Here is a 914,014-nt window from a genome sequence, read left to right as displayed (position 1 = left end):
TGCAGGCTGCGCTGGACGGTGCGATTAAGCGCGGGGAGTATCAAAAGGTGCTGGCGCGCTGGGGGGAAGCGGGCGAAGCGGTGACGTCTTCAGACGTTAATCCGCCCGGGATAACCTACTAATGGTGCTCTATACCCTAAATAATTCGAGTTACAGGAAGGCGGCAAGGGAACGAATCCCCGGGAGCGTACATAAGTACGTGACTGGGGTGAGTGAATGCAGCCAACGCACCTGCAACTTGAAGTATGACGGGTATACACTTAGGGTTTTCATCCCTGAGGGGGCAACATGATCAAACTCTATGACGTACCTGGCTGGGGATCGGCAATCAGTGAAGTGATGCTGACTCTGGCAGACATCCCGTATCAGTTCGTCAACGTGGACGGGTTTGACCAGCCCGGCCCGCAGCGCGAATTGCTGTTGAAACTGAACCCGCTGTGCCAGGTGCCGACGCTGGAGCTGGAAAACGGGGCGATCGTGACGGAAACCGCGGCGATCGCCCTGATGGTGCTCGACAGCCGTCCCGACCTCGCGCCGCCCGTTGGGCAGGCCGAGCGCCAGCAGTTTCAGCGCCTGCTCATCTGGTTTGTGGCGAACGTCTATCCCACCTTTACGTATGCAGATTACCCGGAACGCTGGGTGCCTGATGCCCCGGAACAGTTGAAGAAAAACTGCATTGAGTACCGAAAATCGCTTTATCTGTGGTTCGACAGCCAGCTCAGCGCCTCGCCGTTTGCGTTTGGCAAACAGCTGACGCTGCTTGACGTCTATATTGCCGTTGCGCGTACCTGGGGTCCACGCCATGAGTGGTTTGCCACCAACACGCCTAATATTACCGCCGTCGCGGATGCCGTCTGCGCGCTGCCGGAACTGCACAAGGTGCTAAAAGCTAACGATATAATCTGATAACGTGGAACGCTCACCTATAAAAGGAGCCCTGCCCATGCCACACGTTGATATCAAATGTTTTCCACGCGATCTGACTGACGAACAAAAAACGGCCCTGGCGGCGGATATCGCCGAAGCGATCGCCCGTCATCTGAACAGCAAAGATCGCTCAATCTCCGTGGCGCTTCAGGAGATTCAGGAAGCTGACTGGAAGGCGCAGGTCTGGGATACCGAGATCGGCCCGAAACTGGATGAACTGATTAAGAAGCCCGGCTATTCGATGTAACTTGCCTGCCGGGTGGTGCAATATCACCCGGCGATCCCCACTTTTATTCCCTTTCGCAAAAATCGATAATAAAAACCATAACGATTCCGCTACAATTCATCCTTCCGAACAATATTCGTTAAATCAGCAGGTAAGCACTGCAACTGCACCAGATTAAGTACAAATTAGTAAAAGGATAATTTTTCCATGACAAAATTACCTCAGTTTTCACTCGCCTTTATTCATCCTCGTTACTGGCTCAGCTGGGCAGGCATTGCCGCGCTCTGGTGCACGGTTCAGCTTCCGTACCCGCTGCTGTTGAAAACAGGTCACAGGCTTGGGCGTCTGGCTATGCGCCTGCTTCCACGCCGCGTGGAGATCGCCAGACGAAATCTTGAGCTTTGCTTTCCTGATATGAAAGAGGACGAGCGCGAGCGTTTACTTGAGCGTAATTTTGAATCGGTTGGAATGGGCGTCATCGAAACCGGGATAGCGTGGTTCTGGCCTGACTGGCGCGTGCGGAAACACTTCAGCGTGACCGGCTACGAACATATGGAACAGGCGCGGGCGCAAGGTAGGGGCGTGGTGCTCATTGGCATGCATTTTCTCACGCTGGAATTAGGCGCACGCATCTTTGGCATGCTCAACGCGGGTATTGGTGTGTATCGTCCCAACAATAATGCGTTGCTCGACTGGCTGCAAACGCGCGGTCGTCTGCGTTCCAATAAAACCATGCTTGACCGCTATGACCTGAAGGGCATGATCCGCGCACTGAAGCAAAACGAGATCCTGTGGTATGCCCCGGACCACGACTATGGCAAAACGAATAGCGTGTTTGTGCCGTTTTTTGCCGTCCCGGACGCCGCGACAACTGCCGGGAGCTACATGCTGGTGAAAAGTGCCAGACCGGCCGTGATCCCGTTTGTACCGCGCCGAAAAGCAGATGGCACAGGGTATGAGCTGCTTATTCTGGAAGATATCAGCGATACCTTGCAGGGAGGCGATAAAGCGTCGGTGGCCACGCAAATGAACAGAGCGATTGAGCGCGCCGTGATGATGGCGCCTGAGCAATATATGTGGCTGCATCGCCGGTTCAAAACCCGCCCTGAAGGCCAGCCGGACCGGTATAAACGCAAAAAACAGGTCGCGTCTACTGCAAGAACCTTATCTGCCAGCGATATTTCGGACCGGTCGAGTATCCAGCAGTAGTCGGTCAGGGCGGATGCCGGTGCGCTCCGCCCTTTATAAATCCTGCCGCGCTGGATAGAATTAGCGCATCCACATTGACGGGATGCCCCACATGACCGGAAGAGTCGATTATCATCTTGAAAAATACCTCCTTACCGAAGCCGGCGAGCCCGAACGTTTGACGCGCCAGTGGGCCGAGGTGATGCGCGAGTGTCATGACCAGAAATCCGGGGCAGAAGAGCGGCTGCGTCTCGCGCTGCTGAACGTGGATTATGTGACCAGCTTTGAGCTTCCCTTCCGGTTACTTCTTACCCGTTCACCGCAGCTGATTGATGGCATCAGAAATGAGTTCCAGCTCAGTCAAAAAAATGTCCTGTTCAACGGCAAGCGGTTTGGCTGCGTTTACAGCCTTAAACAGGATTTGAACGGCATACCAGATGAATTTACCTACCACCTGAAGACCCGTATTCAGCGGATCGATGCGTCCGGTGGTTCGGAAGTGCCTTACCGGCAAATCGCTCAGCAGGTGAAAGCCCCCCGCGAGCGCCTCCAGCTGGCGCTGGAACAGGGGCTTGCGGTCACCGCGCTTGACGGGCTTTTCTGGTTTGGCCTCCAGCGCATAGCCGCCGACGTGCAGCGGTTAAGGAAGACCGGGATGAGAATAGTGACGTCCGATACGGAGGTGTTCGACACCTTTACCGGAACAACACGGCGCATTCCGGTTTATCGTCTTGAGGACGCTGCCGCTACTTAGCCTGGAGCAGGATCGCCAGCAGTCCCGGAAAGCGGGCGTCCAGATCCTCTCTTCTCAGTGAGATCATATTCTCGCGCCCCTGCGGGCGCTGCCAGATCACGCCGCTGTCGCGCAGCACGCGCCAGTGGTGAGTCATAGTGGATTTCACCACCTCTTCCGGGCGCAGCGCGTTACAGCTCAGTTCGCTGCCGTCGGCCAGCCTGCGAATAATCGCTAATCGCAGCGGGTTGCCGAGGGCGAACAGCACATTTTCCAACACTATTTGTTCAGGTTCCGGGTGGTTTGGGATCATCGTTTTCCTGCGTCTCGCGTGAGATTGAGCTATATCAACAATAGGTCAACCGTTAAAAAATAGTTCGATAATACTCGTACAATAGGACTATTATAACAAACGAACGTATACGCGACCATCCCGGTCGTCACAAACCAGTCTTGAAGACTTAAGGAAATATCATGCCCCGACCCATTCCACTCGAACGTTATCGCAACATCGGTATCTCCGCGCATATCGATGCCGGCAAAACAACCACCACTGAGCGCATCCTGTTTTACACCGGGATGAGCCACAAGCTGGGTGAAGTACACGATGGCGCGGCAACCACCGACTGGATGGCGCAGGAGCAGGAGCGCGGGATCACCATTACGTCGGCGGCGGTAAGCTGTTTCTGGCCTGGTATGGACAGAGGCTTTGAACCGCACCGCATCAATATTATCGACACCCCCGGGCACGTGGATTTCACCATTGAGGTGGAACGTTCCATGCGTGTGCTCGACGGCGCGGTAATGGTCTATGACTCCGTCGGTGGCGTGCAGCCGCAGTCGGAAACCGTCTGGCGTCAGGCGAATAAATATCATGTTCCGCGTCTGGCATTCGTCAACAAAATGGACCGCCCGGGCGCAGATTTCTTCCGCGTGGTGCGGATGATGCAGGAGCGGCTGAAAGCCAATCCTGTCCCGATTGTGATCCCCGTGGGGGCAGAAGAACACTTCACCGGCGTGGTGGATCTCATCAAGATGCGCACCATTCTGTGGGACGATGCGACGCAGGGCATGGCATTTAGCTACGCGCCGGTGCCTGACGATCTGCTGAGTACCGCCCAGACGTGGCGAGAAAAAATGGTCTCGTCTGCGGCAGAAGCCAGCGATGAGCTTATGGATAAGTATCTTGAGACGGGGGAACTGGATGAAGCGGAAATCATCAAAGGACTGCGGATCCGGACTATCTCCGGTGAAATACAGCCCATGCTGTGCGGCAGCGCTTTCAAGAACAAGGGCGTGCAGCGCATGCTCGACGCGGTGATTGAATTGATGCCGTCTCCACTGGACGTGCCCGCTATTGATGGGGTAGACGAAGACGGACAGCACGCCGAGCGCCACCCAAGCGATGATGAACCGTTCTCGGCGCTGGCCTTCAAGCTGATGAGCGATCCGTACGTCGGCCAGTTGACCTTCATCCGCGTCTATTCCGGCATACTGCGTAAAGGCGACGCGGTGTACAACCCGGTGAAGGGCAAGAAAGAGCGTATCGGGCGCATCGTGCTGATGCATGCCAACGATCGCCATGAGGTGGACGAGCTGCGCGCAGGGGATATCGCAGCCTGTGTCGGGCTGAAAGACGTCACCACCGGTGACACGCTGACCGACCCGAATGCGGTGATCACCCTTGAACGGATGGAGTTCCCGGATCCGGTTATTTCGTTGGCGATTGAGCCGAAAACCAAGGCCGATCAGGAGAAAATGGGGATCGCCCTACAGCGCCTGGCGGCGGAAGATCCGTCGTTCCGCCTGCACACGGACGAAGAGTCCGGTCAGACGATTATCTCCGGGATGGGCGAGCTGCATCTGGAGATCATCGTCGACCGCATGAAGCGCGAGTTTGGCGTTGAGGCGAACATTGGTCGTCCGCAGGTCACCTACCGTGAAACCCTGCGTAAAGCGGTGAAAGATATAGAAGGTAAATTTGTCCGACAGTCCGGCGGGAAAGGGCAGTACGGTCATGTGGTCCTGAGCCTTGAGCCGTTAGCAGCCGGGAGTGGTTTTGTGTTTGAAGATGCCACCAAAGGCGGGGTGGTGCCGCGGGAGTACATCCCGTCGGTGGAAAAAGGGTTGCGAGAAGCCATGAATACGGGTGTGCTGGCGGGCTATCCGGTGGTGGATGTGAAAGCGACCCTGACGTTTGGTTCTTACCATGACGTTGACTCCTCGGAGATGGCCTTCCGCATGGCGGCGATCCTCGGCTTCAAAGAGGGCGCACGGCGGGCGGACCCGGTTATTCTTGAGCCGGTCATGCACGTTGAGGTGGAAACGCCGGAAGAGTATGCCGGGAACATTATGGGCGATCTCTCCTCCCGTCGCGGCCTGGTGCAGGGGATGGCAGAGCAGTACGGCAGCCAGATTATTCGCGCTGACGTCCCGCTGGCTGAGATGTTTGGTTATGCCACCACGCTGCGCTCGATGTCCCAGGGGCGCGCGACGTATACGATGGAATTCCATCATTTTGCGGAAGCTCCGCGGAATGTGGCGGATGAGATTATTGCGAAGCGTGTGAAGAGTTAATTAATTGCACATGGTAGTCATTTGGCTACCATGTGTCTTTATTATTGCGACAGGGAGTTTATGCCTGTTACTTAATTAGCGTCGCCGATCGCACTTTCCATTTTCCTTGCTCTTCAACGAGACAATCTGCAATAACATGATCTTGCTTCTTACCAAATGCGACATAGACGTTTGTGCATACGGCGTCAAAATCAGAATGTAAGACGGTTATCTGATTCCAGTCATCATCCCAGTCCTGCGCTTTGATAAACATATCCGCATCGGGCATATCTTTATCGTTACTGTCGCCAGAGTACATTTCTTTAATTGCTGCAATGGTCCCTGAGGCTACGTACTCGTTCATAATGTCTGGATTGAGTACGGGTGGTTTGTTCTGATCTAACTGCGCTATATACCATTGATTGAATTTAAGTGCCGCCTGACCCGGTGCATAAATATTTTCTGCGGCCGCGAGCGGAGACAGGGCGAAAAGTAAAAAGTAGAGTGGTTTCATTAATCATGCCTGAACAGTTCGTAATGAGGTTGTATGTTGCGGTAAGCCTGCCCAGGATACATGGTGCGTTGCACAAAATCGCTGATCCACTGTTGACCATCGTATATACAAACGTGACCGCTATCATGACCAACTATATTTTGGATAACTGCGACGTCACCAGCATGGGGTTGATCATATACCCTGTGAAAGCCTGCATTGACTAATGTGCGCCCCATATCTTTTGCCAGACGCGTGTTGGGGAGTTTTAATCGACCACCCGCTCTGATCGCTTCTGTTACGTAACGAGCACAATTACCCGTGCTGCTGGGCTGCGCGTGTGATTTCGCATATGATATTGCGCCATCTTTGTTCCATGACATGGATATTTCCTTTACGAAAGATTGTTTATACAACAGCTTCTGAAATATCCTCCGTTTAACATCGTCATGATAAACATAAAATGCCATTGAAATTTTATATAATTCATATGGGTATAATTAAAAAATCATTCCAGCGCCTTCACCATTTTCCCGCTCGCGACAAACGTACCCGCTCCCAGATGATGCAGCGTATTCAGCTTATCCCCGTCAAACTGCCAGCGTCCGGCGACAAATGCGCGTTCATCCGCCGCGGCGGAAACCACTTCGCCAAACAGAGTGTCATATTTCTCTGCCGCAGAGGTGACAGGTAATAACCGGCACTCCATCCAAGCCAGACATTTCTCTTCTATAACCGGCAGGTCAAGCTCAGGGCCATAAATAACCGGGATCCCGTAGCAGTTAAATTTATCCTCGTCGCGCCCGCTGACGCTGCCGACCGCCCAGGTCCAGTTGGCTGCCGCCACGCCGGGGATCACAATGCCGAATTTCCCGCTGCGTTCGATCAACTCCCGTGACCACGCGCTTTTGTCTACCACAATCGCGATACGCGGGGGTTCAAATTCCACCGGCATAGACCATGCGGCGGCCATGACATTGCGACGATCGATGGTCTCATCCCGGCTGGTGATGAGCACGGTTGGACCGTGATTCAGAAGGCGGCTGGCGTGACGTAATTCAACAGGGCGAAAGTGGCTCATAGGATCTCCTCGTGTACACGATGAGTATGACGAAAAAGCACTTTTACGCATATGCAAAAGGGAAAATAGTTTATAAACAGGGGATATCACCTCCTGGAGCAAATCATGTCCCCATTTCTGAGTGCTTATTTTGCCCGCACGGGCTGGCAGCAGCCCGTACAGGTTAATATCGATACCCTGCGGGGGCTGCATTTACACCATAACTGCGCGATCCCCTTCGAAAATATCGACGTCGTTTTGCCGCGGGAAATCCATCTGGACGACGGGTGTCTGGTGGATAAACTGGTCACCGCACGTCGAGGGGGGTATTGCTTCGAGCAAAACGGCTTGTTTGAGCGGGTATTGCGCGAAGTCGGGTTTACGGTGCGCAGCGTGCTGGGGCGGGTTGTGCTGGCCAATCCGTCGCAGATGCCGCCGCGTACGCACCGGTTGCTGCTGGTTGAGCTGAACGGCGAGCGCTGGATCGCCGATGTGGGATTTGGCGGACAAACGCTGACGGCGCCGATTCGTTTGATCGCCAACGAGGAACAGGAAACCCCGCACGGGCGTTATCGTTTGCTGAGCGAGGGTAACGACTGGATACTGCAATTCCGCCATCACGACCACTGGCAGTCGATGTACCATTTTGACCTGGCGACCCAGTACTTCAACGATTACGTGATGGGAAACTTCTGGTCGGCGCACTGGCCGCAGTCCCATTTCCGTCATCACCTGCTGATGTGTCGCCACCTGCCGGACGGGGGCAAGCTAACGCTGACCAACTTTAATTTTACCCACTGGCAGAACGGTCATGTGGAAGAGCAGATCCATTTGCCGGATGCGGAGGCGCTGTATCAGCTGATGCAGGCGCGGTTTGGCCTGGGCGTTGATGACCCGAAGCACGGCTTTACCCTGGCAGAGCTGACGGCCGTGATGGCGGGGTTTGATACGCATCCGCAGGCGGGGAAATAGCCCGGTGGCGGCTACGCCTTACCGGGCCTACGGGAGTGTGAACGTAGGTGGAATAAGGCGTAGCCGCCACCCGACAAAATTAACGGCGCGATCTCACAACCTGATAGCGACGGGTAAAATACTCAAACGGCGCGCTCCACACGTGCACCAGGCGGGTGAACGGGAAGATAAGGAAGATCGTCATCCCCAGCACCAGATGCACGCGGAAGATCGGCGCGACGCCGCTCAGCATTTCCGACGAGCCTCCCTTGAACGTCACGATCCCCTGCGCCCAGCCGACCAGCTTCATCATCTCGCTTCCGTCAGGATACTGGGCGGAGAAAGGAATGGTCGACAGCCCAAGGATGCACTGAAGCAGCAGGATACTCATGATGATAATATCCGGCGTGGTGGACGTGGCACGTACCCGCTGGTTGAACAGGCGGCGGATCAGCAGCATAGAGCCGCCAATCAGCGTTAGCACCCCGCAAATGCCCCCCGCAATCATGGCTAACTGCTGTTTAACCGCGATGGGTAAAAACCAGGCGTACATCCAGTGCGGGGTTAACATGCCGAACAGGTGCCCGAAGAAGATCCCCAGAATGCCGATATGAAACAGGTTCGAAGCCCAGTTCATCCCGCGCTTGCTGAGCATCTGGCTCGACGAGGCGCGCCAGGTGTACTGCCCGTAGTCGTAGCGCAGCCAGCTGCCAAGGAAAAAGACGGTGGCGCAGATGTACGGATAAATGTCATAGAAAAACACGTTCAGGTAATGAGTCATTTTGGGCCTCCGGCGCTGACGTCCACGTACTGCGGCGCGACGTCCTGGCTAAAGCGTCGTTGATATTGCTGCATCGGCGAACTGTCGCACGATGTGGCGTTGTCTTCGATAAACTTGACCTGTTCCTCTTCCCACACGGCGTCCAGCGCCTGACGGGTATCATCCCGTATTTCACCGGATACCTGTTTCGCCACGCTGTCGCTGGAAAGCCGTGTTTCCGCCAGCGACAGCAGGGCGTCAAACAGCTGGTAATGCGCGACCTCGCGCTGTTTCAGGCGGCCTCCAATCAGCGCCAGTATAGGCGCGACGTTTTGCAGCCCTTCACGTGCCTCGTCGTCGCTGACGATACTGAGATATTCCAGATAGAGCGGCAGATAGTCCGGCAGCTCGCGGCAATCCAGCTCCAGCCCGGCTTTCTCATACTGGCTCATCAGGTCGACCATCGCCTGACCGCGATCGCGCGACTCGGCGTGAACGTGCTCGAACAGCAGCAGCGACGTTGCGCGTCCCCGCTCGAAGACTTCACACCATTCGGCCTGCTTATCCAGCAGCGGGGCGCTCAGGTGCTGCTGCGCAAACGGCAGCAGCATGGGCGCATCCTGTTCCACCAGGGAAAGCGCTTCGTCACGGTTTTCCCACAGCAGCTCATCGGGATACTCAATGAGCAGCGCGATGATTTTGAGGATTTGCATTACTCTCCCTCCCCGTGATCGCGCACTTCGGTGATGTTGATCGCGTCGATGCGGCTGCTGTTGAAGAGGTTGAATTTTGTGTCGGAGCCGTGACAGCCGTCGCCGAAGGTGAAGCCGCAGCCGTTTTTCTCCGGGAAAGCGTCGCGTGCCATTTCGCGGTGGCTGGTGGGGATCACGAAGCGGTCTTCGTAGTTGGCAATCGCCAGATAGCGGTACATCTCTTCAACCTGCGCTTCGGTCAGGCCGACCTCTTCAATGGCGCGGGTATCGGTCACGCCTTCCACGGTCTGGGAGCGCTTGTAGTGACGCATTGCCATCATGCGCTTCAGGGCGCGCAGCACCGGGCCGGTATCGCCCGCGCTGAGCATATTTGCCAGGTACTGCACCGGGATGCGCAGGCTTTCTACCGCAGGCAGTACGCCGTCGCTCTGCGGCAGACCACCCGCGTCCGCGTAGGACTGAATCGGTGACAGCGGCGGCACATACCAGACCATCGGCAGGGTGCGGTATTCCGGGTGTAGCGGCAGGGCGAGCTTCCAGTCCATCGCCATTTTGTAAACCGGGGAACGCTGCGCTGCGTCGATGACGTTCTGCGGGATGCCCTGCTTCAGGGCTTCTTCAATCACCGCCGGATCGTTCGGGTTAAGGAACACGTCGCACTGGCGCTCATACAGATCGGTTTCATGCTCGGTGCTGGCCGCCTCTTCAATGCGGTCTGCGTCATACAGCAGCACCCCGAGATAGCGGATGCGTCCGACGCAGGTTTCCGAGCAGACAGTCGGCTGGCCGGACTCGATGCGCGGATAGCAGAAGATGCACTTCTCTGACTTGCCGCTTTTCCAGTTGAAGTAGATTTTTTTGTACGGACAGCCGCTAATGCACAGACGCCAGCCGCGGCATTTGTCCTGGTCGATCAGCACAATGCCGTCCTCTTCGCGTTTGTAAATCGCACCGCTCGGGCAGGTGGCGACGCAGCTCGGGTTCAGGCAGTGCTCGCACAGGCGCGGCAGGTACATCATGAAGGTGTTTTCGAACTGGCCGTACATCTCTTTCTGGATCTTCTGAAAATTTCGATCGCGGGCGCGTTTTTCGAACTCGCCGCCCAGCAGCTCCTCCCAGTTTGGTCCCCAGACGATCTTATCCATCCGCTTACCGTCGATCAGCGAACGTGGGCGGGCGGTAGGGAGGTGATCCCCCTCCGGGGCGCGGTGCAGATCCTGGTAATCGAAGGTGAAAGGTTCATAGTAATCGTCAATCTGCGGCAACACGGGGTTGGCGAAAATTTTCGACAGGACGCCCATTTTCCCGCCGAGGCGTGGGGTCAGCTTGCCGTGAATACCGCGGATCCAGCCGCCTTGCCACTCATCCTGATCTTCCCAGTTTTTCGGATAGCCGATGCCGGGTTTGGTTTCGACGTTATTAAACCACGCGTACTCCATCCCTTCGCGCCCGGTCCAGACGTTCTTACAGGTGACCGAGCAGGTGTGGCAGCCAATGCATTTATCGAGATTCAGTACCATGCCAACCTGTGAGCGTATTTTCATTTTTTCGCCTCCTGTACTTGATCCCGACCTTCGCCGTCCAGCCAGTTAATGTTTTTCATTTTGCGGATCATGATGAACTCGTCGCGGTTCGAGCCGACGGTGCCGTAATAGTTGAAGCTGTACGCCAGCTGCGCGTAGCCGCCGATCATGTGGGTCGGTTTCGGGCAGACACGGGTAACCGAGTTGTGGATCCCGCCGCGCCGTCCGGTTACTTCTGAACCCGGAATGTTCAGGATTCGCTCCTGAGCGTGGTACATCATGGTCATGCCCGGCGGCACGCGCTGGCTGACCACCGCGCGGGCGGTGAGGGCGCCGTTGGCGTTGAAGGCTTCAATCCAGTCGTTGTCCTCAATGCCCAGCTCGCGCGCGTCGGTTTCGCTGATCCAGACGATGGGCCCGCCGCGCGACAGGGTCTGCATCAGCAGGTTTTCGCTGTAGGTGGAGTGAATGCCCCATTTCTGGTGCGGCGTCAGGAAGTTAAGCGCTTTTTCCGGGAATCCGTTCGGCGGGATTTCGCGCATATGGGTAACGCTGCGGGTGTCAATCGGTGGACGATAGGCCACCAGACTCTCCCCGAAGGCGCGCATCCAGGCATGATCCTGATACAGCTGCTGGCGGCCCGAAATCGTGCGCCACGGGATCAGCTCGTGAACGTTGGTATAGCCTGCGTTATACGACACGTGCTCGCTCTCAAGGCCGGACCACGTTGGGCTGGAGATAATTTTGCGCGGCTGCGCCTGAATATCGCGGAAGCGGATTTTCTCATCTTCTTTGTTCAGCGCCAGATGGGTGTGATCGCGCCCGGTCAGTTCGCCGAGGGCTTCCCAGGCTTTGACCGCGACCTGACCGTTAGTTTCCGGGGCAAGGGCGAGGATCACCTCTGAAGCATCAATGGCGGTCTCGATGCGCGGACGGCCTTTGGCCGGGCCGTCGAGCTTGACGTAGTTGAGCTTGCCGAGGAAATCGACCTCATTCTGGGTGTTCCACGATATGCCTTTTCCGCCGTTGCCGAGCGTGTCCAGCAGCGGGCCAAGCGCCGTAAAGCGCTCGTAGGTTTCCGGATAGTTGCGCTCGACGACTGCAATGTTTGGCGCTGTTTTGCCGGGGATCAGATCGCACTCGCCTTTGCGCCAGTCCAGAATATCAAAAGGCTGCGACAGCTCCCCCGGGGAGTCATGCTGTAGCGGCTGTAGCACCACGTCAGTTTCGGTGCCAAGATGCCCGACGCACACTTCAGAGAAGACTTTGGCGATGCCCTTGTAAATCTCCCAGTCGCTGCGGGACTCCCACGCCGGGTCAACGGCGGCGGAGAGCGGGTGAATAAACGGATGCATGTCCGAGGTATTCATATCGTCTTTTTCATACCAGGTGGCGGTGGGCAGGACGATATCCGAGAACAGGCAGGTGCTGGACATACGGAAATCAAGCGTCACCAGCAGATCCAGCTTGCCCTCAATGGCGGCGGTTTGCCATTCCACCTCTTCAGGTTTCACGTCGTCCGTTGAGCCTAAATCCTCACCCTGAATACCGCTCTCGGTGCCAAGCAGGTATTTCAGCATGTATTCATGGCCTTTCCCGGACGAACCGAGCAGGTTAGAACGCCAGACGAACAGGTTGCGCGGGTGGTTCTTGCCGTTGTCCGGCTGTTCGCAGGCGAAGCGAATATCACCCGATTTTAACGCCTGTACGGTGTAATCCTGCGGCGACATCCCGGCGGCGTCGGCGCGAGCTTTCACGTGCAGCGGGTTGAGGTTGAGCTGCGGCGCGGAAGGGAGCCAGCCCATACGCTCGGCGCGGACGTTGAAATCAATCAGGTGACCGGTAAACTTCGATGCGTCTGCGAGGGGAGAAAGCAACTCCCTTGCGGTGAGCTTCTCATAGCGCCACTGGCTGGCGTGGTTGTAAAAGTACGATGTGCTGTTCATCTGGCGCGGCGGACGGTTCCAGTCCAGCGCGAAGGCCAGCGGCAGCCAGCCGGTTTGCGGGCGCAGCTTTTCCTGGCCGACATAGTGCGACCAGCCGCCGCCGCTCTGCCCGACGCAGCCGCAGAAGACCAGCATGTTGATCATCCCGCGGTAGTTCATGTCCATGTGGTACCAGTGGTTCACACCGGCCCCGAGAATGATCATCGACCGTCCGTGGGTCTTATGCGCCGTGTCGGCAAATTCACGGGCGATTTTTTCTATCAGATAAGCGGGGACGCCGGTAATTTGTTCGCCCCAGGCCGGGGTGTAGGCTTTTATCTCGGCGTAGTTTGTCGCCGCGTTACTGTCTTCCAGACCGCGATCGAGGCCGTAGTTTGCGAGCACCAGATCGTACACGCTAACCACGCGTCTCTGGCTGCCGTCGGCCAGCGTCAGGGTCTTACTCGGTACTCGGCGCGTCAGCACCGGCTCCTGCTTCACGCTGCGGAAATGCGGGTTCTCGTTGCCCCCGAAGTAAGGGAAGGCCACGTCTGCCACGCTGTCGTGGGTGATGAGCAGGGAAAGCGTCAGCTCGGTTTCCTGTCCCGCGGCCAGCGACTCCAGGTTCCATTTGCCTTTTTCACCCCAGCGGAAGCCGATGGAACCATTCGGCGCCACCAGATTTCCGGCCACGTCAAAGGCGATGGTTTTCCACTCCGGATTATTGGTTTCACCCAGCCCGTCGGCCAGATCCGATGCACGCAGCATGCGGCCCGGCACCACGCGACCGTCAGCCTGTTCATCCAGCAGAACCAGCATCGGCATGTCGGTGTAGCGGCGGCAATAGTTGAGGAAGTAATCGCTCGGGTTATCAAGATGGAACTCTTTGAGGATCACATGCCCCATCGCCATGGCAAGGGCGCTGTCGGTACCCTGTTTGGGGGCCAGCCATTGGTCGCTGAGCTTTGCCACCTCCGAGAAGTCCGGCGTAATGGCGACGGTCTTGGTGCCTTTGTAACGCACTTCGGTAAAGAAGTGGGCGTCCGGGGTACGCGTCTGCGGCACGTTCGAGCCCCAGGCAATGATATAGCTGGAGTTGTACCAGTCCGCCGATTCCGGCACGTCGGTCTGTTCGCCCCAGGTCATCGGCGACGCCGGAGGCAGATCGCAATACCAGTCATAGAAGCTCAGGCAGGTGCCGCCGAGCAGGGAGAGATAGCGCGTACCGGCGGCATAAGAGACCATCGACATGGCCGGGATGGGGGAAAAACCGGCTACCCGATCCGGGCCGTAGTTTTTGATGGTCCAGACGTTGGCGGCAGCAATCAGCTGGTTAAGCTCTTTCCAGTTTGAGCGGATAAAACCGCCTTTACCGCGCGCCTTCCTGTAGCTCTGCGCTTTCTGCGGATCGTTCTGAATGGCGTCCCAGGCCAGCACCGGATCGGTATGCTGCGCCAGCGCCTCGCGCCAGAGTTCGATCAGCCGACGGCGCACCAGCGGGTATTTCAGGCGGTTGGCGCTGTAGAGATACCAGGAGTAGCTTGCGCCGCGCGGGCAGCCGCGTGGTTCGTGGTTAGGCAGGTCAGGGCGGGTACGCGGGTAGTCGGTCTGCTGGGTTTCCCAGGTCACCAGGCCATTTTTGACATAAATCTTCCAGCTACAGGAGCCGGTGCAGTTAACGCCGTGGGTGGATCGCACAATTTTATCGAACTGCCAGCGTTGACGGTAGCTGTCCTCCCAGTCGCGGTTGGTGTGGTACACCTGCCCGTGCCCATCGGCGAAACTGTCGCCTTTTGTTTTGAAGTAACGGAAGCGGTCCAACAGTTTGCTCATGACATTTCTCCTGCTTCGATAGCATGGCCGGAGGGTGAGGCATCACGCTCCGGCGAAGATGTAGTTATTATTTTTGTGAGGATTTGCGGCCGTACACCAGCCAGGTGACGAGTACGCAGACGATGTAAAACACGAGGAAGACTTTCATGGCGCCCACAGGGGATCCGGTCATCGCCAGGGATGTGCCAAAGGCTTTGGGAATAAAGAACCCGCCTACCGCACCGATGGCAGAGATAAAGCCCAGCGCGGCAGCCGTTTCGGTCACCGCTTCATGCTGTGCCTGTTCGTCGCTCCCGCCCTGTTTTTTTATGCGGTCGAGGGTGATTTGGCGAAAGATAATCGCGATCATCTGGAAGGTCGAGCCGCTGCCCAGGCCTGCGGTCAGAAACAGGCCCATAAAGACCAGATAGAAGGCGATAAAACTGCCTGAACCAGACCCGGGGAGTGTCAGGAAAATCAGGGCGCTAAAGATGGCCATAAAGACGAAGTTGATCAGCGTCACCCGTACGCCGCCCAGCCTGTCTGAAATCATCCCGCCAGCCGAACGCGCCAGGGCGCCAATCAGCGGGCCAAAGAAGGCGAGGTGGAGGATATTTACGTCCGGAAACTGGGTTTTCGACAGCATGGCAAAGCCTGCCGAGAAACCGATAAACGAGCCGAAGGTTGCCAGATAAAGCAGGCTCAGCAGCCAAAGGTGAAAGCGCTTAAGTACCGGAAGCTGGCTGGCAATGGATGCTTTCGAGCTGGCGATGTCGTTCATGCCAAAAAACGCCGCAAGGGTGGCCAGAATCAGCAGCGGCGCCCAGATCCACGCCGCGTTCGCCAGCCACATCGTCGAGCCATCCTCCTGGGGGACGCCATGAACGCCGAGAAAGGTAAACATCGGCAGGAAAATCACCAGCGGCGCAACCAGCTGCATCACGCTCACACCCAGGTTACCCAGCCCGCCGTTAATGCCCAGCGCGCTGCCCTGTCTGGCTTTCGGGAAGAAGAAGCTGATGTTTCCCATGCTGGAAGCGAAGTTGGCGCCGGCAAAACCGCACAGCAGTGCAATGATGATAAAGACCCAGTAAGGCGTGGCGGTATTCTGGATGGCGATCCCAAGCCAGACACAGGGTACGACCAGGATAACGGTGCTTAACACGGTCCAGTAACGCCCGCCAAATATCGGCACCATAAAAGAGTAGGGGACACGCAATATCGCGCCGGAGAGAGAAGGTAATGCCGTTAGCATAAAAAGCTGATCGGTGCTGAAATTAAATCCGACCTTATTAAGGTTTACCGCAATAGCGCTAAACAACATCCAGACACAAAACGCGAGGAGCAAACACGCCACGGAAATCCACAGGTTTCTTCGTGCGATATGTTTCCCTTTATTCTCCCAAAATTGCGCATTTTCCGGTTTCCAGTTACTCAACAGATGCTGGTTACTCTTCTCGCTTTGATGTGACATATCACCCTCTTGCTTACCCAAGTGGAGAGAAAAAATTAAATAAAAACAGAAAGATACCTGTCGATAGCTTGTAGGAATTATTGGATGTTATGGGATACATCTGAAAGGATAGATAAAAAAGCGAATCCCTGAGTTTGGAATGGGAATCTGGGTTCGCTTTATGTGTTACTAATTGTAACTTTTTGCGGAAATTAATACCCCGATGGGAGTATTAAAACAATTCGAGGGAGATAAGTTTATCCAGATGCTTATTAAAGGCCGCGTCGTCCATTTCAGGCATATTTAATACGTATATGCCATCCAGGCCACATACCAGACCAATTAAACGCCAGGCGATATTTTCCGGCTGGTCAGCAAGCGTAAAGGCGTTGGCCTCCGCCCCGGCCCTGATAATCGCAACCGTTTCCTGGTGCCACATCTCCATAGTCAAAACGTAGGCGCCTTTAATATCGCTATCCCGGCTGGCGAGAATTTGCGCCTCTCGCCACAGCCGAATGTAGGGCTCAAACCCGCCGTCATCGCTGCCGAGCATGGCATGCAGGCGCTCGCGCCAGCCAGCGTTTTCGCCAACGATTTCAGCATCCAGCAAATCGCGGATTAGCCGGACAAACGCCAGCGACTTAAGCTCGCCCGCCGACGCAAAGTGGTGATGCAACTGCCCGGTAGCGACGCCCGCTTCGGTGGCGATGCGGCGCACGGTCATTGCAGCGAATCCTTCGGTCAGCGCCACGCGCATCGCGGCCTGGAGGATCTCTTCCCGCCGCTCGTCCTTGCTCAGATAACGCATAATTTCTCACTCTCAATGGCAACGAAACGAGTGTAACAAAGAGCTGGACAAGTGTTCAACTTTACGTAGGATCGCAATTTGGACATGTGTCCAGTTTTTAACTGAAAAGGAAATTTATGTTTCGTCAGTGGTTAGCGTTAGTGATTATCGTGCTGGTATATATCCCGGTGGCGATTGACGCGACGGTGCTGCACGTGGCGGCGCCAACATTGAGCATGACGCTGGGTGCCAGCGGCAACGAATTGTTGTGGATTATTGATATTTACTCGCTGGTGATGGCGGGGATGGTGCTGCCGATGGGCGCGCTGGGCGATCGCATAGGTTTTAAGCGCCTGCTGATGATCGGCAGCGTGCTGTTTGGCCTGTCATCGTTAGCGGCGGCTTTTGCGCCGTCCGCGGGCTGGCTGATTGCCGCCCGCGCGTCGCTGGCGATTGGCGCGGCGATGATTATTCCGGCTACGCTTGCAGGGATCCGCACGCTGTTTATTGATGCGCGGCACCGTAATATCGCCCTCGGCGTCTGGGCTGCCGTTGGGTCGGGCGGCGCGGCGTTTGGCCCGCTGATTGGCGGCATGCTGCTGGAGCACTTTTACTGGGGTTCGGTCTTCCTGATTAATGTGCCGATCGTGCTGATGGTGGTTTCGCTTGCTGCGCGCTTTGTGCCTGCTCAGCAGGGGCGGCCCGAGCAGCCGCTCAATATCAGCCATGCCATTATGCTAATTGTGGCGATTTTACTGCTGGTCTATAGCGCCAAAACCGCCCTGAAAGGGGTGCTGTCGCCGTGGATGGTGACCATTACGCTGCTTACCGGGGCGGTGATGCTGTTTATCTTCGTCCGTATCCAGCTGCGCGCGCGCGTACCGATGATCGACATGCGTCTGTTTTGCCATCGCATTATTTTAAGCGGCGTGGTCATGGCGATGACCGCCATGATTGCGCTGGTGGGCTTTGAACTGCTGATGGCGCAGGAGTTGCAGTTTGTGCATGGTTTTACGCCGTTTGAAGCAGGGATATTTATGCTGCCGGTGATGGTGGCGAGCGGATTTAGCGGGCCGATCGCGGGCGTGCTGGTCGGGCGTCTGGGGCTGCGCATTGTCGCGGCCGGAGGCATGGGGCTAAGCGCAGTCAGTTTTATCGGCCTGTCGATGCTTGATTTCAGCACCCAACAGTGGCAGGCGTGGAGCCTGATGGTGCTGTTGGGCTTCAGTGCCGCCAGCGCACTGCTGGCATCGACGTCAGCGATCATGGCTGCCGCGCCGAAAGAGAAAGCGGCCGCCGCAGGCGCGATCGAAACCATGTCCTACGAGCTGGGCGCTGGTCTGGGGATCGCCATTTTCGGTTTGCTGTTAACCCGCAGCTTTTCGGCGTCTATTGTACTGCCGCAGGGGCTGAGCGCGTCGCTGACCGATAAAGCCTCGTCGTCCATCGGTGAAGCGATGAAGGTGGCGCAGGAGCTGACGCCGTCGCTGGCCGAGCCGGTGATGACGGCGGCGAAAACTGCGTTCATCACCTCGCACAGCGTGGCCCTGGGCAGTGCGGGAGGCATGCTGCTGATTCTGGCGGTCGGGATCTGGTTTAGTCTGGCGAAGGTCGGAGGGCAGCAGTAATAAAAAAGGCCAGCCGCGAGGGCTGGCCTTTTGAACTAACAGATCTTAGAACTGGTAGGTCAGACCTACAGCCACGATGTTGTCGGTAGCCACTTTGGCATCTTTGGTGAACTGGCTGTCATCCACGAGGTTGATTTTGTAATCAACGTAGGTGGACATGTTTTTGTTGAAGTAGTAGCTCGCGCCAACGTCAACGTATTCAACCAGATCCTGGTCGCCATAAGAACCGATGTCTTTACCTTTGGATTTCAGGTAAGCGATGGATGGACGCAGACCGAAGTCGAACTGGTACTGCGCCACAACTTCGAAGTTCTGCGCTTTGTTGGCAACGTGACCGTTACCGAACGCCGTCATGTTGCGGGTTTCAGAGTAGGTCGTTGCCAGGTAGATGTCGTTCGCATCGTACTTCAGGCCAGCAGCCCAGACTTCTGCGTTTTCGCCACCGGCGTTCAGGTTGCTTGCAGCACGAACCTGACGGTCAGTACGGTCAGATTTCGCGTAGGTCGCACCCACACCGAAGCCGTCGAATTCATAGGTAGAAGACAGACCCCAGCCGTCACCGTTGGATTCGGTGATCTCTGAACGGTCGTTTTTACCCTGGTACTGAGCAGCCACGTTCAGGCCGTCAACCAGACCAAAGAAGTCGGTGTTACGGTAGGTTGCAACGCCAGTGGTACGGCCGGTCATGAAGCCATCAGTCTGCGTCCAGGTATCGCCACCGAACTCTGGCAGAACGTCAGTCCATGCGCCGATGTCATAAGCCACACCGTAGTTACGACCGTAGTCGAAGGAACCGAATTCATCGAATTTCAGACCAGCGTAGGCCAGACGGGTTTTGTTGCCGTCGGAACCCTGAGCTTCGGAGCGATTGCCCTTGAACTCATATTCCCACTGGCCGTATCCGGTCAGCTGATCGTTGATCTGAGTTTCACCTTTGAAGCCCAGACGAACATACGTTTTGTCGCCGTCGCTACCAGCATCATCAGAAAAATAGTGCAGACCAGTAACTTTGCCGTACAGATCCAGTTTGTTACCGTCTTTGTTAAAAACTTCAGCCGCGTTAACAACGCCAGCTGCCAACATGGAAGTCACTGCCACTGCAACTAATTTAAGTTTCATCTTAAATAATCCTTATAATTTTATTTAGGTATTTCCTAAGCCACCTGAGCGATTTTTAAACGAGGCTTATCGTCAATGGCAGACTATTTTTAAAATTCCATAGACTGCTTTCAATAATAAGTTTCAAAATATTAAAGATAATTTCAATTAGTGTGATCCCGATCGGGTAAATTGCCCTTAAATCGCTCAATCAGGTTAATATATAGACATAAATTGATTATTAACAAAGCACGATAATATGGCTGTAAATAATTTCTGGACGTTTTAGTTTTTCTGGGGAATTAAAGGAATTTGACAGAGAGTATCAACGTGTGGGGCGCGATAACATATTATAAAACAGCGGATTATGAATTTTCCGGTGAGCCGGTGTCTGTTTTCTAAGTGAAATATTCAGAAATAAACTATTGCACTTTGTGCTATATAGCGCGGTAATATTGGCGCTGAACTAATTACCTGTGTTGTCAGTTTATGTCAACTTCCACAACGGCTCTGGCTATCTGTGGGCATTCTATACAGAAATTTTAGTTGTCTCGAATGTTACCAATTATATTCGAGGGTGTGATCACACATTAAATAATTGTTAATTTTGTGCCGGGCATATTGGGTACCCGGCAAAAAATAAAAATACTATTTGCGCGTGGCATACCAGCACAGTAACGATCCGGCGCACACCATTAATGCCCCTTGCCAGAATGAGAATGAAAGCGTAGAGCTCAGCACAATAGCCGCCAGCGCGGCGGAAAGAACGGGCGTGAAATAAGAGACAGCCGCAAGCACCGTGACGTTACCGTGAAGAATACCGATATTCCAGGCGGCGTAGCCAAAGCCAAGCGCAACCCCACACATCAATAGCTTCACCACAACCGGGACGCTGAACACCATTTCGGGCTGATCGCTGACGGCATATTTGACCCACAGGCTCAGGGCGGTCAGCAGGACGAAAAGGGTAATGCCATTTTGCCCTTTGGCATACTTGCTGGTGACGGTGCAGTAGGCGGCCCAGATAAAAGCGCCAGCAAACGCCAGCCCATAACTCAGCGGACTTGAAACGACGTTCTGCATGATGTCATTCAGTTGCAGACCGTTTTCGCCACCTAAAACCCAGCACACCCCCAACAGCGAGATGAGAAGCCCAGGGATGACCCACAGGGTGGATTTTTGCCCGTTGAACAAAATCGCGAAGGCAATCGTCAGGCTTGGCCACAGATAATTGACCATACCGACTTCAATCGCCTGTGAGCGCGTCGCGGCATATCCCAGCGACAGGGCCAGGCACATCTCATAGCTGACAAACAGGATGCTGCCCGCAAGAAGATAGCGCCTGGAAAAACGCCGAAGATCGGGAAAACCCACCGTTACCAGACACAGCAGCCCGCTGACGGTGTAAATCATCGCCGCGCCGCCCACCGGGCCCAGTCCTTCACTGACGCTGCGGATGAGACCCACCATGGTGCTCCACAGCAATATGGCCGCCAGGCCTGTCAGCGTTGCTCTTTTTCTGTCCATTACCCTGCCAGTCTTCAAAAAATCAAAGGGAAAACTTATAGCATCTATCCGCTACACCTGGCGAATTTTCTACTGGGGAGATACCCCGAAAAGAGTAGCAAATCGTACCAGCGGTGACTATTTGGGGGGCTAAGTATAGCGACCTTGATTTGACGCAATAAAAAAAGGGGCTTTGCTGTTAGTTTGCCGCGCGAAGTCTTATCAGATAAAGAGGACAACAATGGACGTCAGCCGCAGACAATTTTTTAAAATCTGCGCGGGCGGTATGGCCGGAACAACAGCCGCGATGCTGGGATTCGCTCCCAAAATGGCGCTGGCTCAGGCACGCAACTATAAACTGCTGCGCGCGAAAGAGATCCGTAACACCTGCACATACTGCTCCGTGGGTTGTGGGCTATTAATGTATAGCCTGGGTGATGGCGCGAAGAACGCCAAAGAAGCGATTTATCATATTGAAGGGGACCCGGACCATCCGGTGAGCCGCGGGGCGCTTTGCCCGAAAGGGGCGGGGCTGCTGGACTACGTCCACAGTGAAAACCGTCTGCGCTACCCGGAATATCGTGCGCCGGGGTCTGACAAATGGCAGCGTATCTCCTGGGACGACGCTTTCTCCCGAATTGCAAAACTGATGAAAGCGGATCGCGACGCCAATTTTATTGAGAAGAACGAGCAGGGCATCACGGTAAACCGCTGGACCTCCACCGGGATGCTGTGTGCCTCTGCGGCAAGTAATGAGACCGGCATGCTGACGCAAAAATTTGTGCGCTCCCTCGGCATGCTGGCGGTTGATAACCAGGCGCGCGTCTGACACGGACCAACGGTAGCAAGTCTTGCTCCAACATTTGGTCGCGGTGCGATGACCAACCACTGGGTTGATATCAAAAACGCAAACGTCGTGGTGGTTATGGGCGGTAACGCCGCTGAAGCCCATCCGGTGGGGTTCCGCTGGGCGATGGAAGCGAAAAACAACAACGATGCGACGCTGATTGTCGTCGATCCACGCTTTACGCGTACGGCATCGGTGGCTGATATCTATGCGCCGATCCGCTCCGGTACGGATATTACGTTCCTTTCCGGCGTGCTGTTGTACCTGATCGAAAACAATAAGATTAACGCGGAATACGTTAAGCATTACACCAATGCCAGCCTGCTGGTGCGGGAAGATTTCGCCTTCGAAGATGGTCTGTTCAGCGGCTATGACGCCGAGAAACGTCAGTACGATAAATCATCCTGGAACTATCAGTTCGACGAAAACGGCTACGCGAAGCGCGATGAGACCCTGAGCGATCCGCGCTGCGTGTGGAACCTGCTGAAACAGCACGTTTCCCGCTATACGCCGGACGTGGTGGAAAACATCTGCGGTACGCCAAAAGCGGACTTCCTGAAAGTGTGTGAAGTGCTGGCCTCCACCAGTGCCGCCGACAGAACCACCACGTTCCTGTACGCGCTGGGCTGGACGCAGCATACCGTGGGCGCGCAGAACATTCGCACCATGGCGATGATCCAGCTGCTGCTCGGCAACATGGGGATGGCCGGTGGCGGCGTGAACGCCCTGCGCGGGCACTCTAACATTCAGGGCTTAACCGACCTCGGCCTGCTGTCGACCAGCCTGCCGGGTTACCTGACCCTGCCGTCCGAGAAGCAGACCGACTGGCAAAGCTGGCTTGACGCCAACACGCCAAAAGCGACGCGTCCGGACCAGGTGAACTACTGGAGTAACTATCCGAAGTTTGCCGTCAGTCTGATGAAATCGTTCTACGGCGACGCGGCGCAGAAAGAGAATGACTGGGGCTTTGAGTGGTTGCCGAAATGGGACCAGGCTTACGATGTCATCAAGTATTTCAACATGATGGATAAGGGCGACGTCACGGGGTATATCTGCCAGGGCTTTAACCCGGTGGCGTCATTCCCGGATAAAAACAAAGTCGTTCGCAGCCTGAGCAAGCTGAAGTACATGGTGGTTATCGATCCGCTGGTCACCGAAACGTCTACGTTCTGGCAGAACCACGGTGAATCAAACGATGTCGATCCGGCATCCATTCAGACGGAGGTGTTCCGCCTGCCATCGACCTGCTTTGCGGAAGAGGACGGTTCTATTGCCAACTCTGGCCGCTGGCTACAGTGGCACTGGAAAGGTCAGGATGCGCCGGGTGAAGCGCGTAATGACGGCGAAATTCTGGCCGGGATTTACCATCGTCTGCGCGAGATGTACCGCACGGAAGGCGGCAAAGGCGCTGAGCCGCTGCTGAAGATGAGCTGGAACTACAAGCAGCCGGATCATCCTGAGTCCGAAGAGGTGGCAAAAGAGAACAACGGCGTGGCGCTGGCCGACCTGTACGATGCCAACGGCAATCTGGTGGCGAAGAAAGGCCAGTTGCTCAATAGCTTCGCGCTGTTGCGTGACGACGGTACCACCGCCTCGTCCTGCTGGATCTACACCGGCAGCTGGACTGAGCAGGGTAACCAGATGGCCAACCGCGATAACGCCGATCCGTCAGGCCTGGGTAACACCCTGGGCTGGGCATGGGCGTGGCCGTTAAACCGCCGAGTACTGTACAACCGTGCCTCCGCAGACGTGAACGGTAAGCCGTGGGATCCGAAACGCATGCTGATCGAGTGGAACGGCACGAAGTGGACGGGGAACGATATCCCGGACTTCAACACCGCCGCGCCGGGTAGCAACACCGGGCCGTTTATCATGCAGCCGGAAGGGCTGGGACGTCTGTTTGCTATCGACAAACTGGCGGAAGGGCCGTTCCCTGAACACTACGAGCCGATGGAAACGCCGCTCGGCACTAACCCGTTGCACCCGAACGTGGTGTCAAGCCCGGTGGTACGCATCTACGAAGACGACGTGCTGCGTTTAGGTAAAAAAGACAAGTTCCCGTATGTCGGCACTACTTACCGCCTGACCGAGCATTTCCATACCTGGACCAAGCACGCGCGGCTTAACGCCATCGCGCAGCCGGAACAGTTTGTGGAGATAAGCGAAACCCTGGCGAAGGCGAAAGGCATTGCCAATGGCGATCGCGTGAAGGTCAGCAGCAAGCGCGGCTTTATTCGCGCGGTGGCGGTGGTCACCCGTCGTCTGCAAACGCTGAACGTGCACGGCCAGCAGGTGGAAACGGTGGGCATACCACTGCACTGGGGCTTTGAAGGGGTAGCGCAGAAAGGCTACATCGCCAATACCCTGACGCCAAACGTCGGCGATTCCAACTCGCAAACGCCGGAGTATAAAGCGTTTCTGGTCAACATCGAGAAAGCGTAAGGAGCGATTAAATGGCGATGGAAACACAAGACATTATTAAACGCTCCGCGACCAACCCGATAACGCCCGCGCCTCGTGCGAGGGACTACAAGGCAGAAGTCGCCAAGCTGATCGATGTCTCTTCCTGCGTGGGCTGTAAGGCCTGCCAGGTGGCCTGCTCGGAGTGGAACGATATCCGCGACGAGGTGGGGCACTGCGTAGGGGTCTATGACAATCCTGCTGATCTGAGCGCCAAGTCCTGGACGGTGATGCGCTTTAGCGAAACCGACCAGAACGGCAAGCTGGAGTGGCTGATCCGTAAAGACGGCTGTATGCACTGTGAAGATCCGGGCTGCCTGAAGGCATGCCCGTCTGCCGGGGCAATCATTCAGTACGCCAACGGGATCGTCGACTTCCAGCAGGATAACTGCATCGGCTGCGGTTACTGTATTGCGGGTTGTCCGTTTAATATCCCGCGCCTCAATAAAGAGGATAACCGGGTCTATAAATGCACCCTGTGCGTCGATCGCGTCAGCGTCGGCCAGGAGCCTGCCTGCGTGAAGACCTGTCCTACCGGGGCGATCCACTTCGGCACCAAAAAAGAGATGCTGGAAGTGGCGCAGCAGCGGGTGGATAAGCTCAAAGCGCGCGGCTATGACAAGGCCGGGATTTATAACCCGCAGGGCGTGGGCGGCACGCACGTCATGTATGTTCTGCACCACAATGACCAGCCGGAGCTGTATCATAATCTGCCGAAAGATCCGGCGATCGATACATCAATCAACCTGTGGAAAGGGGCGCTTAAACCGCTTTCAGCGGCGGGCTTTATCGCCACCTTTGCCGGGCTGATTTATCACTACATCGGTATCGGGCCGAATAAAGAGGTGGATGACGACGAGGAGGAGCATCATGAGTAAGTCGAAAATGATAGTGCGCACAAAATTTGTCGATCGCGCCTGTCACTGGACGGTAGTCATCTGCTTCTTCCTGGTGGCGGTATCCGGCATATCGTTCTTCTTCCCGACGCTACAGTGGCTCACGGAAACCTTCGGGACACCGCAGATGGGGCGCATTCTGCATCCGTTCTTCGGCGTGCTGATTTTCGTGGTGCTGATGTTTATGTTCGTGCGTTTTGTTCATCACAACATCCCTGACAAGCAGGATATTCCGTGGCTAAAAGGGATTGTTGAGGTTCTGAAAGGCAACGAGCATAAAGTCGCGAAGGTGGGGAAATACAACGCCGGGCAGAAGATGATGTTCTGGACCATCATGAGCATGATTTTTGTGCTGCTGGTGACCGGGGTCATCATCTGGCGTCCGTATTTTGCGCACTATTTCCCGATTCAGGTAGTGCGTTATGCGCTGCTGATCCACGCGACCTCGGCCATTATTCTGATCCACGCCATTCTGATCCATATGTATATGGCCTTCTGGGTGAAAGGATCGATTAAAGGCATGATTGAAGGGAAGGTGAGCCGCCGCTGGGCGCAAAAACACCATCCGCGCTGGTACCGGGACGTTGAGCGTCTTGAAGCGCAAAAAGAGAGTTCGGAAGGGTTGAAGTAAACCTTGCGCCGTCGGCATTGTCCGGCGGCGCTGCGCTTGTGCTGGCCTGCTTCCCCGTATCAAAATCGCTCTGCAATATACCGGAAGGGATATTTTGTAGGCTTCACTTTGCCGATCTTGCGTTTCGGTAAATCCACTTTGTCTACGTGAATTTCTTTATAGGGGATCTGTGAAAGCAGATGCGAAATAATATTCAGCCGCACCCGTTTTTTATCTTCTGAGCGCGCCACAAACCACGGCGCCCAGGCGGTGTCGGTCGCTTTAAACATCGCGTCACGGGCGAGGGTATATTCATCCCACAGATTAAAAGATTTTATGTCCATTGGAGACAGCTTCCAGATCTTGCGACCATCATTAATGCGATCGCGCAGGCGGCGTTCCTGCTCTTTTGGCGTTACTTCAAGCCAGTATTTCAACAATATGATCCCGGCATCGACCATCGCTTTTTCCATTACCGGCGTTCCATCAAGAAATTTTTCGGTCTGCTCTTCAGTACAGAAACCCATTACTTTTTCCACCCCCGCGCGGTTGTACCAGCTGCGGTCAAAAATAACGATTTCCCCGGCAGAGGGCAGATGAGGAACGTAACGCTGAAAATAGAGCTGACTTTTCTCTTTATCGGTGGGGGCCGGTAACGCAACAACGCGAAACACCCGGGGGCTGACGCGTTCGGTGATGGCTTTGATGACGCCGCCTTTACCGGCGCCGTCTCGCCCTTCAAAAACAATACAGACTTTTAACCCTTTGGCGACCACCCATTGCTGGAGCTTAACCAGTTCAACATGGAGGCGGCGCAGCTCTTGCTCGTACGTTTTGGTTTTGAGCGGCGCGTTTTTAACGACATCATCAACAACACGGGTTTTCTTCTTACTGACCATGGCGGGTCTCCCTATGGGTCCGGTCGCGGGATCGAGGCCGTACTAAGCGTGTAATCGGCCTGAATGAATGGATTAATGTGTCAGAAAGCTGATTTGAACTGGTTCACCATACAAGTTTAATCAATAATGCACGCTGCGTATTTTTTAACAGTGGTCGCGGTATGAAAAAGACAATTTTTTCGTTAGCACTGGCTACCTTTGGTCTGGGGATGGCTGAATTTGGCATCATGGGCGTGCTGACAGAACTGGCCCATGATACGGGCATTTCGATTCCCTCTGCCGGAAATATGATTTCGTTTTACGCTTTTGGCGTGGTGATCGGCGCGCCGATTGTGGCGCTGTTCTCCAGCAAATTTTCGCTGAAAACAACGCTGCTGTTTCTGGTGGCGATGTGCGTCGTTGGTAACACACTCTTTACCTTCTCTGACTCCTACGTGGGGCTGGCGGCGGGGCGCTTAATCTCTGGTTTTCCGCATGGCGCGATTTTCGGCGTGGGGGCGATAATCCTGTCAAAAATCGCACCGCCGGGTAAAGTGACGGTCGCTGTGGCCGGGATGATTGCCGGGATGACCGTTGCCAACCTGCTTGGCGTACCACTCGGGACGTGGCTGGGACATGAATTTAACTGGCGTTACACCTTCTTTTTGATTGCGGTCTTTGACGCGCTGGTGATCCTGTCTGTTCTGCTGTGGGTGCCAGACATTCACGACACGACAACCACCCGGCTGACAGAACAATTCCATTTCCTGAAGAAACCGGAACCGTGGTTGATTTTTGCCGCTACGATGTTTGGCAATGCCGGGGTGTTTGCCTGGTTTAGCTTCGTGAAGCCGTTTATGGTCAACGTGTCAGGCTTTTCCGAGGGCGTGATGACCGCGATCATGATGCTGATGGGGCTGGGCATGGTGCTGGGAAATGTCTTCAGCGGCAAGCTGTCGTCGCGCTTTAGCCCGCTGCGCATTGCTGCCACCACCGACCTGGTGATTGTGGCTTCGCTGCTGGCGTTGTTCGCCTTTGGCGAGCTTAAAACAGCTTCACTGGTAATGGGATTCGTGTGCTGCGCCGGGCTGTTTGCGCTCTCTGCGCCGCTGCAAATACTGCTGCTGCAAAATGCGAAAGGCGGCGAGATGCTGGGGGCCGCAGGCGGACAAATGGCGTTTAACCTCGGCAGCGCAATTGGCGCGTATTTCGGTGGAATGATGATTACGCTCGGCTTTAGCTGGAGTTATGTCACGCTGCCGGCAGCGATCTTATCCTTCTCAGCGATGACCTCTCTGTTGATGTATGGTTATTTATGTGCCAAAAAGCGTCAGGCCAACGCAGGAGCGCTGGCCTGATTCCACATGTTGCCCGCTGGTCGCGGGTGGTGGAGTGGACTACACGAATTTCGCCAGCGGGTCAGCGGCGGCAAAAGCAACCGCTTTGTCTGCTGCTGGCGGGTAAATCAGTTCGTTGGTGATGGCAACTTTGATCTTTTTGCCTTCCTCGCGCACGGATTTAATGCGCTGGTCCCAGCCCTCGGTGTATACCGCGCCCCAGCTACCCAAATCCAGACAGGTAACGTAGTTCACCTGACGGTAAGGGTACGGCTCCACATTTAACAGGCTGGCCGCCGCGTTGTGTCCGGCGAATTTCCCCAACTGGATCGCGTGCTGGCAGGTCATCAGCGCCGTGTTGCCCACATCGTCCGTTTTGGCATGCGCCATATCACCCGTCGCGTAAACCTCCGGATGCGCAGGAACCTGCAATGTGTCGGTGACGATAAGGCGTCCCTGAGTGTCGCGTTCCCCGTCAATTTGCAGGCTGAGGGGGTTAGCTTCTACCCCTGCCGTCCACACTACAGTGGCGCTGGCAATGCGTTCTCCGTTTTTCAGCGTTACGCCGCTGGCATCGATGGCTTCAACTTCACTGTTTAAACGCCATTCAACGCCCAGCGCGCTGCTTGCTTCTTCAATGGTGTTTCTCAGCGCCTCGCTGTAACGCCCGCCAATGGTTGCACCCCTTTCAACTACGATTGTTTTAGTCTTTGTATTGGCGCCGAAGCGAGTGCGGAGCCGGGCAGGGAGTTCCGTTGCCAGCTCGATGCCGGTAAAGCCGCCGCCACACACGACCACGGTATTACGCTCCGGGGTGGAGGGGCGCGAAACCAGCGAATCAAGATGTTGCTCGAATAACCTGGCGGAGTCGAGTTGGTCGATATCAAAGGCGTATTCAGCCAGACCGGCAATTGGGGGGCGTTTAGTCTGGCTACCGGTTGCGAGGATCAGACGTTCCCAGGCGACTTCAGCAATCACGCCGTTTGAATCGCGATATAAAACGGTTTTAGACGAGGTATCAATACGTTGTGCTTCGCCCGCAATAAAGGTAATGCCCAGCTCAGCAAACAGTTCGGTCAGAGGTGCGACCATCATCGACACGTTCTCTTCATAAAAGCGTGGGCGAACGCGCAATTCCGCAACAGGGGCCAGCACGGCAATGCTGAGGCTATTGTTACCCTCCAGAGCAGAAAGGCGCGCGGCGCTGACCGCAGCCCACATACCGGAAAACCCACTACCCACAATTAAAATCTGCTTTTTCATACTCGATCCTTTAGTGCGTCAGGCTGTATGTCTGACATAACTGCCACTATACTTGTCGGAGTTAACTACGACAACTTCTTTCTGAGTTAAAAATCGTTATAATGCAGCGAACAATGACCCGGAGTGAGCCATGGCGTTTTACAGTTCTGGTGTGGAATATGGCATTCATAGCCTGATGTGTATGGTGGATGCAAAAGGCAATGAACGTGAGATGAGCGTCCGGGAGATGGCGGCCTTGCAGGGCGTGCCCTACGACTATCTTGGAAAAATCTTCACCCGTTTATCACGCGCGGGGCTGGTCATCAGCACCGAGGGTAAAGGGGGAGGCTTCCGGCTGGCGCGTCCGGCAGAGCTGATCAGCGTGCTGGACGTGGCGCACGCCATCGACGGCGAGAAGAATATGTTTGAGTGTCGGGAAGTGCGTCAGCGCCTGGCGGTGTTTGATGAAACGCCACCTGCCTGGGTCTGTGACGGCCCGTGTGGGGTGCGCTCGGTCATGGACAGCGCGCAGCAGCGGATGGAAGAGGAGTTAGGGCGCCATACTATCCTGGATCTGGCGCGGAAAATGTATCGAAAAGCGCCGGACACGTTCCAGATCGAGGTTCAGGAGTGGATTTCCGATCGCCGTTCGTCCACGTGAAAAGCCGGGCAGGGCAAAGCCGCTACCCGGCCGCCGCGGTTAAGAACGTAAATCAATCACCATACGGCCACGGATCTGGCCCTGTTCCATCTCTTTAAAGATAGCGTTGATATCTTCCAATGGGCGCATCGTGACTTTCGGAACCACCTTACCTTCAGCCGCAAACTGGAAGGCTTCGAGCAGATCCTGACGGGTACCCACCAGAGAGCCCACCACCTGAATCCCATCCAGGACCAGACGTGGAATATCCAGGCTCATCGCTTCCGGCGGCAGGCCAACAGCCACCACGCGGCCTCCGGCGCGAACCGCGTCAACGGCAGAGTTGAAGGCCGCTTTCGCTACTGCCGTCACCACCGCCGCATGCGCACCGCCGGTTTTCTCCTGAATCACTTTTGCCGCATCTTCACTGCGAGAGTTCACGGTTAAGTCTGCGCCCATGCTGGCAGCGAGCTTCAGCTGCTCGTCATTCACGTCAATGGCGATAACCTTCGCATTGAAGACATTTTTGGCGTATTGCAGCGCGAGGTTGCCCAGACCGCCCAGGCCATAGATCGCAATCCACTGGCCGGGTTTGATGTCAGAGACTTTTACCGCTTTGTAGGTGGTGACCCCGGCGCAGGTGATGCTGCTGGCCGCCGCGGAGTCCAGCCCGTCCGGGACTTTAACCGCGTAATCCGCGGTTACGATGCACTCTTCCGCCATGCCGCCGTCAACGGAGTAACCCGCGTTTTTCACGTCACGGCACAGCGTTTCGTTGCCGGTATTACAATATTCACAGTGGCCACAGCCTTCAAAGAACCACGCCACGCTTGCACGGTCGCCTACTTTTAGCGACGTGACGCCAGGACCAATCTCTTTGACGATACCAATCCCTTCGTGGCCGAGGATCACCCCGGTTTTGTCGCCAAAATCGCCATTCTTAACATGGAGATCGGTATGGCACACGCCACAGCACTCCATCTTCAGCAGCGCTTCACCATGTTTAAGCGCGCGTAAGGTTTTCTCTGTAACATTAACCTGATGATCCTGAGTGACAACAGCAGCCTTCATGTGTTTCTCCTTTCATGATGAGTATCTGCATAGCAGGTGTAATACCCATTAAGGATTAATACTTTGACGCTGTAATGCAAGGCAACCGCAACATAATGTCATCATTTAGCTCAGTTTCAGATTAAGAATACGGCGATCCTCTAATAATCAGTAGGGAAAAACACTGACGTAAAAAAGACCCGGCGTAATGACCGCCGGGTACAGGCTTACAGTTGGGCTTCTATCTCCTCAATCTCTTTTCGCCATTGCGCCTGCAACTGCGGTTTTTGATGTTTGGGCTTACGCGCCAAATCTTCTTCCAGCAACGTTTCCAGGGCGACAAGGCGTTCGAGCAGATCGTCTGACGCTGAAGAGGGTGCCTTCAATGCGGCGTTCGATGCCTCAGGTACAGCCGGACCGGCGTCCTCACGCAGGCGCTCAAAGACCGCCTCCGCATCGTGCCATTCGCTCAGCCTGCCGTCCTCAATCAGCCAGAAGCGGTTACAGCACTGGCTAATTAACTGACGATCGTGGCTCACCAGCAGCACTCCGCCTTCAAACTGTTGCAGCGTTTCCGCCAGCGCCTCTTTGCCCTCCATATCCAGGTGGTTGGTCGGTTCATCCAGCATCAGCAGGCTATAACGGGCAAGGGTCAGGCCGACGAACAGCAGGCGCGAACGTTCCCCGCCGCTCAGCGTACTGACTTTTTGCCCGTGCCGCGCCCACGGGAAGCCGGCACTGATGAGCGCCATTTTACGGGTCTGCGGATCTGGCGCGAAAGGCTCCAGCGCATCAAGCAGCGCCGTATCGTCTGGCAACTGATGCAGCGTCTGGTCGTAGTAGCCGGGTGAAACGCGCGGATGACGCTTAAGCCGCTCGTCCGAGATCTCGTCGCGAAAATGTCGCCAGATAAGCTTCAGCAGCGACGATTTTCCGCAGCCGTTACGACCCACAATCGCCACGCGATCGCCGCTCTTCAGCCGCGCGCTGACGAGGGTAAACAGGTCTGGCAGACCCGGCGCCGGGGGGACGCCGAGGTCGGTTATTTCCAGCAGGCGGTCGGCCCGAAGCGCGTCCCCGCGCAGGGTTAAGGTCCACGGGCTTCCCGCCGTCAGTTCCGTCTGGTTTTCTTTAAGCCGTTCGACCTGTTTTTCCATCTGCTTAGCCTTACGGGAGAGATCTTCGTTGTCGTAGACCTTGCCCCAGGTCGCGAGGCGTTTGGCGCTGGCCGTGACGCGGTCGATCTCTTTTTGCTCTGCCTTATGCCGCAGCGCATCGCTTTCGTCTTTCGCCTCCAGCGCCTGACGGGCGGCAGTGCAGGGAAGGGCGAAGTAGTGCAGTGTTTTATCGCGCAGGATCCAGCTGCCGTTGGTTACCGCGTCCAGCAGTTGCCTGTCGTGTGAAACCAGCACAAAGCTGCCGGACCAGCTCTGTAAAAACTGCTCCAGCCACAGCAGGGTCGGCAGGTCGAGGTGGTTGCTCGGTTCGTCCAGAAGCAGCAGATCCGGATCGCTTATCAACGCCCGCGCCAGCAGCAACCGCGTATGCTGGCCGCCGCTCAGCGTGGCGGATTGCAGCGCCGTTTCCTGCGTAGTAAAGCCCATTCCGGCCAGCAGCGTCTCGGCCTTCCAGCGAAGACTGTCGCGCTCACCGGTCGGCAGCTGCGCCAGCACCGCATCCAGCATGGTCAGGGGATAAAGGGTCTCCGGCAGATGTTGTTCCACGCGCGCCAGCAGGCAATGTCCCGCCAGTGAAACGGTTCCGGCAGCAGGGGACTGCGTTCCGTCGAGGATTTTCAGCAGCGTACTTTTTCCGCAGCCGTTATCACCCAGCAGGCCAATGCGGTCGCCTTTTTTCAACGTAAAGGAGAGAGAGTCGAAGAGCGTGCCAAACGCGGTATCAACACGTAAAGAATGTGCAGTAAGTAGAGTGCTCATTGTTGCTTACCCAGGAGTTACAGGCATGTTTATGCCTCGTCAAACATCGCTGACGATAACTCAGTAAGCCCGAGAGAAGGGTTTTCAGGGGTTAGTGTCTTCGCTCAAGCGGAAGTTATCGCAGCACGATACCGATAACGCTTGAGCTGGTGCGATCACCAAATGTATGTGAAACATTGAAAATTTCACAGTACAGCATAATTGGCCTCCTTATATATTCAGTAGGTTAATGGATGAAGGGAGTGTAGCGGGGGAAAATGGGTTTGGCTAGTGGGAAGTGCCGTATATTCCCCTCACCCTAACCCTCTCCCCAAAGGGGCGAGGGGACTGTCCGGTGCGGTTTTACCCTCTCCCCTTTGGGGAGAGGGCTGGGTGAGGGGCGATGCTTAAATCGAAGTACGACGATAGCTACGGTATTCCGGCATCCAGAAATTATCATCAATCGCCTGCTGCAACGCATCGGCAGAGGTTTTCACCGCGACGCCTTGCTGCTGCGCCATTTTGCCTACCGCGAAGGCAATTGCGCGGGACACTTTATGAATGTCTTTCAGCTCCGGCAGTACCAGGCCTTCACCGTTATTCACCAGTGGTGAGTGACCTGCCAGCGTTTCGCTCGCGGACATCAGCATTTCGTCGGTGATGCGGGACGCGCCGGAAGCGATCACTCCCAGACCAATACCCGGGAAGATATAGGAGTTATTGCACTGCGCAATGGGGTAGAGCTTGTCCTTCCACACCACCGGATCGAACGGACTGCCGGTCGCGACCAGCGCATTGCCTTCGGTCCAGGCGATGATATCCTGCGGCGTCGCCTCCACGCGTGAGGTCGGGTTCGATAGCGGCATCACGATAGGTCGTTCGCAGTGCTTATGCATCTCGCGAATAATCTCCTCCGTGAAGAGGCCGGTCTGCCCGGATACGCCGATCAGAATATCCGGCTTCACGTTGCGCACCACGTCAAGAAGCGAGAGCACTTCGTTATCCGTATCCCAGTTTTTCAGGTTCTCGCGCTTCTGCACCAGTTTGGTCTGGAACGGGAGCAGGTTTGGCATACCGTCGGTCAGCAGGCCAAAACGGTCCACCATAAAGACGCGGGAGCGGGCGAGCTCTTCGCTTAAGCCTTCGCGCTGGGTCTGGGCAATAATTTGCTCGGCGATGCCGCAGCCCGCGGAGCCTGCACCCAGGAAGACAATTTTCTGATAGCTAAGCTGGCTGCCTGCCGCACGGCTCGCAGCAATCAGCGTACCGACGGTCACTGCCGCAGTGCCCTGAATGTCATCGTTGAACGAGCAGATCTCATCGCGGTAGCGGTTCAGCAGCGGCATGGCGTTTTTCTGTGCGAAGTCTTCGAACTGCAACAGCACGTCCGGCCAGCGGTGCTTCACGGCCTGGATGAAATCATCCACAAACTGATAGTACTCGTCGTCGGTAATGCGCGGGTGACGCCACCCCATGTACAGCGGATCGTTCAGCAGTTGCTGGTTGTTGGTCCCCACGTCCAGGACCACCGGCAGGGTGTAGGCCGGGCTGATCCCGCCGCAGGCGGTGTACAGCGAGAGCTTACCGATGGGAATACCCATCCCGCCAATGCCCTGGTCGCCAAGGCCCAGAATACGTTCGCCATCGGTTACCACGATCACCTTGATGTTGTGGTTCGGCACGTTTTGCAGAATGTCATCCATGTTGTGACGGTTCTGATAAGAGATGAACACGCCGCGGGAACGACGGTAGATCTCCGAGAAGCGTTCACATGCCGCGCCGACGGTTGGGGTGTAAATGACGGGCATCATCTCTTCGAGATGGTTCTGCACCAGGCGGTAGAAGAGGGTTTCGTTGGTGTCCTGGATATTACGCAGGTAGATGTGCTTATCGATTTCGGTTTTAAAACCCTGATACTGGATCCAGGCGCGTTCCGCCTGTTCTTCAATGGTTTCAACCACTTCAGGCAGCAGGCCCAGCAGGTTAAAGCTGCTGCGCTCTTCCATGCTAAAGGCGCTGCCTTTGTTCAGAAGGGGAAACTCCAGTAAAACCGGACCGGCGTAAGGAATATAAAGGGAACGATGTTTTTTCAGTTTGTTGTCCATGTCACTCACTCTTTTTAAGAAGATCCGTCCCTGACACTGCTGTTTGTCATCTTTCTGGCCTGTGCTACGGGGTGCGGTCGGTTGGTATTATAAAGGAGCTGAATATTAATTACCGCAACACATAAACAAAAACACCATCGGGATTACCGATGGTGTTGTGAATATCGTGCCGGAACTTACTTGCCGGAAGGGCGTTTTCTGCCGGTAGCGTGGGTAACCTGCGTTTCGCTACCCTCCTCAATAACCACTTTACGCTTGTTAGAGAGCTTGTAGTTCAGTCCCAGAATGTGGCGTGCCTGACGGTTCGATTTCATTTTAACTCCTCAATCCCGTTGATAGTTTTAAGGACAAGTTTGCTCACGCAAACGAAATGTAACCCCTTAGGTTGCTGATCCAGCTTAGCAGGTTTTTACAAAGGTGCATTTTGCCCGCTGACCACATAGTTGATGGTTTGCTGGTAGATGTCACTGAGGATGTCATTGTCTGTGGCTTCCACCCACTTGGTCAGTTCCATCAAAATGTCATCTTCGGTAACAACACCGTGCTCTGCCTGAAGACCCTGCGCAATCGCGTTAACGAGTTCGGGTTGTGCTGCTGTGGTATGTGCCGGGTAATAAGTAAACATGCTGCCTCCGTGTCGTTGTCTGTTTAATGTTACGGCGTGCAAAATCGTAATTCACATTCAGATTGGCAAATATTTTCGTCGTTGTGGTTCAGATTCGTCCTGGAAATAAAAATATCATCTCTCCTGGCACACAAATAAAATTCAGGGTTTCCAGCGGCGTAAATTTGTCGTTTTTTCATAAGGCATGGGCGTCGGCCAGGAGATCAATTCCACAATACTGCCCCAGGGGGTCTGTCCATAGCAGAAAGCATTCCCTTCACCTTGCTCATCCGGAAACGTGAGCGGCTTTGGCGCGGTAAACATCTCCCCGCCGGCAGCGGTGAAAGCGGCTATCGCCTTATCAAAATCATCAACATAAACAGCAAAATGCTGGAGGCCAAAGTCGCTGGCGCGGGCGGGCATTCCCTGTTCAGGGCCATGCATTTCGAAAAGTTCAATGCCGGGTCCATGGGGCATAACAAGCATGCGAATGGCGTGAATTTTTGTGCCGGGAAATAATTTTAAGGTGTGCTGCTGGGCGGCCTGATCAATATTATCGGTTTCCGCATCGACAGAATGATATAAAACCTGTGCGCCGAAAGCGCGTTCAAAAAATAGGGTGGCTTTTTCAATGTCGGGCACCGTAATACCGATATGGTCGATGCCCCTTACTGACGATGGCATAGTAAACTCCTGCTATAAAAAATTTAAATATAGCAGGAGATAATCAGGATATTACCACTTCATTTCGCCGGTATTCACTTTGGCACTCAATTCCAGCGAACTGGCTTCCGCCAGATTCGGCCACTGTTTTTTCATCGTGCTAATGACGCCGGTTGACGCTTTATGTGTCATGAGGGCCTGTTCAAACTGATGTAGATAGCGACGGGTAAAGTCGATAGCGCCGGTACCCGCTGGCGGTGTCCCAAGGTAGTGGCCCGGAATAACGTGTTCGGGCTTAAGGGCTGCCATGCTATCCAGCGTCTGCTGCCACTGTTTGCGGCTTTCCGGCGTTTGGGTATCCGCCGTCCAGACGTGAATACCCCACGAGACGCCCGTGCCGCCGAGGATGGTTTTTGCGGATGGGATCCAGACGTACGCCGCATAGCTCTCAGGCTCTTCAATATTCACTCTTTCACCATCAATCATAAAGGTGGTTGAGGCAAGCACTTGCGGCACGTAGAGCTGTGACGGCGCGCCGTCTTTCATCTGTGGCCCCCAGAAGGCGAGCTTCGCGTCTTTTGTGGCCCTGATATGGTCCACCACCTGTTGCGTGGCGACAACTTTGGCATTAGGGAAGGCTTTCACCAGCGGTTGCAGGCCGAAATAGAAATCCGGATCGCCGGAGGTGATCACGATTTTGTTCAGCGTTTTACCGCTGTGGCGAATTTTTTCTACCAGCGCTTCGCCATCCTTCACGCTGAACTGCGCGTCAAACAGCACTGCCTCTTTCGGCCCAGATACCATGGTGGATGAGACGGCAAAAATGCCTTTTTCCTGCGGGTTGTACGTATCAACGGTCAACGGCGCGGCAAAGACGGCCGGAGTGAAAAGGGTTGTCAGCAAAGCAAGGCGGGCGATAGTCATGGTCATGTCTCTGTTCTTCAGGAAAGTCTCTATTGTACGGATCTCTTCATTTGCCAGAATTCCTGAAACAGGAGATGCTTAGTTTCATAAATCGAGCAAATGGAGGTCAAAATGGATCGCGTTATTGCCGCCCAGGTGTACAACCGCATCTGTGAGCTGGGGAGTTTAAGCGCGGCGGCGCGGGCGCTGGGGATCTCCCGTCCGATGGTGAGCCGTTATCTGGAGCAAATGGAGAAGTGGGCCGGGGCGCGGCTGGTGAACCGCTCCACCCGCAAGCTGACGCTGACGGCGGCGGGGGAGAAGGTCCTGCAAAAGACCCGCACGCTCTCGCAAATTTCTCAGGAAATTGAAGATCAGTCAGTGAAGGATTTACCCTCAGGCACGCTTCGTGTCGCCTGCGCGCACTTTACGGCGATGCATATTATCGTTCCGGTGCTGCCCGATCTGTTGCAGCGTTACCCTCAGCTGCGCATTGAGCTGGATGTTAACAATCATCCGGTAAGTCTGGTGGGCGAGCGAATTGACGTGGCGATCCGCATCACCGATAACCCTGAACCGGGCATGATCGCCCGCCGACTGGGAGAGTGTCGGTCCGTACTTTGCGCCTCGCCGCACTACCTTGCCAGTCGGGGCGTTCCAGAGCAGCTGGAGGATTTATCCCGGCACAACTGCCTGCATTACAGCTTTTTTGCCGGTCAGTCGTGGCGTTTTTTGACGCCAGAAGGGGAGTCGGTCACGACGGCGGTCAGCGGCAATCTCAGCGCCAGTATCTCGTCATTGCTGATGGAGGCGGCGATAAACCACTGTGGTATTGCCATGCTGCCCGAGCGCGAGGCCGACGCGGCGCTACGGCAGGGCAGCCTGGTGCCGGTGCTCGGCGCCTTTACGCCAAAACCGATCGGTATTTTTGGTATTTATCAGTCGCGAGACTATCAGCCTGCGGCGCAGCGTGTGTTCCTGGATGCACTTGCAAACCACCTTGCCACGCGCTCGGACTAGTCTGTCTTCCCTGCAAAATGGATTATGCGTCCTATACTTATCCCTTTGTAAGCCAAAAGGAGAGCAAGAATGACGATTCATAAGCACGGTTCAGCACACTGGTCTGGCGACATCAAACGCGGCAAAGGGACGGTCTCAACAGAGAGTGGCGTCCTTAACCAGCAACCTTACGGCTTTAACACCCGCTTCGAGGGCGAAAAAGGGACTAACCCGGAAGAGCTGATTGGCGCAGCGCACGCGGCCTGTTTCTCTATGGCCCTGTCGCTAATGCTGGGCGAAGCGGGTTATACTGCCGATTCCATCGATACCACGGCGGATGTCTCGCTGGATAAAACCGACAGCGGTTTTGCCATCAGCAAAGTGGCGCTACAAAGCAAGGTGACGGTACCGGGTATCGATCCGCAGCAGTTCGACGGCATTATTCAGAAAGCGAAGGCGGGTTGTCCGGTATCGCAGCTGTTGAAAGCCGAAATCACGCTGGATTACAAACTGAACTGATATCAGGCCGGGCAAATGCCCGGCTAACCTTTCACTGCCGCAGGGAAAACCTCGGCAAGCCACGCAATAAACACTCTCAGGCGATGCGTTAAATGCCGACTCTGGGGATAGACCACGTGAAAAGGATACGCCTTAGGACGCCAGTCGCTCAGGATCTCTACCAGCGCGCCCGTTTCCAGATGCGCTCTCGCAGCATAGCCAAACGTCTGAATAATCCCTAAACCCGCCAGCGCCGCGGCCAGATGTGCGTTGCTTTCATTGACCCCAAGGTGGTGCGGAACGCTGATCTCCAGGGGCTCACCCCGGTCAAGGAAGCGGAACGGAAATGCGCGTCCGGTAACCGGGGAAAGGTAGCTAATCAGCTTATGGCCGTTGCGTAGCTCCTGCGGATAGGCAGGGATGCCGTGAGCTTTAAGATAGCCCGGCGCCGCGCAGGCGATCATCCCGGCATCACCGATATGCCGCGCGATAAGCGAAGAGTCATCCAGCGGGCCGCCGCGGATCACGCAGTCCACGTTTCCGCTGATTAAATCTACCGGACGATCGGCTACCCCCAGGTTAATGCGCAGATCCGGGTAGCGCTGAAAAAAATCCGGCAGCAGGGGGATCAGCACGTCCCGGGCGGTTGAGCCCCCCACGTCAATACGCAAATGGCCTTTGGGCGTGCAGCACGATGCGCGAAAGGCGGTATCAATGTCCTCTATATCAATTAATACCCGTAGCGCTTTCTCGTAGTATTCCATGCCGTGACCACCCGGCGCGTCGTGCGATGCAGCAGCCGTGTTTCCAGGTGCGCTTCAAGTGATTTTACCAGCTTGCTCAGCGTGGCTATCGGCATGTTCAGGGAGTCTGCCGCTCGGGTAAAGCTTCCGGATTCAACCACCCGCGTAAAGGCACGCATTGCCATTAGCTGATCCACATAGATCTCCTCTGATTATTTCCTGCTGTGAAAATTCATTTTCATTTTTGCCCGTTTATCGCTAATCCCGCAAGGTCTAAAGTCTGCCTGACGCGGGCAAACGCTCCTCTTTTACATCACAACAAAGGTTATGAGTATGAATACAACGCTTGCAGGAAAAATCGCTCTGGTGACCGGTGGCAGCACCGGTATTGGTCTCGCAACGGCACAGGAGCTGGCGGCGCAGGGAGCGAAGGTCTATATCACCGGACGTCGTCAGGCCGAACTGGATGCTGCCCGGGCAGACATTGGCGCCGCGGCGGTAGCTATCCGCGCGGACGTCTCCAGAATGGCCGATCTGGATGCGGTTTACGCGCAGATTGCTAAAGAAGAAGGACGACTCGATATTCTGTTCGCCAACGCCGGGGGCGGCGACATGCTGCCGCTGGGCGCTATCACCGAAGAGCAGTTTGACCGGATTTTTGCCACCAACGTGCGCGGCGTGCTGTTCACCGTCCAGAAAGCGCTGCCGCTGCTCTCATCTGGTTCATCCATTATCCTCACCGGATCGACGGTTTCGATTAAGGGGACGGCGAATTTTAGCGTCTACAGCGCCAGTAAGGCCGCCGTGCGTAACTTTGCCCGCTCCTGGGCGCTGGACTTACAGGGCCGCGGGATACGCGTCAACGTCGTCAGCCCTGGCCCCGTGAAAACGCCCGGTCTTGGCGATCTGGTTCCCGAAGAACAGCGTCAGGGATTATACGATGCGCTGGCGGCCCAGGTACCGCTGGGTCGCCTGGGCGCGCCGGGCGAAGTCGGGAAAGCCGTGGCGTTTCTGGCGTCCGATGCCGCCAGCTTTATTAACGCCACGGAGCTGTTTGTCGATGGCGGGATGGCGCAAATCTAGCGGTTACGCCAGCAGCGTACGCTTCGGCCTTCGGCTGCGGGCTGAAGCGGCTGCGGCCGTTCACATCCCTGCATCGCCAGCGGGCAGCGGTCGCGGAAGTAGCAGCCAACGGGCAGGTGGCGATTACCGGGAAGATCGGTTTTGCGTAATGCCAGATCTTCGTCCAGCGGTTCTCCGGTACGGGGAACGGAGTCAAGCAGCAGCTGCGTATACGGATGCCGCGGCTGACTCAGCACCTGGTCCGCCGGACCCAGCTCCACGATCTGCCCCAGATACATCACTGCCACCCGGTCGCTCATGTGCCGGACCACCGAGACGTTGTGCGAGATCAGTACGTAGGTCAGATTTCGCTGCTGTTGCAGGGCAACCAGCAAATTGAGGATCTGCGCCTGGACAGAAATATCCAGCGCGCTGGTGGGTTCATCCAGCACGATGATGTCAGGATCTGAAGAGAGCGCCCTGGCGATAGCGATGCGCTGGCGCTGTCCGCCCGAAAACGCATGCGGCAGGCGGTCAAGATATTCTGCTCGAATGCCCACCTGCTGCGCCAGCGTCTCAGCCAGCTGACGACGCTCCCGTTCGCTGCGGCGTTGCTGTATCCACACCGGCTCGGTGATGATGCGCCAGACGGGTAAACGCGGATCGAGGGACGAGAGCGGGTCCTGAAATACCATCTGCATACCGCCTGCCGCATTTGCGCGCTGACAGGCACCTGTACTCGGTTTGAGCATGCCCATCAGCAGTTGCGCCAGCGTGCTCTTTCCACAGCCGGATTCCCCCACAACGCCCAGCGTTTCGCCGCGATGGATCCGGAGATCCATGCCGTTGAGGGCGTGTACCTGCTCCGTCACGCGCCCCAGCCAGTTTTTGCGCGCAGGAAAATTCACATGCACGCTATCCAGTTCCAGCAGTACCTCAGACATGGCGTCTCTCCTATTGTGGGTACCAGCAGGCAGCCTGTTGGCCTTCTGCGCCCGTGGAAATTAAGCGCGGCGTTTCGCTGCATTTCGCCCCGGCAGCAAAACAGCGTTCGCGAAAGGCACATCCGCGCGGGAGGTGGCTGAGGTTAGGCACCGTGCCGGGAATGGCCGGGAGGATCTCGCGCGGTTCACCATTTTCCGGGGCACACCGCAGCAGGCCAATCGAATAGGGGTGTACAGGATGGTGGATCAAAGTCTGCGTGCTGCCGCTTTCGATCACGCTGCCCGCGTACATAACGTACATCCGGTCACAAAGCTGCGACACCACCGCCATATCGTGACTGATAAACAGCACCGACGTCCCGCTGGCGCGCGCTTTGTGTTTCAGTAGCCGCAGCACCTGACGCTGAACGGTCACGTCCAGCGCGGTGGTCGGCTCATCGGCAATGATCAGCTCCGGCTCGCAGGAGAAGGCAAGGGCGATCATCACCCGCTGGCGCATGCCGCCGGAAAGCTCAAACGGATAGCGATCCATCACCTGTGCCGCATCCGGGATTTGCATCTCGCCCAGCAGGGCGATCGCCTTCTGCTGCGCGTCGCGGCGGGAAAGCGACTGATGCTGGCGGATCACCTCCACCATTTGTCTGCCAATCCGGCGCGTAGGGTTAAGCGCCGTCATCGGCTCCTGAAAAATCATCGCCACCCTGGCGCCGCGCCACTGACGAAGCTGTTTTTCCGACGCGTTCAGGACATCTTCCCCGAGCAGGGTGACCCGGCCATGGTGAACATGGTAACTGCCTTCCGGCAGCAGGCGCATCGCCAGCATCGCGGTGACCGATTTTCCCGAGCCGGATTCGCCCACCACGCCGACAATTTCACCCCGGCCAATCTCCAGCGAGACGTGGTTGAGCGCGTGGACGTCACCGCGAAAAATGGGGAAGCTCAGATGCAAATCTTCAATCGATAATACGGAATCACTCATGACTGCTTCCCTCCTGATTTGGGATCCAGCAGGTCGCGAAGACCATCGCCAAACAGATTAAACCCAACCGCCGTGATCAGAATTGCCGCCCCCGGAAACGCGCAGTACCACCACTGGTCAAGCACGTAGTTACGCCCCACGGCCACCATCGCGCCCCATTCGGCGGTCGGCTGCTGCGCGCCTAATCCAATAAAGCCCAGCGTGGCGGCCATCAGGATGGCGCTGCCGATATCCAGCGACGCCTGTACGATCAGCGGCGGAAGGGCGTTACGCAGAATATGCCAGCTGATCAGGTGCCAGCGCGATGCGCCAAAGGTGCGGGCGGCCTGCACGTAGGTGAACTGGCGCACCAACAGCGTTTGCCCGCGTGCCAGCCGCACGTAAAACGGAATGCGTACAATCGCAATCGCCAGCATCGCGTTAAACAGGCTTGGGCCGAGCGCGGCGGCCAGCGCCATCGTCAACACCAGCGAGGGGATGGAGAGCATAATGTCCATGATACGCATAATGATGGCGTCGCCGCGTCCGCCGAGTACGCCGGACAAACAGCCGAGCAGAGAACCGATGCCGCCCGCAATCACCACCACCGCCAGCCCCGCCGTGATGGACTGCTGGCTGCCCACCAGCACGCGGCTGAACAGATCCCGGCCCACCTCATCGGTGCCAAACCAGTGCTGGGCTGAAGGCGCCTGCAATCGCGCGGTCAGATCCAGCGCATTCGGATCGTGCGGGACTATCCACGGCGAGACCATCATCATCAGCAGCATCACGATCATAATCACCCCGCCGATCAGCGTGAGCGGGCTTTTGCGTAACATCCAGAATAGCTTTGCCCAGTTAATGCGCTGTTTAGCGGTGCTGACAGGGACGGGCGTTTCCTGAGTTAACATCATTCGGCACCTCCGCGCCCGATTCGCGGGTCGATCCACAGGTACAGCAGATCCACCACCAGATTGACGAAGACATAGGCCAGCGATACCACGACCGCGAAGCCCATGACGGCAGGGAAGTCCAGCGCCTGAATGGAGGTCACCACCCAGGCTCCCATTCCCGGCCAGGCAAACACGGTTTCGGTAAGGACTGCCCCGTACAGCAGATCGCCCAGCGCCAGCCCGAGCACGGTAATGGAGGGGATCATGGCGTTGGGTAAGGCGTAGCGCAGCACGATGTACCACCCCGGCAACCCGCTCGCGCGGGCGGTACGAATATAATCCTCGCTCAGTTGCTCCAGCATCGCGGAACGTACCTGACGCGCCACAATACCCAGATGCACAAAGGCCAGGGTCAGGGAGGGGAGAATCAGGTGCTGTAGGGCGTTGAAAAACACCTCGCCGTTGCCTTCCAGCAGAGCGTCCAGCAGATAAAAACCGGTAACGTGGGCGGGCGGATCGAGCCAGTCGTCCAGCCTGCCGCCGCCGGGCAGAATTTGCAGTTGCCCGTAGAACAGAACGATAACTCCCAGTCCCAGCCAGAAGGCAGGCGTCGAGATGCCGGTCATCGCCATCAGTCGGACCAGGTGATCCAGCCAGCGGTTACGGTACACCGCCGATAAAATGCCCAGCGGCACGCCAATCACCAGGGCCAGCAGCAAAGAGCAGAAGGCCAGTTCCAGCGTGGCGGGGAAAAAGGCTTTCAAATCTTCCGCAACGGGGCGACCGGTGCGAATGGATGTGCCCAGATCGCCATGCGCCAGCGCCTCTACATAGCGGCCAAACTGAATATAGAGCGGTTGATCCAGCCCCAGCTGCTGGCGGATGCCCTGCACGATTTCATCGCTGGCGCGGTCACCGGCCAGCAGGCGGGCCGGATCGCCGGGGATCAGGTGTGAAATAATAAAAGTAATAATACAGACACCGGCCACCACCAGGATTAACCCCCAGCAGCGCTGGCGCACAATGCTCCAGAACGTCATACACTTCCCCCCGGCGTGGGCCGTTACTTACTCATGGTGGCGATGTTAAAGACCTGCTCAAGCATCGGATTAAAGGTGAAGCCTTTGACCTCTTTGTTCATCGCCAGCTGATAGTTCTTCTGGAACAGATAAACGTAAGCCGCCTCGTCAATCACCACTTTCTGCGCCTGCTGGTAATCTTTGGTGCGCTCCGCCTGATCGGTGGTTTTCAGTGCCGCCTGCAACAGCGCATCGACCTCTTTGTTCTCATAGAATGAGCGGTTACCCGGCAGCCCTTTTTTGTCCGATTCGAACCAGTAGTTCATGAACATGTACGGGTCAGCGAAGTCCGGGCTCCAGTTACCAATCGCAATGTCATAATCACCTTTGCCGACGCGGTCGCGCATGGTGGCGTTCGCCAGTTTCTCGAGCTTGACGTTAATCCCCAGCTTGCCCAGGCTCGCCTGCGTGGAGAGGGCGATAGGCTCCCAGTTCGGGTCGTTATCGGAGTAGAGGAACGTCAGGCTGGCGGGTTTATCGTTGACTTTTTCCAGCGCCGCTTTGGCTTTGGCCTCGTCAAAGCTGTACTGCATGGCGTTCGCATCAAAGCCCCACATGCCCTCCGGGATCGGGCCGCGCATCTGCTTGCCGTTCCCGCTGAGAATGCCTTTCACCATCCCCTGATAATCGGTCGCCCAGGAGACCGCGCGGCGCAAATCCACCTGATTCATCGGAGGCTTACTGTTGTTCAGATAGAGGTAGGTCACCCGCAGGGACGGGTATTCCGCCACGGCCACTTTGCCTTCCTGCTTCAGAGCGGCAAGCTGATCCACCGGCAGGGCGTCGGCGATATCCAGATCGCCACGGGAAAGTTGCAGGCGACGCGAGGCGCTTTCACCGATAATCTTGACCGAGACACGCTTGAAGTGCGGCTTTTCACCCGGCCAGTGTGGGTTGGGCACCATCACCAGCTGCTGACCTTTCCGCCAGCTTTTCAGCATAAACGGTCCGGAACCCGCGGTGTTTTGCGCCAGGAAACCGCGTGCGTCGTCGGCGGCATTGGCTTTCAGCACCGCCGGGTTGACGATCGACGCGCCGTCATTGGCCAGCGTGTAGAGGAACGGGGCGAACGGCTGGCTGAGGGTGAATTTCACCGTATGCTCATCCACCGCGTCCACTTTCAAATCTTTCGGGAACGCTTCGGAAGGTCCCTGGTTAATTTTCAGCAGACGTTCAAACGACAGCTTGACCGCTTCGGCGGTCACCGGCGTGCCGTCGGAGAATTTTGCATTATCTGCCAGGGTGAACGTCCACTCTTTCTGGTCGTCAGACGCCTTCCAGCCCGTCGACAGATCGCCTTCCACCTCCGTGGTGCCAGGCTTGTATTTCACCAGACGCTGGTACGAGGGGTAGGTCACCGTCCAGTCGTTGTTATCGATAGTGACCGCCGGATCCAGCGTTTGCGGATCGGCAGCTTTCCCAATCACCAGCATATCTTTTGGCACCGCCGCCAGCGCGAGAGGGGCGCTCAGGGTGAGCGTAGCGGCAATCAGGGTTGTAAGCAGCGTTGTTTTCATGGCGGGGCTCCAGAATTACAGTGAGTGTGTGGTCGGATAACAGGCGAACTGGTCATCTAACAGCGGGTAGCTGGCGGCATTCGGCAGTTCGAAATGCCACCATTCGCTGCTGATGCCCACAAAACCGCCGCCGTACATAACGGCGTTCAGGAGCAGACGATTTCGCTGCGCCTCAGGCGGAACGGAAGGGTGCCAGGCATGAGAACGGTCGTGCATTTCGTCAAACCCGGCGCCCATATCCAGCACGTTGTCGTGTTCATCCATCAGCGTGACGTCAATGGCGGTGCCCCGGCTGTGGTTAGAGCCAATTGCGACATCCACCACGTATTCCGGATTGGGGCAGGCATCCCAGAGTTGCGACTGCGCCTGCTGGGGGCGGTAGGCGTCGTAAACCACCAGCTTCAGACCGGCCAGCGCGGCGATGCCGATCGCTTTCGCCAGCCCGGTGGCGGCATCCGTATGCAACAGGCACGCGGCGTGCTGGTAGATCGGGCGGCCAGTGATGTTATCGGCGGTCGCGTATTTCAGATCGATATGCAGCGTGGGAAAGGTTTTCGCCACATCAATCAGTTGACTCTCTTCAGGCATAGCTCCGCTCCTTTAGCGTTCAAATTGACCAAACTCTTGTTGTAGTTGTCGGTTGATTGCCAGACGTTCCGGCAGCGCATCCCCCAGCGCCTCCACAACGCCCGACAGCAGCAGGTTGAACAGACAGCTCACCGGCGCCAGCGAATCCCAGAAATGGCCGGTATCGGTCTTCACCTGGAGTAAATCAATCGGGTAATCCCGCGCCCACGGGCACCAGATATCGGTGATCAGCGCCATCGCCAGGCCTTTTTCGCTCGCCACGCGGCAGTACTGGCGGGCAATGGCGGAGTAGGCGCGGGTATCCGTCAGCACGATATACGGGTTCGCAAAGCCGGAGTTAAGCGACTCCACCCAGCTACCGGAGAGCCCTTCTGAATAGCTCACCCGCGGGCGCAGATACTCCAGATGGCTGAAGAACGCATTGGCGATCCCGCGCGTGGACTGGATCCCCAGCACGAAAACGGCGTCGGCATGGGTAAGTTGCTGGACCACCTGCCTGAACGTTTCGCTTTGCGCCAACTGGTAGACATGGGCAATGGCGTCCACCTCCAGCGACAGGGAGTTCTGAAGGCGATCCGACAGCGGCTGTTGCTGCTTCCAGGAGTCGAGACGCTCGTTAATGCCCCAGGGCTGGTGGGGATCGCGCAGGCTTTTTTTGGCGTCGTCCAGGTTGCGGTAGCCCAGCTTGCGCAGAAAGCGTCCGACGGTGATCCCGCTGGTGGCCGTGGCCAGCGCCACGCTCTCTGCCGTTTCAAAGGGGATCTGCCCGACGTGCGCCAGCATCCAGCTTGCCACCCGCTTTTCGCTTGGGGTGAGCTGGCTAAAGGTCGCTTCGATACGGCTCAACACCTCAGGTTTGGTCGTCATACCGCCTCGCTGTTAACTGGCTGTCAAAGGCCGGGTTTCTGTTACCGGATTAACAATGCAGGACGCGTGCCATGTTCACATTGCGGCGAAAACGCGCTGTGCAGCAAAGTTAATGCAATATTTGTTTAACAGGTGATCAACATTTGTGCAGCGTAGTTCACTTTTGGTGCAGTGTGCAGGCTGAAGGGTATCTATTTGGTGAATACGTCAGCCTCTTCACATTTTTTGGTAAGATGAAAGCTCTGGGGAAAAAAGAGGGAGCCTTACATGGCGAATTTGCCCTGGCGGGTCAGCGTGCGCCTGATGGCTCTCGCAAAAAAAATAGCGATGGTCATCGGGATCATTGTGCTCGTTCTGCTTTCGGTGCGGGTTTATCTTTCGCAGCAGGGGCCAGCCCTGCATCACTGGCACACCTGGCGGGCTGATGAAATGTCTGTGCAGGAGATGGATAACGCGACCTTCGCAGCGTATGTCGCGCGGGAAAACGCCATCTTCACCGCTCTCGACGCTGAGGTGACGGCGAAAGTCCCCCCCGCAGAGCGCACGCCGCTGAACCGTTATTACCGCCAGAGCCTGGTGTGGCCAGGACACTTTTCCCCGGATGCAAACCGGTCGTTCGTGCTGATGCCTGCCGGAAAGCCGCGCGGGGGGGTGGTATTGCTGCACGGTCTGACGGATTCGCCCTACAGCGTCAGGCATCTGGCAGAGAATTATCAACAGCACGGCTTTGTGGCCGTAGTGCCTCGTTTGCCCGGACACGGCACGGCACCGGGCGCGCTGACAGACGTTGACTGGGAGGCGTGGCTGGCGGCAACGCGCCTCGCGGTTCGTGAAGCGACACGCCTGACGGGGAACGATCTCCCCCTGCATCTGGTGGGCTACTCCAACGGCGGGGCGCTGGCGATGAAATATGCCCTCGACGCCCTTGATGCGCCTGCACTGCGTCAACCTGAGCAGATCGTTTTGCTCTCACCGATGATTGGCGTCACGGCGTTTGCGCGCTTTGCCGGATTCGCCGGGCTACCGGCTATGTTACCGGCGTTTGCCAAAGCCGCGTGGCTCAACATTTCGCCAGAATATAATCCTTATAAATACAATTCGTTCCCGGTGAATGCGGCACGTCAGTCCTGGCTGCTTACCCAGGCGCTGCATGAGCAGATAAATCGCGGTGTTCATGATCACAAACTGGCGCAGCTTCCGCCGATACTTGCTTTCCAGTCGGTCATGGATTCAACGGTCAGTACCCGCGCCGTGGTCAGCGGGCTGTTTGACCAGCTTCCGGCAAACGGCAGCGAACTGGTGGTTTTTGATATCAACCAGGCCGGGAGTTTCCGTCCACTGTTCAGGCCATCATCCTGGACGGCGGTGGCTGACCTGCTGCCGGAGGCAAAAAGACGTTACAGTGTCACAATTGTGACCAATGCCAGCCCCGACAGGTTTGATATGGTGGCAAAGAAAACGCCAGCGGGCAGCACCCGGGAAACGGTGATGCCGCTGTCGGTCGCGTATCCGCAGGAGGTTTATTCCCTGTCACATGTTGCCATTCCGTTCCCGCAGGATGACGATCTTTATGGCCGCCATCCTGCGGTGAAAAACCGCTACGGTATCAGCCTCGGGACGATAGCCCTGTGGGGAGAAACATCGGTTCTGAGCGTCGGCAAAGATGCGCTGATGCGCGTGACGTCGAATCCGTTCTACGACTATATGCAGACGCGGATCGACAGCCGTATCGGTGATAATTAAGCCCAACGTGGAATAGATTAGGTCACACCGGGGAACTGTGTTAAACAGTACCGTTCAGGCGTATACCCCATACCGGACCCCGTTTCTGTGCTGACAACTCTCATTTATCGAAGCCAGCTGAGCTTAACCTGCACCTCCGCAGCGTTAAGCGCGCTGGTTGAACAGGCCAGGATCCGTAACACGGAGCAGGGCATCTCAGGCATTCTTCTCTCCCGTGGACGTGACGTTCTGCAAATTCTCGAAGGCACGGAACAGCGCGTCGTCGCGCTTTTTAACTCCATCCGTGCGGATGACCGGCATACCGGCGTAGTGGAGCTGATGCGCGATTACGGCCCGCGCAGACGTTTCGAAGACGTGGGAATGCTGCTGTTTGACCTGGACGTTCAGACCCCGAAAGCGGTTCTGGCGTCGGTTCTGCATTACAGCAAGCTGGAAAGTTATCTGACTTCTGAGGAGCGGGTCTTCAAATTCATTCAGACCTTTATCACCGGTAAAACCGCTATCCCACCCGCTTCGGACTATGAGCCTGATAAATGGACGCTTTCGCGAGAGCGCGCGCCGTTTGGTAAAGGGTTAGGTCTGCTGGCGGGACAGCCCTGCCAGTTTGCGCTGCAACCCATTGTCGAGCCGTCCGAAGGCAAGATCAGTTCTCTCGAAGCGCTTATACGCGGAAACGACGGCGGCAGCCCGGAGCATTTCTTCCGTAGTCTCGATCGTGAACTGATTTACGAAGTCGACCTGCAAACCAAAGCCTGGACCTTTGCGCTGGCGCAAAAGCTCGGCATCGGCAGCCACAAACTGGCGGTGAACCTGCTGCCAATGTCGCTGGTTAACGTGCCGGGCGCGGTAGAGTTCCTGGTAACGCAGATCAAAAAGCACAATCTACAGCCGGAGCAGGTGATCATTGAAGTCACTGAGAACGAGATGATCTCAGGCTTCAACCAGTTTAACAGCGCGATTAAACAGCTGCGGGCGGAAGGGGTTGGGCTGGCGATAGATGATTTTGGTTCCGGCTATGCTGGTCTTTCGCTGCTCACGCGGTTCCAGCCGGATAAACTCAAAATCGACAGAGAGATCGTCAGCGATATCCACCTGAGCGGGCCCAAGCAGGCGATTGTGAAGTCGATAATCAGCTGCTGCACCGATCTGGAGATTACGCTGGTCGCAGAAGGCATTGAGAAGATAGAAGAGTGGTGCTGGCTTGAATACGCCGGTATTCGCCGCTTCCAGGGCTTTTTGTTCGCCCGCCCGCAGCTCAATGGCGTGGGTGATATCCACTGGCCCCATCGGGTGGGTTAAGCAAATTTTCCCTCGCCATATTTCCCCGACACCCTGCCTGTGCTTAAATAGCTAAACCGGTTTAACATGATTTAGCTAAGAAGGTGATATGGAGACGATCTGGGTACTTGGCGATGCAGTGGTGGATCTGTTGCCCGACGGAGAGGGCAAACTGCTGCAATGTCCTGGCGGCGCACCGGCCAACGTCGCGGTAGGGGTAGCGCGTCTGGGTGGCAGAAGCGCCTTTATAGGCCGGGTGGGCGACGACCCCTTCGGGCGTTTTATGCAAAAAACGCTTGCGGATGAGCAGGTTAATACAGAATGGCTGCGGCTGGACCCGCAGCATCGCACCTCCACGGTGGTGGTGGATCTCGATAACGACGGTGAACGTTCCTTTACCTTTATGGTTCGCCCGAGCGCTGACTTGTTCCTCGACGCCGCCGACCTCCCGTCATTCCGCGCCGGGGAGTGGCTGCACGTCTGCTCAATCGCGCTCAGCGCCGAACCCAGCCGTTCCGCGACGTTTCAGGCGATGGCCGCGATCAGACAGGCGGGGGGATTCGTCAGCTTTGACCCCAATATTCGCGCCGATCTCTGGCACGATGAAGTCGAGCTGCGTCAGTGTCTTGAGCGGGCATTAGCCTGTGCAGATGTGGTGAAAATCTCGGTGGAAGAGCTGGCGTTCTTAACTGGAAATGCGCAGGTCCATGAGGGGCTGGCGGCGCTGATGCGCACCTGTCCGGCCAGGCTGGTGCTGGTGACGCAGGGAAAAGAGGGCGTCACCGCCTGGCAGGAAGGCGCGTTGACACACTATGCTGCATCACCCGTGGAATGCATTGATACCACTGGCGCGGGGGATGCTTTCGTCGCCGGGCTGCTGTTCGGTCTGGCACGTTATGGCCAGGCCCGTCTCTCAGAGGTCATCACGCTGGCGCAGCGCTGTGGGGCGCTGGCGACAACCGCAAAAGGGGCAATGACCGCGCTGCCTTATCATCACGAACTGTAATTCACCTCTCAAGGCCACCATTCGGCGGCCTGAATTGTCGCCTCGATCACACTTACTAAAACGGTTTAGCAAAAAACATTGCCGATCTAAAATTCAACGGTTTAGTATCACCAGCCTAAACCGGTTTAGCAATTTAGCACTTTCACCGATAGTTATTAGGGATGCGACAAAATGTATAAAAAAACGCAGACTTGCCGTGATGATAGGCATGCTGGCCGGCAGTACCTCTGTTTTTGCCCAGACGGATATGACCCGTATCGAAGCGCGCCTGGCGGCGCTGGAGCAGCGTTTGCAGGAGGCGGAAACCCGCGCGCAGGTTGCTGAAAAGCGCGCCACGGCAGCGGAACAGAAAACACAGCTGCTGGTGGCTGCGCAGCACGAAGCGCAAACCTCCACACAGGCGGTGGCGCAACGCACCACGGTGTTGGAAGAAAAAGCCGACCGGACAGGCGGTTTTGAATTTCACGGTTACGCCCGTTCCGGCCTGCTGATGAACGACGCGGCCTCCAGCAGCAAAAGCGGCCCTTATCTGACGCCCGCCGGGGAAACGGGCGGGGCCATCGGGCGTCTGGGGAACGAAGCGGATACCTACGTTGAGCTGAATGTTGAGCACAAACAGACGCTGGAGAATGGCGCGACGACGCGCTTTAAGGCGATGCTGGCCGACGGTCAGAAAACCTATAACGACTGGTCGGCAGACAGCAGCGACCTGAACATTCGTCAGGCCTTTGCCGAGCTGGGCAATTTGCCGGACTTTACCGGCGCGCTGAAGGGCAGCACCTTCTGGGCGGGTAAGCGTTTTGACCGCGACAACTTCGACATTCACTGGCTGGATTCCGACGTAGTATTTCTCGCCGGGACCGGTGGCGGCGTCTACGACGTGAAGTGGAACGATACGCTGCGCAGTAACTTCTCCCTTTATGGCCGTAACTTCGGCAGCGAAGAGGAGATCGACAACAACGTTCAGAACTACATCCTCAGCATGAATCACTTCGCCGGGCCGGTGCAGATGATGGTCAGCGGCTTACGGGCAAAAGATAACGACGACCGTAAGGACAGCAACGGCGATCCGATTAAAACCGACGCTGCCAATAACGGAGTACATGCGCTGGTTGGTCTGCATAACGAGAGCTTCTACGGCCTGCGGGAAGGTTCCGCCAAAACGGCGCTCCTTTACGGCCACGGTCTGGGCGCCGAGGTGAAAAGCATTGGTTCAGACGGCGCGCTGCTGTCAGAAGCCGATACCTGGCGTTTTGCTAGTTACGGTGTCACGCCTCTGGGCGGTGGCTGGCACATTGCGCCCGCCGTGCTGGCTCAAAGCAGTAAGGACCGCTACGTGAAGGGCGACAGCTATGAGTGGGTCACGCTCAACACGCGTCTGATCAAAGAGGTGACCCAGAATTTCGCCCTCGCGTTCGAGGGCAGCTATCAGTACATGGATTTAAGCCCGGAAGGCTACAAGGATCGCAATGCGGTTAACGGTAGCTTCTACAAGCTGACCTTCGCCCCGACGTTAAAGGCGGGCAAGATTGGCGATTTCTTCAGCCGTCCGGAGCTGCGCCTGTTCGCCACCTGGATGGACTGGAGCAGCAAGCTGGATAACTACGCCAGCGATGACGCCTTTGGCAGCAGCGGCTTTAACGCGGGCGGGGAATGGAACTTTGGGGTGCAGATGGAAACCTGGTTTTAACCCTTCACGCTCCCGCATCGCGGGGGCGTTTCAAACACCATAAAAAGAGGTCAGGAAGAGGTATCTATGGATTTTAATCATATTGCGCGCGAGCTGATTCCGCTGCTCGGTGGCAAAGAGAACATTGCCAGCGCGGCACATTGCGCCACGCGCCTTCGTCTGGTGCTGGTCGACGATGCGCTTGCCGACCAGCAGGCTATCGGCAAGGTTGAAGGCGTGAAAGGCTGTTTTCGCAACGCCGGGCAGATGCAGGTGATCTTCGGCACCGGGGTGGTGAATAAGGTTTACGCCGCGTTTATTCAGGCGGCAGGAATTAGCGAGTCCAGTAAATCGGAAGCGGCGGATATTGCGGCCCGCAAGCTGAACCCGTTCCAGCGTATCGCGCGTCTGCTCTCCAACATCTTCGTGCCGATTATCCCGGCGATCGTGGCCTCGGGTCTGCTGATGGGCCTGCTGGGGATGGTTAAAACCTACGGCTGGGTTAATCCGGATAACGCGCTCTATATAATGCTGGATATGTGCAGCTCGGCGGCGTTTATTATTCTGCCGATCCTGATTGGCTTCACCGCCGCGCGGGAGTTTGGCGGCAACCCGTATCTGGGGGCAACGCTCGGCGGCATCCTGACTCATCCGGCGCTGACCAACGCCTGGGGCGTAGCGTCCGGCTTCCACACCATGAACTTCTTCGGTCTTGAAATCGCCATGATTGGCTATCAGGGAACCGTCTTCCCGGTGCTGCTGGCGGTGTGGTTTATGAGCATTGTGGAAAAACAGCTGCGCCGGGCAATACCGGATGCGTTAGATCTGATCCTGACGCCGTTCCTGACCGTCATTATCTCCGGCTTTATCGCGCTGTTGATTATTGGTCCGGCGGGACGCGCGCTGGGCGACGGGATCTCCTTCATTCTTAGCACCCTGATTGCCCACGCGGGCTGGCTGGCCGGGCTGTTGTTTGGTGGGCTCTATTCGGTGATTGTCATTACCGGCATTCACCACAGCTTCCACGCTATTGAAGCCGGACTACTGGGTAATCCGTCGATTGGCGTTAACTTCCTGCTGCCGATCTGGGCGATGGCGAACGTGGCGCAGGGCGGGGCGTGTCTGGCGGTGTGGTTCAAAACCCGCGATGCTAAAATCAAAGCCATTACCTTACCGTCGGCGTTTTCCGCGATGCTGGGCATCACCGAAGCGGCAATTTTTGGCATCAACCTGCGTTTTGTGAAGCCGTTTATTGCGGCGCTGATCGGTGGTGCGGCGGGCGGTGCCTGGGTGGTGTCGGTGCATGTCTACATGACCGCCGTTGGGCTGACGGCGATTCCCGGTATGGCTATCGTTCAGGCCAGCTCGCTGCTCAACTATATTATCGGCATGGTGATTGCATTTGGCGTGGCGTTCACCGTCTCTCTGCTGCTGAAATATAAGACGGACTCTGAATAATGACTTTAACTTCCCGCTGGCCTGCCGTATTGCAGGCCGTGATGCAAGGCCAGCCGCGTGCGCTTGCGGACAGCCACTATCCGCAATGGCATCCCGCGCCGGTGACGGGGCTGATGAACGATCCGAACGGCTTTATCTGGTTTGCCGGACGCTATCATCTGTTTTATCAGTGGAACCCGCTGGGCTGCGATCATCGCTACAAGTGCTGGGGACACTGGAGCTCAGCAGATCTGGTGCACTGGCAGCACGAGCCAATGGCGCTGATGCCTGACGAAGAGTATGACCGCAACGGCTGTTACTCCGGCAGCGCCGTGGATAACAACGGCGTGCTGACCCTGTGCTATACCGGCAACGTTAAGTTTGACGATGGCGGCCGCACCGCCTGGCAGTGTCTGGCGGTGCAAAATGACGACGGCACGTTTGCCAAACTGGGACCGGTGTTGCCTCTGCCGGACGGGTATACCGGGCACGTCCGCGATCCGAAAGTGTGGCGCCATGACAGGCTGTGGTACATGGTGCTCGGGGCGCAGGATCGGCATAAGCGCGGCAAGGTGCTGCTGTTTACGTCAGCCGATTTACACACCTGGGCGTCCTGCGGCGAAATCGCCGGTCACGGCGTCAACGGACTCACGGACGCGGGCTATATGTGGGAGTGCCCGGATCTGTTTGAGCTTGATGACACACACGTCTTGATCTGCTGCCCGCAGGGGCTGGCGCGCGAACCGCATCGCTATCTCAACACCTATCCGGCCGTCTGGATGAGCGGGGCATTTGATTATCAAACCCCTGCATTTACGCACGGCGAGCTGCATGAGCTTGACGCCGGATTCGAATTTTACGCGCCGCAAACCACGGTGGCAGAAGATGGCCGCCGCATCCTCATCGGCTGGATGGGCGTGCCGGACGGCGAAGAGATGCTCCAGCCTACGCGGGCGCACGGCTGGATCCACCAGATGACCTGTCCTCGCGAGCTGCGCTACCGCGACGGTAAGCTCTGGCAGACCCCGGTCCGTGAGCTGGAAACGCTGCGCGAGGATGAACACCACTGGCAGGGACGCGCCAGCGATGCCCCGGTGCTGGCGGGAGCGCGTCTTGAGTTCGAACTGAGCGCCTCGTGCGTGAACGTGGATTTTGCCGGCGCGTTGCGACTGATTGTGGATGATGCGGGGATCCGTCTGGAACGCGCCAGTCTGAAAACCGCAGACACGCTGACCCGCTACTGGCAGGGCACTGTTCATCATTTACGCGTGCTGTGTGACCGTTCCAGCGTCGAAATTTTCATCAATCACGGTGAAGGCGTCATGAGCAGCCGCTATTTTCCTGACCATCCGGCCCAGGTACGCTTCGAAGGTGCGTCCGACATCACATTACGCTACTGGTCGCTGCGCAGCTGCATGATAGAATAGAGGTTTTGGCAGCCGGATCTAAGTCGTTGTGAGAAAAACAAAACGCGTCACCATTAAAGATATCGCGGAGCTCGCGGGGGTATCAAAAGCCACCGCCAGCCTGGTGCTGAACGGCCGCAGCAAAGAGCTTCGGGTGGCGGAGGAGACACGCGAGCGCGTGCTGGCGATTGCCAAAGAACATCATTATCAGCCCAGTATTCACGCCCGTTCGCTGCGAGACAACCGCAGCCACACCATTGGTCTGGTGGTGCCGGAAATCACCAACTACGGGTTTGCCGTTTTTTCTCATGAGCTGGAGACCCTCTGCCGCGAGGCGGGTGTTCAGCTGCTGATCTCCTGTAGCGATGAAAATCCGGGCCAGGAGACGGTGGTGGTCAATAACATGGTGGCCCGCCAGGTGGACGGGCTGATTGTCGCCTCCAGCATGCTCAACGACGCGGACTATCAAAAGCTGAGCGAACAGTTGCCCGTTGTGCTTTTTGACCGTCATATGAACGAAAGTACTCTGCCGCTGGTCCTCACCGATTCAATTATCCCAACCGCCACACTGGTGGCCGACATCGCGCGCCAGCATCCGGATGAGTTCTACTTCCTCGGCGGCCAGCCGCGGCTTTCCCCGACGCGTGACCGTCTGGAAGGGTTTAAGCAGGGGCTGCGTGACGCTGGCGTCGAGTTACGTCCGGAGTGGATCATTCATGGTAATTACCATCCGAGCTCCGGCTACGAAATGTTTGCCGAGCTTTGCGCACGCCTGGGCCGCCCGCCAAAAGCCCTTTTTACCGCCGCCTGCGGTCTGCTGGAAGGGGTGTTGCGCTATATGGGGCAACATAATCTGCTGCAAAGCGATATGCGTCTGGCCAGCTTTGACGATCACTATCTCTATGATTCTCTGACCATTCCTGTCGATACCGTTCGTCAGGATAACCGCCAGCTCGCCTGGCACTGCTTTGATCTGATTGGCAAACTGATTGAAGGGGAAACGCCGGAGCCGATCCAGCGTAAGCTGGATGCCACCCTGCAACGGCGATACAAGGCCGTGGAGTGACAGGGTAACGTATGAGGGGTACATCTATAACTTTAATTAATTAAAGATTGGATTCAGCCGATAACCAAAGGGAAATTATATCCCTGAGGTGTGTTATGTCGTTGAAAAAATCATCCCTGATTATCCTGTTTTCCCTGCTTTTCTTCTTTGTGGCCAGCACTACCACCAGCGTTGGGCTCATCATTAAAAGTAATACTTCGCTGGATAATGTGAACAAAGAAATTCAGGTGGTTCTGTCCATTATTGATCCCATTAACCACAGCCGAACCCTGCGCGTCAGGGTTATGGAGTATGTGAAAATGGTGGAAGCGGGGGACGCCACCGACCCGTCTGCGAAACTGGCCTCGGTTAAAGAGGCGCTGACCAAAGCCGATAGTGCATTTTCGGCGTTTATGGCCTCGCCGCGTTTGCCGGACGAAGCCCCGCTGGTCACTGCCTACCAGCAAGCGTGGCAAAATTACCGTAACCAGGGACTGGCACCGCTGATTGCCGCTGCCGCCGCTCATGATGTGTCGCGGTTCAACGCTCTTATTCCCGTGGTGTCTCAACTCGATCGCCAATATGAAATTGTGCTTGATCAGGTTCTCTCCGTTCACCAGAAGTACGCCAAAACGCTGAACGAGGATGCGAGCCATAATTTTGTGTCGGGTCTGGTTATTATCGCCAGCATTGCGGTGCTGTTCGTGGTGGTGATCTTCGCCGTCAGCCTGCTGATGAAACGCGTGGTCTTTGCGCCGGTGAACCTGGCGCGCGAGCACTGTCGCCAGATTGCGGCCGGGAAGCTGGACGTACCGGTACCGATCAAGCGTGATTCCGGGAATGAAATCGATCACCTGATGTCCTCGATGGAGCAGATGCGCCAAGCGCTGCTCTCCACCATTTCTCAGGTGCGCGATGCCAGCCACACCGTGACGCATGCGGCGCAGGAAATTGCCTCCGGCAATATCGACCTGGCCTCCCGTACCGAGCAACAGGCTTCGGCCCTGACCCAGACGGCCGCCAGCATGGAAGAGCTGAGCGCGACGGTGGCGAATAACACCGACAACGTTTTCCAGGCCGGTAAGCTGGTGCAGGATGCCGTGAAAAATGCCCATACCGGTGAAGCGGTAACCCGTGAAGTCATCGAAACGATGAATACTATCGCGTCCAATTCGAAGCGTATTGAGGACATCACCAGCGTCATCAACAGCATTGCTTTCCAGACTAATATTCTGGCGCTAAACGCGGCCGTTGAAGCGGCGCGTGCTGGCGCGCAGGGGCGAGGATTTGCCGTGGTAGCAAGTGAAGTGCGCACACTGGCCCAGAAAAGCGCGGTGGCGGCGAAGGATATCGAAAGCCTCATCGCCCAGTCTGTTTCCAGCGTGAAAAACGGTGCGGAACTGGTGAATCGTTCGGGAGAGGTGATTGATTCTATTATCAGCTCTGTGAATAAAGTGCATATGCTGATGGAACAGATTTCGGTTGCCTCAGAAGAGCAGAGCCGCGGGATTGGTCAGGTTGGGCAGGCCGTAACGGAGATGGACGGTGTGACCCAGCAGAACGCGGCGCTGGTGCAGCAATCCGCCGCCGCCGCGGCCTCGCTGGAGGAGCAGGCGCAGCAGCTGTCCCAAAGTATCTCGCGCTTTAGTTTGCCTGCTACGGCGTGATGTTCAGAGAGGCTCCCGAGGGAGCCTTTTTAATGTTTGTATTCAGCCGCTGCACAATCTCCTTCAGCCATTACTGTTATCCGTACAACGCCGCTATCACATAAATTTTCTCTTTCCCCGGCAATATTTCTGTTTCTCATCCGTCTACCTCATCAGAGACCATAATCATTCAACATAAACGAGGCACACATGAGAAATTTTGATATGCACGGAAAAGGTCACGGGCGTGGCTTGGGCCGCCATCGTATGGGTAAGGGCATCGTGATTGGCGTAGTCCTGTTCGTGGTGCTTGGCCTGCTGGTCATGTCCCTGTGGAACGCGTTGCTCCCGGCCATCCTGGGGGTTAAAGCCATTGGCTTCTGGCAGGCGTTGGGGATCCTGCTGCTGAGCCGCATTCTTTTCGGTGGGCTGGGTTTCCGTCCCGGTATGTTCGGTGCGCACCGCCGTATGCACGAACAATGGATGAATATGAGCCCCGAACAACGTGAGGCCTTCATTCAGCAGCGTCGGGCGGGATTTGGGCGCCATGGTCATTGCCGATGGCACGATGGCCGGGATGAAAAACGAGATGATAACGGTGCGAAAGCGCCGGAAGCCGAGTGAGCGATATGAAAGCCGGTGAGGCGGGGGAATCATTACTGATCTCGGCACTCAATGCCTGCCGCACGCGGCTAAAAGCCTTCATTCGCGGAAGGACTGCGGTTCGTGATGATGTCGATGATATTCTTCAGGAAGTGACCTGGCAGTTGATGAAAGTGGAACAACCGGTCGAGAACGTCGCCGCCTGGCTGTTTCGCGCCGCACGAAATGAGATGATCGACCGGGCGCGAAAAAAGCACGAGGTTTCACTGCCGGCGTACCTGACAGCAGATGACGAGGACTTTCCGGAGCAGGAGATTGCAGAAACGTTATTCGGCGTACCGCAAACGCCGGAGGAGGAGTATCTCAACATGCTGCTATGGGAAGAGTTGGGGCAAGCCCTGTCGGAACTGCCGCCACCTCAGCGCGAGGTGTTTGAAAAAACGGAATTTGAGGGCTACAGCATGAAGGTGCTGGCAGAGGAAACAGGCGACAGTGTGCAGGCGTTATTATCCCGCAAACACAAAGCCGTGCGATTTTTGCGTAGTCGCCTCAAGGATATTTATGAAGCGTTGACAGGGCAATAAACTTCGACCACTCTGAAAAACAATATTTTAGAGGGGTCGTTATGCTTCAACGGTTAGCAAAGAAAAAGGTGCTGTTACTCTCTGCTCTGATGGTTTCGGGGCTGGTCAGCGCAGAGGAGTCGCTTCCGGCTGTGGTGAAGCACTTCAGTGAACAGCAGGACATCAAGATCATTAAGAAAATTGACGCCCCCGGCGGCGCGCCAGCGTGGCTGGGGCAATATCAGGACATGGGCGTGACGCTCTTTCTGACCCCTGACGGAAAGCACGTCGTGTCTGGCTATCTGTATGATGAGAAGGGAACCAACCTCAGCGAGGCCTTTTTCCAGAAAGAGATCTACGCCCCGATGGGCCGCGAGATGTGGAAAAAGCTCAATGCGGCGCATCCCCTGAAGGAGGGCGCGGAGAGTGCCCCGCGCAAAGTCTTCGTCTTTGCCGACCCGTTCTGCCCGTACTGCAAGCAGTTCTGGGCTGAAGCGCAGCCGTGGGTGAAGGCTGGCAAGGTCCAGCTCAACACGCTGCTGGTTGCGTTTCTTAACCCGAACAGCGGGCGTAACGCCTCCGCGATCCTGAATGCGAAAGATCCGGTGTCGGCCTGGAAAGCGTACGAGCTGTCCGGCGGTAAAAAGCTGCCGAAACCTGAAGGAGCGGCGTCCCGGGAAACCGTTGAGATCCTGCAAAATCACCAGACGCTCATGGACAGTCTTGGCGCGAATGCCACACCGGCTATTTATTACCTGAATAAGCAAAACGAACTGCAACAGGTCGTGGGTATGCCAGACGCAAAACAGCTTGAGGCAATGTTCGGACCGAAGCCGTAAAAAGAAAGGCAGAAACAGGACGTTTCTGCCTTTTTTCAGTCAACTACCCCAGCGTCCCCGGAGGTAATTTACTGCTTCCTGCGTCTGCGGCTGGTTAAGATAGTCTTCACGGAACAGGATGGTGCCCTTAACGTCTGGCAGTGAATCATTGAGGTCGAGCTGTTTTTTCAGCTCCGGTACGCCGCCGTTCACCGTCCAGTCCGGTTCGTTTCTGGAAGGCGTGCCCACTTTATAGAACGCGATCCCGATATACAGACGGGTATGGGTTGGTTTCACCACGTCAGCCCACCATTTTGTCAGCACATCGTAACGTGCCGCGTCGCGGGCGAAGGGCCAGTAGATCTGCGGCGCAATGTAATCCAGTAAACCCTGCTGTACCCATTTGCGCGTGTCAGCGTAGGATTCATCATAGGCTGCGGCGCCGCGCGTGTCCGAGCCTGCCGGGTCGAAGGAGCGATTGCGCCAGACCCCCGCCGGGCTGACGCCAAATTCGACCTCAGGTTTAGCCTGCTTGATCGCCCTGGAGACCTGCACAATCAACTGCTGCGTATTGTGTCGACGCCAGTCCGCTTTTGACGAAAATCCTTCGCCATAGCGCCTGAAGGTCCAGGCATCATTCAGGGGGGAGCCCGGCGTCTCGGTGTAAAAATAGTCATCGAACTGAACGCCGTCGACAGGGTAATGATTTACCACTTCCATCACCACCTGGGTTATCCAGTCCCGCACCTCGGGAATGCCCGGGTCGAGAACAAAACGATCCCCCGAGGTGCGGATCCACTCCGGATGCAGGACGTACACGCTCGAAGGATGAAGCGACGAGGTGCGGTTAAGCGCGGCGATGGTCGACGGCTTCGTGTTGGTGGAAACGCGGTATGGGTTAAACCAGGCATGAACCTTCATCCCACGCTTGTGCGCTTCATCCAGCATAAACTGAAGCGGATCGTAACCGGGATCTTCCCCGATAGTCCCCGTCAGGGTATCTGACCAGGGCAGTATTTTAGAAGCCCACAGCGCCGTACTGTCCGGTTTTACCTGAAAGAAGACGGTATTGATCCCAAGATTTTTCAGCTTATCGAGCTTGTCCGTCAACGCCCGCTGTTGCTGGGCGATGCGCTGGTCCGCGCTACGGCCATTCACCGATGAAACGGGAGGCCAGTCGAGACGGGAGACGGTCGCCAGCCAGATCCCGCGCATGGGTTCGTTAGTCTGCTGTACAGGTTTCGCCTGCGGCAGCGGGGTTACGAGTGATTTAGGTGGTTTGGAAGTGCAACTTACCAGTAAAAGCGCGCAGCCAAGCAGCGCGCCAGTCCGTTTTACGTGTCGCATCATTTGCGTGTTAGCTCCTGGGTGTCCGGCTATCCGTCCAGGGATTAAACGCCGGTTCGTCCTGTTCCCCGTTACCGTCATCGTGAAGGGAGTCGAGGTAGAGGGCTTCAACTTCCGCCCGCGCCCATGGGGTGCGGCGCAGGAACTTCAGACTCGATTTAACACTCGGGTCCTTGCGAAAACAGTTGATTTTGATTCGGTTGCCCAGTTCATTCCAGCCATATCGCGCAACCAGCGCGTTAACCTGCATTTCGAGGGTTACGCCATGCAAAGGATCGTTGGAAACATGTGCTGTCATAGGCGTCCGGTAGTCTCATTTTTTATGGGGATGTGATAAACGCTCAAAGGTTACAAGAAAGCAGGGGACGCGGCAATTTCAGCGTGAGGTTCTTCACCCGTGAAGGGTGAAGAAGATTTTCCGGTTAACGCTATTTTTTAAACAGTTCAGGTGCCCACGGCGTTGGGTCTACCTCCATAAAGGGCGCACGCTCAAAGCGGGACTTCAGCGCCCAGGGCACCGTACAGTCGAAAATCGTTTTGCAGGTGATCCCGTTGCCACGAATGGAGGGGCTGTAGTCCGGCGCCTGAGACGGATCGAGCTGGTGTCCGCGGATCCCCGGCAGATGGATGATGCTGACATCGCCCTGCATACGGGTCGTCATCGCCCACAAGATGTCGTCGCTGTCGAAAATATCCACATCTTCGTCGACGAGAATAATGTTTTTAAGCTCGGAATAGGTGGCTAACGCAATGAGAGCCGCCTGACCCTGACGCCCTTCGTCAGAGGGCTGGCGTTTTTTCACCTGCAATACGCCAAGGAACTTGCCGCCGCCAGCGGTATGCGCATAGACGTTTTGCAGAAAACCGGGGATGGCTTCTTCCACCGCATTACGGATGCTGGCCTCCGTTGGCAAACCGGCCAGCGTGGTGTGCTCTTCGCCCGGTCCTACCAGGGTTTGCAGGATCGCCTGATGACGCATCGTGACGGCCTTCACTTTGATTACCGGTAAGGAGGGGTTAGCCTCCCCGCAGTAGCCGGGAAATTCCGGCATCGCGTGCCCGGTGTGGGTATGCTGATCTTCTTCTACGCGCACGCCCGGCAGCAGTTCGCCTTCGATGATAATTTCCGCACGCGCAATCGCTTTTTCATTTACGGCCACACCCTGCACCAGCTCGACGGGGGTCTGACGTAACGCACCGGCGACACCCAGTTCGTTGTAGCCGAAGGGCGTGGTAGGGGCTTCGAAACAGGCGCCAATATAGATAGCGGGATCGAGACCCATATTGATCGTGACCGGCAACGGTTTACCCGCCTCCTCTGCTTTCTTACGGAACACTTCAATATGGCGGCCCGCGGCAAGAAACATGGAGAGCTCATCGCGCTCCTGAACACAGAGACGGTGAATAGTGACATCGGTCAGTGAGGCATCTTCCGGATCGCTTGCCAGCACCAGCCCCAGACAGAAGAACGGACCGGCATCTATCGGCGTGTTGGTCGGTGCCGGAAGCAATTTACGCAGATCGAATTCCGGATCGTCGGCATAAAACACCTGTTCCTGACACGGCGCCTGGGCCGCCGGAACCACAACGGGAGCAATCGGGTTTTTCACGGCCTGGCCGACATGTTTTGCCAGTTCAGAGGGATCGCAGCCCAACAGGAGCGCCGCCCGCTCGCGGCTGGCGTGCATTCCGACCAGAATACGGGAGTCGGGGTATCCCTTAATAGCGTTAAACATCATCGCCGGGCCAATGCGCGTCGGACGTTTTACCGTGCCGCCAGCACCAATATGCCGGTACACACCCGCCAGCTCCGCGTCAGGATCGACCGGATGGCTGGTTTCAAGGTATTGACCTTCATGGCGTTTTAGCAGTTCGATAGCACTTCTGAGATCGTTGATGTGGTTTTCCATATTTTTCCCCCCTCGGATGAATGCATCCATTCTTAACCGGACGAAGAGGGCTATCAATTGCATCATTTATGCTATTTTAATATGAATTTTATTATCAATAATAAAGGCATGGTATGCAGTTTCGACTGATGCGCAATTTTATCGTGGTGGCGGAAGAGCTTCACATGCATCGAGCGGCGGAGCGCCTTAACATGGCGCAGCCCGCGCTGAGTCAGCAGATAAAAACGCTTGAAGATCGTCTGGGGGTAATGCTCCTTAGCCGGGCGAATCGTCGCCTGACGCTGACGCCAGCCGGTGAGGCGTTTCTCAGTAAAGCCAGAGTCGCGATTTTAATGACCGATCAGGCGATTCTGGATGCCAGACAGACGGCCAGAGGAGAACAGGGCGTGCTGAATCTCGGATGTGTTTCAAGTGCGATATTCGACAGTAAGCTGCCCGCCGCGCTGCGGCTTTTACATGAGAAATGGCCCGCCATCAGCCTTTCCATGATGACGGGAAATGTGCAAAGCCTTTATACCGGCGTGCAAAGCAACCAGCTGGATGTGGCCATTATTCGTGCCCCGTTACCGCTGCTGCCTGACGATCTGCAAAGCCGTCCTTTCACAACGGAAAAAGCCGTGCTGGCCTTACCTCGTCAACACAGCCTGGCGGGCTCCGCCGCGCTGACGCTTGCGTCGGTGAAAGAGGAGAAGTGGATCGCCCTGCGCGACCCGGAGGGGATGGGGCTGGAGCAATATTTCTATGATGCCTGCCACAGCGCGGGCATACAGCCTGACGTTGTGCAAAATGCCACCGATGTCCCCACGGTGATAAGCCTCGTCTCGGCAGGGTTTGGCATCGCCATGCTGCCGGCTTCAGCGAAGGCGATATGCGTACAAAACGTCGTCTTTGTGGATATTCTTGACCGACTCCGGGAGAGCGAGCTGACGCTGGTTTGCCACCGGATTATTCGCTCTGAGGTGCTGAAAAAATTGATGAGTATCCTCGATCATACCTGACGTCCGGCGGCCTGAAGAAGCTGTTCTCGCAGCCAGCGGTTAGCCGGATCCTGGCTGTTTTTCGGGTGCCAGTACATACCGATGACGATCGGTGGGAGATCCAGCGGCGGCGGAAAAATATCAAGCGTTTGCGTAAACCGTAGCAACATGCGTCTGGGTAAGGTGCAGAGCAAATCGGTACCGGCAACAATCGCAGGCGCCATCGCATAGCTTTGCGTCGACATCACTACGTTACGCTGGTGGCCAAGCCCCGCCAGATGCTGATCGACAAAGCCCGCGAACGGGTCGCCCTCGGATGAAACCACCAGGTGGGAAAGGCTACAATAGCTATCCAGATCCATCGGACCCGTACTGCGCGGATGGCCTTTTCGCTGGGCTGTGGCATATTCATCGTCAAACAGCTTGCGTCTGACCCATGAATCGTGCGCCACCGCGTTAACGCCGACATAAATATCCACATCGCCATTTTCCATCTGCGCTGGCAGCAGTTGGGTTTCCGGGAGCGCAAAACGCAGGCGGATACCTGGTGCCGCACTGCTAATCTGATTCTGCAACTCTGCCCCCAGCATCAGCGCCGGGTTCTCGTGCAGGGCAATCACAAAGGTGCGGTTGCTGTTCTGCGCGTTAAACGTGGTGGGTTCAAGCATCGCCGATATACCCTGCAAAACCGTCGCGACCTGCGGCCTTAACCCCTCGGCGCGCGGCGTCGGTAACACCCCACGTCCGTGTGGGGAAGGGACAAACAGCGGCTCACCAAACAACACGCGCAGGCGCGCAAGGCGGGCAGACATCGCCGGCTGGCTGATGCCCAGCCGCGCGGCGGCATGGGTGATATTCTGGTCCCTGAGTAACGCATCCAGCGTCAGGATCAGGTCCATATCTATATCGGAGGGGGACATCTTATTTTGCGTCACGGTTGGTATAGGTCACCGGAACCCACGCGTAGCCGTCCCGCTCACCTTTCGTCACATAGCCGATCCCGGGGAAAGGCAGATGTGGCGCCGCAATCAGCGCTTTATTTTTCACAAACTCAGCGAAAGCAGCGTTGCGCACCCGGGCGGCGCCGTCCTGATCCTCATCGTAAGCAATCGTCACGTTGGGCTGTGGGAACTGAACCGCGGCAACGTGAATGATGTCGCCGACAAAAGTCATTTTTTCACCTTTGCTCTCCAGCGTGTAGAACGCGGAGCCTGGAGTGTGACCCGGGTGAACCGTACCGCTGATGCCCGGCAGAAGCTGTTCCGTGCCGGAGAAGGTCGTCACTTTTCCGGCATCCAGATAGGGCTTTAAGGTCTTGTGCGCGACGTCGAAGTAGTTCTGGTCATAGCCAGACTTTTTCTGGTTCTCGTCGTTAAAGAAGAAATCGATATCCGGTTTGCCGACATACACCTGCGCGCGGGTAAACACGCGCTGACCGTCTTTAACCAGGCCGCCAGCGTGATCGGAGTGCGCATGGGTGATCAGAATATCGGTAATATCTTCGGGTTTGATGCCCTGGGTCGCCAGGCTCTCAATCAGCCGCCCGCCTTTGCCGGGGCCAAACAGCTGACCGGAACCGGTATCCACCAGAATTTTGTGGCCGGGGATGGCGATATAGAACGCGTTAATCGACGCTTCCACCGGATTGGCCTGGAAGTTTTTAGCCAGTAACGCATCGGTATTTTCCGCCGTCGTCCGGCGCAGTAAGGCGTGCAGATCCTGCGGCACGCTCCCGTCCGTAAAGGCGGTGACAATCGTATCGCCAACCTGAACGCTGTAGCCGCCAGCCTGCTGTTTCACCACATGCTGCGGAACGCTGGCCACCGCGTGGATAGCGGGAAAGAATAAAACCGAACCGGTCAACAGGGTTGATATCGCAAGTTTTTTCACAGTAAACATGATGGGCTCCTCAATAGTAAGTTCATCATAGTTCAACTGCGATTTTTGAGAACCGCCGGGAAGTGAATGTGACCTATCCATGGAATGGATAGGTCTGAGAGGATGCTTTACAGCACGCCGGTACCGCCGTCAGAGCACCACACTTGCCCGGAGGCGTATGAGCAGGTATCGGAGGCAAACAGTACATACAGCGGTGCGATTTCAACCGGCTGGCCCGGTCTGCCCAGGGGCGTATCTTCCCCGAACTTCTGAACTTTGGACTGCGGCTGGCCGCCGCTGGACTGAAGAGGCGTCCAGTATGGACCTGGCGCGACGGCATTCACCCGAATGCCACGCGGCCCAAGCTGCTGGGCCAGAGACTTGGTAAAGGCTACGTTACAGGCTTTGGTCTGCGCATAGTCCACCAGGATCGCGCTCGGTTTAAACGCCTGAACGGAAGTGGTGTTAATGATCACGGCGCCTTCCTGCAAATGGCGCAGCGCAGCTTTGGTGATCCAGAAGGGGGCATAGACGTTGGTCTTAAACGTCGCGTCAAAATCTGCCGTGGTGAGATCGTCGATCGATTCGCAGTACTGCTGGCGTCCGGCGTTATTCACCAGGATATCCAGGCCGCCCAGTTCGGCAACGGCTTTTTCCACCAGCGTGTCGCAGAACGACTCCACGCGAATGTCGCCCGGAATGGCGACCGCTTTACGGCCTTCAGCCTGAATCAGCGCAATGACCGATGCCGCATCGGACTCCTCTTCCGGCAGATAGCCAATAGCGACATCTGCGCCTTCACGGGCATAGGCGATCGCTACCGCGCGACCAATTCCGGAATCACCGCCGGTAATCAGCGCTTTTTTTCCTGCCAGTTTTCCTGACCCGATATAACTTGTTTCACCATGATCCGGTATTGGCTTCATTTCCGATGCCAGCCCGGGGGCCCTTTGCGGTTGTTCAGCAAACGGTGGACGAGGGTAATGCAGCGTGTGATTATTTCCTGTAGACATACCGGCCTCCTTAATAGTGAATTCCAAGATTAGTCGTTAATTAAACGTAAGCGGGCAAAATTGACAAATTCAGACAAATCTATCTTCCGGTAGCGGATATAAAATATTTTCTCAAGCCAGCATGTAATACCAGAAAAGGGCGACCTCATCTTTTTCCGGCAGGGCGTTGTAAAGGTAGCGATCGTAACCGCCGAGAATAAACCCATAGTGACGATAAAAAAGACAGGCAGAAACATTAACGTTCTGCGTCTCCAGCCGTAAACCGGGCGCATTGAGGCTTCGCGCCCAGACGTGGGTGGCGGACATCAGCTTGTGCGCCGCGCCCGTACGACGCTTTGAACGCTCCACGGCAATGTAATCCACCGATATAAATTTATTCCAGTTGCAGGACGCGGTAATAAAACCGGCGATTTCACCGTCATCCGTTTCGGCGATAAGAAATATTGAATCCGGATTAACACAATGATTTTCCAGCGTCTGGAGATCCAGTTCATAGGTTTTAAGATAAGGTTCGGTCAGCGCCTCGATATGCAAATCACCATTGAGAAAAGGCTCTCTGGCAATCTCATCGACCGTAAAAGAAAAATCACAGCATTCAAGACGGGCGAGGTCGGTGCTTAATCCTTTTCGAATATGCATAGTATTCCTTAAGTGGGAGTTATAAATAGATAATAGACGAAGCGGCATACTCTGCTGGCATAACACTCTGTAGATCCTGGTCTAAGCTTGTATTTCGTTCCGCGTAAAATGTGGTCATTCGAGGACAATGAATGGAATTCAGAACATGTCGCAGGCACTGGGGTGCTGAGTTTATTTCCGATGACGTTGTACGTTTTCGCGTCTGGGCAGAAGGGCAAAAAGATCTCACGTTGCGTTTAACCGATACCGACATTCCCATGGCGGCGGTGGGCGACGGCTGGTTTCAGATTGACGTGTCCGGCGTCAGGCACGGTACGACGTATCAGTTTGTTTTACAGGATGGAATGGCGGTGCCGGACCCGGCCTCGCGCGCGCAGCAGGCTGACGTCAATGGCCCGTCGGTGGTGATCGACCCGCGTCGCAGCCTGCCCGCTCAGCGCGAATGGCAAGGACGACCGTGGGAAGTGACGGTGATCTACGAGCTGCATATCGGCACCTTCACCGGGGAAGGAACCTTCAGGGCGGCCATAGACAAACTGCCTTATCTGGCCGAACTGGGTATTACGCAACTGGAAGTGATGCCCGTGTCCCAGTTCGGGGGCGCGCGCGGATGGGGGTATGACGGTGTACTGCTGTATGCCCCGCACTCGGCTTATGGTACACCGGATGATTTTCATGCCTTCATTGATGCCGCCCACGCGCTCGGGCTTTCTGTGGTGCTGGATATCGTACTCAACCACTTTGGCCCGGAAGGGAACTACCTGCCGTTGCTCTCGCCGGCGTTTTTCCATCAGGATCGTATGACCCCGTGGGGCAACGGTATTGCCTATGAGGTTGAAGCTGTCCGGCAATACATCGCTGAGGCGCCGTTATTCTGGCTCTCGGAGTATCATCTTGATGGTCTGCGCTTCGACGCCATCGACCAGATCCATGACGACGCTGAGACCCATATTCTTCCCGAGATAGCGCAACGGATCCGCGACGCCTTTCCGGATCGGCATATCCATCTGACCACCGAAGACAGTCGCAACGTGATTTTCCTGCATCCGCGTGATGAGCATGGTCAGACGCCGCTTTTCACCGCCGAATGGAATGATGATTTTCACAACGCCGCGCATGTCTTCGCGACGGGAGAATCACACGCCTACTATCAGGATTTTGCCTTTGAGCCGGAGAAAAAACTGGCGCGGGCGCTGGCAGAAGGCTTTGTCTACCAGGGGGAAATCTCGCTTCAGACCGGAAAATCGCGCGGGGTAGAGTGTCGCGAGCAACCACCACAGTTTTTTGTCGATTTTATTCAGAATCATGACCAGGTCGGCAACCGTGCCCAGGGGGAGAGGCTTATCTCTCTGGCTGGGGAGGATAAAACGCGCGTGCTGTTCGCGGCGCTGCTCCTGTCGCCCCATATTCCGCTGCTGTTTATGGGCGAGGAGTATGGCGAAACGCATCCGTTCCTCTTTTTCACCGACTTCCACGGCGACCTGGCGAAAGCGGTGCGGGAAGGGCGCGCGAAAGAGTTTACCGGCCATGCCGGGCACGATGAAACCGTACCGGACCCCAATGACGTAAATACCTTTATGCGGTCGAAGCTTGACTGGAACAAGGCAGACACGGAGGAAGGCAGGGCGTGGCTGCACGTCACGCGCGAGCTGATTGTGCTGCGTCAGCGCTTTATCGTCCCGTTACTGAAACAGCGGGGCACCGTGGAGGGTAACGTCCTGCAAACGGCGCTCGGCATGGTTGCCGTGAGCTGGCGTTTTCCGTCCGGCACGTTGTCGCTGGCGCTGAATATCGGCAAAAAGCCGCTCGCCTTACCGGACCTGCCCGGAAAAACGATCTTTAGCTGGCCGGAGGCAGTCGAAAACCTGCCGTCGAACAGCATTGTTGTTCGCTTTGCTGATGGAGAAGCAGCGCTATGATCCCTTCCTCTACTTACCGAATTCAGTTTCGCAACGGCATGACCTTTGACCGCGTGGCAGACCTGATTCCGTATATGAAAGACCTCGGTATCAGCCATCTTTACGCGTCGCCTGTTTTCACCGCAACCACGGATTCCACCCACGGCTATGACGTGACCGACCCCAACGAAATTGACCCGGCGATTGGCGGGCGGGAAGGGTTTGACCGCATGGCGGCGGCGCTGAAACAGGCGGGGATGGGGCTGATTCTGGATATCGTTCCTAACCATATGTCGACCTCGCTGGAAAACCGCTGGTGGCGCGATGTTATCGAACATGGCAGGCAGAGCCGCTATGCGGCGTATTTTGATATCGACTGGTCCCGACCGCTGACGTTGCCGTTTCTTGGCGACACCTTTGAAGCCGAGCTGGAGCGGGGGGCTATCACCTTAAAACGTGACAGTGTCACCAACAGCGCAGCGCTGGTTTACTATGATACCGCCTATCCGCTTAATCCCGGCACGTATGCCGAAGGCAAGAGCATCGCTGAGATCAACGAGGCGCAAAGCTGGCGGCTGATGTCCTGGCGTGAAGCGCCGAAACAGCTTTCATGGCGTCGCTTTTTTGAAATCACCGGGCTGGTCGGCGTGCGGGTAGAGGATGAGGCGGTATTCGCAGATACGCACCACCTGATCCTTGAGCTTGTCCACGCCGGGGTTGTCGACGGCCTGCGCATTGACCATGTGGACGGGCTTGCCGATCCGCTGGGCTATTTGCAGCGACTGCGTGCGGCTACCGGACCGGATTGCTACATCACGGTGGAAAAAATCCTCGCCAAAGGGGAACAGCTTCCTCCGGAGTGGCCCATCTCAGGTACTACGGGTTATGAGTTTATCGCCTCCCTGGCGGAAGTGCTGGTGGATGATACCAACCTCTCGCGGCTGGAGATGCTCTACGACGAGACGCTGGGTACGACCGTGGACAGGCAGGCGGAACTTCGCAACGCCAAAGGGCTGATGACCGATCGTAATTTTGAGGGTGAATTTACCACGTTGCTCAAAATAGCCAGCGAGCTGGCCGGGCATAACGGCGCCGAAGTGGAGCATGATGATATCCGCCATGCCCTGCGTGAGCTGCTTATCGCGTTTCCGGTGTATCGCACCTACGGCACCGCTGAGGGACTGACGCCACCGGATGTGGCGCTGCTCAGCCGTGTGGTCGCCAGCGTCAACGCCTCTGAACCCGCTCTGAGCCTGATCGTGCGTATTCTTACCGGCGATCTGCCGGAGCATGACCACGCGCTGGCCTCGCTTTTCCGCACCCGTTTTCAGCAACTGACCGGGCCGCTGATGGCAAAATCGGTAGAGGATACGCTGTTCTTCCGCCATAACCTGGAGCTGGCCCTGAACGAAGTCGGCGCCGACCCGACGCCGCGCGCGTTTTCACTTTCCCGTTTTCATCAGGAAATGCGCATTCGTCTTGCCCGCCAGCCCGATGCGCTGCTGGGAACTTCCACCCACGACACCAAACGCGGCGAGGATGCGCGGGCGCGACTATACACGCTGACGGAAGCGCCAGATCTGTGGGGAGAAAATCTGGCGCGCTGGCGGCAGATGAACCAGACGCAGGTCCGATTCCTAAACGATGGCACCGCGCCGAACGCCGCCGACACCTGGATGATCTTCCAGGCGCTGGCGGGCGTCTGGCCAGCAACCCTGTCGCCTGAGGATCGTGATGGCCTTAAGTCACTGGAAGAGCGTTTCCTCGGCTTTATCGAGAAAGCCCTGCGCGAGGCCAAGCAGCGTACCGACTGGATCGAAAGCAACGAAGGTTACGAGAGCGTGGTCCTGGACTACGTGCGCCATCTGCTTTCCCCGGATAACACCCTGTTCCTGCGTGATTTCAGTGCCGCACTCCAGCCGTTTATTCGGGCTGGGTTAATGAACAGCCTGAGCCAGACGGTGATCAAGCTGACTGCGCCTGGCGTACCAGACATCTACCAGGGCAGCGAGGGGCTTAACTTCAGCCTCGTCGACCCGGATAACCGCCGCGAACCGGATTTCGCCGCACTGGCGGAAAACCTCAGCGTAGCGGATGGCACCGTTTTTAACGATGCGCAACGCTGGCGAGACGGCAGCGTGAAGCAGTACGTTACCGCCACGCTGTTACGGCTTCGGCCACATTACCCCGCACTTTTCCGCTACGGCGACTGGCTGCCGCTGAAGGTAACCGGTGAGCGGGAGGAGAATCTGATCGTTTATGCCCGCATAAAAGATGACGAGGCGCTGATCGTCGCCGTGCCGCGTCTGGTGTTTGACGTCACCGACAATGCGATGCTGTGGGCCAACACTATCGTGGCCATACCCCAGGAGCTGGCCGGGAAGCACTACCGGGATCTGTTTACCGGTGAGCGTCGCCTTCTGCCAGAGACGCTGGATTTAACGTCTGAAAAGGGATGTTTGTTGGTTCTGCTTACCTGCGACTAATCGAGGAGAACAAAAATGCCAAAGGATACAACGTTTGAAATTCGGGCCGGTCATGGCCAGCAGTTGGGCGCAAATTATGACGGGAAAGGGGTAAACTTCGCCCTGTTTTCCGCCCACGCGGAGCGGGTGGAGCTGTGTCTGTTTGATCCTTCGGGAAAAACAGAAATCGCCCGCCTGGAACTGCCGGAATATACCCATGAGGTCTGGCACGGCTATGTGCCGGATCTGAAACCGGGGGCGCTGTATGGCTACCGTGTGTATGGCCCCTACGATCCGGAGAACGGTCACCGTTTTAACCCCAATAAGCTGCTTATTGACCCCTATGCCCGTGAACTGGTGGGTGACATTGAGTGGAACGATGCCCACTTCGGCTATGAGCTGGGACACGATGAGCTGGATCTCAGTTTTGATACGCGAGACAGCGCGCCATTTACGCCCAAATGTAAGGTCATCGACCCCAATGCCGTTGACTGGCAGGACTCACGCCGGCCCGATATCCCGTGGCCGCATACCGTGGTCTATGAAAGCCACGTAAAAGGCTTTACCCAGCTTAACCCGGCTATTCCGCCTGAACTGCGCGGTACGTTTGAGGGGATGGGGCATAAAGCCTCGGTGGAATACATCAAAAGCCTCGGCATTACCTCGGTCGAGCTGCTACCGGTTCACTGGTTCCCTGACGATCAGCACCTGCTCGATCGCGGCCTGAAAAACTTCTGGGGCTATAACTCGCTCGGTTTCTTTGCGCCAGCGTCCCGCTATTACGGCCCGGCGGGCATCCAGGGTTTCCGCGACATGGTGCGTGCCTATCATGACGCGGGCATCGAGGTGATCCTCGACGTGGTCTATAACCACACGGCGGAGGGCAACGAGCTGGGACCAACCCTGTCGTTTAAGGGGATTGATAACTTCTGTTATTACCGCACCATGCCGGATCAGCACCGATATTACATCAACGACACCGGCACCGGGAACACCGTTAATACTTCGCACCCGCGCGTGTTGCAGATGGTCATGGACTCCCTGCGCTACTGGGCGGAGTCGATGCAGATTGACGGTTTCCGCTTTGACCTCGGGACCATTCTCGGACGTGAGCCGGAGGGGTTCGATCCGCGCGGCGGCTTCTTTGATGCCGTGACCCAGGATCCGGTTCTGTCGAAGCTGAAGCTCATCGGTGAGCCGTGGGATATCGGCCCCGGCGGGTATCAGGTGGGGGGCTTCCCACCTGGCTGGGGTGAGTGGAACGACAAATACCGCGATACGGTACGTGAATACTGGAAGGGGGATAACGTTTCTAACGATTTTGCCGCCCGTCTGTTAGGGTCCGGTGATTTGTACGATCTGCGCGGGCGTCGTCCGTGGGCCAGCGTCAATTTTATCACCGCGCATGACGGCTTCACGCTGAACGACCTGGTATCGTACAACGAGAAACATAACGCCGATAACGGGGAAGATAATAACGACGGACATAACGATAACCGGTCGTATAACTACGGCGAAGAGGGGCCGACGGAAAACCCGGATATCATTGCCACCCGCGAGCGGCAAAAGCGCAACTTCCTCACCACGCTCTTCTTCTCGCACGGCACGCCGATGCTGCTGGCAGGCGATGAGTTTGGCCGGACGCAAAAGGGCAATAATAACGGCTATTGTCAGGACAGCGAGATCTCCTGGGTAAACTGGGAAGGACTCACTGAAAACGACGAGAAGCTGCGCGACTTTACCCGTCGGTTGATTGCCCTGCGCGCGACGCAGCCGCTGCTGCGACGTGAGAACTGGCGCGACGGGCTGGAGATCCGCTGGTTTAACGCCGGTGGCGGACCGCAGCAGTCGGAACAGTGGGACGAGGGTTCCACCCTTGGTCTTGCCATCAGCCGTCCTGATCTTGAGCAGGAAGAGGGCGTCTGGCAAGACGTGCTGATGCTGTTTAACCCGTTTGAAGGTACGGTGCCATTCCAGATCCCGCAGTTTGGCGAAGGGGGTTGGGTGCTCGAACTCTCGACGTCGGAGGATGCCCCCACGGGGGAAATCATCACTGAATCTGTCGATTACGAGCTGGCCGGGCGGAGTATCACCCTGTTCCGCCGTCCTTAAAGCGAGGCCGCCGCGCGTGCGGCGGTATCATACAGGGAGGAGATCGCGCGGAGTAACTGCGCGGTCTCGCCAATCGACGCGCCCGGAATACCGCTTTCCGCATGAATGTTGATCAGGCAGGCCTCCCGCACCTCCCGGTACTTCATGCACAGCGCTTTTCCCTCCTCCGTAGTGGAGAAAAAAAGCTCTTTTCCCGCTTTCTCGCTGGTGACGTAGCCCGCCTTGACCAGCTTTTTCAGCGCATACGTCACCACGTGGGTATCTTCCACGTTCAGCACAAAGCAGATGTCAGCCAGCTTTTTCTTACGGTTGCGGTGATTCACGTGGTGCAGAAGCGAAACATCAAAGGCCCCCATATCCGGTTCACCCGCTGCGGTCATGCAGCGCACCATCCATTTGTTAAACGCATTGCTGGTCATGATCAGCGCATATTCCAGCTCTGATAATTCAGCACACCGCTCTGAGACGAGATGACGGGAGGAGACGATTCGCCCGTCCGCAATATCGTCGTGGTTTAACGCTGTCGTCTTTTTCTTTACTGTCATAACGATCCTTCCCCCGAAATGTAAACCCGTCGATAAAATAAGAACATTTTATTGATAAATTGTTTACATGTTTTTGACGTTCAGATATAGCTTTTTAGTGCAGGTTCTGTGGAGCCTCACGCAAAACACAACATCGCGCGCCGTAATGCACCGGCTTCGCTCTGCTGCGAAGTATAAAAAATAGCCGTCGGCGCGCAACGCTCACTTTGGATAGGGTAACGTTTATGGACAGTTCTACACTGTTGCCACTTATCGGGATTCCGGTGGTGGTTATTGGTTTTGCACTGCGTTTCAACCCGCTGCTGGTTGTCGTGGTGGCGGGGCTTGCGACGGGCCTGCTGGTTGGCATGGATTTCGGTATGCTGCTGGAAACCTTTGGCGAAAAGTTCGTGAATAGCCGATCGCTTGCCACCTTCATTCTGATCCTGCCGGTGATTGGCCTATTGGAGTATTACGGGCTGAAAGAACGCGCCCAGGCCTGGGTCGCGAAGATCGCCAGCGCCACCTCGGCGCGTATCCTGATGCTCTACTTTGTTGCCCGCGAAGGAACGGCTGCGCTGGGCCTGATGTCGCTTGGCGGCCACGCGCAAACGGTGCGTCCGCTGCTGGCGCCGATGGCGGAAGGGGCAGCTCTGAATGAATACGGGGAACTGCCGCAGACTATCCGCGACAAAATCAAAGCCCATGCCGCCGCGTGTGACAATATCGCGGTTTTCTTTGGGGAAGATATTTTTATCGCCTTTGGCGCGGTACTGCTGATTGATGCGTTCCTGAAAGAGAACGGGATCGAGGGGATCGAACCGCTGCATATCGGCCTGTGGGCCATTCCGACCGCCATTGCGGCACTGATCATCCATATGACGCGTCTGCTACGCCTCGATGCCAGCATTCGTCGCGACGTGATGGCCTGGAAAGCAGAGCAGGGTACGCAGGAGATCGCACCATGATGACCCTCATCACCATTAACCGCGTGTACTACCTGATCGGCTTCGTCGTGATGCTGCTGGTTGTGATGACCCTTCGCGATCGCGCTAACCCGAAACGCTATACCACGGCGCTGTTCTGGTTTCTGTTTGGCGGGATCTTCCTGTTTGGCGATCTGATGGTGCAGGAGCTGGGTAAGTCCCTGGCGTATCGCATTATTGGCGGCGCCGTTATTGTGATTGCGCTGCTGGCCGGTTTCGGGCTGGTCGGGAAGGGGCATTATAAAATGTCCACCGAGGAGGAGCGTGTTGCCTCGTCGAACCGGCTGAAAAACTCGCTGTTTTTACCGGCACTGATGATCCCCGTGGTAACGGTCATCGGGACGCTATTTCTGAAAGGCGTGTCGATTGGCGGCGTTTATCTGCTCGACCAGAAACAGCTTACGCTAGCGGCGCTGTGCGTGGCCTGTGTGGCAGCTATCCTCACCGGCTGGTGGCTGACAAAAGGTACGCCGCTGCATGCGGTTCGTCAGTCGCGTCGGCTGGTCGATACCATTGGCTGGGCGGTGATCCTGCCGCAGATGCTCGCCATGCTCGGCGGGGTGTTTGTGGTGGCGAATACCGGCGAATCGGTACAAAAGGTGGTCAGCCTGTTTGTGAACCCGGACAGCCGCTTCATGCTGGTGGTCATTTATTGCGTGGGGATGGCGCTGTTTACCATGATCATGGGTAACGCCTTCGCAGCCTTCCCGGTGTTAAGCGCCGGTATCGCTCTGCCATTCCTGATTAATGTCCATCACGGTAACCCGGCGCCGCTGCTGGCTATCGGTATGTACGCTGGCTATTGCGGCACGCTGATGACGCCGATGGCCGCCAACTTCAACATTGTGCCCGCCGCGCTACTGGAGCTAAAAGACAAATATCAGGTTATCAAGATCCAGATCCCGACCGCGTTAACCCTGCTGGTGGTAAACGTGTTCTTAATGTATTTCCTCGTGTTTCGCTAAGGAGCTGCAATGGAATTAACGCAACATCAGGCTGACGCCTTCGCCAGAATGCCGTTGACCTATTTACGTCAGGAATACCCGAACCACATTATGCATCTGCTCAACGATGACGGCGACGTTCTGCCGCCTCGCGAGCTGCACCCGATCTTTTACGGCTGTTTTGACTGGCACTCTGCGGTGCACGGCTACTGGCTGCTGCTGCGCTGCCTGCGTCTCTGGCCCGAACTGCCGTGCCGGGAAGAGATCATCACTCTGTTCGAAGAACACCTGACCGACGAGAAGGTGGCGAAGGAGGTGGCCTATTTTACCGCGCCGTTCCGCGCGTCGTTTGAGCGGCCTTATGGCTACGGCTGGCTGCTGGCGCTGGCGCAGGAGCTGAAGCAATCGTCACTGCCGCAGGCGGAGCGTTGGTACCAGACGCTGCAACCGTTAACGCGGGATATTCGCCAGCGGCTGGTGGATTACCTCAGCAAGCTTACCTATCCGATCCGCGTCGGGACGCACTACAACACGGCGTTTGCGCTCGCGCTGGGGCTGGATTATGCCCGGGCGGTGAACGATGACACGCTTGAGCGCGCCATCCTGGACGCGGCAACGCGGTTTTACCTCGCGGACACGCAATATCCTGCGCATTATGAGCCGGGTGGCGACGAGTATATCTCCGGAGCGCTGACCGAGGCCCTGCTGATGAGTAAGGTGGTGGAGGATTTCCCGGCCTGGTTCGATGCGTTTCTGCCTGAAGTGGGCGCCGTTTCTGCGCTGATGAACCCGGCAGAGGTGAGCGACCGCACCGACCCGAAAATCGCGCACCTGGACGGGCTTAACCTCAGCCGCGCCTGGTGTATGAAGCACATTGTCCGTGCTCTGCCGGAAAATCATCACGCCCGGAAGCCATTACACGATGCCGTTGCGCGCCATCTTTCGGCAAGCGTGGAGCATGTTGTCGGCAGCCACTACAGCGGCGGGCACTGGCTGGCGAGTTTTGCGCTGCTGGCGCTGGAGTAGCGCTTAGTTATATTTTCGTGCTCATCCTGTTTCCGCAGGATGAGTGATTTTACGCAACCGACTCGCGCTGACGACGACCGCTACCGCAGAAGCCGCGGCGGCGACCCACAGTGCAACATGAATTGACCTTTCATCTGCGGCCAGCAGAACGGCCACGGCGGCGGCGCCCAGACACTGCCCGAACGTGCGCATAATGGATAAAACACCGGATGCATAGCTCGCATGCTCACGAATAACGTTGGAGAGCATTTCCCGGTTATTGGGACTCTGAAAGCAGCCAAACCCCATGCCGCATACCAGATTCCGCAGGCAGATATCCCACATTGTAGGGCGGGCGGGTAATGTCGCAAGAAGGATCAAACCCACGACAAAAATCACCAGCCCCAGGGTGGATATCGCCGGGGCTGAAATCGTGTCCGCCCACCGGCCTGCATGCGGCGCAATCAGTACGATCCCTAGCGGCCACGGCGTAAACAGCAGGGCAGACAACACCGGACTGTAGCCGTATTCGCTCTGAAACAGGAAAGGCAATGCAATAAAAGTGATCCCCTGGCTGACAAAAGCAATCATTGACGTGAAGGCCGCGAGGGTAAAACGTTCATTTTTAAACATCGTCGGCGGCAGTAAGGGGTTATCCGTGCGGCGGATCTGCCAGATAAACGCCATGCCGCTCAGCGCAGCGAGCACCGTCCAGCAAAGACTGCCGGGGTGATAAGTAGCCTCCTGGAGGCTGTTCGCCGCCATGATCGTCGACCCCAGCAGCAGCGCCGACAATATGGCGCCCGGGGTGTCGAAGGGCGCTTGCTTTCGAACCGCATCCCGCGGCAGCGCTTTGACCGCCAGCAGTAAGGCGAGGGTGCCGGGAACCACGTTTATCGCAAACAGCCATTGCCAGCTCAGGGTGTGAAGGATCGTCCCACCCAATACCGGCCCGATAGCGGAGCTGGAGGCGATGAGCAGAGCGTGTAACCCCAGAATGCGGCCAAGTAATCGCCCGGGAAATACGGATCGCAGGATTGCGGGGGCAATACTCAGCGTCGCCGCGCCGCCGATCCCCTGAAGCACGCGCATACCGATGAGCACTTCGGGCGTCTTCGCCAGCGCGCAACCCAGCGATGTCAGGGTAAAGGTTGTCAGACCTGCCAGAAAAACGGGGCGATAACCCAGGCGGGCCGCAAGCGCCGCGAATATCGCCAGCGACATCGCGGCCGCCAGCAGATACCCGTTGGCGAACCAGACGGCAATACTGGCAGGTACCTGCATCTCCTGAGCCATGGAGGGCAGGGCAATGTTGATCATGGTGCCGTCAAACACGCCCATTAAGGTGGTGGTCATAATTGCGGCCATCACCCGTGCGCGCGCCGGGCCAGGCAGTCCTTCGTCGCCGGGTTGACTGGAAAAGAGCGTCATCAGGTTGTCCTCTGAGAAGAGTGTATGGATGACAAAACTATAAAGATGGCTTTTACAGGGCGGAAGGCGCACCATTTGCACTTTATCGTTGCATGAAACGCCTTATCTGAATGTACAGGAATGAGCGCTATGACCGATCCAGATTTTAATTTACTGATTGCACTCGACATATTGCTGAGCGAAGCGAGTGTCGCAGGTGCGGCACGCCGTCTGAACCTCAGCACCTCGGCCATGAGCCGGACATTAAGCAGGTTACGCGACGTTACAGGCGACCCGATCCTGGTGCGCGCCGGGCGTAACATGGTACTAACCCCGTGGGCCGAAGCGACCCGGGATCGCGCCAGGCGTGCAGTGCACGAGGCCAGGGCGGTATTGCAGCCCTCTACTGAAACGTTCAGCGCGCGAAGTCTGGCGCGTCTTTTTACCATCAGGGCAAACGATGGTTTTGTGGTGGCGTTTGGGCCTGCGCTTATAGCGGCTGTGGCCGACGCCGCGCCGGACGTCTGTATACGCTTCGCGCCGAAGCCGGAAAAAACGTCGCGCTATCTTCGGGAAGGGCTGGTTGATCTGGAGATTGGCGTCCAGAGCAATATGGGGCCTGAAATACGGCTGCAACGACTGTTTGAGGATCGGTTTGTGGGCGTCGTGCGTAAGGGGCATCCGCTGGCTAATCAGGCAGAAATAGGGGTGAAGGATTATGTCGCCTGGGGCCATGTGGTAGCGTCACCTGAGGGCGCGTTGCACGGTTCCGTTGACGATGCGCTGGCCGAACTGGGGACAAAACGTAAAATCGCCAGCGTCGTTCCGGGATTTCCGACGGCGCTGTCCGTGGCGCTGGCATCAGATCTTATTGCCATGATACCCGCGCTCTATTTACTCAATCAGCAGGTAACGGAGCAGTTACACGTTTTCGAGCTGCCGTTCAAAAGCCGTCGTATTACGGTTTCACAGATGTGGCACCCAAGAATGGAACGCGATCCTGGTCACCGCTGGTTGAGAGAGCAAATTCTTGCGATATGCGGTGTGGAGAGGTCAGACATGATAAAGAGCGCTGTATAGCGATTGCTATACACGCCGCTTATGTTATGCTTGTAAAGCAATTGCTATACAAGAGGTATACCCATGAAATCAGATGTTCAACTCAATCTCAGAGCCAAAGAATCCCAGCGGGCGCTTATCGATGCCGCCGCAGAGATCCTCCATAAATCACGTACAGACTTCATTCTGGAGATGGCCTGTCAGGCAGCCGAGAATGTGATCCTCGATCGACGTGTATTCAATTTTAACGATGAACAGTACGCAGAGTTCATTGACATGCTCGATGCCCCGGTCGCGGACGATCCTGCCATAGAAAAACTGCTGGCAAGGAAACCGCAGTGGGACGTGTAACAGCGCCAGAGCCCTTATCCAGCGTCCATCAACTGGCGGAGTTCGTCAGCGGAGAGGCCGTGCTTGACGAATGGCTAAAACAAAGAGGTCTGAAAAACCAGGCGCTCGGCGCAGCCCGAACGTTTGTCATTTGTAAAACGGGCACGAAGCAGGTCGCGGGATTTTACTCACTGGCTACCGGCAGCGTTAACCATACGCAAGCGACAGGTAATCTGCGGCGTAACATGCCGGATCCCATTCCCGTGATTATACTTGCCCGTCTGGCTGTTGATGTCTCGTTACGCGGAAACGGGCTGGGAGCCGATTTACTCCACGATGCGGTTTTACGCTGTTATCGGGTAGCTGAGAATATTGGGGTGCGGGCGATCATGGTTCATGCACTCACTGAGGAAGCCAAAGCGTTTTATATCCACCATGGTTTTAAAGCATCGCAGACTCAGGAACGGACACTGTTTCTCCGGCTTCCTCAGTAGAGGCAAAGGAAAGGGTGGTATGCGATGGGCTTATCTGATGAGTGATAGGATTCATAATACCTCATTTAACTATTCTGGGTTTGAGGAATATACATAATTTACGACAGCACCAGAAACAGTATAACAAACTGTTTTAAATGGATATTAATCAAATGGCGATTCAAACTCACAGTTATGAACTCAGTTTTGGTTCATAACTGTGTTAAACGCTGTCCATAAATCACTCGATGTCACGTCTGTTGGTTCATGAACTGTTCGTTCTAATTTTGTGATGTGCGTCAGGTTTTATTGTTCAGTAATGTTACCTTTTACTCGATGATCGATTGTTTAGCACCTCTCCCACAACCGGAGCAGCGGTAAATGCGTTTGGCCAGCCAGCATAGAAGGCGGCCTGGGTAACGATCTCCCCAGCTTCCTCAGCAGAAAGGCCATTATCCATCGCTCTGTTGAGGTGATAGCCAATCTGCGCACTCTGTCCGGATGCGATTAACGCGCTGACCGTAATCAGGCTTCTGTCGCGGGGTTTCAGCGCGGGTCTTTGCCAGAGATCCAGGAACAGGGGGTCAGCAGTAAATTTAACCAGGCCTGGAGATATTGGGCCAACATTTTTTTCCACTGTCTCTGAACGCTGCTTTTCTGCTTGCTGATTGAGAGGAAGCAGGTCCGGAGAAGCGTCAGGAAGTGCATCTGCCGTGACGCCACGAGTTTCAAATACTGCTTTGGTCACGCTGACGGCTGACATGGCATTTGGCCAACCTGAGTAGAACGCCAGATGGGTAATGATTTCTGACAACTCCGCTGGCGTAACGCCATTATCAAGGGCAATGTCCATATAGTGCTTAAGGTCGCCAGGCTGGTTTCTGGCAATTAGCATGGCGACGGTCACCATACTACGATCCCTGGGCGAGAGGGCATCGCGTGTCCACAGATCTTCAGTAATCGCTTCTCGACCAAAGCGCGCAAGAGCCGGTGAGACGGAACGAATATCAGCTTCCGAAATTGTTGAAGGTTCAATTTTCATCATCGCTTTACCTCTTGTTTCCTCAGCAGTAGCAAAATCAGAAATAACAAGCGACATGGCCGCCGCTGCAATTACGCTTTTCATGTTAATCCTCACTGGTCAACGGTGCGGATCCTGTTTGATTCCGCTTTTGTTACGAAGAAATACCGGTTTTACCGGGATAGCGTTCTTACTGGCGCTCATATGCGCCGTTTGCCTGAGATAGTCACGGAAATGTGGCGTTTGTCGGTGCAGTTGATACGCTTCCTCACTGGCGTAAATCTCATAGAAATACCAGCGGTTCGGAGTCTGTGAGTCTGTAGCGGCATACATCGCTAATACGCCTTTCTCTACTTTGAGCGATTCCGCCATTTCGGGCAGGACGATGTTTTTAAATTCGGTCTGAAATTCAGGCTTTACCTCGACGATCACCAGATTATTAATGGTTCGCTCATCCGGTATGATGTGTTTGTCCCCCAGAAATTGGGGCTCCAGAGTGATTTTATTTTTCTGATCGATAATGTCAGGTGCCCGGTCAGCGAATGCCTTGTATGGTTCGGCATTCAGATGTTTGCGGTAAGCATTCTCGTTTTCATAGAGTTCGACCATGAATGCCTGACGTGGATTGTCGCTGCGGTGCAGGGCGTACATCGCCAGCGTACCTGCTTCATGATCAACCGAAGCGGAAATCGTCTGTCTGGCTACGTCTGCAAAATCTTTGTCCCGATCGGGCCTGACGCCGAGCTCAAAGATATTCATCACTCGCTTATCCGGCGCGTCCAGTTTTGTTGCAAAGACAGGGCTGCTTATCAGCATGCAAATTAAAAGCATAAGAGTCTTTTTCACGATGATCTTTTTACTGAAATGGCTGTTTAAGACGTTCTATAAGTTGGTGTTGGTAAGAAGGTAACCGATCGCTGCTGGCGCTCTCAAAGACCAGGGGAGGAAGCCACGTCATACCTGCGTGCAGGGCGCTTGCCTTCATCGGTAAAAACACATCCGCAAGCGATACCCCGATCCTGCCGTCCGTCCCGTAAGTGGAGCTTCCTCCCGCAGCCGTACTGACAATAAACATCTCCTTTCCCTGCCAAAGACCGGGTCCGACACTTCCCCAGGTTTCATTCAGCCAGGCCTTCATCATTGGTGTAATGTTGAACCAGTGTGTCGGGAAGATAAAAACAACACGCCTGTGCTCACGCATCATTTTTCGCTCCGCGTCGCCATTAATCCGACGTGTGTCATAGCCATACAGCGTCTCAAGGTTGCGAACCGTCACGCCTTCCAGACTCTCAGCGGCTTCCTGCAGCCCTTTTGTCAGAACTGAGCGTTCCGGATAAGGGTGAGAGACGATAACGAGCGTTTTAATGTCGGTCTTTTCACGGCTATGAGCATGACTAGCGGGCATGAGGAAGATAAAGGCAAACAAAAACAATGCTGCTGCTCTGCGCTGAAGTAACACCATCATAAACCTCTTTTGTCTTAACAGGACTGTAAAACGCTATGGTGTAACAGGAGCCAGTTCTGGCAATCCTTCTACGATATAGGTTCGCGAATTGCCGGCACGGTGTCGGATAGGAATGATCTTCTGGTATGCGGCCGAGCTATACCAGTCCTGGGCATTTTTGAGACTCTCAAACTTGATTACAACCAGTCTGCCCTGTGCTCCAAACCCTTCTTTAACATCGGGTTCACCTCCTCTGACGATGAAGCGTCCACCAAAAGGTCTGAAGGTAGATTCAACCTGAGCGCTGTACGGTTTGATAGCGTCAAGATCGGTCGCCTGAAACTCTGCGATGTAATAAGCAGGCGTTGCTGCCAGGGCTGACGCGAGCCCGGAGAGGGTGAAAAGAGTGGCTACCACTGTTTTAAAAATCATCCTTCCTCCTCATAAGCTTTCATGAAAGTGAATAAGGGCTACCGCGTCCAGACCTGCCTGGCGTCTTTCGTTTGCGGCGTGTTTTGCGCCATGATCCCCGTCAGAACGTGCGGCTGGTAGGTTTCTTCCAGAAACCGGATTTCCTCCGGGCTCAGTTGAAGATTTACGGCGTTTACCGCGCCATCGACGTGATCTTTTTTTGTGGCCCCTACGACAGGTGACGTGACTTTTGTCAGCAGCCAGGCGAGTGAGATTTCCGTCATGGACACCTGATGTCGTTCAGCAAGTTCGGCGACACGCTCAATAATGAGCCGATCCTGTTCAGCCGTGCTGTCATATTTCCCGCGCGCATAATCATCCTCCGTGGCTCGCCGCGTGTGGCCTTCTTTCCGGGAGAGACGACCGCTGGCCAGCGCGCTATAGGGGGTCATGGCGATATCATCTTCAGCGCACAGACCGAAGAGCTCTCGTTCATCTTCACGCATAATCAGGTTGTAGTGGCTTTGCACGGAAACAAAGGGCGTCAGCCCTTCGCGTTCGGCAAGGGCGTTCGCTTTCGCAAACTGCCAGGCATAGCAATTGGAAATACCAATAGCGCGCACTTTGCCCGCAGTAACGGCGGCATGAAGCGCTTCAAGCACCTCAATAACGGGCGTGTTGTAATCCCAGATGTGGTAGATGTAGAGGTCGATGTAGTCCATCCCCAGATTTTGCAGGCTCTGGTCGAGCGATCGGGCTATTGCCTCTTTTCCGCCGATCCCCGCGGCAATTTGCGCGGCGGTTCGCGGCAGAAACTTGGTGGCCAGCACCACATCCTCGCGTTTTGCCATCTCCCGCAGCGCCCGGCCAACGTATCGCTCGCTGGAGCCGTTCTGATAGGCGATGGCGGTATCGTAAAAATTGATACCCTTTTCGAGACCGTAGCGGATGATGTCCCGGCTTGCTGTTTCGTCCAGCGTCCAGCGATGCTGGCCCGTTAACGGGTCGCCAAATCCCATACATCCCATACAGATGCGGGAGACCAGTAAGTCACTTTTACCGAGCCGGGTATACTGCATCTTTATTCTCCCTCTGGATTATTCACGACGGAATTGAGCAGATGGACGAGCCTTAAAGCGTGTTCCCGGGCAAGCGTTTTTTGCTGCGCGAGTTTGTCTGCATCCCGATCGGCATAGCTGATACCGCAGGTATAAACCGGCTCCAGCAGCTCAAGATTGCACAGTTTTGCTGTGGTCTCGAACGGAATTAGATACTCTTCAATGGCATGGCCAAAGAAACCGTCAGCGGTATAGAGCGCCTGTGGCGCCCCTGTAGTGAAGGAGAGGAGCAGCTTTTTACCGCCCAGTTTCGCCGTTGAGCCATGCGCGAAGCCGTGGACAAAGACCTCGTCCAGCCATTGTTTCATTAACCCGGGCAGCCCATACCAGGAAAAAGGAAACTGCCAGACAATCACATCGGCCCTGAGCAGGCTTTCCTGCTCCGCAGCGATATTGAATTTGCCGTCCGGATAGAGCCAGTCCAGACGACGAATTTCAGCATCGGGAAGGGCGGTCGCCACTTCATCAAGGATCGTGGCATTGGCGACGGAATGGGTAAGCTCAGGATGGCCTGAAACAATAAGGATATTTTTCATTTCAATGAGTTAAATATATTTGGTGAATGTTTAACCCAGTATAGAGTGACACCATTATTTTTTTTAGAGCAGTAAAGACTCATTCACTTTTAGACAAAAACTAATAATGGTCGACTGTTCTCATTGTACCGGTCATCACGAACCCGTGAACTACGCCGTGATGCCCAGTAAACGTTCTGCATTGCGAAATGCGATGGCCTCTTTTTCAGCCTTGTTGACGGGCAGACTGTCGATAAAGGTTTTTACACCGTCCAAGGTCTGATAGGGATAATCGACGGAGAACAGGATCCTTTCTGCCCCCATTAACGCGTAGATAAACTGGAAGTGCGGCAGCGACAGCATACCTGACGGGGTAACGTAAACGTGCTCCTGGAAGGTTCTCGTTAGCGTGCGTGACAGACCCGTTGCAGCCAGTGGTAGGCTGTCATCAAGACGCTGGAGCCAGAAGGGTAACATCTCCCCCCAGTGGCCACTGATTACCTGCAGGTTGGGATATTTATCAAATGCGCCCGATAACATCAGCCGTAACAAATGGATCCCCGCTTCGTGATGCCAGCCCCAGCCAAACATAGAAAGCCTGGCGTTGACCTCTGCGCTGAAGCCCGTGAAGTAGGCCTGCTGTACGCTTTTAAGCGGTAATCCGGGGTGAAGATAGAGTGGCACATTCAGTTTATTAAAGCGGGAAAGCAGGGAGTCATAGTCAGGATGATCGAGAAAGCATGAAGAGGGTCTGCCATTCAGCAGTGCTCCTTTAAATCCTAGTTTTTCAACTGCGCGGACAAGCTCATTTTCAGCATCTTTCGGCTGTGCCCAGGGAAGTGTGGCAAATGCCGCGAAGCGATCTGGGTGATTTCTTACCGCCTCGGCAAGGCGATCGTTTGCCGCCGTATTTAATGTTACCGCTTCATCCTCGGGTGCCAGCTGGGGGAATCCGCCCACAGAGAGTATCTGCAGGGTAATTCCCGCCTCATCCATATCCCTGAGGCGGCGGCTTCCCAAATCAGCGCCTTTCGCGTTTATCAGCGCATTCTTTTCTATCTGCGGCCGGCTTCGGTCAGGATTATGACCATCAGCGACGGTTTTCCCCCAGTCGCCAATGAAAGGTGCCTGCTCAAGCGCAACAGGCATACACGCTCGACCTAACTCGCTGTCGAGATAATGTTCTTCGAGGCAAATGATTTTCATATTCTCACCCTTCATACAAAGCAGTAAAAGTGATACAGATTAGGATCGCCCGGAACTGTCCATACGTGAATGTGATTCATGACAGTCTGTTCCGGATGGGCTTTACACCATCGGTTTTTCCCAGGCGCCTCGTGTATCCACTCTGGTCTCTGCGGCGAGTTGTTCCAGCAGGATGATTTCCTCATCGCGTAACTGGATGTCTGAAGCGCAGGCGGCGTCCAGCACGTGATGGGCTTTAGTCGCACCAACGAGGGGAAGGGTACCTTTTGCAATAGCCCATGCGATGGCTATCTGTGCAACGCTGGCATTCCTTTCGGCTCCCATTTTTTTCATGGCGGCGGTTAATCTTTCAATCTGCGGCAGTACAGCGTTATAACTTTCGGCCCGGCCACTCCCGGCAGGCATGGGATGATTTGAATCATAACGACCACTGAGCGCGCCTTGCTCCAGGACCATGTAAGCAAAGAACGTGATGTTATTTTTTCGGCAATAATCAAGGATCCCGGCCTCTTCAGAAGCGCGATAGAGCAGGCTGTAGTGATTTTGTACTGCACTGAGGGAATAACCGGAAGCGTTAAGGATTTCGTTGGCGCGTCTGATTTGTGCCAGATTGTGGTTGGAAACACCTACGCGTTTGACCTTACCGCTTTGTAAAAGTGGGATCAGTCCTGGCGTCCATTTCTCAACGTCGAGGGGATTATGGATCCAGTAGATATCAATCGCGTCCACACCCAGACGTCCAAGGCTGGCCTCAAGCATATCGCTGACAGGCTGCGCTGACTGTTCGTTCGCAATCTGCGGTGTGAATTTGGTGGATAAAATCATATCCTCGCGGGGGAACTGACGGACTAATGCTCCCAGCGCGGCCTCGGAACTCCCCATGCCATATACTGCTGCGGTATCCCAGAGATTGAGGCCCTTACTCATGGCCGTGGTGAACACGTCTGCCATCTGAGTATCAGAAAGATGATTGCCGAAGACGGTGTCGCCACCGGCGAAACCTGTGCCCCAGGACCATGTGCCCAGCGCGACGGAAGGTAGTGTTTTCATATTCAGCTCCTGTAAAAAGGCCGGAACATTGCTGACGTAAACCGGCCAAAGAGGGTGAGTAACGGTGAAAAAGAGATGAATGGATTAAGCTGACTGGCGGAGGGCATTTAACAGCGCCACACCGACACCGTGTGCTGAAGCGGGATTCTGCCCCGTGATAAGGCGACCGTCAGTAACCACATTTTCAGACCAGTTCGGGGCTTCATGATGAAGCGCGCCATGCTCGCGAAGTGCAGTCTCAAGCAGGTAGGGAACCACATCTGTGGTGTGAACTTCTTCCTCTTCCTTGTTGGTAAAGGCCGCCACGTTTTTGCCTTTCACCAGGTATTCGCCGCTGCTGAGCTTTGCGTCAACCAGTGCCGCAGGTCCGTGGCAGACGGCTGAGACAATCCCATCACTTTCATATACTTCGCGGATAATACGCTGGGCATCCTGGCTGTCGCGGAAATCCCACATGGTTCCATGGCCGCCCGCAAAGAAAACGGCGCTGTAGTCGGTACCGTTCAGCTCGGATAACGCTGGTGTTGTTGCCAGGCGCTGCTGAAAATCGGTTTCGTTCCAGTACCAGGCGTTGACAGAATCACTGAGGTCAAATCCATCCACCGGCGGCTGTCCCCCGCGAATGCTGGCTATCATCGTTTTTAGTCCGGCATCTTCCAGTACTTTCAGCGGATGCGTCAGCTCGGCCAGGAAAAAACCGGTTGGTACACCGGATGCGCCTTTAATCGGATGACTGGAAACGACACACAGCACGGGTTTATCTGCAGGTTTCATATCGGGCCTCACTATTTATTTTTAAATTCAGCGGCAAAGAGATTTTCCCAGTTAATAAAGGAGCCAAGCGGAATGCACTCAAAGCTTAATAAGCCAGCTTTTGCCAGCGGGAATTCGGCCATTACGTTCATCGCTTCATCGACAGAGTCACATTCAAGAAAAATAGCGACGCCAGGTCTGTCCTGACGGAAGTAGATGTCGCGGATGAAGCCGGATTTATACAATCCCCAGGCGTGTAGCGCTTCAGCGTTAAGGTGTGGAGCATATTTTTCCAGCGATGCTCCAGGTGCGGGGATATCCAGACATAAAATTCGCATCATAGTCTCCTGAACTCAGGTCGTTGTAGAAAGAGATAAAAGTATAAGAGGCGAATTTCACGAAGATTAGAGGAGCATTGACTTAAGCATCTTTAGACTGTACTTAATAATCAGGCGGAGATTGCTTTAGGAACACATTATGAATAACGCCCTGTATAACCAGATACGCATCTTTCAGAGCATTGCACGTGAGGGCAATATTTCGGCAGCCGCAAGAAAACTGGAAATTACGCCTCCCTCCGTCAGCAATGCGCTTAAGCTGCTGGAAGATCATATTGGCCATCCGCTTTTTGTGCGTACGACCCGCCGTATTGAGCTGACGGAAACCGGGCAGCTGTTGCTGGAACAGACCGCTGCGGCGGTGGAGTCGCTGGAACATTCGCTTGAAAGCATTCGCGACCAGAATCAGGAGCCCTCTGGTATCGTGCGAATCACGCTCTCGCGTTTTGCCTATCTGTTAATTCTTAAGCCTGCAATGGCGAAATTCTGTCAGCAATATCCGGGTATACAGCTTGAAATTTCGGTTTACGACGGTACCGTGAATGTTATCGAAGAGCGTTTTGATCTTGGGATCCGTTTTGGCGATATCCTCGAAGGTGGGGTGGTGGCGCGGCCGTTAATGAAACCCTTTCGTGAAGGGTTATATGCATCCTCAGCTTATATCAGCGAGCATGGAATGCCCGAGGTGCCGGCTGACCTCAGTCAACACAAGCTCATTGGCTACCGTTTTATTACTAACAACCGCATCCTTCCGTTGATTCTGAACGATCGCGGAGAGCAGTTGACGGTTGAGATGCCGGGGCAGTTAATCAGCAACGATATTGACGTTATGGCAGACGGGATCCGTAACGGCCTGGGAATCGGACGTTTGTTTGAACCCATCTTGCAGTTACAGCCGGACAGGGAGCGCTTTATACCCGTGATGGAGAGCCACTGGAAAACCTACCCGCCAGTGTATCTCTATTACCCCAAAAACGCGGGCAAAACGAAAAGAGTGAAGGCCCTGATTGATTTTCTGATATCCGCTACGGGACGATAAAGACGATAACGCCTCGTTCAGTATGGAGGCGCTATTTCACAACCCCAGCGGCCTGGCCTCCTGTATGAACTCAATCAGAAGGCGAAGCCCGGTCGGCAATTGCCGGCGGCTTGAATAATAGATATGAAAACCTTCCTCCAGCGGGGACCATTCCGTAAGCACCAGGCGGAGCCGTCCATCTTTCACATAGGGGGCAACAAGAGGCTCCGGAAAATACATCAGGCCGGCTCCACCTAAGACGGCCACAAGGCCCGTTTCAGCCTGATTGACCGTCACAGAGCCTGGCACAGTGATTTGGTACGTTTCGCCGTCTCGCTCAAGTTCCCAGCGATAAATCCGATCGTCGCCGAGACGATTGCTTATACAGCGATGGTGCAATAAATCATCCGGATGTTCAGGCGTTCCGTAGCGTTCCAGGTAACCGGGGGATGCCGCGATAACCCAGCGAATATCGGCAGATAAACGTCGGGCAACCATGTCTTCCGGAACGGTGCCACCATAGCGGATACCTGCATCGAAGCCCGCATCAGTGACGTCAACCATACGGTTGCTGGCCACAATATCGATTTCAATATCGGGATAGCGATCCATAAACGCGGGCATAACCGGTGCAAGCAAAAGATTGGCCGCTTCAACGGCTGCATTGATGCGGATACGCCCGGTAGGCGTATTACGATACCGGTTAAGCGATTCAAGCGCGCCTTCTATCTTGTCGAAAGGCTGAAGGACAGACTGAACCAGCTCTTCACCTGCAGCCGTAGGGGTAACGCTCTTGGTCGTGCGATTAAGGAGGCGAACCCCGAGCCGGGTTTCCAGTCCCTTCAGGGCATGACTAAGCGCTGATGCACTGACACCTAATTCAATCGCCGAACGGCTGAAACTGCGATGACGTGCAATAGCCATGAAATAAATGAGATCGGCGACATCAGCTCTGCTTATTTGCATACAGAATCGTTTTCCTTGTGCGTTAAGGCCCGAATGCGTTGATACGGAAATGATATACACCATAGACCGACCAGGGCTAATCCGTTGCTGAATTTATTTCACAAGTCCATCCACTCATCGCCTCTCACTGAACACGTTGTGCTTCGTTATTCTTGAAAATTATGCGCTCTGGCCGTCGGTCAGGGCGGAATATTCACCTAACGGAGCCGTGTATGAACTATACGCATCTTGGCCGCACCGGCCTGAAAGTCAGCCGCCTTTGTCTCGGAACCATGAATTTTGGTGACGTCACCGACGAGAAAACCAGCGCCCGCATTCTGGATGAAGCGCTTGAGGCGGGTATCAATTTCATTGATACAGCAGACGTGTATGGCACCGAGCAATCACCCGATATCCAGCAAGGTTCGGGGCTGTCCGAAGAGATTATTGGTCGCTGGCTCCAGCAGGGGGGCCGCCGTGACCGTATCGTTCTGGCGACGAAAGCCTATCAGCCTATGGGACCAGGTCCGAACGATCGCCGTCTTTCTGCTTACCATATTCGCAAGGCCTGCGAGGACAGTTTGCGACGGCTTAAGACCGACCATATTGACGTCTATCAGATGCATCACATCGATCGTTATACACCATGGGAAGAGGTCTGGCAGGCCATGGAGCTCCTTGTTCAGCAGGGAAAAGTGCTTTATATCGGTAGCAGCAATTTCGCAGGCTGGGACATTGCGACTGCGCAGTCAGTGGCCACGGCCCGTCATTCCCTGGGCCTGGTTGCTGAGCAAAGTCTCTACAATCTGACTGCCCGAACTGTTGAGCTGGAGGTCATTCCCGCATGCCGTCATTTTGGCCTGGGACTGATTCCCTGGAGCCCACTTGCCGGAGGGTTGCTTGGCGGCGTACTGAAAAAGATGGCCAGCGGGCGCCGTGCGAGGCCCGCGTTTGCCCGTCTAATCGAACAGTATCGTCCGCAGCTGGAAGCCTACGAAGGATTATGTGAGGACCTCGGCGAAACCCCTTCCGATGTGGCGCTTGCGTGGCTCCTGCAGAATCCTGTCGTTACTGCGCCACTTATCGGGCCTCGTACGGTCGAGCAACTCCGGGAGGCGCTTCACGCAACAACAATCACGCTATCAGACGACACCATGAGCTGTCTCGACGAAATCTGGCCCGGCCCCGGGGGAGAAGCGCCCCAGGCTTATGCCTGGTAATGCCCAAATTAATGAATCCATTCTTCGCTATAGGGAGTTCCAGTTTATGAGCAAGATGATGCATGACCAGCATTCTGCTTCCGTACCCGCTTCCCGGGATCGTCGCAATTTTCTGATCGCCGGCGCCGGTCTGGCGTTGGCCGCTACCACCCTTGGCAGGAGCGGAGCCGTGATGGCTAAACCGGCTGGTCAGGACACGTCGGGCGCCCCTTCGGATGCTGTTCCCGTCCAGAAGGAGACCTTAACCACGCGTAAACTCGGCTCGCTGGAGGTTTCAAGCATGGGACTCGGCTGTCTGCCTATGGTGGGGTATTACGGCGGTGGTCCGCGCGATCGTAAAGCCATGGTTTCGCTCATCCGGGCCGCCTTCGAACAAGGCATCACGTTCTTTGATACTGCCGAGGTGTATGGCCCCCATCTCAGTGAAGAATTTGTCGGGGAAGCACTGGCCCCTGTTCGCGATCGTGTGGTGATTGCCACTAAGTTCGGTTTCGGCGTGGAGGAGGGGAAGCCAACCTCCCTTAACAGTCATCCTGACCATATCCGCCGCGCCGTAGAGGGCTCGCTGAAGCGTCTGAAAACGGACCATATCGATCTTCTTTATCAGCATCGCCCCGATCCGAATGTGCCGATTGAGGATGTGGCGGAAACCGTGAAGGCGTTGATCCAGGAGGGTAAAGTGAAACACTGGGGATTGTCGGAAGCGAGTGCCAGGACAATCCGCCGCGCACATGCGGTACTCCCTGTGACTGCAGTACAGAGTGAGTATGCCATGTGGTGGCGTGAACCGGAGACGCGGATATTTCCAACGCTCGAAGAGCTGGGTATCGGCTTTGTACCTTACTGCCCGACCGCCCGGAGTTTCCTTGCCGGGGCAGTCAATCCAAGCCAGCGGTTCGACAGCACAGATCGGCGGCATAACCTGCCACGCTTCCAGCCCAATGCCCTGGCCAAAAACATGGTACTGCTTGAATTCGCGCAGTCGTGGGCCCGCCGCAAAAACACCACTCCGGTTCAGTTCGCGCTGGCCTGGGTGATGGCTCAGCGGCCATGGATAGTCCCCATCCCGGGTACGACGCAATATCCGCACCTGATAGAAAATAGCGGTGCACCGCAAGTCCGGTTGACGGACAGCGAGTTACGCGAAATCGATGCAGCGCTTGCCAGGATCCCATTGCAGGGCGGTCGCGCAGATCCGTTTACCGAAAGTCAGTTTGATAAAAGTTAAACGGTGATGGCCACCTTTAGACTTACTGTCACAGGGAGACTGTAGGTAAAGTCTCCCTCTGTGTTTTTGCCGGGGATAAACCACATGAATGGACTAAATCATAACGCGCTTACGCGCAGTGCCGTCCCCATACCGCCCTGCGAGCGTTCTCTTCAGACCGTGGAGGCCCAGCCGTACTTCAGCGTTTCAGAGGCGTCGCTCGTGCTCGAAGGGGCGGTGTTCGATCGGAACAATAACCTGCTGTTTGTTGATGCGGCGACGGGGCGCGTGTTTAAGCTCACCCCGGAGCGGCAGCTTTCCATTGTCCTTAAGGAGAATACCTTCGGTGCTTCCGGCCTGGCGGTACACAAAGATGGACGGATCTTTATCGCGTCGGTGGGCGATATGCAGCGTGGGTCTGTTCGGGCTATCGAACCCGACGGCACCCGTGAGCAGATGATTGTTGATCCTGAAGGGGGATTTCTTGCCAACGACCTTGTCTTTGATAATCAGGGCGGATTTTATTTTACAGACAGCCGGGGAAATTCAGCCGATCCACAGGGTGGGGTGTTCTACGTTAGTCCCAACGTCGGGTCAATTCACGCCATCCTGCCCGGACTCGCTGTCGGGAACGGCTTAGCGATTGACCCTGACGGTACTCTGATATGGGCCACTGAACACGCTAAAAACAGGCTTCATCGCGTAAGATTGTCAGACGCCACCACGATTGCCCCCTTTGGTTCGGTTGTTACCTATCAGTTCACCGGGCCCGCTCCAGATGGAGCCCGTGTCGACAGCGAAGGCAATGTATATGTGGCCATCTCAGGCCAGGGGCGCGTCATGGCCTTCAACCGCAACGGACTGCCGATTGGGCAAATTGTGCTGCCTGACCGCGCCAAAGGTCGTAACCTTAAATCGACAAGCCTGGCTATCCGACCCGGACATCACGAGTTGTTCATTGTCACCAACAGCGGGGCCGAACCTGGTGGAGCGATGATTTTTCGATCGGGCGCATTCGCGCCGGCACCGCTTCCCTTTTCACATCAATGACCGGGCATGAGTGGCCTGGGGGACCCGGCAACGCCGGGCCAGGGTAGGGCATTAACAGTCCTGTATTGCTGAAGGCGGCGTGAGTGAAGGTGGCGTATCCGGAAGTGGGGGAATGATCCCGTCGACGGGATGCGGCAGATAGTGTGCCTCGAGTTCCATGATTTCGGCATCGCTAAGTGAAAAGTCCAGTGCGCTGATAGCCGTGGAAAGATGTTCTGGTTTCGTCGCGCCGATGATCGGGGCTGTGATGACCGTTTTTGATAGCATCCAGGCAATTGCAACATGGGCTCTTGGCACATGGTGCTTTTCAGCAATGCTGGCAACAACATCAATAACGGGCTTATCCAGAAGGGCTGCGTTCTCATACATTTTTAACGCAAAGGCATCGTTTTGCGTTCGTCGGGACGTGACACTCCAGTCGCGCGTGAGCCTGCCGCGTGCCATCGGACTCCAGGGGATCACACCCACGCCCTGGTCTTCACACAGGGGCAGCATCTCGCGCTCTTCTTCCCGGTAAAGCAGGTTGTATTGCGGTTGCATCGTAATAAATCGGGTCCAGCCGTTACGCTCTGCCGTATGCTGCATTTTTGCAAAGCGCCAGGCTTCCATAGATGATGCGCCGATGTAACGTACTTTTCCTGATTTAACGAGGTCATGCAGAGCCTCCATGGTCTCTTCAACAGGCGTGGAGTGGTCAAAGCGGTGAATCTGAAAGAGATCCACGTAATCCATGCCTAAGCGCATCAGGCTATCGTCAATAGACTGAAAAATGGCTTTGCGGGAAAGAAACCCGGTATTGGGTGAGTTGCGCCACGGAAAGAAGGTCTTTGTCGCCACAACAATCTCATCGCGTCTGGCCATTTCTCTCAGCGCTTTTCCAGTGATCTCTTCAGAACTTCCGCCCGAGTAGATATTCGCGGTATCAAAAAAATTAATGCCCGCTTCAAGCGCCTGACGAATGAGCGGGCGTGACGCCTTTTCATCCAGGGACCAGGGTTGAGGCAAACGTTCAGGTTCGCCATAGCTCATACAACCGAGACAAAGACGGGAGACTTGCAAACCGCTACGACCCAGATTTACATACTTCATTCTGTGTTCCTTCTTTTATTGCCAGCAATTCTGTATGTGACAGGGTATTGCACTGACATGAAGGGAACCAGCATGCGCCATCGAATGGTGTTATGAGTTTTTTTCACAGATGGGCGTAATCGTCATTGGATTTTACATACCAGGACAGCGCCTACACACAGACATCATTAATTATTATTGGGTGAGGTTTTCAGGCACGGCTGACAAACAGGAATAACAATTTTTTCACGGTGTTCCCCGCGTTCATAAACACAGATTGTACCTTCATCTGTATTGACCTGTTCCTTGAGCGGGAGCTCTGGTTCCTGCGCAAAAATGCGAAAAGATGCGACCAAAATCAATGCCAGAGAACACAAAAGCTGGACTGCATTCATATCTTCACTCCTGAAAAATATTTAACTCATTTCCAGCACCGACTGGCGAGGCGTAAGCTTACCAATTATCGGTGGCAGTTCCGTTTCGCGAAGCGGACGACTCTCAACGATGCTTTTAATGCGCTGTACGCACTGGTGCAGGAGGGGTTCCATTGGCCAGGAAATGCAGGTCAGTTGCGGGTATAACTGCGTGGCCAACGGTGAATCCTCAAGACTGAGGAGGGATACCTCCTGAGGCACGGCAATATTAAATTCTCGGAACAGGCGCATGGCCTCTGCAGCATAAGCATCACGCTTAACTACGATGGAAGAGAACTTGCTCAGACTATTAATAAGCGTCAACAGCGCGCGTTCGACATTATCATTGGCTGTTAATACCAACTGGCGATTAAACGGAAATGAGTAGTTCTGCAACACGTTGCGATAACCTTCAACCATTCGCTTGCTTGCGTCATCCGTCTCGTTATCGATAACCAGCGCGATGTTGCGATGGCCTTTACCTATCATGTAGCGGCAGGCGCTCTCCGTAGCAAATGCGAAATCGTAGCCCTGACTTTTCGCATCCACCACGGGGCGGTCGAAAGAAATCACGTTATCGCCACTGCCCGGTACAACTGGTCCGAACACCACAACGGCGGCGCATTGCCGTTGTAAATCATCTACCGAAGCTGCATGTTCGACGTCATTATCCACATACTCGACGATCAGCGTTTTGTTCAGCACTTTCATTGCGCGCGCAAGCGCGGGAAGAATTCGCGCGCCACTGCTTTCATCACGTGAGGAAAGCACCACACCGATATGGCTTGATGACTGACTCGCCAGGTTTTGCGCGGCAAAGCTGGGGCGGTAGTTGAGTTCTTCAACGGCCCGTAATACCGCCTCACGGCTCTCTTCGCGAACACCTCGGGTTCCCGTCAGCACGCGGGAAACAGTTGCTCTGGAAACATTGGCTAATCGAGATACATCATCAATCGTAGGCATGGCGTTTTCTGCGTGGTGAGTTTTTATCATCTTAACATAACCCTCCCGAAGAATCGTCCCGTCGCCGGTCATGACACTCATGCTTCGTTCGCGCTCAGCCGGGGAAGCCAGGCTGCGCCACGTACGCCACTGGCGTCGCCAAAGCGCGCCGGAACAATGCGCGTATGGCAGGTTTCAGAAAAGAGATAAGGAAGAATCGCGACAGGCAGGTCATCATAGATTCTGCAGACATTCGACAATCCTCCTCCTAACACAATGACCTGGGGATCCAGAATATTGATGACTGACGCCAGGCTACGGGCAAATGCATCAATAAAATGCCGCCAGTGTTCGCGTGCCTTCGGTTCTCCCTGTTCTGCAGAGCTGATAATTTCCTGAGAGGTAAGGTTTCCCGGGAAACGACGGGCAAAACCGGTACCGGAAATAAAGGATTCAATACAGTTGTGCTTGCCGCAGTAGCAGGGCTGAGCGGGGCCGTCAATCGCTGGTGCGTACCCCGGAAGCGGGTTGTGCCCCCATTCGCCGGCAATGGCGTTTGGACCTTGTAACAAATGCCGGCGCACGGCGATCCCACCGCCACACCCCGTACCGATAATCACACCAAATACGGTGTCAGCCTTTGCACCAGCGCCATCTACCGCTTCAGAGAGAGTAAAACAATCAGCGTCATTGGCAATCCACACTGGCTGCTGGATACGTGAGGCAAGATCGGCTTTCAGATCGTGGCCATTAAGAACCAGGCAATTGCAATTTTTGATGAGCCCCGTTTGCGGGTCAATTGCGCCAGGCAGACCGACCCCTACGGTGAAGGGTTCCGGGCTAGCCGCGCGGGCATCATCAATAAGGCTCACCAGATGCAGCATAAACTCAGCGTAACTTTCTTTCTGAGTCGGCTGGCGCTTACGCCAGAGATAATCGCCTTGAGCTGAAAGCAATACAGCTTCCATTTTTGTGCCACCGATATCCAGTCCAAGATAATGCATACAATCCTCTGTCACAAGAGAGGCCGCGGCCTCTCTGCTGTCGTTATGCCTGGTGCGGGCGTGTACGGTAAATGTGAATAAGTTCGGTCACCAGCTCCCTGGCAAGAATGGAGGTCATCAGGTGGTCCTGCGCATGCACCATCACCAGCGTCATTTTGGTTTTCCCTTCGCCTTCATCAGCTTCAATAAGCTGGGTTTGAACAAGGTGCGCTTCGCGGGCAAAATGAGTCGCCTCTTTCATTAGTTGATCTGCGGCTTCAAAATCACCTTGCTTTGCGCAGCCGAGGGCTTCATAACAAAGGCTGCGCGACTGACCCGCGTTAATGATGATGCCCATAACTTGTTCTTCTAATTCCATGTTTTTTTTCCTCTATGTTCTACTTTCAGGCGGATTGAGCCGCATCTTCTGCATGTTCAACCGCGTTTTCATGCTCTTGTTCCAGAAGCTGTTTTTCGTAGGCCTTCAGGAAGGGGAAGTACATGACGGCAGATGTCACCATGCATATCAGGCACAGGATCACAGGGCTGAAGCTCCAGTTGGCTGCCCATGATGCGCCAATGGGTGCAGGTGTTGTCCATGGCGTCATCGATACCACACGGCTGACTAGATCGAGATCCAGTGCAAACCATGCAAAGGTGGCATTGACCATCGGGACCAGCACAAACGGCAGGAAAAACAGAGGATTCATAATGATGGGCGCACCAAACAGAATGGGTTCGTTAATGTTAAACACCCCTGGTACCACGCCCATTCGCCCAATAGTCCGCAAATGGATGGCTTTGCTGCGCAGCAAAAGGAAGGCCAGCGGCAGCGTCGAGCCAACACCACCAATTAGCAGGTAATGGTCCCAGAAACCCTGAACGTAAATATGCGGGATAGCTTCACCCGCGGCGATTGCCGCCTGGTTTACGGACAGGTTTGCCATCCAGAAAGGGTTCATAATACCGGTGACGATCAGCGCACCATGGATACCTGCAAACCAGAGCACCTGGCACACAAGCACCGAGAGGAGCACTGCGGGGAGCGTATCTGACGCGGCAACCAGCGGTTTCACCAGCGACATAATCGCTTCGGGAATGATCATCCCCAGTTGCGCTTCAATAAACAGGTTCAGCGGATGCAGCGTGATGACGATTGCCAGTACCGGGATGAGGATCTCAAACGAGCGCGCTACGCCGGTTGGGACCTCCGGCGGCAGGCGGATGGTAATATTATGTCGCTTCAGGAAGGCGTAAAGTTCCGTGGAGTAAATAGCCACCAGAATGGCTGTAAAGATCCCCTGACCGGAGAAGTAGGCCGTTGAAATCTGCCCGTCCTTCAATGGCGCAGCGACAAGCAAAAAGGCCATTAATGAAAGCATCCCGGCGGTAAGTGCGTCGAGATCGTGGTGTTTGGCCAGACTTGCGGCAATCCCGACGGAAATAAAGATTGTCATAATTCCCATGCTGAAGTTAAAGGGCAGCATGAGGGCTTCACGATGCTCAAGCGAGAATTGCAGCCATGCCCGGGCGAAGCCCCAGGACGTGTCGGGCGAGAAGGGGGGGAAGATAAACACCAGCATAAAAGAACCCACGATCATGAACGGCAGAGCGGTAATGAAGCCGTCACGAATGGAGGTGACATATTTTTGCTGGCCGACGGCGCCCGCCATCGGAGTAATTTTCTTTTCGATAATCTGAATTAGTTTTGCGTACAGAGAGCTCATAGGTTTTCCCTTCGTTATTTGTTATCTATCAGGGAGAGGGCGAAATCGAGAACGGCACCCCCTTTTTGCATGCCGTAATCCATCATGTTGATTGGCTCAACGCGGATCCCGTATTTATCGGCTTGTTTCTGAAGATCGCTTTGCATGTACTTCACCTGTGGTCCAAGCAATACCACCTGGTAGTGACCAACCTGCTCGGCAAATTCGGCAACGCCATACGCTTTGATTTCTGCTTCCAGGCCACGCTTGTGCGCTTCATCGACCATTTTTTTCACCAGCAGGCTGGTAGACATTCCGGCAGAACAACACAACATGATTTTTTTCATAACGTCTCCTTTGAATTTATGGCTGGAATATAGTCACCACGGAACAAAACGGAAAGCGCTTTCCGTTTATGGATAAGGTAATTGTGACCACGATCACTTGAGAGCACCTTTCACTTTGTATGAATGTGCGCGATCATCCCTGCTATTCACGAACTACTAAGGTCGAGTTATGAACATTCATTTGATGAATGTTGCTGTGGATTTGATAGAGCAACGCCTCACACCAGTAGCGAATATAATCACTAAGAATCAACACATTACAGCGATGCGAGACGGTTTTACTCTTGCGATGCCTTTTGTCATCGTGGGAAGTCTGATGGTGCCAATGCTGTTTCCACCGTTCGCCATTTCAAGCGCCTCGAGATTGGGATCTTTTTATCTGCTGCTGCGTCCGATGCTGTTACCAACCTTTGAACTGACGCTCGGCCTGGTGGCGCTGATTGTTGCATTCGGTGCAAGTGCCAGCCTTGCCAAGCAATATCAATTACCGGAACGGCTGTGCGGGCTCACCGGATGTCTCGCCTTTCTGCTGTTTATCGGCTTTCGGGATAATGGTGCGACGAATGTGTTTCTGGGAGGGATGGGGCTCTTTACTGCCCTCATTTCAAGCGCATATTCGATTGAAATAATAAGGCTTTTTTATAAGAGAGGATGGTGTATTCGTTTGCCGGAGGAGGTGCCGGTGATGACACGAAATGGCTTCCAGCTGCTGATGCCGCTGCTGGTGATTATGCTCTCCATCAGCGTGATGAATGCCGTGATGCTGCACACGACCGGACAAATTTTGCCGCAACTGATTGGGGAAGCATTACGTCCACTTATCGTGGCGTCGGATACTCTTACGGCGGTGCTTATCTCCTTGTTTCTGTGTAATCTTTTATGGTTTGTTGGTATACACGGTGCCCTGATCATAACGGGTATCATGAACCCGTTCTGGCTCACCTATCTGTTTGAAAATCAGCGAGCCCTGGCTGCTGGGGAGGCTGTGCTACCCCATATTTATCTCCAGGGGTTCTGGGATTTTTATCTGTTGATTGGCGGTATCGGCTCAACGTTGCCACTGGTGTTTATGGCAATGCGAAGCCGCTCAAGGCAGTTGAAGAGTGTGGGAAAGATTGGTCTTTTGCCTTCTCTGTTCAACATTAATGAGCCAATATTGTTTGGCTTCCCCGTCATCATGAACCCGGTTTTTTTACTGCCCTTTGTTTTTGTTCCGTTGATAAATGCCTGTATAGCCTGGTATTTGACGCAAATGGGTATCCTCGACAGGGCCGTTGCAATGCTGCCATGGTCAATGCCCTCACTGCTGGGTGCAGCATGGTCGGCCAACGGTAGCTGGAAGAATATGTGTATGTGCCTGTTTGCCTTTTTCAACGCATGGATGCTTTATCGTCCATTCTTTAAGGTTCACGAACGCCAGCTGATGCAGCTGGAAAAATAACGCTCCTCTTTCTGTTTCTGCCCATTTCTCGTGGGCAGAAGCTTAATTCGTTACCTTAATCACAAAAATATTCTCAAAGATCTCAAATTTGTGATTCAATCCGGCAAAGACGGAAAGCGCTTTCCGTTAATGGATGTACATTTCCATTTTTGATCCTTACATTTCCCCTGCACGTTTAACCGTGAAAATAAAAATTCAAAGGGAACCTATGCAAACGTTAATTAAATCAATACCTCTGTCCTTGATTACCCTCACTGTCATCAGCGGCTATGCCAGCGCCGATGAGAAATATGATTTTGCACTCCACGGCTATTTGCGCTCAGGGATCCTCGCCAACAGTGACGGAAACCGGGTGGATTCAGTGGGACTGATGCCCGACGGGAAATGGCGTCTGGGGAACGAAGAAGATACCAAGATTGAGCTTATCCCGACGGTCACGCTGAAATCAGACACAGGCGCAGTCGCCCGTGTTCAGGCCAACCTGACGCATCAAACAAAATGTACCGCAGACTGGAACTGTACCGACGATGACGGTAAAGAAACCCAGTTCCGTGAAGGTTTTGCTGAGTTATCAAATCTCGATTTTGCGCCGGATATGACTTTCTGGGCGGGTAAACGTTACAGCAGCTCCAATCTTTCCAGCCACCAGTTCGACTGGGAGTATATTCAGTACAACGGAACGGGGGGCGGGTTTGATAACCTGGATTTAGGCTTTGCGCGCTTTGACGCCGGCGTTTATGCGTTTTCAACAACGGATGAAGCCAAAGCCTATCCCGTGGCTCTGGGGGATCAGGGATACCCTGACGATTACTCGTTTAACCTCTGGTTTAAAAAAATCGGCGGCACCGGGCTGGATGTTGAGCTTATTGGCCACCATATGAACCGCAACGAAAACCATCCCACTTCTGCTGAAAAAGGTTATGGCGTGACGGCGCTGTATAACGTCGACAGTTTTTATGGGCTGACAGGTGGCTATTCCCGCATTGTTTTCCAGTACGGCAAAGGGCTCGCTGCCGCTGACTCGCTGGGTAAAAACGGCTGGGGTTGGGCAAACTTAGATGACACCCAGTCCTGGCGCGTGATTTTGGATGGTATGGCCAGCCTGGGCGAAGTAGAAGTTTCGACCTTTGCGTTTTATCAGAAAGACAAAAACTACCGTTGGTGGACCAGCGATGATGACGGCTGGGGACGCTCCATGTGGGTCGCGGGTATCCGGCCGTATCATCAGATAACGAAGAATTTCGCCATGCAATATGAAGTGGGTTACGAATATCTGGATGATAAAAACTACATGGGGGTAAACGGCAAAGGGAAGGGTGGCCTGACCAAAGTGACCATTGCGCCGACGCTCACCTTTGATTCCGGATTCTGGAGTCGTCCACAGCTGCGCTTCTTTGCCACGTACGCAAAATGGGATAAAGGCGTCTCGGATGCGATGGACAGAAATTACGACTGGAGCACCGGTACCCTTAGCCCGGGGGGATACTCTCGCAGCGGGGATACCGATACGCTGAATTTTGGTGTACAGGCTGAAGTCTGGTTCTGAGGAGATAAGAGATGGCTTTCCCGATTCGAAAACTTCTGATCGTCTCCTTACTGTCCGCGCTGGGAAGCGCGGGAGCGCTGGCGGCGGAACAATCCCATTTTGAACATTTTATTACTCGTGATGGTGCTGCGTTAAAAGACGGCGATCGGCTCTTTCGCTTTGCCGGGATCCACGCTCCGGAGCTGCATCGTATAGAGGATGACGCGAGAGGGACCTGCAAAGCGGATCCGCGCGGGTGGGGGCAATATTTCAAATGGCCTACTGCTGAAGAGCAAGAAAACTGGATTAAAGCCCTGGTACAAACGGGTGCTAAAGCACAGCGCGTGTATGTGCTATCCGTTCAGCAGGAAAACGACGCGGCCTGCGGACGTGAAACGCATATCCTGTCACCGGAAACGCCTGACGGCATGCCGCGGTTGAATGAAGCGGCAATGAAAGTTTATGACAACATGATTGCTGAAGCGGATAAGCAGGGGCTTCGCCTGATTCTACCGTTTATCGATCACTGGTGGTGGTGGGGTGGGAGAGAACAGCTTGCCGCATTTTATCATGAAAAACCTGAGGATTTTTATCGGACGGACAGTAAAACCTTCCAGGCTTATCTGGACGTGATTCGTCAGGTAATAACCCGGACTAACACCATTACGGGACGCCACTACTACGATGAAAAGGCGATTATGGCGTGGGAAACGGGTAATGAACTGGAGGACACTAACGCCGATTTTCTTCATCAGACATCAGCCTGGATCCGTAAATGGGCACCCCATCAGCTTATCGTCGATGGGACTTATAAAAAGGTGGATGATTTTGCGCTCAGCGATCCGAACGTCGACATCATCAGCAATCACTATTACACCAATGCCAATAACAATCATCCCGAGCAGGTGCGTAAAGATCTTGCGGCGATAGGCGGCAAAAAAGTGTATCTGGTCGGCGAATTCGGTCTGCTCGATCAAAAAGACCTGAACGCTATCATGCAGTCCATTGTCCATTCCGAGGTCAATGGTGCTCAGGCTGCAGGTGGCTTTATCTGGGGTTTTCGCGGTCATCGGCATGATGGCGGTTTTTACTGGCACAAAGAGTATACCGGGCACTATAGCTACCATCTGCCTGGCTTCCCGGATGAGGGGAAAGCGAACCAGGAGATGGAGGTTGTCAATCTGGTACGAACCGCCGCGGCACAAATGGCTGGTCTGAGCAAGGCGCCAGCTCTGCCGGTACCGGAAGCACCGAGGTTGCGCGAGAGCGATTCCCCCTTTGCCATTAACTGGATGGGGTCACCCGTTGGGCGTTATTACGACGTAGAAAGAGCGGCGGCGCCAAAGGGCCCATGGACACGCGTCGGAAAGGACATCTCCGACGGCAAAAATGAATGGGATCCGTCGAAAATGAGTCTTTTCCGCGATGACTATCGCAGCCTGACGCTCGGCCAGACTTACTACTATCGGGTAATCGCTAAGAATGAAAGTGGTCAGTCAGCACCTTCAAACGTAATTCGCCTGAAGCATACGCAGAAAAACCTTCCACCGGTTATCACTCTGCAGGACATGCTTTCCACCACTGTCGATAAAGGCGTTCAACTCAATGCGGCCTGGCTGGATGACAATCTGCCTGACACGAAAGTCAGCGTAGCGTGGAGTCATAACGGTAAGAATAACGTGCACTTCTGTGACAGCAGCAAAGAGGAAACCCGAGTCTGGTTCTCTGCGCCGGGTGACTATGCATTGACCTTTACTGCTGATGACGGGTTGCTGGAAAGCAGCAAAACGATAAATGTCAGCGTGAAGCCCGCTGTGAGGCCTGTACCGGCAGATTATTGCCGCTTTGGCAGCGGGACTCTTGATGTTAGCAAGGGAACACTTACCTCAACTAAAAGTGAAAAAGAGACCTTAGCCATCGGAGAAGACGGTTTTCTCGGTCCTTTCGCTCATGACGGAGACAGCGTGAGCTGGCAGGTTAACGCTCCCTGGGACGGTAAATTCGCCCTACATGTGAAATTTAACGGCAAATGGGGAAGCAAGAAAAACTCGGTCATCGTGAACGATGGGACGCCAGTCAGCATTGAGTTTCCGCAGACGGATGAGAAGGGCCAGACCATAGTCGTTCCTGTTTCGCTCAGAGAGGGGGCAAATACCATCAGTTTTGGAAAGTTCGCCGGCGACTGGGGATATATGTTCATCCAATCAATTGAAGTTACTGCAGAGTAGTTATTTGGCTGCCCTTCTGGGGCAGCTTTTTATCATTCAGGAGGCATTATGAATCGGTATCAATTTCCGGAAGATTTTTTTTGGGGCGCAGCGGCGTCGGGTCCTCAGACGGAAGGCATAGCGCATAAGCCGCACCGTTCTATCTGGGATAGTTGGTATGCAGAACAGCCCAACCGCTTTTTCCAGCAGATTGGTCCGCAGAAAGTATGTGAAACCTACAGCAAATATAAAGAGGACGTTGCGCTGATGAAGCAAACGGGATTTAACTCGTTTCGTACATCCATTCAGTGGTCACGGTTGATTGATGATTTTGAAACTGGCGCCCCAAACGCGGAAGCCGTCCGGTTTTACAACAACTACTTAGATGAGATGATCGCCAGCGGCATTGAGCCAATGATTAATCTTTATCATTTCGATATGCCGGAGATTTTGCAAAAGCAGTATGGCGGTTTTGAATCACCCCATGTGACGGATCTTTTCGCACGGTTTGCCCGCACGGCATTTGAGCTATTTGGTCATAAGGTCAAATACTGGATCACCTTTAATGAGCCGATAGTACCTGTTGAAGGCGGCTATCTTTATGATTTCCATTATCCTTGTAAAAAAGATGGCAAGCTGGCGGCGCAGGTTGCATTTAACATTATGCTGGCGCATGCAAAAGCGGTGCACATATACCGAGAACTTGACCTGCCTGGCGAAATTGGCGTGGTGCTTAACCTGACCCCCTCGTACACCCGAAACAACAGCGACGAGGATAAAAAAGCAGCGTGGTATGCCGACCTGTTCTTTAATCGCAGTTTCCTTGATCCGCTGGTGAAGCATGAATTCCCGAAGGAATTATGTGAAGTACTCGCAGCCCATGATTGCTTGCCAGAAATAAAGAAAGCTGATGTAGATCTGATAACTCGTTCGAGGGTAGATTTCCTGGGGGTTAACTACTATGTTCCGCGTCGGGTTAAAGCGCGCGAATGCCCCTATGAGCTTGATTACTTCACGCCAGAGTATTACTTCGAGAACTACAGCGATCCCGAAGGGCGCTTCAATCCGTATCGCGATAATAACGAGATTTACCCCGAAGCGATTTACGATATTGCCTGCAACATCCGCGATAATTACGACAATATGAAGTGGTATCTGGCTGAAATCGGTATCGCCATGGATATCCAGTCAGAAGGTCCGGTTCTGGCTGATGGGTTTATTGATGACACTTTCCGCATCGAATTAATGGAAGAACACCTCCAACAGCTCCATCGCGCCATCAGCGAGGGGGCGAACTGCTTTGGGGTACACCAGTGGACATTTATTGATAACTGGTCTTGGATAAATAGCTTTAAACGTCGTTACGGTTTCTGGCGACTGGATCTGGAAACCGGAGAGCGACAGATAAAGCGCAACGCTATTTGGTTCGCTCAACTTGCTGCCTCTAACGGATTTACGCCCGGGGCATTTATAAAGGGCAACAAATAATGGCCTCGTTCTATCGCATGAGAAATGGCGTAAAAAATTATGCCTGGGGCAGCCGGACGGCTCTGAATACGCTGTTTGGCGTGCCGAATCCGGATGAGCAGCCTCAGGCTGAAATCTGGATGGGGGCGCATCCGGCAGGGTGTTCTGAAATTGAAGTTGGCGCGAACACGGTTTCATTACAGGACGCGATCGCAAAATCCCCCGGCCCCGTTTTAGGGGAACGGACGATGGAAAAATTTTCAGGACTTCCGTTCTTACTGAAGATACTGTCTGCAGAAAGCGCGCTTTCGCTCCAGGTCCATCCCGATAAACGCCAGGCGGTAGAGGGCTACGCCAGGCAGGGAAATCGAGCTGGAGAAGATTATAACGACGCAAATCATAAACCCGAGTTGGTCTATGCAATCACGCCTTTTATGGCGATGAACGGTTTTCGTCCCTATCATGAGATTGTGAATCATTTTCTGCGTCTCAGCTCGCCTGAACTCATGCCTGCGCTGGTTCATTTTCGCCATAACCTTAATAATGAGGGGCTTGAAAACTTTTTTGTCGGCCTGATGCAGCTTGCACCACAGGAGAAACACACTGTTCTGCGGCAGTTGGATGAGAGCCTTCAGGCTGGGGCCTTTGTCCATTTACAGGAATTCCTCATCCGCTTGCAGCGGGACTATCCGGGGGATATCGGCGTCCTCGCACCGCTGTTTTTACACTGCATAACGCTTGAGCCTGGCGAAGCGATGTTTTTGCGGGCCGGTACCCTGCACGCCTACGTTTACGGAACCGCCGTAGAAGTGATGGCGTGCTCTGATAACGTTTTGCGCGCAGGATTAACACCGAAAAAAATTAATTTATCTGAATTAGTTAACTGTACGGCTTTTAGTGAGACTCATGAACATAACTTAAAGCTTGTTCCTGATATTGCTGGAAATGAAAGCCATTATCATGTTCCCGTAGAGGATTTCCGTTTCTCTGTAATAGAAAACTGCCAGCAACACAGAATTGAAGTCTTTAGCGCGCAAATTTTACTAGTGCTTGAAGGCTACACTACGTTGCGCGATACATACGGTGAAGAGATGACGTTCTGCGTCGGTCAGTCGGTATTTATACCGGCTCAGACAGAAGCTTATTTTTTGACACAAAGCGGACAGTGCTGCCTGGTTCAGTGCTGACTAGTTCATGTTTAACAGCATGATTTTATATTAGAAGAGGAAAATAGTCCGCACGGCATAGACTGAGCGGGCTATTTATTTTATTTCTGACCCTTGCGACTTTGTAACCGGCACAACTTTCCCAGTCATAGTTTTCATTTATTTTTACATCTTTAAGCAACTTTGTATTCCTCTGCGGCAACTCTCGCCGCGCTTTCGACATACAGCGGCAACCCTCCGGTGTAGCTTCGTAGCTGCTCATATCCCAGCGCACTGGCGTGCCCACCGAGATCGTTCACTGCGGCAGCCACTGTGTCGATATCCCATCCCTGTAACGATTCACGCTGAAGTCCAGTCATCGCCTCCAGTTGACGGACATTGTCATGGGGCTGGCACAGCAGCACAAAATGGATACGGGTTGTGGCGTGCAGAACATCCTGCAAGTTCTCCACAGGGATACGATGCGCGTTATCCAGTACCAGCAGCAGGTTGTCGTTCCATTGCTGCAAGAAGGTGTCGAACGTTCTCAGCGCTTCAATGCCACTGGCACCAGGGAGCAGTATTCTTCGCAGGCCACCTTGCTCCTGAGTCGCAAACCGGGCTGCCAGCTCACGAACCAGCGTACTGGCAAGTGCAGGGCCTGGAAGGTCGCCAGCATCGTAATACGCACACACTTGGGTACTGTGCTGGGCGGCCTGTGCTGCCCAAGCTGTTTTACCTGCACCGGACAAGCCGCAAATGATGCGTATCCGCACATCCGACACAAAAGAGGGTTCCTCTCTTTGTGGTCGGTAGAGTGTCGGCGGTGCAGGGAAGTCCTGTAACTGAACGATGAGCTGTTCGAACAGGGCAGGAAGATCCCGGGTATAAAACGCATGCTGTCCGTCAGCATCACCTCCGGTGGCGGCGAGCTGGACCAGACCGGCCAGCTTCCAGATCAGGGATTCTGGCGACAATAACGAAAAATTCAGTTGCTCTGCTTGCGCGATGCACCACGCGGCCGCATCAGCCACGGTGTCCCAGGCAGTGGGAAGTGCGGGATGGCGCTCAGCGGTTGACTGGGGCCAGATAAAACGGACATCAGCAGGAAGCGTCTTATCCTCAATCATCTTCTGCAGATGTGGACCTGGCGCCTGGTTGGCGACGATAATGAAAGAAGGGCTTCCCTGGCGGCGCCCATCAGTGTGCTCGTTACGCAGCTCCGCAAACCGCGCGAGAGCGCCAAACACATCGCTGGGAATGATGGGTTTCAGGCGGGTTTTAACCTGAACATATATGCGCTCCTGCCTGGAGTTGAGCTCAATATCCTCATCTAGCTCAACGTTGACCTTCGCCAGGTGCCTGCTGAGGTAGCCTGGGTACCGTTACAGGCAGAAACTGCTGTTCAGCAGCGTCTTACTGCCGCCCAGACCCGAGCGGTCACCGCGAACGGGCAGGTACTGGTGATTGGAAACAGCTACGACACTCGCGGGCGCCAGCAGATGGCCAGCCAGACCCCGGGTGCGACGACCGTCGAAGCTGTCGATTTGGTTGACCTTACCGACTTTGGTGCAGGGTTTAACCTGGAGGCTTCGGATGCGTTGACGCGCCTGGTGCAGTTTGCCGCAGGCGTCATGACCCAAGTTGGCCCCGCAGCGTTGCTGCCCCGGCTGGAAACGCTACGAAGAGGAAGAGCCCGCAATCCGCCGACGGTCGCAGAAGCAGCGTTAGTGGCATTTGCAGAGAGACCAGGTTTTACGCTGGCCGCAGAGGCGCTGCGCCTTCTGACTCGTCAGGATAATGCGCGAGTCTATCGGCCAGAGATTTTGCGCTGTTGTTTGCGCGCCCTGCAGTCGGCTGCTGCCGGAGGCTGCACTTTTGCAGACGCCACGGTAAACGAGCGCGAACGCAATCGCCACGAGAGTCGACCGTTGACCCGGCGTGTAATCGGCAGCACATTGTTGCTAAAGGGACTGGAAGGGGAGGTGGCAGTCATCACATCCCCGGAAGAGATGGATGCACGACACCTCTATGTCGCTATGACGCGGGGATCTTCGCGGCTGGTTGTGTGCTCGCTAACTCCCATATTGGCGGCCCGCTAACACCTAAGAACAAACCCACCACATTTAACATAATATACATTATGCGCACTAAGATTAATTAAGAACAAATCCAGCCGTTTCGGGCCCAGCCTTGTTCTGCTCATTCAGCGAATTATGCCCATAGATTCTATGCCATCAACGTTCATAACTGTCGTTACAGTCTTGCGTGTTCTCTACGGCAGTCACCTGCACATCCTGAAAGCGCAACCCATCCACACCGGAAATTTTCCCAAACTCTGTCGCGTCAATAAAAATCCCCTCCAGCGTTAACCCGGCCACAGGACGCTCCGGATACCCCGCAATGAAAAATGCCCGCGAGAAATATTTGTTGTCTGAGCGACGCGCCGTCATATTTTTAATCGTCAGTCCGCTGACCTCAGTAAGACCGGCTTCGCCCTCAACACCTTCAGCCAGCTTGCGCCAGTGTTCTGGTTTATCAGATAAATTGCTCTGGTCGCCATAGCTGTACTGCGGAAACCAGTTCAGCTGGATCAGCACCGGAAAACGTACGTCCGTAAGACGTAAATTTTGGACGGTGATATCACGGATAAACCCGCCACGGTTGCGGGCCGACTTAATGCGAAATCCGACGCCCGTTCCGTTAAACGCGTTATCTTCTATCAGGACGCGTTCAATGCCACCTGAAGTTTCACTCCCCAGCGTGATCCCGGATCCCTTATTCAGCGTACATCCTCGAATCACTATATCCCGCGCGGTACGTGCTTTTTGCGCCGCTTCGCGTCCTCGTCCTGATTTGATGCAAATATTGTCGTCATTGCAGGACACAATGCAGCGTTCAATCCGCACTTGTTCGCAGGAGTCGACGTCAATCCCGTCGGTGCTCGGCCCCGCAGAATTGCTGATTTGCACAGCCTCAACCGCGATACGGCGCGAATAACAGAGGTGTATGTTCCAGAATCCGGACTCCCGACTGGTAAAATCACGCAGCAGAATGTTCTGGCTTTCAAAGACCAGGATATTGCGCGGGCGCTGACAGTCGTAATCAACCACCCAGCGTAATCCTCTGGCGCTGTAATCGCCAACCATGCCGCTGCGTTCGTCGTCGCCCCAGAAGCGTTGCCACCAGATGACACCCTGCCCGTCTATCGTGCCTGTACCGGTAATGCTGACGTTTTCACAATCAATGATATTAATAATGCCTGCCGGCCAGCGCATATCAATGCCGGCCACCCGGGTGTTTATCAGGGGATAATCAGCCAGATCCTGGCTTCCAACGAGCTGTGCGCCAGCATCCAGGCGAAGCGAAACACCGCTTTTCAGAAACAGTGCGCCGGTCAGAAAACGGCCTTGCGGAATAAGAATGACATCGTTCTCTTGAGCACTGTTTATGGCCTGCTGAATGGCAGACGTTGACAGGCGTTGCGCGGTTGGGTCCGCGCCACACGCCAGAATGGAGATCGCTTTCATGGCTTGTCCTTAAACAAATGAAAGCCTTAGTCTAGAAATCCGCGTGAAGGATAACCTTTGTCTTTTTGACAGCCTGGCGGTCAGGCTGGCAAAAAAGCGGATATTTACTGGCTTGCGATCACCGTAACGCCCTTTTCTTTCATGGCGCTCACCCAGCGTTCATCCGTTGTGTTTTCAACAACCAGCGTATTCACCAGCGACAGGTCGCCAATCACGAACGCCGAGGCCGTGTTGATCTTTTCCGGCGAGGCCAGTACCACCGTTTCCGCCGCTCTGCCGGAAAATGCACGTTTGATGCACGCTTCTTCATAATCTCCGGTGGTCAGCCCGGCCTCAGGATGCACGCCGGTGACACCCATGAAAAACAGATCCGCATGAATATTATTGATGCCTTCAATTGCGGCCGCGCCGACCGTGACGATGGAGTGTTTATACAAACGACCACCAATCAGGATCACCTCTATGCTCGGATGGCCGACCAGACCCAATGCGATACCCGGGCTGTGCGTCACCACGGTTATCGGTAAATCGGGTGGGAAGAATGTAATAAGTTCAGAGGTGGTCGTCCCGCCATCAATGATCACCACCTGCCCCGGTGAAATGAGCTGCGCGCCTCGCCGTGCCACGCGTTTTTTTGCATCCATTTTGACGGACTGACGCTCGGCAAAAGGCGCAATCGCTGAAGATGCTGGCAGTGCACCGCCGTGAACACGCTGCAAACGCCCTTCTGCCGCCAGTTCACGTAAATCCCGGCGGATAGTGTCCTCAGACACCGAGAAAAAGAGGCTGAGCGCAGTTGACTGGACCTGGCCTTCCGCCTCCAGTTTTTCCAGAATCAACTGTTTACGCTGGCTTGTGAGCATGATTTATTCCTGATGTTGCACGATGTGTCTTGTATTTGCACGATAGTGCTGTTTATGATGCTTACTCTACGAGAGGAGAGCCAAACGTGCAATCAAAACGTGCAGATATACGCATCATCAACAGCGAAACGTTGTCCGACAACTGGTATAACCTAAAAAAATACACTTTTGACTTCCAGCGCAGCGATGGCGACTGGCAGCGGCAAGAGCGTGAAGTGTATGACCGGGGGAATGGCGCGACGATCCTGCTCTATAATCGCGACAGCAAAACCGTCATTCTGACGCGTCAGTTCCGTTTCCCGGTGTTTATCAATGGTCACGAAGAGGATCTCATTGAGGCGGCCGCCGGGTTGCTTGATAACCTTGACCCGGAAAGCCGGATTAAGGCCGAAGCGGAAGAAGAAACCGGGTTTAAGGTGACGCGCGTAGAGAAAATTTTTGTGGCCTATATGAGCCCGGGCTCGGTTACCGAGAAACTCTACTTCTATCTGGCGGAATATCATCCGCAGGATCGGACCAGCGCGGGCGGCGGCGTTAAAGCTGAGGGGGAAGATATCGACGTTCTGGAAATGACGCTGGACGACGCGCTTCGGGGCATTGAAAATGGGCAGATCGTCGACGGAAAAACCATCATGCTGCTCTATCACCTGGCCCTCAAAGGCATTTTATAATCTCACCATTAGCCAGATACCTGCCCCGGCGCAGGTATTTGCCTGTGCTATTCTTGCTGAACACCTCAACATGGAGATGCGAAAATGGCCGACTGGGATCCCTCTCTTTATCTACAGTACAGCGCAGAACGCACTCGTCCCGCCGCTGAGTTACTGGCCCGGGTGCCGCTTGCTGACATAACCTCAGCCGTGGATTTGGGCTGCGGGCCAGGCAACAGCACCGCGCTGCTGAAACAGCGCTGGCCTTCTGCGCAGATCGCCGGCGTGGATAACTCCCCGGCCATGCTGGAGGAAGCCCGACAGGCCCTGCCAGACTGCTACTTTATTGAGGCGGATATCCGTCACTACAAACCTGACCAGCCGCTCAGCCTGATCTACGCCAACGCCTCATTGCAATGGATCCCGGACCATTACCACCTTCTGCCACACCTGGTTTCACTGCTCCAGTTAAACGGCGTGCTGGCGGTGCAAATGCCTGACAACTGGCTTGAGCCGACGCACGCCCTGATGCGTGAAGTTGCCTGGGAACAGGGCTACCCCGATCGTGGCCGCGAGCCATTGCCGGGTATCCATGCCTACTACGATATTCTGACGGAAGCGGGATGTGACGTGGATATCTGGCGCACCACCTACTTCCATCAGATGAGCTCTCATCAGGCGATTATTGACTGGGTCAGCGCGACGGGGTTACGGCCGTGGTTACAGGAACTCAACGAAAGCGAGCAGAAAAACTATCTGAAACGCTACCTTGAGCTGCTGGAAGAGCAGTATCCGCTCCAGGAGAACGGGCAGATACTGCTGGCTTTTCCGCGCCTGTTTATGGTGGCTCAGCGGGTTCCGTAAGCCGGATCAGGAACGCGCTTCCTTGAGCAACTGCTGAATCACGGCCTCCTGCTTGTCGTAGTTACCTTCGCCAAACGCGGTGTAACGCAGTTGTCCTTTCGCATCGAAATAGTAATGCGCTGGCCAGTACTGATTTCCGAACGCGCTCCAGATTTTGTAGTTATTATCCGTCACTACGCGGTACGGCAGCTGCCATTTATTGACCGCGTTTTTCACCGATGATAACGGCTTTTCCCAGGGGTATTCCGGGGTATGGACGCCAATCACCACCAGACCTTGTGACTCATATTTCTTCGCCCAGTCTCGAACATGCGGAAGGGTATGCTGGCAGTTGATACAGTCCCAGGTCCAGAAATCGATAAGCACAACTTTCCCCCGCAAGGCCTCAGACGTGACAGGGTCACCGTTTATCCAGCCCGTACCGCCGCTTAATGATGGTAGCTGGCTGCTCGGCGTTGCGTCAGCGACTGGTTGCAGTTTCACCTGCGTGGAGGATGGTTGCGCAAGGCTCAACAGAGCGTTTTCCAGCTGGTCGGCAATACCGTTGGCACTTTTCAGGGCTGAGGTCATCCCGCTGGCGTTGAACGCAACGGCAGCTAACATCATCACTCCCGCTCCCTGACGCAAACGCGCCATCAATGCGGATTTGGCTCTCAGAGGGGCTATCAGCTTACGGCCCCCCGCGACAAGCAGCCCCAGCATCAACGCGCATCCACTGCCGTAAGCGGCTAACAGCGCTCCGGTTGCGATGGCCGAGTGGCCCGCAATATTAATGCTGAAGATCGCCCCGAGAATCGGTCCGGCACAGGGGGACCACATAAGTCCAACGGCCAGTCCTGCCAGAAAAGCCGAAACCAGGCCGCGTCGCTGAACGCTGTGGGTGTTGAGAACGTTTCCCGCACTGACCGCCGGACGGGCAATGCGCTGAGCAAACTGCGGGAAGATCAGAGCCAGGGCGGCAATGCTCAGTATCAGCAGCGCAATCCAGCGACCGATAACGGTGGCGTCAGCGATCCACTCGCTGGCAATCGTTACTACCATCGCCACCAACGTGAACATCACAATCATTCCCGCCAGAAGCGCCAGAATGTGTTTGCGCTGCCCCTGAAAGCCAGCGAACAGCAGAGGAATGACGGGAAGCGTGCACGGACTGAGCAGGCTAATCATGCCGCCCAAAAAAGCGATTATCAGAAACATAACGACCTCACGATACGGTTGCTGCGAAGGTGCAGTGAGGTTATTTGACCGTACGAATGTGTTCAGGCCGTGTGCGAAAAGCTGAATTTTGTCTGCCTGCGTATCGGCACGGGGTGCAGATACACAGGCGTACAATTAACCGCGCGGAAGAGTCACGCTTACGGCCAACCCGCCCTCTGCCCGGTTTGCAATATGCAATTTCCCGTCAAGCTGGGCGGTGAGCTGCGCGGCAATGGCGAGGCCTAACCCGGTGCCGCCCGTTTCGCGGTTGCGCGACGTTTCAACCCGGTAGAACGGCTGTAACACCGCCTCCAGTTCTGCCTCCGGGATGCCGGGGCCGTTATCCATAATGCGGATCGCTACCTGCCTTTCATCTTCATCAATCTCTATAACCGCGCTATCGCCAAACTTGAGCGCATTATCCAGCAGATTGGTCATTACCCTGCGCAATGCCTGTGGACGAGTAACGATCGGCAGACGCGCATTGCGTGCATGAAACTGCACGTTTTTACCAATGTCCTGATAATCACTGGCGATGCTGTTAACCCACGCGTTCAGCTCCAGCTTCAGCGTGGTCTCTTCCAGTGATTCTGATGACCGGGCATAGGCAATCCCCTCCCGTACCAGGCGCGACATATTATCCAGGTCGCTCAGCAGCTTATCGCGGATTTCGGGCTGATCTGCCATTTCGATCCGCAGCTTCATGCGCGTGATGGGCGTCTGGAGATCGTGAGAAATGGACGCCAGAATCTGCGCGCGTTCACGCAGATACGTTTGTATCCGCGACTGCATCTCATTAAAAGCGTGTGCAGCCTGGCGCACTTCAACCGGTCCTTTTTCAGTCATCGGTGAATGGGCCGCAGGATCGAGGGAATCAACCGCACGCGTGAATTGCAGGAAAGGCCGGACAACCTGGCGTACGGCAATCCAGGAGCAGAGCGCGACAAGTAACAGCTGAAGAACTAGCACCACGGGTAACCAGCTGGCGACAGGCGGCATGCGCGGGATCAGATCGATAGTGAGCGGTGCGCCGTCGCGGAGCGTCAGATGGGCCTGAATATGGGAGATTGGCCCTGGCACCGCCGTAAACTGGAGCGGATATTGGGCTGAAAGCGTCTCTTTCAGGGTGCGAATTGCATCCCGCGAGCGCTTGTCCGTTGGTGCGGCGCCTGCCTCGCCGGGGCCGAGGATATAACGATAATTACCGCGACTGAGCCGTTCCAGCCACTCTGGCCTCTCTTTGGCCGGAAGCCGGTCGAGAATGGCCACGCTGGTCGCCACGTCATTCTCAAGATTGCCCAGCATAACCGTGCGCGCGCTGTGCATTCGCTCAACCATGACCAGCGTCAGGCTGAGCGCGTTAGCCAGTAAGAGTCCAAGCAGCACAATGATCAGCAGCCGGGCCAGTAAGGTGCGGGGCCACAGCGTCATTCATTGGCCTCGACGATGGTCACCGGCATGGTAAAAACGTAGCCTTCGCTGCGAACGGTTTTAATGTAGGCCGGCGTGCGGGCATCTTCATTCAGGCGCTGTCGCACGCGGCTCACCAGGAGATCAATCGAACGCTCAAACAGCTCGGCATCACGTCCCTGCGTCAGGTTCAGCAGCTGATCGCGGGTCAGCACCCGTTGAGGATGATCGAGGAATACGCGCAAAAGGCGATATTCCGCCCCGCTGAGCGCCACAACCATCCCCTCGTTATCAATCAGATGACGCGCCACGGTATCCAGTTGCCATTCACCGAACACCACCAGGCGCCCTGCCTCGGTCACCTGAAGATTAGGCGGCATAGTACGAAAACGACGCAGGATAGCTTTGATACGCGCCAGCAGTTCGCGGGCCACAAACGGTTTCACAACATAATCGTCGGCGCCCATCTCCAGTCCCAGGATCCGGTCCGTGTCCTCGTTGCGCGCGGTGAGCATCAGGATCGGCAGATCCTTATGCCTGCTGCTGCGCAGCTGTCGACACAGCGTCAGGCCATCATCGCCGGGCATCATCACGTCCAGCACCACCAGGTCGATATGCTGTTTGTCGAGCACTACGCGCATCTCTTTCCCGTTCGCCGCGCCAGAGGCGTGGTAGCCGGATTTCACGAGGTAATCGACAATCAGTTCACGAATATCCCTGTCGTCATCGACGACAAGGATGTGATCAATATGCTCCACCGCAGGCTCCTGATTAAGAGGTAACGGATTGAAAATAGCACATATCAGAGCTTATCCGCGTCGACAACGGCTTTAACAAAGTCCTGCGGATCTTCCTGCGGCGGGTTGTGGCCAACCGTTGCGCCGAAAGTACGGTGCTCATATTTTCCGGTGAATTTCCCCGCATAGGCTGCGGGTGCAGGATGTGGTGCTCCGTTGTTACCACCCTCGATGGTGATGGTCGGCACCGTAATATTCGGCAGCGTAGCTAGCTTTTGTTCGTAGGCGTCATATTTCTGCTCACCCTTCTCCAGCCCCAGACGCCAGCGGTAATTACTGAGCGTGACGGCAACGTGGTCCGGGTTATCGAGGGATTTGGCGCTGGCATTGAAGGTGGCATCGCTGAATTTCCAGTCAGGCGAAGCCTGGGACCAGATCAACCGGGCAAAATCGTGCGTATTTTTAGCATAGCCCTCCGCCCCGCGCGGCGTGGCGAAATAGAACTGATACCACCACTGAACCTCTGCCTTCGGCGGTAAAGGCTGTTTGCCAATCGCCTGGCTGCTGATCAGGTAGCCACTTACCGAGACCAGCGATTTCACCCGTTCCGGCCAGAGCGCTGCAACGATATCTGCCGTACGCGCCCCCCAGTCATAACCGGCAAACACCGCCTGTTTGATATTCAGGGCGTCCATCAGGTTGACGATGTCTTTTGCCATTGCCGAAGGCTGGCCGTTTCGCGGCGTTTTATCAGAAATAAAGCGTGTGGTGCCGTACCCGCGCAGGGACGGCACAATGACACGATACCCCTTCGCGGCCAGCGCGGGGGCCACTTCTGCATAACTGTGAATGTCGTACGGCCAGCCATGCAGCAGGATCACCGGTTGCCCCTCTTTTGGCCCGATATCGACGTAACCGACGTTCAAATCGCCAGCGTTAATCTGTTTAACCTGGTTAAAGGCCGACGCGTAATCCTTACCCGTCGCTTCTGCCTGGCAGGACATCACGGTGCCAAGTGATACGGTCAGGGCGACGGCTGAGTATGCGAGTTTATTAAACATGATGTTATCTCCGGGTAAGTTCAGTTGACGGAGATATAACACCATGCGTTTGTATAGGAGATGTGTGCGGATGCGGTTTTATTGCATACCTGTGTATGTATCACAGAGGCAGATACAGTGTGATACAAACCCAGGTATTAAACGACTAAAGCGAGATTCGGTACCGGACGTAATCGTCGGCTTCACCATAGTGATCATACAGCTTACGCGCCGGATTGTTCATGCGGGTTACCCAGTAGAGTTTTGACCACCCTTCCCGCTTGCCTTCATCGATCAGGGCGTCGATAAGCGCTTTACCCGCCCCTGCGCCACGTTCGGCAGCTTCAACAAACAGATCTTCCAGATAGCAAACGGGCGCGGTTGACCAGGTCCCTTCATGCAGGACGCACATGGCGAAGCCGATGACGCGGCCGTCCTTCTCCACGACACGGCAAAACAGAGATGATGAATCTGCGAGCGCCCTGTCCCAGGTGGCCGCGGTAACGGACTCGTCAAGGTAGCACTCATAAAAATGGGTATAGCCATCCCACAGCGGTCGCCACTGTGGGTAATCTTCTGTGCATAAAGGACGTACGGTTAGCGTCATCTGTTCTGACCTTACAAATCAATTGCCATTTCAATACAGCGTAAATGCGCGTCGGCCATACGCGAGTAATGCGTATTTTCACCCAGCATGGCAAAACCCACTAGATTTTGCAGCCATGGCGAATCGCTTCGTTACGGACGTGCCAGAGTGTTTCGGCTTCTTCGGGCCTGGCTTTTCTCAGCATCATATAACCCCTTTTATGGATAAACCTGAATAACAAAAGCACGACCAAATAGAATGTGATATTGATGAAAATACCAGAACCCAAACAAAAGCATAACGCTTAATTATGGAGATCAGCGGATGACCATACCCACGCTTACCACCGAGCGCCTGATATTACGCCCCCTGATTGCAGAAGATGCCGTCCAGATCCAGCAACACTATCCGCGCTGGGAGATTGTCCGCTATATGGTGGCTTCAGTCCCCTGGCCCTACCCGGAAAACGGTGCAGAAAATTATGTCAACAACGTTGCACTGCCCGATATGGCCAAAGGGATTGCGTGGTTCTGGACGATTCGCCGTCGCGAAGCGCCTGACGAACTGATGGGGTTGATTTGCCTGTATGACGTGGAGGACAACAATCGGGGCTTCTGGCTCGCGCCGGAATTTCAGGGCCAGGGATATATGCGCGAGGCGAGTATTGCGGCCACGGATTACTGGTTCAATACGCTCAATAAACCGGTGTTGCGCGCGCCGAAAGCGGCTGCAAACAGCCGCTCCCGATGTATTTCAGACAGCAGCGGCATGCGGCTCATCAGGACGGAGAAGAAAGCCTATGTCAGCGGTCTGCTGGATTCGGAGCTGTGGGAAATCACCCGCGACGAGTGGAATGCCCGTCAGGTCAGCTGATAATGCTTATCCGGCATCAGTCTTTCAGGTATGTTCTCTTCATCGTTCATCTGCAACAGATCGCGCTCCATCATGTTGCAGATGGCGTCCAGCGGCAGATCGTTATCTTCCGTCCCAAACGGATCTTCCAGCTCTTCCGCCAGCGTGTCCAGCGAGATAAAGGTGTAGGAAATCAGTGCAGAGACAAAGGGCGTCATGTAATGCAGGTCAACGACCAGCGCAAACGGCAGCATGATGCAGAACAGATACACCGTCCGGTGCAGGATCAGCGTATAGGCAAACGGGACTGGCGTATTGGCGATACGCTCACAGCCAGCCAGCACGATGGACATATCATTCAGGCGGTTGTTGAGGCTGTGAAACAGAATGTCTGAAAGGTGCCCGCTACGCCGCCGCACGGCCAGCCACTCCCCCATGATCAGCAGGATACGGTTCGCCGGCGAGTTGGCGTCCATCACTTTACGTAAATCGTCTGGAGCCAGATAGCGGGACAGCTGATCGGCATTGGTTTCTCTGCGTAGAGTCATTCGCAGACAGTTAGCAAACGCGATTTGCAGGCGGACAAACTCTCCAAGATGTTTATCATCCGGCAAGGTGTTTTTTACCTCGCGAAACAGCGAGCGCGCCGCTATCATCAACTGCCCCCAAAGCAGACGCGCCTCAACGTAGCGCGAATAACAGGCGTTATTGCGAAACCCCAGGAAGATGGCGATAGCCACACCCAGAATGCTGAACGGCGCGACGGTAAACCGGATACCCAGCGAGGTGTACCACGGCAGCATGACAATCACGGCGATGGAAAGCAGGAAGTTAAGCAGCAGTCGGGTATAAATTTTGGGAAGTACCGAACCATGCCAGACAAAAATCAGTTGCAGCCAGTGCTGTTGAGGACGAACAATCATAATCAGCTTCAGAAAAGTAAAGAGCGCGGCTATTAAACGTGATCCCCCTCACGGTTGCAAGCATGTTAATAGCTCATTGCATTTTCTGACCTGTTAAGCCTGAACCGCACGGTGCCGCAAGTGCTTTCTAAAAAAAGAACGGATAGTATGTTGTAACTAAATAAGGTCTTTAAAAAACCCGGCCAACGCCGGGCATTATGATTAGCAGAGCGGTTTTACCGCATCGCGCATGCCTTTGCTTAAAATTGCATCCAGATCCAGCGCAACCTGTTCTACCAGTCCGTTCACCAGAGTGAGATCCTGTTCCCAGTGCTCGCTCACGCTTAACACCGACGATACCAGTTCACGGGTAGTGACCTGTTTGTCGTGATGTTGCGTCCACAGCTGCTGGTAACGTTCAAGCCAGTGCGCATCGTCCTGCACCGGATAGCGCTCACCGTTGCGCTCGGCACGGTAAAATGCAATCAGCGCCGCCAGAGCAAAGGTCAGACGTGCTGGCAGTTTGCCGGTCACCTTCTGCCCTGCCAGCAGTTGCGGCAGAATGCGGGTGCGGTACTTGGTCATCCCGTTCAGTGCAATCGACAGCAGCTGATGCTTAATGTACGGATTACGGAAACGCCCCGTTACGGCACTGGCGAAGGAGTGCAGCTCGTCGCGCGGCAGATCCAGGACCGGAATAATCTCCTCATAAATAGCTCTCTCTACGAACGCGCAAATTTCCGCGTCGTTCATGGCTTCCCCAACCGTATCCAGGCCGGCCTGAAAAGCGACCGGAACCAGCGCCGTGTGCGCGCCGTTGAGGATCGCCACCTTACGCTCTTTATACGGTTTGATATCGTCAACAATCAGGACGTTGAGTGGGTATTTATCCAGGCGCAGTTCAGCTGCAAGTGATTTCGGCCCCTGAATAACAAACAGATAGAAATGTTCCGCCGTGTCGAGGAAGCTGTCGTGATAGCCCAGCCCGGCTTCCAGCTCTGCCACCTCATCACGCGGATAGCCGGTAACAATGCGGTCAACCAGCGTCGAACAGAAAGTGTTAGCATCATTCAGCCACGCAATGAATGCCGCCGGCAGTGCCCACTCCTGTGCATAACGTAGCACCAGTTCACGCAGGGCATCGCCGTTGTAGTCGATAAGCTCACAAGGAATAATGATCCAGCCTTTATCCGCAGCCCCGTTAAAGTAGGTAAAGCGTTCGAACAGCAGACGCGTCAGTTTGGCCGGATAGCTGGCAGCAGGCGCATCGTCAAACTTATCCCCCGCATGATAGCTGATGCCCGCCTCCGTGGTATTGGAGAAGACAAACCGCATGTCCGGGTTATGGGCGAGCGCCAGAAATTCATCGTACTGGCTGTAGACGCTGATTTCACGATTTACGGAACGAATAAGACGCGCATCGCTTACCGCTTCTCCCTGCTCATTCAGACCACGAATAATTGTGGTATACAGACCATCCTGGGTGCTCAGCGACGGCGGAAAATCGCTCTGGATCGGCCGCACAATCACCACACCGGCATTGAGATCGGTATGCTCGTTTAAGAGGTCGATTTGCCAGTCAACGAACGCGCGCAGGAAGTTACCTTCGCCAAACTGGATGATACGTTCAGGGTAGCACGCACCGGGAAAATCACGACGGTTGAGAGTGTTCACAATGGAGGTCCTTTATGATTAGTCATACAGCCTGATAAGATTGGTGTGATAACTTATCAAAACTTCAGGACCAGAACCCCTGTCTGGATCAACTCAGGACGCGATGGTGAAAAATATCAAAGAAATTTATAGAACATCGAGGTCGCCGTCATGTCCCCGTTCGGCATCAGGGCGTAGCGTGGGATCTCCCCCGCCTTTTGCCAGCCCGCTCTCTGATAAAACGTCTCCGCGCCGCTGCCGGTTGAGGTATCAAGCACCAGCACCGTAAGCGCTTTTTCACGCGCAACCGCCTCCAGGGATTCCATCAGCGCCATTGCCGCCCCTTTACGGCGCGCTTTCTCATGAACCAGCAGTTTCGCGACATCAGCACGGTGCGGCTGGTTTTCAGGCTGATCGGTAATCAGCTGGACCGTGCCAACCAGCCCCTGCTCCGCATCAAAACAGCCCAGGACGGTACGCTCGTCGCGCCCGACGCTGTCTGCGACGCCGAGCCAGAAGGTTTGGGCTTTCGCGGCAGAAAAAGGCAGCATAAAGCTGACGGAGGCGCCGCCGTTGACACAGTTGACGAGAATATCGTTCAGGGCATCAATGTGGGTGAGGATGTCCTGTCGGGAGAGAGGTTTAATCAGCATGGGAGAGTTCATTGCGCGTCCTTAGGTTGAATCTCTCCACTTTGCTATTAACATTTTTGTAACGCAATAAGCGATGACATAGGATTTCGTTATGTCATTTTTCGCCGTGGTGTTGCCGCTTCATGGCGTACATTTGCGCATCCGCGTGTTTTAACCATGCCTGAATATCGTTGCGGTGGTGATCGAACTCGCTCAGCCCCCAGGAGAACTGTAACGACCAGGGATGCAGCTGACGCGCGTTATACTTTTCCGTTTGTTCGACGAGATACTGCATGGCGATCCAGGCGCCAGGCTCATCGGTATCCGCAAACAGCACCGCGAACTCATCTCCCCCGAAACGTACCAGCAGATCGGCCTCGCGGAACGAGGAACGCATCAGGGCGGCCATCGCTTTCAGAGCTTTGTCACCCTCCTGATGTCCGAAGCGATCGTTAATGGTTTTGAAATGGTCCAGATCCAGCCAGCCAAGGGTTAACGGTTCTGCCCGACGCTGCGAAACCGACAGTGCAAACTGCGCAAACTGGTTAAACCCGCGACGGTTAAACAATCCCGTGAGTTCATCGGTCGTGGCGGCGCTAACGGCTGCAAATTCATCCTCCGCCAGCGCGCTGAGATCGGCCAGTACGGCGGCATCCGCCGCGGTAAACTCCCGCGGCGCGTAATCAATGAGACACAACGATCCTACGCACGCCCCGTCGCGTAAACGCAGCGGGAAACCGGCATAAAAGCGCACGCCCGGACCTCCCGCCACCTGCGGATTATCCGCGAAGCGTTCGTCCAGGAGCGTGTCACTCACCACCAGCGGCGCGTCACCCAGGATCGTATGACCGCAAAACGAGAGGTCGCGAGGCTGGCTGGCGAGTGCCCGGCCGTCAGCAGATTTCACGATCGCGGCGTGGTCATCCACCAGCGTAATCATCGCCAGCGGCACCCTGAAAAAGCGTGTTGCCAGCCGCGTAAGACGATCAAACGCGGGATAATTGTCGATCTCAAGCAGACCGGATTCGCGCAGCGCATTCATGCGCTCCGCTTCATTAACGGGAATTTGAGGTGCCTTCATAACGTCTCCTGACGCTGAGCATTAGTAAAAGCGTAGCTTAAACAGAGACATTGTCAGTTCAGGAGGCACGATTTACCTCTATGACCAGCCAATGATGGATTACGTTGACGATATACTGTTGTTGCTGCGCACTCAGCGGCACGCCCTGCGGAATAGCGTGCCACTTAGCCAGACAGCCCCGACAGCAGGTTGCCGTGGCATGCTGGGCGATAAAAACCGGATGGCCGCGCATCGGCGTCTGCTTACCGTCATTCACCGGGTGTGCAGGCGCCAGCCGCGCGGCGACAAAATCGGCGGCATGCTTATCGATAGTCTCTGCGCCCTTATCCCAGCAGTATTGCCGCTCTTTCGTCCCTAAATGAAATCGTGAACGAAACGTGGAGCGAGCCAGGCGCGCGAACAGAGGATCTAACGTGGACATCAGTATACGGACCGTCCAAGACGTTTGGTCAGCTGTTCCAGCGCCGCTACGCCCGCCAGTGAATTTCCGGTCTCGTCCAGTTCCGGGCTCCAGACGGCAATCGCCATCTCGTGGGGGACAATCGCCACGACCCCACCGCCAACGCCGGATTTAGCCGGCAGCCCCACGCGCCAGGCAAACTCCCCGGCATTCTGATACATTCCGCTGGTTGCCATTAAGGCGTTGATCTGCCGGGCCTGCATCGGGGAGACAACGTCCTCGCCCAGATGAGGGGCATGGCCCTGATGCGCCAGAAACAGAAAAGTCTGCGCCAGTTCAACGCAGTTCATCTTCAGCGCGCAGTAATGAAAATAGTTTTGCAGCACCGTGGCAACGTCATTATGAAAGTTGCCGAAGGACTTCATCAGCCAGGCGATGGCGGCGTTACGTGCAGAGTGTTCAAACTCAGAGCGCGCTACCACCGGATCGTAGGCGATATCCTGCACGCCGGAAAGCTGCCGCACAATCTGGAGCATCCGCTGGCGCGGCGCGCTCAGCCGGCTTTGCAGCATATCGCACACCACCAGCGCCCCGGCGTTAATAAATGGGTTACGCGGCTTACCCTGTTCGATTTCCAGCTGAAGAAGGGAGTTAAACGGCTGACCGGACGGATCTTTGCCCACCCGCTGCCAGATCTCCTGCTCGTCATACTGGCGCATGGCGGCAACGAGGCTAAGCACTTTTGAGATCGACTGAATGGAAAATCGCTCCAGCGCGTCTCCCGCCTGAAAACGCTGCCCGTCGACAGTACAAATGGCGATGCCGAGCTTATTACCGCTGATCGAGGCCAGCGCGGGAATGTAATCGGCAACCTTACCCTGCCCCAGTAACGGACGAACCTGCGCCAGAATCTCGTCCAGCATCTCATTATGGATGACCGCAGCCACACTTTGCTCCTTGCCCTCAGGCTAAAACGGGCTGCGAGTATAACAGAGGCTTATACGTCACGTCAGGCAGGGAGACGAAAACGCGAGACGGCCTGCAACAAAAGATCGGACTGTTGATGCAGGCGCTCAGAGGCATTTGACGCTTCGCTAACCAGCACATCAGTCTGACGTGATACCTGATTCAGCGCCTGAAGCTGACGGGTCATCTGATGGATGCTATCCCCCTGATTCAGGGTGGCCAAGGAAATATCATTCAGCAGGCTGCTCAGATTCGCCACCAGCCCGGTGACCTGTTGCAAATTCTCTTCCAGACGGTTTACCACCTGAGATCCTTCCTCAATGCCCTGAAGCGAGTGGTTAATCAGCGCCTGGATGGTTTGCGTAGAGTGACTGCTTTTTCTGGCCAGCAACCCCACTTCCCGGGCGACCACCGCAAATCCGCGCCCCTGCTCTCCTGCATGGGCGGCTTCAATGGCAGCATTGAGGGCGAGAATGTTGGTCTGAAACGCCACGCTGTCGATCATCGCGACGATCCCGCGCATCTCTGAGGATCGGTCGACGATCGTCTGCATCGAGCCATTCACCGCCGTCATCATTTGCTCCCCGCCTACGGCAGCCTGTCGGGCTTCATCCGCGCGCGAGCGGGCGAGTTTTGCATAACCTGTGTTCCCCTCAACGTGGGTTTCGAGATCGGCGATATGCGCGGTCACCTCCTCCAGCTCTTTGGCTTGTCGCGTAGACTGCTGATAAAGCTTCTGATTCCCCTGCGCAAGTGACCCAATATTTTCAACCATGGCGGTAGTGGCCTCGCTGACCTGAGTCACCAGCTGCTGTAGCCCAAGCTGCATGGCGGTAATACTGCCGCAGAGCTGGCTGATTTCACGGTTAAAGCGCACAACGTCAGGCGGCGTGCCTGATAAATCCCCTGCCGCAAGCTGGTTAATATGGATAATCAGACGGCGTAGCGGGGATATCACCCACTTCGCCATTCCAAACCAGACGGCTATGGCAATGGCCAGCAGCACCAGCGGCGCAAACAGGAACAGCCGTTGCAGGCCTGAGAGTTGTTCCATGAGCGACTGACGCCCCTGTATCGCCTGCTTCTCACTCCGTTGCTGATAGCGTGCAAAGTTGTCATTAAAATCGGTCTGAAAGGCCTGGGCGGGTACGGCAAAAAAGAGGTCGATGCTGTTGGTTTTCACCAGCCCTTCCGCCTGCTCGCTAATGGCACCGAAGAACAGCTGATAGCTGTTAACAAGCCCCTCGTCCTGCGGAGGATTAAGCGCGAGCCATGCTTGCCATGCCTGTTGAGACGCCGCCAGGGATTTTTGCGCCTCGTCCATCAGGCTATGCCAGCTCCCTTCCGAACCGGTCTCTTTATCCTGCATAAAGTACACTCCGGAGCGGTTGAGCAGATCGCTCGCCGCAAGCAGCGAAATACGGGCCTGATCCAGCCTGCTCTGTTGCTGCCAGGCCAGCTGATTGCGCTGTTCGTTACGCTGGGCTTGATTCAGGGAGGCGGTGAGCAGGAAGGAGGAAGAGAGTTGCAGGGCGGAGAAAAGGCCAATAATACAAAAGATGCCGGTCAGCAGGCCAAACTGACGAGGAATAAAGCGCGGCGCAAGACGACTAAAAATTTGCGTTAGGTTCATAATTTTCTTCTGTAACAATACGTTAGACGCGGCGAGTCTACGAAACGAAAATGACAGAACCATTACGCAAAAATGACAGGAAACGTGAACTGCCGGGTAGCGGCCTGGCCTTACCCGGCAACAATATTAGATGCGATCCTTCCACACCGTCTGCACATTACAGAACTCATGCAGACCGAAATGAGATAGCTCTCGCCCGAAGCCGCTCTTCTTCACTCCGCCAAAGGCAACGCGCGCATCGCTTGCGCTATAGCCGTTGATAAAGACTCCGCCGCACTCCAGCTCGCGAGAGAAGGTTTCAGCCAGCGCATCGTTAGCGGTAAAGACCGTCGCCGATAAGCCAAAATCGCTGTCGTTAGCCAGCTGCAACGCGTGCGCCGCATCATTGGCGACGGTAATCGCGGCCACCGGGCCAAACAGCTCCTGACGGAAGGCCGTCATCTGTCGGGTGACGCCGCCGAGTACGGTTGGCGCATAATAGTTACCGCTCCCGGCAAGCTTCTCTCCGCCGAGCAGCAGGGTCGCCCCTTCCGCCAGCGTAGCCTGCACCTGCTGATGCAGTTCATCGCGAAGATCAAATCGCGCCATCGGGCCAATATAGTTATCTTCCTCATCCGGTGCGCCCATCTTCAGCGCCTTGACCGCGTCAACAAAGCGTTGGGTAAAGGCGTCCGCTACGCCCGCTTCCACAATAAAGCGTTTTGCCGCCGCACAAACCTGTCCGGTATTCTGATAACGTCCGGCCACCGCCGCGTTGACGGCCAGATCAAGATCCGCATCGTTCAGAACGATAAACGGATCGGAACCGCCCAGCTCCAGCACGCATTTCTTCAGCGCCGCGCCCGCCTGCGCGCCAATTGCCGCACCAGCCCGAACGCTGCCGGTTACGGTCACCGCCGCGATACGCCGATCGTTAATCGCCTGGCTGACGCCGTCATTCGTCGCGTTCACCCAGCCAAAGACCCCCTCCGGGAAACCGGCATCCGCGAATACCTTCCCGATCAGCTCCGCCGAGCCGAGCACATTAGGCGCATGTTTAAGCAGATAGCTGTTCCCTGCCAGCAGGATCGGCACCGCACCGCGCAGCACCTGCCAGAGCGGGAAGTTCCACGGCATCACCGCAAGAATAGGTCCCAGCGGACGGTACTCAATCACCGCATTTTCGACCTGGGTTGATTCCGGGTGCAGCATCGACGGGCCGTGTTCAGCGTACCAGTCGCAAAGGCTGGCGGACTTAGCCACCTCCGCACGCGCCTGCACAATGGGCTTGCCCATCTCCCGGGAGATAGTCTGCGCCATCTCTTCCGCACGGCTACGCAGTGCCGCACCCAGATCGCGAAGTTTTTGCGCCCGGTGCGCCACGCTTTCGCGTCGCCATTGACGAAAACCAGTATCCGCCTGTGCAATGGCACGCTCAACGTCACGGGACGTTGCCCACGGGTAAGCAGCCAGCGTTTCGCCGGTAGCCGGGTTGACAGAGTGGGCATGGGTAGCAGATGAATAGGTCATGATGTTCTCCACGTAATAACAGTTGATTGATTGTGGCCTACTCTGCTATTTCTTAAAAATGAATAATACTCACCACCTTATTCACGAATCGAGAACGGTATGGACTTAACTCAGCTTGAGATGTTTAACGCCGTCGCACTGACCGGCAGCATTACCCAGGCGGCGCAGAAGGTACACCGGGTGCCCTCAAACCTCACCACCCGCATCCGACAGCTAGAAGCGGATCTCGGCGTGGAGCTGTTTATTCGCGAGAATCAGCGCCTGCGGCTTTCCCCCGCCGGGCACAATTTTTTGCGCTACAGCAAACAGATCCTGGCGCTGGTCGACGAAGCGCGAATGGTCGTCGCCGGGGATGAACCGCAGGGATTATTCTCGCTCGGCGCGCTGGAAAGTACCGCCGCCGTACGCATTCCGGAAAGTCTGGCGCGGTTTAACCAGCGCTATCCGCGCATTCAGTTTGCGTTATCCACCGGGCCTTCCGGTACGATGATTGACGGCGTGCTTGAAGGGACGCTTAGCGCCGCCTTTGTCGACGGGCCGCTCTCGCACCCGGAACTGGAAGGGATGCCGGTTTACCGGGAAGAGATGATGCTGGTCACCCCTGCGGGCCACGCGGAAGTGTCAAAAGCCACGCAGGTGAGCGGCAGCGACGTGTATGCCTTTCGCGCCAACTGTTCTTACCGGCGTCATCTGGAGAGCTGGTTCCATGCCGACCGCGTAACGCCGGGAAGGATCCATGAGATGGAGTCCTACCACGGGATGCTCGCCTGTGTGATTGCCGGGGCAGGCATTGCGCTGATGCCCCGCTCCATGCTGGAGAGCATGCCGGGGCATCATCAGGTGGCGGCGTGGCCGCTGGCGGAAAACTGGCGCTGGCTCACCACCTGGCTGGTGTGGCGACGCGGGGCGATGACCCGCCAGCTGGAGGCATTTATCGCGCTGCTGAACGAGCGTCAGCCACCTGCGCCCAGTTGTTAAAGTTGAACGTAGTCCTGGAGTCGAAGGAAAATTTTTCCCTTCATATACAGCGTGGCCTGCCCTCCAATCAGCACGCGGTCGCCTTTCAGCTCGCAGCGCAGATCCCCGCCGCGCAAGGAGACCTGGCGGGCCGACATCTGCGTTTTACCAAGCTTTTCGCTCCAGTACGGGATCAGCATGCTGTGAGCTGATCCCGTCACCGGATCCTCCGGCACCCCTTCCCCCGGGCAGAAGAAGCGGCTGACGAAATCATACTCATCTCCCGGCGCTGTAACGCAGACCATTTTCCCCAGCGGGAGCATGGCAGTGATATCCGGCGTCAGCGCCTCCACCTGCCGCTGGCTGTCGAGCACCACCATGTAGTCACGCCCCACACGGACCTCGTTTGTCGCGTTAATGCCCAGCGCGCTGAACAGCACTGGGGGTGGAGTATCGACAACCTCGGTTGACCACGCCGGGAAATTAAGCGTCAGCCAGTCGCCGCTGCGTTGTACCGTCAGTTCGCCGACAAAGCGCGTGGTGAAGGTGATTTCCGTATGCGGATAATCCAGGTATTCAAAAATAACGTGAGAAGCCGCGAGGGTTGCGTGGCCACAGAGGTTAATTTCATCCTGCGTGGTAAACCAGCGCAGTTCAAACCCGTTATCCGTTCGGACAAAAAACGCCGTCTCTGACTGATTATGCTGCTTCGCCATCTTCAGCAGCGTCTCATCCGGTAGCCACGCTTCCAGCGGACACACCGCCGCCGCATTGCCGCCGAACGCCCTGCCGCTGAAAGCATCTACCAGATAAAAATCAATTTCCTGCATCGTTGGTTCCTCTTAGATTTATTCAGCGCAGAAATACTGTGCCCTTCAGATACAGCGCCGCCTGCCCGCCCATCCGCACGCGGTCGCCCTTGAGTTCGCAGCGTACGTCTCCTCCACGGGCGGAAACCTGGCGGGCAAACATCTGTGTTTTGCCAAGCCGTGCACTCCAGTAAGGGATCAGCATGGTGTGCGCGGAGCCGGTGACAGGATCTTCCGGCACGGCCACGCCCGGCGAGAAGAAACGACTGATAAAGTCGTATTCTCCTTCGTCCCGGGCGGTGACGGCCACTTTATGCTCCCCCGGCGTCATGGCGGAGAAATCCGGATTAATGGCTTCCACCTGCTCGCGGCTCTCCAGTACCAGCACCCAGGCGCGGCCTTTTCGCGCCTCGACGTAGTGGCTGATACCGAGTGCGGTGAGCAACTCCGGTGGCGGCGTCTGCGCCTGCGTCGGGCAGGCCGGGAAGTCCAGCGTCATCCAGTCACCTTCACGGCTGACGGTCAGGCGACCAGAGGCAGTGTCAAAATGAAGGCGTGAGTCCGGATAATCCAGTTCGTTAAACAGAATATACGCCACGGCAAGCGTCGCGTGACCACACAGATTAACCTCGGTTAGCGTGGTGAACCAGCGCAACTCGATCCCCCCTTTGGTACACACAAAAAACGCGGTTTCCGACTGGTTATGCTGTTGTGCCATCCGCAGTAACGTCTCATCCGGTAGCCACGCGTCGAGGGGGCACACCGCCGCCGGGTTGCCGCCAAAGGAGGACGCGCTGAACGCATCTACCAGATAAAAATCAATCTCCTGCATTGTGTTACCGCCTGTTTTTGTTGTGTTGTTCTTTATCTTCAATGAAAACAACCGCGTTCGCTACCGCTGCATGAAGGTAAATTTTGTGATTCATATCACATAACGGTTGAGTTTTCGCCGTTTAAGGCTTTAAGATCGTCTCCTCATCTTTCAGGCAACGAATCCCAGATATCCCTATGACAACACACACGGTTTCCCGCAGGGTCGCGTGGCTACGCGTGGTCACGCTCGCCATCGCAGCGTTTATTTTCAACACCACGGAATTTGTTCCGGTTGGGCTGCTGTCCGACATTGCGGCCAGCTTCCATATGGAAACGGCACAGGTTGGCATTATGCTGACCATCTATGCATGGGTGGTAGCGCTGATGTCGCTGCCGTTTATGCTGCTGACCAGCCAGATGGAACGTCGTAAGCTGCTGATTGGGCTGTTTGTGGTGTTCATTGCCAGCCATGTGCTGTCATTTATGGCATGGAACTTCACCGTGCTGGTCATCAGCCGCGTCGGCATCGCGTTTGCCCATGCCGTTTTCTGGTCGATCACCGCATCGCTCGCCATTCGTCTGGCCCCGGCGGGGAAACGCGCCCAGGCGCTGAGCCTGATTGCCACCGGAACGGCGCTGGCGATGGTGTTAGGCCTGCCGATCGGGCGCATTGTGGGTCAATACTTCGGCTGGCGCACCACCTTCTTTGCCATCGGCATGGGGGCGCTGATCACCCTGGTGTGTCTGATCAAACTGCTGCCAAAACTGCCCAGCGAACACTCCGGCTCGCTGAGAAGTCTTCCGCTGCTGATGCGTCGACCGGCGCTGATGAGCATCTATTTGCTGACCGTGATTGTGGTGACCGCCCATTACACGGCCTACAGCTATATTGAGCCGTTTGTTCAGGTTGTGGCGGGCTTTAGCGCTAACTTTGCCACCGTTCTGCTGCTGATCCTGGGCGGCGCGGGGATTATCGGCAGCATCCTGTTCGGGAAGCTGGGCAATCAGCATGCGTCTGCGCTTGTAAGCAGTGCGATTGGCCTGCTGCTGGCATGTCTGCTGTTACTGATGCCTGCGGCAGGCAGCGAGAGTCATCTGGCGATCCTCAGTCTGTTCTGGGGCGTGGCGATCATGATTATTGGTCTGGGAATGCAGGTCAAAGTGCTGGCGCTGGCCCCGGACGCCACGGACGTAGCGATGTCGCTCTTCTCCGGGATTTTTAATCTGGGGATTGGCGCCGGTGCGCTGGTGGGAAATCAGATCAGCCTGCATGTATCGATGTCGGCCATTGGCTATCTCGGGGCGATTCCGGCGCTGATCGCGCTGATCTGGTCGGTGCTTATCTTCCGTAAATGGCCGGTCGCGATGGAAGAACAGACCAGCCACGGTTGACGTTTGTTGTGCCGGGTGGCTCTGCGCTTACCCGGCAACGTTCTCAATGATACGTCTTAACAATCTCCAGCACGCCGTTAATAATAAACTGCACGCCCATACAGACCAGCAGGAAGCCCATCAGACGGGAGATAGCTTCAATCCCCCCCTTGCCCACCCAGCGCATAATCGCCCCGGAACTGCGCAATGACCCCCAGACAATAATGGCAATAAGCGCAAAAATGATCGGCGGCGCAACGGTGATAACCCAGTGCGGAAATGTCGACCCATCACGCACCGTTGAGGCGGAACTGATGATCATCGCAATCGTTCCCGGCCCTGCCGTGCTCGGCATGGCTAACGGCACAAACGCGATGTTGGCGCTCGGTTCGCTTTCAAGCTCCTCCGATTTGCTTTTGGCTTCCGGGGATTCGTGCGCTTTGTGCGCCGGGAACAGCATCCGGAAACCAATAAAGGCCACGATCAGCCCGCCAGCGATACGCAGACCGGGAATCGAAATACCAAAGGTATTCATCACCAGTTGCCCGGCGTAATAAGCCACCATCATTATGGCAAAGACGTACACAGAGGCCATCATCGACTGCTGATTGCGCTCCGCGCTGTTCATGTTCCCCGCCAGCCCCAGAAAAAGCGCCACCGTCGTTAACGGGTTCGCCAGCGGCAGCAACACCACCAGCCCAAGCCCCACTGCTTTAATCAAATCCAACATAATGCACCGCAGTCCTTATCCTTATTCAACATCGCAATTATAGGGGCAAATCCTCGTCCGTAGCCATCCGCGCAGCGTAACCATAATTGTCTCTCGTAATTCATAACCCCAGATTATCTGTATGATTTAAAAGCGTACAGAATGAGTTCCTGAAGCGTTTTAGCATTTCGTGGCATCGGCCGATTCATTCAGTTGACTTATACTTGCCTGAGCAATAATATCTGCCGTGACTAAACTACTTGCCAGGGCAACCATTGTGAAAAGCACCAGTGACCTCTTTAACGACATAATCCCACTGGGTCGTCTTATTCATATGGTTAATCAGAAAAAAGATCGCCTGCTCAATGACTATCTGTCACCGCTGGATATCACCGCAACACAGTTTAAAGTGCTGTGTTCCATTCGCTGCGAAGTGTGTATCACGCCGGTTGAGCTGAAAAAGGTGCTCTCTGTCGATCTGGGTGCGTTAACCCGCATGCTGGATCGTCTCGTCTGTAAAGGATGGGTAGAACGAAGCCCTAACCCAAATGACAAACGTGGCGTACTGGTGAAACTGACCAGCGATGGCGCGGCCATGTGTGAGCAATGTCATCAATTAGTAGGACAAACACTGCACCAGGAACTGACAAAAAACTTATCGGCAGATGAAGTGGCAACGCTTGAGCTCTTACTCAAGAAAATCCTGCCGTAAACAGAAAAAGAGGTATGACGATGTCCAGACGCAATACTGACGCTATCACCATTCATAGCATTTTGGACTGGATCGAAGATAACCTGGAATCTCCGCTCTCCCTTGAGAAAGTGTCTGAGCGTTCAGGTTACTCAAAATGGCACCTGCAACGGATGTTTAAAAAAGAGACCGGCCATTCATTAGGACAATATATTCGCAGCCGCAAGCTGACGGAGATTGCCCAAAAACTGAAAGAAAGCAATGAGCCGATCCTCTATCTGGCGGAACGTTACGGATTTGAATCGCAACAAACCCTGACGCGTACGTTCAAGAACTACTTTGACGTGCCGCCTCATAAGTACCGTATTACCAGTATGCCGGGTGAATCCCGTTATCTGTATCCGCTTAAACATTGCAGTTAATCATCGCCTGTTAAGACGTAACCGAGGAAATCATGAAATTTATCGCCTCCGCCGTCCTCACCTTGCTGGTGCTGGTTTCCGGCCAGAGCTTCGCGGAGCAAACCCCCAGTGCGGGTCAGCAAAATAATCGCGACACCATGATTATGCCGTCCACGCAAAACCAGTCGCCCTGGGACTTCAATCACATGGGCGCTGGCAGCGACAAATCCGACGAATTAGGCGTGCCGTATTACAACCACGACCTGTAATTCGTTTTTGCCCCGCTAATGCGGGGCTTTTTTCTGCCTTAACCCTGCACCCGCGTCGCCCGACGCACCCGCAAGCCAAAGACGTTGATATACAGCCCGGCCATAATCAGCCCTGCGCCACACAGTTGCAGCGCGCCGAGCGTTTCATCCAGCAACAGTGCGGCGCTGGCAAGCCCGACCACCGGTACCAGCAGCGATAACGGCGCCACGCGCCAGGTTTCATAGCGTCCGAGCAGCGATCCCCAGATACCATAGCCAATGATTGAGGCAACGAACGCCAGATAGATCAGCGACAAAATAGTCGTCAGGTCGATCTCCATCAGGCTTTTCAGCATCGCCTGCGGCCCCTCCAGAATAAATGACGCGGCCATAAACGGTACGATGGGGATCAACGCGCTCCAGACCACCAGCGATAAGACCGCCGGACGCGCCTCGTGCTGCATTATCAGCTTGTTAAAGATATTGCCGCACGCCCAGCTCAGCCCCGCCGCCAGGGTGAGCATAAAGCCCAGCAGCGCGACATGCTGACCGTTGAGGCTGCCTTCAATCAGCACCAGCACGCCAAAGACCGCAAGGCTAATGCCCGCCAGCTGTTTGCCCTGCAAGCGTTCGCCAAAGACAAACGCGCCGAGAATGATGGTAAAGAACGCCTGCACCTGAAGCACCAGCGAAGCCAGGCCCGCAGGCATACCGAATTTAATAGCGCAAAAAAGAAACGCAAACTGACCAAAGCTGATGGTGAGGCCGTAGCCCAGCAGCAGCTTGAGGGGAATTTTCGGGCGGGCAACGAACAGCAGCGCCGGAAACGCCACCAGCAGGAAGCGCAGACCCGCCAGCATCAGTGGAGGCATGTTGTGCAACCCAATTTTGATGACCACAAAATTGAGTCCCCACACCACGACAACCAGCAACGCTAACAGCCCGTCTTTCCGCGTCATTTTCCGCCCCTGAAATATTAAAATTTTGTAAACACTTCAAGGTAACAGAAAAAATAGCCCCGCGAGAAGATCATTAATTCTGGTACTGAAGAGAAGCACTTGCGGATAAATTGGGTGCTATACAAGCTGCCGATCCCATGATAATCCTGTAATAACACAACAAAAAAAGCATAAGCATTTGTCGGGCAGGAAAATGAAACCATCAATCAGGCGCTCAACCGCAGCGCTGCTGGCATCGTCATTGTTATTAACAATTGGCCGCGGGGCAACGCTGCCCTTTATGACCATATATCTCACACGCGTGTACGATATGAGCGTGGAGAATATTGGCTATGCCCTTACCGTGGCGTTGACCATTGGCGTGGTGTTTAGCCTGGGGTTTGGCATCCTGGCGGATAAATTCGACAAAAAACGCTATATGCTGATCGCCATCGTCGCCTTTATCGCCGGGTTTGTGGCCATTCCGCTGGTGAATAACGTGACGCTGGTAGTGCTGTTCTTTGCCCTGATTAACTGCGCCTATTCCGTCTTCTCAACGGTGCTGAAAGCATGGTTTGCCGACGTGCTGACCTCCAGCGAAAAGGCGCGCGTTTTCTCACTCAACTACAGTTTCCTGAACATCGGCTGGACGATCGGGCCGCCGATCGGCACCCTGCTTGTGATGTACAGCCTGCAACTGCCGTTCTGGCTGGCGGCCTTCTGCGCCGCACTGCCGCTCGGGTTTATCCATTTCTTTGTGCAGAAAAGCATAGCCTCGGACAGCCCTGAGGAGAAAATGCCATGGCAACCCTCGGTGCTGCTGAAAGACCGGGCGCTGTTCTGGTACACGCTTTCCGGGCTGCTGGCGTCGTATGTGGGTGGATCGTTCGCCACCTGCATTTCCCAGTATGTCCTCGCTGCACATGCGGACAGTGATTTCGCAGAAAAGGTGGTGGCCGTTGTGTTGCCCGTCAACGCGGCGGTGGTCGTCACCCTGCAATATGCGCTTGGACGGAAGATCACCGCCAGCAATATCCGTCCGCTAATGACCGCCGCGACGCTTTTTTTCATCCTCGGGCTGGGGGGGTTTATGCTTTCCGGCGAGAACCTGATTTACTGGGGGATCGCGGCAGCGATTTTCACCCTGGGTGAGATTATTTATGCACCGGGTGAATACATGCTGATCGACAATATCGCCCCGCCGGGCATGAAGGCGAGCTACTTCTCCGCACAAGCGCTGGGCTGGCTGGGCGCGGCGGCGAACCCGATGATCACCGGGTTCATCCTGACCCATCTGCCGCACTGGTCATTATTTATCATTATGATGGCCGCCATCATTGCGGCCTGGCTGATGATATTGCGCGGGATGCGCGTGAAAAGTGAAGATAGCGTGTCGAGTAGCGCTGCGCTTACCCGACCTGGAAAACCCTAATCCCAGGCCGGGTAAGGCGAAGCCGTCCCCCGGCAAAACCAACACCTTAGTGGTGCAACATCTCCTCCACCACCTGCTCTTTGTACATCTCATTCGGGTAGTAGGTCGGCCAGTTATCCATCTCTTTCAGCAGCGCCTCGTGGGAGGTGTTGCCCATAAAGATATGGAAGTGTGAAGAGGCTTTCGGCCCGATGATATGGTCGCTGAACTGCACAAACTTAGGCGCCTCGCTCGCGTTATCCTTGCACTCAAACAGGTAGCGCACACCTTTTTTCCCCGACGCATAGGTCAGAATTTTGTAGCCGCTGTAGTCGTAGCGGCAGCTGCTCACCGTTTTGCCTCGGTGGAATTCCATCACGTTGTTTTCAATGCCGATGGCGTCCACGTCCGTCGCGTAACCCTTGCGGTAGTAGGCCTTCACCTCGGCAGCAGATTTTTCTCCTTTCTGCGCTTTCTTTTCGAAAACCGGATCCAGCGAACCATCAAGCAGGAACGGGTAAACAGACTGCCAGGTTCCGTCCCAGTCAGACAGCTTCCTGTCCCTGACGTCTTTATCCTCAAAGACGCCGTTTGCCGCCTTCTGTTCCGCCTCCGTCATCTGATGACCGTGCGAATGGGCAAAAAGCGAGCCGCTTACCAGCAGCGTTCCCAAAGTCAGCGCAATTTTTCCAGGTTGTGCAGCCACAGCAAAATCCTCATTCCGTTTTATAAGAACAGGGATGTTATATTATAACATTTCAGATCGCAACCAGCCCGCGAACGCCCTCCTGCTCCATATTCTCCCCGCGCCCCTGCTTGACGATGCTGCCGCGCGACATCACCAGATAGCTGTCGGCCAGCTCTGCCGCAAAATCATAAAATTGCTCCACCAGCAGGATCGCCATATCCCCCCGGTTCGCCAGGCTGCGGATCACCTGCCCAATCTCTTTAATCACCGACGGCTGAATACCTTCCGTGGGTTCATCCAGAATCAGTAACTGTGGACGGCTCGCCAGCGCGCGACCAATCGCCAGCTGCTGTTGCTGACCACCGGAAAGATCGCCTCCGCGTCGGTGCTTCATCTCCTTCAGCACCGGGAAAAGCTGCCAAATCTCCTCCGGTACGCTTCTTGCGTTTCCCGCTGAGAAGCGCGACAGCCCCATCAGCAGGTTTTCTTCTACGGTCAGACGCGGAAAAATCTCCCGCCCCTGCGGAACATACGCCACGCCGGACTGCACTCGCTGGTGCGGTTTACTGTGAGTGATGGTCTTTCCCTGCCAGACGACCTCCCCGGCTTTCACCGGGATCAGCCCCATCAGGCACCTCAGTAGCGTGGTTTTGCCCACCCCGTTGCGCCCCAGCAGGCAGGTAACTTCCCCGACGACCGCCTCAAAGCTCACCCCGCGCAGAATATGACTTCCGCCGTAGTACTGATTCAGTTCGCAAACCTGTAACATCCCCTCTCCTTAACGTCCCAGATAGACGTCAATTACCTGTTCATTGGCCTGTACCTCGCGAAGCGAACCTTCCGCCAGTACCCGCCCCTGATGCAGCACCGTGACGTGGTCGGCGATGGTCTCGACGAAGCCCATATCGTGCTCAACCACCATCAGCGAATGCTTGCCTGCCAGGGTTCGGAACAGCTCGGCTGTGTATTCCGTCTCTGCGTCGGTCATACCGGCTGCGGGTTCGTCCAGCAGCAACAGGTGCGGGTCCTGCACCAGCAGCATGCCGATCTCCAGAAACTGCTTCTGTCCGTGGGAAAGCAGTCCGGCACGGCGATCGCGCTCACTGCCAAGCCGCAGCAAAACCAGCATCTCGTCAATGCGGTCGCGCTGCTCGCCGCTGAGCGTGGCCCGCAGGCTCGCCCAGACGGACCTGTCGGCTTTCATGGCGATTTCGAGGTTTTCCCCTACGGTCAACGCTTCAAACACGGTCGGCTTCTGGAACTTACGGCCAATGCCCTGACGGGCGATGGCCGCCGGTTCCAGGGCAGTCAGATCGATGGACTGATCGTAAATAGCTTTCCCGCTTTTTGGCCGGGTTTTGCCGGTGATCACGTCCATCAGCGTGGTTTTACCGGCTCCGTTAGGGCCAATGATGCAGCGCAATTCTCCGACGCCGATATTCAGCGAGAGATCGGTCAACGCCTGAAAACCGTCGAAACTGACGTTAATGGCCTCGAGCTGCAACACCGGATCGGTCTGCTCGCGGTAACGGTCGCCCGGTAGCTGGCGGGTAAAGAGTCCTTCAGAGGGCTGCATTAATTCTCTCCCTTACGAAACAGACCGAACACGCCGCGCGGTAAAAACAGCGTCACGGCGATGAAAATCAGCCCCAGAAACAGCTGCCAGTACTCCGGCATCGCCACGGTGAAAAAGCTCTTCGCACCGTTGACCAGCGCCGCGCCAATCACCGGGCCCACCAGAGTGCCGCGCCCGCCCAGCGCTACCCAGATGGCCGCTTCAATCGAGTTGGTTGGCGACATTTCACCCGGGTTGATAATGCCCACCTGCGGAACGTACAGCGCCCCCGCCAGGCCACACAGCACGGCGGAAAGCGTCCAGACCAGCAGCTTGAAGCCGCGCGGATCGTAGCCGCAGAACGTGAGACGGTTTTCCGCATCGCGCACCGCCGTTAAAATGCGGCCAAATTTACTCTTCGCCAGCGCGTAGCCTGTGCCCAGGGCCAGAAGCAGCAGCACGACCGTTGCGAGAAACAGCGCGATCCGCGTGGTGGTCGCCGTGACGGAAAATCCGAGCAGCGTGGTAAAGCCGGTAAAGCCGTTATTGCCGCCAAAGCCGGTTTCGTTGCGAAAGAACAGCAGCATGCCCGCATAGGTCAGCGCCTGGGTCATGATGGAGAAATAGACCCCTTTGATCTTCGAGCGGAAAGCAAACCAGCCGAAGACCAGCGCCAGCAGGCCGGGTATCGTCACAATTAACACCAGTGCCCAGGCAAAATGCTGCGTTCCCCACCAGAACCAGGGCAGTTCGCTCCACGAGAGAAACGACATAAACGCGGGCAGCCCGTCTCCGGCCGCCTGGCGCATCAGGTACATGCCCATCGCATAGCCGCCCAGGGCGAAGAATATGCCGTGCCCCAGCGAGAGCATACCGGCATAGCCCCAGACCAGATCGAGGGCCACGGCGACCACCGCGTAGCAGAGGATCTTGCCGATGAGCGTCAACATCCACGTGGAAACGGCCAGCGGATGGGTGGCGGGCAACAGCGCGAGAAAAGGCAGCACCAGCAGCGCCGCAACCAGCAGACTGCCGAAGATTTGCGCGGTGCGCGGTGCCCTGCGCGCCAGTGTTAAGGTCAATGGCTGGCTCATCAGTCTGTCACCCTCCCTTTAAGTGCGAATAACCCCTGCGGACGTTTCTGGATAAACAGAATGATCGCCACCAGAATCAGGATCTTGCCCAGCACGGCGCCCATCTGCGGTTCAAGAATTTTATTGAAGATCCCCAGACCAAAGGCCGCCGCGACGCTACCGGCCAGCTGGCCGACGCCGCCGAGCACCACCACCAGGAACGAATCAATGATGTATCCCTGGCCCAGCTCCGGTCCCACGTTCCCCAGCTGGGACAACGCCACGCCGCCCAGCCCGGCAATGCCGGACCCGAGGCCAAACGCCAGCATATCTACCCGTCCGGTGGGGACGCCGCAGCAGGCCGCCATGCTGCGGTTTTGCGTCACCGCCCGCACGTTCAGCCCCAGACGCGTTTTATTCAGAATGAGCCAGGTGAAGAACAGCACCAGCAACACAAACCCGAGCACCACAATACGGTTCCACGGCAGCGTCAGGTTGGCGAAAACCTGCACCCCGCCGGACAGCCAGGCCGGGTTTGCGACCTCAAGGTTCTGAGCGCCAAAGGTCATGCGCACCAGCTGGATAAGCATCAGGCTGATCCCCCAGGTGGCGAGCAGGGTTTCCAGCGGGCGGCCATACAGATGGCGGATCACCGTGCGCTCCAGCACCATCCCGATACCTGCCGTCAGGCAAAACGCCACCGGCAGCGCCACCACCGGATAGAGCGCCAGCCACTGAGGCATCCACTGCGCCATCACCTGCTGCACCAACCAGGTAGCATACGCCCCGAGCATCAGCATTTCACCGTGGGCCATGTTAATCACCCCCAGCAGACCATAGGTGATAGCCAGCCCGAGCGCGGCCAGCAAGAGTACCGACCCCAACGACAGGCCCATGAAGGCCTGCCCCAGCAGTTCACCCCACATCAGCCGGTGCTGAATACGGTCCAGGCTCTCAGCGGCGGCGGCACGTACCCGTGCGTCCGGCTCGGTTTGCGCCCGGGTGAACGGCGTCAGCGTGGCCTGAACGTCCGGATCGTCAGACTGTCCCAACAGTTCAACCGCGTTGAGGCGCGTTTCCGCCTGCGGACTCGCCAGCTGAAGATTTGCCAGCACCAGCCTCAGCGACTGTCGGGTGACGTCGTCCGTTTCGCGATTAGCCCGCTGTTGCAGAAACCCGAGCATACCCGGCTGGGCGTCACGCTGAAGTTGCCGCGCGGCATGACGCTTTTCGGTGACACTGTCACTTACAAGCTGATGCGTCGCCAGCGCCGTGACGGTTAACACGCGCAGCCGGTTGGTCAGCCGCACGGCTTTGGTCGTTCCTTCGGCGCTCTTTGCCGCGCCCAGGGCAACCATTTCGCCGTCGATGCGGGTAAAAGCCTTCTTCTGGCTGTCGCCATAAAGGTTCTCCTGTTGCAGCGCCTTAAGCAGCGGCAAACGTGCAGGTTCCGGCGTGGCTGCCCAGCGGGTCAGCATGGCGGTCTGCTCGCTGCGGCTAGCGGCAACAAAATCATCGGCATCCGATGCCTGCGCCATCCCTGGCAGCAGTCCGGTAAGCCACACAATCGCAATCATCATGCGCATGGCATTCATGACGTCTCTCCCTGGTGGTGGCTTAGTTGCTGGCGGTTTTCATCGGCTGGTCAGGTTTTTTGTCATTCCCGGCGATAAACGGGCTCCACGGCTGAGCGCGTACCGGCTGTTCGGTTTGCCAGACGACGTTGAACTGGCCGTTGCCTTCGATTTCACCAATCATGACGGGCTTATGCAGGTGGTGGTTGGTGACATCCATGGTCAGCGTAAAGCCGGACGGCGCGTTGAACGACTGGCCCGCCATTGCCGCGCGCACTTTGTCCACGTCGGTTGTCCCCGCTTTTTCAACCGCCTGCGCCCACATATGCAGGCCGACGTAGGTCGCTTCCATCGGATCGTTGGTGACGACGGTATCGGCATTCGGCAGCTTATGGGCTTTCGCGTAGGCTTTGTAGGCCGCGACAAAGGTCTGGTTGGTCGGGTTATCGACGGATTCAAAGTAGTTCCACGCCGCCAGGTTACCCACCAGCGGTTTGGTATCAATGCCGCGCAGTTCCTCCTCGCCCACCGAGAACGCCACAACCGGCACGTCCGTGGCTTTCAGCCCCTGGTTCGCCAGCTCTTTATAGAAAGGCACGTTGGAATCACCGTTGATGGTGGAGACCACCGCCGTTTTACCGCCCGCAGAGAATTTCTTGATACTGGCGACGATGGTCTGGTAATCGCTATGACCAAATGGAGTGAAGACCTCTTCAATATCTTTATCTTCCACGCCTTTCGAGTGCAGGAAGGCGCGCAGGATCTTGTTCGTGGTGCGCGGGTAAACGTAGTCCGTTCCCAGCAGGAAGAAGCGTTTCGCGCTGCCGCCGTCCTCGCTCATCAGGTACTCCACCGCCGGGATCGCCTGCTGGTTAGGCGCCGCGCCGGTATAGAAGACGTTAGGTGACATCTCTTCACCTTCGTACTGCACCGGATAGAACAGCAAACCGTTCAGCTCCTCAAAAACCGGCAGAACCGATTTACGCGATACGGAGGTCCAGCAGCCAAACACCACGGCGACCTTATCCTGGCTCAGAAGCTGGCGGGCCTTTTCGGCAAACAGCGGCCAGTTGGAGGCCGGGTCAACCACCACCGGCTCCAGCTTTTTCCCGAGCACGCCGCCTTTGGCGTTAATTTCATCGATGGTCATCAGGGCGACATCTTTCAGGGGCGTTTCTGAAATGGCCATCGTGCCGGAGAGTGAGTGCATGATCCCGACTTTAATGGTCTCTGCGGCCTGGACGCCAAAACTGACCCCCATGGCGACCACGGAGGCGGACAAGGCGAACGCTTTTATAAAGGTACGACGGTGCATATTTTCACTCCTGAAAAAGAAAGCTGTGCGAAGACGTCCGTTACCGCCCGGACGCAGAAAAAGTAACGTCAGTTTCAGGAGAGCAAAAAGGGTGCCAGGTTGCAGAGGCAGGATTTAAACGGGTTCGAAGAGAGGATTTACGGTAAACGACTCAGAATGGTACAGCGCTGCACTGTAATAATGCAGCGCTGTGAACGGCGTTACCAGACGTCGCTGGCGATTTTCGTCACCAGGCGAATTTTATCCCACTGCTGGGCTTCGCTCAGGCTGTTACCCTCTTCCGTGGAGGCAAATCCGCACTGCGGGCTGAGGCAAATCTGCTCTTTCGCCACGTAGCGCGCAGCCTCTTCCAGACGCGCTTTCACCCCTTCCGGGTTCTCCAGTTCACCGTGCTTGGTGGTGATCAGCCCCAGCACCACCTGCTGTTTACCCGGGCGCACAAAACGCAGTGGCGCAAAGTCGCCGCTACGGTCGTTGTCGTACTCCAGGAAGAACGCGTCGACGTTCACCGTGCCGAACAGCACCTCCGCCACCGGCTCATAGCCGCCTTCGGAAATCCAGGTTGAGCGGAAGTTGCCGCGGCAGACGTGCAGCCCGATGGTCAGGTCGTCCGGTTTGCCCTCCAGCGCCTTATTCAGCACCCGGGCATAGGTTCGGGCAAGTTCGTCTGCATCGTCACCGCGCTCGCGGATCTGGCGGCGCTGGTCTTCTGAACAAAGGTAGGCCCAGACGGTATCATCCAGTTGCAGATAGCGGCAGCCTGCATCGTAAAAGGCCCGAATGGCATCGCGCCAGGTTGTCGCCAGATCGTCAAAGTAATCCTTCAGATCCGGGTAGACCGTGGCATCAATATCCTTGCGGCCACCGCGGAAGTGCAGCACGCTCGGGCTCGGAATGGTCATCTTCGGCTGTGCGTTACCGCTGATGCTTTTGAGGTAGCGAAAATCTTCCAGCATAGGATGATCGCCGAAGCCCAGTTTGCCCGTTACGCGCACGCCGTGGGCTTTGGTCTGCACCCCGTTGAACTGAATGCCCTGCTGCGAATCATAACGCTCTACGCCCTGTAGCCCGTCAAAGAAGTCAAAGTGCCACCAGGCGCGGCGGAATTCACCGTCCGTTACCACATGCAGACCGCAGGCGCACTGCTGTTCGACAACATGGCGAATGGCCTCGTCCTCAACCGCGCGAAGCTGACCGGCATCGATCTCACCGCTGGCAAATTGCAGACGGGCCTGTTTAACAGAGTCCGGGCGTAAAAAACTGCCGACTACATCGGCGCGGTACGGGGCGTGGTGTCGCTGCATGGAAATCTCCTCTGTCTGTCGGCGTTAATTGCCCACAGTGATAATTCATCTCTTGAACATTTAGACTTCTGGATGTCTAAACGTCCTAAAAAGATGTCATACCGGCTCGCCGCCGACAAACGAGAAAATTTCATCTGTGTTGAAATAAATTCATGTTCACAGGGCGGGCGATGAAGATCCTGCAAACGCGAACCGCTCATCTTCCCAGCCGGTCATGCCCCCGAGCATAATCTTAACCGGCAGACCCAGACGCGCCAGCTTCAGCGCCGCCCTGTCCGCCCCGTTGCAGTGCGGGCCTGCACAATAGACGACAAACAGCGTGCCCTCTGGCCACGCTGTCATCCGCTCGGCGGTGATCTGGCTCCAGGGTAAATGCAGCGCGCCGGGCAGATGCCGCCGGGCAAAATGTTCAGGCTTCCCGACAACGTGCAGCAGAACAAAGTCCTGCTCACCGCTGGATACCGCGTGATGGACATCGGCGCAGTCCGTCTCGACGCTCAGACGACGCAGAAAATGCCCCACGGCTTCCTGCGGCTCAGCAGCCGGAAATTCAGTAACATAGCTCATGAATCTTCCTCATTTGTGGTGTTTGTGTTAACACTACTCTATCCCTTAATTCAGCACATGAATGCGTCCGCCTATGCCAGAAAACAGCAAAAAGATGACAAACTTAAGACATCCCTCGCCGCGCGCGGTCGTGCTGGCATATGACGGTTTATGTACCTTTGAGTTTGGCGTGGCGGTAGAAATCTTTGGCTTGCCGCGCCCGGAGATGGGCGATGACTGGTATCAGTTCGCCGTGGCGAGCGTGGATGGCGGCGAGCTCCGGGCAACGGGCGGGATCCGTATTCTGGCCGACGGCGATCTGCGTCTGCTTGAAACGGCGGATCTGGTTGTTGTACCCGGCTGGCGAGGGCTGGATGAACCCGTACCCGAAGCGCTCTGCCAGGCGCTCCGCGCGGCGCATGCCCGCGGCTGCCAGCTACTCTCGATCTGTTCTGGCGTTTTCGTTCTGGCAGCCTCAGGCCTGCTTGACGGGCGGAAGGCAACCACCCACTGGCGCTACACGCAAGCTCTGAAAACACGCTTTCCCGCCATCACCGTGGTCGAAGATGTGCTCTACCAGGACGAAGGCGATATTCTCACTTCCGCCGGCAGCGCCGCGGGGATTGATCTGTGTCTGCACGTGGTGCGCCGGAATTACGGTATGGAGGCAGCAAACCGCGTGGCGCGTCGACTGGTGATCCCGCCCCATCGGGACGGCTCGCAAACCCAGCAACTTAGCCGACCGGTGGCTCAGTTGCGGGAGAGCCAGCGCCTGGGCCAGCTGTTCGATTATCTTCACCAGCATCTGGCCGTTTCCCATACCGTCGAATCGCTGGCCCTGCGGGTGGGTATGAGTCAACGCACCTTTCTGCGCCGTTTCCAGGACGCGACCGGGACAACGCCCGCGCGCTGGTTATTGACTGCGCGATTGCAGCGGGCAAAAGATTATCTCGAAAACAGTCGGCTCAGCATTGATAATATTGCGGAACAAACCGGATTTGGACAAAGCGCCACGCTGCGCCACCATTTCCGGCAGCAATTTGCGCTTTCGCCCGCGCAATATCGCAAACAATTTTTACAGCCGGTACGATAAACGGGCAAAAAAAAACCGCCATAATCTGGCGGTAAATGCTTGCATGGATAGATTTGTATTTTGGTATCTACGCTCCGGTATTCCCTACCGGGATGTGGATCACCAGCAATCTACCACTGTGAGCCTCAACGAAGCATAAACGAATCGATTAACCCGCTTTGGTATTAATTTGCAGATAACGCATCAGCCCCTGATCTGCACTCTGGCGGGCATCATCATTAATCGCTTCGAGATAAAACGCACGAGAGACCCCATACGGTGCCTGCTCGGGTGGGTAAACGGCGAACTGGAAGGTTTTGCCTCTCGCCTTATTGGTACAGCCCAGCTCCCAGCGATCTTCACTTACCTGGGTGCTATTACATTCGACACGTCCGTAATCGCTGGTTAAATACGATCCGACACGGCTTTTTGCTGACTGAATATATTCTGGTTCTTCATTTGAATAGATGCTGGCCGCAGCACCCACCGCAACCACTACGCCCAGAAGTGATAGCACGATTATTTTTTTCATTTATTCGATCCAATCCTTAGCCAGAAAAATCTTATTGTAAATGATTTCCCAATAAATCTAGTTGTTCTTTGCATACCAGAAATGGGAGTTTACAACGTCGATATCGCTTTTAAGAATAGTCTTAAGCGCGTTTTATTGCGACCACAATTTTTGACACTCTATTTTCTCAAATTTAAAGAGTCGAATAATTACTCTATGAAATTATCCCTACGATGACCGTAGCGTATTTTCAGGGGATAAAGGATGTTCAGAAAAGAATTTTCGCTACTGCTGGTGATTAGCGCCCTGTTCTCAGGACAGATTATGGCGGAGCACAAAGGGCATGAATTTGTGTATGTGAAAAACGCCGACCATCAGCTTCGTCATGAAGCTGACAGCGACGAGTTACGCAGCGCGGCTGAGGAGTCTGCGGAGGGGTTGCGCGAGCACCATACCTGGCAGAAATCGCGCAAACCGGATACCCACTCTGCGGGTTAGCTGCCTTTACGCTTCGGCAGGGTCTTCATCAAATCGTCAGGGCTGACGGAGGCCACAATGCTTCCCGGCGGCGGCATTTTGAAGATGTGATTCTTCATCTTGCCGATAACGTGCATTTCACACGGACGGCAGTCAAACTTCAGCGTCAGCACTTCATCGCCATTCACCAGCTGCATCGGCGTCGCTTTCCAGCTTTTAATATTGCCTTTCGCCTGTTTCGGACAAAGGTTAAAAGCAAACCGCAGGCAGTGTTTGGTGATCATCACCGGCACATCGCCCTTCTCTTCATGCGCTTCATACGCGGCGTCAATCAGCTGCACGCCGTGACGATGATAAAACGCACGCGCTTTGTGGTTGTATACGTTCGCGAGGAAAGAAAGATGCGTGTCCGGGTAGACCGGCGCAGGCACCGCTTCGGCCTTACGGCTGCCGCGCGAATAGTTTGCCAGGCGTACTTCATCCAGCATCTCGGCCGTTTCACGGCGGAACTGGTTCAGCAGGCTGTTCGGCACGAACAGCGCGTCCGGCAGATTCACCTCAATATTGCGCGCGTAATAAATGGTCTGCCCCAGCTTCGCCACGCCATCCTTGAGGTTGTTGAGCGCTTTCTCCGCATTGTTCGCCACCTCGAACAGGCCGTCGAGCGTATGCGTCACGCTGATGCCGTCTTCGCAGGTCATGGTCAGGATCAGCTGCTCTTCCCAGCCCCCCAGCGCGATATCCACCGCAATGCGGCGCTCGCTGGAGGTCTTGAGCAAGGCCTGCTGCCAGTTGTGATCCAGGTTACGGTTAAGCGCCGCATTAGGCCGGGCTTTGTAGAGATCGGCAGGCATTTCGTTCGGCCAGACGCGATAGCGATTTTCGCCGGTTTTCTCCACCGTATTGGCGCGGAAACCCACTACTTCACGTTTGATCATCACGTTGAGACCATCGCCGTTCGCCAGCGGCTCTGTCACCTGAACGTCAAGATGATCTTTCGCCACTTTCAGCACTTCACCCACCGGCAGGCCGATAAACTTCGGTGAGTCGAACGCGCCAATATCCCCTTTACGGGCATTCACGAAATAGTCCGTGCTGCCGCGGTGGAAGGTTTTGTCCGTAGACGGAATAAAGAAATGCTCTGTACGCCCGGCGGAGGCGCGCGCCAGATCACCGCGATCGTCGATGATGGCATCCAGCATCTGACGATAATGGGCGGTGATATTTTTCACGTAGCTCATGTCCTTGTAGCGCCCTTCAATTTTGAAGGAGCGTACGCCAGCATCGATCAGCGCACCGAGGTTCGCCGTCTGATCGTTATCTTTCATCGACAGCAGGTGTTTTTCGAATGCCACCACGCGGCCCTGATCGTCTTTCAGGGTATACGGCAGACGGCAGGCCTGAGAGCAGTCGCCCCGGTTAGCGCTGCGCCCCGTCTGGGCGTGAGAGATATTACACTGCCCGGAATAGGCCACACACAGCGCACCGTGGATAAAGAATTCAATGGTCGCGTCGGTCGCCTGATGGATATCGCGGATCTGGTTCAGGTTCAGCTCGCGCGCCAGCACAATCTGCGTAAACCCGACGTCCGAAAGAAACTTCGCCTTCTCGACGGTGCGGATATCGCACTGAGTGCTGGCGTGCAGCTCAATCGGCGGGATATCCAGTTCCAGAACGCCCATATCCTGAACGATCAGGGCGTCAACGCCGGTCTGGTAGAGATCGGTGATCAGACGCTGCGCGGGCTCCAGCTCATCATCATGAAGAATGGTGTTCAGGGTCACAAACACCTTCGCCCCGAAACGGTGAGCGAACGGTACCAGCTCGGCAATGTCGCGCAGGCTGTTGCTGGCGTTATGCCGGGCACCGAAGCCAGGGCCGCCAATGTAGACGGCATCCGCACCGTGAAGAATGGCTTCACGGGCAATGGCGGCGTCGCGGGCCGGGCTTAGCAGTTCAAGATGATGGGAGTGCAGGCGCATACTTCGTCGTTATCCGTTATGGTCAAAATGGCGGCTATTGTAGTCAGAAGTCTGTGTCAGTGAAACCGTTTTGCGACGCTTTAGCGGGGATAATGGATCAGGGAGTGAAAATGCACCGTCCGGGCGCTGCTGTTGCGGTACGCGTGCGGTTTATCGCCGGCAAAACGCACGCCGGAATCAGCGTATATTGTGCGCCAGACACCGTCGATCTGCATATCCAGCTCACCGCTTATCACCACCACATGTTCGATCACCCCGGCTTCGTGCGGCGTGGACTCGCTCAGCGCGCCGGGCGACAGGGTGATGGAGAAATGGTCGAACTTAAGCTGTTCATCCCAGGGGAAAAGCGGTTTCACCACCATCGCCTGCTGCTGCGGATCGAATACCGCCTGCGGTTCGCTTTCTGGAGTGATAAACGCCGAAAAAGGTACGTTCAACCCGGTGGCGATTTTCCACAAGGTAGAAACCGTCGGGCTGGACTCATTGCGTTCGATTTGCCCAAGCATTGCTTTCGACACGCCCGTCTCTTCCGCCAGTTTTGACAGGCTCCAGCCCCGCGCCTGACGCAGCGCTTTCAGTGTGGTTGCCAGGTGTTGAGTGATATCCATAGTTCCTCCCGTTGCGGCAAAGCATACCACTTGTACGCTATAGCGCACAGTGATACCTTATCCCGGACGTTATAACGCACAACGGAGTTTCCATGCGATCGACTGCCTCTCTCTTTCCTGCCGTGCTGGCCGGTTTTGTTGCCGTTCTGGTGGGCTATGCCAGCTCTGCCGCCATTATCTGGCAGGCGGCTGCGGCGGCTGGCGCCAGTACACAGCAAATCGCCGGATGGATGACCGCGCTAGGGCTCGGGATGGGGATCAGCACGCTGGCATTGTCGTGGTGGTATAAAGCCCCCGTGCTGACCGCCTGGTCGACTCCTGGCGCGGCGTTGCTCGCCACCAGCCTGCATGGCGTGACGCTGGCGGAAACCATCGGGGTATTTATATTCGCGAATACGCTGATTCTGCTGTGCGGCGTCACCGGCCTGTTTGCCCGGTTGATGAAACTGATCCCGCACTCGCTTGCCGCCGCTATGCTGGCGGGCGTGCTGTTACAGTTTGGCCTGAAGGCATTCAGCAATCTTGAGGGACACATTTTTCTTTGCGGCAGTATGCTGGCCGCCTGGCTGGTGGCCAAAGCCGTAGCGCCCCGGTACGCCATTGTCGCCACGCTGCTGGTGGGCGTGTTCGTTGCCTGGGCTGGAGGTGACGTTGTCACGAACAGGATGACGTTATCGGTCATCATGCCGGAATTCATTGCCCCTGCGTTCACCTTCACCAGCCTGATCAGCATCGGCTTACCCTTCTTCCTGGTGACCATGGCGTCGCAGAATGCGCCCGGCTTCGCCACCATGCAGGCATCGGGCTATCCGCTGGCGGTCTCACCGCTGATCGTTGCCACAGGCGGGCTGGCGCTGCTGTTGTCCCCGTTCGGCGTCTATTCTATATGCATCGCCGCCATCACCGCCGCCATCTGCCAGAGCCCGGACGCCCACCCGGATGCCAGTAAACGCTGGCTGGCTGCGGCGGCCGCAGGTGGGTTTTATCTGCTGGCGGGGGTGTTCGGCGGGTCGATTTCGGGGCTGATGGCCGCCCTGCCGCTGAGCGGCATCCAGACGCTGGCCGGGCTGGCCCTGCTTGGCACTATCAGCGGGAGTTTGTATCAGGCACTGAATCATGAAGCAGAGCGCGACGCGGCGATCGTCACCTTCCTGATGACCGCCAGCGGCGTCACGCTCCTGGGGATTGGCTCCGCCTTCTGGGGGCTGGTGTTGGGAGGGATCTGTTACGCCGTCTTCTCACGCCTTCGCCGCGCGTAGCTGTGACGGCGTAATGCCGGTCATGCCGCGAAAACGGTTACTGAAATGGCTGGCGGAGTTAAATCCGCAGGCCAGCGCGATGTCGGTGAGCGGCGTGGTCGTGTGCTGCACCATCGCTTTGGCCTTCTCCATGCGGCGCTGCATGACGTACTGATGCGGCGCCAGGCCCATCGACTGGCGGAACATCCGCGCAAAGTGATACTCACTGAGTGCGGCCTGGCCCGCCAGTTCCGCCAGCGTTAAGGGTTGCGCCAGGTTTTCCTCGATAAAGGCCAGCACGTTGCGCAGCACAAACGGCGATAACCCGCCGGTCACTACCGGCAGCTTCCACTGTACGCTGGAATAGTGCTGGACTAAATGCGTCAGCAATAAGGTCGACGCGGTGCTCAGGGTGAGCTGATTGGCGTTTTGCTGCCAGTCGCAGCCGAGCAAAAACTGGCGATAAAGGGCGGTGATTTTCGGATCGCTGCCGAATATTTTTTCCTCCAGCGTCAGCGATAGCGGTCGTTTATCCCAGATTTTCTCCCCCACGTCCCGCAGGTGTTCATCGGTGCAGTAGAGGTGCACGAACGACAGGTCGTCACGAATATCCCACGTGGATTCGCTCTCTTCCGGCATCAGACAAAAACGATCCGGCCCACCGCCATTTTTCCAGCCACCCGGCGTTTTTTGATAGCTTTCATAGCCATCTGCCACGTACAGGCTAAGGGTGTGATGGTTGCTTTTCACGGTGATCGTGTCGTGCTTGTTGTACCACGCCGCCAGTTGAATGCCAGTATTGAGCGCGACGGTTTCCCGCAGCACCGCATTTTGTTGGCGTAACGTTTCAAAGGTGTCGTAAACGAGAGACATGGCCGTAAACAGGTGATTAATCAGACTGTCAGTCTAAGAAGTGTTGCAGCCTGTTACCAGCCATTGTGCGAGAAAAAAGCGCAAGAATTTGCAAGTCCGGCGCAAGGCGATGAAAGCAGGGCCCATCTTCTTTCGCCACACTGTTGTTTTTCGCGGTATGAGAAGAGAGAAACCATGAACGCATTACTCTATGGGCTGGTTGTTGTTATCTGGGGCACGACCTGGATCGCCATTTTTTTGCAACAGGGGCCGGTTGCAGCGCCGGTCTCCATTTTCTGGCGCTTCGCCGTGGCCAGCGCCACGATGATGATCGTCCTGGTCGCCCTTCGTCGCCTGCGCAGGCTGGCGCTGCGGGATCATCTCTACTGCATGCTACAGGGCTGCTGCGTTTTCTGTTTCAACTTCTGGTGCTTTTACACCGCCGCCGCCCATATCAATACCGGCCTTGAGTCGGTGATTTTCTCGATGGCCGTGCTGTATAACGCCATCAACAGCTTTATCTTCTTCGGCCAGCGTCCACCCGCACGCTTCTGGACGGCGGCAGCGCTGGGGCTTATCGGGATCATTACCCTGTTCTGGAACGATCTGCTCGCCAGCGGCTGGAGCGCGTCGTTGCTTACGGGCATCGGGCTTTCCGCCCTCGGCACCTACGGCTTCTCGCTGGGGAATATGATCAGCATGCGTCATCAGCGAAACGGGCTGGAAACCATGACCACCAACGCCTGGGCGATGCTGTATGGCACCGTCGTGATGGGACTTATCGCCCTCTTCAGAGGCGATAACTTTATGCCGGAATGGACGGTGAGCTATATGGGGGCGCTGCTCTATCTTGCGCTGTTTGGCTCGGTGATTGCCTTCGGCGCCTACTTTACGCTGGTAGGCCGCATTGGTCCCGGTAAAGCCGCCTACAGCACCCTGCTGTTCCCGCTGGTGGCGCTGTCGATTTCAACGGTGTACGAGGGTTACGTGTGGCATCTCAACGGGATCGTCGGCCTGTTGTTGATACTGGGGGGGAATATGGTGATGTTTACGAAGCCGGAAACCTGGTTCCGCCGCCTGCGGACGGCATAAAAAAACGGCCTGCGAAAATGCAGGCCTTTTTTTATTAATTTGCTGTCTGATGAACATCAAACATAGTGGCATCCGTTGCCATGTCATCCACAACCTGCTTCAGGGTGCCGAAGCCCATTGGCGTATTCTCGTTCGCCAGCTCTTTCCCTTCCCCCTTACGAACAACCTTAATCACCGGTTTGTTCGTAGCCGCGTCGATTAACTCACCTTCGAAGAACAGATGCGTATCCATGGTACGATGGCCCGTGGCCATCTGCGTACCCGCAACCAGCAGCGCGACAGGCACCACTTCATAGAACTGCAAACCTTCTTTGTCTGAGCTCACACCCGTGATGGCGCCGCGGAAGATCAGGCTATGTTTGCCCGGCGTCGTCACAATCGGCTTACGCTGGCCAATCGCGGTTTTCAGTTTGGTATTGGTATAATTCAACAGCTCATCAAGCGTTTTTTGCCCAAGCTGAGTGGTCGGTTTTGGCGTCGGGTAATAGGTTATCGGCGTCCAGATAATGCTGTCATAATTCGCCTCATTATAAGAAGGATCAACCCAACGCAGGGTTGGCTTCCCGGTTGCAGATTTCATCTCCTGCAAGCCTGAGTAATCTTTTAAAAAGCCTGAATATTGATCGGGGGCTGCGACTTTTGACGCACAGCCTGAGAGGGCCAACAGACCAGAAAGCACTGCAACTTTAAAAAAAGTGTGAGTACGCATGATGGTATTCCATGTTATCTGCAAGTATGCACTTGAAGTTATAACAAAAAATGGGGCGATGTGTTGTGGCAAAAAATGACGAAGACAGCACAAATAGCGAAAAAACTGCCCGACCGAAACCGGGCAGTGAAAATTACTCTTTCAGGTCCACTTGCCAGAACAGGTGTTTGCCGAAGGGATCAATTTCATAGCCCGTGACCTCTTTACGGACTGGCTCAAAAATCGTTGAATGAGCAATCATTACCGCCGGCATTTGATCGTGCATCATCTGCTGCGCCTGCTTGTACAGCGCCACGCGTTTTTCGCGATCGGTTATCGATTTTGCTTCGGCAATCAGGTTATCAAACGGCTTATAACACCATTTCGCCGAATTCGACCCGCCGTTGGCGGACGTACAGGTAAACAGCGGGCCGAAGAAGTTATCCGGATCCCCCGTCGCCGTTGTCCAGCCCATCAGCGCAGCCTGATGCTCCCCGCCCTTCACGCGCTTCAGGTATTCGCCCCATTCGTAGGTCACGATTTTGGTCTGCACGCCAACTTTCGCCCAGTCCGCCTGGATCATCTCCGCCATACGCTTCGCGTTCGGGTTATACGGCCGCTGCACGGGCATGGCCCACAGATCGATGCTTACGCCGTTGGCAAACCCCGCCTCCTTTAACAGCGCTTTCGCTTTTTCTGGATCGTAATCGTAGTCTTTCAGCTCGCTGTCGGCACTCCAGACGCCAGGCGGCAGCAGGTTTTTTGCCGCCGTGCCGGTGCCGTGGAAGACCGCCTCAATGATGGCCGGTTTGTTAATCGCCATCGCCAGCGCCTGACGCACTTTTACGTTATCCAGCGGCGACTTTTGCGTGTTAAACGCCAGGAAACCGGTATTCAGACCGGCCTTGCTCATCAGGTTGATGTCTTTGTTAGCCTTCATACGCGGCAGGTCCGCCGGGTTCGGGAACGGCATCACCTGACACTCATTCTTCTCGACTTTGGCAAAACGTACCGAGGCGTCCGGCGTGATGGTGAACACCAGACGATCCAGCTTCGATTTTCCCTGCCAGTAGTCAGGGAAAGCGGTAAAGAGGATGCGGGAATCCTTCTGATATTGCGACAGCTTAAACGGCCCGGTGCCAATCGGCTGCATATCGACCTTTTCTGGCGTGCCCGCTTTCAGCATGGCATCGGCATACTCCGCCGACAGAATGGAGGCAAAGTACCACGCCAGGTCAGCGACAAACGGCGCTTCCGGATGCGCCAGGGTGAAGCGCACGGTGCGATCGTCAACTTTATCAATGGCGGTAATCAGGCTGCCGAACTCCAGACTTTCGAAGTTGGAATAACTGCCGTTGGAGACGTTATGGTAGGGATGATTGACATCCTTCTGGCGCATAAACGAGAAAATCACGTCGTCCGCGTTGAAGTCGCGCGTCGGCGTGAACAGCTTATTACTGTGGAATTTCACCCCTTTGCGCAGGTGGAAGGTGTAGACCTTGCCATCCTCGCTTACCTCCCAGCTTTCCGCCAGGCTCGGTACCAGTTCGGTAGTGCCCGGTTTGAAATCGACCAGACGGTTATAAACCGGTACGGCGCTGGCGTCCACGCTGGTCCCCGACGTATAGAGCTGAGGATTGAAATTTTCCGGCGATCCTTCGGAGCAATACACCAGCGTTTTTGCCGCGACGGTGGAACTGACCGTCAGTGCAGCAAGCGCCAGCGTTATCATTGTGAATGTGCTTTTCATCATTTATTCCTGTCTTTTTAATTCGACGGCTAATTACTTCTTTTGCCATTTCATAAATAACATTAAAGTGATGGCGCAAACACATGAAAAATAAATACAGAAGGAAACACTATGGGCTCGGAACTCTCCAGACAATTAACCCAACGCTTTTTCCGCTATCTCGCCATCACCAGCCAGAGCGACCCGAAAGTCAAAACCCTGCCCTCCACCCCGGGCCAGCACGACATGGCGCGGGAGCTGGCGAAGGAGCTGGAAACGCTGGGGTTAGACGATATTGTGATTGATGAGTTCGCCACCGTTACCGCCGTGAAAAAAGGCAATGTTCCCGGCGCGCCGCGTATTGGTTTTATTACCCATATTGACACCGTCGACGTCGGTTTATCCCCGGATATTCATCCACAAATATTAACCTTTACGGGGGATGATCTCTGCCTGAATAAAGAGGAAGATATTTGGCTGCGCGTAAAAGAGCACCCGGAAATTCTGGCTTATCCTGATGAGGAGATTATTTTCAGCGACGGAACCAGCGTATTAGGCGCAGATAATAAAGCGGCCGTCACCGTGGTCATGACGGTGCTGGAAAACCTCACCGCTGAGCACAACCATGGCGATATTGTGGTGGCGTTTGTGCCCGATGAAGAGATTGGCCTGTGCGGCGCGAAAGCGCTGGATTTAAAGCGCTTCGACGTCGATTTTGCCTGGACCATCGACTGCTGCGAGCTGGGCGAAATTGTTTACGAGAACTTTAACGCGGCGGCGGCTGAAATTCGCTTTACCGGCGTCACGGCGCACCCGATGTCCGCCAAAGGGGTGCTAGTCAATCCGCTGCTGATGGCAACGGATTTCATCAGCCATTTCGATCGCCAGCAAACCCCGGAATGCACCGAGGGGCGCGAAGGTTATATCTGGTTTAACGGCATCCAGGCCGGGCAAAACGAAGCGGTACTGAAAGCCAACATTCGTGATTTTGACAAAGACGGTTTTGCCGCCCGCAAGCAGCGAATTGCCGATGTGGCGGCGCAAATAGCCGCGCAGCATCCCACGGCAAACGTGGAGTATCGCATTGAAGATACCTACAGCAATATCAGCAATGCGATTGGCGAAGACCGCCGCGCGATCGACCTGATGTTCGAGGCGATGGAGTCGCTCGGCATCACCCCAAAACCGATCCCCATGCGCGGTGGCACGGACGGGGCGGCCCTGTCAGCTAAAGGCTTGCTCACCCCGAACTTCTTCACCGGCGCCCATAACTTCCACTCGAAGTTTGAGTTTTTACCGCTGTCGTCGTTCGAGGCCTCCTGTCGCACTGCACTGCAACTCTGTCTGCTGGCCGCGCGTTAAGCGGGCTTGCGTGCGAGCAGGGTGGCGAAGCGCAGCTTGATACGGTTCCCGTTGGCATCGGTACGGTGGAGTTCCCCCACCTCTTCGTTGTACTTGATCAGCTCCCAGCCTTCGTAGTAGTTACTCAGTTCACCGGGTTTGAAGGCAAACGGGAAGCCGACGGTGCACGGATAATCTTCCGTATCCATGGCGGCAACGATCAGGTTATAGCCGCCTGGTTTAGTGCAACGCTGCATATTGGCGATAAGACCAGGGATGGTATTCGCTTCGAGGAACATCAACACGACGGTGGAAAGAATAAAGTCGTATTCGCCGTCAAAGGTCAGGTTGTTCAGATCCTTAATCGCCGTTTGCAGATTCGCGATCCCTTCCGCCGCCTTAATGCGCTCAATGTTATCGATGCTCATCGGGTTTTTATCCCACGCCGTCACGTCATAGCCATTGGCAGCGAGGTAGAGGCTGTTACGGCCATTTCCGCAACCGAGATCGAGCGTTTTTCCCGGCTTAACAATGTCCGCGCTGAGCAGCACCTCTGAGTGCGTGCGGGTCAGCCCATATTTCTCAGTAAAGTAGTTTTCATCGACAGTCATTATTTTTCCTCAGATTGCATAAGCAGTGCCTTATCAGCGCGCACCAGAAGTTTGCCCTGCATCAGCAAGATAAAAGTACGGACCAGCAGCATCGCGATGATGACGTTGGTGAAAATAAACAGGGGAACCGCGAGGGCATGAAAGAACCCTGACGGACTGCTCTGTCCAAGATGTAAACCGGTGGTCGCCAGCGCCGACACCCCGAACGAGAAGCTCCAGAACGACGCGTTGAACGGCTGCGACAGATACCACGGCATCAGACGCAGCATAAACAGGAGTTGCAACAGGCCATAGCCGAAAAGCATTTTGGCGAAGGTGTCCGCTTCGCCGCCGTTGACGCTAAACCAGGCGCTACAGGCCACCAGGGCAGGCGCAAGCTGGATCCCGAGCGAGGTACGAAGGGCAGCGGGCAGCTCGCCCGCGCTGCGCAGGCGTTGTAAAATGACCGGCTCCAGGCTCAGCCAGGAAAAGACCCCGGCACCAAGGAACACCAGCCCCGCGTCGTGGAAACCCAGCGCACCGCAGGCCATCGCGCTGATAAAATTGTTCGCCACCGTCGGCAGATAGAGTCCCGGCGTCGTGGCTTCTTCCGGATGCTTGCCGCGCCACAGCCCGGCGCTTTGCCAGGCGGCATACGCAAGCTGGATCACCACGCCCACGCTAAACAACCCCAGCGCCACCGGGCGATACCACGGCACAAAGCCGATGGCCACCAGCAGCGTTGTGGCAGGAAACAGGCTGACAAAACTGCTCATTACCGGATGCCGCATCTCGGCCAACACGCTATGTGGAAACCGTACCGCACGGGTAAGAAACGCCACGCTCAGAAGGAACCAGATCGCCACCGCCAGCGCCACCAGGATCTCGCCCGGCCAGCGCGTCACCGGCCAGATGGTGCTGGCATAACGCCAGGCGAACCCCATACCTATGGTCCCGAGGACCATACCGAAATACCCGGCGGGCAAGTTAAGAACGCGTTGGTTTAGGTTATGCATTTTTTTTAAAGTTTAAAATGTATTTTAAATGCCATTTTAAGGGGTTTCCTGTGCGGACGCCAGCACTTCGAAAAACCAAAACTTAGCTACGTTTATTGAAAGGCTTTTCAGGGATAACACGATGACAAAATATCGGCTCAGCAATGAAACGCGTCTCTGGCGCTGGCAGGACGGATCAACACCGTGCACAACGCCTCTAAGACAAATTATTGCCGTGAAGGATTTTAACGATGTGACCAGCGGGACTAAAGGCGGTTGGGTTGAGGATGAACACGCGCTCGCCCAGGACGGGGATTGCTGGGTTTACGATGAAAACAGCGTGGTGTTTGCCGGGGCCAGGATATCCGGTAACGCCCGCCTCACCCAACCCTGCATCGTAAGCCACCGCGCACACGTTGGCGGCAACGGCTGGCTTGACGCGGCAGAGGTGAGTCACGGCGCGATGATACGTGACAACGTCACCATTCAGCATTCCACCGTACGCGGGGAATGTCGTATCGCGGGTGACGCGCGGGTGCTGCATAACAGCCTGGTGATTGCAGCCAAAGGGCTGACACCCGACCGTGAGCAGATCCTGCAAATTTATGACCGAGCCACGGTCAGCCAGTCGCGTATTGTGCATCAGGCGCAAATCTACGGCGATGCCATGGTGACCTGGGCCTTTGTTGAGCACCGTGCCGAGGTGTTCGATCGCGCCATTCTTGAGGGCAACGCGCTGAATAACGTCTGGGTGTGCGACTGCGCCAAAGTGTACGGCAACGCCCGTCTGCTGGCCGGTCTGGAGGATGATGCCATCCCGACCGTGCGGTACAGTTCACAGGTCGCGGAAAACGCCCTCGTAGAAGGCAACTGCGTCATTAAACACCACGTATTAATAGGCGGCGAGGCGTGGTTACGCGGCGGGCCGATCCTGATTGATGACAAAGTGGTTATTCAGGGGCGGGCGCGTATCAGCGGCGATGTCCTGATCGAGCATCAGGTGGAAATAACGGACGATGCGGTTATCGAGGCGCTGGAGGGTGAAAGCATTCACGTCCGGGGAGCCAAAGTGATCAACGGCGACACGCGGATCACCCGGACGCCGCTGCTGGGGGCGCTATAGCGGGAAGAATCTGGCGTACAGGTTCACGTCATCGTAACGCCCGTTGAGCATTTCCGCTTTCCGCAAACAACCTTCCAGCGTGAAACCGTTGCGCTGCGCCACCCGGTTACTGCTCTGGTTATCCACGCGACACTTGATCACAAAGCGGCGGATCTCGCCGCGCTCAACGTAATAGCGCATAAACGCCTGGAGCGCCTGAGAAAGAATACCCTGCCCCTGATGCGCCTCGTCAAGCCAGTAGCCAATGTACCCGGTCTTATTCGCAGGCTCGATCGCGTTGAAGGACAGCACGCCCACCAGCTCGTCCTTCATGAAAATCAGGAACATTTTGGCGTAACCGCGCTGGTGCAACATCTGATTGCTCTGCACGTTGCGGCGCGTGTCCTCTTCGCTGCCGACATGCTGCGCCCAGTCGAAGGCGGTTTGCAGCCAGGTTTTGTTTTTGATTACGAGGTTGTGCAGATCGGTGGTATAGCGCTCTTCGACGGCGCGAAGCTCGATTTCCTGGTTAACGGGGATGATTTCTGAAGACATAGTGCCTCTTAATTGCCGGGTGGCGCTAACGCTTACCCGGCCTACAAATGCGTCCAGAGCAGGCCGGCTAAGGCGAAGCCGCCACCCGGCACAAACCCATAAGGACTAGCGCATGATCCGGTCGTCAACGTAGTTACGTTTGTCCGGCGCGGGCGGGAAGTACTGGTACAGCCAGGTCTCGCTGATGGCATCGCCCTGACAGCGCAGGAACAGGCGCATATCCACCGGCTCGGTGGAGTCAGAGGTTGGATACCAGTCAAACAGAATGCGATACCCGTCGAATGGCTCGACATAGAGGATCTCTACCTGCTTCGCTTCACCACTGGACAGGGTGATCACCGGCTCAATGCCCTTCGGTGCGGCGGCCTTCAGATCGCCCCCGACGAAGTCAATGGCAAAGCGACGGGCCCACACTTTCGGGTAATTTTCACCCGGCGCCCAGCCCTCCGGGAAGCCGCCCATACCGGTACGGGTGGCGTAGACGTTTGCCAGCGGGGAACGCACCGGCGGCTGCGCGCTCCAGTAGAGACGGTATTTGAAGTCCAGCTCATCACCCGCCTGCACCGGTTTCTCCGGCTGCCAGAAGCAGACCACGTTATCGAGCGTCTCGCCGGTTGTCGGGATCTCCATCAGGGCGATGGATCCTTTCCCCCAGTTGTTGCGCGGCTCGACCCACAGGCTTGGTCGCTTGTTATACCAGCCCATGACGTCCTGGTAATGGGAGAAGTCACGGTCAAGCTGTAACAAACCAAAGCCTTTCGGGTTTTTATCCAGGTAGGCGTTGAATTGCAGCTTTTGCGGGTTGTTCAGCGGTCGGCAGATCCACTCCCCGTTACCGCGCCACATCGCCAGGCGGTCTGAATCATGGATCTGCGGATGTATGGTGTCGCACATGCGGCGTTCGTTGTTGCCGCAGCTGAACATGCTGGTCATTGGTGCGATGCCGAGCTGCTTGATGTCTTTGCGCGCATAGAGATGGTTTTCGACGTCCATGATCACCTGACTCTTCTCACAGTGGATCACAAACTTATAGGCACCGGTAATGCTCGGGCTGTCCAGCAGCGCATAGACGGTAAAGGTGGTATCACCCGGCTTAACGGTTTCAAACCAGAAGGAGGTGAAATCCGGAAACTCTTCCGGGGTGTCGGTAAAGGTATCCACCGCCAGCCCGCGCGCGGAAAGGCCGTACTGGTAGGTATCATCCACTGCGCGGAAGTAGCTCGCGCCCAGGAACGAAACGATATCGCGTCGCGCCAGTTCCGGCGCTTTAAAGACGCGGAATCCGGCGAAGCCGAGGTCGCTCTGCCCTTCAAGCTGGCGGGTATCCACGCCCGTATCGCCGTAGCTGAACAGCTCAGGCCGGAAGTGGATCTCACGCGCCTGAGAGGTGGTTTGATCCAGCGAGAACATGCGCACGCGGCGGCGGAACCCCATCCCCATATGGAAGAACTGGGCGTCCAGCTGACGGCCTTCAATGTTATTCCACAGCGACTGCTTCTCATCGTAACGGATGGCGTTGTACGCCTGCGGCGTCATGGTGGCCAGCGTTTCCGGCAGCGGACGCGGCGCACCGCCCCACGCGGTTTTCGCCAGATCGTGCGCCATGGATTGCAGAACAGAGAAGTCAAAGCGACGGCTCTGACCGTCGGCAATGTCGGAGTCAGCAGCATACGCCGCCTGGGAAAACAGAGAAGCAAGGCCAGAAGTGCCGCTCAGGGCAGCCATTGCCAGGGAACCTTTGAGAAAACGTCTGCGATTCATGCCTGAGAAAACGTCCTTATGGTCGTGTGAATGAGTTTCGCGCGCAGCGAAATGACGGCAAGAAAGAACGCACAGCCTAAACAAAAACGGTTAAGAATCCAATTGTTGGCGGGTGATTATCTGAACAAACCGAGAAATATTTTCTGTCGACCAGAACGGCCTGAAAAAGGGGTAAAGTTATGTATAAAAATGTCCCGGCTGGACATCGACAGCCGGGACCAACGAGGCGGTTATTTTACGCTGACATCGATACCCGGGAAGTACTTATCAGCCAGTTTAGCAATCGTGCCGTCGGCACGTACTTTATCAATTGCGGCATCAAGCTGCTTTTTGGTGGCCTCATCCCCCTTACGCAGCCCAAAGCCGATCCCACTGCCGAGGATGGTGTCGTCCGACACCGGTTTGCCGATAAAGCCAAACCCTTTACCCTGCGGCTTACTGAGGAAACCTGCCTGCCCGGCCGCTGACATGACCAGCGAGGCATCGATGCGGCCATTCAGCAGATCTCCCCAGGCCATATTCTGATCTTTATAAGACACCACGGTGACACCGTGCTTTTCCCAGTGCTCTTTGGCGTAAGTTTCCTGAATTGAACCCTGGAGAACGCCGATGGTTTTGCCCTTCAGCCCTTCGGGGGTAGCCTCTACCGCAGAACCGGCTTTGCCCACCAGCTGGGAGGGAATGCGATAGATGGGCTGGGTGAAATCAATGCTTTTGCGACGCTGTTCGGTGATGTTCATCGCCGAGTTTATGGCGTCGAACTTTTTCGCCACCAGACCGGGGATCAGCGCATCAAACGAGGTTTCAACCCAGCTGCACTTCAGCGCGGCGGCTTTACAGATGGCATTTCCCAGCTCTACGTCAAACCCTTCCAGCTCCCCTGACGCATTGCGGCTTTCAAACGGCGGATATTCCGCTTCCAGCCCGTATCGCAACTCGGTAGCGGCAAACGACGAGAATGAACACAACAGTCCCATGCCGACAACTAACGCGCGTAATTTCATCTCAAATTCCTTAACGTGGTGTAACCCGACAAAGGGCCTGGGCACCTGCCCGTAACGTCGCCTCATCTTTCGCAAAAGAGAGACGGATTAACTTATTGTCCGTGCCATCGGCATAAAACGCCGACAGCGGAATGGTGGCAACCCCGTACTCGACAATCAGCCTTTTCACCATCTCGCTGTCGCGCTCGTCGCTAAAGCCGCTGTAATCCGCCAGCAGGAAGAACGAACCGGCACTTGGTAGCAGCCTGAACGGTGAGTCGGCGAGCAAACTTTGCAGCAGATCGCGCTTGCGCTGATAAAACGCCGCCAGCGACAGCCAGGTTTGCGGATCGGTCATGTGTTCGGCAAACGCGTACTGCATCGGCGTATCGGCCGAGAACATTAAAAATTGATGGACTTTACATATCTCATCCATCAGTTCCGCGGGTGCCACACAATAACCCACGCGCCAGCCGGTGACGTGATAGGTTTTTCCGAAAGAAGAAATAATCACGCTGCGCTCCGCCAGCTGCGGGTGCGTCGCCATTCCGTGGTGCGGTTCGCCATCAAAAACGACGTGCTCATACACTTCGTCAGACAAAATGATGATGTCGGTGTGGCGCGTCAGCGCTGCCAGCTGGTGCAGATCGGCGGCTGAAAACACCTGTCCGCTCGGGTTGTGCGGCGTATTGACGATGATCATCCGCGTGCGTGGGGTTATAGCCGCCCGTACTTCATCCCAGTTCACGGCAAAATCCGGTACCGTCAGTTTAATGGCAATCGGCGTCGCTCCTTGCAGACGGACAATCGGCGCATAGCTGTCAAAGGAGGGCTCGAAATAGATCACCTCGTCTCCAGGATGAACCAGCCCGCTGATGGCTGAGTAAAGCCCTTCGCTGGCGCTGGCGGTCACCAGCACCTCACTCGCCGGGTCATAGTGTGTGCCATAGAGCGTGGCAATTTTGTCCGCGATGCGCTCTCTGAGCGGTTGCAGACCGGTCATGGAGGCGTACTGGTTATACCCTGCCTCCATGGCGCGGGTCACGCCGGAGATAAGTTTTGGGTCGCAGGAAAAATTCGGCGCACCCTGAGAAAGGTTGATGGCGTTATGCCGGGCTGAAAGCTGGCCGATAACGGTAAAAATGGTGGTTCCTACATCGGGCAATTTGGATCGTGTCTGCACCGGCGTTTTCAAAGTCATCCTCTGTCCCTTCTCGTGGTGAATGCATAACTATTCAAACAACAACTTCATTGCCGGGACAATCGAATTGTTGTCATAATAGCCATGACAAAAATGCATAGCTAAGGTGAGATATGTCGCGTCGTTCATTTCCACTTAATGCCGTAGAGACGTTCATCGTGACCGCGCGTCACCTGAATCTTACCCATGCCGCGAAGGAGCTTTGTCTGACGCAGGGGGCGGTAAGCCGTAAAATCGCCTCGCTGGAAAGCTGGTTCGGCTTCCCGCTGTTCGAGCGCCATGCCCGCGGCCTGCGTCTCTCCTCACAGGGAAGCGCCCTGCTGCCGGAGCTGCAATCTGCCTTTGAGCACCTGCTGAACGTTGCTGAACAGGCGCGAACGCACCAGACCGTAATCCGTCTGAAAGCGCCTACCTGCGCGATGCGCTGGCTGGTGCCGCGTCTGCTACAGGTGGAGCGCGAACAGCCGGAACTCCAGATTGCGCTGACCACCACCACCGATCACAACGTCAATTTCAAAACCGAATCCTGTGACGCGGCGATTGTGTTTGGGACGCACATGAGCGCCGGCGATCTGCTGTTCGAAGAGGCCTTAACCCCGGTGATGAGCCCGCTACGGGCCGGCTCTGCGCTGGAAGCACTCACTTTCCTTCACCCCACGCGGGACAAAACGGACTGGACGCTGTGGCTGGCGAAACAGCCGGGTCCGCCGCCAGCTATGCTCAAAAATCAACACTTCGAAACCATGGATCTCGCCATTACCGCCGCCATTCAGGGGCTGGGCATCGCCATCGCGGATGAAACGCTGGTGGAGGAGGACGTGCGCGCCGGACGGCTGATGCGCCCGTTTGACACAAGCATAAAAACGGGGGCGAGCTACCGGCTGGTATTACGCGACGCACCCGGCCCTGAAAACGGGCTGGATGCGTTTCGCGCCTGTCTGCTCAGTCGAGGCTGACGTGGTGTTTCATCACCCGTTTGAAGAGGCTCATACGGGCACGCATGAAGCGGTTTTCAAGCCGAAAACCTGCATGTTTATTCACACCAATACGTAACAGCACGTCCCGCCCTTTCCGGCAGGCGGGCCAGCGCGTGGGCCCTGCCAGGCTATCGCGTGCCCCCGCATCCCGGGCGAAGCTCACCCAGTAGTCCGCCACCTGAGCGGCGAAGGCCAGATCGCGTTCATTCACATACTGCCGCGAAGGTTCCACCTGTCCAAGGGTATCGAAGACGTAGGGCACTTCGTTGCCGTGCCAGGCGCCGTTGATGTACGTCGCGTGCTCCGCTTCGGCCACATAATCAAACCAGTATCGCCAGCACAGGCCGCCCGCCCGCTGCTGGGCCTGCATTACCACGTATCCCATGGTGGTGAAGGCCATGTCGCGGCATACCTGCCTGCCAAGTTCCTCATCGCCCTTCACGCCAGGATAAAGCAGCTTTATCAGCCCCAGGCCAAAGCGCCGCTCACGGCGGAGCTTCTGGATCTGCCCGGCCAGATCGACCCCGAATACCGACATCACGCTGGCTTCGTCGCTGTTCGACCCAATCATCACCGGTACAGGATGCTGGCGGGCCGCGAAGAAAACGTCGAGCATGGCCTCAGGCAAAACGCAATCCCCCACGATGGGCGCAGGGGCGATATTCAACGGCGAGGTCAGCGGCCAGAACGCCTCAGGCGGGATCGCGCGAAGCTGTTCCGCGGTAGCATTGTGCAGGCCGAAATGGGCGGCAATCGCTTCGCCTTTATGCATGGCCTGCTCGCGCGGGGTGTCGGGCAGCGTGTACCCGCTTTGCACAATGGCTTTATGGAACAGTCCTCCCGCAAGCGGGGAAGCCATCAGCGACAGCACGCTGCGCGCACCGGCCGACTCGCCAAATACGGTGATGTTCTCAGGATCGCCGCCGAACGCGGCAATGTTATCGCGCACCCATTCCAGGGCCTGGATCTGATCGAGCAGTGCGAAGTTATGCACCACGCGCTCTTCCTCCCCCTCCAGCGCCGGATGAGCAAAAAAGCCGAGGTGGCCGAGACGGTAATTGATCGTCACCACCACCGTGCCACGCTTCGCCAGCGCCCTGCCGTTATACGGAGGCAGCCCGCCAGCGCCGAGGGTAAATCCTCCGCCGTGCAGCCAGACCATCACCGGAAGCGGAGCGGCGCGAGCCACTGGCGACCAGACGTTAAGATACAGGCAGTCTTCAGAGAACTGGCCGGGGTCGCCGCCGCCCAGCTCCTGACAGCTTTCGCTGCTCTGCCAGCTGGAGGCGGAGAACGCCGTCGCCGGACGCACGCCATCCCAGCGTGCAGGGGGACGCGGGGAGCGCCAGCGCCACGGGCCAACAGGGGGTGCTGCATAGGGAATGCCACACCACACATGGGTATCGCCTTCAGTAAAACCAATCAGTGCGCCCTGGCGCGTTTCAACCACAGGGGCAGAGGGATTTTCCATACCAACCTTCTTTTTCCATCACACCCTTGCAGAGTAACGGTTTCAGAGCAAACCGCAACGCTGTTTGCTGCGCGCTTCCGCCTCCTCGTAAAGCGAAAACTCGTCGTACACCGCACAGCCGAGCGCGGCTTCGAAGGCATTGCGGCTGGCATTGCCGTGGCTGCGCGCCTGCGTTTCATTGCCAAGATTCGACTGGAAGATCCCCGCCGCGCTGACGGGCAGAAAATCCTCGTAGGTGATGGGCTGTGCCACAACCCAGCCGCGTTCGATCAGCGGCTGCGGATCGTCGCCGGGACGAAACGCGTGGCGATGCGCCTCACCTGTCGGGGTCAGACGGTAGCGGAAATAAGCCAGCCCCTGACGGCGCAGGAACATTTCACTGTCCGGGAAGGCGCTGAAGATCTCGCGCAGGTGAAGCTGGTGGGTCAGGTTGTCTTTGCCGGTCCCGGCCTGGTTTAACAGGCTGTCGTAAAGCTCGCGCCCTTTCGGCGTAAGCGCCACGCCGCGCTGCTCAATCTCACCGAAACGCGCGGTATGGGTGCCCTTGTGTTCCCCCGCGAACAGCACCGGCTCCTCCAGCGCCTTAAAGCTGGTCTGACGCAGGAGGATCGGCACCTCGCGGCGCGGCGGGCCTTCAATCAGGATTTTCGGCTCGATGCCGTACTTCGGCATTAGCTCCTGCACCCGGTCGATATCCAGCGTGCGCGGCGTGAGATGGTTGATGTGGCACCCCGGGAAACAGACCACGTCGGCAATCAGGCGATGTTCGTTGCTCAGCGCCAGATAGGTTTCCTGATCGACCGTCGCATGGCGATGCCAGCGGAAGGTTTCTAAGGCTTCCTGCACAAATTCGCGCGCCTGTGCCTCGGTAAAGTGTCCCTGCGCATCATGCAGGTCGATCAGTTCCAGACAGCGCGGCGTAAAGATGTTGCGCCGGGAGAGGATCTCCGCCGCCCTTTCGCGCAGCGCAACGTTTTCAATCAGCTCCAGGCGCAGCAGCGAGGTAAAAATGCGAAACGGATTACGGCAGAGCGCCGCATCGTCTGTCGGACGAAACGCCGTCGAGTGGACGGGCACGCCCGCCTGGGAGAGATCGTAGTAGCTGACCGGGTACATGCCCATAATGGCGAAGATCCGGCGCAGGGTGGAAAGCTCCTGCGCGGTGCCAACGCGGATCGCACCGTGACGTTCAACATTCAGGCGCGCCAGTTCGTCTGCGTTCGCCAGTTGTTCATGTAAAAGTGGGTTATTTTCCAGAACCGCCAGGTTAACGTCCGCCACCAGTTCCAGCAAGGTGCCGTACTGCGGAACTTCCTGCTGGTACATCGCCGACATAGCCTGCGAAAAGTGTTCCCGAATATCATCAGCCGTGATGGTGTTCGCCATGATGTCATGCCTCCAGTGAATACTACCTGGAGTGTAGAGAAGCCCGTTCCTTTCGTTGGGAAGAATTTACGAATTGTGATCCAGGCAGACGAGTGGTCAAAGCGTGGGCATTTTCGAAAAACGGTTGTAACTCAAACAGATCAAATGTTAAAAATATTTTGCTATCAGGTTATCAAATTCAAACATCTTAACTTGTCACCCGCGTCGCTCTGTTTTTAACATCGCCTATGGAAAAAAATGGTCTGTTCAGTCAGCGCATACGCTTGCGCCATTTGCATACTTTTGTGGCCGTCGCTCAACAGGGAACGCTGGGGCGAGCGGCTGAAACCCTTAACCTCAGTCAGCCTGCACTCTCCAAAACGCTGAACGAACTGGAACAGCTTACCGGAACCCGCCTGTTCGATCGCGGCCGTCTGGGGGCTCAGCTTACGCTCGTGGGCGAACAGTTCCTGACGCATGCCGTTAAAGTTCTCGATGCCCTCAATACCGCCGGTCAGGCGTTAAACCGTAAAGAGGAGCCGGCCAGCGACATCGTGCGCGTGGGCGCGCTGCCAACGGCGGCGCTGGGCATACTGCCTGCGGCGATCGGCCAGTTCCACCGTCAGCAAAAGCACGCCACGCTTCAGGTCGCGACCATGAATAACACCATGCTGCTGGCGGGCCTGAAGTCAGGCGAGCTGGATCTGGGCATTGGGCGGATGTCCGATCCGGAACTGATGAGCGGCCTGAACTACGAGCTGCTGTTCCTGGAATCGCTGAAGCTGGTCGTGCGTCCGAATCATCCCCTGTTGCAGGACACCGTGACCCTGAGCCGTGTGATGGAGTGGCCGGTGGTGGTCTCACCAAAAGGAACCGTTCCGCGTCAGAATGCGGAAGCGTTGCTGCAAATGCAGGGCTGCACGCTGCCTTCCGGGTGTATTGAAACGCTCTCGGCGTCGCTGTCGCGCCAGCTTACGGTGGATTATGACTACGTATGGTTTGTGCCGTCCGGCGCGGTGAAGGACGATCTGCGACGCGGCGTGCTTACGGCGCTGCCGGTAACATCGCCCGGCGCGGGAGAGCCGATTGGGATCCTGACGCGGGTAGATGCCCCGCTCTCTGAAGGTGCCCAAACGCTGTTAAGCGCCATTCGTAAATCAATGCCTCTTTGACCATAAACGCAGAACCCGCCGCGAGGGCGGGTCTGTCTTACTCAGAACGTTTCCCAGTTATCACCTGAGACGACCGCCGCCGGGGTTAAAGGCGAGGGTTTCGCTGCGTTTGCAGCGGCTGGAGCCCGTCCTGCACGCGCCCCGTTGAGACGAAACGCGCCAACGGCTTCCGTCAGACGTGCGCCCTGCTCCTCCAGCGAAGCCGCTGCCGCAGAAGCTTCTTCCACCAGCGAGGCATTCTGCTGCGTCACCTTATCCATCTCGGAAATCGCCTGGCTCACCTGAACGATGCCGCGGCTCTGCTCATCGGACGCCGCTGCAATCTCCAGCATGATATCGGTGACGCGTTTAACCGCCTCGACGATTTCATTCATGGTATTGCCCGCTGCAACCACCTCCCCGGAACCCTGATCGATAAGCGACACCGATTCATTAATCAGGCTTTCAATCTCTTTCGCCGCGTTTGCGCTGCGGCTTGCCAGGGTGCGAACTTCACTCGCCACGACCGCAAAGCCGCGTCCCTGTTCACCCGCACGCGCCGCCTCGACCGCCGCGTTGAGCGCCAGAATATTGGTCTGGAACGCGATGCTGTTAATCACGGCGGTAATTTCAGAGATCTTCTTCGAGCTGGTGGAAATATTACCCATGGTTTTCACCACGCCGGAGACCATCTGCCCCCCGCGGCTGGCCTTCCCGGAGGCATCTTCTGCCAGTTTACTTGCATGATGCGCGTTATCGGCGTTCTGTTTCACCGTCGCGGTGAGCTGCTCCATGCTGGCCGCCGTCTGTTCAATCGCCGCCGCCTGCTGCTCAGTACGGGAAGAGAGATCGGTGTTACCCGCGGAGATCTCGCTGGTTCCCCGGTAGATCTCCTCCGCCCCTTGCCGCACGGTGCCTACGGTGGTCACCAGCGCGTGCTGCATCGTTTGCAGATCGCCCGTCAGGCGGCCAATTTCACTGCGCCCGGTCGGTTCGTCCGGCATGGTCAAATCGCCTTTCGCGATATTTTCGATACGCGTAGCGGCTCGCTGGAGCGGGTTTATCACCGTACGGCGCAGCACCACAAAGGTGATCACCGCCAGCGCCAGCGCCAGGCCAAACGCGCCGAACATAAACATCAGCCCCAGCCGGGTGCGGGTGTGAGCCTGCGCCGTCAGCGCATTGGCGCGTTCGGTGCGGATTTTTATCGCCTTCAGCAGCACCGCGTTATAGGCATCGTCCAGCGGACGCGCGGTCTCATTTTCGTGGTTAATAATGGCTTCAAACATGCCGTTTTTGGCATATTTCAGCATCGGCTGCATACCGGCGATGTAGGCGTCATAGCGGGCTTTCAGATCGCCGTCCAGCGCTTCATCAGCCGGTGTGCGAATAGTGCGCTTCATATAGGCGGCAAATCCATCCTGCGACTGCCTGATGCGGGTCTCAGCCTCAGCGATGTTTTGTTTCATCGCCTCCATCTCCGCGATACGGCTCGCCGCCCCCGCGTGGATCATGTTGATACGGGCGGTGCGTAAATGGTTGGAACTGTTTGACAGCCCGGTGCGCACCTGGATTTCTGCCGTAACATCCTGCTGATCGTTATCGGCCTGGAGCAGGAAATAGCCTGCGAGACCCGAGCTCAATGCAAACAGGAGAATAATGCCACCGAGAATGGAGGAAAACAGCGGAACCAGCCGGATGTGATGCAAGAAACTCAGCTTATGCTGCGCCTGCATCGATGTTGTGTTGTCCATGACCGTCGACTCTCTTATAGGTAAGATGCGTAAAAACACGCCTGTAAAAGAGTCATCGGCACGGCGTAGAATTAGATTACGGTTAAAAGCGCCAGACAGGTCACACTTTAGAAAAGATCAGGGAAGAAATGCCAGCGGAAAAAACCGCTGGCAGAATAATCAGTTGTCGCCGAAATGGATAACGGTACGAATAGATTTTCCTTCGTGCATCAGATCGAAGGCTTCGTTGATCTGCTCCAGCGGCAGGCGGTGCGTAATGAACGGGTCGAGCTGAATTTTACCGACCATCGCATCTTCAACCATGCCCGGCAGCTGGGTACGGCCTTTCACGCCGCCAAATGCCGACCCGCGCCATACGCGCCCTGTCACCAGCTGGAAGGGACGGGTTTTGATCTCCTGACCCGCGCCGGCCACACCGATAATGATGCTCTCGCCCCAGCCTTTGTGGCAGCACTCAAGCGCTGAGCGCATCACATCGACGTTGCCGATACATTCGAAGCTGAAGTCCACGCCGCCGTCGGTCAGCTCAACGATCACCTCCTGAACCGGTTTGTCGTAGTCTTTCGGGTTGATGAAATCGGTCGCGCCCATCTCACCTGCGAGCTTAAATTTTTCCGGGTTGGTATCCACAGCAATGATGCGGCCAGCTTTCGCCTGTACCGCGCCCTGGATGACTGCCAGACCGATCCCGCCGAGGCCGAACACCGCCACGGTGTCACCCTCTTTCACTTTCGCCGTGTTATGCACCGCGCCGATACCGGTGGTGACACCGCAGCCGAGCAGACAGACTTTATCCAGCGGGGCCTGCGGATTCACTTTCGCCAGTGAGATCTCGGCGCACACCGTGTATTCGCTGAAGGTGCTGGTCCCCATGTAGTGATAAATGGGCTCGCCGTTATAGGAGAAACGGGTGGTGCCGTCCGGCATAAGACCTTTACCCTGCGTGGCGCGCACGGCCTGGCAGAGGTTAGTTTTGCCGGATTTGCAGAACTTACACTCACCGCACTCTGCGGTGTAGAGCGGGATCACATGGTCGCCGGGCTTAAGGCTGGTGACGCCTTCACCCACTTCCACCACCACACCGCCCCCTTCGTGGCCGAGCACCGCCGGGAATACGCCTTCCGGATCGTCACCAGACAGGGTAAACGCATCGGTATGGCAAACGCCGGTATGGGTAATTTTGATCAGCACTTCGCCTTTCTTAGGCGGAGCAACATCAATTTCAACGATTTTCAGCGGCTGGCCTGGGCCGAACGCGACAGCTGCGCGAGATTTCATGATGTCTTTCCCTTGTTGTGAGGTGTGTGGATTTATTTTAGATAAGAGCGCAGTAAATGGCCGACTTCCGCCATCCGCACAGCCCGCTGATCCGGGGTGGTCTCCCCCGTCACCAGCTCATCTTTGAGGTGAATTTCAACCATTTCCCCCATCAGGCCATTGGCAGCGCCGCGCACGGCGGCGATTTGCTGCAAAATGGCGAGACAGGGATCGCCCGATTCCAGGGCGCGTTCAAGGGCATCAACCTGGCCCCGAATGCGGCGGACGCGGGTCAGAATACGTTTTTTATCTTCGGGTGAATGCGGCATACGCCCTCCTGATACTATAGGGGGGTATTGTATCTGTTAATACGATTTTATGTAAACACGAAGTTTATTGTGGGTTTTAAGTAGAACCGTAGGTAATGTGAAAAATCAGCGAGTTAATATTAGTGACTCGCTGATATATCAGAAGTGGGCAATCAGGTGCGTCAGGAGCGAAAAGTACGTATTGCTATAAAAAGCAGAATTTTTAGAATTCATGCTTCATAACATTTTTTCCACGTTGTCTAACCAGTCGGGAAGATGTTCTCTGTACCAGTTGAGATACAAGGGAAATGCACTCTTTTGCCACATATGAAGCAGGACAATCACTTCCGTGACAATCCAGGCTTTGACAATAGCAATTTCTCTGGCCAGCTCCCTGATATTTTGATGGGAGGATAGCTGGCAATAGCGTCCTGCAAGGTCTATAAATTCTTGTTTTGTCCCCATTCCCCTTATGAGGGGAGCCAGGTCAATAGCAGGACTCCCTTTGCCAAACCTTTCCCAGTCAAAAAGAACTAAATTACCGCTTTCTCTTCTTCCCCAGTTGCCTGCATTTCTGTCGCCTGAAACCAGGCTTTGGCAGGCGAATAACGCATTACTATTCTGCTGAAATCGTCGAAGCTGCCGGGCATTTTTTTCAGGTAATGCCAAAAGCATGAGAGCGTTTTCAAGCGCTGTTTCTGTCCACGTATACGTATGATAGAGCCATTCAGAATTTGCAGGATAGCGATGCAGGCGCCCCAGCATAGCTATGGCATAATCGTTTGCCACAGCGGTCTGATCAACCTTATAAGGAATATACTCCAGTCTTAACTTGCGTAAGGTGGCATCAGCAGACAAAAGCGTTGGCGTAGCAATCCCTGCCTGATTAAGCTCTGTTGCCGCGTAGAGATAAAAGGCCCACTCAACATCGCTGACAGGCCACTTTTCTATAACTATCTGATTGCAATCACTGGTATTCAGCACCACTTTGGCAGTGCCCATTTTGGATAAATCCATTGCAGCCATGCACTGTCCCTTAAAAATTAACGTGTTGGTTGTTCTTGTTATTGAGTGTAATGCAAGTGTGCTACCGATGAAGTCATACATCATCATTCTTTCTTAAAAATCCTACTTTAAAAGACTTGTGCAATCACACTAACCCCCACTAAAGAACGTAGGTATCATAAGAATACGAAAAAGAATAGACTAATGCTGTTGGATATATTTATCTTTGATAACATTTAGCCTGTAGTAAACAAAATAAGTCGGGTGCAGCATGTTCGGACAGAAAACATTGCTGAAACTGGTCCTGATCCGGTTTATCCAAAAGAATTTTTATACACTCTGATAAATATTACTATCACAATTGGGTTTTACATATTGAATTCGGATCACAACGCTTCATCATTAAGGAATGACTAAGTATGAAAAGAATTGTTCTCGCCTCTTTGGTTTTATCTTTTTCGTTATCAGCTATCGCTAATCAATTAAGCATTGATGACCAAATTAATAATGCTTGTGCTAAGGCCTTAAGCGGTGATAAAGAACCTTTGGGTAACTTCCCACCAGATAGTTTTGCTGCAACAGTCAGTCCGAAAGTTAAAGAAGCTTACAACGAAGTTTTAAAATCTCGTTCTTCTATTGTAAACGACCTGAGTTTACAGAATGCAACCAGTTGCGCCAACCTGGTTAGAGATAAACTGAAATCAAAAGGTGAGTACAAAGAAGAAAAATAATTCCCAGGGTGGAGAAACAGCATTTTTGTGGAACTGAACGCTTTCTCAATCAGAGTATGTTCTTAAGAAAACATCGACAAGATAGTTCCGCAGCTGTGTTTTCCACCTCTCGCTGGTCCCTCAATACCCTGACATCCCGTTGCCTGATGGCACCCTCCGCAATGACATCGCCCCGCCTAAACAGCACAGACGTTGTTGACGATATTTACGCTTTCGTCTCGTCGTGACCAACCCTATTTAGCTCGAAATGTTAAAAATCCGCACCTATATGGCACAATGTGGACAGAAATAACATTCTCGTCACCTAACATACTCGCTACAAACAAAATGGTGGTGTTAATGATTGTACTAAAGAGCTTTTTATTCTTCGTTGGCGCAGCGGCCGCTTGCGCACTTATTGTACTTTGTCTTTGGGTAGATATGCGGTTTGTCGGCCATGATATTCCGGAATTATCACTGACCGAAATTATGCAGGAAACGGTATTAGCGACTATTGTCTTTCTCCATTTTCGTCTGGCGAAAATGTACGAATCCATGCGTTACTGTAATATTCTGGTGGGCGGATTTTTCCTGACAATGCTAATTCGTGAACTGGACGCGCTTTTTGATCTCATTTCTCATGGGAGTTGGGTGTGGTTCGCGCTGATTGCCGCTCTGCTGGCGTTAATTCGCCCCGTTATGCATTTTCGCGCTACCCTGGAACAGCTGGCAAAATATACCCAATCCCCCTGGTACGGTATTCTGTTGAGCGGCCTGCTGGCTGTACTGGTCTTCTCCCGCCTCTTTGGGATGCAGGTGCTGTGGCACGCCATCCTGGAGCATGGCTATATGCGTGTCGTGAAAAACGCCGTGGAGGAAGGTTCGGAATCGTTCGGCTATATGCTGTGCCTGGCTGCATCCCTTGGCTATTACGTTACCTTTCCCGCTCACGCACGACAAAAATAATCTCCTGGTGCTGCGTAGAGAGACGGCAAGGGAAATTTTTATCAACGACATCCTTAGGACGTTAGGGTGGCCATGTAAGAAAGACATATCCTAAAAAGGGGCAATCAGGCGTCGATTTCAGCGAAATCTCGCTCACGCCTGAAATCAGCGTCTATCCTTAGACTATCAACAATAGGAGGCTGGAATGTCTGATTTCGACACTGATAAAAATGCACAATACGCTGGCGATAAAGCCAAAAACAAACTTGATGAATTATCCGGCTCTGCGCAGCAGCAGTTTGGTGAATTCGTTGACTCCCCTAAACACCAGGTGAAAGGTGCAGCGAAAAAATATGCTGCCCAGGCCAGTGATGCCGTTTCGGATGTTACTGAAGCCGTCAGAAATAACCCGTTAACGGGCTTAATCGCTGCGGGTGCGGTAGGTATCGTTCTGGGACTTCTGCTGGGACGTAAATAATTTCAGGCCCTCCGGGGCCTTTTCTTTTCCCCCTCTTTCCTTCTCTCCCCCCTAATTTTGATAGTTCTCCTGTTAAAAGCCCGATCCATACGAAAAAGTTGTACAATTTTGATGTACAGATTTGACCATATAGTATAAATTCGATGCCAGTGATGTTACAAAATTGTTTGTTAACGGTGGAAAATTATGCGTCGCAACCATGCTCCCTCTACAGCAGAAAGCGCTATCACCTTGTATTTTAACAAGGATAACGTCCCAACACAGCAGGAAACCCTTGGTGCCATCGTCAGTGAGATCATCCAAGAAAATGTACAACTGAGCAGAATGACAATTTGTACAAAGCTGTTGCGCAGAATTGAAGAATCAACGTCTGACGTTGAGAAAGCGCACTACAACGGTTTGATAGCCCTCTTCTTCGAGCGTTAACCTGAACACTGTTTTTTAACTTACTAAGTTAGTCATGCTGAGTGAGAATAGAGCTCCTGAATGCGATGACTAACCCCATGCTACAGCCTGCCGCGTGTAGCAGAGTGAGATTGAAGCTATGCATAGAACTAAATTTGAACGACTTAAGGATGACCTTATCGGTGAGGCCGTATTATCCATACTGAAAGAGAACGGACCTATTACCTTTGTGTCTCTTGCTAATCGCCTGCGGGCGATGGCTAACGTTGAATCAAATGATGAACGTAAAAATGCATTGATTGCCGCTGAAGATGAAGTGCGCCAGCGTGTAACCGGCGTCTCGCACGACCGGGGAAGAGTGATGGGCAATTATGACATGGGTCGCATGCGATCTCTCTTTACTCACAACACGCTTTTGACCCCAGACAAGAAACACTAATTTTAACCGAAACGGTGACCACCATGAGTAAAGCGATTATGCAGCAGACGTATAATTTTGAAGCCTTGCACGATAAAGGACTGGCGGAACATTTTCTTAATGCAGGAAAACATCTCAGTGGTGAGGTTGAAGTGTTGGGCTCGGCAATACGCTGTATTATGCTGACCGGTGACAATCTCTCTAATAAAGAGATTATCCTGCAACTGATTCACGCCCTCGAAATTACCGAGGAGCCCGAAGCCTGCGATGTCATTCGAAATACGCTTGAAATTGTTGTCGGTTTTACGCGCGATGATATCTGATAACAGATTATTGCGCTGGTGAGTGACTGTTTTTGCTGGTGGTAGAAAAGTTTCTCTGTCGTACCACCAGCATAGTGAACCCATTAACTAAATAGCCGTACCATTCGATCAAGCTCTTCTTCTTTAACCGCCCGGGAAAGATAATATCCCTGAAAGCGTTTAACCCCTAACGCGACAAGTTTTTTAAATTTTTCTTCGCTATCGACGCCTTCCGCAACGCATTCCCTTCCCGTCATGTCGCTGTATATCTGTATCGCTTTAATAATGCTATAGTCATTGTCGTTAGCAACAAAGTGCTCAACTATATCGCGGTCAAGCTTCAGTCCATCAACATTAATCTGTCGGATGGGTAACATAGCGTAATCTCTGGAAAAGCAATCATCCAGAAACAGGCGACACCCCTCGGCGCGTAAACGCTGAAGAGTGACAGGAATATTTGGATCCTTTGTCACATCAATCGCTTCAGCTAATTCAAAGACAAGTTTCCCGGCCCACTGCGGCTTCAGTAACATCTCAACGGCTTTTTTCGCCATTCCCGGCAGCGCGTTCCCGGTAGCCAGTGGAGGCGGAATATTAACCGAAAAATAATATTTCCCATTGTATCTGTTGATACCTGACACGGCCGCGTGGATGACTAACGCCGTCAGCTTGAGCCATATTTCGCCATTTTTCACCCCACCCAGAAATTGGGCAGCCTTCAGAACCTGACCGTTTTTATGCCAGCGCAGCAGAATTTCAAAGCCTACTCCTTTTTTATCGCCATCGGTAATAATTTGATAAGCCGCAAAGATTTCCCGCTTATGTAACGCCTGCAAAATATCAATTTCCGCATCCGAAAACCCCTGCGGATTATTTTTTACTGCACAGACTTCATCTCTGAAAACACGTGCATCGCTAAACCACACCCTGATAAGATATAATTTATCCAACCCCACTTTTCTATGGGTATAAATGGTTTTATCTGACAACCCTAACCTCGCAGACTGCTCTTTTATCGAAATACCCCGATAAAAATTCAGCAATACGGTTAATTCGCGCTTTGTTAAACCATTCAGACTTTCTTTACCTTCTTTCTCGGGTTCATCACGCAATATGCGTGACGAATCGGTATGCACGTCATAAATGTTGTCTGCACAGTCCATTACGTCTGAAATATTCGCTATCCTGATCATCGATAACGATTTGGTATTATTAACGAGACTACACAACGTGGCATAAAGCCATCTCTCTGGTATTGCGCCATACAGCGTCACGCTACAAATAACCGGCAGCGCATTCAGCACCGATACCAACTGCTTCAGGCTTTCAAGAAAGGCAGCGACGTCGCGACCAAGAAAAACAGCAACTTCAGGTGGTTGATTTTGCATCATTTTCCGAACATCACCTGAGCAAACTTCATCCTCTTCAAAATGGAGCCGCGTGGCGTTTACGCCACGTGACTTCAGAAGCAGGCTATACCCCTCGAAGGTGAAACCGCAGGCTGAAATAACAAACCGTTGCTTGTAGCACGTACCTTGTATAAAAGGTAAATTTTGAGACATAACCTGCTCCTGAGAATGCAAATAGTATTCCCATCTGTAATTAAAGCCAATACTCTTTGTCGCATTGAATAATTTTACCGCACCCTGTTTGGTTAATAAACCGTTATCAATGTTATGCACAGGAACATTTTTGCGTTAATCAACCGACTCATCCATATGCAGCATAAATATCACTTTCTTTTCATATAACGACAGTAAATATGCATTTCTCGAGGTATAATGAAAATTCCGAAAAAGAAGACCGGACACTTCATCTTATCGGCCCAGACAAAAAGAGAAAATGCTATGGATAATCACATCTCATCCAGGGCTTTGCTACATCGAAGGGATGTCATTAAAAACAACCCGCGATTTGGTGAAGCTATAACAGAACACTACAGAATTAATGATGCCATTTATAAAAAACAACCCTTGTTCTACAAAACGATGCTTCAGGAATCACGCTTCAACATAATACTGTCCATGTGTTGTTTTGTTTTTGGCAATCAGGCTGAGTCAGTTTCAGAGATTAAGGCGCTATGCACCCGTTATAATATCGCCAGCCCTAACAGTGTTATCGCGATCATTACCATACTTAAAACTACCGGGCGAATTAAGACCTGGCGCTGTAGTGAAGATCGCCGAAAAACAAAAATTGCGCCGACGGAAAAAGGACTCGATGAGCTTAAACGCTATATGTCCGGGGCGTTTACGCCTGTCAGCATTCTTTATCCGGCATTCAACATTAATGTTAACCTTCTGGACAATGACATTCTGAGGCACAACTTTTTCCGGCGCGCCGCAGAGTACCTTTTCCGCGGATTAACATTCAGGAAAGTGCTTCCGGAGGTGGGTTTATTTATTGATAAGGATGGCGGACGAATGATTATGCTCTATCTCTATTTGCAGGCCATTAAAAACAAAACAGCACACGGTGCCATAATAGCGTATTCAGCCAGCACGCTGGCAAAAGAATTTTTCGTCTCGCGTATTCACGTCAACCGCATTATCAAATCGGCGCAGGAGGCAGGTTATCTTAAAGATCGCGGCGATGGCCGGATGTCAATTTATCCGGCCTTTATCGAGCTTGTCGAAAATTATGCCGGATTATATTTTGCGTATGTCACACATTACATCAATGTGGTACCAAAAGAACGACGCCATGCTGTCAACATGACGCCTACACTCTGATCTGACGGGCGTTCGGTTTGCTGAACGCCTTTTTTACCGCTCGCGCAGCGCCTCTTTTGCCTTATTCAACGGTTTCAGCAGATAATCAATGACGGATTTACTGCCGGTTTTGATATCAACTGTGGCTATCATGCCCGGGAACACCGGGAACGCCTTGCCCTGCCTGTTGGTCAGATGGTTACTGTCTGTACGAATATAAACGCGATAATAATAAACATCCCGTTTCACCTCGTCCTGAAGGGTATCCGGGGAAATCATCGTCACCTCCCCTTCCAGCCCGCCGTAGATCGAGTAATCATAGGCGGTGATTTTCACCAGCGCTTTTTGCCCGGGATGGATAAACGCGACATCGCGCGGCGAGATTTTCGCTTCTATCACCATCTGGTCATCAAGCGGTACCAGGCTCATCAGTTTGCCGTTCGGCGGGATCACCCCGCCCACCGTCGTCACGTCAATATCCTTCACGATGCCACGCACCGGCGCATTAAACGTTAAGCGGGTGAGTGAATCTTCGCGTCCTTTCATGACCGAACGCTGCGCCTCTATTTCTGCGTTCGCTTTCGCCAGTTCTTCGCGGGCGCGAACGTAGTACTGGTTTTTCATCTCGGTGATTTTGCTCTCCAGCTCATTTTTTTGGCGTTCAAGGCGTAAGACTTCGACCTTACTGGCCGCCCCCTGCGTCACCAGCGGGCGCGTTAATGCCAGTTCACGCTGCACGAGATCCGCTCCCTGGCGTAAACCCGCCAGCCCTTTTTCAAGGCTTTCGCGACGTGACTGATAAAGCGCCGTTTCCTGTTTGACCAGCTCAACGTCGTCATCCAGCTCTGCCGGGAATGTCAGCCCGGTGTCGTTCACCTCAGCATTCAGACGCGCGGCCGTCGCCATTGCAGCGTTTAATCGAGACTCGCTCTCCAGCACGCTGGACTCGGTTTTCGTCCGGTCCAGTTGGGCAAGCTGTTGACCACGCTCGACGATGTCGCCTTCGCGCACCATCAGACTGTGAATAATCCCCCCTTCCAGGGACTGGATCACCTGCTCGTGGGAGGACGGGATCACCTTGCCACTGCCCGTCGTGACCTCATCCAGCTGGAACAGGCTGGCCCAGGTAATAAACACCACCAGCAGGGCAAACAGCGACCATGCCACCAGCGACGAACGCGGCAGGCGGGGCTCCTTCAGTCGGCTATTAAAGCGGGAGAAATCATTCATGCCACGCCCTCCGTTTTCAGTTTAACCGTACGCTGCGGCGCCTGCTGCGGGGCCATTCCGTGCTGGCGTAAAATGGCATCACGAGGGCCATCCATCACCACTTTGCCGTTTTCCAGGACGATGATGCGGTCAACCAGGTCCAGAATCGGCAGGCGATGCGTCGCCACCACCAGCGTCCGGCGCTTACCGAGCCACTGGTGCAGATGCTGGATAAACTGCTTCTCGCTGACCTCATCCAGCCAGGCGGTGGGTTCATCCAGCAGCAGAATATTCGGCGAGGTGATCAGCGCGCGCGCCAGCAGCAGCGCCTGACGTTGCCCGCCGGAAAGCCCCGTTCCGCCCTCGTTGATGATGCTGTTTAGCCCCATTTTCTGCTTGCGCACAAACTCCAGCGCGCCGCTGTTGACCAGCGCCTGATGGATTTCCTCGTCTGTCGCCAGCGGATTACCCATCAGGATGTTGTCGCGTACGGAGCCGAAGAACAGCCGCGCCTGCTGGCTGAGCAACTGCATATCGCGGCGCACGTCGGCCGGGTCAAGATGATTGAGAGCAATATCGTCCAGCAAAATGCTGCCCTGCTGCGGCTCCTGCATTCCCGCGAGGAGGTGCAGCAAGGTGCTTTTCCCCGAACCATTCCGCCCGAGCACCGCCACGCGCTCCCCGGCGCGAATGCGTAGTTTGCTGATATTCAGCACGGTGAGCTTCTCTTCTTCGTCGTAATAAAACCCCACGTCGTCCAGCAGATAATCACCGCGCAGGTGGGCTTTATGCACCTTCTTTCCGTGCTGGGGATCGTCAATCGGGCGCTGCATCAGGTCATCCAGTCCCTTGCGGGCCACCTTTGCTGACTGCCAGCGGGAAAGCACGCCAGAAATTTGCGACAGCGGCGCAATGGTCCGGGACGCCAGAATCGAGGTGCCCACCAGCGCACCGGTGGTCATGTCACCGCTGATGACCAGGTAACACCCCACCAGCAGCACCACGGCGTAGACGATAGATTGCACCTCCTGGGTCCAGGTTAGCAGCAGCCCCGTCAGCCAGCGCTGCTTCATGCCGACGCTGGCGGCAACGTCATTGGTGTTATTCCACTGGTTCTGGAACCGCTGCTCAGCGCGCATCAGCTTGATGTCCTCAAGCCCCTGCACCGCTTCCACCAGCGTGGCGTTGCGAATCGCCGATTCACGCATCCCTTCGCTGGAGAGTTTCCCCAGCGGGCGCTGCACCAGCAGGCCAGGAATAAGCAACAGCGGCACGGCGAGCAGGACCACCAGCACCAGCGGACCACCAATCATCCACAGAATGAAGACGAACAGCAGGAAGAACGGCAGATCGGAGAGGGCCGCAATGGTCGTCGAGGTGATCAGCTCGCGCACCGACTCCAGCTCGCGGATCTGCGCGATAAACGATCCGGTTGATTTCGAGCGTGCGCCGTTTTTAATCCGCAGCGCGTGGGCAAAGACGCGTTCAGAGATGCGCAGATCGGCGCGCTTCCCCACCACGTCAGAAATGTGCACGCGCAGCATGCGCATGATGAATTCGAACACGATGGCAATCATCACGCCGCCAAACAGCACCCACAGCGTGGCTTCTGACTGCGACGGTACCACCCTGTCGTAGACCTGCATGGAGAAGACCATGCCGGAAAGCGCCAGCACGTTGGCGACCAGCGCCACCAGCATAATATCGCTGTAACGACGCCAGTCTTTCAGCGCCAGCTGCCAGAACCAGTTTTTCTCATAGGGTTTGATGTAATCATCCACGCGCGCATCCGGCGTGGACTCCAGGGGACGCAGCACCATCAGCCCCTTTAACCGCGAACCGAGCTCGTCCCGCGTCAGCGTTGTCTCCAGGCCGCCGTCGCCGCTAAACTGCACGCTGACGTTCCCATCGTTGTCCATACGGTTGATGACCGCAATTTGCCCGCCGGTAAACTCCGCCAGCAGCGGTAAACGCCAGGGATCGAGCGATAGGGCTTCCGCCGCCACCCACCGCATCCCCAGCCCAAGCTGGCGCGCCATCTCCTCCAGCACCAGCTGGCGTGGCGACTGGCTTTCATGGTTAATCGTGACCCGAACATGCTCCGCCGAAAAATCCAGCCGATAATATTTCGCGATGATGAGCATGCCCTGCAACCAGGGTTCGTACTGTGGATGTGTCTTCATAATGCTACGTCCTGTTCAGGGCGATGATTTCGCACTGAAATGATACCTTTCCGGGATGATTAGAAATCGAACACTGTCTAAACGAGCCCGCAAAATAATCTTGTGAAATATAGGGTTATGGCTATTCGTGTAAAGAAACGCAAAAAGCCGCGAGGATCGCTCCCCGCGGCAGTGTTTTACGCAATTAACAGCTGGTGGTTCGCCAGCAGCGTCGCCAGATCTTTCTGCACCCCGTTCAGCGTCACCAGCGTGGTGGGCGAGAACTGACCGCCGGTGCCGTCCAGGTCAACCTGGATCTCGGTGTTGCTGCCGTTCTGCACCACGCGGATGTAGTCGGCGATGTTGCCCGCGCTGCTGTCCAGCGTCGCCACGCCGTTGACGTAGCTCGCCGAGCCGGTGCCGGTATAACCGCTGTCAGAAAGCAGGTCGCGCAGGTCGATACGGTCCGTATCCGCCGTCCCTTCCCAGGTGCCGACGGTAAAGCCGTTCACCACATCGCTGCCGTTGCCGCCCGTCGCGTCAGACGCGTTGATCAGCTTATAGAGCAACGTATCGTGACCGCCGCTGCCGATGTTGAAGGTGTCGTTCCCGCCCCGGCCTTCGAACTGGTTATCACCGCTGTTGCCGGTGATCACGTCGTCATAGTCGGAGCCGTTGATGCCTTCAATATTCACCAGTGTCGCGGTATCGAATCCGGTACTCTGCGCCGTAGAGCGTCCTAAATCGACGGTGACGCCGGAAGTGGCGTTGCGATAATCCACGACATCCATGCCGCCCGTACTGCTCCACGTGTCGTGTTCAGAGGTCGTCGTCCAGCCACCGGAACCGTTGTAGGTATACGTCCCTGCTTCAGCGATAAAGGTATCGTTGTAGCCGGTACCTGTCAGGGTGCCCTGGTGACCGCCCGTAGCAGCTTCAGCCGTCAGGGCGTAACTTTCTTTACCGTCTCCTGCCGTCAGCCCGTCCCAGGTTACGTTACTCGAAACACCGTTAACGGCACGAACCAGCACCGCGTGATACGTCTCGCTGGGATCCAGGCCGTAAAAACTGATGAGCGACGAGGAATCGTTAATGCCAATCCCGGACTGGGCATTGATGATTTCACTGGCGACCAGCTGGCCTGCCGCGTTGTACAGCTGGACAGTGTTGCCAAAGAAGGCGTTAATCCCTTCGCTGTCGACAATCTTCAGATGCAAGGCCGTACCTGGTGCGACCGTATTGGTATTCCGCTCCAGTAAAACCGTACCGTTTTGACGGAAAATGAGCAGATCCTGTGCGCCATCCCAGTCGTAATCAAGCAGAGCCGCGCCGGATACCTGAGTTGACGTAGCGGTACTGAATTTCGAAGCAGTAAAGCTTGCAGTACCTGCCAGTCCATCATTGGTGTAAAGATAAGACTGCCCGCTATTCGCCAGCTTGATGATGTCCATGTGACCGTCGAGGTTCCAGTCCACCGCCACGCTGACGTTACCCACAAACTTATCCGTGGTCGCCGTTCCAACCGCGGTTCCGGCCAGAAGGTTGCCGCTACCGTCGTTCAGCATTAACACCCCGCCCTGGCTGGTTCCGCTGGAGGTACGGGACATGCTCATATACAGGTCCATGTAGCCATCACCGTTAAAGTCGGCCCAGGTCATACTCACGGCATTGGACGCTGCGGCGGAACCATAGCCGCTGTACATGGTATTGGTGAAGTTTTGCCCCCACGTAAATGAGCCATTGCCCTGGTTAAACATGGTCGACAGGGCATAGTTGTTGCCCCCGTTGGTCGTATGCTGGGCAATATCCACTTTCCCGTCGTTGTTCAAATCCACACCGGACGTTTCAATCAGACTGTTGTAGTTACCTACCGTTGATCCCGATACGAAACTGGAGTACGTACCGGACTTCGAACTGCCCGTCAGCGTGCCGTTGTTATTGAGCATGACGGTGCTGGAATCAGGCCCGCCAGCATCGCCGATGACAAAGTCAGTGTAACCATCGCCCTTGATGTCAATGGCGACCACCGCGCCATACCACACCGCAGCCCCCATATTGGTCAGCGTACTGGAGGTGTATGTACCGTCTCCATTGTTAATCAGCTGCACCATGTACGAGTAACTTGTCCCTTCCGCCAGCACGTCAGCCAGCCCGTCGCGGTTGATATCCGCGTAAGTACCGGTTGTGTAACTCCCCGTCATTGAGAAATTGCCTGAAACGGTGTAAGCGTTACGGCTACTGGTATTGGCGGATGCGAATTGCTGGTTGGCCATAATCGTCCACAGCCCATCCGAATCCAGCATATAGCTGGCAGAATAGGAGTAGTTCGCGGCGGTAAATGACCAGGCCGGCGTCAATGATTCTTCACTCCCTACAATCAGGCTACCGGTAGTCAACCCAGCGGTATTGCCGTTGCCGGCGCTGCTTTTCACCTGTGCCGTAACATCATAATTCTTCACGCTCAGCGCATCGCCGTCAGGGAGCTGCAAATACCATGTGTTGTTATCCGGATCGACCACGACCGCACCGCCAGTCTCTGAGGTGTAGGTTTTATCGTTCACGGTGATAACCACGTACTCGCCGTTGGTCAGTCCCGCCGATACAAGTCCACTCAGAATCGGGGTGCTATCTGTCGTCGTCTGAGGGTTAATGGTCACGGTGGTGGTCGGGATGCTCGTATCCACTTTCAGCACGAAATCATCTGAGTCGGTGAAGTTACCTGCCAGATCGGTCACACGCAGCATATAGACGTGATTACCGTCATTCAGACCACTGTCCTGGAAATACCAGCTGGCGGCGCCGTTCATCGTCACCTGTCCCAGCAGCACACCGTCACGATACAGTTGCACGATCTCGCCACTGTCCGGCGCACGGTTAAGCGTCCCGTTAATCACTGGAGAGTTGTCATCTGTTGCCACCGAAGCGCCGAAGCTGCCCTGACGTTCGCCTTCCCCGTCGGTATAGCTGACCACCGTTCCCACCGTATCAGGCGGCGTGGTATCAACCGTTACCACCTGCGAAGAGGTTGAGCCGACGTTGCCCGCCTGGTCGATGATCCGCACCTGGTAGTTGTAATCCCCGTCCGTCAGATCGCGGGTGTCCGTATAGCTCCAGCGCTGGTTAGTGACGGTAGCGTCAATCCAGGTATTGCCGCCGTCGAGGCTAATCTGTACGCGCTCGTCGCTGGCCAGCGCGCTGCCCAACGAACCGTTGATCGTCAGCGAGGTGTCCATGGTGATGAAATCACTTCCGGACTGCCCGGTATCTTCGCTGATGCTGTCAATGGTGATGCCGTACTGCGGCGCCTGGGTATCCACCGTCACGTCCTGCGTGGTGGTGGCCCCGACGTTGCCCGCCTGATCGACAACCCGCACCTGATAGCGGTAGTCGCCGTCGGCCAGGATGCGCGCGTCGGTATAGCGCCACTGGGTACCGCTTACCGTGGCGTAAACCCAGGTGGTGCCGCCATCCATGCTCACCTGCACATACTCACCCGCCCCGAGTTCGGCCCCGAGCGTCCCGTTGAGCGTGTACGAGGTCGAACTGGTCAGGAAGTCATTGTTATCGAAACCGGTATCGACGGTGATGTTATCCACGGTCACCGTAATCGCCGCATCCGGCGCGACCGTATCGACCGTCACCTGCTGATGAGCGCTAGCACCCACGTTGCCCGCCGCATCCACTACGCGAACGTAGTAGTCATAGGTCTGGTTACCCAGCGTGCGGCCGTCCACGTAGTACCAGCTGTTGCCGGTGACGATCACGTTCTGCCAGGTGACGCCGCCGTCGATGCTGATCTGGGCATATTCGCCGTCGGCCAGCGTCGCGCCGAGTGAGCCGTGCAGGGTCAGGGACGTGTCGCGAGTGATAAAGTCGCTGCTGCTCAGGCCGGTATCGTCGCTGATGCTGTCGATAGCGATCGTTTTGCTGGCGTCCGGCGCGACGGTATCAATGGTCACCACCTGGCTGGTGGTGGCGCTGATATTCCCCGCCTCGTCAATCACGCGCAGCTGGTAGTTGTAATCCCCGTCGGTCAGCGTACGGCCATCAATATACGTCCAGCTCAGGCCGCTAACGCTCACGTCAGTCCAGGTCGCGCCACCGTCCAGGCTGATCTGGGCGTGGTCGCCGTTGCCCAGGGCCGCGCCGAGCGTACCTTTCAGGCTGATCTGGTTGTCGCTGGTAATGAAGTCGCTGTCGGACAGGCCGGTATCCTGCGAGACGGAATCCACGGTAATGGTCGCCGCCGCAGGCTTCGTCAGATCGATTACCACGTCCTGGCTGTCCGTTGCCCCAACGTTGCCCGCGTTATCAATCACGCGCACCTGGTACTGATACGTACCGTCCGTCAGGGTGCGGCCATCAGTGTAGCGCCAGGTGGTGCCGGTGACGGTCAGGTCGATCCAGGTGACGCCGCCGTCAAGGCTGATCTGCGCCTTCTCGTTATTGCCGAGCTGCGCGGTCAGGGAACCATTCACCACCACCTGGCTGTCGTTGGTGATGAAGTCATTCGCGCTGAGGCCGGTATCGTTTTGCAGGGAATCAATGCTGATCCCCATCGACGGTGCGGTGAGATCCACGGTTACGGTGTGGTTATCGCTGACGCTGTTGCCGATGGCGTTGCTCACCTGCGCGTTAATCACGTACGAACCGCCGTCCGCCAGCGCGGTCACGTCTGCGCTGCCGACCGTATAGCTCCAGGTGCCGTCATTTTGAACGGTAGCCGTGTAGGTTTTACCGTTAAGCGTAATTGTCACCGTCTGGCCCGCTGGCGCATCGGTGGTGCCGCTGATAACCAGTGGCGTGCCATGTTCGGCGGCATTTACGATATCGTCCTGCGCAAAGGTGTTAATGGCGATGGTCGGCACGTCGCCGTTAAGCGTCACGTCGTGCGTTGCGCTGCCCGGGTTACCTGCCTTATCGCTCACCGTAGCCGTAATGGTGTAATCCCCGTCGCTCAGGCCAAGGAAATCACGCCCCGGCACGAAGACCGACCAGGAGCCGTCCGCCCCGACGGTCGCCTGATAGCTGTGGCCGTTGAAGGAGACGGTCACCGTCTGGCCCTGTTCCGCGGTGGTGGTCCCGCTGATGGTCTGTCCCGCCAGCTGCTCGGCGTTGTTGACGATATCGTCATCAGCCACGGTGCTAATGGTGACGGCTGGCGCGATGGTATCGACCGTTAAGGTATGCGTCGTCTGGCCGCTGTTACCGGCTTTATCGTTGACCGAGGCGGTCACCGTCAGCGCCCCCTGGCTCAGTGCAGCCAGATCGACTGCCGGAACATCCAGCGTCCACGTCCCGTCGTTTGCCACAAGCGCAGTGTAGGTTTTGCCGCCCAGCGTGACGGTCACCGTCTGGCCTGCTTCCGCGCTGGAAGAGCCTTGTACGGTGAGCGCCTGCTGGGCTTCCGCCGCATTCAGCACATCGTCGCCCGACAACGTGTTCACGCTAATCACCGGCGCGCTGGTATCCACGCTGATGGTATGCGTCGCCGAGGCGCTGTTCCCGGCGCTGTCCTGCGCCGAAACAGAAACCTGGTAGCTCGCGCCGTCGGCCAGGGTGCCCACGTCGGCGGCCGGTACGGTGGTTGTCCAGGAGCCATCGCTCTGGATAGTGGCCGTATAGCTCTTACCATTCAGGTTGATAGTGACCTGCGTACCGCTGGCGAACTGCGCGCTGGAGCCGTTGATGACCAGCGACGCGCCCGCTTCTGCTGCATTGATCACGTCATCACCGCTGAGGGTGTTGACGGTCAGCGCGACCGATGCGGTATTTACCACCACGTCGTGGGTCTGGGTGCTGCTGTTACCCGCACTGTCGGTGATAGTCGCGCTAAGGGTCACGGTGCCGTCGGTCAGCGCGGAAATCACGCTGGCCGGAACGCCCACGCTCCATTTGCCGCTGGCGTCAACGGTGGTGGTGTACTGGTTCGAACCGATGGTGATGACCACCTTATCGCCGACGCTGGCGCCGGTTGCGGTGCCGCTGACGATCTGCGCCTGCCCGTGCTCCACGCTGTTGATGACGTCATCTCCCGCCACAACGTTAAAGCTGACGGTCGGCGGCGTGGTATCAAACGTAATCGCTTTCCCCGCGCTGCCCGGATTACCCGCGGCGTCACTCACGCTGGCCTGCACGGTGTAACCGTTATCCGACAGTGCGGAAAGGTCTGTGCCCGGCACGTTCACGCTCCAGACGCCGCCCTGCTGAACCTGTGCGGTGTAGCTGTTTCCGCCCAGCGTCACGGTGACCGTCTGACCGACTTCAGCCGTGGTGGTGCCGGAAATGGCCACGCCCGCAGCCGCTTCGCTGCCGTTGATCACGTTGTCGCCGGCTACCGTGTCAATCGTCACGGTTGGCGCTGTGGCATCCACGCTGTACTCCCGGCCCGCAGACGCGCTGTTGCCGTGCGCGTTGGTGACGCTCACCTGCACGCTGGCGTCACCGTCCTTCAGGCCCGCGAGATCGGCGGAAGGCACGGTGGCCGTCCAGTTACCGTCAGCATCCACCTTCGCGGTGTACGTCTTGCCGCCGAAGGTAACGGTAACGGTCTGGTTTTCCTCCACGTTCGAGGTGCTGCCGGAGAGCACCAGATCCACGCCTTTCTCCGCCGCGTTAATCACGTCGTCGGTGGCAATCGCATCAATGCTGATAGCCACCGCCGCCAGATCGACGATCACGTCATGGCTGATGGAGACCGGGTTGCCCGCCGTGCTCTGGCCCGCTACGGTGACGGTCATCGTGCCTGCGGCCAGAGCGCCCACGTCTGCCGCCGGGATCGCCGCGGTCCAGGAGCCGTCTGCCAGTACCGACGCGGCATAGGTCTTGCCATTCACGGTCACGGTGAGCGTTGTGCCTGCCGCCAGCCCGTCACTGGTGCCGGAGACGATCAGGTTTTGACCATGCTCAATGCTGTTGATCACGTCATCGCCCGCCACGGTATTCACGCGCAGCCCCGGCAGGCTGGCGTCGATGGTGACATCGCGCTCGCCCGTTCCCGTGTTGCCGTGGCCGTTGGTCACAGTCGCAGACACCGTCAGGTCGCCGTTGCCCAGCGCCGTCAGGACGGATTCCGGCACGTTCACGGACCAGGTCAGATCGCTCTGCACTGTCGCGGTGTACGTGTTGCCGCCAATGGTCACGGTGACGGTATTGCCCGCCTCCGCGTTCGCTACCTTGCCGCTGAGGGTCTGACCCGCGGCCACTTCCGCCGCGTTGATGACGTTATCGCCCGCAATGGTGTTGATGGTGACGGTTGGCAGCGCGGTATCTACCAGCAGGTTCGCGGTGTTGCTCACGCTGTTGCCCACGCCGTTGGTGGCCGTCGCGTTCAGGGTGTAACTGGCCTGACCGAGACCGGTCAGATCCGCTGCCGGAATGGTCAGGCTCCAGGTGCCGTCTGCCGCCGTCGTGGCCGTGTAGTTTTTGCCGTTGAGGGTCACGGCCACCACGGTGCCTTCTCCCAGGTTGGCGCTGGTGCCGCTGACGCGCAGATCCTGACCCTTCTCTACCGCGTTCAGCACATTATCATCGCTGATGGCGTTGAAGCTGACCAATGGCAGACCGGTATCGACGGTCACATTATGCGTGCCGCTGCCGGTGTTGCCCGCCGCGTCGGTGACTGACACAGAGACGGTCACGGTTCCGTCGCTGAGGCCTGAAATCACATTTGCCGGGACACCCACGCTCCAGTTACCCGCCGCGTCCAGCACGGTGGTATAAGTCTGGCCGCCGATCGTGACGGTGACCTTATCGCCCGCCGCCGCGCCGGTGGCGGAGCCGCTGATAATCTGCGCCTGATTGTGTTCAGCCACGTTAATCACGTCGTCGCCTGCCACGGTGTGGATGGTCACTGCCGGAACGGTGACGTCCACCGTAAGGTTGTGGTCCGCCGACGCCGGGTTACCCGCCTTGTCGCTCACGCTCGCGGTCACGGTGACGCTGCCGTCGCTTAATCCTGCCAGATCCGCCGCCGGAACGTTCAGCGTCCAGCTGCCGTTCGCGCTGACGGTTGTGGTGTAATCTTTGCCGTTCAGCGATACGGTCACCGTCTGGCCCGCTTCGGCGGTGCTGGTGCCGGAGATTGCCAGGTCGGACTGCGCTTCTGAGGCGTTGAGGATATCGTCGGTGGCAATGGTGTTGATGGTCACGGACGGCGCGGTAGCATCCACGCTGTACTCACGGCCCGCCGAGGCGCTGTTGCCGTTCACATTGGTGACGCTCACCTGTACGCTGGCGTCACCATCCTTCAGGCCAGCCAGATCCGCTGACGGCACGGTGTAAGTCCAGTTGCCGCTGTCGTCCACGGTGGTGGTGTAGATCCTGCCGTTCAGACTAATGGTCACGGTCTGCCCGGCTTCCACGTTGGTGGTCACACCGGACAGCACCAGATCCGCGCCCTTCTCCGCCGCGTTAATCACGTCGTCGGTGGCAAGCGCATTGATGCTGATGGCAACGGTAGCCAGATCAACGGTCACGTCGTGGCTGATGATGATCGGATTACCCGCCGCGCTGTCACCGGTAACGCTGATTTTCACGGTGCCTTCCGGCCACGCGCTCACGTCGGTGGACGGGATCGCCGCGCGCCAGGTGCCGTCTGCCAGCACCGTTGCCGCGTAATCTTTACCGTTGACGGTAACCGTCAGCGCCGTGCCCGGCGCCAGCCCGTCGCTGGTGCCTGAAACAATCAGGTTCTGCGCGTGCTCGATGGTGTTGACCACGTCGTCACCCGCCACGGTATCGACGCGCAGCCCCGGCAGGTTAGCGTCGATAGCGATCTCGCGTTCGCCGGTGCCGGTGTTGCCGTGGCCGTTGGTGACGGTCGCGGTTACGCTCAGGCTGCCGTTGCCGAGTGCGGTCAGCACGTCAGACGGCACGTTGACGGACCAGGACAGATTATTCTGCACCGTTGCGGTGTAGCTGTGGCCGCCGATAGCGACGGTCACGGTGTTGCCCGCTTCGGCATTCGCCACTGTGCCGCTCAGGGTCTGACCCGCGGCCACTTCCGCCGCGTTGATGACGTTGTCGCCCGCCACGGTGTTGATGGTGACGGTTGGCAGCGCGGTGTCGACAAGCAGGTTCGCAGAATTGCTCACGCTGTTGCCCACGCCGTTGGTGGCCGTCGCGTTCAGGGTGTAACTGGCCTGACCGAGACCGGCCAGATCCGCAGCCGGAACCGTCAGGCTCCAGGTGCCGTCTGCCGCAGTTGTCGCCGTGTAGTTTTTACCGTTCAGGGTCACGGTGACCTGGGTGCCTTCCGCCAGGTTGGCGCTGGTGCCGCTGACGCTCAGATCCTGGCCTTTTTCAACGGCGTTCAGGACGTTGTCATCACTGATGGCGTTGAAGCTGACCGATGGCAGACCGGTATCGACGGTCACATTATGCGTGCCGCTGCCGGTATTGCCCGCCGCGTCGGTGACTGACACAGAGACGGTCACGGTGCCGTCGCTGAGGCCTGAAATCACATTCGCCGGAACGCCCACGCTCCAGTTACCCGCCGCATCCAGCACGGTGGTATAAGTCTGGCCGCCGATCGTGACGGTGACCTTATCGCCCGCCGCCGCGCCGGTGGCGGAGCCGCTGATAATCTGCGCCTGATTGTGTTCAGCCACGTTAATCACGTCGTCGCCTGCCACGGTGTGGATGGTCACCGCAGGTACGGTGACGTCCACCGTCAGGGCGTGGTCAACCGACGCCGGGTTACCCGCCTTGTCGCTCACGCTCGCGGTTACGGTGACGCTGCCGTCGGTTAATCCTGCAAGGTCAGCTGCCGGCACGTTCAGCGTCCAGCTGCCGTTCGCGCTGACGGTTGTGGTGTAATCTTTGCCGTTCAGCGATACGGTCACCGTCTGGCCTGCTTCGGCGGTGCTGGTGCCGGAGATTGCAAGGTCGGACTGTGCTTCTGAGGCGTTGAGGATATCGTCGGTGGCAATCGTGTTGATGGTCACGGACGGCGCGGTAGCATCCACGCTGTACTCGCGGCCCGCAGACGCGCTGTTGCCGTTCACGTTGGTGACGCTCACCTGCACGCTGGCGTCACCGTCCTTCAGGCCAGCCAGATCCGCAGACGGCACCGTGGCGGTCCATTTACCCTCAGCGTCCACCGTGGCAGTGTAGCTCTTGCCGCCGAAGGTGATGGTGACGGTTTGATTTTCCTCTACATTCGCGGTGGTGCCGGAGAGCACCAGATCCGCACCCCTCTCGGCGGCGTTGATCACGTCATCGGAAGCGATGGCGTCAATGCTGATCGCGACGTTTGCCAGATCCACGGTCACATCATGGTTGATAGTCACCGGATTGCCCGCGCTGCTCTGGCCTTCAACGTTCACGGTGACCGTGCCTGCGGCAAGGGCACTCACGTCCGCAGAAGGGATCGCCGCGCTCCAGGTGCCGTCTGCCAGCACCGTGGCTGCATAGGTTTTACCGTTTACGGTGACGGTCAGCGCTGTGCCCGCCGTCAGGCCGTCGCTTGAACCCGTGATAATCAGATTCTGCCTGTGTTCGATGCTGTTAATCACGTCATCGCCCGCTACGGTGTCCACGCGCAGGCCCGGCAGATTCGCGTCGATAGTGATATCGCGCTCTCCGCTGCCGCTGTTGCCCACGCCGTTCGTGACGCTGGCGGTCACGGTCAGATCGCCATTGCCCAGCGCGGTGAGCACAGATTCCGGTACGCTGACGGACCAGGTCAGATCGCTCTGCACCGTTGCGGTGTAGTTATGGCCGCCAACAGACACAGTCACGGTGTTGCCCGCTTCGGCATTCACCACTGTGCCGCTAATGGTCTGGCCGGTTGCCAGCTCCGCCGCGTTGATCACGTCGTCGCCCGCCACGGTGTTAATGATGACGCCAGGCAGCACGGATTCCACGTTCACGGTGTGCGAGGTGCTGGTGCTGTTGCCGACGCTGTCCGTTGCGGAGGCCGACACGGTGTAAAGCGCTTCACCCAGTTGCCCCACCTCGCTCGCCGGAACGGTTGTGGTCCATTGGCCATTGGTATCCACCGTGGCGCTGTACGCTTTGCCGTTGAGCATCACGGTGACCACCGCGCCCGCGGCCAGCCCGGAAGCCGTACCTGTGATGGTCAGATCCTGCGTTTTCTCACTGCTGTTGATCACATCGTCGCCGGACACGGTGTCAATGGTCAGCACCGGCGCAGTGAGGTTGACTTCAACCTCGTGCGTTGTGCTGTTGCTGTTTCCGGCTTTATCGGTCAGTGCCGCGGTGATCGTGTGATCCCCGGCGGTCAGGGCACTCACGTCCGCCGCAGGCACGCCCACGCTCCACCTGCCGGAAGCGTCCAGGGTCGCGGTGTAATCTTTGTTATTGATGGTGACGGTCACCACGTCGCCCGCCGCCGCACCGGTCACGGAACCGGTGACAATTAGCGCCTGCGCATGCTCGGCGCTGTTGATCACGTCGTCGTCGGAAACGGTGTTAATGGTCAGCTGTGGCACCGTGGTATCCACCAGCACATCGCGGTCCGCCAAGGCCGGGTTACCCGCCTTATCCGCGACGGCTGCCGTGATGGTGTAACTGCCGTCGGTAATCGCGCCGATATCCGCAGACGGTACGGTGACGCTCCAGCTGCCGTTCGCCTGTACGGTGGTGGTGTAGTCCACGCCGTTCAGCGTCACGGTGACGGTCTGGCCCGCTTCGGCGTTGGAGACACCGTTAACGACCAGATCCTGCTGCGCTTCGGCCGCGTTGATGATGTTGTTGTCGCTGACGATCTCGATGGACACCGTCGGCGCGGTGGCGTCCACGCTGTACTCGCGGCCCGCCGAGGCGCTGTTGCCGTTCACGTTGGTGACGCTGACCTGCACGCTGGCGTCGCCGTCTTTCAGGCTACCTAAATCGGCAGACGGTACGGTCGCCGTCCAGTGGCCGCTGGCATCCACCGTCGCGCTATAGGTCTTACCGCCGAAAGTGATGGTAACGGTCTGGTTTTTTTCCACGTTGGTGGTCGTGCCAGAAAGTACCAGGTCCTCCCCCTTTTCCGCGGCGTTAATCACGTCGTCGGTGGCAACGGCGTCGATGCTGATGGCCACCGTCGCCAGATCGACCTTCACGTCGTGGCTGATGGAAACCGGGTTACCCGCCGCGCTCTGGCCGTCAACGGTCACGGTGATCGTGCCTGCGCTCAGCGCGCCGACGTCAGCCGCCGGAATAGCTGCACTCCATGTCCCGTCTGCCAGTACGGTTGCCGCGTAGGTTTTGCCGTTGACGGTGACCGTCAGCGCCGATCCGCTCGCCAGCCCGTCGCTGGAGCCGGTAATAATCAGGTTTTGACCATGCTCGATGCTGTTGATCACATCGTCGCCTGCCACGGTATCCACGCGCAGGCCCGGCAGGCTGGCATCAATCGTGATGTCGCGTTCGCCGGTGCCGGTGTTGCCGTGGCCGTTGGTCACGCTCGCTGTTACGGTGAGATCGCCGTTACCGATAGCGGTTAAGACGTCAGACGGCACGTTAACCGACCAGCTCAGGTCGTCCTGGACCGTCGCGGTATAGGTGTTGCCCCCGATACCGATCGTGACAGTGTCACCGCTCGCCGCGCCGCTCACTTTCCCGCTCAGGGTTTGTCCGGAAGCCACTTCCGCCGCGTTAATCACGTCGTCGGTGGCAACCGCATTAATGGTGACCTGCGGCAGCGCGCTGTCGACCAGCACGCTATGGCTGGTGTTCGCACTATTACCCGCAGTATCGGTCACGCTGGCCGTCACGCTATAGCTCGCTTCGCCCAATGCCGAGACGTTTGCCGCCGGAACGGTGACGCTCCAGTTACCGCTGGCATCGGTGGTGGCGGCGTAACTGATACCGTTCAGGGTTACGGTGATGCGGGTCCCGTCCGGCTGGTTGCTGGTACCGGAGATCAACAGGTCCTGGCCTTTTTCGGTCGCGTTGATCACGTCGTCAACCGCCAGGGTATTGATGGCAATCACCGGCGCGGTCAGGGAAACGTCAAACGCATGCGTCGCGCTGGTGCTGTTGCCCGCTTTATCGGTGACCGTGGCGGAGATCGTCTGATCGCCGTTAGCCAGCGCGCCCACGTCCGTCGCCGGAACGCCCACGCTCCAGTTACCGGCACCGTCCAGCATCGCTGTGTAGTCTTTGCCGTTCAGGGTCAAGGTAATCACATCGCCCGCCTGCGCGCCCGTCACCTTGCCGGTGACAATCAGCGCCTGGCCGTGCTCGGCAATATTAACAATGTCGTCGCCCGCCACAATGTCGAAGGTAATCTGCGGCACGGTAGTGTCGACCAGCACGGACGCCCCTGCACTGGCCGGGTTGCCCGCTTTATCGGACACGGTCACCGTGACCGCCGCGCTGCCGTCGGCGATCCCCGCCAGATCCGCCGCCGGTACGTCCAGCGTCCAGCTGCCGTTTGCCTGCACCTGGGCGGTGTACTGATTGCCGTTGAAGGTCACGGTGACCGTCTGGCCTGCTTCGGCAGTAGACGTCCCGCTCAGGGTCAGATCCTGCGCCGCCTCTGCCGCATTCAGCATGTTGTCGCCGCTGATGGTGTTGATGGTGACCGCTGGCGCGGCGGTAGCGACGCTGAATGCCTGCGAGGAAGAGGCCGCGTTGCCGTTCACGTTGGTTACGCTGACCTGTACGCTGGCGTCGCCGTCCTTCAGGCCGCTCAGATCGGCAGCCGGTACGGTGCAGATCCAGTCGCCGTTGGCATCGACCATCGTGGTCCAGGTTTTACCCGCAAAGATAATGGTAACGGTCTGGCCCGCTTCAACGTTCGAGGAGGAGCCGGACAGCACCAGATCCTGGCCTTTTTCTGCCGCGTTCAGCACGTTGTCGTCCGTCACGCTGTTAATGCTTATCGCCACCGGGGCGAGATCGACATCCACCACGGTGCCGATGTTCACCGGGTTGCCGGAGGTATCCTGCGCGCTGGCGCTGATGGTGAGCGACCCGTCCGCCCACCGGGAGACGTCTGCGGCCGGAACCGCAGCCTGCCATGTGCCGTCCGCCAGTACCGATGCGGAATAACTCTTGCCGTTGATGCTCACGGTGACGGTGCTACCCGCCGCCAGGTCGGTGCTGGTGCCGGAGATAACCAGGTTCTGCGCGTGTTCAATTATGTTAATGACGTCGTCACCGGCGACGGTATCAATGCGCAGGCCGGGCAGCTCGGCGTCAATGGTGACATCCAGGGAAGACGATCCGGTATTGCCGTGCGCGTTCGTCACGCTGGCCGACACGGTCAGGTCGCCGTTGCCGAGCGCGGTTAACTGACTCTGGGTTAACGGCAGGCTCCAGGTGAGATCGTCCTGTACGGTAGCCGTGTATGTCTGCCCGCCGAGGATAATCGTGACGGTATCACCCGATGCCGCGTTAGAAACCTTTCCGGTCAGGGTTTGCCCTGCGGCCACTTCCGCCGCGTTGACGATATTATCGCCCGCAAAGTTGTTGAGGGTAACAACCGGCAGCGAGCTGTCCACCAGCACATCGTGCGTGGCAGCGGCGCTATTGCCCACATTATCGGTGACGCTCGCCGTTACGGTGTAATTGGCTTCACCCAGCGCGCTCACCGCAGAGGCGGGTACGGTAACGCTCCAGTTGCCGCTGACGTCGGTGGTGGCGGTGTAGTTGATACCGTTCAGATTAACAGTGATGGTGGTTCCTTCCGGCTGGTTGCTGGTACCGGAAAGCAGCAGATCTTCGCCCTTCTCTGCCGCATTGATCACGTCATCCGCTGCCAGCGTGTTAATACCGATAACGGGCGTCACAGTATTGACCACCACATCCACTGAACTGCTGCCGGTGTTGCCGGACCGATCGGTCACGGAGACGTTAATAGTCCAGGTGCCGTCCGTCAGCCCCTGAATGACGGACGCAGGCAGGCCGAGACTCCAGTTTCCTGCCGCATCCACCACGGTGGTGTAGTCCACGTTATTGATGGTGATGGTGACCAAATCACCCGCTGCCGCGCCGGTGACGGAGCCGCTCAGGATCTGCGCCTGAGCATGGGCCAGCTGGTTAACGGTGTTGGTGTCGGTGACGAAATCGTTGATGGTCACCTGCGGTACGGTGGCATCCACCAGCCCAACGCGATCCGCGCTGCTGCTGTTGCCCGCCACGTCAGTGACGGTGGCCGTCACGGTGACATTGCCATCGGTCAGCGCGCCTACGTCGGCGGCAGGCACGTTCAGCTGCCAGCGACCGTCCGCCTGTACCGTGGTCTGGTAAGATTTACCGTTCAGCGTCACGGTGACCGTCTGGCCCGTTTCAGCGGTTGTGCTGCCGCTGAGCACCAGATCCTGCTGCGCTTCTGCCGCATTAATGATGTTGTCGTCGGTCAGGTTATCAAGCGTAATGGCTGGCGGCTGCGTATCGACGATCACCACGCGTGAGGCGTCCGCGCTGTTGCCGTTGACGTTAGTCACGCTGACGCTCACCTGCGCACGCCCGTCGATCAGCGTTTCCATCGCGCTCGCCGGAACGGTCAGGTGCCAGGAGCCGTCCTGCTGCACCTGTGCGGTAAAGGTTTGATCCGCGAATTTCACCACCACGGTCTGCCCGGCCTCCACGCCCTGCGTCTGACCAGAAAGCGTGACATCCGCGCCTTTTTCCGCCGCGTTGAGCATATCGTCAGTGGTTACGGTATCGATGGTGACAGCCACCGCATTCAGGTCAAGCTCGATCGGGTGTTCAGCCGCCACGGTGTTGCCCCAGGCATCTTCCGCGCTGACGCTGACGGTCATGCCTCCCGCCGTCCATGCCTGAAGGTCCGCCGCCGGCACGCCAATCTGCCAGCTGCCGCTGGCGTTAACCGTGGTGACGTATTCGACATTATTGATGGTGACGGTGATCTGTGTGCCTTCGGCCAGATGAGTGCTGGAGCCGGTTACGGCCAGATCCTGCTGCTGCTCGATGGCGTTAATCACGTCATCGCCAGAGATCGTGTTCACGCGCAGGCCCGGCAGTTCGGCGTTGATGTTGATATCACGTTCGCCGGTGCCGGTATTGCCGTGCGCATTGGTGACAGAGGCGCTGAAGGTTAAATCGCCGTCGCCAAACGCCTGGAGGTCGGCCGATGGGATCGTCACGCTCCATTTCAGGTCGCTGCCAACCGTCGCGGTGTAGCTCTTGCCGCCCACGGTGACAGAGACGGTATCGCCCGCCGCCGCGCCGGTGACGCGTCCACTGAGGGTTTGGTCAACCGCCGCTTCGGCGTTATTGACCAGGTTATCCCCGGCAAAGGTGTTGACGATCACCTGCGGCAGCACGGTGTCTACCAGCAGATTCGCCTCGGCGGAGCCGCTGTTACCCACGCTGTCGGTGCCGCTGACGCTGACGGTGTAAAGGGTATTCGCCAGATCCAGCACGTCGGAGACCGGCACCTGAACGGACCAACGACCGTTCTCAACGGTGGTCTGATAGTTAACGTTGTTCAGCGTCACGGTGACAGCGCTGCCGTTCGGCAGATTACTGGTCCCGCTCAGGCTCAGGGGCTGCATGGCCTCCTGCGCATTCAGGACGTTATCCTGGCTGATGGGATCAAGGGTAAATTCCGGCGGGTTGCCGCTCAGCGTAATGCCGTGCGTCGCGCTGCCGGTGTTGCCCGCCGCATCGGTCACGGCAACCGAAATGCTGTGGCTACCTTCCCCCAGCGCGCCAATGACGGAGGCAGGCACGCCGACGCTCCAGGTGCCGTCCGCCTGAACGACACCGGTAAAGGTCTTGCCGCCAACGGTCACGGTGACAACGTCGCCCTCCGCCGCGCCGTTCGCCTGGCCGGAAATAATCTGCGCCTGCCCCTGCTCGCTGGTGTTCAGAATGTCGTCGCCCGCGACGGTGTTGATAGTGACCACTGGCGCTGCGGTATCGACCCTGAAATCGGCGGTGATGGAGGACCCATTACCCGCTTTGTCGCTGACGTTTACCGTCAGGGTGTGCTCGCCGTTAGCCAGTGTCTGTACTTCACTGGCCGGAAGCGTAACGGACCAGCTGCCGTCGCTGCCCACGGTCGCCGTGTGATTTTTGCCGTTCAGCGTGACCGTCACAATCTGGCCCGCTTCCGCATTGGTTTTCCCGGTCAGCGTCAGCGGCTGATTATGTTCAGCCGCGTTGATGATGTTGTCCTGGGCGATCGTGTCGACAGAGATCACTGGCGAGGCGGTATCCACGCCAATCGTCTGGCTGCCGGACACGGTGTTGCCCGCCGCGTCTTTTCCGCTGACGTTGACCGTCCAGGTACCATCGCCCAGCGCCTGTGCGTCGGCAGCAGGGACCTTCACGCTCCATGCGCCGTTTGCCCCCACTTCTGCGGTATAGGTTTTACCGTTGAGCGTGACGGTAAGCGCCGTTCCCTGCGCCAGGTTTTTGCTGGTGCCGGACAGCGTAAAGCCAGCGGCCTGCTCGCTGGCGTTGATCACGTTATCGCCCGCCGTGGCGGCGAGCGTCACGCTGGTATCCGCTGTAGAAACGGTTACGGTAATACTGCCCGCAGAGGTCGTTTTACTGCCGTCGATCTGTACGACGGACCAGGTATGTTCCCCGTCCGCCTGGGTCGGGAGTGTTACCGTCCAGGTGCCGTCCTTCGCGACCATGGTGCTGGCGATGGTGCTGCCGCTGCCGTCTTTAACCTGAATGGTCGCGCCCGGCTGCCCGGTACCGCTGAAGGTGGGGGTGTTATCATCCGTGACCTCTTTTGCACTCAGCACGCCCTGCTTGTCACCCGCGTTGTCCGCCAGCAAAAATGTCGGCGTAGCGCTTTCGACTTCTTTTGTATTATCAATAACCCTGGTTTTGGTTTCGCCATCGCCGCCGTGAGCCAGCAGTGCGCCGATCGCACCGCCCCCTAACGCCGCACCGGCAATCCAGCCCCACGGCGCATCGCTTAATACGCTTCCCTGCTCCAGGAAAGGTTCAATGCTGCTAATGGGTGCAGCCTGGGCGGTTAATTCGGTGGCGGCAACGCCTGATGCTTCCCCGGCATCGGCAAATGAAATATGCGTCAACGCCTGGTTATCGTTAAATACCAGTTCGGAATGATTATGGGTTTCCGTGTCTTCGACAAAATAATTATTGCAGCGGATCACGCTGCCATCTTTCATATAAATGAGGAGGTCATTCCCCTGGCGGACATAACGCACCACGTCCTGAGCAGAACCCTGAATTTCAATCACGCTCGGTGAGGAAATAGAAACCGAGAGATTCCCTTCACCGGTTAATTTCGTCTTCTCTGCCGTTTTGCGAATGATGACATCAACAACTTTTGCGGTACTCATATTCTTCTCCTTGCAGGTGCGCGTATTCCTGTGGATATATCCACCAGAGGGATGTAACTATCCTTGGGAAAAATCACCCATTATTGTCTGACTTATTTCGCGCAGAAAGGTGCGCCTTTTTTTAACTTAAATCAGGTAATTTCGCGGCAGCGTTTTTCTCTATTCCGATAAGCGGCATGAGATTATCCACCGCGGAGGCGTAATTAATCGCCGCACTCCAGCCATCGTATTCAGCCATTATTTTCGCGGAGGTGGCAGACCAGACATCCTGCTCCACGCTGAGCAGATCGTTAATGCTGCGCTTGCTCAGGGTATATTCATTTTTGTAGACATCGCGGGCGCGCAACGCATTTTCCAGCTGACGTTTCCCGGCTTCCATTCGTCCACGCGCCCCGGTCCAGTCGGCCTGTGCGACGGAGGCTTTTTGCAGGACATCAAAACGGGCCTGATCGACCTGCGACGATGCCATTGCCCTTGCGCCCTCGGCCTGACGGACGCGCGCCGAGACCGCGCCGCCCTGATAAAGCGGTGCGTCAATATTGAGCTGGATCTGATCATCCCAGTACGCGCGATTATCCGACTCATACCGGGTCCGGCCCCCTTTCAGGCTTAAGGTCGGCCAGTGCTGAGACTTCGCGGTTTCTACGCCGTACTGGGCTGAACGCTCCATGTTCTGCGCGGCCATCACCGTTGGGATCAGTGAATAATCAATCCGATTGAGAGAATCCGGCTCCACGGCCAGACCACCCGGAACCGGTGAATAGCGTTCAGCCTGTATGCCAGTTAATACCGCCAGCCGCGCGCGGGCGCTGTTCAGGGATGCATTGTACTGCTCTACCGTCGCCTGCATCCCGGCAATACGGGTGCGGGTCTGAAGCTCATCAGAGGTGGAGCTTACGCCAGCGTCGGCGCGGAGTTTGGCCAGCTGCTCAACGTTTTTAAGCGCCTGCACGTTCTCTTTTGCCGCCTGCAACAGATCGCTGTAGCGTTTCACTTCCACATAGCTGAGCGCCGTTTTTTCCGCGACGGCAGACATCGTGCTCATCAGCTGGTAGCGATAGCTGTCACGCTGAGCTGAAGACTGGCTGATGCTGTTGTTGGTCTTGCCAAAATCGTACACCAGCTGCGTCAGACTCAGGCCCCAGGCTGCGGAATTTCGCAACGAGCCGCTTGAATCGGTGGTCTGGCTGTGACCTGTACTCCCGTTCAGGGCTATTTGTGGCATCCAGCCACTGCGCGCTTCGTCTATTTGTGCCTGGCCGATCCCCAGCTGTGCCGCCTGCTGGCTCACCGAGGGGTCGCGATCGAGAGCGAAAAGAATACTTTCTTTCATCGTCATTGCCGCAACGGGAGATATCCCCGCCTGGCCGTTATTTGCATTAGCCGCAGTCACCACCAACGAAATTAAGGTCAGGGAGGCAGATAATCTGAGTAACCTGTTATTGCATTTCATCTTCATAATATCCCCCGACTCCAGGTGATAGCCAAATAAATACCCAGGAAGAGGTACAAATAATTCGCCAGAAATCCATTGCCCCTTCTCCATTAATTCCGGGCAAGAGTTCCCCTAACTCATTTCAATTGAGATGAGAGCCGTTCAATCCCTTTTTTTCTTTTAAGAATTTACTTAAATATTTAGTGATTCGCAGCATAACAAAATGTGATATAAGCAACCACACCCGCAATGTTAATGTGTTGTTACAAATAAGAAAAAAGATGGGGTTTCTGGACAAAACGTTATAAAGGACCTTTCAGATGAAACAAATAAACCCCCTGTAATATAAAGAAAATTCTAAAATACCCCGGTGTACATTTTTGCGTTAATTTCACCACGAATCAGACACAAAGATTTTCAAAGAAATGTCAATTTAAGTAATCCACCGAATAAAACTGGATTATTTTGCTTTATAAACACAGATTGTTAGATATATACACTAATTTATAATTGAAAATTAGTTATAAATATCAATTAGGCGCTGTAATGTGGCAGCTTAAGCCAAATTTATAAGTAAAACATAGCGATAACAACATACCTAAAAGATACCTACATGTTTTTGATGACTGATTAATGCGATATCAATAATCACACCATTAAACTGTTTTTGGATAACATCCCGCGCCTGTCCCGATTCCCTTTTCTGCAAAATGCTGTAAACTGCGAAGTATTGCGACATTTTACAGGATACTGCGCCCATGCATAAAACCGCCAGACAGAAATATGTGCTTGATATCATTACTGAACAAGGCCAGGCCAGCATTACCGAGCTGGCAGATCGATTGCAGGTTTCAGCGGACACCATCCGTCGCGATCTGACCGACCTGGAAAAACAGGGACTGGCACAAAAAAACCATGGTGGCGCCATCGCGCTGAATCTCTCGACGATGAACCGGGTTAGCAGGAATACCTTGCTGCCTGAAATCAAGCAGCGGCTGGGTAAACAGGTTGCGCAATGCGTGCCTGCGGGCTCGACGCTGTTTCTGGATGCCGGAAGCACACTGCTGGCCGTTGCCTCTTTCCTTCATGGGCCGCTGACCATCATCACCCCTTCTCTTGATATCGCCCAACAGGTGAGCGATCGGGAAGGTATCGACCTGATCCTGCTCGGTGGAAAGTGGGATCAGAAACAGCGCCTGTTTGCCGGAAGCGCCACCCTTTCACTGCTCTCTCGCTACCGGGCGGATATTGCCATCCTTGGCGCATGCGCCATCCATGCCGAACTCGGATTGAGCGCCAGTCAGGAGGCGGATGCCGAAGTGAAGCGTGCCATGCTGGCCGCAAGCCAGGCGCACTGGGTAGTCGCCGACCATCTAAAACTCAACCAGTGCGAACCGTATCTGGTGTCAGGGTTATCCGAGATTCATCAACTGTTTTTAGATCGTCCCTGGGCAGAGCTCGGGGACCATAGCGCCGTGCAGGTTACCGTTTGCGCACATTAACGTGGAGAAGGTCATGAATAAAGTGAAGACAATGAATATTGCGCTGATCGGGTATGGTTTTGTGGGTAAGACGTTCCATGCCCCGCTGATCCAGTCCGTTGACGGCCTGAAGCTGGCGGTGATCTCATCCCGGGATGAAGAGAAAGTGAAACGCGATCTGCCGGACGTGCTCGTTGTCGCCACGCCGGAAGAGGCCATTCAGCACCCGGATATCGATCTGGTGGTTATCGCCTCCCCTAACGCGACCCATGCGCCGCTTGCCACCCTGGCGCTCAATGCCGGCAAGCATGTGGTAGTGGATAAGCCGTTCACGCTGGATATGCAGGAAGCGCGGGATCTGATTGCGCTGGCTGAAGAAAAACAGCTGCTGCTTTCTGTCTTCCATAACCGCCGCTGGGACAGCGATTTTCTCGGCATTAAGCAGGTGATTGCGCAAGGCAGCATCGGCAAGGTGAAACATTTTGAGTCGCATATCGATCGTTTCCGCCCGGAGGTTCGCGTGCGCTGGAGAGAGCAAAACGTTCCCGGCAGCGGCCTGTGGTTCGACTTAGGCCCGCACATGATTGACCAGACGCTACAGCTTTTTGGTCTGCCGCAGTCGGTACAGGGCAACATCGCCACCCTGCGTGACGGCGCGGAGATTAACGACTGGGCGCACGTGGTGCTGAATTATCCGGAACACAAAGTGGTCCTCCATTGCAGCATGCTGGTGGCGGGCGGCGTATCCCGCTTTACCATTCACGGTGACAAGGCTAGCGTGGTGAAAGCGCGCATCGATCAGCAGGAAGCCCAGCTGCTGGCAGGCGTCATTCCGGGTAGTGAAAGCTGGGGTGAAGACAGCGACGCTATGGTGCTGCTTAATGCCCAGGGTGAAGCCAGCGCTATCCCTGCGCCAAAAGGCGACCAGCGACAGTACTATATAAACGTGCGCGATGCCCTGAACGGCAAGATTGACAACCCGGTCCCGCCGATGGAAGCCCTGGCGGTGATGGCGGTGCTGGAAGCAGCTGTAAAATCTTCAGAAACGGGTACAACTCAGGAACTGGACTTAACGGCGCAGGAGCGCGCGCAACTGCAATAAGCCGCAAAAAATGCCCTGCGGGTTTGCAGGGCATTATCGGTTACTGACGCTTTTTCGGCATCATGCGCAGCAGCGTGTTGTCTTTCCAGAAATAGTGATGCGTCAGCGCGGCAAAGGCGTGCAAACCAATCACGAAATATCCCAGATTGGCCAGCGTCACGTGCCACGCTTTTAGCGTATCCACCAGGTCGAAATTCCCCTCCGCCGCATGCGGCATCGTCAGGCCAAACGCAAACCAGTCATTTCCCCGGTTATACATCATCACCATGCCGATCAGCGGCAGCGCAATGAACAGCAGGTAGATAACCAGATGCCCCAGATGGGACAGCCCGGTAATCATCGCTTTTGGTTTCGGTTGAATAGGCGGAGCCGGGAATTTGAGGCGGATAAGCAGGCGCGCCACCATCAGCACCAGGATGCTGATCCCGCAGGAAACGTGGATCATATTAATGAGCGGACGATCGCTTCGCGGGAACCATCCCCTGAACTCCATGGCGCAATAGGCCATAATAACTAACAGAAAAACCAGCCAGTGAATGCTGATTTGCAGACCCGTATATTTTGTGCGCATGTTGTTTCCCGATAAATAACCATTATCGCGCCAACATAACCACCTTTCCTGAAAATGTGAACCCCCTCGCATGGAGGGGGCTCCTGATTACGACTGCAAATAGACCACCTGCGTCTGCAAATACTCATTCAGACCGTGTTTACCATCTGCCCCGCCGATACCGGATTTCCGCCAGCCCGCATGGAAGCCCTGCATCGCTTCAAAGTTTTCACGGTTAATGTAGGTCTCGCCGAACTTAAGCCCCTTAATGGCTTTCATGGCGACGTTCAGGTCCTGCGTATAAACAGACGAGGTTAAACCGTAGTCGCTGTCGTTGGCCATGTTCAGGGCCTCTTCCAGGGTGTCGAAAGCCACCACCGGCAGCACCGGGCCAAAGGTCTCTTCGTGCATGATGGCCATATCCTGACGCACGTCCAGCAGCAGCGTTGGGGGATAAAAGTACCCTTTACCTTCTGCCGCTTTACCGCCAAGGACCACTTTGGCCCCCTCCTGCACCGCGCGCGCCACCTTCTGCTCCACGCGCTCCAGCGCGGCGGCGTTGATCAGCGGCCCCATGGCAATATCCGTTCGCTCAGCCGGATTGCCAAACTGGACGGCTTTCATTGCCTCGCCCAGACGATTCACAAAGCGGTCGTAGATCCCCTTCTGGACATAGACACGTTCCGCGCAGTTACACACCTGCCCGGTATTGATGACGCGTGAATCCACAATGGCCTTCACGGCCAGCTCAAGATCGGCATCGTCCATCACGATGGCCGGGGCTTTACCGCCCAGCTCCAGCCCCACTTTGGTGATGTTTTTCGCAGCCGCAGCCATGATCTTTTCACCTGCCCCGACGCTGCCGGTCATGCTGACCATCGCCACTTTCGGATTCCCGGCCAGCTCCTGTCCGACGGTTTCACCCCGGCCCAGCACCAGGTTAAAGACGCCTTTCGGCAGGCCAATCTCATCGACGATTTTGGCAAACGCAATGGCGTTGTTTGGGGTAAATTCGCTCGGTTTGATAACGATGGTGTTGCCGGTGATCAGCGCGGGTGCAAGCTTACGGGCAATCAGGAAGAAGGGAAAGTTCCACGGCAGAATGCCGGTGGTGACGCCAAGGGCACGCTTAAACACCAGAATATTCTCGCCCGGACGGTCGCTCTGAATGATTTCCCCTTCATACCGGCGCGCCCACTCGGCCATATAGTCGATATAGTCAGCGGTAAAGTTCACTTCCACTTCCGCCAGCTGCTGGATCTTGCCGCCTTCGGCCACAATCAACGCGCTGATTTCACTGACGCGCTCGCGGATCCCGGCGGAAATTTTGCGTAGCCAGCTGGCGCGTTCAATGGCTGGCAGCGCCTCCCAGCCAGCCTGCGCGCGCTCTGCCGCGTCAATGGCTTTGCGGGCGTCCTCGGCGGTGCCGTCGGGAATACGGGAAATGACCTCTTCCGTGGCCGGATTGATCACGTCAATCCATGCATCACCCTGCCAGGCAACAAACTGTCCATCAATATACATAGGATGTTGTACGGGTACTGTCATAACCTGCTCCTGTAATCACACTGTTTTTAACAAGTAAACTTATTGTTAAAAACTATAATTACCGGGGCAATTGCCTACTCTATGAATCTGTTTTTGTGAGATATCTCATAAAAGATGCGGGTCAGCCCGTTTCCAAAATCACAAATCGGCAACAAAGGCTGCCCGTTTGCGTAAAAGATGGCGCAAACGGGCAAGAGCATTACAGCAGAGAACGGCTCACCAGCGCGTCGGTGAGAATGACGTCGTTTCGCAGGATCTGCCACGCGGCGTCCACGTCGGCAGGGATATCGACATGGGCAATGAAATCACGTCCCGCCGGACCGTAGCCGTTGATGTCGTCCCTGAGTCGCGGAAATTCACCCAGCACCAGCGACAGGTAACGTTCTACCGGCCATAACCCCTCGGCCGGGCCGCTAAACACCAGACCGTCGTCGCTGTTTTGCAGCACGGGCGTCAGGCCGGGATGACTCACCCATGCGGGCGCTGCGGCCTCGTCGCGGCATACGCGGGCAAACGTAGCCATTGTGCGCCGCTGCATCGTCGGGTCCTGCACCACCAGCACCCGGGCGGCGTTCAGTCCGGATTGTTTCATCAACGCCCGGCTGAAGCGGGCGTTTTCACCACAGTTGGTCGACTGATCCTCAACGTGAAGATGCTCAGCCGGAATGTTCCAGAATTCACGGGCGATGTCGGCCAGAATAGCTGCCTCAGCCCGCCCGGTGGTGGGTATCCTGTTATAGCGGGGGTGTTTCGCAATCGCGGCGTAGAGGAAGGTCGTCGAGTGACCGATCCCGCCGCTGATGATCAGAGGAACACCCTGTTCAGCCGCGTTTTTACAGGCAGCATCAATCGCGGGGATCACCGCATTACCCGCCAGAATCACCAGATCAACGGGCTGATTGTCCTGATAGTCGTCCTGAGCAAGCCACGCCCCAACGGTATTCACGGCGTCGAGTGTTGTGCCAGGCAGACAGGGGAAAAGTGCCATTGTCATCGTTACCTCCTTACAGCATACAGAGTCATCGATTATCCCCCTTTCTGCGCGTCATGCTATGGCATGAATGCTGAAAAAACGGGCTGGAACGTTCTCAAAAAGCACTCACATTTGATTAACTTGAGAAAATCGTATTCACTTGAATTATGATTTGCGTCAGCCTTAGAATCATTAGCCCGCTCACAATTCAACATTTTGAAAGGTAAACCACGTTATGCGCCTGCCCCAACGCGACCCTTATGCTCCTCGCGAGTGGCAGCCACACGAGAAACCCGCCCTGCTGGGTTCCCCTTCCACCCCGGAACATCCAACCCCAAAACGGATCGCCTATGGCGTGGTCGGTCTGCTGGTATGTCTGACCGGGGCGCTGGGTAACGCGGTCGTCACCGCTAATCTGCAAAATCTGCAAGGCACTTTTGGCGCCTGGTCAACTGAAATCGCCTGGTTGCCTGCCGTCTATGTCATGACCAACGTGTCCATCAACCTGCTGCTGGTAAAGTTTCGCCAGCAGTACGGTTTGCGCGCCTTTACGGAAGGCTTCCTGGTGCTGTATGTGCTGGTCACCTTTTTCCACCTGTTTGTGAACGATCTTAGCTCGGCGCTGATGGTAAGGGCGGCACACGGGATGGTCGCCGCCGCGCTCAGCTCGCTCGGCATTTATTACCAGATCCAGGCCTGGCCCGCAAAGCATCGACTGAAGGCGCTGACCATTGGCATTACCGGGTCGTCGCTGGCGATCCCGCTGGCGCGGCTGTTCTCCACCGAGCTGTTACAGCTTGATGAGTGGCGCGGGCTGTACTTCTTCGAGCTGGGTCTGGCCCTGATCTCCCTGGCCTGCGTGATGGTGCTAAAGCTGCCGCCGGGCGATCGGCGCAAAGTCTTCGAGAAGAAAGATTTCATCACCTTCTTTTTGCTTGCGCCCGGCATGGCGCTGCTGTGCGCGGTTCTGTCGCTAGGGCGTCTGGACTGGTGGTTTGAAGCGCCGTGGATCGGCTGGGCGCTGGCCCTCTCGCTGGTGCTGATTGTCTCTGCGATCGTGTTTGAACATAACCGCAGCAACCCGCTGCTTAATACCCGTTGGCTGTCCAGCGGCAGCATCGTACGCCTGGGGCTGATTATGCTGCTGATCCGCATCGTACTGGCGGAGCAGAACACGGGCGTCATCGGCTGGCTGCAATATGTGGGCCTACAGAATGAACAGATGACCCATCTGGCGTGGGCTATTTTCGCCGGGATCGTCTGCGGTATCGTCACCAGCTGTCTGACGATTAAGCCCACTAAACTGGCCTGGCCGATAATCACCTCGCTGGTGCTGATGATCGTCGCCTCGCTGCTGGACAGCCAGTCCAACAACCTGACCCGGCCGGATCAGCTTATTTTCAGCCAGTTCCTGCTGGGCTTCGGCAGCGCTTTCTTCCTCGCGCCTGCGATGCTGGCAGCCATTGGCGGGGTGATCGCCGACCCGCGCAACCTGGTCAGCTTTTCCGTGATGTTTGGCATGAGTCAGAACCTTGGGGGCCTGCTGGGTTCCGCGATCCTCGGCACCTTCCAGACCTGGCGCGAGAAGTACCATTCCAGCCTGCTGGCTGACCAGCTCACCACCCTTAACCCGCTGGTGAACGAACGCATTCAGCTTTACACCCAGATGTACAAAAGCCTGATTGGCGACAGTTCCCTGCTGGGAACCCAGGCCATTACCCAGCTCCAGACGGTGACGGCGCTTGAGGCAAACATTCTGGCTTACAACGATACTTATCTCCTGACGGCGAGCATTGCCACTGCCACGCTGGTCTGGATTTTATGGCGCTTGCTGCGCCTGCGCATCACCGCCCGTATGGCCCTTAAGAACGCCACTGGCAACAAGTAATGACTATTTTTCAGGAGAGGTTATGAGTCAGCAGGATGCCGCCAAAGAGCAGGCCAACACCCGTAAAAACGTGCGCGTCGTGTCCATTTTCACCGCCGCGGCTATCGGCATTGTCGGGGTACTGGTGATCCTTTATGCCTGGCAGCTGCCCCCGTTCACGCGTCATGCCCAGTTTACCGATAACGCCTACGTGCGCGGCCAGACTACGTTCATCAGTCCTCAGGTAAACGGCTACATTACCGAGGTCCATGTTCAGGATTTCGCGCAGGTTAAAAAAGGCGAGCTGCTGTTGCAGATAGATGACCGTATCTATCGCCAGCGCGTCCATCAGGCCGAGGCGCAGCTGGCAATGAAAATTGCAGCTCTTAATAACAACCTGCAACAGCGCAGAAGCGCGGAAGCGGTGATTGCCAAAAACGAGGCGGCGCTGAAAAACGCCCGTGCCCAAAGTCTGAAAACCCAGGCGGATTTGAAACGCGTGAAAGAGCTGACCGCGGACGGCTCCCTTTCCATTCGCGAGCGCGATTCGGCACTGGCCAGTGCCGCCCAGGGGAGCGCCGATATCGACCAGGCGAAAGCAACGCTTGAGATGTCGCGTCAGGATTTACAAACGGTTATCGTCAATCGCGGCTCGCTGGAGGCCGACGTTGAGAATGCAAAAGCCGCGCTGGAGCTGGCGCAGATCGATCTGCAAAACACCCGGATTGTCGCGCCGCGTGATGGTCAGCTCGGGCAGATTGCAGTGCGTCTGGGGGCTTACGTCGCCGCCGGGACGCACCTTACCACGCTGGTCCCGCCGCAGCACTGGGTGATCGCCAATATCAAAGAGACGCAGCTGGCGAATTTACGCGTCGGACAGCCGGTGAAATTCACCGTCGATGCCTTAAACGATAAAGCCTATCAGGGCCGCGTGGAGAGCATATCCCCGGCCACAGGCGTCGAGTTCAGCGCTATCACCCCGGATAACGCCACGGGCAACTTTGTTAAAATCGCCCAGCGCATCCCGGTACGCATTGAAGTACTCGGTGAGCCGGAGGCGTACCGGCTGCTGCGCCCTGGCATGTCGGTGCAGGTGACCATCGACACGCGGGAGGCGAAACAATGACGCTTCGCCCGATAGCCGGCCTGCTGATGATGGCTATCCTGGCGGGATGCCAGTCGGTTGACGTTGAGCCCGCCAAATCGTCCCTGCACATACCGGCCCAGTGGCGCGCGACGTCGGGGCCAGCCAGCCCGACAGAGCAGCTCTGGTGGCGAAATTTTCACGACAGCAATCTGAACCGCTATGTGGATCAGGCGCTGAAGAACAACAGCGACGTGCTGATTGCACGCGAGCGGATTAACGAGTACCAGGCCCGGGTGTTCGCCGCCGACGGCAGTCTGTTCCCGTCGCTTGACGCGGGCGTGACCGGGACGCGCGCACGCTCGCAGTCCGCCGCCACGGGGCTTCCGGTATACGGTACGTTGTACAAAGGCAGCCTGACCGCCAGCTACGACGTGGATATCTGGGGCGTAAACCGTAGCACCTCCCGTGCCGCTGAAGCATCGCTGGAGGCACAAAAGGCGGCGGCAGCGGCGGCTGATCTTACCGTCGCATCATCGGTGGCCTCCGGGTATGTCACCCTGCTGTCGCTGGATGAACAGCTTCGCGTTACCCAATCCACGCTGAAGTCGCGTGAAGAGGCGTTCAATCTCGCCAAACGACAATTTGAGACGGGATACAGCTCTCGCCTTGAGCTGATGCAATCGGATTCTGAGCTGCGCGCCACCCGCGCCCAGGTTCCACTGCTTCAGCACCAGATTGCACAGCAGGAAAATGCGCTTAGCCTGCTGCTGGGCAGCAACCCGGGTGACGTTGCGCGCGGTGAAAGCTTTGATGCCCTGACGCCGCTGAAACTGCCCTCCCAGCTGCCGTCGACACTACTCAACCGGCGCCCGGATATCGTTCAGGCGGAACGTCAGCTGATTGCGGCAGACGCGACGCTGGCGGCATCGCGCGCCAGCCTGCTGCCGTCAATCAACCTCACGGCCACGGGATCGGTGCAGGATCGCACGCTGTCGGGATTGCTGGATAACCCCCTACAGCTCTGGAGCGTGGGCGGCAGTATTCTTGCGCCGCTGCTGAACCGTCAGGCGCTGAATGCGCAGGTGGATATCTCCCAGTCCCAGCGGAATCAGGCTCTGTATAGCTACGAAAAAACCGTGCGTAACGCGTTTGCTGAGGTGAATGACAGCCTTGATGCCATCACCCGCTATCAGGAACAGCTTACCGAGCTGCTGGCACAGCAGGCGGTCGCGCAGGAGACGCTGCGGATTGCGCAAAACCGCTACCGCAACGGGTACTCTTCTTATCTGGATGTGCTCGATGCGCAGCGCACGCTGTTCTCGGTGCAGACCAGCGTGGTACAGGTGAAAAACAACCTGTTGCTGGCGCAAATTGATTTGTATAAAGCGCTGGGCGGCGGTTGGAGCAGTGCGTGAAAACATGCCGGGTGGCGCTGCGCCTTACCCGGCCCACATGCTCTCCCGTAGGCCCGGTAAGCGCAGCGCCACCGGGCAACGGTTTTAGCCGGAGATCTGCTCCATCGCCTGCAAGATACGCTTATCCGAAATCGGATACGGCGTACCGAGCTGCTGGGCGAAGAAGCTGACGCGCAGCTCCTCGATCATCCAGCGGATCTCCCGCACGTCGTCGTCATCGCGACGCGCTGGCGGCAGTTTGTTGAGCCACTGCTGCCACGCCTGCTGCACGTTTTCGACTTTCAGCATCTGCGCGCGATCGCGATGCGGATCGACCGCCATTTTCTCCAGACGCTTCTCAATCGCCTGCAAATAACGCAGCGTATCGCCCAGACGCTTAAAGCCGTTGCCGGTCACAAAGCCGCGATACACCAGCCCCGCCATCTGCGCCTTCACGTCCGACAGCCCCAGGGCCATGGTCATATCCACCCGCCCCTTCAGGCGCTTGTTGATATTGAACACGGCGGTAAGGATCTGCTCGACCTGTTTGGCAATCTCCACCACGGTGTCGTTCAGCTCCGCGCGCACCTTTTCATGAAGCTGAGCAAAGCCCTCTTCCGTCCAGACCGGACCGCCCGCCTCGTGGATCAGCTTATCCACACCGCAGGAGATGCAGTCGTCGATCAGATCCAGCACCTTACCGTACGGGTTAAAGTAGAGCCCCAGCTTGGCTTTGTTCGGCAGCTTCTCGTGCAGATACTTAATCGGCGACGGGATGTTAAGCAGAAGCAGTCGACGCAGCCCGCGCCACATCATCTGCTGTTGTTCCTGCGGATTGTCAAAGAGCTTAATCGCCACGCTATCGCGCTCGTCCACCAACGCAGGCCAGGCTTTAACCTTATAGTTTCCGCGCTTCTGCTCATAGCTTTCCGGAAGCTGACCAAAGCTCCAGATGTGCAGCCCGCTCTGCTCGATACCGTCGTCCGCCACGGCAGACAGGGTTTCCTGCACTTTGCCCTTCAGGGCGTCCTTCAGTTCCGAAAGCGAGCGGCCTTCCAGCAGCTTTTTGTTTTTATCGTCCACCACGCGGAAGGTGATTTTCAGGTGATCGGGCACCTGATCCCAGTTCCAGTCGTCGCGGTCGATGGTGGTCCCGGTCATGCGTCGGAACTCACGCTCCAGCGCGTCCAGCAGCGGCAGCTCCAGCGGCGTGACGCGGCCCAAAAACGCTTCGGCGTAGTTCGGCGCCGGCACAAAGTTACGCCGCACCGGTTTAGGCAGGGATTTGATTAATGCAATGACAAGCTCGCGGCGCAGGCCGGGAATTTGCCACTCAAACCCGCTCTCGTCGACCTGATTTAAAAGCGGCAGCGGAATATGAACGGTCACGCCGTCCGCGTCGGCCCCTGGCTCAAACTGATAGGTCAGACGCAGCTTGAGGTTGCCCTGATGCCAGAAGTTCGGGTAGTCGAGCTTGCTGACCGACTCCGCGCCCTCTTTGATCAGCATGCTCTTTTCGAAGTTGAGCAGGTCCGGGGTCTCTTTGCTGGCTTTCTTCCACCAGCTGTCGAAATGGCGCGCCGAGATCACATCGTGGCTGATGCGCTGGTCGTAAAACTCAAACAGCGTCTCGTCGTCCACCAGAATGTCGCGGCGGCGGGACTTGTGCTCAAGCTCTTCCACCTCGGCGCGCAGCTTCAGGTTTTCACGGAAGAACGCATGACGCGTCTGCCAGTCGCCCTCCACCAGCGCATGGCGGATAAACAGCTCGCGACTCAGCGCCGGATCGATCTGGCTGTAGTTAACCTTACGCGCGGCCACCACCGGCAGGCCGTAGACGGTGACTTTTTCCGTCGCCATCACCGCGCCCTGCCCGCGCTCCCAGTGCGGCTCGCTGTATGAGCGTTTCAGCAGGTGCTGCGCCACCGGCTCAACCCACTCCGGATCGATACGCGCGGCGATACGCCCCCACAGACGGCTGGTTTCCACCAGCTCGGCGACCATGGTCCACTTCGGCGGTTTCTTGAACAAACCGGAGCCCGGGAAGATGGAGAAACGCGCGTTGCGTGCGCCGGTAAATTCCTGTTTATCCGCATCCTTCATCCCGATATGGGACAGCAGGCCGGTCAGCAAGGCGATATGAATTTCGCGGTACTCCGCCGGTTCACTGTTGACCGGAATGCCCAGCTCTTTTACCACCTGGCGCAGCTGGGTATAGATATCCTGCCACTCGCGCACGCGCAGGTAGTTGAGGAAATCCACCCGGCACTGACGGCGGAACTGATTTGAAGAGAGCGTTTTTTGCTGCTCGCCCAGGTAGTTCCACAGATTCACAAAGGCCAGGAAATCAGACTCTTTATCGTGGAAGCGACGGTGTTTTTCATCCGACGCCTGCTGCTTGTCCATTGGGCGCTCGCGCGGATCCTGAATGGAGAGCGCCGAGGTGATGATCATCGCCTCGCGCACGCAGCCGTGTTTTTGCGCCTCCAGCACCATGCGCGCCAGACGCGGGTCGACCGGCAACTGGCTAAGCTGGCGGCCCAATGGCGTTAGCTTGTAGGCCGTCGCCTGCTCGTCGGTGGTGATGGCCCCCAGCTCTTCCAGCAGGCGCACCCCGTCCTGAATATTGCGTTTATCCGGCGCTTCCACAAACGGGAAGGCGGCGATATCGCCCAGCCCCAGCGCGGTCATTTGCAGGATAACGGATGCCAGGTTGGTCCGCAGAATTTCCGGATCGGTAAACTCCGGGCGCGACAGGAAATCGTCTTCCGAATAAAGACGAATACAGATCCCTTCCGACACGCGGCCGCAGCGGCCCTTACGCTGATTAGCCGACGCCTGGGAAACCGGCTCAATCGGCAGGCGCTGAACTTTGGTTCGGTAGCTGTAGCGGCTGATGCGCGCCGTACCCGGGTCGATCACGTATTTAATGCCCGGCACGGTGAGCGAGGTTTCGGCCACGTTGGTCGCCAGCACGATGCGGCGTCCGCTGTGCGGCTGGAACACGCGGTTCTGCTCACTGTTCGACAGGCGCGCGTACAGCGGCAGGATCTCGGTATGGCGCAGATCGCGTTTGCTGAGCGCATCGGCGGTATCGCGGATCTCGCGCTCGCCGCTCATGAAGATCAGAATGTCGCCAGAACTCTCGTTGCCCAGCTCGTCGACGGCATCGAAGATGGCCTGAAGCTGGTCGCGCTCGGTATCGTCCGCCTCTTCCACAATCGGGCGATAGCGCACTTCAACCGGGTAGGTTCGGCCTGAGACTTCAATGATCGGCGCATTGTTGAAATGTTTTGAGAAACGCTCCGGGTCAATGGTCGCAGAGGTGATGATGATTTTCAGATCCGGACGCCGGGGCAGCAGCTCTTTCAGGTAGCCGAGCAGGAAGTCGATGTTCAGGCTGCGCTCGTGCGCTTCATCGATGATGATGGTGTCGTACTGCATCAGCAGACGATCCTGCTGGATTTCCGCCAGCAGGATACCGTCGGTCATCAGCTTAACCATGGTGTTATCGCTGACGTGGTCGCTGAATCGCACCTTGTAGCCGATGCAGCCGCCCGGCTCCGTTTGCAGCTCTTCCGCAATACGGTTCGCCACGGTGCGCGCCGCCAGACGACGCGGCTGGGTGTGACCGATCAGCCCTTTCAACCCGCGGCCCAGCTCCATGCAGATTTTCGGCAACTGGGTGGTTTTACCTGAACCGGTTTCCCCCGCGACGATCACCACCTGGTGGTCGCGTACGGCCTCAAGAATGTCCTGTTTCTTCTGGCTGACGGGCAGGTTTTCCGGATAGGTAATCTCCGGGCGTGCGGCTTCACGCAGCACAACTTTCCCTGCCGCCTGTTCAATCTCTTTGGCCATTTCCTGGTAAATGGCCTGTTGTGCATCAGGATTTTTAACCTTCTTAACGCCGTGCAGACGGCGCGCAAACCGCTGTTTATCGCGCAGCATCAGTGAATCAAGCTTTTGCATCAGCATGGAGAAGGTCAATTTTTGGTGTTCTGTCATAGCGTTAACGGGCAGTGCACTGCCGGATAAAATCTCTTTTTAATGATTGCTATAGAGTACCACATCAGCGCTTTGCGCGCCTTATTCAAAAAATTCGAACATAGGCTTCGATATATTGCGCTATCCCTGTGGCAGGATTGTGAATAAAGTGTCAACAAGCAACGGGGCAACCCCCTCAATCAAATACAAAACAGGAATTTCCCATGAGCAAAGTATTAGTGTTGAAATCCAGTATTCTGGCAGGGTATTCACAGTCTGGTCAGCTGTCTGACTATTTCGTTGAACAGTGGCGTGAACAGCACAGCGCGGATGAAATCACCGTGCGTGACCTGGCGGCAAACCCAATTCCTGTGCTGGACGGCGAGCTGGTTGGCGCGCTGCGTCCGAGCGATGCGCCTCTTACCCCGCGTCAGCAGGAAGCCCTGGCGCTTTCCGACGAGCTGATTGCTGAATTGCAGGCGCACGACGTTATCGTGATCAACGCCCCAATGTACAACTTCAACATTCCTACCCAGCTGAAGAACTACTTCGACCTGGTGGCGCGCGCTGGCGTAACCTTCCGTTATACCGAGAACGGCCCGGAAGGTCTGGTAAAAGGTAAACGCGCTATCGTCCTGACCAGCCGCGGCGGTATTCACAAAGATACCCCAACCGACCTGGTGGCGCCGTACATGACGCTGTTCCTCGGCTTCATCGGCATTACCGACGTGAACTTTGTGTTCGCTGAAGGTATCGCTTACGGCCCGGAAGTGGCTACCAAAGCGCAGTCCGACGCGAAAGCCGCTATCGACAGCCTGGTCGCTGCCTAAGATCTCCCCCTCTCACCGCCCGGTGGGAGGGTTTTTCTTTTCCTGCATATTTCGTTATCATCCGCACCCACTCTCCAGCCCGGCGGCCTGATGTCTGTCATTATCGATACGTTTATTGCACCACCCTGTCACGACGACATTGAGATCCTCTGGCAGGACGAGCATCTGCTGCTGATCAACAAACCTTCCGGCCTGCTTAGCCTCTCGGGAAAAAATCCGCAAAACCGTGATTCCGTTCACCATCGTCTGGTGCAAACCTTTCCTGGCTGCACGCTGGTGCATCGCCTTGATTTTGGCACCTCGGGCCTGATGGTCATTGCGCGTAACAAGGCGATTAACGCCGCGCTTTGTCACCAGTTCAGCCAGCGCGCCGTGAGCAAGGTTTACACCGCCCTGTTGTGCGGACATGTGGAACAGGACGAAGGGACCGTGGATGCCCCGATTGCCAAAGATCCGGCACTGTTTCCGCTGATGACGATCTGTGCCCGCACCGGTAAGCCCGCTCGCTCTCGCTATCGGGTGATGGAACGTATTTATCAGGATACGACAATGCCATTGACGCGGGTAGAGCTTACCCCGGAGACCGGGCGCACCCACCAGCTGCGCATTCACTGCCAGCAGTTAGGCCACCCTATTCTGGGGTGCGATCTGTATGGTGGTCTGGAATGGCCGGGCGCGGAAGAAACGCCCCGGCTGATGCTGCATGCCAGCGTTCTGAATTTTATTCATCCGCTGAGCGGCGAGACGATAAACGCCTGTCACGCCGCGCCATTCTGAGCGGGGATTACCACATTAAATCGTCAGGGATTTTAAAGTCTGCGTACGGATCGTCTTCGTCCTGCTCTTCCTGACTCAGCGCGCTGTTAAGCACAATGCTGTCCGCATCGCGTTGGGCAATTTTATCCGCCACCACCGCCGGGATAATCGCGTAATCACAGTCGCCCTTCGCATTAATCACCAGTCGGGCAATCGCCAGACGGCCGTTGATCAGCTGGGTTTGCGTCTGCTTATCGACCTCGATTTTTTTGATCAGGTTGCCGTCGGTAAAGTTAAAGGTAATGTTGCCCTTCGCCACGGTGATGCGGTTCATCTCAATCAGCTGCTTCACCTGCGCCCTGAACTCTTTTGCCAGCACTGCCTGTTTTTGCTGTTCGCTCAGCTGCTTATCACGCTCCAGCTGGGCTTTCTTGTTCTCTTCAACAGCCTCTCTCGCCTCGCGAGCCTGGACGCGGGATTTTTTCGCCGTGCGCTGGACCTTCGCCATCTTTTTACTGCTGACCAAGCCCGCTTTCAGCATCTGCTCTTGCAGGGTGAGTTTTGTCATGTTCGTTTAAACCGGTTGGAAATGTCGGGGGATTATACCTGAATCGCGCAGTTCATGAAGAACCCTCATGACGCAGTGAAATTAAGTCACTTCCCCTGCGCCAGTGGCTCAGGCATAAATTATGCATTGATAACGTTCCGGCAACATGAACTTAGGATGCATAACCAAATGAGTCAGGCTTTCACATTTACCCTTAAGCGCAGTTGCTTTGATGAAAATTATAACCCGTCAGAAAACACGCGTACCACCACCAACTTCGCCAACCTGGCGCGTGGCGAGAAGCGTCAGGAGAACCTGCGCAACACGCTGGTGATGATCAACAACCGCTTTAACGCGCTGGCGAGCTGGGATAACCCAAAGGCGGACCGCTATGCCGTCGAGCTGGAGATTATTTCAGTCGATATGAATATCGGCGGCGATTTTACCTTCCCGGCCATCGAAATTCTGCAAACGACGATTGTGGATAAAAAAACCCACGAGCGCATCGAAGGCATCGTCGGAAATAACTTCTCATCGTATGTTCGTGACTATGATTTCAGCGTCCTGCTGCTGGAGCATAATAAAGATCAACCCCGTTTTACCCTCCCCGAGAATTTTGGCGAGCTGCACGGCAATATCTTTAAAAGCTTCGTTCATTCTGCGGAATATCAGGCGAACTTCAAAAAAGCGCCGGTGATCTGCCTGAGCGTCTCCAGCAAAGACACCTATCGTCGTACCGGTAACCACCACCCGGTGCTGGGGTATGAGTACCAGCCGGACGGCGAGTCGCTAACGGAACAGTACTTCGCGAAGATGGGCCTGAAGGTTCGCTATTTCATGCCGGAAAACAGCGTCGCGCCTTTCGCCTTCTTCTTCACCGGCGATTTACTGCGTGATTACACCAATCTGGAGCTGATCGGCACCATCAGCACCATGGAGACGTTCCAGAAGATCTATCGACCGGAAATTTACAATGCCAATTCCGCTGCGGGACAGTGCTATCAGCCCGACCTGAATCAGCAGGATCACTCATTAACAAAAATCGTCTATGACCGTGAAGAGCGCAGCCGGCTGGCCATTGAACAGGGGAAATATACCGAAGAGCGGTTTATCAAACCCTACAAAACCCTTCTTGAGCAGTGGTCTCATCACTTCACGCTTTCATTTAATACGGATAAAAGGTTCTTCTCATGAAAACATTGCTCCCGACATCGACGGCTGGCAGCCTGCCGAAACCCACCTGGCTTGCGCAGCCGGAAACGCTCTGGTCGCCGTGGAAACTCCAGGACGAGGAATTACTTGCAGGGAAACAGGATGCGCTACGTTTGTCTCTGGATGAACAGATTCGCGCCGGGATTGATATCGTCAGCGACGGGGAACAAACTCGCCAGCATTTCGTCACCACCTTTATTGAACATCTCAGCGGCGTGGATTTTGAGAACCGTCAGACGGTACGCATCCGTAACCGTTACGATGCGAGCGTGCCGACCGTGGTAGACGCGGTGGCGCGTCAGAAACCGGTGTTTGTTGACGACGCGAAATACCTGCGCCAGCTGACGGACAAGCCGATCAAGTGGGCGCTGCCCGGCCCGATGACCATGATCGACACGCTATACGATGCTCACTATAAAAGCCGTGAAAAGCTGGCCTGGGAGTTCGCAAAAATCCTTAATCAGGAAGCCCGCGAGCTGGAGGCGGCCGGTGTCGACATTATTCAGTTCGATGAACCTGCCTTTAACGTCTTTTTCGACGAGGTGAATGACTGGGGCATTGCCGCGCTGGAGCGCGCCATTGAAGGACTGAAATGCGAAACCGCGGTACATATCTGTTACGGGTACGGCATCAAAGCCAATACGGACTGGAAAAAGACGCTCGGCTCCGAGTGGCGCCAGTATGAAGAGGCGTTTCCTAAGTTGCAGACCTCAAAGATCGATATTATCTCGCTGGAGTGCCACAACTCGCGCGTGCCGATGGATCTGCTGGAGCTTATCCGTGGTAAAAAAGTGATGGTCGGGGCAATTGACGTCGCCACCCAGACCATCGAAACGCCTGAAGAGGTCGCCGATACGCTGCGCAAGGCGTTGCAGTTTGTTGATGCAGATAAGCTCTATCCGTCCACCAACTGCGGTATGGCTCCCCTTTCCCGCCAGGTCGCCAACGGTAAGCTGAAGGCGTTAAGCGCCGGGGCTGACATTATCCGTCGCGAGCTTGCCCGCTAACCTTCAGGTTTGCCAGTACAGCGGCGTACCGAATCGCTCAATATAGTAATCAATCACCGCCCTGACGTTCAGGGGCGGATGACGCGCGTTCGGGTAAATCGCCGCAATCGTCAATGGCTCCGTATTAATTGAACACTCCATTTCCGGCAGCAGTGCCACCAGCTCACCGCTTTTGAGTCGTTCGCTCACCATCCAGTCCGGGAAAAGCACAACGCCCATACCGCCCAGCGCCGCAATCAGGAGCGTTTCCGCGTTATTGGAAGTCATCAGCGGTACGATGGGATAGTGAACCCACGCCTCGCCCGGCTGTCGGATCAGCCAGCGGTTAGGCCCGGACGAGCCGCGGTAAACCAGACAGTGGTGACGGCTGAGATCGTCCGGCCCCTCGGGCGCGCCATGTTTTTGCAGATAGTCCGGCGAGGCCGCCAGATGGTAGAACTGCTGACCAAACACCCGGGCGTGAAACGAGGAGTCCGTCAGCGCGCCGATGCGGAAGATAACGTCCGCGGCGTCACGGTGCGGATCGATAAAATCGTCGGTGAGGGTCAGTTCAATGGAGAGACGAGGGTAACGCGCCAGAAGCCCCGGCAGGCCAGGCGCGATGTGCCTCTGTCCGAAAAAGACCGGGCCATTGATACGCAGCGTGCCCGACGGCTCGCGGGCGCGTTCATCCAGCTCGCGTCGCGCGTCCTCCATATTCCCGGCCATCGCCCTGGCATAGCGCACAAAAAGATGCCCGCTCTCTGTGGGCATAATCGCCCGCGTGTTGCGGTAGAAAAGCTGTTGCCCGAGGGCGTCCTCAAGCTGGTGGATCACGCGTGAGACCTGCGACGCAGAAATCCCTTCCCGCCTCGCCACCACGGAAAAATTCTGCGTTTCATAAACGTCGATGAAGATCAGCAGCGCGCGAATGCTGATATGTCCGGCATCTATCATTAATGCATTTCCTGCACAGGTGTTTCCTGCATTATGGCATTTTTCTCAATGATGTTCAGACGTAATCTTCTCCGCCTGGAAAAAGGAGAAAAAGCGTTATGCACATTATTTTAATTTTACTGGTGATTGCCGGTGGCATGGGGCTGTCCGTGGAAGCCGGGCTGCTGGGGCCGCTGGGCGCAGAGGTGGGCGACCTGTGGGCGGCGTTCAGCATATTTAGTGTGGGAACGGGGCTAACGTTTCTGCTGATGCTGTTTTTCAGCCCCCGCAACAGTCCCTCATTTTTTGCGCAGCCTTCATGGCACCTGTTGGGCGGCGTGCTCGGCCCGGTTTACGTCATCATTCTCACCATTGCCACGCCTGCGATCGGCATTGCCATGACGATGATCGGCATTCTGGCAGGCCAGGTTTTTAAAAGCCTGATTATTGACCACTATGGCCTGCTGGGTACGCCGCACCGCAGGATCGATACAAAACGCATTATTGCGCTGGGATTTATCATCGCCGCGCTCATTCTCGTGGCGCAGGGGTAACGTTATGACAGTGATTATGATTATTCTGGCGGTGATTGGCGGCGCAACGCTGAGCATTCAGGCTGCCATTAACGGGCAATTAGGCAGCAGCGTGGGGGTATTCAAAAGCGCGTTTCTGACGTTTTCCGTCGGCGCGCTGGTGACCGCCCTGCTGATCTTCTTTTTTGAGCCGAAACAGGCGGTCAGCCTGATGGATGTACCCAAATGGCAGCTTCTGGGCGCCCTGTGCGGCGTGCCCTATATCGTGATTATGGTGCTCGCGGTGCAGCGCATCGGGACCGCTGTTGCCACGGTAGCGGTTATCCTGGGCCAGCTGGCCATGAGCATGCTGATTGATAACTTTGGCTGGCTGAACAATGAAGCCATTCCGTTTTCAGTGAGCCGTTTCGGGGCCGTCGTCTGCCTGAGTATTGCGCTCTTCTTCATCTACTCAAGCAGTAAACCTCAGCCCGAAGAGGATTAACCGCCCTCTTTGCGGGTAAAGAACAGCGTCACCGTGGCGACGGTGACGCCAAATTTCTTCATCTCCGTTTTATTGAACAGACGGGTGCTGTCCTGCAAATACATCCAGTCATCAAAGTGCAGCAGCCAGGTTTTGCCGTCCGCCTTCACGTTCATGCTGTAGCGCCAGTTAAGGGCATTGCCCGCCGCCTGGCCTGTCGCGACACCTTCTATGTCACCCGCCGTGCCTTCATAGCGATTCTGCCCAACGCGGCGGATATGCCAGACGCGCTGCTGCTTTTCGCCGTCATCGTAGACAAAATGCTCGTTCAGGGTCAGCGTATCGCCGATAACATCCCCGGCGATCTCGACGTGAAAACGGCGGATCTGCTTACCGCTGCGATCCTGCACCATCCCCCACGCCTCGGTTTTCCCCTGGAAGTAAGTAAAAATATCAAGCCGTGGCTGCTGCTGACGATACTCTGTCACCTCGGTGCTACATCCGGCCACCAGCATCGTCAGGGCAAGCGCCACTAGCAGGAAACGTTTCATTGTGCTCCTCCAGTTAACTGCTGACGCAGTTCAGGATATTCGGTGCGGGGATCGAGCCATATCGCCAGAAAGCGTGAGCTAAACGCTGCCGTCTGGCGTGGCCCGAGTGGCGTAAATTTTTTCTGCGACGCCGTGGGGCGATACCAGAATTGTCCCTGGCCGTTATTAACCACAAACGCGAGCTGCGTGCCGGGCGTGACGTCGGGCCAGAGCGTGGACAGCATGCGTAGCCAGGCTTCACTCTGCGGCTCCTGCTGCAAAATGCCCTGCGCCTGCCACTGGTCGCGGGTCGCCTCGACCAGGTCGTCACCATCGATGTCCCGGGCATAGGTGATAATCAGCGCATTATCGCCGTCTAATCCTGTATAGCTGCCGTCGGGCGTCAGAAGCTGAGAGGTATAGACGGTAAACGGCCCCCAGGTGAGGGTGGCGTCACCCACCTTGCGCCAGCTCAGCCAGTCTGCCGCCTGCACGGTACAGGTGAAGACGGATAACGCGAGCATCAGTACCAGATTTCTCATTGTTGTCTCCCCATCAACAGGTGGAAAAACAGCATCAGCACCAGCCAGCCGGGGAACATCCAGCTGACGACGATAAAGGTCGGCTCCTGAAACGTAATGGCCCCAAGATGCTCGCCGATCAGGTAGGCTACCGGTCCGCCCAGAGTCGCCAGCACCGTCAGCAACCATCCTGGCAAGGTGGTCGTGCGGGTCAGGTGCGTCCAGACGGTGGCAAACATTAGCCACAGCGCCACCATCCATAGCGGCATCAGGGACGCGCCCGTGAACGCAATCAGCCCCGTCAGCGCCCAGAGGGCGTCCAGCAACGCACCCGACGCCGCCAGCACAAGGGCGTATCCCCGGTGTGATGGCGGTAATAACAGCCAGGCAAGCACCGCCAGCGCGATCCAGATGACCAGCCCCTGCTCGCGAAACAGCACCACCAGCGTCCAGTAGAGATCAAAACCGATGGCCAACAGAAATACCTGCCCGTAGCGCTTCATACGCGTTCCGCAGTCAACTGCACCACGCTGATGGTGCGGGCATTAAACCCGGCTTCACAGTAGCCGAGGTAGTACAGCCACATCCGCCGGAAACGGTCATCAAACCCGAGCTTTTCAATCTCCTGCCAGGCGTGAACGAAACGCTGACGCCAGTGCGCCAACGTGCGGGCGTAGTCCGGCCCCATATCGAAGAGGTTACGCACCACAAAATCGGTATGGCGGGTCATCAGTTCATTCATGGCGGTGATGCTGGGCAAAAAGCCGCCGGGGAAGATGTAGCGCTGAATAAAATCGACGCTTTTGCTGTAGTCGCGATAGCGCTGATCCTGAATGGTGATGGCCTGAATCGCCATCCGCCCGCCTGGACGCAGACGCGCCTGACAGGTACGGAAAAACGTTGGCAGGTAGCGTTGGCCGACGGCTTCGATCATCTCAACCGAGACCAGTTTGTCGTAAACCCCGGTCAGATCGCGGTAGTCGCAAAGCAGTACCTCAACGCGATCCTGCAACCCTGCCCGGGCGATCCGCGCGGTGGCCCAGTGGTACTGCTCCTGCGACAGCGTGGTGGTGGTCACCCGACAGCCGTAGTGACGGGCGGCGTACTCCGCCATCGCCCCCCAGCCGGTGCCAATCTCCAGCAGATGATCGTTTGCCGTGAGCGCCAGCTGGTCGCACAGCCTGGCCATTTTCGCCTGCTGAGCCGCGTTCAAATCCTGCTCGTCCCCGTTAAACAGCGCGCTGGAGTACAGCAGGTCTTCATCAAGGAAATGGGCGTAGAAGGCGTTGCCCAGATCGTAATGGGCGGCAATATTTTGACGCGCCTGAGCGCGGGAGTTGCGCCGCATCCAGTGCCGTAGCCGCTCCACCGGTTTCCCGAGCAGGCGAAACCCTTTTTCCAGTTGCCCGAGGATTTGGCTATTACGTGCAATCAGCTCCAGCAGCGGCGTCAGGTGGGGCGTCTCCCAGTCGCCATCCATCCACGCTTGTGCCGCGGCGAGGCTGCCCCCGGTTAAAATGCGCCAGTAGACGCCCGGAGCAAGTACCTGCACCTCAGCATGAAGCGCGGCGGAGGCGTCGCCGAACTGGAACGTCTGCGCGCCTTCACGCAGCGTCAGCGAGCCACCGCGCAGACCGTTCAGCAGGCGGAAGAGCAACCATCGCGCGACGCGGACGTTGCGCGGGATATCGGGTTCAAGCGCAAAGACGGGATCGGTCATGAGCGTTCACTCCTGCTGAGGGGATGGTTATGCAGCGGCACGCGCTTCAGCCACAGCCTGAGCGCCTGCCAGTAAATGGCGAAAACGGTTTTGAGGGTCATCAACGGGATCCGCGCCAGCAGCGAACGCAGCGCTGCGCGCGTCAGCGGCGCCCGGCGTAGCGTCAGGGTGGCATCAAACACCTTCGTCTCCTGATGGTTTTCGATATGCATGCGCAGCGTGCTGTCCGGGCTGTTGAAGCGCCAGTGGTAAACCATATCCATCGGATTAAAGGGCGAGACGTGAAAAGCTTTCTCCGTCGGCCGGGCGTCCCGCCCCGCTACCGCGTAGTAATGTCGTTCATTCCACGGCGTGTTACGCACTTCGGCGAGAACCCAGCGCAGAGTGTCTTCGCCGTCATAGCAGTAGTAAAAATTGACCGGGTTGAAATGAAAACCGAAATAGCGCAGCTGAGTCAGAAGCATGACCCGCCCCGCCGGACGCTCGCCGGTCAGATTTTCCAGACGCTCAAGGACGTGCTCTTTGAGCGGCGTGCCCAGCGGGTAGTCCGCATCATAAAATGCCGCGGGCGCAACGCGGTTACGGCGCACGCCGACGGAGGGCAGCGCGTCCAGCTCATCGAGATCGAGCCAGGCCATAAAGACGCTGTAGGTAAAGTGGTGCGCTTTTGGCGCAAGCCGACGATGGCGCAATGTGCCGTGGTAAAGGCAGCTGTTCATCTCAGTTGCCCTCCCCGGCCGCGATAGCGTTTACCACGTCCAGCGCACTGCGTACGCCATCTTCGTGGAAGCCGTTGTACCAGTACGCGCCGCAGAACCAGCTCCGCTGGCGACCGTTTATTTCTCCGCGTCGGGCCTGGGCTTGCCAGCTTTGCGGGTTAAAAAGCGGATGCTCATAGACAAAGCGGCGCAGCACATAGCGTTCTTCCACCGGCGTTTCCGGGTTGAGGGTGACGCAAAACAGCGGGCTACCCGGCGGCAGTCCCTGCAAGATATTCATGTTGTAGGTGACGCAGGCGCTGGCCCGATCCTGCTCGCTGAGGCGGTAGTTCCAGCTCGCCCACGCGCGCTTGCGCACCGGCAGCCAGCGCGGATCGCTGTGAAGCACCACCTCGTTACGCTGCCAGCCGATATCACCCAGCACCTCACGTTCAGCCTGCGTTGGGCTGGCGAGCATCGCCAGCGCCTGAGCAGAGTGACAGGCGAAGATCACCTGATCGAAGGTATGAGTGACGCCTTCCCGCTCAATATCGACGCCACGATCGTGGCGAACAACCTTCTGAACCGGCGCGTTGAGGTGCAGCGTCAGGCGATCGCCAAGCTTGTCCATCATCGCGCGGATATACTCCCGGGAGCCGCCTGGCACGACGTACCACTGCGGACGATGGGTAATGTCCAGCAGACCGTGGTTTTCAAAAAAGCGTAAAAAGAGCGGCAGCGGAAAGCGTTTCATCTCCTGTATCGACGACGACCAGATAGCCGCTCCCATTGGCAGGATGTAGTGGCGCGCAAAAAAGGGCGTAAAGCGGTGCTGGCGCAGGAACGTTTCCAGCGTGGCGGATCCATCGACTTCGCCCCGGAGCGTCTGTTTCGCCAGCCGGTTAAAGCGCACGATCTCCTTCAGTAGCGTCCAGAAGGCAGGGTTCAGCAGATTACGACGCTGGGCGAACAGCGACGTCAGCGTGTGGCCGTTGTACTCCAGCCCGCTCTGCGGGTTATGTACCGAAAAACTCATCTGCGTTTTTTGCCCGCTGATGCCCAGTTCGCTGAGCAGCCCCATGAAGCGCGGATAGGTGCGGTCGTTGTAGACGATAAAACCGGTATCGATGGCAAAGGTGCCCTGGGGCGTGTCGACATCCACCGTTGCGGTATGGCCGCCCGGGGTGGCCTGCGCCTCAAACACCGTGATCTGATGATGTCCGGCGAGCCGCCAGGCACAGGTTAACCCGGCGATGCCGCTGCCGATAATTGCGATTTTCATGGTCGCACCATCCCGCGCAGCAAAGCGCGCTGAAGTACATCGGGCAGGCCGGAAAGCAGGCGCAGCGCCAGGCTGAACCCGGCGGGAAACGCGATGTGATCCTTCCCTTTTGCCAGACCGCGACGAATGGCGTGGACGGCGTCCCCCACGCTGACCCGGCCCGGCATCGGGAAATCGTTTTTGCGGGTCAGCGGCGTGTCGACAAAACCGGGTGAAACGACCGTGACGGCAATCCCTTTCGGTTCCCAGTCGAGGCGCAGCGTGTCGGCAAACCAGGTTAACGCCGCTTTAGAGGCCCCATAGGCTTCGGCTCGCGGGAAGTGAAGCCAGTGCGCCATCGAACTGACCAGCACCACGCGGTTGCCGGATACCAGTTGCGGCTGCAACGCCGCAAGGCAGTTTACCGGCCCCATGAAATTGGTGGTCATGACCCGCGCCACCAGCTCGGCATCCACCTCGCCGCGGTCGAGATACTCGCAGGTTCCGGCGCAGAGAATCACCGTGTCGGCAGCACAGTCCGCCAGCGCCTGGCGACAGGCGTCCCTGTCTGTCATATCGAACAGGCGCACCGTGATGTTGGGGCTGTGCTGATGCACAGCGGCCAGACGTTGCGCATCGCGCCCGCAGGCAATCACCCGGTAACCATCGTCGGCAAAAGATTTCGCCAGCCCCGCCCCGATGCCCGAGCTTGCGCCGGTGATCAGAACCGTTTTCATGATTTCACTCTCCGCTTCACGCCGCGTACGGCCCAGCCGAGTATCGGGAGATGTTCGTAAATCATCTCTCCGGCATCGTAGTAATCCCGCTGGCGAACAATGCGATCGTCGCGCATGTCTACCACGGAGCAGCCCGGCAGCTGTCGCACTGCACCCCGGGCAATACGCGGGTGCGACCAGTGCATTATCCAGGTGACCACAAAGCGATCGCCCTGCTGCAACGGCGCATCAACGGTAAAGCGACAGTGCTGGACGTTAGCCAGCAAGTGGGTGAAATAGCGCTGGATCGCGAACACCCCGCTATGTTCGCCAAAGGGATCGATAAGCGTGGCATCGGCGCGATAAATCCCCGCCAGCACCGAAGGTGGCTGGGTATCCAGCGTGGCGTAGTACTCAACGAACCGACTGATGACGGACGGCAACGTGCTCATGGGTCACATCCTGGGTGTAAACAACGTAGCGAAATCGCATAATTTAAACTTACACAATTAACGTTATTTGTCCAAGTTTGCGCAGATATATTTTTTATTCTTATTATTTTTCAAAGACCTGAAATGTTACCTCGCGCAACCATTTTGAGCATAAAGTTGAATTTCGCCGCCAGGCTGCCGTTTTTTTAGGGATAACCTTAAGGCAAAGGTGCCATTTATCTTCCAGACTTATCCTTTTAATTCATAAGGATGTCACACGATGAAACATTTACTGATGACGCTCTTTTCCAGCCCGGAATCCTTGTTGCAGGTCATGAGTCACCAGGAAATTATCGAAGCCGTAGAGGATGGCGACCGCATCATCATCGATCAGGATGGAAACGCCTCGGTTAACTACAAAAGCCACGAGGTGCGGCAGGACTTTCTGCGCCATGTCAACGCGCTGAAGAGGGCCTGAAATGGGTACGGCAATATTCATGGTATTGATGGTATGCGGCTATTGGTACACCAGCCGCGATCTCTCAACCCGGTTCAAAATTAAGCGTTCATTCGGCTGGGACGTCTATTTCCTTGTGGCGCTGTATGGCTGCATTTTCGTTTTACAGGGCGTGATCGCCACCGGCCTGCTCTGGCTGTTGTTGTTCGCCCTCTCCGCCGCCGACAACACGTTCCATTTCACGTCTGCAAAATATGCCGACTGGCAAATTGATTTTATGAACTGGAGCTTCCTGGGGATTCAGGCCCCGGTGGTGGTAATGCTGACCTTCGCGATCCTGTTCTGTCTCTACCGCTCGAACTGGGCCGGGAGCGCGCGGCTGGACGGCGAAGGCCGAAAAAAGCTCTACAAGCGGCTGGCGCAATCGAGCGGGATTGAACAGCTGCTCTATCAGTGCATGGAGGAAGGTGAACTGGCGCACGTCACGCTGAAATCGCGGCGGATCTATATTGGGATGATCCATACCGCCACGCTGGAGTATGAAAAAACGGCCAATATCGTGCTTATTCCGATGCTGAGCGGCTACCGTGACGGGAAAAACATGCAGCTCTGTATCGAACATAACTACAGCAAATGGTATGCCGAGCATGATATTACGCTCGATTCAGAGCCCAAAAGCGCCATGGATTTTCGCAAAGTGATCATGCTGGATCAGATCGAGAGTATTTCGCTGTTCGATCCGGCAAGCGCCAGCGCGCTGGCAATGCGTGAATAAAAAAATGGCGCCTTATCGCAACAAGGCGCCAGGATTAACCAGGATGAACGCTAAACTTATGGCGTCACAATATTGAACCAGAAGTCAAATGTGTCCATGTAGCTCAGCATCTCTTCCAGCTTCGCCCCGTTTCCGCTCACCTTCACGTCACCCTTATCCATCGCCTGCTTCAGCGTCTCTTTCTTAAGGATGATGTTGTTCAGCGTGGTACGGTCCAGCGTGATGGTTGCGTCAGCATCCTTCGCCTGCGCGTTGGCGGTATGGTTCAGCACGCCGTTTTCCAGCTCCAGCTTGTATTTGCCGCCATCCTTACCGAGATCGACATTGAAGACCGCCTTCGCGTTACCGGCCCGCACCCCGTTGATGTGCACACCCAGGTAGTCGAAGAACATTTCCGGGGTCATCGCCCGCACGGTATCCGGGCTGGCGGTGTTCGGCGTCGGTAGCTTCTTCACGCCATTACGCAGTTCCTGCGCGCCGGTCAGGTAGAAGTTACGCCAGGTGCCCGCTTCCGCCTGGTAACCTAACTGCTCCAGCGCGTCGGCTTCCAGATTACGGGCAGCCTGGTTGTTAGGATCGGCAAAGACCACTTTGCTTACCACCTGAGCAACCCAACGGTAATTACCCTGCTGATAATCCGCTTTGGCTTTCTGCATGATGGCATCAGCGCCGCCCATGTACTGCACGAACTTCTTCGCAGCCAGTTCAGGCGGCAGCTCGTCGAGGGTTGCCGGGTTGCCGTCGAACCAGCCGAGATAAAACACGTAGGTGGCTTTGACGTCGTGGCTAACGGAGCCGTAGTAACCGCGGCTTGCCCACTGTTTTTCCAGCGATTCCGGCAGTTTAAACTCGGCGGCGATCTCGTCGCGGGTCAGCCCCTTGTTTGCCATACGAAGGGTCTGGTCGTTGATGTAGCGGTACATATCGCGCTGACCTTTCATCAGCTTGACGATATTCTCGTTACCCCAGGTCGGCCAGTGGTGCTGCGCAATAATCACTTCCGCGTCCGCGCCCCAGCGCTCAATGGCGGCGTTAATGTACTTAGACCAGGCCAGCGGGTCGCGGATTTTCGCGCCGCGCAGGGAGTAGGTGTTGTGCAGAGTATGGGTCACGTCCTCTGCGGCCTCGATCATTTTCTTCTCTTTGACATACCACAGCATCTCCGACGGAGCTTCTGAACCCGGCGCCATCATAAAGTCGTAGGTCAAACCGTCGATCACTTCTTCCTGACCGGTATGGGTAATGTAGTCGGTCGGCGGGATGAGGGTGACAGTACCCGCAGAGGTGGTGGTGCCAAGGCCTGCACCCACCTGGCCTTTTGCATTCGGCTTCAGCAGGTTGCCGTACATATAGCTCGCACGGCGGCTCATCGCGTTTCCGGCCATAATGTTTTCGGAAACCGCCTCTTTCATAAAGCCATCCGGCGCGTAGATTTTCACTTTGCCAGACTTGACGTCAGCTTCGTCAACCACGCCGCGCAGGCCGCCATAGTGGTCAACGTGGCTGTGGGTGATCACCACAGCGACGACCGGTTTCTTGCCGCGGTTTGCATAGTAGAGATCCAGCGCTTCTTTCGCCGGTTCAGCGCTTAACAGCGGGTCGATAACGGTAATGCCCTTCTCGCCCTCAATGATGGTCATGTTGGAGAGATCGAGATTACGGATCTGATACACGCCGTCGGTGACCTTAAACAGCCCGCCAATGTTGATCAACTGTGACTGACGCCACAGGCTCGGGTTTACCGTATCCGGGGCTTTCTCACCCTCTTTCACGAAATCATATTTCGCCGGGTTCCAGATAACGTTCCCCTGCTCGCCTTTAATCATGTTTTGCGGCAGCGGGGCGATAAAGCCTTTATGGGCGTTCTCAAAGTCGGTTTTATCGGCAAACGGTAATTTGTTATACAGGGCGTTATTTACCTGCCGGGTCGTGGCAGTGGCATCCTGCGGCTGTACTTCCGCAAACGCGGAAAGCGACAGCGACGTCAACACACCGGCAAGCGCCAGATGTTTAGCAATTAGGGTTAATTTCATTGAATGGCCTCATAGATTAATTGCGCCGCCTGGATATTTACTGTTGGCGGATAATTTTAATGCGAACTCATTGACGACCATTCTAAACAGAATACCTTTCCATCATAGTCCCATATGGGACTGGTTATTTATGGGTTCGTAATTCGGGGCCTATTGCTGCTATACTCGCTACCACGGCAAACGTTGCGGGGAGAGGCTTAGCGTGAATTTTCAGGATATCCATACCTATTATCAGCAACTCAATATTGGGCAATTTTTTCCGCACATGCTTTGTAAAGGCGAGGCCTTAACCGTTGCCGCAAATAAAAAACTCACCGTCGAGCCTGGCTATATCTATTTTTGCACTGAAGGATCGCTGACGATATTAATGCCTGATGATGGCCTTAATATTGGCAATACTATCGAGTATATGCCGATAGGGTTAATGGAAAGGTATTGTCCACTGGCGAAGTATGAATATCGCAGCAGTGCGAAGGTGAAGCTGGTGAGAATATCCTGGGTCGACTTCGACCAGATATTTTTCCAGGGCGGGCCTGAGCGCATGCAGGCGCTGGCCACCATACTGACCTACATGTCCATATTTACCATCGACCTGCACAATGAACGCAGGCAGGTCACCAGCTACCAGACCATCAAACCAATGCTGTACCGCTATCTCTATCGGCAGGAGACCCACACGGGAGAGAATGAGGGCCTGGCGCTGTTTATCATCAAGCGCACTAACCTGTCACGAACGCATGTCTTTCGCGTGCTGGCAGATCTTAAAGCCGGGGGATATATCACCATGAAGCGCGGAAAGCTGGTGTCGATTGACCGGCCCCTGCCGGATGCGTATTGAGCTCATTTTCACGCCTTGATCAACGTGCGGGAGCGAACAGCCTTATTTATCCCGGCCAGCCGACTTAGGCCGTAAATTCTCATCGAAGACCAGCCGTTTGCGTCCTGGCTCTTCTTCACGCAGCGGCTCCACCTGGTGCAGCGTCTGCTTACAACGGTCCACCAGCACCTGATACTCCCGCGTGCCCTGCTTTTTCCACTCTATTTCCTGCGCACTTAGCTCACGAATCGCTTTCGCCGGACTGCCAAGAATTAAGTGATTCGCAGGCATTTCCGCTTTGGCCTTCACAAACGCCGCCGCCCCAACGATGCTGTTTTCGCCGATCGTCGCCCCGTCCATCACGACCGCATTCATCCCCACCAGCGCATTACGGCGGATAATGCAGCCGTGCAGGATCGCGCTGTGGCCGATATGCCCGTCCTCTTCCACCACCGTGTCCTGCTCCGGAAAACCGTGCATCACGCAGTTATCCTGGATGTTCGCGCCGTCTTTCACCACGATCCGGCCAAAATCGCCGCGCAGGCTGGCGTTGGGCCCCACGTAAACGCCTTTGCCGAGGATCACGTCGCCAATCAGCACCGCGGTCGGGTGAACATAGCTCTCTTCAGGCACGACCGGCGTCAGACCATCAATTTGATAAACAGGCATACCCTCTCCTTATGTGATATTCAGACCACCAAAACGCTGGTGATAAAGCGTGCCGGGAGCGGGCAGCTCGCCCACAGAGGTTTCCCCCTTCTCACTGACAAACGCCAGGGCTCCCGCCGCCACGCGCTGGTAGATATTAATGCACAGCTGTCGCGCGCTCTGTCCCGCCCAGTGCGCAGGAAGTAACTCCTCCGGCAACAGCGGATCTTTCAGCACCACGCGACGATAAAAATGAATGAGTAACAGCTGGATCTGGAAGCAGCGTTCCGGGGTCAAATCCTCAGGCGGCGTTTCTTTCAGCAGCGGCAACAGCGGACGGAACGAGTTGATAAACGTTTCGTACATCGCGTTTTGTTCGCTCAACTGCCAGCACTCTTCCACGCGGGCTCGTAACGCCGCACGTGATAAGGCCAGCGGTGAATGGGCCTCAAAGAAAATGACGTTTTCCGCCACGCCCGCGTCATGCAGCAGAGACTGCACGTCCGCCAGGTTCTGCGACGGCGAGGCCATCAGGCTCGGCGCCAGCGTGCCGAACCCTTGCCAGATGAGCTGTTTTTTCACGTCCGCGAGGGTGGTTTTATCCAGCCCCTCGGAGAGCAGCAGCAGCCATTTACCATCCCACGCCGGCAGTTCCGCACGGTAGATTTTATTTTCCGCGCGGCGGGTCAAACGCAGCCCCTTGTCGCTGAGACGGTAAAAGCTGCGGCGGCCAATGCGGGACACGTCCAGCCAGCCCTCTTTGTTGAGGCGAAACAGCGCGGTGCGCACAAAACGCTCGCCAAATCCCATCCCTTCCAGCAGGGCCGCCAGGCTGCCGAGCCAGATCTCTCCGCCGCGGTGCGAAAGCGCGTCGCCATACAGTGAGGAGATAAGCGACGTTCCGCTGACGGGAACAGAGCTGACTGCATGCTGGATAAAGGCTTCAAGTTTATTCATGTGATTCATTCTTTTGTTATTTTTTTCCTGGATGAATCATAGCATACGAATCTGGGGTGTACCCTCACCCTAACCCTCTCCCAAAGGGAGAGGGAACTTAATACACCCTCTCCCTTTGGGAGAGGGCTGGGGTGAGGAGAATTCAACCGTTAGCTGCCACTTTACGCAAATCAAACACCCGGCAAGCTTTACCCTCGGAGCGCGGTATGCTGCCACAGTTAACGATCATCACGTCGGTCGAGATCCCCACCATCGATTTAATCCGATGACGCAGCTGATGGCAGACCTGACAGCGCTGCTCATGGGTCAGCGTTAAGCTGCTCTGTTTCAGCTCGACCTTCACCGAAAGTGAATCAAGATGCCCGCGGCGGTTCACCTCCAGCTGATAGTGTGGCGAAAGATGTTCGAACTTAACGATCTCCTCTTCCAGCTGTGACGGGAAGACGTTCACGCCGCGAATGATGAGCATGTCGTCGCTGCGCCCGCTGATGCGATCCATCCGGCGCATGGTGCGTGCAGTGCCCGGCAGCAGGCGCGTGAGGTCGCGGGTGCGGTAGCGGATCACCGGCAGTGCCTCTTTGGTCAGGGTGGTGAACAGCAGTTCGCCCTGCTCGCCGTCGGCCAGCGGCGTGCCGTCATTCGGGTTGACGATCTCCGGGTAGAAGTGATCTTCCCAGATGGTCGGGCCGTCAGCGGTTTCAAGACACTCCATCGCCACGCCCGGCCCCATCACCTCGGAGAGACCATAGATATCCAGCGCGGTAATGCCCAGCCGTTTTTCAATTTCGCAGCGCATCGCCTGCGTCCACGGCTCGGCGCCAAACACGCCGACGCGCAGGGAACAGGCGCTGGCGTCACCGCCCATCTGACGCTCCAGCTCTTCAATTAAATTCAGGCAGTATGAGGGCGTCACCATGATCATATCCGGCTGAAAATCGCGGATCAGCTGCGCCTGCTTCTCCGTCTGGCCGCCGGACATCGGGATCACCGTCGCACCCAGACGCTCGGCACCGTAGTGCGCCCCCAGCCCGCCGGTGAATAGCCCGTAGCCGTAGGCCACGTGAATTTTATCCTTCGCGCTGCCCCCGGCGGCGCGCAGGGAACGGGCAACTATATTGGCCCAGTTGTCGATATCATTCTGGGTATATCCCACCACGGTCGGCTTTCCGGTGGTGCCCGACGAGGCGTGGATGCGCACCACCTGCTCCATCGGCACCGCAAAGGTATCGAACGGGTAGTTGTCGCGCAGATCCTGCTTGGTGGTGCACGGGAATTTTTGCAGGTCCGCCAGCTCGTTAAAATCGTCAGGGTGAACGCCCGCGGCGTCAAACTTGCGTTTGTACATCGGAACGTTGTTGTAGGCGTGGTTCAGCGTCCACTTCAGGCGCGCGGTCTGAAACGCCTGCAATTCATCAATGGACGCGGTTTCGATCGGATCAAGCTTTGTTGTATTTATCATCGCAGGGTACTCACATTATTGTTCGCTCAAACACGCTCAAGGATCATGGCAATGCCCTGACCCACACCGATGCACATCGTACACAGCGCGTAGCGCCCGCCGCGTCGGTGCAATTCATTGCTCGCGGCCAGCGCCAGTCTGGCACCGCTCATTCCCAGCGGATGACCTAACGCGATCGCCCCGCCATTCGGGTTCACATGCTCCGCGTCATCCGGCAAACCCAGCTGACGCAGCACGCCCAGCGCCTGTGCGGCGAAGGCTTCGTTAAGCTCAATGACGTCCATATCGGTGATACTGAGTCCGGCACGTTCCAGCACCTTACGGGTGGCGGGAACCGGGCCTAATCCCATCAGACGCGGCTCGACGCCCGCGGTCGCCATGGCCACAATGCGGGTGCGCGGGGTTAACCCCTGTGCAAGCGCCATCGGCTCGCTGGCGATAATCAGCGCCGCCGCCCCGTCGTTCACGCCGGAGGCGTTCCCCGCCGTCACCACACCGTTCTTGCGGAACGGAGCTTTCAGCGCGGCAAGCTGTTCAAGGGTGGTTTCGGCGCGCGGATGCTCGTCCACGCACACTTCCGTTACGGCACCTTTTTTCCCCGCCATCTGTACCGGGATAATCTCCTGCGCCAGAACGCCATTCTGCTGCGCCCGCGCGGTGCGCTGCTGGCTGCGCAGGGCAAATGCATCCTGATCGGCACGGCTTATATTTAACAATTCCGCTACATTCTCTGCCGTTTCCGGCATGCTGTCAGTTCCGTATTGCTGATGCATGAGCGGATTCACAAATCGCCAGCCGATGGTGGTGTCGAAGATCTCCGCCTGACGCTGAAACGCCGCGGTGGCTTTGCCCATCACGAACGGCGCACGGGACATGGATTCGACGCCACCGGCGATCAGCAGATCGCCATCCCCGGCCCTGATGGCGCGCGCCGCGAAGCCAAGGGCATCCAGACCGGAGCCGCACAGGCGGTTAATGGTGGTACCGGAAACGGTCTGCGGCAGCCCGGCCAGCAGCGATGACATGCGCGCTACGTTGCGGTTATCCTCTCCGGCCTGATTTGCGCAGCCGAAGATCACATCATCTATGCGCTCCAGATCGAGCTGCGGGTAAAGCGCCAGCAGCGCACGCAGCGGCACGGCCCCTAAGTCATCGGCACGCACGCTGGATAATCCTCCACCGTAGCGACCGACCGGGGTACGCACACCCTCACAAATAAATGCGTCACGCATCAGGCTTCTCCTGTCACACTGCCGCCGGTGCGGTGCGATTTCCCGCGAAAAAGAGCGACGGTTTTCTGGTGTTGGTTCTGAATTTCAATGTCGTATACGCCGGTCAGTTTGCCCTGATGCTTCACCCGCGCGGTAGCGGTCAGCTTATCGCCGGCAAAGCCCGGACGCAGAAAATCGATGGCGCAGCCTGAGGCCACCGCCGCCAGCCCCTGACTGTTGCAGGCGTAGGCAAAGGCGGTATCGGCCAGCGAGAACAGCTGTCCGCCGTGGCAGGTTTTATGCCCGTTGAGCATCTGCGGGGTGATGGTCATGGTCACCACCGCGTAGCCCTCGCCCATGTCGAGAATGTCCATCCCCATCGCCTGCGCGCAGGCGTCCCGTTCGTACATCGCGCGGGCGTTATGCCAGGCGTTATGACTCATAGCTACTCTCCAGAAGCGCACGCTGGCGCAGCAGTGAACAGGGGCGATAGCGTTCCTCGCCGTAGTGACGTTGCAGGTTCTCCAGCAGCGTTAACAGACGCTGCCAGCCAAGGCGCTCGCCCCAGGCGATGGGCCCGCAGGGATAGTTGACCCCTAAGCGCATGGCGGTATCGATGTCTTGCTCGCTGGCGACCCCTTTTTGCAGGGCGTCCAGCGCTTCGTTGGCAATCATCGCTACCGTGCGCCAGACCAGCAGGCCGGGGTAATCGGCAATCTGGACCACCCGTTTCTGCTGGTGCTGCAACCAGTAAATGGCTTTCTGCGTGGCGGCGTGCGGGTTGCCGGGTGCGGCGGCTATCACGGCCACATCCCGCTCGATGCGGTCGACCACCACCACCGGGCAGCCGTGGCGCAGCGCCAGCGACTGCGCGGTCTCACCCTGCGTTTCGATCAGCAACAGATCGTCAATTTCCGTGACACCGTCACTTCTTCGCTGTACGCGCATGGGGTTGAAGCTGTCGCTGACCGGGGCGAGCCAGCTGACGGTGGGTTTCTCCTCCAGCCAGCGGTAAACGCCCTGCCCGCTTTTCTTACCCAGACGCCCCGCCAGCACCAGCTCCTGCTGCACCAGCGACGGCAGAAAACGACGCTCCTGCCAGAAGGCATTAAACACGGAGCAGGTCACGGCAAAGTTGACGTCCTGACCAATCATGTCCGTCAGCTCAAGCGGCCCCATCGGGAAGCCTCCGCCGTCTCGCAGGGCGGCGTCAATCACCTCGGGCGTTGCCACCTGCTCTTCCAGCGCGCGCCAGGCTTCCGAGTAGAACGGGCGCGCCACGCGGTTGACGATAAACCCCGGCGTGGACTGGCAGCGTACCGGCTGCTTTCCCCAGCTCAGCGCCAGCTCGCACAGCGCATCGGCCACTTCTGGTGAGGTCGCCAGCCCGCTGACCACCTCCACCAGCTTCATCACCGGGGCAGGATTGAAGAAGTGCAGCCCGGCGACGCGTTCAGGGTGGTTTATCTCCGCCGCAATCGCGGTAACGGAAATGGACGAGGTATTGCTGGCGAGCAGCGTCTGCGGCGGGCAAACCTCTGCCAGCTGGGTAAACAGCGCCTTTTTCACTTCAAGCCGCTCGGAGGCCGCCTCAATCACCAGATCGGCTTTCGCCAGAGCACTGATATTCGTCACCGGCGTCAGGCGGGCGAGGATCTGCTCCCCGGCGTCGGCAGAGAGTTTTCCACGCGCAACGCGTGAGGACAGCCGCTGGCGAATGCCGTCGACGGCGCGGGAAATCGCCGCTGCGTCAATGTCGTACACCAGAACCGGATGACCGTGGCTGGCTGCCACTTCGGCAATCCCGGCGCCCATGGTGCCGCTGCCAATGACGGCGACCGTATGGATATTCACCATATTATTTCCCCGTAAAGTTCGGCGCGCGTTTTGCCAGGAACGCGCTGACGCCTTCCCGGTAGTCGTCGCTGCGTCCGGCCAGGCGTTGATAGTCGCGCTCCAGATCAAGCTGGGCGTCGAGGGTGTTGGTTTCGGCGGCGTTGATCGCCTGCTTGATCAAGCCCAGGCCAAAGGTCGGCTGCGAGGCAAAATGCAGCGCCATCTGCTGTACGGTGGCGGAGAGCTGCTCGTCGTCCACCACCTGCCAGATCATTCCCCAGGCCTGTGCCTGCTCAGCGCTGAGCTTATCGCCCAGCAATGCCAGCCCCATGGCGCGGGCGCGTCCGGCCACGCGCGGCAGCAGCCAGGTGCCGCCGCAGTCCGGGACGAGGCCGAGCTTGCTGAAGGCCATCACAAAACTGGCGGAGCGCGCCGCAATCACCATGTCGCAGCCGAGGGCCAGCGTCGCCCCCGCGCCCGCCGCCACGCCGTTAACCGCGCAAATCACCGGCTTCGGCAGTTTTGCCAGGCGGCGCACCAGCGGGTTGTAAAAAGTCTCAACGGACATGCCCAGATCGGGCGCCGGGCCGTTCGGGTCGACGTTACGGTCGTTGAGATCCTGCCCGGCGCAGAAACCGCGTCCTGCCCCGGTGATCAGCAGGCAGCGGATGGCGTCATCGCGCTCGGCCTGCTTCAGGCATTCGGAAAGCTGCTGGTGCATGACGTCGTTAAAGCTGTTCAGGCGCTCCGGGCGGTTCAGCGTAATGGTCATTACGCCCTGCTCAACATGGCTCAGAATAGATTCCACAATTAGCGTCCTTTAAAGTCTGGGGTGCGTTTTTGTAAAAAGGCGTTGATCCCTTCCCGGCGATCGTCGGTGGCCGCGAGCAGCGCAAACAGCTGACGCTCCTGCGCCAGCCCGGCCTGAAGCGGGACTTCCTGCGACTGGCGAAGCGCCTGCTTCGCCGCCTGTAGCGCCAGCGGCGAATGGCGCGCCATCAGCGCTGCCTGCTTCAGGGCGTACTCCAGCGTCAGCGAGGCCGGATAGACGTCGCTGACCAGCCCGGCGCTGTGCGCCTGCACCGCCGTGATGCTTTCGCCCGTCAGCACCATTTTGCTGGCCAGCGATTTGCCTACGCTGCGGATCAGCCGCTGGGTGCCGCCTGCGCCCGGCATGATCCCGATGGTGATTTCCGGCAGGCCAAAACGGGCGTTATCGCCAGCAATCACGACATCGCAGAGCAGCGCCAGCTCACAGCCTGCCCCCAGCGCGAAGCCGTTTACGGCGGCAATCAGCGGTTTGGTGAAGGCGTTGATCCGCGCCCACAGCTGCGGACGGATATCGTTCAGGGTGGCGGGCAGGTCTTTCTCCGCCATTTCGTTGAGATCGGCCCCGGCGGCAAAGCAGCGTTCGTTGCCGTACATCACGCAGACGGCGATCTCAGCATCCGCGGCGGCGGCCTCAAGCTGCTCCGCGATTTGCAGGAGCAGCGCATTGTTGAGCGCGTTGCGCGCCGCCGGACGGTTAAGCGTTAGCTGCAACACGCGGCCATGACGGGTAACAATCAGTTCGCTCATGCCATCCCCTTCGCATCAAAATCGACGATAACGTCGGCGGTTAACGGCAGCGCCTGACAGCTCAGCACATAGCCTGCGGCCAGCTCGTCCGGCTCCAGGCTGTAGTTGGTCGCCATATCGACTTTCCCACGCAGCACTTTGCATTTGCAGGTGGCGCATACGCCGCCCTTGCAGGCGTAAGGCAGATCCGCCCCCTGACGCAGGGCCGCGTCAAGAATGCTTTCGTCGTCCGCCGTCAGGGTGATCTCCCTGTCGCGCCCGTCCTGACGGACGGTGACCTTCTGGCCATCGGCCTGCACGCTGGCTGTCCGTTTAACGGCGGTACCCGGCGTGTTAAAGCGCTCAAGATGGATCGCTTTTTCCGGCATACCCAGCGCTTTAAGCGCCGCTTCGGCCTCATCCATCATCGCCGACGGGCCACAGATGAAGGCTTCATCGTACTGACGGAAATTCACCAGCGTTTTTGCCAGCGCCTGGAGCTTTTCCCCGTCAATGCGGCCATGGAGCAGATCGCTGTCGAGCGTCTCCTGGCTGAAGATGGCGATCAGCTGTAAACGCTGCGGGTATTTATCTTTCAGGTCCGCCAGCGCCCGGCGGAACATCATGCTCTGGCTGCTGCGGTTGCCGTAAATCAGGGTGAAGTGGCTGTGGGCTTCAGTGGCCAGCGTAGCGGACATAATCGCCAGCATCGGGGTGATCCCGGACCCGGCGGCAATCGCCAGATAGTGGCCTTCGCGTTCAGCCTGCGGCTGGTAGCCAAAATGCCCCTGGGGCACCATCACCTCCAGCGCCATGCCCGGTTTGATCTCGTCCCGGGCATAGCGGGAAAAACGTCCGCCCTCGATGGCTTTGACCGCCACGCTGATCTCACCGCACGCGGTGCTTCGGCAGATGGAGTAGCAGCGGCGCAGTTCATCCCCGCCAGGGCTGGCTTTCAGGGTCAGATGCTGACCGGGACGGAAGCGGTACGCCTCCTGTAACGCCTGCGGCACCGCGAAGGTAATGGTCACCGCGTCGCGGGTTTCGGGCTCCACTTTTGCCACTATTAATGAATGAAACGTTGTCATGGCAGCCTCAAATACATTTGAAATAATCGAAGGGCTCACGGCAGGTATTGCAGCTGTAGAGCGCTTTGCAGGCCGTGGATCCAAATTCACTGATAAGCGAGGTATCGGTGCTCGCACAGCGCGGGCAGCTCACCTCCGCGGGAACGTGGGCATGGCAGCTATGACCAACAGGCGGGCTGATGCCATATTCACGCAGGCGCCTGCGGGCATCGTCGGTCATCCAGTCGGTGGTCCAGGCGGGCTCCAGTTGCAGCACAATATGTACCGGGCTAAAGCCGTTTCCGGTCAGGGTTTCGCGGATCGCCCCCAGCAGATGCTCCGTTGCCGGACAGCCCGAATAGGTTGGCGTGAAGCCGATAACCCAGCCTTCCCCCTGTGCCTTCACGCTGCGCACCATGCCCAGGTCGGTGATGGTCAGCACCGGCACTTCCGGGTCGGGGATCTGGCTTAACAGCGCCCAAATCTGCGGGATTTGTGCAGGCGCGATGTCGACGAGGCGTTGCATGGCGTCCTCCTTTACCACTGCTGGCCGGGGTAAACGCGCTGGAGATACTGCATCTCTGCCAGCATCGGCCCGAGGTGTTCGGTATGTAGCCCCTTCTTACCGCCCGTGCGATACGCCACCTCTTCGGGCACGCGGAGGGTGGCTTCCGCCAGGCCAGCAAACACTTCGCGCTCCCACGGGTCCCGCAGGTCGCGCGGATCAACCGCCACGCCGTCATCAATTAGCGCCAGCTCGACCTCGTCAGCATCGAACAGTTCAGCCGTAAAGCGCCACAGGCTATCCACCGCCTGCTGCATTTTTTGTGCGGAGGTTTCTGTTCCGTCCCCCAGCCGCACCAGCCAGCCGCGGCTAAAGCGCAGGTGATAGCGCGCCTCCTTAATGGCTTTTGCCGCGATGGCGGCAAGCTGACTGTCGCTGCTGTGGATCAGCCGCTCGTAGAGCGCCACGTTCCACGCATCCATCAGATACTGACGGGCAATGGTGTCGGCGAAGCTGCCGTTTGGCTGTTCCACCAGCAGCAAATTGCGGAACTGACGCTCATCGCGGCCATAGGCCAGGGTATCTTCATCACCCTTACCTTCCCGTTCAGCGGCGTAGGTCAGGAAATTGCGCGCCTGCCCGAGCAGATCAAGGCCGATATTGGCGAGCGCCAGGTCAATTTCCAGCTCCGGCGCGTGGCCGCACCAGGCGCCCAGACGCTGTGAGAGCACCAGACCGTTGTCGCCCAGACGCAGGGCATAAGCAGATACGTTGTTCATCCCCAACCTCACATATGCTCGATACCATCAGGGATGGTGTAAAACGTCGGATGGCGGTAGACCTTGCTTTCCGCCGGATCGAAAAACTCCCCGCTCTCTTCCGGCTGGGAAGCGACGATTTCACTCGCCTTCACCACCCAGATGGAACAGCCTTCGCTGCGGCGGGTATAGGCATCGCGCGCGTTTTCCAGCGCCATGCGGTCGTCGGCAGCGTGAAGGCTGCCTACATGCCGGTGCGACAGCCCCTGCTTCGAACGGACAAAAACTTCGTATAACGGCCAGTAAACGTTGCTCATGGTTGATTCCTCTTATGCGGCCTGGCGGGCGCGTTGTTTTTCCGCGTGGGCCAGAGCGGCTTCACGCACCCATGCGCCGTCGTCCCAGGCTTTACGTTTTGCGGCCAGACGTTCGTGGTTGCAGATCCCGCGCCCGTTGATCACCTCGTCAAATTCCTGCCAGTCGATTTCGCCGAAGCGGTAGTGGCCGCTCTCTTCATCGAAACGCAGGTCGGGATCCGGCACGGTCATGCCGAGCATCTCCACCTGAGGCACCGTGTTGTCCACGAAGCGCTGGCGAAGCTCATCGTTGCCAAAGCGTTTGATCTTCCAGGCCAGACTGCGGGCGCTGTTTGGGGAGTTGTCGTCGTTGGGTCCGAACATCATCAGCGCGGGCCACCAGAAGCGGTTGATGGCGTCCTGCAACATCTGCCGCTGGGCTTCGCTACCCTGCGCCAGCGCCATGCAGGCCTCAAAACCCTGACGCTGGTGAAAGCTCTCTTCTTTACAGATTTTCACCATCGCCCGGGCATACGGGCCGTAAGACGTACGGCACAGTGCCACCTGGTTCACAATGGCCGCCCCGTCCACCAGCCAGCCAATGACCCCGATATCGGCCCAGCTCAGGGTCGGATAGTTGAAGATGGAGGAGTATTTCATCTTGCCGTCGAGCATCTTTTGATAGATGTCCTCCCGGGCGCAGCCCAGCGTTTCCGCCGCGCTGTAAAGGTACAGGCCGTGTCCGGCTTCATCCTGCACCTTCGCCAGCAGAATGGCTTTCCGGCGCAGCGTCGGTGCGCGGGTGATCCAGTTCCCTTCCGGCAGCATGCCGACAATCTCAGAGTGGGCGTGCTGTCCAATCTGGCGGATCAGCGTCTTGCGGTAGGCATCCGGCATCCAGTCCTGCGGCTCGATGGCCGTCTCCTGTGCGATGCGTTGCTCAAAGCGTTGTTCTTGCGTCACATAACCACCTTTGTGATTCGTTAAATCACCACAAATAGCAAAATGGTGAATCATTTGGTTTCTTAAAAGTTACACAAAGGTTAAATATAACCCCAAGAAGCGTTTGTTTATTTTGTGACGACGCTCGCAAGCCTTTTCATGAAAGGCCGATGGCGCAAGGCTTTCTGTTGGTCAGGCCAAGCAATACAGATCACAACGTTAACAATTCATTAAAACTCAGCTTGATTTTTATGATTCGAGATCAAACTATTTATAGTGAAATCACGAAACATCTGGAGAGAAGAAATGCAGCAGTTAGCCAGCTTCTTGTCCGGCATCTGGCAATCAGGCCGGGGCCGCGAGCGCACCATCACCCACGCCATCAGCGGGGAAACGCTATATCAAGTCACCAGCGAAGGGCTGGATATGGCGGCCGCGCGCCGTTACGCCATTGAACACGGCGGAGAAGCGCTCCGCGCAATGAGCTTTATCGAGCGCGCCGCCATGCTGAAGGCGGTGGCCAAACATCTGCTGAGCCAGAAGGATCGGTTTTATGCCCTGTCAGCCCAGACCGGCGCGACGAAGGCTGACAGCTGGGTGGATATTGAAGGCGGTATCGGCACCCTCTTCACCTACGCAAGCCTCGGCAGCCGTGAGCTGCCGGACGATACCCTGTGGCCGGAGGATGAGCTGATCCCACTGTCGAAGGAAGGCGGCTTTGCGGCACGTCACGTGTTAACGTCGAAATCCGGCGTGGCGGTGCATATCAACGCGTTCAACTTCCCGTGCTGGGGGATGCTGGAAAAGCTCGCGCCCACCTGGCTTGCCGGGATGCCCGCCATCATCAAGCCCGCCACCGCCACCGCGCAGGTGACTCAGGCGATGGTGAAAGCGATCGTGGAGAGCGGACTGGTGCCGGACGGCGCCATCAGCCTGATCTGCGGTGGCGCGGGCGATCTGCTGAACCACCTCGACAGCCAGGACGTGGTGACGTTTACCGGGTCGGCCAGCACCGGGCAGAGCCTGCGCGTCCACCCGAATATCGTCGCACATTCCATTCCGTTTACCATGGAAGCAGATTCTCTTAACTGCTGCGTGCTGGGTGAGGACGTGACGCCGGAACAGCCGGAGTTTACGCTGTTTATCCGCGAAGTGGTGCGCGAGATGACCGCCAAAGCCGGGCAAAAATGTACCGCCATCCGCCGCATCATCGTGCCTGAAGCGCAGGTTGAAGCCGTCAGCCAGGCGCTGATTGCGCGGCTGGTGAACGTGGTCGTCGGCGATCCGGCCCAGGAAGGGGTGAAGATGGGGGCTCTCGTCAACAGTGAGCAACGTGCTGACGTGCAGGAAAAAGTCGATCATCTGCTGGCCTCGGGCTGCCAGATCCGTCTGGGTGGTAAAGCTGATTTGCAGGCGCCTGGCGCATTCTTCCCACCCACCCTGCTGTTCTGCCCGCAGCCGGACGAAACCCCGGCCGTTCACGCCACCGAAGCCTTTGGCCCCGTCGCAACCCTGATGCCCTGCCGTAACACCGAGCACGCCATGCAGCTGGCGCGGGCGGGCGGCGGCAGCCTGGCGGGAACGCTGGTTACGGCAGATACCCGCGTGGCGCGGCAGTTTATTGCTGGTGCCGCGCGCGCCCACGGACGCATTCAGATCCTCAACCAGGAATCCTCGAAAGAATCTACCGGCCACGGTTCACCGTTGCCGCAGCTGGTGCACGGTGGTCCGGGACGTGCGGGCGGCGGCGAAGAGCTGGGCGGCCTGCGCGCTGTGAAGCACTATCTTCAGCGCACAGCCATTCAGGGCAGCCCGTCCATGCTCGCCGCGATCGGTAAACAGTGGGTCCGTGGCGCGGAGGTGCAGGAAGATCGCGTTCATCCGTTCCGTAAATACTTCGAGGAGTTACAGCCGGGCGACAGCCTGCTGACCCCGCGTCGTACCCTGACGGAAGCGGATATCGTGAATTTTGCCTGCCTGAGCGGGGATCATTTCTACGCCCATATGGACAAAATTGGCGCGGCGGAGTCGATTTTTGGTGAGCGCGTGGTACACGGTTATTTCCTGATTTCCGCCGCGGCGGGGCTGTTTGTCGATGCCGGGGTTGGGCCGGTTATTGCCAACTACGGCATGGAAAACCTGCGCTTTATCGAGCCGGTCAAGCCGGGTGATACCATTCAGGTGCGCCTGACCTGTAAACGTAAAACGCTGAAGAAACAGCGCACTGCCGAGGAAAAACCCACCGGCGTGGTGGAATGGGCTGTGGAGATCTTCAACCAGCACCAGCAGGCCGTGGCGCTCTACTCCATCCTGACGCTGGTGGCGCGCCAGCAGGGTGACTTTTAATCAATGCAATGGCATTAACCTTGCTGCCTCGAGTGTTTGAGCGCATCAAAATAAGCGGAAGGTAAAACAGGGACTGGATGGCTTTGATTGATCGAACCATCCAGTCTGCCTGGTTTGGATAAGTTACAACCGGAAACACTAAGCAAGTTGACCATGTAGTTAGCATGGTTATTATTTTGCGCCGGGAATATTCCCGCATTAAATTACATGGATGATTAACAAACTATGGCAATTCCTGTTTACCTTTTCTTAACTGAAGATGGTGGGTCAAAAATTACAGGCTCGGTGGATGTTCGTTACCGTGAGGGAAGCATTGAAGTCACCGGCTTTACACACAATCTTCGCCTCCTAATTGATCCTGCCGAATTTGCAAAATTCCAGAACAATAATAATTACGGTGATGACCCAGTCGATCAGTTATGGATAAGGGCAGGAATAGATTATGCGCGACGTTCGGGTTTTTAACTGGCGAGCTGGAATTATTATCTTTATATTTCTCATATTCATTGCATACCCTTTCCGCGATCTTTTTACCGTGTATGAAAATTTGCAGGAAAAAATCAAGGTTAACGATCGTTTAACTCTTTACATCACCCAGGTTGAGACGGGATCACTGTCTAAAAACAGGTATCATATTTATCTCTTTGATGCGAAAAAAAGTCCGGAAGAATTCATGTCTAACATTAAGAATATCAATCCCGTCATGATCACCGATGATGATAAAGCTTCAGTGGCAATTAAAAATGGAGACATTTATCTTCGCGTTCGCGGTACGGTTTATTCGTTCACGACGGTAGGTTTTGATGTCCGCACGCATCTCGATAGCTCGCCTTACTGAAGCGCACTTTATCGGCCATGGGGGTGTGATGCACCCCCGCTCTTTTTTAACCTGGCAAGACTGACAAACAACCTGGCAGATGCAGGCAAACGCTTTTCGTGCGCGCCTGTCAGGATAACGCTGACACAACACAATAAACACAACAAGATGAGGTCTGCGATGGGAAGCAATTCTTCTTTTTCTGCCCGTAGAACGGCACTGGCCATGGCCGTTGCGCTCTGTTGCGCCTGGCAATCCCCTGTTTACGCTCACGGCAGCGAGGCGCATATGGTCCCGATGGACAAAACGCTTCAGGCGTTTGGCGCGGACGTGCAGTGGGATGATTACGCCCAGATGTTCACCATCGTCAAAGACGGTGCCTTTGTGAAGGTCAAACCCGGCGCAAATACCGCCATCGTTAACGGCAAACCGCTGACGCTCCAGGTGCCCGTGGTGATGAAGAACAATAAGGCGTTTATCCCGGAGACCTTTATCAACGATGTCTTTCAGTCCGATCTTGATCAGACATTCCAGGTTGAAAAAAGCCCCCACCCGTTAAACGCGCTGACGGCTGATGAAATCAACCAGGCCGTAGCAATCGTGAAAGCCTCAGCGGATTTTAAACCCAATACCCGCTTTACCCAGATTGCGCTGGCGGAGCCAGAAAAGGCCAAAGTCTGGGACTTTGTGCTTAACGGCACGGCGGTGGATGCGCCCCGCCAGGCCAATATCATCATGCTTGATGGTAAACACATCATCGAAAGCCGGGTGGATCTGAAGGAGAAAAAGATCCTCCGCTGGGAGCCGATCAAAGACGCGCACGGCATGGTGCTGCTGGATGACTTCAATACCGTGCAGCAGATCATCAATGAAAGCCCGGAGTTTGCCGCCGTGCTGAAAAAGCGCGGCATTACCGACCCGAAGAAAGTGATCACCACCCCGCTTACCGTCGGCTTTTTTGACGGCAAGGATGGGCTGAAACAGGAAGACCGCCTGCTGAAAGTGATCAGCTATCTCGACGTGGGCGACGGTAACTACTGGGCGCACCCGATCGAAAACCTGGTTGCGGTGGTGGATCTCGAGCAGAAGAAAATCCAGAAGATTGAGGAAGGCCCGGTCGTGCCGGTGCCGCTCACGCCGCGCCCTTATGATGGCCGTGACCGCGTTGAAACGGTGAAAAAACCGCTGGAGATTATCGAGCCGGAAGGCAAGAACTACACCATCACCGGGGATAGGGTGCACTGGCAGAACTGGGATTTTCATCTGAGCCTGGACTCACGCGTCGGCCCGATAATCTCCACCGTGACCTATAACGACAACGGCAAAAAGCGACAGGTGATGTATCAGGGGTCGCTCGGCGGCATGATTGTGCCGTACGGCGACCCGGATATCGGCTGGTACTTTAAAGCCTACCTGGACTCCGGCGATTACGGCATGGGTACCCTGACCTCCCCGCTCGTGCGCGGCAAGGATGTTCCGTCTAACGCCGTGATGCTCAACGAAACCATCCCGGATTACACCGGCGCGCCAATGGAGATCCCCCGGGCGATCGCCATTTTCGAGCGTTACGCCGGGCCGGAATATAAGCATCAGGAATTAGGAAAACCCAACGTCAGCACCGAACGCCGCGAGCTGGTGGTGCGCTGGGTCAGCACCGTGGGTAACTATGATTACATCTTCGACTGGGTATTCCACGAAAACGGCACTATCGGCATTGATGCAGGGGCCACGGGCATTGAAGCGGTGAAAGGCGTGCAGACGAAAACCATGCATGATGCCACCGCGAAGGATGACACCCGATACGGAACGCTGATCGACCATAATATTGTCGGTACCACCCACCAGCACATCTACAACTTCCGTCTGGATATGGACGTGGACGGCATCAACAACAAGCTGGTGGCCATGGATCCCGACGTCAAACCGAACACCGCTGGCGGACCGCGCACCAGCACCATGCAGGTTAATCAGTATGATATTGATACCGAACAGCAGGCGGCGCAGAAGTTTGACCCGGGCACCATCCGCCTGCTGAGCAATACCAGCAAAGAGAACCGCATGGGCAACCCGGTCTCATATCAGATCATCCCTTACGCGGGCGGTACACACCCGGTAGCGTCCGGCGCGAAGTTTGCCCCGGACGAGTGGATTTATCACCGCCTGAGCTTTATGGATAAACAACTGTGGGTAACGCGTTACCATCCCGACGAGATGTACCCGGAGGGAAAATACCCGAACCGTTCCACGCACGATACCGGCCTCGGCCAGTACAGCAAAGATAACGAGTCGCTGAACGACCAGGATAACGTCATCTGGATGACCACCGGCACCACCCATGTCGCCCGTGCCGAGGAGTGGCCGATAATGCCGACGGAATGGGTGCACACGTTGCTCAAGCCGTGGAATTTCTTTGACGAGACGCCAACGCTCGGCAAGAAAAAAGAGCAGAAATAACCCACCGACCGGGCGTAATGCCCGGTTTTTCATCCGCTTACTTGCTGAATTACTCTCCCCGATTATAGTTATTGTTACCTCGCTTAATCCTTTTGCATTTCTTGACACACTTTCACCAGGATTCGAAGTCTCCACAAACAACGTCACAGTTTACTGAGAGGTTTTAGGATGAGAATCAATGAGATCGTCAGGAGTCTCGCGCTGGCGGGATGTTTTATTTCTACCAGTTCCGCCTGGGCCGCAGAAGCACCTAAGGATGCCAGCGCAGCAACGCAACAGGCCAACAACGCACTCTTCAACCAGCTTCCTTTCTCCGATAACACCGATTTTACCAACGCCCACAAAGGGTTTATTGCCCCGCTGCCTCAGGAAATTATCAAAGGGGAGCAAGGCAACACCGTCTGGGATCCTCAGCAGTACGCTTTTATCAAAGAAGGCGATAAGGCGCCCGACTCGGTTAACCCGAGCTTATGGCGTCAGTCCCAGCTGATCAACATCAGCGGTCTGTTTGAAGTGACCGAAGGCGTCTACCAGATCCGTAACCTCGACCTGTCAAACATGACTATTATTGAAGGTAAAGAAGGCATTACCGTGGTCGACCCGCTGGTGTCGGCAGAAACGGCCAAAGTCGGGATGGATCTTTACTATAAAAATCGCGGTAACAAGCCTGTGGTCGCCGTTATTTACACCCACAGCCACGTTGACCACTATGGCGGCGTGCGCGGCGTGGTGGATGAAGCAGATGTGAAGTCCGGCAAGGTGAAAGTCTACGCGCCCGCCGGATTTATGGAGGCCGCCGTCGCGGAGAATATCATGGCGGGTAACGTCATGAGCCGCCGCGCCAGCTATATGTACGGCAACCTGCTGAAGCCGGATGCGAAGGGCCAGGTCGGCGCGGGTCTCGGCACCACCACCTCCGCCGGGACGGTGACCCTGATCGCCCCGACCAATATCATCGAGAAAGATGGTCAGAAAGAGGTGATCGACGGCCTGACCTATGATTTTATGCTCGCGCCGGGATCGGAAGCGCCTTCTGAGATGCTCTGGTATATCGAAGAGAAAAAGCTGATCGAGTCTGCGGAAGATGTCACCCATACCCTTCACAACACCTACTCCCTGCGCGGTGCGAAAATTCGTGAACCGCTGCCATGGTCGAAATACATCAACCAGGCAATTGTACGCTGGGGTGATAAGGCCGAAGTTATCATGGCGCAGCACCACTGGCCGACCTGGGGCAACGAGAATGTGGTTAACCTGCTGAAAAGCCAGCGCGACCTGTATCGCTACATTAACGACCAGACCCTGCGCATGGCGAATGAAGGGCTGACGCGTGACGAGATCGCCGCCAACTTCAAGCTGCCGAACTCCCTGGCCAATACCTGGGCCAACCGAGGCTATTACGGTTCAGTCAGCCATGACGTCAAAGCCACCTACGTGCTCTATTTAGGCTGGTTTGACGGCAACCCCGCGACCCTGGATGAACTGCCGCCTGAAGAAGCCGCGAAGAAATTTGTGGAGTATATGGGAGGCGCGGATGCCATCCTGAGCAAAGCGAAAACCGACTTTGACCAGGGGAACTACCGCTGGGTGGCTCAGGTGGTCAGCAATGTGGTCTTTGCCGATCCAAATAATCAGGCCGCGCGAAACCTGGAAGCGGATGCGCTGGAGCAGCTGGGTTATCAGGCTGAATCAGGCCCGTGGCGTAACTTCTACCTGACCGGCGCCCAGGAGCTGCGTAACGGCGTGGTGAAAGGACCGACCCCGAACACCGCCAGCCCGGACACCGTGCGCGCGATGACGCCAGAAATGTTCTTTGACTATCTGGCGGTGCACATTAACGGTGAAAAAGCGGCAGATGCAAAATCGGTGTTTAACATCGACCTCGGCAGCGACGGCGGTAAATACAAGCTGGAACTGGAAAATGGCGTGCTGAACCACACGGCGAACGCCGAAGCGAAAGACGCTGACGCGACCGTGACCCTCAACCGCGATACGCTGAATAAAATCATCCTGAAAGAAGTGACGCTTAGACAGGCGCAGGATAATGGCGATATCAAAGTGACCGGCGATGCCGCAAAACTCGATGCCATGCTCGGTTACATGGATAAATTTGAATTCTGGTTTAACATTGTGACCCCGTAAAGGCAGCACTCGCGGGCGGAGGTTCCGCCCGCTCAAGGAAAATTCTCTTCAATGGAAAAAAGACATCCAGCCACACCCGAACCTGCGACATGGCCTACCCGTAAATCAATGGTTGTTCACGGGCTGGCCGTGAACCTGCCGTGGCTCGCCTTTGTGAATGCCAGCTTTGCCCTTATGGTCCTGCTGCGCAATTCGCTTTTCGGCCATATCGATGCCCTCCTGCACATCAGCCCGCCTCTGCGGCAGATGATAGACGCCTCCATGCTTGGGGTAGTCATCCTTTCCGTGGCGCTGGTAATAATGGCCTGGCGCCACATCCGCGGCGTCAGCGCGGTGCTGTTAATGTGTAGCCTGCTATGGTCGATAAGTTGTTACTGGTTTATCAACGTGATACAGCTTCCTCATCCCTGGCCGATATTCGTTACCCTGCTGATGGCCGGTATGACCGCGCTCTATTTTCACCCGGTGGCACTGCTCTGCTTCACCGTTCCGCTATGGATAAGCCTGCCCGTTGCCAGCATGCTGCTGAATCAGGAAATTAATTATCGCTTCGCCGGGCTGTGGGTGGTGTTCACCTTCATTCTCGTGTGCGGGCGCTATATCCTGTTGAGCTGGTTTGAAGAGGCGTGGCGTCGCAACCAGCAGAATCAGCGTTTAATTTCGCGGCTGGATGCGCTGGCCCATCAGGATCCGCTGACGAAAACGGCCAACCGGCGGGCGATGGAGCTGGTGCTGGAAAACGCCGTGGAGCAAGGCAAACGCTTCGCGGTGCTGATGCTGGATGTCGATTACTTCAAACTGTATAACGACACCTATGGTCACCAGGCAGGAGACGCGTGTCTCGCGAGGGTGGCAGAGGTGCTGAACACCTCGGTGCGCACGCCAGAGGATGTGGTTTCGCGCTACGGTGGTGAGGAGTTCGTCGTGATCCTCTTTGACTGTGAAGAAAGCGTTGCTGAGAAAGTCGCCGCGCGGATCCAGGCTGGCCTGCGCACCGCAGCCATTGCGCACAGCGCGTCGAAGGTGAGTGAATGTGTGACGGTGAGTATGGGCATTGCCGGCTATACCCCAGGACTGGCCGGCCCGGAAATCATCGCCCGCGCCGATGCGGCGCTGTATCGGGCGAAGGAGGCCGGGCGGGATCGGTGGTCGCGTTAAATAATGCCGGGTGGCGGCTACGCCTTACCCGGCGTTTTATTAATACCGCACACACACCGACTTAGTTTCACACCAGCCATCCAGCCAGTCGGGGCCGAAATCGCGCCCGGTGCCAGACTGCTTCATGCCGCCGAACGGCAGGTTGGCGTCTATCAGCGTGTGGCTGTTCACCCACACGGTTCCGGCCTGTAACCTGTCGGTATACGCCAGCGCTTTACTGATGTTCTGCGTCCAGACGCTGGCCGTTAAGCCATATTCAGTGTCGTTCGCCAGCTGAAGCGCCTCTTCCCCGTCGTCCACACGAACCAGGTTCACCACCGGCCCGAAGACCTCTTCACGCGTCAGGCGCAGATGATTATCCGGGTTGACCACCAGCGTTGGCGAAACGTAATAGCCTTTACCGTCTGGCCCCCGGTTCCCGGCGATCAGCTCCGCATTGTGCGCCTTCGCCTCATCCAGGAACGCCTGAACCTTATCGCAATGGGCGCGCGACACCAGCGGGTTGATAAACGCATCCGGCGACATGCCCGGCCCGACGCTCAGAGATTTCACGGCCTGTTCAAAGCCGCTGACCAGCGTGTCGAACAGCGGAGCCTCAATATAAATACGCGAGCTGGCCGCGCAGACCTGCCCCTGATTCAGGAAGCTGCCGGTCATCAGCCCTTCAATTACCCACGCCGGATCGGCGTCTTTCAGCACGATGGCCGGGTTTTTGCCGCCCAGCTCCAGCGTCACGCCCGTTAGCGTATCCGCAGCCACGCGGGCAATCTGCTTGCCCGTCGCCGTCGAACCGGTAAAGCTTACTTTGGCAATGCGCGGGTGCGAGGTTAGCGCCGCGCCACAGACGGCGCCACTACCGGTCACCACGTTGAACACGCCATCCGGGATCCCCGCCTCGCTCGCCAGTTCCGCCACCCGTAACAGGGTGAGCGGCGTGGTTTCCGAGGGTTTGATCACGATGGAGCAACCTGCCGCCAGCGCGGGCATTACTTTCCACATGCCAATCATCAGCGGGAAGTTCCACGGCACAATCCCCGCCACGACTCCCACCGGCTCTTTACGCGTCCACGCCTGATAACGCGCGCCCTGCGGCAGTGGAATCGAGAGATCGAGGGTTTTACCGGCAATTTTGGTGGTCAGCCCTGCCGTGTAGCGCATCCAGTTCAGGGTGCATCCCACCTCGAAGGCGCGGGAGATGTTAATGGATTTCCCCTGCTCCAGGGTTTCGAGCTGTGCCAGCTCTTCGCCATGCTGTTCCACCAAATCGGCAAACCGCAGCAGGATGCGTTCCCGCTCTGCCGGCAGACGCCCTGCCCAGCTTCGGGCGACAAAGGCGCGCCAGCCAGACATCACCGCACGATCGACATCATCGACGCTGGCATCGGCGGTGGAGGCAATAACCTCTCCGGTCGCCGGGTTGTAGACGTTCAGACGCTTTTCGCTGTCGGATGCCGCCTGACGCCCTTCAATCCACAGGCCGTGCTGGCGATCTAAAAACTGCTGCACGCCTGGCAGGATGGCGACGTGTGATTCGGACATAGGATACTCCTTCGTTATGCTTCGCAGGGTGTGTATGCAGTCTAAGAGGGGAATCGCATTCCTGCTTTTGTCTGTGTGACATTCGCTTTGTCAGCTGTGACAGGCTCCGCAAATCGTGATAATTCCCACTTATATCGCTGTAACCGTTGAGTGTTCTTTCCTATAGTCAGCCTCGTAGCCCTGACAAAATGCAACATAAATGCAACAATGCGAAAACAGTGACGGTGCAGCGAGAACATCAATGGCGTGTGCAAGCGAACAGGACAATTTTCAGCAGTGGCTGGCGCAAATTAACCAGGTTTGTGGGCGCTTTGCGGCACGTCCGTTAGAGGGGGCGTTTCTCGGCGAACTGGAAACCAGCTATACCCAAAGTCTGAAGCTGAGCACGGTGACCGCCGCAGGCGTTAACCTTTTTCGCACCCGTCAGGAGATCAAAAACGGCAACGACGCCTGGTTCTACACCGTGTTTCAGCTGGAAGGCAGCGCCGGAATCGAACAGGACAACCAGCGCGCGATGCTGAAAGCCGGGGATATCACGCTGATTGACGCCTCCCGCCCGTGCTCCATTTACTGGCAGGAGCGTTCCCGCCAGATTTCGCTGCTGCTCCCGCGACAAATCATTGAGCAACACGCGCGTTTTCAGGAAGTGAGGTGCGCGCTGCCCCTCTCCCGCAGTCTGCCTACCGTACAGCTGAGCTACCGACTGCTACAGGAGAGCATGGGCAATGCCGATCTCAGCGCCAGCGAAAGCGAAGCGGCGCTGGAGGCGATGGTGTGTCTGCTGCGTCCGGCCTTCCAGCAGCAACACGAGGTGCTGCCGCGCAAGGAGCGTCAGTTCCGCCACGTTCTGTCCCTGATTGATGATCATATTCAGTCAGAGGCGTTAAGACCGGAGTGGATAGCTTCAGAGAGCGGCATGTCCGTGCGGAGCTTGTACCGCATGTTTGCCGGGAAAGGGCTGGTGGTGGCGCAGTATATTAAGAACCGTCGCCTCGATTTATGCGCTCAGGCGCTGCGTTCCATCAGCGATGACGAAAAGCTGGCGGGCATTGGCTACAGCTGGGGCTTTACCGACCATAGCCATTTTTCCACCGCCTTTAAACAGCGTTTAGGGGTTTCGCCGGGCGAATACCGTAAGCGTTACCGTTAGTTACTTTTTTAGCCACTTGCCGTTAATCCCCTTCACGTATTCACCCGGCTGGGCGCGCGCCACCAGCTTTTGTCCCGCCATTTTCGCCACTTCGTCGACGGGCAAATTATTGCTGTCAGCTAACTGCTGGTAACTTTCCGTGCGTGCGGCGTTGATACGGCTCACCAGCGCCAGGGTTTCAGCGTCGTGCTGAACGGGCGCAAGATAGCCGCTCAGGGTTTCCCCTACGCGCCCCTGGACACGTGCATCGTTGAGCGTAAGCGTGGCGGCGTGAACGTTCATCCCCAGCGCCAGTAACATCAGAGCTAATCGTTTCATGGCATCCTCAGAACAGATCGCTGCGGGATTTCAGCAGGGCTTCAACGTCTTTATCCACCTTGATATGGATTTCATGCTCAATTTTCACGTTCATGTTGATAGTGATCGGCTCTTTGGGCGCCGCCACTTCAATGCGCGGCGTGCAGCCTGACAGCAGCGCGACGACGGCCACGGTGAGTACACCAGCCCTCTTTTTCATTGTTGTTCCTCACTTTCCTTGCCTGTCGAACCGCGGAGAAGGGGTATCGCCGCATGTTGCTCAAACCATGTTTGCAGATTGTCCCCAAAGCGCAGGCTGCGCCAGAGGGTAAAAATGTTCTCTTCATGGGTGTAATTCAGGTTTACGAAACTGCTTTTGCCCTCGACGCGGCTGGTGCCTTTAATGGCCGCCTGCATGGTTAACACACCCAGATTATCCACATTGAGTTTTGTCCACGACTGCGAAATTTCCATATAGCGGAGCCAGTTGATCGCCGCCCCGGCAACCACGTTGTCTTTCACAATGGCATCCGCCGTGTCCTGGTCGATGCGCAGCGTCATCGGCCCCGGGTTGGTCAGCCAGCCATCTTTAATGATCCATTTTTCATTGTCCAGCCAGAACGGCAGCGCGCCGCTCACCGGGCCGGACATGGCAAACTGCTTCGGATTCACCGCGCTTATCAGTTCGCTGGAGGAAATATTATCCACGCGTAGTAAAGCCGGATCGTGCTGCGGCATTCTCAACTGCTGCATGGTGATTTTCCCGCCGAGCGCTTCCACCTTCACGTTGGTGAGCAGGAGCGGGTTCGCTTCGGTCCAGGGATAATCGCCCTGGAGATCCGCGGTGATATTTCGGGCTGTGACCAGGTTTTTTACCTCGTCGATTCGTAACGTTACCGGCCCGCGCGTGCCCAGCGACCAGGTACCCTGGCTTAAGCGGAACGGCAGAACAAAATCAACGCCGTTGATTTCGTTATCCGGCATCCACGCGCTGCCCGCTTTCAGCACCCCGTGCCCCCCGGCCTCAAACCCCTGATCGGAGGCCGCTGAGAAAGCCACCTGTGCGTACATTTCGCCGCCGCGCAGGGTCATTTTCCAGTCTGGCGGGATCAACGGCTGGAACACCGTAAGAGACTGTTTTGGCCACCAGGCCTTACCGCGAAGGCGTTCGCCATCCCAGCGTCCATTCACCTGGACCGGGCCGATGTCGTCCGCATGCAGGTTCCCTTTAAACTGGAACACCGTCGGGTCTGTCCCGTCAACGCTGAAGGTCAAAACGGACGGCGGCAGCACGCTTCCGCCCGAGAAGCTTGTTTGCCCGGCATTGAGCGCGAGCGCGCCGCTAAAGGTGGGGTTATCCGGGTCCCGCGACCAGCGCACCGGGTGATCCAGCACCAGGCGCGGCTTGCTGACCAGCATCGTACCGTACTGCAATTTGTCGAACCCCGTGGAAAGATCGGTCAGTTCGATAACGTTGTCGCGCCACTCCCCGGTTCCCCGGACATCCCAGCGCGCGTTCATCGGCGTGAAATTCCCTTTACCCCAGTAGCGCCACTGCCACAAACCGTTGTCCGGTAAAAAGTCGTTAGCCTGGCCGTCCAGATGCAGTTCAAAATCGCCCATCTCGTTTTCATGCGCCCGCAGAATGGCTTGCAGGCGGCCGTCCACGCCCTTCTGCGTGAGCTTCACGCCTGCCAGCGGCCAGCGGATCTCATCGATATCCAGCGAGTCGATGATGCGCCCGCGCGAGCGCAATAATGCGCCGGGTTCAAACGTAAGCTGCGGATCGTAAAGGCTGCCGGTCAGCTTCGCCGGGAGTCTGGCATACAGGATCAGATCGTTTTGCTTGGCTTCCCCGCTCAGGTGCAGCGGCATAGCGCTGTTTTCCATACTGAGCGAGCCGGGACCGATATTCAGCACCGCGTTGCCCTTCCCCGCATCCCCCTGGGTCAGCACGTTGAGCCGCCCTGTGAAGGTGGCTTTCTCCAGCCCCTGCTGCCAGTTATCCACTTTCAGCCCGACGCGACCGCTCATCGGCATACCGGAGGCTGACCAGTTCCAGCGTCCGTCGCTGACGGTTAACTGCTGAGCGGTGATCTGCCACGGTAAATCGAGCAGTGGATCGGGGTTGTCCCGCGCCATGACCACCAGCTGGCCCTGATTGTCCTCCCAGTCCAGATCGGCATCGACCAGCGAGGATAACTGTGGCACGTTAAAGGTCGCGACCGTATGCCCTTTCACCGGCACGCCGTCCGGTACCAACGGCAGGGTAAATTCACCGATCAGCTTCACGGGCTGCGGCTGATCCGGCAGTTGCACATCGAACTGGCTGATGGAGAGCGTCTGGCCGCGCAACTGCCCCTTAATGCTCACCTGCTCGCCGTTATAAGTGATGTCCTGGCGGGCTGGCGTGAGTGAAGCATGCAGCTCACCCTCCCACTGCTGCCAGGGAGAAAGGGTAAAGCGGTGGATGGTCAGCCAGGTGTTGGGCAGGATGGCCTGCCACTGCGCCAGCGTTTTCGGCGCCACCGTTGAGGACGCTGACTGCGGTAATTTGCTCAGGCAGACAGAGTTAAGTTCAAGTGCGCCAATATCCAGATCCCAACGGCTGGGGTGTGACAGGGTCACGTTTTCCACGCGGGCAATTTCGCACTCTTCTACCAGATAGCGTAGATCGGGGATGATCAGGGCGTGGCGCGTGAGCCGTGGGCTTTCTTCAAACGCGATGCGCGTTCCAACAGGGAGCCAGATCCCGGCGAGCGTGGGTACCCACTGGGCGAGCGTCATCAGCAGCGTCAGCGGCACGAGTAATAGCAGCAGTAATAGCGCGATTGCGGCTTTGTATTTACCCTTCATGGGCAGTTAATATCCTGATTTTGCGAAAAAAATAAGCCGTACTTGCCGCTCATTGTCGCATGTTTAGCCAGTCAGTTGAAGGTAATGCCATTTTTAAGAGTAGATGCTCTACAATAATTCATAGAACTTATTGATTTCAATGAATTTTGAAAAATTGTAAGATAATTTTAAACATGCTAACGTGGTTCCAAAATCACTGGAGAAAGTCTTATGAAACTCGCGGTATATAGCACAAAGCAGTACGACAAAAAGTATCTGCAACATGTTAACGAGACGTACGGTTTCGATCTTGAATTTTTCGACTTTCTGCTGACTGAAAAGACGGCTAAAACCGCTCACGGCTGCGAAGGCGTGTGTATCTTCGTTAACGACGACGGTAGCCGACCGGTGCTGGAAGAGTTGAAAAAACAGGGCGTGAAATACATTGCCCTGCGCTGCGCGGGCTTTAACAACGTCGATCTCGATGCCGCCAAAGAGCTGGGTCTGAAGGTCGTTCGCGTCCCAGCCTATTCTCCGGAAGCCGTGGCTGAACATGCCGTCGGGATGATGATGTCGCTCAACCGTCGTATTCACCGTGCCTATCAGCGTACCCGTGATGCTAACTTCTCTCTGGAAGGGCTGACCGGCTTTACCATGTACGGTAAAACCGCAGGCGTGATTGGTACCGGCAAAATTGGTGTGGCCGCCCTTCGCATCCTGAAAGGATTTGGCATGCGCCTGCTGGCGTTTGATCCGTACCCTAGCGCCGCTGCGCTGGAGCTGGGCGTGGAGTATGTCGATCTGAAAACGCTCTTCTCGCAGTCTGATGTTATCTCCCTGCACTGTCCGTTGACCCCGGAAAACTATCACCTGCTTAACCAGTCGGCGTTCGACCAGATGAAAGACGGCGTGATGATCATCAATACCAGCCGCGGTGGACTGATCGACTCTCAGGCCGCTATCGAAGCGCTGAAAACGCAAAAAATTGGCGCGTTGGGTATGGACGTGTATGAGAACGAACGCGATCTGTTCTTTGAAGATAAATCTAACGACGTGATTCAGGACGACGTGTTCCGTCGCCTGTCGGCCTGCCACAACGTGTTGTTCACCGGCCACCAGGCGTTTCTGACCGCCGAAGCGCTGATCAGTATATCGGAAACCACGCTGGGGAATTTACAGCAGCTTGATAAGGGCGAAGCGTGCCCTAACGCGATCGTTTAAGACCGTCAGGCCGGGTGGCGGTAACCTCTGCCCGGCCAATAACAAGCCCATCAGAAAAATAAGCACAGGTTAACTATTAAGACGGGTAACGTTCATCGTAAATATAACAATCAAGGATATGACTGTTCCGGTGTGACCATGTCAGAATGAGACTCTGATGAAGGCTGCGTGATTTGCTGCACTATCGTAACCAGTTGTTCAAAAACAGCTCTCATTTGCGTCGGGTAGGTTAAAGACAACCAGGTTGCCAGCACTGCTCCAGCCAAAAAGCCCAACTTCATACACCATCCCTAATAAATTCAGCGAGATACAAGCTTTAACGTATGTGTGGTGCCGGGTGCCTCCCGGTGAGTCGTTGGTCAGCCACCTTGACCCGCTACTGATTGCCTAAGCTACACGTGCTGTTTAGCCCCTCCGCACAGGGGGATTCACCACGCGAGAAAAATAACACAGTGCCCCGGCTGGTTTAGGGGATATTTCGTTTAAAAATAAATAATGACCATACAAAATTAATCTATAACTGTTTTCAGGAACCCTTCTACACTTTAAGCGGATATATCAGTAATAAGATTAATATAAGTCAGTTTTATTACGTCCCTAAATGCTGGGCTATTTACTTAGCCTTTACACATGTTGCCATTAGCAGAGGAGTCTGAAATATGGCATTCGTAACAACGAAAGATGGTGTCAGTATTTATTACAAAGACTGGGGTCCGAAGGATGCGCAGCCGATCGTTTTCCATCACGGCTGGCCGCTGAGCGCCGATGACTGGGATAACCAGATGCTCTTTTTCCTTGCAGAAGGCTTCCGCGTCATCGCCCTCGACCGTCGTGGTCATGGTCGTTCCGATCAGGTGAGTGAAGGTCATGATATGGATCATTATGCCTCCGACGCCTCGGCCGTGGTCGAAAGCCTTGATTTGCGTAATGCAGTGCACGTCGGCCACTCCACCGGCGGGGGCCAGGTCGCCAGATACGTTGCGAAGTACGGCCAGCCTCAGGGGCGGGTGGCCAAAGCGGTACTGGTCAGCGCCGTTCCTCCGCTGATGGTAAAATCAGACGCTAACCCCGGCGGAACGCCCATTGAGGTGTTTGACGGCTTCCGCCAGGCGCTGGCCGCTAACCGCGCCCAGTTTTACCTCGACGTCGCCAGCGGTCCTTTCTATGGATTTAACCGAGACGGAGCAGAGGTTTCGCAGGGCACAATTCAGAACTGGTGGCGTCAGGGAATGATCGGTAGCGCCAAAGCCCACTATGAAGGCATTAAGGCGTTTTCAGAGACCGACCAGACGGACGATCTTAAAGCCATTACGGTTCCCGTCCTTGTGTTGCAGGGTGATGACGATCAGGTCGTCCCCTATAAAAATGCCGCCCTTCTACAGGATAAGCTGCTCGCAAACAGCGAACTCAAAATTTATCCAGGCTTCCCGCATGGGATGCATACCACGCATGCAGATACCATAAACGCCGATATACTGACATTTATTCGCTCATAAAGACGATGATTATCCATAATACAACCGGGCATCACGCCCGGTTTTGTATTGCGGCAAGAATTGAGCAACCATTTCAGGAAGAAACGCCTACAGGAGTTTGATTTTTACTTCGTACCCCTCGAGGCCCGTCATGGCCTCACGAGCGATAAACTCTATTTCAGAAACTTCCTGCCCTGTTTTTTTTTCGTAACTCTGCAATTTTTTTGGCTATAAGCGCTGAAATCTCTTCCTCTGCCTTTTGTGTCAGTGCGTCAACTTTCATCTTTACCTCTTACGACCGTTAACTGTATCCATTCTCTAAATGGTTTTAACCATAACCCTTTGTAAAGCGTAGACTATCTGCGTTACGTATGCTGCATTAACCTTAAGATGAGCAGCATGATGGAGCCGTCACATTTAAACATGCATTTATGTTGCATTATTTGAACAAGCTGTTATTGTCCCAAAGCCTTAGAGCACATAAACATAAGAAAAGTTTTGACTTAAACTCGCCCCGCATCAGGGGCATTTTTTTTGGCTGTCTGTAAACAAAAAACCCGCCAGAAGCGGGTTTTTGTGGTATTCGAGAAAATTATTTAAAGACTTCTGCGACGGCCTGGAAGTTAGGGCCATGCTCGCGGGCAGCGATAATGACGTAGTACTTCCCGCCCTTCTCGTCTGCCAGTTTTGAGAGTTTTTGATGAAGATCTGAAGGTGAAGAAATTTGTCCACCTGAAGCCCCTACAGATACATTACCAAGGTATTCAAGTTTGAAGTGGTGCGCTTCATCCTTGGAAATCATATCTGCCGCAGATGCGCCGAAGCTTGCTACTGTTAAAGCCAATACACTCCCTAATAGTGCTTTTTTCATATCATTCCTCCTGTTGATGAATCTATATATTTAACATTAGCACCAAATATGTAAATGATCCGTATCAATATTGTAGAAGAATTGAGCATCACGACCAGCCATCACTGACCTGAACGGCGGGTGCAGCAGTTTCATCTACTATACTGACCCTTGTAGTGAGCATTTATCTGTCCGGTTGCGCCTGAAGCAACCGAAACTTACCTGTACCATGACCATCAGGAGAACAATATGCACACGAGTAAAACCCTGAAAAGGCTGCTAGCCGTATCAGCAGTTGCAGCAATGTTCAGCACCGTTGGCGTACAAGCCCAGACGACAAGCGCCGCACAAACTCAAACTGCGGGCAAGGCTCAACCGGACGCCAGACTCAGCTCCGGCGACGAGAAAGCGTTGAAGGACATGGCGCAGGCCAATATCAACGAAGTCGCCGCCGCCAGGCTCGCCCTGGACAAGGCCCAAAGCAGTGAAGTGAAAACATTCGCTCAGAAAATGGTCGACGATCACGGCGCCGCGCTGACCAAAGTCCAGACCGTTGCCCAGAAAAAGGGCGTGGAGCTGCCGACCGAACCAGACGCCGCGCATAAAGCCCTGAACTCAAGGCTGGAAAACCAGCGTGGTGACGCTTTTGACAAAATGTATATGGAATATGCTGGCGTGAAGGACCACGAGAAGGTGCTGTCGAAGCTTAAGAGCGACGCCAGTAAAATCGACGATCCGGATGTGAAGGCTCTGGCCAACGAGCACACGCCGGTCGTTGAGCAGCATCTGAAGTCCGCCGAGCAGATGTCAACCCACTCCGGCGCATCAGCCGATAAATAACGCTTCGGTAAAACGACAATTGCAAAACAAAATGGGGCCCGCAGGCCCCACGCTTATTTCCCCTTCCTGATGAATTATTCCGGCAAGGCGTAGACCACCACCTGATCGCCCACCTGATCCTTCAGGATCGTATTCCCGCCAGCCACGAAGGCCACATACTGGCGACCTTTATATTCATAGACTGACGGGTTCGCTACTGCCGGCGCTTCTGCCTGATCGGACCACAGCTCTTCACCGCTCTCGACCGAGTAGGCACGCACTTTGGCATCCATTGAAGCACCGATGAAGATCACGCCACCCGCCGTCACTGCCGGGCCACCAATGGTAGGTGAACCCCAGCTCTCCGGCATGAAGAAGCCATACTGCTGGGAGGCGCCAACCGGACGACGCCATTTCACATCGCCCGTATGCATGTCCAGCGCCACGATTTCGCCAAACGGCGGCTGCCAGCACGGCATGCCCAGCCAGTTGCTCGCCACCAGCAGACGCATACCGTACGGGGCGCCTTCCTGTGGGGCAAAGCCGCTTTCGTTACCGGAGTCTTTGTCTGCGTTATCGTAATCTTCGCGGCTGTAGAGCTTCACGTACTGGACGATATGCGAGGTGTTGACGATGGCGATCTGTTTTTGCGGATCGAACGCCACCCCACCCCACTGTACGCCGCCCGCGCTATCAGGATAGGTTAGCGTGCCTTCGCCCTTTGTGGTCGGCGGAGTATACATTCCCTCATAGGTCAGGTTATCCCACAGACGGGAGCACTGGCCGCCACCGACGATATCCGCCAGCTTCCAGATTTCCGGTTTTTTCGACTGGTCGAGCAGCGGCGCGGGTTTGGTCGGGAACGGCTGCGTGGGCGAGAGAACTTCACCCTGAACCGAACCATCACCCTGCGGAACCGGACGTTCTTCGATTGGCCATACGTCCTCCCCCGTCAGGCGGTTAACCACGAACAGGAAACCCTGCTTGGTGGCCTGAATCAGCGCCGGGATCTGCTTGCCGTCTACGGTGATGTCCATCAGCGTCGGGGCGGAGTTAATATCGTAATCCCAGACGTCGTGGTGTACCCATTGACGGGACCAGACCACTTTACCGGTGTTGATGTCCAGCGCGGTGGTCGAGGTGCCAAGCGGAATAGCGTCCACGCGGTTGCCGCCCCAATAGTTGGGAGATGGCGATGAAACCGGGAGATAGACCAGCCCGTTGGCCTCATCGGCGGACATGTGCGTCCAGACGTTGGCGGTACCGGTACGCTTGCGGATCTCTGCCGGGATCGCCTCAAAGGTCCATTCAAGCTTACCGGTCTGGGCGTTGACTGAAAATACGGTGCCCGGAGGGGCTTCGGCATAGGCCCAGTCCTTCCCGGCCCAGCCCACCAGCAGATGGTTGCCGACAACGGTTGGCGGTTGCAGGACAGAGAGCGGATACTTCGCGTTAACGGTATTCCACTGGTTCAGATCCAACACGCCGTTATTCGCAAAGCCGCTGCAAGGTTTGCCTGAATCGGCGTCCAGCGCAAAGAGCTTGCCGTCAACGGTGCCCATATAAACCATCTTCTGGCATGCCTCTCCGCTCACCGGATTTTTGGCCTGCCAGTAGGAAACGCCGCGGTTTTTCAGCACTGGCTGGGTCAGCGCCTTGCGCGACGATTTCGTGTCATAATGCCACTTCTCTTTACCCGTCCCCGGATCCAGCGCAATCAGGCGATCGAATGGCGTGCCAATGTAGAGCGTATCGTTGGCGAAAATGGGCGTTGCGGACCAGACGGTGGCTGGCGTATCGCCTTTACCATCCGAGACGTCGCCGGTATGGAATTCCCAGACTTTCGTTAATTTCCCGACATTATCCGCCGTAATTTGGGTCAGGGGGCTGTATTTCTGCGCGTTAAGCTGGCCGTGGAAGCTGTCCCAGGTGGGCGTGCCGGGCACCAGCGGCGTCGCGGGCTGGCTGGCCGAGGCGACTTTCTTTCCGTCACCGCTGCCGGTTGAGGCATCGTCGGTGGTTTTTGTGGTTCCGGGTGCCTGCTGATCGGCGGCATCAATGTTAAGCGATTCCTGGGTCCCCTGAGAGGCCTCAGTGGCCTTATCCTGCGCCTGTAGCGCGAGCGGAGCGACCAGCAGCGCCAGCGCCGTCATTCTGACTTTTATGAAGGGATAATGCTTATCGTTGTGCACGGGCGGCTCCTCAGCTTCTGACGCGATGGTTGTAACGGGCGGAATGGCTGCTCAGCATAATCAGACCTATCAGGCCGACCACCATGGCTGCCGTTATGATGTACTGGTGCAGCAGCGCGGCGGCAAAACCAATACCCGCCAACACCACCAGGGTGACAATAATCAGGAAAACGCGCGCCCCGCGACGCGATGCCGCGCGTAGCATAACGGTCAGGATCGCCAGCACTACGCTGGCAATGACCACGCCCAGTGCGCCAATGGTGCCAGTGACGCCGGTAAGCGGCGTCCACCAGGCGTATAGCGCCACCGCGAAGGCTATTATCGCGGTCAGCAGCAGCAACATGCTACCGACCCGCGAGGATTGAGAATGCAACATACCAGGAATCCCCCTCTAAAAATGCAAAATTGACCATTATTAAGGCGTTTTCGTGGATATATGCCCCTGCTGCCCGCTGCTATTAAGGCAACGCGACGTGTGGAGCGGCGGCATATTTCACTAAACGTAACTGAGTATAGAAGAGGATTTTTTTATGGGGCGTTTAATAGCAGGCATACGACGCCTTTTGCCCCTTCGCCACCATAAAGATAGCGTTATGTTACAAGACAGTTCGAAAGCTACGAGCAGGTTACGTGATTGTCTATATCCTGTTTTTTAATTTGAGGCATGACGGGATAATTCTCCGCCCAATAAAATAATTAAATAAGTCCCCCTTCAATATGATGGCGCCTTATGGTACTTAATAAAACAGGGTATTTATTCTTTAATTAACAGACGTGCAGGCAGGGAAAGTCAGTCGTTATTTGTTCGTTAATTTAACAAATCCCCTTCTTAATTAACCGCCTGTTAAAGCATCGTCAAAGAATAACGATAGTTATTGCAGGCATACACATAAGGTTTACGGTATGCGAAATCAAACCCCTCCCACCCGTGGTGTAATGGCGCAGCAACGACTACAGGCAGATAAAAACTAAATAAGTCGTCGCTCCTCTAACAACGCGGTAAATATGATGAATAAAGCCACCACTCTCTCAGCTAATATTACAACACGCTCTAACTGGCACTGGCAGGATAACATCTGGACGCTGGGCCTCTACGGTACAGCCGTCGGGGCGGGAACGCTGTTCCTGCCCGTGGAAATCGGCACCCGTGGTCCGGTTATTTTCCTGGTCATGCTCCTGCTGGGGCTGCCGTTATCCCTGATCCCCCATTTACTCCTTTGTCGTGTGTATATGCGAGAAGAGAAGAATGAAAACGGCACGTTGCCGATCTTCGGCTCCTTCTTCAGCGGACGGGGTGAAAAGCTGATCACCCTGTTCTATTGTGTGACCTTCTTCCCGGTAACCCTGGTTTACGGGGTGGCGCTGATTAATGCGCTGAGTAATTTACTGGTGGAGCATCTGCATATTACCGCGCTCAGTCGTGGGCCATTGTCGTTTATCGTGGTTGCCGCACTTTATGTGGTGCTTAGCAAGGGCCGGGACAGAGTCGTGGCCATTATGAGCGCACTGGCTCTGCCGTTCGCGGCATCTGTACTGCTGATCGCCGTATCACTTATCCCGGGATGGCATCTGTCTAACCTGACCAATACGGCCGCTGAAATGAACGCCACGCCGCTGCCGGTAACGCTGAAAAATATCTGGCTGACGCTGCCGCTTATTACCTTCTCGTTTTGCTGTGCGCCTATGGTCTCCCCGCTGAGCTCTTACTACCGGGAGAGGAAAGCGGAGGGCGAGAAAAAGGCACTGTTCGTGATCCGCATCGCCTATTTAGCCATCTTCGCCAGTATCCTCTTTTTCGTGCTGAGCTGCGTGCTGGGGATCCCGCATGACAACTTTGTACGGGCGAAGGCGGAAAACCTGAATGTGCTGTCCGTGATGAAAGGAAACGGTGATTTCAGCCTGATTTACCACATTGCCCCGCTCATCGCTATCATCGGTATGACGAAATCCTTTCTCGGCGTAGGCCTGTCGGTCGCACAAACGTTTGGTCAGCTGGCTGCCAGCGTATCCGGCAATAAGGCCAGCGCCAGCAAGCGGCTGGCCTCTCTGGCGCTGTTCCTGCTGACCTATGGCATTGTTTATGCCAATCCGGATGTGCTCAGCCTGATTGAAATGTTCTGCGGACCACTGATCGCGGTGATCCTGTTCCTTATCCCTGCGTACCTCATATACACCCGCCCCTCGCTGGCGGAGCTTCGCGGCGTGACGGTGTTTCTGGTTGTTCTGGGCGGACTGGCAACGCTGTCTGCATTGCTCTGGACAATGCTTTAGCCTGAACGCCGTTTGACTGTACCCATATACAGTAGTATTTTACGTTCAGGCTGAATCACATGCGTAATATCCATAAGGTAAACAATCATGTTTGTGGAACTGGTTTATGACAAGCGAAACGTACAGGGGCTGGAGGGAGCCAGGGAAATCATCCTGACCGAGCTGACAAAACGCGTGCACCGGATTTTTCCTGATGCCAGCGTGACGGTTAAGCCAATGCAAGCGAACGGCCTGAACAGCGACGCCAGCAAAAGCGACCGTGAAAAGCTCAACCGCATGCTCGAGGAGATGTTCGAAGAGTCGGATATGTGGTTGATACAAGAGTAACCGGGCGCAAAGCCCGGCTCTGTTTTCAACTAACAATACCCCTGTGTATCCAGGCCGCGATTTTCCAGCATCGGTTCAATCTCAGAAGCATGCCCGCGCGACTTTTTCTCCCTGCCCTATACTTTCAGTCTGACTGACTGGAGGTTTCTATGTGTGGACGTTTTGCACAAGCCCAAACCCGTGAAGAATATCTGGCTTACCTGGCCGACGAAGGCGAACGCGATATCGCATATGACCCTGAACCCATTGGCCGCTACAACGTTGCGCCCGGTACCAAAGTGCTGCTGTTAAGCGAACGTGACGAACAACTGCACCTCGATCCGGTATTCTGGGGCTACGCGCCTGGATGGTGGGACAAAGCACCACTGATTAACGCGCGTGTAGAAACCGCAGCCACCAGCAGAATGTTTAAACCTCTTTGGCAGCATGGCCGGGCGATCTGCTTTGCCGATGGGTGGTTCGAATGGAAAAAGGAAGGCGACAAGAAACAGCCGTATTTTATTCATCGGGCCGACGGGCAGCCGATATTCATGGCGGCGATCGGCAGTACGCCGTTTGAGCGCGGCGATGAAGCCGAGGGATTTCTCATAGTGACCTCTGCTGCGGATAAAGGCCTCATTGATATACACGATCGACGGCCGCTGGTTCTGTCGCCAGAAGCAGCAAGAGAATGGATGCGACAGGATGTTGGCGGGAAAAAAGCGGAAGAGATCATTGCCGACGGTACAGTACCCGCCGACGAGTTTATTTGGCATGCTGTAACTCGCGCCGTGGGGAACGTGAAGAATCAGGGGGCGGAGTTAATCGAGGTGGCTCATAAAATAGAAAAATGAGCTGCATACCCATTATGACCAGGAAGCAATGCCGCTCGGCGTTAATCCTTGAGAATCGTTCATTCCCTTTCTTCAATCCAGTTCATAAGCTCCGCAAACTGAGTTTCTGAAAATACCGCAATACCATGCTCGGAGAGTAATGACGCTGCCACTCCCATACCCGATTTACGCTGATTACTGAAAGAACCGTTGTAGATAAACTGAGTTCCGCACGTTGGACTACCATCAGTTAACAAAGCAGCAGTACATCCTGCTTCTTGTGCTGCTCGCAGAGCCAGCCAGGCTGCAAGTTGATAATGCCCGGTAACATCTGTTCCGGTGTTTTCAATTATTCTGGCTTGTCCACGCATTACGTCTTTACCCTCAGCAGACATAATCTCAGCGGGTGGTCTCGGAACAGGTAGCCCCGCAGCCAACTCAGGGCAGTGGATCACCAGGCGCTGCTCCTGTTGCCAGCGAGCAAGTTGATGAGTCATCTGCGCTTTCTCTTTCCCGTTATAACGGACTTTAAGGCCCATCAGGCAGGCACTGACCAGTATTTTATTTATCATTATTTAATAGTATTAAGATCCAAAACGCCTACGATTTTAACACCTTAACCCTTCTCATGAATTAAAGAATTTGACGTGGCAGCCTCTTTAGCTGGTACATAGCTGACGCTATGATCGGTGCCCTGTCCCGTGGAACTTTTTGAATAATGCCGGGTGATAATACGAAGGTGGCTGTCCTGTGACACGGCGGAACATCGTTGCGAAGGATGATGCATTATCGTATCCAAGAGTCAAGGCTACTTCATTTACGGGTTTTCCCGTTATCAACAATGCCAGCGCGCTAACCACGCATGCTCGTTGGCGCCAGACAGAAAATGACATGCCCATTTGCTTAAGGAAATGGCGACGAAAGGTGCTGTCGCTCATGAACAGCGCATTTGCCCAGCGCTCTGCTGGATCATGGATTGAGGGATTGAGTAAAAACGCCTGACAAAGAGCCAGTAGGGCCGGATGTCGCGGCAGCGGAATATCGAATTCGCGAACCGGCATAGCCGCCAGCTCCAATATCATCAGATTTATCAGTGCACGGTCACGCGTGCTTTCATACAGTGGCGGTAAATCCACTGACTCAAGCAATAGCTGACGTAATAATGGCGATACGCTAATAACTTCACAACGAGGATATTTTAAGAAGGCATTCACGAAATCTGGTTCTATATACAGACTGCGAGTAGTCACGCCAACAAATTTGACGGCGTGCATAGTTTCGGGTGGGATCCAAACAGCATGTTGTGGAGGAACAATCCACTCTCCATCCTGGGTTATGACATGCATTAATCCGGTCGCGCCATATAGCAGCTGCGCGCGGCGATGTTTGTGCTGTGGCAGCATAAATCCCTGCACATAGTCATTGCCTATCGCTACCACTTCACGATCTAGCTGCTCGACCTCTTCAATCTTTACGTTGCGCACACCCGTCTCCTTATGACCGATTTACAAAGGTAATTGAGCGCGGCGCGAATGGGAAGCAGGACGCTACCGGTATAAGCTGCGAAATCATTTTCAGGTCGAGGGTATGATTTTGAATGATATCGCAATCATTGCGCTGGCAGGCTTTACTACCGGTATTACCACCGTGCTTTTTGGCTTTGGCGGCGGCTTTGTCGTAGTACCATTCGTTTATCAACTAATGCTACGGCAGACCGAACTGGCACTAAACGCCATGCATATCGCGGTTGCTACCTCTACATCGGTGATGATATTTAACGCGGGCTGGGTCACCTATCGAAACTGGCGAGCTTGCGAGCTTTCATCGCAAATGTTATTCCCGTTACTATGGTTTATAGCCATTGGGGCTATCATGGGTTCCTGTCTGGCAGGAATATTTAGTGAGAGTGTTGTTCGCGCGCTGTTCATTTTCTACATGCTGGCAACAATCAGCGATTGTTTGTTGCGTAAGGGTTTTCTCGGAGGAAGTTCTCTGCGTCGCTTGTCACTTCCTGTAGTAACAGGCGGCGGAGTGACCATTGGTATGATAGCCGCATTGCTTGGCGTGGGCGGAAGCGTAATGACGGTACCCCTGTTACGGCGCCATGGTTATGCGATGCGTGAATGCATTAGTGCTTCTAATCCGCTTTCCCTGCCCGTCGCGCTATGTGGTGCCGTGACGTATGCAGTTATGGGCTGGCAAACTATTCCTGTGAATGGATTTCTCGGTTTTATCAACCTGAAAATTTTAGGTATGTTGGTACTAACAGGCTGGGCAGGAATAGTTTTTAGCCGTCGGGTTATACCTGCTGTACCTGATATTTGGCACGCACGAATCTATGTCATGCTGCTGTTCCTGGTGTTACTGGCGATGCTATTTCAGTAACCCTCTTTTATCGCAGCGACTAATGGCCCGTAATTATACCTGTCTCAATGTACCTTTCAGACACAAAGCGGACCAAAGCGTACAAAAAACCGGGCCTCGCGCCCGGTTCTGTTTAAACACTAAAAAAGCCTTACGCACTCAATCCGCGATTCTCCAGCATCGGTTCGATCTTCGGATCGTGCCCGCGCCAGTTCCGGTAAAGTTCAGCTAGATCAGTGCTGTTGCCGCGGGACAAAATCGCCTCGCGGAATGTCTGTCCGTTTTCGCGGGTCAAACCACCCTGCTCGACAAACCACTGATAGCCATCGTCCGCCAGCATTTGCGTCCACAGGTAAGCGTAATACCCCGCCGCGTACCCGCCGCCGAAGATATGGGCGAAATAGCTGCTGCGATAGCGCGGCGGTACGGCTGGAAGATCCAACCCCTCTTTTTTCAACGCGGCGGCTTCAAAGGCTTCCACGTCTTCAATGGGCTCCTGAATGCCGTGCCAGTTCATATCCAGCAGCGCGGCGCTCAATAGCTCCGTCATGTCATAACCCTTGTTAAACTGGGTCGCATTGAGCATTTTTTCCCGCAGCGCATCCGGCATCGGTTCGCCGGTTTGATAATGACGAGCAAAGTGCGCAAACACCTGCGGATGGCTGGCCCAGTGTTCATTGATCTGCGACGGAAATTCAACGAAATCACGCGGCGTGTTGGTGCCTGAAAGCGTGGCATAGCGCTGGCTGGCAAACAGACCATGCAGGGTATGGCCAAACTCGTGGAACAGGGTAATCACATCATCCCAGGAGATCAGCGCGGTTTGCCCGTTCGCCGGTTTTTGATAGTTGCAGACGTTATAAATCACCGGACGCGCAGCAAACTCGTAAGACTGCTCAACAAAATTCCCCATCCACGCACCGCCCGCTTTGGAATCACGCGCGAAAAAGTCGCCATAGAACAGCGCCATGCCTTCACCCGTGTGGTCGAAAATCTCCCACACGCGAACATCCGGGTGATAAACCGGAATATCGAAACGCTCGACAAAACGAATACCGAACAGCTGCGTGGCGGTCCAGAATACGCCATCTTCAAGCACGGTATTGAGCGCGAAATAGGGTTTGATCTGCGACTCATCCAGCGCGTATTTCGCTGAGCGCACGCGTTCGGCATAAAACGCCCAGTCCCAGGCCTGCACCGTAAAACCGCCCTGCTCGTCGTCGATGACTTTCTGAATATCCGCCTGCTCCAGCGCAGCCCTGCCGCGCGCCGCAGGCACTATTCCGCGCATGAATTCGAGCGCGGCTTCCGGCGTTTTCGCCATTTGATCGGCAATGCTCCAGCTCGCATAGTTGTCAAAGCCGAGCAGCTGCGCCTGTCTTGCCCGTAACGCGGTAAGCCGACGGATCAACTCGCGCGTATCGTTTTCGTCGCCTTTCTGAGTGCGTTCCCAGCCCGCGCTGAACAACTTTTTACGGGTCTCGCGCAACGCCAGCGCCGCCAGCGCGGGCTGTTGCGTGGTATTCAAAAGCGGGATCAGCCAGCGCTCCTTCAGCCCTTTTTCTGCGGCAGCGTGAGCCGCGGCAGCCATCTCCTCCGCACTGAGCCCGTCAAGCTGGCGAACATCGTCCACCACCAGCCCTCCCGCCTTATTCGCCGCGAGCAGGCGCTGGTTGAACTGGCTGGTCAGGGTGGCGGCTTCGGTATTCAGAGATTTCAGCTCGGCTTTTTCATCGGCGTTCAGACGCGCGCCCGCAAGAACAAAGTGCTGATACGTCTCCTCCGTCAGTCGGCGGGATTCGGCATCCAGCGCCTCGCGATCCTGCCAGACGGCTTCCACGCGGGCGAAAAGCGTATCGTTTAGCCAGATATCGTTCGCCAGCCCGGCCAGTTCGGTGGAGAACTGCTCGTCCAGTGCCTGAAGATAATCGTTGGTGTGTGCGGACGTCATGGCGAAGAACACGCTGCTGACGCGCGACAGCATGGCCCCGCTCTTTTCCAGCGCCAGCACGGTGTTATCGAAGTCCGGCGCGGCGCGCTGCGCGATAATCGCGTCAATGTCTGCACGCTTCAGGCGCATTGCTTCATCAAACGCCGGGCGATAATGGCTGTCGTTGATCGCATCAAAACGTGGCGCCTGATAAGGCAACAGGCTAATTTCAAAAAAAGGATTGTTGACCGACATCGTTTACTCCTGTGCACGGTATTTCTCCCCAGAGTAGGCCAGCCTGCGCCAGCCTGCAATGGCGTCATACAAATGTTGCCTTAACGACGTGCCGGAGAGCGTGCTATGTTAGTACAACACAAAAAGCGTTGAGGAACAGTGAGATGATTATTTTAGTTACCGGGGCGACAGCGGGTTTTGGTGAAAGCATCACGCGTCGCTTCGTCGCCAACGGACACAAAGTGATTGCAACGGGGCGTCGTCAGGAGCGTTTGCAGGAGCTAAAAGACGAGCTGGGTGACAGCATTCTGACCGCACAGCTGGACGTCCGCAACCGCGCCGCCATTGAAGAGATGATTGCCAACCTGCCTGCCGAATGGCGTGAAATTGACGTGCTGGTCAATAACGCTGGCCTGGCGCTGGGTATGGAGCCTGCCCACAAAGCCAGCGTGGAAGACTGGGAGAACATGATCGACACCAACAACAAAGGCCTGGTGTACATGACCCGCGCCGTGCTGCCGGGCATGGTTGAACGTAACCGTGGTCATATCATTAACATCGGTTCCACCGCCGGAAGCTGGCCTTACGCGGGCGGCAACGTCTATGGCGCGACCAAAGCCTTTGTCCGCCAGTTCAGTCTGAACCTGCGCACCGACCTGCACGGAACTGCGATCCGCGTGACCGATGTTGAGCCGGGTCTGGTAGGCGGAACCGAATTCTCCAACGTGCGTTTCAAAGGCGATGACGCGAAAGCGGATAAAACCTATGAAAACGCGAATGCGCTGACGCCGGAAGATATCACCGAAACCGTCTGGTGGGTCGCGAATTTGCCGAAGCATGTCAACATCAACACGGTTGAGATGATGCCCGTCAGCCAGACCTATGCCGGACTCAGCGTGCATCGCGGGTAATTCACCCTTCCCGGCCTGCGGGCCGGGTATGTGATGGCAGGGAAAAGAATGGTAGTATGTTCAGGTTAACTCTCTGAGAAATCACAACCCATGGCCGCTGAATCGCAACTTAATCCTACCCAGCCCGTTAATCAGCAAATATATCGCATCTTACGCCGTGATATTGTTCGCTGCCTGATCCCACCGGGAACGCCACTCTCAGAAAAAGAGGTTTCGGTACGTTTTGACGTTTCCCGTCAGCCCGTGCGCGAGGCGTTTATTAAACTCGCAGAAAACGGACTTATTCAGATCCGCCCACAGCGCGGCAGCTATGTAAATAAAATTTCGCTTTCGCAGGTACGGAATGGCTGTTTTGTTCGCCAGGCCATCGAGTGCGCCGTGGTGCGTCGCGCCGCGTCGCTCATCAACGATAACCAGTGCTACCTGCTGGAGCAAAACCTGCATCAGCAACGAATCGCCATCGACCGCAAACAGTTAAACGACTTTTTCCAGCTGGACGACGAGTTTCACCAAAAACTGGCGCAGATCGCCGAGTGCCAGCTCGCGTGGGATACCGTTGAAAACATCAAAGCGACCATCGACCGCGTGCGCTACATGAGCCTCGACCATGTTTCTCCGCCAGAGATGTTGCTGCGCCAGCATCATGATATTTTCAGCGCGCTGGAAAAACGCGACGTGGAAGCCGTAGATAAAGCGATGACGCTTCACCTTCAGGAAATTAGTGAGTCAGTTCAGTTAATTCGTCAGGAAAACCGCGAGTGGTTCAGCGAAGAATAAAACCTCGCCGCCCCCTTTCGGTTGCGGCGAAGTAATTAGCGGACCACTAATACTGGAATAGTGGCGTAGCGCAGGATAGTTTCAGCATTTGAACCCAGCAGATGGGTTGTCATGCTCGGGTTTCTTGATCCAATAACAATAACGTCATATTTCCCCTCTTTGCTGAGCTTGATGATTTCATCGCGTACGTTGCCGAAGCGAACTTCACAATCAATATTTTCCGGGGACATATCAAAGAGCCGTTTCAGCGCCTTCATCTTCTTATCAGACTCGGCGGTCATATACTCTTCGAACTTCTTAATATCGGCATTGAACCCCCGCAGTAACGAACGGCTGCTGTTAGGGAGAATGTTGACCAGGGTGATCGTCGCGCCTTCCGCCTTCGCGAGGTTGACCGCATGGCGTACCGCTTTATCGCTCAAATCCATTTCAAACACGTCAACAGGCATCAAAATTTTCTTATACATAAGCCTGACTCCTTTTCCGATGAAGGGTTATTTTCTGTCTCCAGAATGACATTGTGGATATAAACAAAGCCTAAACACTTGCATCCGGAAACTATCAATTAAGGAAAATAACTGTCCGCTTTGTAAAGTGGTGTCCTTAACCGTCAACGCCTGCATGAAATAAGAAAAAAGTGTGAGCTTGATCAAAAGCAAATAATTTCGTTAAAGAGAGGCGTATTAATAGTGCCCCGTGAACGGCAGCCGTCGAATTAGCGCCGTAGCGGATAAGTATGAGAGGAGAAAATACCATGATGACATACGACCGTAACCGAAATGCAATCACCACTGGCAGCCGCGTCATGATTAGCGGCACAGGTCAGTTCGGCGTGATTAAAGCGATCCACAGCGACGGCCTTAATGCCGAGCAGGTGCGTCGTGGTAAAACGGTTGAAGTGGAAGGATGCGAAGGTAAGTTCGAACCGATTGAGCTGATTCGCCTGGGGATGCACTAAGCTGCGCCCCGACATGCCGCCGCGGACGGCGGCATGTCATAGCGTTAAAGCCGGGTGGCGTACTCAGCAACCGTGGCCTTCGCGCCTTTTTGCAGCAACGTCTGATAAGCATGCATGACCGACGCCACAAACACCGCGTCCTTCGGCAGCTCGTTACCGAAAATAGCCTCAATGCCCAACAGCGCATTAACGCGGCTTTCGCCTTCAGCGCTACCGTTTACCGCCGCCTGAATCACCGCCAGCTGCGGGTCACTCACCTCAATCGGGTTACCCTGCTCATCCACACCGCCGACATAACGCATCCAGCCCGCCACACCGAGGGCCAGCAGCGGGAAGGGTTTCTGGTGGACCAGGTGCCAGCGCACGGAATCGAGCATCCGCTGCGGCAATTTCTGGCTACCGTCCATGGCGATTTGCCAGGTGCGGTGACGCAGGGCCGGATTGCTGTAGCGCGCGATCAACAGGTCAGCATAGTGAGCTAAATCCACCCCCTTTACTTTCAGAGTCGGCGCCTGCTCTTTCAGCATCAGCGCATGCGCGGCTACGCGATAATGTTCATCTTCCATGCAGTCGTTAATGTGCTGATAACCGGCAAGGTAGCCGAGATAGGCCAGGAACGAGTGGCTGCCGTTAAGCATTCGCAGCTTCATCTCTTCAAACGGAATGACATCAGAAACCAGTTCCGCACCGGCCTTTTCCCACTTTGGACGTCCGGCGACGAAATTATCTTCCACCACCCACTGGCGGAACGGCTCGCAGGCGACACCTGCCGGATCGCGTACGCCGGTCAGCTGTTCGATTTTATCCAGCGTGTCAGCCGTGACGGCGGGCACAATACGGTCCACCATGGTTGACGGGAAGGTGACGTTCGCTTCAATCCAGTCGGCCAGTTCGCCGTCAACAGCGCGCGCGTAGGCGCAGGTGACATTGCGCATCACGTGGCCGTTCTCCGGCATGTTATCGCATGACATCACGCTGAATGCTGGCAGCCCCGCCGCCTTACGCCGCGCCAACGCTTCAACCACGACGCCCGGCGCAGATTTCGGCTGATGGAGGTTTTGCAGGTCGGCAACGATTAACGGATGATCGAACATCAGTTGTCCTGTTGCCGGGGAATGGCAATACCCTTTCTCGGTGATGGTCAGGGAAACAATGGCGACCTGTGGCTCGCACAGCGCCGCCAACACGGTTTCCAGCCCGTCGACCTGCGCATGCAGCGCGTTTTTGACGACGCCGACCACGCGCGCTGTCCACGCATCGGCAGACATCTCTGCCACGGTATAAAGGTTATCCTGTGCCTTCAGATCGGCGACCTGCTGTTCGCCGCCAATCAGGTTAACTTCGCAGTAACCCCAGTCGCTGCCCTGTTCTGCGGCGAGTATATCGGTGTACACCGCCTGGTGCGCGCGGTGGAACGCGCCAAACCCTAAATGAACAATGCGTGCCTTGAGGCTGTCGCGATCGTACTGAGGACGCGTTGCCTTCGCCTGTAATAACTGGTTTTCCATGATTGAGACTCGTTAATTAATGAACGCTGTGATCCGCTGCCGCTTCCTTTTCAGAGCGGCAGCGCCTGCTGACTACACCAACTAGAATGGCAGTCGGAGTCAAAAAACGCTGCCATTAACCATACTGATACGTCGTTTTCAGATCTTGATTTACATTAACTTTTCGCCATGTGGTGTGACATCAGTAAAAAGTTGTGTGACAGGTAACACAAGATGTAAACCACTAGCGGCGTGAAGAGAGCGCGCCGTAGGCTACCGCTTCTTTATGCGGCGCTTCGGCTGCATCTTCGGCTTCACTCAGATCGCGGTCGCGCACTTCCGGCATCAGCAAAGCGGAGACCAGCCCAATCAGCGAGTACGCCACCAGCATCGCCACAATTGGCCACCAGGACCCGGTCATATTGCAGAAGATCCCCGCCAGCACCGGACCAAAGCCTACGGCCACCAGCCCTCCCGCCTCTTTCGAGATTGCCATGCGGGTAAAGCGGTTCCGCGAACCAAACATCTCTGCCATGGTGATGTTTTCCAGCGCAAACAGCCCGAGGACCGCAAAGTTATGAATAACGATGATAGAGAGCATAATCACGCCCGGCGCGTAACTCTTATCAACAATAATCGACAGCATCGGGTAAGCCAGAATAATGGCTGAAATGTTAAGGATGATATACGGCAGACGGCGCCCCACTTTATCGGACAGCCAGCCCAGCAGCGGAATGGTGAGGAAGCCGAGAATCGAACTGATCATCAGCGCATCGGTTGGGATCGCCTTATCAAATAACAGCGTCTGCACCAGATACCCGGCAAGGAAGGTCTGGATAAGCCCAGAGTTACCGGCCTGGCCAAAGCGCAGCCCCGTCGCCAGCCAGAACGATTTGCTCTTAAACATCGCGCCTAATGAGGTATCCTGCGCCGCCGCTGGCGCAACGGTTTCGGCGTCGTTAACCTTCTCAAACACCGGGCTCTCTTTAAGGTTCATACGCAGCCAGATGGCGAAGATCATCACCACCACGCTGGCGAGGAATGGCACGCGCCAGCCCCAGGCAATAAGTTCTTCACGATCGAGGGCAAAGAACATCACGGCCCAGATCGCCGTGGCGCTCAGCGTTCCGCAGTTGGTGCCCATGGCCACCAGCGAGGAGATGATGCCGCGTTTACCCTTCGGCGCGTACTCCGCCAGCATGGTGCCCGCACCGGAGATTTCTGCCCCCGCGCCAAGCCCCTGAATAATACGCAGCGTCACCAGCAGCACCGGTGCGAAAATCCCGATCTGCGCGTAGGTCGGCAGCACGCCGATTAAGGTGGTACAGATCCCCATCATGGTGATGGTGATAAACAGCACTTTTTTACGGCCAATTCTGTCGCCCATTCTGCCGAAGATAAATGCCCCGACGATACGCGCGATGTAGCCTGCGCCGTAGGTGCCCATCGCCAGGATCAGCGCCATGGCCGCCGATTGCTCAGGGAAGAAAATTTCATGAAACACCAGCGCGGCGCCAAGGGAGTAGAGCTGGAAATCCATAAATTCCAGGGCGGTGCCCAGCCAGCCAGATACGGCGGCTTTCACCAAATCTGACGTACTTCTTTGAGGTTGTGCTTGAGTCATAATGGCTATCTCTGAAAGGTAAGATGCGTACCACTTAGAGCCTGTCTTCGCAGGCTCTTAACCGCGTGAATTATTATTGGTCGAACGTGAGCAAGACTTTGCAGCACTGCCGCTGGTCTTTTTCAAACAGTTCGATGGCGTCTGTAACGTGGTGATAGTCAAATGTATGGGTGACCAGTTTTTCAGGGTCGATCAGCCCTTTTTCCAGCCAGTCAATGACCACCGGGAATTTGTTGGCATTCAGGCGCGAAGAGAAGATCGACAGCTCTTTGCCGGTGATCCCCTGCTGCACGATCTGGCTCGGGTCGCTGGAAAATCCCATCAGCACGATGCGCGCCGCCGGAGACGCCAGCGTAATCGCTTCCTGCAAAATGGACGGATGACAGGCAGCATCGATGATTAATGTCGGCTTGATGCCTTTTTCATCCAGCGCAGTCTGTAACGACTGCTCGCCGTTGTTGAAGACCCAGTCTGCGCCGCTGCGTTGCGCCATCTCCAGCCGCTCATCAATGCGGTCTACCACGATGACCTGCTTCACCTTGTAAACGCCCTTCAGCGCCTGCACGGTGACCAGCCCCATCGGGCCTGCGCCGTAGATCAGCGCCACGTCCTGTTCGGTGGGTTTCGCCTGCCCCGTCACGTTGGCGGCAATGGTGAATGGCTCAACCATCACCGCGTGTTTGTCAGGGATCGCATCCGGAATGTGCCAGGCATTTTTCGCCGGCACGACGGCGTATTCGCTGAAACCACCGTCGCGATGGACGCCCAGCACCACCAGCGAGGTGCAAACGTTCGGTTTTCCGACGGAACAGGGGTAACAGTGCCCGCAGCTGATCACCGGATCCACCGAAACGCGCTGGCCGAGTCGGGTGCCCTCCACGCCTTCGCCAACCGCGTCTATTTCGCCAAAGAATTCGTGACCGATTACCCGCGGATATTTTGCAAACGGGTTATGCCCGCGATAGATATGGCTGTCTGAACCGCAGATACCGGCGAGCTTAATTTTGACGCGGACGTCGCCTGCCCCCGGCAACGGGAGAGGACGCTCCTCAATCTCCAGCGCATTCGGCTGTTGGATCACTACGCTTTTCATCATTCGCTCCTCGTTTACCAGTTCCAGAGAGTGCCGTCTTCCAGACGGGCCACCGGCAGATAAGCCGGATCGTACGGGTATTTCGCTGCCAGCTTCTCATCAAACTCAATGCCCAGCCCTGGCTTGTCGCCCGGGTGCATATAGCCGTTATCGAAGCGCCAGCTGTGCGGGAACACTTCCAGCATCTGCTCTGAATAACCCATATACTCCTGCACACCAAAGTTCGGTACCCACAGGTCAAAATGCAGCGCCGCGGCGTGGCAAATCGGCGACAGATCCGACGGGCCGTGTGAGCCGGTACGCACCTGGTAGAGTGAGGCAAAGTCCGCAATGCGACGCATCCCGGTGATGCCGCCCGCATGGGTTATGGTGGCGCGGATATAGTCAATGAGCTGCTCTTCAATCAGCTGCTTGCAGTCCCAGATGCTGTTGAACACTTCCCCCACCGCAATTGGCGTGACGGTGTGCTGGCGGATCAGGCGGAAACACTCCTGGTTTTCAGCGGGAGTCGGATCTTCCATCCAGAACAGGCGGTAATCTTCAATACTTTTGCCGAACCGCGCCGCTTCGATGGGCGTCAGACGGTGGTGCATGTCGTGAAGGAGATGTTCACTGAAACCGAACTGGCTGCGCACTGCGTCGAACAGTTTGGGCGTGAAGTCGAGGTATTTCTCGGTGGACCACAGCTGCTCTTCCGGCCAAGCGCCCTTGGTCGCAGGTTCATACGCCAGCCCTTTGCCTTTGGCCATGCCGTAGGTGGTTTTCATTCCCGGCACGCCGCACTGCACGCGAATTGCCTTGAAGCCCATCTCTTTATGACGGGCATAATCTTCCAGCACGTCGTCAATGGTGTGCCCGGTGGTGTGACAATAAACCATCACTCCTTCCCGGGAAGCCCCGCCCAGAAGCTGATAGAGCGGCATGTTCGCGGCTTTCGCCTTAATGTCCCATAGCGCCATATCCACGGCAGAAATCGCTGACATGGTTACCGGACCACGACGCCAGTAAGCGCCTTTATAGAAGAACTGCCAGATATCTTCGATGCGGTGCGCATCGCGGCCAATCAGCTGAGGGCACAGGTGATCTTTCAGGTAAGAGGCAACGGAAAGTTCGCGTCCGTTCAGCGTGGCATCACCCAGGCCGACAATGCCTTCATCGGTCGTAATTTTAAGGGTGACAAAGTTACGCCCCGGGCAGGTGACAAATACTTCAGCCCCGACAATCTTCATAATCCATTTCCTTACATCGCTCGTTGTGATGCAGGAAATTTACGCAACTACACTACTACCATACAAGTATAATGATCGTAAAATCAGCGGGCGATCACACTATAAGGACGCTTATGCGCGTCCCCAACCGGCCACGATGATCAACATGCCGCACAGGGCAATCAGCGCGCCTGCCCAGTCATACAGGCTTAGCCGGACGCCATCGACAACGCGCAGCCACAGCAGCGCGGTACAGACGTACACTCCGCCGTAGGCCGCATATACCCTCCCGCTGGCGGCCGGATGCAGGGTGAGCAGCCAGACAAAAAGGGCCAGGGACACACCCGCCGGGATCAGCAGCAGCGCGGAAGCGCCCCGCTTTAGCCAGAGCCACGGCAAAAAGCATCCGATGATTTCGCACAGCGCGGTCGCGAAAAAAAGCAGCGTCGTTTTGAACATTTTTCTCGTTTCGTGAGGATTGATTTAGACATCATACGCGATAATGTTCACATCGTTCCCATACCTGCCGCGCGGGTATGACACCCTTTCGGATTGGTGTAGAATCCAACGGGGTAATCCGATTCTCTGCACCCGTTTAAAGGAAACGCTATGACTACATTAAGCAAACGCCTTTGTCTGACAGCCGCACTGGCACTGTCCTCGTTCGCCTTCGCCGCAACGGCATCAGCCGAAACCAGCAAACTCATCATTGAGTCTGGTGACAGCGCGCAAAGCCGCCAGAATGCTGCCATGGACAAAGAACAATGGAATGACACCCGCAGCCTGCGTCAGAAAGTGAATAAGCGCGTGGAGAAAGAGTGGGATAAAGAAGACGTCGCGTTTGATGCCCGCGACAAATGCCAGCAAAGTGCCAACGTCAACGCTTACTGGGAGCCTAACACCCTGCGCTGTCTCGATCGTCGCACTGGCCGCACGGTAGCACCGTAATGTCGACGCCGTGTGACGTTAAGCTCCGTCCGCTGGAGCGCGAAGATTTACGCTTTGTTCACCAGCTCGACAACAATGCCAGCGTGATGCGCTACTGGTTTGAAGAGCCTTATGAGGCGTTTGTCGAGCTGTCCGATCTCTACGATAAGCATATCCACGATCAGAGTGAACGCCGGTTTGTGGTGGAGTGCGAAGGTGAAAAAGCCGGGCTGGTTGAACTGGTTGAGATCAACCACGTTCACCGTCGGGCGGAATTTCAGATCATTATTTCACCGGAGCACCAGGGGAAAGGTCTTGCGTCGCGAGCGGCAAAGCTGGCGATGGATTACGGGTTTAACGTCCTGAATCTCTACAAGCTTTACCTTATCGTCGACAAAGAGAACGAAAAAGCGATTCATATCTACCGTAAGCTGGGCTTTATGGTGGAAGGTGAACTGATCCATGAGTTCTTTATTAACGGCGAATACCGTAACACCATACGCATGTGCATTTTCCAGCATCAGCATCTGGCCGGGCATAAGTCCTCCTCCGCCAGCCTGCTTAAACCCACCGCGCAGTAACCTGCGCGGTTTTATTCTCAATAATATTCAATGCTGTTTTTGATGGTGTACTTGCGCTCAACGGCAGGTTTGACGCTGTCATCTGTTATCACCAGCTCACAGTTCACCGGGTTGTTGTGGCGATCGTAATCACAGCTCTGCTTTACATTGCCCATCGGTTTATCGTTCAACAGGCTTACCGCCGTATAATCCATGCGCTTGCGCAGATCTTTCGAAGGCACCGACTTGACCGATAAACGCTGGTCGCCGGAAACCGTAGTTTTACCCAGCGGGTAGCCGTCGGCGTCATACTGGTACTTCACTTCCAACTCTTTACTGTGCGCTGCAACCACAAACCCGTTATCGTCGGTGTCCCACGTCAGGCCGGCAGACGGCAGTTCCGCCAGCTGGCATTTCCCCTGCAACTTTACCTTCTGCTGCTGGGTTTCCGCATCGACGTAGTAGTTAGCATCCAGCACCAGCGCAACGCCCGTATTCGCTTCGAGATCGTGCAGTTCCAGCGTATCGAAACACCCTTCCGTTGACATCGTGCCGGTCACACGTTTAGAGACTTCACCCTTATCGTTAAACAGCGTCTGGGTAAAATCCTTCACCGGCCCGCGCAGAGGATCAAAGTCAAACTCGTTCGAAAAGCTCGCCATCTCCGGCGTAAATGACAGCGGCGCGGTGTTGTTGTCGCATCCCACCAGTACCGTTGCCAGTAGCGTTATCGCTGCGTATTTGTTCACATCATTTACCGTTCAGAGAGAGATACAATCATATTAGCAAATACAGCAACTTACATAACAGCACTTCATTTGACTCTTCGCGCTGTATAAATCCGTCGTTTGCATTGACGAGACCTGCCAAAGTGGCTACTTTGGGCGCGGAAGATTCCACACTATTATAAAATTAGATTCTTAAATTTTCGGGTTAACATCATGATTTACGACTGTTTTTTATACTATGACGAAGATATGTTGCTCGACATCAGATTACATACTCTCGCTGATGTTGTTGACCGTTTTGTCATTGTAGAAGCAACACACTCTTTTACGGGCATACCGCGAGAATTGCATTTCGATATTACGAAGTTTGCCAAATTCAAAGACAAAATCATTTACGTGCCTTTTGACGCGCAGCCTATTTTAAACCGGGCGGATAATAACCAGGTTGATACATGGGCAAATGAAGCAGCGCTTCGCAACTCCATTATGAACGGGTTAAAAGACGCGGCAGACGACGATCTGATTCTGGTGTCAGACGTTGACGAAATCTTCTCTCCCGACACGGTCAGGGCCATTAATCCGCGCGCGCTCTGCACGACTATTCATCAAAACGTATTCAACTATCAGTTTAATCTCCAGGTTCACAACACGGATGGTACGCCTAGAAAATGTACTTTGCCGCGCGCGACGTCCTATTACAACCTTAAGCATTTCTTCCACGGTGAGCCTGAATCTTTCCGAAACTGGAAGCGTGCGCGCAAAGATAAAAACTGGTCATGGTTTAAATGGAACTGGCTAAAAATCAATAATAAGATTGTGAAAGATGGCGGCTGGCATTTCTCCTGGGTAATGACCCCAGAAAGAATTTCCGAAAAAATGTCTACCATTTCTCATACCGAATACGATCTGCCGGAATTCAATAACCCGGAACATATTATGAAGGTTATCACCAACGCCGAAGATATCTGGGGACGAGACCGAAAACTGGTCAGGCAAGAGGTATCAAAACGCACCCTGCCTTCTTATCTGGTAGACAATCAGCACCATTATTCGCAATTTATTTTATGACGCAGGCAGGGCTCCAGGACAATTCAGAAAGACAGACCCAAAAACAAAAGCTTACCCTAGCCCTGCTATGCTTACAGTCTACACAGTGAAAAGGAGCTACAGATGAAACGGTTACCCTGGATTACCGCCCTGCTGTTAATGAGTGCTTCACCCGCTCTTCTTGCGGCCCCGGATTCCTGCGAGCGCGTGAAAAGCGACATTCAGCAGAAGATTATCAACAACGGCGTACCGGAGTCTGGCTTTACCCTGAACATCGTCCCGAACGATCAGGCCGATCAGCCGGATGCGCAGGTCGTTGGGCATTGTGCCAACGATACTTTCAAAATTTTGTATACCCGCACCAGTAGCGGCAACTACCCGGTGAGCGGCGCAGGTACGCAGGAGAATGCGCCCGCTGAGCCGCAATGATTTTCCCACTCAATTCCCCTGATTTGACGAGGATTAATATTTAATACCTCTAAATAAGTAACACTCCCCCCATCATTAGCCCGGTTGTAGTCACGGGTGAAAATAATTATTAACAATGATGGGGTGAGTCATGTCCGAAGTTGAACATCACGGCGGGATAAGCCGTCGAACTCTGGTTAAATCTACTGCCATAGGATCTCTGGCGCTTGCCGCCGGTGGGATCGCATTACCTTTTGGTCTGAAAAGCGCCGCCGCCGCTGTGCAGTCCGCTATTCAGCCCGCAGAAGACAAAGTCGTCTGGGGCGCCTGCTCGGTAAACTGCGGTAGCCGTTGTGCGCTGCGTCTGCACGTTCGCGATGACGAAGTCTATTGGGTTGAAACGGATAATACCGGCGAGGATGTTTACGGCAACCATCAGGTTCGCGCCTGCCTGCGAGGCCGTTCAATTCGCCGTCGCATCAATCACCCAGACCGTCTGAACTATCCGATGAAACGCGTGGGCAAACGCGGAGAAGGCAAGTTTGAGCGTATCACCTGGGAAGAAGCGCTGGACACCATCGCCACGAGTCTGAAAAGCGTGGTCGAAAAATACGGCAACGAAGCGGTCTACATTAACTACTCCTCCGGAATTGTAGGCGGCAACATCACCCGTTCCTCCCCTTACGCCTCGCTGGTCGCGCGCCTGATGAACTGCTACGGCGGCTTCCTCAGCCACTACGGCACCTACAGCACCGCGCAGATCGCCTGCGCAATGCCCTACACCTACGGCAGCAACGACGGCAACAGCACATCGGATATCGAAAACACCAAACTGGTGGTGATGTTCGGCAATAATCCGGCGGAAACGCGCATGAGCGGCGGCGGGATCACATACTACCTTGAGCAGGCGCGCGAACGGTCAAACGCGCGGATGATCGTTATCGATCCGCGTTATACCGACACTGCCGCAGGGCGTGAAGACGAGTGGATCCCGATTCGTCCGGGCACCGATGCCGCGCTGGTGGCAGGTATTGCGTGGGTGCTGATTAATGAAAATCTGGTCGATCAACCTTTCCTCGATAAATACTGCGTGGGTTATGACGAAAAAACCCTGCCGGAAGGCGCACCGGCTAATGGTCATTACAAAGCCTATATTCTCGGCCAGGGTGATGACAAAACCGCGAAAACTCCGGAGTGGGCGTCTCGCATAACGGGCATCCCTGCCGATCGCATCATTAAGCTGGCCCGTGAAATCGGTTCGGCGAAACCGGCCTACATTTGCCAGGGCTGGGGCCCGCAGCGTCAGGCAAACGGGGAGCAAACGTCCCGCGCCATCGCCATGCTGCCGATCCTGACCGGCAACGTCGGCATTAACGGCGGTAACAGCGGCGCACGCGAATCGACCTACACCATCACCATCGAACGCATGCCGCTGCCGGAAAATCCGGTGAAAACGCAAATCTCCTGCTTCAGCTGGACGGATGCCATCGTGCGTGGACCGGAGATGACCGCCCTGCGCGACGGCGTACGCGGCAAAGATAAGCTCGATGCGCCGATCAAGTTCATCTGGAACTACGCGGGTAATACCATCATCAACCAGCACTCCGATATCAACAAAACTCACGACATTTTGCAGGATGAGAGCAAGTGCGAAACGATCGTCGTCATTGATAACTTCATGACCTCGTCTGCGAAGTATGCCGATATTGTTCTGCCGGATCTGATGACCGTCGAGCAGGAAGATATCATCCCCAACGATTACGCCGGCAACATGGGATACCTGATTTTCCTCCAGCCGGTTACCGCCCCGAAGTTCGAGCGCAAGCCCATTTACTGGATCATGAGCGAAGTGGCGAAACGCCTCGGACCGGATATCCATCAGAAATTCACCGAAGGCCGTACGCAGGAGCAGTGGCTGCGCTACCTGTACGCCAAAATGGTCGCCAAAGATCCGCTGCTGCCGTCCTACGACGCGCTGAAAAAAATGGGTATTTATAAGCGCAAAGATCCAAATGGACATTTTGTGGCCTATAAAAAATTCCGTGACGATCCGGATGCCAATCCGCTGAAAACCCCGTCGGGCAAAATCGAGATCTACTCCAGCAAGCTGGCGGATATTGCGGCAACCTGGGAACTGCAAAAAGACGAAACCATCACCCCGCTGCCGGTCTATACCTCAACCTTTGAAGGCTGGGACGCGCCCGAGCGCAGCAAATTCCCGCTGCAACTGTTCGGTTTCCACTTTAAAGCCCGTACCCACTCCAGTTACGGCAACGTAGATGTGCTCCAGGCCGCCTGTCGCCAGGAGGTGTGGCTTAACCCTGTGGATGCAGAGCAACGAGGTATCAAAAATGGGGATATGGTGCGCGTCTTCAACGACCGCGGCGAAGTGCGCATTGCTGCGAAAGTCACCCCGCGCATCATGCCCGGCGTAAGCGCGATGGGCCAGGGCGCCTGGCATGACGCCAACATGAACGGCGATCGTGTCGATCACGGCTCCTGCATCAATACCCTGACCACGCACCGCCCGTCACCGCTGGCGAAAGGCAACCCGCAGCACACGAACCTGGTGCAGATCGAGAAGGCATAAGGATTAACCGATGACAACCCAGTATGGATTTTTTATTGATTCCAGCCGCTGCACCGGGTGCAAAACCTGCGAGCTGGCCTGCAAGGATTACAAAGACCTGACCCCGGACGTTAGCTTCCGTCGTATTTATGAATATGCGGGCGGCGACTGGCAGGAGGATAACGGCGTCTGGCATCAGAATGTCTTCGCCTATTACCTGTCGATTGCCTGCAACCACTGCGAAGATCCGGCCTGCACCAAGGTCTGCCCGAGCGGGGCAATGCACAAGCGCGACGACGGTTTTGTGGTGGTGGACGAGGATGTCTGCATCGGCTGTCGCTACTGCCACATGGCCTGCCCGTACGGCGCGCCGCAGTACAATGCCGCCAAAGGCCACATGACCAAGTGCGACGGCTGCCACAGCCGGGTGGCGGACGGCAAAAAGCCCATCTGCGTCGAATCCTGCCCGCTGCGCGCGCTGGACTTTGGCCCGATTGAGGAGCTGCGCAAAAAACACGGCCAGCTTGCTGCCGTCGCGCCGCTGCCGTCTGCGCACTTCACAAAGCCGAGTATTGTGATTAAACCTAACGCCAACAGCCGTCCGACGGGGGACACCACCGGCTACCTGGCAAACCCGAAGGAGGTGTGAGATGGGAAGTGGATGGCATGAATGGCCGCTGATGATCTTCACCGTTTTCGGGCAGTGCGTGGCCGGCGCGTTAATCGTGATGGGCTTCGTCTGGCTTAAGGAAAATGATGACAAGGCCAGAATGCGCATCGTGCGCAGCCTGTTTTTTCTCTGGCTGGTAATGGGTATTGGGTTTATGGCTTCGGTGCTGCATCTTGGCTCCCCGCTGCGTGCCTTCAACTCGCTTAACCGCGTGGGCGCGTCAGCGCTGAGTAATGAGATCGCGGCGGGTTCGCTCTTCTTTGCCGTGGGCGGTTTCTGGTGGCTGGTGTCGGTTATCGGTAAAATGCCCCCAGCTTTGGGCAAAATCTGGCTGGTTGTCAGCCAGCTTCTGGGTATCGTTTTTGTCTGGGCGATGACCCGGGTCTATCAGATAGAGACTGTCCCGACCTGGTATACGGGTTACACCACGCTGAGCTTCTTCCTGACGATGGTCCTTGCTGGTCCTCTGCTGGCCGCGCTGCTGCTACGCGTCGCAAACGTGACATTCAAAGGTACTCTTGCCGCGTCTGTCAGCGTACTGGCAATTATCGTCTGCGTGGCGGTCGTCGTGTTGCAAAGCAATACGCTGGGGACGATACAGAGTTCCATCCAGCAGGCCAGCGCCCTGCTGCCAGATTATGGTTCGCTTCAGGTATGGCGCATCGCGTTGCTGGCGGCGGGTTTAGGCTGCTGGATCTGCCCGCTTATTCGTCGTCAGGAGCAAAAAACGCTCGGCCTGTTTGCAGGTGTCGTTCTGGTGATGCTGGGTGAACTGATTGGCCGTGGGCTATTTTATGGTCTGCATATGACCGCAGGGTTAGCAATTGCAGGTTAACACAGGTGCGCGGGGCTACCCGCGCGCAAGTAAGGAAAGTTATAATGAATGATGTCTCACACCGCGAATCGTTCGCGTTCAGCGCCCGGGTACTGGGCGCGCTGTTTTATTTCGCCCCAGACAGCGAGCAGACCGCGCCGCTGGTGAGTGCCCTGACCGCAGGTGACTGGGTTCAGGACTGGCCGCTGGCGGAGGAAAACCTGCTGCCTGTCGCCAGTATGTTTAAGACCCCATCGGATGAAGCGTTGAAAGACGCCTGGCAGCGTCTGTTTATTGGCCCGTATGCCCTGCCCGCCCCCCCGTGGGGCTCGGTCTGGCTTGATCGCGAGTCAGTGCTGTTTGGCGATTCGACCCTCGCGTTGCGTCAGTGGATGCGTGAAAACCATATCGCCTTTGAGATGCAGCAGAATGAGCCTGAAGATCATTTCGGAACGTTGCTGATGCTGGCGGCATGGCTTGCCGAGAACGGTCGCGAAACAGAACGCGACCAGCTTCTGGCCTGGCATCTGCTGCCATGGAGCACGCGTTTCCTGACCGTATTCGTTGAAAACGCGGCTCATCCTTTCTACGCGGCGCTGGGTAAACTGGCTCAATTGACCCTGGCGGAATGGCAGTCCACTTTGCTGATCCCGATTGCCGAAAAAACGCTGTACCGATAACAGCACCTGGCTTGTCCACCCGTTGTGCAGGCCAGGTTCGCACATTTTTGCTGCAACACAACTTCACAACTGCTATACTGTATATAATTACAGTATATGGGGGTGCGCAATGGCTGTTGAAACAAAATTTGTTGTCGTAAGAAAAGGTGAAGAGAAAATGACATTTGCCAGTAAGAAAGAGGCTGACGCTCACGACAAACTGCTCGATATGGCAGAAGCGTTCACTGACTGGCTGTTGCAAAGCGGAATGCAGATGGATGAAACGCAGGCGGAGAACCTTGGTCTGTATCTCGCCGAGCAGAAAGAGTCCGTGCAGCATATCCTGCGTACCAGCAAGCTTCCCGAGCTCAATGCTGCAACGGATAAAACAGCATCAGATGCGGATAGCAGCAAAAAAATCCGGGCCGTCAAAGCCGCCTGATCGTCAGAACGACTCATCACCTGTCATGCCGCCGCGGGCCGGAAACGGCTCGCGGCTTAATCATGCATTATTTCGATCTTCTCGAAAACAATGCGATTGAATATTTTAATCTGTTCTGGCGTAAAATTTGGTTACAGCATTTCCTCTCGTCAGACGTATGTTAAAAACATGTGAATCACACGTTCGGCGCCTCTGAATGGTGTGGTAAATTATCACATAACTCTTGCAACTCGTTGATCATCCTGGCTACATGGAAGCCATCACAAACAGAATGATGCACCTGAACGGCGAAAGGCAACAAGACTTTTTCATCCTGGTTATAGTATTTTCCAAACGTGAACATGGGCGCGAAAAAATTCCGCATGTTAGCGACGTTGACGTTAAAACTGCTAAAACTGACCCACGGAATATCAGATATGAAAAATATATTCTCCCGGGACTCTTCCTTAGGCCAGTAAGCAAGGATATTGCCATAGCGGGCAACATCTTCTGCATAAACGCGCTGAAAATGGTGAATATTTCCATCGTAATGACTCCACAACGATGAAAACGTTTCCGTTTCTTTATGGAAAAGGGTATAGCTTGGATGAACCTCATTCCATATTACAAGCTCATCATCCTTCATGGCCATACGGAATTCCGGATGCCGGTTTACGACGTGAGAAATAAGGGAAATAATCGCAGGATAAAATTTCCAGCCAACCTCTTTGATATGCTTTAGCAGCACGGTAATGTCCAGCTGAACCGTTTGGTTAAATGTAGATTGAGCAAAGCCCTGAAATACTTCAAAGTGTTCCTTTCTTGCCCAACGTGATAAGTCAACTACCGTATATTCTGGCGTTATTTTTGTCATTTCAGAGCCTTAGTTGAGCTGCGCTATATAAAATAGTAGCGTATCACAAACGCAGGGGCTGTATAGACCGTAGCGCAGAGGCACCCTAAATTTTCAGCGTATCAATCACCGCTCTCAGCGCCGGGGATACGTTGCGGTGTGGATAATAGAGGTACAGTCCGTCCATCCGCAGGCTATAGCGCTGTAAAACGCGTATAAGCGTGCCACGCTCCGGATCGTCACCCATCAGCTCAACCGGGACATAGGCCAGCCCGAGTCCCAGCCGGGCCGCTTCGGCCTCCATGTAGCTGTCGGAAAAGGCCCATTGCCCCTCCGGACGGTGAGTCACTCGCTTCCCATCCTGCACAAGCTCCCATTGATAGTGGTTACCGTCGGCAAACTGGTAGGCAATGCAGGGATGAGCGTCCAGATCGGCGGGCGTCTGCGTAAAACCATAGCGCCGAAAATGCGCCAGGGCGTCAACACAGCCATCTCCATATCGGGCGTGATGCGCACGGCAATCATCCGGCCCCAGCCGGACGCCAGCGTCGAATGAAAACATTCACCCAAACTGTCAGCTGTGCTGCTATGCGCATCGTTAAGTTGAGTTAAAACAATGAATTAGTAAGAAACACGAAATCCTGACGCCCGCGTTTCGATGGTGACAACCTGGGATAAGACCTTCGCCAAGAGCGATAAAGTCGACCACCGCAAGGTGACGTTCGAGAACCGATACGGGATCACCCTGGCTGGCGATCTGTACATTCCCAGGAACATTGGCGACCAGATGCTGGCTTCTCTTCTCGTCGTTGTGAAATACACCTATGTCTACACTGAATCAAATCCCATCCCGCTCCAGCGAGCATGCATACTGGGCCGGTATTTATGCCCGCCAGTCTGCTCGCGTCATCAGCAATAAAGCATTATATTAACAAGGTTATTTTATTTAATTACAAAACCTCGCACTCCTCCCGTTGAAATAATAATTAAGCAATATCCTGGTCAGCCAGCGACATCGCTTTGTTAGCTTGAGCGTTCAGGCAAAGCTCAAACCGGAGGTATTCTTTGCTGATTAAATTAAAGAAAGAACGAACGCATCAGGAGGATCGTCGTCTTGCCCTCTGGCTGGCGACCTCCGCGGGACTGCTGAATGCCATTGCGCTGGGCGCGTTCGGCTTTTTTCCCTCGCATATGACGGGCAATACCTCGCAGCTATCCAGCGAAGTTTCCTCCACCGATCTCAGCGATATTCTTTTCTTCGGCGCCATTATTCTTTCGTTTGTCTCAGGCGCCATCGCTGCGCGGATTATTGTTATCTGGGGGATTATCCATAACATCAGGCTGGTATTCAGCCAGGTTCTGTTTGTTGAAGGGCTATTACTGGCAGGGGTATCCCTGTACGAAATGTATTTTCACTCCTTTGCCACGAATCAGGAGATAATTATTTTCCTGTGCGGGTTGATGGGAATTCATAATTCCACCTCCACTCAGCTATCCGGTGGACGGGTAAGATCCACACACATCACCGGCACGCTGACCGATGCGGGCATTTCGCTGGCCTCCGTTATGGTCGCCATGCTGCGCCGGGATTATTCCAAAGATACGGCCGCGCAAAAGAGTCAGCTCAAAACCCATTTAACTACCCTTTTCTCCTTTATCAGCGGAGGTATCGCGGGGCTGATCCTGTTCAGAGAGTTTGGATTCCACGCGATGCTGGCGCTGGGCCTGATGCTGGTGGTCGTCGCCGCCTTCTCTATCGTCCGCATCTCGTGGCGGGTACGAAAAGTGCGCGCCGCGCTTAGTCGACAGGTTTAATCAGCATGCCTTACGTGACATTGTCACGTAAGGCATGCTTCTTTAAGACTATTCTGCCTGCCCACTGACAGCCCTTATGCCATAAGGCTTCACCCAGGTTGTCACTAATTTCATAGGGTTACTGTTTTACCCCCTTCGCTGGAACCCTTCCGTTTCGCTTGCTATAGGTGAAGTACCCCTGCCGAAACATGGCATAACAACAGGCAACCGGTGGTTGCTATAACGCATGCGCACAGGGAGACACACCGCAATGCACCCATTACTTAAACGTTCGCTGCTTTTTGTCGGCGCGATTATCGTGGTTCTCGCTCTCCTCACCTGGGGAATTGGACTGGAGACGATTAAGGCGCGCCAGGTTGACCTGATCTACCTCGGGCAACAGCACCTGATTCTGGTCTTTTCATCAATGTTCTTTGCCCTGCTGGTGGGCATTCCAAGCGGTATTCTGCTGAGCCGTCCGGCCGCGCGTGGTATCGCCGAATATGTGATGCAAATCTTTAACGTGGGTAACACCCTGCCGCCGCTGGCCGTTCTGGCGCTGGCGATGGTGGTGATTGGCATCGGTGATAAACCGGCCATTATCGCCCTCTTTCTGGCCTCTCTGCTGCCGATTGTGCGTAACACCTATGCCGGGCTGTGCTCTGTTCCCGCGTCGTTGCTGGAAGCGGCAAACGGTATCGGCATGACCAAATGGCAGCGCCTGCGTCAGGTTGAGATCCCTAACGCGTGGCCGGTGATGCTTTCTGGTATTCGCATTGCCACTGCGATTAACGTCGGTACCGCACCGCTGGCATTCCTGATTGGCGCCAGCAGCTACGGCGAGCTGATTTTCCCTGGGATCTACCTGAATGACTTCCCGACGCTGATCCTGGGCGCGGCGGCCACCGCCCTGTTCGCCCTGATTCTGGATACGCTGCTGGCGGCACTGGGTCGACTACTGAGCCCGCATCTCGCGCGATAATTATAACAAGGAGCTTCTATGAGACTGTTTTCCGGCCTGACGGCGCTATGCGCCGCCGCGCTCTTCACCAGCCAGGCGCTCGCCGCGCCGCTGATCCTGGCAACCAAGAGCTTTACCGAGCAGCACATTCTCTCGGCCATGACCGTGCAGTATCTGCAAAAGAAAGGGTTTCAGGTGCAGCCGCAGACCAATATTGCAACGGTGATTTCCCGTAACGCGATGATCAACAAGCAGATTGATATGACCTGGGAGTACACCGGCACGTCGCTGATCATCTTCAACCACATCAACAAACGCATGTCGCCGCAGGAGTCATACGAGACGGTGAAACGCCTCGACGCGAAGCACGGTCTGGTGTGGCTTAAACCTGCCGATATGAACAATACCTATGCCTTTGCCATGCAGCGCAAGCGCGCCGAGGCTGAACATATCAATACCATGTCTGAGATGGTGGCAAAGATTGAGCAGATCCGTAAAACCGATCCGGATAACAACTGGCTGCTGGGCCTTGACCTGGAATTTGCCGGACGCAGCGACGGGATGAAGCCGTTGCAGGCGGCCTACAAGATGGAGCTGGACCGCCCGCAGATCCGCCAGATGGATCCGGGCCTGGTCTATAACGCGGTGCGCGACGGGTTTGTCGATGCGGGGCTGATCTACACCACCGACGGGCGCGTAAAGGGCTTCGATCTTAAAGTGCTGGAAGACGATAAAGGCTTCTTCCCGAGTTATGCCGTGACGCCAGTTGTTCGAAAAGACACGCTGGAGGCTAACCCGGGGCTGGAGGAGGCGCTGAACACCCTCTCAGCCCAGCTCAATAACGACGTTATCACCGACCTGAATAAGAAGGTGGATATCGACCATCAGTCACCGCAGCAGGTCGCCCGTGATTTCCTGCGTAGCAAACAGTTGCTGTAGGAGGCGCTATGGAGACAATTCACTATATTCTCGACAACTGGGACTATCTCTTAACCCTGACGCTGCAACACCTGTGGCTGGTGGCACTCGCCGTCGGCCTGGCGATTATTATTGGCGTGCCGCTGGGCATTTTAATTGTCCGCCATAAATGGCTGGCAACGCCGGTGCTGGGGATTGCCACCATTGTGCTCACCATCCCGTCAATTGCGCTTTTCGGCCTGATGATCCCGCTCTTTTCGCTGATCGGTCAGGGCATTGGCGCCCTGCCCGCGATTACTGCGGTGTTCCTCTATTCGCTGCTGCCGATTGTGCGTAACACCCATACGGCGCTCGACAGCCTGCCCCCCGGCCTGCGAGAAGCGGGACGCGGCATCGGCATGACCTTCTGGCAGCGTCTGCGCTGGGTGGAAATCCCGATGGCGCTGCCGGTGATTTTTGGCGGCATCCGCACCGCCGTGGTAATGAACATCGGCGTCATGGCGATTGCCGCCGTGATCGGCGCGGGCGGTCTGGGCCTGCTGCTGCTTAACGGTATTGGCGGGAGTGATATTCGTATGTTGATTGCGGGCGCGCTGATGATTTGTCTTTTAGCGATTGTGCTCGACTGGTTGCTGCACCGTTTGCAGGTGGTACTGACTCCGAAGGGGATTCGATAATGATAAAACTGGAAAACCTCACCAAACAATTTTCACAGAAACACGGCCAGACGTTTAAGGCCGTCGACAACGTCAACCTGAACGTGCCTGAAGGGGAAATGTGCGTGCTGCTCGGCCCGTCCGGCTGCGGGAAAACCACTACCCTGAAGATGATCAACCGTCTCATTACGCCAAGTAGCGGGACAATCCTGATTAACGGCGAAGACACCAGCGGAATGGACACCGTGACCCTGCGCCGCAACATTGGCTACGTGATCCAGCAGATTGGCCTGTTCCCGAACATGACCATCGAAGAGAACATTACCGTCGTGCCGCGCATGCTGGGCTGGGACAAGGCACGCTGTAAATCCCGTGCCGAAGAGCTGATGGATATGGTGGCAATGGATCCGCATAAATTCCTTCACCGCTATCCGCGCGAAATGTCCGGCGGGCAGCAGCAGCGTATCGGCGTCATCCGCGCGCTGGCAGCCGATCCTCCGGTCCTGCTGATGGATGAACCGTTCGGTGCAGTCGACCCGATCAACCGTGAGGTGATCCAGAACCAATTCCTTGAGATGCAGCGCAAGCTGAAAAAGACCGTGATGCTGGTGAGCCACGATATTGACGAAGCGCTGAAGCTGGGCGACCGTATTGCCGTCTTCCGTCAGGGGCGTATCGTGCAGTGCGCCAGCCCGGACGAGCTGCTGGCGAAACCCGCGAATGAGTTTGTTGGCTCGTTTGTTGGTCAGGACCGGACGTTGAAACGCCTGCTGCTGGTATCGGCGGGCGACGTCACCGACCAGCAGCCTACCATTACGGTACGCGAATCGACGCCGCTGCCGGAGGCCTTCGCCACCATGGATGACAACGATATTCGCGCCATTACCGTGGTTGATGAGCACGGCAAACCGCTCGGCTTTGTGAAGCGCCGCGAAGCGCGTAACGCCAGCGGCAGCTGCGGGGATATTCTGCATCCGTTCCGTATGACCGGTAAGGCCGAGGATAACCTGCGCGTGGTGCTTTCTCGCCTGTATGAGAGCAACACCAGCTGGATGCCGATTGTGGACGAGGACGGACGCTATAACGGCGAGATATCCCAGGATTATATTGCGGAGTATTTGAGTTCAGGGCGTACGCGCCGGGCATTAAATATTCATAGCGAGAGTTAAGCATTCAGGCCGGGTACTGCCCGGCCATTTTCCGCACGCATACCTTTTGCTAACCTCCCGATTTCCCGCCACAATATTGTATCGTCCCCGTTAAATCACGACTTCATGCAACGTCTTCACGCTTACCCCGACATCCGCGCGATGTTTCGCCGTCTCCTGATTGCTACCGTCACCGGCGTGCTGGCGGCGCTGGCCGTTGCGGTGTTCCGCCACAGCATGTATCTGCTGGAGTGGCTATTTCTCAGCAACGAAAGCGGAAGTCTGGTGAACGCCGCAGCCGCGTTATCGCCCTGGCGGCGGGCGCTGACGCCTGCGCTAGGTGGTCTGGCCGCGGGAGTGCTACTGTGGGGATGGCAGCGCATGACGGCACAACGTCCCCACGCCCCCACCGATTATATGGAAGCGCTGGAAACAGGTGACGGCCAGTTTGATTACGGCGCCAGCCTGGTGAAATCCCTCGCGTCGTTGCTGGTGGTCGCCAGCGGCAGCGCCATCGGCCGTGAAGGTGCCATGATCCTGCTCGCCGCCTTCGCCGCCTCCTTTTTTGCACAACGTTGTACGCCAAAATCCGAATGGAAACTGTGGATCGCCTGCGGTGCCGCCGCCGGGATGGCCAGCGCCTATCATGCGCCGCTGGCGGGCAGCCTGTTTATCGCAGAGATCCTGTTTGGCACGCTGATGCTGGCCTCCCTCGGCCCGGTGGTGATTGCCGCTGTAGTGGCCCTGCTGACCACCCGCCTGTTAAGTCCCGGCGCGAATACGCTATATGATGTCCATCTCAGCGAGATGCTTACGGCGGTGGATTATTTCCTGATCGTTGGCGTGGGCCTGCTGGCTGGCGTTTGCGGCCCGCTGCTGATGTGGCTGATGGCGGCCAGCCACAGGCTGTTTCTGCGTCTCAAACTCTCACCGCCGTGGCAGCTGGCGCTGGGTGGTCTGATCGTCGGGCTGCTGTCGCTGCTGACGCCAAAAGTATGGGGGAATGGCTATAGCGTGGTTCAGGCGTTTTTGCAGTCGCCGCCGCTGCTGTCGGTGATTGCTGGCGTCTTTATTTGCAAGCTGCTGGCGGTACTGGCAAGCAGCGGGTCCGGCGCGCCGGGAGGCGTGTTCACGCCAACCTTGTTCGTTGGTATGGCAACGGGAATGCTGTTTGCGCAGATCTTTGCGCTGTGGTTTCCTGGCTCTGAGACGGCGATCCTGCTTGGGCTGGCGGGAATGGCGACGCTGCTCGCCGCCACAACGCATGCGCCAATCATGTCGGCCTTGATGGTCTGTGAGATGACCGGGCAGTATTTTTTACTTCCCGGTTTGCTGGTTGCCTGTGTTGTGGCGTCGGTATTGTCGAGAACGCTACGCCACGACTCGATCTACGGCCAGCATACCGCCGAAAGCCGAGAGATCGATATAGTGCGCTAATTCGCGCTGCTCTGCGCGGGGCAGATAAGGCAGTTCGCCCACCAGCGGGCCAGGCAGCTTTTTGCTCAGCACGTCGATGATTTCAGCGTAGTGCGCAAGGCCCGGGTTAATACGATTCGCCACCCAACCAATCAGCGGCAGGCCGTCATTAGCGATAGCCTGCGCCGTCAGCAAGGCATGGTTGATGCACCCTTCCTGGATGCCCACGACCATAATCACCGGCAATTGCTCCTGCACCACCCATTCGGAAAGGGGACGTAAATCGTTCATCAGGCTGCGCCAGCCACCGGTCCCTTCAACGACAACGTGGTCAACCTTTTCACTCAGATTTGCCAGGCCATCAGAAAGCAGGCTGTAGTTGATAAGCCCACTGTGAGCGACGCTGCTTTCCTCTTCGCTTAACGCGATAGGATTGACGGCATCATAAGGCAGTTCCAGAGACGAGACGCTTTGCAGAACCAGGGCGTCCTTATTGCGCAGCCCTTCTGGCGTCTCTTTACTGCCTTTTGCAACCGGCTTGTATCCTGCAACGCGTTTACCGCTTGCCGCCAGGGCCTGGAGTAACGCGCGGGATACGACTGTCTTCCCGACAGACGTATCCGTACCAGTAATAAAGAAACGCTTAAGCATGACTCATTCCACCTCTTGGGTATGCTTCAAAATATAAACCAGGTAAATAATTCAGTGGGGAAAGTCTACGGGATGCGTGCGCTACCGGGCTTGAGATAGCGCAATTTTTCGTACATCTCTGGAAAAGAGTTAGCCCTGTAGCAAACGAATCAGTAACGAGCCGTTGTACATCGCATCTTTTACCAGCGCGGCGCCGGCCATGGTGCCCTGGTTGGAAAATTGCGTACTTTCGACCACGATGTTTTTACTGTACGCGGGAAGCGCCTGCTGATTGATGCAGGCGGAAATCGCCGGAAAGAGTATATCCGCCGCCTGGCTGAGCGGGGAGCCGATCAGTATTTTTTGCGGGTTAAACAGATTCACCATAATGGCCAGAATGCGCCCGACATTATTGCCCACGCCGGTAATAATGTCCTTCGCCAGCAGATCGCCCTGCCTTGCCGCAGCGCACAGTGCCTCGACGCTTAACGGTTGACCGTGCAGCGTGGAGCTCATCGACTGGCTGAGCCGCACTTGCGCCAGCTCCAGCACGCTTTCGACGCTGGCAATCGTTTCCAGACAGCCATGGTTACCGCAGTAGCAGCGTTTTCCGTACGGATCGACCTGCGTATGGCCGATCTCCACCAGGCTACTGCTGCCAGCATGCAACAGACGCCCGTCGGTAATCACACCAGCGCCAACGTTATGATCAATCACCACCTGAATCACGTCGCGCGCGCCCCGGGAAGCGCCAAACAACGCCTCCGCCATCGTCCAGGCGCTGATATCATGCTGAATATAGACCGGTACACCGGTGTGGTTTTCCAGCACGTCGCCCAGCGGCATCTCTTTGACGTTTTCATAAAACGGCATGCGGTGCACAATGCCATTTTCGGTATCAATAATTCCCGGCAGGGTGATCGCAATCGCCGTTAAACGTTCAAGACGCTGCTGGTGACGAATAAAGAACTGGTCGATGTGGGTCAGAATGGCATCGAGAAGTGGTTGCTCTGCATTAAGCGGGAGTTCCAGCCGGTCTTCCACCACCAGCTTGCTGCTGAGGTCGCGCAGCGCGAGGAAGATTTCCCCGCGGCTAATCCGCAGCGACAGGTAGTGCCAGGCTTCCGTTTCCACCACCAGCCCTACCGCCGGACGGCCACGACTGCCCGGCTCCTGAATTTCTGTCTCCTGAACCAGATGGGCTTCCAGCATTTCGCGGACAATCTTGGTAATACTGGCGGGTGCCAGTTGTGCCAGGCGCGAAAGATCGATACGCGAAACCGGACCAAGCTGATCAATCAGGCGATAAACGGCGCCCGCGTTGGTCTGCTTGATCTGATCGATATGCCCTGGCTGACTATCAGCAACCACCTCGTACTCCCTTATTTTCGAGCTTCGAAATAAACTGAGGGCTATGGTGAAGCACTTCAATGGCTGACGTCAAATTTTTACTTAGCCATGTGATTTACTGCACATTTTCGCCCACTTTTCCCTATAAATAACGCCCGCGAGAAGCGGTAATTAATTGTTCTTTGAAACGCTGTGCCGCATGGCTCTGTTCATGATGTTTAGACCACACCAGCCACATCTCTGAGACTGCATCCTGCTCGGCTATCTTCACCCAGCGCATTTCCGGCAATTGTACCCGTTTAAACGAGGCCGGGAGAATCGACACGCCAAGCCCTGCGGCAACGAGACCAATGATCGTCATGGCTTCCCCCACCTCCTGCGCGATAGTCGGGACAAGGCCATATCGCCGCATCAAACCAAGAATATCGTCATACAACCCGGTTCCCACCTGTGGGTCAAAAAAGACAAATGGCTCTTTCGCCAGTTCAGCCAGCGTGACGCTGTGCTGCGCGGCGAGCGGATGATCCCGGGGGATCATCGCCATCAGCGGTTCGCGCAGGATCACCTGCCACGCCAGGGTATCAGGCAACTGCGTGTTACGCATCAGCCCCAGATCGAGCGATCCTTCGTTAAGCGGCGATATCTGCTCGCGAGTATTTATTTCGCGCGTCTGAATATGCACATCCGGAAAGTTACGGCGAAACGAGGATAGCGTTTGTGAAACAGCGCTGATAAAGGGGGCCGATGAGGTAAACCCGATGCGCAGCTCTCCCGTCTCCCCGAGATAAAGCCGTTCCGCTCTGGCGGCGGCGTCCTCCACCATACTCAGGATCTGTCGGCTATCGGCAAGAAACTGTTTTCCCGCCGCCGTCAGGCTCACGCTGCGGTTGGTTCGCGCCAGCAGACGCGCCCCGACCTGCTGCTCCAGGATCTGTATCTGCTGGCTTAGCGGTGGCTGAGAGATATTCAGCCTTGCCGCCGCACGACCAAAATGCAGCTCTTCGGCGACGGCGACAAAATAGCGTAGATGGCGCAGCTCGATATTCATATTTTTAAAGTATCATTTGAGATTATTAATATATTAGACAGAATATTTACATTTTCCTACCCTAATCTTGTGGTCATACCCGTCACCAGAAACCACGGGGATGTTTAAGCAAGGATTATGTGTGAGCCGTACAACGACCGTTGATATCGCGCCGGCCAGCGACATTGATGATTTACCCGCAGCACCGCAGCCGGTTCAGTTTATTAAACGTGGTACCCCCCAGTTTATGCGCGTCACGCTGGCGCTCTTCTCAGCGGGTCTCGCCACTTTCGCCCTGCTCTACTGCGTTCAGCCGATCCTGCCGGTCCTGTCGCATGAATTTGGCGTGTCGCCAGCCAGCAGCAGTATTTCGCTCTCCATTTCAACCGGGATGCTGGCGATCGGTCTGCTGTTCACCGGGCCACTTTCGGATGCCATCGGGCGTAAGCAGGTTATGGTAACGGCGTTAATGCTGGCCTCCGTGTGTACCTTGCTGTCCACCATGATGACCAGCTGGCACGGCATTCTGGTCATGCGCGCGCTGATTGGGTTATCCCTGAGCGGCGTGGCGGCGGTCGGGATGACCTATCTCAGCGAGGAGATCCACCCGAGCTTCGTGGCCTTCTCTATGGGGCTGTACATTAGCGGGAACTCTATCGGCGGGATGAGCGGACGCCTGCTCAGCGGTGTGTTTACTGATTTCTTTAACTGGCGCATTGCGCTGGCCGTTATCGGCTGCTTCGCCCTCGCTTCGGCGCTGATGTTCTGGAAAATCCTGCCGGAATCGCGCCATTTCCGCCCGACCTCCCTGCGTCCGAAAACGTTATTTATCAACTTTCGCCTGCACTGGCGCGATCAAGGGCTGCCCCGTTTGTTCCTGACCGGTTTCCTGCTGATGGGCTCGTTCGTGACGCTGTTCAACTACATTGGCTATCGTCTGATGCTTTCACCGTGGCATCTTAGCCAGGCATTAGTGGGTTTGCTCTCTGTGGCATATCTCACCGGGACATGGAGTTCGCCAAAAGCGGGCGCCATGACCGCGCGCTTCGGCCGTGGTCCGGTGATGCTGGTATCCACCGCCGTGATGCTGTTCGGACTGCTGATGACGCTTTTCTCTTCCCTGTGGCTGATTTTTGCCGGAATGCTGCTCTTCTCTGCGGGCTTCTTTGCCGCGCATTCCGTTGCCAGCAGCTGGATTGGCCCACGCGCGCGCCGCGCTAAAGGTCAGGCTTCGTCACTGTATCTGTTCAGTTACTATCTTGGTTCCAGCATAGCCGGTACGCTCGGCGGGGTGTTCTGGCATAACTACGGCTGGAACGGCGTGGGCGGATTTATTGCGCTGATGCTGTGCGCGGCACTGCTGGTGGGCGCGAGCCTGCATAAACGACTGCATTAACATTCAGCCCTCTTCGTGTTTAAATCGAGCCGATGCTAATTTTTGTCATCGGCTGATTCAGACACGAGGACTTCATGAAAAACAATAACTATCAACAACTCACCCGCACCTTCCAGCGCCTCTCCCGCTTCTCTCACCTCTCCTCCATCGCCAGCTGGGACATGTTCACCATGATGCCGCCAGGCGGCAGCGCCGCGCGCGGTGAAGCGCTGGCGGAGATGAGCGTCCTGCAACATCAGATCCTGACCGATAAAAAAGTGGGTGAATGGCTGGCGGCGGCGGCAGACGAAGATCTGAACGACGTTGAGCTGGCCAACCTGCGTGAAATGACGCGCCACTACCAGCAGGCAACTATACTGCCGGAATCGCTGGTGGAGGCCAAATCGCTGGCGGGCAGCAGGTGTGAACACGCGTGGCGCACTCAGCGTCCGGCCAACGACTGGCAGGGCTTTTCAGCCAACCTGAAAGAGGTGGTGAAACTCAGTCGTGAAGAAGCCCGCCTGCGCGCTGAAGCTAAAGGCTGCACGCCTTACGACGCGCTGCTGGATATCTTTGAACCCGACATGACCAGCGCTCGCCTGGATGTGCTGTTCGGCGATCTGAAGTCCTGGCTACCGGAGTTGCTGGCAAAGGTTGTGGAAAAACAGGCTCAACGATCGTTCGTTCCGCCACAGGGTCCCTTCCCGACCGCCACGCAGCGCGAGCTGGGCCTGGAAGCGATGAAAATGCTTGGCTTCGATTTTAACGGCGGTCGTCTGGACGTTAGCGCCCACCCGTTCTGCGGCGGCGTGCCGGAAGATGTGCGTATCACCACGCGTTACGATGAAGATGAACTGCTCAGCGCGCTTTTCGGCGTGATCCACGAAACCGGACATGCCCGCTACGAGCAAAACCTTCCGCGAGCATGGGCCGGTCAGCCCGTTGCGCTGGCGCGCTCTACGGCGATCCATGAATCCCAGAGCTTGTTCTTTGAAATGCAGCTAGGCCGCAGCGACGCTTTCCTGAAGCATCTGCTTCCGGCGGTTCATGCCCGTTTCGGCAGCCAGGCGGCATTCAGCGAAGAGAATTTCATTGCCTGGAACCAGCGCGTGAAGCCGGGCTACATCCGCGTTGATGCGGATGAAGTGAGCTATCCGGCGCATGTGGTGCTGCGCTATGAGATCGAGCGCGCGCTAATCAATGGCGAAATTGAAGTCGATGATATTCCCGCGTTATGGGATGAGAAAATGCAGGCCTGGCTTGGGTTATCCACCAAAGATAACTATCGCAACGGCTGTATGCAGGATATCCACTGGACCGACGGCGGTTTTGGCTACTTCCCGTCTTACACGCTGGGGGCAATGTATGCGGCACAGCTGTTCCATGCCGCCAAAACTGCGCTGCCCGGGTTGCAGATATCCATTGCCGGGGGCGATTTCTCAGCACTGTTTGACTGGCTGCGTCAGAATATCTGGCAGCACGGCAGCCGTTTCAGCACATCGCAGCTCATCACCCAGGCCACGGGCGAAGACCTGAATATCCGCTACTTCCGCGAACACCTGACGTCCCGCTATCTGTAACCGAACGCGCCGGGGGTCCACCCCGGCGTTGTACATACGGTTACACGCCGATACCAATCACTCACGGAAACCCCGAATTTACAGGGATATAGTTATTTCAACGGCCCCGCAGTGGGGTTAAATGAAAAACCAAATTCGAGGGTATGAAAATGAAAAAAGTATTAGCTCTGGTTGTTGCCGCTGCTATGGGTCTGTCTTCCGCTGCATTCGCGGCTGAAACTACCGCCACCGCAGCGCCTGCGGCTTCCACCGCTGCTCCGGCCAAAACGGTTCACCATAAAAAACATCACAAAGCGGCTAAACCAGCGGCAGAACAGAAAGCGCAGGCCGCTAAAAAGCACCACAAAAAAGCGGCAAAACCAGCGGTAGAGCAGAAAGCCCAGGCGGCTAAAAAGCATCACAAAAAAGCAGCAAAACACGAAGCGGCTAAACCTGCTGCACAGCCAGCAGCGTAAGAGTACAAGCTTAACCGTGCCCTTCGGGGCACGTTGGTAAACCGGCGCTGAACGGGTTTGCGGTCAGCGCCGTTTTTTTATCCGGAGGGCGTATGCTGCGGCGCTATCGGTTTGAGTTCATTCTTATCCTGCTAATTTTATGCGCGCTCATCGCCAGCCACTTTTATCTTTCCTGAATGTAGCACGCTGATTTTACTCCCACTTTCTCGCCGTCGCGTCTATAGTATTTTTATAGGGATCACTTTTAATAATCATAATTACCCCCCACCAGAGTGTGATATGCGTAAATCTGTTGTGTTGTTACTGGGAACGTTTAGCCTTTTTGCTGGCTTTTCACATGCGGATGATGGCGACGATGACGCCATTAGCGCCAAAGAGGTAAAGACGCTGTTTTTTGGTCATGACGATCGTACGCGTGTCACCGATCCTACCGAATCGCCCTGGGATGCCATCGGGCAACTGGAAACCGCCAGCGGCAATTTATGTACTGCAACCCTCATTACGCCACGCCTTGCGCTGACGGCGGGTCATTGCCTGTTAATGCCGCCTGAAGGCAAACCGGATAAAGCGATCGCCCTGCGCTTTGTGTCGCAAAAAGGAATATGGCGCTACGAAATTCACGGTATTGAGGGGCGGGTGGATCCGTCGCTTGGCAAACGCCTGAAACCGGATGGTGATGGCTGGATTGTGCCGCCCGGGGCGGCCTCCTGGGATTTCGGGCTGATCGTTTTACGTTATCCGCCGTCCGGGATCACCCCGCTGCCGCTCTTTGATGGCGATAAAGCCGCGCTCACCGCCGCCCTGAAAGCCGCCGATCGAAAAGTAACGCAGTCAGGCTACCCTGTTGATCACCTCGATTCGCTGTACACCCATACGGACTGCGTGGTGACGGGTTGGGCGCAAAACAGCGTGCTGTCGCATCAGTGCGATACGCTACCGGGTGATAGCGGATCGCCGCTGATGTTAAAAACCGATAACGGCTGGCAGCTGATTGGCGTTCAAAGTTCTGCGCCAGCGGCGAAAGACCGCTGGCGCGCCGATAACCGGGCGTTGTCGGTGACCGGTTTTCGCGACCGGCTGGAAGCCCTGGCGCAGCAGTAGGTCACTCAGGCCAGTTTAATCATGATCATGCCGGCGAGCAGTAATACCAGCCCTATCCAGCCTTTATTGTTTAAACGCTGCCCGAACATAATCCAGCCTGCCGCCAGGGTGGCGGCAATACCGAAGCCACCCCACAGCGCATAGGCCACGGACAGATCGATGCCTTTCACCGCCTGCGACAGGGCGCTAAACGCCCCCAGAACCGCGGCAATCGATAACAGGCCGTAGGCTTTGCGACGAAAACCGTCGGAGAACTTCAGAAAGACGTTCGCAATAATTTCCAGAACGATGGCGAAAGCCAGCCAGGCCGCGTGGATCCATTCAAACTGCTGCATGGGTCTGCTCCTTCTGCTGTTTTGCCGGTTTGCGTGTACCCGATTTAATCAGCACGATACCCGCGACCAGGGTCGTCAGCCCGGCAATTTTCATTGTCGTCAGGGTTTCATCAAATAACATGACGCTAAACAGCGTAATCAATAAAATACCAACACCTTCCCACAATGCGTATGCCACGCCCAGCGCGATTTTTTTAACCGCGAAAGAGAGGAAAATATAGGAAAGCGTAATCATGACCAGCATCAAAATAAAACCGGTGCTGCCATCACTCACGCTCGCCCATTTCATCGACAAGGTGCCGGTAATTTCAGCGACGATCGCCAGAGCTAATAAAATCCAGTAAAACATGTTTTTTCTCCTGCTTGAGAATATAATCCATCGAGGCTCACTGCGGACAGCAAACCAAAAAATTGGGAATTAAATCAGTTAGCTAAGCGCATAGCGCCAGCTCAGGCAGAAGACGTGACTATAGCGCGGAACGCCAGTGTTGCTCACCAGAAAGCAGGCAGAGGGAGGTTGAAAACAGAGCAGAGTTGTTTGAAAAATACGTCCTGAACAAATTGTCCATAAAATTACAATTATCCGCGGTGTTGCTTCTCGTCTTTGCGGATGAAAATTGTCCTCGGTAGTTGAACACGCCTGATTTGTATCATAAGCCAGGAATTTACTCAAAGCCTTTTCATTTCTTTACCCAGTCTGTTTGATTTTGGTTAGTTTTTTTAATCCGCTTTCCCCTCTATTATAAATAAAAAACTGTTCAGGAACGTCCATGGCCAAACCTATTATCACCCTCAACGGGCTTAAGATCGTCATCATGCTGGGCATGCTGGTGATCATTCTGACCGGCGTTCGTTTTGCGGCCGATATCATCGTGCCTTTTATCCTGGCGCTTTTTATCGCGGTGATCCTCAATCCACTGGTGCAGCGAATGGTGCGGCTGCGCATCCCGCGTGTGCTGGCGATAAGCCTGCTTATCAGTATTATTATCGTTGCGATGGTGCTGTTAGTCGCCTATCTGGGAACCTCCCTGAACGAGCTGGCGCGGACGCTACCGACATACCGCTCTTCCCTGGCGACCCCGCTGCTGCAAATTGAACCCTGGCTGCAACGCGCGGGTATCGAAGTCTCGGTTGAAGAACTGCTTAAATACATCGATCCGAATGCCGCCATGACGATTGTCACCAGCCTGCTGGCACAACTCTCCAACGCCATGACCTCGATTTTCCTGCTGTTCCTGACGGTTGTGTTTATGCTGCTGGAAGTTCCACAGCTGCCTGCAAAGCTCCAGCACATCATGGTGCGTCCGGTAGAGGGAATGTGCGCCATTCAGCGCGCGCTCGACAGCGTTTCACGCTATCTGGTGCTGAAAACGGCCATCAGCCTGGTGACGGGATTAGTGGTCTGGGGGATGCTCGCCGCGCTGGATGTGCGTTTTGCCTTCGTCTGGGGGCTGCTGGCCTTTGCGCTCAACTATATTCCTAACATCGGCTCCGTGCTGGCGGCGATCCCCCCTATCCTTCAGGTGCTGGTTTTCAGCGGTTTGTATGATGCCCTGATTCTGCTGGCAGGCTATCTGGTGATTAACCTTGTCTTCGGGAACATTCTTGAACCACGGATAATGGGACGCGGGCTGGGGCTTTCAACCCTTGTAGTGTTCCTGTCCCTGATTTTCTGGGGCTGGCTGCTCGGGCCTGTCGGCATGCTGCTCTCCGTTCCGCTGACAATTATTGTCAAAATTGGCCTCGAGCAGACCGCCGGTGGACAAAGTATCGCTGTACTGCTGAGCGACATGAGCCATAAGGCCGATTAATTGTCCATCGACAGCATGGGCTTGCCCGTTCTTCCCGCTTCGCGATAGTTGCCTACTGCCCGCTGCCATTCCGACAGCGGGTAGAGGGTGACATCGCTGCACTGACTGGCGCGCAGTTTAGGCCAGATGCGCCGAAACTCCGCCTGCCACGCCTCAGCGCTCAGCGCGTCCAGATAGTTACGAATGTGAAACCACGCCACGCGCGGCAACGGCCGCTGCTGCCGGAAGGTCTGCCCGGAGAGCAGCCCGTAGCAGACAAAGGTGCCGGTTTCGGGCATCACGCTCAGGATCGTCTCCGCCAGGCTGCCGCCCGTGGCGTCGTACACCACGTCTGCGCGCGCGGCGGCAGCGTTGACGGCGGCCATATCGTGTTGCGCAATCGGGACGATCCCCTTTTCAGCCAGACGTTGAGCGTGCACGGGCGAGCGATGGATCCCGTAAACCGCCTCTGCACCCGCCTGGCGTGCCCATTGCCCGAGCAGAACGGCGCAGTCAGAACCGGCAGCGGTGAGCAGCACCGTTTTCCCGACCGGAGGATAGCGGTCCAGCATCATCTGTGCGGCAAGCGGATTGATATACGCCCGCGCGGCAAGAAGCGAGTCGACGTCGTCCGGGACGGGAACCGCATACGCCGCCGGGCAGTCGACATAGCGCTGCCAGGTTCCCTGCCCCCGTAACGGCAGGACCCGCTTGCCCAGCAGCGCCGGATAAGCGGCGGGCGTTTCGGTCACTATTCCGACCCCTTCATAACCGGCTATCGCAGGCAGCGGCGTGCGATGGCGATATGCCCCGGTGATGGGGATGAGATCGGAGGCGTTCACCGGAGAAAAAAGCATGCGCACACGTATCTCTCCCGGCTGTCGCGGGGACAATGGTGTGGTTTCCGCTTGCAGTACCGATTCAGGCTCACCAAACCGGCGATACCAGAGGGCCAGATTACGCATTGCGATCGCGCCATCCCATTTCCGGTGCGACATGTTTCAGGATGGACTCGATCACATGTGCGTTGTATTCCACGCCCAGCTGATTCGGCACGGTAAGCAACAGCGTATCCGCTTCCGCGATCGCTTCATCCTTTTTCAACTGTTCAATCAGCTTGTCTGGCTCTGCGGCATAGCTGCGTCCGAAAATGGCCCGCGTTTTCTCATCCAGATAACCCACGCTGTCGCTCTCATTGCGGCTTGAACCGAAATACATCCGGTCGCGTTCGTCCATCAGGGCAAAAATACTGCGGCTGACCGAAACGCGTGGCTGACGGGTATGCCCTGCCTCAGCCCAGGCCTGTCGGTAGGCACGGATCTGTTTTGCCTGCTGAATATGGAACGGCTCGCCGGTTTCATCATCTTTCAGCGTTGAGCTTTGCAGGTTCATCCCCAGTTTTGCCGCCCATACTGCCGTTGCATTAGAGCCAGCCCCCCACCAGATACGATCGCGTAAGCCTTCTGAATGCGGCTCCAGACGCAACAATCCCGGCGGGTTTGGGAACATCGGCTGTGGGTTAGGCTTCGCAAACCCTTCACCGCGTAATACATCAAGCAGTACCTCAGTGTGGCGGCGCGCCATATCAGATTCGGTTTCCCCTTCCTGCGGCACGTAACCAAAATAACGCCAGCCATCAATCACCTGCTCCGGGGAACCCCGGCTGATACCAAGCTGTAATCGCCCGCCGGAGATGAGATCTGCCGCGCCAGCATCTTCCGCCATATACAGCGGATTTTCATACCGCATGTCGATCACGCCCGTCCCGATTTCGATACGTTTGGTTTTCGCGCCTATTGCCGCCAGCAAGGGGAATGGCGAACTGAGCTGGCGGGCAAAGTGGTGCACACGGAAATAAGCCCCGTCCGCGCCCAGCTCTTCGGCTGCGACCGCCAGATCGATGGACTGTAGCAGCGTGTCAGCCGCGGTTCGCGTGCCGGACTGGGGTGACGGCGTCCAGTGACCAAACGACAAAAATCCAATCTTTTTCATAGTGGAGTATCCTGATAAAGCATTGCGTTATCCCTACTCTACGCATTAACGGATGAGAATAAATGGTGATTATTTAACGGAATGCTTCAAATAAACTGACAGAAAGACGCAAATCGCAGGCTGCCTTCCCGCAGAGGAGGCATTCTCCTGACATCTCATAATGGGATATAGTGTGAACTATTCTCTTTTTAACAGGTAACATCAGCAATGGCTCTGATCCCCAAAAACTACGCACGGCTGGAAAGCGGCTACCGTGAAAAAGCGCTAAAAATCTACCCCTGGGTTTGTGGACGCTGCTCGCGTGAGTTTGTTTATTCAAATCTTCGTGAACTCACGGTTCACCATATCGACCACGATCACACCAATAACCCGGAAGATGGCAGTAACTGGGAGCTGTTGTGCCTGTTTTGTCACGATCACGAGCACTCAAAGTACACCGAAGCGGATCAGTATGGCACCACCGTTGTCGCGGGTGAGGATGCGCAAAAAGACGTGGGTGTCGCCACGTTTAACCCCTTTGCCGATCTCAAGGCGATGATGGACAAGAAGAAGTAATATCGACGGCTTCACTGCCCATACCTGCCGTATGGGCACTTATATTCCTTAAACATTTCATTAAATACCCTTTCCGCCAGATTTGCCTCGCCGCCATTCTGAATATAACCCTCTTCCTCCTGCACCCGTACGACGTCACTCCTCGTTCCCCCTTGATCTTTGCTATCAATATACAATACTGTATATAAATACAGTATTTATTAACGGTGATCATAATGCAGTTTTTCACCCCACCTGGCGATACCAGAGCGAGCTGACCATGTTTGCACTGTGTGATGTGAACGCTTTCTATGCTTCCTGTGAAACGGTTTTTCGCCCGGACCTGAAGGGACGACCGGTGGTCGTGTTGTCCAATAACGATGGGTGCGTCATCTCTCGCTCCGCTGAAGCCAAACCCTTTGTGAAAATGGGTGAACCGTACTTCAAACAGAAAGATCGCTTCAGGCATCATGGCGTGGTTTGTTTCAGCAGTAATTATGAACTTTACGCGGATATGTCCAACCGGGTAATGAACACGCTTGAAGAGATGTCGCCTCGTAGCGAAATATACTCCATTGATGAGATCTTTTGCGATCTTACCGGGGTACGTAATTGTCGCGATCTTTCCGATTTTGGGCATGAAATGAGAGCGACCGTACTGCAACGCACCCATCTGACCGTCGGGGTGGGCATCGCACCCACAAAGACGCTGGCGAAACTGGCAAATCACGCGGCAAAACGCTGGCAGCGCCAGACGGGAGGCGTTGTTGATTTATCCAATGTGGATCGTCAGAGAAAGCTGATGGCGGCGCTACCCGTCGAAGACGTTTGGGGTGTAGGACGTCGCATAGCGAAGAAGCTTGAGATGATGGGGATTAAGACCGTCCTGCAACTGGCAGACACCGATATCCGGTTCATAAGAAAACATTTCAATGTCGTGCTGGAGAGAACGGTGCGTGAATTACGGGGCGAACCGTGTCTTGAACTGGAAGAGTTTGCCCCGGTAAAGCAAGAAATCGTCTGTTCGCGCTCGTTTGGCGAACGCATCACGGAATATGACGATGTACGCCAGGCCATCTGTAGTTATGCTGCCCGGGCAGCAGAAAAACTTCGCAATGAGCATCAGCATTGCCGCTTTATCTCCGTATTTGTTAAAACCTCGCCCTTCGCGCTTAACGAGCCATATTATGGCAATAGCGCGTCGGTAAAACTGCTTACCCCAACCCAGGATAGCCGGGATATTATCGGCGCATCAGTTCGTTGTCTGGATGCGGTCTGGAAGAACGGCCATCGGTACCAGAAAGCCGGTGTGATGCTGGGAGATTTTTATAGCCAGGGCGTCGCGCAACTTAATCTGTTTGACGACAACGCACCCAGGAAAAACAGCCAAAAGTTAATGGATGTATTAGACCATCTGAATGCTGAAAATGGCCGTGGCACGCTTTACTTCGCGGGACAGGGTATTCAGCAGCCGTGGCAGATGAAACGGGAAATGCTTTCACCCCGCTACACAACCCGCTTTGCGGATCTCCTCACTGTTAAGTGATATTAACAATTGCTGCTAAGTTGTAAATTTCTCCTTGCCGGACCGGACAAATCGGTTATCGTGCCAGGCAACTTTCACAGCAATAAAAGACAGTGGGATGCGCTATGGCGATTTTTGATGGTCACAATGACCTATTGCTTAATTTATGGCTTCACCATCGCCAGGATCCGGTAACGGCCTTCTTCTCCGGCATTGAAAACGGACACCTCGATTATCCGCGCATGCAGCAAGGCGGATTTTCCGGCGGGCTGTTCGCGCTGTTCGTGCCGCCGCAGGAGTATATCGCCCGCATGGCGCCACAATACGCCAGCGAGCCGTGGCAGCCGGTCGACATTCTCTGGCAGCAGCTGACGATCCTTAAGCAGCTTGTCGCCCACTCCGACGGCCGGGCGCGATTGTGCCTGAGCGCGGCGGATATCGAACGCTGCCGTCAGGATAAGGTGCTGGCGATGGTGGCGCATATTGAGGGCGCGGGCGGTTTTGACGGCGAGGGAGGCGATCTACAGGCTTTCTATGCCGCCGGGGTGCGTAGCATTGGGCCTTTCTGGAACATTGCTAACCGTTTTGGCACCGGCGTTAACGGGGCGTTTCCCGGCAGCCCGGACAGCGGCCCAGGGCTTACCGCAGAGGGTATCGCCCTCATTAAGCACGCTAACGCCCTGAACATGCTGATTGACGTTTCGCATATGAATGAAAAGGCGTTCTGGGATACCGCTCGTCATTCCTCATCACCGCTGGTCGCCACCCACTCCAACGCCCATACGCTGTGCCCGCAACCGCGCAATCTGACCGATCGGCAGCTGCTGGCTATCCGCGACAGCGGCGGCGTGGCTGGCGTCAATTTCGGCAACGCGTTTCTGCGCGCCGACGGTAAACGCGATAGCGATACCCCGCTGAGTACGATTGTTCGCCATATCGACTATCTTATTAACATCATGGGTGACGATCATGTCGCGCTGGGCTCCGATTTTGACGGCATTACGTTGCCTGATGACTTACACGATGTGAGTGGTTTACCACGGCTAATCAGCGCGTTGCATGACAGCGGCTATGATCAATTTGTGCTGAATAAGCTGCTGTGGGGTAACTGGCAAAAGGTATTGCAAAATGTTTGGCAACAATAGGTTACGTTGTAAACATTAAGTTAATTCCTTACATCTTTCGGGTTGAGCTTTGCCCTCCTGTGACGCATTATTTGATGACCATCACAAAACTGGCACAAACAATGGCGTTGGTGCTGCATTTTTAAAGAGGAAAAAACGATGTGGAAGAAACCTGCTTTTATTGATTTACGTCTTGGCCTGGAAGTGACCCTGTACATTTCCAACCGCTAATCGCTCTGCCCGCCATCCGTGCGGGCATTTTTGTTTGACTACCTGGCCCATCTTCATGTTTATTAAAGTCCTCGGTTCCGCCGCTGGCGGTGGTTTCCCCCAGTGGAACTGTAACTGCGCCAACTGTCAGGGTTTGCGCGACGGTACCCTTCAGGCGACCCCTCGCACCCAGTCGTCGATCATCGTCAGTGATAACGGCAAAGAGTGGGTGCTGTGTAACGCCTCCCCCGATATCAGCCAGCAGATTGCCCATACGCCAGAACTGAATAAGAAAGAGGTTCTGCGCGGCACGCATATTGGCGGCATTATTCTCACCGATAGCCAGATTGACCACACCACCGGGCTGCTCAGCCTGCGCGAAGGGTGTCCACATCAGGTATGGTGTACGCCGGAGGTGCATGAAGATCTTTCCAGCGGATTCCCGATTTTTACCATGCTCCGGCACTGGAACGGCGGCCTGATTCATCACCCGATTGCGCCGCTCACCGCCTTTAGCGTGGAAGCCTGCCCTGATTTGCAGTTTACCGCTGTCCCCATCGCCAGTAACGCACCGCCCTATTCGCCGTGGCGCGACCACCCGCTGCCGGGGCATAACGTGGCGCTGTTTATCGAAAACCGCCGCAACGGTCAGACGCTGTTCTACGCACCGGGTCTCGGTGAACCCGATGACGCTATCCTGCCGTGGCTCAAAAAGGCGGACTGTCTGCTGATTGACGGCACCGTCTGGCAGGACGATGAACTCCAGGCCACCGGCGTCGGGCGCAATACCGGCCGCGACATGGGCCATCTGGCGCTCGGCGATGAACACGGCATGATGGCGCTGCTGGCCTCGCTGCCGGCAAAGCGCAAGATTCTGATCCACATTAATAACACCAACCCGATCCTTAACGAGCAGTCGCCGCAGCGTCACGCCCTTGCGCAGCAGGGAATAGAAGTGAGCTGGGACGGGATGAACATCACGCTTCAGGACTAACTATGCACATTCGCGAAACGCTCTCGCCGCAAGAGTTTGAGCACGCCCTTCGGGCGAAAGGCGCCTACTATCATATTCACCATCCGTACCATATCGCGATGCATAACGGCGAGGCCAGCCGCGAGCAGATCCAGGGCTGGGTGGCGAACCGGTTTTACTACCAGACGACGATCCCACTGAAAGACGCGGCAATTATGGCGAACTGCCCGGATCCGAACACGCGTCGCAAATGGGTGCAGCGGATCCTCGATCACGACGGCAGCAACGGTCATGACGGCGGTATCGAAGCCTGGCTACAGCTGGGCGAAGCCGTGGGGCTCAGCCGCGAGGACTTAATCAGCGAGCGCCACGTGCTGCCCGGCGTCCGTTTCGCCGTCGACGCTTACGTTAACTTCGCCCGCCGCGCCAACTGGCAGGAGGCTGCATGCAGTTCGCTCACCGAACTGTTCGCCCCGCAAATCCATCAGTCGCGTCTCGACAGCTGGCCACAGCACTACCCGTGGATCAAAGAGGAAGGCTATTTTTATTTCCGCAGCCGCCTCAGCCAGGCCAGCCGTGACGTTGAACACGGTCTGGAGCTGGCGAAGCGTTATTGCGATAGCGCGGAAAAGCAGAATCGGATGCTGGAGATCCTTCAGTTCAAACTCGATATCCTGTGGTCGATGCTCGACGCGATGACCATGGCCTACGCGCTACAGCGTCCGCCTTATCACACGGTCACCGACAAAGCGGCCTGGCACACAACCCGACTGGTATAAGCATGCAAAAAAACTCCATCGTCGCCTTTCGTCGCGGCTATCGCCTGCAATGGGAAGCCGCTCAGGACAGCCATGTCATCCTCTATCCGGAAGGCATGGCTAAACTCAATGAGACCGCCGCCGCGATCCTCGAACTGGTCGATGGCCAACGCGACGCGGCGGCCATCATTGCCATACTCAACGAACGGTTCCCGGAAGCCGGCGGCGTGGATGACGACGTCGTAGAATTCCTGCAAATCGCTTATCAACAGAAGTGGGTTATTTTCCGTGAGCCAGAATAAACCTGCCGTCAATCCACCGCTGTGGCTGCTGGCGGAGCTGACCTATCGCTGTCCGCTACAGTGTCCTTACTGCTCTAACCCGCTGGACTTCGCCCGGCAGGATCAGGAGCTGACCACTGAACAGTGGATTGAGGTTTTCCGCCAGGCGCGGGCGATGGGCAGCGTGCAGATAGGTTTTTCCGGCGGCGAACCGTTGACGCGTAAAGATCTGCCGGAGCTGATCCGCGCCGCCCGCGATCTCGGTTTTTATACCAACCTGATCACCTCGGGAATTGGCCTGACGGAAAGCAAGCTCGACGCATTCAGCGAGGCCGGTCTGGACCATATCCAGATTAGCTTCCAGGCCAGCGATGAAGTGCTCAACGCTGCGCTGGCGGGGAATAAAAAAGCCTTCCAGCAGAAGCTGGCGATGGCCAAAGCGGTTAAAGCGCGCGATTACCCGATGGTGCTGAATTTCGTCCTGCACCGGCATAATATCGATCAGATCGATAAAATCATCGAACTGTGCATCGAGCTGGACGCCGACGACGTCGAACTTGCCACCTGCCAGTTCTACGGTTGGGCGTTCCTTAATCGTCAGGGGCTTCTGCCGACGCGGGAACAGATTGCCCACGCGGAACGCGTGGTTGCCGAATATCGGCAAAAAATGGCCGCCAGCGGCAATCTGACCAACCTGCTGTTTGTCACTCCCGATTATTACGAGGAGCGGCCCAAAGGCTGCATGGGCGGCTGGGGGTCGATTTTCCTCAGCGTGACCCCGGAAGGCACGGCGCTGCCCTGCCACAGCGCGCGCCAGCTGCCGGTGGAATTCCCCTCGGTGCTTGAGCAGAGCCTGGAATCCATCTGGTATGACTCTTTCGGCTTCAACCGCTATCGCGGATTTGACTGGATGCCGGAGCCGTGCCGCTCCTGCGATGAAAAAGAGAAAGACTTCGGCGGCTGCCGCTGCCAGGCCTTTATGCTCACCGGGAATGCGGATAACGCCGATCCGGTGTGCAGCAAATCGCCGCATCATCATAAAATCCTCGAGGCGCGACGCGAAGCAGCCTGTAGTGATATGAAGATCGGTCAGCTTCAGTTTCGCAACCGAACCCGTTCTCAGCTTATCTATAAAACCCGGGAACTGTAACGATAATGACCATCCGCATCGTGGAACTGGCAGGCGGTTTACGCGCAACGCTGGTGCATCAGCCGCAGGCGACACGCGCGGCGGCGCTGGCGCGCGTGAGTGCCGGAAGCCATCACGAGCCACCGCGATTCGCCGGTCTCGCGCATTTGCTTGAGCACCTGCTGTTCCGCGGTAGCCAGCGCTATCAGGGCGATGATCGACTCATGGCCTGGGTCCAGCGCCAGGGCGGCAACGTCAATGCCACCACGCTGGCTCGCCACAGCGCTTTTTTCTTCGACGTTGCCGCCGATAACCTGTCCGACGGCGTCGCGCGACTGCGGGATATGTTGCAGGCGCCGCTGCTTTCCCGGCAGGACATCCAGCGCGAAGTGGCGGTCATTGATGCGGAAAACCGGCTTATCCAGCAGCATGATCCCGCTCGGCGCGAAGCCGCGGCGCGCCACGCGATGGAACAACCGGAGGTTTTTCGCCGTTTTCAGGTGGGTAGCCATGATTCTCTGGGGCAAGACACGGGATCGCTGCACGCCGCGTTGCGCGGATTTCATCGCCGCTATTATGGGGCCAGACACCTGCAATTGTGGCTACAGGGACCGCAAACGCTGGATGCGTTAGCCGAGCTTGCCCATACGTTTGCGACAGGTTTTGCTTCAGGTGGCGTGCCTGAAGCCGCCCCCCCGTTACGCCTTAGCGCTGAAGCAGATTATCAGCTGGCAGTGACGGAGCGACCCGCGCTGTGGCGCTGCCCGTTGATCCGAAAAAGTGACAACGTCACCTTGCTTCGGGAATTTTTGCTGGACGAGGCCCCCGGAAGCCTGATTGACGGGCTGCGGGCGCGCGGGCTGGCAGAAGAGGTATCGCTGGACTGGCTTTATCAGGATGACGATTACGGCTGGCTGGCGCTAACGCTTGACGGCGAACGGCCCGAGGCCATAGACGCGCAAATCACGCGCTGGCTGCGGGCCCTACAGCAAACGACGCAAGAGCAACAGCGGCATTATTATAGGCTGGCACAGCAGCGCTTTAGCGCCCTGTCGCCCCTTGACCAGCTTCGCCAGCGGGCGTTTGGTTTTGCGCCCGGCGCGGCGCCGGTTGATTTTTCCGCCTTCTGTGCCGACTTACTGGCGGCGCCCACCTCGTATCTGGCCTGCAAAAAAATGGAAACCGCTGAAATTATCGCCAGCCAGGGATTTGCCCTGCCGCTTAGCCACTGGCGTCGCCAGCCGGTTGCGGATGAGAGCCCCATCGCGTTTTCCTTCTACCCGCAGGCTACCCAATATTCTGCCCCAGCCCTGACGCCAGAAGCCGTTCCGCTGCTGCATTTACCGGCGCAGGCACAAGCGCCGACGCTGATCCTCCGCAGGCCTTTTTATTCGCGCGTAAGCGAGTCACAGGGAGTGGCGATCGGCAAACAATTACGCCCTCTTCTAGCTGAAATGCGCCATATCGGCAGCAGCGGCGAGTGGCAAACGGTTGACGGTAGCTGGCAGCTAACCCTGCGGCTTCCTGACGCCGTGGTGATGGCGGAACCCATCATCGGGGCGATAATCGATCGCCTCTCCCGCCCCACACCGGCTATTACGCCTGCGCCAGATGGCATTGCGATCCGTCAGTTGCTTAAGCAATTGCCTGAACGACTGGCATCGGAACCGTCACGGAATGGCTGGCTGGCGGCGTTAGCTGGCGGCAGCGCCGGACACGCGCACGGGTTAGCCCGGCAGCTTGGCCTGCTCCGGGCGCCGGTTAACGCTAAGCCGTTGCCGTTAAGCGATTGTCCCGGCGGGGTCGAACACATTCCGCACGCCAGCGAGGATTCGGCGCTGCTGGTGTTTATTCCCCTGCCGCCGGGTGCGTCGCTCGCCGCGCTGCGGCTGCTGGCGTTATGCTGCGAACCGCGATTTTTCCAGCGCCTGCGCGTGGAACAGCAGATTGGCTACGTGGTCAGCTGTCGTTATCAGCGTATTGCCGATCGCGATGGCCTGCTGCTGGCGTTACAGTCGCCTGATCGTTCTCCCGTGAACCTGTTGGGTTGCTGCAAACGATTTTTGCGAGAGCTGACGCTGTGCGATGAATCCGAGTTCAGCCTATTGCGACAGCAGCTGGCGACGCAGATCCGCTCACCGATGGATGCCAGCGCCACGGCAGTGGCCGCCCTGCGCCAGCGCTATGGTTTGCCGGTGTTAACGCCGCAGGCTATTGATGCCCTGCAACCTGACGAGATAGTCGCGCTATGGCGCGAGATGACTCGCCGTCGCCGTCGCTGGCGGGTGCTTTTCACGGGCTGACCGGAACCGCAGCTTTCTTCCTGTGCGTGGTTTTCAGTCAAAAAAAAGCCCCGTACTACGACGGGGCCAGGCTGTTTATTTCGCTGTTATTTATCCAGCGCGTAGGCAATCACGTAGTCACCACGATCCGGCGACTGGCGTGCACCGCCAGCAGAGATCAGAATGTACTGTTTGCCGGTTTTCGGTGATACATAGCTGATAGGTCCGCCCTGGCTACCCACCGGGAGACGCGCTTTCCACACTTCTTCCCCCGTAGAGGAATCAAAGGCGCGCAGGTAGTAATCCTGGGTTCCCGCAATGAAGACCAGACCGCCCTGCGTGGCCAGCGTACCGCCCAGCGTCGGCATACCGACAGGCATCTGCATACGCATTTTTACCCCAAACGGACCGGTATCCTGAACGGTACCGACCGGCACCTGCCAGACGATTTTCTGTGTTTTCAGGTCAATCGCAGAGAGAGAGCCAAACGGTGGTTTCTGGCACGGAATACCCAGCGGTGACATGAAACGGTTTTTGTTGACCGAATACGGCGTTCCTTTCATCGGAACAGCGCCCATACCGGCGTTCACGGCTTCACCGCCCGTGTTTGCCACTGCGCTTTGCGGATCTTGTTTAATCAGCTGGACCCACAGACCCAGACGCATGTCGTTGACGAAGATGTACTGGTTGTTCGGATCCGTGGACAGACTACCCCAGTTCATTCCCCCCAGCGAGCCCGGGAAGCTCAGGGAAATATCGGTTCCCGGCATCGTGTACAGACCGTCATAACGCATTGATTTGAAGCTGATACGACAGGCCAGCTGGTCAAACGGCGTCGCCCCCCACATATCCGATTCTTTCAGGGTTTCCGCGCCAATCTGCGGCATCCCCACAGAGCGCGGCTGCGTTGCCGGGTACTGTTCACGTGGAATATCCGCTGGTTTTACCGGAACCTCTTTCACTTCAGTGAGCGGTTTACCCGTCAGGCGATCAAGAACATAAATTTGCCCCGCTTTGGTGCCCACCACCACCGCGGGCTTGTTGCCCTCTTTTGTCGGGAAATCAACCAGGCTCGGCTGCATCGGGATATCGAAATCCCAGAGGTCGTTATGCACGGTCTGGTATACCCACTTCTCTTTCCCGGTAGTCGCATCCAGCGCGAGGATTGAGGTGGCGTATTTATGATCTTCCGGAATACGGTCAGCGCCCCACAGGTCGACGGAGGAACTCCCCATCGGGATAAACACGGTATTCATCGACGCATCCCAGGACATAGGGGCCCAGGAGTTTGCAGAGCTACGTTTGTAGTGTTCGCCCGGCTTCAGAACATAGTTCGGATCCGGATTACGCGGGTCGAACGCCCAGCGCAGCTGGCCGGTGATCACGTCATAACCACGTATAACGCCTCCCGGCATATCGGTGCTGACGTTATCCGCAACGCGGCCACCAACGACAACCGTCGTACCCGCCAGCGTCGGGGCCGACGTCAGCACGTAGGTGGGATCTGACGCGTCGCCCATCCCTTCATGCAGGTTAACGCTGCCGTTAGTACCGAAGTCCGGGCAGAATTTGCCGTTATCGGCGTCTAACGCGATCAGCTTACCGTCAATAGTATTCATCAGGATACGGCGCTGGCATGCAGCGCCCGGTGCGACCTGCGCTGGCAGAACCGGCGTGGAGCCCGCTACCGTTGGCTGTGCCAGCGGTTTGGTGGCATCAAAGTATGCCAGGCCACGGCAGCGCATCCAGATTGCAGATTTGGCGTTGATTTCCGCTTTCCAGATCTCTTTCCCACTATCGGCATCCACGGCGATCACGTTGTTATGCGGCGTACAGAGGAAGACACGATCGCCAACCTGTAGCGGCGTTTGCTGATCTTCTGCGCCATTGCCGTCCGGACTTTCCGGTACGTCACCGGTATGGTAGGTCCAGACCGGTTTCAGGTTTTTCACGTTGTCACGGGTTATCTGGTCCAGCGCCACAAAGCGACTACCGCCGGCCGTATTACCGTAGTGATCCCAGTTCTGCTGTTTCGCATCATCTTTTACCGGTACCAGCGGACGTTTTTCACCGCTAAACGGCACGGTCGGATGGGGTTGAAACATCTGAACAAAGGTGACGCCCATGGCAATAATAAGGACCGCGCAGACCCCCAGGGCCCCTTTTGCGCAGGACGGTTTTCCTTCACGTTTACGCAATGCAGGCCAGGTGGCAGCTGCCAGCACCATCAGCCCGGCGGGTACCATTAAACGGGAAACCAGCGGCCAGAAGTCGAGCCCGGCATCGAAAAATGCCCAAATCAGGGTGCCAAGAAACACCAGGGCAAACAGCCCCACGGCAGAGGACTTGCGGCGGAAGAACTGAATCGCAGAGAGCAGAGTGATAACCCCGGCGATGAGAAAATACCAACTCCCCCCCAGGGAAACCAGTTTAAAACCGCCGATAGCAAAAAAGAGCCCCGTTACAAGAAGTATCACACCCACCAGCAGGCACCACGGGCCTAACCAGCCGGATGAGCGGGGATTATTGTCTGACATAAAAATGAATCTCCTGATTACTTTATAACAGCAGGGTTTTATTGACTGCCACGATGCTAAAACCCTGCGTAACATCAATTGTTCGTGTGCGAATCATAAATTAAAATTATAATGTAGACAAAATGTATTCTGTCGGAAGAAAAGAAAACTCACTAAAGTGCAGGAACATAACAAAATAAAAAAAATGGGATATCACTCTGTAATTCGCCAATACCAGAATATTTGACCAGCAAGTTCCGGCTTATGCGATGAATATCAGGTTTGCCGACAAGACAGCTCAGGTGACGTAAGATTTTTGCATGATGAGAATTAACTTATTGCCTATTAATTAAGCTTCACAAACACGATCAGCTCGCGGATTTCACGATATACGTCACTACACCAAAGATATCGAGCGTATCGTCGCTGCCGACAATAATCGGTGAATAGGCGCTGTTCATGGGGTTGAGTTGAATATTGGGACGCAGCTGGAGGCGCTTCACGGTAAATTCGCCCTCTACCGCCGCAATCACGATATCGCCATGCTCAGGCTTGCGGGAACTGTCCACCACCAGCAAATCACCGTTATTGATCCCCCCTTCTATCATCGAGTCACCGGCGGCTTTGACAAAGTAAGTGGAGCTGGGATGGGCGACTAATAACTCGTTTAAATCGATACGCCGCTCTACATAATCCGCTGCCGGGCTGGGGAAGCCGCACTGTACTAAGTCGCTGAAAAGTGGAATAGCAACGATTTCACGCAACTCTGCGGGTCTGAAAAAGATCATGATAAACACCTCCATACTGTTTTTATATACAGTAGTTTTAACTGAGGTATCGATCAAGCCATGTCAGCGTAAGCGGCTGGCTACGCCTTAACCGCTTCGCTTATAACCCCCTATAGCAATGAAGATTATTTGTTTTGTAAATTTTTACGCACAGACAAGCGTAACGCGTCATAAAACTTCACTACGCAATGACTTTAACATGACTATAAAAACAAAACAAAGTAACCACAAATCACTCCGCATACACTATACGTTGACTTTATATTTAGACTAGCGCATATTTTACAGCACAAATTAACAAGACAATTTTTGGAGGACGTTTTCTATGCCCGCCCGTGATTATCCCGATAAGCGTGTTGCTCGCGGTGTCGCAAAGGAGGCCGAACTCAGGATGTTAAGTGCGCGCATCGATCCTGCGCTGATGGAGTACATCCGCATTACTGCGTATGAAACACGGAAAAGTAAGCAGGAAATCGTGGCAGAAGCGTTAGCGCTTCACCGCCAAAGAAGTCAGATTGGATCATAAACAGCAAAAGCCCGAAAAATCCTCCGGGCTTTTGCTGGTATCGGGATTACCCCACCAGAGAATTTAACGTCTCCAGCGCCTCAGGCGGCAATACCAGATCGACTGCCGCCAGGTTTTCACGCAGATGCGCCACCGATGAGGTTCCCGGGATCAAGAGGATATTTGGCGAGCGTTGCAGCAGCCATGCCAGCGCCACCTGCATCGGCGTCGCGCCCAGTGAATCCGCCACCGCCTGTAGTCCGGAAGATTGCAGTGGCGTGAAACCACCCAGCGGGAAGAACGGCACCCAGGCAATCCCCTGCTGCGCCAGCGAATCAACCAGCGCATCGTCACCGCGATTCACAACGTTGTACATGTTCTGTACGCACACCACGGAAACCATCTTCTGCGCTTCAGCAACCTGCGAAGCGGTGACGTTGCTCAGCCCAATATGACGAACCAGCCCCTGCTGTTGCAGCTCCGCAAGGGTGCTCAGCGGCGCGGCAATCGAGCCTTCCGCCGGTCCGTGGGCGCTAAACATGATCCGCAGGTTAACCACGTCCAGCACATCCCGCTTCAGGTTACGCAGGTTATCATGCACCGCCTGCGTCAGCTCCTGCGCGGAAAACGCCGGCAGCCAGGAGGCATCCTCGCCGCGTCGGGCTCCGATCTTGGTCACAATCGTAAGGTCGTCCCGGTACGGATGAAGCGCCTCGCAGATAAGCTGGTTGGTCACATGAGGTCCGTAAAAATCGCTGGTATCAATGTGATTCACACCCAACGCCACCGCTTCACGCAGCACTGCCAGCGCCGCATTTTTATCTTTTGGCGGACCAAAAACGCCAGGCCCGGCAAGCTGCATCGCGCCATAGCCAAATCGTTTAACCGTACGCGTTCCGAGCGTGAACGTTCCGCTTTTATCTATGCTGCTCATGCTGACCTTCCTCATAAAAAATGATCCGGATTTACAACAGGTTCCGCAACGAAACCATTAGTTAAGCAATAGTAAAATTAAAGTTTAAATTCGCTACGACGATAGTATTGATGTAACCCTGCCTCTTCTCTTACGGATGACCGCCATGCTGAAAAATCTGCACGTGATTACCGGTATTATCTTTGCCCTCACCATATTCTGTCTGCTGCAAGTTGTCACGGGAGGGTTGTTCTACTCTGCCGTTAACAACGATCGTCACAACTTTCAGAACTCCGGGTTACTCAATGCCCAACAGGAAAGCCTGAGCGACAGCGTTAACACGCTGGTGAAAACGCGCGTTACCGTTACCCGCGTGGCGATCCGCTACCTGAAAAACCAGCGCGATCCGGCCTCTCTCGCGGCGATCAACACGCTGCTGGGCACCGCCAACGGTTCGCTGGCCAAAGCCGAAGACTATTACAAAAACTGGCTGGTTATTCCGCAGGTGAAGGGCCAGAATGCCGCGCTCACCGAAGAGATGCAGAAAGCCTGGAAGCAAATGCACGAGGTGATGCGCTTGTCCATTGAGTATCTGCGCGCAGATAACTATCAGGCCTATGGCGACCTGGACGCCCAGCAGGCGCAGGATGAGATGGAGGCGGTCTATACCCGCTGGCGCGCTGAAAACAACGTTCTGCTGAAAGCCGCCGCCGAAGAGAACCAGAGCAGCTTTACCCAGATGCAGTGGACGCTGGCGGCGATCTTCCTGACCGTGATCGCCGTGCTGGTGGTGATCTGGCAGGGTTTACAGCACCTGCTCCTGAAACCGCTCAACGCCATCATGAACCATATTCGCACCATCGCGAGCGGCGATCTGACGCAAAATGTCGCGATTACCGGGCGCAACGAGATGGGCCAGCTGGCTGCTGGTCTGCACGAGATGCAGCAGTCGCTGGTGAGCACCGTCAGCGCCGTGCGCGGCAGCACAGATTCTATCTACACGGGCGCAGGAGAAATTGCCGCCGGAAGTAACGACCTTTCCGCCCGAACCGAGCAGCAGGCAGCCTCGCTGGAAGAGACCGCCGCCAGCATGGAAGAGCTGACTGCCACGGTGAAACAGAACTCGGATAACGCCCGCCAGGCGACGCTGCTGGCGAAGAATGCGTCTGAAACCGCCGCACGCGGCGGTCAGGTGGTGGATAACGTGGTGCGTACCATGAATGACATTGCCGACAGTTCTCAGCAAATTGCGCATATCACCGGCGTTATCGATAGCATTGCATTCCAGACCAATATTCTCGCGCTCAACGCGGCGGTTGAAGCCGCCCGTGCCGGGGAACAAGGTCGCGGCTTTGCGGTCGTGGCAGGTGAAGTACGGACGCTGGCCAGCCGCAGCGCGCAGGCGGCAAAAGAGATCAAAGGGCTTATCGAGAACTCTGTCAGCCGGGTGAATACCGGCTCGGAACAGGTGAGCGAGGCGGGTGCGACCATGAAAGAGATCGTCGCGGCCGTGACGCGCGTAACCGATATTATGGCTGAGATTTCCTCGGCGTCTGACGAGCAGAGCCGCGGTATAGAGCAGGTCAGCCTGGCAGTCTCGCAGATGGACAGCGTCACGCAGCAAAACGCCGCGCTGGTACAGGAGTCGGCAACGGCGGCGGCGGCGCTGGAAGATCAGTCTGTACAGCTGCGTCAGGCCGTGGCGGCATTCCGGCTGAACGCTCAGGCATCGCCGGCGGCTCGCCCTAAAAACGTGAAAACGCCCGTACTGCTGCGCCCGTCAGCGGCAGGCGCGAATACAGCTGACGCGAACTGGGAAACCTTCTGAGTGACAGGCGGGCATATCGCCCGCCTGCCTGATTAGCGGCTGCGCTTGGCGTGGCGTTCCCAGTTATCTCGCTTCGCATCCTCTGATTTACGCAACGAGACATAGCATGCTCCGCTGCCGCCGTGATGCGGCTGCGCTTCGCAAAAGGCCTGTACTTCGTCGAACTCGGTCAACCAGCGCGCAAGATAGCTGCGCACTACGTTAGGGTGCGACTGCTGTTCACGCCCTTTACCATGCACGATGATCAGGTTGCGTAGCCCGTCACGTCCGGCCTGGCGAATAAAGGAATAGACCAGCTGGCGGCATTGCTCCGCAGGCTGGCGTAACAGCGTTAAGCTGGCCTGACGGGAATATTTGCCGGAACGCAGCTTATCAAATACCCCCTGCTGTACCCCTTCACGCTGGAACATCAGCGGCTCGTCAAGGGGCAACAGTTCCAGAAACCCCAGCGTCAGAAAGTTATCGAGCTGCTCAGTATCTATTTCCTGACGCGCCCGCGTGTTGCGGCTCTGCTGCCAGTGAATATCCGCGCAGCGTTTGAGCGGCTGGACATCCTCCATGGCGTCAAGAAAAAGTGATTTGTCGTCAGGGTTCATGGAAATCCTCCGGCTACATCTGAGTGATGTACTATACCTGCGCCCGTTGCGGGTCTCAATCACCCGGGCACGGGTACAAATAATGGCTTAAGGAACAGATAATCGCAGACGCAATAAATTTAATCTAACCTTAACTTAAATTTCAGCCGTAATTAATTAAATAAATACGTTAAAAAATCGTGAAATCAATCACTCAACGTCCTTCTCTTTTAAGAAAAAGCTGTTATAACTTAATAAACCTGCCCAATGGATAATGCATGTAGGATCCGCGAAAGGATGCACGACTGTGTGTTCTGTGGAGTCTGTCTGATGTCGGGCAGACTCTATTTTTTATTGTTGTTATTTTTATTAAATTAATTTCCTGGCCTCTCTTCGAAACTGCGTGATTAATGATTCGGCAAGCGGTGTCTGGCGAGAATCACGACGCTGAATTAAATAATATGCCGCTTTAGGCAGGGTTTCGACAACCGGCAGCATTATCAGACGGTGCGCCAGAAGCGGATCGCAGCCCAGCTCTTGCGGTAAAATGCTGATGAAATCGCTTTGTGCGACGAGGCTAATACAGGAGGAAAAGGTCTCACAGACAACGCCAATTCGCGGTATTTGAGAGCGATGGTTAAAAGTATCCTGTAACTGCTTATAATAACTTCCCCGGGGCGTAGGCATCGTCCAGTTATATTGCAGAAGCTCATTAATTGAGGTCGCCCCTGTCGCCGGATGTCCTGCCCGACAAAATACGGCAAAAGGCTTTTCGAACAGCTTTTCAAACGTAAATTCGTGATCGTACGGCCCCTGATAATAGGTATTGATGGTAAAGTCCAGCTCACCCTGACGTAATTCATTAATCATCGACACCAGCTGGCCTTCCATAATCCGGACGTTGACCTGAGGATGCTGCGCATGAAAACGCGTAATGACGGCTGGCATCAGGCTGCGTGAAATGCTGGCTCCCATCCCAATATTGATCTGCCCGGCGAGTTCGCCCTGCCGCTGGCGGATGTCATCCTGCGCCGCGCGTAGCTCTTCCAGAATCAAATTAGCGCGGTGATAAAACCCTTCCCCGCACTCGGTCAGCGCGACGCCTTTACTCCGGCGCACAAATAGCTGGGCCGCCATACCCTCCTCCAGCTCTTTAATGGATTTGGTCAGCGCGGGCTGCGAAAGATTAAGCGTCCGGCTGGCGCCGCGAATGCTGCCCTGACGCGCCACCTCGACAAACGCCCTGATTTGATGAAATTTAATCTGAAATGACATAACGAGACCGATAACCGTTGTTTATCAGAGTAAAGAAACTGTCATCTACTTTAATGGAAACGGATGTGCGAGGGTAATTGCTGAACGGTTAAAACTGTGAAAAAACGATTAGTGATAAGTAAAAACTATCACAGCGTGAAGCAGTTCACATATTTTAATGATGACAGGAAAAGATATGAACGCACTGGCGCAGTACATCCAGACATTAGCCCCACAACTGAGCGCATGGCGTCGCGATTTCCACCATTTCGCGGAATCCGGTTGGGTGGAGTTTCGCACTGCGGCAAAAGTGGCGGAGATCCTCGCCTCACTGGGTTACGAGCTGGCGATGGGTCGCGACGTGGTCGACGCCGAAAGCCGTATGGGACTGCCCGATGACGCCACCCTTTCGCGAGAGTTTGCCCGCGCCCGGGCGCAGGGCGCGCCGGAGAAATGGCTGGCGCCGTTTGAGGGCGGGTTCACCGGCATTGTCGCGACCCTGAATACCGGCCGCCCGGGCCCAACCCTGGCGTTTCGCGTGGACATGGACGCCCTTGATTTAAGCGAAGCGCTCGACGACAGCCATCGCCCCTTCCGCGACGGGTTTGCCTCCTGCAATCCGGGAATGATGCACGCCTGTGGCCACGACGGGCATACCACCATTGGTCTGGGGCTCGCGCAGGTGCTTAAGCAGTATGAAGCGCAGCTCAACGGCACCATCAAACTGATCTTCCAGCCTGCCGAAGAGGGTACGCGCGGCGCGCGCGCTATGGTCGCCGCAGGCGCGCTGGACGGCGTAGACTACTTTACCGCCATTCATATCGGAACCGGCGTTCCGGAAGGGACAGTGATCTGCGGCAGCGATAACTTCATGGCGACCACCAAATTTGACGTGCGCTTTACCGGAGTCGCCGCACACGCTGGCGGTAAACCGGAAGAGGGCCGTAACGCCCTGCTTGCTGCTGCCCAGGCCGCTATCGCGCTGCATGGCATCGCGCCACACAGCGAAGGCGCGTCCCGGGTTAACGTCGGGGTCATGCAGGCGGGCAGCGGACGCAACGTGGTTCCGGCTGATGCGTTACTTAAGGTTGAAACCCGCGGCGAAAGCGAGGCCATTAATCAGTATGTCTTTGAGCGCGCGCAGGCGGTAATTACCGGCGCGGCGGCGCTCTATGGCGTAACAGCCGGGATAAACCTGATGGGGGCGGCGACCTCCAGCGTCCCTTCCCCGGCCTGGGTCGATTATCTGCGCGAGCAGGCAAGCCAGGTGCCCGGTGTGACTCATGCCATTAATAAGGTCAAAGCGCCTGCGGGCTCCGAAGACGCCACGCTAATGATGGCCCGCGTGCAGCAGAACGGCGGCATGGCCTCGTATATGGTTTTCGGCACCCAGCTGAGCGCCGGACATCACAACGAAAAATTCGATTTTGATGAGCAGGTGATGAACGTTGCCATCGAAACGCTGGCGCGAACTGCGCTTAATTTCCCGTGGACGCGAGGTGTGTAATGCAGGAGAACTACGCTTTTATCGCTGATGCCATCGACACGCGATGTCAGACGTTTACCGATATTGCCGACGACATCTGGGATCATCCCGAAACGCGCTTTGAAGAGTTCTGGTCCGCCGAACGCCTCGCCAGCGCGCTGGAAGCCGAGGGCTTTACCCTGACGCGGGAAGCCGGAGGCATTCCCAACGCCTTTATTGCCAGCTACGGCAGCGGCAAGCCCGTTATCGCCCTTCTGGGCGAATACGATGCCCTGGCCGGGCTAAGCCAGCAGGCACACTGCGCGACGGCGCAATCCGCCACCCCGGGGGCGAACGGCCACGGCTGCGGGCATAACCTCTTAGGCACGGCTGCCTTTGCCGGGGCGGTGGCGGTGAAAAGCTGGCTGGAACAGCACGGCGGCAGCGGAACGGTGCGTTTTTACGGCTGTCCCGGCGAGGAAGGCGGCTCCGGTAAAACCTTTATGGTGCGTGAAGGATTATTTGACGACGTGGACGCTGCCGTGACATGGCACCCGGAAGCCTTTGCCGGGATGTTTAACGTCAGCACGCTGGCCAATATTCAGGCCGCCTGGCGGTTTAAGGGGATCGCCGCCCATGCCGCTAACTCCCCACATCTGGGACGCAGCGCGCTGGATGCCGTGACGTTGATGACCACCGGCACAAACTTCCTCAACGAACACATCATTGAAAAAGCGCGCGTTCATTACGCCATCACCGATACCGGCGGAATTTCGCCTAACGTGGTGCAGGCCCAGGCCGAGGTGCTGTACCTGATCCGCGCCCCGGAGATGGCCGATGCGCAGCAGATCTACGCGCGCATCGAGAAAATCGCCCAGGGCGCGGCGATGATGACCGAAACCACCGTCGAGTGCCGCTTTGATAAAGCCTGCTCCAGCTATCTGCCGAACCGAACGCTCGAAGCGGCGATGTACCGCGCATTGCAGCATTACGGCACGCCGGCCTGGACGGAAGAGGAACGCGAATTTGCCCGTAAAATCCGCGCTACGCTCACGGCAAACGATCTGCAAAACAGCCTGAAAAACATTGCCGCAACGGGGGCCGAAGAGGGAAAAGCGTTTGCCCGACGCCATCAGGAGACGTTGCTGGTGGATGAAGTTGCCCCTTATGCCATCACCGATAACGTGCTGGCAGGCTCCACCGATGTGGGGGATGTCAGCTGGAAGATGCCTGTCGCACAGTGCTTTAGCCCCTGTTTTACCGTGGGCACCCCGCTGCATACCTGGCAATTAGTGGCGCAGGGGCGTACCTCTATTGCCCATAAAGGCATGTTGCTGGCCGGAAAAGTGATGGGCGCGACCGCGCTGCATCTGCTTCAGGATGCCGACCTGTTGCGAAAATGCCGGGAAGAGTTCGAACAACACATAACAGAAAAACCGTACGAGTGTCCGATCCCGCAGGGCGTGACACCGTCACCTTTAAAATAAAAAAACACAACACAACAACACAACAACAGTCCCGAGGAACGCCCATGAGTATGTCTTCCATACCTTCGCATTCCCCATCCGGTAAGCTCTATGGCTGGGTTGAAAGGATCGGCAATAAAGTGCCGCACCCTTTCCTGCTTTTTATCTATTTAATTGTCATCCTGATGGTCGCGACGGCCGTGCTGTCCGCCTTTGAGGTGAGCGTGCGCAGCCCGGCCGACGGCAGCATGGTGGCAGTGAAAAACCTGCTCAGCGTTGAAGGGTTGCACTGGTTTTTGCCGAACGTGATTAAAAACTTCAGCGGTTTTGCGCCGCTGGGCGCCATCCTGGCGCTGGTGTTAGGCGCGGGACTGGCCGAGCGCGTGGGTCTCCTGCCCGCGCTGATGGTCAAAATGGCCTCGCACGTCAGCGCGCGTTATGCCAGCTATATGGTGCTGTTTATTGCCTTCTTCAGCCATATCTCGTCCGACGCGGCACTGGTGATCATGCCGCCGATGGGGGCACTGATTTTCCTCGCCGTTGGTCGTCATCCTGTTGCGGGCCTGCTGTCGGCGATTGCGGGCGTCGGCTGTGGGTTTACCGCTAACCTGCTTATCGTGACCACCGATGTGCTGCTCTCCGGCATCAGCACAGAGGCAGCCAGCACCATCGATGCGACCATGCACGTCAGCGTGATCGACAACTGGTACTTTATGGCCAGTTCAGTGATTGTCCTGACGATTGTCGGGGGTCTGATTACCGATAAAATCATTGAGCCGCGCCTGGGTAAATGGGAAGGCCGGAGCGATGAAAAGCTGGAGACGCTGAGCAAAGAGCAGCAGTTCGGCCTGCGCGTAGCCGGGATCGTCTCGCTGGCGTTCATTGCGGTGGTGGCGCTGATGGTGGTACCGGAAAATGGCGTGCTGCGCGATCCGATCAAACACACCGTACTGCCCTCGCCGTTTATTCAGGGCATTGTGCCGCTGATAATTCTCTTCTTCTTCGTCGTTTCGCTCGCGTACGGCATCGCCACCGGCAAAATCCGCCGTCAGGGAGATCTGCCGCACCTGATGATCGAGCCGATGAAGGAGATGGCGGGTTTTATCGTGATGGTGTTCCCGCTGGCGCAGTTTGTCGCCATGTTTAACTGGAGCAACATGGGCAAGTTTATGGCCGTGAGCCTGACGGACGCGCTGGAGGCGGCGGGGTTGAGCGGTGTTCCGGCGTTTGTCGGCCTGGCGCTGCTGTCGTCCCTGCTGTGCATGTTTATTGCCAGCGGGTCGGCCATCTGGTCGATTCTGGCGCCCATCTTTGTCCCCATGTTTATGATGCTCGGCTTCCATCCGGCGTTCGCCCAGATCCTGTTCCGTGTCGCCGATTCCTCGGTGATCCCGCTGGCGCCCGTGTCACCCTTCGTTCCGCTGTTTTTAGGCTTCCTGCAACGCTACAGACCGGAGGCTAAGCTGGGTACCTACTATTCGCTGGTTCTGCCCTATCCGCTTATCTTCTTAGGGGTATGGCTGGTGATGCTGGTGGCGTGGTATCTTGTCGGCCTGCCGATTGGACCGGGTGTTTACCCGAGGCTGAACTAAGGAGTACTGATGCTGAGATTACTCGAAGATAAGATTGCGACGCCGCTGGGGCCGCTGTGGGTTATCGCGGATGAAGCGTTCAATCTGCGCGCGGTTGAATGGGAAGAGCACAGCGACCGGATGGTTGAGCTGCTCAACATCCATTATCGCGCCGAGGGATACGAGCGTGTTACTGCCCGTAATCCTGGCGGGCTGAGCGATAAACTGACGGCCTACTTCGAGGGCGATCTCAGCATTATTAATACCCTGCCAACCGCCACGGCGGGCACCCCTTTCCAGCGCGAGGTGTGGCAGGCGCTGCGTAATATTCCCTGCGGGCAGGTGATGCACTACGGTCAGCTGGCAGAACAGCTTGGTCGTGCCGGCGCGGCGCGCGCGGTCGGTGCGGCAAATGGCTCTAACCCCGTCAGCATTGTGGTGCCTTGCCATCGCGTGATTGGGCGCAACGGCACCCTCACCGGCTATGCCGGGGGCGTACAGCGCAAAGAGTGGCTGCTGCGTCACGAAGGGTATTTTCTGCTGTAATTCCCAGGCTTTTTGTGCTTAATTTTCTTCCTGTTAGGTTCATAATCCTTAATCATTCTGTGGAATTTCAAGGAGATGGCAACACGCTGCCGTCTCTTGTCTTTATTGGGGGTTTGCCAGACTTACGTCCTTACCAAAAAGATGTTAAAATTGACCAATATCAATTAAGGCTTGAGCAAACCTATGATCCCGGAAAAGCGAATTATACGACGCATTCAGTCTGGCGGTTGTGCTATCCATTGCCAGGATTGCAGCATCAGCCAGCTCTGTATCCCGTTTACTCTGAATGAGCACGAACTCGATCAGCTTGACAATATCATCGAGCGCAAAAAGCCTATTCAGAAAGGGCAGACGCTGTTTAAGGCGGGAGACGAACTGAAGTCGCTCTATGCTATCCGTTCTGGCACCATCAAAAGCTACACCATTACCGAACAGGGCGACGAGCAGATCACCGGCTTCCATCTGGCAGGCGATTTAGTCGGCTTTGACGCCATCGGCAGTGGCCATCACCCGAGCTTTGCTCAGGCGCTGGAAACCTCTATGGTCTGCGAAATTCCGTTTGAGACGCTGGACGATCTGTCCGGTAAGATGCCGAACCTGCGTCAGCAGATGATGCGTCTGATGAGCGGTGAGATCAAAGGCGATCAGGATATGATCCTGCTGCTTTCTAAGAAGAATGCCGAAGAGCGTCTGGCCGCCTTTATCTATAACCTCTCACGCCGTTTCGCGGAACGTGGCTTCTCCCCGCGTGAATTCCGTCTGACCATGACGCGCGGTGATATTGGTAACTATCTGGGCCTGACCGTGGAAACCATCAGCCGTCTGCTGGGTCGCTTCCAGAAGAGCGGAATGCTGGCGGTTAAAGGTAAGTATATCACCATCGAAAACGGTGAAGCGCTGGCCATTCTGGCGGGTCACTCACGTAACGTGGCATAACTCTCCCGGATATCTTATGCCAGGTCGATAAATTTTCATGATTATTGATCTGGCAAAAACTTCCCCCCTGTTTCATTCAAGATATATAGGTTACTCTTTTACTTACAGACTGTGGTGACAGTAGTAAGGAGACCTGTATGGCAAAGTATCAAAACATGCTGGTGGCTATCGATCCTAATCAGGACGATCAGCCGGCATTACGACGTGCTGTGTATTTACATCAACGGATTGGTGGCAAAATTAAAGCCTTTTTGCCGATTTATGACTTCTCATACGAGATGACCACCCTTCTGTCGCCTGACGAGCGCACCGCTATGCGTCAGGGAGTGATCAGCCAGCGTACCGCGTGGATCCGCGAGCAGGCGAAGTATTACCTGGAAGCGGGCGTACCGATTGATATTAAAGTAGTCTGGCACAACCGCCCCTTCGAAGCCATTATTCAGGAAGTGGTGGCCGGTGGGCATGACCTGCTGCTGAAAATGGCGCACCAGCATGACAAACTGGAATCCGTGATTTTCACTCCAACAGACTGGCACCTGCTGCGCAAATGCCCTTGTCCGGTATGGATGGTGAAAGATCAGCCGTGGCCTGAGGGCGGGAAAGCCGTCGTGGCGGTCAATCTGGCCAGCGAAGAGGATTATCACAATTCGCTGAACGAGAAACTGGTGAAGGAGACGCTTCAGCTTGCAGACCAGGTTAACCATACTGAAGTCCATCTGGTGGGCGCCTACCCGGTTACGCCAATCAATATCGCCATCGAGCTGCCTGAATTTGACCCGAGCGTGTATAACGACGCGATTCGCGGTCAGCATCTGCTGGCCATGAAAGCGCTGCGCCAGAAATTCAGTATCGATGAGAACATGACCCACGTAGAAAAAGGGTTACCGGAAGAGGTTATTCCGGATCTGGCGGAGCATTTGCAGGCCGGGATTGTGGTGCTGGGCACCATCGGCCGGACCGGTATTTCTGCCGCGTTCCTGGGAAATACCGCCGAGCAGGTGATCGACCATCTGCGCTGCGACCTTCTGGTCATCAAACCGGATCAATATCAGACGCCGGTTGAGCTGGACGATGAGGAAGACGATTGACCCCAAAATGAAAGCCCGCCGGTAACGGCGGGCTTTTTTTATTGCGCTTCGCTCAACCGTTGCGCAGATGCCTCGTCGCCGGCATTCATCCAGGGCGCGTGCAGAACCATGCTCGGTAGCGCCAGCTTGATCTCCTGCTGGTTCAGCCCCTCCAGGATACGAATATTGATCTCCTGCTGAATATCCATGTACTTGTTGTAATCCGCCGTATTAACAATATGAACCACCTCGAAGGTCAGGCGATCGCGATCGAAGCCCAGGAAATGGGCGCGGTCAAACTTCGTTTCCCCGACGTCGGTAATGATCTGTTTGACCATCTCACCCACTGAACGCAGTTTTTCCGGCGCCGTGTCGCTGGCGACTCCGAAGGTAAAAACAATCCGCCGCGTTTGCATCCGCTTATAGTTATGCAGCGTCTGTTGCAGCAGGATGGCGTTCCCGCAGACAATCTGCTCCCCGCTCAGGCTGCGGATACGGGTGGTTTTCAGACCAATGTGCTCTACCGTCCCGGCGACATCGTTAAACACCACAAAATCGCCGATTTCGAACGGCTTATCAAAACCGATGGAGAGCGATGCAAAAACGTCGCTCAGGATCGTTTGCACCGCGAGGGCGATAGCAATACCCCCTACCCCAAGGCTGGCAACCAGAGCAGTGATGTTGACGCCCGCGTTAGCAAGAATAGACAGCAGCATCACTGACCAGACAATGGCACGGAGGATAAGCCCCGTGATCACCAGCGTCACCGGGTTTTTATGGCTTCCCGGCGCCAGCATGACGTGACGAAGCCACGACACCACCCCCTGATCCATCCACAGCGCCACCTGGATAGCGAAGACCAGGAACCAGGCGTGGCTCACGGTACCAAAGAGATGATCCGGTAAGTCGACGAAACGCAGGCTGAACAACAGCGCCACGACAAAAAGCAGGACGCGGCTGGTGCGGTTAAGCATATCCGTCAGGATAAAGCGCATCCGGTTGGTGCTGGGGTGCTTGTCGCCCCAGGTGGTGATCCCTTTCTTAACGAAGGCGATCAGGCGCGTCAGCAGCCAGTACACCAGCAGAGTCACAAAGACCACCGTGGCGACGCCGATCCAGAAAGACGGCGTCATCATCAGCTCGATGATGTCGAAGCGGGACAAAAATCGCATTACACCTCCTCGTATTACACAAAGGGTAAAGTATAGACAGAGGAGAAAAGCTGGCCGCAGAAATAAGAAAACCGCCCCAGGGGGCGGTTTGTCAGGATGAAGCGAAATTACAGCGCTTTCAGGATCGCATCCACGCTGGCCTTGGCGTCGCCAAACAGCATGTGGGTGTTATCTTTAAAGAACAGCGGGTTCTGCACGCCAGCATAGCCGGTGTTCATAGAGCGTTTGAAGACAATAACGTTCTGCGCCTTCCACACTTCGAGAACAGGCATACCCGCAATCGGACTACGCGGATCGTCCTGCGCCGCCGGGTTAACGGTGTCGTTGGCGCCAATCACCAGCACGGTGTCGGTGTCGGCGAAATCATCGTTGATCTCGTCCATTTCCAGCACGATGTCGTAAGGCACCTTCGCTTCCGCCAGCAGCACGTTCATGTGGCCTGGCAGACGCCCCGCCACCGGGTGAATACCAAAGCGAACCTTGATACCGCGCGCGCGGAGTTTCTCGGTGATTTCCGCCACCGGATACTGCGCCTGCGCCACCGCCATGCCATAGCCCGGGGTGATGATGACGGAATGCGAGTTTTTCAGCATCTCTGCGGTGTCTTCCGCGCTGATTTCACGGTGTTCACCCACTTCCTCATCAGAACCGGTTGATGAACCGTCAGAACCGAAGCCACCCGCGATGACGCTGATAAACGAACGGTTCATCGCCTTACACATGATGTAAGACAGGATCGCACCGGAAGAACCGACCAGCGCACCGGTGACAATCAGCAGGTCGTTGCTCAGCATAAAGCCTGCCGCCGCCGCCGCCCAACCGGAGTAGGAGTTCAGCATGGAAACGACTACCGGCATATCTGCTCCGCCGATAGACGCCACCAGATGCCAGCCGAACGCCAGCGCGATGATGGTCATCACCAGTAACGCCAGCACCTGCAAGCCTACGCTTTCGGTACGCACGAAGACCACCAGCAGCACAAAGGAAACGACCAGCGCCGCCAGATTCAGCTTGTGGCGGTTAGGCAGCATCAGCGGTTTGGAAGAGATCTTCCCGCGCAGCTTGCCGAACGCCACAATCGACCCGGTGAAGGTCACCGCACCGATGAAGATGCCGAGGAACACTTCGGTCAGATGGATGTTCACCAGAATCGGTTCCAGGCCCGGTTCGTGGTACAGGTAGCTGTTGAAGCCCACCAGCACCGCCGCCAGACCCACGAAGCTGTGCAGAATAGCAACCAGCTCCGGCATCTCGGTCATTTCAACGCGTTTCGCCAGACGAATACCAATCGCGCCGCCGATGATCATCGCCACCAGGATCCACGCCACGTTGCCGGTGTCCGGCCCAAAGATGGTGGCAATCAGCGCAATCGCCATACCGGCGATACCAAAGTTATTTCCCTGCTGAGACGTTTCGTGTTTGGAAAGCCCCGCCAGACTGAAAATAAACAGGATTGCAGCAACAATGTATGCGGCTGTAACTAATCCTCCAGACATATGCTACCCCTTAGCCTTTACGAAACATTTTCAGCATGCGCTGAGTCACGGTGAAACCACCGAAAATATTGATACTGGCGATCAGCACCGCAATGAAGCTCAGGAAGCTGATCCAGCCGCCATGACCAATTTGCAGCAATGCCCCGACCACGATAATCCCGGAGATGGCATTGGTGACCGACATCAGCGGGGTATGCAGCGCATGGGAAACGTTCCACACGACGTAGTAACCCACCACGCAGGAGAGCGCGAAGACGGTGAAGTGGCCAAGGAACTCTTTTGGCGCGACGTCCGCCAGCCAGCCAAACAGGATTATGACCAGCGCCATGATGGCGTATTTGCGCCACGGCGACGCAGGTTTTGCTGGCTCCGCGGGCTCTGGTGCCGCTTTCGGCGCAGCCTGAGGTTGAGCGGAAACCTGAATCGGCGGTGCAGGCCAGGTGATTTCCCCTTCACGCACCACGGTAACGCCACGCACCACCACATCATCAAAATCAACGGTAATGTTGCCGTCTTTCTCTTTGCAGAGCAGCTTCAGCAGGTTAACGAGGTTCGTACCGTACAGCTGAGAGGACTGGGTTGGCAGACGCCCTGGCAGGTCGGTATAACCGATCACCTTCACGCCGTTCGCGGTCGTCGTGACCTGATTTGGCACGGTATACTCACAGTTACCGCCGTTTTGCGCCGCCAGATCGACTATAACGCTGCCCGGCTGCATGGAATCCACCATCTCACGGGTGATCAGCTTTGGCGCCGGTTTACCCGGAATAAGCGCGGTGGTGACAATGATGTCTACCTCTTTTGCCTGCGCCGCAAAGAGCGCCATTTCCGCCTTGATAAAGGCTTCAGACATGACCTTCGCGTAACCATCACCGCTGCCCGCTTCTTCCTTGAAGTCCAGCTCAAGGAATTCGGCGCCCATACTCTGCACCTGCTCCTTCACTTCCGGCCGGGTATCAAACGCGCGAACAATAGCGCCCAGGCTGTTTGCGGCCCCGATAGCGGCAAGACCTGCCACACCGGCACCAATCACCATCACCTTCGCGGGTGGAACTTTACCTGCCGCCGTAATCTGACCGGTAAAGAAGCGACCAAACTCATGCGCAGCTTCGACAATGGCGCGATAGCCGGCAATGTTCGCCATGGAGCTCAGCGCATCCAGAGACTGCGCGCGCGAAATACGCGGCACGGAGTCCATCGCCATCACGGTGACACCGCGTGCCGCCAGCTTCTCCATCAACTCCGGGTTTTGGGCTGGCCAGACAAAGCTCACCAGCGTAGTGCCCGCGTTCAGCAGTTCAATTTCACTCTCTTCCGGTGCGTTTACCTTCAGAATGATGGGTGATTGCCAGACCTCAGCACCGTCCACGACGTCCGCGCCAGCCTGAGTAAAGGCCTCGTCATCGAAACTCGCCAGTGTGCCCGCGCCGCTTTCAATCGCGACGGTAAAACCCAGTTTAAGCAGTTGCTCCACCGTTTTTGGTGTTGCCGCTACGCGGGTTTCATTGGCTAACCGTTCTTTTGGTACCCCAATACGCATAGTTTTCCCTTCCATCGGTTTTTGATGATGGTTTGTCGATAATTGCCCGCAGTTTGTATCAATTTTCACCATCGAGATAACGACGGAGAATGATTAACCCCGGAAAATAAAAAAGTAACAAACTTTCTATAACCTACTGAAAATAGCGCCCGTAATCTACCGCCAGAAAACACTATTTCTTACTTTATCTGTGAAAAATAAGCGATCGGGGTTACTGACAGAGATATTTACCTTAAATTCGCCTTCAGGACCGATAAATCGCGCAAGCGAAGCGGTAAAAACATGATATAGCGCCATAATAGAACAACTCATTAACATTAAATTAACTTGTAAAAGTCATATGCTTAATCAGTTTTTCTTGTGAAACGCCTGTTTTTTCCACATATCACAAAATGTTATCGAATCAGGTCCTTTGGTGAGCACAGGCTGTGAAAAATGCCGCAGACAGCGATGGGTGTTAAATGCCATAATCGGGACTGTCTCAAATTAACAACAACACCAGTACATGGTTTGCGCAAGGCGAAGGATTATTTTTATGAAGCTTAAGAACACACTCCTGGCGTCCGCACTTCTTTCCGCGACCGCCCTGTCTGCGAATGCCGCGACAGAGTTGACGCCGGAGCAAGCGGCAGCGTTAAAACCTTTTGACCATACGGTCATTGTGGGTCGCTATAACTCTATTGGCGATGCCGTCGCCGCCGCATCAAAAGCCGCCGATAAAAACGGCGCTGCCTCGTTTTACGTTGTTGACCAGTCCGATCAAGGCAACAGCGGCAACCAGCGCGTGACGATTGCGCTGTACAAAGAGAATGCCCCAAAAGCAGATGAACAGAAAAACCGCGTGATTAACGGCATTGTTGAACTGCCGAAAGATCAGGCTGTTCAGCTGGAACCGTATGACACCGTGACCGTTCAGGGCTTCTACCGCAGCCAGCCTGAAGTTAACGATGCCATCACCAAAGCCGCGAGAGAAAAAGGCGCTTACGCGTTCTATATCGTGCGTCAGGTCGATGCCAACCAGGGCGGAAACCAGCGCATCACCGCTTTCATCTATAAGCAAGATGCGAAAAAACGCGTAGTGCAAAGCCCGGATGCCATTCCAGCGGATTCAGATGCGGGACGTGCCGCGTTGGCGAAAGGCGGTGAAGAAGCGAAGAAAGTGGAAATTCCGGGCGTAGCAACGTCTGCGGCACCAAGCGCTGAAGTGGGTCGTTTCTTTGAAACCCAATCCACCAAAGGCGGTCGTTATACCGTTACGTTACCAGACGGCACGAAAATTGAAGAGCTGAACAAAGCCACTGCCGCGCAGATGGTGCCGTTCGACAGCATCAAGTTTACGGGCAACTATGGCAACATGACGGAAATCTCCTATCAGGTGGCGAAGCGTGCTGCGAAGAAAGGCGCGAAGTATTACCACATCACCCGTCAGTGGCAGGAACGTGGTAACAACCTGACCATCAGCGCCGATCTGTACAAGTAACAAAACGGTTTCATAAAGGCGGCGCAGTGCCGCCTTTTTTGTTACTTTTTTTCTGATTTCTGCCACACGTCATTGCATGCATCCTTCACACTCCGTAAAATCCCGCGCCTTAGCGTGATCCACCATTTTTATGCGCCTTAGCGAAATAATTATTCTGGATTTGGACTTTTCATAACAGGAAGCCAATGGAAAAGAAACTTGGCCTGAGTGCGTTAACTGCACTTGTATTAAGCTCAATGCTGGGCGCGGGCGTATTCAGTTTGCCGCAGAACATGGCGGCCGTCGCCAGCCCGGCCGCATTACTGATTGGCTGGGGCATTACCGGTGTTGGGATTTTGCTGCTGGCATTCGCCATGCTGCTGCTGACCCGTATCCGACCGGATCTGGACGGCGGAATATTCACTTACGCCCGGGAAGGTTTCGGCGAGCTGATCGGCTTCTGCTCCGCCTGGGGTTACTGGCTGTGCGCGGTGATCGCCAACGTCTCCTATCTGGTTATCGTCTTCTCAGCGCTCAGCTTCTTTACCGATACGCCCGAACTGCGCCTGTTTGGCGACGGTAATACCTGGCAGTCCATCGTCGGCGCCTCGGTACTGCTGTGGATTGTTCACTGGCTGATTTTGCGCGGCGTCCAGACCGCGGCCAGCATTAACCTCGTGGCAACGCTGGCCAAGCTGGTGCCGCTTGGCCTGTTCGTCGTGCTGGCCTTCCTCGCCTTCCGTCTCGATGTCTTTACGCTCGATTTCAGCGGCATTGCGCTGGGCGTTCCCGTCTGGGAACAGGTGAAAAATACCATGCTGATCACCCTGTGGGTGTTCATCGGCGTTGAAGGTGCCGTCGTAGTCTCTGCCCGCGCGCGTAACAAGCGCGACGTGGGACGCGCCACGCTGCTGGCCGTACTGGCGGCGCTGGGCGTTTATCTGCTGGTGACGCTGTTGTCGCTCGGCGTGGTGGCACGCCCTGAACTGGCGGAAATGCGTAACCCGTCTATGGCCGGGCTGATGGTGAAAATGTTGGGTCCCTGGGGAGACGTGATTATCGCGGCGGGTCTGATTGTCTCCGTTTGCGGCGCCTATCTGAGCTGGACTATTATGGCAGCGGAAGTGCCGTTCCTGGCCGCCACGCATAAAGCGTTCCCGCGCCTGTTTGCCCGTCAGAACAAAAACAGTGCGCCATCGGCCTCTTTGTGGCTCACCAACATCAGCGTGCAGGTCTGTCTGGTGCTGATCTGGCTCACAGGATCGGACTATAACACGCTGCTGACCATCGCCTCCGAGATGATTCTGGTACCCTATTTCTTAGTGGGCGCATATCTGTTAAAAATTGCGACCCACCCGGCACACTATGCGGTAGGTGTCGGCGCCTGTATTTACGGTCTATGGTTGTTGTATGCTTCCGGACCGATGCATCTGCTGCTGTCCGTGGTGCTCTACGCACCGGGCCTGCTGGTGTTTATCTACGCTCGCCGTACGCATCAGCTTGATAATGCCCTTAAGCGCCGCGAAATGGCGTTGATAGGTTTGCTGTTAGTCGCTGCCGTACCGGCAACGTGGATGTTAATGGGATAGCGTCGCCTGTCCCATTGTTGAACTGAAAAGGAGATTACGATGGGACACACGCAGCAACGCCCAATATTGATCACTGGCGCAGGCCGTCGCATCGGCCTCGCCCTCGCCCATCACTTTCTCAACCTTCGCCATCCGGTTATCGTCAGTTACCGCACGGAATATCCCTCCATTGAAGGTCTACGAAATGCCGGAGCAGTCTGCATTCAGGCGGATTTCTCCACGGATGAAGGTATACTCGCCTTCGCGGACAAAGTGAAATCGACCACCCACGGGCTGCGGGCGGTTATTCACAACGCCAGTACCTGGCTTCCCGAAAAAGCAGGACATTCGCTCAGCGAAACGCTCGCCTGCATGATGCAGATCCACGTTAATGCGCCTTATCTGCTCAACCATGCCCTACAGGATCTGCTGCGCGGACACGGTCATGCCGCAGGCGACATTATCCATTTCACCGATTACGTGGTAGAGCGAGGAAGCGACAAACACATCGCCTATGCGGCCAGCAAAGCCGCCCTGGATAATATGACCCGCTCTTTCGCACGCAAGCTGGCGCCCGAGGTAAAGGTCAACGCGATTGCTCCGGCGATGATTTTATTTAACGAAGGCGATGATGCCGAGTATCGTCAGCAGGCGCTCAACAAGTCGTTAATGAAAATTGCGCCCGGTGAGAAAGAGGTGATCGACCTGATCGATTATCTGCTGACCAGCTGTTACGTCACGGGCCGAACGTTTGCCGTGGACGGTGGCCGCCCGCTGCGCTAGTGAAAGCGGCTCCAGAAGAAGATAAGCACCCAGGCGCTGAGGCTCCAACAGACCACCGCCCCGCCCAGCGCCAGGGGCAGACGCAGAAAACCGGTGAAGTACCACAGCGACAGCAGATAGATAAAATACGGGATGATCGACCACATCCCGAACACAATGGTGGCGCGCAGCGCCTCAATACCCCGCTCAGAGGCCACAATATAGTGCGCGATTAACGCAAAGGTGGGAAACAGCGGGATCAGCCCGGCAATGTAGTAGTTCTTCGTTTTAGCCAGCACCCCAATCAGCAGCACGACCAGCGCACCCAGCGTGGCTTTTATCACCAGCCCCATTCTTTTCCCTTAACAATCAAATAACATTCCCGTGCAGGATAACGGAAGTCCGGCTAATTTTGAAAGATTAATGGAAGGTTAAGATTGCGCGGTGTATGTTGACGTTTTTTGCGATGACAGACGTTGTATGAATAAGATTGTTTATGTTGAAGATGAACCCGAGGTGGGGCAACTGATCGCCGCTTATCTGGGTAAACATGATATGGAAGTGGTTGTCGAGCCTCGTGGCGATCGCGCTGAAGACGTCGTGACCCGCGAAAATCCGGACCTGGTGTTGCTGGACATCATGCTGCCCGGAAAAGATGGTATGACGCTATGCCGGGATCTGCGCACGAAGTGGGACGGTCCGATCGTGCTGCTGACCTCTCTCGACAGCGATATGAATCATATTCTGTCGCTTGAGATGGGCGCGAATGACTACATCCTGAAAACCACGCCGCCGGCAGTCCTGCTTGCCCGTTTGCGCCTCCATCTGCGTCAGCGTGCCAGCGGCGCGGAGCGTGAAGCGTCTGCCCCCTCTTTAACGCCGCACAAAGCGATGCGCTTCGGCACGCTTTCTATCGACCCGGTCAACCGACAGGTTATGCTTTCCGGGGAGCTGATTGCGCTCTCAACCGCAGATTTTGACCTGCTGTGGGAGCTGGCAACCCATGCCGGTCAAATTATGGACCGGGATGCATTACTGAAAAATCTGCGCGGCGTAAGTTACGACGGAATGGATCGTAGCGTTGATGTGGCGATTTCGCGTCTGCGTAAAAAACTGCTGGATAACGCCACGGAACCTTACCGCATTAAAACCGTACGCAATAAGGGCTATCTGTTTGCACCGCACGCCTGGGAAACCTGAAAAAAGGAACAAAACAGGAATATTCGAAAAATAACTCACGATGCATCGGAATTATTATCAGTACCCGTCGAAAGTTATCGATTATATGCATCGTCAGTTATAAAATATCCCTTGTTCACATTCCTTCCTTGTATGCTATTTCGTTGGGCATTTTTCGCCTAAACAAAAGTATTCCTAATGTATTTCAGTGCTGTAGTACAATATATATTCAGCAGTGCAGGCGCCATCATCGATCAAAAATCCGTCACTTAAAAGCACATTGGGCTAAAAATAATCTTTACAATTGCTTTAATCATTATCTTATCCTTTTGAAAACAAAGGGGATAGTGGAAAGCATATAAATAATATCGATCTTTTTCAATGGCTTACGTGTTTGCAGATATCTAATTCTCATGCTAAACCTTATACTCTCTCAATTATTTAATGAAAGAGGTATAGCAATGTCATGGAGAGTCATTAGCTCGGTAATTTGTCCTAATACGGGAATCGTTTATTCAAGCATCTTGGGACTCAAGTTCTTGAAACTCATTATTTGGTATGAAAGCGATGTCTATTTGTACCCCGGTGACAGAATATATCCGACAAAAAATGGCGTCTTCATTAATGGTGTGTTCAAGCCTATATCGATATATAACATATCACCTTATAACGAGATGTTGTGGAGTGAAATTAAAAACAAGATGGCATGCCCATACAACCGAAACCAGCAAGAAGAGATATGCACATACGCGGTGCATTGCAACACGCGGAAATGCCCGCATGGGTTTACCACGAATCCACTGATTGTCAGCACAGCTAAATCCAGACATTAACGAAGTTCGATAATGCTCAGGTTACAACGCTAATTATTTCTGTCACACCGTTTGTGCCGGATCCCTCTCGCTGGTTAACGCCATTAAATAAAGCCACCCGCAGGTGGCCTTTGTCATTGTTATTACGGATCAATAATACGCAATCGTAAATAAACGCGTTTAACTGAAACGTAAACGGATTTTCCGGGCATTGATGGAATAAAGCGATGCCGCGCTGAAATACCTCTCGACAATTACCCTTTTCAACTCATCATGCCTGACTTGCGCCCATGGCGACCCTGCTGGTAAAAGACGTGTAGTGAAGCCCCTGTTTCGGTGAGATTAATGAAAAAGCTGTTTGTGCAGTTTTACCTTCTGCTGTTTGTCTGCTTTCTGGTGATGACCATGCTGGTCGGGCTGGTCTACAAATTCACCGCAGAGCGCGCGGGCAGACAATCCCTCGACGATCTGATGAAAAGCTCGCTCTACCTGATGCGTAGCGAGTTGCGAGAAATACCACCTCATGACTGGGCGCGCACGTTAAAAGAGCTGGATCTGAATCTGTCGTTTGATCTGCGTATCGAACCCATGAAGGATTTTGACTTAGCGCCGCCTGCGATGCAGCGTCTGCGCGATGGAGACATCGTCGCGCTGGACGAGAAATATACCTTCATTCAGCGTATTCCGCGCAGCCATTATGTCCTGGCCGTCGGGCCGGTGCCCTATCTCTATTACCTGCACCAGATGCGCCTGCTGGATCTCGCCCTGCTGGGCTTTATTGCCATCTCGCTCGCTTTCCCTGTATTCATCTGGATGCGACCGCACTGGCAGGACATGCTGAAACTGGAATCCGCCGCACAGCGTTTTGGGGAGGGTCATTTAACTGAACGCATACATTTCGACAGTGGTTCCAGTTTTGACCGGCTCGGTATTGCCTTTAACCAGATGGCCGATAACATCAACGCCCTGATTGCCAGCAAGAAGCAGCTGATCGATGGCATTGCGCATGAACTGCGCACTCCGCTGGTACGCCTGCGTTATCGCTTGGAGATGAGCGAGAACCTCACCGGGGCGGAATCGCAGGCGCTCAATCGGGATATTGGCCAGCTTGAAGCGCTAATTGAAGAGCTGCTGACCTATGCCCGCCTCGATCGGCCTCAGACGGAGTTGCACCTCAGTACACCGGATCTCCCCGTCTGGCTACAGACGCATATTAACGATGTGCAGAGCGTTAACCCTCAGCGAAAACTGCTGACAGCCATTACCCCCGGCGCGTACGGCGCACTGGACATGCGCCTGATGGAACGCGTGCTGGATAATCTGATGAACAACGCCATGCGCTACAGCGAAACGACGCTGCGCATAGGTTTAGATTTGCAGGGAAGCCAGGCGATTCTGTGTGTGGAAGACGATGGCCCCGGCATTGAGCCGGCGGAGCGTGAAAAAGTTTTTGAGCCGTTTGTGCGCCTCGATCCCAGCCGCGACCGGGCTACCGGCGGCTGTGGTCTGGGGCTGGCTATTGTCCGTTCTATTGCCCAGGCGATGGGCGGTTCGGTTCGCTGCGAAGCGAGCGAGCTGGGTGGGGCCCGGTTCGTCTTTAGCTGGCCGATCTATCACAACATTCCCCTTCCCGTACCTGCCTGACCTAAACCGCACGCTGGCCTGACCCGGCATGTTGTGCTATATCAATAGTATGTTGTAACTAATTAAGGGCTGCCATGACAACTTACGATCTCATCGAAAGGCTTAACACCACATTTCGGGAAATAGAGCAGGCGTTACTGACCCTCACGGGGCAACTTCAGGACTGCCGCCTGCTGGCCGCCCGCGTCTTTTCCCTGCCCGAGGTGGCAAAAGGCGCAGAGCACGACCCGCTGAACACCATTGAGGTGACGCAGCATGTTGGCAAGGCGGCGCTGGAAATGACGTTGCAGCACTATCGTCGCCTTTTCATCCAGCAGCAGTCCGAAAATCGCAGCAGTAAGGCCGCCGTTCGCCTGCCCGGCGTCATCTGCCTGCAAACGGATGCCGCAACGCGTGAAGGAATTGAGGCGCAGATTACGCATATCAATACGCTGAAAGCCGCCTTTGAGAAGATTGTAACCGTTGAGTCCGGGCTGGCACCGGCTGCCCGTTTTGAATGGGTGCATCGCCAGCTTCCGGGGCTGATCACCCTGAATGCCTACCGCACGCTGACGGTACTGCGCCATCCCGCCACGCTGCGCTTCGGCTGGGCCAACAAGCACATCATTAAAAATTTCGCGCGGGACGAGATCCTGGCGCAGCTGGAAAAAAGCCTGAAATCGCCGCGAACGGTCGCCCCGTGGTCGCGGGAACAGTGGATTGAACGGCTGGAGCAGGAGTACCACAGCATTGCCTCCCTGCCAGCTGATACCCGTCTTAAAATAAAGCGTCCGGTGAAGGTGCAGCCTATCGCCCGTGTCTGGTATGCCGGTCAACAAAAGCAGGTGCAATACGCCTGCCCGACGCCGCTGATTGCGCTCTATGATGCCGATCAGGGTGCGGTGGTGCCGGATATCGGGGAACTGCTGAACTACGATGCTGAAAACGTTCAGCATCGCTATAAACCCCAGGCGCAGCCGCTACAGCTGATTATTCCGCGGCTGCACCTGTATGTGGCGCAGTGATTATCTGAGGCTGCCCACCATCGCTTCCGGTCGGACCCAGGCATCAAACTCGGCGTCCGTCAGGTAGCCCAGCGCCAGCGCAGAGGCTTTTAGGGTAAGCCCCTCTTTGTGCGCTTTTTTAGCGATTTCGGCCGCTTTGTCATAACCAATATGGGTGTTCAGCGCCGTTACCAGCATCAGAGACTCATTCAGCAGCTGGCTGATTCGCTCGCGATTAGGCTCAATGCCCACCGCGCAGTGCTCGTTAAAGCTCTCCATGCCATCGGCCAGCAGACGAATCGATTGCAGTACGTTGTGGATCACCATCGGTCGATAGACGTTAAGCTCGAAGTTACCCGACGCGCCGCCCATGTTAACCGCCACGTCATTACCCATCACCTGACAGCACAGCATGGTCATGGCTTCGCACTGGGTCGGGTTCACTTTGCCCGGCATAATGGAGCTGCCCGGCTCGTTTTCCGGAATGCTGATTTCGCCGATGCCGCAGCGCGGGCCGGAGGCCAGCCAGCGCACGTCGTTGGCGATTTTCATCAGCGAGGCCGCCAGCCCTTTCAGCGCGCCATGGGTGTGCACCAGGGCATCACAGGTCGCCAGCGCTTCGAATTTATTCGGAGCGGTAACAAACGGCTGACCGGTAATCTTCGCCAGCTCTTCGGCCACGCGCACCGCGTACTCGGGATGGGTGTTTAACCCAGTGCCCACCGCCGTTCCGCCGAGCGCCAGCTCCGCCAGATGCGGCAGGCTGTTGTCGATATGCTTAAGGTTGTGCTCCAGCATCGCCACCCAGCCGGAGATCTCCTGGCCGAGCGTCAGCGGCGTGGCGTCCTGAAGGTGCGTACGACCAATTTTAACGATGTCGCGGAAGGCCTGCGCTTTCTCGTTAAGCGTAGATTTAAGCACGTTGAGCTGCGGTATAAGCTGCTCGTGGATTGCGATGACGGCCGCCACGTGCATGGCCGTCGGGAACACGTCGTTGGAACTCTGGCTTTTGTTCACGTCATCGTTCGGGTGGACCTTGCGCTCCATGCCGCGCACGCCGCCAAGCAGCTCGCTTGCGCGGTTCGCCAGCACCTCGTTCATGTTCATGTTGCTCTGGGTGCCTGAGCCGGTCTGCCAGATGGCAAGGGGGAATTCGTCGGGATGTTTGCCCGCCAGCACTTCGTCGGCGGCATTGATGATGGCGGTGGCTTTATCGGCATCCAGCAGGCCCAGATCCTGATTGACTTTGGCGGCAGCGCGTTTGGTCAACGCCAGCGCCTGGATTAGCGAGACGGGCATTTTCTCTGTCGAAATGCGGAAATGCTCCAGCGAACGCTGGGTTTGTGCGCCCCATAGCTTGTCGGCCGGGACGTCGATGGCGCCCATGGAGTCTTTCTCGCGGCGATGCATTGTCATTACTTACTCCTTGATAACAAAGATGGGATTGCTCACATGCTTAAGAGATAAGTATTGATGACTTCTGAGAAACGTTATGGCGCTTTGTGCGCTCTTTTTGATGTCGGGTGGCGGTTGCGCCTTACCCGACCTACGAGAATGTAGGCCGGGTAAGCGTCAGCGCCACCCGGCAATTTACAGAATTACTTCACACACGCCGAACACTGGGAAGACTGGATCTGTTTGAAGAAGTCGTTACCTTTGTCATCCACGAGGATGAACGCCGGGAAGTCTTCCACTTCAATTTTCCAGATCGCTTCCATACCCAGTTCCGGGTACTCCACGCACTCAAGGCTCTTGATACTGCCCTGCGCCAGCACCGCCGCCGGGCCACCGATGCTACCGAGGTAGAAGCCGCCGTGCTTGTGGCACGCGTCCGTCACCTGCTGGCTGCGGTTGCCTTTCGCCAGCATGATCATGCTGCCGCCGTTGGCCTGTAACTGGTCGACGTAGGAGTCCATACGGCCCGCCGTGGTTGGGCCTAACGAGCCGGAAGCATATCCATCAGGCGTTTTTGCCGGACCTGCGTAGTAGATCGGGTGATCTTTAATGTACTGCGGCAGCCCTTCGCCGTTGTCCAGGCGCTCTTTCAGCTTCGCATGGGCGATGTCGCGGCCCACGATAATCGTCCCGTTCAGGGAAAGGCGCGTCGAGACCGGATACTGCGAAAGCTGCGCCAGAATCTCTTTCATCGGACGATTCAGGTCCACGCGAACCGCTTCCCCCTCGCCCGCTTTACGCAGTTCTTCAGGGATGTATTTGCCCGGGTTGTTCTCCAGCTTCTCGATCCAGATGCCGTCGCGGTTGATCTTCGCTTTGATGTTACGGTCCGCTGAACAGGAAACACCCATCCCCACCGGACAAGAAGCACCGTGGCGCGGCAGGCGGATCACGCGAATGTCATGCGCGAAGTATTTGCCGCCAAACTGCGCGCCCAGCCCCAGGTTCTGCGCTTCGGCCAGCAGTTCCTGCTCAAGCTGCACGTCGCGGAACGCCTGACCATGTTCGTTACCTTCCGTTGGCAGGCCATCGTAGTATTTGGTTGAGGCCAGCTTAACGGTTTTCAGGGTGCTTTCGGCAGACGTACCGCCAATCACAAATGCGATATGGTACGGCGGGCAGGCCGCGGTGCCGAGGGTACGCATCTTCTCGACCAGGTAGTTTTTCAGCTTGCCCGGGGTAAGCAGCGCTTTGGTTTCCTGGTAAAGATAGGTTTTGTTGGCTGAACCGCCGCCTTTGGCGATGCAGAGGAATTTGTACTCGTCACCGTCGACGCTGTAGAGGTCAATCTGCGCAGGCAGGTTAGTGCCGGTGTTCACCTCTTTGTACATATCCAGCGCCGCGTTTTGCGAATAGCGCAGGTTGTCTTCGGTGTAGGTATTGTAAACGCCGCGCGCCAGCGCCGCTTCGTCACCGCCGCCGGTCCAGACGCGCTGGCCTTTTTTACCGGTGATAATCGCCGTGCCGGTGTCCTGGCAGGTCGGCAGAATGCCTTTCGCCGCGATATCAGAGTTACGCAGGAATTGCAGGGCAACGTACTTATCGTTCTCGCTGGCTTCCGGGTCGCTCAGGATATCAGCAACCTGCTGCTGATGCGCCGGACGGAGCATAAAGGAAGCATCATGGAAGGCTTGCTGCGCCAGCAACGTCAGCCCCTGCGGGTCAACTTTGAGGATCTCCTGCCCTTCAAACTCAGAGACAGTAACGTAATCGCGGGTTAACAGATAATACTCGGTCTGATCCTGACTGAGGGGGAAAGGATCCTGATAATGGAAGGGTTTATTCGACATTGTTCTCTCACTTACTGCTTCGGTCTGTTTATTCAGGGCAGATGTTCCGCTGCCCGGCTTAAAAGCGAGTCAGCTTATCCTACACAATTTTTTAACAAAAACTGAGACTAGTACGACTTTTTACATCCGCAGGTTACTTCCATTCGGTTTATTGCTTTAATACGCGGAGTTAATTCCACATATGAATCAGGGCTTGATAATGCAAAAACTCATCAACTCAGTGCAAAACTACGCCTGGGGAAGTAAAACTGCGTTAACGGATCTCTACGGTATCGCCAACCCGGACAACCTGCCGATGGCAGAGCTGTGGATGGGCGCGCACCCGAAGAGCAGCTCAAAAATTGAAGATGCCAGCGGTCAGGTTCGCAGCCTGCGTGACGTCATCGACGCCGACAAAGCCGCACTGCTCGGCGATAAAGTGGCGAATCGTTTTGGTGAGCTGCCGTTTCTGTTCAAGGTATTGTGCGCCGACCAGCCGCTCTCCATTCAGGTTCACCCGAACAAAAAAGCCTCTGAGCTGGGCTTTGCCAAAGAAAATGCCGCCGGTATTCCGTTAGACGCCGCAGAGCGTAACTACAAAGATCCTAACCACAAGCCGGAACTGGTTTTCGCCCTCACCCCTTTTCTGGCGATGAATGCCTTCCGCGAGTTTTCCGAGATCATCTCCCTGCTGCAACCGGTCGCCGGGGCTCACAACGCGATCGCCCACTTCCTGGAAAACCCGAACGCAGAAGCCTTGAGCGAGCTGTTTGCCAGCCTGCTGAATATGCAGGCCGAGGAAAAGTCCCACGCGCTGGCGGTGCTGAAAGCCGCGCTGAACAGCCAGCAGGGTGAGCCATGGGACACCATTCGCGTAATTTCCGCGTTTTATCCGGACGACAGCGGCCTCTTCTCTCCGCTGCTGCTGAACGTGGTGAAGCTCAACCCGGGCGAAGCGATGTTCCTGTTCGCTGAAACCCCGCACGCCTACCTCAACGGCGTGGCACTGGAGGTGATGGCTAACTCCGATAACGTACTGCGCGCGGGCCTGACGCCAAAATACATCGATATCCCTGAGCTGGTTGCCAACGTGAAGTTTGTGGCGAAACCTGCTGCGGAGCTGCTTACTCAGCCGGTGAAAAACGGCGCAGAGCTGGACTTCCCGATTCCGGTTGACGATTTTGCCTTCTCCCTGCACGACCTCAGCGCAGACGAAACCGCCATTGCACAGGAGAGCGCCGCGATCCTGTTCTGTGTGGAAGGCGAAGCGACGTTGCACAAAGATAGCGAGCGTCTGGTGCTCAAACCGGGTGAATCCGCCTTTGTCGCAGCAAACGAGTCGCCTGTCCGGGTGAGCGGCACCGGTCGCCTGGCGCGTGTTTTTAATAAGCTTTAGGGACTTACTGAATTTTTTAACAACTCTTGCTAAGCTAGTAACAGGCGTTGTAACACCAGGCGGTTTTAACCGCCTGGTTTCATTTTAGGGATAATCGCAATGAAAAAATCGGTCGTAGCGGTAGGAGTGATTGTTGCTTTAGGCGTGATCTGGACGGGTGCTTCCTGGTATACCGGGAAACAGCTGGAAAGCCGTCTGGCAGAGATGATGACGCAGGCAAACAGCGAGATTAAGCGCAGCGCGCCTGAAGCAGGTCTGGAGCTGAGCTATCAGAACTACCAGCGTGGCGTGTTTACCAGCCATATGCAGGTGGTGGTGAAGCCGGTTGCGGGTAATCAGAACGCCTGGCTGAAACCGGGCCAGAGCGTGGTGCTGGATGAAGTGGTCAGCCACGGTCCGTTCCCGCTGGCGCAGTTGAAAAAGTTTAACCTGATCCCCTCTATGGCATCCGCCAGAACCGTACTGGTGAATAACGAGGTGACGAAGCCGATTTTCGATATGGCGAAAAATGAGTCGCCGTTTGAGATCAATACCCGCATCAGCTATGCCGGTGATACGCATTCCGACATCGACCTGAAAGCCCTGAATTACGAACAAGGCACTGATAAAGTCGCCTTCAGCGGCGGTAATTTCCAGCTTGATGCCGATCGCGACGGCAAGAATGTCTCCCTGACCGGCGATGCCGCCAGCGGCCTGGTGAATTCAGTCAATGAATATAACCAGAAGGTGCAGCTTACCTTCAACAACCTGAAAGCCAGCGGCAATAGCCGTATGACTGATTTTGATGAGCGTATCGGCGACCAGAAACTGAGCCTCGATAAGATCGCCATTGCGATCGAAGGCAAAGAGATGGCGGTGCTTGAAGGCATGGATCTGGACGGTAAGTCTGACGTGTCCAAAGACGGTAAAAGCATCAACACCCAGCTGGATTACAGCTTGAAAAGCCTGAAAGTACAGAATCAGGATCTGGGTACCGGTAAGTTGTCCCTGAAAATCGGCAACATTGACGGCCAGGCGTGGCACGAATTCAGTCAGAAATACAGTAAAGAGAGCCAGGCTCTGCTGACCGATGCCGCCCTGCAACAGAACCCACAGGCTTACCAGCAGCAGGCGATGACGGTGCTGTTTAATAACCTGCCGATCCTGCTGAAGGGCGAGCCGGTGATTACCGTTGCGCCCCTGAGCTGGAAAAACGGCAAAGGCGAAACCAACTTCAACCTGTCGCTGTTCCTGAAGGATCCGGCAGCCACGACCGGCGAGCCGCAGACCCTGGCGCAGGAAGTTGACCGCAGCGTGAAATCGCTCGACAGCAAGCTGACCATCCCGATGGATATGGCAACCGAGTTCATGACGCAGATTGCGAAACTCGAAGGGTATGGTGAAGAAGATGCAGGTAAACTGGCAAACCAACAGGTGAAAGGCCTGGCGGCGATGGGCCAGATGTTCCGCATCACGAAGGTGGAAGACAACACCATTTCCACCAGCCTGCAATATGCTAATGGCCAGGTGACGCTCAACGGCGACAAAATGCCGCTGGAAGAGTTTGTCGGTATGTTTGGTATGCCGACGCTGGGCATGCCTGAACCGGCTGAACCGGCTGCGCCGCCGGCAGTACCGCAGCAGTAAACGAAAAACCCCTCGCATGAGGGGTTTTTTATTGCCGGGTGGCGCTGACGCTTACCCGGCCTCCGATCCTGAGCCGTTGTAGGCCCGTGCAAGCAAAGCGTTTACTTCACAGTCACTAAGCGCGCAGCCACAATCTGATGCCCGGCCTGCACGTCCGTATTTTCAATGCGCTGCATAATTCGTTCTGCCAGGGTGTACCCCATTTCACGAGCCGGCGTCGTCGCCCAGACGATGGGGAGATCGTCTAACGCATTTTCACCGACATCTGCAAACGCCCCCAGCGCCACCTGATGGCCGAAGAACGTTTCTACCCCGCCCTCACCGCTCTGGCGTCCGGCGCGGATCAAACCGAACCACGCCCCCATCGCAATAACGTCGTTATAGCAAATCACCGCGCTGATCGTCGGGCTGTTGCGAAGCAGCGTGCCGATGGCTTCCGCGGCTTTTTTCTGGCTGGATTCACACTCCACCACCCATTCGCTGTGAAACGGCAGGCCATATTTGATGAGCGTGGAGCAGTAACCGCCCACCCGCTCGGCACGCGTCAGGGACGAGCTTTTACCGCCGAGCCAGGCGATGCGCTGATGGCCGCGATGAATAAGATGCTCGGTCAGCATTTGCGCGGCCTGCATGTTATCTGGCCGAAGGGTATCGGCTTCGTCGAGATAGCTGGCGCGCGACGCAAACACCAGCGGTACGCCTTTCTGCGCCGCGCGCTCACACAATGCACTGCCCACGCCGGACGCGCCGGCCACGATCACCCCATCCACCCCTTGCGTCAGCAGCAAATCCAGCCTGGAGAGCAGTTGCTCCGGTTCGCGCCCACCGTGGAGCAGGAAAACCATTCGCCCCTGCGCTTCAAGCGCCTCGGTCAGCCCGGCGGTCAGTTCTGCATAAAACGGCGACGCGAGATCGCGAACGATCAGCCCTATCACCCCGCTTTGCCCACCGCGCAGCGCCGACGCCTGGCGATTACGCACAAAGCCCAACTGCTCAACGGCCTCGTTGACGCGCTGACCCGTTGCAGGAGAGATGCGCCCCTTCCCGCTTAATACCAGCGAAACGGTGCTGACGGAAACCCCCGCCGCCAGCGCGACATCGTTGATGGTGATCTTTTTCGCTACAGCCATGTGGTGGCGTGACTCCTTGATAATGAGAACGCTAAAACGTTTTATCAATACGTTATCTTTATACTACCAGTAAAAGCCTGAGAATGTGATTTAGCGCGCACTAAAGTTTGATAAAACGTTTTATCTTCTCGCCCCATCGAGGTCGTTAAATCTCTTTCTACCCTTTAAGGAGTCGTTTTATGACGACGAAAGCAGCACAAAAAATATCGCTGTGGGAGTTTTTCCAGCAACTGGGTAAAACCTTTATGCTGCCCGTGGCGCTTCTCTCTTTTTGCGGGATTATGCTGGGGATCGGCAGCTCGTTAAGCAGTCATGACGTCATTACTCTGATCCCTTTCCTGGGAAATCCGGTACTTCAGGCGATCTTCATCTGGAGACTATTAAGTCTTTTAACGAAGTGGCTTGATGTTGGATTGATGTGCGGTAACTTCTGCTATGTTGCCGCGATACGATTTGTCATGTGCAATGAACTAACGTCGTTTCGCGGTAACTTTATGTCCCACCCATGCCCCATCACCGGGAAGTCGTCGAACTCACCAGAACGCGCATCGTTGATGATGTACGTGATTACCCCGAATATTGGTAGCGCCCCACTGATGCCTTCATCGTTACCAGGTAACCTCTCTTTTCTCCCATTCGCCACATTCTCCAGATGCGGCTGCGGGTATGTGCGATACCTCTTTACTTTAAACTCACCGTTGCAGTCACAGATTAGCAGCGATCCGTCACATGGCTTAAGCGATGAATCGATGACAAGGAGCGCATCTTTCATGATGCCGCACCTGTAGATAGTCTCACCCGCTCGCATGTAGTACGTAGCAGCAGGTTTCTGAATAAGCGCCTCATCAAGTGACAGGCGACTTTCAACGTAATCAGCAGCTGGACTCGGGAATCCCATACTCACCTCCGATAGTTACTGTATATACATACAGTATTATCGATCGGCGGTATCGATTAATATGCGGATAGCAAAAAGCCCACATGAGTGGGCGGTGTCGATCAATAGCTGATCAGAAGCTTCTCAAATGCTAAACTCCTACCAGTTTTTCTAATTACTAAAATGGATAAAAAATGAGTGTTTTCTCATCAACCGCAAAAACTAACTCATCCACCTACCAGCCCGGAGTTGATGGTTTAAGGGCTGTTGCAGTACTACTTGTTTTGCTTTTTCATGCAGGATTTGAGTCTATTCCAGGTGGTTTTATTGGAGTTGACGTTTTTTTTGTAATTTCTGGCTATTTAATTTCAGGGATAATATTCAGCCAGTTAGATAAAAAATCATTTTCTTTTATCAGATTTATTTGCTCCAGAATATCAAGGCTTTATCCAGCGCTTATATTTACTCTTTTCATTGTATTTATTGGCTGCTTCCTAGTTTATACTCCTTCTGAGTTTGCAGAAGTATCAAAGTCAGCAATATATTCAATATTTTCAGCGTCTAACATTTTTTTTGCTAGTAAGGCTGGATATTTTGATAACTCTTCAGAAATCAACCCTTTGCTTCATACTTGGTCGCTTGCTGTAGAGCAACAGTTCTATATCATATGGCCAGTTATCTTATCGTTGTCTTTTTTAATAAATAGAAAAATCGTCCCATATGTCATTGGGGTGGTGGCGTTATCATCTTTGGCGGCATCGCAATGGGCAACTGTAAACTCCCCTGTCGATAGTTATTACCTAATGCCGTTTAGGACTTTCGAACTTGCATTCGGTGGCCTTACTTACTTTGCATCTAAAAAAATAAAATTAAACAATTCATTTAAAGAAGTTACAATGCTATTTGGTCTGGCTGCCATAATAGCACCTTCAATATACTTTACCTCGTCCACTAAATTCCCCGGATTAAATGCAATGATTCCGGTTTTTGGTGCGATGCTATGCATTATCTCTCAAAATTCAAAGATATCAGGTTTTGTTGTTAATAATAGACTATCAGTTGGGTTAGGGATAATATCATACTCAATATATCTTATTCACTGGCCTATACTAGTTATTTATAAATATTGGGTATTCAGACCTTTAGATCTAACTGAAAAGGTATCAATTGTTATTGTTTCAATAGTGGCAGGATACGCTATGTATAACATTATTGAGAATAAATTCAGGAAAATAAATATACTATCACTAAGTAGAGGAACGCTAGCTGGAACATCAGCTCTTATCCTTGTGTTAGCTTCATTTTCTTCAGCGTATCTATATGGTGGTTTTCCGTTTAGGGTATCAGATAAGAGCGCATTGAGCTTCTCTGATGCAAAGAAATACCACGATGCTAACTTTGGTGGTGGCAATACACCTCAAGGTAGGGTTTCTCTGGGAGATGCCTCCAGAAAACCATCTATCATAATACTTGGAGATAGCATTGCTAGGCAATATGCATTAGCAATTGATGAAGACTTGAAAGCTAGAAATAAATCAGCAGTTGCTTTCTTTGAGGACGGGTGTTTTATGTCTGAGTCATACTCAAGATTGTGGAATGGTAACCCAGGAATGCAATGCAACAAAGCGTATAAAGATGCTATCAGCATGGCAAAGCAAACAAAATTACCATTAATATATGCGCAGAGTTGGCTTGGTTACAGAAATGTCATGGGTGAAATGTCAGGTAAACAAGTTCACTTTAACAATGATGAAGATTACCAATCTTTCATGGTTAAGAATATTGAAAGAATAAACTCAGAAATACCTAGCAAGCTAACAGTTATACTTGGTGCAAATGGTTCAGGTGGGGTGTCAGGCACACTTTCATGCGTTGCTAGACCATCATATCTTCCGCTCGTTTGTAGGGATAATATGGTTAGCGTAAGAGGTAGATCTGCATCTGATAAAATGAACAACTTTATAAAAACAAATTCACCTAGTGACGTCAATGTAGTTTCAGTAAATGATGTGATATGTGAGAAGGATAAATGCTTCCCTGTAACTAAAAGTGGGGAGATACTTTACTCTGATTATTTACACTTCAATAAAAGCACTGCGAAGAAAGTATGGGAAGCTATTAGTAGAAAAATTGAAATGTAGTTATAGAGCCCTATTGGGCTCTATTTTTCATGATGCTATTGTAAACTTAGTTGAAACTAAGCCTTTAGGTGCTTTGTAAGAGCCGCCAGAATATTCTATATAAGACATATCCACGTCAACAGCAACAAAAGCCTCCAGTGACTCCCAACCAGCTAAAGTTAGAATAATCCTTCCGTCAGTTTCACATCTAACAGATGGAGTCATCGCTACTCCAACACCATAATATTTAGTTGTTGCTCCAGATAATGTCGGAGTGCTTGGCGTGGATCCTTGCTGTAACTGACCAGTGATAACCCCTCCCCAAGTATTTGTCGATGCCGATGCTGGTGATGTCGCTCTAATTGTTATCTCTAGCATGCATATTGTTCTATATGTGCTCATGGTACCAATGGTAAAGCTAGATGCGTCTGAGGATGATTTATTTATCAAAACTGACGATGATAGTGATTGATATGCATTCTGAACGGCATTGATTGTTGTATAATCCTTTAGGTAACAATTTCTGAAGAGTACCTTATCCCCATAAGACGACGAATTAAGGGTCATTTCTGGTGATGATACATTATCAATAACAATTTGATCTGGGGAATTTACTGCGCCTAGTAATTGATTGGCATTTAAATACAATGCACCCCCATTTATTTTTCTCACCACAAGATCTTTTAAATAGAAATTTGTAATGTTATCACCGGCTACCCAATTATTCCCATCATTGTAGTTAAAAGTAAATGCTTGATTGGACGCATCTCCGCCGCCGAGCTCAATTCTTCCTTTGATAACTATATTTGAGTATGTGTAGCCTCTTGGGGTCATATCCCCTGAAGTTTCATCAATCATTTTAGTAGTACCTATCACACTCCCCCAATTCCCACCAACAACATCATAATCTATTGTGATATTTCGCATCACTCCTGAGATAAGTGGCTCTGTTATTGAGCTGTCCCACCCCCAATCCAACCATATTGGTGCTACACGATAAGGAAGTGTGTATCGCCCTGTGCTCCGATATTTATACTTAACATATAAATTACTAACCTGATTATCCATATTTCCATTAAAGAAATACATCTTTATGGGGGTACCCTGTTGGGTGTCAACGGCGTCGACAGTGATCTGTCCACCAGAACAGTTATTTTGAAGGAAGAAATCCCTGCGGCATCCATTGTTTTTTGTATTGATATCTACCAACCCTATATTGCTCATAAGATGAGGGTAGCGGGTGTCATTATTTACACTACGAGAATAGAGATTTTTTACATTAGTACATTCGTAACCCTGATAGCACTTGCTAGTCTTACCGATAAATGTGAAGTTATCGCATCCATTCAGGCGCAGTGGGGTCAGTCCGCGCTTATCATCACCCACATACTCAAGGGTGGAAGATGCATCCACTTCAAACACCAGATTGGTGATATTCGTCAGGTCGAACACGCGCGTCAGGTCAAATGCACCGGAGTAAAGCAGGGTGTCCCTGATAACCAGTCCGCGGATTTCAAGCCAGTCCATATTGCTCAGGGTTACGATCGTACCTAAGCCACCGCTACCTGGGCCAAAGTTCACAACCTGGTCAAAAATAATTTCAACGTTTTTTAGGTTATTAGATGTGATGTAAGACTGCAAAGATTGCAGCGTACCGAATCGGGAGAAGTAAAGGACACGTTTATTTACAACCGAATCAAGAGCATCTTTTACTGTAGATGAGCCGTAGCCGACCAGACTTGCCTTTTCACCGCTGGCAAGATCAGTTCTTAGTGATGCATCGCCTACGCTAAGCCATGCACCAGGTCCGATTCCTCCTGATGTTTCCGGCGTAGAGCCAGGTGCTACGCTCTTTGGTAACTCGCCATCCCAACGATAATATTCGCCGGTAGCCTCATAGCGTAGCACCTGATTAGGAAGCGTAAGATTATTCCCATCTTCGAAGCTATCAAGAGTGATATACCCGAGGCTTGAAATAGCCGTTGATGCTGTGTAATTGATGCCAGCAATTGTCCAGTGCTGATTACCAAACCTGTCAGTGTATTTATGAGCAGGTGATGTAACGAACTCATCAATTTTCCCGGCGTTAAACTTCAGATCGCGCGGTGATTCGCTTGGGACAGGCAAATTGGTAGGTTGAGTAGTCATATTAGTTCCATAAAAAAACCCGGCACGGTGGCCGGGTTCGGTTGGTCGGGGGCGGTTCTTATTGGTAGATGGCGTCGCTGTACTCCGCGACGGTCAGAGATACCGTGTTGTCTGTGTTCGGTTTGATGCTGTTGACCGTCCATAGTTGACTGTCCAGTTCCTCCACTGTCGCAATGAGGTAGCGCGACGGGAGCTGCACAGTGTCTCCGTTCCATATATTGAGCTGAATGTCGGGTAGTCGCCCAAGATGAAGACGCGATCAGGATGCACAAAGCGCTGATTCGTCCCGCCATTTGGCAGGCTCTCAACGTATTTCCACTGCTTTGGCTGACCGTAGTCTGCCGAATTCTCGTCAGTTACCCATTGACTGACAGTTAACGAACCGGCCCATGCGATCGTAACCTTTTTTAGTGACTTCCCACGAACAACCGGCTGGTCCCACTTTCTGGAGTCATTGATGTGCAGCAGGATACCAGCATAGCGACCGACCAGGCGGCGGCGGTCTGCTTCAGCAAAAGCCCGCCAAAGGCGCTTTGTGAATACCTTTTTGGTCTTCTTCTCCCAATCCGTCTCATCCTTGCTCTCGTCGGCATCGTCACCCTCGATGATTTCCGGGTTAGTCTGCCAGCACTTGCCCACCAGCTTCTCTACTGCGCCGTGTGCTATGCCACCGCGGCGATAGAGCGCATAGAGATTTTCGTAGGTTACCTGTTCAGGGAAGCCATACTCGCACCATGCTGAGTGGCGCTTATTGTCCAGCCCCATTGTTGGGGCCAGCATCCCCATACGGGCGCGCGCCATCCGCGCATCATTCAACGCATGGTTGACGGCGAGAGTTAATTTGTCAGTCATGGTTTGTCCGTTTGGTTAGCGAAGGCGTTTCGGAATCATCATCCCCACAGGTTGCGATCCATTCAGTTCAGTCAGTGCGTAAACCATCGCATCGAGGCGGTCAGGTGATTTCTTCGCGGTGGCGGGGATGTATTCCATCAACTGGTTTTCCAACACGTAGAGGTTGCCGTGATTTGCCACTCGCCCCTGTTCGTAGAGCGCCGATATCGGCTCCGCGCGGGCATACTTACCTTTGCTGGCATGGACACGAATGATGCGACCCTTGAACCCGGCATTGCGGAGTGTCTCCTCCGCCATGTCGCCGCCCTGGTTCGTCTCAATGACTATCGCGTCTGCTTCGTGTTGCTCATAAGCCGATATGGCTTTCTTGGCCCATCCAGCTGGTGAATATTTGCCGCTGTAATCGCCATCCACAGAGAACTGCTTTTTGTCACCGGCACCATATGAGCTGGCAGTAACAATGCCTGTTTCATCGCTTTCATCGCTGTTTGTTGCCTGTGGGTCAATCGCCACGACAGTGCGAACCTTATCGTGGTGAATTTGCAGCTCGCGTGCCGCGCTTATCATCCCCTCTGTCCACAGAGCGCCTTCAGCGTTAAACCTGCGAGGCTTCTGCATGTACTGCGCTTCGGCGGTTCGCCGGTGCGAAAACAGGGATATACGGTGCGATTCGTTATGCTTGAACGGCCAAAGCCAGCCATCAGGTAAGCCGTGGTCAATCGGTATAGCGTGTGAGTTTTCAGGGTACTGCGCTGCGTATGGCTGACTACTGTCGATAATCACCGGCAGATTCAGGTGATGCCATTTCTCACCACTCCCGCCCCGCAGAAGATAGCCGCTCAGGTCGTGGTAATGGATCCGCTGCATGATGACAATCATCGGCGTCGTCTCGATCGCCAGTCGTGATTTGATTGTCTCGTTAAAGCGGTTGTTGACCCCGTCGCGGACGATCTCTGAGTAAGCGTCATCTGGCTTAACCGGGTCATCGATAATCAGCGCGCCCTGCCAGCCCGGCTCCATGTGTCCGGCACGAAATCCGGTAACCTGTCCGGCAGCTGACGACGCGTAAACGCCGCCACCGTGTTCAGTCCACCACATCGCCTTACTGTCAGCGTCATCGCGCAGCACCATCGGCCACATTGACTGGTAGGCCTGCGACTTAATCATGCCGCGCGCGGTTGAGGAGTTCAGCAGTGCCAGGTTGTGCGAGTAGGACAGGTGCATGAAGCGGGCCCGGCAGTTCAGCGCCAGTCCGCGCCCCATCATATTGATGGTTGCCAGCTCCGTCTTCGTGTACCCAGGCGGGACGTTGATGATCAGGCGCTGAATCTCACCATCAATGACGCGATCCAGCGTTTGCTGAATCACCTTGTGGTGAGGCGCGACAATCATCTTTCCGCCGGTGCGCTGCTTGAAGAAGTAACGAGCGTAATAGAGCCCGTCCTCTTCGCATTCAACCTTACGGGCGTAAGCCTTTTGCTCAGCAGTCGTCATCCTCCAACATCTCCCGCCGGGCAGCCTTATACTCTTCTTTGGTCAGTGTAGCCATTTCGATTGGCCCACCATTCTTGCCTGTATGCTCATGAGTGGCCTGCTCTTTGAAAGCCATTACATCTATGTGCTTCCCAAGCAGTTCGAGGTTTTTGACTTTATCCGGCCACTTAATTTTCTTGAGAAGCCCGACCATCTCACGCTCTTCCCCGCGGCCTTCAAACATCTCAGCCACATCGAAGCCGCTAAGATATCTCCGCCAGGATGAAGGCCACTCGCTTACTGGCTTCAGACTCATGTCGTCTTTGAGGATGTCGAGCACGTCCATCTGGTCAATCTCAACGAGACGATTCAGGACGTAAGTCGCATTTATACCAACCAGATCATTGCGTTGTGCTTTAAGTTCGGCAATTCTGGACTGGATGTCAGGTTTTGACAGGTTTTCGGACGCAGTGCGGTTAGCTGTCTTTGCGCTGTACCCCGCCCGAATAGCCGCTTGCGTGGCGTTTAAGTCGATGAGGTACTCGCGACAGAACATTTCTTGTTTGTCGGTGAGTGCCATGTTTTATTCCAAAGGATTGAGTATGTCAGAAATTGTTAAACGCTCTTCTAAAAGCGCTGGGGATGCAGGTGAATACTTCATTGCCTATATGCTGTCACGCCTGGGAATATCCGCAGCACTAACAACGAGTGGTTCTAGCGCTGTAGATATAATTGCCACTATTGACGGTTCAAAGAGTATCAGTATTCAGGTTAAAGGCTCTTGGGCAAGAAGCCAGCCACGTCAATGGATGGTCGGCAAGCACATGCCTGCTGCCTCTCCTGATTTCTTTTACGTGTTCTGCAATATGTCTGAAGATATAGCCAATAAAACCTTTCCCGAAGTTTTCATCGTTCCGAGCGAAGTAGTCGCCAGCCATGCCACCTGGCATCACAGTGCCCCCCTATTCAAAATAAGCAAAGCTGATGAGGGGCAGTATCTTGACCGTTGGGATTACATAGCCGAGGCATTACTAGCAAAGTAATTACATACCAGCGCCAGAGCTTTTGCATAAAGCCATTACGATGGGTCTGCCCATGGTGATGGCAATAAAAAACCGCCCGGAGGCGGTTAAATCAAATCTTCAGCTTATTTCTAATGTGTTCTTTCATGATTAGCATATGCTCTTCTAAATCTATTGAGGACTGGTTAATAATCCTTGAGCTTTCTTCGACATCGGTGATTAAACCCCTACGGTACTTTTCGTAGAGTTCATTGCATTTTTTCATCTCAGACTGAATCAATCCAATGCGCGGGGTAAGCTCATAAAAATAGATGTGCAACAAGGATTCTAAACGATCAAAAACTCCAGGGCCGAGCGATATAGTATTGATGTAATCATTGAATCCATCCCACTCACGCTGGCTCTTGATATACCTTATCTGAGCCATTTGGATCAGAAACAGCATCTTCTCCCAGCGACAGCAGAGAGTGTATAACTCCTCACCTTTATCCCTGACAACTTTCGAAGATTCCTTACTCGCCTCATATTGGACTTGTTTCTGCCATCTTTCATCGGCGAAATGATTGGCAAGAAGCGCCCCGCCAAATGCACCAACAAGCCCTACGATTGGCGTAATAATATCTCGCCATGGGAAGGATATAACTGAGGTTGATAGTGATCCGGACATTAACCCTCCTTATCAAGAGAGATAATGTTACACCATTTAACTATTCCATTTACGGTTTAAAATAGTTACCAGCCAAAAGTTCTGGTTGCGTCACCTGCATGATGTGCTCATGCTCGAGTTCCAGAACTCGCTTTTCTTTCTTCCGCTCGTTCATCAAACGGCTTCCGATCGTGCCTTTCAGCTTTGAGCGCGTTTCTTTGATGGCGTAGCGATGCTGCAATTCTTCACCCATCGCCATGCGCCGGTTTAGCTGCTCGGCCATCCAGTTGAAGGCATTGATGTAACACTCCTTCACTGCGGCAGCTGTTTTGCCAGTGAATCCCATCACTAGCATCATGCATCCGTCGCGAGTGATGTTATACATAGGCTGAACATCGCCATTTTTATCAATGAAATCAATGGGCGCAAAATTGCGCTGGGTGAAGTCATCGGAGCATTTCAGGTTACGTATGGCACGCAAAACGTCTTTGTGTCGCTTGCCAAAGTAATCCGCCACCTTGAGTGATGTGGTGATTATCTTGTTGTCGAGGGTCGTGACCATTTCGCGGAAGTCGAAGGCCGGAATAACTGACGGATTATTCATAGCGTCTTTACCTTTTAGAAAGTGAGCCTGTCTCACAGAAAAGCCGCCCGAGAGAGGTCGCCACCTATAACGGCTTTTCTCAGGCTCGCTTACTGAAAGGCTCTCGTTGATGTGCGCGTGAGATGCGCATAAAAAAGCCCCGCTATTGCGAGGTTCTTGATGATTCGATTTTCCTGATTGCTGCCTTATCCAGATTGCACTGCCCCAGCGCCGTGTAGAGCTGAGCGTTTAACTCGAGACTTGCCTGCCATGTGAACGGAACCACCATTCCGGGGATCGGTGTGTCTGCGGTCAGGTCAGCGCTTATCGGCACCACTGGGGCTGGCACGTAAACTGTCTGCGTATTCCCGCAGGCTGTCAGCAGCGGCAGAAGGAACGAGCTGGTTAGCACACGGATCGCCTTCAAGCGCCTGCCTGATGTAGACGATGCGCGTCTCGCCCTTTTGAGCCAGTTCGTTCTTTGCATTCTTGGTAGCCTGTGAGATGTCACGGATGAGGTTCATCGTGGTGATCACGTTGCTGGTGATCACCTCCGATGTTTCTGCACGGACCGTCGCCTTATCGCGCTGGTCTTTGTAGGTGACGGCGTTGTCGCGGTAGTGGTTCACCAAGAACGCCAGCACACCGATTAACGCCATCACCAGCAACTGCAACCAGTAGCGCTTGACCAGCGCGCCGATCATGACAGGAACAGAGCGCGCTCCGCCTCACGCCGACGGGTCAGCCCATTCAGGACCTTGCCACCTGCTTTATTCCAGCGAAGGAACTCATCGGCGGCGCCAGCGTAATCACCGGCGTTGAGTTTTCGCAGAAGAGTCGATGTCGACAATGACCTGGATCCGAGGTTATACGTGAACGACACCAGGGCGTCGAATTGCCCCTGAGTCAAGCCGACTTTAACCAGGCGGGACACATCGTTTTCATAGCTGACCAGCCCGGTCTTCAGCAGACGTTCTGCTGTTTCCTGCTTAATCGTCATCCCGGCGCGGATTGGTTTGCCGTCGACAGGCTGAGTCCAGCCATAGCCGATCGTCCATACACCGACGCTGTCCTGGTACGCGGTGAGTTTGCAGCCTTCGAATTGCTTTATCAGGGCTATCCCCTTTTCGCTGGTTTGCATGGACTACTCCGTTATAACGACCTTCGCCAGGTTACCGCGCGCCAGCCAAACCGCCATGCAGATGACGGAGTTAAGCAGCAGATCGCCGAGGTTAACCTGAACGTAGTGGCCGAGCAGAATGTTGAAGGCATTGAATCCGGCGGCAAGGATGACCAGATAGGCCAGCACCGCGACACTCAGGCGATGACGCTTTCCCTCCTTCCGGAAAAACATCAGCCTGACCATGATTAACAGGCAAACTATGGCGTTTGCATCCATCAGAAGAAGCTGCCATGTCATTTATCTTCCTCCCCCAGCCCCGGCATCTTCCCGCTTTTGGATTTGCGGAGAATACGCAGCAGGACTGCCACGGAAATGGAAGCAGTGACAATTGCACCGACAGCTGGCGATACCTCAATGCTGGCCGGTGGCTTCATCAGGCTTAACGGCGTGTTGATGATTCCGGCCATGATTTTCGCCATGGGAACGGAGAAGAACACGCCACTGATAAACGATATCAGCGCAAAGATAGCCTGCTTCCAGAGTTGATGGGGATCTGAGGTCAGAACGTATAGCGCAGTTCCGGCGAGTGATCCGAGCATCACTGCTGGAGTCGCCTCCGGAAACAGCGTGGCAAAGGTTACACCGACTGATGACGATGTAAGACCAACGCCTACGATAGTGAAGGTCTCAGACATATTTATTCCGTGTGTAGTTGGTTCAGGCCCTCGGGGCGATTTAACAAGTAGGCGTGTCGATGATGGTTCCCGGAGCCTGAAAATAAAAAAGCCAGCGACAGGCTGGCAATGTGAGGGTAAGGCAATGTTGGCTCTCTGGCTGTAAATACCCTGGCTGGGTTTAGTGTGTGGCGATCGGACTCGAACCGATACTCAGGTTCAGCATTAGCATCATGCCTGACCTGCTGGCTATGCCAGTTGATGCGTTACTCTACCCATTCAACCCGCAAGCGGGAATTAAGTTACACCACAACGGACAGAGCACTGAGCATTTCGTTGGCGCTCCATGCTGCTGCGTGGGTTGGGTTATGAGCCCTTCACGCCAATGCTCTTTCCTGTTGTGCAGATACAAAAAAGGCCGCCTGAGCGACCTGTTTGTTGGTTTTCACCTTCACCGCATCATGAGCCCACGTATAAAGCCTTTGAAGCCTTCAGCGTGTCGCCTGTAATGCGATGTGCACTCATCAATGACATCATGAGCTGACACAAAACGAAGTGACTTGCTACCAACCTCTTTGTGCACTTTGTTTATGACGTTAAATATTCGAACACTAAAAGCATCATCCACCTTTCTGATTTCGTAACGATAGGTGATGTTGTTAGTGCCGCCAACGTAAAGCTGGAAGTTCTTCATGATGAGGCCTCTCTGTTTTAACTGGAGGCCACATTTTACATAAGTTAAAAATGATTTTTAACTTTTAAAGACTACTTGGTTTACATAAAGCACAATAAACAAAGCCCCGCACGATGGCGAGGCTCTTAATTCTTTGTCGACCTACGAAGCTATGGCAACGATATCAGATTTACATGAAATGTATGCTATTTAATTGACTTTTGCAATACCCTGCCGCGAAAAAGTCGCCTTTTGTTGTGATCGTGTTCTCACAGTGCAGAGAAGAGAGTCGCCATCAAGCCGCTTAAAGATGGCGCACATGGCCCGCCAGTAGTCGGCGTAGTTATGGCACCAGTTATCAGGTTTAACGCCGCACAGAGCCGCCAGGTCCTGGTGCTGATACACATCCTTACCCGCTAGCTCCGCTTTGACGTTCTGCGCCGCCAGCCAAATTAGATTCTTTAGGCGGTCCATCGTCTTGCCGGCCACCTTCTTCGCGCCGAGCTTCTCCCGGAACTCCGCCCACGCCCACTGAGTGATCGCCACCTGGTGCTCAAAGCTAACGTTCTCGCTGTAGTTCCACAGCAGCCAAGCTTTCTGGTGGTCCTCCAGCGACAGGACAGCCCGGCGCCAGGATGCGGTCACGAACTCAACTGGGCCCACCAGCGCGATGGATGAGCCCTTTGCGCGGGACTGGCTGCCGCTCATCGGCGGGCCTTCAGGGTTGACCATACGCTGCTTATCTTTGTCGAATACCTTTTTCCGTCCCCTGCTGCGCGCAGTCGCGGTGAATTGCGCGTTCTCGGCGAAAGCTACCAGCTGCCCTTTCGTAGCCCCGCTCAGATCTGCGGTCGCCACAATGAGCTGCTGACGTAAGTATTCCAGTTGCTGACTGTTCATTGTGCGGCTCCTACTGGGTGATAGATACGAACGAAGTTACGGAGAATGCGGTAATCCACCAGCACGGAGCCCGGGCGGCGGTAAATCCGGAGGCGCTGCCAGCGCGCTCGGAGTATCTCGATCGTTTCTGGCTTCATGCTGCCTCCTGCTGTTTGAGTGCTTTGAGCTTGGCGCGGTACTCATCGCGGATCCGGATGAAGTCTTCCCGGCGGTAGTTGGTCATGTCGTGGGGACCTTTGAGCCAGTCGACGTATTCCTGACCGTAACGAGCGACCAGGCCAGCTTCGTATTGCTGCGCGACCGTCGCCTCTTTGGCGGTGTACTTTCCGGCTCCGGCATTACACGACTTGCACTGCTTATGGGCGTTGCGCTCTTCAAAGCGCAGTTCAGGGTTAGCACCGACTGTTTTGAAGTGGCCGCAGTCCCACTGGCCGCCATGCAGATCGGGAGGATTAGTCTCACCGCAGCTGATGCATGGCAAATCGGCATCACGCGCGCGAATGTAGGCATTGAATGCCTGCTGAGCCTGCGCTTTGTAGTAACCGGCAGGCCGTAGCTCTGCCAGACGTTCCTTGCGGCGTTTGCGCCCGGCCTTCTCTGCCTCTTTCTGCTCCTTGATGCGCTTAGCGGCGGCTTTCACCTTCTCCTTCTCGCGTTCTTCCATTGCGAGGATTGCGCCATGTTCCGGGCAGCACCAGCGGATCCGGATGTCATGGAATTTCGGCACGAAGTATTCACCGCACACTTTGCACTTACGGCGGGATGGTTTACGCATGGTTCCTCCGTGCAGCGAGACGCAGCCATTTCTGATCCACCAGGCGGGCGGTGTAGCCCTTCAATGTTGGGATATCGGACGGCTTAACCTCAGGCTTACGCTTGCGGCGCGCCGGAACGCGAAAGATTTCGTTTGTGATGACGCGGGAAAGTGGAGTTGACATCAGGCCTCCTGCTTATCGCGCAGCTGCTGGTATTCGCAACCGTTCGGAATTGTCAGGGCCAGACCGAACTGGGCGCACCACATTTCAACCTTCACCAGGAAGATATGCATTTCGCCTGTATCGAGGTCGGCGGTGTGGCGTGGCTCCCAGGTCGTGGTTTTCTCACCGGTGATGAAGTCGGTGTAGGTCACCTCTTCACAGCCGAGATAGGTTTTCTTGAGGTTGCGCTTAACCCACTCCGGAGTCGCGTCGGTACGTCCGGAGCTAACCAGGTACTCGCTGATTTCCGTGTACCACATGTGGCTGAGAGCGTTCTGCGACAGGCTGCGCTTCTCTCGCCATGGCTTAACCTGAAGGCGGAAACATTGCCCGGCATCCAGCAATGGCTGAATCTGCTGGCCTATGGCCGCGAAGTTGCCGCGATGGAGTTTGATGCCGTCTACTGGGAGAATCATACGGCCTCCTTAACGGAAACCGCAGAATGAAGAAAATCGCAGGTGCATTTCTGCATCTGTGACAAGGTGAGGAGTTCAGATTGTGGTCGCATTTAAGTCCCCTTAAATGCGCAGAAGTCACCGGAGTTGTTCAGGCTCCGATGACATGATTATGGCTGGATGATTATTGGAAATCAACGCGGGGAGAAAATCGTTTGCAAACTTTTGTTTTTAATACACTTACCTTTCTAGCTACCTGCATTCTTTCCGAGGGGATTACCTTAGGCTCCAAACCCTAACACAAATTCAATAATTCATCTCGCCTCATGGGCAATGTCTGGATTACCATGTCAGCACTAATAACTAATTAGCCTGGTGAAATATGAGCATCGTGGTATTTACCACTATCATTACTGGTGTTTGTGTCTTTGTGACGGGTCACATTCTTGTAAAGGGCATCTTGGACCCTTACCTCTCTTTCAAAGAGCAGTTGGGGATGGTCTCAGCAATTCTTTTACGGGAGCAAAACAAGATTATTAACTTAAGCGCCAGTAATGAAGTGATTGACGAAATAAAGCACGCTTCGGCCCTACTGCTTTCAAAATCTAACGCGGTCCCCCTATATGGCGCTTTCGTTAAATTACGTTTACTTCCTCAGCATAAAAGCATAATTAAAGCATCGAGAAACCTGAATCTTATAGCGAGTACTTTGGAAGGGGCGAGCAATATCACCCCCAGAAAAGACTATGTCCTCGTTAACGACTCTCTCAATGCTATAGGTCGTGATTTGAGAATCATTGTTACCTATAAAGGACTATAACAAATACATTAAAAAGAACCCCCCCCTGCTGTGGTGCTGCTGGCAGTGGCATCCAGTGGGTTATATCTACGCCCAAACGTAGATCATAGCCTTCTGCATGAACGTAGAGTTCTGCGTCGCCTTTGCCGCTGAAATTTGATGAACTAACAATCCCGCAATCTCTCAGGCCATCATCCTGGCAGAAATAGAATATCTCAGTGCCGATGCCTGGCATCCGCTCACTGCAAGCCACCCAACCATCCGGAATCACCGGAGAGTTGCTGGTAAGCGGGATGTAATCCAGCCCCCACACCGTTGAAGGGTCTTTTTTACCCAACACGAACAGTGGAGCATTACCTCGCAGACCACGATTATCATCCTGATAGTCAGCACGTAGCCAACCAATCGCCGGCAACTTGTTAGCCGTCGTTACAGGTTCGGCACCCTGAAGCATGGCGGTGACAGCGTTGATAGCCTCAACTTGAGGCATCTCCATCATGCGATGATCGCTCGTTACTATGAATGGCTCAGAGTGCTTAAGCATGGCGGCGCGACAGTCGCTGAAAGCAGACATCACCGCCAGTACACCATGATTCCATACGTGCTCGTCAATCGCATCAGACTTGCGACAGATATCAATCGCCGCATCGAATATCGCGGATTCATCAGGCATAGATACCGGTGCTGGCGGGGCGGTGTAAAGCGGCGTTACTTCTCGCAGCGGGTCGACGTAAGCATTGCCACTATCGAAGCTGACGTTGTTTTTTGCGCCGCCGCCTGACAGTAGCCACGCCACAGGCTCCACTTCGATCGATGCCAGCGCCAGCTTCATCGCAGCCAGCGCCTTTGCAGCGTCTTCGTTTACTGTGCCGGGCGTCGCATCACGCTCTTCTTCAAGCTCCGCGATTGTTTTCAGGAGCCATTCTTTGGTAAGTGTGATCATGGGTTAGCTCTCCACTTTAGCGGCATTTTTACGGTTTGAACGACACACCAGAGCCAAAAAATTCATTTCGCAAATCAGCGCTGCCCGCACTTCAGCCCGGCGACGCCCGCCTATTTTGTTGGACTTCCCAACAGAGCGTTTACGCTGACGAATTACCTTTCTTGCGTGCGCGGCCTGTACTTCATCACGCCGCTGTTTTGATGCATAAACGCCCTTTGCGGGCACTTTACGAGCCTGTTTTTGATAAGCAGTTAACAGGTCGTGTACATTTGTAAATTTAGACATGCTCACTCTCCTTTACCGGCTACGGCCAGTGCCAATTTAGACGCATCAATATTCCACTGCGCATCACCACAGCACAGAATCCCGTTTGAGGCTTCGTAGCCAAAAGCCTCTGTATGTTCGATAAAACCGTGCGCGCACTGGAGATGGTGTGATAGCTCAGCAATCCTCTTGCCTACGGCTTCCAGCTCATCCAGCAGCGCCAGCACGGTGGCGGGATTGGCCGCGGCAACAAAATCCCTGACTGGTTTGTGTTCAATTTCCGCTATTGGTTGATACGATGTGAAGCCATGCTGCTTTTCATAACTACCATTGCGAATGACGTAGAAGTCGCCATTTATTTTCTTGGCTTGCCACTTATCGCTACCAGCCTTCTCAGCAGCTTCCCGTAATGCGCGTTTGTCGATGTTGCTCATTGGGCAGCTCCTTCAAATTGGTAAGAAATTTTAATTCCCAGCTTTTTAGCCATGGCATGCTCAGCGACGGCACCTTCCGACTCTTGCCACCCATGCAGCATGTGAATGGCGTCGGCGCAGCGAAGCATCGCCAGGCAGATGTCCATATACTCACGCTGAGATAAACCATCCGGGAGCGTGGCCGGATTTAATGCCACATGACCTCCTGATAACATCTGCTGTGCTACTGCGTTAAACATCGGACGGTTGTAGTTTTCGTAACCCGTCATTGGTCCTGCGATGTAAATTTTCATACCCCTACCCTCCCCCAAACCATCAATACTCGCTTCATCGCCTGACTGTTCCGGCACTCCTGGCAGATAACGTTCGTCTCTGTGCGCTGCACCAGCTTCGAATTACCCTTCGGCATGGCCGGTATGGTTTCCGGTGCGTATTTCATGCCGTAGTTGGTCAGTCGATACAGCCGCTGGCCATGCTTGCCTTCGAACTCGATCAGGCCGTCTGCAAACAATGTGCTTAACGGGCCGGAAATCTTTTTGGTGGTCATGCCGATCATGGTGGCAATGCGAGCACTATTCAGGCCCGGGTTATTACGCAGGGCTGCAAGAATCTGCCCACGAATTGTTATGGTCATGCTGCCCCCTTAGAACGGTAAGAATCCCACGTGAATGACAGAGTGCACCCGCCTCCATCGCTCATGCGATCAAGAACACGTTCGCCGATGAATGCAGCCAGTTCTTCCCGGGTCTGGTTGCTGATCAGGATGGTTGGCTTCATCCGCTCATAACGGGTGTTGATGATTTCGAACATGATCAACTTCTCGGCGTCGCTTCCGAACTGCACGCCGACCTCGTCGATAATCAGCAGGTCTGGCTTCGTGAAGTAACGGATCACTTCGTCTTCAGTACGGCTTGACCCCTTCGACCAGGTTGACTTGTACTCCCTGGCAATTTTCAGCGCGGTGGTGAACACAGCTGAGCTTTGGTGCTCGGTGATTGCATGCCGGGCGATAGCCAATGCGAGGTGGTTCTTGCCGGTCCCAGGCTTGCCACACATCACCAGGCCGCCACCCTTCTGCAAACGCTCAGGCCAGCGGCTGGCGTATGCCTGACAGACCTTCAGGGCGCGTTTCGCTTCTTCGTTCACCGGTTCATAATTCTCCAGTGAACAGGATTCAAACCTGGCCGGGATGCTCAGTCCATCCAGCAGGCGCTCGATGTTTCTTTTGCGGGCTGCTTCGTTGATGCTAATTCTTTCCGCCTGCAAGCGGCCTAACTCCTCTTTGAGGCATTCAGGGCAGAAGCTTGGGCGCGGGGGAATTTTCACGACTGAGTTTAAGAAATGCCTGGTCCTGCATTCAAAGGGGCCATGCGTTTCGCAGTTCTCGGTGCTGATAGTTAGCTCGATATCTTCATGCTGAACTGGCGGCTGGCTCAACCGGCATGTCAAAGCACATGATTCAGCATGCTCGCCGGTCTACCTGGATGGAGGGAAAGCATTATCGCCATGTTGCCCCTGATATGGCACCTAAGCAAAACAGCCCAATCATGTATAACCGCGATGAGATAAACCACTGGATCGAGCACCAAAGCCCAGCGAAACGCCGGAGAATATCTGCTTAAATGTCCTTTGGCACATCAAACGAGGAATGATTATGGCAGCATACCCAACAGGCGTAGAGGTTCATGGCGAATCGTTACGCATATGGTTCATATATCAGGGGAAGCGTGTCAGGGAAAATCTCGGCGTTCCTGACACGCCAAAAAGCAGGAAAATGGCAGGCGAACTTCGGGCTTCAGTCTGCTTTGCGATAAAGACAGGCACATTCAATTATGCCTCGCAATTCCCTGATTCATCGAACGCAGAGAAATTCAGCACTGTCAGAAAGCAACTCTCACTACTTGAACTGAAATCGAAATGGCTTGGACTTAAAGAGATGGAGCTTAGCCTCGGGACGTTGAGGCGTTACGATTGCCACCTCACAACCACTATCGAAACAATTGGTGAGCACAGGTATATCGGCAGCCTGAACACTGAAGATATCCTTAGTGCCAGGAAGGAGCTACTGAACGGCTGGCAGAAGACCAGACATGGCCTAAATCATCCACCCAAAAAGGGAAGAAGCGTTCCTACAGTCAATAGCTATATGGCATGCCTTGGCGGGATGCTGAGCTTTGCTTTCAAAAGTGGCTACCTGAAAACCGATCTGATGGCAGGTATTACCCCTCTCGCAAAAGAAAGACCCATTCCAGATCCTCTTACTTCTGATGAGTATCAGAGAGTGGTTGCGGCCTGCCCAACGCTACAGTTTCAGAATATGGTTATCTTTGCGGTAAATACAGGCGTCAGGCATGGCGAACTAAGCGCGTTATCCTGGGAGGATGTGGATACTGTCAACTGGACTGTTACAGTGTCACGTAACTATTCCCTGAAGGGAAACTTCACCCTGCCAAAAACCAACGCCGGGATTCGAACAATACAGCTGACCCAGCCAGCAATTGATGCACTCAAGGCGCAAATGCCACTGACCAGAATGATGGCATCCCACAAGGTAAGCGTCAGCCTACGGGAATACAAAAAAAAGAGAACCGATGAATGCACCTTTATATTCTCGCCGTCCATTACTTCAATGAACGGTAAGAAGACGATGTGCTACGTCCCCGGATCCATTAATTCAGCCTGGCGCACTGCCCTGCGTCGTGCAGGCGTCCGACAAAGACGGTCTTATGAAACCAGGAACACATATGCGTGCTGGGCACTGGTCGCCGGAGCGAACCCAAATTTCGTTGCGCACCAGATGGGCCATTCGTCAGCGCAAATGCTATTCACGGTTTACGGTAAATGGATGACCGAGAATAACCATGACCAGGTGGGCATTTTGAACGCATCATTTACTCAAAATGCCCCACTGATGCCCCATAGAAAAACCGCATAACCTTAACTATCTGATTTAACATATTAATATCACTTCAATCATGATTCATCTGGATGAGCAAGGTCGGATCGTTTGCCTTTAGCTTCCTGCCGGTAATGTTCTGTATCGCCATTCCTCTGGGTCTGGCGCGCGAAAACAAAGGCGTGGCGGCGTTTGCGGGCTTCGTTGGCTATGCGGTCATGAACCTTGCGGTTAACTTCTGGCTGACCGCCAAAGGGATCCTGCCGACGACCGACGCGGCGGTACTGAAAGCCAATAACATTCAGAGCGTGATTGGTATTCAGTCCATCGATACCGGGATCCTTGGAGCCGTGATCGCGGGGGTGATTATCTGGATGCTGCACGAGCGCTTCCACAACATCCGCCTGCCCGATGCGCTGGCCTTCTTCGGCGGGACCCGCTTTGTGCCAATCATTACGCTGGTTGTGATGGGTCTGTTTGGTCTGATCATCCCTCTGATTTGGCCGATTTTTGCCATGGGGATCACCGGGATTGGCCGCATTATCAACGGCGCGGGTGATTTCGGCCCGATGATTTTCGGTACGGGTGAACGTCTGCTGCTACCGTTTGGTTTACAGCACATCCTGGTTGCCCTGATCCGCTTTACGGAAGCAGGCGGCACCATGGACGTTTGCGGTCATTCCGTTAGCGGCGCGCTGACCATCTTCCAGGCCCAGCTGAGCTGCCCGGCCACTCACGGCTTCTCTGAAAGTGCGACGCGTTTCCTTTCTCAGGGTAAAATGCCTGCCTTCCTCGGCGGCCTGCCGGGTGCTGCGCTGGCGATGTACCACTGTGCCCGTCCGGAAAATCGTCATAAAATTAAAGGTCTGCTGATCTCCGGCGTTATTGCCTGCGTGGTGGGCGGTACGACAGAACCTATCGAGTTCCTGTTCCTGTTCGTGGCACCGGTACTGTACCTCATCCACGCCGTACTGACGGGCCTGGGCTTTACCGTGATGGCTGTGCTCGGTGTGACCATCGGTAACACCGACGGTAACGTGATTGACTTCGTGGTATTCGGTATCCTGCACGGCCTGTCCACCAAGTGGTATCTGGTGCCGGTTGTGGCCGCCATCTGGTTCGCGGTTTACTACGGGATCTTCCGCTTCGCCATCACCCGCTTCAACCTGAAAACGCCTGGCCGCGATACCGATACGGCCACCAGCGTTGAACAGGCGGTGGCCGGTACCGTTGGGAAATCCGGATATAACACGCCGGCTATTCTGGCGGCGCTGGGCGGTGCGGATAATATTACCTCTCTGGATAACTGCATCACCCGCCTGCGTTTGTCGGTGGCGGACATGTCCAAAGTGGATACCAACGCACTTAAAGCTAACCGGGCTATTGGCGTAGTACAGTTAAATCAGCACAATTTGCAGGTCGTCATTGGCCCGCAGGTACAGTCAGTGAAGGATGAGCTGGCAACCCTGATGCGAACCGTCGAAGCCTGATGCCTCGCCCCCCCTCGTCATGAGGGGGTTTTACTTTACGGAGCACCGTCATGTTTGATTTTTCAACCGTCGTGGATCGACACGGCACCTGGTGTACCCAGTGGGATTATGTCGCTGACCGTTTTGGCGCTGCCGACCTGCTGCCCTTCACCATCTCTGATATGGATTTCGCCACCGCCCCCTGCATTACCGATGCGCTGCACCAGCGAATAAACCACGGGGTGTTTGGTTACAGTCGCTGGAAAAATGACGAATTTCTGGCCGCCGTGGCGCACTGGTTCCGGCAACGCTTTAACAGTCAGATTGATACCGAAACCGTGGTGTATGGGCCGTCGGTCATTTATATGGTCTCGGAGCTGATCCGCCTCTGGTCCTCGCCTGGCGACGGCGTGGTGGTCCATACTCCGGCTTACGATGCCTTTTATAAAGCCATCGAAGGCAACCAGCGTACCGTTGTTTCCGTGCCGATGCAGAAAACAGCGCATGGCTGGGAGGGGGATATGGCCTCGCTGGAAGCGGCGCTGGCAAAACCGGAAAACAAGGTGTTGCTGCTGTGTAGCCCGCAAAACCCGACCGGAAAAGTCTGGACTCGGGAGGCGCTGACCACAATGGCGGCCCTGTGTGAACGTTATGGCGTAGCGGTGATCAGCGACGAAATTCATATGGACATGGTATGGGGCAAGCATCGTCATACCCCGTGGAATGAGGTTGCGCGCGGTAAATGGGCGCTGCTGACCTCGGGTTCCAAAAGCTTCAACATTCCGGCGCTGACGGGCGCCTGGGGGCTTATCGCCGATGACGCCAGCCGTAACGCCTATCTGAATGCATTAAAAGGTAGGGACGGACTCTCTTCCCCTTCCGTGCTGGCGCTGACCGCGCATATTGCTGCTTACCGACAGGGCGAACCCTGGCTGGACGCGCTGCGGACCTATCTCGAAGAGAATCTGCGGTATGTTGCTCGCGAATTAAACAGTGCATTTCCGACACTCAACTGGCAACCGCCAGAGGCAACCTATCTGGCCTGGGTCGATCTCAGCCCGCTTGGCATTGATGACAAGACGCTGCAAAACGTGCTGATTGAACAGCAAAAAGTGGCCATCATGCCGGGATATACCTATGGGGATGAAGGTAAAGGCTATGTGCGACTGAACGCTGGCTGTCAGCGTAGTAAGCTTGAACAGGGCGTTCAGCGCCTTATCGCTGGCATCAACACTCTGCTGTAAATCATTTGCGCAACGGAATATTCCCTTGCGCAAATAGCTTTTTACCCCGTTTTGTTTTTATAATATGGCGCACTTTAACCAGCAAAGAGTGCGACCATGATTGATACACGCCTGCCTTTAACTGATATTCACCGCCACCTCGACGGAAACATTCGTGCCCAAACCATTCTCGATCTTGGTCGCCAGTTCAATTTAACCCTCCCTGCCGAAACGCTTGAAACCCTGATCCCTCATGTTCAGGTCACGTCGAACGAACCGGATCTGGTGAGCTTTCTGAGCAAGCTCGACTGGGGCGTGAAGATGCTGGCCTCGGTCGATGCCTGTCGCCGTGTCGCCTTTGAAAACATCGAAGATGCCGCGCGCAACGGCCTGCACTATGTCGAACTGCGTTTCTCCCCGGGCTATATGGCGATGACCCACAATCTCCCCGTAGCGGGCGTGGTTGAAGCGGTCATTGAAGGCGTGCGTGAAGGCTGCAAAACCTTTGACGTTCAGGCGCGTTTGATCGGCATTATGAGCCGTACCTTCGGTGAAGCGGCCTGTCTTCAGGAGCTGGAAGCATTACTGGCGCATCGCGACCAGATCACCGCCATCGACCTGGCCGGTGACGAGCTGGGCTTCCCGGGCAGCCTGTTCCTGTCTCATTTCAACCGCGCACGTGATGCAGGATGGCATATTACCGTTCATGCAGGCGAAGCCGCGGGGCCGGAAAGCATCTGGCAGGCCATTCGTGAACTGGGTGCGGAACGTATTGGTCACGGCGTGAAAGCCATTGAAGATCGCGCGCTGATGGATTTCCTCGCCGAACAACGTATTGGAATCGAATCCTGCCTGACCTCCAATATTCAGACCAGTACAGTGGCATCGCTGGCGCAACACCCGCTGAAAACCTTCCTTGAACACGGGGTGCTGGCTTCACTGAACACGGACGATCCGGCGGTTCAGGGCGTGGATATTATTCACGAATACAACATCGCCGCGCCGCAGGCCGGGCTGAGCCGCGAGCAGATCCGTCAGGCGCAAATCAACGGGCTGGAGATCGCCTTCCTGACGCCTGAAGAGAAACAGGCGCTGCGCGATAAAGTTGCTCAGTAGTCCTCTTTACTGCCGGGTGGCGCTGCGCTTACCCGGCCTACGAAAGCGTTTGGCACTTATGCCAGACAGAGCGTTGCGCGATGTTTGGCAGATTCAATCCCCAGCTCAATGAGCTCCATAATCTGGATTGCCTGGCTTGCGGGAACCGGATTTTCACCTGAACCGTTCAGCGCGTCACGAATGGCGGCGTAATACGCCGGATAGTTCCCCGGCAGGGTCAATACCGTCTCTTCAACCAGCGCCTCACCCTCCGCACGCGTCACCACCCCGTCGCGCATGTCGTAGCCCCAGTCCTCCTGCGGTAAGCGTTCGCCATTTTTGAGGCGCTCTTCCTGCGGATCCAGGCCGAACTTCACATAGCTGCCGCGCGCCCCATGAATGATATAGCGGGCCGATTCCGCCGCCGCAAGCATTGTCCCGTGCAGCACAATGCGCCGCTGCGGATAACTCAAAATGGCATGGAAATAGTCGGTGGTCTGCGCCCCCGGCCTGAGCTGCGCTAAATCGACCGTCATGCTTACGGGCAGACCAAACAGATGAACGGCCTGATCGAGAAGATGCGGCGCTAAGTCATACCAGATGCCGCTGCCCGGTCCCGCCTGCTCGCGCCAGCGATCTCGCACCTGCGGACGATAACGATCGAAGTGCGACTCAAAAAAGGCAATTTCGCCGAGCGTGCCTTCGTTGAGCAGCGCTTTGACCGTCAGGAAATCGCTGTCCCAGCGCCGGTTGTGAAAGACCGATAATAACCGACCCAGACTTCGCGCCAGCGCATCCAGCTCGCGCGCCTGTGACAACGTCACGGTGAAGGGCTTATCGACAACAACATGTTTGCCTGCCTCCAGCGCCGCTTTCGCCAGGGGGAAATGAGTGTCGTTAGGGGTAGGAATGACAATAAGGTCAATATTAGGATCGTTAAACAGATGCTTAGGCTCCGTTACCACCGGCACAGCTGGCCAGTCGGCGCGGACCTTAGTCTCATCGCTGCTTGTGATGGCCGCCAGTTCCATTCCCGGCGTGCCGGCAACCAGCGGTGCATGAAAGGTTTTGCTTGCGTACCCGTAGCCAATAAGACCGACGCGGATGTTTTCACTCATCGTTTGCCCCCTCGCTGTGCGCTTATTTATCACTGGCCTTGTGCTTAACGCACACATTAATAATGTGCCCTGTGAGTTAAAATAGCATCTCACGACAGCGTTTTTTGTTACCTCGCATTAAAGTGCGCATAGGGGGCCGGGGAATCGTTCCCAAAGCGCTTGCTCTGAAGAAAAGGGCGCTGTAACATTTGTAATCTGTATTTATGGATAAATTACAAACACAAATTATGACGTCAATAATTAATCGAATCATTGAATTAGCGGGATGGATTGTCCTTGGGGTTTCAGTCGTGTTGCTCGGCATTGCCAGCCATATCGATAACTACCAGCCGCCGGAGCCTGTGACTGTCGCACAACAAAAGTAAGCCGTGTCGTCATAAAGCGTGACACATTACGTCATGGAACATATTGCCAGCCGTAATGAACGGGGTTACCCTTCTCTTTCAGGCATCTCATGATGCCTGATTCTTCGCAAAGAAAACTCCTAATTTCGTCGCGTTACCCGAGTGGACAGTTTACGTCTTTATTAATCCGTTTATTATTCGAACGCATTACCTTTATGGGTATTACCCTTTTTTATGGAAACTTATTAATATGACAGTTCAGGACTATTTATTAAAATTTCGCAAGATCAATTCCCTTGAAAGCCTGGAAAAACTGTTTGACCATCTGAACTACACGCTGTCGGATAATCAGGACATCATCAATATGTACCGCGCTGCTGACCATCGTCGCGCCGAACTGGTCTCTGGCGGTCGTCTGTTCAATGTGGGGGAAGTGCCTAAATCCGTATGGCGTTACGTTGTATAAGAAAGTAGCCTTCGGCGTGAAATGTTATATACTCTCCGCCCTGCAAATTTCTGTATAACATTTCGCGCAGACTATGGGAGAGCGTATGACCGCATTGCCTGGAGAGAGAATTGGGGGCTGGTTAATCGCCCCGCTGGCATGGCTGCTGGTGGCATTATTAAGCGCTTCACTGGCGCTGTTGCTTTACACCACCGCACTGGTTACGCCTCATGCTATCCAGACACTGATGTCCCAGAGTGCGCTCAATATTGCGACGTGGTTTGTGTCGTTCGTTTTCGCGATCGCGATGTGGTACTACACGCTGTGGCTGACTATCGCCTTCTTCAAACGCCGCAAAAGCGTGCCAAAACATTACATTATCTGGCTGCTGGTCTCCGTGCTGCTGGCTGTCAAAGCGTTCGCTTTCTCGCCTGTGTCTGACGCGCTGGCGGTTCGCCAGTTACTGTTTCCGCTACTGGCGACGGCGCTTCTGGTCCCTTATTTCAAGCGTTCGACGCGCGTTAAGAAGACCTTTGTCAACCCGTAATAACCTTACAGTTAACCTGTTGTGGCCTGTTGTCGTTTATCCGATAATAGGCGGCTATTTTATTTCAGGCTAAATAATGACCGATTACTTACTGCTCTTTGTCGGAACTGTGCTGGTGAATAACTTCGTACTGGTGAAGTTCCTTGGCCTGTGCCCGTTTATGGGCGTCTCCAAAAAGCTGGAGACGGCAATGGGCATGGGGCTGGCAACCACCTTCGTGATGACGATGGCCTCCATTTGCGCATGGCTGATTGATACCTGGATCCTAATCCCGCTCGACATGCTCTACCTGCGCACTTTGGCCTTTATTCTGGTCATTGCGGTCGTGGTGCAATTTACCGAAATGGTGGTGCGGAAAACCAGCCCTGCCCTGTATCGCCTGTTGGGTATTTTTCTGCCCCTCATCACCACTAACTGTGCGGTGCTGGGCGTGGCGCTACTGAATATCAACCTTGGGCATAATTTCCTGCAATCGGCGCTGTATGGTTTTTCCGCCGCGGTCGGTTTTTCTTTTGTTATGGTCCTGTTCGCCTCGATTCGCGAGCGTCTGGCCGCGGCGGATATTCCCGCGCCGTTTCGCGGTAACGCCATCGCTCTGGTGACCGCAGGTTTAATGTCTCTGGCCTTTATGGGCTTTAGTGGTCTGGTGAAGTTGTAATGAGTGCTATCTGGATTGCCATCGCGTCCATCAGCGTGCTGGGACTCGTCTTTGGCATCATTCTGGGTTACGCCTCCCGCCGGTTTGCGGTGGAGGACGATCCGGTGGTTGAAAAAATTGATGAACTTTTACCCCAGAGCCAGTGCGGGCAGTGCGGCTACCCTGGCTGCCGCCCTTACGCTGAGGCGGTGGGCGTGCAGGGAGAAAAGATCAACCGCTGCGCGCCGGGTGGCGAAGCGGTCATGCTTAAAATAGCTGCCCTGCTGAACGTCGATCCCCAGCCTGTCGACGGCGATGAACAGGCCCAGGAGCCTGTTCGTGCCCTTGCTGTTATCGACGAAGCCAACTGCATTGGCTGCACAAAATGTATTCAGGCGTGTCCTGTTGACGCCATTGTGGGCGCAACGCGCGCGATGCATACCGTTGTGGCGGATCTGTGCACCGGCTGTAATCTCTGCGTGGCGCCCTGCCCGACGCAGTGTATAGAACTGCGCCCGGTTGAAACGACTACCGAAAACTGGAAGTGGGACCTTCAGACCATTCCGGTTCGCAATATTCCTGTGGAACAACATGCTTAAGTTATTTTCTGCCTTCAGAAAAGAGAAGATCTGGGATTTCGACGGCGGCATTCATCCGCCTGAGATGAAATCGCAGTCTAACGGCACGCCGCTGCGCCAGATCCCGCTGGCGACCCGTTACGTTATGCCCCTGAAACAGCATATCGGCGCGGAAGGCGAATTGTGCGTGAAAGAAGGCGATAGCGTTCTTCGCGGCCAGCCGCTGACCTTTGGTCGCGGACGGATGTTGCCGATACATGCCCCGACTTCCGGTAAGGTGGTGGCTGTTGCCCCCCATACCGTTGCCCATCCGTCGGCGTTGTCTGAGCTGAGCGTGATCATTGAAGCCGATGGTGAAGACCGCTGGATCGAGCGTGACGGCTGGAGCGACTACCGTTCCCACAGCCGTGAAGCGCTGATTGAACGCATTCATCAGTTCGGCGTGGCGGGTCTGGGGGGCGCAGGCTTCCCGACCGGCGCTAAGCTTCACGGCGGCGGCGATAAAATCGAAACGCTGATCATCAACGCCGCCGAGTGCGAACCGTACATCACCGCCGATGACCGTCTGATGCAGGACTGTGCCGCGCAGGTGGTGGAAGGTATTCGCATTCTTGCGCATATCCTGCAACCCCGCGAAGTGCTGATCGGTATTGAGGACAATAAACCGCAGGCCATTTCGATGCTGCGTGCGGTACTGGCGGACAGCCATGATATCGCCCTGCGCGTGATCCCGACCAAATATCCGTCCGGCGGGGCAAAACAGCTGACGCAGATCCTGACCGGCAAACAGGTCCCCCACGGAGGCCGTTCGTCCGACATCGGCGTGCTGATGCAAAACGTGGGGACCGCCTACGCGGTGAAACGTGCGGTGATTGACGGCGAGCCATTGACCGAGCGCGTCGTCACGCTGACCGGCGAGTCCGTCTCCCGTCCCGGCAACATCTGGGCGCGTCTGGGTACGCCGGTGCGTCATCTGCTGGAACAGGCTGGCTTCTGCCCGGGTAGCGATCAACTGGTCATTATGGGCGGCCCGCTGATGGGCTTTACCCTGCCGTGGCTTGATGTGCCGGTGGTGAAGATTACCAACTGCCTGCTCGCCCCTTCCCTGACGGAGATGGGCGAAACGCAGGAAGAGAAAGGTTGCATACGCTGTAGCGCCTGTGCGGACGCATGCCCGGCAGATTTACTGCCGCAGCAGTTGTATTGGTACAGCAAAGGCCAGCTGCACGATAAAGCCCAGGCGCATAACCTGGCTGACTGTATTGAATGCGGTGCCTGCGCCTGGGTCTGCCCAAGCAATATTCCGCTGGTGCAGTATTTCCGTCAGGAGAAAGCTGAAATCTACGCCATCTCCATGGAAGAAAAACGTGCCGCTGAAGCGAAGGCCCGCTTTGAAGCGCGCCAGGCGCGACTGGAGCGCGAGAAACAAGCCCGTCAGGAACGCCATAAGCAGGCTGCCGTGCAGCCTGCGGCGAAAGATCAGGATGCCATTAACGCAGCCCTGGCCCGCGTGCGCGAGAAGAAAGCCACCGCCGCCCAGACGGTTGTGATCGCTCCGGGAGAAAAACCGGACAACAGCGAAGCGATTGCAGCCCGCGAAGCGCGGAAAGCCGAAGCACGCGCGCGTCAGGCGGAGAAAGCGCAAAACGCCAAACCGGAAGCCGACATCGACCCGCGTAAAGCGGCGGTGGAAGCGGCTATTGCCAGGGCAAAAGCCCGCAAAGCCGGTCAGCAGACAGTGGTGGTTGAACAGGAAGCGACGGATCCGCGCAAGGCGGCCGTTGAAGCCGCTATCGCCCGCGCCAAAGCACGTAAAGCGGCACAGCTACAACCTGCCGAAGAGAGTGAAGCCCCTGTCGATCCGCGTAAAGCCGCCGTTGAAGCGGCCATCGCCCGTGCCAAAGCACGAAAAGCGGCACAGCAGGACGAACTGCCTGCGGCCGCTAATGACGATCCACGCAAAGCCGCAGTCGCCGCCGCGATTGCGCGCGTTCAGGCAAAGAAAGCCGCGCAGCAAGCCGTTAACGAGGATTAAATGGTTTTCAGAATTGCAAGTTCCCCTTATACCCATAACCAGCGCCAGACATCGCGTATTATGATGCTGGTGTGCCTGGCCGCGCTGCCAGGTATTGCCGTACAGTGTTGGTTTTTCGGCTGGGGTACGCTTTTCCAGTTAGTTCTGGGTTGCGCCAGTGCCGTCGCAGCGGAAGCCGCGATCCTGAAGCTGCGCAAAATGGAGGTGACTCGCATCCTGAGCGATAACTCCGCCCTGTTGACCGGCCTGTTGCTGGCCATCAGCATTCCCCCGTTCGCCCCGTGGTGGATGGTGGTATTGGGAACGGTGTTTGCGGTGATCATCGCCAAGCAGCTGTACGGCGGGCTGGGCCATAACCCGTTTAACCCGGCGATGATTGGCTACGTAGTACTGCTGATCTCCTTCCCGGTACAGATGACCAGCTGGCTGCCGCCGCATGAGATCGCCGCCACGGTGCCCGGCTTTATGGATGCCCTGCACGTTATCTTTACCGGCCACACCGCGCTGGGCGCAGATATGAACGCGCTTCGCATGGGCGTGGACGGCATCAGTCAGGCCACTCCGCTCGATACCTTCAAAACCTCCCTGCGTGCCGGACAGAGCGTGGAGCAGGTGATGAAATCGTCTATTTACAGCGGCGTACTGGCAGGTGCTGGCTGGCAGTGGGTCAATCTGGCCTACCTGTTGGGTGGCGCGTTCCTGCTGCAACAGAAGGCGATCCGCTGGCATATTCCGGTGAGCTTCCTGGTGACGCTGGCCGTCTGCTCGACGCTCGGCTGGGTTATCTCACCTGAGTCACTGGCCAGCCCGCAGCTCCATCTGCTCTCCGGCGCGACCATGCTCGGGGCATTCTTTATTCTGACCGATCCGGTCACCGCCTCTACCACCAACCGTGGTCGACTGATTTTCGGCGCGCTGGCAGGCTTGCTGGTCTGGCTTATTCGCAGCTTTGGCGGCTATCCGGACGGCGTGGCATTTGCCGTGCTGCTGGCTAACATCACCGTTCCGCTCATCGACTACTACACGCGTCCACGCGTGTACGGTCATCGCTAAGGGTCGCGCCATGCTAAAGACAATGCAAAAACACGGCGTCACGCTGGCGATCTTCGCCGCCGCCCTCACCGGGCTGACCGCGCTGGTAAATGAACTGACGAAAACCACCATTGCAGAGCAGGCAATGAAGCAGCAAAAAGCGCTGTTCGATCAGGTGATCCCATCCGATCTCTACGATAATGACCTGCAAAAAAGCTGCTTTGTCGTGCAGGCTCCGCAGCTTGGTAAAGGACCCCATCGCGTTTATATTGCCCGCAAGGGCGATAACCCCGTGGGCGCCGTCATGGAAGCCTCCGCGCCGGACGGTTACTCCGGTGCGATTCAGCTGCTGGTGGGCAGCGATTTTTCCGGCACCGTACTGGGTACGCGCGTGACGGAGCATCACGAAACACCGGGCCTTGGCGACAAAATTGAAACACGCTTAAGCGACTGGATCTTACACTTCGCCGGAAAGATGATTCATGGCGAGGACGATCCTGCTTTCGCGGTGAAAAAAGATGGCGGCGAATTTGACCAGTTCACGGGCGCCACGATTACTCCGCGCGCGGTGGTCAACGCCGTAAAGCGCGCCGGGCTGTATGCCGAAACGCTGCCCGCGCAGATCAATCATCTTTCCACCTGTGAGGAGTGACCATGAGCCAGGTTAAAGAGGTTATCGTCCAGGGTCTCTGGAAGAACAACTCCGCGCTGGTGCAGCTGCTGGGGCTATGTCCGCTGCTGGCGGTGACGTCTACCGCCACCAACGCGCTCGGGCTGGGGCTGGCGACCACGCTGGTGCTGACCCTGACTAACTTTTCCATTTCTGTTTTGCGCCGCTGGACGCCGTCAGAAATCCGTATTCCGATTTATGTCATGATCATTGCGTCGGTGGTCAGCGTCGTGCAAATGCTGATTAACGCCTACGCATTTGGCCTGTACCAGTCGCTCGGGATCTTCATTCCGCTTATCGTGACTAACTGTATTGTCGTAGGCCGCGCTGAAGCCTTCGCGGTGAAAAACAATCCGGCCATATCCGCGCTGGATGGGTTTTCCATCGGCATGGGCGCGACTGCCGCCATGTTCGTCCTCGGCTCTCTGCGTGAAATTTTGGGCAACGGTACGCTCTTCGACGGTGCGGACGCGCTGCTTGGCGGCTGGGCGAAGTCGCTGCGTATTGAGGTGTTCCATACGGACACCCCGTTCCTGCTGGCCATGCTACCTCCTGGCGCCTTCATTGGCCTTGGGATGATGCTGGCGTTAAAATACCTGATTGATGAAAAACGTAAACGCCGCGCCGCTGAACGCAGCGTACAGGAAGGGATCCCCGAGAAAGCAGTATGAATAAAGAGAAACGCATTGCGATCCTGACGCGCCTGCGCGATGAGAATCCTCATCCAACGACAGAGCTGAACTTTAACTCGCCGTTTGAACTGTTGATCGCGGTGCTGCTCTCTGCACAGGCGACGGACGTGAGCGTCAATAAAGCCACTGCCCTGCTCTACCCTGTCGCCAATACGCCGCAGGCCATGCTGGAGCTGGGCGTTGAAGGTGTGAAATCCTATATCAAGACCATTGGCCTGTTTAACAGCAAGGCCGAAAACGTCATTAAGACCTGCCGGATCCTGCTGGAGAAGCACGGCGGTGAAGTCCCGGAAGATCGCGCCGCGCTGGAAGCGTTGCCGGGCGTCGGGCGTAAAACGGCAAATGTGGTGCTGAACACGGCGTTTGGCTGGCCGACCATCGCCGTAGATACCCATATCTTCCGCGTCTCAAATCGCACCCGTTTCGCGCCGGGTAAAAACGTGGAAGAGGTTGAAGAGAAGCTGTTAAAAGTCGTTCCTGCGGAATTTAAGGTGGACTGCCACCACTGGCTGATCCTGCACGGCCGGTATACCTGTATTGCCCGTAAGCCACGCTGCGGTTCCTGCATTATCGAAGATCTCTGCGAATACAAAGAAAAAGTCTATCCCTGAGCGTAAACCACCTTACTTCTTACCTGTTCAAGCCCTTAGAATTAACAAGGGCTCTGATATCTTCTCATGTGACCATAAATTGCCCTCTTTTTCTCCTTTACGCATTGTCGATTCTTCGGTCATTTAACACTCAAACAGGTTAATAGTTTTTTCATCACCAAAAATTTCTATACATCTGTGATCGCGATCACTCTGATAACCTGATGTTGGATTTTTGTTGTTAAAACCCGCCCAACCCCTTTGTCAGACAAGATTTCGTCTATTCAACACCGCACATAAGACCAGTCATTTTTCAGAACATGGGCTATATCACTGCCAATCACCCGAAATAGCAGAACATATCGCCATACAGCCATTAAACAGGGTCGCTCACAGTCAAAAAAACCACTAATTTTCAACCAATGAAATTTAAAGCTGCATAACATTTGCGTGAACCGATGATTATACCGCCAGAGTTATATGTAACAGATTATTACAAACGTATTGCCAGATGGGGCTGGATAGTGAACATTACCCGCCGTTTCCCCTCCCAATATAACTATAAAGCGGATGGACTACGGTCATCACGCTATGAACACCCCCGTTAATATGGGATGTAAAAAAAGAGGTATATGTGTCTACTGCAAACAATAAACCAACAGATGAGAGCGTAAGTCTTAACGCTTTCAAACAGCCTAAAGCGTTCTATCTCATTTTCTCTATCGAATTATGGGAACGTTTTGGCTACTACGGCCTGCAAGGGATCATGGCGGTTTACCTGGTTAAACAGCTGGGTATGTCTGAAGCCGATTCCATCACGCTATTCTCTTCCTTCAGCGCCCTGGTGTATGGCCTCGTCGCTATCGGCGGCTGGTTAGGCGATAAAGTCCTCGGTACTAAACGAGTCATTATGCTGGGCGCCGTTGTTCTGGCGATTGGCTATGGGCTGGTTGCCTGGTCCGGGCACGATGCAGGTGTGGTTTACATGGGCATGGCTACCATCGCGGTAGGTAACGGCCTCTTCAAGGCGAACCCATCTTCCCTGCTCTCTACCTGCTACAGCAAAGATGACCCACGTCTGGACGGTGCATTTACCATGTACTACATGTCCATCAACATCGGCTCCTTCTTCTCTATGCTGGCAACCCCATGGCTGGCCGCAAAATTCGGCTGGAGCGTAGCGTTTGCGCTGAGCTTCGTGGGTATGCTGATCACCGTTGTGAACTTCCTGTTCTGCCGTAGCTGGGTTAAAGACTATGGTTCAAAACCAGACTTCGAACCCGTGCACATGGGCAAACTGCTGGCAACCATCGTCGGCATCGTGATCCTGGCCGCTGTCGCCACCTGGCTGCTGCATAACCAGGGCGTTGCACGTGCCGTACTGGGCGTGGTTGCGCTGGGTATCGTGATTATCTTCGCGAAAGAAGCCTTCGCGATGCAGGGTGCGGCACGTCGTAAGATGATTGTGGCGTTCATTCTGATGCTGGAAGCAATCATCTTCTTCGTTCTGTACAGCCAGATGCCAACGTCTCTGAACTTCTTCGCTATCCGCAACGTTGAGCACTCCATCCTCGGTATCGCGTTCGAGCCGGAGCAGTATCAGGCCCTGAACCCGTTCTGGATCATGATTGGTAGCCCGATTCTGGCCGCTATCTATAACAAGATGGGCGACCGTCTGCCTATGCCGCACAAGTTCGCTATCGGTATGGTGCTGTGCTCTGGCGCATTCCTGGTGCTGCCGCTGGGGACGAAATTCGCGACCGACGCGGGTATCGTGTCTGTAAACTGGCTGATCCTGAGCTATGCGCTGCAATCCATCGGTGAACTGATGATCTCCGGTCTGGGCCTGGCGATGGTTGCGCAGCTGGTCCCTCAGCGTCTGATGGGCTTCATCATGGGTAGCTGGTTCCTGACTACCGCTGGCGCGGCCATCATCGCAGGTAAGATTGCGAACCTGATGGCGGTACCAGACAACGTTACCGACCCGCTGGTTTCCCTGAATGTCTACGGCACCGTGTTCATGCAAATTGGTATCGCGACCGCCGTGATTGCCGTACTGATGCTGCTGACCGCACCTAAACTGAATCGTATGACGCAGGACGACGACAAATCCGCTAAAGCGATTAAAACCGCGAACGCGTAATGTCATCGGGAAACGACTGAACAGAAGCCGCTAATTGATTAGCGGCTTTTTTTTTATCCGAACGCGCACTAACATAGCTGGAACCTCAGCAAAAAGGAGTTACCGATGAAACTGTTCTATAAACCGGGCGCCTGCTCTCTTGCTTCCCATATTACGCTTCGCGAGAGCGGTAAAGATTTCACGCTGGACGGCGTTGACCTGATGAAAAAGCGCCTGGAAAACGGGGATGACTTTTTTGCGATTAACCCAAAAGGGCAGGTTCCGGCCCTGCTGCTGGATGATGGCACCCTGCTGACCGAAGGGGTGGCGATTATGCAATTCCTGGCGGACAACGTACCGGATCGTCAGCTCCTTGCCCCCACCGGCAGCATTGCGCGTTATAAGACGCTGGAGTGGCTGAACTATATTGCCACCGAACTGCACAAAGGCTTTACGCCCCTGTTCCGCCCGGACACGCCAGAAGAGTACAAACCTACCGTGCGCGCGCTGCTGGAGAAAAAGTTGCAGTACGTTAACGACGCGCTGAAAGACGACCAGTGGATCTGTGGCTCGCGTTTCACTATCGCCGATGCCTATCTGTTTACCGTTCTGCGCTGGGCGCGCGCGGTTAAGTTGAACATGGAAGGATTAGACCATGTCGCCTCGTATATGACGCGCGTGGCGGAGCGTCCTGCGGTGGCGGCGGCGCTGAAAGCGGAAGGGTTGAATTAACGGAGCGGCCTGGGGAGCCGGGTGGCGCTGACGCTTACCCGGCCTACAAATTCCGTAGGCCCGTGCAAGCGCAGCGCCGCCGGGCAGTGTCTATAGCTGCGTTGCGCTAAAATAGTGCTCCGGCTTCGCGATGCGATCCTGTGCCGCGACGACCTGGAGCTCATATTCCTGCATCGTCTTCGTCGCAATCATGATTTCATAAACGGCTGCGGTGACGTGCTCCAGCGCATCGCGCAGGCTCGCGCCCTGCAATAGCTTCACCAGCAGCAAACCGCTGGTCACGTCCCCGACCCCGACAGGCTGACGTGCACCGAAATCCACCAGCGGTCGACTGATATGCCAGGCTTCATCCTTCGTCACCAGCAGCTTCTCAAAACGGTCCTGGCTCAACCCTGCGCGTGCCAGGTGTTTCACCAGTACAATCTCTGGCCCCTGGGCGATCAGCTCGCGAGAGGCGCTTACAGCCTCTTCTACGCTGTTAACCGGATGCTCGCTGAGGATCTCCAGTTCAATCAGGTTGGGGGCAATAATATCGCTGGCGGGCAATGCATGACGGACATGAAACTCCGCAACGCCCGGCGCTACGATGCAGCCTTTTTCAGGATGTCCCATCACCGGATCGCAGAAATATTTCGCCGCGGGGTTTGCCGCTTTCACCTGGCGCACAATGCCGAGGATATGTTCCCCCTGCTCCGCCGATCCCAGATAGCCGCTCAGTACGGCATCGCAGCGTTTAAGCTGGTCGATATCCGCAATCCCCTGAACGACTTCCGTCAGATGCGACGGCGGCATCACGCAGCCGGTCCATTTACCGTACTGGGTGTGATTCGAAAACTGGACGGTATTGAGGGGCCAGACGTTAACGCCGAGGCGGCGCATCGGGAATTCCGCAGCGCTGTTGCCAGCATGTCCAAACACAACGTGGGACTGAATGGCGAGGATGTTCTTCATGTTGTACTTACCAAACCCTGTCAAAACAAAAGGGGCGTGGTTTCCCACGCCCCTGCATACTTTTAATTACTTCCAGCAGACCAGGCAGTAATTTTTCTTACCGCGACGCAGTAGCGTGTAGCGACCATAGAGACGGTCGTTCTCGGTAAAGGTGTATTCCGGATCGGCCTGTTTTTCGCCATTAATGGTGATCGCGTTAGAGGCGATGGTTTTACGCGCCTGACCGCGAGACGGCTGGAGCTCGGAGTCCACCAGCGCCTGCATCAGATCGGCGCCTTTTTCCATCTCCACCATCGGTACGCCATCCTGCGCCAGCTGTTCGAAATCCGCTTCGCTTAAATCGCTCAGGGTCCCGTTAAACAGGCTCGCCGTAATGCGTTTCGCCGCCGCCAGACCTTCTTCGCCGTGAACCAGTTTGGTTACTTCGTCCGCCAGCACGTACTGGGCGCGTGGTGCTTTACCGCTGTTCTTGTCTTCTTCTTCCAGCGCATTGATTTCTTCGATATCCATAAAGGTGAAGAACTTCAGGAAGCGATAAACGTCGGCATCCGCCGTGTTGATCCAGAACTGGTAGAATTTATACGGGCTGGTTTTCTTCGGATCCAGCCATACCGCGCCGCCTTCGGTCTTACCGAACTTGGTACCGTCTGCTTTGGTGATCAACGGCACGGTCAGACCAAACACCTGATTCTGGTGGAGGCGACGGGTCAGATCGATACCGGAGGTGATGTTACCCCACTGGTCGGAACCGCCAATTTGCAGAGATACGCCGTGCAGCTTGTTCAGGCAGGCAAAGTCATACCCCTGCAACAGGTTGTAAGAGAACTCGGTGAAAGAGATACCTTGGTCGTCACGGTTAAGACGCTGCTTCACTGCTTCTTTGTTAATCATCTGGTTAACAGAGAAGTGTTTGCCGATGTCACGCAGGAACGTCAGCACGTTCATGCCACCAAACCAGTCGTAGTTGTTCGCCGCAATCGCAGAGTTCTCACCGCAGTCGAAATCCAGGAATGGTGCAACCTGTTTACGGATCTTATCCACCCACTCCTGCACGGTATCTTCGGTATTCAGCTTACGCTCAGCGGCTTTGAAACTTGGGTCGCCAATCAGACCGGTCGCGCCGCCAACCAGAGCGACAGGCTTATGGCCGGCCATCTGGAAGCGTTTCAGGCATAACAATGGAACAAGATGCCCCAAATGCAAGCTGTCAGCGGTGGGATCGAAGCCGCAATAGAGCGCGATCGGGCCTTGCGCCAGTCGCTCTGCTAACGCTTCCTCGTCCGTCACCTGGGCCACGAGGCCCCGCTCTTGCAATTGTTTAATCAAGTTACTGCTTGCCATCAAATTCTCCATGTATAAACGACTGCACCTTTGCCGGTACACGACTTTTCGCCTGATGCGAAAGGACCATAGAATAAAGCGCCAGCGCGGTGTGCGCTAGCGCTTAAATCAACAAATTTTGGGGATTACGGTGCCAGTCTGTCGATTTTCCAGCCACCGTTGTCGCGCTGGTATAAAAAGCGGTCGTGGAGACGGTGTTCACCGCCCTGCCAGAATTCCATCTGCTCAATGGGGATGCGGAACCCGCCCCAGAAACTCGGCAGCGGTACTTCACCCTGCTGAAACTTTTGTTTGAGTTCGAGGAATTTACTCTCCAGCACGCCGCGGGCTGAGATTCGGCTGGACTGTTTAGAGACCCAGGCACCGATCTGACTGTCGCGCGGGCGGCTGTGGAAATATTTCACCACTTCGAGCGTAGAGAGGCGCTCCGCCTTGCCGGTAACCATCACCTGGCGCTCAAGCATATGCCACGGGAAGAGCAGGCTAATACGCGGATTATTTTCAAGGTGATGCGCTTTACGACTGCCCAGGTTGGTGTAGAACACCAGCCCTTTCTCGTCATAATGCTTGAGAAGAACGATGCGTTGATACGGCTGACCATTTTCATCAACCGTGGCAACAACCATCGCGGTCGGGTCGGCCAGTTTCGCTTCGCAGGCCTGCTTCAGCCAGCGTTCAAAAAGCACCAGCGGTTCGGCGGGAAGATCCTGGCGTCGCAGACCGCCTTTGGTGTATTCACGGCGCAGATGCGCAATTTGCTGTAGTTCGTCGTTATCTGACATGGCGTTAGCTGAAAGTGAGATTGGGTGGCGCTATTGTGCGCGCCCCCTTCAAAAATCTCAACGCTTCGGATTTTGAAGCTGACAATTGTTCAGCACAATGTGGTCACGCTTGTAGACGGTGGCGCTGTCGCCTTTCGACCAGAAGACGTAGATCCCGTCTGAGTAGCGCGCACCGGAGGCCGACATTCCCTGCTTCAGCGTCAACAACTTATTGTCATAAACAAAGCTGGCTTCCTGACGCGGGTTGTTCAGCTTCACCGTCAGCGGTTTTTCATCACAACGATATTCCAGCGTATCGGTTTGCATACGCTCAACGAACTGGTTATAGACGCTGCATCCGGTCATAAGAAAAGGTACAGCAATGAGAAGAAGTTTTTTCATGGGCAGATTCCGAAGACTATCCTGGTCCTGGAGGGCCTAACCGCCCTCCTGTTTTTCCCTATTTTACGGGTTACGCCTCCCGCTGAATTTCAGTTAACTCTGATTATGGCGCGGGTTTGCGGGGAAAATGGCCCCGAGGACGCTCGCCTCCCGCGCACCGGTTACGGAGGGTAAATTACCCGGCAGACCGGCAACCGTACGCCAGGCAAGCCAGGCGAAGGCCAGCGCTTCCATATCGTCTCCGCTGATCCCGGCTTCATCAGTGGTCGTGACTTCGGTGCCCGGCAGCAAGGCGGCGAGGCGTGCCATCACCAGCGGGTTTCGGCTTCCGCCTCCGCATACCAGCAAGCGCTCACACCCGCCGCTCAGCAACACCTGTTCAGAGATCGACACCGCGGTGAGCTCCGTCAGCGTAGCCTGAACATCCTGAGGCGCAAGGCCGGGGAAGCGCGCCAGCTGACGTTCAAGCCAGCCGTAGTTGAAATATTCCCGCCCCGTGCTTTTTGGCGCAGGCAGAGCAAAGAAAGGATCGCTTAACAGGGTTTGCAGCAAGGGAAGGATCACTTTCCCCTGGCTGGCCCACTGCGCGTCTTTGTCATAGGCTTTACCGCTCTGACGCCAGATCCAGGCATCCATCAGCATATTACCGGGTCCGGTATCGTACCCCCGCACGGGTTGCCCGGGAATAAGCATCGACAGGTTGGCGATCCCGCCGATGTTCAGGACCATCCTGCGCTCTACCGGGTGCGCCAGCAGCGCCTGATGAAATGCCGGAACCAGCGGCGCCCCCTGCCCGCCGAGGGCCATATCACGACGACGGAAATCACCCACCACCGTTACGCCGGTTTTTGCCACAATCTGGTTGTTATCGCCAATTTGCATCGTGTGCGGCGCCTCGCCGACAGGTTCATGCCAGACGGTCTGCCCATGGCAGCCTATTGCCACGATGTCCTGTGGGTGGAGTCTTTCCTGCTGCATCAGGGCCAGTACCGCATCAGCAAACAGCGCCCCCAGACGCACATCCAGTTGGCCCAGTTGGGAAAGCGTCAGCTGTTGCCCCTGGCAGATGTTCAGGATCTCTTCTTTTAACGAGACCGGAATTGGCCAGGTCAGGCTTGCCTGCTGCGCCACCATGTTTTCATCAATGGCGGCCAGAACGACATCCACACCGTCAAGACTGGTACCAGACATCACACCGATATAGCGACCCGATTTCATGCGCTTTCCTTACGTTACATGGGCTAAGTGCAAACACTCCATCATAAATAACGCGGCTTTGCTATGCGGTGATAATAATTTTTAACAATCTCAGACCTGTAGCACAGGCGATGTTTGTTTATGTCCCGTTAAGCCCTGTTCAGGTAAAATTTATTTATTCGGCATGCAAAGATATGAACTGTGGTCAGGAATGCCATATAATTTAGCCATAACGGATGCCCCAACCGGGCGTTTTTTGGTGAACAGGAGAGTCAAATGATTTTACGTGTACTGGGCGTTTCGCTGATTGGTTTAACACTGGCGGGTTGTGTGAATGACAGTTCACTCTCCGGCGACGTATATAGTGCTTCTGAAGCTAAACAGGTACAGAACGTGACATACGGTACTATCGTTAATGCCCGTCCTGTTCAGATTCAGGGTGGCGATGACACGAACGTGGTGGGCGCAATCGGCGGTGCTGTGCTGGGTGGTTTCCTGGGTAATACCATTGGCGGCGGCACCGGACGTTCTCTGGCGACCGCAGCGGGCGCAGTTGCAGGCGGCGTAGCGGGTCAGGGCGTTCAGGGTGCGATGAACAAAACTCAGGGCGTTGAGCTGGAAATCCGCAAAGACGATGGCAGCACTATTATGGTTGTGCAGAAACAGGGTAACACCCGCTTCTCTGCTGGCCAGCGTGTTGTTCTTGCAAGCAACGGCAGCCAGGTCACCGTCTCCCCGCGTTAATATCCTGATGGATGTGGTCTTTCAGACCGCATCCATTTACCAAAATCATCATTTCCAATAATATATTGGCACAATATATTCACATGGTGAATTATTCATTTCACCCGTTCTTGTCCGTGCGCAAAGTATTTTTTATTTCCCTCGCTTAGACTCTTCGCAATCTCTTTTTCCTTTTTTAATTTTTAAATTCTCTATGCTTGCGATCTGTCGATTTGTAAAGAACCGCTTTGTGGCCTTCGCGCTTGGGTGCATTGTTATCATTGCCGTATTACAAGGTTTTTTTATAAAACTTGTTGCATGGGTTCCTTCGTTTTCACCTTTGTTTTTCCCTACGCTGACGATATTTCTTCTGGTGTTCCATCTGTTTATTGCCTGTTTTATGGCAATGAAATACTGGTGCGACAAAAGGCGATTATATCTTGTTCCCATTGCCCTGGCCTTTGCCGGTTCGGCGTTACTGATGGTGGGGACACTGGCCAGCTTCCCGGCCTGGCTTGATCTCTATCAGTTCAACGAAGCGAACTATAACGACGCCATGATTTTCTACATGTTCCGCCACTTTTTAATGGCGGTGCTGATGATCGTCGCAGCATTACTGTATACCCTGCGCAATTCTGCGCTCTCACGAAGCGCCCATGTTGGTATCGTTGTCGGCGCCTCGCTCTTTACGGGCTGTATGCTTGGGCTGGCATTGTTCTATTCCAGCCATTCAACCCTGCTCACACTGGACCTGGTGGATAATGAAACCCGACAGTTTATGGTTCTCTGGAGCCAGGCGATCAATATCATTTTGATCGTCCTGTGGGTAGTAACGTTAATCACCCTGTTGGCCATTACCCGCGTGAGGAATTTGTTTTGGGTCGGCGGCAATTTTTTATGTGTCTGTTATATCGTCACTCTGCTCATGCTATTGTTAGGCGGACACGCTGAAGATATTTCATGGTACCGGGCACGGTTATTCGAAACTGTCGCTACGTTAATGATTATTTTCATCTTACTTTCCGACGTATTTAATTTGTATCGTGACTCGCATGTAAAATATCAGCAGTCTTATCAAAATTCCATCCGCGACCCCCTCACCCGTCTTTATAATCGCAGCTATTTCTATGATTCATTAAATCACGCGCTAAACACGGCCACGGTGACACATCCGGTATCGGTGGTCGTGAGCGATCTTGACCGTTTTAAACGCATTAACGACTGCTACGGTCATTTGCAGGGGGATAGGGTTTTACAGTTTGTCTCAAACCTGTTGACCGATTCGGTGCGACCGCAGGATATCGCGGCGCGGATCGGCGGCGAAGAGTTTGTGCTCATGCTGACAAATACACCGTCCGATGTCGCGCATCAGGTTGCCGAACGTATTCGCCTCAAGTTGAGCGGGTTTGACAAGGCCAGCAGCGGTGGGCAGCTTCCGGAACCGATTACCATTAGTATGGGAGTATTCACCGCTACCTCGCCGGAAACCAGCGCTGAAACCTGTGTGGAAAGCGCGGATAAAGCCATGTACGAGGCAAAAGAGACGGGCCGCAACCGGGTGGTGGTGTTCAGAACATGACAAAGGCCTTGCACGAGCAAGGCCAGTGAACAACGTCAGTCGCGCGACTGTAAATCGTGGATGTTTTGCTCAAGACGGGCGATGAGTCCGATCAGCATCTCCAGCTCAGCGGGTGAAATACCGGCCAGGATCTCCCCTCGCGTTTTACTGATGACGGTTTCCATCTCAGTAATAATCGGGGCCGCTTTTTCCGTCAATTTGATCCGCTTGGCGCGACGGTCGCTGGCGCAGGTTTGTCGGGAGATGAGTCCCTTCTCTTCCAGCTGGTCAAGGGTACGCACCAGGGAAGGCTGTTCAATACCAATCGCTTTTGCCAGTTGGATCTGTGACTGATCGGGCGGAAGCTGATGGATGTTGTGCAGCGTAACCCAGTGCGTCTGTGTGAGTTCCAGAGGTTTCAGGCGATGGTCAATCAGAGCACGCCAGATGCGTACCAACCTTGCCAGATCAGAACCTAATGGCGATTCCAATTTCATCTCCTTATAATTAGCTTGCTAAGTGATTATAGTGATTTTAGAATAGTTTGCAGTATTTGTATTGCCAAAACAAATGCAATCACGGTATTCATCATTCCTTAAAGGATGATTTACACTGAACGGTAATGCGCCATCGCATTGAAATCTGCCATTGTGGCCCTCATTCCACCGCAAAGGATCGCTGCTTGTGACGTTGTTTTCCTTCTCCGCAGGGTTGCCCCTCCAGGATCTGATTGTTGGCGCATCGGTCTACTTTCCGCCACTGTTTAAAGCCGTGATGGTCGGTTTTGTGATCTGGCTCATTGCGCATCGTCTGCTGCGCGACTGGATGTATTCCGGTGAAATCTGGCACCCGATGTTAATGGATCTCTCCCTGTTTACCCTCTCCGTCTGTCTTGGCCTTGCCGTGTTAACCGTGTGGTGAGAATAGCATTGAAAACGTTAAAATATTTTTCCACTCTTTTCGTCTTAGCGCTGGCGCTTATCGCCGGCTGGTGGCTCTGGAATTATTACATGCAGTCGCCCTGGACGCGTGACGGCAAGATCCGCGCGGAACAGGTCAGCATCACGCCACAGGTGTCCGGCAGTATCAGCGCGCTGCTGGTGAAGGACAACCAGTTCGTTCATGCGGGTGATGTGTTATTCCGCATCGACGAGACCCCTTTTCACATTGCAGTGCTCAATGCCCAGGCGCAGCTCGCAAAAGCTCAATCCGATCTGGCAAAAGCCAATAACGAAGCCGAACGTCGCCGACATCTGTCGAGGAATTACATCTCTGCGGAAGATCTCGATACCGCCAATATCAATGTAAAAGCCATGCAGGCCAGCCTGAAGGTTGCAGAGGCAACGCTGAAACAGGCCGAGTGGCAACTGACCCAGACCGTTGTCAAAGCTCCGGTGGATGGATGGATCACGAGCTTGTCGACCCGTGTGGGGGATTACGCCACCACAGGCCAGCCGGTCTTTGCCCTGGTCGACAGCCGCTCTTTCTATGTTGTAGGTTATTTTGAAGAGACCAAGCTGCGCCATATCCGCGAGGGAGCGCCTGCCCGAATCACGCTTTACAGCGGCGCAGAAACGTTACAGGGTCACGTTAGCAGCATAGGTCGGGCAATTTACGATCAGAGCGTGGAAACCGATTCTGGCCTGGTGCCCGACATCAAACCCAACGTACCGTGGGTGCGTCTGGCTCAGCGGGTGCCTGTTCGCGTCGAGTTTGATCAACTGCCGAAAGACATTACCTTGGTCTCTGGCACAACCTGCACCGTCGCCATCGGATCGCGATGATGAACCTGGGAGCTTTCTCCTGGCGCAATACGCCGTGGATAAAAGCGACACGGCCGCAGTGGCGTTACGCGCTGCGTAACGGCATCGCCATGTGCCTTGCGCTTACGGTTGCCTATTATCTGAATCTGGATGAGCCTTACTGGGCGATGACCTCTGCGGCGGTCGTCAGCTTCCCAACCGTCGGGGGCGTTATCAGTAAAAGCCTCGGGCGCGTGGCGGGTAGCCTGCTGGGGGCAACCGCCGCACTGCTTCTTGCCGGCCATACTCTGAACGATCCCTGGCTCTTTTTGTTAAGCATGTCGGCATGGCTGGGGCTGTGTACCTGGGCCTGCGCTCATTTTACCAATAACGTTGCCTATGCGTTTCAACTGGCGGGTTACACCGCGGCCATTATCGCCTTTCCGGTCGTCAACGTGCTGGATACCACTGAGCTGTGGGATATCGCCCAGGCACGCGTGTGTGAAGTGATGGTCGGCATTCTGTGCGGGGGCGTCATGATGATGATCCTGCCCAGTACCTCAGATGGCACTACGCTTATCACCGCACTTAAAACGATGCACGCACGTTTGCTGGAACATGCCAGCCTGCTCTGGCAGCCTGACAGCAGCGATGACATCCGCCTCGCGCACGAAAAGGTCATCGGCCAGATCCTGACCATGAACCTGTTGCGCATCCAGGCTTTCTGGAGCCACTACCGTTTTCGTCGCCAGAACACGCTTCTGAACTATTTACTGCACCAGCAATTGCGGATGACGAGCGCGATCTCGAGCCTTCGTCGGATGTTGCTGAACTGGCCTGCACCCCCAGCCCATACCCGGGAGATTATCGAGGCGCTGCTCGCTACCCTTGCGCGTTCGGATGCCGATATTTATACCGTGGCCCGCATTATCGCGCCGCTCGCCCCAGCGGATGAATATGACTACCGGCATCGCGCCTTCTGGCAGCGTCTGAACTATTTCTGCCGCCTGTATCTGCGCAGCAGCCGCTGGTTAAAAGCCGTCGAGAATGCCACGCCCGTCACCGAATTTTCCGTTCCCGGTAGTCCTGCTCTGGCGCGGCATACCGACGCAATGGAGGCGCTGTGGAGCGGTTTTCGTACGTTTTGCGCGTTGACGGCCGTGGGCGCATGGGCCATCACCACGCAATGGGATGCGGGCAGTGCGGCCCTGACGCTTGCGGCAATAAGCTGCGTGCTCTATTCCGTCGCCGCTTCCCCCTTTAACTCCCTGACGCTTCTGCTGCGTACGCTGGTGCTGCTGTCGCTGTTCAGCTTCGTGGTGAAATTTGGTTTGATGGTGCAGATAACCGACCTCTGGCAATTTCTGCTATTTCTCTTCCCGCTATTAACCACCATGCAGTTGCTCAAACTGCAAATGCCTAAACTGGCCGGTCTGTGGGGTCAGTTAATTGTTTTTATGGGCTCATTTATCTCTGTAACGAATCCACCGGTTTACGATTACGCTGATTTTCTCAACGACAACCTGGCGAAGATCCTCGGCGTGGGGCTGGCGTGGCTGGCTTTCGCCGTGCTACGCCCGGGCTCGGACGCGCGTAAAAGCCGCAGGCATATTCGGGAGTTGCGCAGGGGTTTTGTCGATCAGCTGAGCCGCAGGCCGCATCTGCGCGAAAGCGAGTATGAATCGCTGGTTTACCATCATGTCAGCCAGCTGAATAACAGCCAGGATTCACTCTCCCGTCGCTGGCTACTGCGCTGGGGCGTGGTGCTGCTAAACTGTTCGCACGTGGTGTGGCAGTTGCGCGCCTGGGAGACGCGTTCCGATCCGCTGTCGCAGGTCCGTGATAACTGTATTTCCATGCTCCGCGATGTGATGAGCGAGCGCGGGGTGCAGCAGCGCCCCCTGAGCGTCACGCTCGCCGAGCTTCAGCGTATTTGCGACACGCTGGCGCACCATCATCAGCCTGCGGCCCGCGATCTGGCATCCATTATCTGGCGGCTGCACTGCTCCCTGTCACAGCTTGAACAGGCGCCGCCACCCGGAACGATTGGCGATCAGATCACCCCGCAGGCATAGCGCGCCCCGCCGCCGCCAAGCGGTTTAGGTTGATCGGACATGTTATCGCCGCCCACGTGGATCATCAGCGCCTTGCCTTTGACCTCGTCAAGCTTTTTGAGTCGTGGCGCCACAACCGGATCGGTGGCTTTACCATCGTTATTTACCACCAGCACCGGCAGATCACCGAGGTGCCCCATCCCTTCCGGGCCTTCATGCTTACCGGAGTTCTGCGGGTCGAGATGCCCCCCTGCGGCTTCCGCAGCTGTTGGTTTCCCCTCTTTCATCGCGGGTTGACAGCTGCCTTTAGCATGAACGTGAAAACCATGTTCGCCGGGTGGAAGAGCCTTGAGATCGGGAGCAAATTCCAGCCCTTTATCGGTTTCGGTGATTTTCACCGTCCCGATGGACTGACCTACCCCCTGAGAAGTGACGAGATTCATTTCAACGTCCTCGCTGGCTGCCTGCGCCCCTGCGCAAACAACCAGCGTGACCATTGCCAGAGCAAAACGCTTCATATGACCTCCACAGGTTATTTTTTGCACCTTAAGTCTATACCAGAGGCGCAGATTTCACCGGAAAGTCAGGTTCAGGCGTGCTCAGGGTACGTCGTAGCCCAGCGCCGCCTTACGAATGCGGAACCACTGCTGACGCGTCATATCCAGCTCCTCAGCTACAAGCGCAGCGCGGACACGCTCAATTTTGCCGGAGCCAATAATTGGCAGCGGTTTAGACGGCAGGCGCAGGATCCAGGCGTAAACCACCTGCTCGATACTCTCCGCATTCAGTTCGCGCGCCACCGTTTCAAGCTCGTTACGCAGCGGCTGGAATGGCTCATCGTTAAACAGACGGCCGCCTCCCAGGCAAGACCATGCCATTGGACGGATGCGCAGCTGTTGCAGTTGGTCGAGCGTGCCATCCAGCAGCAGCGGCTGATGAACAGGCGAGATCTCCACCTGATTCGTCGCCAGCGTAAACGGCAGGCGAGACTGCAATAGCGCAAACTGTGCCGGGGTGAAGTTAGACACGCCAAAATGGCGCACTTTGCCGCTCTGGTGCAGCGTCAGGAAGGCTTCCGCGACCTCATCCGCATCCATCAACGGATCGGGACGGTGGATCAGCAGCAGGTCGATACGATCGGTGGCCAGGTTGACCAGTGACTGCTCGGCGCTTTTAACGATATGCGCGCTGTCAGTGATGTAATGTCCAAGCGCATGCTCCGGTTTTGCTGTGGTGGCAATACCGCATTTGGTCACAATCTCCATTCGTTCACGCAGCCCCGGCGCACGCTTCAGCGCTTCGCCAAAGGCGGCCTCGCACTGATAGCCGCCATAAATATCAGCATGATCGACGGTGGTGATCCCGAGATCGAGATGCTCTTCTATAAAGTCCGCCAGCTGGACCGGAGACATATTCCAGTCCATGAGGCGCCAGTAGCCCATAACAAATCGGGAGAATTCCGGGCCCTGTGGGGCAAGGGTAATACGCTGAACCATAACATTTTCCTCAAGGAAGTCATGTCACCAGTATACGCAATTACCCTGCTAAAACAGTGAAGGTTGCTGAGGTTCTTCGGGTTCAACCGCTTTGTTTGCACGAATTTTACGCAGCAGACGCTGTCGGCAAAGCCGTAAGACCTCCTGCTTTTGCGCGTCGCTGAAATTTTGCCAGTTAAAACGTTCATCGCGCGTGCGCATGCAGCCACGACAGTATCCTCGTTCATCAACCTGGCAAATACCCCGGCACGGGCTCTGGACAGGGAAAAATTCCAGTTGCTCTGCCACACCTACCTCCAGAACGTCATTATTCCCTACAGTGAAGACCCTAAATGGCTTGCATGCAAGGATGTCTGCCACAAACAGGACATTAAGGTTTCGCTAATCTTCCCTTCTTATACTCGCCGCATTGATATAACGAATGGTCTGCTTATCATGTGGTTCGCAAAAAAGTTACACTGTAACGATATAAAATTTACTCTGGGCTGTGCATTTTTCTTTACCGTACTGAATGCACTGTTTATCCAGCGCAGCTGGTCAATTATTGCGCCTGCGCATCTGCACGATGTCCTGTTTGCTGCCAGCGTGCCGCTGGTACTGTTCTGCGGCTGGGTGATTGTCTTCAGCCTGTTAAATATCCCCTATATTCGTAAGCCGCTCCTGATTGTCCTGACCCTGGGATGTGCCGCCGCGACCTGGTTTATGTATACCTATGGCGCGGTTATCGATCAGAACATGATTGTGAACGTGTTCGAGACTAATTCTCAGGAAGCGACAGCCCTGGTGACGCCGCAGATGATCCTGTGGCTGGTCGTAGCGGGTCTGGTTCCATCTGTTGTGTTAGCCCTGACGCGCATTCGCACCGGAAAATGGTGGTATGCCCTCCTGACGCGCTTCGCCGCTATGCTGGGTGCGCTGCTGGTGATCATCCTGGTCGCGTCAGTGTTCTATAAAGACTATGCTTCGCTGTTCCGCAATAACAAAAGCATCGTAAAAATGGTCACCCCGGCGAATTACGTGAGCGCCCTGGTGAAATACAGCAAAATGCGCTGGTTTGCCGGCGACCAGACGCTGGTCCGCATTGGCGAAGATGCTCATAAAGGCGCGCTGATTGCCAGCCAACGCAAGAAAACCGTGCTGGTTGTGGTGGTGGGCGAAGCCTCCCGCGCTGCAAACTACTCGTTAAATGGTTACCCGCGTGAAACCAACCCCGAGCTGAAAAAGCAGGATGTCATCAACTTCCCGCGGGCCTCCTCCTGTGGCACGGAAACCGCTGTTTCCGTCCCCTGCATGTTCTCCGGCATGACGCGGAAAAAATATGACGCGGACCTCGCCCATCATCAGGAAGGTCTGCTTGATGTGCTTAACCACGCCGGGTTCAACCTGCTGTGGCGCGACAACGACGGCGGATGTAAAGGCGCCTGCGACCGCGTGCCGCACACGGACATGACCCAGTGGAAACTGGATCAGTTCTGTAAGGACAAATCCTGTATCGACGACGTTAACCTGTACCGCCTGGACAACGTGCTGGATGGAATAAAGCAGGATACGGTTCTGGTTATTCACCTGATGGGCAGCCACGGTCCGGCCTATTACAAACGCTACCCTGATAGCTTCCGCAAGTTCACCCCAACCTGCGATACCAATGAAATTCAGGATTGCGATCATCAGTCGCTGATCAATACCTATGACAACACGATTCTGTATACCGACAGCGTCGTCAGCCGAACCATCGACGCACTGAAAGCCCGGCAGGCCAACATGAACACGGCGCTCATTTACCTCTCCGATCACGGTGAATCGCTGGGCGAAAGCGGAATTTACCTGCACGGTACGCCGTATATGCTGGCCCCGGAGCAGCAAACGCATATTCCTTTTATGTTCTGGCTCTCCCCGGATTATGCGAAAAACTTCGGCGTAAACACGGATTGCATGCGTGACCATGCCGCAAAAGAGGCGGTTTCACAGGACAATTTATTCGCCACCGTTCTGGGCATGATGGACGTGAAATCAGCGGTTTATCAGCCGCAGCTGGATATTCTGTCACAGTGTCGTCGCCAAGCGGGCTTGCATTAGACCGAACGGTCTATTAGAGTAAGGGCATGAGCAGACACACTGAACACGATACACGAGAACATTTGCTGGCTACCGGCGAGCGCCTTTGCATGCATCGCGGGTTTACCGGGATGGGGCTTAGCGAGTTGTTAAAAACCGCTGAAGTACCTAAGGGATCGTTTTATCACTATTTTCGTTCCAAAGAGGCGTTCGGCGTTGCCATGCTGGAGCGGCACTACGCCAGCTACCATCAGCGCCTGGCAGCCCACTTCGCCAGCGGTGAAGGTGACTACCGGGATCGTGTTCTGAACTACTATCAGGAAACGCTGACGCAGTTCTGTCAGCAGGGCATCATCAGCGGCTGCCTGACGGTAAAACTGTCTGCCGAAGTGTGCGATCTCTCCGAAGATATGCGCACCGCCATGGATAAAGGGGCCAGCGGCGTGATTGCACTGCTGGCTCAGGCGCTGGAGAGCGGGCGCAATGAAAAAACGCTCTCCTTCTCCGGCGATCCGCTCACGCAGGCACAGGTGCTCTATTCCCTCTGGTTAGGCGCCAACCTGCAAGCAAAAATGTCTCGCAGCGCCGTGCCGCTCGAAAGCGCGCTGGCGCACGTGAAAAACTGTATAACCGCGCCAGGCGTGTAGCCGGCGTTTTTATTTACCCTTTTACTAGTCGACTGGTCTACTCAGGAGCCATTATGTCCGCTGAAAAGCTGTTTACCCCACTGAAAGTGGGTGCCGTTACTGCCCCAAACCGCGTGTTTATGGCCCCACTCACCCGTCTGCGCAGCATCGAGCCGGGCGATATCCCAACGCCATTGATGGGTGAGTATTATCGTCAGCGCGCCAGCGCGGGCCTGATAATTTCCGAAGCCACGCAGATTTCTGCCCAGGCAAAAGGCTACGCCGGTGCGCCGGGTCTGCACAGCCCGGAACAGATCGCCGCGTGGAAAAAAATCACCGCAGGTGTTCATGCTGAAGATGGCCGTATTGCGGTTCAGCTGTGGCACACCGGTCGTATCTCACACAGCAGCATCCAGCCTGGCGGTCAGGCGCCGGTTTCTGCTTCTGCCCTGAACGCCAATACCCGCACTTCCCTGCGCGATGAAAACGGTAATGCGATCCGCGTTGACACCACCACGCCACGCGCGCTGGAGCTAGACGAGATCCCGGGTATTGTGAATGATTTCCGTCAGGCCGTCGCCAACGCTCGTGAAGCGGGCTTCGACCTGGTTGAGCTGCACTCTGCGCACGGTTACCTGCTGCATCAGTTCCTGTCCCCTTCTTCCAACCAGCGTACCGACCAGTACGGCGGCAGCGTTGAAAACCGCGCGCGTCTGGTGCTTGAAGTGGTGGATGCTGTCTGTAATGAGTGGAGCGCAGACCGCATTGGTATTCGTGTCTCCCCGATCGGTACTTTCCAGAACGTCGACAACGGTCCGAACGAAGAAGCAGACGCGCTGTATCTGATTGAAGAGCTGGCGAAACGTGGTATCGCCTATCTGCACATGTCCGAGCCGGACTGGGCAGGCGGCAAGCCTTATAGTGAAGCCTTCCGCCAGAAAGTGCGCGAGCGCTTCCACGGCGTGATTATCGGGGCGGGCGCGTATACGGCAGAGAAAGCTGAAGATCTGATCGGGAAAGGCCTGATCGACGCCGTGGCCTTTGGCCGTGACTACATTGCTAACCCGGATCTGGTTGCCCGTTTGCAGAAGAAAGCCGAACTGAACCCGCAGCGCCCTGAAAGTTTCTATGGCGGCGGCGCGGAAGGTTATACCGACTACCCTTCACTGTAATCCCGCTTTGTACATTGATAGCGGCGACCTTTCGCCGCTATACTAAAACATCGTTTCTGTTCAAAAAGATAATCCATTCCACTGGTTAATGAGGAAATTATGCGCCTACTTCACACCATGCTGCGCGTTGGCGACCTGCAACGTTCCATCGATTTCTACACTAACGTTCTGGGCATGAAGCTGCTGCGCACCAGCGAAAATCCGGAATATAAATACTCTCTGGCGTTTGTCGGTTACGGCCCGGAATCTGATGAAGCGGTCATCGAGCTGACCTACAACTGGGGCGTGGACAGCTATGAGCTGGGTACGGCTTACGGACACATCGCGCTGGAAGTGGATAACGCCGCCGAAGCCTGCGAACGTATCCGCAGCAATGGCGGTAACGTCACCCGTGAAGCCGGTCCGGTTAAGGGCGGTACCACCGTCATTGCGTTTGTGGAAGATCCGGACGGTTATAAAATCGAACTGATTGAAGCCAAAGACGCTGGTCGCGGTCTGGGCAATTGATCCCGCAGGGCGCACTATGCGCCCGTTGTTTTGCTGCATCCCCTCTCAAAATTTGCCATAATGCGCACTGCTTTTTCCCCCTTGTAAGAGACCCTGATGTCCGATAACGCTCAATTTACCGGTCTGTGCGACCGTTTTCGTGGTTTTTATCCCGTTGTCATTGATGTTGAAACAGCCGGATTTAACGCTAAAACCGATGCGCTGCTTGAGATTGCCGCCATCACGCTGAAGATGGATGAACAGGGCTGGCTTGTACCGGACACCACGCTGCATTTCCACGTTGAACCCTTTGAAGGGGCAAACTTACAGCCAGAGGCGCTGGCCTTTAACGGTATCGATCCGACAAACCCGCTGCGCGGGGCGGTAAGCGAATACGAGGCGCTGCACGCCATTTTCAAAATGGTGCGCAAAGGCATGAAAGAGAATGACTGTAGCCGCGCCATCATGGTAGCCCACAACGCTACGTTCGATCACAGCTTCACCATGGCTGCCGCCGAGCGCGCCTCGCTAAAGCGCAATCCATTTCATCCGTTTGTGACCTTCGACACCGCCGCGCTGAGCGGCCTGGCGCTGGGGCAAACCGTGCTCTCGAAAGCCTGCATCACGGCGGGTATTGCGTTTGACGGTACCCAGGCGCATTCCGCGTTATACGACACCGAGCGTACGGCGGAGCTGTTCTGTGAGATCGTCAACCGCTGGAAACGTCTGGGCGGCTGGCCGCTGCCGATGGGCGACGAGGCCGATCTTCAATCGTAGGTTGGGTTATCAACAGCCCCCCAGGACAAAAAAAAAAGCGACCAACATAATGTGGTCGCTTTTTTATATCCGCAGAAAACTTATTCTGCGTCCGGCTCTTCGGTTTTATACTTCGCCGCAGTCTCTTTGATCAGCTGTTGCAGTTCGCCGCGCTGATACATTTCAATCAGGATGTCGCATCCGCCAACCAGTTCACCATCAACCCACAGCTGTGGGAAGGTCGGCCAGTTTGCGTATTTTGGCAATTCAGCGCGAATGTCCGGGTTTTGCAGGATATCAACGTAAGCAAAACGCTCACCACAGGCGGACAGCGCCTGAACCGCTTGCGCGGAGAAGCCGCAGCTTGGCAGCTTCGGAGAACCTTTCATGTACAGGAGAATCGGGTTTTCAGCGATCTGGCGCTGAATTTTTTCAATAGTGGTGCTCATGTCTTGCTTCCTTTAACTTCTGTTACGGCATCAGTCTGACATTGTAGCGGGTCAGGCCGACATCGGAAAATAACATTTTTGTCACGTCTAATTATTTTATCGCTTATCGCATAAAGTTGCATTGCTAATGTCGTTTATCGCCAGACGGGGTGCGGTTTTGCTTAAGGAGCGAACAGGAGTGCGTCAGAATGGTGAATTTTTTTGCACTTGCTAACGAAACATAATTTTTGAATGAAAAATGCTATTAACTTCTTCTGATTTTATGGATTAGAATCGACAGGTTTTGTAAATCTCACGCGGGTATGCATTGTGGCCTGCATTTATCAGGGGACTGCCCAGTGGCGCGGATAACTAAAATCTCGATGACGCTCTGTGCTTTACTGTTTACCACACTCTCATTTACGCCAGCGGCGAACGCCTCTGAACAGGCGCGGCATTCTGCTGTACAAAAAACGCATCTGGCAAAATCCACAGAACGTAAGAAAAAAACCACCAGCAAAACAGTTAAGAAGAAAATCACCGCTCAGACCAAAAAGACCGCCTCCAGTAAAACCAAAACTCTCCGCTCCGGCACGCACAAAACCACCCGCACAACCGCCAGCCTGGTGAATGAAAAATGCACCGTGCGCAAAGGCCATAAAACGAAATGCGCAAAAGTGACGAAGCTGGCTGACGTGCATAAAGCGCGCATGCAGAAAGCGCAAAAAACGGCGATGAACAAACTGATGGGGCAAATAGGTAAGCCGTATCGCTGGGGTGGCACCTCTCCGCGCACCGGTTTTGACTGTAGTGGGCTGGTTTATTATGCCTATAAAGATCTGGTGAAGTTTCGCATTCCACGCACCGCCAATGAGATGTACCATCTGCGCGACGCCGCCCCTGTAAACCGTGGCGAACTGCAAAATGGCGACCTGGTGTTCTTCCGCACCCAGGGACGCGGTACGGCCGATCACGTTGGGGTGTATGTGGGTAACGGTAAATTTATCCAGTCACCGCGCAGCGGTCAGGACATTCAGATCACCTCTCTCAGCGAAGATTACTGGGTGCGCCACTATGTGGGTGCGCGCCGCGTGATGACGCCAAAAACCATCCGCTAGCCCCTGCCCTGCCGCCTCTGTGGCAGGGTAAGTTCCTCTTTTGCATACCCTTTCAATTTGCTATTCTGTCCTTGTTGTCTGTAGGGTTATTGGCAACGTATAAAACTATAAGGAGAGAAGCAATGTCGTTCGAATTACCTGCACTACCGTATGCAAAAGACGCCCTGGCCCCGCATATTTCCGCGGAAACCCTGGAGTACCATTACGGCAAGCATCACCAGACCTATGTCACCAACCTGAATAACCTGATCAAGGGCACCGATTTTGAAGGCAAAACGCTGGAAGAGATCGTGCGCAGTTCAGACGGCGGCGTATTCAACAACGCCGCACAGGTGTGGAACCACACCTTCTACTGGCACTGCCTGGCCCCGAATGCAGGCGGAGAACCTGACGGTGAGCTGGCGGCAGCGATTAACGCCGCGTTCGGCAGTTTCGCGGATTTTAAAGCGAAGTTTACTGACGCAGCCGTTAAAAACTTTGGCTCCGGCTGGACCTGGCTGGTAAAAGAGGCTGATGGCAAACTGGCTATCGTTTCCACTTCTAATGCGGGTACCCCTCTGACCACCAGCGCCACGCCGCTGATGACCGTGGACGTATGGGAACACGCCTATTACATTGATTACCGTAATGCGCGCCCGAACTACCTGGAACACTTCTGGGCACTGGTTAACTGGGAATTTGTTGCGAAGAACTTCGCCGCGTAAGAGACACGCAGAAGGGGCAGCCCTTCTGCGTTTTTGTTTATTCCGCCGTACACACCGCTTGAGGCTGTTTACGACCAGACATTATCACCAGCAGCAGGCCGAGTGCGGCAATGATCGCCCCCATTACCGGCACAAAGCTATAACCCAAACCACCGGAGATCACCGCCCCGCCCGCTGCGGCCCCCAGCGCATTGCCCAGGTTAAACGCACCGATATTCACCGATGAAGAGAGCCCCGGCGCTTCGTGTGCAACGCGCATTACGCGCATCTGCAACGGTGGCACCACGGCAAAGGTTGCGGCGCCCCACACCACCATGGCAATCGCGGCACCCACTTCGTTACGCGCCAGCCACGGAATCGCCACCATGATGACAATCAGCAGCGTTAAAAAACCTTTCAGCGTCCCACTCACGGAGCGGTCGGCAAATTTCCCGCCGAGATAGTTGCCAATCGAGAACCCGACACCAATCAGCACCAGCATCGCGGTAACAAAGAGTGGCGTTGCGTGGGTTATGTCGTGCAGCACCGGGGAGATATAGGTGTAGAGCGTAAACATCGCCCCGGCCCCCAGCACCGTGGTGAGCAGCGCGGACAACACCTGAGGACGCATCAGCACCGCCAGCTCTTTACGTACTTCCGGACGTTCTCCAGCGCTTCCTTTCGGCAGTGAGAAGAACAGCGCAACCATCGCGACCACGCCCAGTCCGGCGGTTGCGAGGAAAGACATACGCCAGCCGATGGCTTCTCCCAGCCAGGTGGCGGCGGGAACGCCGCCGATATTAGCGATGGTGAGGCCCATAAACATAGTGGCTACCGCGCTGGCCTGCTTATGTTTTGGCACCACGCTGGCAGCAACAACCGAGCCCAGTCCGAAGAAGGCGCCATGGTTGAGGCTGGTAAGAATGCGCGAAAGCATCAGAGTGGTGTAATCGGGCGAAATCGCGGAAAACACATTGCCGAGAGTGAAAATCGCCATCAGGAAAATCAGCGCGTTGCGGCGCGCACGGTGCGAAAGCAGCAGCGTCATCAGCGGCGCGCCCACCATCACGCCGATCGCGTAGGCGCTAATTAACATACCGGCCGCAGGGATAGAGACGTCTACCCCCCGGGCGATAACAGGCAATAACCCCATCGGGGAGAATTCAGTGGTGCCAATCCCAAAGGCGCCAATCGCCAGGGCCAGCAGGGGAAAATTGATTTTCATGAAGAGGCTCCGGATACCGTGCCATAACCCGGCACAGAACTAAGAAGTCAAAAGCATGACATCAATCACAAAAAATGAGAAGTTAACATTTTGGCAAAAGATTTTTGCCGGAGAGGTAACAATAGCGGCAAGAGAGGGAGAAGGTTCTCCCTCCGCCTGAATCAGTGCAGTGCAGCGGTTAAACCACCGGCAACAATCAGAGCAAGAACAACAATGGTGGTAAACAGCGAAAACTTCAGATCGGTACTCATCAATTTTTCTCCTTTTATTCACCCTACGAAAAGTGAGCTTGCTCATTTTTACACAGTTCAGGTCAAAAATCTTCCAGGATTTAAACGGATATCCACTTTACCTCTTCCCCTTTTCATCAAGATAGGACAAAATTCCACGCTAAATTTATTAGCGTACCGGCCACTGACCCCCTCCTGACGTCCTGTGTCGTTTTCCCGGCGTGTCGCAACTCATGTTTGCGTAATAAGGGTGAGAGAAGGCAAACGTTTACCTTCAATTTTTTCAGGAGCTTAGGATATGGTCTGGAGTGACATTTAATGGCAACAATTAAAGACGTAGCAAAACGCGCAAACGTTTCCACTACAACCGTATCACATGTTATTAACAAAACGCGTTTCGTCGCTGAAGAGACGCGTAATGCCGTCTGGGCGGCAATCAAAGAACTGCACTACTCGCCAAGTGCCGTCGCCCGCAGCCTGAAGGTTAATCACACCAAATCGATTGGCCTGCTGGCCACCAGCAGTGAAGCGGCCTATTTTGCTGAAATCATCGAAGCCGTTGAAAAAAACTGCTTCCAGAAAGGCTATACCCTGATTCTGGGCAATGCGTGGAACAACATTGAAAAACAGCGCGCTTACCTGTCAATGATGGCGCAAAAGCGCGTCGACGGTCTTCTGGTAATGTGTTCTGAATACCCTGAGTCGGTCCTTTCCATGCTGGAAGAGTATCGCCACATTCCGATGGTGGTCATGGACTGGGGCGAGGCGCGCGCAGACTTCACCGACTCCGTTATTGATAACGCCTTTGAAGGCGGCTACATGGCGGGGCGTTATCTGGTAGAACGCGGTCATCGTGAAATTGGCGTGATCCCGGGACCTCTGGAGCGTAACACCGGTGCTGGCCGTCTGGCCGGTTTCATGAAAGCGATGGAAGAGGCGCTGATCACCGTGCCGGAAAACTGGATTGTTCAGGGCGACTTCGAGCCGGAGTCAGGCTATCGCGCCATGCAGCAGATCGTCTCCCAGCCGCATCGCCCTACCGCGGTGTTCTGCGGCGGTGACATCATGGCGATGGGCGCGCTATGCGCGGCAGATGAACTCGGCCTGCGCGTCCCCCAGGATATCTCGGTGATCGGCTATGACAACGTGCGCAACGCCCGCTTCTTTACCCCGGCGCTGACCACCATTCACCAGCCGAAAGATTCGCTGGGTGAAACGGCCTTCAACATGCTGCTGGACAGGATCGTCAACAAGCGTGAACAGTCCCAGTCCATTGAAGTTCACCCGCGCCTGATAGAACGCCGTTCCGTTGCGGACGGTCCGTTCCGCGACTACCGTCGTTAATCACTTTCCGGGGCCAGCTATGCTGGTTCCCGCAACCACTCCCGGTTCAGCGTTTCGCTGTCTCCCAGATAATCCAGCAGCCAGGCCATGGCGGGCGAGACGTCGTTTTGCTGCCACGTCAGACAGCATGCGGCATCCGGGAAGGGGTTTTCCAGCGTCAGAGCCACCCACTCTCCCGCGTCGATGCGCGGGCGCGCAAAATGCACCGGCACCATGCCAACGCACAGCCCCGCGCTCAGACAGGTGGCTGACGACTCCCAGTCCGGCGCGACCACGCGGCGCTGATTATCCAGCAACCAGGTAATGCGCTTGGGCAGCGAGCGGGAGGTATCTTCCAGCACCAGCGAGGGCCAGTTGCGTAATGTGTCATCGCTCAGCGGCCCTTCCAGCGCTGCCAGCGGGTGATCGCGCGCGACCACGCAGGTCCAGCTCAGCATGCCCATGTCGCGAAACGCGTAGCGCCCACCAACCGGGATCGCCTGGGTTGCACCAATCGCCATCTCCGCCCTGCCGTCCGCCAGCGCATCCCAGACGCCGTTGAACACTTCCTGCGAAACACGCAGTTCGACGTCGGAAAAATGACGATAGAAATCGACGATCATCTGCCGGGTCCGCTCCGGCTTAACAATGTTATCCACCGCGATAGCGAGATGCCCGCGCCAGCCGTTGGCGATCTGCTGGCACTGCTCACGGGTGATCTGCATTTTTTTGATGACAGACCGCCCTTCCTTCAAAAACCACGCTCCGGCAGGCGTGAGCTCCACGTCGCGATGACGCCGCTCGAACAGCGGCACCGCCAGCCACGCTTCCAGCTGACGCACCGTGTAACTGATCGCCGAGGGAACGCGATGCAGCTCCTGGGCGGCGCCGGTAAAGCTGCCGTTACGCGCCACGGCATCAACCACTTCAAGGGAATAATCTGACCACATCTTTAGCCTGCAAATTTTTTGAATGCACCCGCCAAATATTAGCGTTTCACAAGCCGCTTTGCACTCCCTACACTCTGCGCCAACGTACACCTGCCTCCTCAGGAGAAAAAAAGTGCAACCCAGGAAAGGATTTTTAGTCTGGCTCGGCGGCTTAAGCGTGCTGGGCTTTTTGGCGACCGATATGTATCTGCCCGCGTTCGCCGCGATGCAGGAAGATTTGCAAACCCCTGCCGCCGCCATCAGCGCCAGTTTGAGTTTGTTCCTCGCCGGTTTTGCTTTTGCGCAATTGCTGTGGGGGCCGCTCTCGGATCGTTTTGGCCGTAAACCCGTCCTGTTGTTGGGGCTGGCGATTTTTGCCGCAGGCTGTCTGGGCATGCTGTGGGTCCGCGATGCCGCCTGGCTGCTGGCGCTGCGCTTTATTCAAGCGGTCGGTGTCTGTGCCGCTGCGGTGACCTGGCAGGCGCTGGTAACCGATTACTACCCCGCCTCGCGCACTAACCGCATATTCGCCACCATTATGCCCCTGGTCGGCCTGTCGCCGGCGCTTGCCCCGTTACTGGGCAGCTGGATCCTGGCGCATTTCGACTGGCAGGCCATTTTCGCCACGCTCTTTGCTATTACGCTGGTCCTGATGCTGCCCGCGTTCGGGCTTAAACCGGCGCATAAAAAAGAGACGCATCCGGACGCGAAGCCCATCACCTTTACCTCTTTACTGCGGTCGAAAGCCTATCGCGGTAACGTGCTGATTTATGCCGCCTGCTCTGCCAGCTTCTTTGCCTGGCTGACCGGTTCGCCGTTCATTCTGCATGACATGGGCTACAGCCCGGCGGCTATCGGCCTGAGCTATGTACCACAGACCATCGCCTTCCTGGTGGGTGGCTATGGCTGTCGCGCCGCGCTGCAAAAATGGGAAGGCCAACAGATGCTGCCCTGGCTGCTGGTGCTGTATGCGCTAAGCGTGATTGCGACCTGGGCTGTCGGCTTTATTCCCGACGCCGGGCTTGCAGAAATTTTGATTCCGTTCTGCGTCATGGCGATCGCTAACGGGGCCATCTACCCTATCGTTGTAGCCCAGGCGTTGCGTCCATTTCCGCAGGCGACAGGCCGCGCTGCCGCGCTGCAAAATACCCTGCAACTTGGCCTGTGCTTCCTGGCAAGTCTCGTGGTCTCTGCGTTGATTGCAACCCCGCTGCTCACCACTACCAGCGTGATGCTGATCACCGTTGCGCTGGCGGGATTGGGCTATCGCATGCAGTCCTCCGCGCTTCGCGAGCAGAATGACAATGCACAAACCGAAACGTCGCACGCCTGATTGCGCGGGAAACTATGTTAAAAACCAGTGATTAGGTAGCTAACAATTTTCTGTTGAATCACTAAATTTTGCGGCCTATACTGAATTTGGTTCGATTAAATACGATAAATATTAAGTGTTAACGGGAGCCGGAGCGCTCCCGTTTTACCATGGAAGGCATTTCGGCAAGGGTTATCTCCCTTCCTCTGTTCTACGTCGGATATTAGCCTCGCGGGCATTTACCGTGAGATTTCTCACAAACCAAAAAAGCGTCTACGCTGTTTTAAGGTTCTGATCACAGCAAGGTGATGGAGAAGCTATGAGTTCATCGTGTATAGAAGAAGTCAGCGTTCCGGACGATAACTGGTCCCGGATCGTCAGTGAACTGTTGGGACGTGCGGGCATTACGATTAATGGCTCATCCCCCTCCGATCCCCAGATAAAGCATCCCGATTTTTTCAAACGCGTGTTACAGGAGGGATCGTTAGGGCTGGGTGAAAGCTATATGGACGGCTGGTGGGAGTGTGAGCGGCTGGATATGTTCTTCTCCAGCGTATTACGCGCCGGTCTTGAAAAACAGCTCCCTCGTCATTTCAAAGATACCTTACGTATCGCCTCCGCCCGCCTGTTCAATCTGCAAAGTAAAAAACGGGCATGGATCGTCGGTAAAGAGCATTACGACCTTGGCAACGATTTGTTCAGCCGTATGCTCGATCCTTTAATGCAGTACTCCTGCGGATACTGGAAAAAAGCGACGACCCTGGAAGAGGCGCAGCAGGATAAGCTGCAACTGATCTGCGATAAATTGCAGTTACAGCCCGGTATGCGTGTGCTGGACATCGGCTGTGGCTGGGGTGGTCTTGCCTGGTTTATGGCGAAAAATTACGGCGTCAGCGTAGTCGGCGTCACGATTTCGGCTGAACAGCAGAAGATGGCGCAGGAACGCTGTCTGGGACTGGATGTTGATATTCGGCTTCAGGACTACCGCGACCTGAATGAGCAGTTCGATCGTATTGTTTCCGTAGGTATGTTCGAGCACGTGGGGCCGAAGAACTACAAGACCTACTTTGAGGTCGCCGATCGTAACCTGAAGCCTGACGGAATTTTCCTGCTGCACACCATCGGCTCTAAGCGCACCGATAACAATGTGGACCCCTGGATCAACAAATATATCTTCCCGAATGGCTGTTTACCCTCTGTTCGCCAGATTGCGAACGCCAGCGAACCGCATTTTATTGTGGAAGACTGGCATAACTTCGGCGCAGATTACGACACGACCCTGATGGCCTGGCATGAACGTTTCCAGGCTGCATGGCCTGAAATCGCCGACAACTATTCGGAACGATTCAAACGGATGTTTAGCTATTATCTGAATGCCTGTGCGGGCGCGTTCCGTGCGCGGGATATACAGCTGTGGCAGGTGGTGTTTAGTCGTGGGATTGAGCACGGCTTGCGGGTGGCTCGCTGAAAAAATAACCCCGGTTTCCCGGGGTTATTTTTTATTCTTCTTCCACGGTCTTTATTATCGCCGCCTCTTTCGCCGCCAGCACGCGCTCAACGGTATCCACGACCGCCTGGGTCTGGGGATCAATTTCGATATTTACGCGCTGCCCCAATTTTTTTGCGCCAAGCGTAGTACGTTGCAGCGTTTCAGGAATTAAATGCACGCAAAAACGCGTAGGCGTCACTTCACCGACGGTCAGACTAATCCCATCGATGCCAATAAATCCTTTATAAAGGATGTATTTCATTAATGACGGATCCTGCACCTTGAACCAGATTTGACGGTTATTTTCCGAGGTCACAATTTTCGCCACTTCTGCGGTGGTCATAATATGGCCCGACATCAGATGCCCACCAATCTCATCGCTGAATTTCGCCGCGCGTTCAACGTTGATGATATCTCCCACCACCAGCTCACCCAGGTTAGTGATGCGCAGCGTCTCTTTCATTAAATCAAAGCTAATCTGATTACCGTTAATTTCGGTCACCGTCAGGCAGCAGCCGTTATGCGCTATCGACGCCCCGGTTTCAATGCCGTCGAGCATATATTCAGGCAGCTCAACCACGTGAGTGCGGAAATTCGGTTTTTCATCAATGGACACCACTTTGGCAGTGCCCTGCACAATACCAGTAAACATGCTTACAGCTCCTGTTCATTCCGAACGGCGATGACACCGTATAATCCCACCACAATAACAGTTGAAAAAACAGGTTGCCAGTGATGCGCAATTTCTGGCGATTTTTTCACTAGATAATTAGTTAAACCCCGCTACAATAGCTGGCATCCCTCTGTTTTTTCTTCTTGCTGCCAGTAACGGCGGCCTTTTTAGTCTCTCAAATAACTACAATACAAAGGTGTTCACGTGCAGAAGTATATGATCGAAGCGCGTCAGTTATTGGCACTGGCAATACCGGTGATCGTCGCGCAGGTAGCCCAAACCGCAATGGGATTTGTGGATACGGTAATGGCCGGTGGTTACAGCGCCACCGATATGGCCGCCGTGGCGATCGGAACCTCAATCTGGCTCCCGGCCATTCTGTTTGGTCACGGCCTGCTGCTGGCGCTAACGCCCGTCATCGCACAGCTTAACGGCTCCGGTCGACGTGACCGCGTGGCCCATCAGGTGCGCCAGGGCTTCTGGCTGGCCGGGTTCGTCTCCGTCCTGATTATGATCGTCCTGTGGAACGCCGGGTATATTATTCGCGCCATGCATAATATCGACCCGGCGCTGGCGGATAAGGCGGTCGGTTATCTGCGCGCCCTGCTCTGGGGCGCGCCCGGCTATCTGTTCTTCCAGGTGGCACGTAACCAGTGTGAAGGGCTGGCAAAAACCAAGCCGGGCATGGTGATGGGCTTTATCGGCTTGCTGGTGAACATTCCCGTGAACTATATCTTCATTTACGGTCATTTTGGCATGCCGGAACTAGGCGGCGTGGGCTGCGGCGTGGCGACGGCAGCGGTGTACTGGGTGATGTTCGGAAGCATGCTCACCTACATTAAGCATGCGCGATCCATGCGCGACATTCGCAACGACACCACCTTTAGCACGCCTGACTGGTCGATGTTGACCCGCCTGACACAGCTGGGTCTGCCCATTGCGCTGGCGCTGTTCTTTGAAGTGACGCTGTTTGCCGTCGTCGCCCTGCTGGTCTCGCCGTTAGGGATTATTGATGTGGCAGGCCACCAGATCGCGCTGAACTTCAGCTCTTTGATGTTTGTTCTGCCGATGTCGCTGGCGGCTGCGGTGACGATTCGCGTGGGCTTCCGTCTGGGGCAAGGTTCTACGCTGGATGCGCAAACGGCTGCCCGCACCGGGCTGGGCGTCGGCGTCTGCATGGCGGTCTGTACCGCCCTCTTTACCGTGCTGTTGCGTGAGCAAATTGCCCTGCTCTATAACGACAACCCGGAGGTAGTGACTCTGGCCTCGCACCTGATGCTGCTGGCGGCCATTTATCAGATCTCTGACTCCATCCAGGTCATTGGCAGCGGCGTGCTGCGTGGGTATAAAGATACGCGTTCCATCTTCTTTATCACCTTTATCGCTTACTGGGTGCTGGGTCTGCCGTGCGGGTACATTCTGGCGCTCACGGATCTGGTGGTGGATCGCATGGGGCCAGCCGGATTCTGGATGGGCTTTATCATCGGCTTAACGTCTGCGGCCATTATGATGATGCTGCGCATGCGTTTCCTGCAACGTCAGCCCTCTACGGTTATTTTGCAGCGCGCTGCACGTTGATGACCCTGTAGCCGCCGGCTGGCGGCTACTTTCTCTTCACTTTGCGCGGTAATGAAGCAATCGCGTGAAATCAGAGAGAAAAATGCATTTTCCCTCTTGCCACCTTGGTGCTGTGCCGCTAATATTCGTCCCCGTTGTCACCGACAACACAATGCGTTCATAGCTCAGTTGGTTAGAGCACCACCTTGACATGGTGGGGGTCGTTGGTTCGAGTCCAATTGAACGCACCATCTTGCGTCTGTAGCTCAGTTGGTTAGAGCACCACCTTGACATGGTGGGGGTCGATGGTTCGAGTCCATTCAGACGCACCAATCTGTTTTCTCTCACATTTCATTCCCGTTCAGCCTCATGCAGAGGCAGCAAACCTTTTAAGCACATCGAAAGTGACCTCCAGCCCGCGCGTACCGGGAAAAGCGGAATGGCATAAGCCCCATCAGGTTAGCAAAACGCCCGGCGTTTGCCGGGCGTGAAAACAACGTCAGTCAACGATTACGGCTTATGTTCAATCGCCGGGTTGTTGTTGATGGCGATGCGCTGCGGTTTCTCTTCTTCCGGGATATCCTGGTGTAATTCAATTGCCAGTAAGCCGTTTTCCAGCGAAGCGCCGGTCACTTTCACATGCTCCGGCAGACTATAGCTGGCCCGGAAGTCGCTGCGGCTGATACCCCGATGGATCCACCCTTCTTCGCCGTTTTCGGTTTTCTCCTCTTCACGTTTACCGCTGATATTCAGCTGACCGCCAACGGTTTCAATTTCCAGTTCGCTCTCTTTCCAGCCCGGCACGCTGAGCGTCAGTTCATAGCGGTTATCGCCCAGCCGCCGGATATTGTAAGAAGGCGTGGAGGGCAACGGCGTACTGCCGGTTAGCTGGCTAAAAAGGCGATCGATACGGTTAAAACGGTCCGCAAACAGAGAGTCGGAGAGATCGTTCAACACGGGAAAGGTTCTGAGAGTCATCATGTACCTCCTGAACAGTAAAAAAGAATATTCAAAAAGTTCATGTCTTATGGGCAGGTGTTCCTTACCCGCTTTCTATATGTGGTTACCGCAAAATATTTCAACCTCAGGAGCCTGCAAAAATGTAGCTGGAACCTAAAAAAGCAACGGGCCGTTAAGCCCATTGTTCGTTACATCATCGCAGTTCTATAACTCTCGCCCGCTCAGCCTGCTTTCGGTAGTGGTCATATCGCTCCCGGAACCATGCCTGCTGTTTATTACTCATATTGCCGGTCACGGCATCGATATCAACTGGCTGGCCCAGGGCGTACATACGGGCAAAACTGCGTGCCAGAAAATCAAAATTCTTTAATGCGTTTATATCTTGTCGCTTCATTAGCATATCCCTTCAGTCCCTGTGGTTACTGTTCAAGGTCATATGCTTTTCTGATCTCAGTATCCGCCTGAAAAAGATCGATTTTTGAGCGATGTGTGCGCATCCATCTGCCAGTGTTCACATTTCAGGAGCGACAAAACTCTTCAGCCCTGGTCATGATTTTCCCTCCCTTTTATCACTCATGCAGAAAACCTAAACGCCAGCCATGCAGTAAGTTCGCCACGTATCCGGAAGGTGCGAACGGCGTGCTTTAATGCCAGACGCTGTAACAGGTCGCCCAGCGCGTTCAGGTGGGTTTCCACCTGCAAGCGTCTTATCAGTTCGAATAACAGACAAAGAATATTTACACTGGCGGATTAATACTGATTACCTGAACAAATGGGTAAATGGGTGAATCCGGGCTTGTTGGCCATATAGAGAGGGGCGCATGTAGGTTGCCGCGGTTGTGTATCGAACTGCGCATTGTTTTCTACAACACGCTGCTCCTGGCCTTTCACGGCTATTCTCTTTTTCGTCTGCGCTTTCCTGGCGGAGGGGGAGGGTTTTACCTGCCGGGGCAGTTCGGAGGCACCATAACCTGAACAGAATCGCTTCGACTGGCTCAGACTTCCGTCATTGCAGACAAAACGACCATCCGATGTACAGTGTGCTATGCCACCTTTTGAGCCAGAGCAGGGCTGTCTTCCACGGGCGGCACCAGCCTGCATGTTAAAAAGTACACTGACCGTAAGAAGGAGAATTCTCATTTTCATATCTGTATCCATGATTGACGTCATCATACTCAGGGTATCCCCTCAGCCATTGACCTTTTCGCCAGATAAAATGCAATGACTCATGGCGAAGAAATCAATTATTAATATTTCAGTACCCGCTACAGCACAAGCTCTACAATAACTCATTGAAAAGTAACTCTTTAATGTATCTTTTCTGACCAGGGTAAAATAAATATCTGGTCGTTCATGTTGCCTGCTCGCCCAATTTTCATGAAGTGGTTATTTTCGCAGGCGAAACTCTGCAATATGCATCCTCGCGATCCGGAAGAAACAGTACTCACGCCACCACTAAAGCTAAAAAGATAAAAAGCTTCATGACGTTAAACCGGAGCACTATTCAGAAACTTTAATTGAACCATACGGCCTTGCAATTTCACGATCGGTCAACGGAAAATTGTAAACCACCCCATGATTTATCCCCACGCCGACAACAAATTTTCGTGGCTCATCATGTTTCTTTGAAATTAATATATATTCAACAATAAACCTCCCATTATCAGGGAAGTGATAAAAAGAAGGAGGAATACATAATTTTCCATCAACGATCGTAAGTTCAGGGGAAAAATTAAAGTCCTTTTCCTTCAAGGGAGTTCCGCGCGGATTTATTCCTATGTCAGCAGGTTGATAACCCTGAGCATCTGTAATGTTAAAACATACGTTTTTTCCCTGTTTACTAACAGAAGTGGTTTCATGGGGGATAAACCTATCTCCCGGGCCCGGGCATCCGGTTAAAATCACCAGACACAAACCAGAAAAAACAACAGGCCAACACTTACCAAAACCAAACACTTTTACCATGGGAACCCTCGCAACGCAATTTTGTATTGTTCACGTATTACTGATTCAGTAGTATCACCATCCAGAGTAATAGTTGGATATTTACTGCCCCATAATCGATGCCATATATTATATCCCTGCGTTTGCAACGTAAAATTATCTGCAATAATCTGCGCCTGTTGCTCCATCGAATATTCACTTAAGAGACGACCATCAAGTATATAGTGATAGCTCACCATCCAGCTAACCAATCCTCTGAAGATTACATTCATCCCTTTTTCACGTTGCCAGACATGCCCCATTTCATGGATGAACATATGTTGAAGATCGTCTGTCGTCTGGGAATAATCATCGCAGTATTGATCGCGAAAATAGATCTCCCCGTCCGGTGTCATCGCCGTATTCTTATCCTGTAAATTGAAAGGAAGGTAACTTTCCCTGTGAATCCATACTTTCGAATAATCAATAGTGGATAAAAAAACTGAGTGTGCCAGCTGTATCTCACCCGTCGTAAGTAGCCTGAGACCACCTTCTTTAATTCTTGACGGATCCTGAGTTTCTTCAGTCATGTTTACACTCCAGCCCAATCCCCTCTTCATCACTCCAGCCGAGCGTCAGGGTATGTGGTTTCTGCCCCGCTGCCATATGGGTCAGCAACTGCTGGCTCAGCACCGGCAGAATCTGCTGGTTCAGCAGGCTGTCGATATTGCGCGCCCCGGTGTCCGGCAGCAGGCAGGCCGCCGTCAGCGCGTCATACAGGTTCTCATCAATGTGCGTGGTCAGGCCGTAATGACGATGCAGACGTTTAGGGGGGAATGGCGTCCACATCATGTTCAAGCGAAAAGGTCAGCAGGCTGCCGGCAAGGCGGGCCAGCTCGCGGTACAGCAGTTCCGGATGGCGGGACGGCGCCTGGTGCAGCTCCGTCAGTACCGGCTCAACGCTGTTGAGGGCGTTCAGCAACCAGAACAGCGATACATCGGCCACCGCGAAGTCCGCCATCCGCTCGTTGCTTTCACGGCGCATTGCCATCAGGCGCTTACGCCGGGCCGCAAGGCGGTGCAGCAAATCACTCAGTTCGCTGAGCAGTAGCGGGCTGGCAGATAAAGAGAGCAGCGGCGGAATAAAGCTCCGCTCCAGTACCCACTGCCCCTGCGCGTTTCGCATCAGTCTCGCCACCGGGCAGGTAAGCCAGGCGCTGTTTTCCTGAGTCGACAGCCGCAGCGTCAGGGCATGACGAAGTACCGTCAGTTCACTGCGCTCATGCCCGGCCAGTTCCTGCACCGTCACCCGTTCAGACTGCCAGCGGCGCGGACGGGCACTGTCCTGCCCGTCATCCAGATTACCGCCGTTGGCGCTGAGGAGTGGCAGACACAGCAGCACTTCAACTGCATCACTCCCCACCGCTGATAAATCAGCGACCGGCGGCAGGTTATCCGCCAGATCTGTGTCCACCAGCGTACCATCCGCAAAGCGTACGCAAAGCCGGGTGGCATTCAGCCGTGAAAGGGCCAGCGCGCCTTCGTCGAACTCCGCACACAGCACACCCCACGGGTGCGCCAGCGCCATCCGGGCCACGGTGTCGGCCACATGTGCATCCCAGCGGGCCTGCTGCTGGAACTGCTGCGGGGCCAGGAAGGCCCCGTCTTCCCATAACGGACGATAAATTTTCATCCCTGCTACCGCCTTACGCTTTCGCTTTCGGCATCTGGCTCACCAGAGACAGGTTCACATCCATGCCTTCCACCTGGAAGTGCGGCACCGCAAACAGCTTCACGCGGAAGAAACCCGGGTTGTCTTCGATATCTTCCACCACCACCTTCGCGTCACGCAGCGGATGAGAAGCCTGCAACTCATCGCCCGGATCGGTCATTTCCGTCACCAGACTACGCACCCAGGTATTCAGCTCCAGCTCCAGCAGACGGCGGTCCTTGGTGGTGCCGATGTTCTCGCGCTGGATGAGCTTCAGGTAGTGCGCAATACGCGACAGCAGGAAGATGTACGGCAGACGGGCGTTGATGCGGCTGTTGGCCGTGGCATCTGCGGTGTCGTACAACGCCGGTTTCTGCGCGGAGTTCGCCGAGAAGAAGCAGGCATAGTCGCGGTTTTTGTAATACGAGAGCGGAATAAAGCCGAGGTTGGCAAACTCAAACTCGCGGGTCTCCGGGATCATCACCTCAGACGGGATTTTCACCTGGTTGCCGGTGCCCAGATCGTACAGATGAATAGGCAGATCTTTCACCGCCCCGCCCGCCTGCGGGCCACGGATCTGCACGCACCAGCCGTTATTGATGAAGCTCTTCACCATGTTTGACGCGAAGGAGAACGACGCGCTGGTCCACAGGTATTTCTCGTGATCCGGGCCTTTCACCTGCTCAACGTAGTTAAAGCTGCGTACAGGTACGGTGTCCGGGCCATACGGCAGACGCCCCAGCACGCGCGGCATCACGAGGCCGATGTAGCGGGCGTCGTCGGTGTCGCGGAAAGATTTCCACTTGATGTACTCGGCGCGGTCGAAGTAGTTGCCGATATCCTTAATTGCAGCGACCTCTTCCATCAAGTCTTTCAGGAAGAATTTCGGACCGACAGAGCCAATAAACGGCATATGTGCGGCAGCTGATACTTTAGAGATGTTGCGCAGCAGCGCCACATCCTGCGGGCTGGCGTCAAATTCATAGGATGAAATCACGGAACCAATCGGCTCGCCGCCCGGGGTGTCGTATTCGGCGGTATAGGTGTGCCAGTAGAGGCCGCTCTGAATAAGTTCCGGCGCGTCTTCAAAGTCCTGACGCAGATCTTCTTTCGACACATCCAGAATTTCGGTTTTCACATTCTGGCGGTAGTCGGTGCTGTCCACCAGCTGCTTCAGGCCGCGCCACAGGGACTCCACCTTCTGGAACTCATGGTGATGCATTACGGCATCCAGCTGACGGCTGATCTGGAAATCCAGCTCAGCGATATGGTGGTCAATCAGCGTTTTGTCTAGCTTCTCCACCGGCTGACCGGATTTGCGGATGCAGTCCATAAACACCTGCATCGCCGCCGTCAGGCGTTCACCCGCCGGAGCGTCAGAAAGCGCGGCGTCATCCAGAAACGCATTGATATCACCCAGGCTGGAGGCCGGGGTCAGGTTGATTTTTTCAAACAGGGAGGCGTAAACGCCCTCTTTTTCCAGTACGGTGGTCTGCCCCTGCGCGGAGGCGGTTTCAGTATTCACAGACATCAGCATATTCCCGGTTAATCCATTAAATTACACATGCCGCTTATTTCGGGGCCAGTGCACTCATTTCGTCGCGTAATTCCTGAGACAGCGCCGGGTCTTTGAGAATTTTCTCGAGTTCTTTTCTGAAAGTAGCGTTATCAAGGAGATTGGATTTGAGGTCGCGTAATAAATTACGCATGGCCAGCATGGCGCGGAGCTGGGGGATCTGGCGGGCAACCTGTTCAGGTTCGAAATCCTTAATATCGGAGAAATTCAGTTTTATGCTTTCTTCCGAGCCATCCCCGGCCATTGTGTTAGGAACCGTCAGATTCACTTCCGGGTTAAATTCCGAAAGTACGCTGTTGAAGTTATTTTTATTGACGTTAATTTTCTCCCTTTCCGATAATGGGCGATTCTCTTTTCCATTACTGAAATCACCGACGGTGAGGAGTTTAAGCGGCAGTTCGATTTTCTTCTGCGCGCCACCTGTATGCAGAGCCAGCTTTAAGTTTATGCGTGCCTTGGGCACCTCATTCTGGAATGAATCGGCCATAGCAATCCCTTTCTTTAAAAGAAATAAATGTTAAGTGAGTGACGTTTCTTTACAAAACCATATTAGAGCAAATGTCTATTTGAAATCAACTTTTCAGATCAAAGATCTACAATTTGACTTTTCTTAAGAATATTCCACCAATAAGAATAAAAAAGAACGCCGCGTAGCGGCCTGCCGAAATGCCCTTGCGCGCTTTTTGTGAGCCTGACAAAAAGTTGCTCAAAGGTTGGCTACCAGATTATTTTGTTACTTTATCGAAGTGATGGAATAGTCCAGCCACGGACTATTCCATCACTCACAGTTATAAAAAATAAGGATAATATTGGCCCCACTATATATTTAAATATCCTATCTCTTTTTTTAACCCCTATCACATACAGATAATCGATAAACCTGGGACCAAACAGTTATTCCTTTCAGAAAATCAGGCAGAATTATATCTAATCAGTAGGGTCAATTGAATTGACTTTCCCATAAATTCAGGAAGGGGCGCAACATCCCCTCTTCTAAACGTCTTAATTTCTCCCTTCATTGAATGACTTAGCCTTTCTCCTGCTACGCTTGTTGTATGGTTCAGAAACGCAGGAACGCTTTCGATGAAAAAAATCGCCATTATCGGCTCAGGCCCAACAGGGATTTACACCTTTTACTCACTTCTTAACAACGCAGCGCCGCTTTCGATCACCGTTTTCGAAAAGGCAGACCAACCCGGTGTCGGAATGCCCTACAGCGACGAGGATAATTCCCGGCTGATGCTGGCGAACATCGCCAGTATTGAAATACCGCCCATTTTCATCACTTACCTGGACTGGCTCAAACAGCAGAATGCGGCCCGCCTTGCCCGCTATAACGTCGACAGTGAGAAGCTGCACGACCGGCAATTTCTGCCCCGTATTCTGCTGGGTGAATATTTCCACGACCGGTTTCTCGCTGTCGCTGCCGAGGCGAAAAAGGCTGGGTTTCATATCGAGGTTCACCCCAACGCAGAAGTCACTGATATTAAGGCTGATGCAGACGGCGTGGCCCTTTCAGTGAACGATGCCCCTTTCTCAAGGCGGTTTGATCTTGCGGTTGTTGCCACCGGCCACGTCTGGCCTGATGAAGATGAAACCACCCGCGCATATTTCCCAAGCCCATGGTCAGGGCTGATGGACGCGGAGGTCCGAGCCTGTGAGGTGGGGATCATGGGTACCTCCCTCAGCGGGCTGGACGCTGCAATGGCGGTTGTGATGCAGCATGGCCGGTTTAGCGGGAAGCAGTTCGTTGTCAATAAAGGCAGCGAAGGGCTAAAAATCATGCTGATGTCCCGCACGGGCGTTCTGCCGGAGGCCGATTTTTACTGCCCTATCCCTTATGAACCACTGTCGGTGTTAACGGATTGTGTGGTGGCAAGCGAAATCGACAAAGGCCCGGATGGGCTGCTTGACCGCATCTTTGCGCTGATGGTGAAAGAGCTTGAGCTGGCCGATCCGCGATGGTGTCAGGCGATAGCGCTCGGCACGCTGAATGCCGACACGCTCCGTGATGCCTGGTTTGAGGATCGTAAAAAGCACGGTCCTTTCACCTGGGCCGAAGCGAATCTGAAAGAAGTGGAGCGCAACAAGCGCGAAAAACGCACCGTTGCCTGGCGCTATACCGTGCTTCGTCTGCATGAAGTGGTACAGGCCATCGTCCCTTCACTCAATGAGCATGACAGAGAGCGGTTTAAATCCGGGCTGGAGCGTGTGTTTATCGATAATTATGCCGCCATTCCACCGCAGTCTATCCGCCGGTTACTGGCGCTGCGCGAGGCAGGGATCATTAGCGTGGTCGCACTCGGTGATGATTACGATCTGGATATCGGCAGCGATCAGACCGTCATCACCACGGCAAAAAAAAGTTACCGCTTCGACGTGTTTATCGACGCGCGCGGACAAAAGCCGCTCAGAAACAAGGACATTCCCTTCCCCACCCTGCGTAAACAGCTTGCGGGAACCGGCGATGACGTTCCGGACGTGGGAGAAGACTATACGTTGCTGGCGCCGGCATCACTGCGGGGGCGTATCGCTTTTGGGGCGATCCCCTGGCTGATGCACGATCATCCGTTTGTTCAGGGTTTGTCTGAGTGCGCTGAAATTGGTAAAGCGATGGCGGAAGCAGCTGGAAAACCTGCGTCGGGCGTGCGAAGGAAGTTACCTTACATGGAGTTTTAACAGGGCTTCCCTGCCCTGCGGTGTCGGATTACTCGAAGAAGACTTCCGGGTTTTCCGACAACGACACGAACGATTTAGTGTTCTTGTCCAGGGCAAGGATTTTGCCGCTTTCGATGTCATATACCCAGCCGTGCAGGCGAATGGCATTGTTGCGCAGGCCTACCGCCACCGACGGATGGGTCTTGATGTTGCTCAGCTGCGCAAAGACGTTTTCCTGCACCATCGCATTCACTTTATCGATTGGCTTATCCCAGGTTTTCTTCTCCACCACCGCTTTTGCCGCATCAGAATAGCGCAGCCAGTGGGAAACGGCCGGCATCGGCTCCAGATCGGCGTTGTCAGCAATCGCCTTCATCGCGCCGCAGTTGGAGTGGCCGCAAATAACGATATCGGTCACGCCCAGGGCCACGACCGCATATTCGATGGTCGCAGAGACACCGCCAGGCTCCGGCCCGAACGGAGGCACAATGTTGCCCGCGTTTCGAATGACAAAGAGCTGTCCTGGCTCCTGTTGCGTAACCAGTTCCGGAACCAGACGGCTGTCGGAGCAGGAGATAAACAGCGCTTTGGGATTCTGACTGGACGCTAAACTACGAAAAAGCTCTTTACGTTGCGGGAAAATCTCTTTTTGAAAGCTGAGAAAACCTTCAATGATATGTTGCATAGCCATTTCTCTTTTATCTGTTTTAGTTTAGGTATGATCGCGATCACACTCGTAAAATTTAACCACCGCGTCTTAGCGGAGACAAGCAATATATTTCTGGCCCGACCGCTGCACGATCTCATCTGCGTTCACCGGGATGTTCTGTCCTTCAAAGGCCCCGTACAGGCGCTGGTACGTTTTCCCGGTCAGTCGGCCGATCAACGACTCAACGGTGCGGGCAGGCAGCGGCAGCATATTCGGATAACTCCACATAAACGACACGGCGTCTTTTCCGGGTGTAACCTGCAAAATATCACCGGCCAGCAGCACGCCGTCGCCTGACTGCCAGTGCAGCACCGTGCCGCCTGCAAAATGCCCGCCCAGCCGCAGCAGAGTCACCAAAGGCATAATCTCCAGGGCGTCCTCCTCCCAGAAGCGTATCGCCGGGCTGTCACGCATCACCCACTGCCGATCGCTGGCGTGCAGGTAGATCGGCGCGTTAAACGCGGCGGCCCACTCCTGCATGGTGGTGTAGTAATGCGGGTGCGAAATCGCGATCGCGCTGATGCCCCCGAGCGCGTCAACTAACGCTCTGGTCGCCGGGTCAAGATTGGCGATGCAGTCCCACAGAACATTGCCCTGTGGCGTACGCAGCAGAAGCGCGCGCTGGTTGATGGCAAAAGCGGGAACGGTTTTGATGCTGAACAGCTGCGGCTCCAGCTGTTGCCATTTGTTGGTGTGCGTGGTCGTAAGGCTGTCGAAGTCCGTCCATGCCTGGCCCGTCACCGGGACATACTGGCGCTCATCGTCGCAAATAGGGCAGTTTTTGGGCTGTTCATCGTAAGCGGTACCGCAGGTTTTACAGAGTGTAATCATCGGCTTTCCTCAGCAATAAAGCACTGAGTATGGCAGGGATTATCCATATGTGCTGAAGGGTGCCTGGCCCGCTTTTTTTGACTTATACTGTGCCAGTATCAAAAACTGAATAACGCAGGTGGCACATGGAAATTGATCTCGATAACTTAGTCTTTAACGGGCTGGATGAAGCAGAAGAGCGCAACGCGGAACGTCTCGACGATGCGGATAAAAAAGCCCAGGCGATTGTCGCCGATGACGACTGCGGCGATGCCTGCAAGATCTGAAGAAAAAGCACCGGGCTCCCCGGTGCTTTTTTTATGAATGCCTTTTGCTACCTGATATCAGATCTCCGGCGTTTTGCTAAACCCGGTCAGCATCAGGATCAAGCTTTGGGGAGATGAGCCCGTCTCAAACTGATAGTGATTTCCCTGACGATCGCCGCCGATATACCACGAAATTTCGGTCTTCCCTTCTGCCAGCGCCTTACGCACCGCTTTATCCACGTCCACCATCCGGTATTCGCGGGAGTGGTTCAGGTAAAGCACCGCATCCGAGCGGTAGTTGCAGGACGGTCGTGAATGCCAGCTTACGGTGGCCGGATCCCAGTCGTTACTCGCCGGATAGAAGAAAATTTGATCCGCGCCGTTGGTTTCCACTTTCCCGCCAAAAATTCTTACGCGGTATTTGAACAGGGCAGGATCCTGTCCGGCAGGCAGCGGTGGAATGTGGAACTTCACCAGCGACAATGTTTCGCTGTTTTTCGTGCGTCCACCGTTCTTCCAGTTATCCTGCACCAGTAAGACCTGGGGATCGGGCTGTGAAAGTGCGGGTTCCATGCTGCTGAGCCAGACGTTGGCCTTCGCTTTTGAATAACCATATGGCACGGTGGTGCCGCAATCCATTCCGCGGTTCATGCACAGGTCGGTCATAAAGCGCGCGGCATCTTCCGTCCAGCCGTTCATGAAGTCAGCATGTGCCGTATACAGGCTACCCCACCGCTCTTCACGCTCACTGCCATGCATGATGGGGTCGAGGGAAAGCTGGACTTTACTGGTATCCAGAGAGCTAATTGTCGGGAGCACGTACGCAATATTCATGTTCACCGTCGGGATCTTCACCGGGAAGGCGGACGGACACTGTCCTTTCGTATCGTAGGTGGCGTTAGCCAGGCCGTGGGCGGGCTTCAGGTTGACCCCGTCCCAGCAGTTCGGGAACTGAATGCCGATATTAAACTGCACGGCATCCTTCGCCTTGCGTAAGCCGCAGACTTCACCCGTTCTGGTGGTGTAACCCTTGCCATTGGCGCATAAAAAGGTGATATGCGGATTTGGCGCGGTGCCGTGGTGATCGCCCGCAAGCAGCGACAGCCCCGCCGGGAACGGGTGCAGCGGCCAGGCGTCAACGTTCGATGCTTGATAATAGGTTTTTTGATAGGCGGGTTTGACCACCGTTCCGTCCGGCAATTTTAGCGACGGAGCCCAGTAGGCCGAGCTGTCTGCTTTGTTATCGCAGGTGGTCTTTTCCTGGGTACGCAGCGATTCACGGCTGGAGTAAGCATCCGTATGCACGTTACCAAAAAAATCGTGCAGCATAGCCTCGTTGGGCATGCCGAACATCATAATGGCATCATCGCCGAGGGTGTGGGAATAACTGCATACAACATGTGCCTGTGGACCAGCGTGTGCCGCCTGCATGGTAAGCAGAAGTGCGGTGGCAGAAAGCGCGGGGGTTAATACTGTCCGTTTCATTATTATCTCCATCTGTGAAAGGAGATAGTGGTAACAAAACGGCCATCAATTACCGAGGATTAGCCTGGGTATTTTTCCCTTCATCCTCGCTTTACAGACACCACGCACAACTCATTCCAGTACATTTCGCGCGTCCGGCGCAGTTCAGCGTGACGTTTTATCATGGAACCACTCCGGGTCGATGTTGGCTACGTCCACGCCATACAGGCTGGCGACAGGCAGTATTGACTCAAGAACACGTTGCGCGCTGTTCTCCGCATTCGCTGGTCGGGGCGCAAAAAACCGCCGTAACGTGCTTATCCATTTTTTCATCGTCATTACCCTTCTCGCTTAACCTGTCCTCAGTTAAACACCCAAATTGCGCCCGGGGGAAATATCAAAATCCACTGTCGATGTGCAGGATCTGCAAATAGCGCCCCGCCGTCTGCTCTCTTCTTTAACACCTTGTTCACTCATGCTTTTTTTCTCATAGCAAAGAACGATTTCTTATTTGGCGATAGCTTTCCCTTATGGGAGCGTAACGGGGTAAAACAAAAACAATGGGATGGCGTATGACTATGGCTGCAAAAATGAAAGGGTTTAAAAAACGGGCGCAGGTTCTGGGATTAGTGGCTGCCTGGGGCCTGGTTTCAGCGCAGGCGCAGGCCGATCGGCTGGCGGATATCAAGGCAGCAGGCGTGGTGAAAGTGGCCACGTTTGATGCTAATCCACCCTTTGGCTCGATTGATGCCAAAACGCATGAGATCGTGGGTTACGATGTGGACTTCGCCAAAGCGCTGGCGAAATCGCTCGGCGTCAAGCTTGAACTGGTCGCCACCAATCCGGCTAACCGCATTCCGCTGCTACAGTCCGGAAAAGCGGATCTCATCGTGGCGGATATCACCATCACCCCGGAACGCGCACAGGTCATTGATTTCTCGACGCCTTACTTTGTCACCGGCCAGCAGTTCCTGGTCCCGGTAAAATCACCGGACAAGCTTGATGACTATAGCCGGGCACGCATTGGCGCCGTAAAAGGTACGACGGGTGAACAGGCGCTGCACCAGCGTTTTCCGCAGTCCCGCGTCCTCTCTTACGATGACATCCCGCTGGCGCTGACGGCACTGCGCAATGGCAACGTGCAGGCCATTACCCAGGACAGCACCATTCTGGCTGGTCTGCTGGCGCAGGCGCCGGATAAAGCCGACTTCAAAATCCTGCCCGACCTGCTCAGTAAAGAAGAGATTGGCGTGGGGGTGAAAAAGGGTGAAACGGCGCTGCTGAAAGCCGTTAACGATGAGCTGGTTAACCTGGAGAAAAACGGCCAGGCGGCAAAAATCTATGACGTCTGGTTCGGTCCAGGCACCCCTGCTCCACAGCCTCGTAACTTTAAAATAGAAGCCCGGTAATATGCTCTCAGGTTTATTTTCGCACTCCGCGGCCAATGCCGCGGATTTTTCACGTCTGGAACAGGCCAGCGTTGAGTTTCGCCATGTGGACAAACGCTACGGCGACCATCCGGTTTTAACCGACATTAATCTCACCATCATGCCGGGTGAAGTGGTTGCCATTCTCGGCCCTTCGGGTTCCGGAAAATCGACCCTGATTCGGCTTATCAACCAGCTTGAGAGCCTGAGCGGCGGGGAGATTCTGGTCGACCACAAGCCGACCGGACAGCTTTCCGGCAGCAGGCTACGTCAGTTACGCAGCCGCGTCGGGTTTGTATTCCAGCAGTTCAATCTCTATGCCCACCTTACCGCCAGCCAGAACATCACCCTGGCACTGGAGCACGTTCACGGCTGGAAACCCCTGCCCGCCCAGGAGCGCGCGCTGGCGCTGCTGGAGAAGGTCGGCATGCTGGAGAAGGCGCACCGCTACCCTGCTGAACTTTCCGGCGGACAACAGCAGCGCGTGGCGATTGCCCGCGCTCTGGCCTCGTCGCCGCAAATCATTCTCTTTGACGAGCCAACGTCGGCACTCGACCCGGAGATGATTGGCGAAGTGCTGTTGGTGATGAAAGCCCTTGCCCACAGCGGGATCACCATGATTGTCGTCACCCATGAGATGCAGTTCGCCCGGGAAATTGCCGATCGAATCGTCTTTATCGACGGTGGACACATTCTGGAAACCGCGTCCCCGGCGCAATTTTTCAACCAACCGTCGCATCCGCGTGCGAGGCGGTTCCTGCAAAAAGTGCTGGATCCGCTGCGTCAGGAGCAACTGTAATGCCCGCTCTGGACTGGCAGGGGGTGCTGGCCGGACAGCCCCTGCACTGGATCCTCTCAGGATTTCTCACCACTCTGTGGGTGACGCTGGCGGGGATTATGCTGGCAAGCCTGCTCGCCTTGTTCTTTATGCTTTTGCGGCTTTCCGGGGGACGTCTCGGGACCTCGTTCGTCAGCGGCTGGGTATCGCTGTTTCGCAATACGCCGCTGCTGGTGCAGCTGCTGTTCTGGTATTTCGCCGCCTGGAACGGGTTGCCGCAGGAGCTGCGTGACGCGGTGAATGCAGACCACAGCTGGTCCATTTTGCCCGGTGACGTCTGGTGGTTTACGCCCGAATTTTTATGCTCCGCCTGGGGGTTAGGCGTATTTACCTCGGCGTTTTTAATTGAAGAAGTCGAATCGGGGCTCCGTTCCGTACCTGCCGGGCAACGGGAGGCGGCGCTCGCCCAGGGATTTTCCTCATGGCGTCTGTTTCGCTACATTCTTCTGCCACAGGGACTCGCTAACGCCTGGCAACCCGTCGTTGGCCAGTACCTTAACCTGATGAAGCTCTCCTCGCTCGCGAGCGGAATTGGCTTCGCCGAACTGACCTACCAGGTTCGCCAGATAGAAAGTTACAACGCCCATGCCCTAGAAGCCTTTACCGTCGGTACGGTGCTCTACTTACTTACCGGGATGGTGACGGGGAGCGTGCTGGTGCGCCTCGGCCCCCATTCAGGGAGGAAAAATCATGATCCCCGGATTTAACGTTATTGTCGAAAACCTGGATTATCTGCTTTGGGGACGTGCGATTGCGGGAGAACCCGGCGGCGTACTGCTCTCACTGCTGATGGCCGCTGGCGCCGCCGCGCTTGCCCTGCCCGGCGGGATTGTGCTGGCATGCGTCGCCTGGCGCTATCCCGGCGTGGTGCGCAGTGCGCTGTTTGCGTGGGCAGAGTTGATTCGCGGGATCCCCCTGATCTTCGTAATATTCTGGATGTGGTATCTGCTGCCGCTGATAACCGGCAGGGATCTCCCTGGCGCGACGACCGTCACGCTGGCGCTGGCCTGGTTTACCGCGGCTGCGGTGATGCATTCGGTATTAGCCGGACTGAGAGCTCTACCGTCGGGCCAGAATGAGGCCGCGCTTTCTCAAGGGTTCAGTACGCAGCAAACGCTGTGGCGCGTGCTGCTGCCGCAGGCGCTGAGAAATATTCTGCCGTCGCTGGTGGGGATTTTTATCAGCCTGCTGAAGGATACGTCGTTGGCGTTTATCGTGAACGTTCCTGAACTGACCACGGTGGCGGGACAGGTCAACAACCGGGTGCAAATTTACCCGGCGGCCATTTTTATCTTTACGGGTGTGATCTATTACCTGCTCTGCAGCTCGCTTGAGCTGCTCGCGAAGCGCTGGCGCGTTAGCCGGCCAGCGCTTTAACCACCGTTTCCATCGCTTTGGTGGTCAACTCACTGCGCTTAACGCGCTGGTTCGCCAGCGCGGTACGCAGTACGCCCGCAATGACAATATGTTTCGGCTCCTGCCCTAAATCACGCATTTCGAGAACGACCTTGCCTACCACCCGACACATCTCCTGGTACAGCGCTTCGTCTTTGGTCACATTGCCCATTGCCATCACTCCGTTGCCCTAAACCGTCAGCTTAAATCATTCGTCGGCTGGATACAAAAAAGAAGCCCGGCGTGTTGTTCGCCGGGCTTCGTCTGGAAAATCAGTCGATTAGTTGTTAACCGGGATGACTGCGCCTTTGTATTTGGTGCGGATCCAGTCCTGAATCTCTTTGGAGTGCAGCACGTTCACCAGCGCGACGATATCCTTCTTCTTCTCGTCACCGCGATGAACGGTAATGATGTTGGCGTACGGGTTATTCTCACCGCTTTCAACCGCAATTGGATCGTGGACCGGATCCAGGCCAGCATCAATCGCGTAGTTGGCGTTGATCACCACCGCAGCACCTTCGTCGTTGTTGTACATCTGCGGCAGCAGAGACGCTTCGACGTTAGGGGTAAATTGCAGCTTTTTCGGGTTCTCCACGATATCGCTGATGCGCGCGGTCACTTTATCGATGCCCGGCTTCAGCTTGATCACGCCCTCTTTTTCGAAGATGGAGAGAATACGCCCTTCCTCGGAAACCGCATCACGCATGATGATTTTGCCGCCTTCCGGCAGATCCTTCAGCGATTTGTATTTTTTTGAATAGATACCGATCGGCTCAATGTGGATTGCGCCCGCACTGACAAAATCATAATCCTTATCGCCCGCGTGATCTTTCAGCACGCTGTTCAGGTAAGGGATGTGCTGGAAATAGTTGGCGTCAATGTCATGCCCCGCCAGCGCAGTGTTTGGCAGTATGTAGTCCTGGAAGGGTTTAATCTCCAGATCGATCCCCTGCTTCGCCAGAATCGGCTTAGCCTGCTCCAGAATTTCCGCGTGGGGGGTATTGGACGCCCCCACGGTGAGCGTGTCCGCCCAGGAGGCAAAGCTCAGGGCGCTCAGGGTTGCGGCGGCGATCAGTGTCAGTGTCTTTTTCATGATGTGGTTCCTGTGTGTATTTATTAGCGTTTATCTAACAGTGAAGTAATGGCATCGCCGCAGAACTGGATAATGAACACGATGATCAGAATGGTCACCGTTGCCACCAGCGTGACGTCACCATGGTTGCGCTGGAATCCTTCCAGATAAGCCAGATTTCCCAAACCGCCGGCACCTATCACCCCTGCCATTGCGCTGTAGCTCACCAGCGCAATCAGCGTCACCGTCATACCTGAAACCAGTGCGGGTGAGGATTCCGGCAATAAAACCCGAAATACTAACGTGCTCAGCCGCGCGCCCATCGAACGCGTGGCCTCAATGACCCCTTTGTCCACTTCTCGCAGGGCAATCTCGACCAGACGGGCGTAGAACGGCGCCGCGCCCACAATCAGGGCGGGCAGCGCAGCGTTAGCGCCGAGAATGGTCCCCACAACGGTCTTGGTGAACGGGATCAGCAGAACGATGAGAATGATGAACGGAATCGAGCGGAACACGTTCACCACAATCGACATCACGCTGTAGACCGTGCGGTTGTGGAATAACCCGCCGCGGGCAGTTAAAAACAGCGCCAGACCCAGCACGATGCCTAATACAAAGGTCGCCACGCCGGAAAGCGCGGTCATGTACAGCGTCTCCAGCGTCGCCGCCCAGAGCTGATCCCACTTGAGATGCGGAAAGAGATTCTCAGCCATGTTTAATCACCTCGCCTTCAATATCGCTGTGCTGCAGGTCGGCGAGGATATTGTTCAGTTGTTCATCAGATGCCACGACGTGCACCCAGAGTTGACCAAACACGCCGTGAGCGGTTTGGGTCATTTTTCCGTGCAGGATGTTAAACGGCAGGCCGTAGCGCAGCGTCAGTTCGCCCACAATCGGTTTATGCGTGCTGTGCCCGGTAAAGGTCAGCCTGATAACCGTACCTTCCAGATCGTTTGCCAGTTCGGTATTGAAGGTTTCTTCTTCAGCATACTGGCTCACCTGACGGACAAACTGCTGCGTAATCGGCTGCTGCGGATGGGTAAAGACGCTCAACACGTCGCCCTCTTCCACCACTTTACCGTTCTCCATCACCGCCACGCGGTCGCAGATTTTGCGCACCACGTGCATCTCGTGCGTGATCAGCACGATGGTCAGCTTGAACCGACGGTTAATATCCAGCAGCAGATCGAGGATCTGATCGGTGGTTTGTGGATCCAACGCCGAGGTGGCTTCATCACACAGCAGTACGTCCGGATGATTGGCCAGCGCGCGGGCAATGCCCACACGCTGTTTTTGCCCGCCGCTCAGCTGCGACGGGTAAGCATTCTCCCGTCCCTTCAGGCCGACCAGCTCCACCAGCTCGGCAACGCGAGCCTGAATTTGCGCTTTTGGCACACCGGCAATTTGCATTGAAAAGGCGATGTTTTCCTTCACCGTGCGCGACCAGAGCAGATTAAAGTGCTGGAACACCATGCTGATTTTCAGGCGTGCCTGACGCAGCGCTTCTCCCTTCGCTGCGGAGATATCCTGACCGTTAATGGTGACGCTGCCGGCGCTGGGCTTTTCCAGACCGTTCAGCAGACGGATCAGTGTACTTTTCCCGGCCCCGCTGTAACCGATGATCCCGTAAATCTGTCCCTGCTCTATCGTCAAGTTGACGTTATCAACGGCTGTCAGCGCCAGCTTTCCGTTGTCAAAGACCTTCGAAATATTGCTGAGTACGATCATTCTTATTCGTTATCCGTTACGCATATAGCGGTTTAGCAGTATGGATGTCCAAAAGATAGTAAACAGCCGTTATCAGCTTTTAAATGACCAAAAAAGAATTTCTTATAATTCTGCGGAATAAGCAGCGAACTGGCGGGTGAAAAAGCATTTAGATGAATATCAGCAATAATTATCTGCCATTTGCATATCAGGTCACACTCACCCGGCGAAATCGGTTAATTTTGCAGCACTTTATGCGGATTTAGCCATCCTCACATCCGGACAACTTTACGTCTTGCTGTCTTTCCATCTGAAAATACAAGGATTATTCCTTTCTGTTCTTAAACCTGGTGAAACGTTCTTTATTGAGAAAATTTCATGGTTCTATCATCCGGTCATCACCTCTTCACAGGACATGACCATGACGCTTTACCACTCCGTCACCGAACTGATTGGCCGTACGCCTCTCATCCAGCTGCACAAGCTGGACACCGGCACCTGCTCGCTGTTTCTGAAGCTGGAAAACCAGAATCCCGGCGGCTCGATTAAAGACCGCGTCGCGCTGTCGATGATTAACGAAGCCGAGCGTACGGGCCAGCTAAGGCCCGGCGGCACCATTATTGAAGCTACGGCGGGGAACACCGGCCTGGGGCTGGCGTTGATTGCGGCGCAGAAGGGCTACTCGCTGATCCTGGTGGTGCCGGACAAAATGAGCCGCGAGAAGATTTTCCACCTGCGCGCGTTAGGGGCGCAGGTCGTGCTGACCCGCTCGGATGTGAACAAAGGGCATCCGGCCTATTATCAGGATTATGCCCGGCGGCTGGCGAACGAACTGCCAGGCGCGTTTTATATCGACCAGTTCAGTAACGCGGCCAATCCGCTGGCGCATCGCACCACTACCGCACCGGAACTGTTTGAACAGCTTGACGGCCAGATCGATGCCATCGTCGTCGGCGTGGGGTCCGGCGGTACGCTGGGCGGCTTACAGGCGTGGTTTGCAGAACATTCGCCGCAGACGGAATTTGTGCTTGCCGATCCGGCCGGGTCGGTACTGGCGGACCAGGTTGAGACCGGACGCTATCACGATGCCGGCTCGTGGCTGGTTGAAGGGATTGGCGAAGACTTTATTCCTCCGCTGGCGCACATCGAGGGGGTTAACCGCGCCTGGCGCATTACCGATCGCGAGGCGTTCACCACCGCCCGCGATCTGCTAAAAACGGAAGGGATCCTGGCAGGCTCCTCCACCGGCACGCTGCTGGCGGCAGCGCTGAAATATTGCCAGGCGCAGACTACGCCAAAACGTGTGGTCACCTTCGCCTGCGACAGCGGCAATAAATACCTCTCGAAGATGTTCAATGACGACTGGATGCGCCAGCAGGGGCTGATTTCGCGTCCGCAGGCAGGCGATCTCTCGGACTATATTGCCCTGCGCCACGATGAAGGCGCGACGGTGACTGCCGCCCCGGACGACACGCTTTCCACCGTGCTGGCCCGCATGCGCCTGTACGACATCTCTCAGCTGCCGGTGCTCGATGACAACAAGGTCGTCGGCATCATCGACGAGTGGGACCTGCTGCGACACATCGGGGGAGATGCCGATCGCTTCTCCCTCCCCGTGACGGCGGCCATGACGCGTCAGGTTGAATATCTGGATAAGCAGGCCCCGGAGAGCGCCCTGTACGCCATCTTTGACCGTGGCCTGGTGGCGATTATTTATGACGAAAACCGCTTTCTGGGTTTGATCACACGCAGTGACGTACTCACCGCCTGGCGTAACCGCCTGACAAAATAAAAGGAGCAAAAGATGAAAAACCTGGCCACCCTCAGCGTTCACAGTGGTGAGTATCACGACCCGCACGGCGCCGTGATGCCGCCAATTTACGCCACGTCGACGTTTGCGCAACCGGCACCGGGTGAACATACCGGCTACGAATACTCCCGGAGCGGCAACCCAACCCGCCATGCGCTGGAGACCGCCATCGCCGAACTGGAAGGCGGCACGCGCGGGTACGCCTTCGCGTCAGGGCTGGCGGCCATTTCCACCGTGCTCGAACTGCTGGATCAAGACAGCCATATCGTCGCCATTGACGACGTGTATGGCGGTACGTATCGCCTGATCGAAAACGTGCGCAAGCGCAGCACCGGGTTACAGGTGAGCTGGGTTAAGCCGGACGATGTAGCCGGACTTGAGGCCGCCATTCGCCCGGACACGCGCATGATCTGGGTGGAAACGCCAACGAACCCGCTGCTGAAACTGGCCGACCTGGAGGCCATCGCGGACATTGCCCGGCGCCATAATGCGATCAGCGTGGCGGATAATACCTTCGCCTCCCCGGTCATTCACCGGCCGCTGGAGGCGGGGTTCGACATAGTGGTCCACTCCGCCACCAAATATCTCAACGGTCATTCAGACGTGGTTGCCGGGCTGGCTGTTGTGGGGGCGAATAAGGATCTGGCGGAGCGTCTGGGCTATCTGCAAAACGCGATTGGCGGCGTTCTGGATCCGTTCAGCAGCTTCCTGACGCTGCGGGGCATTCGCACCCTCTCACTGCGCGTTGAGAAGCACAGCGCCAATGCGCTGGCGATTGCGCAATGGCTGGAGCAGCATCCGCAGGTAGACAGCGTGTTCTATCCCGGGCTGGCGTCACATCCCCAGTATGCGCTGGCCCGCAGACAAATGGCGCTGCCGGGCGGCATGATCTCCGTTGTGATTAAAGGCGATGCGCAGCGCGCGACAGAGGTGATCCGTCATCTTACGCTCTTTACCCTGGCGGAAAGCCTTGGCGGTGTGGAGAGTCTGGTGAGCCAGCCCTACAGCATGACCCACGCCTCCATTCCACTGGCGCAGCGTCTTGCAAACGGCATTGTGCCGCAGCTTATCCGCCTGTCGGTGGGGATTGAAGATGCGAAGGATCTGATCGCCGACCTTAAACAAGCGCTGAAAAAGTGAGCAAAAAACGGCGGGCGTTGCGCCTGCTGTCATAAGATGACATTAGGCCTTAACGCCTTGATAACAAACTTATGTGAATCTGCACAGATTGTTTTTGAAACGCTGTTTCCATTTTCCTTTTTACTGTAAATCAGCGTATAATGCGCGCCAAATCCCTGGTGAATGGTTTCAGCGCTTGGAATACAAAAAACAACGTACAACTTCTCCTCTCCTTCGTTGGGCTGGCACTCAGGCACACTTTCTTCTGCACGCTCATTTGATGTCACCTATTCTTAGTGCGTGTCATATACTCTTTCGCAACACAGGTTTGACTCCGCGGCGGTGCGCCCCCGGAGCGAGATTTCCATATCCTTCCCAACTTAAAGACTAAGACTGTCATGAAAAAGACGAAAATTGTTTGTACTATCGGCCCGAAAACCGAATCCGAAGAGATGCTGAGCAAAATGCTGGATGCCGGCATGAACGTGATGCGTCTGAACTTCTCCCACGGCGACTATGCTGAACACGGCCAGCGTATCCAGAACTTGCGCAACGTGATGAGCAAGACCGGGAAAAAAGCGGCAATCCTGCTCGACACCAAAGGTCCTGAAATCCGCACTATCAAACTGGAAGGCGGTAACGACGTTTCCCTGAAAGCGGGCCAGACCTTCACCTTCACCACCGACAAATCCGTTGTGGGTAATAACGAAATCGTTGCCGTGACCTACGAAGGCTTCACCAGCGACCTGTCTGTTGGCAACACCGTGCTGGTAGATGACGGCCTGATCGGCATGGAAGTGACCGCTATCGAAGGTAACAAAGTTATCTGTAAAGTGCTGAACAACGGCGATCTGGGCGAAAACAAAGGCGTCAACCTGCCGGGTGTGTCCATTGCTCTGCCAGCGCTGGCTGAAAAAGACAAACAAGACCTGATCTTCGGCTGCGAACAAGGCGTGGACTTCGTTGCTGCCTCCTTTATCCGTAAACGTTCTGACGTGGTTGAGATCCGTGAGCACCTGAAAGCGCACGGCGGCGAGAACATCCAGATCATCTCCAAGATCGAAAACCAGGAAGGCCTGAACAACTTCGACGAAATCCTCGAAGCGTCTGACGGTATCATGGTAGCGCGTGGCGACCTGGGCGTTGAAATCCCGGTTGAAGAAGTGATCTTCGCGCAGAAGATGATGATCGAGAAATGTGTTCGCGCGCGTAAAGTGGTTATCACCGCAACGCAGATGCTGGACTCCATGATCAAAAACCCACGCCCTACCCGCGCTGAAGCAGGCGACGTTGCGAACGCCATCCTCGACGGTACCGATGCCGTTATGCTGTCTGGCGAATCTGCAAAAGGGAAATACCCTCTGGAAGCGGTCAGCATCATGGCGACCATCTGTGAGCGTACCGACCGCGTGATGAAAAGCCGTCTGGATTACAACAACGACAGCCGTAAACTGCGCATCACCGAAGCCGTGTGCCGTGGTGCGGTAGAAACCGCCGAGAAACTGGAAGCCCCGCTGATTGTCGTGGCGACCCAGGGCGGTAAATCTGCGCGTGCCGTGCGTAAATACTTCCCGGATGCGACCATTCTGGCGCTGACCACCAACGAAACCACCGCGCGTCAGCTGGTGCTGAGCAAAGGCGTGATCCCACACCTGGTGAAAGAGATTGCCTCTACCGATGATTTCTATCGTCTGGGTAAAGAAGTGGCTCTGGAACTGGTTGATTGTGGCCTGGCTCAGAAAGGCGACGTGGTGGTTATGGTTTCTGGCGCGCTGGTTCCAAGCGGCACCACCAACACGGCATCTGTCCACGTGCTGTAATATTTCACGAACAAATTATTGTTTTGTTAAAAAGCGTCCTTCGGGGCGCTTTTTTTATTCCCGCCTTTAACCAGAACTATTCAAAAAGCAAATCGGGTTTTTCTATTTAATCGCGATTTATCTAAGATGAATCCGATGAAAAATGCCTTTTTTAACATAGCTTTTTCGTCAAAATTGCCGATTTCGTTGCTTCTTTGAGCGAACGATCAAAAATAGGCGTAATCCCATCAAAAAAATATTCTCAACCCAAAAAACTTTGTGTAATACTTGTAACGCTACATGGAGATTAACTCAATCTAGAGGGTATTAATAATGAATCGTACTAAACTGGTACTGGGCGCGGTAATCCTGGGTTCTACTCTGCTGGCAGGTTGCTCCAGCAACGCTAAAATCGATCAGCTGTCTTCTGACGTTCAGACTCTGAACGCTAAAGTTGACCAGCTGAGCAACGACGTGAACGCAATGCGTTCCGACGTTCAGGCTGCTAAAGACGACGCAGCTCGCGCTAACCAGCGTCTGGACAACCAGGCTACTAAATACCGTAAGTAATAGTACCTGTTAATAAAATGGCGCACATTGTGCGCCATTTTTTTTGCCTTAGTCAAACCTCTACTGAAGCGCTTTCTCTCCCTCGTCTTCCGCCACCGCCGCTGAGACACGACTATTCTGAACCGACAGGACAGAATTGCTGGCTGACGAACCATTGCCTGTTGAAACGGCAACCGGGATCCCGGCTCTGCGCGCCAGGGCTTTATCGATAAGCGTTTTATCGCTACCTGACTCCGCTGCAAAAGCGGTAAACGCCGCCGAGTGCGTGAACGGCACCGTCTGTGGGTTTTCGCCCTCTGCCTGCGCCAGCGGCCTGTGCACTTCGATATAACGTTTGCCGTCCGGCTCGATGGAGAACTTCACCGGCTCATTGATAATCTGCACCCGCGTGCCGACGCGCACTTGCTCAAACAACGCTTTGATATCCGGCGCGTTCATCCGCATACAGCCCGAGCTGACCCGCAGTCCTACGCTGTCCGGCGCGCTGGTGCCGTGAATAAGATATTCCCCATTCCCGATACCCAGACGAAGCGCAAAGCGCCCCAGCGGGTTATTTGGCCCTGCGGGTACCACAGGCGGCAGTTTAATTCCCTGGGCCAGTGAGCGCGCTCTGATGCCCGCTGTGGGGGTCCAGGTAGGGTTAGGGATTTTCTGACTCACACGGGTGGTGCTAACCGGTGTTTCCAGCCCAAGCTGACCAATACCCAGCGGATAGACCTGCACGATATTTTCGCCTGGCGGATAGAAGTAAAGACGCAGCTCCGCCAGATTCACCACAATGCCCTCACGCTCGGTGTCCGGCAGTAGCATCTGGGAAGGGATCGTAATGACCGTTCCTGGCGCAGGATTCACCGGTGCAATGGTATTATTGGTTTCAAGGATGAGCTGTGCGGCGGTATTAAACCGATGAGCGATAGACTGAAGTTTATTGTCCCCTTCCTGAATGGTGTATGTCTGGTTTTGCCCAATCAGGCGGCTGCCTGCGGGCGGTAAAGGATAATCAACCGCCCTGGCTGAATTAACAGCACTGAGCGAACCAAGGAGTAATAGAGTTATTAGAGACGCGCGCTTCATGCTGAGATTCCTTATTCACTGACCAAACGTCAGAAAGCTGAAAAACCAGCGAGGTGGAAACCACCCCGCGAAACAGAATGAATGCTGTTCTGTCAGTTTAGCTAAGGATTGCGGCTTTGGCGCGTATGGCGCGGATCATCGCTTCCAGTCCCTGGGATCGGGACGGGGTGAGGTGTTGGGTTAAGGCCATTTTTTCAAACCACGGGCGAACGTCAAAGGCGACAATATCCTGCGCCGACATCTGGTGATAAAGAATAAATACGACGGCAATAAGCCCCTTCACAATGGCGGCATCGCTGTCGCCCTGTAATTGAATTACGCCATCATCCGTCTGCTGCATCTGGATCCAGACCTGGCTCTGGCAGCCCTGAATGATGTTGTCCGGGTTATGCGCCTCTTCGCTGAGCGGCGGCAGGCGCTGACCCAGTTCGATGATATAAAGGTATTTCTCTTCCCAGTTCGCGCAACGCCCAAAGTTGCGCAGCAATTTATCTCTGTCCGGCAAATCTGCCATCTCTCGCCTCTCCGTTAGCCAAGCAGCTGGTGAATACGTTTTAATCCCGCCACCAGTCTGTCGACCTCTTCCGTTGTGTTGTACATCACCAGCGATGCGCGGCACATGGCCGGTACCTCATAATACGCCATCAGCGGCATCGCGCAGTGATGCCCGGTACGCACAGCGACGCCGTAATTATCAAGGAAACTGCCTACATCATAGGCGTGATGCTTGCCGAGGTTGAAGGCTATCACACCCAGACGGTCAGCAGGACCATATAAGGTCAGTTCCGGGACGCTGGCCAGCTCCTGCAAGGCATAATGCATCAGCTGTTGTTCGTACTCCTGAATCGCCGCCAGCCCCGTTTCAGTGACGTAGCTAATGGCCGCGCCCAGCCCGATGATCCCGCCCGTGTTGGGCGTACCCGCCTCGAAGCGCCAGGGCGCACGGGCGTATGTTGTGCCGTCCGTCAGGCTGACGGTGGCGATCATTGACCCGCCCCCTTCCCACGGCGGCATGGCCTGGAGAATGTCCTCTTTCACATACAACACGCCGATGCCCGTCGGGCCATACAGCTTGTGCCCGGAGAAGACGTAGAAATCGCAGTCCAGGGCCTGAACGTCAACCGCATGGTGCATCACCGCCTGGGCACCATCAATCAACACTTTCGCACCGGCCTGATGGGCTTTGTCGACGATCAGCGCCACCGGATTTTCCGTGCCCAGCACGTTTGAAACGTGGGTCACCGCCACCAGCCGCGTTCTGTCGTCCAGCAGAGCGTCCAGCTTTTCCAGCTGGAGCGTGCCGTCTTCATTCAGGGGGATCACCCGCAGTTGCGCCCCCACACGCTCGCAGAGCATCTGCCAGGGCACGATGTTGGCATGGTGCTCCATCTGGGTGATGATGATGTTATCCCCCGCGTGCACCTGCGCATTGCCCCAGCTGTTAGCCACCAGGTTGATCCCTTCGGTGGTGCCACGCACGAACACCAGCTCTTCCGGCGAACGCGCGTTGAGGAAGGCCGCAACCTGCGTGCGCACGTTTTCCATGCGCTGGGTCGCCTCGGCGCTCAGGGTGTGGATCCCACGATGTACCGCCGCATAACCGTGGCGGTAAAACTCGGCTTCCGCATCCACCACCTGATTCGGTTTTTGCGCGCTGGCCGCACTGTCGAGATAGGCCAGCGGCAGACCGTTCACTTCACGGGTCAGTACCGGAAAATCTGCCCGGACTTTCTCTACGGGAAATGTCATGCTTCGCCTCCAGGCAGTCGCTGACCGATACGGGCCAGCACCTGCTGTTTAAGTCCGCCATCGGGCAGCGCTTCCGTCAGCTCAGCCGCAAAGGCGTAAATAATCATCTTTTGCGCGGCCTGCTGGTCTATCCCGCGCGAGCGCAAGTAGAACATCTGCTCATCGTCAATACGCCCGACCGTCGCGCCGTGACTGCATTTCACGTCGTCCGCATAGATTTCCAGCTGTGGTTTGGTGTCCACCTCTGCCAGACGTCCCAGCAAGAGGTTGTTGTTGGTCATCTGCCCGTCAGTTTTGATGGCGTGCTGCGCCACGTTGATCAGGCCGTTGAACACCGCACGTCCTTTGTCGCTGACGATGGTTTTGTGCAGCTGACGGCTGTTGCAGTAGCCTTTGTTATGCTCAAGCCAGGTGCGCGTGTCGCACACTTCTGACTTCACCGGCATCGCCAGGCTGTTAATACGCAACGTAGTGTTTTCACCGTTCAGCTGGGTGCTGGTATTGTGGCGCAGCACCGCGCCGCCAAGCAGGAAGCTATGGCTGTACGCCGCGGCATCCTGGCCCAGCAGAATATCGTTGTGGGCGAAGTGGTGACTGAGCGGATTCTCAAACGCCAGCTTGATGTGGTGCAGCTGGGCATTGGCCGCCACGTTCATCGTCAGACGCGAACCGGTAAAATGACGGGTGTCGTTAAGGCTGACGTAATGCTCGATCACCGTCGCCTCCGCCCCTTCTGCCAGCTCAAGATGGTGGCGATAGTGGGCGGTGTTAATCTCATCACCCGCAACGCCCTGGGTGATATGCATCAGCAGCAGCGGTTTCGCCGGACGCTGGTTACGCTTAACGCGAATATGGGTGACAGATTGCGACAGGCTCTCTGTCAGGTGCAGGAAGACTTCAGGCTGAACGGGCGCGTTCAGCGACTGACGTTCATCGTTAATGACGATATCGAACCCGCTCTCCTGCACGCTGTCGCTCAGCTCCGCACGGAACAGACCGTCGACAAACACCAGACGCACGGCATCCACGCTCAGCGCCAGCATGTCGCGCTGATCGGGGCTGACCTGCGCCAGACGGGTGACAAACTCGCCGTTCAGCAGGCCATCCAGCGGGGTATATTTCCAGTTCTCATGTTTACGCGTCGGTAAACCGAGACGCAGCATCTGCTGGAGATGGTGCTGAGCCTGTTCAGAGCGCGCTCCAGCCTGCGCTTCAAACAGCCGGTGCCACTGCTGAAGTGCATTACTGCTGTTCGTTAAGCCAGCCATAACCCTGCTCCTCCAGTTGTTTAACCAGCGTAAAGTCACCGGATTTCACAATGCGTCCCTGGTAAAGCACGTGGACATAGTCCGGTTTGATGTAGTCCAGAATTCGCTGGTAATGTGTCACGATGATAAATGAGCGGTTGCCGTCACGCAGGGAGTTCACCCCGTCGGCAACGATCTTCAGGGCATCGATATCCAGCCCTGAATCGGTCTCATCGAGAATGCACAGCGCTGGCTCCAGAACCGCCATTTGCAGAATATCGTTACGTTTCTTCTCACCGCCGGAGAAACCCACGTTTACCGAGCGGGTCAGCAGATCTTCCGGCATTTTCAACAGCTTGATCTTCTCTTCCATCAGATCCTGGAAGTCAAAGCGATCCAGCGCCTCAAGGCCGCGATACTTGCGCACCGCGTTCAGCGCGGTTTGCAGGAAGAACTGGTTGCTGACGCCCGGAATTTCCACCGGATACTGGAAGGCCATAAAGATGCCCTCGCCGGCACGCTCTTCCGGCGACATCTCCAGCAGATCTTTGCCGTTAAACTCAACGGAGCCGCTGGTAACTTCATAATCTTCGCGTCCTGCCAGCGTCGCTGAAAGCGTACTTTTCCCGGAGCCGTTTGGCCCCATGATGGCGTGAACTTCACCCGGTTTGACGTCAAAATTGAGGCCACGCAGGATCTCTTTCTCTTCCACGCTAACCTGTAAATCTTTAATGCTTAACATGTGCTTTCCTTAACCGACGCTGTGTTCAAGACTAATGGCGAGGAGTTTCTGGGCTTCAACGGCAAATTCCAGCGGCAGTTCAGAGAACACGTCCTTACAGAAGCCGTTAACGATCATTGAAATCGCATCTTCTTCACTGATCCCGCGTTGCAGGCAGTAGAAAAGCTGATCTTCACCAATACGTGACGTAGTTGCCTCATGCTCAAGCTGGGCGCTGTTATTGCGGCATTCGACATACGGGAAGGTATGCGCCCCGCAGTCCGCGCCAATCAGCATGGAGTCACATTGGGTGAAGTTACGCGCGTTGGTTGCCGTCGGCATGATTTTCACCAGCCCGCGATAGCTGTTCTGGCTGTGACCGGCAGAGATCCCTTTGGAGATGATGGTCGATTTGGTGTTTTTACCGATGTGGATCATCTTGGTGCCGGTATCGGCCTGCTGATGACCGCTGGTCAGTGCCACGGAGTAAAACTCACCGATTGAGTTGTCGCCGCGCAGAATACAGCTCGGGTATTTCCAGGTAATGGCGGAGCCGGTTTCTGACTGCGTCCAGGACATTTTGCTGTTTTCGCCTTCGCACAGCGCACGCTTGGTGACGAAGTTCAGAATACCGCCGGTGTTACCGTCGCCCGGGAACCAGTTCTGTACCGTAGAGTACTTCACTTCCGCATCTTTATGGATGATGACCTCCACCACCGCCGCGTGCAGCTGGTAGCTGTCGCGCACAGGAGCGGAGCACCCTTCGATGTAGCTAACGTAGCTGCCTTCATCGGCCACCAGGATGGTGCGTTCAAACTGGCCGGTTTTTTCCGCGTTGATGCGGAAATAGGTCGAGAGCTCCATCGGGCAGCGCACGCCTTTCGGCACGTAGATAAAGGTACCGTCTGACGCCACCGCCGCATTCAGTGCCGCGAAGAAGTTATCGTTACTGGGTACCACGGTGCCAATGTACTTTTTCACCAGCTCCGGGTGATCGTGAATGGCTTCCCCGAAGGAGCAGAAAATAATCCCCTGCTCCGCCAGTTTTTCACGGTAGGTGGTTGCCACCGAGACGGAGTCAAAAATGGCGTCTACCGCCACCTCTTTGCCTTCGCGCACGGGCACGCCGAGCTGATTAAACGCCTCTTCCACCTCTTTACTCAGGAAGCTGTTCTCGGCACCGGTTTGCTGTACCGCGCCGGGTTGCGAGGCACAGGTATCATCACAGCTGCCGCAGGAGGGCGCGGAGTAGTAGCTGTAATCCTGATAGTTCAGCTTATCGTAATGCGCTTTCAGCCAGTGGGGTTCTTCCATCTCCAGCCACGCGCGGAATGCGCTCAGGCGAAACTCCAGCATCCACTCTGGCTCGTTACGTTTCGCCGAAATGGCGCGCACGACCTCTTCGTTGATGCCTTTCGCCAGTTCATCGGTTTGCAGCTGCGTGAAGAAACCCTCTTTATAGTTGAGGTGTCCGCCGCTCCAGGTGTTTACATCACTCGTTGCTTCAGTATTACGAGACATAGTACCGCCTATACCCCAAAGCTTTCGCCGCAGCCGCATTCGTTCTGGGCTTTCGGGTTATGAAATTTGAATAACTGGTTTAAACCTTCCCGAACGTAGTCGACTTCGGTTCCATCGATAAACGGCATCGCCTGTAGTGCGACGTATAACTTTGCACCGTCGGTTTCAAAGACCAGATCGTCCTTTTCAGGTTCGGTTACGGTATCCAGCACGTAGCCAAATCCCGCGCAGCCAGTCTGCTTAACGCCTAAGCGTACGCCGAGGATGTCGGGATTTTTTGCCACCAGCTCATGAATATGCGCCGCCGCCGCGGGCGTCAGCGTTAAGCCACGCCAGGCAAAATCGGCCGGATTGAAGGTTTCTGAATGCAGTTCCATAGGTCCACCTCATCTGATAAGCCACCAGGGCATAACACCATGTTAGTGATAACGATTATCACTTCAACCCCCTGCGAGCAGGGGCTTTGGGCTAAACCGCCCTTTTTGGCTACTTTCATTAAGCATAGACCCTGTGACGGGATGCGGATGGGATGGTTAGATTTGTTCAATGCATTGATAAATAATGCATTTCATAAGAAAGGCGGTGAGGTAGCGGGCAATGATAAAAATTGTATTGGAAATACCTATTTTTAAGATAGCTAAAGTACACCCAGGCGCCATATACATTTTTTACGTATGCCTCCCCCTTAAGACAGGTTCTTTTTAATCCTTTTTTGCCTTACCTAGGCGCGCATAAAGACGTTTGATGGATAAGTTAACCATTATTTATCAGTCTGATAGTGGTTAAATTCCGATCATGATTAATTACATAAACTCATCCCTTTTCGGCGTAATGTTTCCCTTGTTAACCATTTATTCAATAAGGGATTAAATTATGTGGAGTGCCCATAAAGCCGCAGTTCATGCTCGCCAGCATGCAGGTCAGTATAGCCAGAAAAGATGTGCAGAATTTGTTTCGAAATCCATTCGCGCCGGCGGTGCTAATCTACAGAACACGCATTATGCTAAGGATATGAAAAGCAATTTAATTCTGGCGGGTTTCCACCAGGTTTACGGTGAGCCTGTTGAGGGCGATGTGGCGGTGATCCAGCCCACTGCGCCACCCATATGGCCACGCTTGCATCTATGGTGGGAACAGCGTCTGGTACTCTGATTTTGTTCAGCGAACAATGTATCCGGGAAAGGAATTCCGGGAATTAAAGCCAGCATATGCAATTTACAGGCATAACTGACATGAAAAAAATAATTCTGGCGATCCTGCTTCTGCCCACTCTCGCATCCGCTGCACAGAAGTTCCCCCCTGAGGTATCCGCTGCCCTTCAGTTTAATAAGTGGTACATCTCGCAAATTATAATCGGGAAAGAGCCCCTGAAAAACTATGAAGCGCTGAGGCCATATGTAACCCGCGAAACTATCAGCAAACTCAAAGCCATGGATAAGCTGGATCCAGATGAATATGACGTGCCTGACGTCGATATGTTCATCAAGGCTCAGGGATATGAAGATGACTGGGGCATCGTCAGTGCGCGGGCGCTGGATTACGATGCCGCCTGTATGCAGGTTTATATCTCATTCGGCAAAAAGCGGGATCACACCGTGATTGACTGCATGGTCAAGGAAGATGGCGTGTGGAAAGTTGAATCCGTGGCCAGTATGAATATTTCAGACAACCTGATGATGGAATAAACCGACGATATGACAGGGGTACTGATGCTATGCATCTTCGCGGATACCCCTGTCGTATCGCCAGAAGGCAAAATCCCGCACTGGCGGTTTACCGTTGGCCCCCTTAACATCAGTGATGGATCGAAACGGCGAAACCCTGTTCACGCCAGTGGTCGAGCTGCTCCTGTTGACGAGGCGTAGGCGCTTTACCGGTCCAGACGAAGATTTTTTGCCCGGGGAAGAGTTCAGGACGTGGAGAATCAATCGGCTCAGCCAGCACGTCGATATGCCAGCCTTTGTAGGCAAGACGGGCCGCTTCCAGCCACAAATGCGTACGGTCGTCGCACTCCCACCCAATCAGCAGCGCATCCTTACCTGCTTTTTTTCGCGACTCACCCAGGCTTGCAACGGCAAACTCAATCAGGACACCGTCCAGCAGGCTCGCCATGTGACGCACCGTATTCTGGTCCTGGTTCATTCGCTGCCGCACAGGGGTGATGATGTTATCTATCAGAACATCCATCGCATGGTCACGGCGGAACTCGCCGATTTTGGCGCGCAGTTTTGCCGGGCTGGCATAGCGCAGAACGGTTAACATCTCTTCCTGAAACGATGCCCAGTTCCCCTGAGTCATCACTTCTGTATTTTCAAGAAGCGCTTTTACTTTACCGACCGAAACACCCGTTTTCATCAGGCGTTTGATCTCTTCGATACGCAGGATATCTTCATCGTCAAACTGACGATGGCCCCCTTCGCTTCGCTGCGGCTTCAACAATCCATAACGGCGCTGCCAGGCACGCAACGTAACGGGGTTGATACCGCATCGTTCGGCCACTTCGCCGATACTGTAATAGGCCATTAACTCCCTCACGCACAATACTTCCATACCTAACCAAACCAACCTTATCAGATTGTACAAATCATTTGTATAACTAACTCCTCGTTCTGAGACAAGTGAATGGCTCAAAGAACCACTCACTCGTTAATATATTGTTGTATAAATTTAGCCGTACGTACAGGTCACTTTTAACAGTTACGTACAGGTTTTTTATAAATCGTACTTTTTCTCGGGCCAGGCAATCGCCGGAATGCCCCCCAGACGCGGGCTGGCGAAAAGGTGACCCTGGAACTGAGAAATCCCGGCAGATTCCAGCCACATCCACTCTTCAGCTAGCTCTACGCCTACCGCACAGAACAGAATTTCCAGGGAGGCGCAGCATTTAATGATTGACTGAATGATTGCCTGACGCGGGCCGCTCTTGTGCACGTTAGCAATCAAATCACGGTTGATCTTGATTCTGTCCGGCTGGAACTGGGCCAGCAGTTGCAGACCGGCGAATCCCGCGCCAAAGTGATCGATGGCCACGCTGATCCCGGCGCTTTTAAGCTGTCTGACCGCGCTGGTGAACTCTTCGAAGCGCGAGATCGCCTCGCTCTCGGTGAACTCGACCACAATTTGCTCCGGCACAAAACCGTTCGCCTCAATTGCCGTCAGTAAAAAATCGACGGCGCCAGGAACATTGACCAGCGTCATCGGCAACAGATTAATGGACAACGTTTGAGTCTGTAGGCCCAGCGCGCTGGCCATCGACAAAGCCACCTGCTTACTCTTCAGATCCGATTCGTACAGCGCCTCACGCGACAGGTTGGCAAAGTAGCTTTCCGGGGACTCACCGGACGGCGTGCGGATCAGGGCTTCCCAGGAAACCACCTGCTGCATAAACGGATCGACGATAGGTTGAAATGCGAAACTACAGTCCGCGCCCTTTGCCACTACCGTTGGCTGGGAGGATAATGGCGTGTTTTCGGTGACAAACTCCCAGGCGTCAGCCGGAGGCAGCTCAAAGTAGTTGGCTTTTTCAGTGGCCTCAACGAAGGTGCGGAAAAATTGTAGGGCGCGATCGTTATAGGTCAGCTGATAGCGGGTTGTGCCTTTATCGAGTACCTTTTGTAGCACTTCGTCGGTGTCGTACTGACGAAGGTCAAAGAGCTCCATACCTACGTTGCCAAAACGTCTTGAAGGCCCGTGATCGCTTAATAATTCGACCACGTTGTGATGCCGTGGGTCACGGCAGATGAGCTGATAGATCTCCTTAACGTTATCAGCGGGCCCTTCAAGTAACTGAAAGAAGTGTGTGCCGTTAAACAGCAAAATCCCCGTCACATCGAACTGGCGATTTCTACAATTTGCAGCAGCGACCATGTCTTCCAGCGCTTTCACTGGAACGTCCTCGCAGATATGACTGCGGTAAATAATGGTTGTGAGCATGCTAATCCTGAAGATTGAGGGGGTGACCACGAAAACACGTGGGGAGAACTCTGTTATAGCACATTAATTACCCAATAAATAATTTACATCTCAACAATTTACATGACTTCTTTGCGCCTTTTCCGGGCTTGTACAACTCTGCAACGCCACTTCGAATTGTACAATATATTTTGTGAATTTAGCAGTAAGCTGTATACATATAACCATATGATAAATATATATTTTATCAAATATATTATAAAATATTTAAAAAATTGTACATTTTTAATGTACAGATTTGAAAATTATGTATACCTTAAATGTAACGTTACTGATTACGAAAATTTACAGGAGCGAAACATGCAGCAGAACGGACACCTCGCAGACACAGCAACAGCAATTGCGCAGTACTTCGAAAAAGCCGCGCTTCCAACCCAACAGGAAACATTGGGTCAGGTTGTTGTTGAAATCCTTAGCGACGGGCGGAATCTGAATCGCAAATCGCTCTGCACAAAACTGTTAAGTCGCCTTGAAAAGGCCAATGGCCCGGAAGAGGAGCATCATTATCACATGCTTCTTGGCCTGCTCTTCGAACGTTAATGTTATGAACAGCAGTGATGCGGACAGACTGATCGACCAGCTTATTGGAGAAGCCGCTCTTTCACTTTTGAAGGAGCGCGGTCCTGTAACGACCGAGGGTTTGGTTCAGCGTCTGCGTAACATGCAAGCCTGTGAGACGGATCCCCAGCGGCGGGAGACATTAGCGAGGGTGATAGCTGAAATCAGCTCTGGCACGGTCGCTTTTAAAGGTCGCAGAACCGCACAAGGACGAATTCAGAGAGAGGGATCTCTCAAAAATAACCGAGACAATGTAGTGCCGTTATTTGGAAATGGAAAACCGTCCGATCCCAAAAAGATACATTGACTACAACTTTACAGCTACGGTGAGAACAAATGAGACAAAATATTCAGCTTCAACCCGAATACCACTCCGCCTTTTTAGATAGCGCGTTGTCGGAGTATTTCCGTCACGCAGGCGATCGCTTTGCTGAAGAGTCTGCCATTTTTTCGACTGCGGTTCGTTGTGTTCTTGCTTCCGAAGGTCATCTGACCAACAAAGCGATCATTCTCTGGCTGATCCAGACGCTGGAATCCACCGATGATGTCGTTAAGGCGGATGTGATCCGCAAGACGCTGGAAATTGTCGTCGGTTACACCATGGACGATCTTTAACGCCTCTCTCTTCCCATCTCTTCGGATAGCGTGTCATCGTCAATTCTGACGAACGGACTGATGATGACACGCCCTCTCTCCTCTAACGCCCTGTTAATCAAGCACGCCGAATGTGGCATGGATCCTGCTTAGTCCGCTAAGGGACTGGGCTTTCCAGTAAACATTGCTTCATTTCTTAACAGGTCTGTTATTGATGAAAAAAATCGCCAGCGTCTGCCCGTACTGCGGTGCAGGCTGCAAACTTAACCTCGTCGTTAAAAATAATCGGATTATCCGTGCCGAAGCCGCTGATGGCGTAACTAATCAGGGCACGCTTTGCCTGAAAGGGCTCTACGGCTGGGACTTTCTTAATGATACTCAGCTGCTTACCCCCCGCCTGACGCAGCCCATGATCCGCTACAGCAAAGGCGAGGCCTTTACCCCTGTTACCTGGGAAGAGGCCATTCGCTATACCGCTTACAGGCTTAAAAGCATTAAAGAACAGTACGGCCCTCGGTCCATTATGACCACGGGTTCCTCGCGGGGAACGGGCAATGAGACCAACTATGTGATGCAAAAATTTGCCCGTGCGGTGCTGAATACTAACAACGTCGACTGCTGCGCCCGCGTCTGTCACGGTCCGTCCGTTGCCGGTTTACAGGAGACCCTCGGCAACGGCGCCATGAGCAATTCCATTAACGATATTGAAAACTCAAAATGCCTGCTGGTATTCGGCTATAACTGCGCCGACTCTCACCCCATCGTCGCCCGACGCGTGCTTAAAGCACGTGAAAATGGCGCTAAAATCATTGTCTGCGATCCGCGTCATATTGAAACGGCACGCATTGCCGATCTTCATCTTCAGTTAAAAAATGGCAGTAACATGGCGCTGGTCAATGCCTTTGGCTATGTCCTGCTTGAAGAGGAATTGTACGACAAAAACTACGTTGCTCGCTTTACAGAAGGGCTTGAGGCGTACCGACTGACGGTAAAAGATTACGCACCCGAGCAGGTTGAACATCTGACGGGGATCCCCGCGCGGGATGTTCGTCAGGCAATGCGCATGTTCGCAGCGGCGCCTTCAGCAACGGTGATGTGGGGAATGGGCGTCACGCAGTTTGGTCAGGCGGTCGATGTGGTGAAAGGTCTCTCCAGCCTGGCACTGCTGACCGGCAATCTGGGCCGCCCTGCCGTCGGCGTGGGGCCGGTTCGCGGGCAAAATAACGTTCAGGGCGCCTGCGATATGGGTGTTCTGCCCAATATGTTTCCCGGCTACCAGGACGTCACTGATCCGGCGGTCAGACTGAAATTTGCTGATGCGTGGAAAATCAATGTCAACCGGATGGACGATCGCGTCGGAACGCGCATCACCGAAGTGCCGCATCTCGCGCTGGAAGGTAAGATCAAAGCGTATTACATCATGGGCGAAGATCCGCTTCAGACAGAAGCCGATCTGGGTCTGGTCCGCCGCGGCTTTGAGGCGCTCGATTTTGTGGTGGTTCAGGACATCTTTATGACCAAAACGGCAGAGCTGGCTGACGTGCTGCTCCCTGCCACCTCATGGGGAGAACACGCCGGTGTGTTCACCTGTGCCGATCGCGGCTTTCAGCGTTTCGGCAAAGCCATTGAGTCCAGCGGCAATGTCAGGCGCGACTGGGAGATCATCAGCCTGCTGGCCACGGAAATGGGCTATCCCATGCATTACGAGGATAACCAGCAGATCTGGGACGAAATGCGCGAGCTGTGCCCCCTCTTCTACGGCGTGACCTACGAAAAAATGGGCGAGATGGGTCACGTTCAATGGCCGTGCCCGACGCTGGATCATCCCGGTACGCCGTACCTGTACAAAGATAATCAGTTCGATACCCCGAGCGGTAAAGGGCAGCTCTTTGCCGCACCGTGGCGCGCGCCAGCGGAAATCCCGGATGCGGATTTCCCGCTGGTGCTCTGTACGGTCCGCGAGGTGGGCCACTACTCCTGCCGCTCCATGACCGGGAACTGCGCGGCGCTGCAAAGCCTGGCCGACGAGCCGGGCCGGGTGCAAATTAACCCGGCCGACGCGGATGAACGGGGGATTGCCGAAGGCCAGCTGGTCTGGGTACGTTCACGCCGGGGTAAAGTGATCACCCGCGCCAGCATCAGCGAGCGCATCAATGCGGGAGCAATCTATATGACCTACCAGTGGTGGATTGGCGCCTGTAATGAGCTGACGCAGGATAATCTCGACCCGATCTCCAGAACGCCGGAAACGAAGTATTGCGCCGTGCAGCTTGAGGCAATCGAGGACCAGCGCTGGGCGGAGGATTTTGCGGCTTCCGCGTACCAGACCATGAAGACGCGGTTGATCGCTGCGGTTAACGTTTAAATGCTTGCCGGGTGGCGGCTATCGCTGCCCGGCCAGCTATCCGCTGCCGTTTCAGGCTATTTGTTGTGCATAATTATTTTCCAGGTAATCGCGAAGCAGGTTCGGCCGGCTCTTTTTCTCCATCAGCCTTCTCAACAGTACGATCAGCTCGTAATCGCTTCGCAGATTAAATTTTTGCATCATCATATATTTATGGGTAAAGACCGTTTTTTCGCTCATCTCCAGCGCCTGAGCGGTCTGCACTACCGACAGCCCTCGGTAAAAATTGACCAGAATACGAATTTGTTGCCGGGATAACCCTTTATGCTGGCAGTCGAAACAGGTCTTTTTATTCCAGGTGTAACCCGGTAATTGCGTCGTGAACCACGCAATAAACAGAACGCCGCTAATACGATCAAGCGATGCCCGGCGAGGAAGAAAAATAATGTCCTGAAAGCAGGAAGGCAGCGCCGAAAAGCGCAGCTCATCGTCGACGAGACCTATCACAATTCCTTTTTGCCGGGCCAGTAATTCCGGAAAACAGGTCAGCGTTTCCCCCTGACATAATGAAAGAACAATAATATCGGCCTGGCTGACGTTTTCATTGGTCAGCGCCAGGTGAAAAGTGATGGAGCGATGAAAGTTATGCTTAAAAAAATCTTCGAAAAAGCTCTGTAGCCCAGCCTGAAAAAACAGATCCGTTTCCTGAATCAGAATATTTAACATAGTTCACACCAACGTCTTTAAAAAAGGCTTATCACCGGCATTCAGTTGTACTGCATCGTCATCACCACAACCGCGCGGATGCTTCCCGGCGTGGCGCCCCCCGTCATGGATTTTACCGAGGCCAGCATAGCTAATGTCGCGGTTCTGTCCGCGGCAATGGTCTGGGTCATGCTGGAGCCTGTTCCTTTAAGCGCACCGGTTTGGGCATCGCGCATGGCTATCGCCACATGTGTGGCCGAACCGCTGTTCATAAAATAGTCCGCGCCCGCCTCAGGATCGGGGCTGCCGGTGAAAGCGACGGTCACACTCTGCGTTCCCGTTGGGCACTGGGTAAACAGCAGACTGAAAGGCACCGGATCCGATGTTGAGCCCGGCGTCGCCATATTGGTTGCCTGAATATTGCCCAGATTGACATCGAGATTGTTATTGCCGCCATTAAATATGCATGGCGACGCCACGATATTTCCCGTCACACCGATGTTGACGCTATCAGCGGAGCATACCTTCCCGCTGAGTAAGGCAAGTAACAGCAGTGTCCTGCATCTTATTTTCATCTTCTTACCTGCTACTGGTAGGTCAAATTCAGGGTGGCGGAGGCATTCGCTGAACCTGACTCCACGCGGGTTAACGTCTGGTAATATCGGGCCGTTAATGGCAACGTCTCTTGCCCCCCGGCAGACTGTCGCAAAAATAGTCGGCTGTTCATCGCCAGCGGTGCACCGTTATAGATTAGCTGCACCCCCACCCCTTTCGCAGTGCCGGCATTTCCCTGCCCGGTTAAGGCCATCACGCTGGTATTGGCGCTGTCCGGATTCTGTATTCCACTGAGCGAGACCGTAATATTGGTTCCGGCGGCGCAGGTCAGGCCCAGGTTTTGCGTGTTCTGTGCTCCCGCTGGCGTGGTGCCCACCGTGGAGCCGAACGCCGAAGCGGGAATATCCCCTATAGGAAACGTCAGCTGGGCCGTATTCACCGTGCACGCCAGAGCATTGATGGTGCCGGAGGTGAGCTGCGTGGTCAGACCGTCACGGTAGAGGCCGTCGCTTCCCTGAAGCGTCACGACGCCAATCACACCCGGCGTTAATGCCCCCGATGAGACCGGACCCGTCACCACCAGCTCAATCCTCCCGCCGTACCAGTCCACATAGGAGGTCTGCGCATTGTACGAGAACGTATTGCTCGGGTTTTCAAAATAACCGTTGGAAGAAAAGCGTATTCCTATCCCGCTGACGTTCGTGTTGTAGACATGGTTGCCGTAGCTGCTCAACGTGGCGCCGTTGTAGCGCATGCTGAATCCCAGCATCAGCGGATTCGTACACCCGGTAAGATAGGAGCCTGTGGCTGACGCCGCGCCGGAAAATACCACCGTGCCGACAGGCGCATCGCGCTGCACGTTGATCGTCCCCACGGACAGGGTGGAAAGCTGCGGGATGATGGTGGTGCAGGTACCGGCACGAGCGATACTTCCCGCCGCGAGCAAACAGAGCAGCAGCATCGAGTTAAGACATTTCATGTTAGCGTTCCTGACGGCAGGTGGCGCGCATATCAGCGATCCCACCGTACGTTGAGTGATTCGGCAGCGTGAAATCAGCGCGGCATTGCTGGCTGGATTGACTTCCCCATGTGGCGACTAACGTTCCCTGCTCGCGCATCCCGGTTAAATAGACCTGACCGCGATCGCCGACAATAAAACTGCCGCTTTCATCTCCCACAAGGGTGACCACCGCCCCAAACGGAACGGCGCGGTCGTTATCGGTCAAGGTCATCAGCACCCGGCGACCTGACTTCGGCAGATAATCGGCTCTCACCACCGCTCCCCGCGTCGGCGTCACCGTGCGGGTGTTGATCTCCAGCTCGACATCGTCCGGCATCGTTTCCGGGTCGAGGGTGAGATCGTTTTTCCGGTAGACAGAAAGGTTGCTCACGACCGTATATCCGCGAAAATCTGTTCGTACACCGGGCTGATTGCGGATATCCACGTAGTAGGCGCCTGGGGCTTTGATTAAGACGCTGGTCTCCCCCAGCGGCTGGGAAAGCGTGATGCCATCAGCATGGGCGAGAATGCCGCCTTGCAGCCCGTAATTCAGGCGTTCACTGTTTTTGTCATAACCATAACCTGCCGTGACTTCGCCATAGGTGCCTTTATAGTCCGCGTTCACGTTGCCGGTATTCCCCACGCCCTCTGTGCCATATCCCTGCTGGACGTTCCAGCTCAGGGCACGGTTCTCGAGTGCCACCCCGTTCAGGCCGACGTTATGCGTCGTCCCGTTATTGCTGCTGGCGTTCATGCCATAGTTAGCCCATGTCTGCGGCAAAAATTTATCCAGCGGAATGCTGACGTTGAACGACAGAAGCTGGTCGTGGTCAGCGTTTTTTTGGCTTTTGCGGTTTTCTGACGCTGAGCGGACATTTTTGCTGTAGGTCCATGTCAGGCCATAGCTGATGTTGTGCCAGTAGTTGCTATAGCCGACGCTCCACGAAGCCATCGACTTACCGTCATTCCAGTAATCTTCCCGCGCCGCACTGAGGGTAAGCGCGCCCAGGTTGTCCCCCAGCGTCTGGCTCATCGTCAGCTCGGCACGGTTACGTCGCCTGTCCTGAAGCGCGCTGCTGTCGCCGTACGAACCGAGGACGTCCTGCATCCCGTAATAGCCGCGGGTCGAGTAGCGATACCCGGCAATCGAAAAGTTGGTCCCGGTAGTGATAAAATTCTTGCTGTATCTGGCCCGCCACGACTGACCGCTTGTTTTCGCGGTATGCTCCGGCGTTGACCAGCCCTGAGTGACGTCTGCGGATACAGCCCCGAGATCGCCCATGTTCTTGCCCATCCCCAGAGCCGCCGACTGGTACTTATCTGCCCCCTGGACGCCGCCATAGAGCGTGATCCCGTGAGGGAGGCCGTAAATTCCGGTCAGTTGCCCGAAGGGGGTTTTCTCCTCGCTACGGTTATACGAGCGATATTGCCCGGCGGTAAGGGCATATTTCAGTCGCCCCTCCCGTTGCAGGACCGGCAGCGAAGCGTACGGCAGGGTGAAATGTTGCTCACTGCCATCGGCTTCGACGATCGTGACATCAAGATCGCCCGCGCCGCCGGTGGGATACATATCCGCGATCTCAAACGCGCCCGGCGCCACGTAGCTTTGGTAGATTTGATAGCCATTCTGACGCACCACGACCTGCGCGTTAGTTCGCGCAATACCGCGCACCACCGGCGCATAGCCTTTCAGGGAATCCGGCAGCATATCGTCGTCGGACGCCAGCTGGACGCCGCGAAACGGCATGCTGTCAAAGACATCGGCAGGCGCGGAACTGTCTCCGAGCGTAAGCTGGGCTTGCAGGGGAATAATCGCGCGCTGCATCAAGGTGTAGACGTTGTCCCACTTATCCTGGCCGGACGCATCGCGGGACCAGGTGGTGTAGTTGCGTAACCGCCAGGGATCGACGTTGATCCCCGGCCGCAGGTTTGCATACTGGCTGTCGCTGCGGGTGCCTGCCCCGCTTCTTGCCCGGCTGTTTGCCCCGCTCAGGCTGTAGTTGAGCATGGCCGCGGTAATGCCTTCATCCCACATATCCGGCGGAACGTAACCTCTCGCTGGCAGGTCTATGGCCGCCTGTGGGATGCTGATCGCCAGGCGCTGGGCGCCAAACTGGAAATCCGCGCTGGCCTGTGGAATCGCCCTGAGATCGGCGCATTCTCCTTCCGCGGCGTCGAGCTGCGGGAAAAGCGCCGTTTTCACGCCCCACGCTTTTAACTGCCCGATACTCAGGCACGGCTGCAATGTTTCACTGCCGTTAGCATCCTTCACTGCCATGAAACGAATATCCCGCGTTTCCAGCAGCCGATCGTCAAGAATAATATCAACATGGTATGTCCCGGGCGCCTGCGAGCCGGATTCAAAGGCAGATAAATCCGCTTTCCCCATTCCGGGATTATCCAGCTCAACCAGTTCCGTATTAAACGTCTCACTGGCATACAGTGTGGAAGAGACACCAGCAAGCGCGAGGGCAATAAATATTGCCAGGCGCGCAGGCTGCATTGTATTCAATGCCGTTGTCATGACGAGCACCTGATTAACGCGTAAGGATCACAAACTGGCCCGGTGTAATTCACCAGGGCTGCCATAATCGTTAATGACTTTAAACGTCAGCGTATTGCCACTGGTTCCATTCGGTAACGGGAAACGGGCTGTGCCCGAAGGCATCACATACGTGACATCGTCAAGTTTCTTATTACCCAACGTAATTTCATTGAAATTGATAACGTACGGCGTTGGATTATTAACCAGAAGGGTATTTCCCGCACGACGCCAGGTTAATTTATTGGCCTGCTCCTCGGGGGTAGACGCACGAAGAGCCTCTGGTCGATAAATTAATTTGATGCGCGTTTTGACGGCAATTTGCAGCGAGTTCATCTGCTTAGAGGCTGACGGAATAGCTTTGATGTTCAGCCAGAATAAACTCTCCTGCCCTTGAGGCAGAGAGCCTGTCATGACAATACGCTCGAGGTTTTTTTGTCCGCCGTCCAGCCGATACAGCGGAGGAGTAATAATAAAAGGCGCTTTACCCGATTGTTCATCCTGAACATCTATCCACGACTGAATTAAATAAGGACCGTTATCAGGATTCGTAATATTTATTGACGCTTCTTTTTTAGCCCCATCAAAAATAACACGGGTGCCGCCAATAATTACTCCTGCACTGGCGGATGTTAACGTCAGCGGTAACAGCGCCATAACCAGGCCCGTTGTGGTGATAAAACGCATTTTTTTACCTCATAAAACAAGGGGCCAGGCGGCCCCCTGCTAATTACTGCCATTGACTTAGTTGTACACCACAGAGAAGTTCGCGACCGAGTTAGCCGGGCCCGCGGTAACGGATGCCGCGGTGGAAATATACTGCGCGTAGAAGCTCAGCGTATTATCAGCCGTACTGCTGAGTGCGTAGGTATAGCTGTTGCTGCCGTGCAGCGGCAGATCGGCTTTATCTGCCGTCATCAGGTTAATCGCCACCCCGGTAGCCGCTCCCGCCACGGACGTATCAATCGCCAGCAGGCTGGCGTTGGTTAAATCCGGCGTGCCATCAAAACGGACTTTTGCATTGGTGACCGTTACCGGACAGTTTTTCAAAATAATATTAAACTGCGTCGCAGCCGTTCTCGCCCCGGTTGTCGGGAATTCCGTTTTATAATAATCGCCCAATACCACCACCTGATTCTGGGATGCCACATCAACGTCGCAGGCAGAATCCAGAATATTTCCGTTAAAATTAACGGTACCGGCCGCTGCCAATGCATTGGTCATAGTGAGTACAGAACCTGCCGCTAACATTGCCATCATCAATTTTTTATTCATAATTTTATATCCCGTATTACTCTATTTATTACCGACATTCAGTTGCAGAAATTAACCCCCTTCCGACGAGTCAAAATTTATACAACTCCTTTTCCGCATACAATCAATTTTGAGGTCTAGCTGTAGACCCTCTTTTAACAAATAAAAAACATATTCACTCGGAAATAGCTTAAGAATAATGTCCACAGTCTACTTTTAGACCTGAACAAAAAAAGTTGCAATTTCAATTAATTAACGCTTAAAAAAAGATAAGTCTATAATTAGACTCGCTGCAAACATTCCCTGACCTGCTGTTTTTTAAGATAATTCTTTATGCCGATCAAAAAATGATCGCATCAGTCAGTGAGGTCTCAAATGAATACCCGATTCGCGCCTGAGTCAGAAATTGATAAATCAACAGTGCTCGGCGCTAAGCCTTTTAAGCACATTGAAAAAATAATCGATAATGTTTTGCCGCATGCGGAGAGAGGCATTATTGCCAGAGGAGAAATTATCCATTATTGCTCCGGCGATACCCGTCAATGCTTTTTACTGTTGCATGGCAGCGTGGCGTTGCACCGTCGCGGGGACGGTATCGTCTTAAATTCTGAATCTGCGCCATTTATACTCGGCGTGAGCAGCCAGTTATCGTCTGAGCACCTGTACGTCAGAGCGCTGGAAACCTCAGAGGTGGCCAGCGTTTCGCTGGCGCGTTTCAATCATGTTGTCGCACAACAGAATTTATGGGAGCACTTCTCAAACCTGCTGATCTATACCGCATCGCGCGTTTACGAACATTGCGCCCAGATATCGCAAATGTCGGCTTATGACATTATCCGCTTTCAGCTGGTTGAGTTGATGCAGGAGCCGGAAGCCATTAGACAAAACATTACCGCCGCAGCCTATATCAAAAGCCGCACCTATCTTTCACGCAGTGGCATTATGCGGATCCTCGCGGAGTTGCGGACGGGGAAATACATCACCATGGAGCGTGGCGTTCTAGTAGAGATCCATCACTTACCCCGTAAATACTGAGGCTGTATTTATCTCTGGAGAAGGTGGAAAAGAAGAGCGACACTATAGAGAGTACAGTCTCTTTCCAGGTTAACGCTATGTCTTCTGACAAACCATCGCATCGCGGATCTCCCTATGCTCAGGAACTGATTTCTCATTTACAGCCGCACTGCACCACGCATAAAACCGATCCCGGCGAGCAACTTAATCTCCAGGTAAACGGGCAGAGCATGTGTTATTTAATTCTTGACGGCACGGTCGCCATATACAGAAGAAGCGACGACATGATGCTTTCGACGGCGCGCAGTCCCGCCCTGTTTGGCCTCGCTAACCTGACGGACATCTATTTTACCGACTACCTTCGAACGGTAACGCCTTGCCTGATTGGTGTGCTCACGACCGATCGGGTGGCTGAAATTATCAAAGAGAAGGCGCTGTGGGGGCTGCTTTCTAATCATCTAATGTTTGTCTATAACCGGCTTTATCACAACGTCATGCCGAAAGGCGCGCCAACCGCGTACGAGATGATTCGCCAGCAGCTCGTGCTGCTGATGCAGGAAGATGACAGCTACCGACGTAGCGTGACGGCGGAAAGGTATATCAGGGATAAAACCCAGCTTTCCCGCAGCGGCGTAATGCGGATCCTGGCTGACCTGAAAACGGGCGGGTTCATCGAAATGGAAGAAGGCCGGCTGATTAAAATTAATAAACTGCCTGCCAGATACTGAATGTCAGACACAAAAAAGGCCGCGCTTGCGGCCTTTTCTTCACTGCTTAATGGACGTGAACGCCCAACCGCCAGGCAAAGTAGATCTCTTCTTTCAGTTCGTTTGAAGAGAGCGCCAGCAAATCCGTAAATTCCAGCTCAAGCTGTTTCAGCTTTTTCAGGTACTGCGCGGGAGACAGATTGCTTTTATCGCGACGTAAATATTCAATTGCCAGCTGTGTTGGGGTTATTTCAGTATCCATGATGTCCTCGCTTATGTTCAAAACGTGACCAGTATATCACAATCAGGCGGCTAATTTTTGACCAAAAGCAAGACATCCGGAAACTTTACACAACGGCCGTCGTCAGCCTTGATGAACAACACAGGCGATCCTGCTCGTCCAGGATATCAATCTGCCACACCTGATGACGGCTTCCGGCATGCAGCGCCCGGCAGACGCCGCGCACGCGCCCGCTGCGAACGGAGCGGATGTGGTTGGCATTGACCTCCAGACCTACCACCTTCTGCTCTCCTTCCGTACACAGGTAGCCCGCCACCGATCCCAGCGTTTCGGCCAGCACGACGGACGCGCCGCCGTGTAACAGGCCAAACGGTTGATGAGTACGGCAGTCTACCGGCATCGTCGCTTCCAGTTCGTTGTCGCCAATGCGCGTGAACTGGATGTCCAGCAAACCGACCATGTTCTCCGCGCCCATGGCATTTAAGGCCTCCAGCGTGACCGCACGTTTCCAGATCATCCGATAATCTCCAGTAAAGCCTGCAATGGATGGCGGACGCCGTTACCTTCCACCCGTTTCACCTGGCTGCGGCAGGAGTAGCCCGTCGCCAGACAGCGGTTGCGTGGCAGGCGCTGCATCGCCTGATGCCAGGACAGCTCGTAAATGCCGAGCGAATTAGCGTGGTTTTTGACTTCATGGCCGTAGGTTCCGGCCATACCGCAGCAGCCCACGTTGACGCTTTCCAGCTTCGCGCCAAACCGGGCGAAGATAGAAGCCCACTGGGCAGGCGCCGTCGGCAGCGCCGTCACTTCGGTGCAGTGCCCAAACAGGTACCAGGATTCTCCGCTGACCTCCTGAGGGGGCGTTTGCGTCAGCACCGCAGGCAGCCACTCGTGTACCAGTAAGACCTGAAAATCACCGCGCTTATCGCCGAGCGTCTGCTTATATTCGTCCCGGTAACAGAGCACCAGCGCCGGATCGACGCCCACCATCGGCATGCCGAGCTGCGCCACGCGATTCAGAAAATCTGAAGTTTTCTGCGCGGTTTTCGCAAAGCGGGTGAGGAAGCCTTTAATGTGCTGCGCCTTGCCGTTCGGCGAGAACGGCAGCACCACCGGCTGGTAGCCGATTTTCTCGGCCAGTCGGACAAAATCGGCCACCACCTGCGCATCGTAATAGCTGGTAAACGGATCCTGCACCACCAGCACCACCTTCGCTTTCTGCTCAGGGCTTAATGCTTCCAGTTGTTCCAGGGTCATATTCGCCGAGCGGTGCCCCACCAGCCGACGCTGGAGCGATGGCACCGACAGCAGCGGCAGATCCACCATGCCGATATGTTTTTCAGACAGTTTTCGCACCAGTGGCTGGTTGATAAAGAAGTTAAAGGTTTTTGGCGCACGGGCCATCAGCGGCGCGTAACTCTCCACCGTCGCTACCAGATGATCGCGCATCGGGCGCAGATAACGCGTGTGGTACAGCTGGAGGAAGCGGGAACGGAATTCCGGTACGTCAATTTTAATTGGGCACTGGGTTGAACACGCCTTACACGCCAGGCAGCCGGACATCGCCTCTTTCACCTCATGCGAGAAATCGTATTCGCCTTTGTTCGCATGCCAGCTGTTGCGGGTGCGTTCGATAAGCCCGCGCAGGCTGGCGCGTTTTTCCGGCAGCTCCTGTTCCAGCTTGAGCGGGTCAACGCCGCGGTCGGCCAGCAGGCGCAGCCATTCGCGCACCAGCGTGGCACGCCCTTTTGGGGAGTGGATGCGGCTGCTGGTGATTTTCATCGACGGACACATCGGGCTTTTCACATCGAAGTTAAAGCACAGCCCGTTGCCGTTACACTCCATCGCGCCGCGCCAGGAAGCGCGTACCGCAATCGGAATTTGGCGGTCATAGGTGCCGCGCTTAACGGCATCCACCTGCAACATCGGCGCATCAACGCCCTCCGGCGGGCAGATTTTTCCCGGATTGAGGCGGTTATCAGGATCGAACGCGGCCTTCACCTTACGCAGCTCGGCGTAGAGCTGTTCGCCAAAAAAGGCCGGGCTGTACTCGGCGCGGAACCCCTTACCGTGCTCGCCCCACAGCAAACCGCCGTATTTGGCCGTGAGGGCCACGACCTCGTCGGAGATCGCCTTCATCAGGATCTCCTGCTGCGGATCGCACATGTCCAGCGCCGGGCGCACGTGCAGCACGCCCGCGTCAACGTGCCCGAACATGCCATAGCTCAGACCATGGCCGTCGAGCAGCGCGCGAAACTCCACGATATAATCCGCCAGATGTTCCGGCGGCACGCAGGTATCTTCCGCAAACGGAATCGGCTTCGCCGCCCCTTTCGCGTTGCCGAGCAGCCCCACCGCCTTTTTACGCATCGCGTAGATTCGCTCGATGCCGGAGAGATCGTTACACAGCTGCCAGCCAATGACGCCGCCTTCCCCCTGCGCAATCAGCTCGTCCAGACGCTGGCAGAGCGTGCTTACCTGGCTCTCAATCAGCTCTGCGTCATCCCCGGCGAACTCGACGATGTTCAGGCCGAGCATCTCTTTATCCGGCACGTCGGTAATCAGTTCGCTCACCGAATGCCAGACAATATCCTCCCGGGCCAGGTTCAGGACTTTTGAATCGACGGTTTCCACCGACAGCGCCCGCGCCTCCACCATAAACGGTGCATTACGCAGCGCCGAGTCAAAGGAGTTGTATTTGACGTTCACCAGACGGCGCACCTTTGGCAACCGGGTGATATCCAGACGCGCTTCGGTGATGAAGGCCAGCGTCCCTTCTGACCCGGTCAGTACGCGGGTAAGATCAAACTGGCTCATATCGTCATTGAAGACATGTCGCAGATCGTAGCCCGTCAGGAAGCGGTTTAGCTTCGGGAATTTGTCAAGGATCAGCTCGCGATTTTCGCGGCAGCGCTCCAGCACGGTGCGATAAATCCGTCCGCTGGTGGTGCTCTCTTTTGCCAGCGTTTCGGCCAGCTCGATCGCCATCGGTTGGGTATCGAGGATATCGCCCCCCAGCAGCACCGCCCGCACACCCATAACATGGTCGGAGGTTTTGCCGTAGACCAGTGAGCCCTGCCCCGAGGCATCGGTGTTGATCATCCCGCCAATGGTCGCGCGGTTACTGGTGGAAAGCTCCGGCGCAAAAAAATAGCCGTAAGGTTTCAAAAACTGATTCAACTGATCTTTGATCACCCCCGCTTCCACACGCACCCACCCCTCTTCCGGGTTGATCTCAATGATGCGGTTCATATAGCGGGACATATCAATGATGATGCCCTGGTTCAGCGCCTGCCCATTGGTACCCGTCCCGCCGCCACGCGGGGTGAAGACCAGGGAGCTGAAACGCTCCTGCGATGCCAGACGGGCGATGAGCGCCACATCGGCGGTAGAGCGCGGGAAAACGACGGCATCGGGAAGAAGCTGGTAAATACTGTTATCGGTCGCCATCGTCAGCCTGTCGGCATAATCGGTAGCGGTGTCACCTGTAAAACCCTGTTGCTCCAGTGCCTGCAAAAAATTAAGCACCAGCTGAACGACGCCCGGTGCCTGAGAAATCTGTGGGATCATTGCTGTCGACCCTAATGAGAATAGTGTGAAATCGTTTGCGTTGTGTCTGGAAAGTTTTATCACATTTTTTTCTTATGTGCTTCGTAGAATTACGGGCAAAATCCGCCTGTCAAAAATCGCTGAAATCACTAATGATTAGAGAGATGCGGTTTATATTCCCATCAGCCTTGCTGGTGTTCATTTAAGGAAAGTTTCGTTTATGGTCAATCTTCGTCAGCCCAGGGATGTCGCGCAGATACTGCTGTCGGTGCTGTTCTTAGCCATTATGATTATTGCGTGTCTGTGGATCGTTCGTCCTTTCGTGCTCGGATTTGCCTGGGCCGCGACCGTCGTCGTCGCCACCTGGCCTTTACTCTTGCGTTTGCAGAAACTGCTGTTTGGTCGCCGCGGCCTGGCCGTGCTGGTGATGACGTTGCTGTTGTTCCTGCTGTTTATTATTCCCATTGCACTACTGGTTAACAGCCTGGTTGACAGTAGCGGCCCGGTTATTCGCGCGGTCACCAGCGGTGATATGACGCTGCCGGATCTCGCGTGGCTAAACAGTATTCCTGTTGTGGGCGCAAAACTGTACAGCGGCTGGCACAGCCTGCTGGAGATGGGCGGTAGCGCCCTGATGGCCAAAGTGCGTCCGTACATCGGCACAACCACCACCTGGTTTGTGGGGCAGGCTGCGCACATTGGTCGCTTCATGATGCATTGTACGTTGATGCTGGTCTTCAGCGCCCTGCTGTACTGGCGCGGCGAGCAGGTTGCGCTGGGGGTACGTCATTTCGCCACCCGACTGGCAGGTAAACGCGGCGATGCGGCCGTGCTGCTGGCAGCCCAGGCCGTCCGCGCGGTGGCGCTCGGTGTGGTGGTCACAGCGCTGGTGCAGGCTGTACTTGGCGGAATCGGGCTGGCGATTTCCGGCGTACCTTATGCCACCATTTTCACCGTCGTCATGCTGATGACCTGTCTGGCGCAGCTCGGTCCGCTGCTGGTGCTGGTTCCCTGCATTATCTGGCTTTACTGGACGGGGGATACGACCTGGGGCACGGTGCTGCTGGTCTGGAGTTGCGTGGTGGGCACCATGGATAACGTGATCCGTCCCCTCCTCATTCGCATGGGCGCTGACCTGCCGCTGATTCTGATCCTGTCCGGGGTAATCGGAGGGTTAATTGCCTTCGGCATGATTGGCCTGTTCATCGGTCCGGTGCTGCTTGCGGTGACCTGGCGACTCTTCTCCGCCTGGGTGCATGAAGTACCGCCGCCGGGAACCGACCCTGACGTCATCTTAAGCGAACTTGAAGAGCTGGAAGATAAGAACGCGCAGTAAGAACGGATGCCGGGTGGCGCTAACGCTTACCCGGCCTACACTCTCCACAGCAATACTTAAACGTTGCTAAACTATTTATTCTCTGCACACTGGTCAGACCCGCCTTTTCCTGCCTAAAACCGTCATTCTCTTCAAGAAATCTTTACCTGCCTTTAACTATTGAGACGAATCCGATCGACTCAAAATCCTGGCATGCCTACTATTAAGACACGGTTATAAATCAACACCTTGATTTATAAGCATGGAAATCCCCTGAGTGAAACAACGAATTGCTGTGTGTAGTCTTTGCCCATCTCCCACGATGGGCTTTTTTTTATCCTTTTTACGCCAGTGTAATGTCACAGCGACTAAGCATCCGCCAATCCCCCGCCAGTACCCGCGTCTTTCCGCTTACCTGCACGTTCACCACCGCGCGAATATCCGCCGAGGACGCGCCAACCTGTAGCTCAAACTCCCCTGGCTCGACAATTCGCTTTCCGTCCCGGCGGGTGAAATTAAACATCTCCACCGGCAGGGTAAAGGTCAGCGTGGCGGTTTCTCCCGGTGAAAGCGTAACGCGCTGGAACGCTTTCAGCTCCTGAAGCGGACGCACCTGCGTGGCGACCTTATCGCGTACGTACACCTGTACCACTTCGCTGCCGCTGCGCTCGCCGGTGTTGGTGATATCGACGCTTAACGCCACCTCTCCGTCGATCGGGACGCGGCTTTCAGCCAGGCGGGCCGCGCCCCAGCGAAACTGCGTCCAGCCGAGACCGTAACCGAACGGGTAAAGTGCGCCGAAATGGAACGCAAACGGCGTGCCGCCGCTTTTCAGCTTGTGGTTATAGTAGTACGGCATCGCCCCGGCGTTTTTCGGCACGCTCACTACCAGCCTGCCCTGCGGCTCCGCGCGGCCGGTTAAGACATCGGCAATCGCCCAGCCCCCTTCCTGCCCCGGCGCCCAGGCCATCATCAGCGCGGCCACCTTCTCTTCCAGCCCCTGAAGGTTATAAGGACGCCCGCCCGTCATGACGACAATCACCGGCTTACCGGTTGCCACCAGCGCCTCCAGCAGCTGTTGCTGCACGCCCGGCAGGTTTAGCGAATCCGTATCCGAGCCTTCCCCCACGGTGCCGCTCTGGAATAGCCCGGCGAGATCGCCGACGCAGGCTATCACCACGTCACTCTCTTTTGCCGCGCTTACGGCGTCGGGGATCAGATCCATACGTTGTGAAACCGGCGATTGCTGTATCGGTTTACCGCCGCTGTCGCCCGGGAACACCGGCGCGCCCGCCATCCGTTTTTCGATAATGTGACACCCTTTGGCGTAACGTATCAGCGATGCGCCAAGGTACTGTTCCAGCGCCGCGCGCGGCGTCGTTACCTGTGAGGTCTCTTCAACCATATCGCTGATGATCAGGTGAACCGGGAAGCTGTAGCCGCTCAGCAGCGCCAGCGGATCGTCAGCCGTCGGCCCCACCACCGCTACACGGGGTTTTCCGCCGAGAGGTAATATGCCGTTGTTTTCCAGCAGCGTGATCGATTTTGTTGCCACCTCGCGCGCCACCTGCCGGGTCGCCTCACTCTGCAAATCGATGCCGTCTTCGTCGGCGTACGGTTTTTCAAACAGCCCGAGACGGAATTTTTCACTTAGCACGCGCGCCACAATCTCATCCACTTTCGCCATTGAGATAAGCCCACGCTCTACCGCTTCCGCCAGATGACGCGCGCAGTCATCCTTCGGCAATTCCACGTCCAGCCCGGCGTTAAACGCCAGCGCCGCCGATTCCGCTGGATCGTGAGAAATTCCGTGGTGCTGGTGCAGCAGGCTGACGCCGCCGTAATCCGCCACGATAATGCCGTCGAAGCCCCACTGTTCACGCAGCACGGTAGTGAGCAGGAAATGGTCGCTGTGCCCTGGCTGATTATCAATGTCGTGATAGGCTGGCATCACCGAACCGGCGTTGGCCAGCTTCACCGCCATCTCAAACGGCAGCAGGAAGGTATCGTTTAGCTCGCTGAAACCGAGATGGACCGGCGCATGGTTGCGCGCCCCTTCGCTGAAGGAGTGGCCGACGTAATGTTTCAGGGTCGCCAGCAGATCGCGCTTATCGCCCTGCAACCCCTTCACGTACGCCGTCGCCATCACCCCTACCAGCCACGGATCTTCCCCAAATGTCTCTTCCGTCCGTCCCCAGCGCACATCGCGCGAGACATCCAGCACCGGGGCCAGCCCCTGCTGGCAACCGACGGATCGGGCCTCTTTACCAATCTGCTCCGCCGCGCGCTGCACCAGCGCCGGGTCCCAGGTGGAACCGTAGTTCAGCGACGACGGGAACAAGGTTGCATCTTTGCACAGCAGCCCCACCAGACACTCCTCATGAAACAGCGCCGGAATGCCGAGCCGGGTCTCCTCCATCATCATGCGTTGCAGGCGGTTGGCGGCACGCACGCCGGTTTTTGCATTAACAATGTGCGTGCCGAGCGGACGGGTGATCTGCCCGACGCCGAGCTTCAGCCTTTCGTTGAGGGACGCCTGTTCGCTCACGCCAGCGAATTCATCGCTCAGATCGCTGCGCTCGCGGTGGTTGCCGTGTTCATCGAGGATCAGCCAGTACGCGTGCATCTGGGCAAATTTCTCTTCCGGCGTCATACGCGCCAGTAAATCAGCGACACGCTCGTGTACGGGACGTCCCGCGTCCTTGTAGATCGCAGTCATGGTTTACTCCTGTAGTGCGGATTGGGTTGCCGGGCTGAGCTGCCCCGCATCGTTTCGACTATCGCGTTTGCTGGCCAGCTCGCGGGCGATGCTGTCCACCAGCCGGCTGTTAAGTTTGTAGATAGCTAGGAGCGCCACCATGCAGAGGAACAGCGCGCAGGGGATCAGGGTGAACAGGGCATTGATGGTTGCAAGAACATGAGGCGCCTGGTTTGCCTGACCCGGAGCGTAATCCACCATGCCAAGCACCCAACCGACCACCGCCCCACCCAGCGCCAGCCCAAACTTGATGGCAAACAGGGCGGTTGAAAAGACCAGCCCGTCCAGGCGGCGGCCGCTACGGTGTTCTTCGTAGTCCACCACATCGGAGAACATGGTCCATTGCAGCGGCGTGGTCAGGTTCTGAATAAAGCTAAACACAATATTCAGACTGAATATCAGCCACACCTGCGAAGGCGGAATGAAGAAAATCAGCGCGCCAAAAATAACGAAAGAAATAATGGTCCACTGATAGGCACGCACCCGGTCAAATTTCCCCAGCAGGCGTTCAGATAATAATGCGCCGCTTAAGGAGGCCATCATGCCGGAAACAATAAAGGCAAAAACCAGTTCCGGACGTAACAGAACATAGTTAACGTAATACATGGTCGCAGAGCCACGCGTCACGACGGCGGTTAACAGTAAAATATTAAACAGGAAAACTATTCGCCACTGGCTATTGGCGGCCAGCAGTTTTAAATCCGTCAGCATCGAACCGGAGGTGTCATTGCGCGGCGAGTAACGCTCCCGGGTCATAAAGAAGCAGCAGAAGAATAAAACAATGCCCAGCAGCCCCATCAGGCTCATGGCATAGAAATAGCCTTTTTGCACATTCCCCTGGCCTAATAATGAGACCAGCGGCAGCGCGATGACCGTTACAATCAACCCGCCGATAAACGACAGGCCAAAGCGCCAGGATTGCAGCGAGTGACGTTCACGCGGATCGAGCGTCAGCGCGCCGGGCATGGCGCAGTAAGGGACGTTAATCGCGGAATAGATCAGACTCAGGATGGCATAGGTTACGCATGCATAGACAATTTTCGCCGTCTGCCCGGCATCCGGTACGTAGAAGGTAATCAGGCAGCTCACGCCAAACGGAATGGCAAACCAGAGCAGCCAGGGACGAAAACGACCGTGGCGGGTCTGAGTGCGGTCCACCAGCGCGCCAATGCACGGGTCGACAAACGCATCGACCACGCGCACCACTAAAAACATGGTGCCCATAATGGCGGCAGGCAAACCGAATACGTCCGTATAGAAATAAGCGAGAAATAACGTTGCCGTTTGCCAGACCAGCGCGCTGGCCATATCGCCGAGGCCATAACCTATTTTATCTTTGGTACGTAATACAGAGGAGATTGTCATTGTTATTTGCCTTTTTATCAGGTTAAAACGTATTTCAACCAGTCGCGCATCATCCCGACGGATGTACGCGGTAAGGCTCAAGTATTAGCAACGCCCTGCCCGCTAACAATTGTCTAAATTAACAGATAAATTATGATATTTGGTTTTTTGCTTTATTTGTGATGGTGAGCATATTCGCAGGAAAATAAAAAAGGCGAGGACAGATATCCTCGCCTTTTTCAGATTATGCAGGTTTTACTTGTTCAGCTCTGCCAGGCTCAGCCAGGTCTGCACCACGGTGTCCGGGTTCAGGGAGAGGCTATCAATTCCCTCGTCCATCAGCCAGGCCGCAAAGTCTTCATGGTCAGAAGGACCCTGGCCGCAAATCCCGACATATTTACCCTGTTTCTTCGCCGCGCGGATGGCCATGGAGAGCAGCGCTTTCACCGCCTCGTTACGCTCATCGAACAGCTCAGAGACAACGCCGGAGTCGCGGTCCAGGCCGAGCGCCAGCTGCGTCATGTCATTCGAGCCAATGGAGAAGCCGTCGAAGTGCTCCAGGAACTGCTCGGCCAGCAGGGCGTTGGACGGAATTTCACACATCATGATGATCTTCAGCCCGTTCTCGCCGCGCTTCAGCCCCTGACGCGCCAGCTCATCTACCACCGCCTTCGCCTGATCCACGGTACGGACGAACGGGATCATGATTTCCACGTTGGTCAGCCCCATGTCGTTGCGCACGCGTTTTACCGCCTCGCACTCCAGCGCGAAGCAGTCGCGGAAGCTTTCCGACACGTAGCGTCCGGCGCCGCGGAAGCCCAGCATCGGGTTCTCTTCTTCCGGCTCGTAGCGTTCGCCGCCCACCAGGTTGGCGTATTCGTTGGACTTAAAGTCCGACAGACGCACGATCACGCGTTTCGGGTAGAAGGCCGCGCCGAGCGTGGCGATCCCTTCCGTCAGACGACCAACATAGAACTCTCTCGGCGAGTCGTAACCCTTCATCATCTCGCGGATTTCGTTTTGCAGTTTTGCGTCCTGGTCGTCAAACTCCAGCAGCGCACGCGGGTGCACCCCGATCATACGGTTAATAATAAATTCCAGACGCGCCAGGCCCACGCCTTCGTTCGGCAGGCAGGCGAAGTCAAACGCGCGGTCCGGGTTGCCGACGTTCATCATGATCTTCAGCGGCAGATCCGGCATGGTATCCACGCTGGAGCTTTTCACGCTGAAGTCGAGGATATCGGCATACACGTAACCGGTATCGCCTTCGGCACAGGAGACCGTCACGTTCTGGTCGTCCTTCATGCGTTCGGTCGCGTCACCACAGCCGACTACCGCCGGGATCCCCAGCTCACGGGCAATGATTGCCGCGTGACAGGTACGGCCACCGCGGTTGGTGACGATGGCAGCCGCTTTCTTCATGATCGGTTCCCAGTCCGGGTCGGTCATGTCGGTCACCAGCACGTCGCCGGGCTGAATGCGGTTCATCTCGCTAATGTCGTGGATCACTTTCACCGGACCGGCACCGATGCGGTGGCCGATTGCGCGGCCTTCCGCGACAATTTTGCCCTGCGCGTGCAGGGTGTAGCGCTCCATGACCTGACCGCGTGAACGGACGGTTTCCGGACGCGCCTGCACGATAAAGAGCTTGCCGGTGTGTCCGTCTTTGGCCCACTCGATGTCCATCGGACGGCCATAGTGTTTTTCAATCTGCACCGCCTGCTTCGCCAGCTCTTCCACTTCGGCGTCGGTCAGGGAGAAGCAATCCCGCTGCTCCTGCGGCACATCTTCAATGGTGACCTGCTTGCCATGTTCTTGCGTCGGGGCATAGATCATGCGGATTTTTTTCGAGCCCATGGTGCGGCGTACCACTGCCGGACGGTTAGCCGCCAGCGTAGGCTTGTGCACATAGAATTCGTCAGGGTTCACCGCCCCCTGCACCACCATCTCGCCCAGACCCCATGCGGAGGTGATAAACACCACCTGGTCGAAGCCGGATTCAGTGTCGATAGAGAACATCACGCCGGAAGAGCCCACGTCGGAGCGCACCATGCGCTGTACGCCTGCGGAGAGCGCGACGCCGCGGTGGTCATAGCCCTGATGGACGCGATAGGAGATGGCGCGGTCGTTGAACAGGGAAGCAAACACATGCTTCACCGCCACCAGTACCGCCTCGTAACCCTGGACGTTGAGGAAGGTTTCCTGCTGCCCGGCGAAAGAGGCATCCGGCATATCTTCTGCGGTAGCGGAAGAGCGCACGGCAAAGGAGGCCTGCGCGTCGTCAGCGGAAAGCTGGTTGTAGGCGTCATGGATGGCTTTTTCCAGTTCCGGCTGGAAAGGTGTGTCGATAATCCACTGGCGGATTTGCGCGCCGGCTTTGGCAAGCTCGGTGACATCATCAATATCCGTTTTATCCAGCAGGTCGTAAATGCGCTGGTTTACACCGCTCTGGTCTAAAAACAGGTTAAACGCATCGGCGGTTGTGGCAAATCCGTTAGGTACGGAGACACCCATACCGGACAGATTTGTAATCATTTCACCCAGGGAGGCATTTTTGCCCCCAACTCTGTCTACATCATTCATGCCGAGTTGGTTATACCAAAGCACCAGCGGTGACGAGCCATTGTTGGACATCGAAACAATCCTTTTGTGATATTTGATCGGAGTAAGAAACACCTGACTACGTATTTATACTGGCATATTTATTTCCGCTAAAAAAACGGTGAATCGTGTAAGCAATTTAAATTTTCAACTTTTCGGACAGTTTCCCGGCATTCGCTAACCCGATGATTCCTATAGATTCCGGCAAAAACCATAGAAATAAAGCCGCTATTCGGAAAATGAAATCCACTTTTCAGGAAAATCAAAAACACCATTTCATTTTAAATTCAGATAAGTTCTTTGCTGTGAAATTAACTTTTTTAATTTATGCTTTCAGGCAATTACGTACGCTATTCAGGGTGGATAAAATGGATAATGCTGTCGATCGCCACGTTTTTTATATTTCTGATGGGACGGCGATTACCGCCGAGGTGCTGGGACACGCGGTGATGTCGCAGTTTCCGGTATCGATAAACAGCATCACGCTGCCGTTCGTGGAAAATGAGAGCCGGGCCAAAGCGGTCAAGGACCAGATCGACGCTATTTACCAGCAGACCGGCGTTCGTCCGCTGGTGTTCTATTCCATTGTGATCCCTGAGATCCGCAATATCATTCTGCAAAGCGAGGGCTTCTGTCAGGACATCGTGCAGGCGCTGGTTGCCCCCTTGCAAAGCGAACTGAAGCTCGACCCGACGCCGATCGCCCACCGTACCCACGGGCTGAACCCCGGTAACCTGACCAAATACGATGCGCGTATTGCCGCTATTGACTACACCCTGGCGCACGACGACGGGATCTCGCTGCGCAATCTCGACCAGGCGCAGGTGATTTTGCTCGGCGTGTCGCGCTGCGGTAAAACTCCCACCAGCCTATACCTGGCAATGCAGTTTGGCATCCGCGCCGCCAACTACCCCTTTATTGCCGATGATATGGATAACCTGGTGCTGCCCGCCGCGCTCAAGCCGCTCCAGCATAAGCTGTTTGGGCTGACTATCAACCCGGAACGACTGGCGGCGATCCGCGAAGAACGTCGCGAGAACAGCCGCTACGCCTCGATGCGCCAGTGCCGAATGGAAGTCTCTGAAGTCGAAGCGCTGTACCGGAAAAATCAAATTCCCTGGCTGAACAGTACCAACTATTCAGTAGAAGAAATTGCCACCAAGATCCTCGATATCATGGGGCTAAATCGCCGCATGTACTAATACGCTAGTACATTAATTCAGTTTCAGTTATTATCATGCCATCCTCGGGGCGACGTGCCCCGAACTTGAAATCAGCAGGGATTGGTTTAAGGTGATGCCCATCACTTCCCGGTAGTCTGCCGATGAAGCAAAAAATTTCTGAGACATTCCATGAACAAAACCGACGAACTGCGCACCGCGCGCATTGATAGCCTGGTCACACCGGCTGAACTGGCCAGGCTGCATCCCGTTTCCGCCGAGGTGGCGGACCATGTGACGGCCTCCCGTCGCCGCATCGAAAAAATTCTCAATGGTGAAGACAAACGTCTTCTGGTGGTGATTGGCCCCTGCTCCATCCACGACCTGGACGCGGCAATGGATTATGCACAACGCCTTCAGACGCTGCGCGGCACGTATCAGGATCGCCTGGAGATCGTGATGCGTACCTACTTTGAAAAGCCCCGTACCGTCGTGGGCTGGAAAGGATTGATTTCCGATCCGGATCTGAACGGTAGCTACCGGGTGAATCACGGTATTGCGCTGGCGCGCAAGCTGCTGTTACAGGTTAACGAGCTGGGCGTGCCGACTGCCACCGAATTTCTGGATATGGTGACCGGACAGTTTATTGCCGACCTCATAAGCTGGGGCGCGATTGGCGCGCGTACCACCGAAAGTCAGATCCACCGTGAAATGGCGTCGGCGCTCTCCTGTCCGGTGGGCTTCAAAAACGGAACGGACGGTAATACCCGAATTGCCGTAGATGCCATCCGCGCGTCACGCGCCAGCCATATGTTCCTCTCGCCGGATAAAAATGGCCAGATGACCATCTACCAGACCAGCGGCAACCCGTTCGGACATATCATTATGCGTGGCGGTAAAAAACCGAATTACCATGCAGAAGATATTGCCGCCGCTTGCGAAACGCTGGCGGAATTTGACCTGCCGGAGCATCTGGTGGTGGATTTCAGCCACGGCAATTGTCAGAAACAGCACCGCCGCCAGCTGGACGTCTGCGAGGAAGTTTGCCAGCAGATCCGCAGCGGCTCGACCGCCATTGCAGGAATTATGGCGGAGAGCTTTATCAAAGAAGGCACGCAGAAGATCGTCGCCGGACAGCAAATGGTCTACGGCCAGTCAATCACCGACCCGTGCCTGAGCTGGGAAGACAGCGAACGGCTGCTGGAGATGCTGGCGTCTGCGGTAGATTCGCGCTTCTAACCCCTTGCCGGGTGGCGGCTTTGCCTTACCCGGCCTACGATTCGTGCCCTTCTCCCTCTCCCCGTGGGAGAGGGTCGGGGTGAGGGCGTCAGACCGCATCTCTCCCCCAAATTTGATCCCGTCACACAATTTTCACAAAAACGCTTGCTGTGAATTTGCAGTTTATTGATAATGATTATCATTGTTACATTGATTGTTATTTATAAACATTATGTCACCGACCGATAACAGCGCGGCAACGCCAACAAAAACACACACAGCGCCGTCCCCTGCTCCCACCGATCGCCGAATCGACAGTAAAAGCCTGTTGGGTGAGGAGGGACGGGTCATTATCGAGCATGACGGCCAGCACTACCTGCTGCGCCAGACCAATGCCGGAAAACTGATCCTGACTAAATAAACCAGACAACACATTCGCCAGCCACCCAGGTGATCCCCAGGCAGCCAGCGCTTTTCAATTCTTATGGAGAGTTGCTATGCCACACCTGCAATCCGCGTCTTTACGCCCGTCTCTTCTGGCGCTGGCGATTGTCAGCACCCTGCCGGGCGTTACGTTTGCCGCTGCAGACGAGATCACCGTCACCGCCACCGGCAATGCCCGCAGCGCCTTTGAAGCCCCCATGATGGTGAGCGTGATTGACGCCACCGCGCCGGAAAACCAGACCGCCAGCTCCGCTGCCGACCTGCTGCGCAAGGTGCCCGGTCTGACGCTGGACGGCACCGGGCGCACCAACGGTCAGGACGTTAACCTCCGTGGCTATGACCGCCGTGGCGTGCTGGTGCTGGTGGATGGCGTGCGCCAGGGCACCGATACCGGACACCTGAACAGCACGTTCCTCGATCCGGCGCTGATCAAACGTATCGAAGTGGTGCGCGGCCCTTCCGCCTTGCTGTACGGCAGCGGCGCGCTGGGCGGCGTAATTTCGTATGACACCGTCGACGCCAGCGATCTGCTGGATGCAGGTAAAAACAGCGGCTATCGCGTATTTGCTACCGGTGCAACGGGCGATCACAGCATCGGGATGGGCGCCAGCGCCTATGGCCGCACCGATACCCTGGACGGTGTGGTCTCCTGGTCCAGCCGCGATCGCGGCGACATTCGCCAGAGTGACGGCGCGAGGGCGCCAAACGACGAATCCATCAACAATATGCTGGCGAAAGGCAGTTGGAAAATCGATCCGGCGCAGACGCTGAGCGGCTCTCTGCGCTACTACAATAACGACGCGCAGGAGCCGAAAAATCCGCAGACCACGGATGCCAGCAGCAGTAACCCGATGACCGATCGTTCCACCATTCAGCGCGATGCCCAGCTTGGCTACCGCATTGCGCCAGCCGGAAACAACTGGCTCAACGCCGATGCGAAAATTTACTGGTCCGAAGCGCGGATCAACGCCCAGAACATCGACGCCAGCGGCGAGTTCCGTAAGCAGACCACCAAAGGCGGCAAAGTCGAAAACCGCACCCGCCTGTTCAGCGACTCCTTCGCCTCGCACCTGCTGACCTACGGCGGAGAATACTATCGTCAGGAGCAACACCCTGGCGGCGCGACCACCGGCTTCCCGGACGCTAAAATCGACTTCAGCTCCGGCTGGTTGCAGGATGAGATTACTCTGCGCGACCTGCCGGTAACGCTTCTCGGCGGGACGCGTTACGACAACTACCGCGGCAGCAGCAGCGGTTACGATGACGTGGATGCGGATAAGTGGTCATCACGCGCCGGGTTAACCGTGAGTCCAGCCGACTGGCTGATGCTGTTCGGCTCTTACGCCCAGGCCTTCCGCGCGCCAACGATGGGCGAGATGTATAACGACTCGAAGCACTTCTCTATCGGCAGCTTCTACACCAACTACTGGGTGCCGAACCCGAACCTGCGTCCGGAAACTAACGAAACCCAGGAGTTCGGTTTTGGGCTACGTTTTGACGACCTGCTGCTCGCCAACGACGCGCTGGAGTTCAAAGCCAGCTACTTCGACACCAAAGCGAAAGATTACATCTCCACTACCGTCGATTTTGCGGCGGCCACCACCACGTCCTATAACGTACCAAATGCCAAAATCTGGGGCTGGGACATGATGGCGACCTACGCGACCAGCCTGTTCAACCTGGACGTGGCCTACAACCGCACGCGCGGGAAAGATACCGACACGGGCGAATACATCTCCAGCATCAACCCGGACACCGTCACCAGCAAGCTGGATATCCCGGTGGCGCAAAGCGGATTCTCCGTGGGCTGGATCGGCACCTTCGTCGAACGTTCAACGCACATCAGCAGCAGCTACAGCGAGCAGCCTGGCTACGCAGTGAATGATTTCTACGTCAGCTATAAAGGTCAGCAGCAGTTCAAAGGCATCACCACCACCCTCGTGCTGGGGAACGCCTTCGACAAAGCCTACTGGTCACCGCAGGGCATCCCGCAGGATGGCCGCAACGGCAAGATCTTCGTCAGTTATCAATGGTAATTCCCTTCGGGGCAACGATTCAGAAGGATAAGATTATGGGTCACTACACACGCTGGCTTGAGCTTAAAGAAGAACATCCGGGTAAGTACGCCCGTGATATCGCCGGATTAATGCACATCAGCGAAGCAGAGCTGGCATTTGCGCGTGTTGGACACGACGCCTGGCGGCTGCGCGGTGAAATCCGTGAGATTCTGGCGGCGCTGGAGTCGGTGGGGGAAACCAAATGCATCTGCCGTAACGAATACGCCGTTCATGAACAGATCGGAGCGTTTACTAACCAGCACCTCGGCGGCCACGCCGGGCTGGTGCTAAATCCGCGTGCGCTGGATTTGCGTTTGTTCCTCAACCAGTGGGCGAGCGCGTTTCACATAAGTGAAACGACCTCCCGCGGCGAACGTCAGAGCATTCAGTTCTTCGATCATCAGGGCGACGCTTTACTTAAGGTCTACACCACGGATCACACCGACGTTGCCGCCTGGGGCGACGTGCTGACCCGTTTTATCATTGCCGATAACCCCGCTCTGGCGCTAAAGGCTGTCGAGGCCCCTGCGCATTCCGACGGTGCTGATGCAGGCTCGGTGGAGAAAGAGTGGCGCGCCATGACCGACGTGCATCAGTTCTTTAGCTTACTGAAGCGCCATAACCTGAGCCGCCAGCAGGCGTTTCGTCTGGTGAGTGACGATCTGGCCTGTAAGGTGGATAACAGCGCGCTGGCACAGCTGCTGGAGACGGCGCGACAGGACAGAAACGAAATCATGATCTTCGTCGGCAACCGCGGCTGCGTGCAGATTTTCACCGGTGTGGTGGAAAAACTGACGCCCATGAAAGGCTGGCTGAACATCTTCAACCCAACCTTTACCCTGCACCTGCTGGAGGAGGCCGTCGCGGAGACGTGGGTAACGCGCAAGCCGACGGCGGACGGTCACGTCACCAGCCTGGAGCTGTTTGCGGCGGATGGCACCCAAATCGCCCAGCTCTATGGGCAGCGTACCGAAGGCGAGCCTGAGCAGAGCCAGTGGCGTCGCCAGATTGACGCCCTGACGCCAGAAGGGCTGGCCGCATGAAAAACTGGTTTGCCCTGCTCTGCGCCCTGCCGCTGGTCGCCGTCGCCGCGCCGGAGAGAATTGTCGCCCTCGGCGGCGACGTGACGGAGATCGTCTACGCCCTCGGCGCGGAGTCTTCTCTGGTTGCGCGCGACAGTACCAGCCAGTGGCCGCAGGCGACAAACGCGCTGCCTGACGTGGGGTATCTTCGCCAGCTGAATGCGGAGGGGATTTTGTCCGTACGCCCGACGCTGGTGCTGGCAAGCGACCAGGCGCAGCCCTCTCTGGCGCTGAAGCAGGTTGAACAGAGCCACGTCCGCGTGGTTACCGTTCCCGGCACGCCTGACCTGCGCGCGATTGACGAAAAAGTGAGGGTGATAGCTCAGGCGACGCATCATGAGGCGCAAGGGGAAACCCTGCGCAGCTCGCTGCGTCAGGCGCTGGCGGCACTGCCCTCAATACCGCTCAACAAGCGGGTGCTGTTTATCCTCAGCCACGGCGGAATGACCGCAATGGCGGCCGGGCAACAGACCGGCGCGGATGCGGCAATACGCGCCGCCGGGTTGCAGAACGCCATGCAGGGCTTTACCCGCTATCAGCCGCTTTCCCAGGAGGGGGTGATGGCCAGCCAGCCGGATCTGGTGGTGATTTCGCAGGAGGGCCTTAACGCGCTGGGCGGCGAAGAAAATCTGTGGAAACTGCCCGGTCTGGCGCAAACGCCAGCGGGACGAAGCAAGCAGGTGCTGGCTATTGATGACATGGCCCTGCTGGGCTTCAGCGTCCGCACGCCGAAAGCCATACAACAGCTGCGTGCCAGAGCGGAGCAACTGCCCTGATGTCCCGGCGCATCACATTATCGTTATGGCTTCTGGCGGGGTCGCTTACCGTCATGACGATCATGGCTACCGGTTTTGGGGCGTTACGCCTGCCGGTGAACGTGCTCTGGAGCGGCAGCGATGAGACGCTACGCCAGATCTGGCTCACCATCCGTCTGCCCCGCGTGCTGCTGGCGCTGGTGATTGGCGGGTCGCTGGCGCTCGCCGGCTGCGTCATGCAGGGGCTGTTCCGCAATCCGCTTGCCGACCCGGGCCTGCTCGGGATCAGCAGCGGTGCGGCGCTGGCCGTCGCCCTGTGGGTGGTGCTCCCGCTCGCGCTGCCCGCGCTGGTGATGCTCTACGCCCCTATGCTGGCGGCATTTCTTGGGGCGCTGGCAGCCACAGGCGTGATCTTCCTGCTCAGCAAGCAGCATGACACCTCTCTGTCACGTCTGTTGCTGGTGGGTATCGCCATCAATGCCCTGTGCGGTGCGGCAGTGGGTGTGCTTTCGTGGGTCAGCAATGACGCCCAGCTGCGTCAGCTTTCACTCTGGGGAATGGGAAGTCTTGGTCAGGCGCAGTGGTCCACGCTGCTCGCCGTGACCTCGCTGATGGTGCCTGCCGCTCTGGCGATCTGGCGCTGTGCCAGTGCGTTAAATTTACTGCAACTGGGTGAAGAGGAAGCGCATTACCTTGGCGTGGACGTTGCCCTTGTACAGCGAATATTACTGTTATGCAGCGCCCTGCTGGTCGCTGCGGCTGTCGCCGTCAGCGGCGTGATTGGCTTTGTCGGACTCGTGGTGCCGCACCTGATGCGCATGTGGTTGGGCGCCGATCACCGGGCAACCCTCCCCGGCACGGTACTCGCGGGCGCGTTACTGCTGCTGGTGGCGGATACGGTCGCGCGCACCCTGGTCGCCCCGGCAGAAATGCCGGTCGGCCTGCTCACCAGTATCCTTGGCGCTCCCTGGTTCTTATGGCTCATTTTTCGTCGTGGAGAACAGCATGGCTGAACGTTATACGGCTGAAAATCTGACTTTTACCCGGTCTGGCCGCACGCTGACAGATAACGTTTCGGTGTCACTGTCGCAGGGAGAGCTGGTTACATTGATCGGCCCCAACGGCGCGGGGAAATCCACGCTGCTGCGGCTGCTGACCGGCTATCTGAAACCCGACAGCGGAGGCTGTTCGCTGGCGGGAAAAGCGCTGGATGAATGGCATCCGCAGGTGCTGTCGCGCTATCGGGCGGTGATGCGCCAGCAATCTCAGCCTGAATTTGACTGGCAGGTGGAGGAGATCGTTGGAATGGGGCGTGCGCCCTGGACGCGTCACCCGGAACCGTCAATTGTGCGTGAGGTGTTGCAGCTGACCGGTTGCCTGCCGCTGGCCGGCAGGCGCTATCATGCCCTCTCGGGGGGCGAGCAACAGCGCGTCCAGCTCGCCCGCGCGCTGGCGCAGCTGTGGCGTGACGGAACGCCACGCGGCTGGCTGTTTCTCGACGAACCCACTTCCGCGCTGGATCTCTACCACCAGCAGCATCTGCTGCGCCTGTTGAAATCGCTGACCCGTCAGGGCCATCTTCACGCCTGCGTGGTGCTGCACGATCTCAATCTTGCCGCATTATGGTCGGACCGGATCCTGCTGTTACACAACGGCAGGATTGTTTCTCAGGGCATACCGGAGAAGGTTTTGCAGGCCGACGCGCTGGCACGCTGGTACGGTGCGCAGGTGCACGTCGGCAGACATCCGGCGCACGCCGCGCCGCAGGTTTTTCTCGCCCCTTAGCTTGAGCAGCTCACTTCCAGCCGCTTGCCCCAGTCCGGCGGGCGGCTGACATAGTCATCCTCCCGGTCGGCAAACGGCGTGCGCAGGGCGATATGTAGCCGATGCAGCTCGGTATAGTCCCCCTGCTCTGCCTGCTCAATGGCCCGCTGCGCCAGCCAGTTGCGCAATACCATCGCCGGGTTAACCGCCTTCATCCGCGCCTGGCGGGTATCGTCATCAATTTGTTCCTGCTGTAAACGCGCCCGGTAAGCGGCAAACCAGTCATCAAACGCCTGTCGATCGACGAACTCGTCGCGCAGCGGTGACGCGGCGCTCTGCTGCGCGGTCTGGCTCAGCATACGGAAGGTTCGGGTATAGTCGCTGCCTTCACGCGCCATGATGGCAAACAGCCCATTCAGCAGCGCGTTATCGCCTTTTTCCTGCGTCATCAGCCCCAGCCTGGTGCGCATTAACACACCGTATTCCCGCAGCAGGACCTCCTGATAGCTGTCCAGCGCATCGTTCAGGGCATTGACGTCGATAAACGGCGACAGGCTTTGTGCAAGCCGCTGAAGGTTCCACAGCCCCACCGCAGGCTGGTTGTCGAAACGGTAACGCCCCTGATAGTCCGAATGGTTACAGATGTAACCCGGCTGATAGTCATCAAGGAAGCCGTACGGACCGTAGTCAAACGTCAGCCCTAACAGGGACATGTTGTCGGTGTTCATCACCCCGTGGGCAAAGCCGACGGCCTGCCAGCGGGCAATCATTGCGGCGGTGCGCCCAACAATATCACGGAACCAGAGAACATAGCGGTCCGGCTCGTTTTGCAGGTGCGGCCAGTGACGACGAAGAGCGTAATCGGCAAGCTGGCGGACTTTATCCGGCTCGCGGCGATAGTAGAAGTGTTCAAAATGACCGAAACGCAGATGGCTTTCCGCCACGCGGACCAGCATCGCTCCCTGCTCCATCGTTTCGCGGGCCACCGGCGTGTCGCTGGTGACAATGGACAGCGCACGTGAGGTAGGGATCCCCAGAGCGTGCATCGCCTCGGAAGCCAGACCTTCACGTATGGTTGAACGCAGCACCGCGCGGCCATCTCCCATGCGTGAGTATGGGGTTAGCCCTGCCCCTTTCAGGTGCCAGTCGAGCGTTTCGCCATTCGGCAGAACTTGTTCACCCAGCAGGATACCGCGGCCATCGCCGAGTTGTCCCGCCCAGACGCCAAACTGATGTCCGCTGTAGACCTGAGCCAGCGGCTTCATGCCCGGAAGCAGCGTTTCGCCGCCCCAGACGCCGGCGCCTTTTTCTGGCTGAAAAAGCGTCGAAGGGATGCCAAGCGAATCCGCTAATGCATCGTTATGCCAGATAAGACGCGCGTTTTGTAAAGGCGTTGGCTTAAGCGCGGTGTAAAAGCCGGGTAATTCATCGTGCCAGTGAGCAGTAAAAGACAGGGTCATAAGTCCTCCTGCTTTAAGTGTAGAGGGTTTCCCTGGACGTAAACACGGGCGAAGAAAGGGGTTATTGCTGTACGAGAGTCGTGACCCGCTCTGCCGGGACGGCAGGCCACAGGCTTCCCTGCATTGCACCAAAATTGAATGGCAGCACGCGTTGTAAGATGCCGTGATCGTCAATTCCCGAGACCATGACCGACTGACAGTGCGGCGCGATCTGCCAGAGAATAGCGCGCATAAAAGGCTCAAACGAGAGTGCCGAGACACGCTGCTGGATAAAGTTTTTATCCAGAACCACCCGTTTGAACAGACCATCATAAACCGGCTTAAGGGACGCAGCCCCTGCACCGAAGTTAGCCAGCACTAAGGGGAAATGGATCGCCATTCTTGCCAGACAGGGATCGTCTTTCCCGTTATTTAAACCTGGATAGTTCTCATTAACAGTAAACTCAAGAAACGGATATCGTTCAAGGATTGAAACAGCGTTCTCATTAGTTAATAAAAACTCAACAATTGCAGGTGTAATATTGATCCATGCAATTAACTGATGCTGAATAAAAAATAGCTTACAGGTATCGAGTAATTGTAGTTTCTCCTGAAACAGCGCTAATTCATCTTCCTGAGAAAGATGGGGGATAACCAGTTCAGTCGGGATCCGTACGTCCGCACCCACGCCAGTAAAGTTAACCAAAATCTCTAAACCTTTAAGCAAACCTGCACTATCACGCGCCGGAAGGAGTAAAAGTTCAGACTGGTAAGCATTATCTAGCGTAATAATCATCGCGCTTGTCCTGCATTAAAGATGAGAGAGAACATCCTGGAGCAATTGCAGGCACAATTCCACTGTCTTGATTTTAATAAGATTAATTTCATTCTTTCCGTATTAATTTTCAGATTTTTCCCTGAATCTTAATTAATTTTATCCTGGTTATTGAATAATAGCCAGTTTTAGATAAAACAGGCACATGCGGACATAAATAATTGGGCAAAAAATTTAACTTTAATCAACCCGCAAGAAAAGCCTGACGTCTATTTTCACCGCCAGGCCCTCCGCACTGCATTTTTATGCAGCGGTTAAATACGTCTGGCCTGCCAGAAGTTTTTACGCCAGTAAACATTATCCAGAGAGGAGCGCATCACGCCACGGCTGGTCGAGGCATGAATGAACTGATTATCGGTGTCATAAATGCCGACATGAAGGCCGCTTTCACCGGAGCCCGTTTTAAAAAAGACCAGATCGCCGGGCAGGAGTTCGTCTTTATCAATTTCAGTACCGATTTTCGCCTGCATACGCGTTTCTCGCGGAAGCTGGAGGTCAAATTTATCGCGGAAGGTCATCAGCACGAATCCTGAGCAATCCACCCCGCCCCGGCTCATGCCGCCGTAGCGATAAGGGGTGCCGCGCCAGTTGCTGAGCTGATCGTTCAGGCTGGCAATGACCGTAATGGAATCGGAAAGCCGTGGGTTGGGCGGAGGTGCATGATGGCTGCTGCATCCTGCAAGAAATAGCGCCGCAACAAGGAGAAACCAGAATCGCATTTCAGACGAATCCTCTGCTTTTTTTTTCTTTCGGTAATTTAGCGTGCATCTATGCGACTGTGCAAGAAAGGTTATTCCTGCGCCGTGGAAATGAGCATCTTGTGGCCTTCAATATCCAGCCTCCGGAACGACATGTGGTAAGCGCTCGCAAGATTGGCGGCCGTCAGCACGTTGTCGCGCGTTCCGCTGGCAATCAGTTTGCCACGCGCCAGCAACCACACCCGATGCGCGTGGCGCAACGTATGGTTTAAATCATGGCTGCTCATCACAATGGCGATCCCCTTGCGACATAGCGCGCTGAGCAGGGTATCCAGCGCTGCCTGTTGGGCAACGTCCAGCCCGCTCATCGGCTCGTCCAGCAGCAGCATCCGCCCGTGAGGATTTCCCGCCGGATGGATCTGAAGGATAACGGCGGCCAGACGCACGCGCTGCCACTCGCCGCCGGAAAGCTGATTTGCCTGCCGGGTGAGCTTATCGTCTAACCCGAGCGCCGCAGCAACCTCGTTGAGCAAGCCCACCTGATTTTTATCAGACAGATGCAGCGTCAGGTAGTGCCAGACGGGCATCGCAAAGGGCGGAACCTGCTGCTGAACCAGGTAGCCTCGACGGGAGGCAAGTGTAGCGGGTAGCCAGTCGACGAGCGATTGCCCGAGAAAGGTTATCTCTCCTTCCCCGGTGGTCAGCCCCGCCATACGCGCCAGCAGCGTGCTTTTTCCGGCGCCGTTTGGCCCAACCAGGTGAAGGATTTCACCTGCGTTGACTGCGGCAGTCACAGGCTCAAGACGTCCCTTCCCGGCAACGTCCGTGAGCTGCATCAGCAGCGTCATTATTTCGCCAGCGCCAGCTTGATTGATTCCATCACGATAGGATCTTCCGGCGTCATGTCAGGCGAAAAACGCTGCACGACCTGACCGTCACGTCCAATCAGGAATTTTTCGAAGTTCCACAGAATATCGTCCGGATAGAGCGGCGCGCGGCCTTTACTCGCCATACGCTCATAGAAACCACTCTCTTCAGGCGCAACGGCGGTCGGCGCCGCGGCCACCAGTTTGGCATACAGCGGATGACGATTTTCCCCGTTCACGTCAATTTTGCTGAACATCGGGAACGTCACGCCATAGGTTGTGCTGCAAAAGGTCTTAATTTCCTCTTCGCTGCCCGGCTCCTGGCCCAGGAACTGGTTGCACGGGAAGCCGAGTACGGTAAAGCCGTCTTTTTCCCAGGCTTTATGAATGTTTTCCAGCTGTTCATACTGCGGCGTAAGGCCACATTTTGACGCCACGTTCACGATGAGCAGCACCTTGCCCTTGTAGCCTACCAGCGTGGTTTTCTCGCCGTCAATGGTCGTCACTTCGGTATTCAGAATATCAGACTGCATAGCATTCCCTCAGGTTGACTTACAGGTTGTGTTTTAACGTCCAGCTTTTAATAGTAGCCAGATAAAGACCGGCGCGCCCAGCGTTGCGGTCACCACGCCTATGGGCAACTCAGCGGCCGTCAGGGCGAGTCGGGCGATGATATCGGCAACCAGCAGCGTTGCCGCCCCGGCAACCGCCGAGGCCGGGAGCAGGGTTCGGTGGTCCGTCATGCCGCACAGACGCAGCATATGCGGGATCACCAGCCCAATAAAGCCAATCGCCCCCGCAAGCGCCACGCTTACGCCCACCATCCAGCCGATGGCGATAACCAGCACGTTGCGCCAGAATCCAATCGGCATCCCGAGCTGGCGAGCAGACGTTTCGCCCAGCGCGAGAATATTCAGCGGCTGCGCCTGGAACACCATCCACAGGATAACCGGGATCAGGAGCACCATCAGCCACCCCTGACGCCAGTCAACACCCCCAAATCCCCCCATCATCCAGTACATTAACTGGCGCAGATCGAAGGAGGTAGAAAAGTAGACGGCCCAGGTCATCAGCGCACTACAGATGATCCCCAACGCTACCCCGGCAAGTAGCAGCCGGCTGGTGGATAAATGGCGACGAGCAAAGCGCAGAAGGATAAGGGTTATCAACAGCGCGCCAAGGATGGCGCTGAGGCTAATCCCCCAGCCGGAGAGCTCGCCTCCCCCCAACATCACGGCGGCGATAAGCCCGACGCCTGCACCATTCGAGACCCCGAGAAGCCCGGGTTCCGCCAGAGGGTTTTCAAATAATGCCTGCATGATCGTACCGCACAGCGCCAGCGCAGCGCCGACTAAAAGGACAGCCAGCGTCCGCGGCAGGCGGATCTGCCAGACAAAGAGCTGCCCTTCAGGCGTAAACCAGCTTTCCGGCCCCAGCCACCGATCGCCCGCGCACAGGCTGACGGTGGTGGAGACAATCAACAGCACCCCGAGCAGACACAGGCGGCGGAGATCGGAGCGGTGCTGAAGACGGGCAAGATCAAGCATAGACGATAGGTTATCCGGTTGAGATATCATTGATTTTACGGCGGGTTTAGCAAATAGCGCAAAGAAAAAAGGCCGCGTGAGCGGCCTTTTTAGTTAGTTCATATTACTCTGCTTTGGGCGTTGCGTTTTCGACACGGCTTTTTAACTTCTGTCCGGGTCTGAAGGTCACCACGCGGCGGGCTGTAATGGGAATATCTTCCCCCGTCTTCGGGTTACGGCCCGGACGTTGGTTTTTGTCTCGCAAATCAAAATTGCCAAAGCCGGAGAGTTTAACCTGCTCACCATTTTCCAGAGCACGACGGATCTCTTCGAAAAACAGCTCTACCAGCTCTTTGGCATCCCGTTTGCTAAGCCCAAGCTTATCAAACAGATATTCTGACATTTCAGCTTTTGTAAGCGCCATAGGTTCAATCCCTCAATGATGCCTGGAATCGCTCTTTTAATGCCTCTACACATTTGGCGACGGTAGCGGCAATCTCCTCTTCTTCGAGTGTACGGCTGGTATCCTGAAGGATAAGGCTAATAGCGAGGCTCTTGAAACCTTCTGCTACGCCCTTGCCGCGGTACACGTCAAATAAGTTTACGCCAACTACCTGATTTACGCCAACTTTCTTACATTCGGCCAAAATATCTGCTGCGGGCATATTTTCAGCGACCACAACCGCGATATCACGGCGGTTTGCCGGGAAGCGTGAGACGTCCTGCGCCTGAGGAATGACGCGGTCTGCAACCGGGTTCCACTCCAGTTCGAATACGATGGTACGGCCATTCAGATCCAGCTTACGTTCCAGTTCCGGGTGAACAACCCCAATGAAACCAACACGTTTGCCGTCTAAATAGATCGCCGCACTCTGACCCGGATGCAGGGCTGGAATCGCTTCTGCGCGGAATTCAATTTCGGATAATTTACCGGTCAGATCGAGAATTGCTTCCAGATCGCCCTTCATATCGTAGAAATCAACCGTCCCTTTTGCCAGGTCCCAATGCTCTTCATAGCGGTTACCGCTGATGGCGCCGGCCAGCATGAGATCCTGACGGATGCCTAAATTCGCCTGAGTATCCGGTACAAAGCGCAAACCGCTTTCGAAAATACGCACGCGGTTTTGCTGACGGTTCTGGTTATAAACGATAGTGCCCAGCAGTCCCGTCCACAGGGACAGACGCATCGCTGACATCTCGCTGGAAATCGGACTTGGCAGGATCAGCGCTTCCTGACCCGGGTGGATCAGCTGTTGCAGCTTAGGATCAACGAAGCTGTAGGTGATCACTTCCTGGTAGCCTTTGTCGTTCAGCATGGTTTTCACACGCTTCAGAGACAGATCGGCCTCGCGATGGCTGCCCATCACCAGACCCGCCTGCACCGGCTCGTCAGGGATGTTGTTGTAGCCGTAAACGCGGGCCACTTCTTCCACCAGATCTTCTTCGATCTCCATGTCGAAACGCCAGGATGGCGCAACGGCTTTCCACTCGTCCTGACCTTCAGTGACTTCGCAGCCCAGACGCGTCAAAATGTCGGTCACCTGCGCATCGGCAACGTGGTGACCAATCAGGCGATCCAGCTTGCTGCGGCGCAGGGTAATGGTCGCACGCTTCGGCAGTGTCGCTTCGTTGGTCACATCAATTACCGGACCCGCTTCACCGCCGCAGATATCGATCAGCAGGCGAGTTGCACGCTCCATCGCTTTGTATTGCAGCGCAGGATCCACGCCACGCTCGTAGCGATGAGAAGCATCAGTGTGCAGACCGTGACGGCGTGCGCGGCCGGTGATGGAGAGCGGGCTGAAGAACGCGCATTCCAGCAGGACGTTTTGCGTCTCGTCGTTAACGCCAGAGTGCTCGCCGCCGAAGATACCGCCCATCGCCAGCGCTTTGTTGTGATCGGCAATCACCAGGGTGTCGGCGTTCAGTTTCGCTTCGCTGCCGTCCAGCAGAACCAGGGTTTCGCCCTCTTTCGCCATGCGCACGACGATCCCACCTTCGATACGATCTTTATCAAAGGCGTGCATTGGCTGGCCCAGCTCCAGCAGAACATAGTTGGTGACGTCAACCACGGCGTCGATAGAACGGATACCGCAGCGACGCAGTTTCTCTTTCATCCACAGCGGGGTTGGCGCTTTAACGTTAATACCTTTCACCACACGACCGAGGTAGCGTGGGCAGGCCTCAGGCGCGTCTACCTGAATCGGCAGCACGTCACTGATGGTTGCCTCAACCGGCGCGATCTCCGGCACGTTCAGTTCGGTCTGGTTTAGCACGGCCACGTCGCGGGCCACACCGATGATGCCTAAGCAGTCGGCACGGTTTGGCGTTACGCTGATTTCGATGGTGTTGTCATCAAGCTTCAGGTATTCGCGGATATCGGTACCGACTGGCGCATCCTGCGGCAGTTCAATAATGCCGGAGTGATCGTCGGAAATACCCAGTTCGGAGAAGGAGCACAGCATACCTTCAGACGGCTCACCGCGCAGCTTAGCCGCTTTGATTTTGAAATCGCCCGGCAGTACCGCACCGACGGTCGCCACGGCCACTTTCAGGCCCTGACGGCAGTTTGGCGCACCGCAGACGATATCCAGCAGACGATCACCGCCCACATTGACTTTTGTTACGCGCAGTTTGTCAGCGTTAGGGTGCTGACCGCATTCAACCACTTCGCCCACGACCACGCCGGTGAAGGCGCCAGAAACCGGCTCTACACCGTCAACTTCCAGACCCGCCATGGTGATCTGGTTGGAAAGCGCGTCGCTGTCCAGCGTGGTGTTCACCCATTCGCGTAACCACAGTTCACTGAATTTCATTGTTCTGTCCTGCCCTTATTTAAACTGTTTGAGGAAACGCAGATCGTTTTCGAAGAACGCACGTAAATCGGTTACGCCGTAGCGCAGCATGGTCAGACGCTCCATGCCCATACCGAACGCAAAGCCGGAATACACTTCTGGATCGATACCCACGTTGCGCAGCACGTTTGGATGCACCATGCCGCAGCCCAGCACTTCCAGCCATTTACCGTTTTTACCCATCACGTCAACTTCCGCAGACGGTTCGGTGAACGGGAAGTAGGACGGACGGAAGCGAACCTGCAAATCTTCCTCAAAAAAGTTGTTCAGGAAATCGTGCAGCGTGCCTTTCAGGTTGGTGAAGCTGATGTTTTTATCAACAATCAGACCTTCCATCTGGTGGAACATTGGGGTGTGGGTCTGATCGTAGTCGTTACGGTATACGCGACCCGGCGCGATGATGCGGATAGGCGGTTCCTGTTCCTTCATGGTACGGATCTGAACGCCGGAAGTCTGGGTACGCAGCAGACGGGTAGCGTCAAACCAGAAAGTGTCGTGGTCAGCACGTGCCGGATGATGGCCAGGAATGTTGAGGGCATCGAAGTTATGGTAATCATCTTCAATTTCCGGGCCAGTCGCCACGGTAAAGCCGAGCTCACCGAAGAAACTTTCAATACGATCGATAGTACGGGTAACCGGATGCAGACCGCCGTTTTCGATACGACGACCCGGCAGAGAAACGTCAATCGTTTCTGCCGCCAGACGCGCATTCAGTACTGCGCTTTCCAGCTCGGCTTTACGCGCGTTCAGCGCCTGCTGTACCTGCTCTTTGGCTTCGTTAATCACTGCACCGGCTGCCGGGCGCTCCTCTGCTGGCAGTTCACGCAGGGTAGTCATCTGAAGGGTCAAATGCCCTTTCTTGCCCAGATATTCGACGCGGACATTGTCTAACGCGGCAACATCTGAGGCCTGGTTAATGGCGGCCGTTGCACTGGCAACCAGCTCTGCGAGATGTGACATGGTTTTCCTCATTATGTCGGTGCAGACACCGAATTGTTGGACGTATTCTCTTAACTTCAGGCACAAAAAAAGCCTCCATCGGGAGGCTTATCTGGCGCTGTTTTTCGTTTCATCTTTCACGCGCTAGCCTCCTGAAGTCAGGTGCTAAAGTAAAAGAAGAAGCGGAAAATAGCAGCATTCATGCTTGCGTTACCTTGTAGGGTAAAAACCGTTAAGACCTTATTGAAAAGCCTGCACGGATAAATGTCAATCTTCTGATGGTGTTAAATGAAAAGAGGAGGCAAAGCCCCCTCTCTCAACTGGCTTATGCCAGTGCTGCTTTCGCTTTTTCGACCAGAGCGGTGAACGCTACTTTGTCGAATACTGCGATGTCAGCCAGGATCTTACGGTCGATTTCAACAGAGGCTTTTTTCAGGCCATTGATGAATTTGCTGTAAGAAATACCGTTCTGACGTGCTGCTGCGTTGATACGCGCAATCCACAGTTGACGGAACTGACGCTTACGCTGACGACGGTCACGGTAAGCGTACTGACCTGCTTTGATAACAGCCTGGAAGGCAACGCGGTATACGCGTGAACGCGCACCGTAGTAGCCTTTAGCTTGTTTCAAAATTTTCTTGTGACGTGCACGTGCAATTACACCACGTTTTACGCGAGCCATGTGTGCTCTCCTGTATCTATTCTAAGTTAAAAAAGTTAAACGTTAACGACTTATGCGTACGGCAGGCACGCGATGACCAGGCCCAGATCGCCTTTAGAAACCATGGCTTTTGGACGCAGGTGACGTTTACGCTTGGTAGCTTTCTTAGTCAGAATGTGACGCAGGTTAGCGTGCTTGTGCTTAAAACCACCTTTACCGGTTTTTTTGAAGCGCTTAGCAGCACCGCGTACGGTCTTAATTTTTGGCATTTTAATAACTTCCACTTCGCATTGTTAAATAAACGAAACATAGGCGAACAAAACCTATGAAACCCGAAGGCTCCACAGATTTTGCTGCTTGAAGGCCTTACTGTTTCTTCTTAGGAGCGAGCACCATGATCATCTGGCGGCCTTCGATCTTCGTAGGGAAGGATTCGACTACTGCCAGTTCACTCAGATCGTCACGGACGCGGTTAAGCACTTCCATACCAATCTGTTGGTGGGCCATCTCACGACCGCGGAAACGCAGCGTGATCTTGGCCTTATCGCCATCTTCCAGAAAGCGAATCAGGCTGCGGAGTTTTACCTGATAATCGCCATCGTCGGTACCAGGACGGAATTTGATTTCCTTAACCTGGATAACTTTTTGCTTCTTCTTCTGTTCCTTAGAAGACTTACTCTTTTCATAAAGGAACTTGCCGTAGTCCATGATACGACAAACTGGCGGTTCGGCGTTAGGGCTGATTTCAACTAAATCTACTCCAGCTTCTTCAGCCTTTTCGATCGCTTCTCTCAGACTCACAATCCCCAGCTGCTCGCCTTCCAGACCTGTTAAGCGAACTTCCTGGGCGCGAATCTCGCCATTGATACGATTCGGACGTGCCGTTTGAACTCGTTTTCCGCCTTTAATACCTTATTCCTCCAGTTGTTGAAGACTGCGGCTGCGAATCTCTTGTTGCAGCTTCTCAATCACTTCACTTACGTCCAGGCTCCCCAGGTCTTTACCACGGCGGGTGCGAACGGCAACTTTGCCTGCTTCCACCTCTTTATCACCACAGACCAACATATACGGGACACGACGTAAAGTGTGCTCGCGGATTTTAAAGCCAATCTTCTCATTTCTCAAGTCTGCTTTTACGCGAATGCCCGCATTTTGTAGTTTCTGCGTCAATTCTTTAACGTAATCCGCCTGAGAATCGGTAATGTTCATCACCACGACCTGCACTGGCGCAAGCCAGGCTGGGAAGAAGCCTGCGAACTCTTCGGTCAGGATGCCGATGAAGCGCTCCAGTGAACCGAGAATCGCACGGTGAATCATAACCGGCACCTGACGCTCGTTGTCTTCGCCAACATAAGAGGCGCTTAAACGCTGCGGCAGGGAGAAGTCCAGCTGTACCGTTCCGCACTGCCATGCGCGATCGAGGCAGTCATACAGGGTAAATTCAATTTTCGGACCGTAGAATGCGCCCTCGCCCAGCTGGTATTCGAACGGAATACCGTTCTCTTCCAGCGCTACGGCGAGATCCGCCTCTGCGCGATCCCATGTCTCATCGCTGCCGATACGTTTTTCCGGACGCGTTGAGAGTTTGACCACGATCTTCTCGAAGCCAAAGGTGCTGTACATATCGTAGACCATACGAATACAGGCGTTAACTTCTTCACGGACCTGATCTTCAGTACAGAAGATATGCGCATCATCCTGAGTAAAGCCACGAACACGCATCAGACCGTGCAGCGCACCTGATGGCTCGTTACGGTGGCAGCTACCGAACTCCGCCATACGCAGCGGCAGATCGCGGTAGGATTTCAGACCCTGGTTGAAGATCTGAACGTGGCCCGGGCAGTTCATTGGCTTGATGCAGTATTCACGGTTCTCAGACGAAGTGGTGAACATCGCATCTTTGTAGTTGTCCCAGTGGCCGGTTTTTTCCCACAGCACACGGTCCATCATGAACGGGCCCTTCACTTCCTGATACTGGTACTCTTTCAGCTTGGAGCGCACGAACGTTTCCAGTTCACGGAAGATAGTCCAGCCGTCGTTATGCCAGAACACCATCCCCGGCGCTTCTTCCTGCATATGATACAGGTCAAGCTGCTTACCGATTTTACGGTGGTCACGCTTAGCCGCCTCTTCCAGGCGTTGCAGGTATGCGTTCAGGGCTTTCTTATCGGCCCACGCGGTACCATAGATACGCTGCAACATCTTGTTGTTGCTATCGCCACGCCAGTAGGCGCCTGCGATTTTCATCAGTTTGAAGTGATGACAGAAGCGCATATTCGGCACGTGCGGACCACGGCACATGTCGACGTATTCCTGGTGATGGTACAAGCCTGGCTTGTCATCATGAGCGATGTTTTCATCAAGAATCGAGACTTTGTAGCTCTCGCCGCGCTTCACGAAGGTTTCACGCGCTTCGTGCCAGCTGACTTTCTTCTTAATGACGTCATAGTTGGTTTCGGCGAGCTCGTGCATACGTTTTTCGAGCGCGTCGATATCTTCCTGGGTCAGGGTGTGGTCAAGGTCAACGTCGTAGTAGAAACCGTTGTCGATAACCGGGCCGATCGCCATTTTGGTGTTTGGCCACAGCTGCTTGATAGCATGGCCTAACAGGTGCGCGCAGGAGTGACGAATGATCTCCAGACCTTCTTCGTCTTTCGCGGTGATGATCGCAAGCGTTGCATCGCTTTCAATCAGATCGGACGCGTCTACCAGCTCGCCGTTTACGCGGCCTGCAATGGTTGCTTTTGCAAGTCCAGGACCGATATCCAGGGCAACATCCATTGGGCTAACAGCGTGGTCGAAATGGCGTTGGCTGCCATCAGGAAGAGTAATTACAGGCATTTTATATCCTTATTTGCAGTGATGCCCCACACATAAGAGCATATACAAAGAAAATAATCGTGATTAAACAGTAGATTACGAAACCATCTGACCAACAATCGTCAAATTGGTTCGTCATCATTCACCGGCCGATTTCAGAATAATGCGGGTTTACGACAGGCGACGTAATGGTAACACTATTGACAGGGCGAATGCACCTTCCAGCGACCGTTTTGAACCGCACATACTGTTGTCTGCATTAATGAACTTTTGTTGACGGGTGCTCGCAATCCGAAAGTGCTGAGCTATTCTTGATCTGGTCCTTAAACATCGAAGGGGTATCACATGAACGTATCGAGTAGAACCGTTGTGATATTAAATCTACTTTCCGCTGCTGGCCTGGTATTGATTCTGGCTGACAGATTCCATTGGTTTTAAGCCGAACCGGTGTTCCGGCATAACCTGTTCTCCCTTGTTGAGCGCTTTCTGGCGCAGACTTTGGTAGACTAAGGGTATCAACTGACAAGGATTAGGTTATGCCAACAAAAAGATTTGCCGTGAAGCACTGGAAAATGGTCGTGGTGTTAATTGCTATTTGCGGCGCGATGTTGCTGCTGCGCTGGGCCGCTATGATCTGGGGCTGATATTTTGTCAGCGAAAACCTGCCGTGAATTTACTGAATAAATCTTAACTATCTTTACGATAATTTATGGTCCAAAACCGGTACGTCATAAGCCGGTTTTCGACAGGCTGTGGCAGCGTATATATTCCGTCACACGTGGCAGTTGAAATATCAGGACCACTCACCCGCCACCAGCTTATGTACATCAAATGCATCATTCATTGACTGGCCGGTAGACTGAGAGCCAGGGGCAATGTTGGAGCCTGCTTCTACATCAGAGGCTTTAGCGATCCCGATTGGGCTGTTAACGTCATTGGCAGGTTGCGTATTATCAGCAGCAAATACGCCAAATGAAAGTGCGGAAAGCACCATCGCTGCTGTAGCGGTTTTGATTTTTTCATAATTTTATTCTCATACTTATTTAATGCGATATGCCTGAGGCAAGTTTTTCGCCTGTGCCGTAAGTGTAGATCTGGATCACATTCTTGCCTAGTCAAATTATTTATCAATTCGTGTCAAATAAACTGAATAAGCCCTGGCCAGCTAATTATGGAGAAATTATGAAGATGAAACCAGACACATTATTTTAAAACGCCGTTTAATATAAATAAGCACAGTTTCAGAAAATAAAAAACGGGCCGGGATTATTCTCGGCCCGACGATATTACATTTTATAACCTAATGAAATCGTGGTTCGGCGATCGGTATGTTCCGGTGCAGAATCAGGTGGGGATGAGTTCCAGGTTACGTTGTACGCCACCTTGAGTCCAAAGTGTTCATTGATCGCCACGTTCAACGCACTTTCTGAGTTCAGCGTTGTATCTTCAGCACCAAACACCGACACACCCTGGGTGAATTTTGCGTTGTCGGTCATCTGCCATGCATAGGTGCCCGATGCATAACCCAGCGGCTGGGTTTCATCTTCGCCGTTGGTGTACTCGTCGTAACGGACACCCGGACCGAATTCAAAACGCAGGCTGTGCACCGGCCCATTGAGGAACTGACGACCATAACCCGCAGTTACGACATCACGCTGGCGATAGCCGTTGTAGCGGTCAGTCAGCCAACTCGCCTGCCCGAACAGGTAGTCATAATCGGTCATGTTGTATCGGCTACGTCCGCCTACCGCGTATTTCTCCGATGAGCGTTGATCGTTAGCAGAGGTGTTGCTGGCATTTCCCCACAGCGACCAGGCCGTGGTGTTGCCGTACCAGGTCAGGGTGCTGTCTGCGGTCAGGGAGGAACTTTTCGTGTTACCGGATTGCGCCAGATACCCGGCATTCACGTTACCTTCAAAGGGTTTTTTGGCAGTGGAGGGATCGTCCATGACAGTAAAAACGGTATCATCGGCGGTTGCATTCAGTGACGCAAATACGCCACCCGCCAGCATCAGTGCTGCGGGTACTGTCTTCAAAAGCTTCATTTTATTTAAGGAGTCCGTACAACATAAAAAGAGACCGTCACGGTCTCGGAAACTTTCTTGCGGATCAATGACAAGGCGACCATAGAAAGGTAACAAATTATAAAAAGCCGCAAATAACATAGCAATATTTTCTTCTTTCATTTTTTGAATAAGAACGATCCCAAAACGCGTTTTATTTTATATGCCCGGCGCAGCTTATTTGTCAGCATTCATATTTAAAATCATACTGTTATTTACGTTGCCTTCCTGCCAAACGGTGCCAGGCTTAAAAGAACCCATGATAAAAGGAGGTCATGATGGCTTCGATTTATACGCTGACACTCTCCCCTTCCCTCGACTCCGCGACAATGACGCCGCAAATCTACCCGGAAGGTAAGCTGCGCTGTAGCGCGCCGGTGTTTGAGCCGGGCGGCGGCGGCATCAACGTGGCGCGCGCTATTACCCATCTCGGCGGAAAAGCCACCGCCATCTTCCCCGCTGGCGGCGCCACGGGAGAACATCTGGTGGCGTTGCTGGCAGATGAACAGGTGGCCGTAGACACCGTCGACGCTAAAGACTGGACCCGGCAGAACCTGCATGTCCATGTTGAATCCAGCGGCGAGCAATATCGCTTTGTGATGCCGGGGGCGAAATTGACCGATGATGAGTTTCGTCAACTGGAAGAGAAAGTGCTGACCATTGAAAGCGGCTCATTACTGGTGATCAGCGGTAGCCTGCCGCCGGGCGTCAAAACAGAGAAACTGACGGCGCTGGTTCAGGCGGCGCTCCAGCGCGGCATCCGCTGCATTGTCGATAGCTCGGGCGAAGCCCTGAAGGCGGCGTTAGAACCCGGACAACTTGAACTCGTTAAACCTAACCAGAAAGAGCTCAGTGCCCTGGTTAATCGAGAACTCAGCCAGCCTGATGACGTTCGTACTGCCGCAGAAGAGCTGGTACGTACGGGCAAAGCACATCGCGTTGTTGTTTCTCTCGGTCCTCAGGGTGCGCTGGCCGTCGATAAGACGGGCTTTGTGCAGGTTGTGCCACCGCCGATGAAAAGCCAGAGCACCGTGGGTGCCGGTGACAGTATGGTTGGCGCGATGGTGCTGAAGCTGGCGCAGGGCGCTTCGCTTCTGGAGATGGCACGCTATGGCGTCGCGGCAGGGAGTGCAGCCACCATAAACCAGGGAACGCGTCTGTGTTCGCTTGCGGATACCCAGAAAATTGTCGATTACCTCGAGAGAAGCTGAACCTGCTTCCCCTTCCCATGGAGGGGGAAGTCGCTAAACAGGGCATATCGACTATGCTAAGAAAACTTTCAGGATAACAACGAGGTGAATTATGAGCAGTGGTGATATCACCCGCTACGTCGTAACCGTGAATATTCATGAGGCGTCGCTGACCGAACTGAATGAACTCAACAACGCGTTCACGCGCGCCAATTTTCTGCTTACGCTGACGGACGATGAGGGCAATATTCACGATCTCGGCTCACTGGCATTTGGCCTGATAAGCCCGCTGAGTCAGGAAGAGGTGAAGGCGCTGGCCAGTAGCCTGGTGGAAAGCGTGACTGACAAAGCCACGGAAATTGATGTGGATAGCTGGGAAAACTGGCATAAAAAAGAACAATAAGTGCCCTGTATAAAATTAAACCGCTCAGTTGTGCGTTAGTTCCTGTTTTTTTATAGCCGTTTTGCGCTAACTTTATGATCTGGCAGACAACATGGGAGAGACATCATGTGGCAGGCTATCAGTCATCTTTTAAGTGAGCAGCTGGGTGAAGGTGAAATTGAACTGCGTAACGAACTGCCAGGCGGAGAGATCCATGCCGCATGGCATTTACGTTACGCCGGGCGCGATCTTTTCGTTAAATGTGATGAGCGCGAATTGCTACCCATTTTTACTGCCGAAGCCGATCAGCTTGAGCTGTTATCGCGCAGTAAAACAGTCACCGTTCCGCAGGTTTTAGCCGTCGGCAGCGATCGTGACTATAGCTTTCTGGTGATGAACTATCTTCCCGCGCGTCCTCTGGATGCGCACAACGCCTTTATTCTCGGGCAACAGATCGCCCGTTTGCACCAGTGGAGCGATCAACCTCAGTTTGGGCTCGATTTCGATAACGACCTCTCCACCACCCCACAGCCAAACGCATGGCAGCGCCGCTGGTCGACTTTTTTCGCCGAACAGCGCATCGGCTGGCAGCTGGAGCTGGCCGCTGAAAAGGGATTAGCGTTCGGCAACATCGACGCGATTGTTGAACATATTCAGCAGCGTCTGGCTTCGCATCAGCCTCAGGCTTCCCTTCTGCACGGTGATTTATGGTCAAACAACTGCGCGCTTGGGCCTGATGGTCCCTATATATATGACCCGGCCTGCTACTGGGGCGACAGAGAGTGTGACCTCGCGATGCTGCCGTTGCACCCTGAACAGCCGCCGCAAATTTATGATGGCTATCAGTCTGTCTCGCCGTTACCTGCGGGTTTCCTTGATCGTCAGCCGGTTTATCAGCTGTACACCTTGCTAAACCGGGCTATTTTGTTTGGCGGGAGTCATCTGGTAAATGCCCAGCGGGCGCTGGACCGTATTCTGGCGGCATAGCCGGAAGGGGCAGCATCACGCCCCTTCCCTTAGGATTTACAGGAAGCCAAGCAGCGTAAAGAAGAAATACCCGGCCACAATGATGATGACCGGCAGGATGTAGAGCGGGAAAAACTGCACAAAAATGGTATGACGCGGAACGACAATGCGCGATTCGATCTGCTCGCGGCTCATCCCGTCAGGGCCTTTCGCCTTCTCAAGTATCAGCTGATCTTCCACCCCTTCGCGTAAAAAGCGGGTCTGGCGACTCATGCGCGCGCCGGAGGCCTGCAACGCCATCGCGATAAATATCAACGCATAGATTATCCAGAAACCGACATTCAGCTGGTGGTGAAAATCCGGCGTGGGCGAGTTGAACCAGAAGACGTTCAGGAACGGGGTGTTAAACCGCATCATCTCAATCATGACGTGGGCAAAATCAAGCATAACGGCATTGATGCCCGGCTGTTTTTCGCTGTGATCGTACATAAATTTGAGTACGGAGATCAGCGTTGAAATCAGGGCGGGAATAAAAATAACCCAACCAGCAACACGTTTTAAGACCGCGATGCGTCCAGCTTGTTGATACGTCATTAGTTCCTCTTCATAAAGACGCGTTATTTGTGCCTAAGTCTACCTGCTGTCGGTCAATTTCGCCCGCTCTTTGCATGCAATATGCTAAATTGCTTGTGCTTAGCACCGTTCGTCTTACCCCAAGATAAGGAGATGTTGTAATGTCGACACCGCGCAAGATACTTGCCGCTATTTTTGACATGGATGGATTGATGATTGATTCCGAACCCCTGTGGGATCGGGCTGAACTGGACGTGATGGCCAGCCTCGGCGTCGATATCAGTCGTCGTAACGAGCTTCCCGATACCCTGGGGCTGCGCATCGATATGGTGGTTGACCTTTGGTATGCCCACCAGCCATGGGTTGGCCCGGATCGCGACGAAGTTACGGCGCGCATTATCAACCGCGCCATCTCCCTCGTAGAAGAGTATAAGCCTCTGTTACCGGGCGTACGCGACGCTATCGCCCTGTGCAAGGCGCAAGGGCTGAAAGTGGGGCTGGCCTCCGCCTCACCGCTGCATATCCTGGAAAAAGTGCTGACGATGTTCGGGCTGCGCGACAGCTTCGACGCGCTGGCCTCGGCCGAAAAGCTTCCGTACAGCAAGCCACATCCGCAGGTGTATATGGACTGCGCCGCGAAACTGGGGCTGGATCCGCTTACCTGTGTGGCGCTGGAAGATTCGGTTAACGGCATGGTGGCGTCCAAAGCCGCACGTATGCGCTCCATCGTTGTGCCGGCTGAAGAAGGCCGACACGATCCCCGTTTTGCCCTGGCGGATGTCAGGCTGACGTCTCTTGAAGAATTGACTGCCCGCCATCTGCGTGGGGAGTAACGCTCTTTCAGGCAGCTTCGGCTGCCTGCCCCGCAAAATCAAAACAACGTTTTACTTTATTTGCTTTTCTCACTCCAGACTCCTATTCTTACGTGCAGAATGACAATAACCTGACTTCTGAGGCGCGTATGATACTGGATGCTTTTACTCTGGCAGGAAAAGTGGCGATGGTGACCGGGTGCGATACCGGTCTGGGGCAAGGCATGGCCATTGCCCTCGCCGAAGCAGGATGCGATATCGTGGGGGTTAACCGCAAGGTTCCTGACGAAACGGCAGCGCGCGTTACGGCGCTGGGACGACGCTTTATCGCGATTCGCGCCGATCTTGGCAAGCAGGAGAGTATTCAGAGCGTGGTGGATACCGCAGTCGCTGAGATGGGCCGCATCGATATTCTGGTTAACAATGCCGGCACCATCCGCCGTGCCGATGCGCTGGAATTTAGTGAGAAGGACTGGGACGAGGTCATCGATCTCAATCTGAAATCAGTCTTTTTCCTCTCTCAGGCAGTGGCGAAACAGTTTATCGCGCAGGGTCAGGGCGGCAAGATCATTAACATTGCTTCCATGCTCTCCTTCCAGGGCGGCATCCGGGTGCCCTCCTATACGGCGTCCAAAAGCGGCGTGCTGGGCCTCACCCGCCTGCTGGCGAACGAATGGGCGCCGCTAGGTATTAACGTGAACGCTATCGCGCCAGGTTATATGGCGACCAATAACACCCGGCAGCTTCGCGATGATGAGCAGCGCAGCCAGGCGATCCTCGACCGGATTCCGGCGGGCCGCTGGGGTCTCCCGGAGGATTTACAGGGTCCGGTGGTGTTTCTGGCTTCAAGAGCATCTGATTACGTTAACGGTCATACTCTCGCCGTAGACGGTGGCTGGCTGGCGCGCTAACCGCGCGTTTGTGACAAAGAGTTACACCGTCACCTCTTTCACACACTGTATAAAAACCCTATACTGTATGAATCGACAGTTTACCGGGTTTTATCATGACGGCGGAAGGCCACCTGCTTTTTTCACTTGCCTGTGCAGTGTTTGCCAAAAACGCTGAACTGACCCCTGTGCTGGCACAGGGGGACTGGTGGCATATTGTCCCTTCCGCCGTACTTACCTGCCTGCTGCCGGACATAGATCATCCAAAGTCATTCCTTGGCCAGCGGCTAAAGTGGATTTCAAAGCCCATCGCCAGAGCCTTTGGTCATCGCGGGTTTACCCACAGCCTGCTGGCCGTATTTGGCCTGCTTACACTCTTCTATTTAAAGGTTCCGGAGAGCTGGATCGTCCCGGCGGATGCCATTCAGGGCATGGTGCTTGGCTACTTAAGCCATATCCTCGCCGATATGCTGACGCCAGCGGGCGTACCGCTGCTCTGGCCCTGCCGCTGGCGTTTCCGCCTGCCAATCCTCGTGCCGCAAAAAGGCAACCAGCTGGAGCGCGTTCTGTGCATGGCGCTGTTTGCGTATGCCGTCTGGATGCCGCAGACATTGCCCGAAAATGGTGCAGTGCGCTGGTCATCGCAGATGATCAACTCGCTGCAATTTCAGTTCAATCGTTTTATTAATCACCAGATTGAACATTAAACCGACAATATAATCACTTTTGTCATAAACCATTCCATATGGATATAAGCGTGACATCACACTTCTGATAACCTTGCGCCAACAGGTTCGGTAAAAACCGACCGTATAATAAATCAGGAGAACGGGGATGAATTTTCCACTCATCGCGAACATTGTTGTGTTCGTCGTATTGCTATTGCTTCTCGCCCAGGCTCGCCACAAACAGTGGAGCCTGGCGAAAAAGGTACTGGTCGGTCTGGTCATGGGCGTGGTGTTTGGCCTGGCCTTACACGCTATTTACGGCTCCGACAGCCCGGTACTGAAAGACTCCATTCAGTGGTTCAACATTGTCGGTAACGGCTATGTACAGCTGCTGCAAATGATCGTTATGCCGCTGGTATTCGCCTCTATTCTGAGCGCCGTAGCCCGCCTGCACAATGCCTCTCAACTGGGTAAAATCAGCTTCCTGACCATTGGTACCCTGCTCTTCACCACGCTGATTGCGGCGCTGGTGGGTGTGCTGGTAACCAATCTGTTTGGCCTGACTGCTGAAGGTCTGGTGCAGGGTAGCGCTGAAACCGCGCGTCTGACGGCGATTGAGACCAACTACGTGGGTAAAGTGGCCGATCTGACCGTTCCGCAGATGGTGCTCTCCTTCATTCCGAAGAACCCGTTTGCTGACCTGACCGGCGCAAGCCCAACCTCCATTATCAGCGTGGTGATCTTCGCGGCATTCCTGGGCGTGGCTGCGCTGAAGCTGCTGAAGGACGATGCGCCGAAAGGCGAGCGCGTTCTGACAGCCATCGATACCCTGCAAAGCTGGGTGATGAAGCTGGTGCGTCTGGTCATGCAGCTGACGCCGTACGGTGTCCTGGCGCTGATGACCAAAGTCGTTGCAGGTTCTAACCTGCAAGACATCATTAAGCTTGGCAGCTTTGTGATTGCCTCGTACCTCGGTCTGGGCATCATGTTTGTTGTGCACGGCATTCTGCTGGCGGTGAACGGCGTTGGCCCGCTGAAATACTTCCGTAAAGTCTGGCCGGTGCTGACCTTCGCTTTTACCAGCCGTTCCAGCGCGGCATCTATCCCGCTGAACGTCGAAGCACAGACCCGTCGTCTGGGCGTACCGGAGTCTATCGCCAGCTTCTCGGCCTCCTTTGGCGCCACCATCGGGCAGAACGGCTGTGCGGGTCTCTACCCGGCGATGCTGGCCGTAATGGTTGCCCCAACAGTGGGGATTAATCCGCTGGATCCGGTCTGGATTGCGACGCTGGTCGGTATCGTGACCATTAGCTCCGCCGGTGTTGCGGGCGTGGGCGGCGGCGCGACCTTCGCTGCGCTGATCGTTCTGCCTGCGCTTGGACTGCCGGTGACGCTGGTTGCCCTGCTGATCTCTGTTGAACCGCTGATCGACATGGGTCGTACCGCCCTGAACGTGAGTGGCTCAATGACCGCCGGTACCCTGACCAGCCAGTGGCTGAAGCAGACCGACAAAACAATTCTCGACAGTGAAGATGATGCCGAACTGGCCCATCGTTAATCACGGCCGAAATAAAAAAACCGCCTGAGGGCGGTTTTTTTATGGCTGTTATTCTTCAACCTCTTCATCCTGGCGGGTCTGCATAGCCCATCGCTGCGCCGATTCTGGCACAGTAAACGCAGGGGAGCGACGGAAGTGCTCGCCAATCAGCACGAAGGAAACGTATTTACCCCGTAACATCCAGACATCGCGAAAACCATCCACTTTCAGGGCATGGTCAGGCGGCGCGGGTTCAACGCGGGGCACATAGCTAATAACCTGGCGGTTTTGTTGACGAAGAGGTTTCATAAGCGACGGGTTCACTAAAGCAAATTCTTAAAGCAGGAAATTTCTATCATAGCCGATTCTCCCCCCACCCGTCGCGCCTGACATGTGGCAGATGGCTCCTTTCGCTAATCACTTCCTCTGAAAACGCTTAGTTCGCCTGCTAATTCATCACATTGTTCTATCCTTAATAGGGTTTTCAGGAACGAACAAAGGAGAATCGTGCAATGTCGAACAATGATAAACCCCATCAATCCCCTATTCATGGCACCGAAGAATCTCAACCGGGAATGGACTCACTCGCCCCTGCGGATGGCTCTCATAAACCGTCGCCGGGCCTCTCCGCGCCGGGCGAGCAACCTACTGCACCGGGAAGCATGAAGTCACCCGATGCGGACAACGAAAAGTTAAAATCTCTCGACCCGCACCGCAAAGGGGGTGAAGGCTATGCGCTGACCACCAATCAGGGCGTGCGCATCGCCGATGATCAGAACTCCTTGCGCGCCGGAACGCGCGGCCCGACGCTGCTGGAAGATTTCATCCTGCGGGAAAAAATCACCCATTTCGACCATGAGCGTATTCCTGAACGTATCGTTCACGCTCGCGGCTCTGCGGCGCACGGCTATTTCCAGCCGTACAAGAGCCTGAAGGAGATCACGAAGGCGGATTTCCTTTCCGATCCGAACAAAATTACACCGGTATTTGTGCGCTTCTCTACCGTACAGGGCGGCGCGGGTTCGGCCGACACGGTGCGTGATATCCGCGGCTTCGCCACCAAATTCTATACCGAAGAGGGCATTTTCGACCTCGTCGGGAATAACACCCCGGTTTTCTTCATTCAGGATGCGCATAAATTCCCTGACTTTGTCCATGCGGTAAAACCAGAGCCACACTGGGCCATACCGCAGGGACAAAGTGCGCATGACACCTTCTGGGACTACGTCTCCCTGCAACCGGAAACCCTTCACAACGTGATGTGGGCGATGTCTGACCGGGGGATCCCACGCAGCTATCGCACCATGGAAGGCTTTGGTATTCATACCTTCCGTCTGATTAACGCTGAAGGTAAAGCGACGTTTGTGCGTTTCCACTGGAAACCGGTCGCGGGGAAAGCGTCCCTGGTGTGGGATGAAGCACAGAAGCTGACCGGGCGCGATCCGGACTTCCACCGTCGCGAACTGTGGGAATCCATTGAAGCCGGTGATTTCCCGGAATACGAGCTGGGGTTACAGCTGATCCCGGAAGAGGACGAGTTCAAATTCGACTTCGACCTGCTCGACCCGACCAAGCTTATTCCCGAAGAGCTGGTGCCGGTTCAGCTGGTGGGCAAAATGGTGCTTAATCGTAACCCGGATAACTTCTTCGCGGAGAATGAGCAGGCTGCGTTCCACCCGGGCCATATTGTGCCGGGGCTGGATTTCACCAACGATCCGCTGCTCCAGGGCCGTCTGTTCTCTTATACCGATACGCAGATCAGCCGTCTCGGCGGACCGAACTTCCACGAAATTCCTATCAACCGTCCGACCTGCCCGTACCATAATTTCCAGCGTGACGGGATGCATCGCCAGGATATCGATACCAACCCGGCGAACTACGAGCCAAACTCCATTAACGATAACTGGCCGCGTGAAACCCCGCCGGGGCCAAAACGTGGCGGATTCGAGTCGTATCAGGAGCGCGTGGACGGAACAAAAATTCGCGAGCGCAGCCCGTCATTCGGCGAATATTACGCTCAGCCTCGCCTGTTCTGGAACAGCCAGACCCCGATTGAACAGCAGCACATTATCGGCGGTTTCAGCTTTGAGCTGAGCAAAGTGGTGCGTACCTACATTCGCGAGCGCGTGGTCGACCATCTGGCGCATATTGATATCCAGCTTGCTCAGGGCGTGGCGAATAATCTCGGCATCACGCTCACCGATGAGCAATGCCATGCCGCACCGCCAAAAGACGTGAACGGGCTGAAGAAGGATCCGTCCCTGAGCCTGTACGCGGTACCTGGCGGGTCAATTAAAGGCCGCGTAGTCGCTATTCTGCTGAACGATAAACCGCGCGCCAGCGACGTACTGGGGATCATGCGGGCGCTCAAAACCCAGGGCGTACATGCCAAACTGCTCTACTCTCGCATGGGTGAAGTGACGGCCGATGATAGCTCCGTCCTGCCGATTGCCGCGACCTTCGCCGGAGCACCGTCGCTGACGGTTGATGCGGTGATTATGCCGTGCGGCGACGTTGAGAGCCTGCTCGGTAACGGTGATGCCGCCTATTATCTGCTGGAAGCCTATAAGCACCTGAAGCCAATCGCTCTGGCAGGCGATGCGCGGAAGTTTAAAACTCTGCTGAAGGTACCGGATCAAGGGGAAGAAGGCATTGTCGAAGGTGATAACGTCGATGATGCGTTTATGACCCGGTTGTTTGACCTGCTCGCCGCGCACCGCGTGTGGTCGCGCAGCAGTAAGATTGACCAGATACCGGCGTAAAAAACCTGAAGCCCTCACCCCGGCCCTCTCCCCTGGGAGAGGGAGAAAACAATAAAAACGGTAACCAAAAGGTTACCGTTTTGCTTTTACCTCGCCACCGGGCTTTGCCTCAAAGATCCCTGAACGTCCCCAGACGATACCCACGCTCGGCAATCGCATACTTTAACGACGCCGATGTCAGCACATCCAGTTCTGCCAGACGCGGCCAGCAGTAGGCGCTCTTACGTACTATCTCATCGACAAACGCCGGGTGCGCCATTACCTCAAGCGAGCGCTCCCCTTTTGCGGCGGAGTCATCCAGCACCTTCAGGAACAGCGCTTCGTCGATCTCGTCGCCATAAAATGCGCTGCTGAACCCCTCCGTTGACGTCACCGCGACGTCCGGCAACCCGCGCACCTCACGATCCACGCGCATCGCCACGCCTTTACGTTGCGCAAACTCTGCCACAAGCGGGAAAATCGCCGGGATCATATGCACATGATGATGGCTGTCAATATGGGTAGGTTCGCGGCCAAACACATCCACAAAGCGGTTAAACTGGCACTCCAGCTCGCGGGCAATCTCATCGAGCGGCAGAGCGTCCTGCTCCGCCATTTCCCAAATCCATTTCCCCAGTTGTCCCTCGCGCGTCAGACCCGGCATCGGTGAAAGGGGCAACCCAAGCGTCAGCACAAAGTGCATGCCCACGCCCAGCTCGGGCAGCTCACGGCTTAACTGCGCCGCATGTTCCACCGCCTCACCGTTGATGAGCGCTGTTGTAGAGGTCACGACGCCCCGGCGACAGGCTTCAATAATGCCGTAGTTCTGCCCTTTTGACAGGCCAAAATCATCGGCATTGACGATCAGCAGGTTTTCCATCGCGCCTCCTCTTAACGGTGTGTGAGTTTCAGTTTCTCAACCGTTGCAGCAAAGTTTGGTAGCCATTTTTCATGCGCCAGGATCATCTCACTCGCGAGTTTTTCAGCGTCACGGTCAGAATGCACCAGCGGGCTGAGATTCAGCGCCAGCAGCACGTCATTCAGTTCGCCGCTCAGGGCAGCATTGCTCGCCGCCACTTCAAAGCCTTTGATGGTGTGAATCAGCCCCATCACCTTATCGTCGAAGTGGGTAATGCGGGGATGCGGTTTTGCACCCTCGCGTCCAAGGATGCAGGTCATCTCAACGGCCCAGTCTGCCGGGATATTGTCGATGTGCCCGTGATGGGGAACGTTCACATAGTGCTCGGCCTGCTTGTCATTGTAAATGGCGTTAATCACTTCACACGCCGCATCCGAATAGTATGCCCCGCCGCGCTGCTCCAGCTCTTTCGGTTTGACGTTCAGGTTCGGATCTTTATACAAATCAAACAGCTGCTTCTCTACTTTCTGCACAACCTGAGCGCGTGCGCCACCTTTGTAGTATTCGCCCATTTCAATGGCCAGCATCTCTTTCTGCTTGAAGTAGTAAAGCAGATACGAGCACGGCAGCAGATTCAGGGAGCGGATCAGCCCTTCGCTGAACGGCAGATCGAAGATGTTTTTCACCGAGGCCGCAGTCAGGCGACCAGAGGCGACGCCGTCGAGCAGTTCCGCAAAGCGCGATTGCCCGTTCACAATCACATCTTTGATAAAGACCATGTGATTCAGGCCGAACAGGTCAATGGACAGATCATCGTGCTCGGTCAGTTCCAGTACATCGCGGATGAACATCTTCATGCCAATCGGAATATTGCAGACGCCGATAAAGCGTTTGAAACCGGTATGGCGATAGACTGCCTCGGTGACCATCCCGGCCGGGTTGGTAAAGTTGATCACCCAGGCGTTCGGGCAGATCTCCTCCACGTCTTTAATGATGTCAAAAATGACCGGAATAGTACGCAGGCCTTTAAACAGGCCACCTGCCCCGTTGGTTTCCTGGCCCAGATAACCGTGGCTCAGCGGAATGCGCTCGTCCAGCTCACGCGCCTTCAGCTGGCCGACGCGCAGCTGCGTGGTCACGAAGTCAGCATCTTTCAGTGCCAGGCGACGATCCAGCGTTTTATGCACGGTTAAGGGCACGCCCGCTTTTTCAACCATGCGTTTGCACAGTTCAAAAATAATATTCAGCTTCTCCTGACCTTCTTCAACATCCACCAGCCATAATTCGCTGACCGGTAATTCATGATACCGTTTCAGGAAACCTTCAAGTAATTCCGGAGTATAGCTGCTGCCGCCACCAATGGTTACGACTTTTAATTTCTGTTGCATAATATCTCCCTTAGCGTATCAGGTTAATCGCCTGCAAGGTATAGCGTGCTCTTCCCGCTATTTGGGCAAGCCATTACGTCACTGTTCCTGGCGGATAAACCGCCGAAAGTTAATTAATTACCGTTAAATTTTTGCGGTAACTGTTCGGTGTGAATGAAGTCAATTTTTTAAAGGTTTTAATAAACAGACTGGGACTGCTGTAACCCGATTCGTAAGCGATATCGGTGACAGAGTAATTAGTAATTTCCAGCTGTTTTTTGGCAAAGTTAATGCGGATTTCATTAATAATTTGCACAGGCGTTTTACGGTAATAACGCTGCGTGGCGCGCGTCAAATATTCCTGCGATTTACCCGACAGCGCCACCATATTCTCCAGGGCGTTATCGCTGAACTGTCCTTTGTCGTGCATCAGCTCCACGGTACTACGCAGCCACTGAGGAATATCATCCACCACCTGCTGTTCTTCACGGTGATGGCGGAGGCGATTCATGACGTAGAACGTCACGGTTTCAATAAATTCATCAAATTCATTGTCGCGGAAATTCAGCGAGGCGATAACCGTTTCAATCCAGGTCATAAACTCATTTTTAACGCGATACACCTGTGACGCCACAAAGCAGAACGGCACCAGCGGCAGATAATGCTTCTCGAAGAAACGCCTGCTCACGCCTACGTTCAGAATGCGCGTCGCACCAAACTCATAAAAGCTCTGGTGATAAGATCCCATCGGCAGGAAGACGAAATCGCCACGCTCAAGCAGGACGCGCTTACCGTTGATCTCCTGATAGTAGCGGCCGGTCAGAACAATCGTGAACTCGTAGTAGTCATGCTGGTGCAGACCGCTGGCGCTCTCCGTTTTGTTGTAAATCACCACGTGAAAATTCTTGCCATTAAACAGCTGCTGCTCATGTGCGGTTTTGATTTCCATCGTGCTGACCTCCTGCTACTTCATCCTGACTTATTGCATCTTCTCGTGAAGCTCGATGAGCTCCGCTACCAGCTCGCGTGCCAGCATGGAGGTCATCAGATGATCCTGCGCATGTACCAGCACCAGACTCACTTTCATCTTCCCCTCGCCCTGGTCGCTTTCGATAAGCTTCGTCTGCACCAGATGCGCTTCGTTTAACGCCGTACGGGACTGCTCCATCATGGTTTTCGCGGCAACGAAGTCGCCCTGCTTAGCCTGCTTAAGCGCCGCATACGCCAGGCTGCGTGCCTGCCCGGAGTTGATGATGAGGCCCATCACCACCTCTTCCAGATCGTTCTCTGCGGTTTCTTCGGCAACGATACTCTCTAAATCTAACATTTTTTAAGCTCCTTTCCGCTGGCGCGGGTTGCCCCGCGCCGTGCAATTTTAGAATTTCAGTGCGAGGGCGATATCCTCTTCGCTCTCTTCTTCATCGATAACCGTTGCGGCCTTGTTCGCAATCGCCACGAACGGCATGTAGAGCAGGGTTGCAATCCCGAGGTTGAATATCGCCAGCAGGAAGGCGGCCACGCTACCATTGGTGTTGAAGAACGCGCCCAGACCAGCCGGCATCGTCCACGGCGCAATGTTGGTCACCGGCGGGATAATGCCCAGGTAGTACGCCGTCAGCGTAATCGCGGCCAGCAGCGGCTGAACCAGGATGAAGGGAATGAACATCACCGGGTTCATGATAATTGGCAGACCAAACAGGATCGGCTCGTTAATCTGGAAGATGCCTGACGGCAGGGCCAGCTTCGCAACCTGACGATGGTCAGCGCGGCGAGAGACAATAAAGACCGCGATGATCAGACCCAACGTCGCCCCGGTACCGCCCAGGAAGATATAGGAGTCAAGCATCGGCTTCGCCCACACATGGAAGGTTTTACCGGCCGCCAGCGCCGCATCGACGGAGCCGTACTGCTGGTAAAGCGCGACGTTTTCCAGTGCCCATGGGGTCATAATACCGCTGTCCAGCGCCGCCAGTGCCAGTGAACCATGCACGCCGAAGAACCACAGCAGGGAGGTAAAGATGACATACGCCCAACCGACCACGCTACCCATCGACGCCAGCGGCGTTGAGATAGAGTCCATAATGATCTGGTGGAAGTTAGTTCCCCAGTGAGAGAGCGCCCAGGCAATAATCCCCATGATGGAGAGAATAATGAAGCCCGGAATCAACGCGGAAAATGAACGAGAAACAGAGGCCGGAACGCTATCCGGCAAGCGGATAACCCAGTTACGGCGAATAATGAAGGTGAACATTTCGGCCACCACCAGCCCGATAATAATACCGGAAATGATGTTTGCCCCACCCAGCCAGTTGGCGCCAACGGCATAAGCGTCGCCCACGCTGTACGGTGTGACGGTCATGAACGCGGCAATGGACAGTAAGCCTGCCGCCAGCGGATCCACTTTACGCTCTTCCGCCAGCGCCATTCCAATAAAGAAAGGCGCCATTAGCGACATAATACCCAACGTACCGTTGTATACGTTGCCGCCAATGGCTTTTAAACCATTAAGGGTTTCAATAGTTGAAGCATCTAACCTAATTCCTAATGAATAAAAAAAGGAACCTTCTCCAAAGCTCAGAAAAACGTTGTTAATTAAAACGAACATTGCCCCGGCTAATGTCAACGGCATTAATTTAATAAAGCCGTTCTTAATGGCATTAACGTGAGGCTGCTTTCCTATTTTAACAGCAAAAGGAAGGAGTACCTTTTCAAGTGAAGCGATGACTTTACTCATAGGAAAATACCCTTAAAGGCCGCAACGATCGTTACGGCGTATTGTGTGTGAAATAACTCTTTGACGGGAAAAATAAAAAATTAATTAGCAGCTTTTTTAATCGCCGCAACGGCAGCTTTTAATACACCTAAACCATCAATCTTGCCGTATAAAACGGAATCGATCACTTCGACCGGCTTATTGGGTAGCAGACGTTGAATTTCTGGCAGCATATAAGCAATTTGCGGCCCGAGTAAAATAACGTCTGCTGTCTGGCCCTTCTCGCCCGCCAGCGTTTCCGGAAACGCCTCAATCACCACAGGGACTTCATATTTTTCGGCCTGCGCGCGCATTTTAGAAACCAGCAGCGAAGTGGACATGCCCGCAGAGCAAAATAGATAGATATGTTTCTTTTCCATGATAACTTCCCTCTTGTTTGGCTACCCGCCGTCTCGCTATCACTCGACTCGCTATCCTGGCTGACGGGCAGTGTGCTGAACATTGTTTATCGTTGAAGTGAGTATACGCAATGGTACAGGGAGGGGATAATTCTGGATAGACTGAAATTGTCTCTCATTGACCTGGCTTGTTGACTACCTTCACATTTCAGGCAAATAATTCGCGCCAAGAAATAAGATTCACGTATGCATAAAAAAACCGGCCTTCCGGCCGGTTAGTTAACGCTCTCAGGCAAGCAGGCTTACTGTGCCTTAGGTGCCTGTGGGTCGGTGTCGTATTCGGCACAGGTCTGGTAACCAGAATTGATCACGTGACCCGTATCATCCAGGGCGACAAAGTAGGTCTCTGCCTTACCATCACGTTGACCCAGAATATAGGTCTGGCAGGTACCACGCGCGTGGATCATAGTAACTTCTGAAGAAGGTTTACCGGCAATGGCTGCAACCTGGGAACGCGTCATGCCTTTTTTGACGTCTTTTACCACTGGCTGTGTGAACTGATCTTTGGTGCGATCGTAAGCTGTACACCCTGCCAGCATAGTCAGTACCGCCGCTGCGCTTAAAATTCCTGCTACGTTCTTGTTCATATTCCGTCCTCTTGTTTATCAGCGTGTTAACTAAGCATGGGATAAAAATTACTATTGTTCAACTTTGCGAGTTACGCCAGACGAATTTCGGAAAATTCTAATAAAACAACGGTAAGCTGCTAAATCGCTGTAAAACAGTACACTCAAAACTGTGATCCTTGTCGTTTCCCCGACAAAGGGTTAGTTTTAACAGATCACACTTTCTGTTTGGTTCTGCATAGGGAGGGCGTAATGGCTCTGCAACAAGAAATTATTCAGGCGCTGGGCGCGAAACCTGCGATTGATGCCAATGAAGAGATCCGTCGTAGCGTTGATTTTTTGAAAGCTTACCTGTCTGCACACCCTTTCCTGAAGACGCTGGTGCTGGGTATCAGCGGCGGTCAGGATTCCACTCTGGCCGGCAAGCTGAGCCAGATGGCCATCTCCGAGCTGCGTGACGAGACCGGTGACACCGCGCTGCAATTTATTGCCGTACGTCTGCCGTATGGCGTGCAGGCTGACGAGCAGGACTGTCAGGATGCGATCGCGTTTATTCAGCCGGACCGTGTTCTTACCGTAAACATCAAAGGTTCGGTACTGGCAAGCGAGCAGGCCTTGCGTGAAGCCGGTATTGAACTGAGCGATTTTGTTCGCGGCAACGAGAAAGCCCGTGAGCGCATGAAAGCGCAGTACAGTATCGCAGGGATGACCAAAGGGGTCGTCGTCGGCACCGACCACGCCGCGGAAGCCATCACCGGCTTCTTCACCAAATACGGCGATGGCGGCACGGATATCAACCCCCTCTTCCGCCTGAACAAGCGTCAGGGCAAGCAGCTGCTGGCGGCGCTGGGCTGCCCGGAGCACCTGTATAAGAAGGCGCCAACGGCGGACCTGGAGGACGATCGCCCTTCCCTGCCGGATGAAGCCGCGCTGGGCGTCACATATGACAACATTGATGATTATCTGGAAGGCAAAACGCTCGACGAAGGTACCGCCAAAATTATCGAAGGCTGGTATCTGAAAACCGAGCACAAGCGCCGTCCGCCGATTACGGTGTTTGATGATTTCTGGAAAAAGTAAAAGCAAAACGGTAACTCAGTTTTACAGGCCGGGTAAGGCGTAACCGCCACCCGGCTCTTTTTTAACCACCGAACACCTGCTACACTGTATGCCTGAACAGTATATGGAGCAGTATGTGAGCAGGCGTCAATCCGCCCCGCGTCTTGAGTTTGAAGCGGCGGCTATCTACGAATATCCCGAGCATCTTCGCCCCTGGCTTGAGGCTCTGCCTAAACAGCCTGGCGTCTATTTCTTCCACGGCGACAGCGATACCATGCCGCTCTATATCGGCAAAAGCGTGAATATCCGCAGCCGGGTGATGTCGCACCTGCGTACGCCGGATGAAGCATCGATGCTCAGGCAGTCCCGGCGGATCACCTGGATCGAGACGGCAGGCGAACTGGGCGCGCTTCTGCTCGAAGCCCGGCTCATCAAGGAACAGCAGCCGCTGTTTAACAAACGCCTGCGCCGCAACCGCCAGCTGTGTTCCTTGCAGGTTAACGCAGGAAAACCGCAGGTTGTTTATGCCCGGGAAGTGGATTTTTCGCATGAACCCAATCTTTACGGTCTGTTTGCCAACAAACGTGCCGCACTGCAAACCCTGCAATCCCTGGCTGATGAATTACAGCTTTGTTACGGCCTGTTAGGACTGGAAGCCACCACCCGCGGTCGCGCCTGTTTCCGCTCCGCGCTGAAACGCTGCGCCGGGGCGTGTTGTGGAAAAGAGAGCGTTGAAGAACATCATGCCCGGTTTATGGCGGGCCTGGCCTCTATCAGCGTTAACTGCTGGCCGTGGGAAGGCGCGGTGGCGCTGAAAGAAACCCGCGATGCGATGACGCATTATCACATCATCCGCAACTGGCTCTGGCTTGGCGCCGTTGAAAGCCTGGATGACGCTACCGCCCTGCTGCGCACCCCTGCCGGGTTCGATCAGGATGGTTACAAAATTCTCTGTAAGCCATTATTAACCGGAAAATATGAGATCATCGTCCTCAGTGACCCGGCAGCCAGGTAATTTCACTGAACAGCAGCGACCCCTTCGTTTCCAGTAAACGGAGGGTATGACTGCCCGCTTCCCAGCTGGCACCCTGATCGGCGGTCAGTAATTTGTCGCCCAGTTGCCAGGCGCCACTTAAGACAAAGACCACCCCACCGCGTGACGCGAAGGTAGTGAACGTTCGGGTAGCAACGCGCACCTTTGCCTGGCAGCAATCCCGTCGGGTCATGATGTTGAAGTCCATCGACATCTGCCCCTCTGTGAGCACGGCTTTCACCGCCAGATCGCCCGCAAATCGGTAAGGCTGGTGATGCTTCAGAGTATGACAAAACGCCCTGCCTGCATCCAGGGTCACCTCGCCGCCTTCCAGCAGCGTAATCACCCGGTCAACGCCCGGGAACGCCGAGAATTCGCCGTTACTGGCGATGGAGGCAATACTGGCCCGCCAGAAAAAATCCCGCGTCGCGGGAGGAAAACAGCAAATCTCACGCGTCTCACCCGCACCATTACGCCAGAGACTGACCGGCATTTTACGGATATCAAAGAATTCCATGACCACTCCTGAAGGACGCACCGTGCGCCAGGGCATTTTCACAGACGTATTATCGGCAGCAGTCAGACCAGACCTTAGGCATGGGATAAAAGAAAAACCGCCGGTCCTGTCCACAGCGTTTTCGCTTTTGTAGACAGGAGCCCGGCGGTCTTAAGAGAGTGAACCGATTATTCGGTTGGTGCAGGCATTTTACCTTCCGGCGCTGCACGTTCTGTCAGACGCTTCTCAAAATTGGCATTAAATTGCTTTTTCTGTTCCGGCGTCAGAATGTTGTAAATCTTGTTCTGGGTTTCCATGTGGGCCAGCATGCGTGCTTTATGCTGCTCGGCCATTTTGTCGATCTGCGCTTCCGCTTTTGCTTTATCGAAGCTGTCGCTGGCAATGATGTCATGCATTGCGCGGCGCTCTTCCAGCGGAGGACGTTTCATCTGGTCACGCTGGCTTTTCATGATGTCGCGGATCTGCTGCTTCTGCGCATCGGTGAGGTTCAGATCTTTAAACATCATCATCTCATGGTGCATACCCGGCTTGCCTTTATGATGCATCATCATTTTGCCTTCCGTCGGCGCGGCGGTAGTGGTCGCGGTATCGGCGGCGAACGCCATGCTGGTAGCGCCCAGAGCCAGGGTAGAGGCAACAAACAGTGCAGTTAATTTACGCATAATGTCTTTCCTTACTTTCAGTTATTCTTCGGCGCTATGCCGTGTTGACGAGATTAACTTTACGGCGTTTATCGTCAATTAGTCAGAGCAACGGTAAAACAATGAAAGTGTAAAAAACAACTTTTCGCCAATTGTGGAGAAATTAAGGAAAAAGCGTGGAGAGATGAAACAAAAATATTCAACAGGATGATTTTAAAGAGATTATGGAGAAGTATAGCGAAGTGCCGTTTAATAATAAAGCAATTCTCCAGGAATATTCCGCAAACAATACCAGAGCGCTTTTAACGTTAAGAAATTTATTCTTCATTTCCCCTCCGGTCTGCGCGAGGGGAGACGATCAGGGCATTTTTTCCAGCATCAGACCTGCTCGCAAACCAAACGCGACCGACGGATTAGGAAATAAAACATATTCCGTGGATTTCTGTACCGTATAGCGCGTCTCACCATCTTCCGCCAGCAGGACGCCCTGGCGAAACGGCGTAAAGTTCAGCGTATGGGGTGCCATATGAAGCTGGAAAGCCTCGCTTTGACGCGTGATCTGCTGCACGACCCGATAGCGCACAACGGGTTCCCGGGAGGGTTCCGGCGCAACCCCGGCGAGCAACGCCCGAAGCGCCTGATGCGTAGGGGCAAAACGCGTCAGGTCGTTTTGCCCGAAAGGCAGCGCTTTTCCGAGCTCCAGGGTGCAGGATAACGCGCCAACATTTTCGCAGGTGAAGTGGGTAAAAGTGCCGCCTGGCGTCTGGTGGAAAACCAGCGCCTCCAGCCCCGCGTCGCCAAGCCAGGTCAGAAACGCCTCATCCCACGGCTGATGACGCTGCGGTAACACGCCAAAACGCACGTGGTACGAGGCGCGAATGGCCGTATGCAGATCAAGGTGCCAGCGCGTTTCCCCCGCCCCGGCAAAAAACGCCGTGACCACCTTCTCCAGCCATTGCGCGCGAGTCGTCTCATCACTCTGTGGAAACTGCGCCCAGCGACCACCAAACATGCGGTTGATGTCGCTCACGAGGTACCGTTTATTTTGCGCCAGCGCAGGCGGATTTCCCAGTACCACCAGCAGACGGCAGTGCAGCGTGATCTCTGCGCGATACAGCGCGCGCAGCAATAGTTCGACAATCTCCACGGGCGCGGTTTCGTTTCCGTGAATGCCGGTAGAAAGCAGCAGCGACAGGTTATATTTCCCCGTCGGCGTCAGTTCAAGCACGCCCGGCCCCAGCCATCGCCAGTGGAACGAAGGGCCTGCCCCCTCTTGCCGCTCCGGTGTATCTTCGGCCAGCGTCAGCGCCAGTAAGTTTTCCATATCGTCTCCTTAGCGCTGGAACGGATAAACCGATCCCAGTTGCAGGATGGTTGATAATGCATCCAGCGCTTCGCGGCCTTCGCGCAGCAGCTGCGGATCAACCAGATCGGCCTGAACCAGACGGTCGCGATAATAGCGGTCCACCCAGTCATTGAGGGTATTGAACAGCGTGTCGTTCATCATCACCGCCGGATTCACGGCCTGCAATTCCTCCGGCGTTAACACCACGCGTAGTCGCAGGCACGCCGGTCCCCCGCCGTTGGCCATACTTTCCCGAAGATCAAACACGCGCAGTTCATCAATCGGGTTATCCGCCTGCACCAGTTCGCTGAGATAGCGCCAGACGCCCTGATGGTTTCGGGACTCCTGCGGCAGCACCAGCATCATGCTGCCGTCATCCCGGCTCAGCAGCTGGCTGTTGAACAGATACGTTTCGACCGCGTCCTGCACGTTTACCGCCTGCGTGGGCACCTGAATCGGCATAAATCCCGGCACGCGTTCGCGCAGCGTGGCCAGCAACTTTTCCTGATGGGCAAACGCCTGCTCGTGGCAGAACAGCACCTGACGGTTGGAAACGGCAATGACGTCGTTATGAAACACGCCCTGGTCGATCACCTGCGGATTTTGCTGGGCAAAAATCACCTGAGAAGGATTAACCTGGTTCAGCCGCGCAACCGCCTGGCTTGCGGCTAAGGTTTGTCTCGCCGGATAACGAACCGGCGCGGCGTGGCCGCCCTCTTCCCGTCCATAGATAAACAGCTGCAAACCCGGCTCGCCATAGTCGCCGCCCAGACGGTTGTGGTTTGCCGCCCCTTCATCGCCAAACATCGCGACCTGCGGCAGCGCCGAATGTACCTCGAAATGCGCATCATGATTAAAAATGGCGCGCAGCACGCGCCCGGTGGTCTCCGCTTCGCTGGCGCGGTGGAATTTGTTGTTCAGGTTAGCAACGGTCAGATGCACTTTGCCGTCCAGCGTATCCGCCGACGGCGCAACGGTGGCGGCATTCGCCACCCACATCGAGGAGGCTGAACTGGCTGCGGAAAGCAGGTGTGGCGTCTGCGTGCCTGCTTTTTCCACCACCTGTTCATCCGTACCGCTGAACCCCAGCTGGCGCAGCACGGCCACGTTTGGGCGCTCCTGCGGCGGGATCACCGCCTGCGGGAAACCGGCATCGGACAGCGCCTTCATTTTCAATAGCCCCTGCTTCGCCGCCAGCTTCGGGTTCGAGACCTGGAAACGGTGCTTCGTCGAGGCTTCATTACCGAACGACAGCCCGGCATAGTGGTGCGTCAGCCCCACGAGGCCGTCAAAGTTAACCTCACGCGCTTTCATGGGCGTCACCCTCTGTAAAATCCAGCCCCGGATTCAACGTCTCCGGCAGCTTCAGCGCCGGGGTTTCGAGGCTTGCCATCGGCCACGCGCAGTAATCGGCGGCATACCAGGCGCTGGCGCGATGGTTGCCCGACGCCCCTACGCCACCAAACGGCGCAGTGCTCGCCGCACCGGTCAGCGGTTTGTTCCAGTTCACGATCCCGGCGCGCGCTTCCAGCAGCAGCTGGTCGAATTTCTCGCGATGCGGCGATATCAGGCCGCTCGACAGGCCGTAGCGGGTATTGTTGGCCATCTCGATCGCCGACTCAAAATCGTCATAGCGCCAGACGCACAGCAGCGGGCCAAAGACCTCTTCATCCGGCACGTTGCTTGTCGCACTCATATCAATAATCCCCGGCGTCAGCAGCGACGTGCCGGGCTGAACCAGCTTCGGCTCCAGCAGGGTTTTCGCCCCGCGCGCCACGTGCTCCTGCCACGCTTTCAGTACGTTCAGCGCCGCCTGCCCGGAGATCAGCCCGCCGATAAACGGCTGCGGGTCGGCATCCCATTTCGCGGGAACCAGACGCGCGCTCACCTCCACCAGACGCTTCAGGAACGCATCCCCCTGCGCGCCGCGCTTAACCAGCAGGCGGCGGGCGCATGTGCAGCGCTGTCCGGCGGTAATGAACGCCGACTGAATGGTCAAGTGGACCGCGGCATCGATATCCTCCGGATCTTCCACAATCAGTGGGTTGTTGCCGCCCATCTCCAGCGCCAGAATTTTTTCCGGTTGCCCCGCCAGCTGACGATGCAGCTGATAGCCCGTTCCGGCACTGCCGGTAAACAGCAGACCGTCAATGTCGCTCAGCGCACTCAGCGCCTGACCGGTTTCACGCCCGCCCTGTACCAGATTCAGCACCCCCGGCAGCAGCCCCGCCTGCTCCCAGAGTTTTACCACTGCTTCTCCGGTTAAGGGGGTTAACTCACTCGGCTTGAAGATGACGGTATTCCCCGCCAGCAGCGCAGGCACAATGTGCCCGTTCGGCAGATGCCCGGGGAAGTTATACGGGCCAAACACCGCCAGTACCCCGTGCGGACGGTGGCGCAGCGTGGCCGCGCCGTCTGGCATCTCGGTATGCTGCTCGCCGGTGCGGGTATGGTACGCCTTCACCGATATCGCAATTTTGTTGATCATCGCCGTGACTTCGGTTGTTGCCTCCCAGCGCGGCTTACTGGTTTCGCAGGCAATGATGCGGGTCAGCTCGGCTTTATTGGCCTCCAGCAGCGCAGCAAATTTCTCAACCAGCGCCTGGCGCTCGGAGAATGGCCGTTTCGCCCACGCCGGAAACGCGCGGCGTGCAGCCTGACAGGCCTGCTCAACCTGCCCGGCGCTTGCGTCGTTCCCAGACCAGAGCACCTCCTGGCCGACCGGGTTAGTTTTTGTCCGCGCGTCACCTTCGCCCGTAACCCAGTCACCGTTAATCCATAGAGTCATGCTGTTTTCTCCTCAGGGCAGAGCCGCACCAGGCGAACCGTGTCGCCAGCGTTACATTTCAGGGCATCCAGTTGCGCAGCCGTCAGTACCAGACGCTCGCATGATGGGTTGGTTCGCACCAGCATGGCGCGGAAGTTGGTGTAATTCTCGTTCGAGACCAGGCAGGCTGGCCACTCGCCCGGCGCGGGCTGGCCTTCTGAAACCTCAACCAGGCGGCTTTTACGGATGGCGCGAACGCGGTCAATGTCGCATTCCAGCGTCGGGCCGCCGTCGAAGATGTCGACGTAGTTACGGTAGCGAAATCCCTCTTTCTCCAGCACCGCGCGGGCCGGGGCGGTTTGCGGGTGAACTTCGCCGATCACCGCCTGCGCTTCTGGCGTTAGGAAATGGGTATAAATAGGATGCTTCGGCATCAACTCGGCGATAAACGCCTTCTGACCGGTGCCGCACAGGTAATCCGCCCGGCTAAATTCCATGGAGAAGAAGCGTTCGCCCAGACTCTCCCAGAACGGCGAGTAGCCCGTCTCATCAATCACGCCGCGCATCTCCGCGACCACTTTTTCGTTGAAGCGGTCGCGAAAGGCGGCCATAAACATAAAGCGCGATTTGGAGAGCAGATAACCGTTGCCCTCTTTGCGCCAGTCCGGATCGAGAAACAGGGTGCAGAGTTCGCTGGCGCCGGTATGGTCATTACAGAGGAAGAGCGTCGGCAGCGCGTTGTAAACGTTCAGCTCTTTCGAGGCGTGGACCATCGTGCCGACGCGGTAGTTGTACCACGGATCATTAAGCCCGACGGCCACCTCGATAGCGCAAATCCCCGCCACGGTCCCCGTGTCGGTATCTTCCAGCACGAACACATAGCCCTGTTCGCTTTTTGGCAACGTCCCCTGCCAGGTTTGCAGGGCGCGCTCAATGCGCGCCGACAGCGTTTTTTCATCGGCAGGCAGCGAGGTCAGCCCGCCCCCTGTCTTACCGGCAAGCTGCATAAGCCCGGCGAGATCGCCGTGCGCAACGGGACGGATGACCATCATGATGACACCCCGGGCTTCACCTGTTCGCAGGCCAGCGCAAAACGATCTAAGCCAGTTCTGACCTCTTCCTCGCTGACGATCAGCGCAGGGGCAAACCGCACCACGTTAGCACCGGCAATCAGCACCATTACGCCCTGCTTTGCCGCTTCCTGTGAAATCAGCTTCGCTTTGCCGGCAAACTCAGGGGCAAGCTCACAGCCTATTAACAGCCCCAGACCGCGGATCTCTTTGAACAGGGCAGTTTTGCTGTTAATGGCCGTGAGTCGCTCAACAAACCACTGGTGACGCTGCTTCACGCCGTTCAGCACCTCAGGGGTGTTGATGATATCCAGCACCTGTCCGGCGACAGCGGTTGCCAGCGGGTTGCCGCCGTATGTGGTGCCATGAGTGCCCACGGTCATCACGCTGGCGAATTTTTCGGTGGTCAGCATCGCCCCCACCGGGAAACCGCCGCCGAGCGCTTTGGCTGTTGAGAGCACATCCGGGGTCACGCCATAGTGCATGTAGGCATACAGCTCACCCGTGCGGCCCACGCCGGTCTGGACTTCGTCAAAAATCAGGACCGCGTTATGCCGATCGCACAGCTCGCGCAACCCTTGCAGGAACGCTTTCTGGGCGGGCATGACGCCGCCTTCCCCCTGCATGGGCTCGACAATCACCGCACAGGTGGTGTCGTCAATCAGCTCGCTGGCAGAGTGTAAATCGTTATACGCCGCATGACGGATATCCGGCGGCAGCGGCGCAAAATCCTGAGAATATGAGGGCTGACCGCCCGCACTGACGGTAAACAGCGTGCGGCCATGGAAAGCATTTTTAAAGGCTACGATGCCGCTCTTATGCGCGCCGAATTTATCGTGCGCATATTTGCGCGCCAGCTTCAGCGCCGCTTCGTTCGCTTCCGCGCCGGAGTTACAGAAAAAGACTTTTTCTGCGAAGGTGGCGTCGATCAGCTTCTTCGCCAGACGCAATGCCGGTTCGTTGGTATAACCGTTGCCGGTATGCCAGAATTTCGCCGCCTGGTCATTCAGCGCCTGCCGCAACGCCGGGTTTGCATGCCCCAGCGCATTCACCGCAATCCCACCTGCAAAGTCGATATACTCTTTGCCCTGCTGATCCCACAGGCGAGAGCCTTCCCCACGTACCGGAATAAAAGCCGCCGGAGCGTATACCGGCATCATCCATTCATCGAAATTTTCACGCGTAACTGACAGAGACATAGCGACCTCATCCGGTAAATAAAAGGTTGTTTAAATGTTAAATAATTGAGTGTTTGCACTGTGAATGTAGATTGCAGCGTTCGTGCCAGCCAGCGATAAAAATGCATAAATGGGTTTGGGTAACAGAATATCAATGAGTTACAATATGGAGTTATTCACTTATAATGCATAAATAGTGAATATTTTTACGACAAGCGGCGCTTTGCCGCATGAAAACAAGAAAGAGTATGCAGAGGCCAAATATAATTCTGGAATTGTGATCGCTCGCGAAATTTATCGGTCGTTTACGCCCTGTTCGAGGGCAAAACGCGCCGAAATGGTGCAAATATTGCACCGTTGGCATTATCTGTCGCAGTAATTGGGCGAAGCGGATAACAGACGACGTAAATTCTGCTACCATCCTTGCACTATTCACCTTGCATTGGCAGCGACTATGAAATTTGTCTCTTTTAATATCAACGGCCTGCGTGCCCGCCCTCACCAGCTTGAAGCGATTGTTGAGCAACATCAGCCAGATGTGATCGGCTTGCAGGAGACAAAAGTTCACGACGATATGTTCCCGCTCGAAGAGGTAGCGAAGCTGGGCTATAACGTTTTTTACCACGGTCAGAAAGGCCACTACGGCGTTGCGCTGCTGACCAAAGATACGCCGGTGTCGGTGCGCCGTGGCTTCCCGGGTGACGGTGAAGAGGCGCAGCGCCGCATCATCATGGCGGAAATTCCTTCCGCACTCGGCAATGTGACCGTCATCAACGGCTATTTCCCGCAGGGTGAAAGCCGCGATCATGAAACCAAATTCCCGGCCAAAGCGAAGTTTTATCAGGATCTGCAAAACTACCTGACAACCGAACTCAAAAAAGAAAACCCGGTGCTTATCATGGGCGACATGAATATCAGCCCGACGGATCTGGATATCGGTATTGGCGAAGAGAACCGTAAGCGCTGGCTGCGCACCGGCAAATGCTCTTTCCTGCCGGAGGAGCGCGAGTGGATGGAGCGCCTGCTGGGTTGGGGGCTGGTGGATACTTTCCGCACGGCTAACCCGGAAACGCAGGACCGTTTCTCGTGGTTTGACTACCGCTCTAAAGGCTTCGATGACAACCGGGGCCTGCGTATTGATCTGCTGCTGGCGAGCGCCCCCCTGGCCGAACGCTGCATCGAAACCGGTATCGACTATGACATCCGCAGCATGGAAAAGCCGTCCGACCATGCGCCGGTATGGGCAACGTTCAAGCTGTAAACTTCAGTGAATATTAAAAAAATCAGTCTTCTGGGCGCATTTGTTTTAATTGTTGTTTTGCTTCCACCGGGCATGCTCTCCCTCGACACGCTAAAAATACACCAGCAAACGTTGCTCGCTCGTGTGGAGCAAGCGCCCCTTCAGAGCGCGCTGTTCTATTTTGCGGTTTACGTTCTGCTCTCCGCGCTATCGATCCCCGGAGCCGCGCTTCTGACGCTGCTCGGCGGGGCGCTTTTCAGCCTGTGGGAGGCGACGCTGTTGGTGTCATTTGCCTCGACGCTCGGCGCCACGCTTGCCATGCTCGTCAGCCGTTATCTGCTGCGCGACTGGGTGCAGCGGCGCTTTGCCGCACAGATGAATACGATCGATGCGGGGATGGATCGCGACGGAGCACGCTACCTTTTTGCCCTGCGCCTGATGCCGTTGTTCCCGTTCTTTCTGGTCAATTTGCTGATGGGGCTAACCCGTCTCAGGGTGCGTCACTACTGGTGGGTCAGCCAGCTTGCGATGCTACCTGCCACCGTCATTTATCTGAACGCCGGACGCGAGCTGGGAAAACTTACCTCGCTGCGCGATATTCTGTCGCCGGGACTGCTGTTCGCCTTTACACTGTTAGGGTTATTACCGCTGGTCACTCGCTGGCTGTTTTCCCGTTACATCCCTTCGATTAAAAAGTGAGGCATTATGCGCCGGGTGCGTTTTTGCGCGTTTCTGACGAGTCTGCTGCTGGCAACCTCTGCCTTCGCCGCAGAGAGCTGGCAATCCATTCAGCAACAGGCCACCGGGCAGACCGTCTGGTTTAACGCCTGGGGCGGTGATGAGGCCGTTAACCGCTACCTCGACTGGGTGAGCGGCGAGATGAAAACGCACTACGCCATCAACCTGAAGATCGTTCATCTGGCCGATGCCGCCGACGCGGTGAAGCGGATCCAGACGGAACATGCCGCAGGACGTAGCAGTAACGGGTCGGTGGATCTGCTCTGGGTAAACGGGGAAAACTTCCGCAACCTGAAAGCGGCAAACCTGCTGCTCACCGGCTGGGCGCAAACCCTGCCCAACTGGCGCTACGTCGATACCCGTAAACCGGTAACGGAAGATTTTGCCATCCCGACCGATGGGGCAGAATCCCCGTGGGGCGGCGCGCAATTAACCTTTATCGCCCGTAAAGCGAGTACGCCGACACCACCGGCAGATCCCCACGCGCTGCTGGTATACGCCCGACAGCACCCTGGCAAGGTGAGCTATCCGCGACCGCCGGATTTTACCGGCACGGCGTTTCTTGAGCAGCTACTGCTGGCGCTGACCGCCCATCCGGAGGCGTTAAAAAACGCGCCAGACAGTACCTTTGCGCAGGTCACCGCGCCGCTGTGGGATTACCTTGATACGCTGCACCCCCTGCTGTGGCGCGAAGGAAACGATTTTCCTCCGTCGCCTGCGCGCATGGATACGCTGCTGGCCAGCGGCAGTCTGAACCTGTCGCTCACCTTTAACCCCGCCCATGCGATGCAAAAGGTGGCGAGCGGTGAACTGCCTGCCGACAGCTACAGTTTCGGCTTTCTCAAAGGCATGATCGGCAACGTCCATTTTGTCGCCATCCCGGCAAACGCCAGCGCGAGCGCAGGTGCGAAAGTGGTGGCGAATTTCCTGCTGTCACCACAGGCGCAGATCCGCAAAGCTAATCCTGCCGTCTGGGGTGACCCGAGCGTGCTGGATGGCGAAAAACTGCCTGCGAAAGCGGCAAAACAGCTTCGCGCCTTTACCCCCTCAGGCACGCCTGATGTGCTTCCCGAACCGCACGCCGCCTGGGTTAACGCCCTGGAGCAGGAATGGCTTCGCCGCTACGGAACCCGCTAAGCGGGCTGGTCTGGGCGGCAATGGCGGTCATCTATCTGCCCCTGCTTCCCGCCAGCGGCATGCTGCTGGCCCCGGCGTTTTCTCCCGGCAACTGGGCGACGCTGTTTGCCGACCCGCAGCTGCCGCAGGCGCTGGCCGCCACGCTGGTGTCAGCGCTTATCGCGACGCTGGGCTCACTGTTTATCGCCCTGACCCTGCTTGCGCTTCTCTGGCCGGGTGAAGGCTGGCAGCGCCTGAGCACCCGTTTGCCGTGGCTGTTAGCCGTGCCGCACGTCGCCTTCGCCACCAGCGCGCTGCTGCTGTTTGCGGAAGGGGGGCAGTTTTACCGGATCTGTACAGTCTGTTCGCCGCAGCTTGACCGCTACGGTATCGGGCTTGGCCTGACGCTTGCGGTCAAAGAGAGCGCGTTCGTTCTGTGGGCAATCTACGCCGCGCTGCCTGAAAAGCGCCTCGCACAGCAGAAAATTGTCCTGCATACCTTCGGCTACGGACGAATGCAGGCGCTCTACTGGCTCGTCCTCCCGGCAATCGCCCCCGCGCTGGGCGCCGTGATGCTGGCGGTGCTCGCCTGGTCCCTTTCCGTGGTGGATGTGACGATCGTGCTCGGGCCGGGCAACCCGCCTACGCTGGCGGTGCTGGCCTGGCAGTGGCTCACCCAGGGCGATGCGCAGCAGCAAACCAAGGGAACGCTGCTGTGTCTGGTGTTGCTCCTGCTGCTGGCGGCGCTTGCCGCGGTGGGATACGGCTTCTGGACGGCATGGCGGCGCGCCCAGCCTGACCCCTCCGGGGGACGTCGCGCTTCGCATAGTGCGCTGCCCGCACGGGTGCTGGGCGGGTTACTGCCGCTGTGCGGCGTGCTCTGTGCGCTGGTTCTGCTGATGCTGGCACGCCGGGACGACATCGGCCCCGTCAGCGACAGCCTTTCACTGGGGCTGCTGTCCAGCCTGACAGCGCTGGCCATCCTCATGCTCTGGCTTGAGTGGGGATCCCAGCGCGGCGCGGTGTGGATCTGGCTGCCGCTTGCCCTCCCGGCGCTGCCCCTCGTGTCCGGGCAGTATGCCGTGGCGCTGTGGCTGGGCATCGACGGCCAGTACGCTGCGGTGCTCTGGAGCCATATGCTATGGGTTCTCCCGTGGATGCTCCTGGTGCTACAACCGGCCTGGCGCCGGCTCGATCCCCGGCTTATCCTCACTGCCAGAACGCTGGGCTGGCGGCGGGCGAAAATTTTCTGGCTAGTGAAATGCCCATTGATGGTTCGTCCGGCCCTGCTGGCCTTTGCCACCGGCTTTTCCGTGAGCATGGCCCAGTACATGCCTACCCTCTGGCTGGGGGCGGGACGTTTCACCACCCTGACGACGGAGGCGGTCGCCCTCAGCAGCGGCGGCAGCATTCCGATCCTCGCCAGCCGGGCGCTGGGTCTGTTGTTGTTGACCAGCAGCGTATTTGCCCTTGCCGCGCTGCTCTCCCGGCTCGTGGGCCGTCACAGACAAGGATTACGTTAATGCTGACCGTGAAAAATCTCACCATTGCGCCGCTCTTACATGAGGTCAACTTCCGCGTCCCGGCAGGGGAGATCGTCACGCTGATGGGGCCCTCCGGGAGTGGGAAATCGACCCTTTTCGCCTGGATGGTGGGGGCGTTATCCGCTGATTTTAAGGCGCACGGCGAGCTGTGGCTGAACGATCGTCGCTGCGATATGCTCCCCGTGGAAACGCGCGGGATCGGCATTCTGTTTCAGGATGCCCTGCTGTTTGACGCCTTCAGCGTGGGGCAAAACCTGATGCTGGCGCTGCCGGCGCACATCGTCGGGCGCGCCCGCCGCAACGCGGTCGAGCAGGCCCTGGAGACTGCCGGGCTGGCAAACCACTACACCAGCGATCCGGCGACCCTTTCCGGCGGCGAGCGCGCCAGGGTCAGCCTGTTGCGCGCCCTTCTCGCCCAGCCGCAGGCATTGCTGCTCGACGAGCCGTTCAGTCGACTGGATAAAACGCTGCGCGCCTCATTCCGGGCGTGGGTATTCGAGGTCACTCGCCAGCGCAGGATCCCGGTGGTGCTGGTCACGCATGATGAGGACGATATTCCGCCCGGCGGCGAGGTGATTGAGATTTCTCGCTGGCAATAATGTGCTAACGCAATGTTTTTGGCTTCAGGAGAGACGACAATGCCCCCCTCTTTTAACGACGTCAGGTTTTTCGATGAAACGTGTTTCTCAACTGACCGCGCTGGCCCTGATCTGCGGCCTCGCCTCACTCTCCTCCACGGCGGCTGATATGCCCCACTCCCTCACGCTGGCTCAGCTTCAGACGCAAAATGGCGCGGTAATTGATACGCGCATCAGTGCGTTCTATAACGGCTGGCCGCAGACCCTGAGCGGAACGTCCGGGCACGAGCCCGCCGCACTTAATCTCTCTGCCAGCTGGCTTGGGGCAATGAGCGATGAACAGCTCAGCGGCTGGGCAAAACAGCATCGGCTTACGCCAGACATGCCGGTTGCGCTCTATGGCAACGATAATGACAACCAGACGGTCAAAACACGGCTGGAGAAAGCGGGCTTTACCCACGTCTCCACCCTGAGCGATGCCCTGCAACAATCCGACCGTCTGCAACGTCTGGCGCATTTCGAACAGCTGGTTTATCCGCAGTGGATCCACCAGTTGCAGCAGGGGAAACCCGTTACCGCCGCACCAGCCGGAGAGTGGAAGGTGATCGAGGCTGGCTGGGGTGCGCCGAAGCTTTATCTCCTGAGCCATATTCCCGGCGCGGGCTATATCGACACCAATGAAGTGGAAAGCGAACCGCTGTGGAATAAGGTCTCTGACGAAAAGCTGAAAGCGATGCTGGCGAAGCACGGGATCCGTCACGATACCACCGTCATTCTGTATGGTCGCGACGTATATGCCGCCGCGCGCGTGGCGCAGATCATGCTCTACGCGGGCGTGAAGGATGTGCGGATTCTGGATGGCGGCTGGAAGGCGTGGTCCGACGCCAGCCTGCCCGTTGAGCGCGGAACGCCTGCAAACGTGAAGCCAGCCCCTGATTTTGGCGCGCCGATCCCGGGCCAGCCGCAGCTGATGGTGGATATGGAGCAGGCCCGGGGAATGCTGCACCGTCAGGACGCGTCGCTGGTGAGCATTCGTTCCTGGCCAGAGTTTATCGGTGAAACCAGCGGCTACAGCTATATCAAGCCAAAAGGTGAAATTGCCGGTGCGCGTTGGGGCCATGCGGGCAGCGACGCGACCCACATGGAAGATTTCCACAATCCGGATGGCACCATGCGCAGCGCCGATGATATTGCCGCCATGTGGAAAACGTGGAATATCCTGCCGGAGCAGCACGTTGCGTTTTACTGTGGTACCGGCTGGCGCGCGTCTGAAGCCTTTATGTACGCCCGCGCCATGGGCTGGCAGAACGTTGCCGTCTACGACGGCGGGTGGTACGAATGGAGCAGCCATCCGCAGAACCCGGTCTCCACCGGGGAGCGCGGACCGGAGAGCGCACGCTAGCGGGGAAGTGACTTCAGCGTGATATAACCGCTCCAGATGCGCGTTGTGGTGGTCAGCCAGCACAACGCGCCAAACACCCATGCAAAGAGCGCGAAATGCGCCGGAAACAGGCTGCACAGCACAAACAGCGCGATGGTCTCTGTTCCTTCCGTTAATCCTCCAATGTAATAAAGCGACTTGTGCGCATAGCCGGGGTTGTCGATATCATGCTTCCCCGCCAGCGCGGCAAAGGCCAGAAAACTGCTGCCCGTCCCCATAAACGCGAACAGCAGCCAGGCGGCGGCGATCGCATTATCAGCCGGAGCGGCCAGCGCAAAACCAAACGGCACCAGGGCGTAAAAAAGGAAGTCGAGGGCGATATCAAGAAATCCTCCCGCGTCCGTCAGGCCACGGCGACGCGCCAGCGCGCCGTCCAGACCATCCAGCAGCCGGTTCAGCACAATGGCGATCAGCGCCGCCGGATACCAGCCCAGCGCCAGAAAAGGTAACGCCAGCACGCCAATCGCAAACCCGGCGAGCGTTAAGCCATCAGGCGTGATAAACGGTTTATCCAGCGCGGCGGCCAGCTGATTTAACCCGGGTTTCAGCCGGGGGTGCAGATGTTTATCCAGCATGTGGTTTACCTTTAAACGTGGCGCACAGCCCCTGAGTCGGGATATCCAGCGCGGCGTTAAAGCGGGCGGAAAGATTCTGAAAGGCAATCAGAGCCGTCATTTCGGTGATGGTCTCTTCCGTAAAGTGGCGCTTCAGCAGGCTTTTGATATTTTCATCCACCTCAGGCGGCGTGGCGGTGACCGCTTCCGCATAGGCCAGCGCCGCGCGCTCCTCTTCGCTGAACAGGGTGGAATTTTGCCAGTCGCTGACGGCCTGCACTTTATCCAGCGCCCCGCTCCGCTCGGCCAGACGCAGGCTGTTGGCATCAATACAAAATGCGCAGTGGCAGATCTGCGAGACCCGCGTCATTAGTAGCGATCGGAGAACCGGGGTCAAACGCGCCTTGCGCCGCTCCAGATAGCCGACAAACAGCGCCACCAGCCAGAAAAGACGCGGCATACGCCCCCACCAGCGAGTGGGGTTCAGCACCGCGCCGAAGTGTTTTTTCTGCATGGCGGCGATGGGGCTAAGGCTGACGGGAAGGGTTTCCATGGGCGCAACCCAGGCGGATATCTCTTTCACCTGATTCTCCTGATGACTGGACTCTTTGGAAGGGCACGATAATATGTCGTTTTTCGCTATTAATTATTGACGAACATGCTGAAAACACTCGATGTGGTTGCGGCCATCCTCGAAAATGAGGGCAAGATTTTGCTGGCGCAGCGTCCCGAACATGCCGATCAGCCAGGAATGTGGGAATTTGCGGGCGGGAAGGTTGAAGCCGGTGAGACCCAGCCGGAAGCGCTGATCCGCGAACTGCGCGAAGAGCTCGGCATTGAGGCCGTGCCCGCGCGGTATGTGGCAAGCCACCAGCGGGAGGTGTCGCAGCGGCTGATTCACCTCCACGCCTGGCATGTGCCTGAATTTAGCGGTGAGCTGAAGGCGCATTATCACTCGGCGTTGGTATGGTGTACGCCAGAAGACGCGTTCACGTATGATTTAGCCCCGGCGGATATACCGCTGCTGGAAGCGTTTATTCTTTTACGCGACGCCAGACCAGCGGGTTTGTACTGAGGGTGCGTTCATCACGCTGGCACTGCAACAGCACGCCATCCGCCCTGACCACTGCGCCTTCGGAATAGTTTTGATCCTGATAGATACAGCACTGATTACACGGCTGCGCACGCTGGCCGCCAGCGCTAAAGACCTCTGGCGGCACGTTAACCTCGACATCCGGGCGAATGCGATCAGCCTGTGCCCCGGCGGACACCATCAAACATAACGCGGCCATTGCGTAACGGTTCATAGACTTTGTTTCCTTTGCATCGTTTATATCTATAACGGTCGATCCGGACGGGATCTTTAATGTATCTCGTCATCGCTTTTAGTTATGACGCGCGCCCTGTCATTAATTTCCCTTGCAGCATAAATTTCTGCTTGCCTCTCAAAGCGGTGCGGGTGGTATAGTCAAAAAAACGACACAAAACATCTCCGCCACACGCATAAATTATTATAAGAGGTTCTTATATCTATGGATCAGACACGCTCTCTGGAAAGCTTTCTTGCCCATGTTCAGCAGCGCGACCCGCACCAAAGCGAGTTTGCCCAGGCCGTTCGTGAAGTCATGACCACCCTGTGGCCCTTCCTTGAGGAAAATCCGCGCTACCGCCAGATGGCGCTGCTTGAACGTCTGGTAGAGCCAGAGCGCGTCATCCAGTTCCGCGTGGCGTGGGTGGACGATCGCAATCAGGTGCAGGTCAACCGCGCATGGCGCGTGCAGTTTAACTCCGCCATTGGGCCGTTTAAGGGCGGGATGCGCTTCCATCCTTCGGTGAACCTGTCGATTCTGAAGTTCCTCGGCTTCGAGCAGACCTTTAAAAATGCGCTCACTACCCTGCCGATGGGCGGCGGTAAAGGCGGGAGTGATTTCGATCCGAAAGGCAAGAGCGAAGGCGAAGTGATGCGCTTCTGCCAGGCGCTGGTCACTGAACTCTATCGCCACCTTGGGCCCGACACCGACGTTCCCGCCGGAGATATCGGCGTGGGGGGGCGTGAAGTGGGCTTTATGGCCGGGATGATGAAAAAGCTCTCCAACAACAGCGCCTGCGTCTTTACCGGCAAAGGTCTGTCGTTTGGCGGTAGCCTGATTCGCCCGGAAGCGACGGGTTACGGTCTGGTCTATTTCACTGAAGCGATGCTTAAGCGTCACGGGCTGAGCTTCGAGGGGATGCGCGTGGCGGTCTCCGGCTCCGGCAACGTGGCGCAGTACGCTATCGAGAAAGCGATGGCGTTTGGCGCGCGCGTGGTGACCGCCTCCGACTCCAGCGGCACCGTAGTGGATGAAGCTGGCTTTACGGCAGAAAAACTGGCGCGTCTGTGCGAAATCAAAGCCAGCCGTGACGGTCGGGTAGCGGATTATGCCCGTGAGTTTGGCCTGACCTATCTGGAAGGTAAACAGCCGTGGGGCGTGCCGGTGGATATCGCCCTGCCGTGCGCGACGCAAAACGAACTGGACGTGGATGCCGCCCGGACGCTGATTAGCAATGGCGTGAAAGCGGTAGCGGAAGGGGCAAATATGCCCACCACCATTGAAGCGACCGATCTGTTCCTGGACGCGGGCGTACTATTTGCACCAGGCAAGGCGGCGAACGCTGGCGGCGTGGCAACATCCGGTCTGGAAATGGCGCAAAACGCCGCGAGAATGAGCTGGAAGGCTGAGAAAGTGGATGCCCGTCTGCACCACATCATGCTCGATATTCATCACGCCTGCGTGGAGTATGGCGGCGAGGCGTCTCAAACCAACTACGTGCGCGGGGCGAATATCGCCGGGTTCGTGAAGGTGGCCGATGCGATGATTGGGCAGGGTGTGATTTAAGGTTTATATCGTGCGGCCGGGTGCCCTCACCCCGGCCCTCTCCCATAGGGAGAGGGTGAAAACCGGGCGTATCAGGCCGCGCTTTTCTTCTTTTTAAACGGTTTCTTCGCACCCGCGCCTGGTGCAACCATCCCTCTGAAGCGCTTCACCGGCGTGCTGCGCGCCTGATCGATCAGCTGGTAAAGCTTCCCCACCAGCGGCTGCATAAAGTCCTGATAGCGGCACTGCTTCTCGCTAATCTGCGTCAGCACCGATTCCCAGTGCGCGGTCATGTCCGGCCTGGCGGCCAGCTCCGGCAGGGAATGAATCAGCGCGCGCCCCGGCTCGGTCGAATGGATATAGCGCCCCTTTTTCTCAAGAAAACCGCGCTTAAAGAGCAGCTCGATGATCCCCGCGCGGGTTGCTTCCGTACCCAGACCGTCGGTGGCGCGCAGGATCTTCTTCAGATCTTTATCCTGCACAAAACGGGCGATCCCGGTCATGGCCGAAAGCAGCGTCGCATCGGTGAAGTGGCGCGGCGGCTGGGTCTGTCGTTCAACCACCTCCCCCTTCTCGCACAGCAGTTCGTCGCCTTTGGCCACGACCGGCAGCGGCGTACCGTCGTTCTCTTCGTCACGCTCTTTGTTGCCGAGCAGCGTGCGCCAGCCCGCTTCCGCGAGGAAACGCGCTTTGGCGATAAATTTGCCTTTGGCAATGTCCAGTTCGATAACGCACTTGCGGAACACCGCGTCCGGGCAGAACTGCATCAGATACTGACGCGCGATCAGGTTATAGACTTTTGCTTCGTTGTCGGTCAGGTTGACGTTGCTGGTGCGCGCCGTCGGGATTATCGCGTGGTGGGCATCGACTTTTTTATCGTCCCAGCAGCGGTTATGGGTATCCGGGTTTACCGCCGGTTGCGGCAACAGATCCGGCGCATGGACACCAATGGCGTTCATCACCGAGTGGCGTCCGGCGAAGTGTTCCTCCGGCAGATAGCGGCTGTCCGAACGCGGATAGGTGATCAGCTTGTGGGTTTCATAGAGCTTCTGGCAGATATCGAGCACGTTCTGCGCGCTCAGGCCAAACTTTTTCGCGGCCTCGATCTGCAACGCCGAAAGGGAGAACGGCAGCGGTGCGGGCTCTGATTCCCGTTTGTCGTTATAGCTGGTGACTATCGCGGGTTGGCCGGTAATGCGGTTAACCACGTGCTCCGCCAGCGGACGATGCAGCAGCCGTCCCTCTTCGTCCTGATATGACTCACAGGCATCGCTCGGCTGCCAGACGGCGGTAAAGCGTTCGTCTTTCGGCGTGACGATATGCGCTTTGACTTCGAAGAAGTCTTTGGCGACGAAATTTTCGATCTCTTCGTCGCGACGCACCACCAGCCCCAGCACCGGGGTTTGAACACGCCCAACAGAGAGTACGCCCTGATAGCCCGCATTGCGTCCCAGGATGGTGTAGGCGCGGGTCATGTTGATCCCGTACAGCCAGTCCGCGCGGGCACGTGCCAGCGCGGACACACACAGGGGAATAAATTCGCTGTTGGCGCGCAGGCGCGAAATCGCGCGCTCCACCGCCTGCGGGTTAAGGTCGTTGATCAGGCAGCGCTGCACCTGCTGACGCTTTTCCGGCGCCAGCTCCAGGTAGTCCAGCACTTCATCGACCAGCAGTTGCCCTTCCCTGTCCGGGTCACCCGCGTGGACCACTTCCGTCGCCTCATGCAGGAAACGCTTAATGACGTTGAGCTGTTTGGTGACGGAAGGACGCGGTTGCAGACGCCACTTTTCCGGCACAATCGGCAGATCGTTGAGATTCCAGCGGGCGTAGCGGCTGTCGTAGACATCCGGCTGCGCCTGTTCAAGCAGGTGACCGATACACCAGGTGACCACCTGCCCGTTACCGCATTCGATAAAGCCATCACCTTTGCGATGCGGCTTGGGCAGCACGTCGGCGATGGCTCGCGCCAGACTCGGCTTTTCGGCAATAAACAACCGCATCGAATTAACGGATCTCAATCATCGGGCGGCCACCGCGGGCGGTCACCAGCTCGCCAATGGCCGTCAGGGTGATGCCAAACTCGGCAGCCGTCGCCTGAACGTCAGCTTCAGCTTCCGGCGTCACCGCCAGCAGCAGACCGCCGGAGGTTTGCGGATCGCACAGCAGGTTACGCCATGCTTCCGGCATTTCGCCCATTAAATGGCCGTAGCTGGCGAAGTTGCGCTGCGTCCCGCCCGGCACCGCGCCCTGAGCAATGTACTCTTCCACGCCCGGCAGTTTCGGCACATCCTGATACCAGATCTGCGCCTGCACGCCCGCGCCCTGACACACTTCAGAGAGGTGCCCCAGCAGACCAAATCCGGTCACGTCGGTCATGGCCTTCACGCCGTCGATATTGGCGAATGCCGCACCGGCGAGGTTCATCTGACACATCACTTCCGTTGCCAGACCTATATGCTCGGGCTTCAGCAGGGATTTCTTCTCGGCAGTGGTCAGTACGCCAATGCCCAGCGGCTTGGTGAGGAACAGTTTGCAGCCCGGTTGCGCCGTGCTGTTGCGCTTCACGCGTTCGGTGGGCACCACGCCGGTGACGGCCAGGCCGAAGATCGGCTCCGGCGCATCGATAGAGTGACCACCGGCCAGGGCAATACCCGCCTGCTGGCAGGCAAAGCGTCCGCCTTCGATCACGTCGCGGGCAATCTCAGGCGGGAGGTTGTTAATCGGCCAGCCCAGAATGGCGATCGCCATGATCGGTTTACCGCCCATCGCAAAGATATCGCTGATGGCGTTGGTGGCCGCAATGCGTCCGAAGTCGAATGGGTTGTCGACAATCGGCATAAAAAAGTCAGTGGTGCTGATAATGCTGGTGCCGTTACCTAAGTCATAAACCGCTGCATCGTCACGCGTTTCGTTACCGACAAGCAGGTTCGGGTCGACAAACTTCGCCTGCTCACTGTGCAGGATGGTCTCCAGCACTTTCGGGGAAATTTTACAACCGCAACCGGCTCCGTGGCTGTATTGCGTTAAACGAATGGTTTGCTCGCTCATGGACGTCTCCTGTCATCTCAATCGCGCTATGGTAGCGCTCATTCCATAAAGAGGTAAGTATGACTGTCTGAATTCTGCGGCGGATGCTCAGAATCCAGACAGTTTAGCGCGGGTAATTAAAAACGGCTGACGAAAGGCGTGGTGTCCGGCACGCTGATGGTGCTGGAGGCTTTAAGCTGCGGGGTGCCGAGATAGAGGAAGCCGACAATTTTATCGTGCTCGCCACAGGCAAAGCCATCACGCACGACCGAACTTTCGGTCAGCGGTCCGGTGCGCCAGATGCCATTGAAGCCCTGCGCGACGGCGGCCATTTGCATTGCCATTACCGCGCAACCGGCAGACATCTCCTGCTCCCAGACCGGCACTTTATGATCGGCCTGGCATTTTGCGACTACCGCGATGATCATCGGCGCACGGAATGGCGCGTTGCGGGCTTTATCAATCCCCTTCTCATCCTGGCCTGCGGCAACAGCCCCCTGCTCCAGCAGCTGGCTGAAGCGGCCGCGCCCTTCGCCTTCAATAATAAAGAAGTGCCACGGCTGCAATGTGCCATGGTCCGGCGCACGCATTCCGGCACGCAGAATGTTTTCCAGCTGCTCGCCGACGGGTGCCGGTTCGGCCAGGCGGGAAGCGCTACGACGGTTAACAAGCAGTTCAAGTGCGTCCATTGGTTAACTCCTTTCATGAAATTTACTCACAAAATTAACACGACAGCAGAATTTGTTACAGCGTGGCAGGCGATTCCTGCTGACAAGTGGCGGTTGGGTCATTACGATAACCGCACATTACCGTCCCGTGGCGACGGAAACAGTCCTTTTCTGGTTAGGGAGAATACATGCGAACCCTTTGGCGAATCTTTGCCGGTTTCTTTAAATGGACGTGGCGACTGCTCAACTTCGTCCGCAACCTGGTGATGAACATCTTTTTCATCTTCCTGGTCCTGGTATGCGCTGGTATCTGGATGCATATCAGCAACGCAAACCAGTCGCAGCATTCGACGCGCGGCGCACTGTTACTCGATATCACCGGGGTGATTGTTGATAAGCCATCGACCAGCAACCGTCTGGGCGTGATTGGCCGCCAGCTGTTCGGCGCAACGTCAGACCGTCTCCAGGAAAACTCCTTGTTTGATATTGTCGACACCATCCGTCAGGCCAAAGACGATCGTAACATTACCGGTATCGTGTTGGACCTGAAAGATTTTGCCGGCGCCGATCAGCCGTCAATGCAGTACATCGGTAAAGCGCTGCGCGAATTTCGCGACAGCGGTAAACCGGTTATTGCCATTGGCGACAGCTACACCCAGGGGCAATATTATCTGGCGAGCTTTGCCAATAAGATCTGGCTTTCGCCACAGGGCACGGTCGATCTGCATGGCTTCGCCACTAACGGTCTGTACTACAAATCGCTGCTCGACAAGCTGAAGGTCACTACCCACGTCTTCCGCGTCGGGACCTATAAATCCGCCGTGGAGCCGTTTATCCGCGATGATATGTCCCCTGCCGCTCGTGAAGCGGACAGCCGCTGGATTGGCGAGCTGTGGCAGAACTACCTCGGCACCATTGCCGCTAACCGTCAGATTACCGCTGAGCAGGTCTTTCCGGGCGCGCGCGGCGTGCTGGACGGCCTGCGCAAGGTGGACGGCGATACAGCGAAATACGCGCTTGATAACAAACTGGTCGATCAGCTGGGTTCCAGCGCTGAAATTGAAAAAGCGCTGACCAAACAGTTCGGCTGGAGTAAAGAGGATAAAAACTACAGCGCCATCAGCATGTATGACTACGCCGCGAAAAAGCCGGACGACAGCGGTGACAGCATCGCCGTGGTGTTTGCTAACGGGGCCATTATGGACGGGGAAGAAACGCCGGGGAACGTCGGCGGGGACACCACCGCGTCGCAGATCCGCGATGCGCGCCTGGATCCGAAAGTGAAGGCAATTGTCCTGAGGGTGAACAGCCCTGGCGGCAGCGTCAGCGCCTCTGAAGTGATCCGTGCTGAACTGGCCGCCGCGCGCGCCGCAGGCAAGCCGGTAGTGGTCTCGATGGGCGGCATGGCGGCTTCCGGGGGGTACTGGATCTCGACGCCAGCCAACTACATCGTGGCTAACCCAAGCACGCTGACCGGCTCGATTGGCATCTTCGGTGTGATCAACACCGTTGAGAACAGCCTGGATTATCTCGGCGTCCACACCGACGGCGTTTCCACCTCGCCGCTGGCAGACGTGTCCGTTACCAAATCCCTGCCGCCTGAGGTGTCTGAGATGATGCAGCTCAGCATTGAGAGTGGCTATAAACGTTTCATCACGCTGGTTGCGGACTCCCGTAAAAAGACGCCAGACCAGATTGACCAGATCGCGCAGGGCCACGTCTGGACCGGCCAGGATGCGAAGAGCAACGGTCTGGTAGACAGCCTGGGTGACTTCGACGACGCCGTGAAGAAAGCGGCGGAGCTGGCGAAGCTCAAGCAGTGGCACGTGGACTATTATCAGGACGAACCGACGTTCTTCGATATGGTCATGGACAGCATGTCCGGCTCCGTCCGTGCCATGCTGCCGGACGCGCTTCAGGCTTATCTGCCGGCCCCGGTGGCGACCGCGGCGAAAGCCATGAAAGCGGAGAGCGACAAGCTCGCAGCCTTTAATGATCCACAGAGCCGTTACGCGTTTTGCCTGACCTGCGCGAACGTGCGTTAAAAACCGTCCCCTCTTCCCGTGAAGAGGGGATTTTTTCTTTTGAAGAACAAGAACTCATTACCATGCAGAAGAAATCAATATATGTCGCCTATACCGGCGGTACCATCGGTATGCAGCGCTCAGAAAATGGCTATATCCCGGTTTCCGGCCACTTGCAGCGCCAGCTGGCGCTGATGCCTGAATTTCACCGTCCGGAAATGCCGGACTTTACCATCCACGAATATGAGCCGCTGATGGACTCCTCCGACATGACGCCGGAAGACTGGCAGCATATTGCGGATGATATTAAAGCCCATTACGACCAGTACGACGGCTTCGTGATCCTTCACGGTACCGACACCATGGCGTTCACCGCCTCGGCGCTCTCCTTCATGCTGGAGAACCTGAGCAAGCCCGTCATCGTGACCGGTTCGCAGATCCCGCTGGCGGAACTGCGTTCAGACGGGCAGATCAACCTGCTTAACTCTCTGTACGTGGCCGCTAATTACCCGATCAACGAGGTAACGCTTTTCTTCAACAACCGACTGTACCGCGGGAACCGTACCACTAAAGCGCACGCCGATGGCTTTGATGCTTTTGCCTCACCTAACCTGCAACCGCTGCTGGAAGCGGGGATCCATATCCGTCGTCTGGGCACGCCGCCCGCACCAAATACCGCAGGCGAACTGATCGTTCACCCGATCACCCCGCAGCCGATCGGCGTGGTGACGATTTATCCGGGTATTTCCGCCGACGTGGTGCGCAACTTCCTGCGCCAGCCGGTGAAGGCGCTGATCCTGCGCTCCTATGGTGTGGGTAACGCCCCGCAGAACGGTGAATTCCTGAAAGAGCTTCAGGAGGCGAGCGATCGCGGGATTGTGGTGGTCAACCTCACCCAGTGTATGTCCGGCAAAGTCAATATGGGCGGCTACGCCACCGGTAATGCCCTGGCGCACGCTGGCGTGATCAGTGGTTTCGATATGACCGTTGAGGCAACGCTGACTAAACTTCACTATTTACTGAGTCAGGATCTGGATATTGATTCCATTCGCCGCGCCATGATGCAAAACCTGCGCGGTGAACTGACGCCGTACGAATAAGGAGTTCCCATGAAGCAACGCGCCCTGTTACTGGTCGATTTGCAAAATGATTTCTGTGCGGGCGGTGCACTGGCCGTCGCGGAAGGCGACAGCACCGTAGACGTCGCGAATTCGCTGATTGCGTGGTGTAAAGCTCGTGGTGAAGCGGTGTTGGCGAGTCAGGACTGGCATCCGGCAAACCACGGCAGCTTTGCCAGCCAGCACAACGTTGAGCCTTACAGCCAGGGCGAACTGGACGGGCTGGCACAAACCTTCTGGCCCGATCACTGCGTGCAGCAGACGGAAGGCGCTGAGCTGCATCCGCTGCTGAACCAGAAGGCCATCGACGCGGTGTTCCACAAAGGTGAAAACCCCACCATCGACAGCTACAGCGCGTTCTTTGATAACGGTCATCGTCAGAAGACGGCGCTGGACGCGTGGTTGCGCCACCATGAGATCACCGAGCTGATTGTGCTGGGCCTGGCGACGGATTACTGCGTGAAGTTCACCGTGCTGGATGCGCTCCAGTTGGGCTATACCGTGAATGTCATCACCGACGGCTGTCGCGGGGTAAATATTCAGCCGCATGACAGCGCTCAGGCGTTTATGGATATGGCCGCAGAAGGCGCAACGCTGTATACGCTGGCTGACTGGATGGAGACGCAGGCGTAAGCTTTTTAGCCGGGTGACGGCTTAGCCTTACCCGGCCTACTTTCTCTGGTTTTGTAGACCGGGTAAGCGTCAGCGCCACCCGGCATTTCTTCCCCAATCCCCATAAAGTGAACTCCCTCGCATCACAAGCGAAACGGCGATGCTATTCTCTTCAGGCTGTTTTTTCGCCACGCCTTTTCTGTGGCGTGGTTATTTTTGTTCAGTCAAAGAGGAAATTATATGAAACGTTTGCCCTTGCTGGCAGCATTACCCTTGCTTTGCGCGTCACTGGCTTCCGCCGCGCCCCTGATGTCCGTGGGTTACTTCAATGGGGGTGGCGATGTTACCGCCGGACCGGGTGGCGATATTAATAAACTGGACGTCCGCCAGATCACCCACCTCAACTACTCGTTTGGTCTGGTCTATAACAACGAGAAAGACGAAACCAACGCCGCGCTGAAAGATCCGGCAAAACTGCATCAAATCTGGTTATCACCTAAGGTGGCATCCGATCTGGCGTTACTTCCTCAGCTTCGTAAACAAAACCCGAACCTGAAAGTCCTGCTTTCCGTTGGCGGCTGGGGGGCGCGTGGTTTTTCTGGCGCAGCGGCAACCAAAGAGAGTCGCGCGGTGTTTATTCGCTCCGCGCAGGAGATCGTCAGTCAATACGGCCTGGACGGGATCGACCTGGACTGGGAATATCCGGTCAACGGCGCGTGGGGACTTGTCGAAAGCACCCCTGCCGACCGGGATAATTTCACCGCGCTGTTAAAAGAGATGCGTGACGCGTTTGGTAAGAAAAAGCTGGTCACGATTGCGGTGGGCGCGAATGCGGAAAGTCCGAAAAGCTGGGTGGATGTGAAAGCTATTGCCCCCCTGCTCGATTACATCAACCTGATGACCTACGACATGGCGTACGGTACTCAGTATTTTAACGCGAATCTGTATGACTCCAGCGACTGGCCAACGGTAGCTGCCGCAGACAAATACAGCGTCGAGTTTGTGGTGAATAACTATCTGGCCGCCGGGCTGAAGCCGCAGCAGATGAATCTCGGAATTGGTTTCTATGGGCGCGTGCCGAAACGTGCCGTAGAGCCAGGGATCGACTGGAGCAAACCAGACGCGCAAAACAATCCGGTGACGCAGCCCTACTTCGGGCCGCAGGAACTGAGCCTGTTCAAATCGCTTGGCTATGATCTGACCAAAGATACCTATGTGAAATACAACGATATCGTCCGCAAGCTGCTGAACGATCCGCAAAAACGCTTTACCGAGCACTGGGACGAACAGGCGAAGGTGCCGTGGCTGTCGGTGAAATCCGCCGACGGGAAGGCGCTGTTTGCGATTTCCTATGAGAACCCGCGCTCCGTGGCGATCAAAGCGGATTACATCAAGGAGAAAGGACTTGCCGGCGCCATGTTCTGGGAGTATGGGGCTGACGACGAAAACCAGCTCGCGAAACAGCTGGCGGAGTCGCTTGGGATCCCGCATCAGTAGTAAGACAATCAAGCCCTCTCCCTTTGGGAGAGGGTTGGGTGAGGGCATAAACCCGCACCGTTATTGCATTTTCATCGTCGCAATCGGCTTCGGCGTGATGCCGAAGTCTTCTTTCAACTCGCGCTTGCTTTTCATCACCATCTGACCGTTAGTGTCGATGGTCATGTGCTGGGCGTCGGTATTGTGACGCGCCTGCCACAGCATCACCAGCTGCAAGCTGTTCTCTTTTTGCTCAGGTGTGAGCGCCACACCGTCCGGCCATTTTCCCAACTCAACGGCCGTCACCAGACGCTGATAAACCTCCGGGGTCATACCTGCAATCATGTCATCAATATTCATGATCTCTCCCTTTCAAAGGAATAATTTGCTGAATCGTTTTTTCAACCCTTGGTCTGGTCGCCGTTTTCATCATCGGTAAAGCTCATGGAAGCCGAATTTACGCAGAAACGCTCCCCCGTCGGCTGCGGGCCATCCGGGAAGACATGCCCGAGATGGGCGTCGCAGTTCCCGCAACGAATTTCGGTGCGCACCATGCCGTGCGAGGTGTCCGTCAGGTAGCGGATCGCATCATCGCTGACAGGCTCGTAAAAACTCGGCCAGCCGCAGCCAGAATCGTACTTCGTCTGGGAGTTAAACAGCGGTGCATCACACACCAGGCAGTGGTAGACGCCTTCCCGTTTATTGTGCAGCAAACGCCCGGAAAACGGCGGTTCTGTGCCGTGATTTTGCGTCACGTAAAACTGCATCTCTGTAAGGTTTTTTTTCAAATCGTCGGGGTTACGTTGGTTCGACATATGCTTACATCTCGCTGTTGAAACAGACATCTTTTAACCCAGATTCTAACAAAACATTAACACCCGCGCGTGCACTTTTGTTCTAAACTTATGTGTCGCGAAAAGGCGGTCAGGCAATTGTGATCAATTTCACATTTTAATCCTGCGAGGCCTTTAAAATTCCGGGCGCAGCCCCCATGTGGTTGCTAGCTCAAAGGGAAAGTGAGGCGAGTCAGTCGCACAAACGTTAGTCACAGGATTGATTTGTCGCAATGATTGACACGATTCCGCTTGACGCTGCGTAAGGTTTTTGTAATTTTACAGGCAACCTTTTATTCACTAACAAATAGCTGGTGGAATATATGACTATCAAAGTAGGTATCAACGGTTTTGGCCGTATCGGCCGTATTGTTTTCCGTGCTGCTCAGAAACGTTCTGACATCGAAATCGTTGGTATCAACGATCTCCTGGACGCTGAATACATGGCGTACATGCTGAAGTACGACTCAACTCACGGTCGTTTCGACGGCACCGTTGAAGTGAAAGACGGCCACCTGGTTGTTAACGGCAAAACCATCCGCGTTACTGCTGAGAAAGACCCAGCTAACCTGAAATGGAACGAAATCGGTGTTGACGTTGTAGCTGAAGCTACCGGTATCTTCCTGACCGACGAAACTGCACGTAAACACATCACTGCGGGTGCGAAGAAAGTTGTTCTGACTGGTCCTTCCAAAGACAACACCCCAATGTTCGTTCGCGGTGCAAACTTTGAAACTTACGCTGGCCAGGATATCGTTTCCAACGCATCCTGCACCACCAACTGCCTGGCACCGCTGGCTAAAGTTATCAACGACAACTTCGGCATCATCGAAGGTCTGATGACTACCGTTCACGCAACCACCGCTACTCAGAAAACCGTTGATGGCCCGTCTCACAAAGACTGGCGCGGCGGCCGTGGCGCGGCTCAGAACATCATCCCATCTTCTACCGGTGCTGCTAAAGCAGTAGGTAAAGTACTGCCAGAACTGAATGGCAAACTGACTGGTATGGCGTTCCGCGTTCCAACTCCTAACGTATCCGTTGTTGACCTGACCGTTCGTCTGGAAAAAGCTGCTTCTTATGAAGAAATTAAGAAAGCAATCAAAGCTGCTTCCGAAGGCCCAATGAAAGGCGTTCTGGGTTACACCGAAGACGACGTTGTATCTACCGATTTCAACGGCGAAGTGTGCACTTCCGTGTTCGATGCTAAAGCAGGTATCGCACTGAACGACAACTTCGTGAAACTGGTTTCCTGGTACGACAACGAAACTGGCTACTCTAACAAAGTACTGGACCTGATCGCTCACATCTCCAAATAAGTTGAGATGAGTGCTTGATCCTAAAAGGCGACTTCGGTCGCCTTTTTTATTGTTTTTAGACAGAGGATTGCTTAATGATTAATAAAATTTTTGCACTTCCGGTAGTCGAACAACTTACCCCTGTGCTCTCCCGCCGTCAGATTGACGGTGCCGATATCATCGTCGTTGATCATCCGCGCGTTAAAGCCTCCGTCGCGCTCAACGGCGCCCACCTGCTCTCCTGGAAACCAGAAGGTGAAGAAGAAGGCCTGTGGCTGAGCGAGGCCACCTCGTTCAAAAGAGGGGCGGCGATCCGCGGCGGCGTACCGATTTGCTGGCCATGGTTTGGCCCGTCAGCGCAGCAGGGATTACCGTCTCACGGTTTCGCCCGTAACCAGCAGTGGACGCTGAAAGCCCACAACGAAGATGAAAACGGCGCGGTGTTGACCTTTGAGCTCCAGGCGAATGATGAAACGCGCGCCCTGTGGCCACATGAATTCACCCTGTATGCCCGCTTCAAGCTGGGTAAAACCTGCGAGATTGAACTGGAAGCGCACGGCGAATTCGAAACTACGTCCGCCCTGCACACCTATTTCAACGTAGGCGACATTCAGGCCGTTAAGGTGAGCGGACTTGGCGATACCTTTATCGACAAAGTGGATAACGCGAAAGAAGGCAAGCTGGACGACGGCGTGCAGACTTTCCCGGATCGTACCGACCGCGTATACCTGCACCCGGAAGCCTGTAGCGTCATCCACGACAGCGCGCTGAACCGCGGTATTGATGTGGTTCATCACCACCACAGCAACGTAGTGGGCTGGAACCCGGGCCCTGCCCTTTCCGTCAGCATGGCGGATATCCCGGATGACGGTTACAAGACCTTCGTCTGCGTGGAAACCGCGTGCGTGACCGCGCCGCAGAAAACCAGCGAAGAAAAACCGTCCCGCTTAGGCCAGACGATCAAGATTGTGAAGCGCTAATATTGTTCAGGCATCATAAAAAACAAACGGGGCGCAAGCGCCCCGTTTTAATGCATTACGTTCTGGTCAGAACTTGTAGGTCACACCTACAGAGAAGATGCCAGACCAGGACTTGTCGACCATCGGGCTGTCTTTCACTTCATCGCTCAGACGAATGTAACGGCCAGTACCGTACACATTCCAGTCACCGAGGAAGTTATACGATGCGGTGAGTTCCAGGTACGGGTCCCAGCCATCATCCGCGCTGTAGCTATTCAAACCACTGCGGCGAGACTCCGCTTTAGACACGCCATAGTAGTAGTCGTTGTAATTTTCGCTGCTGTACTGCACACCGATACCCGGCGTCAGCGTCACTGCGCCGTTGGTATAGCGGTAAAGCCACGCCAGATCCCAGATGAAGCCGTTGCTGTTGTCCAGGGTATCGCCCGCCAGCGCAGTGCGCAGGAAGCCATACTCGGTATTATGGACGTAAGAAAGCCCCGCCATCAGTGAGCTTCTGCGTTTGTCCAGTTGACGAAGCGCATTGCTGTCGCTGTCGCCTGGTTTAAAGTGCGTTGGGTCGTAATAGGCCATGATGGAGAGCTTATCGGCCGTATCGTTCCACAGATAGTAGCCGCCGCCCAACCCACGGAACCAGAAGTTATCGCCTTCATAGGTGACAACGGGGACAGGATAAACGTCGCGGTCATACTGCTTGTACGGGCTGTTAATCACGCCAGCACCCGCGCCAACAGTCCACTGGCTCTCAGCCTGTACGGTGCTCGCTGCGGTAGCGGCAAGGATGCCCAATGCCAGAAGTTTGAGTTTGGTCACAATCCATTCTTTCCTGTAGTCAAATAATCAGCGGGTGAAGTGTAACCGCCATTCCCGTACATCCCAAAATTTTTTGCGCACTAATCCGTTTGATTAACCCGTTATTTTTCATTTTTCAGATGACATCCCGCTTTCATTTATGTGACCGATAAATGAAAAACCCGCTTTTCGCTTATAACCGCAGTGGAAATTTTTGGATGAGTTATTGATATGTCATTGAAAGTAGATTTTATCCGTATGCAAGTTTTGCAATTGCCATCTACGCTTTAATTTAAGAAGAGGTTTTGCTGAACACCCTGCGGTTCATAGCCTTCGACCTGGCACACAGGTTGCTGCTCTGGCAGTGAGGTGCGAAAAATTCTCTTCCGGGAGCCTCCACTACTCATACGAACGGCTCTTATCCTGTGCTAAAAAACGAAAGGACGGCATGCCATGAATATATTCGATCACTATCGCCAGCGCTACGAAGCTGCCAAGGACGAAGAGTTCACACTGCAGGAGTTTCTTACCATTTGTCGGCAAGATCGCAGTGCCTATGCCAATGCGGCAGAACGGCTATTGATGGCTATTGGTGAGCCAAACATGGTTGATACTGCCCTAGAGCCACGGCTTTCCCGTCTCTTTTCGAATCGGGTGGTCGCCCGATACCCGGCGTTTGAAGAGTTCTATGGCATGGAAGATGCCATTGAGCAGATCGTCTCCTACCTGAAGCATGCCGCTCAGGGGCTGGAAGAGAAGAAGCAGATCCTTTACCTGCTGGGTCCTGTCGGTGGGGGTAAATCCTCCCTGGCTGAACGGCTGAAAGCGCTGATGCAGCGCGTGCCGATCTATGTGCTGAGCGCCAACGGCGAGCGCAGCCCGGTCAATGACCATCCGCTGTGCCTGTTTAATCCGCAAGAGGATGCGCAAATTCTGGAAAAAGAGTTTGGCATTCCGCATCGCTATCTCGGTACGATCATGTCGCCGTGGGCGGCAAAACGTCTGCACGAGTTTGGCGGGGACATCACCAAATTCCGCGTCGTGAAAGTGTGGCCGTCTATCCTCGAGCAGATCGCCATTGCCAAAACAGAACCCGGTGACGAGAACAACCAGGATATCTCGGCGCTGGTGGGTAAAGTCGATATCCGTAAGCTGGAGCATCACGCGCAAAACGACCCGGATGCCTACGGCTATTCCGGTGCGCTGTGCCGTGCCAACCAGGGGATTATGGAATTCGTCGAGATGTTTAAAGCACCGATCAAAGTGCTGCATCCGCTGCTGACCGCCACCCAGGAGGGGAACTACAACGGGACGGAAGGTATTTCCGCCCTGCCGTTTAACGGGATTATCCTTGCCCACTCTAACGAATCTGAATGGGTGACCTTCCGTAACAACAAAAACAATGAGGCGTTCCTTGACCGTGTGTACATCGTCAAAGTGCCTTATTGCCTGCGGATCTCCGAGGAGATCAAGATTTACGAAAAACTGCTCAACCACAGTGAGCTGGTCCATGCCCCTTGCGCACCGGGAACGCTGGAAACGCTGTCGCGCTTCTCGATCCTGTCGCGCCTGAAAGAGCCGGAAAACTCCAGCATCTACTCAAAAATGCGCGTGTATGACGGCGAAAGCCTGAAGGATACCGACCCGAAAGCGAAATCGTACCAGGAATACCGCGATTACGCCGGGGTCGACGAAGGGATGAACGGTCTGTCGACGCGTTTCGCGTTTAAGATCCTCTCCCGCGTCTTTAACTTCGACCACGCGGAGGTGGCCGCCAACCCGGTACATCTGTTCTACGTGCTGGAACAGCAAATTGAACGTGAACAGTTCCCACAGGAGCAGGCTGAACGCTACCTGGAGTTCCTGAAAGGCTACCTGATCCCGAAATACGCCGAGTTCATTGGCAAAGAGATCCAGACCGCCTATCTGGAATCCTATTCCGAATACGGCCAGAACATCTTCGACCGGTACGTCACTTACGCTGACTTCTGGATCCAGGATCAGGAGTATCGCGACCCGGATACCGGCCAGCTGTTTGACCGTGAATCCCTGAACGCGGAACTTGAAAAAATCGAGAAACCAGCCGGGATCAGCAACCCGAAAGACTTCCGAAACGAGATTGTGAACTTCGTGCTGCGCGCCAGAGCGCATAACAACGGCCGCAATCCGAACTGGACCAGCTACGAAAAACTGCGCACCGTTATAGAGAAGAAAATGTTCTCTAACACGGAAGAGCTGTTGCCGGTTATCTCGTTCAACGCCAAAACCTCAACCGACGAGCAGAAAAAGCACGACGATTTTGTCGACCGTATGATGGAAAAAGGCTATACGCGCAAACAGGTCCGCCTGCTTTGTGAATGGTATCTGCGCGTGCGTAAATCGTCTTAAAACAAGTGCCCGGTAACGCGCTTACCGGGCCAACAAAATGTCCGGCACTTACGGACGCTGCAAGTTGGCAAATGCAGTACGGGGGATATATGACCTGGTTTATTGACCGGCGTCTTAACGGCAAAAACAAGAGCACGGTGAATCGCCAGCGCTTCTTGCGCCGTTATAAAGCGCAAATTAAACAGTCGATCTCCGAGGCCATCAACAAACGCTCGGTGACCGACGTCGACAGCGGCGAATCCGTCTCCATCCCCAACGATGACATCAGCGAACCGATGTTTCATCAGGGGCGTGGCGGCCTTCGCCATCGTGTACACCCAGGTAATGACCACTTCGTCCAGAATGACAGAATCGAGCGACCCCAGGGCGGAGGCGGCGGTTCTGGCAGCGGTCAGGGGCAAGCCAGCCAGGACGGAGAAGGCCAGGATGAGTTTGTCTTCCAGATTTCAAAAGACGAATATCTCGATCTGCTGTTTGAGGATCTGGCCCTGCCGAATCTGAGAAAGAATCAGCACCGTCAGCTCAACGAATACAAAACCCATCGTGCGGGCTATACCGCAAATGGGGTGCCCGCCAACATCAGCGTGGTGCGTTCACTGCAAAACTCGCTGGCGCGACGCACGGCGATGACGGCAGGCAAACGGCGCGAACTGCGCGAGCTGGAAACCAGCCTGAAAGTAGTGGAAAACACGGAACCGGCGCAACTGCTGGAAGAGGAGCGCCTGCGAAAAGAGATTGCCGAACTGCGGGCGAAGATCGACCGGGTGCCGTTTATCGACACGTTCGACCTGCGCTACAAGAACTACGAAAAACGCCCTGAGCCTTCCAGCCAGGCGGTGATGTTCTGCCTGATGGACGTGTCAGGTTCAATGGATCAGGCCACCAAGGATATGGCTAAGCGTTTTTATATTCTGCTCTATCTGTTCCTGAGCAGAACGTATAAGAACGTGGAGGTGGTCTACATCCGCCATCACACTCAGGCGAAAGAGGTGGATGAACATGAGTTCTTCTACTCGCAGGAGACCGGTGGCACCATCGTGTCGAGCGCCCTGAAGCTGATGGATGAGGTAGTGAAGGAGCGCTACGATCCGGCGCAGTGGAACATCTACGCCGCGCAGGCATCGGATGGCGATAACTGGGCGGATGACTCGCCGCTGTGTCATGAAATTCTGGCGAAGAAGATCCTGCCGGTGGTGCGTTACTACAGCTACATTGAAATTACCCGTCGCGCCCACCAGACGCTATGGCGTGAGTATGAGCATCTGCAAGCGATGTTTGATAACTTTGCGATGCAGCACATTCGTGACCAGGATGACATCTATCCGGTCTTCCGGGAACTGTTCCAGAAGCAGAGTTCGACAACCTCCAATTAAATGTTATTAATCAGCCAGTTAACTCTGTTTTTCTGGCTGATTTTATTGCATTTCCATCCTCATTTTTCTCCATGTTTTTCATTCACTTAAATTTTATTTTGGGGAATGCGATTTTGAAGAAGTGATTATGCAAAACTTCCTTTGAGCTTTAGGATGCCATCATGGGATGGAGGTTAAAATTCTCTCGTTCCGACCAAACCACACAAAAAACCAGCCGCTTATGGCTGGTTATTCGTCAGTGAAGCATGGGGAACTTTCTATATTGCAGGGCAATCATCATCTAATGCACGATTGATGAAGAACGTCACCCTACCCAGCACTTCCACTTCTTCAAGCGCTGATCCCTCAATCGCTTCACCATCATCCGTAATTAGCGCCTTGCCAATGAGTTTTGCAAACTGCGTGTGGCCGTCGCACAAAATTAACAATACATCTCCTGGCCTTTTTTTCGTGGCTGGCTCAATGACTGCAAACCCAACATCTGTTTCAAGCACCCTGCTTTCGGCCCCTATGTTGCACAGAACGGATGGAGAAAGTTGGCGTTCGACGTAATCGGTAGCAGGTGATGCAAATCCCATCAGAGGACCCTCCCCATGTTTCTCAGGATCCAGTACCGGTTATCGCTACCGTCTGTCGTCTTGTCAGCGAAGCCTGGCTGATTGCGCTCTATCCATGCATTGGCGTCGGCTCGGGTGAAGTGCCAGTTAAAACCACGCAACTTTTCTATAAAGCTGTCTGTTCTCAGGTAGCGGTAGCCCTTTGGGTTAAGCTCTATGGCCGCAACAAAGGCGGCCTGAATATCTGAAATTCGGGGCATAATCTGCACTCCCTTTATTACTGTGTTTATATACAGTAGTTTCAAATGGAATGCAGATCAATTTGGGTTCGCCTATTAATTTTTAAGGCTGAATGTCCCCAGGCTGCTCTGTCAGTTCAAGAGAAGCTTCGGAAGCTCTTGTTTTCCAGATGCTATCCTTTGGCATATCGAGGCGAACGTCGATCCAGCTATTGGCAGGAACATCTATAGGAGCCCCTTTCGTTTTAACAATTTCGCCTTCTTCGCTGAGTATGTATTTCCGCTTAAAAAGCCGAATCGTCAGCCCACCGCTTTCTGTCTGCTCTGCTTCAACAACACCCAGTTCCCCCATACCGCCAGGGTCCATTGGCGGCAGCAGCTGCCAGCCTTCTGATGCCAGGCCATCCGAACCGGTAAGAATATATACCCCAACTTCCAGCCGAGAGATTTTGATCCCTTCAGCCTCGGCGTTCGCCGTACCGCACCCGCACCAGACAAAACCTGGTTCATCTATATCAGTGCGTTGACATTCCTCCTGGCTTTTCACAATACGGGCAACCGGTGAAGCAGCCTTAAGAGTTCCGTCGCTGGCTTTGGTGGTATTACCATCATCGTAAACTTTTCGCCAGGCATTGAAACTGAGAGCCTCTCGAGTGCGCCAAAAGAAACCAATTTGCCCCCTGGCTGCAAACTGTGCAGCATAACCTGCATCGGTATGGTGAGATGCATTTATTCCAAAAAATAATGTATTTTGAGCTGGAGCGTCGGTCTGACTGGAAACGAATGAGGATCTACCTTGCCTTGCAATATCTCCCCAGGAAATTGAGTTTACACCTCCAGCGCCAAGACCCCATGCACCGTTAATCAACGTAACCCCGACTGTGGTGTCAATTGTGGAGGATTGAGCCTCTTTCGTTGCGCTACTTCCCAAACCGAGGTTTGTGCGAGCGTCAGCAGCATTCTTTGCAGCTGTTCCGCCCTGGCTGATACTGAGTGCGGTAGTCAGACCGCTTAGGCTGGTTATATCATTGTTAGCCCCTTTTTTAGCCAGTGACTTCTGACCCGGCACGGTAAGGGCAGTGCCGTTGATAGTAATGGTGACATCAGATGTCCCGTTCATTACATCAGCGAACCCGCTCATGTAGCGCTGGTACATCGTGAAGGTTTCAGCGATATCCTGCGCCAGCCCATCCACGCTCAGACTGTCACTCAGAAGAATGGCAAACCGGGTTCCAGCGGGAACAGTTGGGTTAGCTGCTGGCGTTACGGTGAGACTTGTTGCGCTGCCGATGGTGGTAATCTGAAATACCTGCACAGGGCTGGTCATTGCAATAACGGTACATCCGTTACGAATAAGAGATCCAGCAGCAGTGAAGTTTGTGCCGGTACCTGTAAGGGTGTTTCCGCTGATGGCGATAGTGCCAGTAGTATAAATCATGTTTTCTCCAGGCAATAAAAAACCCCGCCGGAGCGGGGTTTGTTCAAAACTGAATGGGTTAGTGGCAGGTGGTGCTGGTGAACGTGTTGGCGCTCACCCATGACCAGTTAAAGGGATAACCGGCGCGGTACTGCGTCTGATTGTTTTGTTTACGGACTCCGTAGATCTGGACGCTGCTTTCCTGTCCGCCGACCAGGGCTGTTCCGGTGCATACGGGTTGCTGCTTCTCAATAACGCCAGCGCAACCGGAGAGCAATACCGCTACCGCCAGGCAAAGAATCATATTTTTCATAGGGGTTATATCCCAGGGCATCATGAAGCTACACAATAACAATATGAATCAACGGGATATAATTGATTTGGTAGATCAATTATTCGAAATTGATCGTTCAAAACGATCAATCATAATTGGCGCAGTTAATGGCCATAATCACGTTCCTCAGATTCGAATACGTAACGTTCTGAAGGTTGCCGCCGGGGGTTGTCTGCGGCCTGGCGAATATCCGCGTATTGCTTCCCTCAAGTTTTGCCATGCTCTTGTATATGGCCGAGTATGGCTGCGGCTGACCGCCAGCCGATATAACCCCGGTAATTAGCCCCAGCATGGCAGGCATACAGGCCCACTTCCCCGCCAGAGTTGTATTGATGTTGTATCCTGAGCTGGCATCCACCCCGGCGGTACCGAGGGTGACAACATCGCTCAGCGTGCGCGTTTCGTTTGTTAAAATCAGCGTCCCTGATGCATCCCACACAGCCAGCCCGTAGTCTGGCTTTGTCTGCGGGAAAATAGAGAAAAAATAAACGTACGCTGTGCCGGTTGCATTCGGTCTGAGAAAATCAATCGTGATGGTGTTCCCGCTTATCGTTTGAGTGATTTCGACCTCTACCGTGCAATGAACGAAGGCGACAACAGGCTGACCTGCGGGGAATGTGTGCGTCACTTTGGTATTAAACCCCGATGTTCCCTGAAGTGCCGCTATCTTTCGTTCCTGTAGAGCGATTGGCGAGCTGTTCGCGGTCACCCATACTTCCCCGCTGGTCGTCGTCAGTAAAACGCCATACTCCGCCATTTATGCCCTCTCGATCTGGAAAATGAGATAAGCCGCTGCCGCAGGCTCAGTCCCTGCTGAGTAGTCGGTATCGCCTACTGCTGACACTGTTGCGGTTCCCCCTGAAATGGTGATCTTCCTCCGACTCGTACCAAACTGTTCGCCGTTCATGCTCTGAAAATAGGTCAGCCTGCAACCCGGTGGAAGCGCTACGGTGTAAGAGCCTGTTTTCTGGTTCTGGGCCAGCTGGAGATAGCCACAAACGCTGACAGGCTTAACGCCATAATTATTAACATTGCCTGAGGCGTCCCATGTCTGAACACCATATTCCGCCATCCAGTCCTCCTGAAAAAAAAGAGGCCCCGTAAGAGGCCTCCCGTTACCATGTGCCAGTGATTCTCCCTATCTGCACCCTCAACACATTGTTGGCATCCTTGACACTGATCGTTTGATTAGTCTGCTTCATGGCCCCCTCACCAGCTGTCGAACCGTAGTTCTCAAACGTACCTCCCTTATCCAGCCTCCATCCGACTGAGCCAGCGACATAGTTATTGGACTGGATGTAGTTGCCGATCTTGTTGTTGTTGATGGTGCCATCACCTATCAGCGCGTCTCTGATGAACACCTGCCCGTTCTGAATAACGAACGGAAGCGTAACGGTCGCTCCGGCCTGGTGAGTAACGGCGAAGCGGTCAGCCAGGAAGATAACCTGCGACTGCATGCCGGACGGCGTATTCTCCACGCCTATCCCCATCCCTGCGGCGTAATACTGACCGTTGCTGGATAACCCGACCTTGATGCTGTACATCGCCTTCAGGTCGCCATTGACGTTCGCAATGGCCTGCGCGTTGGTAGTGATCGCTGAAGTGTGCCCGTTGATGGTCGCCGTAATGCCGTTTATCTGCGTGGCCGTGGCCTGCTGATAATTGGAAAACGTCTGGTCCAGGCTGTTGATTGCTGCCTTGTTGCCGTTCACGTCAGTCTGCAAACTCAGCAGCGAACGCGCTGTTGCCTCCCTGTCGCTTGCCATAACATTATCAATACGATCGATGCTGGCTTTACTGTCACCGTACTGCGCGCTGAGTCTCACCTGCTGATCAACCTGCGCCAGCGTACTCGTTATTAGCGCGATGGAGTTACTCTGAATGCCGCCGCTGGCAGTATCTGTCCTTGCTCCCAGTTCCTCCAGACGGGATGCCATTGATGAAGTCGTGTCGGTGACAACCTGTCGCAACGTGGTGATATCAGCAGTATTTTGCGAGCTGGCTTGTTCGGCCGCATCTGCCTTACCTGATGCAGCGTCAGCTTTACTCGAAGCCGAATCAGCTTTATCAGAAATGACCTGAGTACTCGCAGTGAGCTGGTCAACAGCAGTAGCCCTTGCCTGAGCTTCATCTGACAGAGCCTGCCTTACCTCGGTAACTCCCGCCTCGTTCTGCGCATTTTTTGCCTCAAGACGGGTAACATCCGTTACGCGCGCCTCCGTTTCAGTAGCGATCACCTCCCGGAGCTGTTCGAATGTCGCAGAGTTAGCGCCCTGTTGGGCTGTCTGGCGCACGATAACATCGGCAATAGCCAGCGCGTTGCCGATGATTGCTTCTGCTGTCTGCTTATTCGAACCTACGGCGGCAGCCAGCCCATCGGCGTTCTCCTTAATTGCATCAGAAAGCTCGGCCAGTTTCTCGCTACTGTCTACAGCACTTTCAATCAGATCCTTAAATACCTCGGAATCTTTAATCTCCTCCAGGATCGCATCGGTGATATCGGATACATCGATGCTGGCCTGCCCGCGCACAAAGTCTGTATACCCTGACTCGTTTCCGCTGCGGTCCACCAGCTGCGCGCGGTACCAGAAAATTTGCCCTGCCTTAAGGCCCATCTGCTGATACTTGCGCTGCGGATAGGGTACGTCTGCCAGCAGCATCGCATCGTCTTCAGTCCCTGTCAGGCTGTACTGAATTTCCGTCTTCAGCGTGTCGTCGGTGTTCGCCGGGAATCCCCAGCTCAGCTCGATACCGAAAACCACATTATCAGAAGCGATGAAGCCGACCGGTTTCGGGGGATTGCCCACTTTACCGGTCAGCGTTTTCTCTTCTGAATAGCCCCACCCGGATGAAATTTCTGCGGCATTGATGGCGCGCACCCGTACCAGATAACGCCCGGCATAAATCCCAGGAACGTCGAATGACGTGGTGGAGCTGCGCGGCACGTTAACCCAGTTCCCTTCGTTGCGGCGCCATTGCGCTTCATAGGCGATAGCGTTCTGCGCCTGGTCCCAACTCACGCGCATGGTTTCGACGCTGATATTCTGCTGCACCACCGAAAACGAACTGATTACGATGTTTTCTGGCGGTGACTGATTACCCGGCGGGATCACGCTCACCGGCCGCTGGTCAATGATGGCTCCGGTATCGATTCGGGCATATTTATCCGGATCGTGCCATGCACCGGTAATGGTGAAAGTGCCATCATCGTTATCAGCGACACTCACAACACGATACTGCTGCGCATAGAGTTCGTTTGACTCAACCACCCAGACAGCTTCGGCCTGAGGCGTCTCACTGTACGCGGTGGTGACTGTGACCGATTCCCCGTTAACCGCCTGAATGGTCCTGCTCTGTGACGCTCCGGAGGGAAGGTTGAGGATAAGGCGATCACCTGCTGCCGCATCAGCTACACGGTCAAGTTTGATAACGCGACCATTAACGGCGCTGATGCGGCCGCCCATAACCTTTCCGGAAAGCAGCTCGTCTGCCACAGCGATGATATAGCCAGGCTGCGGTATGTTTCCGTCCAGCCCGACATCGAACGAAACAACGCGATCTTTGTTGTTGGTGAGAATACCCCAGCGCCCCTTTCGGTTCGCTTCTGACTGTCTGGTACAGCCGATGGCTGTCATTTCCAGCTGATTGAAGCCGTACCGCGCCACCAGCGCCTGCTCGAATACGGGTTCCATCGCGTCAGCGTAGGCGTTACCGGGATCGGACCATGAAACTAGCGCTGTAGTGTAGCGGGTTTTCGTGGTGCTGCTTGAATAGGTGAAGCGACCGCCAACAACGTTAGCGCGCGTATAGCTGTAATCCACATCACGGGGCATATCGGCCAGAGCAACGATCTGATCGCCACCCCAGTACGTCATGCCACGGAATATGGCCGCAAAATCACGCAGGACTGTATAAGCGTCGTTTCGGTCCTGGATGTACACGTTGCAGGTATAGCGTGGTTCTGTTCCATCGCCACCCTTACCGTCCGGCACCATCTGATCGCAATACTGGGCGACCTGATAAAGCGTCCATTTATCGATGTTAGCAGCAGTCAAACGGTGACCGAGGCCGAACCGGTCAGAAACAACCAGATCGTAAAATATCCACGCAGGGTTATCCGTCCATGCCCACTTAAACGCCCCGGTCCATGTCCCGCTGTAAGAGCGGGTTTCCGGGTCGTAAGTATCAGGAACCCGAATAACGCGGCCACGAGGCTCACAGGAGATCTGAGGTATAGAACCATTAAACTGGCTGGAGTCGAATTCAATGTACAGCAGCGCGGTATTCGGATATCGCAATTTCGCATCAATCACCTCAGTGAAGCTCTGTAGCGTCATCGTGTCGCCGATTTTCGCGCTGTTAGCGTCAGCGGTAATTTTGCGCAGTCTGATTGTCCAGGTACTGCCAGCCTGAGGTAAATCAATACGGTGGCTACGCTCATAACCTGAGGTCGTTTTCCCGGTCACGCTGGTATTGAGGACTGTCTGCCATGTCCCGCCGTCAGTCTGCAAGTCAATCGCGTAATTAACCGAGTATCCGACCAGATCGCCATCGTCCTCCTGTTTGAAAAGGGAGGGCCATTGCAGACGCAAACGTACCGCCGAAAGCTGGGTATTTGTAAAGGTTCGTGTCCATGCTGTAGCGCTCGTTACTTCAGTACCCACCCTAATTTCGTTTTCGGTGCCGGGTATACCCTGAATGTACTTCTGGGCCTGAGTACCCGAGCGAAATTCCCACGTAACGCCACTGAAGTTTTGGGAGCCGTCGGCGTTCTCCAGCGCCGTTCCGTCCAGGTAGATATCCTTCCCGGTGAGCTGTCCAGCAAACTCCCCTTCACCAAGCGCAACGAGGATCTTTGCCTTCGCTACAGATTGCAGATCATCAGGCTGTTCGGTAGGAGTTCGGGAGCTGGAGCTCCCCCCTTTTCGTCCGGTAATTGTTTTAGCCATATCGCGCCCATAAAAAAACCACCCGAAGGTGGCTTGTAAAAAGGTTTGTTATCTACTGCTGATCTTCGACATAAATCCCGGCGGAAATAATCGCCCCGCCGATTCGCCGGCGGCCGTAAAGGAGCGGAACCGGGTAACCCTGTGCGGCGGTATTTGTCACCCCGCCAAACGCATACGATGCACGGTTATCTGCGCTTTGTTTACTGGCTATGCCTGATGGCTGCGGTGAAAGCAGCTGAATAACCCCACCGAGGACCAACGAGGCACCAGTGGCAGCAGCAAACCCCGTCAAGCCACCAGCAGCGAAAGCAGCGCCAACACCACCAGAAACAAAGACAGCCGCGGCTATTAAAACTGCTCCTAATATGGTCTGAAAAAGACCAGCTCGCTTACTACCGATAACAACTGGCATGATCCTTACTACGTCGCCTTCACACGGAAAACCCATCTCATCGGCGGCAATATTCCTTTTTCCTTTAAATACTGCGAAAGTTAATCCACGACGCTTACTGCTGATCATGAAGCTTTCGAAACCGGGTAATGTTTTACTTAAAGCAATAGCTGCTTCACCAGTACGGGATATAAGTCGCTTATGTGTTTTACCGAAGGTCTTTCCTAATACTCCGCCGAGCTGAATTGTTGTCATTACTTCTTTCATATTCTCACCATAAAAAAACCCGCCGAAGCGGGTTAAGTATTGGTTAGATACAGTGTTCTATTACTTTTATCCGGCTGTTGATTCGATAAGCAAAAAGGCCACCTTGATGTCGAAATTCTATCTTGGTAATTCCACCTTCAGATATTAAATCAACCATCTCAAGTTGAGATTGTGTAAAAACAGTTTTGCCACCGTCATAAGGCTGAATAAAAACGCTTCCGTATTTTTGGCTTTCTTCTTGCCAGCCAACAAGTATACATTCAGATACCGCATCAATTTTTTTCCTTGTTTGAAAAGTATTTGACGCTGGCTCATTCCGAAGATCCTGCATGCTCGAACATCCAGCCATGACTAACAAAGAAAGTGCCAAAAATGCTTTTTTCATATCCCTATCCCCTTTGGTTTTACAAAAGGTTAGCACAGAGATTTGTAACGTAGAATCTTCATCGTTCGTTCCTGCCAGTAACCGCCATATGGTACTCGCTGACTCAAGTGACCGTACAGGTGGTGCAGCAGCATATTGCCCTCCAGCAGTATACCCGCGTGGTTCCACTTATCAGCCTGCACCTGCATGATCACCATATCGCCAGGTTTAGGCGGCCCGTCGAATTCACGGAATCCGCACTCGTACCAGCAATCCTGATAGAAGTTGCCCGGATATTCGTTTTCCCACCAGGGATAATCAACCCGGTAATCGTGGAGTTCGATACCATGCGTTTGCCGGAAATAGCTCATTACCAGCCCCCAGCAGTCAAAGTGCCCGAGCACAAACGGACGCTCCAGCAGTGGTAACTCTCCGCGCGGCTGAATGGTGCGTAAATCCCCCTCGGGCCAGCTCACGATATGCCAGGGTAAAAGCGTTGCGTCGCATTGCGCTTTATCCAGTTCGCTCGGCTGCGTAGTGGCGTCAGGGTGGCTGTGAGCGATGGCGATCACCGTACCCCAGTCCTCAGCAGCTGCGTAATCTTCAGGGCAGAGGACAAAATTTTCCTCCGGCGCCGCGGCAAGATTCCGGCACGGGAAATAACGTTCAACACGGCTTTTTTGCGCCACCACACCACAGCACTCACGAGGATATTCAGCAGCAGCATGCGCCATGATGGCATCAATGGTTTTCTGGCGCATATCAGCTCCTGATCAAAGATGTACCGACGAAACCACCATGCGAAAGCTCATTACCTTTGCCAAAACGTAGCTCACATGCTTTCAGCGTTCCGTTGCATTCATCCAGCGAGGGATCGCTCACCGGGTTATTGTTTTTGTCGAAATAGCGGGTTCCGGCATAGTCGCAACCATCACCGGTACGGTACTTGTTACGGATGCACCAGGTGCACAACGAATGGAGCTGGCGCGTAGGTATCATCAGCCCCTGCAGATCCATTGGGCTGGAGAGGGTGAATTCGACTACCTCGTTTGTTTCGCTACTCTTTGAATCGATGTAGAAAACCTTCAGCTTTTCCTGGGTCGGATCGGCTGTCGGGTTACCCCCGGTGAAGTTTTTCGCATCGAGATATTTACCCAGGGTGTCGTGTATCGTCACCTTCGCCTGCAGCATATCGTCGTAAGCCAGGCAAAGGGCGGTGATCGAGCTGTCGAGGTTAGCAACCGAAAGTTTTGGTTGCGCACTACTTCCCGAAGTAGAAGCCTCGATCCCCTCAATCTGGCATGGCCACGCTTTATATTCTTCGCCCTGCCACCAGATTGATTTGGCCGGAAGCTTGTTTTCGTCACCGCCGGCCGCCGTTATTTCTGCTTCAGTATGTGCGAGGCTGTAGCTGTGAAACCGTAACACCTCACCTGTACCAAATGCAGTGCCATCCACTTCAAACAGCCTGACCTCATCGCCGGGTTCAAGCTTCTGATAATCTGCGTTAAGACTCATGGTTTATAGGTCTGCTCAAAAGTTGCTGAAAGGTTGAAGAGCCCAGCGCCAAGCGGCGAAGGAGTGTAAGTATCACAGCGATACAACCCCAGTGGTTCAAGCGGTGGGTGCCACTGAAAAGACTTTGTTCCCTGATGGCGATCGAGAAAGTTTTTAATGGCCCCGATATACGCTTCGGTACCGGTAAACTGTAAATTCCACTTTTGTGAACGCGGATTTAATCCGTCACCGGCCACCTGTTCATATCCGTCACCAAATTTTGCGGAGCGCCGGCGGAACGTTACCTCCTGCTCCGCGTTGATGCGTGGGCACCAGCTGAATGTTTCAAGAGCCATCAGCGGCCTCCTTTTGCAAGATTCCAGATATCACCGCCAGGGCGAATATCGCGCATCATGTTTTGTTTATATCGTTTATCCACGAACCGCCCGACTTCAGCGCCAAACTGTTCGAAGCCAGCTGAGCCCTGAGTAGATGTATTGCCGTTTCCGTCAATAGTGATATATACCTGTGGCGCCCCTCCACTGCCTGGCGTGACGCCGCCATTTCCCACGGCGCGGACAGCCAGTGAACCATCAGACGCGCGGGTAAGAGGCATAATGGCTTCAGGACCCGCCTCTCCCATCAGGCCGGCACCTTTTGCAAACGCAAACAGCGTCGGTGAACTGACGACAGAGTTACTGTACTGACTGAGATCGGCTGAAGAGTAAACGCCGCCTTTGGCGTTTAATTGCAGGTTAGCACCGTAGTTCTGGATTGCTGTTCCGCTACTGGCTGAGGATGAGGCGGCACCGCTAAACAGCGAACCGATAGAGCTGGCGGCGTTCGCGATCATCATATTTACCATCACCTGTTCTATGATTTTCAGAACGCTGATACCCCAGTCTTTCCAGCTCGCTTTATTGCCGTTGAGCATCTCGACAATGTTGCTGCTGATCCCTGAAAGTGCGGTTTTCATGACGTCGGCAGCCTGCATTGCATAGTTCGTGGAATCATCCACCCAGTCGGCAAGTCCGTCACGGGCGCCTGTTACCCAGTCAGCCTGTAGCGCATCAACTTTCTTGTAGTAATCCTCCTGAACTTCGATCCTTTCGGCCTGCGCATCCTTCAGGGCCTGAGTTTCCCGGTCATAAACCGTCTGGCTTATATCACGGGACTGATACTGCTTTTGCAGCTCCCGCTGCTGGTCGAGGAAGTCGCGCTCAATACTCAGGCGTTCCCTGAGCCGCTCACGCTGCTTATTGCCGATTCCGGCACCCTGCACATCCACGCCCAAATTTGCACGTGCATTCTCGTTTTGTGCCTGCAGATTTGCCACAAACGCCGCCACCCTGGCATTTTCTTCGTTGGCTTTTTTGACGGCGTTCAGGCGATCCACTTCCTGAGCCAACTGTTGAAGCCGTATTTTTTGCGCGTTGTTAATTCCGGTGAGCTTTCCCTCCGCCAAATCGAACTGGAGTTTCTGTTGCTCGGTCACCTCCACCGTTTTTTTGCCGGTGGTATCGATGAGCGCAATCTGGCGCAGGTAACCCATCTCCATGGATTTGAAAGAGCTTTCCAGTTTTCTTGCGCTTGCATCAGGCGTAACTTTGCCGTTAGTCTCGCCCGGTGGAAGGGAGAATGGTTTCCCAATTCCGACAGTAGCAGCACCAAGCGGAAGAATGCCAACAGCAGGTTTTGACAGCCTGTTTCTGGTTTCGATAAGGGTGTTCAGTTCATCGTTGAGTGCTTTTACACTATCATTCCCACCAGTGAACCAGGCGAACATTGATTTGTCCTGCGAATAAAAACCCTTTCTTCCTTCAAGGTTTTTTTGCAAATAAGCAATGCGCTCATTTACCTGATCGATATTTTTGAGGTCAATTTTACCGCTCAGAGCGGCAAATCTGTTGCCGGTGCTTGCGGCGAGTTGACCAGCGCCGGCGGCGGCTTTTACAAGCCATCCAGCAAGCTGTGCAACTTCAGACACCAGATCAGAGATACCCTGCAGGACAGCAGGATCAGTTAAAACATTGTGAAGTTCATCAAGAGAGTTTTGCAGTTGTCCAAGGTCAACCTTTGCCAGACCTGCGGCAATCTCCATCTTCAGGCCAGCAACCTGAGCCTCCATGTCTTCGAATAGCTGGTTAACTTTAACCAGGTCATCAATGGAAGATGGGTCTGGCGCTACCCCATAATCCTTAGCCAGATCAATAAACCGTTTCAGTTTCTCATTATTGTTATCGAACAACGGAAGAAGTTTTGAAAGGTCATTGCCCAGGCTTTCAAGTATGGTTGTCTTTTCGGCATTCGTGCCGATCTTGCCAAGTGATTCACCAATTGCCAGGAGCTGTTTTTCAGGACTTACTTTGGATAATTTCTCAGCGGACAAACCCAGGGAATTAAGGGCATCAACTGCTTCACCCGACTTGTTCAGGACAGCGTCACCTATCTTATCGCCGATATCCTTAAAAATATCAGCCATCTGATCGCCGGACACCCCTGCCTTTTCAGCAGCAAACTGCCATGCTAAAAGCTCCTGAGTTGATATCCTTAGCGACTTTGCCCAGCGGTCTGTTTCGGTAATCTGCTTGGAAGTGCTTTTCAGTAACTGAAAACCAGCCGCTCCAACACCCAGACTAGCAGTTACGGCTGCCGCACCAATACCCGCCAGTGCAGCGCTGGCGGATGCTGCATCATCCTGTACCTGTTTGCTCCACTTTGCAGAGGCGCGTTCTGCCTGATTAAGGCCGGAGACAAAACCGCCCGTTTTTGCAATCAGGTCGATTGTCAGCGTACCAAGTGATTTGGAAGCCATAAACTCTCCGGTGGCGGCATTATGTCCAGCTGGCTCTGGCTTCCTCTAACGAGATTGGTCCATCAGCAGCTTTGACTTTGGTAAAGTGCAGTGTGAAATCGGTCGGGTTGAATGGTGGGCGTTTGGGGTCTCTGTTAACGTTGGCTATCATGCTGCTCACCAGCCCGGCACCCCACTCAACCCGCAACATAGGGTTCAGACTTCCGTATCGTTCCCGGTACTTTGCCCAGAGCTGCGACTCTTTGAAGGAGAGCGATTCCCGCGCTTCGGCGATTGTTCTGCCTCCGATTCCGTTGAGGACGAGCTCGCACCAGAATTCGTCTTCGGCGCTGAGCTCGAAGTCTTTCCCAGATCGTTAACTTCCTGAATGGCCAGAAGCAGTGCTACCGTCAGGCCACTATCGAGTGCTCCACGTTCAGGATCGGCCTCACCAGTAATGTCAGCCGGGGTGAAGATGGGTTTACCCTGTTCATCGCAGATGGATGCGGCGATACGCCCTGCCACACCATCGACCTTACCCCCAAAAGCCAGCACATCGGACGTTGCTGTGTGATAACCCATCGGGCGGACATACACGGTCGCGGTGATTTTTTTATCACCCTGAGTCCAGGTGATTTCTTTCTCAACCGGGCGACCGGTAAACGCGCCGGACTCCTTGAGTGCATCAAGTGTTAATTTCATTAGTTATCCTGATTAATGAGGGCGTTGCCGCCCTGATTTTATGGGGTCACGACTTTTGGCACCCAAACAGCAGATCCGGAGCGCTGGACAGATGCAGAAGTAGAAACAACCGTGTTTGCTGCAAAATCAAACGGGAAGTCGGACACATAGCCTTTGAATACGAACCATGTGCGGCTGTCAGGTAACACCAGGCCATCGACTGCACCGGATGCACCATCTTCAGCCGCAGTTGGCGATGCGGTTCCGTCTGACCATCCAATCGCGAACGTCAGGTCCTGATCCTCTTCGTCGTCCGAAATGGACAGGTTGTAGAGCATGATGTGGCTGGTATTTTTAGGATCAGCGTTAAGCGTCAGTGATGCTGTGCCAGGCGTTCGAAGACCACGCTTATAGCTGCGATCAAAGCGCTCAGAAAGACAGGTGTCTTCAATCTGGTCCGCCGGGTTGCTGCCGGGTGAGAATGCAGTGATACATTCAACTTCGCTCACCGCGCCTTTTGCGAGCACAAAGAGCTGCGTACCTTGCGTCAATACAGACATTGTTATCTCCGGTCATAAAAAAACCGGCTCAAGGCCGGTGGTTGAATAATACGTTTATCTAGTGACTATCCAGTCAACATCGAATGAGTAGCGATAGCGCTTTGTTTCCGGGTCTTTCTCCTGCTCGCCAAGGCGTGTGATGTACGCGTGCGGCTCAATGGCATCACGCAGCGCAGAGGCGACGGCGATAACCTCGTCCACCGTGTCGGCGTACGCATCTACCTGCAGCGAAAAGGAGTCTGCATCCGGCCGATGCGCCAGATAGTTTTCCGTCAAGCCAGTGACGTTCTGCCACACCGCATACGGGTAAACGACAGCATCATCCTGCTGGCCGAAGGGGTATAGTCGAACAGGATCAGAGCCGATTAGCGCGGTTACCGCCGCACTTGCCGCGCATACACCAAATATGGGCGCAATCATGGTGGTATTCCTTTTTTCTGAGCGCGCTTAATGGCACGGTCAATGGCCTTTTCATAATCAGTGCCAAAGGTATTTATCACCTCGCCGATGCTGCTTTCCGCTGCCGGGCGCATAATTGGCTGGGCACGAACATTTTCGGTACCGAACTCAATAAGGCGCCAGTGAGGAGTGGGTGCATTCCTGCCAAGATCGGGGTGCTTTTTAAGGACCGCGCCGTGAAGAACGCCAATGCGAAAACTGAGATCGCCCGTACGCTTAAAAAGACGGCCATTCCAGCGCATGGCGATGTTATCTGCGATGCTCCTGCCGGTGCCCGGGTCATCAACGCGACGGGCGTTAGTCTTCGCTTTCTCGACGATGATGTTGCCGGCACGCCTGAGCGCAGCCCTGCCACCTTTGCGACGCAGATCGACGCTGACGGCATCCAGTTTTCCCAGCAAAGAATCGACGCCAGTAATGCTGAACTCAATACCATCAGCCATCGTTAACCCCCTGCGAACATGGAAGTGTCAGATATTCGCGCCCGCTTTTATCGTCGGACAGAACGCCATGGACGTTATAAACACGGCCGAGATAAAGGATTCGGTGCTTACTGGTTACATCATCGCGCCAGCGAATAGTGATCCGCGTCGTGACTTCGCTCTGCCCTGCCTGGGCCGCTACAAACTCACGCGCGGACAGATCGACAACACTGGCCCACAGGGTAGCAACGTCAGCCCAGCCGTTAATGATGGCTCCGGTAGCCGGATTCTGGGTTTTAACAGGCCTCTGCAATGTAACGCGGTGACGAAGTTTTCCGGCCTGCATGCTCACCCCCTGGGATTTCCGCTGAGATAAGTATGCTGTGGAAGTTCAGCGTCACTCTCTTCCACTACCATCGACTGGTAGATCACCGCCGTCAGAGCCTCGTTTGACTCCGCCAGTCGGTTCATTGCTGCTGTCTGGGCTGCCATTGCTGCCAGCAGCTGGCTTACCTGTTGCTCGTTCATAGGCGATTTTCATCCACTTTTTAAGCCATTCACGCCGGGCGGCGCATCCGGAGCAGGCCATCAGTGCCACCGACGGTGCTGTATCAGCAACGCCTCAACGCCCAGCGGGGTTTCCGCCAGATTCTGCGACGCGGCTTCCCGGTTCGCATACCAGTGGCCAATCAGCAGAAGCATTGCCGCCCAGATCCCGGGCGTAAAAAGAACCTCCCGGGGAGGCTCTTTGTCTTCAGGGGGCGGCGAAAGGGATTCCACCAGCGAACCGTCGCAAAATTTCTCAACATAATCGACGGCCGCCGTGGTGTAGGCAGTGATAAGAGAGTCTTCGGCGTCGTTATCAACCCTCAGATGCGTCTTTATCAGCGCCATCTGCTCCGCGCTTATTTCCACCTTTACCCCCGGTTTTGGCTTTTTGTGGCTGTTCAGGCTGTTCAGGCTGTTCAGGCTGTTCAGGCTGTTCAGGCTGTTCAGGCTGTTCAGGCTGTTCAGGACTGGAGTTTTTCACCTTCTCAGGTTCAACCTCTTCAGCCAGGTACATTTTTACCAGCATCTCGCCAACCTCTTTTTTCACGATGCGGGTTTCGCCCTGGGATACAGTGCCCAGGTGATAATGCGAGAACATACGGAGAGCTTTAATTTTCATAGGTTAAACGCGGCCATTGCTGACCGCGCCCTTCTGTTATTCGCCGGAAGAAACCGCAATATCGCCGGTGACGATGGCGGCAGGACGGTAGTGCGCCAGCGCCAGGCGCTCTTCGCACAGAATGGTCAGCATGTTGCGGATAAAGTTGTCGCGGTCCTGGTTGCTGATTTCGATAGTTGCATCCATGCGATCCCAGACCTGAGAGGCCAGGCCGAACGCGCCAACGGTAAATTTACCCGCCGCCTGCGCCGTGGTGGAGACAACAGGCAGCCCCCACAGCACTTTTGACGCAAACGCCTGTGGGCCACCGAGGATGTAGTTGCCGTTGGCGTCTTTCAGCAACGCAATCCGGTGCCAGTCTGCCGGGTTAAGGACGATGCCATCGGCTTCAAATTCACTCAGTGATACCTGATAGATAGCGTGCGCCAGCACATCCGCACCAGTATCACCCGAGGCATTCAGCGCAGTCTCATAATCATTTGCAACCACGTTGAGTCCTTCCAGATTATCGCCGGTACCGTCGCCGTTGAGCATCTGGTTTTCTTCCGCCAGCGCCAGGCCATACATCATGCGGGTATTGATATAGGACTGAAGCGCTGGCGCATCGTCCATAATCTGGCGCGATGCCTGGATCCAGTGGGCGATGGTTTTGACGTTCGCCGTCTCTTTGGTGAAGGTGATGTTACTTTCCGGCTTCAGGGTGCCCTCGGCCACAGGAGCGGCGGCATTGGTGAAGACGTTTTCTCGCACGTATTCAAGCGCGTTACTGGAAATTCGGCCCTGGGCCAGAAGGTCACGGACAGTCAGTCGGCGCAGGCCAGGCATCAAGATACCAGGATTCTGCTGCGGCAGAACCAGGGCGCCGGCGGAGTTGGCGCCAGACCCAATCGCTTTATCAAAACTGGTCACTTTCGCTTTGGTGCGTGAGCCGTCCCAGCCTTTCATCAGGTCTTCGGATACGCGCTCTGCAAAGGACTTCTTGGCGGTCTGTTCAGGCGAGTTGCCAGCCAGCTTCTGCTCAAGATCGAACAGGCGGGTACCGGTCGTTTTCAGTTCATCCTGGGCTTTAGCCAGATCGGTCTGCAGCTGCTTGTTGATTTCGCCGTTCTGGTTGATGGATTTACGCTGCTCCTCGATAAGCTCCTTCACTTCTTTCTGGGAGTTCTCGATCGCTTTTTCCAGGGTTGCTAATTCAGACATGTTTTGCTCCGTTAAGGATTCCGCAGGTTAGCGGCAAAGGAAGTTATGCGCTGTGCCAGCGCGTCAATGTCGCCGCCGCCGAACTCGCTTCGGCCTGCGGACTTCACGCGGGCGATAAACGCCTGCGCTTCAGCGCGCGTAAGGCCGACTGAATCCCTCAGCCAGGCCTCCGCGTCACGAATGGTTTTAATGCCGTCGATGCTCTTCATGGCAGTTACGCCTGCCAGTTCGTTTGCCGGGAAGGTGCAGACACTGATTTCCCGCAGGTAAGAAATGTTTTTGAAAATCAGGCCTGACGTGCCGACGGTGTAATCATCGGGGCCGACTGAAAAACCGACCGACATGCCTTCAACCGTGCCATGCTGCATGGCGGCCTTCAGATCTTCGGCCAGGCTTAACCCCGGAGTGAGTTGCCCACGTACAAAAAGCCCCTTCTCGTCTTCGTGCATGGCATCCCACTTGCCAACCGGGATGGCTCGCGTCTGGTGGTTAAAGAACATAGCCACCTTGCGGCTCTGGTTAGCGACCACACCAGCGAAAGCGCCGGGCAAAATAATGTCGCCATCGGAATCGGTGTTATTGAAAACCGAGGCGTACCCTTCAAACGTTCCCTTACTGCCGTCACCGGTAAACTTGATTTCGGTCTGGTCGAACGCCAGCGTCTTTTGAATTTCAGGCATCATGGCCCCCATAAAAATTAAGCCCCGTCATTGCGGGGCTCTTTGCTTGATCCAAGATCGGTAATGGGTACGTTCTGCGACTGGCGCGTCGCCACGTCACCGCCAGGCAGTGGTGGCAGGTTATCCAGCCGTCGAACCTCGTTAACGGTGCGAATGCCGGTATTGACCATGATCTGCATGAATGATGCCCGGCTTGTTGAGTCGCCGCGTAACAGCCCGTCGAGGTTATGTTCGGCATGAATAGCGCCCTGTTCTGACTCTTTCACCAGCCAGCGCTCAATGCTGTACTCCCAACGGTCAAGGTAGGGTTTTAGCGTGTACTGAAGAAAACCCAGGTTTTGATGCTCAATTCCCGAGCCCCAGGAGGTGGTTTTATCAACATCGCCTACCAGATGCGGAGGCACACCGTAAAAGCGGGCCAGTTCGGCGACCTGAAATTTTCGTGCAGCCAGTATTTCCGAATCCTGAGGCGAAACCCCTATAGCCTGCGTAGTAAACCCGCTCTCCAGGATCCACAACCGCTTTTTAACCGGTCCGCCTGCAATCTCCTTAAAGTTCTCCTCCAGCTGACCGCGCTGCTCTTTAGTCAGCACCTTGCCATCAGTCATCAGGATCTGCGGAGACTTCGCGCCGTTCGCGAAGAACTCACGCTGATTATCTTCCATGGCAATGGCGACACCTGCAGACTTCGCGCTGAACGCCAGCGGAGACAGGCCGGTTAGCCCGTTGAAGCCAAATCCCTTGAGATGGAAAATTTCTTTCTGTGAAAAGTTGGCGTATTCCGTGTCACGACGATAGCGGTAGATAATGGTTTTGCCGTTTTCACTGAGCCGCACTTCCATATTGGCGCTCATCAGAGGAACCATACTGATAACGTCGCCGACGCTGTTTCGCTCCACATGCGCGTAAGCATTACCGTAGGCGCACAACTGCATGGTCATGGCTTCGCGGAACTCCAGAGCGGTCATGAAATTGTTTGGCCGGAACCTCAGTAGTTTTGCGAGAGGATGGTTGCCAGGAACCTTGCTGCGCTGATCGTCTTTGGTCTCGTAAACATCAAGCGGTAAAGATGCAGTGACTGTAGAAATGAGACGGATACAGGCCCACACCGTGCTGATTTGCATGTTTCGCTCATCAGTGACAACGGATTCACCAACAACGCCGTGCGCAGAGGTGCCAGCCATCTGAGAGCCTTTCTCTGGTGTAACCAGTCTGCCACCGGTCAGGATGGAGGCCATGCGCGCCCAGAATGGCGATCGCGTTCGCAGGTCAATGCTGTAATCGGTATCTGCCATTTTTACACGCTCAAAAAGTTATAGATAAAATCGTTAACATCTCCCGGGTCCTCTACATCGTCACTGGACTGTGCCCCGATGGACATTGCCAGTGCTACCATGCCGTCGATACGGCCACTCGACTTGCCTTTTACAAATTTGCGGTTACCGGCGGGGTCGGTGATTACCGTGGCGTTTTTGGCGCACATTTCGAGGATCGGATGGTTGCCGTGCTTCAGCTGCGCACCGAGCAATCTGGCCTCAAGCTCCCTGAGTGCGGGAGACATAGAAACAAAGCCCTGGCCAAATTCCACAAACCGCTCAAGCTCCGCTTCAGTGAATCCGGCGTCGATGAGATGAGGGCGAAGGAAGCGCATGTTATAGCGGTCGAACGCCAGCACCCTGACGTTACAGATATCAAAAACGCGCCGCAGCTCCCTGGCGATAAAGGCATACTCAATGGCTTTTCCCGGTGTCGTGTTCAGCCAGCCCTGCCTCGCCCAGATGTCATAAGGCACGCGATCGTTACGCGCTTTGTCTGCCAGCCCTTCCTCAGGTAGCCAGAACTTACAGTGCACATCGCCATGGGTTGTGTTGAGAATAAGCGCGGTGAGGTCCGACACGCTGGAAAGGTCCAGGCCGCCCCAGACGGTAGCGCCCGCCAGTTCGCCGGGTTCCTCTTTATTCATGTGCCATACGGTCTGACTCACGAACGGGCTTTTCGCCTCAACCCTGCGGTTTAGTACAAGGTTCTCAAACTCTGCCTGGCGCGACGGCAGGCGTTTTGCGCTGGCGGCCATATCCAGCACTTCTTTCTGGTTCATGAATACATCGAAGGCGGGGTTTGCCAGCCTGATGGCTTCAACAGAGAAAGGATCGATATCTTCCGGCGCGGTCTGGAGCCTGACCACCGTTCGCGGATCGGCCCCGGTCAGGCCATCATCAATCAGCAGGCTGAGCAGGTCGCTCGCATCGGGTGCCTGGGTGCTGATGATTACCGAGATAGGGTTATCCTGAGCAGCGGTCGCCGTTTCCAGCGCTTCATAAAGAGGGTCACGCGGCCCACGAACCTGCCCCAGCTCATCGTGGGCGACAAATCGCGGCGAGAAACCGTAGGCCGTGGTGGCTTCTGCGCTCAGTGCGCGATAATAAGAACCCAGTTCAGGGCAGTGAATTTCTTTTGCTGAATCCTTGATCGCAACATACTGCATAAGCACCGGATTCATCCGGCACATCTTGGAGGCCAGGTTAAACAGAATGGCCGCCTGGTCACGCGAACGTGCGGCAGAATACAGCTGCGAGTTCGGCGCCGCTTCTGGCCCCACCAGATAGAGCAGCATCAGCATGGCGGTTTCAACGGTCTTGGCGTTCTTGCGCCCGCGGCTGATGATGGCGCGGCGAGTGCCATGCTTGTTGTCAAAGATAGCCCTGAAGTCGTCTTTCATGAACTCAGCCATTTTCAGGGGCTGGCCAACAAACTTACCTTCAGGGATAACGATATTTCTTTCGCACCAGAGGATATTCCTCTCGGCTCTTGTCAGAGTTTTTTTAGCCATCGAAGAGCCTTATTCAATTTCCCAGGGTTTTCTCTCCCGTGGCAGATTGTTGTTGGCACGACCTACCGTTTTGGGATCGGCAGTCGCCTGCCGGGTGATCCGCAGCCGCGTCGCCAGTGAGGACGCAGAGCGCACTTCACGCTCGCGCATCGTGAGCAGTTTGTCGTAACGCTTCAGCCCATCTTCTCTGGACAACCACTCCAGTTCGAATTCTTCAATCTGGGTGGTGAGCAACCGAGCCTGCACAACATGGCGGCAGTACATTTCCAGCATGTCGCGGTGCGTTTCGGTAAATGAGCTGGCGGGGTTGTCATTGACCAACCGGACCCAGACGTTTATTTCCGGATCGCTCAGATGAATGGACGGCTGTAGCCTGCTTTCAGCCAGTGCCGGCAGCGAGACAGCAGACGTCGCAGCCAGAGACTTTCTGCCTCGCTGTGCCATCGCTTTTTTCCTTTTTTTCTGGACGTTTTTAAAATGAAATGGGGGAGCGCGGTCTTTAAGATTTTGCCGCCAGAGTTTTACCCCTCCCCCCAGCCCTCAGGTATGCAAATGAGAATTAATATCATTTCTCGATGATTCGCAGGTTTTCGCGGGAGAGGGTGGCGGGCACCAGTCTTTCTCCGACACCGAGCGGGAAGGTCAGGCTGACCGTAGGTAGCGTCTCGCCCACCTCGTGGTTGAAGTTGATGGCGGTAACAGAGCTGAAACTCACGCCATCAATGCTCAGTTCAACAAGCTTACCGCCCCGGTATTCAATCTTCATATCTTGCATTGCATACTCCTGTTACCAGATAACCCGACCATCATTGTCGAACTCCGTTACCGTTCCGCCCTTCTCCATGCGCTGCTTCACTGAGTCGTGACAGCGTTTGCAAAGCGACTGAAGATTTTCTGGGTTATGAAAGAGCGCCTCATCGCCTTTATGCGGGATGATGTGGTCTACCACCAGCGCTGACACGATCTGGTTTCGTTTGAGGTGGAACTCGCAAAGGGGCTGCTTTTGCAGCTGGTGATAGCGGAGTCGATACCAGCGCTTCGTGTTGTAGAGATTATGCCAGGGTGAATTGGATGCCATAAAACTACTTCCGAGAATGCAGCAGGCCACCTGGCTGAGTAGCTTTCTGCAGGGCTTCGTTCACTATCTTTTTGATGGCCTCTTGTAAGGCGCTATCTAGCGGGCCTTTGGAACTGGCAGCAATTTCAAACTTTTCAGCTTCAAACTCAACCTGCTCTTTTCCATTGTCTACAGAAACACCCATACCAGAAGCATATATACGGCCGCTCTCTGACGTAATGCCATTCCCGATAAACGCATCATTGATAAACACTTGTCCGTTCTTCATGGTGAATGGAGACAGTTCAGCCAGCGACTTGCCTAAAGCTTTCGCCATCCTGGTGCGCTTGATGTGCTCCACGGCATCCCGCATTTCTTCTGGGGAAATACCACCATCACAACTCAGGGCGTCGAACATTGCGTTGCTGCGAATATCGTCTTGCAGCGCTTGAACCATTTCTTCGGCATCGACAGAAGAAACGCCTTCGATCCAGTCACTGGCTCGCCAATCTCGTGCTGAGCCATCCTCTGCAATTGGACGCAGACGCACCTGAACTCGCTCACCAGTTTTGAGCCCGGAAATAAGGTATACGGTAGCTGGCCAGAAGATGCGTTCTTTCACAAGTCGGCCATCTTCATGAAGGCATTGCATTTCTAGCACCGCGCATCCACCCGGCCATTTCCATTCGACGTTCACACCAAAAGGTTTGGGAGTGGTTTTTACGTAAGGGACGATTGAAGATTCTGACATTTTAATTTTCCTTTTAGACGTGAGCCTGTCGCACGGCAAAGCCGCCGAAAGTTAACGGTTTGCCCAGGCTCACAGCTGAAAGACTTTCTTTGATGTGCGCGTGCGATGCGCATAAAACCAAAACCATGTAATTGCTAGGATTATTAATTTTGGATATGTTGACTACTCAGTCCGTTGATGGTGGGACATCAGCGAACCTAAACAAGAGGGATGGCTGATTACCTCTTATAAGGATTTTTATGGCTACAACTTCTTGCCCAAAGTGCTCATCTACAAGGTTCGAAATGAAGGAGCATCCTGTCTCGAACAGTAATTTTCGTATCCTTTTCATCCAGTGCGCTTCTTGCGGCGCTGCTGTAGGAACAACGGAATATCTCAATACCAATAGTTTGATTAAAAACCTTGCCAAAAAGCTTGGATTTAGTCTTTAAAAGATAAGAGCAGGTAGTCAATCGTTGCCTGCTCTTCCCCATATCTCACAGGGGATGCCGCCAACATTATCCGGTTGTGGGGACAACTATTATCAAGCCCACCAGCAGGTGAGCTTTGTAATGGCTACGAATCCACCGCGTTATGCAGTGCTTCCTGACTGGCAATATGCTCGTAACGAGATACCGTCTTTCCATTCTGGTTCATCACATAGGCGACCTCGCCGGGTTTCAGGAATACATTTTTGTCCATTCCCGATACCGCGATGCTCTGCTGCCCCGGATTGAACCCTACACTCAACCCGCAATGAATCTCTTCGCCGCCACCTGGCGACATTACTTTTACTGTTAACATGCTTCTTCTCCTTCTTCTGGTAATAAAAAGCCCCGCTATTGCGAGGCTATAGGTTGGTTTAAGAGCTAATTTATTTTTGTGCAGTAGCTAACCACTACCCTGTTCTTTTCTGCACCTCTGGCTTCAGCCATCGCTTCGGTGTAACCAGTCAGGCTATCTAAGAAAGAATCACCTTTATTAACCCTCATCACAAAATTTCCTTTCTCACACAAATTCCAGTCCTGGTCATAATATTCCCAGGTTAAAAGATATTCGGACATGTAAAGCTCCTTGAAAAATATGTCCGAAAACATTATCACAGGCACTCAGTGAATGCCTGCTGCAATGCCTAGCCGTCAGAAAAAGAAACACCGAGGTCGATGATGACTTTTTTCTGTTTCTCAATACGACGTTCCAGCTCTGCTACAGCATGAGGCCGGATTGCCTCTTCAAAGGCAGCATCCTGATATGCTGACTGGATAGTCACACCGAGACCACCTCCGCCAGCGATGAGATCGCGCTGTTTTTGCAGTTCTCGAATGTTTTCCCAGATGCTATAGGCATGACTTAAATCCTGAACTTTCATCTGTGGCTCTCTCTTGGGTGGGTATGGAAATATCCCCGCTATTGAATGTGAACACAGCAGCATGCTTCACTCCTGTTTCTGGCAGTTAGCCTGCCACGCTTTGTTATGCGCCAGGATGTCTTTCTTCGTCTGGCGGTCCAGAACATCCCAGTCATGAGCGGTGCCGTAAATGGGTTTAACCCAGTCGCAAGCCGTGTCCACTACCTCAACCCTTACGGGTCCAGTTGTCCCGCAGCTCGCGATCAACATCGTCGCCAGACATATGGTTAACAGTCTGCTGTACATTGCTGGCCTCTTTCGTTGCTTCAACACGGCGCTCTGCTACTGCTTCAGTGGCGGCGGCCTTCTCTTCAGTGCGCTGCTGGTCTGCTTTCGCTTCCGCTTTGCTGGTGCCGCGAATATGGCCCAGGCCAAAAGCGCCGGCAATAGCGGAAATAACCAGTGCGGCCAGCCCGATTATCGTTTCGATCCCCACATTCACCTCACAACAGAACTGATTTCGCCAGGTTAAACAGCGCGCGGCGTTTATCCAGCCCGTTACGGCCGCCATTGATTAATAGTGTCACGCGCTCAACGTCGCCGGAATGAAGCAGGCAACCGCGGGAGGCAAAGAACCATGCAGCTGAGCGCGCGGCGTATTCATCCTGTTCAAGCAATTCAGGCTGGGTTACAAGGTCCAGCTTCAGCGCGTGGCCACAGTTGCGATAATTGCTGAGCCCGGTGATTTGCTTCAGGCCGCGACCGCGATATTTCCATCCATCACCGGCAACCTGATTGCCCAGGTGTTCTTTTCCCCACTCACCACCGTATACCAGATTGGCGATCGCTCTCTGATTAGCCGGGTGCTCTGCCGTTCTGCCAAGTGCGGCGGCCTGCTGTGGAGTGATGCGGTGGCTACCGAACGTCGGTACCAGGTTTTCAACCGCGTAATTCAGATTTTCCACAACACGGGTAAACCTGGTGCTTTCATGCCCCATCTGGGCAATAAACATGGCCTGGTCAAGCGGTGCAGTGATGCCGTATTCCTTCATGGCGGCGTCGATATGTGGAAACCAGCGCGCAGCTAACCCGGCGCTTATACCAGCCGCCTTCTGAAATTGTGCTTTGTCCATTAGTGCCTCAGATGATCAACCAGACGTGCAACGTTGCCTTTGACGGCCACCAGCACTGAAAGGAATATGATATTGGCCGCAATGGTGGCCCATGATGAATGCGGGTAAATCCCACACAGGTACGCCAGCGGTACAGCGCTGTAAGTGACGGTAATCAGCCAGGCTAAACGCGAAATCCATGGCCGATGCCGCGAATCACCACGGCGGTAAAACATCAGAGTAATTACAACTCCGGCGCAGAGCAGCGCGTTGATAGTTGCTGTTGGATCATTTAGTACCACCTGAACCTCCCCGGCGCGTTATCAGCGCCACCAGCGAGCCGATGTCCTGCTTGTTCAGGAACGTAAGGATTTGAACGGCTAACGCAGAAGCTATTACGGCACCGATAGCATCCAGAGGCTTCTCGGTGTACCCCGTCCAGGATGTGAGTTTTGAACCCAACAGCCCCGAAGAAAGAATGCCGACGATATACGACACGAAGAAGTATGCCAGGCGACGTAACACACTCAGGTCAGCCGCTGTCGCTATGTAAAATACGGCGCCCGCAAATGCACCAAAAACAACACCGTAGTCAGTTCCGGTCAATAGGCCGTAGACACTGGCTCCAGTCAAAGCTAAACCGGCCAGCCCCGTCCCAGAAAATGGATCGGACATCTGTCACCCTCATATTGCTGTGAATCCTCTCAGTAAATTTGAGGGGAAATAAAAAAAGGCCACCCAATGGCAGCCTTATCAGATAAGCGTTTATTAATATCGCTTCGCAGCGCTTACTGGTGTTCTTTCTGACCAATCAGGCCTCTCTCCAGCCATGATCGCACGCTGTTGCGTCGGCGTCACAGATTGGGTGATGTCAGGCATTGGTTTGTAATCAGGTTGTTCAGGTGGGCTTAAAACCAGATCAGAACTACAACCTGACAGTAGAAAAATCGCAAGTAAGGATGAATTAAACTTGAACACTCTATACCCTTCCAATGGGACGAAAGTTTGAAAAATTTGTGGCGCCGGGTGCCTCCCGGTGACTTATCTCTGGTTATCAAAGTCGCGCGCATACCTGCAAATAGCAGTTAACCAGACGCCCCACCGCTTAGATGGGATTCGCCACATGCATAACTTACTCAGGATATATTCACGCGGTCAATAGTTTATCTGTATCGACAAAAAAAAGCCTGCTCGGACAGCAGGCATAGTTGCTAATTTGGCAATAGCTGAGAGAGTGGTGCCGGGTGCCTCCCGGTGAGAATTACTCCAGCAAACATTCCCGCGTCTGAGAGGTTTCCTTTTCAGGTATCTTCTGGAACACCCCTCCGCATAGGGAATTCACCACCAAAATGCTTTCAGAACACATCCATTCCGCAGGATGCTTAAATAGCATATGTGCAGTACAAAGAATCTGCCAAGTAATCAGATGAATATATTCATTTCAATGGCACAGACAGTGGGCCTTCAATCACTTCAGCCTCACCGTTGTGGCAAATATCATCACCTCGTGTCAGATGCCAGACACCAGTTATTGTCTTACCCGTTTCAAGATCCTCAGTGACACCATCGGTGTAGTAAGCTACCTGGACTGTGCCGTTGTGCTGTATCCAGTAGAAACCTTCTTTCATGGCCGTCTCCTCCTTGTGAGGATTTGATTATATGGCAGCGGTGAGAGTGTTGGCGTTAAAAATACTAAATCGTTAGTGAAGTAAATATCTGGTCCGCCATCGAGGATTCGAACCCCGAACCACAGAGGTAGAAGCTCCGTGCTCTTTCCAGTTGAGCTAATGGCGGAAAAAAAAGACCAGCATTGGGTTGCTGGTCATGGGTCATGCAGTTGTCTCTGCGAAGCAGGTGTATCCCCACCAAGTGTTAACAGTATCGAGAGCATTATCGAATGCCACATTAACTATAGCACCGATGAAAAATTCACTCTGTCAAAGGCCATCAGGAATGATCAGTCCGCAAAGACAGTCACACCGACCGTTCCCTATGGCTCCCCCCTGAAAGGCTCTGTGGTTGAATTGCGCCGAGCGTGGCGCGGATATGAAAAAGGCCGCCTTTAGGCAGCCTCTAAAATGACAAAACCCCGTTGTAGCGAGATTTTCGAATCGTTTTAAGTCCGTGGCGTAGATACCACTCTTAACACAGTAAATGATAAAATGCGGACCGCGCTAATGATTTTTTATCATTTTTCTTATATCGTTTTTGAAATGGTGCCAGTTCTTATGGCTTTGAGCTGGTAGTTACTGATTTGGTTATCATTAAGGATTATGGATGTCAAGGCAAAATCGTCAAAAAGCGATTCACTACAAAAGAGCTGCAATAGCTAACTGCGACGCTGACCTTCAGTCGATTCTGGAATCGATAATCTCTACAAATGGGACTGCTCCCAAGGTTGGCATGAGGCGTGAGCAGATCACTCCATCGGATAGTTCGAGTGGATATCGCCTAATAAACAGAAGTAGTACTTATCAGACGATTTTGTTTGGTCAGTTAATTCTATTTGAGCAAGGGAAAAGCCAAGCGCTAATGACTATAAGTGATGACGTAAGTTTCTACGATATAAATGCCATCACTTCTGAACAAATAAAGCTTGAAGTTGATGAGAATGTTTCAGATGAGCACAAAGAGAAGATTAAAAGAGAATTCATTGACTCTATATTATATTTTGGCGTGCTTAAAAATCACCTTATAATCGTACAGTCTAGCGCCCTGAGATCCAAAGACTTAGAGACTCACCTTAATTGGCTTATTCATAGCTTTGGAAATTCATTTTCCGATGACAGCATTTTAATGCTGAAAGATAAACCAACTGAAGAAACAATTCAAAAACTTGAGAAAAACCCGGTAAGCAAAATTAACTTGGGCAGCGTCCCTATAAAAAGTAAAAATGATACTTCAGTTGAGATTGTTCGAACCCCGAACATACCTTCTGAGGGAAATGTTCAAAAAGTAAGAAAAATGAAATTCATGCCTACTGGTAAAGGTGGGAACATATTAAAGGCAGCATTCGGTGAAAAATGGTTTGATGATTTAAAACTAGAAGACTCTTTGGACGAATCAAACCTACAGGTAAACTTGGAAATTACTTACTTTAGAAAAACTAATAAAGATGGGCAATTGCTAATGGATACTCTAGCAACCTCTTTACGCAACATGGATGAAGATGACATTGAAATAACTCTTAAGGGAGGCGGAACCATTAAAGGTGGTGATTTGAAGCTATCTGGTTCAATTAACGTACAATATAATAATGGACTAATAGACGAAAATCATTTATATTTGCAGATGCACAAATGGCTTCACGCCAAGATTGGCGCAGGTGAAGTCGCAGTTAAATAGTTCAGCTATAAGGAGGTTAAAATGAGTTACAAATCATTCTTATGTCAATTTATTTTAGCCTTCTTCATAGGTTCTACTTTGTTTTATTTCATAGTGTGCAATACGAATTTAAAGCTTGCCCCTACCCCATGGATTATACTTACATTATTGTTATTCTGCTCAAGCTATTGCATCCAAGCAATGTTCAAAATCCCTGAGACTGACGAGCATCCATCACTCACCTCGGATGAACTCAGGAGATTGAGGCCGATAATATCCCTAAAACGAAAAAGACTTAGCACAATATTAGCTTACCATGTTATTTCCGCAGTCGTTGTTGCGATTGGATTCTTCAGCATAAATGCAACCTCTAAATATTTTACTTTATTTTTCACTTTAACTGGTGGCTTGGTACTTTCTTCATTACATACTTTTTTCTTTATAAAGGCGAACATGGATGAAGCACAAAGATTTAAAAGTATTCTCATTCATAGAGCGGAGACTGAAAAGAGGAAAAAAGATATTCTAGACAGCATGAATAAGAAGCCCGATTAATCAGGCTTCCTTCAAATAAGTATAAAGCGTTTTTATCCTACTCATCCATTTCCAGTCTGATTTCTAGCATACTAAGGCAACCTTCAATAAACCCTTCAGCCATCTGTATCTCTATGCGAATAAGTTTCTCATCCTTCTTTCTCGCTTTCGCGATTTTCCGTTTTGAGATGCCATATAAATAATGAGCAACCAAGAGCGAATGCTCATATGGTTTTCGTTTTCGAAGCCGAGCCAAACACCCTTCTATAATCAGGGCGTCGTCGTCAGTGCAAGATAAGCGGGATTTACTTGTTTGAGAAAGAAGCCCTTTGAAACCAGCTGCGATTGGTGAGTAATCCACACCAGAACTATCGCTCGCGGCCCAACCTCCCCAACGCTCTAATACCTTCTGAATGTCACGCATGTTTTCTCCACTTTTCATGCTAATACGCCGATTGCCAGCGCACGATCTAAAAATCGAAACAGCAGCGTTAACTGGTCGCCGTATTTCGCTTCAAATGCCACAGGATCAGCGTGTAACTCGTCGTGATGCGCTCTGCACAGCGGTATCACAAAAAGGTCATGCGCCTTAGTACCCATTCCACCCTGCCCGTGGCCTATCAGGTGGTGGGGGTCGTCTGCCGGGTTATTACAGCAACAGCACTGCTGCGACTTCACCCAGCGGGTGTATTTCTCGTTTTCCCAGCGTCGGCGCTTTGGCCTCAGCATGAAAGATTCCGGAGTTTCAGGATCAACCTTCACCACCACTATCTTTTTTGCCTTCTCCTGAAAGATTTGCGTAGCCGGTAATGACGGGACAATGTCGCTTTCCCTCATCACTGAACTGTGCTGTTCTGGCTTGATTCTGAGTGCTTTACTCGCCACTGATTCAGGAACAAGGTCAGCCAGATCATTACGTACCATCCACCAGCAGAACTCAGGAAGCGAAAGAGTGTGGTCAGGGCTGAAACCTAAATCAATATTTACCCTTTCCAGCAGCCATTTTACCAGGTTCTGCATGGCAATTCCTGCCAGTCTTTCAGTGGTTTGCTCACGTAAATGGTTATCACACGACCAGCAAAGACGAATGCTCCCCGGAGCGTGGCGCATTACCGTAAAGTCACTGGCATGCCAGTCAGTGTGAGGCCACTGGCATTCAAATTTTCTCTCCAGCCAGGCATCAAGGCTACTCAATCCACCGGCTCGCTGAATGACCCTCTCGTTAACGAAAATAGCCTGCATATTGGCATCGTCAGTCAGGGGCTGGTGGGCTTCAGGGATTAATCCAGATGGCAGATGCTGTATGGCTTCGGATGGTGGCTCAATAACTACCCTTCCCTGACGGAATAGCCAGAGCAGTTCGGTACCAGGGCGGAACAGAACCACCCCGGACATCGGCGCAATTTCAGGCGTCAGTATGGCTCTCACGCAATTTGCCCCTTAGCGACATACTCTGCCCAAAGTCCACCTATCCAGCGCACCCCTTTCGCCGTGAAACGAGACTGATTGAACGCATAGTTGGTCTGGTTGGTGGTCCCGGTCTTAACTTCAAATCGGCCTGCTTCGATGTGTTTACTCTTCGGAGTAAGCACGCGGTTCAGGCGGTACATGATGCCGTTCTCAATGAGGAACATGGCGAACTCGGGTTCTTTGGCGTTAAGGAGCTTGGCAACCTGCCGGAATGTCATTGACCCGGTGGCTTTGACGTAGCGATCAACAAATTCAGCCTTCGGTGCGGCAATTGCCAGCTCTTCACTCAGACGTTGCTTCTGTTCAGCAAGATCAGCGGCGAGCCGGAGTGCTTCAGGGAGTGATTGGGGAACAACCATCCCGGCCCCGCTCTCCAGTTCCTGCCAGCGATCAACCAGACGGGCAGTAAACTCCGGGCACAGCTGCGCGACGATCACATAGCTGTCTCGCTTGTTAACTTCGTAGTAATGGTAAGTCTGCTGGTTCTGAGGATGGGTGTACTGCATTGCAGCATACCCCCCAATAACGCCGGATTTCATCAGACGCTCGATGGTTACACAGACATTGCTGTGACGTGAATCGACCAGCTTCGCAATTTCACGACTGGACATCGTTATCTGCTGACCTATCGCGGCAGCATGGTTTGTCGGACACGTTACGGTGATGTTCATCTGATTCATGCTCTTCTCCACTTATCAGGCGGCTGCACCCGCCAGAGGTTCATGTTTCTTGATCGATATTTCTACACGTCCACCCGGTACCTTCGGTCCCCACTCCACCAGCATTTTCTGCACCTGGCTGTCATCCTCCCAGATGCCTGCGTGCGTGAGCGCGTCAAACAAAGCCTTGTTGTAGTTGTCGATGTCGCGGCGGCGTTCGTCTGGTGGGTACAATATAATTTCGACGGCAGCCGGGGCTGTTGATGGCTTTGGAAGGAAGCGAAGCTGCTCGACAATGGCGACACAGGCCGCGCTTTGATATGCCCTGCCTTTGGCGCTGATCAAATGGCGGCCCTTTAACGGCCCCTTATTCGGGGCTCGCCAGTATGTGTTTACGCTCGGTGGGAACGGGAGCACCAGCTTCATAACGTCACTCCCTGTTTTTTCAGCCATTCAACAGCGTTATCTCTGGCCTTATCCTCACCGGATAGCAAGTCTTTGATGATCGTCACTGGATCTGCATCCCATTCCGTTTTGACGACGGTAATGCCCCTGGCTGCGCCAGGAGCAACAGTTATGTAACCCTTTTTCTTAAGTGACTTCACGTGCGCTACAGCAGCGTTCGGTGATGCGCAGCCAATTAATCCGGCAAGCTCCAGCATCGTAGGTGGGAAGCCAGCCTTTTCGATATGAACCTTGATAGCTTCGAACACTTCATTCTGACGCGGCGTTAATTCGATCATGACTCGACTCCATAACGCCCGTTCAGGCGTCCGATTACGCTGTTAAACATCACCAGGCTTACGCCCATCGGTTTAACCTTCTCGTGGTACTCCTTCAGGATCGGAGGCACTACGACATTCCAGCTTGGCTTTGGCTTCTGCTTTAGGGCTTTTTTGATGGCATCGTTGCATTGACGGGCTACATCACGCACAGCGTTCTCATGCTCGGTAGATAACTTTTTCATGCGGCGCGCTCCTGAGGTTTTTTCATGGGAACGGCAACTGCCGGTATAAGCTCAACATCTGGTGATTCAGATTGATTTCCCCAGTGGTCCCAGCCAGGCGCACCGCAACGGCTGAATAGTTCGATGCGTGGAACATCACCGTAAAGCTTCTCCAGACGGAAACGCGCCTCTGCTGGCTTCTGGCTGTGCTTACCGAGTGGACTGTAGATAACCTGCTTGATGCTGGCGCACTTGCGTTCAAGTCCATTTCCCCTGGTGGCGATCAACAGGTCTTCGGTATTGGCTCGGGTGTAGTTCCCGCCGTTCATGCGTGTTTGTGCGTTCAGCAGTTCAAGGAAGTCGTAAAAATCCTCCACACGGCCAGCCTGAAGTGCTTTGTTGATATGCTGCTCTGCCAGTGGGTTGAACTTTACCCAGGTAAAGCCCTTCATCGTGCGGACCTTAAAGCCCCACGCTTCAGCCAGTTCGATAGCCTCGCGGGTGTGGGTTCCGGTAAACCACATAGCCAGAACTGCATCATCGGCAGCCAGGTCCCAAACCGGTAAGCGCTTCATGTCGATCAGTTTCATCGTGTCGTAGTGATCTTCTGCTGCACCGTTACTGGCTTTGTTGTCATAAAGCCAGGCTGGGTCAGCGTAAATCAGTGAGTATTTCATCAGATATTCCTCGCTCGGCCAGCCAGACACCATGCATCAGAGGGTGCTTTCACTTTCGGCGCCATGCTCAGGCAACGCTGACGCTCAATCAGTATCTTCATCCGCTGCTCTTCGTTCTTAGAGCGATTAAAGGCATCCAACAGAACTGTGGCCGCACGCTGGTAGAGCCCTTTTTCAAACAGGCCTTGAGCCTTATCCATCATCCTGGTTACAGCTGGATTCGGCGCTTCTTCCTGTTCCGATACAGCTGGTTTATCAGCCCGGTTGATTTTCAGTGCAGAACGCCCCTCGCCAACCTCCCCACCCGGTGCTTTGGCAAAATACTGGTAGCACTTGCCGTTATGCTGGCGGGTTGCGCGATTCAGTTTGACCAGATGGCATACACCGCGCTGAACAGCGTGAACGTCGTATTGAGGCATTGAAGCTGCGATCTGTTTGTTCGTTAAACCAGGATTATCAGCGATGAATATTTGAATATCTTTCAGAAGGCTCATGAGTTCGCTCCTCTGAAGCCCGCCGGGACTTTGCTGTAGTCGGTATTCTGGAAGCTGGATTTGAAGATTCCATCCTCACGCTCCCACTTGCCGTTAACTCGCGCTGGCCTTCCGGCATTCGCCCAGTTGGTAGCGGACTTCAGGTAAGCTGGAAACTTCGTTGGCTGGAAAAGTGTCTGCGGGCGCAGGTAGGCCGCCATTGTTAAATCGTCACTCCACTTGGCGTTGCAGTAGTCCACCACCAGCGACAGCTCTTCAACGGAGAAGCCCTCCCCGATTCGGGCACGAATGTTTTGCAGCGAGGTTGTTGAAACCTGATAACGCGAACTGGTCACATGATTCAGATGGGTTAAAACCTGTTTAGCCTGATCAGTGATCAACACATCACGGTCTGGTTGCGGTGCAACCGGACAAATAGGGTTTTTAATATCTGTAGTATTCTCTGTTGTATTCTCTGTAAGAACATCAGTGCAATTTGACCTGATGAGAGCGGTTCGTTTTGACCCGATGGAACGTTCCACTTTGACCTCTTCCATCGGTTCATTTTGACCTGATGGAAGAGTGCATTTTGAACTCTTCGATTTGGTCACTTTGACCTCATCTAAAAGCTCACTTTCGTAGTTGATCGTGTAATAGTTCGTCATGTCGCGCTGAGACTTGTTCAACTGCTCAACTTTGAGCACGCCAAGGTTTTTCAGGCGGGTGAATGTGCGCTTCAGGGTGGATTCAGACCAGAACGGGAACTGCTCCAGCCACTGCTCATTAGTGTTGTAAATCCAGCGCACGCCGTCACGCTCCAGTCCGGAGGTGGTTTCTTTCAGCCAGTAATTAACCTGCTGCAACGCAATGGCCTCGTTCAGCCCAATGCTGTACGCAAGGTCAGGGTTAATCACTATCGGGCGGGATGGCATTAATAGGCTCATGGTCGTCCTTTAACTCTGTAAATTTACGCTGGAATTGCTCAAGAGGGCTGAAGCACTCATGATCGTACCCTTCGCGAAGGTATATAACGCGTCGAGTCTCGGGCTCCCATCTGATGACGTGGACGGTGATGCCTCTGTGGTCTCTGAATCGCCGGTCAACTTCAGCCATTCCTCACGCCCCTTCTCGTTCATCAGTGCAAATGCCTCTACCATCGCGTTCTCAGGCTGGTAGTTGTTTTGATCCGCCTGGTTGTTTAATCTCTCCACATAGCCGAACGGGGAGTCTTTTCCCACCAGTGGAAGGCATCTGAATTGCTTCGCTGGTCTTAATCGGTTTAAACTGTTCATGCGTTAGTTTCTCCACTGAATACGACACGCCACGACGCCCGGAGCTGCACACTCGCGGGCGTCACTTCTTTTGGCTTTTCTTACGGCTAAACAGCGCGACAATCGCGCGGATTTCTTCTTCACGCGCGGCCAGATGACGGCGGTGATATTCGTTGATTTCTTCAGCTTCATGACGTTCGATTACTCCATCTTCGAGAGCTCTCTGGATCACGGTATCAACACGTCCACGCGCTGCTGACGTTCTCATGGCACGATCAAACAGGTCGACACGATCAAGGTCTTCAAGTTGAGGAACGTCCACCAGCAGCGCGCCACGGCGACGGGCAAAGTAATCCGCCAGGAGGGACGTATTCGAGATGTCTTCCATGGCCTCCAGCTCGTTCACTTCGAAGAACCGGCAACCATTCTTCTCATACAGGTTGTTGTTGAACTGCGTTACTGACATGCCAAGAGCACCGGCCATAGCTTCACGGCCTCCTGGGTACGCTTTGCACATCGCTTTAACTACTTCTTTCAGACTTGGCTCTACCATGTAGTTTTTCCTTTGGTAGTTACGAAATGCTGATTTCTGGGTTACGGTGTTACTGCAACGTCAGGATCAGCAGGTTTGTTTTTGTTAGGGAATGGTCGTACTTCCTCGGCTTCAATTTTCCCGTCTTCATTAACCAGGATGTTTACCCTGCGATTACGCTTGAGGGCTTTACTGATGGCACTTTGGTATACCCCAAGAGCTTCAGCTGTTTTGGCCTGACCGTTTTCCAAAACATATTCAGATAGCGGAATAATCTTCATTGGTTTTCCTCGTGGTTTGCACATAAGGAGTATCACTGTTAGTGATAACTATGTCAACACTAGCGGTGATTGGTGATTATGCCGTGCGGTGATAAATTATGAGAATGAAAAAGAAACCATTGACCGCCGAACAAATTGCCGATGCCAACAGGCTGAAAGCTATCTTTGAGTCCAAGAAAAAAGCGCTGGGGCTCTCACAGGAGCTTTTGGCTGAACAAATGGGTATGGGACAAAGTGGTGTCGCTCAGCTACTGAATGGCACAAATGCTATCAACGCTACCCATGCTGCACAGTTCGCTAAAATTCTCGGAGTAAAAGTCGATGATTTCAGCCCATCCCTTGCAGCTGAGATATCAGCTATGTTTGAGGCGATTGCGAACGGAAGGAATCATTCCTCTGTGTATGAGTACCCGCTATTAACCGAAGTACAGGCTGGCTCATTTTGCCCGGTTAATACATACACAGAACGAGACGCGAAGGAATGGGTTTCAACGACTGTTAAAGCCAGTGATTCTGCCTTTTGGCTTGAGGTATCAGGTCATTCGATGACTGCCCCGCCAGGAGTAAAACCGAGTTTTCCTGAGGGAATGCTTATACTCATAGATCCAGAACAGGATGTTGAGCCTGGTGATTTCTGTGTTGCAGGTATCTTCAACGATTCAGAGGTAACTTTTAAAAAATATGTTCGAGAAGATGGGAAGCCATGGCTTGAACCTCTAAACCCCAGCCCTCGCTATCAGGCGATTGAATGTAATGAGAATTGCAGGATAATAGGCAAAGTTGTTAAGGCCCAATGGCCTGAAAATATCTTCGAATAAGGAGCCATCCGGCTCCTTTTTTTTGCATCTTTTTTCACCTTAACAATCATAAAGTTAACACTACTGATGATGTTTTTATCACTACAGGTGTTGACCAATTAATTACTATTGGTGATACTCAATATGCGCCGGGGTGATGATGTTTAAGACCATCGGTAGGTTAGCAGTACGGTATATGGTACATATGCCGCAGCGGTCCGGGGATTCCTTCAAGTATCCAGATCCAGCGGGTAGCCGGAATGTGCAAGCCAGGCAAGCACGACGGCCAGAGACGTTTCACCAGCGTGGCGATCAGGTGACAGCCCAGACGATATCTGAGTGGCTATAAAAACAGATGGGAGCCGGTGGAATCCCGGCACACAACATGAAAGCGCACTTCATCAACTATCGGTTGTGGATGACAGATAAGTAAACGAACGGAGTGCGCTTCCAGTTGTGTTAACCGTAGTAGCTGTACCAGATGCTGTGTGTAGTCTTGGCGGTCGGCAGTTTTGAATGTCCTTAATGTCGACCGCCCCTTTTACACAACTGAAAGCGCGTTCAGCGTTCAACTTGAGAGGCCGTAGTCGTTAAATCAACTCAGGAGAACGCGCTCTCAATTGTGGAGAAGCTGACTGGCGGTGGCAGCCGCCCGTTTCACTAAGTGCCCTGGTTGGGTGCTTACTAAAACGAACCCCCTTTATTTTTTGTCGCCAACCGGCGAGGGATTCGTGCAACCAAAATTCAGCGCTGTGCAGAGCGCGTATAACACGGAGAAACTATCCATGACGAACACACAGAACGTCACCGAGTTACAACCACACATGACCCGGGAGCAGCTGATCGACGCAGCGCGTAAGGCCGCCCCTCTCCTTCCGCCAGCTTATCGCGGCATTATGACCGAACTGGCTAACCGCCTGGACTATACCAGCGTCGCGCTTTGTGAAGCGATGGCTCAGCGTAAGGAACTGGCTGCTCAGAACGTCACCTTGCGTGAAGATGTCGCAAGCTGGGCCAAAGAGTGTGACCGCATTGTTGAACGCCACACGAAGATCAGAACCAATATGCATTTACTGGAAGCCCAGCGAGAACTGCGTGAGTTGTCTACCGTCGTTATTTCCCAAAATAACGAGGTGGCTCTCTGATGGCTAACTCATTCAAGCAAATGACCCGTGACGGGACCATCAAGCGCACCGATACCGGGATGTTCATCAGCCTTGACCAAATCCATGTGCGGGAAGGTTTCAACAAACGCGAAGATGATGAACGAACCCGCCAGGCAGATGATGACCTCTTCAACTACCTGATGAACGGTGGCTCCGTTCCCCCGCTGGAGGTTATCGCCCGTGATGAAGGTGGAGTGTGGGTTGTTGAAGGCCACCGTCGGCGTCGCTGCTATGCACGCTGTGCAGAAGCTGGTAAGCCAGTAGACCGCATCCATATCATGCCGTTCAACGGTAACGATGTTCAGCGCCTGGCGCGCATCATGACCAGTAATAACCAGCTTCCGCTATCCGATATGGAACAGGCAGCTGTTATTCAGGAGCTACATAACGCCTTTAACCAGACCACCAGCGAGATAGCAAAACTGGTGAATAAGTCTGTCCCTACTGTCGAAAAGCTTCTGCTTCTTAGCACAGCCAATCACGACGTTCAGAAAGAAGTTAAGTCCGGGACCGTGTCTGTAGATGTGGCCGTTGACCGAGTAAAAGAGTTTGGCGAAAAGGCCGGTGAGGTTCTTCAGAAGGATAAAGCTTCTGCTGCTGCCAAAGGTAAGAAGAAAGTCACCCGCAGCGTTATAGCGCCAGAAATTAGCATTAAGAAAGCGCGTCGCCTTGTAGAGCTGATCAGCCTGGCGGGTATAAGCGACACAGGTGTTATCTATCTCGAAGGATTGGTCCATGCAGAAGTCGTGGAAATCATCGACGAGCACAAAGCTATCGCCGTTCAGCGTCATGGAGCAGCATCATGATTACCGAAAAAGAAAACGTTTTTTATTGTGACTGCGGATTCTCCTTTGAGAGGGGGCGCAGCGGTGCGCATAGCTGTGAAACTGGTTTGCGTAAGAAACTTGCCGAATCGGAAGCCAAGCTCGCTGCGCTGGCTGCTGAGAATGCGTATCTGCTAAACGGAGCCGCACGTGAACTCAACACCTCTTGGATGTTCCATAAGACCATGCTCGGCGCTCAGGCTGCCTTGGTGTGCCTCTCACATGGATATCAGGCTGCAGCTCGCGAATGGCTGGAAGGAACAACGGACGAAGCCGGTGCTGAAATTCCTGATGATATTTCCGTTGGTGAACTGCATGAATGGTTCGAAAGCAATATGGTCAGCAATGACGGTAAGAGCGGATTCCTGACGCGGGTAGAGGCCGAGGTGAAAATCCGAGCTGAATGCCCAGCCACCGACGCTTTCCTGGCTGAAGTGCGGGCCCAGGGTGTGGAGATGTTCGCTGACAGCCTGCTGTGTCCAGACCTTGATGACACTATCCGTGAATTCGCCGACGAGCTTCGCAAAGGAGTGCAGTCATGACACGCATCCGCAACTTTGGCTGGAATCGCCTGAAGCTGGCGACCCTGTCATACGACGAACTCAATCAGCTTGAGGAGCAGGTGAAACTCGAACACGCCTGCAAAGACGGCATCCACATGTACGACAAAGCAGGCCGTGACAAGCTCGATTCTCTGAGTTGGGCCGTATACAACAAGCAGAAGCAGGAGTCCGCCCAATGAGCAACATCGACAAACGGGCCGTGCAAGCAGTTGCCGATTTGAAAGCTGGTTACACCCTAGGTCACGCTGACGTTGAAATCATACAGCAGATGGCTCTAGATGCGGTGACGTTGATGGATGAGCTGGAAGCAGCAGAGAAGCGGATTGCTGAGCTATCACACCACCTGCAATGCGCGCACGCCTTTATCGAACATACAGAGGCGTTTGGCTACGAAGCCTCAAACGGGATTCTGTGCTGTGGTGATGCGCAGTGGAATATTGATGCTTCTAAGTCGGCTCTGGCCGCAGCCGGTAAAGGAGATTGAGCATGGCTAAATTTACTGACGTACACGACCTGTTAACGGCTTATCAAAAACAGGCGCGTAAGGTGCCAGCAAAGGGCGTTTATGCATCAAAACAGCGCCGTGATGAAGTACAGGCGGCGCACACGAGAAAAGTAATGCGTCAGCGTAAACGCTCTGTTGGTAAGTCTAATAAATTGGGATTTCGTCGCCGGGCAGAAACAACGGCGGCGCTGATTTGCGAAATGAATTTTTGGGCTCTGGTGTGTCGTTCAAACCGTAAAAATGCCGCTAAAGTGGAGAGCTAACCCATGAGCACACTTACCCAAGAATGGCTCCTGAAAACAATCGCAGAGCTTGAAGAAGAGCGCGATGCGACGCCAGGCGCAGTAAACGAAGATGCGGCTATGGCGCTGGCGGCAATGAAGCGGGCGTTGGCATCGCTCGAAGCGGAGCCTGTGGCGTTCAGATCAAAGCTAAAGCCACCATCTGCTATCGGTAGCGAGCACTGGGATTATACGGATCATCGACAGCCAGATGCTTTCGAACTTGAGAGCTGTGTGATTGAGCGACTCTTCACCGAGCCTCCAGCGCTGGTAGCTGTGCCAGCTGGATACAGATTGCAGCCAATATCTGAATATGACGCCATGTGTTCCGCCATGCTTCAGGGTGCCAAACAAACAAACTACCGCGCTATCGTTGAGCGGATAGCTGAAATAATTCATGGCAAAGTGACTGATATCGATCTGCTTACGGTAACAGTTAAGAGCATGAAGGATAAATTGCAGAAATAAACACCGGGTGCAGCCGGTTAAGTGGAGAGAAACGCATGGGGCAGTTAGTAACACTTCATGAGTGGGCATCTGGTCCTAATGGATTCAAATATCCATTAAGCAACTCAGCATTAAACAAAATAGCAAAGACCAAACAGACTTATCCGCCAGCCTTAAAGCAAGGTCGACGCTGGGTTATAGATGAAGATGCTCGTTTTGTTGGCATGGTTGGCAGTGTTGATATTTCAACTTCATTATCAGACAAGGCCCGCCAGTTAGTGGAGAAAGCAATAAATGGCAGCTCGCCCCAGAAAACATAATGTCAAAATACCCAACCTTTACTGTAAGTTAGATAAGCGTACTTCAAAAATTTATTGGCAATATCGCCACCCTGTAACAGGTTCATTTATTGGATTCGGAACAGATGATGAAGCGGCAAAAGCTGCTGCAATCGAGATGAACCGTATAACCGCAGAACAAGAAACTCAGCAATCTTATGCTCTGATTGATATGGCAATGAAGAGCTCAGGGAAAAAGGATCAAGGTATACGTGTTTCTGAGTGGATTAAAAAATACATCGAAATTCAGATGGAAAGGTTGCGTGATGGTGAGATAAAAAACCCTACTGTAAAATCCAGACGATTATGTTCTCAGATTCTCGCAGATAGAGTGCCAAACCTTCGCCTGAAGGATGTTGATACAAGACTCATTGCAAAAATTATTGATGAATATAAGGCAGAGGGAAAGCACAGAATGGGCCAACTGATAAGAAGCGTACTAAACGACGTGTTCAAAGAGGCGCAGCATGCTGGCGAGGTTGATCCTGGCTACAACCCAGCCTTAGCTGTAAAAAATCCAATAGCCAAAGTGAAACGAAGCAGACTTAGCATTGAACAATGGAAGTTGATTTTTGAAAGCGCAGGCTCTTTACCGCCTTGCGCTCAAAATTCTATGCTTTTGGCTTTAGTAACCGGGCAAAGGATAGGTGACATAGTCGAGATGAAGTTTAGTGACATTTGGGATAATCACCTTCATGTTACCCAAAATAAAACCGGAATGAAGTTAGCTATCCCCTTAAATTTAAGGTGCGATGCAATCGGGTTGACTCTGGCTGATGTTATTAGTAAGTGTCGCGATAGAGTAGTAAGCCCTTATCTGATCCACCATGTTAAGCATCACGCTTACGGTAAAGCGGGATCTCACGTTCCAGAAAAAACGATATCAAGATATTTTAAGGAGGCAAGAGATAAAGCAAATATTACCTGGCCTAAGGATTGCACTGCCCTCCCGCCGTTTCATGAACAGCGCTCGCTTTCATCAAGAACATACAAAGCTCAGGGTATAGATGTCAAAACTCTTTTAGGGCATAAAACCGAAGCAATGAGCGTAATGTATGGAGATGATCGTGGTCTAGAATGGAAAAAAGTTGTGATTTAAACAGGGAGTTTTGGGGAATTATTTTGGGGATGTTTTGGGGAAAGAGTTTTACGAATTAAATTCAGTCACTTAGATTTTAGCGAATTGCTCCAGAAACAGTCATCCACCAGCAACGCATGACCCAACAGCCAGCGCTCCCGCTGGCTGTTTTCTTTCAGCCCTCTCCGTCCCGTGCTAATGTAGCAAGCTACGTATTGGCAAATCACAGGTGAAATCGTTATGTCTGATGACGTGACCGGGACGACGACCCATCAGCGGCTAATCAGCTTATTAACCGAGCAGGAGGCGCGCTTTCGCGTGGTGGCGCATGAGGCCGTTGGGAAATGCGAAGCGGTCAGTGAAATTCGCGGGACCGATCTCCGGCAGGGTGCAAAAGCACTGGTCTGCAAGGTAAAAGGCAACGGCGTTAAGAAACATATTCTGGCAATCCTTGCCGCCGATCGGCAGGCCGATCTGAGCCTGCTGGCCAGCCATTTCGGTGGGCTAAAGGCCTCTCTCGCCAGTCCGGCAGAAGTGGATGCGCTTACCGGCTGCGTTTTCGGCGCCATTCCCCCCTTCAGCTTTCATCCGGATCTGACGCTGGTCGCCGATCCGCTGCTGTTTGAGCGCTTCGATGAGATCGCCTTTAACGCCGGCCTGCTGGAAAAGTCGGTGATTATGGATACCCAGGACTATCTGCGTATCGCCCGTCCTGAACTGGTGACGTTCCGTAAACAATAAATACAGCGGCTGGCTAACGGTCAGCCGTTTTCCAGCAGCAGCACGGAAGCAATCAAAATAATCGCGATGATAAAAAATGATGAGGAAATAATTAGCGTTTCGACAAACATAGGATCGTTCATGATGCCCTCTGCTTTGCCCATTTACCTCTTTTTTACTCCCCCACAATGACAGCTAAATGACAATGACGCGTCCGCGAAAAGACGATTTTTTTCGCTGAAACGATTCGCTGTTAACTATCCTTCTCCGTATAAAGTCACTGTTTAAATACTTTATTTGTTACCGGTATCACGAAAAGAAATTTACGTAACCCCGATGCCAGATCTCGCAATTGTTAACCTTTTCATCCTGGTTAACCCTGTTTACGGAGCACCTCAAAAATAAACCTTACACTGGCAAGGTGAATACAATGACCGAGATAATTACCCGTAAAGAAAAGATCAGTTATGGGTTAGGCGATATGGCGAGCCATATTGGGCTGGATAACGTCATTATTTTTCTGACGTTTTACTATACGGACGTGGTGGGGCTACCTGCCGCATTCGTGGGCACCATGTTTCTTCTGGCGAGAACCGCCGATGCCATAATAGACCCGGCGATGGGCTATATCGCTGACAGGACGCGCACGCGCTGGGGCAAATTCCGTCCCTGGATGCTGTGGCTGGCGCTGCCCTTTGGCGCAAGTTGTCTGCTGACCTACGCCGTGCCGGCGTCCCTCGATCTGCACGGTAAAATGATTTTCGCCACCGTCAGTTATACCCTGATGATGCTGATGTATACCGCAATCAATATTCCCTATTGCTCCATGGGCGCGGTGATTACGCCCGACAACGATGCGCGAATTTCCCTACAGTCTTATCGCTTTTTCCTTGCCACTTTGGGTGGCGCGCTGTCGACATTCTTTATGATGCCGCTGGCAGAGTTTTTAGGTGGCGACGATAAATTACTGGGCTACCGCTGGGCAATGGCCATTATGGCGACCGTCGCGGTCGTCATGTTCTGGATCTGCTTCGCCAATACGCGTGAACGTATTAAGGCTCCCGCTACCCACAATAATTATCTTGCGGAACTGCGGGATTTATTACGAAACGACCAATGGCGGATTGTCGCCGTCCTGGTATTAACCAACATTGGTTTTGGCGTTATTCGCCTTGGCGCAATGATGTATTTCGTCACTTATTATCTCGGTAGCGCAAGCTATTTTATGTGGATGCTCGGGGCGCATATTCTCGGGAAAGCCGCAGGCAGCGCGCTGGCCAAACGTCTGACGCAGAACGTCAGCAAAGTGCAGATGTTTGGATACTGTTCCGTACTGGCGGGGGTACTCAGCATCGCTCTGTTCTTTGCGCCTAAGTCGGTGCTTATTCTGGTGCCCATGACGTTTATCGTCTCCACCCTTTACCAGGCCACCACCACGCTGATGTGGGTAATGATGGCGGACGTCGCCGATTACGGCGAATGGAAACAGGGCAAACGCATGGACGGCGTGATCTTCTCCACCTTCCTCGCCGTACTCAAGTTGGGGATGGCGATCAGCGGCGCGATTGTTGGCTGGACGCTGGGCTTAAGCGGTTATGTTGCCAATGCCCCGGAGCAGACCAACACGGCCATGTACTGCATCATCGCCCTCTTCACCGTCGTGCCTGGCGTCTTGTCACTCTGCGCGTTTGCCACGCTGCGCTGGTATAAGCTCGACGACAGCACAATGCAATCCATCCATCTCGCCAAAAACCCTGTTTAGAAGGACGCGTTATCCATGAGTGAGCTGATTCAACATTCCAACAGCATCGAATGGCGTTTTGAACGCCAGATCCTGCGTATTGAACCGTGGGGAGAAAACAGCCTGCGCGTCAGGGCCACCTGCTCCCCGGCTTTTGAGGACGCCTTACAGGCACTGTTGCCCGCCGCCCCTTGCCAGGCTGAGATTATCGCCGAAGCGGAAAGCCTGACGCTGCGCAACGGCAATATTACCGCGACGCTGAACCTTAAAGGTCAGCTGGCCTTCTACAATCAGCGCGGCGAACTGCTGCTGGAAGAGATGTGGCGCCAGCGTTCAACGGTGGGTATCGGTGCCAGCGAGAAGAGTCAGGATAAATATGTCAGCGCCCTGAAGCTGGATGGCCGTGAATTTAAGCCGCTAATGGGGGGAAAATATCAGCTCACCGTCCGGTTTGAATCGCGTCCGGATGAACACATCTATGGCATGGGTCAGTATCAACAGCCGTGGCTGGATCTGAAAGGCTGTACGCTGGAACTGGCACAGCGCAACTCCCAGGCCAGCGTGCCCTTTATGCAGTCCAGCCTTGGCTATGGCCTGCTGTGGAACAACCCGGCGATTGGTGAAGCCAGCTTTGCAAAAAATCAGACGGAATGGCGCGCCCGCGTGACGGGAGAAATGGACTACTGGATCACCGCCGCTGACACGGTGGTGGATATCACCCGCCAGTATGTAAAAGCCACCGGAACTCCGCCCGCCGCCCCGGCGTTTATCAGCGGGCTGTGGCAGTGCAAATTACGCTACCGCACCCAGCAGGAGGTGCTGGAGGTTGCGCGGGAGTATCGCCGCCGTAATCTGCCGCTGTCGGTGATGGTCATCGACTTTTTCCACTGGCCGAATCAGGGCACCTGGTGCTTCGACCCCGTAGACTGGCCCGACCCTGAAGGGATGGTCGACGAGCTGCGCGAAATGGGTATTGCGCTGATGGTGTCGGTGTGGCCAACGGTAGAGGCGCGCAGCCCTCTCTATCCGCTGATGAAAGCCAAAGGCTGGCTGGTCAGCAGTGAACGTGGCGTGCAGGTCAACCTCGACTTTATGGGCAATACCACCTTCTTTGATGCGACCCATCCTGAGGCGCGGAAATTCGTCTGGGATACGGTGAAGAAAAATTACTACGACATGGGCATTAAGCTGTTCTGGCTGGACGAAGCGGAACCGGAATACCGCGCCTATGATTTTGACAACTATCGCTACCATGCCGGTCCGGTACTGGAAGTGGGCAATCGCTACCCGCGTGATTTTGCGCAGGGCTTTTACGATGGGCTCCAGGCAAACGGTGAAACCGACATTGTTAACCTTGTACGCTGCGCCTGGGCAGGCAGCCAGCGATTCGGCGTGCTGGCGTGGTCGGGTGATGTCCACTCCTCATTCCATGCTTTTCGCAATCAACTCGCCGCGGGACTGAATATGGGCCTGGCGGGGATCCCATGGTGGACGACCGATATCGGCGGCTTCCAGGGAGGGAACGTTAACGACCCGGCGTTCCACGAATTACTGATCCGTTGGTTCCAGTGGGCGGTGTTTACACCGGTTCTGCGCATGCACGGCTATCGCGAACCGCAGATCCAGCCTCCGGAGCGCTACCGTGACGGCATTCCTCAGTGTAACAGCGGTTCGCCTAATGAGCTGTGGAGTTACGGAGAAGAGAATTACGCCATCATGCAGCACTGGCTTACCGTGCGCGAAACCCTGCGCCCGTATATTGACGCGTTGTACCAGCAGGCTCATCTGCACGGAGACCCGCTCATGCGTCCGCTGTTCTGGCACTATCCGCAGGACAAGCAGAGCTGGGCGTGTGAAGATCAGTATCTGTTTGGCGAAGATCTTCTGGTGGCACCGGTTATGCAGGCCGGCCAGCGTGAGCGCGATGTCTGGTTGCCGACGGGCAATAGCTGGGTCGCTCTCAACGGTGAGCGCTACGCCGGTGGGGAGCATATCAGGGTGCCTGCGGCGCTGGAAACCATCCCGGTGTTTATCCGCGAAGGAAGTCCGCTTATCCAGCAGCTGGTGGACTGACGTCAGGCAAGTGCCCAAAAATAGACAATTTTTTCAGTAAAGCCTGCCTGCCGTCGCGTTTGCGCGTAAAGTAAGCAGGCTTACTATTTTTGGCAAGGATCCCGTCATGTTCGACCCTACACTGCTCATACTTCTGGCCCTGGCTGCACTGGGTTTTGTCAGCCACAACACCACCGTCGCGATTTCCATTCTGGTCCTGATCATCGTTCGCGTCACACCGTTGAACACCTTCTTCCCGTGGATAGAAAAACAGGGGCTTACCATCGGGATCATTATTTTGACCATCGGCGTGATGGCCCCGATTGCCAGCGGAACGCTACCGGCCTCAACGCTGCTGCACTCCTTTGTAAACTGGAAATCGCTGGTGGCGATTGCGGTGGGCGTTTTTGTCTCGTGGCTTGGCGGTCGCGGCGTGACGCTGATGAGCAGCCAGCCTTCGCTGGTGGCCGGGCTGCTGGTGGGCACCGTGTTAGGCGTGGCGCTGTTTCGTGGCGTGCCGGTTGGCCCGCTGATTGCTGCCGGTCTGGTTTCGCTGTTTATCGGGAAGTCGTAGTCAGGCTGGCGATATAGCGGGCGGGCGTCTGTCCCAGTCCTTTCTTAAACATGGTGATGAAGGCGGTGGTGGAGTCATACCCCAGCGCCTGCGCCGCCTGCTGAACCGACTTCCCGCCGATCAAAAACTGCAATGCGACAATCAGCTGGAGCTGGTGCCGCCAGCGGCGAAAGCTTAAGCCGGTCTCTTTCACCACCAGCCGCGCCAGATTGCGTTCGCTCATGGCAAAGTGGCTGGCCCACTGCGCCAGCGTCTGCCAGGCGGCAGGTTCGTTTGCCATGGTCTCACTCATCAGGCGAATTTTTGGATGCGGAGATACCGGCAGCTGTAGATGCTCCTGCGGTTGCAGGGGCAGTTCATCAAACAGGACGTCTACCAGCCTTCCGGTAGCGGGAAGAGGCAACTCTTCCCGTGACCTGTCCGCAAGCGCCAGCACCAGCTCCCGCACCAGGGGCGATATTTTCAGCGTACAGGTACGCGTCGGCAATTCGAGCGCACCGGGTTCAATAAACAGCAGGCAAAGCTGCGCGCCGGGCGTCGCCTTGTTGCTGTGCGGCGTTTGTCCTGGGATCCACACCGCATACTGGGGCGGCACCATCAACATCGCGCTCTCCACTTCACAGGTGATCGCTCCACCCAGCGCCATAATCAGCTGCCCTTTGCGGTGCTGATGCAGCGGAATAAATTGTTCCTGTGCCACCACCCGGATGCGAAAGGCCACCGCCGCGTCGTGCTGGCTATCGGGATCGTAGCCGTCGAGCCCCAGTCCGTACATAAAGTTGTCCGATATTAGCGATAAACTGTCATTTTAGCCTGATTTCAACCACAACTTAAATCGGTATGGTATGCGCTCGCCTGAACGTAAGAGACAATAATGACTACTGCTATTCAACCTTCCGGGAAACAGGGTGCGCTGCTGGTTGCAGGCATCCTGATGATCGCCACGACGCTGCGCGTCACCTTTACCGGTGTCGCCCCCCTGCTCGACACCATCCGACAGGACTATGGCTTAAGCACGGCGCAAACCGGCCTGCTCACAACGCTGCCCCTGCTTGCCTTCGCCTTTATCTCTCCCCTTGCCGCAGGCGTCGCCCGGCGCCTGGGCATGGAGCGCAGCCTTTTTATCGCTCTGCTGCTGATTTGCATCGGGATTGGCGTACGTTCGCTGCCGTCGGCCGCGCTGCTGTTTATCGGTACGGCGATCGTGGGCTGTGGGATTGCGCTGGGCAATGTCCTGTTACCTGGCTTAATCAAACGTGATTTTCCGGGCCAGGTCGCAAAACTCACGGGGGCGTATTCGCTGACGATGGGGGCCGCCGCTGCCGCAGGGTCGGCGCTGATCGTCCCGCTGTCGCTGGGGAGTGGTGGCTGGCACGGAGCGCTGTTGATGCTGATGTTCTTCCCGCTGGTGGCGCTGCTGCTGTGGTTACCGCAATGGCGCCAGAGGCCGGCCGCCACCCTGACCGGCGCGGGCGCGTTGCACAACCGGGCTATCTGGCACTCGGCACTCGCCTGGCAGGTGACGCTTTTTATGGGCATTAACTCGCTGATTTACTATGTCATTATCGGCTGGTTACCCGCGATTTTGCTTAGCCACGGCTACAGCGAAACGCAGGCTGGCTCCATGCACGGGCTTCTCCAGCTGGCAACCGCTGTTCCCGGTCTCGCCATTCCGCTGATCCTGCACCGTCTTAACGATCAGCGTGGCATAGCCGGGCTTGTCGCTCTGATGTGCGCTGTCAGTGCGGCCGGGTTCTGGTTCGCGCCGGGGCTGGCCGTCGTCTGGACGCTGGTGTTTGGCTTTGGATCCGGCGCCACCATGATCCTCGGCCTGACGTTTATCGGACTGCGGGCCAGCTCGGCACATCAGGCCGCCGCGCTCTCCGGCATGGCACAGTCGATTGGCTATCTTCTGGCGGCCTGTGGCCCACCGCTGATGGGGAAAATTCACGATACCGCCGGAGACTGGCGCATTCCGCTGCTGGCCTGTGCGCTGGCTGCGGTAGTGATGGCCCTGTGCGGCATGCTGGCCGGGCGTGACCGGGAGATCACACCCCGCTGACATTCAAGGCAGACCTGACGGTCTGCTTTTTTTATCCCTGCGCCGCCCGCAGCATGGCCTGTACCAGCACGACAGGTCGCCCTTGAAGCGCAGCCCGCTCATGCTGGAACAGGGTGATGACAAAGAAAGGATGGGTTATCAGCTCTGCCGCGCGGATCTCGCCCTGCTCGTCCCAGCCCGTTACGCGCATGTCGCCCCGCTCAAGCTGGCTGGCAAACTCAGACGAGACACCGTAATTGCAGTGATACCCCTCCTGAATTTCCGGCTTGCCATACGCTTTGGCAATCAGCGTGTTATTCCGCAGCTCTATCGCGTCGGTTTTTTCTACCAGCGAGCAGGTCAGCGGCGCAATCACCATCCTTCCCTCGGTATCGGTTTCGGCATGGCCTGCATCGTGCCAGCCCAGTACATTACGCGCATACTCAATCAGCGCATGCTGGAACCCGCCGCAGGTGCCGAGAAAGGGGATGCTATTCTCACGCGCGTAACGCGCCGCAATAAACGCCGCCTCGGTGTTTTTATACGGGCTTGCCGGTACCAGCCAGATGGCATCATACCCGACGAGGTCTTCGGGGCTGGTCAGCTCAGGCGTGGCGAGCCAGTCATAATCAGCGGTGAGATCCAGAACCGCAGCGGCGTCGTCAATCGCCAGCGGGATCGCCTGGAGCGTAATAACATCAGGATTGAAATCACCAACCAGCGCAATGCGCAGCGTCGTTTTAACCGGGGAGAGTTCCATGAGAGATTCCTTATGCCGGAGGATTTTCAGATAACATAAGGAGCCTCAGACTACCGATCTTTTGCAATTATCACAATACCTTAAATTGGGTGGATAAAAGCCGGGTGCTATAGTGTTCTTGCCGAACGTCGCACGGCAGGAGGAAAACGGATGATTCAATGTAAGCGCGTATATGAACAGGCAACGTCAGACGATGGTTACCGGGTGCTGGTAGACAGACTCTGGCCGCGAGGAATAAAAAAGACCGACCTCGCCTGTGATGAGTGGTGTAAATCGCTAACGCCGTCCAGCGAACTGCGAAAAGCTTTTCACAGTGAAACGATAGATTTCACTGCGTTCAGTGAAGCCTATCGTAAAGAGCTGGCGCAGCATCAGGATGAAGGCAAACGCCTGGCGGCCCTCGCCCGACAGCAGACCGTGACGCTACTCTACGGGGCGAAAAACAGGGAGCAGAATCACGCGCGGGTACTGGCGGACTGGCTACGTAAACTGTGATTAACCGATCGCCAGCTCATCCACGTTGTGTGGCATCTCGTCGGGAGTTAGCGGCATCAAATGTTCCGGGCGAACAAACGCAAAACCGTGCTGGTTATCAAAGGCGTAAACATCACCGGTGACCAGCCACAGCGCACGTGCTGATGTATCAGGTAATTGCGTCATGACGCCGTTAACCGGGTTTACAAAACGCTGGCCCGGCTGACAAAGGCCAAACAGCTCCACGGATTTACCGATATTTCGACGGCCTGCCGCCGTACGCGCACCCACGATCATCGCCATGCTGCCCGGTTTTAACTGAAACATACTTCTTCTCGCAAACGTACTGCCAGAAACTGGCTAAGAATAATCCTAAAGAGAAGTGTATCGCAGTTTTATTGCCCTTGTCATCTGGTTGGTTGCGGGTGATCGCGTCGGTAGAGATCCCATTCATCGATCACTTCCCCGCCTGGTAATTTGCACTCGGTACGTACACCCTGCGGGCTTTGAACAGGGATTTGCTCTCCCCCTTTCTCCAGACAGTACACTGACGCCGGGTTTGCCATACCAATAGCGTGCGGCGGTTGAGGCGCATCAGGAGGGGTGGTCTTTGTTGAGCAGGCGGCCAGCGGTACAACCAGCGCCAGGAGAAGATATTTCATTATCATGATCCTTCAGGGTGTAAAAACGTCAGAGTAACGGGTCATCGCCGTTTTCTCCATGATTTCTCCATTAAACCTGCACGATTCCCTCTTATAGTGATACCTGTTCTCACACTGACCAGAGAACATCATTCCGTAATCAAGATGTTTTGCCCCGATCTCAACATCGGGGCTTTTTTTTAGCCTCTCCCTCATCCGCTTTCAGAAGAATCTATAAAATTAATCCTGTTCATGTTTTACTATGACCGGAGTCTAAATTTTCAGCATAACATGCAGATACAGAGGTCTTCTGCATGGGAGTCAACCTGCCTCATGTCAGATATCATTCTTGCCCGTGTTTCAGAAACCCTCTCCACTGAGCAATCTCTCGACAGTCTTGTGCGTCAGCTACTGGAAATGCTGGAAATTGTGACGGATATGGAATCAACCTACCTGACCAAAATCGATATTAACGCGCGTTTGCAGCACATTTTATATGCCCGTAACAGCAAGCAAATGCAAATCCCGGAAGGGTTCAGCGTGCCCTGGGACGAAACGCTCTGTAAGCGCGCCATGGATAGCGACACTTTGTTCAGTAACGAGGTGCCTGACCGCTGGCCGGAGTGTGAAGCGGCAAAAGCACTGGGTATTACAACCTATATGAGCGTGCCGGTTCACCTGGCTGACGGTTCTCTGTACGGCACGCTTTGCGCTGCCAGCACCGCACAGAAACAGTTCAGCGAGCGTGGCGAGCAGGTGATCAGGCTCTTTGCCGGGTTAATTGGTCAGTATATTCAGAAAGAGTCGCTTGTGCTTCAGCTTCGTGAAGCAAATGCGGCGCTCATTACCCACTCTTACACCGACGCCCTTACCGGCCTGCCGAATCGTCGCGCCATTTTTGAAAACCTTACCACCCTGTTCTCACTGGCGCGCCATCTTAGCCGCAACGTCATGATTGCCTTTATTGACCTCGATGATTTCAAGCGAATCAATGACCAGTACGGGCATGAGGCGGGCGATCGCTTCCTCGTACAGGTCGGCAAGCGACTGACTCACGAGCAAACGCAGGATGAGATTATTGGCCGGCTCGGCGGCGATGAATTTCTGGTTGCCAGCCTGAGTCACAGCGATGATGGCGACACCAGTACAGAGATCAACGCAATCAAAACCCGCCTCAATGGTCTTATTGCGGGCGAATACGGGTTAGGCAATGCCACCATTCTTTATCCCGGTGCAAGCCTTGGCGTCGTTATTGTTGATCCTCACAGCACGGATGAAGATAGCGCCCTGCGCACCGCGGACCTCGCGATGTATCAGGATAAAAAAGGAAAAAGCAAAACAGGCTTTGTCGCGTTAGATTAAAACCGTACACTCTACGGCCTTATACAAACTCAAACAGGTGATGGCATGAGAATAGGGATCCTCTTTCCGGTGGTTATTTTTATCACAGCGGTGGTGTTTTTAGGCTGGTTTTTCCTTGGCGGTTACGCCGCGCCGGGGGCATAAATGAGAAAAACGACCATCATCATGCTGATTGTCGCCATCGTGGCCGTCGCCGGTACGCAGTTAGGCTGGTGGTAACGCCCAAAGTAAAAAGGCCGCCGTCAGGCAGCCTTTTTTAACACAGGTCAGATTTAGCTTTTGATTTTTCTGTAGATAAACAGAACAACCAGCGCGCCAATCACCGCGACGACAAAGCTGCCGAAGTTGAAGCCATCAACTCTGCCAAAGCCGAACAGGGTACTGATCCAGCCGCCGACGACTGCACCCACAATCCCCAGAATGATCGTGACGATGAAACCGCCGCCATCTTTGCCCGGCATAATCCACTTCGCCAGGATCCCCGCAATCAGCCCAAAGATAATCCAGGATAAAATTCCCATAGCTTTCCTCTCTGTATGGTTTTTGTCATTAAATCAACGACACAGAAAAGGATAGCACAGGATCTGAGAAAGGAAATTTGTGATAAGAATCACACGGCTCGTTTGAGTAAAATATGAGCAGTAAAAAATGTCGATCCACACTCATCCTGGGGTTGCATCTTCTACTGAGAAAGATTATCTTTCTCATTACTGAATAGTTGAGCAAATAACTCAGGTATTCAGTACGACATTGCTCACATTGCTTCCAGTATTTCTTGCCCACTTTTTAGTGGGCTTTTTTTTTTTGCCTCAACCCACCAAAATCTGGCGTTTTTTCTGTGGAGGTGAAACGCTATTCTCTGTGGCTTCTGAATAACCAAAAAGCGTTGATAACATGAACGTATCGAGCAAGTTCGTCATCTGCCTTAATCTTGTTTCTGCCAGTACGCTACTGTTACTGCTCTCAACACGGTTTGAGTGGTTCTGAGTTGAAAGGAGCCTGGCAGGGTGGATTTCCTTCCGATTCCGCGCCGGCTCAACTCTCATACTTGTAGCTTTTATGACCTGTGATAAGATCCCTGCACCTCAGGACGTGGCGGGACAGCAGGAAAATGAAGAAGGCCATTGCCGTTGCTATCATCTCAACCCTAATGGTCGTCCTGTCGCTGTATGCGGTTAACGCCATTATCGTTGAGCAGCAAAAGAACCGGCAGAGGGAGATCTCCCACACGCTCTTAAGCTATTCCGAAGAGTTAACGCAAAATATCGCCAGTACGCTTAAAAATACCTCCGCGCAGGGATGCGATAGCGCCAGTCTGAACGTCTACCGAAAATTAAAGATGCGTAGTCTCTATTTCGCCGATGTGGGGTTTATTGAAAAGGGGAAAATCACCTGCACCGCGTTTTGGGGCAAGCTGGCAAATCCCATCGCCCTTCCCCCTGAGCTGCATAAAACCCAGAACGGATTCAGTCTGGCGCAGTTTTCGCAGAAAGATTTCTTTATCGGTAATGCGACAATTTATAACCACCTTATTATTTTCACCTCCCGTTCAGCCTACGATAAATTTGCCCCCGTTACCGCCAACTATTCGCTTCGTTCTTCCACTAAAGATTTCGGCCGCACCTTTTTCACCGTTACGCCGCCATCAGAAAACTTCAGCCGCTTACAGTCTCTGTTATTTACGCTGGCTGTGACAGAGTGCAGTACACGCTGGGATTTGTGCGTTACCGTCACACACCACGATGCCGGACTGGCTTCGCTCTCCCACGTAGTGATGGTGCTTCTGTGCTTGTTTTTATACTTTATCTGGGTATCCCTGACGCTGTTTTCTCTTCGACTTTATGAAGACCGACGTTCTCTGGAACGAACGCTGGTCAAAGCGGTAAAAGCGAATACCATCAGCGTTCATTTTCAGCCTGTTATTCGGGTTGCTGATAAGAAAATCGTCGGGGTTGAAGTGTTATCAAGATGGCAGGATAACAATCACAAAGAGGTTTCTCCTGAGCTGTTTATCCCGTTAATCAAAAAAATTGGCCTGTATAACGTTTATTATCAGAACATGATAAAGAAATCCCTGGCGGAAATTGCCGCGCTGGCCGCTGAACATCAGTTAATGATTTCACTGAACGTTGGCCGGACGGAAATTGAAGACGGCAAATTCCTGTCGGTATTACGTCATGCATGCTCAGAGAACGCGATTCCTTTATCGTTAATCAAAGTTGAGTTATCCGAGAATGGCGTTTCCACCTCGGCCATCCTTGAAGAGTTTTGTGAGGAGCTTAAATCGGCAGGCGTCAAAATTTCAATAGACGATTTTGGCGTGCAAAACTCTAATCTTGCCAGGCTCACAAATCTCAAATATGACGAAATCAAGGTAGATAAGTCGTTAGTGGACGGCATCAGCGAGCACTATAAACAGGATATCCTGGTGATCTTCAGCGACGCGCTCGCTAAACTGAACAAAACCCTGGTTTTTGAAGGGGTTGAAAGCGAAACACAATTTCAGTTCATCGCGCAGAGATACCCCGATGCCCTCGTACAAGGCTGGTACTTTTCAAAGTCGCTAACCCGGCACGACCTCGCCAGGCTGCTGGCAGACTCAGCGCGATGACGCGTTATTCATTGCCCCACTGATTCAGGAAGTTCGCAATATCGTCAATGCGCGCTTCGTCTATCTCCGCCTGGACAGCCATCTCCCGCTGCGCCTCTTCACTGATTTCCTCATTGTTGTATAAGCGAGTGAGCAGCAGCTGGAAATAGTGTGCCAGCGGCGTACGCTCTGCCTCTTCTACCGGTTTCGCCGTTTCAGTCGCATACTCGTCGACGATGTCATAATACTTGAGCGGGATATCATGGGTCATAGCGTTGTTTCCGTCTTGTGTGCATAAAAAACGGGAACCCTCAGGCTCCCGTTGTCATTTAACCCAGCGAGTGGATTACATGTTCGCGATAATCGCGTCGCCAAACTCTGAGCATTTCAGCAGTTTAGCGCCTTCCATCAGACGTTCAAAGTCATAGGTGACGGTTTTCGCGTTAATCGCGCCTTCCATACCCTTAACGATCAGGTCTGCGGCTTCGAACCATTCCATATGACGCAGCAGTATATCATTGAAGCCAACATGACCCATTGATTTTCGAGAAAAAAAACCATAATTATAGTTCTTATCACGCGTGTTAAACCTTCGGCTAACCCATTGATTAAGCTATATCAAATTTGGGTTTTGATAACCTCTTTTTAACAAAATTCACTTAGGAAACTCATCCCTAACTCATTAGGTCGTCTTGTTAGGTTTGTCATCGATAGTTTCTGTATGTTTGATAGAAAATAAACTTTTATAGACTGACTGAATCCGAGCCTTATCGGAATCGGTGTGATCGGCACGATTTACATACTCTAATGTTTCTCGAGCCAAAATAAGTGCAGCTTCTTCAAACTCGTGGGGCCAACTACTTCCTAACATAGAAAGTCCTTTGAGCACTCTCCTTTGGATCTCACTCATACCGGCACCATCACGGGCAATAGGTAAGAAAAAGTCTTCCAGTAACTCGCTGTTCTGAAGTGGCGCAACATGTATTGAAGGATATGTCACTCTAATTTCATCAGATTTATTCTGCGCATAAGCGGATAGTATTCGCACACCTCTGCCAATGACATCAATTGCGGTGCCAGGATCGTTCACTGCTGGTGAAAGAGCCCTGCAGGCTATTTCAGCCATAACGCTAAGACAAAATCGGGGATCCTGAGAAAATGAACGTACATCCGACACATTGATTGTATCTAGCAAATCTTTACTGATTAATGGCCCCTGCCCCTGACTCAGATACAAAACTGGCATCGAAGGATGTATGAAGCTGCCTGGCTGTGCCACAAGATATACATGTCGATGATCCTCAGTCAGCAGCCTGCTGAGTTTCAGCATATCAATATATTCAACATAGCCAATCATCTCCGGATAAACGGCAACCGTTCCGTTTGGCTGTTCATTGTTCTCAAGCCATGGATATCCGTCTAAATATGGACTTTTTGCTCTTTGAATAAATGTTTCGGTTGCTGCCTGTTCCACCTTTGCTGTCGTCTCGCCAACCCTTCCCAGAGAGGTCAAATGCTGTATCCAACGAAGCAATGTGATGAGGATTAAGGCAATGACCACCAGTGTGACAACGAATAAAATGACTCTGCCCCTTTCTCCGTAGGCTCCCATATTAAGGGCAATGATTCCTACCAGGCTGAAGAGAAATGAACCGATGAAGGTGGCCAATACATTTTGTGTGGTTACGTCTTCAACAACTAAACGTGTTGCTCTTGGCGTTACATTAGTGGTAGCTGAACCATATGCTGTGACCATGATGCTCAGCGAAAAGGTGGTAACAGCTAACATACTCGATGCCAGTATGTTTAGAATGTTATCCACTGCTTCTGCGCCAACCTTAACTGATACCGACTCAGGGATCATTGATTTAAAAAGAATAGATAATAGAGCAGTTATTATTGCTACAATTGCGAATAACGCTGCCCTGAACCATAGTTTTTTAAATATTTGCCTCAGAATCCATTGCCAACGCGAAATCATACTGCATTCCCTCGTATTGTAGCCGAGAAAAATAAATGCCGCCCTTAGAGCGGCATGGGGATATTAACGAACCAGATGCAGGAAGTGCAGATGTTTTTCGTACTGGTCGAGCATGTCATTAATAAGCTGTTCCTGGTTCCAGCCCATCACATCATAGTTTTGTCCGCCCTCTTTAAGATAGACCTCAGCGCGATAATATCGATGCTGCTCAGCCTGCTGCTCATCATTATCAATCGCAGCCAGAGCGAAGGTCGGTGAGTTATACCCGCGAAGCCTCACTTCATAAATATAATTCAGCTCGTTGCCCAAATCGACCTCAAGTCGGATACGATCGTCAGCTGCGTCACTGATATGGCTTATCGTCCCTTGCTTGTTCAGTTCTTCTTGAACCAGCGTCATGGCAGGCTGGATAACGTCATCCATAAAGCGTTTCACAAGGGAACGTTTCGGTAGATAAGCAATATTGCGCAGCCTTCTCTGCCATGGAATTGGGTTTCGTGCAGCTGTTGGGGCAATAGTCGCCATGCTCAGACTTTCACGCTTAGTCAAATCCCGACGGAGCGCTTTTAAAAGTCCGTATATGGATATCAATAAGATAGCGGAGAAGGGTAATGCACTTGCTATTGTCACCGTTTGCAACGCGCTTAGCCCTCCCGCAAGGAGAAGTGCAATAGCAACAATTCCCATGAGCGAGGCCCAGAAAATTCGCTGCCAGACCGGTGTGTTTGCTACCCCACCTGATGCCAGAGTATCCACAACCATTGCTCCTGAATCAGCAGACGTTACAAAGAAGACGATGACCATCGCCATTGCAATAAATGACAGCACGGAGGAGAACGGGAAATGCTCTAGGAAATTGAACAGGGCCAGCGCGACATCCTGCTGAACTGTATTGGCGAGGTCAGTCGCCCCCTGGTTCATAATGAGATAGATCGCGCTGTTACCAAACACCGTCATCCACATGAGCGTAAAACCGGCGGGAACAAACAGCACGCCAGTGACAAACTCGCGAATGGTTCGGCCACGGGAAACCCTTGCGATGAACATCCCCACAAACGGCGACCATGAAAGCCACCATCCCCAATACAATAATGTCCACCCGCCCAGCCAGTTACTCGACTTGGGCTCATACGCGTAAAGGTTGAAGGTTTTACTTACCAGTTCCGAAAGATAACCGCCCGTATTTTCCACAAACGACTTCAGCAGAAGCACGGTTGGTCCGAGACACAGAACCAGCGCTAGCAGCAGCACCGCCAGGCCAAGGTTGAGCTCAGAAAGAATACGTATTCCTTTGTCCAGGCCGGACACCACCGAAATCGTCGCTAACCCCGTGATGACGACGATCAGAATAACCTGCACCGTTTCATTAATGGGTACCCCGAAAAGATGGTTCAAACCGGCATTTACCTGCAAAACGCCGTACCCAAGCGATGTTGCAACGCCAAAGACCGTGCCTATAACGGCGAAAATATCAACTGCATGGCCTATAGGCCCATAAATTCGATCTCCGATAATGGGATAGAGTGCAGAACGTAGCGTTAAAGGCAGGCCGTGACGATAACTGAAGAAGGCCAGGATCAGCGCCACAATGGCATAGATTGCCCATGCATGCAGACCCCAGTGAAAGAATGTCAGACGCATTGCTTCCTTCGCTGCCGCAACAGTCTCTGGTGTGCCGACGGGAGGTGAAAGATAATGCATCACAGGTTCGGCAACGCCAAAGAACATAAGACCGATCCCCATCCCTGCCGAAAAGAGCATCGCAAACCAGGAGTGATAGCTGAAATCAGGTTGCGCATGGTCCGGACCCAGCTTGATATCACCGTAGCGTGAGAGCCCCAGAAAAGTGACACTTAGTAAAATCAGTGCTACAGCAAGGATGTAGAACCAACTGGCATTCGTGAATATTTGTTGCTGAAGTAATTTAAAATTTTTGTCGGCTACATCCGGGAATACAGCGGCAAAAGCAACAAGAAGGAAAATTAACAAAGCAGATGTAAAGAATACCGCTTTGTTAATCTGGCTTTTAGACTTCTTTGGGATAGTATCATTTTCACTCATAATTATTCATTCCATTAACTTAGATCCGCTTAAGATGATAGGCATTGCCTCTCATATAGTAGCAAAAAATGAGCAGTAAATGGGGCATATAATCAGAAGTCACGTCGTGGTTATATTCTCATAGGCTTTCTCCGATTATGTATGCGGTAATACTCTCTCATCACAATTGTTGAAAGTCCCACGGCTAAGGCTCGTTTAAGGGTTAAATCAGCTTAGATACAGGAAATTTTTTATATAGCGTGCAAACTGCCACGTCATAAATTATTGCTACCTGCTTCCTTTCAACACCATTTGAAATGAGCCTCCCGGCCTGCGCCCATTGTTCAGGAGTTAACTTCGAGCGCCTGCCGCCGATCCGGCCTTTTTCCCTCGCAGCCGCCAGACCAGCCCGGGTGCGTTCACCAATCAGCTCTCTTTCCATTTCCGCCAGTGCTGACATGATGTGAAAAATGAAACGCCCCATCGGGCTTGAGGTGTCAATGCTGTCCGTAAGGCTCTTGAAGTGAATACCGCGCTGTCGAAGCTCGTCCACCAGCAGCACCAGATTTCGCATGCTTCGCCCGAGGCGATCCAGCTTCCATACCACCAGCGTGTCGCCCTCACCCAGCGTTCGCAGAAGCTTTTTGAGCGCTGGTCGGTTTGCTACCGTTCCGCTCATTTTTTCTTCGAAAATCTGTTCACATCCTGCGCGTTCGAGTGCTTGTCGCTGGAGATCCGTATTTTGGTCATTTGTTGACACCCTTACATAGCCGATTTGCATATTTTTCACCCACTCATTTCTGCAAAAAAATCAGGTGAAGTTATCGGCAAGGCTACCTCGGGGCAATCTATAAAACGTCGGTTTAGGAAGTAGCGCGACACGGGATGCTTACAGCTCGACAGGACAGGTGTTATCCCGGGGAGATTTTGGCTTGGGCGGGCCGGGTAACCGTCACATTGAGCGTTGTGGTTGCGCCCACGACCACGCTTGCCGTGGCTTTATCGAGCGTAACGCCGGTCACGGGGATATTCGGGGTCCCGCTTTCTTCAGCCAGCTCCGGCTTGCCGGTATTGGTGATTTTCGCTGTACGGGTAATGACCTCTTTTGCCGGAATGGCTTTACCCAGGCTGCTGCACCAGCCGCGGAAAACGTCGACGGTACCGTTAGGGTATTTGATTTTGTAATAGCGTACTGAGCCATCAATAAACCATGCGACCAGGTCTTTTTGCCCTTCTTCGCCCGGCTTCCAGGCGAGGGTGAACGAGGTATCGCCAGCAGATTTTGCCCCTTGGGCGGTGGCGTTCCAGTCGGCATCCTCGTCGTCGAGGTAAGTGTCGTCATAAGATTCGGCGGTCATTTCACCCGGGGTAAGTTCTTTGATTTTCGCCAGGCGATTCCAGTCGATATCAGAGAGTGGGTTAGCGAAAGCGTTGCCCGTTCCGGTGTAAAGCCAGAGCGTAGTACCGGCCCCTTTTACAGGAGCAAGTGGATTTGGTGTTGGCATGTTTCCTCACATTTCGTAAGTGATTGAATATTTCATATCGGCGGAAGTCCACAGCCCCATCGCATCATCGCGCTGGTAATCGAAGCCTTGTGGAACCATGAGCGTTAACAGTGAATCGAGGCCGGGAACATCAGCGAGGGCCGGATAGATATGGCTTTCCATCCATTCATCCAGTTCGGAATCTGGTACCTGCGAGGACAGGAAGACCTCGATATGTAACGTTGCCGCCCACATATCGGCATCAAGTTCTTCGCCGGTATACTCCGCATCGGTCAGATAGACCGCTACGGCAGGAAAATCCTCCTCCTCAATGACAGCCGGGCGCCCGTCAAAAAACATGACGTCGTTCCCGATGGCCTCTTCAAGCACATCAATAATTTTCTGGCGAATGAGAGTGTGTTTCATCGTGTCAGATGCAACCTCAGTTGTTGCCTTAGGGCATAGTCAACAGCATATTAAATCGATAAAAAAGCCACCAGCGAACCAGTGGCTTCTTGCGATAGCTCAGTCTAGGAGTATCAGACCTTACTTTAACTGTCTAAGCTTTTACTTAGAGTCAAATACAAATCTAGTTGCGGTTAATTTATTCAGCGACTGTATTAATGGAGACTTGCTACCTTCACCACAAATATATTTTTCGAAATCATCCTCAATAACAAGCCAAACTCTAGCCAAGTCAGTTCCATCAAACAAATGCTCTGTTGCTAACCATGCTGAAATACAATTTTCAAATACCGCTAGCAGATTATCAAATCTTTGTACGTGTTGTTCTCCAGACTCAATCTGCTGAGTTATGAAGTCCACGTCTTTGAATAACCATTTTGCTATGACCTGCTCACGCTCAGCTTCTAGCTCATTGGGATCAATATTAGCGGGCATAAAGAGTAAAGCTGATTTCAAGTGCCTAAGGGAAGCCCTAAAATCTAACTTAACTTTTGTTTTTTCCTGCTCTCTCCAAGTGGACAGTGCTCGATAAGCGAAGCCGAGAGTAATAATCGTTGCCCCTGCGCTTACCCAAGCTGCAACCATAGCCCAGAAAGCCCACTCAGCTGACTCGCGAGTTGCAGTGAGTGTTTCGTAAGAAATATAATCAGGATTCATGCTCACCCCACTTTGTTTTAGGTGATTATATCCAAAAGCATTGCCTAAGACACTTAATGAATGCTTGCTGAAATGTCTACCTATAAGCAGGGATAAAGATTATTTTCGTTCACTCTCTATTTTACGAATACCAGCGAAGTTATTGTTGCCCTTTTCAATTACGGCCAACAGCGGCTTAATCCAGAGCACAGCCTGGCAGTACGTTATTGAGCCGGCGGCAGTGGGACTATCATCGGCTGCGTCAGGTCCGTCGGTATTGGCGTGCATTGCGCTGGAACGTAAACGGTACGCGTATTCGAGCAGCCCACCAGCAATGTCAGCAGGAACAGGCAGATCACAGGTTTTTTCACGGCGAAGTATCTCCCGGTATTCGATTACGGTTTCTTCGGTGCTGGTGTCGATCAGGGAGTTAAGCCTGTTGGCATGTTCTGCAACCTGATTGAATCGATTGAAGTTGAATGCCAGGGTGGCGATCACCTGCCCCTGCATAGAGTTGTCACTTCGCAGAACGTCGTTATCGCTCTGAAGGCTACTGGCGTCGGAGCAACTCTTAACGAGAGCGACCGAAAGGACAGCAATAACAACAACGCCTATAAGACCCGGATTAATTTTCATTGGTCTAACCCCCAGCACGCCAGCGCGCTTTCCTGGTCCCGTCGCTCAACCTGACCATAGCAGCCATTCTTCTGGCCTTTGGTTAGACGACAATCACGGCCACCGTCTTTAATCCACCAGCGGATTGCCTCGCATGCACCGATGCGGTCACCCGCGTTGATGCGCTTATAGAAGGTCGATGGGAAGCATTTACCGGGGCCGATGTTATACGGGCAGAAGGATGCGATACCCACCTTCTGTGGCTCTGTCAGAGACACTTTGATATTGCGATCAACCCAAGCTAATGCCTTATCGCGTTCAAAAGCGTTAACCTTCCGGCATTGTTCCTCAGTGGCCGTCATGCCTTTAACAACACGCCTGCCATCGATAACGGTAACGCCGTGACATAAAGACCAGACCCCACCCGGATCAACAACGGCCGCCAGCGCATTGCCTTCTTTCTCGCTGATGAATTGGTCGAAAATGAATGGCGCAGATGCACCTGAAGCGATCAGGGCCAACACTGCCGCGCTGAGCTTAGACTTATTGGACATTATTCACCTCGCGCAGCTCGTCGACGGTCCGCTTTGATTTGGAAGTAGAGGTTAGTAAGAAAGGTGAGCAAGCCGAACAGTAAACTACCGATCACACCTATAGCCGCCCACTGTTCTGGGGAGTAACCGTCAAGAAGTGTTCTAAACCAGTAAATGGCACTCCCTCCTGACGCACCGTAGGAAATACCTGTCGTTATTTTGTCCATAATAAATGCCTGCACCTGCACCACCAATAGATGCCATAAACTGTTTTAAATCAATGACTTATTTCTAACAAGCATAGAATCGCCGCTGCATTTAGCAGCAGGAAAAGTTTTGAAAATAGTTCGTTCAATGGTGATAAAAGTGAAAATCCACAGAGGTCTATGACTAAGAATCGCAATAAGCTATGTGCGAAAGAGGTTCTGCAAGGGTGCAGTCTAAGCTTCAACTAATCAAACCATTCTGCACATCGTATGCTAAATTTTGCGTACGCGTGACTTTTTTGGTGTAAAATGACTCTCAAATGAATTTCAGTGAAGGCTGTGTTTGTAAAGTCTTTACATCTTGATACATCACTTTAAAGTGATAGTTTATAAGGGAAGAAAAATGTCAAAGATCAAATCCCTAGAGATCAAAGGTTTTAAATCAATTTGGGATCAAAAAATAGAATTTGGCAGATTAAACGTAATAATTGGAACTAACGGAGCGGGTAAAAGCAACCTTCTTGAAGCTATAGCCATGATTTCTGCATCGGTCGAAGGTGGCGTAGATTATGAGCGTCTGTCACGTAGAGGCTCTAGATTGTCCTCACATGAAATTTTCAGAAGTTCCTTTAGAAATAAGGATCGTAGAAATACTTTAACACTCGAAGCTGAGCTTGAAGATCTTTCGTATCGAATGAGCCTAAACGCAATCAATGGCTTTACTTACAATGCTGAGTCGCTAAAAAGCAATCTTGGCGTAACTCTTGCCGGACGCTCAAATAATGGAAGCACCATTTTCGGAAAAAGAATTGAAGGTGATTTAAAAAAAACAAATAGTGTTTTATCCATTTATCGCGCTCTATTGAAAAACGATAGCAAAATTTCTAAACAATTAACGGATTTGGATAGCTATGCTATTTACTCACCTTCAACGCCTATATTAAGAGGCGTTGCAACCGACAACAGCAACAAATCACCACTTGGCCTATATGGTGGAAGACTAGCCGATGCACTAAGCGAAACATTCAAATACGCTGACGAAACTAAGCAAAATGAAATTTTTAATTTCTTCGAACTCTTAGATTGGTTTTCGACTTTGGGCGTTACCAGTCAAATTGATAGTTCTTTAGTATCCGAACATGTCAGTTTAGGTAGAAAAGTCGTCAAATATAAAGATATGTATATGAAATCTAATTTCAATGATCTTTATGCATATGATGTTAGTGAAGGTGCTTTATTTATTTTATTTGTTTTGATTTTGATTGCTCACAAGGATTCTCCAAATATATTTGCGTTAGATAATGTTGATAGTGCATTGAATCCTGGCCTGGTACGCAAACTAATGGAAAAAATTGCATTTTTCTTAAGCAGCGAAAAACACTGCCAGAAGCAGATTTTTTTAACCACTCACAACCCTTGTACTCTCGATGCGCTTGATTTGTTTAACGACGAACACAGATTGATTGTGGCATCAAGATCATCTGACGGACAAAGCACTTTTACGCGAATTTCTCCGCCTAAAAACATGACCAGGGAAATTTGGGAAGAACAATATTTCGGCATGAAACTATCAGAAATCTGGCTATCGGGGGCGTTTGGCGGCATGCCAACGGAATTTTGATAATGAATAAACCGCTCTTATATTTACTTGTTTGTGAAGGCCCATCTGACATCCCAGTCATCCGTCGGGTTGCAGAAGAGATTTGTCGCAAGACAAAAAAAGATGTTGAAATCCGGCATATCTCACCGCAACAAGACTCCACAGGAACATGGGAAAGGCATGGTTATGTTGGGGTGACGAAATGGTGTGCATTATATGGAAATAAAGATGAGGGTTCACTTAGCCATTTATCTGAGGCACTCAAGAAAGTGGTATTGAGGAAAAACTGGCAAGCGCTTGTCAAAGGGGCTAATGCTGATGGATTAATAATTCAGATGGATACGGACATCGCTGATCAACTTAATTTTTTGAAGAAGCGATTCGATGAAAATAAAGATGATAGAAGAAAATACTGCCAAGACTCGTTATTAAATAAATTAGGTTTAATCAACGTCCCTGAAAACCTAATATTTCTACTTCCGTCCTACTCTACAGAGACATGGATTGTTGCAAGCTTTGACGATACCCATGATATTTTCAAAAACTTATCAAAACCGATCGCTTATGAAGATCTTAAGAATTGTGAAACGTTATTAATTGGTGCTGGTTTCAAAAAAGAAAGGAAAGGGCCCGGGAAGTACAAACTAAAAAAATCGCATGATATTTATATTCCTTATGCAGAGTTAATCGCCTCGAAATTGGATCTTGTAACTTCTCGATGTAAAGAATTAAAACTATTCGAAACAGAATTAACAAAAGCGTAATAAACAGGCCTTTTACGGCCTGTTGCGTTTATATTTATATTTATATTTATATTTATATTTATATTTATATTTATATTTAAGGAGTGTAACATCCTGTAAGAAAACCTAGAGCGAAGTGTAGTTTTTTCCTGATCGTTCCATCTGAACACTTTTTATTTTTAGCGATACGCCTAAGCGATATCCCAAAAACAAAATGCGCAATAATTATTTCATATGCTTCCAATTGAATTTTTTTAAGTTGGGCCACGCAGCCATCAATTACAATCCCTTCTACATCAGTACACTTCAACCGTGATTTATAATCATATGAAATAAGACCTTTGAAACCTGCTGCTACCGGAGGCCAATCCACGCCACTATTCTCAGCGGCTGCCCATGCTCCCCATCGGTCCATTAATTCATACATATCGCTCATAAGTTCTCCTTACGCCAGAATGCCGAGCGCGTAGGCCCGGTCCAGTACTCTAATGATCATTTCCAACTGCGAGCCATATTTGCGCTCGAATGCCAGGCGGTCGTTATGCAGTTCGGTATGATGTTTTCGGCAAAGTGGAATGGAGAAGATGTCGTGCGCTTTTGTTGCCATGCCACCCTGCCCCCATCCGATTAAGTGATGCGGGTCGTCTGATTGCTGCTGGCAGCATTCGCAGGGCTGTGTTTTCACCCAATTCAGATAATCGCGACTTTCCCAGCGCAGACGCTTTGGTCGACGCATGAAAGACTGAGGAGGAACTGGATCCACCATCACGCCCACCAGCGGTTCTGTCAGCGCTTCAGGCAGGTCAACGGCTGACACTAATTTCTCAAGGATGCTGGTGGCCGGTACTTCGGGAATTATGTCACTTTCTCGTCCAATTGGACTTTCTTCACGAAGACGAAGAGCTTCACGAACGCATGATTCTGGAAGTGCATCCGTAACTTCTTTACGAACAGCCCACCAGCAGAGCTCTGCAAGTGAGATCTCCCGGCTTTTGTCCAAGCAAAGATGAATGCGGACAGAATCCAAAACAAAGGCAATTACATTTCTGCGTGCCAACTCTGCCAGTGCTTCGGTACGCTGCTCTCGCAAGTGGTTATCGCAATAGCCACAAAGCAGGATGGAGCCAGGCTCATGGTGCATAATAGTTAGTTCGTGATAGTGGTAATCACTATGCTCGTACTGGCACCGTCCACCAGCGTATCGCAGCAACCAGTAATCCAGGCCACTAATCCCGCCACCGGCATGAATCACTTTGTCATTCAGAAAGAAAGTGCGTAGCGATTTATCATCACCGAGAGGCTGGCGGGCATCAGGAACGCGACCCGTTTCCAGATGAGCCATGCTATCTGGCTGTCGCTCAATCAGCACTCTACCACCACCGAATAAGCTCATAAGTTCGCTGCCGGGCTTTAACAGCACGACACCAAGCTCTCTGGCGATTACAGGTTGAAGGAGCGCGCGCATCAGTCGATATTCCTGATAATTATCTGACCGACTTCACCCCATAGCTTCGTAATCCGTGCATCCCAGATATGAGCGTCATCTTCATAAATGGCATCGGAGAGTGCTTTAACCAGGTTACTGTAACCACCAGAACGGAGTGATCACGTTGCAACAGGTAATTTCCGATTGCTGCAGCAAGATGATTTTTCCCCGTCCCGCAACTCCCACTGAAAATGAAACTAGTGAAACCAGACCCGAAGTTATGGGCATAGCTCTTTGCCATGGTGAGGGCATGCTTTTGCCCGTCGTTGCTGACCTGATAATTCGAGAAAGTGCACCCCTTATGCAGATCGCATATCCCTGAACGCCCAAATATCCTCTCCGCTCGCGCCCGCTGATTTAGTTTTTCCAGCTCTACTGCACGCTTCCGACCTTCTTCCTGCTGCCAGGCCATCAATTCCTGACTGCTGGTAAACTTCGGCTGGACACCTGCAGGCATGATATTGCGGAGACGACCAAGCAAATCGTGCGTCGATTTCATAGTTACCCCCTGAATCCCGGTGGGATCTCAGTGTCTGGTTGTGAGATGCCAAAGCCTGCCTGACGGCGAGAAGATGCCCCAGAGGTTAAGGTTTTGGCTCGGGATGTTTTCAGGCTCGAGGCGAAAGTCTGTTCCCACTGCAGGTGGTGTTTTACCTTCCCTTCGCACTTCCAGTAATCGCGGAACTGCTGAAGTTCCACTGGGGTATAACCAGGGCGGTCACCGAGATTAATTCCCCACTGTGCGGCTTGCCCGACAAAGTCATCACTCGGCATCCAGTCATCGGTAATCGGGAATTTGCCGATTGGTGGCAAAAATGATTCTTGCGCGCTTAACTCTCTCTCTTGTTTCTCTTTTAGATCTGTATCTGTATCTGTATCTTTATTAGTTGAGTTGCCGTTGCTGCTCTGTTCAAACGGAGCATTAACACCCGTTGAACGCTCGTTACTGTTTTGTTGGGTGTTTGCTCCTTTTTTGGCCTTTCTGGCCTGGGCGGACGCTTTACCTGCGGCCGACTTTTGACTGATTGAATTTTTCACAGCCTCCAGATCCCGCTCAATTCTCTCCTGCACCCATTCGGTGCCAGTGTCGTTAAAAAATTCTTTCAACGATGGCTCAACGGCATCCCAACGGTCGTTGCTTAGCCGTGCTATTTTCGAGAGGCGGTTTTTGGGGATCGGGCGACCTGTTTGCCAATAATTGAACATCAGCAGCAGGTATGCGCCATGCTCTTCTGTAGACAGATGCATGGTGTCCGCCAGGTAATCAGCAATGTAAAGTTGCATGTAAGGCAGAGCTGCCATGGTTACTCCCTTGTCCGGTTTCCCGGTACGTAATGGTTATTGCTCAAAACTCGATTAAAAAAATTGCGGCGCTACGGCGCTGATGCTCGCCAGTAGTGGTCCCGCCGCGTCAGCAGGTAACATGTTGAACAAAGCGATTGCCGCTTCACGAATTTCTTTTTCAAGCTTTTGAAGGGGGACGCCCAGCAACTTAGCTTGATGCGCCTCACTGCATTCTTTGATTGCATTCGCCACCAGCTCAGCTTCCGTTCTGGCGTTACTGAGTCCATGCTTTCTGGCTATCTCAATAGGCATAGCTGCGAGGATTGCGCCCGACAGCTGCATAACGTAAGCAGTATATTTCTCCGACCCTCCTTCATTTTTCAGATAGCGGAATAAATTCTGCTTATTGACCGCGATGCCGCGGCCCCCTTCCTTCGCCCACTGCTCAGCCACCAGCTGAGCGATTTTTTCCTGCGCCTGACCGGGCAAAGTTGATTCCCACTCTCGAACTGCAACCTGTATTGAACGGTGCTTAAAGCTGTCTCGCCGATGCGCCATAAATTGATTTTGAGTTTTCAGCGGTCCGGCCAAGCGTTGGTTATGATGTTGATATGTAGCTGACTGCATGATTAAGCCTCCTTCTGAGGTAAACCATCTGTTGCGTTGGGATAGAGGTCTGGACGTAATTCATGCGGGGTGACTTCCCAATCCAAAGCTCTGCATGCGTTTAAAACCTCTGTGCTAGCTACCTGAGTACGAAACCAGACAGATACAGTCTGCGAGTTTTTACCTAAGCGGCGAGCCAGCTCTGATTGGCTGCCACACAGAGAAATAATCTTCTTTTGAATGTTATGGTTCATTGAGCCTCCTAAATTCCGTACCACATACTTGATAATTTACTTATCAATGTCAAGAAATTTAACTGGCCACATTTGAAAAGAAACTTTGTATGCTGGACAACTGGTTAGATTTGGAACTGAAAATGAACTTTGAAGAACGTTTGCAAAGAGCTATTGATGAGGCAGGCATTTCTCAATCTGAACTGGGGCGCCGGATAGGCGTCAACTCGCAAACCGTTAGCCATTGGTGTAACTCAGGGATTTTCCCGCGCAAGGAGAAACTGGTTCTCTTGCCTGAAGCCCTTGGAAAGCCTCTTTATTGGTTTTTCATGACTGATGAAGAAGAGCAGCACGTTGCTTCTCTAACGCAGAGTAAAACAGTTTTAACCCCCCACCAATCAGCACTATTAGAAGTTTTTGATCAACTTCCGGAAGCCGAGCAGGATAGATTCATTTCCTTAGCCAAAACCCGGCTTGAAGAGCTCGATGCGTTTATGGCGGAATTTTTACGTAAAAGAAAAATAGATCCTCAGCCATAACCTTCAAAATGTATCGTTAAAGGCCGCTATAAGCGGCTTTTTTTGCGCGTGAACCCTCCAAAAGCTGATAAGGAAACTATTGCTGGTATTTTTTTTATCAATTTCAACTTGACCTATGGTATATTTATTTGTAGCCTGATTTTAGAAAATCAGTCATCAAGGCAGGACGCCCACGAAGTAGCTGCCGGTGGCATACGAAACACCGGATGAGATGGCAAGACAATCGCGCAGCAGGTTTACCGTTCCGCCAGCCTGGCGTTAAAGGCACACAGGAGTTAACCATGATCGATTTCGCACGCAAAAGAGCTGGCTGCCAAGCCGTACGCTTAAATCTGTTTGAAGTTCTGGTTCGTAAGCTTTGCTACTTACTGGCCCAAAAAGGCAATCCAGAGCTAAAAGTATGAGCTCGTTATTTGCTCTGATCGTTACCGTCTGTGCCCTCACCGGGGAATGCTCAGACATCATGCTCGGTGTATACCAAACCGAATCTGGCTGTGATGCAGCTGCCAAAGAGCAGCACATTAAAGGAGAGTGTTACCCATATAAACCGGCTGGAGACCAACAGCCTGCTTTCAAATTTTAATCGAGTTATGACCAATGGCTGTTACCAGCCCCCTAAAAGCACAAAACCCGCGCAAGGCGGGTTAAGTACCCGGTCAGCCGACCAAAGCTTTCCGGAATCGAGTTTTGACCAATGACCACTACCCAAGGCGGCAATCACTAGCTGCGGGTATCTTACAACCAAAATTAAGGACCCGATATGGAATTCTTTCATTTAATCAAGGCAACGCAGAAATCCGGCAAAGAAGATGCCGTTATCTGGTTCACGGCTAAATCAGAAGCACGAGCCAATTTGCAGTTGGATGTAGAGCTGGAAGATGCTGGCATTGAAACCGGCCGGGGCAAGGATTATAGCAAGCCTGTCCGTACCGATTTCCCTGTTTACAACGACCTGCCGGAAGAAAGCACAGTGGATTACACCTGGTGCAAACGCTACGTACTCCAGGACGATGGACGCACCTGGCTGCCAAAGGCTGGTGCTGAGTCTACTGGTGCCGTGGACAACAACACTGCTGCTCCGGAAGCGACCACTACAGTTGAAAAGAGTGTCCCGCTTGAAAACCGCACTCCAGCAGTACGTTTTGCCGTTCACCTGACCAGCGACAAGTATCAATCACACATCACAAAAGAGCAGCAGCTGGCTGCCAGCGAAATGTCACTGGATGAAGGTAACACCTATCTTCAGAACCTGCTGCTGGCGAAGAGCGACATCCCTGAAGTTGCCGAACTCAGCCTGAACGCTGAGTGGAAACTCGTTCAGGCGATTAAGCAGGTATTCGCGCCAGATGAAACGCACGAAACTGAAGATATCGCTGCATTCATGGCTGACTGGGCTAAAGCAGATGCCAGCGCTCGCAACCAATTAGTGGAAGACTGGCGCAGCGGCAAATTTCCCCTTCTGAAATCTGAAAGCACCAGCGACACTGGCGTTATAGCAGGTCAGGGTTTTGAACCTGTTAACGCTATCCAGATTGACGAGAATGATGACGAAACCACACGTTATCCTGTCGTTCGTATGCCCTTCCGCAAGCAGCTACTCGCCCAGTTCACCGCCGACGAACTGCGCCACCACTTAACCCGCGAAGAATACGAAGGTATCAGCGCGCTTGAGATGGACACAGACAATAGCTATGTCCAGAACCTGTTGCTGGCGGCAGAAAACTGCGAACAGGTTAAGGGTTACAACACCAAAGACCTGTGGCGCTATACCGAGGCCATTCGCAAGGTGTTCGGGCAGGAAAAGCGTCACGAACTCGCTTTGGTTCTCCGATTCACCAGAATCTGGGCGGCGACTGATTACATTGACCGCGGCCTGCTGGTAAAAGAATGGGCCAAAGGCAGTCGCGTTGCAGAAATACAGCGTACTGAAAGCGGTACGAATGCTGGCGGAGGCAACAAGACCGACAGAAACCCTGACCTTAAACATGATCTAGACACTCTCGATTTAGAGATTGCGCTGGCCACGTTACCAATGGATTTCAACATTTATGATATCCCTGGTGGTGTTTTCCGTCGGGCAAAAGAGATCGTGAGTAAAAAAGAAAGTCCATTCAAAGAATGGTCTAAAGCTCTTCGTGCAACTCCGGGAGTTTTGGATTACTCGCGTGCAGCTATCTTTGCACTTATCCGCAGCGCTCACCCAGAGCATTACCTGTATCCAGCACGTCTCAGCGGATTCATTAACGCGAACCTGACTGAAAGCGATCATTCTGCTCCATCAGACGAAACTCTTGCGGCTGCGCGCCATAACCCTGAGGTGAGCTGGACAAACGAGGTAACTAATGACTCTGCTGTTGAAACTGGCGACCAGAATGAGGGGACTCAGGTCGACGGCGACACGCAGCCGGTTCTCGAAAAAGTTGGTAATGGTCTTTTTTCTATTGAAGGGCTGGCCACCAGCAACGCTGTAATCGACCAACAAAATACCGCGGCGGAGTACGTTGATAATGTGCAGATGGAAGAAACTGACAATGATGAAACCCCGGACGGTGCTGCGTTATCAGAAGGCACGGAAGAAACTATCTCAAGCGCAAGCACTACTGAAACTTATAGCAGCACAACTGCCATAAATAATGATTCCGGTCATCATAATCATACCGAGCCTGAAATGCTCTATACACACCTTATGATCGACATTGAAGCTTTTGGTAAAAAAGCTGATTCACCAGTCGTATCTATCGGGGCCGTGTTCTTTGATCCATCTACAGGTGATACCGGTTCGGAATTTTACAAAGTGATTAGCCTAGAATCTTCCATGGCCAGCGGCGGGGTTCCGGATGCATCTACCATAATATTCTGGCTTAAAGCTTCGCCTGAGGCTCGTTCTGAGTTAGTGATGGATGATGCTATTCCGCTAGATGATGCCTTATTGCAGCTAAATGATTTTATATCCGAGAATGCGGCAAACGGCCCTGATTCTGTACAGGTATGGGGGAATGGTGCCACTTATGACAATGTCCTGCTTGAAGCATCTTATGACCGGGCGGGGATCCCCTGCCCATGGAAGTTCTGGAATAACCGGGATGTAAGAACCATTGTTGAGTTGGGTAAAACCGTTGGGTGCAAGCCTCGCTATGAGATCCCATTTGAGGGAGAACCACACAAGGCTATTTCGGATGCGCTTCATCAGGTCAAATACGTGTCAGCAATCTGGCAGCGTCTGACTGAACACTGATTTTTTAATTTCAGAATATGGCCCGAATATGGGCCATTATGAGGTAAATCACATGCTTCAAATGCTGACTTTAGAAGAATGGGCTGCGGAAAAATACCGAAGTAATCCCCCAAGTCTGAATACCTTACGCCGATACGCAAAAGAGAGCATGTTCACTCCCCCGGCCACCAAAGAAGGGAGATATTGGCGGGTAAGAGAAGATGCCGAGATCACAGGTAATTTAACCCAGCCCGTAATTAAAAAATCTGATTCGCCTATGCTTCAAAGGATACTGTCTGATGGCTGCCCGACCACGTAAAAACAACGTCAAGATACCTAATCTTTATCCGCTCTACAGTCGTAAGGTAAATAAAATCTACTGGCGGTATAAGCATCCCGTTACAGGTAAGTTTCATAGCCTTGGAACTAACGAGGCCGAAGCAACAGCGATAGCAATTGAAGCCAATGAGCGACTAGCTGAACAGCGCACCAGGCAGGTTTTGGCTATCAGTGACAAGATCGCCTCCAGCAAAGGAAAGGCGATAACAACAAATACGTGGTTAGATCGTTATTGGAAAATTCAGGATGAAAGACTGGAGAATGGTGATATCAAGCCGAACACTCATAAGCAAAAGGCTAAACCAGTAGCCCTACTTCGTGAGAGCGTGGGAATGAAATTGATTTCATCCGTCGATGTTCGGGATGTTGCACAGATACTGGAGTCCTATGTTGCAGAAGGTCAACCGAGGATGGCCCAGGTGATCCGCTCTGTTTTAATCGATGTTTTCAAGGAAGCCCAACATTATGGCGAGGTACCGCCGGGTTATAACCCGGCTCTTGCGACAAAACAACCGCGTCGGCGAATTAGCCGACAACGTTTAAACCTCGAAGAATGGCAAAAGATTTTCGCGATTGCTGATGCCCACCATCAATATATGGGCAATGCAATGCTATTGGCGCTCGTTACGGGTCAGCGCCTCGGGGATATTTCCAACATGAAGTTTAGTGATATTTGGGATGATCATCTTCATATCGTTCAGGAGAAGACGGGGAGCAAGATAGCGATCCCGCTTTCCCTTAAGCTTAACGCGATTGACTGGAGTTTGAGAGATGTAGTTGCGCGTTGCCGCGACTATGCAGTGAGTCCATATCTAATCCACTTCTTCCGGGCAACCTCAATGGCAGAACGAGGTGCACAGGTTAGGTCGAACACAATAACAATGAATTTTAGTAAGGCCCGTGATAAAGCAGAAATAAATTGGGAAGTAGGTACGCCGGCTACGTTTCATGAACAAAGGTCTTTATCTGAAAGACTCTATAAGGAACAAGGTATCGATACAAGAATACTTTTAGGTCATAAAACTCAGAACCAAACCGATCGATACCATGATGATAGAGGAAAAAATTGGACCACAGTACGAATTAGTCAACAATGAGCTTTTTGCTAAAGGATTCGTCATCAAATGATTGAATTTTTTCAATAATTTTAATGACTGAATCCTGTGTTGTTTCTCGCTCTGTGATTATTGCATTCATATAATATGAAATTCTCATCCATGCCTTTAAATGTTTTTCTTCCAAAGTCGCAACCACTGGAACAAAGCTATTGAAAAGATCTATGTCATTTTTGCAGTGTATACGAATATCTTTTATTGCACTCTCAGTTAATCCATGAGTTTCAATATAACCTTTCAACGACATTAATTCTTTACTATTTTTTTCGTGCTCACTCCCATAAAACTTCCCTACTCTGTAACTTTCGGGAACATGTTTGTTTAATGTGTTAAAGAAAAAAATAAACATTTCGCGAAGTCGTTTTTCTGCTTTTACTTTATTCTGTCTTTCGTTTTTCCTTTGGAGATGATCAATAATATAAAGAATGATTATAAATTCTAAAATCACCCCTGTGAATTCCGGTAACAAATTCCCTTCAAAGTAATCGATGTAATTGATACTCTTGATAAAAAATGGAGCAAGCATTAAAAGAATAAACAATACAACAAAGATCCATCTTGGTTTTTTAATTCGAATGCGCTTCACAGTGACCTCATTTTGATAAATCGTTTTGATAAAATTTTGATAACTGTTAGAAAACTAATAATAAAAACGGGAACCATTCGGCTCCCGTTCTTGTTTAATCCAGCAATTGGATTACATGTTCGCGATAATCGCGTCGCCAAACTCTGAGCATTTCAGCAGCTTAGCGCCTTCCATCAGACGTTCAAAGTCATAGGTGACGGTTTTCGCGTTAATAGCGCCTTCCATACCCTTAACGATCAGGTCTGCGGCTTCGAACCATTCCATATGACGCAGCATCATCTCTGCGGACAGAATGATAGAGCCTGGGTTGACTTTATCCTGGCCTGCGTATTTCGGTGCAGTACCGTGAGTGGCTTCGAACAGGGCGCACTCGTCACCGATGTTCGCGCCCGGGGCGATACCGATACCACCCACCTGTGCTGCCAGCGCATCGGAGATGTAGTCACCATTCAGGTTCATACAGGCGATCACGTCATACTCAGCAGGACGCAGCAGGATCTGTTGCAGGAACGCATCGGCAATCACATCTTTAATGATGATCTCTTTACCGGTGTTCGGGTTCTTAATTTTCTGCCATGGGCCGCCGTCGATCAGTTCACCGCCGAACTCTTCGGTCGCCAGCTGGTAGCCCCAGTCTTTGAACGCGCCTTCGGTGAACTTCATGATATTGCCTTTGTGCACCAGGGTCACAGAGTCACGATCGTTGGTGATAGCGTATTCGATGGCGGCACGCACCAGACGCTTGGTCCCTTCTTCGGAGCACGGCTTGATGCCGATGCCGCAATGCTCAGGGAAGCGAATTTTCTTCACGCCCATCTCTTCGCGCAGGAATTTAATCACTTTTTCTGCGTCAGCAGAGTCCGCTTTCCATTCGATACCCGCGTAGATGTCTTCAGAGTTTTCACGGAAGATAACCATGTCGGTCAGTTCCGGGTGCTTAACTGGGCTTGGGGTGCCCTGGTAGTAACGCACCGGACGCAGACACACATACAGATCCAGTTCCTGACGCAGCGCCACGTTCAGGGAGCGAATGCCGCCGCCAACTGGCGTGGTCAGAGGGCCTTTGATAGCAACGCGATAGTCGCGGATCAGGTCCAGCGTTTCGGCTGGCAGCCAGACGTCCTGGCCATAAACTTGAGTGGATTTTTCACCGGTGTAAATTTCCATCCAGGAAATTTTACGCTCGCCTTTGTAGGCTTTCTCAACAGCGGCATCAACCACTTTCAGCATCGCCGGGGTAACGTCTACACCGATACCGTCACCTTCGATGAACGGGATAATCGGGTTGTGAGGAACGTTAATCTTGCCGTTTTGCAGGGTGATCTTTTTACCTTCCGCCGGAACAACTACTTTGCTTTCCATTAACCTCTCCTTCGAGCGCTTCTGGTTGTTACTGATCTTATGTTAATAAATTGTAATGAGCCTTCCGATAGTACCTGATTGTCCGACGCCATGAAAGGTCTTCGTTATTAGGCTATAATGCGGCAATTGATAACGCCTGAAAATACCATGACGAAAACTTCTTTTAGAAAACACCGGGTTGAGCGATTCAGCTCACGACAAGCCACCAGAAGAACGCCAGAACCCCAGCCAACGCGGGTCATACTGTTCAATAAACCCTACGATGTATTGCCGCAGTTTACCGACGAGGCCGGGCGCAGCACGCTGAAGGACTTTATCCCCGTACAGGGAGTCTACGCAGCGGGACGCCTGGATCGCGACAGCGAGGGGCTGCTGGTCCTTACCAATGACGGCGTGCTCCAGGCCAGGCTTACTCAGCCGGGCAAACGTACCGGAAAAATTTACTATGTGCAGGTTGAAGGCGAGCCGGACGACGCGTCGCTGGCAAAGCTGCGCAACGGCGTAACGCTGAACGACGGTCCCACCCTGCCGGCTGGTATTGAACGTGTGAATGAACCCGAGTGGCTGTGGCCGCGCAACCCGCCGATTCGTGAGCGTAAATCCATTCCTACCAGCTGGCTTAAAATCACCCTTTATGAAGGCCGCAACCGACAGGTCAGGCGCATGACTGCGCATGTGGGCTTCCCTACCCTGCGACTCATTCGCTACGCCATGGGCAGCTATACGCTGGACTCGCTGGCAAACGGGGAATGGCGGGATGTTACCCCTAAGGAGAACTGATGTTTAAACCTCATGTTACGGTCGCCTGCGTGGTCCACGCGCAGGGGAAATTCCTGGTGGTGGAAGAGACCATTAACGGCAAAGCGCTGTGGAACCAGCCAGCCGGGCATCTTGAAGCCAATGAAACCTTATTGCAGGCAGCGAAACGCGAGCTCTGGGAAGAGACGGGTATCCGCGCCGAACCGCAGCACTTTATCCGTATGCATCAGTGGATAGCGCCTGACCAGACGCCTTTCCTGCGCTTTTTATTCGCCGTTGAGCTTAACGAAACGTGCCCCACTGAACCGCACGACGACGATATCGATCGCTGCCTGTGGGTGACCGCAGACGAGATCCTGAACGCGCCAAACCTGCGCTCGCCACTGGTTGCGGAAAGCATCCGCTGCTGGCAGTCTACGGCGCGCCTGCCGCTGGATGTCATTGCAGAATTTAACTGGCCGTTTACAGAGGGTGTCAATGGTGGGGGGGCGTGATAGAATACGCCGCCTTGAAGTTCAATGTCGTGAGTATTCCATGTCAGATAACAGCCAGAAAAAAGTAATCGTCGGCATGTCCGGCGGTGTCGATTCCTCCGTTTCCGCCTACCTGTTGCAGCAACAGGGCTATAAGGTGGAGGGCCTGTTCATGAAGAACTGGGAGGAAGACGATGGCGAGGAATACTGCACTGCCGCTGCGGATCTCGCCGATGCGCAGGCCGTGTGCGATAAGCTCGGCATCGAACTGCACACCGTTAACTTTGCCGCAGAATACTGGGACAACGTTTTTGAACTCTTCCTCGAAGAGTACAAAGCGGGCCGCACGCCAAACCCGGATATCCTGTGCAACAAAGAGATCAAATTTAAAGCCTTCCTGGAATTCGCTGCGGAAGACCTGGGCGCAGACTACATTGCGACTGGCCACTACGTGCGTCGCGCGGATGTGAATGGCAAAAGCCAGCTGCTGCGCGGCCTGGACGGCAATAAAGATCAGAGCTACTTCCTCTATACGCTGAGCCACGAACAGATTGCCCAAAGTCTGTTCCCGGTCGGCGAGCTGGAAAAGCCGGAAGTGCGTAAGATTGCTGAAGATCTGGATCTGATCACCGCGAAGAAAAAAGACTCCACCGGTATTTGTTTTATCGGCGAGCGTAAATTCCGCGAGTTCCTGGGGCGCTACCTGCCTGCACAGCCGGGCAAAATCGTCACCGTTGACGGTGATGAGATTGGTCAGCACCAGGGACTGATGTACCACACTCTCGGCCAGCGTAAAGGTCTGGGTATCGGCGGCACCAAAGAGGGCAGCGAAGATCCGTGGTATGTGGTCGACAAAGACGTCGAAAACAATATTCTGGTTGTGGCTCAGGGTCACGACCACCCGCGCCTGATGTCCGTTGGACTGATCGCGCAACAGCTGCACTGGGTCGATCGCGAGCCGCTGGAAGGCACGCTGCGCTGCACAGTGAAAACGCGCTATCGCCAGACGGACATCCCTTGCACCGTAACCGCACTGGATGACGATCGCATTGACGTGCGTTTCGACGAGCCGGTTTCCGCCGTTACCCCTGGCCAGTCTGCTGTTTTCTACAGCGGCGAAATTTGCCTCGGCGGTGGGATCATTGAACAGCGCCTGCCGCTGCCTGCTGTTTAAACCGTTTGCACACATAAAGGAGACCGTGTGGCGAAGAACTATTACGACATCACCCTGGCGCTGGCGGGAATTTGCCAGTCAGCCCGTCTGGTGCAACAGCTGGCGCATCAGGGTCATTGCGACGCTGACGCCCTGCACGTTTCACTTAACAGCGTTATCGACCTCAACCCAGGCTCCACGCTGGGCGTCTTTGGCGGCAGTGAAACCAATCTTCGTCTCGGTCTTGAAACTCTGCTCGGCGTGCTCAACGCCAGCAACCGTCAGGGGTTGAATGCGGAACTGACCCGCTACACCTTAAGCCTGATGGTGCTGGAACGTAAGCTGAACGCGGCAAAAGGCGCAATGAATACCCTGGGCGATCGCATCGCCGGGCTACAGCGCCAGCTCGACCACTTTGACCTCCAGTCTGAGACCCTGCTGAGCGCGATGGCCGGTATCTATGTTGACGTGATTAGCCCGCTCGGCCCGCGTATTCAGGTCACCGGTTCGCCTGCCGTATTGCAAAGCCCACAGGTACAGGCGAAGGTACGCGCTTCGCTGCTGGCAGGCATCCGTGCCGCCGTGCTGTGGCAACAGGTCGGCGGTGGCCGCCTACAGTTAATGTTTTCTCGTCATCGCCTGACGACTCAGGCAAAACAAATTCTTGCTCATTGTTAACCTCCCGGAGTTGCGAATTATGGAATTATCCTCACTGACCGCCGTATCCCCTGTCGATGGACGCTACGGCGATAAAGTCAGCGCGCTGCGCGGGATCTTCAGCGAATATGGCCTGCTGAAGTTCCGTGTTCAGGTTGAAGTACGCTGGCTGCAAAAGCTGGCCGCCCAGACAGCAATCAAGGAAGTTCCTGCTTTTGACGCAAAGGCAAACGATTACCTTGATAAAATCGTTGCTGAGTTCAGCGAAGAAGATGCCGCGCGCATTAAAACCATCGAACGCACCACCAACCACGACGTGAAAGCAGTTGAATACTTCCTGAAAGAGAAAGTGGCATGCGTCCCTGCCCTGCACGCGGTATCTGAATTTATTCACTTCGCCTGTACGTCTGAGGATATTAACAACCTGTCTCACGCGCTGATGCTCTCTACCGCGCGAAAAGAGGTGGTACTCCCTTACTGGCGTAAAATCATTGATGCGGTGAAAGCGCTGTCCGTGGAATACCGCGACATTCCGCTGCTGTCCCGTACTCACGGCCAGCCAGCAACCCCATCCACCATGGGTAAAGAGATGGCGAACGTGGCGTACCGCATGGAACGCCAGTATCGTCAGCTGGAGCAGGTTGAGATCCTCGGCAAAATCAACGGCGCGGTGGGTAACTACAACGCCCACATCGCCGCGTACCCGGAAGTGGACTGGCACCAGTTCAGCGAAGATTTTGTGACCTCTCTGGGGATCCAGTGGAACCCGTACACCACCCAGATTGAGCCGCACGACTACATCGCCGAGCTGTTTGACTGCATTGCGCGCTTCAATACCATCCTGATCGACTTCGATCGTGACGTATGGGGTTACATCGCCCTGAACCACTTCAAGCAGAAAACCATCGCCGGGGAAATCGGTTCGTCCACCATGCCGCACAAAGTGAACCCAATCGACTTCGAAAACTCCGAAGGTAACCTGGGTCTGGCGAATGCCGTGTTGCAGCATATGGCGAGCAAGCTGCCGGTATCCCGCTGGCAGCGCGACCTGACTGACTCCACGGTGCTGCGTAACCTGGGCGTAGGTATTGGCTACGCGCTGATCGCCTACCAGTCCACCCTGAAAGGTGTGAGCAAACTGGAAGTTAACCGCGACCGTCTGCTGGACGAGCTGGATCACAACTGGGAAGTGCTGGCGGAGCCGATTCAGACCGTGATGCGTCGTTACGGCATCGAAAAACCGTACGAGAAACTCAAAGAGCTGACCCGCGGTAAACGCGTTGATGCTGAAGGTATGAAACAGTTTATCGACGGTCTGGCGCTGCCAGAAGAAGAAAAAGCGCGCCTGAAAGAGATGACCCCGGCAAACTATATTGGCCGTGCCATCACTATGGTTGACGAGCTGAAGTAATCGCCTTCCCCCTTTCCACCCGGAAAGGGGGCTGTTTTTCATCATCGAGTTGATGTTTTCACGTCACATTACCTGTTTTGCCGGGATTAAAGCCTGCCGTCAGGATGGTTGTTAATTTTCGTCGTGGAATAACTTTCCGGAATATATCGTTTTAAGCCGAACGGGCACAGTTTGAACTGGCACGGGGTTTCAGCCGTGCACGGACGATCCATCTCTTGCCGGTTGCCTGGACACGCGTTTTTCTGTTTGAACCCCATCCAGCCTATGGATGTAAAGGGCATTGCCTGCGCTATCCATACTCTACGGCGTCGATCGTTAATCAGGATCCCCTGGTTTGAGGTGGTGATGATTTCACCTGTACGAACGTAATAATCTCCCTTTAACCACAGGATATAATTCAGGCCATACTGTGTTTCAACTTTGCAAAAGATAGTTCCGCTTTCCGGGCTCGCAATAGTCTCAACAACCTTCCATTCCATAAAACCCTCTTTACTCGCTATATTGCTGTTTTGTCGTGTAAAAATGCTGCTTTTCTGGCACATCTTATGCAAATCTAATTTCGCACCATAAAATAATCGTAGACAAAGGCAGACATAGTGAGAACATCCTTACAAAAAAAAGGGCAATCTTTACAAAACTGGCGTGACCCTTCTGTCAAAAAAGCGACTCGCCTTCAACATTTCATAAACGGATGGCTGTTTTATCCGGATTGCAGAAGCTTGCGAAAACAAGTCCGTTTATATTACCCGCGCCTGGCGTCATGCCCCCTGTGTTCTGGAGCATGCAAAAAAATCATTTAATTTCATCGCGCTGGTGTCAACCTGAATAATCAGCGTTAAACTATTCATACCATTTATAAAGGGAGAAATGATGATGCGCGTACTGGTTGTTGAGGATAACGCATTGCTACGTCATCACCTGAAAGTTCAACTTCAGGAGATGGGTCATCAGGTGGACGATGCTGAAGACGCAAAAGAGGCCGATTATTATCTCAATGAACACCTGCCGGACATCGCCATTGTCGATTTAGGGCTACCGGATGAAGACGGATTGTCCCTTATCCGCCGCTGGCGTAGCCATGACGTTTCCCTGCCGGTGCTGGTGCTAACTGCCCGTGAAGGCTGGCAGGACAAGGTTGAAGTCCTGAGCGCTGGCGCGGATGACTACGTGACTAAACCCTTCCATATTGAAGAAGTCGCCGCGCGTATGCAGGCGCTTCTGCGCCGCAACAGCGGGCTGGCGTCGCAGGTGATCTCTCTGCCGCCATTCCAGGTGGATCTCTCCCGCCGCGAATTTTCTATTAATGATGAAGTGATCAAGCTGACCGCATTCGAATACACCATCATGGAAACGCTGATCCGTAACAACGGTAAAGTGGTGAGCAAAGATTCTCTGATGCTTCAGCTCTATCCGGATGCCGAACTGCGCGAAAGCCACACCATTGACGTGCTGATGGGCCGCCTGCGTAAAAAAATTCAGGCGCAGTACCCGCATGACGTGATCACCACCGTGCGTGGTCAGGGTTACCTGTTTGAATTACGCTAAATGAAAGGGATTTTGCGTCACATTTTACCCCTTTCGCTGCGGGTTCGCTTTTTGCTGGCAACCGCCGCCGTCGTGCTGGTGCTGTCGCTCTCTTACGGGATGGTGGCGCTGGTCGGGTATAGCGTGAGCTTCGATAAAACCACCTTCCGCCTGCTTCGCGGCGAAAGTAACCTGTTTTATACCCTGGCGAAGTGGGAGAACAACCGAATCACCGTCGAGATGCCGGAAAACCTGAATCAGCAGAGCCCGACGCTGGCGCTGATCTACGATGAAAAAGGGAAATTGCTGTGGGCCCAGCGCGATGTCCCGTGGCTGAAAAAGCGCATCCGTCCGGAATGGCTGAAAACCAACGGTTTTCATGAAATAGAAGCCGATCTCAACTCCACCAGCAGCCTGCTGCGTGACGATCGCGCCTTACAGATCAAGCTTAATGAGATCCGTGCCGAAGATGACGACACGGAGATGACCCACTCTGTGGCCATCAACCTTTATCCCGCCACCCTGAACATGCCGCAGTTAACCATTGTGGTGATCGATACCATCCCGGTTGAGCTGAAACGCTCATATATGGTATGGAACTGGTTTGTGTATGTTCTGGCTGCCAACCTGCTGCTGGTGATCCCTCTCCTGTGGGTTGCTGCATGGTGGAGCCTCCGCCCGATTGAATCCCTTGCCAAAGAGGTGCGCGAGCTGGAAGAACATCACCGCGAGAAGCTGAACCCGGAAACTACGCGCGAACTGACCAGCCTGGTGCGCAACCTCAACCGCCTGCTGAAAAGCGAACGTGAACGCTACGACAAGTATCGCACGACGCTCACCGACCTTACGCACAGCCTGAAAACCCCGCTGGCGGTGATGCAGAGTACCCTGCGTTCCATGCGCAGTTCGAAAATGAGCGTGGATGATGCAGAGCCGGTGATGCTGGAACAAATCAGCCGTATTTCACAGCAGATCGGCTATTACCTGCACCGCGCGAGCATGCGCTCCGGAAGCGCCCTGTTGAGCCGTGAACTGCACCCGGTAGCCCCGCTGCTGGATAACCTCACCTCGGCGCTGAACAAGGTGTACCAGCGTAAAGGGGTCAACATCAGTCTGGATATCTCACCGGAAATTAGCTTTGTTGGCGAGAAGAATGACTTTATGGAAGTGATGGGAAACCTGCTCGATAACGCCTGCAAATATTGTCTGGAGTTTGTCGAGGTCTCCGCGCGGGTAACGGATAACGAACTGCATATTATCGTTGAGGATGATGGTCCTGGCATTCCCCGTAATAAACGCGAAGTAGTGTTCGATCGCGGCCAGCGCGCCGATACGCTGCGGCCAGGCCAGGGCGTCGGATTATCCGTCGCCAGGGAAATAGTCGATCAGTACGAGGGCAAGATTGAAACCGGTGAAAGTTTGCTGGGCGGAGCCCGGATGGAAGTCATTTTTGGCCGCCAGCATCCCTTATCGAACGATAGTTGACCCGGAATGTGAAAAATACGCGGATCTCGCAGCCAGGGAGCGGGGCTTCCGTTATAATCCGACTCAGTAAGAGCCTGCGGAATACATAAATATGGATTATCAATTAACGCTTAACTGGCCCGACTTTATTGAACGTTACTGGCAAAAACGCCCGGTCGTTCTTAAACGCGGGATCAGCAATTTTATCGACCCTATTTCTCCTGACGAACTCGCTGGTCTGGCGATGGAAAACGAGGTAGACAGCCGTCTGGTAAGCCACCAGGACGGGAAATGGCAGGTCAGCCACGGTCCCTTTGAAAGCTACGATCACCTGGGCGAAAACAACTGGTCTTTACTGGTGCAGGCGGTCAACAACTGGCACGAACCTACCGCAGCCTTAATGCGTCCCTTCCGCGCCCTGCCAGACTGGCGAATGGACGATCTGATGATCTCCTTCTCCGTTCCCGGTGGCGGCGTGGGTCCGCATCTGGATCAGTACGACGTGTTTATCATTCAGGGTACCGGTCGCCGTCGCTGGCGCGTGGGCGAAAAAGTGCCAATGAAACAGCACTGCCCGCACCCGGATCTGCTCCAGGTTGATCCGTTTGAAGGGATCATTGATGAAGAGCTGGAGCCAGGTGACATTCTTTATATCCCACCGGGCTTCCCGCATGAAGGTTATTCCCTGGAAAACTCGCTGAACTATTCGGTTGGTTTCCGCGCGCCAAGCGGGCGCGAGATGATCAGCGGATTTGCTGACTATGTTTTACAGCGTGAGCTGGGCAGTTACCGTTACAGCGATCCGGACGTTCCGGCGCGTGAGCATCCGGCGGATATTCTGCCAGAGGAGCTGGATAAGCTGCGCGGGATGATGCTGGATCTGATCAACGAACCGGAGCACTTCAGACAGTGGTTTGGCGAGTTTATCAGCCAGTCGCGTCACGAACTGGACGTCGCACCGCCAGAGCCGCCTTATCAGGCAGATGAAATTTATGATGCGCTCCAGCAGGGCGATAAGCTGGTTCGTCTGGGCGGATTACGTGTACTGCGCATTGGCGAAGAGGTATTCGTCAACGGCGAGCGCCTGGACTCTCCGCATCGCCCGGCGCTGGAAGCGATTGCCAGCCATATGGTGCTGACTGCGGATACCTTTGGCGACGCGCTGGACGATCCCTCCTTCCTCGCCATGCTGGCCGCGCTGGTTAACAGCGGGTACTGGTTTTTTGAGGACTGAACCATGATGTTTGCCGGGTGGCAGCTACGCCTTACCCGGCCTACAAAAGCCGTTCCTGTAGGCCCGGTAAGCGAAGCGCCACCGGGCTTTTTTTACCGCTTCGCGGTTAACTCCGCTATCCGCACAATCACCTGCACCGCTTTCTCCATCCCTTCCAGCGTCACGAACTCATGCTTGCCGTGGTAGTTATATCCACCGGTAAACAGGTTCGGGCACGGCAGGCCCATAAACGACAGCTGTGAACCATCGGTTCCACCACGGATCGGTTTCATCACCGGCTCGATGTCACAATCGCGCATCGCCTGCTGGGCGATATCAAGAATGTGCGGATGTTCCATCACCTTCTCGCGCATATTGTAATAGCTGTCTTCGATGATGAGCTCAATATAGCAATCCGGATGTAGCCCCTTGCCGACTTTTTTCGCGATCTCCATCATCTTACGCTTGCGCGCTTCAAAGGCTTTGCGGTCGAAATCGCGGACAATATAGTGCATCTGCGCGCTGTCCACGGTCCCCTTGATGCTGGTCAGATGATAAAAACCCTCATACCCTTCCGTCATCTCCGGGCTCTCTTCGGCGGGCACTTCCGCATGAATACGCGCAGCCAGCGACAATGCATTCACCATCACTCCTTTCGCAGAGCCCGGGTGCACGTTATTCCCGACGATTTTGATCGTTACCGATGCCGCGTTGAAGTTTTCATACTCAAGTTCACCCACGCCGCCACCGTCAACGGTGTAGGCCCATTGCGCGTTAAACGCCTCAACGTCAAAGTGTTTCGCGCCTTTTCCAACCTCTTCATCCGGCGTGAAGGCCACGCGGATATCGCCATGCGGGATATTTTTGCCCTTCAGCACCGCCAGCGCCGTCATGATCTCGGCGATGCCCGCTTTGTCATCGGCCCCCAGCAAGGTTTTGCCGTCGGTGGTGATTAACGTCTGCCCCAGCAGCTGATGCAGTACCGGGAACATCACTGGCGACAGCACTTCGTCGCCAATGCCCAGTGCTATATCACCGCCGCGGTAGTTTTCAACAATCTGCGGATTAACGTGTTTACCGCTAAAATCAGGTGAGGTATCGACATGAGAAATAAAGCCAATTGCCGGGATATTGCCGTCAATATTCGCCGGCAGCGTTCCCATCACGGTCCCTTTTTCGCTGAGCGTGACGTCAACCAACCCCATAGCCTCCAGCTGCTCTTTCAGCAGATTTAGCAGCTTCCACTGGCCTTCGGTGCTTGGCACCTGTCGGACCCCCGGCTTAGATTGGGTATCCAGCGAAACGTAATGTAAGAAACGCTCAAGTAGTTTATCCATGCAGTCACCCTCACTTTTTGTGACAACATTATCATTAAGCAGCAAAACGCAAATATTGCGTCAGGTCACTTTTATCCCGCAAACGAGAACTTTTTACGTTTATATCGTTCTGCGTTAATAAATGTAGCTTATGAATAAGTGAGAAGGATTGGCGATTCAATGGGTTTGCCGTAGAATGTCCGCCCTCATTACGAGTCACCAAGGTGGTTATACACAAACCCCGCTTCAGTCTGCTGCCTGAGGCGTCTATATGGGACAGCGCGAAAATTGAATACACAACCCCGTTCCCTTTCACCGCTGGTGCAACTGGAACGAATTCGTAAAAGTTTCGATGGCAAAGATGTCATTTCCGACCTTAATCTGACCATCAATGACGGTGAGTTTCTCACGCTGCTCGGCCCCTCCGGCTGCGGCAAAACCACCGTCCTGCGCCTTATCGCCGGGCTGGAAAGCGTCGATAACGGCCATATCCATCTTGAGAACCAGGACATTACCCAGGTTCCTGCCGAAGATCGCCACGTCAATACCGTCTTTCAGAGCTATGCCCTGTTCCCGCACATGACCGTGTTTGAGAACGTGGCGTTTGGCCTGCGGATGCAAAAAACACCGGCCAGCGAGATCCCGCCTCGGGTTACCGAAGCCCTGCGCATGGTGCAGCTGGAGGCATTCGCCCAGCGCAAGCCTCATCAACTTTCCGGTGGTCAGCAGCAGCGTGTGGCCATTGCCCGCGCCGTGGTCAACAAACCTCGCCTGCTCCTGCTGGATGAATCCCTTTCCGCGCTGGACTACAAGCTGCGCAAGCAGATGCAGAACGAGCTGAAAGCACTTCAGCGTAAGCTCGGCATTACGTTCGTGTTTGTCACGCACGATCAGGAAGAAGCCCTGACCATGTCAGACCGTATCGTGGTGATGCGCGACGGCAAGATTGAGCAGGATGGCACCCCGCGTGAAATTTACGAAGAGCCGAAAAACCTGTTCGTCGCCAGCTTCATTGGTGAAATCAATATTTTCAACGCCACGGTGATTGAGCGTCTGGACGAGCAGCGCGTGCGCGCGAACGTGGAAGGCCGCGAATGCAACATCACGGTGAACTTTGCCGTGGAAAAGGGGCAAAGGCTCAACGTCCTGCTGCGTCCGGAAGATCTCCGCGTTGATGAGATCCACGACACGGCTGACGTCGAAGGTCTGATCGGTTACGTTCGCGAACGTAACTACAAAGGGATGACCCTCGAATCCGTGGTCGAACTGGAAAACGGTAAAATGGTGATGGTCAGCGAATTCTTTAACGAGGACGATCCGGACTTCGACCACTCGCTGGATCAGAAAATGGTCATCAACTGGGTAGAAAGCTGGGAGGTTGTACTGGCTGATGAAGAACACAAGTAAGTTCCAGAATGTGGTGATTGCCACGATCGTCGGTTGGCTTGTGTTGTTTGTCTTTCTTCCCAACCTGATGATCATCGTGACCAGCTTCCTGACCCGCGACGACGCGAACTTCGTGGCGATGGTCTTTACGCTGGACAACTACGCGCGCCTGCTCGATCCGCTCTATTTTGACGTGCTGCTGCACTCGCTCAATATGGCGCTGATTGCCACCCTCGCCTGCCTGGTACTGGGGTATCCGTTCGCCTGGTTCCTGGCCCGCCTGCCGCAAAAAGTGCGGCCGCTGCTGCTGTTTTTACTGATTGTGCCGTTCTGGACCAACTCGTTAATCCGCATCTACGGGCTGAAAATCTTCCTCAGCACCAAAGGTTATCTGAACGAGTTTCTGCTGTGGCTGGGGGTGATCGAGACGCCGATCCGCATCATGTTCACCCCGGGCGCGGTGATTGTCGGCCTGGTCTATATCCTGCTGCCGTTTATGGTGATGCCGCTCTACTCCAGCATTGAAAAGCTCGATAAACCGCTGCTGGAAGCAGCGAAAGACCTGGGCGCCAGTAAGTTACAAACCTTTGTCCGCATCATTATTCCGCTGACCATGCCGGGTATTATCGCCGGCTGTCTGCTGGTAATGCTGCCTGCGATGGGGCTGTTCTACGTCTCGGACCTGATGGGCGGGGCGAAAAACCTGCTGATCGGTAACGTGATTAAGAGCCAGTTCCTTAACATTCGCGACTGGCCGTTCGGCTCGGCCACCAGCATAACGCTGACGGTGGTGATGGGGCTGATGCTGCTGGTTTACTGGCGTGCCTCACGCCTGCTGAATAAGAAGGTGGAGCTGGAATGATCGGTCGACTGCTTCGCGGTGGTTTTATGACCGCCATTTATGCGTATCTTTATATTCCGATAATCATTTTGATCGTGAACTCCTTTAACAGCTCGCGCTTCGGGATCAACTGGCAAGGGTTTACCACCAAATGGTATGGCCTGCTGATGAACAATGACAGCCTGCTACAGGCCGCTCAGCACTCGCTGACGATGGCGGTATTCTCTGCCACCTTCGCGACGCTGATTGGCTCGTTGACCGCCGTGGCGCTGTACCGCTACCGTTTTCGCGGTAAGCCGTTCGTCAGTGGCATGCTGTTTGTGGTGATGATGTCCCCGGATATCGTGATGGCCATTTCACTGCTGGTGCTGTTTATGCTGCTGGGCGTCCAGCTCGGTTTCTGGTCGCTGCTGTTCTCGCATATCACCTTCTGTCTGCCGTTTGTGGTGGTAACCGTCTACGCGCGTCTGAAAGGGTTCGACGTACGCATGCTGGAAGCGGCGAAAGATCTGGGTGCCAGCGAGATGACCATTCTGCGCAAAATCATTCTGCCGCTGGCGATGCCCGCCGTGGCAGCAGGATGGCTGCTCAGCTTTACCCTGTCGATGGACGACGTGGTCGTGTCCTCCTTCGTCACCGGGCCGAGCTATGAAATTCTGCCGTTGAAGATCTACTCAATGGTTAAAGTCGGTGTTTCACCCGAAGTGAACGCGCTGGCGACTATTCTGTTGGTGTTATCGCTGGTTCTGGTGATTGCCAGCCAGGTTATTGCTCGTGATAAAACAAAATCTCAGGGGACACAGAAATGAAAAAAATGCTTGCCGCTGCGGCACTGGTGCTCGGAATGGGCGCTGCGCATGCTGATGACAGCAAAACGCTCTATTTCTACAACTGGACCGAGTATGTGCCGCCGGGCCTGCTGGAGCAGTTCACCAAAGAGACAGGCATCAAGGTGATCTATTCGACCTACGAGTCGAATGAAACCATGTACGCCAAGCTCAAAACCTATAAAGATGGCGCGTATGACCTGGTGGTGCCGTCGACCTATTTCGTCGACAAGATGCGCAAAGAAGGCATGATCCAGAAGATCGACAAAACGAAGCTAACCAATTTTTCTAACCTCGATCCTGAGATGCTAAACAAGCCGTTCGACCCGAACAACGACTACTCCATTCCGTACATCTGGGGCGCGACGGCAATTGGCATCAACAGCGATGCCATTGATCCCAAAACGGTTTCATCCTGGGCTGACCTGTGGAAGCCGGAATACAAAAGCAGCCTGCTGTTAACCGACGATGCGCGCGAAGTGTTCCAGGTGGCGCTGCGTAAACTCGGCTATTCCGGCAACACCACCGATCCGAAAGAAATCGAAGCAGCGTATAACGAACTGAAAAAGCTGATGCCAAACGTGGCGGCGTTCAACTCGGATAACCCGGCTAACCCGTATATGGAAGGTGAAGTGAATCTGGGGATGGTCTGGAACGGCTCTGCGTTTGTGGCGCGTCAGGCCGGGACGCCGCTTGAGGTGGTCTGGCCGAAAGAGGGCGGCATCTTCTGGATGGACAGCCTCGCGATCCCGGCGAATGCGAAAAACGTCGAGGGTGCCCTGAAGCTGATCAACTTCCTGCTGCGCCCGGATGTGGCAAAAGAGGTGGCGGAAACTATCGGCTACCCGACGCCAAACCTGGCCGCACGGAAGCTTTTAAGCCCTGAAGTGGCAAATGATAAATCGCTTTATCCGGACGCTGAAACCATCAGCAAAGGGGAATGGCAGAACGACGTCGGTGACGCGAGCCGCCTGTATGAAGAATATTATCAGAAGCTAAAAGCAGGCCGTTAATGCATAACGGGCGACGCAATGTCGCCCGTTACTCTTATAGCCCCTTCAGGAGTTTATCCACAAAGGCTGGCACCACCTCGCTCGCCAGACCGTAATGTTTCTCTTCAAACTCACTCCCGACCTGGCTTGGCTCCAGATTAAGCTCCACCGTATGGGCACCTTGAAGTCGCGCTTCGTGAACAAATCCCGCCGCCGGATAGACATGTCCCGAAGTACCAATGGCGATAAAGACGTCCGCCATGGCCAGGGCGCTGTAGATCTCATCCATTCCCAGCGGCATTTCGCCAAACCAGACCACATGCGGACGCAGACGCGAAGGGAACTGACAGCAGTGGCAGCGGTCTTCGTCCAGCACGTCCTCTTTCCACTCCAGCACCTGACCACTCCAGGCGCACCGCACCTTGAGCAGTTCGCCGTGCATGTGAATGATGTTGTGGTTTCCGGCCCTTTCGTGAAGATTGTCGATGTTCTGCGTGACCAGCAGAAAACGATCCCCCAGCGCCTCCTCCAGCTTTGCCAGCGCCAGGTGCGCCGCATTCGGCGCAATCTCCGGCTGCTGAAGCTGGCGACGGCGGGCGTTGTAGAACGCCTGCACCAGCGCCGGGTCGCGGGCGAAACCTTCCGGCGTCGCCACATCTTCAACTCGGTGTTCTTCCCACAGTCCATCCGCTGCGCGGAAAGTCTGAATACCGGATTCGGCGGAGATCCCCGCCCCGGTCAACACCACCACTCTGGGTTTATCCATCGCTTCTGGCATCATCCTGTCTCTGAAAAAGATCCGCTGACGCAGTCGTTCACGTAAGCGGCGTTTATTTTTGCGAAAACGGCTGAGTCGACCCTGGCGACGCGACAGCATAATAACCTCGTAAACTAATCGGTGAGATGAAGGAATGCGGCTCCGCGCATGCCTCCTGCGTCCCCGTGTCGCGCACGCTCAATGCGCGGCACGCGGGCGACCGGCAATAAATGTCGGGTCAGACGCCCGGACAACTGTTCCGTAATCGCAGTGAAATTTGACAGCCCTCCCCCGATCACCAGCAGATCCGGATCGACGATAGTCAGGATATTCCCCAGACACACCGCCAGCAGATCCAGATAGCGCTCGACGTGCTCACGCGCCTGCGCATCCCCCTGCTCCCACAGGGTAATGATTTGAGGGGCCTCAAGTTTCTGATGATAGAAGTGTTCGTAAAGCCATGCAAACCCGCGGCCTGATAGGTAGTTCTCAATACAGCCGTGCTGCCCACAGCCGCAGCGGGTCAGCGGGAAATCACGTCCGACGACCTCCAGAGCATCCACCGGCAGGCGGATATGGCCAAATTCGCCGGTAATATAGCTGCGCCCGGTAATGGGCTTACCGTTAATGACAATCCCGCCACCGACGCCCGTTCCGAGGATCAGCCCCATCACCAGCGGGAAGCGACGGAATTCATCATCCCAGGCTTCAGAGAGCGCGAAGCAGTTGGCATCGTTATCTAAGCGCACGTCGCGTTCAAGGAGCGCGGAGAGATCGGCCCGCAGCGGTTTGCCGCTGGCGGCAGGCACGTTGGCCGCGTACAGCGTGCCATCGTCGGTTTCGGGCATACCCGGAATACCAATGCCAACGCTGCCTTTGACGCCAAAGCGTTCATCCGCTTGCGCCACCAGTGCGGCAATGGCGGTTAAAAATTCATCGTAGCTTTCGCGCGGCGTGGGGACGCGGGTTTCCCATTGTAGCTTAAGATCTTTATCGAACACGCCGAGCGCAATCTTGGTGCCGCCAATATCAAATCCGTAATACATGATGCATTCCTCTGTTTGATTCAGCGGCCAAAAGACCGCTAAACCATGACGAAATTACTGGCCACTTAATACCCTCGCCGGATCAATTCGGCTAGCGCGACGCGCCGGATACCAGCTTGCCAGCAGACTCAGTAAAAGTGCTGTAACCAGCACATAAATAACGTCCAGCCAGTGCAGTTCAGACGGCAGGAAGTCAATAAAATAGATATCGCCTGACAGGAACTGATGGCCAATAAGCGCTTCAATCCCGTTGATAATCGGCGTCAGCTGAAGGGAAACCACCACGCCGATCGCCACGCCGCAGAGGCTGCCAAACAGCCCCGCCAGTAAACCGTACCAGACGAAGATGGCGCGAATAAGACCGTCTTTCGCCCCTAAGGTACGCAGCACGGCGATGTCGCCGCTCTTATCCTTAACGGCCATCACCAGCGTCGAGACGATATTAAAACACGCCACACCAATCACCAGCACCATCGCCAGATACATAATCGCGCGGATCATCTGGATATCACGATACATATACCCGTAAGTGCCGATCCAGCTTTTGATGTAGACATAGTTATTCGTCACGCTGCCAGCGTCACGCACCAGTTTATTGGCGTTGAAGACGTCCTTAACCTTAATGGCAATGCCCGTCACGCTGTCGCTCATATCCAGATACTGGCGTGCATCTTCCAGCGGCACCATCGCGAAGCTGTGATCGAGCTGGCCGCTCAGCTGCAAAATACCGGTGACGTGCAGACGTACGCGCTTAGGCTGCTGCAATTTGTGATCAGCGCTGGCGTTCGGGATCATGATCGAGACCCAGTCGCCCTGCTTCACCTTCAGCGCATCGGCAACGCCTTTGCCCATGATGATCTGCTGCTCGCCAGCCTTAAAGTTTGCCCATGCGCCATTTTGCACATAGCGCGGCAGCGCGCTCAGACGCTCTTCCTGACGAGGATTTACCCCTTTCACCTGAATGGCGCGCAGGTTTACCCCGCTCTCTACCAGCCCGGTAAAGTTAATGTAAGGTGCAGCCGCCGCAATACCGGGCACCTTTTCCACTTTGTTCATGGCATCCTGCCAGTTGGACCACGGCTGGTTAACCGGCTCGATTTCACCGTGAGGGACAACGGCCAGAATGCGGTTATTCAGTTCACGCTCAAAGCCATTCATGGCGCTTAAGCCCACAATCAGCACCGCCACGCCCAGGGCGATACCGATGGTGGAGATCACGGAGATAAGGGAAACCATCCCGCTCCGGCGACGACCGCGGCTAAAGCGTAACCCGATGAGTAACGATAACGGTGAAGCCATTACTCCGCTCCCATCAGCGTCAGTTCAGCATTCAGACGACCGTCGCGCATTTCCAGCTGACGCCCCATCCGCTTAGCCAGTTGTAAATCGTGGGTGACCACCAGAAACGCGGTTCCCTGCGCGGCGTTCAGTTCGCCGAGAAGCTGGAAAATGCTGTCTGCGTTACGCGCATCGAGGTTACCTGTCGGTTCATCCGCCAGCACCAGGCGCGGGTTGTTGACCAGCGCACGGGCGATGGCCACACGCTGACGCTCACCGCCGGAAAGCTCAGACGGACGGTGATTCCCGCGATGACCCAGCCCTACCGCTTTTAGCATGTCGCTGGCGCGGGCATTAATTTCCGCGGGTTTCTTTTTACCAATCAGCAGCGGCATTGCGACGTTTTCCAGCGCCGTAAAGTCCGGCAGCAGATGGTGGAACTGATAGATAAAGCCCAGCTCGCGGTTACGCAGCTCGGCTTTCGCCGTAGACGACATTTTACTCAGCGGCTGCCCGGAGAAGATCACATCGCCTTCGGTTGGCGTGTCCAGCCCGCCAAGCAGGTGCAGCAACGTACTTTTACCGGAGCCAGAGCTGCCGACAATCGCCATCATCTCGCCTTCGCCCACGCTAAAACTCACATTGTGCAACACGTCGGTCTGCACAGTGCCTTCCTGATAGCGTTTGGACAGGTTGTCGCACTGCAACAGGATCTTATTCATAACGTAAAGCCTCAGCGGGTTGAGTGGCGGCAGCCCGCCAGGAAGGATAAAGCGTAGAAAGCAGCGCAATGGCCATCGCGGCCAGCGCAATACCGACCACCTGGAGCGGCTCGATAGCCACCGGCAGCGCCGCGCCATCAAGCAGCGCGCCGATAATCGGCATGAGATTGTTGAGCTGGCTGGCGAGCAGCGCCCCCAGCGCCGCGCCGAGCAGCGCGCCGATGATGCCGGCGCTGGCGCCCTGGACCATAAATACCGCCATGATCTGGCGCGGAGTCAGCCCCTGGGTTTGCAGAATGGCGACTTCGCCTTGCTTCTCCATCACCATCAGCCCGAGCGAGGTGATGATATTAAACGCGGCAACGGCCACGATCAGGCTCAGCAGCAGCCCCATCATGTTTTTCTCCATGCGCACGGCCTGGAACAGTTCGCCTTTCCGGTCGCGCCAGTCCTGCCATTTCGTCCCTTCCGGTAGCGTCTGCTGGCTGAGGGTATCCACCTTCAGCGGCGCATCAAGCCACAGACGCCAGCCGGTAATATTTCCCGCGGGGTAGCGCATCAGACGCGAGGCGTCCTGAATGTTCACCAGCATCTGGTAACCATCAACTTCGCTGTTCGCCGCAAACGTGCCAATCACGTTGAACAGGCGCTGGCTTGGCAGACGCCCCATCGGCGTAAACTGACTGGCTGACGGCACCATCACGCGCAGCTGATCGCCACGGTTGACCCCGAGCTGCCCGGCAAGCTGCTCGCCGAGGATGACGTTGTATTTACCCGCTTCCAGGTCGGTTTGTTTCACATTGACCAGGAACGGCGTCAGCGGATCTTTTTGCGCGGGATCGATACCCAGCATCACCCCGACCGCCACGCTACGGGCGCTTTGCAGCACCACATCGCCCGTCGTGAGCGGCGCAACGCGCGTGACACCCTGTAACTTCACCGCGCTTTCCGGCAGCTGTTGCGGATTAACGGAACCCTGAGTGGAAGAGAGAACGGCCTGCGGCATGAGCCCCAGGATATTGTTTTGCAGCTCGCGCTCGAAGCCGTTCATGACGGAAAGCACCGTCACCAGTGCCATCACGCCAAGCGTAATGCCAATAGTCGAAAGCCAGGAGACAAAGCGACCGAAGCGGTCCGCGGCGCGCCCACGCATGTAACGTAAGCCTATAAAGAGTGCGACAGGTTGATACATGAAATCCGTCTGTTTGCTGATAGCAGACCCACGAGTATATAAGCGAATCCGTTAAGCGTAAATGACTGAAACCGTAAGATTCGGTAATCATTTTTCCGAAAAATTCAGATAAATCATCATGCTACTGACTGAACTTCCGCCAGACAGCCTCCACCTTTTCCGAAAATCGTCCTGATACAGACTGTTACCCATTACATCAGGGCTTCATTTTACAACAATCGGCGTTTCGTTTATGGCAACAAGGTCGTCACGCACCATGAAACAAAAAGCATTATGGATTAACCAGATAAAAGGCCTGTGCATCTGCCTGGTGGTAATTTACCACTCGGTGATCACCTTTTATCCTCACCTTGACGGGCTACAGCATCCGTTATCGGGCCTGCTCGCCAAATGCTGGGTCTACTTTAATCTTTACCTTGCCCCGTTCCGTATGCCGGTGTTTTTCTTTATCTCCGGCTATTTGATCCGTCGTTATATCGACGAGGTGAACTGGCGCACCAGTCTCGACAAGCGGATCTGGAGCATCGTCTGGGTTTTGGCCCTGTGGGGCGTCCTGCAATGGCAGGCGCTGACCCATCTGAATGCCTGGCTCGCCCCCGAGCGAGAACTGGCGACAGCATCCAATGCGGCCTACGCCGATTCCGTTTCAGAGTTTGTACTGGGAATGCTCACGGCCAGCACCAGCCTGTGGTATTTGTACGCGTTAGTGGTCTACTTTACGCTCTGTAAGCTGCTGAGCCGCTGGAAACTGCCGATGCTGGGGATTCTGGCGCTGGCAAGCATCGCCATCAACTTCCTGCCGTTACCGTGGTGGGGAATGAACAGCGTGGTTCGCAACATGATCTACTACAGCCTCGGCGCATGGTACGGCGCGCAGTTGATGGCGTGGATGAAAGGGATGAATTTGCGCCGCAGCTGGCTGGTACTTATCGCCTCTGGCGCGGTGTCGGTAGTACTGTGGTTCGCTAATGTTCCTCTGCCGCTCTCACTGCTGTCGATCGTGGTCATCATGAAGCTCTTTTACAGCTTCGAGCAGCGTTATGCCGTTCATCCCAATAATCTGCTGAACGTCATCGGTTCAAACACCATCGCGATTTATACCACCCACCGCATTTTAATTGAGGCGTTTAGCCTGCTCCTGATTCGCGAAATGAATGCGGCGTACTGGCCGATCTGGGCGGAGTTAACGCTGATTCTGGTCTATCCGTTTATCAGCCTGCTCGTCTGCACGCTGGTTGGGCTGGGGGCACGTAAGCTCTCAACCGCCCTCTTTGGCGACCTTTTCTTCTCCCCTCCCGCGCGGCTTTCTCCACAGACTGCTACCCGTTAATCTCCTCGGCCCCCATCCGGGGGCACTTTCCCTCTTGTGCGGTTACGATTTGCTTATGCATAACGATCGAGGATAATAAAGACATTGCGTATCAGTGATATGCCCCAATACTGTTGGTATATCCCCAAGAGACTCTGACATAGCCATGCCTGAACACTATCGTTTTTCCTTGCCTGTAAAAGCAGGTGACCAACGCCAGCTGGGCGAACTGACAGGCGCGGCCTGCGCCACGCTGGTGGCGGAAATTGCCGAGCGGCATCCAGGGCCGGTGGTGCTGGTTGCCCCGGACATGCAAAACGCCCTGCGCCTGCACGACGAAATTCGTCAGTTCACCGACAGTCTGGTATTCAGCCTGGCCGACTGGGAAACGCTTCCCTACGACAGTTTCTCTCCGCACCAGGAGATCATCTCCTCGCGCCTGTCGACGCTGTATCAGCTCCCCACCATGCAGCGCGGCGTGCTGATTGTGCCGGTGAATACCCTGATGCAGCGCGTCTGCCCGCACAGCTATTTGCACGGCCATGCGCTGGTGATGAAAAAAGGCCAGCGCCTGTCGCGCGATGCCCTGCGCGTGCAGCTGGATGGAGCCGGCTATCGACATGTCGATCAGGTGATGGAGCACGGCGAATACGCGACGCGCGGTGCGCTGCTTGATCTCTATCCGATGGGCAGCGACCAGCCGTACCGTCTGGATTTCTTCGATGATGAGATCGACAGCCTGCGCGTGTTCGACGCCGACACCCAGCGCACGCTGGAGGAAGTGGACTCTATTAATCTGCTGCCCGCCCATGAGTTCCCGACGGATAAAACCGCCATCGAACTGTTCCGCAGCCAGTGGCGCGACAGGTTCGACGTGAAGCGTGATGCCGAACATATCTACCAGCAGGTCAGCAAAGGCACCCTTCCGGCCGGGATCGAGTACTGGCAGCCCCTGTTCTTTAACGAACCGCTGCCGGCGCTGTTCAGCTACTTCCCGGCAAATACGCTGATTGTTAACACCGGGGATATCGACGCCAGCGCCAGCCGCTTTGAAAGCGAAACGCGCGCCCGCTTTGAAAACCGGGGCGTTGACCCGATGCGTCCGCTGCTGCCGCCGGAAATGCTGTGGCTGCGTACCGACGAGCTCAACGCCGAGCTGAAACGCTGGCCGCGTATGCAGCTCAAAACCGATTCGCTTGCCGATAAGGCCGCCAACACTAACCTCGCCTTCCGGATGCTGCCTGACCTGGCCGTTCAGGCGCAGCAGAAATCCCCGCTCGATAATCTGCGCAAGTTTCTTGAGTCCTTCACCGGGCCGGTGGTCTTCTCCGTTGAAAGTGAAGGTCGCCGTGAAGCGCTGGGCGAACTGCTGGGAAGGATCAAAGTCGCGCCAAAGCGTATTCTTCGCCTGAGCGAAGCGACCGGAAATGGCCGTTACCTGATGATCGGCGCCGCCGAACACGGATTCATTGATACGCTCAATAACCTGGCGTTGATATGTGAAAGCGACCTGCTGGGCGAGCGCGTCGCGCGCCGTCGTCAGGACAGCCGTCGCACCATCAACCCGGACACCCTGATCCGCAACCTGGCCGAACTGCACCCCGGTCAGCCGATTGTTCACCTGGAACACGGTGTGGGTCGCTATCAGGGGATGACCACCCTCGAAGCAGGTGGCATCAAAGGTGAATACCTGATGCTGACCTACGCTAACGACGCCAAGCTGTATGTTCCGGTGTCGTCCCTGCATCTGATCAGCCGCTACGCCGGGGGCGCGGAAGAGAATGCGCCGCTGCACAAGCTGGGCGGCGATGCCTGGGCGCGTGCACGCCAGAAAGCGGCGGAAAAAGTGCGCGACGTGGCCGCCGAGCTGCTGGATATTTACGCTCAGCGTGCGGCCAAAGAGGGCTATGCGTTTAAGCATGATAAAGAGCAGTACCAGCTGTTCTGCGACAGCTTCCCGTTTGAAACTACGCCGGATCAGGCCCAGGCCATCAACGCCGTGCTGAGCGACATGTGCCAGCCGCTGGCGATGGATCGCTTAGTCTGCGGCGACGTGGGCTTCGGTAAAACCGAGGTGGCGATGCGCGCCGCTTTCCTGGCGGTTGAGAACAACAAGCAGGTGGCGGTGCTGGTGCCGACCACCCTTCTTGCCCAGCAGCACTTCGACAACTTCCGCGACCGCTTCGCCAACTGGCCGGTACGTATCGAAATGTTGTCCCGCTTCCGCAGTGCCAAAGAGCAGACGCAGATCCTGGAACAGGCAAGTGAAGGCAAAATTGATATTCTGATCGGCACTCACAAGCTGCTGCAAAGTGACGTGAAGTGGAAAGATCTGGGGTTGCTGATCGTTGACGAAGAGCACCGCTTCGGGGTGCGCCACAAAGAGCGCATCAAAGCGATGCGCGCCAACGTCGACATTCTGACCCTGACCGCAACGCCGATCCCGCGCACCCTGAACATGGCGATGAGCGGCATGCGCGATCTGTCGATAATCGCTACCCCACCGGCGCGCCGTCTGGCGGTGAAAACCTTTGTTCGCGAGTACGACAATCTGGTGGTGCGCGAGGCGATCCTGCGCGAAGTGCTGCGCGGTGGCCAGGTCTATTACCTGTACAACGACGTTGAAAATATTCAGAAAGCCGCCGACAGGCTGGCAGAGCTGGTGCCGGAAGCGCGCATCGCCATTGGTCACGGCCAGATGCGCGAGCGCGAGCTGGAGCGGGTAATGAACGATTTCCACCACCAGCGCTTTAACGTGCTGGTGTGTACCACCATCATTGAGACCGGAATCGACATTCCGACGGCGAACACCATCATCATCGAACGGGCGGATCACTTCGGCCTGGCTCAGCTGCACCAGCTGCGCGGGCGGGTCGGGCGTTCGCACCATCAGGCCTACGCCTGGCTGCTGACGCCGCATCCGAAGGCAATGACCACCGACGCGCAAAAGCGTCTGGAAGCGATCGCCTCGCTGGAAGATCTGGGCGCTGGCTTTGCGCTGGCGACCCACGACCTGGAGATCCGCGGCGCCGGTGAGCTGCTGGGTGAAGACCAGAGCGGCTCCATGGAAACCATCGGTTTCTCGCTGTATATGGAGCTGCTGGAAAATGCCGTCGACGCGCTTAAAGCCGGACGTGAACCGTCTCTGGAAGATCTCACCAGCCAGCAGACCGAAGTGGAACTGCGCATGCCTTCCCTGCTGCCGGATGATTTTATTCCTGACGTGAATACCCGTCTGTCGTTCTACAAACGCATTGCCAGCGCGAAAAGCGAAGGCGAGCTGGAAGAGATCAAAGTCGAACTGATTGACCGTTTTGGGATATTGCCCGATGCGGCGCGCAACCTGCTGGATATTGCCCGCCTGCGTCAGCAGGCGCAGAAGCTGGGCATTCGCAAACTTGAAGGCAATGAGAAAGGCGGCGTAATTGAGTTTGCCGAAAAGAACCACGTCGATCCGATGTGGCTGATTGGCCTCCTGCAAAAACAGCCGCAGCATTTCCGTCTTGATGGCCCTACGCGTCTGAAATTTACTCAGGATCTGACGGAACGTAAAACCCGCATGGACTGGGTGCGTAACTTTATGCGTCAGTTGGAAGAGAACGCCATCGCATAACGGTTTCCCCCGCCAGCGCCCGGCTGGTGGGGGACAATTTACAAACTCTTTGCACTTCGCCCGATCTTCCCGACTATACATTCGCCATAATTATCATTAACGCCTTATAAAACAATAACCTTATCATTTGTATGGATTATCATAATGATGATTTCTTCGCGTTTTACCCGCTGGTTAACTCTGGTTGCGCTGGCCGCGACGGTTGCCGTCGCGCTCCCTGCTCGCGCCAATACCTGGCCTCTTCCGCCCGCCGGCAGCAACGTCGTAGGTGAAAACCGCTTTCACGTGGTTGAAAACGATGGCGGCTCGCTGGAAGCGATTGCCAAAAAATATAACGTCGGGTTCCTGGCGCTGTTGCAGGCCAACCCGGGGGTAGATCCGTACGTGCCCCGGGCGGGCAGCGTACTGACGATTCCGCTGCAAACCATCCTGCCGGACGCGCCGCGTCAGGGCATTGTGATTAACCTCGCCGAGCTACGTCTGTATTACTACCCGCCGGGCAAGAACGAAGTGACCGTCTACCCTATCGGTATTGGTCAACTGGGGGGCGATACGCTCACACCTACCATGGTCACCACCGTCTCTGATAAGCGCGCTAATCCTACCTGGACCCCGACGGCAAACATTCGCGCCCGTTATAAAGCTCAAGGTATCGACCTGCCCGCCGTGGTACCTGCTGGCCCGGATAATCCGATGGGGCATCATGCAATTCGCCTGGCGGCATATGGTGGGGTTTATCTTCTGCACGGAACGAATGCGGATTTCGGGATCGGGATGCGCGTCAGCTCCGGCTGCATTCGCCTGCGCGATGACGATATCAAAACGCTCTACCGCGTGATCGCCCCTGGCACGAAAGTGAATATCATTAATACGCCGATTAAAGTATCTGAAGAGCCAGGTGGCGTCCGTCTGGTTGAGATCCACCAGCCGCTATCGAAAAACATCAATGACGATCCGCAGACGTTGCCGATTAATCTGAATGCCTCCATGGTGAGCTTTAAAACGAATGCCAACACCGATGGCGCAGTGATGGAGCGGGCGATGGAAGCACGTTCGGGGATGCCAACCGATGTTACGCGGCATCATGAGGTTGCTCAGCAGTCAATGTAAAGCAGCAATAACGACAAACGCCCTGCATCAGCAGGGCGTTTTTTATTGCAGTGGCATAACGGAGGGTTGCGTTACGCTTATTTGTAGATAATTGCGGTACCGTGCAGGGTGTTAGGACCGGTCACAGAGGTGATGCGGAATGATTTCGCACCCATTTCGTCAGCTTTTTGCGCCAGCTGATCTTCCAGAGAGCCCAGGTTAGTCCCGGCAGTGGCAGAGATGGTACCGACTTTCTGCTGGTCTGCTGGAGTGGATTGCACTTCAACAGCAGCGAAGCTTGCGAAAGAGAGTGAACTCAGAACGGCGGCAGCGATGAGGGTTTTAACGTTTTTCATGATTTTATACCTTTAGGCAGATGATGTAGTGGTCGTTAGTTATTTAGTTAACGATCGATAGGTAAATGATAGATGTGATCCAGGTCACACGTCAACTCATTTTTATAATGGTCGTTAAATTAATTTCATTTGCCTTATATTTCAAAAAGATAAAATTAAATTATTTTTCAGAAATCACCGCTGGTCGTTGCAGACGTTTATTTTTATAATGACTATTCAACAAAACAACAGAGGACCAACGGCACATGACAACCGATGTCACGCGTTGCGCAAAGAAAAGCCGTGGCCGACCAAAAGTGTTCGACAGGGATGCGGCGCTCGATAAGGCCATGACGCTCTTCTGGCAGCATGGGTATGAAGCCACGTCGCTTTCCGATCTCGTGGAAGCTACGGGTGCTAAAGCCCCTACCCTGTACGCAGAGTTCACCAACAAAGAAGGCTTATTCCGGGCCGTTCTGGACAGATACATCTCGCGCTTCGCGGCAAAACATGAAGCCCAGCTATTCTGTGAAGAAAAAACGGTTGAGCAGGCATTACAGGATTATTTCACGGCAATCGCGACCTGCTATACCAGCAAGGACACGCCTGCGGGGTGTTTTATGATCAACACCTCCGCGACCCTCGCGGCATCGTCTAAAGAGATTGCCAACACGGTCAAATCGCGACATGCGATGCAGGAGGAGACGCTCAGCACGTTTCTGGCTCAGCGTCAGCTGCGCGGCGAAATCCCGGCGCATTGCCGTCCGCAGGAGCTGGCCCAGTATCTGAGCTGTATTTTACAGGGGATGTCCATCAGCGCCCGTGAAGGCGCGACGCTGGAAAAATTGCAGGGGATTACGCACACAACGCTGCGCCTGTGGCCTGAACTTCTTAAACTCTGACGCAAAAAAAGCTCCTCAGCCTGAGCGCATGAGGAGCTAAGTTCAGAGAACATCTTTTTTACACTTTGTTATTCAGTATCAGCTGACCATTGCTGTCGAGAGGGATCTGCGTACCAGGATCTTTATCCATGCGGATTTTGCCCTGCTGATCGCCAATTTTGTAGGTTACGTCGTAGCCCAACATTTTTTCAGACTTGTCATACACGGTTTTACAGCGCTGCTGCGTTGTGGTGTAGGTATCATTTTCCTGCATCGCGCCCTGCACCTGGTTACCGGCATAACCGCCACCCAACGCACCAACCACCGTCGCGACATCCTTACCACGGCCGCCACCAAACTGATGACCAATCACCCCACCAGCAACCGCGCCCAGCACGGAGCCAGCGATACGGTTTTCATCCTGAACCGGACGACGATGGGTGACAGAAACATTACGGCACTCCTGACGAGGCGTCTTGACCGTCTCTTTGATCGGTGTAGCGGAAACCACCTGCGCATACTGCGGGCCACGATCAAGTACGTTCAGACTGGCAACGGCAGCCACACCTAACGCAGCTGCGACGCCAATCCCTATACCCGCCAACATTGATTTATTCACGGGACTTCCTCCTTTGTTGCAATTGGTAGCAATTTTGCAGCGCAATAAACGCTTCGCCAATAAGATAAAGGATCAAAATCAGGGTTGTTGGCCGGGACAACGTGGGTTTAAGAGAACTCTTAAGCGTCAGGAGGGAAATGCACAGCATGATGTGCTAAGAATTCCCTCCGGAGGGTCCGGAGGGAGAGAGAAATTAGTGCAGCTTCAGGCGTGGACGGATCACGCGGTTGATGCGGCCAACCAGCATCATCAGGCCGGTTTTGAAGTAGCCGTGCAGCGCAATCTGGTGCATACGGTACAGAGAAATGTACACGAAGCGGGCGATGCGCCCTTCCACCATCATGGAGCCGCGCATCAGGTTACCCATCAGGCTGCCCACGGTGGAGAAGTTTGAGAGCGACACCAGAGAGCCGTGGTCTTTGTAGACATAGGCTTTCATCGGTTTGCCTTTTATCTGCGCCAGGATGTTATGCAGCACGAGGCTTGCCATCTGGTGCGCAGCCTGAGCGCGAGGCGGTACAAATCCGCCTTCCGGACGTGCGCAGGAGGCACAGTCGCCGATGGCGAAGATGTCCGGATCGCGCGTGGTTTGCAGCGTCGGCTCTGTCACCAGCTGGTTAATGCGGTTTGTCTCCAGCCCACCGATATCTTTCATGAAATCAGGCGCTTTGATCCCCGCAGCCCAGACCATCAGGTCGGCCTGGATGTACTCGCCGTCTTTGGTATGCAGGCCGCCCTCATCCGCGCTGGTCACCATGGTCTGGGTCAGCACGCGCACGCCCAGTTTAGTCAGCTCGTTGTGCGCCGCGCCGGAAATACGCGGCGGAAGCGCAGGCAGAATGCGTTCACCTGCTTCCACCAGCGTCACATTCAGCGCTTCGTTAGTCAGCCCTTTGTAGCCGTAGCTGTGCAGCTGTTTGACCGCATTGTGCAACTCCGCCGATAATTCAACGCCCGTTGCGCCGCCGCCCACGATAGCAATGTTGACCTTGCCGTTAGCACCCATGTTGTTGGTGTACTTCAGGAACAGGTTAAGCATCTCCTGATGGAAACGACGCGCCTGATGCGGGTTATCCAGGAAGATGCAGTGCTCTTTTACGCCTGGGGTGTTGAAATCATTGGAGGTACTGCCCAGGGCCATCACCAGCGTGTCATAGGCCAGCTTGCGCTCAGGAACCAGCAACTCGCCTTTATCATCACGCAGCTCAGCCAGCGTGATGGTTTTGTTTTCACGATTGATATCCACCACCGAACCCAGCTGGAACTGGAAGTGGTGGTTACGCGCATGCGCCAGATAGCTGAGCGCATCCACGCCCTCATCCAGCGACCCGGTCGCCACTTCGTGCAGTAACGGCTTCCACAGATGGCTGTGGTTACGATCCACCAGCGTGATTTTGGCTTTCTTACCGCGACCCAGTTTCTTACCCAGCTGCGTCGCCAGCTCCAGTCCGCCAGCACCACCGCCGACAATCACTATCTTTTTCAATGGCGTAGTCAACGTGACCCCCTCAAATTATTAACCAATTGTTAATTAAAAGTTATATAAATAACCCTTAATTAACAACAGGTTACTGCGCTGAAACCGTTCAGATTCATTGAGAATAGCACGTCAGGCGCATTGGTCATACCAAAATTGATATGTATCAAGTTTTGATGGTTTAAAAGTAGACAACTCTGACAAAAAAGAGGCCCGGTACGCTTTCACGTACCGAGCCTTTATCAGGTTCAGGGAGATCAGCCCAGCGTTTTAAAGGCTTTAATACGCTGCAAGTGCGGGGAAATGTTTTTGAACTTGTGGGTCTGCTCTTCGTCCCAGACAATTTCGTAGTAATGGTGCAGAAGCTCGGCGGCGCGGGAGCTGTTCAGCGCTTCATCGTTGCGGGAGAGGATCACCAGACACCGATCGCGGTTCTTTTCACGGAAATTGCTCACGCATTTGGTTGCGATGTCGGCGTACTCCTCCGGGCGATCGATTTTGCCTTCCATGTTTTCGTTCGGAAACAGGTTAGGATTAAAAATGACCTGACGGATATCGCACAAAAAACCGATGCGCTCTGCCCAGTATCCTCCTAACCCCACGCCGCAGATCAGCGGGCGATCGTCGATATTGAGCTGCAACATTTTATCCACTTCTTTAAGCAGATGCTGCATGTCATGCTTCGGATGACGTGTGCTGTAACTGATCAGCCGGACATCCGGATCGATAAACTGCAATTGCAGCACTTTCTCATGATTACCAGGACTGTTTGAGTCAAAACCGTGTAAATAGATGATCATCGTCTCACCACGCTACGCCTTCCGGGATGAATTAAAGGGCTGCTTTATGTGCCTGCCAGCGCTCGTTCAGGGCTTCAAGCCGGGCGTTTACCGTTTTCCAGCGCGCCGAGTCCATCAGCTCCTGACGACTAAATGAACCTTTATGATACAATTGTGTAACACGTTCAGCATTGATCGGCGACAGGTTATCCAGCACGCTCACCGCCCCTTTACGATTATTGCAGACGAGGATCATATCGCAACCCGCATCCAGCGAAGCCTGCCCACGTTCGGCATAGCTACCCATAATCGCCGCCCCTTCCATGGATAAATCGTCAGAGAAAATTACGCCATTGAAGCCTAACTCCTGACGCAGCACGGTTTTCAGCCAGTGTGGAGAGCCGCTGGCCGGACGCGGATCGACCTCACTGTAGATGACGTGTGCAGGCATGATGGCATCCAGCTTGTTATCAGCGATCAACGAGCGGAAAACCGACATATCTTTAGCGCGAATGTCTGCTTCCGGGCGCGGATCGCGCGGGGTTTCTTTATGGGAATCCGCCGTCACCGCCCCGTGGCCCGGGAAATGTTTGCCGGTGGTTTTCATGCCCGCAGCATGCATACCGTCAATAAAGCGCGTCGCCATTGCCAGCGCAATACGCGGATCGTCATGATACGAACGCTCACCAATTGCCGCGCTAATGTGTCCTACGTCCAGCACCGGGGCGAAGCTGATGTCGATATCCATGGCGATCATCTCGCTGGCCATCAGCCAGCCGGCATCCTGCGCCAGTTGACCGCCCTCTTCGATCCCCAGCAGCGCAGCAAAAGATTGCGCGGCGGGTAAACGGGTAAACCCTTCGCGGAAACGCTGCACACGCCCACCTTCCTGGTCTACGGCCACCACCAGGTGATTGCGCGACGCCGCACGGATCTGGCGAACCAGCTCACGCAACTGCTCCGGATCATGATAATTGCGGGTGAAAAGAATCAGCCCCCCTACCAGCGGATGCGCCAGAATTTCGCGCTCTTCCGCATCCAGCTCAAATCCTTCGACATCCAACATTACTGGACCCACACCAACCTCTCTTATCCTTTCGTTTGTAACTGACGCCAGGCATCATTTGCCAGCGCAATAAATTGTTTGTCACCTGTCTGCTGAAGGCGCATTTCAAACCATCCCGCCATCAGCATCAACACCCACGGACGCCAGCGCGCGACCTGCCGCGCAAGGGTGAGCGCATTGATGTTGGCGTTTCGGGCATAGGCGGTTATCAGCTGCTCGCGCGACGCCTCATCAGGCATCCAGACCGCAGCAAGTTCGAGCGCCACGTCACCGTCTCCGGCATATTCCCAGTCGATAAGTTTCTCGCCTGCCGTGGTATGAACGATATTCCCCGCGTGGACATCCATATGCAGCGGCGCCAGACGTAACGCCTGCGGCTCTCCCGCTTTACGCAACCGCTTAAGCTGCGCCAGCCAGTAGGGCGTGCGTCGTCCAGGCGCAGCCTGCTGCCAGTAGTGATCCAGCAAAGGAAGTAACGTTACCCGCCAGCCCAGACGCGGCTGGCGATGCAGATGATACAGCATGGCTGTCAGCGCAGGCGTATCGGGAAGCTCGCTTTTGATCTCACCCGCAATAAACGCCACCGCCATCCAGTCTCTGATAAAGAGATGAGGTTGTGGCGCAAGGTCGGCGGGCAGGCGCTTCAGGGCGCGGAACTGGCGACGAAAATGGGAGGCAGGCGCGGCGGCATCGTGATGCTGACGTAAAACCAGCCGATGGTCGCCATGCTCAATAATGCAACTCGCGCCGCCAAGCCCGGCGGGGGCTTGCGGCGCGATAACATGGTATTGAGGGAAATAACGCGTCAGGACATCATGCCGCGTGCGCTTATTGTTGCGTAACGGCACCTTTACCTGACCAGATAATTTCGCCGGTCTGAACCAGCATTAACTGCATCTGCAACGACGGCGTGTTCACGTTGCCTGTCGCGTTAGAATAAAGGACATACTGCGCGCCAACGTTGCGGGCAATACCAATCGCTTTACTGCGCGAACCCAGGCTGTCCTGAGGCGACAGACCAAGCTGCTGCTTTGCGACCGCGAGCTGCTGAGCAGAGACCAGCGTAAATTTACCGTTGTTTGCCAGCGCGTTGCGCAGGGTTTCCGTCGCTTCTCCCGCATTCAGGGAACCGTTTGTACGGTTGTTCACGCTGTCCACCAGCAGCACGCTGCCGGGCGTAACACCCTGTGCCTGCAACATTTTGCCCACCATCGGCTGCATTGCGCCATTCCAGTCATAGTGGCGTACTCGCGGCGCAGGCTGTGCGGTGTCGTCCGGATGTTCGATCGGGCCAGGCTGCGCCGGAATGGTCGGTACAGACGGCACGGTTGGAACAGGCTGCGCTGGCGTTGTTGGCTGTTCCGTTCCCGGCTTCGCCTGATCCACCGGTGCAGGTTCTTCCGTTCGCGTCACACAACCCGCCAGAAAGAGTGCAAAGGCACTCAGGAGCGCATAACGGCTCATTGTTTTAATCAAGGTTCACTCCTTACAAATAAAGATAAAGTCTCACCTTATGTGCACCCAGATAGCTGGCGCTGCCGTAGAGCGTGACCGACGATCTTGCCGGGATGGTCACGCTGCGCGGCGCCTCAAGCGGGTGCATCTCAAGACCTCTCACGTCATACCAGTAGAAGCGATAATGCACCGTCACTGGCTCTTGCCTTTCGTTATAGAGCGTAGAAGAGGCTGAAGACTGGATTTCGCTTATGGTCAGCGAAGGCTTCTCCGCCGTGATGCCCGCAGCAAGCACTGAGGACTCCATCACCAGCGTCTGTTCTTCACTGACCGGGATGGCTGGACGCGCGCTGCACCCAACCATTACCAGCGTCACGATCAGCGCTGCAATACGCCCAGTTAACATATTAAAGACCTTTATGTGCCAGCATCGGTCCCAGTGGACGTCCACCCAGCAGATGCATATGAATATGATAGACTTCCTGGCCGCCATGGCGATTACAGTTCATGATCAAACGGTATCCGTCTTCAGCAATCCCTTCCTGCTCAGCGATTTTCGCGGCCACCGTCAGCATACGGCCCAGCGCCACTTCATGCTCGGTTTTAACGTCATTAACGGTCGGGATCAGAATATTGGGAATAATAAGGATGTGCGTCGGCGCCTGGGGAGAAATGTCGCGGAAAGCCGTGACCAGTTCATCCTGATAGACAATATCCGACGGAATTTCGCGGCGGATAATTTTACTGAAAATCGTTTCTTCAGCCATGACCTTTTCCTTTTAAGTTTAATCTGGCGTCGTGCGTCCGTTGTTAACACACATTGTCTGATTTACTGCGTGACACAAGACAAGAGTATGAGCGAGTTTCTCCTGTCCTTTCAACCTTCTCCCGTGATTTCTTTCCTGATTGTCCCCCATCTGGCTGAAGAGGCATCGCTTTAGGACATTTCTTTTCTGAAACCTTATTTCAGTTCATCCCGAAACATCTGTTTACAGCGTTAATCACAATGCGTATATTTCGCATTTGCATTTTCATGCGCATTTTTAACATAGAAAACGACGTCAGCCTGTGCTAGTGGGACTGTCGCGAAATACCTTCACCATTCACTAAGGGTTTGATGATGTCTTTCATTAATCACACCAGGGATGGGCAACGTCAGCCTGCCGCAACACCTTCGTTGCTGGCCGCCTGCATTGCTATGGCATTGACGCCAACCGCCGCTTTCGCTGCTTCAACCACCGAAGATACCGTTGTCGTTGACGGGGGTTTTGACAACACACAGGATCTTTCTGCCAGCCAGGATCAGGATTACAGCGTAAAAACCACCACCACCGGCACCAAACTGTTGTTGGTTCCCCGCGACATCCCACAGTCCGTCAGCGTTATCAGCCAGCAACGTATGGCTGACCAGAATCTGCAATCCATCGGACAGGTGCTGACGAACACCACGGGCATTACGGCCCAGGTGCAGGACAGCGACCGTACCGTGTTTTACTCACGCGGCTTTTTCGTCAGCAACTACGCCTATGACGACCTGCCAACCTCCATCAGTGAAGTGTGGAACTTTGGTGATACCGCCGCCGATACCGCGATTTATGACCGCATTGAAGTGGTTCGCGGCGCCACCGGCCTGATGTCCGGCACGGGGAACCCGGCGGCGTACGTTAATATGGTGCGTAAGCACGCGGACAGCCCGGAATTTAAAGGTAACGTCTCCGCCAGCTACGGCAGCTGGGACAAGCAGCGCTACGTGCTGGATCTCCAGGCGCCGCTGGTAGAGTCAGGTAAGGTACGGGGTCGTCTGATCACCGGTTATCAGGACAACGACAGCTTCGTGGATAACTACCACTACCGGAAGAAATTCCTCTACGGCGTGATGGACGCGGATGTCACCGACAGCACGACTCTCTCGGTAGGGTATGAGTATCAGGAAAGCCATACCGCCGACCCAACCTGGGGCGGACTGCCGACCTGGTACAGCGACGGAAGTAAGACTAACTACAATCGCAGCCAGACCGTCGCGCCTGACTGGGCCTATTCGGATAAAGACAGCACCCGCATCTTCGCTAACCTGACCCAGCGTTTCGATAATGGCTGGGAAGCGCACATCAACGGCATGCATGCTGAAACCAACTTTGACTCTAAGCTGATGTATATGTCCGGCTATCCGGATAAAGAGACCGGCGCGGGCCTGGTGGGTTACGGCGGCTGGAACCGCGGGGAACGTAAACAGGATGCGGTCGACGCCTTCCTGCGCGGCGGCTTCGATCTCTTTGGTCGTCAACATGAAATGATGTTCGGCGGCAGCTTCAGCCGTCAACGTAACCATTACGACAACTCCATGCCGGATGCGGTATACGGCATGGTGGATGTCGGCAACTTTAAGAACTGGAACGGGAACATCGCCGATCCGCAGTGGACGCCGTGGAAACTCTACAGCAAGGATGATATTCGCCAGTCTTCAGCCTATTCTTCGGCTCGTTTCTCGCTGGCCGATCCGCTGCACCTGATCCTGGGCGCGCGCTACACCCAATACAATATTCGTTATAACCCGGCAGGATCGCCGAATACCCGTCTGGAAAGCACCAAAGATGATGTCACGCCGTACGCTGGCCTGGTGTATGACATCAATGAGGACTGGTCGACCTACGTCAGCTATACCTCTATCTTCCAGCCGCAGGATAAGCGCGATGCCAACGGACGTTATCTCGACCCTACCACGGGCAAAAGCTACGAAGCCGGGGTGAAGGCAGACTGGTTTAATACCCGCCTCACCACCTCACTGGCGATTTTCCGCATTGAGCAGGATAACGTCGCCAGCAATACCTACACCTACATGCCGAGCGGTGAGTCGATCTATGAATCGCTGGACGGGGTGGTCAGCAAAGGGGTCGAGTTCGAGCTTAACGGTGCCCTGACCGATAACTGGCAGCTGACCTTCGGCGCGACGCGTTACATCGCAGAAGATAAGAATGGCAACGCCGTCAGCTCCGATCAGCCGCGCACAACCATGAAGCTCTTCACCCGCTATCAGTTGCCAATGCTGCCGGAACTGACCGTGGGCGGTGGCGTAAACTGGCAGAACAAAGTGTGGACGGACGTGGAAGGCGGCCCGGCAGGACGTTCCCGCGCGGAGCAAGGCAGCTATGGGCTGGTGAACCTGTTCAGCCGTTATCAGGTCACCAAAGATTTTGCGGTACAGGCTAACGTCAACAACCTGTTCGACAAAGAGTATTACGACTACGTCGGATCGTATGCGGTGTATGGCGCGCCGCTGAACGTCTCGGTGAGCGCGAGCTACGATTTCTGAGTGACAGAAGCCCGGTGGCGCTGCGCTTACCGGGCCTACCCATCACGTAGGCCAGTTAAGGCGCAGCCGCCACCCGGCACCACAAGCCGCAATAATAAAAAAGGCAGCCATTCGGCTGCCTTAGTCTCCCCAGGTCACAGCTTAGTTGTTGCGGATGTACTCATCCATTTCAGTTTTCAGGTTATCGGATTTAGTACCGAAGATTGCCTGAACACCAGAACCTGCAACAACGACGCCCGCTGCGCCCAGTTTTTTCAGACCCGGCTGGTCTACTTTCGCAACGTCGGCAACGCTCACACGCAGACGAGTGATACACGCGTCCAGGTTAGTGATGTTCTCTTTACCGCCGAAAGCAGCTACCAGAGCAGGCGCCATTTCGCTGGTCGCACCGGCTTTGCTGTCTTCCGTTGCATCTTCACGACCCGGCGTTTTCAGGTCCAGTGCTTTGATCAGCACGCGGAAGACGGTGTAGTACACCACTGCGTAGCCTGCACCCACGATTGGGAACAGCCACAGCTTGCTGCTGTTACCGGACAGAACGATGAAGTCGATCAGACCGTGAGAGAAGGACGTACCGTCACGCATACCCAGCAGGATACAGATTGGGAATGCCAGACCTGCCAGTACCGCGTGGATGATGTACAGGATCGGCGCAACGAACATGAAGGAGAACTCGATCGGCTCGGTGATACCGGTCAGGAACGAGGTCAGCGCTGCGGAGATCATGATACCGCCCACTTTTGCACGGTTCTCTGGTTTAGCAGAGTGCCAAATCGCAATTGCGGCAGCTGGCAGACCGTACATTTTGAACAGGAAGCCACCAGACAGTTTACCTGCCGTTGGGTCACCCGCCATGTAGCGTGGGATGTCGCCGTGGAATACCTGGCCTGCTGCGTTGGTGTATTCACCAATCTGCATCTGGAATGGAACGTTCCAGATGTGATGCAGACCAAATGGTACCAGGCAGCGCTCAATGAAGCCGTAGATACCGAACGCCACAACCGGGTTCTGGTAAGCCGCCCACTGAGAGAAGGTCTGGATTGCCGTACCGATTGGTGGCCAGATGAAGGACAGGACAACACCGGTGAAAATCGCGGCCAGACCAGAAATGATCGGCACAAAACGTTTACCCGCGAAGAAGCCCAGATACTCAGGCAGCTTGATGCGATAGAAGCGGTTAAACATGTACGCTGCAATCGCACCGGAGATGATACCACCGAGAACACCGGTGTCTGCCAGGTGCTTAGCGGCAATCTCTTCAGCAGGTAAATGCAGGACCAGCGGCGCAACCACAGCCATGGTTTTCACCATGATGCCGTAAGCAACAACGGACGCCAGAGCAGATACACCGTCGTTATTGGTGAAGCCCAGAGCAACACCGATAGCGAAGATCAGCGGCATGTTAGCAAAAACAGAACCGCCTGCTTCGGCCATCACGTGGGAAACTACGGCTGGCAGCCAGCTGAAGTTTGCAGAACCGACACCCAGCAGGATACCTGCGATAGGCAGTACGGATACTGGCAGCATCAGCGATTTACCGACCTTTTGCAGGTTAGCAAATGCATTCTTAAACATAATTGAGAGTGCTCCTGAGTATTTGTGCTTTTTTTACGTTTTCACGCATTGGCCCGGGGGGAGTACCGCGCCGTGGACAGGACATCTAAGCGCCCTTTATTTATTACACAGAGTAAAATAATTCCCTCTGAGTTTGTTTGACGGCTATCACGTTTCAGTTCAAGACGGCCAAAAAACTTGCAGATATTTACATAAAGCATGTCTGGATGTGTCTAAAAACGCCATCACCGCCCCAAATGAGGCGGTGAACTTTACTCGTTTTACTTATTAATTACGAGCCTAAAAATAACAGGTGTATCAGACAGATTGCAGGCGGGCGGGGTCGATATGGAACAGGCTGGCGAAGTTTTTCGTTGTCACGCGAGCCAGTTCTTCGATACTGACACCTTTCAGAACGGCCATATACTCAGCGACATCCCGGGTCATCGCTGGCTGATTCTCTTTGCCGCGATGAGGCACCGGCGCCAGGTACGGGGAATCGGTTTCCACCAGAATACGATCCAGCGGAACATAGCGCGCCGCATCACGCAGTTGCTCAGCATTGCGGAACGTGACAATCCCCGAGAATGAAATATAAAAGCCTAAATCAAGCAGCTTACCCGCCGTTTCTCTGTCTTCTGTGAAACAGTGTAGTACGCCACCGCAATCCGTCACCTTTTCTTCCCGCAGGATCGCCAGCGTGTCGGCGCGCGCATCGCGGGTATGAACGATAACCGGCTTATTCAGCTCACGGCCAATACGGATGTGGTTGCGGAAGGATTCCTGCTGGCGAGGTTTTGTTTCGGGGGTGTAGAAATAGTCCAGACCGGTCTCGCCCATCGCCACTACGCCCTCTTCTGCGGCAAGACGGCGTAAATCCTCAACGTCGTAAGCTTCATCCTGATTCAGCGGATGCACGCCGCAGGAGAAGACGACATTATCGCGCTCGCCTACCAGTTCACGCATGGAGCGGTAACCCGGCAGCGTGGTCGCCACGGCCAGGCAAAATTTCACATCGCGCGCGGCGGCTTTCGCCAGCACGTCGTCCACATTTTTATGCAGGGATTGATAATCCAGGCCATCGAGATGGCAGTGTGAGTCGACTAAAAACATAATGTCTCTCTCAGAGGTGGGAAACCGGCGGTATGACACCCGGTTGCAGGTAGTGTTCGATACGCATTAACTGGTCGGTCAGTAAAAGCTCGCGATTGAGACCGGTTACCGTCAAAAGTTGTTCATGACTCTGGCAGATATCATGAAGGATAGCGTGCAGCGACTGCCCTGACAGGCGATTCGCAAGTGTGGTGACCAACGCCCACACGTCAGGGTTAGTCAGAAGCGTAGCCCCCTGCTGGATTTTGAGCGCATCCAGCAGCAGTGCGGCCAGCCAGTGCAGCCGTTCCGGAGCCTGATCGCTGTTCAGCGCTGGCAGCATGCTCAGCCAGTCATGGCTGTCGAGGGCTGATTCAACCGCACGACACAGCGTTTCACGCTGGGACCACACCTCCGGCTGCAATAAGGCCAGCGCAGCCGCAGGCGCACCGCTGCACAGGCGCAACGCCGAGCGCGCCGCGTCTTGTGACACCGTCACTTCTCGCTCAAGCCAGGCGAGCGACCAGGATTCCTGAGGGACAGCGAGGTGGTGAAGACGGCAGCGACTGCGCAGCGTCGCCAGCAAGCGTTCCGGCTCGCGGCAGGAGAGGAAAAACCAGGTGTTCTCTGGCGGCTCTTCCAGGGTTTTTAACAGGGCGTTGGCTGCGGCTTCCGTGAGCAGCGCGGCGTCTTTCAGCCACACCACTTTCGCCCCGCCCAGACGCGCATATTCGTACAGTTTCTCACTGACCTCACGCACCGCGTCGATACCGAGCGTATTTTTGCCTTTCTCGGGTTCGAGGGTGTAATAGTCAGGATGCGTGCCCGCCTGCATGAGCTGGCAACCCCGGCACTTACCGCAGCTTTTATGTCCTTCCGGCTGTTGGCACATCAGAAAGCGGGTGATGGCGTAAATCAACGCATCATCACCCATTCCCGGAAGCGCCTGGATCAGTAACGCATGATGCCCCCGACCAACCTGATAGCTGCCGATCAGCTGTTCAAAGTGTGGGCGCAACCATGGATACCATTTCATGCCTGCTGCTCCTGTAGCCACTGCGTAACTGTCTGCTGAATATCACGCGTAACGTCTTCAAGGGATTGCGTCGCATCGATGGTACGAATGGTCTTGTCCTGCCCGGCCAGCTCCAGATAACGCGCACGGGTGCGGTTAAAGAAATCAAAAGATTCCTGTTCAATGCGGTCCAGTTCGCCGCGGGCGCGGGCGCGCTTCAGGCCCACCTCAGGGGTCACGTCCAGATACAGCGTCAGGTCAGGACGGAAATCGCCCAGAACCGCGTCGCGAAGCGTAGCCAGCATGGTCTGGTCGATACCCCGGCCACCGCCCTGATATGCCTGGGTTGAGAGATCGTGGCGATCGCCAATCACCCATTTCCCTTCTGCCAGAGCGGGTTTGATCACCGTCTCCACCAGCTGAACGCGCGCCGCATAGAACATCAGCACTTCCGCTTTGTTGGTAATAACTTCATCGCCAACGGATTTGATATCCAGAACCAGGCTGCGCAGTTTTTCCGCCAGCTGCGTACCGCCCGGCTCGCGGGTGAAGACCATATCGGCAACGCCAAGCGACGTAAGCGTATCCACCACCACGTTACGGGCAGTTGTTTTGCCCGCCCCTTCGAGTCCCTCAATGACAATGTATTTACTGCGCATTTTTTTCCTTAAGTGCCTTCAGATAGTCCTGAACGGAGCGATTGTGGCTGGCCAGGTTGGTATTGAACGTGTGCCCCCCTTTTCCGTCAGCCACAAAATAGAGATACGGCGTTTTGGCCGGGTGCGCGGCGGCCTTCAACGATGCTTCACTCGGCGTCGCAATCGGTCCAGGCGGCAGGCCGCTAATCACGTAAGTATTATACGCCGTTGGCGTCTCCAGATCTTTTCTGGAAATCCTGCCGTTGTAGTTTTCGCCCATGCCGTAGATGACGGTAGGATCGGTTTGCAAACGCATGCCGATGCGCAGACGGTTAATAAACACCGAGGCAACCTGGTCACGTTCGGCAGCAACGGCCGTCTCTTTCTCGATGATCGAGGCCATCGTCATGAACTGGTTTTGATCTTTATAAGGCAGGCCTTCTGCTCGCCCTTCCCAGGCAGCGTCTACCGCCGCGACCATTTTGTTGTGCGCGCGCTTCAGAATGGCCACATCCGTCGTGCCTGCCGTATACATCCACGTATCGGGCCAGAACCAGCCTTCCACCCACTCGGGATGTTCGAATTTTAAGGCGTCTGCCACGGTCTGGTAGCGGTCATCTTTCAGCGTATGCTTGATGTACGGCGCGTCACGCAGCTGCCTGAGGTAATCGCTCAGACGCATACCTTCCACGAAACGCAGCGGGAACTGGGCTTCTTTACCACTTTCCAGCAGTTGCAGCATCTCGCGCACGGTCATGCCAGGGGTAAAGCGATAGGTACCGGCCTTGAAATGGGACAGGTCCGGTTCAATACGCAGCAGCCACTGGAATACGCGTGGGCGATTGATAATTTTGTCGTCATACAGCTGCTGACCAAGCGCCTGCCGCCCGGTCCCCGCTTTCAGGGTAAAAATCGTCTCGTCTTTTATCAGGATCTGACTCTCCGCCAGCTGACGGACTTTCCACACTCCTGCTCCGCCAGCGATACCTAACGCAACGATCAGAAGGAGGACAAAGCGTAACATTTTCTTCATGACTACCTGGTTTGCTCACATAACGGGGCCAGAAACTGGAACAGCTCGCGGGATGACCAGCATTTGCGGCCATAAGCGCGAACGGGGACAACGGGCATCAGCGCATTGCAGATAACAACTTCATCGGCAGCCAACAGCGCCTCTTCCTTAGCGTTGACTTCGACAACACGAAAGCCTGCGCGTGCCAGCTGGTGCATACAAAACTGCCGCATAATGCCGTTGACGCCGGCCTGCTCCAGCGAAGGCGTGAACACGTCACTACCCTTCCGCCAGAGTAAATTAGCCGCACAGCATTCCGTAATGTACCCTTCGCTGTCAAGAACCAGCGCCTCCCCGGCCTCCGTCTGCTCAAGATGAGTACGAATTAGCACCTGTTCAAGGCGGTTGAGATGTTTTATGCCAGCGAGCATCGGGTTTCTTCCCAGACGTACCGGACTTAGCGCCAGGGCTACGCCCTCTTCACGCCAGTGCGCATAATGGGAAGGATAATCTGAAACGGAAAGGATCCGCGTAGGATGCAGACAGGCAGAACCGCTATAGCCCCGGCCACCGCTCCCGCGGCTGATAATGACTTTCAGGACGCCGCTTGCTTTTTCTGACGCCAGCCGACGCATCTCACTTTCAAGAATGTCCCACTGCGAGAAGGGGATCAGTAATGTTTCGCAGGCTTTTTGTAAACGAAGGATATGGGCCCCGAGCAGGCACACGTCACCGTCGAGAATACGCGCAGTCGTGAAACAGCCATCGCCAAACTGGGTCGCCCTGTCGCTTGCCGGCAGCGTGTCTTGCTCAAGGCCATTAATCAAAAACATAGTGGCTCCTTATGCGTGGAGGCTCAGTCTGGCAGGATGTGAACAGCCGGACAAGGGGATTTCGCCTAATAAAAAAGGCCCGGCAAGCGGACCTTTTTTATCGTCAGCGACTAACCAGACTCAGACCTTTTTGAAGATCAGAGAACCGTTAGTCCCACCGAAGCCGAAGGAGTTACACAGGGTATACTCCATACCGCTAACCTGGCGCGCTTCGTGAGGAACGAAGTCCAGATCGCAACCTTCATCCGGGTTATCCAGGTTGATGGTTGGTGGTACAGCCTGATCGCGCAGCGCGAGAATAGAGTAGATTGACTCTACTGCCCCCGCAGCGCCCAGCAGGTGACCGGTCATGGATTTCGTGGAGCTCACCAGCACACGGCTGGCAGATTCGCCGAAGATAGACTTAACAGCCTGCGCTTCTGCTTTATCGCCCGCAGGGGTAGACGTCCCATGCGCGTTAACGTAGCCAATCTGTGCCGGCGTAATGCCCGCATCACGGATGGCGTTTTCCATCGCCAGCGCAGCACCTGCGCCATTCTCTGGAGGAGACGTCATGTGATAAGCATCGCTGCTCATGCCAAAGCCAACAACTTCAGCATAAATTTTCGCGCCACGTTTTTTCGCGTGTTCGTACTCTTCCAGTACGATCATGCCTGCACCGTCACCCAGCACGAAACCATCACGGTCTTTATCCCACGGACGGCTCGCCGCCTGAGGATTATCGTTTCGGGTAGAGAGCGCACGCGCTGCACCGAAACCACCGACGCCCAGTGGGGTACTGGCTTTTTCAGCGCCGCCCGCAACCATAGCATCTGCATCGCCGTACGCAATGATACGCGCGGCCTGGCCGATGTTATGCACGCCAGACGTACAGGCTGTCGCGATTGAGATGCTTGGGCCACGCAGGCCGAACATAATGGTCAGGTGACCTGCCACCATGTTGACAATCGTAGACGGAACGAAGAACGGGCTGATTTTACGCGGGCCGCCATTCATCAGAGATGTATGGTTTTCTTCAATCAGACCAAGACCGCCAATCCCGGAGCCGATAGCGGCGCCGATACGGGTCGCGTTCTCTTCCGTAATCTCAAGGCCAGAATCCTGCATGGCCTGAACGCCAGCGACAATTCCATATTGAATGAAGGCATCCATCTTGCGCTGTTCTTTGCGCGAGATGATCTCTTCACAGTTAAAATCCTTTACTAAGCCAGCAAATTTCGTTGCATAGGCGCTAGTATCGAAATGGTCGATTAGGCTGATGCCGCTCTGACCGGCAAGGAGAGCTTTCCAGGTGGACTCTACGGTATTGCCGACAGGAGACAACATGCCAAGTCCGGTCACAACTACACGACGCTTAGACACGCTTGTCCTCCAGGGAGGGATAAAAAAAGAGATTCGTGGGACAACAAAAGATAAAACTCAGGCGGTCGAATGACCGCCTGGAGATGTTCACTTACGCCTGGTGACCGTTGATGTAATCAATGGCAGCCTGAACGGTGGTGATTTTCTCAGCTTCTTCGTCCGGAATCTCAGTATCAAACTCTTCTTCCAGAGCCATTACCAGCTCAACGGTGTCAAGAGAATCTGCGCCCAGGTCTTCAACAAAGGAAGCGGAGTTCACAACTTCTTCCTGCTTAACGCCCAGCTGTTCGCCGATAATTTTCTTAACGCGTTCTTCGATAGTGCTCATACTCTTAAATTTCCTATCAAAACTCGCTTTCGCGATGGTTTTCGTAGTGTATAAAATGTTGAAAAATTTGCAACTAAATCCCGGCAGGTCTTACCACGATTTTACGTTATTTTGAGGCCATTTGCCCAAATAACGCAAATATTTTCGATCGTGATTAAACCATGTACATCCCGCCGTTGACGTGGAGGGTTTCACCAGTGATGTAACCCGCTTCGTCAGAGGCTAAAAATGCAACCGCGCTGGCGATTTCTTTAGGGTCGCCAAGACGACCCGCTGGAACTGCCGCCAGCGTACCCGCACGCTGCTCATCAGTTAGCGCACGCGTCATGTCCGTTTCAATAAAGCCCGGAGCAACAACGTTTACAGTAATTCCGCGGGACGCGACTTCACGCGCCAGCGACTTACTGAAACCGATCAGACCTGCTTTCGCCGCAGCGTAGTTAGCCTGACCAGCATTTCCCATGGTACCAACCACAGAACCTACAGTGATAATACGACCATGACGCTTTTTCATCATAGCGCGCATTACCGCTTTTGACAGACGGAATACAGATGACAGGTTGGTTTCGATAATATCGTTCCACTCGTCGTCTTTCATTCGCATCAGCAGGTTGTCGCGAGTGATCCCGGCATTATTGACCAGAATATCCACTTCGCCAAACTCTGCGCGAATATTTTCCAGAACAGATTCGATAGATGCTGGTTCAGTCACATTCAGTACCAGACCTTTACCGTTCGCACCCAGATAGTCGCTGATGGCCTGTGCGCCATTCTCGCTGGTCGCAGTCCCGATCACCGTTGCGCCGCGCGCAACCAGTGTTTCAGCAATAGCGCGCCCAATACCGCGGCTTGCGCCGGTCACCAGGGCAATTTTTCCTTCAAAACTCATGGTATTCCTCTTTTATTGCGAGAGTGCCGCTTTCATGGCTTCCGGCTCGTTAATCGCCGAGGCAGTCAGGGTATCTACAATACGTTTTGTCAGACCGGTAAGTACTTTACCTGGACCGACTTCATACAGATGTTCCACGCCCTGAGACGCCATAAATTCAACAGTTTTAGTCCACTGAACCGGGCTGTAGAGCTGGCGAACCAGCGCGTTACGGATAGCCTCCGGCGCGGTTTCGCACTTCACATCGACGTTATTCACAACGGAAATCGTCGGTGCGTTAAAGGTCATTTTTTCCAGCTCAACCGCGAGCTTATCGGCTGCGGGCTTCATCAGCGCGCAGTGAGACGGCACGCTCACCGGCAGGGGCAGTGCACGTTTTGCGCCCGCAGCTTTACAGGCAGCGCCTGCACGCTCAACCGCTTCTTTATGACCCGCGATTACCACCTGGCCTGGCGAGTTAAAGTTTACCGGAGAAACGACCTGACCTTCAGCAGATTCTTCACAGGCTTTAGCGATAGAAGCATCATCCAGACCGATGATGGCAGACATGCCGCCCGTGCCTTCTGGCACCGCTTCCTGCATGAATTTACCACGCAATTCAACCAGGCGTACCGCGTCAGCGAAGGCAATCACGCCAGCGCAGACCAGCGCAGAGTATTCACCGAGGCTATGACCCGCCATCAGCGTCGGCGCTTTGCCGCCCTGCTGCTGCCATACGCGCCACAATGCGACGGATGCCGCCAGCAGTGCCGGTTGAGTCTGCCAGGTTTTGTTCAGTTCTTCAGCGGGGCCCTGTTGGGTCAGCGCCCACAGATCATAACCCAGCGCGTCAGAAGCTTCACGGAAAGTCTCTTCAATAACCGGATAGTTTGCTGCCATTTCAGACAACATCCCAACAGTTTGCGAGCCCTGTCCCGGGAACACAAAAGCAAATTGCGTCATTTTTTAATCCTTATCCTAGAAACGAACCAGCGCGGAACCCCAGGTGAACCCGCCACCAAAGGCTTCAAGCAAGACCAGTTGGCCCCGTTTAATTCGTCCATCGCGTACCGCTTCGTCAAATGCGCACGGTACCGATGCCGCAGAGGTGTTGCCGTGGCGATCGAGCGTCACCACAACGTTATCCATAGACATGCCCAGCTTCTTCGCCGTCGCGCTGATAATACGCAGGTTAGCCTGATGCGGTACCAGCCAGTCGAGTGCGGCGCGGTCCAGATTGTTCGCTTCCAGCGTCTCATCAACGATGTGAGCCAGTTCAGTCACGGCCACTTTAAACACTTCGTTACCTGCCATTGTCAGGTAAATTGAACTGTCCGGATTAACGCGATCGGCGTTAGGCAGCGTTAACAGCTCGCCGTAGCGGCCATCGGCATGCAGGTGCGTGGAGATGATGCCCGGCTCTTCGGACTGCCCCAGCAGCACCGCGCCCGCGCCATCGCCAAAAATAATGATCGTTCCGCGATCGGTTGGATCGCAGGTACGCGCCAGCACGTCAGCGCCGATCACCAGCGCATATTTTACGGCGCCCGATTTTACATACTGATCGGCGATGCTCAGTGCATAGGTGAAACCCGCGCATGCTGCTGCAACATCAAATGCCGGGCAGCCTTTGATGCCGAGCATGTTCTGCACCTGGCACGCTGCGCTTGGGAAGGCATGCGTGGCAGAGGTGGTCGCCACCACAATAAGCCCGATCTGTTCTTTATCAATGCCAGCCATCTCAAGCGCTCGCTGAGCGGCTTCGTAGCCCATGGTGGACACAGTTTCGTCTGGCGCGGCGATACGACGTTCACGGATACCTGTGCGCGTGACAATCCACTCGTCAGACGTATCTACCATTTTTTCAAGATCGGCGTTGGTACGCACTTGTTTTGGCAGGTAGCTGCCGGTACCTAAAATCTTCGTATACATGTACGCTCAGTCACTTTTAGCTAATACAGATCCCAGGCGAGCGGCAATCCTCTGAGGGACTTGACGCTGCACCGCCTGCACTGCCTGTTCAATCGCGACGGTAAATGCTCGCTGATTGGCGGCGCCATGACTCTTAATCACGATGCCGCGCAATCCTAACAGACAGGCGCCATTATACTGGTCGGGGTTGAGGTGACTGAATCGCCGCGTCAGGCTTTTTTGTAACCAACGCTTTAATATAATCAGCCACCAGGACCTTTTTTTACCGTCTCCCTGCGATTTCAGCAGAGAAAGGAACATTCGTACGACCCCTTCCATGGTCTTCAACGTCACGTTTCCGGTGAAGCCATCACACACTAATACATCCGTTTTGCCCGTCAGCAACTCATTGGCTTCGAGATAACCAATATAGTTGATGGAGGGGACCTGTTTGAGTATTTCCGCAGCGTCGCGGATACTGTCCAGACCTTTGGTCTCTTCTTCACCAATATTCAATAACGCAACGCGGGGATTGTTAATCCCGACCACGTCTTCTGCCAGCACCGACCCCATAACGGCAAACTGAGCCAGCATTGTACTATCACAATCCACGTTAGCGCCCAGATCCAGCACCACCGTTTTGCCCTTCTGCTGATGCGGTAACACCGTCACCAGCGCCGGACGCTCAATGCCCTCAATCGGCTTGAGCAATAATTTCGACAGCCCCATCAGCGCGCCAGTATTTCCCGCGCTGACGCAAGCCTCCGCTCGCCCTTCTTTCACCAACTCCAGCGCCATTCGCATAGAGCTGCCGCGGCTATTACGAATAGCCTGCGATGGCCGGGCATCACTGGCAATAACTGACTGCGCAGGAATAATCTGCAGACGCGAACGTTGTTCAAAGTCAGCTTTTGCAAGTAATGGCGTGATTGTGTCGGGATTACCGACTAAAAGAAGTGTGAGTTGCGAATTAGAATTCAGTGCCTGCAATGCTGCAGGCACTGTCACGGTAGGGCCAAAATCTCCCCCCATGACATCTAACGCCAGGGTTAGACGTGTCAAGGTATCGTCGCAGCCTGGTTCGGTAAACTCCCCGTTTGCACGGGGAAGTTCCTCACTAAGCCTAATCACGCTGACGCGTGATTACTTAGTGATAACCTTGCGGCCGCGGTAGAAACCGTCAGCGGTGATGTGGTGACGCAGGTGTTTCTCACCAGAAGTCTTGTCTACAGACAGGCTGGTAACTGCGGTCAGCGCGTCATGGGAACGACGCATGCCACGTTTGGAACGGGTTGGTTTATTCTGTTGTACGGCCATGGACCTTACTCCTCAATTACTTACGCTTTAAGCTGGCTAATACGGCAAATGGGTTTGGTTTTTGCGCTTCATCAGGCAGTTCCCCAAAGACCATGTCCGCCTCGGACACTTCACAGTGTTCAGAATCATGCACCGGAACGACTGGCAGGGAGAGGATGACTTCATCTTCAACCAGCGCCAGAAGATCGATTTCACCGAATTCGTTAACCTCAATCGGCTCATACGCTTCCGGGAGTGCTTCAGCCTGTTCGTCAGAACGAACCGGACTAAAACAATACGTTGTGTGAACATGCTGTACAAACGGTTTCCCGCAACGCTGACATTCGAGCGTTACCGTCACCTTTGCATCACCGGTTAACACGGCGAGACGCTGGTTGTCGATAGCGAACGACATGGAGCATTCTACATCACTGTCCACACTGACTACAGATTCGGCAATACGCTCAGCCTGATCGGAAGAATAGATTCCTTCGTAATCGAGGCGTTTTTGAGCCGTACGAACCGGATCAAGAGTCAGGGGTAATTTTACCTTTTGCATAGGGCGCGCATATTAACTTTGTAACGTCATAGAGTCAAAGAAAAAGGCAACCAGAGCTGCCTTTTGCCAATTATTCGCACACATTGCGGCCTGTAGTTTAAAATGGCTGGCATCGATACGCTATATCTGGTGATAAAAATATGCCAAATCTCGTCCTTGCTTCCACTTCACCTTATCGCCGAATGCTGCTGGAAAAGCTCGGGATCCCGTTTGAATGCGCTGCGCCGGAGGTGGATGAAACGCCACAGCCGGGCGAGTCACCGCGTCATCTGGTGACCCGTCTCGCGAAAGAGAAAGCACAGTCGCTGGCCGTACGTTACCCCGCTCATCTGATTATAGGCTCCGATCAGGTTTGTGTGCTGGACGGCGAAATCACCGGCAAACCGTATACGGAAGAAATCGCCTGTCAGCAGCTTTTGCGTGCGCGAGGCAGTATCGTAACCTTTTATACCGGCCTGGCGCTTTATAATTCTGCTTCCGGTCATCTGCAAACCGAGTGCGAGCCGTTTGATGTGCACTTCCGTCATCTTAGCGAACAGGAGATTATGGATTATGTGCGTCGGGAACGTCCGCTGAACTGTGCAGGGAGCTTTAAAAGTGAAGGGCTAGGGATTGCGTTGTTCGACAAGCTCGATGGCCGCGATCCCAATACGCTGGTGGGGTTGCCGCTGATTGCGCTGTGCCAGATGTTAAGGCGAGAAGAGTGTAATCCGCTGACGATGTGACCGTTGCGGCCTGATGCCCCCACCCCGGCCCTCTCCCTGTGGGAGAGGGAGAAAAACATGTAGGCCGGGTAAGCGCAGCGCCACCCGGCACAAAATCAGCCGCGCAGAACTTTCAGACAGCGTTTGAGCTGCTCATCCAGCGGCGCTTCAATACGGATAACTTCACCGGTATTAGGATGGGTGAACTTAAGCGCTGCCGCATGCAGGAACAGACGCGATAGCCCCGTCCCCGCCAGCTGCTTATCAAATTCGCGATCGCCATAGCGGTCATCAAACGCAATCGGATGGCCCGCAAACTGGGTATGGACGCGAATCTGGTGAGTACGCCCCGTCACCGGACTACAGCGCACAAGCGTGGCGAATTCGTAGCGCTCTTCAACTTTAAAGCGCGTCTCAGACGGTTTCCCTTCCTGATTAACACGAACAATGCGCTCGCCGCTTTGCAGAATATTTTTCAGCAGCGGCGCCTGCACCACTTTCACGTGGGACTGCCACTGGCCGCGCACCAGCGCCAGATAATCTTTCTGCATCCCTTTTTCGCGCAGCTGTTCATGCAGTGAACGCAGCGCAGAACGTTTTTTCGCCACCAGCAGCACGCCAGAGGTATCACGGTCAAGACGGTGAACCAGTTCGAGGAAACGCGCTTCCGGGCGCAGCGCGCGTAACCCTTCAATCACGCCGAAGCTCAGGCCGCTCCCCCCGTGTACCGCCGTTCCGGACGGTTTATTCAGCACCAGAATGTGGTCGTCCTCATAAAGGATAACGTCGCTCAGGGCCGCGACTTTTTGCAGCTTCGGAGAAACGACCTCTTCTTCACGCTCTGCAACACGTACCGGTGGAATGCGGACTTCATCGCCCGCCTCGAGCTTATACTCTGGCTTCACGCGTTTTTTGTTCACCCGCACCTCGCCCTTACGCAAGATGCGATAAATCATGCTTTTTGGCACACCCTTCAACTGGGTGCGCAAAAAATTATCGATACGTTGCCCCGCCTCGTCGTCGGCGATGGCAACCATTTTTACGGCTGGAGTCTCTGTTTTCATGGTTGGCGATTCTAAATAGCGTCAGGCATTAGCGCCACTCATTTTTCTATGCTTATATTTACTTTTATCCGGACCGCTCCCCTTTCGCGCAATCGATTTGGTGGTTATTAAACCAATCACCCCGTTGAAGTGAAGAAACTGTGAGTAACCGGGTGATAATTGGTAAAAGTCATCTTGCTATAACCCGGCGAGCAGTGGAATAATGAATCCGTTTTCCGCGTTAAATCCGGGTTTTGTAAGGATGTCGACGGAATGACCAATTTTGTCTGACCGATCATCCACGCAGCAATGGCGTAAGACGTATTGATCTTTCAGGCAGTTAGCGGGCTGCGGGTTGCAGTACTTCCCGGTATAAGGATTGTTCTCTGGAGAGTTTTCCCAGGCAATTCCCCTGATAATTGCGCTGTGTTTCCGTATGAAACACAGGCAACCGACACTCTGCGCCTCTTAAGCGAGCGACAACCGTGAGGTTGGCGACGTGAATAGACACGAGGCCATCGGTTCATACCCCGGAAAGCGTCACCTTGCCCGCAGCTTTGTCGTCAATGTAAGAATAACGAGTAAGTTACGATGAAAAGAATGTTAATCAACGCAACTCAGCAAGAAGAGTTGCGTGTCGCCCTTGTGGATGGGCAGCGCCTGTACGATCTGGATATCGAAAGTCCTGGACACGAACAGAAAAAAGCGAACATTTACAAAGGCAAAATCACCCGCATTGAACCAAGCCTTGAAGCTGCATTTGTCGATTACGGTGCTGAGCGTCACGGTTTCCTTCCTCTCAAAGAAATCGCCCGCGAATATTTTCCTGCAAACTACAACTCCCATGGCCGTCCGAACATTAAAGATGTTCTGCGTGAAGGTCAGGAAGTTATCGTCCAGATCGATAAAGAAGAGCGTGGCAACAAAGGTGCCGCACTGACCACCTTTATCAGTCTGGCAGGAAGCTATCTGGTGTTGATGCCAAACAACCCGCGTGCGGGTGGCATCTCTCGCCGTATCGAAGGTGATGACCGTACAGAGCTGAAAGAAGCGCTGGCAAGTCTTGAGCTACCAGACGGCATGGGCCTTATCGTGCGCACCGCAGGCGTCGGCAAATCTGCCGAAGCATTGCAGTGGGACCTGAGCTTCCGTCTGAAGCACTGGGAAGCCATCAAGAAAGCGGCTGAAAGCCGTCCTGCTCCGTTCCTGATCCACCAGGAAAGCAACGTCATTGTGCGTGCCTTCCGTGATTATCTGCGTCAGGACATCGGTGAAATTCTGATTGATAACCCGAAAGTGCTTGAGCTGGCTCGCCAGCACATCGCCGCGCTGGGTCGCCCGGATTTCACCAGCAAAATTAAACTGTACACCGGTGAAATCCCGCTGTTCAGCCACTATCAGATTGAATCCCAGATCGAGTCTGCCTTCCAGCGTGAAGTGCGTCTGCCGTCCGGCGGTTCTATCGTTATCGATACCACCGAAGCGCTGACCGCTATCGACATCAACTCCGCGCGTGCAACCCGCGGCGGCGACATCGAAGAGACCGCCTTCAACACCAACCTAGAAGCCGCTGATGAAATCGCCCGCCAGCTCCGCCTGCGCGACCTGGGTGGTCTGATTGTTATCGACTTCATCGACATGACCCCGGTTCGCCACCAGCGTGCGGTTGAAAACCGTCTGCGTGAAGCGGTGCGCCAGGATCGCGCGCGTATCCAGATTAGCCATATCTCGCGCTTCGGCCTGCTGGAAATGTCCCGTCAGCGTCTGAGCCCGTCACTCGGCGAGTCCAGCCATCACGTCTGCCCGCGCTGTTCCGGGACAGGTACCGTGCGTGACAATGAATCGCTCTCCCTCTCTATTCTGCGTCTGATTGAAGAAGAAGCGCTGAAAGAGAACACCAAAGAGGTTCACGCCATTGTTCCGGTGCCGATTGCCTCCTACCTGCTGAACGAAAAACGTGCAGCGGTGAGCGCAATCGAAGCGCGACAGGGCGGCGTTCGCTGCATCATCGTGCCAAACGACGAGATGCAGACCCCGCACTATCACGTGCTGCGCGTGCGTAAAGGTGAAGAGACAAGCACCCTCAGCTACCTGCTACCGAAGCTGCATGAAGAAGAAATGGCGCTGCCATCGGATGAAGAGCCTGCCGAGCGTAAACTGCCTGAGCAGCCTGCATTAGCAACCTTCATCATGCCGGAAGCCCCGCCGGAAGCGACGCTGGAAAAACCAGCGGCAAAACCTGCCGTGCAAAAGGCGGCCCCTGCCGTGCCAAAAGCGCAGCCTGAGCAGCCGGGTCTCCTGAGCCGCATCTTCGGCGCGCTGAAAAAAATGTTCGCTGGCGAAGAAGTTCAGCCTGAGCAGCCGAAAGAAGCGCCAAAAGAAGCGAAACCAGAGCGTCAGCAGGACCGTCGTAAGCGTCAGAACAATCGTCGCGATCGTAATGACCGCAACGACCGTAGCGATCGTAACGAGCGCCGTGATAATCGTTCCGAGAACAACGAAGGTCGTGAACAACGCGAGGACAACCGTCGCAACCGTCGCGAGAAGCAACAGCAGAACGTTGAAGATCGTGAGATTCGCCAGCAGGCGGGCGATGAGTCCGAGAAGAGCAAACAGCGTGACGAGCAGCAACCTCGCCGTGAGCGTAACCGTCGTCGTAACGACGAGAAACGCCAGGCCCAGCAGGAAGTCAAAAACCTGAACCGCGAAGCGCCTGTTGAACAGCAGGACACGGAGCAGGAAGAGCGTACTCAGGTTATGCCGCGTCGTAAGCAGCGTCAGCTGACCCAGAAAGTGCGTGTGGGTGCTGTTCAGGCGGAAGAAAACGACGTTATCGCGGTTGAAGCAGCAGAAAGCACAACGGGTACACAGGTTGCGAAAGTTGACCTGCCAGCCGTAGTAGAAAATCAGGTTGAGCAGGACGAAAGCAGCGAAAACCGTGACAACGCAGGTATGCCGCGTCGCTCCCGTCGTTCTCCGCGTCATCTGCGCGTGAGCGGTCAGCGTCGTCGTCGTTACCGTGACGAGCGTTACCCAACTCAGTCGCCAATGCCATTGACCGTGGCGTGTGCGTCACCAGAGATGGCATCCGGTAAAGTCTGGATCCGTTATCCGGTTGCTCGCCCGGAGCAGGCTATTGAAGAACAGGCTGTGACCCAAGAGGTGATTGCACCGGTAGCAGCGGTGGAAGACGTCGTGACTGAAGCGGCAACCGTGGTTGAACCGCAGGTTGTTGACACGGCGGCACCGCAGGCTGTGGAAGTGGAAACGACTCATCCTGAAGTCATTGCTGCGCCGGTTGATGCCGCTCCGCAGATCATTGCCGAAGAAGATACCGTGGTGGCTGAAGAAGTCGCGGAAGACGCTGAGCCAGTCTCCGCAGCAGAAGAGACCGCAGACGTTGCCGTCGAAACGGTGACTGAAGAGGTTGTTCAGGACGTCGAGATTCAGGTTGAACCTGTTGTCGAAGAGGTCAAAGCGCCTGAAGTGAAATCAGAGCCGATTGAGGTCGTTGCAGCTGTAGCGCCTGCTCACGTTGCTACCGCGCCGATGACTCGCGCCCCGGCACCTGAGTATGTACCTGAAGCGCCACGCCATAGCGACTGGGTTCGTCCGGCATTCAACTTCGAAGGCAAAGGTGCTGCCGGTGGTCACAGTGCAACGCACATGGCTACTGCGCCAGCTACTCGTCCTCAGCCTGTTGAATAACGCACGCTAATACTGAAAGCCGACCTTCGGGTCGGCTTTTTTATGGCTGTTGCAGGGGCTTTCTCATTCCGGTAACCTCCGGCATTATCTGCCGCATCAGCTCCAGAAAACGCCGCAAGCGCGCCGGATAATAACGAGACCAGGGGTAAACCAGATGTACCGGTAGCGCTGCCGGCTGCCACTCTGGCAGTAGATGCACCAGTCGTCCTTCCTGAATATCATCCTGTACTGTCCAGCTGGATACCACCGCAACGCCTAGCCCGGTGAGTGCCGTATTGCGCGCCACATACAGGCTGTCGGTACTCAGGCGTGGCGTAATGGTAACCCGCGTCGGGGCAGATGATGCATCGTGGAAAAGCTCCACATGGCGTTGATAAAAAGAGCTGATGGCAATCCAGGGAAGCTGTTGCAAATCTTCCGGCGTTTTAACCGCGGGATAACGGGCCAGTAATTCCGGTGAAGCCACCACCGAGCGCGGCACTTCAGCCAGCAGCACGGACACGGTTGCCGGATCGACTTCCACACCCACCCGAATAGCACAGTCAAGGTTGTCGCCGAGGAAATCAACCGAGCGATCGTTGAGCATCCACTCAACAGAAAGCTGGGGATAGCGCTGCAAAAATTCGGTTAACGGTTTAAGAAGCTGATCCTGGCAAAACGCGTGCGGGGCGCGCACCCTCAGCACCCCAACCGGTTCATCTTCCGTCTGCCCTACCTCGTCTTCCAGCGCCAGCCAGCTGTCAATCACCCGTCGGGCATGCTGATAGCAGCGTTCGCCGTCATCGGTCAGCCGGGTCGTATGGGTTGTGCGCAGCATCAGGCGTACTCCCAGCATGGTCTCAAGCGACTGCAACCGTCGGCTCACCGTTGCCTGGGTTGTTGCCAGCTGACGTGCTGCCGCAGAAAGAGACCCCGCCTCCACAATGCGAACAAACGTTCGCATCAGTTCTACCCGATCTATACGCTCAGGCCTTTTCATACCATTTCCATCCATACGCTACACGTATAAGCGTTTTACCACCGCGCCCGCTACCGTCGCAAGGCGTACTGATAAAAAATAGCCGCACACGACGAATGAGGAACATCTTATGAACACAACTACCACCCGGGCCGTAAGCCGCTGGGTAATCTTAATGCTGGCGCTCGGTGCGGGCTTTAGCGTGGCATCCATCTATTATGCCCAGCCTCTGCTGCCGCTGATGGGCTCAGACCTGAACCTGAGTATCGAAGGCATGGGCATGGTCCCGACGCTTACCCAGGCGGGTTATGCCTTAGGTATCCTGTTTCTGCTGCCGCTCGGCGATCGTCATGATCGCAGAACGCTGATCCTGATAAAAAGTGCGGCTCTGGCGCTGTTCCTGCTGGGTTGTAGCCTGACCGGACAACTGCACTCCCTGCTGCTCACCAGCCTGCTGATTGGCATGGCCGCCACCATGGCGCAGGATATTGTCCCGGCCGCAGCGATCCTCGCGCCGGAAGGCAAACAGGGAAAAACGGTCGGCACGGTGATGACCGGCCTGCTGCTGGGGATTTTGCTCTCCAGAACCGTGAGCGGCGTGGTGGGTGAAGCCTTTGGCTGGCGGGTGATGTATCAGCTGGCCGCCGCAAGTATTGCCTTTGTCGGCGTGGTCATGTGGGCCGTGCTTCCCCGCTTCGCCGTTCACTCCACGCTGAGCTACCCGGCGCTGATGCGCTCCATGGAACACCTCTGGCGCCGCTACCCGGCGCTGCGTCGGGCCGCGCTGGCCCAGGGTTTTCTGTCGATTGCCTTTAGCGCATTCTGGTCAACGCTGGCGGTCATGCTGCTGGAACGGTATCACCTTGGCAGCGCCGTGGCTGGTGGATTTGGTATTGCCGGAGCCGCTGGCGCGCTGGCCGCACCGCTGGCAGGTGGTCTGGCAGATAAGCTGGGCGCCGGTAAAGTCACCCAACTGGGTGCCGCGCTGGTGACCCTCTCGTTTGCCCTGATGTTCCTGATGCCGGCACTGGGTATACACGGTCAGTTGATCCTGATTGCCCTCTCCGCTGTCGGTTTCGATCTCGGCTTGCAGTCCAGCCTCGTGGCCCACCAGAATCTGGTCTACAGCCTTGAGCCGCAGGCCCGCGGACGCCTGAACGCCCTGCTGTTTACCGTCATTTTCATCGGAATGGCGCTGGGTTCGGCATTAGGCAGCAATATCTACACGCTGGCAGGCTGGTCTGGCGTGGTGGCTCTGGCAACCCTGTGTGGTGCCATTGCGCTGGCTATCAGAGTGATTGAAAGCGCCCGGGTGCTGTCCGCACAGGCAGAAAGTGTGTAAAAAAAAAATGCCCAACCCGGACGGGTTGGGCAGTCAAAACATGCCCAGTTTCAAGACATGTTAAACAGGTCAGAGTCTTATCTGTTCATCTGGAACAAAGACATACCCTGCATATCGCTAAAGGCTTTATACGAGGCCTGCAACGCCGCCTGCTGCATGGTGTAGGACGAAATCACCGAGTTCCAGTCCACGTCAACCAGGTTACTCATCTGCTGGGTCTGACCCAGCGCGCGGTCTTCACCCAGAGCGTCCAGCTTGCCCAGCTCATCCAGCTTGATGCCGAGGTCGGCGCGCACGGTCAGCACGTTGTTGAGGGAGTTGCTCAGGCCACGGTTGGCTTTATCAATAGCCGCCGTAAACGCCTCGGCTTTCGTTTCATCCTCCCCAATCGGCGTATTCAGCGCTTCAATTGCGGAGTCGAGGATCTTGAACAAATTCGTTTCCGGTTTACTACCATCTGGCTCTGGCTTCGCATTGCTGGTGAAGCTATCGAAAACTTCAGTGCCCGTATGGCTGATTTGCATCGTGCGCGCGGAGTCAACCTGCTGGCTGATTGGCGTTCCGCCGCCCTTATAATCACCCGTAGTCTGGTCGAAAGCCGCCGCTTCGGTCTTGTAACCGGAAAAAATATAGCGGCCGTTACCGTCCGTGCTGTTAGCCAGGTTCATGAGCTGATCGCGAATACCTTGCAGGTTCGTGGCCAGCGAAGCGCGGTCATCGTCACTTAACGTACCGTTGCCCGCATTGACAATCTTTTCCTGAGCAGCCTGGATAGCGGTTGTCACTTGCGATAACACGTTCTCTTCCAGCGAGACTTTCGTCGTAGCGAAGGAGCGCGCCAGCGCATACTGGCTGTTTTGCGTTTGTGCCTGAGAGAGCACAACGGCCTGCGAAGCGGCAATCGGATCGTCAGATGGACGATTGATGCGCTTCCCCGTAGACATCTGCTCGCCGTAGCTGAGCCAGAGACTTTGGGAGTTCGTCACGCCGCGCATGCTTTGCTCATACATCATTTGAGTACTAATACGCATTTTTTATGCCTCAGCCTTAGCGGATATTGATCAATGCATCAAACAGCGTGCTCGCCGTTTGCAGCACCTGCGCATTCGCCAGATAGTACTGCTGATAGCGTTGCAGGTTGCCATACTCTTCATCCAGGTTAACCCCGGAGATTGACTGCTGTTGTTTGGTCAGCTGCGTCACCACGTTAACTTTGGTTTCGCTGCTGGTTTTCAGCGACGCCGTGGTGCTGCCCACCGTACTGACCAGCGCGGCATAAGCATCGTTAAAGGTTTTGTTCCCCCCCACCAGCTTAGCGCTCTGCAAATCCAGCAGCTTCTGGCCATTGGTATTGTCACTTTCGCCGCTTCCTTGCGCGGAGGCCATCGCCAGTTTGGATTCGTCGCTGATCGCAACGTCCATATTCACAATGACGTCATTCACCGGTTTGACGATGAAACTGTCTTTATTATTGGCTGAGCCGCTAATCTTAACGTTAAGACCATCAAACGAAAGATTACCGCTGGCGTCAGGCTTGGCCGTGAAGCTGGTGTTGTCCGACAGACGCGTGATTGTCCAGTCAGTACCGTTATACTCAACTTTGTAATTTGTCGCCTGGACCTTGGTACTGTCCGTCATCGTTGCCGTAACGGACGCGCTTCCGGTGTTTTTGCCGTTACTCAGCACTGCCGGGGAGCCAAAATCAAACAGCTTGCCGCCTTTATCTCCGTTGGCGTCAAAGCCCGCCTGGTGCTGGGTATTCATGGCATCCGCAAACGCCAGCGCCATCTGGTTGAGGGTGTTTCGCGCCTGATCCAGATCCTGAGAACGGAACGTTAACAGCCCTCCAAGCGACCCCGTGGTGATCTGTTTTTCAGAGATCTCCACGTTGCCTGCTGCGGCATCCACATACGCAATCGTTGTACGCGCTGGGTCCGCACTGGATTTCACCGCCGCCAGCTGACTTGCGTTGCTGCCCTGTACCAGGGTGTAACCGTTGGCGATAGAGATGTTATACGTGCCGCTGTCCTGTACGGTAACGTCCACACCGACAATCTTGTTCAGTTCACTCACCAGCTGATCGCGCTGATCGAGCAGTTCGTTCGGGGATGCGCCCGCCCCTACGCCAGTCAGCCGGGAGATCTGATCGTTAAGGTTAGCAATCTGCTTCGCATAGTTATTGATCTGATCGACGCTGGTAGAAATCGCCGTATTGACCTGCGCATCCTGATCGCGGAGATATTGATCGTTGGTTTTAAACTGGTTTACCAGACCATCCGCCTTACCGAGCACCGTCTGGCGTGCAGCCGGATCTTCTGCGTTACTCACCAGCGTTTGCAGGCTTTTAAAGAAATCCTGGAGGTTGGCAGAAAGCGAGTTCGTGGTATCCGACAGCACGTCGTCAATTTTTGACATCTGCTGGTAGCGCGTGGTCAGCCCACTGCTCTGGTTCTGCGCCGCACGCAGCTGGTTGGTGATAAACGCATCATATTCACGCTGAACGCCGGAGACATAGACCCCGTTACCCACCCAGCCACCACCGGTCAGGGTGCTGTTTGATGCCCCCAGAATGGTGGTCTGGCGGGTATAACCTGCCACGTTGTAGCTTGAAATATTATTACTGACGGTATTGAGTGCCGACTGCGCAGCACTGAGGCCACTCATGGCGCTGTTAATCAAACTGGACATGGGGGTTCCTTTTATACGTTCAGACACGAGTCCTGATGAAGGTTATCGGCAACCTCCTCCGGGACTTGAGAACTTTCAGAACAGATTTTCGAGATCTGTGCTATACGCTTTACTGACCTTCTCAGACATGGATTTCAGCTGCTGGATCATGCTGGTCAGCTTGCGTGCATAGTTTGGATCGGTCGCGTAGCCGGCATTCTGTAATGCCTGAGCGCCCTGCTCTGGCGTGGCGGCCTGGGTCACCGCAGTGTAGCGCGGGTTCCGGCTCAGCAGCCCGACATAATCCGACAACGCTTCCAGATACGAGCTGTAGACGCGGAATTTGGCTTTCACCTTCACTGCCGCACCGTTTTCATATTCGGTGGTGGTGATTTCCGTGGTCGGCCCTTTCCAGCTGGAGGTGGCCTTCACGCCAAAGATGTTGAAGCTCGGCTCGCCGTTCTCCCTGCGGATCTGACGTTGCCCCCAGCCCGACTCCAGCGCCGCCTGCGCCAGAATCAGATGGTGCGGCACGCCGCTCTCTTCACTGGCAAGACGCGCCGGCAGGGAGAGCTGCGCCAGGAAGTCTTTGCTGTCGCCGGAGAGCGGCTCGTCACGCGTTTCTGCCGGCTTCGGCATCGCCTTACGCACCATCTGCGTTAGCGCCTGATTTTGATAACTGGTCACCTTTTCCAGATCAAACTTCAGCGGCACCTGCGGCGGGGCCTCTTCAGGCGGGAGTCCCTGAGCGGCTGCGGTCTGCTTCACGATCATGTCCGCCAGGCCGAGCCCCTTTCCGGCGGTCATTTGCTGGGCAATCTGCTGATCGTACATGCTGGTGTAAAGCCGCGTGGAATCACTGCTGAACATGCCGTCTTTCGGCAGAGTTTCACGCATGCTTTTCAACATCATCTGCACGAACATGCCTTCCACCTGACGGGCAACCGGGCGGATATTCGCCGCCGGATCCTTGCCCGCTTTGGTTTTCAGCTCGTTGAGCGACTGGGCATCCCAGGCGGCACTGGTCAACAGTTTGCTATCGGTCAGCATTTAGATGATTTCCAGTTTAGCGCGCAGGCAGCCTGCACTTTGCATGGATTGCAGAATGGACATCAGATCCATTGGCGTTGCACCCAGCGCATTCAAGGCACGCACCACGCTGTTCAGGTTGGCGCTGGAGCGCACGCTCTGCAACGAACCGCCGCTCTGTCGTAAATCAATCTGCGTTTGCGGGGTCACTACCGTCTGACCGCCACCAAACGGGGTATCCGGCTGGCTGACGTTGGCCGAGCGGTTAACCGTGACGGAGAGATTGCCCTGCGCCACGGCGCAGCTGTCCAGCGTCACTTCGCGGTTCATCACCACCGAGCCGGTACGGGAGTTGATAATGACTTTCGCATCCTGAACCGGCACGTTCACTTCCATATTCTGGATATCGGCCAGCATCCGCACCTGGTTGCTGCTGCCGGTTGACGTGCGGATCTGCACGGTGCGGGCATCCAGCGCGGTGGCGCTGCCGTAGCCCCGGCTGCGGTTGATGGTGTCAGCGATCTGCTGCGCCATCGTAAAGTCTTCGTTATTCAGTTGCAGGTTAATGGTGTTGCCGGTGCCGAACTGGGTCGGCAGCTCACGTTCGATGATCGCGCCGTTGGTAATACGTCCCCCGTTCAGCTGGTTCACCTGCACGCTGCTGCCGCCCGCCGACGCGCCTGCTCCGCCAACCAGAATGTTGCCCTGCGCCAGAGCATACACCTGGCTGTCAACGCCTTTCAGCGGCGTCATCAGCAACGTACCGCCACGCAGGCTTTTGGCATTACCCATCGACGAGACAACCACGTCGATGGTTTGCCCCTGACGCGCAAAGGCCGGATAAGACGCGGTCACCATCACGGCCGCCACGTTTTTCAGCTGCATGTTGGTCCCGGCCGGTACGGTAATACCGAGCTGCGAGAGCATGTTGTTCAGGCTCTGGGTGGTGAACGGCGTCTGGGTCGTCTGGTCACCCGTCCCATCCAGCCCCACCACCAGGCCATAGCCAATCAGGGAGTTTTCGCGCACGCCCTGCACGCTGGTGAGATCGCGTATGCGATCGGCCTGCGCAACGGTAGCGACCAGCGACAGCGCCACGGCGAAGAGAAATTTATACATAGGTCACCTCGCTTACATCGGCGATAGGTTAAGGAAGAAGCGTTGCAGCCAGCCCATATTTTGCGCTTCGTTGATGTAGCCGTTGCCGACGTACTCAATGCGCGCATCCGCCACCTGGGTGGACGGTACGGTGTTGGTGCCGCTGATAGTGCGAGGGTTAACCACACCGGAGAAACGAATGAATTCCGTACCCTGGTTAATGGCGATCTGTTTTTCGCCCACCACGTGTAGGTTGCCGTTCACCAGAACCTGGTCAACCGTTACCGTCAGCGTTCCGCTGAAGGTATTGCTGGCGTTCGCGCCACCTTTACCGTTAAAGGTGTTGCCGCCGGAGGCTTCCACATCCGCACGGGCGTTGCCGAACAGCCCTTGCAGATAGCGCGGTACGGTGTCGAAACCAAAATTGGTTTTGCCGTCGCGGCTGGCGTTCGCCGACGAGCTCTTGCTCGCGCTGACGTTTTCCTGCAACACAATGGTCAGCGTATCGCCAACGTTACGCGGACGACGGTCTTCAAACAGCGGCTGATAACCGTAGTTAATCGGCTGCGCGGTCTGGAAAATAGAGCCGTTCACCACCGGCGCGGGGCCGGGAACGGGTTGGGCGGTAGTCGCACCCTGTACCAATGGTTTAGACGGGATCCAGGCACACCCGCTGAGGGTGACGGCCAGAACAGTCAGGATCGGATAACGAAACGCCGCGTTTTTTTGCATTGCCTTCATCTTCGAAAACAGGGAGCCGGTGCGACGTTTACCGCACCGGGCTACACCTTAGAGTTGCGTCAGTTTTTGCAGCATCTGGTCGGTCGTCGACACTGCTTTACTGTTAATTTCATAGGCGCGCTGGACCTGGATCATATTCACCAGCTCTTCCGCCACGTTAACGTTCGAGGTTTCCACATACCCCTGATACAGCAGCCCCGCCCCGTTCAGGCCCGGGGTACTTTCATTTGGCGTGCCGGAAGACTGCGTTTCGGTGTAGAGGTTCTCACCGATGCTTTCCAGCCCGGTATCGTTCATGAAGGTCGTCAGATTGAGCTGTCCAACCTGGACCGGCGCGGCCTGACCTTGCTGAGTGACGCTGACGATACCGTCACGACCAATGGTGATACTCAGCGCGTTCGCCGGGATGGTGATCGCAGGTTGAACCTGGAAGCCGCCCGCTGTCACCAGCTGACCATTCTGATCCACCTGGAACGAACCATCGCGGGTATAGGCGGAGGTCCCGTCAGGCAGCTGCACCTGGAAGAAACCCTGACCTTTGATGGCAACGTCTTTACTGTTGTTGGTCTGGGACAGGTTGCCCTGGCTGTGCAGACGCTCGGTGGCAACCGGGCGCACGCCGGTACCAATTTGCAGACCGGACGGCAGCGTGGTTTGCTCAGAAGACTGCGCCCCTGGCTGACGAATCGTTTGATAAAGCAAATCTTCGAAAACCGCACGCTGGCGCTTGAAACCATTGGTGCTGACGTTTGCCAGGTTGTTGGCAATCACATCCATATTGGTTTGCTGTGCGTCCAGACCGGTTTTCGCGATCCATAAAGAACTGATCATAGGGAGTCCTGTTAACTCATAGCCAGAAGTTGGTTAGCCTTGCCTGCGTTTTCATCGACGCTGCTGATAATTTTCATCTGCATTTCGAAGCGGCGGGCGCTGGCGATCATGTCGGTCATGGCTTCTACCGGTTTGACGTTACTGCCTTCCAGCACGCCGGACATCACGCGGATGGTCGGGTCGGCCTGTAACGTGGCGCCACGCGTGGCCTGCGCCGCCTGGGTCAGACGGAACATCCCGTCATCGCCACGCTGCACTTCGTTGCCTTCCGCTTTCACCAGCTTCAGACGACCGACAGGCGCAACGGTGTTAGCCGGGTCGCCCGGGTTTAACGCCGAAATCGTCCCGTCTGCCGCAATGGTCAGCTCTGACCCTTCCGGCACCGTCAACGGACCGGCTTCGCCCACCACCGGATGCCCCTGAATCGTCAGCTGCCCGGTGGCGCTCACCTGGATATTACCGTTGCGGGTATACCCTTCCCCGCCGTCAGCCGTTTGCACCGCCAGCCAGCCGTCCTGCTGAAGGGCAACGTCCAGCGGACGCGCGGTGTAATCCATCTGGCCTGGCGTCATGTCGGCGCCCGGGGTGGAAGCGGTGACCAGCGTACGCGTGGGCAATGACAGCCCTTCTACCGGCACCGCACGCAGCGCGTTGAGCTGCGCACGAAAACCTGGCGTGGAGGCGTTCGCCAGGTTGCTGGCGGTAACAGCCTGCTGGTTGAGCGTCTGGCTTGCTGCGCCCATCGCTGTATATATTGCGTGATCCATTGCGCTTTCCCGTCAGCTGCTTAACGCAGGTTAACCAGCGTGTTAAGGATCTGATCCTGGGTTTTGATGGTCTGCGCGTTGGACTGGTAGTTACGTTGCGCGACGATCATGTTCACCAGCTCTTTACTCAGATCGACGTTAGAGGCTTCCAGCGCGCCGTTGGTCAGCGTGCCGAAGTTACCGGAACCCGCAGTACCCAGCAGGGCAACACCGGAAGACTGCGTGGCAGACCAGACGTTGTCCCCTTCGGATTTCAGGCCTTCGTTGTTGGCGAAGTTTGCCAGCACGATCTGGCCCAGCACCTGGGTCTGTTCGTTCGAATAGTTACCGACAACGGTACCGTCATCGTTGATCTGGTAGCTCACCAGATCGCCCGGCTTATAACCGTTCTGGCTCGTCGCCACGATGTTGTTCGCACCGGTATTCTGTTGCATGGAGTTGGCGAAACTCATGTCAAACGTGGCTGGCGTCGCGCCCGGAACGGTGCCCGTTGTGATCTTGATATCATCGCCACCCGTCAGCACGCCGCTCGCATTAAAGGTCAGCGTGGTTGCCAGTTTCGCTGCATCTCCCGCTACGCTGCCGTCCTGGGAATACACCTTCCAGGAGTTAGCTGGCGTCGCGTTTTTGACATAGAACAGGTTCATGTTGTGCGCATTACCCTGGCTGTCAAACACCGTCACGGTGCCTTTCTTGTTGTAAGAGTCAGGGTTGGCCGGGTCGAAGGCGACGGTTGGTGCAGTATCGGTGGAGTTCAGGTTGATCTGCTGAGAGGCCGTGGTGGTGGACTTCGCCGCCATCAGCGTCGTTGGGATGGAGATCGCCTGCGGATTCGCACCGGTTTGCACCGTAGGCGGCGTGCCGGCAACCGGATAACCGGTTAACTGAAGCCCCTGCATGTTCACCAGGTTACGGTTTTCATCCAGCTTGAACTGGCCGTTGCGGCTGTAGAATACGGAACCGTTGGCATCCACCATACGGAAGAAACCGTTCTGGCTGATGGCGACGTCCAGACCGCGACCGGTGTTGGTGGTCGTCCCGTCGGTGAAGTCCTGGGTGATACCCGCCACCTTCACGCCCAGGCCCACTTTAGAGCCTGCAAACATATCTGCAAAAGACGCAGAACCGGATTTAAAACCATAGGTCGCGGAGTTGGCGATGTTGTTGCCAATGACGTCCAGGTTGGTGGCCGCAGCATTCAGGCCGCTGACCGCTTGAGAAAAGGCCATGACTTACTCCTGATAAGTATGAAGGCTTAGATAATCTGCCGAACTTCGTCGAGTGTGGTGGTACCGGAGGTACCCAAATCCAGTTTGTTACCATCGCTACCTTTGATGACGCCCTGAACCAGGGCAAACTGTAGCGGCTGAGCCACCAGCTGAGTGGTGCCGTTGCTGGCGCTAATCGCAACCTGATACGAGCCGTTAGGCGCTTTAGTGCCGTCGGTCAGGCTGCCATCCCAGGTAAAGGTATGAACGCCCGCTTTAAGCTCGCCAATCTCAATCGTGCGCACCACGTTGCCGCTGGCGTCTTTGATTGTGGCGGTGACTTTGTCGGCCGGCTGCTGCAACTCAACGCCAAACGGCGTCGTGGTGGTGGTGGACGTGCCATCGGTAGTGCTGGTGCCCGCCAGAATCGTGGTCCCCGGGATCATCACCCCGTGACCGATCAGGTTGGCGGCCTGCAAGGACTGGCTATTATCGATTTGACCGGAGACCGAGCCGAGCGTGGTGTTCAGTTTCTCAATGCCGCTGACGGTACTGATCTGCGCAAGCTGCGTGGTCAGTTCGTTGTTCTGCATCGGATTGGTCGGGTCCTGATTTTTCAGCTGCGCCACCAGCAGGGTCAGGAAGCTGCTCTGTAAATCGGAGGCATTGCTGCCGGTGAGAGAGCTGGAACCGGTCGCACTGCTGGTGCTATTGACGCCGGTATTTGTCGGGTCATTCACGTTTACGGCGATGGACATGCGTGTCTCCTTTACTGGCCGAGAGTGAGTGTTTTGAGCATCATGCTCTTCACGGTATTAAGCACTTCGACGTTTGCCTGGTAGCTGCGCGACGCGGACATGGAGTTCACCATCTCCCCGACCACATCCACGTTCGGCATTTTCACGTAGCCGCTGGCATCCGCGAGCGGGTTGCCTGGCTCGTAAACCAGCTTGTCGGGTGCCTGGCTCTCAACCACGTCCGCCACTTTTACGCCGCCCGTTGCCGCACCCGGTGCAGCATCAACCTGGAAGACAACCTGTTTAGCGCGATACGGTTGCCCGTCAGGGCCTGTCACGCTGTCGGCGTTGGCCAGGTTACTGGCGGCCACGTTCAGTCGTTTAGACTGCGCCGTTAATGCCGAACCGGCGATATCAAAAATATTCAGCAAGGCCATTTACTAATTGCCCCCCTGTAGGACGGTCATCATGCCTTTAATTTGCCCGCCGAGTAGCGTCAGGCCTGTCTGGTATTGCAGGCTGTTATCGGCAAACTGTGTGCGCTCCCGGTCCATGTCGACGGTGTTACCATCAAGCGAGGGCTGATCGGGAATACGGTAAAGCAGGTCGGTCGTTGGCGCGGTCATCGCTTGAGCGGGAATATGACGTGAGGATGTCAGGGCCAGTGAGACACCCGTTCCTTCGGCACGTCCACGCTCCATCACTTTTTTGAGTTCACTGGAAAAATCAATATCGCGCGCCTGATACCCGGGGGTATCCGCGTTGGCGATATTGGCGGCTAAAATCTCCTGCCGCTGGGCGCGTAAATTGAGCGCTTCCTGCTGAAAACGTAACGCGGCGTCGAGTTTATCGAGCATGTCTCCTCCGCTGATGAGAAAATTTCAGTTCACAGCTTAAATCTCAAGGCGTCTCCCTTATCGACGGAATAAGCGCAAAATGCGTCGCTATTTGTTGCGTTGATGGAAAACCACTGCGGGTAGAATTTGCTTAATTCTGGACATGGTGGAACGTGCGATGCGGACTTTTAAACGTGGCCTGGCGGCGACCCTACTGCTTTTGAGCCCTCTGGTGCAGGCTGAGGGGTTAGAGGACCAGCTCAATGCATTCTTTGCGCAGAAGCTGGCCGGTTTCAGCGATCACGTACGCGTGACCGTGCGCACCCCGCCTAACCTTTACCCTTCCTGCGAAGCCCCGTCATTTAGCGTGACCGGCAGCACAAAGTTATGGGGTAACGTGAACGTGCTGGCGCGTTGCGCCAATGAAAAACGGTATTTACAGGTTGCGGTACAGGCGACGGGCAATTATGTTGTCGCCGCCGTTCCGATTCCGCGAGGCAGCCTGCTGCAACCTGACAGCGTAACGCTGAAGCGAGGCCGTCTGGATCAGCTTCCACCGCGGACGATGCTGGACATTAACCAGGCTCAGGAGGCGGTCAGCCTGCGCGATGTCGCCCCTGGACAGGCGATACAGCTATCCATGCTGCGCCAGGCATGGCGGGTGAAAGCGGGACAACAGGTGATGGTGGTCGCCAATGGCGAAGGCTTTAGTATCAACAGCGAAGGAAAAGCGCTGAATAATGCCGCAGTGGCGCAAAATGCCCGGGTCAGAATGTCCTCAGGCCAGGTGGTCAGCGGCACGGTCGGTCCTGATGGGAATATTCTGATTAACCTGTAATCTTTTTAAAGATTTCGCGGCGACTGCCGATAAATATTCAACAAATGATGATGTCAGGCGCAAACGCCGCGAACCCTCGATGAGGACAACACTATGAGCATTGATCGTACATCAGCCCTGAAGCCGGTTAGCACTGTACAACCTCGCGAAACGAATGAGGCTGCCCCGCAAAAAACGCGTCTGGAAAAAACGTCGACCGCTAACAGCACCAGCGTCACGCTGAGCGATGCGCAGTCGAAGCTGATGCAGCCAGGCAGCAGCGATATCAACATGGAACGTGTTGAAGCGCTGAAAACGGCTATCCGTAACGGCGAACTGAAAATGGATACCAGCAAAATCGCTGATGCGCTGATTCAGGACGCACAGAGTTTCCTCCAGAGTAACTAACCGTATGAGTCGACTGTCAGAAATACTGGATCAGATGACGGTGGTCCTGAACGACCTGAAAACGGTGATGGATGCCGAACAGCACCACCTCTCTTCTGGTCAAATCAACGGCAGCGCGTTGCAACGCATAACTGAAGATAAAAGCTCGCTGCTGGCGACCCTGGATTATCTGGAAAAACAGCGACGCGCTGAGCAAGACGCGAAACGCAGCGCCAATGATGAGATCAACGAACGCTGGCAGACCATTACAGAAAAAACCCAGCATCTTCGCGATCTCAACCAGCATAACGGCTGGCTGCTGGAAGGTCAGATTATCCGTAATCAGCAGGCGCTTGAGGTGTTAAAGCCCTATAAAGAGCCGGGGCTGTACGGTGCGGATGGTCAGACGGCCACGGCACGTATCACGGGCGGGAAAAAGATTTCGATTTGACGCAGTAGCGGCACGTCATGAAGCGGGGAGCACCTTCTGGTGAACTCCCCTTTTGACGTTTATACCGTGCGGCGGGTGAATTCTTTCACCTTGAAGCCAAGCACCGCCAGCGTGGCAAAGTACGCCACCACCCCGACCGCCACCACGGCCATCAGACGCATCAGGCGGTAAGGCATGGTGCCCTGCGCCCATTCAGGCATGACATACAACATGCCAACCAGCGCGGCCGCCATCACCACTACCGCGATCGCCAGACGCAGCAGGAAGCTTGCCCAGCCCGGCTGCGGTGTGAAGATATCCTGCTTGCGCAGCTGCCAGTACAGCAGCCCGGCGTTCAGACAGGCCGCCAGACCAATCGACAATGACAGCCCCGCGTGTTTCAGCGGTCCAATAAACGCGAGGTTCATCAGCTGCGTCATAATCAGCGTCACAATGGCAATCTTAACCGGCGTTTTGATGTCCTGACGTGAATAGAAACCGGGCGCAAGCACCTTCACGACGATCAGCCCCATCAGCCCCACCGAGTAGGCTACCAGTGCACGCTGGGTCATGGCGGCATCAAAGGCGGTGAATTTTCCATACTGGAACAACGACACCGTCAGCGGTTTTGCCAGGATCCCCAGCGCCACCGCGCTTGGCAATGCCAGCAGAAAACAGAGACGCAGTCCCCAGTCCATCAGGCGGCAGTATTCATCGTGGTTTCCGCTGGCGAAACTTTTCGACAGCGACGGCAGCAGAATAGTCCCCAGCGCCACGCCCAGCACCCCTGATGGAAACTCCATCAGACGATCGGCGTAGTACATCCAGGACACCGAGCCCGACACCAGGAAAGAGGCGAAGATGGTATTGATGATCAGCGAGATCTGGCTGACGGACACGCCGAGTATCGCCGGTCCCATCTGTTTAATAACGCGCATTGCGCCCGCATCTTTGAAACTAATGCGCGGCAGAACCAGCATGCCGATCTTTTTCAGGTGCGGAAGCTGGTAAGCAAGCTGTAACACCCCGCCGACGGTCACGGCCCAGGCCAGCGCCAGCACCGGTGGGTTAAAATGCGGCGCGGCGAACAGCGCAAAGCCAATCATGCTGACATTAAGGAACGTGGGGGCAAAGGCCGGCACGGAGAAGCGGTTCCAGGTATTCAGGATGGCACCCACCAGCGACGCCAGCGAAATCAGCAGAATATAGGGGAAGGTTATCCGCAGCAGTTGCGTCGTCAGGGCAAATTTATCCGCCGTGTCGGCAAAGCCCGGTGCCGTTACCATGATTACCCAGGGCGCTGCCAGCATGCCCAGGACGGTCACGATCGCCAGCGCCAGCGTCAGTAAACCGGAAACGTAAGCCACAAAGACGCGGGTGGCATCTTCGCCCTGCTTGCTTTTATATTCCGCAAGGATCGGGACAAATGCCTGTGAGAAAGCCCCTTCGGCAAAAATACGGCGCAGCAGGTTCGGCAGCTTGAACGCAACGAAAAAGGCGTCAGTCGCCATCCCTGCGCCAAAAACCCTTGCCACAATGGCATCGCGCGCAAAGCCAAGCACGCGGGAAAACATGGTCATCGAGCTGACGGCCGCCAGCGATTTTAATAAGTTCATTAACGTGAAGTTCCACAACCCTACGGATTTCCAGGACGGATAAGCGAAAGCGCCACCCGGCAAAGCCAACAAGCGGCGCTTAGTCTAACCGGATTTCAACGAATTACTATCGGCAGATGTTACAGCGAGTTATTCCGACATGGCTTCGCGCCAGAGTCGTTCCACGATGCGCTGCGCCAGAATGGCCTGCTCCCCGGACGTTTCAGGAACCGTCTGATTCTGCACGCAGGTGATGAAGTGACGCGCGCAGCCCACAAAGCCACGCTGTTCCAGGGTGCTCTGCCAGCCGGGAACGGGTAACGCAACCACGCCATTGCCCTTCTCTTCCCGCCACTCTCGCATATCGGTGACGTCATACAGCGCGCCATCCGTAACGGCCTGCACGGACTCGCGCTGGCTGCCCGCCCGACGATGCATGCTGGTCGTCACCTGCAAATGCTCAACGGCAAAATGATGTTCGGCGTAAACCATCTCACCCTGCTCGTTGGTCAACAGCGTGCCGCTTTGCAGCTGGGCTTTTCCGTTACTCAGCCACAGGGCCGTATCCACGACGTGGAGATAATCATCCAGCAGCGTGAAGCGCAGATCGCTCGGCCCCACGCTGTCGGTACGGTGCTTATCCATACGCAGAGAGGCGAACGAGCCGGACTGCGCTTTAAGCTGCTGATAGAGCGGCGCAAAACGGCGGTTGAAGCCGACCATCAGCGTCAGCTTTTTACGCGCGGCCAGCTCAATCAGTCGCTCAGCATCCTGTACATTTTCCGCCAGGGGTTTATCCACGCAGACGTGAACGCCTGCATTCAGCAACTCGCTCACCACCTGGTAGTGCGTCGCGGTTGAGGTATGCACAAATACCGCATCACATTCACGGGCTAAATCCTGTAGCGAACCGGCATAAGGGATGCGCCAGGTTTTGCAGATGCGCTCTGCTTTCTCGCGGGTGGGAGACCACGCCCCTTGCAGCGTCCAGTCTGACGCGGCGCCTAAAACGGGCAGCCAGGCTTTTTGCGCAATCCCTCCCAGCCCCACAACACCAATGCGTAATGTTGTCACGATTAATCTCCCAGATGTGCGAGTAACGCATCCAGACGCTGCTTCAGCGCGGCAACCTCGTCTTCCAGGGCTGCCACGCGCGCGGTCAGGCTTTCGTTTGATGCTGGCGTGTCGGATACGACGGCCAGCGCAGAGGGCTCCACGTCGCCGCTAAACAGGTGCATGTAGCGGCTTTCACGCTTGCCCGGTTCGCGGGGCAGACGCACCACGTAGGGACCGTCCTCGCGTGAGGCTAATCCCTCCAGCGTCTGTTCAACGTCCTGCATATCCTGAAACTCATGCATGCGGGAGGCGCGTGTGCGCAGTTCCCCCGGCGTCTGCGCCCCGCGCAGCAGCAACGTGGTGATAACAGCCACTTCCGCAGCGCTGAGTTTTAAATCGCCAAATTCAGAATTACAAAAGCGCTGTTCATATTTAGTGACGCGGTTACCGAAGCCGCTGACGGTGCGCAGGTAGTGGCGCTTCACCAGCTCATCAAGGATATCCTGCACCTCGTGCTCGCCAAGGTTCATCACCGGCTCACGGTTCGTCTTCTGGTTGCAGGCCATCGTGACGGCATTCACGGACAGAGGATACTGTTCCGGCGTGGTGACCTGCTTTTCCAGAAGGCAGCCGATCACGCGCGCTTCGGCGCCATTTAACTGATATTTCATCTTTTCTCCTTAACGACCCGCGGTCCACTCCTGTGTGGTGAGCGCGGTGAGCACATGGTCCCGCCACTCGCCGTCAATCAGCAGATAATCTTTGGCATAGCCTTCTTTCTCAAACCCCAGGCGGGCCAGCAGATCGCCGCTGCGCTTATTGTGCGGCATGTAGTTAGCCATAATGCGATGGATATGTTGCGTGCGCTGCATGTAGCGAATCGCCGCCGTCAGCGCCTCAAACATGAGCCCCTGTCCCTGCCATTTCTGGCCGATGGAATACCCGAGATAGCAGGCGTGAAACGACCCGCGTACCACGTTTGAAAAATTGGCAATGCCAACGATCTCTTTCTCTTCCGGATCGAGAAGCGCGAAATAAAACGCACTTCCCTGTTTATGAAATTCCGCAATCATACTGAGGCGCGCCTGCCAGCCAGAGGGGTAGCAGTGGCTCTCGTCCCGAACGGGTTCCCAGGGTTTTAAAAACTGGCGATTCTCGGCGTAATAATCCGCCAGACGCCAGGCATCACGCTCATGCACCAGACGAACGACCAGCCTGTCCGTCGTCAGACGCACTTTTGGCACATTACTGCGATAGCCAAACATCGTTACCACTCCTTCCCGTCGCTTCTGCTCTGCCTGTTAGCTTTACTATACCTGTGCCTGCGCCTTCTGTGAAAACAGTGACATACCATTTTGATCGCTTTTCACATTTTTCGATGAGAACTCTCTATCAAAGCACCTTTTTGATAAAAAAATATTGTCGCCAGCGGGTATGGGAAAAAGAGCGGCGACACCGCAGAATGTTAGCGTGCTCACCTTTTATTTTCCCTGGAGGGAAAATGTCCCGCGTATCACAGGCCAGGAGCCTGGGTAAATATTTCCTGCTCGTCGATAACATGCTGGTCGTGCTCGGCTTTTTTGTCGTTTTTCCGCTTATATCAATTCGTTTTGTCGATCAAATGGGCTGGGCGGCATTGATGGTCGGGATCGCGCTGGGTCTACGCCAGTTTGTACAACAGGGTCTGGGCGTGTTTGGCGGCGCAATAGCTGACCGCTTCGGCGCGAAACCGATGATCGTCACCGGCATGCTGTTACGTGCGGCGGGATTCGCCACCATGGCAATCGCTCATGAACCCTGGCTGCTGTGGTTCTCCTGTTTCCTTTCCGGGATTGGCGGCACCCTTTTCGACCCACCGCGTACCGCGCTGGTGGTTAAGCTTATCCGTCCGCAACATCGGGGGCGCTTCTTCTCGATTTTGATGATGCAGGACAGCGCTGGCGCGGTAGTGGGCGCCCTGCTGGGAAGCTGGCTGCTGCAATACGATTTCCGCCTGGTTTGCGCCACCGGCGCGGTGTTGTTTATTCTCTGCGCGCTGTTTAACGGTCTGTTTCTGCCCGCATGGAAGCTGTCGACGGTGAAAGCACCTGTGCGGGAAGGGCTTGACCGTGTGTTGAGCGATAAACGCTTCGTCACCTATGTGTTAACCCTGACCGGCTACTACATGCTCGCCGTGCAGGTCATGCTGATGCTGCCCATTATGGTTAACGATATTGCCGGCACGCCGGCAGCGGTGAAATGGATGTATGCCATAGAGGCCTGCCTCTCACTGACTCTGCTCTATCCAATTGCCCGCTGGAGCGAGCGCCGTTTCCGGCTTGAGCACCGTCTGATGGCCGGGCTGTTGCTGATGACGCTGAGCATGATGCCCATCGGTCTGGTAAGTTCGCTTCAGCAGCTGTTTATGCTGATCTGCACCTTCTATATTGGCTCAATCATTGCCGAGCCAGCCCGTGAAACGCTGAGCGCGTCACTTGCCGACGCCCGGGCCCGGGGCAGCTACATGGGCTTCAGCCGTCTCGGGCTGGCGCTTGGCGGCGCGCTGGGTTACACCGGTGGCGGCTGGCTGTTTGATGCCGGAAAAGCGCTCCATCAGCCGGAGCTGCCGTGGGTCATGCTCGGCATGGTCGGCTTTATGACGCTGATTGCCCTCTGGTGGCAGTTCAGTGATAAACGCAGCACCCGCGGGATGCTGGAGCCTGGCGCCTGACCTCTTGCATTATCAGTTTTTTCTGCTGGTTTCTGTAGGATCACCCTGACATACTGGCGTATCAGGACAGATGCGCCGATTTTATGTTGAGGAACGCCATGAAAAAGATCGTTATTGCCGCTGCGTTAATTGTCAGTGGTCTGCTGGTGGGATGTAACCAGCTTACGCAGTACACCGTCAGTGAGCAGGAAATTAATCAGGCGCTGGAAAAACATAATAACTTTTCAAAAGATATCGGCGTGCCCGGCCTTGCGGATGCGCATATCGTCCTGACGAATCTCGCCAGCCAGATTGGTCGCGAGGAGCCTAACAAAGTCACCCTTTCCGGCGATGCCAGCCTCGATATGACCTCGCTCTTCGGCAATCAGAAAGCGGATATCAAGCTGAAGCTCAAGGCGCTGCCGGTCTTTAATAAAGAGAAAGGGGCAATTTTCCTGCAAGAGATGGAAATCGTCGATGCGGTTGTAACGCCGGATAAAATGAAACCGGTGCTGCAAACGCTGATGCCGTATCTCAACCAGTCGTTGCAGAACTACTTTAACCAACAGCCTGCCTATGTTCTGAGCGAAGACAAAAGCAAAGGTGAATCTCTGGCGAAAAAATATGCCAAAGGGATAGAGGTGAAACCGGGTGAAATCATCATCCCTTTCACCGACTAAATACTCCGGGCGCTCAGGCGCCCGTTTTTTTAACGGAATAGTGTGCAAACGAAAACGTTTCCGCTTATGATTTGTGTCCGGCAAAAACAGCCATCTTATGACTGATCTCTTTCAAGCCGGAGCTTCCATGACTGTACAATCCCAGGTTCTCAAAATCCGCCGCCCAGACGACTGGCATATCCATCTTCGTGATGGCGACATGCTGAAAACCGTCGTGCCGTATACCAGCGAAATTTATGGCCGTGCGATTGTTATGCCTAACCTGGTTCCGCCAGTCACTACCGTCGAGGCCGCGATTGCCTATCGCCAGCGTATCCTTGACGCCGTTCCGGCCGGGCACGATTTTACCCCGTTGATGACCTGCTACCTGACGGACTCGCTGGATCCCAATGAGGTTGAGCGCGGGTTTAACGAAGGTGTGTTCACCGCCGCGAAGCTCTACCCGGCGAATGCCACCACCAACTCCAGCCATGGGGTGACCAGTATCGACGCCATCATGCCCGTTCTGGAGCGTATGCAAAAACTGGGCATGCCGCTGCTGGTGCACGGGGAAGTGACCCACGCTGACATTGATATTTTCGATCGTGAAGCACGTTTTATCGAAACGGTCATGGAGCCGCTGCGCCAGCGTCTTCCGGGGCTGAAAGTGGTGTTTGAACACATTACGACTAAAGATGCCGCAGAGTATGTCCGGGATGGAAACGAGCTGATTGCCGCCACCATCACTCCGCAGCACCTGATGTTTAACCGTAACCACATGCTGGTGGGCGGCGTTCGCCCACATCTGTATTGTCTGCCGATCCTCAAGCGCAACATCCACCAGCAGGCGCTACGTGAGCTGGTCGCCAGCGGCTTCCCGCGCGCGTTCCTCGGCACGGATTCCGCCCCGCATGCCCGTCACCGTAAAGAGGCGAGTTGCGGCTGTGCAGGCTGCTTTAACGCCCCGACCGCCCTGGCAAGTTACGCAACCGTGTTTGAAGAGATGAATGCGTTAGACCATTTCGAAGCCTTCTGCTCCCTTAACGGCCCGCGTTTCTACGGTCTGCCGATCAATGACACGTTCATTGAGCTGGAGCGCAAAGAAAGCCAGGTTGAAGCGTCGATTGCGCTCACCGACGATACGCTGATCCCCTTCCTGGCCGGTGAAACCGTAAACTGGACGGTAAAACGCTAAAAAACTGTCGCCCCCTGTTGTCAAACCGATAATATAACTGTATAAATAAACAGTATATTACACAGGGGGCATTTATGCGTATTGAAGTCACCATTGCCAAATCCACCGTCCTGCCTGCTGGCGCACTCGACGCTCTGGCGGGTGAACTATCCCGACGTATTAACAGCACTTTTCCTGAAATCGATGGCGCCGTAACGGTACGTTATGCGACAGCAAACCATCTTTCCGTCATCGGCGGCGCGAAAGAAGACAAAGAACGCATCAGCGAAATTTTGCAGGAAACATGGGAAAGCGCCGACGACTGGTTCATCACTGATTAAAATTTGCTCCCTCATTGTGTTTTTTGCCGGGTCGCCCCGGCTTTTTTTCGTTTCGTCTCCTGAAAGTTCAAAATATTTCAGCATCTTCTTAGAAAATCGTGAACAAGATGGCGTTTTATTGTTCGAACAATCCTAAAAAGCAGAAAAATGTGTTGCTACCCGTTTATTTTTTCCTGCTGAACCCTTATTAATTGATATACTGAAATTGCTTTCAGAAAAACATGCATTGAACCTCAAAGTCGTTGTCTTCTAACACGCATTAAGGGGGTTATAATGGAAAAGAATAGTGAAGTGATCCAGACCCATCCGCTTGTTGGCTGGGATATCAGCACCGTAGACAGCTACGATGCGCTGATGCTGCGTTTGCACTACCAGACCCCAAATCAGCTAAACCGTGATGAAGCGGAAGTTGGACAGACGCTGTGGCTTACAACAGACGTCGCCCGTCAGTTTATCTCTATTTTGGAAGCAGGCATCGCAAAAATAGAATCTGGCGACTACCAGGAAAATGAGTATAAACGGCATTAATCTTATGCCTCTTCACTCAACAGGCACCCTCGCGGTGCCTTATTTATTTCGTTCTTGTATAAGCCTACATAGTTAATTACTCTGCTAACAAAGCGTTAGTAAAGAGAAGCCTATGAAATACGATTTGATCATTATCGGAAGCGGCTCCGTAGGATCTGCCGCCGGTTATTACGCCACGCAGGCGGGTCTGAATGTGCTGATGATTGACGCCCATCGTCCCCCCCACTCTGAAGGAAGCCATCACGGCGATACCCGTCTGATACGTCACGCTTATGGCGAAGGTGAGCGCTATGTACCGCTGGTGCTTCGGGCTCAGACGCTGTGGGATGAGCTGGCCGCCCTCACCGAAGAACGCATTTTTGAGCGCACCGGGGTCGTTAACCTGGGGCCAGCCAGCTCCACGTTTCTGGCGACCGTCGAGGAGAGCGCGAAAGCCTACCGCCTGGACGTCGAGCGTCTGGATGCGAACGGCCTCATGGCGCGCTGGCCGGAAATTTCTGTCCCTGAAGACTACATTGGGTTGTTTGAAGCCAACTCTGGCGTACTGCACAGCGAAACGGCCATTAAGACCTGGATTGATCTCGCCGCCAAAGCGGGCTGCGCGCAGTTGTTCAACTGTCCGGTCACGGGCATCACCCACCATGCAGAGGGTTCAACCGTCACCACCTCTGAAGGTGAATATACCGCCACGCGTCTGCTGGTGAGTGCGGGAACGTGGGTGACGAAACTGCTGCCGGACCTGCCCATCCAGCCGGTGCGAAAAGTCTTCTCCTGGTTCCAGTCTGACGGGCGTTACAGCAGCCAGAACAAATTCCCGGCGTTTACAGGCGAGTTACCCAATGGCGACCAGTTCTACGGTTTCCCCTCGGAAAAAGACGCGCTCAAGATTGGCAAACATAACGGCGGGCAGGTAATTTCCTCTGCGGAAGAACGCAAACCGTACGGAGCTTATCCGCAGGATGGTTCCGAAGCCTTCACGTTCCTGCGTAATATCCTGCCGGGCGTAGGCGGGTTGCTTTACGGCGCAGCGTGCACCTACGACAACACCCCGGATGAAGACTTTATCATCGACACCCTGCCGGGGCACGACAACACCCTGCTCGTAACCGGGCTCAGCGGTCACGGGTTTAAATTTGCCTCTGTGTTAGGTGAAATCGCCGCCCAGTTTGCTCAGGGGAAAGCGCCTTCGTTTGATCTCAAGCCCTTTGCGCTCTCGCGCTTTGATCGATAATACCTCTTCAGGCTCCGAGTAACCGGGGCCTGTTTAGCGAGAGGGGCATGATGCGCAGACTGGTGAATTACCTTATCAATAACATCCGCGAGCATTTCATGCTCTACATTGTTCTCTGGTCGCTACTGGCGATCATTGACGTTATCTATATTGTATTCTTCTGAACATTCTCGCTGACGTTTATTGACACTCCTTTAAATTTATTTAACTTATATTTTTTAAAAAACGTCGCCTCAAATTTATTGAACGAAGCGATTGAAATACATTGCGCAAACACATTCAAATTCGCTGAAATAAATTAAATAAAATACATTATTCATTTTTTTCAGTTGCATTATTTATTTAACCCGTCCATTTTTATTGCTCAGTCATTTGAGAACGGAAATTCATATGCAATGGCGTAACTCCTCCCGTCGCTACGGAATAATATCCATGTGTTTACACTGGCTATTTGCAATTGCCGTCTATGCCATGTTTGGTCTCGGCCTCTGGATGGTGACATTAAGCTATTATGACGGTTGGTATCATCAGGCCCCCGAATTGCACAAAAGCATTGGGGTTCTGCTGATGATGGGTCTGGTTTTTCGCGTGATCTGGCGACATATCTCTCCGCCCCCTCCTGCGCCCAAAAGCCATGGCCGACTTACCCGCATAAGCGCTGTTGGCGCGCATATCGCACTCTATGCCCTGCTGTTCGCCATTCTGATCAGCGGCTATCTCATTTCGACCGCAGACGGCAAACCGATCAGCGTATTTGGGCTTTTTGATGTCCCAGCCACGCTGGCTGACGCCGGTTCACAGGCTGACACCGCAGGTGTGGTTCATTTGTGGCTGGCATGGAGCGTAGTGATCCTGTCTGTCCTGCATGGCCTTGCGGCCCTGAAACACCACTTTATTGATAAAGACGATACGCTGAAGCGCATGCTTGGCCGTTCGTCAGTTGACTCTGGAGCATAAAATGAAAAAACGCCTGTTGGGTATCGCATTAGGTTCGCTGTTATTTACTACCGGTTCGGCCCTGGCCGCCGACTATAAAATTGATAAAGAGGGCCAACATGCCTTCGTCAATTTCCGTATTCAGCATCTGGGTTACAGCTGGTTATATGGCACGTTCAATGATTTCGATGGCACATTTACTTTCGACGAGAAAAACCCTGCTGCCGATAAAGTGAACGTCACCATTAATACCAACAGCGTCGACACTAATCACGCCGAGCGTGATAAACATCTGCGCAGCGCTGAATTCCTGAACGTGGGCAAATTCCCGCAAGCTACTTTCGCGTCGACAGAGGTGAAGAAAGACGGTGATAAACTGGCTATTACCGGTAATCTCACGCTGAACGGCGTAACAAAACCGGTCACACTGGATGCCAAATTAATTGGACAGGGTGACGATCCATGGGGCGGAAAACGTGCTGGCTTTGAAGCCGCAGGCAAAATTCATCTGAAAGATTTTAATATCACCACGGATTTAGGCCCGGCATCGCAGGATGTAGAGCTGATTATTTCGGTGGAAGGCGTTCAGCAGAAGTCATAAAACAGGCCCGGCAGGCTTGTGAGCCGCCGGGCAGTGTTTTACTCCGGGTCCGGAATACCCAGTTTGGTATTCAGTCGGCCCCGGGATTTATTAAAGATCTTATTCCCGTTCTCGCGTCCGGCACGGCGACGACGTTGCTCTTCTTCAGGCAACATACTCTCTTCACTGCACAGCTCGCTACAGCAGCCATTAAACTTCTCGGCACATGCAGGGCACTGAATAAACAGCAGATGACACCCGTCGTTTTTGCAGTTGGTATGCGTATCGCACGGTGTTCCGCACTGGTGGCAGTGCGCGATCACATCCTCTGAAATTCGCTCGCCCATACGCTCATCAAACACAAAGTTCTTACCGATAAAACGCACCGGTAAACCCTGCTCACGGGCGCGGCGGGCATACTCGATAATCCCACCCTCAATGTGCCAGACTTTATTAAACCCGTTGTGCTTCATCCAGGCGCTGGCTTTTTCACAGCGGATCCCCCCGGTACAGTACATCACGATCTTTTTGTCTTTATGCTCCTGCATCATCTCAACCGCTTTCGGCAGTTGCTCGCGGAAGGTGTCGGCAGGAATTTCCATCGCATTTTCGAAGTGCCCCACTTCATATTCGTAGTGGTTACGCATATCGATGAACACCGCATCCGGATCGTCGAGCATCGCGTTCACTTCAGCGGCCTTCAGGTATTCCCCCACATTAGCAGCATTGAAGCTCGGATCGTCAATGCCATCCGCCACAATACGCTCGCGCACCTTCATGCGCAGCACCCAGAATGATTTACCGTCATCATCCAGCGCAATATTCAGGCGTAAGCCGTTAAGCGCCGGATCAAACCCGTAAAGGAGATCGCGGAAGGCGCTGACCTTGCTTTCCGGCACGCTGATCTGCGCGTTAATCCCCTCACGTGCCAGATAGACGCGACCAAACACGTTCAGGGCGGTGAAAGCCTGGTAAAGCGCATCGCGGGTCGCCTGTGGATCGTCGATGGTGAAATACTTATAGAAAGAGATCGTTGTGCGCGGTTCGGTTTCGGCCAACATACGCGCTTTCAACATCTCATTCGAAACGCGGTTGTGTAACACTGGCATGGTGTACATGTCCTGCAATCGTTGAGAAATAAAAATCGGTCGGCATGATATAGCAAACAAAGACAATTTACATCCACACAATTTACGCTACATTTCAGTGAATCTGATTAATCAGACTTAACATTTGCATATTCTTTCATGTTTCGATGACAGACATTTTGGCTATGCCTTAAAAAATGAGACAATAGCCTTTCAGGACGTTAGAACACAGGACAGACATGACCCAGTTACCGAAATTTACTGCCGCGCTTTTGCATCCCCGCTATTGGTTAACATGGTCAGGCATTGGCTTGTTGTGGCTAATTGTACAGCTGCCTTATCCCGTCATTTTCCGCATGGGTAAAGGGCTGGGTCGCATTGCTCAGCAGTTTATGAAGCGTCGCGCCAGGATCGCGTATCGCAACCTTGAGCTTTGCTTTCCTCAGATGAGTGAATCTGAGCGCCACGACATGGTGGTTAAAAACTTCGAATCTGTCGGCATGGGGCTGATGGAGACCGGTATGGCCTGGTTCTGGTCGGATAAGCGCATGGCGCGCTGGACGGAAGTGGCTGGGACCGGCATGGAGCCAGTGCATACTCTTCAGGCCAACCAGACTGGCGTCCTGCTGATTGGCGTTCATTTTCTGACGCTCGAAATTGGCGCACGCATGTTCGGCATGCAGGCGCCCGGTATTGGCGTTTATCGTCCTAACGATAATCCGGTGATCGATTTGATCCAGACCAACGGACGCATGCGCTCCAATAAAAGCATGATCGACCGAAAAGACCTGAAAGGGATGATCCGCGCCCTGAAATCAGGTGAGGTGGTCTGGTACGCCCCGGATCATGACTATGGCCCGCAATCCAGCGTGTTTGTTCCGTTCTTTGCGGTGGAAGATGCAGCGACGACCACCGGGACCTGGATGCTGGCGCGAATGTCCAAAGCGGCTATCGTGCCGTTTGTACCGCGCCGTAAACCAGACGGTTCAGGCTATCAGCTCATCATGCTGGAGCCGGAGCTCGCGCCACCGCTGATTGATGCGGAAACCACCGCCCGCTGGATGAACGGCGTTGTCGAGAAATGCATTATGCTCGCCCCGGAGCAGTACATGTGGCTGCATCGCCGCTTTAAAACCCGGCCTCAGGGCGTCCCTTCACGTTATTAACCTGCATGCGGCCATCCGGGCCGCATGTTGTTTTAGCTTTAAAAGCTCCCCGTCATTGCGGCAATCATACCCCGGGCGCATAATTAGCAGGCTTATTACCTCACTGGTCACGGTGCCCTGCACCTCATTATGCGGATAGTTATGTCCCCCACAGATGCTCCCATAAACTGGAAACGTAACCTGACGGTTGCGTGGCTGGGTTGTTTTCTTACTGGCGCCGCCTTTAGCCTGGTGATGCCTTTCCTGCCCCTCTACGTTGAACAGCTCGGCGTCACCGGACATAGCGCCCTGAATATGTGGTCCGGCCTGGTGTTCAGCATTACGTTCCTGTTCTCCGCCATTGCGTCGCCTTTCTGGGGTGGGCTGGCGGATCGCAAAGGCCGCAAAATTATGCTGCTGCGCTCCGCGCTCGGCATGGCGATCATTATGCTGCTGATGGGGATGGCGCAGAACGTCTGGCAGTTTCTGATATTACGCGCACTCCTGGGTCTGCTCGGGGGATTTATCCCTAACGCCAACGCCCTGATCGCCACCCAAATCCCGCGCCAGAAAAGCGGCTGGGCGTTGGGCACGCTCTCTACTGGCGGCGTAAGTGGCGCACTGCTGGGCCCGCTGGCGGGCGGGCTGCTCGCCGACCACTACGGACTGCGGCCGGTATTCTTCATTACCGCCAGCGTGCTGTTCCTCTGCTTCCTGGTGACGCTTATCTGTATCCGGGAGAATTTCGCGCCGGTAGCTAAAAAAGAGATGCTGCACGCCCGGGATGTACTGGCCTCGCTGAAAAACCCAAAGCTGGTGCTGAGTCTGTTTGTGACCACCATGATTATCCAGGTGGCCACCGGTTCAATCGCGCCTATTCTGACGCTCTATGTCCGCGATCTGGCGGGAAACGTCAGCAATATCGCCTTTATCAGCGGCCTGATCGCCTCTGTTCCCGGCGTGGCGGCGCTACTGAGCGCGCCGCGGCTCGGCAAGCTGGGAGACCGTATCGGCCCGGAAAAGATCCTGATCTGCGCCCTGATCGTCTCCGTCCTGCTGCTGATCCCCATGGCGATGGTGCAGTCTCCCTGGCAGCTCGGCGTCCTGCGCTTCCTGCTGGGGGCTGCCGATGGCGCACTGCTCCCGGCCGTGCAGACGCTGCTGGTCTATAATTCCACCAACCAGATAGCCGGTCGTATTTTCAGCTATAACCAGTCGTTTCGCGATCTGGGTAACGTCACCGGGCCGCTGGTCGGTGCGGGGATTTCAGCCAGTTTCGGTTTCCGGGCGGTCTTTATCGTGACAGCAGGCGTCGTGCTGTTCAACGCCGTTTATTCGTGGCTCAGCTTATCCCGGGCGCTACGCCCGGGGCGAATAAGACAACATCGTGACGGCTAATTTTCGCATTCATACTTGCAAAATCACATAATCAGCTATTCTTTCCCTGAATACCTTCACGAAAAACAGGGAGACACCAATGACCATGTACGCCACGCTGGAAGAAGCAATTGATGCCGCTCGCGAAGAGTTCCTCGCTGATAATCCCGGCATTGAGGAAGAAGATGCTGACGTGCAACAACTCAATATCCAAAAATACGTCCTACAGGACGGCGATATTATGTGGCAGGCCGAATTCTTTGCTGATGAAGGTGAAGATGGTGAATGTCTGCCGATACTGAGTGGTGAAGGTGCACAGGCGGTATTCGACGGCGACTATGACGAAATTGAGTTACGTCAGGAGTGGCTGGAAGAAAATACGCTGCACGAATGGGACGAAGGCGAGTTTCAGCTCGAACCGCCGCTGGATACCGAAGAGGGTCAGGCCGCAGCGGACGAATGGGACGAGCGATGAGCTCCCGTTACTCGTAAGGGCCGTGACTGGCATCAATGGGCAGCAGCAGGGTGTCGAAAATCAGCGAAAACGGCAGATCGAGTACGGTGAGATAGCGCCATGCAGAATCGCGAACGTCCCACTGTACGCCGGGGTAGTATTGATTCCCGTGGCCCTGCCCGGGGATGGTGCGGCTGATAATGCTGCCGCAGCCGCTGAGCAGGCATGCCATCATGACGACAATGATTACTTTCATGTCTGACCTCTAAAAAAATACCGGCGATTAAGCCGGTATTTCATTTGGCGGGTGGCGCTTCGCTTACCCGCCCTACTTAACAACTTACTTCGCCTTCAGTGCCAGCGGATTCAGCTTAACGTCCTTATAGTAGTTCACCCACGAAGAGTATCTCTCCGGCGCGGACCACACGCGGTAGTGAAGCCGTGCCATCGTCACCGGATCGCTCAACAGCACCAGACGACGGTCGCGGTTAAGCTTTTCTGGCGTCTCGTTCAGCGCCTGCTCAACGTGGCGATCGCGGGCGATCTCCAGCACCTGGCTGGCGCGGTGACGCGCCGTCGCCATCGCGGTTGCCAGCGCGTTGAATGACGGGTTAAACACGGCGTGCATAAAGCCATCATCCAGCGTGCGTTTGCGGTTCTGCTCCAGATAGGTATCGGTATCCACCAGCACCTGCGGCGGAGAATACTCTTCCGGGATCAGGAACAGCTTCCAGCGTTTGGTACGCAGGCCCACCGTGGAACGGCTGGAGATCACCGACACAAACGGCGACAGGATCAGCGAGAAGACGATTGGCGCCAGCCAGAACAGGAAACGCAGATCCAGCCAGGCCATACCAACGGCCCACACCAGGCCCAGCAGCAGCTGAGAGCCGTGGCGCATAAAGGCCTCACTCCACGGCGTAGAGTCATCGTCACGCTGCGGTGAATTCCACACCACTTCCCATCCCAGGAACGCGCTCACCACAAACACCGTATGGAACAGCATACGCACCGGCGCCAGCAGGACCGAGAACAGCACTTCCAGCAGCAGTGAAAGGGTCACGCGGCAGAAACCACCGTACTCCTTCGAACCTTTGCACCAGATCAGAATGATACTGAGCAGCTTAGGCAGGAACAGCAGCACCATGGTCGACGCGAACAGCGCAATCGCCAGCTCCGGACGCCACTGCGGCCACACCGGGAACAGCTGGCGCGGTTGCAGGAAGTATTGCGGCTCCGTCAGAGCATGCACAACCTGCAACGCGGTCGAGAGTGCCAGGAACATAAACCACAGCGGCGCAGACAGATAGGACATAACGCCCGTCAGGAACACCGCACGGTGAACAGGGTGCATCCCTTTCACCAGGAACAGGCGGAAGTTCATCAGGTTACCGTGACACCAGCGGCGGTCGCGTTTGAGCTCATCCAGCAGGTTCGGCGGCAGCTCTTCATACGAGCCAGGCAGATCGTAGGCAATCCAGACGCCCCACCCTGCACGACGCATCAGAGCAGCTTCCACAAAGTCATGCGACAGAATGGACCCGGCAAACGACCCTTCACCCGGCAGCGGCGCCAGGGCACAGTGCTCGATGAATGGCTTCACGCGGATAATGGCGTTGTGGCCCCAGTAGTGAGATTCACCCAGCTGCCAGAAGTGCAGACCGGCAGTAAACAGCGGCCCGTAGACGCGGGTCGCAAACTGCTGGCAGCGCGCATACAGCGTGTCCATACCTGACGCTTTTGGCGAGGACTGAATAATACCCGCGTTCGGGTTGGCTTCCATCAGACGGACCAGCCCGCTCAGGCAGTCGCCGCTCATCACGGAGTCCGCATCCAGAACCACCATGTAGCTGTACTGGTTACCCCAGCGACGACAGAAGTCATCAATGTTCCCGCTCTTACGCTTAACACGACGACGACGACGGCGGTAGAAGATCTGCCCTTCCCCCTGCACCTCGGCAATCAGCTCCATCCAGGCTTTTTGCTCTGCCACGCAAATATCCGGGTTGTAGCTGTCGCTCAGGATATAGACGTCGAAATGCGCCGCGTTACCGGTCGCCTTCACGGACTCCCAGGTGGCACGCAGCCCGGCGAATACGCGGTCAACGTCTTCGTTACAGATAGGCATGATCAGCGCGGTACGGTGCTCAGGATTGAGGGGTTCATCCCCGACCGTCGACGCGGAAATGCTGTATTTGTCACGCCCCATCAGCAGTTGCAGGAAGCCCATCAGCGCCGTCCAGAACCCGGCGGAGACCCAACAGAACAGCACGGCGAACAGCAGAAGAATGCCGCTCTGTAAAATATACGGCAGCAGCTGCATGAAGGAGACCCAGATATCCTGGCCAATCATGTCAGCAGGGTTAATCAACGCCCAGCCCTGGTACGGCAGAATGGTTTTCATGTACCAGGTGGCGACAACCGTCTGCGCCAGCGTCAGCAGTAGCAGAATGTAACGACGAATCGTTCCTACGGTACGCCATTTCTGCTCGGAGGCCTGCTGTTCTTTGGTCAGACGTGACAGATAGCGCGGTGTCACGTCACGCCCACGCAGACGATCCCAGAAGCGGCCCACCGGGTTGGTGCGCCACGGATCGGGGAACATGGAGGAACGCGTGGCCTTCGGCATCGCCTGTAGCTGGTCACGCCCTTCGTCATCCTTGATTAACTGCCCTTCTGCCAGCGAGTCCGGCCATGCCTGCTCCAGACGTGCCTTCACTGACCCCAGCGGCGTATCATCATCACGGGAAAAATGACGAAGTTCACCATCCAGCGCGGTGTGAACCGCGCGGATGTCGCTCGCAGGGAGCGCCGCTTTTTCAATGTCCGTCAGCGGCATGGCATCAATATATTCAGATGTATTATTCATTGGCAGGTAGCTGATAGCTCCAGGTTTCACTCAGCGGCTTATCGTTACTGACCAGCGCGGCGCGCATTTCAGTGGTCTGTTTCGGATCCTTCACCTTCACGCGCAGGGTCAAACGCCACCCTTTGGTGACCGGGTTGTACCGCACGGCGTTTTCAACGATTTCACCGTTATCGCCAATGCTGGCCTGTGCCGTCACGGCAGTATCCGGCGCCAGTTTTTTCATATCCTGCCCGGTGAAGTCCACGATAAATGCCAGCGTGCCATCCGGCTGACGAATCAGGTTGGACTGCTTCACGTCACCCGTTGAACGACGCGTCTGCATCACATACGCGTTATCCGGTGCGTGCAGCTTGTCTTCGTCACGGCTGAAGGTAATCGCATACTTGAAGTTCATCTCTTTACCGGCTTCAGGCAGCTGATCCGGTGTCCAGTACGCCACGATGTTATCGTTGGTTTCATCGTTGGTTGGAATTTCAACCAGCTCAACCTTACCTTTACCCCAGTCGCCTTTCGGCGTAACCCAGGCGCTTGGGCGCAGATCGTAGCGGTCATCCAGATCTTCAAAGCGGGAGAACTGACGGCCACGTTGCAGCAGACCAAAGCCCTGCGGGTTTTCCATCGCAAAGCTGCTGACCGCGAGGTGTTTCGGGTTGTTCAGCGGACGCCAGATCCACTCGCCGTTACCGGCATGGATGGAGAGGCCATTGGAATCATGCAGTTCAGGACGGAAATTGGTCGCCGGAGATGGCTGGTTCGGCCCAAACAGGAACATACTGGTCAGCGGTGCAACGCCCAGTTTGCCCACTTTATCGCGCAGGTAAACTTTAGACTGCACGTCAACCACCGTGTCACGCCCTGGCATGATCACGAAGCGATAAGCGCCGGTCGCACGAGGGGAGTCCAGCAGCGCATAAATTGTCAGACGTTTGTCGGTTGGTTTTGGACGTTCGATCCAGAACTCGCGAAAACGTGGAAATTCTTCACCTGATGGCAGCGCGGTATCAATTGCCAGACCGCGCGCAGAAAGCCCGTACACCTGCCCCGCGCCAATCACGCGGAAGTAGCTGGCGCCAAGCATGCTGACGATTTCATCGTTTTTATCTTTGCTGTTAATCGGATAAAGCACCTTGAAGCCTGCGAAGCCGAGGTCTTTCACCGTGTCTTTATCGTGTTGCACATCGCCAAAATTGAAGTAATCCGGGCTGTACTTGATTTTGCGTACCGCGGTCGCCGTCACTTCATTGATGGCAACTGGCGTGTCGAAGTACATACCCTGGTGGTAAAATTCAAGCTTGAACGGGGTTTTAATATTGTTCCAGTACGCTTTATCGTGATTGAACTGGATCTGCTGATAGTCCGCGTATTTCATGTCGCGGAAAACGGAGGGCAGGTTACTTTTTGGCGCTTCGTAGCTCTTGCCCGCCATCGATTTTGCCTGTTTTGCGACATCATCGATGTTAAAGGCCAGTGCAGATGAGGTATACAGTGACAACAGCACTGCTACACCCAACCAACGCATTTTCATCATTTGTGGTTTATGTTTCATAATAAGTAAGCACTTCCCCCTTTGTGTGCTTATATCGATCCGATCCATTTTAATGGAAACTCAGGCAATCCGACAACATTATCACTGCTTTGTTCAGCTCGCTGGCTCATGGATTAAGCAAATGAAAGAACCCGCTTTTCACTTTGCGTGCTTATCCTGGAGACAGGGTGTCGGTCTTGGTGTAGGGTTGGCTCCGAATGTAACCATTATGAGCCTTAGGGATAAGGCGAAAAGTCTGAGAATGCGCAAAGTTATATGAGCACAACCCCTGTACAACGTGAATATTTCCTCGACTCGATCCGCGCATGGCTCATGCTATTGGGGATCCCTTTTCATATTTCACTGATCTATTCCAGCCACACCTGGCACGTGAACAGCCAGATGCCCTCCTGGTGGCTGACGCTGTTTAATGATTTTATCCATGCCTTCCGCATGCAGGTGTTTTTTGTTATTTCCGGTTATTTCTCTTACATGCTCTTCTTGCGCTATCCCCTCAAGCGATGGTGGAAAGTGCGCGTGGAGCGCGTGGGCATACCGATGTTGACGGCCATTCCGCTGCTGACGCTGCCGCAGTTCATCATGTTGCAGCATGTTAAAGGCAAGGCGGAAAACTGGCCGAATCTCTCCTTCTATGAGAAATACAACACCCTGGTCTGGGAGCTTATTTCCCACCTCTGGTTCCTGCTGGTACTGGTGGTGCTAACCACGGTGAGTTTGCTGATCTTCAGCCAGCTGCGTCAGCGCGCGAGCACCGCATCCTCGACCTTCTTCGCCAACATCACCCTGGGCAAGCTGTCGCTGCTGTTTCTTGCGCTGGGGGTCGCGTATGCCGCCGTCAGGCGTACCCTGCTCATTGTCTACCCTCCCATTCTGAGCGATGGGCTGTTTAATTTCGTGGTGATGCAGACCCTGTTCTACATTCCCTTCTTCCTGATTGGGGCGCTGGCATTTATTCATCCCCGGCTTAAAGCGCTGTTTACCACCCCCTCTCCCTGGTGTGCGGTGGGTGCTGCGCTGGCCTTTGCCGCCTATCTTCTCAATCAGCGCTATGGCAGCGGGGACGCGTGGATGTATGAGACAGAGAGCGTGATAACGATGCTGATGGGCCTGTGGATGGTGAACGTGGTGTTCGCCCTTGGCCATCGTCTGCTGAATTTTAAATCCAGTCGCGTCACCTATTTCGTTAATGCTTCGCTGTTTATCTACCTGGTTCACCATCCGCTGACGCTGTTTTTCGGGGCGTACATTACGCCGCATATCGCCTCGAATGCGCTGGGCTTCTTCACCGGCCTGGTCTTTGTGGTTGGCATTGCCATCGTGTTGTATGAAATCCACCTGCGGATCCCGCTTTTGCGTTTCCTGTTCTCAGGCAAACCTCAGGTTAAAGCGGGATAACAAAACGGCGCCTCCAGGGCGCCGTTTTTGCACTTCAGACATCAAAATGCCTGGCTGCGCGCGGTCAAAATCCGCTGATACAGGTCGGCGGTGTGCTCATCGAAACAGACAAAAATGACTTTTTCCGGCATGGGTTTGAGGGAAAGGTAGTGATAAACGGTATTCACGGCGATCGTAGCTGCTGCTTCCTTTGGATAACCGAACACCCCGGTGCTAATGGCGGGGAACGCCATGGTCTTATACCCGTTATCCGCCGCAAGCCGCAGGCAGTTACGATACGCCTGCTCCAGAATCTCAGCCTCATGGCGGTCGCCACCGTGCCAGACGGGTCCAACGGTATGGATCACCGCTTTGGCCGGGAGATCGCCCGCAAGCGTAATAACAGCATGCCCCGGCGGGCACTCTCCCTGCTGCTGACGCACGGTTTTGCATGCTTCAAGGAGTTGAGGGCCTGCGGCCCGGTGAATGGCACCGTCTACCCCGCCACCACCCATCAGGGAGGAATTGGCTGCGTTGACGATCACGTCAACGCGCACCGTCGTGATATCGCCATGAATAACGTCGATTTGCGGTCTCATAAACACCCTCTGCAACCCGCCTTTTTCACCAGTGTATCGCAGAGGGAGAAGGAGAAAAACTGCCGCGAAAAAAACGTCGGTTAGCGGTAATCCACCTGAACGACCGCAAGCGTTTTCTGTTCATTCAGGTATTTCATGCTGACAGCGGCCAGAGCTGAATGAGGATGATGGCCCCGGAGCGCCTCGTCATAACTGATGGTATGCGTTTTCATACGGTTATTTTCCGGACAGGAGATCGCAAACTGCTGATGCCGGGGCGTGACTTCGCACGGGTCAGCGACCACCGCGCCACGAAAATGAATCACCCCACCATTTTCTATAGTTGCTGAATAAGCCGGAGAAAAAAAAGAGGACAGGATCAGTCCCAGACCAGAAATAATACACGCTGCGGATTTGAACATTATTTGTACTCCTCAATGAAATTCGTCCTTGAGGGGTAAAAACGCTCCGTTATGAAGTATCAATTTAAGCAACCCGATGACTGGGTTCTTGATATCAGCATAGCTTACCTGTGCAGCGCCGCCACTTTATTAAATCATTGATTTCATGAATTATTAAAGCGCACTTACCGGTGCGTTCCACTGCTGTGATAAATGAAGCGATTTTCCATCGGAAACGGTGACGATTATTTTTACCGCATCCCCTGAGCGAATATTTAAACTGATTCGCGTTAAATCAATCGGCTGATTAGCGGGTATAAAAAGAGTATTTTTCTGCCGCGATGTACTTTGTCCCCCCTGCCCCTGTCGGACAGATAACACCTCAACCTGACATTCGCAAGCGTCTGCCAGCGTGACCTGAGGAATAATGGTTGTCATATTTGCCTGCTGTGAGGTGCTGAACGTTATCTGGCTGGCAAGCGCGGCAAGGAGAATGAAGGTGCTCATGAGATCCTCCCGAAAAAAAACAGGGCGCATGCCCTGTTTTTTGGTACAGAAATGAATCAGTACTGGTGTGCGGTCGCGTTGTTGCCAAAGCCAACCTGGTGCACAGTCACCGTTGAGCCGGACGCTGTCTGGTCTACCGCCGCGCCGTTGCCGCCGCCGAACTGTTTCACGTTGATAACAGAGTCTTTGCTATTCCACTGGTCGATGGTGGCGCTGTTACCAAAGCCTTTTTGCAGCAGATCGATAGAACTGTCATCAGAGCCCTGGCCAACATCTGCGCCGTTACCACCACCATGCTGGGTAATGGTCAATTCAGAATCTCGGGCGTCCGTCTGCAAAGCAAGCGCGGAGTTACCGCCGCCGTACTGGTAAATGCTCAGGGTTGAGTCAGGGCCGTTATTGCCGCCACCCCAGCCACCACCGTGGCCGCCGCCAAATTGTGGTACCGCACCTGCGAAAGCACTGCCAGAAACTACGATTGCTGCAATAACTGCCACTTTGAAAAGTTTCATGGTAAACCCCCATCGGATTGATTAAGGCGTCACACATCGCTAACGTTGAATAACGCGAATAGCCATTTGCGACTGTCTCTGCACTACAACTGCTGTTTTCTGCGTACCATACTGCGTTATATTCGCCCTGTTACCCGAGCCTTTCTGGATAATCATGGCGGTGTTGCCAAAAGCGCCCTGCTTAATACTCGCATCGTTGCCGTTGCCGGTCTGATCGATATAAGCAAGGTTATACGTCCCTGACTGATCAACATTCGCGCGGTTATTCCCGCCCTCCTGAGAAATAACGGACAGCAATTTAGAACCGCCCTGGCGTACATCAGAATTATTTCCTGAACCCTGTTGACCAATAATGGCTGCCTGATTGTATGAAGCTTTACTTAATTCATTTATCGCAAAATTATATTCAGAACTGGCTAAATCTGAATCACCTGCGATTACAAACCCAGGCGCACCCAGTAATGTAAACATCATAAACAACGTTTTGTTTTTCATGCTGTCACCCTGGACCTGGCTATAAAAAAGTATCTCTTGCTCCGTTAACGCGATTCGTTTTGTTAACGCCGCGTTACGGAAAAGAGTATGTCTGCCGAAACATGTTTAATATCTCACCCGTGCGCCTTATTTTTATATTCTCCTTCACCTCAAAGTCGTAAATCTCGCCTGAAACGACGGGATACACGCCTAAAGCAGAAACCAAAAATGTCTTCCTGCGCTTGTACAACAGCGAGACAGACTGTCCAACCTGCACCGGCTTCTTCAGACAAAAAAGACAATGCCCTTTGCCACGCGCGTGACACGAAGCAAGTTTTCTTAAGAAAAAATTCTGGCTTAGGGAAGTCTTATGTTTTTAGCAGAGATCATACTTTTTACCGGCTGGCTTAGAATAATACAAAGCCAAATAATTCAACCCATTATAATATACTTTATGGTTTTTAAAATCTGTGCACGTTTATACACATGTACAACTTTCCCCTTATCTTAAAATCTATTAGCCCTGAAATATACACAAATTAATATCGAATTTTACATTCTGTTACACGATTAACACTTGCTTTAAAGTTTGCAATAGCTAGATTGAAAACAGCAGTACGTTATTTGTTTTTAATTTTACCGCCTCCTTTGGAGGAAGGTTTTTTAACTACACACAGCAGTGCCACACCTGTCAGTACCTCTGGTGCCCTTTTCAATAATACGAGGGCAACTGCCGGGTGTCATAAATAACGTGGGGTTTCATCATGTTTAATGAAGTCCATAGCTTACCCGGTCATACATTATTGTTGATCACAAAACCTTCCTTACAAGCGACAGCGTTATTGCAGCATTTAAAGCAATGCCTGTCTCTTAACGGGAAACTGCATAATATTCAACGTTCTTTTGATGATATCGCTTCTGGCAGCATCATTCTTCTCGATATGATGGAAGCGGATAAAAAACTCATTCATTACTGGCAAGATAATTTAAGCAGGAAAAACAATAATATCCGCGTATTGTTATTAAATACGCCTGATGAGTATCCTTTCCGCGAAATTGAGAGCTGGCCGCATATTAACGGCGTGTTTTACGTCACTGAAGAAGAAAACCGTGTCGTGGAGGGTTTGCAGGGCATATTGCGGGGGGAGTGTTATTTCTCGCAGAAACTGGCCAGCTACCTCATTACCCACTCCGGAAATTATCGCTATAACAGTTCGGAATCAGCCCTTCTGACGCACCGTGAGAAAGAGATCCTGAACAAACTGCGTATTGGTGCTTCAAATATTGAAATCGCCCGTTCGTTATTTATCAGCGAAAATACGGTTAAGACGCATCTTTATAATCTTTTCAAAAAGATAGCTGTTAAAAATCGCACGCAGGCGGTGTCGTGGGCAAACGATAACCTCAGGCGTTAATAGCATGAAACGCACCTTAAGTTGGATTGCCGCCGCAGGCATTATGCTTGCTGCCGGAAACCTTCAGGCTGTTGAGGTAGAAGTTCCCGGACTGTTAACCGACCACACCGTCACCTCTGTCGGACACGATTTTTATCGTGCCTTCAGCGATAAGTGGGAAAGCGATTATCCGGGTAACTTAACCATCAACGAACGGCCCAGTGCGCGGTGGGGAAGCTGGATCACAATAACCGCTAATCAGGACGTTATTTACCAGACTTTTTTATTCCCAACGAAAAGAGACTTCGATCAGAACGTCGCTTTCGCGCTGGCACAAACAGAAGAAGCTATTAACCGCCTACAGTTAGACAAAGCCCTTTTGAGCACAGGCGATTTAGCAAAAGATGAGTTCTAACAACGATACCAATTTCGGAGGCTGTAATGCGTCTCGCACACACAGTGATTTCGTTAATGCTCATTGCGCCGTTGAGCTGGGCCGGAAATATGACATTCCAGTTCCGCAACCCTAATTTTGGCGGCAACCCGAATAACGGAGCCTTTATGCTTAACCAGGCTCAGGCTCAAAACTCCTATAAAGACCCCAGCTATGACGATGATTTCGGTATCGAGACCCCGTCAGCCCTGGATAATTTTACTCAGGCCATCCAGTCGCAAATATTAGGTGGCTTATTAACTAACATTAATACCGGAAAACCCGGCCGGATGGTCACTAACGACTTTATCGTCGATATTGCCAATAAAGACGGGCAGCTTCAGTTAAATGTGACAGACCGAAAAACCGGTAAAACGTCGACAATCCAGGTTTCCGGTTTGCAGACCAGTTCAACTGATTTCTAAACAACCCCGAAATAAGGACAATTATTATGCAGCGCTTTTTTATTTTAGTTGCAGTGTGCTTATTAAGCGGTTGTTTAACTGCCCCGCCAAAAGAAGCCGCTAAACCCACCCTGATGCCTCGTGCCCAGAGCTATCGGGATCTGACGCATCTGCCGGTCCCAACCGGAAAGATATTCGTCTCGGTGTATAACATTCAGGATGAGACGGGTCAGTTCAAACCGTATCCGGCCAGTAACTTCTCGACAGCCGTACCGCAGAGCGCCACCGCGATGCTGGTTACCGCCCTGAAAGATTCTCGCTGGTTTATCCCGCTGGAACGTCAGGGGCTGCAAAACCTGCTTAACGAACGAAAAATCATTCGTGCCGCGCAGGAGAATGGTACCGTTGGCGTCAATAACCGCATGCCGCTACAGTCTCTCACCGCAGCCAATATCATGGTGGAAGGCTCGATTATCGGCTACGAAAGTAACGTGAAATCGGGTGGCGCGGGTGCGCGTTACTTTGGCATCGGGGCCGACACGCAGTATCAGCTGGACCAGATTGCCGTCAACCTGCGCGTGGTTAACGTGAGCACGGGTGAGATATTATCCTCGGTGACCACCAGCAAAACGATTCTCTCTTATGAAGTGCAGGCCGGGGTATTCCGCTTTATCGATTACCAGCGTCTGCTGGAGGGTGAAATTGGCTATACCTCTAACGAGCCGGTCATGCTGTGTCTGATGTCGGCCATCGAAACCGGCGTGATTTTCCTGATTAATGACGGTATCGATCGCGGCTTGTGGGATCTTCAGAATAAAAGTGACGTGAGTAATGCGGTGCTGGTGAAATATCGTGAGATGTCGGTGCCGCCAGAGTCATAATCAGCGGCGCAAAAAAAAGGCGAGAATTCCGTCTCGCCTTTTTTTATTTACTTACCGCAGGAACGCTCTGGCTCTTCTCGCGTCGGGCCGCAAGCCAAAGGCCGCTGTTCTTCATGGCGTAGCCAAACAGTAACCCCAGCATGAGCGAAGGGACCACCAGCTTCCAGTCCCCCTGCCCTGCAAAGGTCGCGCAGGCACCCATGAATGTGCCGGGCACAAAGGACAACAGCAGATGTTTTGCCTGAACGCACATCAGGAAGGCCACAATGCCGGTCATGGCGTACCCCAGGATTTCAAGATGCGGCGCCAGCGCGCTGCCTTTCATAATGACCAGCGCCCAGACCACGCCACTCAGTAACGTGCAGCCTGAAATAAAGAGCCCCTTGAGACCACCCTGCGGGCAGGCGAAATAGGCCGTGCAGCCAAGAAAACCAGCCCAGCTCAACAAGCCGAGAGAAACAGCCACCCAACTCCAGAGGCCGGAGAGGATGCCAGTCGTGATTGCAATACAAAGTAATATGTTCATGGTGCGCATCTTAGCAGATGCGCACCATAGAAATGAGATCAGAAGCACATTACGTGCAAGTTGAAATGTATCGTTGCAGGATTTTTGTGATTCAAGTCACTCTTCGTTCTCTTCTTCCAGCTCGTCCCACATAGCAGCGATAGCGTCACGCGTCAGCGGAGCCAGCGTTCTCCAGAATGGCGAAGTGGCGTGGGCTTCCACTTTACCCAGGAAGGTGCCAACCCACGGCAGCAGATACGTTTCGAACAGGGTCTCAATCGCCTCGTTCTCATCATCACCTGCATTATCTTCAATCCAGGAGGCCGCCAGCAGCAGGGTACCGATATGATCGGCAGGCATATCCGTCAGCGGCATGCCGCGTTCTGAAAGAAACGCCCGAACTTCCGCTTCGGTCGCACCTTCCTGCCAGGCAGAACGATACGGCGACACGCGACACTCTTCCCCCACAAACAGCGCGTTGTAATCCGTTGAAATCTGCTGCATATCGCAGCTTTTTTGCAAGCGTTCCAGCAATTCATCCTGTTCCAGCGGCCAGCTCTGCGCCAGTTTACCTTCACGAATCAGGGTAAACAGCGGAACCAGCAGCGGATCCTGCGGCTGGCGGTAATATAAGGTGCCCAGCACGCGGCAAAGGATGGAAAACTCATTCATGTTTTTATTCCGTTATTAATTAAAGATCGGCAAATTCATCAATCGGCGCCATGCCGCGCGACTCAAGGAAGTCGAGCATACGACGCGGCGTGACGTTCAGGATCTGTTCTTCCGGGAAATTCACGTCCCGCAATATTTTCAGGCACTCGCTGAAATCCCCCAGCGTGAAGGCCGTGTGTGAATCAGAGCCCAGCGCCACCATGCCGCCCGCGTCACGCACGGCCGCCGCCACTTCGCGGCAGTTGGCTTCACTGCCCTTACGCGAGTGAACAAAGGAGGAGTTGTTAATCTCCAGCGCCACGCGGTGCTTCGCTGCCGCCTGCGCCACGGCCTGAATATCAATCGGGTATTTCGGATTTCCCGGGTGGCTGATAATGTGCACGTTGCCGCTGGCAATAGTGGCAATCATCGCTGCGGTGTTGGTCTCTTTATCCTGGGGCGCAAAGACCGGCTCATGGAAGCCAGCGAGGATCAGATCTAAAGAGGTCAGCATCGGGCCGGTGCAGTCAATTTCACCGTCGGTATTTTTGATGTTCGCTTCGATGCCGCGCAGTATCCCAATACCGTCCACCAGGCGTGGCCAGATACGCATATTCACAAAATGCCAGTAGTGCGGCGCATCCGCCATATCCGGACCGTGATCGGTTATCGCAAACAGTTTGATGCCTTTCAGCTTCGCCTGAGCGATATAATCATGGAGGTTACTGTAAGCGTGGGTACTGGCGACGGTGTGCATATGCAGGTCAACGGGATACATCTTTCTCTCCTCTGCGGTTTTTCCAAAGGATAGCAGTTATCAGCGGCGAATATTAGCAAAAACCCGGCGAACGCCGGGTTTCTCTCAGTAGCCTCGCTGTCTGTCGACCTGTCCGGTCACCGCGTTACCCTTCTCTATTTCGCTGATGGTATGCGAGATGTACGCCACGGCCTCCGCCGGTCGCGTCACGGCCGCAATATGGGGCGTCATCGCCACGCGCGGATGTGCCCAGAGCGGGCTGTCTTTTGGCAGCGGTTCGCGGCTATACACATCCAGCATTGCGCCTTTCAGTTTACCGCTATCCAGCGCTTTCAGCAGATCGTCTTCCACAACGTGTACCCCGCGCGCCAGGTTCATTAAGTAGCTGTCTTCTGCCAACTGGTTGAGGAGCGTGCCATTGATAATGCCGACCGTTTCCGCCGTATTCGGCAGCAGGTTAATGAGGACGCGAGTCCCTTTCAGGAACGCCGGGAGTTCGTCCGTTCCGGCAAAGCTCTCGACGCCCGGATACTCCTTACGGCTCCGGCTCCAGCAGCGCAGTGGGAAGCCCCACGGGGCGAGCGCTTCGGCGACTTTTGAGCCCAGTACACCCGCGCCGAGGATGCCGATGGTGAAATCTTCACGCTGATAATCCGGGAGCGGTTCCCAGTGGGATTGCTGTTTGAACGCCTGATAATCGTCGAAGCGGCGGAACCAGTGCAGCACCTGGCTCACGGCATATTCCTGCATCTGCTGCCCCATACCGGTATCTTCCAGACGAAACAGGGGAATATCTTCCGGCAGCATTTCAGGGTGTGCCTTCAGCTTACTGAGAATGGAATCCACCCCTGCACCAAGAGCAAACACCGCCTTCAAACGGCGTCCCTGAAGCATTTCGACCGGGGGATGCCAGACCAGCGCGTAGTCGGCATGTTCATTATCGCCCTGTTTCCATTCGCGAACGCGTGCGCCAGGCAGAGCCGCCGTGAGCGCGCTAATCCAGTAAGCCGTATCAAAAGTGGGGTGATAGAAGATAATATCCATAGTCATTGCCTTTTATTGCGCTGTTTTATTTTCATTTTCAACTGGCTTGCCAGCATAACAAATTTATCGCTAAACCGCGTTGCTGATAAAAGAGGCGCATTTCGCACATTTAGGAATCAGGTTGCCTGAAGTTTGTCTAAACACGCTAAATTACTGAAAAAGTGGGTTGACGGCAGTACGGCTTTTCCTTACATTAGCGCCCGTCCCGACAACAACGGGATGACAATATGGTGAGGTGTCCGAGTGGCTGAAGGAGCACGCCTGGAAAGTGTGTATACGGCAACGTATCGGGGGTTCGAATCCCCCCCTCACCGCCATATTTGAAAAAGAGCTCGCATGAAAATGCGGGCTTTTTTTTCACATGTTGCACGCCTGTGGGGGATTCGAACTTTGCAGCCCCTGCGGTAATTGTGTCGGGTGGCGCTACGCTTACCCGACCTACAAAAAGCTAGTCTTCAACCATCTTTGCATACTCTTCGGTGAGAAAATCCACCAGCGTCCTGACCGATGGCAGCAGGCCGCGCCGGGAAGGATACACCGCATGGATCACTTCCCGTCTGGGTTCCCAGGCATTCAGCACCCGAACAAGTTCACCTGAAGCCAGCTGATCCTTCACCATCAAAATGGGCAGCTGTACCACGCCCACGCCCGCCATCGCCGCCTCCCGCAGCGCCAACATGTCGGTAGTCACCAGGCGCGGCGTGAAGTGAATTTCTGCCTTTGCGCCCTCCGGCCCGTTCAATTCCCACTTATGCAGGTGCTTGCCCGCCCCCATACTTAACCCCGGCCACTCGCTGAGTTCAGAGGGCATCGCCGGGTTGCCCATCCGTTCAATCAGTGCCGGCCCGGCAACCAGACAGTGTCCCCTGTCCGCCAGCACCCTTAATACCAGATCGCTGTCATCAAACGGGCGCGGACGAACGCGGATCGCCACATCCACCCCCTCCGCCACCAGATCGACCCGGCGGTTGGTGGCTTCGAGCTGAAGGTTGATCCCCGGATAGCGCGCCATAAACCGCGCCAGCATGGGCCCCACGTGAACGTGCAGCAAGGTGACAGGACAGGTGATCCGGACCATACCACGCGGCTCAGCCTGTAAAGCAGCCACCGCCTCCTCCGCAGCTTCAGCCTCCACCAGCATAGCTTTACAGTGCTGATAGAATGTCTGCCCCACCTCCGTCACCGCAAACTGCCGCGTGGTACGTTGTATCAACCGAACACCCAGGCGTTCCTCCAGCTGCGCAATCCGACGGCTCAGTTTCGACTTAGGCTGATCGAGCGCCCGACCCGCCGCTGCAAAGCCGCCATGCTCCACCACCTTCACAAACCATACGAAATCATTGAGGTCCTGCATACGCCTCCATTGTTCCATTTAAGGAACAGTGAATGTCATTTTTGCTATCTACCGGGATATTAACCCTGAATATAAGCTAATTCCATCAACAGGACATCAGGAGTTAATCATGAAAAACGTAACAGGCGTGTATACCGCACCTCGTCCGCACTGGGTCGGTGACGGTTTTCCGGTTCGTTCGATGTTTTCTTACCAGACGCATGGCGAGCCCCTGAGCCCGTTCCTGCTGCTGGACTACGCCGGACCGCATACCTTCCCGGCGGATGGCGCGAAACGCGGCGTGGGCGAGCATCCTCATCGCGGTTTTGAAACGGTAACCATCGTCTACTCAGGCGAAGTGGAGCACCGTGATTCAACCGGCAGAGGCGGCGTTATTGGTCCAGGTGACGTGCAGTGGATGACGGCGGGCGCAGGCATTTTGCACGAGGAGTTCCACTCCAGCGCGTTTTCGCAGAAAGGCGGTGAACTGAAAATGATGCAGCTGTGGGTCAACCTGCCCGCCAAAGACAAAATGGCGACGCCTGGCTACCAGAGCATCACTCAGGCGGATATCCCGGTGGTCACCCTGCCAGATAACAGCGGAACATTGCGCGTGATTGCTGGCCGCTTTGGAGAGGTAACCGGCCCGGCGCATACCTTCTCACCGCTGAACGTGTGGGATCTCGCGCTGCATCAGGGTAGCCACCTGACGCTTAATCAGCCCGAAGGCTGGAGCACGGCGCTGGTTGTCGTTGAAGGCAGCGTGACGGTGAACGGCACCACGCCTGCCGGTGAGGCGCAACTGGTCGTGCTGAGCCAGAGCGGTGACAAACTGCATCTCGAAGCCAGCAGCGATGCCAAAGTGCTGCTGATGGCCGGGGAGCCGCTGAATGAACCCATCGTGGGCTATGGCCCGTTTGTGATGAACAGTAAAACCGAAATCGCCGAGGCTATTCGCGATTTCAACTCCGGCCGCTTTGGCCAAATCTAAACGTAAAAAGGAGCGCATTATGTCTACCCCTGCAAACTTCAACGGTGCACGTCCCGTTATTGACGTAAACGATGCCGTTATGCTGCTTATCGATCACCAGAGCGGGCTGTTCCAGACCGTTGGAGACATGCCAATGCCTGAGCTGCGCGCCCGTGCAGCAGCGCTGGCAAAAATCGCCTCGCTGGCGAAGATCCCGGTGATCACCACGGCGTCGGTTCCACAGGGACCGAACGGCCCGCTTATCCCGGAGATCCACGCCAACGCGCCGCACGCACAGTATGTCGCACGCAAGGGTGAGATCAACGCCTGGGATAACCCGGAGTTCGTGGCGGCGGTGAAAGCCACCGGGCGCAAAACGCTGATTATCGCGGGGACGATCACCAGCGTCTGCATGGCCTTCCCGTCCATCAATGCGGTGGCGGACGGATATAAAGTATTTGCGGTGATTGATGCCTCTGGCACCTACAGCAAAATGGCGCAGGAGATCACCCTGGCGCGCGTGGTGCAGGCAGGCGTGGTGCCGATGGACACGGCAGCCGTTGCTTCCGAAATTCAGCGCACGTGGAACCGTGAAGATGCGGGTGAATGGGCTGAGGTGTACACACACATCTTCCCGGCCTACCAGCTGCTGATCGAAAGCTACAGCAAAGCGCAGGACGTGGTGAAAAATAGCGAAGTGCTCGATTCGCAGCGTTAATCCTGCGCGCTGCGACATAAGCTGATTAAGGCTTAACCGAACAAGCACGAATGCTGAAAATCTGCTTGACCGTTTTAGCGCAACTCCCTATAGTAGCGCCCCGTTGCCCCCCAAGCGGTCAGGCAGCAAAACAATATGGTGAGGTGTCCGAGTGGCTGAAGGAGCACGCCTGGAAAGTGTGTATACGGCAACGTATCGGGGGTTCGAATCCCCCCCTCACCGCCATATTTGAAGAAGAGCTCGCATGAAAATGCGGGCTTTTTTTTCGCATGTTGTACGCCTTTGGGGGGAATGAGAGCCCCCGACCGGGGTTCGACAACTGGCGCAGCCAGTTGGACAGACTGAGAGCGTAGCGAACAGGCTGCCCGCAGGGCGAGCGCAGCGAGTCAATCCCCCCCTCACCGCCATATTTGAAGAAGAGCTCGCATGAAAATGCGGGCTTTTTTTTTCGCATGTTGTACGCCTTTGGGGGGAATGAGAACCCCCGACCGGGGTTCGACAACTGGCGCAGCCAGTTGGACAGACTGAGAGCGTAGCGAACAGGCTGCCCGCAGGGCGAGCGCAGCGAGTCAATCCCCCCCGGTGCTATATGCAGTTCGGTGCGGCCTGAGCCCCTCACCCTAACCCTCTCCCCAGGGAAGAGGGGGTAAAATGCACAAAAAACAAAGCCCGGTTTCCCGGGCCTTGAACACAACAGAATATTCAATAATACGCTTGTAACGTGCGCTGGCAGAGCGCCGAGCGGACGCAATCCTCTTTTGTGAAGCGTACCACCCCTATCATCTCATCTTCCTCAAAACGTGACATGGCATCGCTCAGGCCAGACTTAACGCCCGACGGCAGGTCACACTGGGTAATATCGCCGTTGACGATCACCGTCACGTTCTCCCCGAGGCGCGTTAAAAACATCTTCATTTGCGCAGCGGTCACGTTCTGAGCCTCGTCAAGAATAACGACCGCATTTTCAAATGTACGTCCGCGCATATAGGCGAACGGCGCGATTTCCACCTTGCCAATCTCTGGTCGCAGGCAGTACTGCATAAAGGAAGCGCCCAACCGCTTCACCAGCACGTCATAGACGGGCCTGAAGTACGGGGCAAACTTCTCGGAAATATCGCCGGGCAGGAAGCCCAGATCTTCATCCGCTTGCAGTACCGGACGGGTAACGATGATCCTTTCCACGTCCTTATGAATCAGCGCCTCCGCCGCTTTGGCGGCGCTGATCCAGGTTTTCCCGCATCCGGCTTCCCCGGTTGCAAAGATGAGCTGTTTACTCTCGATAGCATTCAGGTAGTGCGCCTGAGCTTCATTTCGCGCCACAATTGGCGATGCATCGCGGCTGTCCCGCGCCATGCCAATCGATTCTACGCCGCTCATCTGCACAAGCGAGGTGACCGATTCTTCTTCACGCTGTTTATGACTACGTGAATCCCGTCTCAGCACACGTTTTGCTTCGCGACGAGCTTTGATCACTGCTTTCTGTCTTCCCATGGATAGCACCTTGAGTTGTTGGTATTCATCACACGCGCCAGCATCGGCACGATTATGCGCACGAACATCAGAGGGTTGGCTTCCTTGTAAGCCATTGCTTGCATTACCGGATGACGATATACAACGGCTACGCGCACCGTTATGCACGTCGGTAGAAAAAGGTTGTTGAGGTGAAGGAGATAATTTGGTGGTGAAGAAATCGCTGCCGGAGTCTGAGCCTCCGCGCCGGGTACTGCGGTTGATGTGTTTACCTTGTCCAGTACAGGACGCAACCATTCGCGATCTCCATAGTGAGTTAACATCACTGCCGGGAACTACCGCTGTCTTCTCTTAAGTACATCAGGAATTATCATAAATGCAACATTTATTTTACCTGAATGCAACTTTTCGGACTGCCCCTACATGGAAAATCAGTCTTATATAGAAATATTACAGAAATATAACAATAAGATAGTCCGGGAAAAAAATAATGTCCCCGCGAACTGTCGCAGGGACGATTATCAGGCTTCTATGAGACCCTGAGCGAGCCAGGCGTTCGCGTCACGCGCGCCGGGCAGGGCAAAGAAATAGCCGCCGCCGATGGGCTTAATGTACTCTTCCAGCGCTTCGCCGTTGAGCCGCTTCTGCACGGTGAGGAATCCTTTCTCCAGATCGTGCTGATAGCAGACAAACAGCAGTCCCATATCAAGCTGCCCGGAGTTGGTCACCCCCAGCGAGTAGCTGTAACCCCTGCGCATCATCAGGCTGGATTGCGTCTCTTTGGTGCGAGGATTGGCGAGGCGAATATGGCTGTCCAGCGCGATGACATCCCCGTTCGGATCGCGGGCGTAGTCGGGTTCATCGTGCTCGAGCTTCATGCCGAGCGGTGCGCCGGTTTGCTTATCGCGGCCGAAGATAGTCTGCTGCTCTTTCAGCGGCGTGCGGTCCCAGAACTCCACGTGAAACTGAATGATACGCACCGCCTGATAGCTGCCGCCCACCGCCCAGGCCGGTTCGCCCTGATCCGCCGTAACCCAGACCACCTTGTTCATCAACGCGGTATTGCTGCTGTCCGGGTTGGCGGTACCGTCTTTGAAGCCCAGCAGGTTGACCGGCGTCTCTTTCCCTTTACTGCGCGCGGCGTGGTCAGAGATAAAACCTTCCCGCTTCCAGCGCACGCTCAGCAGATCCGGGGTGTGCTTGATAATATCGCGCAGGGCGTGGATCACCGTATCCTGGGTATTAGCGCAGATCTGCAACAGCAGATCGCCGTGGCACAGCGCCGCGTCGAGAGAATCATTCGGGAATCGCGTCATTTTTTGCAGCGCTTTCGGCTTCTGCTTCGCCAGACCGTAGCGATCATCAAATAGTGATTCCCCCACCGACACGGTGATGGTCAGATTATCGGGAGCGATAAACGCCCCGAGGATCCCGGAATCCATCGGCGGCAGGCGCGGATTCGGTGTTTCCGGTGCCGGACCGCCGGCGGTGAGGAAGGCAATGCGCGTGGTTAATAGCCTGAACAGACGCTCAAGGTCGGCCTTATCACTCGCCAACGAATCGAAAGCCACCAGCATCATCGAGGCCTGCTGCGGCGTCAGGATCCCCGCCTGGTGCTCACCATAAAACGGCTGCGTTTCCATACGCGCGTCCGGGGAGAGCGTGCCGGGGGCGCTTTGCGGTTTTGCCGCATGCGCCACCGGACAGCCGCCCGCCAGGGCAAACGCGCCGCCCAGCGCCCCTACCCCTTTTAACAACCGACGTCGGGAAGGTTCCGCCACGTCGTACTCGTCATGCTCGTTCATCGCTTAATCCAGACCCAGTACGCCACGCAGCAGGGAGAGATCTTCCGCCAGCGTCGTAATCGGGCCTTTCAGCGCGTTACGGTCAGCATCGGTCAGCTTGTCGTAGGTTTCGAACCCGTCTTTGGTGCGGTATTTCGACAGGATAGCGTCAACTTTCTTAAAATTGGCATCCACTTTCGCCAGCAGTTCGCCGTTCTCTTTTTGCAGTTGTGGCCGCAGCAGATCGACAATTTTCTGTGCGCCGTCAACGTTTGCCTGGAAGTCCCACAGGTCGGTGTGGCTGTAACGATCTTCTTCACCGCTGATTTTGCTGGCGGCTACTTCTTCAATTAGGCCCGCTGCGCCACCCACCACTTTCGACGGTGGGAATGCCAGCTCGCTGATGCGTTTTTGCAGCTCCAGCACGTCGCTGTTTAGCTGCTCGGCGTATTTCTCCATCCCCCTGGTGGAGTTATCGCCAAACAGGGCTTTTTCCAGACGGTGGAAGCCGGTGAATTTCGGATCGGCGGCCTTCTGCTCGTAGTCGTCTTCACGGGCGTCAATGCTGCCATCGAGGTCAGAGAACAGCTCGGCAATCGGCTCGATGCGCTCGTAGTGCTGACGTGTAGGCGCATACAGGGATTTCGCTTTTTCGATATCGCCCGCTTTCACCGCGTCGGTAAAGGCTTTGGTGCCTGCCACCAGGTCCGCCGTCTCTTTGGTGACGTAGGCTTTATAGGCGGTAATAGCGTCGCCGAGACTCAGCAGCGCCGTGCCTTTGGCCGCGTCCGCCGTCGCTGCGCCTTTGACGATCAGCTTACCTTTCGGGTTAGTCAGCAGGCCGCAGGTCATGTCATATTCCCCGGGCTGAAGATTTGCGGTCATCTTCTGGCTGAAGCCCGGCGCGATATTCTCGCGCTCTTCCACCACCATCACGCCTTTCAGGATTTCCCACTCCAGCGCCTTCTGGCTGTGGTTCTGAATAATAAACTGGGTTTTACCGCTGTTAACCGTGATGGTCATCGGCTCACACTGTTTATCGTTGACGGTGACTTTGACCTGCGGAATATCTGCTGCCTGAGCGGCGAAGGCATACACGAACAGCGCGGCGATGCCTGCGCATAACGCACTACGACGGAACTGAATGGCCATGACTCTTCCCTTTAAAGTATGTTGTAACTTAAACAGCACTTACGGCGCAACGCGCGACGTCTGCGAGCCGGTACGCGGCGGCATAGCGAACAGGATCAGCGCCGGAACCAGATAGATAAAGTACATCGCCACTTCGCTGACGCTCGGCGTTTCCTGGTAGCCGAAGATCCCTTCAAGCAGGGTACCGGTCAGTGAATGGGTCGACAGGACGTTGCTGAGATCGAACGCCACGTCCTGGAAGTGGTTCCACAGGCCCGCTTCGTGGAAGGCGCGGATCGCCCCTGCCGCCAGTCCCGCGGCCACCAGCAGAATAAACAGGCTGGTCCACTTGAAGAACGCGCCCAGGTTAAGACGAATGCCGCCCCAGTAGAGCAGGAAACCAAGCACAACCGCCGTGGCCAGCCCGAGCATCGCGCCCAGCGGCGGCCAGATGCCCACGTCCTGCTGAAAAGCCGCGAGCAGGAAGAACACGGACTCCAGGCCTTCACGCGCCACGGCGAAAAAGACCATCATGATCAGCGCCCAGCCGTGGTGGTTGCCTTTTTGCAGGGCGTTATCCACCGCCTGCTCAAGCTGTACCTTCACGTTACGGGAAACTTTGCGCATCCAGAACACCATCCAGGTGAGGATCACCACCGCTATTACGGCAACAATGCCTTCAAACAGCTCCTGCTCTTTCTGCGGAAATTCACCGGTGGTTTCGTTGATAAGAATACCCAGCCCCAGGCAGAGCGCCGCGGCAAGGGAAACGCCAACCCACATCACGCCAATCCAGCGTCCGCGCTGGGTACGCTTCAGATAACTGGCGATAAGGCTAACAATCAGGGCCGCTTCAAGGCCTTCACGTAACATAATGAGAAAAGGAACAAACATGCCGACACCTTAAATGTTTATCGCGGTCAACTGATGCAAAGAAAGGTAAATTCTTGTGATAGTGATTATCATTACGGCAACAAGAAAAACAAGCGAAATGTGTTGCGTTTTGATGACCAGATGTAAACGCATTGCGGAGTAATAATTGCTTGAGTAACCGTTGCGTTTATAAGGTATAACGAAAATGCCCATTTACGGTTAACCGGGGCTGTGGCTAAATGTCCACCTCGAAAACCAACTGAAAATAAACCATGTTTAAAATTGTCCATTTCCTGCTGGCGCTGGTGATTATTCTTGCGCTTGCCTGGCTGGTGAGTTTCGACCGCCGAAAAGTTCGTATTCGTTTCGTTTTACAGCTGATCGTGATTGAAATTGCGCTGGCGTTCTTTTTCCTGCATGCAGAAAGCGGTCTGTTTATTATTAAATACGTCTCCGGTTTCTTTGAGTCGCTGCTTAAATTCGCTGCCGAAGGGACGAATTTTGTCTTTGGCGGGATGGGTGAAAAAGGGCTGGCGTTTATTTTCCTTGGCGTGCTCTGCCCCATTATTTTTATCTCAGCGTTGATCGGTATTCTTCAGCACTGGCGCATTCTGCCGATCTTTATTCGGGTGATCGGGACGCTGCTGTCAAAACTGAACGGCATGGGCAAGCTGGAATCCTTCAACGCGGTGAGCTCGCTGATCCTCGGTCAGTCGGAAAACTTTATTGCCTACAAGGGCGTACTCGGGGATCTCTCCTCGCGTCGTCTGTTTACGATGGCTGCCACGGCTATGTCGACGGTGTCGCTGTCGATTGTCGGGGCCTATATGACCATGCTCGACGCCAGATTTGTCGTCGCGGCGCTGATCCTGAACATGTTCAGCACCTTTATTATTCTTTCGGTCATTAACCCGACCCGCCCGGAAGCGGAGCCGGATATCAAGCTGGAAAAACTGCACGAATCCCAGAGCTTCTTTGAAATGCTGGGCGAGTATATTCTGGCCGGTTTTAAGGTGGCAATGATTATTCTGGCGATGCTGATTGGTTTTATCGCCCTTATTAGCGCCGTTAACGCCCTCTTCTCCAGCATATTTGGCATGAGCTTCCAGCAGATTCTGGGTTATGTGTTTTATCCGCTGGCGTGGCTTATTGGTATTCCGTTGAGCGATGCCTTAAACGCGGGGAGCATTATGGCAACTAAACTGGTGGCGAATGAATTTGTGGCGATGATCGAGCTGCAAAAAATTGCCCATCAAATGTCACCTCGCGGGCTGGGTATTTTGTCCGTGTTCCTGGTGTCGTTCGCTAACTTCGCTTCCATTGGCATTGTGGCGGGGGCAATAAAAGGTCTGAACGAGCAGCAGGGCAACGTGGTGTCGCGGTTTGGTTTGCGTCTGGTGTACGGCGCGACGCTGGTGAGCCTGCTTTCGGCGAGCTTTGCGGGGTTGGTGTTGTAAGTTTTGTGCGGTTAATGCCCGGCGGCGCTTCGCTTGCACGGGCCTACGATACTACAACGGCGGGATTTCCCGCCGTTTTTCATTAAAACTGCACGCACACCGGCTGGTCAACCCGCATCACCGACTCCTGCGCGAAGCGTGACTTATAGATCCCGCGCAACGCTTCAATATTCTTCTCACTCTGCGCATCTTTCCCGTGGATCAGCATCAGCGCCTTGCTCGGCTCGCGCGCCACCTTGCCGTCGTTACCCAGCCACTGACCACGGGCATCAAACACCGTTAAGCCATCGCGAAAACGCGGCGTCACGTCCTGGTCAACAAACTGCTGCCACTCGCTGCCGGTAATCTGCGCCCCTGCCGGGCGATTCAAGCCAAAATAGAGCGTGGTCTGCTGCATCTGGTTATCCGCTTTGCAGGTTTCCACCGGCACGTGCTGCGCGGGTGCGTTACAGCCCGCCAGCATCACGAATGCTGCCATCATTAACCCTGTTTTAATTCTCATTGATGAAGACTCACATAGGTGAAAGGACTATCCCCTCTCCCCACCGGGGAGAGGGTTAGGGTGAGGGGAGATTACTCAGCCTGAAGCTTAGTCGGCGGCGCAGTGTGGTAGTGCGCGTCGGCTTCCGCAAAGCGTTTCTGCATGGAGGCAGACGGTGCTTTACCCAGCAGGCTGAAGACAACGATACCGATGCTGCCGAAGATGAAGCCAGGAATGATTTCGTACAGGCCCAGCCAGGCGAACTGTTTCCAGACGATAACGGTCACCGCACCAATAATCATCCCCGCCAGCGCACCGTTGCGGGTCATGCGTGACCACATGACGGAGAACAGGACTACCGGCCCAAACGCGGCACCGAAGCCCGCCCACGCGTAGCTCACCAGCCCCAGCACGCGGTTTTCCGGGTTTGCTGCCAGCGCAATCGCCACCAGCGCAACCAGCAGCACCATAAAACGCCCTACCCACACCAGCTCTTTCTGGCTCGCGCCCTTACGCAGGAACGCTTTGTAGAGGTCTTCGGTGATGGCGCTGGAGCACACCAGCAGCTGACAGCTCAGGGTGGACATCACCGCAGCCAGGATCGCGGAGAGCAGAATACCGGCAATCCAAGGGTTAAACAGAATCTGCGCCAGTTCGATGAACACGCGCTCGGCGTTCTGGTTCACCGCGCCCGCCTGCGCCGGGTTGTTGTTAAAGTACGCAATGCCGAAGAAGCCAACCGCGCACGCGCCCGCCAGACACAGGATCATCCACGTCATGCTGATGCGACGCGCGTGAACGATGGTATGGTGAGAATCCGCCGCCATGAAACGCGCCAGAATGTGCGGCTGGCCGAAGTAGCCCAGGCCCCAGCCCATCAGGGAGACGATGGCGACAAAGTTCAGCCCTTTCAGCATATCGACGTTTTCGATGCTCTTCTGCTTGATCACTTCCAGCGATTCGCCAAAGCCGCCGACGGTGAAAATGACAATCACCGGAGTCAGGATCAGGGCGAAGATCATCAGGCTCGCCTGCACGGTGTCGGTCCAGCTTACCGCCAGGAATCCGCCCACGAAGGTATAGAGGATGGTCGCGGCCGCACCGGCCCACAGGGCGGTTTCATAGCTCATGCCGAAAGTACTTTCGAACAGACGCGCGCCCGCCACGATGCCGGAAGCACAGTAGATGGTGAAGAACAGCAGGATCACCACCGCAGAGATAATGCGCAGGATACGGCTGTTATCTTCAAAGCGTCCGGTGAAGTAGTCCGGCAGCGTCAGGGCGTTGTTGTTGGCTTCGGTATGCACACGCAGACGGCCTGCTACCAGCTTCCAGTTGATCCATGCGCCAACGGTCAGGCCGATGGCGATCCAGCTTTCGGAGATACCGGAGATGAAAATCGCGCCCGGCAGCCCCATCAGCAGCCAGCCGCTCATGTCGGAAGCGCCCGCAGAGAGTGCGGTGACCATCGGGCCTAAGCTGCGCCCGCCGAGGATGTAGTCGTCAAAGTTTTTAGTGGAACGCCATGCCAAAAACCCTATCAGGATCATGCCAAAAATATAAACGAGAAATGTCACCAGCATCGGTGTGCTAATAGCCATTCAAATTCTCCAAAATGTCGAGCGACAACCGTCCGGGTTGCCTTGTTATGTCATCACCGGAACGTAGTGATGTGTGTATGTGTTTCCGTTGGGCGCGCTATCCTGCCGTATACGCATCCCACTGACAAACGATTTAACACTGCATTTACATGAATTTCATCACTGGTTTTATACGTCTTTCCTATAGGTTGCACTCGCTCACGCTTTTACGGGTTGCACCTTTAAAAAGTGTTAAGCACCGCATAAAAACTGGGCTCAGAAACGGCCGCACGTTCTTTTTCACAGCTAACTAATCGTTAACAATCCATTCATTTTCCAGCTTGCAGACCAGGTCACATTTAACACGGTTGCACAAAGTTGCAACATGGTGGATATTTCACGCTATCAACAGAACGCTATTACAGAACAACAGGAGTTTTGGCATGGGGATGACCACCATGGGGGTTAAGCTGGATGACGCTACCCGCGAACGGATTAAAACCGCTGCGACCCGCATCGACCGCACACCGCACTGGTTAATCAAGCAGGCGATTTTTAACTATCTGGAAAGACTGGAGAGTGAAGAAGGTCTGCCGGAGCTGCCTGCCCTGCTGGCGGGCGCAGCGAACGAAAGCGAAGAAGCCGCGACGGCCGTTGAGGAGAACCACCAGCCGTTCCTCGAATTTGCCGAGCAGATCCTGCCGCAGTCCGTCAGCCGCGCCGCCATTACCGGCGCCTACCGCCGTGCCGAAACCGACGCCGTGCCGATGCTGCTGGAGCAGGCGCGCCTGCCTGAAGCCGTTGCCGCTCAGGCGCACAGCCTGGCGTATCAGCTCGCCGACAAGCTGCGTAATCAGAAAACCGCCAGCGGACGCGCCGGGATGGTTCAGGGTCTGCTGCAGGAGTTTTCCCTCTCCTCACAGGAAGGCGTGGCGCTGATGTGTCTGGCGGAAGCGCTGCTGCGTATTCCGGATAAAGCCACCCGCGATGCCCTGATCCGCGACAAAATCAGCAACGGCAACTGGCACTCTCACATTGGCCGCAGTCCGTCGCTGTTCGTTAACGCCGCCACCTGGGGCCTGCTGTTTACCGGCAAGCTGGTCTCCACCCATAACGAAGCCAACCTGTCGCGCTCCCTGAACCGCATCATCGGCAAGAGCGGCGAGCCGCTGATCCGCAAGGGCGTGGACATGGCGATGCGCCTGATGGGCGAGCAGTTCGTCACCGGGGAAACCATTGCCGAAGCGCTGGCGAACGCCCGCAAGCTGGAAGACAAAGGCTTCCGCTACTCCTACGACATGCTGGGTGAAGCGGCGCTGACCGCCGCCGACGCGCAGGCCTACATGGTCTCTTACCAGCAGGCGATCCACGCCATCGGTAAAGCGTCCAACGGTCGCGGTATTTATGAAGGTCCGGGCATCTCTATCAAGCTTTCCGCCCTGCACCCGCGCTACAGCCGTGCGCAGTACGACCGGGTGATGGAAGAACTCTACCCGCGCCTGAAGTCCCTGACCCTGCTGGCGCGCCAGTATGACATCGGCATCAACATCGACGCCGAAGAGGCGGACCGTCTGGAGATCTCCCTCGACCTGCTGGAAAAACTGTGCTTCGAGCCGGAGCTGGCGGGCTGGAACGGGATTGGTTTCGTTATCCAGGCCTACCAGAAACGCTGTCCGTTCGTCATTGACTACCTGATTGACCTGGCCAGCCGCAGCCGTCGCCGCCTGATGATCCGTCTGGTGAAGGGCGCCTACTGGGACAGCGAAATCAAACGCGCCCAGATGGAAGGTCTGGAAGGTTATCCGGTCTATACCCGCAAGGTCTATACCGACGTCTCTTACCTCGCCTGCGCGAAAAAACTGCTCGGCGTGCCGAACCTGATTTATCCTCAGTTCGCCACCCACAACGCCCACACCCTGGCGGCGATCTACAGCCTGGCGGGTCAGAACTACTATCCGGGCCAGTACGAGTTCCAGTGCCTGCACGGCATGGGCGAACCGCTGTACGAGCAGGTGACCGGTAAAGTGGCCGACGGCAAGCTGAACCGTCCGTGCCGAATCTATGCCCCGGTAGGTACCCACGAAACCCTGCTGGCCTACCTGGTGCGTCGTCTGCTGGAGAACGGGGCGAACACCTCCTTCGTTAACCGCATCGCCGATACCACCCTGCCGCTGGACGAACTGGTGGCCGATCCGGTACAGGCCGTTGAGAAGATGGCGGCGCAGGAAGGCCAGATTGGTCTGCCGCATCCGAAGATTGCCCTGCCGCGCGAGCTGTATGGTGCAGGTCGCGTCAACTCGGCGGGTCTGGATCTCGCCAACGAACACCGTCTGGCGTCGCTCTCTTCTGCCCTGCTAAACAGCGCATTGCAGAAGTGGCAGGCCAGGCCGATCCTTGAGCAGTCCGTTGAGGACGGTGAAATGCAGCCGGTGATCAACCCGGCAGAGCCGAAGGATATCGTCGGCTACGTGCGCGAAGCCACGGAAACGGAAGTGGAGCAGGCCCTGGAGAGCGCGGTGAACAACGCGCCAATCTGGTTTGCCACCCCGCCGCAGGAGCGTGCCGCCATTCTGGAACGCGCGGCGGTGCTGATGGAAGATCAGATGCAGCAGCTGATCGGCATTCTGGTGCGTGAAGCGGGTAAAACCTTCAGCAACGCCATCGCCGAAGTGCGCGAGGCGGTCGACTTCCTGCACTACTACGCCGGTCAGGTGCGCGATGATTTCGACAACGAAACCCACCGTCCGCTCGGCCCGGTGGTGTGTATCAGCCCGTGGAACTTCCCGCTGGCGATCTTCACCGGCCAGATTGCCGCGGCGCTGGCCGCAGGCAACAGCGTGCTGGCGAAACCGGCAGAGCAGACCCCGCTGATTGCCGCCCAGGGCATTAACATTCTGCTGGAAGCGGGCGTACCGGCGGGCGTGGTGCAGCTGCTGCCAGGGCGCGGTGAAACGGTCGGGGCCAAACTGACCTCCGATAACCGCGTACGCGGCGTGATGTTTACCGGTTCTACCGAAGTGGCCTCCCTGCTACAACGCAACATCGCCACCCGTCTGGATGCGCAGGGCCGTCCTACCCCGCTGATCGCTGAAACCGGCGGCATGAACGCCATGATCGTGGACTCCTCCGCACTCACCGAGCAGGTCGTCGTTGACGTGCTGGCTTCTGCCTTCGACAGCGCGGGCCAACGCTGTTCCGCCCTGCGCGTACTGTGCTTACAGGATGACGTGGCTGACCACACGCTGAAGATGCTGCGCGGTGCGATGGCGGAATGCCGCATGGGCAACCCGGGCCGTCTCACCACCGACATCGGGCCGGTGATCGACGCGGAAGCCAAAGCCAACATTGAAAACCACATTCAGACCATGCGTGCCAAAGGCCGTCCGGTGTTCCAGGCGGTGCGCGAGAACAGCGAAGATGCCCGCGAGTGGCAGACCGGCACCTTCGTGCCGCCAACGCTGATTGAGCTGGCAAGCTTCGACGAGCTGAAAAAAGAGGTCTTCGGCCCGGTACTGCACGTGGTGCGCTACAACCGTAACAACCTCAACGAGCTGATCGATCAGATCAACGCCTCGGGTTACGGCCTGACGCTTGGCGTGCATACCCGTATCGACGAAACCATTGCCCAGGTGACCGGCAATGCTAGAGTTGGCAACCTGTACGTCAACCGCAACATGGTTGGCGCGGTCGTGGGCGTGCAGCCGTTTGGCGGTGAAGGTCTCTCCGGCACCGGCCCGAAAGCGGGCGGTCCGCTCTATCTGTACCGTCTGCTGGCAAACCGTCCGGAAAATGCGCTGGGCGTGACGCTGGCGCGTCAGGACGCGGAATATCCGGTGGATGCGCAGGTGAAAGCCGTGCTGACCCAGCCGCTGGACGCGCTGATTAAGTGGGCTGAAAATCGTCCTGAGCTGCGTGCGATTGCACAGCAGTACGGCGAGCTGGCGCAGGCGGGAACACAGCGTCTGCTGCCGGGTCCTACCGGCGAGCGCAACACCTGGACGCTGATGCCGCGCGAGCGTGTGCTGTGCGTGGCGGATAACGAGCAGGATGCGCTGGTGCAGCTGGCAGCCGCAACGGCAACGGGCTGTGAGGTGCTGTGGCCGGAAGATGCCCTGCATCGCGACCTCGCCAAACAGTTGCCAAAAGCGGTTTCGGCCCGCATTCGCTTTGCGAAGGCCGATGCCCTGCTGACCCAGCCGTTTGACGCGGTGATCTACCACGGTGATTCCGACCAGCTGCGCGAACTGTGCGAGCAGGTTGCGGCCCGCAGCGGTGCCATCGTTTCCGTGCAGGGCTTTGCGCGCGGGGAAACCAACCTGCTGCTGGAGCGTCTGTACGTTGAGCGCTCGCTCAGCGTCAACACCGCGGCGGCGGGGGGTAACGCCAGCCTGATGACAATCGGCTAACGCTGTGCTAATAAGGCTCCGGAGACGGAGCCTTATTTTATTGGGGAGTGTATGAAACGATATCTTATCGCAGGCGCAGCACTGCTGCTCAGCGCCAGCGCGCTGGCCGACGAGTGCGACAAAGCGACCACCCAGACAGAACTCAGTGCCTGTGCGGCAGAGCAGTACCAGGCTGCGGATAAAAAGCTCAACCAGACGTACCAGGCCGCCATCAAACGCGCGGCAGCCCCTCAGCGCGACCTGCTGAAAAAGGCGCAGCAGGCGTGGATCGCCCTGCGTGACGCAGACTGTAAATTGATGGGTTCAGGAACCGAAGGTGGCACTATTCAGCCGATGATTATCAACCAGTGCCTGACGGAGAAAACAGCGGAGCGCGAAGCCTTTCTGGCCTCGTTGATGCAGTGTGAAGAGGGCAATTTAAGCTGCCCTTTCCAACCGGCTGATTAGCGCACACGGATCCCTTCGATAATCATCCGCTGTACGTTTTCCAGGGTGCTCTGGAAAAACGCCTCGTCCTGGAGCGTTTTACCGGTCACCGCCTCGACCTGGGCCGCGAAGTCAGCGTAGTGCTGGGTTGAGGCCCAAATCATGAAGATCAGATGATGCGGATCGACGGGCGCCAGTTTTCCGCTGGCGACCCATCCGGCAATAATGGCCGATTTATCGTCCACCAGCTGCTTTAGATCTCCCGTCAGCTCCGCCTGCAACAGCGGCGCGCCCTGCAACATCTCCAGACAGAACAGCCTGGATGCCTGCGGGTAATCACGCGATACCTCCAGCTTCAGCCTTATGTACTCCTCTATCGCCACCAGCGGGGCCAGCTCTTCGCGAAACGCCTTGAGAGGTGCCAGCCAGATATCGAGGATTTGCTGCATCACCGCCACATACAGCGCCTCTTTCGACGGGTAGTAGTAGAGCAGATTGGTCTTGGACACCCCGGCCTGCTCCGCCACCTGCTCAAGGCGCGTACCGTGAATACCAAACTGCGAAAATGTCTCCAGCGCAGCGCTGAGGATCGCCTGTTTCTTGGCGCTCACCGCCTGCGAACGTTTTCCGGGTGTTTTCACTGCGCCTTGTGTCATTTTCGCTCTCCATTTTCTGTCCTGCGCTCAGCATAGCAAAACCCCCGTCTCGCCACGACCTTCTGCACCCTCAGCGCGCATGAGTGCCTGTTTTCTGTGCAATGATTTTGACCATCTAGTCCACATTTTCGCTGTTAATTTCAACAACCATCATTTAACACCCTAATAACAAAGTGATTTTCAAAACTGGCACTGCCTTTGCAAAAACATCGTGACACCTGCGACGTAATGAAGAGAGGTTCGTGATGAAAATTGGCGTATTTGTACCGATCGGCAACAACGGCTGGCTTATCTCGACCACTGCCCCGCAATACATGCCGACCTTTGAGCTGAATAAAGCCATCGTGCAGAAAGCGGAGCATTACCATTTCGACTTTGCGCTCTCGATGATCAAGCTGCGCGGTTTCGGCGGTAAGACCGAATTCTGGGACCACAACCTGGAGTCCTTTACCCTGATGGCGGGCCTGGCGGCGGTCACCTCGCGGATCCAGATCTACGCCACCGCCGCCACCCTTACCCTGCCCCCGGCGATCGTGGCGCGGATGGCCTCCACCATCGACTCCATCTCCGGCGGGCGCTTTGGCGTTAACCTGGTCACCGGCTGGCAAAAGCCGGAGTACGAGCAGATGGGGATCTGGCCGGGGGACGATTACTTCTCCCGTCGCTACGACTACCTGACTGAATATGTGCAGGTGCTGCGCGATCTGTGGGGCACCGGCAAAAGCGATTTCAAAGGCGATTTCTTCACCATGAACGACTGCCGCGTCAGCCCGCAGCCGTCGGTGCCGATGAAGGTTATCTGCGCCGGGCAGAGCGACGCCGGGATGGAATTCTCCGCGAAATACGCCGACTTCAACTTCTGCTTCGGCAAAGGCGTTAACACCCCTGCCGCCTTCGCGCCCACTGCGGCACGCATGAAAGCGGCCGCCGATAAAACCGGGCGCGACGTGGGCTCCTACGTGCTGTTTATGGTGATTGCCGACGAAACCGATGACGCCGCGCGCGCCAAATGGGAACGATACAAGGACGGCGCGGATGACGAAGCGCTGAGCTGGCTGACCGAGCAGAGCCAGAAGGATACCCGCTCCGGCGCGGACACCAACGTTCGCCAGATGGCCGACCCGACGTCTGCCGTCAATATCAACATGGGCACCCTGGTTGGCTCGTATGCCAGCGTCGCCAGAATGCTCGACGAAGTGGCTGCCGTGCCCGGCGCCGAAGGCGTGCTGCTGACCTTCGATGATTTTCTCACCGGCGTGGAAACCTTCGGCGAGCGCATTCAGCCGCTGATGCAGTGCCGCGCCCACATCCCTGCCGTGACGAAGGAGGTGGCGTAATGACGACCCTCAACGCTCGCCCGGAAGCCATTACCTTTGACGCGCAGCGCAGCGCGCTGATCGTGGTGGATATGCAAAACGCCTATGCCAGTAAAGGCGGGTATCTGGATCTGGCCGGGTTTGACGTCTCCACCACGCAGCCGGTGATTGAGAACATCAAAACCGCCGTGCACGCTGCGCGCGCTGCGGGCATGCTCATCGTCTGGTTCCAGAACGGCTGGGACGACCAGTACGTCGAAGCTGGTGGTCCCGGCTCCCCCAACTTTCACAAATCCAACGCCCTGAAAACCATGCGCCAACGGCCAGAACTCCAGGGCACGCTGCTGGCGAAAGGCGGCTGGGATTATCAGCTGGTGGATGAGCTGGTACCGGAAGCCAGCGATATCGTACTGCCGAAACCGCGCTACAGCGGCTTTTTCAATACCCCGCTCGACAGCCTGCTGCGCAGCCGGGGCATTCGTCATCTGGTCTTTACGGGCATTGCCACCAACGTCTGCGTGGAGTCGACCCTGCGCGACGGCTTTTTCCTCGAGTATTTTGGCGTGGTGCTGGAAGACGCTACCCATCAGGCCGGGCCGGATTTTGCCCAGAAAGCCGCCCTGTTCAATATCGAAACCTTTTTTGGCTGGGTCAGTAACGTCAATGATTTCTGCGACGCGCTGAATCCCCCGCTCGCCCGCATCGCCTGAGGAGAAACGCTATGCCGAAATCCGTGATTATTCCGCCGGGCACCAGCACCCCGATTGCCCCCTTCGTTCCCGGCACCCTCGCCGACGGCGTGGTGTATGTCTCGGGCACGCTGCCGTTTGATAAAGACAACAACGTGGTGTTTATCAACGACCCAAAGGGGCAAACCCGCCACGTGCTGGAGACGATCAAAACCGTGATCGAAACGGCGGGTGGTACGATGGAGGACGTGACCTTCAACAGCATCTTTATCACCGACTGGAAAAACTACGCCGCGATTAACGAAATCTACGCGGAGTTTTTCCCCGGCGATAAACCGGCGCGGTTTTGCATCCAGTGCGGGCTGGTAAAGCCCGAAGCGCTGGTTGAAATTGCCACCGTTGCGCACATCGCGAAGTGAGGCCGCCATGAAACTGTCCATTTCCCCGCCCCCCTTTGCGGGCGCGCCCGTGGTGGTACTGATTGCCGGGCTCGGCGGCAGCGGGAGCTACTGGCTGCCTCAGCTCGCCGTGCTGGGGCAGGAGTATCAGGTGGTGTGCTACGACCAGCGGGGCACGGGGAATAACCCGGATACCCTGCCGGAAGACTACACCCTCGCACACATGGCCGACGAGCTCGCACTGGCGTTAGCCGGGGCCGGGATCGCCCGTTACTGCGTGGTCGGCCACGCGCTGGGGGCGCTGGTGGGCCTGCGGCTGGCCATCGATAAGCCCGACGCCCTTACCGCGCTGGTCTGCGTCAACGGCTGGCTGACGCTCAATGCCCATACCCGACGCTGTTTTGACGTTCGCGAACGTCTGCTGCATTCGGGCGGCGCGCAGGCGTGGGTAGAGGCACAGCCGTTGTTCCTCTACCCGGCAGACTGGATGGCCGCCCGCGCCCCGCGGCTGGAGGCCGAGCACGCGCTGGCGCTGGCCCATTTTCAGGGCAAAGCCAATCTGCTGCGCAGGCTGCATGCCCTGAAACAGGCCGATTTCAGCCGCCACGCTGCACGCGTTCGCTGCCCCGTGCAGATTATCTGTTCCACCGACGATCTGCTGGTGCCGTCCGTCTGTTCTGATGAACTGCACGCCGCACTCCCGCACGCCCGCAAAACGGTCATGCGCCAGGGCGGGCATGCCTGCAACGTGACCGCGCCGGACATCTTTAACACTCTGCTGCTGAACGGGCTTGCCAGCCTGCTGCACAGCCCAGAATCCGCTTTGTAAGGAGTTTGAATGAGCGAAGCCATCACGCCCGCCGCGCTGGAAACGCTGTTTACCGGCGCACGTACCCATAACGGCTGGCTGGATATACCGGTCAGTGACGAGACGCTGCACGAGATTTATGACCTGATGAAATGGGGGCCGACGTCCGCCAACTGCTCCCCGGCGCGCATTGTGTTTGTGCGAAGCCCGGAAGGAAAAGAAAAGCTGCGCCCGGCGCTCTCCAGCGGCAACCTTGAGAAAACGCTCACTGCCCCGGTCACGGCGATTGTCGCCTGGGACAGCGAGTTTTATGAGCGCCTGCCTGAACTGTTCCCGCACGGCGATGCCAGAAGCTGGTTTACCGCAAGCCCCGCGCTGGCGGAAGAAACCGCCTTTCGCAACAGCTCAATGCAGGCCGCGTTCCTGATTTTCGCCTGCCGCGCGCTCGGGCTCGACACCGGGCCGATGTCCGGTTTTGACCGGGAAAAAGTGGACGCGGCCTTTTTCACGGGCACGCTGCTTAAAAGCAATCTGCTGATCAACATCGGCTACGGCGATACGACCAAACTGTACGGACGCCTGCCGCGTCTGGCCTTTGACGATGCCTGCGGGCTGGCGTAAGGAGCCATCATGACGACACCCGATCAACAAACGTTCCGTGATGCCATGGCCTGCGTCGGTGCGGCGGTCAATATCATCACCACCGACGGCCCGGCGGGAATGGCGGGCTTTACCGCAAGCGCGGTATGCAGCGTAACCGATACCCCGCCCACTCTGCTGGTGTGCCTCAACCGCGGCGCGTCGGTCTGGCCGATTTTCAGCGAGAACCGCACCCTGTGCGTTAACACGCTGAGTGCCGGACAGGAGCCTTTATCCAACCTGTTTGGCGGGAAAACGCCGATGGCGGACCGCTTTGCCGCTGCCCGCTGGCAGACAGGCGACACGGGCTGCCCGCGTCTGGAAAATGCGCTGGCCTCGTTCGACTGCCGCATCAGCCAGGTGGTGAGCGTTGGCACTCACGACATTCTGTTTTGCGACATCGTATCCATCGTACGCCACCCGGCGCCGCAAGGGCTGGTGTGGTTCGACCGCGGCTATCACGCACTTATGCGACCCGCCTGTTAATCCGCATTCAGGAGACAGATCATGTTCGGACTTCCCCACTGGCAGTTGAAATCGACCTCCACAGAAGCAGGCGTGGTCGCGCCGGATGAAAGGCTCCCGCTCGGGCAGACAATGGTGATGGGCGTGCAGCATGCGGTCGCGATGTTTGGTGCGACGGTGCTGATGCCCATGCTGATGGGGCTGGATCCTAACCTCGCCATTTTGATGTCGGGTATGGGTACCCTGCTGTTCTTTTTTGTCACCGGCGGGCGTGTGCCCAGCTATCTGGGCTCCAGCGCCGCCTTCGTTGGAGTGGTCATTGCAGCGACCGGGTTTAACGGTCAGGGTATTAACCCCAACCTGAGCGTGGCCCTCGGCGGCATTATCGCCTGTGGGCTGGTCTATACCCTGACCGGTCTGGTGGTGATCAAAGTCGGCACACGCTGGATCGAGCGGATGATGCCCCCCGTCGTCACCGGGGCGGTGGTGATGGCGATAGGCCTGAACCTCGCGCCGATTGCGGTGAAGAGCGTTTCCGGCTCACCGTTTGAAAGCTGGATGGCGGTGATTACGGTGCTGTGCATCGGCGTGGTGGCGGTCTTTACGCGCGGCATGATCCAGCGGCTGCTGATCCTGGTCGGGCTGATTGCGGCCTGTCTGGTCTACGCGCTGCTGGCGAACGTGCTCGGCCTCGGCAAACCGGTTGATTTCACACTGATTCATCAGGCCGCCTGGTTCGGCATGCCGCACATAACCTCGCCCACCTTTAACGCTCAGGCGATGATGCTCATCGCGCCTGTCGCGGTGATTCTGGTGGCTGAAAACCTGGGCCATTTGAAAGCCGTAGCGGGAATGACCGGCCGCAATATGGACCCGTATATGGGACGGGCGTTTGTGGGAGACGGTCTGGCGACCATGCTCTCCGGCTCGGTCGGCGGCAGCGGCGTGACGACCTACGCGGAAAACATCGGCGTGATGGCAGTGACCAAAGTCTACTCGACGCTGGTCTTCGTGGCGGCGGCGGTGATGGCGATGCTGCTCGGCTTTTCCCCAAAATTCGGCGCATTGATCCACACCATCCCGGCACCCGTGATTGGCGGCGCCTCGATTGTGGTATTTGGTCTTATTGCCGTCGCGGGGGCACGTATCTGGGTGCAGAATCATGTTGATCTGAGCCAGAATGGTAACCTGATCATGGTGGCGGTGACACTGGTGCTGGGGGCGGGTGATTTCGCCCTGACGCTGGGCGGGTTTACGGTAGGCGGGATTGGCACGGCGACCTTCGGCGCGATCCTGCTCAACGCCCTGCTGAGCCGCCGGAAAAGGGATGTACCGCAAGGAAAAGCCATCACCCCTTCCACCTGAAATACGTGCCGCATTCTTGCCGGGTGACGCTACGCTTACCCGGCCTACAATTGGCAAGTAGGCCCGAGCAAGCGAAGCGCCGCCGGGCTAAACGGACAGGGTGCGCGTTGTTAGCTATCTGCCCCTTGTTCAGCGCTCAATCCGGCAGTCGCCTTACGTCGTTTTTTTAACTTCAACTCGCTCACCAGCACCCCGGCGATAATAAATGCCGCGCCCACCAGCGCCAGCAGCGGCAGACGCTCCCCGGCGAGTCGCCCGAAAATACCCGCCCACACCGGTTCACCGGTGTAAATGACCGTCGCCCGTGTCGGGGATACGCTGCGCTGCGCCCAGTTCATGGTAACCTGGATAATGGCGCTGAAAATGCCCAGCCCCAGCGCCACGACGATAAGCCCGGTAGACATCGGCGGGACGGACTCCCCTGCCGGCACCATCGTCGCGAACGCCACCAGCGACGCGGTGGCAAGCTGCACCACCGTCACCCGCTTGACGTCCACTTTTCCTGCCCAGGCGCTAATCAGAATAATTTCTGCCGCAATGGCGACGGCCCCCACCAGAGTGATGATCTCCCCCGGCCCCAGCGCCAGCAGATTATTTTCCGGCCCGGCTAATAAAATAAGGCCGATGAACGCCAGCACGATGCCAATGCACGACATCAGGCCCGGCATTCTGCCGAGGCACAGCCACTGCAACAGCGGCACCAGCGGTACGTACATGGCGGTGATGAAGGCGGATTTACTGCTGGAGATAGACTGGAGCCCCCACGTTTGCAGGCTGTAACCCATGGCAATCGCCACGCCAATGGCGACACCCGCTTTAAGCTCTCTCAGGGTCAATCCGCGCAGGGTTTTCAGTGAAATAAGCGCCACGGCAACCGCCGCGGTTGCAAAACGCAGCCCTACAAAGAAAAACGGATCGCTCATCGTGACCGCGTACTGAACGGCAAGAAAGGTTCCGCCCCAGAACATGGTGATCAAAATCAGGATCGCTTCCTGAGGCTTAATGGAGAAGGTAAAACGGGAAACGGACATGGGACACCAGCACGAAGAATCAATCCTGTAGTGTGCGATGCCTTTGATGACAGTTCAATGTAGCAGACATAAAAAAACCGCCGGGAAACCCGGCGGCAGAGAGTTAACCCGGCGTACTACTTGTTGCTGCCGTGGCTATTTTTACCCCCTTTTTTACCAGCCTCTGATGCGCGCTGAGGGTCGTTTTTAAAGTTGCCCCCGCTAGACTGGCCACCTTTACGACCTGCTTCTGATGCTCTTTCACGGTCTTCAGCGAAATTACCTGAACCACCACGATGGTTTGCCATCTCTAACCTCCAGAGTGTGAAACATTAGACATCATATTGCATTCAGTAAAAGAGGATTCTTTCACCTCGCGGCTCAAGGACAGTGCCTTTATCTGTGCCGCGTGAAACTAAGCTTAGTGTAATGCGGCTATCCGGCAAGCGAGAGGTAATATTCTGCAACATGATCTCAGCCTTTCGTATGAAATATTGAGGAAGTCATTCATAAGCCATTCTTATATTTTGAAAAATCCCCGCCGCGAAAGTTGTTTCATTTTGCTACAAGGCGCATAACCAAAAGATATTGTTATATATCAAAGAAATGCCGTTCATTTTTGCAGTCTGGCTGTGATGTCATATCTTTAAAGGAACGCAGCGATCCGCTGTAAGAAAAACCAACGAGGAGTGATGCAAAATGGCAAAAGTTCTGGTGCTCTATTATTCCATGTATGGACACATTGAAACCATGGCTCACGCAGTAGCAGAAGGCGCAAACAAAGTAGACGGCGTTGAGGTCGTGGTTAAACGCGTACCGGAAACCATGCAGGCGGAAGCCTTCGCCAAAGCCGGGGGGAAAACACAAAACGCCCCGGTCGCCACCCCGCAGGAGCTCGCGGACTATGATGCCATTATCTTCGGCACCCCGACCCGCTTCGGCAATATGTCCGGCCAGATGCGCACCTTCCTCGACCAGACGGGCGGGCTCTGGGCCTCCGGCGCGTTATACGGCAAGCTGGCCAGCGTGTTCAGCTCTACCGGCACGGGCGGCGGCCAGGAGCAGACGATCACTTCCACCTGGACAACGCTTGCGCATCATGGGATGGTCATTGTGCCGATTGGCTACGGCGCGCAGGAACTGTTTGATGTCTCCCAGGTCCGTGGTGGTACGCCCTATGGCGCAACAACGATTGCCGGTGGGGATGGTTCACGTCAGCCAAGCAATGAAGAACTTTCAATCGCCCGCTATCAGGGTGAATACGTCGCGGGTCTTGCCAAAAAACTGAACGGCTAACCTAACAGGAGGACAAGTATGCCAACTCAAGAATCCAAAGCTCACCACGTGGGCGAATGGGCAAGTTTACGCAATACCTCTCCGGAGATTGCCGAAGCCATCTTTGAAGTCGCCAATTATGACGAAAAGCTGGCTGAACAGATTTGGGAAGAAGGCAACGATGAAGTGCTGGTTCGCGCCTTCAAAAAAACCGACAAAGACTCGCTGTTCTGGGGCGAGCAAACCATCGAACGTAAAAACGTCTGAACGTTCCCCCCGCCCACGCGGGGGGTTATTTTCTATTTCGCCGCGTTATCCATCACCGCATTGAATTTATCGACAGGACAGAAGCCGTTGCCATCCACCGGACAGCCCTTCAGCTCCAGCGTCACGCGCTGCGCAGGGGATTGCAGCGACAGTACGCTGGCGTTACGCAGCTGATCTGAACTCTGGTAAACATACTCAATTTTCATCAGCTCCTGGTTAGTGTTTTTATCATGCCAGCGCTGGAAGACAATTTTACCGCCAATCGGGGTTCTTTCCTGCTGGTCGTGCAGCTGATAAGGCCTGAAGTCCAGCGCGGTCAGCAGCGAGGCGATGTTAGAGTCGTGCCCTACCAGCAGGGTGATTTTTGGCGCTTTTGCCTGGTCGGTCACCAGCGCTTTATCAATGTACTTCACCAGCGGTTTAGCCACGTTCTGCGCCACCTCCGTCGACGTAAACAGCGAGTCCTGATAGCCGTTTTTCAGCTTCGACAGCACGCGCCACTGCTGATCGGTTTTGATTTCCCCCCAGGCAACCTGGTCTGTCGGGAAGCCTTCGTAATACTGTAGCGTGAAAGCATCTACCAGCGAGTTACCCACCTTCAGCGGCCCGGAGACGCCCGGCTCTTTTTCATAATCGGCGCTGAACGTATCTTTCGCCTCCGTCAGGGAGCAGACTTTTTTCTCCTTGCAGGACGGCGAGTCGCTGTAGTTTGTCAGCTGTTCCAGCAGTTTGTAGCTTTCATCCAGCTGCATTTTCTGCCGTTCCGTCTCCATCGCTTTCAGCGCTTTCTCGCGAAACTCAGGGGAGTTATCGGTAATGACCGGATTGAAGGTGGGGTCCATGGTGCCCATTTTTTCCTGGTGATGCACAGGAACATCGCACCCGGGGAACGCGCCGGTGATAAAGAACTGCGCGGTCGCCACGGTGCGCTGGAGGCTGTTGGCGTAGGCATAGACGGTATCCGCTGGCGGGCATTCACCCGTCTTCACCATCCCCTGCTCTGCCAGCCACTCGCGCATATAGTGACCCATATACACTTCCAGTACGCCACCTTTGGTGGTGAGCTGTCCACCCGGGACGTCCCACTCCGGCCACTGCTTCGGCGTGGACTGCTCCAGCACGCTGCCGTTATTGGCAAGCGGCGCGCGCAGGTTGTGGCGGCTCATGATGAGCACCTGTTCCAGCTGATAGCCATCCGGCGTGTCCTGTGCCTGCGCCCCAAACGTCACTGAAAGCGTTCCTGCCACGGCGACAGCGAGTAGTGCTTTTCTCATCCCTTTTTCCTCATGCGTTTTTATCGTTACGCTGAGTGTGACAGACTGGTGACCGTTTTTTCGGGAAGCATTTCTCAAACTGATGAATACGTTCAGATGCTGATGCCGGTGACGATGCCGACATACAGCGCCGCCCATGCGCAGGCTGACAGCAGGCTAACGACGTAAACCTTCATCGCGCTCATCCTGAGCATGCCGGCCGCCAGCGGCACGATATAACGCAGCACCGCCAGGAAACGCGACGTGAACAGCGCGACTACGCCGTTCTTTTGCAGCTGATGCTGTACCCGCAGAATCTTATCGGCATGTTTTGCGGTGAGGCGTGACACCAGCCGGGTATGCCCCATCAGCTGGCCGATATGGTAATTCAGCACCGAACCTGCCGTAGCGCCCATCACCACCGCCAGCCACGTCATTCCGGGATGCAGACTCGACTGGCTGACGGCGATCCCCGCCATCAGCATGACCGATGCGGGCGGCAGCACCGAGGAGACCAGCACCGTCGATTTACTCAACGCCATAACAACGAGCAGCGCGAACAGATGCGTCGGATAATGCGCAAAATGATCCAGCAGCGTGTCCAGCCATGCCATTTTACTCTCTCCGGTAACAAATGAATTCTCCATTTAAAAAGAAAACAGTTAAATAAAACCTCAACATGCGTTTAATACTATTCATTTAAACCGTTCTTCAACATTATTAAAATTCCTCAGCAGCAGTTTTAAATAAGCGTATTATCCCTCTCGTTTTACAACGATCTCGTTATGGCGAGGCTCCTGTACAAATAAACGTTATCGCTCTGGTGGGTTCGAGAGAACCGGCACAGGGTAAAACAGGCACTGTCGAATCAAGGCTTTGTCAGTATAACTTCCCTTGCGGGATACGGTGTACAGTGCTGAACCCAGGACGTGGGGATCTCCTTTCCGACATGCCCTGTCTTGCTCGCCCCTGAGAGATTTTATTATTCAAAGGGAATTTACTATGTCTTACGCTATTCACAACCAAAACCTGGCTTTCAATGACAGCGCCATCGCGCAATATATGAATACCGATTTTATCGTTATTGATATTTCATTATGCGTGGCTCTGGCACGCGAGCAGTTCTTTGAAAAATTAAAAGATGATGATATTCCGTCGCATATTTTTATCGAAGATAACGGTCGCCTCGCGGGTTTGATCGCCGTACGCAAATTGTTGCAGGCCACCGACACCGTGCAGCCCGTTAAGGGGTTGATGATATCGGATTTTATTCAGCTCAAACCGGAAGATGAGCGGGCGGATGTCGCCGGGCTGCTGGCGCATGCGGGTGCGGATGTAGTGCCGGTGGTGACCCACGGCAAGCTGGTGGGCTGCCTTACCGAGCGTGAAATCGCCCATCTGCTGGAAGATGACGTTACTGAAGATGCCCAGCTTCAGGGGGCGACGCTGCCGCTGGAGAAGCCCTATCTGGAAACCAGCGCCTTTAGCCTGTGGAAGAAACGCTCCGTCTGGCTGCTGCTGCTGTTTGTCGCGGAAGCGTATACCAGCTCGGTGATCCAGCATTTTGAAGAGGCGCTGGAATCCGCAATTGCGCTGGCGTTCTTTATTCCGCTGCTGATTGGCACCGGCGGAAACAGCGGGACGCAGATCACCTCGACGCTGGTGCGCGCCATGGCGCTGGGTGAAGTCCACCTTCGCGATGTGGGTCGTGTGCTGCGCAAAGAGATGAGCACCTCGTTAATGATTGCCGCCACGCTGGGTCTGGCGGGTTGCGTTCGCGCCTGGATGATGGGCATTGGGATGGAAATCACGCTCATCGTCAGCCTGACGCTGGTCTGCATTACGCTGTGGAGCGCTATCGTCTCGTCGGTGATCCCGATGGTACTGAAACGCTGCAAAATCGACCCAGCGGTGGTCTCCGCACCGTTTATCGCCACGTTAATCGACGGCACCGGGCTGATTATCTACTTCAAAATTGCGCAGTATACGCTGGGGCTGGAATAACGAAAAAACCCTGCGATATTGCTATCGCAGGGTTTTCGAATTTGGCGGAAGCGTAGAGATTCGAACTCTAGAACCCTTTCGGGTCGCCGGTTTTCAAGACCGGTGCCTTCAACCGCTCGGCCACGCTTCCAAAGTGAGGCGCACTATAAACATCTCTGAGCATGATGTAAAGCACGAAATTGCATAACGTTACACGTCTTTCGTCGTCCCCTTCCGTCCCGCTGATTTCTTCGTCATCGACTGGTTAAAATGTAAACATTTATTTTTACATTCATAACGTTTATTAGATTCGCGGGTGGTCATTTAGACTCTTTTTCGCACAACACCCATTAACCGTGGATCACTGCGATAAGAGATTAGCCATGACTTTATTTAACGACGATTATGAATTTTTTATTTATCAGTGATAACTATTACCTTTGCCATGGTGTATCAAGCTCCCTGACATCAACCCATTTGATTCGCGATGACGCGGATATTCACGATCTTGATGGGGTCGATCAGGCGATGGATTTTATCATTGCGATTGAACAGGATAAGTTACGCAATAAAACCATTCGGCAGGTCAAAAAAGTTAAGCGTGATTACATTGTCCTGATGCATGAGATAGAAGCCAACCGCGCGGTGAGAATAGATAATATTATCTATTCGTCGATGCATTTTACTGCTCACCCTTTTCAGCAACTGATGCGTTTTTACCGGGCGCTCAGGACACACTCCTTTACGCGACGCGAGTATGACGTGCTGAAGCTGTTTCATTTGGAAAACCATGAGATCGCGAAAAAGCTGCAACTGTCACAAAAAACGACCAGCGCCTACCGCGTGAGGATCATCGAGAAATTAAATATGCGCTCAAAAAACATTCTGGCGATGACCCGTGTAAAATCGGCGATCGTCGATTAAAAGCTGTGACATTTTGCCTTGCCACGGAAAAACCGGGCCGTCACGTTTCGCCCTGAGGGGGTTTGGCTGGCGCGGTATACCAGTTCTCTTTGGCAACCATCACGCTGCCCTCTGGCTGCATAACAAAATTCGGGGACATGATCTGCACGTTAAATTCGTTAAACACATCCTGTATCTGGCTATGCAGTTCATTGCGGGCAACCGCGAGGGACTGATCGGGCAGCAGGCGGACCTGCAATTCGTAAGCGATATACCAGTCCATTAACCCTAACTGGCGCACCAGCGGCGGCTCGGAAAGGTCAAACCCTTTTGCCCGTTTCGCGGCCAGCTCCAGCATGGCATGCACCTGACGCCATGGGGTGTCATAACCGATAGTGACGCTGACCGTCAGATTGAGGCTGCCATCGGGCTGTAGCGCGCTCAGATTGGTGATCTTACCGCTCACCACCACCGCGTTGGGCACGGTAACGACATAATTTTCCCGGGTAATAATTTTGGTCGCCAGCATGCCAATTTCACTGACCTTGCCTTCGTTATCCGCTACCCGAATGACATCGCCTTTACGCAGTGCGCGGGAGTAAATCAGGACCAGACCGCTCATGGCATGGTTCATCACCCCTGCCGAACCCAGCGTTAACATCAGTCCAAAGAAGACGCTAATACCTTTAAACGCCAGCGAGTTTGCACCGGGAAGAAACGGCCAGGCGGCGGAGAGAGCAAATAGCCAGACGGCAACGGAAATGAGCTTACGGGTAGCCCCCACGGTTTCCGGATGTACGCCGGGAAGTTGCAGACGACCAGCCTCCACCTGATTCAGCACCATCTTAAGAAGCTTCAGAATAAAAGCGGTAATGAGGAAAATGATCAGAACAATCGTCAGCCCCGGCAAGGCCGAGACAATCGCCAGGGCGATTTGCTGCACCACGCGAAGCGTCCAGTCTCCCAGCGACGTGCCCCACACCCGCGTCCACGGAAACAGACTGAATGCCCAGCTCAGCCAGACGTAAAAGCCGATCAACCCCAGCAGGAACATCAGCAAGGCGTAAAGCCGAATCTCAATGGCGCCAATGTACCGCCGCCAGCTTTGCGGCACCCGGCTGCGATTCTCCACAATACGCCGACGGTAGACGCGCCGGAACCAGCGCCAGGATCGCCACGCGCCGTAGCAGAGCAGCAACAGCGCCAGCAGGCCAGCGGCAGCTTTTACCGTCGACAGCGCCAGCCAGCCGGAATCGTATTGATCGCGCAGCGCCATTCTCTGTGCTTCCATGCGCGCCAGCACGCGCTGTGCGGCCTGATCGAGGGTAAGATCGTCCCCTTCGTCCAAATCCCCTTCCGTCAGCAGCATCACAGGTTTACCGTTCATCACTATCAGCCGTCCCTGCTGGTTATAGCGGGTCACGGGGACGATGCTGAGCGGCTCACGCACATCCGCCTCGGTAAAATTGCGCAGGGTGTTGCGGATGCGTAAAACGCGCTCTTCCGGCGTGGTCAGGCCAAATTTCGCCTGTAGCATGACGATGGGCTGATGGAAGATATAGACCGTTCGGGCGCGCTCCTGCTCCGTAGGCGCCTGGCGGGGCTCTGCGGCATACGATGAGAAGGCGCTCAGGGCGGCAAAACAGAACGCAAACGCGAGCAGGATCTTTTTCATCCTCACTCCCCCAGGTCAGAAATCTTGTTATTTTTCAGGCAACCCGCGAATGCCAGGTGGGTATGTTGAGAATAGTCCAGCCTTTCGTTTCTGCAACAAGCGACGGTGAGCGTGTTGCTCTCAATCGCAATATATGTATTATGTTATAATATAACAATTTCGGATAGCGTTCTATGTTACTTAAAAAAGGGTTATTTCTGGCTTCACTGCTCTCCATGGCACCTGCCGCTTTCGCCGCAACCACCTGGCCTCTCACGATTGAAAATTGCGGCGTAAAGCAGACCTTTACGCAGGCTCCTCAGCGCGTCGTGACCGTGGGTCAGCATGAAACAGAATTACTGCTCGCACTGGGGCTGGAGAAAACCATCGCCGCGACGTCAGTCTGGTTCGGCACGCTGCCACCCACGCTGGAGGATGCCGGGAAAAACCTCCCCCGGCTTGCGGATAATTCCCCCTCCTTTGAGGCCGTGGTAGGGCAGAAACCTGAACTCGTTCTCGCGCAGTATCACTGGCACATTGGTCCGCAGGGAGAAGTGGGAACCCGTGAACAGTTTGCGTCGCTGGGGATTAATACGTGGATCTCCCCTGCCGACTGCACGGATAAAACGGTAACGGAAACCTCAAACGCAGACGGAGCACGTAGCGCGCCGTTTTCACTGGCGGAAATTACGCGGGAAGTGACAGATCTGGCGACGATTTTTGATGTTTCCGCGCGAGGTGAGCAGCTCAATCGTGCGCTGGCGGAGCGTATTAAAAAGGCCCAGGCGCGCGCCTCCGCGAAACAACTTAGCGTCGTATTCTGGTTCTCCAGCAGCCGTCTGAATGGCGATCCCTGGGTGGCGGGGAATTACGGCGCGCCTGGCTGGATTAGCCGCACGCTGGGGTTGAAGAACATTATTGACTCTCACGACGAATGGCCCGCTGTAACGTGGGAACATATTGCCCGATCGCAGCCGGACGTGATTGTTATCGCCGGGATGTCGCGCAGGCTCTATCCTGCCGATGAGGTTGAGGTAAAAAAAGCGTTCTTGCGCAGTGACCCGGTGACAAAGAACATGCCTGCGGTCAGGAACAACCACATCATCGTGGTGCCAGCGATGTCGTTAAACCCTTCATTGCGTAACGTCGATGCGGTTGAGCTTATCAGCGATCGGCTGGCTTCTTTCCAGGATGAACAATGAGTCATTTCGCTTTTGACCGCCGCCAGCAGGGTTTACTGGCAGCAGGTGCCATGGCGCTGCCGCTGATGCTGGTCTTTGCCGCCAGTATCGGGGATATGCCGGTGTCGTATGCCAGTACCGGGAAAGCGATCCTCAACGGACTGGGTTTGACCTCTTATGCGTTGCCGCAAACGGAGGAAGGTATCGTCTGGCAATATCGCATGAGCCGGGCAGTAATGGCCGCGTGCAACGGCGGCGGCCTGGCGTTGTGCGGGCTGGTGTTACAGTCGATCCTGCGTAACCCTCTGGCTGAGCCTTATCTGCTGGGGATTTCCGCGGGCGCCTCGCTGGGGGCCGTCTGCGTGATGCTTCTCGGCATGGGGGGAAGCGTGATTGGCGTGAGCAGCGGTGCGTTTGTCGGCTCGTGCGCCGCCTTTGCGCTCATCATGGTGATAACAAACGGGATGAGTGAAAGCCCGTCGCGCATTTTGCTGGCTGGCATTGCGGGCACCCAGCTCTTCAACGCCATGACCGCGTACGTCGTCAGCACGTCCGCCAATGCCGAGCAGTCCCGTAGCGTCATGTTCTGGCTGCTGGGAAGTCTGAGCGGCGTGCGCTGGCCTGACGCGCTGCTGGCGCTGGCCGTTACGCTGGCGGGTTTACTGGTGGTATTGCTCTTTTCACGGGCGCTGGACACCTTCACCTTCGGGGATGAGGTCTCCACCACGCTGGGGATCCCGGTTACCGCCGTGCGTATTGTCTTATTGCTGACCTGTGCCATTGTTACCGCAACGCTGGTGAGCGCCACCGGCGCAGTGGGGTTTGTCGGGCTGGTCATTCCCCATGTGACGCGCATGCTATGCGGGCCGGGCCATCGTCGCTCGATCCCGCTGACGTTTCTTATCGGCGCCCACTTTATGATCCTCGCCGATATCGTCTCACGCACGCTGATTGTGCACCAGGTTCTCCCCATCGGGGTGGTGACTGCGCTGGTGGGCGCCCCCGTCTTTGTGGCGTTGCTTTATCAAAACCGAAAGGAGCATCCATGAATATTACTGTGGCCGGGTTAACCGTAACCCGACAAGCGCAGACGGTGCTTAAGAATATCGATCTCGACCTGCCATCCGGGCAGATTATCGGCCTGTTAGGGCCAAACGGCTCGGGCAAGTCGACGCTGCTGCGCTGTCTCGCCGGGCTGTTTCCACGACTCAGCGAACGCGTGGCGCTTAATGGCACAACGCTCGGCATGATGCCGCTGAAAAAACGCGCGCAGCACATGGCGTTTGTCCCGCAACATGCTGAGGTCGACGGAGAACTGACCGTTGAGGACATTGTCAGACTGGGGCGTACGCCCTACCGGAAAACATTCCAGAGAACCTCGCGCGACGATGAGGCTGCGGTTGAGCAGGCGATTGGCCTGATGCAGTTATGCCGCTTACGCCAGCGGCGATGGCACTCTTTGTCTGGCGGAGAGCGCCAGCGAAGCCAGATAGCCCGCGCGCTGGCCCAGCAGCCGCAGGTGCTGTTGCTCGATGAACCGACAAACCACCTGGACATTCAGCACCAGCTGGAGCTGATGCGGCTCGTTTCACAGCTGCCGCTTACGGTGGTTGTTGCACTGCACGATCTCAATCTTGCAGCCAATTATTGCCAGCGTCTGATCCTCCTGAAGGCCGGGCAGATCGCCGCCACGGGCGCGCCCGAAGCGGTTCTGACGCCGGCAAACATTGAGGACACCTGGTGCGTAAAAGCTCAGGTCTGCAAGGCCGACGCCGGGATCACGATAAGCTACAACATGGTGGCATGACGGAAGCCTGGCGCAAAAGCAAAAAACCCCTGCGATATTGCTATCGCAGGGGTTTCGAATTTGGCGGAAGCGTAGAGATTCGAACTCTAGAACCCTTTCGGGTCGCCGGTTTTCAAGACCGGTGCCTTCAACCGCTCGGCCACGCTTCCTAAGTGAGGCGAACTATAAACACCTCACCGCGCGCTGTAAAGAGTACGCGCATTCGTTCGCTTTAAAAATAGCCAAAATGCGTTTAATCGGTTGAATAGACGACAGATTGGCCGTTTTGGCAGCATAATATCCACCGCGGATCGTTAGTGCTTTTTGATGTACATATCTTTGGTGTAGTAGTACCCGAGCTTGTCTGGCGTGAAGCCCCCTACCCACGGTTTCACCAGGTGCGTGCGCACGTAATGATAAACAGGGATCGCCGGGACATCGCGTCCCAGCAGATCTTCTGCCTGCTGGTAGAATTTACCGCGCTCCTCCGCCGTTTTCGATTTCGCCGCGTTCACCAGTGCCCGATCGTAGTCCGGATTGCTGTACTGAGTGGTGTTTTGGCTGTCCCCGGTACGGAAGTTGTTCAGGAAGGTTGCCGCATCGTCGTAATCGGCAATCCAGGCGTAGCGTACCGCGTCAAAGTTATGGGTGTGCATGGTATCAAGCATGGTTTTCCACTCCTGATTTTGCAGCTTCGCCTCCACGCCGAGGTTCTTCTTCCACATTGAGCTGGCGGCAATGGCAATACGCTGGTGCGATTCCGAGGTGTTATAGAGGAGATTAAAGCTGAGCGGATGGCTGTCGTTAAATCCGGCTTCGGCCAGCAGCTTTTTCGCCTCGGCAATGCGTTTATCCATCGGCCAGCTGGCGTAATCCGGATTCTGGAGCTTGACGCCGCCAATATCCGGCTGGCTGATGAGCCATGCCGGGCGCTGACCCTGCCCTAATACTTTATCGGCGATAATGTCTTTATCCAGCGCCAGGTTCAGCGCCTTGCGCACGCGGGCGTCGTTGAACGGCGGCCGGGTGGTGTTGAACTGATAATAATAGGTGGCAAGCTGCGGTGAAACGTCCAGCTCGCTCCCCAGCGTTTTCTTCAGCTGTGCAAACTGGTTGATCGGCACCGTGTAGACAATGTCGATTTCGCCCGCTTTATAGCGGTTGACGTCAGCGGCTTCAGAGGAAATGGGCAGATAGGTCACCTTGTTGATGACGGTATGTTCGTTATCCCAATATTTCGGGTTACGCACCGCGACAATGCGTTCGTTCACCACCCACTGTGACAGTTTATAGGCCCCGCTGCTGACAAAGTGCTCCGGTTTGGTCCACTTATCTCCGAAACGGCCCACCAGGACTTTATCTATTGGCACTAGAGACGGATGAGCCAGCATCGCCAGGAAAGCGGCGTTGGGTTGCGTGAGCGTCACTTCCAGCGTGCTGTCATTGATGGCTTTCACCCCCAGCGACTCGGGCGCTTTTTTGCCTTCTGCGATATCAGTGCCGTTGACGATACGCATACTGCCGGGATAGCTGGCATACGGAGAGGCGGTTTTCGGGTCGACCAGCCGCTGCCAGCTCCAGACAATATCTTCCGCGGTGATGGGGGTTCCATCGCTCCAGGTAATGCCCGGACGCAGATGGAACGTCCAGACGGTGTTGTCTTTATTTTCCCATTTCTCCGCCAGGCGCGGCTGGGTTTCACCTGCCGGAGAGACGCTGACCAGCCCGTCGAATAAATCGCTGATAATATTAAATTCGACATCGCTTTCGACTTTATGCGGGTCGAGCGAGGCGGGCTCAGTGCCGTTGTTCCTGACCAGTTCCTGCTTATCTGCCAGCTGGGTTCCTGCCGGCACGTTAGCCGCCCAGGTTGCCGTGCTGGCGCACAGGACCCCTGCGGTTAACAAAGAGAGCGTAAAGCGCGTGCGTGTTTGTGGTTTCATTTCCTTCGCCTTATTGTCTGTTTTTATGACGATCCGGAAATAACTCTTAGCGGCCTTAGGGAAATAACGCAATATTTTTCAGTGACCTATAAGAGGTTGATCTGAATACACCCTACAAACCGCACTTCATTCTGAGTACAACGGCTTTGCCAGAATAAAAAACCAGCATAATCCCTAAGGGGCTGAGTAAAGATGGGTAAAACCACTTTGCGTCTGCCGCGCCGTTTCCTATTCTTTGCGCTAATTACATCTGTCATAAGAGAGTGACTCATGGATCGTATAATTACTTCTTCATGCGACCGCACATCGCTACTCAGCACCCATAAGGTGCTGCGCAATACCTATTTCATGCTCAGCCTGACGCTGGCGTTTTCGGCCATCACCGCAACGGCCAGCACCGTACTGATGCTGCCTTCTCCAGGCCTGATCCTGACGCTGGTGGGTATGTACGGTCTGATGTTCCTGACCTACAAAACCGCGGATAAACCGGTGGGGATTCTCTCCGCGTTCGCCTTTACCGGCTTCCTGGGCTACATTCTGGGGCCAATCCTGAATGCCTATCTGTCTGCCGGAATGGGCGACGTGATTGGTATGGCGCTGGGCGGTACCGCGCTGGTGTTCTTCTGCTGCTCGGCCTACGTGCTGACCACCCGTAAGGACATGTCCTTCCTTGGCGGTATGCTGATGGCGGGTATCGTGATTGTACTGGTCGGTATGCTGGCGAACATCTTCCTGCAATTGCCTGCGCTGCATCTGGCAATCAGCGCGGTGTTTATCCTGATTTCATCCGGCGCAATCCTGTATGAAACCAGCAACATCATTCACGGCGGTGAGACGAACTATATCCGCGCCACCGTGAGCCTGTATGTGTCGCTGTACAACATTTTTGTCAGCCTGCTGAGCATCCTGGGCTTCGCCAGCCGCGATTAACTCACCGTGCTGTGAACAGGGCCCCGCTTATGCGGGGCTTTGTTTTTTTGGTAGACTGAGGCGGTTTTTGACTAACGCGTGAATGAATATGTTGAGTTTTGAAGGCAAAGAGATCGAAACCGATAACGACGGTTATCTGAAAGAGAGCAGCCAGTGGAGCGAAGCGCTGGCGGAGAAAATTGCGGAAAACGAAGGAATTACCCTCTCCCCGGAACACTGGGAAGTGGTGCGCTTCGTGCGAGAATTTTACCTTGAATTCAACACGTCGCCAGCTATCCGCATGCTGGTCAAAGCCATGGCGAATAAATTTGGCGAAGAGAAAGGCAACAGCCGTTATCTGTATCGCCTGTTTCCGAAAGGCCCGGCTAAACAGGCGACAAAAATCGCCGGCCTGCCAAAGCCGGTAAAATGCATTTAATAGCGAATACTGAAGTCAGCGTATTCCCGGCCGGGTTGATGCGGTTCCGTTAGCACCTTATCAACCCGCGCGCTGCGCGGCCCGCCCGCTTTCAGCCACGCCACCAGCTTCTCAACCCGATCCGCCTCACCGCAGGCCACAACTTCCACGCTGCCATCATCCATGTTACGCGCATACCCCGTCAGCCCGAGCTGAAGGGCTTCGCGCTGGGTGCTGTAGCGGAATCCGACGCCCTGTACAAGGCCATGGACCCAGGCAATGGTGCAAACATTTGACATCATCCTTCTCCTTATCCGACTGGCGCGTTGCATTTCCTCACTGAAGTCGGGAAAATGGCGGCCATTTCATTGGAATCGACAGAATAGCAAATTATGAGTGTACGTTTAGTGTTAGCCAAAGGGCGCGAGAAGTCATTACTGCGCCGTCATCCCTGGGTCTTTTCCGGCGCGGTTGCCCGCATGGAAGGTAAAGCCAGCCTCGGTGAAACCATCGATATTGTTGACCATCAGGGGAAATGGTTAGCACGCGGCGCATACTCGCCTGCATCTCAGATCCGCGCGCGCGTCTGGACGTTCAATAAAGAAGAAGCCATCGATATCGACTTCTTTGTCCGTCGTCTGCAACAGGCGCAGCAGTGGCGCGAGTGGCTGGCAAAGCGTGACGGGCTGGACAGCTATCGTCTGATTGCCGGTGAATCCGACGGGCTACCGGGCGTGACCATTGACCGCTTCGGCAATTTCCTGGTGTTGCAACTGCTGAGCGCCGGGGCGGAATACCAGCGTGCCGCGCTGATTAGCGCCCTGCAAACCCTGTTCCCGGAATGTGCCATTTACGACCGCAGCGACGTGGCGGTACGTAAAAAAGAGGGCATGGAGCTGACGCAGGGCCCGGTCACCGGCGAACTGCCGCCTGCCCTGCTGCCTATCGAGGAGCACGGCATGAAGCTGCTGGTGGACATCCAGGGCGGCCATAAGACCGGTTATTACCTCGACCAGCGTGACAGCCGTCTGGCAACGCGCCAGTACGTTGCCGATAAGCGCGTGCTGAACTGCTTCTCTTATACCGGCGGCTTTGCGGTCTCTGCCCTGATGGGCGGCTGTGCCCAGGTTGTGAGCGTCGACACCTCACAGGAAGCGCTGGATGTGGCGAAACAGAACGTTGAGCTGAACAAGCTGGATCTGAGCAAAGCGGAGTTTGTGCGCGACGACGTGTTCAAACTACTGCGTAAATACCGCGACCAGGGCGAGAAATTTGACGTCATCGTGATGGACCCGCCGAAGTTTGTGGAAAATAAAAGCCAGCTGATGGGCGCCTGCCGTGGCTATAAAGACATCAACATGCTGGCGATCCAGCTGCTGAACCCGGGCGGCGTGCTGCTGACGTTCTCCTGTTCTGGCCTGATGACGACAGATTTATTCCAAAAAATCATCGCCGATGCCGCAATAGATGCGGGTCGTGATGTACAATTTATAGAGCAGTTCCGTCAGGCCGCCGATCACCCGGTGATCGCTACCTACCCGGAAGGGCTGTATCTGAAAGGGTTTGCCTGTCGCGTCATGTAACTTGAAAAGAGAAATATTGCCCGCACATAGTGTGTATGTAATGTTTCCCGGGAGGTGACTATGATTGCCAGCAAATTCGGTATCGGCCAGCAGGTCCGCCACACCTTGCTTGGATATTTGGGTGTGGTCGTGGATATCGACCCGGAGTATTCCCTTGATGAACCGTCAGCAGACGATCTGGCCGTTGACGCAGAGCTTCGCGCCGCGCCCTGGTATCATGTGGTTATGGAGGGCGACGATGGTCAGCCTGTCCATACCTATCTTGCCGAAGCGCAGCTGAGTGGTGAACTACAGGATGAGCATCCGGAACAACCCACTATGGACGAGCTTGCTCAGACCATCCGCAAACAGTTACAGGCACCAAGACTGCGTAACTAAAGGTGTAAAAAAGCCCGTCAAACGGGCTTTTTTTATTTTGCCAGCCCCAGACGGGGAATATCGATTGCCGGACAGCGATCCATCACCACTTTCAGCCCGGCATCGCGTGCCAGCACGGCCGCCTGCTCATTAATCACGCCCAGTTGCATCCACAGCGTTTTCGCGCCAATGGCGATCGCTTCCTGCGCCACGCCCCAGGCCGCTTCTGAATTACGAAAAACGTCCACCATATCCACCTTTTCCGGCACGTCCGCGAGCGTCGCATAACCCTGCTGACCCAGCAGCGTTTTCCCCGCCACCTTCGGCGAGACCGGGATCACGTGATATCCCTGGTCCAGAAGGTATTTCATGACCCGATAGCTTGGGCGATCCGGTTTATCGCTCGCGCCGACCAGCGCGATAGTGCGCGTGGTCGTCAGAATCTCGACAATGTCGTTCTCTTTCATGCTGTTCCTCCTGGTTTTTTTCAAAGTGTACGTCAAAGCGAACATCTCAACCACGCATCCCATACAGAAGTATGAGGGCAAAACGGCAGAATATGTCTATATGTTAGTAAACGTGTTTATCGAAAAATTTTGATACATTCTTACCGGGTAGTTTGTCTACAGGAGTCTGCTATGAAAACCGGCATTGCCTGGGCTGTGGTTGCGTTAATCATGCCGGTTTGTGTTTTCGCAACCACCCTCAGACTCTCAACCGACATTGACCTGCTGGTGCTGGACGGGAAAAAAGTCTCCAGTTCCCTGCTACGGGGCGCAGACAGCATCGAGCTGGATAACGGCCCGCATCAGCTGGTTTTTCGGGTGGAAAAGACCATTCGCTTCGCCGACAACGAACAGCAGGTGTACATTTCGCCTCCGCTGGTGGTCAGCTTTAATACCCAGCGTATCAGCCAGGTCAATTTTCGTCTCCCGCGCCTTGAGACAGAAAAGGAGTCACTGGCATTTGATGCCTCGCCGCGCATTGAACTGGTGGACGGGGATTCCATGCCCATCCCGGTAAAGCTGGATATTCTGGCGCTGACAAAAAGGCCAAAGGGAACTGACTATGAAGCGGACACCGAGACCTACAACAGGGCCAGCAGGCGCGCCTCGCTGCCCCAGTTCGCCACCATGATGGCGGATGACAGTACCCTGCTTTCGGGCGTATCGGAGCTGGATGTACTCCCCCCTCAGTCGCAGACCCTTACTGAGCAACGTCTCAAGTTCTGGTTCCAGAATGCCGATCCGGACACGCGCGCCCGTTTTCTGCAATGGGCAAAACAACAACCTTCGTCGTAAGCCACATTTTTTTGTCCTTTCTCTTGCAGCATCAGTCAGTTCCCGTCATCGTGTAGCGAGGTAACCTCACGGATAAGATTATGGAACTGACAACACGTACACTTCCGGCGCGCAAGCACATTGCTCTGGTTGCGCACGATCACTGTAAACAAATGCTGCTTAACTGGGTTCGTCGCCATCAGCCTCTTTTACAGCATCATGCCCTTTCTGCTACGGGAACAACTGGCAACCTGATCCACCGCGAAACCGGTCTGGAAGTGAATGCCATGCTGAGCGGCCCGATGGGGGGTGACCAGCAGGTAGGCGCTCAGATTTCAGAAGGTAAAATTGACGTTCTGATTTTCTTCTGGGATCCGCTGAACGCGGTTCCGCATGATCCGGACGTTAAAGCGCTGCTGCGTCTGGCGACGGTATGGAACATTCCGGTAGCCACCAATCTTTCAACGGCAGATTTCATCATTGAATCGCCGCAGTTTAACGATCCGGTGGAGATTTTGATCCCGGATTATCAGCGTTATCTTGCGGAGAGACTGAAGTAGTTTTTTGCCCGGTGGCGCTGCGCTTACCGGGCCTACAGAATTTGCCCGGCGCGTTACGGCTTTCTCGCCACCGGCACGTCAATACTCTTCAAAATATCGACAAACACCGACGGCTCCTCTTTGTTGAACAAGAGCCACACGCGATGGCGCGCGCGGGTTATCGCCACGTACAGTAAGCGCCGCTCCTCTGCATCCGGGAAATCTTCCGGAACAGGTAATAACGCCTCTTCCATCACGGATTCCCGCGCCGGCGCCGGGAAACCGTCGCTCCCCTCTTTTAGCCCCACCACAATCACGTAGTCGGCCTGCTGCCCTTTACTGGCATGAATGGTCATGAAATCGAGCTGTAGTTTTGGCCAGCGCGTCGCCGCTTTTTCCAGCGCCGTCGGCTTGAGGTGGTGGTAACGCGCCAGCACCAGAATTCGTTCATCCGGTTTCGCATAGCCGCTCAGTTTATCCAGCAGCGGTTCCAGCTGATCGTCCGCCAGCAGCGTGACGGCCTTTTTATCCCCAGACCTCAGGCTGTTAAGCGGTTTCGACAGCTGATGCGGGTTCTGCTGAATAAAACGGTTGGCTATTTCGCCAATCCGCGCGTTGAAGCGGTAGGTGGTGTCCAGATCGCTGCGATCGCCTTCCCCAAAATAGTGGTGGAAGGCTGTCGTGAGGGATAGTTGCGCCCCGCTGAAACGGTAGATAGCCTGCCAGTCATCGCCCACGGCAAACAGCGACGTGTGTTTATTCTGCGCCCGCAGCGCCGAAAGCAGCGCAGCGCGCTGCGGCGAGATATCCTGAAACTCATCCACCAGAATGTGTTTCCACGGGCTGACGAAGCGCCCTTTCTCCAGAATGATAATGGCCTGATGGATCAGCCCCGAAAAATCGACCGCGTTTTCGTCTTTCAGCGCGGTTTTCCACGCTTTCAGCATCGGCGCCATCAGCTTAACCCGCTTAGAAAACACAGCGCGGATCGCTTCCGGTGCGCTTTCTGTCATCTCCGCCTGAGAGCCGCCGTGCATGCGCATCAGGCTTACCCACCGGTCGAGACGAGAGCCCAGCCGGCGCGCCAGCTTTTCATCCTGCCAGAAGCTGCCCTCCGGCACCTCCCAGTTGAGTTCCTCTTCAAGCCACTGACGCCAGCCTTTCGCCTGCGCCTTTTTTTCACTGCACTGCTGACGCCATGCCTTGATAAACAGCGTCTGGCGAGCCTGAGCGTCGTTCTCCAGCTTGCTGACAACAGGGACTTTTTTGCTGCCCTGTTGAATGATGTGTAAAGCGAGGGAGTGGAACGTGCGCGCCGAGATATCCTGGGTATGCAAACGCGCCTGAATGCGCTCATCCATCTCCTGCGCCGCCTTGCGACCAAAGGCCAGCAGCAAAATCTGGTCGGCAACCGCCTCGCCCGTTGTCAGAAGCCAGCCCGCGCGTGCCACCAGCACCGACGTTTTGCCGCTCCCGGCGCCTGCCAGCACTAAAAGAGACTGCTCGCCATTCACCACGGCGCGCGCCTGGGCAGGATTGAGGGGCGATGATTCCACCGTACTGAAAAAATCGGCATATTGCGTAAGCATCGCCTCAGTCCAGGCCTGGTTATGCGCCAGACGGCTTTTCTCGATATCGTTCAGCCAGGCCTGACACTTCCGCCACGCGTCGCGGCAGTTATCAAATTCCTCAAGCCGCGCCACCGGTAAAGGCAATGCCGTCAGCGCCTGGGCAATTTTTTGCTGAAGCCCGGCGGTTTGCTGGCGCGTCAGCCACTTCTGCTGCGTATTGCTTAGCGCGATATCGTCCAGCACCTGTTGCAGCACCTGTGCGGCTATCACGCTCATCTCCTGGCTCCACTGTTGCCAGCGCGTGTTCAGATGGTAGTGGAAGCGTTGGGTTTCCGCCCACTCGGTCCCGTGAAGCCGCACCACTTTGTCTGCCGGCAAGACGAACTCCAGCTCCCCCCATACCAGCCCTCGTTTACAATGAATGGCCAGTAGCTGATTAAACGGAATAAGATATTCGTGGCGTTCCCCGGAGACTTTCACTCCCGCATTGAGAAGGACAACCTTGTCGTAAGGGTGCTGCGCCAGGCGTTTGCCCATTGAAGTTGCTTTCAGTTCCATATCCTGCCGGATCCACGAGGTCATAATTTGTCAGACAGTTTAACTGCCAGTTTTAAGGTGCTCCAGCCCAAAAAAACGTTACAATCACCGGGCGTTAATCATATCGAAGGAAATGAGGGTTTATGCGTACCGTTCTGAATGTGTTGAATTTTGTCCTTGGCGGTTTTGCCACCACCCTTTCCTGGCTTTTTGCCACCCTGGTGAGCATTGTGCTCATCTTCACCCTTCCGCTGACGCGCTCCTGCTGGGAAATCACCAAACTGTCCCTCGTTCCTTATGGAAATGAAGCCGTGCACGTGGATGAGCTGGAGCCGGAAAGAAAAAATGCCCTGATGAATACCGGCGGCACGCTGCTGAATATTTTATGGCTGATCTTCTTTGGCTGGTGGCTGTGTCTGATGCATATTTTCGCCGGCATCGCCCAGTGCATTACGATTATTGGCATTCCGGTTGGCATCGCTAATTTCAAAATTGCCACCATCGCCCTGTGGCCGGTAGGACGCCGAGTTGTCCCGGTCGAAGTCGCGCAAGCCGCGCGTGAAGCCAACGCCCGTCGTCGTTTTCAGTAATAAGGACTGGCCGCTCTCATGCTAAGCCCCCTGCTTCGTCGCTATACATGGAACAGTAACTGGCTGTATAACGTCAGGATTTTTCTCGCCCTCTGCGGCACCGTCGCTCTGCCGTGGTGGCTGAATGATGTGAAGCTCACCATCCCCCTCACGCTTGGGGTGGTGGCCGGTGCGCTGGCGGATCTCGACGACCGCCTGGCCGGTCGTTTGCGTAATCTGGTCATCACGCTGGTCTGCTTCTTTATTGCTTCCGCCTCCGTTGAGCTGCTTTTCCCGTGGCCCTGGCTGTTTGCCTTAGGGCTGACGGTGTCCACCAGCGGCTTCATTTTGCTCGGCGGCCTCGGGCAACGCTACGCCACTATCGCGTTTGGCGCCCTGCTGATTGCCATTTACACCATGCTGGGCGTCTCTCTTTACGAGCAGTGGTATCAGCAACCGGTCCTGCTGCTGTTGGGCGCTATCTGGTATAACCTGCTGACCTTAACCGGGCATCTTATTTTTCCGGTTCGTGCCTTACAGGACAACATTGCCCGCAGTTACGAACAGCTGGCCCACTATCTGGAGCTGAAATCCCGGCTGTTTGATCCAGATATTGAAGAGGACAGTCAGGCGCCCCTGTACGATCTGGCGCTGGCAAATGGCCAGCTGGTCGCCACGCTGAATCAGACCAAAGCGTCTCTGCTCACCCGTCTGCGCGGCGATCGCGGTCAGCGCGGTACACGGCGCACACTGCACTACTATTTTGTCGCCCAGGATATTCACGAGCGCGCCAGCTCCTCGCATGTGCAGTACGCTGACCTGCGCGAGAAATTCCGCTATAGCGACGTGATGTTCCGTTTCCAGCGCCTGCTGTCGATGCAGTCTCAGGCCTGCCAGCAACTTGCGCGCTCAATACTGCTGCGCACGCCCTATCAGCACGATCCGCGCTTTGAACGCGCATTCAGCCACCTGGATGCAGCGCTCGATCGCGTTCAGGCCAGTGGGACATCACCGGAACAGTTCAAAGCCCTGGGATTCCTGCTCAACAACCTGAGAGCCATTGATGCTCAGCTCGCCACCATTGAGTCTGAACAGGCGATGGCGATGCCGGGCAATGACGCTGACAACCAGCTTGCCGACGACAGTCTCAACGGTTTCAGCGATATGTGGCTGCGCCTGAGCCGTCATTTTACGCCGGAATCCGCCCTCTTTCGCCATGCGGTAAGGATGTCGCTGGTACTGTGCGTCGGCTACGCGTTTATCCAGATAACAGGATTGCACCACGGCTACTGGATCCTGTTGACCAGCCTGTTTGTCTGCCAGCCGAACTATAACGCTACCCGCCATCGGCTCGCGCTGCGTATTGTCGGGACATTAGTCGGGGTCGCCATCGGGCTGCCGGTGCTCTACTTTGTGCCATCCGTAGAAGGGCAACTGATCCTGATTGTGATTACCGGTGTACTGTTCTTCGCTTTCCGCAATGTGCAGTATGCCCACGCCACGATGTTCATCACGCTGCTGGTGCTGCTCTGCTTCAATCTGCTGGGTGAAGGCTTTGAGGTGGCCCTCCCCCGTGTGTTTGACACGCTAATCGGCTGCGCCATCGCCTGGGCGGCGGTGAGTTTTATCTGGCCTGACTGGCGTTTCCGAAATTTACCGCGCGTGTCCGACAGAGCAATGAACGCCAACTGCCGCTACCTGGATGCTATTCTTGAGCAATACCATCAGGGTCGCGATAACCGTCTGGCCTATCGGATTGCCCGTCGCGATGCGCATAACACTGACGCAGAGCTGGCTTCCGTTGTCTCGAATATGTCAACTGAGCCGCGCGCTACGGCAGAAATCCGGGAGACAGCTTTCCGCCTGCTGTGTCTGAACCACACGTTCACCAGCTATATCTCTACCCTTGGCGCCCACCGAGAGAAACTGACGAATCCGGACATCCTGGCGCTGCTGGACGACGCCGTTTGCTACGTTGATGATGCGCTTCATCATCAACCTGCGGATGAGCCACGGGTTCACCAGGCACTGGATGAACTGGTGCAACGTATCGCACACCTTGATCCAGGCACCGACAACAAAGCTCCACTGGTCCTTCAGCAAATTGGCCTGCTTATCGCTTTGCTGCCGGAAATTTGTCGGCTGCGACAGCAGATCGCTACCTGGCGGAATGATGGCCCTGCGACTCAGGCAGCGCATTAAACCACTCCGTAAGCTCCCGGCGAATATCCGCCGGGAGTGCCGCTTCATGTAACCCTTCAATCGCGCCTTCAAGCGCGAACAATACCCGGATACTCAGCGCTTTATTCTTAGAGCGCATTTTCAGCCAGCTCGTCTTCGCCCCCAACTGTCGTAGCGTCTCTTCATTGGTAATGCCCGCCTCCATAAGCAGGACCTCAATCTGAAAGGTCAGGTTCGGCAGATCTTTAAGCCGGTTACGCTGATGGCGCTGGTAGCGCTCTTTCCTGGCGGCATCGAGCGCAAACGAGGAGAGCTGAAGCAGTTTTTCCCTGTTTTGCCACAGACCTTCGTCCACACGGTAGTAATTAAGCAGCACTGGGCGTCCTCGTTTCATCAGGGTCAGAAAAGAGGAAGCGTTTTTTACACAGTATTTTGCACTTTGCTCACAGGCGCGAAGGTACAGCTCGCCGTCAGACACCATCGCGAACACCGCTTCATCCACGGCCAGGGTATAACCGCCAAACAGGGCGCGATGATGAATTTCGCCCAGCGGAGAGAGGTATTCTTGAGATTGATAAATCCGCTCATAAGATATCTTTTTCATGATAATTCCATTAAAAATCATACAGTAACCACGATATTTCTTACTAACGGATCCGTTAGCAGGAAAATAGGCAACTTATTGCCGTTGGGCAAGATGATTTTTTCATGTTCACCAGGAATGGATGAAATTTGCGAGTCGCTTTCCGAAAATGAGGTTGATCTTTATGCATACAGGGGTTACTGTATATCCATACAGTAACTACAGGGCTGGAATGATTATGTACACTTCAGGCTATGCAAATCACTTAACACCTTCTACTTCTGCCGCAGGCAATGCTGCGCAGAATTCTATCGGGCGTGAATCGACAGGGCTTATCAGTGAAGTGGTTTACCGTGAAGACCAGCCGCTGTTGACACAACTCTTACTCCTGCCGCTTTTGCAGCAGCTCGGGCAACAGTCTCGCTGGCAGCTCTGGCTGACGCCACAGCAAAAATTAAGTCGCGAATGGGTTCAGTCGGCTGGGCTGCCGTTAGCGAAGGTGATGCAGATTAATCAACTCTCCCCTTGCGATACGGTCGAGTCGATGGTCCGGGCATTACGTACCGGGAACTATAGCGTCGTGATTGGGTGGTTGCCTGAGGATCTGTCGCAAGAGGAACATTTGCGTCTGACTGAAGCGGCTGAAGAAGGTAACGCGATGGGTTTCATCATGCGGCCAGTTCGTGGAGATTCCTATCGCAGAGGACAACATCCCGGGCTAAAAATTCACTCAAATGTGTACCATTGAGTGATTTTAAGAGTTTTCCTGGAATTTTTTTCGACCGCAGTATGCAAAAAAAGTTCAACGCGCCAAAACTGCGGCAAGGCTTGTCTGACGCGGTTCTCGTTAATTTTACTGCACAAAATTCGTTCAAAAATTGTTAAATATTAGGTATACGGAACTTTTTTTTTCATATGCCTGACGGACTTCACACTTGTAAGTTTTCAGCTACGTTGTAGACTTTACATCGCCAGGGGTGCTCGGCCTAAGCCGAAGATATCGGTAGGTTTATATTTGACCACGCCCCCCGGTGAAGGATTTAACCGTGATTCCTCCGATGGAGATATTCATGGCAAATTTTGGATGATAACGAGGCGCAAAAAATGAAAAAGACAGCTATCGCGATTGCAGTGGCACTGGCTGGCTTCGCTACCGTAGCGCAGGCCGCTCCGAAAGATAATACCTGGTATGCAGGTGGTAAACTGGGCTGGTCTCAGTTCCATGACACCGGTTGGTACAACAGCAGCCTGAACAACGATGGCCCTACTCACGAGAGCCAGCTGGGTGCAGGTGCGTTCGGTGGCTATCAGGTTAACCCGTATGTTGGCTTTGAAATGGGTTACGACTGGTTAGGTCGTATGCCTTACAAAGGCGACAACGTAAATGGCGCTTTCAAAGCTCAAGGCGTACAGCTGACCGCTAAACTGGGTTACCCAGTAACTGACGATCTGGACGTGTACACCCGTCTGGGCGGCATGGTATGGCGTGCAGACTCCAGCAACAGCATCGCTGGTGACGACCACGACACGGGTGTTTCCCCAGTATTCGCTGGTGGCGTTGAGTGGGCAATGACCCGTGACATCGCTACCCGTCTGGAATACCAGTGGGTTAACAACATCGGTGACGGTGCTACCGTTGGCGTTCGTCCAGACAACGGCATGCTGAGCGTTGGTGTTTCTTACCGTTTCGGTCAGCAGGAAGATGCGCCAGTCGTAGCTCCAGCTCCGGCTCCAGCGCCAGAAGTACAGACCAAGCACTTCACTCTGAAGTCTGACGTTCTGTTCAACTTCAACAAAGCTACCCTGAAACCAGAAGGTCAGCAGGCACTGGATCAGCTGTACACCCAGCTGAGCAACCTGGATCCTAAAGACGGTTCTGTAGTGGTTCTGGGCTTCACCGACCGTATCGGTTCTGACGCTTACAACCAGGGTCTGTCTGAGAAACGTGCTCAGTCTGTAGTTGATTACCTGGTATCTAAAGGTATCCCAGCTAACAAGATCTCCCCACGTGGTATGGGCGAATCTAACCCAGTTACCGGTTCTACCTGTGACAACGTGAAACCACGCGCTGCACTGATCGACTGCCTGGCACCAGATCGTCGCGTAGAGATCGAAGTTAAAGGTATCAAAGACGTTGTAACTCAGCCTGCGGCATAAGTTATCGTCTTATAAAAAAACCCCGCCATGCGGGGTTTTTTATTATCTGAAGAAAAGCAAAACGCTTATTTTTTACCTAACAGTGCCTGTAGATCGTTCTTCAGCGTCGACATCTGGCTGGCATACTTCTCTTTGTGCTCGGCATCTTCAATCAGCTGCACCACCGTTTCCGACAGGGTTTTCCCGCGCCGTTGCGCAAGCCCGGCCAGACGCTGCCAGACCATAAACTCCAGGTCGATGGATTTCTTACGGGTGTGCTGATGCTCGGCATTGAAATGCCGTTTACGACGAGCACGGATAGTTTGCTTCATCCGGTTTAACAGGGCCGGATTAATGTGTTTCTCAATCCAGCCGTTGACCAGTACCGGTTCGTTTTCGAGGGTCAGCAACATATCCACAGCTTCTTGCGCCGCGCTGGCTTCGATGTAGCAGGTGATCAGCTCCCCTTCACGGTGCTTTTTGACCAGGTACTTCCATTTCCAGCCGCTTTCGAGGTTTTCCAGTTGTTGATATTTCATTGCGATCTCAGTGTTACCGTGTAACTCTGTTCAGAATATCAGTTTTTTGGCAATCTGCTGAAAAGAAATCATATCCTGTGAAACGCCGCAGGCGATCCGCATGACGAAAACCCGAATCCTGATTGGGCAGAGTGCGCCGCTTACGGTATACTCCACGGTTTTACTTCTGACTAAAAAACATCAACTTTGACCATTACGAAACTTGCATGGCGTGACCTGGTTCCGGATACCGAGAGCTATCAGGAGCTGTTTGCACAGCCAGACCTCACAAAAGAACACGAATTCATACTTAGCGATACACAACCGCGTTTGCATTACGCGCTGGAGCAGATGTCATCCCTATGGGCTACATCTCCTTTCATGCTGCTCAAAGCCCCGGAAGAAGCCGAGTATCTGACGCTTCTCGGTGATGCCATGCGCCAGTTGCAGCCAAAAACGAATGCCGTTTTTGGTGGCCAGTATCATATTGCCGGACGTGACGTGACGTACGAACCTGCCACGCAGGCAGACGGACAGTTCGCTGCAAAAGGCGAGGTGATCACCGCCAACTGGGTGGAAGCAGAACAGCTGTTCGGCTGCCTTCGTCAGTTCAATGGCGATGTGTCACTGCAACCGGGGCTGGTACACCGCGCGAATGGCGGCGTGTTGCTCATCTCCCTTCGCACCCTGCTTGCGCAGCCTCTGCTGTGGATGCGCCTGAAAACGGTGGTGACGCAGCAACGTTTTGACTGGGTAGGCTACGACGATTCGCGTCCGCTGCCTGTATCCATTCCGTCTATGCCGCTGTCGCTGACCGTCGTGCTGACGGGCGACCGTGAATCTCTGGCTGATTTCCAGGAAATGGAGCCAGAACTCGCGGAGCAGGCTGTCTATAGCGAATTTGAAGACAATATTCAGATCGCCGATGCCGATGACATGGCGCAGTGGTGTCAGTGGGTTATGGCCGTGGCGGAACGTTTCGCACTGCCCTCGCCTGCCGAGGATGCGTGGCCGGGCTTAATCCGCGAGGCCGTACGCTACACTGGCGATCAGGAAACCCTGCCGCTCTGCCCGCTCTGGATCGGTAAACAGCTGCGTGAAGTGGGGGCTATCAGCGGTAACGGTCCGTTTACCGGTGAGCAGCTTAGCCAGATGCTGGCCCAGCGTGAATGGCGTGAAGGTTATCTTGCTGACCGTATGCAGGATGAAATTCTGCTGGAACAGATTCTGGTGGAGACCGAAGGCGAACGTATCGGGCAAATCAACGCCTTGTCCGTCATCGAGTTCCCCGGACACCCGCGCGCCTTTGGTGAGCCTTCCCGTATCAGCTGTGTCGTACACATTGGTGACGGCGAATTTACCGATATCGAACGCAAGGCCGAACTGGGCGGAAACATTCATGCCAAAGGCATGATGATCATGCAGGCGTTCCTGATGTCTGAACTTCAGCTCGAGCAGCAGATCCCCTTCTCTGCCTCGTTGACCTTTGAACAGTCCTACAGCGAAGTCGACGGCGACAGCGCCTCGATGGCGGAGCTGTGCGCCGTGATCAGCGCGCTTGCAGACGTGCCGATTAACCAGAATATTGCGATTACCGGGTCCGTGGATCAGTTTGGCCGTGCCCAACCGGTGGGCGGACTGAATGAGAAAATCGAAGGCTTCTTCGCTATCTGCCAGCAGCGCGGTTTAAACGGCAAACAGGGCGTGATTATTCCGGCGCCAAACGCTCGCCATTTGAGCCTGAGCCAGGCGATTCTGGATGCGGTAGAGCAGGAACAATTCACCGTCTGGGCCATCGAAGGGGTTGAGGATGCACTACCCTTACTGACAAACCTGGTCTGGGACGGCGAAGGCCAGACAACCCTGATGCAGACCATTCAGGAACGTATAGCTCAGGCGACACAGCAGGATGCTCGTCATCGTTATCCGTGGCCGTTACGCTGGTTAAGTTGGTTTAGTGCGAACTGATCGGACTTGTTCAGCGTACACGTGTTAGCTATCCTGCGTCCTTCACTAAAATAAGGCTTACTGAGAACATGGTAGATAAACGCGAATCCTATACTAAAGAAGACCTTCTTGCCTCTGGTCGCGGTGAACTGTTTGGCGCGAAAGGCCCGCAGTTACCAGCCCCAAATATGCTGATGATGGACCGTGTCGTGAAAATGACCGAAACCGGCGGCAACTTTGATAAGGGTTACGTAGAAGCAGAACTCGATATCAACCCGGACCTGTGGTTCTTCGGTTGCCACTTTATTGGCGATCCGGTAATGCCTGGCTGCCTGGGCCTCGATGCCATGTGGCAGCTGGTTGGCTTCTATCTGGGCTGGCTTGGCGGTGAAGGCAAAGGCCGTGCGTTGGGCGTAGGCGAAGTGAAATTCACCGGTCAGGTTCTGCCTACCGCGAAGAAAGTCACCTACCGTATCCATTTCAAACGCATCGTTAACCGCCGCCTGATTATGGGCCTGGCGGACGGTGAAGTGCTGGTAGATGGTCGCCTGATCTATACCGCGAACGACCTGAAAGTGGGTCTGTTCCAGGATACCTCCGCTTTCTGATAACGGCTTTTAGCCCCATCCAGAAAGGCGAAACCTCCGCATTGCGGAGGTTTCTTTTTAAAGAGACGGTATCAAGCAAGTACTGCCCTGTCTCCGATGGCTTCTCGCCAGCCCCCTAGCCATTGGGACCTTTGATTCAGGGCCTGATAGGGACACATTTCTTTTGAACGTCCGGCGATGCCAGCCTGATAACCACGTTGATGAGCCCTTTCCAGGCGATCTCGTTTCTGTCTCTTCATGCCTCGTTTCCCTCATTCTTTTGTCTGGTGGAAAGAAAACAGTGGTTGCAATATGTGCAAGCACAGTTAACGAATACCCCGAATCGACGTCAGCGTCAACGTTCAAAATTCATACGGGTGTCATATTTGTGAGCTACATGGAAGATCGTTTGTACAAAAAATGTGACGCGGGACAAGTAACAACCTGAACGCAAAACGAAAAAAAAGCCGCAATCAGCAAGAAGCTGAGTGCGGCTTTCGTCGATGAATTTTACTTATGGCAGGCGGGAAATCTCTCTTGCGATAGCAGCCGACTCCTGTGCCCATCCCTGCGCAAGTACTTTCACCATTTCGTCATAGCCATCTTTCTGCTGCTTGAGTTCAAGATGAAAAGGACGCTTAATCAGCTGACCCTGGTGATTCAGCAGCCACTCCCCGCTGATAACAACGGCACCATCATAGCGGCCATGGAATCCCGTCACGTTAACATTCAGAGTGTCCTGATCGCTTCCCAGAGGCTGCGAGGCAACGACCCAACCGGGGAGCTGGCTGCTCAGATTCGCCACCAGCGTATTGCGTAGCTGCTGATCCAGCGGGCTGGCCCACAGGTTATTGTTGGCGATTACGTACTGCACATCGCTGGTCTGGTAGACCACCCCGTTGCCCGCCAGGTAATCTGGCACGGCAACCTGTTCAACCCACAGCAGACGGCTGCCCTGCGAGGTGCTGCTCTGCGCACCGGACTGGGCGCTTAACGGCAGCTGGTAGTAGCTTTTGTTATCGCTTCCAGAGCTACAGGCCGTTAATACCAGTGCGCCTGCGATGATTAGCCATTTTTTCATTGTTTCGCCCTCTTAGGCTCAGGGTCCTTTTTGTCTTTCGCTTCAAACACCAGTGCGTTGCTCTTTTCATTGAGCGTTTTCAGAACGGGCTGTAGCTCGCGTAAAACCTGATCAAGACGTTGCATATCCGCCACCATCTTGTTGTAGGCCGCTGAGCCCGGCTGGAAGCCCTGCATACTACGATTCAGTTCGCGCAACGTTTTCTGCATATCCTGCGGCAGCTGCTGCATGGACTGGTTGGCCGTGATCTTGTTGATATTATCCAGGGTGGTTTGCAGACGTTGCATCGTCGCCTGGCTCTGATGCAGTGATCCCGTCGCAGCTTCAAGCATTGGATTCAGCGGCAGATTGTTGATCTTATCCAGCGTTTCCATCAGGCGCTGTTGGATCTGCGCCAGGCCACTGCTGACCGTAGGAATGATTTTGTAGCCACCAAATTCACGGATACCCGTCATTGGTGGCGCTTTTGGATAGAAGTCCATATCGACATACAACGCCCCTGTGACCAGGTTGCCGGTTTTCAGCGAGCCGCGCAGCCCGCGATTCAGCAGGTCGCTGATATGCTCCCCAATATCCTGGTCCTCGCCTATCTGGTTAATCAAACGCTCAGGCTCAATGCGGATCAGCACCGGAATACGATAATCATCATCAAGCATCTGCTTCAGTCCCGGAACAAAGTAAGGCACTTGTCCCACTGTCCCCAGACGAATACCGCGGAACTCAACTGGCGCCCCTGGCTGCAAGCCGCGTACAGAGTCCTTAAAGAACATCAGGTAGTCGATGTGATCGGTATAGAGCGCATCCTGAATGCTTTTTTGATCGTCAAACAGTCTGAAGGCGGTTTTCTCCGCCACCGGTTGTCCCAGATCTATACCTTCCGGCACGTCAAAACTGACGCCCCCACCAAACAGCGTGGTGAGTGAACCCATCTCAACGCGCATCCCCGCAGAGGTGAGATCTACCGCGATCCCGCTGTCTTTCCAGAAGCGAACGTTGCTGGTCACCAGGCGGTCATTAGGCGCGTTGATAAATAGCTGATAGCTGATGGTCCGTTTTTGCGGATCGAAGGTGCTTGTTTCAACCGAACCGACGCGATACCCACGGAACAGCACCGGATCGCCCGGCGAGAGCTGGCCCGCTTTTTTACTGTCCAGAATAACGCGGATCCCTTTTGCATCCGGTGGCGCAAGCGGCGGTGAATCCAGCAGCTGATAGTTTGCTGGCTGGGCGCCTTTGTTGCCGGGCTGGAGTTCAATATAAGCCCCGGACAATAGCGTCCCTAAGCCGCTGATCCCTTCTCTCCCAACCTGCGGTTTCACTACCCAAAAAACAGAATCTTCATGGAGCAGTTTTTCCATGCCAGCATTCAGGCGGGCCTTGATTTCAACATGGGTTAAATCATCCGTCAGGGTCGCGCTTTCCACGACACCCACATCCACGCTGCGGCTCTTGATGGTGGTTTTTCCGCCCTCAATCCCCTCTGCATTGGTGGTAATTAGCGTGACTTCCGGTCCCTGATGGCTGTAATGATAAAACAGGATCCATGCACCGATCAGCGCGGTCACGATGGGGAAAATCCACACCGGCGACCAGTTTCTGACCTTCTGCACTTTAGCCTCTCCACTCTTATTTTCCATGCTCTTACTCTTCCTCATGGCTTGAATCGGGCTCACGATCCCACGATAAACGAGGGTCGAAGGTCATGGCCGCAAACATGGTCATAATGACGACCAACGCAAACATCAGCGCTCCCATAGCGGGATAAATACTCATCAGCCCACCCATACGCACCAGCGCTGAGAGAACCGCAATCACGAACACGTCAATCATCGACCAGCGGCCAACAAATTCCACGACCTCATAAATCAGATGCATGCGCTCGCTGTCTCGCTTACCGTGCCCTTTTGCATCCCAGCAAAGCCAGGCAATGGCAATCATCTTTAAGGTCGGAACCATAATACTGGCGAGGAATATGACGCCTGCTACAGGGTAAGATCCCTCGCTCCACAGCAAAATCACCCCAGCCAGTATGGTCGAGGGCATTCTGTCGCCGAGCAAATCGGTGATCATGATCGGCAAGATATTGGCGGGCAGATAGAGCATGACAGAGGTCACCAGCAGCGCCATGGTCCATTGCAGGCTATTTTTGCGCCGGACGTGACCTTTTGTTTCACAACGCGGACACACCTCGACATCCGCGGGCAGCACGGCGGTGCAGCACGAGCAGGAGCGAAGCCCCTGACGGATACCCGGTACGCCCACCTTTACCGTCTGCGAGAGCGTCGGCGCCGGGGCAATATCGTCCCAGGCCCAGCGTCGGTCCACGCACTGGAACGCGCGCAGTTGCAGCACGCAATACAGACACCACGGAATAAAGCTGCTGCCAATCCCCACATCGCCGTAGGCCATCAGCTTCACGAAGCTGACCAGGATACCCGCGAGAAAAATTTCCGCCATCCCCCAGCTTTTCAGCTGGAAAAGGATCCGCGCGAGTTTGATTTTAAGGACAGTGGGCATCCTGACGCGGTTGACCAGCAGCAGAATGACGACCAGGCAAAAAGCCGGGACGATCTGCACGAACAGAAGAAAGAAGGTGCCAAGGCTGGCGTAATCTTCCGAGAACATCACGCCAGGAATTTCCAGTAAATCTACCTGGCTGGTCATCCCACCTACTTTCATATAGATGAAAGGGAAGAGATTGGAGAGCAGTAACATGAATAAGGCTGCCAGCGCATAAGCCGTAGGACGCTGCCTTGGCGCGTCCCACTCGGTCGTCAGCGTAGCGCCGCAGCGCGGGCAGGCAGCTTTATGTCCGTGACCAAGCTCTGGCAACGCCACGAGCATATCGCATTGCGAGCATAATATATGCCGATCGGCATGGTGCTGGTCACACATAGATTATCCCTGTTTATGCGCCGTTTTTCAGAGACTCAAGGTACTCCCAGCGCTCAAATGCCTCTTCCAGCGCCTGTTCAGCCTGGGAGAGTTCAGCCAATACTTTCTGAGTATAGTCGTGAGGCTGCGTAAAGAATGACGCATCAGCGACCTGGATTTGCAGTGCTTCCAGTGCAGCTTCCAGCTCTTCCAGACGCTGCGGCAGCCCCTCCAGCTCGCGCTGCAAGTTATAACTCATTTTAGCAGGAGACTTTTTGACAGTTTCTGCTTTTGCAACAACAGGTTCAGCGACATTTTTAGTCTTCGCCTGTTTTTGCGCCAGCGACTGTGATTGCTGTCCACGCGCGTCATGATAGCCGCCTACATATTGCCCGATGCGTCCTTCGCCTTCGAAGATCCAGCACTCGGTCACGGTGTTATCGACAAACTGACGATCGTGGCTGACCAGCATCACGGTTCCCTGATAACCATCAATCAACTCTTCCAGCAGTTCCAGCGTTTCGACATCCAGATCGTTAGTCGGTTCATCGAGAATCAATAAGTTACTGGGTTTCAGGAACAAACGCGCCAGCAAAAGACGGTTACGCTCACCGCCGGACAGCGCGCGCACCGGCGTCATGGCGCGTTTCGGGTGGAACAGGAAGTCCTGAAGGTAGCCCAGCACGTGACGCGGCTTGCCGTTAACCATGACCTCCTGTTTGCCCTCAGCGAGGTTATCCATCACCGTACGGTCTGGATCCAGCTCTGCGCGGTGCTGGTCGAAGTACGCCACTTCCAGTTTGGTACCGCAGTGGATACGACCGCTGTCGGCCTGGAGCTGACCGAGCATCAGTTTCAGCAGCGTGGTTTTACCGCACCCGTTCGGGCCGATCAGCGCAATTTTGTCGCCGCGCTGAACCTGAGCGGAGAAATCGTTCACCAGCACTTTGCCGTCAACCGAATAATTCACGTTCTCCATTTCGAAGACAATCTTGCCCGAGCGGGACGCCTCTTCAACCTGCATTTTGGCGCTCCCCATGACTTCACGGCGTTCGCTACGTTCGCGGCGCATCGCCTTCAGGGCGCGAACGCGGCCTTCGTTACGGGTACGACGGGCTTTGATGCCCTGACGGATCCAGACCTCTTCCTGTGCCAGCTTGCGGTCGAACTCGGCGTTTTGCAGCTCTTCGACGCGCAGGTTCTCTTCTTTCTCCAGTAGATAGGTATCGTAATCGCCCGGGTAAGTCACCAGCTTGCCGCGGTCGAGGTCGACAATGCGCGTGGCCATATTGCGGATGAACGAACGGTCGTGGGAGATGAAGATAATGGTGCCGTTAAAGGTTTTCAGGAACCCTTCCAGCCAGTCAATCGCTTCGATATCCAGGTGGTTCGTCGGTTCGTCCAGCAGCAGCACCTTAGGCCCGCTCACCAGGGCACGGCCCAGCGCCGCTTTACGCAGCCAGCCGCCGGAGAGCGCCGACAGCTCCATATCCGCTTCCAGGCCAAGCTGGGCCAGCACTTCATTAATGCGGTTTTCCAGCTGCCACAGACCGTGGTGATCGAGCATCTCCTGCACTTTTGCCAGCTCGTTGAGATTCTTGTCGCTCGGGTCCGTCATCACCAGATGCGAAATCTCGTGGTAACGCTTGAGGTATTCCGCCTGCTCTGAAATCCCTTCGGCCACAAAATCGTAAACGCTGCCGGTGACGTTACGCGGCGGATCCTGTTGCAGACGAGAGACGATCAGATCCTGCTCGTAAACAATACGGCCGTCATCCAGCCCCTGCTCACGGTTGAGGATTTTCATCAGCGTCGATTTACCTGCGCCGTTACGGCCCACCAGACAGACGCGCTCGTTATCTTCGATATGCAGCTCTGCATTATCGAGAAGCGGTGAGTCGCTGAAAGAGAGCCACGCGCCGTGCATACTAATTAAAGACATTTATTTTTCCTTTCAGACCGCGGAAATCAGCCAGCAGTTGTGGATTTGACGGTTACGGGCAAAGTCCTGAGACAGCGTTTTTTGGCTGATTTCTTGTGCTTTCAGTCCCAGTTCGGCCAGGCCGTCGTGATCCATGCGGAATCCGCGCTTGTTGTTCGAGAACATAATGGTGCCGCCTTTACGCAGCAGGCGCTTCAGGTCGGTCATCAGGCGCAGGTGATCGCGTTGAACGTCAAAGCTATCCTCCATACGCTTGGAGTTAGAGAAGGTCGGCGGATCGATAAAGATCAGGTCAAACTGCTCGTCGGTATCGCGCAGCCAGCCCAGCACGTCGGCCTGTAACAGGCGATGCTGACGACCGGTTAAGCCGTTAAGACGCAGGTTGCGCTCTGCCCACTCCAGATAAGTACGGGACATATCGACCGTGGTGGTGCTACGCGCGCCGCCAAGCCCCGCATGAACGCTGGCGCTGCCGGTATAGGAGAACAGGTTCAGGAAGTCTTTGCCCTTGCTCATCTGGCCCAGCATGCGGCGGGCGATACGGTGGTCGAGGAACAGACCGGTATCAAGGTAGTCGGTCAGGTTAACCCACAGGCGCGCGTTATATTCGCCCACTTCGATGAAGTCACCCTTCTCGCCCATCTTCTGATACTGGTTTTTGCCTTTCTGACGCTCACGGGTTTTCAGCACCAGCTTGTTTGGCGAAATGCCGAGTACGGCGATGGTGGCCGCAATCACATCCAGCATACGCTGACGCGCTTTTTGCGCATCGATAGTTTTCGGCGGGGCGTATTCCTGAACCACTACCCAGTCCGCATAGCGGTCAACCGCCACGTTGTATTCCGGCAGGTCAGCGTCGTACAGGCGATAACATTCGATGCCTTCCTGCTTTGCCCACTTCTCAAATTTCTTCAGGTTTTTGCGCAGGCGGTTGGCGTAATCTTCCGCCACGCCTGACGGTTTGCTATCCGCCGCTATCTCTGCCAGATGGTAGTTTTTCTGCACGCAGTCCAGCGGGCCGTTTTTCGCCTTGAACTGGCGATCGGCACGCAATTGCAGGCAGCTCAGCAGCTCCGGCGAGGCGCTAAACAGGGAGAGGTTCCAGCCGCCGAAATGCGCTTTCATGTTGCGGCCCAGCAGGCTGTGCAGTGCAATCAGCGCCGGCTCGCTGTCCAGACGCTCACCATACGGCGGGTTGCTGATCACCGTACCGTACGGGCCTTTTGGCAACGGGTTGGTCAGGTTCGCCACGTCTTTCACCTCGAAGGTGACCAGCTCGCCGATACCGGCACGACGGGCGTTGCTGCGCGCACGTTCAATCACCCGTGCATCGCTGTCCGAACCGTAAAAGTGAGAGGTGTATTCCGCCAGCCCTTTACGGGCGCGGGTCTGCGCATCGTCTTTGACCTCTTTCCAGATGGCCTCATCGTGCTGCGCCCAGCCTTTGAAGCCCCAGTGGCCGCGGTGCAGCCCTGGCGCACGGTCGGTGGCCAGCATCGCGGCTTCAATCAGCAGCGTACCGGAACCGCACATCGGATCGAGCAGCGGCGTACCTGGCTGCCATCCGGAGCGCATCACGATAGCGGCAGCCAACGTTTCTTTGATCGGCGCCATCCCGGTGCGATCGCGATAACCGCGCAGATGCAGGCCTGCGCCGCTCAGATCAAGGGAAATACTGGCCGTATCGCCGTTCAGCCAGACGTTGATACGCAGATCCGGGTTTTCACGGTCAACGTTCGGACGTTCTTTATTACGACGCGTGAAGCAGTCCACAATGGCATCCTTAACGCGCAGGGCACCGTACTGGCTGTTGCGGATCTCATCGTTGACGCCGTTGAAATGCACCGCAAAGGTGGCGTCCGGGGTGAAGATCTCTGTCCAGTCGATCATCTGTACGCCGGTGTAGAGATCAAGATCGCTGTAGACCTTGCACTCTTTCATCGGCAGCATGATGCGCGACGCCAGACGGCTCCACATCAGGCTCTGGTAAATAAGCCGCGTGTCGCCCTCAAAATGGACACCACCCTGAACCACCCGGCACTCTTTCGCGCCCAGGGCTTCCAGTTCAGTTTTTAACAGCTCTTCCAGCCCACGGGCCGTACTGGCAAACAGAGAATTCATATCGTCACTTTTACTCATAGAAAATTGTCGCGCATTATAGCTAATATGGCGTGTATGTCATAAAGTTGAAGGCTTATTTTCTTTAGCGGGAGTGTGTAGTGGCGACGTTATCCAGGCTTTTTATTCATCCGGTGAAATCGATGCGCGGTATCGGCGTGACTCACGCGCTGGCCGATATGAGCGGATTCGCCTTCGATCGTATTTTTATGGTCACCGAGCCTGACGGTACGTTTATCACCGCACGTCAGTTCCCGCAGATGGTTCGCTTTACGCCTTCCCCGCTTCATGACGGGCTGCATTTGACCGCGCCAGACGGTTCAAGCGTCGTGATCCGCTTTGCTGATTTTGCGCCGCTTGATGCGCCAACGGAAGTGTGGGGCAATCATTTTACCGCGCGTATCGCGCCGGATAACATTAACCAGTGGCTCAGCGGCTTTTTCTCCCGTGACGTTCAGCTGCGCTGGGTTGGGCCTGCGCTGACCCGTCGCGTGAAGCGCCACGATGCGGTTCCCCTCTCCTTCGCGGATGGTTTTCCCTTTCTGCTGACCAGCGAGGCCTCGCTGCGAGATTTACAAAAACGTTGCAAAGCCAGCGTGCAGATGGAGCAGTTTCGCCCGAATCTGGTGGTGACCGGAGCGGAGGCCTGGGATGAAGATACCTGGAAAGTCATCCGCATCGGCAGCGTTATTTTTGACGTGGTGAAACCGTGCAGCCGCTGTATTCTCACCACCATTAGCCCGGAGAAAGGCCAGAAGCATCCTTCCGGTGAACCGCTAAAAACCTTGCAGTCATTTCGCACCGCGCAGGATAAAGGTGATGTCGACTTCGGCCAGAACCTGATCCCCCGCTCCAGCGGTGTGATCCGCGTGGGCGACGAGATCGAGATCCTTACCCGCGGGCCTGCCAGGGTGTACGGCGCAGGTCAGGAAGAAGAGATGGTTGACGTGGTAACCAACGTCGCTTCCGCGGTGGATATTCACTGGGAAGGCAAAGTTATCCGTGGTAACAATCAGCAGGTGCTACTGGAACAACTGGAACAGGCGGGTATCCGCGTACCGTATTCCTGTCGCGCGGGGATTTGCGGATGCTGTCGCATTAAACTGGTCGAAGGTGAAGTGAGTGCCCTGAAGAAATCTGCGATTGGCGGTGACGGCACGATCCTGTGCTGTAGCTGTGTCCCGAAAACATCCGTACAGCTGGAAGCTTAAACCGCCTGTTCGAGGCTGAAGGAATCAACGCGCAGCTGTGGCTTCAGCCTGTCGTTCATCACTTTGATGGCATCACCTAACTGCATAACTCGCCCGGCAATGGTCACGCCGGGTTGGGCCAGCAAACAGAGCGCAGCGTTTTCACCGGGTTCAACCACCAGCAAATTCACCTCCTCTTCGGTATCGCTCAGATTGACGCTCGCCGCATCGCCGATAGCCGGGGTCCAGCTCATGCCGTGCGCAAGGAAATGCCAGCTTTTCGGCATTTGCGGTTTCAGGAAACGGATCGCCACCAGTGCATTTAATACCAGTTCAGCGCGCTGTTCTTTGGAGAGATCGAACTCGCGGCATTTTTCTTCGAAAGAGAAATAGAGTGCAGCATCGTCAACGCAAAAGCCTGAGGGAGCAAACGCGTCTGGCGTTAACATTCGGCGCGCAAAACGAGAGCGAAACAACATGCCATTGGCTAAGTCGAGCATCATACGGTCATGCTCTTCACAAAAATACCAGCGCCAGTTATCGTCAGGTTTAATTCGCATGTTTCTCTCCCGTCCCCTAAACGTCCTGTACTAAAAATGTCCTGTTTGCCGCTTCGCTTATAACACTAGTAATAAAAGACTATAATGTCTAAATAAGCAACAATGACGGAATATAAAACAACCAGGGCTGGAAATAAAGCCCTGGTTGTCTGATTAAGAGAAAAGATTAGATATGCGTGACGATTTCTTTAATCAGCGGCGGCCCTTTAAAAATAAAGCCGGAATAAATTTGCACCAGCGATGCGCCTGCCGCCATCTTCTCACGTGCAGCGATGACGGAGTCAATGCCACCCACGCCAATAATCGGCAGCTGGCCTTTTAATTCCGCGGAGAGTGCGCGAATAATTTCGGTGCTTTTTAATTGTACCGGACGGCCACTTAATCCACCCGCTTCGTCACAGTTTTTCATTCCCTGAACGAGAGAGCGATCGAGTGTCGTATTGGTCGCAATCACACCATCAATATTATGGCGAACTAAACTGTCGGCAACCTGGATCAATTCTTCTGCCGAAAGATCCGGGGCGATCTTAACCGCGACCGGAACATATTTATGGTGGATCGTCTGTAGCGCCGTTTGTTTATTTTTAATGGCGCTAAGAAGATCGTCGAGCGCTTCGCCATATTGTAATGAACGCAGCCCTGGGGTGTTAGGCGAGGAAATATTCACCGCAATATAACCGGCATAGGCATAGACTTTTTCCATACAAATCAGATAGTCATCTTTACCCTGCTCGACCGGCGTGTCTTTATTTTTGCCAATATTTATACCCAGCACGCCATCAAAATGGGCTTTCTTAACGTTCTCAACCAGATGATCGACGCCAAGGTTATTAAAGCCCATGCGGTTGATCAGCCCTTCGGCTTCAACCAGGCGAAACAGACGTGGCTTGTCATTTCCCGGCTGCGGACGCGGCGTTACCGTCCCGATTTCGATCGAGCCAAAGCCCATCGCACCGAGTGCATCAATGCATTCGCCATTTTTGTCCAGACCGGCCGCCAGGCCCAGTGGATTTTTGAAAGTCAGGCCCATGCACTGAACTGGTTTTTCCGGCACGTTTTGACGCACCAGCGCGGCCAGAGGCGTTCCTGTAATACGGCGTAACTGCTGAAATGTAAATTCATGAGCGCGCTCAGGATCGAGCTGGAAAAGGGCTTTACGAACGAAGGGGTAGTACATGAACTCTCCTGGATTCCCGGTGTGCAAACCGGGAGGGGATTATGTGCGATCCCGCCCGGAAAGGGAATTGACCTGTGGCAAAAAAAGCCACGTAAAACGCAATCGTTTACTTATCGGTTCGCTTCTTATGCATTTTTCTGCATTCATCCTGAGGATAAATCATTTAGTGGAATAACCACGCAATGTCACACTCCTGAAAATTGTTATGAATGTTAGATAAAAGCAAACAATTAGTTATAAGGAGCAACCATGCGCGTCATTACCCTGGCCGGAAGCCCCCGCTTCCCCTCTCGCTCCAGCGCACTGCTGGAATACGCTCGCGAAAAGCTTAATGCTCTGGATGTCGAAGTGTGTCACTGGAATTTGCACAATTTCGCGCCTGAAGATCTGCTCTACGCCCGTTTCGACAGCCCGGCGCTGAAAACCCTGATCGAACAGCTTAAGAGTGCTGACGGGCTGGTCGTCGCGACACCGATTTATAAAGCTTCTTTTTCCGGCGCACTGAAAACGCTCCTCGATCTGCTGCCCGAACGTGCGCTGGACGGTAAGGTCGTCCTGCCGCTGGCCACAGGCGGTACGGTAGCCCATTTACTGGCGGTGGATTATGCCCTCAAGCCGGTTCTGAACGCGCTGAAAGCACAGGAGATCCTGCATGGCGTCTTCGCTGACGACTCACAGGTAATCGACTACCAGCATAAACCGCATTTCACGCCGAATCTGCAAACCCGCCTCGACAGCGCGCTTGAAACCTTCTGGCACGCCCTGAACCGTCGGGATCGCCACGCGGCGGCATTTCATCAATCACAAGGAGTGGCGCATGTTTAAAACAGTTACCCGTATCGGGCTGGCAGGTCTGCTGGCAGTGGCGTCGCTGGCTCAGGCGACGGTGAAAGCGCCGGAGAGCCTGCGTATCGGTTATCAGAAAGGCAGCGTCAGCATGGTGCTGGCGAAAAGCCATGCGTTGCTGGAGAAGCGTTTCCCGGAGACCAAATTCTCATGGGTCGAGTTCCCTGCCGGACCACAGATGCTGGAGGCGCTGAACGTCGGGAGTATTGATTTAGGCAGCACCGGCGATATCCCGCCGATCTTTGCGCAGGCTGCCGGGGCGGATCTGGTTTACGTTGGCGTTGAGCCAGCCAAGCCGAAGGCAGAGGTTATTTTGGTGCCCGAAAACAGCGAGATCAAAAGCGTCGCCGACCTCAAAGGCCATAAGGTTGCTTTCCAGAAAGGTTCAAGCTCGCACAACCTGCTGCTGCGCGCGTTGCAGGAGGCCGGCCTAAAATTCACCGATATCCAGCCCGTTTACCTGACGCCTGCCGATGCGCGCGCGGCGTTTCAGCAAAAAAATGTTGATGCCTGGGCTATCTGGGATCCGTACTACTCCGCCGCACTGTTGCAGGGCGGTGTGCGGGTGCTGAAAGACGGCACCACCCTGAAGCAGACCGGTTCGTTCTACCTGGCGGCACGTCCTTACGCTGAGAAAAATGGCGCATTTATTCAGCAGGTGCTGGATACCTTCTCTCAGGCCGATGCGCTGACCCAAAGCCAGCGTCAGCAGAGCATCACGCTGCTGGCAAAAACCATGGGCCTGCCTGAACCGGTGATCGCCACCTATCTTGACCACCGTCCTCCCACCACCATAGCACCGGTTGACGCCCACGTTGCCGCTCTCCAGCAGCAAACGGCAGACCTCTTTTATCAAAACCGCCTGGTTCCAAAGCAGGTGAATATTCGCGAACGCATCTGGCAACCCGCTGGCATTGAAGGAAAAAAATCATGAGTCTGAATCTTTTCTGGTTTTTACCCACCCACGGTGATGGACACTATCTTGGCACAGAAGAAGGCGCCCGCCCGGTCGATCACGGCTACCTACAGCAGATCGCCCAGGCGGCAGACCGCATCGGTTTTACCGGGGTGCTGATCCCGACGGGCCGTTCATGTGAGGATGCGTGGCTGGTTGCCGCGTCAATGATCCCCGTCACCCAGCGCCTGAAATTCCTGGTAGCCTTGCGCCCGAGCGTGGTGTCGCCCACCGTCGCGGCGCGTCAGGCGGCAACGCTGGACAGGCTTTCCAACGGCCGTGCGCTGTTCAACCTTGTGACGGGCAGCGATCCGCAGGAGCTGGCGGGGGATGGCGTTTTCCTCGATCATACCGAACGCTATGAAGCCTCCGCTGAGTTCACCCGCGTCTGGCGACGTCTGCTGGAAGGGGAAACCGTCACCTTCGAAGGGAAACATATCCACGTTCGCGATGCGCAGCTCTACTTCCCGCCGGTACAGCAGCCGCGCCCTCCCCTCTATTTTGGCGGATCGTCGGACGTGGCGCAGGAGCTGGCGGCTGAGCAGGTCGATCTCTATCTGACCTGGGGCGAGCCACCGGAGCTGGTGAAAGAGAAAATTGCTCAGGTACGCGCTAAAGCCGCAGAACATGGCCGTACGGTACGCTTTGGTATTCGCCTGCACGTGATCGTCCGCGAAACCAACGACGAGGCCTGGCAAGCCGCCGACCGTCTGATCGCTCATCTGGACGACGATACTATCGCTAAAGCACAGGCGGCGTTTGCCAAAACCGACTCCGTGGGCCAGCACCGGATGGCCTCCCTGCACAACGGCAAGCGTGAAAATCTTGAGATCAGCCCGAACCTGTGGGCCGGGGTGGGTCTGGTGCGCGGCGGCGCCGGCACGGCGCTGGTCGGCGACGGCCCAACCGTAGCGGCACGCATTAATGAATACGCGGCGCTGGGGATCGACAGCTTTATCCTGTCTGGCTACCCGCATCTGGAGGAGGCGTACAAGGTGGGTGAACTGCTGTTTCCGCACCTGGATGTCGCTATCCCGGAAATTCCGCAGCCACGCCAGCTTCAGTTACAGGGCGAAGCCGTGGCGAACGCGTTTATCCCGAGAAAAGTCGCGCAAAGCTAAGGAGCCACCATGTCTGCAACCGCACAAAAATGGCTACTGCGCGCCGCGCCGTGGTTTCTGCCCGTCGGCATTGTCCTCGTCTGGCAACTGGCGTCTTCAACTGGCTGGCTGTCGAGCCGCATTTTGCCCTCTCCGGAGGGCGTTGTGGAAGCGTTCTGGTCGCTCAGCGCCAGCGGTGAGCTGTGGCAACATCTTGCCATCAGCTCCTGGCGCGCGGTAATCGGCTTTTCGATTGGCGGAAGCATCGGCCTGACGCTGGGGCTGATCAGCGGCCTGTCCCGCTGGGGTGAGCGGCTGCTGGATACCTCCGTTCAGATGCTGCGTAACGTGCCGCATCTGGCGCTTATCCCACTGGTTATTTTGTGGTTTGGCATTGATGAGAGCGCCAAAATTTTCCTCGTGGCTCTGGGAACGTTATTCCCGATTTATATCAATACCTGGCATGGGATCCGCAATATCGATCGCGGTCTGGTTGAGATGGCCCGCAGCTATGGCCTGTCAGGTTTTGCCCTGTTTACCCATGTGATCCTGCCGGGCGCCCTGCCCTCCATTATGGTTGGGGTGCGTTTTGCGCTCGGCCTGATGTGGCTAACCCTGATCGTGGCGGAAACCATTTCGGCTAACTCCGGCATTGGTTATCTGGCCATGAACGCCCGCGAGTTCCTGCAAACGGACGTGGTGGTGGTTGCCATTATCCTTTATGCCCTGCTCGGCAAACTTGCGGACGTCAGCGCCCAGTGGCTGGAACGTAGCTGGCTGCGCTGGAACCCGGCCTACACCGCTCAGGAGGCGAAAGCATGAATACTGCACGACTGAACCAGGGAACACCGTTACTGCTGAACGGCGTGACCAAACGCTACGGCGACAACACCATTCTGAATGCACTGGATCTGCACATTCCTGCCGGACAGTTTGTTGCCGTTGTCGGCCGCAGCGGTGGCGGCAAGAGTACCCTGCTGCGTCTTTTAGCCGGGCTGGAAGCGCCAAACAGCGGTGACATTCTTGCAGGCACTACGCCGCTGGCCACGATTCAGGATGATACGCGCATGATGTTTCAGGATGCGCGTCTGCTGCCGTGGAAAACGGTGATGGATAACGTCGGGCTGGGCCTGAAGGGCAGCTGGCGGGAGGACGCCCGGCAGGCACTCGCTGCGGTAGGGCTGGAGAATCGCGCGGGAGAGTGGCCTGCGGCCCTGTCGGGTGGACAAAAGCAGCGCGTAGCGCTGGCACGCGCGCTGATTCATCGTCCCGGCCTGCTGCTGCTTGATGAACCGCTCGGCGCGCTTGATGCCCTGACGCGGATCGAAATGCAGGATCTGATTGAAACCCTATGGCAGACGCACGGCTTTACGGTGCTGCTGGTGACGCATGATGTCAGTGAAGCCGTGGCAATGGCAGACAGGGTGCTGTTAATAGAAGAAGGTAAAATTGGTCTGGATCTGACGGTAGATATTCCGCGTCCTCGCCGCGTGGGATCGGCCCGACTGGGGGAGCTGGAAGCCGAAGTGCTGGATCGGGTGATGAAGCGTGGGGTAAGTGAACGGGTGTTGATTAAAGCTAATGCCTGATGCCCGCACCCCGGCCCTCTCCCACAGGGAGAGGGAGAAAAAACTAAAAACGGCAACCGAGGTTGCCGTTTTGCTTTTACCTGCCCACCGGGCAATTTTTTATTACGCTAAGGCCTTAGCAATCTTCTCGTACAGATCGCCAGACAGATTTTCCAGCCCTTTCAGCTGCTCAAGCGCGGCGCGCATTTTCGCCTGACGCTGCGCATCGTAACGTTTCAGGCGGATCAGCGGCTCAATCAGACGAGACGCCACCTGCGGGTTACGGCTGTTCAGCTCGGTCAGCATTTCAACCATGAACTGATAACCGCTGCCGTCTTCGGCATGGAACGCGGCCGGGTTGCTGCTGGCGAAGGCACCAATCAGAGAGCGGACGCGGTTCGGGTTGCTCATGGTGAACGAACGGTGCTTCAGCAGGCTACGTACTTTGCTGAGTACATCGGCTGCCGGACTGGTGGCCTGAAGGATGAACCACTTGTCCATCACCAGACCATCCTGATACCACTTGTCGTCGTACTCCTGCATCAGCGCATCGCGGCACGGCAGCTCGGCGGCAACGCTTGCAGCCAGCGCGGCCAGGGCATCCGTCATGTTATCGGCTTCGTGGTACTGCTTGCTGACCAGCGTGTTCGCCAGCTCTGCCTCACCAAACGCCAGATAGCGCAGGCAGGTATTGCGCAGGGAACGTTTACCGATATCCGCATGTTCCACCCGATACGCGTCCAGCTTGTTGGCGTTGTAAATGGCGAGGAACTCATCTGCCAGTTCGGTCGCCAGCGTGCGGGTCAGTGCTTCACGCACGGCGACGATGGCAATCGGATCAATGATGTCAAACAGCTCGGCGATTTCAGTCGCAGACGGCAGCGTTAAAATTTCAGCCGCCAGCGCCGGGTCAATGTTCTCATCCAGCAGGATGGCACGGAACGCGTCTGCCACATGAACCGGCAGCGTCAACGGCTGGCCCTGCTGGTAACGGTTGACGTTCAGCTTGATGTAGGTCGCCAGCAGACTTTGTGCCGCATCCCAGCGCGAGAAATCGTTGCGCGCGTGACGCATCAGGAACGTCAGCTGCTGATCGCTCCACTTGTATTCGAGTTTCACCGGCGCGGAGAATTCGCACAGCAGGGCGGGAACGGGCTGGAAATAGACGTTATCGAAGATAAAGGTCTGCTCTGCCTGGGTCACGTTCAGCACGTTATGCACCGGGTAACCGCCCTTCTGTAACGGGATCACGTTGCCTTCGTTGTCGTACAGCTCAACGCTGAACGGAATGTGCAGCGGATGTTTCTCTTCCTGCTCGGCCGTTGGCGGCGTGCGCTGGCTGATGGTCAGCGTGTACTGCTCGGTTTCCGGGTTGTAGTCGTCTTTGACCGTCACGATCGGCGTACCGGCCTGGCTGTACCAGCGGCGGAAATGAGACAGATCCACGTTAGAGGCGTCCTCCATCGCCTGGACGAAATCGTCGCAGGTGGCCGCACTGCCGTCGTGACGCTCGAAGTAAAGCTGCATCCCTTTCTGGAAATTCTCTTCGCCCAGCAGGGTGTGGATCATGCGGATAATTTCAGCGCCTTTTTCATACACCGTCAGGGTGTAGAAGTTATTCATCTCAATGACTTTATCCGGGCGGATCGGGTGGGCCATTGGGCTGGCATCTTCTGCAAATTGCAGACCACGCATAGTGCGCACGTTGTTGATGCGGTTCACCGCCCGCGATCCCAGATCGGAGCTGAACTCCTGATCGCGGAAGACGGTTAAGCCCTCTTTCAGGCTCAGCTGGAACCAGTCGCGACAGGTGACGCGGTTCCCGGTCCAGTTATGAAAATATTCGTGGCCGATAACACGTTCGATATCGAGGTAATCTTTATCCGTGGCGGTATCGGTACGCGCCAGCACGTATTTGGAGTTAAAGATGTTAAGACCTTTATTCTCCATCGCGCCCATGTTGAAGAAATCGACAGCAACAATCATATAGATGTCGAGGTCATATTCGAGACCAAAGCGCGTTTCATCCCACTTCATGGAGTTGATGAGAGAGGTCATTGCCCACGGTGCGCGGTCAAGGTTGCCACGATCCACGAACAGCTCCAGCGCGACTTCACGGCCAGAGCGCGTTTTAAAGGTGTCGCGGAGAACATCGAAATCTCCCGCTACCAGCGCAAACAGATAGCAGGGTTTCGGGAACGGATCCTGCCACTGTACCCAGTGACGGCCATTCTCCAGTTCCCCCTCGCCAATCCGGTTGCCGTTGGAGAGCAGGTACGGGTACAGCGTTTTGTCGGCAATAATTTTGGTGGTAAAGCGCGCCAGGACGTCCGGGCGATCAAGATACCAGGTAATGTGGCGGAAACCTTCGGCTTCACACTGGGTACACAGGGCTACGCCTGACTGGTAAAGCCCTTCCAGCGCGGTATTGGCGGCAGGGCTAATTTCATTCACGATGCGCAGGGTAAAGCGTTCCGGCAGGTTGTCGATGACCAGCTGGTTGCCTTCTTCTTTATAGTCTGACCAGGCTTCATCGTTAATATGCAGGGAAACCAGCGTCAGGTCTTCACCATCCAGACGCAGCGGCACGGCTGTCGCGCTCTGGCGCGTCACCTGGCTTACCGCCGTCACGACGGTTTTTGTGGCATCCAGGTCGAAAGTCAGATCGATATCGCTTATCAGGTATTCCGGCGCACGGTAGTCGTGGCGGTATTTAGCTTGTGGCTGTTGTGTCATAGAAAACCTTATGCATCGTTTGTCGAGTAACGATTCAATATATTCCTGTTGTGTAAAACGCGCTATGCAGAATGTTCATCTTTTCAGGCACAACGCCCTTTTTAGCTACATTTTTATAACACGGGGCACGAAATGCTCTCGACCATAAAGTGTGCTTATGTTGTGATCGGGGTTCAATAAATCACTAAACAGGGTATACTCCGGAGTTGTTTATTGTACTAAACGCTCCCGTGAGAGGATGCTACAGCGCACCTATGACTCAATTCGCTTCTCCGGTTCTGCATACGTTGCTGGATACCGACGCGTACAAGCTGCATATGCAGCAAGCCGTGTTTCACCACTATCATGATGTCCATGTTGCGGCGGAATTTCGCTGCCGGGGTGACGACTTGCTGGGTATCTACGCAGATTCCATTCGTGAACAGGTCGAGGCCATGCAGCATCTGGCGCTCACCGATGACGAATATCAGTGGCTTTCAGGCCTGCCTTTCTTTAAAGCGGACTATCTGAACTGGCTGCGTGAGTTCCGCTATAAGCCGGAACAGGTCACCGTCACCAATGATAACGGCAAGCTGGACATTCGTCTGACCGGCCCGTGGCGCGAGGTGATCATGTGGGAAGTGCCGCTTCTGGCCGTGATCAGCGAGCTGGCCCACCGCTATCGCTCCCCTGAAACCGGTGTGACGCAGGCGGTCGCCGCTCTGGAGAATAAACTCGTTGAGTTTTCCAGACTGACCGAAGGGCTGGATATGTCCCGCTTCCGTCTGATGGACTTTGGCACGCGCCGCCGCTTCTCTCGCGAGGTTCAGGAAGCCATTGTCAGACGTCTGCAACAGGAGCCGTGGTTCGTTGGCACCAGTAACTACGATCTGGCACGTCGCCTTGATTTAACGCCGATGGGCACCCAGGCGCACGAATGGTTCCAGGCGCACCAGCAGATTAGCCCTGACCTTGCCAACAGCCAGCGCGCCGCCCTCGCCGCGTGGCTAGAGGAATACCCGGATCGGCTGGGTATTGCCCTTACCGACTGCATTACCATGGACGCGTTCCTGCGCGACTTTGGCCCTGAGTTTGCCGAACGCTACCAGGGTTTGCGCCATGATTCCGGGGACCCGGTTGAATGGGGTGAGAAAGCCATCGCCCATTACGAAAAGCTGGGTATCGACCCAATGAGTAAGGTGCTGGTCTTTTCCGATAACCTTGACCTGGCGAAAGCCGTCGACCTTTATCGCCACTTCTCATCGCGGGTGAACCTGAGTTTCGGGATTGGTACGCGGTTAACCTGTGATATCCCTCAGGTAAAACCGCTGAACATCGTCATAAAACTGGTGGAATGTAACGGTAAGCCGGTCGCGAAGCTCTCCGACAGCCCTGGCAAAACCATCTGCCATGACAAAGCGTTTGTCCGCGCATTACGTAAAGCCTTCGATCTGCCTCAGGTTAAAAAAGCCAGTTAACGGCTTCGGGGGAGCCTTCATGGCTCCCCTTCTCTTATTTATTTCTTATTTCTTCTCTCAAGACGGTGAAATTTACTTGTCTGATAGCGGATGGCAGGTAACATAGATATCCCCCCTATAAGGGCGGACAAGTGTTTATTTTTTCCGACTATTAACAGAGAGAATATTATGAGCGTTGTGCCTGTAGCCGACGTACTCCAGGGCCGTGTCGCCGTTGACCAGGAGGTCACCGTGCGCGGATGGGTGCGTACTCGCCGAGATTCTAAAGCTGGCATCTCCTTCCTCGCCGTCTATGACGGTTCCTGCTTTGATCCTGTACAGGCCGTCATTAATAATTCTCTGCCCAATTACAATGATGACGTTCTGCACCTGACAACCGGTTGTTCCGTGATCGTCACCGGTGTAGTGGTGGCCTCTCCGGGCCAGGGTCAGAGCTACGAAATTCAGGCGACCTCGGTGGAAGTGACCGGCTGGGTTGAAGATCCGGACACCTACCCGATGGCTGCAAAGCGTCACAGCATCGAATATCTGCGTGAAGTTGCGCACCTGCGTCCGCGCACCAACCTGATTGGTGCGGTTGCCCGCGTGCGTCATACGCTGGCGCAGGCGCTGCATCGCTTCTTTGACGAGCAGGGTTACTTCTGGGTTTCTACTCCGCTGATCACGGCATCCGATACCGAAGGCGCAGGTGAAATGTTCCGCGTTTCAACGCTGGATATGGAAAACCTGCCGCGTACGCCGGAAGGTAAAGTGGATTACGACAAAGACTTCTTTGGTAAAGAAGCCTTCCTGACGGTTTCTGGCCAGCTGAACGGCGAAACCTACGCCTGTGCGCTGTCTAAGATCTATACCTTCGGCCCAACCTTCCGTGCGGAAAACTCCAACACCAGCCGTCACCTGGCGGAATTCTGGATGCTGGAGCCGGAAGTGGCCTTTGCCGATCTGAATGACGTGGCAGGCCTGGCAGAAGCGATGCTGAAATACGTGTTCAAAGCGGTTCTCGAAGAGCGCGCAGACGACATGAAATTCTTCGCTGAGCGTGTCGATAACGACGCCATCGCCCGTCTTGAGCGCTTCGTCTCCGCAGACTTCGCGCAGGTGGATTACACCGACGCGGTCGCTATCCTGGAAAAATGCGGTGAGAAATTCGAAAACCCGGTTTACTGGGGCGTGGATCTCTCCTCCGAGCACGAACGTTATCTGGCAGAGAAGCACTTCAAAGCACCGGTTGTGGTGAAAAATTATCCGAAAGACATTAAGGCGTTCTATATGCGCCTTAACGAAGACGGTAAAACCGTTGCCGCGATGGACGTGCTGGCGCCGGGCATCGGTGAGATTATCGGTGGCTCCCAGCGTGAAGAGCGACTGGATGTGCTGGACGCGCGTATGCAGGAGATGGGTCTGAACCCGGCGGACTACAGCTGGTATCGCGATCTCCGTCGCTACGGCACCGTCCCGCACTCCGGCTTTGGCCTGGGCTTTGAACGTCTGATTGCTTACGTAACAGGTGTTCAGAACGTACGTGATGTGATTCCGTTCCCACGCACACCGCGTAACGCAAGTTTCTAACCGACCAAATCCTTAATGGCCAGCAAATGCTGGCCATTATTTTATCCTGCAATGTCAGTTTTCGTCAGTCAAAAGTAAGCGTCTTTAAACCACAACCCCGCGATTACCTCTACCTGTTACGTTTTGTTTCCACGAAATACCCTGAGATAAAAAATTAACTCCATTTTTATGGCGCTTAATACAATCCTTACGCAATAGCACAAAAAACAACCACCCTCACAGCCATCTGGATGGCTTTTGTCGATTATAAGAAAAAATGAGCCGTTTAACTTCTGTTTATACGAAAGGCCTTTAGCTAAATTAAACATAAGGAAATCATATATATAAGAATAAAGCGGAGGGTTAATTCACCAGAAAGCGCTGAAGTTTGAGGTGCTTCACAAAGTTCCCAAAAATACATATTTAGTTACATATATTTTCTTTTGGTAACTGAATTTTGAAGATTGTAGCACTTTCAGTGTAGCGAAACGGTTCTATGAATGGAAAGATGCCTGTCAGACACATAAAGACACCTAACTCTCATCAATAGTTCCGGAAATATTTATTGACAGAATTTATTGACGGCAGTGGCGAGTGTCATAAAAAAACCAATGAGGGTAATAAATAATGATGAAGCGCAATATCCTGGCAGTGGTAGTCCCTGCCCTGCTGGTAACCGGTGCAGCAAACGCTGCTGAAATCTATAACAAAGACGGCAACAAATTAGATCTTTACGGGAAAGCAGTCGGCCTGCATTACTTCTCCGATAATGACAGCAACGATGGCGACAACACTTACGCACGTCTGGGCTTCAAAGGCGAAACTCAGATCAACGATCAGCTGACTGGCTACGGTCAGTGGGAATACAACTTCCAGGGTAACAACTCTGAAGGTGGCGATGCACAGAACGGCAACAAAACCCGTCTGGCATTCGCAGGTCTGAAATTCGGTGACGCAGGCTCCTTCGACTACGGTCGTAACTACGGTCTGGTCTATGATGCAATCGGCATCACCGATATGCTCCCTGAGTTCGGTGGCGACACCGGCGCGAGCGATAACTTCTTCTCTGGCCGTACCGGTGGCCTGGCGACGTACCGTAACAGCAACTTCTTCGGCCTGGTTGACGGTCTGAACTTTGGTGTTCAGTACCTGGGCAAAAACGAGCGTACTGATGCAGTACGTTCCAACGGCGACGGCTGGGCAACCTCACTGAGCTATGATTTCGAAGGCTTCGGCATTGTGGGTGCTTATGGCGCCGCTGACCGTACCAACAACCAGCAGACGCTGGAATGGGGTAAAGGCGACAAAGCTGAACAGTGGGCAACCGGCCTGAAATATGACGCGAACAACATCTACCTGGCAGCTATTTATGGCGAAATGCGTAACGCAGCGCGTCTGGGCAGCCGTGGTTTCGCTAACAAGTCTCAGGACTTCTCTGTCGTCGCTCAGTACCAGTTCGATTTCGGTCTGCGTCCATCCATCGCTTATTACAAATCTAAAGCGAAAGACGTAGAAGGTATCGGTGATGAAGACTACATCAACTACATCGACGTTGGTGCGACATACTACTTCAACAAAAACATGTCTACCTATGTTGACTATCAGATCAACCAGCTGAAAGACGACAACAAGCTGGGCATCAACAACGACGACATCGTGGCTCTGGGTCTGGTTTACCAGTTCTAATCAGCACACCTCGTTGTTATATGCTTAATGAACAGGGCTTCGGCCCTGTTTTTTTATTCCTGAGAGAAAATAATAGCGACTTTTGAAAAGCCGCACGCTTTTCGTCGCAAACGGTTGGCATTTTGTAAATCTACCGTTAACCTGATAGCGGATTTCACTTCTGTAATCACAATGGAACTTCGTCATGTTTGAGAACATTACTGCCGCTCCTGCCGACCCAATTCTGGGCCTGGCCGATCTGTTTCGCGCCGACGACCGCCCTGGAAAAATCAACCTGGGTATTGGTGTATATAAAGATGAAACCGGCAAAACTCCGGTACTGACCAGCGTCAAAAAAGCTGAGCAGTATCTGCTGGAAAACGAAACCACCAAAAACTACCTCGGTATTGATGGTATCCCTGAATTTGGTCGCTGCACCCAGGAGCTGCTGTTCGGCAAAGGCAGCACCATTGTGAGCGAAAAACGCGCCCGCACGGCGCAGACCCCAGGCGGTACCGGCGCACTGCGCGTGGCGGCAGATTTCCTGGCGAAAAACACTTCTGTGAAGCGTGTGTGGGTAAGCAATCCAAGCTGGCCGAACCATAAGAGCGTGTTTAATTCTGCGGGTCTGGAAGTGCGTGAATACGCCTACTACGACGCAGCCAGCCACGCGCTGGATTTCGACGGCCTGCTGGCCAGCCTGAGCGAAGCCCAGGCGGGCGATGTGGTGCTGTTCCACGGCTGCTGCCATAACCCAACCGGTATCGATCCTACGCTTGAGCAGTGGGAACAGCTGGCTAAGCTGTCCGTTGAAAAAGGCTGGCTGCCGCTGTTTGACTTCGCTTACCAGGGCTTTGCCCGTGGTCTGGAAGAAGATGCAGAAGGTCTGCGTGCATTCGCCGCCGTGCATCAGGAGTTGATAGTCGCAAGCTCCTATTCCAAGAACTTTGGTCTGTATAACGAGCGTGTCGGCGCCTGTACGCTGGTGGCTGCTGACGAAGCAACCGTCGATCGCGCATTCAGCCAGATGAAGTCCGTGATCCGCGCTAACTACTCCAACCCACCGGCACACGGTGCGTCTGTGGTCGCGACGATCCTGAGCAACGATGCGCTGCGCGCCATCTGGGAGCAAGAGCTGAACGATATGCGTCAGCGCATTCAGCGCATGCGTCTGCTGTTTGTGAACACGCTGGCTGAGAAAGGCGCTGACCGTGACTTCAGCTTCATCATCAAGCAGAACGGCATGTTCTCCTTCAGCGGCTTGACCAAAGAGCAGGTGCTGCGCCTGCGTGAAGAGTTTGGCGTGTATGCCGTTGCATCTGGCCGCGTGAACGTTGCAGGTATGACGCCTGACAACATGGCGCCGCTGTGCGAAGCCATTGTCGCGGTGCTGTAACCTGCATCCCTAAAAAAAAGCCTGCATCGTGCAGGCTTTTTTATTTTACCGGGTTTACCAGACAGGCATTTCATCCTGAAGGAACGGGTTATGCAACCGCTCATCCCCCAGCGTTGACATTGGTCCGTGTCCAGGGATAAACGTCACATCATCACCTAACGGTAATAACTTCTGCTTAATCGACTGAATCAGCTGACCGTGATCGCCGCGTGGGAAATCACTGCGTCCTACGCCCCCTTTGAAAATCACGTCACCGGAAATCAGCAGACGCGACACGTCATCAAAGAAGACAATATGGCCGGGCGTATGTCCGGGGCAATGCAACACCTGTAAAGTTACATTCCCTACGTTAACGCGATCGTCTTCGTTCAGCCAGCGGTCCGGTGTCAGTGGCTGACAGTCTTCCAGGCCAAACATACGGCTTTGAGCAGGTAATCCCTGTAGCCAGAACTCATCTTCTTTTTCCGGGCCGATAATCGGCACACCGTAGTATTCAGCCAGTTCAGCCGCTGCACCCACATGGTCGAGATGGCCATGGGTGAGTAAAATCTGCATCAGCGTTACACCGCTGGCAGCGACTTCCTGCTTGATTGTCTCAGCGTCGCCACCGGGATCAACAAGCGCGGCCAGTTTAGTTTGTTCACACCAGATCAATGAACAGTTCTGTGAGAACGCGGTAACCGGAATAATACGATAGTTCATACTGCTCCTGTGTTTCGTTATTACCAGTGCCGAACCGGCCCGGTATCAATATGCACAAAGTTGCTACGTGGGTAGTATCCTACACCACCTGCGCGCATAGATAACGCCGCTTTGCGAATATTGGCTAACGAAACGCCCTCAATATGGAAATCCATCGCCTGCCCTTTGGTGTGATAGCTTTTTTTCGCTACCCCACGGCTGTGAGCACGCAGTTCATTGTTGGTATCCAGAGAGCGATAGCCAGAGATGAGCTGCACCGGCCTTTTGGTCCCTAGCAGTCCCTGCAAGCGGTAAAGCTGATCGAATAATCCAGGGTCGATGGCTTTGATTTTATTCGCGCGGAAATCACGGAAAAAATGGTTGAGTCTTGCTAATTCATCCTGAATATAGCCTCTGCCATCGAAAAATTCCGCTTTAAGCGTCTCACCAGTATGCAGATTGTTGAGCGTTAAAATACGCGGACGAGGTGTCGAGAGGGTGGCAAATGCTGGCGTCGGAAGGATGGCTGCTGCGCCCAGCGCAACGCCACCTAACGCCAGCAATTTGCGGCGATTAGCGTCAAATTTGTCCATGATAATCAGGTCTACAGGTAAAAGAAATTGTCAATATGCTTAGCGCACGAAGGGCACCATAACTGGCAAAACCTGTTACGTCAAGGCGCCCAACCCCAGTAAATACGCGGCTTGCAGCCAGATCGCCTCATATTCACCATAACTTACGACAATCATTTTTACCGAACTACTTCATTTACCTGATTAATTGTTCCGCTTTTGGCAAAATTTGTGCGCCGGATCGCGCTGTCAGATCATAATTGTAAATATCTGTACGATACTGGGTACGTCCGTCTGCCCCTACAAACGCCGTCAGATAGTAAAGATTGACCGGAATATTGTGGCGGATATTGACGTAACGCGTATCTCCCTGCTTCAGCGCATCTGATATCCGCGTATCGTTCCAGCCTGCATCCTGCAACAGCATATTTGCCAGCTCAGAGGCCTTGTTCACGCGGACACAGCCCGAGCTGAGCGCGCGTGCGTCTTTCTGGAACAAATTATGGTTCGGGGTATCATGCAGATAGATTGCGTCCGAACTTGGCATATTGAATTTGTAACGTCCCAGCGAGTTATGTGCGCCCGGTGCCTGCTGGAAACGGAACGGCAGGTTCGAAGGCGTAATCGTTGACCAGTCCACCATCCAGGGGTCAATCGCTTCTTTGCTGTTCCAGCCACGCATCACCGTATAGTTATGTCGCTCCAGATAACCCGGGTCATTCCAGACCTTAGGCAGAATATCTTTGCGCGCCAGCGTCGGCGGCACGTTCCACGGCGGGTTAACCACCACGTTATTCAGCGCGCTGCTCATCATTGGCGTTTTACGGTCAGGTCGGCCGACAATCACGCGGGACGCCAGCACTTCACTACCGTCCTGATAGTAGACCAGGGAGTACGCCGGAATGTTGACCATAATGCCGGTGGATAACGTGCCCGGCAGCAAGCGCAAGCGCTGGATATTCAACGCCAGCACTCCAGCCCGCTGGGCCGGAGAGACGTTCAGCCAGTCGCGAGTAGATGGACCAATCACGCCGTCAGCGCCCAGCCCCTGCGCGGCCTGGAACTGCTTCACTGCGGCGACCAGCTCGCGATCGTAAGCGGCGGGCTTATTGCTCAACGCAACGGCGGTTTTCTCTTTTACCGGCGCCGACGGGCTGACGACCGCATTTTGCGTCTCGTCACCGGGCAGCGCAATTTTAGGGCCGCTGTCGAGAATGCCGGAGCGTTTCATAATTTCGCGGATCGCAGGCACATCGCTACTCCACTGCCCCGGACGCAGCGTTGTGGTGCCGCGCAGCTGAGGCCACGGGCGGGAATCCGCAACCAGCTCAAGAAGCGACTGATGCATCGTGGCATACTGCGGATGGGCAGGCGCAAGGCTTGCGATAAAGCGCGGCAGTTCGCCGTTATCCAGCGACAGCTGCCACTGGTTAATGACGGACAGCGCAGGCGTCGCCAGCTTGTACGGCTTACTGCTGTATAACCAGCGGTTGCCGTTCACCGAAATCCCCGCAACAAATTGTAAGTAGCCCATCATGGCATCAGACAGCACCACGTCACGCGCTTGTCCGGTCACGGCAGGATCGGTCAGGAGTTCAACCCAGGTCGTGAACTGCGGCTGAAAACCTGCAATCGCCACTTCAGCCAGCTGCTGCTGGAAGGCACGTACCGCCTCGCGATTTTCCCACATCGGTTTCATATCGCGCGCAGCGTAAAGCAGCGTGAGCTGGTTAATATAAGCGGGAGTATAGCCCGAGGGCAGCCCGGTCATAAGCTGCTGACGTAATGATCCAGTATCGATGCCTTCCGGCAGTGGTTTAATGCCGGCCATGATGGCCGTCGCCGGAGACTGATCCAGCGGTTGTGACAGCGACGTCGGCTGCGCGCCCATCGTCGCGGAGCTGTCAGTCGGTACAATTTCAGGCTCATCGGCCTGAGCGGTAAACAGTGGAGCAAACATCACTGTCAGGCACAAACTCAGCGCAGACAGCTGACGACCACGATTCTTCTTAAGCAACATCCCTTGCCCCCTGTTTTTCACGACATGCCCAGTATTCTGGAGCTTTCCTTCAGTATAGAAAGGCATACACGCTGCTGCCTTGCCTTATGTAAAGAAGTTTAAAGATAACGCAGCCCTGAACACAAGTTAAGTGAATAAAAAAAGCGGCGCATGAGCGCCGCTATTTGTCGCACCCCAGGTTAAGAGGCGTCAGCCGTGCCCGGTAATGACTCCGGTGGCTGCGGGGCGAAACCACGCAGGCCCACGACGTGCACGTGTTCACTGTTCTGGAACACCTTACGCACCAGCTTATAGGTTGTCCCTTTTTCCGGACTGATGTTTTCCGGCGCCGCGATGATGAGCTGCATATCGAGTCGCTCGCAAAGCTCAAACAGCGTGGCGATGGAGCGGGCGTCGAGACGCGCGGCTTCATCGAGGAACAGCAGACGACATGGAGAGATGTCTTTGCCGCGCAGACGACGCGCTTCATCTTCCCAGCTCTGCACCACCATCACCAGAATCGACATACCGGTACCGATGGCTTCACCGGTAGAGAGCGCACCGGATTCCGCGCGCAGCCAGCCGTCTGAGCCACGGTTAACCTCAACTTCCATTTCCAGATAGTTGCGGTAGTCCAGCAGCTCCTCGCCGATGGTTTGCGGCGTACGCTGGCCCATGTCAATCTGCGGATTCAGACGCTGATACAGCTTCGCCAGCGCTTCGGAGAAGGTCAGGCGGTTACTGTTGAACAGATCCTGGTGCTGCTCATGCTGTTCAGACAACACGTCCAGCAGCGTGGAGTGCGCCTCACGCACGTTCACGTTCAGCCTCACGCTGTTGACCTGGCCAAACGACACGCTTTGCAGGCCCTGGTTCAGCTGACGGATACGGTTCTGCTCGCGCTGAATGGTTTTACGAATAATATTCGCCACGCTGCGGGAGCTGATTGCCAGCTTTTGCTCGCGGGAGGTCAGCTCTTCCGTCAGACGGCCCAGCTCGATCTCCATCTGTTCGATCGCTTCAACCGGATCGTCGGTACGGATGATGTCCTGACGGATACGCTCGCGCAAGTGCTGATACACCGCCACGAAGAACTGGATTTTGCGCTCAGGACGCTTCGGATCTTCGGACATGCGCAGCACGTCGCGCAGGTGTTCGTTATCCGCCACCGCCAGACGCAGCGCGCCCAGCGCCTTATCCGACATAGAACGCAGTTCATCGGCCGACAGATACGCCAGCTCGCGGCGGTGCAGACGACGCTCCACGTTGTTGTCTTTCACCATGCGCATCACCGCGCACCAGCCCGCCTTCGCGGTCACAACCTGCTCGCGCATCTCGTGATAGTCACGTTCCAGCTTGCGCAGGCGACGCGTCAGGTTGTCCATCTCCGCTTCACAGAAGGTCAGCGCTTTTTCCAGCTGATTACGACGCGCACGGTTGTTGCTGAGCTGAGCATGCAGCTCATCGCGGCGAATACGTGCCCGCTCTTCTGCACCGCTGTCGGCGCGCACGCCAATGTCCTGCAACTCTTTATGCAGGTCGTTTAACAGCTCTTTCTTGGTGTCGAAGGAGCTTTTCAACGACGCCATCACCTGACTGTACTGGCTCAGCTGTGCGGCGTGAGTACGCATCGCTTCGCGCGCGCGCGTACGTTCCGCTTCCGCCTGCTCAAGGCGCTGGCGCAGCTTTTCATTAAGATCGCTGTTCCCGCTCAGCATTTCTGCTGAATCGGAGTAGCCGAAGTGCGCGCGACGTTGCACCACTTCCGTCAGGGCAAACGCCTGCTGACGCGCTTCGCGCTGCACCTGCTGTGACCAGGCGTAATCCTCTTTTAACTGTTCAAACTGTTCCGGGTCGCTCTGGAGAACGGAAACCATCGGCTCCAGCTTCGCCAGCTGATTGCCGTGCTGCTGCACAAAGCGCGCGGCTTCCTGCGCCTCGTCCAGTCGTTCCTGAATTTCATCCACGCGGTCGGCGAGCGTATCGTCCGCCAGCAGGTTCAGGCGCGGCAGAATGCGGTTAAGCGCCGCAACGCCCTCTTTCGCCTGCTCGAACTGGACGCGGCTCTGCTGGTTGTCATTTTCATGGCTAGCCAGCGCACGCTCCAGCTCACCGCGGCGGGTGTTGAGCTTGCGAATTTCGGCTTCCGGATCGGGCTCAAAGGCCACGCCCAGATGGCTGCCGATAAAGCGGCTGAACGCCTGATGCAGACGCTGCGTTTTTTGTACATCAAACGACAGGGTCGCAAAACGTTCAGAAAGCGTTTCGCGCTCGGCATGCAGGCTTTCAATGCGGCTTTCACGCGCGGCGCGGCCAAACAGCGGCAGTTCCGGGAAGCGCGAATAGCGCCACTGGCGATCGGCGATTTTCACCACCACCGCTTTTTCCAGCTCGTCAACGCTGAATACGCTGTCATCAAACGACTGCGGATCTCCTTCGATGAGGTAGAGATCTTCCGGGCAGTCTTCCAGCCCTGCAAGCTGGTCAGAAATCAGCGACAGATCCGGCACCACAATCGCGTTACGGGATGGACCGTACAGCGCGGAGAAGTACGGCGCATCGTCCAGACCAACATCGTCGTAAATTTCAGACAACAGCACGCCGCCGAAACGCTCGGCTAAGGCATTCAGACGCGGATCTTCTGAGCCGCCAGGCTGGCTTAAACGCTCGATTTCTTCATCGACGTCACGCTTGCGCGTGCCCACTTCGTCACGCTCAACAATCGCTTCACGCTCACGCTCCAGCAGCTGTTGCATGTATTCGGTGACGTCCTGGCTGGAGGCAAACTCCTGGCCACACTGTTCGCTGAGCTGGTTCAGGCTGCTTTGTGCAGCCAGCCAGATCGGCGCACGCTGTAAGAGCGTCTTCGAACGGGACTGAAGCTGTTCCAGCTCCTGACGCAACGTCATGCGCTGTTCGCTGGCATTCGATACGGTATCGGACAGGGCCGCAATACGCGCTTCCAGTTCCTGATGCAGGGCCTCAAGCTCGTCGAAATCGTAATTTTTACCCTGACGCTTGCAGAATTCCGCCAGCAGACGCTCGGCTTCCTGCTGTTCACGCAGACGCTGTTCCAGCTCGTTCAGGCGCATGCGCAGCGGCTGCACCTGTTCGGCCAGATGGCGTTGATTGACGCCGTCGCGCAGCAGCTCACGGGCAACGTCCCACGCTTCGTTACGCGCCAGCGGACCGTTAATCGCCACCACCAGCTGGTACGCCTGCTCAAACTGGCTATGCGCCGTTTGCGCCACGCTCATTTTCTGATCGAGAGAAAGCAGTTTCTCAGTGGCTTCCTGCTCTTTGGCCTGGAAGGTATCCAGCCATTCGTCAGCGCTTTCCGGGGTCAGGTCCGGCAGATGGCACAGCTCTTTGGCACGCTGCAACGCCTGCAACGCCTGGTTGTACTGAATCGCACGCGTCTGCTGCACGTCCAGCGCCTGTTGGTAGTCAGCGAGCTGGCTTTTCAGCTCATCCACTTCCAGCTCGGCGGCTTCCGCGCGGGCTTCGTTCTCTTCCTGCAATTCGGCAGCTTCGGCCACCACTTCATTTTGCTCTTCAAGACGAATTTGCAGCTCATCAAGATCGGCTTCGTAGCGCTCGATTTTTTCCTGCTGACGCAGCGCGGTCTGCACCAGATTCAGATGATCGCTGGCCGCCTGGTAATCGGCTTCCAGATCCCCTTCCGCACCATTGTGCTCGCCCAGTTCGCGCGCCATTTCGACATGCTTATACTGCTCGGCCACCAGCTGTTTGCGGGAGGTAAACAGCTCGCGGCGATACTCCAGCGCCTGATCGAGATGAATACGGCGCTCGTTGGCGTGGCGCATATAGTCCGCCGCCACGTAGTTGGTGGCTTCGCTGATCAGGTGCTTAAACAGGTCCCGGTCAGACTGCGTAACGCGAATCGCTTCCAGCGTCATGCGGTTTTCACGCAGCGCGGCTTCCATATCCTGGAAGGCCTTACGCACGCCGCTGTTTTCCGGCAAAAGGTAGTCGCGCAGGGAGCGGGTAATGGCGCTGGAGATACCGCCGTACAGGGAGGCTTCAATCAGACGGTAGTATTTACTACGATCTGACGCGCTGCGCAGACGACGGGCTACCACGCCGAGATCGAACATCAGAGAGTGGTAGTCGGTAATGGAATTAAACTGCTTAAACTGTACGCCTTCGATGGCTTCCAGCTTGTCTTTCAGCTCCTGGAGCGTCAGGACGCGTGCCTGACGTTCATTCAGGGTTTCCGTCAGCAGCGCGGTTGGCTGTACGGAGGTAGGCAGCCCCTGGATCGCAAACGGTTTGATATCTACTTTACGGTCGCGGCCGGCAACCTGTTGCAGACGCACGCCAACAACCACGCGCTGATGGCGGGAGTTGATCACGTCCAGCACTGAATAACAAACGCCCGCTTTCAGCTTACCGTGCAGACCTTTATCACGAGAGCCGCTCGTGGCGCCCGCTTCAGTGGTGTTACGGAAGTGCAGCAGGGTCAGGTCAGGTATCAGCGCCGTCACGAAGGCCGCCATGGTGGTGGATTTACCCGCCCCGTTACCGCCGGAGAGCGTTGTCACCAGCTCATCCAGATCGAAGGTTCGGGCAAAGAAGCCGTTCCAGTTAATCAGCGTCAGTGAGCGAAATTTACCGCGTTCAATCATTACTCTTCCTCCCCGCTATCCGGCTGATTCTCTTCGTGCTCGTCATTGAGCTGCAAATGGTTTTCCACCGGCATCGCTTCACCGTCACGTATCATGCGCAGCTGCGCTTCACGCGCATCATCACCCGCACGCACGTCGGCGCCAAAACGGAAGACCGATTCGGTGATGCGGAACTTGCTGCTGTCGTGACCCATGAACCAGACCATTCCCAGACGGCGTAGACGGTTAAGGGATGAGCGAACTTTTTCCTGTAATTTCTGACGGTCCAGATCGGACCCCGTTGAGCGGTTATTCACCAGCTTGAGCAGCTTGCTTTCATCCGCCAGCGACAGCAGCTCATCGTAAAGCTCCTGCTGGGTGAAGATCCCTTCATTCGCCAGACGTTCCGGGCTGAGATAGAGGTAGCAGAGAATTTTGCCGACCATCATATCCAGTTCGGAAAGCACCGAGCGCGGAATAAGCGTGGTAGAGCGCGGACGCAGGTAGAAAAACCCTTCCGGCGCGCGGATCAGCTCAACGTTATAGCGAGCGTAAAACTCTTCCAGGTACTCCTGAAAGTCCATCAAAAAGGCGTGATTATCCAGCTCGTCAAGGCCAATGTGACGACCGGCACGCAGCTGGCTGTCCAGCGCCGGAAACAACGGATTCGCCAGCGCCTGTGCCAGCTTAACTGGCATCACTTGTTCAATATTTGTCAATGACATGCGCCTGTACCTTGGCTCCGTAATCGTTAATCGGCTGCCACTTCGGCGGCAGTCCGGTGAAATCGGCTTGTGCGATGCCCAGGCGCACCGCCTGGTCTACAACAATGCGGGCAACATCGAAGTGGCGCGCGCGCGGATACTGCGCCAGATAGTCGCGTACCACGAGGCCAAGATCCAGCGGTGCTTGTCTGGTTTTGTAGACAGCGAGCTGTTCTTCGATCATCGCCGCAAGCTGCTCGCGAATTTCGTTAAATTCTTCGTATTCCAGATCCGGCGGCAGTTCACCGGTGACCTCTTCATCGCGCAGCGCCATCTCTTCGTCGCGCATATCCAGCAGACGATCAGCGTTGGCGTGGGTCAGCGCCCACGGCGCATCGAAATAGGTCTGTACCGACTGGCGCAGACGTTGAGCAAAGACGCGATTCTTATCCATATCGATGGCGGTACGGATAAATTTATGCACGTGGCGGTCGTAACCGATCCACAGGTCGATTGACTGCTGGCCCCAGCTGATAATGCGGTCAAGCTTGCTCTGCAAATCAAACACCAGACGGTCGATAAAATGCAGATCGTCGTGCGCCATTGTCGCGTCCTGGATGCGCAGCAGATTGGCCTGTAGCTTATCCCCCGCCGCCTCCAGCGTATCCTGCAACTCACGCAGCGTACCGGACGTTTCTGACAGCAAGAGTTCACAGCTGGAGATAGCCGCACGCCAGTCTTTATTAAGCAGTTGAGCGATATCGTCTTTCATCTGCTGCTGCTGTTCGTCCATCAGACGTTGAGTCAGATCGATACTGTCGAAAATCTCGGCGACCGAGTATTTCAGCGGCGCGTAAACGTTGCGATGCCAGTGGAATTCGTCACCGTTTTCATCAGCCGCGTCGGCGGCACGCTTCAGCTCACCTGCAACAATAGAGAGCTGCATGGAGAGACGCAGCGTGGAAAATTCGCGCTGGCGGATGTAATAGTCGGTAATGCCAATGCCCAGTGGCGTAAGACGATAGATGGCGTTTCCTTCCGCCTGCTCGCTGGTAAAGCGGTTCAGCAGACGTTGACGCACCATATCATTGATTGCGTTGTTGGCACGCACGCTAATGGTTTCGCTGGTTTGCTCAAACGCATCACTGACGTGGCGGAACGCATCCACCAGTTCGCCTTCACTCATTTCGCCATCCAGGCGTTCGCCGTTTAGCGTCGCAACCGCCAGCAGGAATGAGAGTCTGTCTACCGGCAGCGAGATGGAGAAATCGTTTTTCCTGGCCCAGGCAACCAGTTCGGGGACTGTCTGGGAAAATTCACTCATAGATTATCCTTGCATCTGCGGCTTGCGCGCGGTGACGTGTATATAGCGGCCAAGGCTCAGATAAGGCTCCTGGCGGCAGTACCGCGTCTCTATTTCTGTTAAGGCGTCTAAACAGTCATCCTGTTTTTGTTTATCACGCAGATAATCATGAAACACCCTCACGCCGGTTTTGCCGGTAATTTCCCAACCGATCTCCTCCAGCCAGCCATAGACCTGCTGCGGTTCACGGGGGAAATCCGGTGAAAGCGTGCGTCGTTTCTTTTTATACATGCCCTGCTGTACGTAGCCAAAATTGCCGACCAGCACGTTTCGCATTAGCAGGCCGTTGGCATTGTAAAACATCAGCGATAACGCACCGCCCGGGCGCAACATCGACCACAGCGTTTTTAACATCGCCTGGGGTTCGGCGATCCATTCGAGCACAGCATGAAACAATATCAGATCAACCTGCGTTTCCAAATGCTGCGGAATGTCCTGAGCGGCGCAATGTATAAAATGCATGTTGTCGCTCACACCTTTCTCTTCTGCCGCTCGCCCGGCGCGCGCAACCATCTCGGCAGAAAGATCGCAAAGCGTGACGTGATGTCCCCGCTGCGCCATCAGAATTGCAGTCTGACCTTCCCCACCGCCGGCATCCAGCACGCGCAACGGTCGGTCACCGAATTCAGCCAGCAGCTTGTCCAGATCCTGCCAGAGGATCGTCTGACGAAGCTGACCTTTGGTGGTGCCATAAATGTTGCGCGAAAACTTTTCCGCGATGTCATCAAAATTGCGATCCCGCATTGGGAGGGTTCCACTCACTGCAAAACCGCTATTTTGTCACACCCGCGCGGAGAATGAACCACTCTGGTGTAATATCACCGACAATCGCCTGCTGTATGGTTAAAAAAGGAACCAAAAAGGATGCTTTTTACCCTAAAAAAATATATCGGAGGCATGATGCTTCCCCTTCCCCTGCTGTTGCTTCTCATCGCGCTGGGGCTGGCAATGATATGGTTTAGCCGCTTTCAGAAAAGCGGTAAATCCCTCGTTACCGTGGGCTGGCTGGCGCTGCTGTTACTCAGCCTGCAACCGGTCGCTGACGGTTTATTACGTCCGATTGAAAACACCTACCCGACGTGGCAGGGAAATCAGAAGGTGGGCTATATCGTGGTGCTGGGCGGCGGGTATACCTGGGATCCGAACTGGGCGCCCAGCTCGAACCTGATCAACAACAGCCTGCCGCGCCTGAACGAGGGGATCCGCCTGTGGCTGGCCAATCCTGGATCGAAGATGATCTTCACGGGCGCTGCGGCAAAAACCAACCCGGTCAGTACCGCTGAAGCAGGAGCAAGAGTGGCTGAATCACTTGGCGTACCGCGTTCCGCCATCATCACGCTGGATAGCCCAAAAGATACCGAAGAAGAGGCGGCGGCGGTGAAACAGGCCATCGGTGATGTGCCGTTCCTGCTGGTGACTTCTGCTTCACACCTGCCGCGCGCAATGATTTTCTTTGAGAAGCAGGGCCTGCATCCGCTTCCTGCTCCGGCAAACCAGCTGGCCATTGACGCCCCGCTCAATCCGTGGGAACGGATAATCCCGTCCCCGGTATGGCTGATGCACAGCGACCGCGTCGGCTACGAGACGCTTGGCCGCTTGTGGCAGTGGCTTAAGGGTTCGTCAGGCAAGCCAGGGCAGGAGTGATTTTGCGGCCAGATCGAAACTGGCGCGATTAAAGCGCCCGGTGTTGACCAGTTGCGCCACCTCATCCCAGAGAAGATAGAGCCAGCGTCGCCAGAGAAAGGCCTCCGCAACGGGGGCGCGCTGAAGATAGTGCCAGAGCAAATCTTCCGCCGCCCCGCCCTCGCTCAGCCTGAACAGTTCGTACTCGCGCGGCGCCCAGAGCATGATCCCCGGCCCGACCATCGCCAGCAGTTGGTCGCTGCGCGAGTCTTTAAGCATACTGCGTAGCGTGAAGTTGCCGTGAACCAGCACGCAGTTGTCGTTAAAACCCTCAAACAGCGTCGGCAGACATTCCCGGGTGCGGAACAGAATACGTTTGTCCTGCATCGTTAAGCCGGTGTTGTTGAACTGGTTCAGCGTGCCCCACAGCACTTCGACACGCTGGCGATACCACAGCGGCCACAGGTTTTCCTGGGTGCTGTCTACCGCGCCAACAAGACCCCGGCTGTCCTGCCGATGCCAGGCAAGCAGAGCCTCGACAATCTGATCTTTCAGCTGTTCCCAGCGCTCCGGTGTACGCGTCGGGGCTTCAACAGAAACCCCGCGTAAACGCTCGATAAGCAGAACATCCGGGCCGGGATGCTCCTCATGGGTCATCACGCCGTAGACCGTCGGCATACGGACAGTCCCTTCCCGCGCAAGCATTGACATTTTCCAGGCCAGCTGTCTGGCGACGCCCGGCGAGGTAAAACTTCTGGCCATCAGCGGCATGGGGTTTCCCTGACTGTCATACAACGACCAGAGTGCGGTATCGGCCTTTTCATTCACGCATTCCACCCGGCTTAGCTTTTCGCCAAGGAGATGGCTGAGTTCAGCACGCAGCTGTTCCATATGAGATTACCCCCATTAAGACTACTGCTTTTATAATGAGCGCGCGAAACCCGGATGTCACCCGGTAGAGATCAATAATGAAAAAGAAAAGGAAAATCGCCTGGCGGGAGAGCATCCCCCCCAGACGAGGGGATGCCAGCGAATTAACGCATTTCGACGCGTACGCGCTCGAGATCTTCAGGGGTATCCACGCCGGTGCCGGGGATTTCCTGGGCAACCGCAACGTGAATTTTCTCGCCGTACCACAGCACGCGAAGCTGTTCGAGCATTTCAATATGCTCCAGCGGGCTTGGTGCCCAGGCGACGTAGCGACGAATAAAGCCGGCGCGGTAGCCGTAAATACCGATGTGGCGCAGGAAGGTTTCGCCGATTGTCTCTTTCGATTGCGCGAAACGATCGCGATCCCACGGAATGGTGGCGCGGGAGAAATAGAGCGCGTAGCCCTCTGCGTCCATGACCACTTTCACCGCATTCGGATTGAACGCCTCTTCAGCGTGGTGAATCGGCACCGCGAGGGTTGCCATCCCGACCTGACGCCGAGCCAGGTTGTCGGCCACCTGACGGATAATCGCCGCCGGGATCATCGGCTCATCGCCCTGCACGTTCACAATCACCGTCTCGTCGCTGAAACCGCATTTTTCGACGACTTCCGCCAGGCGCTCGGTGCCTGACTGATGATCGGCACGGGTCATGCACACTTCCCCACCCGCGGCCTCAACCGCTCGCGCGACATCCGGGTGATCGGTGGCGACGATGACACGTCCGGCGCCCGATTCGCGTGCCCGTTCAAGGACATGCACAATCATCGGTTTGCCATTGATATCCACCAGCGGTTTACCTGGCAGGCGCGTTGAAGCATAACGCGCAGGGATAATGACAACAAAACTCATGGTTTGATCTCTTCTGCCACCAGTGAACGGGCTTCATTTTCCAGCAGGACCGGAATACCGTCACGCAGCGGGAACGCCAGGCTGTCCAGTTTGCAAATCAGCTCTTGTTTATCCTGGCTGTAATACAGTTTGCCGTTGCACACCGGGCAGGCAATAATTTCTAGTAAACGGTGATCCATAGTTCCTCCGTATGGGTAATCCCTAAAGCTTATCACATTCCCTTTTCAGGGAGTGTCTGTTTCCCAGCCATCTCGACAGGTCGCAAACAGCTCCACAGGCACGCGACCGAGTACAATTTCATGCGCCCCCTGCCAGCGCGCAAATTCACTGAGCGCAGTCGTTAACCCTTTTTCCAGGCCAGCCGTCACCTTTATGCCCTCTTCCAGCCAGAGCGCGATAATTTCAAGCATGCCGGTTTTACGGTGCATTTTAGCGTCCATGCGCCCGACAAGCTGTCCTTTGTGCAGCAGCGGCAAAACAAAATAACCATACTGACGCCTGGGCGCCGGGGTGTAGCATTCCAGACGGTAGCTGAAATCAAACAGCTGTTCGGCCCGCTTTCTGTCCCAGACAACGGGGTCGAACGGCGACAGCACGGCACTGTGGTTCGCCTGGAGTTTGCCCTCCTGCGCCTGCGCCAGCAGAGGGAACAAATCCGCATGCAGCCACATTTCACCTAACGACTCTACCGAGACCGGCATGACGCGCTGTTCGCGCTGCCACGTTTCGAGCAGTGGTTTTAGCTGCGGCTGACGCAGACGATAATAATCCGCCAGCCACTGCGGGAGGAAGATGCCAAGGCTGCGGGCGCTGTTCCCGAGCATGATGGCTTCGGCTACCTCCTGAGACAGCAGGTCACGCGTATCGTCCCAGTGAGGCATAACGCGGTGCGTGAGGTCATAGACGCGCTGAAAGTTGCGGCGCTCGACCACCATCACTTTGCCCGACGTAAACAGCCCTTCAAGATGGCGTTTGTGCGGTTTCCACTCCCACCATCCGCTGGCGCCTTTTCGCGGGTGTTCAAAATCCGCGGAGCGTACCGGACCGTTTTTCTGAATATGGGCAATCAGTTGTTCTATTTCATCCGCGTGTTCCACCATCCACTCCTGGCGGTATTTCCAGCCCATTTTGTCCGGGGCGAGCATGCGGTGACGCACCAGTGCAAAATCGCTGCGCGGGAGAAAACAGGCTTCATGCGCCCAGTATTCCATCAGTTCGCCCTGACTCAGCGCATTATCCAGCCACTGCGGAGGATAGTTTCCCAGGCGGCTAAACAGGACCAGATACGGGCTACGCGCCACGATGTTAATGGTGTCGATTTGCAGCAACGACATGCGTTGCACGGTAGAGAGGATATCAGCTGGCTGCGCGCGGCGGCGGGGCTTTTTCAGAAGCCCTTGGGCGGCAAGATGCAGGTTTCGTGCGGCTGCAAGTGAGAGTTGCGGTAGAGACATGCGTTTTCCTGTCAGTCAAAGCGCCACCGGAACCGCGTAGAAGTTACTGCACTAACGCGAGCAGTTCCTTGAGCAAATGTTCCGGCTGTTCGCCGCTGAGTTCAGCGTCAACCGGCAGATACCACCAGTTTTCTTTCGCAAAGGCCCGGCATTTTACCGCGTCTTTTTCCGTCATGATCAGCGTCTGGCCCGGCGCTGCCAGCCTTTCAACCTCTTCGGCAACTAACGCCTGGTGATCGGCCAGCGGCACCCGTTTTTCCAGCCGCGCGCCGCACTGCTCCAGCGTTGCGAAGAAACGCGGCGGATGACCTATACCGGCCATCGCAACCAGACGATCCAGCTGCGCGACGTCTTTACGCTCGCCGGTCAGCATATTTACGGCCTGTCCGGGACGAAGAAGCATCGGGATTTCGCCCGCTCTGGCTTCACCACCGTTCACAATCACGGCATCGACGGTTTTCAGGCGCGACGCACGCTCGCGCATTGGACCGGCTGGAAGCCACCAGCCGTTGCCAAAACGCCGCACACCGTCAATGACCACGATCTCTTTGTCACGCGCCAGCGCGTAATGCTGCAAACCATCATCGGTAATGATGATTTGTACATCATGCTCCGCAAGCAGTGCCTTCACGGCATCACTGCGCACCGGCGATACCGCAACCGGCGCGCCGGTACGCTGGTAAATCAGTACCGGCTCATCACCGGCTTCAGCGGTTGTCGTAGCTGGGCTCAGCACCAGTGGATACTGCGCCGCTTTACCACCGTAACCGCGTGAGACAACTCCCGGGCGGATACCGCGCCTCTGGAGCTGCTCTACCAGCCAGATCACCACCGGGGTTTTGCCGTTTCCACCCGCCGTCAGGTTGCCGACCACCACTACCGGTACCGGTGCGCGCCAGGCGCGCTTGATCCCAAGGCGGTAAAGCAGACGAATAGCACCGCTCACCAGGCCATACAGCCAGGAGAGCGGGAGAAGCAGCACCCACAGAGGGGATTCACCCGACCAGATGCGTGCAATCATTGACCGAACTGCATTTTATGAAGCTGCGCGTAAACACCACGCTGTTCCAGCAGGTCCGCATGGCTGCCGCGTTCAACGATCACGCCATCTTCCACCACCACGATTTCGTCAGCCTGTTCGATGGTCGACAGACGGTGCGCGATAACCAGCGAGGTACGGTTTTTCTGTAATTCATCCAGAGCAGACTGGATAGCGCGTTCAGATTCCGTATCCAGTGCGGACGTTGCTTCATCGAGGATCAGAATCGGACTGTTGCGCAGCAGCGCACGGGCAATCGCGATACGCTGACGCTGACCACCGGAGAGCAGCACCCCGTTTTCGCCAATGATCGTATCCAGACCGTTATCCATTTTGTTAATGAAGTCCATCGCATAGGCCATACGCGCCGCATTCTCGATCTCTTCACGGCTGTACTCTTCGGTACGGGCATACGCAATGTTGTTCGCCACCGTATCGTTGAACAGATGCACGTTCTGCGAGACCAGCGCGACCTGGTTACGCAGCGACTGGAGGGTATATTCCCGCAGGTCGTGACCATCAAGCAGGATCTCGCCCTGGTCGATATCGTAGAAACGGGTAATCAGGCTGGCAATGGTCGACTTGCCCGAACCGGAACGACCGACCAGCGCGACGGTTTTACCCGCCGGGATGGACAGGCTGATATCACGCAGCGCCGGCACTTCACGGCCTGGATAGGTAAAGGTCACGTTACGGAATTCCAGGTCGCCTTTAGCGCGCTCGATCACGCGTGTACCTTCATCTTTTTCCTGTTCGGAATCGAGGATGCTGAACAGCGTCTGACAGGCTGCCATCCCGCGCTGGAACTGGGCGTTGACGTTAGTCAGCGATTTCAGCGGACGCATCAGCGCGATCATGGATGAGAACACCACGGTAATGGTACCCGCAGTCAGGGTTTCCATGACGCTCGGGAAGCTTGCGGCATACAGGACGAAGGCCAGGGCCAGAGAGGCAATCAGCTGAATGATCGGATCGGAAATCGACGAGGCCGATACCATTTTCATCCCTTGCAGACGCATTCTGTTGCTGACCTTGTCAAAGCGTTTGGTTTCGACTTCCTGACCGCCGAAGATCAACACTTCCTTATGGCCTTTCAGCATCTGCTCGGCGCTGGTAGTCACCTGCCCCATCGTATTCTGCATATTTTTACTGATGTTGCGAAAACGCTTTGATACCACGCGGATCGCGATGGAGACAATCGGCGCCAGCACAATAAGGATCAGCGACAGTTGCCAGCTGTAATAGAACATCATCGCGAACAGGCCGATGATGGATGCGCCTTCACGCACAACGGTAATCAGTGCGCTGGAAGAGGACGACGCAACCTGCTCTGAATCGTAGGTAATACGCGACAGCAGGGTACCGGTTGACTGCTTGTCAAAGAATGAGACCGGCATCCCCATCATATGGCTGAATAACCGACGGCGCATGGTCATCACCACTTTACCGGATACCCAGGAGATGCAGTAGCTGGATACATAGCTGGAGATTCCGCGTAAGATCATCAGCCCAATAACCACCAGCGGCATCCATAGCAGCACTGAACGATCCGTTTTACCGAAACCGTCATCCAGTAACGGTTTGAGAAGCGATAACATAAACGTATCGCTGGCTGCGTTGAGGATTAACGCTACGCCCGCCACGATCAAGCCTGCTTTGAAAGGAGCAATCATCGGCCAGAGCCGGCGGAACGTTTGCCACGTGGAGAGATCTTTGTCGTTATGCATTCAAAAAACCAGCATTTGTTGAAATAGCCGCATATTCTACCCGTTATCTACGGGCGCGCCAAACCACTGATGATACCAACGCGGTAAATAGTGTTCACGTAAGCGGCGAATTTGCCGACTTTGGTGCGAAAACGTCACAGATATCTGTCCGGACTGCGGAGTATCAAGCCAGAGATATCCCTCAGTTCGATAGCGCCTGACTACTTTGATGGAAGGGAAACGCCACGCGTTATAGCGGGCCATCGAGGCCAGCGAAACCTGTCCCTCCACGCGCTGTAGCAGCGGTGTTGAAGATGACGTGTTACTTCCATGATGCGGCACCTGAATCAGTGTAGACGCTAGTTGACGCCAGCGGTGGCTCAGCATTGCCAGTTCTGCCTGCCCTTCAATATCTCCGGTCAGTAAAACGCTTTGTTCGCCGTCATCGATTTTTACCACGCAGGAGCGGTTGTTACCTTTTGCCGAGGTATTTTCGGGTGGCCAGTGCACGGAGAACGTTAAACCCTGCCACTGCCATCGCTCTCCACGAAAGCAAGGAAGATGCCCGGCCCAGGATAAGGGGCTTCTGATCCACATTGCGGGCCAGGCAGCTTTTAGCGATGCCAGTCCCCCCGCGTGGTCGAGATGTTCATGGCTCAGGATCACCCCTTCCGGCCTCAGATGATGCCAGCGTAGCCAGGGGATAATCAGCTGCTGCCCGCTGTCCCCACCGGGCCATGCCAACCCAGTGTCATACAGAATGGCCTTCCCGTGACGCTCAATGACCATCGCCAGCCCCTGCCCTACATCCAGCATATGCAGGGACCAGCTGTCTGTTTTGGCCCTGTGCCAGAGGGGAAATGCCAGCACCACGCTGCCTGCCAGACAGACTGCGGGTACTGCGCTGAAGGCCCTGAATCGCCAGCCAATGATCAGCAGCCATGGCAGTAACGTCAGGTATTGCCAGCGTTCATCAACGTCCTGCCAGCCATTCGGTAAACGCATCAATAGCCAGAAAAGCCCTGCCAGAGATTTATCGGCAGCCAGCCAGACGATACTTTCCAGCGTCGCCACCGGAAACAGATGCAGAAACATGCCGAGCAGGATCAGCGGAACTGAGATAAACGTGACCAGAGGAACGGCAAACAGATTCGCCGCCAGCGAGGAGAGACTGAAACCATGGAAAATCAGCACCTGAAGCGGCAACAGAAGCAGCAGCATACCGACCTGCAAATACAACAGCGTAACCAGCGGCCGCAGGCACCGGCCACGTTGCCAGAGCGGGAGAGGCAACCACTGATACCAAAAAATAAGCGCGGCGACCGCAAACGCTGATAGCGCCAGGCTTTGTGACAGGACCGCCAGTGGATCGAAAACCAAGATCGCCGCCACGCAGGTAAGCCATACCTGCCAGGGCGACCACTGGCGACTACTCATTTTTAATGCCGCCAGTACCACAAGCGCGATAGCCGTGCGCAGCGCAGGCGGCTGTAAGCCTGTTAGCCATGCGTAAAACGCGGCAAAAATCAGCCCTGCCAGCAAGGGGATTTGCCAGATAATCCAGCGGCCCGGCAGGAAGAACTGGATGCCTCGCGCCAGAAACCAGATGACAGAAGCGGCCAGCGCAATATGCAATCCCGAGATTGCCATCAGATGCATCGTTCCGGTCTCACGCATCAGGTTTTTTATCTCCCGCGAGACCGACAGCCGCTCCCCCATTCCCAGCCCCAGTATCACGGGTCCCCACTGATATGCTGAAAGCGTACTCTGTAGTGATGTCAGGTACTGCGCACGCAGGCTACAGCCTTCGTCAACGAGCGCCGCATGGGTAAACCGTCCACTCAGCGTCTGATGTCGGGCAAAGGCATTTTTCTGTGAATCATAGCCGCCATCGTTGAGTTCTCCGTGTACCGCCCTGAGCCGCAGGGTCATTGCCCAGCGTTGACCCACGCAGACGTTTTGCGGCAGATAGTTGCCATACAGCGCCACGCCCATGGCAGCCCACACACGTTCTCCATTGAGGCTGACAATCCTTCCCTGATGCATCGTTGCGCCGTCCGTTGCGGTAATGACCACCTCGGCCTGCTGCGGAACTTTCGTTAAATGGTTCATCGGCCACACGCTTTCCTGAGCGGCCAGGATCCCCCAGCACATAAAAAGCAATGCGAGGCCTGAAAACCTGAGCCATTTTCTCTGCTGTACTGATAACGCAATTCCTGCGGCAATCAGCAACCAGACAATATGCAAATCTGGCAAAACGGGTAACCAATAGAGCGGGATTATGGCCAGAATGGCGCACATACTGATAACGTGGATCCCCATCTTCACCTCCATGTTTCAGGCGATTATGCGGCGGGACTGATGCGTCGTCAGACAGAAAAGGCGTGATTTACAGCGGACGCTGCAACGTTTTTTAGCGTTTACAGTAAAGAGAAAATTTAAATGCGGCGCGTATTCAGAAATGCAGGGGCGGGATACAAAAAAAGCACCCTAAGGTGCTTTCTTTAAACTCAGTTTAACCCTGATGATTAAACTCAGTTACCGTAAATATTGGCGCGATCGCGCAGTTCTTTACCCGGCTTAAAGTGCGGAACATACTTTCCTTCCAGCTCCACTTTATCGCCAGTCTTCGGGTTACGCCCGGTACGTGGTGCACGATAGTGCAGGGAAAAACTACCGAAACCGCGGATTTCAATGCGCTCGCCCTGGGCAAGAGTGGTAGCCATATGCTCCAGCATCTCTTTAACGGCATCTTCCACAGCCTTGGCAGGGATATGCGGTTGCTGACTGGCAAGTCTTTCAATCAATTCTGACTTGGTCATGATTCCTCCGGTTCCTTTCAAACCCATTAGCTGAACAGCTTATTAAACAAGGGCGGCCGTAGCCGCCCTTTGTTATTGATTACAGGACGAATCCTGCAATCTGTCAAGTCTGCTCTCCATCCTTCGCGCTGTAAATGCGTTACAGCTCAAATGATGGTGCGAACCTGAACTTACTCGCCTTTAGCTGCTTTGAAAGCTTCAGCCATTGCGTTGTTAGAGAAGTTTGCATCTTCCTGTTTGTTCACAGTTGCGATTGCATCTTTCTCATCAGCTTCGTCTTTAGCACGAACAGACAGGCTGATTGCACGGTTCTTACGGTCAACACCGGTGAACTTAGCTTCAACGTCGTCACCAACGCTCAGAACCAGAGTTGCATCTTCAACGCGGTCACGTGAAGCTTCGGAAGCGCGCAGGTAACCTTCAACGCCGTCAGCCAGTTCTACGGTTGCGCCTTTAGCGTCAACAGCAGTCACTTTACCGTTTACGATTGCGCCTTTCTTGTTCAGTGCAACCCAGTTGTTGAACGGATCTTCTGCAAGCTGTTTAACGCCCAGGGAGATACGCTCACGCTCTGCGTCAACTTGCAGAACAACTGCTGCGATTTCGTCGCCTTTTTTGTATTCACGAACTGCTTCTTCGCCTGCAACGTTCCAGGAGATGTCAGACAGGTGAACCAGGCCATCGATGCCGCCGTCCAGGCCGATGAAGATACCGAAGTCAGTGATAGACTTGATTTTACCTTCAACACGGTCACCCTTGTTGTGGGTTTCCGCGAACTGCTGCCATGGGTTGTTTTTGCACTGCTTCAGGCCCAGGGAGATACGACGACGTTCTTCGTCGATATCCAGAACCATCACTTCCACTACATCACCAACGTTAACAACTTTGGATGGGTGGATGTTTTTGTTGGTCCAGTCCATTTCGGAAACGTGCACCAGACCTTCAACGCCTTCTTCGATTTCAACGAAGCAGCCGTAGTCAGTCAGGTTGGTTACGCGACCAGTCAGTTTAGTACCTTCTGGGTAACGCTTAGCGATAGCTACCCATGGATCTTCGCCCAGCTGTTTCAGGCCGAGGGATACACGAGTACGCTCGCGGTCGAACTTCAGCACTTTAACAGTGATTTCGTCGCCCACGTTCACGATTTCGCTTGGGTGCTTAACGCGTTTCCACGCCATGTCGGTGATGTGCAGCAGGCCATCAACGCCGCCCAGGTCAACGAATGCGCCGTAGTCAGTGAGGTTCTTAACGATACCTTTGACTTCCATGCCTTCCTGCAGGTTTTCCAGCAGCTGATCGCGTTCTGCGCTGTTTTCGGATTCGATAACGGCACGACGGGAAACAACAACGTTGTTACGCTTCTGGTCCAGCTTGATTACTTTGAACTCAAGCTCTTTGCCTTCGAGGTGCAGGGTGTCACGGACTGGACGAACGTCTACCAGAGAACCTGGCAGGAACGCACGAATACCATTCAGCTCAACAGTGAAGCCACCTTTAACTTTGCCGTTGATAACACCGACCACAGTTTCAGCTTCTTCGTAAGCTTTTTCCAGCGTGATCCATGCTTCGTGACGTTTAGCTTTCTCACGAGACAGCAGGGTTTCGCCGAAGCCGTCTTCTACTGCGTCCAGAGCAACGTCAACTTCGTCACCTACCTGGATTTCCAGCTCGCCCTGGGCGTTTTTGAACTGCTCAGCCGGGATGGCAGACTCAGATTTCAGACCGGCGTCAACCAGTACAACGTCTTTGTCGATAGCAACAACAACGCCACGAACGATGGAACCCGGACGGGTTTCGATTTCTTTTAAGGATTCTTCAAACAGTTGAGCAAAAGATTCAGTCATGTTTAATCTTCAGGTTAATATTAACGTCCACCTGGCTCCGTGCCGGATGGGGTTGTTTCACATACCCGCCGTCAATCCATTGCAGCGGGGGTACTGCTAAATCGGTCGCGATTACGCGAGTGCCAGTTTTTGGCGCGCATATTGTAGCGCTTTTTCAATCACTTGCTCAATAGTTAAACTGGTTGAATCCAGCACTAATGCGTCTTGCGCGGGAACAAGTGGTGCGACGGCGCGGTTACGATCGCGGTCATCGCGCTCTTTTATCTCGGATAAAAGGCGATCAAAGTTAACACTAAACCCCTTTTCCTGCAACTGAAGCATGCGGCGATGGGCACGTTCTTCTGAAGAGGCGTCAAGGAAAATTTTCACTGGCGCATCAGGGAATACCACGGTTCCCATGTCGCGGCCGTCGGCGATCAGCCCCGGCGCTTCACGGAAACCGCGCTGGCGACGTAACAGCGCTTCACGAACGCGTGGGAAAGCCGCCACCTGAGAGGCCGCATTGGCCACTTCCTGGGTACGGATTTCACCGCTGACATCTTCCCCTTCCAGGATCACTTCAAGGTTGCCATCGGTCGAGACAAAGCGCACATCCAGATGCGCAGCCAGCGGTACCAGCGCTTCTTCAGACGCAACATCCACATGATGATGCAGCGCAGCCAGCGCCAGCACGCGATAGATTGCTCCCGAATCTAAAAGATGCCATTGCAATGCTTCCGCCATCGCTTTGCACAGAGTACCTTTCCCTGCGCCACTTGGCCCATCAATGGTGATTACCGGGGCAATTGCCGTCATCTTTTTCTCCTTAATTAAGGCATACCGTTTACATGAACGCCGCGCATTATACGCGCCAACGTGCGCAACTGTTACCTTTGCGTGCAAATTACGGAATGATTGAAGCAGAGTGTAGAAGAAATGAAAGAGGATGAGTGTCAGAAAGCGTAAGGAAATGCCGCATCAGGTGATGCGGCATACGATCATCAGGCCAGGGTGCTAATGCGCGTCAGCTGTTCGAAGTAGTCCGGGAACGTTTTTGCCGTACACTTCGGATCAAGGATAGTGACTGGCGTATCTGACAACGCCACCAGCGAGAAACACATCGCCATGCGGTGATCGTTGTAGGTGCCAATTTCTGCAAATTGCAGTTTTGCCGGCGGCGTGACGCGAATGTAGTCTTCGCCCTCTTCTACCTCGGCCCCCACTTTACGCAGCTCGGTTGCCATCGCGAACAGGCGGTCCGTCTCTTTCACACGCCAGTTGTAAATGTTTCGCAGCGTGGTGGTGCCTTTCGCAAACAGCGCAGCGGTAGCAATGGTCATCGCCGCATCCGGAATATGGTTCATATCCATATCAATGGCGTTCAGCTCACCGTGGGTACAGGAGATGAAGTCATCGCCCCAGGTCACCACCGCGCCCATTTTTTCCAGTACGTCAGCAAAACGGATATCGCCCTGCACGCTGTTGCGGCCAATGCCCGTCACTTTTACCGTACCGCCTTTAATCGCACCTGCGGCAAGGAAATAGGAGGCGGAGGAAGCATCGCCTTCAACCAGGTAGTGGCCCGGGGACTGATACTGCTGCGCTCCGCGCACCACGAAGCGCTGATAAGACTGGTTTTCCACCTCAACACCAAAGGTGTTCATCAGGTGCAGGGTGATATCAATGTACGGCTTAGAAACCAGGTCGCCTTTAATGCTGATAACGGTGTCCTGTGGTGCCAGCGGTGCGGTCATCAGCAGCGCAGTCAGGAACTGACTGGAAACGCTACCGTCAACCTCAACATTGCCGCCAGTGAATCCCCCGCGCAGACGCAGGGGCGGGTAATTTTCCTGCTCAAGATAATCAATCTGCGCGCCGCCCTGGCGCAGGGCATCCACCAGATGGCCGATCGGACGCTCTTTCATTCGCGGCTCACCGGTCAGCACAATATCGTTACTCCCCAGACACAGCGCAGCGGCCAGAGGACGCATCGCGGTACCGGCGTTACCCAGGAAAAGCTCCAGCGCTTCAGCAGAATGTAACGCGCCGCCGTTACCAGTGACTTCACAACGGGTACGATCGTCAGACAGCGCGTACTGAACGCCCAACGCTTTCAGTGCATTGAGCATATGGCGCACGTCATCGCTGTCCAGCAGATTAGTGAGGACGGTGGTGCCGTTTGCCAGAGCTGCCAGCAGCAGAGCGCGGTTCGAGACACTTTTTGAACCAGGCAGATTAATGGTGCCATCTACCCGCGCGATAGGTTGTAACGTCAGGGATTCCATGAAACTCAACTCTCAACTCAACATAATAAAAACCCCGCAGGAACGCTGCGGGGGTGAAAAACAGCCAATTAACCGTGACGACGTTCGAAGTCGATCATGAAATCAGTCAGGGCTTTAACGCCTTCCAGCGGCATGGCGTTATAGATAGAGGCGCGCATCCCGCCTACCACACGATGGCCTTTCAGCGCATGCAGACCCGCCGCGAAGGACTCTTCCAGGAACACGTTATCCAGGTTGCTGTCCGCCAGCTGGAACGGCACGTTCATGCGCGAACGGTTAGTTTTGGCGACATCGTTACGGTAGAAATCGCTCTTGTCGATCACGCCGTACAGCAGTTCAGCCTTTTGCTGATTGATCTTATCCATCTGCGCCACACCGCCTTTTTGCTTCAGCCATTTGAAGACCAGGCCGGAGAGATACCAGGCAAACGTTGGTGGGGTGTTGAACATGGAATCGTTGTCGTTCAGGACGGTGTAATCCAGAATTGACGGGCAAGACTTATGGGCTTTCCCCAGCAGGTCTTCACGCACGATAACGATTGTCAGGCCCGCAGGACCGATGTTTTTCTGGGCACCCGCGTAGATGACGCCGTAGCGGCTGACATCCAGCGGGGTGGACAGAATGGTTGAAGAGAGGTCCGCCGTCACAATGACATTTTCGCCAAAGTCTGGCTCTTCGTGAATGGCAATACCGTCGATGGTTTCGTTCGGGCAGTAGTGAAGATACGCGGCGTTGTCAGAAAGCTGCCACTCACTCATCGGCTTCACGGCGCGCAGACCGTCAACGGTCACTTTGGCATCGATGACATTCGGCGTGCAATATTTATGCGCTTCTTTTACCGCACTGGCCGCCCAGTAGCCCGCATCAACGTAATCAGCGGTGGTTTTGTCGCCCAGCAGATTGAGCGGGATACCCGCAAACTGGCCGCGTCCACCGCCGTGACAGAACAATACTTTGTAGTTCGAGGGAATATTCAGCAGATCGCGAAAATCCTTTTCTGCCTCTTCCGCCACCTGAATAAACGCTTTACCCCGGTGGCTGACTTCCATCACCGACGTACCCAGACCGTTCCAGTCACACAGCTCCTGTTGAGCCTGTTTGAGCACATCTGTCGGTAACATTGCCGGACCTGAACTGAAATTAAAGACTTGAGCCATTTCCCCTCACCACGCTAAAAGCCATAAGTTATAACTGTGGATATCGGTTTTATCATTCAGTGACACGCGCCGCAATGTCTAAAACTGATGGCCGAAGAAATGTGTCACTCGTCACACAATACAATCTGCCGTACCGTTGTCACAAAACCGACAAAATCGCTGTCAGGTGATGCGTTTAGCCCGGCTAACCTTCGTCCATTCTGGATTCGTACAGCGGGGGCATAATTGATGATCGCCCGCCTGCATGACCACCACATGACTACATTTTATGCAGGCATACTCCCCCGCTTCAGGTACAGTTTTGTATCGTTCGATAAGCATATCCGGCAGGATGCACAGACCGGGCTTCACCTCATCGTCGGGATAGTAATAAACGCTGATTTGACCATTCGTTTCCATAATCGCCAGACGCACCTGCCCCAGTTGCTCAACACTGCTCAGACGGAGTTCCATAAAGAACTCAAACTCCGTCATATTGGCGCTTTGCACATTTTCCCAGGCCAGCTGACCGTCCTCGACGATAACGACCGGCTTCCCTTCAAGCAGATCTTCCAGCTTTTCACTTTTCGACATCAGCCACATGACAAGGCGGTAAAGCAGCGCCAGTGTGACAAAAACGATAAATACCGGCACCATCGGCACATCATCATAGAAGGCGACATCCCCCGCCGCGGAACCCAGCGTCAGGATGATCAATACTTCAAAAAGCGACATCTGCCGCACGCCGCGACGACCGGTGATTTTAAGAAACAGGAAGACCAGAACGAAGGTATACAGACTACGCAGCGCCACTTCGCCTAAAAATTCAGGGGGGACTTTATCAAACGCCATCCGCTGGAGATCGAATGCTTTCATTTTTCTATGCCTTAACAGTGAGTTACTGACAATAAGCATAGCCCAGTCTTTTATTTTCGCCGGAGATAGCACCCGTCAGGCAAAACCCGTATCATTGCGCGCTTTACGTACGATAAAAGTGAACGCCATGACTCAAACGTTTATCCCCGGCAAAGACGCCGCTCTGGAAGATTCCATCGCTCGCTTCCAGCAGAAACTGACCGACCTGGGTTTTAACATCGAAGAAGCCTCCTGGCTCAATCCGGTGCCGCATGTCTGGTCTGTGCATATTCGCGATAAAGACTGTGCCCTGTGCTTTACCAACGGTAAAGGCGCGACAAAAAAAGCGGCACTGGCCTCCGCGCTGGGTGAGTATTTTGAGCGTCTGTCCACCAACTATTTCTTTGCTGACTTCTGGCTGGGCGAAACCATCGCCAACGGCCCGTTCGTTCACTATCCGAACGAAAAATGGTTCCCGCTGACCGAAGACGATGAACTGCCGGAAGGAATTCTCGACGCGCGCCTGCGTGCCTTCTACGATCCGGAAAACGAACTGACCGCCAGCATGCTGATCGATCTGCAGTCCGGTAACGACGATCGCGGTATTTGCGCCCTGCCGTTTACCCGTCAGTCTGACGAGCAGACCGTCTATATCCCGATGAACATCGTCGGCAACCTGTATGTGTCCAACGGCATGTCTGCCGGTAATACCCGCAACGAAGCGCGCGTGCAGGGGTTGTCTGAAGTTTTCGAGCGTCACATCAAAAACCGCATTATTGCTGAATCCATCAGCCTGCCGGAGATCCCGGCTGACGTGCTGGCGCGCTACCCGGGCGTGGTGGAATCCATCGCCAAACTGGAAGCAGAAGGTTTCCCAATCTTTGCTTATGACGGCTCTCTGGGCGGCAAATATCCGGTTATCTGCGTAGTGCTGTTCAACCCGGCCAACGGCACCTGCTTCGCCTCCTTCGGCGCGCACCCTGACTTCGGCGTGGCGCTGGAGCGTACCGTGACCGAACTGCTGCAAGGTCGTAGCCTGAAAGATCTCGACGTGTTTACGCCGCCGACCTTTGATGACGAAGAGGTCGCCGAGCACACCAACCTCGAAACGCACTTCATCGACTCCAGCGGTTTGATCTCCTGGGATATGTTCAAACAGGACGCGGACTATCCGTTCGTGGACTGGAGCTTTGCCGGTACGACGGAAGAAGAGTTCGCCACCCTGATGGCGATCTTCCACGCGGAAGATCAGGAAGTCTACATTGCCGACTATGAACATCTCGGCGTTTACGCGTGCCGTATTATTGTGCCAGGTATGTCGGACATTTATCCGGCAGAAGATCTGTGGCTGGCAAACAACAGCATGGGCGCGCATCTGCGTGAAACCCTGCTGGCCCTGCCAGGCAGCGAGTGGGATAAAGAAGATTATCTGAACCTGATCGCCCAGCTGGACGAAGAAGGACACGATGATTTCACCCGCGTACGCGAACTGCTGGGTCTGGCGACCGGAAAAGATAACGGCTGGTACACCCTGCGCATCGGCGAGCTGAAAGCGATGCTGGCGCTGGCGGGCGGCGATCTGGATCAGGCTTTGGCCTGGACCGAGTGGACGATGGAGTTTAACCAGTCCGTCTTCTCCGCCGAGCGCACTAATTATTACCGTTGCCTGCAAACGCTGCTCCTGCTTTCTCAGGAAGACGACCGCGAGCCATTGCAGTATCTGAACGCCTTTGTGCGTATGTACGGTGCGGATGCCGTTGAAGCTGCCAGCGCGGCGCTGAGCGGTGAAGAACCATTCTACGGCCTGCAAGCGGTTGACAGCGATCTGCAAGCCTTCCCGGCGCATCAGTCACTGCTGAATGCGTATGAAAAATTGCAGAAGGCAAAAGCCGCTTACTGGTCAAAATAAGCGCATATAACATTAATGGCTGTAGGCGTATTCAATCGCCTGAGCTATATTACGGGGCAATTTCATTGCCCCTTTTTTTTTATTTTTCCGCAATGACGTTTAATTGTAATAATTAAGTTAACCACGGGTAAATATAAAAACGCTTACCTGAGCTTTACTGTTACTAATTATAATAAATACTCCATTTTAATTAACTGTTCCATGGGAGGCTGAAGGAAAAAATTCAACTCTTTTCATAACTTTTAAAATTTATTTTTATACGGATAATCAAATACTTACTCCGCTTTTGCTGTAAAACCATACACACTGCGGGCCTATAAGCCAGGCGAGATATGATCTATATCAATTTCTCTTCTATAATGCTTTGTTAGTATCTCGTCGCCGACTTAATAAAGAGAGAGTTAGTGTGAAAGCTGACAACCCTTTTGATCTATTACTCCCCGCTGCGATGGCGAAAGTTGCCGAAGAAGCGGGTGTCTACAAAGCCACGAAACATCCGATGACGACGTTCTTTCTGGCCATTACGGCTGGGGTGTTCATCTCCATCGCTTTCGTCTTCTATATCACAGCCACCACCGGCACGGCCGGGATGCCTTTCGGCATAGCGAAACTGATTGGTGGTATTTGCTTCTCACTGGGCCTGATTCTCTGCGTCATCTGCGGCGCCGACCTCTTCACCTCAACGGTGCTGATTGTTGTGGCAAAAGCCAGCGGAAGAATTACCTGGGGTCAACTGGGGCGCAACTGGCTCAACGTTTACGTTGGCAACCTGATTGGCTGTCTGCTCTTTGTTCTGTTGATGTGGCTCTCTGGCGAGTATATGACCGCCAACGGCGGCTGGGGGCTTAACGTCCTGCAAACCGCCGACCACAAAATGCACCATACATTTATCGAAGCCGTTGCTCTCGGCATCCTCGCAAACCTGATGGTCTGCCTGGCGGTCTGGATGAGCTACTCTGGTCGTAGCCTGATGGATAAAGCCATGATTATGGTTCTGCCGGTTGCGATGTTTGTTGCCAGCGGCTTTGAGCACAGTATTGCGAATATGTTCATGATCCCGATGGGGATTGTTATCCGCAACTTTGCAAGCCCGGAGTTCTGGACTGCTGTAGGTTCAACCCCGGAAAGTTTTTCACACCTGACGATTATGAACTTCATTACTGATAACCTGATCCCCGTCACTATCGGGAACATTATCGGTGGGGGTCTGTTAGTTGGGTTGACATACTGGGTCATTTACCTGCGTGGCGGCGATCATCATTAATGGTTGTCTCAGGCAGTAAATAAAAAATCCACTTAAGAAGGTAGGTGTTACATGTCCGAGCTTAATGAAAAGTTAGCCACAGCCTGGGAAGGTTTTACGAAAGGTGACTGGCAGAATGAAGTCAACGTCCGTGACTTTATTCAGAAAAACTATACCCCGTATGAAGGTGACGAATCCTTCCTGGCTGGTGCGACTGACGCAACCACCAAGCTGTGGGACAGCGTAATGGAAGGCGTTAAACTGGAAAACCGCACTCACGCGCCAGTTGATTTTGACACCTCCGTTGCTTCTACCATCACTTCTCACGATGCTGGCTACATCAATAAAGCCCTTGAGAAAATTGTTGGTCTGCAAACTGAAGCACCACTGAAACGCGCAATCATCCCGTTCGGTGGTATCAAAATGGTTGAAGGTTCCTGCAAAGCGTATAATCGCGAGCTGGACCCAATGCTGAAAAAAATCTTCACCGAATACCGCAAAACCCATAACCAGGGCGTATTCGATGTTTACACCAAAGACATTCTGAACTGTCGTAAATCTGGCGTTCTGACCGGTCTGCCAGATGCCTATGGCCGTGGCCGTATCATCGGTGACTACCGTCGCGTTGCGCTGTACGGTATCGACTTCCTGATGAAAGACAAATACGCGCAGTTCGTCTCTCTCCAGTCTGACCTGGAAAACGGCGTAAACCTGGAAGCGACTATCCGTCTGCGTGAAGAGATCGCTGAACAGCACCGTGCGCTGGGTCAGATCAAAGAGATGGCGGCTAAATACGGCTGCGATATCTCTGGTCCTGCTACCAACGCTCAGGAAGCTATCCAGTGGACCTACTTCGGCTACCTGGCCGCAGTTAAGTCTCAGAACGGTGCAGCAATGTCCTTCGGCCGCGTATCCACCTTCCTGGATGCGTACATCGAACGTGACCTGAAAGCAGGCAAAATCACCGAACAAGACGCTCAGGAAATGATTGACCACCTGGTCATGAAACTGCGTATGGTTCGCTTCCTGCGTACCCCAGAATATGATGAGCTGTTCTCTGGTGACCCAATCTGGGCAACCGAATCTATCGGCGGTATGGGCGTAGATGGCCGTACTCTGGTAACCAAAAACAGCTTCCGTTTCCTGAACACCCTGTACACCATGGGTCCTTCTCCGGAGCCGAACATCACCGTTCTGTGGTCTGAAAAACTGCCTCTGAACTTCAAGAAATTCGCCGCTAAAGTGTCCATCGACACCTCCTCTCTGCAATATGAGAACGATGACCTGATGCGTCCTGACTTCAACAACGATGACTACGCTATCGCTTGCTGCGTAAGTCCAATGGTTGTTGGTAAGCAAATGCAGTTCTTCGGTGCGCGTGCAAACCTGGCGAAAACCATGCTGTACGCAATCAACGGCGGCGTTGATGAAAAACTGAAAATGCAGGTTGGTCCTAAGTCTGAACCGATCAAAGGCGACGTGCTGAACTATGACGAAGTCATGGATCGCATGGATCACTTCATGGACTGGCTGGCTAAACAGTACGTGACCGCGCTGAATGTTATCCACTACATGCACGACAAGTACAGCTACGAAGCCTCTCTGATGGCGCTGCATGACCGTGACGTCATTCGCACCATGGCATGTGGTATCGCAGGTCTGTCCGTTGCGGCTGACTCCCTGTCTGCAATCAAATATGCGAAAGTTAAACCAATTCGTGACGAAGATGGTCTGGCTATCGACTTCGAAATCGAAGGCGAATATCCGCAGTTTGGTAACAACGACGCTCGCGTTGATGACATGGCGGTTGACCTGGTAGAACGTTTCATGAAGAAAATTCAGAAACTCACTACCTATCGTAACGCTATCCCGACTCAGTCTGTTCTGACCATCACCTCTAACGTTGTGTATGGTAAGAAAACCGGTAACACCCCAGACGGTCGTCGTGCTGGCGCGCCATTCGGCCCAGGTGCTAACCCAATGCACGGTCGTGACCAGAAAGGTGCGGTTGCCTCTCTGACCTCCGTTGCTAAACTGCCGTTTGCTTACGCGAAAGATGGTATCTCTTACACCTTCTCTATCGTGCCAAACGCGCTGGGTAAAGACGACGAAGTGCGTAAAACTAACCTCGCGGGTCTGATGGATGGTTACTTCCACCACGAAGCGTCCATCGAAGGTGGTCAGCACCTGAACGTGAACGTGATGAACCGTGAAATGCTGCTCGATGCGATGGAACACCCTGAGAAATATCCTCAGCTGACCATCCGCGTATCTGGCTACGCAGTACGTTTTAACTCCCTGACGAAAGAACAGCAGCAGGACGTTATTACCCGTACTTTCACTCAGTCCATGTAAGTGGAATTGACTGAAATCACGCGTTAAAAAGCGTACAATAAAGGCTCCACGCAAGTGGGGCCTTTTTAACACCCTCGCTTCATCAGTCTCTTTTGTCCGCTATCTATACTTAATGGATAACAGCCAAAACAGACTCGACATAGCCTTTGAGCTGTGCATCTACATAGGCCCCCGGATGGGCCAAATTCGGAGATATCACCGCAATGTCAATTATTGGTCGCATTCACTCCTTTGAATCCTGTGGCACCGTCGATGGCCCGGGGATCCGCTTTATCACTTTCTTCCAGGGCTGCCTGATGCGCTGCCTGTACTGCCATAACCGTGACACCTGGGACACCCATGGCGGTAAAGAAGTCACCGTAGAAGATCTGATGAAAGAGGTGGTGACCTATCGCCACTTCATGAACGCGTCCGGTGGTGGCGTGACGGCATCCGGCGGTGAAGCCATTCTTCAGGCTGAATTTGTGCGCGACTGGTTCCGCGCCTGCCACAAAGAAGGCATTCATACCTGCCTCGACACCAACGGCTTTGTGCGCCGTTACGATCCGGTTATTGATGAACTGCTTGAAGTGACCGATCTGGTCATGCTCGATCTCAAGCAGATGAACGATGAGATCCACCAGAATCTGGTTGGCGTCTCGAACCACCGTACCCTGGAATTTGCCAAATACATTGCCAACAAAGGCGTCAAGACCTGGATCCGCTACGTGGTGGTGCCGGGCTGGTCAGATGATGATGACTCTGCACATCGTCTGGGTGAATTTACCCGGGATATGGGTAACGTGGAGAAAATCGAACTCCTGCCCTATCACGAGCTGGGTAAACATAAATGGGTGGCGATGGGTGAAGAGTACAAGCTCGATGGCGTGAAGCCGCCAAAAAAAGAGACGATGGAGCGCGTCAAAGGTATTCTTGAGCAGTATGGCCACAAGGTCATGTATTAACGAAAAGGCCCGGTGAAAATCGGGCCTTTTTATATTCTATTTAAAGACGCCGTTAATAACGGAAGTCACAATCGCTGTACTCAGCGCAATTAAGACCAGGTCGTCACCTACCACGCTCCATTCATAGCCCGGATAGGAAGGAAGCTGACCCAGCATATCGGCTGGCACGGTTTTCTTCGCAATGCCCGGAGGCAGTGGCTTACCGCGCGCCAGGTTTTTCGCAATACCCGGAGGCAGAGAGTCGTAGCCCGTTAAGCCGTAATTCAGGGCCAGATGGCGGGCATGATCGAAGCTTACGCGAGCATCCACATCATTACCGACATCTTTGCTGTTTTTAAAGCTCTTATCCGATTTCCCAGGGTTATCCTGACCGTTATTGTGCTTATTACCATGGTTACCAGAGTTCCCGTTACCATGATTGCCGCTATTACCTTGTCCGCCACCGTTTCCGTGACCACCGCCATTCCCGTTTCCAGGATTAGCCATGGCCGGAGCCGTTGCAAACGTTAAAGCCAACACTACGGCAAGTGCGGTAGTGGAAAAACGACGAGTAGACATGATGGCTGCCTTTTAGTGGGAGAACTCATTGGAATTATCGCCAGGCAGTAAAAACTCACAATCAGTAAAAGTCTTATATGTGACAGGGACAAAAAAGCCTGTCATCGACAGGCTTTTAATAAATCAGGCATGGGCCACTGGCGTTGGATGTTCGCCCACTTTGCGCAGCAGCATTAGCAGATAAATAAACGACACGCTGGCGATCATGATAAACAGCAGATTATCAGAATAATTTTGCATGAGCATAGCGGTAAAAGTCGGCCCCAGTAAACTGCCGATGGTGTAACTCAGCAACAAAGCCTGGTTCATAGCCACCAGCTGGTGATGCTCAACTTTCTCACAGGCCCACGCCATCGCGACCGGATAGAGCGTAAAGCCCGCAGCCCCCAGAATGAACAGCGCGGGCGCCATCGCGGCGTTGCTGAGCATGGCGAGACAGCCCATGATGACCACGAAGACCTGAACGCGCAGCACCAGCAGACGACCAAAGCGGTCCGCCAGGCGGCCAATCGGCCACTGGCCGACAATCCCCGCGCTGACCATCACCGCCATCCAGAAACCGATCCCGGAATCACTGACGCCCTGATGGTTAAGATAGAGCGGCATCAGGCCATAGAGCGAGCCCAGCACAATCCCGGAAATAATGCAGCCGTTAACCCCCAGACGCGCCTGGCGCAGTCTCAGCATCGGCCAGACGTGGGTGGCTTCCTGATGTTCGCTGTTTTGATTCACAATACGGGTAAAGAGCAGCGGCAGGATCGCCGCCAGCACCATGCCCGTCACCCACGGCAGCACGCTCATCAGGTCAGTTGGCAGTTTGCTGACCATCAGCTGTCCCAGAACGGTACCGACATAGTAAACCATCATATAGGCCGCCAGCAGACGCCCGCGATTACGGGACGTGCCGCTGCACATCAGCGCGCTTTCAACCACCACCCAGATCATGGCGCAGCCGACGCCCGCAATAAAGCGCCAGACCATCCAGCTCCAGAAGCCGACCATAAGGCCTAAACCGGCGCAGCCGACGGCAAAGATCAGCGACGCCAGATAATAACTGCGGTTAAAACCAAAGCGCTTAATAAGGCTGCCCGTTAATAAGGTGCCCAGCAGATTGCCCGTAAAAAAGGACGAGCTAACCATACCCACCTGCCAGGTCGGTAAGTTTTCATGGGCGAGCCATAGCGGGACGAGTGTGTTTAACACCGCGATCGCCAGGGTCAGCAAAAGCAGGCCACAGAGCAACAAAAGCACCGGGCGGGTATAGGTGGTCATGGATTAAAAACCGTGAGGAAGTTCAGATTTCGTGCGCATCATGCCACTGGCAAAAACAAAGTCAATCCACCGATTCAGGCGTCACGCACGTTATGCGCCTTGTCGATTTAAAAAACTCATCCTGCTAATGCAAAGCCTGCTACTGATATTAATTATCTATTTGTTTTTATTTATTTCCGGGAATTTTTACAACGAAACATCAGTCGAAAAATTTCATGAATGAAAAAAGAAAAGCCGGGCGCTATGTCCCGGCTTTTTATAACAAAATCTAAAATTAGCTGGCGATAGCCAGACCGACCGTCATATGCAGACCGTAAAATACGCCGCGACCAATTAACTCCCCTGCCAGCACCAGCACAAAGGCCAGGGACAGTAACGGCAGCGCAGGCGAGTAACCTTTAAGCTGAGGGGCAATCCAGCACACCAGCGCAGCCGTCAGCAGCACCACACGCCAGGCCATCAGCGAACCGTAATCCGGCACCAGCGCCGAAGCCTGCTGGATAGAGCTGTGAATGGTCGCCAGCTCCGCTCCCTGCATGAGCGCGACAACGGTACTGATTACCAGCGCCAACAGCGAGACCGCGGGCAGCAGGCGCATCGCCCAACCATTAATGCCAGCCACGCGCAGCAGCAGATAACCCAGCAGCGGCCCGCCAATAAACATGGTCAGGAAGAAGCTCATCGGCGTCCAGACGCTGTACCAGGTTGGAACCGTATCAATGGTGTTGTACACCCTGACCATCATCCAGACGAAGACAACGCCCAGTACCATGGTGACGATGAGCCACAACGCGCGTAACCCTGACGGCAGCTTTTTCACCGCTGCCAGTAACCACCCCAGCCCGCCAACGGCAAAGAAGATTGCACCGCTGGCAATCTCGTTACTCAGCGAAGAGGCACCTACGCGGTTCAGGGAGTTAAACGCGCGCATCGGTGAGCCCAGGTGCAGCGTAGAGGCGATAAACCCAATGCCCATCAACACCCACAGGCCAAACATGCTTAACACTAAACGCTGCTGCTGTTCAGTATTGAGGTTCCCTTTTAACAGCGCCAGCGCAAGAACGATAAACCCGCCCGCCACGCACTGCCCAAAGACCGTGAAGATCATCAGCGGCCATTCATGCCATCCACTTCCCATCTCACACCTCCTTCGGGTTTGCCAGGTAGCCGGTGGTGTCCCCCGTCGGACGGCTGTTGGCGTTAGGTTTAATCACAATACTCGGCTTTGTGAAGTGCGCAGACGGCAGCGGCGCGACGGCAGCAAGCTGGCCGTGTTTTTTGCGCAGCTCCTCAATCGGGCCAAAGTCCAGCGCGCGCAGCGGGCAGGATTCGACGCAGATGGGCTTTTTGCCGTCCGCCACCCGGCTGTGGCAGCCGTCGCACTTGGTCATGTGGCCTTTGGCGGCATTGTACTGCGGCGCGCCGTACGGGCAGGCCATGTGGCAGTAGCGACAGCCGATGCAGACATCCTCGTCCACCACCACAAAACCGTCGTCACGCTTGTGCATTGCCCCGCTCGGGCAGACCTTGGTGCAGGCCGGATCTTCGCAGTGGTTGCAGGCAATCGACAGGTAATAGGCGAAGACATTCTGATGCCAGACGCCGTTATCCTCCTGCCAGTCGCCGCCCGCGTATTCATAAATACGACGGAAGCTAACGTCCGGGGTCAGATCTTTGTAATCCTTGCAGGCCAGCTCGCAGGTTTTGCACCCGGTGCAGCGGCTGGAATCAATAAAAAATCCATACTGGGTTGTCATCGGTTACTCCTTACGCCTTTTCAACCTGAACGAGGTTTGTGTGGGATGGGTTGCCCTTCGCCAGCGGCGATGGACGCTGCGTAGTGAGAACGTTGATGCAGCCCGCCTGATCGATACGGTTCGCATCCGGGTTATACCAGGCCCCTTCCCCCAGCGCGACAACGCCAGGCATCATACGCGGAGTCACTTTAGCTTCGATATGCACTTCGCCACGTCCGTTGAAGATACGTACGCGATCGCCATTACTGATGCCGCGGGCTTTCGCATCCATCGGGTTGATCCACATCTCCTGTCGGCAGGCCGCTTTCAGTACGTCAACGTTGCCGTAGGTGGAGTGAACACGCGCTTTGTAGTGGAAACCGGTCAACTGAAGCGGGAATTTCTCCGTCAGCGGATCGTTGTAGTTTTCGAAGCCTGGCGTATAAATCGGCAGCGGATCGATAACGTCCCCTTCCGGCAATTCCCACGTTGCGGCAATTTTTGCCAGCTCTTCGGAGTAGATCTCGATTTTGCCCGACGGCGTGGTCAGCGGATTGGCCTGCGGATCGTCGCGGAAGGCTTTATACGCCACGTGATGCCCTTCCGGATCGCGCTGCTTGTACATGCCCTGCTTGCGGAAGGTATCGAAGTCCGGCAGGTCAGGAATGGCTTTGCGGGAAAGCTCGTGCAGATGGCGCATCCACCCTTCCTGAGTACGTCCTTCAGTGAACTGCTGCTCAACGCCAAGACGTTTCGCCAGCTCGGAAGTCATCTCATAGATGGTTTTGCACTCGAAGCGCGGTTTGATGGCCTGGTCAGTGAAGATCACATAGGACATGTTGCCGCAGGAGGCATCCAGCGCGAAATCCATCTGCTCAGACGCGGTGCAGTCTGGAAGCAGAATATCGGCATACTTTGCCGATGAGGTCATGTGGCAGTCGATCACCACAATCATTTCGCACTTCTTATCGTCCTGCAAAATTTCATGGGTGCGGTTGATCTCTGAGTGCTGGTTGATCAGGCAGTTACCGGCATAGTTCCAGATCATTTTGATCGGCACGTCCAGCTTATCTTTGCCCCGAACACCGTCGCGCAGCGCGGTCATTTCCGGGCCGCGCTCGATCGCGTCTGTCCACATAAACATGGAGATGCTGGTCTGAACCGGGTTATCCAGCGTTGGCATACGTTCAAACGGTACTTCATACGAGCCTTCACGCGCCCCGCTATTACCGCCGTGAATACCGACGTTGCCAGTCAGAATCGAGAGCATAGAAATAGCGCGGGTGGCAATTTCGCCATTCGCGTGGCGCTGAGGTCCCCAGCCCTGGCTGATATAAGCCGGTTTGGTTGAACCAATTTCACGTGCCAGCTGAACAATACGTTCGACAGGAATGCCGGTGATAGTGGATGCCCACTCCGGGGTTTTCGCCACGCCGTCGCTGCCCTGGCCAAGAATATAGGCTTTATAGTGCCCGTTAGCCGGTGCGCTGGCTGGCAGCGTCTTCTCGTCGTAACCGACGCAGTATTTATCCAGGAACGGCTGGTCGACGAGGTTTTCAGTAATCATCACATACGCCAGCGCATTGACCAGCGCCGCGTCGGTACCAGGGCGGATGGGGATCCACTCGTCTTCACGCCCTGCGCCGGTATCGGTGTAGCGCGGATCGACGATGATCATTCGTGCGTTGGATTTGGCGCGCGCCTGCTCAAGGTAATAGGTTACCCCGCCGCCGCTCATGCGCGTTTCGCCTGGGTTGTTGCCGAACAACACCACCAGTTTACTGTTCTCGATATCCGACGGGCTGTTGCCGTCTGCCCAGCCGCCGTAGGTATAGTTCAGGCCCGCGGCAATCTGTGCGGAAGAGTAGTCGCCGTAATGATTGAGATAGCCGCCGCAGCAGTTCATCAGGCGCGCCACCAGCGTTTTACCCGGCGGCCAGGAACGGGTCATGGTGCCGCCAAGCGTCCCGGTGCCGTAGTTGAGGTAGATAGATTCGTTGCCGTACTCTTTGATCAGGCGCTGCATGTTGGTCGCGATAATATCGTAGGCTTCGTCCCAGCTAATGCGCTCGAACTTCCCTTCCCCACGCTTACCGACGCGCTTCATTGGGTATTTCAGACGATCCGGGTTATATACGCGACGGCGCATTGAGCGACCACGCAGACAGGCACGAACCTGATGTAACCCTTCGTAGTTATCATCGCCGGTATTGTCGGTTTCGACATATTTGATTTCACCGTCCACCACGTGCATACGCAGTGGGCAGCGGCTACCGCAGTTAACGGTACAGGCACTCCACACCACTTTTTCCGGGGCTGAAGCGGGAGACAGAGCCTCCGCCGCCGACGCCAGTCGGGTAAAGGGGAGCGTAAAGGCGCTGCTGGCAACCGCCAGACCACCTATTGCCGTGGTTTTCATCAACCCACGGCGAGTGACCTCGGCAGCCATTAACGCTTCAGGCGCTTTGATTTTCATAAAGACTCACTTTGGTTGCTCACAAAGAAAAGAGAGGCGGCGCAAACCGCTATGTAGTTTTATTTATAACGAATTACAACGTTATTGGTGTTTTATGCTGACTTTCGTTCGGAGGAGTATTACTACTTTAGAGGGAGGGGTTATTGCTTCGTATCAAATCAGAGGCATAAAAAAAGCGCCCTGAGGCGCTTTTTTGTCTTAGAGCAAATAATTATCCGATGAACTGCTGGCCTTTCATGTAAGGGCGCAGCACTTCAGGGATCTCAATGCGCCCGTCAGCCTGCTGGTAGTTTTCCAGCACAGCAACCAGCGTACGGCCTACTGCCAGACCAGAACCGTTCAGGGTATGAACCAGACGGGTTTTCTTGTCAGATTTGCTGCGGCAACGCGCCTGCATACGACGCGCCTGGAAATCCCAGACGTTGGAGCAGGAGGAGATTTCACGGTAGGTGTTCTGCGCAGGCACCCAGACTTCAAGGTCGAAGGTTTTGCAGGCACCGAAGCCCATGTCGCCGGTGCACAGCGCCATACGACGGTATGGTAGACCCAGCAGCTCCAGCACTTTTTCCGCGTGGCCGGTCATCTCTTCCAGCGCGTCCATAGACTCTTCCGGACGAACGATCTGCACCATCTCAACTTTATCGAACTGGTGCATACGGATCAGACCGCGCGTATCGCGACCGTAAGAACCGGCTTCAGAACGGAAACATGGAGAGTGCGCAGTCAGTTTGATTGGCAGATCGTCTTCGTCGATGATCTCATCACGCACGAGGTTGGTCAGCGGCACTTCCGCAGTTGGGATCAGCGCGTAGTTGCTGCTGTCAGCTTCCTCGTCCAGCGGACGGGTATGGAACAGATCGCCGGCAAATTTCGGCAGCTGGCCTGTACCGTACAGCGTATCGTGGTTAACCAGATACGGAACGTAGGTTTCGCTGTAGCCGTGCTGCTCGGTGTGCAGATCCAGCATGAACTGCGCCAGCGCGCGGTGCAGGTGAGCAATTTGCCCTTTCATTACCACGAAGCGAGAACCGGTCAGCTTAACCGCTGCCGCAAAGTCCAGGCCCGCGTGCATTTCGCCCAGCGTCACGTGATCGCGCACTTCGAAGTCAAACTCGCGAGGCGTACCCCAGCGTTTCACTTCAACGTTGTCGTTTTCGTCTTTGCCGACAGGCACGCTGTCGTCAGGAATGTTCGGGATCGCCAGAGCAATATCGCGAATTTCAGCCTGAAGAACGTCCAGTTCAGCTTTCGCCTGATCCAGCTCTTCACCCAGTTTGTTCACTTCCAGGCGTAATGGCTCAATATCTTCCCCGCGCGCTTTCGCCTGGCCAATGGATTTCGATCGAGAATTACGCTCTGCTTGCAGATTTTCAGTTTGTACCTGCAAAACTTTACGACGCTCTTCAAGAGCGCGCAGCTTATCTACATCCAGCTTAAAGCCCCGGCGTGCCAGTTTTTCAGCGACTGCGTCTGGCTCATTACGCAGCAGATTGGGATCGAGCATGCTTATCCTGTGCTTATCGAATTAAAAAAGGAAAAAGTGACCACAGCCTGCGGCCACAGAGATATATTGCCAACATTACCGCAACGATTGAACTAACGGTAGCGTTTTATAGGGCTATTTTGATCCTGTCCGGCAAGCCAGGCGAGCTTTTCGCCAATCTTACCCTCAAGACCTCTGTTTGTAGGGTGATAATAGCGGGTTTGTGCCATCTCCTGCGGGAAATACTCCTCCCCGGCGGCGTAGGCATTGGGTTCATCATGGGCGTAGCGATACTCCTGCCCGTAACCCATTTCTTTCATCAGCTTTGTAGGGGCATTGCGAAGGTGTACCGGAACGTCGTAATCCGGACGTTCACGTGCATCCGACATCGCCGCTTTAAAGGCGGTATACACTGCATTGCTTTTCGGCGCGCAGGCCAGATAGACAATTGCCTGCGCAATGGCACGCTCACCTTCCGCGGGTCCGACGCGGGTAAAGCAGTCCCAGGCGGAAATAGCGACCTGCATGGCGCGTGGATCGGCATTACCGACATCTTCTGACGCAATGGCCAGGCAGCGACGCGCGACATATAACGGATCGCCACCGGCGGTAATGATACGCGCATACCAGTAGAGTGCCGCATCCGGCGCGCTGCCGCGCACGGATTTATGTAACGCAGAGATAAGGTCGTAGAAACGGTCGCCTTTATTATCGAAGCGCGCACTGCGTTCACCGGCAATTTCGGTGAGCAGTTCAGGCTTCAATACGCGCTTGCCCGCATCGTCCACTTCGGCCATATCGGCCATCATTTCCAGCGTATTCAGTGCCCGACGCGCATCGCCGTTGACCAGTTCAGCGATCGCACGACGCGTCTCGTCCGGCAGAACGATATCCTGTCCGCCGTAACCCCGCGCTTTGTCCTCCATCGCCTGGGTCAGAACCTTTACGATATCCTCTGTGGTCAGGGATTTAAGCAGGTAAACGCGGGCGCGGGAAAGCAGCGCGGAGTTGAGTTCAAACGACGGGTTTTCCGTGGTTGCGCCGATGAAGAAAATCGTGCCGTCTTCAATGTGCGGCAGAAACGCATCCTGCTGGCTCTTGTTGAAACGGTGGACTTCATCAACAAACAGAATGGTGCGGCGCCCGGCATTACGGTTTTGCCGTGCGCGCTCGATCGCCTCGCGGATCTCCTTCACGCCGGAGGTAACCGCCGAGATGCGCTCAACGTCCGCGTTAGCATAGCGGGCGATCACTTCAGCGAGGGTGGTTTTGCCGGTGCCGGGTGGCCCCCAGAGGATCATGGAGTGCAGATGCCCCGCCTCAATAGCGCGCGGCAAGGGTTTCCCCGCAGCCAGCAGGTGTTGCTGGCCGATGTACTGCGCTAAATTTTCTGGCCGCATACGGGCGGCCAGAGGTTGAAACGCATTATCTGAAAAATCGAGCGACAGGTTGCTCACTCATGCCTCTTACTTATTACGTTGGTCATCCACCGTTACGCCCTGCGGCGGGGTAAAGGTGAATTTCGAAGCATCTACAGCGCCGTTTTGCTGAGACTTAAGCTGATAGCTACTGCGCTGATCGTCCTGCTCAACCGCGCCGAACTGATTGATGGTACCGTTGCTGCTCACGTTAATCGTGAACTGCTTCAGATTACCGTTGCTGCCTTTTGGCGTCAGGACGAACTCATCACCGTTTTGTTTGATGTTGTACTGCTGCCAGTCGCTGGACTGGTTACGGGCAATGAGCATAAACGGCGTATTGCTGGTCGCGTCTTTCAGCCAGGTGGCGGTCGCCTGCTCAACAAACGGGTTGTAGAACCACAAGGTTTTCCCGTCGGACACCAGCACGCTTTCATCAGGCTGGGTCATGTGCCAGTTGAAGAGATTCGGGCGTTTCACCCACAAATCCCCCTGACCTTCCTGCACCGCGTTGCCGCTGCCGTCAGTCACTTTTTGCGTGAAGCTGGCGTGGAAGCTGCTCACTTTATCCAGTCGGCTTTTAAGGTCGCTGGCTGCATCAGCCCAGACGCTGCTGGCAACAAAACTGGAGAGTAATGCACAGGCGATGGCGATTTTTTTCATTGTTATTCCTTAAAATACGTCTTCCCGATATGGGGGTTCCGTTTCTATTCTGGACCTGCCCGAAGGCAGGCGACAGAAGAATATGCTTAATTTTTGCTGATTTACCCTTCTTTGCAATCGCTGAAGGTTAATCAAAAGGCGGTGGTGCCAGCACCTCTCGGTTACCGTTATGCCCCTGTTCGCTCACAATACCCTGGGCTTCCATCTGCTCGATAATACGCGCCGCGCGGTTGTAGCCGATACGGAACTGGCGCTGGACGCCGGAGATAGACGCCTTACGTTTTTCGGTGACGAAATTAACCGCCTGGTCAAATAACGGATCCAGTTCTTCGCCGCCGTCAAAACCACCGCCGCCACCTTCGCTTTCACTGTCGGAGGTGATGCCGTCAACGTATTGCGGCCGCCCGCGCGCTTTCCAGTCCTGTACCACCGCATGCACTTCCTGGTCGCGAACAAACGCACCGTGGACACGCACCGGCGAGGTGGAGTTCGGGCCGGAATAGAGCATATCACCCATTCCCAGCAGCGACTCTGCACCGCCCTGGTCAAGGATAGTACGCGAGTCAATTTTACTCGACACGGTAAACGCGATACGGGTCGGGATGTTTGCCTTAATAAGACCGGTGATAACGTCTACGGACGGACGCTGCGTTGCCAGTACCAGGTGGATGCCCGCCGCACGCGCTTTCTGTGCCAGACGCGCAATCAGCTCTTCCACTTTCTTACCAACGGTCATCATCAGGTCGGCAAATTCATCCACCAGCACCACGATGTAAGGCAGTTTTTCCAGCACCGGATGCTGGGCATCCATGCTGTCACCCGGCTTCCAGTATGGGTCCGGAATCGGACGGCCCATACGCGCCGCCTCGGCGATTTTCTCGTTATAACCGGCCAGGTTACGCACGCCCAGCGCCGACATCAGCTTGTAGCGACGCTCCATTTCATTGACGCTCCAGCGCAATGCGTTGGCGGCGTCCTTCATGTCGGTCACCACTTCCGTTAACAGGTGCGGAATGCCTTCGTAGACGGACAGTTCAAGCATTTTCGGGTCGATCATGATGAAACGCACATCTTCAGGCTGCGCTTTGTAGAGCATACTGAGGATCATGGCGTTCACCCCGACTGATTTACCGGAGCCGGTGGTACCCGCAACCAGCAGATGCGGCATCTTCGCGAGATCGGCAACCACCGGATCGCCGGCGATATCTTTACCCAGCACCACGGTCAGCGGGGACGGGTTGTCGCGGAATTTGGTGTTATCCAGAACTTCACGCAGATAAACGGTCTGGCGTTTCTTGTTTGGCAGCTCAAGGCCAACGTAAGGCTTACCTGGGATCACCTCCACCACGCGTACCGCCACGGTCGACAGAGAACGCGCCAGGTCACGGGACAGGTTAGAAATACGTGCCGCTTTTACGCCTGGCGCCAGATTCAGTTCGAAACGGGTGATCACCGGGCCAGGTGAGTAGTTCACCACGTCCGCTTTAATACGGAAGTCAGCCAGACGCGCTTCCACCAGACGGGCCATCTGTTCAAGGGCAAAGGTATCCACCGGCTCGACTTCCGCTGGCGGCGGCGTTAACAGATCCAGCGACGGCAGCGGCGTACTTGGTCGTTGCAGCGGACGGCTGTCTCCGTTACGCATCAGCAGCGGGTGAATCAGGCTTTCCTGCGGCTGTGGTGCTGGCTGCTGGAACTGCGGCTGCGGCGGTTGGGCAGGCGTCTGCGGCTGAGCATACGCCTGTGGCGCCGGTTGTTGCGGCTGCGCGTAAACCTGTGGCGGAGGCGACTGACGCACCGGTTCCGCTTCTGGCATCACGCTCGGCGTGAACAGCGGTTCGCTTGGGCCATCATCCACCAGATCTTTCATTGGTGAGAATTCGAAATCCGACAGCGAGAACGGGTTTGCCCCCGAAGGCTGCTCACCGGAATAACGCTGCTGCTGCGTAGCGGCAAACTGGCGCGCCAGCTCCGCTTCAGCCGCATCATCATCCTCCTGGTGTGAAGGCACGTCGTGCTGATACTCGTCGCCGTAGCGCTGATTCTGCTGGGCGGCAAACTGACGCGCCAGCTCGTCCTGATGCAGTTCGTCGGCATCATCTTCGTAGTCAGAACCACGCGCTTTCTCTTCCGCCATACGCTGGGAAGGCAGTTTAATGCCATAAGAGGCCAGCTCCCGGCGAGTCGGCACGCGCACGCGGTTAGGGCGCGGCAGCTGTGGACCAATGCCCTCTTTAACCTGAGGGCGCGGGGCGCTGTCGGTTGCCGGGCTGAATAGCGGAGCGGACGCGGCAGCGGCTGCCGTTGCCTGCTTCACGGCTTCAGCACCCGACGCAACGGCTGGCGTAGGATCTACAGGTGGAACGCTTACAGGAGGCGCTTTTGCAACAGGCTCCTGTACCGGCTCGGGCACGGGCTGATACCAGGCGGCAAGCTGCTCGCGCTCACGGGCACGGCGCTCTTCCACTTCTTCAAAATAGTACAATGGCGGACGTGATGGCTTCGCTTCCTCCACCACTTCGGGTTCAGACACCGGCGCAACATATGGCTGTTCAGGCACAGCGGGTTCGGGCGTATAAGCCTGATACGGCTGTTGCGGCTCGCTGGCAGGCTCAGACGGCTGATACGATTGCTGACACTGTTCCTGCTGCACAGGAATATAGCTTTCAGGCTCCGGCGCAATGGTCGGTTCAGGCGTATGGACGCCTGGCGCAGCCTGCCAGTCCACCTGCGGTTGCTGGATCGCGGACTCCGGTGCCGGAACAGGCGAGGACGGCATCACGGCTTCAACAGGCGCAACATGGGCCTGCGCAGCCGTCGTTGCGGCGGCAGCAGCGGCTACCGGTTCAGTCACGGAATGACCATGCAACAGCGGATCGTATTCGTCATACTCACCCGGCGTAGCTCGATGACCAGAGAACAACACATCATCAGGATCGACGGCCGCACCGCGATACTCAATCTGCTCGTCTTCATCCATACGTTTGCCGGAGAAAAGCGCGGCATCCGTTTTACGGCCTAACGGGTTAGCGAATTTTTCAGCAACGCGCTGGCGGCGTGCCAGAGCACCGCGCAGAATACGGGCACGGCGGGATTCACGACGCTGCACAGGTGCCTCGTCTTCCTCTTCGTATTCATCTTCATATTCGTCTTCATCGACCCACGTATCATCACGACGGGTACGATTGCTGGCAAACGTCAGCAGAGTCAGAATAAAGCTGCCGATTTTTTCGGCAATGCTCACCCAGGACCAGCCGGTAAACAGCGTCAGGCCCGCCGCCCAGATGCAGAGCAGCGCCAGCGTGCCGCCGCTGCTGTGAAGCATCGGTTGCAGCGCGGAGCTCAACAGGCTGCCAATCACACCGCCGGAGGCGAAATACCAGATGTCATCGGCATTGATCGCCGCCAGTCCGCAGGAGGTGAGGATCAGCGCCAGGGCGCCAATCAGGCGCAGCGAAACGGCAAAATAATCGATGTAGTCGTCGTTCTGTCGATGACGCCAGGCAAACCAGCATCCGCCAATAATGATGACGGGAAGGGTATAGGCCATCACACCGAAAATGAAGAAGAGCGTGTCCGCAAGCCAGGCGCCGGGAACGCCACCCAAATTATGGATAGGCTCATGCCATGCGGTTTGCGACCAGCTGGGATCTGAGGGGTTGAAACTGAGTAAGGCAGCCATCAGCCAGACGGCAAAAAGGGCAATAACAATCAGTAACGCCTCAAGGAGACGACGTCCGCTGCTTAGCTTAGATAATGTGACTTCTTTGTCTTCAGTGTATTCCTGGCTCAAGAAAGGCTCTCCAGGTATCAGGCATGTCCTGCCTGTGTGCTAAAACGGACAACAGCGCCGGGACTCCCCGGCACTGTTGCTGTATGGATTAACAGGAGTGTAATCAAACTACACTGATTTTGCACCTGTTCCGTGTTAGCGCGTCTTAATAACCAGACGATTGCTCTGTTTGACCTCTTCCATCACCACATAAGTACGGGTGTCGTTCACGCCTGGCAGACGCAGCAGGGTTTCCCCCAGCAGCTTACGGTAGGCGGACATATCAGGCACACGGGTTTTTAACAGGTAGTCAAAATCACCGGAAACCAGATGACACTCTTGAATTTCTTCAAGTTTTTGTACAGCGGCGTTAAATTGCTCAAACACATCTGGTGCACCACGATTCAGAGTAATCTCAACAAATACCAGAAGTGAGGCATCCAGATAATGCGGGTTCAGCAGAGCCGTATAGCCCTGAATAAAACCCTGTCTTTCCAGTCGGCGCACACGCTCAAGGCACGGCGTCGGGGAAAGTCCCACACGTTTTGAAAGCTCGACGTTGGAAATACGCCCATCCTTTTGCAATTCATTAAGAATGTTACGATCGATACGGTCGAGATCTTTGCCAGGGCGCTTCTTGCTATCTACCATTATTATTGTCTCTCTGTATTCCTTCCCTACTCCTGCCTGGACCCTGTGCACATCACTGTTCAGAGCCTGTACCCGTTATTCATCACATCGCCTGGTTATGTATTAGACGCGATGTGGATTCGGGTTCTGCGGTAAGAAGACCGTTGCCCGAAAGCAGTCACAGACATCACGTATGGCGTCTGTCCACACCATGCGTAGATTTCACTGACCCGGTAAAAATGGCATTTCCGTGCATGTCTATGCGGCATGCAGTTCGTGCGTCTTTTTTTCTTCCTTGAATGTTTTCGCAAAAGCGCAGGGGATTGTCAAAGCAAAACATCGATTTTTAGTACAAGATGCCGGATATTCATTACGGAGGGGTATTAATCCTCATTTTATTGCCTTATAAACGCGCTGTTTTCAGTAGCAGACGTGATGTGACCGCCTCTGACCCATAGGGCGCGTCTATTGCATATATCGGAAGCAAAACTGCCGTGCTCTTTTTTTACGGCAACAAATTCCCTACAATCCAGCCCATTGCCTGCCAACAACAATGGGGATCTCATGGGCACGACCAAACACCGTAAGCTGCTAATCCTTGGATCTGGACCTGCGGGTTATACCGCAGCGGTCTATGCTGCACGCGCTAACCTGCAACCGGTACTGATCACCGGGATGGAAAAAGGCGGTCAGTTGACCACCACCACGGAAGTGGAAAACTGGCCGGGCGACCCGAACGACCTGACCGGGCCGCTGCTGATGGAGCGCATGCACGAGCATGCCGCCAAATTCGAAACCGAAATCCTGTTCGACCACATCAATAAAGTGGATTTGCAGAACCGTCCGTTCCGCCTGACGGGTGACAGCGGCGAATACACCTGCGATGCGCTGATCATCGCCACCGGCGCCTCTGCCCGCTATCTCGGTCTGCCGTCTGAAGAAGCGTTCAAAGGCCGCGGCGTGTCAGCCTGCGCGACCTGCGACGGTTTCTTCTATCGCAACCAGAAAGTTGCGGTGATCGGCGGCGGCAACACCGCTGTGGAAGAAGCGCTGTATCTGGCAAATATTGCCTCAGAAGTACACCTGATCCACCGTCGCGACACCTTCCGCGCGGAGAAGATCCTGATCAAACGCCTGATGGACAAAGTGGCGAGCGGTAACATTGTGCTGCATACCAACCGTACGCTGGAAGAAGTAACTGGCGATCAGATGGGCGTCGCGGGGCTGCGTATCCGTGATACCCAGAACACCGATAACGTCGAAACGCTGGAAGTGGCAGGCCTGTTTGTGGCAATCGGTCACAGCCCGAACACGGCTATCTTTGAAGGCCAGCTGGAGCTGGAGAACGGCTACATTAAAGTGCAGTCTGGCATTCACGGCAACGCCACCCAGACCAGCGTTCCGGGTGTCTTCGCAGCTGGTGACGTGATGGACCATATTTATCGTCAGGCGATCACCTCTGCGGGCACCGGCTGTATGGCCGCGCTGGACGCAGAACGCTATCTGGACGGGCTGGCTGAACAAGGTAAATAATCTTTACAAGTCAGTAACAAACGTAAATAAAGGCGGCCACTGGTCGCCTTTATTTTTGCTCACGTGTAACATGCAGATGTCTAATTTCTTATAACGTCACCTGCAAAGTACGCAATGGAAAAAACCCGTCAACAAGAGTTAACCCGCTGGCTGAAACAGCAAAGCGTTCTGTCCCGCCGCTGGCTTATGATTTCCCGCGTTCTGGGATTTATCAGCGGTCTGTTGATTGTTGCCCAGGCATGGCTGCTGGCCCGCATTCTCAACCATATGATCATGGAGAACATCCCGCGCGAAGCGCTGCTGTTGCCGTTTATCGTTCTGGCGCTGGTTTTCGTTCTGCGTGCGTGGGTGGTCTGGCTGCGCGAGCGGGTTGGGTTCCATGCCGGGCAGCACATCCGCTATGAGATCCGCCGCAAGGTGCTCGATCGGCTTTCAGAAGCCGGGCCTGCGTGGATCCAGGGCAAGCCGGCCGGTAGCTGGGCGACGCTGATCCTTGAGCAAATCGACGATATGCACGATTACTACGCGCGTTATCTTCCGCAGATGGCGCTGGCGGTGTTTGTGCCTCTGATGATTGTTATCGCCATCTTCCCGGTTAACTGGGTGGCGGCGCTGATCCTGCTGGGGACCGCCCCGCTGATCCCGCTGTTTATGGCGATGGTCGGCATGGGCGCGGCTGATGCTAACCGCCGCAACTTCCTGGCGCTGGGTCGGTTGAGCGGTCATTTCCTGGACCGTCTGCGCGGTATGGAAACCCTGCGGATCTTTGGTCGTGGTGAAGCGGAAACCGAAAACATTCGCCTGGCGTCGCAGGATTTTCGTCAGCGCACCATGGAAGTGTTGCGCATGGCCTTTCTATCTTCTGGCGTACTTGAATTTTTCACCTCCCTGTCGATTGCGCTGGTGGCGGTTTACTTTGGTTTCTCCTACCTCGGCGCGCTGGACTTTGGTCACTACGGTACGGCGGTTACGCTTTCCGCTGGGTTCCTGGCGCTGATCCTGGCCCCGGAATTTTTCCAGCCGCTTCGCGATCTCGGCACCTTTTACCATGCCAAAGCGCAGGCGGTGGGTGCTGCCGACAGCCTGAAAACCTTCATGGAAACGCCGCTGGCGCATCCGGAGCGTGGTGAGGTAACGCTGAATACGAACGATCCGGTGACCATTGAAGCACAGGATTTTTCTGTTCTGTCGCCTGAAGGCAAAGTACTGGCCGGTCCGCTGAACTTTACCCTGCCTGCCGGGCAACGTGTGGTGCTGGTGGGTACCAGCGGCTCAGGTAAAAGCTCATTGTTGAATGCGCTTTCAGGTTTTATGGCGTACACCGGATCGCTGCGTATCAACAAAACGGAGCTGCGCGAGCTCGATCCTGATGCCTGGCGTAAACAGCTAAGCTGGGTGGGGCAAAACCCGCAGCTGCCAGCTCCGACGCTTCGCGAGAATGTGCTGCTGGCACGCCCGGATGCGCGTGACGATGAGCTGCAATCGGTCCTCGACCGCGCCTGGGTCAGCGAGTTTCTGCCGCTGCTTGCGCAGGGTATCGATACCGTCATTGGCGATCAGTCTGCCGGGCTGTCAGTAGGCCAGGCACAGCGCGTCGCGGTTGCCCGTGCGCTGCTGAACCCCTCTTCGCTAATGCTGCTGGACGAACCCGCCGCCAGCCTGGACGCTCACAGCGAGCAGCGCGTGATGGATGCGCTTAACGCAGCCTCACGCCAGCAAACCACCCTGATGGTGACTCACCAGCTGGAAGGTATTGCCGACTGGGATCAGATCTGGGTGATGGAAAACGGACACATTGTTGAGCAAGGCGATTACGCCGCGCTTGTTGCCGCGCAGGGGCCGTTTGCGACCCTGCTGGCGAACCGTCAGGAGGATATCTGATGCGCGCCCTGCTTCCGTATCTTGCACTGTATAAACGCCACAAATGGATGCTGACGCTCGGGATCGTGCTGGCGATCGTCACTCTGCTGGCCAGCATCGGTCTGCTTACGCTTTCCGGCTGGTTCCTCTCCGCGTCTGCGGCCGCAGGCTTTGCCGGGCTATACAGCTTTAACTACATGCTGCCTGCCGCCGGGGTGCGCGGTACGGCGATTACGCGAACTGCCGGGCGCTACTTCGAGCGTCTGGTCAGCCACGACGCGACCTTCCGCGTGCTGCAACACCTGCGTATTTATACGTTCAGCAAACTGCTACCCCTCTCCCCTGCCGGGCTGGCACGTTTTCGACAGGGCGAATTACTCAACCGCGTGGTCGCAGATGTGGATACGCTGGATCACCTCTATCTGCGCGTCATTTCACCCATGGTGGGCGCGTTTGTGGTGATTGTCGTGGTCACGCTGGGGTTGAGTTTCCTGGATGTTCCCATCGCACTGACGCTCGGCGGCATCATGCTGATGACGCTGATTATTCTGCCACCCCTGTTTTATCGTGCAGGTAAAACCACCGGGGAAAACCTGACGCGCCTGCGCGGAGAATACCGCCAGCAGCTCACCGCCTGGTTGCAAGGACAGGCCGAGCTCACCCTTTTTGGCGCCAGCAAGCGCTACCGCGCCCGCATGGAAAATACGGAGCTGAACTGGCATGAAGCCCAGCGTCGCCAGTCTGAACTGACCGCTTTCTCCCAGGCGCTGATGATGTTAATTGGTGGGATTGCCGTAATCGCCATGCTCTGGATGGCCTCCGGTGGCGTGGGCGATAACGCGCAGCCTGGCCCGCTAATTGCGCTGTTTGTTTTCTGTGCCCTGGCAGCCTTTGAAGCCTTAGCCCCGGTTACGGGCGCCTTTCAGCATCTCGGCCAGGTGATTGCCTCTGCGCTGCGCATTACGGATATTGCCGAGCAGGAGCCGGAAGTGAAGTTCAGCGCGGGTCAAACCGCTGTGCCGGAGCAGGTCGCGCTGACGCTCAGCAATGTCACTTTCGCCTACGACAAGCCGGCGCAAAACGCGCTGGAAGACATCACCCTTTCTGTTGATGCCGGGCAGCGCATTGCGATCCTTGGCCGTACGGGATGTGGAAAATCGACACTTCTGCAACTTCTCACGCGCGCGTGGGACCCACAGCAGGGCGAGATTCGGTTTAACGACGTTCCGCTGTCTGGTTTTAGCGAAGCGGCCTTGCGTAAAACGGTCAGCGTCGTGCCCCAGCGGGTGCATCTGTTCAGCGCTACGCTGCGCGATAATCTTCTTCTGGCGGCACCAGACGCCTCCGACGATACGCTGCGGGCAATGCTGGAGCAGGTTGGGCTGCACAAGCTGCTTGAAGACGATGGCTTGAACAGCTGGCTGGGTGAAGGGGGTCGACAGCTTTCCGGTGGCGAACTGCGTCGTCTGGCCATTGCGCGTGCGCTGCTGCACGATGCGCCGCTGATGTTGCTGGATGAACCGACAGAAGGACTGGATGCCACGACTGAGAGTCAAATCCTTGATTTACTGGCGAATGTGATGAAAGGTAAAACCGTACTGATGGTCACGCACCGTCTGCGCGGGCTGGTGAATTTCGATCAGATAATTGTGATGGACAACGGACACATAATTGAGCAAGGTAGTCACGCAGAGCTGCTGGCAAAACAGGGTCGCTACTACCAGTTTAAACAGCGCCTGTAGACTATATTTGTAGCGTCCTCTCTCGCGTACTGGAGTTCTGTTGTCATGCGCCTGGTGCAGCTTTCTCGCCATAATATTGCGTTCCCTTCACCGGAGGGGGCGCTGCGTGAACCTAACGGCTTGCTGGCTCTGGGCGGCGATCTCAGCCCGGCACGGCTCTTAATGGCTTACCAGCGCGGCATCTTCCCTTGGTTTTCGCCTGGCGACCCGATCTTATGGTGGTCTCCCGACCCGCGAGCCGTGCTGTGGCCTGGGCAGTTTCACCTGAGCCGCAGCATGAAGCGGTTTCATGCAAAATCACCCTTTCGCGTCACGCTCAATCACGCCTTCGGCCAGGTTATCGAAGGCTGCGCTGAAGATCGTCATGAAGGCACCTGGATAACCCGCGATATCATTATCGCCTACCACCAGCTTCATGAGCTGGGCTACGCGCACTCTATTGAAGTATGGAAAGAGGATAACCTCGTCGGCGGAATGTACGGCGTGGCGCAGGGCACGCTGTTCTGCGGCGAGTCGATGTTCTCCCGTGCCACGAATGCGTCAAAAACCGCGCTGCTGGTGTTTAGCGAGGAATTTGCCCGTCGTGGCGGACGGCTGATGGATTGTCAGGTGCTGAATGAGCACACCGCCTCGCTCGGCGCCGTTGAAATCTCCCGCCGACACTATATCGAACACCTTGAACAATGCCGAAAAGAGACCCTTCCACGCGATTTTTGGGTTCCCAGAGCGCTCTTTATGCCCAATGCCTAAATGTTTTCCGCATATTTTTTATGAGGGTGTTATAATTATGCCGCAGAGTAGCTTCTGCCTGTTGCCCCGCCGCCGTTTGGGACCCTCGCTTCAGATAACGTCCTGACGTTTATCCTGTCGTCTCCCCTTTACGAATGCGCTTTCCGTTCGGTTGTACCGTGACGCTTGGGCAATACGCTGAGACTGTTTTGCTGCGTTTTAAACGCGCAATTCTTTACTTAATTGAGGAATTTCGGCATTATCTTGCCGGTTCAAAACTTGGTAGTGATACCCCAGAGGATTAGATGGCCAAAGAAGACAATATTGAAATGCAGGGTACCGTACTTGATACGTTGCCTAATACCATGTTTCGCGTAGAACTGGAAAACGGTCACGTGGTAACTGCGCACATCTCCGGTAAAATGCGCAAAAACTATATCCGCATTTTGACGGGCGACAAAGTGACTGTTGAACTGACCCCGTACGACCTGAGCAAAGGCCGCATTGTCTTCCGTAGTCGCTAATTGTTTTCGCCTGTAATGGCAGATGAATATTTAAAAGGTCGGGATATTCCCGGCCTTTTTTATTTATGGTCTTAGTGTGGCTGTGTCGGCAGATGTATAGTCATGCACGGGTTCATAGGTACGATTAAATCTTCAGCTATCGCGTGGGTAATGTCATGCAGCAGTCCCGTCAGGTGCGGCAGCATATCGCGGTCAACATGCGATACCAGCAGCACATGGTTTAACGCCCGGCAGTAGTCGCATTTCGTTTCGGTATCTTCCAGCAACCACTCTTTTTGTCGCGGTTGCTCCGCGTCGTCCTCAAATTCAACCACCTGAAAATCACGCATTGACTCTGTGAGGCCGGATTTCACCTCTTCCAGGTAGGCTCCGAGGCAACGGCAAACGGGCTGCGTTTGCGGAAGTGATTTGCAGTCGAGGAGGATTTCGGTGAGCAGTTTGCAGCGCTCGGCCAGGGTGGGGAGATCGGGGTTGAGGGAGAGTTCGCTATAGAGCTGGGAGATAGACTGGTTTTCCATATTCATAATTTCCATATTAAAAGCTGAAAACTACCACCAGAAACGCCAACTTCGGGTGGCAGACTGAACCGGTTTGGCGTACCGACCATATGGAAAATCGGCGCTTCAAAAGAAGCCCCGGTTCAGTCCACCATAATAGAAGATACGGATTATACCGCAGCTAAAAAAAGAGTGAACGAAACCAATGATGTTGCGTTAGCAACATCTTTCCATATGTGTGTAATCAGGACGCCAATCCCGACACCTGATTTTGCAGGTGCGCCGCCATTTTATTACTGTGAATTTATCCAGCAACTGACTTCGAAAGAATCTGGAAAGCGCCTCGCAAAATTCCTCTGCGGTCTGTTGCCCTCACCCCAACCCTCTCCCACGGGGAGAGGGAGAAAACACTAAAAACGACAACACTGTTGTCGTTTTGCTTTTACCCTGGCACGCATAAAAAAACCGGGCTTTTGCCCGGTTTTTAGACCTACGTAAGAAATCAGTGAGCCGCTTCCGGCTTGTGCTTCGCCGCACTCTGGAAATCGTACGTCAGTTCGTTCTTCGCCTGATCCAGCCCTACCGTGACCTGGCCGCCGTCCACTAGCGAGCCAAACAGCAGCTCGTTCGCCAGCGGCTTCTTCAGGTTGTCCTGAATCACGCGCGCCATCGGACGGGCGCCCATCGCACGGTCGTAGCCTTTCTCAGCCAGCCAGTTGCGGGCCTCCTGGCTCACTTCCAGCGACACGCCTTTCTGATCCAGCTGAACCTGCAACTCGACGATGAACTTGTCCACCACCTGATGGATCACCTCGGTAGACAGGTGATCGAACCAGATAATGTTGTCCAGACGGTTACGGAACTCCGGCGTGAAGATCTTCTTGATCTCTTCCATCGCATCGGTGCTGTTATCCTGGTGGATCAGGCCGATGGATTTACGCTCGGTTTCCCGCACGCCCGCGTTGGTGGTCATCACCAGCACCACGTTGCGGAAATCGGCCTTGCGCCCGTTGTTATCGGTCAGCGTCCCGTTGTCCATCACCTGCAACAGGATGTTGAACACGTCCGGGTGCGCTTTCTCGATTTCATCGAGCAGCAGTACCGCGTGCGGATGCTTGATAACTGCGTCCGTAAGCAGGCCGCCCTGGTCAAAGCCCACGTATCCCGGAGGCGCACCAATCAAACGGCTGACGGTATGACGCTCCATATACTCGGACATATCAAAGCGCAGCAGCTCAATGCCCAGCGCTTTGGAGAGCTGAACCGTTACCTCGGTTTTACCCACACCGGTCGGACCGGCGAACAGGAAGGAACCAACCGGCTTGTGGTCATGCCCCAGGCCAGCACGAGCCATCTTGATCGCTTCGGTTAAAGCCTCAATGGCTTTATCCTGACCAAAGACCAGCATTTTCAGGCGATTGCCGAGCGTGCGCAGCGTATCACGGTCGCTCTGAGAAACGCTCTTCTCAGGAATACGCGCGATGCGGGCCACCACGGACTCGATATCCGCCACGTTCACGGTTTTCTTACGCTTGCTGGCTGGCATCAGGCGCGCACGCGCACCCGCCTCATCAATCACGTCAATCGCCTTATCCGGCAGATGACGGTCGTTAATGTATTTCACCGCCAGCTCCACCGCCGCACGGACCGCTTTCGCGGTGTAACGCACGTCGTGGTGCGCTTCATACTTGGTTTTCAGGCCGTTGATGATCTGCACCGTTTCGTCAACCGACGGCTCGGTAACGTCGATTTTCTGGAAACGACGCGCCAGCGCACGATCCTTCTCAAAGATGTTGCTGAACTCCTGGTACGTCGTGGAGCCCATCACGCGGATCTTGCCGCTGGAGAGCAGCGGTTTGATCAGGTTAGCGGCATCCACCTGGCCACCGGAGGCCGCACCTGCGCCGATGATGGTGTGGATCTCATCGATAAACAGAATGCTATTGGTGTCCTGCTCCAGCTGTTTTAACAGCGCTTTGAAACGTTTTTCGAAATCACCGCGGTATTTGGTGCCCGCCAGCAGCGAGCCAATATCCAGCGAGTAGATGGTGCAGTCGGCAATCACTTCCGGCACGTCGCCCTGCACAATGCGCCAGGCAAGGCCCTCGGCAATCGCGGTTTTACCCACGCCAGATTCCCCCACCAGCAGCGGGTTGTTCTTGCGTCGACGGCACAGCACCTGGATGGCACGCTCCAGCTCTTTGTCGCGGCCAATCAGCGGGTCGATACCGCCAACGCGAGCAAGCTGGTTAAGGTTGGTGGTGAAGTTTTCCATACGATCCTCCCCGCCTGCTTGCTCTTCATTGCTGTTGATCTGTCCGCTGGGATCCGATGCCTGGTTAGGCTCGTCTTTTCGCGTTCCGTGAGAGATGAAGTTGACCACGTCGAGCCGGCTGACTTCGTGTTTGCGCAGCAGGTAGGCCGCCTGGGACTCCTGCTCGCTGAAGATGGCGACCAGGACATTGGCGCCAGTCACTTCGCTACGTCCGGAAGACTGGACGTGGAAAACCGCGCGCTGCAACACGCGCTGGAAGCTGAGCGTCGGCTGCGTGTCGCGCTCTTCTTCACTGGCTGGCAGCACCGGTGTGGTTTGTTCGATGAAGGCTTCGAGTTCCTGACGTAGCGCCACCAGATCCACGGAGCAGGCTTCCAGCGCTTCGCGGGCAGATGGGTTGCTAAGCAGTGCGAGCAGCAGGTGCTCGACGGTCATAAACTCATGTCGGTGCTCACGCGCTCTGGCGAAAGCCATGTTTAAACTGAGTTCCAGTTCTTGATTGAGCATAGGCACCTCCCCCAATTTTATGCCTTATCAGGCCTTTTCCAGCGTACACAGCAACGGATGCTCGTTCTCCCTTGCATAGTCGTTCACCATCGCTACTTTGGTTTCCGCAACTTCGGCAGTGAAGATGCCGCAGATCGCTTTGCCACGATAATGAACGGTAAGCATCAGTTGCGTTGCACGTTCAACATCATAAGAAAAGAACTTTTGTAGCACGTCAATAACAAATTCCATCGGCGTGTAATCATCGTTCATTAACATAACTTTATACATAGATGGCGGTTTTAGCGCGTCGCGCACTTTATCTTCCGCCAGCTGGTCAAAATCCAGCCAATCGTTGGTCTTACCCATTATGCATAACCACTTTGAATCTACCTCAGATGTTAGATAACAATCATCTATTACTGTCATCCGCGATGTCTGTCACAAACTGTTGCAATAGCGTTAACTGCCTCAAATTTTGGTTGATTATTGTCCCAACTCCAGCGCCAAACGCTTGACGGCTTCTTCCGTTTCTCTAAATTGTACAAGCGTGAGTTGGCGAGGTTTTGAACAGCCCCCACTCCACCACCGGTTCATTCCATCTTAATTTATAAGATTTACGAAGGATGTCGAAGCATGGAAATGGGTACTGTTAAGTGGTTCAACAACGCCAAGGGGTTTGGCTTCATTTGCCCCGAAGGCGGCGGCGAGGATATCTTCGCTCACTATTCCACCATTCAGATGGATGGTTACAGGACGCTCAAAGCCGGGCAGTCCGTCCGGTTCGATGTACACCAGGGGCCAAAAGGCAATCACGCCAGTCTTATCGTGCCCGTTGAAGCAGAAACGGTTGCATAGCTCTCTGATTCATTGTGTACACCCCGCAGGCAAAATGCCAGCCCGATCGGCTGGCATTTTTATTTTCGGGCTATTCCCGCGCCAGCGCATCCACCGGATCGAGCCGCGCCGCGTTTCGCGCCGGCAGCCAGCCGAAAAGAATACCGGTGAAGGTGGAACATAAAAACGCCGTCAGGATCGCCATCGGCGAGAAGCCAATTTCCCAGCCCGGTAAGAAGAGCTGGAGCGCGAAGGCGATCATCATCGAAAGCGCAATCCCCATCGCGCCTCCCACCAGACACACCAGCACCGCTTCAATCAAAAACTGCTGGAGCACGTCGCTGGCTCTGGCCCCGACCGCCATGCGGATGCCTATCTCCCGCGTACGTTCGGTCACCGACACCAGCATAATGTTCATCACCCCAATCCCGCCGACGACCAGCGAAATCACCGCCACCAGCGTCAGGAACAGCTGAAGAGTACGTGTGGTCTTTTCCGCCGTTTTCAAGAGGCCGTCCATGTTCCAGGTGAAGAAATCCTTTTTCCCGTGGCGCAGGGTTAACAGCCGCTCAAGCTGCTGTTCCGCCAGCGCGCTGTCGTAGCCCTCCTTCACTCGCACGGTAATGGAGTTAAGCCAGGACTGCCCCATAATGCGCCCGGAAATGGTGCTGTATGGCAGCCAGACGCGCAGGATCTTGCTGCTGCCAAACATGGACTGTTTCTCTTCCGCCACACCAATCACCGTGGCGGGCATGTTACCCACCAGGATCACTTCCCCCACTACACGGGTTTTATTGGGGAAAAGCTGTCTGCGCGAGTTCGCGTCCAGCACCACCACCTGCGCCCTGCCCGCCAGCTGCTCCGCGTTGAAGGTCGCCCCTTCGCTAAAGGTCATGCCGTAGACGTTGAAGTAATCTCCGCTGACGCCGTTAGCACTGGCCGCCACGTCGATGTTGCCGTAGCGCAGACGCAGGTTTTGCGACACGGCAGGCGTGGCGGAGTTCACCCACGGCTGCTTCTGAATAGCCGCCAGATCGTCGTATTTCAGCGCCTGCTGATACTGCGGCTCGTCGTCGCCAAAATCTTTGCCGGGGTAAACGTCGATGGTGTTAGTCCCGATGGCCCGAATATCCGCCAGCACCAGCTGTTTCGCCGCATCGCCCACCACCACAATCGACACCACCGAGGCAATACCGATAATGATGCCGAGCATGGTCAGCAGAGTGCGCATTTTGTTGGCCGCCATCGCCAGCCAGGCCATGTTCAGCGCCTCGCGGAAACCGCTGGAAAACTGGCCCCAGCCGGTGGACGCAGGCAAAGCTTCTTTCGCCGCCGCCGCTCTGGACTGACGCGGCGGCGGGTTGCTGACCAGCTCGCCGTCGTGGATCTCGATGATGCGTTCCGCCTGCGCCGCGACCTGTGGATCGTGGGTGACGATAATCACCGTATGCCCCTGATCGCGAAGCTGATGCAGGATCGCCATCACCTCTTCACCGGAATGGCTGTCGAGCGCACCGGTTGGCTCATCGGCGAGGATCACCTGTCCGCCGTTCATCAGCGCGCGGGCAATACTCACGCGCTGCTGCTGACCGCCGGAAAGCTGCGAAGGCTGATAATCAACACGCTCCGCCAGCCCAAGACGCGTTAACAGCGCCTTCGCGCGTTCAAGGCGTTTTTTGCGCTCGACGCCCGCATACACCGCCGGCACTTCCACATTCTGCGCCGCGCTCAGGTGTGAAAGCAGATGGTAACGCTGAAAGATAAAGCCAAAATGCTCGCGACGCAGCTTCGCCAGCGCGTCGCCGTCCAGGGTGGAAACATCCGTCCCGGCCACGCGATAGGTGCCGCTGGTGGGCTTATCCAGACAGCCAAGAATGTTCATCAGCGTTGATTTACCCGAGCCCGACGCCCCGACAATCGCCACCATTTCACCGGCTTCAACGCGCAGGGAGATGCCCTTCAGCACCTCCACCGGCCCGTCGCCGGACGGATAGCTGCGACGAATGTCATTCAGCTCAAGCAGCGCCGTCATTGCGCGGCTCCGGGCAGGGTTTCGCTGGTGACCACTTCTTCACCCTCTTCCAGCCCTTTTACCACCACCACGTCGGTGTCGTTACGCGCGCCAATCACTACTTCCCGCTCGCGGGTTTCGCCGTTGCGCAGCACTTTCACCTTGTAGCGATTGTCCCCGGCGGATTCGCCCAGCGCGGAGAGCGGAACCGTCAGCACGTTTTTCACGCCGGTCAGCTGGATATGCACCTGGGCGGTCATGTCCAGACGCAGCACGCCCTGCGGGTTTGGCACCTCGAAACGCGCGTAGTAGAAGATGGCGTCGTTGACCTTTTCCGGCGTCGGCAGGATATCTTTCAGCACGCCCTCATAGCGGGTTTGTGGATCGCCCAGCACCGTAAACCAGGCTTTCTGCCCCGGCTTAAGGTGAATGACGTCCGCTTCGGATACCTGGGCTTTCACCAGCATGGTGCTCATATCCGCCAGGGTCAGGATGTTTGGCGCCTGCTGCGCGGCGATGACCGTCTGGCCTTGCAGGGTGGTTATCTGCGTCACTTCCCCGGCCATTGGCGCAACGATTTGCGTGTAATCGAGGTTGGTTTTCGCCGTATCCAGCGAGGCCTGATTCCGTTTGATTTGCGCATCGATGGTGCCAATCTGCGCCTGCTTCACCGCCAGCTCCGTGGCGGCTGTGTCCAGATCCTGTTTCGAGATGGCCTGCGTTTTCGCCAGCGCCTGCTGGCGCGTCAGGGTGACCTGAGCGAGATTACGCTCCGCCTGAGCCTGCGCGCGCTGCGCGCGCAGCTCCATCAGCGTCGCTTCCACTTCGCGGATCTGGTTTTGCGCCTGCTCAGGATCGATCACGCCCAGCAGCTGGCCTTTTTTAACCTTATCGCCAATCTCAACTGACAGGGTTTTAAGCTGACCGCTGACCTGCGCGCCCACGTCAACCTTACGCAGGGCATCCAGTTTCCCCGTCGCCAGCACGTTTTGTTGCAGCTCGCCCGGACGAACAATCAGCGTTTGATACTGTGGTACCGGCGCGTTCAGTACCTTCCATAACCAGAATCCGCCCGCTAACACCACTACCGCCAGCAGCAGAAACAGCTTTCTGCGTTTTCCCTTCAGGTTCATAAATATTCCAAATAGTTGTTCTGGCTATCATCACCGTTGATTTTATCTAAACCACTCCTCAACGAAACCCCCGATCCCCGTAATCGTCGGGAATTGTTTACCCGATGTTGATAAAGCGCCTGCTGAAATAGCGATATTCCACCAGAAGCAGGATCTAACATGTCTTCCATCGTCGATACACCTTATTCAACGCTGCCCCAGCCTAAATCGGGCTGGCAACTGTTTAAAAGCCTGACATCGGGTTCCCTCACGCCGGGGCTGGCGTGGCAAAATCCGGCCTATCGACGTAAGTTTATGTTGCGCTCGCTGGCAACGCCGTTCACCACTGCGCGCCTGCTCGGAAACCTTGCAAAACAGCCCCGTCTGATGCAGATCCTGCGCGTGCAGCCCGGCCTGCCGTGCCGCCTGCACCGGCCGTGGCTGACCGTAAATATGGGTCGTCAGAATACGCTGGACGCATTGAACGATCACTATCAGATGATGAGCCGCCATCTTCCGGCGTCGCTGCTCAACGGCTACCTCTCCAGCCAGGGCATCACGCTGGTGACGTTAACGGGCAAAGAGGAACAGCAGTTTAGCGTTCGCCTGAGCGCGGATGCGTTTCTGGACAAAGAAGGGGAAGCGACCCTCACTTTTTGCGACCACCAGAACACGGTGCTGGCCGAGCTGACCTTTACGCTGTGCAAATACCAGGGCAAGTCAACGCTCTTCATCGGCGGAATGCAGGGGGCGAAAGCGCATGTCCCGCACGAGCACATTCAGCTGGCGACCAAAGCCTGTCACGGACTGTTCCCAAAACGTCTGCTGGTTGAAGCGGTCATGACGCTGGCAGGCGCCTTCCCGGTCGAGCAGATCCTCGCGGTGAGTAACGCCACCCACATCTACCGCAGCTGGCGCTATCGCAAGAAAAAAGAGGGAAAATTGCTGGCTGACTATGACAGCTTCTGGCGCTCCCTTGGCGGACAGCAGCAGGATAACGGCAACTTTGCCCTGCCACTGACCATGCCACGCAAACCGATGGAAGAGATTGCGAGTAAAAAACGGTCCGAATACCGCCGCCGCTATACCCTGCTTGATAGCCTGATCCAACAGGTTTCGCAGGCGACTGACCGCTAATCGGCCCTCCCGCGAGCCAGCCAGAGGACGCGGGAGAACATTTTACGCAGCAGCGTGGGCACCGACTCCACGCCTCGCCTGCCGGCTTCCGTCGCGACTTCAATGGCCAAATCCGGTTTTGACGACCGATGGATAGCTTTGGCAATCACCCGACGCATGTTCATGGGTACATCCACCGGGATCATCGCCACGCGGTGAAAGACGTCGTCAAATCCCTGACGGTACATAAAGTGCTCCATGTCCATCGCAGGCAGCGCGGTCAGATGTTCCCGCTCCTCTTCACGATCGTTATTGAGCAGGCTGCGCACGGTCGCCGCATATTTTTTACCCGCCTCATCGCCATCCACCAGCACGTGCCACTCTATCCCCATCCGGCGCGCAAATTTGATCAGCGGTTTTAAGCCAGACTGAGCAAATTCGATCACTTTGATCCCTTCGGCATCAAAGTGGTGCCCGCACTGGCGAGCCAGCTCGTTTATCACCCAGGTTTCCGTTTCCCCTTCCACCAGCAACCAGCAGCGAGCAAACAGGGAAGAGGCACGGTTAAAACGGATATGAAACGCAATCCGTCGGCCATCTTCGGCATTTAACCCGCCGGGCCCGAGCCGGTAGGCGGTGACCCGCGACGATTCACGCACTAGGCGGCAGACATACTCTACCGGCGTCAGAGAGAGCAGCTCTCCGGAATTCGTGGTGGTGACTCGCTGCAACGGCAGCAGATTAAGAAGATGCCACGCCACGGAAAGCATAATCGGGTGGAGCCGCGTTTCCGGATCTTCCACCAGCAGCAGCGGGCGCGCGTCCCGATCCAGGCGCACCGTCCCTTTCGCCTGTAAAAGCGTGGAGAATAAACCCAGCAGGATCACCCGATGCGTACGCCCGCCGGGGCGGTCGATCATGCGGTTGATAATATCGAGATAGCGCCAGCTTCGTTGTTCATCGTGCGAGCGGCGACGCATCAGACGGTGGCGCGCCTGCCCCGTTCCCTGCTCGGAGAAGTAGTGCTCCAGCAGTTGTACCATGGCAGACAGTCCCTGACGGATCTGGCCGTCGGTGAGGTTCTGCGGCCGTGAGACCAGTTCACGGGCGAGGAAATCCAGTTCGCGGGCGGTTACTTCCACCTCGGGCATATTCGGCACGGTGCCGTTACGGATCCGCCGCATAAAACGCGCGTCGCGTAAGCGCAATACGGGGGAGAGGCGGATAAGATGTCGGGCAAGCTCGTCAATATTATCGAGCGGGATCGGATTCCCCTTCTCATCAAGAAATTCACGCAGGGTTAATACCCCGTCGTTTTGCGCCATTTCGCCCTCAAGGCGATAGAAAATACGCTGGAACCCATCTTCACAGGGAACCCAGCAGGCCGACATAGGGCGAAAACGACGCACGCGATGGCGGCCGGGCTCGGATTCGCGGAAGGTCAGAATGATATGCAGGTGTTTCTCGCGCCCGTTGACATCCCCCGGCGGAAACCAGAAGTCATCATGAACGAAGTGGTACAAGTTCTCTTCGGGCGAAAGCAGCAGCGTCAGGGCATCCAGCAGGCTGGATTTACCCCAGGCGTTTTCGCCTATCAGGACGTTGTTCTGTTCCAGTTGCAGCGACAGGCGGTTAATCCCGCGAAACCCGACAATCTCCACACGTTCGAGTAGCATACATCCCCCGCAATTCGGCCACTTTTTCCTTCAAGTTATCAGCAGTATAGCGGCAGGCTGTGGGTCACGACAGCAGAATATACGCCCCCTTAATTATTGGGCTATGCTCTAATTACCTCCGTTCTGAACAAGGATTAACATCACATTGCCTTAAATCAAATTTAGTGAATTTATTTGAGTGGCGAAGGGATGTTGATGGTTTCAAAATACTGGCTCTTTGAGTCGTCATCCCTTTATGGCGATATAACCCGCGCGCAGGAATGGGCGCGGACGTTTATTATTGAGGTGGTTATGTTCAGAAAATTAGCGGCAGAATGCTTTGGCACATTCTGGCTGGTGTTTGGTGGCTGCGGTAGCGCAGTACTGGCAGCCGCATTTCCGGAATTAGGTATTGGATTTGTCGGCGTCGCGCTGGCATTCGGTTTAACCGTATTAACCATGGCATTCGCCGTGGGGCATATTTCCGGCGGTCATTTCAACCCGGCCGTCACATTAGGTTTATGGGCGGGCGGACGTTTCCCGGCGAAAGATATTATTGGCTATATTATTGCCCAGGTTATTGGCGGTATTATTGCCGCGGCGGTGCTGTACGTAATTGCCAGCGGAAAAGCCGGGTTTGACGCCGCGGCCAGCGGATTTGCGTCGAACGGCTTCGGCGAACACTCGCCAGGCGGCTACTCAATGCTGTCTGCTATCGTGATTGAAATTGTGCTCACCGCAGGTTTCCTGTTGGTGATCCACGGCGCAACGGACAAATACGCGCCTGCGGGCTTTGCCCCCATCGCTATTGGTCTGGCGCTGACGCTGATCCACCTCATCTCCATCCCGGTGACCAACACCTCCGTTAACCCGGCGCGCAGCACCGCGGTGGCTATTTTCCAGGGCGGCTGGGCGCTTGAACAGCTGTGGCTATTCTGGGTGATGCCAATTATCGGCGGTATTCTGGGCGGCGTGCTGTATCGCACCCTGCTGGAAAAACGCGATTAATGGTTTTCCCCCCTCTCCCTGTGGGAGAGGGCCGGGGTGAGGGCATCAGGCCGCACCACCCCAAATAGACAAGCCGGGTAAGGCGTAGCCGCCACCCGGCTTTTTTTGTAGCTTTACCTCACAGCCTTTATTGGGTAGTGTCTCTGGCGCTTAACTGATACTCAAAAGGACCGGCTGTTCATGTTCTCAGGACTCCTCATCATTCTTCTGCCCCTGATTGCGGGCTACCTTATTCCGCTGCGTCATGAATCGGCCTTAAAGCTTATTAATCGTTTTCTCAGCTGGATTGTTTACGTCATTCTGTTCTTTATGGGGATCAGCCTGGCCTTCCTGGATAATCTGGCGACGAACTTGCTTTCCATCCTGCATTATTCTGCGGTTACGGTAGTGGTTATTCTGCTGTGCAATATTGCCGCGCTGTTCTGGTTGGAACGCACTATTCCCTGGAAAAATCACCATCATCAGGAAAAGCTTCCCTCCCGTATTGCGATGGCGCTGGAATCATTAAAGCTGTGCGGCGTGGTGGTACTCGGTTTTTTACTGGGTCTGACCGGCTGGGCATTTTTACAGCACGCAACGGAAGCCAGCGAATATACGCTTATTTTCCTGCTCTTCCTGATTGGTATTCAGCTGCGAAATAATGGCATGACGCTGAAACAGATTGTCCTTAACCGCCGGGGCATGATGGTTGCCGTTATCGTTGTGGCCAGCTCACTGGCGGGGGGAGTGATTAACGCCTTTATTCTCGATCTGCCGCTGAAAACCAGCCTGGCGATGGCGTCCGGTTTCGGCTGGTATTCGCTCTCAGGTATTCTGCTGACCGAATCGTTTGGTCCGGTGATCGGCAGCGCCGCCTTCTTTAACGATCTGGCGCGCGAGCTGATAGCCATCATGCTGATCCCCGGCCTGGTACGCCGCAGCCGCTCTACTGCGCTGGGCCTGTGCGGGGCCACCTCAATGGACTTTACCCTGCCGGTGTTACAGCGCTCGGGAGGGCTGGAGATGGTTCCTGCCGCCATTGTACACGGCTTTATTCTGAGCCTGCTGGTACCCATTCTGATGGCGTTCTTCTCAGCCTGATACTGCTTTGGCGGTAGTGAACCTGCCGCCAAAATTGCGCTAAATCAATAACCCTCCACTTAGTATAAGAAAGCACTTTTCTCTGCTGTAGCACAGGCATAACCTTAAACATGTATCTCAAATATAACTTTAACAGGTGTGATTATGTTTTGTGTGCAATGTGAACAAACCATCCGTACCCCAGCAGGCAACGGCTGCTCTTACGCGCAGGGTATGTGCGGCAAAACCGCAGAAACGTCCGATCTCCAGGATCTGCTGATTGCGGCGCTGCAAGGCTTGTCCGCCTGGGCCTTCAAAGCCCGTGAATATGGCATTGTCGATCACTATGTCGACAGCTTTGCGCCGCGCGCATTTTTCTCCACGCTGACCAACGTTAACTTCGATTCTCCACGCATTGTGGGCTATGCCCGCGAAGCGATTGCCCTGCGTGAAGCCCTGAAAGCGCAGTGCCTGAATGCCGACGCCAGCGCCCGCGTGGACAACCCGATGGCGGAGCTACAGCTGGTGAGCGACGACCTGGGCGAGCTACAGCGTCAGGCCGCAGAATTCACCCCAAATAAGGACAAAGCGGCAATTGGCGAGAACATCCTCGGCCTGCGCCTGCTGTGCCTGTACGGTCTGAAAGGTGCTGCGGCCTATATGGAGCACGCGCACGTACTCGGCCAGTACGATAACGCTATTTACGCCCAGTACCACAAAATCATGGCATGGCTGGGCACCTGGCCTTCCGACATGAACGCCCTGCTGGAATGCTCGATGGAAATCGGCCAGATGAACTTCAAAGTGATGAGTATTCTGGATGCCGGTGAAACCAGCACCTACGGCCACCCAACGCCAACGCAGGTCAACGTCAAAGCGACCGAAGGCAAATGCATCCTGATCTCCGGTCATGACCTGAAAGATCTCTACAACCTGCTGAAGCAGACCGAAGGCACTGGCGTTAACGTCTATACCCACGGCGAAATGCTGCCCGCGCACGGCTACCCGGAGCTGCGTAAATTTAAGCATCTGATCGGTAACTACGGCAGCGGCTGGCAGAACCAGCAGGTGGAGTTCGCCCGCTTCCCTGGCCCAATTGTTATGACCTCTAACTGCATCATCGACCCGACCGTCGGCGCGTATGACGACCGTATCTGGACCCGCAGCATCGTCGGCTGGCCGGGCGTGAGCCACCTTGAAGGCGACGATTTCGGTCCGGTTATCGCTCAGGCGCAGCAGATGGCAGGCTTCCCGTACAGCGAAATCCCGCACCTCATCACCGTCGGTTTTGGCCGTGAAACCCTGCTGGGTGCGGCGGATTCCCTGATTGACCTCGTCAGTCGTGAAAAACTGCGTCACATCTTCCTTATCGGCGGCTGTGACGGCGCGCGCGGGGAACGTAACTACTTCACCGATTTCGCCACCCGCGTACCGGAAGACTGCCTGATCCTGACCCTGGCCTGCGGTAAGTACCGTTTCAACAAGCTGGACTTCGGCAACATCGAAGGTCTGCCGCGCCTGGTGGATGCGGGTCAGTGTAACGATGCGTATTCAGCCATCATTCTGGCGGTCACGCTGGCAGAGAAACTGGGCTGCGGCGTGAACGACCTGCCGCTGTCGCTGGTGCTCTCCTGGTTCGAGCAGAAAGCGATCGTTATTCTGTTGACCCTGCTCTCTCTCGGCGTGACCAACATCGTCACCGGGCCGACTGCGCCAGGCTTCCTGACGCCGGACCTGCTGGCCATCCTGAACGAGAAATTTGGTCTGCGTTCCGTGACCAACGTTGAAGATGATATGAAGCAACTGCTGAGCGCGTAAGGAGTAACTCATGACCATGCCAACCTCACAATGTCCGTGGCGGATGCAGGTTCATCACATCCATCAGGAGACGCCGGATGTGTGGACGCTGTCGCTGCTGTGCCATGACTACTACCCGTACCGCCCAGGTCAGTATGCGCTGGTTAGCGTGCGTAATTCGGCGAATACCCTGCGCGCCTACACCCTCTCCTCCACGCCGGGCGTGAGCGAATACATTACGCTCACCGTCCGTCGTATTGATGACGGCGCAGGATCCGAGTGGCTGACCCGGGACGTGAAGCGCGGGGATTACATCTGGCTGTCTGACGCGCAGGGCGAGTTTACCTGTGACGACAAGACTGAAGATAAATTCCTGCTGCTGGCGGCAGGCTGTGGCGTGACGCCGATTATGTCGATGCGTCGCTGGCTGGCGAAATACCGTCCTCAGGCCGACGTGCAGGTGATTTTCAGCGTGCGTTCCCCGGAAGATGTGATTTTTGCCGAAGAATGGCGCAACTACCCGGTGACGCTGGTGGCTGAGCACAACGCGACGCACGGTTTTGTCGCGGGGCGCCTGAGCCGCGAGCTGCTGCAAAGCGTGCCGGATATTGCGAACCGTACCGTGATGACCTGCGGCCCGGCGCCTTATATGGAGATCGTGGAGAAAGAAGTGAAAGCGCTCGGCGTGACCCGCTTCTTCAAAGAGCAGTTCTTCACGCCTGTAGCGGCAGCGGCGACCAGCGGGATGAAGTTCACGAAGCTGCAACCGGCGCAGACTTTCTTTGGCCGCGTGGGCACCACGCTGCTTGAAGCGCTGGAAAGCAACAACGTGCCGGTAGCGGCGGCCTGTCGCGCCGGGGTGTGCGGTTGCTGTAAGACCAAAGTGATTTCCGGTGAGTACACGGTCACCAGCACCATGACGCTGACCGAAGCGGAAATTGCCGAGGGCTATGTGCTGGCATGTTCGTGCCATCCGCAGGGCGATCTTGTGCTCGCATAATCTGTCGTGGTTCACCTGTAGGCCCGGTAAGCGTCAGCGCCACCGGGCTTTTTGCCGGGTGGCACTACGTTTACCCGGCCTATGTTGTGCCTACTGCCTGTACGGCAGCCCGTTATTTGTTTGACTTTGCCAGGCGCGTCGCGCAGAAAAACCACCTGTACTTAAAGAGGACTGAGCAGGCAATACAGCGACTTTCTTCTAAGCTTGTAAGCGATATCACATAAAGGAGAAGGACCACCATGAAACAAACCGTGGCTGCATACATAGCGAAAACCCTGGAGCAGGCTGGCGTAAAGCGTATCTGGGGCGTCACCGGCGATTCGCTGAACGGACTCAGCGACAGCCTCAACAAGATGAAGACCATTGAATGGATGCCCACCCGCCATGAAGAGGTCGCCGCCTTTGCCGCCGGTGCCGAAGCGCAGCTCACGGGCGAACTCGCCGTCTGTGCAGGTTCCTGCGGACCGGGAAACCTGCACCTTATCAACGGTCTTTTCGACTGTCACCGCAACCATGTTCCGGTGCTGGCGATTGCCGCACATATTCCGTCATCCGAAATCGGCAGCGGCTATTTTCAGGAGACGCATCCGCAGGAGCTGTTCCGTGAATGCAGCCACTATTGCGAGCTGGTCTCATCACCGGAGCAGATCCCACAGGTGCTGGCGATAGCCATGCGTAAGGCGATCCTGAATCGCGGGGTTTCGGTGGTTGTGCTGCCGGGGGACGTGGCGCTGAAGGCCGCACCTGAAACCGCCACCACCCACTGGTACTCTGCGCCACAGCCAACCATTACCCCTGCCGAAGAAGAGCTGAAAAAGCTGGCGCAACTGCTGCGATACTCCAGCAATATCGCCCTGATGTGCGGCAGCGGCTGCGCCGGTGCGCATAAAGAGCTGGTGGAATTTGCCGGCAAGCTCAAGGCGCCAGTGGTGCATGCCCTGCGCGGGAAAGAGCACGTTGAATACGATAACCCGTACGATGTCGGCATGACCGGGCTGATCGGTTTTTCCAGCGGCTTCCACACCATGATGAACGCCGACACGCTGATCCTGCTCGGCACTCAGTTCCCGTACCGCGCGTTCTACCCGACGGATGCCAAAATTATCCAGATCGACATTAATCCCGGCAGCATCGGTGCGCACAGCAAGGTGGATATGGCGCTTATCGGCGATATCAAATCCACCCTCGCCGCCCTGCTGCCGCTACTGGAAGAAAAAACGGACCGCAAATTCCTCGATAAAGCCCTGAGCGACTATCGCGATGCGCGTAAGGGGCTGGACGATCTCGCCAAACCGAGCGAAAAAGCGATCCACCCGCAGTATCTGGCGCAGCAGATCAGCCACTTCGCCGACGACGATGCCATCTTCACCTGCGACGTGGGAACGCCCACCGTCTGGGCAGCACGCTACCTGAAAATGAACGGCAAACGACGCCTGCTTGGGTCGTTCAACCATGGCTCAATGGCCAACGCCATGCCGCAGGCGCTGGGCGCAAAGGCGACGGCACCGGAACGTCAGGTGGTGGCGATGTGTGGCGACGGCGGGTTCAGTATGCTGATGGGGGATTTCCTGTCGGTGGCGCAGATGAAGCTTCCGCTGAAAATCGTGGTCTTTAACAACAGCGTGCTGGGCTTCGTGGCGATGGAGATGAAGGCCGGAGGCTACCTCACGGACGGCACCGAGCTGCACGACACCAACTTCGCCCGCATCGCCGAAGCCTGCGGTATCACCGGTATTCGGGTGGAGAAAGCCTCAGAGGTGGACGACGCCCTGCAACGCGCCTTCGCCATCGACGGCCCGGTGCTGGTGGATGTGGTGGTCGCCAAAGAAGAGCTGGCGATCCCGCCTCAAATCAAGCTGGAACAGGCCAAAGGATTTAGCCTCTACATGCTGCGCGCCATCATCAGCGGGCGCGGTGACGAGGTGATCGAACTGGCAAAAACCAACTGGCTCAGGTAAAACATCTGGCATCGCCTTTTTAAATATAAGGACATGCCATGATTGATTTACGCAGTGATACCGTTACCCGCCCGAGCCGCGCCATGCTCGAAGAGATGATGGCCGCCCCGGTCGGGGACGACGTCTACGGCGATGACCCGACGGTCAACGAACTCCAGCGCTATGCGGCCGAGCTGAGCGGTAAAGAGGCTGCTCTGTTCCTGCCCACCGGCACGCAGGCTAACCTGGTGGCGCTGCTGAGCCACTGCGAGCGCGGCGAAGAGTATATCGTTGGCCAGGGGGCGCATAACTACCTGTACGAAGCCGGCGGCGCGGCGGTGCTCGGCAGCATCCAGCCGCAGCCGATCGATGCTGCGCCGGACGGTACGCTGCCGCTGGACAAAGTCGCGGCGAAAATCAAAGCTGACGATATTCACTTCGCCCGCACTAAACTGCTGAGCCTCGAAAACACCCATAACGGTAAAGTCCTGCCGCGTGAATACCTGAAAGCGGCATGGGATTTTACCCGCGAGCGCAAGCTCGGCCTCCACGTTGACGGCGCACGTATCTTCAACGCCGTGGTGGAGTACGGCTGCGAGCTGAAAGAGATCACCCAATATTGCGACTCGTTCACCATTTGCCTCTCTAAAGGGCTGGGCACGCCGGTAGGTTCCCTGCTGGTTGGCAGCGCAGACTACATCAGACGCGCCAACCGGTGGCGCAAAATGACCGGCGGCGGGATGCGTCAGGCGGGTATTCTGGCGGCTGCCGGACTGTACGCCCTGAAAAATAACGTGTCACGCCTGAAAGACGATCACGATAATGCGGCGTGGATGGCAGCGCAGCTGCGTGAAATCGGCGCTGAAGTCATGCGACACGACACCAACATGCTGTTTGTCCGCGTCGGCGATGAGCATGCTGCCGCGCTGGGCGACTTTATGAAAGCCCGAGGCGTGCTGATCAACGCCTCCCCGGTCGTGCGACTGGTGATGCATCTTGACGTTAACCGCGAGCAGTTGACCGAGGTGGTGAAACACTGGCAGGCGTTTTTACAGCGTTAAGGAGCATACCGTGCCGCAACGTATTCTGGTGCTCGGCGCCAGCGGGTATATCGGTCAGCATCTGACCACTGCGTTAAGCCAGCAGGGGCACCAGGTGCTGGCAGCGGCACGCAACACGGAACGCCTGCAAAAGCTACATTTGCCTGGCGTGACGTGTCACAACGTTGACCTTAACTGGCCGAAAGCGCTTCCTGCGCTGCTGGAAGGGGTCGATACGCTTTACTACCTTGTCCACAGCATGGGCGAAGGCGGCGATTTTATCGCCCACGAGCGTCAGGTGGCGATGAACGTTCGTGATGCGCTGCGGCAAACGCCGGTGAAGCAGGTGATTTTTTTAAGCTCACTCCAGGCGCCTGAGAACGAGCAGTCAGATCATCTGCGCGCCCGACAGCTGACGGCAGAAACGCTGCGAAGCGCCCGTATCCCCGTCACCGAACTCCGGGCAGGGATCATCGTCGGCGCGGGTTCCGCCGCGTTCGAAGTGATGCGCGATATGGTCTACAACCTGCCTGTGCTGACGCCGCCGCGCTGGGTACGCTCGCGCACCACGCCCATTGCGCTGGAGAATTTACTCCACTATCTGGTGGCATTGCTGGATCACCCGGCGGAGCAGCATCGCGTGCTGGAGGCGGCAGGCCCGGAAGTGCTGAGCTATCAGGCGCAGTTCGAACATTTTATGCGGGTGAGCGGCCGCCGCCGCTGGCTGATCCCCATCCCCTTCCCGACCCGCTGGATATCAGTGTGGTTTTTGAATGTGATCACCTCCGTGCCGCCGACGACCGCCAAAGCGCTGATCCAGGGGCTGAAGCACGATCTGCTGGCGGACGATCGCGCGCTGCGCGCCTTAATCCCTCAGGAATTGATCCGCTTTGACGACGCGGTACGTAATACGCTGAAAGAAGAAGAGAAGCTGGTGAACTCCAGCGACTGGGGCTACGACGCGCAGGCGTTTGCCCGCTGGCGGCCCGAGTACGGCTATTATCCGAAACAGGCGGGCTGTACGGTCAAAACCACGGCCAGCCTTGCAGCGCTGTGGGAAGTTGTGAACCAGATTGGCGGCAAAGAGCGCTATTTCTTCGGCAATATTCTGTGGCAAACGCGCGGCGCGCTGGATCTGCTGGTCGGTCACCGGCTGGCAAAAGGCCGCCCTGCCCATCCCTGGCTGAAGGTGGGCGATACCGTCGACAGCTGGAAGGTGATTATCGTTGAGCCGGAAAAACAGCTGGCGCTGCTGTTTGGCATGAAGGCGCCAGGGCTGGGGCGGCTCTGCTTCACCCTGAAGGACAAGGGCGACCATCGTGAACTGGACGTTCGGGCATGGTGGCATCCGCACGGAATGCCGGGTCTGTTTTACTGGTTGCTGATGATCCCGGCACACCTGTTTATCTTCCGCGGAATGGCGAAACGGATTGCGCTACTGGCAGAAGAAAAGCGGGAAAATAACTAAATAAAACTCTTAATCTTTCACCTTTCCCATTGCAACACATCGTAATTCACGAAAGAATGCGCACGAAATTCTTTTCAACACAGTGGATTGTTATGAAGGTACTGGTTACCGGGGCGACCAGCGGCTTAGGCCGAAATGCGGTCGAGTTTCTGCGCAACAAAGGCATCAGCGTGAGGGCCACCGGTCGCAATGAGGCGATGGGTAAGCTCCTGCAAAAAATGGGCGCTGAATTTGTCCATGCCGATCTGACGGAGCTGGTCTCCTCTCAGGCCAAGGTGATGCTCGCCGGTATCGATACGCTGTGGCACTGCTCCAGTTTTACCTCCCCGTGGGGTACCCAGGAAGCCTTTGATCTCGCCAACGTGCGCGCCACGCGCCGTCTGGGTGAATGGGCCGTCGCCTGGGGCGTGCGTAACTTTATTCATATTTCCTCTCCGTCGCTCTATTTCGACTATCACCACCATCGTGATATTCAGGAAGATTTCCGCCCGGCGCGCTTTGCCTGTGAGTTTGCCCGCAGTAAAGCGGCGGGCGAAGAGGTGATCGACCTGCTGGCCCAGTCAAACCCGCACACCCGCTTTACCGTGCTGCGTCCGCAGAGCCTGTTTGGGCCGCACGACAAAGTCTTTATCCCGCGACTGGCCCAGATGATGCATCACTACGGCAGCGTGCTGTTACCGCGCGGTGGCGATGCGCTGGTGGACATGACCTATTACGAAAATGCCGTTCACGCCATGTGGCTGGCGAGCCAGCCGGAATGCGATAAGCTGGTGTCGGGGCGCGCGTATAACATCACTAACGGCGAACCCTGTACCCTGCGCAGCATTGTGCAAAGGCTAATTGACGAATTAAAAATCGACTGCCGGATCCGTTCCGTTCCCTACCCAATGCTGGACATGATTGCCCGCAGCATGGAACGTTTTGGCAGCAAATCGGCGAAAGAGCCTGCGCTGACGCATTACGGTGTGTCGAAGCTCAACTTTGATTTTACGCTGGATATTTCTCGGGCGGAGAACGAGCTGGGATATAAACCGATTGTCTCGCTGGATGAAGGGATAGTGCGTACGGCGGCGTGGTTACGGGATCACGGGAAGTTGCACCGGTAAGCGTTCCAGCCTCATGTAGGCCGGGTAAGCGCAGCGCCACCCGGCAAAAAACAGAGAGTGCGGACTGATGCCCTCACCCCGGCCCTCTCCCACAGGGAGAGGGTGCAGACACTAAAACGGCAACCCTGGGGGTTGCCGTTTGCTTTTACAGAGCCGTCCAGGCTTCAGCCCATGCCAGACCTGCGCCTGGTTCATAGTACGTTGAAGAGTTGTTACACCAGCCGCTGTACGGGAACGGTTTGCACTGGAACAGTTTACCGTGGTTGTTCACGATATCACCGGCGTTGTACTTGCTGTTCGCGCTCCATGCCGGGTAAGACGTATCTTCTCCGGATGGCGTTGCCGCTTTCGCTTTCACGTTCAGCAGGTAAGACGTGGTGCTGCTCAGCTCGCCATCGCTGACGGTCAGGCTCACTTCATACTGCTGCGCCGTCGCAGACTCTGGCGCTGTGAAGGTCACAACCGCTTTGTCCTGACCGGTAACAGTCTGACCATCCTGGGAACGCCAGGTATACGTCAGTTTGTTGCCATCAGGATCGGTGGAGCCTTCCGCACTCAGAGAAACCTGCGCACCTGCTTCCACTGCACCGATCGGACCGGCAATCTGCGCAACCGGCGCGTGGTTCACCACAACAGGTTCGACCGGGGTTTCATCCGGCGTTGGTGTTGGCGCTGGCGTTTCATCGCCAGATGGCGTCGGTGTTGGCGTGACCGGGGTTTCGTCCGGGGTAACGGAAGAACCATCATCGTTAACGATTTTCACGTTAAAGAACTTCTGCACGCACTTGCTGTAGTCACCTTCTTTAAAGGCGCTGAACGGAGTCTGGTAGCCCACCAGCTGGCAAGAGTAGGTCTTGCCGTCCGGGGTATCCGCGCTCCATCCCCAGTCCTGTTCCCAGTAAATCTTCAGGGCGCCTGCGCCACCTTCGTCGAACTGCTTCATGTTGGCGCAACCCAACACTTCGTTCGCCGGAACAGGCACTTTCAGGTAGTTTGCAAACTCTTTGTAGTATTTGATACGGTTCTGAGACTGCGCAATTTCAGTCGGGCCGCCGCACTCAACGCCGCCGTTGATGATCTGGGTGGTCACACCAAAGCCCGGAACCAGACCGTTGGCTTTATCGTGGTCGTTCGGCTGCCATGTACCGTCGATCACCTGCAACATGCTTGGTTTTGGCGGCTGCGGATAGGCGAAGAAGAAGATCGCACTCGCCAGGTTCAGCCAGGTGTCCGCCACCAGCTCAGGTTTGTCGAGCAGCGTACGCACGTCGCCGTACATCGCTTCAGAGAATGGACCGTAGTTGTAGTTGTAAGACAACTGTTTCGCACCGCGTCCGAAATAGCTCAGGAAATCGCCGTCTTTATCTTTACCGCAAGGCCAGGTCTGTCCTTGCCAGACGTCCGGGTTACATTCGCCGTTATAACCGCCCTTCTGCCCTTCGCTCCAGCCCATTTCACGTACGTGGACCAGCGCCTGACGCCATTCGGCTTCCGGACGCCAGCTTTCGTGGCCGCCAGTTTCCTGGGCAAAGTGGGCAAACATGGTGGCCAGCTCTTTGCGACAGATGGCGTCGCTGTCACGACCGTCATTATAGGTTTTACACAGCGCCGGGAATTTACCCACGGCTTTCAGGAAGTTGCTGTAGGTATAGGCCTGGGCGCGCAGCGGGAAGAGATATTCCCAGTCGCTGGCTTTCACAATCCCTTCAACGCGTTTAACGTTGTCCGGGTTCGCCGCCCGGCCTGGCTCAATCAGTTCGACCTGCGCGTTATCCAGCGTCTGGATGGTCTCTTTAACCGAAGCCATCAGCGGGAAGTCCGTCAGTTCCTTCTCTTTCTTCGCCAGATCGCTGGCTTTGATGGTGTACGGCTCACTGCTGGTCTCCTTCAGATTCGCAGCCTGGGCCATGAATGGCGCCACGCAGGCTCCCGCAATGAGTACACTCAGTAACGTCCTTTTGTTCATTTCAGTTTTCCTGTTCGTTTCAAATTAAATGTTAATATCCCGGCTTAGGTATTACTCCGTTAATACATAAACCACATTCAGCTGTTTTCACTTTTCGAAGAACACCTTCAGGAATTCTTCAAAAATAAAAAACGTTAATAACGTGCTGCTAATTTCAGTTGCTGATATTTGGCCCAGACCTTATGGGCATATTTCATCCTCTGCGGATAATTTTCTTTTTTCAGTCCGGCGTTATACGCGCCAACGGCTTCCCAGTTGTAGCCATACACCCTGATCATCCCGGAAAGGATAGAAGCCCCGACCATGATCGAAGTACACGGCTCCGTGATTAATCGATATTCGTCGATGCCTCTGCTTTCAAGCGCGGTAAAATGCGAACTGTTGATTTGCATCAGCCCGACATCCCGCGTGCCATCGCGGTTTTGCCCAACCGCATACGGATTCATTCCGGATTCCACATTCGCTATCGCGTACAGTAAATAAGGATCGACATGATAATAATGCGCCGCTTTATCCCAACAATTTGCCAGTGCGCTTTGGCTTATTATCAATAACAACAAAATTAACTTTTTCATTTTTACCTGCTGACAGTTTCGGTTATTTCTCCTTACCAACATCCTGTAAAATGAATTTTGAATCACTCCCCCTCTAAAGGGGGAGTGATTAATGGGTTAGATTATTTGCAATCTGTTGATGCGCCTTCTTTTACCCATACGTCGCTGTTGGCTGGGTTATCACCACGGGTCCACCATTTCGCACGGTAAACGTTACCTTCATAGGTGGTAGTGTCGCCGCCGTTGTAGACCAGGTCAGAACGCCAGTTCATCTTCACGTTGCTCACCAGCTCCCATGCATCCACACCGAAGCCAGGCTGATTGCCCTGAGTCCAGTACTTCGCTTTCCACACCAGATGGTCGAAGCTTACGGTATCGCCACCGTTGTAGATTTTGCTGGATTCCCACGCCGCGTATTTGCTGGCGTTAGCATCCACAGGTGCATCGCAGCTTCCTTTGTCAGACGGAGGAGTCACATCATCAGCCGGAGGGGTAACGTCATCCGCCGGGTTAGTGTCTTCGTCAGCAGGTACCGGTGCAGGCGCCGCTTTCGGATTCACGGTAACCTGGACGTTAGACTGCACGCTGGTCTTACCGTCGCTCACTACCACGCTCAGGGTGTAGGTAGACGTCGAGCTCACTTCCGGCGCCGTGATATTCACGTTCGCGGAGTCAGTTCCGGTGGCGTGCATATCTGCTGGTACGCTCCAGGCGTAGGTCAGCGCATCACCGTCTGGGTCCGCAGCCTGGGCATGCAGCGCATAGGTTTCACCAGATTCAAGCGTGATCGCTTCCATTGGGTTTAAAACCGGTGCCTGGTTAGCTTTCGGCGCCTTGTTCACCACCTGGACATCAATCGCGTTGCTCAGGCCTTTTGCATCGGTCACCGTCAGGCGGAACGTCATGGTCTGGTCGGTGGTCGCTGCCGCAACATTGAAGGTCGCTTTCGCTTTGGTGCTGTTGTTGATGGTGACAGACGGACCAGAGACCTGAGTCCATTTGTAGGTAATCGCATCGCCATCAGGATCGCTGGAAGCAGAGCCATCGAGCGTGACGGTTGCCGGGCCAGACACGTTCTGATCGGCAGAGGACGCGATTGGCGCGTGGTTGGTGACCACCGGATCAACCGGAGTCGAGTCGCCGCCCAGCAGGCTTTCGTTCATCGCATTCAGAATGTCGCCGGTATCAGAGTCGATAGACCACGCGAACAGACCGCCCAGTTTATTGGCCAGAACATACTTGCCTTTCGCCGTGGTTGAACGCGCATCTTCATACGAGATCAGGTCGCCGGTGGATTTGTTGAAGACGTAAGGGGCTTCAGCGGTCGTGTCGTAGCCGTATTCCCAGCCCGGTTTGCCTTTGTATTCGTTCACGATCTGACGATAGTCAACCACGCCCGGTTCCCAGGTGCCTTTCACCATGCCGGTTGCCGTACCGGTGAATGGATTGTCACCGGTGTAGCCATGCACGCCGGTCCAGCCGCGGCCATACATGCCCGCGCCCACCACGATCTTGCCTGGCTGTACACCCTGCGCAAGCAGCGCGTTAACGCCGTTTTCAGTGGTGTAATCAGTGTCCGGACGCCATGCTGGCGCACGCAGCGCAGCCTGGTGGCCGAGAACGGTGTTGCTCCAGCCGCCATAGAAGTCGTAGCTCATCAGGAAGATGTGGTCGAGATACTGCTGAGCCGTGGTGTAATCCACGTCTTCGATCTTATCGCGGCCTGCACCGATGGCGCTGGTCAGTTCATAGGTACGGCCCGTCTGTGCAGACAGCTCGTTCAGCATGGTGCGCAGGTCGTGCATCAGTGCGGTATAGGTCGCTTTATCCTGCTGCGGGTTACCCAGGTTTTCGGTTACACCGCCACCTCCCGGGAATTCCCAGTCGATATCCACGCCGTCAAAGAATTTCCACGTCTGGAGGAAATCTTTCACAGAAGAGACAAAGCGTGCTCGGATAGCCGGGTCGCCCATGTGGAAGAACGGATCGGAAAGCGTCCAGCCGCCGATAGATGGCAGCACTTTCAGGCCTGGATGCGCTTTTTTCAGCGCCATCAGCTGGCCAAAGTTACCTTTGTACGGATCATCCCAGTTGGAGACGCCAGCCTGTGGTTTTTGCAGCGCAGCCCATGGGTCGTGGATCGCCACGGTAAAGTCAGGACGGCCCTTACAGTCGTTCTGAAGCACGCGGAAGCTGTTACCACCTTCAATGGTTTTCAGGCCGTCGTTGATGCCGTCACCGCCACAGATTGGAATGAAGCCGTACAGAATGTGGTTGAGGTTTGCCGCAGGGATCTTATCAACCGGGAAGTTACGGTCGTAAACGCCCCATTCCGGGAAGTAGGCCGCAACCACTTTATCGGTATGCTTCGCGAACGCTTTGTTGTTCTCCTGGAGAGACGTATTCAGCGGCAGCAGGTGGCTACCGTCGGTGTCAGCCACAATAATCAGCTTACTGGCGCTTTTCGCACAGCCGCTGGCATTACAGACTTCAACCTGTTCCTGATAACGCCCGCCTTTTTTCACTTTAAACGTTGCAGAGCCCGTCGCACCGGCTGCGCCGGTCCATACGGTCTGTCCGTCCAGCAGAACTTTCGCAGAAGTTGGCGCATCACCACTCCAGACGTTCCACTCAACTTTTACATCCACGCCATCGTTATGCACTTTGACAAGATTGTTATAATCCTGTGCAGCCTGATCCACTTCCACCAGGGCAAATTTGTCATTGCCATAGCCGATCGTCGGTGCACCTGGCGCTGCTGCAAATGCGGAGCTGGTTGCCGCCGCAATAAAGAGCGCCAGATATTTTGGCTTCATAAATTTCATTTTTATTTCCTGATAAATTTATTTATAACGTAGTAACCCATGTCTTCCGTGAGATCATGGATGCGTTTCGCGTAATGCGTATTTAACCAACGTGAGTGCCGTGAACAAAAAATTGTTGCTGCGTTGTATTCCTCCATTAAAAGATACAAGCCAAATCCCGTGTAGCTTATATCTCTTACGATACACTGAGCGTAAAGGATCGTCCTTTCCTTCCTCCATCAAAAAGATTTATAAAAAATCTTGACCTGTATATTTAAAATGTGAAAGCAATTTGCTGACTAATAAAAACCCCTATTCCAGCAAAGGCGAGATAAGGACCAAAAGAAATAGTGAGGTTATTTTTATTTAAATTATTTACGGCGAAATAACCGACAATACCGCTTAACGCTGCCGCCAGTTCAATAGAGGGCAACGCCTGCCAGCCGCACCAGGCGCCCAGCGCCGCCAGTAGCTTAAAATCCCCGTAACCCAGACCTTCTCGTCCCGTGATCAGACGAAAAGCCCAGTAGAGCAGCCAGAGCGACAGATAGCCCGCCACCGCGCCGAACAGCGCATCGCGTAGCGGCAACGTGTGGTCAAACACATGAAGCAAGAGACCTGCCCACAGCAGCGGCTGGGTCAGGCAGTCCGGAAGCAGCTGGTGCTGCCAGTCGATCATGGCCAGCGGCAGTAAAAAAGCCGCCAGTAACCACAAAGAGAACAGCGCCTGAACGTCTGGCATGCACCAGGCCGTGATGCCAAAAAACAAGGCGGAGATCAGTTCGACCAGAAAGAGTCGCAGCGGGATCGCGCTGCCGCACTGGTGGCAGCGCCCCCGTAATAAAAGCCAGCTGAGCAGCGGGATGTTTTCCCACGCGGCGAGGGCGTGCTGGCACACCGAACAGTGCGAGGCCGGAATGAGCAGATTACCGCTCCCCTCCTCATCCATCACCATCCCCGGTACGCGTTCGGCGACAACGCCAAGAAAACTGCCCACAATGCCGCCCAGGATCGCACTCATTATCGGGAACCCTACCGGAAAGGCATCCCGCATCAGCGCGAAGGTATTCATGCGTTTTTTGCCCAGGTGAGTTGCACCTGCGCTTTCACATCGCTGAGGTGGTCAACCGGCGTGAGGTTTATTTTTTGCAATCTCACACCGGTGGTCTGATTAATTTCACGCAGCCAGCTTTTTAATTCATACACATTAACCCGATTCACCACGAACGATAAAGTTTGCCCCTCCTGGCGCACATCCGTCAGCGAAAGGTTAATTTCATGGGCGCTATTCTCGACCACCGTACGCGGATTATCCGTTTTGACTAACTGGATCTGAAGATGATTTTTATCAATTTCACTGCGCATCCAGTTAAGCGTCTCTTTTTGTCTTTTAAGTGTCGATTTACTATTTTTAATCATATTATCCAAGGGGATCACTCCTGTGTAATACACCGCTGCCCCCACAATGGCAACGGCACATATTTTTAAAATGATTTTTTCCCGGGCGCTGTAATTCTGATAGCGCGCTTTCAGCTGTGCGATTCGCTCTTTCATTTATGTTTCCCTGCGATCATGGCGGTATACGGTTCGGTTGTTGAAACAGGCTGTAAGGTAAAATCAAAATTCTCACTGGTCTGGTTAACAAACGCCTGCAACGCGGGCTGGTTTTGCGCGCTGACGCTCAGCGTCAGGGTGTTTTGCTGCGCATCGTATTCCAGCAGATCGATCTCCATCGCAGGGACTGACTGCCGGGCTTTCTCCAGCTCCTCAAGCTGAAGAAAGAACCCCTTGCTCTGTTTTTTCAGGCTTTGGCCAAAGTGATATTTGATATTGGTCTGCTGCCGCATGCTGGGGAAATGGTGCTGATAAACCTGGACGATCTCCTGCTGCACCCGATTTTCCTGCTGCACCAGCATCCAGGCCATCGCAATGCGTGGCCCCAGCAGCAGACCAACAGACAGCACGCCCGCCGCCACCATCGCGGCTTTCATCCTTTTCGCTGCCCGCCCATGACCGGCCTTAAGGCTGAATTCACCGTGAAGCAGGTTAACGCGACAGGTTTGCCACTGCGGCTGGATCAGCGCCAGCGGATGCTGCCAGGCATGCTGCACGTCAATGTGCACCTTCGCAGGCGCATCGCCGTAACACCACACTTCCCCGCCCCCGGCTTTCTGCATTAACAGCGGCAGCAGGGTTGCCTCCATTTCACCCGCCACATGGGGCGATAAACGCAGCCAGTAGCCATCATCCTGCGCGACCAGCGTGCTGCCCCCTGCCGTCACGGGCAGGAGCCAGGCATCAGGCAGGGCCTGAATCACGTTTAATCCGGCCTCCTGACAGCGGATTAATGTTGCGCGCAGGCGGTCGGCGTCAATGGCCACGGCGTCGACGTCGGCGCCTTTTTTGTGGAGTACCGTCCAGTGGAGGTTGTCCACGTCGCCAATCAGCGTCTCTTCTGCCATCCACGAGAAGGCCATTCCCTGAGAAGCCACCTTTTTCGGTAGCCTAAAATGGCGGAAAATCATGTCGCTGGCGGGTAACAGGAGACAAACGCGCGTAGCCAGGGGGTGTTCGGCCAGCATCTCCAGGCTGTCGACCACCTCGACGCGCTCGCTGCCGGACTCACACCACATTATTTTCCCGCCCTCGCGGCTGTCGGGACGAACAAAAAGTACCTGTTTCATAACGTTCTACTTTTCTTATTCAATCATTCGGTAACGACGCTGCCACGTCACGATCTCACCGGCTTCGTTATTCACCTGAAGCTGGCTGACCACGCGAAGCGTTAATTCATCGGTATTGCCGGTGTAATTCACGCGGAAGTACCGGCTGTTTATAGAAAATTGATCCACCACCTGCGGGAGATCGTCTTTTAACTGCGGGAAGGCCTGCTCCAGCGCTTTGCTGAACGCTTCCATATTTTCCCAGCCCGATTCCGGACGCGAATCCAGCAGGCGAACGGCGTCATCCCGCGTGAGTTTTCCCGGGAACATGGCCGCCAGCACGGCGGCCTGTTCCGGTTGCAGGGTGTTCACGTCCACCTTGCTGGCGGCGTCCGGCAGCGCGCATAACAGCTTGCTCACCTTTGGATATGCCGTAACAGGGAACGCCGGCAGCAGTTTGATTTCCGCGATGCTGCGCATCATCTGATTTGCCGGTTGCCGCGCGGGCACGACGCCAGCCCACGCATCGCTTTCGGCCCCCTCCTTCGCCGTGGTGCTGTCACCATCGAGATAATCCACCAGCTGGAAATAGACCGCCTCCGCCGTGCCCCGACTGAGCCCACTTTCCGTCAGAAGTTGTTCTACAATCCGCGCTTTACGCGGTGTTTCCGCCACCGCGGGAGCGCTTTGCCCCTGGGGTGCGATGTCGGCGGTCAACAGGTTATTGACGTTAAAGCAGTCCTGCGCATCTTCCACCTGGCTCACGACCGTGTAATCTTCACCCTGCGTCTCCAGCGGCTGATGCCAGTCGCCGTCCAGCGCCAGCGGCTTGCTCTCGCCGCTGGCGTCGGTCTGTAACCGGTCCTTAACCACTTTTTCCTGGGCCTGCATCGCCCAGCGCAGCTGCTGCTGGCTTACCTGATAATGCGTTTTCTGCAAATTACGGCAGAACTGCTGGCTGATTTTGGCGGCCAGCGCCGACATCATCACCAGCAAAATCAGCACCACCAGCAGGGCGACGCCCTGTTGTTGACGGATCCGCTTCATGGTCTGGTCTCCGGCGAAGGGGCAGGCGCAGGGGCTGCATCCGGGGGCGTCCCAGGTGCGTCGGCGGCTTTCTCTGGCGCCGCGGCAGCGGCCACCTCCGGCATATCACCCGGCGTGGTGAATACCCAGCGCCAGGTATCCCCGTTTTCCATCGTCAACGTAACCTCCACGCCGTCCGGCAGATGGGCGGCGTCGCTCCAACTTTTCAGCCAGCCCTGACGATAAAACCGCCACTGCAATGATTTAACGCCGCTGACAATCGGCACTTCGTCAGGCTTAACATCCGCCGGGCCGTCAATGACCGGCCAGACGTCGCGATACAAACGCCCCTCTTCCAGCCGCCAGCGCACGCGCTCCAGCTGGACCGTTCCGCTCACGCCATTCAGGGTGGTCAGTTCAAGGGCATCGCCCGCCTGACGAAACAGCTCCGGCTCATTACGCGGGGCGCGCGCCTGAAGCTGGAAAAAATCACGCTCCATCAGACTCCAGGCGCGCTGAAGCTGGTTGAGCTTTGCGGCGCTGGCATCCGTCGCCGAGCTGGTACGCATCGCGCCGTCCAGAATTTGCCAGGCCAGGGTGCTGATCACCGCGAAGATAGTCAGCGCAATCATGATCTCCAGCAGGGTAAATCCGCGCTGGCGTCGCATTTTCTTCACTTGCTCTCTCCCGGCGGAATGATATGCAGGGAAATAACCGGCTGGCTCTCATCGCCTTCCGCATACACGCGTATTGTATTCGCCCAGACGTTGTCGGCCGTTTTCACCCGCTGCTTACGCCAGTTCCAGCTGCGCCCGCCCATGATTTCCGTCCCCTGCTGTTCAGCATCCGGGAAGTCGGTTTTCGTGAGCTGTGCTTCCGCCAGCTGGTTTTCCGCCACCCAAGTGGCCTGCAAGGTATCGGCCAGGCCATGGGTAAAACGCACGTTCAGGGAGACCGAGTTCATCAGCGCCAGCGCGGCGGTGGAGAAAATCACCAAAGCGACCATCACCTCCAGCAGCGTCATCCCCTTTTGCTTTTTGTTGCCGTTATCCGGGATCTCCTCGGTTAACGCCATCAGATCGATATCCGCGTCCATGTCGTCCACCAGCTGCTGCGACACGCCGCTGCTCTGCTGCCAGATTTTGGCCAGCATCTCATCAAACGCTTCCGGCGCCAGGGTGATCGGGACGAACGCGCGTCCAAGCACCCGGCGCACCTCCAGCAGTGCTAACGCCGGGGTGTCCTCACGGATATAGACGTCATTGTTGTAAAGCAGAACGCCGTTATCTTTTGCGTAGTTGCTGCTACACAGGGATTTACTCAGTTCGTCCACGTTATCCCTCCGCCTTACTCTTTAAACGGATTGCGTGCCGCGGAGGTTTTCACCGGTGCGACGTGAGGGCTTGCTGAAGGAAACGCGGGCAGGACGGCATTGTCGCTCGGCTCAACAATACCGAGCTTTTTCTCTTCCACGCGCTGCATCTGGCGCACCCGGATCTGGTCATATTTCTCTTTCGAGGCTGCGCTGTAGTTGTCGTCGTCACGCAGGACGGTGGTATGAATAAACACCATCAGGTTGCGTTTAGAGGTATCCTGCGAGGTGTAGCGGAACAGCTGCCCGACCAGCGGGATATCGCCGAGCAGCGGCACTTTGGAGACGGACTGTTTGGTCACATTTTCCATCAGGCCGCCGAGCACCACCGTCTGGCCACTGTGAACCATCACTTCGTTATTGATCGTGCGCGTGTTGAAGGTTGGGCCGAGGCTCGAATCTTCCGTCGCGCTGTTGTCAACGCTGGACACTTCCTGCTCAATCTTCAGGTGGATCATGTCGCCATCGTTGATTTGCGGCACAATCTTCAGCTTGGTACCGACGGTTTTACGCTCAACGGAGTTAAACACGTTGTCGCCGCTGGTGGTTTGCGAACCGGAAAGCACCGGCACATCCTGACCGACGTTGAATGACGCTTCTTTGTTATCCAGCGTGACCACGCTTGGCGTGGAGAGGATGTCGTTTTTGCCGTTGGTGGAGAGCGCGGTCATCAGCGCACCGAAATCACCGTTAAAGAAGCCGGTCGCAAGGCCCGTGAAGCTCGCCCCTTTCATGGTGCCATTTTTAATCTGGCTGATTGGCAGGCCGGTAGCGCCAAACTGCACGCCGCCGTGCTTGCTGGTCCACTGCACCCCAAGATCCAGGCCGTTGCCGTCCTGCACTTCGGCAATGATCGCTTCCACCAGCACCTGCGGACGGCGAATATCCAGCTTGTCGATCACCTTCTCCAGGGAGTTCATCACATTAGGCTGCGCAGTGATCACCAGGGAGTTGGTTGACTCGTCGGCGGTGATATTCAGATCGGTTGAGGCGCTCGCGGTTTTCGCTTTGGCCGCGCCCGGCTTGTCTTTCAGCTGCTCGCCAATCCCGGTCAGCACCGGCACCACTTTGGTGGCGCTGGCATATTTGAGGTAGAAGACGCGGGTGTTCCCCTCGTTATTCTGCTCGCGATCCAGCTGATGGATAAGGGAACGGGTACGCGCGCGCGCATCTTCCGAACCGCTGATCACCAGGCTGTTGGTTTCGTCATCCGCCACCACCTTGGTCGCCAGCTGCGGCGCGTTCTGCCCTTTCTGCTCTTCGTTGTTGAGGTTGTTCAACATATCCGAAAGTTCTTTGGCAGAGGCAAAGCGCAGCGGGAGGATTTCGCGGCGCTGAATACCGTCTTTATCGACGCGCTGCACCAGATCCACCAGGCGGTTCACCACCGAGGCTTTACCGGTTAACAGCAGGACGTTGGACGGCTCAAAGTGCACCACGTTCCCGATGCCAGTGGCATCGTTGAGCTGACGCAGCAGCGGGGCCAGCTCGCGAACGGGTACGTTTTCCATGCGCACCACGCGGGTGATGATCTCATCACCTTTGCCCGGGTTCTTGCTGTCTGCCAGCGGCGCACCGGCGGTACGCGCCACGCTTGAGCGCACCACTTTGACCATGCCGTTGTCCAACGGGATCACCGACAGGCCGTAGAGATCCAGCACGCTCAGAAAGAATTGGTAGTACTCATCTTCCGTCAGCACGTTGTAGGTTCGGACCGAGACGGTGCCCTGGACGGACGGGTCGACCAGAATGGTTTTGTTGAGATTGCGGCCTACCGTATCGATAAACTCGCGAATATCAGTATTTTTAAAACTCGCGCTAAAGTTAGCTGCAAGCAGCGAACTGGAATATAACGACAATGCGGTCAGCGCCACGCACGCCCAGGGAAATTTTTTCATGTCTGCACACTTGTTAATTGTTTAGAACATTAACCCGAATATTTACAAGGTGAGCGTGACGCCGCACGACGACATCCGCTTCTTTCATTTTCGACCAGTTGGCAATAATGCTTTTCGCTTTTGCTTCATCGGTCATATCGACAGAGTTAACCTGAACCGCCACATCGCCTTTTTCCAGACCTGACTGACTGTAAAAGGCGGAGGCATTCCTTGGATTTATCCTGTAGCCTTCCAGTCGGCCTTTTTCAATGATGGGTTTTAACACCAGATAATCATCAAGATGCAAACTTTCTGCGCCAGCATCTTTCGTCGATTTTGTAACCGGGCCGCTATCCACGCCCCCCTTAAAATAGTCCGGTTTATTTAACGCCAGTACCTGCGTAGCACCTTCATAATTAACCACCACATTATCTTTGTTTATTTCCTGAATAAATGCGTCGTTAAATCCGGCGAGAGGTTCACCCTCACGGTAGCTTCGCTGACCGCCTGGGGTTTTGATAACAGCAAAGGAGAGCCAGGCGTCATCACTGCGCACAATGCCCTCTATCTCCGCTGCCAGCGGGGCTTTTGCCGCATCCGCTAAGTTCTCCTGACGGACGGCAGCCGTAAAAAGCGTGAAGGGTTTATCTTCGCGCGTTTTTTTTCAGCGGCTGTAGATCAGCTTTAGCCAACTTATTCGTAACTTTTTTATAATCTTTTAAGGTGAGATACCCTTGCTGGCCGCTAAAAATGAGCAGCGCAAACATAATACAAGGCGTTATCCACCGTGACAGAAATGAGAACCTCATTTTTTATCCGGCCTATAGCAAAGCAAAAATAAGCAGCGTCATACTGCGCCAATATGGAGGAAAATAGTAATAAGCTGTTGCAAATACGACCACTGACTTCGCCACCAACTTTCATACAGAAAAATATTGACCGTATAAAATCCAGATGTTAGGCGCGGCCAGCTGGATATTTTTACCCTGTCTGCAAATTGACCGCTCAGGGGCATTACCTTACTTTCTGCTGCTGTTGCTATTCCTAATCAGAGACGGTCAGTCGTTATGTATCAGAGCCACTTTAATTTTAAAAATCCGCCATTCAGGACAATCACCCGTTTATCCGGTGATTTTCTGGTGCCTTATCATCAGGACGTGTTCAACCTGCTGAAAGAGAAAACCCAGCTGGCGGGTATTATCGGGCTTTTTTGCGACGACGCTCCGCTTCTGAGCCACTTCATCGACGCGCTGAAAGCCAGCAGCAATACCGTTATTGCCATCAACGCGTTTCCCAAACTGAGTGCCAGTAGCCTGCTGTACAAACTCTACCCGGGAACGAAAGCGATTAAAGATCGCATGCAGGCGGTGGATGCCGTCCTGCGCCAGTGGCAGGAGGGGAAAGCAAAATCCAGAGTGCTGACGATCGCCCATTCCGAAGCCATGAAGGAGAGCTGCCGTGAAGTCCTGGGAACGCTGCTCACGCGCGCCCAGGAGCTGAACTTCCGGCTCGCCGTGGTGCTGACGGGTGCTGCGGAGCAGGAACGCCTGCTAAAGCAACCTGAACTGCGCGAATATACGCACACACATCATGTCCTGCGCCCCCTCACCTGCTGCGAATACCTGAGCTATGTGCAGGCGCAGTGCGAAGAACACGACTGTGAACATTCGCCGTTGCCGCCTGCCCGCGTGCGCAAAATGCACACGCTGACCAAAGGCAACATCAGCAAACTGAACGCTCTGGCACACCTGTCAATGCTCGCCGCCTGGACGGAACGCGCGGCGCAGGTCAGCCCACGCCATTTACGTCTGGCGGCGGGAGAGATCCTGCCCGCCAAAAAACACGGTAAGCGCCTGGCAACCGTGGGGCTGTTTGCGTCCGTGCTGTTTGCCGCCTGCGGCTGGTATTTTACCTCGTCGATCGGCGCGCGCCTGCCGATCCAGCTGCCGGTGCCCGTCAGCTGGAAACAGCAGACGCCAAAACCTGAGGCAGCCGTAGTGCCGGTTATCGACAACGAAATAGTTAATCAGCCGGATGCGATGCATCAGCTTTATCTCATGTGGGGGTATGACGCCTCGGCCGACGATGCGCTGTGCCAGAACGCCGCTAAAGTGAACCTGATGTGTAAACAGGGGAACGCGTCCCCGCAGACGCTGGCGCAGGAAGGGTATCCGTGGGTCAGTGAGCTGAAAACCAGCGGTCACCTTAACTATGCAGTGGTCGCCAGGGTCGGAGATACATCAATTGACTTGTTAATGAATAACCGGACCTGGCAGGTAAGCCGCAGCTGGTTTAACCGGCATGCGACCGGCAACTTCACCCAGTTGCACCGCCTGACACCGGAAGGAAAAGACGCGATCGGCACGGCCAGCGACAGCAAAGACATGGTCTGGCTCGATCAGCAGTTAAGCATCGCGTTGAGCCAGCCCGAAACGCATGCCCGGATCTGGACCGCAGAAATGATGAAACGCACCCGCGAGTTCCAGCAAAAAATGCATCTGCACGTGGATGGCATCCCCGGTGAAGAAACGCTGATGCAGCTGATGCGCGTGAACAACAGCACGCCGGGCGTACTGATTCAGGCAACCCGCACCACCCCGGACGCAAAAATGCAGGAGAAGAAAGCCTAATGTCGACCATCTGCCTTGCGGCTCAGCGCAGCTATACAACCGGGGAAGCGGTCTGGTTTTCGTACCGCCTCCCCAGCCTGAAAAACGTATTCGGCAAAACAGCGTTATGGCTGGTCGGGCTTTGCGCCATGCTGGTTGTCGGCCTGTATATGCACGTCTACTGGAACCTGCGCCACCCGGCACCTGAACCGGTCAACGCCAGCGTTGCCAAACCGGAAACGCAGCTTTCGGAAATGCATTACGTGTACGTGAGTAAACCGTTCCCGCATCCGCAGCCTAAAGTTGCGCCAGTGCATGTTGATGTTCCACCGATGCAGGATCTGCCGATCAGCAGTGATGATGCCGACTGGCAGCAGGCGCCCGAGGGCGCGGTGCCGCACGATACCTCGCGGGATACCTTACCCGGAACCGAGGCGCATGAGCACGATATCGCCCCCGCCAGCACGAGCAGTGAAGAGTCATCATTAACGGAATTATTTAAGCAGGCATTAAAAGAGCAGGAGCAGGATTATTCTCAAGGAAAAATTCCCGCGCCGCCGGTTGACGAAACGCAGGATAATTCACAAGCGAGTGTAAAAAACAGTGGAAATAGCCGTTCTCCTTTGAGTGAGAAAGGAGAACGGCGGGAGTAGGTGTTAATATTTTTCAGGCAGTGCGGTGAGGTTAAGCAATCGACCTTTTTCCACCACAATATATTGACCTTTTTTCAGATCGGAGAGGATTTTGATAATAGTACTACGTGCGAGGTTAGTGTATTCCTGAATGTAATCATAAACGTTAATATCACGTTGCTGATGAACAGTCAGATCGTTAATCTCATATAAAAATTCACGAACAACAGAATACGCACTGCGGGCAACCAGAACATCATCACGTTTGCTCATCACGCATATGTACCAGGAAAGGACTTTGGTCAGGTCAGGCCACAGATTTTTTTCGGTCATCAGCTGGGCGAAGACCTCTTTCTTGATCGAGCGAACGACCGTATTCGTCCGGACAAGGCCGTACATATGGGTGGCGTTGTAATACATTGACGATAGGCCGAAAAGGCATTGTCCGGTGACAGTAAACATGCACAGTTCGTCAGATTCACGTCGAAATTCGACTTCGCCGCTGACGATGACATGAATGTAACCGGAATCAGTAGTGGAAATTTTCTGCCATTTCTTTAACGTTTTTTCTTCAACGCCTGCGGTTGCAGAAATAATTCTTTCCATTTCATATTGTGGACGTAATTTTTTTCCATAGATGCTTAACATTGTTATACCCGATTTAAGATGTGATTTTTTAAAATAAGATGGCCGCGGCATTTACGCCGAACCATAAATTTTTACCTGATGAAAATCTCAAGAATAAAAATAAAAGAGTAAAGTTTTTGATTAATTCGCTACATTACTTAGCGCGCTATGTGTCCATCTTAAATCGGGATAATTTTAAGTCAATTAACTAAAAATGAAATGAGTTTGTACTTAGGATTAATCTGATAGAAACTTAAGAAAATATACTCACTCGGGGGTAATCCGAAGGTTTACCCCTGCCCGTATTTCTCTAAAAGTGCTTCGGCAATCGCCATGGTTTCCACATCCGCTACGCCATTCCATAACTGCGGGCGGAAATGCATCTGGAAAACCATGATGATGCGTTTTTGCTGTGCGGGCGTGCTGTTTTCTGGCACCTCGTAACCGTAGCGCGCCAGCAGATCGAGCAGCGCTGCGGTATCAACCTGCTGATAATGCGGTCGGCCGTTGATATAAAAATTCACCCGCGCCGGATCGGGCCAGGCCCCGATACCCTGCTGCGCCAGCTCGCGCCACGGAAACATCGGGCCAGGATCGTCTTTGCGCTGCGGGGCGATATCCGAGTGTGCCACCACGTTCTGCGGTTTTATGTCGTAGCGGGCGATGATATCTCTGGCAAGCGGGATCAGCGCCGCAATTTGCCCCGGTTCGAAGGGGGTAAAGGTTTTCACGCCATCGGTTTGCCGCCAGCCGCGGTTTTCCAGCTCAATGCCGACGGAGGTATCATTTATGCGGTTGGTGCCACGCCAGAAGCTGATGCCCGCATGCCAGGCCAGCTCGCTCTCCGGGACCAGCTGCCAGATACGCGGTTTGCCCTGTGGAGCTGGGGGCTTTGCGGGAATGAGATAGTGAGAGCTGACGTTTTTATCGGTCAGGGTCGCAAGCGAGGTGTCGAAATCGTCGGCGGTGTAGTGAATAACCAGCACCTTTATACGCGGGTAGGCCGCCTGCGCCTGATGGCGCGTATCCAGATCGTACGCGCCTTTATCAACGATGCCCTCTTCCGAGGCGCATCCTGCCAGCAATATCGCCAGCAGGAGGGTTGAGAGCGAACGCTTCATCGACGGGTTTTCACCGCCGTACCGCTTACGCTCACCATCAGCATGCTGGCATCTTTCCCGACCGTTTCGTAGTCGATATCAATACCTACCACCGCATCCGCGCCCAGCGCTTTGGCCTGCTCGCCCAGCTCCTTAAACGCAATGTCACGCGCTTTACGCAGCTCTTTCTCGTACGCGCCGGAGCGACCCCCGACGATATCCCGAATGCCGGCAAAGAAGTCCCGGAATATGTTCGCGCCCAGAATCGCCTCACCGGTGACCACGCCGCAGTACTCGGTAATCGGTTGACCTTCCAGGGTTGGCGTTGTTGAAAACTGCATACTTTCTCTCCTTCTTTAGCGTTCAATGCGTTAGCAACTGCATTATCGGTTCGTTACGCTATGATTGAAAGGATAGTTAATAAATAAGGAAATCAACATGCGCTACTCTGCTTTAACGCTTTTAGTGCCATGCGCGCTGGTGCTCAGCGCCTGCACAACGCCGGTCACGCCAGCCTTTAAGGATATCGGAACCCGCAGCGGCCCTTGTATTGAGGGTGGCCCGGACGCCGTGGCGCAACAATTTTATGATTACCGTATTCAGCATCGCGGTAATGACCTGACCGCCCTGCGCCCGTACCTGAGCGATAATCTGGCGAAACTGCTCACCGACGCTTCGCGCGATCCGCAGCATAACGCCCTGCTGTCATCCGATCCGTTCTCAAGCCGCGCCACGCTGCCGGACAGCGCCGACGTCGCCAGCGCATCCACCATTCCAAATACCGACGCACGCAATATTCCCCTGCGCGTGAAGCTAACCCAGGGGACGCAAACCTGGCAGGATGAGGTGCTGATGATCCGTGAAGGCCAGTGCTGGGCAGTAGATGATGTACGCTACATTGGCGGCAGCGTTCATGCCCCGGCAGGCACCCTTCGCCAGTCGATTGAGAACCGCTAACGCATCCGTTAAATAAACGTTAACCCCGTAAAATGTCCGGCATTTCAGGCGGAATGCCGACATTTATACTCGCCCCCCTTTCCCGTCGCTATTTTGTGCTATGTTTAAGAGTAAACACGGGTTATATTTAACTTTTAACGCATAAATATTGCATAACTATTCTGTCAACGGTACTATCTGCGGCCTCAATTGCTATAGTTTGCCTGGATGAGTAAAGACTGCCCCGATGAGTATTAAACTAAACGGCATTAACTGCTTCTACGGCGCACACCAGGCGCTGTTCGACATTACGCTGAGTTGCCCGGAGGGCGAAACGCTGGTTTTGCTTGGCCCAAGCGGCGCGGGAAAAAGCTCCCTTCTGCGTGTTTTAAATCTGCTTGAAATGCCCCGTTCGGGAACGCTGGCCATCGCCGGTAACCATTTTGACTTCGCGAAAACCCCTTCTGATAAAGCGATTCGTGAACTGCGTCAAAACGTGGGCATGGTTTTCCAGCAATACAATCTCTGGCCGCATCTGACGGTGGTGCAAAACCTGATTGAAGCCCCGTGCCGCGTGCTTGGCTTAAGCAAAGACCAGGCGATGGCGCGCGCTGAAAAGCTGCTGGAACGTCTGCGTCTGAAACCGTACAGCGACCGTTATCCTCTGCATCTCTCTGGTGGTCAGCAACAGCGTGTGGCGATCGCCCGTGCGCTGATGATGGAGCCAGCGGTGCTGCTGTTCGATGAGCCGACCGCGGCGCTGGACCCGGAAATTACTGCCCAGATCGTGAGTATCATTCGTGAGCTGGCGGAAACCAACATTACCCAGGTCATCGTGACCCACGAGGTGGAAGTGGCGCGCAAAACCGCCAGCCGCGTGGTCTATATGGAAAACGGGTATATCGTTGAGCAGGGTGACGCGAGCTGCTTCACTAACCCGCAAACCGATGCCTTCAAAAACTACTTATCACACTGATGTGTTAGGGAAATTATAATGAAAAAAGTATTGATTGCCGCGCTGCTTGCTAGCGTCAGCCTTTCCGCTACCGCAGCCCAGACCATCCGTTTCGCCACTGAAGCGTCCTACCCTCCGTTTGAATCCATTGATGCGAACAACAAGATTGTTGGCTTCGACGTGGACCTGGCAAATGCCCTGTGTAAAGAGATCGACGCGACCTGTACCTTCAGCAACCAGGCGTTCGACAGCCTGATCCCAAGCCTGAAGTTCCGCCGTATCGACGCCGTAATGGCCGGTATGGACATCACACCGGAGCGTGAGAAGCAGGTTCTGTTCACCACCCCTTACTACGACAACTCGGCGCTGTTCATCGGTCAGAAAGGTAAATACGCCTCCGTTGACCTGCTGAAAGGCAAGAAAGTCGGCGTGCAGAACGGCACCACGCACCAGAAATTCATCATGGATAAGCACCCGGAAATCACCACCGTGCCGTATGACAGCTACCAGAATGCGAAACTGGACCTGCAAAACGGTCGTATCGATGCGGTGTTCGGGGATACGGCTGTCGTGACTGAATGGCTGAAAGCGAACGACAAGCTGGCTGCCGTGGGTGACAAGGTGACCGATAAAGACTACTTCGGTACAGGTCTGGGTATTGCCGTACGTCAGGGCAACACCGAGTTGCAGCAGAAATTCAACGCTGCGCTGGAAAAAGTGAAGAAAGACGGCACCTACGAAACCATCTACAAAAAATGGTTCCAGAAGTAATTCCTGATGAATGAAATTTTTCCTTTAGCAAGCGCCGCCGGGATGACCGTCGGCCTTGCCGTTTGTGCACTGATTATCGGCCTCGTACTGGCGATGTTCTTTGCGGTGTGGGAGTCCGTTAAGTGGCGCCCTGTCGCATGGCTCGGTTCAGCGCTGGTGACTGTGCTGCGTGGACTCCCGGAAATTCTGGTGGTCCTGTTTATCTATTTCGGCTCCTCACAGCTGCTGTTAACGCTGTCGGACGGCTTCACGATTAATCTCGGCTTTGCGCAAATCCCGGTGCAGATGCAGATCGAGAACTTCGACGTCAGCCCGTTCCTGTGCGGCGTGATTGCGCTCTCCCTGCTCTATTCAGCCTATGCGTCACAAACGCTGCGCGGCGCGCTGAAAGCGGTGCCACAGGGTCAGTGGGAATCCGGTCAGGCGCTGGGCCTGTCGAAAGCGGCGATCTTCTTCCGCCTGGTGATGCCGCAGATGTGGCGTCATGCCCTGCCAGGGCTGGGTAATCAGTGGCTGGTACTGCTGAAAGATACCGCGCTGGTAAGCCTGATCAGCGTGAACGATTTGATGCTGCAAACCAAAAGTATCGCCACCCGTACGCAGGAGCCGTTTACCTGGTACATCGTCGCGGCGGCAATCTACCTGGTGATCACGTTGCTGAGCCAGTACGTTCTGAAGCGTATTGACCTGCGCGCAACGCGTTTTGAACGGAGACCAGGCTGATGCTGGATTATTTACCCGAACTGATGAAAGGGCTGCACACCAGCCTGACGCTGACCGTCGCGTCTATCATCGTGGCGCTGATCCTGGCGCTGATCTTCACCATCGTCCTGACGCTGAAAACGCCAGTGCTGGTGTGGATTGTACGTGGCTACATTACGCTCTTTACCGGTACGCCGCTGCTGGTGCAAATCTTCCTGATTTACTACGGCCCGGGGCAGTTCCCGTCGTTACAGGAATACCCGGTGATCTGGCACCTGCTCTCTGAACCGTGGCTCTGCGCCCTGATTGCCCTCTCGCTGAACAGCGCCGCCTACACCACGCAGCTGTTCTACGGTGCCATTCGCGCGATCCCGGAAGGCCAGTGGCAGTCCTGCGGAGCGCTGGGCATGAGCAAGAAGGATACGCTGGCGATCCTGCTGCCCTATGCCTTTAAGCGCGCGCTCTCTTCCTATTCCAACGAAGTCGTTCTGGTGTTCAAAAGCACCTCACTGGCCTACACCATCACCCTGATGGAAGTGATGGGCCACGGACAGCTGCTGTACGGACGCACCTACGACGTAATGGTGTTCGGTGCGGCGGGTCTGGTCTATCTGGTGGTCAACGGTCTGCTGACGCTGATGATGCGTCTTATCGAGCGTAAGGCGTTAGCGTTTGAGCGCAGGAATTAACCACCCAAATGCATAAAACGGTATTCATGGAGCGGGTAACCTGATGGGTTATCCGCTTTTTTTTGTGATTAAAATAATACTTAATCATTTTTATTGCATATAAATTCATTAACTGGCATTGTACATCCAGGCCGCAGACACGGCGCATCAATAAGACAGACGGGAGCATTACAATGAAAAAGTTAGTTCTGGCCGCATTACTCGCAACCTTCGCCGCTGGCGCATCCGCCGCCGATAAAATCAATTTTGGCGTTTCTGCCACCTATCCGCCGTTTGAATCGCTGGATGCCAGCAACCAGATCGTCGGTTTCGACATTGACCTGGCGAAAGCGCTGTGCAAACAGATGCAGGCCGACTGCACCTTTACTAACCACGCGTTTGACAGCCTGATCCCGTCCCTGAAATTTAAAAAATACGATGCGGTGATCTCCGGCATGGACATTACGCCAGAGCGCAGCAAGCAGGTCGCGTTCACCGACCCGTACTACGCGAACTCTGCGGTGGTGATTGCGAAGAAAGGAGCTTATAAATCTTTCGACGAGCTGAAAGGCAAGCGCATCGGCATGGAGAACGGCACCACGCACCAGAAATACCTCCAGGACAAGCATCCTGAAGTGAAAACCGTGGCCTACGACAGCTACCAGAATGCCATTATCGACCTGAAAAATGGCCGTATCGATGGCGTATTTGGCGACACCGCAGTCGTGAATGAGTGGCTGAAAACCAACCCGCAGCTGGGTACAGCGACGGAGAAAGTGACCGATCCGCAGTATTTCGGCACTGGCCTCGGTATTGCCGTGCGTCCGGATAACAAGGCTCTGCTTGAGAAACTGAACGGCGCGCTGAAAGCGATCAAAGCTGACGGTACGTACCAGAAAATCAGCGAGCAGTGGTTCCCTCAGTAATCTCTTTTTGCCGGGTGGTCTGGCCTGCGGGGGTGGTCTGTAGGCCGGATAAGCGCAGCGCCACCCGGCAATTTCTCATAGCGGTACAAAGAACCTGAACCGCGCCCCGCTCACGGACTCCATCAGCCTGATCCCACCGCCGTGCAGCTCCAGCATTCTCTTCACGATTAACAGCCCTAATCCCCCACGGTTCTCTCGCGACGCCTGAGGATTTAACGCTGAAGGCCGCTGGAACAAATCGTCGCGCAGCGAGGCATCTACGCCCGTACCATTGTCTGCCACTTCGACCTGAAGTCGTTCATTCTCCTGCCAGACCGCCAGACGAATTTCTCCGCCGCTCGGCGTATGACGGATGGCGTTATCCAGAAGGTTAGTGACCACGCGCTCGATCATCGACACGTCGGCGTTCACCAGCGGCAATCGCCCCGGCACATCAATACGCAGGTTCACCTCGCGCGTGCGGGCGGTAAGCTCAAACTTCTGCGCCACGTCGGAAATCAGTTCAGCCATGGCAAAACGCTCGCGCTGGGGCTTGATGCCGCCGTGCTCAAGACGCGCCAGCTCGAACAGCTGCTGCGACAGATGGCGTACCTTTTGCCCCTGACGCAGCGCGGTAGCGAGGTACTGCTGATGCTCCTGCGGCGACAGCGTGGCGGATTTGAGCGACAGCGTTTCCAGATAACCCAGCAGCGACGTCAGCGGGGTGCGTAAGTCGTGCGAAATGTTGGCGATAAACTCCCGGCGCTGGCGGTCGCTGTCGGCCAGCCGATCCCACTGAGAGGTGATTTTGCGCGCCAGCTCGATAAAGGTATTGCGCAGGATCGCCACTTCATCCTGGCCGGCAGGCTCAAGCGGCTGGGCCGCCAGCTGCTTAATCGCGCTGATGCTGTCCTGCTCCAGCCCGGCCACGTCCAGCGTGAGCTCTTTAACCGGGCGCGTCACCCAGTACCAGAGCAGCACCCCCGCCAGCAGACCAAACAGCGCCACCAGCAGCATCGACCACAGCGCCGTACTCCAGAGCGCTTTGTGCCAGGCCATCTCCGCCAGCGCGTTGGACTCTTCCCCCTGCAAAATAATGTACAGATACCCCTTCAGCTCGCCGTCCTGCCGCAGCGGGGTGGCGCTGAAGACTTTCTTATTCTGGCTTCGGGGATCGTCGCCAAACACCGGCATCACCGTCCCGCTCAGGAAATTCTGTATCGGCGCGAGGTCAATTTTTTGCCGCTGAATGTGCCCCGGCGGGGCGGCATCGGCCAGGATATCGCCATCAGGCGAGACAACATACAGCTCGACGCTCGGATTAAAGGTCATCAGCCGGTCGAACAGCGGTTTTAAGGCGCTGCGATCCACCCTGCCCTGCGAATCCAGAATCGCTTCCCGCTGCACAATCTGCTGCGCCAGCCCGCCGGAGAGCCGCTGCACCATCGCGTTGCCGTACTGCATGCTACTGTAGAGCTGCACCGCACAGGCGACGGTGGCGCAGAGCAGCAGTAACACCGTAAACAGCAGCGTCAGGCGCTGGCTCAGGCTAAAGCGACGCATCATGATTCTGCTCCGCGAATTTGTAGCCTTTGCCCCAGACGGTGCGAACGATCTCCGGCTCGGCGGCATCTTTTTCTATTTTGATGCGCAGGCGGTTAATATGGGTGTTGACGGTGTGTTCGTAGCCTTCGTGCTGATACCCCCACACCTGCTCCAGCAATGCCAGACGTGAAAAGACCTCTCCAGGATGGCGAGCAAAAAAATAGAGCAGTTCAAATTCACGCGGAGTGAGATCGACGTGTTGACCGTTAAGACGCACGGTGCGCGCCAGCGGATCGATAGTCAGACCGTGCGCCTGAATAATGCCGTCCGTCTGCGCCTGGCCCATCGCCTGCTGTCGGCGGAACAGCGCCTTAATGCGGGCAATCAGCTCCTGCACCGAGAAAGGTTTTGCCAGATAATCATCCGCCCCGGTTTCCAGGCCGGTAATACGGTCAGTTTCACTGCTGCGGGCGCTAATGATGATAATGGGCAGGTAACGGGTCATCTGGCGGATACGGCGGCAAATCTCCAGACCATCAACATTCGGCAGCATCAGATCGAGGATCACCGCGTCCCACGGCTGTGTTTCAAGACGCTGTAAGGCGTTGCCCCCGTCGGGCTCGTGGGTAATGGCGTAGCCTTCATCTTCCAGGTTAAGACGCAGGAGTGCCGCGATATCGTGGTCATCTTCTACCAGCAGGATCTGCTTCATGGGTAAGCCTTCAATCATTTGTTATGTCGTAAGCTTACCTGATTTCGAGCGGGGGAAGAGTTCACATTTTGTTGAACATTGTGTGGGGTTTATGCCGGGGGGCGGCTTCGCCTTACCCGGCCTACGCTTTGGTTAACAACGTCAACACTTCATAATGGGCGGTATGGGGGAACATATCGAAAAGCTGAACGCGCGCGATGCGGTAGCCCGACAGGCTGGCGATATCCTTCGCCATGGTCTGCGCGTTACAGCTGGAGTAGACGATGTACTCCGGCGCCATCTGGCTCAGGTAGTCGCAGAGCGCCTGGCCGATGCCCCGGCGCGGCGGGTTCACCAGCACCAGCTCCGGCACGTTGCCCTGCCCGGTCGCGAACTGCGTGGAGTCCAGCGCCTGGAAGTGCAGATTCGTCAGCCCCAGCTCCGCGGCGGACTGCTTCGCGCAGGCAATCGCTTCGGCGGAGATCTCAATGCCGGTGAGCTGCATGTCTGGCGTGGCACAGTGCAGGCCAAAGCCGCCGACGCCGCAGAACAGATCCCACATGTGATGAACCTGTAACGCACGCACCCAGTCGCGCGCGGTGGTGTACAGCGCGCTGGCGACGGTGGGGTTAGTCTGAAAGAAGCTTTGCGGACGGATCCACAGCGGCACGCAGTTAAAACGCTCCTCCAGCGCGTGCTGTTCGGTGAAGAAAATCTCTTTCTCCCCTTCCATGATCGCCATATGCACCGGCTGAATATTTGCGGTGATAACCTTGAGCTGCGGAAGCTGTTGCTGCAATCCCGGAAGTGCCGCGCGCAGCTGCTCCAGTTTGGTTTCCGAACGCAGCACAAAGCGCAGCATCATCCCGCCGTCGATCTGGCTTTCGGTCAGCAGAAGGTATTTCAGCTCGCCGCGCCTGCGGGCAACGTTATAGGGCGTTAACCCCGCCCGGGCGATAAACGGTTTCAGAGCGCTAAACACCGGCTCAAACGAGGCGGGATACAGCGGGCAGTCGGTTAAATCTTCCGGCGTGCCGTCGCGGTGCAGCATCCCCAGCAGCGGCTTTTCAACGCTGCCGCTGACCACCATTTTGGCTTTATTGCGAAAGCCCTGCTCCGGGCCGCTGACGGGTGCGCACCACTCGCCCACCGCGTGTGCTGCCAGCAGCTGTTGCAGGTCGACCATTTTGGCGGTGAGTTGTTGAGAGACCGGCTGTTCTATCCACTGACAGGAGCGGCAGCGTCCGGCGTCGTAGAGTGCGCACTGCATATGAAAACCTTAAGAAACACGAGGGCTGCGATTATACACATTATTGCAGGCGGAAGAACCGCCGACTGGAAGCCGGGAGATAAAGCAGGCAGAGCACCAGCATATCCGGCAGTTTTTGCATCACCAGTGAATGGAAAATCTCACGTCGTGACTCACCGGGTATGCTGAACAGCTCCGGATAGCCATAGCCCAGCGAGGCGGCCCACAGGTAGCTGGCGGCGGTGATCTGCGTCAGCAGATACACCCAGCGCGCCCAGTTGCGGCCTTTCACCAGCGAGAACGCACAGTAGATCTCAATAAACACCAGCATCAGGCTGCTGAGAAACACCAGCGTCAGATTCCACGTCTGCGCGCTGCGGTGAATAAATTCCCCCATTCCGCGCGGACCCAGCGTGTTCATTATCATCAGCACATCCAGGCAGCGGATCATAATAATGGCGAGCGCCGCCACCTGCACCAGTGCAGGGACGTTCGGACGGGCGTGCGAATGACGTGTTTTTTGTAAGAATCCCAATGTTTTTACTTCCCTGAAAAACAGTGCCGCGTCATACGCGGCACATCACTGGAAATAGTAATTCCTTCAGCCGCGTCTTGCACGCTGGATATCGCGCACACGCTGTTTTTCCGCGCGCGCCATCAAATACCAGGCGATAAATCCGACAATTCCGACCACGCCAAGGATGATGGAGGCCAGGGCGTTGATCTCCGGATTCACCCCCATCCGCACGCTGGAGAAGACCAGCATCGGCAGCGTCGTCGCGCCCGGTCCCGACACAAAGCTGGCGATAACCAGATCGTCGAGCGAGAGCGTGAACGCCAGCAGCCAGCCGGAGATCACCGCCGGCATAATCATCGGCAGCGTGATGATGAAAAAGACCTTCAGCGGCGTGGCGCCGAGATCCATCGCCGCCTCTTCAATGGAGCGATCCAGCTCGCGCAGCCGCGAGGAGATGACCACCGCCACATATGCCGTACAGAAGGTGACGTGCGCCAGCCAGATGGTGAGCATCCCGCGATCCGCTGGCCAGCCGATGGCGTGCGCCAGCGCGACAAACAGCAGCAGCAGCGACAGCCCGGTGATCACGTCCGGCATGACCAGCGGGGCGGTGATCATAAACGCAAAACCATTTGCCCCGCGGAAACGGCCAAAGCGCACCATCACCAGCGCGGCAATCGTGCCCAGCACGCAGGCCATCGTCGCCGCCAGCGCCGCAATGGTCAGGCTCAGCCCCACCGCGCTCATCATCGCATCATCGTGGAACAGCTCGCTGTACCAGCGCGTCGACCAGCCCGCCCAGACGGTGACCAGCTTAGAGCTGTTGAACGAGTAGATCACCAGCATCAGCATCGGCGCATAAAGGAAGGTAAAGCCGATAATCAGGATCGCAATTCGCCACGGGGAGCGTACTACCGGTAAGTTGTTCATCCGTGGTCTCCCATCTGTTTCTGCTGATGTTTATGGAACCACATGATCGGCACGATCAGCAGCAGTAACATGACGATCGCCACCGCCGAGGCCACCGGCCAGTCGCGGTTATTGAAGAACTCCTGCCATAGCACGCGGCCAATCATGATGCTGTCCGGGCCGCCGAGCAGTTCCGGGATCACAAACTCCCCGACAGCCGGGATAAACACCAGCATCGATCCGGCGATGATCCCGCCTTTGGTGAGCGGCACAATGACGCTGAAGAAAGTCTTCAACGGGCGTGCGCCGAGATCCAGCGAGGCTTCCACCAGCGAGTAATCAATACGCGTCAGCGCCGTATAGATCGGCAGCACCATAAACGGCAGATAGGCATAGACAATCCCGATATACACCGCAAGGTTGGTATGCAGGATCGTCAGCGGCTGGTCGATCACCCCAAGCCACAGCAGGAAGTTATTCAGTATGCCGTTATTCTTCAGGATCCCCATCCACGCGTACACGCGGATCAGGAACGACGTCCACGACGGTAAAATGACCAACAGCAGTAAAATATTTCGCGTCGACGGCTTGCTGTGCGCCACTGCCCACGCCAGCGGGTAGCCCATCAACAAGCAGCAGATCGTAGAAATAGCCGCAACCTGTAACGACTGCAAATAGGCTTCGAAATAGAGCGGATCGTCGGTCAGTTGCAGGAAATTACCGAGGTTTACGGTCAGCGTCAGCTGCCCGTCGGCCCACTCCCACAGATCGGTATACGGTGGGATCGCCCGCGCCATCTCCGCCAGGCTGATCTTAAAGACGATCAGGAACGGCAGCAGAAACAGCAGGATCAGCCAGATATAGGGCATGGCGATGACCAGCTTGCGGCCATGCGCCATCTGTATGCGCGCCAGCCAGAGCGCGAAACCGCCCGGTTTTTTGACGCGGGCTGGAGGTTCAAGTGTACTCATGACCGCTCCTTATACCGTCAGGACTACGCAACTGTCCGCATCCCAGCAGAGGCTCACTTCGTCGCCCCAGGTTGGCTGTCCCTTGCGATACCGGTGTTCGTTCTGTAACTGGGCGCTGAGCATCTGGCCGCTTTTCAGGCGCACATGGTAAATCGACAGATCGCCGAGATAGGCAATGTGCACCACTTCGCCCACGGCAAAGTTATAGCCATCGGCGGGTGGCTCATCGCATAGCATGATTTTTTCCGGGCGCAGGGCAACGTAAACCGGCACGTTGTCCACCACGGAGTTATCAGAATCAACCTTCAGCGGGTGCACCAGCCCCGGCGATTCAATCACCAGACCGTCGTCCTGGCGTTCCTTCAGCAGCCCTTCGAAGACGTTCACCGAGCCGATGAACTCCGCGCTGTAGCGGGTTGTCGGGTGTTCGTAAATCTCTTCCGGCTCGCCGATCTGCACGAACTTACCGCGATTCATGATCGCAATGCGCCCGGCCATGGTCATCGCCTCTTCCTGGTCGTGAGTCACCATCACGCAGGTCACCCCAACGCGCTCGAGGATATCCACCACTTCCAGCTGCATCCGGTCGCGCAGCTTTTTATCCAGCGCGCCCATCGGCTCGTCGAGCAGTAATAATTTTGGACGCTTCGCCAGACTTCTTGCCAGCGCCACGCGCTGACGCTGGCCGCCGGAAAGCTGATGCGGCTTACGCTTCGCAAACTCCTGCATATGCACCAGGCTCAGCATCTCCGCCACGCGCGCGGCGATTTCGGCTTTCGGCAGTTTGTCCTGCTTCAGGCCGAAGGCGATGTTCTGCTCAACGGTCATGTGCGGGAACAGGGCATAGGACTGGAACATCATGTTGATGGGCCGCTGGTACGGCGGCACGCTGGAGAGGTCTACCCCATCCAGCACGATCTGCCCGGCGGTGGGCTGTTCAAACCCGGCCAGCATGCGCAGCAGGGTCGATTTACCGCAGCCGGATGCGCCGAGCAAAGCAAATATTTCACCTTTGTAGATCGTCAGGCTGACATCGTCCACGGCATGCTGGCCGTCGAAGGATTTGGTGAGGTTTCGAATTTCAAGAAGCGGGGTCAGCGCTTTACGGACTTTCGCCTGCGGGCGGGGGATCGCGTCATTCACGGGGTGCTCTCCGGCATAGATCAACACTGGTGCAAACGCACCGTCAGGGTGCGCATCGCCGGGCGGCGCTAACGCTTGCCCGGCCTACGGTATTTGTCGGCCCGGTAAGCGACGGCGCTACCGGGCAACGATATCAAACGCCGTTACTTACCACTTTTCACCTTGGTCCACGCGCGGGTACGCACACGGTCAATTTTTGGTTCCTGCACTTTCAGGGTGAAGAGCTTGGCAAACACATCGGCTGGCGGGTAGATCGCCGGATTATTGCGGATTTCTTCGCTCACCAGCGGCTCGGAGGCCTTGTTACCATTGGCGTAGTAGACGTGGTCGCTGATGTGAGCAATCACATCCGGACGCATCAGGTAGTTGAGGAACTGATACGCTTCCTCTTTGTTTTTCGCATCAGCCGGCATCGCGAAGACGTCGAAGAACGCCAGCGCCCCCTCCTTCGGAATGAAGTAGGAAACATTCACGCCGTTTTTTGCCTCTTTCGCGCGGTTCGCCGCCTGCCAGACGTCGCCCGCCCAGCCGATGGCCACGCAGATATCCCCGTTCGCCAGGTCGTTGATATACTGAGAGGAGTGGAAGTAGCGAATATTTGGACGCAGCTTCAGTAGCAGGTCGGTCGCCGGACCGGTGTAGTCGTCAGCCTTGCTGCTGTTTGGATCCTTGCCGAGATAGTTAAGCACGGTGGCGAAAATCTCTTCCGGCGCATCGAGGAAAGAGACGCCGCAGCTTTTCAGCTTCTCGAGGTTTTCCGGCTTCAGCACCACGTCCCAGCTGTCCAGCTTGACGTCCGGGCCCAGCGCCGCTTTGACTTTATCCACGTTATAGCCAATACCGGTGGTCGCCCACAGGTAAGGCATCGCGTATTTGTTGTCCGGATCGTGCTTCGCCACCAGCTTCAGCACGTCCGGATCGAGGTTTTTCCAGTTCGGTAATTTGCTCTTGTCCAGCGGCTGGAAGACACCGGCGGTCAGCTGACGCTCCAGGAAGCTTGCCGACGGCACCACCAGGTCGAAACCGGTGCTGCCCGCCATCAGTTTGCCTTCCAGCACTTCGTTGGAATCGAATACGTCGTAGACAACCTTAATGCCGGTCTCTTTTTCAAAATTGGCGACGGTATCCGGCGCAATATAGTCAGACCAGTTATAGACGTGCAGCGTTTTTTGTTCCGCAGCGAGCGTGCCGGCAGAGACGGCCATCAGAGCACCCGCAACCAGACCCGATAACCATTTTTTATTCAAGGCGATCATATTGTTATTCCTTCTGAAAGTTCGTTAACAAACGAACCAAAACTGTGCAGCCTGAAGATATGCAATAATCATGCATAGTTTGTCGCTCTGCCCGAAATAAAATACCCCCCTCATCCCGGCAGGTTCCGCTCGCTTTTTTAAGCACTGCAAGAATAACTGTAGCCCGTGTCTCCGGCTATAGCCCAGACGAAAAAACGCCTTTTATCAATTTTTTATGCAGATTATGTCTACGTGATAAGCCGAAACGGCCGGAGAGGAGGTGAAAAATTCTTTAAAGAAAGGTTAAAAGCAGCAGAAAAAACGGTGTTATGCAGCCGCTCTGGCAGCGACTGCGCAAAAGTCAGACAGGCTTAGTGGAGAAAATTGGGAGATGCATCATTATTCTCGGCGTCATCTTCCGCGCTATACAGCAGGTGATGTGCGTTGGCTTCCATCATTACCATGGAAATTTGCTCTTCGCTCAGGCGCATAAACCAGGCGAACTGCTTGAAGGAGAGCCCCGCGCCGGAGAATAAAGACTGGCAAACCACCAGCTTTGGCAGATTATCATCCTGTATGTCGAGAAACGCTTTCACCGTCAAAGAACTGGCGTTGATCGCTGACAGATCGGATGCCAGCGCCAGCAGCGCGGACGGCTTTACTTCAGCCAGCGCCGAGAACAGGATCACGTCGTTAATCAGATCGATTTTGGCATCAAAAATGCCGTCGAAATTTTGCATGTGAGGCAGATGCAGCGCCTGGCAGGAGTCGCATTCGAAGAAAGTAATACCGGCATCATCGAGCCATTGACGTAACGTATCCAGTGTAGGTACGACCTGTAAATCCATCGCAGTGCAGCCTCTTAAATAAAAACGTTGTCCAGATTACGCAAAAAGTGCGCGCCGATCCATTTAACCGCCCGTTTTCAGGCAAAATCCCGGCGTTGCATGGCATTCAATCCATGCGATCATTTTACCTGCAATATCGACGCCTGTTGTTTTTTCCACCCCTTCCAGCCCCGGCGAGGCGTTAACTTCCATCACCAACGGCCCGCGGTCGGCACGCAGCAGATCGACCCCCGCCACGTCCAGGCCCAGCGTCTGCGCCGCTTTCACCGCAATCTCACGCTCGCGCTCGCTGATAAGGGCCACCCGTGCGATACCGCCGCGGTGAAGGTTAGAGCGAAAATCGCCCTCTTTCGCCTGCCGCTCTATAGCGGCCACCACTTCATTGCCCACCACAAAGCAGCGGATGTCGCACCCTTTAGCCTCTTTAATATACTCCTGCACCAGAATATGGGCATTCAGACCGCGAAACGCATCGATCACGCTTTCCGCCGCCTGACGCGTCTCCGCCAGTACCACTCCAATACCCTGCGTACCTTCCACCAGCTTAATGACCAGCGGCGCACCGCCCACCATATCGATTAAATCGCTGGTGTCGTCCGGGGAGTGGGCAATCCCGGTGACGGGCAGATCGATCCCCTGGCGCGCCAGCAGTTGCAGCGAGCGCAGCTTATCGCGGGCGCGGGAGATCGCCACGGACTCGTTGAGCGGATAACTTCCCAGCATTTCAAACTGACGCAGCGCGGCCGTGCCGTAATAGGTGATCTGGGAGCCAATACGGGGAATTACCGCATCAAAATGCGGGAGTTTGCGGCCTTTGTAATGAATCGACGACGCCGCAGGGTCGATGTTCATATAGCAGGACATCGGATCGAGGATCTCAACCTGATGTCCGCGTTTCGCCGCCGCTTCTCGCAGGCGTTTACATGAATAGAGCGTTCCATCCCGGGACAATATGGCAATTTTCACCCTGCACCTCTCTAAAGACATGGTAAAAGCCTGCCTATCATACACGAGGCGCAGGAGGAATGGACTACCGCGTTGCCCAGCCCTGTTTGTGCAGGTAGTCGAGAATGAACGGGCGGTTCTCCTTGATAATGGTGCGACGAATATGGTCGCTCCAGGTGTCGCGGCGGTTGTTGCTGTCACGCGTCAGATAGTAGTTCGCCAGCTCTTCATCGTATTGATGCAGAACGTCCTGGTCGACCGGCTGGTAGTGGTTTTCATGCACCAGCATCGCAGCAGGAATGCGCGGCTTCAGATCCGGGTTATCCGCCGGCCAGCCGAGGCACAGACCAAACAGCGGCAGCACGTGTTTCGGCAGCTTCAGCAGTTCCGTCACGCTTTCGATGTTGTTACGCAGCCCGCCAATATAGACGCCGCCAAGCCCCAGAGATTCCGCCGCCGTGAACGCGTTTTGCGCCATCAGTGCCGTATCCACAACGCCCAGCAGCAGCTGTTCCGCCAGCCCCAGCTCGGCCTCAGGGCATATTTGCAGGTGACGGTTAAAATCGGCGCAGAACACCCAGAACTCAGCCGCCTGGGCAACGTGCTTTTGTCCGCCCGTCAGTGTTACCAGCTGCTCACGCATCGCCGGATCGGTGATGCGGATAATGGAGCTGCACTGCAAAAAGCTGGAGCTGGAGGTGCCTCTTGCGCTGTCGATGATCGCGTCCCGCTGCGCCTGGGTAATTGGCTCATCGGTGAAATGGCGAATGGAACGGTGGGAACGAAGCAGGTCAATGGTTGGCGTCATTTTGTCTCTCTTTGTGTTGCGTAAAACGTATGGCAGCCAGTATAGGCAATGATCCACCTGATGTAATTGGCGAAACATAGCCTGACTGTATCAAAGTGACAGGTGAAACCTTCTTTCCATGACGGCAGGTTATCGTGCACTATAGGTGCTATTCGCCGTCAGGCTTGTTTTTTGAGGAGAGAGAAATGTTTGCAGTAATTTTTGGTCGTCCAGGATGCCCTTACTGTGTGCGCGCGAAAGAACTGGCAGAGAAACTGACTGAAGAGCGTGATGATTTCAACTTCCGTTATGTGGATATCCACGCGGAAGGCATCACTAAAGCCGATCTGGAAAAAACCGTGGGTAAACCGGTTGAAACCGTGCCGCAGATCTTCCTCGATCAGAAACACATCGGCGGCTGCACCGATTTTGAGGCCTACGCCAAAGAACACCTGGGCCTGTTTGCGGCTCAGTAATGCGAAGACGCCCTCACCCTGAGGGCGTTTTTATTTACGGTGCTTCCGCTGTTGCAGCAGGCTGCGCGTAAATAAGAAACAGAGCGCGCCCAGCGCACACCAGAAAACGCCACTCAGTAGCCACGCCACTTCCTGCCAGACGCTTCTCGACGAGAGAAACAGCACGCGCATCAGAAGCAGGCAGAGCGGGGCCGCAAGCATTGCCCCAATAAGCGGCATCACCACCTCGCCTTTACGTGAGAGAAAACCGGCTACTACCCCCGGCAGGATGAAGAACAACAGGCCCAGCTCGGGATGACCGGACGCTCTGAAGGCGCCTTTCACGTTAAAAGCGAGTGACATGCAAACGACCGTAAACAGCAAAAAACAGCTGATTACGCCAGCCCAGTTTCGTTTAAAGTTCAAACTATCCTCCTGACTTATCTCTATCAAATACAAAAATCGTCCGGTGGACGCCCAGTCAGATAAAGCAATGCGGCAATCCTTGCCAAAGCACGCACAGAAGTCGTGCGATAATAGGTGGCTGTCGGTAGCTATTACGATTAAACTAACCGACTGCTAGTGTTTAGGGTATTTATCAGGAAGCAGGGAGATGCAAAGTGATTCCCTGACTCTGAAAACAGTAGCCCAAATAGTCCTTTCATTCAACAACTTACTGGTAAACAAGAAGTTAGCCTCCGTGAATATAAACGTCGCAGACTTGTTAAATGGGAATTACATCCTGTTATTATTTGTGGTACTGGCGCTGGGCCTTTGTCTGGGTAAATTACGCCTGGGTTCAGTTCAACTTGGTAATTCCATTGGCGTTTTAGTCGTCTCCCTGTTATTAGGTCAACAACATTTCAGTATTAACACGGACGCGCTTAACTTAGGTTTCATGCTGTTTATTTTTTGCGTAGGCGTGGAAGCCGGTCCGAACTTTTTTTCCATTTTCTTCCGAGACGGCAAAAATTACCTGATGCTGGCGCTGGTGATGGTCGGCAGCGCCCTGCTGATTGCGTTAGGGCTGGGCAAGCTGTTTGGCTGGGACATCGGCTTAACGGCCGGTATGCTGGCAGGCTCGATGACCTCCACACCGGTGCTTGTCGGCGCGGGCGATACGCTTCGTCATTCTGGCATGGCCGGCACGCCGCTTTCCTCCGCGCTGGACAACCTGAGTCTGGGCTATGCCCTGACCTATCTGATTGGTCTGGTGAGCCTGATTGTTGGCGCGCGCTATCTGCCAAAACTTCAGCATCAGGATCTCCAGACCAGCGCCCAGACCATCGCCCGCGAGCGCGGCCTGGACACGGACTCCAAACGTAAAGTTTACCTGCCGGTGATCCGCGCCTACCGCGTCGGGCCGGAGCTGGTTGCCTGGACCGACGGGAAAAACCTGCGCGAGCTGGGGATCTACCGTCAGACCGGCTGCTACATCGAACGTATCCGTCGTAACGGCATTCTGGCAAACCCGGACGGTGACGCGGTGCTCCAGATGGGCGATGACATCGCCCTTGTTGGCTACCCGGACGCCCACGCGCGTCTCGATCCGAGCTTCCGTAACGGGAAAGAGGTGTTTGACCGCGACCTGCTGGACATGCGTATCGTCACCGAAGAGATTGTGGTGAAAAACCACAACGCCGTGGGCCGCCGTCTGGCACAGCTGAAGCTGACCGACCACGGTTGTTTCCTCAACCGCGTGATCCGCAGCCAGATTGAAATGCCTATCGACGATAACGTGGTGCTCAATAAAGGCGATGTGTTGCAGGTCAGCGGCGATGCCCGACGTGTTAAAACCGTTGCCGACCGTATCGGCTTTATCTCGATCCACAGCCAGGTGACGGACCTGTTAGCCTTCTGCGCCTTCTTCATTGTCGGCCTGATGATCGGGATGATCACCTTCCAGTTCAGCAACTTTAGCTTCGGCATTGGTAACGCAGCCGGTCTGCTGTTCGCCGGGATCATGCTGGGCTTCCTGCGAGCGAACCATCCCACCTTCGGCTATATCCCTCAGGGTGCGCTGAACATGGTGAAAGAGTTCGGTCTGATGGTCTTTATGGCGGGTGTCGGCTTAAGCGCCGGGAGCGGCATTGGCAACGGCCTGGGCGCGGTCGGCTGGCAAATGTTGGTTTCCGGACTTATCGTCAGCCTGGTACCGGTGGTGATCTGTTTCCTGTTCGGCGCCTACGTGCTGCGCATGAACCGCGCCCTGCTCTTCGGCGCGATGATGGGCGCGCGCACCTGCGCACCGGCGATGGAGATCATCAGCGACACCGCGCGCAGCAATATCCCGGCGCTGGGCTATGCAGGCACCTACGCCATCGCAAACGTGCTGTTGACGCTGGCAGGTACGCTGATCATCATTATCTGGCCAGGACTCGGATAAATCTCAAGTTTGCGTGTGGCGCAAAAAATTTTCGTTACGCGCAGAACTTTTTACGCAGGGTGCAGTCATAACTAGTGCCACTGCTTTTCTTTGATGTCCCCAATTTGTGGAGCCCATCAACCCCGCCATTTTTGGTTCAAGGTTGATGGGTTTTTTGTTTCCTGAAATTCATACCCTTCCCTATCAATTACTTATAACACTACCTTATTTCCATGGCGGTATAGCTGATCTTCTTGCGCGGTTAAATTTTGCCTGGTCAATATCTTAAAAGAACAACGATTGAGCGTAGATATGATCGGGTTTGAACTTCGATACAGGCAGCTGGCATAAGCTGGAACGAATTAATCCACCTGATGACAGGAAAAGGAATGAAGGCTTCATCCGGGGATAGCGGCAGAAGTCTACATAAAGCTCGCTCACCACTCCAATTTCGGAATCGCTCTTCTGAAACCGGAATTTATTTAGGTCCCATGTATGCGTTCACATATCGCGTGCAATAGTATTGAGGTTATTGACGGTGGATATCACTACCCTTGCCCGTAAATGGGGCTCAAGACTACTTAAGGCCGTCTGGTTTGTGTTAATTAGCTTCCTGGCAGGACGTATGCTGGGTCCTTCAACAGCTTATATTAACCACGACGTTGCAACTGCTATTTGCGGCTTCATCTATGGTGATATTAATGCGGAGACAATGTACGAAACATATACAAATATTGATATTTTGATTCTGTTAACATCTGCAACGATCGTCTGTCTCATAACATTGAAGATATTCAACAAAACCAGGAATCATTAATCTTCTAATCCCGCCCTGTCTGTGGCTCAAAGACGACGGCTCAACGTAGTGGTACTTCACTGAGGGCAATTATTTGCCCTTATTGCCCTTCCCTCACTCGCCACAAACATATATGATTTAATGAATATGACAAAAAACCACGCAGGATCACCCGATGCTACACCCCATCCAGCTCTTCAAAACCCTCTCCGACGAAACGCGCCTCTCCATCGTCATGCTTCTGCGTGAGGCGGGCGAGTTGTGCGTCTGCGATCTCTGTTCCGCTACCAACGAGCCGCAGCCGAAAGTCTCGCGCCATATGGCCTTACTGCGCGAGGCCGGGCTGGTCATCGATCGTCGTGAGGGTAAATGGATCTACTACCGTCTCTCTCCCAACATGCCCGCGTGGGCGGCAACCGTTATCGATAACAGCTGGAACTGCCTGCGAGAAGAGACACGTATGAAGCTGAAAAACCGCCTCCCGGGCCCTTGCTGACCACGACACATTCACAAAAACAGATATAACGGAGTAAAAGATGTTTCTGGCAGGAGCGATTTTTTTATTCACACTGGTGCTGGTCATCTGGCAACCCAGAGGGCTCAGCATCGGCTGGAGCGCGACCATTGGCGCCGCGCTGGCGCTGATGAGCGGCGTGATCCACATTAACGATATCCCTGTGGTGTGGAATATCGTCTGGAATGCGACGGCCACGTTTATCGCGGTAATCGTTATCAGTTTGCTGCTGGATGAGTCCGGCTTTTTCGAGTGGGCGGCGCTGCACGTTGCTCGCTGGGGAAACGGTCGCGGGCGGTTGCTGTTTACCTGGATCGTGCTGCTGGGTGCGGCCGTGGCGGCGCTGTTCGCCAATGACGGTGCGGCATTGATCCTGACGCCTATCGTTATCGCCATGCTGCTGGCGCTGGGGTTCAGCAAGCAGGCCACGCTGGCGTTCGTGATGGCGGCGGGATTTATCGCCGATACCGCCAGCCTGCCGCTGATTGTCTCCAACCTGGTCAACATTGTGTCGGCGGACTTCTTTAAGCTGGGCTTTAGCGAATACGCCTCGGTGATGATCCCGGTTGATATCGCCGCAATTGCCGCAACGCTGGTGATGCTGCATCTGTTCTTCCGCAAGGAAATACCGCCGGAATATGACCTGGCAAAACTCCGCGAGCCTGCTTTGGCCATTCACGACCTGCCGACGTTCAGAACGGGCTGGATCGTGCTGCTGCTACTGCTCGTCGGTTTCTTTGTGCTTGAACCTCTGGGTATCCCGGTCAGCGCTATCGCAACAACTGGCGCGCTGATTTTGTTTGCCGTTGCTAAACGCGGGCACGCCATTAACACCGGAAAAGTGCTGCGCGGCGCGCCGTGGCAAATTGTTATCTTCTCGCTGGGGATGTATCTGGTGGTGTATGGCCTGCGCAACGCCGGGCTGACGGAGTCTCTTTCAGGCGTTCTTGATTACTTAGCCGGGTACGGACTCTGGGTCACCACGCTGGGAACCGGATTTATCACCGCCTTCCTGTCATCCATAATGAACAATATGCCAACGGTGCTGATTGGCGCGCTCTCCATTGAGGGTAGTGCTGCAACAGGGTTGGTTAAAGAGGCGATGATTTACGCTAACGTGATTGGCTGCGATTTGGGGCCGAAAATTACCCCCATCGGGAGCCTGGCTACCCTGCTATGGCTTCATGTGCTGGCACAGAAAAACATGACTATTACCTGGGGCTACTATTTCAGGACGGGCATCATAATGACGCTGCCAGTTCTCTTTGTGACGCTTGCCGCGCTGGCGCTACGTCTCTCCTTCACACTGTAATGAGTAACGGATATGAGCCATATCACTATCTACCACAACCCGGCCTGCGGCACGTCGCGCAATACGCTGGAGATGATCCGCAACAGCGGTACGGAACCCGAAATTATTCTCTATCTTGAGAACCCACCGTCGCGTGATGAACTGACAAGGCTGATTGCAGATATGGGGATTTCCATAGGCGATCTGCTGCGCAAAAACGTCGAGCCTTATGAGCAACTGGGCCTTTCACAGGGACATTTCACCGACGACCAGCTTATCGATTTCATGCTGCAATACCCTATTCTGATTAACCGTCCGATTGTGGTGACGCCGCTGGGTACCCGTCTGTGCCGCCCTTCTGAAGTCGTTCTCGACATCCTTCCGGACGCGCAAAAAGGGGCATTTACGAAGGAAGATGGCGAAGTCGTCGTTGACGCCAGCGGGAAAAAAATCTCCTGACATCAGGCGTGGCCGGGGCGAGCGCTATCAGACGGTATCCTCGCCTGCAATCCGCCCCACCATCACCCGGATCTCCTCCCGGGTTAACGGCGACCGGTCGGTTACAAAATGCAGCGTCATCCCCTCGATAAACGCATCCAGCGCACGGGCGGTGGCCGGATCAAACCACTGCTCAAGCGTAGTCTGGCTCATCTTCATCCAGTCCTGCATCACCGTTTTCAGCGCGGCGCTGCGGTGCATAAACGCGTATAACTGATACATCAGCGCCATATTGTGTGGCGTGGTCACGGCTGAACTGTGGATCAGCGTGGTAATGGCCTCGCACGCCCTCTCCCGCCCGGTCACCCCCGCGAAGAAATCCCGGTACTGCTGAGACATCTGTTGCGTAAACCACGTGAATGCCTCCTCCAGAAGCGACTCCATCCCGTCGAAATAGTAGGTCATCGACCCCAGCGGCACGCCTGCGCAGGTGGCAATTTTGCGGTGCGTGACGGCATGAATACCGTGCTCAGCAATGGTGTCCAGCGTCGCCTGGAGTATCTTCTCGCGGCGGTTAGGGTCGTTCGGTGGTCTGCTCATAAAATCCTCATCCAGTTTGTGTACAAATGTACACAAAGTTGCTAGTGTTGTCGCTATTGTTGTACTTCTGGTGCTGATCCCAATGACGCTAACTTCTCCTCGCAAAGCCCTGCATCTGCGCATGTGGGCGCTGTTTATGTTCTTCTTCATCCCCGGGCTGCTGATGGCTTCCTGGGCAACGCGCACCCCGGCAATCCGCGATACGCTGTCCGTCTCGACGGCGGAGATGGGGATCGTGCTGTTTGGCCTGTCGATTGGCTCGATGAGCGGCATCCTCTGCTCGGCCTGGCTGGTGAAGCGCTTTGGCACGCGCGCGGTGATCCGCACCACCATGTGCTGCGCCGTGGTGGGAATGCTCGGTCTGAGCGTGGCGCTGTGGTTCGCCTCGCCGCTGATGTTTGCCCTTGGGCTGATGGTATTTGGCGGCAGCTTTGGTGCGGCGGAAGTGGCCATTAACGTCGAGGGGGCCGCCGTCGAACAGGCGATGAACAAAACGGTGCTGCCGATGATGCATGGTTTTTACAGCCTCGGCACGCTGGCGGGCGCGGGCGTGGGGATGGCGCTGACGGCGCTGGGCATTGCGGCCAATGTGCACATTTTGCTGGCGGCGCTGGTCTGTATTATCCCGATCCTCACCGGCATCAGGGCTATTCCCGCAGGCACAGGACAACACGCCACGGACGAACAGAAGTCTGCGGCAAAAGGGTTGCCCTTTTATCGTGATTTCCAGCTAATGCTGATTGGCGTGGTGGTGCTGGCGATGGCGTTTGCTGAAGGCTCCGCCAACGACTGGCTACCGTTGCTGATGGTGGACGGGCACGGATTTAGCCCCACCTCCGGCTCGCTGATTTACGCCGGGTTTACGCTCGGCATGACCGTCGGACGCTTTACCGGGGGCTGGTTTATCGACCGTTACAGCCGCGTGGCGGTCGTCCGTGCCAGCGCCCTGCTGGGCGGGCTGGGCATCGCGATGATTATCTTTGTGGATGTGGACTGGATTGCGGGTGTGTCGGTGATCCTGTGGGGACTGGGCGCCTCCCTTGGCTTCCCGCTGACCATTTCCGCTGCCAGCGATACCGGCCCCGACGCGCCGACGCGCGTGAGCGTCGTAGCGACCACGGGCTACCTCGCTTTCCTGGTGGGGCCGCCGCTGCTTGGATTCCTCGGTGAGCACTACGGGTTACGCAGCGCGATGCTGGTGGTATTAGGGTTAGTCATTATTGCCGCCCTGGTGGCGCGAGCGGTGGCAAAACCGGAAGCAGAAACAACGTCAATGGAGAAGGGATATGAGCGTTAAACTGATTGCAGTCGACATGGATGGCTCCTTCCTGAGCGATGCGAAAACCTATAACCGCGCGCGTTTTCTGGCGCAGTACGCGCGCATGAAAGCGCAAGGCATCCGTTTTGTGGTCGCCAGCGGAAACCAGTACTACCAGCTGATCTCATTTTTCCCGGAGATCGCCCATGAAATCGCCTTCGTCGCCGAAAACGGCGGCTGGGTGGTGGATGCGGGCGAAGACGTGTTTAACGGCGAACTGTCGAAAGAGCACTTTCTGACCGTCGCCACCCTGTTAAACGACGTGCCCGGCATTGAGATAATTGCCTGCGGAAAAAACAGCGCCTACACGCTGAAAACGTATAACGACCTCTTCAAAGAGATTGCTGCGAAATACTATCACCGCCTTGAAAGCGTCAGCAGCTTTGACAACCTCAACGATATTTTCTTCAAATTCGGGCTAAACGTCTCTGACGACGAAATTCCGCGCATTCAGGCGCTGCTGCATGAGAAGCTTGGCGACATCATGGTGCCGGTGACCACGGGACACGGTAGTATCGACCTGATTATCCCCGGCGTACACAAAGCTAACGGCCTGCGGATCCTGCAAGCGCGCTGGGGCATTGAGGACAGTGAAGTGGTGGCCTTTGGCGACAGCGGTAACGACGTGGAGATGTTGCGCCAGGCTGGGTTTGGCTTCGCGATGGCCAATGCCAGACCGCACATTAAGGCGGTGGCCCGCTATGAAGCGCCGAACAATAATGACGAAGGGGTGCTGGACGTAATTGATAGGGTGCTGGACGGGGAGGCGCCGTTTAATTGATTCCGTGCGCTCTGGTGCCCTCATCCTAACCCTCTCCCACAGGGCTGAGGGTTCCCCACAAAATAATGCCTGCACAGACGGCCCCCTCTCCCTTGAGGGAGAGGGCTGGGGTGAGGGGGAACATACGGCTCTGGTGGTCATTCCGTTCACTTTATGTTCCTTGCTACTCTGTCACGACATGACCGGTGAACGTGCCAGGGTGGCTCAGTCGCCGCCACCCTGGCGACCCGGGCTCCCGGCGGTAAATCGCCGCTTCGCGGTCCCTTCGGCTTATTCCTTCCGGCTTATCGGGGACGGGCGGAAGTAACATCCCTGTACAGCCCGCCCTCTCGGCGCATCCCTGCGCCTCGCCCCGGCCTACAGGAAACGCCTCAGCGATTTACAGCCGGACCGAGGCATCGCTGAAAGCCCTCAGTTATTCTGAGGCAACGTTATCGCTTTTGCTTTCAAATTACTGGGGATCCCTCAGCCCACAGGGAGAGGGAACTGTCCCGAGCTCGCCCAGGGGGGAGAGGGGATAAGGATTACGGTTGCAGGGCGTTTCCGACGCGTTTGTCTTTCAGGAATACCACCATCAGGGCAATCCACAGCACGCCGTTGGCGAGGTTGAACAGGCTGAACAGCCCGTTACCGCCGAAAGCATAAGCATGCTTGCTCACCTCAATTCCGACGGTGAAAATCAGCATTTGCAGCATCCCCATCGCGGCAGAGACCGTGCCTTTACTCATTTCACTGGCGAACAGCGTCAGGCGTACCAGACCGGCATTCGCCACGCCGATACCAAACGCGTAAATGCTCAGCCCCGCCGTCATCCACAGGTACGCATGAGACGAGGCTACGGTCGCCACCGCCGCGATAATCAGCCCTGCCGCTATGGGCCAACCGCCCATAATAATCAGCGAACGCACGGTACGGCGTGACGTCAGACGCGCCAGCACCAGGTTACCGATAATCAGCGCGCCAAAAATCGGCACCTGTAACAGGCCATACTCATAGCTGCTAAGCTGTTCGCCGCTGATGATAATGACCGGCGACTGGGCAATCCACGCCAGCAGCGGCAGGCTGACAAAGCCCGTCGCCAGCGCGCCCGCGACAAAACGGCCGTTTTTCAGCACCGCCTTATAATCACGCCCCAGCTCTTTAAGCGAGAGCTTTTCGCCCAGGCGGGTGGCGGTCTCCGGCATCGCACGGTGCAGACCAAAGAAAGAGATGGCCGCAAGCGCGGCAAAGAGCACGAACATCCCTTCCCACGGCGCGACGTGGACCCATGCGGCTCCCACCAGCGGCCCCAGAAGCGGTGCAATCAGCGCCACGTTCGCCATCAGCGCGGTAATTTTGATACATACCGCCTCCTCAAACGACTCCTGAATAGCGGCGTAGCCCACGGCACCAATAAAGCACAGGCTCACGCCCTGAAGGAAACGCAGCAACGTGAACTGCTCAATGTTCTGCGCCAGCAGCGTGGCGAGACAGGTGACGATAAACCATACCACGCCCGTCAGCATCACCGGGCGGCGACCAATACGATCCGACAGCGGCCCTAAAAGCCACTGTAAAAACATGCCGCCCGCGAGATAGGCGGTCATCGATGTAGGTACCCACTCAATACCTGCGTTGTACTGCTCAACCACAGCCAGCATGCCTGGCTGGATCATGTCGTTGCCGATGTAGGTAGAGAATTCGTAAAGCACCAGACACAGAGGAAAAAGTAACGCCTGACGACCCAGACGATTACCGGAAGAAGAACGGTTTATCATGCAATCTCTTTAATATGAAAAAATCGCGATGAGTGTAATGAATTGCCGCTGTCTGAGATAGCAAATTAACGTGAAAAAACAGAAATAACGCACTTATCGTTGTTGTTTAAGGTTTCCTTAAGTTGCCCTCCTTATGATAGTGCTATTTCACGTTATTGACCGAAACTATGACACACGCCGTCAGCCCTTCAGAATTATCTAAGTTACCGACAAATAAGACAAAACGCCTTTACCGTTTGCCTGCCCGCTTTTATGGTTATCAGCTTTTCGTGCTGATCGTCCTTGCGCTGCTTTTTACCTGGCTTTCGCGCGATGAATCGCTTGACCGATGGATCACCGGCTTCTGGTATGACGCGGCGACGCATCATTTCCCGCTACAGCAAAATCCGCTGCTGGA

896 protein-coding genes, 7 tRNA genes, 1 other RNA gene, 19 pseudogenes, 1 riboswitch and 1 other annotated feature (2 of these 925 cut by a window edge) are annotated in these 914,014 nt (G+C 55.0%); of the genes and pseudogenes, 395 read left to right on the top strand and 528 right to left on the bottom strand.

Features of this window, described 5'->3' with window-relative positions; genetic code table 11:
* The 5 genes from BFV63_RS11530 to BFV63_RS11510 form a co-directional block, all read left to right on the top strand.
* Positions 1–122, top strand: the final stretch of a protein-coding gene (locus BFV63_RS11530) for a transporter substrate-binding domain-containing protein (RefSeq protein ID WP_003857009.1). Its footprint begins 766 nt before the window's first position; 122 of the gene's 888 nt are visible here — the last part of the coding sequence; the start codon falls outside the window, past its left edge; the stop codon is at positions 120–122.
* A 166-nt stretch (positions 123–288) separates the two neighbouring features.
* On the top strand, positions 289–906 hold the full coding sequence (locus tag BFV63_RS11525; RefSeq protein ID WP_048240729.1) for a glutathione S-transferase family protein: 618 nt from the start codon (positions 289–291) through the stop codon (positions 904–906).
* Between the two features lie 37 nt (positions 907–943).
* Complete coding sequence (gene pptA, locus BFV63_RS11520) at positions 944–1,174, top strand: tautomerase PptA (RefSeq protein WP_032609265.1); 231 nt, start codon at positions 944–946, stop codon at positions 1,172–1,174.
* A gap of 186 nt (positions 1,175–1,360) precedes the next feature.
* On the top strand, positions 1,361–2,362 hold the full coding sequence (locus BFV63_RS11515; RefSeq protein WP_045336328.1) for a Kdo(2)-lipid IV(A) acyltransferase: 1,002 nt from the start codon (positions 1,361–1,363) through the stop codon (positions 2,360–2,362).
* Between the two features lie 91 nt (positions 2,363–2,453).
* Entirely contained in the window at positions 2,454–3,095 is a 642-nt protein-coding gene (locus BFV63_RS11510) for an ECs1377 family protein (protein WP_003857016.1), read from the top strand.
* Here the strand turns inward: BFV63_RS11510 and BFV63_RS11505 are convergent.
* Positions 3,088–3,387, bottom strand: a complete 300-nt coding sequence (locus BFV63_RS11505; protein ID WP_000612740.1) for an ArsR/SmtB family transcription factor — start codon at positions 3,385–3,387, stop codon at positions 3,088–3,090. The genes BFV63_RS11510 and BFV63_RS11505 overlap by 8 nt on opposite strands.
* A gap of 161 nt (positions 3,388–3,548) precedes the next feature.
* Between BFV63_RS11505 and fusA the strand changes: the two genes are divergently transcribed.
* Positions 3,549–5,651, top strand: coding sequence for an elongation factor G (gene fusA / locus BFV63_RS11500; RefSeq protein WP_003857019.1), 2,103 nt, complete (start codon positions 3,549–3,551; stop codon positions 5,649–5,651).
* A gap of 67 nt (positions 5,652–5,718) precedes the next feature.
* On the opposite strand, the gene BFV63_RS11495 is transcribed toward fusA, so the two are convergent.
* The 3 genes from BFV63_RS11495 to BFV63_RS11485 all read right to left on the bottom strand — a co-directional run bounded on the left by BFV63_RS11495 (position 5,719) and on the right by BFV63_RS11485 (position 7,204).
* The gene (locus tag BFV63_RS11495) at positions 5,719–6,144 is read right to left on the bottom strand and encodes a DUF3828 domain-containing protein (RefSeq protein ID WP_003857021.1); all 426 of its coding nucleotides are present in this window, start codon (positions 6,142–6,144) and stop codon (positions 5,719–5,721) included.
* Positions 6,144–6,506: a hypothetical protein gene (locus tag BFV63_RS11490; protein WP_045350013.1), complete on the bottom strand. Its 363-nt coding sequence runs from the start codon at positions 6,504–6,506 to the stop codon at positions 6,144–6,146. Before BFV63_RS11490 ends, BFV63_RS11495 begins: the two co-directional genes overlap by 1 nt.
* A gap of 125 nt (positions 6,507–6,631) precedes the next feature.
* On the bottom strand, positions 6,632–7,204 hold the full coding sequence (locus tag BFV63_RS11485) for a flavin reductase family protein (RefSeq protein WP_003857024.1): 573 nt from the start codon (positions 7,202–7,204) through the stop codon (positions 6,632–6,634).
* Positions 7,205–7,309: 105 nt separating this feature from the next.
* On the opposite strand from BFV63_RS11485, the gene nhoA reads away from it, so the two are divergent.
* Positions 7,310–8,155, top strand: coding sequence for an N-hydroxyarylamine O-acetyltransferase (gene nhoA / locus BFV63_RS11480; protein ID WP_003857025.1), 846 nt, complete (start codon positions 7,310–7,312; stop codon positions 8,153–8,155).
* 79 nt (positions 8,156–8,234) lie between these two features.
* Here the strand turns inward: nhoA and narI are convergent, their stop codons facing one another.
* The 6 genes from narI to BFV63_RS11450 form a co-directional block, all read right to left on the bottom strand.
* Positions 8,235–8,915, bottom strand: a complete 681-nt coding sequence (gene narI, locus BFV63_RS11475; protein WP_003857027.1) for a respiratory nitrate reductase subunit gamma — start codon at positions 8,913–8,915, stop codon at positions 8,235–8,237.
* Positions 8,912–9,607 (bottom strand): nitrate reductase molybdenum cofactor assembly chaperone, encoded by a 696-nt coding sequence (narW, locus tag BFV63_RS11470; protein ID WP_023324683.1) that lies wholly within the window; start codon positions 9,605–9,607, stop codon positions 8,912–8,914. The genes narI and narW overlap by 4 nt, the downstream gene beginning before the upstream one ends.
* Entirely contained in the window at positions 9,607–11,151 is a 1,545-nt protein-coding gene (gene narH, locus BFV63_RS11465) for a nitrate reductase subunit beta (RefSeq protein ID WP_003857031.1), read from the bottom strand. Before narH ends, narW begins: the two co-directional genes overlap by 1 nt.
* Positions 11,148–14,888 (bottom strand): nitrate reductase subunit alpha, encoded by a 3,741-nt coding sequence (locus tag BFV63_RS11460; protein WP_057059360.1) that lies wholly within the window; start codon positions 14,886–14,888, stop codon positions 11,148–11,150. Before BFV63_RS11460 ends, narH begins: the two co-directional genes overlap by 4 nt.
* Before the next feature lie 67 nt (positions 14,889–14,955).
* A complete protein-coding gene (locus BFV63_RS11455; protein WP_023324681.1) occupies positions 14,956–16,341 on the bottom strand; it encodes a NarK family nitrate/nitrite MFS transporter in 1,386 nt (461 codons plus the stop codon).
* Between the two features lie 211 nt (positions 16,342–16,552).
* A complete protein-coding gene (locus BFV63_RS11450) occupies positions 16,553–17,128 on the bottom strand; it encodes a TetR family transcriptional regulator (protein ID WP_003857036.1) in 576 nt (191 codons plus the stop codon).
* A gap of 116 nt (positions 17,129–17,244) precedes the next feature.
* Here BFV63_RS11450 and BFV63_RS11445 point away from each other — a divergent pair, with 116 nt between their 5' ends.
* Entirely contained in the window at positions 17,245–18,735 is a 1,491-nt protein-coding gene (locus BFV63_RS11445) for an MFS transporter (protein ID WP_003857038.1), read from the top strand.
* A 45-nt stretch (positions 18,736–18,780) separates the two neighbouring features.
* Here BFV63_RS11445 and ompC read toward each other — a convergent pair whose 3' ends face one another.
* Both ompC and yddG read right to left on the bottom strand, forming a co-directional pair.
* Positions 18,781–19,854: a porin OmpC gene (ompC, locus tag BFV63_RS11440; protein ID WP_057059359.1), complete on the bottom strand. Its 1,074-nt coding sequence runs from the start codon at positions 19,852–19,854 to the stop codon at positions 18,781–18,783.
* A gap of 627 nt (positions 19,855–20,481) precedes the next feature.
* Positions 20,482–21,360 carry an aromatic amino acid DMT transporter YddG gene (gene yddG / locus BFV63_RS11435; RefSeq protein ID WP_003857042.1) on the bottom strand — a complete coding sequence of 293 codons (879 nt, stop codon included), beginning with the start codon at positions 21,358–21,360 and terminating at the stop codon, positions 20,482–20,484.
* A gap of 220 nt (positions 21,361–21,580) precedes the next feature.
* Here yddG and fdnG point away from each other — a divergent pair, with 220 nt between their 5' ends.
* The 3 genes from fdnG to fdnI are packed head-to-tail and all read left to right on the top strand — an operon-like array spanning position 21,581 to position 26,173.
* Positions 21,581–24,628, top strand: a complete 3,048-nt coding sequence (gene fdnG / locus BFV63_RS11425; RefSeq protein ID WP_086528405.1) for a formate dehydrogenase-N subunit alpha — start codon at positions 21,581–21,583, stop codon at positions 24,626–24,628.
* 11 nt (positions 24,629–24,639) lie between these two features.
* On the top strand, positions 24,640–25,524 hold the full coding sequence (fdxH, locus tag BFV63_RS11420; protein ID WP_003857048.1) for a formate dehydrogenase subunit beta: 885 nt from the start codon (positions 24,640–24,642) through the stop codon (positions 25,522–25,524).
* Positions 25,517–26,173: a formate dehydrogenase-N subunit gamma gene (gene fdnI, locus BFV63_RS11415; protein ID WP_003857050.1), complete on the top strand. Its 657-nt coding sequence runs from the start codon at positions 25,517–25,519 to the stop codon at positions 26,171–26,173. Before fdxH ends, fdnI begins: the two co-directional genes overlap by 8 nt.
* Positions 26,174–26,232: 59 nt before the next feature.
* On the opposite strand, the gene ppk2 is transcribed toward fdnI, so the two are convergent.
* Positions 26,233–27,051 carry a polyphosphate kinase 2 gene (ppk2, locus tag BFV63_RS11410; protein WP_023314186.1) on the bottom strand — a complete coding sequence of 273 codons (819 nt, stop codon included), beginning with the start codon at positions 27,049–27,051 and terminating at the stop codon, positions 26,233–26,235.
* Positions 27,052–27,212: 161 nt separating this feature from the next.
* On the opposite strand from ppk2, the gene araJ reads away from it, so the two are divergent.
* On the top strand, positions 27,213–28,388 hold the full coding sequence (araJ, locus tag BFV63_RS11405; protein ID WP_003857053.1) for an MFS transporter AraJ: 1,176 nt from the start codon (positions 27,213–27,215) through the stop codon (positions 28,386–28,388).
* A gap of 39 nt (positions 28,389–28,427) precedes the next feature.
* On the opposite strand, the gene BFV63_RS11400 is transcribed toward araJ, so the two are convergent.
* Positions 28,428–29,630, bottom strand: coding sequence for an NAD(P)/FAD-dependent oxidoreductase (locus tag BFV63_RS11400; protein WP_048240741.1), 1,203 nt, complete (start codon positions 29,628–29,630; stop codon positions 28,428–28,430).
* A gap of 130 nt (positions 29,631–29,760) precedes the next feature.
* On the opposite strand from BFV63_RS11400, the gene BFV63_RS11395 reads away from it, so the two are divergent.
* Positions 29,761–30,270, top strand: coding sequence for an RrF2 family transcriptional regulator (locus BFV63_RS11395; protein ID WP_015570482.1), 510 nt, complete (start codon positions 29,761–29,763; stop codon positions 30,268–30,270).
* 39 nt (positions 30,271–30,309) lie between these two features.
* Here the strand turns inward: BFV63_RS11395 and adhP are convergent, their stop codons facing one another.
* The 7 genes from adhP to BFV63_RS11360 form a co-directional block, all read right to left on the bottom strand.
* Positions 30,310–31,320 (bottom strand): alcohol dehydrogenase AdhP, encoded by a 1,011-nt coding sequence (gene adhP / locus BFV63_RS11390; protein ID WP_023314184.1) that lies wholly within the window; start codon positions 31,318–31,320, stop codon positions 30,310–30,312.
* A 206-nt stretch (positions 31,321–31,526) separates the two neighbouring features.
* The gene (locus BFV63_RS11385; protein WP_048240743.1) at positions 31,527–33,236 is read right to left on the bottom strand and encodes an ABC-F family ATP-binding cassette domain-containing protein; all 1,710 of its coding nucleotides are present in this window, start codon (positions 33,234–33,236) and stop codon (positions 31,527–31,529) included.
* Between the two features lie 386 nt (positions 33,237–33,622).
* Complete coding sequence (locus BFV63_RS11380; protein WP_003857058.1) at positions 33,623–35,320, bottom strand: NAD-dependent malic enzyme; 1,698 nt, start codon at positions 35,318–35,320, stop codon at positions 33,623–33,625.
* A gap of 176 nt (positions 35,321–35,496) precedes the next feature.
* Complete coding sequence (gene sra / locus BFV63_RS11375; protein ID WP_003857059.1) at positions 35,497–35,634, bottom strand: stationary-phase-induced ribosome-associated protein; 138 nt, start codon at positions 35,632–35,634, stop codon at positions 35,497–35,499.
* 95 nt (positions 35,635–35,729) lie between these two features.
* Positions 35,730–35,945, bottom strand: coding sequence for a biofilm-dependent modulation protein (gene bdm / locus BFV63_RS11370; protein WP_003857061.1), 216 nt, complete (start codon positions 35,943–35,945; stop codon positions 35,730–35,732).
* 141 nt (positions 35,946–36,086) lie between these two features.
* On the bottom strand, positions 36,087–36,608 hold the full coding sequence (locus tag BFV63_RS11365) for a VOC family protein (RefSeq protein WP_003857065.1): 522 nt from the start codon (positions 36,606–36,608) through the stop codon (positions 36,087–36,089).
* A 51-nt stretch (positions 36,609–36,659) separates the two neighbouring features.
* Positions 36,660–37,511 (bottom strand): Vmh family MBL fold metallo-hydrolase, encoded by an 852-nt coding sequence (locus BFV63_RS11360; protein WP_022651225.1) that lies wholly within the window; start codon positions 37,509–37,511, stop codon positions 36,660–36,662.
* A 111-nt stretch (positions 37,512–37,622) separates the two neighbouring features.
* Here BFV63_RS11360 and BFV63_RS11355 point away from each other — a divergent pair, with 111 nt between their 5' ends.
* Both BFV63_RS11355 and BFV63_RS11350 read left to right on the top strand, forming a co-directional pair.
* Entirely contained in the window at positions 37,623–38,510 is an 888-nt protein-coding gene (locus BFV63_RS11355) for a LysR family transcriptional regulator (RefSeq protein ID WP_023314180.1), read from the top strand.
* Positions 38,511–38,579: 69 nt separating this feature from the next.
* Positions 38,580–39,008, top strand: a complete 429-nt coding sequence (locus BFV63_RS11350; RefSeq protein ID WP_003857069.1) for an OsmC family protein — start codon at positions 38,580–38,582, stop codon at positions 39,006–39,008.
* 23 nt (positions 39,009–39,031) lie between these two features.
* Here BFV63_RS11350 and BFV63_RS11345 read toward each other — a convergent pair.
* Positions 39,032–39,927: pseudogene (locus BFV63_RS11345) on the bottom strand (LysR family transcriptional regulator).
* Positions 39,928–40,063: 136 nt separating this feature from the next.
* Between BFV63_RS11345 and BFV63_RS11340 the strand changes: the two are divergent.
* Positions 40,064–40,813 (top strand): SDR family oxidoreductase, encoded by a 750-nt coding sequence (locus tag BFV63_RS11340; RefSeq protein WP_003857073.1) that lies wholly within the window; start codon positions 40,064–40,066, stop codon positions 40,811–40,813.
* On the opposite strand, the gene BFV63_RS23585 is transcribed toward BFV63_RS11340, so the two are convergent.
* The 8 genes and pseudogenes from BFV63_RS23585 to BFV63_RS11305 all read right to left on the bottom strand — a co-directional run bounded on the left by BFV63_RS23585 (position 40,767) and on the right by BFV63_RS11305 (position 47,638).
* Entirely contained in the window at positions 40,767–40,877 is a 111-nt protein-coding gene (locus tag BFV63_RS23585; RefSeq protein WP_349861263.1) for a hypothetical protein, read from the bottom strand. The two genes, BFV63_RS11340 and BFV63_RS23585, sit on opposite strands and share 47 nt — an antisense overlap.
* Positions 40,834–41,634, bottom strand: a pseudogene (locus BFV63_RS11335) (ABC transporter ATP-binding protein); the annotation flags it as partial. The gene BFV63_RS23585 and the pseudogene BFV63_RS11335, both read right to left, overlap by 44 nt.
* 112 nt (positions 41,635–41,746) lie before the next feature.
* On the bottom strand, positions 41,747–42,715 hold the full coding sequence (locus BFV63_RS11330) for an ABC transporter ATP-binding protein (RefSeq protein ID WP_048240745.1): 969 nt from the start codon (positions 42,713–42,715) through the stop codon (positions 41,747–41,749).
* Positions 42,712–43,608 (bottom strand): D,D-dipeptide ABC transporter permease, encoded by an 897-nt coding sequence (gene ddpC, locus BFV63_RS11325; RefSeq protein WP_003857076.1) that lies wholly within the window; start codon positions 43,606–43,608, stop codon positions 42,712–42,714. Before ddpC ends, BFV63_RS11330 begins: the two co-directional genes overlap by 4 nt.
* The gene (locus BFV63_RS11320) at positions 43,605–44,627 is read right to left on the bottom strand and encodes an ABC transporter permease (protein ID WP_003857077.1); all 1,023 of its coding nucleotides are present in this window, start codon (positions 44,625–44,627) and stop codon (positions 43,605–43,607) included. Before BFV63_RS11320 ends, ddpC begins: the two co-directional genes overlap by 4 nt.
* Before the next feature lie 23 nt (positions 44,628–44,650).
* Positions 44,651–46,183 (bottom strand): ABC transporter substrate-binding protein, encoded by a 1,533-nt coding sequence (locus BFV63_RS11315; protein ID WP_022651221.1) that lies wholly within the window; start codon positions 46,181–46,183, stop codon positions 44,651–44,653.
* Between the two features lie 15 nt (positions 46,184–46,198).
* Positions 46,199–46,771: a D-alanyl-D-alanine dipeptidase gene (gene ddpX, locus BFV63_RS11310; protein ID WP_048240747.1), complete on the bottom strand. Its 573-nt coding sequence runs from the start codon at positions 46,769–46,771 to the stop codon at positions 46,199–46,201.
* Between the two features lie 12 nt (positions 46,772–46,783).
* The gene (locus tag BFV63_RS11305) at positions 46,784–47,638 is read right to left on the bottom strand and encodes a MurR/RpiR family transcriptional regulator (RefSeq protein WP_022651219.1); all 855 of its coding nucleotides are present in this window, start codon (positions 47,636–47,638) and stop codon (positions 46,784–46,786) included.
* A 267-nt stretch (positions 47,639–47,905) separates the two neighbouring features.
* On the opposite strand from BFV63_RS11305, the gene BFV63_RS11300 reads away from it, so the two are divergent.
* The 11 genes from BFV63_RS11300 (at position 47,906) to dsbG (ending at position 60,873) form a co-directional block, all read left to right on the top strand.
* Entirely contained in the window at positions 47,906–49,381 is a 1,476-nt protein-coding gene (locus BFV63_RS11300; RefSeq protein WP_048240749.1) for an alpha/beta hydrolase, read from the top strand.
* A gap of 87 nt (positions 49,382–49,468) precedes the next feature.
* Entirely contained in the window at positions 49,469–50,680 is a 1,212-nt protein-coding gene (locus tag BFV63_RS11295) for a diguanylate phosphodiesterase (RefSeq protein ID WP_045346221.1), read from the top strand.
* A gap of 88 nt (positions 50,681–50,768) precedes the next feature.
* On the top strand, positions 50,769–51,665 hold the full coding sequence (locus BFV63_RS11290; RefSeq protein WP_045346219.1) for a fructokinase: 897 nt from the start codon (positions 50,769–50,771) through the stop codon (positions 51,663–51,665).
* 199 nt (positions 51,666–51,864) lie between these two features.
* Positions 51,865–53,355, top strand: coding sequence for a carbohydrate porin (locus tag BFV63_RS11285; RefSeq protein ID WP_069597535.1), 1,491 nt, complete (start codon positions 51,865–51,867; stop codon positions 53,353–53,355).
* A 66-nt stretch (positions 53,356–53,421) separates the two neighbouring features.
* Positions 53,422–54,792 carry a sucrose-specific PTS transporter subunit IIBC gene (locus BFV63_RS11280; protein WP_032609238.1) on the top strand — a complete coding sequence of 457 codons (1,371 nt, stop codon included), beginning with the start codon at positions 53,422–53,424 and terminating at the stop codon, positions 54,790–54,792.
* Positions 54,792–56,198, top strand: a complete 1,407-nt coding sequence (locus tag BFV63_RS11275; RefSeq protein ID WP_048240750.1) for a sucrose-6-phosphate hydrolase — start codon at positions 54,792–54,794, stop codon at positions 56,196–56,198. Before BFV63_RS11280 ends, BFV63_RS11275 begins: the two co-directional genes overlap by 1 nt.
* Before the next feature lie 28 nt (positions 56,199–56,226).
* On the top strand, positions 56,227–57,243 hold the full coding sequence (locus tag BFV63_RS11270) for a LacI family DNA-binding transcriptional regulator (protein WP_048240752.1): 1,017 nt from the start codon (positions 56,227–56,229) through the stop codon (positions 57,241–57,243).
* A 95-nt stretch (positions 57,244–57,338) separates the two neighbouring features.
* Positions 57,339–58,889 (top strand): methyl-accepting chemotaxis protein, encoded by a 1,551-nt coding sequence (locus BFV63_RS11265; protein WP_048240754.1) that lies wholly within the window; start codon positions 57,339–57,341, stop codon positions 58,887–58,889.
* A 189-nt stretch (positions 58,890–59,078) separates the two neighbouring features.
* Entirely contained in the window at positions 59,079–59,492 is a 414-nt protein-coding gene (locus tag BFV63_RS11260) for a hypothetical protein (RefSeq protein WP_048240756.1), read from the top strand.
* A 5-nt stretch (positions 59,493–59,497) separates the two neighbouring features.
* Positions 59,498–60,055, top strand: a complete 558-nt coding sequence (locus BFV63_RS11255) for an RNA polymerase sigma factor (protein ID WP_172745095.1) — start codon at positions 59,498–59,500, stop codon at positions 60,053–60,055.
* A gap of 41 nt (positions 60,056–60,096) precedes the next feature.
* Entirely contained in the window at positions 60,097–60,873 is a 777-nt protein-coding gene (gene dsbG, locus BFV63_RS11250; protein WP_048240760.1) for a thiol:disulfide interchange protein DsbG, read from the top strand.
* A gap of 39 nt (positions 60,874–60,912) precedes the next feature.
* Here dsbG and BFV63_RS11245 read toward each other — a convergent pair whose 3' ends face one another.
* The 3 genes from BFV63_RS11245 to BFV63_RS11235 form a co-directional block, all read right to left on the bottom strand.
* Complete coding sequence (locus BFV63_RS11245) at positions 60,913–62,202, bottom strand: glycoside hydrolase family 10-like protein (protein WP_048240762.1); 1,290 nt, start codon at positions 62,200–62,202, stop codon at positions 60,913–60,915.
* Between the two features lie 7 nt (positions 62,203–62,209).
* Complete coding sequence (locus BFV63_RS11240) at positions 62,210–62,497, bottom strand: VF530 family protein (RefSeq protein ID WP_003857097.1); 288 nt, start codon at positions 62,495–62,497, stop codon at positions 62,210–62,212.
* 130 nt (positions 62,498–62,627) lie between these two features.
* Positions 62,628–64,109: a UbiD family decarboxylase gene (locus BFV63_RS11235; protein ID WP_048240764.1), complete on the bottom strand. Its 1,482-nt coding sequence runs from the start codon at positions 64,107–64,109 to the stop codon at positions 62,628–62,630.
* 113 nt (positions 64,110–64,222) lie between these two features.
* On the opposite strand from BFV63_RS11235, the gene BFV63_RS11230 reads away from it, so the two are divergent.
* Complete coding sequence (locus tag BFV63_RS11230) at positions 64,223–65,107, top strand: LysR substrate-binding domain-containing protein (RefSeq protein ID WP_048240766.1); 885 nt, start codon at positions 64,223–64,225, stop codon at positions 65,105–65,107.
* On the opposite strand, the gene BFV63_RS11225 is transcribed toward BFV63_RS11230, so the two are convergent.
* The 4 genes from BFV63_RS11225 to BFV63_RS11210 form a co-directional block, all read right to left on the bottom strand.
* Entirely contained in the window at positions 65,098–66,006 is a 909-nt protein-coding gene (locus BFV63_RS11225; RefSeq protein WP_048240767.1) for a LysR family transcriptional regulator, read from the bottom strand. The two genes, BFV63_RS11230 and BFV63_RS11225, sit on opposite strands and share 10 nt — an antisense overlap.
* A gap of 1 nt (position 66,007) precedes the next feature.
* Positions 66,008–66,985 (bottom strand): MBL fold metallo-hydrolase, encoded by a 978-nt coding sequence (locus tag BFV63_RS11220; RefSeq protein ID WP_022651208.1) that lies wholly within the window; start codon positions 66,983–66,985, stop codon positions 66,008–66,010.
* A 107-nt stretch (positions 66,986–67,092) separates the two neighbouring features.
* Positions 67,093–67,977 (bottom strand): SDR family oxidoreductase, encoded by an 885-nt coding sequence (locus BFV63_RS11215; RefSeq protein WP_022651207.1) that lies wholly within the window; start codon positions 67,975–67,977, stop codon positions 67,093–67,095.
* A 111-nt stretch (positions 67,978–68,088) separates the two neighbouring features.
* Positions 68,089–68,616, bottom strand: coding sequence for a GNAT family N-acetyltransferase (locus BFV63_RS11210; RefSeq protein ID WP_003857109.1), 528 nt, complete (start codon positions 68,614–68,616; stop codon positions 68,089–68,091).
* Positions 68,617–68,747: 131 nt separating this feature from the next.
* Between BFV63_RS11210 and treZ the strand changes: the two genes are divergently transcribed.
* From treZ to glgX, 3 genes are read left to right on the top strand one after another with little or no spacing between them, the layout of a single operon-like run.
* A complete protein-coding gene (gene treZ / locus BFV63_RS11205; RefSeq protein ID WP_048240769.1) occupies positions 68,748–70,535 on the top strand; it encodes a malto-oligosyltrehalose trehalohydrolase in 1,788 nt (595 codons plus the stop codon).
* Positions 70,532–73,000 (top strand): malto-oligosyltrehalose synthase, encoded by a 2,469-nt coding sequence (treY, locus tag BFV63_RS11200; protein ID WP_069597534.1) that lies wholly within the window; start codon positions 70,532–70,534, stop codon positions 72,998–73,000. Before treZ ends, treY begins: the two co-directional genes overlap by 4 nt.
* Positions 73,001–73,015: 15 nt before the next feature.
* A complete protein-coding gene (gene glgX / locus BFV63_RS11195) occupies positions 73,016–75,091 on the top strand; it encodes a glycogen debranching protein GlgX (RefSeq protein ID WP_003857116.1) in 2,076 nt (691 codons plus the stop codon).
* Here the strand turns inward: glgX and BFV63_RS11190 are convergent.
* Complete coding sequence (locus tag BFV63_RS11190) at positions 75,088–75,636, bottom strand: winged helix DNA-binding protein (protein WP_003857118.1); 549 nt, start codon at positions 75,634–75,636, stop codon at positions 75,088–75,090. The genes glgX and BFV63_RS11190 overlap by 4 nt on opposite strands.
* Before the next feature lie 224 nt (positions 75,637–75,860).
* Between BFV63_RS11190 and BFV63_RS11185 the strand changes: the two genes are divergently transcribed.
* Genes BFV63_RS11185 through BFV63_RS11175 form a run of 3 tightly spaced genes read left to right on the top strand, consistent with a single transcriptional unit; the run spans position 75,861 to position 78,571 of the window.
* The gene (locus BFV63_RS11185) at positions 75,861–76,583 is read left to right on the top strand and encodes a DUF969 domain-containing protein (protein ID WP_003857121.1); all 723 of its coding nucleotides are present in this window, start codon (positions 75,861–75,863) and stop codon (positions 76,581–76,583) included.
* On the top strand, positions 76,580–77,566 hold the full coding sequence (locus tag BFV63_RS11180; RefSeq protein WP_022651202.1) for a DUF979 domain-containing protein: 987 nt from the start codon (positions 76,580–76,582) through the stop codon (positions 77,564–77,566). The genes BFV63_RS11185 and BFV63_RS11180 overlap by 4 nt, the downstream gene beginning before the upstream one ends.
* 9 nt (positions 77,567–77,575) lie before the next feature.
* Positions 77,576–78,571, top strand: coding sequence for a DUF2891 domain-containing protein (locus BFV63_RS11175; protein WP_048240773.1), 996 nt, complete (start codon positions 77,576–77,578; stop codon positions 78,569–78,571).
* 21 nt (positions 78,572–78,592) lie between these two features.
* Here the strand turns inward: BFV63_RS11175 and BFV63_RS11170 are convergent, their stop codons facing one another.
* On the bottom strand, positions 78,593–79,981 hold the full coding sequence (locus BFV63_RS11170; protein ID WP_048240775.1) for an MFS transporter: 1,389 nt from the start codon (positions 79,979–79,981) through the stop codon (positions 78,593–78,595).
* A gap of 129 nt (positions 79,982–80,110) precedes the next feature.
* Here BFV63_RS11170 and BFV63_RS11165 point away from each other — a divergent pair, with 129 nt between their 5' ends.
* From BFV63_RS11165 to BFV63_RS11155, 3 genes are all read left to right on the top strand, one after another.
* Positions 80,111–81,040: a LysR family transcriptional regulator gene (locus BFV63_RS11165; RefSeq protein ID WP_045349966.1), complete on the top strand. Its 930-nt coding sequence runs from the start codon at positions 80,111–80,113 to the stop codon at positions 81,038–81,040.
* A 63-nt stretch (positions 81,041–81,103) separates the two neighbouring features.
* Positions 81,104–81,370, top strand: a complete 267-nt coding sequence (locus BFV63_RS11160) for a type II toxin-antitoxin system TacA family antitoxin (protein ID WP_003857131.1) — start codon at positions 81,104–81,106, stop codon at positions 81,368–81,370.
* Positions 81,358–81,843 (top strand): GNAT family N-acetyltransferase, encoded by a 486-nt coding sequence (locus BFV63_RS11155; RefSeq protein ID WP_032609220.1) that lies wholly within the window; start codon positions 81,358–81,360, stop codon positions 81,841–81,843. The genes BFV63_RS11160 and BFV63_RS11155 overlap by 13 nt, the downstream gene beginning before the upstream one ends.
* A 301-nt stretch (positions 81,844–82,144) precedes the next feature.
* Here the strand turns inward: BFV63_RS11155 and BFV63_RS11150 are convergent, their stop codons facing one another.
* From BFV63_RS11150 to BFV63_RS11105, 10 genes are all read right to left on the bottom strand, one after another.
* Positions 82,145–82,948, bottom strand: coding sequence for a carboxymuconolactone decarboxylase family protein (locus BFV63_RS11150; protein ID WP_048240777.1), 804 nt, complete (start codon positions 82,946–82,948; stop codon positions 82,145–82,147).
* A 15-nt stretch (positions 82,949–82,963) separates the two neighbouring features.
* Positions 82,964–83,659, bottom strand: a complete 696-nt coding sequence (locus tag BFV63_RS11145) for a putative quinol monooxygenase (protein WP_045346199.1) — start codon at positions 83,657–83,659, stop codon at positions 82,964–82,966.
* Between the two features lie 40 nt (positions 83,660–83,699).
* On the bottom strand, positions 83,700–84,305 hold the full coding sequence (locus BFV63_RS11140; protein ID WP_071957458.1) for an NAD(P)H-dependent oxidoreductase: 606 nt from the start codon (positions 84,303–84,305) through the stop codon (positions 83,700–83,702).
* A 36-nt stretch (positions 84,306–84,341) separates the two neighbouring features.
* Positions 84,342–84,719 (bottom strand): DUF1330 domain-containing protein, encoded by a 378-nt coding sequence (locus BFV63_RS11135; RefSeq protein WP_023292403.1) that lies wholly within the window; start codon positions 84,717–84,719, stop codon positions 84,342–84,344.
* A gap of 38 nt (positions 84,720–84,757) precedes the next feature.
* A complete protein-coding gene (locus BFV63_RS11130; protein ID WP_048240779.1) occupies positions 84,758–85,777 on the bottom strand; it encodes an aldo/keto reductase in 1,020 nt (339 codons plus the stop codon).
* 2 nt (positions 85,778–85,779) lie between these two features.
* Positions 85,780–86,352, bottom strand: a complete 573-nt coding sequence (locus BFV63_RS11125; protein ID WP_045346197.1) for an NAD(P)H-dependent oxidoreductase — start codon at positions 86,350–86,352, stop codon at positions 85,780–85,782.
* A gap of 150 nt (positions 86,353–86,502) precedes the next feature.
* A complete protein-coding gene (locus BFV63_RS11120) occupies positions 86,503–87,537 on the bottom strand; it encodes an amidohydrolase family protein (RefSeq protein ID WP_048240781.1) in 1,035 nt (344 codons plus the stop codon).
* A gap of 102 nt (positions 87,538–87,639) precedes the next feature.
* Positions 87,640–88,587, bottom strand: a complete 948-nt coding sequence (locus BFV63_RS11115) for an aldo/keto reductase (RefSeq protein ID WP_024908509.1) — start codon at positions 88,585–88,587, stop codon at positions 87,640–87,642.
* Between the two features lie 84 nt (positions 88,588–88,671).
* Entirely contained in the window at positions 88,672–89,361 is a 690-nt protein-coding gene (locus tag BFV63_RS11110; RefSeq protein WP_045349947.1) for a type 1 glutamine amidotransferase domain-containing protein, read from the bottom strand.
* Between the two features lie 11 nt (positions 89,362–89,372).
* A complete protein-coding gene (locus BFV63_RS11105) occupies positions 89,373–89,678 on the bottom strand; it encodes a hypothetical protein (protein WP_045910563.1) in 306 nt (101 codons plus the stop codon).
* Between the two features lie 139 nt (positions 89,679–89,817).
* On the opposite strand from BFV63_RS11105, the gene BFV63_RS11100 reads away from it, so the two are divergent.
* Complete coding sequence (locus BFV63_RS11100; protein ID WP_024908506.1) at positions 89,818–90,717, top strand: LysR family transcriptional regulator; 900 nt, start codon at positions 89,818–89,820, stop codon at positions 90,715–90,717.
* 36 nt (positions 90,718–90,753) lie between these two features.
* On the opposite strand, the gene BFV63_RS11095 is transcribed toward BFV63_RS11100, so the two are convergent.
* Complete coding sequence (locus BFV63_RS11095) at positions 90,754–91,662, bottom strand: LysR family transcriptional regulator (protein WP_048240784.1); 909 nt, start codon at positions 91,660–91,662, stop codon at positions 90,754–90,756.
* Between the two features lie 212 nt (positions 91,663–91,874).
* Between BFV63_RS11095 and BFV63_RS11090 the strand changes: the two genes are divergently transcribed.
* The 3 genes from BFV63_RS11090 (at position 91,875) to BFV63_RS11080 (ending at position 95,118) form a co-directional block, all read left to right on the top strand.
* Positions 91,875–92,861 carry an aldo/keto reductase gene (locus BFV63_RS11090; protein WP_048240786.1) on the top strand — a complete coding sequence of 329 codons (987 nt, stop codon included), beginning with the start codon at positions 91,875–91,877 and terminating at the stop codon, positions 92,859–92,861.
* Between the two features lie 46 nt (positions 92,862–92,907).
* Complete coding sequence (locus tag BFV63_RS11085) at positions 92,908–94,089, top strand: aldo/keto reductase (protein ID WP_048241843.1); 1,182 nt, start codon at positions 92,908–92,910, stop codon at positions 94,087–94,089.
* Positions 94,090–94,173: 84 nt separating this feature from the next.
* On the top strand, positions 94,174–95,118 hold the full coding sequence (locus BFV63_RS11080) for an SMP-30/gluconolactonase/LRE family protein (RefSeq protein WP_057059094.1): 945 nt from the start codon (positions 94,174–94,176) through the stop codon (positions 95,116–95,118).
* Positions 95,119–95,169: 51 nt separating this feature from the next.
* Here BFV63_RS11080 and BFV63_RS11075 read toward each other — a convergent pair whose 3' ends face one another.
* From BFV63_RS11075 to BFV63_RS11045, 7 genes are all read right to left on the bottom strand, one after another.
* The gene (locus BFV63_RS11075) at positions 95,170–96,207 is read right to left on the bottom strand and encodes an aldo/keto reductase (RefSeq protein WP_048240789.1); all 1,038 of its coding nucleotides are present in this window, start codon (positions 96,205–96,207) and stop codon (positions 95,170–95,172) included.
* Between the two features lie 167 nt (positions 96,208–96,374).
* Positions 96,375–96,581: a hypothetical protein gene (locus tag BFV63_RS11070; RefSeq protein ID WP_048240790.1), complete on the bottom strand. Its 207-nt coding sequence runs from the start codon at positions 96,579–96,581 to the stop codon at positions 96,375–96,377.
* Between the two features lie 21 nt (positions 96,582–96,602).
* Entirely contained in the window at positions 96,603–97,562 is a 960-nt protein-coding gene (locus BFV63_RS11065) for a LacI family DNA-binding transcriptional regulator (RefSeq protein WP_048241845.1), read from the bottom strand.
* A gap of 77 nt (positions 97,563–97,639) precedes the next feature.
* Entirely contained in the window at positions 97,640–98,545 is a 906-nt protein-coding gene (locus tag BFV63_RS11060) for an ROK family protein (RefSeq protein WP_057059095.1), read from the bottom strand.
* A 43-nt stretch (positions 98,546–98,588) separates the two neighbouring features.
* On the bottom strand, positions 98,589–98,903 hold the full coding sequence (chbA, locus tag BFV63_RS11055) for a PTS N,N'-diacetylchitobiose transporter subunit IIA (RefSeq protein ID WP_015366645.1): 315 nt from the start codon (positions 98,901–98,903) through the stop codon (positions 98,589–98,591).
* Between the two features lie 25 nt (positions 98,904–98,928).
* Complete coding sequence (locus BFV63_RS11050) at positions 98,929–100,251, bottom strand: PTS sugar transporter subunit IIC (protein WP_024908496.1); 1,323 nt, start codon at positions 100,249–100,251, stop codon at positions 98,929–98,931.
* 14 nt (positions 100,252–100,265) lie between these two features.
* The gene (locus tag BFV63_RS11045) at positions 100,266–100,577 is read right to left on the bottom strand and encodes a PTS sugar transporter subunit IIB (protein ID WP_015366647.1); all 312 of its coding nucleotides are present in this window, start codon (positions 100,575–100,577) and stop codon (positions 100,266–100,268) included.
* Positions 100,578–100,746: 169 nt separating this feature from the next.
* Between BFV63_RS11045 and BFV63_RS11040 the strand changes: the two genes are divergently transcribed.
* The 5 genes from BFV63_RS11040 to manA (BFV63_RS11020) all read left to right on the top strand — a co-directional run bounded on the left by BFV63_RS11040 (position 100,747) and on the right by manA (BFV63_RS11020) (position 108,404).
* Positions 100,747–102,018, top strand: a complete 1,272-nt coding sequence (locus BFV63_RS11040; protein ID WP_057059096.1) for a PTS sugar transporter subunit IIC — start codon at positions 100,747–100,749, stop codon at positions 102,016–102,018.
* A gap of 208 nt (positions 102,019–102,226) precedes the next feature.
* Positions 102,227–103,564 carry a maltoporin gene (locus tag BFV63_RS11035; RefSeq protein WP_048240795.1) on the top strand — a complete coding sequence of 446 codons (1,338 nt, stop codon included), beginning with the start codon at positions 102,227–102,229 and terminating at the stop codon, positions 103,562–103,564.
* Between the two features lie 11 nt (positions 103,565–103,575).
* Positions 103,576–105,771, top strand: coding sequence for a CBM35 domain-containing protein (locus BFV63_RS11030; protein WP_048240797.1), 2,196 nt, complete (start codon positions 103,576–103,578; stop codon positions 105,769–105,771).
* Positions 105,772–105,819: 48 nt separating this feature from the next.
* The gene (locus BFV63_RS11025) at positions 105,820–107,238 is read left to right on the top strand and encodes a glycoside hydrolase family 1 protein (protein ID WP_048240799.1); all 1,419 of its coding nucleotides are present in this window, start codon (positions 105,820–105,822) and stop codon (positions 107,236–107,238) included.
* Positions 107,238–108,404, top strand: a complete 1,167-nt coding sequence (manA, locus tag BFV63_RS11020; RefSeq protein ID WP_053071051.1) for a mannose-6-phosphate isomerase, class I — start codon at positions 107,238–107,240, stop codon at positions 108,402–108,404. Before BFV63_RS11025 ends, manA (BFV63_RS11020) begins: the two co-directional genes overlap by 1 nt.
* A 152-nt stretch (positions 108,405–108,556) precedes the next feature.
* On the opposite strand, the gene BFV63_RS11015 is transcribed toward manA (BFV63_RS11020), so the two are convergent.
* The 4 genes from BFV63_RS11015 to BFV63_RS11000 all read right to left on the bottom strand — a co-directional run bounded on the left by BFV63_RS11015 (position 108,557) and on the right by BFV63_RS11000 (position 112,755).
* On the bottom strand, positions 108,557–109,492 hold the full coding sequence (locus BFV63_RS11015; RefSeq protein WP_225535881.1) for an AAA family ATPase: 936 nt from the start codon (positions 109,490–109,492) through the stop codon (positions 108,557–108,559).
* A gap of 255 nt (positions 109,493–109,747) precedes the next feature.
* Positions 109,748–110,005: a hypothetical protein gene (locus BFV63_RS23050; RefSeq protein ID WP_154816365.1), complete on the bottom strand. Its 258-nt coding sequence runs from the start codon at positions 110,003–110,005 to the stop codon at positions 109,748–109,750.
* 594 nt (positions 110,006–110,599) lie between these two features.
* The gene (locus BFV63_RS11005) at positions 110,600–111,892 is read right to left on the bottom strand and encodes a glycoside hydrolase family 28 protein (RefSeq protein ID WP_048240801.1); all 1,293 of its coding nucleotides are present in this window, start codon (positions 111,890–111,892) and stop codon (positions 110,600–110,602) included.
* A 104-nt stretch (positions 111,893–111,996) separates the two neighbouring features.
* Positions 111,997–112,755 (bottom strand): DeoR/GlpR family DNA-binding transcription regulator, encoded by a 759-nt coding sequence (locus BFV63_RS11000; protein ID WP_023324658.1) that lies wholly within the window; start codon positions 112,753–112,755, stop codon positions 111,997–111,999.
* An 86-nt stretch (positions 112,756–112,841) separates the two neighbouring features.
* Between BFV63_RS11000 and BFV63_RS10995 the strand changes: the two genes are divergently transcribed.
* Complete coding sequence (locus BFV63_RS10995; protein WP_048240803.1) at positions 112,842–113,426, top strand: NUDIX hydrolase; 585 nt, start codon at positions 112,842–112,844, stop codon at positions 113,424–113,426.
* Positions 113,427–113,510: 84 nt separating this feature from the next.
* Positions 113,511–114,269 carry a trans-aconitate 2-methyltransferase gene (gene tam, locus BFV63_RS10990; protein WP_023324656.1) on the top strand — a complete coding sequence of 253 codons (759 nt, stop codon included), beginning with the start codon at positions 113,511–113,513 and terminating at the stop codon, positions 114,267–114,269.
* Positions 114,270–114,275: 6 nt separating this feature from the next.
* Here the strand turns inward: tam and BFV63_RS10985 are convergent, their stop codons facing one another.
* The 5 genes from BFV63_RS10985 to BFV63_RS10965 all read right to left on the bottom strand — a co-directional run bounded on the left by BFV63_RS10985 (position 114,276) and on the right by BFV63_RS10965 (position 119,260).
* Positions 114,276–115,466, bottom strand: coding sequence for a cytochrome c biogenesis protein/redoxin (locus BFV63_RS10985; protein WP_069597533.1), 1,191 nt, complete (start codon positions 115,464–115,466; stop codon positions 114,276–114,278).
* Between the two features lie 135 nt (positions 115,467–115,601).
* Entirely contained in the window at positions 115,602–116,897 is a 1,296-nt protein-coding gene (locus BFV63_RS10980; RefSeq protein ID WP_045894376.1) for an ATP-binding protein, read from the bottom strand.
* Positions 116,894–117,634 carry a response regulator gene (locus BFV63_RS10975; RefSeq protein ID WP_022651194.1) on the bottom strand — a complete coding sequence of 247 codons (741 nt, stop codon included), beginning with the start codon at positions 117,632–117,634 and terminating at the stop codon, positions 116,894–116,896. Before BFV63_RS10975 ends, BFV63_RS10980 begins: the two co-directional genes overlap by 4 nt.
* Before the next feature lie 44 nt (positions 117,635–117,678).
* Positions 117,679–118,674 carry an alpha/beta fold hydrolase gene (locus tag BFV63_RS10970; protein WP_003857149.1) on the bottom strand — a complete coding sequence of 332 codons (996 nt, stop codon included), beginning with the start codon at positions 118,672–118,674 and terminating at the stop codon, positions 117,679–117,681.
* Positions 118,675–118,819: 145 nt separating this feature from the next.
* Positions 118,820–119,260 (bottom strand): GNAT family N-acetyltransferase, encoded by a 441-nt coding sequence (locus BFV63_RS10965; protein WP_048240806.1) that lies wholly within the window; start codon positions 119,258–119,260, stop codon positions 118,820–118,822.
* Positions 119,261–119,563: 303 nt separating this feature from the next.
* Here BFV63_RS10965 and BFV63_RS10960 point away from each other — a divergent pair, with 303 nt between their 5' ends.
* A complete protein-coding gene (locus BFV63_RS10960; protein ID WP_023314155.1) occupies positions 119,564–120,112 on the top strand; it encodes a GNAT family N-acetyltransferase in 549 nt (182 codons plus the stop codon).
* Here BFV63_RS10960 and BFV63_RS10955 read toward each other — a convergent pair.
* The 8 genes from BFV63_RS10955 to sad all read right to left on the bottom strand — a co-directional run bounded on the left by BFV63_RS10955 (position 120,100) and on the right by sad (position 128,867).
* Positions 120,100–121,014 carry a bestrophin family protein gene (locus BFV63_RS10955; RefSeq protein ID WP_003857155.1) on the bottom strand — a complete coding sequence of 305 codons (915 nt, stop codon included), beginning with the start codon at positions 121,012–121,014 and terminating at the stop codon, positions 120,100–120,102. The genes BFV63_RS10960 and BFV63_RS10955 overlap by 13 nt on opposite strands.
* 201 nt (positions 121,015–121,215) lie before the next feature.
* Positions 121,216–122,667, bottom strand: coding sequence for a tagaturonate reductase (locus BFV63_RS10950; RefSeq protein ID WP_023324651.1), 1,452 nt, complete (start codon positions 122,665–122,667; stop codon positions 121,216–121,218).
* A 116-nt stretch (positions 122,668–122,783) separates the two neighbouring features.
* Positions 122,784–123,311: a GNAT family N-acetyltransferase gene (locus tag BFV63_RS10945; RefSeq protein ID WP_023324650.1), complete on the bottom strand. Its 528-nt coding sequence runs from the start codon at positions 123,309–123,311 to the stop codon at positions 122,784–122,786.
* Between the two features lie 82 nt (positions 123,312–123,393).
* Positions 123,394–124,359 carry a sensor domain-containing diguanylate cyclase gene (locus BFV63_RS10940; protein ID WP_003857161.1) on the bottom strand — a complete coding sequence of 322 codons (966 nt, stop codon included), beginning with the start codon at positions 124,357–124,359 and terminating at the stop codon, positions 123,394–123,396.
* A 58-nt stretch (positions 124,360–124,417) separates the two neighbouring features.
* Positions 124,418–124,780, bottom strand: coding sequence for a DUF4186 domain-containing protein (locus BFV63_RS10935; RefSeq protein ID WP_003857163.1), 363 nt, complete (start codon positions 124,778–124,780; stop codon positions 124,418–124,420).
* On the bottom strand, positions 124,780–125,706 hold the full coding sequence (glsB, locus tag BFV63_RS10930; RefSeq protein ID WP_003857165.1) for a glutaminase B: 927 nt from the start codon (positions 125,704–125,706) through the stop codon (positions 124,780–124,782). Before glsB ends, BFV63_RS10935 begins: the two co-directional genes overlap by 1 nt.
* A gap of 62 nt (positions 125,707–125,768) precedes the next feature.
* Positions 125,769–127,358 carry a methyl-accepting chemotaxis protein gene (locus BFV63_RS10925; RefSeq protein ID WP_045894367.1) on the bottom strand — a complete coding sequence of 530 codons (1,590 nt, stop codon included), beginning with the start codon at positions 127,356–127,358 and terminating at the stop codon, positions 125,769–125,771.
* Between the two features lie 126 nt (positions 127,359–127,484).
* Complete coding sequence (gene sad / locus BFV63_RS10920) at positions 127,485–128,867, bottom strand: succinate-semialdehyde dehydrogenase (protein WP_023324648.1); 1,383 nt, start codon at positions 128,865–128,867, stop codon at positions 127,485–127,487.
* A gap of 99 nt (positions 128,868–128,966) precedes the next feature.
* Here sad and ptrR point away from each other — a divergent pair, with 99 nt between their 5' ends.
* Positions 128,967–129,845: a putrescine utilization regulator PtrR gene (gene ptrR / locus BFV63_RS10915; protein WP_017382364.1), complete on the top strand. Its 879-nt coding sequence runs from the start codon at positions 128,967–128,969 to the stop codon at positions 129,843–129,845.
* Here the strand turns inward: ptrR and BFV63_RS10910 are convergent.
* Positions 129,842–130,654 (bottom strand): PhzF family phenazine biosynthesis protein, encoded by an 813-nt coding sequence (locus tag BFV63_RS10910; protein WP_048240812.1) that lies wholly within the window; start codon positions 130,652–130,654, stop codon positions 129,842–129,844. The genes ptrR and BFV63_RS10910 overlap by 4 nt on opposite strands.
* A 22-nt stretch (positions 130,655–130,676) precedes the next feature.
* Positions 130,677–131,465, bottom strand: a complete 789-nt coding sequence (locus BFV63_RS10905) for a PhzF family phenazine biosynthesis protein (RefSeq protein WP_003857176.1) — start codon at positions 131,463–131,465, stop codon at positions 130,677–130,679.
* A 176-nt stretch (positions 131,466–131,641) separates the two neighbouring features.
* Here BFV63_RS10905 and BFV63_RS10900 point away from each other — a divergent pair, with 176 nt between their 5' ends.
* Positions 131,642–132,838 carry a sugar transporter gene (locus BFV63_RS10900; protein WP_069597532.1) on the top strand — a complete coding sequence of 399 codons (1,197 nt, stop codon included), beginning with the start codon at positions 131,642–131,644 and terminating at the stop codon, positions 132,836–132,838.
* Between the two features lie 43 nt (positions 132,839–132,881).
* Here the strand turns inward: BFV63_RS10900 and BFV63_RS10895 are convergent, their stop codons facing one another.
* Positions 132,882–133,547, bottom strand: coding sequence for a MarC family NAAT transporter (locus BFV63_RS10895; RefSeq protein WP_003857180.1), 666 nt, complete (start codon positions 133,545–133,547; stop codon positions 132,882–132,884).
* Between the two features lie 256 nt (positions 133,548–133,803).
* Here BFV63_RS10895 and marR point away from each other — a divergent pair, with 256 nt between their 5' ends.
* Genes marR through marB form a run of 3 tightly spaced genes read left to right on the top strand, consistent with a single transcriptional unit; the run spans position 133,804 to position 134,887 of the window.
* Positions 133,804–134,238 carry a multiple antibiotic resistance transcriptional regulator MarR gene (marR, locus tag BFV63_RS10890; protein WP_023314145.1) on the top strand — a complete coding sequence of 145 codons (435 nt, stop codon included), beginning with the start codon at positions 133,804–133,806 and terminating at the stop codon, positions 134,236–134,238.
* A gap of 20 nt (positions 134,239–134,258) precedes the next feature.
* Complete coding sequence (gene marA / locus BFV63_RS10885; RefSeq protein ID WP_001303241.1) at positions 134,259–134,639, top strand: MDR efflux pump AcrAB transcriptional activator MarA; 381 nt, start codon at positions 134,259–134,261, stop codon at positions 134,637–134,639.
* Between the two features lie 32 nt (positions 134,640–134,671).
* Positions 134,672–134,887, top strand: a complete 216-nt coding sequence (gene marB, locus BFV63_RS10880; RefSeq protein WP_048240814.1) for a multiple antibiotic resistance protein MarB — start codon at positions 134,672–134,674, stop codon at positions 134,885–134,887.
* Between the two features lie 38 nt (positions 134,888–134,925).
* Here marB and eamA read toward each other — a convergent pair whose 3' ends face one another.
* Entirely contained in the window at positions 134,926–135,825 is a 900-nt protein-coding gene (eamA, locus tag BFV63_RS10875) for an O-acetylserine/cysteine exporter (protein ID WP_048240816.1), read from the bottom strand.
* Between the two features lie 193 nt (positions 135,826–136,018).
* Here eamA and ydeE point away from each other — a divergent pair, with 193 nt between their 5' ends.
* Positions 136,019–137,236 carry an efflux MFS transporter YdeE gene (gene ydeE / locus BFV63_RS10870; protein WP_048240818.1) on the top strand — a complete coding sequence of 406 codons (1,218 nt, stop codon included), beginning with the start codon at positions 136,019–136,021 and terminating at the stop codon, positions 137,234–137,236.
* A gap of 46 nt (positions 137,237–137,282) precedes the next feature.
* Here the strand turns inward: ydeE and zinT are convergent, their stop codons facing one another.
* The 8 genes from zinT to BFV63_RS10830 all read right to left on the bottom strand — a co-directional run bounded on the left by zinT (position 137,283) and on the right by BFV63_RS10830 (position 145,291).
* On the bottom strand, positions 137,283–137,921 hold the full coding sequence (gene zinT / locus BFV63_RS10865; RefSeq protein WP_003857190.1) for a metal-binding protein ZinT: 639 nt from the start codon (positions 137,919–137,921) through the stop codon (positions 137,283–137,285).
* A gap of 52 nt (positions 137,922–137,973) precedes the next feature.
* Positions 137,974–138,672: an urea ABC transporter ATP-binding subunit UrtE gene (gene urtE / locus BFV63_RS10860; protein WP_048240820.1), complete on the bottom strand. Its 699-nt coding sequence runs from the start codon at positions 138,670–138,672 to the stop codon at positions 137,974–137,976.
* Positions 138,673–138,681: 9 nt separating this feature from the next.
* Positions 138,682–139,479 (bottom strand): urea ABC transporter ATP-binding protein UrtD, encoded by a 798-nt coding sequence (gene urtD / locus BFV63_RS10855; protein WP_015570541.1) that lies wholly within the window; start codon positions 139,477–139,479, stop codon positions 138,682–138,684.
* Positions 139,479–140,552, bottom strand: a complete 1,074-nt coding sequence (urtC, locus tag BFV63_RS10850; RefSeq protein WP_032609181.1) for an urea ABC transporter permease subunit UrtC — start codon at positions 140,550–140,552, stop codon at positions 139,479–139,481. The genes urtD and urtC overlap by 1 nt, the downstream gene beginning before the upstream one ends.
* A complete protein-coding gene (urtB, locus tag BFV63_RS10845) occupies positions 140,552–142,126 on the bottom strand; it encodes an urea ABC transporter permease subunit UrtB (RefSeq protein WP_069597531.1) in 1,575 nt (524 codons plus the stop codon). Before urtB ends, urtC begins: the two co-directional genes overlap by 1 nt.
* A gap of 22 nt (positions 142,127–142,148) precedes the next feature.
* Positions 142,149–143,420: an urea ABC transporter substrate-binding protein gene (gene urtA / locus BFV63_RS10840; RefSeq protein ID WP_048240823.1), complete on the bottom strand. Its 1,272-nt coding sequence runs from the start codon at positions 143,418–143,420 to the stop codon at positions 142,149–142,151.
* Between the two features lie 200 nt (positions 143,421–143,620).
* Positions 143,621–144,724 carry a cobalamin-independent methionine synthase II family protein gene (locus BFV63_RS10835; RefSeq protein WP_048240824.1) on the bottom strand — a complete coding sequence of 368 codons (1,104 nt, stop codon included), beginning with the start codon at positions 144,722–144,724 and terminating at the stop codon, positions 143,621–143,623.
* A gap of 156 nt (positions 144,725–144,880) precedes the next feature.
* Positions 144,881–145,291: a rhodanese-like domain-containing protein gene (locus BFV63_RS10830; protein ID WP_003857206.1), complete on the bottom strand. Its 411-nt coding sequence runs from the start codon at positions 145,289–145,291 to the stop codon at positions 144,881–144,883.
* 73 nt (positions 145,292–145,364) lie between these two features.
* Between BFV63_RS10830 and ftrA the strand changes: the two genes are divergently transcribed.
* Positions 145,365–146,363 carry a transcriptional regulator FtrA gene (gene ftrA, locus BFV63_RS10825; protein ID WP_022651184.1) on the top strand — a complete coding sequence of 333 codons (999 nt, stop codon included), beginning with the start codon at positions 145,365–145,367 and terminating at the stop codon, positions 146,361–146,363.
* A 148-nt stretch (positions 146,364–146,511) separates the two neighbouring features.
* On the opposite strand, the gene BFV63_RS10820 is transcribed toward ftrA, so the two are convergent.
* Positions 146,512–146,874: a hypothetical protein gene (locus BFV63_RS10820; RefSeq protein WP_003857209.1), complete on the bottom strand. Its 363-nt coding sequence runs from the start codon at positions 146,872–146,874 to the stop codon at positions 146,512–146,514.
* A 243-nt stretch (positions 146,875–147,117) separates the two neighbouring features.
* Between BFV63_RS10820 and BFV63_RS10815 the strand changes: the two genes are divergently transcribed.
* Complete coding sequence (locus tag BFV63_RS10815; protein WP_003857211.1) at positions 147,118–147,351, top strand: DUF2554 family protein; 234 nt, start codon at positions 147,118–147,120, stop codon at positions 147,349–147,351.
* Here BFV63_RS10815 and BFV63_RS10810 read toward each other — a convergent pair.
* Positions 147,348–149,312: a peptidase U32 family protein gene (locus BFV63_RS10810; protein WP_003857212.1), complete on the bottom strand. Its 1,965-nt coding sequence runs from the start codon at positions 149,310–149,312 to the stop codon at positions 147,348–147,350. The two genes, BFV63_RS10815 and BFV63_RS10810, sit on opposite strands and share 4 nt — an antisense overlap.
* A gap of 80 nt (positions 149,313–149,392) precedes the next feature.
* On the bottom strand, positions 149,393–149,920 hold the full coding sequence (locus BFV63_RS10805; RefSeq protein ID WP_045336245.1) for a helix-turn-helix domain-containing protein: 528 nt from the start codon (positions 149,918–149,920) through the stop codon (positions 149,393–149,395).
* Positions 149,921–150,012: 92 nt separating this feature from the next.
* Between BFV63_RS10805 and BFV63_RS10800 the strand changes: the two genes are divergently transcribed.
* Complete coding sequence (locus BFV63_RS10800) at positions 150,013–151,179, top strand: benzoate/H(+) symporter BenE family transporter (RefSeq protein ID WP_023314135.1); 1,167 nt, start codon at positions 150,013–150,015, stop codon at positions 151,177–151,179.
* Here the strand turns inward: BFV63_RS10800 and BFV63_RS10795 are convergent.
* Positions 151,159–152,031, bottom strand: a complete 873-nt coding sequence (locus tag BFV63_RS10795; protein WP_048240826.1) for a helix-turn-helix domain-containing protein — start codon at positions 152,029–152,031, stop codon at positions 151,159–151,161. The two genes, BFV63_RS10800 and BFV63_RS10795, sit on opposite strands and share 21 nt — an antisense overlap.
* A gap of 174 nt (positions 152,032–152,205) precedes the next feature.
* Between BFV63_RS10795 and BFV63_RS10790 the strand changes: the two genes are divergently transcribed.
* Positions 152,206–153,102 carry a DMT family transporter gene (locus BFV63_RS10790; protein ID WP_003857219.1) on the top strand — a complete coding sequence of 299 codons (897 nt, stop codon included), beginning with the start codon at positions 152,206–152,208 and terminating at the stop codon, positions 153,100–153,102.
* Between the two features lie 34 nt (positions 153,103–153,136).
* Here the strand turns inward: BFV63_RS10790 and BFV63_RS10785 are convergent, their stop codons facing one another.
* Together BFV63_RS10785 and BFV63_RS10780 are read right to left on the bottom strand one after the other, a co-directional pair.
* A complete protein-coding gene (locus BFV63_RS10785; RefSeq protein WP_003857221.1) occupies positions 153,137–153,811 on the bottom strand; it encodes a DUF3313 domain-containing protein in 675 nt (224 codons plus the stop codon).
* A 133-nt stretch (positions 153,812–153,944) separates the two neighbouring features.
* Complete coding sequence (locus BFV63_RS10780) at positions 153,945–155,540, bottom strand: ABC transporter substrate-binding protein (RefSeq protein ID WP_048240828.1); 1,596 nt, start codon at positions 155,538–155,540, stop codon at positions 153,945–153,947.
* 111 nt (positions 155,541–155,651) lie between these two features.
* Between BFV63_RS10780 and pepT (BFV63_RS10775) the strand changes: the two genes are divergently transcribed.
* Positions 155,652–156,881: a peptidase T gene (pepT, locus tag BFV63_RS10775; protein ID WP_048240830.1), complete on the top strand. Its 1,230-nt coding sequence runs from the start codon at positions 155,652–155,654 to the stop codon at positions 156,879–156,881.
* Here pepT (BFV63_RS10775) and tehB read toward each other — a convergent pair.
* Together tehB and tehA are read right to left on the bottom strand one after the other, a co-directional pair.
* Entirely contained in the window at positions 156,878–157,471 is a 594-nt protein-coding gene (gene tehB / locus BFV63_RS10770; protein WP_048240832.1) for a tellurite resistance methyltransferase TehB, read from the bottom strand. The two genes, pepT (BFV63_RS10775) and tehB, sit on opposite strands and share 4 nt — an antisense overlap.
* Entirely contained in the window at positions 157,471–158,466 is a 996-nt protein-coding gene (gene tehA, locus BFV63_RS10765; RefSeq protein ID WP_023324635.1) for a dicarboxylate transporter/tellurite-resistance protein TehA, read from the bottom strand. Before tehA ends, tehB begins: the two co-directional genes overlap by 1 nt.
* A gap of 121 nt (positions 158,467–158,587) precedes the next feature.
* Here tehA and ydcK point away from each other — a divergent pair, with 121 nt between their 5' ends.
* Positions 158,588–159,568 (top strand): YdcK family protein, encoded by a 981-nt coding sequence (gene ydcK, locus BFV63_RS10760; protein ID WP_045346282.1) that lies wholly within the window; start codon positions 158,588–158,590, stop codon positions 159,566–159,568.
* Here ydcK and rimL read toward each other — a convergent pair.
* The 4 genes from rimL to BFV63_RS10740 all read right to left on the bottom strand — a co-directional run bounded on the left by rimL (position 159,563) and on the right by BFV63_RS10740 (position 164,047).
* On the bottom strand, positions 159,563–160,102 hold the full coding sequence (gene rimL, locus BFV63_RS10755; RefSeq protein WP_048240833.1) for a 50S ribosomal protein L7/L12-serine acetyltransferase: 540 nt from the start codon (positions 160,100–160,102) through the stop codon (positions 159,563–159,565). The two genes, ydcK and rimL, sit on opposite strands and share 6 nt — an antisense overlap.
* A gap of 105 nt (positions 160,103–160,207) precedes the next feature.
* Entirely contained in the window at positions 160,208–161,863 is a 1,656-nt protein-coding gene (locus BFV63_RS10750) for a glucan biosynthesis protein D (RefSeq protein ID WP_045334842.1), read from the bottom strand.
* Between the two features lie 230 nt (positions 161,864–162,093).
* A complete protein-coding gene (locus BFV63_RS10745) occupies positions 162,094–162,867 on the bottom strand; it encodes an ABC transporter substrate-binding protein (RefSeq protein ID WP_003857237.1) in 774 nt (257 codons plus the stop codon).
* A gap of 10 nt (positions 162,868–162,877) precedes the next feature.
* Positions 162,878–164,047, bottom strand: a complete 1,170-nt coding sequence (locus BFV63_RS10740) for a pyridoxal phosphate-dependent aminotransferase (protein WP_023314126.1) — start codon at positions 164,045–164,047, stop codon at positions 162,878–162,880.
* Positions 164,048–164,160: 113 nt separating this feature from the next.
* Here BFV63_RS10740 and BFV63_RS10735 point away from each other — a divergent pair, with 113 nt between their 5' ends.
* Positions 164,161–165,003 carry a LysR family transcriptional regulator gene (locus BFV63_RS10735; RefSeq protein ID WP_022651173.1) on the top strand — a complete coding sequence of 281 codons (843 nt, stop codon included), beginning with the start codon at positions 164,161–164,163 and terminating at the stop codon, positions 165,001–165,003.
* Here BFV63_RS10735 and BFV63_RS10730 read toward each other — a convergent pair.
* Complete coding sequence (locus tag BFV63_RS10730; RefSeq protein WP_045349905.1) at positions 164,990–166,495, bottom strand: carboxylesterase/lipase family protein; 1,506 nt, start codon at positions 166,493–166,495, stop codon at positions 164,990–164,992. The two genes, BFV63_RS10735 and BFV63_RS10730, sit on opposite strands and share 14 nt — an antisense overlap.
* Before the next feature lie 42 nt (positions 166,496–166,537).
* Complete coding sequence (gene hglS, locus BFV63_RS10725; protein ID WP_003857245.1) at positions 166,538–167,881, bottom strand: 2-oxoadipate dioxygenase/decarboxylase HglS; 1,344 nt, start codon at positions 167,879–167,881, stop codon at positions 166,538–166,540.
* A 227-nt stretch (positions 167,882–168,108) separates the two neighbouring features.
* On the opposite strand from hglS, the gene BFV63_RS10720 reads away from it, so the two are divergent.
* A complete protein-coding gene (locus tag BFV63_RS10720) occupies positions 168,109–169,032 on the top strand; it encodes a LysR substrate-binding domain-containing protein (protein ID WP_003857247.1) in 924 nt (307 codons plus the stop codon).
* 41 nt (positions 169,033–169,073) lie between these two features.
* Here the strand turns inward: BFV63_RS10720 and BFV63_RS10715 are convergent, their stop codons facing one another.
* From BFV63_RS10715 to BFV63_RS10700, 4 genes are all read right to left on the bottom strand, one after another.
* Positions 169,074–170,765, bottom strand: a complete 1,692-nt coding sequence (locus BFV63_RS10715; protein ID WP_069597530.1) for a methyl-accepting chemotaxis protein — start codon at positions 170,763–170,765, stop codon at positions 169,074–169,076.
* Between the two features lie 159 nt (positions 170,766–170,924).
* Positions 170,925–172,043, bottom strand: a complete 1,119-nt coding sequence (locus BFV63_RS10710) for an S-(hydroxymethyl)glutathione dehydrogenase/class III alcohol dehydrogenase (RefSeq protein ID WP_003857251.1) — start codon at positions 172,041–172,043, stop codon at positions 170,925–170,927.
* A 32-nt stretch (positions 172,044–172,075) separates the two neighbouring features.
* Positions 172,076–172,351, bottom strand: coding sequence for a metal/formaldehyde-sensitive transcriptional repressor (locus BFV63_RS10705; protein WP_003857256.1), 276 nt, complete (start codon positions 172,349–172,351; stop codon positions 172,076–172,078).
* A gap of 216 nt (positions 172,352–172,567) precedes the next feature.
* Positions 172,568–173,356, bottom strand: a complete 789-nt coding sequence (locus BFV63_RS10700) for a phosphotransferase family protein (RefSeq protein WP_048241850.1) — start codon at positions 173,354–173,356, stop codon at positions 172,568–172,570.
* Positions 173,357–173,754: 398 nt separating this feature from the next.
* Between BFV63_RS10700 and BFV63_RS10695 the strand changes: the two genes are divergently transcribed.
* The 6 genes from BFV63_RS10695 to BFV63_RS10670 all read left to right on the top strand — a co-directional run bounded on the left by BFV63_RS10695 (position 173,755) and on the right by BFV63_RS10670 (position 176,614).
* A complete protein-coding gene (locus BFV63_RS10695; RefSeq protein WP_003857260.1) occupies positions 173,755–174,066 on the top strand; it encodes a hypothetical protein in 312 nt (103 codons plus the stop codon).
* A 339-nt stretch (positions 174,067–174,405) separates the two neighbouring features.
* Positions 174,406–175,011, top strand: a complete 606-nt coding sequence (locus tag BFV63_RS10690) for a hypothetical protein (protein WP_032609156.1) — start codon at positions 174,406–174,408, stop codon at positions 175,009–175,011.
* 184 nt (positions 175,012–175,195) lie between these two features.
* Positions 175,196–175,468, top strand: coding sequence for an ElaB/YgaM/YqjD family protein (locus BFV63_RS10685; protein ID WP_003857263.1), 273 nt, complete (start codon positions 175,196–175,198; stop codon positions 175,466–175,468).
* A 186-nt stretch (positions 175,469–175,654) separates the two neighbouring features.
* Positions 175,655–175,894 carry a regulatory protein YcgZ gene (ycgZ, locus tag BFV63_RS10680; protein ID WP_045349902.1) on the top strand — a complete coding sequence of 80 codons (240 nt, stop codon included), beginning with the start codon at positions 175,655–175,657 and terminating at the stop codon, positions 175,892–175,894.
* A 118-nt stretch (positions 175,895–176,012) separates the two neighbouring features.
* A complete protein-coding gene (locus BFV63_RS10675) occupies positions 176,013–176,312 on the top strand; it encodes a hypothetical protein (protein ID WP_003857266.1) in 300 nt (99 codons plus the stop codon).
* Positions 176,313–176,335: 23 nt separating this feature from the next.
* Positions 176,336–176,614, top strand: a complete 279-nt coding sequence (locus BFV63_RS10670; RefSeq protein WP_044596271.1) for a biofilm development regulator YmgB/AriR family protein — start codon at positions 176,336–176,338, stop codon at positions 176,612–176,614.
* Between the two features lie 83 nt (positions 176,615–176,697).
* On the opposite strand, the gene BFV63_RS10665 is transcribed toward BFV63_RS10670, so the two are convergent.
* Positions 176,698–178,155, bottom strand: a complete 1,458-nt coding sequence (locus BFV63_RS10665; RefSeq protein ID WP_048240836.1) for an EAL domain-containing protein — start codon at positions 178,153–178,155, stop codon at positions 176,698–176,700.
* A 285-nt stretch (positions 178,156–178,440) separates the two neighbouring features.
* Here BFV63_RS10665 and BFV63_RS10660 point away from each other — a divergent pair, with 285 nt between their 5' ends.
* A complete protein-coding gene (locus BFV63_RS10660; RefSeq protein ID WP_032634546.1) occupies positions 178,441–179,325 on the top strand; it encodes a hypothetical protein in 885 nt (294 codons plus the stop codon).
* 33 nt (positions 179,326–179,358) lie between these two features.
* Here BFV63_RS10660 and BFV63_RS10655 read toward each other — a convergent pair whose 3' ends face one another.
* From BFV63_RS10655 to BFV63_RS10640, 4 genes are all read right to left on the bottom strand, one after another.
* Positions 179,359–180,534, bottom strand: coding sequence for an HlyD family type I secretion periplasmic adaptor subunit (locus BFV63_RS10655; protein WP_022651165.1), 1,176 nt, complete (start codon positions 180,532–180,534; stop codon positions 179,359–179,361).
* Positions 180,531–182,696: a type I secretion system permease/ATPase gene (locus BFV63_RS10650; RefSeq protein WP_057058716.1), complete on the bottom strand. Its 2,166-nt coding sequence runs from the start codon at positions 182,694–182,696 to the stop codon at positions 180,531–180,533. Before BFV63_RS10650 ends, BFV63_RS10655 begins: the two co-directional genes overlap by 4 nt.
* Positions 182,697–182,872: 176 nt before the next feature.
* Entirely contained in the window at positions 182,873–200,926 is an 18,054-nt protein-coding gene (locus BFV63_RS10645; protein WP_069597529.1) for an Ig-like domain-containing protein, read from the bottom strand.
* A gap of 121 nt (positions 200,927–201,047) precedes the next feature.
* Complete coding sequence (locus BFV63_RS10640; RefSeq protein WP_023324619.1) at positions 201,048–202,385, bottom strand: TolC family outer membrane protein; 1,338 nt, start codon at positions 202,383–202,385, stop codon at positions 201,048–201,050.
* A 734-nt stretch (positions 202,386–203,119) separates the two neighbouring features.
* Here BFV63_RS10640 and BFV63_RS10635 point away from each other — a divergent pair.
* On the top strand, positions 203,120–203,863 hold the full coding sequence (locus BFV63_RS10635) for a DeoR/GlpR family DNA-binding transcription regulator (RefSeq protein ID WP_022651161.1): 744 nt from the start codon (positions 203,120–203,122) through the stop codon (positions 203,861–203,863).
* 13 nt (positions 203,864–203,876) lie between these two features.
* Positions 203,877–204,944 carry an oxidoreductase gene (locus BFV63_RS10630; protein ID WP_048240841.1) on the top strand — a complete coding sequence of 356 codons (1,068 nt, stop codon included), beginning with the start codon at positions 203,877–203,879 and terminating at the stop codon, positions 204,942–204,944.
* 40 nt (positions 204,945–204,984) lie between these two features.
* On the opposite strand, the gene cybB is transcribed toward BFV63_RS10630, so the two are convergent.
* The 3 genes from cybB to BFV63_RS10615 all read right to left on the bottom strand — a co-directional run bounded on the left by cybB (position 204,985) and on the right by BFV63_RS10615 (position 208,036).
* Positions 204,985–205,515: a cytochrome b561 gene (gene cybB / locus BFV63_RS10625; RefSeq protein ID WP_048240843.1), complete on the bottom strand. Its 531-nt coding sequence runs from the start codon at positions 205,513–205,515 to the stop codon at positions 204,985–204,987.
* An 87-nt stretch (positions 205,516–205,602) separates the two neighbouring features.
* Entirely contained in the window at positions 205,603–207,042 is a 1,440-nt protein-coding gene (gene aldA / locus BFV63_RS10620; protein WP_032658358.1) for an aldehyde dehydrogenase, read from the bottom strand.
* Between the two features lie 199 nt (positions 207,043–207,241).
* Positions 207,242–208,036 (bottom strand): YdcF family protein, encoded by a 795-nt coding sequence (locus tag BFV63_RS10615; protein ID WP_072199621.1) that lies wholly within the window; start codon positions 208,034–208,036, stop codon positions 207,242–207,244.
* A gap of 214 nt (positions 208,037–208,250) precedes the next feature.
* On the opposite strand from BFV63_RS10615, the gene BFV63_RS10610 reads away from it, so the two are divergent.
* Genes BFV63_RS10610 through BFV63_RS10600 form a run of 3 tightly spaced genes read left to right on the top strand, consistent with a single transcriptional unit; the run spans position 208,251 to position 212,384 of the window.
* Positions 208,251–209,903, top strand: a complete 1,653-nt coding sequence (locus BFV63_RS10610) for an MFS transporter (protein WP_003857293.1) — start codon at positions 208,251–208,253, stop codon at positions 209,901–209,903.
* Between the two features lie 22 nt (positions 209,904–209,925).
* Positions 209,926–211,008, top strand: coding sequence for an HlyD family secretion protein (locus tag BFV63_RS10605; RefSeq protein ID WP_003857294.1), 1,083 nt, complete (start codon positions 209,926–209,928; stop codon positions 211,006–211,008).
* Positions 211,005–212,384, top strand: a complete 1,380-nt coding sequence (locus BFV63_RS10600; protein ID WP_023324614.1) for an efflux transporter outer membrane subunit — start codon at positions 211,005–211,007, stop codon at positions 212,382–212,384. Before BFV63_RS10605 ends, BFV63_RS10600 begins: the two co-directional genes overlap by 4 nt.
* 84 nt (positions 212,385–212,468) lie before the next feature.
* On the opposite strand, the gene hrpA is transcribed toward BFV63_RS10600, so the two are convergent.
* On the bottom strand, positions 212,469–216,371 hold the full coding sequence (gene hrpA, locus BFV63_RS10595; RefSeq protein WP_022651154.1) for an ATP-dependent RNA helicase HrpA: 3,903 nt from the start codon (positions 216,369–216,371) through the stop codon (positions 212,469–212,471).
* A 203-nt stretch (positions 216,372–216,574) separates the two neighbouring features.
* Between hrpA and azoR the strand changes: the two genes are divergently transcribed.
* Positions 216,575–217,180, top strand: coding sequence for an FMN-dependent NADH-azoreductase (azoR, locus tag BFV63_RS10590; protein WP_023324612.1), 606 nt, complete (start codon positions 216,575–216,577; stop codon positions 217,178–217,180).
* Positions 217,181–217,270: 90 nt separating this feature from the next.
* On the top strand, positions 217,271–217,957 hold the full coding sequence (locus BFV63_RS10585; RefSeq protein WP_045336212.1) for an RluA family pseudouridine synthase: 687 nt from the start codon (positions 217,271–217,273) through the stop codon (positions 217,955–217,957).
* Between the two features lie 7 nt (positions 217,958–217,964).
* On the opposite strand, the gene BFV63_RS10580 is transcribed toward BFV63_RS10585, so the two are convergent.
* Positions 217,965–218,504, bottom strand: a complete 540-nt coding sequence (locus BFV63_RS10580; protein WP_003857300.1) for a DUF2058 domain-containing protein — start codon at positions 218,502–218,504, stop codon at positions 217,965–217,967.
* A gap of 168 nt (positions 218,505–218,672) precedes the next feature.
* On the opposite strand from BFV63_RS10580, the gene BFV63_RS10575 reads away from it, so the two are divergent.
* Both BFV63_RS10575 and BFV63_RS10570 read left to right on the top strand, forming a co-directional pair.
* Entirely contained in the window at positions 218,673–219,677 is a 1,005-nt protein-coding gene (locus tag BFV63_RS10575; protein ID WP_032610219.1) for a DUF1852 domain-containing protein, read from the top strand.
* Positions 219,674–220,702: a methionine synthase gene (locus BFV63_RS10570; RefSeq protein WP_003857302.1), complete on the top strand. Its 1,029-nt coding sequence runs from the start codon at positions 219,674–219,676 to the stop codon at positions 220,700–220,702. Before BFV63_RS10575 ends, BFV63_RS10570 begins: the two co-directional genes overlap by 4 nt.
* Before the next feature lie 3 nt (positions 220,703–220,705).
* Here the strand turns inward: BFV63_RS10570 and BFV63_RS10565 are convergent, their stop codons facing one another.
* Positions 220,706–221,638 (bottom strand): LysR family transcriptional regulator, encoded by a 933-nt coding sequence (locus BFV63_RS10565; RefSeq protein WP_023324609.1) that lies wholly within the window; start codon positions 221,636–221,638, stop codon positions 220,706–220,708.
* A 98-nt stretch (positions 221,639–221,736) separates the two neighbouring features.
* On the opposite strand from BFV63_RS10565, the gene BFV63_RS10560 reads away from it, so the two are divergent.
* Together BFV63_RS10560 and BFV63_RS10555 are read left to right on the top strand one after the other, a co-directional pair.
* A complete protein-coding gene (locus BFV63_RS10560) occupies positions 221,737–222,171 on the top strand; it encodes a DMT family transporter (RefSeq protein WP_003857304.1) in 435 nt (144 codons plus the stop codon).
* Between the two features lie 4 nt (positions 222,172–222,175).
* Positions 222,176–222,634 (top strand): DMT family transporter, encoded by a 459-nt coding sequence (locus BFV63_RS10555; protein WP_003857305.1) that lies wholly within the window; start codon positions 222,176–222,178, stop codon positions 222,632–222,634.
* On the opposite strand, the gene BFV63_RS10550 is transcribed toward BFV63_RS10555, so the two are convergent.
* Genes BFV63_RS10550 through BFV63_RS10515 form a run of 8 tightly spaced genes read right to left on the bottom strand, consistent with a single transcriptional unit; the run spans position 222,631 to position 228,511 of the window.
* Complete coding sequence (locus BFV63_RS10550) at positions 222,631–223,164, bottom strand: DUF3833 domain-containing protein (protein WP_023314103.1); 534 nt, start codon at positions 223,162–223,164, stop codon at positions 222,631–222,633. The genes BFV63_RS10555 and BFV63_RS10550 overlap by 4 nt on opposite strands.
* Positions 223,161–223,685, bottom strand: a complete 525-nt coding sequence (locus tag BFV63_RS10545; RefSeq protein ID WP_023314102.1) for a chalcone isomerase family protein — start codon at positions 223,683–223,685, stop codon at positions 223,161–223,163. The genes BFV63_RS10550 and BFV63_RS10545 overlap by 4 nt, the downstream gene beginning before the upstream one ends.
* On the bottom strand, positions 223,682–224,167 hold the full coding sequence (locus tag BFV63_RS10540; protein ID WP_045336206.1) for a DUF2878 domain-containing protein: 486 nt from the start codon (positions 224,165–224,167) through the stop codon (positions 223,682–223,684). The genes BFV63_RS10545 and BFV63_RS10540 overlap by 4 nt, the downstream gene beginning before the upstream one ends.
* The gene (locus tag BFV63_RS10535) at positions 224,164–225,384 is read right to left on the bottom strand and encodes an SAM-dependent methyltransferase (protein ID WP_048240849.1); all 1,221 of its coding nucleotides are present in this window, start codon (positions 225,382–225,384) and stop codon (positions 224,164–224,166) included. Before BFV63_RS10535 ends, BFV63_RS10540 begins: the two co-directional genes overlap by 4 nt.
* Positions 225,381–226,103 carry a DUF1365 domain-containing protein gene (locus tag BFV63_RS10530; protein WP_048240851.1) on the bottom strand — a complete coding sequence of 241 codons (723 nt, stop codon included), beginning with the start codon at positions 226,101–226,103 and terminating at the stop codon, positions 225,381–225,383. The genes BFV63_RS10535 and BFV63_RS10530 overlap by 4 nt, the downstream gene beginning before the upstream one ends.
* Position 226,104: 1 nt before the next feature.
* Entirely contained in the window at positions 226,105–227,364 is a 1,260-nt protein-coding gene (locus BFV63_RS10525) for an NAD(P)/FAD-dependent oxidoreductase (RefSeq protein WP_048240854.1), read from the bottom strand.
* Positions 227,361–228,080: an SDR family NAD(P)-dependent oxidoreductase gene (locus tag BFV63_RS10520; RefSeq protein ID WP_032609134.1), complete on the bottom strand. Its 720-nt coding sequence runs from the start codon at positions 228,078–228,080 to the stop codon at positions 227,361–227,363. Before BFV63_RS10520 ends, BFV63_RS10525 begins: the two co-directional genes overlap by 4 nt.
* Positions 228,077–228,511 carry a nuclear transport factor 2 family protein gene (locus BFV63_RS10515; protein ID WP_045894321.1) on the bottom strand — a complete coding sequence of 145 codons (435 nt, stop codon included), beginning with the start codon at positions 228,509–228,511 and terminating at the stop codon, positions 228,077–228,079. Before BFV63_RS10515 ends, BFV63_RS10520 begins: the two co-directional genes overlap by 4 nt.
* Before the next feature lie 259 nt (positions 228,512–228,770).
* Here BFV63_RS10515 and BFV63_RS10510 point away from each other — a divergent pair, with 259 nt between their 5' ends.
* Both BFV63_RS10510 and BFV63_RS10505 read left to right on the top strand, forming a co-directional pair.
* The gene (locus BFV63_RS10510) at positions 228,771–228,968 is read left to right on the top strand and encodes a hypothetical protein (RefSeq protein ID WP_003857318.1); all 198 of its coding nucleotides are present in this window, start codon (positions 228,771–228,773) and stop codon (positions 228,966–228,968) included.
* A gap of 1 nt (position 228,969) precedes the next feature.
* Positions 228,970–229,722, top strand: a complete 753-nt coding sequence (locus BFV63_RS10505) for a hypothetical protein (protein ID WP_022651152.1) — start codon at positions 228,970–228,972, stop codon at positions 229,720–229,722.
* Positions 229,723–229,778: 56 nt separating this feature from the next.
* Here BFV63_RS10505 and BFV63_RS10500 read toward each other — a convergent pair whose 3' ends face one another.
* Entirely contained in the window at positions 229,779–231,755 is a 1,977-nt protein-coding gene (locus BFV63_RS10500) for an alkyl/aryl-sulfatase (protein WP_032609131.1), read from the bottom strand.
* A gap of 202 nt (positions 231,756–231,957) precedes the next feature.
* Here BFV63_RS10500 and BFV63_RS10495 point away from each other — a divergent pair, with 202 nt between their 5' ends.
* The gene (locus BFV63_RS10495; RefSeq protein ID WP_003857323.1) at positions 231,958–232,593 is read left to right on the top strand and encodes a helix-turn-helix domain-containing protein; all 636 of its coding nucleotides are present in this window, start codon (positions 231,958–231,960) and stop codon (positions 232,591–232,593) included.
* Between the two features lie 42 nt (positions 232,594–232,635).
* On the opposite strand, the gene paaY is transcribed toward BFV63_RS10495, so the two are convergent.
* The 13 genes from paaY to paaA all read right to left on the bottom strand — a co-directional run bounded on the left by paaY (position 232,636) and on the right by paaA (position 243,829).
* Positions 232,636–233,241, bottom strand: coding sequence for a phenylacetic acid degradation protein PaaY (paaY, locus tag BFV63_RS10490; protein WP_006810541.1), 606 nt, complete (start codon positions 233,239–233,241; stop codon positions 232,636–232,638).
* Positions 233,242–233,250: 9 nt separating this feature from the next.
* A complete protein-coding gene (paaX, locus tag BFV63_RS10485) occupies positions 233,251–234,186 on the bottom strand; it encodes a phenylacetic acid degradation operon negative regulatory protein PaaX (RefSeq protein WP_069597528.1) in 936 nt (311 codons plus the stop codon).
* Between the two features lie 133 nt (positions 234,187–234,319).
* Positions 234,320–235,636 (bottom strand): phenylacetate--CoA ligase PaaK, encoded by a 1,317-nt coding sequence (gene paaK / locus BFV63_RS10480; protein ID WP_069597527.1) that lies wholly within the window; start codon positions 235,634–235,636, stop codon positions 234,320–234,322.
* 26 nt (positions 235,637–235,662) lie between these two features.
* Positions 235,663–236,868 (bottom strand): 3-oxoadipyl-CoA thiolase, encoded by a 1,206-nt coding sequence (gene pcaF / locus BFV63_RS10475; protein ID WP_069597526.1) that lies wholly within the window; start codon positions 236,866–236,868, stop codon positions 235,663–235,665.
* Positions 236,868–237,290 (bottom strand): hydroxyphenylacetyl-CoA thioesterase PaaI, encoded by a 423-nt coding sequence (paaI, locus tag BFV63_RS10470; RefSeq protein ID WP_045342864.1) that lies wholly within the window; start codon positions 237,288–237,290, stop codon positions 236,868–236,870. Before paaI ends, pcaF begins: the two co-directional genes overlap by 1 nt.
* Positions 237,280–238,704, bottom strand: a complete 1,425-nt coding sequence (gene paaH, locus BFV63_RS10465) for a 3-hydroxyacyl-CoA dehydrogenase PaaH (RefSeq protein WP_045342863.1) — start codon at positions 238,702–238,704, stop codon at positions 237,280–237,282. The genes paaI and paaH overlap by 11 nt, the downstream gene beginning before the upstream one ends.
* A gap of 1 nt (position 238,705) precedes the next feature.
* Positions 238,706–239,494 (bottom strand): 2-(1,2-epoxy-1,2-dihydrophenyl)acetyl-CoA isomerase PaaG, encoded by a 789-nt coding sequence (gene paaG / locus BFV63_RS10460; RefSeq protein WP_086598478.1) that lies wholly within the window; start codon positions 239,492–239,494, stop codon positions 238,706–238,708.
* Positions 239,494–240,261 (bottom strand): 2,3-dehydroadipyl-CoA hydratase PaaF, encoded by a 768-nt coding sequence (gene paaF / locus BFV63_RS10455; RefSeq protein ID WP_045342861.1) that lies wholly within the window; start codon positions 240,259–240,261, stop codon positions 239,494–239,496. Before paaF ends, paaG begins: the two co-directional genes overlap by 1 nt.
* Positions 240,258–241,328: a 1,2-phenylacetyl-CoA epoxidase subunit PaaE gene (gene paaE / locus BFV63_RS10450; RefSeq protein WP_045333011.1), complete on the bottom strand. Its 1,071-nt coding sequence runs from the start codon at positions 241,326–241,328 to the stop codon at positions 240,258–240,260. The genes paaF and paaE overlap by 4 nt, the downstream gene beginning before the upstream one ends.
* Before the next feature lie 7 nt (positions 241,329–241,335).
* Complete coding sequence (gene paaD, locus BFV63_RS10445; protein WP_048240864.1) at positions 241,336–241,833, bottom strand: 1,2-phenylacetyl-CoA epoxidase subunit PaaD; 498 nt, start codon at positions 241,831–241,833, stop codon at positions 241,336–241,338.
* 11 nt (positions 241,834–241,844) lie between these two features.
* Positions 241,845–242,591, bottom strand: a complete 747-nt coding sequence (paaC, locus tag BFV63_RS10440; protein ID WP_023314089.1) for a 1,2-phenylacetyl-CoA epoxidase subunit PaaC — start codon at positions 242,589–242,591, stop codon at positions 241,845–241,847.
* Positions 242,592–242,599: 8 nt separating this feature from the next.
* A complete protein-coding gene (gene paaB, locus BFV63_RS10435; RefSeq protein ID WP_003857353.1) occupies positions 242,600–242,887 on the bottom strand; it encodes a 1,2-phenylacetyl-CoA epoxidase subunit PaaB in 288 nt (95 codons plus the stop codon).
* Between the two features lie 12 nt (positions 242,888–242,899).
* Positions 242,900–243,829 carry a 1,2-phenylacetyl-CoA epoxidase subunit PaaA gene (gene paaA, locus BFV63_RS10430; protein WP_003857355.1) on the bottom strand — a complete coding sequence of 310 codons (930 nt, stop codon included), beginning with the start codon at positions 243,827–243,829 and terminating at the stop codon, positions 242,900–242,902.
* A 285-nt stretch (positions 243,830–244,114) separates the two neighbouring features.
* Here paaA and paaZ point away from each other — a divergent pair, with 285 nt between their 5' ends.
* The 6 genes and pseudogenes from paaZ to BFV63_RS10405 all read left to right on the top strand — a co-directional run bounded on the left by paaZ (position 244,115) and on the right by BFV63_RS10405 (position 252,725).
* Positions 244,115–246,154 carry a phenylacetic acid degradation bifunctional protein PaaZ gene (gene paaZ / locus BFV63_RS10425; protein WP_003857356.1) on the top strand — a complete coding sequence of 680 codons (2,040 nt, stop codon included), beginning with the start codon at positions 244,115–244,117 and terminating at the stop codon, positions 246,152–246,154.
* A 225-nt stretch (positions 246,155–246,379) separates the two neighbouring features.
* Positions 246,380–246,511: pseudogene (locus BFV63_RS23280) on the top strand (type VI secretion system tube protein Hcp); the annotation flags it as partial.
* Between the two features lie 85 nt (positions 246,512–246,596).
* Positions 246,597–246,992: a hypothetical protein gene (locus tag BFV63_RS10420; RefSeq protein ID WP_022651150.1), complete on the top strand. Its 396-nt coding sequence runs from the start codon at positions 246,597–246,599 to the stop codon at positions 246,990–246,992.
* A 159-nt stretch (positions 246,993–247,151) separates the two neighbouring features.
* Positions 247,152–249,425 carry a primary-amine oxidase gene (gene tynA / locus BFV63_RS10415; RefSeq protein ID WP_057058719.1) on the top strand — a complete coding sequence of 758 codons (2,274 nt, stop codon included), beginning with the start codon at positions 247,152–247,154 and terminating at the stop codon, positions 249,423–249,425.
* Positions 249,426–249,593: 168 nt separating this feature from the next.
* Positions 249,594–251,567 (top strand): alkyl/aryl-sulfatase, encoded by a 1,974-nt coding sequence (locus tag BFV63_RS10410; protein WP_048240868.1) that lies wholly within the window; start codon positions 249,594–249,596, stop codon positions 251,565–251,567.
* A gap of 51 nt (positions 251,568–251,618) precedes the next feature.
* Complete coding sequence (locus tag BFV63_RS10405) at positions 251,619–252,725, top strand: GGDEF domain-containing protein (RefSeq protein WP_023324591.1); 1,107 nt, start codon at positions 251,619–251,621, stop codon at positions 252,723–252,725.
* 39 nt (positions 252,726–252,764) lie between these two features.
* Here the strand turns inward: BFV63_RS10405 and BFV63_RS10400 are convergent, their stop codons facing one another.
* Positions 252,765–254,264, bottom strand: a complete 1,500-nt coding sequence (locus tag BFV63_RS10400; protein WP_022651146.1) for an aldehyde dehydrogenase family protein — start codon at positions 254,262–254,264, stop codon at positions 252,765–252,767.
* A 241-nt stretch (positions 254,265–254,505) separates the two neighbouring features.
* Here BFV63_RS10400 and feaR point away from each other — a divergent pair, with 241 nt between their 5' ends.
* Positions 254,506–255,414 (top strand): transcriptional regulator FeaR, encoded by a 909-nt coding sequence (feaR, locus tag BFV63_RS10395; protein WP_069597525.1) that lies wholly within the window; start codon positions 254,506–254,508, stop codon positions 255,412–255,414.
* On the opposite strand, the gene BFV63_RS10390 is transcribed toward feaR, so the two are convergent.
* The 3 genes from BFV63_RS10390 to BFV63_RS10380 are packed head-to-tail and all read right to left on the bottom strand — an operon-like array spanning position 255,415 to position 258,567.
* Positions 255,415–255,732: a YdbL family probable chaperone protein gene (locus BFV63_RS10390; protein WP_023324590.1), complete on the bottom strand. Its 318-nt coding sequence runs from the start codon at positions 255,730–255,732 to the stop codon at positions 255,415–255,417.
* 7 nt (positions 255,733–255,739) lie between these two features.
* The gene (locus tag BFV63_RS10385) at positions 255,740–255,931 is read right to left on the bottom strand and encodes a YnbE family lipoprotein (protein WP_003857369.1); all 192 of its coding nucleotides are present in this window, start codon (positions 255,929–255,931) and stop codon (positions 255,740–255,742) included.
* Positions 255,928–258,567, bottom strand: a complete 2,640-nt coding sequence (locus BFV63_RS10380) for a YdbH family protein (protein WP_023324589.1) — start codon at positions 258,565–258,567, stop codon at positions 255,928–255,930. The genes BFV63_RS10385 and BFV63_RS10380 overlap by 4 nt, the downstream gene beginning before the upstream one ends.
* 210 nt (positions 258,568–258,777) lie before the next feature.
* Between BFV63_RS10380 and BFV63_RS10375 the strand changes: the two genes are divergently transcribed.
* Positions 258,778–259,767, top strand: a complete 990-nt coding sequence (locus BFV63_RS10375; protein WP_003857375.1) for a 2-hydroxyacid dehydrogenase — start codon at positions 258,778–258,780, stop codon at positions 259,765–259,767.
* Between the two features lie 659 nt (positions 259,768–260,426).
* Positions 260,427–261,263, top strand: coding sequence for an alpha/beta fold hydrolase (locus BFV63_RS10370; RefSeq protein ID WP_023324588.1), 837 nt, complete (start codon positions 260,427–260,429; stop codon positions 261,261–261,263).
* An 87-nt stretch (positions 261,264–261,350) separates the two neighbouring features.
* Here BFV63_RS10370 and BFV63_RS10365 read toward each other — a convergent pair.
* Both BFV63_RS10365 and BFV63_RS10360 read right to left on the bottom strand, forming a co-directional pair.
* Positions 261,351–261,525: pseudogene (locus tag BFV63_RS10365) on the bottom strand (GnsA/GnsB family addiction module toxin).
* Positions 261,526–261,834: 309 nt separating this feature from the next.
* Positions 261,835–262,113: a YdgH/BhsA/McbA family protein gene (locus tag BFV63_RS10360; protein ID WP_003857380.1), complete on the bottom strand. Its 279-nt coding sequence runs from the start codon at positions 262,111–262,113 to the stop codon at positions 261,835–261,837.
* Positions 262,114–262,341: 228 nt separating this feature from the next.
* Between BFV63_RS10360 and BFV63_RS10355 the strand changes: the two genes are divergently transcribed.
* Positions 262,342–262,932 carry a DUF4142 domain-containing protein gene (locus tag BFV63_RS10355; RefSeq protein ID WP_003857383.1) on the top strand — a complete coding sequence of 197 codons (591 nt, stop codon included), beginning with the start codon at positions 262,342–262,344 and terminating at the stop codon, positions 262,930–262,932.
* 74 nt (positions 262,933–263,006) lie between these two features.
* Here BFV63_RS10355 and BFV63_RS10350 read toward each other — a convergent pair whose 3' ends face one another.
* Entirely contained in the window at positions 263,007–265,103 is a 2,097-nt protein-coding gene (locus tag BFV63_RS10350; protein WP_048240872.1) for a pyrroloquinoline quinone-dependent dehydrogenase, read from the bottom strand.
* 10 nt (positions 265,104–265,113) lie between these two features.
* A complete protein-coding gene (locus tag BFV63_RS10345) occupies positions 265,114–265,479 on the bottom strand; it encodes a hypothetical protein (RefSeq protein ID WP_022651139.1) in 366 nt (121 codons plus the stop codon).
* Positions 265,480–266,111: 632 nt separating this feature from the next.
* On the opposite strand from BFV63_RS10345, the gene BFV63_RS10340 reads away from it, so the two are divergent.
* The 3 genes from BFV63_RS10340 (at position 266,112) to BFV63_RS10330 (ending at position 268,534) form a co-directional block, all read left to right on the top strand.
* Positions 266,112–267,374, top strand: a complete 1,263-nt coding sequence (locus BFV63_RS10340; protein ID WP_080465342.1) for an amino acid permease — start codon at positions 266,112–266,114, stop codon at positions 267,372–267,374.
* Between the two features lie 87 nt (positions 267,375–267,461).
* Positions 267,462–267,701: a DinI family protein gene (locus BFV63_RS10335; RefSeq protein ID WP_045342839.1), complete on the top strand. Its 240-nt coding sequence runs from the start codon at positions 267,462–267,464 to the stop codon at positions 267,699–267,701.
* Positions 267,702–267,850: 149 nt separating this feature from the next.
* Positions 267,851–268,534, top strand: coding sequence for an SOS response-associated peptidase (locus BFV63_RS10330; RefSeq protein WP_069597524.1), 684 nt, complete (start codon positions 267,851–267,853; stop codon positions 268,532–268,534).
* A 59-nt stretch (positions 268,535–268,593) separates the two neighbouring features.
* Here BFV63_RS10330 and BFV63_RS10325 read toward each other — a convergent pair whose 3' ends face one another.
* Positions 268,594–269,085, bottom strand: coding sequence for a 2-thiouracil desulfurase family protein (locus tag BFV63_RS10325; protein WP_048240875.1), 492 nt, complete (start codon positions 269,083–269,085; stop codon positions 268,594–268,596).
* 108 nt (positions 269,086–269,193) lie between these two features.
* Positions 269,194–269,997 carry an AraC family transcriptional regulator gene (locus BFV63_RS10320; protein ID WP_039268873.1) on the bottom strand — a complete coding sequence of 268 codons (804 nt, stop codon included), beginning with the start codon at positions 269,995–269,997 and terminating at the stop codon, positions 269,194–269,196.
* A gap of 109 nt (positions 269,998–270,106) precedes the next feature.
* Between BFV63_RS10320 and BFV63_RS10315 the strand changes: the two genes are divergently transcribed.
* Positions 270,107–270,898: a sulfite exporter TauE/SafE family protein gene (locus BFV63_RS10315; protein WP_048241854.1), complete on the top strand. Its 792-nt coding sequence runs from the start codon at positions 270,107–270,109 to the stop codon at positions 270,896–270,898.
* A gap of 130 nt (positions 270,899–271,028) precedes the next feature.
* Here BFV63_RS10315 and dcp read toward each other — a convergent pair whose 3' ends face one another.
* Positions 271,029–273,062 (bottom strand): peptidyl-dipeptidase Dcp, encoded by a 2,034-nt coding sequence (dcp, locus tag BFV63_RS10310; RefSeq protein WP_045346318.1) that lies wholly within the window; start codon positions 273,060–273,062, stop codon positions 271,029–271,031.
* A 143-nt stretch (positions 273,063–273,205) separates the two neighbouring features.
* Here dcp and ydfG point away from each other — a divergent pair, with 143 nt between their 5' ends.
* Both ydfG and BFV63_RS10300 read left to right on the top strand, forming a co-directional pair.
* The gene (gene ydfG, locus BFV63_RS10305) at positions 273,206–273,952 is read left to right on the top strand and encodes a bifunctional NADP-dependent 3-hydroxy acid dehydrogenase/3-hydroxypropionate dehydrogenase YdfG (protein ID WP_015570609.1); all 747 of its coding nucleotides are present in this window, start codon (positions 273,206–273,208) and stop codon (positions 273,950–273,952) included.
* A 90-nt stretch (positions 273,953–274,042) separates the two neighbouring features.
* Positions 274,043–274,729 carry a GntR family transcriptional regulator gene (locus BFV63_RS10300; RefSeq protein WP_003857403.1) on the top strand — a complete coding sequence of 229 codons (687 nt, stop codon included), beginning with the start codon at positions 274,043–274,045 and terminating at the stop codon, positions 274,727–274,729.
* A 35-nt stretch (positions 274,730–274,764) separates the two neighbouring features.
* Here BFV63_RS10300 and BFV63_RS10295 read toward each other — a convergent pair whose 3' ends face one another.
* Complete coding sequence (locus BFV63_RS10295) at positions 274,765–275,196, bottom strand: universal stress protein (protein ID WP_003857404.1); 432 nt, start codon at positions 275,194–275,196, stop codon at positions 274,765–274,767.
* A 287-nt stretch (positions 275,197–275,483) separates the two neighbouring features.
* Here BFV63_RS10295 and ydfZ point away from each other — a divergent pair, with 287 nt between their 5' ends.
* On the top strand, positions 275,484–275,687 hold the full coding sequence (gene ydfZ, locus BFV63_RS10290) for a putative selenium delivery protein YdfZ (RefSeq protein ID WP_003857405.1): 204 nt from the start codon (positions 275,484–275,486) through the stop codon (positions 275,685–275,687).
* A gap of 44 nt (positions 275,688–275,731) precedes the next feature.
* On the opposite strand, the gene BFV63_RS10285 is transcribed toward ydfZ, so the two are convergent.
* From BFV63_RS10285 to BFV63_RS10265, 5 genes are all read right to left on the bottom strand, one after another.
* Complete coding sequence (locus BFV63_RS10285) at positions 275,732–277,195, bottom strand: mannitol dehydrogenase family protein (RefSeq protein ID WP_048240877.1); 1,464 nt, start codon at positions 277,193–277,195, stop codon at positions 275,732–275,734.
* A gap of 223 nt (positions 277,196–277,418) precedes the next feature.
* Entirely contained in the window at positions 277,419–278,798 is a 1,380-nt protein-coding gene (locus tag BFV63_RS10280) for an MFS transporter (protein WP_023314073.1), read from the bottom strand.
* A gap of 73 nt (positions 278,799–278,871) precedes the next feature.
* Positions 278,872–279,891, bottom strand: a complete 1,020-nt coding sequence (locus BFV63_RS10275; RefSeq protein ID WP_003857408.1) for a Zn-dependent oxidoreductase — start codon at positions 279,889–279,891, stop codon at positions 278,872–278,874.
* Between the two features lie 14 nt (positions 279,892–279,905).
* Positions 279,906–281,120 (bottom strand): D-mannonate dehydratase ManD, encoded by a 1,215-nt coding sequence (manD, locus tag BFV63_RS10270; protein ID WP_023314071.1) that lies wholly within the window; start codon positions 281,118–281,120, stop codon positions 279,906–279,908.
* A gap of 111 nt (positions 281,121–281,231) precedes the next feature.
* Positions 281,232–281,558 carry a YnfA family protein gene (locus tag BFV63_RS10265; protein WP_003857412.1) on the bottom strand — a complete coding sequence of 109 codons (327 nt, stop codon included), beginning with the start codon at positions 281,556–281,558 and terminating at the stop codon, positions 281,232–281,234.
* A 150-nt stretch (positions 281,559–281,708) separates the two neighbouring features.
* On the opposite strand from BFV63_RS10265, the gene BFV63_RS10260 reads away from it, so the two are divergent.
* Both BFV63_RS10260 and speG read left to right on the top strand, forming a co-directional pair.
* Positions 281,709–282,047 carry a DUF1283 family protein gene (locus tag BFV63_RS10260; RefSeq protein WP_023300007.1) on the top strand — a complete coding sequence of 113 codons (339 nt, stop codon included), beginning with the start codon at positions 281,709–281,711 and terminating at the stop codon, positions 282,045–282,047.
* Positions 282,047–282,607 carry a spermidine N1-acetyltransferase gene (gene speG / locus BFV63_RS10255; protein WP_003857416.1) on the top strand — a complete coding sequence of 187 codons (561 nt, stop codon included), beginning with the start codon at positions 282,047–282,049 and terminating at the stop codon, positions 282,605–282,607. The genes BFV63_RS10260 and speG overlap by 1 nt, the downstream gene beginning before the upstream one ends.
* A 17-nt stretch (positions 282,608–282,624) precedes the next feature.
* Here speG and BFV63_RS10250 read toward each other — a convergent pair whose 3' ends face one another.
* Complete coding sequence (locus BFV63_RS10250) at positions 282,625–283,335, bottom strand: YnfC family lipoprotein (RefSeq protein ID WP_023324578.1); 711 nt, start codon at positions 283,333–283,335, stop codon at positions 282,625–282,627.
* A gap of 192 nt (positions 283,336–283,527) precedes the next feature.
* On the opposite strand from BFV63_RS10250, the gene BFV63_RS10245 reads away from it, so the two are divergent.
* The 7 genes from BFV63_RS10245 (at position 283,528) to BFV63_RS10215 (ending at position 289,923) form a co-directional block, all read left to right on the top strand.
* The gene (locus BFV63_RS10245; protein ID WP_057059212.1) at positions 283,528–284,382 is read left to right on the top strand and encodes a glycosyltransferase family 17 protein; all 855 of its coding nucleotides are present in this window, start codon (positions 283,528–283,530) and stop codon (positions 284,380–284,382) included.
* Between the two features lie 102 nt (positions 284,383–284,484).
* Complete coding sequence (locus BFV63_RS10240) at positions 284,485–284,790, top strand: DUF1161 domain-containing protein (RefSeq protein WP_003857424.1); 306 nt, start codon at positions 284,485–284,487, stop codon at positions 284,788–284,790.
* A 130-nt stretch (positions 284,791–284,920) separates the two neighbouring features.
* On the top strand, positions 284,921–287,359 hold the full coding sequence (gene ynfE / locus BFV63_RS10235; RefSeq protein ID WP_069597523.1) for a selenate/tellurate reductase subunit YnfE: 2,439 nt from the start codon (positions 284,921–284,923) through the stop codon (positions 287,357–287,359).
* A gap of 10 nt (positions 287,360–287,369) precedes the next feature.
* Positions 287,370–287,987, top strand: a complete 618-nt coding sequence (locus tag BFV63_RS10230) for a DMSO/selenate family reductase complex B subunit (protein ID WP_017384545.1) — start codon at positions 287,370–287,372, stop codon at positions 287,985–287,987.
* 1 nt (position 287,988) lies between these two features.
* Positions 287,989–288,843, top strand: coding sequence for a dimethyl sulfoxide reductase anchor subunit family protein (locus BFV63_RS10225; protein WP_048240881.1), 855 nt, complete (start codon positions 287,989–287,991; stop codon positions 288,841–288,843).
* A 44-nt stretch (positions 288,844–288,887) separates the two neighbouring features.
* On the top strand, positions 288,888–289,502 hold the full coding sequence (gene dmsD / locus BFV63_RS10220) for a Tat proofreading chaperone DmsD (protein ID WP_045894585.1): 615 nt from the start codon (positions 288,888–288,890) through the stop codon (positions 289,500–289,502).
* Between the two features lie 109 nt (positions 289,503–289,611).
* Positions 289,612–289,923 carry a YebG family protein gene (locus BFV63_RS10215; protein ID WP_032634159.1) on the top strand — a complete coding sequence of 104 codons (312 nt, stop codon included), beginning with the start codon at positions 289,612–289,614 and terminating at the stop codon, positions 289,921–289,923.
* A 175-nt stretch (positions 289,924–290,098) separates the two neighbouring features.
* Here the strand turns inward: BFV63_RS10215 and catA are convergent, their stop codons facing one another.
* Positions 290,099–290,776, bottom strand: coding sequence for a type A chloramphenicol O-acetyltransferase (gene catA / locus BFV63_RS10210; RefSeq protein ID WP_023314064.1), 678 nt, complete (start codon positions 290,774–290,776; stop codon positions 290,099–290,101).
* Between the two features lie 85 nt (positions 290,777–290,861).
* Positions 290,862–291,308, bottom strand: a pseudogene (locus tag BFV63_RS23045) (LysR substrate-binding domain-containing protein); the annotation flags it as partial.
* A 105-nt stretch (positions 291,309–291,413) separates the two neighbouring features.
* Between BFV63_RS23045 and BFV63_RS23580 the strand changes: the two are divergent.
* The 7 genes and pseudogenes from BFV63_RS23580 to clcB all read left to right on the top strand — a co-directional run.
* Positions 291,414–291,528, top strand: a pseudogene (locus BFV63_RS23580) (alpha/beta hydrolase); the annotation flags it as partial.
* A 292-nt stretch (positions 291,529–291,820) separates the two neighbouring features.
* Entirely contained in the window at positions 291,821–292,570 is a 750-nt protein-coding gene (locus BFV63_RS10195) for a YoaK family protein (RefSeq protein WP_003857441.1), read from the top strand.
* Between the two features lie 250 nt (positions 292,571–292,820).
* Entirely contained in the window at positions 292,821–293,531 is a 711-nt protein-coding gene (gene osmY / locus BFV63_RS10190) for an osmoprotectant ABC transporter permease OsmY (RefSeq protein ID WP_003857442.1), read from the top strand.
* A gap of 18 nt (positions 293,532–293,549) precedes the next feature.
* Complete coding sequence (osmX, locus tag BFV63_RS10185; protein ID WP_003857443.1) at positions 293,550–294,449, top strand: osmoprotectant ABC transporter substrate-binding protein OsmX; 900 nt, start codon at positions 293,550–293,552, stop codon at positions 294,447–294,449.
* Positions 294,450–294,457: 8 nt separating this feature from the next.
* Positions 294,458–295,105, top strand: a complete 648-nt coding sequence (gene osmW, locus BFV63_RS10180) for an osmoprotectant ABC transporter permease OsmW (RefSeq protein WP_006808875.1) — start codon at positions 294,458–294,460, stop codon at positions 295,103–295,105.
* The gene (gene osmV, locus BFV63_RS10175; protein WP_003857446.1) at positions 295,105–296,253 is read left to right on the top strand and encodes an osmoprotectant ABC transporter ATP-binding protein OsmV; all 1,149 of its coding nucleotides are present in this window, start codon (positions 295,105–295,107) and stop codon (positions 296,251–296,253) included. The genes osmW and osmV overlap by 1 nt, the downstream gene beginning before the upstream one ends.
* 105 nt (positions 296,254–296,358) lie before the next feature.
* Positions 296,359–297,669 carry a voltage-gated ClC-type chloride channel ClcB gene (gene clcB / locus BFV63_RS10170; RefSeq protein ID WP_048240888.1) on the top strand — a complete coding sequence of 437 codons (1,311 nt, stop codon included), beginning with the start codon at positions 296,359–296,361 and terminating at the stop codon, positions 297,667–297,669.
* Here clcB and bioD read toward each other — a convergent pair.
* The 3 genes from bioD to BFV63_RS10155 form a co-directional block, all read right to left on the bottom strand.
* Positions 297,604–298,299 (bottom strand): dethiobiotin synthase, encoded by a 696-nt coding sequence (gene bioD, locus BFV63_RS10165; protein WP_015570628.1) that lies wholly within the window; start codon positions 298,297–298,299, stop codon positions 297,604–297,606. The two genes, clcB and bioD, sit on opposite strands and share 66 nt — an antisense overlap.
* A 129-nt stretch (positions 298,300–298,428) precedes the next feature.
* Positions 298,429–299,649 carry a sugar metabolism global transcriptional regulator Mlc gene (gene mlc, locus BFV63_RS10160; RefSeq protein ID WP_003857451.1) on the bottom strand — a complete coding sequence of 407 codons (1,221 nt, stop codon included), beginning with the start codon at positions 299,647–299,649 and terminating at the stop codon, positions 298,429–298,431.
* 121 nt (positions 299,650–299,770) lie between these two features.
* Positions 299,771–300,676 (bottom strand): multidrug efflux transcriptional activator YnfL/SxtR(Kp), encoded by a 906-nt coding sequence (locus BFV63_RS10155; RefSeq protein WP_003857454.1) that lies wholly within the window; start codon positions 300,674–300,676, stop codon positions 299,771–299,773.
* Between the two features lie 121 nt (positions 300,677–300,797).
* Between BFV63_RS10155 and BFV63_RS10150 the strand changes: the two genes are divergently transcribed.
* The 5 genes from BFV63_RS10150 (at position 300,798) to BFV63_RS10135 (ending at position 305,166) form a co-directional block, all read left to right on the top strand.
* Positions 300,798–302,051, top strand: a complete 1,254-nt coding sequence (locus BFV63_RS10150; protein WP_017384556.1) for a multidrug efflux MFS transporter YnfM/SxtP(Kp) — start codon at positions 300,798–300,800, stop codon at positions 302,049–302,051.
* Positions 302,052–302,125: 74 nt separating this feature from the next.
* Positions 302,126–303,610 (top strand): carboxypeptidase M32, encoded by a 1,485-nt coding sequence (locus BFV63_RS10145; RefSeq protein ID WP_048240890.1) that lies wholly within the window; start codon positions 302,126–302,128, stop codon positions 303,608–303,610.
* Positions 303,611–303,759: 149 nt separating this feature from the next.
* Positions 303,760–304,065: an acid resistance repetitive basic protein Asr gene (asr, locus tag BFV63_RS10140; protein WP_003857459.1), complete on the top strand. Its 306-nt coding sequence runs from the start codon at positions 303,760–303,762 to the stop codon at positions 304,063–304,065.
* A 92-nt stretch (positions 304,066–304,157) separates the two neighbouring features.
* On the top strand, positions 304,158–304,241 hold the full coding sequence (ydgU, locus tag BFV63_RS23575; RefSeq protein ID WP_057979992.1) for a small membrane protein YdgU: 84 nt from the start codon (positions 304,158–304,160) through the stop codon (positions 304,239–304,241).
* 103 nt (positions 304,242–304,344) lie between these two features.
* Positions 304,345–305,166 (top strand): trypsin-like serine peptidase, encoded by an 822-nt coding sequence (locus BFV63_RS10135; RefSeq protein WP_003857461.1) that lies wholly within the window; start codon positions 304,345–304,347, stop codon positions 305,164–305,166.
* 5 nt (positions 305,167–305,171) lie between these two features.
* On the opposite strand, the gene mdtI is transcribed toward BFV63_RS10135, so the two are convergent.
* The 3 genes from mdtI to BFV63_RS23570 form a co-directional block, all read right to left on the bottom strand.
* Positions 305,172–305,501, bottom strand: coding sequence for a multidrug/spermidine efflux SMR transporter subunit MdtI (gene mdtI, locus BFV63_RS10130; protein WP_003857463.1), 330 nt, complete (start codon positions 305,499–305,501; stop codon positions 305,172–305,174).
* Positions 305,488–305,850, bottom strand: coding sequence for a multidrug/spermidine efflux SMR transporter subunit MdtJ (gene mdtJ, locus BFV63_RS10125; RefSeq protein ID WP_003857465.1), 363 nt, complete (start codon positions 305,848–305,850; stop codon positions 305,488–305,490). Before mdtJ ends, mdtI begins: the two co-directional genes overlap by 14 nt.
* 118 nt (positions 305,851–305,968) lie before the next feature.
* Positions 305,969–306,139, bottom strand: coding sequence for a protein YdgV (locus tag BFV63_RS23570; RefSeq protein ID WP_006808891.1), 171 nt, complete (start codon positions 306,137–306,139; stop codon positions 305,969–305,971).
* Positions 306,140–306,271: 132 nt separating this feature from the next.
* Between BFV63_RS23570 and BFV63_RS10120 the strand changes: the two genes are divergently transcribed.
* Complete coding sequence (locus tag BFV63_RS10120) at positions 306,272–307,312, top strand: AI-2E family transporter (protein ID WP_048240891.1); 1,041 nt, start codon at positions 306,272–306,274, stop codon at positions 307,310–307,312.
* Here BFV63_RS10120 and BFV63_RS10115 read toward each other — a convergent pair.
* Together BFV63_RS10115 and BFV63_RS10110 are read right to left on the bottom strand one after the other, a co-directional pair.
* Complete coding sequence (locus BFV63_RS10115) at positions 307,309–308,256, bottom strand: zinc-dependent alcohol dehydrogenase family protein (protein ID WP_045337356.1); 948 nt, start codon at positions 308,254–308,256, stop codon at positions 307,309–307,311. The genes BFV63_RS10120 and BFV63_RS10115 overlap by 4 nt on opposite strands.
* Positions 308,249–309,283 carry an LLM class flavin-dependent oxidoreductase gene (locus tag BFV63_RS10110; protein WP_003857470.1) on the bottom strand — a complete coding sequence of 345 codons (1,035 nt, stop codon included), beginning with the start codon at positions 309,281–309,283 and terminating at the stop codon, positions 308,249–308,251. Before BFV63_RS10110 ends, BFV63_RS10115 begins: the two co-directional genes overlap by 8 nt.
* Before the next feature lie 207 nt (positions 309,284–309,490).
* On the opposite strand from BFV63_RS10110, the gene yajD reads away from it, so the two are divergent.
* From yajD to pqqF, 9 genes are all read left to right on the top strand, one after another.
* Positions 309,491–309,838 (top strand): HNH nuclease YajD, encoded by a 348-nt coding sequence (yajD, locus tag BFV63_RS10105; RefSeq protein ID WP_003857471.1) that lies wholly within the window; start codon positions 309,491–309,493, stop codon positions 309,836–309,838.
* Between the two features lie 259 nt (positions 309,839–310,097).
* A complete protein-coding gene (locus tag BFV63_RS10100; protein ID WP_003857473.1) occupies positions 310,098–311,363 on the top strand; it encodes a Y-family DNA polymerase in 1,266 nt (421 codons plus the stop codon).
* Between the two features lie 104 nt (positions 311,364–311,467).
* Positions 311,468–312,487 (top strand): dipeptidase, encoded by a 1,020-nt coding sequence (locus BFV63_RS10095; protein ID WP_048240893.1) that lies wholly within the window; start codon positions 311,468–311,470, stop codon positions 312,485–312,487.
* A 138-nt stretch (positions 312,488–312,625) separates the two neighbouring features.
* On the top strand, positions 312,626–312,697 hold the full coding sequence (gene pqqA / locus BFV63_RS22595; protein WP_002905689.1) for a pyrroloquinoline quinone precursor peptide PqqA: 72 nt from the start codon (positions 312,626–312,628) through the stop codon (positions 312,695–312,697).
* 55 nt (positions 312,698–312,752) lie between these two features.
* Positions 312,753–313,670: a pyrroloquinoline quinone biosynthesis protein PqqB gene (gene pqqB, locus BFV63_RS10090; protein WP_023303646.1), complete on the top strand. Its 918-nt coding sequence runs from the start codon at positions 312,753–312,755 to the stop codon at positions 313,668–313,670.
* 2 nt (positions 313,671–313,672) lie between these two features.
* Positions 313,673–314,428 (top strand): pyrroloquinoline-quinone synthase PqqC, encoded by a 756-nt coding sequence (gene pqqC, locus BFV63_RS10085; RefSeq protein WP_045894570.1) that lies wholly within the window; start codon positions 313,673–313,675, stop codon positions 314,426–314,428.
* A gap of 2 nt (positions 314,429–314,430) precedes the next feature.
* On the top strand, positions 314,431–314,709 hold the full coding sequence (gene pqqD / locus BFV63_RS10080) for a pyrroloquinoline quinone biosynthesis peptide chaperone PqqD (protein ID WP_022651047.1): 279 nt from the start codon (positions 314,431–314,433) through the stop codon (positions 314,707–314,709).
* Positions 314,696–315,838: a pyrroloquinoline quinone biosynthesis protein PqqE gene (pqqE, locus tag BFV63_RS10075; protein ID WP_023324563.1), complete on the top strand. Its 1,143-nt coding sequence runs from the start codon at positions 314,696–314,698 to the stop codon at positions 315,836–315,838. Before pqqD ends, pqqE begins: the two co-directional genes overlap by 14 nt.
* Positions 315,839–315,843: 5 nt before the next feature.
* Positions 315,844–318,120: a pyrroloquinoline quinone biosynthesis protein PqqF gene (gene pqqF, locus BFV63_RS10070; RefSeq protein ID WP_032609078.1), complete on the top strand. Its 2,277-nt coding sequence runs from the start codon at positions 315,844–315,846 to the stop codon at positions 318,118–318,120.
* Between the two features lie 86 nt (positions 318,121–318,206).
* Here the strand turns inward: pqqF and BFV63_RS10065 are convergent, their stop codons facing one another.
* Together BFV63_RS10065 and BFV63_RS10060 are read right to left on the bottom strand one after the other, a co-directional pair.
* On the bottom strand, positions 318,207–320,636 hold the full coding sequence (locus BFV63_RS10065; RefSeq protein WP_003857512.1) for a glucose/quinate/shikimate family membrane-bound PQQ-dependent dehydrogenase: 2,430 nt from the start codon (positions 320,634–320,636) through the stop codon (positions 318,207–318,209).
* 347 nt (positions 320,637–320,983) lie between these two features.
* Complete coding sequence (locus BFV63_RS10060; protein ID WP_003857514.1) at positions 320,984–321,403, bottom strand: translesion error-prone DNA polymerase V autoproteolytic subunit; 420 nt, start codon at positions 321,401–321,403, stop codon at positions 320,984–320,986.
* 325 nt (positions 321,404–321,728) lie between these two features.
* On the opposite strand from BFV63_RS10060, the gene BFV63_RS10055 reads away from it, so the two are divergent.
* The gene (locus BFV63_RS10055; protein WP_003857516.1) at positions 321,729–321,929 is read left to right on the top strand and encodes a hypothetical protein; all 201 of its coding nucleotides are present in this window, start codon (positions 321,729–321,731) and stop codon (positions 321,927–321,929) included.
* Between the two features lie 46 nt (positions 321,930–321,975).
* Here BFV63_RS10055 and BFV63_RS10050 read toward each other — a convergent pair whose 3' ends face one another.
* Positions 321,976–322,842 carry an aldo/keto reductase family oxidoreductase gene (locus BFV63_RS10050; RefSeq protein ID WP_022651043.1) on the bottom strand — a complete coding sequence of 289 codons (867 nt, stop codon included), beginning with the start codon at positions 322,840–322,842 and terminating at the stop codon, positions 321,976–321,978.
* 145 nt (positions 322,843–322,987) lie between these two features.
* Here BFV63_RS10050 and tcp point away from each other — a divergent pair, with 145 nt between their 5' ends.
* Positions 322,988–324,649 (top strand): methyl-accepting chemotaxis citrate transducer, encoded by a 1,662-nt coding sequence (tcp, locus tag BFV63_RS10045; RefSeq protein WP_069597522.1) that lies wholly within the window; start codon positions 322,988–322,990, stop codon positions 324,647–324,649.
* A gap of 32 nt (positions 324,650–324,681) precedes the next feature.
* On the opposite strand, the gene smrA is transcribed toward tcp, so the two are convergent.
* A complete protein-coding gene (gene smrA / locus BFV63_RS10040; protein ID WP_003857522.1) occupies positions 324,682–325,245 on the bottom strand; it encodes a DNA endonuclease SmrA in 564 nt (187 codons plus the stop codon).
* A gap of 348 nt (positions 325,246–325,593) precedes the next feature.
* On the bottom strand, positions 325,594–326,499 hold the full coding sequence (locus BFV63_RS10035; protein WP_003857524.1) for a LysR family transcriptional regulator: 906 nt from the start codon (positions 326,497–326,499) through the stop codon (positions 325,594–325,596).
* A 175-nt stretch (positions 326,500–326,674) separates the two neighbouring features.
* On the opposite strand from BFV63_RS10035, the gene BFV63_RS10030 reads away from it, so the two are divergent.
* The 6 genes from BFV63_RS10030 to uspE all read left to right on the top strand — a co-directional run bounded on the left by BFV63_RS10030 (position 326,675) and on the right by uspE (position 333,550).
* On the top strand, positions 326,675–327,985 hold the full coding sequence (locus BFV63_RS10030) for a M20 family metallo-hydrolase (RefSeq protein ID WP_032658257.1): 1,311 nt from the start codon (positions 326,675–326,677) through the stop codon (positions 327,983–327,985).
* A complete protein-coding gene (locus BFV63_RS10025) occupies positions 327,985–329,430 on the top strand; it encodes a M20 family metallopeptidase (RefSeq protein ID WP_003857528.1) in 1,446 nt (481 codons plus the stop codon). The genes BFV63_RS10030 and BFV63_RS10025 overlap by 1 nt, the downstream gene beginning before the upstream one ends.
* 44 nt (positions 329,431–329,474) lie before the next feature.
* Positions 329,475–331,001 (top strand): p-aminobenzoyl-glutamate transporter, encoded by a 1,527-nt coding sequence (gene abgT / locus BFV63_RS10020; protein WP_022651040.1) that lies wholly within the window; start codon positions 329,475–329,477, stop codon positions 330,999–331,001.
* A 9-nt stretch (positions 331,002–331,010) separates the two neighbouring features.
* Complete coding sequence (ogt, locus tag BFV63_RS10015; RefSeq protein ID WP_003857532.1) at positions 331,011–331,526, top strand: methylated-DNA--[protein]-cysteine S-methyltransferase; 516 nt, start codon at positions 331,011–331,013, stop codon at positions 331,524–331,526.
* Positions 331,527–331,709: 183 nt separating this feature from the next.
* Complete coding sequence (fnr, locus tag BFV63_RS10010) at positions 331,710–332,462, top strand: fumarate/nitrate reduction transcriptional regulator Fnr (RefSeq protein ID WP_000611906.1); 753 nt, start codon at positions 331,710–331,712, stop codon at positions 332,460–332,462.
* 137 nt (positions 332,463–332,599) lie between these two features.
* Positions 332,600–333,550 carry a universal stress protein UspE gene (uspE, locus tag BFV63_RS10005; protein ID WP_003857535.1) on the top strand — a complete coding sequence of 317 codons (951 nt, stop codon included), beginning with the start codon at positions 332,600–332,602 and terminating at the stop codon, positions 333,548–333,550.
* Between the two features lie 38 nt (positions 333,551–333,588).
* Here uspE and BFV63_RS10000 read toward each other — a convergent pair whose 3' ends face one another.
* The 3 genes from BFV63_RS10000 to pntA form a co-directional block, all read right to left on the bottom strand.
* Positions 333,589–334,701 (bottom strand): mechanosensitive ion channel family protein, encoded by a 1,113-nt coding sequence (locus BFV63_RS10000; protein WP_003857538.1) that lies wholly within the window; start codon positions 334,699–334,701, stop codon positions 333,589–333,591.
* Between the two features lie 107 nt (positions 334,702–334,808).
* The gene (gene pntB, locus BFV63_RS09995; protein ID WP_003857541.1) at positions 334,809–336,197 is read right to left on the bottom strand and encodes a Re/Si-specific NAD(P)(+) transhydrogenase subunit beta; all 1,389 of its coding nucleotides are present in this window, start codon (positions 336,195–336,197) and stop codon (positions 334,809–334,811) included.
* Positions 336,198–336,207: 10 nt separating this feature from the next.
* Positions 336,208–337,737, bottom strand: a complete 1,530-nt coding sequence (gene pntA / locus BFV63_RS09990; RefSeq protein ID WP_003857543.1) for a Re/Si-specific NAD(P)(+) transhydrogenase subunit alpha — start codon at positions 337,735–337,737, stop codon at positions 336,208–336,210.
* Positions 337,738–338,272: 535 nt separating this feature from the next.
* On the opposite strand from pntA, the gene ydgH reads away from it, so the two are divergent.
* From ydgH to folM, 3 genes are all read left to right on the top strand, one after another.
* Entirely contained in the window at positions 338,273–339,217 is a 945-nt protein-coding gene (ydgH, locus tag BFV63_RS09985) for a DUF1471 family protein YdgH (RefSeq protein ID WP_000769339.1), read from the top strand.
* 185 nt (positions 339,218–339,402) lie between these two features.
* Complete coding sequence (locus BFV63_RS09980) at positions 339,403–340,785, top strand: amino acid permease (protein ID WP_048240899.1); 1,383 nt, start codon at positions 339,403–339,405, stop codon at positions 340,783–340,785.
* Between the two features lie 39 nt (positions 340,786–340,824).
* Positions 340,825–341,547 carry a dihydromonapterin reductase gene (gene folM / locus BFV63_RS09975; protein ID WP_003857550.1) on the top strand — a complete coding sequence of 241 codons (723 nt, stop codon included), beginning with the start codon at positions 340,825–340,827 and terminating at the stop codon, positions 341,545–341,547.
* On the opposite strand, the gene BFV63_RS09970 is transcribed toward folM, so the two are convergent.
* Entirely contained in the window at positions 341,544–341,879 is a 336-nt protein-coding gene (locus tag BFV63_RS09970; RefSeq protein WP_003857551.1) for a GlpM family protein, read from the bottom strand. The genes folM and BFV63_RS09970 overlap by 4 nt on opposite strands.
* Positions 341,880–342,006: 127 nt before the next feature.
* Between BFV63_RS09970 and rstA the strand changes: the two genes are divergently transcribed.
* From rstA to tus, 4 genes are all read left to right on the top strand, one after another.
* Complete coding sequence (rstA, locus tag BFV63_RS09965; RefSeq protein WP_003857553.1) at positions 342,007–342,726, top strand: two-component system response regulator RstA; 720 nt, start codon at positions 342,007–342,009, stop codon at positions 342,724–342,726.
* Positions 342,727–343,118: 392 nt separating this feature from the next.
* The gene (gene iraM / locus BFV63_RS22590; RefSeq protein ID WP_080336075.1) at positions 343,119–343,538 is read left to right on the top strand and encodes an anti-adapter protein IraM; all 420 of its coding nucleotides are present in this window, start codon (positions 343,119–343,121) and stop codon (positions 343,536–343,538) included.
* Between the two features lie 324 nt (positions 343,539–343,862).
* Positions 343,863–345,161: a two-component system sensor histidine kinase RstB gene (gene rstB / locus BFV63_RS09960; protein ID WP_003857557.1), complete on the top strand. Its 1,299-nt coding sequence runs from the start codon at positions 343,863–343,865 to the stop codon at positions 345,159–345,161.
* 74 nt (positions 345,162–345,235) lie between these two features.
* Positions 345,236–346,165 (top strand): DNA replication terminus site-binding protein, encoded by a 930-nt coding sequence (gene tus, locus BFV63_RS09955; RefSeq protein ID WP_023314048.1) that lies wholly within the window; start codon positions 345,236–345,238, stop codon positions 346,163–346,165.
* Here the strand turns inward: tus and fumC are convergent, their stop codons facing one another.
* Positions 346,166–347,560 (bottom strand): class II fumarate hydratase, encoded by a 1,395-nt coding sequence (fumC, locus tag BFV63_RS09950; protein ID WP_003857560.1) that lies wholly within the window; start codon positions 347,558–347,560, stop codon positions 346,166–346,168.
* Between the two features lie 182 nt (positions 347,561–347,742).
* Entirely contained in the window at positions 347,743–349,389 is a 1,647-nt protein-coding gene (gene fumA / locus BFV63_RS09945; protein ID WP_032609072.1) for a class I fumarate hydratase FumA, read from the bottom strand.
* Positions 349,390–349,588: 199 nt separating this feature from the next.
* Between fumA and manA (BFV63_RS09940) the strand changes: the two genes are divergently transcribed.
* Complete coding sequence (gene manA, locus BFV63_RS09940) at positions 349,589–350,764, top strand: mannose-6-phosphate isomerase (protein ID WP_048240903.1); 1,176 nt, start codon at positions 349,589–349,591, stop codon at positions 350,762–350,764.
* Between the two features lie 99 nt (positions 350,765–350,863).
* Positions 350,864–352,390 (top strand): YdgA family protein, encoded by a 1,527-nt coding sequence (locus tag BFV63_RS09935; RefSeq protein WP_023324553.1) that lies wholly within the window; start codon positions 350,864–350,866, stop codon positions 352,388–352,390.
* A 101-nt stretch (positions 352,391–352,491) separates the two neighbouring features.
* On the opposite strand, the gene BFV63_RS09930 is transcribed toward BFV63_RS09935, so the two are convergent.
* Positions 352,492–353,520 (bottom strand): Mal regulon transcriptional regulator MalI, encoded by a 1,029-nt coding sequence (locus BFV63_RS09930; RefSeq protein WP_023314043.1) that lies wholly within the window; start codon positions 353,518–353,520, stop codon positions 352,492–352,494.
* Between the two features lie 179 nt (positions 353,521–353,699).
* Between BFV63_RS09930 and BFV63_RS22585 the strand changes: the two are divergent.
* Positions 353,700–353,894 (top strand): annotated as a pseudogene (locus tag BFV63_RS22585) (PTS sugar transporter subunit IIBC); the annotation flags it as partial.
* Between the two features lie 137 nt (positions 353,895–354,031).
* Here the strand turns inward: BFV63_RS22585 and BFV63_RS23380 are convergent.
* Positions 354,032–354,418 (bottom strand): annotated as a pseudogene (locus tag BFV63_RS23380) (HumD family translesion DNA polymerase); the annotation flags it as partial.
* Between the two features lie 173 nt (positions 354,419–354,591).
* Here BFV63_RS23380 and BFV63_RS22580 point away from each other — a divergent pair.
* Positions 354,592–356,538, top strand: coding sequence for an acyltransferase family protein (locus BFV63_RS22580; RefSeq protein ID WP_081329669.1), 1,947 nt, complete (start codon positions 354,592–354,594; stop codon positions 356,536–356,538).
* A 27-nt stretch (positions 356,539–356,565) separates the two neighbouring features.
* Here BFV63_RS22580 and BFV63_RS22575 read toward each other — a convergent pair whose 3' ends face one another.
* The 5 genes and pseudogenes from BFV63_RS22575 to BFV63_RS09900 all read right to left on the bottom strand — a co-directional run bounded on the left by BFV63_RS22575 (position 356,566) and on the right by BFV63_RS09900 (position 361,570).
* Positions 356,566–358,665, bottom strand: a complete 2,100-nt coding sequence (locus BFV63_RS22575) for a tail fiber/spike domain-containing protein (protein ID WP_081329668.1) — start codon at positions 358,663–358,665, stop codon at positions 356,566–356,568.
* Between the two features lie 58 nt (positions 358,666–358,723).
* Positions 358,724–358,903 (bottom strand): annotated as a pseudogene (locus BFV63_RS23565) (hypothetical protein); the annotation flags it as partial.
* A pseudogene (locus BFV63_RS09910) lies at positions 358,900–359,517 on the bottom strand (anti-CBASS protein Acb1 family protein); the annotation flags it as partial. The pseudogenes BFV63_RS09910 and BFV63_RS23565, both read right to left, overlap by 4 nt.
* Before the next feature lie 15 nt (positions 359,518–359,532).
* Complete coding sequence (locus tag BFV63_RS09905) at positions 359,533–361,011, bottom strand: phage terminase large subunit family protein (protein WP_060614618.1); 1,479 nt, start codon at positions 361,009–361,011, stop codon at positions 359,533–359,535.
* Positions 360,998–361,570 carry a terminase small subunit gene (locus BFV63_RS09900; protein WP_023296432.1) on the bottom strand — a complete coding sequence of 191 codons (573 nt, stop codon included), beginning with the start codon at positions 361,568–361,570 and terminating at the stop codon, positions 360,998–361,000. Before BFV63_RS09900 ends, BFV63_RS09905 begins: the two co-directional genes overlap by 14 nt.
* A 22-nt stretch (positions 361,571–361,592) precedes the next feature.
* Here BFV63_RS09900 and BFV63_RS09895 point away from each other — a divergent pair, with 22 nt between their 5' ends.
* Positions 361,593–362,033 (top strand): hypothetical protein, encoded by a 441-nt coding sequence (locus tag BFV63_RS09895; protein WP_032617987.1) that lies wholly within the window; start codon positions 361,593–361,595, stop codon positions 362,031–362,033.
* Between the two features lie 91 nt (positions 362,034–362,124).
* Here BFV63_RS09895 and BFV63_RS09890 read toward each other — a convergent pair whose 3' ends face one another.
* The 12 genes from BFV63_RS09890 to BFV63_RS09840 form a co-directional block, all read right to left on the bottom strand.
* Entirely contained in the window at positions 362,125–362,679 is a 555-nt protein-coding gene (locus tag BFV63_RS09890; protein ID WP_045892351.1) for a hypothetical protein, read from the bottom strand.
* A 49-nt stretch (positions 362,680–362,728) separates the two neighbouring features.
* Positions 362,729–363,262: a Rha family transcriptional regulator gene (locus tag BFV63_RS09885; protein WP_045332076.1), complete on the bottom strand. Its 534-nt coding sequence runs from the start codon at positions 363,260–363,262 to the stop codon at positions 362,729–362,731.
* Positions 363,263–363,404: 142 nt separating this feature from the next.
* A complete protein-coding gene (lysC, locus tag BFV63_RS23560) occupies positions 363,405–363,575 on the bottom strand; it encodes an Rz1-like lysis system protein LysC (protein WP_418744671.1) in 171 nt (56 codons plus the stop codon).
* Positions 363,559–363,945, bottom strand: coding sequence for a DUF2570 family protein (locus BFV63_RS09880; protein ID WP_045892349.1), 387 nt, complete (start codon positions 363,943–363,945; stop codon positions 363,559–363,561). Before BFV63_RS09880 ends, lysC begins: the two co-directional genes overlap by 17 nt.
* Positions 363,942–364,382: a lysozyme gene (locus BFV63_RS09875; RefSeq protein WP_045892348.1), complete on the bottom strand. Its 441-nt coding sequence runs from the start codon at positions 364,380–364,382 to the stop codon at positions 363,942–363,944. Before BFV63_RS09875 ends, BFV63_RS09880 begins: the two co-directional genes overlap by 4 nt.
* A gap of 3 nt (positions 364,383–364,385) precedes the next feature.
* Positions 364,386–364,661, bottom strand: a complete 276-nt coding sequence (locus BFV63_RS09870; RefSeq protein WP_001514184.1) for a phage holin family protein — start codon at positions 364,659–364,661, stop codon at positions 364,386–364,388.
* Positions 364,658–365,059 carry a putative holin gene (locus tag BFV63_RS09865; RefSeq protein WP_001514183.1) on the bottom strand — a complete coding sequence of 134 codons (402 nt, stop codon included), beginning with the start codon at positions 365,057–365,059 and terminating at the stop codon, positions 364,658–364,660. Before BFV63_RS09865 ends, BFV63_RS09870 begins: the two co-directional genes overlap by 4 nt.
* 862 nt (positions 365,060–365,921) lie before the next feature.
* Positions 365,922–366,611 (bottom strand): bacteriophage antitermination protein Q, encoded by a 690-nt coding sequence (locus BFV63_RS09855; protein ID WP_069597518.1) that lies wholly within the window; start codon positions 366,609–366,611, stop codon positions 365,922–365,924.
* Positions 366,608–366,748 (bottom strand): YlcG family protein, encoded by a 141-nt coding sequence (locus BFV63_RS23035; protein ID WP_045324601.1) that lies wholly within the window; start codon positions 366,746–366,748, stop codon positions 366,608–366,610. The genes BFV63_RS09855 and BFV63_RS23035 overlap by 4 nt, the downstream gene beginning before the upstream one ends.
* On the bottom strand, positions 366,745–367,386 hold the full coding sequence (locus BFV63_RS09850; RefSeq protein ID WP_045340914.1) for a recombination protein NinG: 642 nt from the start codon (positions 367,384–367,386) through the stop codon (positions 366,745–366,747). The genes BFV63_RS23035 and BFV63_RS09850 overlap by 4 nt, the downstream gene beginning before the upstream one ends.
* Positions 367,379–367,549, bottom strand: a complete 171-nt coding sequence (locus BFV63_RS09845; RefSeq protein WP_045340912.1) for a NinE family protein — start codon at positions 367,547–367,549, stop codon at positions 367,379–367,381. Before BFV63_RS09845 ends, BFV63_RS09850 begins: the two co-directional genes overlap by 8 nt.
* The gene (locus tag BFV63_RS09840) at positions 367,549–368,004 is read right to left on the bottom strand and encodes a YbcN family protein (protein ID WP_069597517.1); all 456 of its coding nucleotides are present in this window, start codon (positions 368,002–368,004) and stop codon (positions 367,549–367,551) included. The genes BFV63_RS09845 and BFV63_RS09840 overlap by 1 nt, the downstream gene beginning before the upstream one ends.
* Positions 368,005–368,365: 361 nt before the next feature.
* On the opposite strand from BFV63_RS09840, the gene BFV63_RS09835 reads away from it, so the two are divergent.
* The gene (locus BFV63_RS09835) at positions 368,366–368,803 is read left to right on the top strand and encodes a hypothetical protein (protein ID WP_048981893.1); all 438 of its coding nucleotides are present in this window, start codon (positions 368,366–368,368) and stop codon (positions 368,801–368,803) included.
* On the opposite strand, the gene BFV63_RS23030 is transcribed toward BFV63_RS09835, so the two are convergent.
* The 6 genes from BFV63_RS23030 to BFV63_RS09805 are packed head-to-tail and all read right to left on the bottom strand — an operon-like array spanning position 368,784 to position 371,872.
* Positions 368,784–369,725 carry a DUF551 domain-containing protein gene (locus tag BFV63_RS23030; protein ID WP_069597516.1) on the bottom strand — a complete coding sequence of 314 codons (942 nt, stop codon included), beginning with the start codon at positions 369,723–369,725 and terminating at the stop codon, positions 368,784–368,786. The two genes, BFV63_RS09835 and BFV63_RS23030, sit on opposite strands and share 20 nt — an antisense overlap.
* A gap of 3 nt (positions 369,726–369,728) precedes the next feature.
* Positions 369,729–370,010 carry a hypothetical protein gene (locus BFV63_RS09825; protein ID WP_069597515.1) on the bottom strand — a complete coding sequence of 94 codons (282 nt, stop codon included), beginning with the start codon at positions 370,008–370,010 and terminating at the stop codon, positions 369,729–369,731.
* A gap of 2 nt (positions 370,011–370,012) precedes the next feature.
* A complete protein-coding gene (locus tag BFV63_RS22560) occupies positions 370,013–370,423 on the bottom strand; it encodes an ead/Ea22-like family protein (protein ID WP_081329667.1) in 411 nt (136 codons plus the stop codon).
* The gene (locus BFV63_RS09815; protein WP_017693170.1) at positions 370,420–370,716 is read right to left on the bottom strand and encodes a DUF4406 domain-containing protein; all 297 of its coding nucleotides are present in this window, start codon (positions 370,714–370,716) and stop codon (positions 370,420–370,422) included. Before BFV63_RS09815 ends, BFV63_RS22560 begins: the two co-directional genes overlap by 4 nt.
* Positions 370,713–371,057 (bottom strand): ArsR/SmtB family transcription factor, encoded by a 345-nt coding sequence (locus tag BFV63_RS09810; RefSeq protein ID WP_058686191.1) that lies wholly within the window; start codon positions 371,055–371,057, stop codon positions 370,713–370,715. Before BFV63_RS09810 ends, BFV63_RS09815 begins: the two co-directional genes overlap by 4 nt.
* Positions 371,054–371,872 carry an ATP-binding protein gene (locus BFV63_RS09805; protein ID WP_069597514.1) on the bottom strand — a complete coding sequence of 273 codons (819 nt, stop codon included), beginning with the start codon at positions 371,870–371,872 and terminating at the stop codon, positions 371,054–371,056. The genes BFV63_RS09810 and BFV63_RS09805 overlap by 4 nt, the downstream gene beginning before the upstream one ends.
* Here BFV63_RS09805 and xisR point away from each other — a divergent pair.
* The 5 genes and pseudogenes from xisR to add all read left to right on the top strand — a co-directional run bounded on the left by xisR (position 371,866) and on the right by add (position 377,127).
* Complete coding sequence (xisR, locus tag BFV63_RS22555; RefSeq protein ID WP_080471841.1) at positions 371,866–372,045, top strand: excisionase family protein; 180 nt, start codon at positions 371,866–371,868, stop codon at positions 372,043–372,045. The two genes, BFV63_RS09805 and xisR, sit on opposite strands and share 7 nt — an antisense overlap.
* 32 nt (positions 372,046–372,077) lie before the next feature.
* Positions 372,078–373,358: a site-specific integrase gene (locus BFV63_RS09800; protein WP_069597513.1), complete on the top strand. Its 1,281-nt coding sequence runs from the start codon at positions 372,078–372,080 to the stop codon at positions 373,356–373,358.
* 44 nt (positions 373,359–373,402) lie between these two features.
* A pseudogene (malX, locus tag BFV63_RS09795) lies at positions 373,403–374,809 on the top strand (maltose/glucose-specific PTS transporter subunit IIBC); the annotation flags it as partial.
* 50 nt (positions 374,810–374,859) lie between these two features.
* On the top strand, positions 374,860–376,032 hold the full coding sequence (locus BFV63_RS09790; protein ID WP_048240905.1) for a MalY/PatB family protein: 1,173 nt from the start codon (positions 374,860–374,862) through the stop codon (positions 376,030–376,032).
* A gap of 96 nt (positions 376,033–376,128) precedes the next feature.
* A complete protein-coding gene (gene add / locus BFV63_RS09785; RefSeq protein WP_015570661.1) occupies positions 376,129–377,127 on the top strand; it encodes an adenosine deaminase in 999 nt (332 codons plus the stop codon).
* Positions 377,128–377,183: 56 nt separating this feature from the next.
* Here the strand turns inward: add and BFV63_RS09780 are convergent, their stop codons facing one another.
* Positions 377,184–378,224: an oxidoreductase gene (locus BFV63_RS09780; RefSeq protein ID WP_003857576.1), complete on the bottom strand. Its 1,041-nt coding sequence runs from the start codon at positions 378,222–378,224 to the stop codon at positions 377,184–377,186.
* Positions 378,225–378,463: 239 nt separating this feature from the next.
* Here BFV63_RS09780 and blr point away from each other — a divergent pair, with 239 nt between their 5' ends.
* From blr to gstA, 12 genes are all read left to right on the top strand, one after another.
* Positions 378,464–378,589: a division septum protein Blr gene (gene blr, locus BFV63_RS09775; protein WP_151884424.1), complete on the top strand. Its 126-nt coding sequence runs from the start codon at positions 378,464–378,466 to the stop codon at positions 378,587–378,589.
* Positions 378,590–378,818: 229 nt separating this feature from the next.
* Positions 378,819–379,034, top strand: a complete 216-nt coding sequence (ydgT, locus tag BFV63_RS09770; protein ID WP_000217941.1) for a transcription modulator YdgT — start codon at positions 378,819–378,821, stop codon at positions 379,032–379,034.
* A gap of 85 nt (positions 379,035–379,119) precedes the next feature.
* Complete coding sequence (locus tag BFV63_RS09765; protein ID WP_015570663.1) at positions 379,120–379,560, top strand: DUF2569 domain-containing protein; 441 nt, start codon at positions 379,120–379,122, stop codon at positions 379,558–379,560.
* 76 nt (positions 379,561–379,636) lie between these two features.
* Positions 379,637–380,218: an electron transport complex subunit RsxA gene (rsxA, locus tag BFV63_RS09760; protein WP_003857582.1), complete on the top strand. Its 582-nt coding sequence runs from the start codon at positions 379,637–379,639 to the stop codon at positions 380,216–380,218.
* The gene (gene rsxB / locus BFV63_RS09755; RefSeq protein ID WP_003857583.1) at positions 380,218–380,796 is read left to right on the top strand and encodes an electron transport complex subunit RsxB; all 579 of its coding nucleotides are present in this window, start codon (positions 380,218–380,220) and stop codon (positions 380,794–380,796) included. Before rsxA ends, rsxB begins: the two co-directional genes overlap by 1 nt.
* On the top strand, positions 380,789–382,810 hold the full coding sequence (gene rsxC, locus BFV63_RS09750) for an electron transport complex subunit RsxC (protein WP_003857585.1): 2,022 nt from the start codon (positions 380,789–380,791) through the stop codon (positions 382,808–382,810). The genes rsxB and rsxC overlap by 8 nt, the downstream gene beginning before the upstream one ends.
* The gene (gene rsxD / locus BFV63_RS09745; RefSeq protein ID WP_003857588.1) at positions 382,811–383,863 is read left to right on the top strand and encodes an electron transport complex subunit RsxD; all 1,053 of its coding nucleotides are present in this window, start codon (positions 382,811–382,813) and stop codon (positions 383,861–383,863) included.
* Between the two features lie 10 nt (positions 383,864–383,873).
* Positions 383,874–384,494: an electron transport complex subunit RsxG gene (gene rsxG, locus BFV63_RS09740; protein WP_048240907.1), complete on the top strand. Its 621-nt coding sequence runs from the start codon at positions 383,874–383,876 to the stop codon at positions 384,492–384,494.
* 2 nt (positions 384,495–384,496) lie between these two features.
* Entirely contained in the window at positions 384,497–385,183 is a 687-nt protein-coding gene (locus tag BFV63_RS09735) for an electron transport complex subunit E (protein WP_003857592.1), read from the top strand.
* Positions 385,180–385,815 carry an endonuclease III gene (nth, locus tag BFV63_RS09730; protein ID WP_003857594.1) on the top strand — a complete coding sequence of 212 codons (636 nt, stop codon included), beginning with the start codon at positions 385,180–385,182 and terminating at the stop codon, positions 385,813–385,815. Before BFV63_RS09735 ends, nth begins: the two co-directional genes overlap by 4 nt.
* A gap of 613 nt (positions 385,816–386,428) precedes the next feature.
* Positions 386,429–387,937: a dipeptide/tripeptide permease DtpA gene (gene dtpA, locus BFV63_RS09725; RefSeq protein ID WP_003857596.1), complete on the top strand. Its 1,509-nt coding sequence runs from the start codon at positions 386,429–386,431 to the stop codon at positions 387,935–387,937.
* Between the two features lie 105 nt (positions 387,938–388,042).
* Positions 388,043–388,648 (top strand): glutathione transferase GstA, encoded by a 606-nt coding sequence (gstA, locus tag BFV63_RS09720; protein WP_003857598.1) that lies wholly within the window; start codon positions 388,043–388,045, stop codon positions 388,646–388,648.
* A 90-nt stretch (positions 388,649–388,738) separates the two neighbouring features.
* Here gstA and pdxY read toward each other — a convergent pair whose 3' ends face one another.
* The 5 genes from pdxY to anmK all read right to left on the bottom strand — a co-directional run bounded on the left by pdxY (position 388,739) and on the right by anmK (position 393,321).
* Positions 388,739–389,599 carry a pyridoxal kinase PdxY gene (pdxY, locus tag BFV63_RS09715; protein ID WP_048240908.1) on the bottom strand — a complete coding sequence of 287 codons (861 nt, stop codon included), beginning with the start codon at positions 389,597–389,599 and terminating at the stop codon, positions 388,739–388,741.
* 66 nt (positions 389,600–389,665) lie between these two features.
* Positions 389,666–390,940, bottom strand: a complete 1,275-nt coding sequence (tyrS, locus tag BFV63_RS09710) for a tyrosine--tRNA ligase (protein WP_003857600.1) — start codon at positions 390,938–390,940, stop codon at positions 389,666–389,668.
* Between the two features lie 125 nt (positions 390,941–391,065).
* Positions 391,066–391,722 (bottom strand): pyridoxamine 5'-phosphate oxidase, encoded by a 657-nt coding sequence (gene pdxH / locus BFV63_RS09705; protein ID WP_003857601.1) that lies wholly within the window; start codon positions 391,720–391,722, stop codon positions 391,066–391,068.
* Between the two features lie 57 nt (positions 391,723–391,779).
* The gene (gene mliC / locus BFV63_RS09700) at positions 391,780–392,103 is read right to left on the bottom strand and encodes a C-type lysozyme inhibitor (RefSeq protein ID WP_048240911.1); all 324 of its coding nucleotides are present in this window, start codon (positions 392,101–392,103) and stop codon (positions 391,780–391,782) included.
* 93 nt (positions 392,104–392,196) lie between these two features.
* Positions 392,197–393,321 carry an anhydro-N-acetylmuramic acid kinase gene (gene anmK, locus BFV63_RS09695; RefSeq protein WP_022650944.1) on the bottom strand — a complete coding sequence of 375 codons (1,125 nt, stop codon included), beginning with the start codon at positions 393,319–393,321 and terminating at the stop codon, positions 392,197–392,199.
* A 255-nt stretch (positions 393,322–393,576) separates the two neighbouring features.
* Between anmK and slyB the strand changes: the two genes are divergently transcribed.
* Together slyB and BFV63_RS09685 are read left to right on the top strand one after the other, a co-directional pair.
* A complete protein-coding gene (slyB, locus tag BFV63_RS09690; protein ID WP_003857604.1) occupies positions 393,577–394,044 on the top strand; it encodes an outer membrane lipoprotein SlyB in 468 nt (155 codons plus the stop codon).
* 193 nt (positions 394,045–394,237) lie between these two features.
* Entirely contained in the window at positions 394,238–395,602 is a 1,365-nt protein-coding gene (locus BFV63_RS09685; protein ID WP_022650943.1) for a GGDEF domain-containing protein, read from the top strand.
* A gap of 35 nt (positions 395,603–395,637) precedes the next feature.
* On the opposite strand, the gene slyA is transcribed toward BFV63_RS09685, so the two are convergent.
* Positions 395,638–396,078 carry a transcriptional regulator SlyA gene (slyA, locus tag BFV63_RS09680; RefSeq protein ID WP_006808997.1) on the bottom strand — a complete coding sequence of 147 codons (441 nt, stop codon included), beginning with the start codon at positions 396,076–396,078 and terminating at the stop codon, positions 395,638–395,640.
* Positions 396,079–396,265: 187 nt separating this feature from the next.
* Between slyA and BFV63_RS09675 the strand changes: the two genes are divergently transcribed.
* Genes BFV63_RS09675 through BFV63_RS09665 form a run of 3 tightly spaced genes read left to right on the top strand, consistent with a single transcriptional unit; the run spans position 396,266 to position 399,398 of the window.
* Positions 396,266–396,502: a DUF1656 domain-containing protein gene (locus BFV63_RS09675; protein WP_003857607.1), complete on the top strand. Its 237-nt coding sequence runs from the start codon at positions 396,266–396,268 to the stop codon at positions 396,500–396,502.
* Positions 396,503–396,504: 2 nt separating this feature from the next.
* A complete protein-coding gene (locus BFV63_RS09670; RefSeq protein WP_032610212.1) occupies positions 396,505–397,365 on the top strand; it encodes an efflux RND transporter periplasmic adaptor subunit in 861 nt (286 codons plus the stop codon).
* Positions 397,365–399,398: an FUSC family protein gene (locus BFV63_RS09665; RefSeq protein ID WP_045351003.1), complete on the top strand. Its 2,034-nt coding sequence runs from the start codon at positions 397,365–397,367 to the stop codon at positions 399,396–399,398. Before BFV63_RS09670 ends, BFV63_RS09665 begins: the two co-directional genes overlap by 1 nt.
* Here the strand turns inward: BFV63_RS09665 and sodC are convergent.
* From sodC to BFV63_RS09650, 3 genes are all read right to left on the bottom strand, one after another.
* On the bottom strand, positions 399,377–399,895 hold the full coding sequence (sodC, locus tag BFV63_RS09660; RefSeq protein ID WP_032609061.1) for a superoxide dismutase [Cu-Zn] SodC: 519 nt from the start codon (positions 399,893–399,895) through the stop codon (positions 399,377–399,379). The two genes, BFV63_RS09665 and sodC, sit on opposite strands and share 22 nt — an antisense overlap.
* 81 nt (positions 399,896–399,976) lie before the next feature.
* On the bottom strand, positions 399,977–400,873 hold the full coding sequence (locus tag BFV63_RS09655; protein ID WP_045350973.1) for an aldo/keto reductase: 897 nt from the start codon (positions 400,871–400,873) through the stop codon (positions 399,977–399,979).
* A gap of 48 nt (positions 400,874–400,921) precedes the next feature.
* Positions 400,922–401,161, bottom strand: coding sequence for a DUF1289 domain-containing protein (locus BFV63_RS09650; RefSeq protein WP_003857614.1), 240 nt, complete (start codon positions 401,159–401,161; stop codon positions 400,922–400,924).
* 147 nt (positions 401,162–401,308) lie between these two features.
* Between BFV63_RS09650 and eptA the strand changes: the two genes are divergently transcribed.
* The 5 genes from eptA to rnt all read left to right on the top strand — a co-directional run bounded on the left by eptA (position 401,309) and on the right by rnt (position 405,989).
* Positions 401,309–402,949 (top strand): phosphoethanolamine transferase EptA, encoded by a 1,641-nt coding sequence (gene eptA / locus BFV63_RS09645; protein ID WP_045350972.1) that lies wholly within the window; start codon positions 401,309–401,311, stop codon positions 402,947–402,949.
* Positions 402,950–402,975: 26 nt separating this feature from the next.
* Complete coding sequence (locus tag BFV63_RS09640) at positions 402,976–403,575, top strand: TetR/AcrR family transcriptional regulator (RefSeq protein ID WP_003857618.1); 600 nt, start codon at positions 402,976–402,978, stop codon at positions 403,573–403,575.
* Positions 403,576–403,628: 53 nt separating this feature from the next.
* Entirely contained in the window at positions 403,629–404,726 is a 1,098-nt protein-coding gene (nemA, locus tag BFV63_RS09635) for an alkene reductase (protein ID WP_015570682.1), read from the top strand.
* 99 nt (positions 404,727–404,825) lie between these two features.
* Complete coding sequence (gene gloA / locus BFV63_RS09630) at positions 404,826–405,233, top strand: lactoylglutathione lyase (RefSeq protein WP_003857623.1); 408 nt, start codon at positions 404,826–404,828, stop codon at positions 405,231–405,233.
* A 96-nt stretch (positions 405,234–405,329) separates the two neighbouring features.
* Positions 405,330–405,989, top strand: coding sequence for a ribonuclease T (rnt, locus tag BFV63_RS09625; RefSeq protein WP_003857625.1), 660 nt, complete (start codon positions 405,330–405,332; stop codon positions 405,987–405,989).
* 80 nt (positions 405,990–406,069) lie between these two features.
* Here rnt and grxD read toward each other — a convergent pair whose 3' ends face one another.
* Positions 406,070–406,417, bottom strand: a complete 348-nt coding sequence (gene grxD / locus BFV63_RS09620) for a monothiol glutaredoxin 4 (protein WP_003832760.1) — start codon at positions 406,415–406,417, stop codon at positions 406,070–406,072.
* Between the two features lie 338 nt (positions 406,418–406,755).
* Here grxD and BFV63_RS09615 point away from each other — a divergent pair, with 338 nt between their 5' ends.
* Positions 406,756–407,514, top strand: coding sequence for a C40 family peptidase (locus BFV63_RS09615; RefSeq protein ID WP_023313959.1), 759 nt, complete (start codon positions 406,756–406,758; stop codon positions 407,512–407,514).
* A 122-nt stretch (positions 407,515–407,636) separates the two neighbouring features.
* Positions 407,637–408,218, top strand: a complete 582-nt coding sequence (sodB, locus tag BFV63_RS09610) for a superoxide dismutase [Fe] (protein ID WP_003857629.1) — start codon at positions 407,637–407,639, stop codon at positions 408,216–408,218.
* A gap of 37 nt (positions 408,219–408,255) precedes the next feature.
* Here sodB and BFV63_RS09605 read toward each other — a convergent pair whose 3' ends face one another.
* Complete coding sequence (locus BFV63_RS09605) at positions 408,256–409,422, bottom strand: MFS transporter (protein WP_003857631.1); 1,167 nt, start codon at positions 409,420–409,422, stop codon at positions 408,256–408,258.
* Between the two features lie 161 nt (positions 409,423–409,583).
* Positions 409,584–409,673, bottom strand: coding sequence for a cytochrome bd-I oxidase subunit CydH (cydH, locus tag BFV63_RS23025; RefSeq protein ID WP_003857632.1), 90 nt, complete (start codon positions 409,671–409,673; stop codon positions 409,584–409,586).
* 297 nt (positions 409,674–409,970) lie between these two features.
* Here cydH and purR point away from each other — a divergent pair, with 297 nt between their 5' ends.
* A complete protein-coding gene (purR, locus tag BFV63_RS09595) occupies positions 409,971–410,996 on the top strand; it encodes an HTH-type transcriptional repressor PurR (RefSeq protein WP_003857634.1) in 1,026 nt (341 codons plus the stop codon).
* A gap of 17 nt (positions 410,997–411,013) precedes the next feature.
* Here the strand turns inward: purR and punR are convergent, their stop codons facing one another.
* Complete coding sequence (gene punR / locus BFV63_RS09590; protein WP_003857638.1) at positions 411,014–411,925, bottom strand: DNA-binding transcriptional activator PunR; 912 nt, start codon at positions 411,923–411,925, stop codon at positions 411,014–411,016.
* 112 nt (positions 411,926–412,037) lie between these two features.
* Between punR and punC the strand changes: the two genes are divergently transcribed.
* On the top strand, positions 412,038–413,237 hold the full coding sequence (gene punC, locus BFV63_RS09585) for a purine nucleoside transporter PunC (protein WP_045336562.1): 1,200 nt from the start codon (positions 412,038–412,040) through the stop codon (positions 413,235–413,237).
* A gap of 298 nt (positions 413,238–413,535) precedes the next feature.
* Positions 413,536–414,684, top strand: a complete 1,149-nt coding sequence (cfa, locus tag BFV63_RS09580; protein WP_003857641.1) for a cyclopropane fatty acyl phospholipid synthase — start codon at positions 413,536–413,538, stop codon at positions 414,682–414,684.
* Positions 414,685–414,715: 31 nt separating this feature from the next.
* Here the strand turns inward: cfa and BFV63_RS09575 are convergent, their stop codons facing one another.
* Complete coding sequence (locus BFV63_RS09575; RefSeq protein WP_003857643.1) at positions 414,716–415,357, bottom strand: riboflavin synthase; 642 nt, start codon at positions 415,355–415,357, stop codon at positions 414,716–414,718.
* Positions 415,358–415,582: 225 nt separating this feature from the next.
* On the opposite strand from BFV63_RS09575, the gene mdtK reads away from it, so the two are divergent.
* From mdtK to BFV63_RS09560, 3 genes are all read left to right on the top strand, one after another.
* Entirely contained in the window at positions 415,583–416,956 is a 1,374-nt protein-coding gene (gene mdtK, locus BFV63_RS09570) for an MdtK family multidrug efflux MATE transporter (protein ID WP_003857645.1), read from the top strand.
* A 153-nt stretch (positions 416,957–417,109) separates the two neighbouring features.
* Positions 417,110–417,186: transfer RNA gene (locus BFV63_RS09565), tRNA-Val, on the top strand.
* A gap of 4 nt (positions 417,187–417,190) precedes the next feature.
* Positions 417,191–417,267, top strand: a tRNA-Val gene (locus BFV63_RS09560).
* A 178-nt stretch (positions 417,268–417,445) separates the two neighbouring features.
* On the opposite strand, the gene BFV63_RS09555 is transcribed toward BFV63_RS09560, so the two are convergent.
* The 9 genes and pseudogenes from BFV63_RS09555 to tssB all read right to left on the bottom strand — a co-directional run bounded on the left by BFV63_RS09555 (position 417,446) and on the right by tssB (position 423,592).
* Positions 417,446–417,916 carry an Hsp20 family protein gene (locus BFV63_RS09555; RefSeq protein WP_003857647.1) on the bottom strand — a complete coding sequence of 157 codons (471 nt, stop codon included), beginning with the start codon at positions 417,914–417,916 and terminating at the stop codon, positions 417,446–417,448.
* Positions 417,917–418,088: 172 nt separating this feature from the next.
* The gene (gene glgS / locus BFV63_RS09550) at positions 418,089–418,289 is read right to left on the bottom strand and encodes a cell surface composition regulator GlgS (protein ID WP_022650936.1); all 201 of its coding nucleotides are present in this window, start codon (positions 418,287–418,289) and stop codon (positions 418,089–418,091) included.
* Between the two features lie 356 nt (positions 418,290–418,645).
* Positions 418,646–419,041, bottom strand: a complete 396-nt coding sequence (locus tag BFV63_RS23235) for a YdcA family protein (RefSeq protein WP_045339057.1) — start codon at positions 419,039–419,041, stop codon at positions 418,646–418,648.
* Positions 419,042–419,395: 354 nt separating this feature from the next.
* Complete coding sequence (locus BFV63_RS22540) at positions 419,396–419,860, bottom strand: putative T6SS immunity periplasmic lipoprotein (RefSeq protein ID WP_223307835.1); 465 nt, start codon at positions 419,858–419,860, stop codon at positions 419,396–419,398.
* Positions 419,854–420,408: a hypothetical protein gene (locus BFV63_RS09545; protein WP_048240912.1), complete on the bottom strand. Its 555-nt coding sequence runs from the start codon at positions 420,406–420,408 to the stop codon at positions 419,854–419,856. The genes BFV63_RS22540 and BFV63_RS09545 overlap by 7 nt, the downstream gene beginning before the upstream one ends.
* A pseudogene (locus BFV63_RS09540) lies at positions 420,401–420,646 on the bottom strand (hypothetical protein); the annotation flags it as partial. The gene BFV63_RS09545 and the pseudogene BFV63_RS09540, both read right to left, overlap by 8 nt.
* Before the next feature lie 4 nt (positions 420,647–420,650).
* A pseudogene (gene tssK / locus BFV63_RS09535) lies at positions 420,651–421,511 on the bottom strand (type VI secretion system baseplate subunit TssK); the annotation flags it as partial.
* 13 nt (positions 421,512–421,524) lie between these two features.
* The gene (gene tssC, locus BFV63_RS09530; RefSeq protein ID WP_048241856.1) at positions 421,525–423,060 is read right to left on the bottom strand and encodes a type VI secretion system contractile sheath large subunit; all 1,536 of its coding nucleotides are present in this window, start codon (positions 423,058–423,060) and stop codon (positions 421,525–421,527) included.
* A gap of 40 nt (positions 423,061–423,100) precedes the next feature.
* The gene (tssB, locus tag BFV63_RS09525) at positions 423,101–423,592 is read right to left on the bottom strand and encodes a type VI secretion system contractile sheath small subunit (protein WP_003856899.1); all 492 of its coding nucleotides are present in this window, start codon (positions 423,590–423,592) and stop codon (positions 423,101–423,103) included.
* 596 nt (positions 423,593–424,188) lie between these two features.
* Between tssB and BFV63_RS09520 the strand changes: the two genes are divergently transcribed.
* A complete protein-coding gene (locus BFV63_RS09520; protein ID WP_048240915.1) occupies positions 424,189–425,784 on the top strand; it encodes an FAD-NAD(P)-binding protein in 1,596 nt (531 codons plus the stop codon).
* A 28-nt stretch (positions 425,785–425,812) separates the two neighbouring features.
* Here the strand turns inward: BFV63_RS09520 and BFV63_RS09515 are convergent, their stop codons facing one another.
* Positions 425,813–426,448 (bottom strand): carbonic anhydrase, encoded by a 636-nt coding sequence (locus BFV63_RS09515; RefSeq protein ID WP_003857662.1) that lies wholly within the window; start codon positions 426,446–426,448, stop codon positions 425,813–425,815.
* 72 nt (positions 426,449–426,520) lie between these two features.
* Entirely contained in the window at positions 426,521–427,303 is a 783-nt protein-coding gene (locus tag BFV63_RS09510) for an MBL fold metallo-hydrolase (protein ID WP_045336570.1), read from the bottom strand.
* A 125-nt stretch (positions 427,304–427,428) separates the two neighbouring features.
* Between BFV63_RS09510 and BFV63_RS23020 the strand changes: the two genes are divergently transcribed.
* Positions 427,429–427,569 (top strand): hypothetical protein, encoded by a 141-nt coding sequence (locus BFV63_RS23020; protein WP_003857665.1) that lies wholly within the window; start codon positions 427,429–427,431, stop codon positions 427,567–427,569.
* Between the two features lie 57 nt (positions 427,570–427,626).
* On the opposite strand, the gene BFV63_RS09500 is transcribed toward BFV63_RS23020, so the two are convergent.
* Together BFV63_RS09500 and BFV63_RS23230 are read right to left on the bottom strand one after the other, a co-directional pair.
* The gene (locus BFV63_RS09500) at positions 427,627–429,033 is read right to left on the bottom strand and encodes a DUF1996 domain-containing protein (RefSeq protein WP_045346413.1); all 1,407 of its coding nucleotides are present in this window, start codon (positions 429,031–429,033) and stop codon (positions 427,627–427,629) included.
* A gap of 144 nt (positions 429,034–429,177) precedes the next feature.
* Positions 429,178–429,345 (bottom strand): hypothetical protein, encoded by a 168-nt coding sequence (locus BFV63_RS23230; RefSeq protein ID WP_032609053.1) that lies wholly within the window; start codon positions 429,343–429,345, stop codon positions 429,178–429,180.
* 245 nt (positions 429,346–429,590) lie between these two features.
* On the opposite strand from BFV63_RS23230, the gene BFV63_RS09490 reads away from it, so the two are divergent.
* From BFV63_RS09490 to BFV63_RS09475, 4 genes are read left to right on the top strand one after another with little or no spacing between them, the layout of a single operon-like run.
* On the top strand, positions 429,591–430,421 hold the full coding sequence (locus BFV63_RS09490; RefSeq protein ID WP_048241858.1) for an ABC transporter substrate-binding protein: 831 nt from the start codon (positions 429,591–429,593) through the stop codon (positions 430,419–430,421).
* Position 430,422: 1 nt separating this feature from the next.
* On the top strand, positions 430,423–431,238 hold the full coding sequence (locus BFV63_RS09485; RefSeq protein WP_023324533.1) for an amino acid ABC transporter ATP-binding protein: 816 nt from the start codon (positions 430,423–430,425) through the stop codon (positions 431,236–431,238).
* Positions 431,238–431,984 carry an amino acid ABC transporter permease gene (locus BFV63_RS09480; protein WP_045342720.1) on the top strand — a complete coding sequence of 249 codons (747 nt, stop codon included), beginning with the start codon at positions 431,238–431,240 and terminating at the stop codon, positions 431,982–431,984. The genes BFV63_RS09485 and BFV63_RS09480 overlap by 1 nt, the downstream gene beginning before the upstream one ends.
* Positions 431,968–432,654: an amino acid ABC transporter permease gene (locus tag BFV63_RS09475; RefSeq protein WP_032609051.1), complete on the top strand. Its 687-nt coding sequence runs from the start codon at positions 431,968–431,970 to the stop codon at positions 432,652–432,654. The genes BFV63_RS09480 and BFV63_RS09475 overlap by 17 nt, the downstream gene beginning before the upstream one ends.
* Here BFV63_RS09475 and fumD read toward each other — a convergent pair.
* The 4 genes from fumD to BFV63_RS09455 all read right to left on the bottom strand — a co-directional run bounded on the left by fumD (position 432,635) and on the right by BFV63_RS09455 (position 435,472).
* Positions 432,635–432,844 (bottom strand): fumarate hydratase FumD, encoded by a 210-nt coding sequence (fumD, locus tag BFV63_RS09470; protein ID WP_003857676.1) that lies wholly within the window; start codon positions 432,842–432,844, stop codon positions 432,635–432,637. The two genes, BFV63_RS09475 and fumD, sit on opposite strands and share 20 nt — an antisense overlap.
* 108 nt (positions 432,845–432,952) lie before the next feature.
* Complete coding sequence (locus tag BFV63_RS09465; protein ID WP_003857677.1) at positions 432,953–433,765, bottom strand: MetQ/NlpA family ABC transporter substrate-binding protein; 813 nt, start codon at positions 433,763–433,765, stop codon at positions 432,953–432,955.
* A 23-nt stretch (positions 433,766–433,788) separates the two neighbouring features.
* A complete protein-coding gene (locus tag BFV63_RS09460) occupies positions 433,789–434,457 on the bottom strand; it encodes a methionine ABC transporter permease (RefSeq protein WP_023324531.1) in 669 nt (222 codons plus the stop codon).
* Positions 434,450–435,472, bottom strand: coding sequence for a methionine ABC transporter ATP-binding protein (locus tag BFV63_RS09455; RefSeq protein WP_045336581.1), 1,023 nt, complete (start codon positions 435,470–435,472; stop codon positions 434,450–434,452). The genes BFV63_RS09460 and BFV63_RS09455 overlap by 8 nt, the downstream gene beginning before the upstream one ends.
* A 400-nt stretch (positions 435,473–435,872) precedes the next feature.
* Between BFV63_RS09455 and BFV63_RS09450 the strand changes: the two genes are divergently transcribed.
* From BFV63_RS09450 to lpp, 5 genes are all read left to right on the top strand, one after another.
* Positions 435,873–437,243 (top strand): pyridoxal-phosphate dependent enzyme, encoded by a 1,371-nt coding sequence (locus BFV63_RS09450; RefSeq protein ID WP_023324529.1) that lies wholly within the window; start codon positions 435,873–435,875, stop codon positions 437,241–437,243.
* 12 nt (positions 437,244–437,255) lie between these two features.
* Positions 437,256–438,401, top strand: coding sequence for a trans-sulfuration enzyme family protein (locus BFV63_RS09445; protein WP_032609047.1), 1,146 nt, complete (start codon positions 437,256–437,258; stop codon positions 438,399–438,401).
* Positions 438,402–438,474: 73 nt separating this feature from the next.
* Positions 438,475–438,771, top strand: coding sequence for a protein YnhH (ynhH, locus tag BFV63_RS23555; RefSeq protein ID WP_418249985.1), 297 nt, complete (start codon positions 438,475–438,477; stop codon positions 438,769–438,771).
* Positions 438,772–438,778: 7 nt separating this feature from the next.
* The gene (gene pykF / locus BFV63_RS09440) at positions 438,779–440,200 is read left to right on the top strand and encodes a pyruvate kinase PykF (RefSeq protein WP_003857687.1); all 1,422 of its coding nucleotides are present in this window, start codon (positions 438,779–438,781) and stop codon (positions 440,198–440,200) included.
* Positions 440,201–440,512: 312 nt separating this feature from the next.
* A complete protein-coding gene (gene lpp / locus BFV63_RS09435; protein WP_001082307.1) occupies positions 440,513–440,749 on the top strand; it encodes a murein lipoprotein Lpp in 237 nt (78 codons plus the stop codon).
* Positions 440,750–440,809: 60 nt separating this feature from the next.
* Here the strand turns inward: lpp and ldtE are convergent, their stop codons facing one another.
* The 7 genes from ldtE to sufA form a co-directional block, all read right to left on the bottom strand.
* Positions 440,810–441,823, bottom strand: a complete 1,014-nt coding sequence (gene ldtE / locus BFV63_RS09430) for a L,D-transpeptidase LdtE (protein WP_048240918.1) — start codon at positions 441,821–441,823, stop codon at positions 440,810–440,812.
* 97 nt (positions 441,824–441,920) lie between these two features.
* Entirely contained in the window at positions 441,921–442,337 is a 417-nt protein-coding gene (sufE, locus tag BFV63_RS09425; protein ID WP_048240920.1) for a cysteine desulfuration protein SufE, read from the bottom strand.
* Positions 442,338–442,351: 14 nt separating this feature from the next.
* Positions 442,352–443,572, bottom strand: a complete 1,221-nt coding sequence (sufS, locus tag BFV63_RS09420) for a cysteine desulfurase SufS (RefSeq protein ID WP_048240922.1) — start codon at positions 443,570–443,572, stop codon at positions 442,352–442,354.
* Positions 443,569–444,840, bottom strand: a complete 1,272-nt coding sequence (gene sufD / locus BFV63_RS09415) for a Fe-S cluster assembly protein SufD (RefSeq protein WP_048240924.1) — start codon at positions 444,838–444,840, stop codon at positions 443,569–443,571. Before sufD ends, sufS begins: the two co-directional genes overlap by 4 nt.
* The gene (gene sufC / locus BFV63_RS09410; RefSeq protein WP_048240925.1) at positions 444,815–445,561 is read right to left on the bottom strand and encodes a Fe-S cluster assembly ATPase SufC; all 747 of its coding nucleotides are present in this window, start codon (positions 445,559–445,561) and stop codon (positions 444,815–444,817) included. Before sufC ends, sufD begins: the two co-directional genes overlap by 26 nt.
* Positions 445,562–445,570: 9 nt before the next feature.
* Complete coding sequence (gene sufB / locus BFV63_RS09405) at positions 445,571–447,061, bottom strand: Fe-S cluster assembly protein SufB (RefSeq protein ID WP_003857739.1); 1,491 nt, start codon at positions 447,059–447,061, stop codon at positions 445,571–445,573.
* An 8-nt stretch (positions 447,062–447,069) separates the two neighbouring features.
* The gene (sufA, locus tag BFV63_RS09400) at positions 447,070–447,438 is read right to left on the bottom strand and encodes a Fe-S cluster assembly scaffold SufA (RefSeq protein WP_003857741.1); all 369 of its coding nucleotides are present in this window, start codon (positions 447,436–447,438) and stop codon (positions 447,070–447,072) included.
* A gap of 634 nt (positions 447,439–448,072) precedes the next feature.
* On the opposite strand from sufA, the gene BFV63_RS23550 reads away from it, so the two are divergent.
* Positions 448,073–448,213 (top strand): hypothetical protein, encoded by a 141-nt coding sequence (locus tag BFV63_RS23550; protein ID WP_369793990.1) that lies wholly within the window; start codon positions 448,073–448,075, stop codon positions 448,211–448,213.
* Positions 448,214–448,293: 80 nt separating this feature from the next.
* The gene (locus tag BFV63_RS09390; protein WP_017384630.1) at positions 448,294–448,746 is read left to right on the top strand and encodes a DUF3828 domain-containing protein; all 453 of its coding nucleotides are present in this window, start codon (positions 448,294–448,296) and stop codon (positions 448,744–448,746) included.
* Positions 448,747–448,855: 109 nt separating this feature from the next.
* Here the strand turns inward: BFV63_RS09390 and BFV63_RS09385 are convergent, their stop codons facing one another.
* Entirely contained in the window at positions 448,856–449,584 is a 729-nt protein-coding gene (locus BFV63_RS09385; protein ID WP_003857744.1) for a MerR family transcriptional regulator, read from the bottom strand.
* Positions 449,585–449,773: 189 nt separating this feature from the next.
* Entirely contained in the window at positions 449,774–450,994 is a 1,221-nt protein-coding gene (locus BFV63_RS09380; protein ID WP_003857746.1) for a diguanylate phosphodiesterase, read from the bottom strand.
* A gap of 339 nt (positions 450,995–451,333) precedes the next feature.
* Here BFV63_RS09380 and ycgZ (BFV63_RS09375) point away from each other — a divergent pair, with 339 nt between their 5' ends.
* From ycgZ (BFV63_RS09375) to fdhF, 4 genes are all read left to right on the top strand, one after another.
* Positions 451,334–451,573: a regulatory protein YcgZ gene (gene ycgZ / locus BFV63_RS09375; RefSeq protein ID WP_003857747.1), complete on the top strand. Its 240-nt coding sequence runs from the start codon at positions 451,334–451,336 to the stop codon at positions 451,571–451,573.
* A gap of 4 nt (positions 451,574–451,577) precedes the next feature.
* The gene (locus tag BFV63_RS09370; RefSeq protein ID WP_032658210.1) at positions 451,578–451,898 is read left to right on the top strand and encodes a hypothetical protein; all 321 of its coding nucleotides are present in this window, start codon (positions 451,578–451,580) and stop codon (positions 451,896–451,898) included.
* A gap of 29 nt (positions 451,899–451,927) precedes the next feature.
* On the top strand, positions 451,928–452,206 hold the full coding sequence (locus BFV63_RS09365) for a biofilm/acid-resistance regulator YmgB/AriR (protein ID WP_003857748.1): 279 nt from the start codon (positions 451,928–451,930) through the stop codon (positions 452,204–452,206).
* A 193-nt stretch (positions 452,207–452,399) separates the two neighbouring features.
* On the top strand, positions 452,400–454,550 hold the full coding sequence (gene fdhF / locus BFV63_RS09360; protein WP_048240927.1) for a formate dehydrogenase subunit alpha: 2,151 nt from the start codon (positions 452,400–452,402) through the stop codon (positions 454,548–454,550).
* Between the two features lie 51 nt (positions 454,551–454,601).
* Here fdhF and BFV63_RS09355 read toward each other — a convergent pair whose 3' ends face one another.
* Genes BFV63_RS09355 through BFV63_RS09330 form a run of 6 tightly spaced genes read right to left on the bottom strand, consistent with a single transcriptional unit; the run spans position 454,602 to position 460,606 of the window.
* Positions 454,602–455,255 (bottom strand): helix-turn-helix transcriptional regulator, encoded by a 654-nt coding sequence (locus tag BFV63_RS09355; protein WP_023324523.1) that lies wholly within the window; start codon positions 455,253–455,255, stop codon positions 454,602–454,604.
* Between the two features lie 41 nt (positions 455,256–455,296).
* Positions 455,297–455,809 (bottom strand): fimbrial protein, encoded by a 513-nt coding sequence (locus BFV63_RS09350; RefSeq protein WP_022650916.1) that lies wholly within the window; start codon positions 455,807–455,809, stop codon positions 455,297–455,299.
* Positions 455,810–455,820: 11 nt separating this feature from the next.
* Positions 455,821–456,768 (bottom strand): fimbrial protein, encoded by a 948-nt coding sequence (locus BFV63_RS09345; protein ID WP_048240930.1) that lies wholly within the window; start codon positions 456,766–456,768, stop codon positions 455,821–455,823.
* A 1-nt stretch (position 456,769) separates the two neighbouring features.
* Positions 456,770–459,313 carry a fimbria/pilus outer membrane usher protein gene (locus BFV63_RS09340; protein WP_048240932.1) on the bottom strand — a complete coding sequence of 848 codons (2,544 nt, stop codon included), beginning with the start codon at positions 459,311–459,313 and terminating at the stop codon, positions 456,770–456,772.
* Between the two features lie 27 nt (positions 459,314–459,340).
* The gene (locus BFV63_RS09335; protein WP_023315939.1) at positions 459,341–460,018 is read right to left on the bottom strand and encodes a fimbrial biogenesis chaperone; all 678 of its coding nucleotides are present in this window, start codon (positions 460,016–460,018) and stop codon (positions 459,341–459,343) included.
* A gap of 57 nt (positions 460,019–460,075) precedes the next feature.
* Positions 460,076–460,606 (bottom strand): fimbrial protein, encoded by a 531-nt coding sequence (locus tag BFV63_RS09330; RefSeq protein ID WP_022650915.1) that lies wholly within the window; start codon positions 460,604–460,606, stop codon positions 460,076–460,078.
* Positions 460,607–460,960: 354 nt separating this feature from the next.
* On the opposite strand from BFV63_RS09330, the gene BFV63_RS09325 reads away from it, so the two are divergent.
* Positions 460,961–461,620 (top strand): winged helix-turn-helix transcriptional regulator, encoded by a 660-nt coding sequence (locus tag BFV63_RS09325; protein ID WP_003857763.1) that lies wholly within the window; start codon positions 460,961–460,963, stop codon positions 461,618–461,620.
* A gap of 77 nt (positions 461,621–461,697) precedes the next feature.
* A complete protein-coding gene (locus BFV63_RS09320) occupies positions 461,698–462,327 on the top strand; it encodes a helix-turn-helix domain-containing protein (protein ID WP_032609042.1) in 630 nt (209 codons plus the stop codon).
* Between the two features lie 46 nt (positions 462,328–462,373).
* Here the strand turns inward: BFV63_RS09320 and BFV63_RS09315 are convergent, their stop codons facing one another.
* The 3 genes from BFV63_RS09315 to ydiJ form a co-directional block, all read right to left on the bottom strand.
* Positions 462,374–462,568 (bottom strand): YdiH family protein, encoded by a 195-nt coding sequence (locus tag BFV63_RS09315; RefSeq protein WP_003857766.1) that lies wholly within the window; start codon positions 462,566–462,568, stop codon positions 462,374–462,376.
* 85 nt (positions 462,569–462,653) lie between these two features.
* Positions 462,654–463,064, bottom strand: a complete 411-nt coding sequence (gene menI, locus BFV63_RS09310) for a 1,4-dihydroxy-2-naphthoyl-CoA hydrolase (RefSeq protein WP_003857767.1) — start codon at positions 463,062–463,064, stop codon at positions 462,654–462,656.
* Positions 463,061–466,117: a D-2-hydroxyglutarate dehydrogenase YdiJ gene (gene ydiJ / locus BFV63_RS09305; RefSeq protein WP_048240934.1), complete on the bottom strand. Its 3,057-nt coding sequence runs from the start codon at positions 466,115–466,117 to the stop codon at positions 463,061–463,063. Before ydiJ ends, menI begins: the two co-directional genes overlap by 4 nt.
* Positions 466,118–466,316: 199 nt before the next feature.
* Between ydiJ and ydiK the strand changes: the two genes are divergently transcribed.
* Together ydiK and rprA are read left to right on the top strand one after the other, a co-directional pair.
* The gene (gene ydiK, locus BFV63_RS09300; protein ID WP_015570721.1) at positions 466,317–467,432 is read left to right on the top strand and encodes an AI-2E family transporter YdiK; all 1,116 of its coding nucleotides are present in this window, start codon (positions 466,317–466,319) and stop codon (positions 467,430–467,432) included.
* A 209-nt stretch (positions 467,433–467,641) separates the two neighbouring features.
* Positions 467,642–467,749, top strand: an RNA gene (rprA, locus tag BFV63_RS09295) — antisense sRNA RprA.
* A 5-nt stretch (positions 467,750–467,754) separates the two neighbouring features.
* Here the strand turns inward: rprA and BFV63_RS09290 are convergent.
* From BFV63_RS09290 to ppsA, 3 genes are all read right to left on the bottom strand, one after another.
* Positions 467,755–470,130 carry a glycoside hydrolase family 3 N-terminal domain-containing protein gene (locus BFV63_RS09290; RefSeq protein WP_048240936.1) on the bottom strand — a complete coding sequence of 792 codons (2,376 nt, stop codon included), beginning with the start codon at positions 470,128–470,130 and terminating at the stop codon, positions 467,755–467,757.
* 3 nt (positions 470,131–470,133) lie between these two features.
* Complete coding sequence (locus BFV63_RS09285; protein WP_045332096.1) at positions 470,134–471,534, bottom strand: MFS transporter; 1,401 nt, start codon at positions 471,532–471,534, stop codon at positions 470,134–470,136.
* Positions 471,535–471,768: 234 nt separating this feature from the next.
* Complete coding sequence (gene ppsA, locus BFV63_RS09280; protein ID WP_069597512.1) at positions 471,769–474,147, bottom strand: phosphoenolpyruvate synthase; 2,379 nt, start codon at positions 474,145–474,147, stop codon at positions 471,769–471,771.
* Positions 474,148–474,482: 335 nt separating this feature from the next.
* On the opposite strand from ppsA, the gene ppsR reads away from it, so the two are divergent.
* The 8 genes from ppsR to BFV63_RS09240 all read left to right on the top strand — a co-directional run bounded on the left by ppsR (position 474,483) and on the right by BFV63_RS09240 (position 482,615).
* Positions 474,483–475,316, top strand: coding sequence for a posphoenolpyruvate synthetase regulatory kinase/phosphorylase PpsR (gene ppsR / locus BFV63_RS09275; RefSeq protein WP_017384644.1), 834 nt, complete (start codon positions 474,483–474,485; stop codon positions 475,314–475,316).
* A 150-nt stretch (positions 475,317–475,466) separates the two neighbouring features.
* The gene (aroH, locus tag BFV63_RS09270; protein ID WP_023315935.1) at positions 475,467–476,513 is read left to right on the top strand and encodes a 3-deoxy-7-phosphoheptulonate synthase AroH; all 1,047 of its coding nucleotides are present in this window, start codon (positions 475,467–475,469) and stop codon (positions 476,511–476,513) included.
* A 211-nt stretch (positions 476,514–476,724) separates the two neighbouring features.
* Positions 476,725–476,913: a hemin uptake protein HemP gene (gene hemP / locus BFV63_RS09265; RefSeq protein ID WP_015570723.1), complete on the top strand. Its 189-nt coding sequence runs from the start codon at positions 476,725–476,727 to the stop codon at positions 476,911–476,913.
* A gap of 76 nt (positions 476,914–476,989) precedes the next feature.
* Positions 476,990–478,972 (top strand): TonB-dependent hemoglobin/transferrin/lactoferrin family receptor, encoded by a 1,983-nt coding sequence (locus BFV63_RS09260; RefSeq protein WP_048240940.1) that lies wholly within the window; start codon positions 476,990–476,992, stop codon positions 478,970–478,972.
* A gap of 35 nt (positions 478,973–479,007) precedes the next feature.
* Positions 479,008–480,036, top strand: coding sequence for a hematinate-forming heme oxygenase ChuS (gene chuS, locus BFV63_RS09255; protein WP_022650911.1), 1,029 nt, complete (start codon positions 479,008–479,010; stop codon positions 480,034–480,036).
* A complete protein-coding gene (locus BFV63_RS09250; RefSeq protein ID WP_022650910.1) occupies positions 480,033–480,851 on the top strand; it encodes a heme/hemin ABC transporter substrate-binding protein in 819 nt (272 codons plus the stop codon). The genes chuS and BFV63_RS09250 overlap by 4 nt, the downstream gene beginning before the upstream one ends.
* Positions 480,851–481,843: a FecCD family ABC transporter permease gene (locus tag BFV63_RS09245; RefSeq protein WP_039268858.1), complete on the top strand. Its 993-nt coding sequence runs from the start codon at positions 480,851–480,853 to the stop codon at positions 481,841–481,843. The genes BFV63_RS09250 and BFV63_RS09245 overlap by 1 nt, the downstream gene beginning before the upstream one ends.
* The gene (locus BFV63_RS09240) at positions 481,836–482,615 is read left to right on the top strand and encodes a heme ABC transporter ATP-binding protein (RefSeq protein ID WP_032658174.1); all 780 of its coding nucleotides are present in this window, start codon (positions 481,836–481,838) and stop codon (positions 482,613–482,615) included. The genes BFV63_RS09245 and BFV63_RS09240 overlap by 8 nt, the downstream gene beginning before the upstream one ends.
* Here BFV63_RS09240 and selO read toward each other — a convergent pair.
* The 14 genes from selO to thrS form a co-directional block, all read right to left on the bottom strand.
* Positions 482,612–484,054 carry a protein adenylyltransferase SelO gene (selO, locus tag BFV63_RS09235; RefSeq protein ID WP_048240942.1) on the bottom strand — a complete coding sequence of 481 codons (1,443 nt, stop codon included), beginning with the start codon at positions 484,052–484,054 and terminating at the stop codon, positions 482,612–482,614. The genes BFV63_RS09240 and selO overlap by 4 nt on opposite strands.
* A gap of 61 nt (positions 484,055–484,115) precedes the next feature.
* Complete coding sequence (locus BFV63_RS09230; RefSeq protein WP_003857794.1) at positions 484,116–484,829, bottom strand: EAL domain-containing protein; 714 nt, start codon at positions 484,827–484,829, stop codon at positions 484,116–484,118.
* 293 nt (positions 484,830–485,122) lie between these two features.
* The gene (locus BFV63_RS09225) at positions 485,123–485,587 is read right to left on the bottom strand and encodes an NlpC/P60 family protein (RefSeq protein ID WP_003857796.1); all 465 of its coding nucleotides are present in this window, start codon (positions 485,585–485,587) and stop codon (positions 485,123–485,125) included.
* Positions 485,588–485,658: 71 nt separating this feature from the next.
* Positions 485,659–486,414, bottom strand: a complete 756-nt coding sequence (btuD, locus tag BFV63_RS09220; protein ID WP_045336628.1) for a vitamin B12 ABC transporter ATP-binding protein BtuD — start codon at positions 486,412–486,414, stop codon at positions 485,659–485,661.
* Complete coding sequence (locus tag BFV63_RS09215) at positions 486,414–486,965, bottom strand: glutathione peroxidase (protein WP_003857800.1); 552 nt, start codon at positions 486,963–486,965, stop codon at positions 486,414–486,416. The genes btuD and BFV63_RS09215 overlap by 1 nt, the downstream gene beginning before the upstream one ends.
* A 33-nt stretch (positions 486,966–486,998) precedes the next feature.
* Positions 486,999–487,979 carry a vitamin B12 ABC transporter permease BtuC gene (btuC, locus tag BFV63_RS09210; protein WP_048240944.1) on the bottom strand — a complete coding sequence of 327 codons (981 nt, stop codon included), beginning with the start codon at positions 487,977–487,979 and terminating at the stop codon, positions 486,999–487,001.
* A gap of 103 nt (positions 487,980–488,082) precedes the next feature.
* On the bottom strand, positions 488,083–488,382 hold the full coding sequence (gene ihfA / locus BFV63_RS09205; RefSeq protein WP_003857805.1) for an integration host factor subunit alpha: 300 nt from the start codon (positions 488,380–488,382) through the stop codon (positions 488,083–488,085).
* 4 nt (positions 488,383–488,386) lie between these two features.
* Positions 488,387–490,774 carry a phenylalanine--tRNA ligase subunit beta gene (gene pheT / locus BFV63_RS09200; protein WP_048240945.1) on the bottom strand — a complete coding sequence of 796 codons (2,388 nt, stop codon included), beginning with the start codon at positions 490,772–490,774 and terminating at the stop codon, positions 488,387–488,389.
* 15 nt (positions 490,775–490,789) lie between these two features.
* On the bottom strand, positions 490,790–491,773 hold the full coding sequence (gene pheS / locus BFV63_RS09195; protein ID WP_003857809.1) for a phenylalanine--tRNA ligase subunit alpha: 984 nt from the start codon (positions 491,771–491,773) through the stop codon (positions 490,790–490,792).
* A 62-nt stretch (positions 491,774–491,835) separates the two neighbouring features.
* Positions 491,836–491,960: a sequence feature (Phe leader region), on the bottom strand.
* Positions 491,911–491,955, bottom strand: a complete 45-nt coding sequence (gene pheM / locus BFV63_RS23015; RefSeq protein WP_001386830.1) for a pheST operon leader peptide PheM — start codon at positions 491,953–491,955, stop codon at positions 491,911–491,913. (Overlaps the previous feature by 45 nt.)
* Before the next feature lie 117 nt (positions 491,961–492,077).
* The gene (gene rplT / locus BFV63_RS09190) at positions 492,078–492,434 is read right to left on the bottom strand and encodes a 50S ribosomal protein L20 (RefSeq protein ID WP_000124850.1); all 357 of its coding nucleotides are present in this window, start codon (positions 492,432–492,434) and stop codon (positions 492,078–492,080) included.
* Between the two features lie 50 nt (positions 492,435–492,484).
* Complete coding sequence (gene rpmI / locus BFV63_RS09185) at positions 492,485–492,682, bottom strand: 50S ribosomal protein L35 (protein WP_001124225.1); 198 nt, start codon at positions 492,680–492,682, stop codon at positions 492,485–492,487.
* Between the two features lie 97 nt (positions 492,683–492,779).
* The gene (infC, locus tag BFV63_RS09180) at positions 492,780–493,322 is read right to left on the bottom strand and encodes a translation initiation factor IF-3 (protein WP_023616141.1); all 543 of its coding nucleotides are present in this window, start codon (positions 493,320–493,322) and stop codon (positions 492,780–492,782) included.
* Positions 493,323–493,325: 3 nt separating this feature from the next.
* Positions 493,326–495,254, bottom strand: a complete 1,929-nt coding sequence (gene thrS, locus BFV63_RS09175; RefSeq protein ID WP_069597511.1) for a threonine--tRNA ligase — start codon at positions 495,252–495,254, stop codon at positions 493,326–493,328.
* A gap of 324 nt (positions 495,255–495,578) precedes the next feature.
* On the opposite strand from thrS, the gene yncL (BFV63_RS22530) reads away from it, so the two are divergent.
* On the top strand, positions 495,579–495,671 hold the full coding sequence (yncL, locus tag BFV63_RS22530) for a stress response membrane protein YncL (RefSeq protein WP_071785204.1): 93 nt from the start codon (positions 495,579–495,581) through the stop codon (positions 495,669–495,671).
* Between the two features lie 98 nt (positions 495,672–495,769).
* Positions 495,770–495,877, top strand: a complete 108-nt coding sequence (gene yniD / locus BFV63_RS23010; protein ID WP_003857815.1) for a small membrane protein YniD — start codon at positions 495,770–495,772, stop codon at positions 495,875–495,877.
* A gap of 149 nt (positions 495,878–496,026) precedes the next feature.
* On the opposite strand, the gene BFV63_RS09170 is transcribed toward yniD, so the two are convergent.
* Both BFV63_RS09170 and BFV63_RS09165 read right to left on the bottom strand, forming a co-directional pair.
* Positions 496,027–496,227, bottom strand: a complete 201-nt coding sequence (locus BFV63_RS09170; protein WP_069597510.1) for a hypothetical protein — start codon at positions 496,225–496,227, stop codon at positions 496,027–496,029.
* Positions 496,228–496,519: 292 nt separating this feature from the next.
* The gene (locus tag BFV63_RS09165; RefSeq protein WP_026080717.1) at positions 496,520–497,278 is read right to left on the bottom strand and encodes a DUF481 domain-containing protein; all 759 of its coding nucleotides are present in this window, start codon (positions 497,276–497,278) and stop codon (positions 496,520–496,522) included.
* Between the two features lie 296 nt (positions 497,279–497,574).
* Between BFV63_RS09165 and pfkB the strand changes: the two genes are divergently transcribed.
* From pfkB to BFV63_RS09150, 3 genes are all read left to right on the top strand, one after another.
* On the top strand, positions 497,575–498,507 hold the full coding sequence (gene pfkB, locus BFV63_RS09160) for a 6-phosphofructokinase II (protein ID WP_023324496.1): 933 nt from the start codon (positions 497,575–497,577) through the stop codon (positions 498,505–498,507).
* A 91-nt stretch (positions 498,508–498,598) separates the two neighbouring features.
* A complete protein-coding gene (gene ghoS, locus BFV63_RS09155; RefSeq protein WP_003857822.1) occupies positions 498,599–498,889 on the top strand; it encodes a type V toxin-antitoxin system endoribonuclease antitoxin GhoS in 291 nt (96 codons plus the stop codon).
* 105 nt (positions 498,890–498,994) lie between these two features.
* On the top strand, positions 498,995–499,855 hold the full coding sequence (locus tag BFV63_RS09150) for a fructosamine kinase family protein (protein WP_022650899.1): 861 nt from the start codon (positions 498,995–498,997) through the stop codon (positions 499,853–499,855).
* A gap of 36 nt (positions 499,856–499,891) precedes the next feature.
* On the opposite strand, the gene BFV63_RS09145 is transcribed toward BFV63_RS09150, so the two are convergent.
* Positions 499,892–500,428, bottom strand: coding sequence for a YniB family protein (locus tag BFV63_RS09145; RefSeq protein WP_003857823.1), 537 nt, complete (start codon positions 500,426–500,428; stop codon positions 499,892–499,894).
* Between the two features lie 140 nt (positions 500,429–500,568).
* Between BFV63_RS09145 and hxpB the strand changes: the two genes are divergently transcribed.
* The 4 genes from hxpB (at position 500,569) to tcyP (ending at position 504,335) form a co-directional block, all read left to right on the top strand.
* Positions 500,569–501,240 carry a hexitol phosphatase HxpB gene (gene hxpB / locus BFV63_RS09140; protein WP_048240947.1) on the top strand — a complete coding sequence of 224 codons (672 nt, stop codon included), beginning with the start codon at positions 500,569–500,571 and terminating at the stop codon, positions 501,238–501,240.
* A gap of 128 nt (positions 501,241–501,368) precedes the next feature.
* Complete coding sequence (gene kduD / locus BFV63_RS09135; protein WP_003857827.1) at positions 501,369–502,130, top strand: 2-dehydro-3-deoxy-D-gluconate 5-dehydrogenase KduD; 762 nt, start codon at positions 501,369–501,371, stop codon at positions 502,128–502,130.
* Between the two features lie 95 nt (positions 502,131–502,225).
* Positions 502,226–502,816, top strand: coding sequence for a metal-dependent hydrolase (locus BFV63_RS09130; protein WP_015570742.1), 591 nt, complete (start codon positions 502,226–502,228; stop codon positions 502,814–502,816).
* A 127-nt stretch (positions 502,817–502,943) separates the two neighbouring features.
* Positions 502,944–504,335 carry a cystine/sulfocysteine:cation symporter gene (tcyP, locus tag BFV63_RS09125; RefSeq protein WP_022647826.1) on the top strand — a complete coding sequence of 464 codons (1,392 nt, stop codon included), beginning with the start codon at positions 502,944–502,946 and terminating at the stop codon, positions 504,333–504,335.
* A gap of 48 nt (positions 504,336–504,383) precedes the next feature.
* Here tcyP and cedA read toward each other — a convergent pair whose 3' ends face one another.
* Positions 504,384–504,638, bottom strand: coding sequence for a cell division activator CedA (gene cedA / locus BFV63_RS09120; protein ID WP_071957464.1), 255 nt, complete (start codon positions 504,636–504,638; stop codon positions 504,384–504,386).
* 188 nt (positions 504,639–504,826) lie between these two features.
* On the opposite strand from cedA, the gene katE reads away from it, so the two are divergent.
* On the top strand, positions 504,827–507,076 hold the full coding sequence (gene katE, locus BFV63_RS09115) for a catalase HPII (RefSeq protein ID WP_023315925.1): 2,250 nt from the start codon (positions 504,827–504,829) through the stop codon (positions 507,074–507,076).
* A gap of 109 nt (positions 507,077–507,185) precedes the next feature.
* On the opposite strand, the gene chbG is transcribed toward katE, so the two are convergent.
* The 7 genes from chbG to osmE form a co-directional block, all read right to left on the bottom strand.
* Positions 507,186–507,935 (bottom strand): chitin disaccharide deacetylase, encoded by a 750-nt coding sequence (gene chbG / locus BFV63_RS09110; RefSeq protein ID WP_032609029.1) that lies wholly within the window; start codon positions 507,933–507,935, stop codon positions 507,186–507,188.
* Between the two features lie 11 nt (positions 507,936–507,946).
* A complete protein-coding gene (locus BFV63_RS09105) occupies positions 507,947–509,302 on the bottom strand; it encodes a 6-phospho-beta-glucosidase (protein WP_022650894.1) in 1,356 nt (451 codons plus the stop codon).
* 109 nt (positions 509,303–509,411) lie between these two features.
* Complete coding sequence (gene chbR / locus BFV63_RS09100) at positions 509,412–510,230, bottom strand: transcriptional regulator ChbR (RefSeq protein WP_017384663.1); 819 nt, start codon at positions 510,228–510,230, stop codon at positions 509,412–509,414.
* Between the two features lie 30 nt (positions 510,231–510,260).
* The gene (gene chbA, locus BFV63_RS09095) at positions 510,261–510,608 is read right to left on the bottom strand and encodes a PTS N,N'-diacetylchitobiose transporter subunit IIA (RefSeq protein WP_003857835.1); all 348 of its coding nucleotides are present in this window, start codon (positions 510,606–510,608) and stop codon (positions 510,261–510,263) included.
* Between the two features lie 48 nt (positions 510,609–510,656).
* Complete coding sequence (chbC, locus tag BFV63_RS09090) at positions 510,657–512,015, bottom strand: PTS N,N'-diacetylchitobiose transporter subunit IIC (RefSeq protein WP_017384664.1); 1,359 nt, start codon at positions 512,013–512,015, stop codon at positions 510,657–510,659.
* Between the two features lie 80 nt (positions 512,016–512,095).
* Positions 512,096–512,413, bottom strand: a complete 318-nt coding sequence (gene chbB / locus BFV63_RS09085) for a PTS N,N'-diacetylchitobiose transporter subunit IIB (protein WP_015570750.1) — start codon at positions 512,411–512,413, stop codon at positions 512,096–512,098.
* Between the two features lie 281 nt (positions 512,414–512,694).
* Positions 512,695–513,039 (bottom strand): osmotically-inducible lipoprotein OsmE, encoded by a 345-nt coding sequence (gene osmE / locus BFV63_RS09080; RefSeq protein ID WP_003857836.1) that lies wholly within the window; start codon positions 513,037–513,039, stop codon positions 512,695–512,697.
* Positions 513,040–513,270: 231 nt separating this feature from the next.
* On the opposite strand from osmE, the gene nadE reads away from it, so the two are divergent.
* Positions 513,271–514,098 carry an NAD(+) synthase gene (gene nadE, locus BFV63_RS09075; protein WP_003857837.1) on the top strand — a complete coding sequence of 276 codons (828 nt, stop codon included), beginning with the start codon at positions 513,271–513,273 and terminating at the stop codon, positions 514,096–514,098.
* Between the two features lie 115 nt (positions 514,099–514,213).
* Positions 514,214–515,092 carry an excinuclease Cho gene (gene cho / locus BFV63_RS09070; protein ID WP_072139661.1) on the top strand — a complete coding sequence of 293 codons (879 nt, stop codon included), beginning with the start codon at positions 514,214–514,216 and terminating at the stop codon, positions 515,090–515,092.
* On the opposite strand, the gene ves is transcribed toward cho, so the two are convergent.
* The 7 genes from ves to astC form a co-directional block, all read right to left on the bottom strand.
* Positions 515,070–515,627, bottom strand: coding sequence for an environmental stress-induced protein Ves (gene ves, locus BFV63_RS09065; RefSeq protein WP_022650891.1), 558 nt, complete (start codon positions 515,625–515,627; stop codon positions 515,070–515,072). The two genes, cho and ves, sit on opposite strands and share 23 nt — an antisense overlap.
* Positions 515,628–515,794: 167 nt before the next feature.
* Positions 515,795–516,289: an ATP-independent periplasmic protein-refolding chaperone Spy gene (gene spy / locus BFV63_RS09060; protein ID WP_015570753.1), complete on the bottom strand. Its 495-nt coding sequence runs from the start codon at positions 516,287–516,289 to the stop codon at positions 515,795–515,797.
* Between the two features lie 337 nt (positions 516,290–516,626).
* Positions 516,627–517,592 carry a succinylglutamate desuccinylase gene (gene astE, locus BFV63_RS09055; RefSeq protein WP_023315919.1) on the bottom strand — a complete coding sequence of 322 codons (966 nt, stop codon included), beginning with the start codon at positions 517,590–517,592 and terminating at the stop codon, positions 516,627–516,629.
* A 9-nt stretch (positions 517,593–517,601) separates the two neighbouring features.
* Complete coding sequence (astB, locus tag BFV63_RS09050) at positions 517,602–518,927, bottom strand: N-succinylarginine dihydrolase (protein WP_048240951.1); 1,326 nt, start codon at positions 518,925–518,927, stop codon at positions 517,602–517,604.
* Positions 518,914–520,401: a succinylglutamate-semialdehyde dehydrogenase gene (astD, locus tag BFV63_RS09045; RefSeq protein WP_057059062.1), complete on the bottom strand. Its 1,488-nt coding sequence runs from the start codon at positions 520,399–520,401 to the stop codon at positions 518,914–518,916. Before astD ends, astB begins: the two co-directional genes overlap by 14 nt.
* Positions 520,398–521,432, bottom strand: a complete 1,035-nt coding sequence (gene astA, locus BFV63_RS09040; protein WP_022650887.1) for an arginine N-succinyltransferase — start codon at positions 521,430–521,432, stop codon at positions 520,398–520,400. The genes astD and astA overlap by 4 nt, the downstream gene beginning before the upstream one ends.
* Positions 521,429–522,649, bottom strand: a complete 1,221-nt coding sequence (gene astC / locus BFV63_RS09035) for a succinylornithine/acetylornithine transaminase (protein WP_048240954.1) — start codon at positions 522,647–522,649, stop codon at positions 521,429–521,431. Before astC ends, astA begins: the two co-directional genes overlap by 4 nt.
* Positions 522,650–523,082: 433 nt before the next feature.
* Between astC and xthA the strand changes: the two genes are divergently transcribed.
* The 6 genes from xthA to BFV63_RS09005 all read left to right on the top strand — a co-directional run bounded on the left by xthA (position 523,083) and on the right by BFV63_RS09005 (position 529,246).
* Positions 523,083–523,889: an exodeoxyribonuclease III gene (xthA, locus tag BFV63_RS09030; RefSeq protein ID WP_022650885.1), complete on the top strand. Its 807-nt coding sequence runs from the start codon at positions 523,083–523,085 to the stop codon at positions 523,887–523,889.
* Between the two features lie 6 nt (positions 523,890–523,895).
* The gene (locus BFV63_RS09025) at positions 523,896–524,567 is read left to right on the top strand and encodes a TVP38/TMEM64 family protein (protein ID WP_048240956.1); all 672 of its coding nucleotides are present in this window, start codon (positions 523,896–523,898) and stop codon (positions 524,565–524,567) included.
* Between the two features lie 6 nt (positions 524,568–524,573).
* Positions 524,574–525,743 (top strand): ABC transporter substrate-binding protein, encoded by a 1,170-nt coding sequence (locus BFV63_RS09020; protein ID WP_072134609.1) that lies wholly within the window; start codon positions 524,574–524,576, stop codon positions 525,741–525,743.
* A complete protein-coding gene (locus tag BFV63_RS09015; RefSeq protein ID WP_069597509.1) occupies positions 525,716–527,245 on the top strand; it encodes an ABC transporter permease family protein in 1,530 nt (509 codons plus the stop codon). The genes BFV63_RS09020 and BFV63_RS09015 overlap by 28 nt, the downstream gene beginning before the upstream one ends.
* On the top strand, positions 527,245–527,865 hold the full coding sequence (locus tag BFV63_RS09010) for an ATP-binding cassette domain-containing protein (RefSeq protein ID WP_022650881.1): 621 nt from the start codon (positions 527,245–527,247) through the stop codon (positions 527,863–527,865). Before BFV63_RS09015 ends, BFV63_RS09010 begins: the two co-directional genes overlap by 1 nt.
* Positions 527,866–527,938: 73 nt before the next feature.
* A complete protein-coding gene (locus BFV63_RS09005; protein WP_048240960.1) occupies positions 527,939–529,246 on the top strand; it encodes a sulfurtransferase in 1,308 nt (435 codons plus the stop codon).
* Here BFV63_RS09005 and BFV63_RS09000 read toward each other — a convergent pair.
* Positions 529,243–529,860 carry a CDP-alcohol phosphatidyltransferase family protein gene (locus BFV63_RS09000; protein WP_022650879.1) on the bottom strand — a complete coding sequence of 206 codons (618 nt, stop codon included), beginning with the start codon at positions 529,858–529,860 and terminating at the stop codon, positions 529,243–529,245. The two genes, BFV63_RS09005 and BFV63_RS09000, sit on opposite strands and share 4 nt — an antisense overlap.
* Positions 529,850–530,422, bottom strand: coding sequence for a carboxymuconolactone decarboxylase family protein (locus tag BFV63_RS08995; protein WP_003857852.1), 573 nt, complete (start codon positions 530,420–530,422; stop codon positions 529,850–529,852). Before BFV63_RS08995 ends, BFV63_RS09000 begins: the two co-directional genes overlap by 11 nt.
* A gap of 75 nt (positions 530,423–530,497) precedes the next feature.
* Here BFV63_RS08995 and BFV63_RS08990 point away from each other — a divergent pair, with 75 nt between their 5' ends.
* A complete protein-coding gene (locus BFV63_RS08990; protein WP_023315911.1) occupies positions 530,498–530,914 on the top strand; it encodes a pyrimidine (deoxy)nucleoside triphosphate diphosphatase in 417 nt (138 codons plus the stop codon).
* Here the strand turns inward: BFV63_RS08990 and BFV63_RS08985 are convergent.
* Positions 530,874–531,146, bottom strand: a complete 273-nt coding sequence (locus BFV63_RS08985; RefSeq protein ID WP_003857857.1) for a YnjH family protein — start codon at positions 531,144–531,146, stop codon at positions 530,874–530,876. The two genes, BFV63_RS08990 and BFV63_RS08985, sit on opposite strands and share 41 nt — an antisense overlap.
* 225 nt (positions 531,147–531,371) lie before the next feature.
* On the opposite strand from BFV63_RS08985, the gene gdhA reads away from it, so the two are divergent.
* Positions 531,372–532,715, top strand: coding sequence for an NADP-specific glutamate dehydrogenase (gdhA, locus tag BFV63_RS08980; RefSeq protein ID WP_023315910.1), 1,344 nt, complete (start codon positions 531,372–531,374; stop codon positions 532,713–532,715).
* Between the two features lie 71 nt (positions 532,716–532,786).
* Here gdhA and BFV63_RS08975 read toward each other — a convergent pair whose 3' ends face one another.
* The 3 genes from BFV63_RS08975 to BFV63_RS08965 all read right to left on the bottom strand — a co-directional run bounded on the left by BFV63_RS08975 (position 532,787) and on the right by BFV63_RS08965 (position 536,410).
* Positions 532,787–534,694 carry a DNA topoisomerase III gene (locus BFV63_RS08975; RefSeq protein ID WP_048240962.1) on the bottom strand — a complete coding sequence of 636 codons (1,908 nt, stop codon included), beginning with the start codon at positions 534,692–534,694 and terminating at the stop codon, positions 532,787–532,789.
* Between the two features lie 4 nt (positions 534,695–534,698).
* Positions 534,699–535,742 carry a selenide, water dikinase SelD gene (selD, locus tag BFV63_RS08970; protein WP_045350495.1) on the bottom strand — a complete coding sequence of 348 codons (1,044 nt, stop codon included), beginning with the start codon at positions 535,740–535,742 and terminating at the stop codon, positions 534,699–534,701.
* Positions 535,743–535,858: 116 nt separating this feature from the next.
* Positions 535,859–536,410: an NAD(P)H nitroreductase gene (locus BFV63_RS08965; RefSeq protein WP_023324479.1), complete on the bottom strand. Its 552-nt coding sequence runs from the start codon at positions 536,408–536,410 to the stop codon at positions 535,859–535,861.
* A gap of 167 nt (positions 536,411–536,577) precedes the next feature.
* On the opposite strand from BFV63_RS08965, the gene sppA reads away from it, so the two are divergent.
* The 4 genes from sppA (at position 536,578) to chiD (ending at position 541,640) form a co-directional block, all read left to right on the top strand.
* Positions 536,578–538,434 carry a signal peptide peptidase SppA gene (sppA, locus tag BFV63_RS08960; protein ID WP_032653247.1) on the top strand — a complete coding sequence of 619 codons (1,857 nt, stop codon included), beginning with the start codon at positions 536,578–536,580 and terminating at the stop codon, positions 538,432–538,434.
* Between the two features lie 62 nt (positions 538,435–538,496).
* Complete coding sequence (ansA, locus tag BFV63_RS08955) at positions 538,497–539,513, top strand: asparaginase (RefSeq protein WP_048241859.1); 1,017 nt, start codon at positions 538,497–538,499, stop codon at positions 539,511–539,513.
* Between the two features lie 9 nt (positions 539,514–539,522).
* Positions 539,523–540,164, top strand: a complete 642-nt coding sequence (pncA, locus tag BFV63_RS08950; protein WP_032658145.1) for a bifunctional nicotinamidase/pyrazinamidase — start codon at positions 539,523–539,525, stop codon at positions 540,162–540,164.
* A 219-nt stretch (positions 540,165–540,383) separates the two neighbouring features.
* Positions 540,384–541,640 (top strand): chitinase ChiD, encoded by a 1,257-nt coding sequence (chiD, locus tag BFV63_RS08945; protein ID WP_022650869.1) that lies wholly within the window; start codon positions 540,384–540,386, stop codon positions 541,638–541,640.
* 60 nt (positions 541,641–541,700) lie between these two features.
* Here chiD and BFV63_RS08940 read toward each other — a convergent pair whose 3' ends face one another.
* Positions 541,701–541,979, bottom strand: a complete 279-nt coding sequence (locus tag BFV63_RS08940; protein WP_003857863.1) for a YeaC family protein — start codon at positions 541,977–541,979, stop codon at positions 541,701–541,703.
* 41 nt (positions 541,980–542,020) lie between these two features.
* Positions 542,021–542,434: a peptide-methionine (R)-S-oxide reductase MsrB gene (gene msrB / locus BFV63_RS08935; RefSeq protein ID WP_003857865.1), complete on the bottom strand. Its 414-nt coding sequence runs from the start codon at positions 542,432–542,434 to the stop codon at positions 542,021–542,023.
* A 341-nt stretch (positions 542,435–542,775) separates the two neighbouring features.
* On the opposite strand from msrB, the gene gapA reads away from it, so the two are divergent.
* Positions 542,776–543,771, top strand: coding sequence for a glyceraldehyde-3-phosphate dehydrogenase (gene gapA / locus BFV63_RS08930; RefSeq protein ID WP_006809136.1), 996 nt, complete (start codon positions 542,776–542,778; stop codon positions 543,769–543,771).
* Between the two features lie 74 nt (positions 543,772–543,845).
* Positions 543,846–544,730, top strand: coding sequence for a D-hexose-6-phosphate mutarotase (locus BFV63_RS08925; RefSeq protein WP_023324474.1), 885 nt, complete (start codon positions 543,846–543,848; stop codon positions 544,728–544,730).
* Between the two features lie 66 nt (positions 544,731–544,796).
* Here BFV63_RS08925 and BFV63_RS08920 read toward each other — a convergent pair whose 3' ends face one another.
* Positions 544,797–545,543: a MipA/OmpV family protein gene (locus BFV63_RS08920; protein ID WP_022650867.1), complete on the bottom strand. Its 747-nt coding sequence runs from the start codon at positions 545,541–545,543 to the stop codon at positions 544,797–544,799.
* Between the two features lie 432 nt (positions 545,544–545,975).
* Here BFV63_RS08920 and yeaG point away from each other — a divergent pair, with 432 nt between their 5' ends.
* Together yeaG and BFV63_RS08910 are read left to right on the top strand one after the other, a co-directional pair.
* Positions 545,976–547,910 carry a protein kinase YeaG gene (gene yeaG, locus BFV63_RS08915; RefSeq protein ID WP_006809140.1) on the top strand — a complete coding sequence of 645 codons (1,935 nt, stop codon included), beginning with the start codon at positions 545,976–545,978 and terminating at the stop codon, positions 547,908–547,910.
* Between the two features lie 89 nt (positions 547,911–547,999).
* Complete coding sequence (locus BFV63_RS08910; protein ID WP_023299884.1) at positions 548,000–549,283, top strand: YeaH/YhbH family protein; 1,284 nt, start codon at positions 548,000–548,002, stop codon at positions 549,281–549,283.
* Positions 549,284–549,540: 257 nt separating this feature from the next.
* Here the strand turns inward: BFV63_RS08910 and BFV63_RS08905 are convergent, their stop codons facing one another.
* The 40 genes from BFV63_RS08905 to BFV63_RS08720 all read right to left on the bottom strand — a co-directional run bounded on the left by BFV63_RS08905 (position 549,541) and on the right by BFV63_RS08720 (position 576,133).
* Entirely contained in the window at positions 549,541–549,861 is a 321-nt protein-coding gene (locus BFV63_RS08905; RefSeq protein ID WP_063945191.1) for a hypothetical protein, read from the bottom strand.
* Positions 549,861–550,100, bottom strand: a complete 240-nt coding sequence (locus BFV63_RS23370; protein WP_058672785.1) for a hypothetical protein — start codon at positions 550,098–550,100, stop codon at positions 549,861–549,863. The genes BFV63_RS08905 and BFV63_RS23370 overlap by 1 nt, the downstream gene beginning before the upstream one ends.
* An 82-nt stretch (positions 550,101–550,182) precedes the next feature.
* The gene (locus tag BFV63_RS08895; protein WP_057059057.1) at positions 550,183–551,517 is read right to left on the bottom strand and encodes a phage tail fiber protein; all 1,335 of its coding nucleotides are present in this window, start codon (positions 551,515–551,517) and stop codon (positions 550,183–550,185) included.
* Positions 551,518–551,575: 58 nt separating this feature from the next.
* Positions 551,576–551,809, bottom strand: a complete 234-nt coding sequence (gene cor / locus BFV63_RS08890) for a phage exclusion lipoprotein Cor (RefSeq protein WP_017382566.1) — start codon at positions 551,807–551,809, stop codon at positions 551,576–551,578.
* Positions 551,810–551,915: 106 nt separating this feature from the next.
* Positions 551,916–552,587: a hypothetical protein gene (locus tag BFV63_RS08885; RefSeq protein WP_032619848.1), complete on the bottom strand. Its 672-nt coding sequence runs from the start codon at positions 552,585–552,587 to the stop codon at positions 551,916–551,918.
* Complete coding sequence (locus BFV63_RS08880) at positions 552,588–552,902, bottom strand: hypothetical protein (protein ID WP_069597508.1); 315 nt, start codon at positions 552,900–552,902, stop codon at positions 552,588–552,590.
* A gap of 43 nt (positions 552,903–552,945) precedes the next feature.
* Complete coding sequence (locus tag BFV63_RS08875) at positions 552,946–556,779, bottom strand: TipJ family phage tail tip protein (RefSeq protein ID WP_069597507.1); 3,834 nt, start codon at positions 556,777–556,779, stop codon at positions 552,946–552,948.
* Between the two features lie 52 nt (positions 556,780–556,831).
* Positions 556,832–557,437 (bottom strand): tail assembly protein, encoded by a 606-nt coding sequence (locus BFV63_RS08870; RefSeq protein ID WP_045895700.1) that lies wholly within the window; start codon positions 557,435–557,437, stop codon positions 556,832–556,834.
* A 43-nt stretch (positions 557,438–557,480) separates the two neighbouring features.
* Positions 557,481–557,822 (bottom strand): hypothetical protein, encoded by a 342-nt coding sequence (locus BFV63_RS22520; RefSeq protein WP_074167165.1) that lies wholly within the window; start codon positions 557,820–557,822, stop codon positions 557,481–557,483.
* A gap of 29 nt (positions 557,823–557,851) precedes the next feature.
* Entirely contained in the window at positions 557,852–558,562 is a 711-nt protein-coding gene (locus tag BFV63_RS08865; RefSeq protein ID WP_063921722.1) for a C40 family peptidase, read from the bottom strand.
* Between the two features lies 1 nt (position 558,563).
* Complete coding sequence (locus tag BFV63_RS08860; protein ID WP_063436824.1) at positions 558,564–559,319, bottom strand: phage minor tail protein L; 756 nt, start codon at positions 559,317–559,319, stop codon at positions 558,564–558,566.
* The gene (locus BFV63_RS08855) at positions 559,316–559,654 is read right to left on the bottom strand and encodes a phage tail protein (RefSeq protein ID WP_063436823.1); all 339 of its coding nucleotides are present in this window, start codon (positions 559,652–559,654) and stop codon (positions 559,316–559,318) included. The genes BFV63_RS08860 and BFV63_RS08855 overlap by 4 nt, the downstream gene beginning before the upstream one ends.
* Positions 559,654–562,113, bottom strand: a complete 2,460-nt coding sequence (locus BFV63_RS08850) for a phage tail tape measure protein (protein ID WP_069597506.1) — start codon at positions 562,111–562,113, stop codon at positions 559,654–559,656. The genes BFV63_RS08855 and BFV63_RS08850 overlap by 1 nt, the downstream gene beginning before the upstream one ends.
* Positions 562,114–562,132: 19 nt before the next feature.
* Positions 562,133–562,303 carry a hypothetical protein gene (locus BFV63_RS23545; protein WP_016063024.1) on the bottom strand — a complete coding sequence of 57 codons (171 nt, stop codon included), beginning with the start codon at positions 562,301–562,303 and terminating at the stop codon, positions 562,133–562,135.
* Positions 562,304–562,308: 5 nt separating this feature from the next.
* The gene (locus BFV63_RS08845) at positions 562,309–562,794 is read right to left on the bottom strand and encodes a phage tail assembly chaperone family protein, TAC (protein ID WP_069597505.1); all 486 of its coding nucleotides are present in this window, start codon (positions 562,792–562,794) and stop codon (positions 562,309–562,311) included.
* A gap of 38 nt (positions 562,795–562,832) precedes the next feature.
* Entirely contained in the window at positions 562,833–563,333 is a 501-nt protein-coding gene (locus tag BFV63_RS08840; protein WP_063436820.1) for a phage tail tube protein, read from the bottom strand.
* A gap of 54 nt (positions 563,334–563,387) precedes the next feature.
* The gene (gp17, locus tag BFV63_RS08835; RefSeq protein ID WP_063436819.1) at positions 563,388–563,753 is read right to left on the bottom strand and encodes a tail completion protein gp17; all 366 of its coding nucleotides are present in this window, start codon (positions 563,751–563,753) and stop codon (positions 563,388–563,390) included.
* Positions 563,750–564,235, bottom strand: a complete 486-nt coding sequence (locus BFV63_RS08830) for an HK97-gp10 family putative phage morphogenesis protein (RefSeq protein WP_063436818.1) — start codon at positions 564,233–564,235, stop codon at positions 563,750–563,752. Before BFV63_RS08830 ends, gp17 begins: the two co-directional genes overlap by 4 nt.
* On the bottom strand, positions 564,228–564,560 hold the full coding sequence (locus BFV63_RS08825) for a phage head closure protein (RefSeq protein ID WP_063436817.1): 333 nt from the start codon (positions 564,558–564,560) through the stop codon (positions 564,228–564,230). Before BFV63_RS08825 ends, BFV63_RS08830 begins: the two co-directional genes overlap by 8 nt.
* A 2-nt stretch (positions 564,561–564,562) precedes the next feature.
* Entirely contained in the window at positions 564,563–564,742 is a 180-nt protein-coding gene (locus tag BFV63_RS08820; RefSeq protein WP_069597504.1) for a hypothetical protein, read from the bottom strand.
* Positions 564,743–564,802: 60 nt separating this feature from the next.
* A complete protein-coding gene (locus BFV63_RS08815; protein ID WP_165771111.1) occupies positions 564,803–565,129 on the bottom strand; it encodes a head-tail connector protein in 327 nt (108 codons plus the stop codon).
* Positions 565,077–565,382 (bottom strand): hypothetical protein, encoded by a 306-nt coding sequence (locus tag BFV63_RS23175; RefSeq protein ID WP_063921719.1) that lies wholly within the window; start codon positions 565,380–565,382, stop codon positions 565,077–565,079. Before BFV63_RS23175 ends, BFV63_RS08815 begins: the two co-directional genes overlap by 53 nt.
* 36 nt (positions 565,383–565,418) lie before the next feature.
* Positions 565,419–566,582 (bottom strand): phage major capsid protein, encoded by a 1,164-nt coding sequence (locus BFV63_RS08805; protein ID WP_063436813.1) that lies wholly within the window; start codon positions 566,580–566,582, stop codon positions 565,419–565,421.
* 11 nt (positions 566,583–566,593) lie between these two features.
* Complete coding sequence (locus tag BFV63_RS08800) at positions 566,594–567,262, bottom strand: HK97 family phage prohead protease (RefSeq protein WP_063436812.1); 669 nt, start codon at positions 567,260–567,262, stop codon at positions 566,594–566,596.
* A gap of 17 nt (positions 567,263–567,279) precedes the next feature.
* Positions 567,280–568,557, bottom strand: coding sequence for a phage portal protein (locus tag BFV63_RS08795; RefSeq protein WP_063436811.1), 1,278 nt, complete (start codon positions 568,555–568,557; stop codon positions 567,280–567,282).
* A 2-nt stretch (positions 568,558–568,559) separates the two neighbouring features.
* Positions 568,560–570,092: a terminase large subunit gene (locus tag BFV63_RS08790; RefSeq protein WP_006811062.1), complete on the bottom strand. Its 1,533-nt coding sequence runs from the start codon at positions 570,090–570,092 to the stop codon at positions 568,560–568,562.
* A gap of 9 nt (positions 570,093–570,101) precedes the next feature.
* Positions 570,102–570,536, bottom strand: a complete 435-nt coding sequence (locus BFV63_RS08785; RefSeq protein WP_006811063.1) for a hypothetical protein — start codon at positions 570,534–570,536, stop codon at positions 570,102–570,104.
* Positions 570,537–570,657: 121 nt separating this feature from the next.
* Entirely contained in the window at positions 570,658–570,867 is a 210-nt protein-coding gene (locus tag BFV63_RS08780) for a serine acetyltransferase (RefSeq protein ID WP_069597503.1), read from the bottom strand.
* 12 nt (positions 570,868–570,879) lie between these two features.
* A complete protein-coding gene (locus BFV63_RS08775; protein WP_069597502.1) occupies positions 570,880–571,170 on the bottom strand; it encodes an HNH endonuclease in 291 nt (96 codons plus the stop codon).
* Positions 571,171–571,174: 4 nt separating this feature from the next.
* Positions 571,175–571,900 (bottom strand): hypothetical protein, encoded by a 726-nt coding sequence (locus BFV63_RS08770; protein WP_069597501.1) that lies wholly within the window; start codon positions 571,898–571,900, stop codon positions 571,175–571,177.
* Positions 571,901–572,455: 555 nt separating this feature from the next.
* The gene (locus BFV63_RS08765) at positions 572,456–572,683 is read right to left on the bottom strand and encodes a hypothetical protein (RefSeq protein WP_023305915.1); all 228 of its coding nucleotides are present in this window, start codon (positions 572,681–572,683) and stop codon (positions 572,456–572,458) included.
* 65 nt (positions 572,684–572,748) lie between these two features.
* Positions 572,749–572,943 (bottom strand): hypothetical protein, encoded by a 195-nt coding sequence (locus tag BFV63_RS08760; RefSeq protein WP_023305914.1) that lies wholly within the window; start codon positions 572,941–572,943, stop codon positions 572,749–572,751.
* 68 nt (positions 572,944–573,011) lie between these two features.
* A complete protein-coding gene (locus BFV63_RS08755; RefSeq protein ID WP_032671572.1) occupies positions 573,012–573,248 on the bottom strand; it encodes a hypothetical protein in 237 nt (78 codons plus the stop codon).
* A gap of 66 nt (positions 573,249–573,314) precedes the next feature.
* Positions 573,315–573,449, bottom strand: a complete 135-nt coding sequence (locus BFV63_RS23475; RefSeq protein ID WP_032671062.1) for a hypothetical protein — start codon at positions 573,447–573,449, stop codon at positions 573,315–573,317.
* A 4-nt stretch (positions 573,450–573,453) separates the two neighbouring features.
* The gene (locus BFV63_RS08745; RefSeq protein ID WP_058686916.1) at positions 573,454–573,723 is read right to left on the bottom strand and encodes a hypothetical protein; all 270 of its coding nucleotides are present in this window, start codon (positions 573,721–573,723) and stop codon (positions 573,454–573,456) included.
* A gap of 7 nt (positions 573,724–573,730) precedes the next feature.
* Positions 573,731–574,360: a glycoside hydrolase family 19 protein gene (locus tag BFV63_RS08740; RefSeq protein WP_069597500.1), complete on the bottom strand. Its 630-nt coding sequence runs from the start codon at positions 574,358–574,360 to the stop codon at positions 573,731–573,733.
* Positions 574,360–574,641, bottom strand: a complete 282-nt coding sequence (locus tag BFV63_RS08735) for a phage holin family protein (protein ID WP_022651286.1) — start codon at positions 574,639–574,641, stop codon at positions 574,360–574,362. Before BFV63_RS08735 ends, BFV63_RS08740 begins: the two co-directional genes overlap by 1 nt.
* On the bottom strand, positions 574,628–575,014 hold the full coding sequence (locus tag BFV63_RS08730; RefSeq protein ID WP_069597499.1) for a phage holin family protein: 387 nt from the start codon (positions 575,012–575,014) through the stop codon (positions 574,628–574,630). Before BFV63_RS08730 ends, BFV63_RS08735 begins: the two co-directional genes overlap by 14 nt.
* Positions 575,015–575,775: 761 nt before the next feature.
* Positions 575,776–575,967: a hypothetical protein gene (locus BFV63_RS08725; protein WP_069597498.1), complete on the bottom strand. Its 192-nt coding sequence runs from the start codon at positions 575,965–575,967 to the stop codon at positions 575,776–575,778.
* Positions 575,968–576,056: 89 nt separating this feature from the next.
* Positions 576,057–576,133 (bottom strand) — tRNA-Arg (locus BFV63_RS08720).
* A 483-nt stretch (positions 576,134–576,616) separates the two neighbouring features.
* On the opposite strand from BFV63_RS08720, the gene BFV63_RS08715 reads away from it, so the two are divergent.
* Positions 576,617–577,684, top strand: coding sequence for a hypothetical protein (locus BFV63_RS08715; protein ID WP_069597497.1), 1,068 nt, complete (start codon positions 576,617–576,619; stop codon positions 577,682–577,684).
* Positions 577,685–577,705: 21 nt separating this feature from the next.
* On the top strand, positions 577,706–578,218 hold the full coding sequence (locus BFV63_RS08710) for a hypothetical protein (protein ID WP_069597496.1): 513 nt from the start codon (positions 577,706–577,708) through the stop codon (positions 578,216–578,218).
* A 37-nt stretch (positions 578,219–578,255) separates the two neighbouring features.
* Here BFV63_RS08710 and BFV63_RS08705 read toward each other — a convergent pair whose 3' ends face one another.
* From BFV63_RS08705 to BFV63_RS08650, 12 genes are all read right to left on the bottom strand, one after another.
* Positions 578,256–578,621 carry an antiterminator Q family protein gene (locus BFV63_RS08705; RefSeq protein ID WP_069597495.1) on the bottom strand — a complete coding sequence of 122 codons (366 nt, stop codon included), beginning with the start codon at positions 578,619–578,621 and terminating at the stop codon, positions 578,256–578,258.
* Positions 578,622–578,635: 14 nt separating this feature from the next.
* Complete coding sequence (locus BFV63_RS08700) at positions 578,636–579,625, bottom strand: DUF968 domain-containing protein (RefSeq protein WP_069597494.1); 990 nt, start codon at positions 579,623–579,625, stop codon at positions 578,636–578,638.
* Positions 579,622–580,338, bottom strand: coding sequence for a phage antirepressor KilAC domain-containing protein (locus BFV63_RS08695; protein ID WP_069597602.1), 717 nt, complete (start codon positions 580,336–580,338; stop codon positions 579,622–579,624). The genes BFV63_RS08700 and BFV63_RS08695 overlap by 4 nt, the downstream gene beginning before the upstream one ends.
* Before the next feature lie 24 nt (positions 580,339–580,362).
* Complete coding sequence (locus BFV63_RS08690) at positions 580,363–580,752, bottom strand: RusA family crossover junction endodeoxyribonuclease (RefSeq protein ID WP_069597493.1); 390 nt, start codon at positions 580,750–580,752, stop codon at positions 580,363–580,365.
* Entirely contained in the window at positions 580,749–581,069 is a 321-nt protein-coding gene (locus tag BFV63_RS08685) for a LexA family protein (protein ID WP_069597492.1), read from the bottom strand. The genes BFV63_RS08690 and BFV63_RS08685 overlap by 4 nt, the downstream gene beginning before the upstream one ends.
* Positions 581,066–581,293 (bottom strand): hypothetical protein, encoded by a 228-nt coding sequence (locus BFV63_RS08680; RefSeq protein WP_022650831.1) that lies wholly within the window; start codon positions 581,291–581,293, stop codon positions 581,066–581,068. The genes BFV63_RS08685 and BFV63_RS08680 overlap by 4 nt, the downstream gene beginning before the upstream one ends.
* Positions 581,290–581,952, bottom strand: a complete 663-nt coding sequence (locus BFV63_RS08675; RefSeq protein WP_200817909.1) for an MT-A70 family methyltransferase — start codon at positions 581,950–581,952, stop codon at positions 581,290–581,292. Before BFV63_RS08675 ends, BFV63_RS08680 begins: the two co-directional genes overlap by 4 nt.
* Positions 581,949–582,443: a hypothetical protein gene (locus BFV63_RS08670; protein WP_069597490.1), complete on the bottom strand. Its 495-nt coding sequence runs from the start codon at positions 582,441–582,443 to the stop codon at positions 581,949–581,951. Before BFV63_RS08670 ends, BFV63_RS08675 begins: the two co-directional genes overlap by 4 nt.
* Positions 582,440–583,366, bottom strand: coding sequence for a conserved phage C-terminal domain-containing protein (locus BFV63_RS08665; RefSeq protein ID WP_069597489.1), 927 nt, complete (start codon positions 583,364–583,366; stop codon positions 582,440–582,442). The genes BFV63_RS08670 and BFV63_RS08665 overlap by 4 nt, the downstream gene beginning before the upstream one ends.
* Complete coding sequence (locus BFV63_RS22510; RefSeq protein WP_081329665.1) at positions 583,329–583,535, bottom strand: DUF4222 domain-containing protein; 207 nt, start codon at positions 583,533–583,535, stop codon at positions 583,329–583,331. Before BFV63_RS22510 ends, BFV63_RS08665 begins: the two co-directional genes overlap by 38 nt.
* A 240-nt stretch (positions 583,536–583,775) precedes the next feature.
* Positions 583,776–584,246 (bottom strand): YmfL family putative regulatory protein, encoded by a 471-nt coding sequence (locus tag BFV63_RS08655; RefSeq protein WP_032634711.1) that lies wholly within the window; start codon positions 584,244–584,246, stop codon positions 583,776–583,778.
* Between the two features lie 41 nt (positions 584,247–584,287).
* Positions 584,288–584,506: a Cro/CI family transcriptional regulator gene (locus BFV63_RS08650; RefSeq protein ID WP_023305900.1), complete on the bottom strand. Its 219-nt coding sequence runs from the start codon at positions 584,504–584,506 to the stop codon at positions 584,288–584,290.
* A 98-nt stretch (positions 584,507–584,604) separates the two neighbouring features.
* On the opposite strand from BFV63_RS08650, the gene BFV63_RS08645 reads away from it, so the two are divergent.
* The 11 genes from BFV63_RS08645 to BFV63_RS08600 all read left to right on the top strand — a co-directional run bounded on the left by BFV63_RS08645 (position 584,605) and on the right by BFV63_RS08600 (position 591,246).
* Positions 584,605–585,324: a LexA family protein gene (locus BFV63_RS08645; protein WP_040117514.1), complete on the top strand. Its 720-nt coding sequence runs from the start codon at positions 584,605–584,607 to the stop codon at positions 585,322–585,324.
* Between the two features lie 764 nt (positions 585,325–586,088).
* Positions 586,089–586,448, top strand: coding sequence for a hypothetical protein (locus tag BFV63_RS08640; RefSeq protein WP_230206045.1), 360 nt, complete (start codon positions 586,089–586,091; stop codon positions 586,446–586,448).
* Positions 586,448–587,275 carry a ParB-like helix-turn-helix domain-containing protein gene (locus tag BFV63_RS08635; RefSeq protein WP_069597488.1) on the top strand — a complete coding sequence of 276 codons (828 nt, stop codon included), beginning with the start codon at positions 586,448–586,450 and terminating at the stop codon, positions 587,273–587,275. Before BFV63_RS08640 ends, BFV63_RS08635 begins: the two co-directional genes overlap by 1 nt.
* Positions 587,272–587,835, top strand: a complete 564-nt coding sequence (locus tag BFV63_RS23275) for a hypothetical protein (RefSeq protein ID WP_200817910.1) — start codon at positions 587,272–587,274, stop codon at positions 587,833–587,835. The genes BFV63_RS08635 and BFV63_RS23275 overlap by 4 nt, the downstream gene beginning before the upstream one ends.
* Positions 587,832–588,035 carry a hypothetical protein gene (locus BFV63_RS08625; RefSeq protein WP_047050266.1) on the top strand — a complete coding sequence of 68 codons (204 nt, stop codon included), beginning with the start codon at positions 587,832–587,834 and terminating at the stop codon, positions 588,033–588,035. The genes BFV63_RS23275 and BFV63_RS08625 overlap by 4 nt, the downstream gene beginning before the upstream one ends.
* Complete coding sequence (locus tag BFV63_RS23000; RefSeq protein ID WP_088196742.1) at positions 588,032–588,340, top strand: hypothetical protein; 309 nt, start codon at positions 588,032–588,034, stop codon at positions 588,338–588,340. Before BFV63_RS08625 ends, BFV63_RS23000 begins: the two co-directional genes overlap by 4 nt.
* 2 nt (positions 588,341–588,342) lie before the next feature.
* Entirely contained in the window at positions 588,343–588,624 is a 282-nt protein-coding gene (locus BFV63_RS08615; RefSeq protein ID WP_069597487.1) for a hypothetical protein, read from the top strand.
* A 3-nt stretch (positions 588,625–588,627) separates the two neighbouring features.
* On the top strand, positions 588,628–589,110 hold the full coding sequence (locus BFV63_RS23365; protein ID WP_069597486.1) for a hypothetical protein: 483 nt from the start codon (positions 588,628–588,630) through the stop codon (positions 589,108–589,110).
* A 35-nt stretch (positions 589,111–589,145) separates the two neighbouring features.
* Positions 589,146–589,409 (top strand): excisionase, encoded by a 264-nt coding sequence (locus BFV63_RS22505; protein WP_071887073.1) that lies wholly within the window; start codon positions 589,146–589,148, stop codon positions 589,407–589,409.
* Positions 589,384–590,526, top strand: coding sequence for a phage integrase Arm DNA-binding domain-containing protein (locus BFV63_RS08605; protein ID WP_006809195.1), 1,143 nt, complete (start codon positions 589,384–589,386; stop codon positions 590,524–590,526). The genes BFV63_RS22505 and BFV63_RS08605 overlap by 26 nt, the downstream gene beginning before the upstream one ends.
* Positions 590,527–590,745: 219 nt before the next feature.
* Positions 590,746–591,246, top strand: coding sequence for a YbaK/prolyl-tRNA synthetase associated domain-containing protein (locus BFV63_RS08600; protein ID WP_022650816.1), 501 nt, complete (start codon positions 590,746–590,748; stop codon positions 591,244–591,246).
* 20 nt (positions 591,247–591,266) lie between these two features.
* On the opposite strand, the gene yoaI is transcribed toward BFV63_RS08600, so the two are convergent.
* A complete protein-coding gene (gene yoaI / locus BFV63_RS23360) occupies positions 591,267–591,368 on the bottom strand; it encodes a small membrane protein YoaI (RefSeq protein WP_017384693.1) in 102 nt (33 codons plus the stop codon).
* A gap of 287 nt (positions 591,369–591,655) precedes the next feature.
* Here yoaI and BFV63_RS08595 point away from each other — a divergent pair, with 287 nt between their 5' ends.
* From BFV63_RS08595 to BFV63_RS08585, 3 genes are all read left to right on the top strand, one after another.
* Positions 591,656–592,987 carry a glycoside-pentoside-hexuronide (GPH):cation symporter gene (locus BFV63_RS08595; RefSeq protein ID WP_022650815.1) on the top strand — a complete coding sequence of 444 codons (1,332 nt, stop codon included), beginning with the start codon at positions 591,656–591,658 and terminating at the stop codon, positions 592,985–592,987.
* A 15-nt stretch (positions 592,988–593,002) separates the two neighbouring features.
* A complete protein-coding gene (locus BFV63_RS08590; protein WP_048240964.1) occupies positions 593,003–595,039 on the top strand; it encodes a glycoside hydrolase family 31 protein in 2,037 nt (678 codons plus the stop codon).
* A gap of 106 nt (positions 595,040–595,145) precedes the next feature.
* Positions 595,146–595,592, top strand: a complete 447-nt coding sequence (locus BFV63_RS08585) for a DUF441 domain-containing protein (protein WP_003857881.1) — start codon at positions 595,146–595,148, stop codon at positions 595,590–595,592.
* Here the strand turns inward: BFV63_RS08585 and BFV63_RS08580 are convergent.
* Complete coding sequence (locus tag BFV63_RS08580) at positions 595,576–596,367, bottom strand: AraC family transcriptional regulator (RefSeq protein ID WP_022650813.1); 792 nt, start codon at positions 596,365–596,367, stop codon at positions 595,576–595,578. The two genes, BFV63_RS08585 and BFV63_RS08580, sit on opposite strands and share 17 nt — an antisense overlap.
* Before the next feature lie 99 nt (positions 596,368–596,466).
* On the opposite strand from BFV63_RS08580, the gene BFV63_RS08575 reads away from it, so the two are divergent.
* On the top strand, positions 596,467–597,654 hold the full coding sequence (locus BFV63_RS08575; RefSeq protein ID WP_048240966.1) for a CynX/NimT family MFS transporter: 1,188 nt from the start codon (positions 596,467–596,469) through the stop codon (positions 597,652–597,654).
* Positions 597,655–597,685: 31 nt separating this feature from the next.
* On the opposite strand, the gene BFV63_RS08570 is transcribed toward BFV63_RS08575, so the two are convergent.
* Positions 597,686–598,393, bottom strand: coding sequence for a CTP synthase C-terminal region-related (seleno)protein (locus tag BFV63_RS08570; protein WP_048240968.1), 708 nt, complete (start codon positions 598,391–598,393; stop codon positions 597,686–597,688).
* A gap of 150 nt (positions 598,394–598,543) precedes the next feature.
* Here BFV63_RS08570 and BFV63_RS08565 point away from each other — a divergent pair, with 150 nt between their 5' ends.
* Positions 598,544–598,888, top strand: a complete 345-nt coding sequence (locus tag BFV63_RS08565) for a DUF488 domain-containing protein (protein WP_003857886.1) — start codon at positions 598,544–598,546, stop codon at positions 598,886–598,888.
* On the opposite strand, the gene BFV63_RS08560 is transcribed toward BFV63_RS08565, so the two are convergent.
* Positions 598,889–599,194, bottom strand: a complete 306-nt coding sequence (locus tag BFV63_RS08560; RefSeq protein ID WP_022650810.1) for a hypothetical protein — start codon at positions 599,192–599,194, stop codon at positions 598,889–598,891.
* Positions 599,195–599,274: 80 nt separating this feature from the next.
* Positions 599,275–599,529 carry a putative hemolysin gene (locus BFV63_RS08555; RefSeq protein WP_022650809.1) on the bottom strand — a complete coding sequence of 85 codons (255 nt, stop codon included), beginning with the start codon at positions 599,527–599,529 and terminating at the stop codon, positions 599,275–599,277.
* Between the two features lie 312 nt (positions 599,530–599,841).
* On the opposite strand from BFV63_RS08555, the gene BFV63_RS08545 reads away from it, so the two are divergent.
* Genes BFV63_RS08545 through yoaJ form a run of 3 tightly spaced genes read left to right on the top strand, consistent with a single transcriptional unit; the run spans position 599,842 to position 601,089 of the window.
* Positions 599,842–600,870 (top strand): sensor domain-containing diguanylate cyclase, encoded by a 1,029-nt coding sequence (locus BFV63_RS08545; protein WP_032609012.1) that lies wholly within the window; start codon positions 599,842–599,844, stop codon positions 600,868–600,870.
* Between the two features lie 45 nt (positions 600,871–600,915).
* Positions 600,916–601,014 (top strand): YoaK family small membrane protein, encoded by a 99-nt coding sequence (locus BFV63_RS22990; RefSeq protein ID WP_015570793.1) that lies wholly within the window; start codon positions 600,916–600,918, stop codon positions 601,012–601,014.
* Positions 601,015–601,089, top strand: a complete 75-nt coding sequence (yoaJ, locus tag BFV63_RS23540; RefSeq protein ID WP_015570794.1) for a protein YoaJ — start codon at positions 601,015–601,017, stop codon at positions 601,087–601,089.
* Positions 601,090–601,142: 53 nt separating this feature from the next.
* Here the strand turns inward: yoaJ and BFV63_RS08540 are convergent, their stop codons facing one another.
* Positions 601,143–601,391 carry a GlsB/YeaQ/YmgE family stress response membrane protein gene (locus tag BFV63_RS08540; RefSeq protein WP_003857896.1) on the bottom strand — a complete coding sequence of 83 codons (249 nt, stop codon included), beginning with the start codon at positions 601,389–601,391 and terminating at the stop codon, positions 601,143–601,145.
* 373 nt (positions 601,392–601,764) lie between these two features.
* Between BFV63_RS08540 and yncL (BFV63_RS22490) the strand changes: the two genes are divergently transcribed.
* Both yncL (BFV63_RS22490) and BFV63_RS08535 read left to right on the top strand, forming a co-directional pair.
* The gene (gene yncL, locus BFV63_RS22490; protein ID WP_071524166.1) at positions 601,765–601,857 is read left to right on the top strand and encodes a stress response membrane protein YncL; all 93 of its coding nucleotides are present in this window, start codon (positions 601,765–601,767) and stop codon (positions 601,855–601,857) included.
* A 124-nt stretch (positions 601,858–601,981) separates the two neighbouring features.
* Positions 601,982–603,481 carry an EAL domain-containing protein gene (locus tag BFV63_RS08535; RefSeq protein ID WP_022650807.1) on the top strand — a complete coding sequence of 500 codons (1,500 nt, stop codon included), beginning with the start codon at positions 601,982–601,984 and terminating at the stop codon, positions 603,479–603,481.
* A gap of 4 nt (positions 603,482–603,485) precedes the next feature.
* Here BFV63_RS08535 and BFV63_RS08530 read toward each other — a convergent pair whose 3' ends face one another.
* From BFV63_RS08530 to BFV63_RS08480, 11 genes and pseudogenes are all read right to left on the bottom strand, one after another.
* Positions 603,486–603,731 (bottom strand): YmjA family protein, encoded by a 246-nt coding sequence (locus BFV63_RS08530; protein ID WP_022650806.1) that lies wholly within the window; start codon positions 603,729–603,731, stop codon positions 603,486–603,488.
* 75 nt (positions 603,732–603,806) lie between these two features.
* Positions 603,807–603,977, bottom strand: a pseudogene (locus BFV63_RS08525) (NADP-dependent isocitrate dehydrogenase); the annotation flags it as partial.
* Between the two features lie 165 nt (positions 603,978–604,142).
* A complete protein-coding gene (locus BFV63_RS08520; protein WP_058677627.1) occupies positions 604,143–605,441 on the bottom strand; it encodes a DUF2254 domain-containing protein in 1,299 nt (432 codons plus the stop codon).
* Positions 605,442–605,504: 63 nt separating this feature from the next.
* Positions 605,505–607,502, bottom strand: coding sequence for a BCCT family transporter (locus tag BFV63_RS08515; RefSeq protein WP_069597485.1), 1,998 nt, complete (start codon positions 607,500–607,502; stop codon positions 605,505–605,507).
* 202 nt (positions 607,503–607,704) lie between these two features.
* On the bottom strand, positions 607,705–608,262 hold the full coding sequence (locus tag BFV63_RS08510; RefSeq protein ID WP_069597601.1) for a recombinase family protein: 558 nt from the start codon (positions 608,260–608,262) through the stop codon (positions 607,705–607,707).
* A gap of 148 nt (positions 608,263–608,410) precedes the next feature.
* A pseudogene (locus tag BFV63_RS08505) lies at positions 608,411–608,986 on the bottom strand (phage tail tube protein); the annotation flags it as partial.
* Between the two features lie 6 nt (positions 608,987–608,992).
* Positions 608,993–609,391: a phage minor tail U family protein gene (locus tag BFV63_RS08500; protein ID WP_040017196.1), complete on the bottom strand. Its 399-nt coding sequence runs from the start codon at positions 609,389–609,391 to the stop codon at positions 608,993–608,995.
* Between the two features lie 141 nt (positions 609,392–609,532).
* Positions 609,533–610,087: a hypothetical protein gene (locus tag BFV63_RS23355; protein ID WP_169823035.1), complete on the bottom strand. Its 555-nt coding sequence runs from the start codon at positions 610,085–610,087 to the stop codon at positions 609,533–609,535.
* A gap of 99 nt (positions 610,088–610,186) precedes the next feature.
* A complete protein-coding gene (locus tag BFV63_RS08490; protein ID WP_069597484.1) occupies positions 610,187–610,702 on the bottom strand; it encodes a hypothetical protein in 516 nt (171 codons plus the stop codon).
* Entirely contained in the window at positions 610,699–611,235 is a 537-nt protein-coding gene (locus tag BFV63_RS08485) for a lysozyme (protein WP_069597483.1), read from the bottom strand. Before BFV63_RS08485 ends, BFV63_RS08490 begins: the two co-directional genes overlap by 4 nt.
* Positions 611,235–611,441: a class II holin family protein gene (locus BFV63_RS08480; protein ID WP_069597482.1), complete on the bottom strand. Its 207-nt coding sequence runs from the start codon at positions 611,439–611,441 to the stop codon at positions 611,235–611,237. Before BFV63_RS08480 ends, BFV63_RS08485 begins: the two co-directional genes overlap by 1 nt.
* 382 nt (positions 611,442–611,823) lie before the next feature.
* Here BFV63_RS08480 and BFV63_RS08475 point away from each other — a divergent pair, with 382 nt between their 5' ends.
* Positions 611,824–613,041 (top strand): AAA family ATPase, encoded by a 1,218-nt coding sequence (locus BFV63_RS08475; protein ID WP_069597481.1) that lies wholly within the window; start codon positions 611,824–611,826, stop codon positions 613,039–613,041.
* Positions 613,042–613,043: 2 nt separating this feature from the next.
* Positions 613,044–613,784 carry a hypothetical protein gene (locus BFV63_RS08470; protein ID WP_069597480.1) on the top strand — a complete coding sequence of 247 codons (741 nt, stop codon included), beginning with the start codon at positions 613,044–613,046 and terminating at the stop codon, positions 613,782–613,784.
* 76 nt (positions 613,785–613,860) lie between these two features.
* Here the strand turns inward: BFV63_RS08470 and BFV63_RS08465 are convergent, their stop codons facing one another.
* The 7 genes and pseudogenes from BFV63_RS08465 to BFV63_RS22480 form a co-directional block, all read right to left on the bottom strand.
* Positions 613,861–614,199: an antiterminator Q family protein gene (locus tag BFV63_RS08465; protein ID WP_069597479.1), complete on the bottom strand. Its 339-nt coding sequence runs from the start codon at positions 614,197–614,199 to the stop codon at positions 613,861–613,863.
* A gap of 9 nt (positions 614,200–614,208) precedes the next feature.
* Positions 614,209–615,228, bottom strand: a complete 1,020-nt coding sequence (locus BFV63_RS08460) for a DUF968 domain-containing protein (protein ID WP_058686314.1) — start codon at positions 615,226–615,228, stop codon at positions 614,209–614,211.
* Positions 615,228–615,350 (bottom strand): annotated as a pseudogene (locus BFV63_RS23350) (RusA family crossover junction endodeoxyribonuclease); the annotation flags it as partial. The gene BFV63_RS08460 and the pseudogene BFV63_RS23350, both read right to left, overlap by 1 nt.
* Positions 615,344–615,748: pseudogene (locus BFV63_RS08455) on the bottom strand (DnaA ATPase domain-containing protein); the annotation flags it as partial. The pseudogenes BFV63_RS08455 and BFV63_RS23350, both read right to left, overlap by 7 nt.
* A 2-nt stretch (positions 615,749–615,750) precedes the next feature.
* Positions 615,751–616,551: a DUF1376 domain-containing protein gene (locus BFV63_RS08450; RefSeq protein WP_069597478.1), complete on the bottom strand. Its 801-nt coding sequence runs from the start codon at positions 616,549–616,551 to the stop codon at positions 615,751–615,753.
* Positions 616,552–616,605: 54 nt separating this feature from the next.
* The gene (locus BFV63_RS08445; RefSeq protein WP_069597477.1) at positions 616,606–617,160 is read right to left on the bottom strand and encodes a toxin YdaT family protein; all 555 of its coding nucleotides are present in this window, start codon (positions 617,158–617,160) and stop codon (positions 616,606–616,608) included.
* A gap of 2 nt (positions 617,161–617,162) precedes the next feature.
* Complete coding sequence (locus BFV63_RS22480) at positions 617,163–617,393, bottom strand: transcriptional regulator (RefSeq protein WP_081329664.1); 231 nt, start codon at positions 617,391–617,393, stop codon at positions 617,163–617,165.
* Between the two features lie 89 nt (positions 617,394–617,482).
* Between BFV63_RS22480 and BFV63_RS08440 the strand changes: the two genes are divergently transcribed.
* From BFV63_RS08440 to BFV63_RS08425, 6 genes are all read left to right on the top strand, one after another.
* Entirely contained in the window at positions 617,483–617,911 is a 429-nt protein-coding gene (locus BFV63_RS08440) for a helix-turn-helix domain-containing protein (protein WP_081329663.1), read from the top strand.
* Positions 617,912–618,192: 281 nt separating this feature from the next.
* Positions 618,193–618,315 carry a hypothetical protein gene (locus tag BFV63_RS23470; RefSeq protein WP_257393914.1) on the top strand — a complete coding sequence of 41 codons (123 nt, stop codon included), beginning with the start codon at positions 618,193–618,195 and terminating at the stop codon, positions 618,313–618,315.
* On the top strand, positions 618,312–618,494 hold the full coding sequence (locus tag BFV63_RS08435) for a DUF1482 family protein (protein WP_069597476.1): 183 nt from the start codon (positions 618,312–618,314) through the stop codon (positions 618,492–618,494). The genes BFV63_RS23470 and BFV63_RS08435 overlap by 4 nt, the downstream gene beginning before the upstream one ends.
* A gap of 177 nt (positions 618,495–618,671) precedes the next feature.
* Positions 618,672–621,146: a 3'-5' exonuclease gene (locus tag BFV63_RS08430; RefSeq protein WP_081329662.1), complete on the top strand. Its 2,475-nt coding sequence runs from the start codon at positions 618,672–618,674 to the stop codon at positions 621,144–621,146.
* Between the two features lie 52 nt (positions 621,147–621,198).
* Positions 621,199–621,444, top strand: a complete 246-nt coding sequence (locus BFV63_RS22475) for an excisionase (RefSeq protein ID WP_071785721.1) — start codon at positions 621,199–621,201, stop codon at positions 621,442–621,444.
* Positions 621,425–622,561: a site-specific integrase gene (locus BFV63_RS08425; protein WP_058686317.1), complete on the top strand. Its 1,137-nt coding sequence runs from the start codon at positions 621,425–621,427 to the stop codon at positions 622,559–622,561. Before BFV63_RS22475 ends, BFV63_RS08425 begins: the two co-directional genes overlap by 20 nt.
* On the opposite strand, the gene BFV63_RS08420 is transcribed toward BFV63_RS08425, so the two are convergent.
* Together BFV63_RS08420 and icd are read right to left on the bottom strand one after the other, a co-directional pair.
* Entirely contained in the window at positions 622,548–623,165 is a 618-nt protein-coding gene (locus BFV63_RS08420; RefSeq protein WP_063136147.1) for a hypothetical protein, read from the bottom strand. The two genes, BFV63_RS08425 and BFV63_RS08420, sit on opposite strands and share 14 nt — an antisense overlap.
* Before the next feature lie 111 nt (positions 623,166–623,276).
* Complete coding sequence (gene icd, locus BFV63_RS08415) at positions 623,277–624,527, bottom strand: NADP-dependent isocitrate dehydrogenase (protein ID WP_003857898.1); 1,251 nt, start codon at positions 624,525–624,527, stop codon at positions 623,277–623,279.
* 117 nt (positions 624,528–624,644) lie between these two features.
* On the opposite strand from icd, the gene rluE reads away from it, so the two are divergent.
* Genes rluE through purB form a run of 5 tightly spaced genes read left to right on the top strand, consistent with a single transcriptional unit; the run spans position 624,645 to position 628,980 of the window.
* A complete protein-coding gene (gene rluE / locus BFV63_RS08410) occupies positions 624,645–625,307 on the top strand; it encodes a 23S rRNA pseudouridine(2457) synthase RluE (RefSeq protein WP_022650805.1) in 663 nt (220 codons plus the stop codon).
* Positions 625,307–625,780 (top strand): NUDIX hydrolase, encoded by a 474-nt coding sequence (locus BFV63_RS08405; protein WP_003857899.1) that lies wholly within the window; start codon positions 625,307–625,309, stop codon positions 625,778–625,780. The genes rluE and BFV63_RS08405 overlap by 1 nt, the downstream gene beginning before the upstream one ends.
* 40 nt (positions 625,781–625,820) lie before the next feature.
* Complete coding sequence (gene mnmA / locus BFV63_RS08400) at positions 625,821–626,933, top strand: tRNA 2-thiouridine(34) synthase MnmA (RefSeq protein WP_032628201.1); 1,113 nt, start codon at positions 625,821–625,823, stop codon at positions 626,931–626,933.
* A gap of 27 nt (positions 626,934–626,960) precedes the next feature.
* Positions 626,961–627,590, top strand: coding sequence for a high frequency lysogenization protein HflD (gene hflD, locus BFV63_RS08395; protein WP_006809213.1), 630 nt, complete (start codon positions 626,961–626,963; stop codon positions 627,588–627,590).
* A gap of 19 nt (positions 627,591–627,609) precedes the next feature.
* Positions 627,610–628,980: an adenylosuccinate lyase gene (gene purB, locus BFV63_RS08390; RefSeq protein ID WP_048240970.1), complete on the top strand. Its 1,371-nt coding sequence runs from the start codon at positions 627,610–627,612 to the stop codon at positions 628,978–628,980.
* A gap of 86 nt (positions 628,981–629,066) precedes the next feature.
* Here the strand turns inward: purB and BFV63_RS08385 are convergent, their stop codons facing one another.
* Positions 629,067–629,459 carry a hypothetical protein gene (locus tag BFV63_RS08385; RefSeq protein WP_022650801.1) on the bottom strand — a complete coding sequence of 131 codons (393 nt, stop codon included), beginning with the start codon at positions 629,457–629,459 and terminating at the stop codon, positions 629,067–629,069.
* A gap of 394 nt (positions 629,460–629,853) precedes the next feature.
* Here BFV63_RS08385 and phoP point away from each other — a divergent pair, with 394 nt between their 5' ends.
* The 3 genes from phoP (at position 629,854) to BFV63_RS08370 (ending at position 633,202) form a co-directional block, all read left to right on the top strand.
* Complete coding sequence (gene phoP, locus BFV63_RS08380; RefSeq protein WP_026094318.1) at positions 629,854–630,525, top strand: two-component system response regulator PhoP; 672 nt, start codon at positions 629,854–629,856, stop codon at positions 630,523–630,525.
* Positions 630,526–631,989, top strand: a complete 1,464-nt coding sequence (phoQ, locus tag BFV63_RS08375; protein ID WP_048240971.1) for a two-component system sensor histidine kinase PhoQ — start codon at positions 630,526–630,528, stop codon at positions 631,987–631,989. It begins immediately after the preceding gene.
* Positions 631,990–632,080: 91 nt separating this feature from the next.
* Complete coding sequence (locus BFV63_RS08370) at positions 632,081–633,202, top strand: ribosomal protein uL16 3-hydroxylase (protein WP_003857909.1); 1,122 nt, start codon at positions 632,081–632,083, stop codon at positions 633,200–633,202.
* A gap of 92 nt (positions 633,203–633,294) precedes the next feature.
* Here the strand turns inward: BFV63_RS08370 and pepT (BFV63_RS08365) are convergent, their stop codons facing one another.
* Complete coding sequence (gene pepT / locus BFV63_RS08365; protein ID WP_032658046.1) at positions 633,295–634,518, bottom strand: peptidase T; 1,224 nt, start codon at positions 634,516–634,518, stop codon at positions 633,295–633,297.
* Positions 634,519–634,755: 237 nt separating this feature from the next.
* Between pepT (BFV63_RS08365) and potA the strand changes: the two genes are divergently transcribed.
* The 4 genes from potA to potD are packed head-to-tail and all read left to right on the top strand — an operon-like array spanning position 634,756 to position 638,564.
* A complete protein-coding gene (gene potA, locus BFV63_RS08355) occupies positions 634,756–635,904 on the top strand; it encodes a spermidine/putrescine ABC transporter ATP-binding protein PotA (protein WP_166714835.1) in 1,149 nt (382 codons plus the stop codon).
* The gene (gene potB / locus BFV63_RS08350) at positions 635,888–636,745 is read left to right on the top strand and encodes a spermidine/putrescine ABC transporter permease PotB (protein WP_017693625.1); all 858 of its coding nucleotides are present in this window, start codon (positions 635,888–635,890) and stop codon (positions 636,743–636,745) included. Before potA ends, potB begins: the two co-directional genes overlap by 17 nt.
* Positions 636,742–637,533 (top strand): spermidine/putrescine ABC transporter permease PotC, encoded by a 792-nt coding sequence (gene potC, locus BFV63_RS08345; protein ID WP_015570805.1) that lies wholly within the window; start codon positions 636,742–636,744, stop codon positions 637,531–637,533. Before potB ends, potC begins: the two co-directional genes overlap by 4 nt.
* Positions 637,530–638,564 carry a spermidine/putrescine ABC transporter substrate-binding protein PotD gene (gene potD / locus BFV63_RS08340; RefSeq protein ID WP_022650796.1) on the top strand — a complete coding sequence of 345 codons (1,035 nt, stop codon included), beginning with the start codon at positions 637,530–637,532 and terminating at the stop codon, positions 638,562–638,564. Before potC ends, potD begins: the two co-directional genes overlap by 4 nt.
* 34 nt (positions 638,565–638,598) lie before the next feature.
* On the opposite strand, the gene cobB is transcribed toward potD, so the two are convergent.
* The 5 genes from cobB to lolC are packed head-to-tail and all read right to left on the bottom strand — an operon-like array spanning position 638,599 to position 643,538.
* Entirely contained in the window at positions 638,599–639,420 is an 822-nt protein-coding gene (gene cobB, locus BFV63_RS08335; protein WP_022647760.1) for a Sir2 family NAD+-dependent deacetylase, read from the bottom strand.
* Positions 639,421–639,434: 14 nt separating this feature from the next.
* Entirely contained in the window at positions 639,435–640,346 is a 912-nt protein-coding gene (gene nagK / locus BFV63_RS08330) for an N-acetylglucosamine kinase (RefSeq protein ID WP_022650795.1), read from the bottom strand.
* Between the two features lie 54 nt (positions 640,347–640,400).
* Positions 640,401–641,645 (bottom strand): lipoprotein-releasing ABC transporter permease subunit LolE, encoded by a 1,245-nt coding sequence (gene lolE, locus BFV63_RS08325; protein WP_048240976.1) that lies wholly within the window; start codon positions 641,643–641,645, stop codon positions 640,401–640,403.
* Positions 641,645–642,346, bottom strand: a complete 702-nt coding sequence (gene lolD, locus BFV63_RS08320; RefSeq protein WP_015570809.1) for a lipoprotein-releasing ABC transporter ATP-binding protein LolD — start codon at positions 642,344–642,346, stop codon at positions 641,645–641,647. Before lolD ends, lolE begins: the two co-directional genes overlap by 1 nt.
* Positions 642,339–643,538 (bottom strand): lipoprotein-releasing ABC transporter permease subunit LolC, encoded by a 1,200-nt coding sequence (gene lolC / locus BFV63_RS08315; RefSeq protein WP_017384712.1) that lies wholly within the window; start codon positions 643,536–643,538, stop codon positions 642,339–642,341. Before lolC ends, lolD begins: the two co-directional genes overlap by 8 nt.
* Positions 643,539–643,794: 256 nt before the next feature.
* Here lolC and BFV63_RS08310 point away from each other — a divergent pair, with 256 nt between their 5' ends.
* The 3 genes from BFV63_RS08310 (at position 643,795) to ldtC (ending at position 649,570) form a co-directional block, all read left to right on the top strand.
* The gene (locus BFV63_RS08310; RefSeq protein WP_048240978.1) at positions 643,795–644,868 is read left to right on the top strand and encodes an acyltransferase family protein; all 1,074 of its coding nucleotides are present in this window, start codon (positions 643,795–643,797) and stop codon (positions 644,866–644,868) included.
* Positions 644,869–645,013: 145 nt separating this feature from the next.
* Entirely contained in the window at positions 645,014–648,460 is a 3,447-nt protein-coding gene (gene mfd, locus BFV63_RS08305; RefSeq protein WP_023315819.1) for a transcription-repair coupling factor, read from the top strand.
* A gap of 144 nt (positions 648,461–648,604) precedes the next feature.
* On the top strand, positions 648,605–649,570 hold the full coding sequence (ldtC, locus tag BFV63_RS08300; protein WP_022650791.1) for a L,D-transpeptidase LdtC: 966 nt from the start codon (positions 648,605–648,607) through the stop codon (positions 649,568–649,570).
* Positions 649,571–649,647: 77 nt separating this feature from the next.
* Here the strand turns inward: ldtC and bhsA are convergent, their stop codons facing one another.
* Positions 649,648–649,905: a multiple stress resistance protein BhsA gene (gene bhsA / locus BFV63_RS08295; protein WP_045345718.1), complete on the bottom strand. Its 258-nt coding sequence runs from the start codon at positions 649,903–649,905 to the stop codon at positions 649,648–649,650.
* A gap of 245 nt (positions 649,906–650,150) precedes the next feature.
* Between bhsA and comR the strand changes: the two genes are divergently transcribed.
* Entirely contained in the window at positions 650,151–650,786 is a 636-nt protein-coding gene (gene comR / locus BFV63_RS08290) for a TetR family copper-responsive transcriptional repressor ComR (protein WP_022650790.1), read from the top strand.
* Positions 650,787–650,844: 58 nt separating this feature from the next.
* Here comR and BFV63_RS08285 read toward each other — a convergent pair whose 3' ends face one another.
* The 8 genes from BFV63_RS08285 to hinT form a co-directional block, all read right to left on the bottom strand.
* Complete coding sequence (locus BFV63_RS08285) at positions 650,845–651,384, bottom strand: glycine zipper 2TM domain-containing protein (RefSeq protein WP_017384715.1); 540 nt, start codon at positions 651,382–651,384, stop codon at positions 650,845–650,847.
* Positions 651,385–651,577: 193 nt separating this feature from the next.
* A complete protein-coding gene (locus BFV63_RS08280; protein ID WP_022650789.1) occupies positions 651,578–652,882 on the bottom strand; it encodes an NAD(P)/FAD-dependent oxidoreductase in 1,305 nt (434 codons plus the stop codon).
* 236 nt (positions 652,883–653,118) lie between these two features.
* Positions 653,119–653,661: an alpha/beta hydrolase YcfP gene (ycfP, locus tag BFV63_RS08275; protein ID WP_006809239.1), complete on the bottom strand. Its 543-nt coding sequence runs from the start codon at positions 653,659–653,661 to the stop codon at positions 653,119–653,121.
* Positions 653,662–653,692: 31 nt separating this feature from the next.
* Entirely contained in the window at positions 653,693–654,718 is a 1,026-nt protein-coding gene (gene nagZ, locus BFV63_RS08270; RefSeq protein WP_003857934.1) for a beta-N-acetylhexosaminidase, read from the bottom strand.
* 11 nt (positions 654,719–654,729) lie between these two features.
* Positions 654,730–655,554 (bottom strand): thiamine kinase, encoded by an 825-nt coding sequence (gene thiK, locus BFV63_RS08265; RefSeq protein ID WP_023315817.1) that lies wholly within the window; start codon positions 655,552–655,554, stop codon positions 654,730–654,732.
* Positions 655,535–656,179: a penicillin-binding protein activator LpoB gene (gene lpoB / locus BFV63_RS08260; RefSeq protein ID WP_085929697.1), complete on the bottom strand. Its 645-nt coding sequence runs from the start codon at positions 656,177–656,179 to the stop codon at positions 655,535–655,537. Before lpoB ends, thiK begins: the two co-directional genes overlap by 20 nt.
* Positions 656,180–656,192: 13 nt before the next feature.
* Complete coding sequence (locus tag BFV63_RS08255) at positions 656,193–656,567, bottom strand: YcfL family putative periplasmic lipoprotein (RefSeq protein WP_003857939.1); 375 nt, start codon at positions 656,565–656,567, stop codon at positions 656,193–656,195.
* A gap of 1 nt (position 656,568) precedes the next feature.
* Positions 656,569–656,928: a purine nucleoside phosphoramidase gene (gene hinT, locus BFV63_RS08250; protein WP_006809243.1), complete on the bottom strand. Its 360-nt coding sequence runs from the start codon at positions 656,926–656,928 to the stop codon at positions 656,569–656,571.
* Between the two features lie 353 nt (positions 656,929–657,281).
* Here hinT and fhuE point away from each other — a divergent pair, with 353 nt between their 5' ends.
* On the top strand, positions 657,282–659,471 hold the full coding sequence (gene fhuE, locus BFV63_RS08245) for a ferric-rhodotorulic acid/ferric-coprogen receptor FhuE (RefSeq protein ID WP_032658035.1): 2,190 nt from the start codon (positions 657,282–657,284) through the stop codon (positions 659,469–659,471).
* Positions 659,472–659,612: 141 nt separating this feature from the next.
* Here fhuE and ptsG read toward each other — a convergent pair whose 3' ends face one another.
* From ptsG to yceD, 14 genes are all read right to left on the bottom strand, one after another.
* Positions 659,613–661,046, bottom strand: coding sequence for a PTS glucose transporter subunit IIBC (ptsG, locus tag BFV63_RS08240; protein WP_003857942.1), 1,434 nt, complete (start codon positions 661,044–661,046; stop codon positions 659,613–659,615).
* 297 nt (positions 661,047–661,343) lie between these two features.
* Positions 661,344–662,138, bottom strand: coding sequence for a metal-dependent hydrolase (locus BFV63_RS08235; protein ID WP_003857943.1), 795 nt, complete (start codon positions 662,136–662,138; stop codon positions 661,344–661,346).
* 10 nt (positions 662,139–662,148) lie between these two features.
* Positions 662,149–663,153: a DNA polymerase III subunit delta' gene (holB, locus tag BFV63_RS08230; RefSeq protein WP_045350106.1), complete on the bottom strand. Its 1,005-nt coding sequence runs from the start codon at positions 663,151–663,153 to the stop codon at positions 662,149–662,151.
* Complete coding sequence (gene tmk / locus BFV63_RS08225; RefSeq protein WP_048240980.1) at positions 663,150–663,791, bottom strand: dTMP kinase; 642 nt, start codon at positions 663,789–663,791, stop codon at positions 663,150–663,152. The genes holB and tmk overlap by 4 nt, the downstream gene beginning before the upstream one ends.
* Positions 663,781–664,803, bottom strand: coding sequence for a cell division protein YceG (yceG, locus tag BFV63_RS08220; RefSeq protein ID WP_045330553.1), 1,023 nt, complete (start codon positions 664,801–664,803; stop codon positions 663,781–663,783). Before yceG ends, tmk begins: the two co-directional genes overlap by 11 nt.
* 2 nt (positions 664,804–664,805) lie before the next feature.
* Positions 664,806–665,615, bottom strand: a complete 810-nt coding sequence (gene pabC / locus BFV63_RS08215) for an aminodeoxychorismate lyase (protein ID WP_045350108.1) — start codon at positions 665,613–665,615, stop codon at positions 664,806–664,808.
* 120 nt (positions 665,616–665,735) lie between these two features.
* Positions 665,736–666,977, bottom strand: a complete 1,242-nt coding sequence (fabF, locus tag BFV63_RS08210; RefSeq protein WP_003857950.1) for a beta-ketoacyl-ACP synthase II — start codon at positions 666,975–666,977, stop codon at positions 665,736–665,738.
* Between the two features lie 91 nt (positions 666,978–667,068).
* On the bottom strand, positions 667,069–667,305 hold the full coding sequence (gene acpP, locus BFV63_RS08205) for an acyl carrier protein (protein WP_003857954.1): 237 nt from the start codon (positions 667,303–667,305) through the stop codon (positions 667,069–667,071).
* A gap of 154 nt (positions 667,306–667,459) precedes the next feature.
* A complete protein-coding gene (gene fabG, locus BFV63_RS08200) occupies positions 667,460–668,194 on the bottom strand; it encodes a 3-oxoacyl-ACP reductase FabG (protein WP_003857956.1) in 735 nt (244 codons plus the stop codon).
* Between the two features lie 12 nt (positions 668,195–668,206).
* Positions 668,207–669,136, bottom strand: a complete 930-nt coding sequence (gene fabD / locus BFV63_RS08195) for an ACP S-malonyltransferase (RefSeq protein ID WP_003857958.1) — start codon at positions 669,134–669,136, stop codon at positions 668,207–668,209.
* 15 nt (positions 669,137–669,151) lie between these two features.
* Complete coding sequence (locus BFV63_RS08190) at positions 669,152–670,105, bottom strand: beta-ketoacyl-ACP synthase III (RefSeq protein WP_003857960.1); 954 nt, start codon at positions 670,103–670,105, stop codon at positions 669,152–669,154.
* A gap of 6 nt (positions 670,106–670,111) precedes the next feature.
* Positions 670,112–671,146, bottom strand: coding sequence for a phosphate acyltransferase PlsX (gene plsX, locus BFV63_RS08185; protein ID WP_201787891.1), 1,035 nt, complete (start codon positions 671,144–671,146; stop codon positions 670,112–670,114).
* An 81-nt stretch (positions 671,147–671,227) separates the two neighbouring features.
* The gene (gene rpmF / locus BFV63_RS08180) at positions 671,228–671,401 is read right to left on the bottom strand and encodes a 50S ribosomal protein L32 (protein ID WP_003857964.1); all 174 of its coding nucleotides are present in this window, start codon (positions 671,399–671,401) and stop codon (positions 671,228–671,230) included.
* Between the two features lie 16 nt (positions 671,402–671,417).
* Positions 671,418–671,939: a 23S rRNA accumulation protein YceD gene (gene yceD / locus BFV63_RS08175; protein WP_003857966.1), complete on the bottom strand. Its 522-nt coding sequence runs from the start codon at positions 671,937–671,939 to the stop codon at positions 671,418–671,420.
* Positions 671,940–672,079: 140 nt separating this feature from the next.
* Between yceD and BFV63_RS08170 the strand changes: the two genes are divergently transcribed.
* Positions 672,080–672,664, top strand: coding sequence for a Maf family protein (locus tag BFV63_RS08170; protein ID WP_032628189.1), 585 nt, complete (start codon positions 672,080–672,082; stop codon positions 672,662–672,664).
* 95 nt (positions 672,665–672,759) lie between these two features.
* On the opposite strand, the gene rluC is transcribed toward BFV63_RS08170, so the two are convergent.
* Complete coding sequence (gene rluC, locus BFV63_RS08165) at positions 672,760–673,707, bottom strand: 23S rRNA pseudouridine(955/2504/2580) synthase RluC (RefSeq protein ID WP_003857970.1); 948 nt, start codon at positions 673,705–673,707, stop codon at positions 672,760–672,762.
* A 570-nt stretch (positions 673,708–674,277) separates the two neighbouring features.
* Between rluC and rne the strand changes: the two genes are divergently transcribed.
* Positions 674,278–677,394 carry a ribonuclease E gene (gene rne, locus BFV63_RS08160; protein WP_045350113.1) on the top strand — a complete coding sequence of 1,039 codons (3,117 nt, stop codon included), beginning with the start codon at positions 674,278–674,280 and terminating at the stop codon, positions 677,392–677,394.
* A 40-nt stretch (positions 677,395–677,434) separates the two neighbouring features.
* Here rne and BFV63_RS08155 read toward each other — a convergent pair whose 3' ends face one another.
* On the bottom strand, positions 677,435–678,373 hold the full coding sequence (locus tag BFV63_RS08155; RefSeq protein ID WP_088196741.1) for a LysR family transcriptional regulator: 939 nt from the start codon (positions 678,371–678,373) through the stop codon (positions 677,435–677,437).
* A 109-nt stretch (positions 678,374–678,482) separates the two neighbouring features.
* Between BFV63_RS08155 and BFV63_RS08150 the strand changes: the two genes are divergently transcribed.
* Positions 678,483–679,694: an MFS transporter gene (locus BFV63_RS08150; RefSeq protein ID WP_003857976.1), complete on the top strand. Its 1,212-nt coding sequence runs from the start codon at positions 678,483–678,485 to the stop codon at positions 679,692–679,694.
* Positions 679,695–679,771: 77 nt separating this feature from the next.
* Here BFV63_RS08150 and flgL read toward each other — a convergent pair whose 3' ends face one another.
* The 11 genes from flgL to flgB form a co-directional block, all read right to left on the bottom strand.
* Positions 679,772–680,725 (bottom strand): flagellar hook-associated protein FlgL, encoded by a 954-nt coding sequence (flgL, locus tag BFV63_RS08145; RefSeq protein WP_003857977.1) that lies wholly within the window; start codon positions 680,723–680,725, stop codon positions 679,772–679,774.
* Between the two features lie 16 nt (positions 680,726–680,741).
* Complete coding sequence (gene flgK, locus BFV63_RS08140) at positions 680,742–682,382, bottom strand: flagellar hook-associated protein FlgK (protein ID WP_003857979.1); 1,641 nt, start codon at positions 682,380–682,382, stop codon at positions 680,742–680,744.
* A gap of 75 nt (positions 682,383–682,457) precedes the next feature.
* Complete coding sequence (gene flgJ, locus BFV63_RS08135; protein WP_017384732.1) at positions 682,458–683,411, bottom strand: flagellar assembly peptidoglycan hydrolase FlgJ; 954 nt, start codon at positions 683,409–683,411, stop codon at positions 682,458–682,460.
* Positions 683,412–684,509, bottom strand: a complete 1,098-nt coding sequence (locus BFV63_RS08130; protein ID WP_003857984.1) for a flagellar basal body P-ring protein FlgI — start codon at positions 684,507–684,509, stop codon at positions 683,412–683,414.
* A 12-nt stretch (positions 684,510–684,521) separates the two neighbouring features.
* Positions 684,522–685,220 carry a flagellar basal body L-ring protein FlgH gene (gene flgH, locus BFV63_RS08125; RefSeq protein WP_003857987.1) on the bottom strand — a complete coding sequence of 233 codons (699 nt, stop codon included), beginning with the start codon at positions 685,218–685,220 and terminating at the stop codon, positions 684,522–684,524.
* A gap of 57 nt (positions 685,221–685,277) precedes the next feature.
* Positions 685,278–686,060, bottom strand: coding sequence for a flagellar basal-body rod protein FlgG (flgG, locus tag BFV63_RS08120; protein ID WP_000625853.1), 783 nt, complete (start codon positions 686,058–686,060; stop codon positions 685,278–685,280).
* Between the two features lie 11 nt (positions 686,061–686,071).
* The gene (locus BFV63_RS08115; protein ID WP_048240989.1) at positions 686,072–686,827 is read right to left on the bottom strand and encodes a flagellar basal body rod protein FlgF; all 756 of its coding nucleotides are present in this window, start codon (positions 686,825–686,827) and stop codon (positions 686,072–686,074) included.
* A 20-nt stretch (positions 686,828–686,847) separates the two neighbouring features.
* On the bottom strand, positions 686,848–688,056 hold the full coding sequence (flgE, locus tag BFV63_RS08110; protein WP_003857992.1) for a flagellar hook protein FlgE: 1,209 nt from the start codon (positions 688,054–688,056) through the stop codon (positions 686,848–686,850).
* Positions 688,057–688,082: 26 nt separating this feature from the next.
* Positions 688,083–688,793, bottom strand: a complete 711-nt coding sequence (gene flgD / locus BFV63_RS08105; RefSeq protein WP_003857994.1) for a flagellar hook assembly protein FlgD — start codon at positions 688,791–688,793, stop codon at positions 688,083–688,085.
* Between the two features lie 11 nt (positions 688,794–688,804).
* Positions 688,805–689,209 carry a flagellar basal body rod protein FlgC gene (gene flgC, locus BFV63_RS08100; protein WP_003857997.1) on the bottom strand — a complete coding sequence of 135 codons (405 nt, stop codon included), beginning with the start codon at positions 689,207–689,209 and terminating at the stop codon, positions 688,805–688,807.
* A gap of 3 nt (positions 689,210–689,212) precedes the next feature.
* Positions 689,213–689,629, bottom strand: a complete 417-nt coding sequence (gene flgB / locus BFV63_RS08095) for a flagellar basal body rod protein FlgB (protein ID WP_003857999.1) — start codon at positions 689,627–689,629, stop codon at positions 689,213–689,215.
* 157 nt (positions 689,630–689,786) lie between these two features.
* Between flgB and flgA the strand changes: the two genes are divergently transcribed.
* The 3 genes from flgA to flgN all read left to right on the top strand — a co-directional run bounded on the left by flgA (position 689,787) and on the right by flgN (position 691,263).
* Positions 689,787–690,446 (top strand): flagellar basal body P-ring formation chaperone FlgA, encoded by a 660-nt coding sequence (flgA, locus tag BFV63_RS08090; RefSeq protein WP_045345744.1) that lies wholly within the window; start codon positions 689,787–689,789, stop codon positions 690,444–690,446.
* Positions 690,447–690,539: 93 nt separating this feature from the next.
* Positions 690,540–690,833 carry a flagellar biosynthesis anti-sigma factor FlgM gene (gene flgM, locus BFV63_RS08085; protein ID WP_003858002.1) on the top strand — a complete coding sequence of 98 codons (294 nt, stop codon included), beginning with the start codon at positions 690,540–690,542 and terminating at the stop codon, positions 690,831–690,833.
* A gap of 4 nt (positions 690,834–690,837) precedes the next feature.
* Positions 690,838–691,263, top strand: coding sequence for a flagella biosynthesis chaperone FlgN (gene flgN / locus BFV63_RS08080; RefSeq protein ID WP_003858003.1), 426 nt, complete (start codon positions 690,838–690,840; stop codon positions 691,261–691,263).
* Positions 691,264–691,322: 59 nt separating this feature from the next.
* Here flgN and murJ read toward each other — a convergent pair whose 3' ends face one another.
* From murJ to rimJ, 4 genes are all read right to left on the bottom strand, one after another.
* Positions 691,323–692,858 carry a murein biosynthesis integral membrane protein MurJ gene (gene murJ / locus BFV63_RS08075; protein WP_003858004.1) on the bottom strand — a complete coding sequence of 512 codons (1,536 nt, stop codon included), beginning with the start codon at positions 692,856–692,858 and terminating at the stop codon, positions 691,323–691,325.
* A 129-nt stretch (positions 692,859–692,987) separates the two neighbouring features.
* Positions 692,988–693,911: a Gfo/Idh/MocA family protein gene (locus tag BFV63_RS08070; RefSeq protein ID WP_032658019.1), complete on the bottom strand. Its 924-nt coding sequence runs from the start codon at positions 693,909–693,911 to the stop codon at positions 692,988–692,990.
* A gap of 2 nt (positions 693,912–693,913) precedes the next feature.
* Positions 693,914–694,564: a YceH family protein gene (locus tag BFV63_RS08065; protein ID WP_045350125.1), complete on the bottom strand. Its 651-nt coding sequence runs from the start codon at positions 694,562–694,564 to the stop codon at positions 693,914–693,916.
* 9 nt (positions 694,565–694,573) lie between these two features.
* Entirely contained in the window at positions 694,574–695,158 is a 585-nt protein-coding gene (gene rimJ / locus BFV63_RS08060) for a ribosomal protein S5-alanine N-acetyltransferase (protein ID WP_003858007.1), read from the bottom strand.
* 236 nt (positions 695,159–695,394) lie between these two features.
* On the opposite strand from rimJ, the gene mdtH reads away from it, so the two are divergent.
* From mdtH to BFV63_RS08015, 9 genes are all read left to right on the top strand, one after another.
* A complete protein-coding gene (gene mdtH / locus BFV63_RS08055; protein WP_003858008.1) occupies positions 695,395–696,603 on the top strand; it encodes a multidrug efflux MFS transporter MdtH in 1,209 nt (402 codons plus the stop codon).
* Between the two features lie 98 nt (positions 696,604–696,701).
* A complete protein-coding gene (locus BFV63_RS08050) occupies positions 696,702–697,262 on the top strand; it encodes a lipoprotein (RefSeq protein ID WP_023305855.1) in 561 nt (186 codons plus the stop codon).
* Between the two features lie 127 nt (positions 697,263–697,389).
* Positions 697,390–698,436, top strand: a complete 1,047-nt coding sequence (gene pyrC, locus BFV63_RS08045; RefSeq protein ID WP_023315804.1) for a dihydroorotase — start codon at positions 697,390–697,392, stop codon at positions 698,434–698,436.
* A 74-nt stretch (positions 698,437–698,510) separates the two neighbouring features.
* Complete coding sequence (gene dinI / locus BFV63_RS08040) at positions 698,511–698,756, top strand: DNA damage-inducible protein I (protein WP_048240991.1); 246 nt, start codon at positions 698,511–698,513, stop codon at positions 698,754–698,756.
* 273 nt (positions 698,757–699,029) lie between these two features.
* Positions 699,030–699,284: a biofilm formation regulator BssS gene (bssS, locus tag BFV63_RS08035; RefSeq protein ID WP_003858012.1), complete on the top strand. Its 255-nt coding sequence runs from the start codon at positions 699,030–699,032 to the stop codon at positions 699,282–699,284.
* 112 nt (positions 699,285–699,396) lie between these two features.
* A complete protein-coding gene (gene solA / locus BFV63_RS08030; protein WP_048240992.1) occupies positions 699,397–700,515 on the top strand; it encodes an N-methyl-L-tryptophan oxidase in 1,119 nt (372 codons plus the stop codon).
* A 50-nt stretch (positions 700,516–700,565) separates the two neighbouring features.
* Positions 700,566–700,679, top strand: a complete 114-nt coding sequence (locus BFV63_RS08025; RefSeq protein WP_003858014.1) for a YceO family protein — start codon at positions 700,566–700,568, stop codon at positions 700,677–700,679.
* A gap of 226 nt (positions 700,680–700,905) precedes the next feature.
* On the top strand, positions 700,906–701,472 hold the full coding sequence (locus BFV63_RS08020; RefSeq protein ID WP_003858015.1) for a cytochrome b: 567 nt from the start codon (positions 700,906–700,908) through the stop codon (positions 701,470–701,472).
* Between the two features lies 1 nt (position 701,473).
* Positions 701,474–702,052: a YceI family protein gene (locus tag BFV63_RS08015; protein ID WP_022650779.1), complete on the top strand. Its 579-nt coding sequence runs from the start codon at positions 701,474–701,476 to the stop codon at positions 702,050–702,052.
* Between the two features lie 38 nt (positions 702,053–702,090).
* Here BFV63_RS08015 and trhO read toward each other — a convergent pair whose 3' ends face one another.
* Positions 702,091–703,140, bottom strand: coding sequence for an oxygen-dependent tRNA uridine(34) hydroxylase TrhO (gene trhO / locus BFV63_RS08010; protein ID WP_003858018.1), 1,050 nt, complete (start codon positions 703,138–703,140; stop codon positions 702,091–702,093).
* 218 nt (positions 703,141–703,358) lie between these two features.
* Between trhO and BFV63_RS08005 the strand changes: the two genes are divergently transcribed.
* From BFV63_RS08005 to BFV63_RS07995, 3 genes are all read left to right on the top strand, one after another.
* Positions 703,359–704,285: a Kdo(2)-lipid IV(A) acyltransferase gene (locus BFV63_RS08005; RefSeq protein ID WP_003858019.1), complete on the top strand. Its 927-nt coding sequence runs from the start codon at positions 703,359–703,361 to the stop codon at positions 704,283–704,285.
* Positions 704,286–704,426: 141 nt separating this feature from the next.
* On the top strand, positions 704,427–705,662 hold the full coding sequence (gene mdtG, locus BFV63_RS08000; protein ID WP_023324444.1) for a multidrug efflux MFS transporter MdtG: 1,236 nt from the start codon (positions 704,427–704,429) through the stop codon (positions 705,660–705,662).
* A gap of 79 nt (positions 705,663–705,741) precedes the next feature.
* Entirely contained in the window at positions 705,742–706,116 is a 375-nt protein-coding gene (locus BFV63_RS07995) for a MysB family protein (protein ID WP_003858026.1), read from the top strand.
* Between the two features lie 7 nt (positions 706,117–706,123).
* Here the strand turns inward: BFV63_RS07995 and BFV63_RS07990 are convergent, their stop codons facing one another.
* From BFV63_RS07990 to mdoG, 3 genes are all read right to left on the bottom strand, one after another.
* A complete protein-coding gene (locus BFV63_RS07990) occupies positions 706,124–706,351 on the bottom strand; it encodes a YceK/YidQ family lipoprotein (protein ID WP_003858030.1) in 228 nt (75 codons plus the stop codon).
* Between the two features lie 84 nt (positions 706,352–706,435).
* The gene (gene mdoH, locus BFV63_RS07985; protein WP_069597474.1) at positions 706,436–708,964 is read right to left on the bottom strand and encodes a glucans biosynthesis glucosyltransferase MdoH; all 2,529 of its coding nucleotides are present in this window, start codon (positions 708,962–708,964) and stop codon (positions 706,436–706,438) included.
* Complete coding sequence (gene mdoG, locus BFV63_RS07980) at positions 708,957–710,510, bottom strand: glucans biosynthesis protein MdoG (RefSeq protein ID WP_015570847.1); 1,554 nt, start codon at positions 710,508–710,510, stop codon at positions 708,957–708,959. Before mdoG ends, mdoH begins: the two co-directional genes overlap by 8 nt.
* 255 nt (positions 710,511–710,765) lie before the next feature.
* On the opposite strand from mdoG, the gene mdoC reads away from it, so the two are divergent.
* Positions 710,766–711,905, top strand: a complete 1,140-nt coding sequence (mdoC, locus tag BFV63_RS07975) for a glucans biosynthesis protein MdoC (protein ID WP_017384749.1) — start codon at positions 710,766–710,768, stop codon at positions 711,903–711,905.
* Between the two features lie 41 nt (positions 711,906–711,946).
* Here the strand turns inward: mdoC and ymdB are convergent, their stop codons facing one another.
* The 5 genes from ymdB to csgB form a co-directional block, all read right to left on the bottom strand.
* Positions 711,947–712,483 (bottom strand): O-acetyl-ADP-ribose deacetylase, encoded by a 537-nt coding sequence (ymdB, locus tag BFV63_RS07970; protein ID WP_023324442.1) that lies wholly within the window; start codon positions 712,481–712,483, stop codon positions 711,947–711,949.
* 80 nt (positions 712,484–712,563) lie between these two features.
* The gene (locus tag BFV63_RS07965) at positions 712,564–712,884 is read right to left on the bottom strand and encodes a YmdA family protein (RefSeq protein WP_003858038.1); all 321 of its coding nucleotides are present in this window, start codon (positions 712,882–712,884) and stop codon (positions 712,564–712,566) included.
* Between the two features lie 153 nt (positions 712,885–713,037).
* Positions 713,038–713,370, bottom strand: coding sequence for a curli assembly chaperone CsgC (gene csgC, locus BFV63_RS07960; protein WP_003858040.1), 333 nt, complete (start codon positions 713,368–713,370; stop codon positions 713,038–713,040).
* 56 nt (positions 713,371–713,426) lie between these two features.
* Positions 713,427–713,882 carry a curli major subunit CsgA gene (csgA, locus tag BFV63_RS07955; protein WP_003858043.1) on the bottom strand — a complete coding sequence of 152 codons (456 nt, stop codon included), beginning with the start codon at positions 713,880–713,882 and terminating at the stop codon, positions 713,427–713,429.
* A gap of 39 nt (positions 713,883–713,921) precedes the next feature.
* On the bottom strand, positions 713,922–714,377 hold the full coding sequence (gene csgB / locus BFV63_RS07950) for a curli minor subunit CsgB (protein ID WP_023315797.1): 456 nt from the start codon (positions 714,375–714,377) through the stop codon (positions 713,922–713,924).
* 743 nt (positions 714,378–715,120) lie between these two features.
* Here csgB and csgD point away from each other — a divergent pair.
* From csgD to csgG, 4 genes are read left to right on the top strand one after another with little or no spacing between them, the layout of a single operon-like run.
* Positions 715,121–715,771: a biofilm master transcriptional regulator CsgD gene (csgD, locus tag BFV63_RS07940; RefSeq protein ID WP_003858049.1), complete on the top strand. Its 651-nt coding sequence runs from the start codon at positions 715,121–715,123 to the stop codon at positions 715,769–715,771.
* 4 nt (positions 715,772–715,775) lie between these two features.
* The gene (gene csgE / locus BFV63_RS07935; RefSeq protein WP_003858052.1) at positions 715,776–716,165 is read left to right on the top strand and encodes a curli production assembly/transport protein CsgE; all 390 of its coding nucleotides are present in this window, start codon (positions 715,776–715,778) and stop codon (positions 716,163–716,165) included.
* A gap of 26 nt (positions 716,166–716,191) precedes the next feature.
* Positions 716,192–716,608: a curli production assembly/transport protein CsgF gene (gene csgF, locus BFV63_RS07930; protein WP_003858054.1), complete on the top strand. Its 417-nt coding sequence runs from the start codon at positions 716,192–716,194 to the stop codon at positions 716,606–716,608.
* Positions 716,609–716,634: 26 nt separating this feature from the next.
* Positions 716,635–717,468, top strand: coding sequence for a curli production assembly/transport protein CsgG (gene csgG / locus BFV63_RS07925; protein ID WP_003858055.1), 834 nt, complete (start codon positions 716,635–716,637; stop codon positions 717,466–717,468).
* 43 nt (positions 717,469–717,511) lie between these two features.
* On the opposite strand, the gene BFV63_RS07920 is transcribed toward csgG, so the two are convergent.
* The 4 genes from BFV63_RS07920 to ghrA all read right to left on the bottom strand — a co-directional run bounded on the left by BFV63_RS07920 (position 717,512) and on the right by ghrA (position 720,425).
* Positions 717,512–717,994 (bottom strand): DUF1097 domain-containing protein, encoded by a 483-nt coding sequence (locus tag BFV63_RS07920; RefSeq protein WP_057979956.1) that lies wholly within the window; start codon positions 717,992–717,994, stop codon positions 717,512–717,514.
* Between the two features lie 96 nt (positions 717,995–718,090).
* Positions 718,091–718,645, bottom strand: coding sequence for a TorD/DmsD family molecular chaperone (locus BFV63_RS07915; protein WP_003858059.1), 555 nt, complete (start codon positions 718,643–718,645; stop codon positions 718,091–718,093).
* Between the two features lie 19 nt (positions 718,646–718,664).
* Positions 718,665–719,402, bottom strand: a complete 738-nt coding sequence (locus tag BFV63_RS07910) for a phosphatase (RefSeq protein ID WP_003858061.1) — start codon at positions 719,400–719,402, stop codon at positions 718,665–718,667.
* A gap of 84 nt (positions 719,403–719,486) precedes the next feature.
* Positions 719,487–720,425: a glyoxylate/hydroxypyruvate reductase GhrA gene (ghrA, locus tag BFV63_RS07905; RefSeq protein ID WP_032608987.1), complete on the bottom strand. Its 939-nt coding sequence runs from the start codon at positions 720,423–720,425 to the stop codon at positions 719,487–719,489.
* Positions 720,426–720,654: 229 nt separating this feature from the next.
* Between ghrA and BFV63_RS07900 the strand changes: the two genes are divergently transcribed.
* Positions 720,655–720,742, top strand: a tRNA-Ser gene (locus BFV63_RS07900).
* 131 nt (positions 720,743–720,873) lie between these two features.
* Here BFV63_RS07900 and BFV63_RS07895 read toward each other — a convergent pair.
* Positions 720,874–721,779, bottom strand: coding sequence for a LysR family transcriptional regulator (locus BFV63_RS07895; protein WP_023324439.1), 906 nt, complete (start codon positions 721,777–721,779; stop codon positions 720,874–720,876).
* Positions 721,780–721,888: 109 nt separating this feature from the next.
* Here BFV63_RS07895 and BFV63_RS07890 point away from each other — a divergent pair, with 109 nt between their 5' ends.
* The 3 genes from BFV63_RS07890 (at position 721,889) to BFV63_RS07880 (ending at position 723,671) form a co-directional block, all read left to right on the top strand.
* Positions 721,889–722,749: a pirin family protein gene (locus BFV63_RS07890; RefSeq protein WP_003858066.1), complete on the top strand. Its 861-nt coding sequence runs from the start codon at positions 721,889–721,891 to the stop codon at positions 722,747–722,749.
* 19 nt (positions 722,750–722,768) lie between these two features.
* Positions 722,769–723,446 carry an isochorismatase family protein gene (locus BFV63_RS07885; protein ID WP_048241045.1) on the top strand — a complete coding sequence of 226 codons (678 nt, stop codon included), beginning with the start codon at positions 722,769–722,771 and terminating at the stop codon, positions 723,444–723,446.
* A 137-nt stretch (positions 723,447–723,583) separates the two neighbouring features.
* A tRNA-Ser gene (locus BFV63_RS07880) sits at positions 723,584–723,671 on the top strand.
* 477 nt (positions 723,672–724,148) lie between these two features.
* On the opposite strand, the gene phoH is transcribed toward BFV63_RS07880, so the two are convergent.
* From phoH to efeU, 4 genes are all read right to left on the bottom strand, one after another.
* Entirely contained in the window at positions 724,149–724,937 is a 789-nt protein-coding gene (gene phoH, locus BFV63_RS07875; protein ID WP_003858070.1) for a phosphate starvation-inducible protein PhoH, read from the bottom strand.
* 500 nt (positions 724,938–725,437) lie between these two features.
* Positions 725,438–726,721: an iron uptake transporter deferrochelatase/peroxidase subunit gene (gene efeB, locus BFV63_RS07870; RefSeq protein ID WP_003858074.1), complete on the bottom strand. Its 1,284-nt coding sequence runs from the start codon at positions 726,719–726,721 to the stop codon at positions 725,438–725,440.
* A gap of 3 nt (positions 726,722–726,724) precedes the next feature.
* Complete coding sequence (gene efeO, locus BFV63_RS07865) at positions 726,725–727,852, bottom strand: iron uptake system protein EfeO (protein WP_048241047.1); 1,128 nt, start codon at positions 727,850–727,852, stop codon at positions 726,725–726,727.
* Between the two features lie 39 nt (positions 727,853–727,891).
* Complete coding sequence (gene efeU, locus BFV63_RS07860; protein WP_023324436.1) at positions 727,892–728,725, bottom strand: iron uptake transporter permease EfeU; 834 nt, start codon at positions 728,723–728,725, stop codon at positions 727,892–727,894.
* 251 nt (positions 728,726–728,976) lie between these two features.
* Here efeU and BFV63_RS07855 point away from each other — a divergent pair, with 251 nt between their 5' ends.
* Positions 728,977–730,161: a NupC/NupG family nucleoside CNT transporter gene (locus tag BFV63_RS07855; protein WP_003858081.1), complete on the top strand. Its 1,185-nt coding sequence runs from the start codon at positions 728,977–728,979 to the stop codon at positions 730,159–730,161.
* Between the two features lie 82 nt (positions 730,162–730,243).
* Here the strand turns inward: BFV63_RS07855 and BFV63_RS07850 are convergent, their stop codons facing one another.
* Entirely contained in the window at positions 730,244–730,663 is a 420-nt protein-coding gene (locus BFV63_RS07850) for a DUF3574 domain-containing protein (protein WP_048208968.1), read from the bottom strand.
* A gap of 71 nt (positions 730,664–730,734) precedes the next feature.
* Positions 730,735–732,243 (bottom strand): sodium/proline symporter PutP, encoded by a 1,509-nt coding sequence (putP, locus tag BFV63_RS07845; protein ID WP_003858085.1) that lies wholly within the window; start codon positions 732,241–732,243, stop codon positions 730,735–730,737.
* Between the two features lie 422 nt (positions 732,244–732,665).
* On the opposite strand from putP, the gene putA reads away from it, so the two are divergent.
* Positions 732,666–736,628: a trifunctional transcriptional regulator/proline dehydrogenase/L-glutamate gamma-semialdehyde dehydrogenase gene (putA, locus tag BFV63_RS07840; RefSeq protein WP_023324434.1), complete on the top strand. Its 3,963-nt coding sequence runs from the start codon at positions 732,666–732,668 to the stop codon at positions 736,626–736,628.
* Positions 736,629–736,679: 51 nt separating this feature from the next.
* On the top strand, positions 736,680–737,075 hold the full coding sequence (locus tag BFV63_RS07835; protein WP_015570864.1) for a lysozyme inhibitor LprI family protein: 396 nt from the start codon (positions 736,680–736,682) through the stop codon (positions 737,073–737,075).
* Here BFV63_RS07835 and rutR read toward each other — a convergent pair.
* Positions 737,072–737,710: an HTH-type transcriptional regulator RutR gene (gene rutR / locus BFV63_RS07830; protein ID WP_023324433.1), complete on the bottom strand. Its 639-nt coding sequence runs from the start codon at positions 737,708–737,710 to the stop codon at positions 737,072–737,074. The genes BFV63_RS07835 and rutR overlap by 4 nt on opposite strands.
* A 245-nt stretch (positions 737,711–737,955) precedes the next feature.
* Here rutR and rutA point away from each other — a divergent pair, with 245 nt between their 5' ends.
* From rutA to rutG, 7 genes are read left to right on the top strand one after another with little or no spacing between them, the layout of a single operon-like run.
* Positions 737,956–739,047, top strand: a complete 1,092-nt coding sequence (gene rutA, locus BFV63_RS07825; RefSeq protein ID WP_003858092.1) for a pyrimidine utilization protein A — start codon at positions 737,956–737,958, stop codon at positions 739,045–739,047.
* Positions 739,047–739,736 carry a pyrimidine utilization protein B gene (gene rutB, locus BFV63_RS07820; protein WP_023324432.1) on the top strand — a complete coding sequence of 230 codons (690 nt, stop codon included), beginning with the start codon at positions 739,047–739,049 and terminating at the stop codon, positions 739,734–739,736. The genes rutA and rutB overlap by 1 nt, the downstream gene beginning before the upstream one ends.
* An 11-nt stretch (positions 739,737–739,747) precedes the next feature.
* Positions 739,748–740,134 (top strand): pyrimidine utilization protein C, encoded by a 387-nt coding sequence (gene rutC, locus BFV63_RS07815; RefSeq protein ID WP_003858097.1) that lies wholly within the window; start codon positions 739,748–739,750, stop codon positions 740,132–740,134.
* A 7-nt stretch (positions 740,135–740,141) separates the two neighbouring features.
* On the top strand, positions 740,142–740,942 hold the full coding sequence (gene rutD, locus BFV63_RS07810; RefSeq protein ID WP_003858098.1) for a pyrimidine utilization protein D: 801 nt from the start codon (positions 740,142–740,144) through the stop codon (positions 740,940–740,942).
* 9 nt (positions 740,943–740,951) lie between these two features.
* On the top strand, positions 740,952–741,542 hold the full coding sequence (locus tag BFV63_RS07805; protein ID WP_003858101.1) for a malonic semialdehyde reductase: 591 nt from the start codon (positions 740,952–740,954) through the stop codon (positions 741,540–741,542).
* 9 nt (positions 741,543–741,551) lie between these two features.
* The gene (gene rutF, locus BFV63_RS07800) at positions 741,552–742,046 is read left to right on the top strand and encodes an NADH-dependent FMN reductase RutF (protein ID WP_003858102.1); all 495 of its coding nucleotides are present in this window, start codon (positions 741,552–741,554) and stop codon (positions 742,044–742,046) included.
* Between the two features lie 21 nt (positions 742,047–742,067).
* Positions 742,068–743,390, top strand: a complete 1,323-nt coding sequence (rutG, locus tag BFV63_RS07795) for a pyrimidine utilization transport protein G (protein WP_048241049.1) — start codon at positions 742,068–742,070, stop codon at positions 743,388–743,390.
* 110 nt (positions 743,391–743,500) lie between these two features.
* Here rutG and BFV63_RS07790 read toward each other — a convergent pair whose 3' ends face one another.
* The gene (locus BFV63_RS07790; protein ID WP_003858106.1) at positions 743,501–744,421 is read right to left on the bottom strand and encodes a DMT family transporter; all 921 of its coding nucleotides are present in this window, start codon (positions 744,419–744,421) and stop codon (positions 743,501–743,503) included.
* Between the two features lie 116 nt (positions 744,422–744,537).
* Positions 744,538–744,708 (bottom strand): con-10 family general stress protein, encoded by a 171-nt coding sequence (locus tag BFV63_RS07785; protein ID WP_001273664.1) that lies wholly within the window; start codon positions 744,706–744,708, stop codon positions 744,538–744,540.
* Between the two features lie 391 nt (positions 744,709–745,099).
* On the opposite strand from BFV63_RS07785, the gene wrbA reads away from it, so the two are divergent.
* Together wrbA and BFV63_RS07775 are read left to right on the top strand one after the other, a co-directional pair.
* A complete protein-coding gene (gene wrbA, locus BFV63_RS07780; RefSeq protein WP_003858109.1) occupies positions 745,100–745,696 on the top strand; it encodes an NAD(P)H:quinone oxidoreductase in 597 nt (198 codons plus the stop codon).
* Positions 745,697–745,714: 18 nt separating this feature from the next.
* Positions 745,715–745,942 carry a YccJ family protein gene (locus BFV63_RS07775; protein ID WP_003858110.1) on the top strand — a complete coding sequence of 76 codons (228 nt, stop codon included), beginning with the start codon at positions 745,715–745,717 and terminating at the stop codon, positions 745,940–745,942.
* 32 nt (positions 745,943–745,974) lie between these two features.
* On the opposite strand, the gene agp is transcribed toward BFV63_RS07775, so the two are convergent.
* Positions 745,975–747,216 carry a bifunctional glucose-1-phosphatase/inositol phosphatase gene (gene agp, locus BFV63_RS07770; RefSeq protein WP_032657984.1) on the bottom strand — a complete coding sequence of 414 codons (1,242 nt, stop codon included), beginning with the start codon at positions 747,214–747,216 and terminating at the stop codon, positions 745,975–745,977.
* A gap of 92 nt (positions 747,217–747,308) precedes the next feature.
* A complete protein-coding gene (locus BFV63_RS07765) occupies positions 747,309–747,809 on the bottom strand; it encodes a DedA family protein (RefSeq protein ID WP_003858113.1) in 501 nt (166 codons plus the stop codon).
* A 158-nt stretch (positions 747,810–747,967) separates the two neighbouring features.
* Positions 747,968–748,137: riboswitch (M-box (ykoK) riboswitch) on the top strand.
* A gap of 60 nt (positions 748,138–748,197) precedes the next feature.
* Here BFV63_RS07765 and BFV63_RS07760 point away from each other — a divergent pair.
* Complete coding sequence (locus tag BFV63_RS07760; protein WP_003858115.1) at positions 748,198–749,199, top strand: magnesium transporter; 1,002 nt, start codon at positions 748,198–748,200, stop codon at positions 749,197–749,199.
* Between the two features lie 42 nt (positions 749,200–749,241).
* Here the strand turns inward: BFV63_RS07760 and BFV63_RS07755 are convergent.
* Positions 749,242–749,329, bottom strand: a tRNA-Ser gene (locus tag BFV63_RS07755).
* A 254-nt stretch (positions 749,330–749,583) separates the two neighbouring features.
* On the opposite strand from BFV63_RS07755, the gene BFV63_RS07750 reads away from it, so the two are divergent.
* Positions 749,584–750,102 (top strand): LuxR C-terminal-related transcriptional regulator, encoded by a 519-nt coding sequence (locus BFV63_RS07750; protein WP_048241054.1) that lies wholly within the window; start codon positions 749,584–749,586, stop codon positions 750,100–750,102.
* 40 nt (positions 750,103–750,142) lie between these two features.
* On the opposite strand, the gene BFV63_RS07745 is transcribed toward BFV63_RS07750, so the two are convergent.
* Positions 750,143–751,756 carry a mechanosensitive ion channel family protein gene (locus BFV63_RS07745; protein ID WP_048241055.1) on the bottom strand — a complete coding sequence of 538 codons (1,614 nt, stop codon included), beginning with the start codon at positions 751,754–751,756 and terminating at the stop codon, positions 750,143–750,145.
* A 173-nt stretch (positions 751,757–751,929) separates the two neighbouring features.
* Here BFV63_RS07745 and BFV63_RS07740 point away from each other — a divergent pair, with 173 nt between their 5' ends.
* From BFV63_RS07740 to BFV63_RS07730, 3 genes are read left to right on the top strand one after another with little or no spacing between them, the layout of a single operon-like run.
* A complete protein-coding gene (locus tag BFV63_RS07740; protein WP_022650752.1) occupies positions 751,930–752,937 on the top strand; it encodes an ABC transporter substrate-binding protein in 1,008 nt (335 codons plus the stop codon).
* Positions 752,934–753,965 (top strand): FecCD family ABC transporter permease, encoded by a 1,032-nt coding sequence (locus BFV63_RS07735; protein ID WP_032608974.1) that lies wholly within the window; start codon positions 752,934–752,936, stop codon positions 753,963–753,965. The genes BFV63_RS07740 and BFV63_RS07735 overlap by 4 nt, the downstream gene beginning before the upstream one ends.
* The gene (locus tag BFV63_RS07730; RefSeq protein WP_023324419.1) at positions 753,962–754,723 is read left to right on the top strand and encodes an ABC transporter ATP-binding protein; all 762 of its coding nucleotides are present in this window, start codon (positions 753,962–753,964) and stop codon (positions 754,721–754,723) included. The genes BFV63_RS07735 and BFV63_RS07730 overlap by 4 nt, the downstream gene beginning before the upstream one ends.
* Positions 754,724–754,784: 61 nt before the next feature.
* Here BFV63_RS07730 and BFV63_RS07725 read toward each other — a convergent pair.
* Together BFV63_RS07725 and BFV63_RS07720 are read right to left on the bottom strand one after the other, a co-directional pair.
* Positions 754,785–754,872, bottom strand: a tRNA-Ser gene (locus tag BFV63_RS07725).
* A gap of 144 nt (positions 754,873–755,016) precedes the next feature.
* Positions 755,017–756,645 (bottom strand): ABC transporter substrate-binding protein, encoded by a 1,629-nt coding sequence (locus BFV63_RS07720; protein WP_048241059.1) that lies wholly within the window; start codon positions 756,643–756,645, stop codon positions 755,017–755,019.
* Positions 756,646–756,915: 270 nt separating this feature from the next.
* Between BFV63_RS07720 and yccA the strand changes: the two genes are divergently transcribed.
* The gene (gene yccA, locus BFV63_RS07715) at positions 756,916–757,575 is read left to right on the top strand and encodes an FtsH protease modulator YccA (RefSeq protein ID WP_048241061.1); all 660 of its coding nucleotides are present in this window, start codon (positions 756,916–756,918) and stop codon (positions 757,573–757,575) included.
* A gap of 88 nt (positions 757,576–757,663) precedes the next feature.
* Positions 757,664–757,993: a sulfurtransferase TusE gene (gene tusE / locus BFV63_RS07710; RefSeq protein WP_003858129.1), complete on the top strand. Its 330-nt coding sequence runs from the start codon at positions 757,664–757,666 to the stop codon at positions 757,991–757,993.
* Here tusE and yccX read toward each other — a convergent pair.
* Positions 757,990–758,271: an acylphosphatase gene (gene yccX, locus BFV63_RS07705; protein WP_003858131.1), complete on the bottom strand. Its 282-nt coding sequence runs from the start codon at positions 758,269–758,271 to the stop codon at positions 757,990–757,992. The genes tusE and yccX overlap by 4 nt on opposite strands.
* Positions 758,272–758,364: 93 nt before the next feature.
* Between yccX and rlmI the strand changes: the two genes are divergently transcribed.
* Both rlmI and hspQ read left to right on the top strand, forming a co-directional pair.
* Entirely contained in the window at positions 758,365–759,555 is a 1,191-nt protein-coding gene (gene rlmI / locus BFV63_RS07700) for a 23S rRNA (cytosine(1962)-C(5))-methyltransferase RlmI (RefSeq protein ID WP_022650747.1), read from the top strand.
* A 60-nt stretch (positions 759,556–759,615) separates the two neighbouring features.
* Positions 759,616–759,933, top strand: a complete 318-nt coding sequence (gene hspQ, locus BFV63_RS07695) for a heat shock protein HspQ (protein ID WP_003858136.1) — start codon at positions 759,616–759,618, stop codon at positions 759,931–759,933.
* Between the two features lie 32 nt (positions 759,934–759,965).
* Here hspQ and BFV63_RS07690 read toward each other — a convergent pair whose 3' ends face one another.
* A complete protein-coding gene (locus tag BFV63_RS07690) occupies positions 759,966–760,379 on the bottom strand; it encodes a CoA-binding protein (RefSeq protein ID WP_003858138.1) in 414 nt (137 codons plus the stop codon).
* Between the two features lie 171 nt (positions 760,380–760,550).
* On the opposite strand from BFV63_RS07690, the gene csgI reads away from it, so the two are divergent.
* On the top strand, positions 760,551–761,213 hold the full coding sequence (gene csgI, locus BFV63_RS07685) for a curli synthesis inhibitor (protein WP_048241063.1): 663 nt from the start codon (positions 760,551–760,553) through the stop codon (positions 761,211–761,213).
* Positions 761,214–761,293: 80 nt separating this feature from the next.
* The gene (gene mgsA, locus BFV63_RS07680; protein ID WP_003858146.1) at positions 761,294–761,752 is read left to right on the top strand and encodes a methylglyoxal synthase; all 459 of its coding nucleotides are present in this window, start codon (positions 761,294–761,296) and stop codon (positions 761,750–761,752) included.
* A gap of 53 nt (positions 761,753–761,805) precedes the next feature.
* Here mgsA and helD read toward each other — a convergent pair whose 3' ends face one another.
* Positions 761,806–763,860 carry a DNA helicase IV gene (helD, locus tag BFV63_RS07675; RefSeq protein WP_032608969.1) on the bottom strand — a complete coding sequence of 685 codons (2,055 nt, stop codon included), beginning with the start codon at positions 763,858–763,860 and terminating at the stop codon, positions 761,806–761,808.
* Between the two features lie 122 nt (positions 763,861–763,982).
* On the opposite strand from helD, the gene BFV63_RS07670 reads away from it, so the two are divergent.
* Both BFV63_RS07670 and yccS read left to right on the top strand, forming a co-directional pair.
* Positions 763,983–764,429, top strand: coding sequence for a YccF domain-containing protein (locus tag BFV63_RS07670; RefSeq protein WP_003858149.1), 447 nt, complete (start codon positions 763,983–763,985; stop codon positions 764,427–764,429).
* 18 nt (positions 764,430–764,447) lie between these two features.
* Entirely contained in the window at positions 764,448–766,610 is a 2,163-nt protein-coding gene (yccS, locus tag BFV63_RS07665; protein WP_045894111.1) for a YccS family putative transporter, read from the top strand.
* Here the strand turns inward: yccS and BFV63_RS07660 are convergent.
* Positions 766,567–767,193 carry a TfoX/Sxy family DNA transformation protein gene (locus tag BFV63_RS07660; protein WP_023315767.1) on the bottom strand — a complete coding sequence of 209 codons (627 nt, stop codon included), beginning with the start codon at positions 767,191–767,193 and terminating at the stop codon, positions 766,567–766,569. The two genes, yccS and BFV63_RS07660, sit on opposite strands and share 44 nt — an antisense overlap.
* A 217-nt stretch (positions 767,194–767,410) precedes the next feature.
* On the opposite strand from BFV63_RS07660, the gene sulA reads away from it, so the two are divergent.
* Together sulA and ompA are read left to right on the top strand one after the other, a co-directional pair.
* Entirely contained in the window at positions 767,411–767,920 is a 510-nt protein-coding gene (gene sulA, locus BFV63_RS07655; RefSeq protein WP_032610196.1) for an SOS-induced cell division inhibitor SulA, read from the top strand.
* Between the two features lie 356 nt (positions 767,921–768,276).
* A complete protein-coding gene (gene ompA / locus BFV63_RS07650; protein WP_017694761.1) occupies positions 768,277–769,329 on the top strand; it encodes a porin OmpA in 1,053 nt (350 codons plus the stop codon).
* Positions 769,330–769,394: 65 nt separating this feature from the next.
* Here the strand turns inward: ompA and matP are convergent, their stop codons facing one another.
* Positions 769,395–769,847: a macrodomain Ter protein MatP gene (matP, locus tag BFV63_RS07645; protein ID WP_003858158.1), complete on the bottom strand. Its 453-nt coding sequence runs from the start codon at positions 769,845–769,847 to the stop codon at positions 769,395–769,397.
* Positions 769,848–770,033: 186 nt separating this feature from the next.
* Here matP and BFV63_RS07640 point away from each other — a divergent pair, with 186 nt between their 5' ends.
* Positions 770,034–771,794, top strand: coding sequence for an AAA family ATPase (locus tag BFV63_RS07640; protein WP_069597473.1), 1,761 nt, complete (start codon positions 770,034–770,036; stop codon positions 771,792–771,794).
* Positions 771,795–771,862: 68 nt separating this feature from the next.
* On the top strand, positions 771,863–772,381 hold the full coding sequence (fabA, locus tag BFV63_RS07635) for a bifunctional 3-hydroxydecanoyl-ACP dehydratase/trans-2-decenoyl-ACP isomerase (protein WP_000227926.1): 519 nt from the start codon (positions 771,863–771,865) through the stop codon (positions 772,379–772,381).
* A 71-nt stretch (positions 772,382–772,452) separates the two neighbouring features.
* On the opposite strand, the gene rmf is transcribed toward fabA, so the two are convergent.
* From rmf to rlmKL, 6 genes are all read right to left on the bottom strand, one after another.
* Entirely contained in the window at positions 772,453–772,620 is a 168-nt protein-coding gene (gene rmf / locus BFV63_RS07630) for a ribosome modulation factor (protein ID WP_003858162.1), read from the bottom strand.
* Positions 772,621–772,874: 254 nt separating this feature from the next.
* Entirely contained in the window at positions 772,875–773,441 is a 567-nt protein-coding gene (gene pqiC / locus BFV63_RS07625; RefSeq protein WP_017384809.1) for a membrane integrity-associated transporter subunit PqiC, read from the bottom strand.
* A complete protein-coding gene (pqiB, locus tag BFV63_RS07620; protein ID WP_003858166.1) occupies positions 773,438–775,078 on the bottom strand; it encodes an intermembrane transport protein PqiB in 1,641 nt (546 codons plus the stop codon). Before pqiB ends, pqiC begins: the two co-directional genes overlap by 4 nt.
* Before the next feature lie 4 nt (positions 775,079–775,082).
* Entirely contained in the window at positions 775,083–776,336 is a 1,254-nt protein-coding gene (gene pqiA, locus BFV63_RS07615) for a membrane integrity-associated transporter subunit PqiA (RefSeq protein WP_017693685.1), read from the bottom strand.
* Positions 776,337–776,349: 13 nt separating this feature from the next.
* A complete protein-coding gene (locus BFV63_RS07610) occupies positions 776,350–778,257 on the bottom strand; it encodes an ABC transporter ATP-binding protein (protein WP_006809352.1) in 1,908 nt (635 codons plus the stop codon).
* 12 nt (positions 778,258–778,269) lie between these two features.
* Positions 778,270–780,378 (bottom strand): bifunctional 23S rRNA (guanine(2069)-N(7))-methyltransferase RlmK/23S rRNA (guanine(2445)-N(2))-methyltransferase RlmL, encoded by a 2,109-nt coding sequence (gene rlmKL, locus BFV63_RS07605; protein WP_003858171.1) that lies wholly within the window; start codon positions 780,376–780,378, stop codon positions 778,270–778,272.
* Positions 780,379–780,476: 98 nt separating this feature from the next.
* Between rlmKL and BFV63_RS07600 the strand changes: the two genes are divergently transcribed.
* Positions 780,477–781,586, top strand: a complete 1,110-nt coding sequence (locus BFV63_RS07600) for a YcbX family protein (protein WP_048241067.1) — start codon at positions 780,477–780,479, stop codon at positions 781,584–781,586.
* Here the strand turns inward: BFV63_RS07600 and zapC are convergent.
* Positions 781,583–782,125, bottom strand: a complete 543-nt coding sequence (gene zapC, locus BFV63_RS07595; protein WP_022650736.1) for a cell division protein ZapC — start codon at positions 782,123–782,125, stop codon at positions 781,583–781,585. The genes BFV63_RS07600 and zapC overlap by 4 nt on opposite strands.
* Positions 782,126–782,291: 166 nt before the next feature.
* On the bottom strand, positions 782,292–783,302 hold the full coding sequence (pyrD, locus tag BFV63_RS07590) for a quinone-dependent dihydroorotate dehydrogenase (protein ID WP_023315762.1): 1,011 nt from the start codon (positions 783,300–783,302) through the stop codon (positions 782,292–782,294).
* 249 nt (positions 783,303–783,551) lie between these two features.
* Here pyrD and ssuE point away from each other — a divergent pair, with 249 nt between their 5' ends.
* Genes ssuE through ssuB form a run of 5 tightly spaced genes read left to right on the top strand, consistent with a single transcriptional unit; the run spans position 783,552 to position 787,792 of the window.
* Positions 783,552–784,127 carry an NADPH-dependent FMN reductase gene (gene ssuE, locus BFV63_RS07585; RefSeq protein ID WP_003858180.1) on the top strand — a complete coding sequence of 192 codons (576 nt, stop codon included), beginning with the start codon at positions 783,552–783,554 and terminating at the stop codon, positions 784,125–784,127.
* Positions 784,120–785,082: a sulfonate ABC transporter substrate-binding protein gene (locus tag BFV63_RS07580; RefSeq protein ID WP_023315761.1), complete on the top strand. Its 963-nt coding sequence runs from the start codon at positions 784,120–784,122 to the stop codon at positions 785,080–785,082. Before ssuE ends, BFV63_RS07580 begins: the two co-directional genes overlap by 8 nt.
* Positions 785,079–786,224: an FMNH2-dependent alkanesulfonate monooxygenase gene (gene ssuD / locus BFV63_RS07575; protein ID WP_017384817.1), complete on the top strand. Its 1,146-nt coding sequence runs from the start codon at positions 785,079–785,081 to the stop codon at positions 786,222–786,224. Before BFV63_RS07580 ends, ssuD begins: the two co-directional genes overlap by 4 nt.
* A 9-nt stretch (positions 786,225–786,233) precedes the next feature.
* Entirely contained in the window at positions 786,234–787,025 is a 792-nt protein-coding gene (gene ssuC, locus BFV63_RS07570) for an aliphatic sulfonate ABC transporter permease SsuC (RefSeq protein ID WP_003858185.1), read from the top strand.
* Positions 787,022–787,792 (top strand): aliphatic sulfonates ABC transporter ATP-binding protein, encoded by a 771-nt coding sequence (ssuB, locus tag BFV63_RS07565; RefSeq protein ID WP_023324411.1) that lies wholly within the window; start codon positions 787,022–787,024, stop codon positions 787,790–787,792. The genes ssuC and ssuB overlap by 4 nt, the downstream gene beginning before the upstream one ends.
* Before the next feature lie 102 nt (positions 787,793–787,894).
* Here ssuB and pepN read toward each other — a convergent pair whose 3' ends face one another.
* The gene (gene pepN, locus BFV63_RS07560; RefSeq protein ID WP_048208990.1) at positions 787,895–790,507 is read right to left on the bottom strand and encodes an aminopeptidase N; all 2,613 of its coding nucleotides are present in this window, start codon (positions 790,505–790,507) and stop codon (positions 787,895–787,897) included.
* Between the two features lie 254 nt (positions 790,508–790,761).
* On the opposite strand from pepN, the gene pncB reads away from it, so the two are divergent.
* The 4 genes from pncB to BFV63_RS07540 all read left to right on the top strand — a co-directional run bounded on the left by pncB (position 790,762) and on the right by BFV63_RS07540 (position 796,573).
* Positions 790,762–791,964 (top strand): nicotinate phosphoribosyltransferase, encoded by a 1,203-nt coding sequence (gene pncB / locus BFV63_RS07555; RefSeq protein WP_003858188.1) that lies wholly within the window; start codon positions 790,762–790,764, stop codon positions 791,962–791,964.
* A 168-nt stretch (positions 791,965–792,132) separates the two neighbouring features.
* The gene (asnS, locus tag BFV63_RS07550; protein ID WP_003858191.1) at positions 792,133–793,533 is read left to right on the top strand and encodes an asparagine--tRNA ligase; all 1,401 of its coding nucleotides are present in this window, start codon (positions 792,133–792,135) and stop codon (positions 793,531–793,533) included.
* 606 nt (positions 793,534–794,139) lie between these two features.
* Positions 794,140–795,198 (top strand): porin OmpF, encoded by a 1,059-nt coding sequence (gene ompF / locus BFV63_RS07545; protein WP_048241069.1) that lies wholly within the window; start codon positions 794,140–794,142, stop codon positions 795,196–795,198.
* Between the two features lie 184 nt (positions 795,199–795,382).
* A complete protein-coding gene (locus BFV63_RS07540; protein WP_003858198.1) occupies positions 795,383–796,573 on the top strand; it encodes an amino acid aminotransferase in 1,191 nt (396 codons plus the stop codon).
* A 54-nt stretch (positions 796,574–796,627) separates the two neighbouring features.
* On the opposite strand, the gene BFV63_RS07535 is transcribed toward BFV63_RS07540, so the two are convergent.
* The 7 genes from BFV63_RS07535 to cmoM form a co-directional block, all read right to left on the bottom strand.
* Entirely contained in the window at positions 796,628–797,275 is a 648-nt protein-coding gene (locus tag BFV63_RS07535) for an MBL fold metallo-hydrolase (RefSeq protein WP_022650729.1), read from the bottom strand.
* A 20-nt stretch (positions 797,276–797,295) separates the two neighbouring features.
* Positions 797,296–797,847 (bottom strand): peptidoglycan L,D-endopeptidase MepK, encoded by a 552-nt coding sequence (gene mepK / locus BFV63_RS07530; RefSeq protein ID WP_003858202.1) that lies wholly within the window; start codon positions 797,845–797,847, stop codon positions 797,296–797,298.
* Positions 797,848–798,022: 175 nt separating this feature from the next.
* Positions 798,023–799,846 carry a L,D-transpeptidase gene (ldtD, locus tag BFV63_RS07525; RefSeq protein ID WP_003858203.1) on the bottom strand — a complete coding sequence of 608 codons (1,824 nt, stop codon included), beginning with the start codon at positions 799,844–799,846 and terminating at the stop codon, positions 798,023–798,025.
* 179 nt (positions 799,847–800,025) lie between these two features.
* Positions 800,026–804,474: a chromosome partition protein MukB gene (gene mukB, locus BFV63_RS07520; protein ID WP_057059453.1), complete on the bottom strand. Its 4,449-nt coding sequence runs from the start codon at positions 804,472–804,474 to the stop codon at positions 800,026–800,028.
* On the bottom strand, positions 804,474–805,178 hold the full coding sequence (gene mukE / locus BFV63_RS07515) for a chromosome partition protein MukE (RefSeq protein WP_003858208.1): 705 nt from the start codon (positions 805,176–805,178) through the stop codon (positions 804,474–804,476). The genes mukB and mukE overlap by 1 nt, the downstream gene beginning before the upstream one ends.
* Complete coding sequence (gene mukF, locus BFV63_RS07510; protein ID WP_069597472.1) at positions 805,159–806,481, bottom strand: chromosome partition protein MukF; 1,323 nt, start codon at positions 806,479–806,481, stop codon at positions 805,159–805,161. Before mukF ends, mukE begins: the two co-directional genes overlap by 20 nt.
* A 3-nt stretch (positions 806,482–806,484) precedes the next feature.
* Entirely contained in the window at positions 806,485–807,264 is a 780-nt protein-coding gene (cmoM, locus tag BFV63_RS07505; RefSeq protein ID WP_003858212.1) for a tRNA uridine 5-oxyacetic acid(34) methyltransferase CmoM, read from the bottom strand.
* A 120-nt stretch (positions 807,265–807,384) separates the two neighbouring features.
* On the opposite strand from cmoM, the gene elyC reads away from it, so the two are divergent.
* A complete protein-coding gene (elyC, locus tag BFV63_RS07500; protein WP_048241072.1) occupies positions 807,385–808,164 on the top strand; it encodes an envelope biogenesis factor ElyC in 780 nt (259 codons plus the stop codon).
* Here elyC and BFV63_RS07495 read toward each other — a convergent pair.
* The 13 genes from BFV63_RS07495 to BFV63_RS07435 form a co-directional block, all read right to left on the bottom strand.
* Positions 808,141–809,034: a YcbJ family phosphotransferase gene (locus BFV63_RS07495; protein ID WP_003858216.1), complete on the bottom strand. Its 894-nt coding sequence runs from the start codon at positions 809,032–809,034 to the stop codon at positions 808,141–808,143. The two genes, elyC and BFV63_RS07495, sit on opposite strands and share 24 nt — an antisense overlap.
* A 143-nt stretch (positions 809,035–809,177) precedes the next feature.
* Positions 809,178–809,924: a 3-deoxy-manno-octulosonate cytidylyltransferase gene (gene kdsB / locus BFV63_RS07490; RefSeq protein ID WP_003858218.1), complete on the bottom strand. Its 747-nt coding sequence runs from the start codon at positions 809,922–809,924 to the stop codon at positions 809,178–809,180.
* Positions 809,921–810,103 carry a protein YcaR gene (ycaR, locus tag BFV63_RS07485; RefSeq protein WP_003858220.1) on the bottom strand — a complete coding sequence of 61 codons (183 nt, stop codon included), beginning with the start codon at positions 810,101–810,103 and terminating at the stop codon, positions 809,921–809,923. Before ycaR ends, kdsB begins: the two co-directional genes overlap by 4 nt.
* Positions 810,104–810,148: 45 nt before the next feature.
* Positions 810,149–811,378: a winged helix-turn-helix domain-containing protein gene (locus BFV63_RS07480; protein WP_048241074.1), complete on the bottom strand. Its 1,230-nt coding sequence runs from the start codon at positions 811,376–811,378 to the stop codon at positions 810,149–810,151.
* 43 nt (positions 811,379–811,421) lie between these two features.
* A complete protein-coding gene (lpxK, locus tag BFV63_RS07475; protein WP_032657937.1) occupies positions 811,422–812,399 on the bottom strand; it encodes a tetraacyldisaccharide 4'-kinase in 978 nt (325 codons plus the stop codon).
* The gene (gene msbA, locus BFV63_RS07470; RefSeq protein WP_003858227.1) at positions 812,396–814,144 is read right to left on the bottom strand and encodes a lipid A ABC transporter ATP-binding protein/permease MsbA; all 1,749 of its coding nucleotides are present in this window, start codon (positions 814,142–814,144) and stop codon (positions 812,396–812,398) included. Before msbA ends, lpxK begins: the two co-directional genes overlap by 4 nt.
* Before the next feature lie 36 nt (positions 814,145–814,180).
* The gene (locus BFV63_RS07465) at positions 814,181–816,445 is read right to left on the bottom strand and encodes a ComEC family protein (protein ID WP_045350176.1); all 2,265 of its coding nucleotides are present in this window, start codon (positions 816,443–816,445) and stop codon (positions 814,181–814,183) included.
* 212 nt (positions 816,446–816,657) lie between these two features.
* A complete protein-coding gene (ihfB, locus tag BFV63_RS07460; RefSeq protein ID WP_003858233.1) occupies positions 816,658–816,945 on the bottom strand; it encodes an integration host factor subunit beta in 288 nt (95 codons plus the stop codon).
* A 170-nt stretch (positions 816,946–817,115) separates the two neighbouring features.
* Positions 817,116–818,789, bottom strand: a complete 1,674-nt coding sequence (gene rpsA / locus BFV63_RS07455; RefSeq protein WP_003858235.1) for a 30S ribosomal protein S1 — start codon at positions 818,787–818,789, stop codon at positions 817,116–817,118.
* A 111-nt stretch (positions 818,790–818,900) separates the two neighbouring features.
* Positions 818,901–819,584 (bottom strand): (d)CMP kinase, encoded by a 684-nt coding sequence (gene cmk / locus BFV63_RS07450; protein ID WP_003858236.1) that lies wholly within the window; start codon positions 819,582–819,584, stop codon positions 818,901–818,903.
* A 185-nt stretch (positions 819,585–819,769) separates the two neighbouring features.
* The gene (aroA, locus tag BFV63_RS07445) at positions 819,770–821,053 is read right to left on the bottom strand and encodes a 3-phosphoshikimate 1-carboxyvinyltransferase (RefSeq protein ID WP_003858238.1); all 1,284 of its coding nucleotides are present in this window, start codon (positions 821,051–821,053) and stop codon (positions 819,770–819,772) included.
* Between the two features lie 68 nt (positions 821,054–821,121).
* Complete coding sequence (gene serC / locus BFV63_RS07440) at positions 821,122–822,210, bottom strand: 3-phosphoserine/phosphohydroxythreonine transaminase (protein WP_023315752.1); 1,089 nt, start codon at positions 822,208–822,210, stop codon at positions 821,122–821,124.
* Positions 822,211–822,372: 162 nt separating this feature from the next.
* Positions 822,373–823,065, bottom strand: a complete 693-nt coding sequence (locus BFV63_RS07435; protein WP_003858241.1) for a DUF421 domain-containing protein — start codon at positions 823,063–823,065, stop codon at positions 822,373–822,375.
* A gap of 127 nt (positions 823,066–823,192) precedes the next feature.
* Here BFV63_RS07435 and ycaO point away from each other — a divergent pair, with 127 nt between their 5' ends.
* From ycaO to pflA, 4 genes are all read left to right on the top strand, one after another.
* Complete coding sequence (ycaO, locus tag BFV63_RS07430; protein WP_048241870.1) at positions 823,193–824,953, top strand: 30S ribosomal protein S12 methylthiotransferase accessory factor YcaO; 1,761 nt, start codon at positions 823,193–823,195, stop codon at positions 824,951–824,953.
* Positions 824,954–825,359: 406 nt separating this feature from the next.
* A complete protein-coding gene (gene focA / locus BFV63_RS22980; protein WP_017384832.1) occupies positions 825,360–826,217 on the top strand; it encodes a formate transporter FocA in 858 nt (285 codons plus the stop codon).
* Between the two features lie 51 nt (positions 826,218–826,268).
* Positions 826,269–828,551 (top strand): formate C-acetyltransferase, encoded by a 2,283-nt coding sequence (gene pflB, locus BFV63_RS07420; RefSeq protein WP_023315750.1) that lies wholly within the window; start codon positions 826,269–826,271, stop codon positions 828,549–828,551.
* Between the two features lie 203 nt (positions 828,552–828,754).
* Positions 828,755–829,495, top strand: a complete 741-nt coding sequence (gene pflA / locus BFV63_RS07415) for a pyruvate formate lyase 1-activating protein (protein WP_003858250.1) — start codon at positions 828,755–828,757, stop codon at positions 829,493–829,495.
* 36 nt (positions 829,496–829,531) lie between these two features.
* Here the strand turns inward: pflA and BFV63_RS07410 are convergent, their stop codons facing one another.
* The 10 genes from BFV63_RS07410 to lrp form a co-directional block, all read right to left on the bottom strand.
* Positions 829,532–830,053, bottom strand: a complete 522-nt coding sequence (locus tag BFV63_RS07410; protein ID WP_048241076.1) for an anti-virulence regulator CigR family protein — start codon at positions 830,051–830,053, stop codon at positions 829,532–829,534.
* Positions 830,054–830,176: 123 nt separating this feature from the next.
* On the bottom strand, positions 830,177–831,325 hold the full coding sequence (locus BFV63_RS07405) for an MFS transporter (RefSeq protein ID WP_003858254.1): 1,149 nt from the start codon (positions 831,323–831,325) through the stop codon (positions 830,177–830,179).
* 274 nt (positions 831,326–831,599) lie between these two features.
* Positions 831,600–832,463 carry a dimethyl sulfoxide reductase anchor subunit family protein gene (locus BFV63_RS07400; protein ID WP_003858256.1) on the bottom strand — a complete coding sequence of 288 codons (864 nt, stop codon included), beginning with the start codon at positions 832,461–832,463 and terminating at the stop codon, positions 831,600–831,602.
* A 1-nt stretch (position 832,464) separates the two neighbouring features.
* A complete protein-coding gene (locus BFV63_RS07395) occupies positions 832,465–833,082 on the bottom strand; it encodes a DMSO/selenate family reductase complex B subunit (RefSeq protein ID WP_017384545.1) in 618 nt (205 codons plus the stop codon).
* A gap of 10 nt (positions 833,083–833,092) precedes the next feature.
* Complete coding sequence (gene dmsA / locus BFV63_RS07390) at positions 833,093–835,537, bottom strand: dimethylsulfoxide reductase subunit A (protein ID WP_022650720.1); 2,445 nt, start codon at positions 835,535–835,537, stop codon at positions 833,093–833,095.
* 211 nt (positions 835,538–835,748) lie between these two features.
* A complete protein-coding gene (serS, locus tag BFV63_RS07385) occupies positions 835,749–837,041 on the bottom strand; it encodes a serine--tRNA ligase (protein ID WP_003858266.1) in 1,293 nt (430 codons plus the stop codon).
* 92 nt (positions 837,042–837,133) lie between these two features.
* On the bottom strand, positions 837,134–838,477 hold the full coding sequence (gene rarA, locus BFV63_RS07380) for a replication-associated recombination protein RarA (protein ID WP_023324404.1): 1,344 nt from the start codon (positions 838,475–838,477) through the stop codon (positions 837,134–837,136).
* 9 nt (positions 838,478–838,486) lie between these two features.
* A complete protein-coding gene (gene lolA / locus BFV63_RS07375; protein WP_003858270.1) occupies positions 838,487–839,101 on the bottom strand; it encodes an outer membrane lipoprotein periplasmic chaperone LolA in 615 nt (204 codons plus the stop codon).
* Positions 839,102–839,228: 127 nt separating this feature from the next.
* Positions 839,229–842,894, bottom strand: coding sequence for a DNA translocase FtsK 4TM domain-containing protein (locus tag BFV63_RS07370; RefSeq protein WP_023324403.1), 3,666 nt, complete (start codon positions 842,892–842,894; stop codon positions 839,229–839,231).
* Positions 842,895–843,029: 135 nt separating this feature from the next.
* Entirely contained in the window at positions 843,030–843,524 is a 495-nt protein-coding gene (lrp, locus tag BFV63_RS07365; RefSeq protein WP_000228469.1) for a leucine-responsive transcriptional regulator Lrp, read from the bottom strand.
* Between the two features lie 543 nt (positions 843,525–844,067).
* Between lrp and trxB the strand changes: the two genes are divergently transcribed.
* The 5 genes from trxB (at position 844,068) to infA (ending at position 849,891) form a co-directional block, all read left to right on the top strand.
* On the top strand, positions 844,068–845,036 hold the full coding sequence (gene trxB / locus BFV63_RS07360; protein WP_048241077.1) for a thioredoxin-disulfide reductase: 969 nt from the start codon (positions 844,068–844,070) through the stop codon (positions 845,034–845,036).
* A gap of 114 nt (positions 845,037–845,150) precedes the next feature.
* Positions 845,151–846,917 (top strand): heme ABC transporter permease/ATP-binding protein CydD, encoded by a 1,767-nt coding sequence (gene cydD / locus BFV63_RS07355; protein WP_023324401.1) that lies wholly within the window; start codon positions 845,151–845,153, stop codon positions 846,915–846,917.
* Complete coding sequence (cydC, locus tag BFV63_RS07350; RefSeq protein ID WP_023315743.1) at positions 846,917–848,638, top strand: heme ABC transporter ATP-binding protein/permease CydC; 1,722 nt, start codon at positions 846,917–846,919, stop codon at positions 848,636–848,638. The genes cydD and cydC overlap by 1 nt, the downstream gene beginning before the upstream one ends.
* 45 nt (positions 848,639–848,683) lie before the next feature.
* Positions 848,684–849,388, top strand: a complete 705-nt coding sequence (aat, locus tag BFV63_RS07345; RefSeq protein WP_032608953.1) for a leucyl/phenylalanyl-tRNA--protein transferase — start codon at positions 848,684–848,686, stop codon at positions 849,386–849,388.
* Between the two features lie 284 nt (positions 849,389–849,672).
* Positions 849,673–849,891, top strand: a complete 219-nt coding sequence (gene infA, locus BFV63_RS07340) for a translation initiation factor IF-1 (protein WP_002211347.1) — start codon at positions 849,673–849,675, stop codon at positions 849,889–849,891.
* 71 nt (positions 849,892–849,962) lie between these two features.
* Here infA and BFV63_RS07335 read toward each other — a convergent pair whose 3' ends face one another.
* The 3 genes from BFV63_RS07335 to clpS all read right to left on the bottom strand — a co-directional run bounded on the left by BFV63_RS07335 (position 849,963) and on the right by clpS (position 853,518).
* Entirely contained in the window at positions 849,963–850,424 is a 462-nt protein-coding gene (locus BFV63_RS07335; protein ID WP_080336076.1) for a hypothetical protein, read from the bottom strand.
* A gap of 466 nt (positions 850,425–850,890) precedes the next feature.
* Positions 850,891–853,170: an ATP-dependent Clp protease ATP-binding subunit ClpA gene (gene clpA, locus BFV63_RS07330; RefSeq protein ID WP_006809407.1), complete on the bottom strand. Its 2,280-nt coding sequence runs from the start codon at positions 853,168–853,170 to the stop codon at positions 850,891–850,893.
* A 27-nt stretch (positions 853,171–853,197) separates the two neighbouring features.
* Positions 853,198–853,518 (bottom strand): ATP-dependent Clp protease adapter ClpS, encoded by a 321-nt coding sequence (gene clpS, locus BFV63_RS07325; protein WP_006174393.1) that lies wholly within the window; start codon positions 853,516–853,518, stop codon positions 853,198–853,200.
* Between the two features lie 267 nt (positions 853,519–853,785).
* Between clpS and cspD the strand changes: the two genes are divergently transcribed.
* On the top strand, positions 853,786–854,007 hold the full coding sequence (cspD, locus tag BFV63_RS07320; RefSeq protein WP_006809408.1) for a cold shock-like protein CspD: 222 nt from the start codon (positions 853,786–853,788) through the stop codon (positions 854,005–854,007).
* A 70-nt stretch (positions 854,008–854,077) separates the two neighbouring features.
* Here the strand turns inward: cspD and macB are convergent, their stop codons facing one another.
* Both macB and macA read right to left on the bottom strand, forming a co-directional pair.
* Positions 854,078–856,018 carry a macrolide ABC transporter ATP-binding protein/permease MacB gene (gene macB / locus BFV63_RS07315; RefSeq protein WP_023324397.1) on the bottom strand — a complete coding sequence of 647 codons (1,941 nt, stop codon included), beginning with the start codon at positions 856,016–856,018 and terminating at the stop codon, positions 854,078–854,080.
* A complete protein-coding gene (macA, locus tag BFV63_RS07310; RefSeq protein WP_017384842.1) occupies positions 856,015–857,130 on the bottom strand; it encodes a macrolide transporter subunit MacA in 1,116 nt (371 codons plus the stop codon). Before macA ends, macB begins: the two co-directional genes overlap by 4 nt.
* 159 nt (positions 857,131–857,289) lie before the next feature.
* Here macA and BFV63_RS07305 point away from each other — a divergent pair, with 159 nt between their 5' ends.
* Entirely contained in the window at positions 857,290–858,246 is a 957-nt protein-coding gene (locus BFV63_RS07305; protein ID WP_032608951.1) for a VirK/YbjX family protein, read from the top strand.
* Here BFV63_RS07305 and BFV63_RS07300 read toward each other — a convergent pair.
* Entirely contained in the window at positions 858,243–859,901 is a 1,659-nt protein-coding gene (locus BFV63_RS07300; RefSeq protein ID WP_023324396.1) for an ATP-dependent endonuclease, read from the bottom strand. The two genes, BFV63_RS07305 and BFV63_RS07300, sit on opposite strands and share 4 nt — an antisense overlap.
* Positions 859,902–860,192: 291 nt before the next feature.
* Between BFV63_RS07300 and aqpZ the strand changes: the two genes are divergently transcribed.
* The 8 genes from aqpZ (at position 860,193) to BFV63_RS07260 (ending at position 870,295) form a co-directional block, all read left to right on the top strand.
* On the top strand, positions 860,193–860,888 hold the full coding sequence (gene aqpZ, locus BFV63_RS07295) for an aquaporin Z (protein ID WP_026080729.1): 696 nt from the start codon (positions 860,193–860,195) through the stop codon (positions 860,886–860,888).
* Between the two features lie 180 nt (positions 860,889–861,068).
* A complete protein-coding gene (locus BFV63_RS07290) occupies positions 861,069–861,968 on the top strand; it encodes a LysO family transporter (protein ID WP_022650712.1) in 900 nt (299 codons plus the stop codon).
* A gap of 144 nt (positions 861,969–862,112) precedes the next feature.
* A complete protein-coding gene (hcp, locus tag BFV63_RS07285; RefSeq protein WP_017384847.1) occupies positions 862,113–863,765 on the top strand; it encodes a hydroxylamine reductase in 1,653 nt (550 codons plus the stop codon).
* 10 nt (positions 863,766–863,775) lie between these two features.
* Positions 863,776–864,744 (top strand): NADH oxidoreductase, encoded by a 969-nt coding sequence (hcr, locus tag BFV63_RS07280; RefSeq protein WP_023315734.1) that lies wholly within the window; start codon positions 863,776–863,778, stop codon positions 864,742–864,744.
* 239 nt (positions 864,745–864,983) lie between these two features.
* Positions 864,984–866,702, top strand: a complete 1,719-nt coding sequence (gene poxB / locus BFV63_RS07275) for a ubiquinone-dependent pyruvate dehydrogenase (RefSeq protein ID WP_017693711.1) — start codon at positions 864,984–864,986, stop codon at positions 866,700–866,702.
* A 38-nt stretch (positions 866,703–866,740) separates the two neighbouring features.
* Positions 866,741–867,742 (top strand): low-specificity L-threonine aldolase, encoded by a 1,002-nt coding sequence (gene ltaE, locus BFV63_RS07270; protein WP_048241082.1) that lies wholly within the window; start codon positions 866,741–866,743, stop codon positions 867,740–867,742.
* Between the two features lie 10 nt (positions 867,743–867,752).
* Complete coding sequence (locus BFV63_RS07265) at positions 867,753–869,189, top strand: SDR family oxidoreductase (RefSeq protein ID WP_045332338.1); 1,437 nt, start codon at positions 867,753–867,755, stop codon at positions 869,187–869,189.
* 92 nt (positions 869,190–869,281) lie between these two features.
* Entirely contained in the window at positions 869,282–870,295 is a 1,014-nt protein-coding gene (locus BFV63_RS07260; RefSeq protein ID WP_017384852.1) for a 3-beta-hydroxysteroid dehydrogenase, read from the top strand.
* Between the two features lie 145 nt (positions 870,296–870,440).
* Here the strand turns inward: BFV63_RS07260 and BFV63_RS07255 are convergent, their stop codons facing one another.
* From BFV63_RS07255 to gspC, 12 genes and pseudogenes are all read right to left on the bottom strand, one after another.
* Positions 870,441–872,261 (bottom strand): chitinase, encoded by a 1,821-nt coding sequence (locus BFV63_RS07255; RefSeq protein WP_048241084.1) that lies wholly within the window; start codon positions 872,259–872,261, stop codon positions 870,441–870,443.
* 134 nt (positions 872,262–872,395) lie between these two features.
* Complete coding sequence (gene iagB / locus BFV63_RS07250) at positions 872,396–872,836, bottom strand: type III secretion system invasion protein IagB (RefSeq protein ID WP_022650708.1); 441 nt, start codon at positions 872,834–872,836, stop codon at positions 872,396–872,398.
* 101 nt (positions 872,837–872,937) lie between these two features.
* On the bottom strand, positions 872,938–875,640 hold the full coding sequence (locus BFV63_RS07245) for a glycosyl hydrolase family 18 protein (RefSeq protein ID WP_023324390.1): 2,703 nt from the start codon (positions 875,638–875,640) through the stop codon (positions 872,938–872,940).
* Between the two features lie 253 nt (positions 875,641–875,893).
* Entirely contained in the window at positions 875,894–876,691 is a 798-nt protein-coding gene (locus BFV63_RS07240; protein WP_023315730.1) for a prepilin peptidase, read from the bottom strand.
* Positions 876,688–877,173, bottom strand: a complete 486-nt coding sequence (gspM, locus tag BFV63_RS07235; protein WP_022650705.1) for a type II secretion system protein M — start codon at positions 877,171–877,173, stop codon at positions 876,688–876,690. The genes BFV63_RS07240 and gspM overlap by 4 nt, the downstream gene beginning before the upstream one ends.
* Positions 877,170–878,303, bottom strand: a complete 1,134-nt coding sequence (gspL, locus tag BFV63_RS07230; protein ID WP_048241087.1) for a type II secretion system protein GspL — start codon at positions 878,301–878,303, stop codon at positions 877,170–877,172. Before gspL ends, gspM begins: the two co-directional genes overlap by 4 nt.
* A 15-nt stretch (positions 878,304–878,318) precedes the next feature.
* Positions 878,319–879,329, bottom strand: a complete 1,011-nt coding sequence (gspK, locus tag BFV63_RS07225) for a type II secretion system minor pseudopilin GspK (protein WP_048241088.1) — start codon at positions 879,327–879,329, stop codon at positions 878,319–878,321.
* Positions 879,326–879,985, bottom strand: coding sequence for a type II secretion system minor pseudopilin GspJ (gene gspJ / locus BFV63_RS07220; RefSeq protein WP_045895452.1), 660 nt, complete (start codon positions 879,983–879,985; stop codon positions 879,326–879,328). The genes gspK and gspJ overlap by 4 nt, the downstream gene beginning before the upstream one ends.
* Positions 879,982–880,365 carry a type II secretion system minor pseudopilin GspI gene (gene gspI / locus BFV63_RS07215; protein WP_306768587.1) on the bottom strand — a complete coding sequence of 128 codons (384 nt, stop codon included), beginning with the start codon at positions 880,363–880,365 and terminating at the stop codon, positions 879,982–879,984. The genes gspJ and gspI overlap by 4 nt, the downstream gene beginning before the upstream one ends.
* A pseudogene (locus BFV63_RS23500) lies at positions 880,354–880,641 on the bottom strand (type II secretion system protein GspE); the annotation flags it as partial. The pseudogene BFV63_RS23500 and the gene gspI, both read right to left, overlap by 12 nt.
* A gap of 14 nt (positions 880,642–880,655) precedes the next feature.
* Positions 880,656–882,578 (bottom strand): type II secretion system secretin GspD, encoded by a 1,923-nt coding sequence (gene gspD / locus BFV63_RS07210; protein ID WP_048241090.1) that lies wholly within the window; start codon positions 882,576–882,578, stop codon positions 880,656–880,658.
* Positions 882,579–882,591: 13 nt separating this feature from the next.
* Positions 882,592–883,324: pseudogene (gene gspC, locus BFV63_RS07205) on the bottom strand (type II secretion system protein GspC).
* A 300-nt stretch (positions 883,325–883,624) separates the two neighbouring features.
* Between gspC and BFV63_RS07200 the strand changes: the two are divergent.
* Positions 883,625–885,187 carry an ExeA family protein gene (locus tag BFV63_RS07200; RefSeq protein WP_048241092.1) on the top strand — a complete coding sequence of 521 codons (1,563 nt, stop codon included), beginning with the start codon at positions 883,625–883,627 and terminating at the stop codon, positions 885,185–885,187.
* The gene (locus tag BFV63_RS07195) at positions 885,187–885,819 is read left to right on the top strand and encodes a type II secretion system protein GspB, cryptic system variant (RefSeq protein ID WP_022650696.1); all 633 of its coding nucleotides are present in this window, start codon (positions 885,187–885,189) and stop codon (positions 885,817–885,819) included. The genes BFV63_RS07200 and BFV63_RS07195 overlap by 1 nt, the downstream gene beginning before the upstream one ends.
* A 3-nt stretch (positions 885,820–885,822) precedes the next feature.
* On the opposite strand, the gene BFV63_RS07190 is transcribed toward BFV63_RS07195, so the two are convergent.
* The 3 genes from BFV63_RS07190 to BFV63_RS07180 all read right to left on the bottom strand — a co-directional run bounded on the left by BFV63_RS07190 (position 885,823) and on the right by BFV63_RS07180 (position 887,866).
* Positions 885,823–886,446 carry a helix-turn-helix domain-containing protein gene (locus BFV63_RS07190; protein ID WP_022650695.1) on the bottom strand — a complete coding sequence of 208 codons (624 nt, stop codon included), beginning with the start codon at positions 886,444–886,446 and terminating at the stop codon, positions 885,823–885,825.
* A 269-nt stretch (positions 886,447–886,715) separates the two neighbouring features.
* Positions 886,716–887,546, bottom strand: a complete 831-nt coding sequence (locus tag BFV63_RS07185) for an N-acetylmuramoyl-L-alanine amidase (RefSeq protein WP_045617792.1) — start codon at positions 887,544–887,546, stop codon at positions 886,716–886,718.
* Positions 887,543–887,866, bottom strand: coding sequence for a heavy metal-binding domain-containing protein (locus BFV63_RS07180; protein WP_003858361.1), 324 nt, complete (start codon positions 887,864–887,866; stop codon positions 887,543–887,545). The genes BFV63_RS07185 and BFV63_RS07180 overlap by 4 nt, the downstream gene beginning before the upstream one ends.
* Positions 887,867–887,963: 97 nt before the next feature.
* Between BFV63_RS07180 and BFV63_RS07175 the strand changes: the two genes are divergently transcribed.
* The 6 genes from BFV63_RS07175 (at position 887,964) to artJ (ending at position 892,483) form a co-directional block, all read left to right on the top strand.
* Entirely contained in the window at positions 887,964–888,482 is a 519-nt protein-coding gene (locus BFV63_RS07175; protein WP_023315717.1) for a lipoprotein, read from the top strand.
* A 226-nt stretch (positions 888,483–888,708) separates the two neighbouring features.
* Positions 888,709–889,437: an arginine ABC transporter ATP-binding protein ArtP gene (gene artP / locus BFV63_RS07170; protein ID WP_006809439.1), complete on the top strand. Its 729-nt coding sequence runs from the start codon at positions 888,709–888,711 to the stop codon at positions 889,435–889,437.
* 18 nt (positions 889,438–889,455) lie between these two features.
* The gene (artI, locus tag BFV63_RS07165; RefSeq protein ID WP_006174322.1) at positions 889,456–890,187 is read left to right on the top strand and encodes an arginine ABC transporter substrate-binding protein ArtI; all 732 of its coding nucleotides are present in this window, start codon (positions 889,456–889,458) and stop codon (positions 890,185–890,187) included.
* 6 nt (positions 890,188–890,193) lie between these two features.
* Positions 890,194–890,910, top strand: coding sequence for an arginine ABC transporter permease ArtQ (gene artQ, locus BFV63_RS07160; RefSeq protein ID WP_003858367.1), 717 nt, complete (start codon positions 890,194–890,196; stop codon positions 890,908–890,910).
* A complete protein-coding gene (gene artM / locus BFV63_RS07155; RefSeq protein WP_003858369.1) occupies positions 890,910–891,578 on the top strand; it encodes an arginine ABC transporter permease ArtM in 669 nt (222 codons plus the stop codon). Before artQ ends, artM begins: the two co-directional genes overlap by 1 nt.
* 173 nt (positions 891,579–891,751) lie before the next feature.
* On the top strand, positions 891,752–892,483 hold the full coding sequence (gene artJ / locus BFV63_RS07150) for an arginine ABC transporter substrate-binding protein ArtJ (protein ID WP_015571008.1): 732 nt from the start codon (positions 891,752–891,754) through the stop codon (positions 892,481–892,483).
* A 75-nt stretch (positions 892,484–892,558) separates the two neighbouring features.
* Here artJ and BFV63_RS07145 read toward each other — a convergent pair whose 3' ends face one another.
* The 11 genes from BFV63_RS07145 to nfsA all read right to left on the bottom strand — a co-directional run bounded on the left by BFV63_RS07145 (position 892,559) and on the right by nfsA (position 903,323).
* Entirely contained in the window at positions 892,559–894,028 is a 1,470-nt protein-coding gene (locus BFV63_RS07145) for a sensor histidine kinase (protein ID WP_022650691.1), read from the bottom strand.
* Positions 894,012–894,719: a response regulator transcription factor gene (locus tag BFV63_RS07140; protein WP_022650690.1), complete on the bottom strand. Its 708-nt coding sequence runs from the start codon at positions 894,717–894,719 to the stop codon at positions 894,012–894,014. The genes BFV63_RS07145 and BFV63_RS07140 overlap by 17 nt, the downstream gene beginning before the upstream one ends.
* 121 nt (positions 894,720–894,840) lie before the next feature.
* Positions 894,841–895,968: a 23S rRNA (uracil(747)-C(5))-methyltransferase RlmC gene (gene rlmC, locus BFV63_RS07135; protein ID WP_048241093.1), complete on the bottom strand. Its 1,128-nt coding sequence runs from the start codon at positions 895,966–895,968 to the stop codon at positions 894,841–894,843.
* Between the two features lie 40 nt (positions 895,969–896,008).
* Positions 896,009–896,506, bottom strand: coding sequence for a YbjO family protein (locus BFV63_RS07130; protein WP_086598616.1), 498 nt, complete (start codon positions 896,504–896,506; stop codon positions 896,009–896,011).
* 42 nt (positions 896,507–896,548) lie between these two features.
* The gene (gene potI, locus BFV63_RS07125) at positions 896,549–897,394 is read right to left on the bottom strand and encodes a putrescine ABC transporter permease PotI (RefSeq protein ID WP_003858378.1); all 846 of its coding nucleotides are present in this window, start codon (positions 897,392–897,394) and stop codon (positions 896,549–896,551) included.
* Complete coding sequence (gene potH / locus BFV63_RS07120; RefSeq protein WP_003858381.1) at positions 897,391–898,344, bottom strand: putrescine ABC transporter permease PotH; 954 nt, start codon at positions 898,342–898,344, stop codon at positions 897,391–897,393. The genes potI and potH overlap by 4 nt, the downstream gene beginning before the upstream one ends.
* 9 nt (positions 898,345–898,353) lie before the next feature.
* The gene (gene potG / locus BFV63_RS07115) at positions 898,354–899,487 is read right to left on the bottom strand and encodes a putrescine ABC transporter ATP-binding subunit PotG (protein WP_045332571.1); all 1,134 of its coding nucleotides are present in this window, start codon (positions 899,485–899,487) and stop codon (positions 898,354–898,356) included.
* Positions 899,488–899,630: 143 nt separating this feature from the next.
* A complete protein-coding gene (potF, locus tag BFV63_RS07110) occupies positions 899,631–900,743 on the bottom strand; it encodes a spermidine/putrescine ABC transporter substrate-binding protein PotF (RefSeq protein WP_022650689.1) in 1,113 nt (370 codons plus the stop codon).
* 350 nt (positions 900,744–901,093) lie between these two features.
* Complete coding sequence (locus BFV63_RS07105) at positions 901,094–901,570, bottom strand: YbjN domain-containing protein (RefSeq protein ID WP_003858385.1); 477 nt, start codon at positions 901,568–901,570, stop codon at positions 901,094–901,096.
* A 63-nt stretch (positions 901,571–901,633) separates the two neighbouring features.
* On the bottom strand, positions 901,634–902,536 hold the full coding sequence (rimK, locus tag BFV63_RS07100; protein ID WP_045347178.1) for a 30S ribosomal protein S6--L-glutamate ligase: 903 nt from the start codon (positions 902,534–902,536) through the stop codon (positions 901,634–901,636).
* Between the two features lie 64 nt (positions 902,537–902,600).
* Positions 902,601–903,323: a nitroreductase NfsA gene (gene nfsA / locus BFV63_RS07095; RefSeq protein ID WP_003858388.1), complete on the bottom strand. Its 723-nt coding sequence runs from the start codon at positions 903,321–903,323 to the stop codon at positions 902,601–902,603.
* Positions 903,324–903,508: 185 nt separating this feature from the next.
* Between nfsA and BFV63_RS07090 the strand changes: the two genes are divergently transcribed.
* On the top strand, positions 903,509–903,778 hold the full coding sequence (locus BFV63_RS07090) for a GrxA family glutaredoxin (RefSeq protein ID WP_006809455.1): 270 nt from the start codon (positions 903,509–903,511) through the stop codon (positions 903,776–903,778).
* A gap of 30 nt (positions 903,779–903,808) precedes the next feature.
* On the opposite strand, the gene BFV63_RS07085 is transcribed toward BFV63_RS07090, so the two are convergent.
* The gene (locus BFV63_RS07085) at positions 903,809–904,183 is read right to left on the bottom strand and encodes an inner membrane protein YbjM (RefSeq protein WP_017384878.1); all 375 of its coding nucleotides are present in this window, start codon (positions 904,181–904,183) and stop codon (positions 903,809–903,811) included.
* Positions 904,184–904,457: 274 nt separating this feature from the next.
* On the opposite strand from BFV63_RS07085, the gene BFV63_RS07080 reads away from it, so the two are divergent.
* From BFV63_RS07080 to arsC, 4 genes are all read left to right on the top strand, one after another.
* Positions 904,458–906,143 (top strand): aspartate:alanine antiporter, encoded by a 1,686-nt coding sequence (locus BFV63_RS07080; RefSeq protein ID WP_032610193.1) that lies wholly within the window; start codon positions 904,458–904,460, stop codon positions 906,141–906,143.
* 950 nt (positions 906,144–907,093) lie between these two features.
* The gene (locus BFV63_RS07070) at positions 907,094–907,414 is read left to right on the top strand and encodes a metalloregulator ArsR/SmtB family transcription factor (RefSeq protein WP_023324379.1); all 321 of its coding nucleotides are present in this window, start codon (positions 907,094–907,096) and stop codon (positions 907,412–907,414) included.
* Between the two features lie 40 nt (positions 907,415–907,454).
* Positions 907,455–908,744, top strand: coding sequence for an arsenic transporter (locus BFV63_RS07065; protein WP_023324378.1), 1,290 nt, complete (start codon positions 907,455–907,457; stop codon positions 908,742–908,744).
* A gap of 12 nt (positions 908,745–908,756) precedes the next feature.
* Positions 908,757–909,182 carry a glutaredoxin-dependent arsenate reductase gene (gene arsC, locus BFV63_RS07060; protein ID WP_022650684.1) on the top strand — a complete coding sequence of 142 codons (426 nt, stop codon included), beginning with the start codon at positions 908,757–908,759 and terminating at the stop codon, positions 909,180–909,182.
* Between the two features lie 27 nt (positions 909,183–909,209).
* On the opposite strand, the gene BFV63_RS07055 is transcribed toward arsC, so the two are convergent.
* Positions 909,210–909,761 carry a TetR/AcrR family transcriptional regulator gene (locus BFV63_RS07055; protein WP_022650683.1) on the bottom strand — a complete coding sequence of 184 codons (552 nt, stop codon included), beginning with the start codon at positions 909,759–909,761 and terminating at the stop codon, positions 909,210–909,212.
* A gap of 82 nt (positions 909,762–909,843) precedes the next feature.
* On the opposite strand from BFV63_RS07055, the gene BFV63_RS07050 reads away from it, so the two are divergent.
* Both BFV63_RS07050 and BFV63_RS07045 read left to right on the top strand, forming a co-directional pair.
* Positions 909,844–911,058 carry an MFS transporter gene (locus BFV63_RS07050; protein WP_032657839.1) on the top strand — a complete coding sequence of 405 codons (1,215 nt, stop codon included), beginning with the start codon at positions 909,844–909,846 and terminating at the stop codon, positions 911,056–911,058.
* A complete protein-coding gene (locus BFV63_RS07045) occupies positions 911,048–911,860 on the top strand; it encodes a Cof-type HAD-IIB family hydrolase (RefSeq protein WP_022650681.1) in 813 nt (270 codons plus the stop codon). Before BFV63_RS07050 ends, BFV63_RS07045 begins: the two co-directional genes overlap by 11 nt.
* 524 nt (positions 911,861–912,384) lie before the next feature.
* Here BFV63_RS07045 and BFV63_RS07040 read toward each other — a convergent pair.
* A complete protein-coding gene (locus tag BFV63_RS07040; RefSeq protein WP_032608925.1) occupies positions 912,385–913,617 on the bottom strand; it encodes an MFS transporter in 1,233 nt (410 codons plus the stop codon).
* Between the two features lie 167 nt (positions 913,618–913,784).
* Between BFV63_RS07040 and BFV63_RS07035 the strand changes: the two genes are divergently transcribed.
* Positions 913,785–914,014 carry the 5' end (the start) of a phosphatase PAP2 family protein gene (locus tag BFV63_RS07035; RefSeq protein ID WP_032657833.1) on the top strand. The gene runs 499 nt beyond the window's last position, so the window shows 230 of its 729 coding nt (coding positions 1–230); it begins with the start codon at positions 913,785–913,787; its stop codon lies beyond the right edge, outside the window.

Origin of the sequence: Enterobacter hormaechei subsp. xiangfangensis, from assembly GCF_001729785.1 — a bacterium.
Lineage (GTDB): Bacteria > Pseudomonadota > Gammaproteobacteria > Enterobacterales > Enterobacteriaceae > Enterobacter > Enterobacter hormaechei_C.
This window is presented reverse-complemented; position numbering and strand designations above follow the sequence as displayed.

Excerpts from the sequence above, each read along its gene's own strand:
- BFV63_RS07690 (WP_003858138.1), bottom strand. The coding sequence starts at position 760,379 with ATGAAAGAGAACGACATTGTCGAGATTCTGACGACCACGCGCACTATC.
- pepT (WP_032658046.1), bottom strand. The coding sequence starts at position 634,518 with ATGGATAAACTACTTGAGCGTTTCTTACATTACGTTTCGCTGGATACC.
- BFV63_RS10280 (WP_023314073.1), bottom strand. The coding sequence starts at position 278,798 with ATGACTCAAGCACAACCTCAAAGAAGTACGTCAGATTTGGTGAAAGCC.
- cobB (WP_022647760.1), bottom strand. The coding sequence starts at position 639,420 with ATGCTGTCGCGTCGCCAGGGTCGACTCAGCCGTTTTCGCAAAAATAAA.
- BFV63_RS10565 (WP_023324609.1), bottom strand. The coding sequence starts at position 221,638 with ATGATAGATGCCGGACATATCAGCATTCGCGCGCTGCTGATCTTCATC.
- BFV63_RS08560 (WP_022650810.1), bottom strand. The coding sequence starts at position 599,194 with ATGTTTCAGTTAAAACCGGGCAGCATGGCGATGATCGTGGGTGCGCGT.
- BFV63_RS11515 (WP_045336328.1), top strand. The coding sequence starts at position 1,361 with ATGACAAAATTACCTCAGTTTTCACTCGCCTTTATTCATCCTCGTTAC.
- xisR (WP_080471841.1), top strand. The coding sequence starts at position 371,866 with ATGTCAAAGCACATGATTCAGCATGCTCGCCGGTCTACCTGGATGGAG.
- ycfP (WP_006809239.1), bottom strand. The coding sequence starts at position 653,661 with ATGATCATCTATTTACACGGTTTTGACTCAAACAGTCCTGGTAATCAT.
- BFV63_RS10225 (WP_048240881.1), top strand. The coding sequence starts at position 287,989 with ATGGGAAGTGGATGGCATGAATGGCCGCTGATGATCTTCACCGTTTTC.
- BFV63_RS10400 (WP_022651146.1), bottom strand. The coding sequence starts at position 254,264 with ATGTCCGAATCACACGTCGCCATCCTGCCAGGCGTGCAGCAGTTTTTA.
- selO (WP_048240942.1), bottom strand. The coding sequence starts at position 484,054 with ATGACCCTGTCTTTTACTGCTCACTGGCACGATGAATTACCCGGCTTT.
- BFV63_RS10900 (WP_069597532.1), top strand. The coding sequence starts at position 131,642 with ATGACAACACACACGGTTTCCCGCAGGGTCGCGTGGCTACGCGTGGTC.
- BFV63_RS11095 (WP_048240784.1), bottom strand. The coding sequence starts at position 91,662 with ATGCAAATAAGCAGAGCTGATGTCGCCGATCTCATTTATTTCATGGCT.
- csgG (WP_003858055.1), top strand. The coding sequence starts at position 716,635 with ATGCAGCGCTTTTTTATTTTAGTTGCAGTGTGCTTATTAAGCGGTTGT.
- yoaI (WP_017384693.1), bottom strand. The coding sequence starts at position 591,368 with ATGAACGATCCTATGTTTGTCGAAACGCTAATTATTTCCTCATCATTT.
- BFV63_RS07670 (WP_003858149.1), top strand. The coding sequence starts at position 763,983 with ATGCGTACCGTTCTGAATGTGTTGAATTTTGTCCTTGGCGGTTTTGCC.
- narH (WP_003857031.1), bottom strand. The coding sequence starts at position 11,151 with ATGAAAATACGCTCACAGGTTGGCATGGTACTGAATCTCGATAAATGC.
- macA (WP_017384842.1), bottom strand. The coding sequence starts at position 857,130 with ATGAACCTGAAGGGAAAACGCAGAAAGCTGTTTCTGCTGCTGGCGGTA.
- anmK (WP_022650944.1), bottom strand. The coding sequence starts at position 393,321 with ATGAAATCGGGTCGCTATATCGGTGTGATGTCTGGTACCAGTCTTGAC.
- tusE (WP_003858129.1), top strand. The coding sequence starts at position 757,664 with ATGTTGAGTTTTGAAGGCAAAGAGATCGAAACCGATAACGACGGTTAT.
- artQ (WP_003858367.1), top strand. The coding sequence starts at position 890,194 with ATGAATGAAATTTTTCCTTTAGCAAGCGCCGCCGGGATGACCGTCGGC.
- yceG (WP_045330553.1), bottom strand. The coding sequence starts at position 664,803 with ATGAAGAAAATGTTACGCTTTGTCCTCCTTCTGATCGTTGCGTTAGGT.
- mliC (WP_048240911.1), bottom strand. The coding sequence starts at position 392,103 with ATGAAAAAACTTCTTCTCATTGCTGTACCTTTTCTTATGACCGGATGC.
- BFV63_RS07855 (WP_003858081.1), top strand. The coding sequence starts at position 728,977 with ATGTTTAAAATTGTCCATTTCCTGCTGGCGCTGGTGATTATTCTTGCG.
- BFV63_RS10115 (WP_045337356.1), bottom strand. The coding sequence starts at position 308,256 with ATGCGTAATCTGGCCCTCTGGTATCGCCGGTTTGGTGAGCCTGAATCG.
- aroH (WP_023315935.1), top strand. The coding sequence starts at position 475,467 with ATGAACAAAACCGACGAACTGCGCACCGCGCGCATTGATAGCCTGGTC.
- BFV63_RS10715 (WP_069597530.1), bottom strand. The coding sequence starts at position 170,765 with ATGGACAACACAACATCGATGCAGGCGCAGCATAAGCTGAGTTTCTTG.
- BFV63_RS08385 (WP_022650801.1), bottom strand. The coding sequence starts at position 629,459 with ATGGAATGGAAGGTTGTTGAGACTATTGCGAGCCCGGAAAGCGGAACT.
- csgI (WP_048241063.1), top strand. The coding sequence starts at position 760,551 with ATGAAAACCGGCATTGCCTGGGCTGTGGTTGCGTTAATCATGCCGGTT.
- potI (WP_003858378.1), bottom strand. The coding sequence starts at position 897,394 with ATGAACAACTTACCGGTAGTACGCTCCCCGTGGCGAATTGCGATCCTG.
- sufC (WP_048240925.1), bottom strand. The coding sequence starts at position 445,561 with ATGTTAAGCATTAAAGATTTACAGGTTAGCGTGGAAGAGAAAGAGATC.
- pqqF (WP_032609078.1), top strand. The coding sequence starts at position 315,844 with ATGACCATCCGCATCGTGGAACTGGCAGGCGGTTTACGCGCAACGCTG.
- BFV63_RS22575 (WP_081329668.1), bottom strand. The coding sequence starts at position 358,665 with ATGACTACTCAACCTACCAATTTGCCTGTCCCAAGCGAATCACCGCGC.
- macB (WP_023324397.1), bottom strand. The coding sequence starts at position 856,018 with ATGACGGCGCTGCTTGAGCTGAATGACATTCGTCGCAGCTATCCGTCC.
- BFV63_RS08755 (WP_032671572.1), bottom strand. The coding sequence starts at position 573,248 with ATGAAAGTTCAGGATTTAAGTCATGCCTATAGCATCTGGGAAAACATT.
- pqqB (WP_023303646.1), top strand. The coding sequence starts at position 312,753 with ATGTTTATTAAAGTCCTCGGTTCCGCCGCTGGCGGTGGTTTCCCCCAG.
- eptA (WP_045350972.1), top strand. The coding sequence starts at position 401,309 with ATGTGGTTCGCAAAAAAGTTACACTGTAACGATATAAAATTTACTCTG.
- yddG (WP_003857042.1), bottom strand. The coding sequence starts at position 21,360 with ATGGACAGAAAAAGAGCAACGCTGACAGGCCTGGCGGCCATATTGCTG.
- BFV63_RS09900 (WP_023296432.1), bottom strand. The coding sequence starts at position 361,570 with ATGGCACTCACCGACAAACAAGAAATGTTCTGTCGCGAGTACCTCATC.
- BFV63_RS09865 (WP_001514183.1), bottom strand. The coding sequence starts at position 365,059 with ATGTCTGAGACCTTCACTATCGTAGGCGTTGGTCTTACATCGTCATCA.
- BFV63_RS10545 (WP_023314102.1), bottom strand. The coding sequence starts at position 223,685 with ATGAGAAATCTGGTACTGATGCTCGCGTTATCCGTCTTCACCTGTACC.
- BFV63_RS09490 (WP_048241858.1), top strand. The coding sequence starts at position 429,591 with ATGGCTGCAAAAATGAAAGGGTTTAAAAAACGGGCGCAGGTTCTGGGA.
- phoQ (WP_048240971.1), top strand. The coding sequence starts at position 630,526 with ATGAAAGGGATTTTGCGTCACATTTTACCCCTTTCGCTGCGGGTTCGC.
- BFV63_RS10970 (WP_003857149.1), bottom strand. The coding sequence starts at position 118,674 with ATGTTTAATAAACTCGCATACTCAGCCGTCGCCCTGACCGTATCACTT.
- BFV63_RS10650 (WP_057058716.1), bottom strand. The coding sequence starts at position 182,696 with ATGAAGACACATCCACAGTACGAACCCTGGTTGCAGGGCATGCTCATC.
- BFV63_RS08625 (WP_047050266.1), top strand. The coding sequence starts at position 587,832 with ATGACACGCATCCGCAACTTTGGCTGGAATCGCCTGAAGCTGGCGACC.
- BFV63_RS08780 (WP_069597503.1), bottom strand. The coding sequence starts at position 570,867 with ATGCAAGATATGAAGATTGAATACCGGGGCGGTAAGCTTGTTGAACTG.
- pqqC (WP_045894570.1), top strand. The coding sequence starts at position 313,673 with ATGCACATTCGCGAAACGCTCTCGCCGCAAGAGTTTGAGCACGCCCTT.
- ihfB (WP_003858233.1), bottom strand. The coding sequence starts at position 816,945 with ATGACCAAGTCAGAATTGATTGAAAGACTTGCCAGTCAGCAACCGCAT.
- selD (WP_045350495.1), bottom strand. The coding sequence starts at position 535,742 with ATGAGCGAGCAAACCATTCGTTTAACGCAATACAGCCACGGAGCCGGT.
- BFV63_RS10100 (WP_003857473.1), top strand. The coding sequence starts at position 310,098 with ATGTTTGCACTGTGTGATGTGAACGCTTTCTATGCTTCCTGTGAAACG.
- BFV63_RS09335 (WP_023315939.1), bottom strand. The coding sequence starts at position 460,018 with ATGCGTTTTATCACCACAACGGGCCTGGTTATGGCGCTGTTACCGCTG.
- helD (WP_032608969.1), bottom strand. The coding sequence starts at position 763,860 with ATGGAACTGAAAGCAACTTCAATGGGCAAACGCCTGGCGCAGCACCCT.
- BFV63_RS09320 (WP_032609042.1), top strand. The coding sequence starts at position 461,698 with ATGTCTTCTGACAAACCATCGCATCGCGGATCTCCCTATGCTCAGGAA.
- csgF (WP_003858054.1), top strand. The coding sequence starts at position 716,192 with ATGCGTCTCGCACACACAGTGATTTCGTTAATGCTCATTGCGCCGTTG.
- mnmA (WP_032628201.1), top strand. The coding sequence starts at position 625,821 with ATGTCAGATAACAGCCAGAAAAAAGTAATCGTCGGCATGTCCGGCGGT.
- BFV63_RS08565 (WP_003857886.1), top strand. The coding sequence starts at position 598,544 with ATGATTCAATGTAAGCGCGTATATGAACAGGCAACGTCAGACGATGGT.
- BFV63_RS23175 (WP_063921719.1), bottom strand. The coding sequence starts at position 565,382 with ATGAAAATTAAAGCTCTCCGTATGTTCTCGCATTATCACCTGGGCACT.
- BFV63_RS10515 (WP_045894321.1), bottom strand. The coding sequence starts at position 228,511 with ATGAGCACGTTGCCGTCCGTCATCAGTCGGTTCGTTGAGTACTACGCC.
- btuC (WP_048240944.1), bottom strand. The coding sequence starts at position 487,979 with ATGCTTGATCTTGCCCGTCTTCAGCACCGCTCCGATCTCCGCCGCCTG.
- BFV63_RS10695 (WP_003857260.1), top strand. The coding sequence starts at position 173,755 with ATGAAAAGAATTGTTCTCGCCTCTTTGGTTTTATCTTTTTCGTTATCA.
- BFV63_RS07045 (WP_022650681.1), top strand. The coding sequence starts at position 911,048 with ATGAGCGTTAAACTGATTGCAGTCGACATGGATGGCTCCTTCCTGAGC.
- BFV63_RS11330 (WP_048240745.1), bottom strand. The coding sequence starts at position 42,715 with ATGAGTGATTCCGTATTATCGATTGAAGATTTGCATCTGAGCTTCCCC.
- yniD (WP_003857815.1), top strand. The coding sequence starts at position 495,770 with ATGCCAACAAAAAGATTTGCCGTGAAGCACTGGAAAATGGTCGTGGTG.
- BFV63_RS10645 (WP_069597529.1), bottom strand. The coding sequence starts at position 200,926 with ATGAGTACCGCAAAAGTTGTTGATGTCATCATTCGCAAAACGGCAGAG.
- BFV63_RS08870 (WP_045895700.1), bottom strand. The coding sequence starts at position 557,437 with ATGAAAGAAGTAATGACAACAATTCAGCTCGGCGGAGTATTAGGAAAG.
- BFV63_RS08440 (WP_081329663.1), top strand. The coding sequence starts at position 617,483 with ATGCTGGACAACTGGTTAGATTTGGAACTGAAAATGAACTTTGAAGAA.
- mfd (WP_023315819.1), top strand. The coding sequence starts at position 645,014 with ATGCCTGAACACTATCGTTTTTCCTTGCCTGTAAAAGCAGGTGACCAA.
- dmsA (WP_022650720.1), bottom strand. The coding sequence starts at position 835,537 with ATGAAAATCAAAGCGCCTGAAGCGTTAATGGCTGCCGAGGTCACTCGC.
- BFV63_RS10230 (WP_017384545.1), top strand. The coding sequence starts at position 287,370 with ATGACAACCCAGTATGGATTTTTTATTGATTCCAGCCGCTGCACCGGG.
- mdtI (WP_003857463.1), bottom strand. The coding sequence starts at position 305,501 with ATGCAGCAGTTTGAATGGATCCACGCGGCCTGGCTGGCTTTCGCCATC.
- BFV63_RS10260 (WP_023300007.1), top strand. The coding sequence starts at position 281,709 with ATGACTACATTAAGCAAACGCCTTTGTCTGACAGCCGCACTGGCACTG.
- BFV63_RS10675 (WP_003857266.1), top strand. The coding sequence starts at position 176,013 with ATGCATAGAACTAAATTTGAACGACTTAAGGATGACCTTATCGGTGAG.
- BFV63_RS07750 (WP_048241054.1), top strand. The coding sequence starts at position 749,584 with ATGAATTTTTTATTTATCAGTGATAACTATTACCTTTGCCATGGTGTA.
- BFV63_RS10830 (WP_003857206.1), bottom strand. The coding sequence starts at position 145,291 with ATGAGCTATGTTACTGAATTTCCGGCTGCTGAGCCGCAGGAAGCCGTG.
- BFV63_RS07055 (WP_022650683.1), bottom strand. The coding sequence starts at position 909,761 with ATGAGCAGACCACCGAACGACCCTAACCGCCGCGAGAAGATACTCCAG.
- osmW (WP_006808875.1), top strand. The coding sequence starts at position 294,458 with ATGGAGACAATTCACTATATTCTCGACAACTGGGACTATCTCTTAACC.
- serS (WP_003858266.1), bottom strand. The coding sequence starts at position 837,041 with ATGCTCGATCCCAATCTGCTGCGTAATGAGCCAGACGCAGTCGCTGAA.
- rutG (WP_048241049.1), top strand. The coding sequence starts at position 742,068 with ATGTTCGGACTTCCCCACTGGCAGTTGAAATCGACCTCCACAGAAGCA.
- BFV63_RS08860 (WP_063436824.1), bottom strand. The coding sequence starts at position 559,319 with ATGAGTCTTAACGCAGATTATCAGAAGCTTGAACCCGGCGATGAGGTC.
- rutB (WP_023324432.1), top strand. The coding sequence starts at position 739,047 with ATGACGACCCTCAACGCTCGCCCGGAAGCCATTACCTTTGACGCGCAG.
- hcp (WP_017384847.1), top strand. The coding sequence starts at position 862,113 with ATGTTTTGTGTGCAATGTGAACAAACCATCCGTACCCCAGCAGGCAAC.
- BFV63_RS10705 (WP_003857256.1), bottom strand. The coding sequence starts at position 172,351 with ATGCCGCATTCACCCGAAGATAAAAAACGTATTCTGACCCGCGTCCGC.
- BFV63_RS09655 (WP_045350973.1), bottom strand. The coding sequence starts at position 400,873 with ATGGTTCAGCGTATTACCCTTGCCCCACAGGGCCCGGAATTCTCCCGA.
- BFV63_RS08405 (WP_003857899.1), top strand. The coding sequence starts at position 625,307 with ATGTTTAAACCTCATGTTACGGTCGCCTGCGTGGTCCACGCGCAGGGG.
- BFV63_RS07660 (WP_023315767.1), bottom strand. The coding sequence starts at position 767,193 with ATGAAAAAGATATCTTATGAGCGGATTTATCAATCTCAAGAATACCTC.
- BFV63_RS11445 (WP_003857038.1), top strand. The coding sequence starts at position 17,245 with ATGTTTCGTCAGTGGTTAGCGTTAGTGATTATCGTGCTGGTATATATC.
- hxpB (WP_048240947.1), top strand. The coding sequence starts at position 500,569 with ATGTCGACACCGCGCAAGATACTTGCCGCTATTTTTGACATGGATGGA.
- BFV63_RS09460 (WP_023324531.1), bottom strand. The coding sequence starts at position 434,457 with ATGGCTGAGAATCTCTTTCCGCATCTCAAGTGGGATCAGCTCTGGGCG.
- BFV63_RS07885 (WP_048241045.1), top strand. The coding sequence starts at position 722,769 with ATGTCTACCCCTGCAAACTTCAACGGTGCACGTCCCGTTATTGACGTA.
- rpmI (WP_001124225.1), bottom strand. The coding sequence starts at position 492,682 with ATGCCAAAAATTAAGACCGTACGCGGTGCTGCTAAGCGCTTCAAAAAA.
- cydC (WP_023315743.1), top strand. The coding sequence starts at position 846,917 with ATGCGCGCCCTGCTTCCGTATCTTGCACTGTATAAACGCCACAAATGG.
- BFV63_RS09850 (WP_045340914.1), bottom strand. The coding sequence starts at position 367,386 with ATGCGTAAACCATCCCGCCGTAAGTGCAAAGTGTGCGGTGAATACTTC.
- BFV63_RS23550 (WP_369793990.1), top strand. The coding sequence starts at position 448,073 with ATGAAAAGCAATTTAATTCTGGCGGGTTTCCACCAGGTTTACGGTGAG.
- serC (WP_023315752.1), bottom strand. The coding sequence starts at position 822,210 with ATGGCTCAAGTCTTTAATTTCAGTTCAGGTCCGGCAATGTTACCGACA.
- flgG (WP_000625853.1), bottom strand. The coding sequence starts at position 686,060 with ATGATCAGTTCTTTATGGATCGCGAAAACCGGTCTGGACGCACAGCAA.
- lolA (WP_003858270.1), bottom strand. The coding sequence starts at position 839,101 with ATGAAAAAAATCGCCATCGCCTGTGCATTACTCTCCAGTTTTGTTGCC.
- BFV63_RS07300 (WP_023324396.1), bottom strand. The coding sequence starts at position 859,901 with ATGCTACTCGAACGTGTGGAGATTGTCGGGTTTCGCGGGATTAACCGC.
- agp (WP_032657984.1), bottom strand. The coding sequence starts at position 747,216 with ATGAGAAAAGCACTACTCGCTGTCGCCGTGGCAGGAACGCTTTCAGTG.
- tmk (WP_048240980.1), bottom strand. The coding sequence starts at position 663,791 with ATGCGCAGTAAATACATTGTCATTGAGGGACTCGAAGGGGCGGGCAAA.
- rpsA (WP_003858235.1), bottom strand. The coding sequence starts at position 818,789 with ATGACTGAATCTTTTGCTCAACTGTTTGAAGAATCCTTAAAAGAAATC.
- BFV63_RS08790 (WP_006811062.1), bottom strand. The coding sequence starts at position 570,092 with ATGGCTAAAAAAACTCTGACAAGAGCCGAGAGGAATATCCTCTGGTGC.
- BFV63_RS11245 (WP_048240762.1), bottom strand. The coding sequence starts at position 62,202 with ATGATGCGACACGTAAAACGGACTGGCGCGCTGCTTGGCTGCGCGCTT.
- pabC (WP_045350108.1), bottom strand. The coding sequence starts at position 665,615 with ATGTTTTTGATTAATGGCCTTGAGCAAGACACGCTGCCGGCAAGCGAC.
- paaB (WP_003857353.1), bottom strand. The coding sequence starts at position 242,887 with ATGAGCAACGTTTACTGGCCGTTATACGAAGTTTTTGTCCGTTCGAAG.
- ldtC (WP_022650791.1), top strand. The coding sequence starts at position 648,605 with ATGATGATTTCTTCGCGTTTTACCCGCTGGTTAACTCTGGTTGCGCTG.
- poxB (WP_017693711.1), top strand. The coding sequence starts at position 864,984 with ATGAAACAAACCGTGGCTGCATACATAGCGAAAACCCTGGAGCAGGCT.
- BFV63_RS11080 (WP_057059094.1), top strand. The coding sequence starts at position 94,174 with ATGAATGGACTAAATCATAACGCGCTTACGCGCAGTGCCGTCCCCATA.
- BFV63_RS07610 (WP_006809352.1), bottom strand. The coding sequence starts at position 778,257 with ATGTCTTTAATTAGTATGCACGGCGCGTGGCTCTCTTTCAGCGACTCA.
- ghrA (WP_032608987.1), bottom strand. The coding sequence starts at position 720,425 with ATGGATATTATCTTCTATCACCCCACTTTTGATACGGCTTACTGGATT.
- sulA (WP_032610196.1), top strand. The coding sequence starts at position 767,411 with ATGTACACTTCAGGCTATGCAAATCACTTAACACCTTCTACTTCTGCC.
- BFV63_RS10060 (WP_003857514.1), bottom strand. The coding sequence starts at position 321,403 with ATGATCTTTTTCAGACCCGCAGAGTTGCGTGAAATCGTTGCTATTCCA.
- ssuC (WP_003858185.1), top strand. The coding sequence starts at position 786,234 with ATGTCTGCAACCGCACAAAAATGGCTACTGCGCGCCGCGCCGTGGTTT.
- BFV63_RS11495 (WP_003857021.1), bottom strand. The coding sequence starts at position 6,144 with ATGAAACCACTCTACTTTTTACTTTTCGCCCTGTCTCCGCTCGCGGCC.
- BFV63_RS08025 (WP_003858014.1), top strand. The coding sequence starts at position 700,566 with ATGCGCAGACTGGTGAATTACCTTATCAATAACATCCGCGAGCATTTC.
- BFV63_RS10550 (WP_023314103.1), bottom strand. The coding sequence starts at position 223,164 with ATGAAACGTTTCCTGCTAGTGGCGCTTGCCCTGACGATGCTGGTGGCC.
- BFV63_RS11165 (WP_045349966.1), top strand. The coding sequence starts at position 80,111 with ATGACCGATCCAGATTTTAATTTACTGATTGCACTCGACATATTGCTG.
- efeU (WP_023324436.1), bottom strand. The coding sequence starts at position 728,725 with ATGTTTGTTCCTTTTCTCATTATGTTACGTGAAGGCCTTGAAGCGGCC.
- BFV63_RS08655 (WP_032634711.1), bottom strand. The coding sequence starts at position 584,246 with ATGGTAGAGCCAAGTCTGAAAGAAGTAGTTAAAGCGATGTGCAAAGCG.
- nadE (WP_003857837.1), top strand. The coding sequence starts at position 513,271 with ATGGCTCTGCAACAAGAAATTATTCAGGCGCTGGGCGCGAAACCTGCG.
- BFV63_RS10240 (WP_003857424.1), top strand. The coding sequence starts at position 284,485 with ATGAAACGGTTACCCTGGATTACCGCCCTGCTGTTAATGAGTGCTTCA.
- BFV63_RS08465 (WP_069597479.1), bottom strand. The coding sequence starts at position 614,199 with ATGAGCGATATGTATGAATTAATGGACCGATGGGGAGCATGGGCAGCC.
- BFV63_RS07760 (WP_003858115.1), top strand. The coding sequence starts at position 748,198 with ATGTCTTACGCTATTCACAACCAAAACCTGGCTTTCAATGACAGCGCC.
- iagB (WP_022650708.1), bottom strand. The coding sequence starts at position 872,836 with ATGAAAAAGTTAATTTTGTTGTTATTGATAATAAGCCAAAGCGCACTG.
- BFV63_RS07145 (WP_022650691.1), bottom strand. The coding sequence starts at position 894,028 with ATGATGCGTCGCTTTAGCCTGAGCCAGCGCCTGACGCTGCTGTTTACG.
- BFV63_RS11315 (WP_022651221.1), bottom strand. The coding sequence starts at position 46,183 with ATGAAAACAACGCTGCTTACAACCCTGATTGCCGCTACGCTCACCCTG.
- BFV63_RS10585 (WP_045336212.1), top strand. The coding sequence starts at position 217,271 with ATGTCTGTCATTATCGATACGTTTATTGCACCACCCTGTCACGACGAC.
- BFV63_RS09790 (WP_048240905.1), top strand. The coding sequence starts at position 374,860 with ATGTTTGATTTTTCAACCGTCGTGGATCGACACGGCACCTGGTGTACC.
- paaZ (WP_003857356.1), top strand. The coding sequence starts at position 244,115 with ATGCAGCAGTTAGCCAGCTTCTTGTCCGGCATCTGGCAATCAGGCCGG.
- ppsR (WP_017384644.1), top strand. The coding sequence starts at position 474,483 with ATGGATAATGCTGTCGATCGCCACGTTTTTTATATTTCTGATGGGACG.
- BFV63_RS07405 (WP_003858254.1), bottom strand. The coding sequence starts at position 831,325 with ATGACCACCTATACCCGCCCGGTGCTTTTGTTGCTCTGTGGCCTGCTT.
- BFV63_RS11265 (WP_048240754.1), top strand. The coding sequence starts at position 57,339 with ATGTCGTTGAAAAAATCATCCCTGATTATCCTGTTTTCCCTGCTTTTC.
- tcp (WP_069597522.1), top strand. The coding sequence starts at position 322,988 with ATGCTGAAAAATCTGCACGTGATTACCGGTATTATCTTTGCCCTCACC.
- BFV63_RS10945 (WP_023324650.1), bottom strand. The coding sequence starts at position 123,311 with ATGAACTCTCCCATGCTGATTAAACCTCTCTCCCGACAGGACATCCTC.
- BFV63_RS09930 (WP_023314043.1), bottom strand. The coding sequence starts at position 353,520 with ATGGCTGTAGCGAAAAAGATCACCATCAACGATGTCGCGCTGGCGGCG.
- BFV63_RS11025 (WP_048240799.1), top strand. The coding sequence starts at position 105,820 with ATGAATCGGTATCAATTTCCGGAAGATTTTTTTTGGGGCGCAGCGGCG.
- BFV63_RS11170 (WP_048240775.1), bottom strand. The coding sequence starts at position 79,981 with ATGACGCTCTTTTCCAGTCAACCCGGCGACGAAGGACTGCCTGGCCCG.
- BFV63_RS11125 (WP_045346197.1), bottom strand. The coding sequence starts at position 86,352 with ATGAAAAATATCCTTATTGTTTCAGGCCATCCTGAGCTTACCCATTCC.
- acpP (WP_003857954.1), bottom strand. The coding sequence starts at position 667,305 with ATGAGCACTATCGAAGAACGCGTTAAGAAAATTATCGGCGAACAGCTG.
- BFV63_RS09800 (WP_069597513.1), top strand. The coding sequence starts at position 372,078 with ATGGCAGCATACCCAACAGGCGTAGAGGTTCATGGCGAATCGTTACGC.
- BFV63_RS10965 (WP_048240806.1), bottom strand. The coding sequence starts at position 119,260 with ATGACGCTAACCGTACGTCCTTTATGCACAGAAGATTACCCACAGTGG.
- BFV63_RS11260 (WP_048240756.1), top strand. The coding sequence starts at position 59,079 with ATGAGAAATTTTGATATGCACGGAAAAGGTCACGGGCGTGGCTTGGGC.
- BFV63_RS11060 (WP_057059095.1), bottom strand. The coding sequence starts at position 98,545 with ATGCATTATCTTGGACTGGATATCGGTGGCACAAAAATGGAAGCTGTA.
- BFV63_RS11135 (WP_023292403.1), bottom strand. The coding sequence starts at position 84,719 with ATGATTTTTAAAACAGTGGTAGCCACTCTTTTCACCCTCTCCGGGCTC.
- BFV63_RS08865 (WP_063921722.1), bottom strand. The coding sequence starts at position 558,562 with ATGCGCCAGAAAACCATTGATGCCATCATGGCGCATGCTGCTGCTGAA.
- BFV63_RS10420 (WP_022651150.1), top strand. The coding sequence starts at position 246,597 with ATGCGCGACGTTCGGGTTTTTAACTGGCGAGCTGGAATTATTATCTTT.
- feaR (WP_069597525.1), top strand. The coding sequence starts at position 254,506 with ATGGCGTGTGCAAGCGAACAGGACAATTTTCAGCAGTGGCTGGCGCAA.
- zapC (WP_022650736.1), bottom strand. The coding sequence starts at position 782,125 with ATGCGAATTAAACCTGACGATAACTGGCGCTGGTATTTTTGTGAAGAG.
- BFV63_RS07410 (WP_048241076.1), bottom strand. The coding sequence starts at position 830,053 with ATGTCTACTCGTCGTTTTTCCACTACCGCACTTGCCGTAGTGTTGGCT.
- BFV63_RS10835 (WP_048240824.1), bottom strand. The coding sequence starts at position 144,724 with ATGCAGCGACACCACGCCCCGTACCGCGCCGATGTAGTCGGCAGTTTT.
- BFV63_RS09520 (WP_048240915.1), top strand. The coding sequence starts at position 424,189 with ATGAAAAAAATCGCCATTATCGGCTCAGGCCCAACAGGGATTTACACC.
- rplT (WP_000124850.1), bottom strand. The coding sequence starts at position 492,434 with ATGGCTCGCGTAAAACGTGGTGTAATTGCACGTGCACGTCACAAGAAA.
- BFV63_RS22580 (WP_081329669.1), top strand. The coding sequence starts at position 354,592 with ATGAGTGTTTTCTCATCAACCGCAAAAACTAACTCATCCACCTACCAG.
- BFV63_RS10095 (WP_048240893.1), top strand. The coding sequence starts at position 311,468 with ATGGCGATTTTTGATGGTCACAATGACCTATTGCTTAATTTATGGCTT.
- BFV63_RS23230 (WP_032609053.1), bottom strand. The coding sequence starts at position 429,345 with ATGAAAAAATGGATAAGCACGTTACGGCGGTTTTTTGCGCCCCGACCA.
- ycgZ (WP_045349902.1), top strand. The coding sequence starts at position 175,655 with ATGCGTCGCAACCATGCTCCCTCTACAGCAGAAAGCGCTATCACCTTG.
- BFV63_RS10940 (WP_003857161.1), bottom strand. The coding sequence starts at position 124,359 with ATGAAGGCACCTCAAATTCCCGTTAATGAAGCGGAGCGCATGAATGCG.
- mukE (WP_003858208.1), bottom strand. The coding sequence starts at position 805,178 with ATGTCATTGACAAATATTGAACAAGTGATGCCAGTTAAGCTGGCACAG.
- mgsA (WP_003858146.1), top strand. The coding sequence starts at position 761,294 with ATGGAACTGACAACACGTACACTTCCGGCGCGCAAGCACATTGCTCTG.
- BFV63_RS09385 (WP_003857744.1), bottom strand. The coding sequence starts at position 449,584 with ATGGCCTATTACAGTATCGGCGAAGTGGCCGAACGATGCGGTATCAAC.
- BFV63_RS10345 (WP_022651139.1), bottom strand. The coding sequence starts at position 265,479 with ATGTTGCATTCTCAATCCTCGCGGGTCGGTAGCATGTTGCTGCTGCTG.
- BFV63_RS10895 (WP_003857180.1), bottom strand. The coding sequence starts at position 133,547 with ATGTTGGATTTGATTAAAGCAGTGGGGCTTGGGCTGGTGGTGTTGCTG.
- pheS (WP_003857809.1), bottom strand. The coding sequence starts at position 491,773 with ATGTCACATCTCGCAGAGCTGGTTGCCAGTGCAACGGCCGCCATTAAC.
- rluE (WP_022650805.1), top strand. The coding sequence starts at position 624,645 with ATGCGGCAATTGATAACGCCTGAAAATACCATGACGAAAACTTCTTTT.
- cydH (WP_003857632.1), bottom strand. The coding sequence starts at position 409,673 with ATGAGTACCGATCTGAAGTTTTCGCTGTTTACCACCATTGTTGTTCTT.
- manA (WP_048240903.1), top strand. The coding sequence starts at position 349,589 with ATGCAAAAACTCATCAACTCAGTGCAAAACTACGCCTGGGGAAGTAAA.
- BFV63_RS22510 (WP_081329665.1), bottom strand. The coding sequence starts at position 583,535 with ATGGCTGAAGTTGACCGGCGATTCAGAGACCACAGAGGCATCACCGTC.
- bssS (WP_003858012.1), top strand. The coding sequence starts at position 699,030 with ATGGAAAAGAATAGTGAAGTGATCCAGACCCATCCGCTTGTTGGCTGG.
- BFV63_RS10340 (WP_080465342.1), top strand. The coding sequence starts at position 266,112 with ATGAATAAAGCCACCACTCTCTCAGCTAATATTACAACACGCTCTAAC.
- ydgT (WP_000217941.1), top strand. The coding sequence starts at position 378,819 with ATGACAGTTCAGGACTATTTATTAAAATTTCGCAAGATCAATTCCCTT.
- flgD (WP_003857994.1), bottom strand. The coding sequence starts at position 688,793 with ATGTCCATCGCCGTAAACGTGAATGACCCGACAAATACCGGCGTCAAT.
- BFV63_RS07260 (WP_017384852.1), top strand. The coding sequence starts at position 869,282 with ATGAAGGTACTGGTTACCGGGGCGACCAGCGGCTTAGGCCGAAATGCG.
- BFV63_RS09010 (WP_022650881.1), top strand. The coding sequence starts at position 527,245 with ATGCTGACCGTGAAAAATCTCACCATTGCGCCGCTCTTACATGAGGTC.
- BFV63_RS08670 (WP_069597490.1), bottom strand. The coding sequence starts at position 582,443 with ATGAGCCTTCTGAAAGATATTCAAATATTCATCGCTGATAATCCTGGT.
- BFV63_RS11085 (WP_048241843.1), top strand. The coding sequence starts at position 92,908 with ATGAGCAAGATGATGCATGACCAGCATTCTGCTTCCGTACCCGCTTCC.
- BFV63_RS09250 (WP_022650910.1), top strand. The coding sequence starts at position 480,033 with ATGAAAAACTGGTTTGCCCTGCTCTGCGCCCTGCCGCTGGTCGCCGTC.
- yncL (WP_071785204.1), top strand. The coding sequence starts at position 495,579 with ATGAACGTATCGAGTAGAACCGTTGTGATATTAAATCTACTTTCCGCT.
- BFV63_RS10980 (WP_045894376.1), bottom strand. The coding sequence starts at position 116,897 with ATGACGCTGTGGCCCCGCACCTTACTGGCCCGGCTGCTGATCATTGTG.
- BFV63_RS07995 (WP_003858026.1), top strand. The coding sequence starts at position 705,742 with ATGACCATGTACGCCACGCTGGAAGAAGCAATTGATGCCGCTCGCGAA.
- tehA (WP_023324635.1), bottom strand. The coding sequence starts at position 158,466 with ATGCATAACCTAAACCAACGCGTTCTTAACTTGCCCGCCGGGTATTTC.
- BFV63_RS10580 (WP_003857300.1), bottom strand. The coding sequence starts at position 218,504 with ATGACAAAACTCACCCTGCAAGAGCAGATGCTGAAAGCGGGCTTGGTC.
- BFV63_RS10985 (WP_069597533.1), bottom strand. The coding sequence starts at position 115,466 with ATGTTTCTGATAATCGCTTTTTTGGGCGGCATGATTAGCCTGCTCAGT.
- csgA (WP_003858043.1), bottom strand. The coding sequence starts at position 713,882 with ATGAAACTTTTCAAAGTGGCAGTTATTGCAGCAATCGTAGTTTCTGGC.
- urtB (WP_069597531.1), bottom strand. The coding sequence starts at position 142,126 with ATGAATGCCATGCGCATGATGATTGCGATTGTGTGGCTTACCGGACTG.
- BFV63_RS08825 (WP_063436817.1), bottom strand. The coding sequence starts at position 564,560 with ATGCAGGCCGGAAAACTTCGTCACCGCGTTACATTGCAGAGGCCTGTT.
- BFV63_RS23275 (WP_200817910.1), top strand. The coding sequence starts at position 587,272 with ATGATTACCGAAAAAGAAAACGTTTTTTATTGTGACTGCGGATTCTCC.
- BFV63_RS09935 (WP_023324553.1), top strand. The coding sequence starts at position 350,864 with ATGAAAAAATCGGTCGTAGCGGTAGGAGTGATTGTTGCTTTAGGCGTG.
- BFV63_RS07890 (WP_003858066.1), top strand. The coding sequence starts at position 721,889 with ATGAAAAACGTAACAGGCGTGTATACCGCACCTCGTCCGCACTGGGTC.
- xthA (WP_022650885.1), top strand. The coding sequence starts at position 523,083 with ATGAAATTTGTCTCTTTTAATATCAACGGCCTGCGTGCCCGCCCTCAC.
- pepT (WP_048240830.1), top strand. The coding sequence starts at position 155,652 with ATGGGCTCGGAACTCTCCAGACAATTAACCCAACGCTTTTTCCGCTAT.
- BFV63_RS11395 (WP_015570482.1), top strand. The coding sequence starts at position 29,761 with ATGGCGTTTTACAGTTCTGGTGTGGAATATGGCATTCATAGCCTGATG.
- mukB (WP_057059453.1), bottom strand. The coding sequence starts at position 804,474 with ATGATTGAACGCGGTAAATTTCGCTCACTGACGCTGATTAACTGGAAC.
- yncL (WP_071524166.1), top strand. The coding sequence starts at position 601,765 with ATGAACGTATCGAGCAAGTTCGTCATCTGCCTTAATCTTGTTTCTGCC.
- rimJ (WP_003858007.1), bottom strand. The coding sequence starts at position 695,158 with ATGTTTGGCTATCGCAGTAATGTGCCAAAAGTGCGTCTGACGACGGAC.
- BFV63_RS07495 (WP_003858216.1), bottom strand. The coding sequence starts at position 809,034 with ATGGAACAGCTGCGTGCTGAACTCAGCCATCTCCTTGGCGAAAAGCTA.
- BFV63_RS07745 (WP_048241055.1), bottom strand. The coding sequence starts at position 751,756 with ATGAAAAAGATCCTGCTCGCGTTTGCGTTCTGTTTTGCCGCCCTGAGC.
- tus (WP_023314048.1), top strand. The coding sequence starts at position 345,236 with ATGACAACTTACGATCTCATCGAAAGGCTTAACACCACATTTCGGGAA.
- rutC (WP_003858097.1), top strand. The coding sequence starts at position 739,748 with ATGCCGAAATCCGTGATTATTCCGCCGGGCACCAGCACCCCGATTGCC.
- csgE (WP_003858052.1), top strand. The coding sequence starts at position 715,776 with ATGAAACGCACCTTAAGTTGGATTGCCGCCGCAGGCATTATGCTTGCT.
- arsC (WP_022650684.1), top strand. The coding sequence starts at position 908,757 with ATGAGCCATATCACTATCTACCACAACCCGGCCTGCGGCACGTCGCGC.
- BFV63_RS10540 (WP_045336206.1), bottom strand. The coding sequence starts at position 224,167 with ATGAAGCGCTACGGGCAGGTATTTCTGTTGGCCATCGGTTTTGATCTC.
- BFV63_RS09355 (WP_023324523.1), bottom strand. The coding sequence starts at position 455,255 with ATGTTAAATATTCTGATTCAGGAAACGGATCTGTTTTTTCAGGCTGGG.
- BFV63_RS09020 (WP_072134609.1), top strand. The coding sequence starts at position 524,574 with ATGCGCCGGGTGCGTTTTTGCGCGTTTCTGACGAGTCTGCTGCTGGCA.
- ansA (WP_048241859.1), top strand. The coding sequence starts at position 538,497 with ATGCAGAAGAAATCAATATATGTCGCCTATACCGGCGGTACCATCGGT.
- yeaG (WP_006809140.1), top strand. The coding sequence starts at position 545,976 with ATGAATATATTCGATCACTATCGCCAGCGCTACGAAGCTGCCAAGGAC.
- BFV63_RS09330 (WP_022650915.1), bottom strand. The coding sequence starts at position 460,606 with ATGAATAAAAAATTGATGATGGCAATGTTAGCGGCAGGTTCTGTACTC.
- BFV63_RS08855 (WP_063436823.1), bottom strand. The coding sequence starts at position 559,654 with ATGGCTCTTGAAACATTCAGCTGGTGCCCACGCATCAACGCGGAGCAG.
- BFV63_RS08965 (WP_023324479.1), bottom strand. The coding sequence starts at position 536,410 with ATGGACGCACTTGAACTGCTTGTTAACCGTCGTAGCGCTTCCCGCCTG.
- BFV63_RS09225 (WP_003857796.1), bottom strand. The coding sequence starts at position 485,587 with ATGCGATTCTGGTTTCTCCTTGTTGCGGCGCTATTTCTTGCAGGATGC.
- BFV63_RS10215 (WP_032634159.1), top strand. The coding sequence starts at position 289,612 with ATGGCTGTTGAAACAAAATTTGTTGTCGTAAGAAAAGGTGAAGAGAAA.
- gspK (WP_048241088.1), bottom strand. The coding sequence starts at position 879,329 with ATGAAGCGGATCCGTCAACAACAGGGCGTCGCCCTGCTGGTGGTGCTG.
- solA (WP_048240992.1), top strand. The coding sequence starts at position 699,397 with ATGAAATACGATTTGATCATTATCGGAAGCGGCTCCGTAGGATCTGCC.
- BFV63_RS10805 (WP_045336245.1), bottom strand. The coding sequence starts at position 149,920 with ATGGATATCACTCAACACCTGGCAACCACACTGAAAGCGCTGCGTCAG.
- BFV63_RS11100 (WP_024908506.1), top strand. The coding sequence starts at position 89,818 with ATGAATAACGCCCTGTATAACCAGATACGCATCTTTCAGAGCATTGCA.
- BFV63_RS11045 (WP_015366647.1), bottom strand. The coding sequence starts at position 100,577 with ATGAAAAAAATCATGTTGTGTTGTTCTGCCGGAATGTCTACCAGCCTG.
- BFV63_RS09895 (WP_032617987.1), top strand. The coding sequence starts at position 361,593 with ATGTCAGAAATTGTTAAACGCTCTTCTAAAAGCGCTGGGGATGCAGGT.
- BFV63_RS10710 (WP_003857251.1), bottom strand. The coding sequence starts at position 172,043 with ATGAAATCTCGCGCAGCTGTCGCGTTCGGCCCAGGCCAGCCGCTGAAA.
- sufE (WP_048240920.1), bottom strand. The coding sequence starts at position 442,337 with ATGGCAGATTTGCCGGACAGAGATAAATTGCTGCGCAACTTTGGGCGT.
- BFV63_RS10815 (WP_003857211.1), top strand. The coding sequence starts at position 147,118 with ATGTTCAGAAAAGAATTTTCGCTACTGCTGGTGATTAGCGCCCTGTTC.
- gspD (WP_048241090.1), bottom strand. The coding sequence starts at position 882,578 with ATGAAAAAATTTCCCTGGGCGTGCGTGGCGCTGACCGCATTGTCGTTA.
- csgB (WP_023315797.1), bottom strand. The coding sequence starts at position 714,377 with ATGAAAAACAAAACGTTGTTTATGATGTTTACATTACTGGGTGCGCCT.
- BFV63_RS10820 (WP_003857209.1), bottom strand. The coding sequence starts at position 146,874 with ATGAAAAAAATAATCGTGCTATCACTTCTGGGCGTAGTGGTTGCGGTG.
- potC (WP_015570805.1), top strand. The coding sequence starts at position 636,742 with ATGATCGGTCGACTGCTTCGCGGTGGTTTTATGACCGCCATTTATGCG.
- flgL (WP_003857977.1), bottom strand. The coding sequence starts at position 680,725 with ATGCGTATTAGTACTCAAATGATGTATGAGCAAAGCATGCGCGGCGTG.
- BFV63_RS08795 (WP_063436811.1), bottom strand. The coding sequence starts at position 568,557 with ATGGCAGATACCGATTACAGCATTGACCTGCGAACGCGATCGCCATTC.
- narI (WP_003857027.1), bottom strand. The coding sequence starts at position 8,915 with ATGACTCATTACCTGAACGTGTTTTTCTATGACATTTATCCGTACATC.
- BFV63_RS08615 (WP_069597487.1), top strand. The coding sequence starts at position 588,343 with ATGGCTAAATTTACTGACGTACACGACCTGTTAACGGCTTATCAAAAA.
- BFV63_RS11450 (WP_003857036.1), bottom strand. The coding sequence starts at position 17,128 with ATGCGTTATCTGAGCAAGGACGAGCGGCGGGAAGAGATCCTCCAGGCC.
- clcB (WP_048240888.1), top strand. The coding sequence starts at position 296,359 with ATGCAACGTCTTCACGCTTACCCCGACATCCGCGCGATGTTTCGCCGT.
- clpS (WP_006174393.1), bottom strand. The coding sequence starts at position 853,518 with ATGGGTAAGACCAACGATTGGCTGGATTTTGACCAGCTGGCGGAAGAT.
- BFV63_RS08595 (WP_022650815.1), top strand. The coding sequence starts at position 591,656 with ATGACCGAGATAATTACCCGTAAAGAAAAGATCAGTTATGGGTTAGGC.
- glgX (WP_003857116.1), top strand. The coding sequence starts at position 73,016 with ATGCCAAAGGATACAACGTTTGAAATTCGGGCCGGTCATGGCCAGCAG.
- phoP (WP_026094318.1), top strand. The coding sequence starts at position 629,854 with ATGCGCGTACTGGTTGTTGAGGATAACGCATTGCTACGTCATCACCTG.
- BFV63_RS09000 (WP_022650879.1), bottom strand. The coding sequence starts at position 529,860 with ATGCTGGATAAACATCTGCACCCCCGGCTGAAACCCGGGTTAAATCAG.
- BFV63_RS07065 (WP_023324378.1), top strand. The coding sequence starts at position 907,455 with ATGTTTCTGGCAGGAGCGATTTTTTTATTCACACTGGTGCTGGTCATC.
- hinT (WP_006809243.1), bottom strand. The coding sequence starts at position 656,928 with ATGGCTGAAGAAACGATTTTCAGTAAAATTATCCGCCGCGAAATTCCG.
- BFV63_RS08490 (WP_069597484.1), bottom strand. The coding sequence starts at position 610,702 with ATGAAAATTAATCCGGGTCTTATAGGCGTTGTTGTTATTGCTGTCCTT.
- BFV63_RS11255 (WP_172745095.1), top strand. The coding sequence starts at position 59,498 with ATGAAAGCCGGTGAGGCGGGGGAATCATTACTGATCTCGGCACTCAAT.
- astB (WP_048240951.1), bottom strand. The coding sequence starts at position 518,927 with ATGAAAGCGCGTGAGGTTAACTTTGACGGCCTCGTGGGGCTGACGCAC.
- abgT (WP_022651040.1), top strand. The coding sequence starts at position 329,475 with ATGAGTATGTCTTCCATACCTTCGCATTCCCCATCCGGTAAGCTCTAT.
- BFV63_RS10935 (WP_003857163.1), bottom strand. The coding sequence starts at position 124,780 with ATGTCCACGTTAGATCCTCTGTTCGCGCGCCTGGCTCGCTCCACGTTT.
- hrpA (WP_022651154.1), bottom strand. The coding sequence starts at position 216,371 with ATGACAGAACACCAAAAATTGACCTTCTCCATGCTGATGCAAAAGCTT.
- BFV63_RS11275 (WP_048240750.1), top strand. The coding sequence starts at position 54,792 with ATGACTTTAACTTCCCGCTGGCCTGCCGTATTGCAGGCCGTGATGCAA.
- adhP (WP_023314184.1), bottom strand. The coding sequence starts at position 31,320 with ATGAAGGCTGCTGTTGTCACTCAGGATCATCAGGTTAATGTTACAGAG.
- BFV63_RS07735 (WP_032608974.1), top strand. The coding sequence starts at position 752,934 with ATGAGTCATTTCGCTTTTGACCGCCGCCAGCAGGGTTTACTGGCAGCA.
- BFV63_RS08150 (WP_003857976.1), top strand. The coding sequence starts at position 678,483 with ATGAACACAACTACCACCCGGGCCGTAAGCCGCTGGGTAATCTTAATG.
- BFV63_RS09260 (WP_048240940.1), top strand. The coding sequence starts at position 476,990 with ATGCCACACCTGCAATCCGCGTCTTTACGCCCGTCTCTTCTGGCGCTG.
- pqiA (WP_017693685.1), bottom strand. The coding sequence starts at position 776,336 with ATGTGTGACCAGCACCATGCCGATCGGCATATATTATGCTCGCAATGC.
- menI (WP_003857767.1), bottom strand. The coding sequence starts at position 463,064 with ATGATCTGGAAACGTGCGGTCACGCTGGAGGCCTTAAATGCCATGGGC.
- BFV63_RS10560 (WP_003857304.1), top strand. The coding sequence starts at position 221,737 with ATGCACATTATTTTAATTTTACTGGTGATTGCCGGTGGCATGGGGCTG.
- BFV63_RS11185 (WP_003857121.1), top strand. The coding sequence starts at position 75,861 with ATGGACAGTTCTACACTGTTGCCACTTATCGGGATTCCGGTGGTGGTT.
- BFV63_RS10370 (WP_023324588.1), top strand. The coding sequence starts at position 260,427 with ATGGCATTCGTAACAACGAAAGATGGTGTCAGTATTTATTACAAAGAC.
- BFV63_RS07395 (WP_017384545.1), bottom strand. The coding sequence starts at position 833,082 with ATGACAACCCAGTATGGATTTTTTATTGATTCCAGCCGCTGCACCGGG.
- BFV63_RS10795 (WP_048240826.1), bottom strand. The coding sequence starts at position 152,031 with ATGTCTCTCGTTTACGACACCTTTGAAACGTTACGCCAACAAAATGCG.
- paaC (WP_023314089.1), bottom strand. The coding sequence starts at position 242,591 with ATGAACAACGTATCTGCTTATGCCCTGCGTCTGGGCGACAACGGTCTG.
- BFV63_RS07850 (WP_048208968.1), bottom strand. The coding sequence starts at position 730,663 with ATGAGAATTAAAACAGGGTTAATGATGGCAGCATTCGTGATGCTGGCG.
- aldA (WP_032658358.1), bottom strand. The coding sequence starts at position 207,042 with ATGACAGTACCCGTACAACATCCTATGTATATTGATGGACAGTTTGTT.
- BFV63_RS09390 (WP_017384630.1), top strand. The coding sequence starts at position 448,294 with ATGAAAAAAATAATTCTGGCGATCCTGCTTCTGCCCACTCTCGCATCC.
- BFV63_RS11130 (WP_048240779.1), bottom strand. The coding sequence starts at position 85,777 with ATGCAGTATACCCGGCTCGGTAAAAGTGACTTACTGGTCTCCCGCATC.
- ldtE (WP_048240918.1), bottom strand. The coding sequence starts at position 441,823 with ATGAAGCGCGCGTCTCTAATAACTCTATTACTCCTTGGTTCGCTCAGT.
- BFV63_RS08585 (WP_003857881.1), top strand. The coding sequence starts at position 595,146 with ATGTTCGACCCTACACTGCTCATACTTCTGGCCCTGGCTGCACTGGGT.
- potD (WP_022650796.1), top strand. The coding sequence starts at position 637,530 with ATGAAAAAAATGCTTGCCGCTGCGGCACTGGTGCTCGGAATGGGCGCT.
- BFV63_RS10030 (WP_032658257.1), top strand. The coding sequence starts at position 326,675 with ATGAACGCACTGGCGCAGTACATCCAGACATTAGCCCCACAACTGAGC.
- BFV63_RS09815 (WP_017693170.1), bottom strand. The coding sequence starts at position 370,716 with ATGAAAATTTACATCGCAGGACCAATGACGGGTTACGAAAACTACAAC.
- ydfG (WP_015570609.1), top strand. The coding sequence starts at position 273,206 with ATGATTATTTTAGTTACCGGGGCGACAGCGGGTTTTGGTGAAAGCATC.
- sufB (WP_003857739.1), bottom strand. The coding sequence starts at position 447,061 with ATGTCTCGTAATACTGAAGCAACGAGTGATGTAAACACCTGGAGCGGC.
- ompC (WP_057059359.1), bottom strand. The coding sequence starts at position 19,854 with ATGAAACTTAAATTAGTTGCAGTGGCAGTGACTTCCATGTTGGCAGCT.
- osmE (WP_003857836.1), bottom strand. The coding sequence starts at position 513,039 with ATGAACAAGAACGTAGCAGGAATTTTAAGCGCAGCGGCGGTACTGACT.
- rsxA (WP_003857582.1), top strand. The coding sequence starts at position 379,637 with ATGACCGATTACTTACTGCTCTTTGTCGGAACTGTGCTGGTGAATAAC.
- BFV63_RS09885 (WP_045332076.1), bottom strand. The coding sequence starts at position 363,262 with ATGAATAATCCGTCAGTTATTCCGGCCTTCGACTTCCGCGAAATGGTC.
- pptA (WP_032609265.1), top strand. The coding sequence starts at position 944 with ATGCCACACGTTGATATCAAATGTTTTCCACGCGATCTGACTGACGAA.
- BFV63_RS10785 (WP_003857221.1), bottom strand. The coding sequence starts at position 153,811 with ATGCGTACTCACACTTTTTTTAAAGTTGCAGTGCTTTCTGGTCTGTTG.
- BFV63_RS22540 (WP_223307835.1), bottom strand. The coding sequence starts at position 419,860 with ATGGTAAAAGTGTTTGGTTTTGGTAAGTGTTGGCCTGTTGTTTTTTCT.
- BFV63_RS11365 (WP_003857065.1), bottom strand. The coding sequence starts at position 36,608 with ATGCCATCGTCAGTAAGGGGCATCGACCATATCGGTATTACGGTGCCC.
- dsbG (WP_048240760.1), top strand. The coding sequence starts at position 60,097 with ATGCTTCAACGGTTAGCAAAGAAAAAGGTGCTGTTACTCTCTGCTCTG.
- BFV63_RS11035 (WP_048240795.1), top strand. The coding sequence starts at position 102,227 with ATGCAAACGTTAATTAAATCAATACCTCTGTCCTTGATTACCCTCACT.
- paaH (WP_045342863.1), bottom strand. The coding sequence starts at position 238,704 with ATGGTGAATATCCATACGGTCGCCGTCATTGGCAGCGGCACCATGGGC.
- BFV63_RS10555 (WP_003857305.1), top strand. The coding sequence starts at position 222,176 with ATGACAGTGATTATGATTATTCTGGCGGTGATTGGCGGCGCAACGCTG.
- BFV63_RS08005 (WP_003858019.1), top strand. The coding sequence starts at position 703,359 with ATGACCCAGTTACCGAAATTTACTGCCGCGCTTTTGCATCCCCGCTAT.
- BFV63_RS11065 (WP_048241845.1), bottom strand. The coding sequence starts at position 97,562 with ATGCCTACGATTGATGATGTATCTCGATTAGCCAATGTTTCCAGAGCA.
- BFV63_RS10665 (WP_048240836.1), bottom strand. The coding sequence starts at position 178,155 with ATGTCTCAAAATTTACCTTTTATACAAGGTACGTGCTACAAGCAACGG.
- efeB (WP_003858074.1), bottom strand. The coding sequence starts at position 726,721 with ATGAACGAGCATGACGAGTACGACGTGGCGGAACCTTCCCGACGTCGG.
- sufA (WP_003857741.1), bottom strand. The coding sequence starts at position 447,438 with ATGGAACTGCATTCAGAAACCTTCAATCCGGCCGATTTTGCCTGGCGT.
- ydiK (WP_015570721.1), top strand. The coding sequence starts at position 466,317 with ATGGTCAATCTTCGTCAGCCCAGGGATGTCGCGCAGATACTGCTGTCG.
- glgS (WP_022650936.1), bottom strand. The coding sequence starts at position 418,289 with ATGAAGCGACAAGATATAAACGCATTAAAGAATTTTGATTTTCTGGCA.
- BFV63_RS10275 (WP_003857408.1), bottom strand. The coding sequence starts at position 279,891 with ATGAAAAGCGTAGTGATCCAACAGCCGAATGCGCTGGAGATTGAGGAG.
- folM (WP_003857550.1), top strand. The coding sequence starts at position 340,825 with ATGGGACACACGCAGCAACGCCCAATATTGATCACTGGCGCAGGCCGT.
- BFV63_RS11460 (WP_057059360.1), bottom strand. The coding sequence starts at position 14,888 with ATGAGCAAACTGTTGGACCGCTTCCGTTACTTCAAAACAAAAGGCGAC.
- BFV63_RS09825 (WP_069597515.1), bottom strand. The coding sequence starts at position 370,010 with ATGTCTAAATTTACAAATGTACACGACCTGTTAACTGCTTATCAAAAA.
- BFV63_RS07835 (WP_015570864.1), top strand. The coding sequence starts at position 736,680 with ATGAAACGATATCTTATCGCAGGCGCAGCACTGCTGCTCAGCGCCAGC.
- BFV63_RS10530 (WP_048240851.1), bottom strand. The coding sequence starts at position 226,103 with ATGAACAGCTGCCTTTACCACGGCACATTGCGCCATCGTCGGCTTGCG.
- sodB (WP_003857629.1), top strand. The coding sequence starts at position 407,637 with ATGTCGTTCGAATTACCTGCACTACCGTATGCAAAAGACGCCCTGGCC.
- ycaR (WP_003858220.1), bottom strand. The coding sequence starts at position 810,103 with ATGGATCACCGTTTACTAGAAATTATTGCCTGCCCGGTGTGCAACGGC.
- BFV63_RS07245 (WP_023324390.1), bottom strand. The coding sequence starts at position 875,640 with ATGAAATTTATGAAGCCAAAATATCTGGCGCTCTTTATTGCGGCGGCA.
- BFV63_RS09510 (WP_045336570.1), bottom strand. The coding sequence starts at position 427,303 with ATGATTACACTCTGTAAAACCTGCGGTACCGCTTACGATGAACAGCCC.
- gapA (WP_006809136.1), top strand. The coding sequence starts at position 542,776 with ATGACTATCAAAGTAGGTATCAACGGTTTTGGCCGTATCGGCCGTATT.
- osmY (WP_003857442.1), top strand. The coding sequence starts at position 292,821 with ATGCACCCATTACTTAAACGTTCGCTGCTTTTTGTCGGCGCGATTATC.
- uspE (WP_003857535.1), top strand. The coding sequence starts at position 332,600 with ATGGCAAAGTATCAAAACATGCTGGTGGCTATCGATCCTAATCAGGAC.
- flgN (WP_003858003.1), top strand. The coding sequence starts at position 690,838 with ATGAGTCGACTGTCAGAAATACTGGATCAGATGACGGTGGTCCTGAAC.
- araJ (WP_003857053.1), top strand. The coding sequence starts at position 27,213 with ATGAAAAAGACAATTTTTTCGTTAGCACTGGCTACCTTTGGTCTGGGG.
- aroA (WP_003858238.1), bottom strand. The coding sequence starts at position 821,053 with ATGGAATCCCTGACGTTACAACCTATCGCGCGGGTAGATGGCACCATT.
- smrA (WP_003857522.1), bottom strand. The coding sequence starts at position 325,245 with ATGAACCCTGACGACAAATCACTTTTTCTTGACGCCATGGAGGATGTC.
- BFV63_RS11090 (WP_048240786.1), top strand. The coding sequence starts at position 91,875 with ATGAACTATACGCATCTTGGCCGCACCGGCCTGAAAGTCAGCCGCCTT.
- msbA (WP_003858227.1), bottom strand. The coding sequence starts at position 814,144 with ATGCATAACGACAAAGATCTCTCCACGTGGCAAACGTTCCGCCGGCTC.
- BFV63_RS08885 (WP_032619848.1), bottom strand. The coding sequence starts at position 552,587 with ATGGCGGAGTATGGCGTTTTACTGACGACGACCAGCGGGGAAGTATGG.
- BFV63_RS07910 (WP_003858061.1), bottom strand. The coding sequence starts at position 719,402 with ATGTATCCCGTTGACCTGCATATGCACACCGTCGCCAGTACCCACGCT.
- flgJ (WP_017384732.1), bottom strand. The coding sequence starts at position 683,411 with ATGCTGACCGATAGCAAACTGTTGACCAGTGCCGCCTGGGATGCCCAG.
- fdhF (WP_048240927.1), top strand. The coding sequence starts at position 452,400 with ATGAAAAAAATCGCCAGCGTCTGCCCGTACTGCGGTGCAGGCTGCAAA.
- BFV63_RS10735 (WP_022651173.1), top strand. The coding sequence starts at position 164,161 with ATGTCGCGTCGTTCATTTCCACTTAATGCCGTAGAGACGTTCATCGTG.
- nhoA (WP_003857025.1), top strand. The coding sequence starts at position 7,310 with ATGTCCCCATTTCTGAGTGCTTATTTTGCCCGCACGGGCTGGCAGCAG.
- fdxH (WP_003857048.1), top strand. The coding sequence starts at position 24,640 with ATGGCGATGGAAACACAAGACATTATTAAACGCTCCGCGACCAACCCG.
- BFV63_RS11340 (WP_003857073.1), top strand. The coding sequence starts at position 40,064 with ATGAATACAACGCTTGCAGGAAAAATCGCTCTGGTGACCGGTGGCAGC.
- mdoC (WP_017384749.1), top strand. The coding sequence starts at position 710,766 with ATGAGCACAACCCCTGTACAACGTGAATATTTCCTCGACTCGATCCGC.
- artJ (WP_015571008.1), top strand. The coding sequence starts at position 891,752 with ATGAAAAAGTTAGTTCTGGCCGCATTACTCGCAACCTTCGCCGCTGGC.
- ssuB (WP_023324411.1), top strand. The coding sequence starts at position 787,022 with ATGAATACTGCACGACTGAACCAGGGAACACCGTTACTGCTGAACGGC.
- BFV63_RS07090 (WP_006809455.1), top strand. The coding sequence starts at position 903,509 with ATGTTTGCAGTAATTTTTGGTCGTCCAGGATGCCCTTACTGTGTGCGC.
- ydgU (WP_057979992.1), top strand. The coding sequence starts at position 304,158 with ATGCTGCGGCGCTATCGGTTTGAGTTCATTCTTATCCTGCTAATTTTA.
- yccA (WP_048241061.1), top strand. The coding sequence starts at position 756,916 with ATGGATCGTATAATTACTTCTTCATGCGACCGCACATCGCTACTCAGC.
- slyA (WP_006808997.1), bottom strand. The coding sequence starts at position 396,078 with ATGAAATTGGAATCGCCATTAGGTTCTGATCTGGCAAGGTTGGTACGC.
- BFV63_RS10285 (WP_048240877.1), bottom strand. The coding sequence starts at position 277,195 with ATGGAAAACCAGTTATTACAGGCGAAGGCAACGCGTCCTCAGTACGAT.
- fumA (WP_032609072.1), bottom strand. The coding sequence starts at position 349,389 with ATGTCGAATAAACCCTTCCATTATCAGGATCCTTTCCCCCTCAGTCAG.
- BFV63_RS08310 (WP_048240978.1), top strand. The coding sequence starts at position 643,795 with ATGAAACAAAAAGCATTATGGATTAACCAGATAAAAGGCCTGTGCATC.
- BFV63_RS07915 (WP_003858059.1), bottom strand. The coding sequence starts at position 718,645 with ATGAATGAGTTTTCCATCCTTTGCCGCGTGCTGGGCACCTTATATTAC.
- rstB (WP_003857557.1), top strand. The coding sequence starts at position 343,863 with ATGAAAAAGCTGTTTGTGCAGTTTTACCTTCTGCTGTTTGTCTGCTTT.
- phoH (WP_003858070.1), bottom strand. The coding sequence starts at position 724,937 with ATGGGAAGACAGAAAGCAGTGATCAAAGCTCGTCGCGAAGCAAAACGT.
- trhO (WP_003858018.1), bottom strand. The coding sequence starts at position 703,140 with ATGCCAGTGTTACACAACCGCGTTTCGAATGAGATGTTGAAAGCGCGT.
- BFV63_RS08685 (WP_069597492.1), bottom strand. The coding sequence starts at position 581,069 with ATGATCGAATTAACGCCGCGTCAGAATGAAGTGTTCGAAGCTATCAAG.
- trxB (WP_048241077.1), top strand. The coding sequence starts at position 844,068 with ATGGGCACGACCAAACACCGTAAGCTGCTAATCCTTGGATCTGGACCT.
- BFV63_RS07105 (WP_003858385.1), bottom strand. The coding sequence starts at position 901,570 with ATGGATTTACAGGTCGTACCTACACTGGATACGTTACGTCAATGGCTC.
- BFV63_RS10035 (WP_003857524.1), bottom strand. The coding sequence starts at position 326,499 with ATGTCATTTCAGATTAAATTTCATCAAATCAGGGCGTTTGTCGAGGTG.
- BFV63_RS08555 (WP_022650809.1), bottom strand. The coding sequence starts at position 599,529 with ATGAAATATCTTCTCCTGGCGCTGGTTGTACCGCTGGCCGCCTGCTCA.
- dmsD (WP_045894585.1), top strand. The coding sequence starts at position 288,888 with ATGAATGATGTCTCACACCGCGAATCGTTCGCGTTCAGCGCCCGGGTA.
- grxD (WP_003832760.1), bottom strand. The coding sequence starts at position 406,417 with ATGAGCACCACTATTGAAAAAATTCAGCGCCAGATCGCTGAAAACCCG.
- BFV63_RS09165 (WP_026080717.1), bottom strand. The coding sequence starts at position 497,278 with ATGAAGCTTTTGAAGACAGTACCCGCAGCACTGATGCTGGCGGGTGGC.
- BFV63_RS07965 (WP_003858038.1), bottom strand. The coding sequence starts at position 712,884 with ATGTTCAAATCCGCAGCGTGTATTATTTCTGGTCTGGGACTGATCCTG.
- BFV63_RS08500 (WP_040017196.1), bottom strand. The coding sequence starts at position 609,391 with ATGAAACACACTCTCATTCGCCAGAAAATTATTGATGTGCTTGAAGAG.
- BFV63_RS08940 (WP_003857863.1), bottom strand. The coding sequence starts at position 541,979 with ATGAATATTGATGACATGATTGCAGGTATGACCCCGGAGGTTTATCAG.
- BFV63_RS07720 (WP_048241059.1), bottom strand. The coding sequence starts at position 756,645 with ATGAAACCACAAACACGCACGCGCTTTACGCTCTCTTTGTTAACCGCA.
- BFV63_RS09855 (WP_069597518.1), bottom strand. The coding sequence starts at position 366,611 with ATGAACAGTCAGCAACTGGAATACTTACGTCAGCAGCTCATTGTGGCG.
- BFV63_RS08590 (WP_048240964.1), top strand. The coding sequence starts at position 593,003 with ATGAGTGAGCTGATTCAACATTCCAACAGCATCGAATGGCGTTTTGAA.
- chiD (WP_022650869.1), top strand. The coding sequence starts at position 540,384 with ATGAAACGTTTGCCCTTGCTGGCAGCATTACCCTTGCTTTGCGCGTCA.
- BFV63_RS11220 (WP_022651208.1), bottom strand. The coding sequence starts at position 66,985 with ATGTTTACTGTGAAAAAACTTGCGATATCAACCCTGTTGACCGGTTCG.
- BFV63_RS10810 (WP_003857212.1), bottom strand. The coding sequence starts at position 149,312 with ATGCGCCTGCACTCCCATCATCTTGAACTGCTAAGCCCGGCCCGCGAC.
- matP (WP_003858158.1), bottom strand. The coding sequence starts at position 769,847 with ATGAAATATCAACAACTGGAAAACCTCGAAAGCGGCTGGAAATGGAAG.
- BFV63_RS08640 (WP_230206045.1), top strand. The coding sequence starts at position 586,089 with ATGACGAACACACAGAACGTCACCGAGTTACAACCACACATGACCCGG.
- fabG (WP_003857956.1), bottom strand. The coding sequence starts at position 668,194 with ATGAGTTTTGAAGGAAAAATTGCCCTGGTGACCGGCGCAAGCCGCGGT.
- dcp (WP_045346318.1), bottom strand. The coding sequence starts at position 273,062 with ATGTCGGTCAACAATCCTTTTTTTGAAATTAGCCTGTTGCCTTATCAG.
- hemP (WP_015570723.1), top strand. The coding sequence starts at position 476,725 with ATGTCACCGACCGATAACAGCGCGGCAACGCCAACAAAAACACACACA.
- BFV63_RS07535 (WP_022650729.1), bottom strand. The coding sequence starts at position 797,275 with ATGAACTATCGTATTATTCCGGTTACCGCGTTCTCACAGAACTGTTCA.
- lpp (WP_001082307.1), top strand. The coding sequence starts at position 440,513 with ATGAATCGTACTAAACTGGTACTGGGCGCGGTAATCCTGGGTTCTACT.
- BFV63_RS08020 (WP_003858015.1), top strand. The coding sequence starts at position 700,906 with ATGCAATGGCGTAACTCCTCCCGTCGCTACGGAATAATATCCATGTGT.
- BFV63_RS07290 (WP_022650712.1), top strand. The coding sequence starts at position 861,069 with ATGTTCTCAGGACTCCTCATCATTCTTCTGCCCCTGATTGCGGGCTAC.
- ymdB (WP_023324442.1), bottom strand. The coding sequence starts at position 712,483 with ATGAGACCGCAAATCGACGTTATTCATGGCGATATCACGACGGTGCGC.
- BFV63_RS07240 (WP_023315730.1), bottom strand. The coding sequence starts at position 876,691 with ATGAATACCTTCGCGCTGATGCGGGATGCCTTTCCGGTAGGGTTCCCG.
- BFV63_RS07730 (WP_023324419.1), top strand. The coding sequence starts at position 753,962 with ATGAATATTACTGTGGCCGGGTTAACCGTAACCCGACAAGCGCAGACG.
- mepK (WP_003858202.1), bottom strand. The coding sequence starts at position 797,847 with ATGGACAAATTTGACGCTAATCGCCGCAAATTGCTGGCGTTAGGTGGC.
- wrbA (WP_003858109.1), top strand. The coding sequence starts at position 745,100 with ATGGCAAAAGTTCTGGTGCTCTATTATTCCATGTATGGACACATTGAA.
- gstA (WP_003857598.1), top strand. The coding sequence starts at position 388,043 with ATGAAACTGTTCTATAAACCGGGCGCCTGCTCTCTTGCTTCCCATATT.
- BFV63_RS09215 (WP_003857800.1), bottom strand. The coding sequence starts at position 486,965 with ATGCAGTCTGATATTCTGAATACCGAAGTGACGACCATTGACGGCGAG.
- BFV63_RS08715 (WP_069597497.1), top strand. The coding sequence starts at position 576,617 with ATGTCAAGGCAAAATCGTCAAAAAGCGATTCACTACAAAAGAGCTGCA.
- BFV63_RS11050 (WP_024908496.1), bottom strand. The coding sequence starts at position 100,251 with ATGAGCTCTCTGTACGCAAAACTAATTCAGATTATCGAAAAGAAAATT.
- artM (WP_003858369.1), top strand. The coding sequence starts at position 890,910 with ATGCTGGATTATTTACCCGAACTGATGAAAGGGCTGCACACCAGCCTG.
- putP (WP_003858085.1), bottom strand. The coding sequence starts at position 732,243 with ATGGCTATTAGCACACCGATGCTGGTGACATTTCTCGTTTATATTTTT.
- potB (WP_017693625.1), top strand. The coding sequence starts at position 635,888 with ATGAAGAACACAAGTAAGTTCCAGAATGTGGTGATTGCCACGATCGTC.
- BFV63_RS09290 (WP_048240936.1), bottom strand. The coding sequence starts at position 470,130 with ATGACTGCGATCTACAAGGACGCGGGACGTCCCGTACACGAGCGTGTC.
- cydD (WP_023324401.1), top strand. The coding sequence starts at position 845,151 with ATGGAAAAAACCCGTCAACAAGAGTTAACCCGCTGGCTGAAACAGCAA.
- fusA (WP_003857019.1), top strand. The coding sequence starts at position 3,549 with ATGCCCCGACCCATTCCACTCGAACGTTATCGCAACATCGGTATCTCC.
- BFV63_RS08480 (WP_069597482.1), bottom strand. The coding sequence starts at position 611,441 with ATGGACAAAATAACGACAGGTATTTCCTACGGTGCGTCAGGAGGGAGT.
- BFV63_RS10685 (WP_003857263.1), top strand. The coding sequence starts at position 175,196 with ATGTCTGATTTCGACACTGATAAAAATGCACAATACGCTGGCGATAAA.
- infA (WP_002211347.1), top strand. The coding sequence starts at position 849,673 with ATGGCCAAAGAAGACAATATTGAAATGCAGGGTACCGTACTTGATACG.
- BFV63_RS23035 (WP_045324601.1), bottom strand. The coding sequence starts at position 366,748 with ATGAAGCCAGAAACGATCGAGATACTCCGAGCGCGCTGGCAGCGCCTC.
- BFV63_RS09890 (WP_045892351.1), bottom strand. The coding sequence starts at position 362,679 with ATGTCCGGATCACTATCAACCTCAGTTATATCCTTCCCATGGCGAGAT.
- BFV63_RS08535 (WP_022650807.1), top strand. The coding sequence starts at position 601,982 with ATGAAGAAGGCCATTGCCGTTGCTATCATCTCAACCCTAATGGTCGTC.
- catA (WP_023314064.1), bottom strand. The coding sequence starts at position 290,776 with ATGACAAAAATAACGCCAGAATATACGGTAGTTGACTTATCACGTTGG.
- urtC (WP_032609181.1), bottom strand. The coding sequence starts at position 140,552 with ATGAGCCAGCCATTGACCTTAACACTGGCGCGCAGGGCACCGCGCACC.
- comR (WP_022650790.1), top strand. The coding sequence starts at position 650,151 with ATGACAACCGATGTCACGCGTTGCGCAAAGAAAAGCCGTGGCCGACCA.
- BFV63_RS10000 (WP_003857538.1), bottom strand. The coding sequence starts at position 334,701 with ATGCGATTTTTGTCCCGCTTCGACATCATCGAGCTGATGATGACGCCG.
- BFV63_RS08600 (WP_022650816.1), top strand. The coding sequence starts at position 590,746 with ATGTCTGATGACGTGACCGGGACGACGACCCATCAGCGGCTAATCAGC.
- cor (WP_017382566.1), bottom strand. The coding sequence starts at position 551,809 with ATGAAAAATATGATTCTTTGCCTGGCGGTAGCGGTATTGCTCTCCGGT.
- sppA (WP_032653247.1), top strand. The coding sequence starts at position 536,578 with ATGCGAACCCTTTGGCGAATCTTTGCCGGTTTCTTTAAATGGACGTGG.
- BFV63_RS07305 (WP_032608951.1), top strand. The coding sequence starts at position 857,290 with ATGTCTTCCATCGTCGATACACCTTATTCAACGCTGCCCCAGCCTAAA.
- BFV63_RS08680 (WP_022650831.1), bottom strand. The coding sequence starts at position 581,293 with ATGAAAAAGTTATCTACCGAGCATGAGAACGCTGTGCGTGATGTAGCC.
- BFV63_RS08115 (WP_048240989.1), bottom strand. The coding sequence starts at position 686,827 with ATGGATCACGCAATATATACAGCGATGGGCGCAGCAAGCCAGACGCTC.
- BFV63_RS11210 (WP_003857109.1), bottom strand. The coding sequence starts at position 68,616 with ATGCATATTCGAAAAGGATTAAGCACCGACCTCGCCCGTCTTGAATGC.
- clpA (WP_006809407.1), bottom strand. The coding sequence starts at position 853,170 with ATGCTCAATCAAGAACTGGAACTCAGTTTAAACATGGCTTTCGCCAGA.
- BFV63_RS11350 (WP_003857069.1), top strand. The coding sequence starts at position 38,580 with ATGACGATTCATAAGCACGGTTCAGCACACTGGTCTGGCGACATCAAA.
- BFV63_RS07765 (WP_003858113.1), bottom strand. The coding sequence starts at position 747,809 with ATGGCATGGCTGGACACGCTGCTGGATCATTTTGCGCATTATCCGACG.
- rutA (WP_003858092.1), top strand. The coding sequence starts at position 737,956 with ATGAAAATTGGCGTATTTGTACCGATCGGCAACAACGGCTGGCTTATC.
- BFV63_RS10155 (WP_003857454.1), bottom strand. The coding sequence starts at position 300,676 with ATGAATATCGAGCTGCGCCATCTACGCTATTTTGTCGCCGTCGCCGAA.
- BFV63_RS10615 (WP_072199621.1), bottom strand. The coding sequence starts at position 208,036 with ATGACAATGGCACTTTTCCCCTGTCTGCCTGGCACAACACTCGACGCC.
- manA (WP_053071051.1), top strand. The coding sequence starts at position 107,238 with ATGGCCTCGTTCTATCGCATGAGAAATGGCGTAAAAAATTATGCCTGG.
- BFV63_RS10800 (WP_023314135.1), top strand. The coding sequence starts at position 150,013 with ATGCGATCGACTGCCTCTCTCTTTCCTGCCGTGCTGGCCGGTTTTGTT.
- BFV63_RS07740 (WP_022650752.1), top strand. The coding sequence starts at position 751,930 with ATGTTACTTAAAAAAGGGTTATTTCTGGCTTCACTGCTCTCCATGGCA.
- gspM (WP_022650705.1), bottom strand. The coding sequence starts at position 877,173 with ATGAAAGAGCGAATCGCACAGCTGAAAGCGCGCTATCAGAATTACAGC.
- cspD (WP_006809408.1), top strand. The coding sequence starts at position 853,786 with ATGGAAATGGGTACTGTTAAGTGGTTCAACAACGCCAAGGGGTTTGGC.
- BFV63_RS08650 (WP_023305900.1), bottom strand. The coding sequence starts at position 584,506 with ATGAAGATTATTCCGCTATCTGAATATGTTTTGGAAAACGGTCAGGCC.
- hcr (WP_023315734.1), top strand. The coding sequence starts at position 863,776 with ATGACCATGCCAACCTCACAATGTCCGTGGCGGATGCAGGTTCATCAC.
- BFV63_RS11285 (WP_069597535.1), top strand. The coding sequence starts at position 51,865 with ATGATAGGCATGCTGGCCGGCAGTACCTCTGTTTTTGCCCAGACGGAT.
- BFV63_RS08510 (WP_069597601.1), bottom strand. The coding sequence starts at position 608,262 with ATGCAAATCGGCTATGTAAGGGTGTCAACAAATGACCAAAATACGGAT.
- tehB (WP_048240832.1), bottom strand. The coding sequence starts at position 157,471 with ATGACTGTCGATGAAAACTACTTTACTGAGAAATATGGGCTGACCCGC.
- osmX (WP_003857443.1), top strand. The coding sequence starts at position 293,550 with ATGAGACTGTTTTCCGGCCTGACGGCGCTATGCGCCGCCGCGCTCTTC.
- BFV63_RS10780 (WP_048240828.1), bottom strand. The coding sequence starts at position 155,540 with ATGAAAAGCACATTCACAATGATAACGCTGGCGCTTGCTGCACTGACG.
- ddpC (WP_003857076.1), bottom strand. The coding sequence starts at position 43,608 with ATGATGTTAACTCAGGAAACGCCCGTCCCTGTCAGCACCGCTAAACAG.
- BFV63_RS11235 (WP_048240764.1), bottom strand. The coding sequence starts at position 64,109 with ATGGAAAACCACATCAACGATCTCAGAAGTGCTATCGAACTGCTAAAA.
- pykF (WP_003857687.1), top strand. The coding sequence starts at position 438,779 with ATGAAAAAGACGAAAATTGTTTGTACTATCGGCCCGAAAACCGAATCC.
- BFV63_RS08255 (WP_003857939.1), bottom strand. The coding sequence starts at position 656,567 with ATGTTAACTGGGCGTATTGCAGCGCTGATCGTGACGCTGGTAATGGTT.
- BFV63_RS11115 (WP_024908509.1), bottom strand. The coding sequence starts at position 88,587 with ATGAAAACACTACCTTCCGTCGCGCTGGGCACATGGTCCTGGGGCACA.
- murJ (WP_003858004.1), bottom strand. The coding sequence starts at position 692,858 with ATGAACTTATTAAAATCGCTGGCGGCCGTCAGCTCGATGACCATGTTT.
- BFV63_RS10790 (WP_003857219.1), top strand. The coding sequence starts at position 152,206 with ATGAACGCATTACTCTATGGGCTGGTTGTTGTTATCTGGGGCACGACC.
- BFV63_RS08705 (WP_069597495.1), bottom strand. The coding sequence starts at position 578,621 with ATGCGTGACATTCAGAAGGTATTAGAGCGTTGGGGAGGTTGGGCCGCG.
- BFV63_RS11280 (WP_032609238.1), top strand. The coding sequence starts at position 53,422 with ATGGATTTTAATCATATTGCGCGCGAGCTGATTCCGCTGCTCGGTGGC.
- BFV63_RS11490 (WP_045350013.1), bottom strand. The coding sequence starts at position 6,506 with ATGTCATGGAACAAAGATGGCGCAATATCATATGCGAAATCACACGCG.
- BFV63_RS11015 (WP_225535881.1), bottom strand. The coding sequence starts at position 109,492 with ATGATTGAGGATAAGACGCTTCCTGCTGATGTCCGTTTTATCTGGCCC.
- rsxC (WP_003857585.1), top strand. The coding sequence starts at position 380,789 with ATGCTTAAGTTATTTTCTGCCTTCAGAAAAGAGAAGATCTGGGATTTC.
- BFV63_RS09455 (WP_045336581.1), bottom strand. The coding sequence starts at position 435,472 with ATGATCGTACTCAGCAATATTTCGAAGGTCTTTGACAACGGAAAGCTG.
- rsxD (WP_003857588.1), top strand. The coding sequence starts at position 382,811 with ATGGTTTTCAGAATTGCAAGTTCCCCTTATACCCATAACCAGCGCCAG.
- pntB (WP_003857541.1), bottom strand. The coding sequence starts at position 336,197 with ATGTCTGGAGGATTAGTTACAGCCGCATACATTGTTGCTGCAATCCTG.
- asr (WP_003857459.1), top strand. The coding sequence starts at position 303,760 with ATGAAAAAAGTATTAGCTCTGGTTGTTGCCGCTGCTATGGGTCTGTCT.
- punR (WP_003857638.1), bottom strand. The coding sequence starts at position 411,925 with ATGTGGTCAGATTATTCCCTTGAAGTGGTTGATGCCGTGGCGCGTAAC.
- BFV63_RS08430 (WP_081329662.1), top strand. The coding sequence starts at position 618,672 with ATGGAATTCTTTCATTTAATCAAGGCAACGCAGAAATCCGGCAAAGAA.
- BFV63_RS10520 (WP_032609134.1), bottom strand. The coding sequence starts at position 228,080 with ATGAAAACGGTTCTGATCACCGGCGCAAGCTCGGGCATCGGGGCGGGG.
- BFV63_RS11160 (WP_003857131.1), top strand. The coding sequence starts at position 81,104 with ATGAAATCAGATGTTCAACTCAATCTCAGAGCCAAAGAATCCCAGCGG.
- astC (WP_048240954.1), bottom strand. The coding sequence starts at position 522,649 with ATGTCTCTGTCAGTTACGCGTGAAAATTTCGATGAATGGATGATGCCG.
- BFV63_RS11225 (WP_048240767.1), bottom strand. The coding sequence starts at position 66,006 with ATGTCCCCCTCCGATATAGATATGGACCTGATCCTGACGCTGGATGCG.
- chuS (WP_022650911.1), top strand. The coding sequence starts at position 479,008 with ATGGGTCACTACACACGCTGGCTTGAGCTTAAAGAAGAACATCCGGGT.
- BFV63_RS08520 (WP_058677627.1), bottom strand. The coding sequence starts at position 605,441 with ATGATTTCGCGTTGGCAATGGATTCTGAGGCAAATATTTAAAAAACTA.
- BFV63_RS08545 (WP_032609012.1), top strand. The coding sequence starts at position 599,842 with ATGTCAGATATCATTCTTGCCCGTGTTTCAGAAACCCTCTCCACTGAG.
- flgC (WP_003857997.1), bottom strand. The coding sequence starts at position 689,209 with ATGGCCTTGCTGAATATTTTTGATATCGCCGGTTCGGCATTAACGGCG.
- pfkB (WP_023324496.1), top strand. The coding sequence starts at position 497,575 with ATGGCTTCGATTTATACGCTGACACTCTCCCCTTCCCTCGACTCCGCG.
- BFV63_RS07070 (WP_023324379.1), top strand. The coding sequence starts at position 907,094 with ATGCTACACCCCATCCAGCTCTTCAAAACCCTCTCCGACGAAACGCGC.
- urtD (WP_015570541.1), bottom strand. The coding sequence starts at position 139,479 with ATGCAGCCCTCTGAAGGACTCTTTACCCGCCAGCTACCGGGCGACCGT.
- BFV63_RS10910 (WP_048240812.1), bottom strand. The coding sequence starts at position 130,654 with ATGCAGGAAATTGATTTTTATCTGGTAGATGCTTTCAGCGGCAGGGCG.
- tssC (WP_048241856.1), bottom strand. The coding sequence starts at position 423,060 with ATGTCTGTGAATACTGAAACCGCCTCCGCGCAGGGGCAGACCACCGTA.
- BFV63_RS07180 (WP_003858361.1), bottom strand. The coding sequence starts at position 887,866 with ATGCAGTTTTCAACAACGCCAACCCTGGAAGGTCAACCGATTACCGAG.
- BFV63_RS09735 (WP_003857592.1), top strand. The coding sequence starts at position 384,497 with ATGAGCCAGGTTAAAGAGGTTATCGTCCAGGGTCTCTGGAAGAACAAC.
- fhuE (WP_032658035.1), top strand. The coding sequence starts at position 657,282 with ATGTCTTTCATTAATCACACCAGGGATGGGCAACGTCAGCCTGCCGCA.
- yceD (WP_003857966.1), bottom strand. The coding sequence starts at position 671,939 with ATGCAAAAGGTAAAATTACCCCTGACTCTTGATCCGGTTCGTACGGCT.
- BFV63_RS08450 (WP_069597478.1), bottom strand. The coding sequence starts at position 616,551 with ATGGCAGCTCTGCCTTACATGCAACTTTACATTGCTGATTACCTGGCG.
- tyrS (WP_003857600.1), bottom strand. The coding sequence starts at position 390,940 with ATGGCAAGCAGTAACTTGATTAAACAATTGCAAGAGCGGGGCCTCGTG.
- BFV63_RS07465 (WP_045350176.1), bottom strand. The coding sequence starts at position 816,445 with ATGGGGATCCACGTTATCAGTATGTGCGCCATTCTGGCCATAATCCCG.
- BFV63_RS09170 (WP_069597510.1), bottom strand. The coding sequence starts at position 496,227 with ATGGTGCTTTCCGCACTTTCATTTGGCGTATTTGCTGCTGATAATACG.
- BFV63_RS09245 (WP_039268858.1), top strand. The coding sequence starts at position 480,851 with ATGTCCCGGCGCATCACATTATCGTTATGGCTTCTGGCGGGGTCGCTT.
- fumC (WP_003857560.1), bottom strand. The coding sequence starts at position 347,560 with ATGACAATGCATCGCCGCGAGAAAGACTCCATGGGCGCCATCGACGTC.
- mdoH (WP_069597474.1), bottom strand. The coding sequence starts at position 708,964 with ATGAATAATACATCTGAATATATTGATGCCATGCCGCTGACGGACATT.
- tynA (WP_057058719.1), top strand. The coding sequence starts at position 247,152 with ATGGGAAGCAATTCTTCTTTTTCTGCCCGTAGAACGGCACTGGCCATG.
- BFV63_RS10700 (WP_048241850.1), bottom strand. The coding sequence starts at position 173,356 with ATGGCTGCAATGGATTTATCCAAAATGGGCACTGCCAAAGTGGTGCTG.
- mukF (WP_069597472.1), bottom strand. The coding sequence starts at position 806,481 with ATGAGTGAATTTTCCCAGACAGTCCCCGAACTGGTTGCCTGGGCCAGG.
- BFV63_RS10500 (WP_032609131.1), bottom strand. The coding sequence starts at position 231,755 with ATGAAATTAACCCTAATTGCTAAACATCTGGCGCTTGCCGGTGTGTTG.
- BFV63_RS10390 (WP_023324590.1), bottom strand. The coding sequence starts at position 255,732 with ATGAAACGATTAGCTCTGATGTTACTGGCGCTGGGGATGAACGTTCAC.
- BFV63_RS07190 (WP_022650695.1), bottom strand. The coding sequence starts at position 886,446 with ATGTTAAGCATCTATGGAAAAAAATTACGTCCACAATATGAAATGGAA.
- bioD (WP_015570628.1), bottom strand. The coding sequence starts at position 298,299 with ATGCTTAAGCGTTTCTTTATTACTGGTACGGATACGTCTGTCGGGAAG.
- BFV63_RS10025 (WP_003857528.1), top strand. The coding sequence starts at position 327,985 with ATGCAGGAGAACTACGCTTTTATCGCTGATGCCATCGACACGCGATGT.
- fabA (WP_000227926.1), top strand. The coding sequence starts at position 771,863 with ATGGTAGATAAACGCGAATCCTATACTAAAGAAGACCTTCTTGCCTCT.
- cmk (WP_003858236.1), bottom strand. The coding sequence starts at position 819,584 with ATGACGGCAATTGCCCCGGTAATCACCATTGATGGGCCAAGTGGCGCA.
- BFV63_RS09780 (WP_003857576.1), bottom strand. The coding sequence starts at position 378,224 with ATGAGTGAAAACATCCGCGTCGGTCTTATTGGCTACGGGTACGCAAGC.
- BFV63_RS11230 (WP_048240766.1), top strand. The coding sequence starts at position 64,223 with ATGCAGTTTCGACTGATGCGCAATTTTATCGTGGTGGCGGAAGAGCTT.
- ptsG (WP_003857942.1), bottom strand. The coding sequence starts at position 661,046 with ATGTTTAAGAATGCATTTGCTAACCTGCAAAAGGTCGGTAAATCGCTG.
- csgD (WP_003858049.1), top strand. The coding sequence starts at position 715,121 with ATGTTTAATGAAGTCCATAGCTTACCCGGTCATACATTATTGTTGATC.
- BFV63_RS08740 (WP_069597500.1), bottom strand. The coding sequence starts at position 574,360 with ATGGACAAAGCACAATTTCAGAAGGCGGCTGGTATAAGCGCCGGGTTA.
- ompA (WP_017694761.1), top strand. The coding sequence starts at position 768,277 with ATGAAAAAGACAGCTATCGCGATTGCAGTGGCACTGGCTGGCTTCGCT.
- aat (WP_032608953.1), top strand. The coding sequence starts at position 848,684 with ATGCGCCTGGTGCAGCTTTCTCGCCATAATATTGCGTTCCCTTCACCG.
- kdsB (WP_003858218.1), bottom strand. The coding sequence starts at position 809,924 with ATGAGTTTTGTTGTCATTATCCCTGCGCGTTATGCTTCAACGCGCCTG.
- pntA (WP_003857543.1), bottom strand. The coding sequence starts at position 337,737 with ATGCGTATTGGGGTACCAAAAGAACGGTTAGCCAATGAAACCCGCGTA.
- sodC (WP_032609061.1), bottom strand. The coding sequence starts at position 399,895 with ATGAAGCGTTTTGCTCTGGCAATGGTCACGCTGGTTGTTTGCGCAGGG.
- BFV63_RS08015 (WP_022650779.1), top strand. The coding sequence starts at position 701,474 with ATGAAAAAACGCCTGTTGGGTATCGCATTAGGTTCGCTGTTATTTACT.
- BFV63_RS10145 (WP_048240890.1), top strand. The coding sequence starts at position 302,126 with ATGAAAAACAATAACTATCAACAACTCACCCGCACCTTCCAGCGCCTC.
- BFV63_RS08845 (WP_069597505.1), bottom strand. The coding sequence starts at position 562,794 with ATGAAATTAACACTTGATGCACTCAAGGAGTCCGGCGCGTTTACCGGT.
- BFV63_RS22560 (WP_081329667.1), bottom strand. The coding sequence starts at position 370,423 with ATGAGCAACATCGACAAACGCGCATTACGGGAAGCTGCTGAGAAGGCT.
- BFV63_RS11380 (WP_003857058.1), bottom strand. The coding sequence starts at position 35,320 with ATGGACAACAAACTGAAAAAACATCGTTCCCTTTATATTCCTTACGCC.
- BFV63_RS07805 (WP_003858101.1), top strand. The coding sequence starts at position 740,952 with ATGAGCGAAGCCATCACGCCCGCCGCGCTGGAAACGCTGTTTACCGGC.
- BFV63_RS07540 (WP_003858198.1), top strand. The coding sequence starts at position 795,383 with ATGTTTGAGAACATTACTGCCGCTCCTGCCGACCCAATTCTGGGCCTG.
- BFV63_RS09810 (WP_058686191.1), bottom strand. The coding sequence starts at position 371,057 with ATGACCATAACAATTCGTGGGCAGATTCTTGCAGCCCTGCGTAATAAC.
- pepN (WP_048208990.1), bottom strand. The coding sequence starts at position 790,507 with ATGACACAACAGCCACAAGCTAAATACCGCCACGACTACCGTGCGCCG.
- paaY (WP_006810541.1), bottom strand. The coding sequence starts at position 233,241 with ATGCCTGTTTATCAAATTGATGGTCTGACGCCGGTCGTGCCTGAAGAG.
- BFV63_RS08445 (WP_069597477.1), bottom strand. The coding sequence starts at position 617,160 with ATGCAGTCAGCTACATATCAACATCATAACCAACGCTTGGCCGGACCG.
- BFV63_RS10925 (WP_045894367.1), bottom strand. The coding sequence starts at position 127,358 with ATGAACCTAACGCAAATTTTTAGTCGTCTTGCGCCGCGCTTTATTCCT.
- tam (WP_023324656.1), top strand. The coding sequence starts at position 113,511 with ATGGCCGACTGGGATCCCTCTCTTTATCTACAGTACAGCGCAGAACGC.
- rne (WP_045350113.1), top strand. The coding sequence starts at position 674,278 with ATGAAAAGAATGTTAATCAACGCAACTCAGCAAGAAGAGTTGCGTGTC.
- BFV63_RS08515 (WP_069597485.1), bottom strand. The coding sequence starts at position 607,502 with ATGAGTGAAAATGATACTATCCCAAAGAAGTCTAAAAGCCAGATTAAC.
- BFV63_RS09845 (WP_045340912.1), bottom strand. The coding sequence starts at position 367,549 with ATGTCAACTCCACTTTCCCGCGTCATCACAAACGAAATCTTTCGCGTT.
- BFV63_RS10600 (WP_023324614.1), top strand. The coding sequence starts at position 211,005 with ATGACGCTTCGCCCGATAGCCGGCCTGCTGATGATGGCTATCCTGGCG.
- BFV63_RS10325 (WP_048240875.1), bottom strand. The coding sequence starts at position 269,085 with ATGATAAATAAAATACTGGTCAGTGCCTGCCTGATGGGCCTTAAAGTC.
- BFV63_RS11505 (WP_000612740.1), bottom strand. The coding sequence starts at position 3,387 with ATGATCCCAAACCACCCGGAACCTGAACAAATAGTGTTGGAAAATGTG.
- BFV63_RS10720 (WP_003857247.1), top strand. The coding sequence starts at position 168,109 with ATGGAAAAAAATGGTCTGTTCAGTCAGCGCATACGCTTGCGCCATTTG.
- BFV63_RS10405 (WP_023324591.1), top strand. The coding sequence starts at position 251,619 with ATGGAAAAAAGACATCCAGCCACACCCGAACCTGCGACATGGCCTACC.
- BFV63_RS09640 (WP_003857618.1), top strand. The coding sequence starts at position 402,976 with ATGAGCAGACACACTGAACACGATACACGAGAACATTTGCTGGCTACC.
- artI (WP_006174322.1), top strand. The coding sequence starts at position 889,456 with ATGAAAAAAGTATTGATTGCCGCGCTGCTTGCTAGCGTCAGCCTTTCC.
- BFV63_RS09240 (WP_032658174.1), top strand. The coding sequence starts at position 481,836 with ATGGCTGAACGTTATACGGCTGAAAATCTGACTTTTACCCGGTCTGGC.
- BFV63_RS11070 (WP_048240790.1), bottom strand. The coding sequence starts at position 96,581 with ATGAATGCAGTCCAGCTTTTGTGTTCTCTGGCATTGATTTTGGTCGCA.
- yajD (WP_003857471.1), top strand. The coding sequence starts at position 309,491 with ATGGCTCTGATCCCCAAAAACTACGCACGGCTGGAAAGCGGCTACCGT.
- BFV63_RS10300 (WP_003857403.1), top strand. The coding sequence starts at position 274,043 with ATGGCCGCTGAATCGCAACTTAATCCTACCCAGCCCGTTAATCAGCAA.
- fabD (WP_003857958.1), bottom strand. The coding sequence starts at position 669,136 with ATGACGCAATTTGCTTTTGTGTTCCCGGGACAGGGCTCGCAAACTGTT.
- BFV63_RS11145 (WP_045346199.1), bottom strand. The coding sequence starts at position 83,659 with ATGCTGATAAGCAGCCCTGTCTTTGCAACAAAACTGGACGCGCCGGAT.
- BFV63_RS10505 (WP_022651152.1), top strand. The coding sequence starts at position 228,970 with ATGGGTACGGCAATATTCATGGTATTGATGGTATGCGGCTATTGGTAC.
- BFV63_RS08485 (WP_069597483.1), bottom strand. The coding sequence starts at position 611,235 with ATGTCCAATAAGTCTAAGCTCAGCGCGGCAGTGTTGGCCCTGATCGCT.
- BFV63_RS07785 (WP_001273664.1), bottom strand. The coding sequence starts at position 744,708 with ATGGCAAACCATCGTGGTGGTTCAGGTAATTTCGCTGAAGACCGTGAA.
- BFV63_RS10410 (WP_048240868.1), top strand. The coding sequence starts at position 249,594 with ATGAGAATCAATGAGATCGTCAGGAGTCTCGCGCTGGCGGGATGTTTT.
- paaD (WP_048240864.1), bottom strand. The coding sequence starts at position 241,833 with ATGCAACGCCTCGTCGACATCGCGCCTGCACAAATCCCGCAGATTTGG.
- rutF (WP_003858102.1), top strand. The coding sequence starts at position 741,552 with ATGACGACACCCGATCAACAAACGTTCCGTGATGCCATGGCCTGCGTC.
- BFV63_RS10385 (WP_003857369.1), bottom strand. The coding sequence starts at position 255,931 with ATGAAAAAGAGGGCTGGTGTACTCACCGTGGCCGTCGTCGCGCTGCTG.
- BFV63_RS09230 (WP_003857794.1), bottom strand. The coding sequence starts at position 484,829 with ATGATTATTACGCTAGATAATGCTTACCAGTCTGAACTTTTACTCCTT.
- BFV63_RS09555 (WP_003857647.1), bottom strand. The coding sequence starts at position 417,916 with ATGATGACTCTCAGAACCTTTCCCGTGTTGAACGATCTCTCCGACTCT.
- urtE (WP_048240820.1), bottom strand. The coding sequence starts at position 138,672 with ATGTTACAGGTTTGCGAACTGAATCAGTACTACGGCGGAAGTCATATT.
- BFV63_RS11290 (WP_045346219.1), top strand. The coding sequence starts at position 50,769 with ATGGAGACGATCTGGGTACTTGGCGATGCAGTGGTGGATCTGTTGCCC.
- BFV63_RS23020 (WP_003857665.1), top strand. The coding sequence starts at position 427,429 with ATGGAAATTGATCTCGATAACTTAGTCTTTAACGGGCTGGATGAAGCA.
- BFV63_RS08665 (WP_069597489.1), bottom strand. The coding sequence starts at position 583,366 with ATGAGCCTATTAATGCCATCCCGCCCGATAGTGATTAACCCTGACCTT.
- BFV63_RS08695 (WP_069597602.1), bottom strand. The coding sequence starts at position 580,338 with ATGAACATCACCGTAACGTGTCCGACAAACCATGCTGCCGCGATAGGT.
- BFV63_RS10750 (WP_045334842.1), bottom strand. The coding sequence starts at position 161,863 with ATGAATCGCAGACGTTTTCTCAAAGGTTCCCTGGCAATGGCTGCCCTG.
- potF (WP_022650689.1), bottom strand. The coding sequence starts at position 900,743 with ATGATCGCCTTGAATAAAAAATGGTTATCGGGTCTGGTTGCGGGTGCT.
- urtA (WP_048240823.1), bottom strand. The coding sequence starts at position 143,420 with ATGCACCGTCGTACCTTTATAAAAGCGTTCGCCTTGTCCGCCTCCGTG.
- BFV63_RS09685 (WP_022650943.1), top strand. The coding sequence starts at position 394,238 with ATGCTTGCGATCTGTCGATTTGTAAAGAACCGCTTTGTGGCCTTCGCG.
- dinI (WP_048240991.1), top strand. The coding sequence starts at position 698,511 with ATGCGTATTGAAGTCACCATTGCCAAATCCACCGTCCTGCCTGCTGGC.
- ves (WP_022650891.1), bottom strand. The coding sequence starts at position 515,627 with ATGGAATTCTTTGATATCCGTAAAATGCCGGTCAGTCTCTGGCGTAAT.
- lolD (WP_015570809.1), bottom strand. The coding sequence starts at position 642,346 with ATGAATAAGATCCTGTTGCAGTGCGACAACCTGTCCAAACGCTATCAG.
- treY (WP_069597534.1), top strand. The coding sequence starts at position 70,532 with ATGATCCCTTCCTCTACTTACCGAATTCAGTTTCGCAACGGCATGACC.
- BFV63_RS09500 (WP_045346413.1), bottom strand. The coding sequence starts at position 429,033 with ATGAAACGGACAGTATTAACCCCCGCGCTTTCTGCCACCGCACTTCTG.
- BFV63_RS10065 (WP_003857512.1), bottom strand. The coding sequence starts at position 320,636 with ATGTCAGACAATAATCCCCGCTCATCCGGCTGGTTAGGCCCGTGGTGC.
- efeO (WP_048241047.1), bottom strand. The coding sequence starts at position 727,852 with ATGGCCATTCAGTTCCGTCGTAGTGCGTTATGCGCAGGCATCGCCGCG.
- BFV63_RS09840 (WP_069597517.1), bottom strand. The coding sequence starts at position 368,004 with ATGATTCTCCCAGTAGACGGCATCAAACTCCATCGCGGCAACTTCGCG.
- BFV63_RS07050 (WP_032657839.1), top strand. The coding sequence starts at position 909,844 with ATGACGCTAACTTCTCCTCGCAAAGCCCTGCATCTGCGCATGTGGGCG.
- BFV63_RS09605 (WP_003857631.1), bottom strand. The coding sequence starts at position 409,422 with ATGAAAATCAATTTTCCCCTGCTGGCCCTGGCGATTGGCGCCTTTGGG.
- BFV63_RS08820 (WP_069597504.1), bottom strand. The coding sequence starts at position 564,742 with ATGAACGAGCAACAGGTAAGCCAGCTGCTGGCAGCAATGGCAGCCCAG.
- pqiC (WP_017384809.1), bottom strand. The coding sequence starts at position 773,441 with ATGAAAAAATGGCTAATCATCGCAGGCGCACTGGTATTAACGGCCTGT.
- BFV63_RS09145 (WP_003857823.1), bottom strand. The coding sequence starts at position 500,428 with ATGACGTATCAACAAGCTGGACGCATCGCGGTCTTAAAACGTGTTGCT.
- BFV63_RS10745 (WP_003857237.1), bottom strand. The coding sequence starts at position 162,867 with ATGAAATTACGCGCGTTAGTTGTCGGCATGGGACTGTTGTGTTCATTC.
- rsxB (WP_003857583.1), top strand. The coding sequence starts at position 380,218 with ATGAGTGCTATCTGGATTGCCATCGCGTCCATCAGCGTGCTGGGACTC.
- rsxG (WP_048240907.1), top strand. The coding sequence starts at position 383,874 with ATGCTAAAGACAATGCAAAAACACGGCGTCACGCTGGCGATCTTCGCC.
- BFV63_RS10135 (WP_003857461.1), top strand. The coding sequence starts at position 304,345 with ATGCGTAAATCTGTTGTGTTGTTACTGGGAACGTTTAGCCTTTTTGCT.
- BFV63_RS09325 (WP_003857763.1), top strand. The coding sequence starts at position 460,961 with ATGAATACCCGATTCGCGCCTGAGTCAGAAATTGATAAATCAACAGTG.
- ltaE (WP_048241082.1), top strand. The coding sequence starts at position 866,741 with ATGATTGATTTACGCAGTGATACCGTTACCCGCCCGAGCCGCGCCATG.
- BFV63_RS08905 (WP_063945191.1), bottom strand. The coding sequence starts at position 549,861 with ATGGGATTTGCATCACCTGCTACCGATTACGTCGAACGCCAACTTTCT.
- BFV63_RS11075 (WP_048240789.1), bottom strand. The coding sequence starts at position 96,207 with ATGAAGTATGTAAATCTGGGTCGTAGCGGTTTGCAAGTCTCCCGTCTT.
- csgC (WP_003858040.1), bottom strand. The coding sequence starts at position 713,370 with ATGAGCACCTTCATTCTCCTTGCCGCGCTTGCCAGCCAGATAACGTTC.
- ydgH (WP_000769339.1), top strand. The coding sequence starts at position 338,273 with ATGAAGCTTAAGAACACACTCCTGGCGTCCGCACTTCTTTCCGCGACC.
- BFV63_RS22505 (WP_071887073.1), top strand. The coding sequence starts at position 589,146 with ATGGGGCAGTTAGTAACACTTCATGAGTGGGCATCTGGTCCTAATGGA.
- btuD (WP_045336628.1), bottom strand. The coding sequence starts at position 486,414 with ATGACGCTGCTGATGCAGCTCACGGACGTTGCCGGGAAGGGACGTCTT.
- katE (WP_023315925.1), top strand. The coding sequence starts at position 504,827 with ATGTCGAACAATGATAAACCCCATCAATCCCCTATTCATGGCACCGAA.
- ompF (WP_048241069.1), top strand. The coding sequence starts at position 794,140 with ATGATGAAGCGCAATATCCTGGCAGTGGTAGTCCCTGCCCTGCTGGTA.
- BFV63_RS08895 (WP_057059057.1), bottom strand. The coding sequence starts at position 551,517 with ATGATTTATACTACTGGCACTATCGCCATCAGCGGAAACACCCTTACA.
- pflB (WP_023315750.1), top strand. The coding sequence starts at position 826,269 with ATGTCCGAGCTTAATGAAAAGTTAGCCACAGCCTGGGAAGGTTTTACG.
- BFV63_RS11300 (WP_048240749.1), top strand. The coding sequence starts at position 47,906 with ATGGCGAATTTGCCCTGGCGGGTCAGCGTGCGCCTGATGGCTCTCGCA.
- icd (WP_003857898.1), bottom strand. The coding sequence starts at position 624,527 with ATGGAAAGCAAAGTAGTTGTTCCGGCGGAAGGTAAAAAGATCACCCTG.
- hglS (WP_003857245.1), bottom strand. The coding sequence starts at position 167,881 with ATGGCGAACACCATCACGGCTGATGATATTCGGGAACACTTTTCGCAG.
- BFV63_RS10120 (WP_048240891.1), top strand. The coding sequence starts at position 306,272 with ATGGCCAAACCTATTATCACCCTCAACGGGCTTAAGATCGTCATCATG.
- BFV63_RS07335 (WP_080336076.1), bottom strand. The coding sequence starts at position 850,424 with ATGGAAATTATGAATATGGAAAACCAGTCTATCTCCCAGCTCTATAGC.
- BFV63_RS10655 (WP_022651165.1), bottom strand. The coding sequence starts at position 180,534 with ATGAATGATTTCTCCCGCTTTAATAGCCGACTGAAGGAGCCCCGCCTG.
- BFV63_RS09465 (WP_003857677.1), bottom strand. The coding sequence starts at position 433,765 with ATGAAAAAGACACTGACACTGATCGCCGCCGCAACCCTGAGCGCCCTG.
- BFV63_RS10640 (WP_023324619.1), bottom strand. The coding sequence starts at position 202,385 with ATGAAGATGAAATGCAATAACAGGTTACTCAGATTATCTGCCTCCCTG.
- azoR (WP_023324612.1), top strand. The coding sequence starts at position 216,575 with ATGAGCAAAGTATTAGTGTTGAAATCCAGTATTCTGGCAGGGTATTCA.
- BFV63_RS11360 (WP_022651225.1), bottom strand. The coding sequence starts at position 37,511 with ATGACTATCGCCCGCCTTGCTTTGCTGACAACCCTTTTCACTCCGGCC.
- BFV63_RS23000 (WP_088196742.1), top strand. The coding sequence starts at position 588,032 with ATGAGCAACATCGACAAACGGGCCGTGCAAGCAGTTGCCGATTTGAAA.
- nemA (WP_015570682.1), top strand. The coding sequence starts at position 403,629 with ATGTCCGCTGAAAAGCTGTTTACCCCACTGAAAGTGGGTGCCGTTACT.
- rstA (WP_003857553.1), top strand. The coding sequence starts at position 342,007 with ATGAATAAGATTGTTTATGTTGAAGATGAACCCGAGGTGGGGCAACTG.
- BFV63_RS10730 (WP_045349905.1), bottom strand. The coding sequence starts at position 166,495 with ATGGAAAATCCCTCTGCCCCTGTGGTTGAAACGCGCCAGGGCGCACTG.
- speG (WP_003857416.1), top strand. The coding sequence starts at position 282,047 with ATGTCGACGCCGTGTGACGTTAAGCTCCGTCCGCTGGAGCGCGAAGAT.
- rlmC (WP_048241093.1), bottom strand. The coding sequence starts at position 895,968 with ATGCAGTGCGCACTCTACGACGCCGGACGCTGCCGCTCCTGTCAGTGG.
- BFV63_RS09350 (WP_022650916.1), bottom strand. The coding sequence starts at position 455,809 with ATGAAAATAAGATGCAGGACACTGCTGTTACTTGCCTTACTCAGCGGG.
- spy (WP_015570753.1), bottom strand. The coding sequence starts at position 516,289 with ATGCGTAAATTAACTGCACTGTTTGTTGCCTCTACCCTGGCTCTGGGC.
- ldtD (WP_003858203.1), bottom strand. The coding sequence starts at position 799,846 with ATGTTGCTTAAGAAGAATCGTGGTCGTCAGCTGTCTGCGCTGAGTTTG.
- BFV63_RS07040 (WP_032608925.1), bottom strand. The coding sequence starts at position 913,617 with ATGATAAACCGTTCTTCTTCCGGTAATCGTCTGGGTCGTCAGGCGTTA.
- pncA (WP_032658145.1), top strand. The coding sequence starts at position 539,523 with ATGAAGCAACGCGCCCTGTTACTGGTCGATTTGCAAAATGATTTCTGT.
- pqqD (WP_022651047.1), top strand. The coding sequence starts at position 314,431 with ATGCAAAAAAACTCCATCGTCGCCTTTCGTCGCGGCTATCGCCTGCAA.
- ftrA (WP_022651184.1), top strand. The coding sequence starts at position 145,365 with ATGCCAGAAAACAGCAAAAAGATGACAAACTTAAGACATCCCTCGCCG.
- BFV63_RS09475 (WP_032609051.1), top strand. The coding sequence starts at position 431,968 with ATGATCCCCGGATTTAACGTTATTGTCGAAAACCTGGATTATCTGCTT.
- BFV63_RS08830 (WP_063436818.1), bottom strand. The coding sequence starts at position 564,235 with ATGGCTGATGGTATTGAGTTCAGCATTACTGGCGTCGATTCTTTGCTG.
- ihfA (WP_003857805.1), bottom strand. The coding sequence starts at position 488,382 with ATGGCGCTTACAAAAGCTGAAATGTCAGAATATCTGTTTGATAAGCTT.
- kduD (WP_003857827.1), top strand. The coding sequence starts at position 501,369 with ATGATACTGGATGCTTTTACTCTGGCAGGAAAAGTGGCGATGGTGACC.
- BFV63_RS09980 (WP_048240899.1), top strand. The coding sequence starts at position 339,403 with ATGGAAAAGAAACTTGGCCTGAGTGCGTTAACTGCACTTGTATTAAGC.
- gp17 (WP_063436819.1), bottom strand. The coding sequence starts at position 563,753 with ATGATTGCGCCCATATTTGGTGTATGCGCGGCAAGTGCGGCGGTAACC.
- BFV63_RS11355 (WP_023314180.1), top strand. The coding sequence starts at position 37,623 with ATGGATCGCGTTATTGCCGCCCAGGTGTACAACCGCATCTGTGAGCTG.
- msrB (WP_003857865.1), bottom strand. The coding sequence starts at position 542,434 with ATGTCGAACCAACGTAACCCCGACGATTTGAAAAAAAACCTTACAGAG.
- BFV63_RS09285 (WP_045332096.1), bottom strand. The coding sequence starts at position 471,534 with ATGACAATCTCCTCTGTATTACGTACCAAAGATAAAATAGGTTATGGC.
- purB (WP_048240970.1), top strand. The coding sequence starts at position 627,610 with ATGGAATTATCCTCACTGACCGCCGTATCCCCTGTCGATGGACGCTAC.
- BFV63_RS07775 (WP_003858110.1), top strand. The coding sequence starts at position 745,715 with ATGCCAACTCAAGAATCCAAAGCTCACCACGTGGGCGAATGGGCAAGT.
- pflA (WP_003858250.1), top strand. The coding sequence starts at position 828,755 with ATGTCAATTATTGGTCGCATTCACTCCTTTGAATCCTGTGGCACCGTC.
- BFV63_RS09875 (WP_045892348.1), bottom strand. The coding sequence starts at position 364,382 with ATGCAAACCAGCGAAAAGGGGATAGCCCTGATAAAGCAATTCGAAGGC.
- BFV63_RS08990 (WP_023315911.1), top strand. The coding sequence starts at position 530,498 with ATGCTGAAAACACTCGATGTGGTTGCGGCCATCCTCGAAAATGAGGGC.
- BFV63_RS09905 (WP_060614618.1), bottom strand. The coding sequence starts at position 361,011 with ATGACGACTGCTGAGCAAAAGGCTTACGCCCGTAAGGTTGAATGCGAA.
- fdnI (WP_003857050.1), top strand. The coding sequence starts at position 25,517 with ATGAGTAAGTCGAAAATGATAGTGCGCACAAAATTTGTCGATCGCGCC.
- flgH (WP_003857987.1), bottom strand. The coding sequence starts at position 685,220 with ATGCAAAAAAACGCGGCGTTTCGTTATCCGATCCTGACTGTTCTGGCC.
- BFV63_RS07140 (WP_022650690.1), bottom strand. The coding sequence starts at position 894,719 with ATGAAGCAGATCCTGCTGGTAGAAGATGACCACGATATCGCGGCACTC.
- paaE (WP_045333011.1), bottom strand. The coding sequence starts at position 241,328 with ATGACAACGTTTCATTCATTAATAGTGGCAAAAGTGGAGCCCGAAACC.
- BFV63_RS10635 (WP_022651161.1), top strand. The coding sequence starts at position 203,120 with ATGCATAAAACCGCCAGACAGAAATATGTGCTTGATATCATTACTGAA.
- BFV63_RS08190 (WP_003857960.1), bottom strand. The coding sequence starts at position 670,105 with ATGTATACGAAGATTTTAGGTACCGGCAGCTACCTGCCAAAACAAGTG.
- BFV63_RS10610 (WP_003857293.1), top strand. The coding sequence starts at position 208,251 with ATGCGCCTGCCCCAACGCGACCCTTATGCTCCTCGCGAGTGGCAGCCA.
- BFV63_RS23370 (WP_058672785.1), bottom strand. The coding sequence starts at position 550,100 with ATGCCCCGAATTTCAGATATTCAGGCCGCCTTTGTTGCGGCCATAGAG.
- BFV63_RS08925 (WP_023324474.1), top strand. The coding sequence starts at position 543,846 with ATGATTAATAAAATTTTTGCACTTCCGGTAGTCGAACAACTTACCCCT.
- rmf (WP_003858162.1), bottom strand. The coding sequence starts at position 772,620 with ATGAAGAGACAGAAACGAGATCGCCTGGAAAGGGCTCATCAACGTGGT.
- iraM (WP_080336075.1), top strand. The coding sequence starts at position 343,119 with ATGCTAAACCTTATACTCTCTCAATTATTTAATGAAAGAGGTATAGCA.
- BFV63_RS07580 (WP_023315761.1), top strand. The coding sequence starts at position 784,120 with ATGTTTAAAACAGTTACCCGTATCGGGCTGGCAGGTCTGCTGGCAGTG.
- BFV63_RS10535 (WP_048240849.1), bottom strand. The coding sequence starts at position 225,384 with ATGACCGATCCCGTCTTTGCGCTTGAACCCGATATCCCGCGCAACGTC.
- BFV63_RS11110 (WP_045349947.1), bottom strand. The coding sequence starts at position 89,361 with ATGAAACCTGCAGATAAACCCGTGCTGTGTGTCGTTTCCAGTCATCCG.
- ppsA (WP_069597512.1), bottom strand. The coding sequence starts at position 474,147 with ATGTCCAACAATGGCTCGTCACCGCTGGTGCTTTGGTATAACCAACTC.
- hspQ (WP_003858136.1), top strand. The coding sequence starts at position 759,616 with ATGATTGCCAGCAAATTCGGTATCGGCCAGCAGGTCCGCCACACCTTG.
- BFV63_RS10380 (WP_023324589.1), bottom strand. The coding sequence starts at position 258,567 with ATGAAGGGTAAATACAAAGCCGCAATCGCGCTATTACTGCTGCTATTA.
- BFV63_RS09515 (WP_003857662.1), bottom strand. The coding sequence starts at position 426,448 with ATGCAACATATCATTGAAGGTTTTCTCAGCTTTCAAAAAGAGATTTTC.
- manD (WP_023314071.1), bottom strand. The coding sequence starts at position 281,120 with ATGAAGATTGTCGGGGCTGAAGTATTTGTCACCTGCCCGGGGCGTAAC.
- rlmI (WP_022650747.1), top strand. The coding sequence starts at position 758,365 with ATGAGTGTACGTTTAGTGTTAGCCAAAGGGCGCGAGAAGTCATTACTG.
- BFV63_RS07200 (WP_048241092.1), top strand. The coding sequence starts at position 883,625 with ATGTATCAGAGCCACTTTAATTTTAAAAATCCGCCATTCAGGACAATC.
- paaF (WP_045342861.1), bottom strand. The coding sequence starts at position 240,261 with ATGAGCGAACTGATTGTTACCCGTCATGGCCGCGTGTTGCAGCTAACG.
- BFV63_RS11485 (WP_003857024.1), bottom strand. The coding sequence starts at position 7,204 with ATGAGCCACTTTCGCCCTGTTGAATTACGTCACGCCAGCCGCCTTCTG.
- BFV63_RS08805 (WP_063436813.1), bottom strand. The coding sequence starts at position 566,582 with ATGTCTGAATTAGCAACCCTGGAAAAAGCGATCGAGAACTCCCAGAAA.
- BFV63_RS08635 (WP_069597488.1), top strand. The coding sequence starts at position 586,448 with ATGGCTAACTCATTCAAGCAAATGACCCGTGACGGGACCATCAAGCGC.
- BFV63_RS11030 (WP_048240797.1), top strand. The coding sequence starts at position 103,576 with ATGGCTTTCCCGATTCGAAAACTTCTGATCGTCTCCTTACTGTCCGCG.
- BFV63_RS08050 (WP_023305855.1), top strand. The coding sequence starts at position 696,702 with ATGAAAAAGATCGTTATTGCCGCTGCGTTAATTGTCAGTGGTCTGCTG.
- BFV63_RS07920 (WP_057979956.1), bottom strand. The coding sequence starts at position 717,994 with ATGAACATATTACTTTGTATTGCAATCACGACTGGCATCCTCTCCGGC.
- treZ (WP_048240769.1), top strand. The coding sequence starts at position 68,748 with ATGGAATTCAGAACATGTCGCAGGCACTGGGGTGCTGAGTTTATTTCC.
- BFV63_RS08840 (WP_063436820.1), bottom strand. The coding sequence starts at position 563,333 with ATGTCTGTATTGACGCAAGGTACGCAGCTCTTTGTGCTCGCAAAAGGC.
- flgK (WP_003857979.1), bottom strand. The coding sequence starts at position 682,382 with ATGTCCAGTTTGATTAACAGCGCCATGAGTGGCCTCAGTGCTGCGCAG.
- pyrC (WP_023315804.1), top strand. The coding sequence starts at position 697,390 with ATGACTGTACAATCCCAGGTTCTCAAAATCCGCCGCCCAGACGACTGG.
- asnS (WP_003858191.1), top strand. The coding sequence starts at position 792,133 with ATGAGCGTTGTGCCTGTAGCCGACGTACTCCAGGGCCGTGTCGCCGTT.
- BFV63_RS09765 (WP_015570663.1), top strand. The coding sequence starts at position 379,120 with ATGACCGCATTGCCTGGAGAGAGAATTGGGGGCTGGTTAATCGCCCCG.
- cmoM (WP_003858212.1), bottom strand. The coding sequence starts at position 807,264 with ATGCGGGATCGCAATTTTGATGACATCGCGGAAAAGTTTTCGCGCAAC.
- ydeE (WP_048240818.1), top strand. The coding sequence starts at position 136,019 with ATGAAACCATCAATCAGGCGCTCAACCGCAGCGCTGCTGGCATCGTCA.
- BFV63_RS10510 (WP_003857318.1), top strand. The coding sequence starts at position 228,771 with ATGAAACATTTACTGATGACGCTCTTTTCCAGCCCGGAATCCTTGTTG.
- add (WP_015570661.1), top strand. The coding sequence starts at position 376,129 with ATGATTGATACACGCCTGCCTTTAACTGATATTCACCGCCACCTCGAC.
- BFV63_RS08235 (WP_003857943.1), bottom strand. The coding sequence starts at position 662,138 with ATGTTTTTAGTCGACTCACACTGCCATCTCGATGGCCTGGATTATCAA.
- BFV63_RS08765 (WP_023305915.1), bottom strand. The coding sequence starts at position 572,683 with ATGTTAACAGTAAAAGTAATGTCGCCAGGTGGCGGCGAAGAGATTCAT.
- BFV63_RS09970 (WP_003857551.1), bottom strand. The coding sequence starts at position 341,879 with ATGGGGCTGGTGATAAAAGCCACGCTGGGTGCGCTGGTCGTGCTGCTG.
- BFV63_RS10355 (WP_003857383.1), top strand. The coding sequence starts at position 262,342 with ATGCACACGAGTAAAACCCTGAAAAGGCTGCTAGCCGTATCAGCAGTT.
- sufD (WP_048240924.1), bottom strand. The coding sequence starts at position 444,840 with ATGGCTGGCTTAACGAACAGCAGTAATGCACTTCAGCAGTGGCACCGG.
- BFV63_RS09345 (WP_048240930.1), bottom strand. The coding sequence starts at position 456,768 with ATGAAATGTCTTAACTCGATGCTGCTGCTCTGTTTGCTCGCGGCGGGA.
- ppk2 (WP_023314186.1), bottom strand. The coding sequence starts at position 27,051 with ATGGTCAGTAAGAAGAAAACCCGTGTTGTTGATGATGTCGTTAAAAAC.
- BFV63_RS08065 (WP_045350125.1), bottom strand. The coding sequence starts at position 694,564 with ATGAAATATCAGTTAAATGGCGCCGAAGCGCGCGTGATCGGCTGCCTT.
- marA (WP_001303241.1), top strand. The coding sequence starts at position 134,259 with ATGTCCAGACGCAATACTGACGCTATCACCATTCATAGCATTTTGGAC.
- BFV63_RS09445 (WP_032609047.1), top strand. The coding sequence starts at position 437,256 with ATGAAAAACCTGGCCACCCTCAGCGTTCACAGTGGTGAGTATCACGAC.
- BFV63_RS10360 (WP_003857380.1), bottom strand. The coding sequence starts at position 262,113 with ATGAAAAAAGCACTATTAGGGAGTGTATTGGCTTTAACAGTAGCAAGC.
- BFV63_RS09485 (WP_023324533.1), top strand. The coding sequence starts at position 430,423 with ATGCTCTCAGGTTTATTTTCGCACTCCGCGGCCAATGCCGCGGATTTT.
- BFV63_RS07790 (WP_003858106.1), bottom strand. The coding sequence starts at position 744,421 with ATGTCCGTTTCCCGTTTTACCTTCTCCATTAAGCCTCAGGAAGCGATC.
- potH (WP_003858381.1), bottom strand. The coding sequence starts at position 898,344 with ATGAGTACACTTGAACCTCCAGCCCGCGTCAAAAAACCGGGCGGTTTC.
- BFV63_RS09015 (WP_069597509.1), top strand. The coding sequence starts at position 525,716 with ATGGCTTCGCCGCTACGGAACCCGCTAAGCGGGCTGGTCTGGGCGGCA.
- ynfE (WP_069597523.1), top strand. The coding sequence starts at position 284,921 with ATGTCCGAAGTTGAACATCACGGCGGGATAAGCCGTCGAACTCTGGTT.
- paaX (WP_069597528.1), bottom strand. The coding sequence starts at position 234,186 with ATGAATCACATGAATAAACTTGAAGCCTTTATCCAGCATGCAGTCAGC.
- ddpX (WP_048240747.1), bottom strand. The coding sequence starts at position 46,771 with ATGCCTGAAGAGAGTCAACTGATTGATGTGGCGAAAACCTTTCCCACG.
- BFV63_RS11005 (WP_048240801.1), bottom strand. The coding sequence starts at position 111,892 with ATGAAAGCGATCTCCATTCTGGCGTGTGGCGCGGACCCAACCGCGCAA.
- eamA (WP_048240816.1), bottom strand. The coding sequence starts at position 135,825 with ATGACGCGGAAAGACGGGCTGTTAGCGTTGCTGGTTGTCGTGGTGTGG.
- BFV63_RS07435 (WP_003858241.1), bottom strand. The coding sequence starts at position 823,065 with ATGAAAGCATTCGATCTCCAGCGGATGGCGTTTGATAAAGTCCCCCCT.
- pcaF (WP_069597526.1), bottom strand. The coding sequence starts at position 236,868 with ATGCGTGACGCATTTATTTGTGAGGGTGTGCGTACCCCGGTCGGTCGC.
- BFV63_RS23235 (WP_045339057.1), bottom strand. The coding sequence starts at position 419,041 with ATGAAAATGAGAATTCTCCTTCTTACGGTCAGTGTACTTTTTAACATG.
- BFV63_RS23355 (WP_169823035.1), bottom strand. The coding sequence starts at position 610,087 with ATGAATCCTGATTATATTTCTTACGAAACACTCACTGCAACTCGCGAG.
- chbA (WP_003857835.1), bottom strand. The coding sequence starts at position 510,608 with ATGTTAGATTTAGAGAGTATCGTTGCCGAAGAAACCGCAGAGAACGAT.
- pncB (WP_003858188.1), top strand. The coding sequence starts at position 790,762 with ATGACTCAATTCGCTTCTCCGGTTCTGCATACGTTGCTGGATACCGAC.
- pdxH (WP_003857601.1), bottom strand. The coding sequence starts at position 391,722 with ATGTCAGATAACGACGAACTACAGCAAATTGCGCATCTGCGCCGTGAA.
- BFV63_RS08130 (WP_003857984.1), bottom strand. The coding sequence starts at position 684,509 with ATGTATAAATTTCTCTTCGCCGTGGCGCTGTCGCTGGTCGCTACCGTT.
- rutR (WP_023324433.1), bottom strand. The coding sequence starts at position 737,710 with ATGACACAAGGCGCAGTGAAAACACCCGGAAAACGTTCGCAGGCGGTG.
- BFV63_RS10295 (WP_003857404.1), bottom strand. The coding sequence starts at position 275,196 with ATGTATAAGAAAATTTTGATGCCTGTTGACGTGTTTGAAATGGATTTG.
- BFV63_RS08850 (WP_069597506.1), bottom strand. The coding sequence starts at position 562,113 with ATGGCTTCCAAATCACTTGGTACGCTGACAATCGACCTGATTGCAAAA.
- BFV63_RS11040 (WP_057059096.1), top strand. The coding sequence starts at position 100,747 with ATGAACATTCATTTGATGAATGTTGCTGTGGATTTGATAGAGCAACGC.
- BFV63_RS11180 (WP_022651202.1), top strand. The coding sequence starts at position 76,580 with ATGATGACCCTCATCACCATTAACCGCGTGTACTACCTGATCGGCTTC.
- pyrD (WP_023315762.1), bottom strand. The coding sequence starts at position 783,302 with ATGTACTACCCCTTCGTTCGTAAAGCCCTTTTCCAGCTCGATCCTGAG.
- BFV63_RS23470 (WP_257393914.1), top strand. The coding sequence starts at position 618,193 with ATGATCGATTTCGCACGCAAAAGAGCTGGCTGCCAAGCCGTACGCTTA.
- BFV63_RS11320 (WP_003857077.1), bottom strand. The coding sequence starts at position 44,627 with ATGACGTTCTGGAGCATTGTGCGCCAGCGCTGCTGGGGGTTAATCCTG.
- lolE (WP_048240976.1), bottom strand. The coding sequence starts at position 641,645 with ATGGCTTCACCGTTATCGTTACTCATCGGGTTACGCTTTAGCCGCGGT.
- fnr (WP_000611906.1), top strand. The coding sequence starts at position 331,710 with ATGATCCCGGAAAAGCGAATTATACGACGCATTCAGTCTGGCGGTTGT.
- artP (WP_006809439.1), top strand. The coding sequence starts at position 888,709 with ATGAGTATTAAACTAAACGGCATTAACTGCTTCTACGGCGCACACCAG.
- BFV63_RS11190 (WP_003857118.1), bottom strand. The coding sequence starts at position 75,636 with ATGACAGTAAAGAAAAAGACGACAGCGTTAAACCACGACGATATTGCG.
- BFV63_RS08470 (WP_069597480.1), top strand. The coding sequence starts at position 613,044 with ATGAATAAACCGCTCTTATATTTACTTGTTTGTGAAGGCCCATCTGAC.
- aqpZ (WP_026080729.1), top strand. The coding sequence starts at position 860,193 with ATGTTCAGAAAATTAGCGGCAGAATGCTTTGGCACATTCTGGCTGGTG.
- BFV63_RS11000 (WP_023324658.1), bottom strand. The coding sequence starts at position 112,755 with ATGCTCACAAGCCAGCGTAAACAGTTGATTCTGGAAAAACTGGAGGCG.
- flgE (WP_003857992.1), bottom strand. The coding sequence starts at position 688,056 with ATGGCCTTTTCTCAAGCGGTCAGCGGCCTGAATGCTGCGGCCACCAAC.
- ghoS (WP_003857822.1), top strand. The coding sequence starts at position 498,599 with ATGAGCAGTGGTGATATCACCCGCTACGTCGTAACCGTGAATATTCAT.
- BFV63_RS10265 (WP_003857412.1), bottom strand. The coding sequence starts at position 281,558 with ATGTTCAAAACGACGCTGCTTTTTTTCGCGACCGCGCTGTGCGAAATC.
- yccS (WP_045894111.1), top strand. The coding sequence starts at position 764,448 with ATGCTAAGCCCCCTGCTTCGTCGCTATACATGGAACAGTAACTGGCTG.
- rutD (WP_003858098.1), top strand. The coding sequence starts at position 740,142 with ATGAAACTGTCCATTTCCCCGCCCCCCTTTGCGGGCGCGCCCGTGGTG.
- BFV63_RS11150 (WP_048240777.1), bottom strand. The coding sequence starts at position 82,948 with ATGAAAAGCGTAATTGCAGCGGCGGCCATGTCGCTTGTTATTTCTGAT.
- BFV63_RS11140 (WP_071957458.1), bottom strand. The coding sequence starts at position 84,305 with ATGGTGTTACTTCAGCGCAGAGCAGCAGCATTGTTTTTGTTTGCCTTT.
- chbA (WP_015366645.1), bottom strand. The coding sequence starts at position 98,903 with ATGGAATTAGAAGAACAAGTTATGGGCATCATCATTAACGCGGGTCAG.
- BFV63_RS09130 (WP_015570742.1), top strand. The coding sequence starts at position 502,226 with ATGACGGCGGAAGGCCACCTGCTTTTTTCACTTGCCTGTGCAGTGTTT.
- BFV63_RS10955 (WP_003857155.1), bottom strand. The coding sequence starts at position 121,014 with ATGATTGTTCGTCCTCAACAGCACTGGCTGCAACTGATTTTTGTCTGG.
- BFV63_RS10630 (WP_048240841.1), top strand. The coding sequence starts at position 203,877 with ATGAATAAAGTGAAGACAATGAATATTGCGCTGATCGGGTATGGTTTT.
- thrS (WP_069597511.1), bottom strand. The coding sequence starts at position 495,254 with ATGCCTGTAATTACTCTTCCTGATGGCAGCCAACGCCATTTCGACCAC.
- BFV63_RS22480 (WP_081329664.1), bottom strand. The coding sequence starts at position 617,393 with ATGAACCATAACATTCAAAAGAAGATTATTTCTCTGTGTGGCAGCCAA.
- BFV63_RS08910 (WP_023299884.1), top strand. The coding sequence starts at position 548,000 with ATGACCTGGTTTATTGACCGGCGTCTTAACGGCAAAAACAAGAGCACG.
- BFV63_RS09105 (WP_022650894.1), bottom strand. The coding sequence starts at position 509,302 with ATGCAACAGAAATTAAAAGTCGTAACCATTGGTGGCGGCAGCAGCTAT.
- BFV63_RS23030 (WP_069597516.1), bottom strand. The coding sequence starts at position 369,725 with ATGATCACACTTACCAAAGAATGGCTCCTGAAAACAATCGCGGAGCTT.
- BFV63_RS08725 (WP_069597498.1), bottom strand. The coding sequence starts at position 575,967 with ATGAAAGAAGGTTTCTACTGGATACAGCACAACGGCACAGTCCAGGTA.
- mdtJ (WP_003857465.1), bottom strand. The coding sequence starts at position 305,850 with ATGTTTTACTGGATTTTATTAGCTCTGGCGATCGTCGCTGAAATTACC.
- BFV63_RS10670 (WP_044596271.1), top strand. The coding sequence starts at position 176,336 with ATGAGTAAAGCGATTATGCAGCAGACGTATAATTTTGAAGCCTTGCAC.
- ptrR (WP_017382364.1), top strand. The coding sequence starts at position 128,967 with ATGGACTTAACTCAGCTTGAGATGTTTAACGCCGTCGCACTGACCGGC.
- paaI (WP_045342864.1), bottom strand. The coding sequence starts at position 237,290 with ATGAGTCATAACGCCTGGCATAACGCCCGCGCGATGTACGAACGGGAC.
- nagK (WP_022650795.1), bottom strand. The coding sequence starts at position 640,346 with ATGTATTACGGATTTGATATTGGCGGCACCAAGATTGCGCTCGGCGTG.
- BFV63_RS07480 (WP_048241074.1), bottom strand. The coding sequence starts at position 811,378 with ATGTCTCTACCGCAACTCTCACTTGCAGCCGCACGAAACCTGCATCTT.
- pdxY (WP_048240908.1), bottom strand. The coding sequence starts at position 389,599 with ATGAAGAACATCCTCGCCATTCAGTCCCACGTTGTGTTTGGACATGCT.
- elyC (WP_048241072.1), top strand. The coding sequence starts at position 807,385 with ATGCTTTTTACCCTAAAAAAATATATCGGAGGCATGATGCTTCCCCTT.
- BFV63_RS08475 (WP_069597481.1), top strand. The coding sequence starts at position 611,824 with ATGTCAAAGATCAAATCCCTAGAGATCAAAGGTTTTAAATCAATTTGG.
- flgM (WP_003858002.1), top strand. The coding sequence starts at position 690,540 with ATGAGCATTGATCGTACATCAGCCCTGAAGCCGGTTAGCACTGTACAA.
- BFV63_RS09545 (WP_048240912.1), bottom strand. The coding sequence starts at position 420,408 with ATGACTGAAGAAACTCAGGATCCGTCAAGAATTAAAGAAGGTGGTCTC.
- BFV63_RS08770 (WP_069597501.1), bottom strand. The coding sequence starts at position 571,900 with ATGTCAGAATCTTCAATCGTCCCTTACGTAAAAACCACTCCCAAACCT.
- BFV63_RS07400 (WP_003858256.1), bottom strand. The coding sequence starts at position 832,463 with ATGGGAAGTGGATGGCATGAATGGCCGCTGATGATCTTCACGGTCTTT.
- mdoG (WP_015570847.1), bottom strand. The coding sequence starts at position 710,510 with ATGAAACATAAACCACAAATGATGAAAATGCGTTGGTTGGGTGTAGCA.
- ydcK (WP_045346282.1), top strand. The coding sequence starts at position 158,588 with ATGACAAAATATCGGCTCAGCAATGAAACGCGTCTCTGGCGCTGGCAG.
- flgB (WP_003857999.1), bottom strand. The coding sequence starts at position 689,629 with ATGCTCGATAAACTCGACGCCGCGTTACGTTTTCAGCAGGAAGCGCTC.
- rluC (WP_003857970.1), bottom strand. The coding sequence starts at position 673,707 with ATGAAAACAGAGACTCCAGCCGTAAAAATGGTTGCCATCGCCGACGAC.
- pqiB (WP_003858166.1), bottom strand. The coding sequence starts at position 775,078 with ATGGAAAATAAGAGTGGAGAGGCTAAAGTGCAGAAGGTCAGAAACTGG.
- BFV63_RS08760 (WP_023305914.1), bottom strand. The coding sequence starts at position 572,943 with ATGTCCGAATATCTTTTAACCTGGGAATATTATGACCAGGACTGGAAT.
- chbR (WP_017384663.1), bottom strand. The coding sequence starts at position 510,230 with ATGGAAATCAAAACCGCACATGAGCAGCAGCTGTTTAATGGCAAGAAT.
- BFV63_RS08800 (WP_063436812.1), bottom strand. The coding sequence starts at position 567,262 with ATGCCTGAAATTCAAAAGACGCTGGCGTTCGACCAGACCGAAATCAAG.
- BFV63_RS23365 (WP_069597486.1), top strand. The coding sequence starts at position 588,628 with ATGAGCACACTTACCCAAGAATGGCTCCTGAAAACAATCGCAGAGCTT.
- BFV63_RS09150 (WP_022650899.1), top strand. The coding sequence starts at position 498,995 with ATGTGGCAGGCTATCAGTCATCTTTTAAGTGAGCAGCTGGGTGAAGGT.
- BFV63_RS08435 (WP_069597476.1), top strand. The coding sequence starts at position 618,312 with ATGAGCTCGTTATTTGCTCTGATCGTTACCGTCTGTGCCCTCACCGGG.
- BFV63_RS08155 (WP_088196741.1), bottom strand. The coding sequence starts at position 678,373 with ATGAAAAGGCCTGAGCGTATAGATCGGGTAGAACTGATGCGAACGTTT.
- BFV63_RS10605 (WP_003857294.1), top strand. The coding sequence starts at position 209,926 with ATGAGTCAGCAGGATGCCGCCAAAGAGCAGGCCAACACCCGTAAAAAC.
- BFV63_RS08425 (WP_058686317.1), top strand. The coding sequence starts at position 621,425 with ATGGCTGCCCGACCACGTAAAAACAACGTCAAGATACCTAATCTTTAT.
- chbB (WP_015570750.1), bottom strand. The coding sequence starts at position 512,413 with ATGGAAAAGAAACATATCTATCTATTTTGCTCTGCGGGCATGTCCACT.
- ydiJ (WP_048240934.1), bottom strand. The coding sequence starts at position 466,117 with ATGATCCCACAGATTTCTCAGGCACCGGGCGTCGTTCAGCTGGTGCTT.
- gloA (WP_003857623.1), top strand. The coding sequence starts at position 404,826 with ATGCGCCTACTTCACACCATGCTGCGCGTTGGCGACCTGCAACGTTCC.
- BFV63_RS08775 (WP_069597502.1), bottom strand. The coding sequence starts at position 571,170 with ATGGCATCCAATTCACCCTGGCATAATCTCTACAACACGAAGCGCTGG.
- paaK (WP_069597527.1), bottom strand. The coding sequence starts at position 235,636 with ATGATAAATACAACAAAGCTTGATCCGATCGAAACCGCGTCCATTGAT.
- ydfZ (WP_003857405.1), top strand. The coding sequence starts at position 275,484 with ATGATGACATACGACCGTAACCGAAATGCAATCACCACTGGCAGCCGC.
- BFV63_RS09880 (WP_045892349.1), bottom strand. The coding sequence starts at position 363,945 with ATGATCGGCGCGCTGGTCAAGCGCTACTGGTTGCAGTTGCTGGTGATG.
- BFV63_RS10050 (WP_022651043.1), bottom strand. The coding sequence starts at position 322,842 with ATGAGCAGCATAGATAAAAGCGGAACGTTCACGCTCGGAACGCGTACG.
- BFV63_RS09575 (WP_003857643.1), bottom strand. The coding sequence starts at position 415,357 with ATGTTTACTGGTATTGTGCAGGGCACTGCCAAAGTGGTGTCCATTGAT.
- astA (WP_022650887.1), bottom strand. The coding sequence starts at position 521,432 with ATGATGGTCATCCGTCCCGTTGCGCACGGCGATCTCGCCGGGCTTATG.
- BFV63_RS22520 (WP_074167165.1), bottom strand. The coding sequence starts at position 557,822 with ATGAAAAAAGCATTTTTGGCACTTTCTTTGTTAGTCATGGCTGGATGT.
- BFV63_RS08785 (WP_006811063.1), bottom strand. The coding sequence starts at position 570,536 with ATGGCACAGCGAGGCAGAAAGTCTCTGGCTGCGACGTCTGCTGTCTCG.
- rlmKL (WP_003858171.1), bottom strand. The coding sequence starts at position 780,378 with ATGAATTCTCTGTTTGCCAGTACGGCCCGTGGGCTGGAAGAGCTGTTA.
- nfsA (WP_003858388.1), bottom strand. The coding sequence starts at position 903,323 with ATGACGCCAACCATTGACCTGCTTCGTTCCCACCGTTCCATTCGCCAT.
- purR (WP_003857634.1), top strand. The coding sequence starts at position 409,971 with ATGGCAACAATTAAAGACGTAGCAAAACGCGCAAACGTTTCCACTACA.
- cybB (WP_048240843.1), bottom strand. The coding sequence starts at position 205,515 with ATGCGCACAAAATATACGGGTCTGCAAATCAGCATTCACTGGCTGGTT.
- BFV63_RS08985 (WP_003857857.1), bottom strand. The coding sequence starts at position 531,146 with ATGAACCGTTACGCAATGGCCGCGTTATGTTTGATGGTGTCCGCCGGG.
- sad (WP_023324648.1), bottom strand. The coding sequence starts at position 128,867 with ATGACCTATTCATCTGCTACCCATGCCCACTCTGTCAACCCGGCTACC.
- sra (WP_003857059.1), bottom strand. The coding sequence starts at position 35,634 with ATGAAATCGAACCGTCAGGCACGCCACATTCTGGGACTGAACTACAAG.
- BFV63_RS11510 (WP_003857016.1), top strand. The coding sequence starts at position 2,454 with ATGACCGGAAGAGTCGATTATCATCTTGAAAAATACCTCCTTACCGAA.
- osmV (WP_003857446.1), top strand. The coding sequence starts at position 295,105 with ATGATAAAACTGGAAAACCTCACCAAACAATTTTCACAGAAACACGGC.
- pheT (WP_048240945.1), bottom strand. The coding sequence starts at position 490,774 with ATGAAATTCAGTGAACTGTGGTTACGCGAATGGGTGAACACCACGCTG.
- BFV63_RS11455 (WP_023324681.1), bottom strand. The coding sequence starts at position 16,341 with ATGTCACATCAAAGCGAGAAGAGTAACCAGCATCTGTTGAGTAACTGG.
- BFV63_RS11385 (WP_048240743.1), bottom strand. The coding sequence starts at position 33,236 with ATGAGCACTCTACTTACTGCACATTCTTTACGTGTTGATACCGCGTTT.
- putA (WP_023324434.1), top strand. The coding sequence starts at position 732,666 with ATGGGGATGACCACCATGGGGGTTAAGCTGGATGACGCTACCCGCGAA.
- BFV63_RS10375 (WP_003857375.1), top strand. The coding sequence starts at position 258,778 with ATGAAACTCGCGGTATATAGCACAAAGCAGTACGACAAAAAGTATCTG.
- rnt (WP_003857625.1), top strand. The coding sequence starts at position 405,330 with ATGTCCGATAACGCTCAATTTACCGGTCTGTGCGACCGTTTTCGTGGT.
- BFV63_RS08690 (WP_069597493.1), bottom strand. The coding sequence starts at position 580,752 with ATGAAGCTGGTGCTCCCGTTCCCACCGAGCGTAAACACATACTGGCGA.
- BFV63_RS08570 (WP_048240968.1), bottom strand. The coding sequence starts at position 598,393 with ATGGAACTCTCCCCGGTTAAAACGACGCTGCGCATTGCGCTGGTTGGT.
- lolC (WP_017384712.1), bottom strand. The coding sequence starts at position 643,538 with ATGTATCAACCTGTCGCACTCTTTATAGGCTTACGTTACATGCGTGGG.
- BFV63_RS09870 (WP_001514184.1), bottom strand. The coding sequence starts at position 364,661 with ATGACATGGCAGCTTCTTCTGATGGATGCAAACGCCATAGTTTGCCTG.
- BFV63_RS08460 (WP_058686314.1), bottom strand. The coding sequence starts at position 615,228 with ATGCGCGCGCTCCTTCAACCTGTAATCGCCAGAGAGCTTGGTGTCGTG.
- BFV63_RS11120 (WP_048240781.1), bottom strand. The coding sequence starts at position 87,537 with ATGAAAATCATTTGCCTCGAAGAACATTATCTCGACAGCGAGTTAGGT.
- BFV63_RS23545 (WP_016063024.1), bottom strand. The coding sequence starts at position 562,303 with ATGTTGCGGGTTGAGTGGGGTGCCGGGCTGGTGAGCAGCATGATAGCC.
- BFV63_RS09315 (WP_003857766.1), bottom strand. The coding sequence starts at position 462,568 with ATGGATACTGAAATAACCCCAACACAGCTGGCAATTGAATATTTACGT.
- BFV63_RS08730 (WP_069597499.1), bottom strand. The coding sequence starts at position 575,014 with ATGTCCGATCCATTTTCTGGGACGGGGCTGGCCGGTTTAGCTTTGACT.
- mdtH (WP_003858008.1), top strand. The coding sequence starts at position 695,395 with ATGTCCCGCGTATCACAGGCCAGGAGCCTGGGTAAATATTTCCTGCTC.
- BFV63_RS08880 (WP_069597508.1), bottom strand. The coding sequence starts at position 552,902 with ATGGCGGAATATGGTGTTCAGACATGGGACGCCTCAGGCAATGTTAAT.
- lrp (WP_000228469.1), bottom strand. The coding sequence starts at position 843,524 with ATGGTAGATAGCAAGAAGCGCCCTGGCAAAGATCTCGACCGTATCGAT.
- BFV63_RS10960 (WP_023314155.1), top strand. The coding sequence starts at position 119,564 with ATGACCATACCCACGCTTACCACCGAGCGCCTGATATTACGCCCCCTG.
- BFV63_RS09340 (WP_048240932.1), bottom strand. The coding sequence starts at position 459,313 with ATGACAACGGCATTGAATACAATGCAGCCTGCGCGCCTGGCAATATTT.
- mdtG (WP_023324444.1), top strand. The coding sequence starts at position 704,427 with ATGTCCCCCACAGATGCTCCCATAAACTGGAAACGTAACCTGACGGTT.
- BFV63_RS07185 (WP_045617792.1), bottom strand. The coding sequence starts at position 887,546 with ATGAAGCGTTCGCTCTCAACCCTCCTGCTGGCGATATTGCTGGCAGGA.
- ogt (WP_003857532.1), top strand. The coding sequence starts at position 331,011 with ATGCTGAGATTACTCGAAGATAAGATTGCGACGCCGCTGGGGCCGCTG.
- BFV63_RS07175 (WP_023315717.1), top strand. The coding sequence starts at position 887,964 with ATGCGCTACTCTGCTTTAACGCTTTTAGTGCCATGCGCGCTGGTGCTC.
- BFV63_RS10245 (WP_057059212.1), top strand. The coding sequence starts at position 283,528 with ATGATTTACGACTGTTTTTTATACTATGACGAAGATATGTTGCTCGAC.
- nth (WP_003857594.1), top strand. The coding sequence starts at position 385,180 with ATGAATAAAGAGAAACGCATTGCGATCCTGACGCGCCTGCGCGATGAG.
- BFV63_RS22990 (WP_015570793.1), top strand. The coding sequence starts at position 600,916 with ATGAGAATAGGGATCCTCTTTCCGGTGGTTATTTTTATCACAGCGGTG.
- rimL (WP_048240833.1), bottom strand. The coding sequence starts at position 160,102 with ATGTCTTCAGAAATCATCCCCGTTAACCAGGAAATCGAGCTTCGCGCC.
- BFV63_RS10905 (WP_003857176.1), bottom strand. The coding sequence starts at position 131,465 with ATGCAGGAGATTGATTTTTATCTGGTAGATGCGTTCAGCGCGTCCTCC.
- BFV63_RS11105 (WP_045910563.1), bottom strand. The coding sequence starts at position 89,678 with ATGCGAATTTTATGTCTGGATATCCCCGCACCTGGAGCATCGCTGGAA.
- BFV63_RS11525 (WP_048240729.1), top strand. The coding sequence starts at position 289 with ATGATCAAACTCTATGACGTACCTGGCTGGGGATCGGCAATCAGTGAA.
- BFV63_RS09005 (WP_048240960.1), top strand. The coding sequence starts at position 527,939 with ATGAAACGTGTTTCTCAACTGACCGCGCTGGCCCTGATCTGCGGCCTC.
- BFV63_RS10335 (WP_045342839.1), top strand. The coding sequence starts at position 267,462 with ATGTTTGTGGAACTGGTTTATGACAAGCGAAACGTACAGGGGCTGGAG.
- BFV63_RS07195 (WP_022650696.1), top strand. The coding sequence starts at position 885,187 with ATGTCGACCATCTGCCTTGCGGCTCAGCGCAGCTATACAACCGGGGAA.
- ssuE (WP_003858180.1), top strand. The coding sequence starts at position 783,552 with ATGCGCGTCATTACCCTGGCCGGAAGCCCCCGCTTCCCCTCTCGCTCC.
- BFV63_RS10660 (WP_032634546.1), top strand. The coding sequence starts at position 178,441 with ATGGATAATCACATCTCATCCAGGGCTTTGCTACATCGAAGGGATGTC.
- ssuD (WP_017384817.1), top strand. The coding sequence starts at position 785,079 with ATGAGTCTGAATCTTTTCTGGTTTTTACCCACCCACGGTGATGGACAC.
- bdm (WP_003857061.1), bottom strand. The coding sequence starts at position 35,945 with ATGTTTACTTATTACCCGGCACATACCACAGCAGCACAACCCGAACTC.
- ycgZ (WP_003857747.1), top strand. The coding sequence starts at position 451,334 with ATGCAGCAGAACGGACACCTCGCAGACACAGCAACAGCAATTGCGCAG.
- astD (WP_057059062.1), bottom strand. The coding sequence starts at position 520,401 with ATGACTCTATGGATTAACGGTGACTGGGTTACGGGCGAAGGTGACGCG.
- BFV63_RS09370 (WP_032658210.1), top strand. The coding sequence starts at position 451,578 with ATGAACAGCAGTGATGCGGACAGACTGATCGACCAGCTTATTGGAGAA.
- BFV63_RS09365 (WP_003857748.1), top strand. The coding sequence starts at position 451,928 with ATGAGACAAAATATTCAGCTTCAACCCGAATACCACTCCGCCTTTTTA.
- lpxK (WP_032657937.1), bottom strand. The coding sequence starts at position 812,399 with ATGATTGCACGCATCTGGTCGGGTGAATCCCCTCTGTGGGTGCTGCTT.
- flgA (WP_045345744.1), top strand. The coding sequence starts at position 689,787 with ATGCGGACTTTTAAACGTGGCCTGGCGGCGACCCTACTGCTTTTGAGC.
- BFV63_RS10330 (WP_069597524.1), top strand. The coding sequence starts at position 267,851 with ATGTGTGGACGTTTTGCACAAGCCCAAACCCGTGAAGAATATCTGGCT.
- BFV63_RS11305 (WP_022651219.1), bottom strand. The coding sequence starts at position 47,638 with ATGACGACCAAACCTGAGGTGTTGAGCCGTATCGAAGCGACCTTTAGC.
- narW (WP_023324683.1), bottom strand. The coding sequence starts at position 9,607 with ATGCAAATCCTCAAAATCATCGCGCTGCTCATTGAGTATCCCGATGAG.
- chbC (WP_017384664.1), bottom strand. The coding sequence starts at position 512,015 with ATGAGTAAAGTCATCGCTTCACTTGAAAAGGTACTCCTTCCTTTTGCT.
- BFV63_RS08370 (WP_003857909.1), top strand. The coding sequence starts at position 632,081 with ATGGATTATCAATTAACGCTTAACTGGCCCGACTTTATTGAACGTTAC.
- BFV63_RS10575 (WP_032610219.1), top strand. The coding sequence starts at position 218,673 with ATGAGTCAGGCTTTCACATTTACCCTTAAGCGCAGTTGCTTTGATGAA.
- BFV63_RS10110 (WP_003857470.1), bottom strand. The coding sequence starts at position 309,283 with ATGAAAAAGATTGGATTTTTGTCGTTTGGTCACTGGACGCCGTCACCC.
- ycaO (WP_048241870.1), top strand. The coding sequence starts at position 823,193 with ATGACTCAAACGTTTATCCCCGGCAAAGACGCCGCTCTGGAAGATTCC.
- BFV63_RS08875 (WP_069597507.1), bottom strand. The coding sequence starts at position 556,779 with ATGGCTAAAACAATTACCGGACGAAAAGGGGGGAGCTCCAGCTCCCGA.
- BFV63_RS08170 (WP_032628189.1), top strand. The coding sequence starts at position 672,080 with ATGCCAAATCTCGTCCTTGCTTCCACTTCACCTTATCGCCGAATGCTG.
- BFV63_RS11215 (WP_022651207.1), bottom strand. The coding sequence starts at position 67,977 with ATGTCTACAGGAAATAATCACACGCTGCATTACCCTCGTCCACCGTTT.
- BFV63_RS08710 (WP_069597496.1), top strand. The coding sequence starts at position 577,706 with ATGAGTTACAAATCATTCTTATGTCAATTTATTTTAGCCTTCTTCATA.
- BFV63_RS08575 (WP_048240966.1), top strand. The coding sequence starts at position 596,467 with ATGACTACTGCTATTCAACCTTCCGGGAAACAGGGTGCGCTGCTGGTT.
- BFV63_RS10690 (WP_032609156.1), top strand. The coding sequence starts at position 174,406 with ATGATTGTACTAAAGAGCTTTTTATTCTTCGTTGGCGCAGCGGCCGCT.
- gdhA (WP_023315910.1), top strand. The coding sequence starts at position 531,372 with ATGGATCAGACACGCTCTCTGGAAAGCTTTCTTGCCCATGTTCAGCAG.
- BFV63_RS08530 (WP_022650806.1), bottom strand. The coding sequence starts at position 603,731 with ATGACCCATGATATCCCGCTCAAGTATTATGACATCGTCGACGAGTAT.
- cfa (WP_003857641.1), top strand. The coding sequence starts at position 413,536 with ATGAGTTCATCGTGTATAGAAGAAGTCAGCGTTCCGGACGATAACTGG.
- BFV63_RS11175 (WP_048240773.1), top strand. The coding sequence starts at position 77,576 with ATGGAATTAACGCAACATCAGGCTGACGCCTTCGCCAGAATGCCGTTG.
- bhsA (WP_045345718.1), bottom strand. The coding sequence starts at position 649,905 with ATGAAAAACGTTAAAACCCTCATCGCTGCCGCCGTTCTGAGTTCACTC.
- tssB (WP_003856899.1), bottom strand. The coding sequence starts at position 423,592 with ATGGCCGATTCATTCCAGAATGAGGTGCCCAAGGCACGCATAAACTTA.
- BFV63_RS22475 (WP_071785721.1), top strand. The coding sequence starts at position 621,199 with ATGCTTCAAATGCTGACTTTAGAAGAATGGGCTGCGGAAAAATACCGA.
- BFV63_RS08605 (WP_006809195.1), top strand. The coding sequence starts at position 589,384 with ATGGCAGCTCGCCCCAGAAAACATAATGTCAAAATACCCAACCTTTAC.
- BFV63_RS10570 (WP_003857302.1), top strand. The coding sequence starts at position 219,674 with ATGAAAACATTGCTCCCGACATCGACGGCTGGCAGCCTGCCGAAACCC.
- BFV63_RS08540 (WP_003857896.1), bottom strand. The coding sequence starts at position 601,391 with ATGGGAATTTTATCCTGGATTATCTTTGGGCTGATTGCGGGGATCCTG.
- BFV63_RS08580 (WP_022650813.1), bottom strand. The coding sequence starts at position 596,367 with ATGTACGGACTGGGGCTCGACGGCTACGATCCCGATAGCCAGCACGAC.
- BFV63_RS10740 (WP_023314126.1), bottom strand. The coding sequence starts at position 164,047 with ATGACTTTGAAAACGCCGGTGCAGACACGATCCAAATTGCCCGATGTA.
- BFV63_RS07990 (WP_003858030.1), bottom strand. The coding sequence starts at position 706,351 with ATGAAAGTAATCATTGTCGTCATGATGGCATGCCTGCTCAGCGGCTGC.
- fumD (WP_003857676.1), bottom strand. The coding sequence starts at position 432,844 with ATGGGCAATGTGACCAAAGACGAAGCGCTGTACCAGGAGATGTGTCGG.
- BFV63_RS10055 (WP_003857516.1), top strand. The coding sequence starts at position 321,729 with ATGCCCGCCCGTGATTATCCCGATAAGCGTGTTGCTCGCGGTGTCGCA.
- slyB (WP_003857604.1), top strand. The coding sequence starts at position 393,577 with ATGATTTTACGTGTACTGGGCGTTTCGCTGATTGGTTTAACACTGGCG.
- marB (WP_048240814.1), top strand. The coding sequence starts at position 134,672 with ATGAAATTTATCGCCTCCGCCGTCCTCACCTTGCTGGTGCTGGTTTCC.
- BFV63_RS09665 (WP_045351003.1), top strand. The coding sequence starts at position 397,365 with ATGAACCTGGGAGCTTTCTCCTGGCGCAATACGCCGTGGATAAAAGCG.
- gspL (WP_048241087.1), bottom strand. The coding sequence starts at position 878,303 with ATGAAACAGGTACTTTTTGTTCGTCCCGACAGCCGCGAGGGCGGGAAA.
- astE (WP_023315919.1), bottom strand. The coding sequence starts at position 517,592 with ATGGAAAACTTACTGGCGCTGACGCTGGCCGAAGATACACCGGAGCGG.
- tcyP (WP_022647826.1), top strand. The coding sequence starts at position 502,944 with ATGAATTTTCCACTCATCGCGAACATTGTTGTGTTCGTCGTATTGCTA.
- BFV63_RS08975 (WP_048240962.1), bottom strand. The coding sequence starts at position 534,694 with ATGCGGTTGTTTATTGCCGAAAAGCCGAGTCTGGCGCGAGCCATCGCC.
- holB (WP_045350106.1), bottom strand. The coding sequence starts at position 663,153 with ATGAAATGGTATCCATGGTTGCGCCCACACTTTGAACAGCTGATCGGC.
- BFV63_RS08645 (WP_040117514.1), top strand. The coding sequence starts at position 584,605 with ATGAGAATGAAAAAGAAACCATTGACCGCCGAACAAATTGCCGATGCC.
- BFV63_RS09450 (WP_023324529.1), top strand. The coding sequence starts at position 435,873 with ATGACGCTTTACCACTCCGTCACCGAACTGATTGGCCGTACGCCTCTC.
- chbG (WP_032609029.1), bottom strand. The coding sequence starts at position 507,935 with ATGGAAAACCTGCTGATCGTCAATGCCGATGATTTTGGCCTGTCAAAA.
- BFV63_RS09835 (WP_048981893.1), top strand. The coding sequence starts at position 368,366 with ATGAGCATCGTGGTATTTACCACTATCATTACTGGTGTTTGTGTCTTT.
- BFV63_RS10525 (WP_048240854.1), bottom strand. The coding sequence starts at position 227,364 with ATGAAAATCGCAATTATCGGCAGCGGCATCGCCGGGTTAACCTGTGCC.
- BFV63_RS11400 (WP_048240741.1), bottom strand. The coding sequence starts at position 29,630 with ATGAAAAAGCAGATTTTAATTGTGGGTAGTGGGTTTTCCGGTATGTGG.
- rpmF (WP_003857964.1), bottom strand. The coding sequence starts at position 671,401 with ATGGCCGTACAACAGAATAAACCAACCCGTTCCAAACGTGGCATGCGT.
- BFV63_RS11240 (WP_003857097.1), bottom strand. The coding sequence starts at position 62,497 with ATGACAGCACATGTTTCCAACGATCCTTTGCATGGCGTAACCCTCGAA.
- sufS (WP_048240922.1), bottom strand. The coding sequence starts at position 443,572 with ATGACATTTCCCGTAGAGAAAGTCCGGGCAGATTTTCCGGTACTGACC.
- BFV63_RS07255 (WP_048241084.1), bottom strand. The coding sequence starts at position 872,261 with ATGAACAAAAGGACGTTACTGAGTGTACTCATTGCGGGAGCCTGCGTG.
- BFV63_RS07895 (WP_023324439.1), bottom strand. The coding sequence starts at position 721,779 with ATGCAGGACCTCAATGATTTCGTATGGTTTGTGAAGGTGGTGGAGCAT.
- BFV63_RS09480 (WP_045342720.1), top strand. The coding sequence starts at position 431,238 with ATGCCCGCTCTGGACTGGCAGGGGGTGCTGGCCGGACAGCCCCTGCAC.
- BFV63_RS09380 (WP_003857746.1), bottom strand. The coding sequence starts at position 450,994 with ATGCTCACAACCATTATTTACCGCAGTCATATCTGCGAGGACGTTCCA.
- yccX (WP_003858131.1), bottom strand. The coding sequence starts at position 758,271 with ATGTCAAATGTTTGCACCATTGCCTGGGTCCATGGCCTTGTACAGGGC.